General features: G+C 66.4%; 795 protein-coding genes, 2 tRNA genes, 1 other RNA gene, 7 pseudogenes and 1 riboswitch (2 of these 806 cut by a window edge). Of the genes and pseudogenes, 380 read left to right on the top strand and 425 right to left on the bottom strand.

Annotated features, from left to right (window positions below; genetic code table 11):
* Nucleotides 1-2,136, bottom strand: the 5' portion of a protein-coding gene (locus ACQP0C_RS11000) for a protein kinase domain-containing protein (RefSeq protein ID WP_433732829.1). It extends 90 nt beyond the left edge of the window; only the first 2,136 of its 2,226 coding nucleotides appear in the window; it begins with the start codon at nucleotides 2,134-2,136; the stop codon falls past the left edge of the window.
* A gap of 245 nt (nucleotides 2,137-2,381) precedes the next feature.
* Here ACQP0C_RS11000 and ACQP0C_RS10995 point away from each other — a divergent pair, with 245 nt between their 5' ends.
* The gene (locus ACQP0C_RS10995) at nucleotides 2,382-3,284 is read left to right on the top strand and encodes a hypothetical protein (RefSeq protein ID WP_433732828.1); all 903 of its coding nucleotides are present in this window, start codon (nucleotides 2,382-2,384) and stop codon (nucleotides 3,282-3,284) included.
* Here the strand turns inward: ACQP0C_RS10995 and ACQP0C_RS10990 are convergent.
* Nucleotides 3,281-3,946, bottom strand: a complete 666-nt coding sequence (locus ACQP0C_RS10990) for a response regulator transcription factor (RefSeq protein ID WP_355187822.1) — start codon at nucleotides 3,944-3,946, stop codon at nucleotides 3,281-3,283. The two genes, ACQP0C_RS10995 and ACQP0C_RS10990, sit on opposite strands and share 4 nt — an antisense overlap.
* Before the next feature lie 165 nt (nucleotides 3,947-4,111).
* On the bottom strand, nucleotides 4,112-5,314 hold the full coding sequence (locus tag ACQP0C_RS10985; RefSeq protein ID WP_433732827.1) for a sensor histidine kinase: 1,203 nt from the start codon (nucleotides 5,312-5,314) through the stop codon (nucleotides 4,112-4,114).
* 198 nt (nucleotides 5,315-5,512) lie between these two features.
* Here ACQP0C_RS10985 and ACQP0C_RS10980 point away from each other — a divergent pair, with 198 nt between their 5' ends.
* Genes ACQP0C_RS10980 through ACQP0C_RS10970 form a run of 3 tightly spaced genes read left to right on the top strand, consistent with a single transcriptional unit; the run spans nucleotide 5,513 to nucleotide 8,232 of the window.
* Nucleotides 5,513-6,274 carry a hypothetical protein gene (locus ACQP0C_RS10980; RefSeq protein WP_433732826.1) on the top strand — a complete coding sequence of 254 codons (762 nt, stop codon included), beginning with the start codon at nucleotides 5,513-5,515 and terminating at the stop codon, nucleotides 6,272-6,274.
* The gene (locus tag ACQP0C_RS10975; protein WP_433732825.1) at nucleotides 6,271-7,725 is read left to right on the top strand and encodes an alpha/beta-hydrolase family protein; all 1,455 of its coding nucleotides are present in this window, start codon (nucleotides 6,271-6,273) and stop codon (nucleotides 7,723-7,725) included. The genes ACQP0C_RS10980 and ACQP0C_RS10975 overlap by 4 nt, the downstream gene beginning before the upstream one ends.
* A 60-nt stretch (nucleotides 7,726-7,785) precedes the next feature.
* A complete protein-coding gene (locus ACQP0C_RS10970; RefSeq protein ID WP_433732824.1) occupies nucleotides 7,786-8,232 on the top strand; it encodes an SRPBCC family protein in 447 nt (148 codons plus the stop codon).
* Between the two features lie 140 nt (nucleotides 8,233-8,372).
* Here ACQP0C_RS10970 and ACQP0C_RS10965 read toward each other — a convergent pair whose 3' ends face one another.
* Entirely contained in the window at nucleotides 8,373-8,960 is a 588-nt protein-coding gene (locus tag ACQP0C_RS10965) for a TetR/AcrR family transcriptional regulator (RefSeq protein ID WP_433732823.1), read from the bottom strand.
* 107 nt (nucleotides 8,961-9,067) lie between these two features.
* Here ACQP0C_RS10965 and ACQP0C_RS10960 point away from each other — a divergent pair, with 107 nt between their 5' ends.
* Complete coding sequence (locus ACQP0C_RS10960; RefSeq protein ID WP_433732822.1) at nucleotides 9,068-9,973, top strand: SDR family NAD(P)-dependent oxidoreductase; 906 nt, start codon at nucleotides 9,068-9,070, stop codon at nucleotides 9,971-9,973.
* 107 nt (nucleotides 9,974-10,080) lie between these two features.
* Here ACQP0C_RS10960 and gatA read toward each other — a convergent pair whose 3' ends face one another.
* Together gatA and gatC are read right to left on the bottom strand one after the other, a co-directional pair.
* A complete protein-coding gene (gene gatA, locus ACQP0C_RS10955) occupies nucleotides 10,081-11,607 on the bottom strand; it encodes an Asp-tRNA(Asn)/Glu-tRNA(Gln) amidotransferase subunit GatA (protein WP_433683520.1) in 1,527 nt (508 codons plus the stop codon).
* Complete coding sequence (gene gatC, locus ACQP0C_RS10950) at nucleotides 11,604-11,903, bottom strand: Asp-tRNA(Asn)/Glu-tRNA(Gln) amidotransferase subunit GatC (RefSeq protein ID WP_354955764.1); 300 nt, start codon at nucleotides 11,901-11,903, stop codon at nucleotides 11,604-11,606. The genes gatA and gatC overlap by 4 nt, the downstream gene beginning before the upstream one ends.
* Nucleotides 11,904-12,165: 262 nt before the next feature.
* On the opposite strand from gatC, the gene ACQP0C_RS10945 reads away from it, so the two are divergent.
* Nucleotides 12,166-12,816, top strand: coding sequence for an amino acid-binding protein (locus ACQP0C_RS10945; protein WP_433732821.1), 651 nt, complete (start codon nucleotides 12,166-12,168; stop codon nucleotides 12,814-12,816).
* Nucleotides 12,817-12,832: 16 nt separating this feature from the next.
* Here the strand turns inward: ACQP0C_RS10945 and ACQP0C_RS10940 are convergent, their stop codons facing one another.
* Nucleotides 12,833-13,342 carry a GNAT family N-acetyltransferase gene (locus tag ACQP0C_RS10940; RefSeq protein ID WP_433732820.1) on the bottom strand — a complete coding sequence of 170 codons (510 nt, stop codon included), beginning with the start codon at nucleotides 13,340-13,342 and terminating at the stop codon, nucleotides 12,833-12,835.
* A 350-nt stretch (nucleotides 13,343-13,692) separates the two neighbouring features.
* Between ACQP0C_RS10940 and ACQP0C_RS10935 the strand changes: the two genes are divergently transcribed.
* Nucleotides 13,693-13,830 (top strand): hypothetical protein, encoded by a 138-nt coding sequence (locus ACQP0C_RS10935; protein ID WP_433732819.1) that lies wholly within the window; start codon nucleotides 13,693-13,695, stop codon nucleotides 13,828-13,830.
* 79 nt (nucleotides 13,831-13,909) lie between these two features.
* Here the strand turns inward: ACQP0C_RS10935 and ACQP0C_RS10930 are convergent, their stop codons facing one another.
* Complete coding sequence (locus ACQP0C_RS10930) at nucleotides 13,910-14,254, bottom strand: hypothetical protein (RefSeq protein ID WP_433732818.1); 345 nt, start codon at nucleotides 14,252-14,254, stop codon at nucleotides 13,910-13,912.
* A 759-nt stretch (nucleotides 14,255-15,013) separates the two neighbouring features.
* Entirely contained in the window at nucleotides 15,014-16,258 is a 1,245-nt protein-coding gene (locus ACQP0C_RS10925; protein ID WP_433732817.1) for an AAA family ATPase, read from the bottom strand.
* Nucleotides 16,259-16,434: 176 nt separating this feature from the next.
* Here ACQP0C_RS10925 and ACQP0C_RS10920 point away from each other — a divergent pair, with 176 nt between their 5' ends.
* On the top strand, nucleotides 16,435-16,800 hold the full coding sequence (locus ACQP0C_RS10920; RefSeq protein WP_433732816.1) for a hypothetical protein: 366 nt from the start codon (nucleotides 16,435-16,437) through the stop codon (nucleotides 16,798-16,800).
* Here the strand turns inward: ACQP0C_RS10920 and ACQP0C_RS10915 are convergent.
* From ACQP0C_RS10915 to ACQP0C_RS10870, 10 genes are all read right to left on the bottom strand, one after another.
* Nucleotides 16,787-17,869: an S-adenosylmethionine:tRNA ribosyltransferase-isomerase gene (locus ACQP0C_RS10915; RefSeq protein ID WP_433734505.1), complete on the bottom strand. Its 1,083-nt coding sequence runs from the start codon at nucleotides 17,867-17,869 to the stop codon at nucleotides 16,787-16,789. The genes ACQP0C_RS10920 and ACQP0C_RS10915 overlap by 14 nt on opposite strands.
* A 116-nt stretch (nucleotides 17,870-17,985) precedes the next feature.
* Nucleotides 17,986-18,684 carry an SDR family oxidoreductase gene (locus ACQP0C_RS10910; protein ID WP_433732815.1) on the bottom strand — a complete coding sequence of 233 codons (699 nt, stop codon included), beginning with the start codon at nucleotides 18,682-18,684 and terminating at the stop codon, nucleotides 17,986-17,988.
* A gap of 115 nt (nucleotides 18,685-18,799) precedes the next feature.
* The gene (ligA, locus tag ACQP0C_RS10905) at nucleotides 18,800-20,914 is read right to left on the bottom strand and encodes an NAD-dependent DNA ligase LigA (RefSeq protein ID WP_433732814.1); all 2,115 of its coding nucleotides are present in this window, start codon (nucleotides 20,912-20,914) and stop codon (nucleotides 18,800-18,802) included.
* Nucleotides 20,915-21,004: 90 nt separating this feature from the next.
* Nucleotides 21,005-22,066: a methionine synthase gene (locus ACQP0C_RS10900; protein ID WP_433734504.1), complete on the bottom strand. Its 1,062-nt coding sequence runs from the start codon at nucleotides 22,064-22,066 to the stop codon at nucleotides 21,005-21,007.
* Nucleotides 22,067-22,190: 124 nt separating this feature from the next.
* Nucleotides 22,191-23,309, bottom strand: a complete 1,119-nt coding sequence (gene mnmA, locus ACQP0C_RS10895) for a tRNA 2-thiouridine(34) synthase MnmA (RefSeq protein ID WP_433732813.1) — start codon at nucleotides 23,307-23,309, stop codon at nucleotides 22,191-22,193.
* Nucleotides 23,309-24,535: a cysteine desulfurase family protein gene (locus tag ACQP0C_RS10890; protein WP_433732812.1), complete on the bottom strand. Its 1,227-nt coding sequence runs from the start codon at nucleotides 24,533-24,535 to the stop codon at nucleotides 23,309-23,311. Before ACQP0C_RS10890 ends, mnmA begins: the two co-directional genes overlap by 1 nt.
* 182 nt (nucleotides 24,536-24,717) lie before the next feature.
* Nucleotides 24,718-26,181: an MDR family MFS transporter gene (locus ACQP0C_RS10885; protein WP_433732811.1), complete on the bottom strand. Its 1,464-nt coding sequence runs from the start codon at nucleotides 26,179-26,181 to the stop codon at nucleotides 24,718-24,720.
* Nucleotides 26,182-26,773: 592 nt separating this feature from the next.
* Complete coding sequence (locus ACQP0C_RS10880) at nucleotides 26,774-27,820, bottom strand: lysophospholipid acyltransferase family protein (RefSeq protein ID WP_433732809.1); 1,047 nt, start codon at nucleotides 27,818-27,820, stop codon at nucleotides 26,774-26,776.
* Between the two features lie 5 nt (nucleotides 27,821-27,825).
* Nucleotides 27,826-28,653, bottom strand: coding sequence for a GNAT family N-acetyltransferase (locus ACQP0C_RS10875; protein ID WP_433732808.1), 828 nt, complete (start codon nucleotides 28,651-28,653; stop codon nucleotides 27,826-27,828).
* Between the two features lie 177 nt (nucleotides 28,654-28,830).
* Nucleotides 28,831-30,102, bottom strand: coding sequence for an NAD(P)/FAD-dependent oxidoreductase (locus tag ACQP0C_RS10870; RefSeq protein ID WP_433732807.1), 1,272 nt, complete (start codon nucleotides 30,100-30,102; stop codon nucleotides 28,831-28,833).
* Nucleotides 30,103-30,213: 111 nt separating this feature from the next.
* Here ACQP0C_RS10870 and ACQP0C_RS10865 point away from each other — a divergent pair, with 111 nt between their 5' ends.
* Complete coding sequence (locus tag ACQP0C_RS10865) at nucleotides 30,214-31,071, top strand: LysR family transcriptional regulator (RefSeq protein ID WP_433732806.1); 858 nt, start codon at nucleotides 30,214-30,216, stop codon at nucleotides 31,069-31,071.
* A gap of 60 nt (nucleotides 31,072-31,131) precedes the next feature.
* On the opposite strand, the gene ACQP0C_RS10860 is transcribed toward ACQP0C_RS10865, so the two are convergent.
* The 6 genes from ACQP0C_RS10860 to ACQP0C_RS10835 form a co-directional block, all read right to left on the bottom strand.
* Nucleotides 31,132-31,893, bottom strand: a complete 762-nt coding sequence (locus ACQP0C_RS10860) for an ABC transporter permease (protein WP_433732805.1) — start codon at nucleotides 31,891-31,893, stop codon at nucleotides 31,132-31,134.
* The gene (locus ACQP0C_RS10855) at nucleotides 31,890-32,912 is read right to left on the bottom strand and encodes an ATP-binding cassette domain-containing protein (RefSeq protein ID WP_433732804.1); all 1,023 of its coding nucleotides are present in this window, start codon (nucleotides 32,910-32,912) and stop codon (nucleotides 31,890-31,892) included. The genes ACQP0C_RS10860 and ACQP0C_RS10855 overlap by 4 nt, the downstream gene beginning before the upstream one ends.
* Before the next feature lie 72 nt (nucleotides 32,913-32,984).
* Entirely contained in the window at nucleotides 32,985-33,602 is a 618-nt protein-coding gene (locus ACQP0C_RS10850) for a PadR family transcriptional regulator (protein ID WP_433732803.1), read from the bottom strand.
* Between the two features lie 135 nt (nucleotides 33,603-33,737).
* Entirely contained in the window at nucleotides 33,738-34,388 is a 651-nt protein-coding gene (locus tag ACQP0C_RS10845; RefSeq protein WP_433732802.1) for a Uma2 family endonuclease, read from the bottom strand.
* 75 nt (nucleotides 34,389-34,463) lie between these two features.
* Nucleotides 34,464-35,420, bottom strand: a complete 957-nt coding sequence (locus ACQP0C_RS10840) for an electron transfer flavoprotein subunit alpha/FixB family protein (protein ID WP_433732801.1) — start codon at nucleotides 35,418-35,420, stop codon at nucleotides 34,464-34,466.
* A gap of 32 nt (nucleotides 35,421-35,452) precedes the next feature.
* Nucleotides 35,453-36,238, bottom strand: coding sequence for an electron transfer flavoprotein subunit beta/FixA family protein (locus tag ACQP0C_RS10835; protein ID WP_433732800.1), 786 nt, complete (start codon nucleotides 36,236-36,238; stop codon nucleotides 35,453-35,455).
* 220 nt (nucleotides 36,239-36,458) lie between these two features.
* Here ACQP0C_RS10835 and ACQP0C_RS10830 point away from each other — a divergent pair, with 220 nt between their 5' ends.
* From ACQP0C_RS10830 to ACQP0C_RS10820, 3 genes are read left to right on the top strand one after another with little or no spacing between them, the layout of a single operon-like run.
* The gene (locus tag ACQP0C_RS10830) at nucleotides 36,459-37,262 is read left to right on the top strand and encodes a class I SAM-dependent methyltransferase (protein ID WP_433732799.1); all 804 of its coding nucleotides are present in this window, start codon (nucleotides 36,459-36,461) and stop codon (nucleotides 37,260-37,262) included.
* Entirely contained in the window at nucleotides 37,259-38,806 is a 1,548-nt protein-coding gene (locus ACQP0C_RS10825) for a 1,4-alpha-glucan branching protein domain-containing protein (RefSeq protein ID WP_433732798.1), read from the top strand. Before ACQP0C_RS10830 ends, ACQP0C_RS10825 begins: the two co-directional genes overlap by 4 nt.
* Nucleotides 38,803-40,056 (top strand): glycosyltransferase family 4 protein, encoded by a 1,254-nt coding sequence (locus ACQP0C_RS10820; protein ID WP_433732797.1) that lies wholly within the window; start codon nucleotides 38,803-38,805, stop codon nucleotides 40,054-40,056. Before ACQP0C_RS10825 ends, ACQP0C_RS10820 begins: the two co-directional genes overlap by 4 nt.
* A 72-nt stretch (nucleotides 40,057-40,128) precedes the next feature.
* Here ACQP0C_RS10820 and ACQP0C_RS10815 read toward each other — a convergent pair whose 3' ends face one another.
* Together ACQP0C_RS10815 and ACQP0C_RS10810 are read right to left on the bottom strand one after the other, a co-directional pair.
* Nucleotides 40,129-40,674, bottom strand: coding sequence for a DUF1697 domain-containing protein (locus ACQP0C_RS10815; protein WP_433732796.1), 546 nt, complete (start codon nucleotides 40,672-40,674; stop codon nucleotides 40,129-40,131).
* A 114-nt stretch (nucleotides 40,675-40,788) separates the two neighbouring features.
* Nucleotides 40,789-41,538, bottom strand: a complete 750-nt coding sequence (locus ACQP0C_RS10810) for an acyltransferase (RefSeq protein WP_364498310.1) — start codon at nucleotides 41,536-41,538, stop codon at nucleotides 40,789-40,791.
* A 297-nt stretch (nucleotides 41,539-41,835) separates the two neighbouring features.
* Here ACQP0C_RS10810 and ACQP0C_RS10805 point away from each other — a divergent pair, with 297 nt between their 5' ends.
* The gene (locus ACQP0C_RS10805; protein ID WP_433732795.1) at nucleotides 41,836-43,197 is read left to right on the top strand and encodes a PQQ-binding-like beta-propeller repeat protein; all 1,362 of its coding nucleotides are present in this window, start codon (nucleotides 41,836-41,838) and stop codon (nucleotides 43,195-43,197) included.
* 76 nt (nucleotides 43,198-43,273) lie between these two features.
* On the opposite strand, the gene ACQP0C_RS10800 is transcribed toward ACQP0C_RS10805, so the two are convergent.
* From ACQP0C_RS10800 to ctaD (ACQP0C_RS10765), 8 genes are all read right to left on the bottom strand, one after another.
* The gene (locus ACQP0C_RS10800; RefSeq protein ID WP_433732794.1) at nucleotides 43,274-44,434 is read right to left on the bottom strand and encodes a THUMP-like domain-containing protein; all 1,161 of its coding nucleotides are present in this window, start codon (nucleotides 44,432-44,434) and stop codon (nucleotides 43,274-43,276) included.
* A complete protein-coding gene (locus ACQP0C_RS10795) occupies nucleotides 44,434-45,411 on the bottom strand; it encodes a class I SAM-dependent methyltransferase (RefSeq protein ID WP_433683493.1) in 978 nt (325 codons plus the stop codon). The genes ACQP0C_RS10800 and ACQP0C_RS10795 overlap by 1 nt, the downstream gene beginning before the upstream one ends.
* Nucleotides 45,412-45,952: 541 nt before the next feature.
* Nucleotides 45,953-46,729: an enoyl-CoA hydratase-related protein gene (locus tag ACQP0C_RS10790; protein WP_433732793.1), complete on the bottom strand. Its 777-nt coding sequence runs from the start codon at nucleotides 46,727-46,729 to the stop codon at nucleotides 45,953-45,955.
* An 18-nt stretch (nucleotides 46,730-46,747) separates the two neighbouring features.
* Nucleotides 46,748-47,518, bottom strand: coding sequence for an NUDIX hydrolase (locus tag ACQP0C_RS10785; RefSeq protein WP_433734503.1), 771 nt, complete (start codon nucleotides 47,516-47,518; stop codon nucleotides 46,748-46,750).
* Between the two features lie 108 nt (nucleotides 47,519-47,626).
* Nucleotides 47,627-48,460: an ABC transporter ATP-binding protein gene (locus ACQP0C_RS10780; RefSeq protein ID WP_433683491.1), complete on the bottom strand. Its 834-nt coding sequence runs from the start codon at nucleotides 48,458-48,460 to the stop codon at nucleotides 47,627-47,629.
* Between the two features lie 393 nt (nucleotides 48,461-48,853).
* Entirely contained in the window at nucleotides 48,854-49,666 is an 813-nt protein-coding gene (locus ACQP0C_RS10775; protein WP_433732792.1) for a peptidyl-tRNA hydrolase, read from the bottom strand.
* A gap of 103 nt (nucleotides 49,667-49,769) precedes the next feature.
* Complete coding sequence (gene serB, locus ACQP0C_RS10770) at nucleotides 49,770-50,993, bottom strand: phosphoserine phosphatase SerB (RefSeq protein ID WP_433732791.1); 1,224 nt, start codon at nucleotides 50,991-50,993, stop codon at nucleotides 49,770-49,772.
* Between the two features lie 136 nt (nucleotides 50,994-51,129).
* The gene (ctaD, locus tag ACQP0C_RS10765; RefSeq protein WP_433683489.1) at nucleotides 51,130-52,872 is read right to left on the bottom strand and encodes an aa3-type cytochrome oxidase subunit I; all 1,743 of its coding nucleotides are present in this window, start codon (nucleotides 52,870-52,872) and stop codon (nucleotides 51,130-51,132) included.
* Between the two features lie 349 nt (nucleotides 52,873-53,221).
* Here ctaD (ACQP0C_RS10765) and ACQP0C_RS10760 point away from each other — a divergent pair, with 349 nt between their 5' ends.
* The 4 genes from ACQP0C_RS10760 (at nucleotide 53,222) to ACQP0C_RS10745 (ending at nucleotide 69,821) form a co-directional block, all read left to right on the top strand.
* Complete coding sequence (locus tag ACQP0C_RS10760; protein WP_433734502.1) at nucleotides 53,222-54,046, top strand: VOC family protein; 825 nt, start codon at nucleotides 53,222-53,224, stop codon at nucleotides 54,044-54,046.
* A gap of 136 nt (nucleotides 54,047-54,182) precedes the next feature.
* Nucleotides 54,183-55,316, top strand: coding sequence for an ABC transporter substrate-binding protein (locus ACQP0C_RS10755; protein ID WP_433732790.1), 1,134 nt, complete (start codon nucleotides 54,183-54,185; stop codon nucleotides 55,314-55,316).
* A gap of 457 nt (nucleotides 55,317-55,773) precedes the next feature.
* On the top strand, nucleotides 55,774-56,235 hold the full coding sequence (locus ACQP0C_RS10750; protein WP_433732789.1) for an AMP-binding protein: 462 nt from the start codon (nucleotides 55,774-55,776) through the stop codon (nucleotides 56,233-56,235).
* Between the two features lie 239 nt (nucleotides 56,236-56,474).
* Nucleotides 56,475-69,821: an amino acid adenylation domain-containing protein gene (locus tag ACQP0C_RS10745; RefSeq protein WP_433732788.1), complete on the top strand. Its 13,347-nt coding sequence runs from the start codon at nucleotides 56,475-56,477 to the stop codon at nucleotides 69,819-69,821.
* 69 nt (nucleotides 69,822-69,890) lie between these two features.
* Here the strand turns inward: ACQP0C_RS10745 and ACQP0C_RS10740 are convergent, their stop codons facing one another.
* Nucleotides 69,891-70,178: a hypothetical protein gene (locus ACQP0C_RS10740; protein ID WP_433732787.1), complete on the bottom strand. Its 288-nt coding sequence runs from the start codon at nucleotides 70,176-70,178 to the stop codon at nucleotides 69,891-69,893.
* Nucleotides 70,179-70,476: 298 nt separating this feature from the next.
* Here ACQP0C_RS10740 and ACQP0C_RS10735 point away from each other — a divergent pair, with 298 nt between their 5' ends.
* Nucleotides 70,477-71,334 carry a dioxygenase gene (locus ACQP0C_RS10735; RefSeq protein WP_433734501.1) on the top strand — a complete coding sequence of 286 codons (858 nt, stop codon included), beginning with the start codon at nucleotides 70,477-70,479 and terminating at the stop codon, nucleotides 71,332-71,334.
* A 55-nt stretch (nucleotides 71,335-71,389) separates the two neighbouring features.
* On the opposite strand, the gene ACQP0C_RS10730 is transcribed toward ACQP0C_RS10735, so the two are convergent.
* Together ACQP0C_RS10730 and ACQP0C_RS10725 are read right to left on the bottom strand one after the other, a co-directional pair.
* Nucleotides 71,390-71,797, bottom strand: coding sequence for a DUF7144 family membrane protein (locus tag ACQP0C_RS10730; protein WP_433732786.1), 408 nt, complete (start codon nucleotides 71,795-71,797; stop codon nucleotides 71,390-71,392).
* Nucleotides 71,798-71,883: 86 nt separating this feature from the next.
* Complete coding sequence (locus ACQP0C_RS10725) at nucleotides 71,884-74,004, bottom strand: MMPL family transporter (protein ID WP_433732785.1); 2,121 nt, start codon at nucleotides 74,002-74,004, stop codon at nucleotides 71,884-71,886.
* Between the two features lie 473 nt (nucleotides 74,005-74,477).
* Between ACQP0C_RS10725 and nrdF the strand changes: the two genes are divergently transcribed.
* Complete coding sequence (gene nrdF / locus ACQP0C_RS10720; RefSeq protein ID WP_433683480.1) at nucleotides 74,478-75,440, top strand: class 1b ribonucleoside-diphosphate reductase subunit beta; 963 nt, start codon at nucleotides 74,478-74,480, stop codon at nucleotides 75,438-75,440.
* A gap of 60 nt (nucleotides 75,441-75,500) precedes the next feature.
* Here the strand turns inward: nrdF and mgtE are convergent, their stop codons facing one another.
* Complete coding sequence (gene mgtE, locus ACQP0C_RS10715) at nucleotides 75,501-76,865, bottom strand: magnesium transporter (protein ID WP_433732784.1); 1,365 nt, start codon at nucleotides 76,863-76,865, stop codon at nucleotides 75,501-75,503.
* 355 nt (nucleotides 76,866-77,220) lie between these two features.
* Entirely contained in the window at nucleotides 77,221-77,700 is a 480-nt protein-coding gene (locus ACQP0C_RS10710) for a hypothetical protein (protein WP_433732783.1), read from the bottom strand.
* A 191-nt stretch (nucleotides 77,701-77,891) separates the two neighbouring features.
* Here ACQP0C_RS10710 and ACQP0C_RS10705 point away from each other — a divergent pair, with 191 nt between their 5' ends.
* Both ACQP0C_RS10705 and ACQP0C_RS10700 read left to right on the top strand, forming a co-directional pair.
* Nucleotides 77,892-78,884: an LLM class F420-dependent oxidoreductase gene (locus ACQP0C_RS10705; protein WP_433734500.1), complete on the top strand. Its 993-nt coding sequence runs from the start codon at nucleotides 77,892-77,894 to the stop codon at nucleotides 78,882-78,884.
* A 264-nt stretch (nucleotides 78,885-79,148) separates the two neighbouring features.
* Complete coding sequence (locus tag ACQP0C_RS10700) at nucleotides 79,149-79,622, top strand: RDD family protein (protein WP_433732782.1); 474 nt, start codon at nucleotides 79,149-79,151, stop codon at nucleotides 79,620-79,622.
* A gap of 145 nt (nucleotides 79,623-79,767) precedes the next feature.
* Here the strand turns inward: ACQP0C_RS10700 and nrdE are convergent, their stop codons facing one another.
* The 4 genes from nrdE to ACQP0C_RS10680 form a co-directional block, all read right to left on the bottom strand.
* Nucleotides 79,768-81,873, bottom strand: a complete 2,106-nt coding sequence (nrdE, locus tag ACQP0C_RS10695) for a class 1b ribonucleoside-diphosphate reductase subunit alpha (protein ID WP_433732781.1) — start codon at nucleotides 81,871-81,873, stop codon at nucleotides 79,768-79,770.
* A 38-nt stretch (nucleotides 81,874-81,911) separates the two neighbouring features.
* Nucleotides 81,912-82,373 carry a class Ib ribonucleoside-diphosphate reductase assembly flavoprotein NrdI gene (nrdI, locus tag ACQP0C_RS10690; protein ID WP_433683474.1) on the bottom strand — a complete coding sequence of 154 codons (462 nt, stop codon included), beginning with the start codon at nucleotides 82,371-82,373 and terminating at the stop codon, nucleotides 81,912-81,914.
* Between the two features lie 46 nt (nucleotides 82,374-82,419).
* A complete protein-coding gene (nrdH, locus tag ACQP0C_RS10685) occupies nucleotides 82,420-82,653 on the bottom strand; it encodes a glutaredoxin-like protein NrdH (protein WP_328404509.1) in 234 nt (77 codons plus the stop codon).
* 422 nt (nucleotides 82,654-83,075) lie between these two features.
* Nucleotides 83,076-83,642 (bottom strand): NAD(P)H-dependent oxidoreductase, encoded by a 567-nt coding sequence (locus tag ACQP0C_RS10680; RefSeq protein WP_433732780.1) that lies wholly within the window; start codon nucleotides 83,640-83,642, stop codon nucleotides 83,076-83,078.
* A gap of 114 nt (nucleotides 83,643-83,756) precedes the next feature.
* Here ACQP0C_RS10680 and ACQP0C_RS10675 point away from each other — a divergent pair, with 114 nt between their 5' ends.
* Nucleotides 83,757-84,398, top strand: coding sequence for a TetR/AcrR family transcriptional regulator (locus ACQP0C_RS10675; RefSeq protein ID WP_433732779.1), 642 nt, complete (start codon nucleotides 83,757-83,759; stop codon nucleotides 84,396-84,398).
* A 6-nt stretch (nucleotides 84,399-84,404) separates the two neighbouring features.
* Nucleotides 84,405-85,229 (top strand): ammonia-dependent NAD(+) synthetase, encoded by an 825-nt coding sequence (gene nadE, locus ACQP0C_RS10670; protein WP_433732778.1) that lies wholly within the window; start codon nucleotides 84,405-84,407, stop codon nucleotides 85,227-85,229.
* A gap of 41 nt (nucleotides 85,230-85,270) precedes the next feature.
* Here nadE and ACQP0C_RS10665 read toward each other — a convergent pair whose 3' ends face one another.
* The 3 genes from ACQP0C_RS10665 to moaA form a co-directional block, all read right to left on the bottom strand.
* Nucleotides 85,271-85,672 (bottom strand): DUF1003 domain-containing protein, encoded by a 402-nt coding sequence (locus ACQP0C_RS10665; protein WP_433732777.1) that lies wholly within the window; start codon nucleotides 85,670-85,672, stop codon nucleotides 85,271-85,273.
* Between the two features lie 304 nt (nucleotides 85,673-85,976).
* Complete coding sequence (locus tag ACQP0C_RS10660; protein ID WP_433683470.1) at nucleotides 85,977-86,219, bottom strand: MoaD/ThiS family protein; 243 nt, start codon at nucleotides 86,217-86,219, stop codon at nucleotides 85,977-85,979.
* Nucleotides 86,212-87,270, bottom strand: a complete 1,059-nt coding sequence (gene moaA / locus ACQP0C_RS10655; RefSeq protein WP_433732776.1) for a GTP 3',8-cyclase MoaA — start codon at nucleotides 87,268-87,270, stop codon at nucleotides 86,212-86,214. Before moaA ends, ACQP0C_RS10660 begins: the two co-directional genes overlap by 8 nt.
* A 140-nt stretch (nucleotides 87,271-87,410) precedes the next feature.
* Between moaA and ACQP0C_RS10650 the strand changes: the two genes are divergently transcribed.
* From ACQP0C_RS10650 to ACQP0C_RS10635, 4 genes are all read left to right on the top strand, one after another.
* On the top strand, nucleotides 87,411-88,676 hold the full coding sequence (locus tag ACQP0C_RS10650) for a molybdopterin molybdotransferase MoeA (protein WP_433732775.1): 1,266 nt from the start codon (nucleotides 87,411-87,413) through the stop codon (nucleotides 88,674-88,676).
* The gene (gene moaCB, locus ACQP0C_RS10645) at nucleotides 88,673-89,722 is read left to right on the top strand and encodes a bifunctional molybdenum cofactor biosynthesis protein MoaC/MoaB (RefSeq protein ID WP_433732774.1); all 1,050 of its coding nucleotides are present in this window, start codon (nucleotides 88,673-88,675) and stop codon (nucleotides 89,720-89,722) included. The genes ACQP0C_RS10650 and moaCB overlap by 4 nt, the downstream gene beginning before the upstream one ends.
* Nucleotides 89,709-90,146 carry a molybdenum cofactor biosynthesis protein MoaE gene (locus ACQP0C_RS10640; protein WP_433732773.1) on the top strand — a complete coding sequence of 146 codons (438 nt, stop codon included), beginning with the start codon at nucleotides 89,709-89,711 and terminating at the stop codon, nucleotides 90,144-90,146. The genes moaCB and ACQP0C_RS10640 overlap by 14 nt, the downstream gene beginning before the upstream one ends.
* Before the next feature lie 146 nt (nucleotides 90,147-90,292).
* On the top strand, nucleotides 90,293-91,306 hold the full coding sequence (locus ACQP0C_RS10635) for an AraC family transcriptional regulator ligand-binding domain-containing protein (protein ID WP_433732772.1): 1,014 nt from the start codon (nucleotides 90,293-90,295) through the stop codon (nucleotides 91,304-91,306).
* Nucleotides 91,307-91,352: 46 nt separating this feature from the next.
* Here ACQP0C_RS10635 and ACQP0C_RS10630 read toward each other — a convergent pair whose 3' ends face one another.
* From ACQP0C_RS10630 to ACQP0C_RS10615, 4 genes are all read right to left on the bottom strand, one after another.
* Entirely contained in the window at nucleotides 91,353-91,544 is a 192-nt protein-coding gene (locus tag ACQP0C_RS10630) for a hypothetical protein (RefSeq protein WP_433683465.1), read from the bottom strand.
* A gap of 234 nt (nucleotides 91,545-91,778) precedes the next feature.
* On the bottom strand, nucleotides 91,779-92,819 hold the full coding sequence (locus tag ACQP0C_RS10625) for a CobW family GTP-binding protein (protein WP_433732771.1): 1,041 nt from the start codon (nucleotides 92,817-92,819) through the stop codon (nucleotides 91,779-91,781).
* A gap of 301 nt (nucleotides 92,820-93,120) precedes the next feature.
* Nucleotides 93,121-94,470, bottom strand: a complete 1,350-nt coding sequence (locus tag ACQP0C_RS10620) for an N-acetylmuramoyl-L-alanine amidase (protein WP_433732770.1) — start codon at nucleotides 94,468-94,470, stop codon at nucleotides 93,121-93,123.
* Nucleotides 94,471-94,784: 314 nt separating this feature from the next.
* A complete protein-coding gene (locus ACQP0C_RS10615; protein WP_433732769.1) occupies nucleotides 94,785-95,264 on the bottom strand; it encodes a sigma-70 family RNA polymerase sigma factor in 480 nt (159 codons plus the stop codon).
* A gap of 310 nt (nucleotides 95,265-95,574) precedes the next feature.
* Between ACQP0C_RS10615 and ACQP0C_RS10610 the strand changes: the two genes are divergently transcribed.
* The 4 genes from ACQP0C_RS10610 to ACQP0C_RS10595 all read left to right on the top strand — a co-directional run bounded on the left by ACQP0C_RS10610 (nucleotide 95,575) and on the right by ACQP0C_RS10595 (nucleotide 98,387).
* On the top strand, nucleotides 95,575-95,943 hold the full coding sequence (locus ACQP0C_RS10610) for a hypothetical protein (RefSeq protein ID WP_433732768.1): 369 nt from the start codon (nucleotides 95,575-95,577) through the stop codon (nucleotides 95,941-95,943).
* A 22-nt stretch (nucleotides 95,944-95,965) separates the two neighbouring features.
* A complete protein-coding gene (locus tag ACQP0C_RS10605; RefSeq protein WP_433732767.1) occupies nucleotides 95,966-96,715 on the top strand; it encodes an SDR family oxidoreductase in 750 nt (249 codons plus the stop codon).
* A gap of 63 nt (nucleotides 96,716-96,778) precedes the next feature.
* Entirely contained in the window at nucleotides 96,779-97,981 is a 1,203-nt protein-coding gene (locus tag ACQP0C_RS10600; RefSeq protein ID WP_433732766.1) for an MFS transporter, read from the top strand.
* A 4-nt stretch (nucleotides 97,982-97,985) separates the two neighbouring features.
* Nucleotides 97,986-98,387: a PaaI family thioesterase gene (locus ACQP0C_RS10595; protein ID WP_433732765.1), complete on the top strand. Its 402-nt coding sequence runs from the start codon at nucleotides 97,986-97,988 to the stop codon at nucleotides 98,385-98,387.
* 28 nt (nucleotides 98,388-98,415) lie between these two features.
* Here the strand turns inward: ACQP0C_RS10595 and ACQP0C_RS10590 are convergent, their stop codons facing one another.
* Nucleotides 98,416-99,273: a cyclopropane mycolic acid synthase family methyltransferase gene (locus ACQP0C_RS10590; RefSeq protein WP_433732764.1), complete on the bottom strand. Its 858-nt coding sequence runs from the start codon at nucleotides 99,271-99,273 to the stop codon at nucleotides 98,416-98,418.
* Between the two features lie 358 nt (nucleotides 99,274-99,631).
* Here ACQP0C_RS10590 and ACQP0C_RS10585 point away from each other — a divergent pair, with 358 nt between their 5' ends.
* Entirely contained in the window at nucleotides 99,632-100,789 is a 1,158-nt protein-coding gene (locus tag ACQP0C_RS10585) for a transcription termination factor Rho, short form (RefSeq protein WP_433732763.1), read from the top strand.
* A gap of 138 nt (nucleotides 100,790-100,927) precedes the next feature.
* On the opposite strand, the gene ACQP0C_RS10580 is transcribed toward ACQP0C_RS10585, so the two are convergent.
* The 3 genes from ACQP0C_RS10580 to ACQP0C_RS10570 form a co-directional block, all read right to left on the bottom strand.
* Nucleotides 100,928-101,686, bottom strand: coding sequence for a dienelactone hydrolase family protein (locus ACQP0C_RS10580; protein WP_433732762.1), 759 nt, complete (start codon nucleotides 101,684-101,686; stop codon nucleotides 100,928-100,930).
* Nucleotides 101,687-101,737: 51 nt separating this feature from the next.
* Nucleotides 101,738-102,838, bottom strand: coding sequence for an MAB_1171c family putative transporter (locus ACQP0C_RS10575; RefSeq protein WP_433732761.1), 1,101 nt, complete (start codon nucleotides 102,836-102,838; stop codon nucleotides 101,738-101,740).
* Between the two features lie 144 nt (nucleotides 102,839-102,982).
* Nucleotides 102,983-103,420, bottom strand: coding sequence for a DoxX family protein (locus ACQP0C_RS10570; protein ID WP_433732760.1), 438 nt, complete (start codon nucleotides 103,418-103,420; stop codon nucleotides 102,983-102,985).
* 99 nt (nucleotides 103,421-103,519) lie between these two features.
* Here ACQP0C_RS10570 and ACQP0C_RS10565 point away from each other — a divergent pair, with 99 nt between their 5' ends.
* Entirely contained in the window at nucleotides 103,520-104,089 is a 570-nt protein-coding gene (locus tag ACQP0C_RS10565) for a TetR/AcrR family transcriptional regulator (RefSeq protein WP_433732759.1), read from the top strand.
* Nucleotides 104,090-104,126: 37 nt separating this feature from the next.
* Nucleotides 104,127-104,501, top strand: coding sequence for a hypothetical protein (locus ACQP0C_RS10560; protein ID WP_433732758.1), 375 nt, complete (start codon nucleotides 104,127-104,129; stop codon nucleotides 104,499-104,501).
* A gap of 113 nt (nucleotides 104,502-104,614) precedes the next feature.
* On the opposite strand, the gene ACQP0C_RS10555 is transcribed toward ACQP0C_RS10560, so the two are convergent.
* The 10 genes from ACQP0C_RS10555 to ACQP0C_RS10510 all read right to left on the bottom strand — a co-directional run bounded on the left by ACQP0C_RS10555 (nucleotide 104,615) and on the right by ACQP0C_RS10510 (nucleotide 124,742).
* Nucleotides 104,615-109,018, bottom strand: a complete 4,404-nt coding sequence (locus ACQP0C_RS10555; RefSeq protein ID WP_433732757.1) for a HAMP domain-containing protein — start codon at nucleotides 109,016-109,018, stop codon at nucleotides 104,615-104,617.
* Nucleotides 109,019-109,054: 36 nt separating this feature from the next.
* A complete protein-coding gene (locus tag ACQP0C_RS10550; RefSeq protein ID WP_433732756.1) occupies nucleotides 109,055-109,474 on the bottom strand; it encodes a response regulator in 420 nt (139 codons plus the stop codon).
* A gap of 854 nt (nucleotides 109,475-110,328) precedes the next feature.
* Nucleotides 110,329-110,988 (bottom strand): isopentenyl-diphosphate Delta-isomerase, encoded by a 660-nt coding sequence (gene idi / locus ACQP0C_RS10545; protein WP_433732755.1) that lies wholly within the window; start codon nucleotides 110,986-110,988, stop codon nucleotides 110,329-110,331.
* Nucleotides 110,989-111,019: 31 nt separating this feature from the next.
* Nucleotides 111,020-112,033 (bottom strand): UbiA family prenyltransferase, encoded by a 1,014-nt coding sequence (locus tag ACQP0C_RS10540; protein WP_433732754.1) that lies wholly within the window; start codon nucleotides 112,031-112,033, stop codon nucleotides 111,020-111,022.
* Nucleotides 112,033-112,839, bottom strand: coding sequence for an SDR family oxidoreductase (locus ACQP0C_RS10535; RefSeq protein WP_433732753.1), 807 nt, complete (start codon nucleotides 112,837-112,839; stop codon nucleotides 112,033-112,035). Before ACQP0C_RS10535 ends, ACQP0C_RS10540 begins: the two co-directional genes overlap by 1 nt.
* A 3-nt stretch (nucleotides 112,840-112,842) precedes the next feature.
* Nucleotides 112,843-113,808 carry a DUF1702 family protein gene (locus tag ACQP0C_RS10530; RefSeq protein ID WP_433732752.1) on the bottom strand — a complete coding sequence of 322 codons (966 nt, stop codon included), beginning with the start codon at nucleotides 113,806-113,808 and terminating at the stop codon, nucleotides 112,843-112,845.
* Nucleotides 113,809-113,847: 39 nt separating this feature from the next.
* Nucleotides 113,848-114,954, bottom strand: a complete 1,107-nt coding sequence (locus ACQP0C_RS10525) for an enediyne biosynthesis protein (protein WP_433732751.1) — start codon at nucleotides 114,952-114,954, stop codon at nucleotides 113,848-113,850.
* Complete coding sequence (locus tag ACQP0C_RS10520; RefSeq protein ID WP_433732750.1) at nucleotides 114,951-116,960, bottom strand: CRTAC1 family protein; 2,010 nt, start codon at nucleotides 116,958-116,960, stop codon at nucleotides 114,951-114,953. The genes ACQP0C_RS10525 and ACQP0C_RS10520 overlap by 4 nt, the downstream gene beginning before the upstream one ends.
* Nucleotides 116,957-118,351, bottom strand: coding sequence for an aminotransferase class I/II-fold pyridoxal phosphate-dependent enzyme (locus tag ACQP0C_RS10515; RefSeq protein WP_433732749.1), 1,395 nt, complete (start codon nucleotides 118,349-118,351; stop codon nucleotides 116,957-116,959). Before ACQP0C_RS10515 ends, ACQP0C_RS10520 begins: the two co-directional genes overlap by 4 nt.
* A 10-nt stretch (nucleotides 118,352-118,361) precedes the next feature.
* Nucleotides 118,362-124,742, bottom strand: a complete 6,381-nt coding sequence (locus tag ACQP0C_RS10510; protein ID WP_433732748.1) for a type I polyketide synthase — start codon at nucleotides 124,740-124,742, stop codon at nucleotides 118,362-118,364.
* 333 nt (nucleotides 124,743-125,075) lie between these two features.
* Between ACQP0C_RS10510 and ACQP0C_RS10505 the strand changes: the two genes are divergently transcribed.
* Nucleotides 125,076-125,615 carry an ester cyclase gene (locus ACQP0C_RS10505; protein WP_433732747.1) on the top strand — a complete coding sequence of 180 codons (540 nt, stop codon included), beginning with the start codon at nucleotides 125,076-125,078 and terminating at the stop codon, nucleotides 125,613-125,615.
* A gap of 85 nt (nucleotides 125,616-125,700) precedes the next feature.
* Here ACQP0C_RS10505 and ACQP0C_RS10500 read toward each other — a convergent pair whose 3' ends face one another.
* From ACQP0C_RS10500 to ACQP0C_RS10475, 6 genes are all read right to left on the bottom strand, one after another.
* The gene (locus ACQP0C_RS10500) at nucleotides 125,701-126,363 is read right to left on the bottom strand and encodes a TetR/AcrR family transcriptional regulator (protein ID WP_433732746.1); all 663 of its coding nucleotides are present in this window, start codon (nucleotides 126,361-126,363) and stop codon (nucleotides 125,701-125,703) included.
* A 44-nt stretch (nucleotides 126,364-126,407) separates the two neighbouring features.
* Nucleotides 126,408-127,949: an MFS transporter gene (locus tag ACQP0C_RS10495; protein WP_433732745.1), complete on the bottom strand. Its 1,542-nt coding sequence runs from the start codon at nucleotides 127,947-127,949 to the stop codon at nucleotides 126,408-126,410.
* 309 nt (nucleotides 127,950-128,258) lie between these two features.
* On the bottom strand, nucleotides 128,259-128,612 hold the full coding sequence (locus ACQP0C_RS10490) for an HPF/RaiA family ribosome-associated protein (protein WP_433732744.1): 354 nt from the start codon (nucleotides 128,610-128,612) through the stop codon (nucleotides 128,259-128,261).
* A 145-nt stretch (nucleotides 128,613-128,757) separates the two neighbouring features.
* A complete protein-coding gene (locus ACQP0C_RS10485; protein ID WP_433732743.1) occupies nucleotides 128,758-130,086 on the bottom strand; it encodes an MFS transporter in 1,329 nt (442 codons plus the stop codon).
* A gap of 268 nt (nucleotides 130,087-130,354) precedes the next feature.
* Complete coding sequence (locus ACQP0C_RS10480; protein WP_433732742.1) at nucleotides 130,355-131,797, bottom strand: hypothetical protein; 1,443 nt, start codon at nucleotides 131,795-131,797, stop codon at nucleotides 130,355-130,357.
* 174 nt (nucleotides 131,798-131,971) lie between these two features.
* Nucleotides 131,972-132,415 carry a hypothetical protein gene (locus ACQP0C_RS10475; RefSeq protein ID WP_433732741.1) on the bottom strand — a complete coding sequence of 148 codons (444 nt, stop codon included), beginning with the start codon at nucleotides 132,413-132,415 and terminating at the stop codon, nucleotides 131,972-131,974.
* A gap of 458 nt (nucleotides 132,416-132,873) precedes the next feature.
* Between ACQP0C_RS10475 and ACQP0C_RS10470 the strand changes: the two genes are divergently transcribed.
* From ACQP0C_RS10470 to ACQP0C_RS10460, 3 genes are all read left to right on the top strand, one after another.
* Nucleotides 132,874-133,536 carry a hypothetical protein gene (locus ACQP0C_RS10470; protein ID WP_433732740.1) on the top strand — a complete coding sequence of 221 codons (663 nt, stop codon included), beginning with the start codon at nucleotides 132,874-132,876 and terminating at the stop codon, nucleotides 133,534-133,536.
* Complete coding sequence (locus ACQP0C_RS10465; RefSeq protein ID WP_433732739.1) at nucleotides 133,526-134,017, top strand: hypothetical protein; 492 nt, start codon at nucleotides 133,526-133,528, stop codon at nucleotides 134,015-134,017. Before ACQP0C_RS10470 ends, ACQP0C_RS10465 begins: the two co-directional genes overlap by 11 nt.
* Before the next feature lie 71 nt (nucleotides 134,018-134,088).
* Complete coding sequence (locus tag ACQP0C_RS10460) at nucleotides 134,089-134,937, top strand: hypothetical protein (protein WP_433732738.1); 849 nt, start codon at nucleotides 134,089-134,091, stop codon at nucleotides 134,935-134,937.
* A gap of 188 nt (nucleotides 134,938-135,125) precedes the next feature.
* On the opposite strand, the gene ACQP0C_RS10455 is transcribed toward ACQP0C_RS10460, so the two are convergent.
* The 5 genes from ACQP0C_RS10455 to ACQP0C_RS10435 form a co-directional block, all read right to left on the bottom strand.
* Nucleotides 135,126-135,785, bottom strand: coding sequence for a response regulator (locus ACQP0C_RS10455; RefSeq protein ID WP_433732737.1), 660 nt, complete (start codon nucleotides 135,783-135,785; stop codon nucleotides 135,126-135,128).
* Nucleotides 135,782-137,032, bottom strand: a complete 1,251-nt coding sequence (locus ACQP0C_RS10450; protein WP_433732736.1) for a sensor histidine kinase — start codon at nucleotides 137,030-137,032, stop codon at nucleotides 135,782-135,784. The genes ACQP0C_RS10455 and ACQP0C_RS10450 overlap by 4 nt, the downstream gene beginning before the upstream one ends.
* An 85-nt stretch (nucleotides 137,033-137,117) precedes the next feature.
* Nucleotides 137,118-137,495 carry a hypothetical protein gene (locus ACQP0C_RS10445; RefSeq protein WP_433732735.1) on the bottom strand — a complete coding sequence of 126 codons (378 nt, stop codon included), beginning with the start codon at nucleotides 137,493-137,495 and terminating at the stop codon, nucleotides 137,118-137,120.
* Nucleotides 137,492-138,928: an ammonium transporter gene (locus ACQP0C_RS10440; RefSeq protein WP_433732734.1), complete on the bottom strand. Its 1,437-nt coding sequence runs from the start codon at nucleotides 138,926-138,928 to the stop codon at nucleotides 137,492-137,494. Before ACQP0C_RS10440 ends, ACQP0C_RS10445 begins: the two co-directional genes overlap by 4 nt.
* A gap of 141 nt (nucleotides 138,929-139,069) precedes the next feature.
* Nucleotides 139,070-139,690, bottom strand: coding sequence for a TetR/AcrR family transcriptional regulator (locus ACQP0C_RS10435; RefSeq protein WP_433732733.1), 621 nt, complete (start codon nucleotides 139,688-139,690; stop codon nucleotides 139,070-139,072).
* A gap of 92 nt (nucleotides 139,691-139,782) precedes the next feature.
* On the opposite strand from ACQP0C_RS10435, the gene ACQP0C_RS10430 reads away from it, so the two are divergent.
* On the top strand, nucleotides 139,783-140,502 hold the full coding sequence (locus ACQP0C_RS10430) for an SDR family oxidoreductase (RefSeq protein WP_433732732.1): 720 nt from the start codon (nucleotides 139,783-139,785) through the stop codon (nucleotides 140,500-140,502).
* Between the two features lie 139 nt (nucleotides 140,503-140,641).
* On the opposite strand, the gene ACQP0C_RS10425 is transcribed toward ACQP0C_RS10430, so the two are convergent.
* Both ACQP0C_RS10425 and ACQP0C_RS10420 read right to left on the bottom strand, forming a co-directional pair.
* Nucleotides 140,642-140,788, bottom strand: coding sequence for a DUF1059 domain-containing protein (locus ACQP0C_RS10425; RefSeq protein ID WP_433732731.1), 147 nt, complete (start codon nucleotides 140,786-140,788; stop codon nucleotides 140,642-140,644).
* Between the two features lie 284 nt (nucleotides 140,789-141,072).
* Nucleotides 141,073-141,222: a hypothetical protein gene (locus ACQP0C_RS10420; protein ID WP_433732730.1), complete on the bottom strand. Its 150-nt coding sequence runs from the start codon at nucleotides 141,220-141,222 to the stop codon at nucleotides 141,073-141,075.
* Between the two features lie 197 nt (nucleotides 141,223-141,419).
* On the opposite strand from ACQP0C_RS10420, the gene ACQP0C_RS10415 reads away from it, so the two are divergent.
* On the top strand, nucleotides 141,420-142,919 hold the full coding sequence (locus tag ACQP0C_RS10415) for a carboxylesterase/lipase family protein (RefSeq protein ID WP_433732729.1): 1,500 nt from the start codon (nucleotides 141,420-141,422) through the stop codon (nucleotides 142,917-142,919).
* A 154-nt stretch (nucleotides 142,920-143,073) separates the two neighbouring features.
* Here the strand turns inward: ACQP0C_RS10415 and ACQP0C_RS10410 are convergent, their stop codons facing one another.
* The gene (locus ACQP0C_RS10410) at nucleotides 143,074-143,715 is read right to left on the bottom strand and encodes a histidine phosphatase family protein (protein WP_433732728.1); all 642 of its coding nucleotides are present in this window, start codon (nucleotides 143,713-143,715) and stop codon (nucleotides 143,074-143,076) included.
* A 108-nt stretch (nucleotides 143,716-143,823) separates the two neighbouring features.
* Nucleotides 143,824-144,234 (bottom strand): DUF6223 family protein, encoded by a 411-nt coding sequence (locus ACQP0C_RS10405; RefSeq protein WP_433732727.1) that lies wholly within the window; start codon nucleotides 144,232-144,234, stop codon nucleotides 143,824-143,826.
* 218 nt (nucleotides 144,235-144,452) lie between these two features.
* On the opposite strand from ACQP0C_RS10405, the gene ACQP0C_RS10400 reads away from it, so the two are divergent.
* Both ACQP0C_RS10400 and ACQP0C_RS10395 read left to right on the top strand, forming a co-directional pair.
* On the top strand, nucleotides 144,453-145,568 hold the full coding sequence (locus ACQP0C_RS10400; RefSeq protein ID WP_433732726.1) for a sensor histidine kinase: 1,116 nt from the start codon (nucleotides 144,453-144,455) through the stop codon (nucleotides 145,566-145,568).
* On the top strand, nucleotides 145,565-146,227 hold the full coding sequence (locus ACQP0C_RS10395) for a response regulator (protein WP_433732725.1): 663 nt from the start codon (nucleotides 145,565-145,567) through the stop codon (nucleotides 146,225-146,227). The genes ACQP0C_RS10400 and ACQP0C_RS10395 overlap by 4 nt, the downstream gene beginning before the upstream one ends.
* Before the next feature lie 143 nt (nucleotides 146,228-146,370).
* Here ACQP0C_RS10395 and ACQP0C_RS10390 read toward each other — a convergent pair whose 3' ends face one another.
* The 11 genes from ACQP0C_RS10390 to ACQP0C_RS10340 all read right to left on the bottom strand — a co-directional run bounded on the left by ACQP0C_RS10390 (nucleotide 146,371) and on the right by ACQP0C_RS10340 (nucleotide 155,143).
* The gene (locus ACQP0C_RS10390) at nucleotides 146,371-147,027 is read right to left on the bottom strand and encodes a TMEM175 family protein (RefSeq protein ID WP_433732724.1); all 657 of its coding nucleotides are present in this window, start codon (nucleotides 147,025-147,027) and stop codon (nucleotides 146,371-146,373) included.
* 85 nt (nucleotides 147,028-147,112) lie between these two features.
* Entirely contained in the window at nucleotides 147,113-147,277 is a 165-nt protein-coding gene (locus tag ACQP0C_RS10385) for a hypothetical protein (RefSeq protein ID WP_433683418.1), read from the bottom strand.
* Nucleotides 147,278-147,357: 80 nt separating this feature from the next.
* Nucleotides 147,358-148,185 carry a 3-oxoacyl-ACP reductase gene (locus ACQP0C_RS10380; RefSeq protein WP_433732723.1) on the bottom strand — a complete coding sequence of 276 codons (828 nt, stop codon included), beginning with the start codon at nucleotides 148,183-148,185 and terminating at the stop codon, nucleotides 147,358-147,360.
* Nucleotides 148,136-149,494, bottom strand: coding sequence for an aldehyde dehydrogenase family protein (locus tag ACQP0C_RS10375; protein ID WP_433732722.1), 1,359 nt, complete (start codon nucleotides 149,492-149,494; stop codon nucleotides 148,136-148,138). Before ACQP0C_RS10375 ends, ACQP0C_RS10380 begins: the two co-directional genes overlap by 50 nt.
* Nucleotides 149,491-150,231 carry a gamma-glutamyl-gamma-aminobutyrate hydrolase family protein gene (locus ACQP0C_RS10370; protein WP_433732721.1) on the bottom strand — a complete coding sequence of 247 codons (741 nt, stop codon included), beginning with the start codon at nucleotides 150,229-150,231 and terminating at the stop codon, nucleotides 149,491-149,493. The genes ACQP0C_RS10375 and ACQP0C_RS10370 overlap by 4 nt, the downstream gene beginning before the upstream one ends.
* The gene (locus tag ACQP0C_RS10365) at nucleotides 150,212-151,576 is read right to left on the bottom strand and encodes a glutamine synthetase family protein (protein ID WP_433732720.1); all 1,365 of its coding nucleotides are present in this window, start codon (nucleotides 151,574-151,576) and stop codon (nucleotides 150,212-150,214) included. Before ACQP0C_RS10365 ends, ACQP0C_RS10370 begins: the two co-directional genes overlap by 20 nt.
* Nucleotides 151,577-152,165: 589 nt before the next feature.
* Nucleotides 152,166-152,504: a hypothetical protein gene (locus ACQP0C_RS10360; RefSeq protein ID WP_433732719.1), complete on the bottom strand. Its 339-nt coding sequence runs from the start codon at nucleotides 152,502-152,504 to the stop codon at nucleotides 152,166-152,168.
* Complete coding sequence (locus ACQP0C_RS10355) at nucleotides 152,504-152,797, bottom strand: hypothetical protein (protein WP_433732718.1); 294 nt, start codon at nucleotides 152,795-152,797, stop codon at nucleotides 152,504-152,506. Before ACQP0C_RS10355 ends, ACQP0C_RS10360 begins: the two co-directional genes overlap by 1 nt.
* Before the next feature lie 89 nt (nucleotides 152,798-152,886).
* Nucleotides 152,887-153,573, bottom strand: coding sequence for an AAA family ATPase (locus tag ACQP0C_RS10350; protein WP_433732717.1), 687 nt, complete (start codon nucleotides 153,571-153,573; stop codon nucleotides 152,887-152,889).
* Nucleotides 153,570-154,184, bottom strand: a complete 615-nt coding sequence (locus ACQP0C_RS10345; RefSeq protein WP_433732716.1) for a 3'-5' exonuclease — start codon at nucleotides 154,182-154,184, stop codon at nucleotides 153,570-153,572. Before ACQP0C_RS10345 ends, ACQP0C_RS10350 begins: the two co-directional genes overlap by 4 nt.
* Entirely contained in the window at nucleotides 154,181-155,143 is a 963-nt protein-coding gene (locus tag ACQP0C_RS10340) for a radical SAM protein (protein ID WP_433732715.1), read from the bottom strand. The genes ACQP0C_RS10345 and ACQP0C_RS10340 overlap by 4 nt, the downstream gene beginning before the upstream one ends.
* 350 nt (nucleotides 155,144-155,493) lie before the next feature.
* Between ACQP0C_RS10340 and ACQP0C_RS10335 the strand changes: the two genes are divergently transcribed.
* From ACQP0C_RS10335 to ACQP0C_RS10305, 7 genes are all read left to right on the top strand, one after another.
* On the top strand, nucleotides 155,494-156,423 hold the full coding sequence (locus ACQP0C_RS10335; protein WP_433732714.1) for a helix-turn-helix transcriptional regulator: 930 nt from the start codon (nucleotides 155,494-155,496) through the stop codon (nucleotides 156,421-156,423).
* On the top strand, nucleotides 156,374-157,003 hold the full coding sequence (gene cyaB / locus ACQP0C_RS10330; protein ID WP_433732713.1) for a class IV adenylate cyclase: 630 nt from the start codon (nucleotides 156,374-156,376) through the stop codon (nucleotides 157,001-157,003). Before ACQP0C_RS10335 ends, cyaB begins: the two co-directional genes overlap by 50 nt.
* A gap of 377 nt (nucleotides 157,004-157,380) precedes the next feature.
* Nucleotides 157,381-158,217: an SDR family oxidoreductase gene (locus tag ACQP0C_RS10325; protein ID WP_433732712.1), complete on the top strand. Its 837-nt coding sequence runs from the start codon at nucleotides 157,381-157,383 to the stop codon at nucleotides 158,215-158,217.
* 78 nt (nucleotides 158,218-158,295) lie between these two features.
* A complete protein-coding gene (locus ACQP0C_RS10320; RefSeq protein WP_433732710.1) occupies nucleotides 158,296-159,345 on the top strand; it encodes a 3-oxoacyl-ACP synthase III family protein in 1,050 nt (349 codons plus the stop codon).
* Between the two features lie 3 nt (nucleotides 159,346-159,348).
* Entirely contained in the window at nucleotides 159,349-160,257 is a 909-nt protein-coding gene (locus ACQP0C_RS10315; RefSeq protein ID WP_433732709.1) for a hypothetical protein, read from the top strand.
* A gap of 223 nt (nucleotides 160,258-160,480) precedes the next feature.
* Nucleotides 160,481-162,553: a LuxR C-terminal-related transcriptional regulator gene (locus ACQP0C_RS10310; RefSeq protein WP_433732708.1), complete on the top strand. Its 2,073-nt coding sequence runs from the start codon at nucleotides 160,481-160,483 to the stop codon at nucleotides 162,551-162,553.
* Between the two features lie 141 nt (nucleotides 162,554-162,694).
* Nucleotides 162,695-163,774: a DUF4389 domain-containing protein gene (locus tag ACQP0C_RS10305; protein WP_433732707.1), complete on the top strand. Its 1,080-nt coding sequence runs from the start codon at nucleotides 162,695-162,697 to the stop codon at nucleotides 163,772-163,774.
* Nucleotides 163,775-163,778: 4 nt separating this feature from the next.
* Here the strand turns inward: ACQP0C_RS10305 and ACQP0C_RS10300 are convergent, their stop codons facing one another.
* Both ACQP0C_RS10300 and ACQP0C_RS10295 read right to left on the bottom strand, forming a co-directional pair.
* The gene (locus ACQP0C_RS10300) at nucleotides 163,779-164,786 is read right to left on the bottom strand and encodes a DNA polymerase domain-containing protein (RefSeq protein WP_433732706.1); all 1,008 of its coding nucleotides are present in this window, start codon (nucleotides 164,784-164,786) and stop codon (nucleotides 163,779-163,781) included.
* Nucleotides 164,787-164,880: 94 nt separating this feature from the next.
* Nucleotides 164,881-166,236: an MFS transporter gene (locus ACQP0C_RS10295; RefSeq protein ID WP_433732705.1), complete on the bottom strand. Its 1,356-nt coding sequence runs from the start codon at nucleotides 166,234-166,236 to the stop codon at nucleotides 164,881-164,883.
* Nucleotides 166,237-166,295: 59 nt separating this feature from the next.
* Here ACQP0C_RS10295 and ACQP0C_RS10290 point away from each other — a divergent pair, with 59 nt between their 5' ends.
* Nucleotides 166,296-167,258 (top strand): LysR family transcriptional regulator, encoded by a 963-nt coding sequence (locus ACQP0C_RS10290; protein WP_433732704.1) that lies wholly within the window; start codon nucleotides 166,296-166,298, stop codon nucleotides 167,256-167,258.
* A 99-nt stretch (nucleotides 167,259-167,357) separates the two neighbouring features.
* Nucleotides 167,358-167,888 carry a phenolic acid decarboxylase gene (locus ACQP0C_RS10285; RefSeq protein WP_433732703.1) on the top strand — a complete coding sequence of 177 codons (531 nt, stop codon included), beginning with the start codon at nucleotides 167,358-167,360 and terminating at the stop codon, nucleotides 167,886-167,888.
* 15 nt (nucleotides 167,889-167,903) lie between these two features.
* Here ACQP0C_RS10285 and ACQP0C_RS10280 read toward each other — a convergent pair whose 3' ends face one another.
* The 4 genes from ACQP0C_RS10280 to ACQP0C_RS10265 all read right to left on the bottom strand — a co-directional run bounded on the left by ACQP0C_RS10280 (nucleotide 167,904) and on the right by ACQP0C_RS10265 (nucleotide 171,348).
* A complete protein-coding gene (locus tag ACQP0C_RS10280) occupies nucleotides 167,904-168,776 on the bottom strand; it encodes a glycosyltransferase family 2 protein (RefSeq protein ID WP_433732702.1) in 873 nt (290 codons plus the stop codon).
* A gap of 637 nt (nucleotides 168,777-169,413) precedes the next feature.
* Nucleotides 169,414-170,022, bottom strand: a complete 609-nt coding sequence (locus ACQP0C_RS10275; protein WP_433732701.1) for a SanA/YdcF family protein — start codon at nucleotides 170,020-170,022, stop codon at nucleotides 169,414-169,416.
* A 56-nt stretch (nucleotides 170,023-170,078) separates the two neighbouring features.
* Nucleotides 170,079-171,098, bottom strand: coding sequence for an ArsR/SmtB family transcription factor (locus ACQP0C_RS10270; RefSeq protein WP_433732700.1), 1,020 nt, complete (start codon nucleotides 171,096-171,098; stop codon nucleotides 170,079-170,081).
* A gap of 49 nt (nucleotides 171,099-171,147) precedes the next feature.
* Complete coding sequence (locus tag ACQP0C_RS10265; protein WP_433732699.1) at nucleotides 171,148-171,348, bottom strand: hypothetical protein; 201 nt, start codon at nucleotides 171,346-171,348, stop codon at nucleotides 171,148-171,150.
* Between the two features lie 269 nt (nucleotides 171,349-171,617).
* On the opposite strand from ACQP0C_RS10265, the gene ACQP0C_RS10260 reads away from it, so the two are divergent.
* From ACQP0C_RS10260 to ACQP0C_RS10250, 3 genes are all read left to right on the top strand, one after another.
* Nucleotides 171,618-172,010 carry a hypothetical protein gene (locus ACQP0C_RS10260; protein WP_433732698.1) on the top strand — a complete coding sequence of 131 codons (393 nt, stop codon included), beginning with the start codon at nucleotides 171,618-171,620 and terminating at the stop codon, nucleotides 172,008-172,010.
* A 125-nt stretch (nucleotides 172,011-172,135) separates the two neighbouring features.
* Entirely contained in the window at nucleotides 172,136-172,555 is a 420-nt protein-coding gene (locus ACQP0C_RS10255) for a transglycosylase SLT domain-containing protein (protein ID WP_433732697.1), read from the top strand.
* 492 nt (nucleotides 172,556-173,047) lie between these two features.
* Nucleotides 173,048-173,434, top strand: coding sequence for an LppP/LprE family lipoprotein (locus tag ACQP0C_RS10250; RefSeq protein ID WP_433732696.1), 387 nt, complete (start codon nucleotides 173,048-173,050; stop codon nucleotides 173,432-173,434).
* A gap of 9 nt (nucleotides 173,435-173,443) precedes the next feature.
* On the opposite strand, the gene ACQP0C_RS10245 is transcribed toward ACQP0C_RS10250, so the two are convergent.
* The 4 genes from ACQP0C_RS10245 to ACQP0C_RS10230 all read right to left on the bottom strand — a co-directional run bounded on the left by ACQP0C_RS10245 (nucleotide 173,444) and on the right by ACQP0C_RS10230 (nucleotide 175,996).
* Entirely contained in the window at nucleotides 173,444-174,034 is a 591-nt protein-coding gene (locus ACQP0C_RS10245; RefSeq protein WP_433732695.1) for a hypothetical protein, read from the bottom strand.
* Between the two features lie 266 nt (nucleotides 174,035-174,300).
* The gene (locus tag ACQP0C_RS10240; RefSeq protein WP_433732694.1) at nucleotides 174,301-174,801 is read right to left on the bottom strand and encodes a carboxymuconolactone decarboxylase family protein; all 501 of its coding nucleotides are present in this window, start codon (nucleotides 174,799-174,801) and stop codon (nucleotides 174,301-174,303) included.
* Nucleotides 174,802-174,833: 32 nt separating this feature from the next.
* On the bottom strand, nucleotides 174,834-175,367 hold the full coding sequence (locus ACQP0C_RS10235; protein ID WP_433732692.1) for a VOC family protein: 534 nt from the start codon (nucleotides 175,365-175,367) through the stop codon (nucleotides 174,834-174,836).
* A gap of 14 nt (nucleotides 175,368-175,381) precedes the next feature.
* Entirely contained in the window at nucleotides 175,382-175,996 is a 615-nt protein-coding gene (locus tag ACQP0C_RS10230; protein ID WP_433732691.1) for a TetR/AcrR family transcriptional regulator, read from the bottom strand.
* A 28-nt stretch (nucleotides 175,997-176,024) separates the two neighbouring features.
* On the opposite strand from ACQP0C_RS10230, the gene ACQP0C_RS10225 reads away from it, so the two are divergent.
* The 3 genes from ACQP0C_RS10225 to ACQP0C_RS10215 are packed head-to-tail and all read left to right on the top strand — an operon-like array spanning nucleotide 176,025 to nucleotide 177,408.
* A complete protein-coding gene (locus ACQP0C_RS10225) occupies nucleotides 176,025-176,183 on the top strand; it encodes a CopG family transcriptional regulator (RefSeq protein WP_433732690.1) in 159 nt (52 codons plus the stop codon).
* Between the two features lie 20 nt (nucleotides 176,184-176,203).
* The gene (locus tag ACQP0C_RS10220; protein WP_433732689.1) at nucleotides 176,204-176,548 is read left to right on the top strand and encodes a VOC family protein; all 345 of its coding nucleotides are present in this window, start codon (nucleotides 176,204-176,206) and stop codon (nucleotides 176,546-176,548) included.
* A 20-nt stretch (nucleotides 176,549-176,568) separates the two neighbouring features.
* Nucleotides 176,569-177,408, top strand: coding sequence for a class I SAM-dependent methyltransferase (locus ACQP0C_RS10215; RefSeq protein WP_433734499.1), 840 nt, complete (start codon nucleotides 176,569-176,571; stop codon nucleotides 177,406-177,408).
* A 7-nt stretch (nucleotides 177,409-177,415) separates the two neighbouring features.
* Here the strand turns inward: ACQP0C_RS10215 and ACQP0C_RS10210 are convergent, their stop codons facing one another.
* Nucleotides 177,416-178,627 carry an MFS transporter gene (locus ACQP0C_RS10210; protein ID WP_433732688.1) on the bottom strand — a complete coding sequence of 404 codons (1,212 nt, stop codon included), beginning with the start codon at nucleotides 178,625-178,627 and terminating at the stop codon, nucleotides 177,416-177,418.
* Between the two features lie 84 nt (nucleotides 178,628-178,711).
* Between ACQP0C_RS10210 and ACQP0C_RS10205 the strand changes: the two genes are divergently transcribed.
* A complete protein-coding gene (locus tag ACQP0C_RS10205; protein WP_433732687.1) occupies nucleotides 178,712-179,575 on the top strand; it encodes a LysR family transcriptional regulator in 864 nt (287 codons plus the stop codon).
* 13 nt (nucleotides 179,576-179,588) lie between these two features.
* Here ACQP0C_RS10205 and ACQP0C_RS10200 read toward each other — a convergent pair whose 3' ends face one another.
* The gene (locus ACQP0C_RS10200; RefSeq protein WP_433732686.1) at nucleotides 179,589-180,266 is read right to left on the bottom strand and encodes a CPBP family intramembrane glutamic endopeptidase; all 678 of its coding nucleotides are present in this window, start codon (nucleotides 180,264-180,266) and stop codon (nucleotides 179,589-179,591) included.
* Nucleotides 180,267-180,375: 109 nt separating this feature from the next.
* Nucleotides 180,376-180,678, bottom strand: coding sequence for a hypothetical protein (locus ACQP0C_RS10195; RefSeq protein ID WP_433732685.1), 303 nt, complete (start codon nucleotides 180,676-180,678; stop codon nucleotides 180,376-180,378).
* A gap of 289 nt (nucleotides 180,679-180,967) precedes the next feature.
* Here ACQP0C_RS10195 and ACQP0C_RS10190 point away from each other — a divergent pair, with 289 nt between their 5' ends.
* On the top strand, nucleotides 180,968-182,518 hold the full coding sequence (locus tag ACQP0C_RS10190) for an FAD-dependent monooxygenase (RefSeq protein WP_433732684.1): 1,551 nt from the start codon (nucleotides 180,968-180,970) through the stop codon (nucleotides 182,516-182,518).
* Between the two features lies 1 nt (nucleotide 182,519).
* On the opposite strand, the gene ACQP0C_RS10185 is transcribed toward ACQP0C_RS10190, so the two are convergent.
* On the bottom strand, nucleotides 182,520-183,443 hold the full coding sequence (locus tag ACQP0C_RS10185; protein ID WP_433732683.1) for a LysR family transcriptional regulator: 924 nt from the start codon (nucleotides 183,441-183,443) through the stop codon (nucleotides 182,520-182,522).
* A 75-nt stretch (nucleotides 183,444-183,518) separates the two neighbouring features.
* Here ACQP0C_RS10185 and ACQP0C_RS10180 point away from each other — a divergent pair, with 75 nt between their 5' ends.
* Nucleotides 183,519-185,039, top strand: coding sequence for an MFS transporter (locus tag ACQP0C_RS10180; protein WP_433732682.1), 1,521 nt, complete (start codon nucleotides 183,519-183,521; stop codon nucleotides 185,037-185,039).
* Between the two features lie 270 nt (nucleotides 185,040-185,309).
* On the top strand, nucleotides 185,310-185,720 hold the full coding sequence (locus ACQP0C_RS10175) for a hypothetical protein (protein ID WP_433732681.1): 411 nt from the start codon (nucleotides 185,310-185,312) through the stop codon (nucleotides 185,718-185,720).
* Nucleotides 185,721-185,896: 176 nt separating this feature from the next.
* Here ACQP0C_RS10175 and ACQP0C_RS10170 read toward each other — a convergent pair whose 3' ends face one another.
* Together ACQP0C_RS10170 and ACQP0C_RS10165 are read right to left on the bottom strand one after the other, a co-directional pair.
* On the bottom strand, nucleotides 185,897-186,511 hold the full coding sequence (locus tag ACQP0C_RS10170) for a hypothetical protein (protein WP_433732680.1): 615 nt from the start codon (nucleotides 186,509-186,511) through the stop codon (nucleotides 185,897-185,899).
* Nucleotides 186,512-186,539: 28 nt separating this feature from the next.
* The gene (locus tag ACQP0C_RS10165) at nucleotides 186,540-187,511 is read right to left on the bottom strand and encodes an MlaD family protein (RefSeq protein ID WP_433732679.1); all 972 of its coding nucleotides are present in this window, start codon (nucleotides 187,509-187,511) and stop codon (nucleotides 186,540-186,542) included.
* A 127-nt stretch (nucleotides 187,512-187,638) separates the two neighbouring features.
* Here ACQP0C_RS10165 and ACQP0C_RS10160 point away from each other — a divergent pair, with 127 nt between their 5' ends.
* The gene (locus ACQP0C_RS10160) at nucleotides 187,639-187,977 is read left to right on the top strand and encodes a hypothetical protein (protein WP_433732678.1); all 339 of its coding nucleotides are present in this window, start codon (nucleotides 187,639-187,641) and stop codon (nucleotides 187,975-187,977) included.
* A gap of 86 nt (nucleotides 187,978-188,063) precedes the next feature.
* On the opposite strand, the gene ACQP0C_RS10155 is transcribed toward ACQP0C_RS10160, so the two are convergent.
* The 4 genes from ACQP0C_RS10155 to ACQP0C_RS10140 form a co-directional block, all read right to left on the bottom strand.
* On the bottom strand, nucleotides 188,064-188,990 hold the full coding sequence (locus ACQP0C_RS10155) for an NmrA/HSCARG family protein (RefSeq protein WP_433732677.1): 927 nt from the start codon (nucleotides 188,988-188,990) through the stop codon (nucleotides 188,064-188,066).
* A 4-nt stretch (nucleotides 188,991-188,994) separates the two neighbouring features.
* Nucleotides 188,995-189,162: a hypothetical protein gene (locus tag ACQP0C_RS10150; protein WP_433732676.1), complete on the bottom strand. Its 168-nt coding sequence runs from the start codon at nucleotides 189,160-189,162 to the stop codon at nucleotides 188,995-188,997.
* A gap of 1,367 nt (nucleotides 189,163-190,529) precedes the next feature.
* Nucleotides 190,530-191,591: a tetratricopeptide repeat protein gene (locus tag ACQP0C_RS10145; protein WP_433732674.1), complete on the bottom strand. Its 1,062-nt coding sequence runs from the start codon at nucleotides 191,589-191,591 to the stop codon at nucleotides 190,530-190,532.
* Nucleotides 191,592-191,658: 67 nt separating this feature from the next.
* On the bottom strand, nucleotides 191,659-194,766 hold the full coding sequence (locus ACQP0C_RS10140) for a CHAT domain-containing protein (protein ID WP_433732673.1): 3,108 nt from the start codon (nucleotides 194,764-194,766) through the stop codon (nucleotides 191,659-191,661).
* A gap of 122 nt (nucleotides 194,767-194,888) precedes the next feature.
* On the opposite strand from ACQP0C_RS10140, the gene ACQP0C_RS10135 reads away from it, so the two are divergent.
* Together ACQP0C_RS10135 and ACQP0C_RS10130 are read left to right on the top strand one after the other, a co-directional pair.
* The gene (locus tag ACQP0C_RS10135; protein ID WP_433732672.1) at nucleotides 194,889-195,305 is read left to right on the top strand and encodes a hypothetical protein; all 417 of its coding nucleotides are present in this window, start codon (nucleotides 194,889-194,891) and stop codon (nucleotides 195,303-195,305) included.
* Entirely contained in the window at nucleotides 195,302-196,210 is a 909-nt protein-coding gene (locus tag ACQP0C_RS10130) for a hypothetical protein (RefSeq protein WP_433732671.1), read from the top strand. Before ACQP0C_RS10135 ends, ACQP0C_RS10130 begins: the two co-directional genes overlap by 4 nt.
* Before the next feature lie 167 nt (nucleotides 196,211-196,377).
* Here the strand turns inward: ACQP0C_RS10130 and ACQP0C_RS10125 are convergent, their stop codons facing one another.
* Complete coding sequence (locus tag ACQP0C_RS10125; RefSeq protein WP_433732670.1) at nucleotides 196,378-196,971, bottom strand: hypothetical protein; 594 nt, start codon at nucleotides 196,969-196,971, stop codon at nucleotides 196,378-196,380.
* Nucleotides 196,972-197,394: 423 nt separating this feature from the next.
* A complete protein-coding gene (locus ACQP0C_RS10120; protein ID WP_433732669.1) occupies nucleotides 197,395-198,090 on the bottom strand; it encodes a DUF4209 domain-containing protein in 696 nt (231 codons plus the stop codon).
* 103 nt (nucleotides 198,091-198,193) lie between these two features.
* Between ACQP0C_RS10120 and ACQP0C_RS10115 the strand changes: the two genes are divergently transcribed.
* Entirely contained in the window at nucleotides 198,194-198,907 is a 714-nt protein-coding gene (locus ACQP0C_RS10115) for a hypothetical protein (protein WP_433732668.1), read from the top strand.
* A gap of 43 nt (nucleotides 198,908-198,950) precedes the next feature.
* Here the strand turns inward: ACQP0C_RS10115 and ACQP0C_RS10110 are convergent, their stop codons facing one another.
* Nucleotides 198,951-199,397 carry a hypothetical protein gene (locus tag ACQP0C_RS10110; protein ID WP_433732667.1) on the bottom strand — a complete coding sequence of 149 codons (447 nt, stop codon included), beginning with the start codon at nucleotides 199,395-199,397 and terminating at the stop codon, nucleotides 198,951-198,953.
* Nucleotides 199,398-199,885: 488 nt separating this feature from the next.
* On the opposite strand from ACQP0C_RS10110, the gene ACQP0C_RS10105 reads away from it, so the two are divergent.
* Complete coding sequence (locus tag ACQP0C_RS10105; RefSeq protein ID WP_433732666.1) at nucleotides 199,886-200,413, top strand: hypothetical protein; 528 nt, start codon at nucleotides 199,886-199,888, stop codon at nucleotides 200,411-200,413.
* A 206-nt stretch (nucleotides 200,414-200,619) separates the two neighbouring features.
* Here the strand turns inward: ACQP0C_RS10105 and ACQP0C_RS10100 are convergent.
* Nucleotides 200,620-200,692 (bottom strand) — tRNA-Ala (locus ACQP0C_RS10100).
* A 122-nt stretch (nucleotides 200,693-200,814) separates the two neighbouring features.
* On the opposite strand from ACQP0C_RS10100, the gene ACQP0C_RS10095 reads away from it, so the two are divergent.
* From ACQP0C_RS10095 to ACQP0C_RS10085, 3 genes are all read left to right on the top strand, one after another.
* On the top strand, nucleotides 200,815-202,326 hold the full coding sequence (locus tag ACQP0C_RS10095; protein ID WP_433732665.1) for a DUF222 domain-containing protein: 1,512 nt from the start codon (nucleotides 200,815-200,817) through the stop codon (nucleotides 202,324-202,326).
* Nucleotides 202,327-203,187: 861 nt separating this feature from the next.
* Nucleotides 203,188-203,520: a transglycosylase family protein gene (locus tag ACQP0C_RS10090; protein ID WP_433732664.1), complete on the top strand. Its 333-nt coding sequence runs from the start codon at nucleotides 203,188-203,190 to the stop codon at nucleotides 203,518-203,520.
* Nucleotides 203,521-203,932: 412 nt separating this feature from the next.
* Entirely contained in the window at nucleotides 203,933-205,888 is a 1,956-nt protein-coding gene (locus tag ACQP0C_RS10085) for an MFS transporter (RefSeq protein ID WP_433732663.1), read from the top strand.
* A gap of 45 nt (nucleotides 205,889-205,933) precedes the next feature.
* Here ACQP0C_RS10085 and ACQP0C_RS10080 read toward each other — a convergent pair whose 3' ends face one another.
* The 5 genes from ACQP0C_RS10080 to ACQP0C_RS10060 all read right to left on the bottom strand — a co-directional run bounded on the left by ACQP0C_RS10080 (nucleotide 205,934) and on the right by ACQP0C_RS10060 (nucleotide 210,855).
* Nucleotides 205,934-206,671, bottom strand: coding sequence for a DsbA family protein (locus ACQP0C_RS10080; RefSeq protein ID WP_433732662.1), 738 nt, complete (start codon nucleotides 206,669-206,671; stop codon nucleotides 205,934-205,936).
* Between the two features lie 141 nt (nucleotides 206,672-206,812).
* On the bottom strand, nucleotides 206,813-207,991 hold the full coding sequence (locus ACQP0C_RS10075; protein WP_433734498.1) for an MFS transporter: 1,179 nt from the start codon (nucleotides 207,989-207,991) through the stop codon (nucleotides 206,813-206,815).
* A 217-nt stretch (nucleotides 207,992-208,208) separates the two neighbouring features.
* Entirely contained in the window at nucleotides 208,209-209,849 is a 1,641-nt protein-coding gene (gene pgm / locus ACQP0C_RS10070) for a phosphoglucomutase (alpha-D-glucose-1,6-bisphosphate-dependent) (protein ID WP_433732661.1), read from the bottom strand.
* 47 nt (nucleotides 209,850-209,896) lie between these two features.
* Nucleotides 209,897-210,412, bottom strand: coding sequence for a DUF190 domain-containing protein (locus ACQP0C_RS10065; protein ID WP_433732660.1), 516 nt, complete (start codon nucleotides 210,410-210,412; stop codon nucleotides 209,897-209,899).
* A 77-nt stretch (nucleotides 210,413-210,489) separates the two neighbouring features.
* Nucleotides 210,490-210,855, bottom strand: coding sequence for a fluoride efflux transporter FluC (locus ACQP0C_RS10060; RefSeq protein WP_433732659.1), 366 nt, complete (start codon nucleotides 210,853-210,855; stop codon nucleotides 210,490-210,492).
* A gap of 280 nt (nucleotides 210,856-211,135) precedes the next feature.
* On the opposite strand from ACQP0C_RS10060, the gene ACQP0C_RS10055 reads away from it, so the two are divergent.
* A complete protein-coding gene (locus ACQP0C_RS10055) occupies nucleotides 211,136-212,296 on the top strand; it encodes a lipase family protein (protein ID WP_433734497.1) in 1,161 nt (386 codons plus the stop codon).
* Between the two features lie 79 nt (nucleotides 212,297-212,375).
* On the opposite strand, the gene ACQP0C_RS10050 is transcribed toward ACQP0C_RS10055, so the two are convergent.
* A complete protein-coding gene (locus ACQP0C_RS10050) occupies nucleotides 212,376-213,875 on the bottom strand; it encodes an MFS transporter (RefSeq protein ID WP_433732658.1) in 1,500 nt (499 codons plus the stop codon).
* Between the two features lie 116 nt (nucleotides 213,876-213,991).
* Between ACQP0C_RS10050 and ACQP0C_RS10045 the strand changes: the two genes are divergently transcribed.
* Entirely contained in the window at nucleotides 213,992-214,666 is a 675-nt protein-coding gene (locus ACQP0C_RS10045) for a TetR/AcrR family transcriptional regulator (RefSeq protein ID WP_433732656.1), read from the top strand.
* Nucleotides 214,667-214,722: 56 nt separating this feature from the next.
* Entirely contained in the window at nucleotides 214,723-216,018 is a 1,296-nt protein-coding gene (locus tag ACQP0C_RS10040; protein WP_433732655.1) for a D-arabinono-1,4-lactone oxidase, read from the top strand.
* A 90-nt stretch (nucleotides 216,019-216,108) separates the two neighbouring features.
* On the opposite strand, the gene ACQP0C_RS10035 is transcribed toward ACQP0C_RS10040, so the two are convergent.
* A complete protein-coding gene (locus ACQP0C_RS10035; protein ID WP_433732654.1) occupies nucleotides 216,109-216,855 on the bottom strand; it encodes an SIR2 family NAD-dependent protein deacylase in 747 nt (248 codons plus the stop codon).
* Nucleotides 216,856-216,988: 133 nt separating this feature from the next.
* On the opposite strand from ACQP0C_RS10035, the gene ACQP0C_RS10030 reads away from it, so the two are divergent.
* The 3 genes from ACQP0C_RS10030 (at nucleotide 216,989) to ACQP0C_RS10020 (ending at nucleotide 219,090) form a co-directional block, all read left to right on the top strand.
* Nucleotides 216,989-217,897: an oxygenase MpaB family protein gene (locus ACQP0C_RS10030; RefSeq protein WP_433732653.1), complete on the top strand. Its 909-nt coding sequence runs from the start codon at nucleotides 216,989-216,991 to the stop codon at nucleotides 217,895-217,897.
* A gap of 335 nt (nucleotides 217,898-218,232) precedes the next feature.
* Nucleotides 218,233-218,646, top strand: coding sequence for an arsenate reductase ArsC (locus tag ACQP0C_RS10025; protein WP_433732651.1), 414 nt, complete (start codon nucleotides 218,233-218,235; stop codon nucleotides 218,644-218,646).
* Nucleotides 218,647-218,694: 48 nt separating this feature from the next.
* Complete coding sequence (locus ACQP0C_RS10020; RefSeq protein WP_433732650.1) at nucleotides 218,695-219,090, top strand: VOC family protein; 396 nt, start codon at nucleotides 218,695-218,697, stop codon at nucleotides 219,088-219,090.
* Between the two features lie 15 nt (nucleotides 219,091-219,105).
* On the opposite strand, the gene ACQP0C_RS10015 is transcribed toward ACQP0C_RS10020, so the two are convergent.
* The 3 genes from ACQP0C_RS10015 to ACQP0C_RS10005 are packed head-to-tail and all read right to left on the bottom strand — an operon-like array spanning nucleotide 219,106 to nucleotide 220,408.
* Nucleotides 219,106-219,819: a helix-turn-helix domain-containing protein gene (locus ACQP0C_RS10015; protein ID WP_433732649.1), complete on the bottom strand. Its 714-nt coding sequence runs from the start codon at nucleotides 219,817-219,819 to the stop codon at nucleotides 219,106-219,108.
* Nucleotides 219,820-219,858: 39 nt separating this feature from the next.
* Nucleotides 219,859-220,137 (bottom strand): alpha/beta fold hydrolase, encoded by a 279-nt coding sequence (locus tag ACQP0C_RS10010; RefSeq protein WP_433732648.1) that lies wholly within the window; start codon nucleotides 220,135-220,137, stop codon nucleotides 219,859-219,861.
* A gap of 22 nt (nucleotides 220,138-220,159) precedes the next feature.
* Complete coding sequence (locus tag ACQP0C_RS10005) at nucleotides 220,160-220,408, bottom strand: alpha/beta fold hydrolase (RefSeq protein WP_433732646.1); 249 nt, start codon at nucleotides 220,406-220,408, stop codon at nucleotides 220,160-220,162.
* Between the two features lie 63 nt (nucleotides 220,409-220,471).
* On the opposite strand from ACQP0C_RS10005, the gene ACQP0C_RS10000 reads away from it, so the two are divergent.
* A complete protein-coding gene (locus ACQP0C_RS10000) occupies nucleotides 220,472-221,122 on the top strand; it encodes a winged helix-turn-helix transcriptional regulator (protein ID WP_433732645.1) in 651 nt (216 codons plus the stop codon).
* Between the two features lie 88 nt (nucleotides 221,123-221,210).
* Here the strand turns inward: ACQP0C_RS10000 and ACQP0C_RS09995 are convergent, their stop codons facing one another.
* Nucleotides 221,211-221,696, bottom strand: coding sequence for a hypothetical protein (locus ACQP0C_RS09995; RefSeq protein WP_433732643.1), 486 nt, complete (start codon nucleotides 221,694-221,696; stop codon nucleotides 221,211-221,213).
* 327 nt (nucleotides 221,697-222,023) lie between these two features.
* Here ACQP0C_RS09995 and ACQP0C_RS09990 point away from each other — a divergent pair, with 327 nt between their 5' ends.
* The 3 genes from ACQP0C_RS09990 to ACQP0C_RS09980 are packed head-to-tail and all read left to right on the top strand — an operon-like array spanning nucleotide 222,024 to nucleotide 223,932.
* A complete protein-coding gene (locus ACQP0C_RS09990) occupies nucleotides 222,024-222,452 on the top strand; it encodes a dienelactone hydrolase family protein (RefSeq protein WP_433732642.1) in 429 nt (142 codons plus the stop codon).
* The gene (locus ACQP0C_RS09985; protein ID WP_433732641.1) at nucleotides 222,364-223,329 is read left to right on the top strand and encodes a threonine/serine dehydratase; all 966 of its coding nucleotides are present in this window, start codon (nucleotides 222,364-222,366) and stop codon (nucleotides 223,327-223,329) included. The genes ACQP0C_RS09990 and ACQP0C_RS09985 overlap by 89 nt, the downstream gene beginning before the upstream one ends.
* A 60-nt stretch (nucleotides 223,330-223,389) precedes the next feature.
* Nucleotides 223,390-223,932 carry a thioredoxin family protein gene (locus ACQP0C_RS09980; protein WP_433732640.1) on the top strand — a complete coding sequence of 181 codons (543 nt, stop codon included), beginning with the start codon at nucleotides 223,390-223,392 and terminating at the stop codon, nucleotides 223,930-223,932.
* Here ACQP0C_RS09980 and ACQP0C_RS09975 read toward each other — a convergent pair.
* From ACQP0C_RS09975 to ACQP0C_RS09965, 3 genes are read right to left on the bottom strand one after another with little or no spacing between them, the layout of a single operon-like run.
* Nucleotides 223,929-224,219: a hypothetical protein gene (locus ACQP0C_RS09975; protein ID WP_433685594.1), complete on the bottom strand. Its 291-nt coding sequence runs from the start codon at nucleotides 224,217-224,219 to the stop codon at nucleotides 223,929-223,931. The two genes, ACQP0C_RS09980 and ACQP0C_RS09975, sit on opposite strands and share 4 nt — an antisense overlap.
* Before the next feature lie 2 nt (nucleotides 224,220-224,221).
* Complete coding sequence (locus ACQP0C_RS09970; protein ID WP_433732639.1) at nucleotides 224,222-224,782, bottom strand: hypothetical protein; 561 nt, start codon at nucleotides 224,780-224,782, stop codon at nucleotides 224,222-224,224.
* Nucleotides 224,707-225,027, bottom strand: a complete 321-nt coding sequence (locus ACQP0C_RS09965; protein ID WP_433732638.1) for a hypothetical protein — start codon at nucleotides 225,025-225,027, stop codon at nucleotides 224,707-224,709. Before ACQP0C_RS09965 ends, ACQP0C_RS09970 begins: the two co-directional genes overlap by 76 nt.
* Nucleotides 225,028-225,049: 22 nt before the next feature.
* Here ACQP0C_RS09965 and ACQP0C_RS09960 point away from each other — a divergent pair, with 22 nt between their 5' ends.
* Nucleotides 225,050-225,328 carry a hypothetical protein gene (locus ACQP0C_RS09960; RefSeq protein WP_433732637.1) on the top strand — a complete coding sequence of 93 codons (279 nt, stop codon included), beginning with the start codon at nucleotides 225,050-225,052 and terminating at the stop codon, nucleotides 225,326-225,328.
* A gap of 113 nt (nucleotides 225,329-225,441) precedes the next feature.
* Complete coding sequence (locus ACQP0C_RS09955) at nucleotides 225,442-226,050, top strand: TetR/AcrR family transcriptional regulator (RefSeq protein WP_433732636.1); 609 nt, start codon at nucleotides 225,442-225,444, stop codon at nucleotides 226,048-226,050.
* Between the two features lie 8 nt (nucleotides 226,051-226,058).
* Here ACQP0C_RS09955 and ACQP0C_RS09950 read toward each other — a convergent pair whose 3' ends face one another.
* The gene (locus tag ACQP0C_RS09950) at nucleotides 226,059-226,430 is read right to left on the bottom strand and encodes an META domain-containing protein (protein WP_433732635.1); all 372 of its coding nucleotides are present in this window, start codon (nucleotides 226,428-226,430) and stop codon (nucleotides 226,059-226,061) included.
* A gap of 193 nt (nucleotides 226,431-226,623) precedes the next feature.
* Nucleotides 226,624-227,337 (bottom strand): helix-turn-helix domain-containing protein, encoded by a 714-nt coding sequence (locus ACQP0C_RS09945; protein ID WP_433732634.1) that lies wholly within the window; start codon nucleotides 227,335-227,337, stop codon nucleotides 226,624-226,626.
* A gap of 405 nt (nucleotides 227,338-227,742) precedes the next feature.
* Here ACQP0C_RS09945 and ACQP0C_RS09940 point away from each other — a divergent pair, with 405 nt between their 5' ends.
* Entirely contained in the window at nucleotides 227,743-228,672 is a 930-nt protein-coding gene (locus tag ACQP0C_RS09940; protein WP_433732633.1) for a Rieske 2Fe-2S domain-containing protein, read from the top strand.
* Nucleotides 228,673-228,675: 3 nt separating this feature from the next.
* On the opposite strand, the gene ACQP0C_RS09935 is transcribed toward ACQP0C_RS09940, so the two are convergent.
* The 3 genes from ACQP0C_RS09935 to ACQP0C_RS09925 all read right to left on the bottom strand — a co-directional run bounded on the left by ACQP0C_RS09935 (nucleotide 228,676) and on the right by ACQP0C_RS09925 (nucleotide 231,432).
* Nucleotides 228,676-229,584 (bottom strand): EamA family transporter, encoded by a 909-nt coding sequence (locus tag ACQP0C_RS09935; protein ID WP_433732632.1) that lies wholly within the window; start codon nucleotides 229,582-229,584, stop codon nucleotides 228,676-228,678.
* Between the two features lie 78 nt (nucleotides 229,585-229,662).
* Complete coding sequence (locus ACQP0C_RS09930; protein WP_433732631.1) at nucleotides 229,663-230,967, bottom strand: glycosyltransferase 87 family protein; 1,305 nt, start codon at nucleotides 230,965-230,967, stop codon at nucleotides 229,663-229,665.
* Between the two features lie 69 nt (nucleotides 230,968-231,036).
* A complete protein-coding gene (locus ACQP0C_RS09925) occupies nucleotides 231,037-231,432 on the bottom strand; it encodes an ankyrin repeat domain-containing protein (protein WP_433683310.1) in 396 nt (131 codons plus the stop codon).
* Between the two features lie 126 nt (nucleotides 231,433-231,558).
* Here ACQP0C_RS09925 and ACQP0C_RS09920 point away from each other — a divergent pair, with 126 nt between their 5' ends.
* Both ACQP0C_RS09920 and ACQP0C_RS09915 read left to right on the top strand, forming a co-directional pair.
* Nucleotides 231,559-231,756: a hypothetical protein gene (locus ACQP0C_RS09920; RefSeq protein WP_433732630.1), complete on the top strand. Its 198-nt coding sequence runs from the start codon at nucleotides 231,559-231,561 to the stop codon at nucleotides 231,754-231,756.
* Between the two features lie 51 nt (nucleotides 231,757-231,807).
* Nucleotides 231,808-234,861, top strand: coding sequence for a BTAD domain-containing putative transcriptional regulator (locus tag ACQP0C_RS09915; protein ID WP_433732629.1), 3,054 nt, complete (start codon nucleotides 231,808-231,810; stop codon nucleotides 234,859-234,861).
* Nucleotides 234,862-234,877: 16 nt separating this feature from the next.
* On the opposite strand, the gene ACQP0C_RS09910 is transcribed toward ACQP0C_RS09915, so the two are convergent.
* Nucleotides 234,878-236,302, bottom strand: coding sequence for a PLP-dependent aminotransferase family protein (locus ACQP0C_RS09910; RefSeq protein ID WP_433732628.1), 1,425 nt, complete (start codon nucleotides 236,300-236,302; stop codon nucleotides 234,878-234,880).
* A 64-nt stretch (nucleotides 236,303-236,366) separates the two neighbouring features.
* Between ACQP0C_RS09910 and ACQP0C_RS09905 the strand changes: the two genes are divergently transcribed.
* Nucleotides 236,367-236,708 (top strand): cupin domain-containing protein, encoded by a 342-nt coding sequence (locus ACQP0C_RS09905; protein WP_433732627.1) that lies wholly within the window; start codon nucleotides 236,367-236,369, stop codon nucleotides 236,706-236,708.
* A gap of 3 nt (nucleotides 236,709-236,711) precedes the next feature.
* Here ACQP0C_RS09905 and ACQP0C_RS09900 read toward each other — a convergent pair whose 3' ends face one another.
* Entirely contained in the window at nucleotides 236,712-237,575 is an 864-nt protein-coding gene (locus ACQP0C_RS09900) for a helix-turn-helix transcriptional regulator (RefSeq protein ID WP_433732626.1), read from the bottom strand.
* A 102-nt stretch (nucleotides 237,576-237,677) separates the two neighbouring features.
* On the opposite strand from ACQP0C_RS09900, the gene ACQP0C_RS09895 reads away from it, so the two are divergent.
* Nucleotides 237,678-238,427 carry an SDR family oxidoreductase gene (locus tag ACQP0C_RS09895; protein ID WP_433732625.1) on the top strand — a complete coding sequence of 250 codons (750 nt, stop codon included), beginning with the start codon at nucleotides 237,678-237,680 and terminating at the stop codon, nucleotides 238,425-238,427.
* A gap of 48 nt (nucleotides 238,428-238,475) precedes the next feature.
* Here the strand turns inward: ACQP0C_RS09895 and ACQP0C_RS09890 are convergent, their stop codons facing one another.
* Together ACQP0C_RS09890 and ACQP0C_RS09885 are read right to left on the bottom strand one after the other, a co-directional pair.
* A complete protein-coding gene (locus tag ACQP0C_RS09890; protein WP_433732624.1) occupies nucleotides 238,476-240,083 on the bottom strand; it encodes a peptide ABC transporter substrate-binding protein in 1,608 nt (535 codons plus the stop codon).
* A gap of 165 nt (nucleotides 240,084-240,248) precedes the next feature.
* A complete protein-coding gene (locus ACQP0C_RS09885; protein WP_433732623.1) occupies nucleotides 240,249-241,148 on the bottom strand; it encodes a phosphotransferase in 900 nt (299 codons plus the stop codon).
* Between the two features lie 100 nt (nucleotides 241,149-241,248).
* Between ACQP0C_RS09885 and ACQP0C_RS09880 the strand changes: the two genes are divergently transcribed.
* Nucleotides 241,249-241,548 carry an acyl carrier protein gene (locus ACQP0C_RS09880; RefSeq protein ID WP_433732622.1) on the top strand — a complete coding sequence of 100 codons (300 nt, stop codon included), beginning with the start codon at nucleotides 241,249-241,251 and terminating at the stop codon, nucleotides 241,546-241,548.
* A gap of 218 nt (nucleotides 241,549-241,766) precedes the next feature.
* Here the strand turns inward: ACQP0C_RS09880 and ACQP0C_RS09875 are convergent.
* From ACQP0C_RS09875 to ACQP0C_RS09790, 18 genes and pseudogenes are all read right to left on the bottom strand, one after another.
* Nucleotides 241,767-242,150, bottom strand: a pseudogene (locus ACQP0C_RS09875) (pentachlorophenol monooxygenase); the annotation flags it as partial.
* A complete protein-coding gene (locus ACQP0C_RS09870; protein WP_433732621.1) occupies nucleotides 242,033-242,308 on the bottom strand; it encodes an FAD-dependent monooxygenase in 276 nt (91 codons plus the stop codon). The gene ACQP0C_RS09870 and the pseudogene ACQP0C_RS09875, both read right to left, overlap by 118 nt.
* Before the next feature lie 6 nt (nucleotides 242,309-242,314).
* On the bottom strand, nucleotides 242,315-243,631 hold the full coding sequence (locus ACQP0C_RS09865) for a serine hydrolase domain-containing protein (protein ID WP_433732620.1): 1,317 nt from the start codon (nucleotides 243,629-243,631) through the stop codon (nucleotides 242,315-242,317).
* A 130-nt stretch (nucleotides 243,632-243,761) separates the two neighbouring features.
* Nucleotides 243,762-243,971 (bottom strand): TetR/AcrR family transcriptional regulator, encoded by a 210-nt coding sequence (locus ACQP0C_RS09860; protein WP_433734496.1) that lies wholly within the window; start codon nucleotides 243,969-243,971, stop codon nucleotides 243,762-243,764.
* A gap of 449 nt (nucleotides 243,972-244,420) precedes the next feature.
* Nucleotides 244,421-244,687: a hypothetical protein gene (locus ACQP0C_RS09855; RefSeq protein WP_433732619.1), complete on the bottom strand. Its 267-nt coding sequence runs from the start codon at nucleotides 244,685-244,687 to the stop codon at nucleotides 244,421-244,423.
* A 484-nt stretch (nucleotides 244,688-245,171) separates the two neighbouring features.
* Complete coding sequence (locus ACQP0C_RS09850; protein WP_433732618.1) at nucleotides 245,172-245,750, bottom strand: RloB family protein; 579 nt, start codon at nucleotides 245,748-245,750, stop codon at nucleotides 245,172-245,174.
* Entirely contained in the window at nucleotides 245,734-247,086 is a 1,353-nt protein-coding gene (locus tag ACQP0C_RS09845) for an AAA family ATPase (RefSeq protein ID WP_433732617.1), read from the bottom strand. The genes ACQP0C_RS09850 and ACQP0C_RS09845 overlap by 17 nt, the downstream gene beginning before the upstream one ends.
* Before the next feature lie 368 nt (nucleotides 247,087-247,454).
* Nucleotides 247,455-247,825, bottom strand: a transfer-messenger RNA (tmRNA) gene (gene ssrA, locus ACQP0C_RS09840).
* 197 nt (nucleotides 247,826-248,022) lie between these two features.
* Nucleotides 248,023-248,886, bottom strand: a complete 864-nt coding sequence (locus tag ACQP0C_RS09835; RefSeq protein ID WP_433732616.1) for an EamA family transporter — start codon at nucleotides 248,884-248,886, stop codon at nucleotides 248,023-248,025.
* Nucleotides 248,883-249,356 (bottom strand): SsrA-binding protein SmpB, encoded by a 474-nt coding sequence (smpB, locus tag ACQP0C_RS09830; protein ID WP_433683291.1) that lies wholly within the window; start codon nucleotides 249,354-249,356, stop codon nucleotides 248,883-248,885. The genes ACQP0C_RS09835 and smpB overlap by 4 nt, the downstream gene beginning before the upstream one ends.
* A gap of 52 nt (nucleotides 249,357-249,408) precedes the next feature.
* A complete protein-coding gene (locus ACQP0C_RS09825) occupies nucleotides 249,409-249,657 on the bottom strand; it encodes a hypothetical protein (protein ID WP_433732615.1) in 249 nt (82 codons plus the stop codon).
* A gap of 53 nt (nucleotides 249,658-249,710) precedes the next feature.
* Complete coding sequence (locus tag ACQP0C_RS09820; RefSeq protein WP_433732614.1) at nucleotides 249,711-250,787, bottom strand: metallophosphoesterase; 1,077 nt, start codon at nucleotides 250,785-250,787, stop codon at nucleotides 249,711-249,713.
* Nucleotides 250,784-252,667: a DNA helicase RecQ gene (recQ, locus tag ACQP0C_RS09815; protein ID WP_433732613.1), complete on the bottom strand. Its 1,884-nt coding sequence runs from the start codon at nucleotides 252,665-252,667 to the stop codon at nucleotides 250,784-250,786. The genes ACQP0C_RS09820 and recQ overlap by 4 nt, the downstream gene beginning before the upstream one ends.
* Before the next feature lie 101 nt (nucleotides 252,668-252,768).
* Complete coding sequence (gene ftsX, locus ACQP0C_RS09810; RefSeq protein WP_433732612.1) at nucleotides 252,769-253,674, bottom strand: permease-like cell division protein FtsX; 906 nt, start codon at nucleotides 253,672-253,674, stop codon at nucleotides 252,769-252,771.
* Entirely contained in the window at nucleotides 253,674-254,354 is a 681-nt protein-coding gene (gene ftsE, locus ACQP0C_RS09805; RefSeq protein ID WP_433734495.1) for a cell division ATP-binding protein FtsE, read from the bottom strand. Before ftsE ends, ftsX begins: the two co-directional genes overlap by 1 nt.
* A 202-nt stretch (nucleotides 254,355-254,556) precedes the next feature.
* On the bottom strand, nucleotides 254,557-255,414 hold the full coding sequence (locus ACQP0C_RS09800) for a mechanosensitive ion channel family protein (RefSeq protein WP_433732611.1): 858 nt from the start codon (nucleotides 255,412-255,414) through the stop codon (nucleotides 254,557-254,559).
* On the bottom strand, nucleotides 255,415-256,530 hold the full coding sequence (gene prfB / locus ACQP0C_RS09795) for a peptide chain release factor 2 (RefSeq protein WP_433732610.1): 1,116 nt from the start codon (nucleotides 256,528-256,530) through the stop codon (nucleotides 255,415-255,417).
* A gap of 195 nt (nucleotides 256,531-256,725) precedes the next feature.
* Nucleotides 256,726-257,583 carry a helix-turn-helix transcriptional regulator gene (locus tag ACQP0C_RS09790; RefSeq protein ID WP_433732609.1) on the bottom strand — a complete coding sequence of 286 codons (858 nt, stop codon included), beginning with the start codon at nucleotides 257,581-257,583 and terminating at the stop codon, nucleotides 256,726-256,728.
* A 130-nt stretch (nucleotides 257,584-257,713) separates the two neighbouring features.
* Between ACQP0C_RS09790 and ACQP0C_RS09785 the strand changes: the two genes are divergently transcribed.
* Nucleotides 257,714-258,298, top strand: coding sequence for an NADPH-dependent FMN reductase (locus tag ACQP0C_RS09785; protein ID WP_433732608.1), 585 nt, complete (start codon nucleotides 257,714-257,716; stop codon nucleotides 258,296-258,298).
* A gap of 303 nt (nucleotides 258,299-258,601) precedes the next feature.
* The gene (gene hisN, locus ACQP0C_RS09780; protein WP_433732607.1) at nucleotides 258,602-259,387 is read left to right on the top strand and encodes a histidinol-phosphatase; all 786 of its coding nucleotides are present in this window, start codon (nucleotides 258,602-258,604) and stop codon (nucleotides 259,385-259,387) included.
* Between the two features lie 69 nt (nucleotides 259,388-259,456).
* Here hisN and ACQP0C_RS09775 read toward each other — a convergent pair whose 3' ends face one another.
* Nucleotides 259,457-260,422 (bottom strand): SMP-30/gluconolactonase/LRE family protein, encoded by a 966-nt coding sequence (locus ACQP0C_RS09775; RefSeq protein ID WP_433732606.1) that lies wholly within the window; start codon nucleotides 260,420-260,422, stop codon nucleotides 259,457-259,459.
* A 303-nt stretch (nucleotides 260,423-260,725) separates the two neighbouring features.
* Entirely contained in the window at nucleotides 260,726-262,579 is a 1,854-nt protein-coding gene (locus tag ACQP0C_RS09770; protein ID WP_433732605.1) for a glycosyltransferase family 39 protein, read from the bottom strand.
* Between the two features lie 129 nt (nucleotides 262,580-262,708).
* On the opposite strand from ACQP0C_RS09770, the gene ACQP0C_RS09765 reads away from it, so the two are divergent.
* The 5 genes from ACQP0C_RS09765 (at nucleotide 262,709) to ACQP0C_RS09745 (ending at nucleotide 266,914) form a co-directional block, all read left to right on the top strand.
* Nucleotides 262,709-264,103: an acyl-CoA dehydrogenase family protein gene (locus ACQP0C_RS09765; RefSeq protein ID WP_433732604.1), complete on the top strand. Its 1,395-nt coding sequence runs from the start codon at nucleotides 262,709-262,711 to the stop codon at nucleotides 264,101-264,103.
* Between the two features lie 33 nt (nucleotides 264,104-264,136).
* Entirely contained in the window at nucleotides 264,137-265,357 is a 1,221-nt protein-coding gene (locus ACQP0C_RS09760) for an acyl-CoA dehydrogenase family protein (RefSeq protein ID WP_433732603.1), read from the top strand.
* Nucleotides 265,358-265,663: 306 nt separating this feature from the next.
* Nucleotides 265,664-265,975, top strand: a complete 312-nt coding sequence (locus ACQP0C_RS09755; protein WP_433732602.1) for a hypothetical protein — start codon at nucleotides 265,664-265,666, stop codon at nucleotides 265,973-265,975.
* Nucleotides 265,972-266,124 carry a hypothetical protein gene (locus ACQP0C_RS09750; protein WP_433732600.1) on the top strand — a complete coding sequence of 51 codons (153 nt, stop codon included), beginning with the start codon at nucleotides 265,972-265,974 and terminating at the stop codon, nucleotides 266,122-266,124. Before ACQP0C_RS09755 ends, ACQP0C_RS09750 begins: the two co-directional genes overlap by 4 nt.
* A 97-nt stretch (nucleotides 266,125-266,221) precedes the next feature.
* Nucleotides 266,222-266,914, top strand: coding sequence for a GntR family transcriptional regulator (locus ACQP0C_RS09745; protein ID WP_433732599.1), 693 nt, complete (start codon nucleotides 266,222-266,224; stop codon nucleotides 266,912-266,914).
* 41 nt (nucleotides 266,915-266,955) lie between these two features.
* Here ACQP0C_RS09745 and ACQP0C_RS09740 read toward each other — a convergent pair whose 3' ends face one another.
* Together ACQP0C_RS09740 and ACQP0C_RS09735 are read right to left on the bottom strand one after the other, a co-directional pair.
* Nucleotides 266,956-267,795 carry a hypothetical protein gene (locus ACQP0C_RS09740; protein ID WP_433732598.1) on the bottom strand — a complete coding sequence of 280 codons (840 nt, stop codon included), beginning with the start codon at nucleotides 267,793-267,795 and terminating at the stop codon, nucleotides 266,956-266,958.
* A 559-nt stretch (nucleotides 267,796-268,354) separates the two neighbouring features.
* Nucleotides 268,355-269,569 (bottom strand): DUF4365 domain-containing protein, encoded by a 1,215-nt coding sequence (locus ACQP0C_RS09735; RefSeq protein ID WP_433732597.1) that lies wholly within the window; start codon nucleotides 269,567-269,569, stop codon nucleotides 268,355-268,357.
* Nucleotides 269,570-269,809: 240 nt separating this feature from the next.
* On the opposite strand from ACQP0C_RS09735, the pseudogene ACQP0C_RS09730 reads away from it, so the two are divergent.
* From ACQP0C_RS09730 to ACQP0C_RS09695, 8 genes and pseudogenes are all read left to right on the top strand, one after another.
* Nucleotides 269,810-270,259 (top strand): annotated as a pseudogene (locus ACQP0C_RS09730) (SDR family NAD(P)-dependent oxidoreductase); the annotation flags it as partial.
* A 101-nt stretch (nucleotides 270,260-270,360) separates the two neighbouring features.
* Entirely contained in the window at nucleotides 270,361-270,987 is a 627-nt protein-coding gene (locus ACQP0C_RS09725) for a hypothetical protein (RefSeq protein WP_433732596.1), read from the top strand.
* Between the two features lie 104 nt (nucleotides 270,988-271,091).
* Nucleotides 271,092-271,601 carry an ArsR/SmtB family transcription factor gene (locus tag ACQP0C_RS09720; RefSeq protein WP_433732595.1) on the top strand — a complete coding sequence of 170 codons (510 nt, stop codon included), beginning with the start codon at nucleotides 271,092-271,094 and terminating at the stop codon, nucleotides 271,599-271,601.
* 144 nt (nucleotides 271,602-271,745) lie between these two features.
* The gene (locus ACQP0C_RS09715) at nucleotides 271,746-273,371 is read left to right on the top strand and encodes an acyl-CoA synthetase (protein WP_433732594.1); all 1,626 of its coding nucleotides are present in this window, start codon (nucleotides 271,746-271,748) and stop codon (nucleotides 273,369-273,371) included.
* 209 nt (nucleotides 273,372-273,580) lie between these two features.
* Complete coding sequence (locus tag ACQP0C_RS09710) at nucleotides 273,581-275,239, top strand: acyl-CoA synthetase (protein WP_433732593.1); 1,659 nt, start codon at nucleotides 273,581-273,583, stop codon at nucleotides 275,237-275,239.
* Nucleotides 275,240-275,409: 170 nt separating this feature from the next.
* Nucleotides 275,410-275,973, top strand: coding sequence for a hypothetical protein (locus ACQP0C_RS09705; protein ID WP_433732592.1), 564 nt, complete (start codon nucleotides 275,410-275,412; stop codon nucleotides 275,971-275,973).
* A 297-nt stretch (nucleotides 275,974-276,270) separates the two neighbouring features.
* Nucleotides 276,271-277,725 carry a PepSY-associated TM helix domain-containing protein gene (locus tag ACQP0C_RS09700; RefSeq protein WP_433732591.1) on the top strand — a complete coding sequence of 485 codons (1,455 nt, stop codon included), beginning with the start codon at nucleotides 276,271-276,273 and terminating at the stop codon, nucleotides 277,723-277,725.
* A gap of 121 nt (nucleotides 277,726-277,846) precedes the next feature.
* Entirely contained in the window at nucleotides 277,847-278,551 is a 705-nt protein-coding gene (locus ACQP0C_RS09695) for a hypothetical protein (protein WP_433732590.1), read from the top strand.
* A 153-nt stretch (nucleotides 278,552-278,704) separates the two neighbouring features.
* On the opposite strand, the gene ACQP0C_RS09690 is transcribed toward ACQP0C_RS09695, so the two are convergent.
* The 5 genes from ACQP0C_RS09690 to galK all read right to left on the bottom strand — a co-directional run bounded on the left by ACQP0C_RS09690 (nucleotide 278,705) and on the right by galK (nucleotide 284,641).
* Nucleotides 278,705-279,844 (bottom strand): MAB_1171c family putative transporter, encoded by a 1,140-nt coding sequence (locus tag ACQP0C_RS09690; protein ID WP_433732589.1) that lies wholly within the window; start codon nucleotides 279,842-279,844, stop codon nucleotides 278,705-278,707.
* 213 nt (nucleotides 279,845-280,057) lie between these two features.
* Nucleotides 280,058-281,314 carry an epoxide hydrolase family protein gene (locus tag ACQP0C_RS09685; protein WP_433732587.1) on the bottom strand — a complete coding sequence of 419 codons (1,257 nt, stop codon included), beginning with the start codon at nucleotides 281,312-281,314 and terminating at the stop codon, nucleotides 280,058-280,060.
* Between the two features lie 68 nt (nucleotides 281,315-281,382).
* Nucleotides 281,383-281,637, bottom strand: a complete 255-nt coding sequence (locus ACQP0C_RS09680; protein ID WP_433732585.1) for a hypothetical protein — start codon at nucleotides 281,635-281,637, stop codon at nucleotides 281,383-281,385.
* A 12-nt stretch (nucleotides 281,638-281,649) separates the two neighbouring features.
* Entirely contained in the window at nucleotides 281,650-283,344 is a 1,695-nt protein-coding gene (locus tag ACQP0C_RS09675; protein WP_433734494.1) for a sodium:solute symporter family protein, read from the bottom strand.
* Between the two features lie 175 nt (nucleotides 283,345-283,519).
* Nucleotides 283,520-284,641: a galactokinase gene (gene galK, locus ACQP0C_RS09670; protein ID WP_433732583.1), complete on the bottom strand. Its 1,122-nt coding sequence runs from the start codon at nucleotides 284,639-284,641 to the stop codon at nucleotides 283,520-283,522.
* 194 nt (nucleotides 284,642-284,835) lie between these two features.
* Here galK and ACQP0C_RS09665 point away from each other — a divergent pair, with 194 nt between their 5' ends.
* Genes ACQP0C_RS09665 through ACQP0C_RS09655 form a run of 3 tightly spaced genes read left to right on the top strand, consistent with a single transcriptional unit; the run spans nucleotide 284,836 to nucleotide 287,632 of the window.
* Nucleotides 284,836-285,426 (top strand): pyruvoyl-dependent arginine decarboxylase, encoded by a 591-nt coding sequence (locus tag ACQP0C_RS09665; protein ID WP_433732581.1) that lies wholly within the window; start codon nucleotides 284,836-284,838, stop codon nucleotides 285,424-285,426.
* Complete coding sequence (locus ACQP0C_RS09660; RefSeq protein ID WP_433732579.1) at nucleotides 285,423-286,043, top strand: hypothetical protein; 621 nt, start codon at nucleotides 285,423-285,425, stop codon at nucleotides 286,041-286,043. Before ACQP0C_RS09665 ends, ACQP0C_RS09660 begins: the two co-directional genes overlap by 4 nt.
* Nucleotides 286,043-287,632, top strand: coding sequence for a diguanylate cyclase domain-containing protein (locus ACQP0C_RS09655; RefSeq protein WP_433732577.1), 1,590 nt, complete (start codon nucleotides 286,043-286,045; stop codon nucleotides 287,630-287,632). The genes ACQP0C_RS09660 and ACQP0C_RS09655 overlap by 1 nt, the downstream gene beginning before the upstream one ends.
* 100 nt (nucleotides 287,633-287,732) lie before the next feature.
* On the opposite strand, the gene ACQP0C_RS09650 is transcribed toward ACQP0C_RS09655, so the two are convergent.
* Complete coding sequence (locus tag ACQP0C_RS09650; RefSeq protein ID WP_433732575.1) at nucleotides 287,733-288,455, bottom strand: DUF6319 family protein; 723 nt, start codon at nucleotides 288,453-288,455, stop codon at nucleotides 287,733-287,735.
* 205 nt (nucleotides 288,456-288,660) lie between these two features.
* Nucleotides 288,661-289,278, bottom strand: a complete 618-nt coding sequence (locus tag ACQP0C_RS09645) for a TetR/AcrR family transcriptional regulator (protein WP_433732573.1) — start codon at nucleotides 289,276-289,278, stop codon at nucleotides 288,661-288,663.
* 205 nt (nucleotides 289,279-289,483) lie between these two features.
* Between ACQP0C_RS09645 and ACQP0C_RS09640 the strand changes: the two genes are divergently transcribed.
* The 7 genes from ACQP0C_RS09640 to ACQP0C_RS09610 all read left to right on the top strand — a co-directional run bounded on the left by ACQP0C_RS09640 (nucleotide 289,484) and on the right by ACQP0C_RS09610 (nucleotide 298,688).
* On the top strand, nucleotides 289,484-290,851 hold the full coding sequence (locus tag ACQP0C_RS09640; RefSeq protein WP_433732571.1) for a flavin-containing monooxygenase: 1,368 nt from the start codon (nucleotides 289,484-289,486) through the stop codon (nucleotides 290,849-290,851).
* Nucleotides 290,852-290,909: 58 nt separating this feature from the next.
* Nucleotides 290,910-292,004 (top strand): serine hydrolase domain-containing protein, encoded by a 1,095-nt coding sequence (locus tag ACQP0C_RS09635; protein WP_433732569.1) that lies wholly within the window; start codon nucleotides 290,910-290,912, stop codon nucleotides 292,002-292,004.
* The gene (locus tag ACQP0C_RS09630; protein ID WP_433734493.1) at nucleotides 292,004-293,044 is read left to right on the top strand and encodes an NAD(P)-dependent alcohol dehydrogenase; all 1,041 of its coding nucleotides are present in this window, start codon (nucleotides 292,004-292,006) and stop codon (nucleotides 293,042-293,044) included. Before ACQP0C_RS09635 ends, ACQP0C_RS09630 begins: the two co-directional genes overlap by 1 nt.
* A 27-nt stretch (nucleotides 293,045-293,071) precedes the next feature.
* Nucleotides 293,072-294,760 (top strand): class I adenylate-forming enzyme family protein, encoded by a 1,689-nt coding sequence (locus tag ACQP0C_RS09625; protein WP_433732567.1) that lies wholly within the window; start codon nucleotides 293,072-293,074, stop codon nucleotides 294,758-294,760.
* A gap of 13 nt (nucleotides 294,761-294,773) precedes the next feature.
* Nucleotides 294,774-296,519: an N-acyl-D-amino-acid deacylase family protein gene (locus ACQP0C_RS09620; protein ID WP_433732565.1), complete on the top strand. Its 1,746-nt coding sequence runs from the start codon at nucleotides 294,774-294,776 to the stop codon at nucleotides 296,517-296,519.
* Between the two features lie 116 nt (nucleotides 296,520-296,635).
* Nucleotides 296,636-297,499, top strand: coding sequence for an alpha/beta fold hydrolase (locus ACQP0C_RS09615; protein WP_433732563.1), 864 nt, complete (start codon nucleotides 296,636-296,638; stop codon nucleotides 297,497-297,499).
* A gap of 76 nt (nucleotides 297,500-297,575) precedes the next feature.
* A complete protein-coding gene (locus ACQP0C_RS09610; protein ID WP_433732561.1) occupies nucleotides 297,576-298,688 on the top strand; it encodes a DoxX family membrane protein in 1,113 nt (370 codons plus the stop codon).
* Nucleotides 298,689-299,003: 315 nt separating this feature from the next.
* On the opposite strand, the gene ACQP0C_RS09605 is transcribed toward ACQP0C_RS09610, so the two are convergent.
* On the bottom strand, nucleotides 299,004-299,465 hold the full coding sequence (locus tag ACQP0C_RS09605) for an STAS domain-containing protein (protein WP_433732559.1): 462 nt from the start codon (nucleotides 299,463-299,465) through the stop codon (nucleotides 299,004-299,006).
* A 130-nt stretch (nucleotides 299,466-299,595) separates the two neighbouring features.
* Here ACQP0C_RS09605 and ACQP0C_RS09600 point away from each other — a divergent pair, with 130 nt between their 5' ends.
* From ACQP0C_RS09600 to ACQP0C_RS09590, 3 genes are read left to right on the top strand one after another with little or no spacing between them, the layout of a single operon-like run.
* On the top strand, nucleotides 299,596-300,717 hold the full coding sequence (locus ACQP0C_RS09600; protein ID WP_433732557.1) for an ABC transporter substrate-binding protein: 1,122 nt from the start codon (nucleotides 299,596-299,598) through the stop codon (nucleotides 300,715-300,717).
* 3 nt (nucleotides 300,718-300,720) lie between these two features.
* A complete protein-coding gene (locus ACQP0C_RS09595) occupies nucleotides 300,721-301,770 on the top strand; it encodes a FecCD family ABC transporter permease (protein ID WP_433732555.1) in 1,050 nt (349 codons plus the stop codon).
* A complete protein-coding gene (locus ACQP0C_RS09590) occupies nucleotides 301,767-302,585 on the top strand; it encodes an ABC transporter ATP-binding protein (protein WP_433732553.1) in 819 nt (272 codons plus the stop codon). Before ACQP0C_RS09595 ends, ACQP0C_RS09590 begins: the two co-directional genes overlap by 4 nt.
* A 35-nt stretch (nucleotides 302,586-302,620) precedes the next feature.
* Here ACQP0C_RS09590 and ACQP0C_RS09585 read toward each other — a convergent pair.
* Nucleotides 302,621-302,923 (bottom strand): annotated as a pseudogene (locus tag ACQP0C_RS09585) (sigma factor); the annotation flags it as partial.
* Nucleotides 302,924-303,012: 89 nt separating this feature from the next.
* On the opposite strand from ACQP0C_RS09585, the gene ACQP0C_RS09580 reads away from it, so the two are divergent.
* Together ACQP0C_RS09580 and ACQP0C_RS09575 are read left to right on the top strand one after the other, a co-directional pair.
* On the top strand, nucleotides 303,013-303,795 hold the full coding sequence (locus ACQP0C_RS09580) for a zf-HC2 domain-containing protein (RefSeq protein ID WP_433732551.1): 783 nt from the start codon (nucleotides 303,013-303,015) through the stop codon (nucleotides 303,793-303,795).
* A 14-nt stretch (nucleotides 303,796-303,809) separates the two neighbouring features.
* Nucleotides 303,810-306,158: a heavy metal translocating P-type ATPase gene (locus ACQP0C_RS09575; protein ID WP_433732549.1), complete on the top strand. Its 2,349-nt coding sequence runs from the start codon at nucleotides 303,810-303,812 to the stop codon at nucleotides 306,156-306,158.
* A gap of 1 nt (nucleotide 306,159) precedes the next feature.
* Here ACQP0C_RS09575 and ACQP0C_RS09570 read toward each other — a convergent pair whose 3' ends face one another.
* From ACQP0C_RS09570 to ACQP0C_RS09555, 4 genes are all read right to left on the bottom strand, one after another.
* Nucleotides 306,160-308,184: a cytochrome c oxidase assembly protein gene (locus ACQP0C_RS09570; RefSeq protein WP_433732547.1), complete on the bottom strand. Its 2,025-nt coding sequence runs from the start codon at nucleotides 308,182-308,184 to the stop codon at nucleotides 306,160-306,162.
* A 672-nt stretch (nucleotides 308,185-308,856) separates the two neighbouring features.
* On the bottom strand, nucleotides 308,857-309,840 hold the full coding sequence (locus ACQP0C_RS09565) for an endonuclease/exonuclease/phosphatase family protein (RefSeq protein ID WP_433732545.1): 984 nt from the start codon (nucleotides 309,838-309,840) through the stop codon (nucleotides 308,857-308,859).
* 150 nt (nucleotides 309,841-309,990) lie between these two features.
* Nucleotides 309,991-311,739: an aa3-type cytochrome oxidase subunit I gene (gene ctaD / locus ACQP0C_RS09560; protein WP_433732543.1), complete on the bottom strand. Its 1,749-nt coding sequence runs from the start codon at nucleotides 311,737-311,739 to the stop codon at nucleotides 309,991-309,993.
* Between the two features lie 497 nt (nucleotides 311,740-312,236).
* Nucleotides 312,237-313,520, bottom strand: a complete 1,284-nt coding sequence (locus ACQP0C_RS09555; protein ID WP_433732541.1) for a glycosyltransferase 87 family protein — start codon at nucleotides 313,518-313,520, stop codon at nucleotides 312,237-312,239.
* 106 nt (nucleotides 313,521-313,626) lie between these two features.
* On the opposite strand from ACQP0C_RS09555, the gene ACQP0C_RS09550 reads away from it, so the two are divergent.
* A complete protein-coding gene (locus ACQP0C_RS09550; RefSeq protein WP_433732539.1) occupies nucleotides 313,627-314,256 on the top strand; it encodes a TetR/AcrR family transcriptional regulator in 630 nt (209 codons plus the stop codon).
* A 1-nt stretch (nucleotide 314,257) separates the two neighbouring features.
* Here the strand turns inward: ACQP0C_RS09550 and ACQP0C_RS09545 are convergent, their stop codons facing one another.
* The gene (locus ACQP0C_RS09545; RefSeq protein ID WP_433732537.1) at nucleotides 314,258-315,406 is read right to left on the bottom strand and encodes an alpha-hydroxy-acid oxidizing protein; all 1,149 of its coding nucleotides are present in this window, start codon (nucleotides 315,404-315,406) and stop codon (nucleotides 314,258-314,260) included.
* Between the two features lie 244 nt (nucleotides 315,407-315,650).
* On the opposite strand from ACQP0C_RS09545, the gene ACQP0C_RS09540 reads away from it, so the two are divergent.
* Complete coding sequence (locus ACQP0C_RS09540) at nucleotides 315,651-315,875, top strand: hypothetical protein (RefSeq protein ID WP_433732535.1); 225 nt, start codon at nucleotides 315,651-315,653, stop codon at nucleotides 315,873-315,875.
* On the opposite strand, the gene ACQP0C_RS09535 is transcribed toward ACQP0C_RS09540, so the two are convergent.
* The gene (locus tag ACQP0C_RS09535; protein WP_433732533.1) at nucleotides 315,872-316,978 is read right to left on the bottom strand and encodes a methyltransferase; all 1,107 of its coding nucleotides are present in this window, start codon (nucleotides 316,976-316,978) and stop codon (nucleotides 315,872-315,874) included. The two genes, ACQP0C_RS09540 and ACQP0C_RS09535, sit on opposite strands and share 4 nt — an antisense overlap.
* A gap of 242 nt (nucleotides 316,979-317,220) precedes the next feature.
* Here ACQP0C_RS09535 and ACQP0C_RS09530 point away from each other — a divergent pair, with 242 nt between their 5' ends.
* Both ACQP0C_RS09530 and ACQP0C_RS09525 read left to right on the top strand, forming a co-directional pair.
* Nucleotides 317,221-318,804: a long-chain-fatty-acid--CoA ligase gene (locus tag ACQP0C_RS09530; protein WP_433732531.1), complete on the top strand. Its 1,584-nt coding sequence runs from the start codon at nucleotides 317,221-317,223 to the stop codon at nucleotides 318,802-318,804.
* A 241-nt stretch (nucleotides 318,805-319,045) separates the two neighbouring features.
* On the top strand, nucleotides 319,046-319,828 hold the full coding sequence (locus tag ACQP0C_RS09525) for an AfsR/SARP family transcriptional regulator (protein WP_433732529.1): 783 nt from the start codon (nucleotides 319,046-319,048) through the stop codon (nucleotides 319,826-319,828).
* Nucleotides 319,829-319,968: 140 nt separating this feature from the next.
* Here ACQP0C_RS09525 and ACQP0C_RS09520 read toward each other — a convergent pair whose 3' ends face one another.
* The 3 genes from ACQP0C_RS09520 to ACQP0C_RS09510 are packed head-to-tail and all read right to left on the bottom strand — an operon-like array spanning nucleotide 319,969 to nucleotide 321,474.
* Nucleotides 319,969-320,817, bottom strand: a complete 849-nt coding sequence (locus ACQP0C_RS09520; RefSeq protein WP_433732527.1) for a helix-turn-helix domain-containing protein — start codon at nucleotides 320,815-320,817, stop codon at nucleotides 319,969-319,971.
* Nucleotides 320,814-321,341 (bottom strand): DUF6879 family protein, encoded by a 528-nt coding sequence (locus ACQP0C_RS09515; RefSeq protein WP_433732525.1) that lies wholly within the window; start codon nucleotides 321,339-321,341, stop codon nucleotides 320,814-320,816. The genes ACQP0C_RS09520 and ACQP0C_RS09515 overlap by 4 nt, the downstream gene beginning before the upstream one ends.
* Nucleotides 321,322-321,474, bottom strand: a complete 153-nt coding sequence (locus ACQP0C_RS09510) for a hypothetical protein (RefSeq protein WP_433732523.1) — start codon at nucleotides 321,472-321,474, stop codon at nucleotides 321,322-321,324. Before ACQP0C_RS09510 ends, ACQP0C_RS09515 begins: the two co-directional genes overlap by 20 nt.
* Nucleotides 321,475-321,919: 445 nt before the next feature.
* On the opposite strand from ACQP0C_RS09510, the gene ACQP0C_RS09505 reads away from it, so the two are divergent.
* Together ACQP0C_RS09505 and ACQP0C_RS09500 are read left to right on the top strand one after the other, a co-directional pair.
* On the top strand, nucleotides 321,920-322,153 hold the full coding sequence (locus ACQP0C_RS09505; protein WP_433732521.1) for a hypothetical protein: 234 nt from the start codon (nucleotides 321,920-321,922) through the stop codon (nucleotides 322,151-322,153).
* Nucleotides 322,150-322,497 (top strand): hypothetical protein, encoded by a 348-nt coding sequence (locus tag ACQP0C_RS09500; protein ID WP_433732519.1) that lies wholly within the window; start codon nucleotides 322,150-322,152, stop codon nucleotides 322,495-322,497. The genes ACQP0C_RS09505 and ACQP0C_RS09500 overlap by 4 nt, the downstream gene beginning before the upstream one ends.
* A 222-nt stretch (nucleotides 322,498-322,719) precedes the next feature.
* Here ACQP0C_RS09500 and ACQP0C_RS09495 read toward each other — a convergent pair whose 3' ends face one another.
* From ACQP0C_RS09495 to ACQP0C_RS09475, 5 genes are all read right to left on the bottom strand, one after another.
* Nucleotides 322,720-323,193, bottom strand: coding sequence for a nuclear transport factor 2 family protein (locus tag ACQP0C_RS09495; protein ID WP_433732517.1), 474 nt, complete (start codon nucleotides 323,191-323,193; stop codon nucleotides 322,720-322,722).
* A 260-nt stretch (nucleotides 323,194-323,453) separates the two neighbouring features.
* Nucleotides 323,454-324,785, bottom strand: coding sequence for a protoporphyrinogen/coproporphyrinogen oxidase (locus ACQP0C_RS09490; protein ID WP_433732515.1), 1,332 nt, complete (start codon nucleotides 324,783-324,785; stop codon nucleotides 323,454-323,456).
* Between the two features lie 10 nt (nucleotides 324,786-324,795).
* Entirely contained in the window at nucleotides 324,796-325,752 is a 957-nt protein-coding gene (locus ACQP0C_RS09485; RefSeq protein WP_433732513.1) for an AfsA-related hotdog domain-containing protein, read from the bottom strand.
* 11 nt (nucleotides 325,753-325,763) lie between these two features.
* Nucleotides 325,764-328,886, bottom strand: a complete 3,123-nt coding sequence (locus tag ACQP0C_RS09480; RefSeq protein WP_433732511.1) for a type I polyketide synthase — start codon at nucleotides 328,884-328,886, stop codon at nucleotides 325,764-325,766.
* A gap of 27 nt (nucleotides 328,887-328,913) precedes the next feature.
* Complete coding sequence (locus ACQP0C_RS09475; RefSeq protein ID WP_433732508.1) at nucleotides 328,914-335,654, bottom strand: SDR family NAD(P)-dependent oxidoreductase; 6,741 nt, start codon at nucleotides 335,652-335,654, stop codon at nucleotides 328,914-328,916.
* Nucleotides 335,655-335,841: 187 nt separating this feature from the next.
* Between ACQP0C_RS09475 and ACQP0C_RS09470 the strand changes: the two genes are divergently transcribed.
* The gene (locus tag ACQP0C_RS09470) at nucleotides 335,842-337,395 is read left to right on the top strand and encodes a succinic semialdehyde dehydrogenase (RefSeq protein WP_433732506.1); all 1,554 of its coding nucleotides are present in this window, start codon (nucleotides 335,842-335,844) and stop codon (nucleotides 337,393-337,395) included.
* Nucleotides 337,396-337,413: 18 nt separating this feature from the next.
* Nucleotides 337,414-338,121, top strand: a complete 708-nt coding sequence (locus ACQP0C_RS09465) for an endonuclease/exonuclease/phosphatase family protein (RefSeq protein WP_433732504.1) — start codon at nucleotides 337,414-337,416, stop codon at nucleotides 338,119-338,121.
* 7 nt (nucleotides 338,122-338,128) lie between these two features.
* On the opposite strand, the gene ACQP0C_RS09460 is transcribed toward ACQP0C_RS09465, so the two are convergent.
* The 5 genes from ACQP0C_RS09460 to ACQP0C_RS09440 form a co-directional block, all read right to left on the bottom strand.
* Nucleotides 338,129-338,494 (bottom strand): hypothetical protein, encoded by a 366-nt coding sequence (locus tag ACQP0C_RS09460; RefSeq protein ID WP_433732502.1) that lies wholly within the window; start codon nucleotides 338,492-338,494, stop codon nucleotides 338,129-338,131.
* 312 nt (nucleotides 338,495-338,806) lie between these two features.
* Nucleotides 338,807-340,105 carry a protoporphyrinogen/coproporphyrinogen oxidase gene (locus tag ACQP0C_RS09455; RefSeq protein ID WP_433732500.1) on the bottom strand — a complete coding sequence of 433 codons (1,299 nt, stop codon included), beginning with the start codon at nucleotides 340,103-340,105 and terminating at the stop codon, nucleotides 338,807-338,809.
* A 3-nt stretch (nucleotides 340,106-340,108) separates the two neighbouring features.
* A complete protein-coding gene (locus ACQP0C_RS09450) occupies nucleotides 340,109-342,622 on the bottom strand; it encodes a type I polyketide synthase (RefSeq protein ID WP_433732498.1) in 2,514 nt (837 codons plus the stop codon).
* 11 nt (nucleotides 342,623-342,633) lie between these two features.
* Entirely contained in the window at nucleotides 342,634-343,770 is a 1,137-nt protein-coding gene (locus ACQP0C_RS09445) for a 3-oxoacyl-[acyl-carrier-protein] synthase III C-terminal domain-containing protein (protein ID WP_433732496.1), read from the bottom strand.
* Nucleotides 343,767-344,132, bottom strand: a complete 366-nt coding sequence (locus ACQP0C_RS09440; RefSeq protein WP_433732494.1) for an acyl carrier protein — start codon at nucleotides 344,130-344,132, stop codon at nucleotides 343,767-343,769. The genes ACQP0C_RS09445 and ACQP0C_RS09440 overlap by 4 nt, the downstream gene beginning before the upstream one ends.
* A 316-nt stretch (nucleotides 344,133-344,448) precedes the next feature.
* Between ACQP0C_RS09440 and ACQP0C_RS09435 the strand changes: the two genes are divergently transcribed.
* Nucleotides 344,449-345,663 carry a hypothetical protein gene (locus tag ACQP0C_RS09435; protein ID WP_433732492.1) on the top strand — a complete coding sequence of 405 codons (1,215 nt, stop codon included), beginning with the start codon at nucleotides 344,449-344,451 and terminating at the stop codon, nucleotides 345,661-345,663.
* Here ACQP0C_RS09435 and ACQP0C_RS09430 read toward each other — a convergent pair.
* Nucleotides 345,639-346,388, bottom strand: coding sequence for a thioesterase II family protein (locus tag ACQP0C_RS09430; protein ID WP_433732490.1), 750 nt, complete (start codon nucleotides 346,386-346,388; stop codon nucleotides 345,639-345,641). The two genes, ACQP0C_RS09435 and ACQP0C_RS09430, sit on opposite strands and share 25 nt — an antisense overlap.
* Before the next feature lie 13 nt (nucleotides 346,389-346,401).
* Complete coding sequence (locus tag ACQP0C_RS09425) at nucleotides 346,402-348,636, bottom strand: LuxR C-terminal-related transcriptional regulator (RefSeq protein ID WP_433732488.1); 2,235 nt, start codon at nucleotides 348,634-348,636, stop codon at nucleotides 346,402-346,404.
* A 285-nt stretch (nucleotides 348,637-348,921) separates the two neighbouring features.
* On the opposite strand from ACQP0C_RS09425, the gene ACQP0C_RS09420 reads away from it, so the two are divergent.
* Nucleotides 348,922-349,458 carry a chorismate--pyruvate lyase family protein gene (locus ACQP0C_RS09420; protein ID WP_433732486.1) on the top strand — a complete coding sequence of 179 codons (537 nt, stop codon included), beginning with the start codon at nucleotides 348,922-348,924 and terminating at the stop codon, nucleotides 349,456-349,458.
* Between the two features lie 125 nt (nucleotides 349,459-349,583).
* Nucleotides 349,584-350,429, top strand: coding sequence for an AMP-binding protein (locus ACQP0C_RS09415; protein WP_433732484.1), 846 nt, complete (start codon nucleotides 349,584-349,586; stop codon nucleotides 350,427-350,429).
* 208 nt (nucleotides 350,430-350,637) lie between these two features.
* Here ACQP0C_RS09415 and ACQP0C_RS09410 read toward each other — a convergent pair whose 3' ends face one another.
* Together ACQP0C_RS09410 and ACQP0C_RS09405 are read right to left on the bottom strand one after the other, a co-directional pair.
* Nucleotides 350,638-351,291, bottom strand: coding sequence for a response regulator (locus ACQP0C_RS09410; RefSeq protein WP_433732482.1), 654 nt, complete (start codon nucleotides 351,289-351,291; stop codon nucleotides 350,638-350,640).
* A complete protein-coding gene (locus tag ACQP0C_RS09405; protein WP_433734492.1) occupies nucleotides 351,288-352,451 on the bottom strand; it encodes a sensor histidine kinase in 1,164 nt (387 codons plus the stop codon). The genes ACQP0C_RS09410 and ACQP0C_RS09405 overlap by 4 nt, the downstream gene beginning before the upstream one ends.
* Nucleotides 352,452-352,674: 223 nt before the next feature.
* Here ACQP0C_RS09405 and ACQP0C_RS09400 point away from each other — a divergent pair, with 223 nt between their 5' ends.
* A complete protein-coding gene (locus ACQP0C_RS09400) occupies nucleotides 352,675-353,583 on the top strand; it encodes a sterol desaturase family protein (protein WP_433732481.1) in 909 nt (302 codons plus the stop codon).
* Nucleotides 353,584-353,790: 207 nt separating this feature from the next.
* Here ACQP0C_RS09400 and ACQP0C_RS09395 read toward each other — a convergent pair whose 3' ends face one another.
* Nucleotides 353,791-354,597 carry a nuclear transport factor 2 family protein gene (locus ACQP0C_RS09395; protein ID WP_433732480.1) on the bottom strand — a complete coding sequence of 269 codons (807 nt, stop codon included), beginning with the start codon at nucleotides 354,595-354,597 and terminating at the stop codon, nucleotides 353,791-353,793.
* 102 nt (nucleotides 354,598-354,699) lie between these two features.
* Here ACQP0C_RS09395 and ACQP0C_RS09390 point away from each other — a divergent pair, with 102 nt between their 5' ends.
* Nucleotides 354,700-355,491: a 3-oxo-5-alpha-steroid 4-dehydrogenase gene (locus ACQP0C_RS09390; protein WP_433732479.1), complete on the top strand. Its 792-nt coding sequence runs from the start codon at nucleotides 354,700-354,702 to the stop codon at nucleotides 355,489-355,491.
* Nucleotides 355,492-355,509: 18 nt separating this feature from the next.
* Entirely contained in the window at nucleotides 355,510-356,334 is an 825-nt protein-coding gene (locus ACQP0C_RS09385) for an amidohydrolase family protein (protein ID WP_433732478.1), read from the top strand.
* A 74-nt stretch (nucleotides 356,335-356,408) separates the two neighbouring features.
* Here ACQP0C_RS09385 and ACQP0C_RS09380 read toward each other — a convergent pair whose 3' ends face one another.
* Entirely contained in the window at nucleotides 356,409-357,338 is a 930-nt protein-coding gene (locus ACQP0C_RS09380) for a histidine kinase dimerization/phospho-acceptor domain-containing protein (protein ID WP_433734491.1), read from the bottom strand.
* Nucleotides 357,335-358,576: a PucR family transcriptional regulator gene (locus tag ACQP0C_RS09375; RefSeq protein WP_433732477.1), complete on the bottom strand. Its 1,242-nt coding sequence runs from the start codon at nucleotides 358,574-358,576 to the stop codon at nucleotides 357,335-357,337. Before ACQP0C_RS09375 ends, ACQP0C_RS09380 begins: the two co-directional genes overlap by 4 nt.
* A gap of 325 nt (nucleotides 358,577-358,901) precedes the next feature.
* Here ACQP0C_RS09375 and ACQP0C_RS09370 point away from each other — a divergent pair, with 325 nt between their 5' ends.
* Nucleotides 358,902-360,230: a lipase family protein gene (locus tag ACQP0C_RS09370; RefSeq protein ID WP_433732476.1), complete on the top strand. Its 1,329-nt coding sequence runs from the start codon at nucleotides 358,902-358,904 to the stop codon at nucleotides 360,228-360,230.
* Between the two features lie 117 nt (nucleotides 360,231-360,347).
* Here ACQP0C_RS09370 and ACQP0C_RS09365 read toward each other — a convergent pair whose 3' ends face one another.
* Entirely contained in the window at nucleotides 360,348-360,947 is a 600-nt protein-coding gene (locus tag ACQP0C_RS09365) for a TetR/AcrR family transcriptional regulator (protein ID WP_433732475.1), read from the bottom strand.
* 30 nt (nucleotides 360,948-360,977) lie between these two features.
* Here ACQP0C_RS09365 and ACQP0C_RS09360 point away from each other — a divergent pair, with 30 nt between their 5' ends.
* Nucleotides 360,978-361,325, top strand: coding sequence for a DUF6463 family protein (locus tag ACQP0C_RS09360; protein ID WP_433732474.1), 348 nt, complete (start codon nucleotides 360,978-360,980; stop codon nucleotides 361,323-361,325).
* Nucleotides 361,326-361,889: 564 nt separating this feature from the next.
* On the opposite strand, the gene ACQP0C_RS09355 is transcribed toward ACQP0C_RS09360, so the two are convergent.
* The 6 genes from ACQP0C_RS09355 to ACQP0C_RS09330 all read right to left on the bottom strand — a co-directional run bounded on the left by ACQP0C_RS09355 (nucleotide 361,890) and on the right by ACQP0C_RS09330 (nucleotide 367,459).
* Nucleotides 361,890-362,501 carry a group II intron maturase-specific domain-containing protein gene (locus tag ACQP0C_RS09355; protein WP_433725845.1) on the bottom strand — a complete coding sequence of 204 codons (612 nt, stop codon included), beginning with the start codon at nucleotides 362,499-362,501 and terminating at the stop codon, nucleotides 361,890-361,892.
* A 112-nt stretch (nucleotides 362,502-362,613) separates the two neighbouring features.
* The gene (locus tag ACQP0C_RS09350) at nucleotides 362,614-363,603 is read right to left on the bottom strand and encodes a tyrosine-type recombinase/integrase (RefSeq protein WP_433722439.1); all 990 of its coding nucleotides are present in this window, start codon (nucleotides 363,601-363,603) and stop codon (nucleotides 362,614-362,616) included.
* Entirely contained in the window at nucleotides 363,603-364,532 is a 930-nt protein-coding gene (locus ACQP0C_RS09345) for a tyrosine-type recombinase/integrase (protein WP_433722437.1), read from the bottom strand. The genes ACQP0C_RS09350 and ACQP0C_RS09345 overlap by 1 nt, the downstream gene beginning before the upstream one ends.
* Complete coding sequence (locus ACQP0C_RS09340) at nucleotides 364,529-365,434, bottom strand: site-specific integrase (RefSeq protein WP_433722436.1); 906 nt, start codon at nucleotides 365,432-365,434, stop codon at nucleotides 364,529-364,531. The genes ACQP0C_RS09345 and ACQP0C_RS09340 overlap by 4 nt, the downstream gene beginning before the upstream one ends.
* A 121-nt stretch (nucleotides 365,435-365,555) precedes the next feature.
* Nucleotides 365,556-366,482: a reverse transcriptase domain-containing protein gene (locus tag ACQP0C_RS09335; RefSeq protein WP_433725846.1), complete on the bottom strand. Its 927-nt coding sequence runs from the start codon at nucleotides 366,480-366,482 to the stop codon at nucleotides 365,556-365,558.
* A gap of 686 nt (nucleotides 366,483-367,168) precedes the next feature.
* The gene (locus ACQP0C_RS09330; protein ID WP_433732473.1) at nucleotides 367,169-367,459 is read right to left on the bottom strand and encodes a hypothetical protein; all 291 of its coding nucleotides are present in this window, start codon (nucleotides 367,457-367,459) and stop codon (nucleotides 367,169-367,171) included.
* A 119-nt stretch (nucleotides 367,460-367,578) separates the two neighbouring features.
* On the opposite strand from ACQP0C_RS09330, the gene ACQP0C_RS09325 reads away from it, so the two are divergent.
* The 4 genes from ACQP0C_RS09325 to ACQP0C_RS09310 all read left to right on the top strand — a co-directional run bounded on the left by ACQP0C_RS09325 (nucleotide 367,579) and on the right by ACQP0C_RS09310 (nucleotide 370,243).
* On the top strand, nucleotides 367,579-368,013 hold the full coding sequence (locus tag ACQP0C_RS09325) for a hypothetical protein (protein ID WP_433732472.1): 435 nt from the start codon (nucleotides 367,579-367,581) through the stop codon (nucleotides 368,011-368,013).
* 43 nt (nucleotides 368,014-368,056) lie between these two features.
* Nucleotides 368,057-368,512 carry a DUF6879 family protein gene (locus tag ACQP0C_RS09320; RefSeq protein ID WP_433732471.1) on the top strand — a complete coding sequence of 152 codons (456 nt, stop codon included), beginning with the start codon at nucleotides 368,057-368,059 and terminating at the stop codon, nucleotides 368,510-368,512.
* Entirely contained in the window at nucleotides 368,509-369,354 is an 846-nt protein-coding gene (locus ACQP0C_RS09315) for a helix-turn-helix domain-containing protein (protein WP_433732470.1), read from the top strand. Before ACQP0C_RS09320 ends, ACQP0C_RS09315 begins: the two co-directional genes overlap by 4 nt.
* A gap of 214 nt (nucleotides 369,355-369,568) precedes the next feature.
* Nucleotides 369,569-370,243, top strand: a complete 675-nt coding sequence (locus tag ACQP0C_RS09310; RefSeq protein ID WP_433732469.1) for a VC0807 family protein — start codon at nucleotides 369,569-369,571, stop codon at nucleotides 370,241-370,243.
* A gap of 5 nt (nucleotides 370,244-370,248) precedes the next feature.
* Here ACQP0C_RS09310 and ACQP0C_RS09305 read toward each other — a convergent pair whose 3' ends face one another.
* On the bottom strand, nucleotides 370,249-370,800 hold the full coding sequence (locus tag ACQP0C_RS09305) for a PadR family transcriptional regulator (RefSeq protein WP_433732468.1): 552 nt from the start codon (nucleotides 370,798-370,800) through the stop codon (nucleotides 370,249-370,251).
* Between the two features lie 81 nt (nucleotides 370,801-370,881).
* On the opposite strand from ACQP0C_RS09305, the gene ACQP0C_RS09300 reads away from it, so the two are divergent.
* Entirely contained in the window at nucleotides 370,882-371,289 is a 408-nt protein-coding gene (locus ACQP0C_RS09300) for a hypothetical protein (RefSeq protein ID WP_433732467.1), read from the top strand.
* On the opposite strand, the gene ACQP0C_RS09295 is transcribed toward ACQP0C_RS09300, so the two are convergent.
* The 8 genes from ACQP0C_RS09295 to ACQP0C_RS09260 all read right to left on the bottom strand — a co-directional run bounded on the left by ACQP0C_RS09295 (nucleotide 371,283) and on the right by ACQP0C_RS09260 (nucleotide 382,625).
* Entirely contained in the window at nucleotides 371,283-372,707 is a 1,425-nt protein-coding gene (locus tag ACQP0C_RS09295; RefSeq protein ID WP_433732466.1) for a lipase maturation factor family protein, read from the bottom strand. The two genes, ACQP0C_RS09300 and ACQP0C_RS09295, sit on opposite strands and share 7 nt — an antisense overlap.
* Before the next feature lie 18 nt (nucleotides 372,708-372,725).
* A complete protein-coding gene (locus ACQP0C_RS09290; protein WP_433732465.1) occupies nucleotides 372,726-373,535 on the bottom strand; it encodes an HAD family hydrolase in 810 nt (269 codons plus the stop codon).
* Between the two features lie 107 nt (nucleotides 373,536-373,642).
* A complete protein-coding gene (locus ACQP0C_RS09285) occupies nucleotides 373,643-374,512 on the bottom strand; it encodes a MurR/RpiR family transcriptional regulator (protein WP_433732464.1) in 870 nt (289 codons plus the stop codon).
* An 80-nt stretch (nucleotides 374,513-374,592) separates the two neighbouring features.
* Entirely contained in the window at nucleotides 374,593-376,803 is a 2,211-nt protein-coding gene (locus tag ACQP0C_RS09280; RefSeq protein ID WP_433732463.1) for a hypothetical protein, read from the bottom strand.
* Between the two features lie 294 nt (nucleotides 376,804-377,097).
* Nucleotides 377,098-379,134 (bottom strand): ArnT family glycosyltransferase, encoded by a 2,037-nt coding sequence (locus ACQP0C_RS09275; RefSeq protein ID WP_433732462.1) that lies wholly within the window; start codon nucleotides 379,132-379,134, stop codon nucleotides 377,098-377,100.
* Between the two features lie 502 nt (nucleotides 379,135-379,636).
* Complete coding sequence (locus ACQP0C_RS09270) at nucleotides 379,637-381,196, bottom strand: sensor histidine kinase (protein WP_433732460.1); 1,560 nt, start codon at nucleotides 381,194-381,196, stop codon at nucleotides 379,637-379,639.
* Nucleotides 381,174-381,878, bottom strand: a complete 705-nt coding sequence (locus ACQP0C_RS09265; RefSeq protein ID WP_433734490.1) for a response regulator transcription factor — start codon at nucleotides 381,876-381,878, stop codon at nucleotides 381,174-381,176. Before ACQP0C_RS09265 ends, ACQP0C_RS09270 begins: the two co-directional genes overlap by 23 nt.
* Nucleotides 381,879-382,058: 180 nt before the next feature.
* Entirely contained in the window at nucleotides 382,059-382,625 is a 567-nt protein-coding gene (locus ACQP0C_RS09260; RefSeq protein WP_433732459.1) for a PadR family transcriptional regulator, read from the bottom strand.
* 121 nt (nucleotides 382,626-382,746) lie between these two features.
* On the opposite strand from ACQP0C_RS09260, the gene ACQP0C_RS09255 reads away from it, so the two are divergent.
* Genes ACQP0C_RS09255 through ACQP0C_RS09245 form a run of 3 tightly spaced genes read left to right on the top strand, consistent with a single transcriptional unit; the run spans nucleotide 382,747 to nucleotide 385,795 of the window.
* The gene (locus tag ACQP0C_RS09255) at nucleotides 382,747-383,163 is read left to right on the top strand and encodes a nuclear transport factor 2 family protein (protein WP_433732458.1); all 417 of its coding nucleotides are present in this window, start codon (nucleotides 382,747-382,749) and stop codon (nucleotides 383,161-383,163) included.
* A complete protein-coding gene (locus ACQP0C_RS09250; protein WP_433732457.1) occupies nucleotides 383,160-384,644 on the top strand; it encodes a phytoene desaturase family protein in 1,485 nt (494 codons plus the stop codon). The genes ACQP0C_RS09255 and ACQP0C_RS09250 overlap by 4 nt, the downstream gene beginning before the upstream one ends.
* A 14-nt stretch (nucleotides 384,645-384,658) precedes the next feature.
* The gene (locus tag ACQP0C_RS09245; protein WP_433732456.1) at nucleotides 384,659-385,795 is read left to right on the top strand and encodes a 2Fe-2S iron-sulfur cluster-binding protein; all 1,137 of its coding nucleotides are present in this window, start codon (nucleotides 384,659-384,661) and stop codon (nucleotides 385,793-385,795) included.
* 52 nt (nucleotides 385,796-385,847) lie between these two features.
* Here the strand turns inward: ACQP0C_RS09245 and ACQP0C_RS09240 are convergent, their stop codons facing one another.
* From ACQP0C_RS09240 to ACQP0C_RS09230, 3 genes are read right to left on the bottom strand one after another with little or no spacing between them, the layout of a single operon-like run.
* Nucleotides 385,848-386,720 (bottom strand): aldo/keto reductase, encoded by an 873-nt coding sequence (locus tag ACQP0C_RS09240; protein WP_433732455.1) that lies wholly within the window; start codon nucleotides 386,718-386,720, stop codon nucleotides 385,848-385,850.
* A 35-nt stretch (nucleotides 386,721-386,755) separates the two neighbouring features.
* Complete coding sequence (locus tag ACQP0C_RS09235) at nucleotides 386,756-387,310, bottom strand: TetR/AcrR family transcriptional regulator (protein ID WP_433732454.1); 555 nt, start codon at nucleotides 387,308-387,310, stop codon at nucleotides 386,756-386,758.
* Between the two features lie 2 nt (nucleotides 387,311-387,312).
* On the bottom strand, nucleotides 387,313-388,008 hold the full coding sequence (locus tag ACQP0C_RS09230; protein WP_433732453.1) for a type 1 glutamine amidotransferase domain-containing protein: 696 nt from the start codon (nucleotides 388,006-388,008) through the stop codon (nucleotides 387,313-387,315).
* Nucleotides 388,009-388,410: 402 nt separating this feature from the next.
* On the opposite strand from ACQP0C_RS09230, the gene ACQP0C_RS09225 reads away from it, so the two are divergent.
* Nucleotides 388,411-389,166, top strand: a complete 756-nt coding sequence (locus ACQP0C_RS09225; RefSeq protein ID WP_433732452.1) for a thioesterase II family protein — start codon at nucleotides 388,411-388,413, stop codon at nucleotides 389,164-389,166.
* Between the two features lie 180 nt (nucleotides 389,167-389,346).
* On the opposite strand, the pseudogene ACQP0C_RS09220 reads toward ACQP0C_RS09225, so the two are convergent.
* The 5 genes and pseudogenes from ACQP0C_RS09220 to ACQP0C_RS09200 all read right to left on the bottom strand — a co-directional run.
* Nucleotides 389,347-410,949 (bottom strand): annotated as a pseudogene (locus ACQP0C_RS09220) (SDR family NAD(P)-dependent oxidoreductase); the annotation flags it as partial.
* Nucleotides 410,950-411,042: 93 nt separating this feature from the next.
* A complete protein-coding gene (locus ACQP0C_RS09215) occupies nucleotides 411,043-420,939 on the bottom strand; it encodes an SDR family NAD(P)-dependent oxidoreductase (RefSeq protein ID WP_433732451.1) in 9,897 nt (3,298 codons plus the stop codon).
* The gene (locus ACQP0C_RS09210) at nucleotides 420,936-431,789 is read right to left on the bottom strand and encodes an SDR family NAD(P)-dependent oxidoreductase (RefSeq protein ID WP_433732450.1); all 10,854 of its coding nucleotides are present in this window, start codon (nucleotides 431,787-431,789) and stop codon (nucleotides 420,936-420,938) included. The genes ACQP0C_RS09215 and ACQP0C_RS09210 overlap by 4 nt, the downstream gene beginning before the upstream one ends.
* Before the next feature lie 35 nt (nucleotides 431,790-431,824).
* A complete protein-coding gene (locus ACQP0C_RS09205; protein WP_433732449.1) occupies nucleotides 431,825-446,485 on the bottom strand; it encodes an SDR family NAD(P)-dependent oxidoreductase in 14,661 nt (4,886 codons plus the stop codon).
* A gap of 1,263 nt (nucleotides 446,486-447,748) precedes the next feature.
* A tRNA-Met gene (locus tag ACQP0C_RS09200) sits at nucleotides 447,749-447,822 on the bottom strand.
* Between the two features lie 575 nt (nucleotides 447,823-448,397).
* On the opposite strand from ACQP0C_RS09200, the gene ACQP0C_RS09195 reads away from it, so the two are divergent.
* Entirely contained in the window at nucleotides 448,398-448,943 is a 546-nt protein-coding gene (locus tag ACQP0C_RS09195) for a transglycosylase family protein (RefSeq protein ID WP_433732448.1), read from the top strand.
* Between the two features lie 119 nt (nucleotides 448,944-449,062).
* On the opposite strand, the gene ACQP0C_RS09190 is transcribed toward ACQP0C_RS09195, so the two are convergent.
* Entirely contained in the window at nucleotides 449,063-452,056 is a 2,994-nt protein-coding gene (locus ACQP0C_RS09190; RefSeq protein WP_433732446.1) for a UPF0182 family protein, read from the bottom strand.
* 477 nt (nucleotides 452,057-452,533) lie between these two features.
* Here ACQP0C_RS09190 and ACQP0C_RS09185 point away from each other — a divergent pair, with 477 nt between their 5' ends.
* Nucleotides 452,534-453,115: a PPA1309 family protein gene (locus tag ACQP0C_RS09185; RefSeq protein WP_433732444.1), complete on the top strand. Its 582-nt coding sequence runs from the start codon at nucleotides 452,534-452,536 to the stop codon at nucleotides 453,113-453,115.
* Nucleotide 453,116: 1 nt separating this feature from the next.
* Here ACQP0C_RS09185 and ACQP0C_RS09180 read toward each other — a convergent pair whose 3' ends face one another.
* The gene (locus ACQP0C_RS09180) at nucleotides 453,117-454,142 is read right to left on the bottom strand and encodes a YlbL family protein (protein ID WP_433732442.1); all 1,026 of its coding nucleotides are present in this window, start codon (nucleotides 454,140-454,142) and stop codon (nucleotides 453,117-453,119) included.
* A 126-nt stretch (nucleotides 454,143-454,268) separates the two neighbouring features.
* On the opposite strand from ACQP0C_RS09180, the gene ACQP0C_RS09175 reads away from it, so the two are divergent.
* The 3 genes from ACQP0C_RS09175 (at nucleotide 454,269) to ACQP0C_RS09165 (ending at nucleotide 458,044) form a co-directional block, all read left to right on the top strand.
* A complete protein-coding gene (locus ACQP0C_RS09175; RefSeq protein WP_433732440.1) occupies nucleotides 454,269-455,666 on the top strand; it encodes a zinc-dependent metalloprotease in 1,398 nt (465 codons plus the stop codon).
* Nucleotides 455,667-455,753: 87 nt separating this feature from the next.
* A complete protein-coding gene (locus ACQP0C_RS09170; protein WP_433732438.1) occupies nucleotides 455,754-456,617 on the top strand; it encodes a hypothetical protein in 864 nt (287 codons plus the stop codon).
* An 83-nt stretch (nucleotides 456,618-456,700) separates the two neighbouring features.
* Complete coding sequence (locus ACQP0C_RS09165; RefSeq protein WP_433732436.1) at nucleotides 456,701-458,044, top strand: ABC1 kinase family protein; 1,344 nt, start codon at nucleotides 456,701-456,703, stop codon at nucleotides 458,042-458,044.
* A gap of 155 nt (nucleotides 458,045-458,199) precedes the next feature.
* Here the strand turns inward: ACQP0C_RS09165 and ACQP0C_RS09160 are convergent, their stop codons facing one another.
* The 6 genes from ACQP0C_RS09160 to ACQP0C_RS09135 form a co-directional block, all read right to left on the bottom strand.
* A complete protein-coding gene (locus ACQP0C_RS09160) occupies nucleotides 458,200-458,481 on the bottom strand; it encodes a WhiB family transcriptional regulator (RefSeq protein WP_433734489.1) in 282 nt (93 codons plus the stop codon).
* Between the two features lie 182 nt (nucleotides 458,482-458,663).
* The gene (locus ACQP0C_RS09155; RefSeq protein ID WP_433732434.1) at nucleotides 458,664-459,011 is read right to left on the bottom strand and encodes a hypothetical protein; all 348 of its coding nucleotides are present in this window, start codon (nucleotides 459,009-459,011) and stop codon (nucleotides 458,664-458,666) included.
* Between the two features lie 108 nt (nucleotides 459,012-459,119).
* On the bottom strand, nucleotides 459,120-461,294 hold the full coding sequence (locus ACQP0C_RS09150; protein WP_433734488.1) for an ATP-dependent DNA helicase UvrD2: 2,175 nt from the start codon (nucleotides 461,292-461,294) through the stop codon (nucleotides 459,120-459,122).
* Between the two features lie 106 nt (nucleotides 461,295-461,400).
* Entirely contained in the window at nucleotides 461,401-461,859 is a 459-nt protein-coding gene (locus ACQP0C_RS09145; RefSeq protein WP_433732432.1) for a MarR family winged helix-turn-helix transcriptional regulator, read from the bottom strand.
* On the bottom strand, nucleotides 461,852-462,406 hold the full coding sequence (locus ACQP0C_RS09140) for an EVE domain-containing protein (RefSeq protein WP_433732430.1): 555 nt from the start codon (nucleotides 462,404-462,406) through the stop codon (nucleotides 461,852-461,854). The genes ACQP0C_RS09145 and ACQP0C_RS09140 overlap by 8 nt, the downstream gene beginning before the upstream one ends.
* Nucleotides 462,403-462,825, bottom strand: coding sequence for an SRPBCC family protein (locus ACQP0C_RS09135; RefSeq protein ID WP_433732428.1), 423 nt, complete (start codon nucleotides 462,823-462,825; stop codon nucleotides 462,403-462,405). The genes ACQP0C_RS09140 and ACQP0C_RS09135 overlap by 4 nt, the downstream gene beginning before the upstream one ends.
* Nucleotides 462,826-462,932: 107 nt before the next feature.
* On the opposite strand from ACQP0C_RS09135, the gene ACQP0C_RS09130 reads away from it, so the two are divergent.
* Nucleotides 462,933-463,163, top strand: a complete 231-nt coding sequence (locus ACQP0C_RS09130) for a mycoredoxin (protein ID WP_433734487.1) — start codon at nucleotides 462,933-462,935, stop codon at nucleotides 463,161-463,163.
* Between the two features lie 61 nt (nucleotides 463,164-463,224).
* Here the strand turns inward: ACQP0C_RS09130 and nudC are convergent, their stop codons facing one another.
* The 4 genes from nudC to ACQP0C_RS09110 all read right to left on the bottom strand — a co-directional run bounded on the left by nudC (nucleotide 463,225) and on the right by ACQP0C_RS09110 (nucleotide 474,327).
* Nucleotides 463,225-464,130, bottom strand: a complete 906-nt coding sequence (nudC, locus tag ACQP0C_RS09125; RefSeq protein WP_433732426.1) for an NAD(+) diphosphatase — start codon at nucleotides 464,128-464,130, stop codon at nucleotides 463,225-463,227.
* 48 nt (nucleotides 464,131-464,178) lie between these two features.
* The gene (locus tag ACQP0C_RS09120) at nucleotides 464,179-465,234 is read right to left on the bottom strand and encodes a potassium channel family protein (protein ID WP_433683170.1); all 1,056 of its coding nucleotides are present in this window, start codon (nucleotides 465,232-465,234) and stop codon (nucleotides 464,179-464,181) included.
* Between the two features lie 119 nt (nucleotides 465,235-465,353).
* Entirely contained in the window at nucleotides 465,354-469,631 is a 4,278-nt protein-coding gene (locus ACQP0C_RS09115; protein ID WP_433732424.1) for a UvrD-helicase domain-containing protein, read from the bottom strand.
* A 73-nt stretch (nucleotides 469,632-469,704) separates the two neighbouring features.
* Complete coding sequence (locus tag ACQP0C_RS09110) at nucleotides 469,705-474,327, bottom strand: PD-(D/E)XK nuclease family protein (RefSeq protein ID WP_433732422.1); 4,623 nt, start codon at nucleotides 474,325-474,327, stop codon at nucleotides 469,705-469,707.
* Nucleotides 474,328-474,411: 84 nt separating this feature from the next.
* Here ACQP0C_RS09110 and ACQP0C_RS09105 point away from each other — a divergent pair, with 84 nt between their 5' ends.
* The 5 genes from ACQP0C_RS09105 (at nucleotide 474,412) to ACQP0C_RS09085 (ending at nucleotide 478,516) form a co-directional block, all read left to right on the top strand.
* Nucleotides 474,412-475,197, top strand: coding sequence for an alpha/beta fold hydrolase (locus ACQP0C_RS09105; RefSeq protein ID WP_433732420.1), 786 nt, complete (start codon nucleotides 474,412-474,414; stop codon nucleotides 475,195-475,197).
* A 5-nt stretch (nucleotides 475,198-475,202) separates the two neighbouring features.
* Nucleotides 475,203-475,499, top strand: coding sequence for an MGMT family protein (locus tag ACQP0C_RS09100; protein ID WP_433732418.1), 297 nt, complete (start codon nucleotides 475,203-475,205; stop codon nucleotides 475,497-475,499).
* Between the two features lie 39 nt (nucleotides 475,500-475,538).
* The gene (locus ACQP0C_RS09095) at nucleotides 475,539-476,288 is read left to right on the top strand and encodes a VOC family protein (RefSeq protein ID WP_433732416.1); all 750 of its coding nucleotides are present in this window, start codon (nucleotides 475,539-475,541) and stop codon (nucleotides 476,286-476,288) included.
* 162 nt (nucleotides 476,289-476,450) lie between these two features.
* Entirely contained in the window at nucleotides 476,451-478,235 is a 1,785-nt protein-coding gene (locus ACQP0C_RS09090) for an NTP transferase domain-containing protein (protein ID WP_433732414.1), read from the top strand.
* 92 nt (nucleotides 478,236-478,327) lie between these two features.
* Complete coding sequence (locus tag ACQP0C_RS09085; protein ID WP_433732412.1) at nucleotides 478,328-478,516, top strand: hypothetical protein; 189 nt, start codon at nucleotides 478,328-478,330, stop codon at nucleotides 478,514-478,516.
* Nucleotides 478,517-478,757: 241 nt separating this feature from the next.
* On the opposite strand, the gene ACQP0C_RS09080 is transcribed toward ACQP0C_RS09085, so the two are convergent.
* Entirely contained in the window at nucleotides 478,758-478,898 is a 141-nt protein-coding gene (locus tag ACQP0C_RS09080; protein WP_433732411.1) for a hypothetical protein, read from the bottom strand.
* A gap of 80 nt (nucleotides 478,899-478,978) precedes the next feature.
* Here ACQP0C_RS09080 and ACQP0C_RS09075 point away from each other — a divergent pair, with 80 nt between their 5' ends.
* The 4 genes from ACQP0C_RS09075 (at nucleotide 478,979) to mtnC (ending at nucleotide 482,437) form a co-directional block, all read left to right on the top strand.
* Complete coding sequence (locus tag ACQP0C_RS09075; RefSeq protein WP_433732409.1) at nucleotides 478,979-479,170, top strand: TetR-like C-terminal domain-containing protein; 192 nt, start codon at nucleotides 478,979-478,981, stop codon at nucleotides 479,168-479,170.
* Nucleotides 479,171-479,464: 294 nt separating this feature from the next.
* A complete protein-coding gene (gene mtnA / locus ACQP0C_RS09070) occupies nucleotides 479,465-481,177 on the top strand; it encodes an S-methyl-5-thioribose-1-phosphate isomerase (RefSeq protein ID WP_433732407.1) in 1,713 nt (570 codons plus the stop codon).
* Between the two features lie 4 nt (nucleotides 481,178-481,181).
* Nucleotides 481,182-481,757, top strand: coding sequence for a 1,2-dihydroxy-3-keto-5-methylthiopentene dioxygenase (locus tag ACQP0C_RS09065; protein WP_433732405.1), 576 nt, complete (start codon nucleotides 481,182-481,184; stop codon nucleotides 481,755-481,757).
* On the top strand, nucleotides 481,754-482,437 hold the full coding sequence (gene mtnC, locus ACQP0C_RS09060) for an acireductone synthase (protein ID WP_433732403.1): 684 nt from the start codon (nucleotides 481,754-481,756) through the stop codon (nucleotides 482,435-482,437). Before ACQP0C_RS09065 ends, mtnC begins: the two co-directional genes overlap by 4 nt.
* Nucleotides 482,438-482,472: 35 nt before the next feature.
* Here mtnC and ACQP0C_RS09055 read toward each other — a convergent pair whose 3' ends face one another.
* Entirely contained in the window at nucleotides 482,473-482,907 is a 435-nt protein-coding gene (locus ACQP0C_RS09055; protein WP_433732401.1) for a YdeI/OmpD-associated family protein, read from the bottom strand.
* A 435-nt stretch (nucleotides 482,908-483,342) separates the two neighbouring features.
* On the opposite strand from ACQP0C_RS09055, the gene ACQP0C_RS09050 reads away from it, so the two are divergent.
* From ACQP0C_RS09050 to ACQP0C_RS09025, 6 genes are all read left to right on the top strand, one after another.
* Nucleotides 483,343-487,140 carry a nitrate reductase subunit alpha gene (locus ACQP0C_RS09050; protein ID WP_433732399.1) on the top strand — a complete coding sequence of 1,266 codons (3,798 nt, stop codon included), beginning with the start codon at nucleotides 483,343-483,345 and terminating at the stop codon, nucleotides 487,138-487,140.
* 1 nt (nucleotide 487,141) lies between these two features.
* On the top strand, nucleotides 487,142-488,890 hold the full coding sequence (gene narH, locus ACQP0C_RS09045) for a nitrate reductase subunit beta (RefSeq protein WP_433732398.1): 1,749 nt from the start codon (nucleotides 487,142-487,144) through the stop codon (nucleotides 488,888-488,890).
* 34 nt (nucleotides 488,891-488,924) lie between these two features.
* Nucleotides 488,925-489,605 (top strand): nitrate reductase molybdenum cofactor assembly chaperone, encoded by a 681-nt coding sequence (narJ, locus tag ACQP0C_RS09040; RefSeq protein WP_433732396.1) that lies wholly within the window; start codon nucleotides 488,925-488,927, stop codon nucleotides 489,603-489,605.
* Nucleotides 489,602-490,342 (top strand): respiratory nitrate reductase subunit gamma, encoded by a 741-nt coding sequence (gene narI, locus ACQP0C_RS09035; RefSeq protein ID WP_433732394.1) that lies wholly within the window; start codon nucleotides 489,602-489,604, stop codon nucleotides 490,340-490,342. Before narJ ends, narI begins: the two co-directional genes overlap by 4 nt.
* A gap of 217 nt (nucleotides 490,343-490,559) precedes the next feature.
* Nucleotides 490,560-491,528 carry an alpha/beta hydrolase gene (locus tag ACQP0C_RS09030; protein WP_433734486.1) on the top strand — a complete coding sequence of 323 codons (969 nt, stop codon included), beginning with the start codon at nucleotides 490,560-490,562 and terminating at the stop codon, nucleotides 491,526-491,528.
* Nucleotides 491,529-491,574: 46 nt separating this feature from the next.
* Nucleotides 491,575-491,913: a TfoX/Sxy family protein gene (locus ACQP0C_RS09025; RefSeq protein ID WP_433732392.1), complete on the top strand. Its 339-nt coding sequence runs from the start codon at nucleotides 491,575-491,577 to the stop codon at nucleotides 491,911-491,913.
* 3 nt (nucleotides 491,914-491,916) lie between these two features.
* Here ACQP0C_RS09025 and ACQP0C_RS09020 read toward each other — a convergent pair whose 3' ends face one another.
* Nucleotides 491,917-493,617, bottom strand: a complete 1,701-nt coding sequence (locus ACQP0C_RS09020) for a metallophosphoesterase (RefSeq protein ID WP_433732390.1) — start codon at nucleotides 493,615-493,617, stop codon at nucleotides 491,917-491,919.
* A gap of 202 nt (nucleotides 493,618-493,819) precedes the next feature.
* On the opposite strand from ACQP0C_RS09020, the gene ACQP0C_RS09015 reads away from it, so the two are divergent.
* Nucleotides 493,820-494,266, top strand: a complete 447-nt coding sequence (locus ACQP0C_RS09015; protein WP_433732388.1) for a cupin domain-containing protein — start codon at nucleotides 493,820-493,822, stop codon at nucleotides 494,264-494,266.
* Nucleotides 494,267-494,325: 59 nt separating this feature from the next.
* Here ACQP0C_RS09015 and ACQP0C_RS09010 read toward each other — a convergent pair whose 3' ends face one another.
* The gene (locus tag ACQP0C_RS09010) at nucleotides 494,326-494,982 is read right to left on the bottom strand and encodes a hypothetical protein (RefSeq protein ID WP_433734485.1); all 657 of its coding nucleotides are present in this window, start codon (nucleotides 494,980-494,982) and stop codon (nucleotides 494,326-494,328) included.
* Between the two features lie 316 nt (nucleotides 494,983-495,298).
* Complete coding sequence (locus ACQP0C_RS09005) at nucleotides 495,299-496,186, bottom strand: alpha/beta fold hydrolase (protein WP_433732386.1); 888 nt, start codon at nucleotides 496,184-496,186, stop codon at nucleotides 495,299-495,301.
* Between the two features lie 60 nt (nucleotides 496,187-496,246).
* On the opposite strand from ACQP0C_RS09005, the gene ACQP0C_RS09000 reads away from it, so the two are divergent.
* Nucleotides 496,247-496,786 carry a CGNR zinc finger domain-containing protein gene (locus tag ACQP0C_RS09000; protein WP_433732384.1) on the top strand — a complete coding sequence of 180 codons (540 nt, stop codon included), beginning with the start codon at nucleotides 496,247-496,249 and terminating at the stop codon, nucleotides 496,784-496,786.
* Nucleotides 496,787-496,981: 195 nt separating this feature from the next.
* Here the strand turns inward: ACQP0C_RS09000 and ACQP0C_RS08995 are convergent, their stop codons facing one another.
* A complete protein-coding gene (locus ACQP0C_RS08995) occupies nucleotides 496,982-498,064 on the bottom strand; it encodes a lipase family protein (RefSeq protein WP_433732382.1) in 1,083 nt (360 codons plus the stop codon).
* Nucleotides 498,065-498,691: 627 nt separating this feature from the next.
* Entirely contained in the window at nucleotides 498,692-498,934 is a 243-nt protein-coding gene (locus tag ACQP0C_RS08990; RefSeq protein WP_433732380.1) for a hypothetical protein, read from the bottom strand.
* A 527-nt stretch (nucleotides 498,935-499,461) separates the two neighbouring features.
* Between ACQP0C_RS08990 and ACQP0C_RS08985 the strand changes: the two genes are divergently transcribed.
* The 3 genes from ACQP0C_RS08985 to ACQP0C_RS08975 all read left to right on the top strand — a co-directional run bounded on the left by ACQP0C_RS08985 (nucleotide 499,462) and on the right by ACQP0C_RS08975 (nucleotide 501,375).
* A complete protein-coding gene (locus ACQP0C_RS08985) occupies nucleotides 499,462-500,268 on the top strand; it encodes an LLM class flavin-dependent oxidoreductase (RefSeq protein ID WP_433732379.1) in 807 nt (268 codons plus the stop codon).
* Between the two features lie 134 nt (nucleotides 500,269-500,402).
* Nucleotides 500,403-500,816, top strand: coding sequence for a pyridoxamine 5'-phosphate oxidase family protein (locus ACQP0C_RS08980; RefSeq protein WP_433732377.1), 414 nt, complete (start codon nucleotides 500,403-500,405; stop codon nucleotides 500,814-500,816).
* Nucleotides 500,817-500,922: 106 nt separating this feature from the next.
* A complete protein-coding gene (locus ACQP0C_RS08975) occupies nucleotides 500,923-501,375 on the top strand; it encodes a VOC family protein (RefSeq protein ID WP_433732375.1) in 453 nt (150 codons plus the stop codon).
* A 321-nt stretch (nucleotides 501,376-501,696) separates the two neighbouring features.
* On the opposite strand, the gene ACQP0C_RS08970 is transcribed toward ACQP0C_RS08975, so the two are convergent.
* Nucleotides 501,697-502,608 (bottom strand): NAD-dependent epimerase, encoded by a 912-nt coding sequence (locus tag ACQP0C_RS08970; protein WP_433732373.1) that lies wholly within the window; start codon nucleotides 502,606-502,608, stop codon nucleotides 501,697-501,699.
* Between the two features lie 141 nt (nucleotides 502,609-502,749).
* Here ACQP0C_RS08970 and ACQP0C_RS08965 point away from each other — a divergent pair, with 141 nt between their 5' ends.
* A complete protein-coding gene (locus ACQP0C_RS08965; RefSeq protein ID WP_433732371.1) occupies nucleotides 502,750-503,709 on the top strand; it encodes a GlxA family transcriptional regulator in 960 nt (319 codons plus the stop codon).
* A 227-nt stretch (nucleotides 503,710-503,936) separates the two neighbouring features.
* On the opposite strand, the gene ACQP0C_RS08960 is transcribed toward ACQP0C_RS08965, so the two are convergent.
* The 6 genes from ACQP0C_RS08960 to ACQP0C_RS08935 all read right to left on the bottom strand — a co-directional run bounded on the left by ACQP0C_RS08960 (nucleotide 503,937) and on the right by ACQP0C_RS08935 (nucleotide 512,082).
* A complete protein-coding gene (locus ACQP0C_RS08960) occupies nucleotides 503,937-504,815 on the bottom strand; it encodes a sirohydrochlorin chelatase (protein WP_433732369.1) in 879 nt (292 codons plus the stop codon).
* Nucleotides 504,812-506,053 (bottom strand): uroporphyrinogen-III synthase, encoded by a 1,242-nt coding sequence (locus ACQP0C_RS08955; RefSeq protein WP_433732367.1) that lies wholly within the window; start codon nucleotides 506,051-506,053, stop codon nucleotides 504,812-504,814. Before ACQP0C_RS08955 ends, ACQP0C_RS08960 begins: the two co-directional genes overlap by 4 nt.
* Nucleotides 506,050-506,457 carry a nitrite reductase small subunit NirD gene (gene nirD / locus ACQP0C_RS08950; RefSeq protein WP_433732365.1) on the bottom strand — a complete coding sequence of 136 codons (408 nt, stop codon included), beginning with the start codon at nucleotides 506,455-506,457 and terminating at the stop codon, nucleotides 506,050-506,052. The genes ACQP0C_RS08955 and nirD overlap by 4 nt, the downstream gene beginning before the upstream one ends.
* 64 nt (nucleotides 506,458-506,521) lie before the next feature.
* Nucleotides 506,522-509,071: a nitrite reductase large subunit NirB gene (gene nirB, locus ACQP0C_RS08945; protein ID WP_433732363.1), complete on the bottom strand. Its 2,550-nt coding sequence runs from the start codon at nucleotides 509,069-509,071 to the stop codon at nucleotides 506,522-506,524.
* Nucleotides 509,072-509,097: 26 nt separating this feature from the next.
* Nucleotides 509,098-510,561 carry a nitrate/nitrite transporter gene (locus tag ACQP0C_RS08940; RefSeq protein WP_433732361.1) on the bottom strand — a complete coding sequence of 488 codons (1,464 nt, stop codon included), beginning with the start codon at nucleotides 510,559-510,561 and terminating at the stop codon, nucleotides 509,098-509,100.
* 261 nt (nucleotides 510,562-510,822) lie between these two features.
* A complete protein-coding gene (locus ACQP0C_RS08935; RefSeq protein ID WP_433732359.1) occupies nucleotides 510,823-512,082 on the bottom strand; it encodes a CynX/NimT family MFS transporter in 1,260 nt (419 codons plus the stop codon).
* Nucleotides 512,083-512,147: 65 nt separating this feature from the next.
* On the opposite strand from ACQP0C_RS08935, the gene ACQP0C_RS08930 reads away from it, so the two are divergent.
* From ACQP0C_RS08930 to ACQP0C_RS08895, 8 genes are all read left to right on the top strand, one after another.
* Complete coding sequence (locus ACQP0C_RS08930; RefSeq protein ID WP_433732357.1) at nucleotides 512,148-512,819, top strand: FadR/GntR family transcriptional regulator; 672 nt, start codon at nucleotides 512,148-512,150, stop codon at nucleotides 512,817-512,819.
* A gap of 200 nt (nucleotides 512,820-513,019) precedes the next feature.
* Nucleotides 513,020-514,504 carry an MFS transporter gene (locus tag ACQP0C_RS08925; protein WP_433732355.1) on the top strand — a complete coding sequence of 495 codons (1,485 nt, stop codon included), beginning with the start codon at nucleotides 513,020-513,022 and terminating at the stop codon, nucleotides 514,502-514,504.
* Between the two features lie 372 nt (nucleotides 514,505-514,876).
* A complete protein-coding gene (locus ACQP0C_RS08920) occupies nucleotides 514,877-516,727 on the top strand; it encodes an SCO2524 family protein (protein ID WP_433732353.1) in 1,851 nt (616 codons plus the stop codon).
* Nucleotides 516,690-517,646: an SCO2523 family variant P-loop protein gene (locus ACQP0C_RS08915; protein WP_433732351.1), complete on the top strand. Its 957-nt coding sequence runs from the start codon at nucleotides 516,690-516,692 to the stop codon at nucleotides 517,644-517,646. Before ACQP0C_RS08920 ends, ACQP0C_RS08915 begins: the two co-directional genes overlap by 38 nt.
* Nucleotides 517,646-518,653 carry an SCO2522 family protein gene (locus ACQP0C_RS08910; protein WP_433732349.1) on the top strand — a complete coding sequence of 336 codons (1,008 nt, stop codon included), beginning with the start codon at nucleotides 517,646-517,648 and terminating at the stop codon, nucleotides 518,651-518,653. The genes ACQP0C_RS08915 and ACQP0C_RS08910 overlap by 1 nt, the downstream gene beginning before the upstream one ends.
* 1 nt (nucleotide 518,654) lies before the next feature.
* Nucleotides 518,655-519,611: an SCO2521 family protein gene (locus ACQP0C_RS08905; RefSeq protein ID WP_433732347.1), complete on the top strand. Its 957-nt coding sequence runs from the start codon at nucleotides 518,655-518,657 to the stop codon at nucleotides 519,609-519,611.
* Between the two features lie 25 nt (nucleotides 519,612-519,636).
* A complete protein-coding gene (locus tag ACQP0C_RS08900) occupies nucleotides 519,637-520,308 on the top strand; it encodes a GNAT family N-acetyltransferase (RefSeq protein WP_433732345.1) in 672 nt (223 codons plus the stop codon).
* 70 nt (nucleotides 520,309-520,378) lie between these two features.
* On the top strand, nucleotides 520,379-521,248 hold the full coding sequence (locus tag ACQP0C_RS08895) for a hypothetical protein (RefSeq protein WP_433732343.1): 870 nt from the start codon (nucleotides 520,379-520,381) through the stop codon (nucleotides 521,246-521,248).
* Nucleotides 521,249-521,262: 14 nt separating this feature from the next.
* Here ACQP0C_RS08895 and ACQP0C_RS08890 read toward each other — a convergent pair whose 3' ends face one another.
* The 7 genes from ACQP0C_RS08890 to ACQP0C_RS08860 all read right to left on the bottom strand — a co-directional run bounded on the left by ACQP0C_RS08890 (nucleotide 521,263) and on the right by ACQP0C_RS08860 (nucleotide 530,026).
* Complete coding sequence (locus ACQP0C_RS08890) at nucleotides 521,263-522,375, bottom strand: SCO2521 family protein (RefSeq protein WP_433732342.1); 1,113 nt, start codon at nucleotides 522,373-522,375, stop codon at nucleotides 521,263-521,265.
* A 1-nt stretch (nucleotide 522,376) separates the two neighbouring features.
* Nucleotides 522,377-523,393 (bottom strand): SCO2522 family protein, encoded by a 1,017-nt coding sequence (locus ACQP0C_RS08885; protein WP_433732340.1) that lies wholly within the window; start codon nucleotides 523,391-523,393, stop codon nucleotides 522,377-522,379.
* A 47-nt stretch (nucleotides 523,394-523,440) separates the two neighbouring features.
* Entirely contained in the window at nucleotides 523,441-524,355 is a 915-nt protein-coding gene (locus tag ACQP0C_RS08880) for an SCO2523 family variant P-loop protein (RefSeq protein ID WP_433732338.1), read from the bottom strand.
* 4 nt (nucleotides 524,356-524,359) lie between these two features.
* On the bottom strand, nucleotides 524,360-526,204 hold the full coding sequence (locus tag ACQP0C_RS08875) for an SCO2524 family protein (RefSeq protein WP_433732336.1): 1,845 nt from the start codon (nucleotides 526,202-526,204) through the stop codon (nucleotides 524,360-524,362).
* Nucleotides 526,205-526,512: 308 nt separating this feature from the next.
* Nucleotides 526,513-527,364 carry a TIGR02569 family protein gene (locus tag ACQP0C_RS08870; RefSeq protein WP_433732334.1) on the bottom strand — a complete coding sequence of 284 codons (852 nt, stop codon included), beginning with the start codon at nucleotides 527,362-527,364 and terminating at the stop codon, nucleotides 526,513-526,515.
* A 143-nt stretch (nucleotides 527,365-527,507) separates the two neighbouring features.
* Nucleotides 527,508-528,692, bottom strand: a complete 1,185-nt coding sequence (gene moeZ / locus ACQP0C_RS08865; RefSeq protein WP_433732332.1) for an adenylyltransferase/sulfurtransferase MoeZ — start codon at nucleotides 528,690-528,692, stop codon at nucleotides 527,508-527,510.
* 203 nt (nucleotides 528,693-528,895) lie between these two features.
* Nucleotides 528,896-530,026, bottom strand: coding sequence for a DUF3152 domain-containing protein (locus tag ACQP0C_RS08860; RefSeq protein WP_433732330.1), 1,131 nt, complete (start codon nucleotides 530,024-530,026; stop codon nucleotides 528,896-528,898).
* A gap of 282 nt (nucleotides 530,027-530,308) precedes the next feature.
* Between ACQP0C_RS08860 and ACQP0C_RS08855 the strand changes: the two genes are divergently transcribed.
* Nucleotides 530,309-530,974, top strand: coding sequence for a TetR/AcrR family transcriptional regulator (locus tag ACQP0C_RS08855; protein ID WP_355177032.1), 666 nt, complete (start codon nucleotides 530,309-530,311; stop codon nucleotides 530,972-530,974).
* 80 nt (nucleotides 530,975-531,054) lie between these two features.
* Here ACQP0C_RS08855 and ACQP0C_RS08850 read toward each other — a convergent pair whose 3' ends face one another.
* Both ACQP0C_RS08850 and ACQP0C_RS08845 read right to left on the bottom strand, forming a co-directional pair.
* Nucleotides 531,055-531,282, bottom strand: a complete 228-nt coding sequence (locus tag ACQP0C_RS08850; RefSeq protein ID WP_062984284.1) for a DUF3107 domain-containing protein — start codon at nucleotides 531,280-531,282, stop codon at nucleotides 531,055-531,057.
* A gap of 269 nt (nucleotides 531,283-531,551) precedes the next feature.
* Nucleotides 531,552-532,100, bottom strand: coding sequence for a YceI family protein (locus ACQP0C_RS08845; protein ID WP_433732328.1), 549 nt, complete (start codon nucleotides 532,098-532,100; stop codon nucleotides 531,552-531,554).
* Nucleotides 532,101-532,201: 101 nt separating this feature from the next.
* Here ACQP0C_RS08845 and ACQP0C_RS08840 point away from each other — a divergent pair, with 101 nt between their 5' ends.
* Complete coding sequence (locus ACQP0C_RS08840; RefSeq protein WP_433732326.1) at nucleotides 532,202-533,032, top strand: helix-turn-helix transcriptional regulator; 831 nt, start codon at nucleotides 532,202-532,204, stop codon at nucleotides 533,030-533,032.
* Here ACQP0C_RS08840 and ACQP0C_RS08835 read toward each other — a convergent pair whose 3' ends face one another.
* The 3 genes from ACQP0C_RS08835 to ACQP0C_RS08825 form a co-directional block, all read right to left on the bottom strand.
* Nucleotides 533,033-533,749 carry a ferritin-like fold-containing protein gene (locus ACQP0C_RS08835; RefSeq protein ID WP_433732323.1) on the bottom strand — a complete coding sequence of 239 codons (717 nt, stop codon included), beginning with the start codon at nucleotides 533,747-533,749 and terminating at the stop codon, nucleotides 533,033-533,035.
* Nucleotides 533,750-533,841: 92 nt separating this feature from the next.
* Entirely contained in the window at nucleotides 533,842-534,897 is a 1,056-nt protein-coding gene (locus ACQP0C_RS08830; protein WP_433732322.1) for an alpha/beta fold hydrolase, read from the bottom strand.
* A 111-nt stretch (nucleotides 534,898-535,008) separates the two neighbouring features.
* Entirely contained in the window at nucleotides 535,009-535,866 is an 858-nt protein-coding gene (locus ACQP0C_RS08825; RefSeq protein ID WP_433732320.1) for an SCO6745 family protein, read from the bottom strand.
* Between the two features lie 432 nt (nucleotides 535,867-536,298).
* Here ACQP0C_RS08825 and ACQP0C_RS08820 point away from each other — a divergent pair, with 432 nt between their 5' ends.
* The 5 genes and pseudogenes from ACQP0C_RS08820 to ACQP0C_RS08800 form a co-directional block, all read left to right on the top strand.
* Entirely contained in the window at nucleotides 536,299-538,044 is a 1,746-nt protein-coding gene (locus tag ACQP0C_RS08820) for a DEAD/DEAH box helicase (protein WP_433734484.1), read from the top strand.
* Between the two features lie 102 nt (nucleotides 538,045-538,146).
* A complete protein-coding gene (locus tag ACQP0C_RS08815; RefSeq protein ID WP_433732318.1) occupies nucleotides 538,147-539,382 on the top strand; it encodes an Rv3212 family protein in 1,236 nt (411 codons plus the stop codon).
* 49 nt (nucleotides 539,383-539,431) lie between these two features.
* Nucleotides 539,432-540,043: an acid phosphatase gene (locus ACQP0C_RS08810; RefSeq protein WP_433732316.1), complete on the top strand. Its 612-nt coding sequence runs from the start codon at nucleotides 539,432-539,434 to the stop codon at nucleotides 540,041-540,043.
* The gene (locus ACQP0C_RS08805) at nucleotides 540,040-540,531 is read left to right on the top strand and encodes an N-acetyltransferase family protein (protein WP_433732314.1); all 492 of its coding nucleotides are present in this window, start codon (nucleotides 540,040-540,042) and stop codon (nucleotides 540,529-540,531) included. The genes ACQP0C_RS08810 and ACQP0C_RS08805 overlap by 4 nt, the downstream gene beginning before the upstream one ends.
* 55 nt (nucleotides 540,532-540,586) lie before the next feature.
* A pseudogene (locus tag ACQP0C_RS08800) lies at nucleotides 540,587-541,219 on the top strand (endonuclease V); the annotation flags it as partial.
* A gap of 53 nt (nucleotides 541,220-541,272) precedes the next feature.
* Here ACQP0C_RS08800 and ACQP0C_RS08795 read toward each other — a convergent pair.
* Complete coding sequence (locus tag ACQP0C_RS08795) at nucleotides 541,273-541,728, bottom strand: hypothetical protein (RefSeq protein ID WP_433732311.1); 456 nt, start codon at nucleotides 541,726-541,728, stop codon at nucleotides 541,273-541,275.
* A 66-nt stretch (nucleotides 541,729-541,794) separates the two neighbouring features.
* Here ACQP0C_RS08795 and ACQP0C_RS08790 point away from each other — a divergent pair, with 66 nt between their 5' ends.
* Both ACQP0C_RS08790 and ACQP0C_RS08785 read left to right on the top strand, forming a co-directional pair.
* A complete protein-coding gene (locus ACQP0C_RS08790) occupies nucleotides 541,795-542,739 on the top strand; it encodes a diacylglycerol/lipid kinase family protein (protein ID WP_433732308.1) in 945 nt (314 codons plus the stop codon).
* Nucleotides 542,740-542,990: 251 nt separating this feature from the next.
* A complete protein-coding gene (locus tag ACQP0C_RS08785) occupies nucleotides 542,991-543,245 on the top strand; it encodes a WhiB family transcriptional regulator (RefSeq protein ID WP_011211115.1) in 255 nt (84 codons plus the stop codon).
* Between the two features lie 177 nt (nucleotides 543,246-543,422).
* Here the strand turns inward: ACQP0C_RS08785 and ACQP0C_RS08780 are convergent, their stop codons facing one another.
* On the bottom strand, nucleotides 543,423-544,937 hold the full coding sequence (locus ACQP0C_RS08780; protein ID WP_433732306.1) for a sensor histidine kinase: 1,515 nt from the start codon (nucleotides 544,935-544,937) through the stop codon (nucleotides 543,423-543,425).
* Nucleotides 544,938-544,960: 23 nt separating this feature from the next.
* Entirely contained in the window at nucleotides 544,961-545,176 is a 216-nt protein-coding gene (locus ACQP0C_RS08775) for a biotin/lipoyl-binding carrier protein (protein ID WP_433732304.1), read from the bottom strand.
* 125 nt (nucleotides 545,177-545,301) lie between these two features.
* On the opposite strand from ACQP0C_RS08775, the gene ACQP0C_RS08770 reads away from it, so the two are divergent.
* Entirely contained in the window at nucleotides 545,302-545,376 is a 75-nt protein-coding gene (locus ACQP0C_RS08770) for a 50S ribosomal protein bL37 (RefSeq protein WP_095887907.1), read from the top strand.
* A gap of 104 nt (nucleotides 545,377-545,480) precedes the next feature.
* On the opposite strand, the gene rsrA is transcribed toward ACQP0C_RS08770, so the two are convergent.
* Nucleotides 545,481-545,741, bottom strand: coding sequence for a mycothiol system anti-sigma-R factor (rsrA, locus tag ACQP0C_RS08765; protein ID WP_354961574.1), 261 nt, complete (start codon nucleotides 545,739-545,741; stop codon nucleotides 545,481-545,483).
* A gap of 20 nt (nucleotides 545,742-545,761) precedes the next feature.
* The gene (locus ACQP0C_RS08760; RefSeq protein WP_433732302.1) at nucleotides 545,762-546,403 is read right to left on the bottom strand and encodes a sigma-70 family RNA polymerase sigma factor; all 642 of its coding nucleotides are present in this window, start codon (nucleotides 546,401-546,403) and stop codon (nucleotides 545,762-545,764) included.
* Between the two features lie 331 nt (nucleotides 546,404-546,734).
* Here ACQP0C_RS08760 and ybaK point away from each other — a divergent pair, with 331 nt between their 5' ends.
* A complete protein-coding gene (gene ybaK / locus ACQP0C_RS08755; protein WP_433732300.1) occupies nucleotides 546,735-547,229 on the top strand; it encodes a Cys-tRNA(Pro) deacylase in 495 nt (164 codons plus the stop codon).
* Nucleotides 547,230-547,312: 83 nt separating this feature from the next.
* Nucleotides 547,313-547,657, top strand: coding sequence for a hypothetical protein (locus tag ACQP0C_RS08750; RefSeq protein WP_433732298.1), 345 nt, complete (start codon nucleotides 547,313-547,315; stop codon nucleotides 547,655-547,657).
* Between the two features lie 24 nt (nucleotides 547,658-547,681).
* On the opposite strand, the gene ACQP0C_RS08745 is transcribed toward ACQP0C_RS08750, so the two are convergent.
* Nucleotides 547,682-548,473, bottom strand: coding sequence for an SOS response-associated peptidase (locus ACQP0C_RS08745; RefSeq protein WP_433732297.1), 792 nt, complete (start codon nucleotides 548,471-548,473; stop codon nucleotides 547,682-547,684).
* A 95-nt stretch (nucleotides 548,474-548,568) separates the two neighbouring features.
* Between ACQP0C_RS08745 and ACQP0C_RS08740 the strand changes: the two genes are divergently transcribed.
* From ACQP0C_RS08740 to rsgA, 3 genes are all read left to right on the top strand, one after another.
* Entirely contained in the window at nucleotides 548,569-550,116 is a 1,548-nt protein-coding gene (locus tag ACQP0C_RS08740; protein ID WP_433732295.1) for an aldehyde dehydrogenase family protein, read from the top strand.
* A gap of 214 nt (nucleotides 550,117-550,330) precedes the next feature.
* Nucleotides 550,331-551,641 (top strand): 3-phosphoshikimate 1-carboxyvinyltransferase, encoded by a 1,311-nt coding sequence (gene aroA, locus ACQP0C_RS08735; protein ID WP_433732293.1) that lies wholly within the window; start codon nucleotides 550,331-550,333, stop codon nucleotides 551,639-551,641.
* Between the two features lie 101 nt (nucleotides 551,642-551,742).
* Entirely contained in the window at nucleotides 551,743-552,624 is an 882-nt protein-coding gene (gene rsgA / locus ACQP0C_RS08730) for a ribosome small subunit-dependent GTPase A (protein WP_433732291.1), read from the top strand.
* 10 nt (nucleotides 552,625-552,634) lie between these two features.
* Here the strand turns inward: rsgA and ACQP0C_RS08725 are convergent, their stop codons facing one another.
* Nucleotides 552,635-553,012, bottom strand: coding sequence for a nuclear transport factor 2 family protein (locus ACQP0C_RS08725; protein ID WP_433683101.1), 378 nt, complete (start codon nucleotides 553,010-553,012; stop codon nucleotides 552,635-552,637).
* 134 nt (nucleotides 553,013-553,146) lie between these two features.
* Entirely contained in the window at nucleotides 553,147-555,990 is a 2,844-nt protein-coding gene (gene secA, locus ACQP0C_RS08720) for a preprotein translocase subunit SecA (RefSeq protein WP_433732289.1), read from the bottom strand.
* A 663-nt stretch (nucleotides 555,991-556,653) separates the two neighbouring features.
* On the opposite strand from secA, the gene ACQP0C_RS08715 reads away from it, so the two are divergent.
* From ACQP0C_RS08715 to bluB, 6 genes are all read left to right on the top strand, one after another.
* A complete protein-coding gene (locus ACQP0C_RS08715) occupies nucleotides 556,654-558,072 on the top strand; it encodes a WS/DGAT/MGAT family O-acyltransferase (protein ID WP_433732287.1) in 1,419 nt (472 codons plus the stop codon).
* 10 nt (nucleotides 558,073-558,082) lie between these two features.
* Nucleotides 558,083-558,643: a DUF6912 family protein gene (locus ACQP0C_RS08710; RefSeq protein ID WP_433734483.1), complete on the top strand. Its 561-nt coding sequence runs from the start codon at nucleotides 558,083-558,085 to the stop codon at nucleotides 558,641-558,643.
* 117 nt (nucleotides 558,644-558,760) lie between these two features.
* Nucleotides 558,761-559,918, top strand: coding sequence for a ferredoxin reductase (locus ACQP0C_RS08705; protein WP_433732284.1), 1,158 nt, complete (start codon nucleotides 558,761-558,763; stop codon nucleotides 559,916-559,918).
* An 80-nt stretch (nucleotides 559,919-559,998) separates the two neighbouring features.
* Nucleotides 559,999-561,405, top strand: a complete 1,407-nt coding sequence (locus tag ACQP0C_RS08700) for a fatty acid desaturase family protein (RefSeq protein ID WP_433732282.1) — start codon at nucleotides 559,999-560,001, stop codon at nucleotides 561,403-561,405.
* Nucleotides 561,406-561,504: 99 nt separating this feature from the next.
* Complete coding sequence (locus ACQP0C_RS08695) at nucleotides 561,505-562,752, top strand: fatty acid desaturase family protein (RefSeq protein WP_433732279.1); 1,248 nt, start codon at nucleotides 561,505-561,507, stop codon at nucleotides 562,750-562,752.
* Between the two features lie 156 nt (nucleotides 562,753-562,908).
* Complete coding sequence (gene bluB / locus ACQP0C_RS08690; RefSeq protein WP_433734482.1) at nucleotides 562,909-563,544, top strand: 5,6-dimethylbenzimidazole synthase; 636 nt, start codon at nucleotides 562,909-562,911, stop codon at nucleotides 563,542-563,544.
* A 129-nt stretch (nucleotides 563,545-563,673) separates the two neighbouring features.
* On the opposite strand, the gene ACQP0C_RS08685 is transcribed toward bluB, so the two are convergent.
* On the bottom strand, nucleotides 563,674-564,966 hold the full coding sequence (locus ACQP0C_RS08685) for an acetyl-CoA C-acyltransferase (RefSeq protein WP_433732277.1): 1,293 nt from the start codon (nucleotides 564,964-564,966) through the stop codon (nucleotides 563,674-563,676).
* A gap of 347 nt (nucleotides 564,967-565,313) precedes the next feature.
* On the opposite strand from ACQP0C_RS08685, the gene ACQP0C_RS08680 reads away from it, so the two are divergent.
* The 3 genes from ACQP0C_RS08680 to ACQP0C_RS08670 all read left to right on the top strand — a co-directional run bounded on the left by ACQP0C_RS08680 (nucleotide 565,314) and on the right by ACQP0C_RS08670 (nucleotide 567,043).
* Nucleotides 565,314-566,018: a helix-turn-helix domain-containing protein gene (locus ACQP0C_RS08680; protein WP_433732275.1), complete on the top strand. Its 705-nt coding sequence runs from the start codon at nucleotides 565,314-565,316 to the stop codon at nucleotides 566,016-566,018.
* Between the two features lie 12 nt (nucleotides 566,019-566,030).
* Complete coding sequence (locus tag ACQP0C_RS08675; RefSeq protein WP_433732273.1) at nucleotides 566,031-566,447, top strand: hypothetical protein; 417 nt, start codon at nucleotides 566,031-566,033, stop codon at nucleotides 566,445-566,447.
* Nucleotides 566,448-566,518: 71 nt separating this feature from the next.
* Nucleotides 566,519-567,043, top strand: coding sequence for a hypothetical protein (locus tag ACQP0C_RS08670; protein ID WP_433732271.1), 525 nt, complete (start codon nucleotides 566,519-566,521; stop codon nucleotides 567,041-567,043).
* Between the two features lie 115 nt (nucleotides 567,044-567,158).
* On the opposite strand, the gene hpf is transcribed toward ACQP0C_RS08670, so the two are convergent.
* From hpf to ahcY, 7 genes are all read right to left on the bottom strand, one after another.
* Entirely contained in the window at nucleotides 567,159-567,848 is a 690-nt protein-coding gene (gene hpf, locus ACQP0C_RS08665) for a ribosome hibernation-promoting factor, HPF/YfiA family (protein WP_433734481.1), read from the bottom strand.
* 263 nt (nucleotides 567,849-568,111) lie between these two features.
* Nucleotides 568,112-568,756 (bottom strand): ComF family protein, encoded by a 645-nt coding sequence (locus tag ACQP0C_RS08660; protein WP_433732269.1) that lies wholly within the window; start codon nucleotides 568,754-568,756, stop codon nucleotides 568,112-568,114.
* A gap of 226 nt (nucleotides 568,757-568,982) precedes the next feature.
* Nucleotides 568,983-570,800 (bottom strand): MtrAB system accessory lipoprotein LpqB, encoded by a 1,818-nt coding sequence (gene lpqB / locus ACQP0C_RS08655; protein WP_433732267.1) that lies wholly within the window; start codon nucleotides 570,798-570,800, stop codon nucleotides 568,983-568,985.
* 2 nt (nucleotides 570,801-570,802) lie between these two features.
* Complete coding sequence (gene mtrB, locus ACQP0C_RS08650; protein ID WP_433734480.1) at nucleotides 570,803-572,632, bottom strand: MtrAB system histidine kinase MtrB; 1,830 nt, start codon at nucleotides 572,630-572,632, stop codon at nucleotides 570,803-570,805.
* A 74-nt stretch (nucleotides 572,633-572,706) separates the two neighbouring features.
* Nucleotides 572,707-573,384: an MtrAB system response regulator MtrA gene (gene mtrA / locus ACQP0C_RS08645; RefSeq protein WP_433200345.1), complete on the bottom strand. Its 678-nt coding sequence runs from the start codon at nucleotides 573,382-573,384 to the stop codon at nucleotides 572,707-572,709.
* Nucleotides 573,385-573,462: 78 nt separating this feature from the next.
* Nucleotides 573,463-574,104: a dTMP kinase gene (locus ACQP0C_RS08640; RefSeq protein ID WP_433732265.1), complete on the bottom strand. Its 642-nt coding sequence runs from the start codon at nucleotides 574,102-574,104 to the stop codon at nucleotides 573,463-573,465.
* 67 nt (nucleotides 574,105-574,171) lie between these two features.
* Nucleotides 574,172-575,656: an adenosylhomocysteinase gene (gene ahcY, locus ACQP0C_RS08635; protein WP_433732263.1), complete on the bottom strand. Its 1,485-nt coding sequence runs from the start codon at nucleotides 575,654-575,656 to the stop codon at nucleotides 574,172-574,174.
* 421 nt (nucleotides 575,657-576,077) lie between these two features.
* Here ahcY and ACQP0C_RS08630 point away from each other — a divergent pair, with 421 nt between their 5' ends.
* The 5 genes from ACQP0C_RS08630 to ACQP0C_RS08610 all read left to right on the top strand — a co-directional run bounded on the left by ACQP0C_RS08630 (nucleotide 576,078) and on the right by ACQP0C_RS08610 (nucleotide 579,758).
* Complete coding sequence (locus tag ACQP0C_RS08630; RefSeq protein WP_433732261.1) at nucleotides 576,078-577,316, top strand: alkane 1-monooxygenase; 1,239 nt, start codon at nucleotides 576,078-576,080, stop codon at nucleotides 577,314-577,316.
* A 2-nt stretch (nucleotides 577,317-577,318) separates the two neighbouring features.
* Entirely contained in the window at nucleotides 577,319-577,492 is a 174-nt protein-coding gene (locus ACQP0C_RS08625; protein ID WP_433732259.1) for a rubredoxin, read from the top strand.
* A complete protein-coding gene (locus ACQP0C_RS08620; RefSeq protein WP_433732257.1) occupies nucleotides 577,489-577,671 on the top strand; it encodes a rubredoxin in 183 nt (60 codons plus the stop codon). Before ACQP0C_RS08625 ends, ACQP0C_RS08620 begins: the two co-directional genes overlap by 4 nt.
* 117 nt (nucleotides 577,672-577,788) lie before the next feature.
* Entirely contained in the window at nucleotides 577,789-578,409 is a 621-nt protein-coding gene (locus ACQP0C_RS08615) for a TetR/AcrR family transcriptional regulator (RefSeq protein ID WP_433732255.1), read from the top strand.
* Between the two features lie 278 nt (nucleotides 578,410-578,687).
* Complete coding sequence (locus ACQP0C_RS08610; RefSeq protein WP_433732254.1) at nucleotides 578,688-579,758, top strand: alkane 1-monooxygenase; 1,071 nt, start codon at nucleotides 578,688-578,690, stop codon at nucleotides 579,756-579,758.
* A 90-nt stretch (nucleotides 579,759-579,848) separates the two neighbouring features.
* On the opposite strand, the gene ACQP0C_RS08605 is transcribed toward ACQP0C_RS08610, so the two are convergent.
* Genes ACQP0C_RS08605 through cofD form a run of 3 tightly spaced genes read right to left on the bottom strand, consistent with a single transcriptional unit; the run spans nucleotide 579,849 to nucleotide 582,782 of the window.
* Nucleotides 579,849-580,367: an NUDIX hydrolase gene (locus ACQP0C_RS08605; protein ID WP_433732252.1), complete on the bottom strand. Its 519-nt coding sequence runs from the start codon at nucleotides 580,365-580,367 to the stop codon at nucleotides 579,849-579,851.
* Between the two features lie 31 nt (nucleotides 580,368-580,398).
* Nucleotides 580,399-581,766 carry a coenzyme F420-0:L-glutamate ligase gene (locus ACQP0C_RS08600; protein ID WP_433732250.1) on the bottom strand — a complete coding sequence of 456 codons (1,368 nt, stop codon included), beginning with the start codon at nucleotides 581,764-581,766 and terminating at the stop codon, nucleotides 580,399-580,401.
* Nucleotides 581,767-581,783: 17 nt separating this feature from the next.
* Complete coding sequence (cofD, locus tag ACQP0C_RS08595; protein WP_355176996.1) at nucleotides 581,784-582,782, bottom strand: 2-phospho-L-lactate transferase; 999 nt, start codon at nucleotides 582,780-582,782, stop codon at nucleotides 581,784-581,786.
* A gap of 528 nt (nucleotides 582,783-583,310) precedes the next feature.
* Between cofD and ACQP0C_RS08590 the strand changes: the two genes are divergently transcribed.
* The 7 genes from ACQP0C_RS08590 to ACQP0C_RS08560 all read left to right on the top strand — a co-directional run bounded on the left by ACQP0C_RS08590 (nucleotide 583,311) and on the right by ACQP0C_RS08560 (nucleotide 589,847).
* Nucleotides 583,311-583,544: a WhiB family transcriptional regulator gene (locus tag ACQP0C_RS08590; RefSeq protein WP_029901515.1), complete on the top strand. Its 234-nt coding sequence runs from the start codon at nucleotides 583,311-583,313 to the stop codon at nucleotides 583,542-583,544.
* 198 nt (nucleotides 583,545-583,742) lie between these two features.
* On the top strand, nucleotides 583,743-584,222 hold the full coding sequence (locus tag ACQP0C_RS08585) for a metallopeptidase family protein (RefSeq protein WP_169338101.1): 480 nt from the start codon (nucleotides 583,743-583,745) through the stop codon (nucleotides 584,220-584,222).
* A 96-nt stretch (nucleotides 584,223-584,318) separates the two neighbouring features.
* Nucleotides 584,319-584,699, top strand: coding sequence for a DUF3499 domain-containing protein (locus ACQP0C_RS08580; RefSeq protein WP_420772684.1), 381 nt, complete (start codon nucleotides 584,319-584,321; stop codon nucleotides 584,697-584,699).
* 60 nt (nucleotides 584,700-584,759) lie between these two features.
* On the top strand, nucleotides 584,760-586,130 hold the full coding sequence (locus ACQP0C_RS08575) for a phosphomannomutase/phosphoglucomutase (RefSeq protein ID WP_433734479.1): 1,371 nt from the start codon (nucleotides 584,760-584,762) through the stop codon (nucleotides 586,128-586,130).
* A 239-nt stretch (nucleotides 586,131-586,369) separates the two neighbouring features.
* Entirely contained in the window at nucleotides 586,370-587,593 is a 1,224-nt protein-coding gene (locus tag ACQP0C_RS08570; protein WP_433732248.1) for a tobH protein, read from the top strand.
* The gene (gene manA / locus ACQP0C_RS08565; RefSeq protein WP_433732247.1) at nucleotides 587,593-588,813 is read left to right on the top strand and encodes a mannose-6-phosphate isomerase, class I; all 1,221 of its coding nucleotides are present in this window, start codon (nucleotides 587,593-587,595) and stop codon (nucleotides 588,811-588,813) included. The genes ACQP0C_RS08570 and manA overlap by 1 nt, the downstream gene beginning before the upstream one ends.
* A 113-nt stretch (nucleotides 588,814-588,926) precedes the next feature.
* A complete protein-coding gene (locus ACQP0C_RS08560) occupies nucleotides 588,927-589,847 on the top strand; it encodes a cation diffusion facilitator family transporter (RefSeq protein ID WP_433732245.1) in 921 nt (306 codons plus the stop codon).
* Nucleotides 589,848-589,929: 82 nt separating this feature from the next.
* Here the strand turns inward: ACQP0C_RS08560 and ACQP0C_RS08555 are convergent, their stop codons facing one another.
* Entirely contained in the window at nucleotides 589,930-591,393 is a 1,464-nt protein-coding gene (locus ACQP0C_RS08555) for a phytoene desaturase family protein (protein ID WP_433732243.1), read from the bottom strand.
* A gap of 55 nt (nucleotides 591,394-591,448) precedes the next feature.
* Nucleotides 591,449-592,033 carry a TetR/AcrR family transcriptional regulator gene (locus ACQP0C_RS08550; RefSeq protein ID WP_433732241.1) on the bottom strand — a complete coding sequence of 195 codons (585 nt, stop codon included), beginning with the start codon at nucleotides 592,031-592,033 and terminating at the stop codon, nucleotides 591,449-591,451.
* Between the two features lie 114 nt (nucleotides 592,034-592,147).
* Here ACQP0C_RS08550 and ACQP0C_RS08545 point away from each other — a divergent pair, with 114 nt between their 5' ends.
* A complete protein-coding gene (locus ACQP0C_RS08545) occupies nucleotides 592,148-592,570 on the top strand; it encodes a DUF4267 domain-containing protein (RefSeq protein WP_433732239.1) in 423 nt (140 codons plus the stop codon).
* A 180-nt stretch (nucleotides 592,571-592,750) separates the two neighbouring features.
* Nucleotides 592,751-592,966 carry a DUF4287 domain-containing protein gene (locus ACQP0C_RS08540; RefSeq protein WP_433732237.1) on the top strand — a complete coding sequence of 72 codons (216 nt, stop codon included), beginning with the start codon at nucleotides 592,751-592,753 and terminating at the stop codon, nucleotides 592,964-592,966.
* Between the two features lie 57 nt (nucleotides 592,967-593,023).
* Here ACQP0C_RS08540 and ACQP0C_RS08535 read toward each other — a convergent pair whose 3' ends face one another.
* Nucleotides 593,024-593,242, bottom strand: a complete 219-nt coding sequence (locus tag ACQP0C_RS08535; protein ID WP_433732235.1) for a hypothetical protein — start codon at nucleotides 593,240-593,242, stop codon at nucleotides 593,024-593,026.
* Between the two features lie 27 nt (nucleotides 593,243-593,269).
* Entirely contained in the window at nucleotides 593,270-594,628 is a 1,359-nt protein-coding gene (locus ACQP0C_RS08530) for a cation:dicarboxylate symporter family transporter (protein ID WP_433732233.1), read from the bottom strand.
* Nucleotides 594,629-594,737: 109 nt separating this feature from the next.
* Between ACQP0C_RS08530 and ACQP0C_RS08525 the strand changes: the two genes are divergently transcribed.
* Both ACQP0C_RS08525 and ACQP0C_RS08520 read left to right on the top strand, forming a co-directional pair.
* Nucleotides 594,738-596,426 (top strand): ATP-binding protein, encoded by a 1,689-nt coding sequence (locus ACQP0C_RS08525; protein WP_433732231.1) that lies wholly within the window; start codon nucleotides 594,738-594,740, stop codon nucleotides 596,424-596,426.
* A complete protein-coding gene (locus ACQP0C_RS08520) occupies nucleotides 596,423-597,124 on the top strand; it encodes a response regulator (RefSeq protein WP_433732229.1) in 702 nt (233 codons plus the stop codon). Before ACQP0C_RS08525 ends, ACQP0C_RS08520 begins: the two co-directional genes overlap by 4 nt.
* A 12-nt stretch (nucleotides 597,125-597,136) precedes the next feature.
* On the opposite strand, the gene ACQP0C_RS08515 is transcribed toward ACQP0C_RS08520, so the two are convergent.
* The 3 genes from ACQP0C_RS08515 to rfbD form a co-directional block, all read right to left on the bottom strand.
* On the bottom strand, nucleotides 597,137-598,216 hold the full coding sequence (locus ACQP0C_RS08515) for a sugar phosphate nucleotidyltransferase (protein WP_433732227.1): 1,080 nt from the start codon (nucleotides 598,214-598,216) through the stop codon (nucleotides 597,137-597,139).
* A 112-nt stretch (nucleotides 598,217-598,328) separates the two neighbouring features.
* Nucleotides 598,329-599,222, bottom strand: a complete 894-nt coding sequence (locus ACQP0C_RS08510) for a glycosyltransferase family 2 protein (RefSeq protein WP_433732225.1) — start codon at nucleotides 599,220-599,222, stop codon at nucleotides 598,329-598,331.
* A gap of 91 nt (nucleotides 599,223-599,313) precedes the next feature.
* Nucleotides 599,314-600,180: a dTDP-4-dehydrorhamnose reductase gene (gene rfbD, locus ACQP0C_RS08505; protein ID WP_433732223.1), complete on the bottom strand. Its 867-nt coding sequence runs from the start codon at nucleotides 600,178-600,180 to the stop codon at nucleotides 599,314-599,316.
* 231 nt (nucleotides 600,181-600,411) lie between these two features.
* Here rfbD and ACQP0C_RS08500 point away from each other — a divergent pair, with 231 nt between their 5' ends.
* The 3 genes from ACQP0C_RS08500 to ACQP0C_RS08490 all read left to right on the top strand — a co-directional run bounded on the left by ACQP0C_RS08500 (nucleotide 600,412) and on the right by ACQP0C_RS08490 (nucleotide 604,042).
* Nucleotides 600,412-601,893 carry an LCP family protein gene (locus tag ACQP0C_RS08500; protein WP_433732221.1) on the top strand — a complete coding sequence of 494 codons (1,482 nt, stop codon included), beginning with the start codon at nucleotides 600,412-600,414 and terminating at the stop codon, nucleotides 601,891-601,893.
* Between the two features lie 18 nt (nucleotides 601,894-601,911).
* A complete protein-coding gene (locus tag ACQP0C_RS08495; RefSeq protein WP_433732219.1) occupies nucleotides 601,912-602,634 on the top strand; it encodes a TIGR03089 family protein in 723 nt (240 codons plus the stop codon).
* Nucleotides 602,635-602,734: 100 nt separating this feature from the next.
* Entirely contained in the window at nucleotides 602,735-604,042 is a 1,308-nt protein-coding gene (locus tag ACQP0C_RS08490) for a cytochrome P450 (RefSeq protein WP_433732218.1), read from the top strand.
* 168 nt (nucleotides 604,043-604,210) lie between these two features.
* On the opposite strand, the gene ACQP0C_RS08485 is transcribed toward ACQP0C_RS08490, so the two are convergent.
* Nucleotides 604,211-605,230 (bottom strand): NAD(P)/FAD-dependent oxidoreductase, encoded by a 1,020-nt coding sequence (locus ACQP0C_RS08485; protein ID WP_433732215.1) that lies wholly within the window; start codon nucleotides 605,228-605,230, stop codon nucleotides 604,211-604,213.
* Between the two features lie 78 nt (nucleotides 605,231-605,308).
* On the opposite strand from ACQP0C_RS08485, the gene ACQP0C_RS08480 reads away from it, so the two are divergent.
* Nucleotides 605,309-605,896, top strand: a complete 588-nt coding sequence (locus ACQP0C_RS08480) for a helix-turn-helix domain-containing protein (RefSeq protein WP_433732213.1) — start codon at nucleotides 605,309-605,311, stop codon at nucleotides 605,894-605,896.
* A 209-nt stretch (nucleotides 605,897-606,105) separates the two neighbouring features.
* Here ACQP0C_RS08480 and ACQP0C_RS08475 read toward each other — a convergent pair whose 3' ends face one another.
* Nucleotides 606,106-607,683: a carboxylesterase/lipase family protein gene (locus tag ACQP0C_RS08475; protein WP_433732212.1), complete on the bottom strand. Its 1,578-nt coding sequence runs from the start codon at nucleotides 607,681-607,683 to the stop codon at nucleotides 606,106-606,108.
* Between the two features lie 152 nt (nucleotides 607,684-607,835).
* Here ACQP0C_RS08475 and ACQP0C_RS08470 point away from each other — a divergent pair, with 152 nt between their 5' ends.
* Nucleotides 607,836-608,063: an FmdB family zinc ribbon protein gene (locus ACQP0C_RS08470; protein WP_433732210.1), complete on the top strand. Its 228-nt coding sequence runs from the start codon at nucleotides 607,836-607,838 to the stop codon at nucleotides 608,061-608,063.
* A gap of 123 nt (nucleotides 608,064-608,186) precedes the next feature.
* Here ACQP0C_RS08470 and ACQP0C_RS08465 read toward each other — a convergent pair whose 3' ends face one another.
* The 5 genes from ACQP0C_RS08465 to ACQP0C_RS08445 all read right to left on the bottom strand — a co-directional run bounded on the left by ACQP0C_RS08465 (nucleotide 608,187) and on the right by ACQP0C_RS08445 (nucleotide 613,720).
* Nucleotides 608,187-608,462, bottom strand: coding sequence for a SelT/SelW/SelH family protein (locus ACQP0C_RS08465; protein ID WP_420772092.1), 276 nt, complete (start codon nucleotides 608,460-608,462; stop codon nucleotides 608,187-608,189).
* Between the two features lie 17 nt (nucleotides 608,463-608,479).
* Entirely contained in the window at nucleotides 608,480-608,869 is a 390-nt protein-coding gene (locus tag ACQP0C_RS08460; RefSeq protein WP_433732208.1) for a YchJ family protein, read from the bottom strand.
* A 1,151-nt stretch (nucleotides 608,870-610,020) separates the two neighbouring features.
* Nucleotides 610,021-610,359: a hypothetical protein gene (locus ACQP0C_RS08455; protein ID WP_433732206.1), complete on the bottom strand. Its 339-nt coding sequence runs from the start codon at nucleotides 610,357-610,359 to the stop codon at nucleotides 610,021-610,023.
* Complete coding sequence (locus ACQP0C_RS08450) at nucleotides 610,332-611,237, bottom strand: hypothetical protein (RefSeq protein ID WP_433732204.1); 906 nt, start codon at nucleotides 611,235-611,237, stop codon at nucleotides 610,332-610,334. Before ACQP0C_RS08450 ends, ACQP0C_RS08455 begins: the two co-directional genes overlap by 28 nt.
* Before the next feature lie 53 nt (nucleotides 611,238-611,290).
* Complete coding sequence (locus tag ACQP0C_RS08445; RefSeq protein WP_433732202.1) at nucleotides 611,291-613,720, bottom strand: AAA family ATPase; 2,430 nt, start codon at nucleotides 613,718-613,720, stop codon at nucleotides 611,291-611,293.
* A 467-nt stretch (nucleotides 613,721-614,187) separates the two neighbouring features.
* Here ACQP0C_RS08445 and ACQP0C_RS08440 point away from each other — a divergent pair, with 467 nt between their 5' ends.
* The 4 genes from ACQP0C_RS08440 (at nucleotide 614,188) to ACQP0C_RS08425 (ending at nucleotide 622,318) form a co-directional block, all read left to right on the top strand.
* Entirely contained in the window at nucleotides 614,188-617,049 is a 2,862-nt protein-coding gene (locus ACQP0C_RS08440) for a DUF5691 domain-containing protein (RefSeq protein ID WP_433732200.1), read from the top strand.
* A complete protein-coding gene (locus ACQP0C_RS08435; protein WP_433732198.1) occupies nucleotides 617,046-618,155 on the top strand; it encodes an ATP-binding protein in 1,110 nt (369 codons plus the stop codon). The genes ACQP0C_RS08440 and ACQP0C_RS08435 overlap by 4 nt, the downstream gene beginning before the upstream one ends.
* A 115-nt stretch (nucleotides 618,156-618,270) precedes the next feature.
* Nucleotides 618,271-620,910: a DUF5682 family protein gene (locus tag ACQP0C_RS08430; protein ID WP_433734478.1), complete on the top strand. Its 2,640-nt coding sequence runs from the start codon at nucleotides 618,271-618,273 to the stop codon at nucleotides 620,908-620,910.
* A 253-nt stretch (nucleotides 620,911-621,163) separates the two neighbouring features.
* Nucleotides 621,164-622,318, top strand: a complete 1,155-nt coding sequence (locus ACQP0C_RS08425) for a VWA domain-containing protein (protein WP_433732196.1) — start codon at nucleotides 621,164-621,166, stop codon at nucleotides 622,316-622,318.
* A gap of 187 nt (nucleotides 622,319-622,505) precedes the next feature.
* Here the strand turns inward: ACQP0C_RS08425 and ACQP0C_RS08420 are convergent, their stop codons facing one another.
* The 11 genes and pseudogenes from ACQP0C_RS08420 to ACQP0C_RS08370 all read right to left on the bottom strand — a co-directional run bounded on the left by ACQP0C_RS08420 (nucleotide 622,506) and on the right by ACQP0C_RS08370 (nucleotide 634,363).
* Nucleotides 622,506-623,333: a phosphatase PAP2 family protein gene (locus ACQP0C_RS08420; RefSeq protein ID WP_433732194.1), complete on the bottom strand. Its 828-nt coding sequence runs from the start codon at nucleotides 623,331-623,333 to the stop codon at nucleotides 622,506-622,508.
* 467 nt (nucleotides 623,334-623,800) lie between these two features.
* Nucleotides 623,801-626,329 carry an ABC transporter permease gene (locus ACQP0C_RS08415; RefSeq protein WP_433732192.1) on the bottom strand — a complete coding sequence of 843 codons (2,529 nt, stop codon included), beginning with the start codon at nucleotides 626,327-626,329 and terminating at the stop codon, nucleotides 623,801-623,803.
* Nucleotides 626,329-627,105 (bottom strand): ABC transporter ATP-binding protein, encoded by a 777-nt coding sequence (locus tag ACQP0C_RS08410; RefSeq protein WP_433732191.1) that lies wholly within the window; start codon nucleotides 627,103-627,105, stop codon nucleotides 626,329-626,331. Before ACQP0C_RS08410 ends, ACQP0C_RS08415 begins: the two co-directional genes overlap by 1 nt.
* Nucleotides 627,106-627,185: 80 nt before the next feature.
* Nucleotides 627,186-627,611: an acyl-CoA thioesterase gene (locus tag ACQP0C_RS08405; protein ID WP_433732189.1), complete on the bottom strand. Its 426-nt coding sequence runs from the start codon at nucleotides 627,609-627,611 to the stop codon at nucleotides 627,186-627,188.
* A gap of 54 nt (nucleotides 627,612-627,665) precedes the next feature.
* Nucleotides 627,666-628,484, bottom strand: a complete 819-nt coding sequence (locus ACQP0C_RS08400; RefSeq protein WP_433732187.1) for an alpha/beta fold hydrolase — start codon at nucleotides 628,482-628,484, stop codon at nucleotides 627,666-627,668.
* Nucleotides 628,485-628,562: 78 nt separating this feature from the next.
* Nucleotides 628,563-629,141 (bottom strand): TetR/AcrR family transcriptional regulator, encoded by a 579-nt coding sequence (locus tag ACQP0C_RS08395; RefSeq protein ID WP_433732185.1) that lies wholly within the window; start codon nucleotides 629,139-629,141, stop codon nucleotides 628,563-628,565.
* Nucleotides 629,142-629,152: 11 nt separating this feature from the next.
* Nucleotides 629,153-630,619 (bottom strand): FAD-dependent oxidoreductase, encoded by a 1,467-nt coding sequence (locus tag ACQP0C_RS08390; RefSeq protein WP_433732183.1) that lies wholly within the window; start codon nucleotides 630,617-630,619, stop codon nucleotides 629,153-629,155.
* 122 nt (nucleotides 630,620-630,741) lie between these two features.
* Nucleotides 630,742-631,068 (bottom strand): annotated as a pseudogene (locus ACQP0C_RS08385) (carboxymuconolactone decarboxylase family protein); the annotation flags it as partial.
* Nucleotides 631,069-631,165: 97 nt separating this feature from the next.
* Nucleotides 631,166-632,059 carry an NAD(P)-dependent oxidoreductase gene (locus tag ACQP0C_RS08380; protein WP_433732181.1) on the bottom strand — a complete coding sequence of 298 codons (894 nt, stop codon included), beginning with the start codon at nucleotides 632,057-632,059 and terminating at the stop codon, nucleotides 631,166-631,168.
* Nucleotides 632,056-632,808 (bottom strand): SDR family oxidoreductase, encoded by a 753-nt coding sequence (locus ACQP0C_RS08375; RefSeq protein WP_433732179.1) that lies wholly within the window; start codon nucleotides 632,806-632,808, stop codon nucleotides 632,056-632,058. The genes ACQP0C_RS08380 and ACQP0C_RS08375 overlap by 4 nt, the downstream gene beginning before the upstream one ends.
* A 31-nt stretch (nucleotides 632,809-632,839) precedes the next feature.
* Nucleotides 632,840-634,363, bottom strand: coding sequence for an aldehyde dehydrogenase (locus tag ACQP0C_RS08370; RefSeq protein ID WP_433732178.1), 1,524 nt, complete (start codon nucleotides 634,361-634,363; stop codon nucleotides 632,840-632,842).
* A 300-nt stretch (nucleotides 634,364-634,663) separates the two neighbouring features.
* Between ACQP0C_RS08370 and ACQP0C_RS08365 the strand changes: the two genes are divergently transcribed.
* From ACQP0C_RS08365 to ACQP0C_RS08325, 9 genes are all read left to right on the top strand, one after another.
* A complete protein-coding gene (locus tag ACQP0C_RS08365) occupies nucleotides 634,664-635,869 on the top strand; it encodes a cytochrome P450 (protein ID WP_433732176.1) in 1,206 nt (401 codons plus the stop codon).
* Complete coding sequence (locus ACQP0C_RS08360) at nucleotides 635,870-636,682, top strand: SDR family oxidoreductase (protein WP_433732174.1); 813 nt, start codon at nucleotides 635,870-635,872, stop codon at nucleotides 636,680-636,682.
* Nucleotides 636,679-636,894 carry a ferredoxin gene (locus tag ACQP0C_RS08355; protein ID WP_433732172.1) on the top strand — a complete coding sequence of 72 codons (216 nt, stop codon included), beginning with the start codon at nucleotides 636,679-636,681 and terminating at the stop codon, nucleotides 636,892-636,894. The genes ACQP0C_RS08360 and ACQP0C_RS08355 overlap by 4 nt, the downstream gene beginning before the upstream one ends.
* The gene (locus ACQP0C_RS08350) at nucleotides 636,894-637,445 is read left to right on the top strand and encodes a nuclear transport factor 2 family protein (RefSeq protein WP_433732170.1); all 552 of its coding nucleotides are present in this window, start codon (nucleotides 636,894-636,896) and stop codon (nucleotides 637,443-637,445) included. Before ACQP0C_RS08355 ends, ACQP0C_RS08350 begins: the two co-directional genes overlap by 1 nt.
* Nucleotides 637,445-638,683, top strand: coding sequence for a hypothetical protein (locus tag ACQP0C_RS08345; protein ID WP_433732168.1), 1,239 nt, complete (start codon nucleotides 637,445-637,447; stop codon nucleotides 638,681-638,683). Before ACQP0C_RS08350 ends, ACQP0C_RS08345 begins: the two co-directional genes overlap by 1 nt.
* A gap of 12 nt (nucleotides 638,684-638,695) precedes the next feature.
* Nucleotides 638,696-640,324, top strand: a complete 1,629-nt coding sequence (locus ACQP0C_RS08340) for an acyl-CoA synthetase (protein ID WP_433732166.1) — start codon at nucleotides 638,696-638,698, stop codon at nucleotides 640,322-640,324.
* A 187-nt stretch (nucleotides 640,325-640,511) separates the two neighbouring features.
* The gene (locus tag ACQP0C_RS08335; protein ID WP_433732164.1) at nucleotides 640,512-642,107 is read left to right on the top strand and encodes a succinic semialdehyde dehydrogenase; all 1,596 of its coding nucleotides are present in this window, start codon (nucleotides 640,512-640,514) and stop codon (nucleotides 642,105-642,107) included.
* 24 nt (nucleotides 642,108-642,131) lie between these two features.
* On the top strand, nucleotides 642,132-643,358 hold the full coding sequence (locus ACQP0C_RS08330) for a cytochrome P450 (protein ID WP_433732162.1): 1,227 nt from the start codon (nucleotides 642,132-642,134) through the stop codon (nucleotides 643,356-643,358).
* Entirely contained in the window at nucleotides 643,355-643,840 is a 486-nt protein-coding gene (locus tag ACQP0C_RS08325; protein ID WP_433732160.1) for a glutathione peroxidase, read from the top strand. Before ACQP0C_RS08330 ends, ACQP0C_RS08325 begins: the two co-directional genes overlap by 4 nt.
* Before the next feature lie 57 nt (nucleotides 643,841-643,897).
* Here ACQP0C_RS08325 and ACQP0C_RS08320 read toward each other — a convergent pair whose 3' ends face one another.
* The gene (locus ACQP0C_RS08320; RefSeq protein WP_433732158.1) at nucleotides 643,898-644,479 is read right to left on the bottom strand and encodes a TerD family protein; all 582 of its coding nucleotides are present in this window, start codon (nucleotides 644,477-644,479) and stop codon (nucleotides 643,898-643,900) included.
* Nucleotides 644,480-644,558: 79 nt separating this feature from the next.
* Complete coding sequence (locus ACQP0C_RS08315) at nucleotides 644,559-645,914, bottom strand: cytochrome P450 (RefSeq protein ID WP_433732156.1); 1,356 nt, start codon at nucleotides 645,912-645,914, stop codon at nucleotides 644,559-644,561.
* A 227-nt stretch (nucleotides 645,915-646,141) separates the two neighbouring features.
* Between ACQP0C_RS08315 and ACQP0C_RS08310 the strand changes: the two genes are divergently transcribed.
* Nucleotides 646,142-646,477 (top strand): sporulation protein, encoded by a 336-nt coding sequence (locus ACQP0C_RS08310; protein WP_433732154.1) that lies wholly within the window; start codon nucleotides 646,142-646,144, stop codon nucleotides 646,475-646,477.
* Between the two features lie 390 nt (nucleotides 646,478-646,867).
* Here ACQP0C_RS08310 and ACQP0C_RS08305 read toward each other — a convergent pair whose 3' ends face one another.
* The 4 genes from ACQP0C_RS08305 to ACQP0C_RS08290 form a co-directional block, all read right to left on the bottom strand.
* Nucleotides 646,868-647,296 (bottom strand): DMP19 family protein, encoded by a 429-nt coding sequence (locus tag ACQP0C_RS08305; protein ID WP_433732152.1) that lies wholly within the window; start codon nucleotides 647,294-647,296, stop codon nucleotides 646,868-646,870.
* 118 nt (nucleotides 647,297-647,414) lie between these two features.
* Nucleotides 647,415-648,590: an elongation factor Tu gene (gene tuf, locus ACQP0C_RS08300; protein ID WP_433732150.1), complete on the bottom strand. Its 1,176-nt coding sequence runs from the start codon at nucleotides 648,588-648,590 to the stop codon at nucleotides 647,415-647,417.
* Between the two features lie 294 nt (nucleotides 648,591-648,884).
* Nucleotides 648,885-650,744 (bottom strand): protein kinase domain-containing protein, encoded by a 1,860-nt coding sequence (locus ACQP0C_RS08295; RefSeq protein ID WP_433732148.1) that lies wholly within the window; start codon nucleotides 650,742-650,744, stop codon nucleotides 648,885-648,887.
* Nucleotides 650,745-650,917: 173 nt separating this feature from the next.
* Entirely contained in the window at nucleotides 650,918-652,414 is a 1,497-nt protein-coding gene (locus ACQP0C_RS08290) for a protein kinase domain-containing protein (protein ID WP_433732146.1), read from the bottom strand.
* Nucleotides 652,415-652,561: 147 nt separating this feature from the next.
* Here ACQP0C_RS08290 and ACQP0C_RS08285 point away from each other — a divergent pair, with 147 nt between their 5' ends.
* The 4 genes from ACQP0C_RS08285 to ACQP0C_RS08270 all read left to right on the top strand — a co-directional run bounded on the left by ACQP0C_RS08285 (nucleotide 652,562) and on the right by ACQP0C_RS08270 (nucleotide 657,817).
* Nucleotides 652,562-653,332, top strand: a complete 771-nt coding sequence (locus ACQP0C_RS08285; RefSeq protein WP_433732144.1) for a deoxyribonuclease IV — start codon at nucleotides 652,562-652,564, stop codon at nucleotides 653,330-653,332.
* A 986-nt stretch (nucleotides 653,333-654,318) separates the two neighbouring features.
* A complete protein-coding gene (locus ACQP0C_RS08280) occupies nucleotides 654,319-655,248 on the top strand; it encodes a TauD/TfdA dioxygenase family protein (protein WP_433732142.1) in 930 nt (309 codons plus the stop codon).
* Between the two features lie 169 nt (nucleotides 655,249-655,417).
* The gene (locus tag ACQP0C_RS08275) at nucleotides 655,418-656,626 is read left to right on the top strand and encodes a CaiB/BaiF CoA transferase family protein (protein ID WP_433732140.1); all 1,209 of its coding nucleotides are present in this window, start codon (nucleotides 655,418-655,420) and stop codon (nucleotides 656,624-656,626) included.
* A 246-nt stretch (nucleotides 656,627-656,872) separates the two neighbouring features.
* Nucleotides 656,873-657,817, top strand: coding sequence for a hydroxymethylglutaryl-CoA lyase (locus ACQP0C_RS08270; RefSeq protein WP_433734477.1), 945 nt, complete (start codon nucleotides 656,873-656,875; stop codon nucleotides 657,815-657,817).
* 182 nt (nucleotides 657,818-657,999) lie between these two features.
* Here ACQP0C_RS08270 and ACQP0C_RS08265 read toward each other — a convergent pair whose 3' ends face one another.
* Nucleotides 658,000-658,851, bottom strand: coding sequence for a GNAT family N-acetyltransferase (locus tag ACQP0C_RS08265; RefSeq protein ID WP_433732138.1), 852 nt, complete (start codon nucleotides 658,849-658,851; stop codon nucleotides 658,000-658,002).
* Nucleotides 658,852-658,927: 76 nt separating this feature from the next.
* Complete coding sequence (locus ACQP0C_RS08260) at nucleotides 658,928-659,278, bottom strand: hypothetical protein (protein ID WP_433732136.1); 351 nt, start codon at nucleotides 659,276-659,278, stop codon at nucleotides 658,928-658,930.
* A 227-nt stretch (nucleotides 659,279-659,505) separates the two neighbouring features.
* On the opposite strand from ACQP0C_RS08260, the gene ACQP0C_RS08255 reads away from it, so the two are divergent.
* Nucleotides 659,506-659,970 carry a hypothetical protein gene (locus ACQP0C_RS08255; RefSeq protein WP_433732134.1) on the top strand — a complete coding sequence of 155 codons (465 nt, stop codon included), beginning with the start codon at nucleotides 659,506-659,508 and terminating at the stop codon, nucleotides 659,968-659,970.
* A 54-nt stretch (nucleotides 659,971-660,024) separates the two neighbouring features.
* Here the strand turns inward: ACQP0C_RS08255 and ACQP0C_RS08250 are convergent, their stop codons facing one another.
* Both ACQP0C_RS08250 and ACQP0C_RS08245 read right to left on the bottom strand, forming a co-directional pair.
* The gene (locus tag ACQP0C_RS08250) at nucleotides 660,025-661,152 is read right to left on the bottom strand and encodes an acyl-CoA dehydrogenase family protein (protein WP_433732132.1); all 1,128 of its coding nucleotides are present in this window, start codon (nucleotides 661,150-661,152) and stop codon (nucleotides 660,025-660,027) included.
* Between the two features lie 9 nt (nucleotides 661,153-661,161).
* Nucleotides 661,162-662,331, bottom strand: a complete 1,170-nt coding sequence (locus tag ACQP0C_RS08245) for an acyl-CoA dehydrogenase family protein (protein ID WP_433732130.1) — start codon at nucleotides 662,329-662,331, stop codon at nucleotides 661,162-661,164.
* Nucleotides 662,332-662,557: 226 nt separating this feature from the next.
* Here ACQP0C_RS08245 and ACQP0C_RS08240 point away from each other — a divergent pair, with 226 nt between their 5' ends.
* On the top strand, nucleotides 662,558-663,358 hold the full coding sequence (locus tag ACQP0C_RS08240; RefSeq protein ID WP_433732127.1) for a hypothetical protein: 801 nt from the start codon (nucleotides 662,558-662,560) through the stop codon (nucleotides 663,356-663,358).
* Nucleotides 663,359-663,733: 375 nt separating this feature from the next.
* Here the strand turns inward: ACQP0C_RS08240 and ACQP0C_RS08235 are convergent, their stop codons facing one another.
* On the bottom strand, nucleotides 663,734-664,972 hold the full coding sequence (locus tag ACQP0C_RS08235) for an epoxide hydrolase family protein (RefSeq protein WP_433732125.1): 1,239 nt from the start codon (nucleotides 664,970-664,972) through the stop codon (nucleotides 663,734-663,736).
* Between the two features lie 89 nt (nucleotides 664,973-665,061).
* Between ACQP0C_RS08235 and ACQP0C_RS08230 the strand changes: the two genes are divergently transcribed.
* Together ACQP0C_RS08230 and ACQP0C_RS08225 are read left to right on the top strand one after the other, a co-directional pair.
* Nucleotides 665,062-666,021, top strand: a complete 960-nt coding sequence (locus ACQP0C_RS08230; RefSeq protein ID WP_433732123.1) for a helix-turn-helix transcriptional regulator — start codon at nucleotides 665,062-665,064, stop codon at nucleotides 666,019-666,021.
* Nucleotides 666,022-666,044: 23 nt separating this feature from the next.
* On the top strand, nucleotides 666,045-666,416 hold the full coding sequence (locus ACQP0C_RS08225) for an MmcQ/YjbR family DNA-binding protein (RefSeq protein ID WP_433732121.1): 372 nt from the start codon (nucleotides 666,045-666,047) through the stop codon (nucleotides 666,414-666,416).
* On the opposite strand, the gene ACQP0C_RS08220 is transcribed toward ACQP0C_RS08225, so the two are convergent.
* Together ACQP0C_RS08220 and ACQP0C_RS08215 are read right to left on the bottom strand one after the other, a co-directional pair.
* A complete protein-coding gene (locus ACQP0C_RS08220; RefSeq protein WP_433732119.1) occupies nucleotides 666,417-666,662 on the bottom strand; it encodes a hypothetical protein in 246 nt (81 codons plus the stop codon).
* On the bottom strand, nucleotides 666,659-668,080 hold the full coding sequence (locus ACQP0C_RS08215) for an MFS transporter (protein ID WP_433732117.1): 1,422 nt from the start codon (nucleotides 668,078-668,080) through the stop codon (nucleotides 666,659-666,661). Before ACQP0C_RS08215 ends, ACQP0C_RS08220 begins: the two co-directional genes overlap by 4 nt.
* 54 nt (nucleotides 668,081-668,134) lie before the next feature.
* Between ACQP0C_RS08215 and ACQP0C_RS08210 the strand changes: the two genes are divergently transcribed.
* Nucleotides 668,135-668,623: a winged helix-turn-helix transcriptional regulator gene (locus ACQP0C_RS08210; protein WP_433732115.1), complete on the top strand. Its 489-nt coding sequence runs from the start codon at nucleotides 668,135-668,137 to the stop codon at nucleotides 668,621-668,623.
* 9 nt (nucleotides 668,624-668,632) lie between these two features.
* Here ACQP0C_RS08210 and ACQP0C_RS08205 read toward each other — a convergent pair whose 3' ends face one another.
* Nucleotides 668,633-669,514: an SMP-30/gluconolactonase/LRE family protein gene (locus tag ACQP0C_RS08205; protein WP_433732113.1), complete on the bottom strand. Its 882-nt coding sequence runs from the start codon at nucleotides 669,512-669,514 to the stop codon at nucleotides 668,633-668,635.
* Between the two features lie 178 nt (nucleotides 669,515-669,692).
* On the opposite strand from ACQP0C_RS08205, the gene ACQP0C_RS08200 reads away from it, so the two are divergent.
* The 5 genes from ACQP0C_RS08200 (at nucleotide 669,693) to ACQP0C_RS08180 (ending at nucleotide 673,705) form a co-directional block, all read left to right on the top strand.
* A complete protein-coding gene (locus ACQP0C_RS08200) occupies nucleotides 669,693-670,418 on the top strand; it encodes an alpha/beta hydrolase (protein ID WP_433732111.1) in 726 nt (241 codons plus the stop codon).
* 47 nt (nucleotides 670,419-670,465) lie between these two features.
* Nucleotides 670,466-670,843: a hypothetical protein gene (locus tag ACQP0C_RS08195; RefSeq protein WP_433732109.1), complete on the top strand. Its 378-nt coding sequence runs from the start codon at nucleotides 670,466-670,468 to the stop codon at nucleotides 670,841-670,843.
* Nucleotides 670,836-672,125, top strand: coding sequence for a PPE domain-containing protein (locus ACQP0C_RS08190; RefSeq protein WP_433732107.1), 1,290 nt, complete (start codon nucleotides 670,836-670,838; stop codon nucleotides 672,123-672,125). Before ACQP0C_RS08195 ends, ACQP0C_RS08190 begins: the two co-directional genes overlap by 8 nt.
* Nucleotides 672,107-672,994 carry an ESX secretion-associated protein EspG gene (locus ACQP0C_RS08185; protein WP_433732105.1) on the top strand — a complete coding sequence of 296 codons (888 nt, stop codon included), beginning with the start codon at nucleotides 672,107-672,109 and terminating at the stop codon, nucleotides 672,992-672,994. Before ACQP0C_RS08190 ends, ACQP0C_RS08185 begins: the two co-directional genes overlap by 19 nt.
* A gap of 180 nt (nucleotides 672,995-673,174) precedes the next feature.
* Entirely contained in the window at nucleotides 673,175-673,705 is a 531-nt protein-coding gene (locus tag ACQP0C_RS08180; protein ID WP_433732103.1) for a gamma carbonic anhydrase family protein, read from the top strand.
* A 23-nt stretch (nucleotides 673,706-673,728) separates the two neighbouring features.
* Here the strand turns inward: ACQP0C_RS08180 and ACQP0C_RS08175 are convergent, their stop codons facing one another.
* On the bottom strand, nucleotides 673,729-674,352 hold the full coding sequence (locus ACQP0C_RS08175) for a phosphoribosyltransferase (protein WP_433732101.1): 624 nt from the start codon (nucleotides 674,350-674,352) through the stop codon (nucleotides 673,729-673,731).
* Nucleotides 674,353-674,564: 212 nt separating this feature from the next.
* The gene (locus ACQP0C_RS08170) at nucleotides 674,565-675,419 is read right to left on the bottom strand and encodes a carbon-nitrogen hydrolase family protein (RefSeq protein WP_433732099.1); all 855 of its coding nucleotides are present in this window, start codon (nucleotides 675,417-675,419) and stop codon (nucleotides 674,565-674,567) included.
* 62 nt (nucleotides 675,420-675,481) lie between these two features.
* Between ACQP0C_RS08170 and ACQP0C_RS08165 the strand changes: the two genes are divergently transcribed.
* Together ACQP0C_RS08165 and ACQP0C_RS08160 are read left to right on the top strand one after the other, a co-directional pair.
* A complete protein-coding gene (locus tag ACQP0C_RS08165; protein ID WP_433732097.1) occupies nucleotides 675,482-677,275 on the top strand; it encodes a DEAD/DEAH box helicase in 1,794 nt (597 codons plus the stop codon).
* A gap of 159 nt (nucleotides 677,276-677,434) precedes the next feature.
* Nucleotides 677,435-680,833 (top strand): AAA domain-containing protein, encoded by a 3,399-nt coding sequence (locus ACQP0C_RS08160; RefSeq protein ID WP_433734476.1) that lies wholly within the window; start codon nucleotides 677,435-677,437, stop codon nucleotides 680,831-680,833.
* Between the two features lie 165 nt (nucleotides 680,834-680,998).
* Here the strand turns inward: ACQP0C_RS08160 and ACQP0C_RS08155 are convergent, their stop codons facing one another.
* Both ACQP0C_RS08155 and ACQP0C_RS08150 read right to left on the bottom strand, forming a co-directional pair.
* Nucleotides 680,999-682,177 carry an amino acid deaminase/aldolase gene (locus ACQP0C_RS08155; RefSeq protein ID WP_433732095.1) on the bottom strand — a complete coding sequence of 393 codons (1,179 nt, stop codon included), beginning with the start codon at nucleotides 682,175-682,177 and terminating at the stop codon, nucleotides 680,999-681,001.
* Between the two features lie 48 nt (nucleotides 682,178-682,225).
* Nucleotides 682,226-682,705: a TetR family transcriptional regulator gene (locus ACQP0C_RS08150; protein ID WP_433732093.1), complete on the bottom strand. Its 480-nt coding sequence runs from the start codon at nucleotides 682,703-682,705 to the stop codon at nucleotides 682,226-682,228.
* A gap of 432 nt (nucleotides 682,706-683,137) precedes the next feature.
* On the opposite strand from ACQP0C_RS08150, the gene ACQP0C_RS08145 reads away from it, so the two are divergent.
* Entirely contained in the window at nucleotides 683,138-683,884 is a 747-nt protein-coding gene (locus ACQP0C_RS08145) for a tyrosine-protein phosphatase (protein WP_433732091.1), read from the top strand.
* Nucleotide 683,885: 1 nt separating this feature from the next.
* Here the strand turns inward: ACQP0C_RS08145 and ACQP0C_RS08140 are convergent, their stop codons facing one another.
* Nucleotides 683,886-685,154, bottom strand: a complete 1,269-nt coding sequence (locus ACQP0C_RS08140) for a class I adenylate-forming enzyme family protein (protein ID WP_433732089.1) — start codon at nucleotides 685,152-685,154, stop codon at nucleotides 683,886-683,888.
* A gap of 95 nt (nucleotides 685,155-685,249) precedes the next feature.
* A complete protein-coding gene (locus ACQP0C_RS08135; protein WP_433732087.1) occupies nucleotides 685,250-686,074 on the bottom strand; it encodes an enoyl-CoA hydratase/isomerase family protein in 825 nt (274 codons plus the stop codon).
* A 39-nt stretch (nucleotides 686,075-686,113) separates the two neighbouring features.
* Here ACQP0C_RS08135 and ACQP0C_RS08130 point away from each other — a divergent pair, with 39 nt between their 5' ends.
* The 13 genes from ACQP0C_RS08130 to ACQP0C_RS08070 all read left to right on the top strand — a co-directional run bounded on the left by ACQP0C_RS08130 (nucleotide 686,114) and on the right by ACQP0C_RS08070 (nucleotide 702,010).
* Nucleotides 686,114-687,139, top strand: coding sequence for a glutathione S-transferase family protein (locus ACQP0C_RS08130; RefSeq protein WP_433732085.1), 1,026 nt, complete (start codon nucleotides 686,114-686,116; stop codon nucleotides 687,137-687,139).
* Between the two features lie 113 nt (nucleotides 687,140-687,252).
* Entirely contained in the window at nucleotides 687,253-687,984 is a 732-nt protein-coding gene (locus tag ACQP0C_RS08125) for a hypothetical protein (protein WP_433732083.1), read from the top strand.
* The gene (locus ACQP0C_RS08120; protein ID WP_433732081.1) at nucleotides 687,981-688,967 is read left to right on the top strand and encodes an ABC transporter ATP-binding protein; all 987 of its coding nucleotides are present in this window, start codon (nucleotides 687,981-687,983) and stop codon (nucleotides 688,965-688,967) included. The genes ACQP0C_RS08125 and ACQP0C_RS08120 overlap by 4 nt, the downstream gene beginning before the upstream one ends.
* On the top strand, nucleotides 688,964-689,746 hold the full coding sequence (locus ACQP0C_RS08115; protein WP_433732079.1) for an ABC transporter permease: 783 nt from the start codon (nucleotides 688,964-688,966) through the stop codon (nucleotides 689,744-689,746). The genes ACQP0C_RS08120 and ACQP0C_RS08115 overlap by 4 nt, the downstream gene beginning before the upstream one ends.
* A 130-nt stretch (nucleotides 689,747-689,876) precedes the next feature.
* Complete coding sequence (locus tag ACQP0C_RS08110) at nucleotides 689,877-693,647, top strand: ABC transporter ATP-binding protein (protein ID WP_433732077.1); 3,771 nt, start codon at nucleotides 689,877-689,879, stop codon at nucleotides 693,645-693,647.
* Nucleotides 693,648-693,743: 96 nt separating this feature from the next.
* Entirely contained in the window at nucleotides 693,744-697,517 is a 3,774-nt protein-coding gene (locus ACQP0C_RS08105; RefSeq protein WP_433732075.1) for a multifunctional oxoglutarate decarboxylase/oxoglutarate dehydrogenase thiamine pyrophosphate-binding subunit/dihydrolipoyllysine-residue succinyltransferase subunit, read from the top strand.
* 123 nt (nucleotides 697,518-697,640) lie between these two features.
* On the top strand, nucleotides 697,641-697,979 hold the full coding sequence (locus ACQP0C_RS08100) for an ESX-1 secretion-associated protein (RefSeq protein WP_433732073.1): 339 nt from the start codon (nucleotides 697,641-697,643) through the stop codon (nucleotides 697,977-697,979).
* Nucleotides 697,976-698,275 carry a WXG100 family type VII secretion target gene (locus tag ACQP0C_RS08095; RefSeq protein ID WP_433732071.1) on the top strand — a complete coding sequence of 100 codons (300 nt, stop codon included), beginning with the start codon at nucleotides 697,976-697,978 and terminating at the stop codon, nucleotides 698,273-698,275. The genes ACQP0C_RS08100 and ACQP0C_RS08095 overlap by 4 nt, the downstream gene beginning before the upstream one ends.
* Nucleotides 698,276-698,278: 3 nt before the next feature.
* Complete coding sequence (locus ACQP0C_RS08090; protein ID WP_433732069.1) at nucleotides 698,279-699,706, top strand: hypothetical protein; 1,428 nt, start codon at nucleotides 698,279-698,281, stop codon at nucleotides 699,704-699,706.
* 10 nt (nucleotides 699,707-699,716) lie between these two features.
* Nucleotides 699,717-700,073 (top strand): hypothetical protein, encoded by a 357-nt coding sequence (locus tag ACQP0C_RS08085; RefSeq protein ID WP_433732067.1) that lies wholly within the window; start codon nucleotides 699,717-699,719, stop codon nucleotides 700,071-700,073.
* Between the two features lie 92 nt (nucleotides 700,074-700,165).
* On the top strand, nucleotides 700,166-701,407 hold the full coding sequence (locus tag ACQP0C_RS08080; RefSeq protein WP_433732064.1) for a helix-turn-helix domain-containing protein: 1,242 nt from the start codon (nucleotides 700,166-700,168) through the stop codon (nucleotides 701,405-701,407).
* Between the two features lie 112 nt (nucleotides 701,408-701,519).
* Complete coding sequence (locus ACQP0C_RS08075) at nucleotides 701,520-701,717, top strand: hypothetical protein (protein ID WP_433732062.1); 198 nt, start codon at nucleotides 701,520-701,522, stop codon at nucleotides 701,715-701,717.
* Nucleotides 701,718-701,719: 2 nt separating this feature from the next.
* Entirely contained in the window at nucleotides 701,720-702,010 is a 291-nt protein-coding gene (locus ACQP0C_RS08070) for a hypothetical protein (protein ID WP_433732060.1), read from the top strand.
* Between the two features lie 243 nt (nucleotides 702,011-702,253).
* Here the strand turns inward: ACQP0C_RS08070 and ACQP0C_RS08065 are convergent, their stop codons facing one another.
* Nucleotides 702,254-702,847 (bottom strand): TetR family transcriptional regulator, encoded by a 594-nt coding sequence (locus ACQP0C_RS08065; protein ID WP_433732058.1) that lies wholly within the window; start codon nucleotides 702,845-702,847, stop codon nucleotides 702,254-702,256.
* An 84-nt stretch (nucleotides 702,848-702,931) separates the two neighbouring features.
* Here ACQP0C_RS08065 and ACQP0C_RS08060 point away from each other — a divergent pair, with 84 nt between their 5' ends.
* Complete coding sequence (locus ACQP0C_RS08060; RefSeq protein WP_433732056.1) at nucleotides 702,932-703,258, top strand: hypothetical protein; 327 nt, start codon at nucleotides 702,932-702,934, stop codon at nucleotides 703,256-703,258.
* Between the two features lie 21 nt (nucleotides 703,259-703,279).
* On the opposite strand, the gene ACQP0C_RS08055 is transcribed toward ACQP0C_RS08060, so the two are convergent.
* The gene (locus tag ACQP0C_RS08055) at nucleotides 703,280-704,923 is read right to left on the bottom strand and encodes an alkaline phosphatase D family protein (RefSeq protein WP_433732054.1); all 1,644 of its coding nucleotides are present in this window, start codon (nucleotides 704,921-704,923) and stop codon (nucleotides 703,280-703,282) included.
* A 51-nt stretch (nucleotides 704,924-704,974) separates the two neighbouring features.
* Complete coding sequence (locus ACQP0C_RS08050) at nucleotides 704,975-705,610, bottom strand: TetR/AcrR family transcriptional regulator (RefSeq protein WP_433732052.1); 636 nt, start codon at nucleotides 705,608-705,610, stop codon at nucleotides 704,975-704,977.
* 68 nt (nucleotides 705,611-705,678) lie between these two features.
* Here ACQP0C_RS08050 and ACQP0C_RS08045 point away from each other — a divergent pair, with 68 nt between their 5' ends.
* From ACQP0C_RS08045 to ACQP0C_RS08030, 4 genes are all read left to right on the top strand, one after another.
* Complete coding sequence (locus ACQP0C_RS08045) at nucleotides 705,679-707,220, top strand: flavin-containing monooxygenase (RefSeq protein WP_433732050.1); 1,542 nt, start codon at nucleotides 705,679-705,681, stop codon at nucleotides 707,218-707,220.
* On the top strand, nucleotides 707,217-708,047 hold the full coding sequence (locus tag ACQP0C_RS08040; RefSeq protein WP_433732048.1) for an SDR family NAD(P)-dependent oxidoreductase: 831 nt from the start codon (nucleotides 707,217-707,219) through the stop codon (nucleotides 708,045-708,047). The genes ACQP0C_RS08045 and ACQP0C_RS08040 overlap by 4 nt, the downstream gene beginning before the upstream one ends.
* Before the next feature lie 51 nt (nucleotides 708,048-708,098).
* On the top strand, nucleotides 708,099-709,025 hold the full coding sequence (locus tag ACQP0C_RS08035) for an alpha/beta hydrolase (RefSeq protein WP_433732046.1): 927 nt from the start codon (nucleotides 708,099-708,101) through the stop codon (nucleotides 709,023-709,025).
* A 184-nt stretch (nucleotides 709,026-709,209) separates the two neighbouring features.
* A complete protein-coding gene (locus ACQP0C_RS08030) occupies nucleotides 709,210-711,000 on the top strand; it encodes an AMP-dependent synthetase/ligase (RefSeq protein ID WP_433732044.1) in 1,791 nt (596 codons plus the stop codon).
* 212 nt (nucleotides 711,001-711,212) lie between these two features.
* Here ACQP0C_RS08030 and ACQP0C_RS08025 read toward each other — a convergent pair whose 3' ends face one another.
* On the bottom strand, nucleotides 711,213-712,085 hold the full coding sequence (locus tag ACQP0C_RS08025) for an alpha/beta fold hydrolase (protein ID WP_433732042.1): 873 nt from the start codon (nucleotides 712,083-712,085) through the stop codon (nucleotides 711,213-711,215).
* Between the two features lie 88 nt (nucleotides 712,086-712,173).
* On the opposite strand from ACQP0C_RS08025, the gene ACQP0C_RS08020 reads away from it, so the two are divergent.
* The gene (locus tag ACQP0C_RS08020) at nucleotides 712,174-712,728 is read left to right on the top strand and encodes a CGNR zinc finger domain-containing protein (protein ID WP_433732040.1); all 555 of its coding nucleotides are present in this window, start codon (nucleotides 712,174-712,176) and stop codon (nucleotides 712,726-712,728) included.
* Between the two features lie 57 nt (nucleotides 712,729-712,785).
* A complete protein-coding gene (locus ACQP0C_RS08015) occupies nucleotides 712,786-714,558 on the top strand; it encodes a molybdopterin-dependent oxidoreductase (protein WP_433732038.1) in 1,773 nt (590 codons plus the stop codon).
* A 100-nt stretch (nucleotides 714,559-714,658) separates the two neighbouring features.
* Here ACQP0C_RS08015 and ACQP0C_RS08010 read toward each other — a convergent pair whose 3' ends face one another.
* The 3 genes from ACQP0C_RS08010 to ACQP0C_RS08000 all read right to left on the bottom strand — a co-directional run bounded on the left by ACQP0C_RS08010 (nucleotide 714,659) and on the right by ACQP0C_RS08000 (nucleotide 718,025).
* Nucleotides 714,659-716,140, bottom strand: a complete 1,482-nt coding sequence (locus ACQP0C_RS08010) for a DHA2 family efflux MFS transporter permease subunit (protein ID WP_433732036.1) — start codon at nucleotides 716,138-716,140, stop codon at nucleotides 714,659-714,661.
* A gap of 86 nt (nucleotides 716,141-716,226) precedes the next feature.
* Nucleotides 716,227-716,919 (bottom strand): PadR family transcriptional regulator, encoded by a 693-nt coding sequence (locus tag ACQP0C_RS08005; protein WP_433732034.1) that lies wholly within the window; start codon nucleotides 716,917-716,919, stop codon nucleotides 716,227-716,229.
* A 215-nt stretch (nucleotides 716,920-717,134) separates the two neighbouring features.
* A complete protein-coding gene (locus tag ACQP0C_RS08000; RefSeq protein WP_433732032.1) occupies nucleotides 717,135-718,025 on the bottom strand; it encodes a glycine betaine ABC transporter substrate-binding protein in 891 nt (296 codons plus the stop codon).
* Between the two features lie 226 nt (nucleotides 718,026-718,251).
* Here ACQP0C_RS08000 and ACQP0C_RS07995 point away from each other — a divergent pair, with 226 nt between their 5' ends.
* From ACQP0C_RS07995 to ACQP0C_RS07975, 5 genes are all read left to right on the top strand, one after another.
* Complete coding sequence (locus ACQP0C_RS07995) at nucleotides 718,252-719,184, top strand: ABC transporter substrate-binding protein (protein ID WP_433734475.1); 933 nt, start codon at nucleotides 718,252-718,254, stop codon at nucleotides 719,182-719,184.
* Nucleotides 719,145-720,341: an ABC transporter ATP-binding protein gene (locus ACQP0C_RS07990; protein ID WP_433732030.1), complete on the top strand. Its 1,197-nt coding sequence runs from the start codon at nucleotides 719,145-719,147 to the stop codon at nucleotides 720,339-720,341. The genes ACQP0C_RS07995 and ACQP0C_RS07990 overlap by 40 nt, the downstream gene beginning before the upstream one ends.
* The gene (locus tag ACQP0C_RS07985) at nucleotides 720,338-721,006 is read left to right on the top strand and encodes an ABC transporter permease (RefSeq protein WP_433732028.1); all 669 of its coding nucleotides are present in this window, start codon (nucleotides 720,338-720,340) and stop codon (nucleotides 721,004-721,006) included. Before ACQP0C_RS07990 ends, ACQP0C_RS07985 begins: the two co-directional genes overlap by 4 nt.
* Nucleotides 721,003-721,734 carry an ABC transporter permease gene (locus ACQP0C_RS07980; protein WP_433732026.1) on the top strand — a complete coding sequence of 244 codons (732 nt, stop codon included), beginning with the start codon at nucleotides 721,003-721,005 and terminating at the stop codon, nucleotides 721,732-721,734. Before ACQP0C_RS07985 ends, ACQP0C_RS07980 begins: the two co-directional genes overlap by 4 nt.
* A gap of 322 nt (nucleotides 721,735-722,056) precedes the next feature.
* Nucleotides 722,057-722,473, top strand: a complete 417-nt coding sequence (locus ACQP0C_RS07975) for a CBS domain-containing protein (protein ID WP_433734474.1) — start codon at nucleotides 722,057-722,059, stop codon at nucleotides 722,471-722,473.
* A gap of 60 nt (nucleotides 722,474-722,533) precedes the next feature.
* Here the strand turns inward: ACQP0C_RS07975 and ACQP0C_RS07970 are convergent, their stop codons facing one another.
* The 4 genes from ACQP0C_RS07970 to ACQP0C_RS07955 form a co-directional block, all read right to left on the bottom strand.
* A complete protein-coding gene (locus ACQP0C_RS07970) occupies nucleotides 722,534-723,730 on the bottom strand; it encodes an NAD(P)-dependent malic enzyme (RefSeq protein WP_433732024.1) in 1,197 nt (398 codons plus the stop codon).
* 437 nt (nucleotides 723,731-724,167) lie between these two features.
* Nucleotides 724,168-725,793 (bottom strand): FAD-binding protein, encoded by a 1,626-nt coding sequence (locus ACQP0C_RS07965; RefSeq protein WP_433732022.1) that lies wholly within the window; start codon nucleotides 725,791-725,793, stop codon nucleotides 724,168-724,170.
* 51 nt (nucleotides 725,794-725,844) lie between these two features.
* A complete protein-coding gene (locus ACQP0C_RS07960; protein ID WP_433732020.1) occupies nucleotides 725,845-726,111 on the bottom strand; it encodes a hypothetical protein in 267 nt (88 codons plus the stop codon).
* The gene (locus ACQP0C_RS07955; RefSeq protein WP_433732018.1) at nucleotides 726,108-726,962 is read right to left on the bottom strand and encodes a PHP domain-containing protein; all 855 of its coding nucleotides are present in this window, start codon (nucleotides 726,960-726,962) and stop codon (nucleotides 726,108-726,110) included. The genes ACQP0C_RS07960 and ACQP0C_RS07955 overlap by 4 nt, the downstream gene beginning before the upstream one ends.
* A 62-nt stretch (nucleotides 726,963-727,024) precedes the next feature.
* On the opposite strand from ACQP0C_RS07955, the gene ACQP0C_RS07950 reads away from it, so the two are divergent.
* Nucleotides 727,025-728,101 carry a magnesium and cobalt transport protein CorA gene (locus ACQP0C_RS07950; protein ID WP_433732016.1) on the top strand — a complete coding sequence of 359 codons (1,077 nt, stop codon included), beginning with the start codon at nucleotides 727,025-727,027 and terminating at the stop codon, nucleotides 728,099-728,101.
* Between the two features lie 35 nt (nucleotides 728,102-728,136).
* Here ACQP0C_RS07950 and ACQP0C_RS07945 read toward each other — a convergent pair whose 3' ends face one another.
* The 3 genes from ACQP0C_RS07945 to ACQP0C_RS07935 are packed head-to-tail and all read right to left on the bottom strand — an operon-like array spanning nucleotide 728,137 to nucleotide 730,183.
* Entirely contained in the window at nucleotides 728,137-728,718 is a 582-nt protein-coding gene (locus tag ACQP0C_RS07945) for a suppressor of fused domain protein (protein WP_433732014.1), read from the bottom strand.
* A 4-nt stretch (nucleotides 728,719-728,722) separates the two neighbouring features.
* Complete coding sequence (locus ACQP0C_RS07940; RefSeq protein WP_330250104.1) at nucleotides 728,723-729,214, bottom strand: general stress protein; 492 nt, start codon at nucleotides 729,212-729,214, stop codon at nucleotides 728,723-728,725.
* A gap of 12 nt (nucleotides 729,215-729,226) precedes the next feature.
* The gene (locus tag ACQP0C_RS07935) at nucleotides 729,227-730,183 is read right to left on the bottom strand and encodes an HpcH/HpaI aldolase/citrate lyase family protein (RefSeq protein WP_433732012.1); all 957 of its coding nucleotides are present in this window, start codon (nucleotides 730,181-730,183) and stop codon (nucleotides 729,227-729,229) included.
* A gap of 65 nt (nucleotides 730,184-730,248) precedes the next feature.
* Between ACQP0C_RS07935 and ACQP0C_RS07930 the strand changes: the two genes are divergently transcribed.
* The 9 genes and pseudogenes from ACQP0C_RS07930 (at nucleotide 730,249) to ACQP0C_RS07890 (ending at nucleotide 738,837) form a co-directional block, all read left to right on the top strand.
* Entirely contained in the window at nucleotides 730,249-731,565 is a 1,317-nt protein-coding gene (locus tag ACQP0C_RS07930; protein ID WP_433732010.1) for a magnesium transporter MgtE N-terminal domain-containing protein, read from the top strand.
* A 34-nt stretch (nucleotides 731,566-731,599) separates the two neighbouring features.
* Nucleotides 731,600-732,148, top strand: a complete 549-nt coding sequence (locus tag ACQP0C_RS07925; protein WP_433734473.1) for a DUF1003 domain-containing protein — start codon at nucleotides 731,600-731,602, stop codon at nucleotides 732,146-732,148.
* 358 nt (nucleotides 732,149-732,506) lie between these two features.
* A complete protein-coding gene (locus tag ACQP0C_RS07920) occupies nucleotides 732,507-733,769 on the top strand; it encodes a lytic murein transglycosylase (RefSeq protein WP_433732008.1) in 1,263 nt (420 codons plus the stop codon).
* Nucleotides 733,770-733,908: 139 nt separating this feature from the next.
* The gene (locus ACQP0C_RS07915; protein ID WP_433732006.1) at nucleotides 733,909-734,772 is read left to right on the top strand and encodes a lytic transglycosylase domain-containing protein; all 864 of its coding nucleotides are present in this window, start codon (nucleotides 733,909-733,911) and stop codon (nucleotides 734,770-734,772) included.
* A gap of 20 nt (nucleotides 734,773-734,792) precedes the next feature.
* Nucleotides 734,793-735,929, top strand: a complete 1,137-nt coding sequence (locus ACQP0C_RS07910) for an Mrp/NBP35 family ATP-binding protein (protein WP_433732004.1) — start codon at nucleotides 734,793-734,795, stop codon at nucleotides 735,927-735,929.
* 188 nt (nucleotides 735,930-736,117) lie between these two features.
* Nucleotides 736,118-736,402: pseudogene (locus tag ACQP0C_RS07905) on the top strand (DivIVA domain-containing protein); the annotation flags it as partial.
* A gap of 632 nt (nucleotides 736,403-737,034) precedes the next feature.
* The gene (locus ACQP0C_RS07900) at nucleotides 737,035-737,616 is read left to right on the top strand and encodes a DNA-3-methyladenine glycosylase I (RefSeq protein WP_433732002.1); all 582 of its coding nucleotides are present in this window, start codon (nucleotides 737,035-737,037) and stop codon (nucleotides 737,614-737,616) included.
* A gap of 212 nt (nucleotides 737,617-737,828) precedes the next feature.
* Nucleotides 737,829-737,996, top strand: coding sequence for a DUF3117 domain-containing protein (locus tag ACQP0C_RS07895; protein WP_011211259.1), 168 nt, complete (start codon nucleotides 737,829-737,831; stop codon nucleotides 737,994-737,996).
* 16 nt (nucleotides 737,997-738,012) lie between these two features.
* A complete protein-coding gene (locus tag ACQP0C_RS07890) occupies nucleotides 738,013-738,837 on the top strand; it encodes a putative RNA methyltransferase (RefSeq protein WP_433732000.1) in 825 nt (274 codons plus the stop codon).
* A gap of 31 nt (nucleotides 738,838-738,868) precedes the next feature.
* On the opposite strand, the gene glgA is transcribed toward ACQP0C_RS07890, so the two are convergent.
* Nucleotides 738,869-740,026: a glycogen synthase gene (gene glgA / locus ACQP0C_RS07885; protein WP_433734472.1), complete on the bottom strand. Its 1,158-nt coding sequence runs from the start codon at nucleotides 740,024-740,026 to the stop codon at nucleotides 738,869-738,871.
* Nucleotides 740,027-740,163: 137 nt separating this feature from the next.
* On the opposite strand from glgA, the gene glgC reads away from it, so the two are divergent.
* The gene (glgC, locus tag ACQP0C_RS07880) at nucleotides 740,164-741,378 is read left to right on the top strand and encodes a glucose-1-phosphate adenylyltransferase (protein ID WP_433731998.1); all 1,215 of its coding nucleotides are present in this window, start codon (nucleotides 740,164-740,166) and stop codon (nucleotides 741,376-741,378) included.
* A 6-nt stretch (nucleotides 741,379-741,384) separates the two neighbouring features.
* Here the strand turns inward: glgC and ACQP0C_RS07875 are convergent, their stop codons facing one another.
* The 3 genes from ACQP0C_RS07875 to ACQP0C_RS07865 all read right to left on the bottom strand — a co-directional run bounded on the left by ACQP0C_RS07875 (nucleotide 741,385) and on the right by ACQP0C_RS07865 (nucleotide 742,687).
* Nucleotides 741,385-741,588: a hypothetical protein gene (locus tag ACQP0C_RS07875; protein ID WP_433731996.1), complete on the bottom strand. Its 204-nt coding sequence runs from the start codon at nucleotides 741,586-741,588 to the stop codon at nucleotides 741,385-741,387.
* A gap of 87 nt (nucleotides 741,589-741,675) precedes the next feature.
* A complete protein-coding gene (locus ACQP0C_RS07870) occupies nucleotides 741,676-741,933 on the bottom strand; it encodes a hypothetical protein (protein WP_433731994.1) in 258 nt (85 codons plus the stop codon).
* A gap of 121 nt (nucleotides 741,934-742,054) precedes the next feature.
* On the bottom strand, nucleotides 742,055-742,687 hold the full coding sequence (locus tag ACQP0C_RS07865; RefSeq protein ID WP_433731992.1) for an O-methyltransferase: 633 nt from the start codon (nucleotides 742,685-742,687) through the stop codon (nucleotides 742,055-742,057).
* A gap of 423 nt (nucleotides 742,688-743,110) precedes the next feature.
* On the opposite strand from ACQP0C_RS07865, the gene sigE reads away from it, so the two are divergent.
* The 8 genes from sigE (at nucleotide 743,111) to ACQP0C_RS07825 (ending at nucleotide 749,559) form a co-directional block, all read left to right on the top strand.
* A complete protein-coding gene (gene sigE, locus ACQP0C_RS07860; RefSeq protein ID WP_433208261.1) occupies nucleotides 743,111-743,725 on the top strand; it encodes an RNA polymerase sigma factor SigE in 615 nt (204 codons plus the stop codon).
* Between the two features lie 87 nt (nucleotides 743,726-743,812).
* Nucleotides 743,813-744,199 carry a hypothetical protein gene (locus tag ACQP0C_RS07855; RefSeq protein ID WP_433682951.1) on the top strand — a complete coding sequence of 129 codons (387 nt, stop codon included), beginning with the start codon at nucleotides 743,813-743,815 and terminating at the stop codon, nucleotides 744,197-744,199.
* Between the two features lie 10 nt (nucleotides 744,200-744,209).
* Nucleotides 744,210-745,811 (top strand): trypsin-like peptidase domain-containing protein, encoded by a 1,602-nt coding sequence (locus tag ACQP0C_RS07850; protein ID WP_433731990.1) that lies wholly within the window; start codon nucleotides 744,210-744,212, stop codon nucleotides 745,809-745,811.
* A 55-nt stretch (nucleotides 745,812-745,866) separates the two neighbouring features.
* Nucleotides 745,867-746,283 (top strand): Sec-independent protein translocase protein TatB, encoded by a 417-nt coding sequence (gene tatB / locus ACQP0C_RS07845; RefSeq protein ID WP_433731988.1) that lies wholly within the window; start codon nucleotides 745,867-745,869, stop codon nucleotides 746,281-746,283.
* A gap of 193 nt (nucleotides 746,284-746,476) precedes the next feature.
* Entirely contained in the window at nucleotides 746,477-747,331 is an 855-nt protein-coding gene (locus tag ACQP0C_RS07840) for a hypothetical protein (RefSeq protein ID WP_433731986.1), read from the top strand.
* Nucleotides 747,332-747,565: 234 nt separating this feature from the next.
* Nucleotides 747,566-748,126 carry a hypothetical protein gene (locus ACQP0C_RS07835; protein WP_433731984.1) on the top strand — a complete coding sequence of 187 codons (561 nt, stop codon included), beginning with the start codon at nucleotides 747,566-747,568 and terminating at the stop codon, nucleotides 748,124-748,126.
* Nucleotides 748,127-748,169: 43 nt separating this feature from the next.
* On the top strand, nucleotides 748,170-748,388 hold the full coding sequence (locus tag ACQP0C_RS07830) for a hypothetical protein (protein WP_433731982.1): 219 nt from the start codon (nucleotides 748,170-748,172) through the stop codon (nucleotides 748,386-748,388).
* A 94-nt stretch (nucleotides 748,389-748,482) separates the two neighbouring features.
* Nucleotides 748,483-749,559: an XdhC family protein gene (locus ACQP0C_RS07825; protein WP_433731980.1), complete on the top strand. Its 1,077-nt coding sequence runs from the start codon at nucleotides 748,483-748,485 to the stop codon at nucleotides 749,557-749,559.
* A 9-nt stretch (nucleotides 749,560-749,568) separates the two neighbouring features.
* Here ACQP0C_RS07825 and ACQP0C_RS07820 read toward each other — a convergent pair whose 3' ends face one another.
* Together ACQP0C_RS07820 and ACQP0C_RS07815 are read right to left on the bottom strand one after the other, a co-directional pair.
* The gene (locus ACQP0C_RS07820) at nucleotides 749,569-750,138 is read right to left on the bottom strand and encodes a Uma2 family endonuclease (RefSeq protein ID WP_433731978.1); all 570 of its coding nucleotides are present in this window, start codon (nucleotides 750,136-750,138) and stop codon (nucleotides 749,569-749,571) included.
* A gap of 585 nt (nucleotides 750,139-750,723) precedes the next feature.
* Complete coding sequence (locus tag ACQP0C_RS07815) at nucleotides 750,724-750,990, bottom strand: hypothetical protein (protein ID WP_433731976.1); 267 nt, start codon at nucleotides 750,988-750,990, stop codon at nucleotides 750,724-750,726.
* Nucleotides 750,991-751,489: 499 nt separating this feature from the next.
* Here ACQP0C_RS07815 and ACQP0C_RS07810 point away from each other — a divergent pair, with 499 nt between their 5' ends.
* Both ACQP0C_RS07810 and ACQP0C_RS07805 read left to right on the top strand, forming a co-directional pair.
* On the top strand, nucleotides 751,490-752,377 hold the full coding sequence (locus tag ACQP0C_RS07810) for a helix-turn-helix domain-containing protein (RefSeq protein WP_433731974.1): 888 nt from the start codon (nucleotides 751,490-751,492) through the stop codon (nucleotides 752,375-752,377).
* Nucleotides 752,374-752,586, top strand: coding sequence for a DUF397 domain-containing protein (locus ACQP0C_RS07805; protein WP_433731972.1), 213 nt, complete (start codon nucleotides 752,374-752,376; stop codon nucleotides 752,584-752,586). The genes ACQP0C_RS07810 and ACQP0C_RS07805 overlap by 4 nt, the downstream gene beginning before the upstream one ends.
* A 175-nt stretch (nucleotides 752,587-752,761) precedes the next feature.
* Here ACQP0C_RS07805 and ACQP0C_RS07800 read toward each other — a convergent pair whose 3' ends face one another.
* On the bottom strand, nucleotides 752,762-753,703 hold the full coding sequence (locus tag ACQP0C_RS07800; RefSeq protein WP_433731970.1) for a glucosyl-3-phosphoglycerate synthase: 942 nt from the start codon (nucleotides 753,701-753,703) through the stop codon (nucleotides 752,762-752,764).
* Entirely contained in the window at nucleotides 753,700-754,584 is an 885-nt protein-coding gene (gene folP / locus ACQP0C_RS07795) for a dihydropteroate synthase (protein WP_433731968.1), read from the bottom strand. The genes ACQP0C_RS07800 and folP overlap by 4 nt, the downstream gene beginning before the upstream one ends.
* Nucleotides 754,585-755,211: 627 nt before the next feature.
* Between folP and ACQP0C_RS07790 the strand changes: the two genes are divergently transcribed.
* The 5 genes from ACQP0C_RS07790 to ACQP0C_RS07770 all read left to right on the top strand — a co-directional run bounded on the left by ACQP0C_RS07790 (nucleotide 755,212) and on the right by ACQP0C_RS07770 (nucleotide 757,000).
* Complete coding sequence (locus ACQP0C_RS07790) at nucleotides 755,212-755,424, top strand: hypothetical protein (protein ID WP_433731966.1); 213 nt, start codon at nucleotides 755,212-755,214, stop codon at nucleotides 755,422-755,424.
* Between the two features lie 287 nt (nucleotides 755,425-755,711).
* Complete coding sequence (locus tag ACQP0C_RS07785) at nucleotides 755,712-755,873, top strand: hypothetical protein (RefSeq protein WP_433731964.1); 162 nt, start codon at nucleotides 755,712-755,714, stop codon at nucleotides 755,871-755,873.
* Between the two features lie 110 nt (nucleotides 755,874-755,983).
* Nucleotides 755,984-756,448, top strand: a complete 465-nt coding sequence (locus ACQP0C_RS07780; protein WP_433731962.1) for a hypothetical protein — start codon at nucleotides 755,984-755,986, stop codon at nucleotides 756,446-756,448.
* A gap of 31 nt (nucleotides 756,449-756,479) precedes the next feature.
* Nucleotides 756,480-756,776, top strand: coding sequence for a WXG100 family type VII secretion target (locus tag ACQP0C_RS07775; protein WP_433731960.1), 297 nt, complete (start codon nucleotides 756,480-756,482; stop codon nucleotides 756,774-756,776).
* Between the two features lie 41 nt (nucleotides 756,777-756,817).
* Entirely contained in the window at nucleotides 756,818-757,000 is a 183-nt protein-coding gene (locus ACQP0C_RS07770) for a hypothetical protein (RefSeq protein ID WP_433731958.1), read from the top strand.
* A gap of 206 nt (nucleotides 757,001-757,206) precedes the next feature.
* Here ACQP0C_RS07770 and ACQP0C_RS07765 read toward each other — a convergent pair whose 3' ends face one another.
* Genes ACQP0C_RS07765 through dapE form a run of 4 tightly spaced genes read right to left on the bottom strand, consistent with a single transcriptional unit; the run spans nucleotide 757,207 to nucleotide 761,525 of the window.
* Nucleotides 757,207-758,976 carry a long-chain-acyl-CoA synthetase gene (locus ACQP0C_RS07765; protein WP_433731956.1) on the bottom strand — a complete coding sequence of 590 codons (1,770 nt, stop codon included), beginning with the start codon at nucleotides 758,974-758,976 and terminating at the stop codon, nucleotides 757,207-757,209.
* 4 nt (nucleotides 758,977-758,980) lie between these two features.
* Nucleotides 758,981-759,583, bottom strand: a complete 603-nt coding sequence (locus ACQP0C_RS07760; protein ID WP_433731954.1) for a TIGR00730 family Rossman fold protein — start codon at nucleotides 759,581-759,583, stop codon at nucleotides 758,981-758,983.
* Nucleotides 759,577-760,383: a TIGR00730 family Rossman fold protein gene (locus tag ACQP0C_RS07755; RefSeq protein WP_433731952.1), complete on the bottom strand. Its 807-nt coding sequence runs from the start codon at nucleotides 760,381-760,383 to the stop codon at nucleotides 759,577-759,579. The genes ACQP0C_RS07760 and ACQP0C_RS07755 overlap by 7 nt, the downstream gene beginning before the upstream one ends.
* Before the next feature lie 50 nt (nucleotides 760,384-760,433).
* Entirely contained in the window at nucleotides 760,434-761,525 is a 1,092-nt protein-coding gene (gene dapE / locus ACQP0C_RS07750) for a succinyl-diaminopimelate desuccinylase (RefSeq protein ID WP_433731950.1), read from the bottom strand.
* Between the two features lie 423 nt (nucleotides 761,526-761,948).
* Between dapE and dapD the strand changes: the two genes are divergently transcribed.
* On the top strand, nucleotides 761,949-762,896 hold the full coding sequence (dapD, locus tag ACQP0C_RS07745) for a 2,3,4,5-tetrahydropyridine-2,6-dicarboxylate N-succinyltransferase (protein WP_433734471.1): 948 nt from the start codon (nucleotides 761,949-761,951) through the stop codon (nucleotides 762,894-762,896).
* A 334-nt stretch (nucleotides 762,897-763,230) separates the two neighbouring features.
* On the opposite strand, the gene ACQP0C_RS07740 is transcribed toward dapD, so the two are convergent.
* The 3 genes from ACQP0C_RS07740 to ACQP0C_RS07730 all read right to left on the bottom strand — a co-directional run bounded on the left by ACQP0C_RS07740 (nucleotide 763,231) and on the right by ACQP0C_RS07730 (nucleotide 765,938).
* Nucleotides 763,231-763,842, bottom strand: coding sequence for a Pycsar system effector family protein (locus ACQP0C_RS07740; RefSeq protein WP_433731948.1), 612 nt, complete (start codon nucleotides 763,840-763,842; stop codon nucleotides 763,231-763,233).
* 230 nt (nucleotides 763,843-764,072) lie between these two features.
* The gene (locus tag ACQP0C_RS07735; RefSeq protein WP_433731946.1) at nucleotides 764,073-764,462 is read right to left on the bottom strand and encodes a PPOX class F420-dependent oxidoreductase; all 390 of its coding nucleotides are present in this window, start codon (nucleotides 764,460-764,462) and stop codon (nucleotides 764,073-764,075) included.
* 48 nt (nucleotides 764,463-764,510) lie between these two features.
* Complete coding sequence (locus ACQP0C_RS07730) at nucleotides 764,511-765,938, bottom strand: acyl-CoA synthetase (protein WP_433731944.1); 1,428 nt, start codon at nucleotides 765,936-765,938, stop codon at nucleotides 764,511-764,513.
* A 157-nt stretch (nucleotides 765,939-766,095) separates the two neighbouring features.
* Between ACQP0C_RS07730 and ACQP0C_RS07725 the strand changes: the two genes are divergently transcribed.
* The gene (locus ACQP0C_RS07725; RefSeq protein ID WP_433731942.1) at nucleotides 766,096-766,944 is read left to right on the top strand and encodes an oxygenase MpaB family protein; all 849 of its coding nucleotides are present in this window, start codon (nucleotides 766,096-766,098) and stop codon (nucleotides 766,942-766,944) included.
* Nucleotides 766,945-766,968: 24 nt separating this feature from the next.
* Here the strand turns inward: ACQP0C_RS07725 and ACQP0C_RS07720 are convergent, their stop codons facing one another.
* Entirely contained in the window at nucleotides 766,969-767,598 is a 630-nt protein-coding gene (locus tag ACQP0C_RS07720; protein WP_433731940.1) for a TetR/AcrR family transcriptional regulator, read from the bottom strand.
* A gap of 185 nt (nucleotides 767,599-767,783) precedes the next feature.
* On the opposite strand from ACQP0C_RS07720, the gene ACQP0C_RS07715 reads away from it, so the two are divergent.
* Complete coding sequence (locus ACQP0C_RS07715) at nucleotides 767,784-768,659, top strand: oxygenase MpaB family protein (RefSeq protein WP_433731938.1); 876 nt, start codon at nucleotides 767,784-767,786, stop codon at nucleotides 768,657-768,659.
* Nucleotides 768,660-768,760: 101 nt separating this feature from the next.
* A complete protein-coding gene (locus ACQP0C_RS07710; RefSeq protein ID WP_433731936.1) occupies nucleotides 768,761-769,630 on the top strand; it encodes an oxygenase MpaB family protein in 870 nt (289 codons plus the stop codon).
* Here the strand turns inward: ACQP0C_RS07710 and ACQP0C_RS07705 are convergent.
* The 5 genes from ACQP0C_RS07705 to ACQP0C_RS07685 all read right to left on the bottom strand — a co-directional run bounded on the left by ACQP0C_RS07705 (nucleotide 769,521) and on the right by ACQP0C_RS07685 (nucleotide 776,140).
* Nucleotides 769,521-770,162: a proline dehydrogenase family protein gene (locus tag ACQP0C_RS07705; protein WP_433731934.1), complete on the bottom strand. Its 642-nt coding sequence runs from the start codon at nucleotides 770,160-770,162 to the stop codon at nucleotides 769,521-769,523. The two genes, ACQP0C_RS07710 and ACQP0C_RS07705, sit on opposite strands and share 110 nt — an antisense overlap.
* Complete coding sequence (gene pruA / locus ACQP0C_RS07700) at nucleotides 770,159-771,796, bottom strand: L-glutamate gamma-semialdehyde dehydrogenase (RefSeq protein WP_433731932.1); 1,638 nt, start codon at nucleotides 771,794-771,796, stop codon at nucleotides 770,159-770,161. The genes ACQP0C_RS07705 and pruA overlap by 4 nt, the downstream gene beginning before the upstream one ends.
* A 61-nt stretch (nucleotides 771,797-771,857) precedes the next feature.
* Nucleotides 771,858-773,021: a succinyldiaminopimelate transaminase gene (gene dapC, locus ACQP0C_RS07695; RefSeq protein ID WP_433734470.1), complete on the bottom strand. Its 1,164-nt coding sequence runs from the start codon at nucleotides 773,019-773,021 to the stop codon at nucleotides 771,858-771,860.
* Nucleotides 773,022-773,077: 56 nt separating this feature from the next.
* Complete coding sequence (gene fdxA / locus ACQP0C_RS07690) at nucleotides 773,078-773,401, bottom strand: ferredoxin (RefSeq protein WP_014987978.1); 324 nt, start codon at nucleotides 773,399-773,401, stop codon at nucleotides 773,078-773,080.
* Between the two features lie 135 nt (nucleotides 773,402-773,536).
* On the bottom strand, nucleotides 773,537-776,140 hold the full coding sequence (locus tag ACQP0C_RS07685) for a bifunctional FO biosynthesis protein CofGH (protein WP_433731930.1): 2,604 nt from the start codon (nucleotides 776,138-776,140) through the stop codon (nucleotides 773,537-773,539).
* 204 nt (nucleotides 776,141-776,344) lie between these two features.
* On the opposite strand from ACQP0C_RS07685, the gene ACQP0C_RS07680 reads away from it, so the two are divergent.
* Nucleotides 776,345-776,842, top strand: a complete 498-nt coding sequence (locus ACQP0C_RS07680) for a PH domain-containing protein (protein WP_433731928.1) — start codon at nucleotides 776,345-776,347, stop codon at nucleotides 776,840-776,842.
* Nucleotides 776,843-776,918: 76 nt separating this feature from the next.
* A complete protein-coding gene (locus ACQP0C_RS07675) occupies nucleotides 776,919-778,607 on the top strand; it encodes a PH domain-containing protein (RefSeq protein WP_433731926.1) in 1,689 nt (562 codons plus the stop codon).
* Nucleotide 778,608: 1 nt separating this feature from the next.
* Here ACQP0C_RS07675 and ACQP0C_RS07670 read toward each other — a convergent pair whose 3' ends face one another.
* Nucleotides 778,609-779,481, bottom strand: coding sequence for an alpha/beta fold hydrolase (locus tag ACQP0C_RS07670; protein ID WP_433731924.1), 873 nt, complete (start codon nucleotides 779,479-779,481; stop codon nucleotides 778,609-778,611).
* Nucleotides 779,482-779,615: 134 nt separating this feature from the next.
* Between ACQP0C_RS07670 and ACQP0C_RS07665 the strand changes: the two genes are divergently transcribed.
* Entirely contained in the window at nucleotides 779,616-781,454 is a 1,839-nt protein-coding gene (locus tag ACQP0C_RS07665; protein WP_433731922.1) for an APC family permease, read from the top strand.
* A 67-nt stretch (nucleotides 781,455-781,521) separates the two neighbouring features.
* Here the strand turns inward: ACQP0C_RS07665 and ACQP0C_RS07660 are convergent, their stop codons facing one another.
* From ACQP0C_RS07660 to typA, 6 genes are all read right to left on the bottom strand, one after another.
* On the bottom strand, nucleotides 781,522-781,938 hold the full coding sequence (locus ACQP0C_RS07660; protein WP_433731920.1) for a hypothetical protein: 417 nt from the start codon (nucleotides 781,936-781,938) through the stop codon (nucleotides 781,522-781,524).
* Nucleotides 781,935-782,093 (bottom strand): hypothetical protein, encoded by a 159-nt coding sequence (locus ACQP0C_RS07655; RefSeq protein ID WP_433731918.1) that lies wholly within the window; start codon nucleotides 782,091-782,093, stop codon nucleotides 781,935-781,937. The genes ACQP0C_RS07660 and ACQP0C_RS07655 overlap by 4 nt, the downstream gene beginning before the upstream one ends.
* A gap of 20 nt (nucleotides 782,094-782,113) precedes the next feature.
* Complete coding sequence (locus tag ACQP0C_RS07650; RefSeq protein WP_433731916.1) at nucleotides 782,114-783,580, bottom strand: amino acid permease; 1,467 nt, start codon at nucleotides 783,578-783,580, stop codon at nucleotides 782,114-782,116.
* Nucleotides 783,581-783,707: 127 nt separating this feature from the next.
* Entirely contained in the window at nucleotides 783,708-784,580 is an 873-nt protein-coding gene (mshB, locus tag ACQP0C_RS07645) for an N-acetyl-1-D-myo-inositol-2-amino-2-deoxy-alpha-D-glucopyranoside deacetylase (RefSeq protein ID WP_433731913.1), read from the bottom strand.
* The gene (locus ACQP0C_RS07640; protein WP_433734469.1) at nucleotides 784,577-786,319 is read right to left on the bottom strand and encodes an ABC transporter family substrate-binding protein; all 1,743 of its coding nucleotides are present in this window, start codon (nucleotides 786,317-786,319) and stop codon (nucleotides 784,577-784,579) included. Before ACQP0C_RS07640 ends, mshB begins: the two co-directional genes overlap by 4 nt.
* A gap of 97 nt (nucleotides 786,320-786,416) precedes the next feature.
* Nucleotides 786,417-788,315, bottom strand: a complete 1,899-nt coding sequence (gene typA, locus ACQP0C_RS07635) for a translational GTPase TypA (protein ID WP_433731911.1) — start codon at nucleotides 788,313-788,315, stop codon at nucleotides 786,417-786,419.
* 155 nt (nucleotides 788,316-788,470) lie between these two features.
* On the opposite strand from typA, the gene ACQP0C_RS07630 reads away from it, so the two are divergent.
* Nucleotides 788,471-788,647, top strand: coding sequence for a hypothetical protein (locus ACQP0C_RS07630; protein ID WP_433731909.1), 177 nt, complete (start codon nucleotides 788,471-788,473; stop codon nucleotides 788,645-788,647).
* A 67-nt stretch (nucleotides 788,648-788,714) separates the two neighbouring features.
* Complete coding sequence (locus tag ACQP0C_RS07625) at nucleotides 788,715-789,011, top strand: 4a-hydroxytetrahydrobiopterin dehydratase (protein ID WP_433731907.1); 297 nt, start codon at nucleotides 788,715-788,717, stop codon at nucleotides 789,009-789,011.
* Here ACQP0C_RS07625 and ACQP0C_RS07620 read toward each other — a convergent pair.
* Nucleotides 788,950-790,158: a mannosyltransferase gene (locus tag ACQP0C_RS07620; protein WP_433731905.1), complete on the bottom strand. Its 1,209-nt coding sequence runs from the start codon at nucleotides 790,156-790,158 to the stop codon at nucleotides 788,950-788,952. The two genes, ACQP0C_RS07625 and ACQP0C_RS07620, sit on opposite strands and share 62 nt — an antisense overlap.
* Nucleotides 790,159-790,633: 475 nt before the next feature.
* Between ACQP0C_RS07620 and ACQP0C_RS07615 the strand changes: the two genes are divergently transcribed.
* The gene (locus ACQP0C_RS07615) at nucleotides 790,634-791,419 is read left to right on the top strand and encodes an Rv1157c family protein (protein ID WP_433731903.1); all 786 of its coding nucleotides are present in this window, start codon (nucleotides 790,634-790,636) and stop codon (nucleotides 791,417-791,419) included.
* Between the two features lie 117 nt (nucleotides 791,420-791,536).
* Nucleotides 791,537-791,914: a hypothetical protein gene (locus ACQP0C_RS07610; RefSeq protein WP_433731901.1), complete on the top strand. Its 378-nt coding sequence runs from the start codon at nucleotides 791,537-791,539 to the stop codon at nucleotides 791,912-791,914.
* Between the two features lie 70 nt (nucleotides 791,915-791,984).
* Here ACQP0C_RS07610 and ACQP0C_RS07605 read toward each other — a convergent pair whose 3' ends face one another.
* From ACQP0C_RS07605 to ACQP0C_RS07595, 3 genes are all read right to left on the bottom strand, one after another.
* Nucleotides 791,985-792,692, bottom strand: coding sequence for a DUF1906 domain-containing protein (locus tag ACQP0C_RS07605; protein ID WP_433731899.1), 708 nt, complete (start codon nucleotides 792,690-792,692; stop codon nucleotides 791,985-791,987).
* 186 nt (nucleotides 792,693-792,878) lie between these two features.
* Nucleotides 792,879-794,006 carry a hypothetical protein gene (locus ACQP0C_RS07600; RefSeq protein ID WP_433731897.1) on the bottom strand — a complete coding sequence of 376 codons (1,128 nt, stop codon included), beginning with the start codon at nucleotides 794,004-794,006 and terminating at the stop codon, nucleotides 792,879-792,881.
* Between the two features lie 238 nt (nucleotides 794,007-794,244).
* On the bottom strand, nucleotides 794,245-794,853 hold the full coding sequence (locus tag ACQP0C_RS07595; RefSeq protein WP_433731895.1) for a CHAP domain-containing protein: 609 nt from the start codon (nucleotides 794,851-794,853) through the stop codon (nucleotides 794,245-794,247).
* Nucleotides 794,854-795,141: 288 nt separating this feature from the next.
* Here ACQP0C_RS07595 and ACQP0C_RS07590 point away from each other — a divergent pair, with 288 nt between their 5' ends.
* The 4 genes from ACQP0C_RS07590 to ACQP0C_RS07575 are packed head-to-tail and all read left to right on the top strand — an operon-like array spanning nucleotide 795,142 to nucleotide 798,722.
* Entirely contained in the window at nucleotides 795,142-795,798 is a 657-nt protein-coding gene (locus tag ACQP0C_RS07590) for an ABC transporter permease (RefSeq protein ID WP_433731893.1), read from the top strand.
* Nucleotides 795,791-796,984 carry an ABC transporter ATP-binding protein gene (locus ACQP0C_RS07585; protein ID WP_433731890.1) on the top strand — a complete coding sequence of 398 codons (1,194 nt, stop codon included), beginning with the start codon at nucleotides 795,791-795,793 and terminating at the stop codon, nucleotides 796,982-796,984. Before ACQP0C_RS07590 ends, ACQP0C_RS07585 begins: the two co-directional genes overlap by 8 nt.
* Nucleotides 796,981-797,760, top strand: coding sequence for an ABC transporter permease (locus ACQP0C_RS07580; RefSeq protein ID WP_433731889.1), 780 nt, complete (start codon nucleotides 796,981-796,983; stop codon nucleotides 797,758-797,760). Before ACQP0C_RS07585 ends, ACQP0C_RS07580 begins: the two co-directional genes overlap by 4 nt.
* Nucleotides 797,757-798,722 (top strand): glycine betaine ABC transporter substrate-binding protein, encoded by a 966-nt coding sequence (locus ACQP0C_RS07575; protein WP_433731887.1) that lies wholly within the window; start codon nucleotides 797,757-797,759, stop codon nucleotides 798,720-798,722. Before ACQP0C_RS07580 ends, ACQP0C_RS07575 begins: the two co-directional genes overlap by 4 nt.
* Nucleotides 798,723-798,822: 100 nt before the next feature.
* Here ACQP0C_RS07575 and ACQP0C_RS07570 read toward each other — a convergent pair whose 3' ends face one another.
* Entirely contained in the window at nucleotides 798,823-799,485 is a 663-nt protein-coding gene (locus tag ACQP0C_RS07570) for a TIGR03086 family metal-binding protein (protein WP_433731885.1), read from the bottom strand.
* Nucleotides 799,486-799,578: 93 nt separating this feature from the next.
* On the opposite strand from ACQP0C_RS07570, the gene ACQP0C_RS07565 reads away from it, so the two are divergent.
* Together ACQP0C_RS07565 and ACQP0C_RS07560 are read left to right on the top strand one after the other, a co-directional pair.
* Nucleotides 799,579-800,577 carry a helix-turn-helix transcriptional regulator gene (locus ACQP0C_RS07565; RefSeq protein ID WP_433731884.1) on the top strand — a complete coding sequence of 333 codons (999 nt, stop codon included), beginning with the start codon at nucleotides 799,579-799,581 and terminating at the stop codon, nucleotides 800,575-800,577.
* Nucleotides 800,578-800,679: 102 nt separating this feature from the next.
* Complete coding sequence (locus tag ACQP0C_RS07560; protein ID WP_433731882.1) at nucleotides 800,680-801,408, top strand: helix-turn-helix domain-containing protein; 729 nt, start codon at nucleotides 800,680-800,682, stop codon at nucleotides 801,406-801,408.
* Between the two features lie 96 nt (nucleotides 801,409-801,504).
* Here ACQP0C_RS07560 and ACQP0C_RS07555 read toward each other — a convergent pair whose 3' ends face one another.
* Nucleotides 801,505-802,962 (bottom strand): MFS transporter, encoded by a 1,458-nt coding sequence (locus tag ACQP0C_RS07555; RefSeq protein ID WP_433731880.1) that lies wholly within the window; start codon nucleotides 802,960-802,962, stop codon nucleotides 801,505-801,507.
* A 75-nt stretch (nucleotides 802,963-803,037) separates the two neighbouring features.
* Here ACQP0C_RS07555 and ACQP0C_RS07550 point away from each other — a divergent pair, with 75 nt between their 5' ends.
* Both ACQP0C_RS07550 and ACQP0C_RS07545 read left to right on the top strand, forming a co-directional pair.
* Nucleotides 803,038-803,520 carry a MarR family winged helix-turn-helix transcriptional regulator gene (locus ACQP0C_RS07550; RefSeq protein WP_433731878.1) on the top strand — a complete coding sequence of 161 codons (483 nt, stop codon included), beginning with the start codon at nucleotides 803,038-803,040 and terminating at the stop codon, nucleotides 803,518-803,520.
* A gap of 52 nt (nucleotides 803,521-803,572) precedes the next feature.
* Nucleotides 803,573-804,181, top strand: a complete 609-nt coding sequence (locus ACQP0C_RS07545) for a hypothetical protein (protein WP_433731876.1) — start codon at nucleotides 803,573-803,575, stop codon at nucleotides 804,179-804,181.
* Between the two features lie 2 nt (nucleotides 804,182-804,183).
* Here ACQP0C_RS07545 and ACQP0C_RS07540 read toward each other — a convergent pair whose 3' ends face one another.
* The gene (locus ACQP0C_RS07540; RefSeq protein ID WP_433731874.1) at nucleotides 804,184-805,008 is read right to left on the bottom strand and encodes an AraC family transcriptional regulator; all 825 of its coding nucleotides are present in this window, start codon (nucleotides 805,006-805,008) and stop codon (nucleotides 804,184-804,186) included.
* A gap of 62 nt (nucleotides 805,009-805,070) precedes the next feature.
* On the opposite strand from ACQP0C_RS07540, the gene ACQP0C_RS07535 reads away from it, so the two are divergent.
* Both ACQP0C_RS07535 and ACQP0C_RS07530 read left to right on the top strand, forming a co-directional pair.
* The gene (locus tag ACQP0C_RS07535; RefSeq protein WP_433731872.1) at nucleotides 805,071-805,982 is read left to right on the top strand and encodes a DMT family transporter; all 912 of its coding nucleotides are present in this window, start codon (nucleotides 805,071-805,073) and stop codon (nucleotides 805,980-805,982) included.
* A 62-nt stretch (nucleotides 805,983-806,044) separates the two neighbouring features.
* Nucleotides 806,045-808,462, top strand: coding sequence for a protein kinase domain-containing protein (locus tag ACQP0C_RS07530; protein ID WP_433731870.1), 2,418 nt, complete (start codon nucleotides 806,045-806,047; stop codon nucleotides 808,460-808,462).
* An 839-nt stretch (nucleotides 808,463-809,301) separates the two neighbouring features.
* On the opposite strand, the gene ACQP0C_RS07525 is transcribed toward ACQP0C_RS07530, so the two are convergent.
* Entirely contained in the window at nucleotides 809,302-809,886 is a 585-nt protein-coding gene (locus ACQP0C_RS07525) for a TetR/AcrR family transcriptional regulator (RefSeq protein ID WP_433731868.1), read from the bottom strand.
* A 78-nt stretch (nucleotides 809,887-809,964) separates the two neighbouring features.
* Between ACQP0C_RS07525 and ACQP0C_RS07520 the strand changes: the two genes are divergently transcribed.
* The 4 genes from ACQP0C_RS07520 to ACQP0C_RS07505 all read left to right on the top strand — a co-directional run bounded on the left by ACQP0C_RS07520 (nucleotide 809,965) and on the right by ACQP0C_RS07505 (nucleotide 813,530).
* Nucleotides 809,965-810,390, top strand: a complete 426-nt coding sequence (locus tag ACQP0C_RS07520; protein ID WP_433731866.1) for a tautomerase family protein — start codon at nucleotides 809,965-809,967, stop codon at nucleotides 810,388-810,390.
* On the top strand, nucleotides 810,390-811,520 hold the full coding sequence (locus ACQP0C_RS07515; protein ID WP_433731864.1) for a zinc-dependent alcohol dehydrogenase: 1,131 nt from the start codon (nucleotides 810,390-810,392) through the stop codon (nucleotides 811,518-811,520). Before ACQP0C_RS07520 ends, ACQP0C_RS07515 begins: the two co-directional genes overlap by 1 nt.
* A gap of 341 nt (nucleotides 811,521-811,861) precedes the next feature.
* A complete protein-coding gene (locus ACQP0C_RS07510) occupies nucleotides 811,862-812,374 on the top strand; it encodes a hypothetical protein (protein ID WP_433731862.1) in 513 nt (170 codons plus the stop codon).
* A gap of 1 nt (nucleotide 812,375) precedes the next feature.
* Nucleotides 812,376-813,530, top strand: coding sequence for an MAB_1171c family putative transporter (locus ACQP0C_RS07505; protein ID WP_433731860.1), 1,155 nt, complete (start codon nucleotides 812,376-812,378; stop codon nucleotides 813,528-813,530).
* A 22-nt stretch (nucleotides 813,531-813,552) separates the two neighbouring features.
* Here ACQP0C_RS07505 and ACQP0C_RS07500 read toward each other — a convergent pair whose 3' ends face one another.
* Entirely contained in the window at nucleotides 813,553-814,332 is a 780-nt protein-coding gene (locus ACQP0C_RS07500) for an NAD(P)H-dependent oxidoreductase (RefSeq protein ID WP_433731858.1), read from the bottom strand.
* A gap of 138 nt (nucleotides 814,333-814,470) precedes the next feature.
* Here ACQP0C_RS07500 and ACQP0C_RS07495 point away from each other — a divergent pair, with 138 nt between their 5' ends.
* Both ACQP0C_RS07495 and ACQP0C_RS07490 read left to right on the top strand, forming a co-directional pair.
* Nucleotides 814,471-815,319: a helix-turn-helix transcriptional regulator gene (locus ACQP0C_RS07495; protein WP_433731856.1), complete on the top strand. Its 849-nt coding sequence runs from the start codon at nucleotides 814,471-814,473 to the stop codon at nucleotides 815,317-815,319.
* An 811-nt stretch (nucleotides 815,320-816,130) separates the two neighbouring features.
* Nucleotides 816,131-817,549 carry an alpha/beta hydrolase family protein gene (locus ACQP0C_RS07490; protein WP_433731854.1) on the top strand — a complete coding sequence of 473 codons (1,419 nt, stop codon included), beginning with the start codon at nucleotides 816,131-816,133 and terminating at the stop codon, nucleotides 817,547-817,549.
* 291 nt (nucleotides 817,550-817,840) lie between these two features.
* Here ACQP0C_RS07490 and ACQP0C_RS07485 read toward each other — a convergent pair whose 3' ends face one another.
* Together ACQP0C_RS07485 and ACQP0C_RS07480 are read right to left on the bottom strand one after the other, a co-directional pair.
* Nucleotides 817,841-818,977 carry an FAD-dependent monooxygenase gene (locus ACQP0C_RS07485; protein WP_433731853.1) on the bottom strand — a complete coding sequence of 379 codons (1,137 nt, stop codon included), beginning with the start codon at nucleotides 818,975-818,977 and terminating at the stop codon, nucleotides 817,841-817,843.
* A gap of 519 nt (nucleotides 818,978-819,496) precedes the next feature.
* Complete coding sequence (locus ACQP0C_RS07480) at nucleotides 819,497-820,114, bottom strand: TetR/AcrR family transcriptional regulator (RefSeq protein WP_433731851.1); 618 nt, start codon at nucleotides 820,112-820,114, stop codon at nucleotides 819,497-819,499.
* Nucleotides 820,115-820,199: 85 nt separating this feature from the next.
* On the opposite strand from ACQP0C_RS07480, the gene ACQP0C_RS07475 reads away from it, so the two are divergent.
* A complete protein-coding gene (locus tag ACQP0C_RS07475) occupies nucleotides 820,200-821,162 on the top strand; it encodes an NAD-dependent epimerase/dehydratase family protein (RefSeq protein ID WP_433731849.1) in 963 nt (320 codons plus the stop codon).
* A gap of 203 nt (nucleotides 821,163-821,365) precedes the next feature.
* Here ACQP0C_RS07475 and ACQP0C_RS07470 read toward each other — a convergent pair whose 3' ends face one another.
* The 3 genes from ACQP0C_RS07470 to ACQP0C_RS07460 form a co-directional block, all read right to left on the bottom strand.
* On the bottom strand, nucleotides 821,366-821,851 hold the full coding sequence (locus ACQP0C_RS07470; RefSeq protein WP_433731847.1) for a hypothetical protein: 486 nt from the start codon (nucleotides 821,849-821,851) through the stop codon (nucleotides 821,366-821,368).
* Nucleotides 821,852-822,120: 269 nt separating this feature from the next.
* A complete protein-coding gene (locus tag ACQP0C_RS07465) occupies nucleotides 822,121-822,372 on the bottom strand; it encodes a hypothetical protein (protein WP_433731845.1) in 252 nt (83 codons plus the stop codon).
* Nucleotides 822,373-822,793: 421 nt separating this feature from the next.
* Nucleotides 822,794-823,696, bottom strand: a complete 903-nt coding sequence (locus ACQP0C_RS07460; protein WP_433731843.1) for a LysR substrate-binding domain-containing protein — start codon at nucleotides 823,694-823,696, stop codon at nucleotides 822,794-822,796.
* A 148-nt stretch (nucleotides 823,697-823,844) separates the two neighbouring features.
* Between ACQP0C_RS07460 and ACQP0C_RS07455 the strand changes: the two genes are divergently transcribed.
* Nucleotides 823,845-824,156, top strand: a complete 312-nt coding sequence (locus tag ACQP0C_RS07455) for an EthD family reductase (protein WP_433731841.1) — start codon at nucleotides 823,845-823,847, stop codon at nucleotides 824,154-824,156.
* A 366-nt stretch (nucleotides 824,157-824,522) separates the two neighbouring features.
* Here ACQP0C_RS07455 and ychF read toward each other — a convergent pair whose 3' ends face one another.
* Together ychF and ACQP0C_RS07445 are read right to left on the bottom strand one after the other, a co-directional pair.
* Complete coding sequence (ychF, locus tag ACQP0C_RS07450; protein WP_433731839.1) at nucleotides 824,523-825,623, bottom strand: redox-regulated ATPase YchF; 1,101 nt, start codon at nucleotides 825,621-825,623, stop codon at nucleotides 824,523-824,525.
* Nucleotides 825,624-825,761: 138 nt separating this feature from the next.
* A complete protein-coding gene (locus ACQP0C_RS07445) occupies nucleotides 825,762-826,685 on the bottom strand; it encodes a quinone oxidoreductase family protein (RefSeq protein ID WP_433731837.1) in 924 nt (307 codons plus the stop codon).
* A gap of 660 nt (nucleotides 826,686-827,345) precedes the next feature.
* Between ACQP0C_RS07445 and ACQP0C_RS07440 the strand changes: the two genes are divergently transcribed.
* Both ACQP0C_RS07440 and ACQP0C_RS07435 read left to right on the top strand, forming a co-directional pair.
* Nucleotides 827,346-828,182 carry a helix-turn-helix domain-containing protein gene (locus ACQP0C_RS07440; RefSeq protein ID WP_433731835.1) on the top strand — a complete coding sequence of 279 codons (837 nt, stop codon included), beginning with the start codon at nucleotides 827,346-827,348 and terminating at the stop codon, nucleotides 828,180-828,182.
* Nucleotides 828,183-828,192: 10 nt separating this feature from the next.
* Entirely contained in the window at nucleotides 828,193-828,621 is a 429-nt protein-coding gene (locus ACQP0C_RS07435; RefSeq protein WP_433731833.1) for a VOC family protein, read from the top strand.
* A gap of 55 nt (nucleotides 828,622-828,676) precedes the next feature.
* Here ACQP0C_RS07435 and ACQP0C_RS07430 read toward each other — a convergent pair whose 3' ends face one another.
* The 3 genes from ACQP0C_RS07430 to ACQP0C_RS07420 form a co-directional block, all read right to left on the bottom strand.
* Complete coding sequence (locus ACQP0C_RS07430; protein ID WP_433734468.1) at nucleotides 828,677-829,486, bottom strand: carbohydrate ABC transporter permease; 810 nt, start codon at nucleotides 829,484-829,486, stop codon at nucleotides 828,677-828,679.
* Between the two features lie 116 nt (nucleotides 829,487-829,602).
* Nucleotides 829,603-830,481: a carbohydrate ABC transporter permease gene (locus ACQP0C_RS07425; protein ID WP_433734467.1), complete on the bottom strand. Its 879-nt coding sequence runs from the start codon at nucleotides 830,479-830,481 to the stop codon at nucleotides 829,603-829,605.
* Between the two features lie 86 nt (nucleotides 830,482-830,567).
* Entirely contained in the window at nucleotides 830,568-831,860 is a 1,293-nt protein-coding gene (locus tag ACQP0C_RS07420) for an ABC transporter substrate-binding protein (RefSeq protein ID WP_433731831.1), read from the bottom strand.
* 203 nt (nucleotides 831,861-832,063) lie between these two features.
* Here ACQP0C_RS07420 and ACQP0C_RS07415 point away from each other — a divergent pair, with 203 nt between their 5' ends.
* Both ACQP0C_RS07415 and ACQP0C_RS07410 read left to right on the top strand, forming a co-directional pair.
* Nucleotides 832,064-834,385 (top strand): carbon starvation CstA family protein, encoded by a 2,322-nt coding sequence (locus tag ACQP0C_RS07415; RefSeq protein WP_433731829.1) that lies wholly within the window; start codon nucleotides 832,064-832,066, stop codon nucleotides 834,383-834,385.
* Entirely contained in the window at nucleotides 834,289-834,645 is a 357-nt protein-coding gene (locus ACQP0C_RS07410; protein WP_433731828.1) for a YbdD/YjiX family protein, read from the top strand. The genes ACQP0C_RS07415 and ACQP0C_RS07410 overlap by 97 nt, the downstream gene beginning before the upstream one ends.
* A 30-nt stretch (nucleotides 834,646-834,675) precedes the next feature.
* Here ACQP0C_RS07410 and ACQP0C_RS07405 read toward each other — a convergent pair whose 3' ends face one another.
* From ACQP0C_RS07405 to ACQP0C_RS07390, 4 genes are all read right to left on the bottom strand, one after another.
* Nucleotides 834,676-835,200 carry a methylated-DNA--[protein]-cysteine S-methyltransferase gene (locus tag ACQP0C_RS07405; protein ID WP_433731827.1) on the bottom strand — a complete coding sequence of 175 codons (525 nt, stop codon included), beginning with the start codon at nucleotides 835,198-835,200 and terminating at the stop codon, nucleotides 834,676-834,678.
* Nucleotides 835,197-836,825, bottom strand: coding sequence for a DNA-3-methyladenine glycosylase 2 family protein (locus ACQP0C_RS07400; RefSeq protein WP_433731826.1), 1,629 nt, complete (start codon nucleotides 836,823-836,825; stop codon nucleotides 835,197-835,199). The genes ACQP0C_RS07405 and ACQP0C_RS07400 overlap by 4 nt, the downstream gene beginning before the upstream one ends.
* Before the next feature lie 316 nt (nucleotides 836,826-837,141).
* The gene (locus ACQP0C_RS07395) at nucleotides 837,142-840,231 is read right to left on the bottom strand and encodes an AAA family ATPase (RefSeq protein ID WP_433731824.1); all 3,090 of its coding nucleotides are present in this window, start codon (nucleotides 840,229-840,231) and stop codon (nucleotides 837,142-837,144) included.
* A 28-nt stretch (nucleotides 840,232-840,259) separates the two neighbouring features.
* Entirely contained in the window at nucleotides 840,260-841,441 is a 1,182-nt protein-coding gene (locus ACQP0C_RS07390) for an exonuclease SbcCD subunit D (protein ID WP_433731822.1), read from the bottom strand.
* 431 nt (nucleotides 841,442-841,872) lie between these two features.
* Between ACQP0C_RS07390 and ACQP0C_RS07385 the strand changes: the two genes are divergently transcribed.
* Together ACQP0C_RS07385 and ACQP0C_RS07380 are read left to right on the top strand one after the other, a co-directional pair.
* Nucleotides 841,873-843,030, top strand: coding sequence for a DNA recombination protein RmuC (locus ACQP0C_RS07385; protein WP_433731820.1), 1,158 nt, complete (start codon nucleotides 841,873-841,875; stop codon nucleotides 843,028-843,030).
* Between the two features lie 57 nt (nucleotides 843,031-843,087).
* Nucleotides 843,088-844,035 (top strand): DUF6542 domain-containing protein, encoded by a 948-nt coding sequence (locus ACQP0C_RS07380; protein WP_433731818.1) that lies wholly within the window; start codon nucleotides 843,088-843,090, stop codon nucleotides 844,033-844,035.
* 14 nt (nucleotides 844,036-844,049) lie between these two features.
* Here the strand turns inward: ACQP0C_RS07380 and ACQP0C_RS07375 are convergent, their stop codons facing one another.
* Nucleotides 844,050-845,060, bottom strand: a complete 1,011-nt coding sequence (locus ACQP0C_RS07375; RefSeq protein ID WP_433731816.1) for a 4-hydroxy-3-methylbut-2-enyl diphosphate reductase — start codon at nucleotides 845,058-845,060, stop codon at nucleotides 844,050-844,052.
* 223 nt (nucleotides 845,061-845,283) lie between these two features.
* On the opposite strand from ACQP0C_RS07375, the gene ACQP0C_RS07370 reads away from it, so the two are divergent.
* The 4 genes from ACQP0C_RS07370 to ACQP0C_RS07355 all read left to right on the top strand — a co-directional run bounded on the left by ACQP0C_RS07370 (nucleotide 845,284) and on the right by ACQP0C_RS07355 (nucleotide 847,922).
* A complete protein-coding gene (locus ACQP0C_RS07370; protein WP_433731814.1) occupies nucleotides 845,284-845,928 on the top strand; it encodes a lipid droplet-associated protein in 645 nt (214 codons plus the stop codon).
* 106 nt (nucleotides 845,929-846,034) lie between these two features.
* On the top strand, nucleotides 846,035-847,336 hold the full coding sequence (gene xseA / locus ACQP0C_RS07365; RefSeq protein ID WP_433731812.1) for an exodeoxyribonuclease VII large subunit: 1,302 nt from the start codon (nucleotides 846,035-846,037) through the stop codon (nucleotides 847,334-847,336).
* 2 nt (nucleotides 847,337-847,338) lie between these two features.
* Nucleotides 847,339-847,581 carry an exodeoxyribonuclease VII small subunit gene (locus ACQP0C_RS07360; RefSeq protein ID WP_354961314.1) on the top strand — a complete coding sequence of 81 codons (243 nt, stop codon included), beginning with the start codon at nucleotides 847,339-847,341 and terminating at the stop codon, nucleotides 847,579-847,581.
* Nucleotides 847,578-847,922 (top strand): VOC family protein, encoded by a 345-nt coding sequence (locus ACQP0C_RS07355; protein ID WP_433731810.1) that lies wholly within the window; start codon nucleotides 847,578-847,580, stop codon nucleotides 847,920-847,922. The genes ACQP0C_RS07360 and ACQP0C_RS07355 overlap by 4 nt, the downstream gene beginning before the upstream one ends.
* Before the next feature lie 8 nt (nucleotides 847,923-847,930).
* Here ACQP0C_RS07355 and ACQP0C_RS07350 read toward each other — a convergent pair whose 3' ends face one another.
* On the bottom strand, nucleotides 847,931-848,497 hold the full coding sequence (locus ACQP0C_RS07350) for a DUF4245 domain-containing protein (RefSeq protein WP_433731808.1): 567 nt from the start codon (nucleotides 848,495-848,497) through the stop codon (nucleotides 847,931-847,933).
* A 136-nt stretch (nucleotides 848,498-848,633) separates the two neighbouring features.
* On the opposite strand from ACQP0C_RS07350, the gene glpX reads away from it, so the two are divergent.
* Complete coding sequence (glpX, locus tag ACQP0C_RS07345; RefSeq protein WP_433731806.1) at nucleotides 848,634-849,677, top strand: class II fructose-bisphosphatase; 1,044 nt, start codon at nucleotides 848,634-848,636, stop codon at nucleotides 849,675-849,677.
* 258 nt (nucleotides 849,678-849,935) lie between these two features.
* On the opposite strand, the gene ACQP0C_RS07340 is transcribed toward glpX, so the two are convergent.
* A complete protein-coding gene (locus tag ACQP0C_RS07340) occupies nucleotides 849,936-850,907 on the bottom strand; it encodes an alpha/beta fold hydrolase (protein ID WP_433731804.1) in 972 nt (323 codons plus the stop codon).
* A gap of 183 nt (nucleotides 850,908-851,090) precedes the next feature.
* Here ACQP0C_RS07340 and ACQP0C_RS07335 point away from each other — a divergent pair, with 183 nt between their 5' ends.
* Nucleotides 851,091-851,954, top strand: coding sequence for an alpha/beta fold hydrolase (locus tag ACQP0C_RS07335; protein WP_433731802.1), 864 nt, complete (start codon nucleotides 851,091-851,093; stop codon nucleotides 851,952-851,954).
* 92 nt (nucleotides 851,955-852,046) lie between these two features.
* Nucleotides 852,047-853,453, top strand: a complete 1,407-nt coding sequence (locus ACQP0C_RS07330) for a class II fumarate hydratase (RefSeq protein WP_433731800.1) — start codon at nucleotides 852,047-852,049, stop codon at nucleotides 853,451-853,453.
* Nucleotides 853,454-853,522: 69 nt separating this feature from the next.
* Here ACQP0C_RS07330 and ACQP0C_RS07325 read toward each other — a convergent pair whose 3' ends face one another.
* The 3 genes from ACQP0C_RS07325 to ACQP0C_RS07315 all read right to left on the bottom strand — a co-directional run bounded on the left by ACQP0C_RS07325 (nucleotide 853,523) and on the right by ACQP0C_RS07315 (nucleotide 856,668).
* Complete coding sequence (locus ACQP0C_RS07325) at nucleotides 853,523-854,380, bottom strand: acyl-ACP desaturase (RefSeq protein WP_433731798.1); 858 nt, start codon at nucleotides 854,378-854,380, stop codon at nucleotides 853,523-853,525.
* Nucleotides 854,381-854,525: 145 nt separating this feature from the next.
* Nucleotides 854,526-855,071 carry an LGFP repeat-containing protein gene (locus ACQP0C_RS07320; RefSeq protein ID WP_433731796.1) on the bottom strand — a complete coding sequence of 182 codons (546 nt, stop codon included), beginning with the start codon at nucleotides 855,069-855,071 and terminating at the stop codon, nucleotides 854,526-854,528.
* 202 nt (nucleotides 855,072-855,273) lie between these two features.
* Nucleotides 855,274-856,668 (bottom strand): PhoH family protein, encoded by a 1,395-nt coding sequence (locus ACQP0C_RS07315; RefSeq protein WP_433731794.1) that lies wholly within the window; start codon nucleotides 856,666-856,668, stop codon nucleotides 855,274-855,276.
* 316 nt (nucleotides 856,669-856,984) lie between these two features.
* Between ACQP0C_RS07315 and ACQP0C_RS07310 the strand changes: the two genes are divergently transcribed.
* The gene (locus ACQP0C_RS07310) at nucleotides 856,985-857,257 is read left to right on the top strand and encodes a hypothetical protein (protein ID WP_433731792.1); all 273 of its coding nucleotides are present in this window, start codon (nucleotides 856,985-856,987) and stop codon (nucleotides 857,255-857,257) included.
* Between the two features lie 61 nt (nucleotides 857,258-857,318).
* On the opposite strand, the gene ACQP0C_RS07305 is transcribed toward ACQP0C_RS07310, so the two are convergent.
* Nucleotides 857,319-857,738, bottom strand: coding sequence for a limonene-1,2-epoxide hydrolase family protein (locus tag ACQP0C_RS07305; RefSeq protein ID WP_433731790.1), 420 nt, complete (start codon nucleotides 857,736-857,738; stop codon nucleotides 857,319-857,321).
* Nucleotides 857,739-857,787: 49 nt separating this feature from the next.
* Nucleotides 857,788-858,540 (bottom strand): TetR/AcrR family transcriptional regulator, encoded by a 753-nt coding sequence (locus ACQP0C_RS07300; RefSeq protein ID WP_433731788.1) that lies wholly within the window; start codon nucleotides 858,538-858,540, stop codon nucleotides 857,788-857,790.
* A 111-nt stretch (nucleotides 858,541-858,651) separates the two neighbouring features.
* On the opposite strand from ACQP0C_RS07300, the gene ACQP0C_RS07295 reads away from it, so the two are divergent.
* The 4 genes from ACQP0C_RS07295 to ACQP0C_RS07280 all read left to right on the top strand — a co-directional run bounded on the left by ACQP0C_RS07295 (nucleotide 858,652) and on the right by ACQP0C_RS07280 (nucleotide 862,454).
* Nucleotides 858,652-859,845, top strand: a complete 1,194-nt coding sequence (locus ACQP0C_RS07295) for an FAD-dependent monooxygenase (RefSeq protein WP_433731787.1) — start codon at nucleotides 858,652-858,654, stop codon at nucleotides 859,843-859,845.
* 134 nt (nucleotides 859,846-859,979) lie between these two features.
* Nucleotides 859,980-861,197, top strand: a complete 1,218-nt coding sequence (locus ACQP0C_RS07290; RefSeq protein WP_433731785.1) for a PPE domain-containing protein — start codon at nucleotides 859,980-859,982, stop codon at nucleotides 861,195-861,197.
* On the top strand, nucleotides 861,197-861,934 hold the full coding sequence (locus ACQP0C_RS07285; protein WP_433731783.1) for an ESX secretion-associated protein EspG: 738 nt from the start codon (nucleotides 861,197-861,199) through the stop codon (nucleotides 861,932-861,934). The genes ACQP0C_RS07290 and ACQP0C_RS07285 overlap by 1 nt, the downstream gene beginning before the upstream one ends.
* 82 nt (nucleotides 861,935-862,016) lie before the next feature.
* Entirely contained in the window at nucleotides 862,017-862,454 is a 438-nt protein-coding gene (locus ACQP0C_RS07280) for a hypothetical protein (protein WP_433731781.1), read from the top strand.
* A 223-nt stretch (nucleotides 862,455-862,677) separates the two neighbouring features.
* Here ACQP0C_RS07280 and glyA read toward each other — a convergent pair whose 3' ends face one another.
* Nucleotides 862,678-863,973 (bottom strand): serine hydroxymethyltransferase, encoded by a 1,296-nt coding sequence (glyA, locus tag ACQP0C_RS07275; RefSeq protein ID WP_433734466.1) that lies wholly within the window; start codon nucleotides 863,971-863,973, stop codon nucleotides 862,678-862,680.
* A gap of 114 nt (nucleotides 863,974-864,087) precedes the next feature.
* Nucleotides 864,088-864,172: riboswitch (ZMP/ZTP riboswitch) on the bottom strand.
* A gap of 50 nt (nucleotides 864,173-864,222) precedes the next feature.
* Nucleotides 864,223-864,792, bottom strand: a complete 570-nt coding sequence (locus ACQP0C_RS07270; RefSeq protein ID WP_433731779.1) for a TetR/AcrR family transcriptional regulator — start codon at nucleotides 864,790-864,792, stop codon at nucleotides 864,223-864,225.
* 106 nt (nucleotides 864,793-864,898) lie between these two features.
* On the opposite strand from ACQP0C_RS07270, the gene ACQP0C_RS07265 reads away from it, so the two are divergent.
* Both ACQP0C_RS07265 and ACQP0C_RS07260 read left to right on the top strand, forming a co-directional pair.
* Nucleotides 864,899-865,387 (top strand): PaaI family thioesterase, encoded by a 489-nt coding sequence (locus ACQP0C_RS07265; protein WP_433731777.1) that lies wholly within the window; start codon nucleotides 864,899-864,901, stop codon nucleotides 865,385-865,387.
* A gap of 32 nt (nucleotides 865,388-865,419) precedes the next feature.
* The gene (locus ACQP0C_RS07260) at nucleotides 865,420-865,869 is read left to right on the top strand and encodes a nitroreductase family deazaflavin-dependent oxidoreductase (protein WP_433731775.1); all 450 of its coding nucleotides are present in this window, start codon (nucleotides 865,420-865,422) and stop codon (nucleotides 865,867-865,869) included.
* 27 nt (nucleotides 865,870-865,896) lie between these two features.
* Here the strand turns inward: ACQP0C_RS07260 and ACQP0C_RS07255 are convergent, their stop codons facing one another.
* Nucleotides 865,897-867,093, bottom strand: a complete 1,197-nt coding sequence (locus ACQP0C_RS07255) for a DUF885 domain-containing protein (RefSeq protein WP_433731773.1) — start codon at nucleotides 867,091-867,093, stop codon at nucleotides 865,897-865,899.
* Nucleotides 867,094-867,269: 176 nt separating this feature from the next.
* Here ACQP0C_RS07255 and coaA point away from each other — a divergent pair, with 176 nt between their 5' ends.
* Nucleotides 867,270-868,202 (top strand): type I pantothenate kinase, encoded by a 933-nt coding sequence (gene coaA, locus ACQP0C_RS07250; protein WP_433731771.1) that lies wholly within the window; start codon nucleotides 867,270-867,272, stop codon nucleotides 868,200-868,202.
* 33 nt (nucleotides 868,203-868,235) lie between these two features.
* On the opposite strand, the gene ACQP0C_RS07245 is transcribed toward coaA, so the two are convergent.
* A complete protein-coding gene (locus tag ACQP0C_RS07245; protein ID WP_433731769.1) occupies nucleotides 868,236-868,811 on the bottom strand; it encodes a hypothetical protein in 576 nt (191 codons plus the stop codon).
* A gap of 88 nt (nucleotides 868,812-868,899) precedes the next feature.
* A complete protein-coding gene (locus ACQP0C_RS07240) occupies nucleotides 868,900-869,688 on the bottom strand; it encodes an isoprenyl transferase (RefSeq protein WP_433734465.1) in 789 nt (262 codons plus the stop codon).
* Nucleotides 869,689-870,027: 339 nt separating this feature from the next.
* Between ACQP0C_RS07240 and trhA the strand changes: the two genes are divergently transcribed.
* The 3 genes from trhA to ACQP0C_RS07225 all read left to right on the top strand — a co-directional run bounded on the left by trhA (nucleotide 870,028) and on the right by ACQP0C_RS07225 (nucleotide 874,619).
* Nucleotides 870,028-870,687, top strand: coding sequence for a PAQR family membrane homeostasis protein TrhA (trhA, locus tag ACQP0C_RS07235; RefSeq protein WP_433734464.1), 660 nt, complete (start codon nucleotides 870,028-870,030; stop codon nucleotides 870,685-870,687).
* 87 nt (nucleotides 870,688-870,774) lie between these two features.
* Nucleotides 870,775-873,033 (top strand): MMPL family transporter, encoded by a 2,259-nt coding sequence (locus tag ACQP0C_RS07230; protein WP_433731767.1) that lies wholly within the window; start codon nucleotides 870,775-870,777, stop codon nucleotides 873,031-873,033.
* Nucleotides 873,030-874,619 carry an adenylate/guanylate cyclase domain-containing protein gene (locus ACQP0C_RS07225; protein WP_433731765.1) on the top strand — a complete coding sequence of 530 codons (1,590 nt, stop codon included), beginning with the start codon at nucleotides 873,030-873,032 and terminating at the stop codon, nucleotides 874,617-874,619. The genes ACQP0C_RS07230 and ACQP0C_RS07225 overlap by 4 nt, the downstream gene beginning before the upstream one ends.
* A 31-nt stretch (nucleotides 874,620-874,650) precedes the next feature.
* On the opposite strand, the gene ACQP0C_RS07220 is transcribed toward ACQP0C_RS07225, so the two are convergent.
* Nucleotides 874,651-875,175, bottom strand: a complete 525-nt coding sequence (locus ACQP0C_RS07220; RefSeq protein WP_433731763.1) for an ATPase — start codon at nucleotides 875,173-875,175, stop codon at nucleotides 874,651-874,653.
* Nucleotides 875,176-875,393: 218 nt separating this feature from the next.
* Here ACQP0C_RS07220 and ACQP0C_RS07215 point away from each other — a divergent pair, with 218 nt between their 5' ends.
* Entirely contained in the window at nucleotides 875,394-875,738 is a 345-nt protein-coding gene (locus ACQP0C_RS07215; RefSeq protein ID WP_433731761.1) for a YrdB family protein, read from the top strand.
* Nucleotides 875,739-875,983: 245 nt separating this feature from the next.
* On the opposite strand, the gene ACQP0C_RS07210 is transcribed toward ACQP0C_RS07215, so the two are convergent.
* From ACQP0C_RS07210 to ACQP0C_RS07200, 3 genes are all read right to left on the bottom strand, one after another.
* Nucleotides 875,984-878,056 (bottom strand): thioredoxin domain-containing protein, encoded by a 2,073-nt coding sequence (locus ACQP0C_RS07210; RefSeq protein ID WP_433731759.1) that lies wholly within the window; start codon nucleotides 878,054-878,056, stop codon nucleotides 875,984-875,986.
* A 135-nt stretch (nucleotides 878,057-878,191) separates the two neighbouring features.
* On the bottom strand, nucleotides 878,192-878,476 hold the full coding sequence (locus ACQP0C_RS07205; RefSeq protein ID WP_433731757.1) for a hypothetical protein: 285 nt from the start codon (nucleotides 878,474-878,476) through the stop codon (nucleotides 878,192-878,194).
* 250 nt (nucleotides 878,477-878,726) lie between these two features.
* The gene (locus tag ACQP0C_RS07200; RefSeq protein WP_433731755.1) at nucleotides 878,727-880,208 is read right to left on the bottom strand and encodes a flavin-containing monooxygenase; all 1,482 of its coding nucleotides are present in this window, start codon (nucleotides 880,206-880,208) and stop codon (nucleotides 878,727-878,729) included.
* 593 nt (nucleotides 880,209-880,801) lie between these two features.
* Between ACQP0C_RS07200 and ACQP0C_RS07195 the strand changes: the two genes are divergently transcribed.
* Complete coding sequence (locus tag ACQP0C_RS07195) at nucleotides 880,802-881,374, top strand: hypothetical protein (protein WP_433731753.1); 573 nt, start codon at nucleotides 880,802-880,804, stop codon at nucleotides 881,372-881,374.
* Here the strand turns inward: ACQP0C_RS07195 and ACQP0C_RS07190 are convergent.
* The 5 genes from ACQP0C_RS07190 to ACQP0C_RS07170 all read right to left on the bottom strand — a co-directional run bounded on the left by ACQP0C_RS07190 (nucleotide 881,363) and on the right by ACQP0C_RS07170 (nucleotide 885,694).
* Nucleotides 881,363-882,436 (bottom strand): DUF6545 domain-containing protein, encoded by a 1,074-nt coding sequence (locus tag ACQP0C_RS07190; RefSeq protein ID WP_433731751.1) that lies wholly within the window; start codon nucleotides 882,434-882,436, stop codon nucleotides 881,363-881,365. The genes ACQP0C_RS07195 and ACQP0C_RS07190 overlap by 12 nt on opposite strands.
* 119 nt (nucleotides 882,437-882,555) lie before the next feature.
* Entirely contained in the window at nucleotides 882,556-882,969 is a 414-nt protein-coding gene (locus ACQP0C_RS07185) for a hypothetical protein (RefSeq protein WP_433731748.1), read from the bottom strand.
* Nucleotides 882,970-883,195: 226 nt separating this feature from the next.
* A complete protein-coding gene (locus ACQP0C_RS07180; RefSeq protein WP_433731746.1) occupies nucleotides 883,196-883,957 on the bottom strand; it encodes an SDR family NAD(P)-dependent oxidoreductase in 762 nt (253 codons plus the stop codon).
* 581 nt (nucleotides 883,958-884,538) lie between these two features.
* Nucleotides 884,539-885,114, bottom strand: a complete 576-nt coding sequence (locus ACQP0C_RS07175; RefSeq protein WP_433731743.1) for a hypothetical protein — start codon at nucleotides 885,112-885,114, stop codon at nucleotides 884,539-884,541.
* A 37-nt stretch (nucleotides 885,115-885,151) separates the two neighbouring features.
* Entirely contained in the window at nucleotides 885,152-885,694 is a 543-nt protein-coding gene (locus ACQP0C_RS07170) for a cupin domain-containing protein (protein WP_433731741.1), read from the bottom strand.
* A 263-nt stretch (nucleotides 885,695-885,957) separates the two neighbouring features.
* Here ACQP0C_RS07170 and ACQP0C_RS07165 point away from each other — a divergent pair, with 263 nt between their 5' ends.
* Nucleotides 885,958-886,947: an AraC family transcriptional regulator gene (locus ACQP0C_RS07165; RefSeq protein WP_433731738.1), complete on the top strand. Its 990-nt coding sequence runs from the start codon at nucleotides 885,958-885,960 to the stop codon at nucleotides 886,945-886,947.
* 41 nt (nucleotides 886,948-886,988) lie between these two features.
* Nucleotides 886,989-887,936 carry a LysR substrate-binding domain-containing protein gene (locus tag ACQP0C_RS07160; RefSeq protein ID WP_433731736.1) on the top strand — a complete coding sequence of 316 codons (948 nt, stop codon included), beginning with the start codon at nucleotides 886,989-886,991 and terminating at the stop codon, nucleotides 887,934-887,936.
* On the opposite strand, the gene ACQP0C_RS07155 is transcribed toward ACQP0C_RS07160, so the two are convergent.
* A complete protein-coding gene (locus tag ACQP0C_RS07155; RefSeq protein ID WP_433731734.1) occupies nucleotides 887,888-888,790 on the bottom strand; it encodes a serine hydrolase in 903 nt (300 codons plus the stop codon). The two genes, ACQP0C_RS07160 and ACQP0C_RS07155, sit on opposite strands and share 49 nt — an antisense overlap.
* A 103-nt stretch (nucleotides 888,791-888,893) precedes the next feature.
* On the opposite strand from ACQP0C_RS07155, the gene ACQP0C_RS07150 reads away from it, so the two are divergent.
* Nucleotides 888,894-889,448, top strand: coding sequence for a GyrI-like domain-containing protein (locus ACQP0C_RS07150; protein ID WP_433731732.1), 555 nt, complete (start codon nucleotides 888,894-888,896; stop codon nucleotides 889,446-889,448).
* A 69-nt stretch (nucleotides 889,449-889,517) separates the two neighbouring features.
* Here the strand turns inward: ACQP0C_RS07150 and ACQP0C_RS07145 are convergent, their stop codons facing one another.
* The 4 genes from ACQP0C_RS07145 to mca form a co-directional block, all read right to left on the bottom strand.
* A complete protein-coding gene (locus tag ACQP0C_RS07145) occupies nucleotides 889,518-890,084 on the bottom strand; it encodes a TIGR03086 family metal-binding protein (RefSeq protein WP_433731730.1) in 567 nt (188 codons plus the stop codon).
* A 262-nt stretch (nucleotides 890,085-890,346) separates the two neighbouring features.
* Nucleotides 890,347-891,657 carry an FAD-binding oxidoreductase gene (locus ACQP0C_RS07140; RefSeq protein ID WP_433731728.1) on the bottom strand — a complete coding sequence of 437 codons (1,311 nt, stop codon included), beginning with the start codon at nucleotides 891,655-891,657 and terminating at the stop codon, nucleotides 890,347-890,349.
* 145 nt (nucleotides 891,658-891,802) lie between these two features.
* Nucleotides 891,803-892,072 (bottom strand): hypothetical protein, encoded by a 270-nt coding sequence (locus ACQP0C_RS07135; RefSeq protein WP_433734463.1) that lies wholly within the window; start codon nucleotides 892,070-892,072, stop codon nucleotides 891,803-891,805.
* The gene (gene mca, locus ACQP0C_RS07130) at nucleotides 892,072-892,956 is read right to left on the bottom strand and encodes a mycothiol conjugate amidase Mca (RefSeq protein ID WP_433731726.1); all 885 of its coding nucleotides are present in this window, start codon (nucleotides 892,954-892,956) and stop codon (nucleotides 892,072-892,074) included. Before mca ends, ACQP0C_RS07135 begins: the two co-directional genes overlap by 1 nt.
* A gap of 124 nt (nucleotides 892,957-893,080) precedes the next feature.
* On the opposite strand from mca, the gene ACQP0C_RS07125 reads away from it, so the two are divergent.
* Both ACQP0C_RS07125 and greA read left to right on the top strand, forming a co-directional pair.
* Nucleotides 893,081-893,530, top strand: coding sequence for a DUF4307 domain-containing protein (locus ACQP0C_RS07125; protein WP_433682844.1), 450 nt, complete (start codon nucleotides 893,081-893,083; stop codon nucleotides 893,528-893,530).
* A 296-nt stretch (nucleotides 893,531-893,826) separates the two neighbouring features.
* Nucleotides 893,827-894,321, top strand: a complete 495-nt coding sequence (gene greA / locus ACQP0C_RS07120) for a transcription elongation factor GreA (protein WP_040695247.1) — start codon at nucleotides 893,827-893,829, stop codon at nucleotides 894,319-894,321.
* A gap of 104 nt (nucleotides 894,322-894,425) precedes the next feature.
* On the opposite strand, the gene ACQP0C_RS07115 is transcribed toward greA, so the two are convergent.
* The gene (locus ACQP0C_RS07115; RefSeq protein WP_433731724.1) at nucleotides 894,426-895,571 is read right to left on the bottom strand and encodes a cystathionine gamma-synthase; all 1,146 of its coding nucleotides are present in this window, start codon (nucleotides 895,569-895,571) and stop codon (nucleotides 894,426-894,428) included.
* Nucleotides 895,572-895,670: 99 nt separating this feature from the next.
* On the opposite strand from ACQP0C_RS07115, the gene ACQP0C_RS07110 reads away from it, so the two are divergent.
* From ACQP0C_RS07110 to ACQP0C_RS07100, 3 genes are all read left to right on the top strand, one after another.
* Entirely contained in the window at nucleotides 895,671-896,846 is a 1,176-nt protein-coding gene (locus ACQP0C_RS07110; protein WP_433731722.1) for an acyl-CoA dehydrogenase family protein, read from the top strand.
* A 112-nt stretch (nucleotides 896,847-896,958) separates the two neighbouring features.
* Entirely contained in the window at nucleotides 896,959-898,560 is a 1,602-nt protein-coding gene (locus tag ACQP0C_RS07105; protein ID WP_433731719.1) for an HD domain-containing phosphohydrolase, read from the top strand.
* A gap of 758 nt (nucleotides 898,561-899,318) precedes the next feature.
* A complete protein-coding gene (locus ACQP0C_RS07100) occupies nucleotides 899,319-899,792 on the top strand; it encodes a DUF4254 domain-containing protein (RefSeq protein ID WP_433731717.1) in 474 nt (157 codons plus the stop codon).
* 47 nt (nucleotides 899,793-899,839) lie between these two features.
* On the opposite strand, the gene ACQP0C_RS07095 is transcribed toward ACQP0C_RS07100, so the two are convergent.
* Together ACQP0C_RS07095 and ACQP0C_RS07090 are read right to left on the bottom strand one after the other, a co-directional pair.
* Nucleotides 899,840-900,028 carry a hypothetical protein gene (locus tag ACQP0C_RS07095; protein ID WP_433731715.1) on the bottom strand — a complete coding sequence of 63 codons (189 nt, stop codon included), beginning with the start codon at nucleotides 900,026-900,028 and terminating at the stop codon, nucleotides 899,840-899,842.
* A gap of 59 nt (nucleotides 900,029-900,087) precedes the next feature.
* Nucleotides 900,088-901,461, bottom strand: coding sequence for a cystathionine beta-synthase (locus ACQP0C_RS07090; protein ID WP_433731713.1), 1,374 nt, complete (start codon nucleotides 901,459-901,461; stop codon nucleotides 900,088-900,090).
* Nucleotides 901,462-901,915: 454 nt separating this feature from the next.
* Here ACQP0C_RS07090 and ACQP0C_RS07085 point away from each other — a divergent pair, with 454 nt between their 5' ends.
* The 3 genes from ACQP0C_RS07085 to ACQP0C_RS07075 all read left to right on the top strand — a co-directional run bounded on the left by ACQP0C_RS07085 (nucleotide 901,916) and on the right by ACQP0C_RS07075 (nucleotide 904,744).
* The gene (locus ACQP0C_RS07085) at nucleotides 901,916-902,374 is read left to right on the top strand and encodes a hypothetical protein (protein ID WP_433731711.1); all 459 of its coding nucleotides are present in this window, start codon (nucleotides 901,916-901,918) and stop codon (nucleotides 902,372-902,374) included.
* Between the two features lie 202 nt (nucleotides 902,375-902,576).
* The gene (locus ACQP0C_RS07080) at nucleotides 902,577-903,500 is read left to right on the top strand and encodes an SGNH/GDSL hydrolase family protein (protein ID WP_433734462.1); all 924 of its coding nucleotides are present in this window, start codon (nucleotides 902,577-902,579) and stop codon (nucleotides 903,498-903,500) included.
* A gap of 23 nt (nucleotides 903,501-903,523) precedes the next feature.
* Nucleotides 903,524-904,744, top strand: coding sequence for an acetyl-CoA C-acetyltransferase (locus tag ACQP0C_RS07075; RefSeq protein WP_433731709.1), 1,221 nt, complete (start codon nucleotides 903,524-903,526; stop codon nucleotides 904,742-904,744).
* A 200-nt stretch (nucleotides 904,745-904,944) separates the two neighbouring features.
* On the opposite strand, the gene ACQP0C_RS07070 is transcribed toward ACQP0C_RS07075, so the two are convergent.
* Both ACQP0C_RS07070 and ACQP0C_RS07065 read right to left on the bottom strand, forming a co-directional pair.
* Nucleotides 904,945-905,802, bottom strand: a complete 858-nt coding sequence (locus ACQP0C_RS07070) for a Bax inhibitor-1/YccA family protein (protein WP_433731707.1) — start codon at nucleotides 905,800-905,802, stop codon at nucleotides 904,945-904,947.
* Between the two features lie 192 nt (nucleotides 905,803-905,994).
* Complete coding sequence (locus tag ACQP0C_RS07065) at nucleotides 905,995-907,143, bottom strand: class I SAM-dependent methyltransferase (RefSeq protein ID WP_433731706.1); 1,149 nt, start codon at nucleotides 907,141-907,143, stop codon at nucleotides 905,995-905,997.
* Between the two features lie 128 nt (nucleotides 907,144-907,271).
* On the opposite strand from ACQP0C_RS07065, the gene ACQP0C_RS07060 reads away from it, so the two are divergent.
* The 4 genes from ACQP0C_RS07060 to ACQP0C_RS07045 all read left to right on the top strand — a co-directional run bounded on the left by ACQP0C_RS07060 (nucleotide 907,272) and on the right by ACQP0C_RS07045 (nucleotide 909,833).
* Nucleotides 907,272-907,847, top strand: coding sequence for an AMIN-like domain-containing (lipo)protein (locus ACQP0C_RS07060; protein ID WP_433731704.1), 576 nt, complete (start codon nucleotides 907,272-907,274; stop codon nucleotides 907,845-907,847).
* A 63-nt stretch (nucleotides 907,848-907,910) separates the two neighbouring features.
* Entirely contained in the window at nucleotides 907,911-908,318 is a 408-nt protein-coding gene (locus ACQP0C_RS07055; protein WP_433731702.1) for a DUF6153 family protein, read from the top strand.
* A gap of 81 nt (nucleotides 908,319-908,399) precedes the next feature.
* Complete coding sequence (locus ACQP0C_RS07050) at nucleotides 908,400-909,068, top strand: DUF305 domain-containing protein (protein ID WP_433731700.1); 669 nt, start codon at nucleotides 908,400-908,402, stop codon at nucleotides 909,066-909,068.
* A gap of 222 nt (nucleotides 909,069-909,290) precedes the next feature.
* Nucleotides 909,291-909,833 carry a hypothetical protein gene (locus ACQP0C_RS07045; RefSeq protein WP_433731698.1) on the top strand — a complete coding sequence of 181 codons (543 nt, stop codon included), beginning with the start codon at nucleotides 909,291-909,293 and terminating at the stop codon, nucleotides 909,831-909,833.
* 115 nt (nucleotides 909,834-909,948) lie between these two features.
* On the opposite strand, the gene ACQP0C_RS07040 is transcribed toward ACQP0C_RS07045, so the two are convergent.
* Nucleotides 909,949-910,278 (bottom strand): hypothetical protein, encoded by a 330-nt coding sequence (locus tag ACQP0C_RS07040; RefSeq protein ID WP_433731696.1) that lies wholly within the window; start codon nucleotides 910,276-910,278, stop codon nucleotides 909,949-909,951.
* A gap of 93 nt (nucleotides 910,279-910,371) precedes the next feature.
* Nucleotides 910,372-911,973, bottom strand: a complete 1,602-nt coding sequence (locus ACQP0C_RS07035; RefSeq protein WP_433731694.1) for an FAD-dependent oxidoreductase — start codon at nucleotides 911,971-911,973, stop codon at nucleotides 910,372-910,374.
* Between the two features lie 94 nt (nucleotides 911,974-912,067).
* Between ACQP0C_RS07035 and ACQP0C_RS07030 the strand changes: the two genes are divergently transcribed.
* Complete coding sequence (locus ACQP0C_RS07030) at nucleotides 912,068-912,775, top strand: TetR/AcrR family transcriptional regulator (protein WP_433731692.1); 708 nt, start codon at nucleotides 912,068-912,070, stop codon at nucleotides 912,773-912,775.
* A 203-nt stretch (nucleotides 912,776-912,978) separates the two neighbouring features.
* Here ACQP0C_RS07030 and ACQP0C_RS07025 read toward each other — a convergent pair whose 3' ends face one another.
* The gene (locus ACQP0C_RS07025) at nucleotides 912,979-913,929 is read right to left on the bottom strand and encodes a GlxA family transcriptional regulator (protein WP_433734461.1); all 951 of its coding nucleotides are present in this window, start codon (nucleotides 913,927-913,929) and stop codon (nucleotides 912,979-912,981) included.
* 179 nt (nucleotides 913,930-914,108) lie between these two features.
* On the opposite strand from ACQP0C_RS07025, the gene ACQP0C_RS07020 reads away from it, so the two are divergent.
* Nucleotides 914,109-914,771, top strand: coding sequence for a DJ-1/PfpI family protein (locus ACQP0C_RS07020; RefSeq protein ID WP_433734460.1), 663 nt, complete (start codon nucleotides 914,109-914,111; stop codon nucleotides 914,769-914,771).
* Nucleotides 914,772-914,781: 10 nt separating this feature from the next.
* Entirely contained in the window at nucleotides 914,782-915,246 is a 465-nt protein-coding gene (locus tag ACQP0C_RS07015; RefSeq protein ID WP_433731690.1) for a hypothetical protein, read from the top strand.
* 15 nt (nucleotides 915,247-915,261) lie between these two features.
* On the opposite strand, the gene ACQP0C_RS07010 is transcribed toward ACQP0C_RS07015, so the two are convergent.
* On the bottom strand, nucleotides 915,262-916,284 hold the full coding sequence (locus ACQP0C_RS07010) for a medium chain dehydrogenase/reductase family protein (RefSeq protein WP_433731688.1): 1,023 nt from the start codon (nucleotides 916,282-916,284) through the stop codon (nucleotides 915,262-915,264).
* Nucleotides 916,285-916,379: 95 nt separating this feature from the next.
* Complete coding sequence (locus ACQP0C_RS07005) at nucleotides 916,380-916,952, bottom strand: TetR/AcrR family transcriptional regulator (RefSeq protein ID WP_433731687.1); 573 nt, start codon at nucleotides 916,950-916,952, stop codon at nucleotides 916,380-916,382.
* 75 nt (nucleotides 916,953-917,027) lie between these two features.
* Here ACQP0C_RS07005 and ACQP0C_RS07000 point away from each other — a divergent pair, with 75 nt between their 5' ends.
* Nucleotides 917,028-918,791 (top strand): hypothetical protein, encoded by a 1,764-nt coding sequence (locus tag ACQP0C_RS07000; RefSeq protein WP_433731685.1) that lies wholly within the window; start codon nucleotides 917,028-917,030, stop codon nucleotides 918,789-918,791.
* A 31-nt stretch (nucleotides 918,792-918,822) separates the two neighbouring features.
* Here the strand turns inward: ACQP0C_RS07000 and ACQP0C_RS06995 are convergent, their stop codons facing one another.
* Nucleotides 918,823-919,173 carry a winged helix-turn-helix transcriptional regulator gene (locus ACQP0C_RS06995; RefSeq protein WP_433731683.1) on the bottom strand — a complete coding sequence of 117 codons (351 nt, stop codon included), beginning with the start codon at nucleotides 919,171-919,173 and terminating at the stop codon, nucleotides 918,823-918,825.
* Nucleotides 919,174-919,233: 60 nt separating this feature from the next.
* On the opposite strand from ACQP0C_RS06995, the gene ACQP0C_RS06990 reads away from it, so the two are divergent.
* Nucleotides 919,234-919,812 (top strand): carboxymuconolactone decarboxylase family protein, encoded by a 579-nt coding sequence (locus tag ACQP0C_RS06990; RefSeq protein ID WP_433731681.1) that lies wholly within the window; start codon nucleotides 919,234-919,236, stop codon nucleotides 919,810-919,812.
* On the opposite strand, the gene ACQP0C_RS06985 is transcribed toward ACQP0C_RS06990, so the two are convergent.
* The gene (locus ACQP0C_RS06985; protein ID WP_433731679.1) at nucleotides 919,809-921,821 is read right to left on the bottom strand and encodes an ArnT family glycosyltransferase; all 2,013 of its coding nucleotides are present in this window, start codon (nucleotides 921,819-921,821) and stop codon (nucleotides 919,809-919,811) included. The two genes, ACQP0C_RS06990 and ACQP0C_RS06985, sit on opposite strands and share 4 nt — an antisense overlap.
* A gap of 195 nt (nucleotides 921,822-922,016) precedes the next feature.
* Between ACQP0C_RS06985 and ACQP0C_RS06980 the strand changes: the two genes are divergently transcribed.
* A protein-coding gene (locus tag ACQP0C_RS06980) for a serine hydrolase domain-containing protein (protein WP_433731677.1) crosses the window boundary here: on the top strand, nucleotides 922,017-922,746 show its 5' portion. Its footprint extends 572 nt past the window's final position; the window shows 730 of its 1,302 coding nt (coding positions 1-730); its start codon is at nucleotides 922,017-922,019; the stop codon falls past the right edge of the window.

Here is a 922,746-nt window from a genome sequence, read left to right as displayed (position 1 = left end):
ATTGCTCACGTAGACCAGGAAATTCGAGCGGGCGGGGTCGGATTCGAAGCTCACCACCAGTTTTGCGGTGTGGTAGTAGGGCTGTAGTGGGCCCGGCGGATCCTCGACTGTCCATCGGTGGGTATTGACCGGGACTCCGTCCTTCTTCTCCGCGGTCGCGATATTGGCAGGTAGGGCTTGGACCACGGCGCGTGCCTCGGCGGCGGAGGCGTATTCGAGGATCGTGTAGCTCATCTGGGTGGTGGACTGCGTCTCGCGATGGCATTCCCACGCGCCGACCCATGGACTGGATTTCAACGGTTCGTCCTGGAGCCGCAATTGATCGCCGGGCTTCGCGGCGAAACAACGGGCGTCTTGATAGGCCTCACCGTGGTTGTCCTTGCCCTGCGGCACCAGGTTCGGGAAGAGCTTGCGGCTCTTGGCCATGGCATCGAGCGCGGCTGCCGTGGCGGTGGTGGTGGCAGGTGGGGGCACCGCCGCATTGTTCGGCTCGTCGGACCGCCAGCCGACGGCAACGAAGGTGCCGATGACGGCGATCACCGCGACCACGATCGCGCAGGCCATCCAGCCGAGCATCACCGCCGTACCGCGGTTGTGCTCCGGCATCGGATGGGGGCCACCGCCATTGGGCCCGAATGGCGCCGCAACCGGTGCCACGGCGCCGGGCGGCATCGGCGGACCCGCGGTAGGTGGTGGCCCCTGAGTCGGTGCACCTTGCGACGGCTGGCCAGGCATCGGCGGCACCGGAGCGGGCTGGCCCGGCGCAGGTGCGGCTGGGGGCGGCACTTGCGACGGCTGGCCCTGCACCGGCGCACCTTGCAATGGGGCCCCTTGTGCCGCGGGTACTCCAGCCTGCGGCGACGCCTGAAGCGCCGGTGCTGCCGAATAGGCCCCGGGCTGCGCTGCCGCCTGCGGGGGCACCGCCACCGGATAAGCCCCGGCCGGCGGCACCGCCCCTGCTCCCGGCTGTGGCGACGCCTGTTGCGCCGGATAAGCCCCGGCCGGCGGCACCGCGCCTGCACCCGGCTGTGGCGACGCCTGTTGCGCCGGATAAGCCCCGGCCGGTGGCGGCGACGGATAACCCCCGGCCTGCGGTGGCGCGCCATATCCGGCGTGCCCGACGGCCTGCGTGGACTGTATGAACGCACCCTGGTCCGCGGGCGCACCGAATGCCGGTGCGGGCGCAGCGGATCCGACGGGATTCGGCAGGCTCGCCGGGTACCCGGGGACGGGATAGCCGGGATGCGCCTGCACGGTGGCGACCGGCGGCGCGGTCAATGCCGTGCGTGCCGCGGCGGCGAATTCGACACAGGTCGCATACCGGTGCTCGGGACGCTTGGACATCGCCTTGGCCAGCACCCCGTCCAGCGCCGGATTCAAACCTTGCCGCCGGGCCGCCAGCGGCGCGGCGAGATGCTGCAGATGCCCGCGAATGATGTCGTTGGGATCGGGCGCGTCGAACGGGGCCATGCCAGTGAACAACCAGTACAGCGCGCACGCCAGGGAGTACTGGTCGGTGCGGTTATCCAACTTGGCGCCGGTCATCTGCTCCGGCGATGCGTAGGACAGTGTCGCGCTGAACATCCCGGTCTGGGTCAGGTGCGTGGAATCCTCGCGCAGCCGGGCGATGCCGAAATCGGTGAGGAAGACCCGCTCGCCCTGCCCACCGCTGGAACGGGCCAGCAGGAAGTTGGCGGGCTTCACATCCCGATGCAGTACTCCCATGCCGTGCGCGTAATCCAGTGCGGCCGCGACGCCCTCGATGATCTGCACCGCTCGCTCCGGCGGCAGCGTCATCGGGTCGACGGTCGCCGCGTCGACGCCATCGATGTACTGCATGGAGATCCAGAGCTGGTTGTCCTCGGAGCCGCGGTCGTAGACGGCGACGATATTCGGATGGTCCAGATGCGCCGCCAGATCGGCCTCGCGCTCGAACCGCGCGCGCACCTCGGCGTCGGCGAACAGCTCGCGATTCAGCAGTTTCAGCGCCGTCTGCTTACCGAGGCGGGGGTGTCGGGCCAGATACACCGAGCCCATACCGCCCTGTCCGAGCAGCCGCTCCACGGTGAACCCGGCGAACACCTCACCGCTGTTCAGCAACGCGACCCCCTTCAGGTGACTGCGGCCCTCGGACATCGGTCGTCCGAGTGCGTAAACAGAGTTGTGAGCCTACCGGGTAGCCCGTTGGCCACGCTGTTTCGAATTCTCCGCGAAAATCGGCGAAACTATCAACAGGGCCGCAGCGCCGCGTCAGTTGTCCCGATGGACCGACGCTGATGGCCCCACGTCCGGTCACCGACCGGACGGGTGTGACGAGGATGTTTTTTGCACCGCCGATGGAACAACGGGTGTCTTGTTGTGGTGGTGGGGAGGACACGGCGGTGAGGTCTACGAAAACGATGGCGAACTACCAGGTGATGCTGCGCGGTGCGGCACTCACCGCATTGCTCACTCTTGCCTCCTGTTCGCTGTTGCCCGGCACCCACAGCGCCCCTGCGGAACCGACGCTACCCGTCGAACGGCCCGGATCCTGGCATCCGGGCTGGTCGATTTCGCGGCCCGATTCGCTGGCCGCCGATTTCACCCAGTTGCAGCCGAATCTGCCGGGCCAGGTCGGGATGGCGATCATGCCGGTCGGCGGCGGCCGGATGACCATCTTCGGCGACTGGACCACCGGCATCGCCTGGTCCACCATCAAGGTCCCGCTGGCCATCGCGGCGCTGCGGCACGATCCGACCGGCGCCGCCGAGTACGCGCACGAGGCGATCACCGTCTCGGACAATGATGCCGCCGAGGCGCTGTGGCAGTCCCTCGGCGACGGTGAAGAGGCCGCCCAGGCCGTCCAGGAGGTCTTGGACGAGGCCGGTGACGCGCTGACCAATGTGTCCGGTCCGAAGACCAGCCTGGACTACACCGCGTTCGGCGCGACCGAATGGACACTGGCCAATCAGGCCCGCTTCGCCTCGCAGCTACCGTGCCTGCCCGAGACCGACACCGTGGTCAGCCTGATGGAGCAGATCACACCGGAACAGCGATGGGGCCTCGGCACGATCGAGGGCACCGAATTCAAGGGCGGCTGGGGCCCCGACGACGAAACCGGCGTCTATACGGTCCGCCAATTCGGCTTGGTGCCGACCCGATCCGGCCTGGTCGCGGTCGCCCTTGCCGCACAGGCGGATTCGGGCACCTTCGAGGATGCGACCGCCCTGCTCGACCGGCTGGCCCGGCTGCTCTCGCGGCATCTCGATGATCTCAATGGCGGTAAGTGCCAGAAGCCGCGCTAGCCCGGAGTGACCAGCCCGGATTCGTAGGCGAGCACGACGGCTTGGGCCCGGTCGCGCAGATTCAGCTTCGAAAACACCTTGGAGACATGGGTTTTCACGGTCTGCTCGGCGACGTAGAGCGATTCGGCGATCTCGGTATTGGACATCCCCTTGGCGATCAGCTCCAGCACCTCGCGTTCGCGCGGGGTCAGCGCCGCCAGTGCGGGTGCGGGTTTGGCGCGGGCCGCGGTGCGGCGGCGGGTGACATCGGCGATGAGCCGCCGGGTGACCGTCGGTGCGAGCAGCGCCTGACCGTCGGCGACCACGCGCACGGCCCGTACCAATTCCTCGGCAGGAGCGTCCTTGAGCAGGAATCCGCTGGCGCCGATGCTCAGTGCCTCGTAGACGTAATCGTCGATATCGAAGGTGGTCAGCATGAGCACCCGCACCGGCGGGTCGAATCCGGCGGCCAGAATGGCGCGCGCGGCGTCGAGTCCGTTCATCTCCGGCATGCGCACATCCATCAGCACCACATCCGGACGCAGCCGCTTGGCCTCGGCGACGGCGACCTTTCCGTCGGGCGCGTCGCCGACCACGCTGATATCGGATTGGGCGGCGAGCAGGGCGCCGAATCCCTGGCGCACCATGGCCTGGTCGTCGGCGATCAGAACGGTTATTGCCACCAGGACAGCCTATCCGCCGCTCCGCGTACTCTCGCCATGCGAGTCGGGCTTCGTATACGCCACCTCAGGTGCGCGGCAAGTTCGAGGCGTACCCGGTGAGCTACCCGTGGGCTTTCGAAATCGATTGCCCTGTAGCCATTTCAGGGCGCGTCTGAGCGATGCCCCTCACCGGTCCGTGGCGTCAGCGACCGCGGCGGCCATCGACGTGTCGAGCACCGGCCCGGATGTCGCAGCGATCGGCAGATGTGCCTGGACTTCGAACCCGCCGTCCGCCCGAGGACCCGCGGACACCTCCCCACCGACCGCCAGTGCGCGTGCCCGCATTCCGGCCAGGCCGTGGCCGCCATTGCCGACCGGGCGGGCCACGGTGGCGCTGAGGTCATTGCCGACGCTCAGATGCAGTGCGTCGGTGCCGATCACCACCGATACGCGGACCGGAGCGCCCGGCGCGTGCCGGGAGGCATTGGACAGCGATTCCTGGACGATCCGGTACAGCGCGAGGCCGACCGACTCCGGAACCAGATCCAGTAGCCCGTCGACGGTCCAGTCGATGCGCACACCGGCGCGGCGCGCGGCCTCGAACAGGCCGAGCACATCGGCGGCCTTCGGCTGCGGCGCGTGTTCGGGCAGTTGACCGTCGCTGCGCAGCACGCCGAGCATGCCGCGGATCTCGTTCAAGGCCTCGCGGGCGGTCGCGCCGATGGATTCGAATTCCGCGCGGGCGGCCGGGGTCACGCCCTCGACCCGATACGGCGCGGTCTGGGCCTGCACCACCACCAGGGACATGTGGTGGGCGACCACATCGTGCAGGTCGCGGGCGATGCGTGCCTTCTCCTCGAGAATGGCGCGCCGGGCCCGCTCCAGCTCGTTCTCCTCCTCTTGGGCCAGCAGCTGCTTGCGCGACTGCACCAGCCAGCGCACCAGCATCGCGAACAGCACGACCGCGGCGAAGGCGATCGGCCAGGCCCACGCACCCCCGGAGAATCCGCCGCCGTCACCGGACATCGTCGCGGCCAGTAGCAGCGAGGTCGCGCCCCAGGCGACGGCGACGATCGGCACCGGCGCACGCACTGCCACCGCGAACAGCAGCACGAACAGGCACAGGATGTGCACGACCTGAATCGGCAGCTCATTGCCCGGCTGATGCGGTATGGCCAGCGCGATGATCAGTGCCGAACCCGCCGATATCGCCCAGCCGAGCGCCGGGTTGAGCCGGATCAGCAGGACCGGGAAGGCGGCCAGCGCGGCGATGAACGGCTGCACCGCGACCGGGACGACGTGGGTGAGGTGCAGCGTCGGCCACGCGACGGCGAAGAAGATCACCGCCACGAGCACGGTGCACGCGTCGAACCACATTCGCGCGTTCATCCCTCTGATCCCGGCACGCCGTTTTTCCATGTCTACGACAGTAGGAACCCGAGCGGTCCAGGTCCTCATACCCACGGGTGAAATCCGCTCCAGTACCGCAGGGGGAGCCCGCGCAGACGCTCCCCCGATGGCACGGGGCGAGAAACCGCACCCCGGCGTGAGGTGGTGCGGCGGGCCGGATTCCTAGCGTCGAGCACCATGAGCACACCGAACACCGCGAGGCAGGCCGACGGCGGGGCGCACGACGCCCGAGCGCAACCCATCGTCCGGCGCTGCGCCGCATTGACGGCGGCCGCGCTGACCACCGTGGCGGCCACCATTGTGCTGGCGCCCGCGACGCACGCCGCCACCGTGCACCGACCGGTGGAAAACGCCGCGGCCGGTGCGGCGGTCGTCGACCTGACCTCGGGTGGGCCGGGCTCGGCCGCCGCGATTCCCGCCGATTTCGCGGACCGGTTCGACTATCGGCCGACTGTCGTCGACGGGCTGCTGGTGAATCCGAACGGGGACTGCTCGTCACCGGTGACATTGCCCGCCGAATTCGAAACCGCTTGTAAGGCCCACGATCTGGGCTACGACCTGTTGCGGTACGCGGGCGAGCGCGACCAGCCGCTGACCGGCTGGGCCAGGCAGGCCCTCGACGCGACCCTCGCCACGCATATGCACGAGGCGTGCGCGAGCCGCGAGGACGCGTTCTCCCGCGCTCGCTGCAATGCGATGGCGAGCATCGCTTACACATTCGTCGATCTGAATTCGCGACGGCAGGACTACGGGGTGCCGGTGCTCGAATCCGGACTCGGTGCGCAGAGTTCCGAGAGCGGCGGCGGGTGGCTGGCATGGCTTGCCGGTGTCGTCGGTCTCGGGGTGGTGCTTGCTGGTGTTCTGCCGTCCGCCCAGCGGCGGGCCGGAGTCCGGACACCCGTGTCGAATCGCATTGGTGCGCAGGGGGTTCAGGCGTGAGCACATTGACAACGACCAGACCGGCCGCCACCGCGCGCAATGCCGCCGGGGCGGCGAGTCCGAATGACCGGTCACCTCGATATGGCTGTTGGAAGACATTGGTCGGCAATGGGTTTCACCGAGCGCTGCGGCCACGCATCGGCACGACGCTCGGCATTGGTCTCGGCACAGTCATATCGCTCGCACCCGGTCTGCTGCCGCGCACTCCGAGCGCCCAGGCCGTGCTGACCGGACTGCTGGCCGCCATCGGACTCGGCATCGCGGGCATTCTTCGAATTACGATGCGGTACCGGGATTTCGATATCAACCGTCGGCTGACTCGGTTTCGGACACCACTGCTCGGTCTGACCGCGATCGCGATCCTCGGCACGGCCGCGAATGCTAGTCATTGGCAGAACCAGCTGCGCACGGCGATGGACACGACGCTCATCGGCCCGGGGTACTGGCTGCACTGGGCCCTGATGTCGGCGGTGATCGTCGGCACTTGCGCCGGAATCGCCCGGGTCACGGGGTGGATCGCACGGCGACTCGGCTGGATGCGCGGTATCGCGGTTACCGCGGTCACGGCATCGATCCTCTATCTCATCGGCGTGCCCGCGGTAGTGGACTGGCGGCGCAGTGCCTATGCCACCGCCAATGCGACGATCGATCCCGAACTGGTGCAACCGGTTTCCTATACCCGCTCCGGAAGCACCGAATCGGCCATCAGCTGGCCGTCGCTGGGCGCGGAGGGCCGCAAGTTCGTCGCCGGATCGCCCGCCGGACCGGTCCGGGTGTATGTCGGACTCGACTCCGCACCCGATCTCGATTCCCGGGTGGTCCTCGCGATTCGGGAGCTGGAACGCTCCGGCGGACTGGAACGCTCGAATATCGTCCTCGCGGTACCGACCGGGTCGGGGTGGATCGATGCGAATGCGGTCCGCGGCTTCCACGAACGCTTCGGCGGCGACGTCACCCTGGTCGGCATGCAGTACTCCTATGCCCCGAGCTGGGTAACCTTCCTCTTCGGCCGCGACGATGCGATCGCCTCCGCACGTGCGCTCTTCACCGCCGTGCAGCGGCGTATCGGCGCACTCGACCACAAGCCCCGGCTCTACGTCTATGGGCAGAGCCTCGGCGCGCTCGGCGGCAGCTCGATCTTCGCCGACGACGCCGACCAGGACCGCCGTACCTGCGCCGCGCTCTGGGCGGGTCCGCCCGCCGGTCAGGTGCATCATGCGGGGGCGACGGTGCTGGCCAATAGCTCCGATCCGGTGGTGCACTGGTCGCCGTCGCTGCTGTGGCGGGCTCCCGAGCTCCGTGATGTCCGCGTGGATGCCCCTGTCCCGCAATGGCTTCCGGTGGTCAGCTTCCTGCAGACCAGTGCCGACCTGCTCGCCGCACTGCACGCGCCGCCGGGCCACGGCCACCGCTACGGCACCGACCAGGGCACTGCCATGGGCACCTGCTGATCGGCGACCGTGCAGCTCGGAGGCTTGATCGCCCTTAGAACTTGTTCTAGTTTACTGATCATGCCCTTTGTCATCGATGCCACCGTCGAGATCGACGCCCCCGCCGAACTGGTGTGGCAGGTGATCACCGACCTCCCCCGCTACGGCGAGTGGAACCCCTTCTGCATCGAAGCCCGCAGCACGCTCGTCCCCGGCGAACCCATCGACATGCTGGTCGCGCTGTCCGGTTCCGGTCCGCGACGCCAGCGCGAATGGATGGTTTCGCACACCCCGGGCACCGAATTCAGCTACTCGATGAAACCGGTCCCGCTCGGCACCCTGCACAGCCTGCGCTCGCACAAGGTCACCCCACTCGGCCCGGACCGCACCCGCTACGAATCCCACTTCGAACTCGCGGGCTGGCTACACCCCCTCGTCGTCGCCCTGCTCGCCAAGAACCTCCGCCGCGGCTTCGCCGGCATGACCGAGGGCATCGAGCGCCAAGCCGAATCCCTGCGCTCCCACTGACCTCCCGCGCACTCGCCACGCATATCGCTCCCACATACCCTCCGCGCTCACACACAACGACTCACCGCACAACACGCCGGGTGGCACACACGAAGGTCTGCGAGAGCAACAACGAGGACGGTGGGGGGCGGCCTTCGGGGTTAGGGGGCGAGGTGGGCTAGGGCGGCGTCGAGAGTGGCGTCGGCGTAGTTCTGGGTGAGGCCGGGTAGGCCCAGGGCCCAACGGGTCTGAATCGGGCCGAGGAGCAGATCGATGGCGATATCGACGTTCAGGTCGGCGCGGAGTTGGCCCGCGCGCACGCCCGCGGCGAGGCGTTCGGCGATGGCGGCGCGTTGGGGCAGCAGCAGTCGCTCGCGGTAGGCGGCGCCGAGTTCCGGATCCTGTTGGATTTCGATGTACATAGCGCGGAGGAAGGCCTCGAAGCTCGGATCGGTGAGTTCGGCGATCGCGCCACGGACCAGCTCACGCAGGTCAGCATGGATGTCGCCGGTGTCCGGGAGTACGAGACCGTCCGGGCCCGAATAGAGTTCGAGCATTGCGTCGAGTACGACGGCACCCTTCGACGGCCACCAGCGGTAGATCGTCTGCTTGCCGACTCCGGCCCGGGCCGAGATGGCCTCGATGCTCAACTTCGCATAGGGCAGCTCGCGGATCAGTTCGGTGGCGGCGGTGAGGATCGCGGCGCGGGCACGTTCGCTGCGCCTGGCTGCGCTCGGTGTTTCGGCCATATCGAGACTATACCAACAACGAGACGCAACGTCTCGTCTTGACAACACCGAATCCGCTTGGCATCTTTGTCGAACGAGACGGAGCGTCTCGCGACGAAAGGATCGACATGACCAGAACCTGGTTCATCACCGGCTCCAACCGCGGACTGGGGCGTGCGTTCACCCTCGCCGCGCTCGCCGATGGCGACCGTGTTGTCGCGACCGCTCGCGATCCGCGGTCCATGACCGATATCGACAGTGACCGATTGACGGTGCTGCCCTTGGATGTTCGCGACCGCGACCGCGCGATCGTCACCGTGGACCAGGCATTCGCGATAGCGGGCAGTATCGATGTGATCGTGAACAATGCTGGATACGGTCTGGTCGGCGCGGTCGAGGAACTCACCGAGGCCGAGATCCGCGCCCAGATGGATACCAATTTCTACGGCGCGCTGTGGGTTTCGCAGGCGGCGGTACCGCATCTGCGCACACAGGGATCGGGACACATCGTGCAGATCTCGACGGTCGGCGCGGTGGGCAGCCTGCCGCTGTTCAGCATGTACAACGCGAGCAAATGGGCGCTGGAGGGTTTCGGCGCGTCACTCGCGGATGAGCTGCGGCCCTTCGGTATTCACGTCACGCTGGCAGAGTTGGGCGGCTTCGACACCGATTGGGCGAAGTCGAGCATGAAGTTCGCGACGGCGCTCCCAGCGTACGACGAACTGCGCAGCGGCATCCTCGGCATGGCGAACTACCCGGACCCGACTGTGCCGCTGCCGGTCACCGACGAAGCGACCGATCTCGCCCCGGCAGGCCAGACCGAGACCACCGCCGAAACCGCGGCGGACGGCGCGGCCGAATGGGTCGAGGCGGCACCGGAAGTGGCCGCGGCGGAGTTGATCGCGCTGGTGAACATGCCGAATCCGCCGGTGCGCAAGGTGATCGGACCCGGTGCGCACCAGATGGTGGCGATGGCACTGGATCAGCGGCGTCAGGACTATCTGACGGATCCGGAGTTCATCTGGCCCGCCTAGCGACCATCGAGCGGTGAATAGCCGTGCACCGAGCCCCCGGTCCCGTCGAAATCCGAGGTATCGAGACCAAACCGGGGTCTCGGGCCAATATCACTCACTATGGGCCGTCAGGCGACCGGTCCCCGCGCGGCCTCGTACGCCGCACCGACGCGGTACAGCCGATCGTCGGCGAGGGCGGGCGCCATGATCTGCAGGCCGACCGGCATGCCGTCGTCCTTGCTCAATCCCGACGGCACCGACATGGCCGGATGTCCGGCCAGATTCGTCGGCAGGGTGCACAGGTCCGACAGGTACATCGCCAGCGGATCGTCGACCTTCTCCCCGAGCTTCCACGGGGTGAACGGGCTCGTCGGGGAGATCAGGACGTCGACCTGCTCATAGGCCTTGTCGAAGTCGCGGGCGATCAGCGTGCGCACCTTGAGCGCCTGACCGTAGTATTCGTCGTAGTAGCCGGCCGACAGTGCGTAGGTGCCGATCATGATGCGGCGCTTGACCTCCGGGCCGAATCCGGCCGCGCGGGTGGCGGCCATGACCTGCTCGGCGCTGTGGCTGCCGTCATCGGCGACGCGCAGCCCGTAGCGCATGGCGTCGAAGCGCGCCAGATTCGAGGACACCTCGCTCGGCAGGATCAGGTAGTAGGAGGCCAGCGCGTATTCGAAGTGCGGACACGACACCTCGACCACCTCGGCGCCCAACTCCTTCAGCACCGCGACCGCAGCGTCGAAGGATGCGATGACGCCGGGCTGGTAGCTGTCGGAGTGGAGTTCCTTCACCACACCGACTTTCACGCCGCGCAGATCACCGGTGGCGCCCTGACGCGCCGCGGCCACCACCGGCGGCACCGGCACATCGCGGGAGGTGGAGTCGCGCGGATCGTACCCGGCGACCACCTCGTGCAGCAGCGCGGTGTCGAGCACGGTGCGACCGCACGGGCCGCCCTGGTCCAGCGATGACGCGCACGCGACCAGACCGAACCGGGAAACGGTGCCGTAGGTCGGCTTGGTGCCGACGGTCGCGGTCACCGCGGCGGGCTGCCGAATCGACCCGCCGGTATCGGTGCCGATCGCCAGCGGTGCCTGGTGCGAGGCCAGCGCGGCCGCCGAGCCACCGCCGGAGCCACCCGGAATCCTGGTGGTATCCCACGGATTACGGGTCGGGCCGAAGGCCGAGTTCTCGGTGGAGGAGCCCATGGCGAACTCATCCATATTGGTCTTGCCGAGGATCGGGATGCCCGCGGCGCGCAACCGAGCGGTCAGTGTCGCGTCGTAGGGCGCGACCCAGCCCTCGAGAATTTTCGAGGCGCAGGTGGTCGGCATATCGGTGGTGGTGAAAACATCCTTGAGCGCCAACGGAACTCCGGCCAGCGGCGAGGCGGGCGCATCGCCAGCGGCCAGCGCGGCGTCCACCGCGGCGGCCGCGCTGAGCGCCTCGTTCCCGGCCACGTGCAGGAACGCGTGGTACTCGCCGTCGACGGCGGCGATCCGATCCAGATGCGCCTGGGTGACCTCCACCGAGGTCACCTCACGGCCGTGGATCTTTGCCGCCAGTTCGGCAGCCGACAGTGCCGTCAGGTCGGTCCCACCCGTCTCCCGACCGCCGCCCCCCACGGAATCGCTACGCGATGCTGCACTCATTCGCCTTCTCCCAGGATCTGCGGAACCACGAACCGCTGGTCTTCGACCGCGGGAGCGCCGGACAGCGCCTCCTCCGGGGTCAGGCACGGAACGACCTGATCCGGACGCGTCACATTGGTCGCCGGATTCGGCGACGCGGTCGCGGGCACATCGGCGGCGGCGACCTCGGAGACGGTCCGCACGTGACTCAGGATCGAATCCAACTGACCGGCGAACTGATCGAGTTCGGCTTCGGACAGGGCGAGCCTGGACAACCGGGCGAGGTGTGCGACCTCGTCGCGGGAGATGGCGGGCACCGCGGACCCCTTTCGGCGTGGTTTGAGCTTGGTGAACGGCCACCGAACAGCCTAGCGACCATCTATCGCACAATTTTCACAGGAGCCGGGAGTGCGACGACACACCCCAACCACTAGCGTGACACGCCGCATCCGCGCGAATTCGCGGTGTGGCATCCGTCACTGGCTGTACTTCGAGTCGATAACCGGGACTCGGGGGTGTAAGTATTGCGTGACCCGGGTATTCGTTTCAGAGCCTCGGCCGCCAAGGAAAGGAACGCGCGTGTCATACCTGCTCCGCGTGCAACTTCCGGATCGACCGGGAAGCCTCGGTGCGCTCGCACTCGCACTGGGCTCCGTCGGCGCCGACATCCTCTCCCTCGACGTGGTCGAGCGGGGCGCGGGTTTCGCGGTCGACGACCTCGTCGTCGAGGTGCCGCAGGGTGCACTACCGGACACCCTGATCACCGCCGCGGAATCGATCGGCGATGTGCACGTGGACTCCATCCGCCCGTACTCCGGCGTGCTGGACACCCATCGCGAACTCGAGCTGATCGACCAGGTCGCCAGCGCTCGCGACGACCGACTGCAGGTGCTCGTCGACGGCGTGCCGCGGGTGCTGCGGGTCGGCTGGAGCACCATTATCGATATTGGTCCGCAGGGCGCCTACCGCGTCGTCGGCAGCCAATCCGCGCCGCAGACACAGGCCGGTTCGGCGCCGTGGATGCCACTGGAGAAGCCCGCCGTCCTCGATCCCGAGGCCGATTGGGTGCCGCAGATCTGGCGCGATATGGACACCAAACTCGCCGCCGCGCCGCTCGGCAATACCGGCAAGGTGCTGCTGCTCGGGCGCCCCGGTGGACCCGACTTCCGTCCGTCCGAGGTCGCGCGGCTCGGCTACCTGGCGGGCATCGTCGCGACGGTGCTCGGCTGAGCCCGCCCGCCGCGGATCAGGACGAAAGATCCAAGCGCAGCACGGTCAACCACTCTCCCGCCTCGGTCGTCCAATCCCGTTCCGGCGCAGGGACGAAACCGAAACGGTCGTAGATCCGCCGCGCATCGACCATGGCGGGCATGGTGGTAAGTACCACGGCGTCAAAGGATTCGGCACGGGCCAACTCGATGACGGTGCGTATCAATGCCGTTCCCGCGCCGAGGCCGCGCGCCGATTTCGAGACGGCGAGCATGCGGAACTCCAGCTCACCCGTCCGGGCGATATCGGCATACGGCGTACCGGGCCGGGCGATCGCCAGCGCGCCGACCACCCGACCCTCGCGCACCGCGACGAGCACCTGGGCCGCGTCGGCGCGACGGGCGATATCGGCGAGATCGGTGACATAGGGGCTACCGGCGCGCACAAAGCCTTCACCGACGTAGACCTGGACCGTCAGGTCCCCGACCGCGTCGTATTCATCCGGCCGAGCGGTTCGAATGACGAGCTCGGCGTCGTTCGCATCCATACCCGCATCCTCCCACCGGCCCAGCAGCCACACGGCAACAACTAGGCTCAATACTCCCGTTGTGGGCCTGGCCTGGCAGTCCGTACCCTGGGATATCGGCTGGTGTTCGATCCCGGCACGGGGGGAATGATGGGCGCGCGATGGCTTGGGATAGCGGGGCTGGCAGCGTCTGTTGGGGGTCGCTCCTGGACGTGGCTTATGCCTGGTTGCTGAAGCCTTGGCGGCTGCCGCTCGCCGTGCTCGGGCGGAGCTCGAGGAGCGCCTGAAGCGTGGCGGCACCGACCTGAAGCAGGTCCTCACCGACGCCGAAGCTGGCCTGGCCGGGCTCTGTGCTGTTTGTGGTGGGAATCGTGGCGTTGCTGGTGGTGGGATTTCGTGAGGAGCGCCGGATGTGGCCGGAAATCGAGCGGATGGAGGAACTCGCCGACCGAATGCGTAAGCAACGCGAGCAGAATGAGCGGATGCGCGAGCAACGCGACGGGCAGTGACGTGGTTCGAGGACACCGCCCCGACGCCATCTGACGATGCGGAATCACCGCCACTCGACACCAGAAGTCACAGACCAGGTCAGGAACCGAGACCCGGACGCGCGCCCGGATGCGAGAGCTGCCAGCGTTCGGGTTTGCCGGACGGATAGACGACCGGGATGAGATCACCGATCGCAGGCCAATCGTTCACATCCCAGGCCATGCGGCCGTAGACCACAGTGCCGGGCACCGACGGCCCGGTCAGATTGCCGGTGATGGTCACATATTGCGCACCGGTCGCATCGGGCCGCGGACTCACCCCGGTGACATACAGCGTCCCCGACTCCGGATTCGCCAACCGGAACCCGTTGCGCCCACGCAGGTAGACCATGACCAACGCCACCAACGCGCCGACAACGATCACCAGCATCGCGAACTCCACCATGGCACCCATGCTATTGGTCCTCGCACGGACGTCGTCGGTGCTGCCGGATGCAGCGGGTGATCGATGCGCGGCACCGCCGGGCAGTCGCCGCACCGCCGGGCCGTCGCGGCACCGCCGGGCAGTCGCCGCACCGCCGGGCCGTCGCGACACCGCCGGGCCGTCGCCGCACCGTCGAGCCGTCGCGACACCGCCAGGCAGTCGCGACACCGCCAGGCAGTCGCCGCACCGCCAGGCAGTCGCAAAACCGCCAGGCAGTCGCCGCACCGTCGAGCCGTCGCCGCACCGTCGAGTAGTCGCCGCACCGCCAGGCAGTCGCCGCACGGCCGGGCAGTCGCCGCACGGCCGGGCAGTCGCCGCACGGCCGGGCAGTCGCCGCACCGTCGGGCAGTCGCGACACCCGCCAGGCAGTCGCGACACCGCCAGGCAGTCGCCGCACGGCCGGGCAGTCGCCGCACCGTCGGGCAGTCGCCGCACCCGCCAGGCAGTCGCGACACCGCCAGGCAGTCGCCGCACGGCCGGGCAGTCGCCGCACCGTCGAGCAGTCGCCGCACCGCCAGGCAGTCGCCGCACGTCGGGCAGTTGCCCCACCGCCGGGCAGTCACCGCACGGCCGGGCAGTCGCCGCACCGTCACGCGATCGCGGCACCGCCGGGCCGCGGCACCGCCGGGCAGTCGCGGCACCATCAGGCGATCGCGGCACCATCAGGCGGGCGCGGCACCGGCGCGGCACCGGCCATGACCGATGACACGCTTCGGCGGACTACAGCGCGGCGAGCTCGCTGGTGCCGTGTTCGGTGCGACGGATCTGCCAGACGGCGGTGCGGGTGCGCTGCGAGCGGCCGTTCGCCCGGTCGATCAGTGCGCGATTGTTCGTTGTGAAGATCAATTGCGCACCACGGGAATTCGTCTCCGGATTCTGGAAGAGCTGGATCAGTCGGTCGGTCTCCTCGACCGGCAGCTGCGCGCCGATATCGTCGATCGCGAGCACTCGACCGGAGTCGAGCGCGTCGAGCATGGTCGGCAGCAGCCGCAGCATCGACAGTGTCGCGGCGGATTCGTCGGTGATATCGAAGACGGCATCGATCCCGGCGTGTACCAGGCCGAGCCCGACGCCGCGGCGCTCGACCATCCTGGTGTAGAGGGCATCGCGCGCGGCCTTCAGATTGCCGAGTTCGCGTTCGAGCATGACCTCGGTGATGCCGTTATCCCGCAGCAACTGGTCGGCGTGGCCCGGCGAAGTGGCACAGAGCTCCACCTGTTTGGCCGTCCCCGCGATATCGGCGTCGAGTTCGCGCAGATAGTCCACGTACATCGGATCGGGTTCGGCGATCAGCAGATCGGTAATGCCGAGTTCGGCGGTGCGCAGCAGCATGAGCAGCCGCACCGCATGCTCCGGGGCGGCGGAGAGATGGCTACCGAGCCGATGCGCCACCGCCGCGGCATCGACGGCACCGTGCTGCACCTCGAGCATTGCGGAGAACCACCGATACGCGGGCACCAGCGCCTCGGCATACATCTGCCCGGCGAGACTGAGCAGCAACGCATTCGGGCGCACCAGCGGCAGCAATGCCGCGATACCGTAGCGCGCGGCCTCGAACATCGGGCCGATCTTGATCTGTTCGCCATTGCGCTCGAAGACGATTCGCTTGCGCGAGCGGGGATGGGTGTAGAGCCATTCGGCCGTCACATCCGCATTGTCCAACCGGAACCCGTAGGTGTACGGCACGCCCTCCGCGACGAAGCTCGCGACGAATTCCGAAGGGCGATCCGGGAATCCGCGATGCGGCGCGCGCACTGGCCCGGCATATGGATCCCAGCCGGTCACCGAATTCAGCACCGCGTCGCGCATCTGCCCCAGCGCATCGATCAGGTTCGTCTTGCCCGCGGCACTCGCACCGTGCACCGCCGTCACCGGCACCGCGACCGGACCACTCCCCCGGCTCAATCGCAAGTCCTGCCGTTCGGCCAGCGATCTGTGATTCGTCACCTGAAAACTGCGCAGCATCCCGCCATCCTGTCGGTTCGCCCGCCCGTGCGCGACACCGACACCCGGTCCGGCCCGGACCGGTATCGCACGCGGGGCTTCCGGCGGACAAATGCGCACGTCACGCGTTACCATGCAGGCGCCGCGGCTACCCGCTGGCATCTGCCGGAATTGTATTGATGAGGGATGGTTCAACGATGGAACTCACGGTTCGTCGTCTAGTGGCCCGCAGCTCCGTCGCTGCCGCGCTCGCACTCGGCCCGCTCGTAGTACTCGGCCCGCCGCAGGCCGCCGCCGAGGCGCCCTGTCCGGACGGTTCCGCCCGGATCTTCTTCCACGACGAGACCAATACCTGCCAGAGCGGCGGCACCTACAGCTTCGACGGCACGCCCGCGCTCGTGAAGGTGTGCTCGGTGGGCAAGGTCGAAGTCACTGTCGATACCACCATCCAGAAGAGCCGGACCAAGACCAGGACCGACCATCTCGATCTCAGCAACGGTCAGTGCGGACGGGTCACGGTCGGCGGCCAGCTCGACTCCACCGTGACCATTACGCCCTCCTAGGTCCGAACAGCAGCGCGCTGTCGCCGAATTCGTGCCACAGATAGCCGGTATCGAGAGCGGTGGCGTAGGCCTCGTGCACGCTGGCCTCGCCCGCCACGGCGACGAGCAGATCCAGATGTGATGCGCCGGGAGCGTGCCAGCCGGTAATGATCCCGTCGACCACGCGGGCGGGCGGCTGTGGCCCCAGGACCAGTTCGGTCCATCCTCGAGCCGGATGCACGAGGCCGTGGTGATCGGCGGTGGTCTCCAGCGCTCGGGTCACCGTGGTGCCGACCGCGATGATGCGACCGCCCGCCGCCTTGGTGTCGTTCACCAGACGTGCGGTCGTCGCCGGTATCGCGAACCGCTCCGGGCTCGGCGGTTCGCCCGCCTCGGGCGAGGAGACCCCGGTGTGCAGGGTGATCGGCGCGATCGCCACACCGGAGGTCACCAGATCGAGCACCAGTCGTTGGGTGAACGGGCGTGCCGCGCTCGGCATTTCGGCACTGCCGGGAATCCGGCCGAATACCGTCGTGTAGTAGGACGGCGACCAACGCTGTGGCACATATGAATAGGTGATCGGATAGCCGTGGGTCGCCAGCAGCCAGGTGGGATCCGCGCTGAGTTCGGCGATCCAGAGTCGGCGCGCACCCGGTAGCCAGGGTTCGCGGAGGGTGGCCGTGGCGCCCTCGGGCAGCTGGAGCTCATTGCCCGCGTAGAGATCACCCGCATACGGCGTACGTTCGCGGGTGCGTACCTCCACCACCCAGAGTCCGTCGCAGCCGCCGAAGGTATCCGGTGGACCGCTGGCCGACGTCTCCGCATCGACGGACGCGTTGAGCCAGGTGGACAGGTGCAGGGTGATCGGTGTGCCGTCGAGAACGCCGTCGACCGCGGCGGCCAGGGTGGACGAATTGTTCACCACCACCAAGTCACCCGCATGCAACTGCTGTGGCAGCTCACGGAATACGGTGTGGGTGAGGCGATCCCCCGCCACCAGCATCCGGACCTCGTCACGGGCCAGACCACGTGCCTCCGGCGGGGCGATGGCGTTGCGCTCGGGCGGCAGTATGGCGGGCCATTCGCTCAGCGCCGCAGGCCCGCCCGTCACCCGACCACCACCCCTCACCGAATCGCTTCGCGATGCTGTCGGCCCACCCGTCTCCCGACCACCACCCCTCGCCGAATCGCTTCGCGATGCTGTCGTCATCTGGTGACCCCCGCGGTGAAATCGGCCACGGTATAGCGGCCGTTCTTCGGTCGCTGCTCGATCAGTCGCAAGAGCGCGGGCACCACGATCTCGGGCTCCGGACGATCGGAGATATCGTCGCCGGGAAAGGCGGCCTGGTGCATTTCGGTGCGCATATCGCCGGGATCGAAGGCGTAGATCGACTGGTCCGGATGTTCGGCGCCCAGAATGGCGGTGAGCTGGTCGAGCGCCGCCTTCGAGGAGCCGTAACCGCCCCAATCCGGATACGGTTCGACGCCCGCGTCGGAGCTGATGTTCACCGCGACCCCGTCCGCGCCGAGCAGCGGCAGTGCGAATTGCAGAACCGCGAGCGGGGCGATGACATTGGTGCGGTACACCAGTTCGAGCTCGTTGAGCGGATAGTCCGCCAGCCGCGGCATCGGACTGGGCCCGAGCCTGCTCGCATTGTTCACGAGCAGGTCGAGATGTCCGAACCCACCGGCGATCTCGGCCAGTTCGGCGCGATGCGCCGGATCGGTGATATCGCCGGGCACCGCGAGAAAGGCTTCGCCGAGTTCGGATTCCACCCGTTCGAGCCGGTCGGCGCGGCGGGCGGTGCCGATCACCCGCCAGCCGCGCGCGATCAGCGAACGCGCAAGAGCCAGACCGAATCCCGCCGAAGCACCGGTGATCAGAGCGGTAGAGCGGTGAGTCATATCAAATCTCCTGATAGTTACCTACCAGTCGATCGTGATACCTCGAGCTAGGTTCAGGTCAAGCACAGTTCGCCGACGGCATACGCGGCCGATCACCCCCTCCCGAACAGCCGCCCTATTCCTCTGCTTCGGCGTCTCCTTCGGCGGTATCCGGTGACACCGCCGCTGGGCCCTGCTCGAGCAGGAGCCGGAATCCGGCCTCGTCGAGGATCGGCACGCCCAGTTCCTCCGCCTTCGCGGCCTTGGATCCCGGCGACTCACCGATCACCACGAACGCGGTCTTCTTGGATACCGAGCCCGCGGCCTTGCCGCCGCGCACCAGGATCGCCTCCTTGGCGCCGTCGCGGGAAAATCCTTCCAGCGAACCGGTCACCACGATCGATAGGCCCTCGAGCGTCCGCTCGATGGACTCGTCGCGCTCATCGGCCATGCGTACGCCCGCCGCACGCCACTTGTCGACGATCGCGCGATGCCAGTCGACGGTGAACCAGTCCACCACCGCGTTCGCAATGGTCGGACCGACCCCGTCGGCGGCGCCGAGTTCCTCGGCCGATGCTTGTTCGATGCGATCCATGCTGGCGAATTCCACGGCGAGCGCACGGGCGGCGGTCGGACCGACGTGCCGGATGGACAGGCCGACCAGGGCGCGCCACAGCGGGCGGTCCTTGGCGGCCTGCAGGTTCTCCAGCAGTCGCTTGCCGTTCGCGGACAGGGTGCCGTCCATATTCGCGTACAGCGAGGTGGTCAGCAGCCGCGCCTCGTCGAGGTCGAACAGATCGCCCTCATCGGTGATCGCGCCCGAGCGCAGCAGGTCCACCGCACCCTCGTAGCCGAGCGCCTCGATATCGAAGACCCGACGGCTCGCGATATAGAACATTCGCTCCCGCCGCTGCCCCGGGCAGAACTGCCCATTCGGGCAGCGGATATCGGCGTCGCTCTCCTTCTCCGGCGCGAGCTCCACACCGCATTCGGGACACACACTCGGCATGACGAATTCGCGCTCGTCGCCGGTGCGCGCGTCCACCACCGGACCGAGCACCTCGGGAATGACATCGCCCGCCTTGCGGATGGTGACGGTGTCACCGATCAGCACACCCTTGCGCTTCACCTCGGAGGCGTTGTGCAGGGTGGCCCGCGCGACCGTGGAACCCGCGATGGAGACCGGCTCCATCACCGCGAACGGGGTGACCCGGCCGGTGCGGCCGACATTCACCTCGATGCCGAGCAGCTTGGTGGTCGCCTCCTCCGGCGGGTACTTGTAGGCGATCGCCCAGCGCGGGGCGCGCGAGGTGGAACCGAGACGCCGTTGCAGCGCCGTCTCGTCGACCTTGATCACCTGACCGTCGATCTCGTGCTCGATATCGTGGCGGTGCTCGCCCCAGTAGTTGACGCGCTCGATCACCGCCTCGATGCCCTGTACCAGCTTCGTATGCTCGGAGACCGGCAGACCCCAGGCGGCCAGGGCGCGATAGGCCTCGTGCTGTGAGGTCGGGGTGTAGCCCTCGATGCGACCGAAGCCGTGGCAGATCATCCGCAGCCGACGCCGCGCGGTGACCGCCGGATCCTTCTGCCGCAGCGAACCCGCCGCGGTATTGCGCGGATTCGCGTACGGCGGTTTGCCCTCGGCCACGATCGCGGCATTGAGCGTCGCGAAATCCTCCAGCCGGAAGTAGACCTCGCCGCGCACCTCGAGCAGTTCGGGGATCGGGAACTCCGCCGACGGCGTCAGCTCGCCCGGGATGTCCTCGATGGTGCGCGCGTTGAGCGTGACGTCCTCACCGGTGCGTCCGTCCCCACGCGTCGCACCGCGCACCAGCCGCCCGTTCTCGTAGACCAGGTTCAGCGCGACGCCATCGATCTTCACCTCGCACAGATAGTGCAGATCCGATCCGGTCTCCGCCTCCACCCGACTCGCCCAGGTGCGCAGCTCGTCGAAGTCGAACACATTGTCCAGCGACAGCATCCGCTCCAGGTGGTCCACGGCGGTGAAATCCGTCGCGAATCCGCCGCCGACCAACTGCGTCGGCGAATCTGGTGTGCGCAGATCAGGGTGCGTGTCCTCCAGTGCCTGCAGTTGGCGCAGCAGCTTGTCGAACTCGCCGTCGGAGATGATCGGCGCGTCTCGGACGTAGTACCGGAACTGATGCTCCCGAACCTCGTCCGCGAGCCGCTGCCACTGCACTCGCTGCTCCGCGGTCGCTGGCTCCGCCACGATGTCGCTGTCACTCACCCATCGCACATTAGCCGAGCCCACTGACATCCAGCCGCCACATTCCCGCACGTCGCGGCGGACTCATCGCACGGATCGTGGCGCCCGGGGTCAGGTGAAGTCGAGCGATTCGGGTTCCTCGGCGTAGGCGCGTGCCACCTCGGTGGACAGGCGCAGGGCCGCGCGAGCCCAGTCCAGTGGGGCACCGGCCAGACCGCAGGCGGGGGCGACGAGGACCTGGGTGGCGAGGGTCGAGCGGCGCAGGCCGAGGCGGTCGATCAGGCGTACACCGGGCTCGGCGATGTCGCGCCAGGTCGGGGGTTTGGCGGGCCGGGTTGCCGGAACGAGGCCCAGCGCCACTTGCTTTCCGGTATCGAGGATTTCGCCGATATCGTCCAGATCTCGGGTGGCGATGGTGACCATATCGAACCCGATGGCGGCGGCCGCGCTGCCGCGCAGGAAGGACAGTGCGGGCGACTCGGCGCAGCTGTGGACCAGGACCGGAGTGGATTGCGCGGTGATGACCGCGTCCAGGACGGCGAGTGCTTCCGGTTCGGGGACGGCGCGCACGGTGTCGAGGACGCTGACACCGCGTAGCGAGCCGTTCAGCACCTCGGTCAGCGACGGTTCATCCAGTTGCAGAACAACTTCCGCGCCGAGGCGCTTGCGCACCTCGCTCGCATGCCGATCCAGGCCCTCGGCGAGGGATTCCGAAATATCGCGCACCGCACCGGAATCGGTGAGTGCGCGGTGACCACCGGGCAGTTCGAGCTGGGCCGCCAGCGTCAGCGGACCGGCGGTCTGCAGTTTGACCGTGCGACCGGTACCCGCCGAACCCGCTGTCTCCCACGCCTCTTCGAGTGCGTCGAGGTCCGACCTGAGCAGATCGCGAGCGCGTCGGGAGACCGCACCCGGCCGGGACACCAGCCGATAACCCCGCGCCGTGGTGTCGAATCGCATATCGACCAACAGCGCGGAAACACGGCCGATCATGTCCGAACCGGCACCGCGCCCCGGCAGTTCGACCAGATGCGGCAGTTCCGGCAACTCACCGATGATGGTGGCCGCGGCCTCGCGCGGATCGGTGCCGGGCCAGGACCCGACGGCCGTCGCTATCCCACCCGGGATCCGGACGGGTGCCTTCGCCTCGAGTTCGCCCCATTCCCTGGCGATTTCGCTCACTGCGCTGCCCCTATGCGGGGTGTACACCCCATTGTGTGATGGATCCCGGTCTGCGCCGAGATGACGCAGAGGGTGAACCGATCTCGCTTGCCGCCTCGCCCGATGTAGGCGCCGCTCACTGGGCGGTGCTCGCGCCCGCGCCGACCGAGTCGGACGCGTCGCGCGAGGTGGCGGTAATGGTGCCGCTGCCGATCACCTGATCCCCCAGGGCATCCGGGCGGTACAGCACCACGGCCTGGCCACGGGCCACACCGGTCAGCGGCTCGCGCAGCCGCACGGTCAGTCCGTCGCCGTCGGCCTCGGCAATGGCCGGTGCGGTGCCGCCGTGTGCGCGCACCTGCGCGACACAGTCGATCGACCCCTCGGGCGCGGAGCCGGAGGTCCAGATCGCGCGGTCGGCCGCAACGGTCCACACCTGCAGATCCGCGGCGGAGCCGACACGAACAGTGCCGGAGTCCGGATCGATTTCGGTGACGTAGCGCGGCTTGCCGTCCGCGGCCGGACCGGGCAGCCCGAGTCCCTTGCGCTGACCGATCGTGAATCCGTGCACGCCTTCGTGATTTCCGAGCACCTGGCCGTCGGCGTCGACCACCGCACCCGGCCGAATGCCGATCTTCGCACCGAGGAAGGCGCGGGTGTCACCGGAGGGGATGAAGCAGATGTCATGGCTGTCGGGCTTATTCGCCACCGCGAGCCCGCGTTCGGCGGCCTCCGCGCGAATCTGTGGCTTGGGGGTGTCGCCCACCGGGAACATGGCCCGCGACAGTTGCTGCGCGGTCAGCACCGCGAGCACATAGGACTGGTCCTTATCGGCGTCGACCGCCCGGCGCAACACACCGTCCTCGAGCCGCGCGTAGTGTCCGGTGACCACAGCGTCGAAGCCGAGTGCCACCGCGCGATCGGCGAGGGCGGAGAACTTGATCTTCTCGTTGCAGCGCAGACACGGATTCGGCGTCTCACCGGCCGCGTACGCGGCGACGAAATCGTCGATCACGTCTTCCTTGAAGCGGTCGGCGAAATCCCAGACATAGAAGGGGATGCCGAGCACATCGGCGGCCCGCCGGGCGTCACCGGCGTCCTCCTTGGAGCAGCAACCGCGCGAACCGGTGCGCAGTGTGCCCGGTGTCGCCGACAGCGCCAGATGCACGCCGACCACCTCGTGACCCGCGTCGACGGCACGTGCCGCCGCCACTGCCGAATCCACACCACCACTCATCGCGGCGAGTACCCGCATCAGACACCTCCCTTCGCACCGGCCAGACCCGCGGCCCTGGCCCTTTCCACTATCCGGGGCAATACATTCAGCACCGCGTCCACATCGGCACGCGTCGAGGTGTGCCCCAGTGAGAACCGCAGCGAACCGCGCGCCTGCCACGGTTCGACGCCCATGGCGATCAGCACATGGCTCGGGGCGGCCACACCCGCATTGCAGGCCGATCCGGTCGAACATTCGATTCCGGCCGCGTCCAGCAGCATCAGCAGCGAATCACCCTCGCAGCCGGGGAAAGTGAAATGCACATTGCCCGGCAGTCGCCGCTCCCCGACCGGACCGCTCAGTACCGCATCCGGAACGGCCGCGCGGATACCCGCGATCAGATCATCGCGCATCGCAGCCAATTCCGGTGTGCGCGTGGGCAACTCGGCCACGGTGCGATCCAATGCGGCAGCCAGTCCGACGGCCGCCGCGGTATCGGAGGTCCCCGAGCGCAGATCGCGCTCGTGCCCGCCGCCGTGCAGCAGCGGCACACACGGCACCTGTCTGCCGAGCAGCAGGACACCGACACCGTGCGGCCCACCGAGCTTGTGCCCGGCGAAACTCGCCGCCGACAGCGCGCTCGCCGCGAAGTCGATCGGCAGCTGCGCGGCGGCCTGGATCGCATCGCTGTGCATCGGCACGCCGAATTCCTGTGCCACCGTGGCCAATTCGACGATCGGGGCGATGGTGCCCACCTCGTTATTGGCCCACATGATGCTCACCAGCGCGACCTCGTCGACATGCTCGGCCAGCGCCGCCCGCAATACCCGCGGCGATACGACACCGTCGGCGTCCACTGGCAGCCAGGTCACCTGGGCGCCCTCGTGCTGTTCCAGCCATTCGACCGCGTCGATGACCGCGTGATGTTCGGTCGAACCCGCGATGATCCTGGTCCGGCGCGGATCGGCGGCGCGGCTGGCCCAGTAGATGCCCTTGATCGCCAGATTGTCGCTCTCGGTCCCGCCCGAGGTGAAGATCACCTCTGACGGCCGGGCGCCCAGATCGGCGGCGATCGATTCGCGCGCCTCCTCCAGCATCCGCCGTGCCGTGCGCCCCGATCCGTGCAGGGAGGAGGCATTGCCCGTCATCCCGAGGGCAGCCGTCATCGCCTCGATCGCGGCAGGCACCATCGGAGTGGTCGCCGCATGATCGAGGTAGACCGTCTTGGGCGCACCGTGGACCGGACCCGAAAAAGCCGACTTCATGACCAGTAAAGGATAGCCGTCGGCCTTTCGTCGTTATTCCCGCCCGATCGCAGTGACCGGCGAGCCGACGGCGCGCCCGGTGTAACGAACTGCGCCATCGGCGTGTTCGACGTGACCGACACCGCTGCCGACGCACTGTCGGCAGCGGTGTGAGCGGCGAGGCGTTCGGTCCGTCGCGGCGATCAGCTCTGCACCAGCTCGTGGGCCGGCGTCTCGGTGCCATCCGAGTCCTGCGGTGCGCTGGATCGGCTCGGGAGCAGCACTGCCATCACGATGACGATCAGCGCCAGTGCGGCGGAGATGGCGAATGCCAGGCGCATGCCGTCGAGGTGTGCGGTGATCGGATCGGTGCCGTCCGCTACCAGCGCACTGCTGCGGGCCGACATCACCGTCACCACCAGGGCGGTGCCGAAGGCCGCGGCCACCTGCTGCAGTGTGCCGAGCATGGAGCTGCCGTGCGAGTACAGGCGCTGTGGGAGCGCGCCGAGCCCGAGCGTGAAGACCGGGGTGAAGGCCGCGGCCAGCGACACCATCATCAGGACGTGCAGGATCAGCAGCTGCCAGTACGGCATGGTCATCGATATCCGGGTGAACCCGGCGAGTGCGGCGGCGACACCGATCGAACCGGGAATCACCAGCACTCGTCCGCCGAACCGGTCGAACAGCCGCCCGACCGTCGGGCCGAGCAGACCCATCGCCAGTCCGCCCGGCATGACGAGCAGTCCGGTCTGCAGTGCCGACAGACCGCGCAGATTCTGCAGGTACAGCGGCAGCAGGATCATCGATCCGAGCATCGCCAAGAACGCGACCGACATCAGGATCAGCGCCTTGGTGTATGTGCCGAACAGCAGGATACGCAGATCCAGCAGCGGGGCTCCGGTGCGCTGCAGTCGTAGCTGACGGGCCGCGAAGACACCGATGAACGCCAGTCCGGCGACGACGATCACCGCGGGTGTGGCGACATTGTGGGTCTCGAACCGGCTGAGCCCGTACACCAGGCCGCCGAAGCCGACCGCGGCGAATGCCACGCTGGACCAGTCGATCGCACCGGTCTGCGGTTCGCCGATATTGTCCAGTTTGCGCAGGCCCAGCCAGGTGACCACCGCAGCGATCGGCAGCACCAGCCCGAAAAGCCAACGCCACGAACCGACTTGGAGTACCACGCCGGACAGGACCGGGCCCATGGCCGGGGCGACCGAGATGGCGAGGGTGACATTGCCCATGACCCGGCCGCGGTCCTGTTCGGGGACCACCGTCATCAGGGTGGTCATCAGCAGCGGCATCATCACCGCGGTACCGCCGGCCTGGACGATCCGTCCGAGCAGCAGCACCTCGAACGACGGGGCGACGGCGGAAAGCGCTGTGCCCGCGATGAACACACCCATGGCGATCGCATAGGCCCGGCGAGTCGTGACCCGCTGCAGGAACCATCCGGTGACCGGGATGACGGCCGCCATGGTGAGCATGAACGCGGTCGACACCCACTGCGCCGTGCGCTCGGTCACCTCGAGGTCCGCCATCAGCCGCGGGATCGCGTTGATCATGATGGTTTCGTTCAGAATCACCACGAAGGTCGCGAGCACCAGCAGCCGGACTACGGTCGGGGTTCCTCGTCCGGTCGGACGGACGGGTCTATCTGCGGGCATCGGGTACCTCCGGGCGTTCGTATAGGACGATATGCGGGCCGGGAGCGGCGCCACATGAGATCAGACGGGACCACTTCGCCTAACTAATCGGTCCCGCCCGCGCTCAATGGCTACCGGGAGACTTCGGCGGTCGCGAGTCGCTGTGCCGGCCGTCCGGATCGTCGGTTGGAAGCGACAGTGTCCCATTGCGTTCGCGGATCTTCACCAGGTTTTTCGCTGGCCGTGCCGGTCGCAACCGACCTCGCCGCCCAATACGGCAGGTTCTCGTATTCCCAGCGGCTGTTCTCGGCAAGCAACACGTCGCTCGCCGAACCGCGGGCGGTTCACCCACGAGCTCGCGTTCGACCTGCCAGCGCAGCGCCGGATCCGAGTCCAACAGCCACGCGATCGAGGCCTGCTCCGCCATGGCGCGACTTCAGCGCCGCATCGACGGCGCGCCCAGCGAAACGGACTGCGCCGCCGAAGTGTTCAGCGGGCGTTCAGTCCGCACCCGTGCTGTGCCTCGACCGGACCCAGGCCGACCGTGGCACTGATCACTGGGAGCGGTCCACCGCGCCGAGGCGCGAGCAGGTCGATATCAGAGAAACCGCGATCAGGCCTGGGCCGCCGCCGAACCCTCGACAGCCTGGTGACCGGCGGCCCGGCGGCCGGAGCGACGGAACGGTCGCAGCCGCGACGGCCGCCGCACGGCTTGTGTCGCCTCCGTCTCGACAGACTCTGGATCCTGCACCCGGGTGGCCGTTGCCTCGATCCACTCCGAGGCCTCGATGGCGCCGTGGCGCGACAGGTCGGCACCACGGACGGCCTGTTCACACCGGCGGGCCAGGTCGCGCCGATCGAGTCCCGGATATTCCACCGGCGCGAGCACTACTTCGGCCACCATGCCGCGCGAGCGCAGCACCCGCTTCGCCGAGCTGCCGAAGGAATCGTCGCCGACGAATCCCGGAATGGTCGACTGCGTACCGCGCGCGTCGAGGTAGCGCAGCCGCACCGGCTGCACCGAGGTCGCGGTGTCCACGGCGGCTTGGAAGAGCGCGGGCCGCATGGTGCCGTAGGCGCGGCCGCACCAGGTGGTGCCCTCGGGGAAGACCGCGATCCGATCGCCCGACGCCAGCCGTTCACCGATGCGCGCCACCACGCCGGGCAGTTCGCGCAGCCGTTCGCGTTCGATCGGGATGACCCGCATCAGCTTGGCCAGACCACCGAGCAGCGGCCAATCGACCATATCGGCGCGCGCCACGAAGCCGAGCGGCTGCACGGCGGCCAGGACGACGACATCGGTCCAGCCGATATGTCCGGCCACGATCAGCAGACCTTCGCCCGGATCGCCGAAGCGCGCATCCGTCGACCGACCGGCATCGGGTCGACCGTCGCCCCGGTTGTCCACAACACGCAACCTGATCCCGAGACAGCTCAGCACAGTTCGCGCATAGCGCCGCTGCAGCTGTTCACGCCGACCACGCGGGGTGACGACATTGACGACCGGAAAGCTGACCAGCAGCCCGGCCACGCCGAGTAGTCGGCCGATGACCCGTGCGGTACCGATCTCATCCACCGGATCGATGCAGCCGGGTCCACACGGACTCGACGGCATCCACGCGTGCGCGGTGCTCTGTGCGGGCGGCGCGTCGAACACCATCTGCCTCACCGTCCCCCGTCGAGTGCATTGGCGGCGTCTTGTAATCGGTTGAGGTAGCGGGTGTTGATGGTGTCCAGGCCGAGCAGTGCGACGAAGTCGGCGACCGCGAAATCCGGATCATGCGCCGGTTCGCCGCAGATCTCCGCGCCCAAGCGCAGATAGCCGCGCAGCAGCGGCGGCAGCTTCGGGCGCGCGGGCGGGGTCATTTCGTCCAGCGTCAGTCCGTCGACGATCACCGGGTTGTAGGGGTGCACCCGCCGCTCGGGATCGGATCCGTGGCGGCCGAGCAGCATATCCCGCACCCCGCGCACGTTCACCCCGGCCGGGTCGGCGGGGGTGTCCTGCATCGGCACCGATACGCATCCCATCACCCACTCGTATCCGGTGAGCTGGATGTAGTGCAGGATGCCCGCCCACATCAGGGTGAGCACCGAGCCGTTGCGGTGGTCGGGCACCACGCAGGCACGGCCCATCTCGACGATCCGGTTGCCCGTCGGATCCAGTTGGGTCAGATCGAATTCGGTGGCCGTGTAGTAGCCGCCCGCGGCATTCACCTTGTCCGGCGGCAACATTCGGTAGCAGCCGACGAACTCCTCGGTGCGGTCATCGCGGACCAGCAGGTGGTCGCAATGTTCGTCGAACCGGTCCGCGTCCAGACCGGTTCCGTTGTCGGCGATCTGGAAGCCGGGCTCAGTGGCGAAGACGCCGTAGCGCAGCCGCTGGGCGGCCAGCCGATGCTCCGCATCGGAGGAAACGACCAGGGAATACCGAGACCGTTCCGCCCCGGAGTCCGTCGGTCGAGCCGGGGCTGTCAGCACGGACGAAATACTCATATCCGTGATGAAGCCAGCCCGAAACAGCGCCGGAGCGACCTCGAAGTGTCGCCTCGATGCCGGTTCGGTGAACGAGATGATGATCACACCGAGCGTTCACCGAACCGTCGCAATGCGTTCGGGTCTCCGCTGCGCTATCGCCGCCTTTTGCCTGATCGGCAACCCTTTTGAGATGGATCAAGCGGCGTCGCGCTCCGGCAGGCGCACCGGGTCCCGCGCCGAATCCACCTCGTCGAAGCCGGGACGACCCGTGCCGATGAAGGCGACCAGCCACGAGGCCACCGCGGCGAAGCGATTGCGGAATCCGACCAGGTACAGCAGATGTACCGCGAGCCACATGGTCCAGGCGATCACACCGCGGAAGGTGATGTGCTCGTTGAGCTTCACCACCGCGCTGAAGCGGCTGATCACCGCCATGCTGCCCTTGTCCCAGTACTTGAACGGGGTGCCGGGCACCTTCTTGCGGCGAATGATGTCGGCGGCGTGCCTGCCCTCCTGCATGGCGACCGGCGACTGTCCCGGGTAGCCGTTGAGCGAGGTCATATCGCCGATGGCGTAGATATCGGCGTGTCCGCCGACGGTCAGGTCGGGATTGATCAAAAGCCGTCCGGCCCGGTCGGTTTCGCAGCCGGTGGCCTCGGCCAACAGCTTCGCGAACCCGCCCGCCTGCACACCGGCCGACCATACGACGGTCTCGGCGGCGATCCGGCGCTCGACGCCGTCCTTACCCTTGACGGTGACCTTGCCGAGTTCGATATCGGTAACGAAGGTGCCGAGCAGCACCTCGACACCGCTGTTGGTCAGCGATCCCTTCGCGTACTCCGACAGTCCGCCACCGAAGGGCGGCAGCACCTCGCCCGCACCCTCGACCAGCGTCACCGAAACCTCTTGGTGGTAATGCCGTTTCGCGAGTTCCTTCAGCTGACCGGCCACCTCGACACCGGTCGCGCCGGCGCCGACCACGACAAAGCTCAGCAGCCGCTTGCGGGTCTCCTCGTCCGCGTCGGCGGCCTCGGCGAACACGCGCTCGATCTGTGCGCGCAACAGCTTCGCGTCATCGATGGTCTTGAGCGAGAACGTCTTATCGGCGAAATCGTCGCGGCCGAAGTACGACTGCGAGGCGCCGGTGGCGGCGATCAGCGAGCCGTAGCGGATCCGGGTGCGCGCACCCTCGTGCTCATAGGTGATCACCGCGTTGTCGGCATCGATGGCGACCACCTTGCCGAGCCGGACGTCGGCCTCGCTGTGCCTGCGCAGCACCGAGGCGATCGGCGGGGCGATCTCGTCGGAGGCCAGCACACCTGTCGCGACCTGATAGAGCAATGGCTGGAAGAGATGCTCCGGAGTGCTCGAGATGAGAACGTACTTGATACCCGATTTGGCCAGCTGCTTTGCGGCGGCAAGCCCCCCGAATCCCGATCCAATGATGACAACATCTGCGTCTTCCATGACAGCCTCCTTCTCTCATTACCAACCGTCATTCGAACCGCAGATATTTCACGTGTTCAGGCGCATAATAGAGATGACTCTTATCTGGATTGCTCATGAATCGAGGATGACGTGGAGCTTCGCCAGCTCGCCTACTTCGTCGCGGTATGCGAGGAGCTGAGTTTCAGCAGGGCCGCGGCGCGCTGTTATATCTCGCAATCGGCGATCAGCCATCAGATCGCCCGGCTGGAGCGCGACCTCGGCGTAGCGCTCTTCGAACGTTCGACCAGGGCCGTCGTGCCGACCGACGCGACCATGCGGCTACTTCCACTGGCTAAACAGATGCTGAGCCTGGAATCGGCCATCCGCGCGACCGTGCGCACCTCCGGCCATCGGATCCGGCTGGCCGCCAATATGTCCTTCGCGACCCGGTCCCTGTCCGCGATCGCCGGTGCGCGCGCCACGCATCCGGACGCCGAGATCGAATTCGTCATCAAACCGTTCCGTCAGCGGATCACGGCGGTGGCCGATGGCGACTGCGATCTCGCACTCATTCGCGGCAGCGTCGATGAGCCCGGTCTCGCCGTGGAGAAGCTGTGGGTCGAGGATCTCGTCATCGCCACCTCGGCCGCCCATCCGCTGGCCATCCGGGAGCAGGTGACGCTGGCAGATCTGAGCCCCTACCCCCTGCTGCTCCCGCCCGAGCAGGAACAGGTCCTGCTGCACACCGTGATTCGCGCCGCCTTCGCCGATCTCGCCGCTGGCCCCACATTCGGCCCGCCGATTCCGCCGGACCACACCGCGACCATGGAGCTGATCAACCGACCCGACGCTTGGACCGTGCTCTACGCCGACAGCCCGACCGAGGGCCTGGTGGTGCTGCGACTGGCCGAACACCGACTACGCATTCCGGTCTCGGCGGTCCTGCGCAGCGACACCCGCCGCTCCCCGATCTTGACCACCCTGCTCTCCGGCCTGCACCGACGCTGAGATCCGCTGCCGTATCGCGGCAACAGATCTCGCGCCCCTGTCTGTCGATATGCCCGCCGGTCAGGCGTTTTCGCGGGTGAAGCCGCGCGCGCCGATGACCATCGCCACCGCCGCGACCACCAGCGTGAGTCCGGTCCCGAGGTACACCTCGGAGGCGCCGAAGTCACCGCGGAACAGCGCCCTGGCCGCATCGACGGTGTGCGAGAACGGATTCACCTTCCCGACGGTGCGCAGCCAGCCCGGCCCGACGCTCAGCGGCAGCAGGATGCCCGAGAGCAGCATCAGCGGCACCGCGAGGCTATTGAGCACCGAGGCGAGCACATCCTCGGACTTGGCCCACAGCCCGAGTGCATACGATGCCGCGGCCAAACCGGCGGCCATCACCGCGATCAACAACACCGACAGCACCAGCCCGAGCGGATCCGGCCGAACTCCGAAGGCCGCCATGGCAACTCCCACGAGTACCAGCGCCTGCACGACCAGCACGACCATATCCTTGAGCACGCGCCCGGTCAGCAGCGCACCTCGGCTCGCCGGAGTGACCCGCTGTCGTTCGACGACCCCCGCGCGCAACTCCGCCACAATGCCGAATCCGACATAGATCGCGCCGAACAGTCCGGTCTGGATGACCAGCGCCGGTGTGAGCAACTCCCACGGGTCGGAATCCGGCCCCAGCGCCGGCGCGATGCCCTTGACCAGCGGCCCGAACAGCACCAGATACAACACCGGCTGGGACAGACCGATCAAGACCCACACCGGATTTCGCAGATTGGCCCGCAACTGGGACCAGAAGATCAGTCCGGTCTCGCGCATGAACCTCATGAGTGACTCGCTTCCCGCAGCGAACGCCCCGTAATGGTGAGAAAGACATCGTCGAGGCTGGGACGTTTGACAGTGAGCGCACCGGGCACGAGACCGCGCTCGTCCATGGCGCGCAATAGGGGGACGACCGCGGAATCGCCGCGATCCACGGTGAGATGCACCAGCGCCGCACCGATCCGGTCGGCGCCGATGTGCTCCGAGCGCACCACCGAGCGCACCTGGAGCACGGTTTGCGCGACCTCGAGCGCGAGATCGGCATGGCCGTTATCGATTTCGAAGCTCACCACATCACCGGAGATGCGCCGCTTGAGTTCATCGGGCGAGCCCTCGGCGACGATGCCGCCGTGGTCCATGATCAGCAGGCGGTCGCACAGCGCGTCGGCCTCGTCCAGATAGTGGGTGGTGAGCACGACCGTGGTGCCCCGCACCCGCAGACGCTCGATGTGCTCCCACAGATTGGCCCGGCTCTGCGGATCGAGGCCGCTGGTCGGCTCGTCGAGGTAGATCAGATTCGGTCCGTGCACCAGGCCGAGTGCGATATCCACGCGGCGACGCTGGCCACCGGAGAGCTGGCGGCATTTGCGCCCACCGAGTCCGTCCAGGTCGAGGGCCACCAGCAGCTCTTCCGCATTGCTCCTGGCCTGCGCCTTGCTCAACCCGAAAAGCCTGGCCTGTAGGACCAATTCGTCGATGACCAGGGCATCGTCATTGGTCATGCCGCCCTGCGCGACGTAGCCGATGCGCGAACGCACGGTCCGCTGCTCGGCCGCCAGATCCGCGCCGGAGATGACGGCCTCGCCCGCGGTCGGGGCGATGAGCGTGCTGAGCATTCGCAGCGTCGTGCTCTTACCCGCGCCGTTGGGGCCGAGCAGACCCAGGATCTCGCCCTCGTACACATCGAAGTCGACGCCCGTAACCGCTTGTACGGGGCCGGTTTTGGTTTCAAAGGTTCGCGACAGCCCGCGCACCCGGATCACCGAGGTGCTGGTGCGTGCACGAACGGAGTCGATCGTTTCCACCTGCACAACGGTAGGAACGATCGACCAAATAGTCAAGCTTTACTATTCAGACTTGATCAACACGGCGGGCCGTCATTTCACGGTCATCGGCCCACCGTCCACCCGCGACCAGTTCGTCCACACATCCAGCTCACCGCTCTCGATCCGCTCCAAGGTCTTGCGCGTCCAGGTCAGGTCCGCGCGAACATGGTCGGCGGCCAGTCGCATGGCATCGGCGACATGATGCGGTTCGGTCTCGGCCGGATTGCCGGTGCCCGCGAGAATCCGCTGCTCCTCGCGCTCCAGGAAGACCAGATCCGATTCGAATTTCAGAATGCGCGCGCGCATTGCCGCGATGACCTCATCGCGCGGCAGATGCGGCAGCAGCGCCACCGCCGCGAAATACGGGTTCTTCGGCTGTTCGGAGCTCCACACCGCCTCGCGCACCATCTCGCCGAAAACCTTCTCCCCCTCGACGGTCAGGCGATAGCTGGTCCGCTCCGGACGCGCCCCCGCCTGCCCGACGCCCTCCACCTCGATGAGCTTCTCGCGCTGCAGCGTATTCAGCGCCCCGTACACCGATCCGGGCTTCACATTCGCCCAATCGTCGGCATGCCAGGACAACAGCTCGCGCCGAACGTCATAACCGTGCACCGGCTGCAGCAGCCGCACCACCGCGAGCACCAGCATCCGAGTCGTAGGAACAGCCATATCCGCAGGTTATCGCACGCGGCGGAGGTCTCATGAAAATGCAAGTGGCCCCGGCTGTTTCCAGCCGGGGCCGCTCGAGTGCGTGGGTAATGACGACGAAAGGAAGAGGGATTGACGGGCGCAAGACCGCCGCGGTCAGTAGGCGAGCGCGGTCCACGGAATATCGATCGGGAACGGGTGCGTGAACGACACTCGCTTCTCGCCGTCGTTCACCCATTCACCGACGAGCCGATATTCAACCGGATGCAACGGGGTGACCCCATCAGGCAAAGGCCCGTACCCGGTTTCCAGGCCATATGCGCGAATCCTCGCAATGGCACTGACATCGGAATCGAGCGTCACCTCCCAGTACCACGGGATCCCGGCCTTCGCATACCGGCCTTTCTTGGCCTCCATATCGGGCCCGGAGTTCGACGGTGAAAGCACTTCACCGACAAGCAGTGTGTCGGCGGCCCGTATGTCCTGGTAAGGCGGGAGGCAACGGAACACGAGAAAGTCTGGAGTGAGGAAGTCCGATTTTCCGCTCGTCCCGAGGAACACGTTGGTCTCGAACTCGGCCTCCCAGCAGGCTCCAGGGTGCTCCGACATGGTTTCGCGCGCGCACCGCTCGATTTCGTGAACGATGCGGCGGCTGAACCGCTGATGTTCCCGGGGACCGCGGCGCATCCACACCACGCGCCCTTCCCAGAGCTCGATCTGCTCCGCAATCTCTTCGGGCAGACGTTCCAGTTCCTCCCATGTCATGTGGTCGGGCAGGTCTGGACGCTCGATACGGGGCAGCGACATGCCGCAATGATAGCCGTGGAAACACCCGTGGCCCCGGCCGTTACCAGCCGGGGCCACTCGAAAAAGCGCGGGAACTCAGCCCTTGTGCGCCTTGACCGCCTCGGTCAGCTGCGGGGCGACATTGAACAGGTCGCCGACGATGCCGTAGTCCGCGATCTCGAAGATCGGGGCCTCTTCGTCCTTGTTGACCGCGACGATGGTCTTCGAGGTCTGCATGCCGGCGCGGTGCTGGATGGCGCCGGAGATGCCGAGGGCGATGTAGAGCTGCGGGGAGACCGTCTTACCGGTCTGACCGACCTGGAACTGACCCGGGTAGTAGCCCGAGTCGACCGCGGCACGCGAGGCGCCGACGGCGGCACCGAGCGAGTCGGCCAGCGCCTCGACGACCGCGAAGTTGTCGGCGGAACCGACACCGCGACCACCGGAGACGACAATGCTCGCCTCGGTGAGCTCCGGACGGTCGCCACCGACGACCGGCTCGCGCGAGATCACCTTCACGACGCCCTCTTCCTGCGCGGGCACCTCGACGGCCACCTTCTCACCCGCACCGGCCGCGGCCGTGGCCTCGATGGCGCCGGGGCGCACCGAGATCACCGGCACATCGCCGGTGGCCTTGGCGTCGACGGTGAACGCGCCACCGAAGATGGAGTGCACGGCCGAACCGTCGGACTTGACGTCGATGACATCGACGAGCAGGCCGGAGCCGATGCGCGCGGCGAGGCGGCCCGACACCTCCTTGCCCTCGGCGGTGGCGGCGACGATCACGGCGGCCGGGGCGACCGACTCGACCAGACCGGCGAGCACGTCGACCTTCGGGGTCACCAGGAAGTTGTCCACATCGTCGGATTCGGCGATGTAGATCTTCGCGGCACCGGCGGCGGCCAGCGCGTCGGCCAGCTTCTCACCGGTACCGGCCGGACCGGTCACGACGGCGGCGGGCTCACCGAGTGCGCTCGCGGCGGTGAGCAGTTCGGTGCTGACCTTCTTGATCGCACCGTCGGCGTGCTCGACGAGCACAAGTACTTCTGCCATTTGTGTTCTCTCCTAAGCAGTCTCGGGCGGGATCAGATGATCTTCTGGCCGACCAGGTACGCGGCGATCTTGGTGCCGCCGTCGCCCTCGTCGGCGATCTTCTCGCCCGCGGTGCGCGGAGGCTTCGGGGTGGCCGCGGTGACGGCGGTGCCCGCGTTGGCGACACCGACGGTCGACGGGTCGACGCCCAGGTCGGCCAGCGTGAAGGTCTGCACTTCCTTCTTCTTCGCGGCCATGATGCCCTTGAAGGACGGGAAGCGCGGCTCGTTGATCTTCTCGGTGACACTGACGATGGCCGGGAGGGTGGCCTCCAGCTTGAACACGCCCTCGTCGGTCTCCCGCTCGCCGGTGATCTTGCCGCCGTCGACGGTCAGCTTGCGCAGGTGCGTCAGCTGCGGCAGGCCCAGGTACTCGGCGATGATCGCGGGTACCGCACCGGCGCGACCGTCGGTGGCCTCATTGCCCGCGATGACCAGCTCGACACCCTCGACCTGGCCGAGCGCGCTGGCCAGCACCCACGCGGTCTGCACGGCGTCGGAGCCGTGGATGGCCGGATCGTTGATGTGGATGGCCTTGTCGGCACCCATGGACAGCGCCTTGCGGATGGCCTCGGTGGCACGGTCCGGACCGGCGGCCAGCACGGTGACCTCGCCGCCCTGGGCCTCCTTGATCAGCAGCGCCTCTTCGACGGCACGCTCGTTGATCTCGTCGAGGACGGCGTCGGCGGCCTCGCGGTCGAGGGTGAAGTCACCGTCGGTCAGCTTGCGCTCGGACCAGGTGTCGGGAACCTGCTTGATGAGTACGACGATGTTCGGCATCGGTCTTCGTCGACCTCCTGTTCTGGTTTACACGTATGTGGTGGTCGCACGAACTCGGCCGTACGTCCTTGTTTGTAGCTCAGGGCGTGACACTACCCTACGTTAAGTTACTCACGGGTAACTTAGTTGCTTCTCTCTCACAACGGTGGTCCTGGCGATAAGGTGCGGTACCCCGGGTGCGGGTGTCCCGCAGGGATTCAGTACCAGTAACGTCGGAGCGATGAGCGAGGCTGTGATCCCTGCCGCAGTGGGCACCACCCCGGGCATTACTCCCGAGCCGGGCGTAGAGCCGTTGCCGCTGACCGGCGAGCGGACCGTACCCGGCATCGCCGAGGAGAACTACTGGTTCCGTCGGCACGAGATCGTCTACGCGCGACTGCTCGAACACTGCGCGGGAAAAACGGTGCTGGAGGCCGGATCCGGTGAGGGTTATGGCGCGAACATGATCGCCGACGTGGCCACCAGGGTGATCGGCCTGGACTACGACACCAGCGCGGTCGCGCACGTGCGCGCGCGCTACCCGCGCGTCGAGATGATCCAGGGCAACCTCGCCGAACTGCCGCTCGATGCCGAATCGGTCGATGTGGTGGTGAATTTCCAAGTGATCGAACATCTTTGGGACCAAGGCCAGTTCATCCGGGAATGCCTGCGGGTGCTGCGGCCCGGCGGCGAACTGCTGATCAGCACGCCCAACCGGATCACCTTCTCCCCCGGCCGCGATACCCCGCTCAATCCGTTCCACACCCGGGAACTCAATGCCGACGAACTCACCGAACTGCTGGTCGATGCCGGTTTCCGGGTCACGCTGATGACCGGTGTGCACCACGGCCCGACCCTGAAAGCGTTGGACGCCAAGCACGGTGGCTCGTTCATCGATGCCCAGATCGAGCGCGCGCTGGCCGGGCAGCCGTGGCCCGCCGAACTGACCGCCGATGTCGCCGCGGTCACCATCGACGATTTCGCACTGCGCACCGAGGAGATCGATGCGAGCCTCGACCTGGTCGCCATCGCGGTGAAGCCGTGACCGATAAGGCCGTCCCCGGCCAGTTCACCCTGGTCCTGCATTCCCATCTGCCCTGGCTGGCGCATCACGGTCGCTGGCCGGTCGGCGAGGAATGGCTCTACCAATCCTGGGCCGCCTCTTACCTTCCCGTCGTCGAGGTACTGAGAACCCTTGCCGCGGAAGGCCGTTCACATCTGCTCAGCCTCGGCATCACGCCGGTGCTGGCCGCCCAGCTCGACGACCCGCACTGCCTTGCCGGCATGCACCATTGGCTCGGCAACTGGCAGTTGCGCGCCGACGAGGCCGCGCTGGCGGGCAATATCGCGCTCGGCAGACACGAACATCGGCTGGCCGCCGCGGCGCTGGCGGAATTCGAACGGCACTGGCGTCACGGCGCGGCTCCGGTATGGCGTCAGCTCATCGACGCCGACGCGATCGAGCTGCTCGGTGGTCCGCTCGCGCACCCGTTCCAGCCACTGCTCGATCCGCGACTGCGGGCCTTCCAGCTGAGTGAGGGCCTGTCCGATGCCCGGCATCGCTGGGGCCATATGCCCACCGGAATCTGGGCGCCCGAATGTGGTTACACCCCCGGCATGGAGCTCGGCTATGCCGACGCGGGTGTGACGCATTTCATGGTCGACGGCCCCGCGCTGCGCGGCGACACCACCCTCGGCCGCCCGGTCCGCGACTCGGATGTGGTGGCCTTCGGGCGGGATCTGCATGTGAGCTACCGGGTTTGGTCGCCCAAATCCGGCTATCCGGGCCAGAGCGCCTACCGTGACTTTCATCACTATGACCACGCGACGGGTCTCAAGCCGTCTCGGGTCACCGGCAAGACGGTGGCCGGTCCGGACAAGGCGCCCTATGACCCGGAGTTGGCGGCCGCGGCGGTGGTCCGCGATGTCGAGGATTTCGTGCGGACCGTGCGCGAGCGCCTGATCGCCGAATCGGCGCGAATCGGCCGTCCGGCCCTCGTCGTCGCCGCCTTCGACACCGAACTGTTCGGGCACTGGTGGCACGAGGGTCCGCAGTGGCTGGCCCAGGTGTTGCGGGCACTGCCCGAGGCGGGTGTCACGGTCGGGACCTTGGCCGATGCCCGCGCGCGCGGATTCGTCGGGGACCCGGTGCCCTTGGCCGATTCGTCGTGGGGTTCGGGTAAGGACTGGCGGGTCTGGGCCGGTGATCAGGTCAAGGACCTGGTGGAACTCAACGACGAAATCGTGCGTCTGACCCTCGATACGGTGGACAAGATGCGGGCCGCGGACGGCGGTGTCGCACTGCGCGATCCGGTCGCCGATCAGCTGTTGCGCGAGGCCATCCTCACCGTCTCCAGCGACTGGGCCTTTATGGTCAGCAAGGACTCCGCGGCGGGCTACGCACGCGATCGCGCGCACCGGCACGCGCACGCGGTACGGGAGATCGCGGCGGCCGTAGGCGCGGGTCAAGTCGCCAAAGCGCACCAGTTGGCGGCAGGATGGGGGGCGGCCGACGGCTTCTTCCCGAGTTTGGACGCACGGCGGCTGGCGATCGCGGACCGAGACTCCGCTCGAGAAGGACATTCATGAAGATCTTGATGGTGTCGTGGGAGTACCCACCGGTAGTGGTCGGTGGGTTGGGCCGCCATGTGCATCACCTGGCGGTCGAATTGGCAACGGCGGGCCATGAAGTGGTCGTGCTCGCCCGCCGCCCCTCCGGCACCGACTCCTCGACCCACCCCACCCACTCCTTCATCGCCGAGGGCGTGCTGGTGGTCGCGGTCGCGGAGGATCCGCCGTGCTTCGACTTCGGCGAGGACATGCTGGCCTGGACGCTGGCCATGGGCCATGCGATGGTGCGCGCCGGTGTCGCACTCGGCAAGCCCGGCATCGGCGACGGCTGGATTCCGGATGTCGTGCACGCACACGACTGGCTGGTCGCGCATCCGTCGATCGCACTCGCCGAGTACTACGACGTGCCACTCGTGTCGACCATCCACGCCACCGAGGCCGGGCGGCACAGCGGCTGGGTCTCGGGCCGGGTCAATAAGCAGGTGCATTCGGTCGAGTGGTGGCTCACCAATGAATCCGACGCGCTGATCACCTGCTCGACCTCGATGCAGGACGAGGTGGAACGCCTCTACGGACCCGAACGCATTCCGATGACGGTGATCCGCAATGGAATCGATGTCGGCGCGTGGACCTTTCGGCCGCGCGCCCCGCGCACCGGTCCACCACGCCTGCTCTATGTGGGGCGGCTCGAGTACGAGAAGGGTGTGCAGGACGCGATCGCCGCGCTGCCGCGCATCCGCCGCGCCCATCCCGGCACCACGCTGACCATCGCGGGCATCGGCACCCAGTTCGAATGGCTGCGCGAGCGCACCCGCGTGCACCGGGTCGCGCGCGCGGTCAACTTCGTGGGACAGCTCGGTCACGAGGAACTGCTCGGCTGGCTGCACGGGGCCGACGCCATCGTGCTGCCCAGCCGCTACGAACCCTTCGGCATCGTCGCCCTCGAGGCCGCCGCCGCGGGCACCCCGCTGGTCACCTCCACCGCCGGTGGACTCGGCGAGGCCGTTATCGACGGTGTCACCGGCGCATCGTTCGAACCCGCGGATGTCGACGGCATTGTCGAGGCGGTGCGCGCCACCCTCGACGATCCGGCCGCCGCCCAGGACCGCGCCTACGCGGCCCGCGAACGCCTCACCGCCGACTTCGCCTGGGACGTGGTCGCCGCCGAAACCGCCCTGGTCTACTCTTCGGCCAAACGCCGCGTCCGCAATCCACTCGGCCGACCGACCATCATCGAACGCCCACTCCCGGAGCGCGATCCGAAGTAGGTACCGGCCCCCCGGGTCGTCCGAAGCTGCGTGCCGCGCAGGCAATCCCGCGCTGCGGGAGGCGGCGCGGGATCAGGCCTCCAGCTTCTTGACGATCTTCTGCACGGTCAGCCAGGTGCGGGTGGTGATGTCCTTGCTGTAGGTCTTCTCCAGCCAGGCCATGAAGTCCGGGGTGCGCGGTTCGGTGTTATCGATAACCGCGAGGACGGCGCGGGCGGCGCGGTCGTAGCCAACGATCTGGACGCCCGGTTCGGTGTGCTTGCGCAGTCCCTCGGTGACATTCGATGGAGCCTGCTTGAGGAAGGTCGCGATGAGGTAGGTTCCGCGGCCGTGGGTCAGGCCCGGGAACGGGTCGGTATCGAGCAGGTCGCGCAGCTCATCGTAGGTGCGCACGATGGTGCCGCCCGGAATCCCGAGTTCGCTGTTGAGCGCGTCCTGAATGCGGTCCTCCAACTTCGCGATATCGCTGTCCGCGCTGCGGAAGACCACATTGCCGCTGGCCAATACCGTCGCGACCTTCTCGAACCCGAGCCCCTCGAACACCGCGCGCAGTTTCTCCCCCTTCATATTGGGGTTGGTCGGCATGATCCCGCGCAGTAGCGCCGCGTACCTGTTCATAACGCTGACCGTACCGACTCGCACCGACGCGAATCGGTACGTCCGGCGTCCGAAATCGCACGAGCCCCGGGTCCGTACGGGATCCCGGGGCTCGGTGGCACGGCGCGGCGGCGATTACGCCGACTGGGTGGCGCCGTTCTTCTTGCGCTCGATATCTTCCAGCGCGGCAATGTATTTGGCGCGCTCCTCGGCGCCCGCCTCCCAGGTCGCCTTGCGGTTCTTGACGACCTTGGCCGGTGCGCCGACGGCGATGCTGTAATCCGGAATCTCGCCCTTGACCACCGCGTGCGCGCCGAGGACACAGCCGCGGCCGATGCGGGTCTCGCGCAGCACGGTCACCTTGGCGGCGATCCAGGTGTCCGGACCGATGCGGACCGGACTCTTCACAATGCCCTGATCCTTGATCGGCATGGTGATGTCATCCATGCGATGGTCGAAATCGCAGATGTAGCACCAGTCCGCGACCAGGGTGGACTCGCCGATCTCGATATCGAGATAGGTGTTGACCACGTTGTCCTTGCCGAAAACGACCTTGTCGCCGATGCGCAGCGAACCCTCGTGGCAGCGAATGGCATTGCCGTCGCCGATATGCACCCAGCGGCCGATCTCCATCCGGCCCAGTTCGGGGGTCGCGTGGATCTCGACGCGCTTGCCGAGGAAGACCATGCCGCGCAGCACGATATGCGGGTTGGCCGCCTTGAACTTGAACAGCCGGTAGTACCGCACCAGATACCAAGGCGTGTACGCCTTGTTCGCGAGCACCCAGCGCAGCGAAGCCAGCGTCAGAAATCGCGCCTGCTGCGGATCCCGGCGGCGCGAGCCGCGCCACCGCGAGCGCAACGGTGCGCCCCACATGCTCGTCACGAACTCATCTCCTGTCGTGGTTCTTCGATCGTGACCCGACCCGGTCGCGATCGATTGAGCTTATCCGGCGCGGCTCGATGGGCTCCGGCCAGCGTCCACACCCCATCGAACGACAGCCGAACCCGTCGCACATCGACTCACTCGGCAAACACCGCCGGGACCCGTACACCGTTGGATGACCCTCCCGTACAGTGACTGCTGCGCCGCCGACGGCGGCCCGAACCTCCACACGGGCGACTCCAGCCAAGTGGTGCGTGTACTGGGGGTCGACACACTTTGGTCTCGTCCGAGCGGCCCATGACGACAGGAGTGCACCAGGTGCGAAGCGGCGGCGTACTGGCCAACCCGGCGCGCGGGCTGATCTTGTCCAGGCTGCGGACGGCGGCAGCGCTGGCCGCGGTCGGCACGCTGGCATTGGCGGGCTGCGGCACCGATGTCGACGACATCACCGTGGGGTCGGGCAAGGGCTGGACCTCCGCACACCACGACGGCCGCAATACCGGCGTCAGCCCGGTCACCGGATCGCGCAAATTATCGCTGAGCTGGTCACGACCGGTCGGTGGGCCGATCGAGCAGGGCGTAACCCTCGGTCCGGACGGACAGCTGTTCGTGACGACCGTGACCGCGGGCAACTGCGCCATTCTCTCGCTGCAGATGCCCACCGGGCGCAAGCGCTTCTGCAATCCGCTCGGACCGAATGCGATCTCCGCGCCGACGGTGGTCGACAGTGGCACCAACGTATATGTCGGCGACGACGGCGGATTCAGTGCGTTCAATTCCATCGGACAGCCGCGCTGGCGGACCGCCGTTGCGGGCGTACCGGTTTCGGCACAGTTCACCGGCGACGGGAACATCCTGACGATCACCCAGTCCGGTCAGGTCGACGTGCTGAGCCGCCAGACCGGCGGGCGCGTCGTCCCCACCACCCAATTGCTCGGCGAGCCCGATCTCCTGGACTACCCGGATCTCACCCGCCCAGCCTCGGGTCAGGGTCTCGACGACTGCGCCATCGGCGGACCGCAGTGCCCGGTCGCCAATATCTCGCCGATCGACACCTCCAGCGGCCGCTTCTTCATCACGCTCTGGAAGCCCGGCAAGCCGACCGCCGCCCTGGTCGCATTGCGCTACGCCGACAATAAGATCCAGCAGGAGTGGAGCGCGGATATGCTCACCGAGGGCAGCGCGACCAGCCCCACCCTGTCCGCCGACGGCCGCACCGTCTACGTCGGCGACAACACCCATCGCCTGATCGCGGTCGATGCCGCGGACGGTCGCACCAAATGGGTCCAGCCCCTGGAATGGGCTCCGCGCGGCGGCATTTCGGTCTCCAGCGACGGCCTGATCATCCCCTCCGGCGACGACGGCTTCCTGCTCGCCCTGCGTGATAAGGGCGACGCCGCCGAGATCATCTGGGAGCGCAAGGATCTCACCCTGCGCGGCACCCCCGTCCAAACCGCTGGCAACACCGGCTACACCGCCGCCGCCATCGGCGACGGCATCAACCTCATCACCTTCGACACCAAATCCGGCGCCACCGTCGACTCCGACCCCCTCCCCAACGCCAAAGGCACCACCACCGGCACCGCCATAGGCGCCAAGGGCGAAGTAATCCTGGCCACCCGCATCGGCGAAATCTTCACCTTCGAACCCGAGCAGTAACCCCTGGACATCCGATCACCATGCGCTGTTGCGGGCAAACGTCGAGAGCGGCCTGCACCAGCGCATTCTCGTGGGATCAGGTGGTGCAGAGGAAGGCGGCGGTGGTGCGGGCGAGGCGAGTGAGGATGAGGGTGTAGGGGTGGGTGCCTCGGGGTTTGAGGCGTTTGCGGAGGGTGTCGGGGTCTATGTCGACGCCGCGGGTGAGGATTTCCAGGGGGCCGCAGTTGCGGCGGGTGAGTTCCTGGCGCAGGGTCTTTTCGCGGAGGTCGAGGCGGTCCAGGATGCGGAAACCGCGGACGCCTTCGGGGACGCTGTTGCCGGTGAGGTAGGCGATTTTCGGGTCCAGTTGCCACAGGCCGTGTTTCGCGGCGTAGTGGCGGACCAGGCCGGCCCGGACGATGGCGCCGTCGGGGTCGATGATCCACTCACCGGGGGCCCGCTCGGGGATGTCGTCGGGGTCGGCGTCGGTGAAGGTGAGGGGTTCGGCCCGGGTGGACAGGACGGTGGCGCGGCGGGTGACGCCGGGTTCGGACAGACCCGCCGACCACAGGCACGCCTCGCGGACCGCACCGTCGAGGGAGACGACCTCGATCTCGCCGGACCAGTTCAGGCGGTCGAAATCCAGTCCGGGAGCGCACTTTACGGCGAGGTCGCGGCCGGGGTAGGCGGCGAGCAGATCCGGCAGCGGGGGCTGTAGTTTCGCCGGATCGTGGGTGCGGCGCCCGTCCGCGCGGCGGGCCGGATCGGCGATGACGACGGTGCCGGTGCTGCACGAGACCAAGGCATCGGCCTTGGCCAGCAGAATATTTCGGGATTCGGCGAGGTTATGTGCGGCCATCGACAGGCGCACGTCATCGAGGTCGCTGCCGATTACCGCAGGGCAGGTTCGGGTCAGTTCGGCGAGCTCGGCACCGATCGAGCACGTCACGTCGTGCACAGTGCGCCCGGACAGCCTCTCGGCACGGTGGCGGGCCACCAGCGTCGGGGTCGCCTGTTGCAGCGCGTCGTCGGTGAACAGCCACGCTGCGGTATCGACCAGCTTGGCCGTTGCGCGACGACGCAGCCGCACGGTTTCGATGAGCGCGCCCGAACTCGCGCCGAACTCGCGACGCACCCGCTCCAGATCACGCAGGTGCGTCGCGGTGGTCAACTCCAGCCGGTCCACCTCGGCCAGCGCGGCACTGCCCGCCGCGCTGCCGAGGAAGGCGACGTCCTCGTGGCTGAAGGAATAGCCCACTATTTGGCAGCAGAGCCCGGCTTCACGCCGGTGATCATGGCGTTGTAGAAGAACTGACGCGGCACCACCCGGCGCATGACATTCTCGTCCAGCCAGCTCAGCCGCAGCCAGGCGCGGTACATCGCCATCCGGTAGCCCATGGTCAGCTTCTCATCCGGCACGGCCGCCTCGAAGGTGCGCACCGGCCAGCCCCACAGTGCCGCCGCGAACTCCTCGGTGCTCGCCTTGACCTCGGCGGCACCCGCACGGCGGGCCATCGCCTCGAGCTCGCTGGGATCGAAGGTGTGCAGGTCGACGACCGCCTCCAGCGCCGCGGCGCGCGAGGATTCGTCCAATTCGGCCTGCGGACGCCGCCACCCCGACAGTGCGGGCAGCTTGGTCACGGTGGTGGTGACCTTCCAGGTGATGCGACCGAGCCAGCGCGCGTAGAAGTTGCCCGCGGTGGTCGGTTCACCGGCGAAGACGAAACGCCCGCCCGGCTTGAGCACGCGCAGGCACTCCTTGAGCGCCAACTCCACATCCGGGATGTGGTGCAGCACCGCATGGCCGACGACGAGGTCGAAGGTGTCGTCCTCGTACGGGATGGTCTCGGCGTCCGCGACCCGGCCGTCGACATCGAGTCCGAGGTTCTCGGCATTGCGCAGTGCGACCTTCACCATGCCCGGCGATAGGTCGGTGACCGAACCGGACTTCGCGACGCCACCCTGCATGAGGTTCAGCAGGAAGAAACCGGTGCCACAGCCCAGTTCCAGCGCACGCTCGTACGGCAGCGGCGCGGGACCGACCGCGGCGTCGAACCGGCCACGGGCATAGTCGATACAGCGCTCGTCATAGGAAATCGACCATTTGTCGTCATAGGTCTCGGCTTCCCAGTCGTGGTAGAGCACCTGGGCGAGCTTCGTATCCTTCAGCGCAGCTTCGACCTCGGCCTCGGTGGCATGCGGGTTCGGCGCCGGGTCATCGGGGTGGACCGTCATGGTGGGCTAGCCTAGCCAACCCGCCGCCGCACGTCTGCAGCGGACCAGTGAGTACGGCCTGATTTCGCATTGCCACCCCGTCCCCCGAGACTCGTTCTGGTTCTGAACCCGCCCGGTGATCTCCGCACGCACCGCCGCGAACCCCGGATGCGCCCAGCAAGCTGGGGCTCGAGCGGCCCGCCCGATCACCGAACGCCACCGCGCCCGCACCACGAGGCGGACAGGAACGTGTTCCCGTTTATGTCTTCGTCGGCGCTCGGGATCAATCAGATCCCACCCCGCCCCGTACGGCCGGCACAAATCCCCGGAATGCCACCAAGGCGAGCACACGGCCCAATTCCGAACTGTCCGGACACAACTCCATATCGATTCGGTCCGAGCAAGATCAAGCCCGCCACGTCGGCGACCGACGACCACTGCCGACTCGGACCGTCCGCCAGATCGCCCGACGAACGCCGCCGACCGCAACCGTCGGCCAGGCACGACCCGCAGCCGCGTACCGCCGGTCCATCCAGCGCGCGAGCGAGATCGTTCGGCCCTGTCAGCGACCGACGAACGCCGCCGAACCCGGACCGTCGGCCAGGTAGGACTCGGTGCCGATGTGGCGGTCTTCGGTGGCGAAGAGAGCGGTCCATTCGGTGCGGGCGCGGTCGAGGCCGTGCGGGCCAGCTTCGAAGACCGCTTTGGCGGCGGCGAGGGCGCGGGCGGGGCCGTCGGTGAACTGCTGGGCCCAGCGCATGGCGGCGGTGTAGACGTCATCGGGTGCGACGACCTCGTCGACCAGGCCGAGGGTGCGCGCCTCGTCGGGTGCCACGAAGCGGCCGGTGTAGACGAGATCCTTGGCGGGGCCGGGACCGATCAGCAGCGACAGCCGGCGGATGCCCGCCAGCGGGATGAGGCCCGCTTTGATCTGGGGCAGGCCCAGTTTGACGTTATCGCCGATGATGCGACGGTCGGCGGCCAGTGCGAGTTCCAGACCGCCGCCGAGGCAGTAGCCACTGATCGCGGCGACGGTCGGCTGGGGCACCTTGGCCAGGCAGGCCAGCGCCGCCTGCAGATCGGCGGCCATCGCATCGGCCTGATCCCGGGTGAGGCCGGAGAGTTCGGCGAGATCGTCACCCGCCGAGAAGACCCGCTCGTCGCCGTAGACGACCAGCGCGGCGACCCCGGAATGTGCGGCGACGACCGCGGCGGCCTCGGCCACCTCCCGCACCACCTGCGCGTTCAGCAGATTCAGCGGCGGGCGGTCGATCCGGAGGACGGCGACGCCGCGCACGGCGGGATCCTCGGGCAGCTCCAGGGTGACGAATTCGGCCATGGCAGGAAACCTACTGCCTCACGGCCGCGCGGATCCCTTGAGCCTGCTGGTATCCGGGAGATCGGCGAAGTACCGCTGGTTGTTCGGGAAGTCGAGTAGCTGCTGCCCGTCGGAACCGGAGAGCACCGGCATGATCGGTTCGACCACCTTGTCGACGGCCAGAATTTCCGCGGTGGAACCGAATTCGCCGATGGCATCCAGCTGTGCCCAGGTCGGCGGCAGCAGAATGTCGGTGCCCGCGCGCCAGCGCGCCAGCGCGTCCGCCGGGGTGCGCCACTGCACCTCGGCTGCCTCGGAGGTGGCACCGTCGGCCAGCTGCCCCTGCGGCAGCACCGCGACGAAGAACCGGGTGTCATAACGCCGCGGCTCGATCACCGGGGTGATCCAATTCGCCCACGGCCGCAGCAGGTCCGCACGCAATACCAGCTTCTCCTCGGCGAGGAAGGCCGCGAGGGACAACTCGCGCCGCTCCAGCCTGCCCCTGGCATCGTGGTAGCCGGTGGTGTCGGAGACCACGGTATCGGCGGCCGGACCGGCCAGCAGCACACCGCATTCCTCGAAGGTTTCGCGCACGGCGGCGGCGACCAGCGCCTTGGCCCGCGGTTCGGTGGTGCCGAATTTCTCGGCCCACCAGGCCGGTTCGGGTCCGGCCCACTCGATATCGGCGGTGCCGTCCGAGGGATCTACACCGCCGCCGGGGAATACCGTCATCCCGGCGGCGAAGGCCATCGCGCCGACCCGGCGCTGCAGGAACACCTCGGGCCCGGCGGCGCCGTCACGCACCAACATCACCGTCGACGCGTCCTTAAGCGACGGTACCGGCTGAGAAGCAGCGTTCGTCTCACTCACAACTGCACCCTAACGCTCGCTTGGTTTACGGCGTAATCCCCACCACCGTCAGCGCGACCGGTGCCGCCCCAGCCGACGCGCGCGGCGTGCGAAATAGCGACCATCGACGCGATCGAGGGCGATCGACTGCCGGAACGCCTCACTGAGGTTCTCGGCGGTCAGCACATCGGGCAGCAAACCCTGCGCGACGACCGAGCCCTCGTTCAGCAGCAGACCGTGGGTGAACCCCGGCGGAATCTCCTCGACATGGTGGGTCACCAGAACCATCGCGGGCGAATCGGGATCCGCGGCCAGATCGCCGAGGCGCTCCACCAATTCCTCGCGCCCACCGAGGTCCAAACCGGCGGCGGGCTCATCGAGCAGCAGCAGCTCCGGATCGGTCATCATCGCGCGGGCGATCAGGACTCGCTTGCGCTCACCCTCGGACAATGTCCCGTAGGTGCGATCGGAAAGATGTTCGGCCCCCAGGCTTTCCAACATGTCGATGGCACGGTCGGTATCGACGTCGTCGTAGCGCTCACGCCAGCGACCGAGTACCGCGTAACCCGCGGAGACCACCAGATCGCTGACCTTCTCGTCGCGCGGAATCCGGCTCGCCACCGTGGCCGAGGACAATCCGATGCGCGGGCGTAGCTCGCTGACATCGGTTTTGCCGATCACCTCACCGAGCAGATGGGCAATGCCCGAGGTCGGATGCACTTCGGCGGCGGCCATGCGGAGCAGCGAGGTCTTGCCCGCGCCGTTCGGTCCGAGGACCACCCAGCGTTCGTCGAGCTCGACCTGCCAGGTGACCGGGCCGACGAGGGTGTGACCCGAGCGTCGGATGGTCACGTCGGTGAAATCAATGAGCAGATCGGGATCCGGTTGCGGCACGGGCTCCATCTTGGCTCAAATGTACGGTGCTTGTACGACCGGCCCATGCCGGTCGCGAGAATTGGACCGCTCGACCGCGACGACGCGGGGAAACGGACCGCCCGCGCACCGCACCCGGTGGATTGTTCGGCGGTTCATCGGTGGAGCGGAACATCCGCGCGACGATCAGTGCCAGTGGAATCGAGCAGCCGACCCAAACGGCGAGTATCACCAATAGCGTCGTCATGATCATGGCCTCCAGCGAGTAGCATGCGGGCGGTCCTGTTCCGAACGTACCCAGATCGGCGCTGGGTGAATCCCCCCGATGCCGAACATCGAAATATCTACGAAATGTATTCGTCGGCGGGGCCGGGAATGTGAATCGTGTAGCAGGCGAATTCCCGCGGTGCAACGATGGGGCGGTCAGTATTGTCCCGATTGCCCGGGTACCGCAATAACAGTTATCGAGCCGGGCGCGACCTCGGTGAAACCCGCATCACGCACCGCGACGGCATGGCCACGAGATACTTTCTCGCACAGCGTCGCCCAGTGTTCCGGTGTGGATTCGCGTACCGCGCACCGGAACTGACGCTCGGACCACAACCGGGCCTCGTCCACCGTCAGTGCACCGGCGAGCAACATGCTGGCGTGACCGACCTGCGCGGCGGCCTTGCCGAGGGTCATACCGAGCTTCGCATTCACCCACAGCACCGGCAGTTCGGGATCCACGGGCCCGGGATCGTCGTGCTCCAGGTCGGTGCCGTTGATCTGCAATCGCTTGATCCGCGGATCGACCGCGCCCACCGGTCCCGGCACGAATGCCCGCGCCTGCGCACCGTCCACCTCGACGGTCACCCCGTCGACCGCATCGGCGGCCAGCCATTGTGCGCCGCGTGCCCGCCGCGCCACCTTGCGGATCCGCGACCGCTTCCAGTCCAGGAATCGCTGCGCCCACTCCCCATCGGGCCCGACCCGCTCGTCCAGGCACAGCGCCACCGTGGCCGCCGCCGCGGCCTCCAGCAGCGCGCTGCGCCGCGGCGGGTCGGTCTTGGGAATGTGCAGCACCATCTGCATGGCTTGTACCGATGCGGGGTCCTCGGGATCGCCGAGGCCGCCGTAACCGCGGGCGAGTTCCGCGTGCCGGATGCGGAACCCCTCGATGCCCGTGGACAATTCGGTATCCGCAGTATCACCGCCGCGGACTCCAGCGGCGCTTTCCGGGATACTCGACATCACTACACCTCGATCGTCAACGAAAACTGCTGTGCGGGATCGACACCGGCCGCCACGACCGGCCGCACTTGAGTGCAAGCTCCGTGCGGCCCGCCGCATTCCCGACTCAGCTGCCGATCAGCGGTACGCGGCGGATGCCGCCGTCACGCGCGTCAGCGGCTTCCACCTCATCGCGGGTCACGCCGAGGACGAACAGCACCGCGTCGAGATAGGGGTGGGACAGGGCCGCATCAGCGACCTCGCGCAGCGCGGGCTTGGCGTTGAAGGCGACGCCGAGGCCGGCGGCATTGAGCATGTCGATGTCATTGGCACCGTCGCCGACGGCCACGGTCTGCTCCATCGGCACGCCGGCCTCCGCCGCGAACTTCCGCAGCGCCGTGGCCTTGAACGCCCGGTCGACGATCTCGCCGACCACGCGACCGGTCAGCTTGCCGTCCTCGATCTCCAGGGTGTTGGCCTGGACGAAGTCCAGCTCCAGTTCGTGTGCGAGCGGTTCGATCACCTGACGGAATCCGCCCGACACCACACCACATCGGAATCCGATGCGCCGCAGTGTCCGAATCGTGGTGCGCGCGCCCGGGGTCAGTTCGATCCGGTCGGCGACCTCATCGATCACCGACTCGTCCAACCCCTCCAGGGTGGCCACCCGCTGGCGCAGCGATTCGGCGAAGTCGATCTCGCCGCGCATGGCCGCCTCGGTGACCTCGCGGACCTGATCCTCCACCCCCGCGTGCGCGGCCAACATCTCGATGACCTCACCCTGGATCAGGGTCGAGTCCACGTCGAAGACGATCAGCCGCTTGGCCCGCCGGGCCAGCCCGGCCCGCTCCACCGCGACATCCACCTGTTCGGCGACCGCGACCTCGGCCAGCGCCGTGCGCAGCCGCGCATCCGAATCGGGTCCGGTATCGGTCGCGGTGACCAAGAGCTCCATGCCGGTCACCGGGTAGTCGGCGATGCCGCGGATGGTGTCGATATTGGCGCCGAGCGCGGCGAGCTGACGCGAGACCGCACTGAACGCCCGCGCGGTCACCGGGGCGCCGAGGATGACCACCGCGTGGGTGGACATCGGCTGCCTGCCGATCTGCGCGCCGACCTCGACGTCGACGTGCATCCCGACGGTATTCATCGCCTCTTCGAGTTCGTCCTGCAGCGCCTCGGGATCACTCGGGCAGGTGATCAGCACGCCGAGGGTCAGTCGGCCGCGGATGACCACCTGCTCCACATCCAGCAGGCTCACATGGTGTCGCGACATGGCCGCGAGCAGCACTGACGTCACACCGGGCCGGTCGGGTCCGGTGACGGTGACGAGGACGGTGGTGTCGGCCAACTGAGGTGCTCCAAGCTAGTCGTTTGCCGCTGCTGTGCTGGACCCCGATGTCGCAACACTTCGGTCGATGTACTCCTGCACAAACGAGTGTGCACCCACTGATGACCAGCAGGTGCACACTCGTCGATCGAAAATGCTAGTGCTTTGCCAAGGCGCCTTCGTGCACCTCGGTGGCATGCTTGCCCGAGCCCCAGCCCACATGCGCCTCGGCCCGCATCCGCTCGACCATGTGCGGGTAGTGCAGTTCGAAGGCGGGGCGCTCGGAACGGATTCGGGGCAGCTCGTAGAAGTTGTGCCGTGGCGGCGGGCAGGTGGTGGCCCACTCCAGCGAGTTGCCGTAACCCCACGGATCGTCCACGGTGACGACCTCGCCGTAGCGGTAGCTCTTGAAGACGTTCCAGATGAACGGCAGCATCGACGCGCCCAGGATGAAGGCGCCGATCGTGGAAATGGTGTTCAGCGTGGTGAATCCGTCGCTGGGCAGGTAGTCGGCGTAACGACGCGGCATGCCCTCGGCACCCAGCCAGTGCTGCACCAGGAAGGTGGTGTGGAAGCCCACGAAGGTGGTCCAGAAGTGCCACTTGCCCAGGCGCTCGTCCATCATGCGGCCGGTCATCTTCGGGAACCAGAAGTAGATACCGGCGTAGGTGGCGAACACGATGGTGCCGAAGAGCACGTAGTGGAAGTGCGCCACGACGAAGTACGAGTCGGTGACCTGGAAGTCCAGCGGCGGCGAGGCCAGGATGACGCCGGACAGACCGCCGAAGAGGAAGGTGACGAGGAAGCCGATGGAGAACAGCATCGGCGTTTCGAAGGTCAGCTGTCCGCGCCACATGGTGCCGATCCAGTTGAAGAACTTCACGCCGGTCGGGACCGCGATCAGGAAGGTCATGAACGAGAAGTACGGCAGCAGCACGGCGCCGGTGGCGTACATGTGGTGCGCCCACACCGCGATCGACAGCGCCGCGATGCCCAGGGTCGCGTACACCAGGGTGGTGTAACCGAAGATCGGCTTACGCGAAAAGACCGGGAAGATCTCGGACACGATGCCGAAGAACGGCAGCGCGATGATGTACACCTCGGGGTGGCCGAAGAACCAGAACAGGTGCTGGTAGAGCAGGATGCCGCCGGTGGCCGGATCGTAGATGTGGCCGCCGAGGTGGCGGTCGTAGGCCAGGCCGAACAGCGCGGCGGTCAGCAGCGGGAAGGCGAGCAGTACCAGCACGCTGGTGACGGCGATGTTCCAGGTGAAGATCGGCATCCGGAACATGGTCATACCCGGTGCGCGCAGGCAGACGACGGTGGTCAGCATGTTGACGCCACCGAGGATGGTGCCAAGACCGGAAACCGCGAGGCCAAGGATCCACAGGTCGGTGCCGACGCCCGGCGAGTGCAGGATGTCGGTCAGCGGCACGTACGCCGTCCAGCCGAAGTCCGCGGCGCCACCGGGGGTGATGAAGCCCGCGGTCGCCATGGTCGCGCCGAATGCGTACAGCCAGTAGCTGAAGGCGTTCAGTCGCGGGAAGGCGACGTCGGGGGCGCCGATCTGCAGCGGCAGGATGATGTTGGCGAAGCCGAACACGATCGCGGTCGCGTAGAACAGCAGCATGATCGTGCCGTGCATGGTGAACAGCTGGTTGAACTGCTCGGGCGAGAGGAACTGCAGGCCCGGACGGGCCAGCTCACCACGCATCAGCAGGGCCATCAGACCACCGATGAGGAAGAACGCCATCGAGGTGGTCAGGTACATGACACCGAGGACCTTGGGGTCAGTGGTGGTGACCATCTTGACGATGAACGAGCCCTTCGGCCCGGTCCGAGCCGGATACGGCCGAGTCGCTTCCAACTGAGGGACTGGCTTTGGCTCTACGGCAGTCACTGATCCTCCTGAAAGGTGCCTTTAGGTCGCTCCGCAGGCTCCGCTGCTCGCATCCGTCCCACTACCGGGAGCAGACGAGGAGTTCGCTTGCGCTCCTGAGATCGTAAACCGTGCTGCCGCAGCATTCCGCACGGGTCCTACTCAGCGTCGTATTTCCCCGTTCGGGCGCAGTTGCCCGCGCATCCGGCGATCATGAGATCGGCACCGCCCGAGCCGACGCATCCGTGTGACCTGCGCGCAGTCACGACCGATGACTTTCCAGGGCGGCCGACGTCTCTATCGGTGACAGCGTTCCACCTGTGCTAGCTCCAAGGAGACCGTTATGAGTACAGCATCGCGCAGCGATTCGATGAGGGGTGGTGGTCGGGCGCCGGGCGGGCCCGCACCGAAGATCGGCGACCCCTGCTGGGTCGATATCTATACCTCCGATCCCGATCGGGCCATCGATTTCTACGGCCGACTGTTCGGCTGGACCGCCGAGCGCGCTGGCGAGGAGTTCGGCGGCTATATCACCTTCCACAAGGACGGCAAGGCCGTCGCGGGCGGCATGGGCAAGACGGCCGACAGTGTCGAAGGCCCTGATCAATGGACTGTCTACCTCGCCGCGGCCGATGCCAAGGCCACCGCCGACGCGGCCGTCGCACACGGCGGCACGGTCGTGGTTCCGCCGATGGATGTCGGCGAACTCGGCGCGATGGCGGTGCTCGGCGACACCAGCGGTGCTGGCGTCGGTATTTGGCAAGCGGGCGAATTCGCCGGTTTCCAGACCATCGGCATCGTCTCGGGCGGCACGTGGAGCGACCATGCGGGCAGCCCATCCTGGTTCGAACTGCACACCCGCGACTACGCGGGCGCCCTCGCCTTCTACCGCGAGGTCTTCGGCTGGAGCGATACCTTCACCATCTCCGACACCCCGGAGTTCCGCTACACCACCATCCACGCCACCACCCCGATGCTGGGCGGTGTGATGGACGCCTCCGCCTTGCTGCCCGAGGGCGTACCGGCGGGCTGGACCATCTACTTCGGCGCCGACGATGTCGACGCGGCGGTCGCCAAGGTCGTCGAACTGGGCGGCACGGTGCTGTCCCCGCCGCAGGATTCCCCCTATGGGCGATCGGCTCAGGTCGCCGACCCCACCGGTGCTCGCTTCAGCATCGGCGGCAACAGCAAATGAGCTAGGGCGACGACCACGCGGAATCACCTCCCCAACAGTGGGATTCCGTGTGGTTTCGGCCGCATGCCCGGAGGTAGCGGCCGTGCCGTGGTGGCCTCGCGTCCCGGGACCCGCGGCACCCGGTACCCTCACCCGCATGCCGGTGAGCGCCCCTGTTCGCACCCGAAACCGCACCGCTAGCGACTGCTTGCAGGTCGCTCGAAACTGCACTGCCTCCTTCCGATACGGCACCGCCTGGAATCGCGCGGTCCGGCACCGGGGCACCGCGGTCGCCCTACTCTGCGCCGCACTGCTCGTCGCGGGCTGCAGCCAGAACGACGATGCCAGCTCGATCGTGCGCACCACGACGAATATCGCGGGTGCGGGCGTGGTCGGGCTCGACCGCGACACCTCGCAGGCGTGCCCGTTGCCGAGCGCACCCGATCCGTCGAACGGCAAGACCCGCACCGTCACCCACGCCGCGGGTACCTCCGAGGTGCCCGCCGATCCGCAGCGGGTTGTAGTGCTGTCCACCTCGGCACTGGACGCCACCTGCGCGGTCGGCCTGTGGGAGCGCGTCGTCGGCGCGGTGCCGATCGACGGACCGCGCCCACAGCCGATGTATCTCGGCTACGGCGTGCTGAAGATTCCCGCCGTCGGTTCGGCCGCACAGCCCGATCTCGGGCAGATCGCCGCCCTGCATCCCGATCTGATCATCGGCGATACCTCCGCTGGCGCAAGCGGTTTCACCGCGCTGCAGGCAATCGCGCCCACTGTACTCGCCGATTCCGCCAGCGGCTGGCAGACCGAATTCACTACGCTCGCAGCGGGTCTCGGCCGCCGCGGGGCCGCGGTCACCGCACTGGAGAACTACCGCGCCGAGGCCAGGGAAACGGGTAATGTGCTGGCCGCCAGCCAGAGTCAGGCCTCGGCGGTGCGCTTCACCGCCGACCAGATGCAGGTCCAGGGCAGTAACAGCTTCGCGGGCCAGGTTCTCGCCGACGTGGGCGTGCAGCGCCCGACCGCGCAACGCGGCACCTCCTTCGACGTGACCGACAAAGACCTGATCAAGGTCGAGGGCGACATCATCTACGTCATCTTCGCTGGCGAATCCGGCGAGCGGTACGGCAGGACGGTGCTGCGCGGCGATGCCTGGAAGGACCTCGGCGCCGCCACCGATAAGCGGGTGTTCGCGGTGGATGACACCGTCTGGCACGGTGACGGCCTCACCGCGGCCCGGGCCCTGCTCGCCGATCTGCGCGGCAGCCTCAACGGGTTCGTCACCGACTGACTGTGTCTATTTGCAGCGCCTTCGGCGCTGCGTGTTCGCGGCCCCCTGGTGTCTCGCGTCCGAGCCGTCGAGACTCGCGACTTCGTCGCATGCGCTTCGACGGCTCGGACGCGAGACGGGCCGCGAACGGTCGCTCGTAAGACTCGCTCCGCGCTGGTCATCTGAGGGCAGGAAGTTCGGCGCTGCAGGTGATGCCTGGCCAGCGGTTCAGACTCGCGCCTGCGGCGCATGCACTTCGACAACTCGGACGCGAGACGGGCCGCGAACTCCTCGTTCGTAAGACTCGCTCCGTAGTCGTTGCGAGTGGCTTGATCGATTCGATCGACTGCGCACACCTTGGGTAGGGATTCGCTCACCCTTGGAGTGCGCCGCTCAACGCTTGGGTAGCTGTCGCCATCCCCTTCCGACAGCGAGATTAGAGAGGTACCGAGAGCACCTACCTGCGAGGGGATACACAATGACAAGCACCCTGGTCGAATCGCCCGCCTACAACGTCATCCAGATGCAGCCGCGCCTGCGGAACGCGGCCGAGTTCGATCAGTCTGCGGTCTCCACCAACTCCGGGGCACTGGCCGACGTCGAGATGGATCGCTGGGCGAACCGGCTGGCCCGAGTGCTGATCGCCCGTGGCGCCGCCGTGAACACGCGGATCGCGCTGGCGATCGACCCGCAGATCGAAGCAACGGTCGCCGCATCCGCCGTGGTGAAGCTCGGCGCGACTCCGGCAGCGGTGGCCGAGGACGCGGACGCGGTCCCCGGCTCCTACCTCGGTATCACCACCAAGGCCCGCCGTCCCGAGCTCAGCGATGCCATCGACTGGCTGATCCTGGACGACCGCTCGACGCTGCAGCGCTACCTGGTCAGCTCCGATGCGCCGATCACCGACGCCGATCGGCGCAACATCCGCAAGTCCGCCTGACCTGCTCTTCCGCCTGCGCGCCCGAACCGGTGAAGTTCGGGCGCGCTGTGGCGTGAACGGCGGGCCGGGGGGCGATAGCGCAACGAAACCGCAGGGACCCGAGAACGCCGCCGATCGAACACAGTGTGGTGAATACGCCTTCGATCGGCCGGGCACCGGTCCAAAATGAACTTGCTACTACGCGACGGTCGGGACCAGCGGTGCACAACCGCGTCAGACGTCAGAACACAGGTGTGCTTATGGAACAGCCATCATCCTCGAGCGGAAGAAGAATAGGCACCGCACCGCCCGACAGCGCGTTTCCGCTGTCGGCAGCTCAGCGCGGCATCTGGTTCGCCCAGCACATCGCGGGCGATACGCCTATCTCGATCGCGCAGTACGTCGAACTGGTCGGCGAACTCGATCTCGACACCCTCGCCGCGGCCGCCAAGCAGACCGGACGCGAATTCGGGACCGGATATATCCGGCTGCTCGATGTCGAGGGTCAGCCGTACCAGTTCGTCGACACCACCCTCTTCGACGCACCCACCGTCATCGACCTGCGCGATCAGCCCGATCCGGAGGCGGCCGCGCATGCCTGGATGCGTGCGGAGTATTCCGCGCCGCTGGATCTGATGCAGGACCGGTTGGTCGCGGTGGCCATGCTGCGACTGGCCGATGACCGCTGGTTCTGGTACTCGCGCATGCACCACATCGTGCTCGACGGTATGGGCGCGCTTGCCCTGGTACAGCGCACCGGCGAGATCTACAACGCGGCCATCGCGGGCCGCGAGGCGCCGCCCGCCAAGGCCGAACCGCTGCAGAAGATCGTCGACGCCGATCTGGCCTACCGCGGTTCGGACCGATTCGACGCCGACCGCGAGTACTGGCGCGAGCATCTGGCCGGGATGGCCGACCCGGTCAACCTGGCGGGTCGCGAGGCCGATGTCGACGCGCCGCCGAGCCGGGTCTCGGGCGCACTGCCCGCCCCGACCGCCGAATTGCTCGATACCGTGGCGAAGGCGGCGGGCTCGGGCGCCGCGCCGGCCATCGTGGCCGCCTTCGGCGCCTATCTCGCCGCGATGACCGGTGCACCCGAAGTTGTGCTGAGCCTGCCGGTTTCGGGACGCACCACGGCGGCGCTGCGCCGCTCCGGCGGCATGGTCGCCAATGTCGTTCCGATGCGCCTGACGTTGTCACCCACCACCACGGTCGGTGACGTGATCCGGGCCACGCAAGGCGAGCTGACCGGGGCGCTGCGCAGACAACGGTACCGGCAGGAGGACATCGTCCGTGACCTCGGCTGGTCGATGGACGAGGCGTCGTCATTCGGTCCGGCCGTCAATTTGATGATGGTGGACACCAGGATTCAGCTCGGCGCGGTCACCGGACGACTGCACGTGCTGACGTCCGGGTTGATCGATGACATCTTCGTCAACCTGTATCCGGGCGTGGGCGGCGAGAGCACCCACATCGATCTGCAGGGCAACGGAAATCTGTACAGCACAGAGGAATTGGCGGCGCACCACGCCCGCTTCCTGATGTTCCTGCACACGTTCCTGGCCGCCGGACCGGATGCCCCGCTATCTACCGTGCAGGTCGTCTCCCCGCAGGAGCGGGATCGACTGGTGCCCGCGCGCGGACCCGAGGCGGTCGCACCGCGCACCCTCCCGGAAATCCTCGCGGCCGGTGCCGAACTCGACCCGGAGGCGGTGGCGCTGCGCAGCGGCGACACCAGCATGACCTACCGTCAGGTCGACGAGTACACCAACCGCCTGGCCCGCGTGCTGATCGCGGCGGGTGCCGGACCCGAACGCACCGTGGCGATTTCGATTCCGCGCTCGGCCGAATCCGTCCTCGCCACGCTCGCGGTGGCGAAATCCGGTGCGGCATTCGTCCCCATCGACCCGACCTATCCCGCGGACCGGATCGAGCATATGGTCGGCGACAGCGGGGTCGTCGCGGGCCTGACCGTGCACCCGGCGCGAAAGTCCCTGCCGGACCGCGTGAATTGGCTGCTGCTCGACGATGACGCGACGGCCGCAACCGTGGCGGCGCAGGATTCGGCGGCGATCACCGATGCCGAACGCCGCGGGCCGCTACACCTGGATCAGATCGCCTACATCATCTACACCTCCGGATCGACGGGACTGCCCAAGGGTGTGCTGGTGTCGCATCGCGGCCTGGCGAATTTGGTCACCGGTTCCGGTGCCGGATTCGGTGTCACCGCCGATTCGGTAGTGGCACACGCGGTTTCGCCGAGTTTCGATATTTCCGTCGAGGAGATCCTGGTCACTCTCGCGGCGGGTGCGACGCTCGCCGTCGTGCCGCCGTCGGCGTATGCGGGCGAGGAGATGGCCGAAGTGCTGCGCGCGCATCGGGTCACCCATCTCAATGTCACCCCGACGGTGGTGGGATCCCTGGACCCGGCGACGCTGCCGGACCTGCACACGATTGTCGTCGGCGGTGACGCGTGTCCGCCGGAGCTGGTGACCACCTGGTCCGGGCGGACGCTGTTGAACGGCTACGGGCCCACCGAAACCACCGTCACCGTCACCTTGAGCGGACCATTGCGCCCTGGCGGACCGGTAACCATCGGCAGCATTGTTCTAGGTGTCACCGCTGTCGTGCTCGACCCGTGGCTGCGGCCGGTGGCCCGCGGCGCGGTCGGTGAGCTGTATCTGGCCGGCGCGGGCGTCGCGCGCGGCTATCACCAGCGCAATGGGCTGACCGCCAGCCGTTTCGTCGCCAACCCGTACGCGCCGGGTGAGCGGATGTACCGCACCGGCGATCTGGTGCGGTGGACCGCCGACGACGAACTGGAGTACCAGGGCCGCAGCGACTTCCAGGTCAAGGTGCGCGGGTTCCGCATCGAACTCGGCGAGATCGATGCCGCGCTGCAACGGCAGCCCGACGTCGACTTCGCCCTCACCATCGGCGCCGAGACCCCCGCCGGAGCGACCGCGCTGGTGGCCTATGTGCTCGGCAAGCCCGGCACCGAGATTCACCCCGAGGCGCTGAAAGCCGCTGCCGGTGAGACCCTTCCGGCCTATATGGTCCCCTCGGTCATCATGGTGCTCGACAGCATTCCGCTGACCCCGCTCGGCAAGGTGGACCGCAGGGCTCTGCCCGCACCGGATTTCAGTGTCCGAGCCGTGGTGAGCCGGGCGCCGTCGACGCCGCGTGAAGCGGCACTGGCCGATCTGTTCGCCGATGTCCTCGGGCTCGAGACGGTCGGTGTCGACGATAGTTTCTTCGCACTCGGCGGTGACAGTATCGTCTCCATCCAGCTGGTATCGCGGGCGAAGGCCGCCGGGATCGGCTTCAGCGCACGAGATGTGTTCGAGCGCAAGACCGTTGCCGCGCTGGCCGCGATCGCGACCGACGTGAGCGCGCAGACGGTCACCGAACTGCCCGGCGGCGGGGTCGGCACCGTGGAACTCACGCCGATCGTGCACGCCATGGTGGAGCAGGGGCCGACCTGGGATCGCTTCGGTCAGGCCGTCCTGATCGGTCTCCCGCCGGGTTTCGGCCGCGACCAGCTCGGCGCGGCGGTCCAACCGCTCATCGACCATCACGATGTGCTTCGCTCCACGCTGCGACACACCGAACAAGGCTGGGAATGGGTGGTCGTCGAGCCTGGTTCGCTAGCCGCCGATGACTTGATCGATGTAGTCACGGCCGACGCGGACGCCGAGGACAGCTACGAGCGCGAATTGCAACAGGCGGCGGATCTGCTCGATCCCGAGGCGGGTGTCGTCGCGCGCTTCGTGCTGATCGAGCGGGCGGGGGCCGATCCACTGTGCTGGCTGGTGCTGCACCATCTGGTGACCGATGGCGTCTCCTGGCGAATCCTGCTGCCGGACCTGGCGATCGCGGCGACCGGCGGCACACTCGTGCCCGTCGGCACCTCCTTCCGGCGGTGGGCACATGGTCAAGCGGAACAGGCGCCCGAGCGGGTGGCCGAACTGCCACTGTGGCAACGGATGCTGGCCACCCCGGATCCGGTCATCGGCTCGGCTGCGCTGGATCCTGCGGTCGACGTCGTCGCCACCATGGGCCAGCACCGGACCACCGTCGACCCGGATATCGCCAACACCGTACTGGCCACTTTGCCCGACCAATTCCATTGCGGCGCAGATGATGTGCTGCTCACCGGACTCGCTCTCGCGGTGAGCCGCTGGCGCGATCGCAAGACCGCGCTGCTCACCTTGGAAGGCCACGGCCGCTCCGAGACACTCCTGCCCGGCGCCGATATCGCCCGCACGGTCGGCTGGTTCACCAGCATCTACCCGGTGGCCATCGATGTGACCGGCATCGATCTCGACGACGCGTTCGCCGGTGGCGGCGCGGCGGGCACCGCGATCAAGACGATCAAGGAACAGCTGCGCGCGGTGCCGGATAAGGGCATCGGCTACGGCATGCTGCGCTATCAGCATCCGGAGTCCGCCGCCGTCCTCGCCGATACGCCGATCCCGCAGCTCAGCTTCAACTATCTCGGTCGTGCGCTCACCGGCGGGCACGCGGGAGCATGGCTGCCACAGCGTTTCGCGGCGACGCACAACGAGTCGGCGCCGCTGGCCGCGGTGGTCGATATCAATGCCGTGCTCACCGATGTCGGCCTGGAGGTCACCTGGGCCTACGCCTCGCGACTGCTCGACGAGGCGGATGTCGGTCAACTCGCCGAGCTGTGGTCGCAGGCGCTGCGGGCGCTCGCGGCGCACGCCAGCTCGCCGGGCGCGGGCGGACGCACCCCGTCCGACTTCGACCTGGTCCCGGTGCGGCAACAGCAGATCGAGAGCTGGGAACGCGCCTACCCGAATCTCGCCGACGTCTGGCCGCTTTCGCCGCTGCAGTACGGTCTGCTCTTCCACGCGCTCTACGACACCGACACCGCCGACGGCTACACCGTCCAATCACTGCTCACGCTGGCGGGCACAGTCGATGCCGCCCGCTTGCGCAATGCGGCACAGGTCTTGCTGGACCGGCACGAGAACCTGCGCGTCGCCTTCGCCGAAACCGACGACGGTCCGCGCCAGCTCGTCGTCGCCGATGCCGAAATCCGCTGGCACGATATCGATCTCACCGATATCGCCGACACCGACGAACGCGACCGCGAAGTCGACCGCCTCCTCGCCCTCGATGCTCGCACCCGATTCGAACTCGACCGCCCACCGCTGATCCGCTTCACCCTCATCCGGACCGGGGCCGATATCTATCGGCTGGTGATGACCAATCACCATCTGCTGCTGGACGGCTGGTCGACGCCGCTGCTGGTGCGCGAGCTGCTGACGCTCTACGTCACGATGGGCGACACCTCCGTACTGCCGCCCGCACACTCGTATCGGGAGTTCCTGAAGTGGCTCGATGAGCAGGACAACGAGGCCTCGCTCGCGGCCTGGACGGAGTCGCTGGCCGGCGTGGATACCCCGACGCGCGCGGTCCCGACGCTGGCCGGGATCGAATCGACCGAGGCCGGAATGATCTCTCGCGACCTGACCCGCGCCACGGTCGAACGGCTCGAGACCACCGCACGCGAATCCGGCGCGACGGTCAATACGATGGTGCAGGCCGCATGGGCAATGCTGCTGGCCATGTTGACCGGGCGCACGGATGTGGTGTTCGGCGGCACCGTATCCGGTAGGCCACCGGAGCTGCCCGGTATCGAAGAGATGGTCGGGCTGTTCATCAATACGCTCCCGGTACGAGTCCAGCTCGATCCCGCGGAGAAGGTCGCCGACCTGCTGACCCGCGTCCAGGCCGAGCAAGCACGCCTGCTGGACCACCAGCATGTGGGGCTGGCCGCCATCCACCGGGCCGTCGGCCTCGCCGAACTCTTCGACACGCTCACCGTCTTCGAGTCGTATCCGATCGACCGGGAGGCGCTGTCGCAGGCGCTCGATATCGCGGGTATGCGGGTGCTCGATGTCGAGGGCACCGACGCGACGCCCTACCCGCTGGGCCTGATGGTCATTCCGCTGCGCGGCGAAGACGGGCACGACACGCTGCAAATCAAACTGAAGTTCATGGCCGACCAGCTCGATATCACGGCGGCACAACCGCTGCTGGATCGCTTCATCCGGTTACTGACCCAACTCGCCGACAACCCGAATGCCCTCGTCTCCCAACTGCAATACTGCGACGACGCCGAACTGGCCACCCTGCTGCCGGTGCGCGGCGCGGAATCGGTTCCACCGCAGACACTTCCGGATATTCTGTCGGCGGCCGCGCGCATCGATCCCGATGCCATCGCGATCACCGCGGGCGATCTCACCATGAGCTATGGCGAACTCGATGCCTGGTCCAACCGCTTCGCCCGGGTACTGCTCGGCCGCGGTGTCGGTCGGGAGATCTTCGTCATCCTCGCACTCACCCGATCACTGGAATCCGTGGTGGCCGTCTGGGCGCTCGCCAAGACCGGTGCGGCCTTCCTACCGCTGGATCCGAGCTATCCAGTGGAGCGGATCGAGCACATGCTCACCGATTCGAAGGCCCCGATCGGAGTGACCGTCACGGCGACCGGTGAGACACTGCCCGGCACCATCGACTGGCTGCTGCTCGACGACCTGAACACGATTCGACGGGTCATGCTCGTCTCCGACGCACCCATCACCGACGAAGAGCGCGGCGGCCCGATCAATATCGACCAGACCGCCTACCTGATCTACACCTCGGGCTCCACCGGTAAGCCCAAGGCGGTCCTGGTCAGCCATCGCGGCATCGCGAATGTGGCCACCGCACAACAAGAGGCCCTCGAACTCGATTCCTCTATCAGTTCGCTACAGGTCGCTTCGCCGAGTTTCGACGCATCGGTCTACGAGCTGCTGATAGGGCATTCGACGGGTGGCCGCCTGGTGGTATCGCCACCGGATGTCTACGGCGGCAGCGATCTCGAACAGCTGATGCGTGCCGAGCGGATCACCCACGCCATGATCACGCCGTCGGCGCTGGCCACGATGGAGCCGACCGGCATGACCGACCTGCGGGTGCTCGGGGTCGGGGGCGAGGCCGTCTCACCCGAACTGGTCGACCGCTGGGCGGTCGGGCGGCGGATGGTGAATCTGTACGGCCCCACCGAATTCAGCATCTGCGCGACCAGCCCCGCCGAACTGCTGCCGGGGGAACCGGTCACCATCGGCGGGCCGATCCGCGGCGCGTCGAATATGGTGCTCGATACCTGGCTGCGCCCGGTACCGGTGGGCATCGCGGGTGAGCTGTACCTGGCCGGTCCGGCGCTGGCCCGTGGTTACTTCAATCGGTTCGAGATGACCGCGGCGCGCTTCATCGCGAATCCGTATGGCGCGGCCGGGGAAAGGATGTATCGAACCGGCGATATGGTCCGATGGGTCATCGGAGCCGACGACATGCTCGAACTGGAGTACTTGGGCCGCAGCGATTTCCAGGTCAAGATCCGCGGGTTGCGCATCGAGCTCGGCGAGATCGATGCCGTGCTCTCCCGTGACGAACAGGTCGAATACGCGGTGACGATCGGCCAGCCGGGGCCGGCGGGCGCAACTGTGCTCGTCTCCTATGTGCTGCCCACCGCGGGCACCGAATTGGACACTGAGCGGCTGCGGGAGCAGGTGGCGGCGGAGCTGCCCGGCTATATGGTGCCCAGCCATCTCGTCGTGCTCGACGCGATCCCGCTCACCCCGGTCGGCAAGCTGGATCGCAAAGCCCTTCCGGTGCCGGACTTCTCGGTCGCGCAACGGCCGTATCTCGCCCCGCGCACTGCCGTAGAACGGTCCGTTGCCGAGGTATTCGGCGATGTACTCGGCAGTGAACGGGTCAGCGTCGACCAGTCGTTCTTCGAACTCGGTGGCAACTCGCTCAGCGCCACCAAGGTTGTCGCACGGATCAATTCGACCCTCGGCTCGACCATCGCGCTGCGTGATCTGTTCGACGCGCCCACCGTGGCGCAGCTGTCCGCGCGGGTGATCCCGGCCACCGACGGCAAACCGGGCCGGTTCGCCCTCGCACCACGGATCAGGCCGGACCGAATTCCCCTGTCCCCGGCCCAACAACGCATGTGGGTGCTCAATCGGCTGGATCCGACCTCATCGGCGTACAACATCGCGGTCGCGCTGCGGCTCACCGGCCACCTGGATATCGATGCGATGCGCCGCGCAATGGCCGATGTGATCGGCAGGCACGAGAGTTTGCGCACGCTGTATCCCGTCGACGCCGAGGGACCACGTCAGGTGGTCGTCGGCACCGAGGTGGCCGCGCCGCCCATGCCGGTGCTCGATACCGAAGACGGCGCGCCGCTGCGCGCTCGGATCAATGAGCTGGCCGGCACCGGATTCGATCTCGCCATCGAGCCGCCACTGCGGGTCGGGCTGTTCCGGATCGTGGATCCGAGTTATTCCGCCAGCAACGTGCTGGAGGCGACGGAGCACTCCGCCGGCATCGCGCCGGTCAGCTCGAGCCCGTCCGCTGGTGTCCCACCGGTGTCATCGGGTCCCTCCTCGGGCCTGGCCCCGGTGTCGTCGAGCTATACCGCGACGGTCTCGGATTCCACCGGTGAGGTACCGGCCGACGTACACGTCGTCGTGCTCGTCGTACACCACATCAGCGCCGATGGCGCATCGATGGCGCCGCTGGCGGCCGATCTGGTCGCCGCCTACTCCGAGCGGTCCAGCCGGGCCGAGACCGCCAGGGTGCCGCTCGCGGTGCAATACGCCGACTTCGCGCTCTGGCATCGGGAACTGCTCGGCAGCGAGTCGGATCCGGAATCGCTGGCGGCCCGACAGATCCGCTTCTGGACCGACAGCCTCGCCGGTGCGCCGGATCTGCTGGAGCTGCCCGCCGACCGCCCGCGCCCGGCCGTGCAATCGATGCGCAGCGCCGACGTCGATTTCACCCTCGACGCGCCATTGCACAGCGCCATTGTCGAATTCGCGGCCGCGAACAATGTCAGCGTGTTCATGGTCGTACACGCCGCGCTCGCGGTGCTGCTGGCGCGGCTCGGCGGCACCGACGACGTGGTGATCGGAACGCCGGTCGCCGGTCGCGGCGAGGAAGCACTCGATGACCTCGTCGGCATGTTCGTCAATACGCTCGCGCTGCGCACCCCGGTCGATCCGGGGACCGGGTTCCGGCAGCTCCTCGCCACCGTGCGGGCCGCGGATCTGGATGCGTTCGGCAATACCGATGTGCCTTTCGAGCGACTCGTCCAGGTGCTCAACCCCACCCGATCGACCGCACACCACCCGATATTCCAGGTGTCGCTGTCACTGCAGAACTTCGTCGAACCGGTCCTGGAACTGCCCGGATTGCGATTCGAGGTAGAGGATTTCGATCGCGCCGCTTCACAGTTCGACCTGACGCTGGATTTGCGCGAGCGTTTCGGCACCGACGGCCCGGCCGGTGTCGACGGCGTAATGACGTATGCGACAGACCTTTTCGACGCGAGCACGATGACGACCTTCGCCGCGCGCTGGCGTCGCGTACTCGCCGCGGTCGTCTCGGATATCGATGTGCGTCTGGCCGATATCGATATCCTCGACGAATCCGAACGCGCACAGCTGGTTCCGGTGCGCGGCCCGGAAACCGCGGGCACGACAACGCTGGCCGCGGCACTCGCCGCATCCGCCGCGTCGTACCCGGACCGGCCCGCGGTCGTCGCCGACGGTCGAACGACGACCTACCGGGAGCTCGACGCCCAGTCGAACCAGCTGGCCCGACTGCTCCTCGAGGCGGGCATCGGCCCGGAAACCGTCGTGGCACTCGGTCTCCCGCGCTCCGCGGAACTGCTCATCGGCCTGTGGGCCGCCGCGAAGGTCGGCGCGGCCTTCCTGCCGGTCGATCCGAAACATCCGGTGGACCGCATCGATCACATGCTCACGGATTCGGGTGCGCGAGTCGGGCTCACCCTCGCCGCCTATCGGCCGCTACTACCCGAGGGCACCGAATGGCTCGTCCTCGACGACAACGAACTCGGCGCACGCCGGCAGTCGGCAAGTGATGCCGCGCTGTCGCCGAATTCGATCCGACCCGACACTTCGGCCTGGATGATCTACACCTCGGGGTCGACCGGAACACCGAAGGGCGTCTCCGTCTCCCATCGCGGTATCGCCGATCTCATTGCCGCGCAACGGGAATCACTCGGCATCGACGCGAATTCCCGAGTATTGCAGGTGGCCTCGCCGAGTTTCGACGCATCGGTGTTCGAGGCGCTGATGGCCTTCGGGTCCGGTGGCGCGTCGGTGGTCGCACCGCCGGAGGTCTTCGGCGGCAGCGCGCTCGCCGAACTGATCGCCGCCGAACAGGTCACGCATATGGTGATCACGCCGTCGGCCTTGGCCACGATCGATCCCGCCGAGGTGTCGAGTGTGCGGGTGCTCGCGGTGGCGGGCGAAGCGGTCGGTGCCGAACTCGTCGAGCGCTGGTGCCTCGACCGGACCATGGTGAACCTGTACGGTCCGACCGAATTCACCATCTGGGCAACGGGTTCCGCACCATTGGTCGCGGACGCACCGGTCACCATCGGTGCGCCCATTCGCGGTGCCGCGGCACTGGTCCTCGACGACCGGCTGCGCCCGGTGCCCGTCGGCGTCGCAGGCGAGCTGTACCTCGCCGGACCCGCGCTGGCCCGCTGCTATCACGCCCGGCCCAGCCTGACCGCATCGCGGTTCATCGCCAACCCCTTCGGCGAACCCGGCGGACTCATGTACCGCACCGGCGATCTGGTGCGCTGGACCCGCACCACGGGGCAGGCCCTGGAGCTGGAGTACATCGGCCGCACCGACTTCCAGGTCAAGGTGCGCGGCCAGCGCATTGAACTGGGTGAGATCGATGCGGTGCTCGGCCGCGCGGACGGGGTCGATTTCGCCGTGACACTCGGCGTCCCCGGCCCCACCGGATCGACCGCGCTGGCGGCTTATCTCGTCCGCAAGCCCGGTGTCGAACTCGATATCGCGCAGGTGCGCGCGGTCGCCGCCGATGCCCTGCCCGCGTATATGGTCCCCGCCGCCTTCGTCGTCCTGGACGCCATCCCGCTCAACGCCGTCGGCAAACTCGACCGAAAGGCGCTGCCGGAACCCGAATTCGTCGTCGAGGAGACCGAATATCGCGCCCCCTCGACCGCGACCGAGGAGATCCTGGCGCAGATCTACGCCGAACTCCTCGACCGCGACAAGGTCGGCGTCGATGATTCGTTCTTCGCGCTCGGCGGCGACAGTATTCTCGCGATCAAGCTGGTCTCCCGTGCGAAGCTGCGCGGCATCCGGTGCACGCCGCTGCAGGTCTTCGAGCATCGCACCGTGGCCGCGCTGGCCGCCGCTGTCGATGCCGCGGGCGCGATCGTCCCGCTCGAGGAGCTGCCCGGCGGCGGTATCGGCGAACTGCCGCTCACCCCGAATGTGCGCTACCTGGTCGAGCGCGGCGGTAACTTCGACCGCTGCGCGCAGGTCACGGTGCTGGACCTTCCGGTCGGCATCGAGCGCGGCCAACTGGTCGCCACCCTCACCGCCGTGGTCGACCGGCACGACATGCTGCGCTCGCGGCTGTGGCAGGCCGAGCACGGCTGGCAGCTTCGGGTCGACGAGCCCGGATCGGTCGACGTCGACGCACTGGTGCACCGCATCGAATTCGATGCCGCCGCCGACTCGCTCGATCTGCGCGAATACGCCGTGACCGAATTGAATGCCGCGGCCGACCGGCTCTCCCCCGCGAATGGCGTTGTGCTGCAATGCGTCTGGCTCGATCCGGTCGGCGACGCGGGAGCCAGGACGAAATCGGGGCGACTGCTCATCGTGACGCACCGGATCGCCATCGACACCGCGTCGTGGCGAATTCTGGTGCAGGACTTGATCGCCGCATGGGCACAGGTATCGGTTGGGAACAGCCCGGTGCTGGCCGAGACCGGTACATCGATGCGCCGGTGGTCCTACGCCCTCGTCGAGGACGCGCATACCGACCGCCGCATCGCCGAACTCGACCATTGGCACCGCGTGCTCACCGGTCCCGATCCGCTCGTCGGCGACCGCGAACTCGATCCGGCGATCGATCGGGCGCACACACTGCGTGCGGTCGAACTCGAGGTCTCCGACGCAGTGACGGACGCGGTGCTCACCACTTTGCCTCGACTACTGCACGGCACTGGCACCGATACGCTGCTCGCCACACTGGCCCTGGCGCTGAATCGCTGGCGCGCACGCCACAATGTCGACGCACCGACGGCCTTGCTGCGCCTGGCAGCCGATGGCCGACCGGTGCGCGCGATTCCGGGCGCCGACCTGGGTCGGACGCTGGGCTGGGCCGCCCCCACCTATCCGGTGCGGCTGGATCTGACCGAGATCGATATCGACGACGCCTGCGCCGGTGGTGCGGCCATGGGCGCGACGATGCGCGCGATCAAACATCAACTGCTCGCGGTGCCGGACAATGGCATCGGATTCGGCGAACTGCGCTACCTCAACGACGCTGTGACCCAGCTTCCGTCCCGACCGCCGGGCCGGATCGGCTTCGAATACCTGGGTCGGCGCTCGGCCGGCGACATTCCGGCCGGACTCGAAGGGCTCGGCTGGTCACCCACCGACGAGTTCGGTGAGCTGCGCCCCGATGAGCATGCCGATGTCCCGGTCACGTCCGCGATCGATGTGACCGCCGTCGTCATCGACGATCGGTTGCACGCGAATCTCCGCTTCCCCGAAACACTCCTGGACCGAGCCGAGGTCGCCGAACTGGCGGCCCTGTGGTCCGACGCGCTCACCGCGGCAGCCAATTTCGCGCAGACCCCAGCGGCGCAGCAGGCCGCCGCGGACGAAACGGCCGCCTTGGCGGCACAGGCAGCCGCACGCGAAACCGCCACCGCACCAGCTGGACTCGGCCTCGACGTGCTGCTGCCGATCCGGCTCGGCGGCACCGAGCCCGCCCTGTTCTGCATCCACTCCTCCTCCGGAATGTCGTGGAGCTACCTGGGATTCGCGGAGCGGCTGCGACCGGGCCGCCCGATCTACGGCCTGCAAGCACCGGATCTCGGTGGCGAACCGTCGGCGCGCTCCATCGAGGAGTCCGCCGACCGCTACATCCGCGAAATCCGCGCCGTCCAACCGAGCGGGCCGTATCACCTGCTCGGCTGGTCTTTCGGCGGTCTCATCGCCCATGCGATGGCGGCGAAACTGCAGGCGGCGGGCGAAACCGTCGGCGTCGTCGCGCTGTTGGACTCCGACCACGCCGATATCGACGGCGACACCATCGAACGGCTCTCGGCGGGCGCGTTCGTCAATACCTTCGGCTCGATCTTCGGCATCGACGACGTCCCCGCCGAGGCGACCGCCCAGGAAGCGGCCGACCTCATCGAGGCGCGGCTGGGTATGGAGGTCATCGATGCCGAGATCATCGAGCGAATGGCCAATTCCTACAACGCATCCGCGCGCACGCGCACCGGATACCGCCGACCGGTCTACGACGGTGACCTGCTCTATTTCAGCGCCACCGTCGACACCTCCGATATGGTCGGTCCCGACGGCTGGCGGCCCTATGCCACCGGCCGCGTCATCAACCACGATATCGACGTCACCCACAATGAACTGACCTCACCACATGCGCTCGCGATCATCGCACGCGTTCTCGACGACCAATTGACAGCCGCCGCCGATTGAACTCCATATTCGAATCAACCGAATTATCGGCGATCGCCCGGAATTCGGATCAGTGCCTCGTGCCGTTTGCTACGACCGACTGGCATCATTCGACGCCCACCGTGATCTGATGAACTGGAATACCAGGATCACGGGCAGGATGAATGCCTTGAAGACCAGAAAATAGGTGCCCCCATCGAAGACGAAGGCCAGGTAGAAGCCGTATCCGAAGAAGAGGACGCCGACGATGGCGTCGAATGCGCGCATACCCGCGCTCTGTGTCTTGAAGTAACTCATGGCGATCAACGCGATTCCGCTGACCAGCAACAGAATCACATACCACGAGAACAACGGGTCGGCACTGAAATCCAGGTTCATGGATACCCCCAATCATGTACGGAAACAACAGAGTTGGGCGATACCCCCGATGAGAACCCCCCGAACTGCGATGAAGAATGCCACAGCCGACGAATTCACGCAAACGATAGGCGGCGGCACCACTCACAGCGCACGCACAGCCAGGACCGATACCACCCCTAGCCCCCGTCCATAACGTCACCGTGGACAGCGCGATCTCCGACTACGGAAGGACAACACAGTGAGCGCACATTCCGCGCACCGCGGCGACGACGAGGTACACGAACACGATCTCGGCCTCGCCCACGACTTGACGGTGATGTCGCGTCGCCGCGCCCTGTTCTTCTTCGGCGCCGCGGGGGCGGCGACGGTCGCGGCGGGCTGCGCATCGGCGACGACCACTGGCACGGCATCCACCACCACCGCCAGGACCGCGCAGGGCAGCACCGGCAGCGTCACCGCCGCACCGCAGGAGACCGCGGGCCCCTACCCGGGCGACGGCTCCAACGGCCCGAATGTGCTGATCGAATCCGGCGTGGTCCGATCCGATATCACCACCAGCTTCGGATCGTATTCCGGTGTCGCACAGGGTGTTCCGATGACGCTCGAACTGGATCTGCGCGATCTGGCGAAGAACGGGGCCGCGGGCGCCGACATGGCCGTCTATGTCTGGCATTGCGACCGTTCCGGCGAATATTCGCTCTACGGTAAGGGCATTGCCGATCAGAACTATCTGCGCGGCGTCCAGGTCGCCGATGCCAATGGCAGGGTGCGGTTCACCTCGATCTTCCCGGCCTGTTACTCCGGCCGCTGGCCGCATATCCATTTCGAGGTCTACGACTCACTGACCACCGCCGTTGCCGGGCAGAACGCGCGGCTCACCGCACAGATCGCACTGCCCAAGGACATCTGCAGTACCGTCTACGCCGCCGACTCCGCATATGCGCAGAGCATCACCAATCTGTCCCAGATCTCGCTGTCCTCGGACAATGTCTTCGGTGACGGCTGGGATGCCGAAATGGCCACCGTCACCGGCACTCCGGCCGCGGGCATGAACGTTTCGATCACCGTCGGCGTTGCCGAGAAGTCACAGAACACCCAGTCCGGCGGCGGGACGCCACCGGGCCAGGGTGGACCGGGTGGCGGCCCGGGCGGACCACCTCCGCGAAAGAAGTGAGCCGAGGACCAGGGCCCCGACCCCTACTCGAAGGATCTGGGGGCCGAGGCGAAATCTATTGCGCTACTTCAGACCCGAGCTCGCGCGCCAACGCCCAGATGATCAACACATCGATGGCGATGATCACCAGCGACCAGAACGGATACATCGGCGCGAACAGGAAGTTGTCCATCAGGCTGATCGAGGCCATCACGATACCCGCCCAATAGCCCCAGGATCGTCCGGTCACGATGCCGATGCCCGCGGTAATGATCAGTACCGCGATCACCAGATGGACCCATCCCCACACCGAGACGTTCACCTGGAAGACCTGGTCCTCGGTCAATACGAACAAGTCGCGCTTCGCGATCGCGGCGATGGCGGCCAGCAGATGCAGCACACCGGCGATCAGGATCAGAACGCCCGCGAAGATCGTCATGTCATTGAGCGCGGGTCCGGTCTTGGCCGGGCCGGGACTGGTCATAACACACACTCCTTCCGAAACGCGTGGTAATCGACCGCCACAAACTAACCCGCGACACGCCCGAAACGAGGGATCACCTCGGCGGGTCACTTGCTCAGACTGACCTCCGGTTCGGGAGCCGCGGCAATACGCGGCCGAGCCAGCGCACTCGGCCACCAGATCCGATCACCGATATCCAATGTCAGCGCGGTGACCAGGATCGAACGCACGATCACCGTGTCGAGCAGCACGCCGACGGCGATGACAATGCCCATCTCGGCGAAGGTCACCACCGGCATGGTCGCGAACACCGCGAAGGTGCCGGCCAGCACCAGACCAGCCGAGGTGATCACCCCGCCGGTGGCGGCAAGGCCGATGAGTGCGCCCGCCTTGGTGCGATGCTTTGTCGCTTCCTCGTGCACCCGCGACATCAAGAAGATGTTGTAGTCGATGCCGAGCGCCACCAGGAAGACGAAGGTCAGCAACGGCAGGCCAGCGTCGGCGCCCTTGAATCCGGCCAGATCGAAGATCCAGTGGCTGAGCCCGAGCGCGGCGAAGTAGGACAGCACCACCGTCGCGGTGAGCAGAAGCGGTGCCAGCACCGCGCGCAGCAGCACCATCAGGATCACCATCACAATGGCGAGCACAACCGGCACGATCACCCGATTGTCATGTGCCACAGCATGTTCGATATCGAGCACGACCGCGGTCTGGCCACCGACCCTGGCCTCGGGATCCACCGCGTGCACGGCCGCGCGCACCCGGTCGATGGTCGCGTCGGCGGCGCGACTGTCCGGCGGATCCGAGAGCGTGCCCTCCAGATAGACCAGATCGCCGGAGATGATCGGCCGCGACGGCGCGGTAATGCCCGGCGTCGATCCCAGCGCCGTTGCGACGGCGTCGGCACGCGCGGCGGAGGCGACGACCATGACCGGCTGACCGGTGCCCGCGTCGAAATGTCGTTCCAGCACTTCGGTTCCGGTGACCGCATCGGAGGCGCCGACGAACGCGTCCTTGTTCGCGATCCCGTTCGACTCCAAGCCGGTGGCGCCGAACGCGAGGACGCCGAGCGCCAGTGCGGTGCCGATCCAAACCGTGCGCGGCCGCCGGGCGATCGCGAATCCGATACGCGCCCAGATACCGGACTCGGTCGCGTTGACGGTGCCGAAATTCGGGTGGCGCGGCCAGAAGATCCACCGGCCGACGATCACCAGCAGCGCGGGCAGCAGCGTCAACATCGCCAGCAGCGCGACCGCGATGCCGATGGCACACACCGGACCGATGCCCTTGGTCGAATTCATCTCCGCCACCAGCAGAGCCAGCATCGAGACCATCACGGTGCAACCACTCGCCAGTACCGCGGGCCCGGCCCGGTGCAGCGCGACCGCCATGGCCTCGTGCTTATCGGGATGGCGGCGCAGTTCCTCGCGATAGCGGGCCACCAGCAGCAGCGCATAGTCGGTGCCCGCGCCGAATACCAGCACGGTCAGGACGGCCTGGCTCTGCGCATTGACCGTCAATCCCAACTTGGTCGCGCCGAATACCGCGGCCTGCGAAATCACCAGTGCGAAAGCGACAGTCATCAGCGGCAACGCCCACAGCATCGGACCATAGGTGGCCACCAGGATCACGATGACGACCGCGGCGGCCGAGTACAGCAGCAATCCGTCGATGCCCTCGAACACCTTGCCGAATTCGGCGGCGTACCCGGCTGGTCCGGTGGCGTAGAACGACAAACCGTCGGGGCGCTCGCCTGCCGCGTCATTGATGGCGGCGACCACGCTGGTCAGGCGGCTCCAGCCGTCGGATCCGATCGAGATCGGCACCAGAATCTCCAGTGCCTGACCGTCCTGCGACGGAATCGGGCCGAACAGCTTATCGCCCACCACATGCTCGACCTGCCGGAACCGGGTGGCATCGGCGCCGACCGTGAGCCGGTCGGCCTCGGTGATTCCGCTGGGGCGCTCGTACACCAGCACCACCGGAACCTGGTCGCTATTGCCGAATTTCTCGGCCAGCTTGTACGCCTGCGTGGATTCGGCGCTATCGGGCAGCCACGTGACATTGTCGTTCTTCTGTGCGCCAGTGAGCTTTCCGGCGAAGGTGCCGAGCGCGAGCAGTGCGATGATCCAGACACCGAGCACTACCCATTTGCTCCGGCGACCGCTCGGCACACGCGCGAGTCTGCCGAGAAGGTCGGTCATATCGGGATCGGTCGGTGCGGACATCGGGGCCCCCTCGGTCACCACACTGATCTTTGCTAGCCAGCTGCAAGCAGGCGCTAGCGGCTGGCACCGATGCTACTGCCGGGTTCCGACATCCGCGAGCGAAATGTGATGCTGCGCCCACCCCGCGCGGCAGCCGATCAGGTCCGGTCGACGACGGGATTCCCCCAGCGGCGACAGCAATCTCGCTGCTGGCATGCCGACCACGATGTCCCTTGCGGCCCCGGCCCGCGACCGGCCGATCGGCAAACCACGGGCGACCACGATGACGGCACCGGTATCGATGCGCGGATTTCGGGCCGCGTGCCGCACAATAGGTGCCGCACGCGGTGGTCACCGGCCTTTCTGCGCCATGGTGATAACCGTCGCTGCGACACAAGGTGTTGTGCTGCATGGACTTGTCACCCCCAAGGAGTAGTGTTCAGGGGTAGACAATTCCGTGACGGCAGCGTGCTCGGGAAGGGTGTGGAGGCAGGATGAAACTGATCGATCGGGTGTCGGCCATCAACTGGAATCGGGTGCCCGACGAGAAGGATGCCGAGGTCTGGGATCGCCTGACCGGCAATTTCTGGCTGCCCGAGAAGGTGCCGGTCTCCAACGATATTCCGTCGTGGAACACCCTCACCCCCGACGAGAAGCAATTGACCATGCGGGTCTTCACCGGCCTGACGCTGCTGGACACCATCCAGGGCACGGTCGGCGCGGTGAGCCTGATCCCGGACGCCGCGACGCCGCACGAGGAGGCGGTGCTCACCAATATCGCGTTCATGGAGTCGGTGCACGCCAAGAGCTACAGCTCGATCTTCTCCACTCTGTGCTCCACCCGCGAGATCGATGACGCCTTCCGCTGGTCGGAGGAGAACCGAAACCTGCAGCGCAAGGCCGAGATCGTGCTCGAGTACTACCGCGGCGACGATCCGCTCAAGCGCAAGGTGGCCTCCACTCTGCTGGAGAGCTTCCTGTTCTACTCCGGCTTCTACCTGCCGATGTACTGGTCCTCGCGGGCCAAGCTCACCAACACCGCCGACCTGATCCGGCTGATCATCCGCGATGAGGCGGTGCACGGGTACTACATCGGCTACAAGTACCAGAAGGGTCTGGAACTACTCGGCCAGGCCGAGCGCGACGACCTCAAGAACTACACCTTCGAGCTGCTTTTCGAGCTCTACGACAATGAGGTCGAATACACCCAGGACCTCTACGACGAGGTCGGCCTCACCGAGGACGTCAAGAAGTTCCTGCGCTACAACGCCAACAAGGCCCTGATGAACCTCGGCTACGAGGGCCTGTTCCCCAAGGACGAAACCGACGTCAACCCCGCGATCCTGTCGGCACTGTCCCCGAACGCCGATGAGAACCACGACTTCTTCTCCGGCTCCGGCTCCAGCTACGTCATCGGCAAGGCCGTCAATACCGAGGACGAAGACTGGGAGTTCTGACGCGGCTGTGCACTGAAATCCGGCTCGATCCCAGATCGAGCCGGATTTCTCGTATTCGCCTCAGATGCCGAGCACGATTTTGGCGGTGGTGAAGTAGATGATCAGGCCGGTGGCGTCCACCAGGGTGGTGACCATGGGGGCGGACACCACGGCCGGGTCGATGCGGAAGCGCTTGGCCAGCAGGGGCATGGTGCCGCCGATGGTGGCGGCCCAGCCGCAGATGATGACCAGGGTGATGCCGACGACCAGGGCAGTGCCCGGGTCGACGAACAGTGCGCCGATCGCGACACCCGCGGTGGCCAGCATGGTGCCGAGCACCAAGCCCACCCGGCATTCGCGCCAGATCACCTTGAACAGGTCCGAGCCGCGCACCTCGCCGACGGCGAGTGCACGCACGCAGGCGGTCGCCGCCTGGGCGCCCGCGTTGCCGCCCGCGCCGATGAGCAGCGGGATGAACAGTGCCAGATGCGCTGCCTGCTGCAGGGTGCCCTCGAAGAAATCGGTGACACTGACCGTCAGGGTGGCCGCGAACAGCAACAGCAGCAACCACAGGGCCCGGTAGCGGGCCAGCTGGAAGACCTTGGCCGCCATGTAGTGGCCCTCCCACGGCGCGGAACCCGCCTGCTTGGCGACATCCTCGCTATCGGCGGCCTCGATGACCTCGACGGCGTCATCGATGGTGAGCAGTCCGACCAGCCGGTCCTCACTGTCGACGACCGGCAGGTTGATGACATTGGTCTCGCGCATCAGCCGCGCCGCCTGCTCCGCGGAATCGGTGGCGCGCACGAATGTGGGTTCGGTGACGACGAGATCGGAGACCATCGTGTCCGGACGACTCAGCACCAGTTCGCGCAACTCGACAATGCCGGTGAGGCGGCGACCGGAGTCCACGACGGGCAGCGTGTACACCGTCTCGGCATTGATGCCTTTGATCCGCACCGTCTGCAGTGCGTCGGGGACGCTCAAATTACGCGGCAGCGCAACGACTTCCGGCGTCATATAGAGCCCGACCGAGCCCTCCGGATAGCCGAGCAACGCCGCGGTCATCCGCCGTTCGCGCGCGCTCAGTCCGGCGAGCACCTTCTTGGCGACCTTGGCGGGCGCCTCACGCAGCATCCTGGCCCGGTCGTCGGGCGCCATGCCCTCGACCAGCTCGCGGAAGCTCTGATCGCGCAGACCCTCCAGAATCTGTTGCTGGTCAACGGGTTCGAGCTCCTCGAAGACGGCAAGCGCCAGATCCTTGTCGAGCAGACGGAAGGCAACGCCCGCTTGGACGGCGTCCATGCGTGCGAGTTCGTCCGCGATGACATGCGGCGGATGGTTGTCGAGCCAGTCGAGCGCGGCGTCGACACGATGGGTATCGGCGATGTCCTGCAAGGATGCGGACAGCGTCGGACGTGCTTCGATGAGATCGGTCTGTGACATGGGAGGTCCTCAGCACACGGCGAGTAAGCGAGTGAATCGAAAGAAACGAAGTCACACCGCGGGCACCGACCCCATGACCGCTAACCCGGGAAGCTACAGTTCCCGGACGCTAACGACTGCACGAAGGGGCGGCGCCGCGCGGCCTTCGACTGGGAGGTTCGCTGCGCATGGCAACCCCACCTCCTAATCGCCGCCGCAGCGCCGTCAGCACTGCAGATCTCGAATGCGCCGCCCGAACGGACCGGCCGCACAGCTTCCGGTTGAAGGATACATGCGGTGGCGCTGGTGTTCACAGTCGAATCGGGTAAAGCCCGACGACATCCGGCCCGGCTATGACCGTTGCCACTACGGGGTGTCAGCGCGCCAATGTCGCACCGACGGCGCTCTCGACATCGGGCCACGTCGGCGTATGTTCAATCCACTCCGGCACCGGTGCGGCCTGCACACCGAACAGATACAGATGCGGCACCAGATCGCGCAGCGCCAGATGCACCTCGAGGCGGTCGTCGATCATGTGCGTGATCCCCAATTCGGCGCAGTGGAGCGCCTTGTCCGCCCGCTTGCGGCAGAACCGCACGCTCTCGCGCGGCACCCCGGTGCGCTGGTAGAACCCGTGATGATCGAGCCACTGCAGGGTGCGTTCCTGGACCCGGGGCCCGCATTTGGAGATCACCCAGACCCGGCCGTCGAACCGCTCGACCAGCCGCGTCAACACATCGAACGCGCCATCGGTCGGCGGCGTGGCCAGTGCCTCCTCGATACCGCCTGAGAGAAAGACCGTATCCGCGCCACCATCCGGCAGGGCGGCCCCCTGAATGACTCGACCGAAGTCCACTCCGAGTCGAGGTTGTCCGTAACTATTCATCACTATGCCGGTCCAGCTTGACCCGAATCGACCCCATATGCCAGCGAATTAACGACCGAGTTGGACGCACGCGGCGTAGAACCCTTGTCCGGGTGGCGCCGAGCCGGGAAGAGTGAACCGGTTGCGACTAGGTTCGGTGCAAACACATGAAGGAGAGATCTGTGCGCTTCGGCATCTTCATTCCGCAGGGGTGGCGGCTGGATTTGGTCGGTATCGACCCGGCGGCGCAGTGGGGGGTGATGCGCGATCTCGCCCAACGCGTCGATGCGGGCGATACCTGGGAGTCGCTGTGGGTCTATGACCACTTCCACACGGTGCCGGTGCCGACCGAGGAGGCGACGCATGAGGCATGGACGCTGATGGCAGCGTTCGCGGCCGCCACATCCCGCATTCGGCTCGGGCAGATGTGTACCGCGATCAGCTACCGCAATCCGGCGTATCTCGCCAAGGTCGCCGCGACGACGGATCTGATCTCGGGCGGCCGGGTCGAGATGGGCATCGGCGGCGGCTGGTACGAACACGAGTGGCGCGCTTACGGTTACGGCTTTCCGTCGGCGGGTGAGCGGCTCGGGCGGCTCGACGAGGGTGTGCAGATCTTCCGCCAGGCCTGGACCGAGGGCAAGGCCACGCTGGACGGTAAGCACTACCAGGTCGATGGTGCCATCGTGCGGCCACTTCCATTGCAGGACGGTGGGATTCCGCTGTGGATCGCCGGTGGCGGTGAGAAGAAGACGCTGCGCATCGCGGCGAAGTACGCCCGGTACACCAATTTCAGTGGCGCACCGGAGGAGTTTACGCACAAGTCCGAAATTCTGCGCGCGCACTGCGCCGATGTCGGCACCGATTTCGACGCCATCGTGCGCTCCTCGAACTTCAACGCCGTCATCGGATCCACCGAAGCCGAAGTCGAGGAACGCCTTTCGGCGGTCCAGGCGCGGTTGGCCACCGTAATCGATGACAACCAGGCCAAGTCCTATGTCGACGGCATGTTCCGCACCTCCCCCGCCGTCGGCACCCCGGAACAGATCGTCGAGCGACTGTCCGCGGTCCGCGATCTCGGCCTGTCCTACGCCATCTTCAACTTCCCCGAAGCCGCCTACGACACCTCCGGCATCGAACTCTTCGAACGCGAAGTGGCCCCCGCCCTGCGCTGACCCCACCACAGCGGCGGGCGCCCCATGGCGCCCGCCGCTTTCGGTACGCACCGCTGGCACAATGGTCGTCCGATCCGACTCGCGGTGAGCGCGAGCGCACGACTCCGGGGGATTGCGACTGTGTACCACGACAATTCGATTGACAACCGCCATGCCGGTCCCACGACAGGACCGTCCACCGAGGACCGAACCGAACGCATCGCACCCGCGTACTCGGTCATCGGTGAAGGAGGCCCCGAGCCGGCACCGGCACCCCCTAGCGGTGTGCAGGTTCCCACCGCGGTGCAGCCGCACTTCGAACGCGACGTTGGCGGCGCATTGCACTATGTCGATCCGGTTCGCAAACCCGAAGCCACGAAATACGACTCGATGTCCCTGAACGCCGGTCGGCCACGCCCCGATGGATCCATCGAAGAACCAGGGGGGCCGATGATGCTCGCTTTCGCAATCGACCTGCTACTGCACACCACCATCGGCGCCGCAGTCTGGCTGCTGACCACCAAATACTCCCCTGATCCGCACCGGGCCATCGCACTGGCCGTAATTGCCGCGGTAACAACATCTTTCGTGCACCGCACGATCATCCAACGCCTGACCCGCACCACCCTCGGCAAGTCACTTTTCGGCCTCCAACTGCGCTACCCCGACAAAACCCTCCCCACCCTCTGGCAACTGACAAAACTCTGGTTGGTCGGCGCCTTCGCCGTAGTATCCACCCCCCTCCAGTTCTTCGGATAACCCTTCTCGCACACGTTCCGCACACCACGCACACCGACTCGCCGCGCGACACACCGAGCTCGAAATACGAAGGTGTGCGAGGTAAGGGGTCGGAAAGCCGAAAGGGGCAGCCTTCCAATGGAGACTGCCCCTTTTGACGAAGCAGCTACAGCATGCAGCTCACGCAGCCCTCGACTTCGGTTCCCTCCAGGGCCATTTGGCGCAGCCGGATGTAGTAGAGGGTCTTGATGCCCTTGCGCCAGGCGTAGATCTGGGCGCGGTTGAGGTCGCGGGTGGTGGCGGTGTCCTTGAAGAAGAGGGTCAGCGACAGGCCCTGGTCCACGTGCTGGGTGGCGGCGGCGTAGGTGTCGATGATCTTCTCGTAGCCGATTTCGTAGGCGTCCTCATAGAACTCGAGGTTGTCGTTGGTGAGGTAGGGCGCCGGGTAGTAGACGCGGCCGATCTTGCCTTCCTTGCGGATCTCGATCTTCGACGCCACCGGGTGGATGGAGCTGGTCGAGTGGTTGATGTAGGAGATCGAGCCGGTCGGCGGGACGGCCTGCAGGTTCTGGTTGTAGATGCCGTGCTCCATGACCGAGGCCTTCAACTCGAGCCAGTCGGCCTGGGTCGGAATGTGCACGCCCGCATCGGCGAACAGCTGCGCGACCCTGTCGGTCTTCGGCTCCCACACCTGGTCGGTGTACTTGTCGAAGTACTCACCGGAGGCGTACTTGGATTCGGGGAAGCCGCCGAAGTAGGTGCCACGCTCCTTCGCGATCAGGTTCGAGGCCCGAATCGCGTGGTACACCACGGTATAGAAGTAGATATTGGTGAAGTCGATACCCTCTTCGGACCCGTAGCGCACCCGCTCGCGGGCCAGGTACCCGTGCAGGTTCATCTGGCCGAGGCCGATCGCGTGGGATTCGTTATTGCCCTGTTCGATCGAGGGCACCGAGTAGATGTGGGTCTGATCCGAGACCGCGGTCAGTGCCCGGATCGCGGTGTCGATGGTCCGCGCAAAATCGGGTGAATCCATCGTCTTGGCAATGTTGAGCGATCCGAGGTTGCACGAGATGTCCTTGCCCACCTTGGCATAGGTCAGATCGTCGTTGAACAGCGACGGCGTCGACACCTGCAGGATCTCCGAGCACAGATTCGAGTGGGTGATCTTGCCCGCGATCGGGTTGGCCCGGTTCACCGTGTCCTCGAACATGATGTACGGGTAGCCGGATTCGAACTGCAGCTCGGCGATGGTCTGGAAGAACTCGCGCGCCTTGATCTTCGACTTGCGGATGCGCTTGTCGTCGACCATCTCGTAGTACTTCTCGGTGACATTGATATCGGCGAACGGCACGCCGTAGATGCGCTCCACGTCGTACGGCGAGAAGAGGTACATATCCTCGTTCTTCTTCGCCAGCTCGAAGGTGATGTCCGGGATCACCACCCCCAGCGAGAGCGTCTTGATGCGGATCTTCTCGTCCGCGTTCTCCCGCTTGGTATCCAGGAACCGGTAGATATCCGGGTGGTGCGCATGCAGGTACACCGCGCCCGCGCCCTGGCGCGCACCGAGCTGGTTGGCATAGGAGAACGAATCCTCGAGCAGCTTCATGATCGGGATGACGCCCGAGCTCTGGTTCTCGATCTTCTTGATCGGCGCGCCGTGCTCGCGAATATTGCTGAGCAGCAATGCGACACCGCCACCGCGCTTGGACAGCTGCAGTGCGGAGTTGATGGAGCGCCCGATGGACTCCATATTGTCCTCGATGCGCAGCAGGAAGCACGACACCGGTTCGCCGCGCTGCTTCTTGCCCGAGTTGAGGAAGGTCGGGGTGGCGGGTTGGAAACGGCCGTCGATGATTTCGTCGACCAGTCGGCCCGCGAGTACCTCGTCACCGGCGGCCAGCGTCAGCGCGACCATGACCACCCGGTCCTCGAACCGCTCCAGATAGCGCTTGCCGTCGAAGGTCTTCAGCGTGTAGGAGGTGTAGTACTTGAACGCGCCGAGGAAGGTCGGGAACCGGAACTTCTTGGCGTAGGCCTGCTGGAACAGCGTCTTGATGAACGCGCGGCTGTACTGCTCGAGAACCTCTGCCTCGTAGTAGTTCTCCTCGACCAGGTAGTCCAGCTTCTCGTCCAGGTTGTGGAAGAAGACGGTGTTCTGGTTGACGTGCTGCAGGAAGTACTGGTGCGCCGCCTCGCGGTCCTTGTCGAACTGGATCTTGCCGTCGGCGCCGTACAGGTTCAGCATCGCGTTGAGGGCGTGGTAGTCCATGACCTCGCCCGCATCGGCGGAACGGACCGGTGGCTGCTCTAAGCGAGCTGTTTTGCCGGTCGGTGCTGTCGTTGCTGTTGCCAAAACAATCCCAATCCCTCGCGGACGCGTTCGACGTCCTCAGCGGTTCCCATGAGTTCGAAGCGATACAGGTAAGGCACTCCGCACTTGCGTGAGATCACCTCGCCCGCATAGCAATAGGTATCGCCGAAGTTCGTGTTTCCCGCCGCCACAACACCGCGCAGCAGTGCGCGGTTGTGCGGATCGTTGAGGAACTTGGCGACCTGTCGCGGCACGAAATCCTTATCGGATCTATTTCCCCCCAGGACGTGCCGACCGCCCCCGTAAGTGGGGACGATCAGAACGTAGGGTTCGTCTACGCGCAGTGTGTCAGCGGTGTGCAGTGGTATGCGAGTCGCCGGGAGCCCCAGCTTCTCGACGAAGCGATGCGTATTCTCCGAGGCGCTGGAGAAGTAGACCAGTGCCGTTCCTTCGGACATGGCCACCTCCCCTTCCCATCGGATGCACCGGAAAGCTGAAAAGCGATCAGGCCGCCACGGTCGCGAGCGACTTGATGCGGTCGGGCCGGAAGCCGGACCAGTGATCCTCACCGGCGACGACGACCGGCGCCTGCAGGTAACCCAGCGCCATGACGTAGTCACGCGCCTCGTCGTTCTCGGAGATATCGATGACTTCGTAGTCCACCCCGACCTTGTCGAGCGCCTTGTAGGTGGCATTGCATTGGACGCAAGCGGGCTTGGTGTACACGGTGATGGTCATTGAGTCCCTCTCTCCTATGCCTGATCCACAGCCTGTGATCCGTATGCTGATCGTTTCGAGCGACCTGCAAGCAGTCGCTAGCGATGCATGATCCGACCTACACTGCGCAAATTCCTGGATCGGTTCCGAAACCCCTGCTCAGCCGCTCGTGGCCGAGGCCGATCTCATTCCGTCTTCCAGCACTCAAGACACTACACCTAGTGGCCGACAGATTCATACAACACGACATGTTGCGAGTCACAACGGTGAAATTCCCAAGCGGTAAGTACCTGGACGCTCGATACGCAACCCGACACAGCAGTGGTGCAGATCACAATTTCGCACCATAGCGCCCTCCCAGCAAACTTCTTTCGGCGAACGAAAAAGGGCCGCCCCGGACTCCGCGAGCGGAGCGGGGCGGCCCTTCCATTGGGATCCGACGTTCAGGCGGACACCAGTTCGCCGGTCGCCTGGACGAGTTCGTGCACGGTCGCGCCGAGCTGGGTCAGCGCCTCGGCGTCATCGCGCGGATGCGCCTGCGCGAACCGATCACCGAATCCGGCGAAGTGCAGGTGCCCGTCCTCGACCACGTGAGCACCCGCGACACCCAGCGCCTTGACCACATCGCCGTGCGCCCACTTGGCCGCGTTCCGGCTGATCGAACCGCTCACCACCGCGACCGGCCGATCCTGGAGCGCACCAACGCCATAGGGCCGCGAGGCCCAGTCGATGGCGTTCTTGAGCACGGCCGGAATGCTGCCGTTGTATTCGGGCGTGACCAGCAGCAGTCCATCGGCGGCGCCGACCGCGTCGCGCAGCGCCTGCGCGGCAGTGGGTACCGAACCGGGCACGTCGAGGTCTTCGTTGTAGAACGGGATATCGGCGAGGCCCTCGTAGATGGCGATCTCGACACCCTCGGGCGCGGTCTGCACCGCGGCCTCGGCGAGTTGGCGGTTGATCGACGCGGCGCGGAGGCTGCCAACGAGAGTGAGGATCCGGGTCTTACTCATGACGACTCCTGGTGTACTGAATGTGGTGTCCGAACTTCTGCCTACACTAACCGGACCATGGTCCGATTCCATTCCTGGGAGAACCGCGAGAGGCCTGTGAGCTACAGCACATCCATGCCGGACGACATGATGCCCGAACGTCCGCTGCTCGGCGTCGGTGCGCCCCTGCCCGTCAATACCGAACGCGCGGACGCGGCGCGCAACCGCCAGCTACTGCTGGACGCAGCACAACAATTGGTGCGTGAGCAAGGCGTGGACAGCCTGACGATGGACGCGCTGGCCAAGCGGGCCGGTGTCGGCAAGGGCACCGTCTTCCGCCGGTTCGGCAGCAGGTCCGGACTGCTGCGCGCGCTCTTGGATCACGCGGAGCGAAAGTTCCAGGAAGAGTTCATGTTCGGGCCGCCGCCGCTGGGACCGGGCGCGGCGCCGGTGGACCGGCTCGTCGCCTTCGGCCGGGCCCGGCTACTCGATATCGAGGTCGCGGGCGAGCTGCACCGCGCCGCCGAAATCGGCGAGGCGAACCACCGCTATACCGGCCCGCCCTACGGCCTGCTGCGCGCACATGTGACGATGCTGCTGCGGGCGGCGGGGGTGGACGGCGATGTGGTGCTGATCGCCGATGGGCTGCTGGGGCTGCTCGGTGCCGCACTGGTGATGCATCAGATGCATGTGCTCGGCTACGACCGCTGTCGGATCGGCGACAACTGGGAGGCCTTCGTTCGACGAGTTGTCATCCCGTCGCGCCCAGTAGAGTGAGGCGCCATGGGGAACCTGCGTGAACAGATCATCGCCGAGTTGGGCGTCCAGTCGAATATCGAACCGAAGGTCGAGGTGCGACGACGGATCGATTTCCTCAAGGACTATCTGAGCGCAAGCCCCGCCCGGGGTTTCGTCCTCGGCATCAGCGGCGGCCAGGACAGCGCGCTGACCGGTCGACTGTGCCAGCTCGCCGCCGAGGAACTGCGCGCCGACGGTGCCGATGCCACCTTCATCGCGGTGCGACTGCCCTACGGCGTGCAGGCCGACGAGGCCGACGCCCGGATCGCGCTGCGGTTCATCCAGCCCGACCGCTCGGTGGTGGTGAATATCCGTCCCGGCGCCAATGCCGTTGCCGCCGAGGTGGCCTCGGCATTGCAGGTGGACAAGCTGCGCGATTTCGTGCGCGGCAATGTCAAGGCCCGCGAACGCATGGTGACCCAATACGCCATCGCCGGTCAGGAGAATATGCTCGTCGTCGGCACCGACCATGCCGCCGAGGCGGTCACCGGCTTCTTCACCAAATTCGGTGACGGCGGCGTCGATATCACCCCGCTCACCGGACTCACCAAGCGCCAGGGCGCGGCCCTGCTGCAGGAACTCGGCGCACCGTCGAGCATCTGGTCGAAGGTTCCCACCGCAGACCTCGAGGACGACCGCCCGGCACTGCCCGACGAGGAGGCACTCGGGCTGCGCTACACCGAAATCGATGACTACCTCGAGGGCAAGGACGTCACACCCGAGGTCGCCACGAAGCTCGAGACGATCTTCCGCGACACCCGGCACAAGCGCACCGTCCCGGTCACCCCGCTCGATACCTGGTGGCGCTGAGCCCTTTACCGGCCTGAGCCCCTTACCGGCTGAGCCCCGGCCTACTTCCGGTCCGCTTCCTCGATCAGCCGGCGGTGCAGTTCCGTGGTCATCTGGTGGATGGCCTTGGTCAGCTCCAGATCGCTCTTGAGCTGCAACTCCTGTTCGGTGAAGTCGTGATCGGCCTTGATCTGCTGGAACTGCGCCTGCCGGTTCTGGCCGATCATCACGAAGGTCGACAGGAAGATCGCTTCCAGCGAGACGACCAGCGTCAGGGTCGGCCAGGGACTGCGCTCCAACCACAGCATCCAGACCGCGAAGAGCACCGCGTGGAGGTAGACGAACTGCATCGACCCGGCGAATCTGGTGATCTGATCGGCGAGCCGCAGCTGGAAGCTGGCCGCCCGTATCTCCTGCTCTTTCAGGACCGCGGGATGCAGTGACAACTTGGGCGGCTTCAGCATAGGGGTCTGCCTCCTCAGGGCACAGCGACGAAATGCGTTGGCGCGCCGATGCTAACGCCCTCCCCCACACCACCCGGCGACGCCACCGACGGCGCCCGGGTCACGGCCCGACAGACTACATTCGACGCAACCGCCCGCGAGGGTAGCCCAATGGTTGCACGGAGAACTCCCGTCGAACCGCCCATGACTTCCGTCGACAATCCCTCCGCGTCGAAACGCGCCGACGATAGTCGAACAGTGGTTGTGGGACGGCACGCGAGCCGCCGAGTGACTACGTCAGCCGCGGCACCGGGGAGTGGGCGGATCAGCCGCCTGCGAAGGGCGGGAGGACGTCGACGCGGGGGGTGAGGGCGACCGAGGGGTCACGGGTGAGTTCGTCACCGACCAGGTAAGCGCAGACCCTGAGCATCTTGTCGAGGTCGGGGCCGTAGGAGGCGGCCAGTGTGGTGCGCAGATCCGCGACCGTGGCATCGGCGGGGAATTCCAGGATTTCCCGGTCCTTGCCGACGGCGTCGGCGATCGCGGCGAAGTAGCGGATCTCAACCACCGATGGCTCCCATAGTGCGTTCCGGGGGGACGAAACCCTCGGCGTCGATACCGTGACCCGCCCACTTGTTCCACATGGCGCCGCGCCAGATGGTGGCGATCTCATCGTCGTCGGCGCCCGTGCGCAGTGCTTGGCGCACGTCGAATTCCTCATCGCTGAACAGACAGGAACGCAGCATGCCGTCGGCGGTGAGCCGGGTCCGGTCGCAGGTATCGCAGAACTTGCGGGTCACCGTCGCGATGATGCCGACCGTCGCAGGACCGCCGTCGACGAGCCATTTCTCCGCCGGGGCCGACGGGTCGGACCGGCCCGCCTCGGTGAGGGTGAAACGGGTGCCGAGAACATCGAGCAATTCGGCCGCGGTCACCATATTGGTGCGCGCCCATTCGTGATCGGCGTCCAGCGGCATCTCCTCGATGAACCGCAGTTCGCAGTCCTCGTCCAGACACCAGCGCAGTAGATCCGGGGCATCGGCGAGGGTGTCGCGCATCAGCACCGCGTTGATCTTCATCGGCGCCAGTCCGGCATCCCGGGCCGCGCGGATGCCCGCGAGAACCGAATCGAGTCGATCGCGGCGGGTCAGGCGGGCGAAGCCGAGCCGATCCACGGTATCCAGCGAGACATTCACCCGGCTGAGCCCGGCGGCCGCGAGTGCGCGGGCCCGATGGGCGAGCCCGACGCCATTGGTCGTCATGGCCAGTGGGATCTCGGGCACCCGCTGGTGGCAACCGGCGATGATCTGCTCGAGATCGCGGCGCATCAGCGGCTCGCCGCCGGTGAACCTGACCTCGCGCACCCCCAACTCCCGCACGGCCAACGCGACCAGTCGCACGATTTCCTCGACCGTCAGCAGTTCGTGCTGCGGGATTGCGGGCAGCCCCTCTTCGGGCATGCAGTAGGTGCAACGCAGTGAGCATTTCTCGGTGATCGATACACGCAGATCCCGTGCGGTCCGTCCGAACCGATCCACCAGATACGGCGTGTCGGGGCGTCCATCGAGCGAGGGCACCCTGGACCGTACGGCGGGAATCCCCATCTCGACCAGCGTCACACGTCCATTATGACCGGTCCGTCCGCCATGCCCATGGGCGGACCGCACCATCCTGGCCTCACAAACTCCGAGTTCAGCAGGTGAGCGTTCGTGCGAAACGACGAGAGAACTCGCTACCGATCGGCGATTAGGCTGGCCGCATGACCTCGCGCCCCGCCACCTCCGGTGGCCACCGACCGAGCCGCGCCGCGGCCCGGTCCGCCGACGCGTACCGCGACACCGTCGAAGCGCTGCTGCGACCACTGGCCGCGCGCCCGGTCGAATCCGTCGGGGTGCCCGCGGCGCTGGGCCGACAGCTGGCCGAGGACATCCACGCACCGGTGGACCTGCCGGTGTTCCGCAACTCCGCGATGGACGGGTATGCGGTACGTGCCGAATCGGTGGTGCTGACGCCCGTGACGCTGCCGCTGGCCGGTGTGGTCGCGGCGGGCGCCGCCGGGCAGACGCCATTACCGCCCGGCACCGCGATGAAGGTAATGACCGGTGCGCCGATTCCGCCCGGCGCCGACTGCGTGGTGCCGGTCGAGGATGTGCACAGCGATGGCGCGACGGTGACCGTCGAGCGGGGCCGTACCGCAGGCGAATTCGTGCGTGAACCAGGCACCGATGTGCGCACCGGCGAATTGCTGGCGCGGGCGGCCACGACCCTCGCGCCGCGCCACATCGCCGCGCTCGCCGCGGTCGGGCTCGCGACGGTGCCGGTATGCCAGCCGATTCGCGCGGCGGTGATCACCACCGGTGACGAACTCGTAGCCGCCGGAACACCATTGCGCCCCGGCCAGATCTACAACTCCAACGGCATCGCCCTCGCGGCCGCGCTCAGCGCGAACGGCGTCACCGTCGTCTCGGTCGAGCACAGCACCGACGATCCCGCGAGATTCCGCGCATTGCTATCCGCCGCAACGGAGTCCGCCGATATCGTCTTCACCTCCGGCGGGGTCTCCAAGGGCGACTTCGAGGTCGTCAAGGATGTGCTCGGGCCGATGGGCGGGGAGTTCGGCTCGGTCGCGGTGCAACCCGGTGGGCCGCAGGGTCTCACCGTCGTCGACGGTGTGCCAGTGCTGAGCTTTCCCGGAAATCCGGTGAGCACCATGGTGTCCTTCGAGGTGTTCGCCCGGCCGATACTGCGCCGCCTGGCCGGTCTGCCCGAGGTGGAGATCTACGAGGTGCCGCTGCGCAATGCGGTGCGTTCGCCCGAGGGGCGACGTCAATTCCTGCGCGGACGGCTCGTCCGCGACGACAATGCCGCGCCCGGATTGCACCGGAATCCGGAAGCCGTCGAGGTCGTCTCCGGGCCCGGTTCCCATCTCATCGCCGGCATGGCCTGGGCGGATGTGTTGATCGATGTGCCAGCGGCGGTCACCGCGCTGCCGGTCGGCGCGCCTGTGCGAGTGTGGTTGTTATGAATGAGTTGTCCCATGTCGACCGGGAAGGTCGCGCCCGCATGGTCGATGTGAGCGCGAAGTCCGACACCACCCGAATCGCGGTCGCGGCCGGTGAGCTGCGAACCACCGCCGAGGTGATAGCACTGGTGCGGGCCGACGATATGCCGAAGGCCGATGTGCTCTCCACCGCCCGGATCGCCGGTATCGCTGGTGCGAAGAAGACCTCCGAACTCATTCCGCTGTGCCATCAGCTGGCGCTGTCGTCGGTGAAGGTCGAATTCGGCTTCACCGACACCGCCATCACGATCCAGGCGAGCGCGAAGACCAAGGGCCCCACCGGCGTCGAGATGGAGGCGCTCACCGCGGTCGCGGTGGCGGGGCTCACGCTGCACGATATGGTCAAAGCGGTCGACCCGGCCGCGACCCTCGACGGTGTCCGGCTGCTCACCAAAGAGGGTGGCAAACACGGACATTGGGAACGTCCCGAGGAACCGGCCCCCGAGACCCCCGTTCGGGTGCTCGACGATGAACCGGCCGACACCGAAGCCGTGGAAGACGCTGCGGCGGTGGATGGCTCGGATTCCGACGAACGCTCGGCGGTGGTGCTGGTCGCCTCGACCGGCGCCGCGGTCGGCACCCGCGTGGATACCACCGGCCCGGTGCTCGCGCAATGGCTCAGCGGACTCGGCTTCTCGGTGCGGGGGCCGCTGGTATACGCGGATGCGGAGATCGATATCGGCCTCGCCGACGCGCTGCGTTTCGCACCGTCGCTGGTGGTCAGCACCGGCGGCACCGGCGCCTCCCCCACCGATGCCACCCCCGAGGCGACGCTGGCGGTGCTCGATCGCGAATTGCCCGGTGTCGCCGAGGCGATTCGGCAGCGCGGCACCGCGAAATTCCCACTGGCCGCGCTCAGTCGCGGCGTGGCCGGGCTGGCGGGCCGATCGGTGATCGTGAATCTGCCCGGCTCCCCCGGTGGGGTCAAAGACGGTATGGCGGTGCTGGAGCCGCTACTGGATCATCTGCTCGCGCAAGTAGCAGGAGGCGGCAACCATGACCACAAGTGAATTCGCGGCCGTGCGCCTGGCGGGCATCAGCGATCAGCCGCTGGACCCGGCCGTGGTGGAGGCCGCGGTGACCGGTCCGGAGTACGGCGCGGTCGTGGTGTTCACCGGCAAGGTGCGCGATCATGATGGCGGACAGGCGGTTTCCGCGCTGGAGTATTCCGCGCATCCGGACGCCGAACGATTTCTGCGCAATTGCTGTGCCGCACTTGCCGAACGCTCGGGCCTGCCGGTCGCGGCCGTCCACCGAGTCGGACAGCTGACCGTCGGCGATCTCGCGATCGTCGTCGCGGTCGCCGCACCGCATCGCGCCGAAGCCTTCACCACCTGTGCGGAATTGGTGGACCGGATCAAACACGAAGTGCCGATCTGGAAGCGCCAATTGTTCACAGACGGTCTCTCCGAATGGGTCAACGCCTGCGGGTAAAGGGTCATTGCCAATGGTTAACCTCGTCATGAGCGCCGGTTGGGTTGCCCGAAACAACGTTGTGATGCGAATTCACTGACGATTCAATACCCGCGGGATAGCGTTCTCCCGCAGAGGATTCGTCGATCCGCAGCAGGAGGGGCGCATTGGGAACCGACCAGGTATTGCTGCACAGATTCGTCATTGCACAGCTCACGGCGGCCGGCGTGGACCGGGATCGGCTGCTCCGCGAGACCGGACTACCCGAGTGGACCATGGCTGGCGAGGATGTGCACCTGCCGAGTCACACCTTCTCGCGGCTCTGGGAACTCGGTGAACACGCACTCGGCGACCCGAATGTCGCGTTGCGTGTGGCCAGCCGCTACGAACTCACCAGCCTCGGCCTCTACGACTATCTGTTCTCCACCGCACCGACGCTCGGCGCGGGTCTGGCAACCTGCGGCCCCTATGTCGCCGCGGTCACCACCAATCACCGCTTCGAGCTGGTCGCCGAGAATGAACACGAGGTCACGCTCTATCTCGACATGATCAATGGCGAGGGCCGCGGCCGCGATCTCACCCAGCTGTGGGGACTGGCGGCGGTGCTCAGCCGGGCGCGGCGGGTGGTCCGCGAACCGCTCATCCCGCTGCGGGTGGCGCTGCGACAGCAGGCACCCGCGAAAACCGACACCTTCGTCGAGGTCTTCGGCACCCCCGCCATCGAATTCGGCGCATCGGTCGATGCCATGACCTTCCGTGCCAGCGCTATGGAACTGCCGCTGACCACCAGCGATCCGGTGCTGGCCGCCGTGCTGCAGCCGCTGGCCGACGCGCTCCCGCCACCGCCGCCCTTGGCAACCGCATGGCCGGATCGGGTCGCCGCCGCGGTCACCGACGCGCTGGCCGAGGGTGCGGTATCACTGGATCGGGTGGCCCGCCGACTCGCCACCAGCCCGCGCACGCTGCAACGCAGGCTGATGGAGGCGGGTACCACCTGGCGATCGGAATTGGAGCGGGCGCGCAATGCCCGCCTGGCACAGGCGAATGCGACTGCGAATGGGCAGCTGAGCCGAACGCGCCAGGCCGAACTACTGGGATATTCGGATGTGGGGTCGATGCGACGGGCGGCCCGCCGACGGTCCATGACCCAGCCCATGCACCGATCGGACCTCCCGGCCTGATCCGCCGCATCCCCCCGCGCCGCACCCGTGCCAGCACCGGACGCGGTCACACCTTGAGGAAGGTTGCCGCGATACGCCAGAATGTCGAATCCTCGATGGCACGAAAATCCCAGCTATCGACCATATCGCGGGATGCGGCGACAATGGCGGCCACATCGAAATCATCACGCGTGGCAGTGCCCTTGGCCTCTAACGCGGCGACCACGTACGCCGTCGCGCTCTCCCAGGTCTCTGACACGGAACTCTCCCATCGGGCGTAGAGACAAATACGGTCGATCACGGTTCGGGCGCCGAACCGACACCGCGCGCAGCAGCTTCGCTCCGTTGCGCAGATGCCGCGCGCGGCGGGGCAATGTGTCAGTTTTATGTGTGCGTGATCGCCGCGCCAAGTACCGAACGCGCCAGCTTCGAGCAGAACGCGCCAATTTATCGACGCGCCAACCCTGCCGAGGTGTCGGTGTTCGCCGCGGCGTCAGTGCGGGGTGTAGCGCCAGATGCCGAGCATGGCTGCGGGATCCAGCGGTTCGGCCGCGGTGTGCACAGTGTCGTGCAGCCGCCGCAGCGCCGCGTCGGCGGGTAGACCCGCACCGATCAATACCAACTCGCTCGTGCGCGATTCACCGCGCGACCAGGAGTCCGGTTCGAAGACAATGTGGCGGCCGACCATATGCAGCACGAACTTCCGGCGTTCGGCCGCGACACCGAAGGCGGCGAAACCCTTGGCGCGGAACAGGCCCGGCGGCGGATCCTCGAGGAATTCGACCAGGCGCCGCGGATCCAAGTCCCGTTCGCTGGTGAAGGACACGCTGGTGTAATCGTCGTGCAGATGCCGGTGCCCGGCGTGGTCGTCGTGCTCGTGATCGTGCTCGTCGAGCAGTTCGTCGAAGCTCAATTGTTCGGCGACCCGCGGTATTTCGCGTAGCGGTTCGTCGAACAGCAGGCCCGGGTCGATGCGTCCGCGAGTGGTCGCGTACACCGGAACCGGCCCGATCAGCTCGGTGATCTCCTGCCGCAATAGTTCCAGTCGATCCCGTGGTACCCGATCGGCCTTGTTCAGCACCACCAGATCCGCGAGCCGCAGATGCGTCGCGAGTTCGGGATGGCGGCCGCGCGTGTCCGGGAACTGTTCGGCGTCGACCACCTCGACCAATCCGCCATAGCGGATGCGCGGATTCTCGCTGCCGAGCACCATCCGGATCAGATTGCGCGGTTCGGCCAGACCACTGGCTTCCACCACGATCACATCGATTTTGGCGCGCGGCTGCGCCAGCTTGGTGAACAGCTCGTCGAGTTCGCCGACATCGACCGCACAGCAGACACATCCGTTGCCCAGCGACACCATGGCGTCGACCTGCCCGGCCACCAGCATGGCGTCGATATTGATGGCCCCGAAGTCATTGACCACCACGCCGATCCGGGTACCACGGTTATTGCGCAGCAGATGGTTGAGCAGCGTCGTCTTCCCGGATCCCAGGAATCCGGCGACGATCAGAACAGGAATCCGCTCGGCCACCCGGAGGAGTCTATTGGCGGCGCTTTCGGCCCCGCATAGTCGCGGCTGTGTTTGTGGCCGCACGGGCGCGGCAGGCGGCTCCCTGGTGTCTCGCGTCCGAGCCGTCGAGACTCGCGGCTGTGTCGGACGCACTTCGACGGCTCGGCTGAGTTCGACGGCCGCGCCTTCGGCACGGACGTGAGACGGGCCGCGAACGGCTGCTCGTAAGACACACTCCGTCGTGGTTACGCATGCGGCCGACTCACGACCATGTCCCGAAGTCGCCCGGCTGCGGATTTGTGTCCGCAGCCGGGCGACGGCGTTACTTCGTCGGGCCGAGCAGGGTGCTGGCCAAGGTGTAGGCCAGGTTGATCAGCTCCGAGGTGACCACGGTGTTGTCCATGCCGAGTGCCATGGCCAACGGCATCAGCAGTTGCATGATGGTGTTGACGAGGGTGGGCAGCAGCCCGCTGTTGGCATTCGGGGTGGTCTGATTCGGCGACAGTTGCGAACCGGGCGACTGCGGGGCGTTGGGCGAGAGCAGCGAGCCAGCCTGCGGTGAGCCGGGCGTCTGCTGCGTATCCGGCGAACCGGGCAGTGGCGTGTAGCCCGGCGCCGGAGCGTAACCCGGTGGCGGATTCAGCGATGCGGGTGCGGTCGGCGGTTGCGGGACAGCGTCGGCCGCCGGCACGAGTTGTGGAGTCGCCGCGGGCTCGGGGGCAGCAGCGGGCCGCGGCGCTATCCCGGCGGGGGGCACCGGCTGCACCGAGGGCACCGCATTGGCCTGCGGCGCACTGGATGCCGGAGTCGAGGCGGGCTGGTCGCCCGCCGAACCGGTATGCGCGGGCACCCCACCCGAGACCCCGGGCGTCGACGGCTGCTGCGGGCCGCCGAGCAGGAACCCGACCAGACCGGTCGCGATGGCCAGGGCATGTTTGACCTGACCCTCCGGACTCTCCAACAGCGCGGCGTCCTCGAGATTGGCCCCATTGCCCATCTCGACGAATACATCCGGCACGGCGGTCAGTGCCGGACCGGCGATATCCGCGCGGGTCTGCAGACCGTCCTGTGCGCCCGCGTAGTTGGCCGCCTGAAAACCGGCCTGCAGATAGGCGTCGCGCACCGCCTTCGTCGCCGCCAGACCGGAGCCGGACTGGACCTGATCGATCTTCGGATCCGGAATCGGCAGCTGCGGCACGATCAGGTGGAATCCGCGGTCCTGCGGCGGAGCGCTGTCGGCGTGGATGCTCACCGCGACGTCGGCGCCGGAGGCATTGGCGGCCTGTGCCCGTTCATCGACGCAGCCGCCCCACCCGGCGTCGTCCGGACGGCTGAGCACCACCTTCGCGCCCAGATTTTCCAGGGTGGCCCGAACCAGTTCGGCCACCTTCCAATTGATGGTGTGTTCCTGCACGCCGTTCACCGTGATCATGCCGGTGGTCTGGCAGTCTTTGGTGCCGCCGCGTCCGTTGCTCACCTGCCGCGCCAGATTTTCGGCGTGGTTGGGCCCCTGATGACCCGGGTCGACGAATATTGTCTTGCCTGCGAGTTTCATGGCCATTCCCGGCGATGCGGGATCGGCGAGCGCGGCCGGGGCCAGCCCGCCCAGTGCCACCACCACGGCGGCCGTGACGGCGCCGCAGATACCGGTCCTGATGATGCTTGGCTTCATGTGCGGTGTCGGTGCCCCGGGACGGGGCACCCCTCCCTTCCCACTAGTAACACCAAACCCAGTGGTTCACTCTGGCAACGTCAGCATCCGCAAAGCAAGCTACGTTATCGAAATGTTATCGATGTGAAGAAAGGAGTTATCGCTGATCAGACGACCAAAAAGCAATCGACTGACCGGAAAGGCGAGGATTGCCAGAGGGATGCGGTCAATTTCGGACTCGGCCGTCGGTATCCATTCGAATGCCGCGCGGCAGAACTACGGTTGCCCGGCTTCCAGGGTCGCGGCGACGGCGGCCATCCCAGAATCGGTGGGATTCAGGCCCCTATCGGCAAGCGGCGCAGCGAGCGCAAGGCGTAGTGGACCCGGGTCTTCACGGTGCCGACCGGAATGCCGAAATCATCGGCGACCTCTTGATAGGCCCGATCCCGCAGGATCACCTCCACCACCGCGGTGCGCTGGGATTCGGGCAGGCGGGCGAGCAGGTCCGCGACGAGCAGACAGTCGGTGAGGCGGTCGGCGAAGTCCGGGTGCGCGTATCTGATATCGCTGAGTTGCCCGACCTCGTCCCATTCGGTATCGGCGGGACGGACGGCGCGGGCGCGCGCGATATCGATCATGACGTTGCGTTGGATGGCGAGCAGCCAGGTGCGGACCGTGCCCTTGCGTCCGTCGAACATCGCGCAGGAACGCCAGGCCCGCAGCAGCGTTTCCTGCACCGCCTGTTCGGCCAGTCCCGAATCGCCGAGGCCGCGCATCGCACGCCAGTGCAGCAGTGCCCGGTCGGCGGCCAGCACGGTGGCAATCCCATCGTCGGTACACAGACCGGCACACCCAATCCCACAGGTCGACCGCGTGTCCGCGACATCGACCACCGGACAAATACCACTCATATAAGAGGTATCGCGGGAACTCGCGCGAGTGGAATCACCACCGACACAGCGAAGTTGGATCGCAGTAATGCGCAACCGACTGGATATGTGACAGGAATCTCCGATTCCGCCGAAATCGACCGCCGAGTCTGGTAGACCTTTGCCCCGGAGATACGGGGATCTCCGCAGGTCAGCCGCCAGTGGCGGCGCGAGTACGACGCTAGGAGCAAGCAGTATGCGTGCAAGCACGCTCGTGATCGCGGGGGCAATGGCGTCCACCGTGACACTGCTGGGCGCGGGCACCGCGGCCGCCCAGCCCGCGAATACCCTCACCGAGGACGGCGTCTACCTGGTGGGTGTCGATATCCTCCCCGGTACCTGGGAGGCCCCCGGCACTCCCGATCCGGCGGTCGGCTGCGACTGGCGACGGCTGCGCAAAGTCGAGGGCGATAACACCGATCAGCACTACATCATCAATAACGACTTCACCAGGAATCGTCCGGTCCGCGCGGAGATCGCGCCGACCGATGTGGCCTTCAAGACGGTGAATTGTGGCGCCTGGCATATGGTGCCGCCGGCGAGCACCGGTTCGTTCGGCGGCTGAGCCCAGAGCTATCGTCGCGACCATGACGCGGACCAAGATCCTGATCACCGGTGCGAGCGCCGGACTCGGTGCTGCGATGGCGCGGGATTTCGCCGCCAAGGGCCGCGACCTGGCCCTGTGCGCCCGCCGGCTCGACGCGCTCGAAACGTTGCGCGATGAACTCACCGCCGCACATCCGGGGCTCGAGATCGCGGTCCGTGCGCTCGATGTCGACGATCACGCGGCCGTATCACCGGTATTCGCGCAATTGCGCGATGAACTGGGCGGACTGGACCGCGTGATCGTCAATGCCGGTATCGGCAAGGGCGCGCCGGTCGGCACCGGTCGGGCGGATGCCAATCTCGCCACGGCCACCACCAATTTCGTCAGCGCGCTCGCCCAAACCGAGGCGGCGTTGGAGATCTTCCGCGCCCAGCGGGGCGGCCACCTGGTGCTGGTGTCCTCGATGAGCGCGGTGCGCGGATTGCCGGGCACGAAGGCGGCCTACTCTGCGAGCAAGGCCGGACTGGCCGCGTTGGGCGAGGCACTGACCGTCGAATTCGCGCAGTCACCGATCGCCGTCACCACCCTGCTGCCGGGATTCATCGCCACCGATATGGCGGCGAAGGCCGGTGACGCGCGGATGGTCGCACCGCTGGAGAAGGGCGTAGCGGCGATGGTGCGGGCGATCGAGCGGGAGCGGATTCGCGCATGCGTACCGGCGTGGCCGTGGCGGCTCATCGATGTGGTGCTGCCGCATCTGCCGCGCGCGGTGGTTGCCCGGCTCGGCTGATATTGGGCATTCGCGGCGGAAACCCGCCGGAACTCGGCGACGTGGATTGCTGAACTGGAGTGCATGTCCATCGCTCTCGCGCCCGCACCCAGTGCGGTCACCCGACCACCGCTGATCCGCTGGCTCGCCGTCGTCGCGGTCATGCTCGGCATCTTCTCGATCGTGACGACCGAGATCCTGCCGATCGGCCTGCTGACCTGGATCGGATCCGATTTCACGATCTCCGACGGCATGGCCGGACTCATGATGACCATGCCGGGGCTGCTCGCCGCGATCGCCGCTCCCCTGGTGACCGTCGTGGCCGCCCGAGTCGATCGCCGACTGTTGCTGTGCGGCTGCACGCTGCTGCTGGTGATCGCCAATGCGGTGGCCGCGACCGCGCCGCAGTTCTCGGTGGTGCTGATCTCCCGCGTGCTGATCGGGATCACCGTCGGCGGCTACTGGTCGATCGCGGCCGGACTGGCCGGTCGGCTGGTGCCACCGGAGTCGGTGCACCGGGCCACCGCGGTGATCTTCTCCTCGGTCCCGCTCGGTTCGGTGCTCGGTGTGCCCGCGGGCACCTTCGTCGGCCACCTGGCGGGCTGGCGAGCCGCCTTCGTCGTCCTGGGCATACTGTCGGCGGTGGTGCTGGCGCTACTGGCGTTCGCGCTGCCGTCGCTGCCCGCCGAACAGGCCGTGAACGTCACCGCGCTGCGCAGCGGAATGCGCGGTTCGGCCGTCCGGATCGCCTTGCTGGCAACCCTTTTCGTGGTGCTCGCACAGTTCGGCACCTATACCTACGTGACGCCGTTCCTGGAGCAGGTCACCCAAGTGAGCGCGGGGGCCATCACGGTCCTACTGCTGATCTACGGCGTGGCCGGTATTGCCGGGAACTTCCTGGGCGGCACCCTACTCGGCCGTCCCCGGACCGCGCTCGGCTGTGCGGCGGCCGCCATGGCAGCCGCGATGCTGGCGCTGCCGCTGCTCGGCCGATGGGAGTTCGGCGCCGTCGCACTGCTGATCGTGTGGGGTATCGGGTACGGCGGTATCCCGGTCGTCCTGCAGACCTGGTTCGCCAACGCGCTGCCCGACGCTCCCGAGGTGGCGTCGGTGCTGTTCACGGCGTCGTTCCAGGCGACCTTCTGTGCCGGCGCGCTGGTCGGCGGGGTGATCGTGGACCGGACCTCACCCTCGACCGTGCTGCTGTGCGGCGGTGCGACCGCACTGCTCGTATTGCTGATTACCTTCGGGGTAATCGACACGCGTCGGGTCCGTCGGGCAGGCTGAGTTCATGATCGATGAGGTGGGCACCAAGCTCTTTCACCAGTCCATGCCGTTCACCGAGCGCCTCAGGGTCGAGGTGCTCGAACACGGCACCGCACTGGTGCGCAGCCGGATCGCGTGGGACGAATCGCTGTGCACGCTGGGCGGAGTGCTGCACGGCGGTGTGCTGATGTCACTCGCGGACGCGACCGCCGCGGTCTGCGCGTTCCTGAATCTGCCCGAGGGCAAACAGGGCACCACGACGGTCGAATCCAAATCGAACTTCCTGCGTGCCGTGCGGTCCGGTCATGCGACCGCCTCGGCGCGGCCGCTGCATGCCGGGCGGTCGTTCATCGTGGTGGAAACCGAAATCCACGATGACTCGGACAAACTCGTCGCCAAGGTGACCCAGACCCAAGCCGTGCTCTGACCTGTTGCCCGGCCTCGTGCGGCCGGGCTCACTTCACCAATGTGAACTGCATGACATCGAGGTGCCCGCTGCGGAAGTGGTCGGCACATCCGGTGAGGTACTTCAGATATCTGGCGTAGACCTCTTCGGAGGCGATCCGAACCGCCTCGTCGTGCTGGTCCACCAGGGCCCGGGCCCATTGATCCAGCGTGCGTGCGTAATGCAGGCGCAGCGGCTGGATCTGCTCGGTGCCGAATCCGGCCTGCCCGGCCAGCCGGGTGACCTCCGCGGGCTGCGGCAACTGACCGCCGGGGAAGATCTCCCGTTTGACGAAAATGTGGAACAGCGCGTCCTCCCGGGTCACCGGAATATTCATGCGCCGTAGGTCGTTGAGCGTATGGCCGATGATCGTATGCAGCAGCATCCGCCCATCGGCGGGCAGTGCGCGATGGCAGCGATCGAAGAAGGTCGCGTAGCGCTCCCGTCGAAAGTGTTCGAAGGCACCGATGCTGACGATCCGGTCCGCGGTGCCGTCGAATTCCTCCCAGCCCTGCAGCCGGATCTGGACGTCCGCGACCGCGCGCCGATCGATCTCGGCACGGACGTGCTCATATTGGTTGCGGCTCAAGGTAAGTCCGACGACCTCGACGCCATAGCGCTGGGCCGCGCGGAACATCGTTGCGCCCCAGCCACATCCGATATCGAGCAGGGTCATCCCGGGCTGCAGATCCAACTTGCCGAGCGCGAGGTCGATCTTGGCCGACTGGGCCTGTTCGAGGGTCATGTCATCGCGCTCGAAGTAGGCACAGCTATAAGTCATCGACGGGTCGAGAAATAGCCGGTAGAAGTCGTCGGAGACATCGTAGTGCGACTGAACTTGCTGATAGAACGGGGCGAGATCGGCCATGCGTATCTCCTTGCCTGCGCCGAATATCCGGATATGGACCGATACGAGACACGCCGTCGGAGAGTTTACCGCAGGCGACGATCGATACCAAAGCGTGCCCTGTTACCGGCCGTGTTCCCAGCTGCGACCCGAACCATTGCGCACAATCGTTCGAAGCTGTACTCTCGCCCCTGTCCTTGTGGATGGTCCTCCCGGCCGATCAGAGCCGGGCTTCCCACGAGATCTCTCCTCTCCCCACCACGGTTCCACACTCCCGTGAATCCGCTTCCCAGAGCGCACAGGGACATTCACGCAGCGAGCGCATCGCCGCTGCCTCTCACGGCCGTTCGCCGTACCCAAGAAATTCGAAGGAAACACCATGAAAGACAACACTTTTCCCACACCACCCGATGGGGACGCGGCCGACCCAACACGATCCGTCGGCGGCATCCTCGAGATCCCCGATAACCGCGCCGCCACACTGCGCGTCGACGGCTATCTCCCGGGCTCGCGTGACGTGCACGTGCCACCCCGGCTGATCCGCGAATATGGTTTGCGCCGTGGCGATTTCATTACCGGCACGGCCGAGCCGGCACGCGGCGACAAGCTCGACCCGCTGGTCGGTATCGAATCCGTCAATGGCCAGGATCCCCGCCGCGCCGCGACTCGCCCGAAGTTCGACGACCTGGTCCCCATCTACCCCAACCAGCGGCTGCGCTTGGAGACCGAGCCCCATGCCATGACCACCCGGGTCACCGACCTGGTCACGCCCATCGGCAAAGGGCAGCGCGCACTCATCGTCGCACCGCCCAAGGCGGGCAAAACCTCTGTGCTGCAAGCGATCGCGCACGGTATCGCGAAGAACCACCCGGAGTGCGAGCTGATGCTCGTACTGGTCGGCGAGCGACCCGAGGAGGTGACGGATCTGGCCAGATCGGTACCCGCCGATGTCGCCGCCGCCACCTTCGACCAGCCGCCTCGCGAACATATCGCGGTCGCCGAACTCGCCATCGAACACGCCAAACGCCTGGTCGAAATGGGCCGGGACGTGGTCGTGCTGCTCGATTCGCTGACCCGCCTGGCCCGCGCCTACAACAATGCCGCCCCGGCCTCCGGGCGCGTGCTCTCCGGCGGCGTGGACGCCACCGCGCTCGCGCCGCCCAAGAAATTCCTGGGCGCCGCACGCAATATCGAGCACGGTGGCTCGCTCACCGTCATCGCCACCGCCCTGGTCGAGACCGGATCGCTGGCCGATACCGTGATCTTCGAGGAGTACAAGGGCACCGGCAATGCCGAGCTGAAACTCGATCGCGCGACCGCGAATCGCCGTGTCTTCCCCGCCATCGATATCGCGCAGTCCAGCACCCGCAAGGACGAATTACTGCTCGCCCCGCACGAATTGGCGGCCAACCACCTGCTGCGCCGCACCCTCGCCGCGGTGGACGGTCAGCAGGCCATCGACCTGCTGCTGGAGGGTTTGCGCAAAGCCCCGACCAACGCCGAATTCCTGGCCCAGTTGGGCGGCAAGCGGACCTGATTCCGCTTGACGCGTCTCCTTTAAGCCCCCTTTAAGGCCCTGTCAAGTACTCCGAGGCATCTTTATTACAGCCCGATCGGGCCTGTCTTCGGAGGGGGAGACAGGGCCGGTCGGGCCTTCCGCATTTCCGGTTCGGAATCAGCCCAGTTCGGCGGCGAACAGCTCGGAAGCCCGCCGCCACGAGTCCTCGGCGGCTGCCGCATCGTAGGGCTCTCGATCCGGGAAGAAAAAGGCGTGCTTCGCACCGGGGTAGACCACCAGCTCATGGCGCACACCGGCCTCGTTCAGCGCCGCGCCGATCTGCTCGCGCTGTTCGGCATCGATGACGTGATCGAGTTCGGCGAAGAACATCAGCAGCCGCACATCGCCCTTGGCGATCCCCTCGGTCGCGGCCAGCAGCGGCTCCGGCCGACTCAGCGCGGTGCCCGATGTGGTCAGCCAGCCGGGGTAGAAGATCGCCGCCGCATCGAGGTCGAGGCGGGTGGCGGCGAAGTAGGCCAGATGGCCGCCGAGGCTGAAGCCGAGCACACCGGTCTTATCGGAGGCCTGTCCGTGCTCGCGGGCGTAGGCGATGGCGGCTCGGAAGTCGGCCTCGACGCCCTCGCGGGTCAGCTCGCCGAGCAGGCCGAAGGCACGTGTCCGATTTTCATCGGTCTCGGCCAAGCCGGCCGCGGTCTCCGGACCGGAACGGTGATAGACGTTCACCACGAAAGCCACATAGCCCAGCGCCGCGACCCGATCCACGATCTGCCGGACGTCGTCGGTCAAACCCCACAGCTCGGCCCCGACGAGCACGGCCGGAAATTTCGCCGTGCCCTCCGGCCGCGCGAGGTAGCCGGTCATAGGTGACCCGTCGACGTCGAGTTCGAATTGTTGGGAAATGGTCTGGTACGTCATGGGGTACAGCCTAGGCCGCGACGTGATCGCCTGCGCGCGTTGTGAATCGGCTCATCCGGCCGTCTTGGCCTGCGGCCAGACGCGGGCCAGACCGAGTAGCTGCCGGAGCTCGGCCTCGAAGTCGTGCGCGAGCAGCGGTGGTCGCGGTGCGGCCCCGGCGCCGGTCGGCACGCTGCCTGCCTTTCGAGCGCGGGCCGCATGGGCGAGCCGGTGGGCGTAATCGGTTATCTCCCAGTCGGATTCGGCCGCCGTGTACGGTTCGGCCGGCAGATAGGAGCCGAGGTGGAGCAGGGCGTCGCGGATCTCGACGGTCATCCGGAATAGGCGGGTGGCCGGATCCGCCCCGCGGCGGGCGTCGGCGGGCAGCACGATCTCCGGGACCGCCGCGGTGAGGTCGCGCCACAGCGGCCGTAATCGGCGACAGATTCGGCCGTCTCGATCCCATCCCGCGAGCGCGAGCAGCGCGCTGAGCAGCGGGATGGCGAGCAGGGTCACGTCGAGCATCAGGCAGAGTACGAAATCGAGCTCCCAGCGCGGCAAGTGCGGGCCGAGGTCGGGCCAACCGGTCAGCACTTGCGCCAGGGACAACGTCTGATTGATCAAGACGAAGCCGCCGCTGATACCGAGCAGCCAGCAGACCAACCGCGCCTTGGCGCTGAGGTCGCCGATGCGCAGCTCGCGGATGCCCGCGAAGAGGAACACGACCATATTGATCGCCAGCGGCGCGGCATAGGCGAACCCGAAGATCGCCGCCGGCCCGTGTGCGCCCAGATCGACCGGTCGACCGTTGTCCTCGGCCGCCATCCCCGAGAGCACCATGACGACGGTCGCCACCGCGGCGACGAGAGCGCATCGACGGTGCCGACGCCAGACCACGGCGGGCTCGGTCTCGGCCACGATATATCGCGCCATGACATAGAGGTACATCGTCGTCATGACCACGCAGCCCAGCGATAGCGCGACGGGCAGACTGGTGATGCTCGGCGTGGACGCGCAGCGGTAGAGCAGCATGGCGACGATGCTCCACAGCAGCATCCGATTGACGAGCTGATCGATGATCGTGTCCCGCAACAGCATCAGCCGCCCGGCCGCAACAACACCGACATAGCCGAGCACCAGCCAGGCGACGGGTTCGGGAATCAGTGACGACATCGATACCCTCTCGGCCGCGGAACTCGTGCCGGTCGGAGGATACCGCCCCGAACCACGGCGAAGACTGCCCACCGGGTGCTCGGGGACGACACAGGCAAGCGCCAGCACACCGGAATTCGGTGTGCTGGCACCGGATTTCGCCGATCAGCCGAGCAGCACGAGTGCGCCTGCCCCGAGGAAGATGAGTTGCACGACGGTGCGCAGCGGCAGCGGCATGGTCTTGATACCGATATCGCCCCGCGCCGCACGGATATTCGCCGGGAACATCACGATCAGCAGCAGAATCAGGCCCGCGGCGGCCAATTTGGCGATGGGCGGGATCAGCAGACCGATCGCACCGCCGATTTCGAGCAGACCGGTGAGGGTGACCCAGCCCGCCGGGTTCGGCAGCCGCGGCGGCACCATCGCGACCAGTGCGCCGCGCTTCGGCTCCAGGAAATGCGCGCTGGAGGTGAGCGCGAACATCGCGGCCAAGCCGAGCGCGGCGGCGTGCGGCCAGGAGTCGAGCCAGCCGAGGTTGCCGACCCAGCCGATGAGCCGAGCCAGTCCGGCGATGACGATGAGAACAACCAGCGGGGCCATCAGAGTCTCCTGTGGGTCGAGCACCTAATCTTGACAGTGACTAGATTAGGTTCGAGCCGGAAACTTGTCAATGGCTAGATTTTGGGTCACCATCGAGACATGGCGAAGAGCGGTTACCACCACGGCGATCTGCGGGCCACCATCCTGGCCGCGGCCGCCGCCCAGATCGCGACCGACGGCGTCGACGCGGTATCACTGCGCGGACTGGCCCGCCGGGCCGATGTCTCGCACGCGGCTCCCGCACACCATTTCGGTGATCGCGCAGGGCTATTGACCGCGCTGGCCATCGAAGGTTTCGGTCTGCTCGCCGAGCAGCTGGCCGCGGCCGGGCCCGACTTCCGCGATGTCGCGGTCGCCTACATTCGCTTCGCCCGCGAACATCCGGGTCACTTCGATGTCATGTTCCGGCGCGAACTCCTGCACGCCGATGACGAGCGCCTGATCGCCGCCCGCACCGAAGCGGGCGCGACCCTGCGCTCCGGTGTCGCGCTCATGCAGCCCGAGAACACCGTTGAACAGCAACAAGCCACCCGTCTCGCCGCCTGGTCGCTGGTACACGGTTTCGCGGCACTCTGGCGCGAAGGGGCACTGCAGGATTCGCCGCTGGCCGTCGGCTCGGACCCGGAAACCCTGGCCCGCCGCACGGTCGCCACCGTCCACTTCGAATGACCACGGCCCGTTGACGTTTGACCGTAAGTTCTTGGTCATGGACATCCATGCCTACCCGACCGAGGCCACCATCCCGGTGGATCTCGCCGAGGCACAACGCATCGCCGACCACTACCTGTCCAGCGCTGACGACGCCGACCGCGGCATCACCAATCTGCTCACCGAATTCGATTCGTGCTTCACGGTTGTGGCCATCTTCGCGCCGCACCCGGGCATCGATCCGCACAAACCCCCGCTCCCCCCGGCCATCGGTGGTTCGGTCTGCGTCATCGATAAACCAACCGGCGCCGTCTCCTACTGGCCCACCTACCCCACCGACCTGGTCGCCGAACAGTACACGCGGGCAATGCAATCCGGTCAGCTGATCATCGAGGACGGCTGGCCGGAAGACGACGACGCCGAAGAACACTGAGCGCGGGATTCGGCGGGCGGGTTTTTCGACGAGGCAACAACCATCCACCTCAAAATCGGGTAACGCATAGAACGCCCTTCTCGCCATATCCTGCGGGGCGTCTGCGATCAACGCTATAGCTGTGCACGGACATCGAGTTCTGCCACCGGGACTGGTTCGCCGCCCGGCCGGTCGACGGCTTGCAACCACCGGGCGATGCACTCCAGCAGTTCGTCGGGGTCGACGGGCTTGGTGATGTAGTCACTGGCGCCGGATGCCAAGCTCTTCTCCCGATCGCCTGCCATCGCCTTCGCGGTGACCATGATGATCGGGAGCCGGTCGAAGCGGGGCATTCTCCGTATTGCCGCAGTCGTTGCGTATCCGTCCATCTCCGGCATCATCACGTCCATCACGATGACATCGACATCCGGGTTGGCCTGCAGTGTTTCGATGCCTCTTCGCCCGTTGGGCGCGTGGTCCACCGACATCCCGTTCAGTTCCAGCACTCCCGCGATCGCCAGGACATTGCGGGCATCGTCATCGATGATCAGGACCTTGCGTCCGGCCAGCCCAGGCTGCCCTGCCCGCCGCGCCGGTGTTTCGAGTTCTGCCCGGTGCGGATGGGTCAGCAACAGGATGAACCGTTCGCAGAACTCATCGGGCGAAGCCACCAGTTCGACCCGATGGTCCCTGGCATACGCCGCGATAAGCCGTTCCTGGTCGGGATCGAGTTCACGGACCGGATGTGCAAGCAGCGGAATACTTCTCGACTCCGCGCCCTCGCGTAGGCCACGCAGGAATTCCGTCGTGCCGACGCCCGGCAGGCTCGCGTCCAGCAGGACACACCGATATGGATGGGCCGGCAGGGCCGCGAGTGCTGTGTCGGCGCTACCGACGGACTCGATGCGGACGGTCCCCGCGGTGTCCGCGAGTGCCCCGACGACCCCACGGACCAGCCGGGTCAGCGGCCTGTTCTCCTGGTCTTCTATGACAAGTACAGAACGATCGATCGGCTTCGACCGCATCCTCGACTCGGCCACGACCTCCAGTTGCGGTGTCACCGGAATGTAGAGCGTGAACGTACTCCCGGCGCCGAGTCGACTTTCGGCACGAATCTCGCCACCGAGCAGGTTCGCCACCTGCCTGCTGATCGACAGGCCGAGGCCGGTACCGCCGTATCGCCGGCTGGTGGTGCCGTCGGCTTGCTGAAACGCGGTGAAGATGGCCTCCAGGTTTTGCTCGGCGATGCCGATTCCGGTGTCGCTCACGGAGAATGCGATGCGGTCGTCCTGCCGCCACACCCTGAGCCGGATCATGCCGTTCTCGGTGAACTTGACCGCATTGGACAACAGATTGCGCAGCACCTGCCGCAGCCGCTGCTCATCGGTGTTGAGGTGGGCGGGAACGCCCGGTTCGACATCGACGTCGAACTCGAGGCCCTTCTGGCTGATGAGTGGCCGGAACGTGGTCTGCACGTATTCCAGCAGCTGCCGCAGCGGCACGAACTCCCGCTGAATATCCATCTTCCCCGCCTCGACCTTGGACAGGTCGAGAATATCGTCGATCAGCTGCTGTAGATCCTTGCCGGCGGACTGGATCACGTTGGCGAATTCGACCTGCTTCGCGGTCAGATTCCGGGTTGTGTTCTGCGCCAATATGCCCGCCAGGATCAGCAGGCTGGTCAACGGTGTGCGCAGCTCGTGCGACATGTTCGCGAGGAACTCCGACTTGTACTTCGACGCCAGCGCGAGCTGTTGAGCTCGTTCCTCGATCTCACGCCGGGCCTGTTCGATTTCGAAGTTCTTGATTTCGATATCGCGGTTCTGACGGACCAGCAGCTCTGCTTTTTCTTCGAGTGCCGCGTTGGACTGTTGCAGCTCTCCCGCAAGTCGCTGCGATTCCTCGAGCAGGGCGTCGGTGCGCGCGTTGGCCATGATCGTGTTGGCATTCACGCCGATGCTCTCCATCAGCTGTTCCAGAAAATCTTGCTGTACCAGCGTGAACCGGCTGAAGGAGGCCAGTTCGATCACACCGAGCACCTGGTCCTCGAAGACAATCGGCAGCACGATCAAGTTGACCGGTCTCGCGGCCCCGAGACCGGAGCTGATCCGGACGTAGTCCGGCGGTGTCTGGTCGACCACGATCGCCTTTTTCGTCAGCGCCACCTGCCCGACCAGGGACTGGCCGAGCTCGAATACGACGTTGTCCACACTGCGCCCGTAACCCGCGATCAGCCGCAGCTGGACGCGGCTGTCATCGGGTTCCATGAAGAAGAACGCGCCGTACTGAGCGCCGACGAGCGGGGTGAGCTGGTTCATTATCAAGTGGGCGACCGCACTGAGATCCCGGTGTCCCTGCAAGCGTCCGGACATCCGCGCCAGGTTGGTATTGAGCCATGCCTGCTCTTCGTTGGTGCGGGTGGTTTCGCGGAGGGACTGCACCATTGCGTTGATGTTGTTCTTGAGTGCGGCGACCTCACCTTGCGCCTCGACCGAAATCGATCGGGTGAGATCTCCGGTCGCCACCGCGCTCGCGACCTCGGCGATGGCACGCACCTGACGTGTCAGGTTGCCCGCGAGCTCATTGACGTTCTCCGTCAGCCGCTTCCAGGTTCCGGATACGCCCTCGACCTCGGCTTGTCCGCCGAGCTGGCCGTCCTTCCCCACCTCACGTGCCACCCTGGTCACCTCGGCGGCGAACGCCGACAAGGTGTCGACCATGGTGTTGATCGTGGTCTTGAGCTCCAGGATCTCGCCGCGCGCATCGACGTCGATCTTCTGCGACAGGTTGCCGCGGGCCACGGCCGTGGTGACCTGGGCGATGGATCGAACCTGACTGGTCAGATTGCCCGCCATCGAGTTCACATTATCGGTGAGGTTCTTCCAGGTACCGGCGACATTGGGCACTCGCGCCTGCCCACCGAGGATGCCTTCGGTGCCCACTTCGCGCGCGACGCGGGTGACCTCGTCGGCGAACGAAGACAAGGTGTCGACCATCGTATTGATGGTCTGCGCCAGCGCGGCGACCTCACCCTTGGCTTCGACGGTGACTTTCTGCGACAGGTCGCCGCGCGCGACCGCGGTGGCGACCTGGGCGATCGACCGCACCTGATCGGTCAGATTGTCCGCCATCACATTGACGGACTCGGTCAAACCCTTCCAGGTGCCGGATACACCCTTCACATCGGCCTGGCCACCGAGCCGCCCCTCCGTACCAACCTCGCGGGCGACGCGGGTGACCTCGTCGGCGAACGAAGACAAGGTATCGACCATCGTATTGATGGTGTCCTTCAGCTCCAGGATCTCGCCCCGAGCATCGACCCGGATCTTCTGCGACAGATCCCCGCGCGCAACCGCGGTCGTGACCTGGGCGATCGACCGCACCTGATCGGTCAGATTGTCCGCCATCACATTGACGGACTCGGTCAAACCCTTCCAGGTGCCGGATACACCCTTCACATCGGCCTGGCCACCGAGCCGCCCCTCCGTACCAACCTCGCGGGCGACGCGGGTGACCTCGTCGGCGAACGAAGACAAGGTATCGACCATCGTATTGATGGTGTCCTTCAGCTCCAGGATCTCGCCCCGAGCATCGACCCGGATCTTCTGCGACAGATCCCCGCGCGCAACCGCGGTGGCGACCTGGGCGATCGACCGCACCTGATCGGTCAGATTGTCCGCCATGAAGTTCACCGACTCCGTCAGGCCCTTCCAGGTGCCCGAGACTCCCAGCACCTGGGCTTGGCCACCGAGTTGACCTTCGGTACCGACTTCGCGGGCGACGCGGGTGACCTCGTCGGCGAACGAAGACAGGGTGTCGACCATCGTATTGATGGTCGACTTCAACTCCAGGATTTCGCCACGTGCATCCACGGTGATCTTCTGCGACAGGTCGCCCTTCGCCACCGCGGTCGTCACCTCCGCGATCGACCGAACCTGCGCGGTGAGATTGCCCGCCATGATGTTCACCGATTCGGTGAGGTCCCGCCATGTTCCCGACACGCCGGGCACCTGCGCCTGGCCACCCAACCGTCCTTCATTGCCCACCTCTCGGGCGACACGGGTCACCTCGTCGGCAAACGCCGAGAGCTGATCCACCATCGTATTGATGGTGTTCTTCAGCTCCAGCAGCTCTCCTTTGACATCCACGGCGATCTTCTGCGACAGGTCGCCCCGCGCGACCGCTGTGGCTACACCGGCGATGTCGCGGACTTGAGCGGTGAGGTTGTCGGCCATTGCATTCACCGACTCGGTCAGATCCTTCCAAGTGCCCGAGACCCCGGGCACCGACGCCTGGCCACCGAGCTTGCCCTCGGTGCCGACCTCCCGGGCGACGCGGGTGACCTCGGTGGTGAATAGTGAGAGCTGGTCCACCATGCCGTTGAACACGGTGGCGATCTCGTCCAGCAGCGGATCACCGACCTTGGGCAGGGACCGCCGGAAGTCGCCATCGCGTACCGCTTTGAGCCCATCCAACAGGGGCTGCAGGCGTTCGTCGCTACTGCTTACTCGATCCATGCTGGCGGTGTCTTGGACCATCAGCTGTACCTAACCTAACTTCGCCTCTGCAGCCGCTCAGTGTCCGAGGTCGACCTCGAAGTAATCCTGGCCGGCGGCGACCTGCCGAATGGCGTCCAGTAGGTCGTCGAACACTCCGGTCTTGAGCACCAGGCCGGCACCACCCGCCGCGATCACCCGATCGACCATGGATTGGTTCGCATCCCCGGTATAGACCAGGACCCTGGTCTCCGGGGACACGGTGCGCAGGCGCTCGATCGCATCGATTCCATCGCCATCGGGCAGCCGACGGTCGAGCAGGATGACGTGCGGATGGTGACGGCTTGCCGCACCGATGGTGTCCTCGACCGAACTCGCTATTTCGATGACCTCGATGTCGTCGACGAACTCGAAGGCGGAATCCAACGCCATCACCACCATTGGGTGATCTTCCGCCACCAGTAGCCGAGTATGCCCAGCGTCGACATCAGCCGACATAGTTGTCAGTCTACATCGATGCCTGTTCGTTGCTGCCGGATTATTCGAGTCGCACTTTCTCAATAGAGATTTTCATGATCTTAATTGAATATTTATGAACTTGCCGCTGAAGCACTCAGATGTTTGCGAAGGGATGCGAGTCGACCACATGAGTCGGTGAGAAACGCATGGTGACACGGCGCGACGAACACCGATCCCGGTACCTGTCTTATCTCGAGCGCTCTAATGAGCACGATTTCGATCGAAGGCGACATTTTATACCAACCATCAAGGTAAATGACGTCGGATCCATTCGCCGTTACGACGCAGTTCTCACATCTCTTCGCCGCATTTCCTGACCCGCACTCGGAGATGCGGAACCGCCTTGTAGACGGCGACTATATAGCGGTGCATTTCACTGTAAACCGGCACCCACAGGGGCTTTCCGCGGAACTAAGAAAACGGGTCGTCGGGTCACCATTCCTAGCTCACTCTTTATCGCCTCGAAGACGGCGACTTCGCCGAGGTCTGGAACCACGCCGATATGGACGATGAGGCAAATCGGGCAGGACTGCCGTTGACGACCCTCCGCTGACGGAGCTGGGTAGCAGGACCGCGTCGGTGCGCGCGGCCATGGACGGTGTCCGAACAGACATTCCGGTATCGCTGATCTCCGTGCACGACATCGGCGCCTTCGCCGCCATCGCCTTCGACCGGCCCGCGGACTTCCTCGGCCGCACGACTTGCGGGCGACCGGCTGACCCACCCCAGTTCGCCGAAACCTTCGGCCGGGCAGCGGGATTGCCCGCTCGCAGCGTCCAGGTGCCGATCGAACAGGTTCGTGCCTTCGACGAGCAGGTGGGGAAGATGTTCGGCTACTTCAACGAGCGGCCCGACGAGCCGCTGGATCTCGGCTCTGCGTGCGGACCATCCGAAGCTGATGGATCTGCGGACCTGGCTGCGCGAGACGAACTGGAAGCCGTGAAATCGGCTGCGCGCGTGGCGATATCGAGGACACCGCGCAACCACGGGGTGAAGGTGTCGGGCGCCGCCGAGATGTGTCCGAGCAACTCGACGGGGTCGACCCAAGCACATTCGGAGACCTCGGCCGGGTCGGGGCGGGGAGCGCCGCCGGAGATGGCGCCGACCAGCACGTGGTCCCATTCGTGCTCCACCTGATCACCGCGCGGGTCGGCGGCCCGATAGCGGTAGATGCCCGCCTCGGTCAGCTGTGCGGCGGTCAGGCTCAGCTCCTGCGCCAGCCGGATCACCGCGGCATCGGCGGGGTCCTGCCCCGGGGCGGGATGACCACAGCAGGTGTTCGACCATCGTTGCGGGAAGCGGGTTTTGACGGCCGCTCGCCGCTGCAGCAGGACCCGTCCCGACAGGTCGTACAGCAGCACCGAAAAGGCACGGTGCAACTGCCCGGGCGGGCGGTGCGCCTCGGCCACGGAACGTGCTCCGGTCGCGAGGCCGTGCTCATCGACCAGTTCGACGAGCAGAGCCTCGCGATCGGTGCGAATGTCGGCGGTCATGGTCGTGGCTCCATGGTCTCAGGGGATCGGCTCACCGTTGGCAGAACACCGCGGCCGCGGGCACAACGGCCGCCCACGCGACGAGCGCGACCATGTATACGAACAGTTTCGCCTGTGACCGGACCAGCGGCATGGCATCGTCGAGCGGCTTGCCCCAGGTGCCGAGCTGGGTTCGGCCCAGATAGCCGATAACGATCAGCACCAGGGTGGCGTACACGATCAGCGTCCAGGTGAACCCCACCATGGCGATGACGGAACCGGCCACGAGTGCGGCGCCGACGGTCACCCGCGTCATCGACTCGAACAGCGAGACGCGCAGGCCGAGCGCCACCACCGAGGTCCGGAATCCGTGCTCGGTGTCCTCCGGAATGTCTTCGGCGGTGTTCGCCACGAAAACCCCGGTGGTCGTCAGCCCCAGGCCGAGAATGGCGATGAGCGCGGGCATTTCGATCGGTCGGTCGTAGAGCCGCAGCACGACCACACCGGGGAAGACCATCGTCATGAGGTAGGTCCACGGGATCTGCCAGCATCCGGCGGCCTTGAAATGCCATGGCGGCAGCGAATATTCGAGCAGCAGCAGGGTGCCGACGGGGATGATCAGCAGCAGGTCGAGATGTCCGGTCGCCACCGCGAGGTAGACCGCCACGACGCCGATACCCGCGGTGGTGAGGTAGATCTGCCAGGCCACGAATCGCACGCCGAGATCTCGAACCATGCGGGAGAACTTGGATTTGTATTCGACATCCACCCAGCGATCGGCCAGGCAGTTGGCCACGTGCAGCAGTTGAATCGCGGCGGCCAGCATGACCGCGGCCACGATCATCGGCGCCGACCAGATCTCGGCTCCGGTATGTGCGCTGAACAGGACATCGGCCACCATGACCGCACCCGACATCGGCGCGATCTCCGGCCGGGTCAGCCACAGCGCGTAGTTGATCTTCGTGTGCAGCGGCAGCGGGCGCCCCTCTTCGCCGGGACCCGCGGTGAAGATGCGGCGTAACCGCGCAGGCAGCGAGGCCGCCCCATCGCTGACTGTCGTGGACATCAGGTCTGCTCCTGGAGTGCACGCCGACGTGCCCGGGAAATGCTGCGCCGGAAGAACGGCCGCGACAGATCCTCCGGGAGATTCGCCCACCGCAGGAAGAAGGTGGTGAGCGGATCCATCGTGATGTGGTGGCGGCCCCGCTCCAGCCCGCGCACCGCCGCTTCGCCCACCTTGGCGGCGGGCATCGGCTTGATCGAACCGGTGATGGCCTTGGTCTCGACCGGTTTGCGCAGGTTCTCCCTGGCCAGTCCCGGAGTGTCGGTATCGGCCGGGTACAGCACCGATACGCTCACCCCGGCGGGCTCGACCTCGTAGCGCAGACACAGGCCGAGCTGACGCACGCAGGCCTTGGTCGGGCCGTAGCTCGAGTATCCCGGGATGCCGAGGAAGGCCGCCGTCGAACTGAGCAGCAGGATATGCCCGCTGCCGCGTTCCACCATGCCGGGCAGGACACATCGAACGGCGTGCACTGAACCGAGATAGTTCGCATCGCTCTGGATACCGAACTCGTCGCCGTCGACATCGAGGAACAGGCCGGGCAGCGTGAGGCCCGCGCAGCAGGCGATCACCGCGCAGGCGCCGTTGCGCTGCTCGAGTTCCTTGATGGCGCTCGTCAGACCCTGCCGGTCGGTGACATCGGCGGCGCGCCAGTCGGCCCCGATCCGCTCGGCGGTCGCGCGCAGTGGCGCCTCCCGCCGCGCGATGATCGAGGCCCGCGCGCCACGCTGGGCGAAGGCGTTGGCGACGGCCGCCCCGATGCCCTCCGAGCCGCCGGTGACGATTACGTGTTTATCCGTCCAGTTCATGACTCAGCTCTCGGTTGCGGCGGCGAGTTCACCGAGACGGTCCCGCCAAGCGTGATAGCTGGCCGCGGTGCCGTCCTCCGGTATTCCGACGAACGCCTTGTCGATCAGGGCGGCGGCCTCGTCGATCGAGCGGCCGGTGTAGGTCCGCACGGCCACCTCGGTATGCGCGGTGGCGCTGTCGGCCTGCTGGCGGATCTTCGCGACCATGGTCGAACCCGCCGCCAACTGCTGGCCGAACTGCGGCACCAGGGCCAGGATCGCTTCCAGGTCAGCGACTTCCACGCCGCCGGCGAAGGTGGTCGCGATGCCTATCCCGTTCCACAGGTCGGCGTGCCGGCTCGGGTCGAACTCGGCGATCCGGGCGGCGACACCGTCGACCGAACCGCCGCTGATGAACCAGAGCGCGCGACCGATCCCCTGGTCGGCCGCGCGTTTCAACGGTGCGGTATCCCCCATCCAGGACGGGTACCGGTTGTCCACATGGTGGCGGGCGATGTACTTCTCGGTGCGGAAGAAGGCGTTGTAGAAGCCGTACCCATCGATGGCGAGCCAGCGGTACACCGGATGCTTCGGAAATACCTTCTTCCAAATGGGTTTCGGTATCTTGCCCATCGCCAGACCGACACCGACGTACATGGTCAGATCGTGTTCGGCGGCCGGACCGGTGAACAGATCCGCGGCGCGGTGGCTGAACGGGGTGATCGAGTCGACGGCGGCCAGACCTGTCGCGGCGCCTTCGAACGCGAATCCCTGGTACTGCTCGGGCAGCTGCCGGATGTGTTCGATCAACTCGTCATTGTTCTTGGTGCACACGGCGAAATGGATGCTGCTGGACAGGTGGGTGGCGACCCGCTGGAGTTCGGCGGCGGTCGCCGGGCTCGGCTTCGCGAAGCCGGGGCGGTCCAACGGGTTCTCCTCGATCCGGGTACCGAGCAGGGTGGAGCGTAACGGTCCGATCAGTGACGGCATATTTCCTCGATTCTGTTGCGGTGCTGCGGGTTCCGGCGATCAGGATCGGACGACTTCCTTCTCCGGCTCGGGCAGCGCCGGTTCCTCCGCCGCGGACTGCGGCGCCACCGTCGCGACGGTCGCGCGATTGTCCAGCCATTCGCGAATGTTGCGGTACCACCAGAACAGTCCGCGGCTCGCGCAGACGATCACCAGCGCGAAGAACAATCCGAACGAAACGTGCAGGGCCATCAGCACGCCGTACATCACCCCCACCGAGGCGCCGAAGATGATCTGATCGCGCTTGTTGAACGGAGTTGTCGCCGGGTCGGTGATCATGTAGTTGGTGTAGAGCACGAAGGCGATGCCGGTCATCGGCAGCAGGGCCGCGATGATCGAGATCTGGTCGTCGAGCAGCCCGCGCACCACCGCCTGCAGCACGTACGCACCCAGCCAGGCCAGGATCAGCGGTGTCTTCTTGGTCAGCTTGGCGTTCAACATGGTGCCCGCGGCCAGCAGGGCGAGCACGATCAGCGCGTCGGCCGGACCCGAGACGTTCTCCACGAAGTGATACGGACCGACGACGGCGATCGCGGGGAAGGACAGCAGCGCGACCACGATGCCGAAGTTCGACGGGTTCATGAAGTGCTTCACTTTCCCGTTGATCTTCGCGCGCAGTACCCATTTGGTGCCGACCGCGACCGTGATCCCGAACATGATCGGCAGGAATTGATCCGCCGCGTACATGAGGAAGTTGAAGGCCACACCGGTGATGTGCGCGGGCAGCAGGAACACGATCAGGCCGCGAAGTCCGTTGCCGCGGTAGCCCGCCGGTCGGCGATAGGCCCAGGCCGCCAGCGTTTCCAGGACCAGCTCCACGATATAGGCGGTGGCCGCGCCGAGAAATGGCCACAGCCACGGCTGCTCGAACCCCAACCACAGGAATCCGAGAATGTTGAAGAAGGTCAGCGAGGCCGCGAAGTTGCGCAGCGCGAGATAGCGCGGATCACGTCCTTCCTTGTTGACACCCAGCCACTTTCGCCGCAACGCCTGCGCCGGTGTCGGCGGTGCGGCGGTCTCCTCGGCGGGGGCTGCTCCGTTGCCGTTCGTACTCGCGACGACGTCGGCTTTTCCGTTGGCCTGATGGCCGTTTTCCTGAACACTCACTGGTGCGCCTCCCGGGCATCGGAGTCGAGAACGAGGGTGTGCTGCCCGGTCGGCAGTTGCAGCTGTTGGGTGTGTGTGGCGCCCTTGTTGTCGCGCCATGCGATCTGCACCGCCAGCGGCACCGTGGGATCGATATCGCCGAGCCCGATATGGATATCGGTGGAGCGCTTTCCTGCGTGCCCGCTACCACCGTCGACCTGTGCCACATGCGGTTTGCCGTCCGGCGTCGTCACCGTCACCTCGGCGCCGAGCGCCGGAGATCCGAGCACGGGTTTGCCCGCCACCGTCGTTTCGCCGGGGGCGGCATTGGTGGGCGGAGTCAACAGCCGCAGACCGAGATACTGCCCGCGGTGCGCGGCGTCGTTGCGGTAGTAGACCGGTGCCGCCCACTGCCGGGCCACCGCGAAGCTCAACGCGCCCGTCCCGGTCGCGTCACCGACCGCGATGCCCCGGGTCGGCGTCGGCGCGAAGACATCGAGTGCCGGGGAGATATTGGTGAACTTGCCGCTGTCGTCCTGGGCGAAGAAGCCGATCCGGTTGCTGCCCGCCAGGTCGGATTGCTCGGTGAACTTCGGCCAGGCCCAGGGGTATTTGGTGAAGTCGTCGTTCATCGTGGCCATTTCCTGCACCTGTGGCCAGCGCGTGCTCTCCCCCTTGAACATGCCGTTCGTCTGCACGATCTGCGGCCTGCCGCTGTTGTCGAAGTCGGCGATCTTGGTGTCCCAGCACCAGCCGTCCCAGGCGACGCCCTCCTGCACCGCGCGGTTCTCGAATGGCGCTATGCCCGAATCGAGCTGAGCTGCGGCCTGTTTCGGATCGGCCGCGGTGTTGTAGAAGGCGAAGTTGGATTCGACGATGCCCCAGCGCTGAGCGATATTGCTGACGAACAGATCGGGCATGCCGTCGCCATTGAGATCGGCGAAATCCGCTCCCATCCCCTTGAACGAATCATGGCCTAACACAAAGGATTTCGGATCGGTTGGGCCGCGTTCGCCTTCGGCGAGGCCGAACTCGATATGCCCCGGCTTCGACTTGTTGACGAACAGGCGATCGGGCCCCATATCGTTGGCGACGTACAGCTCGGGCAATTGGTCGCCGGTGAGGTCCTGGGTGGCCGTCGCCAACGCCCAGCCGTTGTATTTGCCTTCCGGGAGCGCGTTGGAGACCTCGCGGTAGACGGCGGTCGGCTCGGCGCCGCCCGAACTCTGCTGGTAGGTGAGGATGCGGTCGGTTGCGCCATTGGTCGCGGTGGAGAACGATTCGTTCAGCGTCAGGCTGTGCTCACCGTCGGGACCGATGAAATCGCTATCCGGGAAGTAGTTTCCGAGGTAGACGTCCGGATTGCCGTCACCGTCGAAATCGGCGACGGAGGCGGCCAGGGTGAACCAGCGCGCGCCCTGATAGCTGCCGTCCGTGCTGACCGGTGGCTCGACCATTTCGACCGGCCGGAACGCCTTGTTGTCCAGATGCGCGGCGCCCGCGCGCGGCAGGAACAGGATCGGGGTGCGGCCGCCGTAGTAGACCAGCAGGCCGATCCGCCCGGAATGGTCGAAATCGCCGGGGATACAGCCGGTCGGCGCCATCCGGTCATCGGTCGGCAGCGGCGCGGGGTCGAGCACGAACGGTGCGTAGCGGCTGGTGTCGCTGTCCGGACTCGGCGTCACGATCACCATATCGGATCGGGAATCGACCAGGCACAGATCATCGGCGCGGCCGTTGCCGTCGATATCGTTGATGGCCGCCGCGGAATTGACCGACGACATCCATGCCACGACATGTTCATAACGCGGCTCGATATGGCGGATCTTGTGCTCCGGCAGACCCGGCGGCAGCGCGATCGGCAGCTCGGTGAAATGGAACCGGCTCGCCAGCGGACTGTTGGGGTCGGTCTCGACCGGGGCGATCATGGCCGAGCGGGCCGGGACGAACAGGACCGTCATGAGGGTGACCGATGCCAACGGCACCAACGCTTTTCGCAACAGCGAGGAACTGATCGGCGACTTCACGAGTGCTGACTCTCTTCCGTGGTAAGGCCGTCGAACACCTGACGCAGGGTGTCCAACGCATGATCGAGCTGCGCCTCGGTGTGTCGGCAGTTGATGAAAAACCGCAGTCGCGCCGCACCCTCGGGGACCACCGGATGCCCGATGGCATTGGCCATCACATTGCGCTGCAGCAGTTCCATCGAGGCGCGCACCGCGGGTTCGCTCGCGCCGGTCATGATCGGGGTGATGGGGGTGCCCTGTCCGTTGCCGGTGTCGAAACCGAGCTCACGGGCCCGGCGATAGAAGTACTGCGCGTTGTGCCGCAGTGCCGCAATACGTTCTGGCTCGTCGTGTAGCACCGCCAGCCCCTCGAGCGCGGCCGCCGCCGCGGACGGTGCGGGAGATGCGGTGTACATGCTCAGGCCCGCGGCGGAGTATTTGAACCCCTCGACGAGCTCGCGGTTGGCCGCGAGGTATCCGCCGACGCTGCCGAGCGCCTTGGACAGCGTGCCCATCCAGACATCGACCGCGTCACCGGGCAGATCGAACAGCTCGCGCACACCGAGCCCACGTGCGCCGAGGACACCGAACGAATGCGCTTCGTCGATCATGATCGAGCAGTCGTATTTCCGTGCCACCTCGATGATTTCGGGCAGCCGGACCACATCGCCGTCCATGCTGTAGACGCCCTCGATCAGTACCAGCGCCCGTTCGAAGCTGCGCCGCGACATCGACAGGATCGCCTCCAGCGATTCGGGATCGTTGTGCCGGAAGGTGACCCGTTTGCAGCCCGCCCACTCGGTGCCGGAGACGATGCTGTTGTGGATCAGCGAATCGCAGATCGCGATATCGCGCTTGCCGAGCAGGAAGGCGACCGCCGCGGCGTTGGTGAGGAAGCCGCTGGAGGTCACGATGGCGGCGTCGGTGTCGTAGATCCGGGCGATCTCGCGTTCCAGCTCACCGTAGAGCGGTAGCTCCCCCGCGACCATTCGGACCGCCGCCGCGGAGGTACCGTAGCGGCCGATCGCGGCGGTGGCGGCGGCATGCACGCGCGGTTCGGCGGCCAGGTCGAGGTAGCCGAAACTGCTGAAGTTCACCATATCGCGGTCGGCGAACCTGGTCACCGGTCCGCTGATGCCCTCGTGCGGCAGGTAATAGGGGTTGAGCGCCCCGGTCTGGCGGGTCCAGCTGTCGAAGGCGGTCCACTTCTCGTTGGCCGCCAGCACGCCCGGGTGGTCGCGGAAGCTCGTCTGCCGGGTCGAACTGTGGGTTATCCGCCCATTCGACGCACCGCGGGTGGGTGTGGTCGGCGCCGTCGTGGTGCCGGAGGCCGCACTCGCGCCGTTGCCGGGACCGTGCTCGGCCATCAGGGCCCGTGCCAGCGCACGGGGATCGATGCTCTCAGTGGTCATCCACACTTCCTCACGCCGGAGTCGGTTCGGTATTTGCTTCTTCGTGCGCGATCTGCGCGGCGATCTTGGCGCCGAGACCGGCCAGCGAAAGTCCGGCCCCGATCGAGAGGACCGACATCTTGACGCCGAGGCTTTTCACCACGCGCGCACCGAATTCCATGGCCATCAGCGAATCCAGCCCCAGCTCCATGGTCGGAGTCGCCAGATCCACGGTGTCCGCGTCGACGGCGAGCACGATCGCGAGCTGTTCGGCCAGCAGGCAGGCGACCACTTCGCCGCGGTATTCGGGATCGAGCGCCAGGATCGCGGCACGCAGGGCACCGGCACCGGATGCCCCGCCACCCGCGGCGGTGACCAGCTCGACGAATCGCGGTGCCCGCGCGGAGGATCGGTGTGCGAGTGCCCACTGTGCCCAGTCGATATCGAGCAAGGCGAGCTGCGGTACGTCGAATCGCAGACATTCGCGCAACAGCCGGGTGGCGAAATCCATATCCAGTGAGCCGTATCCGGTCATCTCGGCATACCGCGATACTGCGCGGGAGTCGGCCATGCCGCCCTCGCCGCGCATGAATCCCCAGTCGACCGACAGCGCGGGCCTCCCCTGCGCGCGCCGCGTCCAGGCGAGCGCATCGAGCGCGGAATTGGCTGCGGCATAACCCAACTGAGGTGAGAGTCCGGCAATGCCGCTGGCGGAGGAATACAGCACGAACATGTCGAGATCGACACCGGCGGCGGCGGTGGCCCGATCGAAGTTGATCGCCCCGATCACCTTCGGCTCGAAGATCTCACGCAGCGATTCGGCGGTGATCTCGGGTATCTCGGTATTGTTCACCACTCCGGCGGCGTGGATGACCCCGCGCAGCGGCGCCGCGCTGGCCTGGATGCGCGCGATGAGGTCGGCGACCGCGTCGTAGTCGGAGACGTCGATGCGTTCGACACGCACCTCGACCCGGTCGCGGGCGAATTGCACGAGCTGTTCGCGGGCCGCCTCGGTGGCGGCGCCACTGCGCCCGACGAGCACCAGGTGGCGCACTCCCGCGCGGACCAGCTGACGGGCGGTCGCCAGGCCGAACGCACCGAACCCGCCGGTCACCACATAGCTCGCATGCGAATCGAATTCGACCTCCCGCGGAATATGGCGCACCGCCGGGTGCTCCTCGCGCAGGTCGAGCACCACCCGGCCGATCTGTGCCGAGCGCGCGACCGTTTCGAACGCAGCGGTGAGGTTGTTCAATGAGAACGCGGCATTCGGCAGGGCGGAATACTCGCCGCGGTACATCGCGTCGACCACCCGGCGGGCGGCCCGGCGGACCTGCTCGGGACGTCGCGCCAGGATGCGGTCGATATCGACGGCGAAGAACGCCAGGTTCCGATCGAAGGGACGCAGGTCGATGGTTGCCGAACCGTAGATGTCGGCCTTGCCGATGTCCACGATGCGGCCGAATTCGCCTGCGACACGGAAGTTCTGCTGCAGGATCTCCCCCGGCGCGGAGCTGTAGACGACATCGACACCCGCACCGTCGGTCAACTGCAGCACCTCGTCGACGAAGCTGATCGACCGCGAACCCAGCACCTCGTGCGCGCCGAGCGCGCGCACCCGGGCGCGGCGTTCCTCGGTGCCCGCGGTGGCGATCACCCGAGCCCCGATCCGCAGTGCGACCTGGACGGCGGCCATGCCCATACCACCCGCCGCACCGTGGATCAGCACGGTTTCGCCCGGCTGCACTCCGGCCAGCTCGACCAGTCCGATTTCGGCGGTGAACAGTGGCATCACCGAGGTGCAGTGCAGCGGATCGAAGGCGCCGGGCGGGAAGATATCCATCGGGGTGGTCGCGCCCGCGTCCGGCCGGATCGTGACATACCGCCGCACGATTCCCGGCGCGACGACCGAAATCTCGTCTCCCGGTGCGATATCGGTGATGTCGGCGCCGACCCGCGTCACGACGCCGTAGCCGTCCATGCCGATCTCGGTGCCGTAAAAGGTTCCGTCCAGCTCCTTTTCGGTGAGCACGCCGAGCACCTTCAGCGTGTCCTTGTAGTTCAGGCCGACCGCCTGCATCCGGATCTCGATCTCGTCGGGCCTCGGTGCGATCCGGTCGGTGGTGCGCAGTGCGAGTTCCGCAAGCAGCCGGGAGCGCGGGATATCCAGTGCGAAGGACTGTTCGGGATCGGTCAGCGGCTGCGCGACATCCCAGCGGGCCAGATGCGTCGCCAGGGTGTGCCGCCAGCGGATCGTCCAGCACGCGCCGGCCCGCAGCGCCACCTCGTCGATGGCGGTGTCGGCGTAGACCTGCTCGAGGATGTCGGCCGCGGCGGAGCCGGGCTCGGTATCGACCAGCCGCCACTGGCCGGCGGGCAGTTCGTTGAGCAGTTCGCGGCGCGCGCCGGTCAGCGCCGAGTGCTCCAACCGGGCGAAACGATCGATCGGCAGGCACAGTGCGTGTTCGGTGACCACGACCGCGTGGATCACGAGCGGCGCCTCGGTGATACCGGGCTCGCGTGGTGCGCAATCATCGGACAGCAGTCCCTTGATCGCTCGAGCGACCTGGGCCAAGCCGTACACGTTGCGCATGCCGTCGAGTTCCGTCCCGGCAACGACCACGATCCGGAGCCGCTCGACCTCGGGCCGACCGCAGGCGGCCCGCAGCAGCCCGACCAACCGCGTGCTGTCGGCCGCCGAGGCGTGCTCGCCCACCGTCACCAAATCGGCGTGGATCGCCACGTTGGCGATTTCCTTGGCCCGCTGCGAGATCTCCGCACCGAGGTTGACGACGAGCAGGAATTCCTCGACGTCGGGCAGGGCGGGCGGGGTCGAATCGCCGGTGTCGGCCACGATTTCCCACACCGGTTCGTAGAACAGCCGGTCGAGCTGATCGAAGAGCGCGGGCCGTGGCGTGAGCGCACGGAATTGCACGCCCGACATCATCAGCGCCACAACGCCGTTCGCGGATGCGATGCGGATATCGGCGCGCAGCGGATCGCCGGGATCGCGCGTGACGACCACGACCGGATCGGCCGGAATGGGCCCGTTCCAGCGAATCCCGGCGATCGCGGCAGGCACCACCACCTCGCTGTCTTCGCCGGAGTTCGGCTGTGTGGCAATCGATCTCGCGTACAGCGCGGCGAAGCACTGCAGCGCCGAATCGACGACCGCGGGGTGCGCGAGATGCCGCCTCGTCGGCGGCTCGGATACCGGTGCGTCGAGATGCGCGACAACGCTGTCCGAGCCGACCCGGACCGCACGCAGCAACCGGAACTGCGGACCATAGGCGAGTCCGTGCTCGACCATGCTCTCGTAGAGTTCGGCCACCGCGATCTCGACCGCATCCGCCTGCGGCGCGATATCGACGGTAGTGGCGTCGGTATCGGCCTCGATGAGTCGTCCGTACGCGTTGACGGTCCATCCCCCGCCGGTGGCGGGCCGGGAGCGGATGACGAACCGGTGTGTGTTCTCTTCCACGCTGATCCGGATGACCGGCACATCGTGCTCGTCGACGACGAGCGGGGTGACGAACTCGACGGATTCCAGTCCGAAGGTGTCGCGCCCGGTGCGCTGCGCGGCGGCACTGAGGGCGGCATCGAGGTAGGCCGCCCCGGGCAGCACCACCGCACCGGCCACGATGTGATCGCGCAGCCACGGCAGATTCGATACCGACAGTTGCAGTTCCCACTCCGGCGCCACCGATGCGGTGCGATCCCCCAACATCGCGAATCCGTCGGGGGTGCCGATCCGATCGAGCTCCGTCTCCGGTTCCTGGGTCCAGGCGAACCGACGCTGCCACGGATACCGGGGTAGCTCGACATGCGCGATGGCCGGATCGATGGTGCGTGGCAAGCGGTCACCGTCCAGTGCACCCGCGCGGTACAGCTCGCCGACCGCGGTCAGGATGTTCTCGCGATCGGCACCGCCGCGGACCAGCGTGCCGATCGCCGCGCCGGAAATGCCCTGCTGCACCAGGATTTCCCGAATACTGCCGCCCAGCACCGGGTGCGGCCCCAGTTCGAGAAAGACCCGGTGTCCGGCCGCCAGCAACTCACCGACGGCGTCGGCGAATCGGACCTGGTCGCGGACATTGCGGCACCAGTACTGCGCGTCCCAATCCTGTGCTGTGGCTGGCCCGCCGGTCACCGTCGAGTAGGCGGTGACGGTGCCGACGCTCGGTGTGAGCGACCCCAGTGCGGTCCGGAGGTCGTCGAGGATCGGGTCCATCAAATGGCTGTGATAGGGCACCTCGACGCGCAGCGCCTTGGCGAAAACGCCGTCGGCAGCGAGGCGTTCGGTGATAGCGGCGAGCAGGGGTTGCTCGCCAGCGAGGGTCACCGCCGAGGGGCTGTTGACCGCGGCGATGCATACCCCATCCACACCGGCGATCAGTGCGCGGGCGTCGGCCTCGGCCAGACCCACCGCGAGCATGCCGCCGGTCCCCGCGGTGGTGGCCTGCAGGCGAGACCGGTGATAGCTGACCGACACCGCCTCCGCGAGCGATAACGATCCGGACACATAGGCCGCGGTCACCTCGCCGACGCTGTGCCCGACCACGACCGCGGGCCGGATACCGAGTTCGGCGAGTTCCGCGGTGAGCGCGGCCTGCAGCAGAAAGTTGGCGGGTTGCGCGATTTCGGTGCGCGAGATTCGGGAGTCCGACTCGTCGCGGCCCATCTCCTCGAGGATCGACCAGCCCGCGAGTTTCGTGAATTCCCGGTCGATTTCGCGCGCCAGCTCGGCTGCCGGACCCGCCGCGGCCAGCAGGCCGCGGCCCATGGCCCACCACTGCGGACCCATTCCGCTGTAGACGAAGACCGGATCGGTCTGTCCCTCAGCGATGGCACGAGCCGGAACCGGGCCGCCGCCCGCGGCGAATTCCGCGAGCTGGGCACGCAATTCGACGTTGTCGTCGGTGCGGAAGACGCTGCGCAGCGGATGATGTGCACGCCGGACCCAGGCCGCCTCGACCACCTTGTCGATCGGCTCGGTATCGATCGCCGCCATCAGTTCGGCGGCCAGGGTGCGCAGCGCCTGCTCACTGCGCGCCGACAGCGGCAGGATCGGCAGTGCCACCGCCCGGTCGTCGCGCTCGTTCGCCGCGCCGGAACGGGCTTCGCCGACCGCGGCCGGATCGGGCGCGGGACCGATGAGCGCGTGCGCATTGGTTCCGCCGTAGCCGAAGCTGTTGACCGCGACCACGGGCCGCAGCAGCGGTTCGGTCTCCATCGGAACGCGCAATCGCAGTTCGTCGAACGGGATCTCGGGATTGAGCCGGTCCAGCCAGGCCTGCGGCGCGATCGTGCGATGGTGCACGGTCAGCGCGGCCTTGATCACCCCGGCCACCCCGGCCGCCGCCTCGGTATGACCGATATTGGCCTTGACCGACCCGACCGGCAGCGGCTCGGTCCGCCCCTCGACCGCGCCGTATACCGCGCCGAGGGCGGTCATTTCGGCGGGATCGCCGACCGGCGTACCGGTGCCGTGCGCCTCGACGTAGCCGATCTCATGCGGTGCGATACCCGCCTTGGTGTGCACCCGCCGGGCAAGTTCTTCCTGCGCAACGGGATTGGGGACGGGCACGGCCAAGGTGCGGCCGTCCTGGTTCACTCCGCTGCCGCGTACCACCGCGTAGATGCGGTCACCGTCGCGTACCGCCGCGGCGAGTGGTTTGAGGATCACCGCGCCCGCACCCTCGCCACGGCCGTAGCCGTCGGCGGATGCGTCGAACGACTTGCAGCGCCCGTCGACAGACAGGAAGCGACCCTTGCACATCGAGATGAAGGTCTCCGGCTGGAGCATGGCGTTCGCACCGCCGACGATGGCGCAGCTGCATTCGCCGAGTGCCAGGGATTGGACCGCTTGGTGCAGCGCCACCAGCGAGGATGAGCAGGCGGTATCGATGGTCATGGTCGGACCGTGCAGGTCCAGCAGAAAGGCGATGCGCGCCGAGAGCAGCGTGTGTGACGAACTGGTCGGGGTATGACTGTTGATCGCCGACCGAACCACATTGCGCCCCACGGCATTGTCGTTCATGAAGCCGCCGACGAAGACACCGACGTCGCGACCCGACACCCGCCCGGCCATCCCGCTGTCGTCGAGCGCCTCCCACGCGACCTCGAGCAGCAGCCGTTGCTGCGGGTCCATGATCGAGGCCTCACGCTGGGAGATGCCGAAGAACTCGGCGTCGAACTCCCACAGCGACTGGGTCAGAAACCCGCCGCGACGGGTGTACATCCGGCCGGGCGCTTCCGGATCCGGGTCGTAGAACTTGTCCAGACTCCAGCGATCCGCGGGCACCTCGACGATGCCGTCGCCCTGGTGGACCAGGAAATCCCAAAAGGTACCCGGGCCGTCGATTCCACCCGGAAATCGACACCCGATACCGACGATTGCCGCATCGGACATTGCGTTGTCCTCTGATTTCTACCCTGAGCGATGAAGATGTCTGCACTGCACGATGAACGATTTATCCATGAACGATAGGCAGCATACTTTCAAAGCTCAACCGCTAGTTCACAAAGTCGAAAGCTGTTGTGGCACAGGCTATTTCAGTGCAGCATTATGAAATTACAGTGTTATTCAACCGGCCCGGAAGATCGTTGACGATGAGGCTGACATTGTTATGCAATCCCCAAACACCGCTATTTCACATCCGGCCCACACCGAATAACAATGTCATCTGCTCCGATGACATTGTTATTCGAACCGATGACATTGTTATCCAGGTACCGTGACGCCATGAACTCTGGTGAATTCGCCCTCGATCCGGCCGCCGAACCCATCGCGGACGCCGATTGGCTGCGCGCCTTCGTGGACCGTTACATCGCCGGATGGAACACCGGCGACGGCGCCGCGGTGGCGGAATGCGTCACCGAGGACACGCGCTGGCTCGACCCGTCCGAGGCCGAGCTGATCGCCGGCCGTGCCGGGGTGGCGAAGTTCGTCCACGACACCAAGCGCGCATTCCCAGATGTCCACTACACCACCGTCTTCGAGCCCGTCATCACGCCGGACGCACTCGCCGCGATCATGCCGTGGCGGATGATCGGCACTCATCTCGGCCCGATCGACCCGCCCGGATTCGCGGGCACCGGCAAGAAGTTCGATCTGTTCGTGGTCGACATCTGGCAGTTCCGCTCCGGACTCATCTGGCGCAGCAAGGCCACCTGGGATCTGAACGAACTGCTGCTGCAACTCGAATTGCTGCCCAAGCGAAATGGTTTCGCCGAGCGCGCCATGGCTCGCGCTCAGCGCATCGCCATCAAGCTCCGCCCTTGATCACACAGCGCCCTTGATCACACAGCGCCGTTGATCACACAGCGCCGTTGATCACACAGCGCCGTTGATCACACAGCGCCGTTGATCACGCGCAGACGCCGGTCGGTGACACGACCAAGTCGAGGGCGCGGGCCACCGATCGCTCGACCGTCTCGCGTTCGGCGCCCATACCGATCAGAATATTGATGATCGAGGGCAGCAACACCTCGGACAGGCCGTCGTCGCCATAGAGGCCCGCCATGTCGAGTTGGATGAACCCGTACAGCCCGGTCCAGAACTGGGCGGCCGCCGCGCGGGCATTGGTGCCGCGCAGCAGATCCGCGTCCAGTGCTCGCTGCGTCGCGCGGACCACGTAATCGAAACTCTCCGCGAAGTTCTCGAAGTCGGAATCGCCGCCACCGGAGAGCACGTTGCCCCGATGCAGCTTCACCTCCGCCTTCGGCGACTCGGTGGCGAACATCAGCCGGAACAGCTCGGGTTTGCGCAGCGCCTCGTCCCGAAAGACGAAGCCGAGCACCAAGATTTCGGCGATCGGGTCGTCGGCGACCTGGCATCGCGCCAGCCGCGCGACCAACTGGGTGAAGCCCTCGGAGCCGACCGCCTGGATCAGGCCGGGCATACCGCTGAAGTTGGAGTAGATGGCCATGGTGGAAACCCCGCAGATCCGTGCCACGCGTCGCACGGTCAGCGAGGTCAGTCCTTCCGTCGAAATGAGCTGAACTGTTGCCTCGATCAGACGATCACGCATCGAACCGACTAGTACCGGCTCCGCTGCCGTTGCAGTATTCGTCATCACGCCGCCTGTAGCCCCAACTCATCGGCGGTGATCTGCTCCAACGGTTTACGCCGGGTCTCGACGATGAACCCGACGGCGACCACCGCCGCGAGTGCGATCGGCACCGCGCTGATCACCGCGGTCACCGCGATCGATGGTGTGGCCACGGCAAGCACCACCAGTGCGATGACCAGGACGCCGCCCGCCTTGGTCATGCCCGCCGCGACGCCGCTACCGCGGGAGCGGATCCGAGTCGGGTAGACCTCCGCGCCGTAGGCGACGATGACCGCGACCACCGAGCTGGAACCCCAGATCGGCACCACGAGAAGGGCATACAGCAGCGCGGTGTTGTCGGCGACATGGTCGCCGAGGATCACGAAGCCACCGAGCGCGACGGCGAGCAGCGTGCTGAGCGTGATCAGCGTCCATTTGGTGGAGCGGTGGTAGCAGTAGGCGACCAGGAAATTCAGCGGAAAGCCGATCAGCGCCGAATCACGCAGGATCTTGTCCGCGGTGACGCCGGTGAATCCGAGGCTGCGCAGATTCGTCGGCAGCCAGAGCTGGAATCCGTAGGTGACCAGTCCGACCCCGAGTCCCAACAGGGCCAGCACCATGGTCATTCCGGCAAAGGGGCGGCGCAGCAGCTGACCGAATCCACCGCGCAGCTCATCTGCGGCCGCGGCTTGCGACTCTTCGACCGTGGTGACCTCGGCATGGTATGTGCGCAGCACCTTTTCGGCCTCCTGGTGGCGGCCGATCGCCATCAGGAACCGCGGCGACTCCGGAATCCAACGGACCAGCAGCACCAGCAGCAGGCCGGTGGGCAAGCCGATCAACCACATGCTGCGCCAGCCGTAGGTCTGGCCGATCGTCGAGGACAGCCAGCTGGTGATGACATAGGCCCCCGCGATATCGCCGCCGATCAGCACCAGCAGCCAACCCCGGTGGCGGGCCGGAATGGTCTCCGATAGCAGTGTGAAGGCGATCGGCAGCATCCCGCCCGCGCTCAGGCCCATGATGAAGCACATCGCGACGTTCAACTCGAAGCTGGGCATCGCGCCGCAGATGGCAGTGCCAACGAAGAAGATCCCGGCCAGCAGGATCGCCGCCTTACGGCCGATGCGGTCGCCGAGCCAGCCCCACAGGAACGACCCGAGCACCGTGCCGGTGATGCCGGATAGTGGCAGCAGCGCCACCGGTAGTGCGTCCAGGTGCGGACTCGCGGGCGTGCGCAGGTGATACTCGGCGCCCACGCCCGGAACGACGAAGGCCAGCGTGGTCGGCTTCATCACGTCGATGGTGATCGCGGCGGCCATGATCAGCAGCAGCACCACGTGCACCCGGTTGATCGGCGCGTCGTCGAGTGCCCGGACCCGCAGCCCGGACACCGTGTGGTGCACCGCGCGCTGTGGGAACAGTCCGTACGTGGTGACGGCCAGGCCGATCACGATCAGGATCATCCCGGCGATCATGGCGCCGTCCATGGGCATGCCCGCCATCCGATAGCCCATATCCCGGGCCATCAGATACATCGGAAGGTGCAGGACGGTCCCCAGCACCGTCGATCCCAGCCCGAACCAGAAAGCTCCCGTACGCCGACGGTTGATCGGAGCGTCCGATCGATGTGCGATATCGACGGCATTCACATACATCACCGGACCCTCATCAGCCCCCCCGGCTCACCAGTTACCGATCGGTATTACACACCAGTTCTGTTCCGGTGTGGCCTTTTTAATCTGTTCGGCATCAATAAGTCTGGGGGCGTGGCCGATTCGCCAATGAAAGGGTTACGACCAGGGTCGGTTGGGTATTCTGCTGCGCCTTTGTTGCGGCCATATTCCCACCGATGAGAATATGGCCGACGCTGTCTATAATTCGGCGCGCAGATACCGGATGGATTCGCCGCCCTTGGTGTGATGCAGGCGGCCGAAGCGGCTGTCGAGCAGATTGGCCATGGCGTCGGCGGCGCCGGTGTAGGCATCGGCGACCGTGGCCGCGCGATGGGTGACGGCGACCGGCGGCTGACCGGATATCCGGGCCTCCAACACACACTGCTTATCGTCCGGTCCACCCTTATCGGCGTTCAGATCGGTCAGGTGGACTTCCAGCCGGGTGACCTGATCGGAAAAGCGATCGAGTGTCGCCGAGATCGTCGACTCCACGCGCTCGGCCAGCGATGCGCCGCCGTGGATATTGCTGCCGGTGTTGACCTGAATCTGCACGAGCGTCTCCCATCCGATAGGTGCGGACAGTACTGTCTGCGTACCGTCGCCGATGGTCGCCGACCCGGCTCGTTGCGCCGAATCAGCAATCCATCGGCAATAGCGACACTACCCGCGCGGGGGCGTACTCAGCAGATTCCCAGGTTCACACGGCGGCCTGTGCGGCAATCGGCGACGGCAGATGGCCCGCTTCCGGAACAGCGGTGCCGCGCAATGAGGTTCCCGCGGTCTCGCGCAGGAACGACCAGGCGACGAGCCCGATCAGACTGGCGCCGACCAAATACGCGGCGGGAAACAGCGACCAGCCGGTCGATTCGATCGCGGCCTCGTTGACCAGCGGGGCGGTACCGCCGAATACGGCCGTGGAGACGTTGTAGCCGAGGGCGAACCCCGCGTAGCGCACATGCGTCGGGAAGATCGCGGGAAAGGTCGAGCTGATGGTCGCCAACTGGGGAATGTAGAGCAGGCCGAGCACGATGAATCCCGTAATGGCCCAACCTGTTCCGCGACCCATCAGCCAATACATGGGCAGCGCGAGCACCGCGAGACCGACCAATGAGACCAGCCACAGCGGGCGGCGGCCGACCCGGTCGGAAAGCCTGCCGAACAACGGCAGCACGATCATCATCACCAACTGCCCGATCAGCATCATCGCGGTGGTGGTCGACTCGCCGACACCGATGGTGTTCTTCAGATAGGTCGGCTGATAGGTGAGCAGGGTGTAGTTCACCACATTGAGCGCGACCACCAGCCCGACCAGTGTCAGCGTCTCGCGGCGATAGGTGGTCACCACCTCGCGCAGGCCGCCCGGCGGATGCGGCTGATCGGCCACCTCGGTGAATACCGGCGATTCGTCCAGATGCGAGCGCAGGTACCAGCCGATCAGGCCGAGCGGCACCGCGAACAGGAACGGGATCCGCCAGCCCCAATCGTGCATCGCCGCCGATCCGAAGACGAGCTGGCACAACAGCACCACCGCCGAACCGCCGACGAAGCCGCCGAGGGTGCCGAACTCCAGGAAACTGCCGAGGAATCCACGCTTGCGGTCATTGGCACATTCGGCCAGATACGTTGCGGCACCGCCATATTCGCCGCCGGTGGAGAAGCCCTGGACAACCCGCAATGCGATGAGCAGCACCGGCGCCAGCCAACCGATCTGGGCATGGGTCGGCAGCAGGCCGATACAGCCGGTCGCGGCGGCCATCAGCAGAATCGTGGTGGCCAGCACGACCTTTCGGCCGAGCCGGTCGCCGAGCGGTCCCCAGACCATGCCGCCGAGCGGACGCAGGACGAAGGAGACGGCGAAGCCGAGCATGGTGCCGAGGGTGCCGAGATCGCCGGGGAAGAACGCGTCGGTGAGGTAGGTGGCGGTGGCGGCGTAGACGCCGTAGTCGAACCATTCCGTGGCATTGCCCATCGCGGACGCGGCGACCGATCGGCGCAGGGGTATGGCCTCCGGTTTGCTGTCCGTCATGCGCGCCTCCTCACCGGCCCCGGTCCGGGGCCTCGATTCGTTCGTCCGGCCCGGCCCGGTTTTCCGGGCAAGGGGCACGAAAGCAACCGTTACCCAGGTTCCGAACTGGGCAAACAAGGGCCCCACCCGCGCGCACACGGACGAGTCGGCCGCCACCTGCGGTATCGACGACATTTGTGACTGTCATCACATCGGCGCTCGCGAGCGCCGAACACTGCTCACCCAAGCGGTGTGCAGCGACCGACCGGCTACCGTCGCGGACGGGTGCCTACGGTGAGTAGCTGGCGGCTGGGGCTCGGGTGTGTCCGGTCGCCGATCGCCGCCCGATCGAGCCGAGGGCCGTGATGGCGAACAGCGCGATGGACAGCCAGCCGAACCAGTCACCGAGCCGGGCATAGACCGTCGTGCCCGACGACAGCGGGATCGACGCGAGCACCGAACGGGTCACCGTGATGTCGGTCCGCGCCGACGCCAGGACATGGCCACGGGAGTCGCTGGCCACGAGTTCGCCCAGTTGCGGTGCGCGTGCGATGCCGACGCCGGATTCGATGCCGCGCAGGACGGCCATCCGGCTGTGCAGCCAGTGGTCGCTGGTGAAGTCCAGTGCCGGGACCAGCAATAAGGTCGCGCCGCGCCGCCGGTTTTCGCGTACCAGGTCCGGACCGTCCAGATCGAAACACACCGCCAAGGCCCAAGGTTCGCCGGGAACGCGCTGCCAGCCGGTCCCCGGCTCGAGGTCGTCTTCCAGGCCGGGTATCAGCCGATGTTTGGCGTACTCGACACCCGATGGGTAGTCGATGGCGGCATTCACGCTGGTTGCGCCTCTGGTGAGGACGAGTCCGGCGACGACGTGAATAGTGCGCCGGGTGGCGACCTCGGTCAGCGGACCCGACATCATCGCTAATGTCGATTCATCCGCGGTCCAAGCCTTTTCGGGCAGCACCACCACTTGCGCGCCCTGGTCGGCGAGCCGGTCGATCTCCGTCACCGCCCGCGCGACCATATCGCGACCGGCCGGCGAGTCCACCGGAACGTATTCCGGCGGTTGGGAAAGCGCGAGCAGACCGACCCGCACGATATCCCGCTCCGGCGCGACGGCAAGCCGCCACCAGCCGAATGCCCCCACCGCGACGAGCAGCACCGCGGTCGCGCTTGCGACCCGAAGACGTTGGGCGGCAGTCACTTCGGGTGTCGCAAGCACGGCGATGGCCGCTGGCACCAGCAGGATGAGGAAGGTGATTCCCCACGGACCGGTCAGCGACGCGATCTGAATCACTGGCAGCACGGCGAATTGGGTGTACGCGACGCTCCACCACGCACCGAACGACCCAACCAGCGATACCGAGAACTCGAACGTCACCCAACCAGCTGGCAGCGCGAGCACCGCGAACCCGGGTCGGCCCCGCAACACCAAAGCACGCGTCATCGCCACCAAGCCGCCGAAAACCGTGGCGGTTCCACCCAGCAGCAGCACCGTAACGGGTACAGGTTGCTCGATGGTGTCGATGAAATACGACCAAAACCGCAGCCCGCTCCCCCACCACGCGAGGAACCCGGCGAAGAACGCCGTCGCAGCCGCGACTCGCGGCGCGATCAACAACACCGGCAGCGGTGCCAGAAAAACCAAGCCGGGCAACGGATGCAGACCGGTACCGAAATACCACAGCACCGCCGACACCAGAATGGCGGACAATGTCGGAAAACGCTTCATCGAAAGCTCCACTCGATCGGATGCTCTCTGATGCTTCCCGCGCGCACCGCTGCCCCACATCGCCCTTGCGAGCGAACCCCACCTCACTCCTCCGGAGCGGCCATCGTTGCACCGCCGCCTTTGCGCCACCAGCGAATCGGCACCCACCGAGCGGTCAGCGAACGCCGGCGTGAGCTATTCGAGTCCGGCGGGGGTGCACAATCGCACCGCTCGAACCGCGGCGGCGACCGCCACGAGCGGAGGTATGCGATGGCCGTGTCCGCCGCCCGCCGACCATGCGAGGCCGGGGCCGGAAACATGTGGCAGGTGCCATACGGCGCGGCCGACATGGAGCACCGCCCCACAGTGCTGGAGGTACTCGATGGCCCGATCGGCTTTGCTGATGCCGGTGACGAGCCGGATATGGCGCCCGACGGGACCACCGATGGCGATGGTGGGTCCCGACAGGCCGTTGTCCTGGAAGAACAACTCGACCCCGATTCGCAGCGAAGCGGGTAACTCGATTCCGGCGCGTTCCGCGCCGAACGTCACCACGATCGTGTCGTCGGCGTGGCCGATCGACCAATCGAACCGGTCGGCCGTGGTGGCGGGCTCGACCGGGGAAGCCGTGGGTGTCATCGGATTCAGCGGTGTCGTAATCAGTGTGTTCTCCCTTTTCGAGCATCGACCGGGTCCGCGGAACGCACATCTGTCCAGACGTCGGCGGTGGGACGACACACCGTTACGCTGGTCGATCGATTGGGGGAGCACATCGGGCATTCGCCTTGCCCGGGGTCTGATATCTGGGGTCCAGGTTTGTTCGAGTGGGATGTCGTGGACCGGAAGGACCTTTTCCGTCGATGTTCTCGACATCGAGCGAAAGATAGCTACGAACCGACTGGTTGGCATTCGCAAATTGACAGCTACCCCATGCTCTTCTGGAAAAAGATTTGCTTGAGATCGATCCGGTAAATCCATGACCTGCGTACATTTCCTAGCTAGAGTCCGTGGCTATGACCGATGGACACGTAAACGGCTGCGGGTATGCCTTTGCACGCGATCTGTGGGCAACCGAGAGGTTATGGCTGTCACGGTCCGTGCGGACTATCTTGGTCGGCCTCGCCGGCCAACTGAGCGGGCTCGGACCACAGGCATGGACTCGCTATGAGGATGGTGAGCTGGAATTCGCGCAGGTGCGTGAGTTCCAACTAGCCCTGCTGCGGGTGCACAGTGTGCTCGCGTGCGAGATCGATGCCGGGATGTCGGAAGCTGCCGCCGCGGCGCTCGACTATACGGCCGAGATGGGCGATGTCGCCTCCGCCACGGGCTTGGACCGGGCCCACGCCTATGAACGCTGGGGCGCCCTCACCGCGGTCGGCGAGCGTATCGCGCTCATCATCTCGCAGCCGTGGCCGGATGCCGGGCCGTCGGTCTTGCGGACCCCCGAAGCGCTCTACGAGCGAGATCGGCGATGGTGGCGGGTGAGCAGCGCCGCCAGACGCAACGCTGATCACGCCATCGTGGTTGTCGATCGACAGGTCCAGCGGATATACGCGATCGACCAGGATGGTTGGCAATCGGATGCCACGGGAGCACGGTGGGAGTTCCGCGCACTCGGGTCGGCACCGCTATCGCAGATCCACGTGGACCGTGCCTACGAAAAGGGCCGCCTGCCGGTCCGATTGGGCGACCCCTATCCCGCCCGGCTGGATCGCGGGTGCGTCCCCTGTTACTTCTCGGATGTGCACGATGGCATCTGAACGCGACACCTGGACCGAGATATCGTCCGGGCGTTCGGCGGCCGCGGGCGACGGCGAATTCGCGGATCGCTTGGACAGACTCATCACCGAATGGGAGACCGGGCACGGCCAACCATTGCAATACCGCATGCTCGCCGAGGCTCTCGCTCGCAGCGGTCAGACGACATCCGGGTCCTACGTATCCATGCTGCGGCACGGACATCGATGCCATCCCCGTTTCGAGTTGATCGAGGCCCTCGCGGACTTCTTCGGTGCCGACCCCTACTGGCTCGGCACCGGACTGCCTCGCGGTGAACGACGAACCGATATCAGCGTCATCGCAACCGTTTCCGACGACCGGCTACGGCGGCTGCTGCGGACGGCCGTCGACCTGTCGTCACCATCGCTGTCCATACTCGCGGACCTCGCCGAGCGGATTCGGCCGGGTGACACCGATCTGCCGAAGCTGAGATACACGGCACGACTGACCGACTTGTCGTAATTCGATGCTCGAATCGGGCGCGGTCGGAAGGGGGTGGCGCGCAGGCGATTACAAGGAATCAAACTTTCGGTATGCGAGTTGCCCGATTCTCCGACATTTGCTCGCACCTATCACCTATTTCTGGTGGCGAAGCTGGTCAGGACATTGCGGCTGTGGTTGTCTGTTGGCTCGCTGCTGCCGGTCTGCAGCCGCACGTTTCAGCGCGTCCGTCTCATGTTCCTGACCCACAAAATAGAAAAGGACAATCCGTGATCGAAACCTTGCGCATCGCGGCGATCGGTATCGCATGCGTTGCGGCAATCGCGCCGGTAACCGCCCACGCGGAACCATCCGCCGAACATGACATCGAGTACAAGGTCACCTCGGTGGAACGCGCGGTAACAACCACACTATCGGGAGGGACCTTCGTTCTCGACCACGACCACAGCACGTTCACGATTCTCGACAGGAGCGGCGCGCCCGTCATGGTCATGCCGACGCGGTTCAACGTGGGCGACAAGGTGCTGACGGTCGACTCCTCGCTCAGCAAAGACGCGAAGGAACTGCGGTTGACGCACGCTGAGCTGCGGCCCGCTGCCGCACCGGCCGTGACGCCGGTCGCGTCGCCCGTCGAGAATCAGGCGGCGCTGGCGGAGTTCTCGACCCGATTCGGGCTCGCCGCCACGATCGGCACATTCGTGGGCACCATGATCGGTCTGGTCGCCGGAGGCGTTACCGGATGCATTATGGGTTTGCCACTGTTCGGGGTGGGTTGCCTGCCCGCCGCGATGGCCGGTGCCGGGATCGGCGGCATTCTGGGGACAATCGCTGCCGGGGGACCAGTTCTGGTGCTGTCGGCGGTGGATCTGATCAACACACTCAATGCACCCGACGGTACGAGTAAATGGGCGGAGAGCTCATCGCTGAAACCTGCGAATTAGGCAGCTACGTGATGTGATCAGGCGCGACACGACACCGCTATGGTGTAGCGCCAGAAATTGCTACTGCCGAATTCAGCGCGCCCTCGAAATGCTGCGCAATTCAGTCCGGGGATGCATATACGGCCTCCTTTCGGCGTATGAGGTGCGCCGCCAGCGCGATATGCGTTGGCGGCACTCCTCGCAGCGGTTCAGTCCCGCCCGGGGACTACCAGGCCCGCTTCGTAGGCGAAGACGACTGCCTGGGCGCGGTCGCGGAGGCCGAGTTTGGTGAAGACCGAGCTGATATGGGATTTCACCGTGTGCTCGCTGACGACGAGGGCGGCGGCGAGTTCGGCGTTGGACAGGCCGCGGGCGAGATTGCGGAGGATGTCGTGTTCGCGTTCGGTCAACTCGTCGAGTCGGCGCCTGAGCTCGGGGCGGGGCTGGCCACGGTGGGCCAGGTCGGCGATGAGGCGGCGGGTCACGGCCGGTGCGAGCAGTGCCTCGCCCGCGGCGACCACGCGTACGGCTTCGACCAGTTGTTCGCGGCGCACATCCTTCAGCAGAAAGCCGCTGGCTCCGGCGCGCAGCGCGTCGTAGACGTACTCGTCCAGGTGGAACATGGTCAGTACCAACACCTTTGCACTGGTCTGCGCGCAAATGCGAGCGGTCGCGGCGACACCGTCCATGCGTGGCATCCGCACGTCCATGACCACGACATCGGGCGCCGATTCGAGCGCCCGCTCAACCGCCTCGAGTCCATCGGCGGCCTCACCGACCACGGTGATATCGGGCTGGGCCTCCAGGATCAGTCGGAATCCGGCGCGGAACAGGTCCTGGTCATCGACCACCAGCACGCGCATGCTCAAGCCCCTTGCGCGATGGGCAGTTCGGCGGTGATCTCGAAGCCATCGGTCGAAGGGCTTTCGACCGACCGACCGTGCACCGAAGGCCCGTAACGAAGCCACCCACCGACGGTGGTGACGCGCTCTCGCATACCGATCAACCCGTGCCCGGTCGAACGGCCCACCGCGAGCCCACTGTCGACCGCGCCCTCGCCGATGCCCGAAACCCCTGCACCGATCGACCCGTGTCCCGCCGAACGAAGCCCGCGACCATTGTCGCTCACCCGCACGATCAGTCGATCCTCGTCCCACCGCAACGACACTCGCGCGGTAGTGGCCCCGGCATGCTTCATCGTATTGGTCAACGCCTCCTGCACCACCCGATATGCGGTCACCCCGACATCACCGGAAACCGCACGGCGCGTGCCGAATTCGTCGAAGGAGGCGGTCAGCCCACCGCGCCGCGACAGTTCGACCAGATCGGGTATCGCCTCGATCCCCGGTTGGTGCGGCGGATCGTCGGTGCCGCGCAATGCCCCGAGACTGCGCCGAAGCTGTTGCACCGCTGCACGACCCGTATCTGCGATGCCCGCGAATGCCGCATCGGCGCGATCCGGATCGGAGCGGGTCAGCAGCGGTCCGGTCTCGGCCTGCACGATCATCAGACCGACCGAATGGGTGAGGATATCGTGCATATCCCGCGCGATGCGCAGCCGTTCCCGGTCGACGGCCGCGACCCGCTCCTCGTCGAGTCGGCGCGCCCGCTCCTGCAACATCTCGATCTGCAGCCGCCGCGCCCGCACACCGGTGCCGAGCGCCCAGGCGGTGACGAAGGACATGGCCGCATAGCCGTAGGAGTCCGGACTCTCGTTCGGGATGATCAGGGACAACAGGATTCCGATGCTCACGGTGAGCAGCGCGAACCGCCGCGGCCGGGGCGGACTGCAGGCGGCGATCGTGTAGACGCAGACGATGGTGCCGTAGGGCAGTGCGGGCATGGCGTGCAAGCAGGCCAGTGCGGTGATCGCGGGCCCGACCACGAGCAGTACCAGAATCGGCGCGCGCCGCCGCCACAGTACGGGCGCGGATGCCAGCACGCAGTAGGCAACCACCCACCACGACGCCCGCGTCACGATCGCGGGTCCCACGCTGGCCACCGTGACCGCGACCGCGAGCACGATATCGACCGCACTCGGCGGCAACGCGCGCAGCCGTTCCGACGCCCGGGAGACCACGCCGGTGGTCCGAGCGAGCACACTGCGAGAACTCATAGTGCACCCAGTGTCTCCCGCGTGCGGACCCGCTCGCCTCCCGCGTCCGGATGACCCGACCGTCATCCTCGCGAGCGAGATGGTGTCACAGCGAGCGCGCGTCGATCATCCAGATCTGGATTCCGGACGGTCCGGCGTTGTCACCGATCCGGTCGATCAGCCGGATCAGATCGGCGACATCCTCGTTCCTGGCCAGCAATTCGATGCGCAGACCGGCCTCGACATCGCTGACGAACTGCTGGCCCCGATAGCGTTCGACCCGGCTGCCCCGGTCGTCCACCCGGTAGACCTGGCAGACCACCATCCGTCGCACGCCGAACATGGCCAGCGCCTGTTTGATCTGATCGAAGACGGCCGCGGGCAGCACCAGGGTGATGAGCTTCGCGTCGACGCCGTCACCTGGACTCATCGGGTCATCGATGCCGTACCCGACACTGCCCTGTAGGTGGATGGTGGCATTCACGTGGTCGCCTGATTCCCGGGCGCCTCACCCGATGGTTTGTCCGGCGCACGCTTGGGCAGGGCGGGCGCTGCGGGGAGCGTCCCCACATGGGCGGAGACCAGGGTCTCGTCCGGATAGGCCTCTTCCTCATGGGCCGCGACGTCACCGGTCTCCAACATATGGTCCGGCATGCGCAGACTCATGAACAACCCCAAGAATTTCAGGATCACGACGGTGACGAAGGCGTCCCACACGATCACCGTCGCGGCCGCACCCGCCTGCCAGAGCAGCTGTTTCGGGTGATGCCCGTACAGCCAACCCGAAACCGTCACGTCCGCAACATCATTGCCATTGCCCAGGTACACGATGATGTGCGGATCGGCGAGCACACCGACCAGCAGGCCACCGGCCAAACCCGCGACACCGTGGGTGTGGAACACCCCGAGCGTGTCATCGACCTTCCGGAACAATCTGGTACGCCCCAACTTGTTCCAGGAAAGCCACACCACCGTCGAGGCGACAACGCCGATGATCATCGCGCCGAAGCTGTTGACATACCCTGCCGCCGGTGTAATGGCGACCAGTCCGGCGATCATGCCATTGATCGCGCCCAGGAAATTGGGTTTGCGTTGCGGGCCAGCGGTCATATCCCACAACACCCACACCAGTACGGCCACCGCGGTGCACAGGTTGGTGTTGAGGACGGCGAGCGAGGCGTTCGCACCGCCGAAATACATATCGCCGCCATTGAAACCGTTCCAGCCGAGCCACAGGATGCCCGCACCCGCCGCCGCCATCGGCAGATTGTTCGGCACGGCCCGTTCCCGGTCCCTGGCCAGGCGCGGGCCGATGATCGCCGCCGCCACGAAACCTGTTGTGCCAGCGGCCAAGTGGATGACATAGCCACCGCTGTAGTCCAGCGCGCCCATCGAGGCCCACCAGCCGCCGCCCCACAGCAGGAAGGCGTTCACCGTATAGGCGAAGGTCGTCCACAGTGGGACGAACAGCAGCCACACCTTGAAGTTGATCCGGCCGATAACGCTGCCGAGGAACAGCAGCGGGGTAATGGCGGCGAACGCGAAGTGGAAGTAGGCCAGGGTGGTCTCGGAGAAACGAAGCTTCGGCATCAAGCCGTCGAGCAGTGGAATGACCGCCTGGTTCTGGTTGTCGCTGCCGAGGATCGTATGCGGAACGCCGACCGCGGCCCGCAGGATGCCCGGCCCGAGCTTCAGCGGTTCACCGAAGCCCATCTTGAAGCCCCACAGCACCCAGACCACCAGGACCGCGGAGAAGGCGGTGAAGGCCATCAGAATGGTATTGACGGCCCATTTCCGCTGCACGATTCCGCCATAAAGGATGGCGATACCCGGGATGCTCATCAGAGCGACGAGTGTTGCGGCGACCAACTGCCAGGTGTTGTCCCCGGAGTTGAGCCAATCAGGGTACGGTGACATGATTCTGCGCTACCTCATCTGCGCGCAGGCAGGCGCCCACCGCTCCCGCCCTAGCGCTAAAGTGTCTGTGGCGTAAGGTGTCTCGCGTCACACTGCTTCACCCAGTGTCATCACACGAGGTTTCGCTCCGGTTACGCTCCGTTAAATCTGGATCTCGCGACGGGCGCGCCCCGGCGTGTTCGGCGCGAGCATGGTGGCGATGCCGGTCGTGACATTCTTCGCGAGTGCGGCGTTCACCGGCGCGTGATGACCGAGCAGTCGGTACCACATCGCGCCGAAGGCGAAATCCACCACTAGATCCAGCGGGACCGCCTCGGTCAGCGTTCCCGCGTCGACACCCCGCTGGAGCAGTGCGCGCAGGGCCGCTCGGCGCGGGCCGATCACGGCCTCCTGAAGTCGATCCGACAGGTTGCTATCGCGCTGCGCGTCCGCCATCAGGCCGACCAGCGCCTGACCCGTGACCTTCCGCGCGAGTTCGAAAGTGGCCGTCAGCAGCCGCTCGAGCGCACCGAGCACATCGGCGGTCTCGTCCGGAACCCGCAATTCCGCATGCTCATCGCCCAAGCCGATCAGCGCCTCGATCAGAATCGACGCCTTGTCCGGCCACCAGCGGTAGACCGTCTGCCTGCCCACCCCGGCCCCGTCCGCGATGGCCTTGATGGTCAGGTCCTGGTAGCCGTCCCGCTCGCAGAGTTCCAGCGCCGTGCGCAGGATGGCGCGCCTGGCGTCCTCGCTGCGGGGTCGCCCCCGGGTTCCTGTCATGCACGTCACTTTACAAGACACGATGCCTCGAATATATTAACGAGGCACGATGGTTCGAAAATCATCGTGGTTGGAACTTTCAGGAGGATGTTGTGAGCAACAAAGTCGTCATCGTGGGCGGAACCTCTGGAATCGGCCTGGCGACCGCTCGCCGACTGGCCAAGAACGGCGCGCAAGTCGTCATCGCCGGACGCAACGAGGAACGACTCACCGCCGCCCTGGCGGAACTGGGCCCCGAAGTCACCGGCAAGGTGGTGGACGCACGGAACGAAGGTGAACTGGCCCAACTGTTTTCGGAGGTCGGCCCGGTCGACCACGTCGTGGTGACGGTCACCGGCCCCTCCGGAACGACCCCGTTCCGCGAACTCCGCCTGGACCACCTGCAGACCCATGTCTCCGGCAAACTGCTGCCGCATGTCGCCACGATTCAGGCGGCACTGCCGCATCTGGCGCCCGGCGGCTCCATCACAGTGGTCTCCGCGGCATCCGCGGGCGGCTCGATGCCGACAACCGCAGCGCTGGCCGCCGTCAATGCCGGTGTCGAGGCGATCGTCCCGGTACTCGCGGTCGAATTGGCGCCAGTACGGGTGAACGCCGTGTCACCGGGTGTCATCGATACCGAATGGTGGAACTTCCTGCCCGACGACGCCCGCGCCGAGGTGTTCGCCGGAATCGCCGCGCAGACTCCGGTCGGCCGGATCGGCAGCGCCGACGATATCGCCCAGGCCATCGAATTCCTGGTCAGCAATGGCTTCACCACCGGCATCGTGGTCCGCGTCGACGGCGGCGCGCGCCTGGGCTCGCCCCAGTAGGTCAATAGGTGTGAGAAGTATTCCGATTCGGCGGAAATGACCTACCCCACACGGCTTTTCGTCACGACACCTGCCCGTCCACCATCACATATGGTGGCGCGCAGGTGTGCGGCGACGAAAAGCCGTGTGTGGTGGTGACTCAGTAAGCGATGAACAAGATCTGGTCGCGGGAGTATTCGTGTCCCGGATGCTTCTCGGCCAGATGCGCTTGCGTCTTCGAGACCAGGTCGTCCTCGTCCGTCCCGACGATGTGTTCGCCACAGGGGCAGTTCAGATTTCGCTTCATCAGCGGTCCTTCCTTCTCGCCCGCCAGTCTAGGCACGCCGTCGGTCGGTGCGACCGGACGGGGCGTCATCCGCACCCGGGTCTCCCTCCGGTCGAGTCGGAGCTACTCGCGGCGCTCAGCCCGCAATGATCGCCTCGCACTTGTCGAAGCCGCGCTGCATCGGCTTCAACAACAGCCCGGCCTCCTCCTTCAACCACACCAGCTCCGGTTCGTCGCATGCCGACCACATGCGGCACGTCGGACTTCAAGTTGCCGCCCTTCCTCGCCGTCGCGTCGATACGCGCTCAGTCGTCCAGGCCGACGTAGCGGTCGATGATCGGGAAGGCGACCCGCTCCTTATCGGCGATGTGCTCGGGCAGCAGCGCGTGTGCGGCACTGAGCGTTTCGGCGAGTCCCGCCGCGGCTGTCCGCTTGTCTTCAGCCGCGGCGAACACCGCTGATGACGCCGCATCGCGGACTTGTCCTGAGCCACATGGGATCCAAGCGGTCACGACCGAGCCCGATACGCCGAACGAAACCCGCTCGCTCGGGCACGGCTGTTCGCTCTAGCGTTCTCCGCGGGCCGCTGATCGCACCCTGTCACCGCGTCGGGTACACAGCGGCCGGTCGAGGCAGTTGAAACCACACGGAAGTGAGCGCGCGAGTGAATACCGGACCCGAAATCCGCACTACTGCTGGAATTGTGCTGGGCAGGTGGGAGAACGCCACTGCAGTATTCCGGGGTATCCCTTACGCCCAGCCGCCGTTCGGTGCGCTGCGGTTCATGGCGCCCGTCCGGGCGCAGTCGTGGGACGGCGTCCGAAACGCGTTGGAGTTCGGTCCGCCAGTTCCTCAGGCTGGTTTCGCGATGTCGTCAGTGGCCGGCGGCGCCGGTGATCGAGCCACCGACTGCCTGACGCTCAATGTCTGGACCCCCGACCCCGGTGCTGCCGGGCTGCCGGTGATGGTGTGGATCCATGGGGGCGGCTACCAGGAGGGCAGCTCCGCCAACCCGCACGCCGACGGGGCAACTCTGGCCGGATCGGGTGTGGTGGTGGTCAGTCTGAACTATCGCGTCGGGGTGGAGGGTTTCGCCCACATCGTCGGAGCCCCGGCCAACCGCGGCATCCTCGATCAGGCTGCCGCCCTGCGGTGGGTTCAGGACAATATCGCTGCCTTCGGCGGGGATCCGGGCAATGTCACCGTCTTCGGCCAGTCCGCCGGCGCGGGATGCATCGCCGCTCTGCTCGCCATGCCGACAGCCGCCGGGCTGTTCCGCCGTGCCATCCCGCAGAGTGTGCCGGGCACCTTCTTCTCCCCACAGCTCGCTGCCGCGATCTCCGGGGCGATCGCGGCCGAAGTCGGTGCGCGGGCCAGCGTCGAGGAGTTGGCCGGCATCGCCCCGCGTGCGCTGGTCGACGCCAAGGACACGGTCCTGGAAAAGATGCCCGAGTTCGTCGAGACGTGGGGGCCCATGGCGTTGACGCCATCACCGTTCTCACCTGTCGTCGACGGTGACGTCCTGCCCGAGGCGCCGTGGCAGGCACTCGCCGCTGGCGCCGCACGAGACATCGACCTGCTCGTAGGACATACCCGGGACGAATACCGGCTGTTCAACACCCAACTCGGCACCGAAATGACCGACGAACAGGTGGACACCACCCTCGAGTGGCTCGCACCCGGCCGCGATTACCGCACCTTCTACCCCGAGGCCACCCCCGCCCAGTTGTACGAACTCGTGCACGCTGACTGGCTGTTCCGCATGCCCACCCTGCATCTCGCCCACGCTCAGCATGCGGGGGGCGGACCCGCCTGGCTCTACGAATTGTGCTGGAGTTTCAACCACGAACAGGGCGCTTCCCACAGCCTCGACTTCCTGCTCGTGTTCGGCACACTGCACCCCGACGATGTACGCAAACACCGGTCCGCGTATCCGGACGCTGCGCACCAGGTCACCGCCATCTCCCACCGCATGCGAACCGACTGGCTGAACTTCGCCGCCAACGGAAACCCGGGCTGGTCCCGCTACCACCCGGTCACCCGCTCCACCCGCGTCTACACCGCCGAACCGACCACCCAGCCATACCCCGAGGAACCCTCTCGCCGCATCTGGTCCACCCATCAATTCGACACCCTGTACCTGACGCGCTGAAGTTGGCCGAGGGAGAAGTCGAGCCGAGATTCCGCTTCCGCCAAGTCCGTATCGGTTACGGGCGCGAGTAAGGACCCTCGTGGCGGACCCGCGCCGAAATCCGGGCCAGCAACACCGTGTAGTCGGTCATGCCCTACATCATCGGATATCGCCATCACCAGCCAGCACCGTCCTCGCCCTCACTCGGCGCGGACACCGGCCACGCTGAGCAGCGCCAGGAACTGCCATCCCATTCCACGAGAAACGGCTCGGCATGCGGCAGCGGCTTTCTCCAGACTCGTAAGCCGAGACCACAAAGCTGTGCCAACGCGACGGTCAGGCTGGCAACATGGCCGACGACAGCGACGGTCTCGCCGGGGTGAGCAGCCGCGAGGTGCCGGAAGACGGCTGACATGCGGGCGATGACCTCTCGTCCCGACTCACCATCCGCGACCCGCTGCTCGAGATCGCCCGCGACGACCCATGCGCGCAAGACGTCCGCGGTCCGCTCCCGCGCCGCCAGATCCGTGGCACCCTCGTCCGCGCCGATACCGACCTCGGCCAGATCATCTACCGCAACGAGGCCGCACCCACGCGATGCGAGAGCAGCGGCGGTCTGCCGTGCACGAAGCGCCGTACTGGAATAGATCCGGACGATCGGCTCACCGTCCAAACCACGCGCCGCCGCAGCCGCTTGGCAATGCCCACGCTCGGTCAGCGGTGCCCCGGGCACGACTCCGGCGACACCGGCGATGACGTTCTCCGATTCGGCGTGCCGCAGGCACCACACCCGGACTCGAGTGATCGGTGAATCCATCCTCCACATCGTAATCTGCTTGTTGCCAACGGATTCCGTCGAAGCCGCAATGAGGTGTTGCTGGCTGGTGTACTGCCCGCCACCCGCTGAATCCCACCGGCTTTGCGGTTATCCGGTGCGTCGAGAGCGGGCCAGAGCGAGCCCGCCGAGGACCGTGCTGATCAGCCCCACCACCAACGCAACGTAGGCGCCACCCAGACCGTTGCCGGTGCCGATGCCGCCCTTGGCGGTGGCCGCGACGAGCCCACCGAGGGCCACGCTGACCAGTCCCGCTGCCAGGGCCACGATGGCGGCTTTCGCGCGGTTGCCGATCCGGTCGGCGCGGGCCAGGGTCACGCCGCCGATGATCACACCGACCAGCCCTACCAGGGCGGCTGTGCTGGCCCCGATTCGCCCGGCGCTCAGGGTGTAAACGCTGGCGGCGGCCGGTTGGACGGAGGCGTGCGCGACCGCCGGTGTGGCGAGCGAGAAGCTTGCGAGGAGGGTGGCCGCGGCGGCGCGTGGCAGCGGGATGGACATGAGGTGCTCCTTGTCATCGGTCCAGTGGACGTAGCCTGAGCCTGCCCGTCCGGCCTGCCTCCGGTCGTCGTGCGGACGTCGGCAATTCACGCTGCGGCCGATGCGGTGGTCGACTACCGCGGCCGCGGCAGGAGCGGCGGAAGTACCGCGCATGCGGTAGGCGGCCATTCGTCTGTCGGCACGAGTCGCCCGCGCGCACATCGGGTTAGGGTGCAGTCATGAGTTGGGGTCGGACCGGCGTCGGAGATCGAGCGGTGGCCGTCGGCGCAATGGCGATCCTGCTCGTCGCCGCGCTGTCCGGGCAGCGCCCACCCACCGATCTCGCCCCGCTGGGTTACCTGCTGTTGACAGTCGGTGGTCTGGCACTGGCCGCATACCGTTGGGCTCCGGTCACTGTGCTGGCCGTGACCGGGTTGTGCGTACTCGGTTATCAAGCAATCGGTTTCGATGTCCCCGCTGTCGCGTATCTGTTCGCGGTGTACGGCACGGTGCGGGCGGGACATCGGGTAGTCGCGGTCGCGGGTTCGGTCGTCATGGTGGCGACGCTTCCGCTCGCAATCCTTGCCGCTCACCCTGATCGGCCGGTCGGCGAGGCGTTCGGACAGGGGCGGGACGCGCTCCAAATCGCCTGGCTGATCGCGGCAGGCGCAGCGGGTGAGGCGCTGCGGCAGGCCGAGCGCCGAGCCGATGAGGCCGAGCGCACCCGCGAGGAGACCGCGCGGCGTCGCGCCGACGAGGAGCGGCTGCACATCGCGCGGGAGCTGCATGATTCGCTCACGCACCAGATTTCGGTCATCAAGGTGCAGTCCGAGGCGGCTGTGCATGTGGCGCGCAAGCGCGGCGAAGCGGTGCCGGACTCGCTGCTGGCGATCCGGGATGCCGGTCGCGAGGCCGCACGGGAACTACGCACGACCCTGGAGGCGCTGCGTGACGACGGGAAGAGCCAGCGGCACGGGCTCGCCGACGTCCCGGGCCTGGTGGAACGCGCCCGCGCAACAGGTCTGGACGCGACGCTGACGATCGATGGACAATGCCAGGATCTGCCGACAGCGCTGGACCGCACCGTCTTCCGCATCGTTCAGGAGTCGCTGACCAACATCGCCCGCCACGCTGCCGCGGCGACGGCGTCGGTCCGGATCGACTACCGTCCTGACGCTCTGGTCATACGGGTCGATGACGACGGCAAGGCCACTGCGGACGCTGCGCCGGTGCCGGGTGTCGGGCTGCTCGGGATGCGTGAACGAGTCACCGCTCTCGGCGGTCACCTGCTGGCGGCTCCGCGCAGCCAGGGCGGCTTCTCCGTACACGCCGAACTTCCCATGGACAGAGCATGATTCGTGTCCTGCTGGTCGACGACCAGCCGCTCATTCGCAGCGGATTCCGCGCACTTCTCGACCTCGAGGACGACATCGTGGTGGTGGCCGAGGCCGCCGACGGAAGCGAAGCCGTGGCGCTGGTCGGCAAGCACCTGCCCGATATCGCGCTCATCGATATTCAGATGCCGATCGTCGATGGCATCGAGGCGACCCGGCGCATTGCCGCGGATCCGGATCTGGCCGGGGTACACGTCGTCATCCTGACCAACTATGGCTTGGACGAATATGTCTTCCACGCATTGCGCGCGGGCGCGGCCGGTTTTCTCGTCAAGGACATCCAGCCCGAAGACTTCCTCCATTCGATCCGTGTCGCCGCACGCGGCGATGCCCTACTCGCGCCGTCGATCACGCGTCGGCTGATCAACCGGTATGTGGCCCAACCGCTCGACACCGGCACCCGCACAGGGCTGGATGAACTGACCAACCGCGAACGCGAGGCCGTAGTCCTGGTCGCGCACGGTCTGTCCAATGACGAGATCGCCGAGCGCTTGGTCATCAGCCCACTGACCGCGAAGACTCATATCAACCGGGCCATGACCAAGCTGCATGCCCGCGACCGGGCCCAACTCGTCGTTCTCGCTTACGAATCCGGCTTGGTGGTCCCCCGCAACTCCTGATCTACCAGCCTGCACATGCGCCATTGTGCGCCATGGCCACTCGCATCCGACCCCAACGGTGAGCAGCCGCTACTTCTCAACAGCCTGCGACCCAGCCGAACGACCCGCTGCATCATGCTCGTGGTCGATGTATGTCTGCGAACCTATTCGGAGTCGTCGGCCGACTGCTTCGACCAGCCCTGGCTGGTGATGGCGTAGAAGATTGCCACGAGCAAATACAAGATCAGGGCTACGACGGGCCAGAAAAGACCGATCGCTATGCACACGGCGTAAATGAGGATGCCCGGGTAGGCGCGGGTGGCTTCGCGGCGGGCGAAGGCGGCGTCGAAGCCGGGTTCGAAGAGTTCGGGGCGGTGGACCAGGCGCCACCACATGGGAGCCCAGGGGACGGTCATGATGACACCGGCGATGCCGTAGACGGCGGCGGCCGCGGCGGCGTCGCGTTGTTCGCCGTGCACCACGTATTCGGCGAGAAGACCGGTGGGGAATGGTAGTACGGAGACGCCGAGCAGCAGCATCAGGTTCCACCAGCGGATGACGTGGTCGAGGTGGCGCAGGCGGCCGAAGAACGAGTGATGGTTCAACCAGATGATGCCGATGGTCAGGAATGAAGCCAGGTAGGCCACGTAGGACGGCCAGATGTGGCCGAGTGCTTCGAGCAGATGGCCCGGCTCGTGCTCGGGTACCCGAATCTCCAGGATCAGCAAGGTGATTGCGATGGCCATCACGCCATCGCTGAACGCTTCCACCCGGGCGGTCCCCGATAGTTGCGCGTTCGGGATCTGCCCGTCGTCGACCATGAGTGCAGGGTAACGCCCCGGGCGCTACCCTGCTCCGACTATCGCTGTGGGCTTAGCGCCGTCATGGATCGGGCGCTACGCGTGCTCAGTTCCCTTGCTCCGGCTGCGGATACGCCCCGGGCGCACTGCCGTCGGAGCGGCTGAACACGGGACGGAAATCCGCGCCGACGGTCTCGGCTTGTACCGACGGCTCCGTCGACAGGGCGTCGTGACTGAACAGCCCGGGCGATCGCCCATCTTCCGTACTCATCTCACGAGCCTCCTTCTGATCGGCGACCAATGGCGAATCCTGGCTTACTGCTCAGGAGTCCGCCCGAGTCAACCGTACCTTCACAATGGTGTGACATACGCGCCGGAGATGCCGCCGTCCACCAGGAACTGCGATGCGGTGATGAACGAGGAGTCGTCGCTGGCCAGAAATGCCACGGCGGCGGCGATTTCCTCCGGCTCGGCGAAGCGGCCGACGGGGATGTGCACCAGGCGGCGCGCGGCGCGTTCGGGATCCTTGGCGAACAGCTCCTGCAGCAGCGGGGTGTTCACCGGTCCGGGGCACAGCGCGTTGACCCGAATTCCGTTGCGGGCGAACTGCACTCCGAGTTCCCGGCTCATCGACAGCACGCCGCCCTTGGACGCGGTGTAGGAGATCTGCGAGGTCGCGGCTCCCATGACGGCGACGAAGGACGCGGTATTGATCACCGAGCCCTTCCCACGCTCGAGCATATGCTCGATGGCGTACTTGCTGCACAGATACACCGAGGTCAGATTGACCTCCTGCACCCGACGCCAGGCCTCGATGCCGGTGGTGAGGATCGAATCGTCTTCCGGCGGTGAGATTCCCGCATTGTTGAAGGCGATATCGAGTCCGCCATAGGTGTCGACGGCGGTCTGGAACAGGTCCCGCACCTGGGCCTCGTCGGTGACGTCGACCTTCACGAACAAGCCGCCCACCTCGGTGGCCGCGGCCTGTCCCGCGGCGGTGTCGATATCGGCGACAACCACCTTGGCACCCTCGGCGGCGAACCGGCGCACCGTGGCGAGGCCGATACCGCTCCCGCCACCGGTGATCACCGCGACTCGATCCTGTAAGCGCTGCAACACATCTCCTTGATCAGTTGGCGATGAAGACGTTCTTGGTCTCGGTAAAGGCAAGTGCCGCATCGGGTCCGAGTTCGCGTCCGAGGCCGGACTGTTTGAATCCGCCGAACGGCGTCCAATACCGCACCGAGGAATGCGAATTCACCGACAGATTCCCGGCTTCCACGCCACGGGACACCCGCAGTGCCCGGCCCACGTCATTGGTCCAGATGGAGCCGGACAGGCCGTATTCGGTGTCATTGGCGATACGGATCGCATCGGCCTCGTCCTCGAACGCGACGACCGCGACAACCGGACCGAACACCTCCTCGGTGAGCAGGCGATCCGAGGGCGCCTCGGGCAGCACAACCGTTGGCGGATACCAGAATCCGGGCCCATCGGGTTGGCTGCCGGTGAACGCCACCTTGGTCGACGGTTCGATGAACGAGGCGACCCTGGCACGGTGCGACGCCGAGATCAACGGCCCCATTTCGGTGGCCTCGTCCGCCGGATCGCCGACCCGCACCCCGCGCACCGCTGGTTCCAGCAATTCGAGGAATCGGTCGAAGACGCTGCGCTGCACCAGGATTCGTGATCGTGCACAGCAATCCTGTCCGGCATTGTCGAACACACCGTAGGGCGCGGTCGCCGCCGCCCGCTCCAGATCGGCATCGGCGAATACGATATTCGCGCTCTTACCGCCCAGTTCGAGGGTGACCCGCTTCACCTGGCGCGCACATCCGGCCATGATCTCCTTGCCCACCTCGGTGGACCCGGTGAACACCACCTTGCGCACGGCGGGATGGGTCACGAACCGCTGCCCGACCACCGCCCCCTTACCCGGCAGAACCTGGAAAACACCGTCCGGCAGACCGGCTTCCAGCGCGAGCTCGCCCAGTCGGACAGCGGTGAGCGGAGTCAGTTCGGCGGGCTTGAGCACGACGGTATTTCCGGCGGCGAGAGCGGGTCCGAAGCCCCATGCCGCGATCGGCATCGGGAAGTTCCACGGCACGATCACCCCGACCACGCCGAGTGGTTCGTGGAAGGTGATATCGACCCCGCCCGCGACCGGAATCTGGCTGCCCAGCAGCCGTTCCGGGATTCCGGCGGCGAAATGCAGCACATCGCGGACATTGCCCGCCTCCCAGCGCGCATTCCCGATGGTGTGCCCGGCGTTGGCGACCTCCAATTGCGCCAGCTGCTCGAGATTCGCGTCGACGGCCTCGGCGAATCGGCGCAGCAACCGGGCCCGATCACCCGGCGCGACCTCGCGCCAGCCGACCGCGGCCCGCTGCGCGCGCTCGATGGCCGCATCGGTCTCGTCCGCGCCGACGAGTTCGAGCGTCGTGACGACCTGCTCGGTCGCCGGATTGACCACCTGTGTTGTCGTCACGAATTCCGCTCCCTTCGATAGCTTGCCGCCGCCTCGACCAGTGCCCGCATCAGGCGGGTATCGGTGCCGTCCGCCTCCGGATGCCACTGCACACCCACCAGGAAGGAACCGTCGGTCGTCTCCGCCGCCTCGATGGTGCCGTCCGGCGCGTGCGCGGTTGCGACCAGGCTCTCGGCCAGGATGGCGACGGCCTGGTGATGGTGACAGCTCGCCTTCACATCCGGTCCGGCAATGGCAGCGACCCGGCTGCCCGGCACGGTCGACACCTTGGTCGTGTGGAAACCGCCGGGTGTACCGGAATGGTCGTCGTTGCCGAGCAGATCCGGCAGGTGCTGGATCAAGGTGCCGCCGAATGCGACATTGACCAATTGCAGACCGCGGCAGATCGCGAGGATCGGCAGACCGGCCGCACGCGCCAGCGCGAGCAGCCCGAATTCGGACTCGTCACGGTCGGCTTTGAGCGGGCCGAGCGCGGCATCCGGCGGCGCGCCATAGCGCGCAGGATCGACATCGGCGCCGCCGGTCAGCACCAATCCGTCGAGCCGATCCACCAGCTCCGGACGTGCCACTGCGGCGGGTGGCAGCAGCACCGGAATACCGCCCGCGCGCTCCACCATCCGCACATAGCTGTGCGCGAGCACCGCGCTTTCCACATCCCAGGTGCCGAACCGAGCCTGTTCCACGTAGGTCGGCAGGCCGATGACCGGACGGATCTGCTCAGAGCCGTTCGAAACCACGGATTCGCTCCCAATCGGTGACCGCGGCGTCGAAGGCGTCCAGCTCGACCTGTGCCGCATTCCGATAATGGTCCACCACGTCGTCGCCGAACGCTGTTCGTGCCACCTTGCTCTCGCCGAACAATTGCGCCGCTTCCCGCAGGGTACGCGGCACCCGCGGACGCTGGGACAGGTAGGCGTTGCCATGGAACTCCGGTTCCAGCGCAAGCCGGTGCTCGATCCCGTGCAAACCGGCCGCGATGGTGGCGGCCACCGCCAGATATGGATTCACATCACCGCCCGGGATCCGGTTCTCCATGCGCAGCGACTGTCCCTCGCCGACCACCCGCAGCGCACAGGTCCGGTTATCGCGTCCCCAGGCCAAGGCGGTGGGCGCGAAACTGCCGGGCACGAATCGCTTGTAGGAGTTGATATTCGGCGCGAGCAGATAGGTGAATTCGCGCAGGCAATCCAGCTGTCCCGCGAGGAAATGCCGCATGAGCGAGGAGGTTCCGTGCGGTCCGTCACCCGCGAAGACCGCCGCCCCCGAATCGGCACGCAGACTCACATGGATGTGACACGAATTGCCTTCGCGCTCATTGTATTTCGCCATGAAGCTGAGACTGCGTCCGTCCTGGGCGGCGATCTCCTTGGCGCCGTTCTTGTAGATGCTGTGGTTGTCACAGGTCACCAGCGCCTCGTCATAGCGGAACGCGATCTCGTGCTGCCCGGGATTGCATTCCCCCTTGGCCGACTCGACATACATGCCCGCACCCGCCATGTCATTGCGAATGCGACGCAGCAAGGGCTCTGTGCGCGCGGTCCCCAGCATCGAATAGTCGACGTTGTACTGGTTCGCGGGCCGCAGGTCGCGATAGCCGGAGTTCCACGCGTCCTCGTAGCTGTCCTCGAAGACCAGGAACTCGAGTTCGGTGCCGACATAGGCCCGCAGCCCGCGCTCGGCCAGTCGGTCCAACTGTGCCCGCAATATCTGCCGCGGCGATACCGTGACCGGCTTGTTCGCCGGTTCCACCTGCTCGACATCACAGAGCACGAGCGCGGTACCCGGCTGCCACGGCACCAGCCGCAAGGTACTCAGATCCGGGCGCAAGACGAAGTCGCCGTATCCGGTGTCCCACGACGAGATCGCATAGCCGTCGACCGTTGTCATATCGACATCGACGGCGAGCAGATAGTTACATGCCTCCGTCGCGTGGCCGACCACTTCGTCCAGGAAAAACCTTGCCGCACAACGCTTTCCCTGCAATCGCCCCTGCATATCGGTCATCGCGACCAGCACCGTGTCGATCTCCCCCACTTCGACGAGCCCGCGCAACTGCCCCAGCTCCAGCATCCCCGTACGCATCATGGACCCCTCTCGGCAGCAACCGTGCCAACGCTAGAGCAAAACGGACGACCGCGTGCTGTGACACACAAAACCCGATGGTCGGTTGGTGTTGAATGGCCTGGTGGAGGACGTGCTGGCCGCGGTGGCGGCCATGTAGCTGATCGTGCCCCGCGCGCACCGGCACGACCTGCACTGGAATGAATCCTGGGTCTTGCGGGTGGCCTGGGACCTGGTCGAGACCCGCACTACGCGCCGCCTGCAGCAACTGGCGTTCCACCGACACCGACTTGGACCGAATCTACGAGCGATCATCACCTCCTGCACCAGCCTCGACAAACCAGACGATTAGATGACGTGCCGGGCCTGAGGGCGGAATACTTCCGCCCAATACTCATGTCGAATTGCGTCCCAAAGCCGCGACAGCTCGGGGAACCGCTCGCGCATCTGCGCCAGGTCGGGAGCGGCAGCCGGACTGAACGAGACCAAAGGCTTCGAGTCGGACCCGTTGCATACCAGCATCATTCGAATACCGAGGTGGTCGATCCGCCACTCGGCGAACCAACCGTCGACCTCGGTGCGATATTCGTCCGTCCGGCCACCGTGTCCCCTAGCGGGTATGCGCATCGCCTCGGTTGTGCGCCGGTGCCACCAACTCAGCGAGCTTGTCCAATACCTCACGTAACGTCCCAATCGTGGGGCCGCCGGGCGGCGGTGCGCCGATCTGTGCCGATGCCGGATACCCGATACCTCTCGCGGCGGCGCGCTCGCGGGGGCTCAAAGTCGGTGGCGCGAGTCGGCCAGCATCGACCAGCGTGTAGTACGCCGCCGCTTTCCATACACAGCGATTCACCCGGCAGTCACGGTGCTCGCGCATCTGCTCGTGCGCCAATTCGATATCGGCGCAACCGCACACCTCCGGCGGTGTCACGATCATGTTCTCGCGCATTACGCCACCCCGGACTCGGCCGATACCGATTTCGCGGCCCGTGCCCACGTGGTCGCGGGACATACCGTTTCGAGGTCGAAGTCGTCACATATCCGCGCCGGTCGGTTGTCGACATGGGCAAGGTCGTAGGCCACGATCGCCACTACGTCGAGCCCGGCCGCGATACCGAGGCCGTACCCGATGGGGTCCGGAATGTCCTGCGGGGGCCGCACGGTGTACACATGCTGGTAGCCCAGCGCGTGGGCGTGCCGGACGACCGCGAGGGCGTGGCGTGATGCGTGTGGCCCCGACACATCGCTGCGTACGAAGCCGACAGCCTTCGGCCGACCATCTCTGCCGAGAGCAGATGGTGCTGTATTTGGTTCTGGTACTTCTACATTCGTCATCGCTGTGAACCTCGGGTCGATGTCGTGGCTGATTCGAAGCGTTGATGTCCGGTCTCATCACTGGTCCTCAACGCCAGGTCGGATGTGGCGTGGCCCAGTTTTTCGGTGACGAAGTCGAGGACGAGGGCAAGTGCCGTGTCGTGTCCATCGGCGCCCAGTGGCAGCCACGGCAGCGCCAGTTCATGCAAGACCGCCTCGACGTGACGGTCTGCGAGGGTCCGGAACTGGTGGTTACCGTCTCTGACCTTGTCGGTTCCCAGCGGAATGCGTGGGTCGAGCTGAGTGCGAAAGATCAGGTTGTAGCAGTCGCTGTGGGAGCGGGCCAGTGCTTCCAGATAGGCCGATCCGTCGGGGTCGGCCGTATCGCCCCGGTACTCCACGGCGGCCCTGAAGTAACCCAGAGCATCCGGAACAGCGCGGTCCACCAAGACGACATCGGCGTGCAGCCAGGCCTCGAGTTCGTTGCTGATTCCGCGCGTCATGATCCACAGCGTGGATACCCACGTGTGGTTCCACAGGATCGGCAGTCCCATCCGTTGTGCCTGTTCGCCGAGGTCAGCCACGGTGGCGACCTCGAGGCCGGACCTGCGCAGTTCGTGGGCCAGCCGCGCGAGGAATGTGCTCTTACCGGTGGAATGTGTGCCGACCACCGCTATGGTGACCGGCCGCTCGATAGCGCTCACCACAATCCACCTTCCGATTCCGGTATCGGCAGGAACTTCGGCAGGCCCGCCGCCTCGACCACCTCGGGCCAGTCCAAGCCGCCGTCCTCGATCAGCGCGCACAACAATTGCCAGGCCGCCCATGTGTCGTACCTGGCACGGTGGTAGCCCTGTCCGGCTACGGCGGTGTCGAGCTGCCCCCGCTCGATGAGCTTGTCCAGCGCATAGGACTCCAAGCCCTGCCGTACTGTTTTCGCGAGCCGCAAGGTGTCCAGGATGAGCGGCGGATTCCAGTCGGGAAGATGCGCTGCGAGAACCCGCCGCTCGACAGCAGCATTGTGGGCAACCATGATGCGCCCGAACAACATTGAACCGACCTCGTCGGAAAGCTCGTGCCACAGTGGGCAGTCCGCCAGGTCGGCATTGGTGATGCCGTGCACCTTGCGCGTCACGATTGGTGTTACGGGCCGATGTGGCTTGATCAGCCACGACCGCAATGCCTCGGCGGTCACCGCCCCATCGACCGGCAGCACGGCAATCTCGATGATTTCCGGCGGATTTTGTCCGTTGCCCTCCACATCGATCACGACCAACTGTCGGTCGCGCAGGGCATTCGGGAACGGCATCGTCATTGTGTCTCCCTTTTCGAGGGCCAACCGAGGTCGGCGCGGCCGTGGCGCTGGGGGTGGTGCGGATTGTCGATGTCATGGACCTGGTAGCCGTGGCCGTGTTGCATGTAGTAGCGGCGTTGCTCGTCGAGACCGGCCACGACGACAGCACGGTCGTTGATCTCTATGAGCCTGCCGCCCAGCTCATCGGCCAGGTCGGCGGCCTGCCGTTCTTCGGGCCGGTGCCACGCTTGCGCGCACCGTCGCACCTGAGCCGATGGACAGATATCGCATAGTTCTCGGATGCCGTAGTGGCCGTTGTAATCCGCGAGTGCGTGAGCGTAGGCAACAGCACAACTGGTCTTGCGAAATAGCGGCGACTCAGTTCGAGTAGCCTTGGCAGCCTTGAGGATTCGCTGCTCGAGCGCTTCAGGGAACACCTTGCGCCTGACGCCCTCCGAGTAGGGTTCCGGCAGGCCGTGAGCACGGTAGTAGTCGCGAATCTGGTCCTTGAAGAACAGACCAGTGAACACTGTCGCGTGGGCGTAGTGGCTCAGCTCGAACCCTTGCCGCAGGTGGGTCATCGAGTCGTTGAGGCCCGGCACTATCGGCCGCCAGTACAGCACTACACGATAGCGGCTCGCGTGCTCGAACGCGGTCTGCAGCGAATGGGCCGCGATGGCGGAGTCCACCGGCTCGATGCGCGGATCATCGATGCCTGAATGCGTCAACAGCACAGTGACTTTCAGGTTTGTGATCGAGTTCAACACTCCGCAGTCCTCGGGTTCGACACGCCATCGAGTGATCACCAGGACATGGTTGGTCAGGCCCCGCTCATCCAGCAGCTTCAGCACCTGGAAGGTGTGCGGCTTGACCTTCGGCAACATCGGGTCGGTGGCCCGGTTGAGCAGTTGAATCGGTGTGACATGCGGGCGAAAGTAACGATGCTCGGTCAGCAACTCGACTGCTTCCGCATCGCTCACCAGCGCTCGCGGCACCTTCATCTCGAAGTTGTCGAACAGATGTCGCACGCAGTACCCGCAGTCGAGCGGGCACCCAACTATCCAGTTCAGGCTCAGCCCGGACTTCCGGTACTCGATCACGTCCAGCAGTTCCGGTCGCAGCTTCGCTCGTTGCGCCGCGTCCAACAGCCGAATGCTGCGACTGGTGGTCGTTGACATAGTCTCGGTCTCCCCTCGCTTCGGGGCAGGTTTCGCGCTTGCCCACTTCGAGGGAACCGCCACACCCGCTGGCTCGGGGAGGTGGCAAGTCGTGGAAAGTCGGTTTGCCACACCCCACGGGAGGTAAGAATGAAACTGTGCAGGGGGAGCCGGTGAACGACCCAGTCGCCGAATACGAACGGCAACCAATGGCCGTTGCAGACCGATTGGCGCGCAAGATCAAACAGCTCAGGCTCAATGCGGGCCTGAGCCAGCGTGCCCTTGCCGCCAAGATCGGCTACTCACGGCAGTACGTCTCTATGACCGAATGGGAAGACGCCAACCTCCCCTCTCGGGAGCTAGTAGCCGCCATCGACACCGCACTGGATGCCAACGGCTCACTCATCGCCCTCCGCCGCCAGGCCAAAAACGATCAACAGATCATCCGCAGGCAACCTAGTTGCGCATTCGTGGATTCGAGCAGTCTCGACTACGGCCCCATCGAGTTGCCGGGCGTCGAGGAACTGCCACTACTGCTCGACCCACATGCCGCCGATGTGGCGAAATCCGACCCTGGACAACATCCCCATGAGCTGACTGCGGTAAGCGCGGTCTATCCGTGCCAGGCTGAGGTAGCGGACGAAGTCCGCAGACTTGCGAAAGAGGCTGGGGCCATTGACATCATGGCCATTCGGGGACTAGGAATTCTTGGCCTGAACGACTCACTACTGCGTAAAACTATCCCGCGTGGGACACAGTTGCGTGTGCTGCTACTCAACCCTGACTCGGCAGCGGTCGCCCACCGCGCCGAAGAGATCGGAGAATCAACCGAATCGTTTGCAGCGGGCATCCGGCTCGCGATCGCACGCATCGAAGAACTAGCTGCCCTAGGAAGACCCGTCGAGGTCTATCTCTACGATCAGATTCCCGTGTGGCGCATCATCAGGATTGATGAAGTTTTGTTCGTGTCTGCATTCAACCTCCGGTACGAAGGACACACGTCACCGATCCATCGGATCGAGCCGAACGCGCTAGACGCGTTTCACTTCGCGTTTGTCCGGACGCTGGAACAAGCCTTTTCTCAGGCGGATCAAGTTGTCTGAAATGGAGCCGAGAGTGATCGAAGCCGAATACAAGGCCCGTCTCGCGGACGCTGGTGCTGTTCGGGATAAGTTGGCCGCGCTTACAACGGCCGACGTCGTCTCATATCACGACACGTATTTCGATGACCTGGATGAGTCCTTGACTGCGACCGGCCGCGAGTTCCGGTTGCGGACGATCCGTAACGAGGAGGGCGCTTTGCGCCATCTCCTGACGTTCAAAGACGCGGCAGTTGACCAGGAAACCGCGTCCAAACCCGAGTACGAAACCGTCGTGGATCAGCGGGACGCCATCGAACAGATCATCCAGCGACTGGGCTATCAACCGAAGATCTCCTTCACCAAGCAGTGCGAGAACCACCGGTTCATCGCCGCAGGACGCGAGATGCTCGCAACGGTTGTCACCGTTCCCGAAATCCACGGAACGTTCCTGGAACTGGAGACCCTCGTCGACACCGAGGACGACCTCGACAACGCACTCGCCGATCTCCGCACGGTGCTCACCGCGCTCGAAGTCTCGTCCGATCAGCTCACTACCGAGCTGTACACCGATGCCGTAAGAGCTAGCCGCCACACAAGATAACCAGCACCGACAGTGCGGGCTGCGCTGGCTCCACGACGGTCGGACTGCGACGGGCGCGCGGTGGTTTGGCCCGCCGAACCGACTGGTACCAGTGCCTGTCATGCGGTCCTGCCCGGCTTCGGCGTCAATTCAGGTAGCGGGTTGCGCTGATCGATCCGAGTGGAACGACCGACCCCTATCGCCCCCTATCGGCGGTCATGTGCAACGGCTACAACTCGCGCACAGCATCATCGGCCGGAATTCGGCCGTGCGCGTGCTGATCTGCATGATCGGTCAACGGCCAACGGCGGCCGGGACTTTCGCATACATTGGGCAACCCGGTAGCGGCGGTTGACGGCCGGAATTCGGCCGTGCGATCGGTGGCAGGGTGATCGGACATGAAGACGATCCTGATTACGGGGGCCACCTCGGGCATCGGTCTCGAGGCCGCGCAACAGCTTGCCGCAGGGGGCGAGCGGCTGGTGTTGGTCGGCCGGAATCCGCAGAAGCTCGCCGACAGTGCGGAATTGGTGCGGGCCGCGGGGGCAGGGGCGGTCGACACACTGGAATGCGATATGGCATCGCAGTCGTCGGTGCGCCAGCTCGCCAAGGCCATCGAGGCCGCCTACGACCGCATCGATGTCCTGGCCAATAACGCGGGCGGCTATCACCAGACGCGCACCGAAACCGAGGACGGTATCGAGGCGACCTTCGCAACCAACCATCTCGGCGGCTTTCTGCTCACCGAACTGCTCACCGATCTGCTGGTCCGCAGCGCTCCGGCGCGCATTCTGTTCACCTCCTCGGTAATGCACTACGGCGCGACGCTCGACTTCGACGATCTCGGATTCCGCACCGGCTATTCGGGCGAAAAGGCCTACAGCCGGTCCAAACTGGCCAATGTCCTCTATGCCCGTGCGCTGGCGCGCCGTTTCGACGGCACCGGGGTGACGGTCAACGCCTTTCATCCCGGCGCGGTATCGACCGGCATCTGGACTTCGCTGCCGTGGTTCGGACAACCGGTGGTCTCGCTCGCCAAACGCATCTTCTTCATCTCCGCGGCCGAGGGCGCCGCCGCGCTCACCTACCTTGCGACGGATCCGGGCGTCGCCGAGGTAACCGGAGCCTATTTCCGCAAGACCCGCGAGCGCGAACCTTCGCGCTTGGCCCGCGACGACCGGATCGGCCAGCGATTGTGCGAGGTGAGCGCGTCTTTGGTCGGGTTGCCCGGGTAGCAACCACGCAATCTCCGACAGTGCCGTCGAAACTCCTGGCAACACAAGGAAATACACGCGACACAGAAAGCAGGGGAAATGCTGCGCACGCGTTTCGAGTCCATCGGCTCGTACACACCATCCACCGTCCGTTCCACCGAGGAGATCATCTCCGGACTGACCGTCCCCAGATCCCTGGACCTGGAACGAATTACCGGCATCAAGAATCGGCGGGTCTACGATTCCAGCGACGAGGGCTATGAATCCTCCTTCGATCTGGCCCTGCGCGCCATCGAAGACTGCCTGGCGCATTCCGATTACGCGGCCGAGGATATCGATGTCGTCATCTCGGCCTCCATTACCCGTACCCGCGGCAGGGAAGTCTTCTGCTACGCACCGTCATTCGCAGTCATGCTCGGCAAGGAGATCGGCACGACCAATGCCCGCCATTTCGATGTCTCGAATGCCTGCGCGGGCATGATGACCGGTGTGCTGGTGCTGGATCGGATGATCAAGGCCGGTGTGGTGCGCAATGGCCTGGTGGTCAGCGGCGAACAGATCACCCCGATCGCCGAGACCGCGGCCCGCGAGATCAGCAAGCCCTACGATCCGCAATTCGCGGCGCTGACCGTCGGCGATGCGGCGGTCGCGGTCGTGCTCGACGATCGCGGCGACGATGACGACGAGATCCACTACGTCGAGTTGATGACCTCGGCCGAGGGCGCCGAACACTGCATCGGCATGCCGAGCGACCGATCCTCGGGAATCGCGCTCTACACCGATAACCGCGCCATGCAGAACGAGGGCCGCTACCTCCAGGGCATCAGCCGCATCGCCACCTTCCTGGAGGAGACCGGGCGCAACTGGGCGGGCGAGAAATACGACTACTGGATCCACCACCAATTCAGTGCGCCCGCCATCGAATACATCGCACACCTGACCGAACGGCACTTCGGCACCTCCATGCCGCAATCGCTCAATGTGCTGCACGAATTCGGCAATACTGCGTCGACCTCGCATTTCGTCGTCCTACACGAATATCTCGCGCAGCAGCAGATTCCCAAGGGGTCCAAGGTGCTGATGATTCCGGAGGCCTCCGGAATCGTCTCCGGACACCTCGCCGCGACCATCTCCCGTCTGGAGGCCTGAACCATGCCGACCACCATTCTCGCGGCCGCCATCAATGCCGATCTCGATACCGGCAGCTACTTCGAACTCGCGGCCCGCGCGGCCACCGCCTGCCTGACACAGGCGGGCGTCGTCGCCGACGAGGTCGGAATGCTCATCAACGCCGGGGTTTTCCGTGATCGGAACATCTCCGAACCCGCAGTATCGGCGCTCATCCAGAAGCGCGTCGGCATCGGCCTCGAATACACCCCGGGCCGAGTGCCCGCCTTCTCCTTCGATCTGATGAACGGCGCGAGCGGACTGCTGCACGCGATCTGCGCCGCCGACTGCTTCCTGACCACCGGCGAAGTCGAGTACGCGCTGCTCGTGGCCGGGGATACGCACCCGTCGACCGAACGTCATGTCGACGGATTCCCCTACAGCACAAGCGGTGCCGCGATTCTGCTCGGAAACTCAGGACCCGCACGCGGATTCGGCCCGCTGCACAGCACCGACACCGCAGGCCCCGCCGACCCGACCGCCTGGGTGGCGATGGGCGAGGCGGGTGCGAACGGTCGGCGGGCCATGAGCACCCGTCGCGGTAATGACGACCCGGTCGAGTTGGCCGCCGTTGTCGTGCGCGACTGCCTCACCGCCGAAGGGCTCGATGCCGCCGATATCGCCGAGGGACGCACCGTCCTGCTCGCACCCACCTGGACCCTCGCCTTCCGCACCCGGCTGGCCGACGCACTCGGCTTCACACCGGAGTCGGTCGTCGGCGTCGATCCCTCCGTGGACAATCCGTATTCCGCGGCCCCGGTGCACGCCTACCTGTGCGCGCGCAATAGGGGCGTACTCGCCGGGGCACGCACGGTGCTGTTCCTGGCCGCCGACGACACCTCGGCCGCCTGCCTCGCCTACCGCCAGCACGCACTGGCGCTCGTCGGGAGTTGATGACACGAAAAGCATTGAAACAACTCATATTACGAAGTAATCACCCGTTGTAGTGACAGGATCGGACCGGCGAATTACCCTGACTTCACCGGCTGGATCTTCGGGTGCGTCGCCGCGCCCTTCCCGCTGCGACGATGCCGCATCCTCAGTGCACCCGAGCTGCTCGTTTTCGATGGTGCTCTCCCACAGTCGGGCACACCACCTCGACGAAGGGGCTCCGAGTATGCGTCAGCCTGTCCTACCGCACCGCGCACCCCTGGCGCAGCACGAGCCCCGATCCCATCGCGGGCACTGGGCCGACTTCGCCAAATCCCGGGTCGGTCAGGCCATGGCCGTACTCGGGCCCGCGAGCACCGTCGGCTTGGTCGCCGAACTGCTCGATGCGGATGCGGACGCGATAGCGGCGGTGGTCCAGCAGCTCACCGAAACCCCGGGGGCACGCTTCGAGCATCCGGAGGTCGGCGAGCGGATCCTGCGCAGCACTCCCGAAGAGGTCCGGCAGCAGTTGCACAGCCGGGCCGCGCAACTGCTGCACCACCACGGTTTTCCGGCGTGCACCATTGCCGACCACTTGGTCGAGGCCGGTGCCGCCGGATACCCGTGGGCGGTCGAGGTACTGCTGGGCGCCGCCGAGGACGCGATGACCAATGACCAGATCGATCTGGCCGTCGATCGGCTGGAACTGGCCTACCGCGCCACCCGCGACGCGGGCGAACGTGCCTCGATCGCGATTCGACTCGTCTGTCTCGAATGGCGGATCAACCCGTCCACCCGCTCGCGCCAGTTCACCCGGTTGAAGGCGGCGCTGCGCGCGGGCCGGGTGCCGCATCGCGAATTGCCCGCCGCCATCATGTACCTGCTCTGGCACGGACAGGTACAGCAGGCCGATCACGCACTCGGCCAGCTGAACAGCGGCGATCCCGACGAGGCGGCCCCCGAGATCGACTTCCTGCGCGCCTGGCTGCGGTACTCCTATCCCCCGCATGTGCCACGCCATCCACGCCTGTTCGCGACTGCCGCGCGGCCGCCGCGGGTGCGCACCGATCAGCATTCGCCGCATCGGCACGGTGCCGATCTGCTGTCCGGTTTGTTCACCCAGCCGCTCGATGAAATCGCCACGCTCGCACAGCGTCTGCTCACCAGCCATCGCCTCACCTCGACCACCATCGAAACCCTGGTCGCGGCGGTGCACTGCCTCATCTACAGCAATCGGCTCGATACCGCGGCGGCCTGGTGCGGATCACTGCTGGCCGAGGCCGAGGCCCGCCGCGCGCCGACCTGGCAGTCGATCTTCGCTGGTCTGCGCGCGGAAACCATGTTGCGCAAGGGCAATATTCGCGACGCGACCACCGATGCGGCGCTCGCCCTCAATTACGTACCGGCCGAACACCTCGGCCTGTGGAGCGGCACGCCGATCGCCGCGATGGTGCATGCGCTGACCGTATCCGGTCGCCATGCCGAGGCCGCGGCACACCTGGAAAGACCCCTGCCACGAACGATTTTCGACTCACGCTTCGGCCTGCCGTATCTACACGCGCAAGGCCACCATCACCTCGCCGTCGGGCGGGCCGACGAGGCGCTGCGCAGCTTCCGCCGCTGCGGCTATCTCATGGACCGGTGGAATATGGACTTCCCCTGGCTGGTGCCGTGGCGCAATGACATTGCCGCCGCCCATCTCGCGCTCGGTGAGCATCGGCAGGCGCGCGAGTTCGCGACCAGACATCTAGAACTGCTCGGCGCCGCCGATCGGCATCGCTCCGGTGGCGTCTCGCTGCGGCTGCTCGCCGCCACCAGCGATCGCTATCAGGGCTTCCGACTACTGCGCGAGTCCGCCGCCATCGCCCGTACCGGCGGCGACGACGTCGAATTGGCCACGGTCCTCGGCGAACTCGGCAAGGCGCATCGCGCCGTCGGTGATCACGACCGCTCCCGCGCGCTGCTGCGTGATGGCGTGCGCATCGCCGAGGCCTGCGGCGCCGAGGCGCTACTGCGCGATCTGCTCGACGGCAGACCCCAAACGGGGGCGCAACCACCCCAACCCATGCCCGCACTCACCCCGATCCCGGGTGGGCTCGCGACACTGAGCCCCGCCGAGCGCCGCGTCGCGGAGCTGGCCGCCCGCGGCAAGGCCAATCGCGAGATCGCCGACAAACTCGCCATCACCACCAGCACCGTCGAACAACACCTCACCCGCGTCTACCGCAAACTCGGTGTCGCCCGCCGCGGTGAGCTGTCGTTCGTCCTCCCGACCGGGCGCACCGGATCGACCGATACCGCCGCGTCGGCAACCGGCTAGCGTTTCCGCTTATCACATCTGGGCCTGCTCATATGGGGATTTAGGCGCAGTTGCCGATCGATCAGCGACCCGCGAGCTACATTCGTTCCACTCATCCGAGTTCTGGAAATTCCGCTGAACGAAGGAAGCGAGTGGGTCGCGATGGTAACCAACGAAGGATCGCCGACCAGTGGCGAAGCATTGGTCGAACTGGATGTCTTTCCGCCGGAGCAACACCGCCGCTGGACCGTACTGCTGCGGCTGCTTTTGGCCATACCGCACCTGATCGTTTTGTATGCGCTGGGCTACGCCGCGTTCGTGGTGGTGGTCTGCGGCTGGTTCGGCGCATTGGTGCTCGGCCGGTTGCCGGAGTGGTGCGGTGAGTTCCTGCGCGGGTATTTCGGCTACGCCGCGCGAGTGTACGGCTACCTGGGACTGCTGGTCGACGACTATCCGCCGGTGTGGACCGCGCCGGACTATCCGGTTCGCCTGGAGTTCCCGGCGCCGACGCCGTTGAACCGGGTGGCGGTGTTCTTCCGGCTCATCCTGGCGTTGCCGATTCTGGTGCTGTCGTACTGGTTCAGCATCGGCTGGTTCATCGTCGCGTTCATTCTGTGGCTGATCGTCCTGATCACCGGGCGGATGCCCGGTGCGGTCTTCGAGGCCACCTCGGCGGTGCTGCGCATCGAAATGCGGGTGTCGACCTACACGTATCTGCTGACGCCCGCCTACCTGAAGGGCGTCTTCGGCGATAAGGTCGCGGCCCCCGCGCCCATGCCAGGTGCTCCCATGCCAGGTGCTCCCATGCCAGGTGCGCAGATGCCAGGTGCGCAGATTCCCGGTGCACCCGTGCCCGGTGCGTCACTGACCCAACCGGCACCGCAATCCCCGACCCGCCCGCTGCTGGTCTCCAGCGGTGGCCGCGCCTTGCTGATCGTCATGCTCGTCCTCGGCATCCTCGGCAGCATCGCCCAGTTCACGACGAACCGGGGCAACGATGACGATTATGCCGACTCGATCTCCAGCTCACGGCTCGCCGCGCAGGTCACCATCGACTACATCGACGACACCGGGCACACACCCCAGCACGTGAGCTGCCCCAGTACCCTGGGCGCCGAGATCGGCGCGACGGAAATCTGCACCGTCACCGACAACGGCCGCGAGATCCGTGCCCAGGTTACCGTCGACGCGATCACCGACGGGGCCGCGCACTTCCGCACGGTCATCGAACGTCAGGACTGAAAGGCTAAGTCTGCCTGCGGGCCCGGGCCCGGCGCTTGCCCTCGTGCATGGCCTGGACCCGGGCCACCGGGATGGTGTGGCCCTCGGCGATGAGATCGGCGGGCAAGGTCTGTGGCGCGGGCATCTCCCGAGTCCACGGGTCGTGCTCGCCCAAGAGTTTCGGTGCGGTTCGCACGGTGAAGTCGGCCGGGCTGATATCGGCGAGCTGGGCCCATTCGACGGGAAACGACACCGGCACACCGGGACGCACGCGCGGGCTGTAGGCGGCGACCACGGTCGCGCCGCCCGCGCGCGTCGAATCCAGGAAGACCTTGCCCGCGCGGTCCTCGCGGATGAACTCGGTGGTGGCCAGGGCCGGGTCGATGCGTTCGGCCCTGGCCGCGATCGCCCGGGTGGCGGCGGCGACATCCTCGATCGGGATGCCGGATTCGATCGGCACGAAGATGTGAACGCCCTTGGCGCCGCTGGTTTTCACCGCGCCCGCCAGTCCGTCGTTCGCCAGCGCCTGTCTGATCAGTTCCGCGGCCAGTACGACCTGTTGGAACGGTCCACCCGCTGGCGGATCGAGATCCAGGATGAGATGCGTCGGCCCCTGGGCGTGATCGGCGAGCAGCAGCGTCGGGTGATATTCGACCGCGCGCTGATTGCCGAACCACAGCAGCGTGCGCACGTCATCGCAGAGTGCATAGGTCACTTCGCGTTTGGAGGTCTCGGCCCACACGGTCACCCGCCGCACCCAGTCCGGGGTGTACTTCGGCAGGTTCTTCTGCATGAACGGTTCCTGCCCCGGCCGGATGCGCACCACCGAGAGCGGGCGATCCCGCAACTGCCGAACCAACCGATCACCGGCGAATTCGAGATAGTCGATCAGATCGCGCTTCGTCGCCTGCGCACCGTCGAACAGCGGTGCGTCGAGATTGGTCAGCTCGACACCCGCACGGACCTCTGCCCCGCGTCCACCGGCCACCCGGCCACCACCCGTCGTCGAATCGCTGTGCGATGCGGCACTCATCGGCCAACCATGCCCCGCGGCCCGGGATACGGTCAACCATCGATGGCCGTCGCCAGGCACGGCGAGGTCGGCCGAATCGCGCTCTGAACCCGCGTCAGGATTCGGATGCGCGGTGGTGACCGAAGACGACGAAGGCGAGCGCGCAGGCCGCCGCGGAGGTCAGCATTGCCCAGCCGATGCCCGGCGTGACGAGCCCGCCCATGACGGCGACGCCGAGGGTCGCACCGGCTTGGCGGACCGCGTTCAACAGACCGCCGACCGCACCGGCGGTACCCGGTGGAGCCGCGTTGACGATGGCGGTGACCAAGGCCGGAAGGGCGAAGGCCACACCGAATCCCGACAACAGCAGACCCGACGCCAGCACCGGGTAGGCGAGGCTGGCGAAGACCGCGACGGCCAGCACGGCACCGCCCGCCGCGAGCAGGCCGAGTCCGGCCAGGATCGGGCGGCGCGCGCCGACGCGGGCGACGATCTTGCCAGCCAGCGGTGGGATCAGGGCGAAGGGAACGGTCAGCGGCAGGAATGCCAGTCCGGTCTGCAGCGGGCTCAGGTGGCGTTGCTGTTGCAGCAGCAGTGGCAAGACGAACAGCGCGCCGGTGAGCGCGAAGTTGACCGCCGCACCCGCGAACAACCCGGCCCGCACCCGACCCTCGCGCAGTAGTTCCCGATTCAATACCGGTGCGGCACTGCGTCGTTCGAGGACTACGAAAGCAACCGTCGCGAGCACGGTGCCGCCGAGCGAGCACGCGGCATGCCCTAACGACTGCGCACCCGCCGCGATCAGCGCGTCGGTGCACAGCGCGAGGCCGACGGCCGCGATCAGCTGCGCCGGCCAGTCGATGCGGCGCTCGCCACGGGCGCAGCGCACCGCTGAGCCCGCGCTCAGCGCCAGCACGACAATCGCGATGGGCACATTGACGATGAAGATCGAACGCCAACCGGCCAGCCCGACCAGTGCGCCGCCCGCGATCGGCCCCGCCGCGACCGCCGCACCGCTGATCGCCGCCCAGGTCGAGATCGCGCTGGCGCGCCGTGCCGGAGCCGGATAGAGCTGGCTGATCATCGCCATCGAAGCGGGCACACACGCCGCCGCGGCCACTCCGAGCAGCACCCGCAGCGCGACCAAGGACCACAGGTTCGGCGCGCCCGCGCTCAGCAGCGATACCACACCGAAAGCTACTGTGCCACAACGAAATACCTGATGCGCACCATAGCGATCGGCGACCGCGCCCGCGGAGAGCAGCAGCGCGGCGAACGCGACGGTATAGCCGGTGGTCGCCCATTGCAGTCCGGCGACCGAGATGTGCAGCGACGCCGCCAGATCCGGTTCGGCGACCGAGAGCACCGTCATATCCAGCAACACCATGAAGTACCCGAGGGATATTCCGAGCAGGGCGCGGGTCCGCCCGCTCGACGCGGACGTGCGCGCCCGCGATTGCAGAATGCTCATCTGGTGCAACAGCTCCCGATCAGATCGACTCGAATGGTGACGCGGTCGACTCTGGTCGGGTGGGCACGGCCGCTCCACCGGCCGCGGCGCACGGAGCATTCGGAATATCCGAATGCTCCGGCACCGTTGGCCAGGCCATGGAGTTACGTCAGCTGCGAACCTTCGAGGCCGTGGTGCGCCATCGCACCGTCACCGATGCGGCGGTGGCGCTCGACCTCGCGCCGTCATCGGTGTCGCAGCAGATCCGCACGCTGGAGTCCGCACTCGGGGTCGAGCTTTTCGTGCGCGACCCCAAAGGCATGCGGCTGACCCCCGCGGGCCAGCGCCTGACCGGGTGGGCACGGCGGCTGCTCGACCTGGCCGAACAGGCGACCCGCGAGGTGCGGGCGGAACGGCCGCTGCTGCGGCTCGGCGCACTGGAAACCCTCGCGGGCACCTATGTGCCGCAGGTGCTGGCGCGGCTGGCGCAGCGACGGCCGGATCTCGAGGTCGAGGTGCGCTCGGATCGGGCCCGCGACGGACTGCTCGCCGATGTGATCGGCGGCGAACTCGATGCGGCACTGCTACTGGATTCCGGTGGTGCCGTGGGGGATCTCGGGTTCCCGGCACCGGCCGAACCGCTGGCCTTCCTCGACCTGGACCCGGTGCCACTGGCCCTGGTCGCGGCGCCCACCCATCCGCTCACGGATAAGTCGGCCCTGACACCGGCCGATCTGATCGATGAGCGGCTGCTGGTCAATGTGCCCGAATGCTCGTTCTGGATGGCCGGGGAGCGGGTTCTCGGCTCGGGTCCGCGGCGGGTCAGGGCCGGTGCGGTTCCGGTGATGCGGGCCTGGGCCGAGCACGGACTCGGCATATCCCTGCTGCCGGAATTCGCGGTCGCCGACGGTCTCGCACATGGCACGCTGGTCCGATTGGACTTTCCGGTGCCCGATCTGAGTCTGCGGCTGGTATGGCGGGCGGATCAAGAATCCCTGCCCGGAATGCGCGAGATCCTCTACGCCGCCGCCCGGCCATGCTGACGGCGTTCCCGGCAAATCGGCCGCAATGTCCGTCCGAGTGGTTAGGCTGACGACAAAGCCCTGGTCCCGACGGCGTAGGTCGACCGAGAGGAGTCAGTGATGAGCGTGCGGCAGCCAGCCTGGACGGCCTCAGCCCTGACCGGTGATCTGTCCGGCATTGTCGGAAAGCACCTGATCTACGCCTACGACAACGGCTGGAAGTACGAGATCTACGTGCGCGATTGGCACACGATCGATTCGCGCTGCTTGATGGGACCGATGTTCGGGCGCTGGTCCAAGAATCAGACCGCGAAGCTGGTCCAGCTCAGCGACGATATGTACAAACTCGCCTGGGTGGAGGAGACCGGCACCACCACCGTGATCATCATCTGGCTCGGGGATCGCCGCGTGCACACCACGATCTCCTATCCGCAGTGGATGCTCGACTACCCCGAGAGCACGCTCACCCGCTACGAACACAATCTCGACGCGATTGTCGCCGACCGCGACAAGGGACCGACCTATCCGCTCACGCTGGTCTCCGCGACCGGGCGCATCACCTTCCTGGAATCCCGGGGTATCGACGACGACACGGTGATCAACTGTCCACCGCACAAACTGCCGCCGGGCTACGCCGTGCAGTCCAACTGATCGTCAGGCGTTTCCCTAGCGCCGTAGCCGCTGAGTTATCGCGGTCCGCAGTACCGACAGCGCGCCCCGGACTATCAGGCCCGCCGCGACCAGCGGTGCGAACAGCAGCCATGGTGAGCCCTGGTGGTAGTCGCAGTAGAACCGCAAGGCGCTGCGGTGGTGGCTGCGGATCTTGCGGAACGGCGCCGACCGCATACTGCCGCCCTCGCGATGACGGATCTCGACGTCCGGATCGAGTACGACCCGCCATCCGGCGCGGTGCATATCCAACGCCATCTTGGTTTCCTCGAAGTACAGAAAGTACCTGGCATCGAACCCGCCGACGGCATCGAAGGCCTCGCGGCGGAACAGCATGCAGCAGCCGGAGATCCAGTCGACATCGCTGACCGTGGTCACCGGATCGCCGAAATACGCGCGGGTGGCGGGATTGCCGGGCCACACACCACCGAGCAGGGCATGGGCGATCCCCACCGCGAGCGACGGGAACCGACGGCCACTCGGGTAGGGCGTTCCGTCCAGTCGGGCTATCCGCGGTCCGATCATGCCGATCGTCTTGTCGGTGCGGGCGGTCTCGACGAGTGCCGCTATCGAACCCGGTGCGAGGTGGGTATCAGGGTTGGCGACGAGAATCCATTCGGCATTCGTCGCGGCCGCGCCCTGGTTGATCGCGGCGGCCAGGCCGACGTTCTTGCGATTGCGGATCACCGTGCCGCCGAAGTCGTCGACGATATCGGCGCTGTTGTCGGTCGAGGTGTTGTCGATGCCGATCACCTCGAGCGTCAGTGGCTCGACGGCCGCGGGTAGCGATTTCAAGAAGGGCGGCAGGTCCTCTGCGCTCTGGTAGGTGACGAGGACGAGACCGACGGTCTTCTCATCGCGAGCGGGCATGCCCGCGAACCTAGCAGGCCGCGAGCCGCTCTGTGGGGCCGATCCCGAGATGCTGCGAACAGTTGGTCCCCGGTCAGCCGGTGTTGCACTGATTCACCCGCGACCGGATGGGTACCGCTGCGGTGAGGAGGAACGCACATGACGCGTCCAGTGCCACCGAATCCGAGCCCTATCCCGCCGACGCCGATCCCCGACCCGGTTCCGCCGATGCCGATCCCGGATCCGGTCCCACCGCGTCCCGGCCCCGAGCCGGTTCCCGGCCCTGAGCCGGTCCCGGGCCCCGAGCCGTTCCCTGAGCCCGAACCCGCGCCCGGCCCGGATCCCTTCCCCCGGCCGGCGCCCACCCCCGACCCGCAGCCCGCACCACCGACACCCAGCCCCGAACCACAGCCCGAACCACCTCCGGAACCAGTCCCGACACCGACGCCGCCGATTCCAGACCCGGCACCACACCCGGATCCGAACCGACCGCCACCTATCCCGAACCCCGGCGGACCGATCGATCCGATGGATCCCGCGCTGCCGGATCCGCGTTGATTCCGCACGCGCGAGAACAGTGCGATATCCCTGAGTAACGCACCGCCGCCGCCGTCGCCGACTGCGGCCAGCCATGGTCGGAGACCACGGAGCAGTGTGGTCAGCGACAGATCACTGCGGCGACCGCTTTCGGCGCGGCGAGCCATTCGCGAATATTGTTGCGGACCTTTGTTATTCGCCTGCAATCGCAATATGCGATGACCCCGTCGGCATCGATGCCTGCGGCGCGGCACAGAGCAACCGCCCGTGGCAGATGCTGATACTGGGTGACGATGATCGCGCGGTCGATGCCGAACAGGCTCTTGGCTCGCTCGCAGGTCGCGCGGGTCGACAATCCTTCGCCGTCGGAGCGCACGACCGTCGGATCGACGCCATGGTCGACGAGATACTTTGTCATCGAGGCGATTTCGTCCCCCGAGGTGCCAGCGGCCGCACCGGACACCAGGATCTCGTGCACTTTTCCGGCCCGCAGCAATTCGATCGCCACATCGAGTCGCCCGCGCAGATACGCCATCGGGGCTCCATCCGGCCCCACCCTCGCCCCGGGCACGATCACCACGGGAACCCTCGGCGCGGCCGCGGGTCCGGACCGATGTCCGGAAGACACCAGCCACAACCGGATGTTGGCCCCACCGACGGCCAACGCAGCCCCGGCGACCAGCCCGACCCCTGCCCACCGCACCCGTACCGGTCCACCCTGCTCTACCACGCCGAACTCTCCCAGTCGGTTATGCACTGCACGTGCCCGACCATACTGGCGCGGCATCAAGCGATACGCACACCACTGTCGAGATCACCGTCGAGCAGCGCGATGCCGAGCGTCGTCGCCTGATGCCGCATCGCATTGCGGTGCCGCCAACTCTCGATCAGCCCGGCCTCCCGCAGGATCGATGCGTGTTCGCTGGCCGTCGCGGGTGAAATACCAAGTCGGCGTGCGAGTTCGGTCGTCGAGCAGCCCTCGGCGATCACCTGCAGCGCGGCGGCGCGCGTCCGGCCGAGCAGCGCGGTCAGCGCCTCATTGGTCGCCCGCGGACCCCACGCCGACGCGAAATCGGCGATATCGCGCAGCACCGGAACCACCAGCGTCATCGGCGAGTCCTTGTCGATGGTGGATTTCAGCAGCAGCGGCCCGGGCCAGGCGAACAGCGACGGAATAATGATCAGTCCACGGCCGTCGAGGTGTTCGTCGTGGCAGCCGGTCATGGCCAGCACCTCCAGCACCGGCGCGCGCCACCGCGCGAGCGGCGCGAGCGCGGCGAAGAGCCGTTCCACCCCCTCGGTGGCAAGGGTGCGGGCCATCCGTTCGGCGGCCACCTCGAGATAGGACTGCAGATGCACCCACCGACCGGCGAACGCCGCCGAATGAAATGCCTGGACAGCGGCCGCGACATCGCGCCGCACCGCACTATCGCGGTCGGACAGGCCGCGCGCCCACGTGGGCAGCGGACGCTCGGTCCGCGCGCGGCTGCGATCGGTATGCTCCACCTCTCTGCGCAGTTCATCGCGAGAGGCCAGATGCAGCGCCTCGATTCCGGCGGAGATCGACCGCGCGGCGCGGGTGGGCGTGATCAGGTCGACGAAGGGATCGACGCCAGGGATCAGATCGGCGAGCATGCCGAAGTCCCCCGGTATCGCACGCCGCACCTGACTGCGCCACCCGTCGTACAGCGACGCATCGGTGCGTTGCAGCACCCTGGTGGCCAGCACGGTTTCACCCAGCGCACCGAGCGGTGGCCCGATCCTGATGCGCGTCAGATCCTCGGGTGTGCAATAGATCCGCTTCATGCGCTGCCCCGCATCGCCGTGCCCAGGTATCGCACCACGGTACCCGCGATCACCGCGGACCTCGCACCATCACGGCGAGCACCGGATCCAGCCGCTCCAACTGCTGATCAGCGGTCGACGGCAGCGAGAACGTCACCATCCAGCGCAACCACATCAGCCACCACCGCGTCCGCCCGGCCGCGCTGTCGGCCAGGCGACCGATCGCCAGCGCGAAACCGCCGACCGGCCGTACCGCAACTTCGTTCAACATCTCCGACTCCTGCATTGTCACTGTTCAGGAGCCTAGAAATCAGCGGCCCGGATCCTCACCATGTTTCGGCCGTGGCCTAAACACCGTCGAATAGGCCCTGCCAGCTCAGCCGATCGAGATACCGGTCGAACACGTGCGACGATCGCGGCCGCCATCGGCAGCGATTGCAGTGCCCGTGCCGTGGCCCGACAACACGAGGTAGCGCCCCTATTCCGGATGCGGTCAACGGGTATCGGCATGACCGCACGAATTTTGGGAAGCCGATCTGTGTGAACAGCACTCGAACCATCCCCGAGCAGCGGCACCGGGTGGCGGTCGCGGTCGGCGTGCTCGCCATCGCCTGGGCGGCGGGGTGCTCCACATCCGAGCAGGAGCAGGCCGCGCCGACCTCACCTGGCCCGGCCCCGATATCCGCGGTCACCATCACGATCGAAAAACAGACCTACAGCGACACGCCCCCGATCACGCCGGGCGCGGTCATCACGGTGATCAACCACGATCTGCTGAAACACAGCATCACCAGCAGAAGGCCCGGACTGTTCGACAATGAAATCGGTCCCGGCCAGACCATCACCTTCACCGCACCCGATGAAATCGGGTCACACCCCTTCTACTGCAAGTATTTCGCGCTCATGGACGGCTGGTTGAGCGTGCGTCATTGACGAAATCCGCAGGAGCGGTGCTTACCACATTCCCGGACACGCCGGAGCGGCTGCGACACAGTCACGGTAACTAATGCTTTGCTGACTATCGCATCTGTCCCGAATGTGGAGGGAGTAGATCATCGATGTCACGCATCATCAGCGCCGTTCTGGCCACTGTCTGCATGTCGTTCATCTGCGTCGCTCCCGCGGCGGCCACCACCGACAACGATGAGATCTCCGGTTCGTCGTCGGCCGGGTTCGCGTTCTCACTGGTCCGCGCGAGCAGCAAGGTCATGGCATTGACGGTTGTCCCCGCCCATCAATTCGATTCGTTCGACAAACTCGTCACGCGCGAAAGCGGTTGGGACCCCTTCGCCACCAACCCGAGCACCGGAGCCTACGGCCTCGGCCAGGCTCTGCCGCCGGAAAAGATGGCCACCCACGGCATGGACTGGCGCTTCAACCCGCTCACCCAGATCCGCTGGACCTACGACTACATGATCCAGCGCTACGGCAGCCCCGAAAGCGCCTGGGTGTTCTGGCAAGCGCACCACTGGTACTGAGTCGCTCGTCGAGTGCCCCGATAATTCGGGGCACGTTCGTCCCGCTATCCCTGTAACACCGACCGCAATTCGTCCGATGTTCCTGCTGTGCGCAAATTGGTTGTGGCACAGGGAAATTCGCGTTTGCGATCAGTTCGAGGGGAAGCCATGAGGATCAGGTCAACGGCGTTGGTCATGCTCGCGGTAAGCATTGCGATCGGCACTGCTGGATGCGGCACGAGCTCATCGCCGAGTGCTGCTACCGCAACATCAGCCCCGTCGGCGAGTTCGCCCAATGTGGTGCAGGCAGGCACCACCACCGATCGTTCGCAGCCCGCGGCCGATCCGAAACCCGCGGCGACACCGGCAGCCGAGCCCGCAGTGAGTCCGAAACCCGTAGCGACACAGGAGCCTTCGGCCACACCCGAGCCCGCCGCCGGTCCACCATCGGGAACGACCTCCGCGCCCGCGGAATCCGGGCCCTACGGCAGCGGACACGGTTTGTGCTTCGATGTGAACTCAGCACTCGCCGCCTCCGCGGTCGCTCGGTTGGCGCCGCCACCGGCCGGTGGCAGCTGGGTCGTACAGGGCGGAAGCGGTGATCCGATTCAGGCGGGATGCTCGGACGTGCTGTCGTGGATGCAGGTGGAATGGCAGGGAATTCATCCCGGAAGCCACATCCTGTTCTTCACCAACGGCACCTACCTCGGCACCGCCACGTCAAAGCCATACGGCTACACCGAAATTCTCGGCAAGACCAGGGACACCGTCTCGGTCCAGTACCGATGGGCCAAGCCCGACGATGCGCTGTGCTGCCCGCAGGGCGGACCCAGCGTGGTGACCTTCAGCTCGAGCGGCACCACCGTCCACGCGAACGGCCAGTTCCCGCCGGACAACTGAGGCGGCTGGTCACACGCAGTATTGGCAGGTCCCGCTGGCGGGGAGCTGGATGAAGCACTGCGCGCATACCGCCGGGCGGGTCGGCTGCGGCTTGGCCTCCTGCGCGGTCGGGCCCGCCGAGCGACGGCGTCCCGCCACCTTGGGAAGCAGCGGCGGGGCGGTCAGATCGGCGGGCATGGTGGCACCGTAGTGCTCATAGCACTGCCATCGGGCGTAGGACGCATGTAATTCGAGGTCGTTCGGGATCGGTAGCCCCGCGAGCTCGAGCACATATTTGTAGGTGTCGCCGACAGTGTGGTTGTCCTGCACACACAGCGAGGTCAGCGGCGGCTCGCCCGCATTGTGACAGCGCCGCGCGACCTTACGCAGAATGGCCGCCATCCAGGTCGGCGTCGGCGCCCCGGTCTGCACCCCCGACACGTCCTGCACCCGCTCGGCCAACTCCCCGACGGTAATGAAATGTCCGTATCCCGTGGCAATCTCGGCCAGCTCGGCATGCGCGGCAATCGCCCACGCCACCGTCGCCTCCCGCAATGACACCGGGTCGCCGTCACCTACCCGCCAAGCCCCAGCCGTCGCGGATACAGAACTCTCGATCACCTGATCAAGTTATCGCGCCACCCCCCGATCCACCGAATGACCCGCCGCCAAATGTGGGGTGTCACACCGCCTCGGCGGCATGGCCTTGTTCGAGCCCGCAAAGTCGTGCGACCGTACACCCAATGCGGCCCGGCGTCCGATCGCGTGCGATGGCGGGCGCAACACATCGGTGGCAACCAGATGCATCAAGCCTTTGACGGAGCATCTCGACGGATTCAACTTGTTAGCTAACAAGTAAGTTCTAATCAGCGGAACCCGCTGACCGCTCAGGCTTCGCCTTCGGTGGTGACCTCGAAGGTATTGAGGAAATTGCACACCAGTTGGTAGAAGCCGACGGTGAGCACGAAATCGGCCAGCTGCGTCGCGCTGAAGAGTTCCAGGGCTTCCTTGCGTCCGGCCTCGCCGAGGGTGTGCTCAGCGAGTAGCTGGTCGGTCCACCGCAGAATCGACGCCTCCTCGGTGGACAAACCCGCCCCGGCGCCCGTGACCGCGGCGGTGATGGCGTCCTCGCTGAGACCGACCGCGCGCGCGAACCTTTCGTGATGATGCAGCTCGTAGGGCGATTCGTAGACGTGTCCGACGCGCAGAATCGCCAACTCCCGCAACGGGAACGGCACCGAATTGGTTTGCAGCATCGCAGCGGCCATGTCCAGGAAGCTGCGACCCATGCCGTGCGAATGCGCCACCATTCGATAGATATTCGCAGTGTGGGTGGTCAGTGTCTCGCGCAGTTCGGCGGGCAGGGTGGCGGGATCGGGATATTCCATTGCGGTTCCTCGGACGTCGTAGTGCGCGGGAGTCAGAGCTCGCTGATATCGCCACGAATGGGATCGGTGCCGTCCCAGGTGACGGCGACTTCCCGGATGTATTTGAAGACTTCCCCCTTGGGCCCGCTGATATCGGAGATCTCGATGATCGTGCCCTGGGTGTGCTCGGTGTCGAGATAGGCGAAGCGCCCCTGCGCACCGCCGATGGAACCTTCCTGACCGACTACGTAGCCCAGCGACAGCGCCTTGTCGTAGAGGGTCTGGAAATCCGTGGTCCAGTAGGCGATGTGCTGAGCGCCTTCGCGACCGGAGTCGAGGAAATCCTTGTAGAGCGACGGGGCGTCGTTGCGCTGCTGGATCAATTCGATCTGCACGTCACCGGAGTTGGCCAGGGCCACGCTCATCTGCAGCGGTGAGTCGACGCCGCGATAGGTGAAGTAGTCGGTCTCCACCTTGTGGACGTAAAACCAAGGGCCGATGCCATTTTCGATGAACTGATCCATCGCGGCGCGGATATCGCGGACGACGTAACCGATCTGGGCGATCTGACCGAAGATTCGACTCATTGCAGGTGTTCTTTCTATTCGGGTGGCACCTCGCGCTCCGCAGGGCGGAGCCGAGTGAGAAATAGTTGTTCGACTTCCCGGCGGCAGGCGTCGAGGTCGACATCCGGGTCGAGCAGTTTTTGCAATGCGATGCCGCGCAGCATGCCGACGGTGGTGGTGGTGGCGAGCCCGTGCGCGTCGATATCACGGGAGAACTCCCCTGCGGCCTGCCCCTGTGCGATGCGCTCGGCGAGTTCGTCGCGGAATTCGCGATCGGCGACGACGATGGCCGGACGCAGCTCCGACGGAGTGGCCACCGCATCGGCCCACAGCACCAGCCGGGCTCGATTCATCGGCGGAATATCGGACACGATGTCGAAGTAGGTGCGCACGAAACCGATCATCTGATCCATCGGCGCTGCGGATGCGGTCGACATGATGAGGTCATCCTGGAACCGTTGGCCGACGACGCCGACCAGCCGCGCCATCATCGCGCCCTTGGAGCCGAAGTGATGGGTGACCAATCCGCGGCTGTAGCCCGCGCGATCACCGATCGCGGCCAGCGTCACCTTCGAGGGGCCGATCTCGCCGACCAGCTCGGCGGCCGATTCCAGCAGCCGCCGCTCGGCCTCGGTACGACGTTGTGACACTAGCTTGCTAGCATGCTAGCCTCTGGATGTGGGCGACGAGGATGTGAAGCAGTTCAACGTGTACCTGCCGGTCGGACTGATCAAGCAGGTGAAGTTCCGTGCGATCGAGTCGGGCATATCGCTGTCCGCCCTGGTCGCGGAGGCGCTGCGCGGCTACCTCGACGACACCCACGACCAGCAACCGTGATCGCGAGAAGGAGATTCCATATGGCGACGGAAGGCATTCAGGGCGTCTTCATCGAAACCCACAATTGGGGCAAGGCGGCGCGATTCTTCATGGCGCTCGGCTTCGAACCCGAATTCACCACCGACCACAACTCCGGCCTGTTCCGCAATGGCGACGGCCCCTATGTCTTCATCGCCGAGATTCCGGCCAGCCAGACGCCGTCGACCCAACTCGTACTGACGGTGACCGAACCCGATGCCTTCCGGCCGGGCAGCGATGTCGAGGTGGTCACACCGTTCGAGGAAACCCATTACGGGACAAAGGAAATGACCGTCCGCGACCCAGATGGACGGATCTGGAGTCTGCAGGTCGGAAAGCTCGGCTGAAAGAGTACACCGTGCAGCAGATCATTGGTCCGGAGAGCACCGCGGAGCGGGTCGCACTGTGGCGCGCCCTGCATGTCGAACTCGATCAATCGCCGCATGTCCTCGAGGACGAGGTCGGTCTTCGGCTGGTCGACCCGGCCCCGGGATGGCGCGGCCGAGCGGATATGAATCCCGAGACGACCGCGCTCTCCCGCGCCTGCGTCACGGCGCGCGCCCGCTTCGTCGAAGATGTGGTGATCGAACAGGCCGCCCAGGGTGTCGACCAGTACGTCATCCTCGGGGCCGGACTCGACACCTTCGCCCAGCGTCGACCCGAAATCGGCGCCCGCCTCACGGTATTCGAGGTCGACCAAGCCGGACCCCAGGCTTGGAAGCGCCAGCGGCTAGTCGAACTCGGATACGGAATCCCGGAATGGCTGCGGCTGGTGCCGGTCGATTTCGAAACCGAATCCTGGTGGGACCGGCTCATTTCCGCGGGCTTCGATCCGCAGCGGCGCGCGGTGGTGGTCTCGACGGGCGTCTCCATGTACCTCACCCGGGAGGCGAATATCCAGACGCTGCGCCATCTCGCGGCGCTCGCGCCCGGCTCGACCTTCGTCACCACATTCCAGTTGCCCTTGGAACTGCTCGATGACGAGGAGCGCCCGATGCGCCGAGCCGTCGAGAATGCCGCGCGCGCGAGCGGAGTCCCGTTCCTCAGCCTGTTCAGCCCCCACGAGCTGATCGAGCTGGCCGAAGAAACGGGTTTCCCATCGGCGCAACACATTTCAACGTCCACCCTCACCGAGCGCTACTTCGCGGGACGAGCAGACGGGCTGCGACCCCCGAGCGCCGAACAGATCCTGGTGGCGACCACGTAGCCGCCGGTCAGGCCGGAGACGACACTTTACGCGCGAACGCCGCCCACAGCAGCAGCCCGAGAATTGTCGCGGCAAGCCCGATTTCACATACCAGTGACCACCCACCGGACTGGTATGCGATTCCGGCCGACACCGAACCCGCGACGCCGCCGAGGAAGAAGGTCACCATATAGGCGGTGGTCAACCTGCTGCGGGCGGCGGGATCGAGGGCATAGATGGCACTCTGATTGGACAATTGGATGCCCTGAACCCCGAGATCGAATACCAACAGGGCGGCAATCAACGCCACCACATTGTGCCCACCCCAAGCCAGCAGCGCCCAGCTGACGAGCACGGTCGCCCAGACCGCCGTGGTGACCTCGCGCTGGTACCCGCGATCGGCCAATCGGCCGACCACCGGCGCACCGAGCGCACCGGCCACCCCGGCGAGTCCGAACAGACCGATGGTGAATTCCGAGTAGTGGTACGGACTCGCCTGCATCCCGGCGAGCAGAAAGACGATCGCGGTCCACACCAGCGAAAAACACGCCATGGCAAGGAAACCGAGCACCATACGCTGCCGTAACACCGGATAGTTTCGGATGAGCGCGAAGATCGAGGCGAGCACCTCGGGATAGCGCTCACCCGCTGCGGCCCGCCCGGTGGTCGGTACCAGCGCATAAACGCTCACCGACATCGCCAACTGCAGCCCCGCCGCGACCAGCAGCACCGTGCGCCAACCACCCACTTGGGCGATGGCACCGGACAGCACGCGCGACATCAGGATGCCGAGCAGCAGCCCGCTCATCACCGTGCCGACGATCTCGCCACGTCGTTCCGGCTCGGCCAGCGCCGAGGACCACGGCACCACGATCTGTGCCGCGGACGCGGTGACACCGGTGACAAATACCGCGGGGAGCAAGACCGCGAAATTCGGTGCAGCCGCCGACACCGCAAGGGCCGCGAACGAAGCCAGCAATAGCGCCGGGATCATGCGGCGGCGCTCCAGGAAGTCACCCAGCGGAACCAGCAGCGCGATCCCGGACAGGTAGCCGATCTGGGCCGCGCTCACCAGCAGCGCCGCGGTCGCGATCGAGACATCCAACTCCCCCGCGACCGTGTGCAGCAGCGGCTGCAAGTAGTAGAGACACGCCGCGGACGAACCCGCCGTGAGCGCGAATACGAACACAACCAGACGGGTCAGCTTCACGCCCGCGGTGTCGGTGATCGAGATAGTCACAGTCAAATCGTCCGGGACTCCACCGATCAACAAAAGCGATGAATTTTGATGGAGCCATCTACAGAACAGATATACGCTCGGCCGATGGAGATGCGCCAGATCGAATGCTTCCTCGCCTGCCTGGAACATCGCTCCTTCACCGCCGCCGCCCGGTCGCTGAATCTGGTGCAGTCCGCGGTGTCGACGAGCGTGGCCAAGTTGGAGCGCGAACTCGGCACCCGCCTGTTCGACCGGACACCGCGCACCCTCGAACTCACCGAGGCGGGCCACGCCATGATCGAACCGGCCAAGGCGATGCTGCGGGCCCGGCGCGAGATCGTCGACGCGATCGACGCGGCACGCGGCGAGGTGCGCGGCGAGGTGGTCATCGGCAATCTCACGAACGTGCACACCCTCGATCTGGCCACCGTGATCGCCGATATGCACCGGCGGTACCCGTCGATCACGCTGCAGATGCGTCAGAGCATCTCGGGCGTGGCGGGCAATATCGCCGGACTGCGTGACGGCAGTCTCGATATCGCCCTGGTGGCAGGCATGTTCGACGGTCTTTCCGGCATCACGGTGCACCCGGTCCACCTGGAAACCCTCGTCCTGTGCACCGCAGTGGCCCATCCCCTCGCCGGCCGTGCCTTCCGCGCCACCGACCTCGACACCGTCAGATTCATCGACTTCCCGCCGGGCTGGGGCATCCGCGCCACCGCGGAGGCACTGTTCCCGCAGCGCCGTCCCGTCATCGAGGTCGCCGACCAGACTTTCGCATTGGAACTGGCCGCCAACGATTTCGGCGTCACCCTCTCCCCCCGATCCGTCGCCGAACGAGCCCCCGATATCGCGTATTCCGAAGCCGCCGAGCCGATCCCATGGAAATTGGCCATCGCATACAACGCCGATCGCACGCCGTCCAATGCCACCCGCACCGTCATCGACGCGCTGCGCCGCCGCGCATGAACGCGATCCGCGGTTATCCGACGGGCTCCTGCCGGATTCCGGCCGCCGGAGCGGCACCGTGATAGAAGTATCGGCCCAAACCGATGGTGAAGATGAGCATTCCGTATAGCGAATGCTCGACCGAAGCGGTGAACAGCGATTGCGTCCGCAGATATCGCGCTGCGAAGATCCAGCCCCCGACACCGCTCATCGCGACCGAGATCCAACTGCCGAACAGGATGTGCACATAGCCGAACGCGACCGCGCTCGCGGCCACCAACCCGGTGCCCTCGCCGAAGACCGGGGCGTACCGGTGGAAGAGAAAGGAACGGAAGATCAGCTCCTGCGGGTACACGCTCAGCACCGGATACAGCACCATGACCGCCAACCACAGCCAAGGATTGCGCCGAGGTAGGTCGAATAGGTCGTCGCGCCGCGCCATCGCGACCGCCGCGGTGAGGGCCAGCGCGTTCCCGCCCGCCAAAGCGGCCATCGAACGTGCCTGCGGCCCAAGGGCCTCGGTGCGCCACAATGCGGCACGGTCGAAATCGGGCGAGCGCCGCAGGTAACCGGAGACCCCCAGCGCCAGCGCGAGCAACGCCGGAATCGGGGGCCTGCCGCGCAAGACCGCGTTGTACGCGGTCGCCCCGCCGAAGAACAGTGCCGCATACTCGGCGCCCAGATACACCCGGCGCCACCGTCGAATCCGCACGACCACACCATAGTTCCCCGGCCAGCTCACCGCTCGTGTCGAACGCAACCGGGTGCGGCGCAAGAAAAGGCCCTATGTCCTTTGCCGGACATAGGGCTGCGGTCTCAGCTCACTGCGCGGGCGGCTGGCATCCGGGTGGCGGGCCCTGCTGATCGCCCGGCGGCGGACCCTGGCGGTCACCGGGCGGCGGACCCTGGTGGTCGCCGGGCGGCGGCCCCTGGTGGTCACCCGGCGGCGGACCCTGGTGGTCGCCGGGCGGCGGCCCCTGGTGGTCACCCGGCGGCGGACACTGCTGTCCGGAGTCCGGTCCCTGGGGCTGGTCGGCGCTTGCGATACCAGCGCCGACGCCGAGCGCGCCGAATATCACGACACCCGCCGCGGCAGCCGTCACCAGCTTCGACTTGACTCCCATACATTCCTCCTGAGGGTGGATCTCGATCCGAAACCGTCGGCCGATATCTCGTGCCGACGCGAGAATCGTTGCGCCCCAACCTCTGCCCGGAATGTGAGCAAGATTTGTGCCAGCTGTGAGCACCGCATCCGGGTTTCGGTCATCATCGATGTGGAGCCGGTGAAATGCCGCTGAGATTTCCTCGAGACGGCGATCTCGCAGAGTTGCGCTCGATCGCCGGGACCGAGGATCCGACCGCACCTTCCCAATCGAGTGCCCGGCAGCTCTCAGGTGATCAGGAGGAGTCGATATGCCCGCAATCAATGTGGAGGTTTTGATCGTCGGCGGCGGACCGGTCGGGCTCACTGCCCGAGCGCTGCTGGAACGCTGGGGTGTGCGGGCAATGCTGGTCGAGAAGCGCCGCGAGCTTTCACCTTTTCCCCGGTCGCGGCTGGTCAATGTGCGCTCGATGGAGATCTTGCGCCAGCTAGGGCTCGCTACCCCGATCGTGGCTCGCGCATTCGCACCCGAGTACGGCCGCATCCGCTTCCGCGACACCCTGCGGGACCGCGATTTCGCCACCGCGGCGATGGTCGGGATCAACACGCCGATACCCGAGAGCCCGGTGATCGGTGTGATCACCTCACAGGATCGGCTGGAACCCATCCTGCTCGCCGCGCCAGGCGCACCGATGCGGTTCGAGGTGGAGTTCATCGACCTGGCCGAAGACACCGACGGCGTGACGGCCCTGCTCGTCGACCATGACAGCGGTGCCGACACGCACGTCCGAGCCCGTTATGTGCTCGCCGCCGACGGCGCGAATTCCACCGTCCGGCAACGGCTCGGAATCGACACCACGGGCCCCGGCGCGATCGGGGACGTCACCACCGTCGTATTCGATGCCGACCTGCACCGCTGGTGCGCCGACCAGCCCGCAGGGCTCTACGTCACCGCGCACGGATCGTTCCTCCCGCTCTACCCCGAGGGCGGGTGGGCCTGGTGCGGCCCCACCCCCGAAGACGCCGCGCGTGTCGACTGGCGCGACCTCGTATCGCGCGCCCTCGGCCCCGGCCTCAACGGAAAGGTCGATGTGTGGCGGGTTCAGCACTGGGTGGCCAACGCATTTGTCGCCGAACGCTTCCGACACGGCCGGATCCTGCCGAGCGGCGATGCCGCGCACGCGGTCCCCATCGTCGGTGGCCTCGGCATGAACACGGGCATCGCCGATGTGCACAACCTGTGCTGGAAACTGGCGGGTGTGCTGCACGGATGGGCCGAACCGAAACTGCTGGAAACCTATGAGACGGAACGACAACCGGTCGCCGAGGAGACCCTCCGGCAAGCGGTGGCCAACGCCCAGCTCATGCTCCAAGCCCAAAATAGGCGACGCGAACAGTTGCACAGCGGTGTAGCAGCGCAGGCACAGATCGAACTGCCCTGGACGGAGCGGTATTTCGCCCAGCTCGGTCTGGTGCTCGGGGTCACCTACCGCTCGGCGGCCGTCCACAACGCGGACGACAACCCACCCGAACCATCCGACACGGGAACGGATTACCTGCCCACCACGGAACCGGGCCGCCGTATGCCACACCACTGGCTGACACCCGACCGCTCCACCCTCGACGCCATCGGCGAATGGTTCACGCTGCTCACCCCGGACCCCGACCACTGGAAGCAACAGATCACCGCACCGTGGCCGCTCCACATCGAGCCCGTCACCGCCGAACACGCTGATCGTTTCGGCCTCGGTCCACAGGGAGCGCTGCTCATCCGGCCCGACGGCCACATCGGCGCCCGCTGGTCCGATCGGTCCGCCGACTACTCCGCCCTCCCCCGAGCCCTCGCCGCGATCACCCGCTGATTCACCCCTGCCGGCCCACAGGATCGCCAGGCGAGCCGAGCGCGTCGCGAATCGTGTCGCGTAGCCAACGCTGTGCCGGGTCGGCATCGAGTCGTGCGTGCCAGGCCAGTCGCACTTCGACTTCCGGCAGGGCCGCGGCGATGGGAAACCAGCGCAGGCCGAGGGCCCGGCCGTACTGTTCGGCGAGGCGCTGCGGGACGAGCCCGACGTAGTGGCTCGATGCGACCAGCAGCGCGGCGATGGCGGAGGTGGGCACGACGGCGGCGACGCGGCGTTGCAGGCCCGCGGCGTCGAGTGCGTCGTCGAGTGGTCCGCGAGCGCGGCCACGGCGGGAGGCCGAAACGTGGGGATGCTGGCACAGCTGCGCCAGCGTCGGTCGGCGGTGACGGCCGAGCGGGCTGTCGGCGCGGACGATGCCGACTATTCGTTCGCGGTACAGCACGGCCGTCCGGATGTCGGGCGCCGCTTCGCCCGCGCCGATATCCAGATCGACCGAGCCGTCACGAAGGGCATCGTTGCTCTCACTGCCCTCGGTGACGAAGCGCAGTGTCACGCCGGGGGCGAGCGCGGCCGTGGCTTCGACCGCCGCGGCCGCCAGCGTCGCGGCCACGCCGTCATTGATGCGAATCGTGAAGGTGCGCTTCAGTTCCGCGACCGTGATCTCGCGGTCGGCGCTGATCAGTGCCGACGCCTCGTCCAACAGTGAGCGCACCCGCGGCGCGGTGCGCAGCGCGAACGGTGTCGGGGCCATCCCGCGACCGGCGCGCACCAGAATCGGGTCCCCCATCGCCCGCCGCAACCGGCCCAGCGCCCGGCTGGTCGCCGGGATGGACAGATGCAGGCGCTCGGCGGCGGCCGTGACGCTGGCGTCCTGGAGCAGCGCGTCGAATACGCGCAGCAGATTCAGATCGAGCTGCTCGGGCATAGTTGCATCATACGCAAGAATCTATTGTCAAAGTTGCGTGGCGCGGAGACCGCCCTGGTCCTTAGCGTCACAGCCATGTCATACAACGTCTCTAGCGCTCCGACCTCGCGCGCCCCGTCGGCCCGTCCAGTCACGCAGCGCGGCCTGCTCGTAGCCATGTGCGCCTGCGTCGTGCTCGTCGTCGGGATGGTCGCCGCGATCAACCTCGCCGTCCCGATGCTGGCCGCCAGCGCACTGCACCCGTCGGCATCGGCACTGGTCTGGATCGTGGACACCTACGTGATCGTCTTCGCCTGTCTGGTGATTCCCGGCGGGGCCGCGGGAGATCGCTTCGGGCGCAAGGGGATCCTGCTCGTCGGCCTCGGACTGTTCGCGGTCGGCGCGCTGCTGTCGGCGATGGCGCCGAATGTGGCATTGCTGCTCACCGGCCGTGCGATCACGGGTGTCGGCGCCGCCGCCATATTGCCCAATACGCTCGCCGTCCTGCTGCACGCCGTCCCCGTCGAACGCAAGAGCGCGACGATCGCCGTCTGGGCATCGATGACGGGTATCGGCGGAGTCGTCGGCAATGTCGGCGGCGGGGCGGTCCTGTCGGGCGGATCATGGCGTTGGCTGTTCACCGCCGCCGTGCCGATCTCGCTGATTCTGTTCGTGCTCGTCGACCGGGTCGCGCCGATCTCACCGCGCCATGACCGCCGCCTCGACCCGCTCGGCACGGTATTGCTCGTCGGCGCGTCGGTCGCACTGCTGCTCGGCATCGCCGAGGGACCGGAAGCGGGCTGGGGCAGCGCGATCGTCATCACCGGATTCGGCTGTGCTGCTGTCCTTTTCGTGTTGTGGACGATCGTCGAGCTGCGGTTGGAACACCCGCTGCTCGATCCCCGATTGTTCCGCCTCCCCGCTCTGCGCAGCGCCTGCCTCGGCATGACGGCGGTCTTCTTCGGCATGTTCGCGCTGTTCTACGTCAACGCGTCATTCCTGCAGTACGGCAAGGGATTCGGCGTGCTGCGGACCGGTCTCGGAATCATCCCGCTGACCGTCCCGATCATCCTCGGCGCGAAGTATGTCGGGCGTCTTTCACAGCGCATCGGCCTCGACGCCACCATCGCTATTGCATTCGTCTTCGTCGGCGGTGGAATGCTCGGACTGTCCACGAGCGGCGCGCGGACGCCCTATCTCGCCTACGCCGCATGGCTCGTCGTGACGGGAGTCGGAGTGCTGCTTGCGCTTCCGACACTCTCCGGAGCCATCGCAGGCTCGCTCCCACCCGCACAAGCCGGGGTCGCAGCCGGATTGCAGTCCACGACCCGCGAATTCGGCAGCGCCCTGGGCGTCGCCGTGATCGGCACGGTGCTCACCGCGCGGTTCGTCGCCGTGCTACCACACGACATCCGCACCGACCACGATCCGCACACCGTGGCCCGGGCACTCGCCACCACCACACCCGACCGCGCCAACGATGTCATCACCGCGTTCGTCTCGGGCACCGACTACGGTCTGCGGGTGATCGGCGTGACCGTACTCGTCCTCGGCGCGCTCGTGGTGCTCCAGTCACTGCTGTCCCGACGTGGACGCGCACGCTCGACTGGACGGTAACCGGCCATCACCGAAACTGCGGTCGATCGCGAACTGCCGACACGCGAGGTCGCCCGAACCGCGTCTGCCGAACTTCGTCGAACACCGATCGGTCAGCACGGCGACATCCGGTGGCGACATGCGCCGAGCGGTCGATAGTGGACAAGATCGTCGAAAGTCTGTCTGCTGTGGGATGAGGTGAGGGAGCATGGAGGACGGCGCGCTGAGCGCGTGGTGTCTTCTGATTGTGTTCCGCGATCTACTTCCACCTACGCAGGAGGACGAAGATCCATGATGACTATCCGGAAATACCGACGTCCCACCCTCGCTGTGACTGTCTTCGGGGCGATGGGCCTGGCCATCGTGACGGCGGCTGCTCCCGCCCTCGCCGCGAACACCATCGACGTCACCGGCGTCGGTCCGGCCAATATAGGGGTCGACTACAGCTGCGACGCCTCGGCCGGAGTCACCGCCATCAAGGCGATGGTGGGCGATCCCCAAGCCGACAGTCCCTCGGCCACTGGCACACAGACTGCCGTGACATGCGACGGAGCCTCACAAACCGCCGTGATCATCCTCGCCGGAGCCGCTGGCCAGCATGCGCAGTTGTCGGCCGGGCAGACGGTGCAGGTGCGAGTCGCGCTGGTCGATCGCGTCGACACTGTCATCTCCGGGCAGGCCAAGGTGGTCTCGCTCGGGTAGCGCCGCGCGCCGGAAGCGGATCGCTGGCGGCGGAACCGACGTCGACGATCCGGCTCGGCGCGGCGACCGACATCCACACAGCGACAACCCATCCGGCACCGCCCGGCGTCCACCGAGGCTGGTTCTAGCGCTGCCGACGGCGAACAAGCTGATTGTCGAACAGATCCCGTCGGTACTCATTTCGTTGGGCTCCCCAGCGCATGCTCACTGCCCACGTCGGTGATCTTCCAGCCCGCGTTCTTGTTGACGGTGACCTTGTAGGTCACTGTGGTCATCCCACCGTCGGGCGTCTGGACGCTCGTGGAGGCGGCGGTGAGGAAGACGTTCACAACGTAGACACCGCCATTGTCCGACATGACCTTGGCGGCATCGGGAGTAGCGGTCGAGGTCCAGTGCAGTGGCGTAATGAGGTCGCGCAGCTTCGGTGCGGTGGTGTCGAATTTGGCGGCCAGTTCGGCGGTGGTGTTGGCCTTGAGTCTGCCCACCCAGGAATTGAAATCCTGATAGTCGATGGTGGACGCGCCAAGAGCGTAGTCGGTGGCAATCTGTTCTGCCTGGCGCTGATCGGCGGCGGTGGCGTCGCGGTCCGCGAGGTTGCCGCGCGCGACGGCCCACAGCGTGCCGAAGGTGATCGTGGCCGCCAGCATCAGCACACCGGCCGCGGCGACAACCATCGTCGACACCGGCACCCGCACGGTTCGGTGTGCGGCGGAGAGTTCTCCGGCCGAGGGTCGTGTCGTCTCGGGGGTCTCGTCGTCGGTAGCGGTCTGCGCTTCGGCTGTTGTCGCCATGGTGTCTCCGGGATCTGTGGTGATGGTGCTATTTGACGGTGATCCGCAGGTGCAGCGCACTGTCATCGCCAGTGGCGTGCAGCGCTTGGGAAATGAGGCTGCTCAGGTCGATTCGCCCCGCCGCTGTGCCGACGGATTCGGCCAGGGGTCGCAGTGCGGGCGCGAGCTGTCGCAGCTCCGGGCCGGACTCGTGCAGAAAGGCGACGAGCCGGTTCAGGAACGGCAGCAGGCCGTCACCGCTCACGTAGTCGTCCGGCAGGGTGCCGCCCTCGTGATCGCGGACTATGTTCTCGACGACATCGACGACCTCGCGGATCCGGCCGCCGAACCGACCCCAGTGCGGCCCGCTCTCGGCGAATGCCGGTCCGGCCCAGTCGCTGTCGGCACCGACCCGCTGGAGTTGCTCGAGCAGGGTACGCAGTTCGCTCGATCGGGACAGCAGCATGGCGGCCAGCAGCTGCGTGGACCGGCCCAATTCGGGAACGATCTGCTCGGTGCCCGCCAATCCCCGGGACAGGGTCGAGACCAGCTCGCCCAGCGCCTGCGGATCGAACTGTTCGAGGAGCCGGGCCATCGCGTCGGCCATCTGCGGGATGGACACCGGCATGTGCACCTGCACGGCATCGACACGCTGCCGATCGGTGAGATACGGAGCGCCAGTTGTCGTGTCGGGCCGGAATTCGATATACGGCTCGCCCATCGCCGAGAGCTTCTCGATCGCCACCGAGCTCGACGCGGGCACCTGGTAGCCGTGTTCGATGCGCAGGTCGACCACGACACCGCGGTCGGCCGCGGTCACCGCCGTCACATCGCCGACGCGCACCCCGCGATACAGCACCGGCGACTTCGGCAGCAGCCCACCGGAATTCGGCAACGCCATGGTGAGCCGGGTGTAGTCCCGCAGCCAGTCGACGCGGACCACGTCGAAGCCGAGGTAGCCGACGCCGAGCACGAGGACGGTCGCGATCGCGCCGAGCGAGACGAATGAACCGCGTTTCATCGCACCATTCCGATCATGCGCACCGTGTCGATCATCCGGGCGACCTGCTCATCCTTGGGCAACGCCGCCGCGCTCGTGAGATCGACGCCGGCGACGTTCACCTTCGGTCCGTGCTTTGGCGTCGAAGATGTCGGCACTGGTCAACGACAAGACAGCGCTCACGATCATGACCAGAGACCGGACCTCCGCGGGCAACCGGGTTCCGATCCAGTTTCTCGCCTCTTACCTCGACTACCGATCAGCCGTGAAACCAGCGCACTTCGACGCCTGCCCGATACTGCTCGCCCAGCCCGCCGAAGACCGCTGGTCACCCCTGCACTCGAGCCAGCTGGTGCTGTCACCCATCACCGCTGTGCCGGTGCACACGGTCATGCTGGACAACGCCGGGCACTATCCGATCGAGGAGCCGGGGCTCACTCAGATGCAGAATGCCATCGCCGAATTCGTCATGAAGTACACGCAATAGGGCTGGACAGGATCCGCAGCCAGGACAACCTCGGACACTCCACAGCTCGATCCCGTCCGGAATCCGGCTGACCGCTCACCACGCGCTCACCGCCCCGACACTCCGAGCGGACGGCCGATCCTGTCGCGCTTGACACTGATGGTGCGCTTGTTCTCCCAGCCCTCCTCACGCAGCCAGTCCTCCAGCGTACGCAGTTGCAACTCCGGGTAGCGCCTGCGCAGACCTGCGACGTCGGCCTGGTAGCCGCCGGCGTTGAACCAACGGAACATCTGGTAGAACTCCTTGCCGAGTGCGACACGCACGATCGGCATCGGCAGGCGCCGGTACTTGACCGGGCGCCCCATGACACGCGCGAAGACCTCGGCGGCGTGGCGGTTGGTCAGCTCGCTGCCCGCGATCTCCAGCTCGGTGCCGAGAAACTCCTCGGGTCGCGCGAACGCGAGCGCGACGAACTTGCCGATGTCATCGGTCGCGATCGTCTGATAGGGGATATCGGCGCGCACCGGGTCGACGAGCCTGCCCTTCAGCAACCCCTTCTCGACCGCCGGGATGTAGTAGTTCTCCATGAACGACGCCGGCCGAAAGATCGTGGCGGGCAGGCCGAGCGCGCGGATGTGACGCTCGATCACGCCCTTGGTCTCGAAGTGGTCGATGCGCGATCCGCGCTCTGCTCCGCCCACAGAGGAGAACACCAGGTGCTCGACGCCGGTGCCGCGCGCAGCGTCGGCCACGTTGCGGCCCTGCTGGACCTCACGTTCGGCGCCGACACTCCAGAAGTCCTGCACGCTATAGACACCATGGGCGCCGATCATCGCGCGCTCGAGACTCTCGACGTCGTCCATATCGCCCTGGACGAGCTCCACGCCCGTCGCCGCAAGCGACCGGGCTCGCGCCGAGTCGGGATTGCGTGTGAGCGCCCGGATCGGCATCCCACGCGCAAGGAGGTGACGCACCACCGCTCCACCCTGTCGGCCCGTGGCACCCGTGACGAGGATGAGTTCGCGCTCCACCATGGTGTCAGCCCTCGCGCAGCCAGGCTCGCGCCCGGCAGGTGCCGTCGAAGTGCGTCTGCTCGAAGCCATCGGCGGACATCGCGTGCGTGATGGCCTTCCAGGCAAGCTTGATCGAGCGTGTCTGCTCGTTGTGCGTCATCGACCAGTACTCGGTGTCCTCGACGAGCCACATATCACATGCCCCTCTCGAGTTGGGTTGATACCTCTGCCGGGAACAAATGCGTGCCGCCACCTCGGATGAACCGGAGGTCGAATCGTGCGGATCCTCACGTGCCGGGTCGCGACCAGGGCCTCGAGGCACGCACCGACCAGCTCGTTCCAGACTATTGCTTCGGTGGCGAATTCGGGAGGTGTTGGCAACCGACCTGATCCCATCTCCGTCGACGTCGCGTCGCGGCCGTCTCACAGATCAGAAACGATGCACCGACGGGCCAGTGCCATCGAGCTGGCCCTGGATCCGACATTCGATGCAAGACCGATCCGAAAGATATTGTCGGACCACACTTTTCGGCCTAGCGGAGAGCGTACTCAGTGCAGTCGAATGGCGTCGATCTTTCGACTGGCAATCACCTCACCCCATTCCGACAGCAACAGTTACGCGCGGGTGAGGCGGCGTGACATCAGCATGATCATCGACCAGGTGACCATGGCTAGGTGGTGTTCGGGAGGTCGCTCGTAGTCGCGGACGTATCGGCAGTGATCCAGGCCAGGGCGCGCTCGACGAACTCCAGTCCCGGAGCTCGGAACGCAGACGAGGATCCGGAATCCCTGCAGCGTCTGGACATCCGCTCGAGCCATGTGTCGCGCCGTTCAGGCAGGTCATGCTCCGGTCGGCGAGCCGATTGTTGAGATCAAGCCCGAGCCTTGAATTGCAGGCGGGAACCAACATGGTTCGAGTAGGAGGCATAACGTACAAGGATCCCCAGGTTGTGAGCCTGAGGATCTTTTGTGAGTGGACCTTGGGGACCTTACTACAACACAAAACGCCAGGTAGAAGCCCTGGAAACACTCCTCCGCAAGCTACCCGACGCGACAACGACCCCCACACGGGTGCCGGGGCACAGACCCAAACGCCACGCCCTACAGAGACGCATCACCACCGCCGACCGCGCCGCAATAGTCGCCGCCTACCACTCCGGAGACCCCATCGCTCAGCTCGCCACCGACTGGCAACTCGCCAAAGGAAGCATCCTGGGAATTCTCCGGGACGCCGGCGCCACCATCCGCCACCAACGACACCTCACCCCCACCGAAATCAACCACGCATCACCAGCTACCAACACGGCGAATCCCTCGCCCACATCGGCCAACGCCTCGGCGTCGCCCACACCACCATCCGCACCGCACTCCAACAACGAGGCATCCCCCGCCGCGACACCCACGGCCGACCACAATGAACCCAAGTGCCGGTCCGAGCTGTCGGCTCGATACGGACAGCGTCGCCGACTACGTCGTCTCCACCAGCGGCATGGACATCGCTCGGACCAAGAACGGCGTCATCATCGCATTCGCGGCTAACGGCTCGCCTCCGGGCAGGCCTCAGCCGAGTTCGTCCAGTAGCTCGCAGACTTCCCGGACGCGGGGATGGTTTGGCGGGTACCGACTCTCATTGAATGCCAGGCACCGACGCGCGAGCCGGTCGGCCTCCTTGGGACGGCCGAGTCGGGCCAGCACTCGCGCCAGGTTCTCAACTGCATTGATCGTGTCCGGGTGCGAAGCGCCTCTCATCCGTTCGTAGGCGGCAACGCTCGCTCGTATTTCCGGCTCGGCTTGTCGGAAGCGGCCGAGTCGGTAAAGCGCTGTGGCTAGGTTGTTTTGTGCACTGGCGAGGAGTTCCCGGTGTTTGTCTTGGCCGGAGAGCCCGCGGATGATCGCGCGGAACTCGTCTGCGGCGTCGGTGACCCTGCCTAGACCGAACAGGGTCGCCGCAAGGTTGTTACGGGACTGGGCAGCTTCGATGCTCGTGACGCCGTGGACGCGCTCGTTTATCTCGATGAGAGAACGGTAGATCTCCGCGGCCTCGTTCAGTAAGCCGCTGACGCGCAACGCGTTTGCCAGCTTGTTACGGTTCGACATCGTCTGTGGATGCTCGGTGCCGTGCAGCCGTTCCAGTCGCGCGTCGGCGTCGCGGTGCAGCGCCTCGGCCTCGGCCGCCCGCCCCAGCGCGGTCAGCATGTAGCCGAGCGACTCGGAGGTGGCCAACGTGTCGGGGTGGTCCGGTCCGAGCACACGTTCGCGCCGATCTAGTACCTCATGCATATGCGCTTCCGCGGTGCTCACGTTCCCAAGTTCGAACTCTATGTCGGCGGCCTCGTACTCGACGCGCAAGGTTTGCTCGTCATCGGGGCCGAATACGTCACCGCAGAGCACGACCAATTGCTGGTAAAGCTTCAGTGCGTCGGCTCGGCGCTGCGGCTCCTGGCTCAACGCGAGCGCGAGTTGGTGTAGCGCCTCCAGGGTCTTCGGGTGCGATATGCCGACGTGGTCGCGGGCAGCGTTGAACGCCAGGCGGGCGAACTCCAGGGCGGATAACGTGATTGTGATTTCGTGGACCTTGTCCACAGGTGATTGGTCCGAACGCTTCGAGCGCCAGAAAGCCATGTCCCCTCCATAGTCCTGCCGATGATGGCACGCTGTGCCGAGGCGGTGCGCGGATATCGTCGAACTTCTATGCTCCCGTGTGGATATACGCGGCCCACACGATCGGTGGATAGCCTCCGTCTCGGAACTCCCGTATGACCGCGTGCAGCGCCGCTGCCGAGCGCTGTGGATCTGGTACCACTCTGCTGGCGTCCTCGATCAGCTTGGTATGGAAGCCGATCGCGATGCGGCTCGCGATTCGATCATTGATCGACCAGAGCGTGCCGATCACTTCTGGATAGCCAGCGAGCTGGAACGCGCCTGCGATATGCAGCGCCTCATCCGCGAGAGCAGGTGTGCCGTGGGCGGTATGGCAGGCCGAAAGCACCGCCAGTCGCGCGGCGGGCAACCGCAGTCGTGACACGTCCAGGAGGGTCAATGGGCGCTCGTCGTGCATCACGAGCCGGCTCGCCGACGGGTTGTCCCCGTCGCTGACCCCGTGGCAGGCGAAATGCACGTAAGCGTGGCTAGGCAATGCGGCCAGCACCTCGTCGCGAGTGGCGGTCGGACCGGTAAGTTCGTCGGTAGGCCACAGCGCAGCCAACGCCGCCGCTTCCTTACGCGCGTACGGCAAGGGGCGCTCGCGGCCTGTTTCTGGCATGGACACCACCAGCAGTCGCCCGTTCGGAAGCGGCCCGGTCGAGATGGCCGCCCGGGCGTGTCCGAGCGCTCGCACGGTCGGTGTGTACGAGGAAGTCACGCGGTCCAGCACTGTCAGAGGCTCTGACTCCCTGCGGCCGTGGTGTCCGGCCGCGTGCAGGGGCAGCGAGGACAACGGGCCGCCTGGCGACCACCAGAGTCGTTGATGGGGCGACGGGCGCAGCTGATCCAGGATCGGGCCGGTCACGGTGTCCCACAACCATTGCAGGATTTCGGTGACCATCCGGTGCCCGTCCAATTCGCTCGGGCCCGGCACGCACGCCGCGGCCAGTGCCGCCTGGAAACGCCTGGCCTGCCGGTCGGCATCATCCAGGGTCAGCTTGGTGAGCGCCACTGTGATCAGGTCGTCGCGGCGCACGATCAGCGCGTCACAACGGTGGCGGCTGAGGTTGATCAGCACCACTGGGCCGACGGCCGCGCAGGCATGGAGTTCGGTCAGCGACGGTGGTTGCAGGAACTCACCGAATCCGGGCAGTGTGCGGATTTCCGCCAAAATGTCCTCGCGTAGTGCCGCTCTGGCGTGCCGTTCGTCGCTGTCTTCTTCGTCGCTGTCGATCGTGTCGGTGGCCTCGGCCAGTTGCTGCGCGAGCGTGGGATGCTGTTCCCGCAGCCGCCCCAGATCGCCACCGGACTCGAGGGCCTGGCTCATCAGGACGCCTCGTCCCTGTTCCAGCCACCGCAGGGCCAACTGGGGATCGCCGAGTTGGAGTGCGCAAGCGGCGGCGTCCGCGGCCACTCCGGCGAGCTGGACCAGCCCGTGCTCTCGGTCGGCGCGGGCTAGGCGGCGGCTGGTGACCTGCGGGATCAGCGTCATCGCGAGTTCGGCCGCGCGCTTGGCCTGCGGCCAGTCGTCTAGGCGGGCCGCAGTGGCCGACCATTCGCTTGCCGCGAGCACGATCGACAACGGCCCGGACGCCTCGTCGGTCGCGCGAGCGAAAGCTCGTCCGGCAGCGCGTAGCGCACCTGGGTCCGCGGTGCGGTCATGTTGCAGGAGTAGCAGTTTGCCGTGCTGCCGGTAGTAGCCGGCACGCATGGCGGCCGGCACCGGATCGGACCGGACCGCGCGGCCCATGTAAGCGATAGCGCGGTCCAGCGCCGTGTCCTGGCCGCCGCGGTGGAACTCCGACAGCCACATGTTGCTGAGATTGCTCAGGCAGCCCGCGTGCCCGGGCGTCCCGAACGGCGTCTGTACCAACACCTCTTCCAGCAACTGCAAGGCTTCCTGATGATCCTCGACCTCACCTCGGGCCCGGGAACGCAGATACAACGCATTGGCAAGAGTTTCCAGCCAACGCGTGGGTGTATTGCCTGCCGTGGCCCGGACGACCTCTCGCGCCGCTGTGACCGCACGCTCGGCAGCCTCCGGATCACCTGTGCGCTCGAACAGATTCTGTTGCGCGATGCCGAGCGTCGACACATATTCCGTGCGCCGCTGATCGCCAGGAGAGGTGCCTGCGATCGCCTCCTCGAGGACGCTGATCGCCTCCCGCAGCGCACCGAGGTCGCGGAAATGCAGGAACCGCTCTCGCAGGGCTACCGCGAGGTTGTTGAGCCGGGCCGCACGCTCGGCGGCGGGGGCCGGCCGTCCGGCTGTCCAGCGCAGTACTTCGATCGCTTCGGTGAGTACCTCGACATCGCCACTGTGCTGGAACTGCCGCGCCAACGCCGCGGCCAGGCTGTTGCGCCGGTTGGCCAAAATCTGCTCGTCGTGACCAGCGTGATTGACGGCACGCCGGAGCAGTTCGACACTCTCGGCTAGGTAGGCGAGATCGCCGGTCGCTTCGTACCGGTACCGCAGCAGAACCCCGGCTTGCCAGTACATCTCGCCGTGTAAAGGGTCGGACGCGGCGAAGGCGCCTGCGGCCTGTGTGGCGGCCTGGATACCTTCGGCCAGGCACGTTGCATCACCGGTGAAGTCGTACTTCGCCCGTAGAGACCCGGCGAGGTTGACCAGCAGCCGAGCGCGGTCGGATCCCGACAATGCCGCCGCGGTCCGGTGTGCCTCGATCGCGGCGTCGAGATCGCGGATGTGGCTGCTGTGGTCGAACCGATGGTCCAGCAACAGACCGAGCTGATGCTGAATGCCGGCGTAGTCCGGGTCTTCTCGCGCAATTCGCGCCAGGCAGAAGCGGGCTAGGCGAATGGACTGGTCCAATTCGTCGGAATCTCGATCGAGTTCGTACCGGTGTCGCATGATGCGAACGAGGTCGCCGCTCTGGGTCGGGGTGGCACCGGTTTCGGTGGCGATCTTCCTGAGCAGCCGCAACGATTCGTCCAAATCCTCTCGGCGGCGGCTTGTCTCGAATCGGTGCAGTAACAAGTTGGCCAGATTTCCGGCTGGCCAGGCCGGATCGATCACCGGGCTGTGTTCGGCCAGTTCGAGCGTCCGCCGCATCAGGGCGATGGCCTGGTCCAGCTGCCCGCCGTCGCCGGTACGGTGAAACTGCGAAACATGTTCGGCAGCAGTTCGGGTCAAGGAAAAGGGATCGTGATCGGGCATCGCGGCGGGCCCCTACTTCGCGGTCGTTACATGCACGAGCACCCACCATGATCGCTAGTGTGGGCGGTTGGAACAACTGTGAAGGGGGCGATGCCAGCGTGAATACAGGAGGCCACGGTAGGCCGAGACAGGTCGACCATCGGATCGAGCAGCTGTGCGCGCGCCTCGCGGAAAGCTCCGGCCCGCTGGCGACACCGGGGCCGATGCGCGAGCGGGCGAGGTCGATCGCGGCCGCCATACGCGCTGGCCGCCCACCGGCAGACCTGGACACAGAGCTTGATGAGTTGGAAGACTTGTTGTTGCGCAACGGTTTCGCTGCGGGGTTGAGTTCCTCGCGGTCGACGTACACGACACTACCGGGAATCGGCGGCATCGGTGGCGGCCATCCTTCCCTGGAAGTATTGGCCTGCCCTGCCGACGCCTGCGACCGGATGCAGGCACCCGACCCCAGCGCGCCCGCACCGACCTGCGCGGTACTCGGCCAGCCCCTGCGCCTGATCCGGCTGCGGCCATGACGCGCTTCCTGGAGGCGCTGGCAGGGAAACTCGCCGAAAAGTGGCTGACCCTGCTCGTGCTTCCCGGGACTCTGTACCTGGCAGTGGCGATCACGGCACTTGAGCTCGGACAACGTCACTGGTACGACCTTCCCATGCTGCGCGATATGCTCACCCGGCTCGCGTCCCAACCTGCGGCCAGGACCGCGGGCACCGTGGTCCTGGGCTTGGCGGGACTGCTCGCCGCCGCGTCGGTTGCTGGCCTCGCTGCCAAAGCACTGGGCGCGATGATCATTCGATGGTGGCTGGCGCCCGCGCGCGACCCGATCAGCCGTTGGCTGCTCGCCCGTCGGGCCGTGCGATGGGAGCGCGCGCGGACACGGTTCGAGCAGGCGCGGCTGTTCGCGGGCCGCGCCCAGCGCGACAACCGACCGGACGCATCTGAGCTGGTCCGCATCGCCGAAGGCCACAACGCCGCACGCAACCGGATCGCACTGGAGCCACCGCGGCACCCGTTCTGGCTCGGAGACCGGATAGTCGCCGTCGACCGCCGTGTGCTGCGCCGCTACCAACTCGATCTCGCCTCGACCTGGCCCCGACTCTGGCTGATAGTGCCGGAAGCCGCCCGCGCCGAACTCGGTACCGCCCACGCAGCATTGACCAGCGCTGGCCAGATGGCCGGCTGGGCCTTGAGCTACCTAGCGCTCGGCACGCTCTGGTGGCCAGCGGCAGTGGCTGGCGCGTTCACCGCGCTGGCGGCCTGGCATCGCACCAAGGAATCCGGTGACGCACTGGCCGCGCTCATCGAATCCGCCGTGGACCTGCACGGTCGGACGCTGGCGGAGTCACTAGGAATCACCTGTCCCGGCCCGCTCACCGCCGAGATGGGCACCGAAATCACCGCTCTGCTACGCAAGGACACATGATTTCGGGTCGGAGGTCTTTGCTGCACGTGTCGGCGGTCAGATCGAAACAACTGCTCAGCGCGCCTCGGGCGAGCACTCGGACGCCCACTGACAGCATCAACGATCGGGTTTCGAGTCGCTATCAGCCGGAGGTTCTCCGACCGTGATTGAGCAGGTCGCTCGGATCACTACTCCCAGGGGTAGCGGCCCGCTTCGTATGCGGCTGCCTCGTCCTTGTCGTGCAGGAAGCGCGGGTGCATGTCCTCCTGGAGCGAGGTGTCGCTGATCGGCCACGGGTGCCACTGGTTGCGTAGGAGCTTGAGCAGGAACTCGGCCATGCCGCACGGGTATACCGTCCATTCGAGGTCCAAGCGTGTGTAGACCGCGACCGGCCATTGGTCCGGGTCCGGGTCTGTGGTGATCCAGCACAAAGTGTCGGCCGCGGCTGTTCCGCCCCAGATGAGCAGGTCCTCCAGCCGATACCGGCCCCGATCGACGAGTGCCCATCGGTTCACTCCTTCGTCGGCAAGCGCGCGCTCCGAGAGCCTCGAGACCTTGAGCATCTGTGACTCGGCCGAGGAGGCAGTGGGGGTGAAGACACCGACCATATCCTCGATCCCGCCGCTGCCGAAGGTTGCGACGAAGGCTCGGTAGTCGGCCGGGAAAGAGGTTCCGTAGATCCGCTCCGCCGCACCCCAGTCGATAGTGTCCCCGCACGTCGGCCCGATGCATGACAGCACTCTGGTGAGACTCGCCATAGCAGCGGGCTGATCCTCACTCACGCTGCAGTTCCCATCGGGTCGGGGCCGTCCTTGCTCATGTTGTGGCATTGTTCCTCGAGCCTGTGCATCTCGTTTGGCGAACTGAATCCGCCGGATTCTCGGCGAATGCTATAGCGCCGCTACGACATATCCATCGACACGAATGCGACAGAACCGGCTTGTGCCTGATGTCTTTCCAGTTCCACAGGCAAGCCGCTGGGGCTGGCCCGCCGTCGCGAAGACTTGGCCGATGTGGCTCCCGGATCTCAAACGACAGAAGCGGGTCTAGCTCCACAGCCCGGTCGCTGCCGCTTGAGCATCGGCAGTCGACGCCACCCGGTCAGCCCCGAGTGAACGCAGATAATAGCCGCTGACCGCGCAGATATCCGCACATGCCGATGATCGGGGCACCGGTGGACGAAATCGCCCACCGGTGCTGACCGGTCACGTTTCCGGCAGGTGCCGTGCCCGCAGCTTTCCGCGGATGCCTTCCGCTGCGATGAAAATTCGAGATTCGGTCCGACTGGTCCTCGCGAGCACGGCGTCCAAGATCCGGTCGCGTCCCGACGGCAGAGCGGCCGCGGACGCCACCTCGATGCGCCGACCCGAATTGTCGGTAATCTGCGCCGTAATGAGCACCACCGCGGCCCGCAGCAGCAGCGCCGCCTGTATCGGACCGACATCGTCGATGAATCCGTGCGCGTACTCGTTTCGCAGGTTGAGTCCGATCGGCCCGAGTAACTGCCAGCGCAGAAAGTATGCCCAATCCTCGTCCAGTGCAAGCGTTTCCAGCTCGTCGAGGAGGACGGGCAGGTACGGGTAATTGCCGGGATTCTTGGCCGCTTGCACCTGATAGATGCCTTCGTCGAGTTGGCGGAGTAGGGCACGGGCGGCGGCTTCGATTTTCGGGATCACAATCCCTGCGACGGCTTCGTGGTCTCGGGCCCAGAAGTACCCGAAGCCCTTGGCCAGGCTACGGGCAAGCCGCGGATCGACGGCACCCAACTCGATGAACACAACGGTGAGTTCATCGACGGCGGGGACACCGTATCGGTGGCCGATGCGCTGGAGGGCATCGGCTAGAATTCCGCCGTACAAGTCGGCCTGGATCCCGGCACTGCGAGCCGATGGCAAGAACATCGCCCTCACACCCATCGCGGCGACATTCCATCACAGCCTTCATCTCGAACTCCGCGCACCGCTCGAAGTGGGCGACGCAGGCGAGGCGACCATAACTCTCACCATGAAAGGACGCGAGCCACGGGAAGTCTGGCGTGGCATCGAACTTCGGCACGCAATCCGCAACGCCACCACGGCACAGATTCATGTCGACGGGAACTTTCTATCGACCGCAGCACTGGGATCTGTCGCGCCGGACGAATCCGGAGCAGAACTGTCAGCTCTAGCGGATGCTGCACGTGACCTCGATCTGGTCCAGGACCGGACCGGGACCATCTTCGCGATGCCTGACGAGATCGACACGGTGCAACGAATTTGGCTTCGCGCTCTGCGCATCATCCTGGACGGCGGAATAGCCCCATTACCACGCAGCGCAGTGCAGGGCTACACCCACCCCGGGACCACACTCCCCGACAACAAGGACGGCGACCTGCACAGCTCGCTGGTCAACTACCCCGTCGGAATCATCGAGCTGTTCGGCCGCCCGCTACACCTTGGTGGCCCGTTGCGTTACCCGAGCGAACGCGAATCGGACCGCGTCCGTTGCGGATTCTTCGCCGCGCGCAACTGTGCTGCGAACCGCGCGGTACGGCCGGCGCGGCCCGCAGCCAGAGTCCGCCGTCGGCGCCCGGCGACATCCGTGTGCGCCAGTGCGAAGCGCATCGAGTCGGTCACCGGGGAGGTCGATTCACCAAACATGTTGCGATGCAACCACTCTCGACGGGGACGAATATCGCAGCTTCGAATATTGCGCATCCGCCACTCAAAATGGCGTTAATAGCATATGGCAAATGCTGGATCCGTCGCCTATGTCGTCCGGGTTATTTCAATTCGCTGATACTGGTTATCCCGGGGCCCGGGTACCCGCTCCAGTCCGCGACGTAGGTGCCGCTGCCTTGACCTTCATAGGCCGCTATCCAGCCAGCATTTGAGCGTCTGACGATGAGAAAGTCGCCAAGGTCGCAGTTTTCGTAGACGTCGCTGTAGCTTTCCCGCCCGATGGTGATGACCCGGATCGGCTCGGCATAGCCGCCCCGTACCGCAACCACAGTGACATCCGTGTCCGTGTCGTTGTACAGCCGGTACTTGTCGGTGAGGTGCACTCTGGTTGTCGCCGGCGTGATCTCGGGTACGGGAGGTAACGTGCCCTTCTTCACGTCACTCTGAACTGCGTGCTGCTGCTGCTGTTGCTGCTTCATCGGCTGGGCCTTCGCTACCTTGGCCTTCGGCTTGCCGGTGTTGTCACGGCTCTCGCTACTACCAGACATCGAAACCTCCGTTGCGATTCGTCGCACCCCGGTCTGGGGGGCGTCTCACGGCACATCGATGAACTGCTCAGCCAGCGCGAGCAACACGCTGCCTCAATAAGCGTGACGGCCCCATTTGCCCATGTCAACGCGTTCCGAGTAAAGCCATCCAAGACCGGCCGTACAGCTGAAGCCGATGCCGCGATAGGCGGAATGTCGGATCTGACTGCCCGTGGTCCGGCAGGACGTCTACCGCTTAGGCCGGGATGCAATGCATCGACATGCCCATCGTCGTCGCATCGGCCCCATGCGCGCCGAAGGGGACTGATGCAGGATCCGGTGACAGTTTGACCTGCACCAGTCCCTTTCGTGATGCTGTTGGGCAGCATGTGGTTTCCCGGGTAGTACACCCGGTTTGCGTCGACCTTGCCGGCCCCAGGACTGAGGTACCGTCCACCGGAGCCGTCGAGGGCGTGGCCGTCGCTGCGCAATAGGTCGAGGCTGGCCTTATGACGACTTCGTATGGAGGCGTGACGCGGTGGGGTGGGATTCGTGTATCTGGTGTTCGTCGTGATCCGCTCGATGTCGGGAAGATCGCTGCAGTGCTTGTCGGGCTCGCGCGACAGCAGAAGGCTGGGAATACGGGTGCCCGCGGCGGTCCAGCGGTGGTCGACGGCAAGACTTCAGGGCCGGCGCCGGCTGACAAGCTCGCGCGACGGCGGGTGAGGCGGCTCGATCACGACGAAGTCATGGCCTTGATAGAGGGCTACACCGCGGGCGAGTCGACCTATGAGCTCGCAGACAGGTTCGGTGTCGACCGCCGGACCCTCAGCGCGATCCTGCATCGGCACAACATTCCGCTGCGGCGGTGGGGCTTGTCTTCGCAGCAGGTTGACGAGGCGGTCGAGCTTTACGGTCTCGGCTGGTCGCTCGCTCGAATCGCCCGGCACCTGGCTGTCGATCCGGAAACGGTGCTGAACCGTCTGCGCGATCGAGGTGTCCGGAGGCGAGACACGCATGTACGTGCCCGGTCTTGACATCTCGGGAACCACTAGCCATCCATGCGGTCGGTCGAGCACAAACAGTTTCCGGCCTGTTCAATGCCAAATACATGGCAAGTCACCTTGCGGGGATAGAACACGAAAGCGGCTTTGAGCAGGGCGAATAAGGTAGAGCGCCTACCTGCTTACATCTGCGGTTGGACGTATACGCCCTGTTCAATGCCGCTTTTTGCCTCGAAAAGTGGAGCTAAGGGGACTCGAACCCCTGACCCCCACACTGCCAGTGTGGTGCGCTACCAGCTGCGCCATAGCCCCGAGTGGGTTGCTTTCAGGTTTCCCTGACTGCCTGAACGAAGTTACACCACTGGCGTGTCGGCAACCAAATCGCCTTGATTCAGGGGTGGCGGAGGGGGTTGCGCGAACGTAGAATCGAACACATGTTCGATAGCGACGATCTCTCATCCGTGGACTTCGGGTCCATGAGTGACGAGGGGCTGATCGAGGCCCTCCGGGCGGCGCATGGGCGGGCGGCGGTGGCGCAGGCCGCTGAGGTATTCGCGGTGCGGGAGTTGTATCGGCGGCATCGAGCCGAGAGTGCGGAGCCGGGGCCAGGCGGGGTGCGGGCCGGGGAGTTCGCGGCCAGTGAGGCCGCCGTGGCACTGCAGATCGATGAGGGTACGGCGGGGGCGTTGATCGATATCGGTCTGGCACTGGAGGATTCGTTGCCGCAGACGCGGGCGGCGTTTGCCGCGGGACGGATCGATCTGGCGAAGGTGCGGGTGATCGTGGACAACACCTGTGCGGTGGCCAGGGAAGTGCTGGACGTTCTGGAGCCGCGACTGCTCGAGGCGGCAGGGCGGAACAATTCGGTGCGGCTGCGGCAAGCCGCGCGGCGGTGGGCGGCGCGGTTGGATCCCGGCGGGGCGCAGCGGCGGCGGGAGTCGCGCCAAGACGAGCGGGATGTGCGGCTGCGGGCGGTGCAGGACGGCATGGCGGTGTTCGACGGGTTGCTACCCGCGCCGGGTGCGCAGACGGTTGCGATGCGGTTGCGGGAGATGAGTCTGCAGGTGTGCGCGTCGGATCCGCGGAGCATGCCGCAGCGGCGGGCCGACGCCCTGGTGGCGCTGGCGGATGGGTCGGGGCGGCTGCGGTGCCATTGCGGGCGCGGTGCGCGGTGTCCGAAGTTCGGGGTGCCGATCGAAAAGCCGCGCAGGCCCTTGATCCAGATCGGGATCCCGGCGGACACCCTGTTCGGCATTCAAGAGGCACCGGCTTTTCTAGCCGGATATGGGCCGATCGATGCGGCGCTGGCCAGGATTCTGGCCGAACACGCTCGCTTCCAGGTGATTCCGGAACGATCGGCCACCGACGACGCCCGGCCCGCGGCCGAGGAGGCGGCTGAATGGCTGCGATCGCCGCGACTGGAACGTGAGGTACGTGCGGTGGACGGCATGTGCCGCTTCCCGGGTTGCGTCATGCCCGCCGCGGAATCCGAACTGAACCACAATCACCCCAACGACCGGCGGCCCGACCGCGGCGGACGAACCATTCGCACCAACCTGGCCGTACTGTGCACCCGCCACCATCGCCTGAAGACATTGGCGGACAACAAGAGACTCCCCTGGCGCACCTGGCGCGCCGACCTGGACCGCCTGCAGTGGACCGAACCGACCGGCGACATCCACACCACGGTCCGCGAAGGCGCCCGCTACCTCTTCCCACGCACCGACACCGACGCCCCCGTCGCCCCATACACCGGCCACCACCGTTCCGAGCCCAACGAAGCACCCCCACCGATCCCCGTCCGCCCCGCCGATCGCCCAACCGCCGAAGACATCGCCTACCCCCTCGACGGCTACATCGTCGTACACGGCCAACTACGCCGAATCCGCCCCGAAGACGAGATCCCCGAAGACGCACCGCACCCAGCCCGAACCCCCAGCGACTGACCAACCCAGCCACCTTCCCGATCCGACCGCAATCACCAGCCGCAGCGGCGACCATGCGTAAGGTGATGTGAGCGAACGGCAGCCCATGGGATGGAGCACGACCACTGGTGAGCGATCCATCGCTGTCGAAAATTGGAGCACGCCCGTTCTCATCGCGCACAGCTGCCTCGGACGGGGTGCGGCTCTCACGGGACCGCCTCGGCGGTGCCACAAACCTCGCGCCACCGTTCGCGAGCGCACATGCTCAACTACATGAGGCATGTGCCGTTGTCATCGCCCGGCTTGTAGGGCATCCGGGCCCTATAAGCCCCGCTACGGGCCCCAATTCCCGTATCGCATCGACAGAGCTCCGTCGCTTCTGCCAGGCGTTGCCAAACCAATCGCCATATCGGGTGGCTCGATTGTTCCATCCCGTGAATGCAATCGGATTCACAATTACCCTGGCAGATAACTGCTGCACCATGCGTAACAGCTGGCAGGCATGCCTAAGCCGCTGCCAAACCGGACATTCATCCCAGGATTCGCCGGGAGAGGGCGGTGCAGGTCACTATTTCGCAGTGATCCCGAACACATAACGTAACTATCACGCATTGCCGCAGATATACATTTTCACCCATTCGAACTGCGGAAATATCAAAACTCTGGCGCTTGGCTTCAGGCAATTCGGACGTTATCTCAACGTGATGTGCGGCGAATTCTTCGCTACCGTCGTGGACAGCCCTGATCGACGAGACGGGCTCGAACGCGAACCGCCGAACGCCGGTAACCCTGCCCCGCGGTTCCGAGGATCCCCGACATCGCTGGGGGCAGGGACACGGTGGGAAATTCGCCGGAGCCGAGCGGGCGCAGCCAGGAAAACACATGACTCAGAACCGCAAGTTCACCCGCGCCCTCGGTATCGCCGCCGTCGCCGGTGCCATCGCCGCAGTTCCGTTCGGTCTGTCCACCGCCACCGCGTCGGCCGCCGGCCACAACTGGGACGCCGTTGCCCAGTGCGAGAGCAGCGGCAACTGGGGTACCGACACCGGTAACGGCTTCTCCGGCGGCCTGCAGTTCACGCAGAGCACCTGGGCCGCCAACGGCGGTGCGGGCAGCCCGAGCGGCGCCAGCCGTGAAGAGCAGATCCGCGTCGCCGAGAATGTGCTCGCCAGCCAGGGCCCGGGCGCGTGGCCCGTGTGCGGCGCTTACCTGTAAGCCCAGATCTCCCCAACGGGGTCCGTGCCAGCGGCACGGACCCCGTTGTCGTCGGTCCCGCCACCAAAATCGACACCATCGAAGTCGATAGCACCGGAACCATTCCAGCAACTATTCGGCGACTCAGCAGAGATTCCGCCGATACCAGCCGACCACCTACGGCACATCGGAATCGAAAACCCGTCCGCCACGGTGGAATTCGCGATTCCCGCGCCGGCCTCGCACGGTCAACCACCAGTCCCGCTCACCGGTACCGCCCATTTCAGTTACGCAAATCAATCGATCTCATGGTCCGAAACACCTGCGGTAAGTGATTCATCTCACTACCCTGTTTCCACCCGGCAACTCGCCCTGATCCGCGGACGGATCAGGTTCCTTTACGAAATGCCGTGGCTAGAAAGGCATCTCGACCATGAGCTCGACCCAGACCGCAGAGCCGCCGACCCTGCTCACGGGGCTGTGGCAGCGCAAGCTACCGCACTATCCCGATACTCCCGCCCGCTCCTGGTATCTGGCCCTGGTGGTCATCACATCAGTGGCGCTGTACTACCAACTATTCGTCACCGGAGCGGTGGGAAATGAGCTGATCGCCTACTTCCACCTATCCTTCCGGTACTTCGTCGGGATCTTCATCGCGGGCGCCGCATTCGGCGCGGCCGCCTCGGTGCTCGCCGGTCTGCTCGACCGCTGGGGACGAGCCAATATCGTCGCCTACGGCGTGGTGATCTGCTCCCTGCTCACCCTGTTCGCCGTACCCGCGACCACCAGCAAGGAGGCCTATCTCGTCGTCTACTGCGTGGTGAGCATTGTCGAGGGCGCGGTGCTGGTGGCCACACCGGCATTGATTCGCGACTTCTCCCCGCAGTTGGGCCGGGCCTCGGCGATGGGCTTCTGGACCCTCGGACCAGTGCTCGGCGCGTTGATCACCACCGAAATCTCCACACACACCCTCGGTGCCCACCCCGATTGGCAGTACCACTATCGGCTGTGCGGTGTGATCAGCATGGTCATCGCGATATTCGCGGTGATCGGCTTGCGTGAACTCAGTCCGGCGCTGCGTGACCAGATCATGGTGTCGATGCGCGATCGCGCGCTGATCGAAGCGCGGGCCCGCGGATTGGACGTCAGCACGCTCGAGCACGGGCAATGGCGGCAGATGCTGCGCGTCAATATCGTCGGATCGGCGCTGGCGATCAGCCTGTTCCTCGCCTACTTCTACACCATCGTGTCTTTCCTACCCGTATATATGGCAACCATTTTCGGGTTCAGTTCGGCCAGGGCCAATGCCCTCGGAAATTGGTATTGGATCGCCAATGCGATCGCGCTCGTGCTGGCAGGTATCGTTTCGGACTACGTCAAGGTGCGCAAGCCGTTCATGATCGTCGGCGCACTCATCAGCATTGTCGGATTGTTCGTATTCCTCGGCTATACCGAGAAGCCCGACACCGGGTACTACACGTTCGCGGTGTGGTTGAGCGTCATAGCGGTCGGCGCGGGCATCGCCTACGCCACCTGGATGGCCAGCTTCACCGAGACCGTGGAGAACCGGAATCCGGCCGCGACCGCGGTCGGTCTCGCGGTCTGGGGCGGCACGCTGCGCGGCGTGGTCACCATTGTGCTGTTCGGCTTGCTGATCGTGATCAATACCGCTGGCACGCTGGTCAACTACGGTCCTCGGCTCGCCGAGATCCAGCACAAGTACGGTCCACAGCTCGCGACCATTCAGACGGTCGGCACGGATACGCTCGCGGCACTGCAGCAGAACCCCAATGATCAGGCCGCACAGGTCGCGGCGCTCACCAAGCTGACCGGTGCGTCACCCGCCGAGATCCAGACGACCGTCGGCCTCAATACCCGCTATCCGCAGGAGCTGGCGACACTACAGGCCATCGACCCGGCCACGTTGGCGACGCTGTCCACCAATCCGTCCGATGCCGCAGCGGGGCTCGCGGCGGTCGGCCAGGTCGCGAAGAAGTTCGGCATCCCGGTGGACCAGGCCATCGCACGCCTGCAGGCGACCCAGCAGCTCCCGGCCGCCGATCTCGCAGTCGCCGCCAAGGTGGGCCCCAAGCTCACGCAGGCGACGGCGCAGCTGCAGTCGGTCGGCACCATCCCCGCCGATGACCAGGCCTATCTGGCCGCCCACGCCACCGAGGTGCAGCAGGCGGCCAAGGATTCGCCAGGACAGTGGAAGCGCTGGTGGTGGATCTGCCTGATCGCGCAGGTCGTATTCCTGCCGTTCGTCTTCCTGATGTCCGGACATTGGAGCCCGAAGAAGGCCGCCGCGGAGGCGAAGGCGCACGACGAGCGCGTCGAGCGCGAACTCGCCGCGATCAAGGAAGAACCGGAACCGGAACCAGCCGGGTAGTACCCCGTGCCGGGCGCTGCGACAGCATCGCCCGGCACGAACCGGTCACTTGGTGAGGTCGACCACCCATTCGTGGTTGTTCACATCGACCTTGTCCTTGCCATCGAAAACGGCGGGCGTAGCAACCTCACCGTTCGCATCGGTCAGCGCGGCACGCGCCATCTGCGCGTGGATCTTCGCCGCGTCGAGGTTCGCGCCGGAACTGATGCACTGCACCGCCTCCAGCGACGCGCCCGCCTCCTTCGCGACAGTGGCCAGATCCTCATTGCTGAGATCCGTGCCGCCTTCCTTCGGCTGCTTCGAGGTGAACAGCAGGGCGTGGAACTTCGAGTACACCGGACCGGAACCGGTCGCCGCCACACATTCGTTCGCCGCGACCGCCCGGGTCGAGTAGTCCTTGCTCTTGGACTTGGAGTCGAGAAATGTCACCAGGTGATACCGCAACGCGAGCCTGCCCTCGTCCATCTTCTGCGCGATCTCCTGACCGTAGAGCCGCTCCAGCGCACCGCAGGACGGACACAACGGATCCTCGTACACGTCGATCGTCTTCGACGCATCCCCCCGACCGAGCAGAATCGCACCACTCTTCTGGTCCAGCACCGCGGTCACCCCGGCATCATGAACCGACCCATACCCGTCATTACGAATCGAGGCATCGTCGCGCCCCCACCGAATAGCAAGGATCACAATCAACGCAATGAGCACAAGTGCCACGCCCCCCAGCGCATACGTGGTCACATTGGACACCGGCCGCGGCGCGTACTTCGAACCCGATTCGCTCACCCCCACACTCTGCCCCACCCCACCCTCACTCCCCACCCCGAGGGGTCCTGGACCATGATCATCATGCGCTCATGCAGGTAAACGTCGAGAACGGTCCTGCATCAGCGCATGGTGAACGAACGTCCAACTCCCGGGGGTGGGTTAGAGGTTGCGTATGGGTCGGGTGTGTAGGGGTTCTGGGGCTAGGGTCCAGACTGTGGCGGCTACCGCGAGTAGGGCGCCGGTGAGGGCTAGGGCGAGGGCGTAGGAGAGGGTTTGGGCTACGGCGCCCACGGCGACCGGGCCGATGACTGTGCCGAGATCGGCGGCCATCTGGAATGCGGCGAGCACCGGGCCACCGCGGGCCTTCGGTCCGATGACATCCGCGACGGCCGCCTGCTGAGCGGGGGTGAACATGCCCGATCCGAGTCCGGCGACGAATGAGGTCGCCAACAGCCAGGGCAGGTCAGCGGCGATACCGAGTCCTGCGGTGCCGATCGCGCAGATCAGGGATCCGGCGATCAGGAACGGCTTGCGGCCGAATCGGTCGGAGAGCCTGCCGGAGGCGAAAAGCACCGCAACATTGCCCGCGGCGAACACCGTCAGTGTCACACCGGCCATACCCGGTTTCTGATGTAGCACTTCGACAACGAGCAGCGGCACCAACGCCATTCGCACACCGAATACGGCAGCGCCATTGGCGAAATTCGACAGCAGCACCGCGCGGTACTCCGACCGGGACAGCCCCTCGCGGAACGACATCAACCGCAGCCCGTCGACGGGTTCGGGTGCGGCCAAGGTCGAATGCCGCAGGTTCACATAGACCACGGCGGTGGCGAGCAGCAGCGCCGCCGCATAGATCAGGAAAGGCGCCCGTAGCCCGAGCCCGGCGAGCGCACCGCCGACCAGTGGCCCACTCACCGATCCGATCAGAAAGCTCGTCGACCACAGCCCGGACACCCGGCCACGCTGTGCGGGCGGTGACATCCGGATGACCAGCGCCAGCGACGATACCGTGAACATGGTCGACCCGACACCGCCGGCCGATCGCAGCACCAGCAGCTGCCAATAGCTCTGCGCGAACGCACTCGCCCCGGTCGAGACCGCGACGATCAGCAGTCCGCCCAGATAGACCGACCGCTCCCCCAACCGCTGCACCAATCGACCACTGACCGGCGCGAACAGCAGCCGCATCAAGGCGAAAGCACTGACGATCGCCGACGCAGCGGCGACACCGACCCCGAACCCACGTGCGAACTGCGGCAACACCGGTGCCACCAGACCGAATCCGACGGCGATGACAAACGATGCGCCGACCAACACCCAGATCTCGACCGGCAAGGCCCTGGACCGCGCCCCACTCGATCCAGCAGCAGCCCCGCCCGGCCCCCCAACCGAACCCGACGCCACCGCCAATGCCCTGGCCGGTCCCTTTGTCTCCGCCGCACCCCATGTCGCCGATCCCGTCGGCACCACTGAACCGGGCGCACCCGCTGCCCCTGACGAACTGAGCGAACCCACCAAATCCGCCGACCCCGACGACCCCGTAGCCGATCTATCAGTCACCGGACAGCGCCTGCCCCACCACTTCCTCCGCGGCCGCCTGCACCTGTGCCAAATGCTCGGGCCCTTGGAACGATTCCGCGTAGATCTTGTACTTGTCCTCGGTTCCCGACGGCCGCGCCGCGAACCACGCGTTCTCCGTGGTGACCTTCAATCCGCCCAGCGGGGCGCCATTGCCGCGCGCCCGAGTGAGCACCGCCGTGATCGGCTCACCGGCGATCTCCTTTGTGGTGATCATGTCCGGTGTCAACTTCGCAAGCAGTGCTTTCTGTTCCGGGGTCGCCGCGGCATCGATCCGCGCATAGGCCGGACTGCCGTAGCGCTTCTCGAGTTCGACGTAGCGCGCCGACGGACTCTGACCGGTGACCGCGGCGACCTCGGTGGCCAGCAGGGCGAGCAGGATGCCGTCCTTATCGGTGGTCCACACGGTGCCGTCCATCCGCAGGAACGACGCGCCCGCACTCTCCTCACCGCCGAAAGCCAGGCTGCCGCTGAACAATCCGGGTACGAAGAATTTGAAGCCGACCGGCACCTCGTACACATCGCGCCCGAGCACGCTGACCACCCGGTCGATCATCGACGAACTCACCGCCGTCTTGCCGATCTTGGTCAGCGCGTCCCAGCCCATCCGGTTCGCGACGAGATATTCGATGGCGACCGCGAGGAAATGGTTCGGATTCATCAGACCACCGTCGGGGGTGACGATGCCGTGCCGGTCCGCGTCGGCATCGTTGCCGGTGGAGATGTCGTAGTCGTCCTTGATGGCGATCAGCGAGGCCATCGCATAACGCGAAGACGGATCCATCCGGATCTTGCCGTCGGAATCCAGGGTCATGAACCGCCAGGTCGGATCGACGAACGGGTTGACGACCTCGAGCTCGAGGTCGTAGCGCTGCCCGATCTCCTCCCAGTAGTCGACACTGGCCCCGCCCATCGGATCCGCGCCGAGCCGGATCCCGGCACCGCGAATGGCGTCCAGGTTCAACACATTCGGCAGATCGGCGATGTAGTGGTCGAGGTAGTCGTAGCGCTCGACGCCGTTCTCCAACGCATGCCGCAGCGTGGTCCGCCGGACACCGGCCAATCCGCCGCGCAACAGTTCGTTGGCGCGGGTGGCGATGGCATCGGTGGCCCTGGTATCGGCCGGACCACCGTGCGGCGGATTGTATTTGAAGCCGCCGTCGCGCGGCGGATTGTGCGAGGGCGTGACGACGATGCCATCGGCCTGATGTCTGGCGCCGCCGCGATTGTGGCGCAGCACCGCATGGCTCAGGGCGGGCGTCGGGGTGTAGCGGTCGCGGGCATCGATCATCGTGGTCACATCGTTGGCGGCGAGCACCTCGAGTGCGGTGGTCCACGCGGGTTCGGAGAGCGCGTGGGTGTCGCGGGCCAGATAGACCGGACCGGTAATGCCGCGCGTGGCACGGTATTCCACGATCGACTGGGTGATCGCCAGAATGTGCGCCTCGTTGAACGCGCAGTCCAGACTCGAACCACGATGCCCCGAGGTGCCGAAAGCCACCTGCTGTGCGGGATCGGCCGGATCCGGGATGCGGCTGTAGTAGGCCGTCACCAGACGCGCGATGTCCTCCAGGTCGGAGGGACGCGCGGGTCGCCCGGCTCGATCATGGGCCATGCTCGGGTCTCCCTTCCGTGTCGGCTGCGCCCGGCTCGTCATCAAAATCATGGCCACAACCACCGGGTCGTGGCCGCGGCGGCGTACACCGCGGTCAGGCTGGTCACGACGCTGAGCACCACATTGCCCACCGCATACGCGTGGGCGCCCTCGACGGCGAGGCGGATCGTCTCGTAGCCGAAGGTGCTGAATGTGGTGAGCACGCCACAGAAGCCTGTTCCCGCGGCGGCCAACAGCCAGCTGTTCGCGCTGGCGCCGATCAGTCCACCGAGCAGCGCCGAACCGACAATGTTAACGGTCAATGTGCCCAGCGGCAGCAGAGATTCGAATCGCGGTGCAACCGCCAGGATCCGGGTGGTGCGGATGCGCGTGGACGCGCCGTTGCCCTGCACTCCGCGCCACACGCTGGCGCCCGCCGGTCCGGCGTCGCGGGCACGCCGCACGATCTCGGGGTACAGGGGTCCGTGCCGCCACTTGTCGTCCTCGTCGAGCAGGATCGTCAGTCGCGCCGCCGACTGCCACTGTCCCGCAGCCGGACCAGTGCCCGCCGGTGAATCATCCATCGCCTGACCCCCTTCCGTCGTGCTCTCCACTGTTCAACTCGTTCGTCGTGCCGTACCAGCCGCCCACCGTGCCACAGTCATGCCGAGCACGACCGCCCCCAATGCCGCCACCATCGTCCCCCCGAGATAACCGAGCGCCGGACCGCGGCACCCGATTCGAGCAGTCTACGAACCTCGACGCTGTAGATGGAAAAAGTGGTGAAGCCGCCGAGGAATCCGATACCGAGGAAGGGGCGCAGCAGTCTGTGGGCTACCCACACTCCGGTGATCAGAACCATCAGAATTCCGATCGCAAAGCATCCCATGACGTTGATCGTGAACGTCGACCAGGGGACCTGATGTTGCGCCGACCACCAGAGGCCGATGGCACAGCGCAGCAGCGCGCCGAGACCGCCGCTGAGGGAGATCACGATGAGCACCACCGGCGCAATGCTAACGGTCACCGGATGATCCGCATATCCGGGACGCCGGTGCACGCTATGAGCAGCGCTGTTCGTTGACATGGCAGCCCGTAGCACGTACGAATGCCTGGAAGGTTTGGCCGAAGTTCCCACCTACCCCTACGGAGACAGGTCGGGAGCGATGATGGCGGCACGACGGGCAGTATCCAATGCGCCTGGGAATACGGCGGAAGGCCGCCGGACCGGGTGCCAGCAACTGTTCGGCAGATCGATTCGTCGGATACGGATACGGCGACCGTCGGTCCGGCGACTCGGTGTCGCGATCTTGGCGACCACGCTGGCCGGATTCGGCTACGCACCACCCGCGATCGCACAGCCGACCTATCCGATTCCGGATCCGGACGGTTTCTATTGGGCGCCACCGGATGTGGGCAATTTTCAGCCCGGCGATGTGATCCGTAGCAGGCCGGTGGCCGCGACGGGCTTCCCCGGCGCGACGGGGTGGCAGCTGCTCTACCGGTCGACCAATTCAGCGGGCGATCCCATCGCCGCGGTGACCACGGTGCTGCTACCAGTGGGCGGCGGACTCGATCGACCGCTGGTGTCGTATCAACCGGCCACCAACTCACTCGGCCTGCAGTGCGCGCCCTCGCACAGCCTCTTCGACGGCGGGATGGAGGAGGCGCCCGCGCTCAATGTGCTGCTGGCCCGCGGCTGGGCGGTCGCCGTTCCGGACCACTTCGGCCCGACCAGCGCCTACGGCGCGGCCCGCCTCGGCGGCAGGCTGACACTCGACGGTATCCGGGCGGTAAAGCGTTTCCCACCAGCCGATCTCGCGCGCAGCCCGGTCGGCATGATCGGGTACTCGAGCGGCGGCATGGCGACCGGATTCGCGGCGGCCCTCGCCCCGGAGTACGCGCCGGAACTGCCGATCGTCGGGGTGGCGCAGGGCGGCGTGCCGGTGAATGTCGGCAAACTCGCCCGCCAGGTCGGCCAGCAGCCGAACCGGTTGTTCGGCCTCGGTTTCGCCGCGGCGATGGGGCTGGAGCGCGAATACCCGACCCAGATGGCGCTGGAAAGGATCCTCAATCCGACGGGATGGGCACTGCGCGACCAGGTCGCCAACGCCTGCACCAGCGAAATCATCGCGGCGGGCGAGTACAAGGATTTCGACGATGTGTTCAATGGCTCGATGTTCGACGCGGCCGGGAACACGATCGGGGTCATGGACGAGAACAGCCTGGAGACCTATTCCGGCGTACCGCGCGCGCCGTTGTACGAATGGCACGGCACCGATGACGACGACGTCGACCCCTGGCTGGCCCGGGATGTGATGGGCCGCTACTGCGCGGCGGGCACTCCGGTGCTGCTCGACCTGATCCCGGGCGCCGACCACAACTCGGCGATCTTCATCGGCGTGCCACGGGCATTCAGCTATCTGTCCGATCGCTTCGCGGGACTCCCGGCCCCCAGCAACTGCTGATACCGGATTACCGGTACACCGAAAACACAACGCCCGCGTCATCATTGACGCGGGCGCTGTGCTGTTCGAGCGGAACAGTTCAGTGCACGATGACCGGCTCACCCTCGGATGGCGCCGGCACCGTATTCGGCATCAGGAATCCGGTGAGCACCGCACCGGCCACGAAAATCGCGGTGGCCCACCAGAAGCTGGTCGTGTAGCTCTCGATCTGCGCCTGTGCCATCGCCAGTGGACCTGGCTGGTGCGAGGACAGGTAGTCGGTCGCGGCCGAAGCGGCGATGGTGCTCAGCAGCGCCGTGCCGATCGAACCGCCGACCTGCTGGCTGGTATTGATCATCGCCGACGCCACACCCGCGTCCTCGTGGTGCACTCCGGCCGTCGCACCCTGGAAGGCGGTCGACATCGCGCCACCGAGGCCCAGACCCAGCAGAATCAGCGCGGGCAGGATATTCGCGACATAGCTGCTGTCCAAACCGATCTGGGTCAGCCATGCCATGCCTAGCGCGGCGACCAGGAAGCCACCGGCGACCACCATCTTCGGACCGACCTTCGGCAGCAGCAGCGAGGGCACTGTGGTCGAGGAAGCGACCATGCCCGCCACCATCGGCAGGACGGCCAGACCGGTCTTGATCGGCGAGTAGCCCATGCTCAGCTGCATGTAGTAGACCAGGAACAGGAAGACGGCGAACATTCCGATACCCGCGACGAACACCGTCAGGAACGAACCGCCGCGGGTGCGGTCCAGCACGATGCGCAGCGGCAGCAGCGGATTCGCGATCCGGGTCTCGATCGCCACGAACACCGCGAGCAGTGCCGCGCCGCCGATCAGGAAGGTCAGGGTGGCCGGGTTGGTCCAGCTGGTGGACTCGGCGTGCGAGAAGCCGTAGACGATGCCGAACAGCGCGGCGGTTACCACGACGGTGCCGGGGATGTCGAGCTTGGGCCGCTCGGTCACCACATGCCGTGCCAGCAGCAGCACCGCACCGACCAGCGCGACCGCGGCGAAGCCGAGGTTGACGAACATCGCCCAGCGCCACGACGCCCATTCGGTGAGCATGCCGCCGAGCAGCAGGCCGATGGCGCCACCGGCACCGGCGACCGCACCGAAGATGCCGAAGGCCTTGGCCCGTTCGGATGGTTCGGTGAAGGTGACCGTCAGCAGCGACAATGCGGCCGGTGCCAGCAATGCGCCGAAGACGCCCTGCCCGACTCGGGCCGCGACCAACATCTCGAAGCTGGTCGCCGCGCCGCCGACCGCGGAGGCGACGGCGAATCCGACCAGGCCGATAATGAAGGTGTTGCGTCGGCCGAACAGGTCACTGAGTCGGCCACCGAGCAGCAGCAGGCTGCCGAAGGCAAGGGCGTAACCGGTGACGACCCACTGCCGGTCGCCGTCGCTGAAACCGAGGTCCAGTTGCGCTGCGGGCAGCGCGATATTCACGACGGTCGCGTCGAGCACCACCATGAGCTGAGCGACGCCGAGTACGGCGAGCACCCACCAGCGCAGGGCATGCGAGCCGCGGCGGCCCGAGTCAGATTTCTCGGGGGCGAGTGCCCCACGGTCCAACGTGGTAGTCATGTGTCCCCTTATGTCTCGAGGCTTATGCGGAGGCACCTCCTCCGCTTACCGATTAAGCTAACACAATAACGGAGACAACACCTCCGCTTAATCCCGCTTATTGCTAGGATGTTCCTGTGAATCACGCCACTACCGTGCCTCCACCTCGGCGTCTCCGTGCCGACGCCGCTCGCAATCAGCAGCGGATCGTCGAGGCAGCCCGCCAGCTCTTCGCCGATCACGGACTCGAGATCACCCTCGACGATGTGGCCGAACGCGCCGGAGTCGGCGTCGGCACCGTCTACCGACGCTTTGCCAATAAGAAGGAATTGATCGCCGAGGTCTTCGAACAGAACGTCGGCGAGTTCGCCGTCGCCGCCGAGGCCGCCGCGCAGCATCCGGACCCCTGGCTGGGACTGGTCCAGTTCTTCGAGTACGCCTGCACCCACCTGGCCACCAATCGTGGCTTCAGCGAGGTGATGCTCGAACTCGAGGAGGATATGGACCGCTTCGCCCAGTTGCGCGACCGGATCAAGCCGACCGTGGCCGCGGTCATCGATCGCGCGCGCGAAGCGGGCGCACTGCAGCCCGATATCGAGCCCTCGGACTTCTTCGCGCTGATCCACATGGTCGACGCACTCGCCGAGTTCTCCAAGCCGGTGAACCCGAACACCTGGCAGCGCTATATGGCCATCGCACTCAATGGCGTACGCAGCGATACCGCGCCGCGCCGACCGCTTCCGGTACCTCCACTGACGGATGACGAAGTCGAACAGGCCAAGTCGTTCGTCTGCGCGGGCAGAAAGCGCTAGCGCGAAAAATCGGACATATCTAGCGCATATGTCACCGTTCCCCTAAAGTTGGACGTATGACCAACTCGTGGGGGAACTGGGCTGGGGATCAGCAGTGCGCTCCGGCCGCCATTGCCGCCCCTCGCAATTCCGAAGAATTGGCCGCGATCATCGGCCGCGCCGCCAGCACCGGACAGACTGTACGCGTCGCCGGAGCGGGCCATTCCTTCACCGATGCCGTGCTGACCGACGGCATCTTGGTGAACCTCGCGAAGATGAACCGCATCCTCACCGTGGACCGGGAGACCGGCCTGGTCCGAGTCGAGGCGGGCATCACTCTCAATGCCACCAGCACCGCACTGCATCCGCTCGGCCTTGCGTTCCCCAATCTGGGCGATATCGATGTGCAGACCGTCGCCGGCGCCACCGCCACGGGCACCCACGGCACCGGCTCGACCCTGCAGAACCTCTCGGCCGCACTGCAATCCATCGAGTTGGTACTCGCCGACGGCAGCCGGGTCGAGGTGAACGAGCAGACCGATCCGGAGGGCTGGCGCGCGGCGCGGGTCAGCATCGGCGCGCTCGGCGTGGTCAGTGCGGTCACCTTGCAGTTGGTGCCCTCGTTCGTGCTCGAGGGGATCGAGCGGCCGGTGCCGGTCGAGGAGATCCTCGCGGATCTGGACTCCTTTGTCGACGGCAACCAGCATTTCGAGTTCTACATGTTCGGACACAGTCCGCTGGCGATGACCAAGCGCAACAACCCCGTCGACCTGCCGGAGCAGCCGCGCGGTAAGGCCGCCGACTGGTTCGCCGACATCCTGATGTCCAACTACGCCTTCGACGCGCTGTGCCGGCTGGGCAAGCGGCAGCCGCGGCTGGTGCCGTGGATCCATCGCGGTGCGGCGTACGCGGGCAGCTACCGTCGCCAGGTCGACCGCTCCTATCGAGTCTTCGCCTCGCCCCGCCTGATTCGCTTCACCGAAATGGAGTACGCGATCCCGCGCGAGCATTCCGCCGCCGCCATCCGCGAGATCAAAGAGCTCTCGACGAAGTTCGATACACCCATGCCGATCGAGGTGCGCTGGGTCGCCCCCGATGACGCATTCCTGTCCCCCGCCGGTGGCCGCGACACCTGCTACATCGCCGTGCACCAATATCGTGGAATGGACTTCGAACCGTATTTCCGCGCCTGCGAAGCGGTTTTCGACAAGTACAACGGTCGCCCGCACTGGGGTAAGCGCCACTTTCAGACCGCCGAGACGCTTCGGCCGCGGTACCCGGACTGGGACCGCTTCGCCGAGGTGCGCCGCCGTTTCGACCCGAAGGGCCGCTTCGCGAACCCGTACATCGAACGAGTCCTCGGCTGTGTTTGATTTGCAGCGCCTACGGCGCTGCGTGTTCGCGGCCCCCTCGGTCTCGAACGTCGCTCGTAAGGCTCGCTCCGCTGTGGTTGGTCGGCGACGTCAGTTGGCCAGTATTTCGGATACCAGGCGCGGTAGCGCGGTGCCGATGGGTTCGCGGATGACCTCGGTGGCAATGCCGTCGTAGGGGGTGGGCTCGGCGTTGACGATGACCAGATCCGCGCCGCTGTCAACGGCGACCGCGCACATCGACGCGGCGGGCTCCACCTGCAGCGAGGAGCCGATGGCCAGGAAGATATCGCTGGCCTCGGCGGTCAGCGCGGCCTTGGTCATGGTGCGCCGGTCCATCTGCTGGCCGAACATGATGGTCGCCGATTTCAGGATGCCGCCGCAGGCCGGGCACGGCGGATCCGCCTCACCCGCCGCCACGCGAGCCAGGGTGGCGGCCATGGTCGTCTGGTAATCGCAGCCGACGCAGACGACTTCGAACATATTGCCGTGGATCTCGATCACCCGGCCTGGCGAGGATCCGGCGCGCTGGTGCAGCCGGTCGATGTTCTGAGTGATGATCGTGATGGTGCGTCCGGCGCGCTCCAGGTCGGCGAGTGCGGTGTGCGCGGCATTCGGCTCGGCCTGCCAGGCCGGATTGTCGCGGCGCGCCAGCCAGGACCGTTTACGCAGCTCCGGATCGGCAAGGTAGGCGTCATAGGTCGACAGCAGTTCGGCGATGGGATCCTTCGTCCACACCCCGCGCGGGCCACGGAAGTCCGGTATGCCGGAATCGGTGGAGATGCCCGCACCGGTGAGCACGCCGATCCGTCCGTCACGTTTGCGCCAGTCGCTCGTCATATCGAATCAGCCTAGGGCGCTGCGCGATCCATGCCCACAGCGATCGGTCGGCCGCTACGACGAGCCGAGTTCGTGAGAGATTGATATACTAAATCTCTCATATTCTTGAAATGGCCGATCAAAGGAGATCGCAATGACCGCCGCCGTCGCATTCGACAGCAGTTCAGGGACCGGACCGCAGCGCCGCCCATTCGCACCGGGTACGCGGATGTGGGACGAGACCGGGTTGATCACCTTCTCCCTGACGGCCGGTTCGGCGTTCCTACTGCAGACCATGGAGCCGACCATCTCCGCCGTGGTCGATGAGCACTCCAGCTTCCGGACCGATCCGCTCGGACGCGCGGTGCGCAGCATCGGTTCGGTAATGATGTGGATCTACGGCGGTGACGAGGCGATCGCCGAGGCGGATCGGCTGCGCACAATGCACGCCTCGCTCAACACCACCACCCCGGACGGCGTACGACACAAGGCACTGGCCTCCGGACCGTGGGCCTGGGTCCTGCACACCGGCACCTTCGCCTTCACCGAGAACGCGCAGTACTTCTCCCGCCGCCCGCTCACCGCGGCCGAGAAGGAGGCGTACTACCAGGAGACGGTGCAGCTCATGCGCAATTTCTCGGTGGCTCCCAAGGAAGTTCCGGCGAACTACGCCGAATTCGAGAAGTTCTTCGCGGATATGGTCGAGCACCACCTGCAGGAGACCGACACCGCACACGACTACCTGAAGGTGATCCGGTCCGTCGCGCCGCCGCGGCAGCTGCCGCGAGCATTGCGGCCGGTGTGGAAGCGCGTGGTATCGCCGGTGGGACGGCTGCAGTACTTCGTCACCATCGGCACCACCCCGGAGCCCGCGCGTCGCAAGCTCGGACTGACCTGGACCGCATCCGATGAACGGAAACTGAAGGCGTTGGGCTGGTTTATCGCCCGCACGGTGCCGCTGCTGCCGGAGCGGGTGCGCTACTTCCCGATCGCGTACGAGGCGCGCCGGCTGGAGCGCGATCGCGCGCGACTGCGCAAGGTCATCGATCTGCGTCCCATGTGAGTATGGCGCGCTCGGCTGCGGCGAGCGCCGTCAGGAAGGGCCCGCGGTTGCCGATTCGGCGCCGCGGGCCCCACCGTATGCAGGCAAAATACAGAATTCATGACCGACCGGTTTCTTCTCGGCCGATATCCCGCGCGCCGCAACAACTCTCGAGCGAGCCGCCTCGAGATACCTTGGCGGACAAAGTCGGCCCCCTCGTCGCGAAACACATTCGCCCCGCCCTGGTATACGTATCACGCACCCTACGACGCAGACCCGGTGCAAACTGTGCCCGACATTTCCGACATCGCGCCCAGCACAGCTCCGATACACCAGCCTGAAAGGTTTTCCCGCGTATGGCTCACAAGCCCATCGTGCTGTTCGTCTGTGTCCACAATGCGGGCCGGTCGCAAATGGCCGCCGGATTCCTCGACACGCTCGCCGGTGACCGCATCGATGTGCGTTCCGCTGGCAGCGTGCCCGCCGACGAACTCAACCCGGCAGCCGTCGCGGTCATGGCCGAACTCGATATCGACATCTCCGCGCAGGCGCCCAAAGCGCTGACCGTCGACGCGGTGGCCATGTCCGATGTCGTCGTCACCATGGGCTGCGGCGACGTATGCCCGTTCTTCCCCGGCATCAGCTATCGCGACTGGATGCTGCCCGATCCGACCGGCGAGGACATCGCCATCGTGCGCTCGATCCGCGACCGGATCCGCATCCTGGTGGAGAACCTGATCGCCGAATTGATTCCGGCCACCGCCTGCTGAGTCCGATTCGTTCAATACACCTGCCGAAGTGCGGCATACGCTGCGGATATGACTCCACAACTGAACGTCATCGGCATTGTCGTCGGCGATATGACCGCCTCGCTCGCCTTCTACCGACGCCTGGGTCTCGAGTTCCCGGAGAGGTCTGACAGCGAAGGCCACGTTGAAGCCGCACTTCCGGGCGGCGTGCGCGTCATGCTGGATACCGAAGCGGTCGTCAAGTCCTTCCACACCGACTGGCAGCGGCCGACGACGGCGGGCCGGATCGGACTGGCGTTCCAGTGCGCGGACCCGGCCGAAGTCGATGCGGTCTACGACGAACTCATCGGCGCGGGCTACCACGGCGAGTTGAAGCCATGGGACGCCTTCTGGGGCCAGCGCTATGCCACGATCCTGGATCCGGACGGCAATGGCGTCGATCTGTACGCGCCGCTGTCCAGTTGATCCGGTAACCGGGCGCTACGCGCGAGTGAGCAACTCGCTCAACCGCATTCCGGCCAGTTCGCGCACATCGCGCGCGAGATGGGCCTGGTCGGCGAATCCGGTGCGAACTGCGGTGTCCGCGAGCGGCACTCCGCTGCGGGCCACCGCGAGCGCTCGCTGCAGCCGCAGAATGCGCGCCAAGGTTTTGGGCCCGTAGCCGAATGCCGCGAGCGATCGCCGATGCAGCACCCGGGCACCGAGCCCGGCGGCGGCGGCGGCGGTCGCCGCGACCGACCACCCGGCATCCAGTGCACCGACGATCCGGCGCAATACCGGATCGGGCGACTCGGCCTCGGATGCCCGCCGCAGTGCGATCGCCTCGAGCGCGGCGGGCTGATCCCGCGCCGCCCCAACCTGTTCCGCGAGCCGTCGCGCCGTCGCCGGGGACCACAGATCGGCCAAATCGACGCGCCTATCGCGCAACTCGTGCGCGGGCACCCCGAGCAGCGCGGGTGCGGTCCCCGGCGCGAACCGAATCCCCACCCACCGCCGGCCGACCGCACCATCGGCCATATACGCCCGGGTATCCGGCCCGGCGACCAGCAATCTGCCTTCGCTCCACAGCAGATCCATACAGCCGTCCGGCAGCACCGGCAGCGCCGCTGCCCCGGTGGCGTTGGTGTTCGTCCACACCACGGCATCGGTGAGCCGCGACCGCCGCTCCCGATACCTCGACGCCACCTCTGCCACGGATCCGAGGCTACCCGCGCCGCCCGCCGAAGTCGGGCCTCAGTCGAGGAAGGTCAGCAGCCGGTCGGCCAACCACTGCGGCTGCTCCTCCGGCACGAAGTGACCGCACTCCGGGATCGACTCGAGGCGCATATCGTCGGCGTAATCGCGATAGCTATCCGGCACACCCTCGGCGAGTGGATCGCGGGCACCGTTGAGGTGCAGCGTCGGCACTCGCAGTCGAATCATCCGATAGTGCCGCGCGAAGTGCGGCACCTCGTGCAACAAGACATTGCGATTGAAATCGATGGTCGCCGCATGCGCGCTCGGCGTCCGCATGCGATCCAGATAGACCGCGGTCTCACCAGGCCGGCGCCCGCCGCACGCCCAGCTGATCCATCAATTCGACGAGGTCACGCGCCAGTCGTTCGAAGGTGTACCCGCCGCCGGAGCCTTCGGACCACCCGAGGCCGCGGATGTCCGGGCAGATCACCCGATACCGCCGGGCGAGCGGCGCGATCACCTGCCGCCACTCCCACCAGTGCTGCGGCCAGCCGTGCAGCAGGATCAGTGGCTCGCCCGTGCCCGCCTCGGCGTAGTGGATGCGCAAGCCGTCGACCCGACGCTAACATAAGATTTAGAAGTAAGGACACCATCTTTTAGAACAAGAGGGATGGCGATGGCGCGACGCACCTATAACCAGTACTGCGGACTGTCCCGCAGCCTCGATCTCGTCGGCGAACGGTGGACGCTGCTGATCGTCCGCGAACTGATGGCGGGACCGAAGCGCTACACCGATCTGGCCGATGCGCTCGACGGCATCGGCACCAGCCTGCTGGCCGCGCGCATCAAGCAGCTCGACGATGACGGCCTGATCACCCGGTACACACTGCCGCCACCGGCCGCGTCGCAGGTATACGAGCTCACCTCGGCCGGTCGAGAACTCGCGACAGCGCTTGTCCCCCTTGCGATGTGGGGCATCCGGCACCAATTCGACGAACCGCGTAAAGCCGAGGAGAGCTACCGCGCCGAATGGACGCTCGTCTTCCTCGCCACGCTGATCGACCCGCCCACGGATATGCGCGCGACGATCCAGTTCCACATCGACGGTTCCGCGGGGGCCATCAGGATCAGCGACGGACAGGCGAGCGTGATCCCCGGCGAAATCGGCGACGCCGACGCCACCATCACCACCGACCTGCGCACCCTGGGCCGCATCGGCACCCGCGAACTCGATCCGGCGGATGTCGTCGATCGGGTGCGGGTAGCCGGTAACACCGAACTCGCCCTGCGCCTACTGGGTTTGGTCACCAACCGACGGTGATATTCGATGAATTCTCGGCCGCCCGATCGTCATGTCCAGCGGACTCGAGTTCCCGCGCCATCACGGCGCCGGTGTATCGAATCACCCGTCAGTGCGGAGTGATACCGCGCGGAACGACCCGGATCGCCGGATTATCACCCGCGGCGATTTTCGACTCCGGATCCTTGCATCCCACGGTGACCTCGGCACCCGGTGGCGAGGAAAAGGTCCACAGCGTCATCCACTCTTTCCCGCCGATATTTTCCTGTTTGTTCGTATTGGTCGAACGTAGGTCTTCGTTGCGGCCGGTGCTGTCAGTGACGGTGCAGCGCAGGCTCGTGGTCGCGGCGCTCCAGTCGACGGGCACCCTGATATCCATCACGGCATCGGCGGGAATGGGCACTTTCTTGGTCTCCCCCAGCGGAATTCGCACACCGCCGCCGGGTACCTCGGGTTCGGTCACGGCGGGTGCGCTCACCGAACTAGAATCCGACGCGGTCGTCGATTCCGATGCGGCCGTGTCGGACTTGTCATCCGAACACCCCGCCACGGCGACGGCCAGCGATGCCGTCACCGTCATCCAGATCAGTTTCACAGGTCAACCTCTCTTCGACAGAGCATGACTACAACTTCCAGATGGACGCAGACTACATGGCGCGAAAATCGCCAATTTGTTCGCAAATAAGAGGACTCGGCCGATATCGGAAATCAGCACGCTCGATGTCCGCACCGCCGATGGCAATGCCGACGCCTACCTGGCCCGACCCGATGACGGCGCACCCATCCCGGCGTGCTGTTCCACATGGACGCCTACGGCCTGCGCCCGTGCCTGCGCGAAATGATGGAAGCCATCGCGGCCAATGGGTTCACTGTATTGGCGCCCAATGTTTTCTACTGATACGGGCGCGCCCCGGTGCTGCCGATGCCCGAATCCGCCGTCCCCGCAGCGCACGCGAAATTCTTTGCCGCACTGGGCCCGATGCGTGCCGCGTTCACGCCGGAGAAAGCGTTGCAGGACGCACAAACCTATCTCGATCGGCTCAGCGCCGCCGAGTTCGTTACACCGGGTCCGGTGGCCGTGTCCGGATACCGCATGGGCGGCAAACTCACCTTGTGCACCGCGGGTGCATTCGGGAATCGCATTGCCGCGGCGGCGAGTTTCCACGGCGGCCGCGTGGCCGTGGACGAACAACGACCGCCACCTCGCGTTACTGCGGCGGACCCAGCAGGCAAAATAATGGGACGAGCGCGGAGGAGTGCCGATGGAGTTGAGCTACGAGGATGTGAAAGCTGCCGCCGATCGGATCGCCGGTCGGGTGCGGCCGGTCGCCGTCGTCCCTGGGGACGGTGACGCGGTCGCGCCGACCGGATCCGGATCGTGTGAGCTATGGCTGGCGCTGGAGTTCATGCAGCACACCGGATCGTTCAAAGCCCGTGGGGCGCAGAACTTCATCCAGGCGCACCGCGATGACGCGACGCTACCCGATGCGGGCGTGACCATCGCCTCGGGCGGAAACGCGGGGCTCGCGTGCGCATGGGCGGCACGCGGGCAGGGCGTTCGGGCGACGGTTTTCCTGCCGACCACCGCTCCGGCCGTGAAGGTCGAGCGGCTGCGCGGCTACGGCGCGGATGTGCGCCTGGTCGGTACCGAGTACGCCGAGGCGCTCGCCGCCTGTCACGACTACGCCGACACCAGCGGCGCGCTGCGCTCCCACGCCTATGACAATCCGTATATCGCGGCCGGTGCGGGCACCTTGATGATGGAGATCCACCGCCAACTCTCCCGGCTGGACACCATCGTCGTCGCGGTCGGCGGCGGCGGGCTGTTCGCCGGAATCGCCACGGCCGCGGCGCACTACGGTGTGCGGACGATCGCGGTGGAACCGGAGAACTGCCGGGCTTTGCACGCCGCGATCGCGGCCGGGCAGATCGTCGACGCACCGGTCGACTCGGTCGCCGCCGATTCCCTCGGCGCCCGCCGCGCCACCGAGCTGGCACTGCGCGCGGCACAAAATTACGACGTCACCTCGATCCTCGTCCCCGATCGCGACATCATCGCGACCCGCAGAAAGCTGTGGCACGACCGTCGCCTGGCGGTTGAACACGCCGCCGCGACCGCGCTCGCGGCCCTGACCAGCACTGACGGCGTCTACCGTGCCGAACCCGGCGAGCGGATCTGTGTCGTGCTGTGCGGTGCGAATACCGATCCGACGGACCTGACGCAGTAATTCGGGTCGCGCTCGGGCCGAGGGCACTAAGCTCGATATCGACTCGGATGGAGGCACCTCATGTCGGTTCAATCCCTCATGGTCCCGGTCGGAACGCCCGCGCCGGACTTCACACTGCCCGATCTCGACGGTCACACCCACGCCAGGGCCGACTACACAGCCGGCCCCGGCCTCCTGGTCATCTTCGCCTGCAACCACTGCCCGTACGTGCGGCATATCGAGTCCAAGCTCGGCGAGGTACTCGGCACGCTGACGATCCCGACGGTCGCGGTCTGCACCAATGACGCCGACGCCTACCCGGACGACGCACCAGCAGGACTGCGCGCCCAAGCCGACCGCGCCGGTTGGAAATTCCCCTACCTGATCGACGAATCCCAGCAGGTGGGTCGAGCTTTCAGCGCCGCGTGCACGCCGGACTTCTTCCTCTACGACGCGCGCCTCGAACTCGCCTACCGCGGCGCATTCGACGAATCCACGCCGGGCAACGGTAAACCGGTGACCGGCAATGAGTTACGCGCCGCGATCGAGAATGTGCTCGCCGGAACACCCGTGCCCGAACCGCATCGGCCGAGCATGGGTTGCTCCATCAAATGGCGGGCCTAGGTACCGATCACCGCATTCATGATCGTGCCCGCACTGGTCGCGACGACGCCGCCGATCATGGCTCCCGCCACCATCTTCGGTGACTGCAAGCCGCCGCCGGACCACTTCTCCCAGGCGAACCGACCGCCCGCGTAGGTGATGGCGGTGATGCCGGCCAGCAGAATGAACCAGGTGAAATAGCGCACCATCTGCAGGATTTTGTCTGCGACGGGTGGCGCCTCCGGTGTCGGGTTGCCGAGTTGGGCCAGGACTGCTCCATAGGTGTCATGTGCCGCGGCGAGAATCATGCTCACAGTCGAACCCCTCTTCTGATATCGGCGACGCCGTAGAGCGCCCTCGCCAGATAATAGCCTCTCGACTCGAGACAGATTGTGCAGCAACCGGATTCAACGACATACCGGTCAGCTGGATTTCCGCACCGGTTCGCGATCGTGCCGCAGCATGTGCAGCGCGAGCAGCAGACCCGATACCGTGAGGACAGCGGCGATCGGATAGATCGAACGCAGTCCGGGTCCGTCATCGATGGCGCCCAGCCGCCGATCCGGCCCGCGAACGCGGCGGCGAGTTGGAAGCCGGAGGCATTGACCGCGACGGCCAGCGTCGGGGCCGCACCTGCCGCGCCGACGACCCCCGTCTGCATGCCGGGAATGATCGCGAAGGCCAGCGCGCCGAGCACGAAAACCAGTGCCACCGCGAGCAATTGGATCTCGGCAACCGCCCAGAACAGTGTCAGCGTGCCCGCCAGGGCCGTCAGCAGACGCGCCAGCGACGGCATCAGCACCTTATCGGCCAGCCGACCACCGAGGTGATTACCGAGCACCGAACCCGCCCCGTACACCAGCAGTAGCACACCGGCACCGCACCCGGTGCGAAACCACCGATATCGGTGAGCAGCGGGGTGAAGTACGTAAAGACCGTCACCACACCGACATTGCCGAGCGCGGTGAGCGCGATCGCCAATTGCATACCGCGATCGGCGAATACGCGCAACTCCCCCAGCACCGATCCGCGCGCAGCCACCGGCATCGTCGGCAGAAAACGCAGCACCAGCAGCAGCGCGACGGTCGCACAGAGCGCCACCGACGCGAATGTCACACGCCAACCGAAGTATTGGCCGATGGCCGTACCGATCGGCGCGCCACCGATAATGCCCAGATTTGAACACCACCAGCATGAGCGAAAAATCGGTCACATTCAGGAGCTGATTCGGCGGCAACCACATCCGACCGACCGACGGGCCAAGCAGATCGTGCTCACGGCCGCCGGGGAACGGCGGCGCGCCGAGGCCCTCGACCTACTCGGCACCCAGTCGCCATTGACCTCGCTCACCGCCGCCCAGCAGGAGACGCTGCGCGATCTGCTGCATGCGATGATGTCGCCCGACTCCCTTGTTTAAACATACGTCCGGACGTATTCTTTGACTATGGCGACGGCGACGCGCCCGACCGATAAGCGAGTGCCCAAATGATGACAGCATCGGGAAGCGATTCGACAAGGGATGGTGGCCCGGTGGCGGGTGGACCCGAGGACAAGCGTCTGCAGCGCGGCGCGCGCAGTCGACAGCTCGTGCTCCGTCAGGCCGTCGACACCGCCTCCCTCGATGGTCTCGACGGCCTGAGCTTCGGCAAACTGGCGACCGACACCGGCCTGAGCAAGGCGGGCGTGCAGACGCTGTTCAAGACCAAGGAAGCCCTGCAGCTGGCGGCGCTCGACCTGGCCCGCGAGATGTTCATCGACGCCGTCATCCGCCCCGCACGCACACAACCCCATGGGGTGCAACGCCTTCGCGCGCTGATCGAGCACTGGATCGGCTATGCCGCGGCACCGCTTTTCGCGGGCGGCTGCTACCGCGTCGCCAACATGGCGGATTTCGACAGCCGTCCAGGACCGGTCCGCGACGCCCTGGTCCGCGACCAGCGGGACTGGTTGGCAACCATCGTCCACGAACTTCGGTATGCCGTCGATGCGGGCGAAATCGCGGACCTGGACACCGATTTCGCCGCCTTTCAGATCGACGCAGCCCTGTGCTCGGCCAATACCGCCCTGCGGCTCGGCGATACCGATGTGGTGGGCAAGGTCCGCCGGGTGGTCGAGGGCTTTCTCACCCCACCGGCATGAACCGCGGGTCAGGGGCGGTCGGCGGTTCGCTCCAGCTCGATGCGGGTTCGGTCGTCGGTGAGGATCAAGGTGCCGTCAACGGTGGTCCAAGTGGGGGCGAGTAGGAGGAATTCGGTCAGCCAGGTGTCCTGGTTGGTGACCTCCCGCGGATAGGACAGGACGGTACTGAAGGGGGAACGGGTTTTCAGGACGCCGTCATCGACATCGACCTCGAACATCACGGTATTGCCGCCCGCGTGGGCGGACAGGCGCTGGGTTTCCTGGACGAACCACAAGGTGATCCGGGTGCCGCGGACCAGGAATCGCGGTCGGCCGTTCTCCGTAACCGACGAGGAGACATAGCGGTGACCCCACAGTTCGCAGTCGTGCCCACCACCCATTGCCCGAGCACCGCCCCTCATCGAATCGCTACGCGATAATGGCCCACCCGTCACCCGACCACCACCCCTCATCGAATCGCTACGCGATAATGTCATTTGGTGGATCAGCCCTTACTCACGGCGGACGACGGCCCACCTATCCTGATTGCCGCCCCCATCGGGCAGAAATGACCCGGTCCACTGAGCGAACCGATCAGCGCAGATTCTTCTCGATTTCGCGCGCGGCGCGTGCGACCAGGCCCGGCAGATTCGGCGGAAACTGTTGCGACAGTGACATACAAGCGATAGCGGCCGCCTCGCAGACGCCGGGTTGGCGGATCGCCGCTGCGGCACAACATATTCCGGCTATCAGTTCGTGGTGGTCAACGGAAACCATTCCGGCATCGGCGATTCCGGTGCGCACGCGATGCCATTCGGCGGCCGAATAGGTCGGTGGCGGGACGGTATTGTCGGTACGTCCCGCGAAGAGGACCTGCGCCAGCGCGGTCCGATACACCACGTCGGGGTCCGCGGTGGTGTTGAGGAAGAATTCCGCGCCCTTGACGCCGGCCACCAGCCGGACCTCACCCGCTTCGAGAACACAAACCGCGACAGTCGAATTCGTCACGGCCGCCAATACCCGGGCCGGTCGCTGCGCGGCCCGGCGCAGCAGCGGTGCGGCCTGCCAGTGCCGTCCCAGCTCCGCCATCCGCTCGCCGACGAAATACCGTTGCTCCACCCGCTGCACCGCGCCGAGCACGACCAACTGCTCGGCCAACCGGTAAGCGGTGGCCTTGGCCAACCCGGTGGACCTGGCCAGCTGCGATAGTCCACAGCCCTCCGGCGCCGCCGAAATTGCTTCCAGTATCTGGAAACCGGCATCGAGCACCCCACGGCTCGCTCCGTCAGCCGATGGACTCCCGGCCATCGCCCCGCCTTCCTCCGCACCGCGGCCGCACGTCGGCACAACACGGCAAGAGAAGATGCTACGCCCATTGTCGTTCGCAACAAGGCGTTCTGCATCGCTCAACTCACGGTGAGTACAACCTGGCCCGGGCCGCGCCCCCTTTCGATCACGGCGGCACCTACGCAATCGCCCGCACCGCATCAGCTTAGGCGCAGAATCAGGGGTTTTCTCAGCAGAGTCTCATCGAAGACCAGCCCTGGTCTCAGGAGTGTTCCGTTCAATAGCCGGTAGCTGCCCCGCCCGGTTCCAGTCTCAGCCGGGCGGTAGGCAGCGCCAATGGTCGTGCTAATGCGAAACGACCTCGAACCGAATCGGCGGCCATCTCGTAACACATAGGACAAATGTGTCGAGAACGCTGAGGTCGCGATGAGTGTCGAACACGTCAACCGCCGAACAATCGTCATCGGAGCAGGGGCCGCGGCATTTGTCGCGGCCTGCTCGACGAGCGAGCGCTCGTCAACGCCGACAACCACTTCCACCGCGACGCCAGCGACGACATCGAGTTCAGTTGCCGCCGCTCCCACCACCGAACCACCACCGCCGCCGACCGAGCAGGTGCAGGCGGGTCCCGAACCCGCGCCGGGCACCGCGCTCACACGCACCTCCGATGTGCCGATCGGCTCCGGCCTACTGCTCGGCGATACCGTCATCACCCAGCCGAGTCCTGGTAACTACCAGGCTTTTTCGGTGATCTGCCCGCATGCGGGCTGTGCTGTCAACACGATCAGCGGTGGCACCATCAATTGCCCTTGTCACGGCAGCAAATTCAACCTCGACGGATCCGTTGCCACCGGCCCCGCCACCCGGCCGCTGGCTACACGCACCATCTCCGTACAGGGGGAATGGATCGTCGCGGGCGCGTTCGCCCCGTTGCCCGCCGCCGCGCAGCAGGTCCAGGAACAACCCGCACCGGCCCAGCAGGTCGTCGAACCGGGCGCACCCGAGAACGCGCTGGCCCGCGCCTCCGACGTACCGGTCGGCTCCGGACTCATTCTCGGCGATACCGTGCTGACCCAACCGAATCCCGGTAATTACCAGGGCTTCTCGGTGATCTGCACGCATCAGGGCTGTGCCCTCAACGAAATCGCGGGCGGCACCATCAACTGCCCTTGTCACGGCAGCAAATTCAATCTCGACGGCTCCGTTGCCACCGGCCCGGCCAACGAACCGCTGTCTCGCCGTGAGGTATCGATACAGGGCGACTGGATCGTGGCAGGCGCACCGGCAACGCCGCCGGTGATCAAACCGTGGTGGTGTGAGGTACCGATCTTCGCCCCGGGAAGCGCGGGCTGCTGAGGGCTACTTTCGCCGAGCGGTTCGGGTCGCTCCGATGGAGGCGGCCACCACGCAGATCACGCCCGCCCATTGCCCCGGATTCATGATCTGGCCGAGGACGATCAGTCCGGCGAGTGCGGCGGCCGCGGGTTCGAGGCTCATCAGTACGCCGAAGACACGCGGTGGAATGCGCCGCAGCGCTTCGAGTTCCACCGAATACGGCAGCACCGACGACAGCATCGCGACCGCGAATCCGGCGGCGAGGACGGTGGGATGGAACAGCGTGGTACCCGCCTCGGCGATGCCGACCGGGACCATGAGCACACCGCCGAAGGCCATCGCGATGGCCAGACCCCCGCCGCCGCTGGTGCGGTCACCGAGTGCGGCGCTGAGCAGGATGTAGCCCGCCCAGCACGCTCCGGCGGCCAGGGCGAACAGCACGCCGGACCACCCCGCTTGCCCGCCCGACCTGGTCAGCAGCAGCACCCCGGCGGCAGCGAGCACCGCCCACACCGGATCGGCCCACCGCCGCGAGCCAGCCAGTGCGACGCCGAGCGGCCCGAGGAATTCGAGGGTCACCGCCATACCGAGCGGAATTCGGTCGATGGCTTGGTAGAAGCAGAGATTCATGCAGGCGAGCACCGCGCCGTAGCCGAGCACCACCGGCAGCGCGCGCCGCTCGATCCGCAGCCCGGACCGCCAGACGATCAACAGCACGATCCCGGCGAAGAACAGCCGCAGCGTCACCGCGCCCGCGGCCCCGGTGGCGCTGAACAGTTGTTTGGCCAGTGCCGCGCCGACCTGCACGCTCACGATCCCGATCAGCACCAAGGCCGTCGGCGGCACCCCGCCGAGCCCACGCTGGCTCACCGCGCGCACGGCCGTCAGCGGTCGCGTCGAGTTCACATTCCGTTCGAAATCGATCGCGACCACGCGGTACCCTCCATCGACAAACCCCCCGACCTTCCATCATCCGCATACTGTCAATGGATGGCGCGACCCGCGTGGGCGTCAGGCAGCGGGTCGAGGACCTGCCAGATCGACGAGATCGCCATCCTGCGGCACCGAATCCGCCTCGGCCGCAAGCGACTTCGCGCGCTTGCTGCTCACGAGGTACACCACGACCAGCAGTACGCTCAACCACACGTAGGTGTTGCCCCACAGGTGTTGCCAAGGCGTCCAGGACAATTCGCGTCGATTGTCACCGGGCATCCAGTTCTGCGGCCCGTAGACGAATGCCGCCGCGGTCACCACGATGGCCATATACCACCCGATCGCCCGCCCCCGCGGCACCGTCGTCGCATAACAGACCATCCCGAACAGCGCGGGCGCGATCATCACCCAGTGATGCGACCAGGAGATCGGCGATACCAGCAATGTGAAGACCGCATTGATCCCCAGCGCCAGCGCGGGCGCCTGTTCCGCCTGTCGCATGGCCGCGACCACCAGGACGAGCAGCGCCGCGCTCAGCACCAGCCAGAGCACGGTGAACAGCGGCTTCTCCACACCGAACCGGGCCAGCACGGCCTGAATCGACTGGTTGGTGTGGAACGACGAGCCGCTCAATCCCGAGACATTGCCGAGTCCGCCGAACCAGTAGGTGACCGACTCCTTGGGCAGCACCGCGAAGCTGAGCGCCGTCGCCACCGCACCGGTGACGGCGGCCGTCACTGCCGCGCGATAGTCCCGGCGTACCAGGAAATACAGCACGAACGCGGCCGGGGTCAGCTTGATGGCGGCCGCAACGCCGACCAGCATGCCGCGCCGCCACTTCGGCTTCTCGGTCAACGCGTCGGCGGCGACCAGGACCATGAGCAGCAGGTTGACCTGCCCGAAGTCCAGCGTCGAACGGATGGGCTCCAACAGCATGGCCAGCGGTGTCGCACACGAGGTGGCCAGCAGTGCCAGCCGCAACCCACTGCGTTCGGGCCAGCGCCGCCGCGCGACCAGATACAGCGTGACGGCCAGCGCGAGCGTCGAGGAGATGAAGAAGGTGAACGCCGCGGCATCCCAGGGCAGCAGCGCGAAGGGACTCAGCACCAGTGCGGCGAACGGCGGGTAGATGAACGGCAGGCCGATGCCAATGGTGGTCTGCGGCAGCTGGCCGTACATATCCGCGCCGTCACGCAGCGCCTCGATGCCGAGCCGGTACACCTGCAGGTCGATGAAACCGCCGGTGATCCGATGGAAGGGCCATAGCGGTTCGGTCAGGCACCACGTGGCGAAGGCAATGAGCAACACCGGCACTAGCCACACCACGCGCCCGAATCGTCGGTTCACGGGCTCGGACCTATCTCGGGTGGTGACATTACTCATCCGCGGCGACTATACCGACCCGCGCGAACGCCTCCGAATCGGCGTTCCGGCCAGTGACAATTCGGTGGCTCAGGGCGCCTCGAACAGGCGCAGCAGGTCGTTCTTACCGAACATGGCGGCCGCGGCGCGCGCGGACGGGGTTCCGGCATCCGGATCGGCGCCCGCGGCGAGCAGGGCGCGCAGGATCTCGACCTCGCCCTTGAACACCGCGCCCGCCAGCGGCGTCTGCCCCTTGTCATTGGCTCGATTCGGGTCGGCGTCGCGCGCCAGCAGGACCCGCACGGCGTCCTGATGACCGTGGTAGGCGGCCAGCATGAGCAGGCTGTCGCCGTGGTCATTGGTGAGGTTCACCGGGACACCGGCGTCCAGATACGCCGTCAGGCGCTCGGCGTTGCCCTGCCGCGCCAGATCGAAGATCTTGGTGGCGAGTTCGAGCAGTTCCGGATCCGTGTCGTCAGTGCTCATCTGCCCAGTACACCACCTGAGATCGGTCATAGCCGGTAGGTGCGGCCGAATGTGCGCGCCGGTCTGAACGTGGGCGGTCGCTGTCGATAACAGTTTGATAACTCGAAGATCGGGTACTCCCCAACTATGACAGCGACGCGAAAGCGACTGCACCGCCCCGCCGGTGTCGATCGCGGAACCGCGCTGCTGGCCTCGATTACCTGCCTGATTTTCGTGGCTGGCATCGCCACCATCACCCGATCCCTCTCGACCACCACGGCCGCGGCCGTATGCATCGCGGCCGGACTAGCAGTGACACTCGGCATCCTGCCGCACAGTCGTTAGCCACCCCACCAGAGATCCGACTCTCCTTGCCGGTACGGCAGGCTTATCGCCGTGCGTGTTTTGCTGCTGGGTCCGTTCGAGGTCCGCGATGCTGAGGACCGACCGATTCCGATCGCCGGAGTCAAAGTGCGCGCATTGCTGGCCCGGCTCGCTATGGAACCCGGCCGAGTGGTCCCCGCCGATGTGCTCGCCGACGCGATCTGGGATGGACGCCCACCGGAGAATGGCGCAAATGCCTTGCAGGCCCTGGTCTCTCGGGTTCGGCGTGCGATAGGCACGACGCGCGTCGAGGGGCGGGCGCCGGGCTATCGGCTGGTCATCGATCCCGTCGATGTGGACGTCGTTCGGTTCGAACGGCTGACCGCGGCGGGGCGGGAGTCGCGCGAGCTGGCCGCATTGCGCGAGGCCGAGGCCTTGTGGCGTGGTCCGGCGCTGACCGACCTGCTGGAGGTGCGGTTCGCGGCCGATGCGGCGGTGCGGCTGGACGAGCTGCGACTCGACGCGGCCGAATGCCGGCTCGGGCTGGAGGTCGCCGCGGGCAACGATGTCCTGGACGAACTGCGCGTACTGGCCGAGGCGCATCCGCTGACCGAGCGCATCCAGGGCCTGTTGATCCGCGCCCTGTACGCGGCGGGTCGACAGGCCGATGCACTGGCCGCCTATGAACGCACCAGAGATCGTCTCGGTGACGAACTCGGCATCGATCCCTCCCCCGAGCTGACCGAACTACACCTGTCCATACTGCGACAGGAACCGACGCCGGCCCGCCGCCGCACCAATTTGCGCGCGCAGATAACGAGTTTCGTCGGGCGCGAAGACGATGTGGCCGAACTGACCGAGCGACTGGAGACCGCCCGGCTGATCTGCATTGTCGGGCCGGGCGGCGCTGGCAAGACCCGACTCGCCGTCGAGGTGGCCGAGCGGGCCGACGATGCGGTCTGGTTGGTCGAACTCGCCGCGGTGACCGATCCGGAGCAGGTCGTCTCCGCGGTGCTCACCACGATCGGGGTGCGCGAGGTCGGACTACTCGAGCCGTCGGCGGGCGAGCCCATCGACCGGCTGGCGGAATACCTTGCGCAACAACGTGTTCTGCTGATCCTGGATAACTGCGAACATCTGGTCGAGGCGGTTGCCGCGCTCGTCGACCGGCTGCTCGGCGGGTGTCCGCAGCTGCGGGTACTGGCCACCAGCCGGGAATCGCTCGCCATCGATGGCGAACATATCCACCAGATCCGGCCCCTGCCCTGGCCCGACAATGTGGCCGATGCCGAAAGCTTTCCGGCGGTACGCCTTTTCGTCGAGCGCGCACGGGCGGTGCGCCCCGATTTCGCGCTGGACGCCGGTACCGCGCTGGCCGTGGTCGAGATCTGCCGACGGCTCGACGGATTGCCGCTGGCGATCGAATTGGCGGCGGCTCGGCTGCGGGCATTATCGGTCGGCCAGATCGCGGCGAAGCTGGATGATCGGTTCACCCTGCTCGGTCGGGGCAGCCGGACCGCGCAGGCCCGCCATCGGACACTGCGTGCGGTCATCGAATGGAGTTGGGCGCCTTTATCGCAAGCCGAACAGGAACTGGCCATGTGGCTGGCCGCATTCCCGGCCGGTGCGACCCTCGACGCCCTCGAAGATCTCGATCTGCTCACCGATCTGGTGGACAAATCGCTGGTCGAGCGCAGCGGCGAGCGGTACCGGATGCTCGAGACCATCCGGTCCTACGTGTTGCAACGATTGGCGGAATCCGGGCGTGCGCTCGCGGTCCGCGACCGGCACGCACGCCATTTCCTGCGACTCACCGAATCCGCGGAGGCCGAACTGCGCACCGCGCAGCAGCTCGGCACGCTCGCTCGGCTCGATGCCGAGCGCGACAATATTTCCGCCGCATTGCGATTCGCGGTCGACACCGGTGCTGCCGAACTCGGTATCCGCCTGATCGCGGCGATGTTCTGGTACTGGACATTGCGCGGGATCCACAGCGAACGGCTCCGTTGGACGCGAGCAGTGCTGGAGATCGGCAGCGGCGTACCCGATGAGCTGCGGGCATTGCGCGGGGTGCTCGACGGGTTGTCCCGATACGAGGCCGGGGCAATCGAGGACGGCACGCGGGCCATGGCGGCCGGTCTGGAAATCGTCAGGGGTTCAACGGATCTGCCCACCGGACCCGCCCGAACGGTATTGCTGGTCGCGCCCGCATTCCTTGAAGGGGTCGGTTTTTCGACCCCGGAATGGCCAACGTTCACCGGTTGGGAACATGGCATGGCGCTGTTGCTCGGCGCTTCGAGCATCGATCAATTGAGCACCGCGAGAACGGAGTTCGAGGCGGTGGGCGACCGATTCGGACTGTCGACAACGCTGCAATCGATCGCCGATGACCACATGCTGCACGGTGATCTGCCACAGGCGATCACCGCGCTCACCCGTGCCGCCGAGGCCTTCGAAGAGCTCGGCAGCCCGGGCGATGCGGCGGCCGTCTGCGCCGAATCGGCCATCGCCCTGGCCCGACTCGGCGAACTCGACCGCGCCGACACCGCACTGTCACGGGCACGACACCATGCGCGGGCGGCTGGCGAGCCCGGCACCACCGTCTATGTGCGGCTCGCGTACGCGGAGTATCTGATGCGTCGCGGTGATCGTAAAGCCGCGCTACGCGAACTGGATCGCGCCGAGACCGGTCTCGCGCGCACCGCCTTCGGCACCCGAGTTCGGGCTCGTAGTGCCGGTTTTCGGGCGCTCATCGCCATTCTGGACGACGACCCGGCGGCGGCGCGGCGCGTGCTCGACGCGGCAACCAAGAGGCTGATCAACCCCGGCGAATCCGCCAGCGGTGCACAACCACCGGATTTGGCGATGCTCTCCCACGTGTACGCCGCGCTGGCGGTGCGCGATCAGCCAGCCGCGGCGGCGCACTTGTTGGGTGCCGCGGCCGCCATGCTCGGCACCGCGGATCGGCGTGGCTACGACAACCTCGTCGCGCCTGCCGAGCAGGCCCGTGAAGCGCTTGGCCCCGAAGCGTTCACGGCGGCCTTCGACAGCGCAGCCGCCTCGACCCCGACCGCCGCAATCGAATTCCTACTCGCCCACGCGACTACCGCCCGGCAGACACCATAGAACTCGGCGGCGTCGGCTACACCGCCAAGGCCGGTGGCGCCGGGGTGGTCCGACTGGGTGGGTGGTAGGCGCGCCATGCGCCGGCGAGGCGATCGACCGCCTCGGTGAGCGTCTGCGGTGGATGCCGGAAGTGGATGCGGACGTAGCCGTCGCTGCGTCCCGACACGTCGAGGCCGCTGCCGGCCAGTATCGCGACACCATGGCGCAGCGCGGTCTGCGCGAAGGAACTTCCGTCGCCGTACGGCAAACGGATCCACAGGGTCTGACCACCGCGGACCGGCGTCACGGACCAGTCGGGCAACTTCCGGGACAGGGCGCCCAATACCAGATCGTGACACGACTCGCGTTGCGCGGCACGGGCCGCGCACAGGACATCTATCCGCGGCACCAGGTGGGCGGCGGCCAGCTGAGCCGGCAGGTTGCCGCCGAGGTCGTGTACCGCCCGCAGGCGTGTCAGCCGGGCGATGGTCGCTGCCGACGCACGCACCCAGCCGACCCGCAACCCACCCCAGATGTTCTTGCTCAGCGAACCGATCGTGATGACGGTGGCGGCGTCGGCGGCCAGCGGCTGCGGCAGGTCCTCCCCGGGAAAGCCCAGATCGGCCACGATTTCATCGGCGACCAACGGAACGTCCACGGCGGCGGCCACTTCCACCAGGCGCCGCCGCACCAGCGCGGAAAGTACTGCGCCAGTGGGGTTCTGGAATGTCGGGGTGACATAGGCGAGCGCGGATCGGTGCGTGCGAGCTGCCGCTTCGAATCCGTCGAGCCCGAGCGGCAGCGGATGCAGCAGCGCACCCGCCTCGCGAAACGCCTCCAAAGCGCCTGGGTACGTCGGGGTTTCCAACAGCACGCGATCACCCGGCCGCAGGAATGCGCGGGCCAGCAGCGATAGCGCCTGCTGACCGCCATTGGTTACCAGCACCTCGTCCGGCCGCGTCGGCACACCCTGCCGCAGATAGCGCTCGGCAATGGCCGTGCGCAGAGCCGGATGGCCGCCTGGGTAATAGCCGATATCGGCTGTGGTCGAGGACAATTCGGGCAGGATCTGCGCATACGCCTCGGCCACCTCCGGCGGCGGACTCTCCGGAGCGGCGCAGGCCAGCGATATGACATCGGGTCGCGGCTCGAGCAGATGCAGGAACATGGGAGCGTCGGTCGTTTCCGGTGTGGCCACCGTCGTCGCACCGGCCACCCGGGTGCCGCTCCCCCGACGCCGGACGATGCGCGCCTCCGACTCCAGCAGGTCATAGGCCGCGACGACCGTGCTGCGTCCCACGGCGAGTTGCGCGGCAAATACCCGGTCCGGCGGCAGCGCGGCGCCCGGCGGCAGCTCACCGTCATCGATCAGCTGCCGCAGCCGGGCCGCGAGCAGCACATAGAGCGGTCCGCGACCCGACGACCAGCGGCCGAGTCGCTCCGTTACAGCAATTGGCTCCATCTCCAAACCAATTCTGCCGGATTGGCCCTGTCCGCGCGCACCGGCCCCACCGAGGATCGTTCTCATGACCGAAGAAACGATCACCACGCAGGCGGTCTCCATCGATCGCGCCGTCGCGGCACTGCCCGGCCCCTTTCAGCAATCGCTGCTGGCACGGGTCAATGACACCGTCGTCAAGGTGGCCCGCCTCGAGGGTGAATTCCCGTGGCATCACCACGACGAGGACGAACTGTTCCTCTGCTGGGACGGCACGTTCCGCATCGAACTCGAAGGACATCAACCGGTGAGCCTCGGTTCCGGTGATATCTATGTGGTACCCAAAGGAATTCGGCATCGTCCGGTGGCGGACACGCCGGCGCATATCCTGCTGGTCGAGCGGCCCGAGACGAAGCAGTACGGCAACTGACGCCTACTTCTCGGAATCGACCGGGACGGAATCGGATTCGGAAATCTCACCCGCAGCGATCATGCCGAGCAGGGCGAGTGCGCGTTCGGCCGCCGATCCCAGCTCGGCATGGTAGGCGATGAGTATCTGCCCCGGAGCGCCATTGACGGTGAAGGTTTCGTAGGACAGGGCCAGATCGCCGACGAGCGGATTGCGAAACACTTTGACGCCAGCGGTTTTCACGCGAACGTCGTGGCGGGCCCACAGCCGCCGAAAATCCTCACTCTTCAAAGACAATTCACCGACCAGATCGGTCAGGCGCGGATCGTCGAGGTCCGTGCCTGCGGTGGCGCGCAGACTGGCGACGGTATCGGCGGCAATGGTCGGCCAGTCGGCATAGCAATCACGCGCCGCCGGATCGAGAAAGATGGCCCGCACCATATTGACCCCTCGGGCGGAACAGGAATTGACGGCGGTCGCCAAGGGGTTCGCGGCGAGCACATCCATATAGCGGCCGAGTACCAGCGCTGGCGTATTCGGCCAGGCGGCCAGCAGCCGGAGCAGGCCGGGTGCGACCCGCTCGGGTCGTCGTGGGGCTCGCTTGCGCCGCGCGCTCGGTCGCGCCAACTCCCGCAGGTGCGCCAGCCCCTCCTCGTCGAGCGCGAAAACCCGCGCCAGTGCCTCGACGACCTGCTCGGACGGATGTTTATCGCGCCCCTGTTCCAGCCGCACGTAGTAGTCGGCGCTCATACCGGCGAGCATCGCCACTTCCTCACGGCGCAGCCCGGCGACTCGCCGCTGCCCGCCGCCGGGAATCCCGAACTCCTCCGGACGCGCCAGCTCGCGGCGTGCGCGCAGGAAGGCGCCCAATCGGTTCTCGGACTCCATCCACCCCAGCGTAGGCCAACCGGTTCGAGCCTGGGTGGCCCTGCCGCTACCAGGAAGTCCGCAGCCTGGCGGGTCCCGGCGGCGGCTACGAACGTGGTGGTCATGACAGACAACCTCGAAGGCCGCACCGCGGTAGTCACCGGAGCATCGAGTGGTATCGGCGCCGCCACCGCCCGACAGTTCGCACAGCACGGCGCCCGGGTCGCGCTGCTCGGCAGGCGCAAGGATCGGATCGAAGAACTCGCCGCCGAGATCGGCGCGGCGGCCATCGCGGTGGTCGCGGATGTGGCCGATCAGCAGTCGGTGCGTGATGCCGCGGCCACGGTGCGCGCGGCATTCGGTCCGGTCGATATCGTGGTCGCGAACGCGGGCGTCATGCTCGCCGCGCCGTTCGATTCCGCGCACACCGAGGAATGGGATCAGATGGTCGGCACCAATATCAATGGATTGCTCTACACCGGAAGGGCTTTCATCGATGACCTGCTGGCCGCGGCGGGCGAGGGCCGCCGGGCCGATCTGGTCCATGTCGGCTCGATCGGCGGGCACACGGTCTTCCCCAACTACGGTGTCTACACCGCCACGAAGGCCGCCGTAGCCCACCTGACCCGCAATCTGCGTGCGGAATTCGGCCCGCGCGGAGTCCGGGTGAAGAATATCGAGCCCGGTATCGTCGGCACCGAGCTCGGTGCTGGCATGCGCGATGAGCAGCAGCGGGCCGGGCTCACCCAGTGGCGCAGCGAACTGGAGATCCTGCGACCCGGCGATATCGCCGATGCGATCGCCTATGCCGTGGCAGCGCCGCCGCGGATGAACGTGGCCGAACTCATTGTCGTGCCGACGCAACAGGGCTGAAAACCGATGCGGCGGGCGCACTTTCGCTGCGCCCGCCGCAGCTCGGTCCTACTTCTCGATGCCCTCGAAATCGAACAGGCCGTTCCACGCGAGATCGGCCTTGTTCACCTTCTCGGATCGACCGGCCGCGGCGACGTAGTCGAAGAGCGGAATATCGGCCATATCTTTGAGCAGCAACGCCTGTGCTCGCCCCACGATTTTGTACGACTCCTCCAGCGTCGGCGCGGCAAGGGCGGCGTCGAGCAGATGGTCGAATTCGGGGTTGTTGTAATTGACGTTGTTGGTCTCGGAGAAGCTGTAGTACTGCGAGGTCAGGAACTGCAGCATGGTCGGGTAGTCACCTTGCCAGCCGTATCGGAACGCCTTACCGATCGTCTTGGCGTTGATCAGATCGCGGATGTTCTTGAAGGTCGGATAGGGCACACCGACCGCGTCGATGCCGAGCACATTCTTCACGCTATTGGCCACGGCCTCGACCCAGCCCTGGTGGCCGCCATCGGAGTTGTAGGCGATCTCGTAGCGGCCCGACCACGGTGAAATGGCATCGGCCTGCGCCCACAGCTTCTTGGCCTCCTCCGGGTTGTAGTTCAGAACCTCTACGCCGGGCAGGTTTTCATCGAATCCGGGCAGGGTGCGCGCGGTGAAATCGCGGGCTGGCTTGCGGATGCCGTGGAAGATGTTCTCGCAGATCTGTTCCCGATTGATCGCCATCGACAGCGCCCGGCGCCGCAGCAGTCCCTCCTGGCCGCCGAAGTGCGCAACATTGGTCTGGATGCCGACGGCCTGCTTATAGGCGATCGGCTTGGTGATCGCGCGCTCGCCCAGATCCTTCTTATAGGTCGACATGGCGCTATCGGGCACGATATCGAGGGTATCGAGATTGCCCGCCTGCAGATCCGAATACGCCGTGTCATAGGACTGGTACATCACGAAGCGCAGGCCCTTGTTCTTCGGCGGGCGTCCGCCCCGATAGTACGGATTGGGCACCAGATCGATCTTGACGTTGTGCTCCCACGCGCCGGGGCGCGCGAACTGGTACGGGCCATTGCCGATCGGGTTCTCACCGAAGGCCTTCATATCCTTGAAGGCGGCCTCGGGCAGCGGATAGAACGGTGCGAAGCCCAACTCGGTCTCGAAATCAATGGACGGCTGCTTCAACGCCACCGTAAAGGTGCGGTCGTCGACCACCTTCAGTCCCGACATGGCCTGCGCCGTCGGCTTTTCCGCCGACACCTCGTCGAAGCCGACGATGGGTGCGAAAACATAGTTCTGCAACTGCGCATTGGTACCGAGGGCGCCGTAATTCCAGGCGTCCACGAACGACTTCGCCGTCACCGTGGTGCCGTCGGAGAATTTCCGATCCGGTTTGATGGTGATGGTGTAGGTCTTGCGGTCGGTCGTCTTGATCGACTCGGCCAGCTCGTCGTGCGCGATACCGTTCGCGTCGTAGTACTTCAGTCCCGCGAACAGCCGGTCCACGACCCGGCCACCCATGTTCTCATTGGTATTGGTCGGCACCAACGGGTTCTGCGGCTCACCGCCATTGGTGGTGACGATATCGGCATCGGCACTGTCACTCGACGAACATGCGGTCAGTCCGAGGCTTGTGGCCAGCAGTACCGCCGCGGTCAACGCTGTAGCTCTGTTGAATCTCAACGCATTCTCCCATGTTCCATTGTGGAATGCCTTTGGACAGTAGCCATTCGAACCAGCGTTGTCCCGAAATCCACCGATCACCGGATGATTTCGCGATTGCCGGGACTTCACCGAGCCGGCGCGCGGTGGACAGTGCGATGACCTCGACCGTAGTGTCGCCGCCGGTTATGCCAGCGCCGTCCAGCCGCTCCACGGCCGCGGACCGATATCGCCTCGGACACAGGCCAACCGCAGTTCCGCCTGCTCCTGGTAGGCGGAATTCGCGGCGGCCGCCTGCGCCGCCATCGTGGCCATCCGGAACTCCCGAATATCGCGCAAAAGGTAGTAGCCGCCCCAGCGCATCACATCGCTGCCGTAGCCACAGCAGTACTGCGCATACTGCTCGCCGGTGATCCAGCCGAATGACGCACACTCGATCGCCGCGTGCACCAGATCCCATTCCGGTGGACCGATCGACAGCTGGCCCGGATCGAGCAGGATCACGCTGCCGTCCTCGGCGACAACGACATTGCCGCTCCACGCGGCGCCATGGATAACGCCCCACGGGCGCCCGGCCGGCAGCGTCGCCCACCGCCCGCGCAGTTCCGCCAAATGCCTACGCAACCAGGACCTATCGTCGGCGCTCATGGTGTGTGCCGCGGCAATGCGTTCATCGAGTCCGACAAAGGGCGCCACCTGCCCGAGCTCCAGATCGGTCGGCGGCGAAAGTCCGTGCAGCCGCGTCAGTGCCGCGGCCACCTCCGCGGGTATGCCTGCCCGATGCTGTGGCAGCGCATGCCAGAAGGTCACCGCGCGCCCGTCCACCACGACCGGCTGCCGAATATCGGCAACGGGCTGCATCACCGGGATTCCGGCCGATGCCAACCACCGGGCGACATCGACCACACGTCTGGCCGCGCCCTCCTGCCCCGGCGTGCCGATCCGTACCATCACGCCGTTGGGCAACCGGTAGTCGACCTCTTCGGTGACTCGACCCAGTTGCGCACCCGCGGCATTGATTCCGGCACTCACACAGGCGGTGCGCAGAATCGGTCCCGTCCCATTGCCCAGCCGCATCGCGGTCATTGCTCAATGGTAGCGGTTGATCCCACGAATTATGTTGATTCACAATCAATCCGATGCGCGAGCTATCGCGCCGACCGAGATGTTGCCCGCGAGTTGCCAAATGGTTGACTCGGCTCGGCGACCAGGCTGTTTGGATCTGCTCGAGGTCCACGCCCAGGTGCCGGAGCAAGAGTCGACCCTGACAGCCGAAGATCTCACGGCCGAGGTCAGCACGTCCGTCGCAGACGCCATCGGCCTGGACAAGGCCCCGATCAAGCCGGAGTCGACGCTGATCGGCGAGCTCGGCGCCGAATCGATCGAACTGCTGGACATGGGGTTCCGCATCCACCGGGACTCCGGAGTCGAGATGTCCGGCGCCGATGTAGCCGCGCTGTTGCGGGGGAAATATTCCCGACGATGAGTTCGGCGCCGAGATGGTCAGCGAGATCGGGTTGGCCCCGCTCGAGCGGGTACTACTGCAGTTCGACCGTGACTCGCTGACCCGCCTGCTGCGCAGTGATCAGGTGCCGAGTTGGTAACCGACGGCAATCTGATCGATCTGGTGCATCGACTCGCGGCGCGGGACAACGACCGGGCCGCGTCTTTGGAGGTGGGTGCCGAACTCTAGATCCTCGGCGAGCCGTGCGCCGCGACGCTCGCGGCGGCGGCCAGTTGCTCCAGCTCGCTCAGTTCGGTCGCGGTGGTGGTGTCGGCGTAGATCAGGATCGTGTGATCGATCCGGCCGAGCAATGAGAACAGCCGAACGTCGAAGGTGACGGCATCGCGGGTGAGCCCGAGAACATCGGGTGCGCGGCTGCCCGCCCTCGGTTGCGGCTCATCCGGACTGGTCTTGCCGACTATCGGACTGTCGCCATAGTCGATCAGCAACTGGGCCTCGCGCCGGATCACAAAGTCCGGATCCGTCGAATCCGCGCCGATGCCCTCGCGGGCACTGCGCACGGTTCGGCCGACCACCTCTTCGCCGACGGGCCTGCGCTCGGCGTCATAGCTGTCCAGCAGACCAGCGGTGCACGGGGTTGAATACCAACGGCTTTCGCATACTGGGGCGGCTGCGGTAATGGGTCGACGATCCGGCACGGCACGCCCCTGCGTCGTAACTCGATCGCTGCGGTCACGCCGATCGGCCCGGCGCCCGCGACGATTATCTCGGCATTGTCCATCCGGCATCACCGACCGGGGGTTGCGGTTTCCGCGGAACTGCGCGGCGGCGCAGTCGTACTCGTATTCGCCGCGGCCGGATCTCGCCCTGGTACGGCATCGGCACCATAGAAGACCGGCAGCATGGCTTTCAGCAGTACCAGCGCCGACCCCTCGCCCGACGGCACCGTCGCGAGGTTGGTGCAGATCACGATCGTGAGATCCGACGCCGGGTCGTAGCCCATGAACGTCATGAATCCCGGAATCTGACCGTCGTGACCGATGAGATGCGGACCGAATCGCGCGATACCGAGACCGTATCCGGCATTCTCCGGGTTGGCGGGATCGATCGGCTGAATACTGTCGAGCCGAGTCCTCTGCATCTTCGCGTCCAGCAGTCCGCCGCCGACCAGTGCCTTCACATAGGTGGCCAGATCTTCGGCCGTCGAAATCGCGCCGCCAGCGGTCCACGCCCAGGACGGGCTCGCGTTCGTCTCATTGTTGGGTTTCAGGGTGCCCGCCACCGCCGCCGCTTGTTCCGCGGCGGGAAGTGCGAACGTTTCGATGGTGGACACATTGGTACCGAAGGAATAGCCCTGCGGGTGCGGATCCGGTATCGAAGAGTCCGCGGCCGCGGGCAGCGACGTGTGCTTCAGCCCGAGCGGTCCGAAGATGTGCTGCCGAAAACTCTCGGCAGCAGTCATTTTCGTGACCTGCTCGATGACCAGCCCGAGCAAGATCGTATTGGTATTGCTGTACTCGAACTTCTCCCCGGGCTGGAAGTTGACCGGATGCGCGAACGCGATCGCCAGCAACTCCTCCGGCGTCCAAACCTTCTGCGGATCACTGTCGAGCGTGGCATTGAACTGCGGATCGAACGTGTAACTGTATAGACCACTTCGCATTTCGGAGAGCTGCGCAATGGTGATCCGATCACCGTTCGGCACTCCCGGCCAGTATTTGCCAATGGGATCATCGAGCGCGAGCTTGCCCTCCTGCACCAACCGCAGAATCACCGTCGACGTCATGGTCTTGGTATTGCTGCCCACCCGGAAGTAGTCACCGACCGACATCGGCTCACTGGCATCGACAGTTCGACTACCAAAAGCCTCCGCCCAATCCCCTTGCTTCCCCGACCTGACAACCACCACCGCCCCCGGAACAACGTTGTCCTTCATCACCGTGGTTATCGCCGATCGGAGACCCGCGACATACGCGGGCTCAGCATGCCCCCCTCCCGACACAGTCGAATGCGTACTCCCGGAACTCCCACCGGAATCCGTAGAAGTCCCGCAGCCCACCACAACCAACAGACCCGCAGCCGCGACACACGCAACGACACCCATCCGATGTCCCATAACTCTCCGCCCAAGGTTTGCTGGAACGTGGCTATGCAACGCGCAGCCACCATAACCCCACACCACACTGCCTCGGGCAGAAATGCCCGACCCCAAACGCCCCATCAGCCGGTCGGCGTCACATCGTCGGAAACCAACCTACTGTCGCCTGTACCTGCTCGGTTTCTCGGATGTGGTTGTCGACGGCTGCGGCGAGGACGCCTTCCTTCGATGGGAAATGCCGGTAGAAGTCGCCGCCCCGACGAGCCAGCCCAGCGTCACTTTCGATGTCACCGACGGTGGTGCCCGCAAAACCGTTGTCCGCGAATAGTTTCAGAGCCGATCGTATCAGTCGCTCGCGCGTCGAATCGCCGACCTCGACTGTCGCGGAGGTGGCCGCTCCGGCCTCCGGTGCGTCGAGCGCTCGGACTTGGGCGGGAGACGTCTCGGCATCTGGTCATGACGGCGACGATCGACACCGCCGCACCGGACCAGGTCTGAAACGTCGTGTCCGACCTCGAGCCGATGCCCGAGCGGAGCACGCAATATCAGCTGATGCGGCCATTGGGCACCCTGCGGGAAGGCACGTCTACCTAGCCAGCCGCGGCGGCTATCAGGACTCCATCCTGCCCAGCGGATACCCCACCGGCACCCTTACCGAAGCCCTCGACTGCCTGCGCCCTCTATCTCGATGCCCCCACTCCCCTACCTTGTCGATCATTGCCCAGTCAGCGACAAACGATGCGGGAATATTGAATTCACCGCAGCGTCAATGCCGACGAGCCTTCCAGCGATCGCTTACTGAGGGAAGCGACGAAGTGCTTTGAGATCTCGAAGCGCCACCGCGGCGTCGTCCGACATCTCCCACCCTGAGGACTCTACGATCTCGACGACCGGCACCTCACCGCCGGCGTCGAGCTCATTCAGCCGGTACGCGATGTAGTCGGCATCGGGATCATCGCGGCGACGGCCGAGCACTTCGAGGACCGCGACGATGCCAGCTGCACCGCCCTTCCTCGCCAGCACCTCCGCCGCATCAACCTCCATCGTGACGAACTTCGTCATCGAGCAGCTCCGTCAACCTGTCCCTCGCTCTGACATCGTCCACGAACTCACCCAACTCAGGGATGGCATTCACGCGCGTCAAACCATCGCTACTGCGCGAGCGCGCAAGAATATCTTCCAATCGGCTCTTACCCGCTGGGTTCATCAGGAAATTTCCTCCGCTGTCGCTGGACTCACACTGTGCCTATTGGGGCTTTTCCGAGGTCTTCCAGGGTTTTGCGGAGTTCAGCGCGCAGAACGTCGTGAGCTTGTTTCTGATCGCGGCAGCCCTGCGCGAGTTCGGTATAGGCGCCGGCGACGTCGGAGGCTGCGACCGAGCCACCCCAGTTTGCCCCGAAATCCGCTGATCAAGGGCCAACTACCAATCCGAACCCGATCGCCGGGGCCGAAGCCCGACGAAACATCGAGGCTAAATGCTCCTGCCCCGCAGACGAAGCCTCTCTCTCCGCGCCCGTCCAATCCGCGCCGACCGAGGTCGCGACCGCTACGGGGATTCAGGCAGCATGAGTTCCACCAGCTTCCACACACCAGTCGACGGATTGGCGCGATGCTCATCGCCGTCGTCCACGCTCCGCGACTTCGCGCGTCGCACGGCTTCCTCCACACCCTCGATGTAGTCCGCCATACGGAGGGCAGACTTGTCATAGGCAGGAACGTGCTTTTTGAGCCGCTTCTCGACGTCTCGAAAACCTGTCAGGGCGGCATCGCAATTCTCGAAGTGAAGCAGCAGCCAGTACTCGAAACACGGATTCGACACCGCCAGATCGATTTTCGACGTCCGCGCCATTCGGATCGCTTCGGAGTAGTCGAACTCATCGACGTCGAGAACGCACCAGATCTGGTCGTAGTCGGCACGTTGCCTGGCCGCAAAGGCAACGACGCGCTTGGGATCCTCGGGTCGCACCGTCACCGTGGACTTAGTTGCCGGATTGCGCAGGTGTCGACGTAGACCGTGGAAGTACGCGGGCTCGGTGACTTCGCCGCCGCACACGATCAGAATCAGCGTTACCGGATCGCGGAACGGCGCCCGTCGACGGCGCGAGTTCTCACGCCGGGTCGACATGCCGCAAAGCGTCTGCGAGTCGGTGGAAGTCGACCCGCGGGATCGCGCCGAAACTTCCTCCGAGATAGCGACGTTCGAGATTGTGCTCGTTGCGCGGCTTGTAATCGGTCAAGGGATACAGTGAGCTGACCCCGTTCGCGTCTTTCTCGACGAACCACACCTGATCGCGGCGCAGCAATCCATCGGGACGAGCGACCGTACCAAGGAGAGAGGAGTCGTGCGTCGTCAGGATCAGTTGCGCGCCATGAGGATTGGTCTCATCTGATTGGAACAGTTCGATCAGCGACGCGGTGAGCAGCGGATGAAGACTGGTGTCGATCTCATCGATGACCAGAACCCGCCCATGATCGAGCGCGTCCAGAACTCCGGGCAGGATCTCGAGCCAGGCGATGGTGCCCGCGGACTCCTGCTCCAGCGACAGCACTGTCCCCTCGCTGCCGTGATGAACGAATACCAGCGGAGGCAATGCGTGAGCAACACTATCCCCGTGCACATCGTGCACCGCAGGAATCCTCTCCGTCGAGTCATCGACTTGCGCTTCACTTTTCGAAGCGAACTCATCGAGCATTTTCAGCCCTGTGATGTCGAGCCGTTGCCCGGGCGGGATGGAATCGAGCAGAGCCTCGGGAACAACAGGTGTATCGATGGCGGCAATTCCGAAGTCTGCCTCTTGAACCAACTCCACCAGACGAGCCCCCTCCGCCGCCGAACCACGCAGTAGAACTCTACGCAGGCGACGCGCGATCGCAGCGGTCGAAACACGTCGCCCGTCGGACAGAATCAGCGTTTCACGGAACCAGCGGTGTACCGGCTGGAACATATCCGGCCTGGCCTGAGCAACAGCACTCAGGAACAGGGCATTTGGTCGGGTGAGCTCCTGCATGATTTTGAGCTGAGCCCGATGCTCGGCCATCACCGCCCCAGAGCTGTACTCGTCCCCGGTCCGCTGGAACAGCACCCGCTTACGCTTCTCCGGATAGCTGAAAAGCCATTCCTCGAGCACCCGCTCGTTATCGACCGTGAACCCATACGTCCACGGAATCCCGTCGGCCACGATCTCGACGACGAAAGTGGACGCGACAGAGAATATGTGACTAGTCCGAAAGCTGTAAGGAGCACGCGGAACACCCGCGAAGGGCTCCCACTGGGAGAATGACTGGGTCACCGCCCGCTGCATGAACCGGAGCCCATCCAACAGGTTGGACTTCCCCGATGCGTTCGCCCCGTACACCGCGGCAACCGGAACGGCAGGCCGATCGCCCGAGGCAGGCATCAGCAGCAACTCGTTCTCGTCCGCGAACGAACGATGGTTGCCGACTCTGAAGCTACGAAGCATCTGCCACCTCCCAACACCGAGTTGAAGACCCCTTTAGACAGCATACCTGCAAGATCCGCCCCGAAATGCCTCAGAAATCAAACTCAAGCCATGCCGGCCAGTGGAGCCGCGGACTGGTATCGGCGCCGAGAACGAGAACGAACTACATGGCCGAGACCATCGCAGTCACGCCATCCGCAGCCGGAGAACACCTGGAGCCACGCATGGGTCATCGCGACCGCTGTCACCCCGTCCGCCAGTGCTCATCGGCAGTTACTAGACAGCACAAAACCCTGCCCGCGCTTCTACTCCGGGATCAGACTAGAGCCGAGTAGGTAGACCCAGCGCATGAAAAAGGCCCCTCACCTGCTGTCCAGGTGAGGGGCCTCGAGTGGAGCTGCCGGGAATCGAACCCGGGTCCTCCGCCGCGTCTTCAGGGCTTCTCCGTGTGCAGTTCGCTAGGTCTCTGCTCGGATCTCCGGGTCTCGCGAACAAGCTCGGATGACGATCCCAGTCACTGTTGGATGTCCCGTCCGGCTCCGCGACCGAGTCGGACGGTAATTCCCTCTAGCTGATGCCAGTACCCGGGTCGAGGGACGAACCCGGACTGACAGAGACGCCTGCTACTTAGGCAGCGAGGGCGTACTCGCGCTGATTGGAATCGGCGCTTAATTGGTTGCAACGACGCTTACGGTGGTCTCTTGCCTGCACCGACACGCTTCCCCTGAATCAACGTACGCAGTCGAAACCGTTCAGCCCCGTACGTCCCGACACCTTGTCGGGCTAGTTATGTTAACACTCGGCCATGCCGGGTTCATTCCATTATCCCCGTAGCTGGTTTCAGGCCTCTGACCTGCGCGGAAACAGGGTCGGGCGCGCCATTGCGCGATGTCACTGCCGCCCATCCAGCCCCATCAGTCTCTCCTGCATACCGCGCTGAGGACTCCGGCGAACCGATCAGGCCGCCGCGATCAACCCGACCGACCCGAGCGCCAGCACCATCCCGACCTGTTGCTGTCGGCCGACTCGCTCGCCGAGCAGGACCATCGCCAACAGGACGGTCGCGGCCGGGTACAGCGAACCGATCACACTGACCAGCGACAGCATCGAACCATGGAAGGCGTAGAGCAGTGCGGCATTCGCGATGGTGTCCAGCACCGCGATACAGGCCGCCAACCGCAGTGGTTCACCGCGCAGCGGCCGGAACTCCCCCGCCGATAATGCGATCAGCCAGACCATCGGACTTGCCGCGCCGCGTTGGGCCAGCAGCGGCCAGACCCCGGCGCTCGCGTGGGTTTCGTGCAGGAAGACGAAGGCGAGTCCGAAGGCGGCGCCCGAACCGATGGTGAGCAGCGCGACTTTCCTGGTGAAGCGCAGCTCACGCCCGCCGGTGATCTCCTCGGTGACGTCATCGGGCGACTCGCGGCTCACCAGGTACACCGCGCCGAGTGCGAATACGATGCCGGCGATGGCGAGCGGGCCGGGGCGCTCGCCGATCAGCAGACCGACCAGCACCGGAATACCCGCGACCAACAGCGCCGTCAGCGGTGACACCACCGCCATCGGGCCGCTGGCCAGCGCGGCATAGAACCACCACACCGCGAACCCGCTCGCCACACCGGCAGCCAGTCCCCACAGCATCGACGCGGTGTCCGGCGTTCCACCGATCAGTGGCAGCAGCACGAGGACCAACAGCGTCGACATCGGATAGGACACGATCACGACGCGCAGGGCGGTCACCCGCCGCGACGCCACACCACCGAAGAAATCACTCACGCCGTAGCCGACCGCGGCCACCAGCGCCAATAGAACAGCGGTCAACGCATGCCTTTGATGCGCCGTCCCAGCTCGCGGGTGACCTCGCGCTCGGCGGTGCGCCTGGCCATATCCTGCCGCTTGTCGTAGTCCTGCTTACCCTTGGCCAGCGCCAGCTCGACCTTGACCTTGCCATCGGAGAAGTACATCGATAGCGGCACCAGCGTCTGGTTGCCCTCACGTGATTTGCCGACCAGCCGCTCGATTTCGCGCTTGTGCAGCAGCAGCTTGCGTACCCGTCGCGGTGAGTGGTTGGTCCAGGTGCCGTGGCTGAACTCGGGAATGTGCAGGCCTCGCAGCCACACCTCGCCGTTATCGACGGTCGCGAAGGCGTCCACCAGCGAGGCCTTACCCTCGCGCAGACTCTTGACCTCGGTACCGACCAGCGCGATCCCGGCCTCGTAGGTGTCCAGGATCGTGTAGTTGTGCCGCGCCCGGCGGTTGGTCGCGATGACCTTGCGCCCCTTCTCCTTCATAACGGTCAACTTTAAGTGACTCGGCAACCGGATTATTCCGCGCCCGCTTCCGCTAGCCCCCTGGCCGGACCAGGAGGTACAGCACGAGCACCGCGATGAAGGCCCCGACCAGCAATAGCGTGGTCACACGCGGCAGACCGCGTGGACGCGGTGGCGGCGGCGGGCGATGGCGCAGCCAGACCGAATCCACCGCGGGGTCGTGGGTGCCGCGACGATAGGGCGGCGTATCGCCGGGGTCGCTCGGCGGGGAGCCGCCGAGGTCGGGCCCGTCGTCGGCGGGGCGGTGATCACCGGATGCCATAGCGTGCACGGTAGCCGCCGCAACGGTCCGATGCCGCGCAATTCTGTTGCGATTCAGGCAAGTCGGCGCGCGAACGCCTCGGTGGCGGCGCCGCTGGCGAGATCGACGGTGACCACGGTCAGGTCGACGCTGCTCGCAGTGAGGTCCATGATCATGAAGCCGAGCTCGTGATAGTTCTCGAAGAGCGCGGGGTTGCCGGAGCCGCCGGGATTCAGCTTCGGGTCGGCGGCCACGGTTTTGGCGGCCGCGCCGGAGACCAGCTGACGGGTGCCCTTCGACGCGGGGGTCGGCTCGAGCACCTGGAGCGAGTGATCATGCCCGGACAGGATGAAGTGGCAGTTGCCGACGATATGGTCGTCGAAGAACCGCTTCGCGTGGATGCCATTGATGGGTGCCACGGACAGCCCCTCGTAGCGGCCAGCGTCACCGTGCGGACCGTTGTTGAGATAGGGGTGGTGGGTGCAGGCGATCTTCCACTCGGCGGGTGATTCGGCGATGGCGCGATCGAGCCAGGCGCGCTGCTCGTTCATGAACTGGCCGTCGACCTCCCAGTACGGAGCGAAGATCGGCGGCACGTATGAGGCGAGCGGATTCACGTCGAGGACGAAGAACTCGACCACCGGCTGCCGTTCGGGCACCCGAACCGAGTAGTACCGGCTCGGCATCCACCAGCGCGGCGAATTCGCGTGGTACTCGACCTCATTGTTGCCGCGCAGCAGCCAGCCACCGTCGCCGCCGAGGACCGAACTGTTGTCGTGATTGCCGAGCACCATCAGCCACGGGAAATCCAGTCCCGCATTGGGGTTTTCGAATTTCTCGGCGAACTGGGCGTCGACCGCGCTGTTCGGGCCGCTCTCGTAGATATTGTCACCGAGCCCGAGGGCGAGTGAAAACGGTTGGCGGCGATGGTAATCCCGCATGGCATCGGCGACGGCCCATTGGGTGCGGGTGCCGGTGCCCGCATCGCCGGTGATCAGCAGGCGCACGCTACGGTCGGTCGGAAAGTCGAATTTGGTGACGCCCGGTGCGACCGGAACCGCGTCGGCGGGCGACAGACCGACCAGTGAGACGCCCGCCGCGGCGGCGGCGCCCGCGAGAAATCCACGCCGCCCGATCGGATTGTCGTTCATGCCCCGGCCTCTCCGGCCAAGACGGCCAGCACACCTTCACCGTATTTCGCCAGCTTGTTCTCACCGACGCCGCCGACCGATCCGAGTTCGGACAGGTTCGCGGGCCTGCGGGCAACGATCTCCCGCAGCGTCGCGTCATGGAAGACGACGTAGGCGGGCACACCCTGTTCCTTGGCCGTCGCGGCCCGCCACGCACGCAACTTCTCGAAGACCGGCACATCCGCAGGCGACAGATCGGCGGCCGGTGACTTACCCTTCGCCGTCTTGACCGCCCTGGCCGGTTTCACCGCGCGCTCGGGCTCGCGGCGCAGCAACACTTCCCTACCGTCGAACAGCACCTCATTGCTCGCCTCGGTGAGAGTGAGCACTCCATAGTCACCGTGCACGGCCAGCAGACCCTGTGCGAGCAATTGCCTTACGACACCGCGCCATTCGACATCGCGCAGATCGGTGCCGATACCGAAGACCTTCAGCTCATGGTGATCGTGTTGCAGCACTTTGGGATTCGATTTGCCGAGCAGGATGTCGACGATATGCCCCGCGCCGAAGCTCTGTCCGCGTTCACGTTTCAGGCGCAGCACCGTGGAGAGCACCTTCTGCGCGGGCACCGTACCGTCCCAGGACTGCGGCGGGGTCAGGCAGGTGTCGCAGTTACCGCAGGCCTGTCCCGGCTGTCCGAAGTACGCCAGCAGCTGAGTCCGCCTGCAGGACACCGTTTCACACAGTGCGAGCATCGCGTCCAGATGCAACTGCAGCTGTCTGCGATGCGCGGCATCGCCATCGGAGGAGTCGATCAGCTTGCGCTGCTGCACCACATCGGCGAGCCCGTAGACCATCCAGGCGGTCGACGGCAGTCCGTCGCGACCCGCGCGCCCGGTCTCCTGGTAGTAGCCCTCCACCGACTTGGGCAGATCGAGATGGGCGACGAAGCGCACATCCGGCTTGTCGATGCCCATGCCGAAGGCGATGGTGGCGACCACGATGAGGCCGTCTTCGCGCAGGAATCGCGCCTGGTTGGCCGCGCGGGTGCGGGAATCCAGGCCCGCGTGATACGGAACCGCATCGATGCCATTGTCGGTGAGGAAGGCCGCAGTCTTCTCGACCGAATTGCGCGACAGGCAGTAGACGATGCCCGCGTCCCCGGCATGTTCGGCCTTGATGAACTCCAGCAGTTGCTGATCCGGCCGGTTCTTGGGTTCGATCCGGTACTGGATATTCGGCCGGTCGAAGCTGGCGACGAAGCGCCGGGCGGAGCCGAGGTCGAGCCGCTCGACGATCTCGTCGCTGGTCTTGGCCGTCGCGGTCGCGGTGAGCGCGATGCGCGGCACTTGCGGCCAGCGCTCGTGCAGCATCGACAGAGCCAGATAGTCGGGGCGGAAGTCGTGACCCCACTGCGAGACGCAGTGCGCCTCGTCGATGGCGAACAACGCGACCTTGCCGCGATCCAGCAGGGCGGCCGTCGATTCCAGGCGCAGCCGCTCCGGCGCGAGGTAGAGCAGGTCCAACTCCCCCGCGACGAATTGCGCCTCCACCATCCGCCGCTCATCCGGGAACTGGGTGGAGTTCAGGAATCCGGCACGCACGCCGAGCGCGCTGAGCGCGTCCACCTGATCCTGCATCAATGCGATCAGCGGCGACACCACCACACCGACACCGGGACGCACCAGCGCGGGCACCTGATAGCACAGTGACTTACCGCCGCCGGTCGGCATCAGCACCAGTGCGTCCCCGCCGCCGATCACATGCTCGACGATCTCCCGCTGATCGCCACGGAAGCTGTCGTAGCCGAATACCCGGCGTAGAACCTCTTGTGCCGCACCGGATTCGGCGACCGGGTCGCCATCGGTCAGAACAGCCGCGAAAGCATCGGGGGATTCCACGCGGCCCATCCTACGAGCGCGGTCGGACAACCGAACCCCTAGCTCGGCGCGGATCGCAGGTGCCGCGCCGAGTTCTCCACCTGTGGATAACCGAGATCGTCCTAGTCGCGAACGTAGTACCGCAGGGTGCCGTAGGCCGTTATCGCGGCGAATACGATGCCCAGTGGCGCGACGGTCAGCGCGACCAGGGCGATGTCTTCGCTGGTGATGTGCGGAAAGACATTGCTGTTGAACAGCGCGCCCAGCCCGCGATTCACTACCAGGGGTTGCGCGAGGAACAGGCCGACGACCGCCAGAATCGACCCCGCCAGCGCCGCGACCACCGCCTCCAATAGGAACGGCAACTGGGTATACCAGCGCGTCGCACCGACCATCCGCATGATGCCGACCTCTTCTCGCCTGCTGAACGCCGCGATCTGCACCATATTCGCGATCAACAGCAGCGCGGCCAATGCCTGCAGCCCCGCCAAGGCGAATGCCGCGTTCCGCAATCCGTCGAACACCCCGACCAGCCGATCCACGGTGTCCTTATCGTTGAGCACGCTCTGGATGCCGGGCTTATCGCGGTAGGTCTGGTAGATCCGCGGATACTGGTCGGCATCGGTCATCTTCACACGCAACGACGCGGGCAGCCGGGTGTCCTTGATCATGTCCAGCATTTCGGGCTGATCCTTGAAGGTCACCTCGGTGGCTTCCTTCATCGCCTCATCGCTGTTGACGAACTGGACCGAGACCACGCCGTCGGTCTTCTTCAGATCCTGCATCAGCAGCTGACACGGTTCCCGCGAGCAGTCCGTATCGGTCGCCGAGACCAGGTCGGAGAGGTAAAGCCGGATCTCGACCCGGTCCATGAAGTAGTTCTGGGTCTTATCCGCGATCCGCAACGCCAGCAGACCGCCGCCGAGCATGGTCAGTGATACCGCGGTGGTCAGGATCATCGCGATGGTCATGGTGACATTGCGACGCAGGCCGGTGATGACCTCGTTGAGCAGGAATCCAGCGCGCATTATCGACCCACCCCGTACACGCCGATCGCTTCATCGCGAATCAGTCGGCCCCGGTCCAACTCCACCACCCGCTTGCGCATCGCGTCGACGATGTGATTGTCGTGAGTCGCCATCACCACGGTGGTACCGATCCGGTTGATCCGCTCCAGTAGCAGCATGATGTCGCCGCTGGTATCCGGATCGAGGTTGCCGGTCGGCTCGTCGGCGAGCAGCACCAGCGGCCGGTTCACAAACGCCCTGGCGATCGCCACGCGCTGCTGCTCACCACCGGAGAGTTCATTCGGCAGCCGGTCGGCCTTGCCGCCGAGCCCGACCATATCGAGCACCTCGGGCACGGTCCGGTCGATGAACTGGCGCCGCTTGCCGATCACCTCCAGCGCGAACGCGACATTCTGCGCGACGGTCTTCTGCTGCAGCAGCCGGAAGTCCTGGAAGACGCACCCCATGCGCTGACGCAACTTCGGCACCTTCCGTCCGGGCAGCCGGTCGACCCGGAAATCGGCGACCCGAATCTCGCCCGCGGTCGGGGCCTCCTCCTTGAGCAGCAGTCGCATGAAGGTCGACTTGCCCGAACCGGACGGGCCGATGATGAAGACGAACTCGCCTTTACCCACATCGACGGTGATGTTGTCCAGCGCGGGGCGCGTCGAGGTCTGATAAGACTTGGTCACGTTCCGCATAGCGATCACGGCTAGCCAGTGTAACCAGCAACCGCCGCGCAGCCACCAGCTACATCATGGTCAATGCCCGGGGGTAGCTGTATTCAGCACTGCGGGAACGACGTTGAGTTTCTCGGGTGATTGCACGATCGGTTGATCGGGCTTGACGAACAGGTACAACACGAACGTGGCGATCCAAGTTGCCACCAGGATCGCCGTGGATCTACGTGGTCTCACTGATTCCCTCCCGGCGCAGCGCCGCGGCGACTCGCACCCGCAACTCGCGACCGACTTCGAATTGTTTACCTGGCAACGTTCGGGCAACCATCCGGATGTTCATCTGGTCCACTGTCAGATCTTCGACGCCCATCACGGTGGGCTCGTCGAGCAGCAGCGGCTTCAGCTTCCGGTCCTCGTACGCCCTTGTACCGACCTCGTGCAGGATCTCGTTGACCCTGGTGATATCGGCGCTGGCCGCAACCGGTACATCGATGGCGGCGCGCGCCCAATCCTTCGACAGATTCGTGACTTTCACGATCTGGCCGTTGGGCACGGTGATCACCTCACCATCGGCATTGCGCAGTGTGGTGATCCGCAACGTGACGTCCTCGACCGTACCCTCGGCCTGCTCCGCGGATCCAGTGACGGCGATGCGAACCACATCACCGAATCCGTACTGCCGCTCGGTGATCAAGAAGAATCCGGCAAGAATGTCCTGCACAATGCGCTGCGCGCCGAAACCGAGCGCGGCGCCGAGCACCGCCGCTGGCGCAACCAGGCCAGTGACACCGAAGCCGAACCGGCGCAGCACCTCGATCCCGACCAGGACGTAGACGATCGTCAGCACCACCCAGGTGACGACCTGGGCCAGCGCATGCCGGTGCTTGGCCGCCTCGGAACGCACCAGGGCGTCGCTGCTGCGGAAGCCCGCGTCGATCCTGCGGGTGATCCGGTCTCTGACAAAGGTGGCGAACCGGCTGAACAGCATCGCCCCGAGGATGTACAGGACGATCTCTAGACCGGAGGACCGCAGCCAGGTGGTGAAGTCGGTGGACGTGGAGAAAGCCTGGGGTACGTCCAACTAGCTCGCCTGCTCTCGCATTCGCCAACGAATTCCGGATTCGATGAAACCATCGATATCACCGTCGAGCACGGCACTCGGATTGTTGACTTCGTAGTTGGTGCGCAGATCCTTGACCATCTGGTACGGGTGCAGCACATAGGAGCGCATCTGGTTGCCCCAGGACGCACCCTCGTTGGTCTTGAGCGCGTCCATCTCGGCGCGCTCCTCCTGCCGCTTGCGCTCCAGCAGTTTGGCCTGCAGCACGCGCATGGCCGAAATCTTGTTCTGCAGCTGGGATTTCTCGTTCTGACAGGTCACCACGATGCCGGTGGGGATATGCGTGAGCCGTACGGCCGAGTCGGTGGTGTTGACGCTCTGACCACCCGGACCCGATGAGCGGTACACGTCGACGCGGACCTCGCCCTCCGGAATCTCGATGTGGTCGGTGGTCTCGACCACCGGCAGCACCTCGACCTCGGCGAAGGAGGTCTGGCGGCGACCCTGGTTGTCGAATGGGCTGATCCGGACCAGTCGGTGCGTGCCCATCTCCACCGAGAGGGTGCCGTAGGCGTAGGGCGACTTCACCGCGAAGGTGGCGCTCTTGATGCCCGCCTCTTCGGCGTAGGAGGTGTCGTAGACCTCGACGGAGTACTTGTGCCGGTCGGCCCAGCGGATGTACATGCGCATCAGCATCTCGGCCCAGTCGGCGGCGTCCACACCACCCGCGCCGGAGCGAATGTTGACCAGCGCCTCACGCTTGTCGTATTCGCCCGAGAGCAGGGTGCGGACCTCCATGGCCTCCACATCACCGTGCAGTGTGGCCCGTTCGGCATCGGCGTCGGCGAGCGCGGCCACCCTGGCCTCGCCCTCCTCTTCCTCGGCCAATTCATAGAGCACCGCTAGATCGTCGAGCCGTTGCCGCAGCTCCTCGACCCGGCGCAACTCGCTCTGGGCATGCGACAGCTCACTGGTGACCCGCTGCGCGTGCTCCTGGTTGTTCCACAGATCGGGATCGGCGGCCTGATGCTCGAGCTCATCGATCCGTCGACGCAGCTCCTCGACATCGAGGACCGACTCGACGGTCTTGAGGGTTGCGTCGAGTTCGGCGATATCAGCGGAAACGTCAGGATGCACGATGCTCAAGCCTACTGGGCGCGGTTGAGACGGTGAAACACACGGGCACGTGGCCGCGGCGCTCGGGTGCCCATGATGCTCCCGACACCTGCCCTCGGCCGACGGATGGAGCACGCGCTTTTCGCGCGAACACGGCAGAGATTGTCCGATTCGACGGGAAAACGCCTGCTCAGACCCATCTATTTCGGGCCAACGTCAACCGGAAACGGCGCGCAGCCCACCCGGACGGCGACCGGCGAGCGAATCCAGCGCGGCGGCGGTCGCATCGTCGGCGGGGAGGTAGACGATCAGCTGCTGATCGTCATCGGCGGAGAGTTCGAGGGTTTCGTAGGTGAGGCGCAGCGCACCCGCCTCGGGGTGGCTCAGGCGGGTGGTGCCGGTGGCGGCAGCAAGGCCGGGTACGGATTCGACGCGGCGGGTGAACTCGGCACCGGCGGCGATGGTGAGCTCGTCGGCCAGGGCCGCGATATGTGGATCAGCGCGGAACGGGCCCTGCTTCAGCGCGGCGACGAGTTCGTCGGCGATGTGGTCCCAATCGGAATAGGTGATGCGGGCGCGTGGGTCGGCGAAGACGAATAGCGCGAGATTGGCGCGGTCCGCATCATCGAGCAGCCCGATCGGTGCCATCAGGCGCTCATAGCCCTCGGTCCAGGCGAGCACGTCCCGCAGCCGGTTGACGATCAGCGCGGGCGCGGGCTCGAGGCGATCGAGAAGGGCGCGGACCGTGGCGCGCACCTCGCGCGGCGGCCGCGCGCCGCCCGTGCAGCTGAATCCGGGGTCGGCTCCCTTGATGAGCCGGTGCAGGTGGACGCGTTCGCTCGGCGCCAAGCCGAGTGCGTCGGCGAGTGCGGACACCACCGACGGGGACGGATGGCGGTCGCGGCCCTGTTCGAGTCGCGTGATGTATTCGACGCTCACGCCGGCCAGGGTGGCCAGTTCGGCGCGGCGCAGGCCGGGGGTGCGGCGACGCGGTCCGGTGGGCAGCCCGACCTGGGCCGGCGTCACCGCTTCCCGGCGGGTGCGCAGGAACAAGCCCAACTCGTTATCGCTCACGACTCGACGGTACAAGCGCGGTCGGCGCGGAGGGTGTCCCTACCACTACCACTCTTCGCGCGGTCTTCCTGGTTACGACGTCGGGCAGCAGATTTGGACTCGAACAACCTCGTGATCGAAGGAGAAACCAATGTCCACGTTGAAGCTCGCGGTGATCATCGGCAGTGTTCGGGAGGGACGCTTCGCACCGGCCGTCGCCTCCTGGTTCGTCGAGCAGGCCGCCCACCACGGCGCATTCGAAATCGACCTCATCGACCTGGCCGAGGCCGAACTGCCATTGGCGCTGCCCGCGGTCTCCCCCATGATGGAGCCCGATCCGGAGCGCCCGGCCGGAATGACCGATCTCACCAGGCGGCTCGGCGAAGCCGACGCATTCGTCATCCTCACCCCCGATTACAACCGCAGCTACCCTGCCTCGCTGAAAGCGGCCATCGACTGGCACTTCACCCAGTGGGACCGCAAGGCAATCGGTTTCGTCGGTTACAGCGGCGCGAGCGGCGGCCTGCTCGCCATCGAACACCTGCGCCAGGTCTTCAACGAACTCAATGCCCACACCATCCGCAACTACGTCACCTTCCCCCGCTACTACCTGCTCTTCGACGCCGAAGGCAAGCTCCTCGAACCAGCGGAACCCGCCGCAGCCGCAACGGCCATGCTCGACCAATTGCACTGGTGGGCAACCGCCCTCACCGCCGCCCGCTCCACCGCGGCCTGAGCCCGCCACACCCATTCACCACCCCCAGACTGCCCACCGGACGTCGCCCCCGAGCGGAACGACGCCGGACTCAGCGAGCCGACCACGGCAGGCAGAGTTGACGCAGAGTCGTTGACTACCTCGCACAAGGTGCGACCTATGCGAGGTAGTCAATAGATATGCGGTGCGTGCCGAGGGGTCGGCCCGGGGGCACTCGCGAGGCTGGCCGGACGACCGCGGCGTCGCGGAACTGCCGATCGACGGTCGTGCGCGCGCGGGGGCGTCCCGTCCGGAGGGGTGGCGGGCTGGGGATAGGGTTCGGGGGTGGCTGACTACTCCTCCGATCTCGAACTCGCCCTGCGCTTGGCCGATGTGGCCGACGGGATTACCCGGGCGCGGTTCGGTGCGCTGGATCTGAAGGTCGATTCGAAGCCGGATCTGACGCCGGTTTCGGATGCGGATCTAGCGGTGGAGCAGGCGATTCGGGAGGTGCTCACCCAGGAGCGGCCCGAGGATTCGGTGCTCGGCGAGGAGTTCGGCGGCGCTGTCGAGTTCAGCGGACGGCAGTGGGTGATCGATCCGATCGATGGCACCAAGAACTTCGTGCGCCGGGTGCCGATCTGGGCGACATTGATCTCACTGCTCGAAGACGGCGTGCCGGTGGTCGGCGTGGTGAGCGCGCCCGCGCTGACCCGGCGCTGGTGGGCCGCGGCCGGTACCGGCGCCTTCGCCAGCTTCGATTCCGATGCGCCGAAACCGATTTCGGTCTCCGCCGTCAGCGAGCTCGGCTCCGCCAGCCTCGCCTTCTCCAGCCTCTCCGGCTGGCACGAACGCGGCCTCCGCGAAAAATTTCTCGACCTCACCGACAGCGTCTGGCGCGTCCGCGGCTACGGCGACTTCTTCAGCTACTGCCTACTGGCCGAGGGCGCAGTCGACATAGCCACCGAACCCGAAGTCTCCCTCTGGGACCTGGCCGCCCTCGACATCCTCATCCGAGAAGCAGGCGGCCACTTCACCTCCCTGACCGGCACCCCCGGCCCCCACAACGGCAACGCCCTGGCCACCAACACCCTCCTCCACCCCCAAGCCCTCTCCCACCTCCACCCCTGATCCCTCGAGAATGCGCTGATGCAGGTAAACGTCGAGTGACTACCAGCACCAGCGCATGCTCGTCGATTTCTAGCGTCTTGGGTCGGCGGGGGTCAGGTCGATTCCGGGGGGTGGGCGCAGGCGGCGCAGGGTGCCGTCCATGCTGGTGACGTAGAGGGCCCAGGTGGTGCCGTCGTGGGCGATTCGGACGGAGGTGGCGCCGTCGGGAGGATTGCGGAGGGGGGCGGGTTTGATGAGGCCGGTGATGATCGTGCAGGCGGTGCCGGTGGTGGGATCGATCTGGTAGACGGCGCCCTGGATGTGGTCGGCGACGAAAAGTTGGTTCGCTCGGGTGGCTTCCATATCGTCGGGCAGCGCGATCATGGTGGGGGCAGCGGCGACGACGGTTGGGTTGTTGGGGTCGTCGAGTGGGACGCGGAAGACGCGCAGGGTCATATTGTCGGTGTAGATCGACTTTCCGTCGGGGGCGAGCGCGAGTCCGTTCGTCCACGGCAGGCTGGACCAGGCCTTCGTGTACTCCCCTGTCGAAGGCCGATACCGCGAGATACCGGTCGCCGGGCCGGAGATCCCGATCGTGGCGAACAAAAGGTCACCGTCGGGCAGTTCCAACAGTCCGTTCGGACCGGACAGCTCCGTGAGCAGGATCGTCACCGCACCGGTGTCCATGTCATAGCGTCGCAAGGTGCCCGGCGCCTCGGCCAAACCATCGCCGGTGAGGAAGTAGACGGAACGGCCCACGACACGCACTCCGGCCGGATGATCCAGCCCGGTGACCAGCTTCTCGAAATTGCCAGCGGCATCGATATGAGCGAGGTACCCGTCCATGATCCCGGTGACATAGAAGCCGCCAGCACCGTCGGTATCGAGATTCTCCAGATTCCCGACTCCGCTGACGATCGTCGATACGTCCCAGCCATCCGCACACGATCCGGCGGGCGTCTGCGCCCCGGCCGAACCTCCGGTAACAATGCCCGCCGCAACGGCCGCTGTCAGCACCGTTGCCCTTAGTCGCCGCCTCCGCGGCCGTCTTGCCATGCGGCACAACCTAACAGCCGTGCGGGCATATCGCCCGGGACGAACATCCCGCCCCGGGCGACTCGGCTTACGGAGTGAACAACATGCCCATCAAGCTGACGAACCCGGAGACGAACTGATCGAACATACGAATCACCATGACATCTCCTTCACTTCTGCGGTGGAAGACAGTCTCGGCAGAGAGCGCGACCGAGGGCTGCGGACGGCACCTTATTCGACAGGCGTCGATCGGTCTTCGTAGCCGATGGGGCGCTCGGATGGCTCCAAATTTTCTTGGCAACCAAGATCATTCGCGGTGGGCTGTCAGCCCAGATGTTCGGCCAGTGGCCACAGTTCGGACCAGGGCGCTCGCGGTTCGCGGCAGACGAACAGCGGCCGACCCTGTTCGTCATTGTCGATGCCGAGACCGTTGTCGATGCGACCGACGGGTTCGACGTCGGCGAAATACCGCGTCAGCTGGTCGCGGTCGAGGCCGACGGCGATGACCGCGGTGGCCGTATCACCGGGTGGGCCCCACCACCAGTAGGAGTTGTGGCCGCTGTGCGGTGTGGGCAATCCGTATTCACCGCCGAAATGCTCGATCGCGCCCGCCTCGCCGTAGTTGGCGGTGAGGATGGCGATATCGGAGCCGAGCGTGGCGCGCACCTCGGCGATTCGGCGCACGAACTGCGGCCAGCCGATGGTTTCGCCCGCGTCGTAGTTGATCGCGAGCACCGGCGAATCCTTCAGCTCCGCTATGGGCAATACCGGCAGGAACAGTACCGCCGACGCGGCCGCGTTCACCGCGATAACCGTACCCACTGCCATCCAACGGATTCGCCGGCTCGCAAGCCACTCCGCGACCGGTACGGCACCGGCCGCGAGCAGCACCGGATACATCCCGCCCAGGTAGTACGCCTTGCCGCCGACGACGGCGAAGACCACGAACAGCAACGCATACGTGACCGAGAAGGCCCGGCGGCGCGGATCCCGCCACAGACGCCAGAGCCCGAAAATCCACAGTGGCACCAAGAGCGGACCCATCAGCCCGAATTGCAGAACGACGAACGCCACTGGTGAGTCCGAGGTGCCGGAGGAGCCACCCGCGATCGCCCGGCTCAGCCCCCACTGCGGCCACCCGTGATGCGCCTGCCACCACAGATATGGCAGCCAGAGCACCGCGGCGAGCCCGATCGCCATCGGAAAGTACTTCGTCGCGAATATCTTTCGCGGACCGACCAGGACCAGTGCCAGTACCAGCGCACCGACCGGAAAGACCAACAGCGCCTTGTTCAGCAATCCGACCCCGACAACGAGCCCCACCCCGAGCCACCACCGCTGGGCCGTCGCCATTCGCCATCCACCCGCATCCCCTACCCCAACCGCACACGCACCGCCACGCTCGATGCCCACACGGGCACCCGCACACTCGACAACCTCGCGCTCCGCACCCGCACACGCACTCCCACACTCGACACCCTCGGGCTCCGCACCCTCGAGGTCCACGCCCGCACCCGCACGCTCGACGCCCGCACCCTTGACGCACGCACCCCCACACTCGACAACCGCACGCTCCTCGCCTGTGCGCCCCACACCCGCACCTCCACACTCGACAATCGCACGCTCCGCACCCGCACGCTCGACGCCCACGCGCGCACTCCCATGCCCCACACCGTCACGGTCCGCACCCACACGCGCAGCCGCCAGCCTTCCGCGCCGACCGCTCCCCGCAGCCAGCAGCTGTGGATCGCGCAGCAGATGCAACGCCATCAGGCAGACCAAGGCGAACGCCGCCATATCGAAGGACGTCGTGGTCAGTAGATGACCGATACCCAACACCATCGCCGCGCTCGCGACCGCGGCCGACGCCAGCAGCTGCGCTCCACGACCACCGCCGAGTTCGCGCGCCATGAGCCCCGCGGTAACGACCACCGACGTCGCCGCCGCGATCGACGGAATGCGCAGTAGCAGTAACGAATCGGCATCGATTGCTGCCATTGCGCGGGCGAGTAGCGGGGTCAGTGGCGGCTGATCCGGATAGCCCCAATCGAGGTGTCGACCCGCGGCGAGAAAGTACAGCTCATCCCGGTGGTAGCCATAGCGGTCGGCGAAGGCGGCCAATAGTGCGGCAAAGACAACGGCGACGGCGGTCAGCTGTCGCGCCGCGATTTTGGGCACTCGTCCAGCCTGACACAGTTCGGCCGCGTATGCTGCACCTCGACGCACTTCTTACTCAGGAGTAAGATAGCCTTACTCAGGAGTAAGATAGCTGGGACAAGACCGCACCACACCCACCCGAGAAAACAGGTGATGATGAGTACTCGAGACAGCGCAACGACGCGACGTCCAGACACGTCCGCGGTCGGCCTGAACCACCCCAAGCGGGACTGGATGGGCGCGGCCATGCGGGTGATGACGACCCTGACTGGTTCGGAGCTCGCTGAGAAGTACAACCTGCGCAAGCCGATCGAGCGAGTCACCTACGAAGGCACCAAGACCGGTTTCCGCACCCTCGGTGCCGCAACTCGCGCATTCGGCAAGGTTGCCGGTGGTGGCGCTCCGAAGCGCCTGGCCGACAACGAGTCCAAGAACAAGGGCTACTTCGACCTGACCCCGAGCGACGAGCAGCAGATGATCGTCGAGACGGTGAAGGAATTCGCCGCCGAGATCCTGCGCCCGGCCGCCTACGAGGCCGACAATTCCGCCAAGACGCCGCGCGACCTGCTCGAGCGCGCCGCCGAACTCGGCATCACCCTGATCAATGTCCCCGAGGAGCTGGAAGGCGCGGCCGCCGAACGCGGCGCGGTCACCAACTCGATGGTCGCCGAGGCGCTAGCGCACGGCGATATGGGCCTGGCACTGCCGATTCTCGCGCCGAGCGGTGTCGCGGTCGCCCTGTCCCAGTGGGGCACCGATGCGCAGCAGCAGACCTACCTGCCCGCCTTCACCGGCGAGAATGTGCCGCAGTCCGCGGTCGTGATCAGCGAGCCGCGCGCTCTGTTCGACCCGTTCGCACTGCAGACCAAGGCCACCCGCTCGCCGAGCGGCTTCCGCCTCAACGGTGTGAAGAGCCTGGTCCCGGCCGCCGGTGATGCCGAGCTGTTCATTATTGCCGCCGAACTCGACGGCCGCCCGGCCCTGTTCATCGTGCCGTCCGACGCCCAGGGGCTGGTCGTGGAGGCCGATCCGAGCATGGGGCTGCGCGCCGCCGGCCTCGGCCGCCTGCTGCTCGACAATGTCGCGGTCGGCGCGGATGCCGTCCTCGGCGACAGCGACGAAAAGACCCGCGCCGAGGAGTACGCGGACGCGGTGCGCCTGGCTCGACTCGGCTGGGCCTCGCTCGCCATCGGCACCGGTCAGGCCGTGCTCGACTACGTGATTCCGTACGTCAACGAGCGCGAGGCGTTCGGCGAGCCGATCTCGCACCGCCAGGCGGTCGCGTTCATGGTCGCGAATATGGCAATCGAACTGGACGGCCTGCGGCTCGTGACCCTGCGGGGTGCGTCACGCGCGGAGCAGGGTCTGTCCTACGCCCGTGAGGCGGCGCTGGCCCGCAAGCTCGCCACCGATAAGGGCATGCAGATCGGTCTGGACGGCGTGCAGCTGCTCGGCGGCCACGGCTTCACCAAGGAACACCCGGTCGAGCGCTGGTACCGCGATCTGCGGGCCATCGGCGTCGCCGAAGGTGTCGTGCTCATCTAACCGGCTGGTTCCTCAACGTCCAGGAGATATTCCATGATCAATCTCGAACTCCCGAAGAAGCTGCGGGCCAGCGCCAATCAGGCCCACCAGGTCGCCCAGGAGATCTTCCGGCCGATCTCGCGCAAGTACGACCTCGGCGAGCACGAGTACCCGGTCGAACTCGACACCATGGCCGCCATGGTCGAGGGGCTGGCCGACTCCGGCACCCAGAAGATCGGCGGCGCGGCCGGTGGCCGCTCCGATGCCGACTCCCACGCCACCGAACTGCTCGGAAATACCAACGGCGGCAATATGTCCGCGCTGCTGAACGCGCTGGAGACCTCCTGGGGCGATGTCGGCCTGATGCTCTCCATCCCCTACCAGGGTCTCGGCAACGCCGCCATCGCGGCCGTCGCCACCGATGAGCAGCTGAAGCGTTTCGGCAAGGTGTGGGCCTCGATGGCGATCACCGAACCGTCTTTCGGCTCCGACTCGGCCGCCGTCACCACCACCGCCGTGCTGGATGGCGACGAGTGGGTGCTCAATGGCGAAAAGATCTTCGTGACCGCGGGACAGCGCTCCACCCACATCGTGGTGTGGGCGTCGGTGGACCGCAGCCTCGGCCGCGCCGCGATCAAGTCGTTCGTCGTGCCCCGCGACGCTCCGGGTCTTTCGGTGGCCCGACTCGAGCACAAGCTCGGCATCAAGGCCTCCGATACCGCGGTACTGCTGTTGCAGGACTGCCGGATTCCGAAGGACAACATCCTCGGCAGCCCGGAAGTCAATGTGGAGAAGGGTTTTGCCGGGGTCATGCAGACCTTCGACAACACCCGTCCCCTGGTCGCGGCCATGGCGATCGGTGTCGCACGGGCAGCGCTCGAGGAACTGCGCGCCATCCTGACCGAAGCCGGTGTCGAGATCTCCTATGACATCCCGGCCAATAACCAGCACGCCGCGGCCGCCGAATTCCTGCGCATGGAAGCCGATTACGAGTCCGCCTATCTGCTCGCCCTGCGCGCGGCGTGGATGGCCGACAACAAGAAGCCGAATTCGCTGGAGGCCTCCATGTCCAAGGCCAAGGCGGGTCGCACCGGCACCGATGTCACCCTGAAGGCCGTCGAATTGGCCGGTGCCATCGGCTATTCCCAGCGCACCCTGCTCGAAAAGTGGGGCCGTGACTCGAAGATCCTCGACATCTTCGAAGGCACCCAGCAGATCCAGCAGCTCATCGTCGCGCGCCGGGTGCTCGGCAAGACCAGTGCTGAGCTGAAATAGCAAGTCGGACAAGAAAAGCCGGTGTCGGTCCATTCGAGGACCGACACCGGTTTTTTATTCGCCGTGTCGCTGCGAATCACAATCTGTGCATCTCAAGCCGTCACCAGACCGTCATCGGCAAGTCCTCGCTGGGGGTGCGCACGTCGACTGGCATTGATCTAGTTCCTGACCAACGGCAACCGATCTCCACACATCTTACTTGTACGTATACGAATCTTCGTATACGTTAATCTGGAAGCCTGTTCCCAGGGCCGATGAGGCATTCCGTCACCGATAGGCGACCGGAGCTCCGACGAGGGGTGTGAAATGAGATTCCGTCCAACCGCGCTCGGATGGATCGACCTGGAAGTCAGCACTGCCCCAGACTGGGACAGTGCCCAGATGCACCGGCTAGCAAGATATTTGGGATATTCGCTCGTTTGGCCGGAGTTCTCCGTCATTCCCTTGGTCGACCAGGTACGCGCGGCCGACGTCGATGCGGTGATCGTTCCGTCGCCCGAGCATCTGCACCCAATCATGCTCAACGCGCTCATGGATGTCGCCGACGTGGAAACTGTGCTGCCACGTATGTCGTTTGCACGATGGGTGCTGCACCACCCCGCCGGGAGCCTCGGATGAGCGGATGGGCGGAGTTCGGCATGTTCCTTGGAGCACTCGCCCTGTCGGCGATCGTGTTCTGCGTCATCGCGTACTGGCCGCAGCGGCCACCAAGAGACCAGACCGTCGAAGCCATTCGGAAACACATCGAAGGGGAAGACGAAGAGTAGGCCAAAATGCTGCCTGACCAGCACCAACAGATATTTACGTATACGAAGTACGGTATAGTCGGCTGGGGCGACATACAAACTGAAGGGACTGTGCTCAATGGCGGAACCGGCCTACGTTTCCATCGCGGGCGAATACGCTCGGCGCATTCGAAACGGCGACCTACCAGCTGGAATGCAACTCCCAAGCTATGCCGAGATCGCCGCGAGCAACAAGGTCTCCGACATCGTGGTCCGAAAAGCCATCGAACTTCTTCAGAGCCAAGGTCTCGTTCGAGCCGTGCGGCGGCGAGGCGTATTCGTGGCTGACCGGCCCAATCTGATCCGGATTTCGCCCGAGCGCCAGATGGAGGATCCAGAAGTGACCTTCGGCAACGAGTCCGACAGCGATGTTCGAATCAGTCGGACCACCGAGCAGGTTCCAGCCACCGAGGACCTGGCCGAAGCGTTCGGCATCCCTGTCGGTCAAGGGATCACACACATCATCACCCAAGCCAGCGACGATGGCCGACCGATCTCAGTGTCGGATTCCTATCAGCCCCTTGACATCACAGATATATCCAGCGCGACGGTACTCGAGGAAACCGTTTCGGATCGGCTACCGACACTCGCCCACGCCACCTGGTTGCGGACGACTCCGGGCGATCTCGTCAAGACCATCCACCAGCGGTTCATCACCGGTGAAGGTCGAGTGATCATGGTCTCCGACGTTTCTTATCCGCGAGATCGCTACGACGCGTTCGTATTTCGCATGGCACTGACTCCAGCAACAGACCCTGCTACCGATGCCTGACCAACCGATGCATGCGTTGCCTGACCCGACCGCTTCATCGGTCAGAGGCGTCGGACCCAGCCCTGCGCACGGTCCGCCAGATTCCACCACGAAACGAACTGCGTATCTTCGGATTTCAGCTCCCAGCGCGCAGTGAGCCCATCGAAGAACGCGTCATCACCGGTCTTTCCGCCCTTCGGCTCTCCGATGTAGACCAGCCGTTCACCACCTGCGGCCTCGAACGCAGCAAGCGCATCCGACGCCATCGTGTTGCCCCAGCCCGGCGGCCAGCAGAGGAACAAAACATCATCTGAGCTGCCGCTTGGACGCGCGGCGAACTGGTCGAGGTTCCCGACACCGTGCCACACGTCTGACTGCCCGGCTGCACCGGGAAACGAAACATTCTCCATCGTGTCCGGGGGTTCCGAGTCGTACGCGTCAACTCCCACTCCCGCCTCGGCCAACTGCGCCGCCCAGTACCCGCGCCCGGCACCCAGCTCGACCACCTTGCCGCCATCGGCGAACTCGGTCAGCCACTCAACCGTATCGGGAGACGGAATGGCATAGGCGTAGGCGGCCTGCAAGATTGTCTGCGCAAACCCCAGACGCACACTGCCCGTCGCCCGACCGCCGTTCACCACGCGACGCCCCTCATACTCCGACACCGACGGCGCAACAATCTCCCAGTACGGATTCGCACTGACCGAACGACCACCTGTCACGTAGTGCACCAACCGCAGATCGAACGCAGCATCAGCCCGGTCATCCCCGGTCCCCGACAACATCGGAGCCGTATCCAGGTACTCCGCCACCTTCGGATATTCGCCGCGAAGCCTCTCCTCGTCACCAAGCAATGCAGCCAGTTCATCCCGCCGGTCAGTCGTCAGCGCAAGCTCAGCCATCCCTCAATTCTGGCCTGACACAGCCCAATTGGCGAACAGTTCCACCAATCCCGCGACGGTTGCGCTCCCCCGACTTCATGTCGACCTCGGTCAGCTACACCGTTCCCGACTTCCGTCCGTACCTCACGCACGATGCGCACCATTGCCGAATTCACCCCACCCATTCCTGTCTGATCGCCTTACGCAATGACCGAACAGTGCTGGGCACGCCGCCTGCCCTACCGAACTGACCTCCCGCAGCCGAGCACGAATCCGCCGGCACTCTGCCCGGTCAACCGGCTGTGGTCCCGTTCAACAGCTTTCGACGAACGAGATCGGCGCCTTGGCAGGGTGACTCTTCGGGCCGCGGAGCGAGGAGGCCGGAGCCCCCCGGGTACCCTCGCCCTCCTGTCTGCAAACGATTCCGCGACCTCCGGCCGTTGCGCCCTGGTCAGTTGTGGCCTGCATTGTGATCCCGCGCCCCTCACGCCTCAAGGGCGCCTACGGGGGCAGGCAGACGACGCCGGCCCCCGTGTGTACAGGCCACCACCGACCAGGCCACGTCGTGCGACTAGACGCATCAGTGATTGGACGCCGCAGACTCGAGTTCGGGTATACGCCAGACGATTTCGACTCTTTCATCAACGGGGACCGAAGGACCATAGATGAGCGCCTTGCGAATGAGATAGAGGATGGCCAGCCGGAACACCTCCGGCTCTATGTCGTCCACCGTCGACACCGTCGTCCGGCTTAGCTTGTTCACCTTGCGGACGATCCGTGGCTCGCTTTCGAGGGGACCGAGTTCAGCGATAATTGTCGGTGCGAGATCACGGTCCTCGCGCATCGCAAGTATCGAGCGCTGCATGAGGTCGGGCTCTGCTTCGATTCGGTCGAGAATGCGGGCGAGGATATATTCGTGAAGTAGATCCGCCTCGATCTCGCCGTGCTCTTCGCCTGTGCAGCTTGGACATCCCTCACACTCGTTGAGTCCCGCCCCTTCGTCGGCTTCCCAAGTGGAAAGGAAGCACGCGGTCGCCCACATGATCTCGTATCGGCTCAGATCCAGGTCTTCGGCGGTCCATAGATCAGGGTCAGCGAGTTCGCTGCCGGTTGAGTTCTCAGGCACCGGAAGCACGGACCGCGTCAAGGATTCCAGGCTGACGTCAACTGGTTCCCAGCCTTGGGTGCTGAGCAGCAGTGTTGCAACCGCGTTCCCCGGGCGCTTCCAGAAAATAAGATCCTCGTCCTCGCCATTGACGAAGTGCAGAACGTGGTCCTCTGGTTCAAATTCGACTCCGGACATCTCGCCCAGGTGAGTCAGGACAGCTTGTCGGTCTCGATAGCGTCCGACATAGCGGCGGGCCTCAGCCACAAACGACTCCATGGTGGTGCCGTCCAGAACCGAGTTGGGACTGACACCAATGAAGCATGGCGGATTGAGGTGACCGGACTTCCGGAGCTGCTGGGTCGCGTTCGCCCAGTACAGTCTCTTGGTGTCCGGGTCGTACACCACCGCGTAGACGGGGATGTTCCCATTCGCCCAGGTATCGCTGTGCTGATCGACGGGCACCGCGAAACCGTTGCCCCGACGCCGCCTGTCCCCACCTTTGACCTGGACCTTAATCTCGTCGCTGGTGACCTGGCCGTCGCTGTCGGTGAACCTGACGTAGAAGTCTTCGCCAAAATCATTCTGCCCAGAGATCTCTTGAACAATGTGTCCGTGATCCTCAAGTAGCGTGCGCAGCGCGTTCACGGCAGCCTGTCCCACGCGACGCCCTTTCGAAATCTTCGACATACCACCCTCCCCAGAGGTTTCTCATCGGACCCAACTGCGTATTTGTCGCGCCGGCCCCTCGGTTCATGTACCTGATTGCCAGTGCACCCTATTCCGAGGCGCCGACAGCGAGACCAGAACGGGCCAGACGCGTTCAAGCTCAACTCTGGTGGCGCCAGACTCGGTGATCTCCCGTTGACACGTCGGTGATATAAGCAACCCGGACAGTTCGGATACAGAACCGACGGGTGGCGCGAACGTCGCAGCGGCGCAATCGTTCAGGTGAGCAGCATGGGCGGATTTCTGTCGTTCGCGGGCGTCGGTGCTTACAGCGCGGCCAAGGGTGCGCTCGAGCTGGCTTCGGAAGCTCTCGCCGCCGAGGTGAATTCGCTCGGTATCCAGGTGCTGATCGTCGAACCCGGTGCCTTCCGAACCTCATTCGCCGGACCGGCCCTGCGGATGAGCGCCGAGATCGCCGATTACGCGGATACCGTCGGCTCCACCCGTGGCATCCTTGCCAGCAGCGACCAACAGCAGGAGGGCGACCCGGACAAGGCGGCCGCGGCCGTCGTCGCGGTGCTGGCCATGGACAAGCCGCCGCTGCCGCTGGCTCTGGGTGCCCACGCGGTCGGCGCGGTCCGCGGCAAGCTCGCCGCCGTCGCTGATGATCTGGACGTTACTGCGCACCTTGGGCTGTCGACCGCACTGTGAGGGTCCAACTCGGGCGCGTAGTAGCGACCGGTATCTTGGCTGCGATCGTTCAGCGGACGAATTCCATCGAGCTGTACCAAGACCCCGCAAGGAGACTGGTTATGCACAGACTGGGTTTGATACGTCGCTTCACCGCCGCACTCGCGGCCGCCACCGCATTCGCAACTGTTTTCTGTGGTCATGCCGCTGCCGAACCGGTGGCGATCGACTGGAATGCGGCGGTGCGGCAGTTGCGGGCGGCGGCCGGCGGCAGTCCCGCGGCCGAGCAGGCCGTGGACCGGCTGCTGGCCTCCGGACAGGTTGTCACGCAGGTGGCATTGCCCGCGCAGCCGTTCCAGATGCCAGCGCAATCCGATATCGGGCGCGGTGACGGACCGGGCGTCTACGGGTCCGGTATCGCCCTCGGGTACGACGGGTTCCGATTCGGATTCTTCGGCGGACCGGGCACGATCTCCCCGATCCAGGACGGCGCCAGACTTCAGGTGATGTGGATCAACCTGTCCAACGGCCGCAGCGGCACCGAGACGCTCAACGAGCACAATGACGCCACGGTGGACACCACTATCCGCACCCGCACCCTCGATATCGGTAGCGGCCTGGTCGTCGCCGCGGTCTACGGAACACTGTGGCACCGCTGGCCCGTTCCGGTCAGCGATGCCAACCCGGACGGTTTCCAGTACAAGCTGGCGACCATTTCCATCCCGTCCTTCGGGGCCGTCTACAACTGACCCCGGCACGTGAGCCCGGCGCGGACTTCCGTGCCGGGCTTTCGCATCACACCGGTCGATGCTCAGCCATTGCCAGCGATTAGTGACTCCGTTAGTTTGCCCTCGTGAGCGTGGAAGACCGACTAGCGAAACTCGAACGCCGACGCGCGGCCAAGGACCTTGTCCGGGATGGCAACAGACAGGCGATTGGGTCCGCCCCACAGGGAGGGTGGGCGCTGCGGCGGCTTCATCAAGAGTTCGCGGATGCGGACGAGAACAATGGCGGAGTGATGTTCGCCGGTTCGGGCCGACTACCCAGCGCGGAACAGTTCGACTGGCAGGTCCAGTTCGGCACCGATGACATCGTTGCCTACGACTGGGACGATGCCGCCGAATGCCTTGCCGCCCTCGGCAGTCCGGTCCGCCTGCGCATTCTGCGGGAGATCCTTCGCGGCAGCAGAACCGCCGCCGAGCTCACCGACCTCGACGAGGCGGGCTCATCCGGTCAGATCTACCACCACCTGCGCCAACTGGCCGCCACCGGCTGGCTGCACACCGTGGGCAACGGCCGCTTCGAAGTACCCCCGAACCGCGTGGTGGCGCTGTTGGTCGCATTGGCGACCGCGCGCCGGTGACGATCGAGATCTGGAAGACGGGCGCGATTCGACAGCAGTCTGTGATGCCCGCCACAGCCACTGATACGGTGGGTGCGACATAAACGCCCGTTCGATATCGCTAGGTCGAGGGCCGACGCGAGTTCCTTGTGGAGGTATTCGACGATGAAGTTGGCGCATGCGCTGGAGATTGCGAAGGCGCTGGGAGTACTGCGGGCGCGCGGGGTCAGCGATCCCAAGAAGCCACTGGAAACCCTGCGGACGGCAAAGGAATCGCAGGTCTACGGGCCGCAGGCGACGCTGATCCGGCATTCGGCCCGGGTCGCGCCCAATGCTCCGGCGCTGGTGGACGAGCGCGGCGAACTGAGCTATCGGCAACTGGACGAGCAGTCGACCGCGATCGCGCGCGGACTGCGGCAGGCGAATTTGACCGAGGGGTCCGTGGTCGGCGTGCTGGCGCGCGACCACCGCGGCCTGATCCTGGCCATGGCCGCCGCGGGAAAACTCGGCGTGCGGGTCGCGCTGATGAACACCGGATTCGCCAAGCCGCAGTTCGCCGAGGTCTGCGAGCGCGAGAAGGTCAAGGCGGTCCTGCACGACAGCGAGTTCCTCGGACTGCTCGACGCGCTGCCCACCGATCTCCCGCGCTACCTCACCTGGGTCGACGAGGGCACCGAATTGCCCGAGGGCGCCGAGACTCTCGATGATCTGATCGCCGCCAACTCGACCGCGGACCTGCCCGCGCCGTCCAAGCCGGGCGGCTTCGTCATCCTCACCAGCGGCACCACCGGCCTGCCGAAGGGCGCACCGCGCAGCAAGGTCACGCCGCTGGCCACCGCGCAGATGGTGGACCGAATCCCGTTCCCGGTGCGGGGAACTCAGGTCATCGTCTCGCCGATCTTCCACAGCACCGGACTCGGCACGTACCTGGTCGCCTCCGCGATGAGCAACAAAGTGGTGGTGCGCCGTCGCTTCGACGCCGAGGCCACGCTGAAGATGGTGGCCGATCACAAGGCCGAGATGCTGGTCGCGGTGCCGACCATGCTGCACCGGATGACCGAACTGGCACCGGAGATCCGCGCCAAATACGACACCACCTCGCTGAAATGCATTCTGCTCGCGGGGTCGGCGCTCGCACCGGAGCTGTGTGTCAAGGCGACCCAGGTCTTCGGCCCGGTCCTGTACAACCTCTACGGATCGACCGAATGCGCCGTGGCCACCGTCGCGAATCCGGAGGATCTGGCGCTCGCACCCGGCACCGTGGGCCGCGCGCCGATCACCTGCGAGGTCCGGCTCTACGACGAGAACGACAAGCAGGTCAGCGCGATCGACACCACCGCGCGCATCTTCGTCCGCAGCGGCGCGCCCTTCGAGGGCTACACCGACGGCAGGCATAAGCAGATCATCGATGGCTATATGTCCAGCGGCGATGTCGGGCATTTCGACGAGCACGGCCTGCTGATGGTGGACGGCCGCGATGACGACATGATCGTCTCCGGCGGTGAGAACGTCTTCCCGCAGGAGGTGGAGAACCTGCTGCTGGAGCGTCCGGACGTCTTCGACGCGGCGGTGGTCGGCGTCGACGATGTCGAGTTCGGTAAGCGCCTGCGCGCCTTCGTGGTCCCCGAGCCGGGGCATTCCCCCGATGACGAGGAGATCAAGACCTACGTCAAGGAGAATCTGGCCCGCTACAAGGTGCCCCGCGAGGTCATCTTCCTCGACGATCTCCCGCGCAACCCCACCGGCAAACTGCTGCGCCGGGTTCTGGTCGAGTACGACGTCACGGCTTAGCCGAACGCGGCCGCCCCGGTGGAAACCGGGGCTTACCAGCGCGTTTCACGCTACCCGCGGAGGACGAGCTCGAGCGCGCCCGGGGGCGGTGAGATACATGACACACTGGGTCACAGACGCTTGCTATTGTTAGCGACAGCACTGGATCTCGAAGTTGCGGTCCACACCACCCCCGGTCCCGGTGGGCGGACTGCGGAAGGCGTTGTCGAATGTCTCTATCTCTGCCTGCGTTGAATGACTCCGTTCGGAAGGCGGGCGATTTAGCCCAGGGCGTGAACGTCATGGTCAAGCGGCGGCTGTTCAATCCGCTGCGGCCCGATCATGCGGCCCGGTCCGCATTCAACGTGTTGAAGTTCGGCCCGTTCGCCGGTGTCGTCATGCATGCGGCACAGACCAGGCCGGGCGCGGCCGCCATTGTCGACGAACGCGGCGAGGTGAGCTTCGGCCAACTCAACGAGCAATCGAGCGCGCTCGCGCGTGGGCTGGCAGCGCAGGGCCTCGCGCCCGGTGACGTGGTCGCCCTGCTGGCCCGCGATCACCGCGGCATGGTGCTGAGCCTGCTCGCAACCGGCAAACTCGGCGTCCGCACCGTGCTGATGAATACCGGCTTCGCCAAACCGCAGTTCGCCGATGTGGCCGCGCGCGAGCACGTCAAGGCCGTACTGCACGACAGCGAATTCCTCGATCTGATGAGCGCGATTCCCGCCGAGATCCCCCGCGTGCTCACCTGGGTCGACGAGAAGGACAATGTCGATCCATCGGTGCCGACCATCGAATCGCTGATCGCGGGCCGCTCGACCGAACCGGTGCCCGCCCCCGCCAAGCCGGGTGGCATGGTCATCCTGACCAGCGGCACCACCGGCACCCCGAAGGGCGCGCCGCGCGATCGGGTCAGTCCGTTCGCCTCGGCCCAGTTCGTCGACCGGGTGCCGCTGCCGAACAACGGCACCATGATCATGGCCGCGCCGATCTTCCACGGCACCGGCCTCTCGCAGTTCACCCTCGGCCTGGCGCTCGGCAACCGGGTGATCTTCCAGCAGCGCCGTTTCGATCCGGAACGCACGCTCGCGAATATCACCGACTACAAGGCGGATTCGCTGGTCGTGGTCCCGACCATGCTGCAGCGCATCCTCGATCTCGGCGACGAGGTGCTGGCCAAGTACGACCCGAGCAGCATCAAGGTGATCTTCGCGGCGGGCTCGGCCATCGCGCCCGATGTCGTCACCCGCACCCTCGACTACTTCGGCGACAGCCTCTACAACCTGTACGGCTCCACCGAATGCGCGGTCATGACCGTCGCGACCCCGCAGGATCTGCGCAAGGCCCCGACCACCGCGGGCAAGGCGCCGGTCGGCATCCGGATCGTGCTGCTCGATGAGAACCGCAAGCCGATCACCGAGCCCGATGTGACCGGCACCATCTTCGTGGACAACGGTTTCGCCTTCACCGGCTACACCGACGGCCGCACCAAGGAGATCGTGGACGGCATGATGTCCAGCGGTGACGTCGGACATTTCGATGCCGAGGGCCTGCTCTACATCGATGGCCGCGACGACGACATGATCGTCTCCGGTGGTGAGAACGTCTTCCCGCTCGAGGTGGAGAACCTCATCGCGGGCCGCGACGATATCTTCGAGGCGGCCGTGGTCGGCGTGGACGATCGCGAATTCGGAAAGCGGTTGCGTGCCTTCGTCGTTCCCGGTCCGGACTCCAAGCGCGACGCGCAGGAGATCAAGGATTACGTCAAGGCGAATCTGGCGCGTTACAAGGTGCCGCGCGAGGTCGTCTTCCTCGATGAACTGCCGCGCAATGCGACCGGCAAGCTGCTGCGCAAGCCGCTGATCGAAATGGAAATCGACGCAAGCTGATTCGAACTCGGAGCCGCACACCTTCGATTTCCCGGCCGCGGAATTCGTACGGATATCCGGAGGTGTGCGGCCTTCGCATTTATTCCACCTGGCAACTCGAGGCATCCCATGAATTTCGGCGATCGACCGGGGTGGCGATCGACCGGTAATTCGTCAGCTATCATCAGCGCGTGAGTTTCGAGTTCGGCCCGGCCGCTGCGGGGCAACGCAGCGCCGTCGCGCGAGTGCGCGGCGCATGTGCCGGTTCGATCTCCGGGGCCATATCCGTTGCCGCACATGGGTGGGCGTCCGGCGGTATGGCGCCGAGCGGTACCACCCTGGCACTGCTCGCTGCCGCCGCGGCCGTCGTCGGTGCGCTCGTCGCCGGTATCGCATCGCTGCGCCATAGCTCGATCGGGCTGGTCGTGGTGCTGGCCATCGGTCAACTGCACGGCCACCTCACCATGGGGTGGAGCTCGGGGCATCTGCATCACGGCGATGTCCAGCTCAGTCCCGGGATGTTGGCCGCGCACATTGTCGCGGCCCTACTCGCCGCAATGGTGATCCGAGGCGCAGAAGCCGCGTATCGGATCGGCTGTGCCGTGCTGTCGCGAGTGTTGCCGGTGCGCTATCACCCGCCCGCGATTCCGGGGCCGGTGCCGCTGCGCCTGACCCATCGCGATCGCGTCATTCTGCGGATTTTCGCCGCGGACTCGCTCCGCACGCGCGGCCCGCCGCTGGCGTTCGGTTACTGATTCTCCTTTACCCGGTGCACGGGCTCCGCTCGTGCGTCGCCGTCACCCGCGCACATACCTTTCCGCGGACGAGATCTCACATCACCGTGTGACATCGATTGCGTTGTTCAACGGTGCACCGATCAGCACTGCGGTAGATCGCATCCGTTGTTGCGCGGCGCTCTTCGCGCCCGGTGAAACGCCGAGATCCGCTGCCCGTCACGAATTCCGTCGTATCGACGGCGTTCGGCGGATTCCGACGACCCTCGTCGACGACGGCCGATTCCGGGTGCTTCCGAACTCCAGAAACGAATCACCATGAGCATTACGGACATCAGTCCACTGGATGCCGAATCATCGGCTCCGGCAAAGGAAACGACCAATCGGCCGCGCAATGGCCTCTATCCCCTGGCCATGCGGCTGCATTTCTACGCGGGCATTTTCATCGCACCGTTCATCCTTATCGCAGCGGTCACCGGAGCGCTGTATGCGATCTCCCCGACGCTGGAATCGATAACCTCGCACGATCTGTTGAAGGTCGAGCCGAATGGTCCGATGCGGCCGCTGTCCGAACAGGTCACCGCGGCAGTCGCCACCCAGCCCACGCTGAAGCTGGTCGCGGTGGCTCCGGCACCCGAGGCCGATGACACCACTCGCGTACTGTTCGATGACCCGTCACTCGGCGAGTCCGAACGTCGCGCTGTCTTCGTGAATCCCTATACCGCGCAGCCGGTCGGCACCGATGTCGTCTATGGCAGCTCGGGTGCGCTTGCGCTGCGCACCTGGATCGATAGGCTGCACCGGGATCTGCACCTCGGTGAGCCGGGACGTATCTACAGCGAGCTCGCCGCCTCCTGGCTGTGGGTTGTCGCGCTGGCCGGTCTGGTGCTGTGGATCCGCCGGGTCCGCAACCGTCGCAACCGGAACTCGGCGGCCTGGCTGCTGGCACCGGACGGCGCCCAGCAGGGCCGCGGCCGGTCGATGAATTGGCATGGCGCCGTCGGAGTGTGGATCATGCCGGTGATCCTGCTGCTCTCGGCGACCGGCATGACCTGGTCGACCTATGCGGGTGAGAACATCACCGAACTGCGCCAGCAGCTGAGCTGGACCACCCCCGCGGTGAGCACCGCGCTGCCGGGCGCGACTGGGACCGAACACGCCGGGGGCGATCACCACGGCGGTGGCGAACACGCGCCCGCGCCGGTCGATACGCCGACCCGGATCGCGCAACTCGACGCGGTATATGCGGCGGCTCGCGCCAATGGCATAACCCAGGGCGCGGAGATCGGCATTCCGGCCAAGTCCGGTGTGGCATTCGCGGTGAAGGAACGGCGCATGTCCGGCACCTATACCGTCGACGCGGTCGCCGTCGACGGCGCGACCGGCACGATCACCAGCACATTGCCCTACGCCCAGTGGCCGCTCATGGCCAAGCTCACCAACTGGGGCATCCAGTTCCACATGGGCCTGATGTTCGGGCTGCTCAACCAGTTGCTGCTGCTGGTCGTGATGATCGGGCTGATCGCCGTGCTGGCGCTCGGCTATCTGATGTGGTGGAAGCGGCGACCGACCCGTGATTCGTCGCGCCTGGCCATCGGACGCGCACCCCGGCGCGGCGCATTGCGCCGGACCTCGCCGTGGCTGGCGCTGCCGATTGTGGCGGTCGCGCTGGTCGTCGGCTGGTTCGTCCCACTGGTCGGGTTGAGCCTGCTGGCCTTCCTCGCCGTCGATGTCATCGTCGGCCTGATCGCACGCGGCCGCGCCACGGCATAGCCGAATACCGCCGGGGCGTGAGGGGCTCCGGCAGTTACCAATTCGACCTACCGAACGTCAAAGGTACGGCCGCTGTATCGCCATGCCTCGAGCTGTTCAAGACAAAGGATTCACCCATCTCATGAAGATCACCAAGTTCGCCCTGGCCGCCGCGTTCATGACGACCGCGGTAGGCACGTCCGCCGGTGCGAGCTACGCCGCCCCGATCGAGGACGCCCCGATCAACTTCACCGCCGACACCACCGACACCCAGTCGATCATCACCACTGATGGTGGCTCGCTGGTCATCGAGGACGGCGCGCTGAAGATCAAGGCCGCCAATGGAACTACCGTCGCGGGCACGCCGCTGATTTTCCGGGTCGACGAATTCGAATTCCCGGTGGCGGCCGATATCGCCGATCGCACAGCGACTCTCACGCCGCAGTTCGATATGGCCCATGCGACCTACAAGCCGGTCGCGCTGCCGTACGAGGACAAGGCGCCGTGGAAGACCGAGTACGACCGTGAGCAGGCCGCCTGGTCTCGCATGACCAGCACCATCAGCATGGGCGCCACGATCGGCACCCTGGTCGGCGGCATCGGCGGCGGTGCCGTCGGCTGCGTGCTCGGCGGTATCGCCGGTGCGACGGTCGCCTCGGCTACCATCGTCGGCCTCTTCGGTCCGTTCATTCCGGCCGCCGCGGTCGGCTGCGTCGGCGGCATCGTCGCGATCGGCGCGCTCGGTGTGCTCGCGGGTCAGATCCTGGTGACCGCACCGGTCGCGATCGGTGCCGCGATCCAGTACTTCACCACGCTCGGCCAGCCCTTCAACGCACCGGCGAAGTAGCCTGCGGCACAACGAGAGCCAGTGCCCGCCCGATAACAATCGGGCGGGGCGCTCGCTCGAGGCATGCTACCGGTGGCTGTCGACGGTGCGTCCGAAGCGCTATGGGAGACCCGTATGGCGACCGATCCGCCGCCTACGGGCTGCGTGATCGGCTCATTCCACCGCGGCCTTGGCCTGCGGCCAGATGCGAGCCAGGCCGATCAGGAGTGCGAGCTCGGCGTCGAAATCGTGCGCGGCCAAGGGCAATGGCGGTGCACCGGTGCCAGCGGGCGGCAGGCCCGCCTTTCTGGCCTGCGCCGCCCGACTCAGCCGATGGGCGTAATCGGTGATCCCCCGGTTCCATTCGGGCTCTCGCACGGTATTGCGTTGTGCTTCATCGGTTTCGGCCGGGAGGTAAGCGCCTAGGTGCAGCATTGCGTCACGGATCTCTACAGTCATCCGCAGTAGCCGGGTGGCTGGATCCGAGCCGTGCCGCGCGTCGGCGGGCATGACGATCTCCGGGACCGCCGCGGTGAGATCACGCCACAGCGGCAATAGCCGACGGCAGGTTCTGGTGGCGCGATCCATACCCGCTCGCAGCATCAGCTCCGCGACCAGCGGTACCGCGAGCAGCGTCGAACCGATCGCGACGAACAGCGTGAACGCAACCGGGACCAGCGATAGTTGTGGTCCGTCGGGCCATCCAGTGGCCAGCTGGGAAAGCGAGAGTGCCTGCGCGCCCCAGATAATCGCGTTGGTGCCGATCATGCCGAACGACACGATCCGCGCCGCGCGCGGCGTATCGCTATCGCGGAGTGCGCCGAGGCAGCTGCGAGCGAACACGAACGTGTTGTAGGTGAGTGGTATGGCCAAGGCACAACCGATGCCCAGTGCATCCCCCGCACTGCGCAGGTCGACCGTTCGTCCCGAGTATCTGGTCGATGCCGCGGTCAGGACTATCGAGGCCGTCGCGGCCAACGCGACGAGACCGGCGTTGCGCTGATTGCGCCATACGGTATCCGGCTCGGGATCGGCGCTGACGAGCCTCCCGATGCTGTACAGGTACGTGGTGGTCATGAGAACGCAGCCCAGGGCAAGCTGATTCGCCGGGTCATCGATGGTCGGCGTCGACGCGCACCGGTACATGAGCAGGGCCACGATGCACCACAGGCCCATGTGGACCACGAGCCGGCCCATCTGGTTGTCGAACCGACCGGCATCAGTGCCGCGGACGAGCCATAACCAACCCGACAGCCCAACCGCGAGGTAGCCGATCACCGCCCAGGCCACGACTCCCGATATCGGTGACGACATCGATGCACCCTCTCGGTCCGGAACTCATGCCCGTCGGAGGATACTGCCGCCTCGGCCGCGCTACCACGCAGCGTCGGAGCAAAGTATGCGGCCCGCTCCCGAGTTGACTTCTTACCGCCCTGCGGCTTTCGACTATCACGGATCTCGAAGTCCATCGCATCCCCTGATCTGGGGCGTTGCGACGACTCGTATGGCCCGAGACAATCGGGCGGGCTAGCGGCGGCCGCGGAAGGTGCGGCGGAGGTCTTCGGTCCAGAGGTCCGGAATCTCCCAGGGGATGAAGTGGCCGCCCCGGTCATGGGCGGTGAGGTTGACGTGGTTGTACCAGGGGCCGCGGTCGCTGGCGAGGAAGTTGTCGACGCGTTGGTCGGTGGTGACGCCGGGTGGGTTTTCGTAGCCGACGAAGGTGATGCCAGTGGGCGCCTCGATGACCGGGTGACGGTCGTGCGACGGGGTCCAGGGGTAGCGGTTGTTATTGGCGTAGGTGCGGATCGAGGTGCCGATCGAGTTGGTGGCCCAGAAGATCATGGCGTGGGTGAGCAGATCGTCCCTGGGGAAGACGGTTTCGATATCGCCGCCGTCGTCGCTCCACTTCATCCAGCGCTGGAGTATCCAGGCGAGCATGCCGACGGGTGAGTCGGACAGGCCGAAGGCCAGGGTGCTCGATTCGAGCACATGGACCGCGAGATGGACGCCGAAGCGGTGCTCCAACTCGATGATTCGGGCGTAGACGTCGGCGGGCAGGCCGTCCGGGATGGGGCGGCCGCCGGTGAGATCCCAGGCCCGGTCGCCCTCGAACAGGGTCAGCTTCTGGCCGGAGCCGATGTGGATGGCGTAGAGCTCATCGGCGTACTTGTGGCCGAGTTGGCCGGTGACCAGTGCGCCGACATCACAGCCTGCCGCGGCGTACCTGGCGTAGCCGAGGGTTTCGGTCATCAGGGTGTGCCAGAGATCGGCCACCTTCCAGAAATTCATATCCGGGTTGTTCGGCAGCGGGGTGGAGAAGCCGAACCCGGGGAACGACGGGACGATCACGTCGAATGCTTCGGCGGGGTCGCCACCGTAGGCGCCCGGATCGGCGAGCGGGTCGATGACCTTGGACCAGTGCCAGAACGTCCACGGCCAGCCGTGAGTGAGGATCAGCGGTATCGGATTCGGGCCGACGCCGGGCTTGCGCATGAAGTGCACCGGGACACCGTCGACTTCGACGCGATAGTGCTCGTAGGCGTTGATCGCGGCTTCGGCCTTGCGCCAGTCGTATTCACTGTGCCAGTACTCGACGAGTTCCTGCAGGTAGCGGCGATCGACGCCGTAGTATCGGTCGTCATTGCCCGCGTCGTCGGGCCAGCGGGTCAGGGCGAGTCGCTGGCGGAGATCGGTGAGCACCTCATCGGGCACATGGATCGGCGTCGCCGGCAATGGAAACGGCCGATTCCCGGCGCGGTCGGATCCGTTGGCTTCGTGACTCAATGATCATCTCCTGCGCGGCATCTCGGATGTTTCGACCGTAGCACTCCGAGATCACCGATCCGCGCCGGTCAGGACTCGGGTGGCGAATCTGCGTCGGCGGCAGGCGCATCGGTCTCGGCCGGCACGGACACCGGCCGCAACAGCACCCAGACCAGGAAGGCGAGCGCCACCGCACCCATGCCGACACCGGCCCAGACGTTCACATTCACGCCGCCGGTCTTGGCCTGCTCGGCGGCGGTATTGTGCACCAGCCCGGTCACGATCAAGATGACGGCGTAACTGCCGAGCAGCGAGCCGACAATGGTGCGGATATCGAACAGCATCGGCTGGCCTCCTTATCCGACGATGATATTGAGGGCGATGACCAGGACCAGGGCAATGCCCGCGAGCAGCACCGGACGCTGATACCAGGGCAGGCCGGCCTCGTCCGGATCGTGGCGCAATTGTTTCGGCGTCTCCGAATAGACGAGCCCGACGAGTTCGGCATCCGGTTTCGGTGTGGTCACCTGGGTGACCGCGACGCTGACGGCGATATCGACGACGAAGACGACACCGGCCGCGACGAAACTCGACCCCTGGCCCGACATCTCGAAGACATCGGTCTTGTGCAGGATGAAAACCACGATGGCCGACAGGGTTCCGAAGACCAACCCCATCCAACCCGCCGTCGGCGTCATCCGCTTCCAGAACATGCCCAGGATGAAGGTCGCGAACAATGGCGCGTTGAAGAAGCTGAACAGCGTCTGCAGGTAGTCCATCATGTTGCTGAAATTGCTCGCGATGAAGGCGGTTCCGATCGCCGCGACGGTCGCGCCGACCGTTGCCAGCCGCCCCACGGTCAGGTAGTAGCCGTCCGGCCGATCCCGGCGCACATACTGCTGCCAGAGGTCATAGCTGAACACCGTGTTGAAGGCGGAGATATTGGCGGCCATCCCGGCCATGAACGCCGCGAGCAATCCGGCGAGCCCGACGCCGAGCAGCCCGTTGGGCAGCACATCCTTCATCAGATACAGCAGCGCCTGGTTGTAGGTGACATCATCACCGGAGAAGTTCGGATCGGCCGCCACCGCCGCCTTGTACTCGCGCATCTGCGGCACCAGCACCGCGCTGATCATGCCGGGAATCACCACGATCAATGGAATGAACATCTTCGGATACGCGCCGATGATCGGGGTCCGCCGGGCGGCGGAAATGGAATGCGTGGCCAGCGCGCGCTGCACCTCGACGAAGTTGGTGGTCCAGTATCCGAACGAGAGCACGAATCCGAGGCCGAACACAATGCCGACCACGGATAGGAAGTTATTGGAGAACCCGCTGAGCGCGGTGCCCGGCCAGGACTCCAACTGTTCGGCACCGCCCGGCGATGCGGTCACCTTGTCCCGCAACCCTTGCCAGCCACCCGCCTTGTGCAGGCCGACCAGGGTCAGCGGCAGCAGTGCGGCGACGATGACGAAGAACTGCAGCACCTCGTTGTAGATCGCCGCGGACAATCCGCCGAGGGTGATGTAGGAGAGCACGATCACGGCCGCGACGATCACCGAGACCCACAGCGGCCAGCCGAGCAGCACATTCAGGATGGAGCCGAGCAGGTACAGATTCACCCCGGCGATGAGCACCTGCGCGATCGCGAAGCTCAGCGCGTTCACCAGATGTGCGCCGGTGCCGAAGCGCCGCCGCATGAACTCCGGCACACTGCGCACCTTGGAGCCGTAGTAGAACGGCATCATCACCACACCGAGGAACAGCATGGCGGGCACCGCGCCGATCCAGAAGTAGTGGAAGGTCGGGAAGCCGTATTCGGCGCCATTGGCCGACATGCCCATGATCTCGACCGCGCCGAGATTGGCGGAGATGAAGGCCAGTCCGGTCACCCACGCGGGCAGCGATCGGCCGGAGAGAAAGAAGTCGATACTCGACGAGACCCGCCGCCTGGCCAGCAGACCGATGCCGAGTACGAAGAGGAAATACAGCGCGACCAGCGCATAGTCCACGGGCTGCGCGTCCAGGCGCAGCGTCGAGGAGGCCTGCACCGAGACGGTATCCGGCGCTGCTGTGAAAACGGTTGAATCGGCAAGCAGCACAGCGTCGTCCCTCCAGGCGTGAAACCGGGCGTCGAGCCAGTCGTGCGTTCTACTGTGCGTGATTGTGCCGCACCCGCGCGGCACAATCACGCACAAAGGTCGGATGTATCGCCCGATCGGTTGCTCAGTCGAGGCGGTGGGCGCCAGCGCCCGGCAGCACCACAAAGGTGCGCGGTGCGTCGAAACCCGATCGCGCGAACCGGTTTCGCACCGCTTCGGCGACCGTCGCGGTGTCATCGCGATCGACGAGCGCGATGACACTGCCGCCGAACCCGCCACCGACCATGCGCGCACCGTGCGCCCCGGTGGCCAGCGCCGCCGTGACAGCCGCGTCCAGAGCCGGTGTGGACACGGCGAAGTCAGCGCACAGGGATTCGTGCGCCGCAGTGAGAATCGGTCCGATCCCGCGTGGATCCGCACCAGTCCGCAATTTTTCGGCAACCGCCAGTACTCGCGCGTTCTCGGTGACGACGTGTCGAGCCCGATGCCGCAGTACCGGGTCGGTGATCCGATCCAGAGCGGCGATCGAATCGACGTCGCGCAATGCGGATACGCCGAGTTCCGCGGCCGCCGCCTCGCACTCGGCGCGCCGGGTGGCATAACCACTGTCGACCAACTCGTGCGGCTGCCCGGTATCGATCACGAGCAGTTCCACACCGAACCGGTTCAAGTCGAACGGAATCTGTTCGTATCCACCGCCACGGCTCGCCGCATTGCGGAAATCACGAACGTCGAGGAAGAGCGCGTGTCCCTCCCGGCACAGGATCGAGGCGGACTGATCGAGCACCCCCGTCGGCACTCCCGCGTAGTCGTTCTCGGCGGTACGCGCGATATCGATCAACTCACGATCGGTGACGCTGGGCGCGAACAGCTCTCGCAGAGCGACCGCCACCGCACACGACAACGCGGCCGAGGAGGACAGACCCGCACCGATCGGCACCGCGCCGTCCAGTTCGAGATCGACCCCGGCGACCGGATACCCGTGCCGCACGAATTCGGACACAACGCCCAGCGGATACCGCGCCCACGGCGGCAGCCGATCCCGTTCCGCGCCAAGGTCACCCGGCTTGACGAGCACCACCTCACCGGGGCGCTGTCGCGATGTCACCCGCACCAGTCCGTCTCTGCGGACCTCGGCCGCACACTCGACTACCAGCGATAATGCGATGGGCAGCACGAATCCGTCGTTGTAATCGGTGTGCTCACCGATGATATTGACCCGCCCGGGCGCCACCCACTTCGGCACGAAATTCCTCACTTCGTCAGCTCACCAGTGCCCACGCCTGCCATCCCAGCAACCACCGGAACCACACCCTACGAGACACGCCGCGCGAGCACGGTCTTCGGCCGGCGTGGATGCGCGCTCGATCTTCTTGACGCACAGTCGAATTTGACGCAATACCGGCCTAAAAAATCGGCCGATGGTTTCGGGAGGGCATTATGATTCACACGACCCCACGCAGCGGCCTACTCGGGCTGCAGTGGATCGATCGACTACTCCCGCCCATGGGCAGGCCGGATCGCGACGATCAGCGTGACTCCGGAGCTCCACTGACGATCGAGATCGGCGCGGCGACCGGGGCGGGCCCGACGGCTATGTCGGCCTTCGATGCGGCACTGCGTGACCTGGGAGTAGGTGATGCCAACTTGATTCGCCTGTCATCGGTCATTCCGCCGCGCGCGACCTTGGCCCGCACCGGTCGGGTGCGCAAGCCGATCCCCTGGGGAGATCGGCTCTACTGTGTCTACGCCGCGCAGCACGCGCACGCGGCGGGTGAGCGGGCCAGCGCTGGTATCGGCTGGGTACTGCGCGATGACGGTTCCGGCGCCGGACTTTTCGTCGAACACGAGGCCGAAACCGCGGCGGAGGTCGCGCGACTGATCCGATCCAGTCTGACCGATATGACCCGCAACCGGCCCGAGCGGTTCGGCCCGATCCAACCGTGCACCACCGAGACCCGCTCCGATGGCACACCGACCTGCGCGCTGGTGCTCGCCGCGTACCACACCACCCCGTGGAGGCAGCGATGACAGCGGTAGCGCGCAGCAATTCGATCGGGGGTGGTGGTCGGGGGGCGGGTGGGCTGCACGTCACCATCGAATCGCACATTCCGGACGACCGAATCGAGATGTTCCACCGGCTCTACGAGGAGGCCTTCGGCCCGCTGCGGATCAAGGCCATTGCCAGACAGGTCCTGCACCGCTCCGAATTCCACGCGGAGATGGTCGATCCGCGGGTCGCCAAACATGTCGCGCGCACCGCAACCGGCGAACCCATCGGGGTGACGACGCTGACCAAACATCTCGAGACCGTGCCGTGGATCAGTCCGGAGTACTTCGCCGCCCGCTACCCCGAGTATGCGGCGCGCGATGCGATCTACTACGCGGGTTTCACCCTTGTTGCGCCAAGTGCCCGACAAGGCGCCGCGTTCCATGCCATGATCAAATCAATTGTCCAGGTACTGGTGGCCGAGCGCGCTGCGGTCGGTTGGGACATTTGCTCGTACAACAACACTCGGTTTTCCTTCGCCGACAGCCTTCGAGCGGTGCTCGATGAGCAGCAGGCGAACGTCGAAGTCGCGGTGGAGGATTCGCAGACCTACTACGCGGCGCGGTTCACTGGCGATGGAGCGACCAAGGGGGGCTGATGACGGTCAGCGAAGAGCAGTCGACAACCATCCGGCACCGCAGCGAAATGTGGTGGTGCACAGTACTTCTCGCGAGTGTCGCGATCGGGCTCGCGGTACTGCTTGTCGTCGATCGGCAACCGTTGTCGCTGCTGACCATGGCCGCCGTGGTGATCGGTGCGCTCACCATGATCGGCGTGGGCCTGCGGCGGCATCGACCCGAGCGCCCGCTGCCCTGGTATCTGCTCTCGGCCTCGGCCGTGCTGTTCGCCACCGGCACGACCACCCGCGAGATCAACGATCACGCAATGCACCCGATCGACGACCTGTTCACTCTCGCAGGTTATCTCTGCCTCGGTGTGGCCGCGACGCTGTGGCTGCGCCCGCGTCAGGTCCGGGCCAACTACGACCTGCTGCTCGACTCCGCACTCATCGGGCTCGGCGCGCTGCTGGCCTCGTGGACCTTCCTGATCTCACCGATCCTGCAATCGCACGACACCACCGAGAACACTCTGGTCGCCGCGACCTATCCGGTACTGGACGCATTGCTGCTGACCCTGGTCGCGCATTCGATGGCGACCGCGACCCGGTCGGAAACCTCGCTGCGCCTATTGCACGTGGGCCTGATCGCGGTGCTCATCGGCGACCTCGGCTACAGCCTCGACACCGTCGGCAACGCACCGGTCGGGCACGAGATGCTGCTGGCACCACTGCTGCTCGCCTACCTGATCGTCGGTGTCGCGGCACTGCATCCGACCATGGCAACCCTCGGTGCGCCCCGGCGCATCCACCCGCATCACTCGCGGCAGCGGGCCAGTTTCATCGCGGTCGCGCTGATCGTTGCCTCACTGGTTCCGGTGGTCGGCTCCAGCCTGGACACCCTGGATCGGGCTGTGGTCTCCTCGCTGTGCGCGCTGCTGCTCATCGGTGTGCTGGTGCGCAGCGAACGCGCCATCGTGCGCAGTGCGCGCAGTGAGCGGCGCGCTCAGTACCAGGCCGATCACGATGTGCTCACCGGATTGCTCAACCGGTCCGCCCTGCTGCGCGCCCTGAATCGCGACCACGAGCACTGGATCGAGCAGCCATTGTGTCTGCTGTTCATCGATCTCGACGGCTTCAAGATGGTCAATGACAGCTATGGGCATGCGGTCGGTGATGAGCTGATCGCGAATGCGGCATCCCGGATCCGGCGCGTCATTCGGCGCGGCGATGTGGTGGCCCGCTACGGCGGTGATGAATTCGTGGTACTCGCGCCGCTCGAGCGGCAGGAGGCGGCCATGCTCGCGGAACGACTACTCGGCGCCTTCGTTCGGCCATTCGAGCTGAGCGCGGGCGAAATCCCCATTACCGCGAGCGTCGGGCTGGCCTGTGGCAGCCCGCGCAGCTCCGAGGACACCATCTACGACCTCATCCGGGATGCGGATTCGGCGATGTACCACGCGAAGGAGTACTCGCTCGGCTACGCATTCCACGACGATCTGCGCCACGGTGCCGACGCGCGCCATGGCAGCGACACTCGCCATGGCACCGCCGACTCGGGTCGCCGGATCTGGCGCCCGAGTGGCAGGTCGCACAATGCCAGCGGGAAGTCCGCCAGCACCGCGGTTTGATCAACTCACCACTGCGGACTGATCGAACCGGCACCACGGTCCAACCAGCACAGCGGTCTGGTCAGCAAGCGCAGCCAGCTGTTCCGGCCGGCACCGCGGTCTAGTCCGACAGCTCCTCGAGCAGCCGCCTCGCTTCGGCTAACTCCACCTGTAACTGCTGCACCTTGGACTCCTGCACCACCCGGGCCGCCTCCAGGATTCCGGCCACCACCTCGGCCACCTCCGGATGCAGCACCTTGGCCGCCTGCGCCACCGCCGAGCTGGTCACCGGCAGCCCGCGCACGGACTTCTTCTTGCCGCTGACCACATCGACCGACCATTCGCCGTCCGCGGTTCCGGTGAGCGTCACCGTGACCTCCGGCGCCTTCGCCTTGCTGCGGGCGGCGGCGGTCGCCTTGGTCGCGGGCTTGGCGGCACCCGCGGGGGCGGCCGGTTTGGCCGGTTCGGCAGCGGGGGCAACGGGTTTCGGTGCGACGGGGGTCGGGCTCGGCGCCGGGCTCGGCGGGGTGGGCGTCGTCAAGGTCGACGGCTGGGTCACAGTGGATTCCTTCCTGGTTGTCGACTTCGGCTGGGCAGGACTAGCGGTCGCCGCCCTGTCCCGCGGCGGCTTGGTCAACGTGACTTCGGTCGGAGAAAAGGACAGTACATCCTTCGATCCGGTCGGCTTGACCCGCAGGAAGTCACTTTCGGATCGATCACCGATCTCGACCACCTTGCCGGACCGTCCCTCCGGCACGCCAACCGCGGCCGCGGTGAACCACACCATCGGCGGGCGACCACCGGCGATATCCGTGGCGATCTGCTGAATTTCAGTGTCCGACAACGGCTGTGGTTTCGTTCTTGGGGACGGCATGGTGCACTCCGAGCGGTATTCGTGGATGGCTGCGTGCACAGATGATGCCGCACACCACCGACAGATACACAGGCCACCACCGAATCCGCCCAGGATCAGGCAAGATTCCGAACCCCAGCGAACTCCGAGCTATCAGCACGGCCAGGGCTCGTCCTCCGGACAGCCGGACCCGCTGCTACGGCGCGGGCGCTTGCAGAGCGGGGAACCAGATTTCGGTGAGGACCTCGGCGGCCTGGTGGGCGGTGACATCGATGGTGCCCTGCATGGCCCAGCGGGTGAAGAAGCGTTCCAGTTGGGCGACAAGCAGTTCCACACGCAGCCGGGCCTCGTCCTGACGGTCGGCGGGCCAGCGGGCGAGGTAGGAGGTCATGGCATTGGGCAGGGCGAGGATGCCCTGCCGGGCGAGCTCGCGGAATTCCGGCTCCAGCGCGGTGGCCTCGTCCCAGGCGGGCAGCAGATCCTTGTATTCCTGGAACCAGGCGATAGCCCGGGTCACCCAGTCCACGAACTCCGCGCGCGAGCCGGTATCGAGCACCCGGTCCAGATCCTCGTAGAAGTGCAGTGCGGTCGGCGCGGTGCCCTGTTCGGCGATGGCCCGCAGCAACTCCTGCTTACTGGCGAAGTGCAGATAGAAGGTGGCGCGGCTGCAGCCGACGGCGGCGACGATGTCGTCCACCCGGACCGCCGCATAGCCCCGCTCGGTGAACAGCGCTTTCGCGCCGTCCAGCAATTTCGCGCGGGTCTGCGACTTCTGCTCATCGCGCAGACTCAGCGGATTCGACTTGGTCGGCATGGGTGCGGCCACCTCGGGTCGGTCGTCGGAAAACCAAGAACACGGACTTCGCTAGACATCATGTCATTCACTAGACACCAAGTCTAGTCAGTGCTACTTTGTTGCCTACGTCACTCCACGGTCGCAGGCGGCTGGCGGATGGTTCGGGCGCCGCATCCGGTGCCGCCGATAGGTGACGGCAATCCTTCAGACGAGGACTACTGAATTGACTCAACGCAATCTGCCCCGGGTATGCGTCATCGGCGCAGGCCCCTCCGGTATCACCGTCGCAAAACGCCTGCAGGACTTCGATATTCCCTTCGATGTCTTCGAGGCCAGCGATGAGGTCGGCGGCAACTGGTACTTCAAGAATCCCAATGGCATGTCGGCCTGCTACCAGTCGCTGCACATCGACACCAGCAAGTTCCGGTTGGCGTTCGAAGATTATCCGGCGCCGGAGCAATGGCCGGATTTCCCGCACCATTCGCAGCTGTTCCAGTACTTCCGCGATTATGTCGACCATTTCGGCTTCCGCGACAAGATCCTCTTCGATACCAAGGTCACCGCGGCCGAACGACAGGCGGACGGCAGCTGGCTGGTCACCGCGAGCGACGGCCGCACCCGCGGCTACGACGCGCTGATCGTCTGCAATGGCCACCACTGGAATCCGCGCACACCCGACTATCCCGGCGAATTCGACGGCGTGCTGATCCACAGCCATGCCTACAACGATCCGTTCGATCCGGTCGATATGCGCGGTAAGAAGGTCGTGGTGGTCGGCATGGGCAATTCCGGGCTGGATATCGCCTCGGAGCTCTCGCAGCGCTTCATCGCCGACAAGCTGACCGTCTCGGCTCGGCGCGGGGTGTGGGTGCTGCCGAAATATGTGCACGGCACGGTCGGTGACAAACAGAGTGTGCCGCCGTGGATTCCGCGCAAGGTCAGCATGAAGCTCAAACAGCGCTTCGTGCGCAAGTTCCGCGGCGATATGGAGTTCTACGGACTGCCCAAGCCGGATCACAAACCGTTCGAGGCACATCCCTCGGCCAGCGAGGAGTTCCTGCATCGCGCAGGATGCGGCGATATCGCCTTCAAACCGGCCATTGCCGCGCTGGAGGGTCCGCGGGTGCGCTTCGCCGACGGCAGTACCGAAGAGGTGGATGTGATCGTCTGCGCCACCGGCTATCACATCAGCTTCCCGTTCTTCTCGGATCCGAACCTGGTGCCCGACGAGCAGAATCGCATTCCACTGTTCAAGCAGATGCTGAAGCCGGGCGTGGACAATCTGTTCTATCTCGGTCTGGCTCAACCACTGCCGACCCTGGTGAATTTCGCCGAACAGCAGAGCAAGCTGGTCGCGGCATATCTGACCGGAAAGTACCTGCCGCCGTCGGAGGCGGAGATGAACGCGCAGATCGACGCGGCCGAAAAGCGCCGCAGCGGGCGGTACTACAACTCGCCCAGGCACACGATCCAGGTCGAATTCGAGCCCTACGTGCGCGATATGAACCGGGAACTGGCCAGGGGCGCAAAGCGCGCCGCCGCCGCAGGCAATGCCCTGCCGGTGCCCGCCCGTGCGCTCGAGCATGCGTGAGGGGCCGGTCATCATGACGACGTCAGGATTCTGCGCTGACGAATTCCACAGTGTGCGAATGGAATTGGCGAACCAGATCGCCTCGGGCGAGGAGCTCGGCGCGGCGGTCTGTGTGCTGGTGGACGGCGAACCGGTCGTCGATATCTGGGGCGGACATCAGGATCTCGAGCGCACGGTGCCGTGGACCGAGGACACCTTGGTCAATGTCTTCTCCATCAGCAAAACCATGACCGCGCTGTCCGCGCTGCTGCTGGTCGACCGCGGTGAGCTGGATGTCCAGCAAAAGGTCGCGCACTACTGGCCGGAATTCGCCGCGAACGGCAAGGCCGATATCGAGATCCGCCACCTGCTCGGGCACACCTCCGGTGTCTCCGGCTGGGAACGGCCGATCGAGCTGGCCGATATCTACGACACCGCAGCGGCCAGCGCCCGGCTCGCCGCACAGCCGCCGTGGTGGGAGCCGGGCACCGCATCCGGATATCACGCGCTGAACTACGGACATCTGGTCGGCGAGGTGATCCGCCGCATCACCGGCCGCACGCTCGGGCAGTTCTTCGCCGAGGAACTCGCGGGACCGCTGGACGCCGACTTCCATATCGGCACCGGCCCCGAACATCACCATCGGATCGCGCCGCTGGTCCCACCGCCGCTGCTGGAATTCGATATGGCGGCGCTCGATCAGGACAGCATCCTGGTCAAAACGCTCACCAGCCCGTTGCTCGATATTCCGGAGGCCAATAGCGCCGCGTGGCGGATGGCCGAGATCGGCGCGGTGAACGGACACGGCAATGCCCGTTCGGTGGCCCGCGTGCAATCGCTGGTGTCCTGTGGTGGCGAGCTGAACGGCCGCAGGTTGTTGTCGGACAAGACCATCGACCTGATCTTCGAACAGCAGTCCGACGGTGCGGATCTGGCGCTGCTGCTGCCGCTGCGCTTCGGACTCGGGTACGGACTCCCCCAGCCGCAGACCGCACCGGAGGTCCCCGGCGGCCGGGTCTGCTGGTGGGCCGGATTCGGCGGCGCCATCGTGGTCAACGACCTGGAGCACCGGGTCACCTTCGCCTACACCATGAACAAGATGGCACCGGGACTCATCGGCTCCGACCGCGCGAATGCCTACCTGCGCGAGGTGTTTTCGGTGGTGCGGTCATGATGCGGGCATTGCAGCTCACCGATCCGGGTGTGCTGGAGCTGCGCAAGGTGGCGGTGCCCGAAATCGGGCCGACGGATCTGCTGCTGCGCGTCGGCGCGGCCGGAATCTGCCATTCGGATCTGCATGTGCTGCATATCCCGTTCAAGATGCGCGAGGAACCGCTGACACTCGGACATGAGGTCGCGGGCACCATCGAAGCGGTCGGCAGCAATGTCGATGGGCGGGTGGCCGGTGAACGGGGCATCGTCTATCTGTGCTGGTCGTGCGGGGTGTGCCGAGAGTGTGTGAGCGGCAATGAGAATGTCTGTCTGGCCGCCGGTCGCACCGCCATGCCGCCGTGTCCCGGACTCGGTCCCGACGGTGGTATGGCGGAATACATCCGCATTCCCGCAAGCTCTTTCGTGCCCATCGGCGACCTGGATTTCCTGCAGGCCGCACCATTGGCCGACGCGGCCCTGTCGAGCTATCACGCCATCGAGGGGGCTCGGGCACAGCTGCGACCGGGGTCGGTCGCGGTGGTCATCGGCATCGGCGGGCTCGGCCATGTCGCGGTGCAGATTCTCACCGCGACCAGCGCGGCACAGGTGATCGCGGTCGATATCAGCGAGGACAAACTCGCCCTCGCGACCCGGTGCGGCGCGGCCGAGGGGCTGCTCGGCGGTGCCGACACCGCACGCGAAATCCTGGACCGCACCGACGGTCGCGGCGCCGATGCCGTCTTCGACTTCGTCGGCGTCGATGCGACCGCGAGCCTCGCCGTGGAATCGGTTGCCCCCAATGGCGCGTACCGGATGATCGGACTCGGCGGCGGCGCACCGGAGATCACCGCGGGACCGGCGGGCGGCCCCGGCTGGCCGTGGGGTGCGTCGGTTCGAAAGTCCTACGGCGGCACCAAATCCGATCTGATCAACTCCGTGGCCCTGGCCCGGTCGGGCAGGCTCACCGTCGAGGTCGAACGCTTCGATCTCGCGGACGGCCGCGCCGCCCTCGACCGGCTCGAACACGGCCTCGTGACCGGCCGCGCAGTGCTGGTGCCCTGAGCGATGACCCATGAGAAAGAGCCTTCCATGACCAAGCCTTTCGATCCACAGGCAATGGCCGCCCAGGCCGTCGCACAACTGACCGGGCCGGGCGGGCCGTTCGAGATGACGGTCGAGGATGTCCTCGGCGCACCGATTCCGGTGATCAAGGATCGGGTGCGTGCGCTGGGTGAGGTACTCGCGAATTCGGTGGCGCTGGGTGATCGCGATTACCTGGTGACCGAGGACCGGCGGATGTCGTATGCCGAGCACGCGGAGGCCGTATACGCGCTGGCTCGGGCGCTGCGGGAGCGCTACGGCGTCGGAAAGGGTGACCGGATCGGCATTCTCGCGGCGAACACGCCCGAATGGGTGGTGACGTTCTGGGCCGCGCAGGCGCTCGGGGCGATCGCGGTCGGCTACAACGCCTGGTGGATGCCCCGCGAAATCGCCTACGGCCTCGAACACACCGGTCCAGCGGTGCTGATCGTCGATGCGAAGCGCGCGGCGCAGGTGGCGCAGCTCGATATTCAGGTGCCCGTGCTCACCATGGAGCACGATCTGCCCGCGCTGATCGCCGAATTCGGCGACGACGAGGCGCCGCACGCCCCGGTGGACGAGGACGATCCCGCGGTCATCCTCTACACCAGCGGCACCAGCGGTCGCCCCAAGGGCGCGGTGCACACCCATCGAAACCTGGTGGCGGTCATCGACTATCACCGGTTCAACGACGCACTGGCCGCCGCCTTCCAGGGCGGTGTCGACGACGGCGGTCCGAAGGGCCGCCGCTTCCTGCTCACCTCCCCGCTGTTCCACATCGCCAGCCTGCACAATCTGGTGCTCCCGCGTATGGCGACCGGCGATACTGCCGTCATCTACCAGGGCGCGTTCGACGCCGAGCGGATACTGCGACTGATCGAGCGGGAGCGGATCACCAACTGGGGCGCCATGCCGACCATGGCGAGTCGACTGCTCGAGGTCGATCTGTCGAAGTACGACGTGTCATCGCTGGCCGCCTTCTCGCTCAACTCCGCACCGTCCTCGGCCGCACTGCAACAGCAACTGCGCGAGCAACTTCCGGTCGCCAAGACCGCGCTGGTGACCAGTTACGGCATGACCGAATGCAGTACCGCGGCGACCATCGCGGCACCGGCCGAACTCGCCGCCTTCCCGGATACCGTGGGCCGCCCGGTAATCGGAGTCGAACTGCAGATCCGCGATGGGCTCGGCGAGCCGGTCGACGAGGGGGTGGAGGGCGAGATCTGGGTGCGCAGCCCGTACGTCATGCTCGGCTACTGGGCCGACGATGCCGCGACCGCCGCCGCCATCACCGCCGACCGCTGGTTGCGCACGGGCGATATCGGCGTACTCGAACAGGGCCGACTCCGCTTGTCCGGCAGACGTTCGGACCTCATCCTGCGCGGGGGCGAGAACGTCTACCCGACCGAGGTCGAGCAGTGCCTGGACGAACATCCCGCGGTCCGCGAATGCGCCGTCGTCGGCCTGCCCGATGAGGATCTGGGTCAACAGGTCGCGGCCCTCGTCGTCGTCGAAAGCCATTGCGCCACAACCGAACAGGAACTCATCGAGTTCGCGAAACAGCGCATCGCCTACTACAAGGTCCCCGCGCGCTTGCGGTTCACCACCACACCGTTGACCCGCAATGCGACCGGCAAGGTCGTGCGCGCCGGAATCGCCGAAGCCCTGTCCGCCGACGCGGCCTCGGACAAGCACTGAGATATGAGAAATCATGTACGACACCATCATTAGCGGCGGGCGCTGGTTCGACGGCGCCGCCTCCCCATCGGCCATCCGCCACCTCGGCATCCGCGACGGCGTCATCGCCGTGGTCTCGGCCGAACCACTCGATGAGACCGACTGCCCGAATATCATCGATGCCGCCGGGAAGTGGGTGATTCCCGGCATGATCGACATCCACACCCACTACGACGTCGAGGTACTGCAGAGTCCCGCGCTCGCCGAATCCATCCGGCACGGCATCACCACCGTGCTGCTCGGCTCGTGCTCGCTGTCGACGGTGCACGTCGGCGCATCCGACGCCGGTGATCTGTTCGGGCGGGTCGAGGCCATCCCACGCAAACATGTGGTCGCGGCGATGACCGAAACCAAGTCGTGGACCTCGGCGCGCGAATATGTGGCGGCGTTGGAGGCGCTGCCGCTCGGTCCGAATCTCGCCGCCTTCATCGGACATTCCGACATTCGGGCCGCCGAGATGGGCCTCGATCGCGCCACCCGCAGGGAGGTTCGCCCCACCGAGGCCGAATTGGCCGCCATGGCGGCGAAACTCGATGAGGCGCTGGACGCCGGATTCGTCGGCATGTCCTCCCAGCAGCTGTTATTCGACAAACTCGACGGTGAGGTGTGCCGCTCGCGCACCCTGCCGTCGACCTATGCCACCACGCGGGAACGCCGCAGGCTCAATGCGATTCTGCGCCGCCGCGGCCGGGCGCTGCAGGGCGGTCCGGATGTGGCCCGGCCGCAGAGTCTGGTCGCGATGGCGGCGAGCAGCCTCGGCATCTTCCGCAAGCCGCTCAAGGTCAGCCTGCTCTCGGCGGCCGATATCAAGGCCATTCCCGCGGTCGCCCAGATCTTTCCGCTGATCGCGCGCATTCTCAACCGGCTGGGCGGCGACTTCCGCTGGCAACATCTGCCGGTGCCGTTCGAGGTGTACTCCGACGGTATCGATCTGCCGGTCTTCGAGGAATTCGGTTCGGGTGCGGCTGCCCTGCACCTGTCCGATCAACTGGAACAGCGCAGGGAACTGCTGCGCGACGAAGGCTATCGACGCCGGTTCCGCAAGGACTACGACAAGAAGTTCGGGCCGCGGGTCTGGCATCGCGATTTCTTCGATGCCGAAATCGTGGCGTGCCCGGATCAATCGGTACTCGGCAAGACCTTCGGTCAGGTCGGGCTCGATCGCGGTGGACTGCATCCGGTGGACGCGTTCCTGGATCTGGTCGTCGAATACGGCGGCAAAGTGCGTTGGCGGACGACCATTTCCAATCACCGGCCGCAGGTGCTGGACAAGTTCGCGGCCGATCCCGGTGTGCAGCTCGGCTTTTCCGATGCCGGTGCGCACCTGCGCAATATGGCCTTCTACAACTTCGGGCTGCGGTTCCTGCGCCGGGTGCACGACGCCGAGCGCGCGGGCCGACCGTTCCTCTCCCTGGAACGGGCCGTGCACCGGATCACCGGCGAACTCGCCGACTGGTACAGCATCGACGCGGGCCACCTGCGTCCGGGTGATCGCGCCGACCTGGTCGTCATCGATCCCGCGCACCTCGACGAGTCCGTCGAGGCCTACGCCGAACATCCGGTCGAGGTATTCGACAACCTCTCCCGCATGGTCAACCGCAATGATGCGACCGTGACCGCGGTGCTCGTCGGCGGTGAATACGTCTTCGGCAATGGCGTGGCGGCGCCGGTCCTCGGCGCTCAGCGCACGGGCCGGTTTCTGCGGGCTGGTGCGGAGTAGCTCCGCACTGCCGTACCGACCGGCCGCTCGGCGATTCGCTTCGCCGCCCGATACGCGCTACCTTATCTGTTACTGGCGAACACAGGTGTTCGCCTATCCACTCGCAAGGAGGCGATGTGGCGATATTTGCGCACCAGGGTCGGAATGTGGTCTACGACCGGGTCGGCAGCGGGCCACCCATCGTGCTGCTGCACAACGCCGGCACCCAACGTCATATCTGGGACGATCAGGTCGGCGAATTGCGGCATCACTATGAGGTTTTCGCACTCGATCTGCCCGGTTACGGTGAATCCGACCAGCCGGCCGACGGGTATCGGCTCGCGGACTATGTACAAATGCTGGCGGCCTTCCTCGCCGCGCAGGATCTCACCGATGTGGTGCTGATCGGCAACTGCCTCGGCGCCGCCACCTCGTTGCGGTACGCGATGGCGCATCCGGACAACGTCCGGGCTCTGGTGCTGTGCAACCCGCTGACCTGGCATACCGTCCGCGCCGGACGCCAAGCCGGACTGGCCTGGGTCGATGCCAGGCTCCCGCTCGCACCGGTGGCGCGCAGGCTCGCGCTGCCGGATGCGGTCGTCTCGCGAATCGTTGGCGACCAGTTGGGCGCGGACGGGCGGCGCCGGAATCTGCACCACTCGCCGCGCCTGACGGCGCACTGGGGCGATAAGGGGCGGTTGCAGGCGCTACACGGCCTGGTGCAGGACTTCCCGACCTATGCCGAACTCGATGTCTTCACCCCCGGACCCGAGTTCCCGCCGATCTGCACCATCTGGGGTCAGCAGAATCGCATCCTGTCGGCCCGTGCGGGCGCCGAACTCGACGACACGCTGCGGACGCACACCCGGATCCAGCTGACCGAATGTGGACATCTGCCGATGGTGGAGGAGCCGCAGACGGTGACCAATGCCATCACCACCTTCCTCGCCACGCAGGAGGTGCGGCCGTACTCAGCGGAGAAACGCCAGGTCAAACCCTGATCCAAGGTGTTGATATGGTTGTTTGGCGAAGCGAAGCGCGGGAAACCGAACCTCAAACAGCGAGGAAAGGGACGTCATGTTGCTACGCCGATTTGCCCGTCCACTGCTGGCGACCGCATTCGTCGCCGATGGTGTCGACGCACTTGCCCACCCTGAGCAGCGCACCCAGGCCGCCGCGGCGCTGGTACAGCAGGGCCAGCAATCACTGCCCGATAATTACGCCGCCAAACTGCCGTCGGATCCGGGGACGTTCGTCAGGATCAATGCGATCGCCCAGGTCTCGGCCGGTACGTTGCTGGCTCTCGGCAAAATGCCGCGGCTCGCCTCGCTCACCCTGGCGGCCACGGTGATTCCCGCGACGGTCACCGAACAGGACTTCTGGGCGGAGAAGGATCCGGAACGCAAGGCGGCCAAGCGCAACGCCTTTCTCAAGGATGTGAGTCTGCTCGGCGGGTTGATGATCGCCAGCGCCGATACCGGCGGGAAACCCTCGCTCGGCTGGCGCGGCCGCCGGGCGGCGAACAATGCCAGCGCTGCGGTCTCGGCCGCATTGCCGTTCGCGGCGGCGGATTCGACAACCGGCGAGGCGCTGCGTCGACATGCGCACGACGCCGCGCTGCGCGCGAGGGAATTCGGCGATGTCGCCGCGGCGAAGGTTGCCGCGGTCGCGCAGGAGCGGGGCTCCGAAATCGCCGATACGGTCAAGGAGCACGGACCGGAATGGGCCGAGCTGGCCAGGGAGCGCCGCACGAAGCTGGCCGAGAAGGCCGCTGAACTCGCCGAGCTCGCCAAGGAACGCGGGCCCGAAATCGCCTCGGTCGCACGCGAACGCGGCACGGTGCTGGCCGAGATCGCCCAGCACCGTGGCGCCGAACTCGCCGAAAAGGCCCAACATCGCGGGGCCGAACTCGCCGAAAGGGCCCAGCACCGCGGGGCCGAACTCGCCGAACTCGCCAAAGAGCGTGGGCCCGAATTGGCTTCGACGGCGCGTACGCGCGGCGTCAGGCTGTCGGCGAAGGCACAGAAGCGTGGTGCGCGCCTGGCCGCGAAGGCCGAGCGCCGGGCTAAGAAGGCGCAGCCTCGGATCGATAGGGCACTGCGCCGTCTCGACATAGCCCAGGAGCGAATGGCACTGGCACAGGAGCGGATTGCGCAGGCCAGGGAACGCATCGAGGGGCGGCGCCACTGATTTGCGCCGGGTGCGAATCGCCGGAACTACACCGGAGCCGCACATCCCGGCGTCGTGTCCGCGAGGGCCGCGGCCAGCGAACCGAGTCGAAGGGCGGCACCGCTGAGGCACGCCAGCGATATCACCGGAGCCGCACACCCCAGCCTCGTGTCCGCAAGGGCCGCGGCCAACGAACCGAGTCGAAGGGCGGCACCGCTGAGGCACGCCAGCGATATCACCGGAGCCGCACACCCCAGCCTCGTGTCCGCAAGGGCCGCGGCCAACGAACCGAGTCGAAGGGCGGCACCGCTGGGCGCGCCAGCGATGACGCCGGAACTACACCGGAGCCGCACATCCCGGCGTGGTGTCGGCGAGTGCCGCGGCCAGCGAACCGACGCGACGGAACGTCGTGGACAACCCGGTGATATCGATGACGCGGTCGACACAGCGCGCGGTGGTGATCAACACCATTCGGTGATCGGCCTTTTCGGCCGCCGCCTGGGCCTCGATCAGTGTCGTGAGCCCGGCGGCGGCAAAAAAGGTGACCGGTGAGAGATCGACGACCACGATCGATTCCTGAAAACCGCAGGCGCGCAATAGCTTATCCCGCAGCCAGGGCGCGGTGCACAGATCGACTTCACCGGCGACGACCACCAGCGTCACATCGCAGCGTGGGTGGCTCACCGAGAACTGGATGATCCGAGCACGGGGCGCGGCCGAAACAGCGACGCACTCACCGTGTTTCGGTCCGTCACGGTCACCGGGTCGCCCTGCCGGATAAGCGAAGTGGGTGGACATGCGCTGGCTCCTGCGGTCCGGGGTGCAGACCTGGTCACACCAGTGAAGCAGGGTTCGCCGGGTCTGTACAGAGACGGCGCGTGGCGCGATTCGCGGGAACCGGAGCGCCGTACCGGACGACTGAGTGATCATGCATCACACCGCACTGGCAGCGCGTCGGCACGCGGCCAATGGCGATCGCGCCGGACGTATCGAAAGACCGACCCCGCCCACGAGGCGTGCCGCTGTGCTGGCCTTGGCCATCGGCGCCATCGCCGTCACCGGATGTTCGACCACGGTCACCGAATCAGCGACCACCGCACCCGCCGCCGCGACCGAGGGCGTCACCAAATATCCGGTCACCATCGAGAATTGCGGTCAGAGCTACACATTCACCGAGGCTCCGAAGCGGGTCGTGGTGATGAACGGCGGCTCCATCGGCGAGATCTCATCCCTGGTCGCTCTCGGCGTCGGCGACCGCGTGATCGCCAACGCCCAGTCCTACGGCACCTCCGAGGTGCCCGGCCGCGCCGCCGCCATCGCCGCGCTGCCGACCGGCGGCATCACCCCGAACAAACTGCAGGACATCCCCCGCGAGGCCATGCTCGCCCAGCGACCCGATCTCGTCATCTCCACCGGGGGTGGCGGCTTCTCGGCCGACCAGGGCTTCGCCACCCGCGCGGAGCTGTCGGGCGCGGGCGCCAATACCTATGTGCCCCGGACGAACTGCGGTGTGACGGGCGCGGTCACCGGCACACCGACCATCGAGGACAGCTACGCCATGCTGCGCGATCTCGGGACGATCTTCGACGTACCCGGCCGCGCCGAGCAGCTCATCAACGACATCGCAGGCAAGATCACCGCGACCGCCGCGCGGGTCACCGCACGGCCCGAGAAGAATGTGCTGCTCATCTTCCCGGGTATGGACATGGGTGGTGCGGGCGACTTCTCGGCCATCGCTGCGGGTGGCATCTGGAACGACATCATCGGGCGGGCCGGTGCGGTGAACCCGTTCAACCGCACGGACGGCACGACTTTCGTGACGATCAGCAGGGAGCAACTCGCCGTCACTGCGATCGACGGCCTGATCGTGGTCAACTACCGCAATCCCGATATCGACGGGACAGCCAAGCGGATCCTCGAACAGTTCCCGCAGTGGAATGCGAGCAAGAACACCAACTACACGGTGCTCTCGGATTCGATCTACCTCGGTCCGAGCAATGACATCGCGGTGGCGACAATCGCCGGACTCGTTCACCCAGAACAGTTCTGACCGATGCCGCGCACCCTTCGACAGCAGCGACCGCTGGCCACCACACCCCTGCCCATCGCGATCACCGTCGCACTGGCAATCCTGTGCGCGGTAATGCTGATATCCATCGGCGCGGGATCGGTCACCGTCTCGATCGCCGATACCGGCCGGGTCATCCTCGCCCACCTATCGGGTAGGACACCGGATGTCGGATTCACCGTAGACCAGATCGTCTGGAACTATCGGCTGCCCAGGGTCATCCTGGCCGCGCTGTGCGGCTGCGGGCTCGCGGTCTCCGGTGTGATTCTGCAGGCACTGGTGAACAATCCGCTCGCCGATCCCTATGTGCTCGGCCTGTCCTCCGGCGCTTCGCTCGGTGCGGTGACGGTCATCGTCACCGCCGGTGCGGCGCTCGGCGGTATCGGCGTGTCCGCCGCCGCCTTCCTCGGCGCGAGCGGCACCGCCGCAGTGGTTTTCGCACTCGGACAGCGGCGCGGCACGCTCGCCCCGACGCGCCTCGTACTGGCCGGTGTCGCCGTCGGATATCTGCTGCTGGCGGCGACCAACTACCTGCAACTGCGCGCCACGCCGAATGAGCTGCGCGCGGTGATGTTCTGGACCATGGGCAGTGTCTCCGGCGCGAGCTGGTCGCGACTCGGTCCGGTCACGCTGGTGGTTCTCGTGGTCGTCGCGGTCGTGCTCGCGTTCGGTCGACGCCTGGATGTGCTCGGCACGGGTGATGAGCAGGCGACCGCGCTGGGCGTCGATGTCCGCACCACCCGAATAGTTCTGCTGGTGCTCGCCTCCCTGCTGACCGGTGTACTGATCGCGGTGGCGGGCGGTATCGGCTTCGTCGGCTTGATGATTCCGCATCTGGTGCGCCTGACATTCGGCATGGACCATCGCCGGGTGCTGCCGCTGGCGGCCCTGCTCGGTGCGGCGTATCTGGTTGCGGTGGACTTGCTTTCGCGCACCGTCGACGCCCCCAACGAACTACCGCTCGGCATCTTCACCGCCGCCTTCGGGGCGCCCTTCTTCCTCTGGCTGCTGCGCCGCGACGGAGGCATCGCATGACCGGCCGCCCCGTCCATAGATCGGGCAGCCGGGCGACCGCCGAGCTATCGGTTGTCGGGGTCAGCGTGGGGCTCGGGGGTGCGCGGATATTGGATGCGGTGACGTTGCAGGCGCCGCCGGGCGCGGTGGTGGGTGTGGTCGGGCCGAATGGGAGCGGTAAGACGACGCTGCTGCGGACGATCTACCGGTCCTTGCGGCCGGATCGGGGCGTGGTGCTGGTCGACGGCGCGGATATCACCGGAATGTCCGTGCGGGGCGCGGCCAAGACCACCGCCGCGGTCCTGCAGAACGGGGCCGGATCACCCGAGCTCACCGTCGCGGAAATGGTCGGCCTCGGCCGCAATCCACATCACGCGCTCTTCAGCCGCGATACCGCCGCCGACCATGCTGCCGTCGAAAAGGCCATGGCGCGAACGGGTGTCACCGCGCACGCCGGTCGCACCATGGGCTCCCTGTCCGGCGGCGAGCGCCAGCGCGTGCTGCTGGCCAGGGCACTGGCACAGCATCCGCGTCTGCTCGTCCTCGACGAGCTGACCAACCATCTGGATGTGCGCGCCCGATTCGAGCTGCTCGCCCTGGTTCGCTCGACCGGTATCACCACGCTCGCGGTGCTGCACGAACTCGACCTCGCGGTCCGGTGTTGCGATCGTTTGGTCGTGCTCGATCACGGCAGGGTCGTCGCGGCGGGGACGGTGCTCGAGGTGATGACACCCGAGCTGCTGCGCACTGTCTTCGGCGTCAATGCGCGGGCCGAGCAACACGATGACGGAGTCGTCCGATTGCATTACGCCGCAGAGCCTTTGGCCGCCGAGTGAGCGGGAAGTGCGCGCGACGTCGAGGAGCCGATCGCCCCCTGCGCGACGCGCGGGCGGGCGACGGCCATCCGCACCTGATCGACGACGACGCGGCGGGCGATGGACAGCAGCCAGGTCCGGGCGCTGGCGCGGCCCTCGAATCGCTTGATGCTGCCCAGCGCGCGCAGATAGGTCTCCTGCGTAAGGTCATCGGCGCGCGACAGCTCGGTGAGATGGGCCAGCAGCCGCCAGACATCCCGTTGAGTGGCCCGGATAAAAGCTTCCAGAGCTCGTCGATCCCCGCGCGCCGCCGCGAGTGCTAGCTGAGTCGTCACGTCATCCTCGGCGGGCGTCGGCATGACGTCGAGTAACCGGCGGCCTCGGCGCGAGTGACGGAGCCGAGCTGCGTGGAGGCCGGGCATCGGATACAACCCGCGGGAACTTTGTCGTGCGCCGAACCGACAAAGTGGATGTGGAGTGCAAGGTATGCCGGACCGCGCTATCGGCCCGGATCGATGGCGAACGCGAAACCGTGCCCGCGGCGCGCGTGGACGAACACCTGGAACAGTGCCCGGAGTGCTGTTCCTGGTACGCCGTCGCCGTGCAGACCTCGCGCCTGCTGCGCGGCGGTTCGTCCTACGCCCCCGACCTCACCGACGCCATCTTCGCCGCCGCCGACCTGGAGCGCCCACGCGGATCGCGGTGGCGCACAGCACTGTCCGGAGTCGGCTGGTCCGAATGGATCCGGCTGCTGCTCGGCCTGCTCGGTGTCGTGCAGTGCGCACTGGCGCTCGGCCAGTTCGCCGGATCGGACTTCGGCATGACCCACCACCATGGCGCCGAGCTGACCCAGCATCTGATGAACGAATCCACCGCGTGGAGTCTGGCTATCGGCATCGGATTCATCTACTGCGCGGTGCGGCCGTACGCGACCTCGGGCGTGCTGCCGGTGCTCGGCGTGCTGGTCGCGACGCTCACCGCATTCGTCGTCGGTGATCTGTATTCCGGAGCAGTGCCGGTCTCCCGGGTGCTCTCGCACGGCATCCTGGTCGCCGCACTGGTGCTGGTCGTGGTGGTGCATCGCACCCGCCGACCGCAGACCGCACCGCCGACCCGCACGAGCGATCCGCTGCCCACCGACCTCGTCCTGCCACCCGGCGCCCGATTCGGCCGCCGCACCGGCCATCTGCGCTCGGCCCCGGATCGCTCGACCCAAGATCCCGCCGCCTGACCGAACGGAACCACATGGACACAGCATCACGCAGCGATTCGATGAGCAGTGGCGGTCGGGCGACGAGTGGGCTGACAGCATTGACCGAGCGCGGTCGCGCGACGGATAAGCCCGACCTCGCCGCCGCGGCGCAGCGCGGCACCGTTCGCATCTCGCTCGCTGTTTCCGGCATGACCTGCGCCGCCTGCGCGAACCGAGTGGAGCGCAAACTCAACAAAGTCGAGGGCGTGCTGGCATCGGTGAACTACGCGACCGGCGTCGCCACCGTCGATGCGGCCGAGGACATTTCGGCCGAACGGCTCTGCACCGAGGTGGTCGCGGCGGGCTACGGCGCGGAGCCGATCACCGAGGGCACCGGCCCGATCTCCTCGGCCCCCGAGGAGGCCGCGGTCCGAGATCTGTTCCGCCGCTTGGTCGTCGCGCTACTGCTGTTCTTCCCTCTCGCCGACCTTTCGGTCATGTTCGCGATGGTGCCGGCGGCCAGGATCACCGGCTGGCAGGTCATTCTGACCGTGCTCGCACTGCCGGTGGTGGTGTGGGCGGCCGCGCCGCTGCACCGAAAGGCGCTGGCCGGGGCAAAGAATTTCACCGCGAGCATGGACACCCTGGTATCGGTCGGTGTGACGACCGCGACGCTGTGGTCACTGGACACCATGTTCCTGCACGCGGACCGGACCGCAGCTCCCGACGGCGTATGGGACGCGTTCTGGTCCGGTGATTCGATCTACCTCGAAGCCGCCGCCGGCGTCACCACCTTCGTGCTCGCCGGACGGTACTTCGAGGCGAAGGCCAAGCGGTCGGCGGGCAGCGCGCTGCGGGCACTGGCCGCGCTCGGCGCCCGCGAGGTCACGGTGTTGACTCGCGACAATCGCGAAATGCGCGTCCCCATCGGCGAACTCGTCGAGGGACAGCGCTTCGTGGTGCGCCCGGGTGAAACCATCGCGACCGACGGCCTGGTCGTCTCGGGTGCGTCGAGCGTCGATGCCAGTGCCATGACCGGCGAATCCATACCGGTCGATGTGACCGAGGGTACGGCGGTGATCGGCGGCACCACCGCACTCACCGGCCGCCTGATCGTTGAGGCGGCCGCGGTGGGCGCGGATACCAAGCTGTCCGGCATGATCCGACTGGTCGAACAGGCGCAGACCGGGAAGGCGCGCATGCAGCGCATCGCCGACCGGGTCTCGGCGGTATTCGTCCCGTTCGTCTTCGCCGTGGCCGCTGGCACCTTCCTCACCTGGTGGCTGCTCGATTCCGGAATCGAGCGCGCCGCCGCGGCCGCCTTGGCGGTGCTGGTGATCGCATGTCCGTGCGCGCTGGGGCTGGCGATTCCGACCGCGCTGATGGTGGCCTCCGGACGCGGTGCGCAATTGGGCATATTCATCAAGGGCCATCAGGCGCTCGAGGCCACCCGTGATGTGGACACGGTGGTACTGGACAAGACCGGAACCGTCACGAACGGGGTCATGAGCGTCGTCGCGGTGACCGTGACCGACGCGCTGACCGAAGCCGAGGTGCTGCGGCTGGTCGGCGCGGTGGAGGCGGCCTCCGAACACGCCGTTGCCGCGGCCATCACCCGGCATGCCACCGCAACGCGGGATGAGCTGCCGCAGGTCGAGTCCTTCGCGGCGCTACCGGGATTGGGCGCGTGTGGCATTGTCGCGGGCCACGAGGTGCTGGTCGGACGCCTGCGCCTGCTGCACGATCGCGGTATCGACGTGCCGCGGCCGCTGAGTCGCGCTGTGCGCCAAGAGGAACGGGCCGGACGCACCGTGGTGCTCGTCGTGATCGACGGTGCGGCCAGCGCGGTGATCGCGGTCGCCGATACCGTCAAGGACTCCGCCGCCGACGCCATGGCCCGGCTGCACGCCCTCGGCCTGCGCGTCATGATGTTCACCGGCGACAACGCCTATGCCGCCCAGTCGGTCGCGGACGAGATCGGCATCGATGAGGTTGTCGCCGAACTGCTTCCGGAGGGCAAGGTCGAACTCATCGCCCGCATGCAGGAGCAGGGTCGCCGCATCGTGATGGTCGGCGACGGCATCAATGACGGGGCGGCGCTGGCCACCGCCGACCTCGGCATGGCGATCGGAGCCGGCACCGATGTCGCGATCGCGGCCGCCGATGTGATCCTGGTCCGCGATGATCTCGGGGCCGTCGCCGATGCCATCGAACTCGCGCACGCCACCCTGCGCACCATCAGGGGAAATCTGGTGTGGGCCTTCGGCTATAACGTGATCGCCATTCCGGTGGCCGTGCTCGGGTTCCTGAACCCGCTGATCGCCGGTGCGGCCATGGCGTTCTCGTCGTTCTTCGTGGTCTCCAACAGCCTGCGACTGCGTCGCGTTCGGCTGGCGCGCTGAGTCAGCGGCGCGACCGCGCCAACTGCTCCAGCATCGCGTTATAGGCGGCGAGTTCGGAATCCCCGTACTCGTCGTCCTTGCGGTCGGTGCGCACCGCGGTGCGACGATCCTGGGCCACCCACTGGGTCAGCAGTGCGCCGACCACGAGCAGGATCGGGATTTCGCCGGAGACCCAGGCGATGCCGCCGCCGACCCGCTGATCGGCCATCAGGTCCAGGTGCCATGGCAATTGCAGTTGTTGATAGAACCGCTCGCCGATGGTGGTGTTCATCGACATCACCGCGACACCGAAGAAGGCGTGAAAAGGCATGATGGCGAACAACATGCCGAGCCTGCCCAGATGCGGCAGGCGACGCGGGCCGGGATCGATACCGATGATCGCCCAGTAGAACAGATAGCCGATGATCAGGAAGTGCACGTTCATCAGCACGTGCCCCCAGTGATAGCGGATCAGATTCTCGAACAGCGGCGTGAAGTACAGGCCGTAGAGCGAGAGCACGAACGCCGTGATCGCGGTGCCGGGATGGGCCAGAACCGCGGTCGGGCGCGAATGCAGGATCCACAACACCCATTCGCGCATACCGGGAACCGCATCCTTCGGGGCCGCGGGCACGGTGCGCAGCAGCAGGGTCACCGGTGCGCCGAGCACCAGCAGCACCGGCACGAACATATTCAGGGCCATATGCGTGATCATGTGCATGCTGAACATGGCGTAGCCGTAGGTGCCGATGCCCGATGATGTCGAAATCAGCAGGGCCACACAGCCGCTCGTCCACGACAGGGTGCGCCGGGTCGACCAGGTATCGCCGCGTCGCCGCAGTCGCAGCACACCCGCGAAGTACAACCCGATGCCAGCCAACGCGGCGGTGCCGAGGACGATATCGAAGCGCCACATGGTCATCAGCCGCCAGAGGTCGGCCCGGCCCGGCAGATCGAAACCGAGGAAGACCTCCTGGGCCGTGAACGACCGATCGGCGAAGGCCGGGGCAGGTTGTACCGCCATCGCCACCGATGCGGCCGTCACCAACACCGACAGCGCACCGGTACCTGCGATCAGCGGCCGCGTGCGAGGCAGCGAATCCGATTCGGCCGAAATCTTTCTCAATATCAGTCCGATGCCGATGGCCGCCGCGACCATCAGCAGCGCCAGCCGTCCATAGCCGGTTCCGAACAGCGCCGACCACGGCAACAGGATCGCGCCGAGCACCAGACCGCTGGCGGTGGCCGCGGCCAGACACAGCAGACCGATGCGTGCGTAGCGTCGAACCGCGGTCGCTACATGGGAATTCGCACGGCCCACCTGTGCCGCGACACACCACGCCGCGCCCGGCAGCACCGAGACCGCCAGCTGGAAGATGATCATCGCGCCGGTCCCGAAGTCGTGATTCGGTCCCTCACCCGCATTGCCGACCAGCGCGGGCGGCAGCACCGCCAGTAGCGCGAGCACTGTCGGTACCACAAGGCCGGTCCAGGACAAGGTCAGCCGCGTCACCAGCGCGACGACACCGGCCAGCACCGCGACGACGATCCAGGCCTTGGGCTTCTCACTCGCATCGATCAGCGCGCCGATCGCACCCCGCTCCAGTGCGGCGCTGATCGACAGTCCGCCCACAGTGGCCGCGCTGACCGGAATCAAGATCAGGGCCGAGACCAGCCACACCAGACTCGCGCGCTCGGCCACCCGGACCCCGGCATATCCGTCCACATCGACGTGCCCGCGCGCGGTGACCACGGTGCAGCACAGCGCATAGATCAGCGCGCCGACGGTGACCGCGCCCGCCAGCGCCGCCACCACTCGCAGCGCGACATAGATCAGGACGTCGGGGAATCCCGGATACGCGAGCCCGGCCCGGCGGTAGGGCATATCTCCGGCCGCGCTGACGGAGATGAGGACGACGGCACCGGCGGCGACCGCCGCGATCAGCCAGATGAGGTGGTCGGGCGAGCGCTTCACCTGCACGTTTTTCCACCAATCCGCGAAACCGAAGGGGTGTGACGGGCAGCGGATGTGCCAGCCCTCGCACATAAGTCGACTGTGGCCCGGTGCTGGTTCCCGGGCCGCAGGCGGTGCGACGAGCGTCACATGGCGGATCGCTCAGGCAAGTCGAAGGTGACCGCGACCGGGGCGTACTCGGATTCCGGATCGTCGACGTCGGTGGCGAACGCACCGGATTCGTCGATACCCCAGCCTATTTCAGTTCCTTGGAAAATCTACAGACACAGGACCCAGGTCACCGATCCCAGCCAGATGGGGAAGCATATGGCAATCGACCCCTGGGTAGGCGTTACTGGAGCTGGAGCCTCGGTCGCGGAAGCGGTGGGAGCCACAATAGAGCCAACGCCAAGGGATAGTGCGATTGCGGTTGCGGCAACAGAGCTTGCGATCTTGGTGTACATCTTCTCTGCCTTCTCACTTGAACCTTGCACCACACTGGTGCTCGAGCACGAAACGCGAGAAAGAAGCGTTTCATCCAATATATGATTCGCCTTGCAACTATCATCTCTGCGATCCACGTAGTCTACTAGGGACTTTCGGCCCCCTTCGCCGCGTCGAGAAGTTGGGGGAAGGCCGGGTTTTCCGGTCGATATTCGATCGAATTCGAGTATCAGGAACCGACGATTACCCGGTTATATCCTTTTTATTCCGATATCCGGTCCATTTTCCCCGTCGCGGCATCATCAAATCTTGGCGGAGCGCTCAGGCGAAGTCGAAAGTGACCACGACCGGGGCGTGATCGGATTCCGGATATTTGACATCGGTGGCGAACGCACCGGATTCATCGTGCAGCAACTCGTTGTGGATCTCCGCGCCACGGTAGTGGGCCAGCAGATTGCGGGTGACCAGGATGTGGTCGAGCATCTGTCCCTTGCCCTGGTGGAACAGCGAGTACCGCGCGGATTCGGGGATGGTGTTCTCCAGCGGCACCAGCACCCGCCCGGCCAGCGCGCCATTGCCGGTGTCCTCGACGTCGCCGCGAATGGCGACCAGCGCCACCTCCTCGGCGGTGGCATTGAAGTCGCCGCCGACCACGATGCGCGCGTCCCGATCCTGGTCCAGGATCTGGTCGACCAGCCGCCGGACCTCCAGCGCCTGGCTCATCCGCTTCATCGAGGAGATGAACGAACCCTCGGCTGCCGCGCCCGCGCTGCGCCAGGTGAAGGTATTGAGCTTCTGCCCGGGAATGTCGGTGGGCAGCTTCGACTTCAAATGCACCACGATCACATGCAGCGGTGCGCCGTCGATATTCAGCTCCACATGCAGAATCGGCCGCTCGACGCGAATCGCCTGCGGTGCGACGGCGGGTGGATCCGCGGTCAGCATCTGATAGACCGGCGCGGCTACGAGCGTATTGAGCAATTGCGTGTGCCCGGTCACCGGCAGCGAGGTGACCAGCACCAGATTGCGCTGATCGAATACTTCTCCATTGGCGGTTTGCGTCGAAACGACATTCGCCCCAGCCAATTTCGTGCCGGAGAGCAGTTCGGCCAGGGCGAGTAGTGCCCGTGGCTGGCCGGGCCTTTCCTGTCCGTGCACTTCTTGCAGACATAAGATATCGGCCCGCAACCGCTCGATCTGCGGCCGCATTACCGCGATCCGATCCGCCAACGACGGCGTGCTCGCATTCGGCACCGTCTCGTCGAAATTCTCCACATTGAATGTGGCGATACGTAGGGTGGTCATGACACACCGATCCACTATCAGGCCCCGACCGACTTATCGATTACGACCCGATTCTCACTCGGCCGACGCCCGAACTCTTGCGTAGCGACTACTCGAATTCCCCGATCAATGCGGCGATCGGGGTGCGTGTTATGGCTCGTAGGCCGCTGGCTACGGCTCTGCCCGAGGTGCTTCGGTCTCGGCTTTGGCGTGTTCGGCGACCGCGGCGGCATGTTTGGCGCCCGAGCCCCAACCGACATGCAATTCCGAGCGCATGCGATCGACCATGTGCGGGTAGTGCAGTTCGAAGGCGGGACGCTCGGAACGGATTCGGGGCAGCTCGTAGAAGTTGTGCCGTGGCGGCGGGCAGGTGGTGGCCCACTCCAGCGAGTTGCCGTAACCCCACGGATCGTCCACGGTGACGACCTCGCCGTAGCGGTAGCTCTTGAAGACGTTCCAGATGAACGGCAGCATCGACGCGCCCAGGATGAAGGCGCCGATCGTGGAAATGGTGTTCAGCGTGGTGAATCCGTCGCTGGGCAGGTAGTCGGCGTAACGACGCGGCATGCCCTCGGCACCCAGCCAGTGCTGCACCAGGAAGGTGGTGTGGAAGCCCACGAGCGTGGTCCAGAAGTGCCACTTGCCCAGTCGTTCGTCGAGCAGTCTGCCGGTCATCTTGGGGAACCAGAAGTAGATACCGGCGAATGTCGCGAAGACGATGGTGCCGAAGAGCACATAGTGGAAGTGCGCGACCACGAAATAGCTGTCGGTGACATGGAAATCGAGTGGCGGGCTCGCCAGGATGACACCGGACAAACCGCCGAACAGGAAGGTCACCAGGAAGCCGACCGAGAACAGCATCGGCGTTTCGAAGGTCAACTGTCCGCGCCACATGGTGCCGATCCAGTTGAAGAACTTCACGCCGGTCGGGACCGCGATCAGGAAGGTCATGAACGAGAAGTACGGCAGCAGCACGGCGCCGGTGGCGTACATGTGGTGCGCCCACACCGCGATCGATAGGGCACCGATGGACAGCGTCGCGTACACCAGGGTGGTGTAGCCGAACAGCGGCTTGCGGCTGAACACCGGGAAGATTTCGGTGACGATCCCGAAGAACGGCAACGCGACGATATACACCTCGGGGTGGCCGAAGAACCAGAACAGGTGCTGCCACAACAGGACTCCACCGGTGCCCGGATCGTAGATATGCCCGCCCAGATGCCGGTCGAAGGCCAGCGCCATCAGCGCCGCGGTCAGAATCGGGAAGGCGAGCAGGATGAGGATGCTGGTGACCAGGATGTTCCAGGTGAAGATGGGCATCCGGAACATGGTCATGCCCGGACACCGCAGGCAGATCACCGTGGTGATCATATTGACGCCGCCGAGAATGGTTCCGACACCGGAGACCGCGAGGCCCATGATCCACAGATCCGCACCCGCACCCGGCGCATGCTCGATGGTGCTCAGCGGGACATAGCCGGTCCAGCCGAAGTCGGCCGCACCGCCGGGGGTGACGAAGCCCGCCGTGGCGATCGTGGCGCCGAATAGATACAGCCAGTAGCTCAGGGCGTTGAGCCGGGGGAAGGCCACATCCGGCGCGCCGATCTGCAGCGGTAGGACGCAATTGGCGAAACCGAACAGGATCGGCGTCGCGTAGAACAGCAGCATGATCGTGCCGTGCATGGTGAACAGCTGGTTGAACTGTTCGGTCGACAGGAACTGCATGCCGGGGCGAGCCAGCTCACCGCGCATCAGCAGCGCGATGAGACCACCGATGAAGAAGTAGGTCATCGCGGTGGTCAAATACATGACCCCGAGCACCTTCGGATCGGTGGTCGTGATCATTTTCCAGAAATAGGAGCCCTTGGGCCCGACCCGCCGCGGATAGGGCCGAACAACTTCCAACTGAGTTGTAGTCACGGCCGTCGCCACCTTCCGATCGCCGAGCAGCCTTGTCCGGATTATGCGCCTGTTCGATCACCAACATGCCTGCTTTGACCCCATTGGCGCTGTTGGGTCTGCGTCTACGGTAGGAGCCGCAGCTGCGACCACGGTGCGATGTGCGGTCGCCACGCGCGTCGCTGCGTGTGAACACGCAGATCACGAGGCGGGAAGCGCAATGAAAGCTGGATTCGGTGGGCGATGCTGCACGGCCGCCCCGGGCTGTTGGCAGGGACCACCTGCGCTTCAGCGGCGGCGGGCACGCCTGTCTCGGCGCTGGCCTGGCGCGCGCGGAAGCCACGATTGCAGGCCCTGCACGAATGCTTTCCCCGATCTGCGGATCGAGGGAGCAGCACCGCATCGCGGATCGGCCAATCTGCGCGGCTACCAGCACATTCCGGTTACGCTCGGCTCGGCTCGCGCGGGTTCCCGCCGATCCGGCGACCAGATAGTGGGTCTACGAATGCCGGGGCGGGTCAGCTGATGCGAGCTTGGATCGGCTGGTCAACCGAGCGACGCAACTTCACCGCGGCGGCCGCGAACAGCGCGACTGTCAGCCAGATGTAGCCGTTGTGAAACAGCACCGTGAGGTGGCTGCCAGGGGGATAGTCGAAAATGCTGATCACCCCGGGATCGAAGAGGGAGATCAAACCGCCCGATGCGGCCGCCAGCGCCACCAGAAATCCGAGCGGTGCGGCCACCCCGCCCCGGCGCAATGCCAGATCGGCCAGATACACCAGCAGCGGTGCGAGCCAGACCCAGTGATGTACCCAACTGTACGGGGACACCGCGGTGGTGGTGAGTCCGCACAGTACGACGGCGGGCAGTTCGTATCCGGTCAGCGACAGCCGCCGCGCCAACAGCAGGCAGCTCGCCGCGATGACGAAAGCACCTGCCAGCCAGAACAATTGGTGTATTCCGTCGACACCGATGGTGCGGGCGAGCAGGCCGCGCAGCGATTCGTTGCGCGGGTTCTCCGGTACGCCGACGCGGGTGGGATCGGCGAAGGCGCCGCTCCAGAATGTCAGCGAATCCTTGGGCATGGCCGCGAGACCGATCAGGACGGTCCCGACGCATGCGCCGATCGCCGTCACGGCGGCGCGATACCTGCGGGTGAGCAGTAGATAGAGCACGAAGAACGCGGGGGTCAGCTTGATTCCGGCCGCGATCCCGGTCAGCACGCCCTTCCAGCGCGATGAATCGGGCAGTGCCATATCCGCGAGCACCAGCAACAGCAGGAAGATATTGATCTGACCGAAGGCCATGGTTTCGCGCACCGGCTCGCACCACATCAACAGTCCGGTGATCGCCAGACCCACCAGCACCAGCCGCCGGTCGCGCCGGTAGCCGAGCATCGACAATGCCGCCCAGACCGACCCGGTCAGCATCGCGAAATTCCCCAATGCGCCGACATAGGTGTACAGGTCGCCATGGAGGTCGACCAGCGGCACGAACAGCAGGGCGGCGAACGGTGTGTAGACGAACTCCCAGACGCCGCGGGTGTGGCCGAGCAATGGGGTGTCATAGACGGAAACGCCGTCGACCACCCGGTTCCCGGCGATCTGGTAGACGCCGAGATCCATCAGATGCATCATCACCTGCGGCGTTTCGAGAACCTGCACGAGATAGCAGATACCGGCGGCCGTGCCGAGCACCGAGATCGCCAAGAAGGCCGGGGTGGGGATGGTGCGGCGCTGCGGTGCGGAGGTTGCCGCGGACGGCACCGCCGCATTCTCGATCGTCGATAGTGGCACGCTCATCTCCCAGCGATCGGGTCCGGATTCGCCGCCCCACGGTAGTGGCACTCGTCGCGGGCCGCACACCGCAGCCGCGCCGCGGCCCGTGCGGGACCGATATTGTCCTCGGGTGACTGCTGGCCCACCACCGCGGATGTACGACGGACGCCCCGTCGCGGACCGGCGGGCCCAACGACGCGAGGAATTCCTGGCCGCCGGGGTGGCGGTATTCGGGGAGCACGGGTATCAGAGCACTTCGATCACCGCGCTGTGCCGGGCCGCCGGGTTGGCGCGCAGCCAGTTCTACGAGCATTTCGACAATCGCGAGGATCTGCTGATCGCGGTCTACGACATGATCCAGGTCGAGACCAGGCAGGCGGTCACCGCCGCGACGGCCGCGGTCGCATCGGGTGATGCGGTCGGCCGGGCCCAGGCGGCGGTGCGGGCCTATGCGGAGTCGATCGGTCGCGACCCGCGCCGGGCCCGGATCGCGCATATCGAGGTCGTCGGGGTCAGCGAGCGGGTCGAGCGGCGCAGGCTCGAGCAGCGCGGGCTGTGGATGGCATTCTTCGAAGACCAGATCCGGCGGGCGCTCGGACCGGATTTCGTGCCGCCCGGTGGGTTCGATGCCGCCGTGACCGGATATCTCGGTGCGCTGCTCGCCCTGGTGCAGCAGTGGAGTACCGGAGATCCGCGCACCGACCTCGCCGGGATCACCGAGGTACTGACCCGTTTCCTGGTCTGCCTGATGACGCCCTGATTCAGCGACTCGGCCGGACATTCTCCCGGACCGCGGCAATATCCGGATATCCGTTCACCGCCATCAGCAGATCGGCCTCCGCCAGCAGCATCCGGAGCACATGCACCAGACCCGAAACCCCGCCCAGCGCAAGGCCGTACACATACGGACGGCCGATCCCGACCATGGTCGCACCCAACCCGAGCGCCTTGATCACATCGGTACCCGAGCGCACACCGGAGTCGAAGAGCACCGGCACCCGATCGTCGCAGGCCTCGACCACCCCGGGCAGTGTCGCGAGCGCGCTGAGACCGCCATTGGCTTGGCGCCCACCGTGATTGGAGCAGTAGATGCCGTCGACGCCGGCATCGATCGCCCGGCGCGCGTCATCGGGATGGGAGATGCCTTTGAGAATGATCGGCAGTTCGGTCAGTGACCGAAGCCAGACCAGATCGTCCCAGGTGAGCGGATTGCCGAAGGTCTGAACCCAGTGCAGCACGATGGACTGTGGGTCGTTCGAACCGACCATCTTCTGGAAGACCGGATCGGTGGTGTAGTTCTTCAGGACGTGCCCGCGCAGCTGCGGAAAGTTGCCGCTGGACAGATCGCGCGGACGCCAGCCCGGCACCCAGGTGTCCAAGGTGACGGTGATGCCGCGATATCCGGCCTGCTCGGCCCGGCTCACCAGGCTCGCGGCGAGGTCGCGGTCCTTGGGGGTGTACAGCTGGAAGAAGCTCGGCGTGCTGCCCGCATGCCCGATGACCTCCTCCAGCGGATCTTCCATCAGCGTCGAGAAGACCGCGGGCACACCGGTTTTCGCGGCGGCCTGGGCGACCGCGATATCACCGTGCTTATCCCCGACCAGCCCGATCACCCCGACCGGGGCCATGAAGATCGGACTCGGGAAGGTGAGTCCCCACGCGCTGACCGTCAGGTCGCGCTGCGTCGCGCCGACGAGCATCCGCGGCACCACACCCCAGTCCGCGAAGGCCTCGACATTGCGCCGCTGGGTCAGCTCGTCCCCGGCGCCACCGGCGATATAGGAGTGCAGCGATGCGGGCAGCGCGGCGGCGGCCTTCGCCTCGAGCGTCGCGTAGTCCATCGGAAAATCCGGTGCGTGGCCACCGAGTGCGGCGAAGTAGATCTCGTTCTGGTAATCGGCGAACGCCACTGTTCTGCCCTTCGGTAGGGGTCGATCGGAGGGGTGGTCTCCGGTTGCCCGAATATTAGACGCTAATGTCCATGATCGGGTCCGGACGAACCGCGAAACATTCGACCACGGCACAGCGAAGGAGTCTGTGCGATGTGCGTCACAATGCCGGAGTGGTTCGCACCGGTTGACCTGCGCATCGGGTCCGACGGCCGTACCTGCTGTAGCGCGAGTAACCGCTGTAGCGACTGGTAATCCGGAACAGATGACAGATTGTGAGAACCGCGCCGTGAATCTCGACTACCTGCCCAGATCCTGCGACCACGACCTGCTGCTGGCGAATCAGATCATGAGTAGTCCACTACGCCACCTCCTACATCTGGCCCTCGGCCTGTCCACAGAGTCCATGGACCTGCTCACGGCCCTCACCGACCGACTACGGACCGCCGAGGGCGCGCTACCGGATCCCGCGACCTCCGGCGAGTTCTAGTCCGCTCCCGGCTCCGGCACCGCCTCGATGATCGAATGCGGCCCGGCCGTCGCCACCACCCGACGTAGCCGGAAGCCGCCGCGCGCGAGCAGGTCGCGGTATTCGGCCGCGGTGCGTTCCCGGCCGCCGATGGCCAGCAGCACCTCCAGGTCGAGCCAGAGACTGAAGTGCGTCCGGTTGCGCGACGGGACGACACATTCGATCAGCAGCAACCTGCCGCGCGTGGCGATCGCGGCACGCACCGTACGCAGGATTTTCAGGGCCGCCTCGTCGGGCCAGTCGTGAATGATGTGCTTGAGCACGTAGGCATCCGCGCCGGGCGGCGCGGCATCGAAGAATGAGCCGTTCTCGATCGCGCCGCGTTCGGCCACCCCGGCGCGGTCGAAGATGTCCGCGGTGGTTGCCGTGGCCGAATCCAGGTCGTAGACAATGCCTTTGGTGCGCGGTGCGGCGCGCAGGATGGCGGCGAGCAGATATCCGCTGCCGCCGCCGACATCGACGATCCGGTCGAATCGGGTGAAGTCGTAGGCGGCCAGAATTGCCCCCACCGCCAGCTGGGTGGTCACCTTCATCGCCTCGTGGAAGCCGCGGGCGAATTCGGGATTCTGCTCCAGATACTCGAATCCGGTTGTGCCGTGCGCCAATTCATGACCCGATCGACCGGTCTCGATCGCGTGGACCAGTTGCCCGCGCGAGGCCCAGACCGCGGGATGGCCGAGCATCAACAGCACCGCCCGCACGGTTGTCGGCGAGTCCGTGCGCATGCTCTCGGCCATCGGGGTGAGCGCGAAGCGGCGTCCGGGTAGTTCGGCGAAGACACCTCCGCTGGCAAGTGCCCGCAGCAATCGGTAGGTCGCGTCCGGATCGGCGTCCACCGCCGCCGCGATTCGCTGTGCCGAGCACGGGCCGTCGGCGAGCACGTCAGCGATGCCGAGTTCGGCGGCGGTGTAGAGCGCCTGGGTCATCATCCAGCCCTGGGCCAGTTCCAGCACCGCGATCGGTGCTGGCGCGAGGCGTTGGACCAGCCGTCGCAGGCGCACACGCAGGCCTTCGACGGCATGTGCGAGGCGTGGTGGCGGAACAACAGTGGGCGAGTGCATCATCGGTCTCCTCGAGCTTCGTGTTCGCACCTCCCCCGAACACCCGGTTCGGCTCCGCGACAACTGCACCGCAGCGGCTTCGGCGGGCCAACCCCTATCGCCTCCCCCTATGCGCCGCGCGCGCATCCGAAAACGCACCGTGCGAGGGCTTTTCGCGGTTACTGCGCGATTACCGCACGTCGATAGCGTCATTGGCGGGTTCGTCGACAACCACCGTGGCCGCATTCGGAATTCAGGAGCACATGATGTCGCAGTCCACTACGGAATCGAGCACGATCGGACTCCCGGCGGTGATGGGCGAACATGCGCTACACCGGCCGGATGCGGTGGCCCTGATCTGCGGCGCGCAGGAGACGACTTACGCCGCCCTGCACCGGAATTCCTGCCAGGTGGCCAACGCCCTACTGGCCGAGGGACTTGTCGCTGGCGACCGGATCGGCTATCTCGGACACGACAGCGCACGGTTCTACGAGCTGGTCATCGCGGCCGCGCATACCGGAATCGTGCTGGTGCCGATCAATTGGCGGCTCACCGTCGCCGAAATCGCGCATGTGCTCGGCGATTCCGGCTGCAAGGTGCTCTTCGTCGACGCGGGCCGCGAGGCCGCTGCCGAGAGCGCGCTGGCCGAGGTGGCTGCGGAGGTCACGCTGCATCGGATGGATCGCGCCGGGGTCGCCGGGGCGGGATTCGTCGCATGGTACGCCGACCAGCCGGATTCGCCGCCGGAGAGCGCGGTTTCGCGGTTCGACGCGCTGCTGCAGATGTACACCAGCGGTACGACCGGGAAGTCGAAGGGTGTCGTCATCGCCCAGCAGAGTCTGTTCGCGGTGCGCGATGTCCGCCACGAATCGGAGTTGGCGTGGCTGGAGGTGCCCGAGGACGATGTGGCGCTGGTGGTGATTCCCGGATTCCATATCGCGGGCCTGGCCTGGGTGGTGCAGGGATTGATCGATGGCATCGTCACGGTGGTTCTGCCCGAGTACACGCCGGGACTATCGCTCGAGGCCATCCGGACGCGCGGAGTCACCGCCGTCTACGCGGTGCCGATCATGTTGGCGCTCATCCTCGTCGAACCCGGGGTGAGTGCGGCCGATTTCGGCAAGCTGCGGTTGGTCGCCTACGGCGGATCCCCGATACCGGAGGACATGCTCGCCCAGTGCATGGCGCAATTCGGCTGCCAGTTCCTGCAATTCTACGGAATGACCGAAACCGCGACGCCCATGACGTTTCTGCCGCCCGAGGACCACTGGGTGGGCAATCCGCGGCTGCGCTCAGCCGGATTCCCCTATCGGGGCGCGCGGATCGAGGTGCTGGACCAGGACGGAAATCCGTTGGCGCCGGGTGAGGTCGGCGAGGTGGTGGTGCACGGCCCCGCGCCGATGGTGGAGTACTGGCACCGGCCCGATGCCACCGCGGCCACCCTCGTCGACGGCTGGATCCACACCGGCGATGCCGGATATCTGGATCAGGACGGGTATCTCTATATCAGCGACCGGATCAAGGACATGATCATTGTCGCGGGTGAGAACGTCTATCCCGCCGAAGTGGAGAACGTCATCGTCTCGCATCCGGCCGTGCGCGAGGCCGCGGTCGTCGGCGCCCCCGATGAACGGTGGGGTGAGACGGTGCACGCGTTCATCGCACTCGTCCCCGGACAGACCGTAACTCCGCACGAACTCACTGTGTTCCTGCGCGACAAGCTGGCCAGTTTCAAACGGCCGCAGCACTTCGCCTTCATCGACTTCCTGCCCCGCAATGCCAGCGGCAAGATCCTGCGCCGCGAGCTGCGCGACCAGTTCTGGCAGGGCCGCGAACGCGCCGTGAACTAGTGCCCGCGTCCAGATAGCTTGTGCTGTACCAACTTGGGTCCGAGAAGCTCCGTCGGGCGCAGTCGAATGGTGTTCGTACACACTGCATTCACTACACTCGGCGAGCTGCTGGAGCGGATAGCGCTGCGAGCTGCCCGGGCGCGGCACTAGTAAGGGGGCAGGGGTAGGGGTACCTCGTCGCCCATCGGCCCTGATACACCTGGTTGATACCGCGACAGTGGCTCAATCGGGAGGCGGCGCAATGGAATTCCGTGTCCTCGGCGCGCTGGATATCAGCGCCTACGGTGCCGAGATCGATCTCGGCGGGGTGACCCGCCGGGCGGTGCTCGGCTATCTGCTCCTACACGACAATCAGGTCGTCCCGACCAGCCGCATCCGCGATGCGCTGTGGCACGGGGATCCACCGCCGACGGCGCGCAAGATCGTGCAGAACGCGGTCTCCGCGATCCGCAAGGTCTTCGCACATGCGGACGGCGAATCGGCCACGGCGCTAGTGACCCAGGTCCCGGGCTATCGCCTGCGCGTCGACCCGGAAGCGGTCGACCTCTACCGCTTTCGCAAGCTGGCCCGGCTCGGCCGCACCGAACTCGATGCGGGCGCACCGGCGCGCGGGCGCCTGCACCTGCGCGAGGCGATCGGCATGTGGTCCGGCAACGCACTGGCCGACCTCGTCGAAAGCGGCATTCTCTGGAGCGAATTGACCGCCATCGAGGACGAACGCCTCAACGCCTACGAGGACTGCTTCGACGCCGAACTGGCGTGCGGACGACACCGGGAAATCACCCCGGAACTCGAATTGCTCACCACCACAGCACCATTGCGCGAAAGCTTCCACCGCCAGTACATGCTCGCCCTCTACCGCAGCGGCCGCCAAGCCGACGCCCTGAACGTCTACCACCGCTCCCGCACCGCGCTGGTCGATACGCTCGGGATCGAGCCGGGGCACGAATTGCAACGGCTGCACCACCTGATCCTGACTCAGGATTCTTCGCTGCGGCCACGGTCGTATCGGGCTCCAGCGTGAACCCGAGCCTTGCCGTCTACGGTGAGGATGCTTCATCACCGGGAATCAACGCTGGCAAGCCCATAGCTGCAGCCAGAATCTGGTTTGACGATGAGTGATCCCACTCCAGCTGGAGTGGGATCGTACCGTCCGGGCTTTGGTCATTCCTGCGGCTTGTTGCGCCATCGGTCCAGTGCGCCCGCAACCAGCGCACGAGCAGCCTTGCCGGTTACGGACTGCGCGGCCAGCGTTTCGAACGCGCGGGCGTACAGCGCAATCTCCCGAGGCTGGGTGATCGTCAGCTCTGCTGAGATCGCCTCGACCAGGACCATGCGCTCATCGAACATGACGAAGTTCGTTGCGGGCGTCAGCCATTCGGCATCGGATGGTACGACACCGAACAACATCCGAGGTATGCCCATGACTGCGAGGAGCCGGTCCAGCTGACCGGTCATAACCTCAGGGTTACCCACAGTCGTCGACAACGACTGTTCGGCTATCAGTATGTGGAACCGGTGGTCACCCCGGTATAAGACTTGTTGGCGCTCGAGGCGTTTCGATACGCCTTGGTCGACGTCGTTGGGTATTCGGTAGAACTCGACACCTCGGCGTAGTACCGCCTCGGCATACTCGGCCGTTTGGAGAATCCCAGGGATCAATACCGGTTCGTAGATCCGCATGAGCTTGGTCTGTTCGGCCAGCGACACGGACCGTTCCTGGCGTCGCCTGGTTCCCGCGTGAAGCACCCGCCGCCATTCGAGATATGCGGCTTCTATGTTGCGAACGGTGGCTGTCAGGTCCGCTAGCTGATCCTTGGTACCGGTGTGGGCGCAGTACGCGCGTAGATCCGCCTCCGAGGGGGTGCGGTCCCCGGTTTCCAGCTTGGACACCTTGGACTCGTGCCAGCCCGCCATAGCGGCGAGCTGGCGTCCCGAAAGTCCTGCATCCTTCCGGATCTCGCGGAGGCGCTTCCCGAGCGCCTCCCGCTGTTCGTGAACCGAGTTGGTCACTTCGGAATGCTGGTCGCCGGGTAGTCCTCGAACGGCGTAGCCAACTCCCACAGCCTTCGCTTCACGCTGACGCAGTGATCAACGATCCAAGCGTCCGAGGTGATGGTTACACCGAGCCCGCGCCCTTCGACATCGCGGGCGTGGAACGCAACTCGTTCGTCATCCAACAACCAGTAGTCCTCAGCGGGCACATCCCCGGCAAGCTGCCGCGGCAAATACCGGATGTCTTCCCCGGCCTGGATGTTCTGGGGTGTAGTCGTCAACATCCAGCGGTGATAGTCGGTGTGCGGCTCGGTGAGCACCCGCACCCGTCGCACTGCTACACCCCGGCCGGTTGTCTCCTCGATGAGCGACCGCCACGGACGAAACCATTCGTAGCCGCTGGCTTGCTCCCCGTCGAGGAACCGACGCAACGGTTCGGACTCTGCGGCGACGCCGTAGGAGTCGCGCACTTCGAGGTGGAACGCTTCGCGCTGGCAAGAACGAAGGAGATCCGGGTACGGATCACCTTGCAGCAGAAGCACCGTAATAGCTCCTCTCTAGTTTCGGCACCTCGATGGCCGTCTCGTCTTCGGCGAGGTCGAGCTGTGCCAGCGTGTCGGGTTCGGTGATCGGTCGGCCGGACAAGCTGAACGTACCGCGGCCGGTGTCCGTCATCGGTGCCCCGACGAATGTATTCGGCTCAGCGAACCCGAGTAGCAAGTGTGGGATCTCGACTGTGCCGGGGTTGTCGGTTCGCCAGCCTTGGACGACATACGAGTGGTCTGTCGCGTACAGCGTCGGGCACTCGCCGACGGTAGAACCGCCCTTGCCGAGGAACTTTAAGCACATGATCTTGGCTCCCGTCTAAGAGTGTGACCGTGTGTGACACCTCACTGGATCATGGTGCCCGATCAGGGCCACCCAGATGGCCTGTAGAGCGAAGCTACGTCAAGTTCCGTCAAGCTTCTGGCGGCTGAGGTTCCGGGCTATCTAGCGTCCTTGTGCAGGCACGCGGCACCGGGTGAAGCGCCCCGGTGCGGGGTGCTTACCAACAACGACCAGGGGGCAACAAGTGCCGCTTACCGAACCACAAGCCAACGTGCTTGGTGTACTCGCGGGGTTGAAGCCCACAGAGGCGCTGACCGTGCGGGAACTGTGCAACGCAACCGGTCTCAGTCCTTCCCGGACACGCGCGATCGTGACCCGGCTGTCCTACGACGGTCTGCTGTTCGGCACCAGCAAAACCCCGGCCGCGTACTGGATCACGACGCACGGCCGGGCGGTCATCCAGAAGCCCGCCTACCGGGATTACGTACGTCGGCATGAGCTCTCCGTGAACGGGGTGAACCGATGAGGCAACGACCAACCGCGATCGGTTACTTACGGACGGACGTTTCCGGTGTCTCGCAAGCATGGGACGAAATCCAGATCCGCAGCCGCGCAATGCGACTCGGCTACGAACTCGCCAAGACCGTGACGTTCGGCGCCCACACCGACTCCCCGTTGAGCCGGTTGCTCAATGTCGTGCGGCAGATGGACGTAGACGCGGTGATCACACCCAACCTCGAACATCTCGGCGGGAACGTGCCAGCCGAACTGGTCCGAATGTGCGAGATCAACACCGTGACACCACCGGAGACGTACCCGCCACCTATGCCGTTTCGGTTTGTCGATGTGAACGAGCCAGAAACCTGCTAACGCCCCGTCCAGCCGGATCGCTGCCCTACCTCCTCCCGCTGCTCGCCGAGCATAGTGATATGGCGGTCGAATGCGGTGTGGGCGACCACCATTCGACTGCGTTCAACGGAGCTCTCCGGCCCCAAAGCTCGATACAGCGGAAGTGTGCGGACATCGAGTGATGGTGGCTGCCAACCGATCTGCGAGTGGTGATGCTCATCCGCTGACGTGCGGTCGGCGACATTATGGTGTGTTCGAGCTGTTTCGATCGTGCTCGGGTGCATGTGAGTCGAACGCCTGGGCGACGGCGAGGCTGTCTTCGTAGACGTGGTGGCGGGTGATGAGGCCGTTTTCGATGGTCAGGTGCAGCGCGAAACGGGAACGGTAGGCGCGTCCGGTGGGGCGGGCAGTCTGGCGGATTTCACCCAGCACCACCGCATCCGGACCGTCGACGACGATGCGTTCGATCAGGGTGCCGACCTGCTCGGGCACGTGATGGCGCGCGATCTCGCGATAGTGTTCGGCCGCGTCGGCGCGTGTGGCTCGGTGGCGAATCCATGGGGTGGCGGGTCGGTTGTGCTCGGTGTCCGGCCAATTCAGTTTCCAATCGCTGACCGGGGCGTAGAGCGTGGCAGTGGCGTCCGGATCGCCCGCACCGATTCGGCGCAGCAACTCCTCGACCACGGTGCGGGTGATGATCGTCCCGGAATTGTTCATACCTGCCACCATGCCCGTGTCAATGTGGCACGTCGATTACCTCGAAGGTAATACCGTTCGCGTGCTGGTCCGTTCTCAGACGGTGGAGCGCATGCGTGACCGGACGAACTCGCGGGCGTGCCGGTGCACGACACCGTCCGACTCCGGCTGCAACACCACGCCGAGCAACGCAGCCAGCCGTATCTAGGGTAGGCCCCTGAATTCCCACAACTGAGCCACTTTCAGTGGGCCTACTCGCAAGGAGTCCAACAAGAACCAGTTCACACCGGCACGGTCGCCTCCAACTGCTTCACGAGCTTGTCGGCGGCCTCGATGCCCGAGCGGCAGGATGCCTCGAGTGGGGCGCCGCGTAGGTAGTCGCCTGCCAGTTCGAGGCCGGGGGTGGTGGCGACCTCGGAGTGGACCTGGGACAGGAACTTTCCGTGGAATGGGACGTAGGCACAGTAGGCCGCATCCCAGATGCGTTTGACTGTATGGACGCGGTTCACGTGGTCCACTCCGAGTAGTCCGGTGAGTTGGCGCTCGGCATTATCGATCCACTGGTCGAGCACCTCGTCGGTTGGGGTGGGGCGGGCGTGGCGGCCGCTGAAGGTGTAGCGGACTATGTGTAGGTCGTTGATGCCGTATACACCGGCGTTGCTGCACGGTCCGTCGTCGAGGACGATGGCGCGGACCTCGGTACCGAAGACCGGGCGGTCGTACTCGACCAGCACCACCGCGGCGGGGAAGTATTTGACCTCGCGCAGTAGATCGCTCAGGGCGGGCAGTTCGGATTTGACGATCTCGGCGGTGGCGTGGGCGGGCGAGGCGAGTACGACTCCGTCGTAGTAGTGGTCGGCCACCGGGCCGCCGTGTTCGGAGATGCCGAGGCCGATCACTCGGCCGTCCGCGGTGCGGACCTGCTCGACCTTGGTATTGGTGCGCACGTATACCAGCTCGGACAGCTCGTCGATGATCGGCGAAATGCCGTGGGTGAGTTGGTCGTAGGTGTCCATGATCATGTTGAGGTTGGTGCCGAAGGTGCCGAGGTAGACCTCGTCGGGTTCGGCGCCGTTCATGCGGACGTTCATGGGACGGAACATATTTCGGACGATTCGCGGGCTGAAGTGCGCGCTCAGCGGCCGGTCGTCATTGCGGTCGGCGATCCTGGTGAAGGCCGCCGAACCGAGGAAGCGGTTCTCCTCCTTGCGGCGCACCAGGAAACCCAGATACGCAAGCTTCAGCAGATCCCGCACCGGACCGAGGCGGCGCAGGCGGCTGATCTTGTCCCAGGCGCTCTGTCTGCTGTCGAGGGTGAGTATCTCGCCGTCCAGCACCCGGGAGGTGTTGATGCCGAACTCCTCGTATTCGGGTTCGCCGAATTCGGCCAGGAATTCCCGCAGCGCGCTGTATTTGCGGCCCAGGTTCTTACCACCCGTCATGACCGGGCGCTCGCCGAGCCGATCGACACCGAAGCGTCCGCCGAGCACCTCCATCTGCTCGATCAGTTCCACCCGGTAACCGGCCTTGTGCAATTGCAGCGCGGCCGTCATGCCTGCGATACCGGCGCCGACGACTGCGAGCCGCCGGTCGGCACGTCTCGGATTTTCCATCGCGGTCTCCTCAGTTCTGCGCGTCGGATGAGTGCGCGTCGGACGGATACGGAATGAGTTCGATTCGGCATTCGGCGATTCGGACGCCGAACTGGGACAGCGCCAACTCGATATCGGCGCCGAAGTCCGGATCGGCGTCGACCCGGTGGGTGAAGGTGAGCGGGCCGTCCAGTTCGGCGAAACCGGTGAAGGTGGCTTCCAGCCCGGCGAGTGCGTACGGCTCGCCCGCGGCCACCAGGGCGGCCTGTCGGAAGCCCTCCAATATCAGCGGCCCGGGGACGTGGTCGTAGGGGTGGTCGAAGAAGGACGGATGCGTGCGATCCACGAGCAGTTCGAGATCACCGCCGACCACGACATTGCGAGAGTCGCGCCGACCGATGCGATTCGGCGGCACCGGTGCGGGGGCGTTGATGGCCGCTTCCTCCGGACGGTTGCGCCGTTGGTGCGTGCGGAATTCGGCGTAGGTCTGCGGCGGGAAGGCGATGCCGCCGCCGCGCACCGTCAGTGCCGCGGCGGTGCCGATGGTCAGGGTGGCATCGAAGGAGTGCTCGGCGAGATAGCCGGCGCCGGATCCGAGGTCGGTGCGGATCCGCACGACGCCCTCCATTGGCTCGGTTCCGGTATCGCGCAGCGCGCTGTGATCCTCGATCTCGGCGGTCATCCGCTGCAGGCTGAGCGCGGTACCGAGCGGCAGCCCGAGGTAGCGGTGCCCGAGCACGGTCATGGCCTGCCGGATCGCCTCCACCGCCGCGAGCGGGTCGTGGAAGTCCGTGACGCGATCCGACCACAGCGAATGCGCGCGCGGAATCTGTATCGCCGCCAGATACTCCCCCGGACCGGCGGCCGCGGTATCGGCGACGAAAACCTCACCGAGACAGCGTCGGTGGGCCAGCGAGCACGGCACCGTCTGCTCGAAACTCAGCGTGCTGGTGTGTGTGGTCGGCGGGGTGAGCAGTTCCTTCGGCATGGGTGTCCTCCTCAGATACCGACGCGCACCGCGTCGTCGACGAGTTCGGCGAGAACCAGTCCGGCGAGGGCCCGTGGGGTGGGGTTGTCGAGAAAGACCTCGACCGGGATGCACGCGCCCGCAAGCGCATTCATGCGGTTGCGCAGTTCCAGTACCGACAGAGACGTCAGCCCGGTGGCGAGAATGCCGGTATCCGCGTCGATCTCGCCGTCGGCCCGGTCGACCAGGATCGCGGCGATCTGGGTGCACACCGTCGTGCGGACGAGGTCGGATCGCTGCGGTTCGGATAGCGCCCGCGCGCGTGCCCGGAACTCGGCGTTCGGGTCCGCGGTCGGCAATGCGGTTGGTTCGGCGGGCTCGTCAGGATGCAGCGGTGCGACGGGCTCGGTGCTGTCGCACCAATAGTGCTGTGTGCCACGCCAATACCGCCGGTGTTGGAATGCGTAGGTGGGCAGGTCCACCGTCCGCGCCCCGGAATCGGCGAAGGTCGCCGCCCAGTCCACCCCGATGCCGCGCACCCACGCCCCGGCCGCGGCCCGCATCGGGTCGTGTGGTTCGGATTCGGCGGTGCGCAGCGTCGCAAATGTGACGCACGCCCGATCGACGGCACATTCGTACGCCATACCGGACAGCACGTCACCGGGGCCGATCTCGACGAAGGTATCGACACCCGCGTCGAGCAGATAGCGCATGCAGTCGTGGAAGAGCACGGTGCCGCGGGCCTGGCGCACCCAGTATTGCGGTGCGCACACCTCTTCGGCGGTGACCGGTTTGCCCGTGACGTTGGACAGCAAGGTGATCGACGGCGGCTTCAATTCGGCGGCCGCCACAATGGCGCCGAATTCCTCGAGCAGGCCGTCCAAATGTGGGGAGTGGAAGCCACGTTCGACCCGCAAGCGCCGGATCCGCCTACCCCGGGCCCGCCAGAACTTCGCCAATGCGCCGATCGCGGCCTCGTCACCGGAGATGACGGTGGCGTTGGGGCCATTGCTCGCGGCAACCGACACCTGGCCGTCATATCCGGCAAGCGATTCGGTGACCTCGTCGAGCGTCGCGCGCACCGCGAGCATGGCGCCGGGACCGAGCCGCTGCATCAACCGCCCCCTGGCCGCCACCACGGCCACGGCATCGGCACGGGAGAACACACCGCCGATATATGCCGCGGCGAGTTCACCGATCGAGTGGCCGAGCAGAAAATCGGCAGTCAGGCCCCAGGATTCGAGCAATCGGTAGGTCGCGACCTCGACGGTGAACAGTGCGGGCTGGGTGAACTCGGTGCGGTCCAGCGCATCCGCGGCCTGCGGATCGAACATCACGGTGCGCAGCGGCCGGTCGAGATGGGTGTCGAAGGCGGCGCACAGCTCGTCGAAGGCCGCGCGGAAGGCCGCAAACGCCTCGTACAGTTGCCGGCCCATGCCGGTGCGCTGACTGCCCTGACCGGGTAGCAGCAGGCCGAGCTTGCGGCCGGACGCGGCGACACCGGAGACCACGGCTCGGTCGACCGCATCGCGCGCCGCCGCCGATGCCGCATCCCGCAGTCCATCGTGATCCGCGGCGAGCAGTACGGCCCGGTGATCGAAGACGGTGCGGGTGGTCGCCAGCGAGAAACCGACATCCGCGATATCCGCGGGCGGCAGGGAGCTCAGGCGCGCGGCTTGATCCCGCAGCGCCGCTGCCGTCCGGCCCGAGAGCACACACGGGTACACCGGATATTGCCGGACGGCTCGCGGTTCGTGCAGAATGCCCGGCTCCGCATCATTCTGCGCCGGATCGTATTCGACGATGACGTGCGCATTGGTGCCACTGAATCCGAATGCCGACACGCCAGCCCGTCGGGGTCGTCCGGTCTCCGGCCACGGTCGCGCCTCGCTGGCCAGCCGGACCCCGCCAACCGACCAGTCGATGTGTTCGGAGGGCCGATCGACATGCAAGGTCGCGGGTACCACCCCGTGCTGCATGGCCAGCACCATCTTCATCAATGCCGCTGTGCCCGCGGCGGATTGGGTGTGCCCGATATTGGATTTGATCGAGCCGAGCCACAATGGCCGCTCGGGATCGCGATCGCGCCCATAGGCCGCGAGCAATGCCTGTGCCTCGATCGGGTCGCCGAGCGGCGTCCCCGTGCCGTGACCCTCGACCACATCCACATCGACGGCCGACACCTGCGAATTCGCCAGCGCCTGCCGGATAACGCGCTGCTGGGCTCGACCATTGGGTGCGGTCAAACCATTGGATGCGCCATCGGAATTGATGGCACTGCCACGGATCACGGCGAGCACCGGATGTCGGTTGCGCCGGGCGTCGGACAGGCGCTCCACCACGAACATGCCGACGCCCTCGGCCCATGCGGTGCCGTCGGCGGCCTGTGCGTACGGTTTGCACCGTCCGTCGGGCGCCAGGGCGCGCTGCCGGGAGAACGCGATGAACGGCGATGGCAGCGACATCACGGTGATCCCACCGGTCAATGCCAGCGAGCACCCGCCGCCACGCAGCGATTCGACGGCCTGATGCAGTGCGACCAGCGCACCCGAGCAAGCCGTATCGACCGTGACGGCGGGGCCTTCCAGTCCGAGTAGATAGTTGATCCGGCCGGTGGCGAGGCTGGCCTGGGTGCCGAGCACGTAGTACGTCTCGAATCCGTCCCAGTCCGGCGACCAATCCGAATAGATCTGATCGCTGACCGCCGCGAATACCCCGGTATCGGTGCCGCGCAGGGTGGTCGGGTCGATGCGCGCCCGCTCGATGGCCTCCCACGCCACCTCCAGCAGCAACCGCTGCTGCGGATCCATTGCCCCGGCCTCGCGTTCGGACACCCCGAAGAATCCGGCGTCGAAATCCGCTATGCCGTCGAGGAATCCACCGAGACCGACGGTTGTCATACCGGGTTCGTCATGCGCCGCCGCCGGACGCCAGCCCCGATCGGTCGGGAATTCCATAACCATCGACCGCTGTTCGGCGACCAGATCCCACAGTGCCTCCGGCGACCGGACGCCCCCCGGAAACCGGCAGGCCATTCCGATGATCGCGATCGGCTCGGTCTGTGCGGCCCGCATCTCGCGCAACCGCTGCCTGGTCTCCTGCAACTCGTGCACCGCGCGGCGCAGATATTCCCGCAACTGTTCGTCATCGGCCATGGTGGCGCACCTCCCTTCGGCCTCGGATCAGTCCAGTTGGTCGATGAATTCGAACAATTCGGCGTCCTCGGCCACCGCGAGATCGGCGATGCTCTCGCTCTCCGCGCCGCCGTCGAGTTCGCGCAGCACGGCCCGCAGCCGGGTGGCGATATCGCGTCGATCGTCGGGATCGAGCGAGGCCGCGGTGCAGCTGTTCGCCAGCGCCGCCACCTCGGACCTGATCCGGGCGGGTACGTCGTCGACCGGTGCGATCTCCTGGCGGATGTATCCGGCCAGTGCGGCGGGGGTCGGATGGTCGAAGACCACCGTGGTGCCGAGATTGATGCCGACCGCGGACTTGACCCGGTTGCGGAACTCCATCACGCCGAGCGAATCGAAACCCAGTTCCTGGAACGGGCGTTCGACGTCGATCGCATCCGGCGACTGATGGCCAAGGACGGCGGCCGCCTGTGCGCGGATCGCATCCACGATGACCCGCTGTTGTTCGACCGGATCGAGTCCGATCAGACCGGCCGCGAATTTGGCCGATTCACTCGATCTGGCCGCCGCGGCCCGCCGCGAGGACCGCGCCAGACCGCGCAGCATGGCGGGCATATCGGCCGGATCCATCGCCGAGAGCACCGACATATCCAGACGCGCGGCCACGGTGGCGGCCCGGCCGCTCGCCAGCGCCGCGTCGAAGAGCGCCATGCCGTGGTCATCGTCGATGGGCAGCATGCCCTCGCGACGCATCCGCGCCCAATCCTGATCGCCCAGTTGCGCCGTCATACCGCTGGCACTGCGCCAGGCGCCCCAGGCCAGCGCGGTGGCGGGCAGTCCAGCGAGCTGGCGGCGGCGAGCCAGCGCGTCCAAATAGGCGTTCGCCGCGGCGTAATTGGCCTGGCCCGGTCCGCCGATCACGCCCGCGATGGAGGAGTAGAGCACGAAGGCGGCCAGGTCGAGATCCTTGGTGGCCTCGTGCAGATGGTGCGCGGCATCGACTTTGGGGGTGAAGACCGTTGCCACCTGCTCGGCGGTCATGGAATCGAACATGCCGTCGTCGATCACACCGGCGGTATGCACCACGGCCGTCAGCGGATGCTCCGCCGGAATGGCCTCCAGCAGTGCCGATATCGCGGCCGGATCGGCCACATCGGCGGCGACGACATCGACATCGGCACCGTGGGCCGTCAATTCTGCCACCAGTTCGGTCGCGCCGTCGGCGGCCGGACCGCGGCGGCTGGCCAGCAGCAGCCTGCGCACGCCGCGCGCACCGACCAGATGCCGGGCGAGCACGGCACCGAGTCCGCCGGTGCCGCCGGTCACCAGGACCGTGCCCGCGGGATTCCACCGCTGCGGCACCGTCAGCACATTCTTGCCGATATGGCGGGCCTGGCTCATGAACCGGAATACCTCCGGTGCTTCCCGCACATCCCAGGACGTGACCTGAATCGGCCGCAGCACACCGGAGTCGAACAGTTCGACCAGTTCGGTCATGATCTCGCGCAGCCGGTCGGGGCCCGCCTCCATCAGGTGGAAGGCCCGGTAGTAGACGCCGGGATGGTCGGCGGCCACTTTGTCCGGCTCACGTCGGTCGGTCATGCCCATTTCGATGAAGCGGCCACCACGCGGCAGCAAGCGCAGGGAGGCGTCGACGAATTCGTTGGCCAGTGAGTCGAGCACGACATCGACGCCGTGTCCGTCGGTGGCATCGAGGAATCGCTGTTCGAAATCGAGGGTGCGGGTGTCGCCGATATGCACATCGTCGAATCCCATGCCGCGCAGCACATCCCACTTCGGCTTGCTCGCGGTGACGTAGAGTTCCGCACCGAGATGCCGGGCCAGCTGCACCGCGGCCATGCCGACGCCGCCGGTGGCGGCATGCAACAGCAGGGTCTCCCCCGGCTGCAACCCGGCCAGATCGACCAGGCCGAAGTACGCCGTGGCGAAGACCACCGGTGCGGCGGCCGCCTGTGCGAAGGACCAGCCGCGCGGCATCGGAACCACCAGCCGCCGATCCACCACGGCGGTGGAGCCGACCACCGGCAGGAAGCCGAATACCCGGTCGCCCGGCGCGAAATCGGTAACGTCCGGGGCGACTTCGAGCACGACACCCGCGCCCTCACCGCCGATCGGCGCGTCCGGATCCGGATACATGCCGAGCACGATCAGCACGTCACGGAAGTTCACACCCGCCGCCCGCACCGAGACCCGGACCTGACCGGACGCCAGCGGTGCGGTGGCGTCGGGATCCGGTGTGAGCGCGAGGTTGTCGCCGGTCAAGGTGCCCTTGTCCAGTGGGAGCAGCCGCCAGTCGCCCGCGTCCGGTGAAGTGCTCACTTCGACCGTGTCCGCGCCGGAGCGGCTCACCCGGACCGCGTGCAGGCCGCCGCGTCGCAGCGCCAACTGTGGTTCATCGGCGATGGTGACGGCCTGTTCGACGGCATCGCGGTAGTGCGCCCGATCGTCGACATCGACGAGCAGCATCCGCCCCGGATTCTCGTTCTGCGCGCTGCGCAGCAGGCCCCAGGCCGCCGCGCCCGCCAGCTCGGCTTTTTCCGCGCCGTGCACGGCCACCGCGTTGCGGGTCACTACCACCAGGATCCGTTCGGCGGCATCCTCCTCGGTTACCAGCCGCTGCACGGTCGTCATCAGGTCGGTCACCCAGTTGCGTACCGATTCGGGTGTGCCGCTATCCGATTCGACGGCGTCGGCGGCAAGCACCGCGGCCCGTTGCCCGGCCACGGTCGCCGATTCCAGGCTCGCGCCCAGCCGCGCCCACGGCTCGTCGACGGTCACGTCCTCGGTGCGCGGCACGGTAATCCAGGTCGTACCGAGCAGATCCGCGTTCGCGGTCGACTGCACGACCAGCGCTTCGCGGGGCAGCGCGCGCAATGCCAGCGCGGCCACCTCCGCGACCGCAGCGCCACCCGCATCGGCCAGCGCGAGTGAGATCCGGTCCGGCGCCGGTGCGGTCAGCCGCACCCGCAGCGATGACGCACCCACCGCGTGCAGCGAGACGCCCTCCCAGGAGAACGGCACCGATACCTCGCCGTCCGCACCCACGGCGGCGCCGCCGAGGGCGATAGCGTGCAACGCGGCATCCAGTAGCGCGGGGTGCACGCCGAACCGTTCGGCCGAGGCGCGCGCCTGTTCCGGCAGATCCACCTCGCCAAACAGATCGTCGCCGCGCCGCCAGAGTGCGGTGAGCCCGCGGAACAGCGGGCCGTAGCGATATCCTGCCTCGGCCAGATCGTCGTAGCCGCCGTCGAGCGCGACGGGCTCCGCGCCCGACGGCGGCCACGTCGCGAAATCCGCACTAACCGTGCCCGATTCATCCTGCGGGGCCGGTTCGACAACACCGACGGCGTGGCACGTCCATTCGATCCGGTCACCGGTCTCGGATTCGGCCTGTGGGCGCGAGTACACCGTGAGCGCCCGGGCGCCGGTGTCCTGCGGTGCGGCCGCGATGACGCGCAATTCGATCGCGCCGGTGCCGGACAGCGGCAGCGGCGCCTGCAACACCAGCTCGGCCAGTCGGGTGCAGTCCACCAAACTGCCCACGTGCAGGGCCATTTCGACGAAGGCGGTGCCGGGCAGCAGGACGGTACCGGCGATATCGTGATCGGCCAACCAGGGATGGCTGCGCAGCGAAAGCCGCCCGGTGCAGACGATCTCATCGGATTCCGGCAGCCGCACCAGCGCGCCGAGCAGCGGATGCGCGGCATCCTCGAGCCCCGACTGCCGCACATCACCGACACCGGCGGATTGCAGCCAGAACGGCTGCCATTGGAAGGGATAGGTCGGCAGGTCGACCGCCGTCGCACCGCTTCCGGCGAACAACTCCGCCCAATTCAGCGGCGCGCCAGCGCAATATCCGGCGGCCAGCGCGGCAATGAGTCCGGACACCTCGCCGTCCGCGCCGGGCGAGCGCAGCACCGGCTTGGTCGTCGGCACCGGTTGCTCGGCCGCGGCGGCGGTCTGCACCACCAGCGTGGTCAGCGCCGCGCCGGGTCCGGCCTCCCACGCGACGCCGACTCGGGCATCGCTCAGCCGCTGAGCGGCCGCCATGAACCGCACTGGTCGGCGCACCTGAGCGACCCAATAGGCCGGGGAACGCAATTCGTCATCGCTGGCCGGTTCGCCGGTCACCGTGGAGATGATCGGAATGGTCGCCTTGTGGTAAGTCAATCCGGCGCAGACCTTGTCGAAATCGGCGAGCATCGGCTCCATCCGCGGCGAATGGAATGCGTGACTCACCACCAGGCGCTTGGTCTTGGCTCCGCGCTCGGTCAGGATCGCCGCGATCTCGTCGACGGCATCGCCATCGCCGGAGAGCACCAGCGAGCGCGGCCCGTTCACCGCCGCGATGCCGACCCGGTCCGCGCGATCGCCGATGAGGGCGGTCACCTCGTCCTCATCGGCGGTGACCGAGACCATGGTGCCGCCCTCGGGCAGCGCCTGCATCAGTCGTCCGCGCGCGGCGACGAGCGCGCAGGCGTCCGAGAGCGACCAGACCCCGGCCACGAATGCCGCCGCGATTTCACCGATGGAGTGCCCGACCAGGTAGTCGGGGCTGACGCCCCAGGATTGCAGCAGCCGGAACAGCGCGACCTCGATCGCGAACAGGGCGGGCTGGGTGTATTCGGTCCGGTCCAGCAGCGCGGCCTGCGCGGTGTCCGGTTCGGCGAAGATCACCTCGCGCAGTCCCACGGTCCAGTCCGGGTTGGCGGCATCGACCTGTGCGCACACCTCGTCGAAGATCTCGGCGAACAGCGGATAGGCCCGGTACAGCCGGGTGCCCATGCCCGCGCGCTGGGCACCCTGGCCCGGGAACAGCACCGCGGTACGGACATCGCGTCCGGCGACGCCGCGGATCACCTGTGGCGAATCCTGTTCTGCCGTCAGTGCTTCCAGCGCGGCCAGCAGCTCATCGCGATCGGATCCGAGCAGTACCGCACGATGCTCGAATTCCGAGCGGGTCGCGGTCAGCGAGTGTCCGATATCGGTCGGATCGGTGTCCGGATATTCCGTCAGGTACGCCGACAATCGCCGCGCCATCGCGGGCACGGCCGCCTCGGTGCGCCCGGACAGTACCCACGGTGTGATCGGTGGCTTGTTCCGTTGTGGTGCAATGCTGTTCGGCTCATCGATCGGCGGCTCCTCGATGATCAGGTGCGCATTGGTGCCGCTGATACCGAACGAGGATATTCCGGCGCGTCGCGGCGTGGCCCGGCGCGGCCACGGCCGTGGTTCGGCGAGCAGCCGGACATTGCCCTCGGTCCAATCCACGTGTTCGGTCGGCTGCTCGGAATTCAGTGTGCGCGGCAGCATTTCGTGCCGCATGGACAGCACCGTCTTGACGATTCCGGCGACGCCGGCGGCGGCCTGGGTGTGTCCCATATTCGATTTGATCGAACCCAGCCACAGCGGATCGTCCGGACTCGGCCGCTGCTGACCATAGGTGGACAGCAGCGCCTGCACCTCGATGGGATCACCCAGAACCGTTCCGGTGCCGTGCCCTTCGACCATATCGACATCGGCGGCGGTGATCTTCGCATCGGCCAGGGCGTCCCGGATGACCCGCTGCTGCGCCGGACCGTTCGGCGCGGCCAGCCCATTGGACGCGCCGTCCTGATTCACCGCCGAACCGCGCACCAATGCCAGAATCCGGCGGCCCTGCGCCCGGGCCCGCGACAATCGCTCCAGCACCAGCACACCGACGCCCTCGGACCACACGGTGCCGTCGGCACCCTCGCCATAGGACTTGCACCGTCCGTCCGGCGCCAGCCCGCGCTGCATGCTGAACGAGATGAACGGCGCGGCCTTCGCCATGACCGTGACGCCGCCGGCCAGCGCGGTGTCGCATTCGCCGCGCCGCAGCGCCTGGGCGGCCAGATGCACGGTCACCAGCGACGACGAGCAGGCCGTATCGATGGTGAGCGCCGGACCCTCCAGCCCGAGCGCGTAGGAGATGCGCCCGGACGCGACACTTCCCGTCATACCGGTCATCAGATATCCGGCGAGGTCCGCGGGTGCGGTGTCATCGGCGTAGTCGTTGTAGAACATTCCGGCGTAGACGCCGGTGCGACTGCCGTGCATGGAACTCGGGTCGATGCGCGCGTGCTCGAGCGCCTCCCACGAGACCTCGAGCAGTAGGCGCTGCTGCGGATCGGTGGCCAGCGCCTCGCGCGGTGAAATGCCGAAGAAGCCCGCGTCGAAGGCCGCGGCGCCGTCGAGGAATCCGCCGGAACGGACGTAGGTCTTGCCCTCGGCGCCCGGCTCGGGATCGTAGCAATCGTCCCAACCGCGTTCCGGCGGGAACTCCGAGGTCACCTCGCGACCGGCCATCAGCATGCGCCACATATCCTCCGGCGAGGCGATGCCGCCGGGATAGCGGCAGGCCATGCCGACAATGGCGATCGGTTCCTCGGGATCGGCGGCGGGCGCGAATCCACTGCCATCGGGCGCGTCGGCACCGATCAGCCTGGTGCGCAACAGTTCGGCGAGCCGGTCGATGGTCGGATAGTCGAAGGCGACCGCGGCCGTGAGCTCCACGCCGCTGACCCGGCGCAGCCGGTCGCGCAGTTCGACCGCGGACCGAGAGTCGAAGCCCAGGTCCCGGAACGAGGCCGATACGTCGATCACCTCGGGCGCGATCCCGCCGAGCACCTCGGTCACCTGCTCGACCACCAGTTCGCGCAGCAGCCGCCGCTGCTCCTCGGGGGCGCGGCGGCCGAGCTCATCGCGTTCGAGCACCGCGCTGCGGTCGCCATTCGACTGTGACATCTGGACTCCTCGAATGTGGTTGCGCTGCACCGGAAAACATTCGACTTTCGCCGATATTTCGAGCCTAAATAATGGCCGGTCTGCGCCCGTCCACCGTCCGGTAACCGGTCGGCCACCGCTGGCCCCGATTCGTCGAATTGGGCGGTAGTTTTTTCTTCGACATTCCATGCGAGGCGGGAGTACGACAATGCCGGTTCCGGAATCCACTGTTTTCCAGCGATTGCGTCGGCTCGCCTCGGTCACCGACCACGATGGTCGACCGACCACCACGATCGACGAGGTGTTCACCGGCGAACCGCTCGGCCGCGTTCCGCTGGCCGATACCGATGACGTGCACGCCGCCTTCGCGAAAGCCGCAGTTGCACAGCGTGATTGGGCCAGGCTACCGGTACGCGACCGAGTCGATGTCATCAAGGGCTATCGCGCACTGGTACTCGAACGCCGTGACCTGCTGCTCGATATCATCCAGGCCGAGACCGGAAAGGCCCGCTGGACCGCGCAGGAGGAAATACTCGGAATCCTCGCCGGAACACGGTATTACGCGCGGATGGCGCCGAATTTATTGAAGCCGAAGCGAGTTCGCGGGCCGCTGCCCGGTCTGACCCGGGTGCACGTACATGCGCAACCGAAGGGCGTTGTCGGTGTCATCGCGCCGTGGAATTACCCCATGTTCCTGGCCATCGGCGATTCCATTCCGGCACTGCTCGCTGGTAATGCGGTGGTGCTGAAACCCGCGTCCCGAACGCCCTTCGCCGCCTTGGCCAATGCCGAATTGCTCTACGCGGCCGGACTGCCCCGCGACCTGTTCGCGGTGGTTCCCGGTTCGGGTTCGACGGTCGGGCGCGCCATCGTCGGGGACTGCGACTACCTCATGTTCACCGGCTCCTCGGCCACCGGGCGGGTGCTCGCCCGGCAGTGCGCCGACCGGTTGATCGGATTCTCCGCCGAATTGGGTGGCAAGAATCCGATGCTCGTGGCCGCGGGCGCGGATCTGGATAAGGTCGCGAAGGCCGCGCTGCGCGCGTGCTTCTCGAATGCCGGTCAGCTGTGTCTGTCCGTCGAGCGCATCTATGTCGAGCAACCGATCGCCGAGGAGTTCACGGCGAAATTCGTCGCCGCGATCGAGGCGATGCCGCTGGGCGCCGGCTACGACTTCGCCACCGCGATGGGCAGCCTCAGCTCCGCCGACCAACTCGCCACCGTCGCCAAACACCTCGCCGACGCGAAATCCAAGGGCGCGACGATCGTTACCGGCGGCAAGGCCCGGCCCGACCTCGGTCCACTGTTCTTCGCGCCGACGGTGCTGACCGGGGTGACATCCGATATGGACTGTGCCCGTGCGGAAACCTTCGGGCCACTGGTCTCGATCTACCCGGTCGCCGATATCGATGAGGCCGTCCGGCTCGCCAATGACACCGAGTACGGCCTCAGCGCCAGCGTGTGGGCCGCGACCCCGGCCGAGGGCGAGGCCATCGCGGTCCGATTGCGCTCGGGTGCGGTGAATGTCGACGAAGGGTATGCGGTCGCCGCGGCCAGCCCGAGTGCGCCGATGGGCGGCATGGGCAGCTCCGGACTCGGCCGCAGACACGGTCCGGAGGGACTGCTCAAATACACCGAGCCGCAGACCGTCGCCACCGCACTGGTCGTCGATCTCGACGCGCCACCGCGCATGTCCGCCGAGCGATGGCAGCGGTTGCAGGTGCCCATGGCGGAATTCGTCGGCAAACTTCCCGGCCGGTGACCATTAGCATCGTGCCCTGTGATCACAGTGGCCAGTTGGAACGTTCTGCATCGCGTACACGCGGAGAACTGGGGCTCCGATATCGCCGCGCGCTGGCCCGATGAAACGGCGCGCATCGCGGCGGTGACCGACTGGCTGGCCGCGCGACCCGAACAGGTCATCGCCCTACAGGAGGTCAGCGGCGATCAGCTGGCCAGTCTGCGATCGACATTGCCCGGCAGGGATATTCACGCACTGCGCTATCCGCGCGTCCCGCATCCGCGCAGCGGCGCCAGTCCGCTGCGCGACCGCACCGAACATCTCGTGCTCCTGATCGACGGATCGGGCCGCGAGGTCGCGGCCGAATCCTTCGACAACGATCCGGGCAATGGCGCATTGGCCGTCGAAACGGCCGGAATGGTATTCCTGGCCACCCATGTGACCGGCGACCTGCGACGCACCCGTCAGCTGGCGCGGTTGGCCGAACTCGCCGCACCGGGCCGGGCGACCGTCCTGCTCGGTGACTTCAATATCGACCGCGACACCGTCGCGTCCGCACTCGGCGCCGACTTCACCATTGCCGAGCTGCCCGCCGATTCCGTACCGACGCGCCCGCGCACCTCGGGCACGAAATCCCAGTTCATCGACCACGTGGTGGTCCGAGGCGCGACCGTGCGGCATGCGGAGGTACTCGCCGTCGGCGGTCTCTCGGACCACAATTTCGTGAGCGCCACCATTACCGGCTGAGCCGGCCTCAGGCGCGCCACAGCCCGCGCCAGCGCGGCAACTCCGCGATCACCGTGAGCACCGCCAACACCAGCACGAGGACCGCGAGCCAGATCGGGAACAGCACCCAGGCGCTGACGACGGCCGCGACCACTTGCAGGACGACCATGGCGATCGTGACCCACCCCGGCACGGCGACCAGCGTCTGCTTCTTGTCCCCAGGCGTGCCGAACACCGTGGGCAGCCCGATCAGCACCAGCACCGACAATACCGACAGCACAACCGAATACCCGGCCAGCGCCCATGGCGTCGCGATCCAAGCGATGAGCTCGACCGCGAAGCGCAGCCCCGGGGCAACCCTGCCCTGACCCGTGAGATTCGGCGATTCCGACATTCAAGCAGCCTGCCATGCACTCGTCCGCGAAGCAGGTCGAGACCGGCCTAGCCTCCAGGTAGCAGCTCGCCGAGCGTAGTGATTTGGCGGTTGAATGCGCCGGTGTGTGCGACCACCATTCGACTACGCTCGGGCAACTCCTCAGATCCCAAGGCTCGATACAGCAGAAGGTGTCTGGATCCGGCAGTAGCGGCTGGAGGTCCATGGGAGCACGCGTATCCATGGCGAAGCCCCGGACCGAAGGGGATGGCCCGGGGCTTCATGAGGGTTATCGCCCGCAGCGCCCGCGGAGTTAACCATGTGCAATGACGGTCACATCAGTTGGGCCAGTAGGTCATCGGCGGCGCTGGTGCCGGAGCGGAAGCAGGCCTCGAGGGAGGTGCCGATGAGGTAGTCGCCCGCCACGGCGAGGCCGGTGCAGGCGGTGATCTCATGGCGCAGTTTGGCGGTGAAATCGCCGTGGTCGGGCAGGTAGGCACAGTAGGCGGTATCCCAGGTGCGGGTTACCCGATGGCGGCGGGTGGCGCCGGTGGCGGCGCAGTGTTCCAGGACGGTGCGTTCGGTTCGGGCGAGCCAGGTTTCGAGGGATCTGGCCGATGGGAGCGGACGTGCGTCGCGGCCCGCGAAGATATAGCGGACGATATCGCGGCGGCTCGGACTCTCCGGGCCGACGGCGCGACACGGTCCGTCATCGAAGGTGATACCCCAGACATCGGGCGCGAAGATATCGCGGTCGTATTCGACGACCGCCGCCGCGGCCGGGAGGTACCTGATCTGCGAGAGCAGCTTGCCAACGGCGGGGAATTCGTCGATGACCAGATCGGCGGCGGCCAGCGCCGGAGTCGCCACCAGGACCGCGTCATAGCGGTGTTCGATGGGCGGAGCGCCCTTTTCGGCGATGACCAGACCGCGGACCCGGCCATTGCGCACCAGCAGGCGCGACGCCGTCGCGCGGGTTCGCAGCACAACCTGTCGGGACACGGCGTCGAAGACCGGCTGGATACCGCCGGTCAGGCGGTCGAAGTCATCGAGCACGGTCGCCAGCGTCGCGCCGAAGGAGCCGAGGTAGACCTCCTCGGGCTCGGCACCGTGGGTCCATACGGTCATGGGGCGCAACAGGATTGCGGTGAGGGCCGGGCCGAAGTGTTCGCTGAGCGGTTTATGGTCGCTGTGCGCGGCGAGTCTGGCGTAATAGCCGGGTTCGAGGAGTCCGTCGGCGGTCATTGCGCGGGCGGCGAGGTAGGAGAACTTCGCGACATCCGGTGCGGGGGCCCCCGCTTCGATGAGATGGCGCAGGCCGCCGGAACGATCGCGATGGTCGATGGTGAACAGCGCACCGTCCACGATCCGCGACATCCGCAGCGGATAGGGCTCGAGGCCGAACGGGCCCAGTTCCGTCAGAAATTCGCGCAATGCGGTGTACTTGCGGCCGATGAGCCGCCCGCCCGCCATGATCGGCCGGTCGCCGAGCAGGCAGGCACCGCACCGGCCACCCGGCTCCGGTTCGCGTTCGATCAGTTCGACCCGGTGCCCCGCCTGCTGGAGGTGATAGGCGGCCGCCAGTCCCGAAATACCCGCACCGACCACCGCGATGTGCTGGCCATCCCGCACGCCTCACCTACCCAGCCAGTAGGTGCGATGCTGAAAGGCGTAGGTGGGCAGGTCGATTCGCCGCGCCCCGGTCGTCGCGTACAACGCCGACCAGTCCACCGGCGTTCCGGCGGTATGCGCACGGGCCAAGCCGGTCGCGAAGGCGATCGCCTCGTCGGATGGACCGTATTCCCCGGTGCCGAGCACCGGCGTGACGACCACATCGGTATCCCCGGTGACAGTCGCGCCGACGATTTCTCGCGCGCGCTGCGTCCATACACCGCAACCCAATTCGATGACGATCGATCCGGCATGCGCGGCCGACCACCGGATCGCCTCCCACGGTGCATCATCCGCATGAGCCTGCGCCGCCCAATACTCGGCCGAGCACAGCTCGTCCCGAACGACCGGTTGGCCGGTCCGGGCGGACACGATGGCGACCTTCGCATCCGCGAAGCTCGCGCTCGCACCTACCCGTGCGATTTCCGCCGGATCGCTTCCGGCCCTGATGAATTCGATCGCCGACGTCAACGACAACACCCCCGCCACATATCCGGCCGCGACCTCGCCGATGCCCTGTCCGACCAGATAGTCGGCCCGCACCCCGAACGAGGCCAGTAACGCATACAACCCGACCTCGACGCCGAAGACTCCCGCCCGCGCGAACTCTGGACGATCCCACAATCGAGCGGCCGAATCGGGCTCACCCGTCACAAGATCGCGCAGCGGACGTCCCAGATCGGCGAACGCCGCGCCCACTTCGTCATAGGCCGAGCGGAAGACCGGAAAATCGGCATACAGCCCACGCCCGGCCCCGGCGAGCCCCGCGTCGGGAAGCAACACCACCGTCTTGGCCACCGGTGACGCCACCGCACGCAGCACCGTCGGCGAATCCTGCCCGGCCGCAAGCGCCTGCAGCCCGGCCAGCAAATCATCGTATTTACGACCGATCAGCACCGCCCGGTGCGGCAGCCGCGCACGCGAAGCCACCAGTGTATGACCGATATCCACCGGATCGAGGTTCGGCTGCGCGCGCAGCTGGCCCGCGAGCCGTTCGGCCTGACCATTCAATGCCCGCGGCGACCGCGCCGACACCACCCAGGCCAGCACCGGCGGCGCACCGTCGGGCGCGGGCGCGGGCTCCGGTGTCGGGGCCTGCTCCAGCACCACATGGGAATTGGTGCCGGTGATGCCGAACGACGATACGGCCGCCCGTCGCGGTCGCCCGGTATCCGGCCACGGCCGAGTCTCGGTGACCAGCTCCACCTGCCCGGCCGTCCAGTCGACGTGCGGGGTCGGCTCGTCCACATGCAGCGTGCGCGGGACCGCACCGTGGCGCATGGCCATGACCATCTTGATCACCCCGGCCACCCCGGCGGCGGCCAGGCAGTGGCCCATATTCGATTTGATCGATCCGAGCAGCGCAGGGCGGTCCCGCTCCTGTCCGTAGGTGGCGAGCAGCGCCTGCACCTCGATGGGATCGCCGAGCACGGTCGCGGTGCCGTGGCCCTCGATGACATCCACCTCCGCGCCGGACAGCTGGGCATTGGCCAGCGCCGCGCGGATCACCCGCCGCTGCGCCGAACCGTTCGGCGCGGTGAAGCCATTGGACGCGCCGTCCTGGTTCACCGCCGAACCGCGCAGCACCGCGAGCACCGGATGGCCGTTGCGCTGGGCATCCGAAAGCCGTTCCAGCAGTACCATTCCCACGCCTTCGGACCACACGGTCCCGTCGGCGGCGGCCGCATATGAGCGGCAGCGCCCATCGGATGCGGTGCCACGCTCACTCGAGGATGCGAACATATCCGGCGTCGCCATCACCGTGACGCCACCGACCAGCGCGAGGGTGGACTCCCCCGACCGCACCGACGCCATGGCCTGATGCAGCGCCACCAGCGAGGACGAGCACGCGGTATCCACCGTCACGGCCGGGCCTTCCAAACCGAACACATAGGAGATCCGACCCGAACCGGCGCCTGCCGCCTTGCCGGTCAGCAAGAATCCGGACAGACCGCTGATCTGCTCGGTCGTCAATGTGCGATATGCGCCGTCGACGGTTCCGTAGGACTGCCCGATCAGACCGACGAACACCCCGGTTCGACTGCCGCGCAAGCCGGTCGGATCCATACCCGCCCGCTCGAAGGTCTCCCACGCCACCTCGAGCAGCTGACGCTGTTGCGGGTCGATGGCCAGCGCCTCACGGGGACTGATCCCGAAGAAGCGCGCATCGAAGTCGCCCGCGCCCTCGATGAATCCGCCCTGTTCCACCATCGCGGTCCGGCTCGGATCGGGATCGGTGACGCCCGCGAAGTCCCAGCCGCGATCGGTGGGCCACCCGGAGACGACATCGCGTCCCGCCGCGACCATTTCCCACAGATCGTCGGGACCGAGCACGCCGCCGGGATAGCGACAGCCCATCGATACGATCGCCACCGGCTCGTAGATGCGAGCCTCCAACTGCCGCACCCGATCCCGGGTGCGCTGCAATTCACTGGCCGCGGTGCGCAGGTATTCGCGCAGCCGCTGTTCCTCAGCCATGGCCGGACACCTCAGACCCGGTCCGCGGCCACCGCCGTGAGATGCATGAACGAGATGATGAAGCGGCCGGATTCGGGCACCATGCACACCAGGGTGTCGCCCTCCTTGATCAACCCCTCGGACAGCATTTCATCGAGAATGATGTAGATGCTGGCGCTGCCGATATTGCCGACCCTGGTGAGGTTGCTGTACCAGTTCACCATCTCGCCCCGGGTGATGTCACGGCGCTTGAACTCGCCGATCATCAGCTCCTTCATCCGCTCACTCGAGTAGTGCACCGGATACCAGGTGACCTTCTCCGGATCGAACTTTCCGGCGGCGACCAGCTTTTGGTACTCCTGGATGCCGACCTCGACCAAATGCGGGAGCAGCGACAGCTTCTGCCGAATCGCCAGCGCCCCATCGTGTGCGGCGGCCGTGGTGGTCGGATAGTCGCCCCAGGTCTTGGTGCAGGCATTGTCATTGCTGCCCAGGTACATGCATGCCTGTTCGGTATTGGCGTAGGAGGTCAGCGAGATCCAGTCGATGCGCAGACTGATCTTGCCCGGCTCCGGCTCGGACCGCAGTACCGCCGCACCGGCGCCGTCGGAGAGCATGTACCGCAGAAATGCGGTCTCCATGGGCAGCGTGCCCTCTTCGATCACCGACTTCATCTCGGCGTATCGGGAACTCTTGAAGCCACGCGAGGCGAATTCACTGGCCACCGCGACGGCATTGCTCTTCTCCCCGATGGCGACCTGGAGATAGGCGTCCTTCAATGCCATCATCCCGGAGCTGCAGATCCCGTGCGCGGTCATGACTTCCATCGGCGCGTAGCCGAGTTCGCCGTGAATCATGCTGGCGTGCCCCGGCCCGAGCAGATCGGGCATCGTGGTCGCGGCGGCGAGCATTTCCACCTCGTCCGGGCCGAGACCCGCCCGCGCGACGGCCGCGCGCACCGCCTGTGCCGCCATCGCCGCATTCGACATCACCGTCTGCTGATTCTTATCGATCGCGTAGTGGCGGGTCTTGATGCCGCTATTGCCGAGGATCATCTCGCGCAGATCCGCCGATGCGAGACCGGCCTTGCCGATGTAGTCCTCGATTTCGTCATTGGGCACCGGATCACCGGGCAGATAGCGACCGGTCGCGGTGATGTAGGCACTCACTTCTCGGCTCCGTTCAATTCGCGGCGCTCCCGGGTCCCTCCGTGGTCACGCTGCGCTACCGCCTCCGGGCCCGTCGCTCGCGCCGCAGTGCTGATGCTCTCCCGCGCCGCACTCTCCCGCGCGGCCACCTTCCGCTCCAGCAGATCGGTGACGTCCTGGAAAGTGCGCACCGAGGCGATCCGCTCGTCGTCCAGGACGATGCCGTACTTCTTCCGCACAATATCGGCAATGGCGAGCAGGCCCAGCGAATCGACCCCGAGTTCGTTCAACGCCGAATGACTCTTGATTTCGTCCTGCTCGATACCGTAATGCGAATCCAGATAGTCGAATATGTCCTTATGGATTTCGTCTACTATCGACATGCGCTACCCCATTCTGATGCGATGGGCCTGCCCCCGGAGCCGGGTGAACGACCTGCACCAAGTCTTACACCAGCCCCTACCACCGTCAAGATGATCACTTCGAAAGATATTGTCCGACAGTACAATTCGATTGCGTCAACCCCTATTCCGCAACCCCTATCGGCAGAATTCGCACCTTGACCGGTCGGTGCGAGCGCCGATACAGTTTCCGGCATCGCTAATTCTTCGAATTCGCCCGGCGAAAGTGGGCAGCACCATGGTCATGGATCAGCACAAAAAGCGTGCGGTCATATTCTCGTACTCACAGACCGGCCAATTGACCGATACCGTACGGGCATTCACCGAACCGTTGGTGGCGGCGGGCTGGCGCATTCGCCATGTCCCCGTCACACCGGCCCGGCCGTACCCGTTCCCGTGGCCGATCGCGAAGTTCTTCGGCATCTTTCCCGACAGCGTCGACGAGCAGGCCCGCATCGCGCTCGACACCTCGGTGTCGCGGCCGCGCTCGGATCCGGACGAGCTGGTCGTACTGGCCTATCAGGTGTGGTTCCTCGCGCCGTCGCTGCCGATGCGCACGCTGCTCAATGCCCATCCCGAGGTCTTCGCCGATCGCGATGTGGTGTCGGTGATCGCCTGCCGGAATATGTGGTATTCCGCTGCGGTGGAGGTCGATCGGCGCCTGCGCGCGCTCGGGGCCCGGCATCTCGGCGCGGTGGTCGCGACCGATACCCGACCCCAATTCGTCACGCTGGTCACCACATTGCGCTGGCTGTTGGGCGGCAAGCGTGAAGCGCGAGGAGTTTTCGGTAGGGCGGGTATCGACCAGCGCGAACTGGATCGCGTTCGAGACTGCGGGATCGCTTGGGCGGCAGGAGCTTCCGATATCTCCGGCACCAAAATCGTCTATCCGATCGCGGGTGCGGACTTACTGGCGGGTCGAATCTTTCGGCGCTGGGGCAGATTGGTTCGCGCGGCGTCGCGGCGCGGCCCGGTATTGCGCGCCGCCACCCTGACGGCATTCGTCCTCTGGCTCGGCAGTTCGCTGGCCCTGATGCCGCTCGGCGCACTGCTCGCATTGCCGATGCATCGGCGCATCGATCGGGCCATCGACAAGACCTTGGCGGATATCACCGAGCTGCGGCAAGTCACCGAACCACCGTCCACAGCAGGCGAACACGAGGCGGCCGATCCCCGAGTGCTGGAGCTGTGCAAGGACGGGTACGTGTTGCTCTTCGACGCCGAGAGCGAACCGACCTGGCTCGACGCCGTCGGCTACGTACGCATGATGGACACCACTCCCCTCTCGGCGGTGGCGGTCTCGCGTGAGCGCGAGCACGCCGACGGCACGCTCGCGGACCCCGCCGGCAAGATATCGGCCGCATACGGACTCAGCGGTGCCAACGCGGTACTGCTGCGACCCGACGCGTCGGTGGCGGCCGTACTGCCCGGCACCGAGCCGTATCAGGAACTCGTCCGCGCGGTCCAGGACGCCACTCGCGACGACTCTCAGCCCGCCACCAACTCCCGCTGAACCACGGCCGCGACCTCCCCGGGCCGATCCCACAGGTAGAAATGCCCGCCATGGAAGGCCTGCAGGTCGAACGCCGCCGAGGTATGCGACTGCCAGGCCGCGGCCTCCGCCCGGCTCACCCGGGGATCGCGATCCCCGACCAATACCGTCACCGGGCACGCCACCCGAGCGCCCGGGGCGCACCGATAGGTCTCCACGGCCCGGTAGTCGCTGCGGATCGCGGGCAGGAAGGCCGCGGCGATCTCGGGATCGTCGAGCAGTTCGATGCCGGGACCGCCGAGCAGGCGCAGTTCGGTCAGAACTCCCGCATCCGAACGCCGATGGACCGATTCGGTCCGCACCGTCGAGGGCGCCCGGCGCCCCGAGGCGAAGAAATGTTGTGGCACAACATCTTCGGTCGCCAACAGCCGTCCGACCTCGAAGGCGACCACCGCACCCAGACTGTGTCCGAACAGCGCGATCGGCACATCGGTGCGCGCGAGCACCGCGGGCAGCGCGCCCGCGGCCAATTCCGCGACCGTCTCCAGGCACGGCTCCCCGCGCCGGTCCTGCCGACCGGGGCTCTGCACCGCGAACACCTCGATCGGTCCGTCGATGGCCCGCGCCAGCGTCGCGAACGAACTCGCCGAACCACCGGCGTGCGCGAAACAGATCATCCGCACCAACGGGCGCGGATGCGGCCGCAACCGCTGCAGCCAGCGCTCGTGCACCCTCGGTTCGGTCATCGGCGCGGCCGGTTCAGCATTTGGTGCTCAACATGAAGCGCAGCTCGGTTCGCCTGCGTACCTTCAACTTCCGGTACACCCGGGTCAGATGCTGTTCGACGGTGCTGGTGGTGATCTCCAATTCCTCGGCGATCTCCCTGTTGCGCAGCCCTTTGGCCGCCATCTCCGCCACCCGGTGTTCGGCCGCGCTCAGCGATCCGATATCCAGTGCCTCGGTCGTGCGCACCGGCGCTGCCGAATCCGATTGGTCACCGGACAGTCGCCGTGACAGCGGCTCCGCCCCGCAGTGCACGGCCAGGCGCAGCGCCGAACGACGCAGCGACCGGGAGCGGTCCACCTCGCCGAGCAATTCGTGGGTCCGGCCGAGATCCGCGAGCACCGTGGCCAATTCGAGCCGATCGTCACTGCGCCGGGCGATCGTCTCGGCCTGGCGCAGCAGCGCGACCCGGTCCGACGGGTCGACGGTGGCCGCGATCAGCCGCAGCGATACCGCGCCGGTGCCGTGCCTGCGCGCATCACCGAGGCGAACCAGGTGCCGCTCGGCGAAACCACGCGCCCGCAGCAGGTCACCGGCTGCCAGATAGCCCGACGCGACATCGTTGCGCCAGGGCACCAGGGCGGGCAGGTCCATATTCCAGCGCCGCATCAGGGATCCGCAGAGCTGGAAGTCCAGCAGCGCGTCCTCGACACGCTCGGTCGCCAGGGCGAGATGGCCGCGGGCATGCAGATAGGGCAGCGCGAGCCGGGAATCGAACAGGCTCAATGGCACCTCCCGATCCAGCTGGGCCTGCGCCTCGGTATAGCGGCCCGCCGCGGTGAGCGCACGCACGTAACACCACAGCGGCCGGCCGACCACGGTGCCCAGATTGCCCGCGGGCACCTGGTTCAGCGCCTGCACCGCGTAATCGGCGGCATCGTCCAATCTGCCCTGGCGCAGCGCGATCTCCGCGCGCAGCCCCGCGAAGATCGCCTGCCAGGTCGGCGAGGAGCGGGCCACCGATTCGGCGAGCAGGGCATCGCACCACGCGGTCGCGACTTCCAACTTGTCGGCGTAGATGAGGCCCTCCAACGCCGTTGTGAGGGCCTCGACGGTGGCGGAGTCCAACCGATGTCGCGACAGTAGCTGATGTGCCATCGGCACCGTCGCCTCGCGTCCGGCGTCGGAGGCAATGGCGGTCAGCAGGTTCGCCGCGAGCAGATGGACCGAGGACGTCGCATCGGTGCTGCCCGCGGCCAGCACCGGCGCGGGTCGGCTCGGAATCGGTTGGCGCAGTGGCAGTTCGGGGTAGGTGTAGGCGATCCAGGACCGTAGGAAGGTGAGCTCGTCGCGGTCCTGCGCCCCGCCATCGGCGTGGTCGGGTCGCGAATCACGTTCCAGCAGTAGCCATGCCGTGCGCGCATCGTCCATTCGCCCGTGCCAGAGCAGATATCGCACCGCGGCGTGCAGCGCGGGCGTCGACAACGTGCCCGCGCGCACGGCGGCGTGCAGTCTGGCGAAATTCCTGGTGGCCGTCGATGGATTGACCCGCCATTCGATCGAGGCGAGCACGGCCGCGATCTCGGCCCGTTCGGACGGGGCTACGGCGGTGCGGTAGGCGAACTCCAAACACTGCACCGCACGGTCGATTTCATCCAATGCCAATGCCTCATCGGCGGCGGCGCGCAGAATCGCGGGCGCCCATGGATGACGCGTCTCCCCGGATCGCACCAGATGTTCGGCGACCGTCGCCGCGGGCGCCTCCAGGTCGTACAACGCCGCCGCGGCCCGGTGGTGCAACTGCCTGCGGGCATCGACCCGCATGCCGCGCAGCACACACCGTGCGACCTCCCGATGCCGGAAGCGGCCCGCCTCGACCAGCCCGGTCACCGTCAGCTGCGCGATGACCCGATGCACCGCCGCCGGATCTTGGTGCAGCACAGCGGCTATGGTCTCGGGCGCACTCGCCGCACCGAGCACCGCGATGGCCTCACCGACCCGCATATGCTCCACGCCGCCGCGCCGCAGGCGGTGCACGACCGCCTCACCGATATCGCTGACCGCGTGTCGGCCGACCTCCTCGCGCAGCGCAGCACGCGCACCGGTCCGAATCGGACCTTCGCATACCTCGGTGCAGATATCGTCGGCCAGCGCCGCGGACAGACCCGTCGCCCTGTTCAGCACCGGAACGGGATTGCCGACAACGGGGCTCGGATTCTTCCAGGCGGGCGGCGAGGGCTGCTTCCGCGCGGGCGGATCGAGTTTTCCCATATTATGTCCCAGAATCGCAGGCGAATTGCATGGCAACGTCACGGCGGCTCTGTCGCAACTCAACACACACATTAGTAGCAGATCATCAACTGTCGCTGCATCATTCAATACCCAAGGAAACCTCACCCCGAGATTGCTGTCAAGGCATAGTGAATCGGCGGACAGCTCATAATAGGGGACGCTTTAGGGGTTTCTGCGCCACAGCGTCTTTCGCCAAACTCACCACATGAGGCACAAACGCACCCCGGCGGGTGTTCCACACCCGGCCGACCGAGCGGCACCACAATGCTGACCGATTTCGCCGCCGATGTGCTGGTGCGCAGGCATTTTCACGCACCATCGGCGCGCCCGTCCGGTTGGCACGACGTCTCCGCCGCGACCCTGAGCTCCTATCACCGCAGCGTGCTGCTGACCGACGGCACCGTGACCCGCACGCTGGAGGCGCATGTGCTCGAACCGGTCGAGGCGCGGTGCACCGCCCAGCGCGAAACCACCGCCGCCGCCGATCGCGATGGCTGGCTCGATGTGCCGCCGGAGGAGAAAGTGCTGGTACGCAAGGTCGATCTGATCGGCGCGCGCACCGGAATCCGATACGCCAGAGCGGAATCCCTGATCGCACTCGGCCGCTTGCCCGCGGCATTCTCGGCCGCACTGGAGACCGAATCGGCGGGCATCGGCGGCGCACTGCAGACCACATCGTCGGAGTCGTATCGGCAGCTGCTGTTCTACGGCCGCACCAGCGATGCGGTCTGTGCCCGCTGTTATCGCATCTACATTAACCGGCGACCGGCACTGGTGATCCGCGAGTGGTTCCTGCGCTGAGCTAGCAGGAACCTGCTATTTCGACACCCGCCGAGTCGTATCCAAAAGATAAGCGATATAAAGCAATTAATCGGCGATCAACCGGGGTGAATATGTTTCGGACTCAGCTACTTCGCCCGGTCCCGATGTTGTTGACGCAACGGGCACTACATTCCGGTGCCGAGATCGCATTCGAGGACCGATTAAGGGCCGTCGACTATCGCACACTGGAGGCCCGCACGGCACGGATGGCGGGGCATCTCGTCGCGGCGGGACTGCGTCGCGGCGATCGTGTTGTGGTCTGTCTCGGCAATCGGGTCGAGTCGGTGGAAACCACCATCGCGGTTACCCGCGCGGGGTGCGTCGGCATCCCGGTGAGCCCGAATCTCGGCGATGCCGAATTGCGTTGGCTCATCGCGCAGAACCGGCCCGCCGCCGTCTTCGCCACCTCCCTGTCCGAGGGACTCCTACACGCACACCGGCCGCGGGCGCCTTTGACGGTAGTCGTCCCCGAAGACGCCAGCACGACATCAATTCCGGGGTGGTGCGCGCACTTCGAGGATCTGGCCAGTACCGAGCCCACCGCGCTGCCCCGCGACGACTACGGCATCGACGATCCGGCGTGGATTCTCTATTCCCGTCGCACCGGCGCTCGACCCGCGGAAGTGGTCGCGACCCAGCGCAGTTCGGTCTGGTCGGTACTGTCCTGCTTCCAGCGCATATTCGCCGGAGGCGGGCTGCATCCACTCCCGGTACCGCTGTCGTTCAGCTACGCGCACATCCTGTGCGTCCTCGGCGTCATCGCATTGGGCGGCAGCGCCCGGCTGGCCGGATTCCTCCCTGACGAAATGCTCGACCAGGCCGGTGGACACGACTACACACTGCTGGCCGGAATCCGCGCCCCCGCACGGGTCTGCCTCACCGCGGGCCTGGCCGGCGGTCCCGCCGAACTACTGCGCCAGGCACCACTGCTCAACCTACTGGTGCCATAGGCACGTCATAGCAGCCTCCAAACGGTTCTTGGGACTCGCCCGTGTCCTTGCGCGTCCGGACGCTGGTCGCATATTTCTCGTCGGGCGCGGCATCGGGCGCGCTCGCACCGAACGAAACCCCCAAAGACCGGCGGGCCGATCGCGCTCGCGGCGGCGGGTGTGTCCACCAGCCGATTCGGACCGGGACCGCCCGTCGCGTAATGCCGCCCTAATGGCCGACCAGACCGTGTTGGTGTGCGTAGACGACCGCGTGAATGCGATCGCGCACACCGAGTTTCGCGAGTATCCGCGATACATGGGTCTTCACCGTTTCCTCGCCGACCCCGAGGGCCGCCGCGATCTCGGCATTGCTGCGCGCATCGGCCAAGAGCAGCAACACTTCTCGCTCCCGCGCGGTGAGTTGTTCCACCTCCGGTGGGGTGCGCGGCGGTGCGAGGGTGCCAGCGAAGCGCGATATCAGACGTCGCGTCATCGACGGATCGATCAGGGCATCGCCGCGGGCCGCGATGCGAATGGCGGCCACCAGTTCTTCCGGCGGCAGACTTTTGAGCAGGAACCCGCTGGCTCCCGACTGGAGCGCGCGGTAGAGGTTGGCCTCGCTGTCGTAGGTGGTGAGCACCAGGACGCGGGTGCCGCCCGCCGCGACAATGGCCGCGGTCGCCGCGAGTCCGTCCAGCTTCGGCATCCGCACATCCACAATCGCGACATCCGGTCGCAGCCGGGCGGTTTCGGCGATGGCGTCGCGACCGTCGCCGACCTCTGCGACACATTCGAGATCGGCCTGACTGTCGACCACGGCGCGCAGTCCGGAGCGGAACATGCTGTGGTCGTCGGCGATCAGCACGCGCACCGGTGCGTTCACGATCCTCCGATCGGTAGGCAGACCCGGGTGTGCCACCGGGTTTGGGCCTTGTCCGGGCCGAATTCCAGTTCGCCGCCGAACAATTCGGCACGCTGGCCGATCCCGCCGAGACCGCGGTGCGCGGTCGCGTCGTCCACGTCGGTGGTCGCGGCGAGCGGGTTGACCGTCTCCAGCACCACGCGGTTCGGCTGGTAGTCGACGAGTAGTTCCGCGTGCGCGCCGTCGCCGTGGCGCAGGGCGTTGGTCAGCATCTCCTGCACGATGCGATACAGCGTCAGGTTCAGCGAATCCGGCAGCTCGACCGCGACGCCGCGCACGGTGAATTCGACCGCCAAACCGGCCGCGCGCACCCGTTCCAGCAGGTCATCGATATCGGCGAGGCCGGGCTGACGCTGACCGTCCTCCTCGCGCCCGTGCAGCAGGTCGAGCTGGCGGCGCAGGTCGACCATGGCCGCGCGGCTGCTCGATTCCACCGCGGACAGCGAGCGGGTGGCGGCGGCATTGCCGCTGTCGGCCATGGCGATGCGGGCCGCACCGGCGTGGATGCCGATGGCGCTGACGTGATGGGAGATCACATCGTGCAGATCCCGGGCAATGGCGGCGCGTTCCTCGGTGAGCGCGCGGGCGAGTGCGGTCCGCTGCTCCTGCTCGCGCAGTTTGGCCTGCTGCTCGAGATCGGCGATATAGGCACCGCGCGCCGCCGTGTACCGCCCGACCAGCCACGGCACCACCCCGACCGACACCGCCGATGCCAGCAGCAGCCGCCAATCGTGCGAGGTACTGCTGCCCACCAGCAGATGTGCGGCCGCGCAGCCGGTACACATGGTGATGACGGTCGCCACCGATTTCGGGCCGGTCATCCAGGCTCCGGCCCGATATCCGGCAACCAGGAATCCGACATCGGCGAATCGGGCGGCGAAACCGTGCCGGTGCAGCATCACGGCCTCCACCAGCCGCAGCGCCACCTGGACAATGGCCACCACACCGGCGGTGCGCGGCGGCGCCGCGAGCGCGAGATCCGCCGCGACGATCCCGATCAGCACCGCGCTCGCCTGCCACGGCGCCACCGAGAAGATCCCGTTGAGCACCAGCATCGAGGCATCGACGGCCGCGGCAACCACCGCGACCACCAGCGACTGGCGCGCCAGCGACCTGCTCACATCCAACAGTTCGCCACCACCTTCGCACTATCCGAGAAGTCCGGGTCGAGCCGTCCGCGGGCGATCCTACCCAGCATTCGCCCCGGCGCTCAGGACCGCACTCTGCCCGCATCAGCGGCGCGACGCATCCCCCGCGCGAGGGACGGCCGATCCCTCGTCAGCGCGATGTTTGCGCAGGCCAGCGGCCGTAACGTGGCGGTGGACAGCGAGCGGAGGAGACATTGTGATCAGTGGGCAGTTATTCATCTACGCCATACCGGCGTTCGCCGTACTCATGTTCGTGGAGTGGATCGAATATCGCCGCGATCCGGATCGCCCGGCCAATGGCCATTCCGGGCGGGATATGGCCGCCAATATCACCACCTACCTGCTCGGGCGATTCCTCAAGCCGGTGGCGCAGTATCTGATTCCGTTCTCGGCGGTGGTGCTCGCCGCCGCGATCACCCCACTGCATCTGTCGTCGCACAGCTGGTGGGCGTGGGTGCTCGGGCTGGTGGTCACCGATTTCTGCTACTACTGGGCGCATCGCGCCGATCATCGGGTCCGGCTGCTGTGGACCTCGCACAGCGTCCACCATTCCAGCGAGTACTTCAATCTCTCCACCGCCATCCGCCTGCCATGGGTGCATCCGGTGGCCAGCGTGGTGCGCGGATTCGCCTGGGTGCCAGCGGCTTTGATCGGTCTTCCGGCGTGGATGATCTTCCTGCTGCAGGCCATCGGGCTGCTCTATCAGTTCCCGATCCACACCCAGCGCATCGATACCCTGCCGCGCCCGATCGAGTTGTTGTTCAATACCCCGGCCCACCACCGGATCCATCACGGTTCGAATCAGCCCTATATCGACAAGAACTACGGCGGGGTCTTCATCATCTGGGACCGCATGTTCGGCAGTTTCGCCGCGCAGAGCGAACCCATTCGCTACGGCCTCACCAAGAACATCGGCACCGACAACCCGCTGAAGATCAACTATCACGAACTCGGCGCACTGATCAGCGATGTGCGCCACGCGAATACATGGAAGGGCCGTCTCGGCTACATCTTCGGTCCGCCCGGATGGTCGGAGAACACGCAGCCCGACAGTGCGCCCGCGCTCCCCACCGAGTCGGCTGCCCAGGGATCGGTCGCCGCGTAGCGTCGTGACCAGCAACGGCCGCAGCAGCTGCGCGCCTGTGCGGGTCAGCCAGGTGCGCTGGCTCATCAGACCCGGGTGCGGTGCACGCAGTTCGTCGATATCGACGTCGGGGATGCAGTCACCGCTGTTGAGCAGTTCGTAGCCGCGGGCGAAGCGTTCGTTGATGCGGCGAAGTTCCAGAGACCGCAGCCACGTGAGACACGGGTCTCAGCTCGAATGGGTGAAGATGCGGATCGCGGTGATGCGCCGGGTATCGGTGGCGAATTCGACGAAGGCGACGCCATTGGCCGAATCGAGCCGGACGCTCGCACTCACCGTTCGACCCGCGGCGATCAGCTTGTCCCACTGCATATTTCGGGTGCGGTTGGTGAATTCTTCCAGTGAGATCCTGGTTCCAGCGGGCAGTTCGATAATGGTGCGCTCGCTGAGCAGTCGCCGCACCCGCGCGATATCGGTGGCCGCCGCGGCCGAGAACACCTCGGCCGCAGTGCGTTTGCCCGCTCGTCCGACCCCGCGCAGCGCCCGCATCATGCCGAGCATGCCGCCGAAGCCCTGGTTGGCGATCAGCTGTGGGCCCAGCTTCAGTGCCGCACCCAGTCCGGGCAGGCCGGTGCGCAGCAACCGCACGATCATCGCGGCCAATTCCCAATGCGCGGCCAGCCGGACGATCTTCCAGACGCCGTCTTCCTCGGTGAGGTCGTAGCGCAGGTGCATCGGGACGGCCACGGTGGCGCCGGTCGACATGGTGGTCCGGATCAGTAGGTCGCGGACCACCGTCGACGGGCCGATGAAGTCGTGGTCGATCTGGAATGCGATGGTATTCGGGCCGATGAAGGTGTCATAGAACCGTTCGATCGCGATGCGGCCGATATGCGGGCTCGATCCGACCGGATCGTTGACGGTCGCGTCGGCGGCGAACAGGTCGACCCAGGCCGCCTTATCGTGGGCCGCCACCGCGCGCGGCGACGCCTGGACGGCCGCGAGCAGGTCCTTGGCGGTGGAATCCAGCGGCATGACAGCTCCTCCTAGTTGCTGCGTCACATGGTAGAACATGTTCTAATTTCGGCGCCGCGGGTTCAGCAGAACCATCCGGCGTCCCGCTCGACAAGGACCCCTATGGATTGGTACACCGGCAATACCGCCTACGACACCGTGCTGACGATCGCCTTCGCCTTCGCGGCATTCGTGCTGGTCGGCGGCCTTTTCGCACAGAGTCCCTACGGCCGCTTCGGTACCACCAAAATAGGCTTCAACCTCAACCCGAAGCTGGGCTGGTGGCTGATGGAGATTCCGGCGACGGTGGTCTTCGCGGTGTTCTACCTGACCGGCCCGGACCGCTTCGAACCGACCTCGCTGGTGCTGGCCGCGATCTGGGTGCTGCACTATGGCAACCGCGGCTGGTTCTTCCCGCTGTCCATCCGCCAAGTCCCCGGCAAGCGCAGCAGCTTCAATGTGTCGGTGATCGCCGCGGGCATGTTCGTCACCGCGCTGCACGGCTACCTCAACGGCGCCCTGTTCAGCCACGACTACCTGCACCAGTACAGCACCGACTGGCTCACCGATCCGCGCTTCCTGATCGGTCTGGTCATCTACCTCGGCGGCTTCGCACTGCTGATCCGCTCCGAGTCGATCGTGCGCAATCTGCGCGATAAGGACAATCCGGGCGCGACCGAGTATCGGATTCCGCACGGCGCGGGCTTCCGGTTCGTCACCAGCCCCGCCTATCTCGCCGAACTGATCGCCTGGGCCGGATTCGCACTGCTCACCTGGTCGCTGGCGGGTGTGGTCATCTTCTTGATCACCGCGGGCAATCTGGTCCCCCGAGCCTTCGCCACCCATAAGTGGTACCGGGAGAAGTTCCCCGACTATCCGGCCGATCGAAAGGCATTGATCCCCTTCATCCGCTGAGAGTCATACAGTGGCGTGATGGCGATCATCGATGCGTGGGCCCAGCATCCGACGGTGCGGCTACTCCAGCACGAAATGCTGGACTCCCTGCGCCGCTGGACCGGTGACACCATCCCGACCCAACCGCCGCCGGTCTCGACGACACTGGCGGCCATGGACGCGGGCGGCGTCGACACCGCCTTGATCAGTGCCTGGTACGGCCCCGAAGGCGCGCTGATCTCCAATGACGAGGTGGCCGGTTTCGTCGCCGAATCCAACGGCAGGCTGGTCGGCGTGGCCTCGGTCGACCTCCGCAAGCCGATGGTCGCGGTGCGCGAACTGCGCCGCGCGGTAACCGAATTGGGCATGAAGGCACTGCGCGTCGTGCCGTGGCTCTGGGGCCTGCCCCCGAACGACCGCCACTACTACCCCCTCTACGCCGAATGCGTAGAACTCGGCATCCCGTTCTGCACCCAGGTCGGCCACACCGGCCCCCTACGCACCTCCGAAACCGGCCGCCCCATCCCCTACCTCGACGACGTCGCCCTGGACTTCCCCGAACTGATCATCGTCGGCGGCCACATCGGCTACCCCTGGACCACCGAAATGATCGCGATGGCAACAAAATACGAGAACGTCTACATCGACACCTCCGCCTACACGATCCGCAGATACCCACCAGAATTGGTGTCCTACATGAAATCCCACGGCCGCACCAAGGTCCTCTTCGGCACCAACTACCCCATGATCCCACCCCAACAAGCCCTGACAGGCCTCACCGACCTCGACCTGAACGACGAGTGCCGCACTCTCTTCCTCTCCACCAACGCCACCCGCATCTTCAACCTGACCACCTCCCCCTGAACGCGCTCACGAGAACGCGCTGGTGCAGGTAAACGTCGAGTAGCGTCCTGCACCAGCGCATTCTCGTGGGGTGACTACTGGGTGCCCCATACGGCGTGGGCGCCGGAGTCGCCTACTCGGTAGATCTGGATGAGGGCGGCGCTGCCTGCGAGGATTGCTAGTGCGGCGACCAGTGCGGTGAGGGTGCGGCCCACCGGTTTTCCCCGTTCGTCGCGGAGGTGGACGATGATCAGCAGGGCCGTGACGAGTAGGAGCCCGACTACGAAGTAGATCATCGTGTTGCCGAGGTTTGCGTGCTCATCGATTGCGGGTGAGCCGCCCAGCTTGTGTTGTAGCCACTCGCCTGCGTCCGTTGTGATGGGGGTCAGTGCGACGGTGATCGCGGCCAGGGCGGTGATCAGCCAGATCAGGCGGCGGCGCGCGGCGGGCCAGAGGGCGGACAGGATCAGCAGGACCGCGGTCAGCGGGACGAAGACGACAATGATGTGCACCAGTAGCACATGCGCGGGTAGACCGTTGATCGTCGACATGAGGTGCACTCCTGAAGTTCTCGACCGCCTGAGCAGTTCCGGCCCAAGTATTTCCCTCACCTCACGTTCTACCGCGCCGACAGGTTCATTTCGCGGATGTCCAGCCGTTCCCCGCGGCGAGGCCTGGCGCAGCAGAATATCGTCGCCGTCGACGACCGCCGGGCGGGCGGCGGTCAGCTCGACCGCGGCACCGCCCGCCGCGGCGGTCGCGACGATCTCCTCGGTCAGCAGGTCGACCCGCAGTGGCATCCGGACCGGTTCGACCGTGCCCGCGTCGAGCCGGGCGAGGTCGAGCAGCTGCACGACGCCCTCCCCCGCGCGTTCGGTCGCCGCGCGGATTTCGGTCAGCGTGCGCACGTACTCCTCGGCTTCGCGCGGCCGGGACAGGGCCTGACTCGCCGTCGCGCGGATGACCGCGATCGGGGTACGCAGCTCATGGGCGGCACCGGGCGCAGCAAGGGATCGTGAAGTCAGTCCGCCTCGACGACCTCCGCCTCCTCGGCCACCGGATAGAAGCGGTGCACGGTGAGCGCCGCGGCGAGCAGTCGGGAGCCATTGGGTTCGCTCGGATCGATGCCGGTGAGTTCGGCGATGCGCTTGAGCCGATAGCTGAAGGTATTGGGGTGCACATGGACCTCGGCGGCGGCCGCCTTGCGATCGGATCCGTGCCGCAGGTGCGCCTCCAGGGCCTCGAACAGGTGCGCCCGCAATAGCAGTGGCGCGATGCGGTCGGCCAGGCGATCCCGGGCCGGACCCGGGCGGGTGAGCTGATACTCGAGCAGCAGATCGTCGAGGTCGTACAGGCCGCTCGGCCGGTTGAGCAGCCGGGCGAGTTCGGCCAGATCGGATGCCTCCTGAACCGCGTGCGGGAGCAGATCCCGTTCCACCGCGCGGCGTTCGGCGAGGAAGACATCGACGCCGAACTGTTCGGTGAGTTCGGCGGCCAGCCGCCGATACTCCGTGGAATCGGATCCGCTCGGCAGCAGCGCGATTCCGGTCGTGCCGTCGAAGGTGCTCAGCGCCTTGGGTCCGGCGATCCCGTCCAGTGCCCGCTGCAGCACCCGGATGCGGCGGCGAGTGAGCAGATCGGCGACCACGATCGGATGATCGTCCGGGCGGATGTGGATGGCCAGCACCGTATAGCGCTCCGCGAGCACGACATCAGCGCGTGCGGCCAGTTCCTCGGCGGGCTGGCCGCGCAACAGGGCCGAACACAGTGCCCGGCGCGCCTCGCGTTCGGCGTGATAGATCGACTGCTCGACATCGGTATACGCCTCGACCACCGCGACATTGATATCGCGCAGCAGGTCGAGCAGCCGACCACCGAAGGCGATCAGATCGTTCATATCCTCGGGTTCGGCCACCGCGGCCGCCTCCTGCAGGATCGCCTGACCGGAGCCGTGTACCGCATGCATCAGCAGCCCGAGCGGGATGCGGTCCTCGGCATGCCGCTCGGCCACCGGGCCGACGAATTCGACCACCTCGGCCCCGGTGAACGTGCGCTGCTCCTGTAACGCGCGCAGGAAGGCGCGGCCGCATCCGGCGATCGCGGGCAGCACCTCATCGGTGAAATGCCCGTCCGGCAGATCGGCGGCCGGTGGCGTCGATCCGAGGCCCGCGGCGAGCATGCGCTCGGCGATTTCGGGTAACCGACGGACCAGCCGGGCGATAATCGGGGCGTCTCCGGACAACGGGGGTAGGGCAACGGGCATGACTTGCACGGTACCCAACGATGCCATTTACCAATAAATCTCGTAACCGCCGGCCGGTTGTCTTCGAACACAAAATTTCCACGGATTCTTCTCGCCCGCGTGCAGTGACAACGTGACTCGAATCACCCTGCTCACCAGCGCGTTCCACGCACTACCGGGTGACGCCGGTCACCGTCAACTCCGTCCACGGGAGAAAAACACCCGACTCAATTGTGTTTCGGGACAATTAATTTCCGCCACCGCCGTTGCTACCTTGATAACCAGGATTCCGGCGTCATTTCAAATAAACACCGTGCCGGTGTGCCTTTCGAAAGGATGTACAGGAATGACCCTGCATGCCGACACCGGGATGGAACCGGCGCGTCCGATTGTCGAAATATTCCCATCGGAGCGACCGCTGCCGCCCGAGCTGGATCGGTTCTATCTCCCGCCCGCGGGATTCGCCCGCTTCGCCCCCGGCACCGCGCTGCGCACCCGCAGGGTCGAACTGGCACTGTTCGGGCGTGTGCCACAGAAGGTTTCGGCCTGGCAGCTGCTCTACCGGACCAGCAACCTGCACGGCAGCGCGGAGACGGCCGTCACGACGGTCCTGCTGCCCTGGGGCGCCGATCCGCATCAGCCACGGCCACTGGTCTCGTTCCAGTGCGCCATCGACGGCGTCAGTTCCAAGTGTCTGCCCTCCTACGCTCTGCGTCGCGGCGCGCGGGCGCTCGGCTCGATTCCACAGGTCGAACTGCCGGTCATCGCCTACGCACTGGCTCAGGGCTGGGCGGTATCGATTCCGGACCACGGCGGGATGGCCGGACATTTCGGGGTGCCGCGCGAACCCGGCTATCGGTCCCTCGACGCGATCCGGGCGAGTCTGAGTTTCACACCGCTCGGCCTGACCGGATCGACTCCCGTTGCGCTGTGGGGTTATTCGGGCGGCGGACTCGCCACCGCGTGGACCGCGGAGTTGGCCGCCGAATACGCACCCGAGCTCGATATCGTCGGCGCGGTCGCCGGTTCGCCGGTCGGCGATCTCGGCTCGGCCTTCGCGCGTTTGAACGGCACCTTCTTCGCGGCGTTCTCGACGATGGCCGTGGCAGGGCTGCGGCGGGCCTACGCCGATCTGGATCGCATCCTGCGCACGCATCTCAAATCCGAATTCCTCGAGATGCTCGCGGATGCCGAATCACGCACCACACTGCATTTGCTGTTCCGGTTGATGGGCAAGAACATCGACAACTACAGCCACCGCAGCTTCGCCGAGCTACTCGCCGAACCCGACCTGCAACAGATCCTCGACGATATCCGGCCCGGCGTACAGGCGCCCGCCATGCCGATGCTCATCATCCAGGGTGTCAACGACGAACTCATCGCCGTCGCCGATGTCGACCAGCATGTGGCCAGATACGCGATCCGCGGTGCGCACGTGCGCTACCTGCGCGACCGCCTGAGCCTGCATATGCCGCTGCTGTTCATCGGCACACCCGTCACCATGAACTGGCTGGCGGACCGATTCGACCAGCGCCCACTGCCCGCGGCGGGCACCGAAACGGTGTGGTCGGTCGCGTTCACGAAGCGAGAGTCCTTGGGCCACTTGCGTTTTGCCGGATTGATGGCACGCATGCTCGCCGGCAGGCCGATTCGACAGTTCCGTCGGTCCGCCTGATATCGCAACGGCACTCGGCGCTGGTGCCGTGTCCAGATAGCTTCTGAGGTCACTGCGATCCTCGGCGAGTGAGCCGAACCTGTCAGCGCGGCAACCGATCTGGACGGGGCACTTGGTCTAGTGAGCGGTGCGGGTCGGACGTAACTTGCGGACAACGGCAGCCGTCGCGGTGGCGGTAACCTCGTCGACCCAGTCCGGAATGGGTGCCGCGCACGCGATGTACTCACGGACCAGTCCGTAAGGAATAGCCTTGACCGCGGCCACTGCGATCACCATGCGGTGCTCGTCGGCGTCGCCGAACTCCGCGATGACGGCGGTGCGCAGCGCGTCGTTCATTTGGTCGTTGACCGCGGTGATATCAGCGCGCAGTTCATCGGGGCCTACTTCGAGCAGTTCGTCGCGCCGGAACATTTTCATCGCACGGGCTTCGGTGGGGTTCTCACGGCAGTACCTCGGCAGGTAGATCGCGGCGGCAAGCAGCGGGTCGGCCCCGGACAGGGCGGCGACTATCCCGATCTGGAAGCGTCGGATCGAGCGCAGCCACAGTCGCGCGAGCAACTCTTCGCGGGAGGCGAAGCGCACGTAGATCGACCCGGTGGGGACGCCGGAGGCGGCGCTGATCGCGGCGATGCTCGGCCGGGTCGTCGTCGGATCGGCGAGCAGATCGCGTGCCGCGTCGAGGATCTGGTCATCGGTGAATCGCCGGGGTCTTGCCACGCGGCACAGCCTAAGGCAACATTTCGGAACGTGGATTCAAAAACTGGGTTCCCCCTCACGGGCAGTCTGCTCGCCTTCATCGGATCGGCCCACACCGTGCTCGGCGGTGCGATATGGGTGGCCGGCAAGGAGCAGACCGACCTCTCGTTCTGGTTCACCGCATTCGGAGTCGTCGCCGTATGCTTCGGGATCGCAGTGATCGAGACGGAGCGAACCCGCGGCTACGTGCCGGTGCCCGTCCTCGCCGCAATCGCCGTTCTCACCGCGTTCGGCCTCGCCTTCGAGCCCGTGTCCGGATTCGTCACCGTCCTCGTCCCCCTGGCCGTCGGCGTTCGCGGATGGGTGCGTCACCGCCGCGTCGCAGTCCCGGCCGGATAACCCGAATCCAACTCGCACACAACACGGTGAGGGTGTCGCTCACCGGATGCCCCACGGCCGAATCGCGTCGTCGCCGCGATCTTCACGGGGGTCTTGATTCCAGTTGTCATGGTTGTTGCCGTCGGGCCCTGGGCCCGCAACTCGTGCCACCATCTGTTGGCCACCCCCCTTCTAGCGTCGTTGGCTTGACAGGGGTTTCAGCACCGCCCGCGTCGACAAACTGCAACGGGGCGTGCGGTGCGTAGGTCGCTTCGGGGTTCACGGTGTTCAGCTCGCACTGCCGTACAAGCCGTTGCGGCACTCGGCCGCCGAAGTGTTCGAGGCTCGGCGCGATCACCGCGTCGACATCGAGGGCCTGGACCACGTTCACCAGCCGTCCCTCTGGGTCGTCGGTCTCGGCAGTGAATGTCACGGTCTTGGCGAGGTCGTAGCCGAGACGTTTTGCACGGCTGCGGATGTAGGGTCGGCCCTGGGCGCGGTGCCCGGGTTGCCTCGGGTCCGTTTCCCAGGACCGCCCTCCGAACCGGACGTGCGAGTTTCCCCGCATCCGGCTCTCCATGGACATCATGCTGGTGTGGCTGCTTGTTCGAGTTGCTCGGCGCGGGCACTCCACGGTGTCGGAATCGTGTTGCCCCGGTATCGGTATCGCTCGATGGCGATATCGCTGGGGTTATAGAGCACGGTCCCATTCTCTTCTGGGCGTTGATCCGGTTTCTCGGTGAGGAACCGGCGTTTGATCTTTCGCCAACCCAGGCGCGGGTGTCGTTTCTTGAGCCATCGGGCCACGGCCCACCACGTGTAGTAGGCCAGGTAGCTGAAGGTGGCTTTGGAGACCCCGTGTCGGAAATAGAGACACCAGCCCCGAACGACAGTGTTCAGGTGTTGGAGGAGCGCCTCGAGCGTCTTGTAGGGTGACCCTTGCCTGCGGGTGATGAATCTGACCTTCCCGACGATCGAGTGCAGCGACTTCTTCGAGGGGTATGTGTAGATCATCGTGCGGTTCGTGCCCGCCTTCTTCCGGCGCTGGATGCGCCAGCCAAGGAAGTCGAACCCCGAATCCATGTGCACGACACGGGTTTTCTCCGGTGACAGCGATAATCCCATCGGCCGTAGTAGCTCGGCGACCTCGGTCCTGATCTCGTGGGCGTGGTGCTCTGTCCCGTTTATCAGGACCACGAAGTCGTCGGCTTATGGGGACCGGTGGGTTATGCCGACCGTGGCGTGAGGGTGCTGGATAGGCGAGGTGGTGGGGCTGGTTGGTCGGCATAACCCGGCCCTTGTGATCGGGTCAGAGGTTGTCGAGGAATTCGAGCAGGGTGTCGGTGGCGTGGTAGCGGCCGGGGCTGGTGTTGGGTGGTGTGAGGCGGGCGAGGGCTTTCTCCTTGATGGTCATGTCGGCGTGCAGGTAGGTGTGGGTGGATCCGGGGTCTTCGTGGCCGAGCCAAAGCGCGATGACTGAGGTGTCGACCCCGGCGTGCAGCAGCGCCATGGCCGCGGAATGTCGCAGGGTGTGCGGGGTGACGGTCTTGCTGGTCAGGCTTGGGCAGCGGGCTGTGGCGCGGCGGGTGTGTTTGGTGACCAGCTTGGCTACTGCATCTCGCGAAAGCGGTCGGCCCTCGCGGGTGGTGAACAGCGGATCGGTGGGTGCGCCGTGGTGGTCGGCGAGCCAATCGTGCAGGGCGGCGATGGTGTGGCGGGTCAGCGGGGTGGCGCGGTCCTTGCGGCCTTTGCCATGGCAGCGGACATGAGCACCGTGGTTGAGGTGAATGTCGTTGCGTGTCAACCCGATCAGTTCGGAAACGCGTAGCCCGGTCTGGCAGGCCAGCACCAGCAAGGCGTGATCGCGGCGCCCGAGCGAGGTGTTGCGGTCGGGTGCGGCGATCAGGGCGTCGATCTCGTCGGTGGTGAGGTAGCAGAGGATGGGCCGGTCACGACGTTTGGGTGGGATGGCCAGCACTCGGGCGATGTCGGCGGCGTGTTCGGGCGCGTGCAAGGCGGCGTAACGGAATAGCGACCGGATCGCGGCCAGCCGTGTGTTGCGGGTCGCGGTGCTGTTGGACCGCTCCGTTTCGAGATGGGTCAGGAAAGCGGTGACCAGCGTGGCATCGAGCTGGCCCAGGTCCAGGCCGCTGGGTGCGGTTGCTGTTGCGCGGGAAGCGAATTGCAGCAACAGCCGCCATGCGTCGCGGTAGGCGGCGATGGTGTTTGGTCCGGCGCGGCGCTGCCGCAGGAGTTTGTCGGTGAAAAATGCTTGCAGGATCGGAGCCAGCGCGGTCATCACCGTTCATCCCCAACGGTTTCCAGGCGTTGCGCGGCCAGGGTGAGTAGTTCGGGTATCTGCTGCTGATACCAATAGGTCGATTTCGGGTCGACGTGGCCGAGCCAGGTCGACAGGATCGGCAACCGTGCTTGAACGTCGCCGCCGGCGCGGTAGAAACCGATCATCGTGGCGACGGTGAACGTGTGTCTCAGGTCGTGCAGCCGGGGCCGTCGCCCTCCGGGTGGCGCCGTGATGCCGGCTGCGTCGATCAGGCCGGTGAAGGTGCTGGGGATATTGTCGGCATCCAGGCGAGTGCCACGGGTGGACACGAAAAAGCAGGGGCCGGACCGGTTCGGGCACCACCGCTCGCGCTGCTGTCGGTAGTCCCGCAAAGCAATGACGGTGGAGTCGTGCAGGAACAGGCGCCGGGACTTGCCGAACTTGGAATCCAGGATCACCAATGCCGCTCGATCGAGGTCGACGTGTTCGTCGTCGAGGCGGCAGGCTTCGCGTTTGCGCATGCCGGTCACCGCGAGCAGGCCGATCAGTGTCTGCCAGGTCGCCGCGCGCAGCGGTGGCCGCAACTGCCCGGCGGCGTCGATGAGGGCTGCGATCTCAGCGGGTGAATACAGATACGGTGCAATCCGGCATTTGTGGTGCGGCAGAGCATCTTCGGGTGGGACCTCGCTGTCTGGGTCGAGGGTCTGGTAGTGGCGGGCGAAGATCCGCACCGTCATCAACCGGCGTGCCAGGTAGGCGTCGTGGCAGCTGCCGCTGCCGGTCGTGGTCGCCCATTCCAGCGCCAGCTCGCTGGTGATGCGATCACTTCCGGCCGACTCGCAGTAGCCGATGAACGACATCAATTGCACCGCTTGAGTTGTCAGCTTGAACCCCAGCGCCCGTCGCATGGCTAGATAGTCCTCGGCGGCTCGGCGCAACACGCTCATGACCGCACCTGGATCGGCCAGGGCTGCGCCAGCGGGCGCAGCGCATTCTCGTCGACCTTCGCGTAAATCGCCGTGGACAGGTCACTTCGGTGCCGCAGAACCTGCCCGACTTCCGGCAGCGACGCTCCCGCCCGGAGCATGTCGCTGGCCAGCGAATGACGCAGACGGTGCGCACCCACCCGCGCCATGCCCGCGTGCGCGCAGGCACGACCCATGATCGCCCGCACCGCCGCCGCGTTCAACGGCCGATAGGGTCTGCGGATCGTGCAAAACACCGTCGCCACCGCGCAGGCCGGTCGGCCGTCGGTCAGATACGCCACGATCGCCTCACCGACATCGACCGGCAAAGGCAGCCGGTCGATCCGGTTGCCCTTGCCACGGATGGTGACTTCTCCACTGCGCCAGTCGATATCGTCCAACTCCAAACCGGCGGCCTCGACCCCACGCAACCCCAACCGGGCCAGCATCGTCAAGATTGCGCGATCGCGTCGGCCCACCACCGTCGCCCGGTCACATCCGTCCAGCAACCGCGCCACCACCGGCGCGTCCAGACCGCGCGGCAGCGACGCCAACCGCCAGCCCGCCACCCCCGGAACCGCGCCCACCAGCGGCGCCGGGATCCGTCCGGACACGTGCAGGAACCGCAGCAGAGCGCGCAGCGAGGTCACCATCGCCTTCGCCGACCAGGTGTTGCAGTCGCGGCAATAATCGACCATAAATGTGGTGATCCGACCCGAATCCAGCTGCCGCACAGCAGCATCCACTGGCCCAGGCAAACCGGCCAGGAACTTACCCGCCTGAGTCCCATAACAACGGACCGACTCCCGCGACAGCCCCCGGTCCACCGCCAGCCACGAACGGAACTCCGCTACCAGCACATCCACCGACATCTCGGCACCCATGTGATCTCTCCCGTCTCGAGTGGTTGTCCTCCTCCAACCACTCGAAACCCGCCACCATCACGATCACAAGGCCCAGATTATGCCGACCAACCAGCCCCACCACCTCGCCTATCCAGCACCCTCACGCCACGGTCGGCATAACCCACCGGTCCCCATAAGCCGACTTATGCCGACGTCGGCATAAGTCGGCGTAACGGACGAGACGGTATGTCGCGAATCCTTTCCTGCGCAGGGCCGCCCGCCGCGATTCTGGATATCGCACTCCACCGCCAGCGGCGTCCCACTTATGTTGAAAGTGGTCGTCGAGGACCGAGAGTGCGATATTGGCCAGCAGCGGCGAGAGGATCCCGCCCTGCGGTGTTCCCATCTGGGGGTCCCGGTCGATTCCGTCCTCGGACAGGATTCCCGCTTTGAGGAAAGACTTGACCAGGGCCACAACGCGTTTGTCCGCGATCCGGTGACGCATTCGATCCACTAGAGCGGTGTGGTCGATCCGGTCGAAGCATGCCTCGATATCGGCCTCGAACACCCACTGATAGCCATGGGTGCCGAGCATGTGAATCTCGGCGATCGCGTCCTGAGCACGTCTTCTCGGCCGGAACCCGTAGGAGCTGGGCTGGAAATCGGCTTCGAAGATCGGCTCGAGCACCAACTTCAGCGACGCCTGTACTATCCGGTCCGCTGTTGTCGGTATCCCCAGCCTGCGCTTCTTGGTGGGACTGCCCGGTTTCGGGATCAGCTTCTCCCGCACCAGGTTCGGATGAAATGTCCGTTCCTTCAGCGAGGTCCGCAGCTGCGACAGCAATACGATCGACTCCTTCGGGATCGAGCGGGGAACTACCCCGTCGACACCCGCTGTTCGTCCACCCTTGTTGCCGTGAACCCTTTCCCAGGCATGCACCAGAAACGCAGGGTCATACACAAGGTTGTGCAGGTCATCGAACAGCCGACCCGCCTCACGGGTCGACCACCAGTGCAGCTTGGACTGCATCCGACGTACCCGAGACCAGGCTTCGTCGAAGTCCGGCCACGACTCACCCGTATTCACAAGTGCCTCCGTCCATTACGGCTCCTCACCGCGACATCCACTGGGGTCCTTCGCCATGTGACCGGCTTTCCCGGCCTCGGACTACTACGACCCCTCCGCCCCACCCACGCTCCCTCTGCCGACGACGAGCCTGCCCGTAACCGATCACTGGCCGTGACCGTTCACGGGCGTAACGGGGTGGTTCCCGTGTTCACTGCTATCCATTCGGGACAGGAGGTGGCCAGCTATGCCCCTGCGGCATCGTCACGGCTACGCCGCAGACCTTCACCGTGACCTCCCTGCCGACACCCAAACGCCGGCCACAGGAGTTCCCGCCGCAAACGATTCGCCAGCGACGGTGCGCACCGCAATTCAGCCCAGATCCACCGAGTTTCGAGCTGACGGGACGCTTGAGGGGCTTAACACACTGGTTCCTTGCGTCCACCTTTGTCCCACGCTTGCCGGACCGGCACCATTCGGCAGTGCTGACACCTCCCGGCGTTGTCAGGGCTGCTCCCATCCTCCCCGGCGTCTCCCGGATCAGACTGCCCTCAGCTACAGCGATCATGCTGCGACACAATCACTTCGGAGTCATCGCACCTCCAATATGGATAACAGCGCCTCACGGCGCACCTGGATCTCGTCCCAGTCTTGGGAGACTCCCGCGATGTCTTTGCGCAGGTAACCGATCGCGGTAGGTGTTGCCCTCACCGGCTTGCCCCGTTCGTGCTCACCGCGGCAGCGTCGTTGCGCGGCAGGAATTCTCGGTATGGCCGTGCATTGATCAGTGATCGCCCGCGGGCGGTGATCCGCCACCCGACCGGGACTGTGCGGGAACCATAGGCGAGACCCGAATCGGCGAGCTCTTGCAGCGCTGCCCGCGTGGCAGCCTCGGCACGGCCAGCGTGCCCGCACAGTTCGCGCACGGTCAGCGCTCGCGCAGGGTCCAGAATCGCCAGTGCGGCCAACACTTTGGCTTGTGTCTCAGTGAGCGCCATCTCACCCTCCGTCGTCGATGGTGCGGCAGCTCGGGGCCAAGACGACTGTCACCGGCTCCGAGCGCCCACCTCGGACGGTACGAACCCCGCCATCACCCGATCCATGAGTTTGCAAAAACTTGGAAGAATTCGCCATTGACCAACCGATTTCTTGCACGGGGCGGATGATTGGCAGGCGCGGAATCACCGCGCGTTTCACAACTGAGGGGGCCGACATGCGGCTGACATTTCTTGGCAAGGGCGGGTCCGGAGATCGCGACTGCCCGACCCTGTACGCCACCGACCAGGACAGTTTTCTTGTCCAGGGATGGCGGACCGAACAGGCTGGCACCATCGAAATCCCCCACCTGCTACCAGGATTCGCCGATCCGGATACGTTCATCGGTGCGACGATGACCGACACCGGCCGCGGCACCTTCCGCCTGTCGGGCCGCCCCGTCACCGACGACGAAACACTCGGTCGGCTCATACTGGCCGTCGACGAGACCGCCATCGAGGTGCCGAAGCTAGAGAGGATGTTCTACGGTGCTGCTAGTCCACGGACCCGCCGCTGATGACCTGTTCCGCGAGTGTCGGCGCAAGGCATTTCACCTCGAGGTGCGCGACTCCTACGCGGTGGCGTCGGAATCGGAAAGCTTGAGACGGTTCCTCGCGGGCGAGCCTGACCCGACCGACTACCACCAACGGCCGTGGGCGCAATTCATGCGGGAGATGGTCGGACGCGGCGTCACAGTGCGTAGGGTGCGTGTCGTGACCGTTCCGCACTCCGACTATCAACGGTGGTTGCTGTCGATCACGGCGAGCAACGTCGCCGCCGGCGAAGACATCCGGTATGTCCCGCGGCACCATGCCGGGGACGTTCCGCCGGATGACTGGTGGCTGTTCGACGACGAGCTCGTCGCGTTCAATCTCGTCGACCGGGACGGGCGGCCCGCGGGGATGGCGGTTACTTCCGACCCGGAGATCGCCGACCTGTGCCGGGGTGTACGAGACCGGTTGTGGGCGCTCGCAACGCCGTACGCCGACTACCTGAACTCCGTCGACACCAGATGACGAATGCCGCCCAAGATGCTCGGGAGGCCCTCGGCCAACGCTTGCGCGAGATCCGGCGTAGGGCAGGGCTTTCCGGGCGCCAGCTCGCCGCACTGGCAAGCTGGCACGAATCGAAGATATCCAAACTCGAATACGGCAAGCTGCGCGCCTCTGACGCCGACGTCCGTGTCTACTGCACCCATGCTGGCGCCAAGGATGAACTCGCGGACCTGCTCGCCACCCTGCACAACATCGACGCCGCCTACATGGAAATGCGGCGCCTGCTCAGCACTGGGACCGGGCGCGGCCAAGATGAACTGGTCAAGCTGGCTGAGAGGACCCGGCTGACGCGTATCTATCAGAACGTCCTGATCCCAGGAATTTTGCAGACTTCCGAGTATGCGCGAGCGATCCTCGAGCGGTCCATCACGCGGCACCGACTTCCGGACGATATCGACGCAGGCATCGCCAAGCGCATGGAACGTCAGCAATTCCTCTACCACGGCGACCGCCGGTTTCACGTCCTGGTAGCCGAGCAGGCGCTGCTGACCACCGTCGGCAATAGTTCGGTGATGATAGGCCAGCTCGACCGCCTGCTCGTCGCCGCTGGCCTCCCGCGCGTCACCCTCGGCATCGTCCCGACCATGGCCGAGATTCCGCAGCAGACAACTAATTTCGTGATGTTCGACGACCGCATGACCACCGTGGAAACCATCACGGCCGAGCTGACCGTCACCCAGCCACGCGAGATCGCGACATATGGGCGAACGTTCGACATGCTCGCCGAGTTGTCCGTCACCGGCGATATTGCCCGCGCGTTGATCCTGGGCGCAGTCGATCGCAGACGAACGGCGCCTCAGTAGCGCGGCACCGCGAGCACCGCGTCGACCTCGTCCACGCCCGGTCGCGTTGCAAACCCCGATAGCACGGTCGCACACCGCACTCGGCGAAGCCGGCGCTGGGCATGACAGTTGTCATGCCCGACCCGTGATGGTTGGCAGATTCGCCGTCCCGCCCCGGACCGTAACGTCATTTCTCGTAGTGCACAGCCGAATTCACCAGCCAGGAGCACCCGAGATGACGCCCACCGCCCCCGCCGCGCCCGTGGCCGAGTCGACCGAACCGGTTCAGACCCCGGCCCCGCGCTTCAACCCGATCCGTGTACTCGCCCCGATCGCGCGGGATATCGCGGTGCCCATCGGCGCCTACTTCCTGCTGACCGGCCTCGGTTACAGCGACTTCACCGGACTGCTCGCCGGAACCCTGTTCTCCGGTGCGGTCCTGATCATCGAGACCATCCGGTCGCGCCGCCTCGAACCCTTCGCCGCGATCATGCTCGGCGTGTTCGTCTTCGGCCTGGTCGGCTCGCTGATCAGCGGCGACCCCCGGATGATGATCGTCAAGGATTCCGCGGGCACCGCGATCGTCGGCATCGCCTTCCTGATCAGCACGGTGGTCGGCAAACCACTGACCTACCTGTCCGCCCGCAAGGCGCTCTCGGCCGCCGGACCGGCCAAACTCGCCGAATTCGAAGCGTCCTACCGCGACAATCCGGCCAAGCGCCGCGGCTTCACCACGCTGTCCGCGGCCTGGGGCGTCGGCCTGCTGTCCGAGGCCATCGTCCGGATCCTGCTCGCCTACCAACTCCCGGTCCACACCATGGCCTGGCTGTCGCCGGTGCTGTCGATCATCTTCTTCGCCCCGCTGATCGCCCTGAGCGTCCGCTTCGTCAAGCGCGCCCGCCGCGCCTGAGCGTCCTATCCGCGCCGCCGGTCCCGATATTCGGGGTCGGCGAGGTCTTCCCAGAACTCGACGTAGGCCTGCTCGTGCAGGATGCCGAGCCGGATGATGCGGCCGCGGGAAACCGCGCGGACCTTATCGGCCGGGTCGATATCGGCGTGCAGTGATCGATACAGCTCGAGCAGCCGACGATGTTCTGCGGCTTGGCTGTTCGCCAATGCGACCACATCGCCGGGTGCGCCGAGATCGGCGAAGAAGAGTTTCAGCTGTGCCGGATCGCGGGTCTCGGCGGGCGGGTTGCGCGGGTCGGCGAGCCAGCGCCGCAGTTCGGCCCGGCCCTTATCGGTCACGTGGAAGAGTCTGCGCCGTCGGCCACCCTGCTCGGCCTCCTCGTCGAGCAGACCGCGCTCGGCCAAGCGCACCGGAATCCGGTAGAGCTGCGCATGCGGCACCGGCCAGAAGTAGTCGACGCTCTCTTCCAGTCTGGCCTTCAATTCATAGGGCGTGAGCGGCCCGTGCCTGGCGATCAACCCCAGCACGATGTGGTCCTGCGGCCCGAGATCCGGCATGCCTCCTCCATCCCATTGACACCGTCTCACTGAGACTATAGGTTAGTGCCATCGAGACCGTATCAATGAGACTATTGTGGAGTGACAATGCGCGATTTCGGCATCACCCTGTTCGACGAGTGGACCGCGATGTGGAACGGCGAGCTGGCGCTCGCGAACAAGATCATGGCCCCCGAATTCACCCTCCGCTACGCCCAGCCGGGTGCCAGCGAATACGACGACATCCACGATCCGCAGGCCCTCGCCGCCCAGATCGCCGAATTTCGCGAGCAGCGTTCCGGCATCCGATTCACACCCCAGGGCGAGCCGGTCGTCGAAATGGATGACACCCGAACCGGATTCGTCGCACGGCCGTACGGCGCGGAGTCGACCGGTCCCGATGGTGCGACCATCGCCATCAGCGGCACCGATATCCTGCGCACCGTCGCGGGGGTCATCACCGAGGTCTGGTCGGTCTCCGGCGGTCCCGCAGGACGTAGTTTCTACTGAGCCAGCGTCATCGGGGGGAGGTAATCACCGATCAGGGTGCGGTGCCACCAATTTCGCTCGTGCCGTAGCTCGGCGGGAGTTGCGAAGCGGTACAGGTAGATTCGCGCCCGCACATAGGTCGGCGGTGAGTCGGGGAAGGGACAGCGGCGCAGTAGCCGCAGCGTTGCCGGATCATTGCGCAACAGCCGCTCGACGAAGCCGAGCAGCCAGCCGCGGGCGTAGGTCGGGGAGATCGCGGCGAACCACATCAACCAGTCCAGCCGCAGATGGTAAGGGGCCCACTGCCGTGGCAGTCGGTGCGGATCCCCCGGCTTACCCTTGAATTCGTACTCCCGCCAGTGCGTTCGCTCGGTGATCTCGGCATCATCGGTGCCTTCGAACACCACCTCCTCGCGGGTCCGCCCGATACTGCCGAACGCACCATAGGTATTGACGAGGTGTACCGGGTTGAAGGAAGCATTCATTCGCTGCTGCCGGGATATCAGATTGCGCACCGGCCAGTAGCTCAGGAGCACCACCGCGACGGTGCACGCGATCACCAGGCCGGCGAACCACGCCGGTGCGGCGGCCAACGACGGCGGAGCCGGCACCGGCAATACCGCGGCGGCCGAGGATCCGTCGATCGCGGTGGCGGCCAATAAGATCGTCACCCAGTTCAACCAGGCGAAGTTCCCGGAGAGCACCAGCCAGAGCTGGGTGACGATAATCAGCGACGCGGCCATACTCGCCACCGGCTGCGGCGCGAAGAGCCCCCAGGGCACGACGAGCTGGGCAAAGTGGTTGGCCGCCACCTCAACTCGATGCAGCGGCCTCGGCAGGCGGTGGAAGAACCAGCTCAGCGGACCGGGCATCGGCTGAGTCTCATGGTGGTAGTAGAGGCAGGTCAGATCCCGCCAGCAGGAATCCCCGCGCATCTTGATCAACCCCGCGCCGAACTCCACCCGGAACACCAGCCAACGCATCATCCACAACACCAGCACCGGCGGCGCCACCCGATCGTTGCCGAGGAAGATCGCCAGGAATCCGGCCTCCAACAGCAGCGACTCCCACCCGAACGCGTACCACGCCTGCCCGACATTGACGATCGACAGATACAGCACCCACAGCACCGCCCACATCAGCATCGCGCCCCACAGCGGCACCAGGTGCAGCGCACCGGCCGCCACCGCGGCCGACAGCGCCGCGCCGGACCAGGCGATGGCAGCGAAATATCGATCCGAGTAGTGCCACTGAAAGATGCTCGGCGCGCGGCGGAAGGAAACCCGTCGGATGAACCTGGGCACCGGCAACATCCCCCGTGCACCGATGAGCGCTCGAAATTGCCGCGCCGCCGCCGAGAACGCGATCAGGTAGATCACCGCGAGGCCGTGCTGAAAGACCAGTCTGCCCAACCAGTACTCGGATTCGGTGAACGCCATGCCCGCTCCTTCGTACCGCTACCCCGTACGGCGAGGTACCCGCCCATCGGGTAGATCCGGCTCCGCTCGGCCGGTCCTGAGGTCGGCCAAATCGGTGACGACCACATCCGCCCCGGCTCGGCGCAATGCCGCGACATGGGTGGCATCGCGTGCTCGATCGACACCGACGACGAATCCGAAACCGGCGGCACGACCGGCCGTCACACCGGCGATGCTGTCCTCGAACGCCGCGGCCTGTTCCGGCTTCGCGTCCAAGGCTTGCGCGGCCGCGAGAAATGCGTCCGGTGCGGGCTGGCCGCGCAATCCGCGGCGCGCGATCTCGACCCCGTCGATGCAGACATCGACGAACCGGTCCAGATCCGCGACCGACAACACCGCGGCGGCATTCACCGATGCGGTCACCACACCCGTCTTCACTCCGGCCGCGCGCACCGCGGACAGATACTTCGCCGAGCCCGGATAAGTATGGACACCGTCACGTTCAAGAAACGACAGCAGCAGCAGATTCTTCCGATTGCCGAGCCCCGCGACACTCGGCTCCCCCGGCACCGCATCGGTCTCGCCCTCGGGCACTGTGATCCCCCGGGATTTCAGGAACTCCCGAATACCGTCCGCCCGCGACCGGCCGTCCACAAAGCCCAGGTAATCCGCATCGGAGAACGGCCGGAACGCGCCATGGACACGACCGCCCAGGAATTCGTCGAATACCAACTTCCACGCCCGCCGGTGCACCGCCGCGGTGTCGGTCAGCACGCCGTCGAGATCGAACAGCGCGACCGAGATCGACTCGGGTAGACCCAGCCCCCGAAGGTCATGGATGGGCGTCATATCACAGCGGTACCCGGGAGCCGGAGCGGCAAACTCGGTGCTGAGCTGCGGAAACGGTCGAGATGGTGACGGCGACGATATCGTCGATCGCCGCCGCGGACATGACGCTATTCGAACAATTGGTCGTCGAGGATATCGGTATCGGCGCCGACGGATTCCAAGCGCAACCCGACGGCGGTGACCAGCGCGTGCACCAGTCCGGTGAATGCGGTGAGCGAACGCAGCACCGTGACCGAGCCGGTTTCGACATAGAACGTCAGATCCGCGATGCGGGCCAGCGGGGAGGACGGATCGTCGGTGAGTGCGATCGTGGTGGCACCGCAGCGGCGCGCGTACTCGACCGCGCGCACGGTATCGCTGCTGTACCGGCGGATCGACACGGCGACGAACGCATCGCCGGGTTCGATATCGCGCAATTCGTCGGTCAGCAGGCGGGCGGAGGCTCCCAGCTGCCGGACCCGTGGCCGGATCATCCGCAGCAGATGATCGGCCAGATAGGCGACGGACAGACAGCGCCGCAGACCGATGATGTGGACGGCCGACGCGGTCGCCAGCGTATCGACCGCCCGATCCCAGTCGTCGCGATCGATCCGCGCGAAGGTGCGGGTCAGATTGTTCGTATCGTATTCGGCCATCGCACCGAAGAATTCATCGTTCGAGGAGGGCGGCGGTGCGCCAGCGGGCCTACGCACCAGATACGCCTCCGCGGCCAGTTGCCTGCGGCACAGCTCGACCAGGGCCGGATAACCGGGTAGTCCGAGCATGGTCGCGAACCGCACCAGCGAGGAGCGATGCACGCCTGCGAGTTCGGCGCTGCGGCCGATGCTCCGGAAGGCGGTACCCTCCGGATCGTCCAAAACCAGCCTGGCTATGCGCTGTTGTCCGTCGGCCAGTTCGGGCAACCGCTGTTGCAGTAGGGCACGTAGCTCCTGAAAGGTGGTAGGTGCCCTGTCCCGCACAGTGAGCCTCACGATCATTCGGGTACTCGAACGATAGGCCCACACAATAACTGACGGACCGTAAGGTTCTAGTGCCCCGCATCAACCGCCTCCAACCCTCAGGGCAGACTTCGCCAGCTTGCCTGTGCGAATGGATCGCCCGGTTGGATGCTCAGGTTCCGCATCCGCATGCCAGCCCACGGATCATTCACCAGGCCGTCGGTGAGGCCATCGAACATGTTCGCATGTTCGAGTCTGGTCATGGCTGCGGCGAGATTTTGATCCGTCATGTCGTACGCCCACGTGTGGACGGAATCGAAGTAGTCGCTGGCGAGACTCCTTCCGATGTGTTGCAACGTCGCCTTGTCCGCCGTGCTCCAACGATTCGGACCGATGGCCGCGTCGAGCGCCTGGTTGTTCTGGATGGCCGCCCTGACGTCGTTCACCAGCACATGGTCGATGGCGGCGTTGGGCGCGGGCATTGGGGCGTTGTTGCGGAAGTTGTAGGCCGCGACATGCGCCTGGCCAGCCAATTCGGGGGCAATGGCCGAGCCGCGACGATTCGCCGCCGCGGCCAGGGCGGCGTGCGCCGACGCCCGCGGTGCGAACTCGAACGGGTTCGGCGTCCTGCTTGCCTTCTGAATGGCATGCACAGAGGCGATATTGCCGGTCGTTCTCTCGTCGACACCGAGCCGGTTCATCGAGCCCATCTTGCCCTGGTAACTCGCATCCATATCGCCGAGACCGTCCCACGCATGGGCCCGGCCCACATGGTCGCCCATGCCGCCGTACTCGGCCGCGCGCCCCGTGGCCTTGGTGTCGAGGACGTTTCGCGCGGCCCGCAGTTCCTCCTGCTGGTGAAGCGTCATACGCGATGCCGCGATTTGCATATTGATCAGCTCGGCCTGCTTGCGCAGTCGCGCGTTGGGATCCAACGGTCTGTTGGTCCGCATCGCCAGCCAGGCCACGACCGGAGAGGTGTTGGCGGTGTTGATCGCGGCCAGGCCGGTCACCAGTCCTGACCCCGACCCACCGCCCCTGGCCTGCATGGTTCCCATCCCCAAGGCGGTGCCGCCGCTGCCGCCCGCGGCGGGCGCGCGGCCGCCCTGGATCGCCAGCGCGAAGCGGTTGGCGATCCAATCATTGCCCCGACTCAGGCTGCGGCTCAGGCGTTTCAGCTGCGAGACGGCCACCAACTCCGCCGTGCCCGCGATCACGATCACCGCCATGGTCTCCCCCTTGGCCTGCGCGAAGAGGTTGCCCATGAACAGTACGTAGATGCCGAGGAAGATGGTGTAGGCCGTCATCTTGGCGGCCCCGACAACGCTGTCGACGAGATTGCGGACCAGGAAGGTCTGCGTCGGTCCGTACACGAATCCGCCTGCGGCGAACCCGAATATCGACATGAACCCGTGATAGATCGTGTCCAGGGCGGCCTTGATCACCCTGATCCCGAGCACCACCGCGAAGGCCAGCAGGATGCCACCGCAGATCAACAGCATCAGTCCGGTGCCGACCTGTCCCATGCTCGGATTCTGGGCCTTATTGTAGGCGGCGGAGTCGCCGCACGACTGCATGCCCTTGCGGACCCGATCGTCGTCACCGGCGGCCATCCCCGCGGACCACGCCGAACGGCATGCCGGTTGTTCGTCGACCACATGCCCGAAATTCCACACCTGCACCGGGCGGCGCGCGAAGTTGTCCGCCAGATCGCGCTGCATGGTCGTGACCAGCTGATTCGGATTCGGATTGTTATTGCCGTTCAATCCGGCGGCGACCGAAATGCCCAAATCCCTACCCTTGGCGAGCAGTCCGTCCGGGGACAGCACATCGGCGAGCGGTTCGGCCAGGAACACCGGGCCCAGGATCGCCACCCCGAGCATCGTCACGATCTGCAGCACCGCCTTGGCGTGATAGCCGCGCATCCAGAACCAGGCGACGCAGAACGCACCGATCGTCGCCGCGGTGACCAGCAGCATGGGTGTCGCGATCTGACCGGTCAGCCGGTCCGCGACCCCGGTCAGCGCCGAGCTGAACATATTGAGCCACTGGAAGCTCAAGGCGTTCCCGATCAACCAGATCGCGGTCGTCACAATGGCGATATAGCCAATGAATTCGAAGCCGAGAATGGCCCAGAGGATGGTCGCGCCCGGGTTCAGCACCCCGCCGTGGTCGGTCGCGAACGCATAGTTGGCCAGCGGCACCCCGGACGAGTCGCGGATGTGCATCCAACTGAGCCCGTCGATTTCGGAAACACCGCTGCCGGTGGCGGCGGCCAGGTACTGCGCACTGGCCACCGCGCCGACGACACCGGGAAAGACGAACAGCACGAATATGACTGCCAGAAACCATCCGACGCGCCGCCGCCAAGGACTCGAACCGAACCGGCGCAACAATAGAACGGGGCGCGGACAGCACCCCCATGGATCCTCTGATCCCCACCTCGGCCGGCTCGGCCGCCTCTTCGACCGTCTGGCCATGATCTCAGCATGACGCAACTATTGTTGCGCGGCAACACTTCTGAGAAACCAATTGTTCACCTAACGTCCACTTCCGCCGATTTCCCATCAACGAGAAGGGATATCGGCGGAAGTGGTTGCGCTGCAGTAAAATCCGGCCGACGCTCAGGACGTGAGCGGCCGGTTGAGGTCGTAGACCGTTGTCGTGCCGACGGTTACCGCCGTGAAGTTGGCCTTGACCCATGCGGTGATTTCGCTACCATTGCCCGATCCGCCGCCGGGACCTCCCATGCCGCCGCCCGCGATGAAGTAGTGCACCTCGCCATTGGCGACGTACTGCTGGAACTGGGCCAAGGTGGGTGAGTTGTCGCCGCCGGTGAAGCCGCCGATGGCCATGACCGAAGTGCCGGTGGACAATTCGAGGCTGCCCGCCGATTGGGCGCCCACTGTTGCAGCGGCCCAACGGTTGTCGGCGTTCTTCAGCAGCTGTTGCAGCGCCGTGTTGTTCGCCGTCGAGCCGCCCGGTCCGCCGCCGTCCCCCGGGCGGAACCCGTCGGCATCGCCGCGTCCGGGTGCCGCTGCATCGGAAGTTGTTCCAGCCATGGGTGCTTCCCTTGCGTCGGGCACCATATCGCTGCCGCCCATGGGACCACCCGGTCCCCCCATACCGCGACCGCTGTTCGGCCCCGAGGTCGGGATCGAACCGTTGTGCGGTGTCGCCGCGGTCTCGATGGCGTACGTCGCGGTTCCGGCGAGTCCGAACAGCAGACCGGCGATCGCGAGCACCGCGGTCGACCGGCCGAGCCGATGGGCGCCGACAAAGACGATCGCGGCGATCACGATCGATCCGATCAGCACGATCCAGCGCAGTGCCGGATACCAGTCGGATGTGCGGTCGAGCAGGATGAAGTTCCAGACGCCGGTCGTCGCGAGTATGACGCCGAGCGTTATGCGCGCCGTCCGGAATCGCCTGCCGCACCACAACTCGGTCACCGAAACCGCCACCAGTGCGGCGATCGCGGGCGCCAGTGCCACGGTGTAGTAGGGGTGCATCGTGCCCTGCATGTCGCTGAATACGACACCGGTCACCAGCAGCCAACCACCCCACAGCAGCAGGGCGGCGCGGGTCCGCCCGGTGCGCGGCGCGCGGCGGGTGCACCACAGGCCCGCGACCAGACCGATCAGCGCGGCGGGCAGCAGCCAGGAGATCTCGGTTCCCATCGAATCACCGAACAACCGCGTAATGCCGGTGCTGCCACCGAAACCGGTGTTGCCACCGAAACCGCCAGGGCCGCCACCGCCGCCACCGTTGCCGGAGCCGCCGAGGACCCGGCCGAGGCCGTTGTAGCCCAGCGCGAGTTCGAGCAGGCTGTTATCGGTCGATCCACCGATATAGGGCCGAGAATCACTCGGCCACAAGCTGACCAGTGCGACGAACCAGCCGCCCGAGATCACCATGGCAGCAAAAGCGCCGAGCAGCTTGCCTATTCGACGCCAGAAGGTGATCGGCGCGGCGACGAGGAACACCAGACCGAATGCTGGCAACACCAGGAACGCCTGCATCATCTTGGTGAGAAAGCCGAATCCCACCGCGACACCGGCGACCGCGAGCCATCGCCCGCTGCCGTGCTCAGTGGCGCGCACCGTGCAATAGGCCGCGGCGACCAGCAACAGCACCAGCAATGCGTCCGGATTGTTGAATCGGAACATCAGTGCCGCAACAGGAGTCAGCGCCAGTGTGGCCCCGGCCAGCAGGCCCGCCGCCGGACCGCTCCAGCGCCGGACCGCACCGTAGAGCAGTCCGACCGATGCCACGCCCATCAGCGCCTGGGGCAGCAGCATCGACAACGAGCTGAAGCCGAGCAAGCGCCCCGACAATCCCATGACCCACAGTGCGGCGGGCGGTTTGTCGACGGTGATGGCATTACCGGCGTCGAGGGAACCGAAGAGCAGCGCCTTCCAGCTCTGTGTGCCCGCCTGCACGGCTGCCGCGTAGAACTCGTTGGCCCAGCCCGACCCGCTGAGCCCCCACAGATAGAGGGCGGCGGTCACTGCGAGCAGTGTCCACAGGCCGGGACGGGCCCAGCGGGGCTGGTCGCCGGAGCCGAACAACAGTCGGGTCCATCGGGTTTCCTGCCGTACCGAGCCATCCGGCTCGGCGTGTTCGGCACGCCATACGGGCGCTTCGGTAGCGGTAGTCATATTCCGATCCTGATCTGCGGACGTGAGTCCGATATTTGCGATTGCTGTGCAGTGTCTGTGTGGGTTAGGAGCTGTTGCGGTCAGGTCGTCGACGGTGACGCCGTCGATCTGGCGGACGGAGAAATTCGCCTCGACCCAGGCGGCTATCTCAGCGGTGTCCTGGCTGCCGCCACTGGATGCGCCGCGCATTCCGCCCATACCCCTCTTGCGTTGCGCCACATACTCCTTGAACACGGCGAGGGTGGGTGCGGAGTCGGTACCATTGAGGCCGCCTACGGCCATAACCGGTGCACGGGTGGCCAGCTGATAGCCAGCGACGTTATTCGAACCGACCGCGGCGGCGGCCCAGGTGTAGGTGCTCGCGTCGGATTCGGCGCGGCGCCGCGTCGATGTGGTCGGGAGATCCCGGCGAAGTCGTCGTCACACTTCGAGCGTGACGACCCGATGTCGTTCCAACCTCTGCCGCGGCTGTGGGTTGGCTGTGAGCCGACCGATCGGATCGTCAGGTGCTGGTCACGGCGGGATCCGCGGGCAATCGCACGGTGAATTCGGTGCGGCCGGGCGTGCTGTCCACCGCTATCTCGCCGCCGTGCGCCTTCACCACCGCGGCCACGATCGCCAGACCGAGTCCGGAACTCCCCGCGCGCCGCGAGCGCGACGAATCGCCGCGGGCGAATCGCTGAAAGATCTCCGGCTGCAACGCTTCGGGAATGCCGGGCCCGTCATCGGTGACGCGCCACACCGCACCGCCGCCGCCATCGAAGGCCAGCGCCGTGACGACCGTGGTGTCCGGACCGGTATGGACCCGGGCATTGGCCAGCAGGTTGGTCAGCACCTGATGCAATCGGGCGGCATCGCCGACGATCACCACGGGTTCGTCGGGCAGGTCGAGATCCCACTGCTGCTCGGGTCCGGCGATATGGGCGTCGCTCACCGCGTCGACGGTGAGCTGGGTCAGGTCGACCGACTCGTGTTCGAGCGGGCGGCCGGAATCCAGCCGGGCGAGCAACAGCATGTCCTCGACCAGCGCCGACATCCGCCGGGCCTCGGAGTCCACCCGGCCCATCGCATTGGCTACCTCACCGGGCACCTCCGCCCGTTTGCGTTGCGCCAGTTCGGCATAGCCGCGAATGGCCGCGAGCGGAGTGCGCAGTTCATGGCTGGCGTCGGCGAGGAATTGCCGGACCCGGGTCTCACTGGCGTGTCGGGCCGAGAGCGCGCCGGTGATGTGGTCCAGCATCCGGTTGACGGCCGAGCCGAGCTGCCCCACCTCGGTATGCGGATCGGCATCGTCTTGCGGAACCCGCACCGGCAGGGTGACCTCCCCACGATCCAACTGCAGATCGGCCACGCGCGCGGCGGTTGCCGCGACCCGATCCAGCGGCGCCAGCGCGCGGCGAATCAGCCAGATACCCACCGTGACCGCGAACACCAGCACGATCACGGTAACGATCACCAGCACCCACAACACCCACATGAGCGTCTCGTCCACGGATGCCAATGGCAGCCCGGTGACCACCGTTGTGCCCTGCCAGGTCCGGTCCGCGATCACGCGATAGCGGCCCTCGCCATCGATATTCACGGTGGTCGCCCTGCCGTTGGCCGCCGCCGCGGCGAGCTGTCGGCGGGCGGCATCCGATAGCGCGGCCTGTATGCCGTCGCCGCCGATCCGGCCCGCGGCGGTCACCGTGCCCCGATCGACGATCGCACCCACCGCATCGGGCTGGATGCCACGCCGGTCGAGGAACTCCGGCCCCGGTCCGGTGCTCTGCGGATGCGGCGGCGGGGGCGGCGGTGCGGACTGGTTGCCGGAAGACTCGCCGGGTGGCGGCCCCAGGCTCGGGCCGCCACCGGACTCGCCGAGCGAGCGCTTCTGCGCATCGATGAGCTGGGTATCGAGTTGGTGCACCAAGAACTGTTGCAGCGCGAACTCGGTCGCGACGCCGATGCCGACCACCACGGTCACCAGTAGCAGCGCCTGTCCGACCAGCAGCCGGGCTCGCAGCGACCACCGTCGCGGCGACCGCATGCGGCGCACCTCAGCCCGCGGGCTTGAGGACATATCCGGCTCCGCGCAGGGTGTGGATCATCGGCGCCCGACCGCTATCGATCTTCTTGCGCAGATACGACACGTACAGCTCGACGATATTGGACCGGCCGCCGAAGTCGTAACTCCAGACCCGATCCAGAATCTGCGCCTTGCTCAACACCCGCCGCGGATTGTGCATGAAGAACCGCAGCAGTTCGAATTCGGTGGCCGTCAACACAATCGGCGTACCCGCCCGGGTGACCTCATAGCTGTCCTCGTCGAGCACCAGATCACCGACCACGATCTGCGCGCCGCCGTCCTCGCTCGCCACCCCGGTGCGGCGCAGCAGCGCCCGCAGCCGCAGCACCACCTCTTCGATGCTGAACGGCTTGGTGACATAGTCGTCACCGCCCGCGGTGAGCCCAGCGATCCGGTCCTCCACCGAATCCTTCGCGGTCAGCAAGAGCACCGGCAGATGCGGAACCTGCGCGCGCAGCTTGCCGAGCACCTCGAGGCCGGTCATATCGGGCAGCATCACATCGAGCACCGCCACATCCGGCCTGGTCTCGCGCGCCCTGGTCACCGCCGTACGCCCGTCACCGGCCGTGCCGACCTCCCAGCCTTCGTACCGCAGCGCCATCGACAACATCTCGGCCAGGACCGGTTCGTCATCGACGACGAGCACAGTGATCGGACTGCCATCGGCGCGCCGCATGGCAGCTCGGTTGGCCGGGCTGTTTCCAGAGGTCATCGTGGACATGGGCCTCATACTCCGGGCGGTGGCTCGGCGGTGGCTATGCCCTGGCTGTGAACTTGCTGTGCGCGAAGCGGCACCGACCACCCCGCCGCAGGCGGGCTGCACCAGCTCCGGCCAACGAGGTTCGAGCCCGCCGGACTAGGATTTCGCCGCGCTCAGTCGGCGATCGATGACGGCGAGCGCCAGTTCCGCCCAGCGGATGTTCTCCTGCTCGAAGGACACCCCGCGCATCAGGGTGAGGTAAGGGCCGACGTGCTCGGCCTCCAGCAGATACGCCTGTTCACTGCGCCCGTCGAGCAGCCGCGTCCGAAGTCGTTCGTAGCGGGCCAATTTCGCCTCGGCCCACTGTTTGCGCTCAGCGACAGCGGCGCGCACGGCCGGCCCGTCGCCGACATCCACTGCCTGCACCTTGACCAGCAGTTCGTCCCGGATCGCCGTGGGTTTCGGCTCCTCGGCGGTGAACGCGCGCAACGCTTCCCATCCCGCTTCGGTCAGCGAGTGCAATCGTTTGTTCGGCCTGCGCTCCTGCTGCACCACCCGCGTTCGGATCAGCCCTTCCTCGGCCATCCGATCGAGTTCGCGATACAGCTGCTGCGGAGTGGCCATCCAGAAGTTGGCCACCGACGCATCGAAGCCCTTGGCCAGGTCGTAGCCGGAGGCCTCGCCTTCGATGAGCGCGGCCAGCACCGCATTGCGTAATGCCATCGGGCCAGGCTATCACCTCGGCGATTATTCAAAAAATTGTCTACTCAGCTATGGACACCCTGCATCGATCCTCGCTAACCTTCGAGAAGCATAGTCAACAAATTGAGTATGAAGGTGAGAGATGCACCCCTTCCGCACAGCCGTCGAGGCCAACGATGCGGCAGCCATCGAGGCGCTGCTGGCCGACAATGTCGTATTCACCAGCCCGGTCGCGTTCAAGCCCTATCCGGGCAAGGCGCTCACCGCCGCGATCCTGCGCGGCGTCATGCGAGTATTCGAGGACTTCCACTACGTGCGCGAGATCGCCGATCCGGGCGGGCGCGATCACGCGTTCGTCTTCGAGGCGAAGGTCAATGGCAAGCAGCTCACCGGCTGCGACTTCCTACACTTCGACGCCGAGGGCAAGATCGACGACTTCATGGTGATGGTGCGCCCGCTCTCGGCGGCGACCGCACTGGCCGAGGCGATGAGCGCACAGTTCGAGCAGATCCAAACCGAAGCGCTCGCTGCTGTGGAGTCGAAAGGCGCTGACGCATGAGCGATTTCGATGCGATTGTGATCGGCGCCGGCAATGCCGGTCTGACCGCGGCCGCCACCCTGCAACGGGCGGGCGCGCGCACACTCCTGGTGGAGCGCCACAATGTGCCGGGCGGCTGCGGCACTTCGTTTCGGCGCGGGCGCTTCGAATTCGAGGTCGCACTGCACCAGCTGTCCGGGGTGGGTGTCGAGGGGCAGCCGGTCTCCCTGCGCGAGGGCCTGTTCCAGCAGCTCGATATCGCCGACAAGCTGGAATTCGTGCAGGAGCACGACCTGTACCGGGCGGTGATTCCCGGGCAGCTCGACCTGACCCTGCCCGCGGACTGGGAGGGTGCCATCACCGCGATCGAAGAAGCGTTCCCCGGCAATGGATCTCGGGCGCGGGCCTTCTTCGATCTGATCAAGGCGGTCGCCTTCTGGCACATCGCGGCCAAGCGCGGCATGCCCGCCGAGGAGATCGATCCTGCGCTGTTCGAGCATGCGCTGCGGCCCCTTCGCGCGGTGCTCGATGAGTACTTCGAAGACGAAGCGCTCAAGTGCGCGCTCGGTATCTATTGGACCTACCTCGGCCAGCCGCCGTCGAAGCTGCCCTTCCAGGATCTGGCGCTGACGCTGTTCGCCTATTTCGAATTCAAGCCGTGGCATGTGCGCGGAGGATCCCAGGCCATGTCGACCGCCATTCTGGATTCGTTCCTGCGGGCGGGCGGTGAGGTCCGGTTCAATACCGCCGTCGACGCCATCCTCACCGAGGCGGGGCGCGCGATCGGCGTCCGGCTGGAGGACGGGCAGGAGGTCACCGCGCCCGATATCGTCTCGAATGCTTCGCTGCCGGTCACCTACGGGATGCTCGGCGATATCGTGCCCACGGCCGTCCGCGATGATCTCGCCACCCGCCGCATCGGCGTCTCGGGCTTCGTACTGCATATGGGATTGGACGCCACCCCGGCGGAATTGGGCTTCACCACCAGCACGAGCTTCATCAATCTGGACGCCGATGACGACCGAACCCACGCCTCCTGGCACTCGCTCGAACCAGCGCGCGGGGTCTGCGTCTCCTCCTACGATGTCGCTCCCATCGGCTTCGCCCCGTCCGGCGCGACCCATATCAGCCTGATGACCCTGCAGTACGCCGACGCGTGGGACAACATTGCGCCACAGGACTACGCGCGCACCAAATTCGCCTATGCCGAGACCCTGCTCGATGTGGTCGAACACATTACACCCGGCATTCGCGACGCCATCGAAGAGGTCGATGTCGCAACGCCTTTGACGATGATGCGCTACCTCGGCCACCCCGGCGGCGCCATCTACGGCTACGACCAGGATGCCGCCGAGGGCTGGCTGTTCCGCAACAGCGAGCGCCGAACCCATGTCCCCGGACTGCATCTGGCCGGATCCTGGGCCGGTATCGGCGGCTTCCAGCCCACCCTCGAGGCGGGCGCCCGCGTCGCCCGCCGCCTGCTTCGCACCAAAGCCGCCTGAACGGAGCATCTTTCGTGACTCATCCACTCGCCGACCGCTTCGACGGCACCGCCGAAATCCTCGCCGAGATCGCCGCACGCACACCCGACACCCGCGACTATCACCGCGAAACCCACAGGACCATCGACGCATACCACCCCAAGCGGTTGCGGGTGGTGGTCACCGACGTGATCGGGGAGACCGCCACCAGCAAGACCTTCCGGATCGCGGCGGCCGATTCGGCTCCACTCCCGCCATTCCTGGCCGGACAGTACGTCAACGTCTTCATCGACGGCACCAGCAGGCCGTTCGCGATTTCCTCCAGCCCGGCCCGACTCGACCACTACGACCTGACCGTGCGCCGGGTACCCGGCGGTCGGATCAGCAATCTGCTCATCGACACCGTCGAGGTCGGGCACCATCTCACCACCACCGGTCCGATGGGCACCTTCCACCACAATCCGCTCTTCCACGGCGATGACGTGGTGTTCCTGGCGGGTGGGTCGGGAGTCGCCCCGGCGCTGAGCATGATTCGCGATATCGTCGACAATGAGCTGGCGCGTGGCTTCCACCTGGTCTACGGCTCACGGTCGGCCGATGACATCATCTTCCGCGACGAACTCGACGCGATCGCCGCCGCACATCCGAATATCCGCGTCGATTACGTGATCGCCGAACCGAATCCCGGCTGGCACGGACCGACCGGATTCCTGACCGCCGAGACGATCACCGCGCTGGTCGATGAACTGCGCGATCGGATGGTGTACGTATGCGGTCCGCAGGCGCTGTATCCCTATGCGCTGCAACAACTCACATCGCTCGGTCAGCGACGCCGCCGGATCCGCTTCGAGGCCAACGGGGCGCCCGCCGACCCCACCGCACAACCGCACTGGCCCGCGGGACTCGATGCGACCGAAGAGGTGACCGTCACCGTGGGCGCCACCTCGTTCCGCACACCACGCAACCGACCGCTGCTGGATGCGTTGGAAGATCAGGGCATCCGGCCCGAGGCCGCCTGCCGATCCGGCGAGTGCAGCCTGTGCCGCGTCCGGGTCTGCAAAGGCGAGGTCCACCATGCCGAGGAAGCGCGACTGCGCCTGTCCGACAGCCGGTTCGGCTACACCCACTCCTGCGTCGCCTACCCCCTCACCGACGTCGAAGTAGAGATCTGACCCGATCCGCCAGGTGCTGCCGACGGCCCGCCCGAGCCGTCGGCAGCGGCGCTCATGCCGCGGCGGACAGGGCCTCGAAGTCCTGATCGGTGAGCGTGATCGCGGCAGCCGCGATGTTCTCCTCGACGTGCGCGACGGTCGAGGTGCCCGGAATCGGCAGCAGCACCGGGGAACGGCGCAGCAGCCAGGCCAAGGCGAGCTGCGCGGGGCTGGCACCGTGCTGCTCGGCGATGGCGTCGAGCGGACCTCCGGGCTTGGCGAGTTCACCGGTGGCGATCGGGAACCACGGGATGAACGCGATATTCTCGGCCGCTGCGTAGTCGAGCACGGCCTCATCGGTGCGGTTGGCGAGGTTGTAGAGGTTCTGCACCGAGACGATGGTGGCGATTTCCCGAGCCTGCTTCAGCTGTTCGACACTCACCTGCGAGACGCCGATGTGGCGAATCTTGCCTTCCTGCTGCAGGAGTACGAGCTCGCCGAGCTGGTCGGCCAGCGGCACCTTCCGGTCGATGCGGTGCAGCTGGTAGAGGTCGATGCGATCGACGCCGAGGTGGCGCAAGCTCAATTCGGTTTGCTGGCGCAAATATTCGGGACGCCCCACCGGCCGCCAATCGCCGGGGCCGGAGCGGGTCAGCCCGCCCTTGGTGGCGATCACGAGGTCATCGGCATACGGGTGCAGTGCCTTTCGGATCAGCTGTTCGCTGACGAACGGACCGTAGGAGTCGGCGGTGTCGATAAAGTTGACGCCCAACTCGACCGCCCGCCGCAACACTCTTACCACCTCATCGGGATCCTTGGGATCACCCCAGACACCGGGTCCGGTGATCTGCATGGCGCCATAACCGAGCCGGTTGACGGGCAGATCCCCGCCGATGGCGAAGGTGCCCGACGCATCGGCGGGACGAGATTCGACATTCGTACTCATGGTGGTGGTTCTTTCTGGTTGGGGCGGTGCGTTGTTCACGGTAGGGCGCCTGTGAGCAACCCGCTGAGCAGTGCGGTAACGGCGGGGTCGAACAGTCGCCAGGCCTGGGGCGCGGATTCCAAGCCGATCACCATGGCGATACAGATATCGGCGGCCGCCGCGGGCGACACCTGCTCGGCGGTGCCCGCCGCGGTGAACAGTCCGACCAGCAGTTCGCGCAGGTCGGTGGTGAATGCGGTGCAGATATCGCCGAACAGGCGTGCCTTGTGGTCGAGCAATTCGGTTCCGTGCGGAGAATCGCCCTTCAGGTGCAGCACGAGGTCGAGTTTGGCCGCCAGCACCCCGCGAATACGTTGGGCCGCAGGGCTTTCCGTCGCGGCCGCCGCCTCGGCTCGCGCGAGCGCCTGAGTGTGCAGGCGTTCGGCGAGCCGCCGGACGGCGTCGTCCTTGCTGCGGACGTATTGATAGACCGCCGACCGGGACACCCCCATGGTGGCGGCGATGTCATCGACCGTGGTGCGCCGCACGCCGTAGCGGGTCAGGCACTCGTAGGTCGCGTCCAGCACCTCCGCGAGCCGGTCGGGGGCCATGATCAGGACAGCTTCTTCAGTAGTTCGTCGGCGACACCGGCCGAGGACGCCGGATTCTGGCCGGTGATCAGGTTGCGGTCGACCACCACATTCGGGGCCCAGGGATCGGCCTCGCGGAAGTCGGCGCCGATCGCGACCAGCCGGTCCTGCAGCAGCCACTTGGCCTTATCGGCGAAACCCGCCTGCGTCTCTTCGACATTGGTGAATCCGGTCAGGGCGTAACCGGCGAAGGCATTGCTGCCATCGGCCTTGGTCGCGGCGAGCAGCGCGGCGGGCGCGTGGCACACCACCGCCAGCGGCTTGCCGGAATCCAATGTGGCGCTGAGCAGTTCGCCCGAGGTGGCGTCTACCGCGAGATCTTCCATCGGGCCGTGGCCACCCGGGTAGAACACCGCGTCGTAGTCGGCGAGGCCGGCCCGCTCCAGCGCGATCGGGTTGTTCAGCTCGGTGCTGGTCGCGACCACGCCGGCCCGCTGGTCGGCGGTCTCCTGGCCGCCATTGACCTCGGGCGCGAGGCTGCCCTTGTCTACGGCCGGCACCACACCGCCCGGTGTGGCCACCACGATCTCGTGGCCTGCGGCCTTCAGCGCCTGAAAGGGCACCACGAACTCCTCGGCCCAGTAGCCGGTGGGGTGCTTGGTGCCATCGGCCAACGTCCAGTAATCGACGCCGGTCATCACGAAAAGAATCTTCGACATGGGTTGTCTCCGTAGGTCGGAGCCCGGTTGTGAGCTCGCTCATCGAGTTGCGTCGCGCTGGCCCGAGTGCCCTCGTCCAGTGGATGAGCTGACGTTCTGTGCTCGATTCGTCAGCAGCGACAGCGTCGAACGTAGCCCCGCCCGATCAAGGTTGACCAATAGAATTGGCTATTTGAGACATCGAAATTCCGATGGATCGCACCGAATGTGCGTTGAATCACATCCCCGGCAACGATCCTGCGCGGATTATCGAATTTTGTTTCCACCAAAACGTCTGCACCACCTGTATGCCGTCAGCAGATCAGGTAAATCGACATCTCACCAATGGGTAATGCCGACTTGACAGCCAACTGACCGTCAACTAACGTCCCAACGTTGATCTAACGAAAGGCTCTCCACCCAATGGGTAATAGCTGGCTGCGTAGCCTGTCCCCCTCTTCGGGGAATGGATCCCATAAATTGATCTGCTTTCCTCACGCCGGCGGCTCCGCCATATCTTTCGGCCCATTGGCCGAGTGCACGGGATCAGAGTACGACGTTCTTGCCGTCCAGTATCCGGGACGACAGGACAGAAGACATGAACCGCTCGTGGACAACATTTCCGACCTCGTCGATGGCCTGCTGCCCGAGCTGATCGCGACGGTCGAGGATGCCGAGAATTTTTCCTTGTTCGGCCACAGCATGGGATCTGTCGTAGCCTTCGAGGCCGGTCGGCGGCTCGAGCAGGAATCAGGAGCGACCGCGCGCGTCCTGTTCGCCTCAGGTCGTCGCGCCCCTTCGTCGACGCACCGCGAGCAAGTGCACCTGCTGAGCGATCGAGAACTAGGTGATCTATTACTGCGCGTCGGCGGCACACCATCGGCATTGCTCGAGGATCCCGAATTTCGACAAATAATCCTGTCGATCGTCAGAAACGACTACCGAGCTATCGAGACCTACCGGTGCGATACGGACGCGATGATCCGGTGCCCCATAGTCGCAATTGCCGGCGACCGTGACCCCGATGCCGGTTTCGCGGAAATCGAGGCGTGGAGCGCACACACCTCAGGAAGCTTCTTCGCGAAATCATTTCCTGGCGGTCATTTCTTCATCGATTCGAATTGCCGCCCAATAGGGCAGCTGATCCGCGAGCACAGCTCACAAGCGCTGTTGAGCTAGGCGAGCATCGTCGCGGATCACCGCCCGCACGAACGTGCTCATCGCTCGCGCCTACTCGACTGCGTCATCCACAGAAATCGTGCAGAACCGAACGGGAGCAACATGTGGAGCTACGACCGGGTGAGGGCTGGCCCACCCGGTCGTTGTTTCCTAGCTCGCCCCCTTTTCGAGCCAGTCCTCGATCGCTCCCGCAACATCCACTGAGCCGTCCTCCAGCATGGTGAAATGATCAGCCTGCACCGTCACAACGGTGTGCGTTGCATCCCACGGTTGGGCCTGCCAATCCGCACGATCCGACGAGCTCCCCAGGAATGACCGTTCGCACTGGACGAACAACGTCGGCGTGACAACGGAGCCGAGCACCATCTCGTGGACCAGCTGCACATACCGGCCCATACCGGTCAACCGGGCCTGGTCGAAGCGACCGAACACAGCTTCGTTCGACACCATGTGTTCTGCCATCTCCCGAAGCATCCAACTGGTGTCATCGCGCACCCGATAGGTGTCCAACATGACCAGGCCGGCAGGCACCGGGCGGTCGGTCACTTCCAGGTACTGGGCGACGTGGTAGGCCAGCAGGCCGCCCGAGGAATATCCGAGCAGCACGAACGGCTCTCCCTGCGCAGCCTCGAGGACGCAGCGCGCCATCGCATCCAATGCCGCCGTTGGTGTCGCCGGCAGTGGCTCGCCCGCACCGAAGCCGATCAGCGGCAGTACCACGACGTCGCGGGCAGCTCGCAGATGCGATGCGATCCGGGCGTACTGCTGCGCGCCGCCGGTGGCCAGTGGCGGATTGAGGCAAATGATCCGGGGCAGGGCCGAGCCCGCAGCCAGTCGTGACGGCACCGGCAATCGGTCCAGTTCGTCGGCCGAAGAGAACTGCTCACGTAGTTCCGCCACCGCCCTCAGCAATGCAAAGCCCTTAGGAGCCTGGCCGTTCTCCACCGCGCCGCGGAACATCCCGTACAGCGAGTCGTCTTCGCCGACTTGATTGTTGGCCTTTCGTGAGTCTGTGTCGAGCTCGTTCTGCAGGTATCGGGCCAGTGCCCTCGGCGTTTTGTGATCGAAGATCGCAGCGGTCGACAGCGTCAGACCCGTCGAAGCATTGAGGGTGCTTCGCAACTCCATGGCAGCCAGTGAGTCGAATCCGGATTCGAGGAAGTCCCGCTCGGGGTCGAGGGCATCGACGCTTTCATGCCCCAGCAGACGGGCAGCGTTCTCGAGTATGTGCATCTCGAGCCACTGCGCCTGTTCGGACTCGGACAGTTGTGTCAGATGCCTGCGAAGCGCCGCCACGTCCTGCGTGCTGTTGCTCTGCCGGCGCCCGGTCTTCTTGGCCAGGTCGCTGAGCAGCGCAGGCACCGAGTCCCGAGCACGCAGTACGGCTAGGTCGATCTCGACCGGTACGTGCACCGGCCGCTCGGAAGTCGATGCCACATCGAACAATTCGAGTGCTCGATCGGCGGTCAGCGGTGAAAAACCTTGGCGGCGCATACGCTGCCGGTCAGCCTCGCCGAGCCACTGCGACAGTCCGGTTTCGATGTCCCACAAGCCATAGGCGAGCGAAGTGGCCGGCAAGCCTTCAGCGTGTCGGTGAGTCGCGAGAGCGTCGAGGAATACGTTGGCGGCCGCATAGCCTCCCTGGCCCGCGGGCAGTATCGAACCCGCCACCGATGAGATCATGACGAAGGCGGACAGTTCGGCTTCGCGGGTGAGCTCGTGCAGATGCCAAGCGGCGTCGGCCTTGGCACCGAGGGAGTAGTCGATCTGTTCCGGCGTCAAGGTATCGACCAGGCCGTTGTAGGCAACGCCCGCCGCGTGGACGATTGCCCCCAACGGATGCTCCGCGGGTATCGAGGCAAGAAGGTCTCGCACCGCGTCACGATCTGCGACATCGCAGGCAGATACACGAACCTGAGCGCCGAGAGCGCTCAGTTCCCTGATGAGATCCTCGGCGGCTGCTGGTCCGCGTCTGCCGGCGAGCAGCAGGTGCCGCACACCGTGCTCACTCACCAAGTGCTCGGCGATGTGGCGACCGATCCCGCCGGTACCACCGGTAATCAATACCGTCCGCTCAGGATCCCAGGCTATCCGCCGGTCCGATTCGGGCGACGCGGCGCGAATGAGCCGCGGCACCCACGTCCCCTCCGCATGGACAGCCAGTTCCGGCTCGCCCGTCAGCGCTGCGGCCACAAGTTGATCCGTCGTTGCCGCTTGGTGGGCCTCGATGAGCACGATCCGCCCCGGGTTCTCCGCCTGCGCCGCGCGCACCAGACCCCACACCGCAGCCAGAGCGGGGTCGGCCGTGGTGCCGGTGATCACAGCCAAAGTGCTTGCGGCGTACCGCTCTTCGCTCAGGAACTGCTGAACGACACCGAGCGTGCGGTGCATGCCCGTGCGCAGCCGAACCGGCACGTCGACGCCGTCGACCGGAGGCCGCAGGAGCAAGACCGAGGCCGACTCCGCCGCGCCCCATTCGGCCCAGGCAACTCCCGCCGCGGATCGAAGCTCCGGACCGGGCCGCCACATGAGCTGGTACAGCGCGTCATGCGAGGACCGGGTTGCGGCCGAAAGCAGTTCGACGGACAACGGGCGCCACGCGAGGGACCGTACCGACAGCAATGGCGCGCCACCGGAATCGGCGATCGCCAGGGTGGCTTCGCCCTGATTCAGCCTGGTGATCCGGACCCGCACTCGCCGAGCGCCGTCGGCGTGCAAACGCACCGAAGACCAGGCGAATGGCACGACGGTCTGTCGCTCGGCATGCTCGTCTGCGCTCCGCAGACCGCCGACGGTCAGTGCGTGCAGGGCCGCATCGAGCAGCGCCGGATGCACGCCATAGCCTCGAGTAGCGGTGTGCTCGGGCAGCGCAACCTCGCCGTAGAATTCCTCGCCGCGACGCCACAGATCTACCAGCCCTTGGAAGGCGGGCCCGTAGTTGTACCCGTTGTCGGCGAGTTCATCGTAAGCGCCGTCCAACTTCACCTTCGTGGCACCGAGCGGCGGCCACTGCACAAAGTCAGCCCACTGTTGTGGCTCGTCGATCTCCCCGCCCGAGCTCACACTGCCTTGCGCATGGTGAGTCCAGGAGACTGCCGGATCGTCCTCGTCCTTACGCGAGTAGATGTCGAGCCGCCGGCGACCGGTCTCATCGCTGTCACCGACGATCACTTGGATCTGTACTCCGCCATGCCCTTCGAACACCAGCGGCGCCCGAAGAGTGAGTTCCTCCAGTTCCGGGCAGTCGACCTGGTCTCCGGCGTGAATGGCCAGCTCGACGAAGCCCGTGCCAGGCAGCAGCACCGTGCCGAGCACGTCATGATCGGCCAACCAAGGATGGGTGACCGTCGACAGGCGGCCGGTGAGTCTGACGCCCCCGCCCTCCGGCTGCACCACCAATGCACCCAGCATGGGGTGTTCGATGGACCGCAGACCGAGCGCGGATGCCTCTGCGGTGTGCAGCTGCCCCGTGGCCCAGAAGCGGCGGTGCTGGAAGCTGTAGGTCGGCAGGTCTATCTTCGCGCCGCCGGAACCGGCGTAGTAGCTCGTCCAATCCACCGTCGAGCCGGTGACGTGCAACCGGGCCAGGCCCGTCAGCATGGTCGCGGGGTCCGCATTGTTTCGTCTGGTCAGAGCGATTGTGGTTGCGGTGTCGAGCGTCTGGGCGATCATCGGGGTCAGCACGGCGTCGGGCCCGACCTCGGCGAACCGGGACACGCCCATACCCGCCATCGCGACAACGGCGTCGGCGAACCGCACCGTGTCCCGAACCTGACCCACCCAATACGACGGATCCGACATCTCGTGCTCGACACGCGCACCGGTCACCGTCGACACCAACGGAATACTGGGGAGACCGAACGCCAAACCCTCGATCGCCGTGGCGAACTCGGCCAACATCGGCTCCATCAACGCCGAATGGAAAGCATGCGAAACCCGCAATCGGTGTGTGCGCCAACCACGTTCGGCACACGCATCGGCGACAGCGACGACATCATCTTCGACACCGGAGACCACCACTGCGGCGGAGCCATTGACCGCGGCGATCGACACCCCGCCGGCCAGCAGCGGCAGCACGTCGTCCTCGGCGGCGCCGACCGCGACCATCGCTCCACCCGCGGGCAGCGCTTGCATCAACCGGCCACGCGCAGCGACCAGCACACACGCATCCGACAAGGACATCACTCCGGCTACATGCGCAGCGGCGACTTCTCCGATCGAATGTCCAGCCAGCACATCCGCACGGACTCCCCAGGATTCGAGCAGCCGGTACAGCGCCACCTCGAACGCGAACAACCCAGCCTGCGCGAACACCGTCGCATCGATCAGATCGTCGGACGACAGCGTCACACTCAACGAAACCGACTGCCCCAGCAGCGGATCCAACTCAGCGACGATCGCGTCGAAAACCTCGGCGAACACCGGATACGCACCGCGCAACTCGGCGGCCATACCGGCCCACTGCGCACCCTGACCGGAAAACACCACACCCGTGGAACCGGCCACCACACGACCGGACACCACACCCGGCACCTGCTCACCAGCAGCCAACGCCCGCACACCAACACAGTGGTCAGCCAGGACAACGGCACGATGCTCGAATACAGCACGCGTCGACGCCAACGAAAAACCGACATCCACCGGATCCGGATCGTGATCACCCACATGCGATGCCAGTCGGGCAGCCTGACCGGCAAGAGCCTCGTCATTGCGCGCCGAGACCACCCACGGCAGCACCCCACCGGCCGGGACGGTCCTGACCACCGGCACCGGAGCCGGGTCCGCTAGCGGGGCCTGTTCGACGATGATGTGAGCATTCGTGCCGCTGATACCGAAGGACGACACACCAGCACGACGCGGCCGGTCCGTGTCCGGCCACGGCACCGATTCGGTCAATAGCCGGATATGGCCTTCGCTCCAGTCGACCTTGGTGCTGGGGGCATCGACGTGCAGCGTCTTCGGCAACACGCCATGACGCATCGCCATCACCATCTTGATCACACCACCCACGCCAGCCGCAGCCTGAGCATGACCGATATTCGATTTCAACGACCCCAACCACAGCGGACGATCCGGCTCGCGACCCTGGCCGTAAGTGGCGAGCAGCGCTTGGGCCTCGATCGGATCACCCAAAGTCGTACCGGTGCCATGGGCTTCCACCACATCGACCTCGACCGGCGACACCCCGGCATTCGCCAACGCCTGACGGATGACCCGCCGCTGCGACGGACCATTCGGCGCAGTCAAACCATTCGACGCACCATCCTGATTTATCGCCGAACCAGCAACCACCGCAAGAACTTCATGCCCATTGCGGCGAGCGTCGGACAGCCGTTCCAGCACCAGAACACCGGTACCCTCGGCCCAACCCACACCATCAGCCGCATCGGCGAACGACTTACACCGACCATCCGGCGACAAGCCCCGCTGACGGCTGAACTCGACAAATGTTTCCGGGGTAGCCATCACCGTCACACCACCGGCCAACGCGAGATCACACTCCCCCGAGCGCAACGACTGCGCAGCCAAATGCATCGCCACCAGCGACGACGAGCACGCCGTATCCACCGACACCGCCGGGCCTTCCAATCCCAGCGTGTAGGCGATGCGGCCGGAGACCAAACTGCCGGCCGCGCTGTTCCCGGTTCCCTGGGCGTAGTCGTGGTACATCACACCGGCAAAGACACCAGTTGAGCTGCCACGCAACACCGCTGGGTCGACACCGGCGCGCTCCAACGCCTCCCATGTCGTCTCCAACAGTTGCCGCTGCTGAGGATCCATCATCGTGGCCTCGTTCGGGCTGATCCCGAAGAAATCCGGATCGAAATCGGCAGCAGTGTGCAGGAAACCGCCTTCCCGGGTGTAGGACTTGCCCGCGCGGCCAGGTTCCGGATCGTAGATGCCATTGATATCCCAGCCTCGGTCGGCCGGGAGCGTCGTTACCGCATCCCCGCCGATACGGACCAGTTCCCAGAGTTCCTCGGGGGAAGTGACCCCGCCGGGGTAACGGCAGGCCATTCCGACCACGGCGATCGGATCGTCGTCAATAGCTCTGCTGGCAGTGACCGCGACGTCCCGACTGGTACCGACGAACTCATCGGCCAGATATTTCGCCAGGGCCTGGGGTGTCGGGTAATCGAACACCAAAGTCGCGGGCAACTGCAGACCCGTGACGGCTTTCAGGGCGTTGCGGAACTCGACAGCAGTGAGCGAATCGAAGCCCAGCTCGTTGAAGGCCCGATCCACCGCGATCGCACTCGCGTTCTGGTGACCGAGGATGGTGGCGACCTGGCCACGCACGATCTCCACGAGCACACCGAAGCGTTCACTGTCGGGAGTATTCGCCAAACGAGCACGCAGCGCCGTGAAGGCGCCCGAGGCCGCTTTGCGGCGCGCAGGGAGCAGACCCGCTAATAGTGCCGGCGCGGCGATCCCCGCGCTGCGAATGCTATCCAGATCGAGACGAGCGAGAATGGGAGCCGCAGCGTCGATCTCGGTAGCGGCGTCGAAAAGTGCGAGTCCTTGTTCCTCCGAGAGTGGCAGCACACCGGAACGAGACATGCGCTGCCGGTCCACGTCGCTGAGTTCCCCGGCCATGCCCCCGTCCCACAGACCCCAGGCCAAAGACTGACCGCAAAGGCCCGAAGCCCTGCGGTGCGCCGCCAACGCATCCAGACACGCATTGGCCGCGGCATAGTTACCCTGACCAGGGCTGCCCAACACACCGGCCACCGAACTGAACAACACGAACGCCTTCAACGGCAACCCAGCGGTCAGCTCATGCAAATGCAACGCAGCATCGACCTTCGGCCCCAACACCGCATCCAACCGGGTTGGGGTCAGCGAAGCGACAGCACCATCATCGAGCACCCCAGCCATATGGAACACACCCGTGAGCGAGTGGCCGGCAGGCACATCGGCCAACACCTCGGCAAGCGCGCCACGATCGGCGACATCACAAGCAACGAACTCCACCTCCGCACCCAAACCCTGCAACTGCTCCCGCAACTCGGCAGCGCCGGAAGCAGACTCACCACGGCGGCTCAACAACACCAGGTGACGGACACCGCATGCATCCACCAAGTGCCGGGCGAACAACCCACCGAGCAACCCACTCGCACCGGTGATCAGAACCGTGTCCTCCGGACCGAAAGCGGTAGTCGCCAAAGCAGTCTCGGCAGACGCGACCGCGGTGGAATCGACACGGACCAGCCGCGCGATATGCACCTGCCCGCCGCGCACGGCCACCTGCGGTTCCCCCACAGCCAGAATCCCACCCAGCAGGCCCTCGAGTTCGGAACCAGCATCGTCGGAACCAGCATGGTCGGAACGAGCATCGTCGAAACCAGCATCGTCGGAACCAGCATCGTCGGAATCGTTGTCTATCAACACGATCCGACCAGGGCTCTCCGCCTGCGCAGAACGCACCAAACCACACACCGCAGCACCGGCCAGATTCGTAATATCTTCCCCGGCAACCGACACCGCACCACTGGTCCGAACCACCAACACCGACTCGCTGAACCGCTGATCAGTGATCCAAGACTGAAGCACCCGCAGCACACCATGAGTCGCAGCACGAACGGCGCTGGGATCGTTACCCGTCGGGCACTCAAGAACCACCGCTGCCGGGACCTCGTCACCAAGATCCGCCCATCGCACGCTGGTCACCTCAGCGTCGGTCACCACGGTCGGTGTCCACCCAACCTCGAACAACCCATCACCGACAGCGGAGGCACCGGCCGTGAGCTGCCCGGGATCGATCGGCCGAGAAACCAACTGCCGCACCGACGCCACCGCAGCACCCGACGAATCCGCCAGATCCAGCGCTACCGCGTGCGCACCGACGCGAGTGAGGCGAACACGCAGTGCGCCTGCTCCGGTCGCGTGCACAGCGACGCCGGACCACTCGAACGGCAACGCGAGTCCGGTCCCGTCCGCCGGCATATGGTCGGCCACGCGCAGCGCGTGCAGAGCGGCATCGAGCAGCGCCGGATGCAGACCGAAGCGTTCCGCCTCGCTTCGGGCTTGTTCGGGCAATTCGACCTCGGCGTAGAGCAGCCCGTCGGATCCACGCCACACCGACCTCAACGCCTGGAACACCGGACCATACCGGTAGCCCTGCGCATCGAGTAAGTCGTAAACACCATCGATATCGACCACGGTGGCACCCGCGGGCGGCCACTGCACCAGATCCACCGGCGCAGTATCGGGTCCCGGGACAAGCACACCCTCGGCGTTCAACGTCCACGACCCCGCCGAATCGACGCCATCATCAGGGCAAGAGAAGATCCGCACCCCGCGACGCCCCGACTCGTCTGCGGTATCAACCACAATCCGCGCCGCAACCCCACCGGACTCCGACAGCACCAGCGGAGCCCGCAAGACCAACTCTTCCACCATCGAGCAGCCGACCTGCTCCCCGGCATGGAGGGCGAGTTCGACCAAACCGGTACCGGGGAACAACACCGTGTCCATCACCATGTGATCGGCCAGCCACGGATGCGTCTGAACCGACAGGCGACCGGTCAGAGTTACCGCGTCGGAGTCCGGCTGCGACACCACCGCAGAAACCAAAGGATGCCCAGTACCCACCAAACCCATCGACCGAGCATCACCACCACCAGCAGACCCCTCGGCCAACCAATACCGCCGACGCTGAAAAGCATAGGTAGGCAAATCGATTCGCTGCGCTCCAGAGCCAGCGTAGAAACCGGCCCAATCCACATCGGCACCCGAAACGAACAAACCGGCCACCCCACCCAACAACGTAGACGGACCAGCCTGATCCCGACGCGCCAACGCCACCACCACAGGCGCCGCGGAAGCCGAAGCCGAAGCGCCCGCCTGACCATCGTCGAGAGTCTGGGCGATCATCGGGGTCAGCACCGCATCGGGCCCGACCTCGGCGAACCGGGCCACGCCCACACCCGCCATCGCGACAACGGCGTCGGCGAACCGCACCGTGTCCCGAACCTGACCCACCCAATACGACGGATCACACATCTCATCGACGACACGGGCACCGGTCACCGTCGACACCAACGGAATGCTGGGGCGAGCGAACGCCAAACTTTCGATCGCCGTGGCGAACTCGTCCAGCATCGGCTCCATCAACACCGAATGGAAAGCATGCGAAACACGCAACCGCTTCGTCCGCCAACCCCGGTCCGCGCACGCCTCGACAACAGCATCAACATCGACTTCCACGCCCGACAACACCACCGACGACGGACCGTTCACCGCAGCGATCGACACGCGACTTGCCGACACGTCACCGGCCGCCAGCAGCGCACGCACGTCGGTCTCGGAGGCTTCGACAGCGACCATCGCTCCACCTGCAGGTAGCGCCTGCATCAACCGGCCGCGCGCCGCCACCAGCACACACGCATCCGGCAGCGACAACACCCCGGCCACATGCGCGGCAGCCACCTCACCGATCGAATGACCCGCCACGACATCCGCACGGAATCCCCAGGATTCGAGCAGCCGGAACAACGCCACCTCGAACGCGAACAACCCCGCCTGCGCGAACACCGTCGCATCGACCAGATCCTCGCTCGTCAGCGCCACGCTCAGCGACACCTGCTGCCCTAACAGCGGATTCAGCTCGGCGACGATCCCATCGAAATGCTCCGCGAACACCGGATACGCACCGTGTAGCTCAACGGCCATACCCGCCCACTGTGCGCCTTGACCGGAGAACACCACACCAGTCGAACCCGGTACCACACGACCGGACACCACACCCGGAATCGTTTCGCCACGCCCCAAAGCCTGTGTACCGGCCCGCAAGCCGTCGCGCTCCGGTGACAACAGCACAGCCCTGTGATCGAACAACCCTCTCGTCGTCACGAGCGAGAAGCCGATATCAAACGGGTCGCAGTCGTCGTTGTCCACATGAGACGCCAGGCGATCAGCCTGATCGGCGAGAGCCTTGCCACTGCGCGCCGAGACCACCCACGGCAGCAAGACACCGGCCGGGACGGTCTTGACCACCGTGGCCGAGACCTGCTCCGCGTCCGGGGCCTGTTCGATGATGAGGTGTGCGTTGGTGCCGCTGATACCGAACGACGACACACCGGCGCGACGCGGCCGATCCACCACCGGCCACGCCATCGACTCGGTCAACAACCGCACATCGCCCTCGGACCAATCGACCTTGGTACTGGGCTGATCCACGTGCAGCGTTCGGGGTAGTACCCCATGCTGCATCGCCATCACCATCTTGATCACACCACCCACACCCGCCGCAGCCTGAGCATGACCGATATTCGACTTCAACGACCCCAACCACAACGGACGATCCCGCTCACGGTCCTGCCCATACGTCGCCAACAACGCCTGCGCCTCGATCGGATCACCCAACGTCGTACCCGTCCCATGGGCCTCGACCACATCCACCTCACCCGCAGACACCCCGGCATTGGCCAACGCCTGCCGGATCACCCGCTGCTGCGACGGACCATTCGGGGCAGTCAAACCATTCGAGGCACCGTCTTGATTCACTGCTGAACCGGCGAGCACCGCCAGAACCTGATGGCCGTTGCGGCAGGCATCGGAAAGCCGCTCCAACACCAACATCCCGGCACCTTCGGACCACCCGACCCCATCGGCCGTGTCGGAGAAGGACTTACACCGACCATCCGGGGACAACCCGCGCTGGCGGCTGAACTCCACAAAGGTCTCCGGTGTCGCCATCACCGTCACACCACCGGCCAACGCCAGATCGCATTCCCCCGACCGCAACGACTGCGCCGCCCAATGCATCGCCACCAGCGACGACGAGCATGCCGTATCCACCGAGACGGCCGGGCCTTCCAATCCCAGCGTGTAGGCGATACGACCCGACACCAAACTGCCGGCCGCACTGGCTCCGCTCCCCTGCGGGTAGTCGTGGTACATCACACCGGTGAACACCCCGGTCGAGCTGCCACGCAGCACCGCCGGGTCGATACCGGCGCGCTCCAATGCCTCCCACGAGGTCTCCAGCAGCAACCGCTGCTGCGGATCCATCATTGTGGCCTCGTTCGGGCTGATCCCGAAGAAGTCCGCGTCGAATTCTGCTGCCGCATACAGGAATCCACCCCGGCGGGTATAGGTCTTGCCTGCCTTGCCGGGTTCGGGATCGTAGATGCCGTCGATGTCCCAGCCACGATCCACCGGCAACTCACCGGTGGTATCGACGCCCGACATGACCAGCTGCCACAGCTCCTCCGGCGAGGCGACACCACCTGGATAACGACAAGCCATCGCCACCAGAGCAACCGGCTCGTCGCCAGCTCTGCTGGCGGTAACCGCGACGTCCCGACTGGTACCGACGAACTCATCGGCCAGGTACTTCGCCAAAGCCTGAGGCGTCGGATAATCGAACACCAAAGTCGCAGGGAGTTGCAGACCCGTGACGGCTTTCAGGGCGTTGCGGAACTCGACAGCACTGATCGAATCGAAGCCCAACTCGTTGAAGGCCCGATCCACCGCGATCGCACTCGCGTTCTGGTGACCGAGGATGGTGGCGACCTGACCACGCACGATCTCCACGAGCACACCCAAGCGTTCACTGTCAGGAGTATTCGCCAAACGAGCACGCAGCGCCGTGAAAGCGCCCGAGGCCGCTTTGCGGCGCGCAGGGACCAGTGTGGAAAGCACTGCAGGCGCGGCAAATCCGGCGCTGCGCATGGCATCCAGATCCAATCGGGCAAGGAAGACGGCGGCGGTGTCCATCCCTGTCGCGGCGTCGAAAAGTGCGAGACCCTGTTCCTCCGACAGCGGCAGCACACCCGAACGAGACATGCGCTCACGGTCGACCTCGCCGAGTTCCCCGGCCATACCCCCCTCCCACAGACCCCAGGCCAAAGACTGACCGCAAAGGCCCGAAGCCCTGCGGTGCGCCGCCAACGCATCCAGACACGCATTTGCCGCGGCATAGTTACCCTGACCAGGGCTACCCAACACACCGGCCACCGAACTGAACAACACGAACGCCTTCAACGGCAACCCAGCGGTCAGCTCATGCAAATGCAACGCAGCATCGACCTTCGGCCCCAACACCGCATCCAACCGATCCGCAGTCAGCGAACCGATAGCACCATCATCGAGCACCCCAGCCATATGGAACACACCCGCGAGCGGGTGACCGGCAGGCACATCGGCCAACACCTCGGCGAGCGCGCCACGATCGGCGACATCACAAGCAACGAACTCCACCTCCGCACCCAAACCCTGCAACTGCTCCCGCAACTCGGCAGCGCCGGAAGCCGACTCACCACGGCGGCTCAACAACAGGAGTCGGCGCACACCGTGTGCGTCCACTAGGTGCCGGGCGAACAACCCGCCGAGGTAGCCGCTGGCACCGGTGATCAGAACTGTGTCGTCCGGACCGAAGGAATCGGTTGCTGAAGCGGTTGCGGCAGTGGAGACGGCTCGGGCGAGTCGCGCTCTGTGCACCTGCCCGCCGCGTACGGCCACCTGCGGTTCGCCCGCAGCCAGAATCCCACCCAGCAGCCCACCGAGTTCGGAACCGGCATCGTCGGAATCGTTGTCTATCAACACGATCCGACCAGGGCTCTCCGCCTGCGCCGAACGCACCAAACCACACACCGCAGCACCGGCCAGATTCGTAATATCTTCCCCGGCAACCGACACCGCACCACTGGTCCGAACCACCAACACCGACTCACCGAACCGCTGATCAGCAATCCAAGACTGCAGCACCCCCAGCACACCATGAGTCGCAGCACGAACGGCAGCGGGATCGCTACCCACCGGGCACTCCAACACCACCGCAGCCGGGACCTCGTCACCGAGTGCAGCCCAAGACACTGCCGCGGCTTCGACCTCGGACACCGAGATCGGCGTCCACCCGACCTCGAACAACGCATTACCGACAGTAGACGCACCAACCGTGAGCTGCGCGGGATCTATCGGCCGAGAAACCAACTGCCGCACCGACGCCACCGCAGCACCCGACGAATCCGCCAGATCCAAAGCAACACCGCGCTCACCGACGCGGGCGAGCCGAACACGCAGTGCGCCTGCACCGGTCGCATGCACCGTGACACCCGACCACTCGAACGGCAACGCCAGCCCGTCTCCCCCCACCGACCTGTCATCAGCAAAACGCAACGCGTGCAACGCCGCATCCAACAACGCCGGATGCAGACCGAAGCGTTCCGCCTCGCTTCGGGCTTGTTCGGGCAATACGACCTCGGCGTAGAGCAGCCCGTCGGATCCACGCCAGACCGACCTCAACGCCTGGAACACCGGACCATACTGGTAGCCCTGCGCATCGAGTGAGTCGTAAACACCATCGATATCGACCACGGTGGCACCCGCGGGCGGCCACTGCACCAAATCCACCGGCGCACTATCGAGTTCCTGGGCGAGCACGCCTTCGGCGTTCAGGCTCCATGACCCCGCTGGATCGACATCACCATCGGGGCGGGAGAAGATCCGCACCGCGCGACGCCCCATCTCGTCTGCGGTATCGACCACAATCCGCGCCGCAACCCCGCCGGACTCCGACAGCACCAGCGGAGCCCGCAAGACCAACTCTTCCACCATCGAGCAGCCGACCTGCTCCCCAGCGTGGAGGGCGAGTTCGACCAAACCGGTACCAGGGAACAACACGGTATCCATCACCATGTGATCGACCAGCCACGGATGCGTCTGAACCGACAGGCGACCGGTCAGAGTTACCGCGTCGGAGTCCGGCTGCGACACCACCGCAGAAACCAAAGGATGCCCAGTACCCACCAAACCCATCGACCGAGCATCACCACCACCAGCAGACCCCTCGGCCAACCAATACCGCCGACGCTGAAAAGCATAGGTAGGCAAATCGATTCGCTGCGCTCCAGAACCAGCGTAGAAACCAGCCCAATCCACATCAGCACCCGAAACGAACAAACCGGCCACCCCACCCAACAACGTAGACGGACCAGCCTGATCCCGACGCGCCAACGCCACCACCACAGGCGCCGCGGAAGCCGAAGCCGAAGCGCCCGCCTGACCATCGTCGAGAGTCTGGGCGATCATCGGGGTCAGCACCGCATCGGGCCCGACCTCGGCGAACCGGGCCACGCCCACACCCGCCATCGCGACAACGGCGTCGGCGAACCGCACCGTGTCCCGAACCTGACCCACCCAATACGACGGATCACACATCTCATCGACGACACGGGCACCGGTCACCGTCGACACCAACGGCAACCTCGGCCTAGCGAACACCAAACCCTCGATCGCCGTGGCGAACTCGGCCAGCATCGGCTCCATCAACACCGAATGGAAAGCATGCGAAACACGCAACCGCTTCGTCCGCCAACCAATCTCGGCACACCGATCAGCAACGGCGACGACGTCGGCTTCGATACCGGAGAGGACCACAGATGACGGACCGTTCACCGCCGCGATCGACACCCCACCATCCAGCAGCAGTGGCAGCACATCAGCATCCGAAGCACCCACCGCCACCATCGCCCCACCAGCGGGCAGTGCCTGCATCAACCGGCCGCGCGCCGCCACCAGCACACACGCATCCGGCAGCGACAACACCCCGGCCACATGCGCGGCAGCCACCTCACCGATCGAATGACCCGCCACGACATCCGCACGGAATCCCCAGGATTCGAGCAGCCGGAACAACGCCACCTCGAACGCGAACAACCCCGCCTGCGCGAACACCGTCGCATCGACCAGATCCTCGCTCGTCAGCGCCACGCTCAACGAAACCGATTGCCCCAGTAGCGGATCCAACTCCGCGACGATCGCGTCGAAAGCCTCGGCGAACACCGGGTACGCACCGTGTAGCTCAGCAGCCATACCCGCCCACTGAGCGCCTTGACCCGAGAACACCACACCCGTCGACCCCGGCACCACACGACCGGACACCACACCGGGACCGGATTCGCCGCGACCCAACGCTTGCGTACCGGCCCACAGGCCGTCGCGCGCGGGTGACAACACGACGGCCCGGTGGTCGAACAACACTCTCGAAGCGATAAGTGAGAAGCCGATGTCGATCGGGTCGCGGTCGTGGTCCTGGACATGCGATATCAGGCGGCTGGCCTGCTCGGCACGGGCCTCGTCACTGCGCGCCGAGACCACCCACGGCAGCACGCCACCAGCCGGGACGGTCTTCGCCACCTGCACCGGAGCCTGTTCCGCCTCCGGTGCCTGTTCGATGATGACGTGCGCATTGGTGCCGCTGATACCGAACGACGACACACCGGCGCGACGCGGCCGATCCACCACCGGCCACGCCATCGACTCGGTCAACAACCGCACATCGCCCTCGGACCAATCGACCTTGGTACTGGGCTGATCCACGTGCAGCGTTCGGGGTAGTACCCCATGCTGCATCGCCATCACCATCTTGATCACACCACCCACACCCGCCGCAGCCTGAGCATGACCGATATTCGACTTCAACGACCCCAACCACAACGGACGATCCCGCTCACGATCCTGCCCATACGTCGCCAACAACGCCTGCGCCTCGATCGGATCACCCAACGTCGTACCCGTCCCATGGGCCTCGACCACATCCACATCACCCGCAGACACCCCGGCATTGGCCAACGCCTGCCGGATCACCCGCTGCTGCGACGGACCATTCGGGGCAGTCAAACCATTCGACGCACCATCCTGATTCACCGCCGAACCGGCAATAACCGCAAGAACTTCATGGCCATTGCGGCGAGCGTCGGATAAGCGCTCCAACACCAGCACGCCAACACCCTCGGCCCAACCCACACCATCGGCCGCGTCAGCAAACGACTTACACCGACCATCCGGGGACAACCCGCGCTGACGGCTGAACTCGACAAAGGTTTCCGGTGTCGCCATGACAGTCACACCACCGGCCAACGCCAGATCGCACTCACCCGACCGCACCGAACCCGCAGCCAAATGTAGGGCCACCAATGACGACGAGCACGCCGTATCGACCGACACCGCCGGGCCTTCCAATCCCAGCGTGTAGGCGATGCGGCCGGAGACCAAACTGCCCGCCCCGCTACCACCGAGCCCCTGCGCGTAATCGTGGTACATCACACCGGCGAACACACCGGTCGAGCTGCCACGCAGCACCGCCGGGTCGATACCGGCGCGCTCCAACGCCTCCCACGAGGTCTCCAGCAGCAACCGCTGCTGCGGATCCATCATCGTCGCCTCATTGGGACTGATCCCGAAGAAGTCCGCATCGAAATCGGCTGCCGAATAAAGGAATCCACCCCGACGGGTGTAGATCTTGCCTGCCTTGCCGGGTTCGGGATCGTAGATGCCGTCGATGTCCCAGCCACGATCCACCGGCAACTCACCGGTGGTATCGACGCCCGACATGACCAGCTGCCACAGATCCTCCGGCGAGGCAACGCCAGCCGGATAACGGCAGGCCATTCCGACCACGGCGATCGGATCGTCGTCAATAGCTCTGCTGGCAGTGACCGCGACGTCCCGACTGGTACCGACGAACTCATCGGCCAGGTACTTCGCCAAAGCCTGAGGCGTCGGATAATCGAACACCAAAGTCGCAGGGAGTTGCAGACCCGTGACGGCCTTGAGGGCGTTGCGGAACTCGATAGCGGTGAGCGAATCGAAGCCCAGCTCGCTGAAGGCCCGATCCGCCGCGATCGCATTCATGTCCTGGTGACCGAGGATGGTGGCGACCTGACCACGCACGATCTCCACGAGCACACCGAAACGCTCATCGTCGGGAATGCCGGCCACGCGGGCGCGTAGCGCCGTGAAGGCACCCGAGGCCGCTTTGCGGCGCGCAGGAATCAGACCGGTCAATAGTGACGGCACGGCGATCCCCGCGCCGCGAATGCTCGCCAGATCGAGACGGGCAAGGACGGGAGCTACTGCGTCGATCTCGACAGCAGCATCGAAAAGTGCGAGACCTTGTTCCTCCGACAGCGGCAGTACACCCGAACGGGACATGCGCTCACGGTCGACCTCGCCGAGTTCCCCGGCCATACCCCCGTCCCACAGACCCCAGGCCAAAGACTGACCGCAAAGGCCCGAAGCCCTGCGGTGCGCCGCCAACGCATCCAGACACGCATTGGCCGCGGCATAGTTACCCTGACCAGGGCTACCCAACACACCCGCCACCGAACTGAACAACACGAACGCCTTCAACGGCAACCCAGCGGTCAGCTCATGCAAATGCAACGCAGCATCGACCTTGGGCCCCAACACCGCATCCAACCGATCCGCGGTCAGCGAACCGATAGCACCATCATCGAGCACCCCGGCCATATGGAACACACCCGTGAGCGAGTGACCGGCAGGCACATCGGCCAACACCTGCGCAAGCGCACCACGATCGGCGACATCACAAGCAACGAACTCCACCTCCGCACCCAAACCCTGCAACTGCTCCCGCAACTCGGCAGCGCCAGAAGCAGACTCACCACGGCGGCTCAACAACACCAGATGACGGACACCGCATGCATCCACCAAGTGCCGGGCGAACAACCCACCGAGCAACCCACTCGCACCGGTGATCAGAACCGTGTCCTCCGGACCGAAAGCGGTAGTCGCCAAAGCAGTCTCGGCAGACGCGACCGCGGTGGAATCGACACGGACCAGCCGCGCGATATGCACCTGCCCGCCACGCACGGCCACCTGCGGTTCCCCCACAGCCAGAATCCCACCAAGCAGCCCACCGAGATCGGCATCGCCGGAACGAGCATGGTCGGAACCAGCATGGTCGGAACGAGCATCGTCGAAACCAGCATCGTCGGAACCAGCATCGTCGGAATCGGTGTCTATCAACACGATCCGACCAGGGCTCTCCGCCTGCGCAGAACGCACCAAACCACACACCGCAGCACCGGCCAGATTCGTAATATCTTCCCCGGCAACCGACACCGCACCACTGGTCCGAACCACCAACACCGACTCGCTGAACCGCTGATCAGTGATCCAGGTCTGCAGCACCCGCAGCACATCATGAGTCGCAGCACGAATAGCAGCGGGATCGTTACCCACCGGGCACTCCAACACCACCGCAGCCGGGACCTCGTCACCGAGTGCAGCCCAAGACACTGCCGCGGCTTCGACCTCGGACACCGAGATCGGCGTCCACCCAACCTCGAACAACCCATCACCGACAGCGGACGCACCGGCCGTGAGCTGCCCGGGATCGATCGGCCGAGAAACCAACTGCCGCACCGACGCCACCGCAGCACCCGACGAATCCGCCAGATCCAAAGCAACACCGCGCTCACCGACGCGGGCGAGCCGAACACGCACCGCGCCTGCACCGGTCGCATGCACAGCGACACCCGACCACTCGAACGGCAACGCCAGCCCGGCTCCCCCCACCGACCCGTCATCAGCAAAACGCAGCGCGTGCAACGCCGCATCCAACAACGCCGGATGCAGACCGAAGCGTTCCGCCTCGCTTCGGGCTTGTTCGGGCAATTCGACCTCGACATAGAGCAGCCCGTCGGATCCGCGCCACACCGACCGCAACGCCTGGAACACCGGACCGTACTGGTAGCCCTGCGCATCGAGTGAGTCGTAAACACCATCGATATCGACCACGGTGGCACCCGCGGGCGGCCACTGCACCAAATCCACCGGCACACTATCGAATCCCGGGACAAGCACACCCTCGGCGTTCAACGTCCACGACGGCACCGAATCGACGCCATCATCAGGGCAAGAGAAGATCCGCACCCCGCGACGGCCCGCGCCGTCCTCGCCACCGACAACGACACGCACCGCAACCCCGCCGGACTCCGACAGCACCAGCGGAGCCCGCAAGACCAACTCTTCCACCATCGAACAACCCACCCGCTCCCCGGCGTGCAGAGCAAGCTCCACCAAACCGGTACCGGGGAACAACACGGTATCCATCACCATGTGATCGGCCAGCCACGGATGCGTCCGCACCGACAACCTGCCACTAACAGCCACCCCATCTGAATCCGGCTGCGACACCACCGCCGAAACCAAAGGATGCCCGGTAGCCATCAAACCCATCGACCGAGCATCACCACCACCACCAGCAGACCCCTCGGCCGTCCAATACCGCCGACGCTGGAAGGCGTAGGTGGGCAAGTCGATTCGCCGAGCACCGGAACCGGCATAAAAACCGGCCCAGTCGACATCAGCACCCGAGACGAACAAACCGGCCACCCCACCCAACAACGTGGACGGACCAGCCTGATCCCGACGCGCCAACGCCACCACCACAGGCGCCGCGCCCGCAGCCCCCGCACTCACCGGCCCATCATCGAGAGTCTGGGCGATCATCGGAGCAAGCACGGGGTCGGGCCCGACCTCGGCGAACCGGGCCACGCCCATACCCGCCATCGCGGCCACCGCATCGGCGAACCGCACCGTGTTACGGATCTGACCCACCCAATACGACGGATCACACATCTCGTCGGTCACCCGCCGACCGGTCACCGTCGACACCAGCGGGATACTCGGACGGTTGAACACCACACCCTCGATAGCCCTGGCGAACTCGGCCAACATCGGCTCCATCAACACCGAATGGGACCCATGCGAAATACGCAACCTGCGTGTACGCCAACCCTGTTCAGCGCAACGATCGGCAACGGCCACGACTGCGTCCTCGACACCGGAGAGCACCACAGATGACGGACCGTTCACCACCGCGATCGACGCCCCGTCAGCCAGCAACGGCAGCACGTCGGCCTCGGAGGCACCGACAGCGACCATCGCGCCACCGGTGGGCAGCGCCTGCATCAACCGGCCACGGGCAGCCACGAGCACACAAGCATCCGGCAACGACATCACCCCGGCCACATGCGCGGCAGGGGGCTCACCAGTCGAATGACCCGCTATGACATCCGCGCGCACACCCCACGACTCGAGCAACCGATACAGCGCCACCTCGAACGCGAACAACCCCGCATGCGCGAACACCGTCTGATTGACCAGATCATCATCCGTCAACGCCACCGTCAACGAAACCGGCTGCCCCAGTAGCGGATCCAGCTCCGCGACGATCGCATCGAAAACCTCGGCGAATACCGGATACGCAGCACGCAGCTCCGCGGCCATACCCGCCCACTGACCACCCTGACCGGAGAACACCAACCCCGTCGAACCCGACACCGCTTGACCGGACACCACACCCGGTACCTGCTCACCAGCCGCCAATGCCCGTACCCCCGCGAGCAGACCATCACGGTTGTCAGCCAGGACAACAGCCCGATGCTCGAATACAGCACGCGCCGACGCCAACGAAAAACCTACGTCGACCGAATCCGCCTCGCCCACAGGCAATTCCGGGCCGCCGATGTGCACAGCCAACCGAGTAGCTTGACCGGCAAGGGCCGCACCACTACGCGCCGAAACCACCCACGGTAGTAAGCCGGCAGCCGGAGCGGTCTTCACCACCGGGTCCACCACCGACTCGGTCACCGGGGCCTGCTCCACGATGAGGTGAGCATTCGTGCCACTGATACCGAACGACGACACACCAGCACGACGCGGCCGACCCGTCACCGGCCACGACTGTGACTCGGTCAACAACTCGATATTGCCCTGGGACCAATCGACTTTCGTACTCGGCCGATCAACATGCAGCGTTCGCGGCAACACGCCATGACGCATCGCCATCACCATCTTGATCACACCACCCACACCCGCAGCAGCCTGAGCATGACCGATATTGGACTTCAACGACCCCAACCACAACGGACGATCCCGATCCTGCCCATACGTCGCCAACAACGCCTGAGCCTCGATCGGATCACCCAAAGTCGTACCCGTCCCATGGGCTTCGACCACATCCACATCACCCGCCGACAACCCGGCATTGGCCAGGGCCTGCCGGATCACCCGACGCTGCGACGGACCATTCGGCGCGGCCAAACCATTCGACGCACCATCCTGATTCACCGCCGAACCAGCAATAACCGCAAGAACCTGATGGCCGTTGCGCTGAGCATCGGACAAACGCTCCAACACCAGGACACCGACACCCTCGGCCCAACCCACACCATCGGCCGCGTCAGCAAACGACTTACACCGACCATCCGGGGACAACCCGCGCTGGCGGCTGAACTCCACAAAAGTTTCCGGCGTCGCCATCACCGTCACACCACCGGCCAACGCCAGATCACACTCACCCGACCGCAACGAACCCGCAGCCAAATGCATCGCCACCAAAGACGACGAACACGCCGTATCCACCGTGACCGACGGCCCCTCGAAGCCGAAAACATATGACACCCGACCGGATGCAATAGCTCCCGTATTCGCGTTGGCCGGATAGTCGTGATACATCATGCCGGTAAACACCCCGGTCGGGCTGCCACGCAACGACCCCCCGTCGATGCCGGACCGCTCCAACGCCTCCCACGAGGTCTCCAGCAACAAAGACTGCTGCGGATCCATCGATGCGGCCTCATTGGGGCTGATACCGAAGAACGCAGGATCGAATTCGCCGGCCGAATGCAGGAAGCCACCCGCACGGGTGTAAATGCTACCCGGCGTTTCACCGGTCCGATCGTAAAGGCGCTCTACATCCCACCCTCGATTTGCCGGAAGCTCGGACGTCGCGTCGGCCCCCTCGGCAACCAACCGCCACAAGTCCTCCGGCGAACCCACCCCACCCGGATACCGACACGCCATACCAACAATCGCAATCGGCTCACGACGAGCCGCATCGAGCTTGCGATTTCGAGCACGCAAACGCTCGGTCTCTTTGAGTGAGACACGCAATGCCTGCGCTAGCTTCTGAGTATTGTCGTCGGGCTTCGTCATTATTGTTCTAACTCTTCCTACGATCACCGTTGTCAGCCAGTGAAATTTTCGTTCATGAGGACAAAATTCGATGTATTACTCGATCACGATGGCTTTCCATCAATCTCGCACATATCGGAATCAGTCCTCTAATGAGCTGTTGTAAGCCAGATCGATCAGATCGTCGATATCCAGCGCGTCAATTGAGTCGTCCGCGATGCTCTGATCGATCTCGTCATATCTCTCCTGGCCCTGCGCAAGCTTCATAAGCGCATCCAGCAGACCCGCGTCGCGGAGACGGGCGAGCGGAATTGTCTGAAGGGCTCGACGAATATCGTTTTCCGGTAGATCTGCCGACTCGTCCGGGCTGTGGTCGGTGAGTTCCTCGCCGAGGTGGTCGGCCAGGGCCTTCGGTGTCGGATAGTCGAACACCAGAGTCGCGGGCAGCTGTAAACCCGTCACAGCTTTCAGGGCATTACGGAACTCGACCGCAGTGACCGAATCGAAGCCCAACTCACTGAACGCCTTGTCCACCTCTATCGCATTCGTGTTCTGATGCCCCAGAATCACCGCGACCTGGCCGCGAACAATCTCCACCAACACACCGAAACGCTCGTTCTCCGGGGTATCGGCCAAACGAGCACGTAACGCCGCAGCCGCGCTCAAGGCTGCTTTACGACGCTGCGGGATCAGATCAGCGAACAATGGCGAGGCCGACCCCGCGGCGCGAATGCTGTCCAGATCCAAACGGGCCGGGACCAGCATCGCCGCATCGATCCGAGTCGCCACGTCGAACAGTGCGAGGCCTTGTTCCTCCGATAGCGGCAGCACACCGGAGCGAGATATCCGCTGGCGGTCAACAGCATCGAGTTCACCGGCCATCCCGCCGTCCATGCCCCACAAACCCCACGCAAGGGACTGCCCACACCGACCGGACACCCTGCGATGCGCCGCCAACGCATCCAAACACGCGTTGGCCGCCGCATAGTTACCTTGCCCAGCGTTGCCGAACGTGCCTGCCACCGAACTGAACAACACGAACGCCTTCAGCGGGAGGTCCTGAGTCAATTCATGCAGGTGCAGGGCGGCATCGACCTTGGGTCCCAATACCGTGTCCAACCGGTCCGGGGTAAGCGAACCGATCGCACCGTCATCGAGCACGCCGGCCAGATGGAACACACCCGTAAGTGGATGACCGGCAGGAACATTGGCCAGTACCGCAGCCAACGCACTGCGATCAGCGGCATCGCACGAGACGAACTCGACCTCCGCACCGAGATGCTGCAACTCCGCTCGCAGCTCGGTCGCGCCGGGGGCGGATTCACCGCGACGGCTCAACAGCAGCAAGCGGCGGACACCGCGGGTGGCAACCAGATGCCGGGCGAACAACCCACCGAGCAACCCACCCGCACCGGTGACCAGAACAGTATCGTCCGGACCGAAAGCGGTTTCCACGGCAGCGGTGTCCGCAGTGGAAACCGCTCGGCCCAACCGCACAGCGTGTACTTGCCCATCCCGCACAGCCACCTGAGGTTCGGCAGCAGCCACCACCCCACCCAGCAAGCCGGCATCGTCGGAGTCGGTATCGATCAACACGATCCGGCCAGGATGTTCGGTCTGTGCGGACCGAACCAGACCACACACCGCGGCACCGGCAAGGTTTGTAATGTCTTCCCCGACTACCGATACCGCACCGCTGGTCCGGACCACCAACACCGAATCGGCGAACCGAGGCGCTGTCGTCCAGGCCTGAAGTACCTGCAGAACATCGTGGGTCGCGGAATGAACAGCAGCCGGATCATTACCTGTCGGACAGTCCAACACCACCACTGCGGGGACATCATCACCTAGATCCCCCCACCCCACTGCGGTCACCTCGGCTTCGGGCACCGAGATCGGTGTCCAGCCGATCCGGAACAACGCATTCCTGGCAGGCGACCCACCAGCAGTGAGTTGCGCGGGATCTATCGGTCGAGACGCGAAATGCCGCACGGATGCCACCGGGACACCGGTCGAATCCGCGAGATCCAGCACGACACCGTTCTCACCCACCCGAGTGAGTCGAACACGCAACGCATCGGCCCCAGCCGCATACACGCTGACACCTGACCACTCGAACGGCAGGGCAACTTCATCCGCAGGCATATCCACTGCTGCTGAACGCAAAGCATGCAAAGCCGCATCGAGCAACGCGGGGTGCACACCGAACCCACCTGCGTCAGAGCGGGCTTGTTCGGGCAAAGCGACCTCGGCATAGATTCCCTCGGTCCCACGCCACACCGATGTCAATGCCTGAAACACCGGACCGTACTGATAGCCCTGCGCGTCGAGCGAGTCGTAAACACCATCGATATCAACAGCAGTGGCGCCAACCGGCGGCCACGAAGACAGATCGAAATCAGCCTCCGTCTCACCCACGGCAAGCACACCTTCAGCGTGCAATGTCCACGATGGTCTCGTATCGACATCGCCGTCCGGGCAGGAGAAGACCCGCACTGGTCGATGACCCGCCTCGTCCTGGTCACCGATCACGACACGCACCGCAACGCCACCGGACTCCGGCAACACCAAGGGAGCTTGCAGAACCAGCTCCTCGAGCATGGAGCAGCCGACCTGTTCCCCGGCATGCAAAACGAGTTCGACAAAGCCGGTCCCGGGGAACAACACCGTGTCCATCACCTTGTGATCGGCCAGCCACGGATGCGTCTGCACCGACAAACGACCGCTCAGAGCGACGCCGTCGGAATCCGGTTGCGACACCATCGTCGAAACCAAAGGATGCCCGGTAGCCACAAAACCCATCGCCCGAGCCCCACCATTGGCAGCAGCGGACCCTTCGGCCATCCAATACCGCCGACGCTGGAAAGCGTAGGTGGGCAGGTCGATTCGCTGGGCTCCCGTACCGGAGTACAGGCCAGCCCAGTCCACCTCGGCACCCGAGACGAACAAACCCGCGACCCCACCCAACAAGGTAGAAGCATCAGCCCGATCCCGACGCGCCAACGCCACCACCGTTGGAGCCGCACCCGTAGCTGCGGTTGTCTCCCCACCATCGATGATCTGGTTGACCATCGGAAACAGCACGGCATCCGGTCCGACCTCGGCGAACCGCACCACACCCGAATCCCTGGCCGTTCGAACAGCATCAGCGAATCGCACCGTGTCACGAACCTGACCCACCCAATACGACGGATCCGACATCTCATCGACAACCTTCGCGCCGGTCACCGTCGACACCAACGGCAAACTCGGCCGAGCGAACACCAAACCCTCAATAGCCGTGGCGAACTCGGCCAGCATCGGCTCCATCAACACCGAATGGAAAGCATGCGAAACACGCAACCGCTTCGTCCGCCAACCACGCTCGACACACGCCTCGACAACAGCCGAGACCGCATCCTCGACACCTGAGACCACCACCGACGACGGACCATTCACCGCCGCAATCGACACCCCACCAACCAGCAGCGGCAGCACGTCGGACTCCGAGGCACCCACAGCGACCATCGCCCCACCAGCGGGTAGAGCCTGCATCAACCGGCCACGCGCAGCCACCAACACACACGCATCCACCAACGACAACACCCCCGCCACATGCGCAGCAGCCACCTCACCGATCGAATGACCAGCCACCACATCTGGGCGAACACCCCACGACTCCAGCAGACGGAACAACGCCACCTCGAACGCGAACAACCCCGCCTGCGCAAACACCGTCCGATCAACCAGATCCTCGGACGACAGAGCCACGCTCAACGAAACCTGCTGTCCCAGTAGCGGATCCAGCTGCGCGACGATCGCGTCGAAATGCTCGGCGAACACCGGATACGTACCGCGCAACTCAGTAGCCATACCCGCCCACTGCGCACCCTGACCGGAAAACACCACACCCGTGGAACCGGCCACCACCCGACCCGACACCACACCAGGAACAGATTCGCCACGACCCAACGCCTGCGTACCGGCCCGCAGACCATCACGCTCGGCCGACAACACCACGGCCCGATGATCGAACAACACCCTCGAAGTCACCAGCGAAAAACCGATGTCGATCGGATCCTGGTAATCATCGGCGATACGCGATGCCAGACGCCGGGCCTGCTCACCAAGAGCCTCACCACTGCGCGCCGAAACCACCCACGGCAACACAGCCGGGGCGGTCTCGACCACCGGCACCGAGTCGGCCACCGGAGCCTGCTCCGCCACCGGCACAGCCTCGGTGACCTGAGCCTGCTCCAGGATGAGGTGAGCATTCGTGCCACTGATGCCGAACGACGACACACCAGCCCGACGTGGCCGACCGGTCACCGGCCACGACTGTGACTCGGTCAACAACTCGATATTGCCTTGGGACCAATCGACTTTCGTACTCGGCTGATCAACATGCAGCGTTTGCGGCAACACGCCATGACGCATCGCCATCACCATCTTGATCACACCACCCACACCCGCAGCAGCCTGAGCATGACCGATATTGGACTTCAACGACCCCAACCACAACGGACGATCCCGATCCTGCCCATACGTCGCCAACAACGCCTGAGCCTCGATCGGATCACCCAAAGTGGTACCCGTGCCGTGGGCTTCGACCACATCCACCTCGACCGGTGACACTCCGGCATTCGCCAACGCCTGCCGAATCACCCGACGCTGCGACGGACCGTTCGGCGCGGTCAAACCATTCGACGCGCCATCCTGATTCACCGCCGAACCAGCAATAACGGCCAACACCTCATGACCATTGCGCCGGGCATCGGAAAGTCGCTCCAACACCAGGACGCCGACACCCTCGGACCACCCGACGCCATCGGCGGCATCGGCGAAGGGTTTACACCGACCGTCCGGCGACAATCCCCGCTGACGGCTGAACTCCACAAAGGTTTCGGGTGTAGCCATCACCGCCACACCCCCGGCCAACGCCAGATCACACTCCCCCGACCGCAACGACTGGGCAGCCAGATGCATCGCGACCAGCGACGACGAGCACGCCGTATCGACCGTGACCGACGGTCCCTCGAAACCGAAAACATACGACACTCGACCGGATGCAATAGATCCCGAATTCGCGTTGGCCGGATAGTCGTGGAATGTCATGCCGGTGAAGACCCCGGTCGAGCTGCCGCGCAACGAAACCAGATCGACACCGGACCGTTCCAATGCCTCCCACGAGGTCTCCAGCAGCAACCGCTGCTGCGGATCCATCATCGTCGCCTCATTGGGACTGATCCCGAAGAAGTCCGCATCGAAATCGGCTGCCGAATAAAGGAATCCACCCTGACGGGTGTAGGTCTTGCCGGCTTTGCCGGGCTCCGGATCGTAGATGCCTTCGATGTCCCAGCCACGATCCACCGGCAACTCGCCGGTGGTATCGATCCCGTCGGCAACCAACCGCCACAGGTCCTCCGGCGAGGCCACCCCACCCGGATACCGACAACTCATCGCAACAATCGCGATCGGATCATCGTCAACCCGAACCCGACCGACCACACCTTCATCAACAACCACGGTGCCACTGAGTTCGGAATCAATGAACTGGGCAACAGCCTGCGGATTCGGATAATCGAAGGTAAGGGTGGCCGGTAACTGTAGGCCGGTCGCGGTATTGAGTTTGTTGCGGAACTCGACAGCACCGAGCGAATCGAACCCCAATTGCTGGAAAGCCCGCTGCGGCTCAACAGCATCCATAGAGGGATGCCCGAGAACCCCGGCGGCTACCGATCGAACCAACTCCAGCACAGCGATACGACGATCAGCATCCGACAAACCGACCAGATCATCCAGAAAACCTTGACCCACTGCTGAGGCTGTCGGGTGACGACGCGCAGAGACCGGAGCAATGGCGCGGAGCAATGCCGGAATCTGCTCGCCCCGGGTTCGAAGCACCGCCGGATCAACCCGCAACGCCACCACCTGAGCGGTATCGGTGGCTATCGCCGAATCGAACAGCGCCAGACCCTCGGCCTCGGTCAGAGCAGGAAGACCCTGCCTGCGCATCCGCTCGAAATCAGCCTCGGACAACTCCATACCGAGCCCGCTCGACCGCGCCCACAACCCATAATCCACCGACGTCGCAGGCAACCCCGAACTGCGGCGATACGCCGCTAAGGCATCCAGAAAAACATTCGCCGCAGCATAATTCGCCTGACCAGCCGCCAGAACAAGCCCACCGGCTGAAGACAACAACACGAACAACGACAACGAATGATCACGAGTGAGCTCGTGCAGATGCCACGCCGCATCGACCTTCGGCCCGAAGACATAGTCGATCCGGTCCGGGGTGATCGACTCGACCAGACCGTTATCAACAGTCCCCGCAGCATGAACCACCCCAACGAGGGGAGCCTCATCTGGGATGCTGTCGATCAAGACGGCCAGTGCATCCCGATCGGACACATCACATGCGGTGACGGTCACCTGCGCACCCAACTCCACCAGTTCATCACGCAACGCAACAGCGCCAGGAGCATCCAGACCACGCCGAGACGTCAAAAGCAGATGAGCCACACCATGCTCGGTAACAAGATGCCGAGCGATCAACGCACCCAAACCACCTGTACCACCGGTAATCAGCACGGTGCCGGGCTCTGCCAGCCGAACAACCTCGCCAGCTGCGTGACGACTCAACCGCGGAACCAACACAGCCCCACCACGCAACGCGGCTTCCGGTTCCATCACAGCAGCCGCTGCCACGGCCGCGACAGCGACCGGGTCCTGATCCCAGTCGTCCCGATCCACGTCGAGAAGCTGGAACCGACCCGGATGCTCAGCCTGCGCAGCACGCAACAAACCCCACACCGGAGCCTGAGCCAAATCCACACGTTCAGAATCGGCAACGGACACAGCATGTTCGGTCACCACAACCAAACGAGAATCAGCAAAGCGAGCATCGCTCAACCACAGTCGAACAGTGTCGAGCACACCGGCCACAACATGCCGTGCCGCCTCCGGCGGCGCACCCACACCATCGGGGCACTCCAACAACACGACCTTGGGAACAACCCGACCCTCGACCGCATCCAGATCAGAAATCAACGCCGCAAGATCACCAAAACGCGGCACACCCCCAAAACCCTGACCAGCACCCAACACCGCAACACGTTCCGGCTCAACAGCCACCACCGACTGCCGAACAGCAACCCAATCCACACCGAACAGCGACTCCGACACCGGGTCCGCGTTCAGACGATCGACCACACCCAAGCCAAGGGATTCGACTCCATCCGGCGCGAGCCAATAGCGACGTCGCTCGAAGGCATAGGTGGGCAACGACACTCGCGAGACCGAGCGAGCGGCGAAGAACACCGTCCAGTCGACATCGACGCCAACCGCGTGCGCGTGTGCCAGGCCGTTCACGAGCTGCTCGACCTCGGCCCGCCCTCGACGTGCTCCGGCAACCACCGCCGACTGCGACTCGATATCTTCGGGCAAGCATTGACGGGCCATCGCCGTCAGCACCGCATCCGGACCGATCTCCAGGAATCGACGCACGCCCGCGGCCACCAGAGTGTCCACACCCTGGGCGAACCGAACGGCCGCCCGCACCTGCTGGACCCAGTAAGCGGGTTCCAGCACTTCATCTCCCGCAATGCGGCCGGATAGATTCGATACCAGTGGAATCTGTGGGCGGTGATAGGTCACATCCCGTGCGACAGACTCGAACTCGGCCAGCATCGGTTCCATCCGGTGTGAATGGAACGCATGCGACACCTTCAAGCGCGATGTCTTCCGCCCGCGGTCGGCGAACCGCTGCTCGAGCGCCGTCACCGCGTCCTCGTCACCGGAAACGACAACGGCTACCGGCGAATTCACCGCGGCAATGGACACCCGGTGCGCATCGTCGACGAGCGCCTCGGATACCTCGAGCTCGCTCGCCGCGATGGCCAGCATTGCGCCGCCTTCCGGCAGCTGCCCCATGAGGCGACCACGCGCGGCGACCAGTCGGCACGCGTCCGGTAGCGACCACACGCCGGCGATATACGCCGCGGCCAGCTCACCGATCGAATGTCCGATCAGGACATCCGGTGTCACACCGAACGAGTCCAAGAGCCGGCACAGCGCGACTTCGTATGCGAACAGCGCGGGTTGGGTGAACTCCGTCCGATCCAGCACACCGGCATCAGCATGGTCAGCGCCGCCAGCAACCAGCTGACCGGTGAACATCAACTGTTTCAGCGAACCGCCCAGTAGTGGATCGAACTGCGCGCAGACCTCATCCAACGCCGAAGCGAACACCGGGAACGCTTCATACAGTTCACGTCCCATCCCGACCCGCTGCGCGCCCTGCCCGGTGCACAGGAAGGCTGCCTTACGCGTGAGCGCCTGCCCCGTCGCCACGCCATTGGCGGAGCTCGCCGATCCGTGTTCGGCCAGCGCTGCCAGTCCGGCGAGCATCGTGTCCCGGTTGCCGCCCACCACCGTGCCCCGCCAGTCCAGTTGGGCGCGGGTCGTCAACAGTGAATAGCCGATATCGTCGACTGTCAGGTCGGGGTGTTCGGTCACCCAGTGCAGCAGTTTGGCTGCCTGCGCACGCAGGCCGGCCTCGGTTTTCGCCGATACCAGCCATGGGGCGACTCCGGACGCCACTGCACCGCGATCGGCGGCATCGTCCGCCGGTCCGGCAGGGGCCGGCTCCGGAACGGGAGCCTCTTCCAGAATCACGTGAGCGTTGGTACCGCTGGCGCCGAAGGAGGACACGCCGACGCGACGCACCCGCTCCCCTGCTGGCCACGGTTCCGGCGTGGTGAGCAGCCGCACCGTTCCTGCCGACCAATCCACATGCGGGGTCGGCGCATCGACATGCAGTGTCGCGGGCAGCATTTCGTGTCGCAATGCCTGGACCATCTTGATCACACCGCCGACACCGGCTGCGGCGGAGGTGTGTCCGATATTCGACTTGAGCGAGCCGATACGCAGCGGATCTCCGGCACGATCGCGACCGTAGGCACCGATCAACGCCTGCGCCTCGATCGGGTCGCCGAGGGAGGTGCCGGTGCCGTGCGCCTCGACCACATCGATGTCGGCGGGCGTCAGACCGGCATTCGCGAGGGCCTGCGCGATCACCTTTTCCTGCGAAGGACCGTTCGGCGCGGTCAGCCGGTTGCTTGCGCCGTCCTGGTTGACCGCGCTGCCACGGATGACCGCGAGGACATGGTGGCCGTTGCGGCGTGCGTCGGACAATCGCTCGACCACGAGCATGCCGAGGCCCTCGGAGAATCCTGTCCCGTTCGCCGCTGCCGCGAATGCCTTGCACCGAGCGTCCGGGGACAGCGCACGCTGCCGGGCGAAAGCGATCAGCAGGGTGGGGTCGGACATCACGGTGACCCCACCGACCAGGGCGAGCGAGGTGTCTGCCTGACGCAATGCCTGGCAAGCGAGGTGCAGGGCAACCAGCGACGACGAGCACGCGGTGTCCACCGACAGTGCCGGACCTTTGAATCCGAAGGTGAAGGCGACGCGCCCGGAGAGGACGGCGGCCGAAACCCCCGGGTAGGCATGGCCTTCCGACTCAGCGGCCAGGCCCGGCGAACCCACGCGGGGGCCGTAGTCCTGGTGCATCACGCCGGCGAACACACCGGTATCGCCGCCGCGCAGCGATACCGGATCAATGCCGGCGTCCTCCAACGCCTCCCAGGCCGCTTCCAGGAACAGACGCTGCTGCGGATCCATCGCCGCGGCCTCGCGCGGACCTATTCCGAAGAATCCCGGATCGAAATCGCCTGCCGCATCCAGGAATCCGCCTTCCCGGGTGTAGATGGTCCCGGGCGTATCGGGGTCGGTGTCGAACAGCCGCTCGAGGTCCCAGCCCCGGTCGGTCGGAAAAGGACCGACGGCGTCGGTGCTGGCGGCGACCAACTCCCACAGCTGCGCCGGAGTTTCGACGCCGCCGGGGTATCGACAGCTCATGCCTACGATCGCGATCGGTTCGCTGGCACGTTCTTCCAAGTGCTGGATGTGTTTCTTGGCGGCGCGCAGATCGCCGGTGAGCTTCCTCAGATACCGACTGAGCCGTTCCTCGTTGCTGGTGTCGGGGTTGCTCATGCTGGGCCAAACTCCTCGTCGATCAGATCCAAGAGCTCACTGTCGGAAGAAAATTCGAGATCGTCGTAGTCGCGGTCCGACCACTTGCCCCCCAGGAAGGTGCGCAGGCGCTCGTTGACGCCCCGCAATCCGGCGACGGTCTCGTCGTTGTCGCTGCCGTTGGCGATAATCCGCTCGAGCAGGGACTCGAGCCGCGCGATGTCGTCGGGCACCGCCGACGACGGTTGCGTGGGCGCCGTAACCGTCGTCTGCGCCAGCAGGTAGTCGGCGATATCTCCCGCGGTCGGGTAGTCGAACACCAAGGTCGAGGGCAGCGACAGCCCCGTTACCTTCGTAAGCCGGTTCCGGAACTCGACGCCGCCGAGGGAATCGAAGCCGAGTTCATCGAAGCCACGATCGGGCCCGATGTCGTCGGCCGAGCCGTAACCCAGCACCGCCGCCACGTTTTCGCGCACCAGGTCGAGGACGACCCCACGCCGCTTCGCCTCCGCCACACCGTGCAGACGCTCCCCGAGCGAGGGTTCGCCCTTCGATGTCGTGGCCGAGCGGCCGCGGGCGCGAACGAACCCGCGCAGCACAGCCGGTACCGGACCGGTGTGCGCTTGCAGGCGCAGTTTGTCGGTATCCAGGTGCACCAGCGCTGATACCGGTTCTGCGGTGGTCAGCGATTCATCGAACAACCGCAGACCGTCGGTGCGGTCCAGCGGGGCCAGGCCCATACGGTCCAGTCGGCCCATGGCGGTGCGATCCAAAGCGCCGGTCATGCCGATGTCGCGCTGCCACGGCCCCCAGGCGAGTGAGAGCGCCGGTAGTCCCTCGGCGCGGCGTTGCACAGCCAGGGCGTCCAGGAAACTGTTCGCGGCAGCGTAATTCGCTTGCCCCGCGGAACCGATCATTCCGGCAATCGAGGAGAACAGCACGAACGCCGACAGGTTCATGTCCCGAGTGAGCTCGTGCAGATGCCACGCCGCATCGGCTTTAGGAGCGAACACCCGATCGACCTGGTCGCTGGTGAGCGTGTGGAACGTGCCGTCATCGAGTACGCCAGCGGCGTGCACGATACCGGTTAGCGGGTACTCCGCGGGAAGGCTGAACAGCAGATCTCGAAGCGCGTCGCGGTCGGTGACATCGCAGGCGGCGACTCGCACCTCGGCGCCGAGTCGGGACAGTTCCGCCGCGAGTTCCCGCGCGCTGTCCGCCCGCTCGCCACGGCGAGATACCAGCAGCAGTCGTCGCACACCATGCGCGGTCACCAAATGCTGGGCCAGCAGCGCGCCCAATCCGCCTGTCCCGCCGGTGATCAGAACGGTCCCGGACCCGAACGACACTTTCTCCACGGCCGGGGAGGTCACCGCCTCCAGTCGCGGTGCCAGGATGCGGTCGCCCCGCAATGCCACCTGCGTCTCTCCGGTCGATATCGCCGCTCGGATCGAGTCGGCCGAAACGTGCGCACCACCGGATTCATCCGCGTCGAGCAGCACAATTCGCTCCGGATACTCGGTCTGAGCGCTACGTATCAGCCCCCATACCGCAGCCGATGCGGTGTCCGGCGCCTCATCGGGCAGGGCTGCCGCACGCCTGGTCACCACGACCAGCTGCGACCGTGCGAACCGCTCGTCGGCCAACCAGCCGCCGACCATGTGCAAGGCGGCAGTCACCCGCTCGCTTGCGGATGGCTGCGAATCATCGTGCAGCGCAGCGGCTTCGGACCAAACTACGACGTCCGGGACGGTCGCAGCCGAAGCGAGCGTCGCCAGATCCGGATACCGCTCATCGATTCCGGTCACTTGCGCGGCTCCGAGCACGGCTGCGCTCATGGCCGGGGTGAGTCCATCGGCCATCCCGACCGCCGCCCAGCGCAACCCATACCGCGCCGCACGTCCACCGGCCAGCGTGGCGCGGAACTGCTGCACGTCGTAGGAGCGCATGACCACTTCGTCGATGGAAACCACCGGAGTTCCGTCCTGGTCGACGGCCACGACGGTGATCGCCTCACTGCTGCGCTGGACGGCCATCACCCGCAACGTCCTGACCTTGGACGTGGTGTGGAATTGCGTTCCGCCCCAACGGAACAAGAGTTTGCCCTCAGCGGGATTGCTCGTGTGGTCGGGCCAGATCAAACAGGCCATTCCGGCATGCATCACCATGTCGAACAGCGCCGGATGCAGCTGGAACCGTTCGGCCGGGATTTCCTGGTTCAGGGTGACCTCGGAGAACACCGTGCCACCACTGCGCCATGCGGCATCGATGCCGATGAACGAGGCACCGTATTCCAGTCCGGCGACCCGCGCCGCCTGGGCCGGAATCCAGTCGGTGTCCACCGGTTCGGCGTCGACCGGCGGCCACGGCTCGTTTCGCAGCATGTCCACAAGTCCGATATCGATCAGCTGTCGACCGCTCAACACGCCACTGGCGTTTCGCGTCCACTCGCCGTCCGCGACGCCGGTACGGCGGTAGTGGAACGTGAACGATCGACGTCCCGCGGGATCCGGTTCCCGCACCAGGACCTGGAGTTCGACATCGCCGTCTGCCGGCGGGAGGATCGGCGCCTCGAGGGTGAGCTCGTCCACGGCGCTGCATCCGATCCGCCGTGCTGCGACCAGCAGCATCTCCATGAGCGCGGCACTGGGGACGAGCACCACACCGTAAGTAGTGTGGTCGGCGATCCATGGATGGGTGTGCAGCGAAAGCCGCCCGCTGAACAACCACTCGTCGCGGTCGGCCACGCGCACCGCATCGGTGAGCAGCGGGTGTTCCGAGGTCGCGTTCCTGGGCTCCCCGAGGCGGGGTTCGAGCCAGTACCGCCGATGTTCGAAGGCGTAGGTGGGCAAGGCAACTCGTGACACCTGGCGGGCGGTGAACAGCACATCCCAGTCGACCGCCACGCCAGCGGTGTGAGCTTGGCCGAGCATCGTCAGGAACTGCTCGACCTCGTCGTGATCCCGACGGGCCGCCGCGGCGACCAGCGATCGAGCCTCGATATCCGCGGCGAGCGATTGCCGTGTCAGCGCCGCCAGCACCGCGTCGGGCCCGACTTCGAGGAACCGGCGCACGCCCGACGCCACCAGCGTCTCGACACCGGACGCGAAACGGACCGCGGCGCGCACCTGCGACGCCCAGTACCCCGGATCCAAGATCTCGTCGCCGCCGATCCGGCCAGAGATGTTCGACACCAACGGAATCCGCGGGGTGTTGAAAGTTACTCCGGCCGCCACGGTCTCGAACTCGGCCAGCATCGGCTCCATCCGATGTGAATGGAACGCATGCGACACCCGCAAACGGCTCGTCTTGCGCCCCTGCTCGGCGAAGAGCCGATCGATTTCGGCAACGGCCTGCTCGTCGCCCGAGACCACCACAGCCGCAGGCGCATTCACCGCTGCCACCGACACCCGATCACCGAATCCGGCTATCGTCGCGCCGACTTCGGTCTCGGACGCGGCGACCGCGAGCATCGCACCACCCGCCGGCAGCGCCGCCATCAGCCGCCCTCGTGCCGCGACCAGCTCGCAGGCGTCTTCCAGTGACCACACACCGGCCACATATGCCGCGGCCAGTTCACCGACAGAGTGCCCGATCACCATATCCGGGACGAGTCCGAACGACTCCAACAGCCGATACAGCGCCACTTCGAACGCGAACAAAGCGGGCTGGGTCAATCGTGTCCGATCCAGCAACCCGCTCTCCGCGGCGACTCCCTGATCGTCGATCAGGTGTCCGGTGAACATCGCTTGCTTCAGTGAACATCCCAGCAGTGGATCGAACTGGGCACACACCTCCTCCAGCGCTGCGGCGAATACCGGGAAGGCCTCGGATAGGCCGGCGCCCATACCGACCCGCTGCGCGCCCTGACCGGTGAACAGGAAGGCGGTCTTCCCGGAGCCCACCGTGCCGGAAACCACTCCGGCCGAGGCGGAACCGACGGCCAACTTCGCCAGCCGCGCCATCAGTTCCTCGCGATCACCGCCGATGACGGCGGCCCGCCACTCGTGCTGCGCACGCGTCGTCGCCAGCGAATACGCCACATCCGCCGGATCGGCATCGGGGTGATCGATCAGCCACGTGTGCAGTTTCGCCGCCTGTGCCCGGATCGCGGGCTGATTCTTGGCCGACACCAGCCATGGCACCACCGCGCGCGGGCGGTCGGAATCCGGTGGTGAGACGACCGACCGTGGGGTGGGCGCTTCCTCGATGATCGCGTGGGCGTTGGTGCCGCTGACTCCGAACGACGACACACCGGCCCGGCGAACCGTCCCCCCTGTGCGCCACGGTTCCGGCTCGGTCAGCAGGCGCACCGCACCGGCGGACCAATCCACGTGCGGGGACGGTTCTTCCGCGTGCAAGGTCGCGGGCAGGGTTTCGTATCGCAGCGCCTGCACCATCTTGATCACGCCACCGACACCGGCGGCTGCGACGGTGTGGCCGATATTCGATTTGATCGATCCGATTCGCAATGGCTCCCGATCGCCACGATCGTGCCCGTATGCCGCGATCAACGCGTTGGCTTCGATGGGATCGCCCAGGGTGGTGCCGGTCCCGTGAGCTTCCACCGCATCCACGTCAGCGGGGGTGAGCCCGGCATTCGCAAGGGCCTGCGCGATCACTCGCTCCTGCGACGGACCGTTCGGCGCGGTCAAGCCGTTGCTCGCACCGTCCTGGTTCACCGCCGTCCCACGCACGAGGGCGAGGACGTTGTGCCCCAGGCGCCGGGCGTCGGAAAGCCGCTCCAGCACCAGCACGCCGACGCCCTCGGAGAACGCGACGCCATCGGCCGCGGCGGAGAACGCCTTGCAACGTCCATCGGGCGACAGACCGCGCTGCCGCGCGAAATCGACATAGAGGTAAGGACTTGCCGCGACGGTCACACCGCTCGCCAGCACCATCGAGCTCTCCCCCTGGCGCAGCGCCTGGCAGGCCAGGTGCAGCGAGACCAGCGACGATGAGCACGCGGTGTCCACGGTGACCGCGGGCCCCTCCAGACCGAGGACATAGGCCACCCGCCCGGACATCACGCTGCTCGTGGTACCGGTGAGCCGGTAGCCCTCCAGATCGCCGACTACGCGATCGACGTAGCCCGAGTACCCCGCTCCGACGAACACGCCGGTGTCACTGCCGCGCAACGACACCGGATCGATCCCCCCGTGCTCCAACGCCTCCCACGACACCTCCAGCAACAATCGCTGCTGCGGATCCATCGCGGACGCCTCCCGCGGGCTGATCCCGAAGAAACCCGGATCGAAATTGCCTGCGTCATAGAGGAATCCGCCGCGGTGGGTGTAGACCGTACCGGGCTTGTCCGGATTCGAATCGAACAATCGCTCCAGATCCCAGTGGCGATCCGAGGGGAAATCGCCGGTCGCGTCGGTTCCGGAGGCAACGAGATCCCAGAGCTCATCCGGTGATTCGACACCGCCGGGGAACCGGCAGGCCATCCCCACGATCGCGATCGGCTCGTCGGCTCGCACCCGGCGCACAGTCTTCTTGACGGGCTCGCCCACCGTCGTCGGCTGGACGCGCGACTGCACCAGCTTCGCCACGGCTGCGGGGGTCGGATGGTCGAACACCAAGGTCGACGGCAACTGCACACCGGTGGCCTTGGCCAGCCGGTTACGGAACTCCACCGCACCCAGCGAATCGAAACCGATCTCATCGAAGGGCTGATCGGGCCTGATATCGGCCCCCGAGTCGTGCCCGAGCACTGCGGCGACCTGGTCGCGCACCATCTCCAGCACTACCTCGCCACGTTGCGCCTCCGGCACCCCGGCCAACCTCGCGCCCAATGAACCCGCCGCGTGTCCTGCCGTGGTCTGCACCGGATGCGCTGAACGCCGCACGAATCCACGCAGCACCGCGGGAACCACCGCCACATCGGTGGCACGACGCAAGACACTCGCGTCGAACCGGATCGGCGCCAGCCGCGCGACCGCGTGCGCGACGGCCTCATCGAACAGGCGCAGACCTTGCACATCGGCGAGCTGTCCCAGCCCCAGCCGCTCCCAGCGCACCAGAGCGGTGCGGTCGAGCTCGCCGGTCATCCCGCTGCCCTGATTCCACGGCCCCCACGCCAACGACGTCGCAGCCAGCCCCGCCGCTCGCCGCTGCTGCGCCAACGCATCCAGGAAACCGTTCGCCGCAGCATAATTGCCCTGCCCGGGCGAACCGAGCACTCCCGCGACCGACGAGAACATGACGAACGCCGACAAGTCACGATTGCGGGTCAGCTCGTGCAGATGCCACGCCCCGTCGACCTTCGGTGCCAACACCCGATCCACCTGCGCACCGGTCAACGACTCGACGGTGCCGTCGTCGAGCACCCCGGCGGTATGGACGATGGCGGTCAATCCGACAGCCGGATCGATGCTGTCCAATAGCTCGCACACCGCATCGCGGTCCGCGATGTCGCACGCGACCACCTGAGCGTCGGCCCCCGACTGCGCCAGTTCGGCGACCAGCTCGGCGGCGCCCGCCGCCTCGGGTCCCCGGCGCGAGGTCAGCACCAGCCTGCGCACGCCGTGTTCGGCCACGAGATGGCGGGCGAACAACGCACCCAGCCCACCCGTGCCACCGGTGATCAACACCGTCCCGTCCCCGAACGATGATGGCGCACCGGTGCCCACCGACGCGGACACGCGCGTCAGCCGGGGAACCAGAACCTCCCCACCACGCACCGCGACCTGCGATTCACCCGACCGCAACACCGCCCGGATGCGATCGACAGCCAACGGCCGGGCAGGGTCCTCGTCGATGAGGACGAACCGCTCGGGATGCTCGGACTGCGCGCTGCGCATCAGCCCCCACACCGAAGCAGCGACCAACTCCGGAACCTCGCCGGGCAACCCCGCACCGCCCGCCGTGACCACCACCAACCGAGCATCGGACAAACGTTCCTGCGCAAGCCAAGCCTTCAGCAACGCAAGCGTGCCGAGCACCCCCGCCCGCACCACTGGCGCAACATCGGCCGCATCATCGGCGGACGGCTCGGTCGGCCGCCACACAACCACATCCGGAACATGTTCAGCCGCAACAACATCGGCGACCGATCCATAGAACGCATCGATTCCGGGCACCGTCGTTTCCGCGAGCACCGCCATCGACAATGCGGATCGGTCGGTCGGCCCTGCCGCGGTGCGCTCCCAATGCACCTCGTACAGGCTCGCATCGTCACCGGACACAGTGCTCCGGAATTTCTTGACGTCATACGTGCGCATCACCACCGCATCGACCGACACGATCGGATTGCCGTCCGAATCGACGGCCGCGACGGAGATGGTCTCGGTTCCGGTCGCGATCGCGATGACCCGAAGCGAGGTCACCTCCGCGGGCCATTCGCCGGCTGTCGCCGACTTGTGGAAACGCGCACCGCCCCACCGGAACAACAACCGGCCGGTATCCGGGGCGAAATCCGCATCACGCCACATCAACCGGAAGAAACCCGCGTGCATCACCAGATCCAGCAGAGCCGGATGCAGATAGTGCCGACCGGGCTCCGGCGCCGCGTCGGTATCCAGGGCGATCTCCGAGAAGACCGCGTCGCCACGTTGCCACGCGGCACGAACACCGATGAATGCCGGACCGTACTCGAGCCCGGTGCCGTATGCGATCCGCTCCGCAAGACCCGCACTGTCCACGAATTCGGCGTCGGCGGGCGGCCATTGCTCGTCGCGCAACCGCGACAGCAATACCGAATCGTTGTCCGACTGCCCGGCAAGCGCACCGGTCGCGTTGTGCACCCATTCGTCATCCGGCGACTTCCGGAAAAAGAACTCGAACTGGCGACGCCCGGACGCATCGGGCGCCTGCACCAACACCTGCAGCTCGACCTCGTCATCTCCGGTCGGCAGAATCGGCGCCTGCAGCGTGAGTTCCTCAACCACCCCGCAACCGATCCGGCCCCCCGCGACAAGAAGAAACTCGATCAACGTCGCGCTCGGCACAACCACAACACCGTAAGTCGTGTGATCGGCGATCCACGGATGAGTACGCAACGACAATCGGCCGGTGAACAACCACTCGTCGGTACCCGCCAACCCGACCACACCCGTCAAAATCGGATGATCCGACGACGACGGCGACGCGTCGCTGTTGGGCTGCAACCAGTACCGCCGGTGCTGGAATGCATACGTCGGCAACGGAACCCGCCGCACCTCCCGACCCGCGAACCACCGACGCCAATCCACCCGCACCCCCGCGACATGAACCTGCGCCGAAGCGGTAACGAACTGCACCACCTCATCGGTCGACCGACGTGATGCCGCCGCAACCGACGAAGCCGACTCGACCTCCTGGTTCTCGGCCAGACACCCACGGGTCATCGCCGCCAGCACCGCATCCGGACCCACCTCGAGGAAACGCCGCACACCCGACGCCACCAGCGACGCGATACCAGGCGCGAAACGCACCGCGGCGCGCACCTGCCGCACCCAATACTCCGGATCGGTCACCGCATCCCCGGCAACCTCACCCGACACATTCGACACAACCGGCACACTCGGCGACCGATATGCGATACCTGCTGCCACCGAACGAAACTCGGCCAACATCGGATCCATCCGCGCCGAATGGAAAGCATGGCTCACCCGCAACCGACTTGTATCGACCCCAAGAGCCGAGACCTGCCGCTCGATCACCTCGATAGCGTCGGCATCCCCCGACAGCACCGTCGACGACGGACCATTCACCGCCGCGATCGACACCCGATCACCGAAATCGGCGACAACCTCGACCGCTTGCTCCTCACCGATCGCCACGGCGAGCATCGCGCCCCCCGCGGGCAGCGCACCCATCAACCGGCCACGGGCCGCCACCAGCGCACAGGCGTCCGACAGCGACCACACGCCCGCCACATACGCGGCAGCCAACTCCCCGATCGAATGCCCGATCAACACATCCGGTGTGACACCGAACGATTCGACCAACCGGAACAACGCCACCTCGAACGCGAACAACGCAGGCTGGGTGAACTCCGTCCGATCCAACGCCCCGTCGGAACCGGCGAACATCAGATCCTTCAGCGAACGCCCCAGCAGCGGGTCGAACTGCGCGCATACCTCGTCCAACGACGCCGCGAATACCGGAAACGCGCGATACAGGTCCGCGCCCATACCGACCCGCTGTGCACCCTGACCGGTGAACAGGAAAGCCGTTTTCCCAGAGTTTGTCTTCGACTCGATGGTGTTCGGCGCGCCCGCCGCCAACTCGGCCAGACCGGCCAACAGTTCATTCCGGTCACGTCCCACGACCACACCGCGCCAGTCCAACAGCGCCCGCGACGTCGTCAACGAATGCGCCACATCCCACATACCGGCTTCGGGATCACCGATCAGCCACTGCCGCAACCGATCCGCCTGCGCGCGCAGCGCGTCCTCGGACTTGGCCGAGATCACCAGCGCAACGACATCGGATGCGATGGACTCCGCACTCATCACCCGCTCGGCCTCGGCTCCCGCCTGCGCGGCGACCGGAGCGGCGGGCGCCTCCTCCAGAATGAGGTGGGCGTTGGTGCCACTGGCCCCGAACGACGACACACCCGCCCGACGCACCCGCTCCCCCGCGGGCCACGGTTCACTGTTCTGGAGCAGCCGTACTGTCCCCGCAGACCAATCCACGTGCGGCGACGGCGCATCCACATGCAACGTCTTCGGCAACATCTCGTGCCGCATCGCCTGCACCATCTTGATCACCCCACCGACCCCCGCGGCCGCCTGGGTGTGCCCGATATTCGACTTCAGCGAACCCAGACGCAACGGTCCGCTCTCCCGCCCCTTCCCATAGACACTGATCAGTGCCGATGCTTCGATCGGATCCCCCAACTTCGTGCCGGTGCCGTGCGCCTCCACCGCGTCGACATCCGAGGCGACCAGACCGGCATTCGCCAATGCCTGCGCGACCACCCGTTCCTGTGACAGACCGCTCGGCGCGGTCAAGCCGTTGCTCGCGCCGTCCTGATTCACCGCGCTTCCGCGCACCACCGCCAGGACGGTGTGACCGAGCCGCCGGGCATCCGACAACCGCTCCAGCACCAGCATCCCGATGCCTTCGGAGAAGCCGGTACCGTCCGCAGCCGCCGCGAACGCCTTGCAGCGTGCATCGGAGGACAGCCCCCGCTGGCGCGCGAACGAGATCAGCAGGGAGGGATCCGACATCACCGTGACGCCGCCCGCCAGGGCCAGTGTGGCGTCGCCGTTGCGCAGCGCCTGGCACGCGAGGTGCATGGCCACCAGTGACGACGAGCACGCGGTATCGACCGAAATCGCTGGACCTTTGAAGCCCAAGGAGTACGCGATCCGACCGGACAGCACACTGTTCGCGACACCGAAGTAGGCGTGGCCTTCCGTCTCGCCGGTGGTCGTCGGGGAGCCGATGCGGGGACCGTAGTTCTGGTGGATGACGCCGGCGAAGACGCCGGTGCCGGTGCCGCGCAGCGATACCGGGTCGATACCGGCATCCTCCAACGCTTCCCAGGACACCTCGAGCATCAGGCGCTGCTGCGGGTCCATCGCCGCGGCCTCGCGTGGGCCGATCCCGAAAAAGGTCGCATCGAAGTCGCCGATGGAGTCGAGATATCCGCCCTCACGGGTATATACCGTGCCCGGCACATCCGGATCCTGGTTGTACAGCCGCTCCAGATCCCACCCTCGGTCGGCTGGGAAGTCCCCGACCGCGTCCACACCGTCCGCGGTCACGCGCCACAAATCCTCGGGTGACCGCACGCCGCCGGGGTACCGACAGGACATGCCGACGATGGCGATTGGCTCGGTCGACCGATCGGTGAGCTCGCGGAGTTGTTGTTTGGTCTCGTACAGCTCTTTCGCGGTCTTCTTGAGGTATTGCCGTAGCTCGTCGTTGTCGGCCATCGGTGGGGCTCCTAAATGCGTCTGAATGCGTCAGCTCAGCTGAGGTTGTCGATGAAGTCGAAAAGCTCACGGTCGTCGGCGGTGTCGAGGCTGTCGAGGCCGTCGGAGTCCATTTCGACGGCGTCCTTGCCTTCGAGCTGGCGCAGCAGCACGGTCAACCTGCGTGCCATGTCCGAACGGTGCTCGGGTGACAGCTCGGCCGTGGCGCAGCTGCGCGTCAGCGAATCGATCTCGGCCGCAATCCGTTCCACGGGGTCATCGGCGGGGGCGATCTGTTGGTATACGAAGCCGGTCAGTGCTTGCGCGGTGGGATAGTCGAATACCAGCGTCGCGGGCAACTGGAGACCGGTCGCCTTCACCAACTGATTGCGGAATTCCATGACACTGAGCGAATCGAAACCGATGTCCTTGAACGGCGTATCCGGTGCGATCGACTCGACACCGTCATGACCCAACACCGCCGCCGCCTGAGCACGAATCACCTCGAGCACAACACTTTCCTGCTCGGCCGGTGACCGACCCGCCACCAGCGCCGCCAACGTCGAAGACTCGCTCACCGCACTGGTCACTCGACGACGCGACGGCCGCACCAAACCACGCAGAATCGAGCGACCATCCTCGGCGAGCGCGGAGTGGTCGATCCGGACAGTCACCACATCCGCACTGCCACCCACCAAGGCCGCATCGAACAGCGCCATACCGTCCTCGATGCCCAGCGGCGGGAAGCCATCCCGGCGCAACCGGGCGATATCGGCCGCACCGAGTCCACTGGTCATCCCGGTGCTCTCGGCCCACAACCCCCACGCCATCGACGTCGCGGGCAAACCGTTGACGTGCCGATACTGCGCCAACGCATCGAGGAAGACATTGGCGGCGGCATAGTTCGCCTGACCCGGGTTGCCGATCACCCCCGCAATCGACGAATACAGCACGAACATCGACAGATCCAGGTCTTTGGTCGCCTCGTGCAGGTTCCACGCCGCATCTACCTTCGGACGCAGCACCTCAGCGATCCGCTCCGGCGTCATGGTCGCCAGCAAGCCGTCGGACAGCACACCCGCCGCATGCACAACACCGGTCAACGGATGCTGCGCCGGTATCGCCGCCAACGCGCCATCCAGCGCCGCTCGATCGGCCGCATCACAGGCGATCACATCCACCTCCGCGCCGAGCGCGACGAGCTCGTCGCGCAGCTCGGCCGCACCGGGTGCCTCCGGGCCACGCCTACCGGCCAATACCAGTCGGCGCACGCCATGCTCGGTGATGAGCTGACGCGCGACCACGGCGCCCAATCCGCCCGTACCGCCGGTGATCAGCACGGTGCCCTCGGGCCGCAGCGGGGTCGGCACGGTGAGCACGTTCTTGCCGATATGCCGAGCCTGACTCATATGCCGGAACGCTTCCGGCGCGTGGCGCAGGTCCCATGCGGTGACCTGCGAGGGCGCCAGCGCTGCGGCTTCGAATAGCTCGACAACGGTCGTCAGGATCTGTCCGAGCCGATCCGGCGGCACGTCCAGCAGCATGAAGTGGTGGTAATCCACCCCGGGATGATCAGCGGCCACCTGCACCGGGTCGCGCTCGTCGAGGTGACCCATCTCGATGAACTTGCCGCCGTGCGGCATCAACCGCAACGACGCGTCCACGAAATCGAGCGTCAGCGAATTCAATACGATATCCACGCCGCGACCGTCGGTGGCCACGAAGACCGTCTGCTCGAAGTCCAGGGTGCGCGAGTCACCGATCTCGGAGTCGTCGAATCCCAACTCGCGCAGCACGTCCCATTTGGGTCGACTCGCCGTCGGCAACAGCCGCAAGCCCAAATGCCGAGCCAAATGGATTGTCGCTATGCCGACACCGCCGGTGGCCGCGTGCAGCAGCAGTGTCTGACCCGGTTGTGCCCCAGCCAGATCGACGAGGCCGTAGTAGGCGGTCGCGTACACCACCGGTACCGCGGCGGCCTGGGCGAACGACCAGCCGTGCGGCATCCGGGCAATCAGTCGCCGATCGGTCACCGTCACCGAGCCGGCACCCGAGGTGAATCCGAAAACCCGGTCACCGGGCGCGAATTCGGTCACATCCGGCGCCACTTCCAGCACGACACCCGCACCTTCGACACAGATGGTCGCGCTGATCGATTGGGATGCGGCATTCGCATCCGACACCATGCCCAAGGTGATCAGCACATCGCGGAAGTTCACGCCCGCCGCACGCAGCGCTATCCGAACCTGACCGGGCTCGAGCGCCCGCAACTCGTCCGGCGTCTCCACCAGAGCGAGGTTGTCTCCGGTCAATGTGCCCTTGCCGAAATGGGTCAACGCCCACGCCCGCGACCGCACCAGGTCACTCGCACCCACGATGTCGCCGACACCGCGGCTCAATCGGGGCGCATGCACCGCCCCGCGCCGGATCGCCAGTTGGGGTTCGCCACCGATGGTCACAGCCACGGCTACCGCACGCCGATAATCGGCCCAGTCATCGACATCGACAACGAGAATCCGGTCCGCGTGCTCGCTCTGCGCCGTGCGCAGCAAACCCCATACCGCCGCGGCGAACAAGTCCACCGACTCTCCGGGATGCGTCGCCACTGCGTTACGGGTCACCACCACGATCCGCCCGTCCCGCGCCAGCAGCTGCTGCAGTCGCACGGCCAGCTCGGTGACCGAATCCCGCACCGCCACCGGGAGATCGCCGCAAACCGGTTGGTCGAGCCGCACCACCGTCGCACTCTGTCCCGCGATCGTGACGGCTTCATCGTCCTGCGCGGGATCCCAGATCTCAGCTCCGCTGAGCTCATCCTCGGGGGCGGGCAGTGCCACCCACTCCACCCGGTAGCCGATACCGTCGCTGCGACGGCGGGCAGTACCCAGCAGCGTGTCGGTCGAGAGCTGCCGCAGCGTCAGCGCCGCCACCTCGGCCACGGTCGTGCCAGCGCCGTCGGCGACGGTCACCGCGATCCGATCACTCCCGGAGAGAACCGCTCGTACCCGCAGCGACGTCGCCCCGCTCGCATACAGCTCGACGTTCTCCCACGAGAACGGGACGGCCACCTGACCGGGGGGCGTGTCGGGAAGCAGTTCACCCAGCAGGATCGCGTGCAGTGCGGCATCCAACAAGGCCGGATGCAAACCGAACTCCGCACTGTGCGACCGGGCTTGCTCCGGCAGCGCAACCTCGGCGAACACCTCACCGTCGCGCCGCCACAGCGCCGTCAGTCCCTGGAAGACCGGCCCGTACTCGTACCCCCGCTCCGCCAGATCCGCATAGGCGCCATCGACCCGCAACGCCGTCGCACCTGCGGGCGGCCAACTGGTCATACCCGGGTCGACCGGCGGTGCATCCGTCTGGGCGGTGAGCGATCCGACGGCATGGCGGACCCACTCGTCGGATTCATCGGCGCCGAACGCACGGGAGTACACCGACACCGGCCGCGCGTCGGTCTCATCCGGTCCGCCTGCCATGACCCGCAATTCGACCGCTCCGGTGGCAGGCACCGGCAGCGGCGCCTCGAGCACCAGCTCCGCCACATGCGGGTACCCCACCAGCGTTCCTGCGTGCAGCGCCAGCTCCACGAGGGCGGCGCCTGGCAGCAAAGCGACTCCCGCGACGGCATGGTCGGCCAGCCACGGATGACCGGCCAACGAAAGCCGACCCGTGAACACCACATCCTGTGAATCCGGCAGTCGCAGCATCGCACCCAGCAGCGGATGTCCGGCTTCGTCCAAACCCGACTGCCGCACGTCCGGTGTGCCACTGGGCTGCAGCCAATGCCGCTTGTGCTGGAACGCGTACGTCGGCAGGTCCACCCGCGCGGCAGTCGGGGCCAACGCCTGCGCAGCCACCTCGACACCGACACAGTGGGCCTGCGCCAACGCCGCAGCAACCTGCTCCGGCCCCCCTTGATCACGCTTCAACGTGCCGAAAACAGCCACCCGATCGGCCAACCCGATCGCCTCCGCGGTGAGCTCGACACCCACCGTCAACACCGGATGCGGGCTCACCTCGATGAACGCGTTCACCCCCGACCGCGCCAACACCTCCACCGACTCCGCGAATCGCACCCGCTCGCGCAACCCCCGATACCAATACCCCGCATCCAACACCCCGGTATCCACATAGTCCGCGAACACCGTCGAGAAGAACGGCACCGAACCCGACACCGGCACAACGGCAGCCAACTCCGCCAACACCCGATCCCGGATGGACTCCACCGCCTTGGAATGCGACGCATAATCCACCGGAATCCGTCGCACCCACACACCGTCGGCGGCACACGCCGTCAAGAACTCGTCCAGAGCCGACGCCTCCCCGGACACCACCGTCTGGTCCGGACCATTCACCGCCGCAACCGAAATCCGGTCACCGAACCCGGCCAACCGCTGCGCAACCGCGTCGGTGGTCAACCGCACCGATGCCATGCCGCCGTCGCCAGCGAGTTCCTCGGCGACGATCTGGGAACGAAGGGCGACCACCCGTGCACCATCCGAGAGCGACAGTCCGCCCGCGACCACGGCCGCCGCGATCTCGCCCTGCGAATGTCCCAGCACCGCGGCGGGTTCGACCCCGCTCGCGCGCCATACCCGCGCCAACGACACCATCACCGCGAACAGCACCGGCTGGACCACATCCACCCGTTCCAGCGACGCCGCGCCCGGCTCCCCGCGCAGCACCGCGGTCAACGACCAGTCGACGAACGGCGCCAGCGCGGCCTCGCACTGCGCGATCGCACCGGCGAATACCCCACCCCCGGCCAACAACTCAGCGGCCATCCCCAACCACTGGCTCCCCTGACCAGGAAACACGAACACCACCCGGCGCGACACAGCACGGCCCGACACCACACCTCGCTCCTCGACGGGCTGCGTTGCCGACTCGGCCAACCTCGCCAAACCAGCCTTCAGATCCGCCGGGCCCCGGCCGACCACCGCACCACGCCACTCCATCTGCGAGCGGTGCCGCAACAACGAATGCGCGATATCCGCCGGATTCGCCTCCGTATGCGACTCCAGCCACTCCCCGAGCCGAACAGCCTGCTCCCGCAACCCCTCCCGGCTCCGCCCGGACAACACCCACGTCGAGGTCGGGCTGTCGGGCTGGAAGTCCGACTCCCCAACCACCGCAGGCGCTTCCTCGACGATCACATGCGCGTTGGTGCCGCTGATCCCGAACGACGACACCCCCGCACGACGCACACGCCCATTACGCCGCCACGGCCGAGCCTGCGTCAGCAACTCGACAGCACCCACCGACCAATCCACGTGCGGGCTCGGCTCATCCACATGCAAGGTCCTCGGCAACATCTCGTGCCGCAACGCCTGCACCATCTTGATCACCCCGCCCACACCGGCGGCCGCCTGCGAATGCCCGATATTCGACTTCAACGACCCGAGCAGCAGCGGCTGCGACCGGTCCTGCCCGTAGGTGGCCAGCAGCGCATTCGCCTCGATCGGATCACCCAACGGCGTCCCGGTACCGTGGGCTTCCACCGCATCCACATCCGACGGTGTCAAACCGGCATCGGCCAACGCCGCCGCGATCACCCGCTCCTGCGATGGACCATTCGGCGCGGTCAGACCATTGGACGCACCGTCCTGATTCACCGCCGAACCACGCACAACGGCAAGAACCTTGTGGCCCAAGCGCCGTGCGTCCGACAACCGCTCCACCACCAGCATCGCCGCCCCCTCCGCCCAGGTGATCCCGTCGGCCGCCGCGGAAAACGACTTGCATCGAGCATCCCGAGCCAAACCACGCTGGCGCGAAAACTCCACGAACACCATCGGTGTCGCCATCACCGTCGCGCCACCCACCAGCGCCAGTGAGCTCTCCCCCTGGCGCAGCGCCCGGCAGGCCGTATGCAATGCCACCAGCGACGACGAGCACGCCGTGTCCACCGTCAACGCGGGCCCCTCCAAACCCAACGCATACGACACCCGCCCCGACGCCACACTTCCCATGACACCGGTTACGGCATATCCCTCGACCTCGGGCCCGGCCTCGCGGGTCAGGGCCTCGTAGTCCTGGTACATCACGCCCGTATAGACACCGGTATCGCTGCCCCGCAACGAGACCGGGTCGATCCCCGCATGCTCCAATGCCTCCCACGACACCTCGAGCAGCAGCCGCTGCTGCGGATCCATCGCGGACGCCTCCCGCGGCCCGATCCCGAAGAACCCCGCATCGAAATCGGCCGCATCCCGCAGGAATCCACCCTCGCGGATGTAGGACGTCCCCGAATGCTCCGGATCCGGATCGAACAGCCGCTCCAGATCCCAACCCCGATCCGACGGAAACTCGCTGATCGCATCGGTGCCCGACAACACCAGATCCCACAGCTCGTCCGGCGATGCGACACCACCCGGATACCGGCAGGCCATACCCACAATCGCGATCGGCTCGTCCGCGCGGACCCGGCGCACCGTCTTCTCGATCGCTTCGTCCACCGTCTTCGGTTCGACGCGCGACTGCACGAACTTCGCCACCGCCGCCGGGGTCGGGTGATCGAACACCAAGGTCGACGGCAACCGCACCCCCGTCGCCTTGGCCAACTTGTTGCGGAACTCCACACCGCCCAGCGAGTCGAAACCCATTTCTTTGAAAGGCTTTTCGACATCGATCAGGCCCGGCGAGGTATGCCCCGATACCGCGGCCGCTTGCTCCCGCACGACCGCGAGCACCAGCTCAGCGCGTCGATCCTCCGGCACAGCGGCCAACCGGGCAGCCAACGAGCCTGCCGCCGGCTGCGCCGAGCGCGGTGCCTGCCGCACGAATCCGCGCAGCACCGCGGAAACTGCGGCGGCATCGGACTCACGACGCACCGCACTCGCATCGAACCGGATCGGAGCCAGGTGCGCGTCGGAGCGAGCGACCGCCTCGTCGAACAGACGCACGCCCTCGGCATCGTCGAGTTGACCGAGTCCCATCCGTTCCCAGCGCGCCACGGCGGTGCGGTCCAGCTCGCCGGTCATCCCGCTGCCCTGATTCCACGGCCCCCACGCCAGCGATGTCGCGGCCAGTCCCGTTGCCCGCCGCTGCTGCGCCAGCCCATCCAGGAAGCCGTTCGCCGCGGCATAGTTACTCTGCCCGGCCGAGCCGACCACCCCTGCGATCGACGAAAACACCACGAACGCCGACACATCCCGGTCACGGGTCAGCTCGTGCAGATGCCACGCCCCAGCCACTTTTGGTGCCAGCACCCGATCCACCTGTTCGACGGTCAACGACTCCACCGTGCCGTCATCCAGGACCCCCGCGGTATGTACGACAGCCAACCCGCCATCAGAATCAATGGTGTCCAGCAGGTTTCGTACCGCGTCGCGGTCGGTGACATCGCACGCGACGACCCGGGCGTCAGCGCCGGCCTGCGCCAATTCGGCAACCAGCGCAGCAGCACCGGGCGAATGGAGTCCCCGCCGCGAGGTCAATACCAACCGGCGCGCGCCATGCTCCGCGACGAGGTGGCGGGCGAACAACGCACCGAGCCCACCCGTGCCGCCGGTGATCAACACCGTCCCGTCTCCGAATGGCACCGGCACGGTTTCCGCCGACGCGGAAACCCGCGTCAGCCGAGGAGCCAGCATCTCCCCGGCGCGCACCGCGACCTGTGGCTCACCCGAGCGCAACACCGCCGCGATCCGATCGGCTGTCAGCGGCTCCGCAGGATCCTCGTCGACCAGCACGAACCGCTCCGGATGCTCCGACTGCGCACTGCGCACCAATCCCCACACCGAAGCAGCGGTCAATTCCGGAGTCTCGCCGATCAGCCCGGCCCCGCCCCTGGTGAGCACCACCAGCCGGACATCGGACAGATGTTCTTCGGCCAGCCACGATCTCAGCATTGCCAACGTGCCGTGCACCCCGGCCCGCACCATGCTCGGATCGAGCGCCGCGGGATCATCGGCGGAGTGTGCGGGTGCCCGCCAGACAACCACACCCGGAACATATTCGGCCGCAACAACATCGGAAACCGAGCGGTAAGTCTCATCGATCCCCGCCACGCTCGCGCCCGACAGCGCGGCCATGGCCGGCGCGGACCGGTCCGAATCCGGCCGCATCGACTCCCAACGGACCCGATACAAGCCTGCCCGGTCCGCGGACCGCACGCCGAGGGCTGCGATGGCGATCGGCCGCAGGGTCACGGCAGCGACCTCGACAACGGGAACACCATGAGAATCACTGAGCGACAACGTGATCCGTCGATTTCCCGCCTCTGGCCCGGCCGGTGTCAACCGGACCCGCACCGAGGTGGCTCCCACGGTATGGACGTCGATGTTCTCCCACGAATAGGGCACCAGAATCTCATCCGGCGCGGCGGAGTCGGCCAGCCCGCCGAGGAGAATCGCGTGCAGGACCGCATCCAGCAGCGCCGGGTGCACCCCGAACCGGCCGGCCGAAGCCTGCCCCGCAGTGCCGTGCGCCTGCTCCGGCAGCTTCAACTCGGCGAAGACCTCGCCGTCGTGCCGCCACAGCGCGGTCAGTCCGCGGAAGGCCGGTCCGTAGCCATAACCGCGCTCGGCCAATTCCGTGTAGGCGTCCCCGATCGCAATGGGCAACGCTCCGACCGGCGGCCAACTCTCGGTGCGCCAAGTCTGCGACGACGGCGCAGGTGCCACAAGAGTTCCCGTGGCATGGCGAATCCACTCGGCCCGATCCGATTCGCCGTCCTGTTGTGGACGCGAATACACCGACACCAATCGTGAACCCACAGCATCGGGGCCGGCGACCATCACCCGCAGCTCGACAGCGCCCGTCGTCGGCACGATCAACGGGGCGGTCACGACCAGCTCGGCCAGCCGCGGACTCTCGACCAGCGCCCCGGCATGCAACGCCAACTCCACGAACGCTGTACCCGGCAACAGCACCGACCCACCGATCACGTGATCGGCCAACCACGGATGACTCGACAACGACAACCGGCCCGTCAACACCACCCCGTCCGAATCCGGCAACCACACCGCCGCACCCACCAGCGGATGCTCGGTACTGTCCAGACCCGACATCCGGACATCTCCGGTACCCGCGACGGCGGCCAGCCAGTACCGCCGGTGCTGGAATGCATACGTCGGCAACGGAACCCGACGCATCTGTCGCCCTGCGAACCACGCACGCCAATCCACCCGCACACCGGATGTGTGAGCGTGCGCCAGCATCGTCAAGAACTGTTGGGGCTCTTCGTGATCCCGACGCGCGGCCGCGACCACCACCGAGGCCGACTCCATGTCCTCAGAAAGGGTCTGCCGCGTCATCGCCGCCAGCACCGCGTCGGGCCCCACCTCTAGGAATCGACGCACACCCGAGGCAATCAACGTCTCGATGCCCGGCGCGAATCGCACTGCTGTCCGCACGTGCCGCACCCAGTAGGCAGGTTCGAGCACTTCGTCCCCGGCAATCCGACCGGACACATTCGACACCACCGGCAGGCGTAGCCGGTTGTATGTCAAATCCTTTGCGACCGACTCGAATTCGGCCAGCATCGGCTCCATCCGATGCGAGTGAAAGGCATGGCTGACCCGCAGCAGCGACGTCTTCGCGCCACGCTCGGCGAATCGGGCCCCGATCTCGGCGACGGCCGCCTCGTCGCCCGAAATCACAAGGGCCTCAGGCGCATTCACCGCAGCGACGGACACTCGATCGGGATACCGAGCGACGACATCGTGCACTTCGGCTTCGGATGCTCCGATGGCCAGCATCGCACCACCCTCGGGCAACGCACCCATGAGACGTCCGCGCGCCGCCACCAACCGGCAGGCGTCCTCGAGCGACCACAGGCCGGCGAGGTACGCGGCCGCGACTTCTCCGATCGAATGGCCGATCAACACGTCCGGGGTGACGCCGAACGATTCCAGCAAGCGATACAGCGCCACCTCGAAGGCGAACAGTGCGGGCTGGGTGAACTCGGTCCGATCCAGCACCGTGGCATCGGTACCGCCGAACATGATGTCGGTGAGCGAACGCTCCAACACCGGATCGAACTGGGCGCACACCGAGTCCAATGCGTCCGCGAAAACCGGGAACGCCTCGTACAGGCCAGCGCCCATACCGATCCGCTGTGCACCCTGACCGGTGAACAGGAATGCCGTCTGCCCTGAACCGACAACGCCTTCGATCACACCGGTGCCGGTCCCCGATTCGGCGAGATTCGCCAACCGCTCGAGCAACTCGTCCCGATCGCGACCCAGGATCACACTCCGCGAATCCAACTGCGCCCGCGTCGTCGCCAGCGAATAGGCCGCATCCGCGATGTCGACCCCCGGCCGCTGCGACAACCATGCATGCAGCCGGGCGGCCTGTGCGCGCAGACCTGCCGCGCCCTTACCCGACACCAACAACGGGGTGAGCGGCAGGGGGATTTCGATGTCGCCCTCGGCAGCCGCTACCGGTGCTGCCGGTGCTTCTTCGAGGATCACATGCGCGTTGGTGCCGCTGATCCCGAACGACGAAACACCCGCCCGACGCACCCGATCTCCGGCGATCCACGGTTCGGCTTCGGTCAGCAGACGCACCGCGCCCGCAGCCCAATCCACGTGCGGCGACGGCGTTTCGGCATGCAGCGTCCGCGGCAACCGCTCGTGCCGCATGGCCTGCACCATTTTGATCACACCGGCCACGCCGGCGGCGGCCACTGTGTGGCCGATATTCGATTTCAGGGAACCGATCCGCAGTGGTCCCCGATCGCCGCGATCTTGTCCATAGGCGGCGATCAAGGCCTGTGCTTCGATCGGATCACCCAGCGTCGTGCCGGTCCCGTGCGCTTCCACCGCGTCCACATCGACCGCCGAGATCCCCGCATTGGCGAGGGCCTGTGCGATCATCCGCTCCTGCGACGGACCGTTCGGTGCGGTCAGACCGTTACTCGCGCCGTCCTGGTTCACCGCACTACCGCGAATAACGGCCAGGACGTCGTGGCCGAGCCGCTGTGCATCCGAAAGCCGCTCCAGCACAAGAACACCCGAACCCTCGGACCATGCCACACCGTCAGCCGCAGCAGAGAAGGCCTTGCAACGACCGTCACGTGACAGGCCGCGCTGGCGGGAGAAGTCCACGTACAGATACGGGCTGGCCGCGACGGTCACGCCGCCGGCGAGAACCAGCGAGCTGTCACCCTGACGCAGTGCCTGGCACGCCAGATGCAACGCCACCAGCGACGACGAGCACGCGGTATCCACCGTCACCGCCGGACCTTCCAGTCCGAACAGGTATGCGACACGGCCCGAAATGACGCTGTGCGATGTGCCGGTCAGCCGGAAACCCTCCAGGTCACCGGTCACCAGTCGCGAGTAACCCGACGAGCAGGCACCGACGAAGACGCCGGTATCGCTGCCCCGCAGAGACATCGGGTCGATGCCCGCGTCTTCCAAAGCCTCCCACGAGGTCTCCAGCAGCAGCCGCTGCTGTGGATCCATCGCCAATGCTTCGCGGGGGCTGATGCCGAAGAAGCCGGGATCGAAATCGCCTGCGCCGCTGAGGAATCCACCGTGACGCGTGTAGACCGTTCCCGGCTTGTCGGGGTCGGGGTCGAATAGCCGGTCCAGGTCCCAACCGCGGTCGGTGGGGAATTCGCCGATCACGTCCCGGCCCGCGTCCATCAGGTCCCACAGGTCCTCGGCGGACCGCACACCACCGGGGAATCGGGCGCCGATGCCGACGATGGCAATCGGTTCGTCCGTTGTCGTGCGCCGCGCTACCCGGTGCCTGCCCCGGTCCGTGCCGCTGACCCGCGCGCGCAGCAGTGTCGCAACCGCATGAGCGGTCGGGTGGTCGAAGATGAGCGACGCCGACAGCGGTACTCCGGTGGCCCGCTTCAGTCGGTTCTGCAGCTCCACCCCACTCATGGAGTCGAAGCCGAGCTCAGTGAACGGCAGGTCGGGCCGAATCGACTGGGCCGACTCGTGGCCGAGTACGGCAGCAGCATGCTCGCGCACGATATCGAGCACTACGGTGTCGCGCTGATATTCGGGGGTGGCCAGCAATGTGCGTGCCAGCGGTCCGTCGTCCCACGCTCCGGTCTGCTCGCTACCCTCGGTAGTTTGCTCCTCGGTTGCCGTAACGACATCGGATACGACCGGGAAGCCACCGGAAGCGGTCGGCACACCGGCCCAGAGGTTGCGGCGCTGGAACGCATATGGCGGCAGGTCGACCCGGGCTCCACCGGAGACCAGCGCGCGCGGATCCACCCGCACACCGGCGCAGTAGGCCTGTGCCAGTGAGGCCAGGAATCGTTCCGGGCCGCCCGCACCGCGCCGCAACGATCCGACAACCGCTACGCCCTCGGCGGCACCGACCGCCTCGGCGGTCAGGCCGATGCCCATCATGAGCACCGGATGCGGACTGGCCTCGATGAATCCGGTGATACCGTCCGCGATCAGCGCCGTAACAGCATCGGCGAATCGAATCGGTTCCCGCTCCGACCGATACCAATAGTCGGCGTCCAGTTCCGCCGTATCCAACCGGTCGGCGAATACCGTGGAAAAGAACGGCACCGACCCGGATTGCGGACGGATCGGCTCCAGCTCCGCCAGCAGCCGAGCACGGATCCGCTCGATCGCCTTCGAATGCGACGCGTAATCGATCGGAACCCGGCGGGCCCACACACCGTCGCGGGCGCAGTCCGCGAGGATGTCCGCCACCGCCGCAACGTCACCAGACACCACACTTTGCGCCGGGCCGTTCACCGCCGCCAAGGACAGCCGATCCCCATACGCCGAAAGACGTTCTCGGACCGCATCCGCGCCGAGTCCGATCGAGACCATACCGCCGTGTCCGGCCAGCTCATCGGCGAGCGCCCGGGACCGCAGCGCCACCACGCGCGCCGCATCGGACAGCGACAGTCCACCGGCAATGTAGGCGGCGGCGATCTCGCCATGGGAGTGGCCGATCACCACGTCCGGCTCCACGCCGGCCGCTCGCCACATCCGGGCGAGTGAGACCATCACCGCGAACAGCGCCGGCTGCACCACATCCACACGATCCAGCCGTGGCGCGTCACTGCCGCGACGCAGTACCGCCGTCAGCGACCAATCCACATACGGCGCAAGCGCCGCCTCGCATTCGGCAATCGACTCCGCGAACGCCCCACCCGAATCCAGCAGCCCCAGCGCCATACCCTCCCACTGGCTGCCGTTCCCCGGGAAGACGAACGCGACCCGGCGCTGCTCGGCCCGACCGGTTGTCGGCTCGACCGCCACGGCGGGCGCGGTCGGGTCGGCCAGGGCGGCCAACCCGGCCAGCAGCTCCGCTCGATTCCCCCCGACGACGCTGCCGCGCCACTCCATTTGGGCTCGCGTGGCCAGCAGCGAGTGCGCCACATCGACCACATCCAGCTCCGGATGGCGCAGCAGCCACTCCCGCAGCCGGGCCGCTTGCGCACCTATGCCGCTCTCGCTGTGAGCCGACACCACCCACGGAACCGCACCGACCGCGCCGTCGATCGTGGGCGCGGCGGATCCCACGGCAGGCGCCTCCTCCACGATCACGTGGGCATTCGATCCCCCCATACCGAACGACGAGACGCCCGCCCTACGCACGTTGGCCACGGGCCAGCTCTCGGTGCCCGTCACCACGCGTAGCCCCAGGTCCGCGAGCGGAATTCGCGGATTCGGTGTCTCGAAGTTCAGGCTGGCCACTACTTCTCGGTGGGTCAGGCAGAGCACGGTTTTGATGAGGCCCGCGATACCGGAAGCACCTTCCAGATGCCCGATATTCGTCTTGACCGATCCGACGGCCAGCGGCGCACCCTGCGCCCGGCCCACCCCGTAGATGTCGCCGAGCGCGGCGGCCTCCACCGGATCACCGGCCGGTGTTGCGGCGCCGTGCAGTTCGACGTACTGCACCGACGGTGCTTCGACGCCTGCCGCGGTCAGCGCGGAGCGGATCGCCGCCGCCTGCGCATCCCGACTCGGGGCGGTCAGCACTCGGCGTTCGTTCCCGGTGTTGACCGCACTGCCGCGGATCACCGCATGAATCCGGTCGCCGTCGGCGACCGCCTGCGCCAGCGGTTTCAGCACCACCACGCCGCCACCCTCGCCGCGCACGAACCCGTCGGCCCGCGCATCGAAGGTGTAGCAGGCGCCGAGCGCCGACTGTGCGCCGAACTGCTCGATACGCTCACTGCTCGTCGGTGACAGGATCAGGTTCAGACCACCGGCCAGTGCCACGTCGCTCTCACCGCTGCGCAGGCTCTCACAGGCCAGATGAACCGCGACCAGCGAGGACGCCTGGGCGCTGTCGACCACGATGCTCGGGCCGGTGAAACCGAAGTAGTTCGAGACGCGGTTGGCGATGATGCCGCGTCCGACACCCCACAGCGAGTGGCGGCTGACGCCCGGGCCACCCCGCGAGGCCAGGACTTCGGCGAAATCGCTTCCGCTGCAGCCGAGGAACACACCACACCGCCGAGCATCGCGCGCCGTGGCGACCAGGCCAGCGTCCTCGAGCGCCTCCCAGCTCAACTCCAGTGCGAGCAGCTGCTGCGGATCGATTGCGCGTGCCTCATTGGGCGAGACCCCGAAGAAGTCCGCGTCGAACTCCCCTGCGGTGTCGACGAATCCGGCCCGCTCGGTGATGCTCCCCCGCCCGGGGGGAGCTGCGCCGATCGCGGCGCGCCCCTCCTCGAGCAGACGCCAGAAACTGTCGAGATCGGCCGCGCCCGGCATTCTGCAGGACATGCCAACGATAGCGACGGCAAACGCCGATCCGGTCAACTCTGACCATCCTTTCTCAAGGCATGCTGTGTCCCCCCGTAAGCATCTGACGTGTGTGTTTGTTGCCGGTCACCGTGTCCGGGGACGTTTGCCGATCGCCGCGCCGACACGGCGTTCACGATCGGGCGTTCCCGTCGCGCCCCTGGACGATGGCGCGCGGTGGATGAGACCACCTGCCGCGACAGCCATCCGGATCGCAGAGCAGATCATGCCACCATCAATTCGTAGGTCTAACTAAAGTTTTTGTAAATTTCGACTCAGCCGACTCCTGTTTCGGCATAACCGATTTCGACGCGATCGAGGCTCAGCAAAGAGCCCCGAATGATGCGGAGCGTCTTCCGCGGGCAGTCCGAGGCTTCGGGCGATGGTGCAGGCGGGGCCCAGATTGGACCTAGCTGCGCCGCCTGGCTCAGTAGAGCGAATAATCAGCGAACACCGCTGAAGACCGAGGCGCTACGTGGGCACGCCAGAGGATCGAGGCGCACGCAAGAGGGGGTAGTGCCCGAAACAACCGCCGTGAAGTGCATACATAGCACCTCTGCCAGAGCGATACGGATCGACACGATGATCCCTCGGATTGTCGAACAGCAGAACAAGATTCATCGTACTGAACAGTAATTTGACGATCTTGACCTTGTCAACCGGCCAGTAGCTTCCCGATAGCTACTCCGGGCGAGGATGAGTCGCAGACTCGATCGAGGCGGTGGCCACCAGTCGGCTCCGGTGCGATTGTGCGGTGTAAAGCGTTGGACGTAGCGCATTGGACGTACACATCATTGGGCCTCCTCGTGGCGTCACTGCATCAGAAATAGCAGACGCCGTCCGAGCGAAGTTTCCATATATGGGAAGGCGAGCCAGACCGCGGCAGCGTTGCTGACAGCCGACCGACAAGGCCGACCCGCGCCTGCTCGACGGCCCACCCGGTGGCCGGGTGTCGATCTGCCGCTCCCGGCCAGCAACCGCGATGACCGCGCCGACCTCATCACCATCGATCGAGGGTCCAGCACAGCAACCGTCGAGCGCGCAGGTCCGCCAGGCAACCCCCACAGTTCCGCACGGGCGCAGTGCCGGCAGCGGCCATACGACCACCTTCGCGAACTCGCGAATCCTGCACTGGCAGCGAATGAGGGAGAGTCGCCGTCCCTGCACCGCTACGTCGACCGGACCGCCTCGAGAATCCCGACCTGGCCAGCGTTCCCGAATATCTTCCCCTGCACCAATGAAAAACGACCCGGAACTGTGAGTTCCGGGTCGTTTCCCTAGTAGCGGGGACAGGATTTGAACCTGCGACCTCTGGGTTATGAGCCCAGCGAGCTACCGAGCTGCTCCACCCCGCGTCGGTGAACACAACATTACACACGTCTACGCAGGGAAGGCAAATCACTGACTTCACAGGACATTTTCGCTGGTCAGCGGAATGCACGACAGACGGAAGAGGTGGCCTGTGGCGCGGCGCACAGACCGCCCCGGAGCGGGTCCAACAGTTGACTACGGCAAAGGTCCGGGCCCGTCGCACGAACAACGGCAGACGTATAAGAACCACCTGGAGCACAATCAGACCGGTCGGTCATCGCATTCAAACGTGACCTGGGCCACTATTTCATAGTGATCCCGAACACATAACGTTGCTATAACAGACTGTCCAGAATCCATTCTTATGGCATTTGCGACCTGCGCAAACACTGATATACACGCTATTCGCATCATGCAATGGCGAAGTTATCAAGATGTGATCTGCGGAGATTTCTTGGTTACCGTCGATCCACGGCCCGGATCAAACGTGATGGGCTCGAACTCGAACCGCCGAACACCGGCGACCCTGTCCCGCGGTTCGAGGATCCCCGACACACCTGGGGGCAGGGACTCGGCATTTCGTTTACCGGGGGCGGTGGGCGCAGGGAGGGAAAACATCATGTCGAAACACCGGAAGCTCAGCACCCGCGCCCTCGGCTATGCCGCTGTCACCGGCGCAATCGTTGCCGTCCCGTTCGGTCTTTCCACCGGCACCGCCGCGGCCGCCCCCACCCACAACTGGGACGGCGTCGCCCAGTGCGAAAGCGGTGGCAACTGGGGTATCAACACCGGAAACGGCTACTACGGCGGTCTGCAGTTCTCGCAGAGCACCTGGGCCGCCAACGGTGGCGCCGGTTCCGCGAATCACGCCAGCAAGGAAGAGCAGATCCGGGTCGCCGAGAACGTGCTCTCCACCCAGGGCGCCGGTGCCTGGCCGGTCTGCGGCCAGTATCTGCGCGCCGGTGAGTCCGAGCCGAGCCCCGCCGTCATCGAGCCGGAGCCCGCCCCCGCCGTGGTCGCCCCCGCCCCGTCCTCCAGCGTCGAATCCGCCATCGAGCAGGCCAAGTCCGCCGGTTTCGAGCTGGCGAAGCAGAACGGCCTGGAGGGCCCGTACAAGCAACTCCTGGACCAGCACAGCGCGCTGATCGACTCGTTCGGTCGCTGACGTACGAAGCCGACGGTCACTCGGCAACGGCGCCGAAGGTGACATCGGCTCGTCCGACGTCAACTGGAACGGCCCCGTCACCCACTTCCGGGTGACGGGGCCGTTCTCGCTTTCCGGGATCAGCGACCGGCGTCCTGATAGGCCTTCACGGCGGCCTCCAGTTCCTCCAGCGCCTTGCCGAAGTCCTGGAAGTTGCCGGACTTCATGGCATTTCGGACATTGTCGATCTTCTTGTTCAGCTCCGCGGCCGCCGCGTCCTTGGCGGTGGATCCGGTCGCGGGCGGCGGTGTTGCGCCCTGCGTCGGCGGGGTCGTGCCCTGCGTCGGCGGAGTGGCGCCCTGTGCCGGCGGCGGTGTGGTGCCCGGTTTCGGCCTGCTGGTCGGATCACCGCCGAACGGCGTGGCCAGCGAACCCGTGCCCGGCAGCACCTGATTCAGCGCATCGGCCAGGGTCGAGGCGAAGCCGACCTTCACACTGCCCGCCACATCGCGATAGCTCACCAGCACGCGCAGCAGCTGCGGGAAGGTGGCGCTGCCCGCTCCGGTATTTCGCTCGTTGTAAAACGGCTCGATATAAAGGATTCCGCCATCGGCGATCGGCAATGTCAGCAGATTGCCGTACCTGATCTTGTTCGAGTTCGACAGCAAGGTTTTCTGACTGGAGACCTCCGGCGCGGTCGTCATGCTGTTTTGGGTTTGCTGTGGACCCTGCGTCTGCGTATCGGTCGGCAATTGCAGGATCGTGAATTTGCCGTAGCCGTCCGGATCCGAACGCACCGAGATATAAGCGGACAGGAATTGCCGGTTGTAGCCGACCATGGCGCTGGTCAAATTGAACACCGGCTTGTTCGTCGCCGGATCACCGAGCAGCACGTAGTACGGCGGCTGGTCGAAGGTGCCGCCCTCGGTGGTCGGATCGCTCGGCACCGACCAGAAAGCGTTGTTGGTGAAGAACTCTCGTGGATTGTCGACGTGATACTTGGTCAGCATTCCGCGCTGCACCTTGAACAGATCTTCGGGATAGCGGAAATGCGCGCGCAACTCCGGGGAGATCTCGCTCTCCGGCTTGACCGCGCCGGGGAACACGCCACGCCAAGCCTTGAGCACCGGATCGGTGGAGTCCACCTCGTAGAGGGTCACCGTGCCGTCGTAGGCATCGACGGTGGCCTTCACGGAGTTGCGGATGTAGCTGACCTCCTTGCGCGGCAACAGCCTTCCGGTCTTCTTGTCAATGCTGTCCTCCGTACCCTCCAGCGAGGTGGTCTGCGCGTACGGGTAATTGTCGAGCGTGGTGTACGCGTCGACGATCCACTGGATCCGGCCGTCGACAACCGCCGGATAGGCATTGCCGTCGGTGGTCAGCCACGGCGCCACCTTCTGCACCCGCTCACGCGGACTGCGATTGAAGATGATCTTGGAGTTGTCACCGATGGCGGAGGAGAACAGGATGTTGCGCTCGGTGTACTTCGCGGCGAAGGCCAACCGGTTGAACCAGTTGCCGATCGAGACGCCGCCCTTGCCGCTGTAGGTGAACTGCGCGGTGTCGGAATCGTATTCGCGCGGCTGCTGGCCGCCGACACCGCCGACGATCGCGTAGTCCGGGTTGGACTGCGAGATCAGCTCGCCATAGTAGATGCGCGGCTGGTCGACCTTGATCTGCTGCTGGTCGGTCGTATTGAACAGGTCGCTGACCAGGAAGATCGGATAGCCGCTGTCGCTGCTGCCACCGGCGGCATTCGGATCGTCGTACTGCGGCTTGTTGACCCGGTTGGCCGGCGCGGCCACGAAGCCATTGCCGTGGGTGTAGACGGTGTGCTTGTTGATCCAGTCGAGCTGGTTGCCGCTCAGCGCCGACGGATGCAGCTCGCGCGCGGCCACGATGTAGTCCTGCACATCGCCGCCGAGGTTGTAGCGATCGATATCCAGCGACTCCGGGAAGCCGTAGAAGTTCTTCAGCTGCTTGAGCTGAGTGAAGGTGGGCGAGAGGATATTCGGGTCGAGCAGTCGCGCGTTGCCGATGGTGGCCGCGTCGACCGGAACCTCCAGCGGGCTCTTCTTACTGTCGCCCTTGTAGTCCTTGTACTCGATCTTGTCGGAGGTAATGCCGAACGCCTGCCTGGTGGCGGCGATATTGCGTTCGATGTAGGTGCTCTCCTTGTCGGCGGCGTTCGGGCGCACCGAGAACTGCTCGACCACCAGTGGCCACACCGCGCCGACCAGGACCGAGGAGAGTACGAGCAGCGCGGCGGCCATCGCGGGCACCCGCAGATCGCGCAGCACGATTCCGGCGAAGAAGGCGATCGCGCAGATCACCGCGATGGACAGCAGGATCAGCTTCGCGGGCAGTACGGCGTTGATATCGGTGTAGGAACCGCCGGTGAATGTCGGCTCCTTGCGGCTGCTGGAGAGCAGTTCATAGCGGTCGAACCAGTAGGCGACGGCCTTGAGCAGCACGAAGATTCCGGCGATCACGGCCAACTGGATGCGTGCGGGCCGGGTCAGCGTGCCCTCGCGTCCGCTCAGGCGCAGGCCGCCGAAGACGTAATGCGTCACCAGGCTGGCGAAGAACGCGATGACCGACGCGACGAACAGCCAGTTCAGCACCATCCGGTAGAAGGGCAGATCGAAGGCGTAGAAGCCGACGTCCAGGCCGAACTGCGGATCCGTCTGGCCGAACGAGCCGCCGTTGAGGAACAGCTGCACGGTGACCCAATTCGACTGCGCCACCAGTCCGGACAGCACACCGAGCAGCAGCGGGATGCCTATGCCGAACAGCTTGAGCCGACTCATCACGGTGGTGCGGTAGCGCGCGATCGGATCGTTCGGACCGGCGACAGGCACGAATACCGGCCTGGTCCGGTAGGCCACCACCAGCGCCAACCAGACGACTAGACCCACGAACAGCGCGACGACGAGGAACAACAGGATCCGCGTACGCAAGACGGTGAGATAGACACTGCGGAAACCGACCTCGCCGAACCACAACCAGTTCGTATAGGTGTCGGTAAGCCGCGGTCCCAGCAGCAGCAGCGCCGCCAGGATGATGGCCGCCACCAGCAGCACTCGGCTGCGTCGGGACAACGAAGGTAAGCCGGTGGGGGGCCGCATGCCCACGATGCCACTCTCCAAGGTCCGGCGGCGCTCGTACCGATCACTCGGTTGTCGCACCGCAGTCCGATTTTGCAGGTGGTCCGTTCCGGACCGTCTCGCGCCCACTCTACGTAATCTGTGTCATTTGCCGCGCGGGCGCGTGTTCGCGGCCCTGGTGGTCTTGCGTCCGAGCCGTCGAGACTCACGCCTGCGGCGCATGCGCATCGACGACTCGGACGCAAGACGGGCCGCGAACGTCGCTCGTAAGACTCGCTCCGTGGTGGTCGAGTATGTGGAGAGTTCGGCGCCGGTTGTGCAGCGGCTGGAACTCGTAGCTGCGGCGCATGCGCGTCGACTACTCGGCTGAATTCGATGGCCGCGCCTTCGCGCGAACGCGAGACGGCCGCGAACTCCTCGCTCGTAAGACGCGCGCCCGTGGTAGTTGCGGAAATGGTGCCGCCCTCGGCTTCGATGCGCTGACGGTGGTGTAAGGATGAGCATGTGACCGCAGATCTGCACGCCGAACTCGTCCTCGCCCGTTCCGTCCGTGAGGTGGCGGAGTTCGTCGACGCCGAGGGTTGGGGCAGACCGCCGCAGATGTTCGCGCTGGTGCCGACGGCCGATCTGGTCGCGGCCGAGCCCGGGTTGCTCGATCAGCTCGACCAGGGCAGCGAGCTGACTCCGATCGCCCAGGAATCGTTTCCGGACGACATCACCGGTGGATCGATGGCGCTCGACGAATTCCTCGCCACCACCAGCTGGCCCGAGGCGGTCAGCGGCTGCGTGCTGGTCCAGGAGATCGTGGTGCTACCGCCGGATGCCGAGAGCACCCTGGACGACGCACTCACCCCGCTGCTCGCCGATCACGAGGCCGCCGACGCCGCCGCCCGCGCCGCCGCCCAGACGCATCCGCAACGGCGCACGGCACGACTGCTCGCCGCGGTGCTGCGCTCCGGCGCGCAACTGTGCCTGCTGCAGCTGAAGCCGCAGGACGATGCCGACGATTTCGGCGACCTCGACCTGCGCACCTACCCGAACCTGGCGCCCAACCTCATCGAGGCACTGCACCACACGATGGAGTGAATCAGCCGCAGGAGACGGTGTCCCGGCCCGCATTGATGTCATTGAGCGATTGCACTGCGCCACTGAGGTTTTCGACCTTCACCAGCCGCAGACCGTCCGGCGTGCGCTGCTTGGCCTCATTGCAGTTGGCGGCCGGGACCAGGAAGGTTTCCGCACCGGCATCGCGCGCGGCCATCATCTTGTACTGGATGCCGCCGATCGGGCCGACCTTGCCGTCCTGATCGATGGTGCCGGTGCCGGCGACGAACTTGCCGCCGTCGAGTTCGCCGGGCGAGAGCTTGTCGATCAGGGCGAGGCTGAACATCAGCCCCGCCGATGGGCCGCCGATATCGGCGAGGTTGAACGAGACCTGCAGCGGTGGGCGGGCGCCCTCGGTCGGGGTCAGCCCGAGATAGCCCTTGTTCGCGTCATCGGGGCGGGCGGCCAGTGTGATCGTCGCGGTCTGTTCGGCATTCTCGCGGCGGTACACCACGGTGAGCTGACTGCCCGGCGCCTGCGAGGAGACCGCGGTCACGACATCCTTCGGCGTGGCGATCGGTGCGCCGTTGATGTTGACGAGTTCATCGCCCGCGCGCAGCGTCTCCTTGGCCGGGCCGTCGTCGGAGAGCTTGCGCACCAGCACCACCGTCGGCAGGTTCAACAAGTGCAGCGCGGCCACCTCGGCATTGCCCTCGGAGTCCTTGAAGTCCTGCTGATTGGACTTATCGATCTCCTCGCGCGGGACACCGGGCGGATAGACCTCGGAGCGCGGTACCAACCCGTGCTCACCGCTGATCCAGAATCCGAAGGCCTCGAAGATGTTCAGCCCGTCGCGCACCGAGACCGTGGTCATATTCAGGTGCCCGGTCACCGGGTCCACCTCGGCGCCGCGCACATCGACGACCTGCTTGCCGTCCACCGCGCCGAGGGTATTGAACGTGGGTCCGGGACCGAGTGCGACGAACGGCACAGTGAGCACACTGCCCACAGCACCGAGGACGAGCACCGGGATCAGGGCGGCCACCAGGGTCAGGATCCGACGATTCACCTGGACCACAGTAGTGATCGCCCGCGCGGCCGGGTGGGCGAGGCGCATATTTACGCCCCGCGCGCGTGTCCCGATTTCGCGCCGCGCGAACATCGAACCCCGACGCCGCACGCGTATGTTTAGGGTATGAGTGACCTCCCCTTCGGATTCTCGAACCGCGATGACGACGACCGCAAGCGCGGCGACGAGCCGAGCGGTCCCGGGGCGAACGATCCGTTCGGCTTCGGCGGGGCAGGTGCGGGCGGTTTCGATCCGGCACAGCTCGGACAGATGCTCACCTCGCTCGGCCAGATGCTCAGTGGGATGGGGCAGCCGGGGTCGGCACAGGCCGGTCCGGTCAACTACGACGTGGCCAAGCGACTGGCCCGCCAGCAGCTCGGCGCGAGTGTGACGCCGGTCGCCTCGGGCACCGTCAGCGCCGTCGCCGATGCCGCGCACCTGGCCGAACTGTGGCTCGACGGTGCGACCACCCTGCCCGCCGGCGCGAACAAGACCGCGGCGTGGACCGCCAACGACTGGATCGAGGAGACGCTGCCGACCTGGAAGCGGCTGTGTGATCCGGTGGCCGAACAGATCTCCGGAATGTGGACCGCACAGCTGCCCGAGGAGGCGCGCGAATTCGCCGGTCCGATGGTCGGCATGCTCGGGCAGATGGGCGGGCTGGCCTTCGGCTCGCAGCTCGGCCAGGCGCTCGGCCAGCTCGCCAAGGAGGTGCTGACCTCCACCGATATCGGGCTGCCGCTCGGCCCGACCGGCACCGCGGCGCTGCTGCCAGCGGCCATTTCCGAGTTCAGCGCCGGACTGGAACAGCCGGAGAGCGAGATTCTGGTCTTTCTCGCGGCCCGCGAGGCCGCGCATCAGCGGCTGTTCGCACATGTGCCGTGGCTGCGTCAGCAGGTGCTCGGCGCGGTCGAGGACTACGCCCGCGGCATCAAGATGGACTTCTCGGCACTGGAGTCGGCGGCCCAGGGCATCGACCCGATGTCGCTGACCGATCCCTCGAAGCTCGAGGAGATCCTGTCCCAGGGCGCCTTCGAACCGCAGACCACTCCCGAGCAGAAGCAGGCGCTGGAACGACTGGAGACGCTGCTCGCCCTGATCGAGGGCTGGGTCCAGGTCGTGGTCACCGACGCGGTGGGTGATCGCCTGCCCGGCGCCGGTGCGCTCGCCGAAACCCTGATCCGCCGCCGCGCCACCGGCGGCCCCGCCGAGCAGACCTTCGCGACCCTGGTCGGACTCGAGCTGCGGCCCCGCAAGCTGCGCGAGGCGGCGGCGCTGTGGCGCCGGCTCACCACCGATGCGGGCGTCGACGCCAGGGACGCCGTCTGGGCGCATCCGGACCTGCTACCGGATTCCAATGATCTGGACTCCCCCGCCGCCTTCATCGACTCGGTGATCGGCGGCGGCACGGACGCATTCGACGATCCGCTGGCCCAACTCGCCGAGACCGAGGCCCGCGAGAAGGCCGAGCGCGAGGCCGCCGAGGACGGCCCCAACCTCGGCAAGGACACCGATCCGTCCTGACACTGTCCTGTTGATAAGCGCGAATCCCTGTGGACTACTACGGGATTCGCGCTGATTCACCGGTCGCGGCGTCCGCATACTGCTGGCATGACGAGGCGGATGTGCGGGCCGATGCTGGCGCCGCGGGTGACGGTCCTGGTGCGACCATCGGGGATCGTGCAGTTGGGGTGGGATCCCGAGGCGGCGTTGCTGCTGGATCGGACCGCATTGGATACCGAGACGGTGCTCGCGTTTCTGCGGCTGCTGGATGGGATGCAGAGTCGACCGCAGCTCATCTGGCGGGCCGGGGAATGTGGGATCGCCCCCGAGGATGCGACCGAACTGCTGAACCGGATCGATGACGCCGGGCTGCTCGTGCAACCGGACCAGCGGCTCGGTCAGGTGCGATCGGTACGGGTGCACGGGCTCGGGCCGCTCTCGGATGCGGTCGCGACCGGGCTGCGGCGGCTCGGGCTGCGGGCGATCCGGTCGCGTGGGTACCACCCCGATGGCTCGGTGCTCGCCTGGCGCGGTGAACTCGTGGTGCTGGCCGATGCCTTGGTCATCGACCCGCGATTGGCCAATGAGCTGGTGCTGTACGGGATTCCGCATCTGCAGGTCCGTATTCGCGATGGCAATAGGGGGATCGTCGGACCGCTGGTATTTCCCGGCCTGACGAGTTGTCTGCGCTGCCTCGACCTCACCCGATGTGAATACGACCCGGAATGGCCACAACTCGCGAGCCAGCTGCTCGGTCGGGTCGGGCATGCCTCACCGGCCGGAATCCTGGCCACCGCGGCATTGCTGCTCGGCGAACTCGAAGCGATCATGCGCTGTTCACCGCAGCGGCCGCTCGACACCATGAACACCACGATCGAACTCGAACTGGATACCTACCGGATCTCGCGCCGCGAATGGCCGCAGCACGAAGGGTGCGGATGCCGAGCGGTTTTCGCTGGTCCGCCCCGATGAGAGGGTCGATTTTTACACCCTGCCAAGGAAAGACATCAATATTGGCATGGCAAAGCCACGGGTCCGTCCGCCATGATGGGTACGTGTCTGAGATTGTGCGTCGTCGCTCAACCCGCAATGCCAAGTTAGCCAAGATTCCGCTGGGAATCGCCGGACGGGCCGCCGTCGGGTTCGGCAAGAAACTGGCCGGTGGCGATAAGTCGGAGATCAACGCCCAGTTGAACCAGAAGGCCGCCGAGCAATTGTTCACCGTGCTCGGTGAGCTCAAGGGTGGCGCGATGAAATTCGGCCAGGCGCTGAGCGTGATGGAGGCCGCGGTTCCCGAGGAGCTCGGCGAGCACTATCGCGAGGCACTCACCAAACTGCAGGCGGCCGCGCCGCCGATGCCAGCCGAGACCGTGCACCGGGTGCTCGACCAACAACTCGGAACCCAATGGCGGCAACGCTTTCGATCCTTCGACGACACTCCGGCCGCATCGGCGAGCATCGGCCAGGTGCACCGGGCGGTCTGGTCCGACGGGCGGGATGTCGCGGTAAAGGTGCAGTATCCGGGCGCCGATGAGGCGCTGCGCGCCGATCTCAAGACACTGTCCCGGATGACCGGCCTGATCGCCTCGGTAATTCCGGGCGCCGATATCAAGCCGATCCTGGCCGAGATCACCGAGCGCACCGAGGAAGAACTCGACTACCGCAATGAGGCCGCCAACCAGCGCGCCTTCGCGAAGGGTTACGACGGGCATCCGGAGATCGTGGTGCCGAAGGTGGTGGCCAGCGCGCCGAAGGTGATCGTGACCGAATGGCTCGACGGCACCGCGGTCTCGGCGATCATCAAACAGGGCGCCGAGGATCCGGAAGGCACGCGCGCGCTGCGCAATCGGGTCGCCGGATTGATGGGCAAGTTCCACTTCTCCGCACCGGAGACCGTCGGCCTGCTGCACGCCGACCCGCATCCGGGCAACTTCATGATGCTGTCCGACGGCAAACTGGCCGTCATCGACTTCGGCGCCTGCGCACCCATGCCGGACGGCTTTCCGGAAATCCTGGGACGCATGCTCGCGCTCGAAATCGACGAACGCTTCGATGAACTGGTCGAGCTCATGTACGACAACGGCTGGGTGATTCCGGGCCGGACGGTCACCGATAAGGAGATCGCCGACTACCTGCGGCCGTTCACCGACCCGATCCAGACCGATTCGTTCCACTTCACCCGCAAGTGGATGCAGCGGGTGGCGGGTAAGGCCTCCGATATCACCAGCGCGGATATGAAGACCGCGCGCGCCCTGCAGTTGCCCGCGCAGTTCGTGATGATCTTCCGGGTGCTCGGCGGTTCGGTCGGCATCCTGGCGCAGCTCGATGCGGAGCTGCCGTTCATGCAGCTGGTGCGGACCTGGATGCCCGGCTTCCGCGAGGAGCGCTCGGCCAGCTGACGGTCCCCGACCGAAAGACATTGAGCCAGAACGCAAACGAGCCGCCCACCGGATCTCACGGTGAGCGGCTTGTTTGCTTTCTCGTTCCTGGGCCCGGCCCGGATCCGAAACGGCCGGATAGGCCTCAGCGACCGGAGGGAGGGAGGTCAGGCATCTCATGCCGAGATCGCGACCTTGCGTGGACGACCACGCGGGCGCTTGCGGGCGATCACGACACCCTGGTCGAAGATCTCACCGCCCCAGACACCCCACGGCTCACGCCGATCCATGGCCGCGCTCAGGCAGCCCTTGCGGATGGGGCAAGACGCGCACAGCGCCTTGGCCTGCTCCAGCTGGACCGGGCTCTCGGCGAACCAGAGATCGGGATCTCCGGCTCGACAAGGCACCTTTGTGACCTCCCGGGGGCGGGTGGGCCGTGCCACGGTTCGGCATGTCACGTCAGTAGTGGCTTGTGGCCAGCTCTCTGCGGTGAACACGTCGTTCTCCTTCAGCTCGTTTGCAGCGGTACGTTTCGTTCGTTCCGCGAAACCGAGGCCGGTTGTGGCTGAAGGGCCGGTAGAAAATACTGGCCACGGTTTCGCTTCGGGCGATCCGTGGCCAGGAGGTCGGGGAGTGTTCCCTACCTAGTTCGACATCTCTGTCGAATCCTGATCACGGTCGCTGGGTGGGTGGTGCGGCGGAGGCGTGCTGCCCGCAGATCTGCTGCCGGTGCATATCCGGCCTCAACTGCGAACGCGCCGACTTCTGCCTCGGTGGCAAATGCCGGGTGCCAGCCCGCGCTGGGCTTGTCCTGCTCGTTGACGCAAATCGGGGAATGCATAGGCATGGATTGCGCCTGAATCCCGAATACGTCGACGCCGGACAGACCGATCCCCTGCAAAGCAGCGAGGATCCCCCGGGAGGCCGACATGACGGGTGCAGCATTCACCGCAACGCCGCTGGCGCTGAAGTTCGTGTTGTCATTCATCGTTCTGCCTCCCTCCTGTACTCGTGTCGGTAACTGTGCGCGCCGGGATGACCTCCCGGTGCGTGATTCCCACCATATGTGTTGGCGCCCATCGCGACAACTTATTTTCTACCTGCGGTTTTGTGGGCTTGACCGCAGTCGCGATGCCACTATCTTCAACACCTCGGCCCCATATTGCTCGAGCTTCTTGGCCCCGATTCCGGGGATGGCGGCCAGTGCGTTGTCATCGGCGGGCAGTTGCTCGGCGATCGCGGTGAGTGTGGTGTCGGTGAAGATCACGAACTCGCGCACCCGCAGATCCTGCGCCTTCTCCTCCCGCCACGCCTGCAGCGCGGCCAGTAGCTCGGCGTCCAGTTCGGCCGGACAGCGGCGGCAGCGACCGAGCATGGTCGCGTAGGTGCCGATCAATGGTTTGGCACAGATCCGGCAGGTCGGGCGCGCACTGTTCGCGGCGGTGTCGGCGACCGGCGCGGCGATTCGCGAGGCGGGCGAGTCGTCGGGCACCAGACCATTGAGGAATCGGGAGCGCCGCCGGGTGCGCCTGCCGCCCTCGCCGCGGGCCAGTGCCCAGGACAGCTGCAGGTGTTCGCGGGCCCTGGTCACCCCGACATAGAGCAGTCGCCGCTCCTCCTCGAGCGCGGCCTGATCGGCGACCGAACCGTCGTCGCCGAGCACATGCGCGATCGGCAGGGTGCCGTCGGCGACGCCGACGAGGAATACCGCATCCCACTCCAGCCCCTTCGCCGCGTGTAATGACGCGAGGGTGACACCCTGCACGGTCGGTGGATGCCTGGCCTCGGCGCGCGCGGCGAGTTCACGCAACAGGCCGAGTAGATCGAGCGCGTCGTCGTGGTCGACCAACTCCTCGGTCAGCCGCACCAGCGCCACCAGCGATTCCCAGCGCTCGCGGGCCTGGGCGCCCGCCGGTTCGGTGGCGGTGAGGCCGACCGGCGCGAGGGCGGCGCGCACCAAAGTGACCAGGGCCTTACCGCTGCTGGACCGGTCGGGCAGATCGTCGCGGGATGCGACCTGCCGCAGCACGGATATGGCTTGCCTTACCTCAGCACGGGCGAAGAAGCCTTCACCACCGCGGACCTGATAAGGGATGCCTTGTTCGGTCAGCGCCTGTTCATAGGCCTCGGATTGCGCGTTGATCCGGTAGAGCACCGCGATTTCGGCGGCCGGTGTGCCCGCGGCGATCAGTTTCTTGATGGACCGGGCGACCGCGGTGGCCTCGGCGGGACCGTCGTCGAATTCGGCGAAGGCCGGTTCCGGCCCGTCGTCGCGCTGGCCGACCAGTTGCAGCCGGGTGCCGGCGATGCGCCCGCGCGCGGCACCGATGACCCGATTGGCCAGCGAGACCACCTGCGGCGTCGAGCGATAGTCGCGCTCCAGCCGGATCACCGTCGCCTCCGGAAAGCGCCGGGAGAAGTCGAGCAGATAGCCGGGGGTGGCGCCGGTGAACGAATAGATCGTCTGGTTCGCATCGCCGACCACGGTCAGATCGTCGCGCTCGCCGAGCCAGGCATCGAGCACCCGCTGCTGCAGGGGCGTGACGTCCTGATATTCATCGACCACGAAACTGCGGTAGCGCCCGCGGAATTCGTCGGCCACCGCGGGATAGTCCTCCAGTGCGGCGGCGGTGTGCAGCAGCAGATCGTCGAAGTCGAGCAGCAGACCGTCCGGCGTGGCCTTGAGCTTTTCGTAGCCGCTGTAGACCGCGGCGACGCGCATCGGGTCGTACGGTGGCTCGCGCCGATGCCGGGCCACGGCCGCCGGATAGTCCTCCGGCGCGATGAGAGTGGCCTTGGCCCATTCGATTTCGGTGAGCAGATCGCGAACGGCTTCGGTATGTGAGGACAATCCGGCCTGATGCGCCGCCTGCGCCACGATCGGGTATTTGCGATCGATCAACTGCCAGGGCACATCCCCGACGACCTGCGGCCAGAAGTACTTCAACTGCCGCAGCGCGGCCGCGTGGAAGGTACGTGCCTGGACCTGGTTGGCCTCGCCGCCGAGTCCGAGCGCGCGCAGGCGGGCGCGCATCTCCCCCGCCGCGCGCGCGGTGAATGTCACCGCGAGCACCTGGTCGGCCTTCACATGTCCGGCGGAGACCAGATGCGCGATGCGATGGGTAATGGTCCTGGTCTTGCCGGTCCCCGCGCCCGCGAGCACACACACCGGCCCGCGCGGTGCCCGCACGGCGGCGGCTTGTTCGGGGTCCAGCGAGTCCAGCGCTGGGCGCAGGGGCTCGCTCGTACTGGTTGCCGACACGACACCCATCATGGCAGTGCCCGCCGACAAGTCGTGCCGCCCGGCCAGCAGCCGCCACGCGACCGGTCGCGCCGTTTCACGAGGCGGATCGCGCTACGGACGATGAGACGAGGGCCTAGCGATCGCGCAATTGCCGCAGCGCGCCCGCGAACGTTCGCGCCTCGCCGCCGAGCGGGCCGAAGAACTCGTGATCGCAGTTCTCGACCCCTACCAGCGCCCGATTCGCCAGTGCCACACCGTCTTCGGTGGGGACAAGAGCCTTGGCCCTGCGGTCGTGCGGGTGGTCGCGCCGCTCGAGCAGACCCTTCTGCTCGAGCGCGCGCACGACCTGGGAGGTCATCATCGGATCGGTGGCGGCGTACGCGGCCAGATCACGTTGCATCACCGGTTCGTCGCGACGTGCGGCCAGATAGGTCAGCGCGGCCAGCAGGACGAACTGGACATGGGTCAGATCGAATGGGGCCAGCGCCGCCCGCTGGGCGGCCTGCCAGCGATTGGTCACCTGCCAGAGCAAGAGCCCAGGACTTTCGTCGGCCTCGGCGAATTCGGAGCGCAGACCCCGGTCCTCACTCATATGCCTCCCTTACCTCGGGTTCGTCGATCATCGCCTGTGCGACGACCGCGAAGTCGTGCGCGGTCAGTTCGACCAGCCCGCGGCGCAGCACCATGCCCCAATTCGGCGCACTGGTGAGATCCAGTTCGCCGCGCAGTTCCTCGATGGGGATCACACGCGCGTCGGTGCGATAGTGCACCGCGCGGCGCCATGGCTGGAAGCAGCCGCCATCCTGCGGGTCCGCCTGCCAGACCGGGCGGTCGGCGATGGTGCCGATCGCGGTGAAGGAACGGATCGGCGCGCCGGTCCGCATGCCCTCGCGCGGTGAGTAATAGAGGAAGCCATCGCCGGGACGCATTCGTTCCAGCGGTGTCCGCTTGCCGTGGTTGACCTGCGCGATGCCGAGTTCGACACCGCGCAGCACGTGCTCGCGCGACACCACGCCGAGCCAGTACCGCTGCCCGGCCGTCGCCCGATCACCCCTCATTGGATCGCTGCGCGGTGCCGTGTGCCCGGCCGTCGCCCGACCACCGCCCCGCATCGAATCGCTGCGCGATGCCGTGTTCATACGAGCACCGCCTCGGCCGCTGCGACGAGGGCATCGAGATCGGACGCGACGGACTTGGCGATATCGCCGCCCATCACCTTGATCCAGAACCAGCGCAGCGGCCCGTCGATCGAAACGGTCACCGTCACCGTCGTGCCCTGCGGACCGGTCGCGACCTGATGGTCGAAGGTCAGGCGGGCGCCGATGAGCTTGGAGACGTCGACGAATTCGGTATCGGAGAGCCGTTCGACCCGGAACGAAACCTTGGGGCCGCCCTTCGGCTTCAAGGTGCCGGTCGCGCCCTGGGTGAACGGACCGTCGAGGCGGACCCATTCGGTGTCGTTGTTCCACTCCGGCCAGGTGGCCATATCGGCCCACTTGGCGAAGAAGGCGGCGGGTGCGGCGGTCGAGGTGGCCTGTGCGGTGGCGATCGTTGTCATGGATTTAGTATGCGCGCATATTAAATCCAGCGCAAGTCCGAGGACGGAACAGGATCGGACCGTGGAATGTTGAACGATCCGTGACTGACTTGACTCCCGCCTTGACGATGTACTCGACCACCTGGTGCGGCTACTGCCGCAGGCTCAAGAAGCAGTTGGACGAGTCCGGCATCAGCTATGTTGAGGTCGATATCGAACAGGATCCGGCATCGGCCGAGTTCGTCGGCAGCGTGAACGGCGGCAACCATGTGGTGCCGACGGTGAAGTTCGCGGACGGTTCAACGGCGACCAACCCGTCGCTGGCCGCGGTCAAGCAGACACTGGCCACACTGGCCTGATCGGGTCGGCAACCACATCCGTGCGGACCTCGCGGCCCGCACGGAACTTTTTGTGCCGCGATCAGCCCAGCGCCGCCCAGGACTCCACGATCGTGCGCGCGATGGAGATCGACCCCGGCAGCAGCAGCCGCGCGCCCTGGTTCTGCGCGGACCAATCGCCGACGGCCAGCGCCTCGCGCACCTCGGCGCGGGTGAACCAGTAGGCCTCGGCGATCTCGCCGTCGGAAAAGATGAGCGGCTGATCGGGATCGGCGACGGCGGCGAATCCGAGCATCAGCGATCGCGGGAACGGCCACGGCTGACTGCCCAGGTAGGTGATGTCACGGACCTGGAGTCCGACTTCCTCGCCCATCTCGCGCTCGACGCAGCGCTCTAGCGACTCCCCCGCCTCGACGAATCCGGCGAGCAGGGAGAATAGCGTCTTGGGCCAAGTGTGCTGGCGAGCCAGCAGCACCCGGTCGCCGCCGTCGTGGATCAGGCAGATGACGGCCGGATCGATGCGGGGGAACTCCTCGTGGCCGCCCTCGGTGACCCGCGACCAACCGCCCTTGGTCGCGACCGTCGCGGTGCCGTCGCCGGCATTGAACCCGGCCTTGTCATGCCAGTTCAGCAGGGCCATGGCGGCGGTGAGCAGACCGGCGGTGAGATCGTCTACGCCGCCGGCCATCGCCCGCAGATCGGTCAGCGTGCCCTGCAGTTCGGGATCGCGCACCGCCCAGACGTGTTTGCCGTCGCTGATGCCGAGAAATACCGCGGCCGGATTCGGTTCGGCGGACAGTTCGATCGCCGGCTCCAGCACCAGTGCGCCATTGTCGAAGCGGAACTGCCCGCGCTTATTGACCCGGAGTAATTCGGCCTCGGCCCAGCCCTCCTTCAGCGCCTGTTCATCGGTCCGGATCGCCTCGGCCCGGTCGAGCACTGAACGCGAAAGCAGCGGAACACCATTGAGCTGAAATCCTGAGGCCACGGGTTCGAGACTATCGCGCCGCCGCGAACGCCAACCGTCGCGCCGGTATCACCGGCCCGCGTGCCGGATGTACAGCAGCTTGTCGGTCGCCTCCAGCGCGTCCACCTCGGCCTGACCCACCCGGATCAGCACACCGCCGCGCACCACGCCGAGCACGATATCGCCGAGATGTCGGGGCGAGCCGCCGACCTCGGACGGTTCCACATCGCGTTCGGCGACCGCGAAGCCCTCCTCGGGGGTCAGCAGATCCTCGATCATCTCGACCACGGTCGGGGTGGTGGTGGCGATGCCGAGCAAACGGCCGGCGGTCTCGGAGGAGACCACCACCGAATCCGCGCCGGACTGGCGCAGCAGATGGGTGTTCTCGGCCTCCCGGATCGCGACGACGATCTTGGCGCTCTTGTTGAGTTCGCGTGCCGTGAGGCTGACCAGCACGGCGGTGTCGTCGCGGTTGGCCGCGACGATGACCGAAGCCGCGCGCTGCACACCGGCCAGCCGGAGCACATCGGATTGGGTGGCCGAACCGTGCACCGTCACCAGGCCCGCATTCGCCGCGGCCTCCAGTGCCACGGAATCGGTATCGACCACGACGATATCGGCGGGCTGGATGCCGTCGCCGAGCATGGCGTCGACCGCGGTGCGGCCCTTCGTCCCGTATCCGACCACCACGGTGTGATTACGCACGCTGCGCCTCCAACGCTGAATCTTGAATGCCTGCCGGGAACGCTCGGTGAGTACGCCGATGGTGGTACCGACGAGCACGATGAGGAAGAGAATGCGCAGCGGGGTGATGATGACGATATTGACGAGCCTGGCCTCGGGGGTCACCGGCGCGATATCGCCGTAGCCGGTGGTCGACAGCGACACCGTCGCGTAGTACAAGGCGTCGAGGAACGACAGCTCGTTCCCGGAATTGTCGTGGTACCCATCGCGACCCACGTACACCACCAGCGCCGCGGCGAACAGCAACCCGATCGCGAAGAGCACCCGGCGCACCAGCGAAGCCCCTGGACTGGACTGGATTTCGGGGATGCGCAGCACACCGACCAGCGCGAAATCCGGGCGACTCGACAATCCGACACTGCGTGCGCGATCACCGAACACCGGACTCACCCGCCCTGGCCGAGTCGATTACCTCCGGCGTCATTTGTCCCTCCGGCACGCACCGGAGCCTACCGGGTATCCGCGACCCCACCCCGCACCCACACGAACAGTCGGTGAACCTATGGCCGCGGATCATTCGGCGCGGCATTTCTGATCAGCTCGGCCAATTCGTCCGGGCCGGGCAGTGCGGCGGGCGCGATCGTGCGCCCGGTGCGCACGTAATGGAATGCGGCGCCGATGCGTTCGAGCATCTCCGCCTCGGTGCCGTGATCGCGCGCGGCCATCAATCTGGCCCAGGCCAGTCGGTACACGGCCAGCTGCATGGCGACCGCTGGCTCGTCGGCGGGTGCGGGTTCGGCGCCGGTCTTCCAGTCGACCACGATCCAGCCGCCGCCGGGTTCGGCGAAGACGGCATCCATCCGGCCGCGGATCACCGTGCCGGCAATCGAGGTTTCGAAGGGGATTTCCACCTCGAGCGGGCTGCGATGGGCCCACGGGGAGTTCAGGAACGACTCCTGCATGGCGACCAGTTCGGTGTCCACGCCCGCATCGGCGGCGCCGCTGTCCGCGCCGGGGAGTTCGTCGAAGCCGAGCAGGCGGTCGGCGGCGAACCAGCGCTGCACCCAGGCGTGGAAGGCCGTGCCGCGGCGGGCCAGCGGATTCGGCGGGAACGGCAGGGGGCGGCGTAGGCGGGCGGCGAGCTCGGCTGGGTCGGCACGCATTTCGACCAGGGCGGTGGCGGCGATCTGGCCGGGGAGTTCGACTTCCTCTGTGATCGCTTGGTCGGCTTCGAATTCGGCGAGTAGCGCGTCGACGTCGGCGGCCCAACCGTCGGGGTCCTCGGGATCGTCCGCGTGTCCAGCGGAATGGTCGTGGGGCGGTGTGGGTTCGGAGGTCGATGAGCCGAACTCGTCCGGGGGCGGCTCGAATTCGCCGAAGGGCCGTTCATAGTCATCGAAAGGCGGTTCGAACTCGCTGAGGGGAGGCTCGGACATGTCGGGATGTGGTTCGAAGTCGGGTGGGGGCAGCGGGAATTCGTCCTGGCTGTGCCGATCGAGCGCACCGGGAGCGCTCGCGGGCGGTTCGTAGGGGTCGTCGAACGGTGCGGGCGCATCGGGAAAGTCGGGCGGGGGAACGTCGGAATAGGGGTCGGCTGACAGTACGACCGCGGCGCGACCGGCGGCCGTTGTTTTCGGGTCGGCAAAGTTGTCGGTGGCAGGGGCTACAGTCGGTGCCATGTCGATGTCATGGGGCACGCGGTCCGCGAAATCGGCTGAGGCAGTTGCTTTGTCGCGGGTTGCAGGCTGGACCGTTCGGTTCGTCGCAGTGACACCTGCGGCCGGTTGTGCCGCAAGTTCGGCGAGGGCGGCGCGGACGAGGGAGGCACCTCGTTCGATGGGGTCACGGCGGTTGCCGAGGGGGTCGCGGGGCCATTCGGCGGTCGCGGGGTTATCGGTGAAGGGGTTGACGGCGTCGACGTCGGGGGCATCGTCCCAGCGGTCGATGGTGACCGCGCCATGCGCCGGGCTATCCGGCGCCTCGCTGGCATGTTTGAGTTCCAGGAGGAAATCCGATGGCCCTTTCGGGGCGGTGCCGGTTTCGGCCCAGTGGTGGGCGGCGACGAGCAGGACGCGTTCGGTTCTGGTGAGGGCGACGTAGAACAGGCGGCGGTCTTCGTCGATGCGGCGGCGATCCAGGGATTCCTTATGGGACTTGATCGCTCGCTCCAGGTCGGCGCGGTCGTAGAGATCCGACAGGTCGAGGACCGGGACACCCTCGGCGGCATCGTCCTGTTGGCGGTCGCCGCGCAGCGCGGTGGGGAGTTCGGCGAGTGCGCCGAGCCAGGTGCCCGAGGCCGCGCCGGAAGGGAAGACCCCGCGGGTGACGTGCGGTACCGCGACGATCTCCCATTCCAGGCCCTTGGCCGCGTGCACGGTCAATACCTGGACTCGATCCCGGGCGACCTCGACCTCGCCCGGCTCCAATCCGTTTTCGACCGACTCCGCGGCGGCGAGGAAGGCGAGCAGGCCACCGAGCGATGCACCGGAATCGCTGGCATATCCGGCGACCACCTCGGCGAAGGCGTCCAGATGTTCGCGTCCGGCACCGGCGCCGACCATCGCGCGACGGGCCTGGGTCTCCACGCCGACGCCGATGGTGCGTTCCACATCCGCGACGAGTTCGGCGAGTGGCTGGCCGCTGCGTTCCCGCAGTGCCGCGAGTTCCCGGCCCAGTGCCACGATGCGCAGGAAGCCCGATTCCGAATACTGTTCCCGCGGACCGGGATCGGCGATCGCATCGGCCAGACCGGCCTGTTCGGCCGGTTCCGGCGCCACCTCGCGCAGCGCCTCGGCGAGTGCGGTGGAGTCGGTGATCTCATCGACCTCATTGCCGTGCAGGCGGCTGATCGACAGATCCCTGGCGCGGCGGGCGAGTGCGGCGAGGTCGGCGACGCCGATGCGCCAGCGGGCGCCGGTGAGGATGCGCATGGCGGCGCTGCCCGCACCGGGTTCGGCGATGAGCCGCAGGGTGGCGACGATATCGGCCACCTCCGGAGTGGCCAGCAAACCGCCGAGACCGACGATCTCCACCGGAAGTCCTTGTTCGCGTAGGGCTTCCGCGAGCGGAGCGGCATCGGCATTGCGGCGCACCAGTACGGCCGAGGTCGGCGGAGCTGCTCCCGCTGCACGCTTGGTCGACCATTCGGCCGCGATCCGGCCCGCCACCCAGTCGCGTTCGTCGGCAACGGTTTCGGTGAGCGCCATGGCCACGACACCCGGCGCGGCATCGGGTTTCGCGCGTAGCGCATCGACGGTGACACCACCGCTGTCGATGGCATTGCGGCGCAGTGGTTCGGCGACCAGATTCGCCAGGGCCAGCGCTTCCGGCGGATTCCGCCAGCTGGTCAGCAGCGGCAGAATCGGCGCGGGAACGCCGGGGGCACTGGGGAAGTCGGTGGCGAATCTGGGCAGGTTGGCGGCGGATGCGCCGCGCCAGCCGTAGATCGACTGCATCGGATCGCCGACCGCGGTCACCGCCAGTCGCTGTTCGCCACGACTGGTCGCCCGTTGCTCGGTTTCCGACCGATGCCCGCGCATCTCACCGTCCTCACTCCGGCGAACGTCGGGGTCGGCCCGGTGCGAGCCAGAGCCGCTTCCGCCGGCGTCGGGCACACTTCGGTGCGAGCCGGAACCGCCTACACCAGCGTCGGGCACACTTCGGTGCGAGCCGGAACCGCCTACACCAGCGTCGGGCACACTTCGGTGCGAGCCAGAGCCGCCTACACCAGCATCGGGCACACTTCGGTGCGAGCCAGAGCCGCCTACACCAGCATCGAACTCACCCCCGTCGGAGCCGGGGCCGCCGGGACGAACGTCCCGGTCGATCGGCGCACCTGACGACGACGGACGATCAGGGCCGGTGTCAGCGGTGGACTTCGATGGGGCGGTGGCCTTTCGCGACCGTTTGGTGTGCGGTTGCGGTGGCGATCCGCCGAACAGTGCTGCGAGCAGGATGCGCTGGGCGTGGCCGGTGTCCTGGTATTCGTCGAGTAGGACCAGGCGGAAGCGGGCGCGTTCGGCGGCGGCGACCTCGGGATGTTCGGCGGCGAGGCGGGCAGCCAGGGACATCTGGGCACCGAAATCCAGTGCACCGCGGCGGCGCAACGCCTCGGCCAACTGCTTTACCAGGGGCAGCAGCGCGACGCGTTCGCGCTGCACCTGGACGATGTTCTGGAGCGCCTGGCTCGGTCCGCCGCGTTGGCGCGGACCCGCGGGCAGCGTGTGCACCAGTTTTTCGAGTTCGGTATGGGCCTCGGCGAGTTGTTCGGGCTCCACCAGGTGTTCGGCGAGCTGACCGGACAGGGCCAGCACCGCCTCGGTGACCGAGACCGGGGTGCGTTCGGTATCGAGGTCACCGTCCCAGTTGCGGACCACCTGGTGCGCGAGTTGCCAGAGCTGGGTTTCGGTCAGCAAGGTCGCGGAGGGCTCCACCGGCAGCAGCAGGCCGTGCTGAGTGAGCAGTCGCCCCGCATACGAGTGGTAGGTGCTGATCTCGGGTTCGGCCCCGGAGAGTTGGGTGCGCAGCTCACCGCCGGTGTCGAGTTCGCGCAGCAGTGGCGAACCGGCCAGCCGGGCCAGCCGGGTGCGGATGCGGGAGGTCAACTGCTGGGCGGCTTTTCGGGTGAAGGTCAGACCGAGTACCTCGTCGGGCAGCACGAGGCGGTTGGCGACCATCCACACCACGCGCGCAGCCATGGTCTCGGTTTTGCCCGCGCCCGCACCGGCCACCACCAGGGTCGGCCCGGGTGGGGCCGCGATCACGGCGGCCTGCTCGTCGGTGGGCGGCGGGAGGCCGAGCGCTTCCGCGAGCCGGTTCGGCGAGACGGTGCCGCTCATGCCTGCGCCTCGCTGACGCTCGGCTCCGGCATGCGCGACGCGCGCTGGCACATGGTTCGCTCGTTGCGTTCGCTCACTCGTCGGTCACCTGCCTTCCGGTGTCCTGGACGGGGCAGCTGCCCGCCACCGAGCAGTGCCTGCAGCCGTCATTGCGCATGGCGAGGTAGCTCGGGCCCTGCGTGGCGGCCGCGGCATCGTGAATTGTGCCACGCCATTTCTCGAGCGCCTCGGCGTCGAGGGCGGGCTGCATGCGCTGGGTGGCACCCTCCTTACTGCTGGGTTTGGCGACGTAGACCAGTCTCCCGCCGCCGGGTTCACCTGCGACAGTTTCGGATGCATCGCGCCCCGAGCCGGATTCATCACGCGCAGGGTCCGATTCATCACGCGCAGGGTCGGATTCCACCGCGATGTCGAGTGCGCCAGCGGCGGCCGCCACCTGGTAGGTCGCGAGTTGGGCGTGGTCGGCGGCGGCCTGCTTGGTGACCGGCGACTTGCCGGTCTTGACATCGACGATGACGAACCGCCCGAAGGCGTCGCGCTCGAGCCGGTCGACCCGGCCCCGAATCCGCACGGCGCGTTCATCTTCGGTGCGCGGGGGCAGCACACAGTCGACCGGAACCTCGACTCCGGCCTGGGTCAGCTCACCGCGGGTATTGCGCACCCAGGCCATGAACGTCTCCAACATGGCCTCGGTGCGGCGCAGTTCCTGGCGCGAATGCCAGCCGGTGCCGGGATCGATGGCCTGCCAGGCCCGGTCCAATGCCGCGCGAACCTGCGATTCGGGCACCTTGCCCGCCAGCGCCTGTACGAGAGTGTGCACCAGATTGCCCTTGACGGCGTGCGGGTTATCGCCATCGGTGCCGCCGTGACGTTCCAGCGCCCAGCGCAGCGGGCAGGTGCGCAGCAGCTCAACGGTGGACGGGGATAGCGCGACCGCGGTGTCGTCCTCGTTCCAGAGCGAACGCGATGAGCTGAGATCGGCGGTGCCGTACCACTCGTCCGGATGCGTACCTGGCACGCCCGCGTGTGCCAGCCGGGCCAGTTGGTGCGCGGCGCGGCGCCTGCGCGCCGGATCGGCCTCGGCATCGCAGACCACACCGCGCAATTCGGCCACCAGCGCATGCATGACCAGGGCCCGCCCCGGATCGGCGATCGGCAGTGCGCCGGGTTCGCTGTCATCGTCGTGGCCGAGGAGTTCGGCGAGGAATCGGGAGGGCACCAGATCGCGTTCGCCCGCTACCGATTCCACCGCGGTGACCAGCAGTGAGCGCCGGGCCCGGCTGCACGCGACCAGCAGCAGCCTGCGCTCCTCGGCCATGATCGGGGCCGCACGGCTGACCACATCACCCGCGTCGATAATGCCCGCGGTGAGGTCGACCAGATCCTCGGTCTGCAGCAGGGTGCCGCGCGGGCGCGGATTCGGCCAAATGCCTTCCTGTACCGCGGCGACCGCGACCACATCCCACTCCCGGCCCGCCGACGCGTGCGCGCTGAGCAGCGCAACCGCATCCCCCGGCGCGGTCAGCGATCGGGTGTCGTGCGGAATCTCCTGCTGTACAAGATATTCGACGAAGCCCTCGATACTCGCGCGCGGCAGCCGGTCCACATAGGCGGCCGCGGCGTCGAACAATCCGACCGCGGCATCGAGGTCGCGATCGGCCTGCATGCCCGCTGCCCCGCCGCGCTCGGACTGCGCGACCCAGCGCCGCTCGAGCCGTGATCCGGTCCACAGCGCCCAGAGCACATCCTCCAGACCGGCACCGCGGCGCCGGGTCTTGGCGGCCCGGTCGAGTGCGTCGAAGACCCGCTTCAGCGGCGCGGCCTCGACATCGGTGAGCCGCTGCGTGATTCGGCGGTCCGCGCGCCCGACCAGCAGGTCACGCAGTACCTCGGCGGAGGATTTGTCGACGTAGGCGCGCCAGGTGTCGGCCGGGTCGGATTCGGACCCGTCCGATCCGGTTTGCCCGCCGTTTCGCGCCTGCGCGCCACCGTGATCGGACCGCCGCCCGACCCCTTCGACGTCGTCGAAACTCGATTCGGCCCCGTCTGATCCGGCATATTGCCGCTCCGCGCCACTCCGATCGGACCGCCGCCCGACCCCTTCGACGTCGTCGAAACTCGATTCGGCCCCGTCCGATCCGGCATATTGCCGCTCCGCGCCACTCCGATCGGACCGCCGCCCGACCCCTTCGACGTCGTCGAAACTCGATTCGGCCCCGTCCGATCCGGCATATTGCCGCTCCGCGCCACTCCGATCGGACCGCCGCCCGACCCCTTCGACGTCGTCGAAACTCGATTCGGCCCCGTCCGATCCGGCATATTGCCGCTCCGCGCCACTCCGATCGGACCGCCGCCCGACCCCTTCGACGTCGTCGAAACTCGATTCGGCCCCGTCCGATCCGGCATATTGCCGCTCCGCGCCACTCCGATCGGACCGCCGCCCGACCCCTTCGACGTCGTCGAAACTCGATTCGGCCCCGTCCGATCCGGCATATTGCCGCTCCGCGCCACTCTGATCGGACCGCCGCCCGATCCCTTCGGCGTCGTCGGGACTCGATTCGGCCTTGTCCGATCGGGTAAGTCCGCCGGTATGTTGCGGCTGCGCGCCACCCTGATCGGCTCGCCGCCCGACCCGTTCGGCGTCGTCCGTATGCGATTCGGCCGCATTCCGGTGGGCGGTCGCGCCACCGTTGGGCTCGTCCAAGCGGTCCGGGCCATCAAGGGCCGCTTCGGCAGCTCGGACGGCGGCGCCAGTGTCTTCTGTTGTCGCGCTGTCCGATTCGTACTCATCGGCATCCGATTCTGGACGCTCGCCCTGCCATTCGGACTCGCGCAGACTCCATTCCGGCTCGATGCCGTACCAATCCGCATCGTCGGCGATCCGTTCGGTTTCGCCGATGCTCCGCTCGGCCGTCGCGATATCACGTCGGACATCGTTATCGCCGACACCCGCCTCGTCCGCCAGCAGATCCGCCTCACCGGGCGGCAGGTCCGCCTCATCAGGCGGCAGATCCCCACCAACATCCAACGGGAAATCCGCAGCGGTCCAATCGGGTTCACCGTCGGGCACGGAACTCGCGCGCCCCAGCGCGGACTTGACTTCACTGCGTGCGGACTCCAGCACACTGCGCCGGATACCGCGACGCAATCGACGCAGGGTGATCTGATCGGCTCCGCCGAGCGGTCCGGCCAACAGATCCAAGGCATCCTCCGCCGAGAACATCGCCTCGGCCGAGCGCCGTCGCCCACGCCGCTGTGCTTCCTCGGCCAGCACCGCCCGCAGTGCGAGCAGCATCCAGGCCGCACCGCGCCGCCGAGCCAGTGGTGTGTCGAGCGCGGGCTGCTGCACCGGCACTCCGGCCGCGAGCAGGGCGCGGCGCAGCGGTGCCAGCGACAGCGGCACCGAGCGGACGATCACCGCCATCCGCGACCAGGCGACGCCGTCGGTGAGGTGGGCGCGGCGCAAATGGTCGGCGATCAGGGCGGCCTCCTTGGCCGGGGTGGCCAGCACCCGCACCCGTACGTCGGTGCCGTCATCGGTTGGCTCGACCGCGTGACCGGGTGCCGAAAAGCGTTGTGGCGCACTGCCGGGCAATTTCGCGGCGATCCGCGCGACGGCCAGTTGTACCTGGCCGCCCGATCGGTGGTTGTCCCGCAGGATGATTCGCTGTCCGTCCGGCGCCGCCAGATCGGCGACGAAGCGCGGGTCCGCACCGCGGAAGGCGAATACACCCTGATCCGGATCGCCCGCGACGACCGCGGTGTGTGCGGCGGTGCCCATCACCTCGATCAACAGCGCCGCCTGCGGATCCACATGCTGCGCATCGTCGACCAGCAGATATCGGATCCGATTCCGTTCGGCCGCGAGCAGATCGGCGTCACCGGCCAGCGCGTCCAATGCCGCACCGACGAGTTCGGCCGCGTCCAGTGCCGGTGCGGTCGCCTCGGGCGCCTCTACCCCGACCGACCAGCGCAGCAGCATCGACTGTTCGTATCGGACCGCGAATTTACCCGCCGCCACCCACTCCGGCCGCCCGTGCTCGCGGCCCAGCCGCACCAGATCCTCGGGACCGAGTCCGCGTTCGGTGGCCCGCAGCATGAGATCGCGCAACTGTTCGGCGAAGCCGCCGAGGCCGAGCGCGGGCTGCAACCTTTCCGGCCAGAGGTTACCGGCTCCGGCCGCGATATCGGTCAGGTCGCCGCGCAGCATTTCGCGCACGACGGCATCCTGCTCGGCACCGGTCAGCAAACGCGGCGGCGGATTGCCGTGTGCGCTGGCATGTCTGCGCAATACCGAGAACGCGTAGGAGTGCAGCGTGCGCACCAGCGGCTCCCTGGTGGCACCGGGCACACCGCCCTCCGCGGTGCCCGGACCGCTCAGCCGCGCGGTGATCGCGTCGCGCACGGTACTCGCCGCCCGCTTCGAATGGGTCAGCACCAGCACCGATTCCGGATCGGCGCCCGCGGCGATGCGCTCGGCGGCCAGATCGATCAGCAGCGCCGTCTTACCGGTGCCGGGGCCGCCGAGCACCTGCCAGGGCCGCCACCCCGGCCGAATCGGGCCGACGAGGGCGGCGGCGTCGAACAGCGCACGGACATCGGCACCCCAGACCAGAGCCGGGGGTGCCGCCACATTTCGGCGAACAAGTCGCACCGCGCTATCCGATCGCACCACGCGGGCTATTGCAACAGACACCCCCGACACGCCACGCGGCCGATTCACGCGTCGGTGAGGTCGAACACATGCCTCGATCTGCGATGGGTTTCGATATACGTCAATATGGGTCCTGTGTCGCCTCTTCATGTGTACCGGTACGGACCAACCGACGGGCCGAAAGTCCTGGCCCTGCATGGTGTGACCGGTCACGGCAAACGCTGGGAGGAGCTGGCGACCCGACATCTGCCCGATATCCGGATCATCGCCCCCGACCTGCGCGGACACGGCCGCTCGCCCGCGCTGCCGCCGTGGAACTTCGAGGCCATCGTCGAGGATCTGGTCGAACTGCTGGCCGCGGAGGCCGACGAGCCGGTGGTGGTGGTCGCGCATTCGTTCGGCGGAGCCTGCGCACTGCACCTGGTTCATCACCATCCGCACCTGGTGCGCAAATTGATCCTGCTCGATTCGGCCATCGCGCTCGAGCCGGAGCGCCTGATGGATATCGCCCTGTCCAGTCTGGCCTCACCGGACTACGACACCGTCGAGCACGCGCGTCAGGACAAGATCTCCACCGGCTGGGGCGAGGTGGAGCCGCGCCTGCTCGACGCCGAACTCACCGAACATCTGATGCCGACCGCCGACGGCCGCGTCGGCTGGCGGATCAGCCTGCCCGCCATCAATTCCTACTGGGGCCAGCTGGCCCGGCACTACGTGCTGCCACCCGCGGACCTGCCGACGGTCCTGGTGCAGGCCATGAAGGTGGTGCCGCCCTTCGTGACGCCGGAGTTCCGGACCGCACTCACCGAACACCTCGGCGCGAATCTGACCATGCTCGAATGGGACTGCGATCATATGGTCGCCCAGGCCCGTCCGGCCGAGACCGCGGCGCTGATCCGATCGGTACTGTAACTCGGATGGCCACCACCGATGCCGAGGTCGAGCGGGTGCGCGCGCTGGTCGCGACGGTGCCGCCCGGCCAAGTGGTCACCTACGGCGATATCGCCGCGGCCGCCGGGTTGTCCACCCCGCGCACGGTCGGCTGGATCATGCGCACCGACTCCGCGGATCTGCCATGGCATCGGGTGATCGGCGCGAGCGGCCGCCCCGCCGCCCATCTGGCCGATCGCCAGCTGCGCTTGCTGGCCGCCGAGGGCGTCCCGATCCGCGACGGTCGAGTGGACCTGCGCACCGCGCGTTTCCCGCTCCCGTAAACGGCTCCGCCGCCGTCGAGCGGCGGTTACCGTTGAGTCATGTCCACCCGCCTGGCGTGTGTCGCATTCGATGCGGACCGGCCCCGGTCCGTCGCGGACTTCTGGGCCGAGTTGCTGGGCTGGACGGTGACGATCGACCGCCCCGACGCGGTCGATGTGGCGGCGCCCGATCCGGACGGCCTCGACCTGACCCTGACCTTCCGGCCGACGACGCGCGCCAAGGGCAGCAAGAACCGCATCCATCTGGATCTGGCCAGTCGCTCACTCGATCACCAGCGGGTGCAGGTCGACCGCGCGCTCGCGCTGGGAGCCCGCCGCATCGATATCGGCCAGGGCACGGTGCCGTGGGTGGTGCTCGCCGATCCGGAAGGCAACGAATTCTGCGTACTGGAGCCTCGGGAGGAGTACGTGGACACCGGTGCGGTGGCCGCCATCGTGGTCGATACCAACGACCCGGTGCGGCTGGCCGAGTTCTGGTCCACCGCCTCCGGCTGGCCGGTGGCCCACGGCGGCGCGCAGGTGGCGGGGCTGCGTTCGGCCACCGGACTCGGCTGCTGGCTGGAATTCATCCGCACGCCCGATACCGAGCGCGGCCGTAATCGAGTCCATCTCGACCTGGCGTTCTTCCCCTCCGACGATCCGGCCGCCGAGCTGGCCCGGCTCCGCGCCGCGGGCGCCACCGAGGTCGGCCCGGAGGTCATCGGCGGCGCACCCGGGCTGGTGCTGGCCGATCCAGAGACCAATGAATTCCGACTGCTCCGGCTGGCCTCCGACTATTCGGCGGTGTAGCGGGTGCGACGGCCCGCTGGTCGCCCGCGGCACCCGGCCCTCCCCGGATCCGTGCCGGCGACGAATTAGCATGTCGGCCATGCTTGCCCACCCGTTGCCCGACCCCCATCCCGCATCGAATCGCGACGCGATGCCGCCGGCCATCGCGCCGGGCGCCGGCCGGTGACCGCCGCGGACGCGATCGTGCTGGCGGGCGGGCGCGCCAGCCGGATGGGCGGCGTCGACAAACCCGCCATTGTCATCGGCGGCCGGACCATGCTCGACGCGGCTCTGGCGGCGGTGACGTCCTGCGGGCGGACCGTTGTGGTCGGACCGCATAGGCCCGAATTGGGCCCGGAGATCATCCAGGTGCGCGAGGTTCCGCCCGGCTCGGGTCCGGTCGCCGCGGTGGGGGCCGGGCTGCGCGCGCTCGGTCCCTCCGCCGCGCCGCTGGTGGTGGTGCTCGCAGCGGATCTGCCGTTCCTCTCGAAAACGACAGTGCCGGAACTGATTCGGCACGGCACCGAATCCGGTGCGGACGCGGTCTTCGCGGCCGATGAATCCGGACGGCCGCAGTATCTGATCGGCGTATGGCGGCGCACAGCACTCGCGGGCGCGCTGGCGCGGCTGGAGTCGCTGATCAATCAGCCGATGAAGGCGTTGATTCCGGCCGACACGATCACCGTCACCATGGCGGGTATCGCCGATTGCGATACCGAAGAGCAGGTGCGCCGGGCCCGGCTGGCCTGGAATGCCGGTGCCGCGCCGAGTGCTCGTCCCGCACCCTCGAAGACCGCCGCCGGTACCCCGCTGCCCCTCGATGAAGCACGGAATATCCTGCGCACCACCATCTCTCGACTCACCGAATATCGTGCCGAGCTCGGCTCGGTGCGCGGTGCCACCCTGGCCGCGCCGCTGACCGCGCTCGGGCCGCTGCCGCGCTTCGACGTCTCGGCAATGGACGGATACGCCGTCTCCGGTGATGGTCCGTGGCGTTTGCGCCGCGATATCGGCTTCGCAGGCGGGCGGCGGCCGGTCGGATTGCTCTCCGGTGAGGCGGTGCGGATCGCCACCGGCGCTCATGTGCCCGATGGCACCACCCGGGTGCTCCGTGACGAATTCGCGCGGATCGACCAGGATGAAACACTGCACCGACTGCCGGATTCCCCGCTGCGCGAGGATATTCGCCGCCGTGGCGAGGACCGTGATCGCGGCGATCTAGTCGCCCCCGAGGGCACCGCTGTCACCGCGGCGCTGATCTCCGCCGCGGCCAGTGTCGAGGTGACCGAGGCGCTCGTGCGCGGTCCGATCCGGGCCAGGATCATCATGACCGGCGACGAGATCCGCAGCACCGGCCCGCTCCAGACCGGCCAGACCCGCGACTCGATCGGGCCCATCCTGCCGGATGTGCTGTCCTGGTACGGAATTCACACCATCGATCGGGTGCACCTGCGCGATACGCCGCGCGGCTTCGACGAAGTGCTCGGCGCCGTTGACGAATGCGATCTGCTGGTGATCGTCGGCGCCACCGGCGGCGGGGCGGCGGATCAGCTGCGCGGCGCCATTGCGCGCGCCCAGGCTCGAATCCTGGTGCACCGCTTGGCCATCCGTCCCGGCGGCTCCACCATTGTCGCCGAACTGACCACCGGCACAACGGTTCTCGGTCTGCCCGGCAACCCCTTTGCGGCCCTGGCGGTGCTCATGGCCCTGTCCCCCGCTCTCGTCGAAGGCCGGACCGGCGGCCATCCGCTGCGTCCGCTGGTCGGACCGCTGCACAATGCGAGCGCGATCTCCGGACCCGTCACCCGCATCGTCCCGGCCCGCATCGCCCCCTACGGCGGCTGGCTGGGCGATCCGCAGGTCCGCACCACCCATCTGGGCGGCCTGGTCGACCGTGACGGCCTGGTCATCGTCGGGGCTCAGGCCACCGACGATGATCTGGTCGAATTCCTCCCGCTGCGGATGTAAAGAATCGACATTCTTCTTCCACTGCTGATGTCCGCTCGCTATTGTGTCGTTGTTAGGCGAATCCAAATCACTTCGGAAAGGACCGAGTGGAGATGGCTGAAAAGTCGAAGAAGACGCCTAAGAAAATGCCCAAGCAGATGGAGCGGCAGCAGCAACAGCAGCGCCAGGAGGGCATGAACCGATCCGGCTCGTTGAGCGATCGCGAACGGATGGAACAGCAGCGTCAGGACCAGGGCTCGGAACGGCGCAGCTCTGAACAGCGCCGACCCGGACAGCACTGATCTGAAACGGGCCGCCGGATCCTGCATGGACCGGCGGCTCGTTTGCGCGCACCCCGGCTCCGCGCCGGTACTTCCCGGCTCCGGACGCTAATTACGTCACGACATTTCGGGCGATCCCCCATAAACGTTCCGCGTGTTCTCGCGAATGCACTGCGCGCCGTTCGAATTACACACGGCCACGCGCCAGCGCCGCTTTTCGCCGCCGAAAATACGAAATGCATTGCGGGCCGCGGTGTAAGAATTACGCGCGATCACCTACATCGAGGACCTGGGCGCGCACGAACGCGCCGAACCGTTCTTCGTGCACTTCGCCATACACGGACCGCAGGATCTCCCCAAGTACCGCGGCCGCTACGCCGAGGGACCGCACCGCCGCGATCATCGCGCCCTTCTTCGCTGCCGCGCCGCGTCGGCCAGAACTCGGCCAGGTCGCCCGTGCGTTCTTCGCCGACCGACTCGCCCGTGAACAACCCCATCTTCCGGCGCGCCATCGAGCGAGGCGAGCTGCCGCCCACCGCGGACCCCGAGGCGATCATGGATATGCTGGCGGGCTCGATCTGGTTCCGCGTACTGCTGCGGGGCGAGGCCGTTACACCGGAACACCTCGACCACACCGTTGACATGGTGCTGCACGGGGCCGTCGCCGACGCATAGGTTCCGGCACCGATATCGATGCGCCGAGATGGCGGCCGTTCGATGTGCGCACGGATCCGACCGAGCTGCGCGATCTTTCCGCGCAATGCCCCGAGAAGGTCGCCGAGCTCGCCGCCGCCTGGGACGAATCCGCCTGGGCGAATACGGTTTTCCCGATGGGAGCCGGTCGAGCGCGAGGCGGAGTTCGTCGCGCAACGACGCCGGGAGCCCGTCGGCCGGATTTCCGCCGCCACCGGCGGTCCGATACCGTTGACCAGGGACAACACCCCAACGCCCGACCGAAGGATGCGCCTGATGGACGACAGTTCCCTGATCTGGGACGACGGTGCGCTGGTCACCATCGACCAGCGTGAACTGCCGCATGAGGTGCGCGAGCTGCGTCTGACCACGGTCGATGACGTCATCGACGCGCTCGAGACGCTGGCCGTCCGCGGCGCGCCCGCCATCGGTATCGCCGGTGCGTTCGGGGTGGTCATCGCTACCGCCGCGCATACGACCGGCGGCGTCGTCGATGTGGCGCGGGCCGAGGCCGATGCCGCGCGGATCGCCGATGCCAGGCCCACCGCGGTCAATCTCGCCTGGGCGGTGCGGCGGGTGCTGCCCAAGGTGCCACTCGGCGCGGACGCGGTACTCGCCGAAACCCTGGCCATGCTGGCCGAGGACGGTCGGGTCAATCGGACCGCCGCCACCCATGCCGCCGATCTCGTACAGCGGCTGTGCCCGGACCGGCCGCTGCGGGTGCTCACCCACTGCAATACCGGGCGGCTGGCGACCAGCGCCTTCGGCACCGCGATCGGGGCGATGCGGGTGCTGGCCGAACGCGGGGCGATCGAGAACGTCCTGGTCGACGAGACCCGCCCGCTATTGCAGGGCGCGCGGCTGACGGCCTGGGAGCTCGCCGAAGCGGGCATACCGCATCGGCTCACCATCGATTCCGCCGCCGCCTGGGCGATGGCGACCGGTCAGGTCGACTGTGTGCTGGTCGGCGCGGACCGGGTGACCGCCAATGGCGATGTCGCGAACAAGATCGGCACCTATGGGCTCGCGATCGCGGCCCGCCACCACGGCATTCCATTCATCGTGGTGGCGCCGGAGTCCACGCGTGATCCGAAGACGGCGACCGGCGCCGATATCGTCGTCGAGCAACGGGCGGCGGCGGAGGTGACCGGATTCGGTAGTGTCGCAACGGCTCCCACCGATACCGACGCCTTCAATCCGGCCTTCGATGTGACGCCGGCGGAGTTGGTGACCGCGGTCGTTACCGAACTCGGTGTCGTGCACGGCGCGAATGCCGAACGGGCCGAAGGCGATTCGGGTGCGGCCATCGCCGATATCGCACGCGAGCTGTACGGCCGCGGCTGGATGCCGGGCACCGCGGGCAATATCTCGGTGCGCACCGGCGACACCGCGGTCATCACCGGCAGTGGTCTGTCGAAGGGTGAACTGACCCCGCGTGACATGGTGACCGTCCGCATCGCGGACTCCGCGCCCGTGTCCGACCAGCAGCGCAAACCGTCTGCCGAGACCACGATTCACACGGCGGTGTACCGAACCACCGACGCCACCGCCGTCGTGCACATTCATCCGCCGTACGCGACGACCGCCGCGACCCGCTCGGGCTCCCCCGATGCGGTGACCGCACTGCGCATCGCCGACTACGAACTCATCAAGGGCCTGGTGGCCGCGCAGCCGGACGGCAGCTACCCGACCGTCCTGGACCTCCCCGTCTTCCCGAACTGGCCCGACGTCGCGCGCATCGGCACCGATATCGAGCGATATCTGCGCGAGAACCCCACCGCGGCACCGGTATTGGCCATCGCGGGGCACGGGATCACCACCTGGGGGGACAATCTGTCCCAGGCGCGCGACCGCGCCGAATGCCTCGAGGCCCTGTGTGAGCTGGTGGCCCGCACCGGCCGTCGACAGGCTTTCACCGCTAGCGACTGCTTGCAGGTCGCTCGAAACGACCAGCACGCAATCCGAACGAGATCACCGAGATTGGACTGACATCATGACGCTGCTGCAGGTTATGGCCGCCGACAATGCCGACAAGGTCCTGCTGCGCACCACCGACGATGCGGTGATCGCCGCCGAATTGGCCGCCCGGGGAATCACTTTCGACCGTTGGCCGGTGCTCGACAACGCCACCGAAACGGCATCGGAGCAACTGCTGGCCGAATATGACGACCGGGTCGCCGAACTCAACGCCTCCGGCCGCTACAAGCATATCGATATCGCCCGGATCCACCCCGACGACGCGAATCCGGAGTGGCCGCAGATCGCCAAGGGCGCTCGGGAGAAGTTCCTCAACGAGCATCGGCACGCCGAGGACGAGGTGCGCTTCTTCGCGGCCGGACGCGGCTGCTTCTACCTGCATCTCGGCGACGAGGTGGTGGCGGCGGTCTGCGAAGGCGGCGACCTGCTCTCGGTGCCGGCGGGCACGCTGCACTGGTTCGATATGGGCACCCGCCCCGACTTCATCGCCATCCGATTCTTCGAGGAGGCCGACGGCTGGGTCGGCGACTTCACCGGTGACCCCATCAGCACGGGTTTCCCCACCCTCGACCAACTGCTGACCGCCTCGTGATCGCCGCCGTCGTCGTCGATATCGAGGGCACCACCAGCCCGACCAGTTCGGTGCGCGAGGACCTGTACGGCTACACCCGAGCGCGCCTGCCCGAGTGGCTGGCCGAAAACCATACGGGCGCGGCCGCTCCCATTATCGCGGCCACCCGGGAACTCGCCGAGCGCCCCGATGCCGATACCGACGAGGTGGCCGCGATCCTGCGCGACTGGCTCGGCTCGGATGTGAAGGCCGAACCGCTCAAGGCCGCGCAGGGCATCATCTGCGCCGAGGGCTTCCGCAATGGCGCGCTGCACGGCGAATTCTTCCCGGATGTCGCGCCCGCCCTCGCCGCCTGGCACGCCGCTGGCCTGGCGCTCTACGTCTACTCCTCGGGATCGGTACGCAACCAACAGGATTGGTTCACCTTCGCCCGCGGCGGCGAGCTGGCATCGCTCATCAGCGGCTACTTCGACCTGTCCAGCGCGGGACCGAAACGCGAAGCCGCATCGTATGCGAAGATCGCCGGTGCCATCGGCACATCCGCCGACCGCATCCTGTTCCTGTCCGACCATCCGGACGAACTCGATGCCGCGGTCGCCGCGGGCTGGTCGGTCACCGGCGTCCACCGTCCCGGCGAGCCGAATCCAGCACGGCCCCCACATCATTGGATCGCCTCATTCGCGGAGCTGGCCCTGCCCTGAGGTATTCGCCAGCCGCGCTGGCACTTTGACGGCCGCTAGCTGGCCGCCGCCACCGCCTGCTGGATCCGCCGGGACCGAGTGTCCGGCCGCTTCGCCGCGACGACACCGGTGACGAGTTCGCGGCGCGCGGTGAACGACAGTGCGTCGAATGCCGCCCGCACCCCGGCGTCCGCCAGTGCGGCGGCCAGATCGGCTGGGACTTCGACCGTGCGCTCGGCGTCGTCGCGTTCCACGGCGACCTCGACCGTATCGCCGGGCTGCTTGCCCAATTCGGTGCGGATCGCTTTGAGCATGCCGAGGCACGGTCCCGCGCCCATGGACGTGATGGATCCGGTGTAGGCGATACCGTCGAAACTGGCGCGGACCGGTATCCGGCCGCCGCCCCCGAGCGCCGCGATGACCTCGGCGGGCACCGCGACGTAGGCACCGCCCCTGGCGGCGGACTCGATGGTCGCTTCGAATCTGTGCATGTGCCGAAGAGTAATCCGCGCATGCGGTAGTCGCCGAAACTATCGGCAAATCCATAGCGAATAGCGAAGCGGGTCGTGAGAATGGTGCGCGTACGGCCGTTCGACCGCTCCGCGCGGATGTGAAATGGGCCGCAGCAGGGCTCTCGAAGTGTGTTAACAAATGTAAACCACCTGAGAACCAGCGGTTTCCAAAGCATCACCGGCAAGTCCCCGAAACACCCGCCGGAAGCCGCATTTCAGCCGGTCAGGGCGGATCCGCCCAGGTCACCTCGATGCCGTCGGCGTTCTGGGGCAATCGCGCGGTGACCACCACGTTGCGCCGACCTCACAACTCACCACCGGCCGGCGCGCGCTGTGAGAGATTCGTTTGGACGTGCGTCGTGACCTCCTTACAGTCGGTGCAACAGCCTGGTTTCACAGCTCGAAGGGGACGTCGTGGTTAATTCGCGCATTCAGGGTTCCGCGTCCTCCGATTCGGCCGATCGGCAATCCGGCGACGCGAGCGACGCACTGCTGCGTCTCGGCAAATATTTCCACCGCGGCGAGGTGTCGACCGACCAGCGCAGCCTGCATCAGATCGGCGGGCGCAGTGCCGACGAGTTCTACCGCGACCGCTGGTCACACGACAAAGTGGTGCGCTCCACGCACGGGGTGAACTGCACCGGGTCCTGCTCCTGGAAGATCTACGTCAAGGACGGCGTGATCACCTGGGAGTCGCAGCAGACGGACTATCCGTCGGTCGGCGCGGACAAGCCCGAGTACGAACCGCGCGGCTGCCCGCGTGGCGCGTCGTTCTCCTGGTACACCTATTCGCCCGCGCGCGTGCGCTATCCGTATGTGCGCGGTGTCCTGCTCGAGCTGTACCGGGAGGCCAAGGAGCGGCTCAAGGATCCGGTGCTGGCCTGGGAATCGATCGTCGAGGATCCGGAAAGGGCCAAGCGCTACAAGTCCGCTCGCGGCAAGGGCGGATTCGTCCGCGCGGAGTGGTGGGAGGCCGCCGAGATCGCCGCCGCCGCGCATGTGCACACGATCAAGAAGTACGGCCCCGACCGGGTGGCCGGATTCTCCCCCATTCCGGCCATGTCGATGGTCAGCCATGCCGTTGGCGCCCGGTTCATTTCGATGCTCGGCGGCTCGATGCTGTCGTTCTACGACTGGTACGCCGACCTGCCGGTCGCCTCACCGCAGGTCTTCGGCGATCAGACCGATGTGCCGGAATCGGCCGACTGGTTCGACGCGGGCTACCTCATCATGTGGGGATCGAATGTCCCGGTGACCCGGACCCCGGACGCGCACTATATGACCGAGGCCCGCTACCGCGGCCAGAAGGTCGTCGTGGTCTCCCCCGACTACGCGGACAACACCAAATTCGCCGATGAATGGGTGCCGGCGCGGCCGGGAACCGATGCGGCCCTTGCCATGTCGATGGGCCACGTGGTCCTGAAGGAATTCTTCGTCGACCGCGCCACGCCCCGGTTCCTGGACTACGTCAAGCGCTACACCGATCTGCCCTTCCTGGTCTGCCTCGACGATCCGCAGGGCTGGGACGCCGATGGCGTCTACCACCACGACGGCGCGCTGCCCGGCAAATTCCTCACCGCGGCCGACCTCGGCCACACCGATGAGACCGCGGCGCACAAGATGGTGCTGCTCGACGCCGCCGGCAATCCGGTGGTGCCCAATGGCTCACTCGGCCACCGCTTTACCGCGGGCGATACCGGCAAGTGGAATCTGGATCTCGAGGGCGTCGATCCGCTGCTGACCCTGCACGACCGGGCCGACCAGCGCCCGATCACGGTACAGCTGCCGCGCTTCGACACCGATACGGCGGGCGTGGTGGTGCGCGGCGTGCCGACGATCACCGTCGCGGGCAAGCGGGTCACCACGGTCTTCGACCTGCTGCTCGCGCAGTACGGTGTGGGACGCGATGGCCTGCCGGGCACCTGGCCGAGCGGCTACGACGACGCGTCCGAGCCCTACACCCCGGCCTGGCAGGAGGCCATTACCGGCGTGCCCGCCGCACAGGCTCAGCGCATCGCCCGCGAATTCGCCGATAACGCCGATAAATCCGGCGGCCGGTCGATGATCCTGATGGGCGCCGGCACCAACCACTGGTTCCACTCCGACCAGATCTACCGCGCCTTCTTCACCCTGACGCTGCTCACCGGCTGCCAGGGCGTCAATGGCGGCGGTTGGGCGCATTACGTCGGCCAGGAGAAATGCCGTCCGGTAACCGGCTGGTCGACACTGGCCTTCGGGCTGGACTGGCAGCGACCGCCGCGCCAGATGCAGGGCACGGTGTTCTGGTACCTCAGCAATGACCAGTGGCGCTACGACCCGTTCACCGCACAGTCGTTCGCCTCCCCGCTGGGCCGCGGCAAATTCGCGGGCCGAACCGCCGCCGACAATATCGCGCTGGCCAGTCGCCTCGGCTGGATGCCGAGTTATCCGACGTTCGACCGCAATCCGCTGGATCTGGTGGACGAGGCCGAGGCGGCGGGCAAGACCGCGCCCGAACATGTGGTGGACGGGCTCAAATCCGGTGAGCTGCGCTTCGCCTGCGAGGATCCGGATGCGCCGGAGAACTTTCCGCGCTGCCTGACCGTCTGGCGGGCGAATCTGCTCGGGTCCTCCGGTAAAGGCAACGAATACTTCCACAAGCATCTGCTCGGCGCCGATTCCAATCTGCAGACCACCGATGCCGAGGGGGTACGGCCGCAGGAGCTGGTCTGGCGCGAGGACGCGCCGACCGGAAAGCTGGATCTGCTGCTGTCACTGGACTTCCGGATGACCAGCACCACACTGTTCTCCGATATCGTGCTGCCCGCCGCCACCTGGTATGAGAAGCACGATCTGTCCTCCACCGATATGCACCCGTTCGTGCACGCCTTCTCCCCCGCTATCTCCCCGCCGTGGGAGGCCAAGACCGATTTCGAGGCGTTCCACCGGATCGCGCGCGGATTCTCCTGGATGGCTGAGAAGCATCTCGGCAAGCGCAAGGACATTGTCGCGGTACCGCTGCAGCACGATTCGCCGGATGCGTTGGCGCAGGCCGGTGGACGCGTACTCGACTGGAAAGCCGGTGAGTGCGAACCGATTCCGGGCAAGACCATGCCGAAGTTGGTGGTGGTCGAGCGGGATTACCCCAAGCTCGCGGAGAAGATGGCCGCGCTCGGACCGCTGATCGATACGCTCGGCGTCACCACCAAGGGCGTCACCACGCATCCGGACGAGGAAGTGGCCTACCTCGCCGGTGTGAACGGCACCGTGGTCTCCGGTGTGGCCCAGGGGCGTCCGTCGCTGGCCAAGGACACCCACGCGGCCGAGGCGATCCTGGCGCTATCGGGCACCACCAACGGCAGGCTCGCGGTCGAAGGGTTCCACGCGCTGGAGCGGCGCACCGGCACCCAGCTCGCCGATCTCGCCGCCGAGCACGAGGGTAAGCGAATCACCTTCGCCGACACCCAATCCCGGCCGGTTCCGGTGATCACCTCGCCGGAGTGGTCGGGCAGCGAAACCGGCGGACGGCGGTACTCCCCGTTCACCATCAATACCGAACGACTCAAGCCCTGGCACACCCTGACCGGGCGCCAGCACTTCTACCTCGACCACGACTGGATGGCCGAACTCGGAGAGCAGCTGCCGATCTTCCGGCCGCCGCTCGATATGAGCGCGCTGTTCAGTGAGCCGGGGGTGGGGGCCGTCGGTGACAACGGCGTCACCGTTCGGTACCTCACACCGCATTCGAAGTGGTCGATCCACTCGGCGTACCAGGACAACCTGCACATGCTGACGCTCTCGCGCGGCGGGCAGTCGATCTGGATGTCGGATCGGGACGCGGCGAAGATCGGTGTGGCGGACAACGATTGGATCGAGGCGGTCAACCGCAACGGCGTGGTCGTCGCGCGGGCCATCGTCAGCCACCGGATGCCGGAGGGCACGGTATTCATGTACCACGCCCAGGACCGGGCGGTGGATGTGCCGCGCATCGAGGGCCTGCCGGAGTCGAACGGCAACGGGAACGGATTCGACTGGGCCGCACCGCAAACCCAGCCCGGTAAGGGTAAGCGCGGCGGCATCCACAATGCGCTCACCCGCATCATGATCAAGCCATCGCATCTCATCGGCGGTTATGCGCAGCAGTCCTTCGCACTGAACTACCACGGGCCCACCGGAAATCAGCGCGACGAGGTCACAACGATTCGTCGCCGCTCGCAGGAAGTGGAGTACTGACATGCGTGTCATGGCACAGATGGCCATGGTGATGAACCTGGACAAGTGCATCGGCTGTCATACCTGCAGCGTCACCTGTAAACAGGCGTGGACCAACCGCGGCGGCACCGAGTACATGTGGTTCAACAATGTGGAAACCCGCCCGGGGCAGGGTTATCCGCGCCAGTACCAGGATCAGGACAAATGGAAGGGTGGCTGGACGCTCACCAAGCGCGGCAAGCTCACCCTGAAATCCGGTTCGCGGCTCAAGCGGCTGCTCAATATCTTCGCCAATCCCGATCTGCCGACCGTCTCGGACTACTACGAGCCGTGGAGCTACGACTACGACAATCTGCTGTCGGCTCCCGCGATGGACACCAGCCCGGTGGCGCGGCCGAAATCGCTGATCACCGGCCAGGATACGAAGATCACCTGGGGCGCCAACTGGGATGACGACCTGGGCTCCGGACCGGAGCAGGTCGGCAAGGATCCGCTGCTGGCCAAGCTCTCCGATCAGGTGAAACTGGAGTTCGAACAGACCTTCATGTTCTACCTGCCGCGCATCTGCGAGCACTGCCTCAATCCGTCGTGTGTGGCCTCGTGCCCGTCGGGTGCGATCTACAAGCGGTCCGAGGACGGCATCGTGCTCGTCGACCAGGACAAATGCCGCGGCTGGCGGCAGTGCGTCAGCGGCTGCCCGTACAAGAAGATCTACTTCAACCACAAGACGGGCAAGGCGGAGAAGTGCACGTTCTGCTACCCGCGCGTGGAGGTCGGCATCCCGACGGTCTGTTCGGAAACCTGCGTCGGGCGGCTGCGCTACATCGGCGTCATGCTCTACGACGCGGATGCGGTGCAGGCGGCGGCCTCGGTCACCGATCCCGAGGATCTGTACCCATCACAGCTCGGAGTCTTCCTCAATCCGCACGATCCCCGGGTGATCGCGGAGGCCGAACGCGCCGGGATCTCGCCGGAGTGGATCGAGGCCGCGCAGAACTCGCCGGTCTACAAGCTGATCGTCGACTACCAGATCGCGCTGCCGCTGCATCCGGAATACCGCACCATGCCGATGGTTTGGTATGTGCCGCCGCTGTCGCCCGTGGTGGATGTGCTCTCGGAGACCGGCCACGATGCCGAGGACGCGTCGAATCTGTTCGGCGCCATCGACGCACTGCGCATTCCGGTCGAGTACCTGGCCGAACTCTTCACCGCCGGTGAAATCGGACCGGTGCGAGCGGCACTGCAGCGGCTGGCGGCGATGCGGTCGTTCATGCGGTCGGTGAATCTCGGCATGGAACCCGATCCTTCGATCGCGCCATCGGTGCGCTTGGAGCCGGAAGAGATAGAGGCGATGTACCGGCTGCTGGCCATCGCGAAATACGAACACCGGTATGTGATTCCGCAGGGCGCGACATCCCAGGCACACGAACTGGATTCGCTCGCCACCGGATGCAGCCTCGACACCGATGGCGGGCCGGGTATGACGGCGTTCGACACGATGGTGGAGAAGTTTCATCTCACCGATGCCAATGATGCCGCGCCGGAGCAGAAGACGACGCGGATCAACCTGTTGAACTGGGATGGGCGCAGTACCGATGGTTTGGTGCCCACCGCGACCACTGGCAATGGCGCCAATGGGCCCGCGACCAACGGTTCGGCGAAAAACGGTGCGGCCGAGAATGGCTCGGCCAATGGCACGAATGGTTCGACCAACGGTTCGGCGGCGGCGAACGGTTCCGTCGCGCCGACGCCGACCGGAGCAACCCAATGAACGCCGTCGGTCGACCAGCCGTCGGAGGCGCGTCATGGCACTGCTGAAGGTGCGCCGCAGGCCGGAGCCCGTCGCCCGGCTGTCCGAGCGCGATTGCCGTCTGGTGTGGCGGATAGCGGCCCTGCTGCTCGACTATCCGAACGAGCAGATGCTGGCGACCATCGACCAGATCGATGATGCCGCAATGCAGTTGCCGGAAGCGGTGGGTGCGCACCTGCTGGAATTCATCCATCATCTGCGCGCCACCCCGCCGATCACGCTGGCCCAGCAGTATGTCGAAACCTTCGATATGCGGCGGCGTTCCAGCATGCACCTGACGTTCTACGCCTACGGCGATACCCGCAAGCGCGGCATGGCACTGCTGCGGTTCAAGCACGCCTACCGGCACGCCGGCGTCGAACTCGGCGACGAGGAGTTGCCCGACCACCTGCCGGTGCTGCTGGAATTCGCCGCCACCGTCGACCCGATCGGCGGCGAACGCCTGCTGGGCGAACACGTCCCGGTGATCGAGCTGCTGCGACTGTCGTTGGCGGACAACGGATCTCCCTACGCCGGTGTGGTCGCCGCCGTGGTCGCCACACTGCCGCCGCTGACCACCGCGGACCGCCGCCGGATCGCCGAGCTCGCCGCGCAGGGCCCGCCCGAGGAAGAGGTCGGCCTGGACCCCTTCGCCATGGACCCCGCCCTCTTCGACGGATCGGAAGCCCGCCGATGACCACCACCTTCTGGATGACCCTGCCCTACGTGGCCTTCACCTCGTTCGTGCTCGGCCACCTGTGGCGCTACCGCAACGACCAATTCGGTTGGACCACAAGGTCATCGCAGATCTACGAGAGCCGCCTGCTGCGCCTGGGCAGCCCGCTGTTCCACTTCGGCATGCTCGGTGTCATCGGCGGCCACGTGCTCGGCGTGCTGATCCCGGAATCCTGGACCGCCGCGGTCGGCATCTCCGAACACACCTACCACGTGGTCGCGGTGGCGGCGGGTTCGGTCGCCGGACTCGCGGTCATCCTGGGCATCGGCATCCTGCTCTACCGCCGCATCACCGTCCCCGCCGTTCGCAAGGCCACCACCCGCAACGACCAGCTCATGTACGCACTGCTGGCCGCCGCCCTGATCACCGGCCTGCTCAATACCTGGGGCAGCAACCTGCTCTGGGGCACCTACAACTACCGCGAAACCGTATCCCCATGGTTCCGTAGCCTTTTCACCCTGCACCCGCAGCCCGAGCTGATGGTGGGCACGCCATGGACCTTCCAGGTCCACGGTCTGGTCGTGCTGACCCTCATCGCGATCTGGCCCTACACCCGCCTGGTGCACATGTTCAGTGCCCCCGTCGGCTATCTGACCCGCCCGTACATCGTCTACCGCGCCAAGGAATCCAACGCACCGGACAAGCGCCGCTACGCCCGCGCCTGGGATGCCCCCGTCACGCCGGAAACCTGGCGCTGACCCCGAATTCGGGTCCTCTCACCCGATGCCCGGCGGCCCCGTCCTCCCGCACCAGGAGGACGGGGCCGTGTCATTTTCCCAGCAAACACGCCCGTCGTATCCCGAGACCACGGCTGCGGCCGTGATAGGAATTCGACCCATGTACCGGCTCGTGCCCACGCCTCGCGCACGCTCGGCCTCGACCCGCCCGATGGGCACCGTGCCGATGGTTCGCTCGTTGCGCTCCCTCGTTCGATGCCTGGTCTTCCTGTTCGCGGTCTGCGCCGCGACCATTCCCACCGCCGGAGCCGAACCCGGCTCGCAGATCCTCGAGATTCGGCCATTGGGCGGGCGGCAATTCGAGGTGGTGGTGCGTTCGGCGGCGATGGATCGGCCGATCACGCTGTGGATGTCACATCCCGGCGCGGGTGCGCCCGCGCTCTATCTGCTCAACGCGGTCGACGGCGGCGAGGACGGCGGGCCGTGGACGCGCCGCACCGATATCGCGGACTTCTTCGCGGATAAGCACGTCAATGTGATCGTGCCGATGGGTGGGCGCGCGAGTTATTACACCGATTGGCTCAATGACGATCCGATCTTGGGCCGCAATAAGTGGACGACCTTCCTGACCCGGGAACTGCCGCCGCTGCTGGAATCGCGTTTCGGGATGACCGGGCGCAATGCCGTTGCGGGCCTGTCGATGTCGGCGACCTCGGCACTGAATCTGGCGATCGGCGCACCCGGCCGCTATCAGGCGGTGGGTTCCTATAGCGGCTGCCCGCGCACCAGCGACCCCGCCGCCAATGCCTATGTGCACTCCGAGCTCGCGGTGTTCGGCGCGAATGCGGACAATATGTGGGGCGCCCCGGACAATCCGGCCTGGGCCGAACACGATCCGATGCTGCACGCGGATCGGCTGCGCGGCATCGCGCTCTATATCTCGGCGGGCAATGGCGTGCCGGGCGCGCACGAAACCCTCGGCGATCTCGACATCGAAGGCAGCCCGGTGCGCCTGCTCGATCGCATAGCGGTCGGCGGCGTCATGGAGACCGTCATCGGCGGCTGCACCCGCCCATTCCTGGACCGGCTGGCCGCCGCTGGCGTGCCCGCCACCGTGAAATTGCGTCAGGGCACCCACGCCTGGGCCTATTGGCAGGACGACGTGCACGAATCCTGGCCGCTGTTCGCCGCCGCGATCGGCGCCTAGCGGCCGTTCACCGCGAACTTGTCGGTGCCCTGGTCGACAATGCGGTATGGCGTATGACAAGGAACTCGCCGATCGGATCCGGGAGCTGATCGAACCCGCACCCGATGTGGTCGAGAAGAAGATGTTCGGCGGTCTGGCCTTCCTGGTCGGCGGCAATATGGCGGTCGCGGCCAGCGGTAAGGGTGGTCTACTCGTGCGCGTCGACCCGCAGGAGAGCACCGCGCTGCTCGCCCGCGACTACGTCGGCACGATGGTGATGGGCGGTCGGGAAATGAACAACTGGCTGCGCGTCGACGGCGCGGCGGTCACCGACGATGACGCGCTCGACGAATGGATCGATCGCGGGGTGAGCTACGCGCGCTCGCTCCCGCCGAAGCAGAAGTAGCGGTCAGCGGACGAGGCGGCGGAAGGTGAGTTTGTCGAATTCCCGGCCGTATTCGTCCACCGCCACCACATCCATTTCGCTGGCGAAGATGCCGGGGCGGACATCGACGCGCAGGAACGAGTAGTTGCGGAACCGCACTCGCGACCACGGCGCGGCCTCATCCTGCTTCTCACCGGAAGAGGTCCAGACATAGCTGTTCGCGACCGTGGTGTCCGGTAATTCGTGGCCGCGGAACGATTCCTGTGAACCGGGCTGGAAGTCGTAGCGCGGGCGACCACCACCGCCGACGGTGTAGTAGACGGTGCCGTCGGTGTCCGGGTAGACGATCGAATTGTCACCGGCGACCCTGGTCGCGGCGCCGGCGCGGATCGGATCCGTGCGTTCGAAGACGTGATTGTGCCCCTGCAGCACCAGATCCACCTGATACCTGTCGAACAGCTCGGCCCAGGCATCGCGCAGGCCACCATCGCTGGCATGCGCGTCGGTGGTCGAATACGCGCAGTGGTGGAAGAAGCACACCAGGAAGTCGATGTCCGGATCCGCGCGATAGGCCGCGAGGGTGCGCTCCACCCAACTCGTCTGTGCCCTACCGGAATACCCGGTATTGGCCTTGATCTCATAGCTGACGTCATTGGCGTCGAGTGAGAGCACGGCGACATTGCCGTAGGTGAACGAGTACGCCGAGGGGCAGCCGGCGGGCCCGTTGCCGGGGAAGTCCAGCCGCGCCAGATGTCCGCCGTAGCCGTGCTGGCCGTAGGTCGCTTCCATATCGTGGTTGCCGGTGGCGAACATCCACGGCGTCTGGGCGGCGCTGATTTCGATGGCGCCGAAGTAGACATCCCAGACATACGGGTTGTACTTGTCGAAGCCGGAGGCGACCTTCGCGTCGTGTGCGACGAATTCGGCGGGCTTGCCGGCGCCGGACGGATCGGCGTAGGCGATATCGCCGGCGAGGATGTGAAAATCCGGTTTGGCGGCGGCGATCTGGCGCAGGACATTGGTCGCGTGCGGTGCGGTCGGATCGTTATCGGCCTTGTAGTACTTGTCGTCGTAGTCGCCGGGCACGGTGCCCTGCGGCAGCGCCGGGGTGTTGTCGGTGCCCTGATCGCCCATCATGGTGAATCGGAAGGGCAGGATCGCGCTGCGCGCGCTCGGCATTGCCGGTGCGGCGGCGCGGATATCGCCGGTGAATCCGTCGGAGGTGCGCCACCGATAGAAGTGCGGCAGTCGCCCGGGCAGACCGTCGACCGGGGCGTGTACGTAGAACTGTTCGGCGGCGAGCACTCCGCCGTCGGCGGCGGGCACCTGGGTCAGCAGATTGCGCACCTCGGCCTCGACGGTGCCGCCGAGCGCGGGTGTCGGGCCGTGGTCCAGATAGACCTTGGTACCGGCCGGTGGCCGGGAGAGCTGACCGGCGAACCGGAGCTGACTGGCCGCGTCCGGTCCGTATCCGACATGGCGACCGCCGACCGCGAGCTGCGCGTCCTCGGCATAGGCGCGCCTGCCGAACGGCGAGGTTCCGACCGTGGCGACGGCTGCGGCCGCGGCCGCACCGCGCAGGACATTGCGCCGCGAGACGGCATGGCGGCGTAGATAGTTCCGGTGCCACTCGTGCTGCTCGGCCATGGTCATCTGGGCGGCCAGGGCGGCGGGAATTCCGGTATCGGGTAGATCGCCAGCTGGGTTCAGCGCATTGGACGGCACGGCATCCGATGCTCTACGGCCACAGCGCATCCCGCAACTCGACACCGCTTCCCAAGCCCGAACAGTTCATGAACTCTGGTGCGAGCCCGGCCAGCGCGATCCGACTAACACGACAATTCGCGCAAACGCCCCAGCGCCAGGGCACACGCAGCGGCCACGCAGACCCCTTTTCTGAGGGCGTCTTCGTGACTAGGCTGCCGCGATGACGCCATTCACACGCGCGGCAGTCACCACGGTCGTCTCGGTCGGTTCGGTCTTCGGCGCCGCGACCGCCAATGCGACACCGGGTACCGATATCACCGCGGTCACCCTCGCCCAGGCGCAGATCCCGGCCGGACTGCTGCCCTTCGTCGCGGGGAGAGATCTGGTCGTCCGCGAAATCACCATCGCACCGGGCGGTTCCACCGGTTGGCACTATCACGACGGTCCGGTCTTCGGCTTCGTCCGCTCGGGCACCCTCACCCACCCCGGCCCCGACTGCGCCGCCCCCGTCTACCGGACCGGCGATTTCATCTACGAACCCGAGGGCTCCTGGAACGTCCACATCGGCCGCAACCTCGGCTCCGATCCCCTTGTCCTCGACGTCGTTTACGCAACACCCATCGGTACGCCGCTGTTCGAGGATGCCGACGCACCGGCGTGCGCGTAGTCGACACCGGTCTGGTGCCCGGTGCCCGCACACTGGGCACCGAGCTCCAAACCGCCCTTCTACTGCTGCGTAGCCGTTGTCGTCGTAACGGTCGTCGTCGGCGACGAAGCAGTCGTTGGCGCCACCGTGGTCGTGGTCAGGGGTGCCGCACTGCTGGTTGTCGTGGGGTGAATCGGTTCGGGACACTTGCCGTCTCGTGCGCCGATGCTGTTGATCTCGTTATTGGACCGCGGATCGCCCGCGTAGTTGATCTTGTCGGTGCACTTGACATAAGTGTCGCACGGGGTGTCGCCGCAGTAGTCGGTGCCGCCGGGTGCCGGAGCGGGATTGCTCGTTGTGCCGCAGAAGGTCACGCCACAGGTGTCCGTGCCACCTGGTGCCGACTGGGATTCGGTGGGTGCGCCGCAGTAGACGATTCCGCAGTTGTCGACGCCACCCGGGGTGCCGGGCTGCACGGCGGCCGTCTGTCCGGTGCCTGCTCCACCCCCACTACCCGAATCTCCTCCGGTCGCGCCGGGGTGGCCCGGTGCCGCGGTGGTGACGGGGGGCGTTGTCCGCGATGCGCTGATCGAAGTGACCGTCGCAGTGCCGGAGCGCGGCGCGGCGGAATCCTGCTTGTCAGCCGTGCACGCGGTCACGATGAGCACCGGCGCCACGACGCCCAGCACCAGTCCGGTGCCGCCACGCCATCGGCGACCCCTACCCAACATCTGCATGATCTGCACAGTCTCTCCTCCTACGCCTGCCGCCTTGCCTGAAAAGGACAGACGCACAATGGGTCTGGTTAGTTGGACGGTTGTCCGGTACCCCCTGCGTAGTCGTCGGATGATCCTCCGCTGTTACGAACCGCAGCAATCATGAGCCGCCCCGACCTCGGGCCGCAGGTTTACGGGACCACCCCCGCACGCCGGAACAGTCGATCACGAGGCTTCCGCATGGCCGACCACGAAGCGCCGCGAGGGCGATGACTCGTTCAGCGGAGGTGATTTCGACTGTGCCCAGGAAGTGCTGTCACACCAGTAGGTCGTCCGGTCATTCGAAGAAGGCGGCGAGGGTCTCGGCTACTCTGTCCGGCTGCTCCTCGGCGAGGTAGTGGCCGGTGTCAGGGATCTCTGCGCTCTGGAAGGTGGTCGCCGTGTCGGCCAGACTGGTCAGCAGGTCGGTGTGGCCCGGGAAGTGCAGTGCGGCAATCGGCGTCGTCACCCGCGGGTAGGTGGCCAGGTCCGCGATATCTCGACCGAAGGTTCGATACCAGCCGCCCGCGGCCCGGATCGCCTCGGGGCGCGAGTAGGCACGTGCGTAGACCTCACGATCGAGATCACCAATTGCGTTGAGATCGCGCAGATTCCGCGTGCACAGGAAGTCGATGAGATAGCGGGCGCGGTCGGCCAGTAGCTGTTCGGGCAGCAACTCCACCTGGTTGAACGCGAACCACCAGCGCTGCAACCGCTCTCGGCCGGGCTCGGGAAGCAGCGTCAAGTCGTACAGGCGGGGGTCGGGATGCGGTTCCTCCAGCATCGCCAGCTTGTGTACCAGTGTCGGATGGTTGGCGGCGAGGCTGAACGCGACCATCGATCCGATATCGTGCCCGGCCAGGTTCACCCGGTCGTATCCCAGTTCGCGGATCAGGGCGGCGACATCGGCGGCCATCGTCTTCTTGTCGTAACCCGTTGCGGGAGCGTCTGATCCGCCCATGCCGCGTAGATCGACCACGATGACGCGGTAGCGCTCGGCCAGTAGCGGCATGATCTTGCGGGCGTGCCACCACGTCTGCGGCCATCCCGGCAGCAGTACCAGCGGGTATCCACGACCGCCTGCGACGTAGTGCAGCCGCGTGCCGTTGACCTGGGCGGTAGCGCTGCGGAACGCACCCGGTAGTGAGCGGGCCAGAGCGTCGTCGGAGTACGGGTCCTCGATCATGAACCGATTTAAGCGGTTCACAGCGAACCTGTCAAATAGGTTCCGCGATAGGATCGGGGTATGCGATTCCGAGAAGGCGCAGGGCGGATGTGCCTCGACTACCTGCGCACGCTGCGGCACGGGACCATGGAGGAACTACCCGATGCCGCCGCGGTAGCGGCCTGGGTCGAGCAGTTCGGCCCGCTCGATTCCGTGCCCGTGCCATCTGAAGGCGGTTACGTCGAGGAAGCCCGGCGGCTGCGGGAGTCGATCCGGGCACTCATCGATTCGGCGCGCCAGGGGATCGGTTCGCCGGCATCGGCTCGGCAGGCCGTCAACGCCGCCGCGGCACTGCCACCACCGTCCCCGGCGCTGGCCGCCGACGGACGAGTGGTCTGGCACGCCGGTGATCCGATCGGGGCGACGCTGTCGCTGATTGCCAGGGACGCGCTCGACCTCACGTCATCACCGCTGCTCGCGCGGGTTCGGCAGTGCGCAGGAGCCGACTGTGGCGCATTGTTCGTCGACACGTCGCGTCCCGGCGTCCGACGCTGGTGCTCGATGAACACCTGTGGGAACCGCGCCAAGAAGGAAGCGATGAAGACCCGGCACGTTGATTGAGGCGCTACAACTGGCCCTGCCGCGCGATTCTTTTACGATGGTGCGCGATCGCCCACTGAAGGTGAGGGCAACGCTGTCCTAACGCGCGCTCATGGCGCTGACCTGGCCGGCCAGGGAGCACCGGTTCCGCAACCACAGCTATCCCGTCGCGCGCAGGACTGCCGCGGCCGGTAGGCGGCAGCCCTCGCGATTCGGTCAGTGGACGGCGGCGGCGAGGAATGCGCGCACGTCGGGGGCGGCGATCGGAATGATGCTGTCGTGACCGGCGTCGTAGCTATGGAAATCTACCGCGACGCCGTTGATCAGCAGACTTGCGACCAGGGTGAATGTGAGGGGATAGGGCAGGATCTCGTCGTGGGTTCCGTGCCCGAGGAACAGCGGGCCGCGGTAGCCCGCCACCGGCAGCCGCAGATAGTCCCGGAATGGTTCGGTCAGCTCGCCGAGGGGCTGTGATACGAGCTGACCGATCGAGAGATTCTTGGTCTGTTCGTCGAGTTCGGGGCTGCACAGGGTTTCGGCAAGCGCCACGGTGCGGCGTCCGAGGTCGGTGAGGTGGCTGTCGACGTTCAGGTCGGGTCGCAGGTCGCGGAATCCGGCAATGGCCATCACGAACAGCGAGGCGGGGACGGGGACCGGCGGCATCTGCGGGCCGACGAGGCCGACCAGTGCGTCGAACTGGGGTGGTGCGCTGGTGGCGACCGTGCCCCGGTAGTCGAGTTCGGGTGCGTAGTCCCTAGCCCGCGGTGCCGTGTTCAACACTGCGTGTGCGCCCTGCGAATGCCCCTGGGCCAGCCAGATCGGGCCGATCGCGGGATAGAGCCGCCGCGCGGCGCGCACGATGTCGATGACGGCGTGCGCTTCACCGCCACCGTCGAGGTAGTTGGGCAGGCCCTCGGTGCCGAGCCCGATGTAGTCGCTCGCTACCACCGCGAAGCCGGCGCTCAGCAGTCCGGCGAGATAGGACGACTCCGGTGCGGGCCGACCGATCGTGGTGGGCGCGCACTGGTCACCGAGTCCGTTGGCACCGTGTCCCCAGGAGATCGTCGGCCAGCCGCCGGGAGGAGGTGTGCCCTCGGGGACAAAGACCGCCCCGGAACTGGTCCGCGGTCGATCACGCGAATCAGCGGTCCAATAGGTGACTTTCGTCGACGCTGCCGCTCCGGGGAGCCGCTGCGGTTCGGGGAGCGGTTCGGTGGAGACAACGGCGCCGGGCGCGGACGGTTCTTCGGCCGTCGCGGTCACCGGCGGGGCCGCCAGCGCCAGCGCCGACGCGACCACGGCGGCGATTCGCCGAATCGTCGTGCGGCGAACGGTTCGATTGCGTTGTCTGAAAGTCCTTGGGGTGGTTCTCATTTACCGCGATCTCCGATCGGGTCGAGTGGGCAGGCACCGCCGATACCGGCTATATCAATACGAGACCAAGGGGTGTTACACGCCCGGTAAGGAGATAGACAGCCAACGGGTTGCATGTGCATGTGCTTACGAAAAGTATTGCGGCAGTGCGATACTCGGGCACCGCGAGTTGAAGTAATGAACTCGAGCGCCCGGTACCGGTCTCCTCGCGTGCGATATCGGCGTCGCGGGTCGTTCGCCTGCGCGAAGAATGGCGTTGCCGCAGAGCGAAATTCGATCGTGTACCAGATCCACAGTTTGGCGACTGTCGCTTTTTCCAGAGCCGGTGAGCGATATACATACGATCGACTTCGCGCAAATAGCGGCCGAAAGCCGAAACCTTCACATGGATAGGAGGTTTCGGCTTCCGCCGCGCGGCGGAGAGTGCCAGCCGTTGCGTCATCTGTTGCCGGTCGGGTAGTTGATGCCGACGATCCGGGCTTCCCGACCGCTGTAGCGCTGACGCATGAGCTGGGCGTATGCCTCCCGCTCGATCAGTTCCTATACAGGCACTCAGATCTGGCAGGTCGGGCTGGGGTGCAGCAGCCAGCAGAGGATCGATCCGGCGCCGAAGGAGCCGGTCCCGGCCGAGCCGGTGCCATCGGACCCGACCGGGGACACCTCGGCGGGCGTCGATGCGGGCTCGAGGGGCAACGGATCCGCCGAGGCGGTAGCGCCGCTGGTGACGAGGGCGATGCCGATGGCGACAGTGCCGAGCGCGGTGCGAATCAAGTTGCGCGACAAGCGATATTCCATGCGCGGGGTTCCTCACTGTGATCAAGAGTTGAGCTCCGGCGGCCCAATCGGACTGCCAAAGTTATTGTCGGGAAATAACTTTGGGTCGTTACAGGACACTGATCCACGCTTGTCAGATGTCCGCTCACAGCCGCCTATCGAGCGGCTGCGCTGGTCAGTGACTGGCGCAGACCGCTCTCGGTGTCCGATCGGTGAGTGCCCGGCGCGGCCGGATCGTGTTGTACGGGATGCGGAACCCGCGACCTTCCATGACGTGGTCGATCACCGCGCCGATGCGCGAGATTGTCTTGCGTCAGGGACTTGGCAGGTTCTCGCCGGTCAGAAGATTTTCGCCACGGATGCTGAGATCACCTGAGAATGGTCTGTAAAGCCGAGTTCAGTCGCAGGAGCGTGCACATGATCTCGGCTGCACCGATGAATTTCGGGTGGATCCGCCGTCGATGTCTCTGGATATACCGAAGGAGATGATCATGGGCTTCCCCAGGGGGCTGGCAGGTGATCTCGCCGACACAGAGAGGAATCCAGTCATGACGAGACCGTTTCGATTCGGGGTCGTAGCCCCGCTCAGAACCGACCTGCCGACGTGGCGAGATCGGGTGCGCCGCATCGCCGACAGCGGCTACTCGACGCTGCTGGTGCCCGACTTCCCGCAGATGCAACCGGCGCCCGGTCCCATGCTGGCCACCGTCGCTGCCCTGACCGACCTGCGCGTGGGCACGTGGGTGTACGCCTCTCCGCTCCGCCCGGCGTGGTTGACCGCGTGGGAGGCGCACTCGCTGTCGCTGTTGACCGAGGGTCGCTTCGAGATGGGCATCGGCACCGGCAGACCGGGAATCGAGGACGAGCTCCGCGACAAGGGAATGCCCGATGTACCGCCGCCGTACGAGCGGCTGGCCGAGGTCCGTGAGACCGTCAGGAGGCTGCGAGATCTCGACGGCCCCGACCTCCACACTCCGGTGGCGATGGCTGTCTTCGGTACGAAGGCCCGGGCGCTGGCGGCCGAGGTCGCGGACACGGTCACCTTCGTGCTGGGAGATCAGCCTCGGGGCGAAGTCGAGCGGATGGCACGCGAGTTCCGCGCCGTCGCGGACGTCGAGCTCGCGCTCGCCGTGCCGGTGATCGGCGACACTGTCGCGCCGCACATGGCGCGCCCCGATACCGACACTGCTGCGCTTCGCGCGGCGGACGCGATGACCGTCCTTCCGGATGATCCAGCGGCCGCCGCCGAGGAAATCCAGCGGCGGCGCGAGGAGATCGGCTTCTCCTATTTCGTCTTCGGCGCCGACTTCGCCGACAAGTTCGCTCCGGTCGTCGCCGAACTCGCCGGACGGTAGCGGGCAGCGAGGACGACAGGAGGCCGAACCCGCCAGTTCGAGAGCCGACGCAAGGGAGGCGTATTCGGTCCCGGCCCGAAGCCGGGCCGCCTCGACGTATACTCGAACGTGAGTTCGAATCGAGGGGGTTGGAGATGCGGACGCTACGTCCTGCCGAGATCGCCGGATTGCTGGCCAGCGATATCGTCGCGCACCTGGCCACCATTGACGCGGCCGGATATCCGCATGTCACACCCATCTGGTTTCTGTGGGATCAGCATGCTTTCCGGCTCACCAGTTGGGCCGGGCGACCGCATCTGCGGCGGATCCGGGCGAATCCGCGGGTCGGGTTGGTGATCGACCGCGAGGTCGGCCGGCGCGCGGACGGGCAGCGGCCGAACCGGCAGGTCCGGATTATCGGTGACGCCGAGTTGACCATCGACCCGGACGGTGTGTGGACCCAGCGCATCTGGGAGAAGTACGGCGGATCGGCGCTGGATCAGCGCGATCGCGTGCGGGTGCTGATCACCATTACTCCCGATCTGTTCGTCGCCATCGCGAGCGTCTGAGGTCGCGGCGAAAAATCTCGAGAAATCCGTGGCGATACGTCGAAGCCGTCCGATCGGCTCCGACCGAACGGTGACAGTAGGTCATCGACAACCCAAGGAGCACACCATGTCGGTCAACACCTTCCTGTGGTTCGACAGCGACGCCGAGGAAGCCGCCGCCCGCTACACCGCGCTGATCCCGGACTCCCGCATCGTCGAGGTCACCCGCCACCCCGACGGTTCGGCCTTCGTCGTGGCCATCGAACTCGACGGCCACCCCTACATCCTGATGAACGGCGGGCCCGGCCACCCCTTCACCGATGCCGCCTCGATCCAGGTCGTGGTCGAAACCCAAGCCGAGGTCGACCAACTCTGGGACGCCCTGATCGACGGCGGCGAACCCGGCCCGTGCGGCTGGCTGACCGACCGCTATGGGCTGTCCTGGCAGGTGGTTCCCGCCATCCTGGTCACCCTCATGAACGGCGCGAACCCCACCAAAACCGGCGCGGTCGCCACCGCCCTGCGGTCCATGTCCAAACTCGACCTGAAGGTTCTCCAGGACGCCTACGACCAGGCCTGAGACTCGACTCCGCGCACCGGGCACCCCGTCTGTACCTCGACTCACGGACTGCCCGGTGTACGCCGGGCGAAATCTGTCAGGGCGAGTTCGCCCGGTGAGTGGACACGCAAGTCGGCAGTGCTTGCCACGCAGGAATCGGCGGCACATGCCGGAAACAGCCCGGGCAGATACGCGTCGAACGACGGCGCGTGCGAGATCACCGAATCGCGGTGCACACCATAGCGATCGGCGATGTCCGCGGCCCGGCGTGCGGCGCGTCGGGCCGCGGCGGCATCATCGAGGACCAGCCAGTCGATGCCGTGCCGCGGCGATCCGTAACGATCAGGACGCCGAAACCACCTCCGCGAAGACCGTGTCGAGGGCGCTGGCGGTGACCCCGAAGGTCTCCCGGATCGCCGTATCGTCAACGGTGAACTTCCGGTGCGACATGTGGTAGGTCTCGAACAACTCGACCCAGAACGGATCGGTGAGACCGAGCAGGGTCAGTTCGCGGTCGGACATCTCCGCCAAGCGCGGACTCGGGGCAGCGGCCGCGGCGGCGAAGCGTTCGGCGGCTTCGCGCAGGGTGCTGGTAATAGTCGGGGCGAGCCAGGCACGGCCCCAGGCGTTTTCGCTGCGCGCGACGGCGACCAGGGCGTCGGCGGCATCGCCGATCGCGGTGTAGGCGTGCGGCAGGTCCAGGTCCTGCGGGACCAGAGCGAGTTGGTCCGCAACCACTTTCGGCTGCACCAGCAGCGAGAACACCGATATCGCACCGGCGCCGAGGTACTGACCGGCCCTGACCTCGGTGACCCGCACCCGGCCCGCATCGTGTGCCGCCTTGGCCTCGAGCCACATCCGAGCGCGCACCCGCCCTTTGGGGCCGGTGGCGGCCAATGGCGTGTCCTCGGTGACCACGCCGTCCACCGGGCCGTAGCCGTACAGGTTGCCGAGCATCACGTAATTCGCACCGGCCTGCTCGGCGGCCGACAGGATGGCGCCGAACAGCGGCGGTACCGCCTCGGGCCAGGTGTGATACGCGGGCATAGCAGCGTTGATCAAGGTGTCCGCGCCCTTGACGTGGTCGGTGAGCGCGGCCGCGTCGACGGCATCGGCCGTGATGCGCTCGATATCCGGGTGCTGCGGACCCGCGCCGCTGCGGCTGATCATCCGCACCTGGTCGCCGGATTCGGCCAACCGGAGCGCGGTTGCCGAGGCGGTGGCGCCCCGGCCGACAATGACATGCGAAGGCATGCGACTTCCCTTCTTGGACAAGATAATTCGCACAATCGGCGGGGGCTTCGGAGCCGGTTGCCGATCGCGTGCCATCAACATTGCCGGGCGCGGGAGCGCTAGACTAGTGGCCGGTTAGCCATCTATCCCAAGGATCCAGCCATGAAAACCGTGGCCGTCGTCGCCGTCGCGCCGGTGAAGCCGTTCGAACTCGCCATGCCCGCAACCATGCTCGGCACGGTGACGGTGGACGGTGAGCCGTGTTATCGGATGGTGGTGTGCACCGCCGAACCCGGCGTGGTTCCCGGTGCGTTGGGCGGCTTCGATGTCGTGGTGCCGCGCGGACTGGATGCGCTCGACGAGGCGGATACCGTCATCGTGCCGAGCACCGGCAGTCGCGGCACCGCCGATGCGGCCACCATCGCGGCACTGCGCAGGGCCGTCGACCAAGGCAAGCGCGTCACCTCGATCTGCAGCGGCGCATTCGTATTGGCCCAGGCCGGGCTGTTATCCGGACGCACCGCCACCACGCACTGGGGTCTGGCCGACGAACTCGCCGCGATGTTCCCGGACGTGACCGTGCGTTCCGACGCACTGTTCATCGAAGACGGACCGGTGACCACCGCCGCGGGCGCCGCCGCCGGAATCGACCTGTGCCTGCACCTGATTCGCACCGACTACGGTGCGACGGTCGCCAATGCCGCGGCCCGCGCCGCTGTGGTGACACCGGTACGCCCTGGCGGCCAAGCCCAATTCGTCGACTCACCGCTGCCGCCCGAGAACGGCCTGTCACTCTCGGCCACCCGCACCTGGGCCCTGGAACGCCTCGACACTCCCCTATCCCTGGACGATCTGGCCATCCACGCCCGCACCAGCGTGCGCACCCTCACCCGCCGCTTCCACGAGGAAACCGGTCTCAGCCCCCAGAAATGGCTACTGCACCAACGCATCCAACGCGCCCGGGAACTCCTCGAATCCACCACTCTGCCCATGGACCAGGTCGCCCGCCACAGCGGCATCGGCTCCGCGGAATCCCTGCGCCAGCACATGATCCGCCACGTAGGTCTCCCCCCGAGCGCCTACCGCGCCTCCTTCACCCGCACCCCATCATCGGCAAACTGATCCCACAATCCAGCATCGGCAAGCGGCAGATCCGCGAAGAAGGCCCGCGTCGACACAGTCGACGGACGCCCACCTACGGCACCTGGGCCACTCTGTCGCACAGGTTCGAGCACGTCGCATAGCAGATCACTACCTCGCACACGGTAGAGGTTGTGCGAGGTAGTGACGGCTTATGTGGGAGGTCAGGTCTTTGGTCGCGGCGCTTTGGCTGCTCCGTCGCCTATGCGCTACGCCCCGCTGACTTCCACAGGTAATGTTTTGGCCCGCATCAGTTCTCGGGCGGCGGTGCGGTAGCGGTCGGCGATCAGGCGGACGACAGCCGGGTGAACACCGATCGGCTCGGCAACACCATCGGCTCCGGCCTCGTGCAGGCGCTGCTGGAACAGGCCGTGGGCGAGCAGATACGACGCGATGAAGATGCGCTGCGCACCCGAATCACGAAGTTCGGCGACAACTTCCGGGACCCGCGGGGCTCCGGTGGCGACATAGCCGATGCGAACCGGGACACCGAGATGTTCGGCCAGCATGGCCGCCGCACGCCGAACATCCTGGCGCGCACGGGCATCCGATGATCCGGCCGCCGCGAAGACCACCGCATCACCGGGCCGCCATCCGGCGGCACGCAGCCGCATGGCCATAATGCGGGCCAAGGCCGGATCCGGCCCCATCGCGGGCGTGACGGCGACCTCGGAATGACCGCTCTCCACCACCTCGCGCGGCACATCCTGGTAGACGTGATATCCGGAGGCGAGAAATGCCGGAACCACCACGGCGGGAACCGATTCCCCCTCGGCATCGATCAGATCGCGCAGTACCTCCGACGGCGACGGACCGAGGACGTCCACGAAAGCGGTACGCACCCAGGGCTTCTCGGAGGTCTCCGGCCCGCGAACGACGGCGCGATGTTCGCACACCGGAGCCGTCATCGCACCGGCCTCGGCGTCGCGCCTCGAAATCGCGGCGCCGCGCTCACCCACCCCGTCGGCTCCGCCGGCTGCCATCCCCCCGAACTCCTGCACCACCGCCTCGGCAAGCGCGGCGATCATCTGCACACCCCTGGTACTCCTGGTGCCGTGTGCGACCAGGACCAGGGCCGGAGCCGTCACCAGCTCCCCGCCGTCTGGGCGTACCTCGGCGCACGCGCCGGGGTGGCGATACCGGCGGCCCGCGGATGTTCGGCAGCCACCGTGCGCGGGAAGTCGTCGGCGCAATCCGCGGCGTCCAGCGCGAGTCGATAGCCCCGTTTGACCACGGTCTGAATGGCTTTCGGGGTACCGAGCCCCGCGCGCAACCGCGCGATCGCGGTCTCCACGGCGTGGGTGTCGTCACCGCCGCCGGGCAGCGCCGCGAGCAGGTCCTCCCGGGAGACGACCCGGCCGGGCTGGCGCGCCAGCGACCGCATCAGCGCCATCGGCGCCGGCGCGAGCTGGCGCACCGAACCGTCGACCACCACGCAGGCACCGCGCACGCTGATCGTATGTCCGGCGGCCTGAATGCGATTGGCGCGCCGCGGCAATTCTTCGGCGACGTGTCGAGCCAGCGCACCGAGCCGGGCTCGTCCCGGCATGGAGGTCGGCACGCCGAGTTCCTCCAGCGGCGCGGCGGTAATCGGTCCGACGCAGGCGGGCAGCACCCGGCCGCGTAGACTGTGCAGCACACTCTCGAGCAGCCCGGTTTCCTTGGCGCGCATCAACATCGACGCGACCGCGGGCGCGCTGGTGAAGGTCACACAGTCCAGGCTGGAGGTGACGATGGCCTCGATGAGCTGGTCCATCGGCCCCTGATCATCCGGCGGCACCCAGCGGTACACCGGCACCGGAACGACATCCGCACCCGCGCACCGCAATACCTCACAGAAATCCGGTACCGGCTCCCATTCGGTCGTCGCGCCGTGCAACTGGACCGCGATCCGCACGCCCTCCACGCCCTCGGCGAGCAGATGGTCGAGCACCTCCGCGGAGGATTCCGAGGCCGGAGACCACTCCTCACGCAGTTCGGCGGCGCGGATGGCGCCCTTGGCCTTCGGTCCGCGCGCCAGCATCCTGGTCGAGCCCAGCGTCGTGCGCAGATCCTCGGCGATGCCCCAGCCCTCGGCCGCTTCCATCCAACCGCGGAAGCCGATGCCGGTGGTGGCGACCACCAATTGCGGTGGATCAGCGACGATCTCGCGGGTTACCCGCTCCAGCTCGTTGTCATCGGCCAGCGGAATGATTCGGATGGCGGGGGCCGCGACGATACCGGCACCCCGTCGAACGAGCAGCGTGGCGAACTCGTCGGCCCGCCTGGCCGCGGTGACGCCGACCGTGAAACCGGCCAGACAGGCGCCCGTATCAATAGTTGTCATGCCGATCCACCGTCCGTGGCGTCGAGTCCGGTGTCGACCGGCTCATTGGATACCGAAACGATGCCGTCGTCGACGCGCACCGCGTATGCCGGCAGCGCTGCCGAATCGTCGTCCAGGCAGCGCCCGTCCAACAGTGAGAAAGCCTGCTTCAGCAGCGGCGACGCGACGACGGGGATACCGCCGCGATCGCCGACGATCCCGCGCGACATGACCGCCGCCCGGCCGATCGGATCGATATTGCCGACGGCGTACAGCGTGCCGTCGGTCAACAGGAACAGCGCGGCCTGACGGCCGCCCTTCAGCAACACCGCGACGCCGCGGCCGGGGATCAAGTAGTCGAGTCGGCACGCCTGCGTCCAACCTGTGGTAGCTGTGGCAATGCCGGGGGTGTCGATCACGGTCATCGGTGTCATCCTCCAAACGCCTTACCCATTGGTACCGGCGTCCTGTTTCTTCGGGGTTAAGCGGCTATTGCCCGCGTGTGGCGACCGGGATTTCTGGCATGCCCAACAAGACGGGCACCTTCCGTTCCCCGCTCTCATCGAACGAAATGGTCGGATCGGCCTCTTCGGGGGCATTGACAAAGGACACGAAGCGCGACAACTTCTCCTCGTCGTCGAGCACCGCGGCCCATTCGTCGCGGTAGCCAGCGACATGCTGGGCCATCGCCGCCTCCAGATCGTCGGCGATGCCCAGGCTGTCCTCGCAGACGACCTGCTTGAGGTAGTCGATGCCGCCCTCCAGCGACTCCTGCCACGGCGCGGTGCGCTGCAACCGGTCGGCGGTGCGCACGTAGAACATCAGGTACCGGTCGATGTACTTGATCAGCGTCTCGTCATCGAGATCACCGGCGAGCAGCACCGCGTGCTTCGGGGTCAGACCGCCGTTGCCGCCGACGTACAGGTTCCAGCCGTGTTCGGTCGCGATGACGCCGACGTCCTTGCCGCGGGCCTCGGCGCATTCCCTGGCGCAGCCCGAAACGGCCAACTTCAGCTTGTGCGGCGAGCGCAGACCGCGGTAGCGCTTCTCCAGCAGCACCGCCATGCCGACCGAATCCTGCTGGCCGTAGCGGCACCAGGTGGAACCGACGCAGCTCTTCACGGTGCGCAGCGACTTGCCGTAGGCGTGGCCGGACTCCATGCCGACATCCACCAGTCGCTTCCAGATCAGCGGCAGCTGTTCGACCCGCGCGCCGAACAGGTCGATCCGCTGACCGCCGGTGACCTTGACATAGAGGTCGAATTCCTTGGCGATCTGGCCGATGGTGATCAGCTGATCCGCGGTGACCTCACCGCCGGGCATCCGCGGCACCACCGAGTAGGTGCCGTTCTTCTGCATATTCGCCAGGAAGTGGTCGTTGGTGTCCTGCAGCGCGGCCTGCTCGCCATCGAGGATGTGCTCGCTCGAGGTCGAGGCCAGGATGGAGGCGACCGTCGGCTTGCAGATATCGCAGCCGGTGCCCTTGCCGTGCTTGGCGATCAGGCCGGAGAAGGTGCGAATGCCGGTGACCTGGACGATCTGGAACAGCTCGGCGCGCGACTGCGAGAAGTGCTCGCACAGCGCCTTGGACATCTCCACACCGGACTGCTCGAGCAGCTTCTTGAGCATGGGCACGCAACCACCGCAGGAGGTACCCGCGGACGTGCACTTCTTGATGCCCGCGATATCGCAGGCGCCCTCTTCGATGGCCCCGCAGATCGCGCCCTTGGACACGTTGTTGCAGGAGCAGATCTGAGCGTCATCGGGCAGCGAATCGGCCCCGAGTTCGGCGCCCGCCGGGGAGATCAGCGCGGCGGGCTCGGCGGGCAGCGGCCGCCCGACCAGCGGACGCAGCGCCGAGTACGCGGTCGCATCGCCGACCAGGATGCCGCCCAAGAGGGTCTGCGCGTCATCGGAGACAACGAGTTTCGCGTAGGTGCCCTTGGCGGCATCGTGCAGCACCACCGACAGCGCGCCCTCGGTGGTGCCGTGCGCGTCACCGAAGCTGGCCACGTCGACACCGAGCAGCTTCAGCTTGGTCGACATATCCGCGCCCGGGAATTCACCGGCGCCACCGAGCAATCGGTCCGCGACGATCTCGGCGGTGGTGTAGCCCGGGGCGACCAGGCCGTAGCAAACGCCTTCCACCGCGGCGCATTCGCCGATCGCGTAGATGTTCGGATCCGAGGTCCGCAGACCCAGATCGGTGATGATGCCGCCGCGCGGACCGACCTCGATGCCGCTGTCGCGGGCGATCTGGTCGCGCGGGCGGACACCGGCGGAGAAGACCACCAGCCCGGCTTTGATCGCCGACTCGTCGGAGAGCGTGACAGTCAGGCGCTCAGCCGATTCCGCCGCCGGATCGGCCTCGATCGACGCGGTGCCGACACCGGTGTGCACATGCAGCCCGAGGTCGGTGACCAACTTCTCCAGGATCGCGCCGCCGCCCTCGTCGACCTGGGCGGGCATCAGGCGGGCATTGAACTCGACCACATGCGGTGTCATGCCGAGCAGCCGCAGCGCGTTGGCCGCCTCCAGGCCGAGCAGACCGCCACCGACGACCACGCCGACCGCACCGGGTCCGGCCGCGGCGGCGGCCGCACGGATGCCGTCGAGGTCATCGATGGTCCGGTAGACGAAGCACTCGGGCTGATCGTGGCCGGGCACCGGCGGCACGAAGGGGTATGAGCCGGTCGCCAGCACCAGCGCGTCGTAGGCGATGGTGTCGCCCGCCGACGTGGTGACCTTGCGGGCCTCCCGGTCGATGGTCTGCGCGGCCTGACCCAGCCGCAGCTCGACCAGGTCGTCACCGGCGTACTCGTTGCCGGGCAGGGCGAGCGCGCTGGCTTCCCAGTTGCCGACGTAGGACGAGAGTCCGACGCGGTCGTAGGCGGGCAGCTTTTCCTCGCTGAGGATGACCACCTGCCACTGACCGGCCTCATCCCGGGACCGCAGCGCCTCCACGAATCGGTGTCCGACCATGCCGTGGCCGACGACCACGGCGGTCTTGCGCAGGGTGGGGTCGACTGTCGAGTTCATGACTGTCCTCCGTTGATGGTTCGGCGTCAGGCTCGGGCCGACGGGGTGGACTGGGATGTGGTGCCGACGGATTCGGCTTCGAGTACGAGTGCCTCGGCCTCGGCGACGACCTCGGAGTCGATGGCGACGCGCGGGCGGCGCAGGAACACCACATAGGTCACCGCGGCGCAGGCCACGTAGAAGGCCATGAAGACCCAGAACGCGGTGGTCGCCGATTTGGTCGAGGCGTAGGACGAGCGCAGCATCAGGTTGATCCCCACGCCACCGAGCGCACCGATCGCGCCGACGAAACCGATGAGCGCGCCGGAGGTGTTCTGCGACCATGCGGCCCGGGCGGCCGGACTGGCGTCCATGCTCTTGGATTTGGCGTCGAAGACCGACGGGATGATCTTGGTGACCGCCCCGTTGCCGATGCCCGATACCACGAACAGCGCGATGAATCCGATCACCAGCGCGACCATCGCGGCACCGCTGGGCACGCCGCCGCTGCGGTCACCCGCGGCGCTCGCCACGGCCACCAGCACCGCGGCCGCGGTCATCGCGGCGAAGGTGTACATGGCGACCCGACTGCCGCCGATCCGGTCGGCCCACTTGCCGCCGTACGGGCGGGCCAGCGAACCGAGCAGCGGACCGATGAACGCGATCTGCGCCGCGTGCAGCGCCGCCTGCGCGACGGTGTCACCACCGGCCTTGAAGCTGATCTGCAGTACCTGGCCGAAGGCGAAGCTGTAGCCGATGAACGAACCGAAAGTGCCGATGTAGAGGAAGGCGATCGCCCAGGACTGCGGCACCTTGAGCGCGGTGATCATGTAGGACAGATCGGCCTTCTGGTTGCGCAGGTTGTCCATGAACAGCGCCGCACCGACACCCGCCAGCGCGACGAGCACCAGATAGAACGCGCAGATCAGCGAGGCGTAGCCATTGCCGAGGGTGGCGATGACCAGCAGGCCGACCAGCTGGACGACGGGTACGCCGATATTTCCGCCGCCCGCGTTCAGACCGAGCGCCCACCCCTTCAACCGCTGCGGGTAGAAGGCGTTGATATTGGTCATCGAGGAGGCGAAGTTGCCGCCACCGAATCCGGCGAAGGCCGCGACGACCAGGAAGGTCGTGTACGAGGTGCCCGGCTGGTTGATGAAGTACAGCGTGAGCAGCGTCGGAACGAGCAGCAGCAGCGCACTGAAGATGGTCCAGTTGCGGCCGCCGAAACGCGCCGTGGCGACGGTGTACGGAATCCGCAGTACCGCACCCACCAGGGTCGGCATGGCGACGAGGAAGAACTTGCCCGCCGGATCGATGCCAAATTTATCGGTGGGCATGAACAGCACCATGACCGACCAGATGGACCACACCGAGAAGCCGACATGCTCTGCGAAAACAGACCAGATCAGATTGCGCTTGGCAATGTCCTTGCCACCGGCCTCCCAGGCCGCGACATCTTCGGCATCCCAATGCTCGATGTTGTGGTTACGCGTCAGCGTGCTCAACAAGGGCCTCCCAAAATCGGTTAGCCCAACGGTAGGAAACGGGTATTGCCGAAATGCTGCCCCAAATGACCGTCAAATCAACGGTTGCTCACGATTGCCGGGGATCCCGGGTGAGTTTCAACGAAATGTTTCGGGCGTGTGACACGGCGGTTTCCGCACGTCACGAACGGCCGACTTGTCGATCGGCAGCCGGTGAGGTGTGACGCGCACAGCATGCGCGCCGTCACACCACCTCGCAACTCGAACGGCGAGATCTTCGCGCCGTTATTTCCAGGTGTCTTCGAGCATGCGCGGTTTGCAGGCCTGCCAGGCACCGACCAGCAGCACCAGCACCGCGACGACGAGCATCGCGAACGGCGCGGCCCAGCCGTCGGTCGCGCTGTGCAGCATGCCGAACAGCACCGGACCGATGCAGGCCACCGCGTACCCGACGCCCTGAGTGAAGCCCGACAGGGCGGCCGAACCCTGCGGGGTCCTGGTGCGCATATTGATCAGCGTCAGCGCCATCGGGAAGGTGCTCGGACCGAGTCCGAGCAGGACGACCCACAGCAGGGTCGCGGTCATCGGCGCGATCAGCAGTCCGGCGAACGCGGTGAAAAAGAAGACGGCGCAACCGACCACAAAGGGAAAGGGATTGTGGAACCGCGCGACGATCGTCGGTGCGGTGAATGCCGAGACCAGACCGACCAGCGCGAACAGCCCGACCATGGTCCCGCCGTACGCGGCGCTCGCGCCCGCCTCGGACAGGATCTTCGGCAGCCAGGTGAAGATCGCATAGGTGGTCAGCGAGGTCATACCGAACATGCCCGCCATGCCCCAGGCCACCGGCGAACGCCACACCCTGCCCTTGGGCTCCTGGGTCCGCGACGGCAGCGCGGTGTTATCGACCCGATCGTGGCCGCGACGGTCCCGCAGCACGCCGATCCACGGCAGTGCGGCCGCGAAGCCGAGCACCGCCCACAGCCCCAGCGAGATCCGCCAGCCGTGCGCCTCGGCAACGGGCACCGCGATCAGCGCGGGCACCACGGTGCCGAGCTGGACCATGGTGATGTACAGCGAGCTGACCACCGCGAGACGATCCGGAAAGTACCGCTTGACCAATGGCGGGATCACCACATTGCCGATGCCCATACCGCCGAGGGCCAGTGCGGAGAAGGTGAGCAGTTCGGCGGTGCCGCCGACCAGAGCCCGGACCAGCATGCCGAATCCGGCCAGCAACATCGCGACCAGCGCCGTGCGCTCCAGTCCGAGTCGGCGCACGAACACCGGGGTGAGCAGACCCGAAACCGCGAACATCAGGGTCGGGATCATGCCGAAGATACCGACGACGGCCGTCGAGTACCCGATGTCGGCGCCGATGCGCTCGGCGAGCGGAGAGAATGCGGTGACGGCGACCCGGAGGGTGAGCGCGGACATCACAATGGCGGCGAGAACGAGCACTCGCCCTTCCGTCAGGGCGCGTTTGCGCCGCTCGACCGGGGTGTATTCCGGGCGAGTCGCAGTTTCCGAGAGAGTCGCAGTCACGGCGAAATCATAGGATGACCCCATGATAGGAGGCAAGGATTTGTGATGGGCGGTACTCTGTTGCCGTGCAACCCGTCCGGCGGACCAGCCTCATTGCCCAGGTAACCGAGCAGCTGCGTGCCGAAATTCGTTCCGGCCGTTGGCCGATCGGCTCCCGCATCCCCACCGAACCGGAGCTCACCGAGCTCACCGGAACCGGTCGAAATACGGTTCGCGAGGGGGTCCAGGCCCTCGTCCATGCCGGGATGCTGGAACGTCGCCAAGGCTCGGGCACCTATGTCATCGCCGCATCGGAGGTCGGTGGCACGCTCGCGAAGTACTTCGCCGATGCGGAGGAACGCGATGTCCTCGAGTTGCGCATGGCACTGGACACCAATGCCGCCGCACTGGCCGCGCGCCGCCGCGACGAGGGCGATATGGCGAATCTGCGACGGCTGCTGGAGGAACGCAGCCAACAGCGTTGGGACGTGGACAATCTCGCGGCCATCGAAGCCGATGTGGAATTGCACCGCGCGATCGTCGTCGCCAGTCACAACGCGGTATATCTGGAGTTCTACGATTCGCTGCTGCCCATTATCGAGCAGGTGATCCGGGCCCGGACCGCGAAATCCGATGACGCCTACGATGCCGAGCACAATGAATTGGTGCAGGCCGTCATCGATGGCGATCCGGAGCAGGCCGCCCAGGCCGCGCGCTGCTTCCTCGGCTCGCTCATCGCGGAATATCCGGATCGGTAGAATCCTGGTCGGATGACCGACAAATCCGGCCGGTTCCGACGCCGAGCGCCAGGTAACCAACTGGTCACCAACCGACATCCCGGTGTGTGAGTCCGATTTGCCGCGAACGTCACCGAGCGCCATTCACCCGCAACAACCGGCTCCTACCTTTGTCTCGACCGTAGCTCGGCAACCCACCGAGCCAGATCGAGAGGAAGCCGATGACCGCCGCAGTAGCTGCCACCGGCCAGCAGTCGGACACCCCAGCGTTCACGCACCAGAAAAAGGGGCGCTGGTTGGATCACTGGGAGCCCGACAACACCGAATTCTGGGAATCGGGCGGCAAACTCACCGCTCGCAAGAACCTCATCTTCTCCGTCTTCGCCGAGAATCTCGGCTTCAGCGTATGGGTCATCTGGGGCACCGTGGTGACCAGCATGGGCCTGGCGGGATTCGACTTCCTTGCTGGACTCGGCAAGGGCAACCCGACCGCGGTCAGCAACGCCCTGCTGCTGACCTCCACCCCGACGATTGTCGGTGCGGCACTGCGCATTCCGTACACCTTCGCGATTCCGAAGTTCGGCGGGCGCGCGTTCACCGCGTTCAGTGCGGCCATGCTGCTCATCCCGACGCTGGGCCTGGCCTACTTCGTCAACCAGCCGGGCACCCCGATGTGGGTGTTCATGATCCTGGCCGCACTGGCCGGCTTCGGCGGCGGTAACTTCTCGTCCTCGATGGCCAATATCTCGTTCTTCTTCCCGGAAGGGAAAAAGGGTGCGGCCCTTGGCATCAACGCCGCCGGTGGCAACCTCGGCGTCGCGCAGACCCAGCTGGTGCTGCCGCTGCTGATCACGCTCGGCACGCACATCATGGCCAAGGATGCGGCGGGCTACCGCTTCGGCATCACGCTGTCGGTGCTGGTCTGGATCCCGTTCATCCTGGTCGCCCTGGTCGGTGCACTGCGCTACATGGACAGCATCGGCACGGCCAAGGCCGACGGCAAGTCCTACAAACTGGCGCTGACCAATAAGCACACCTGGGTGATGTCGTTCCTCTACATAGGCACCTTCGGTTCGTTCATCGGCTTCTCCTTCGCCTTCCCGACCCTGATCAAGGCCAACTTCCCGGATCTGGCCAAGATCGGCTGGATCACCACGCTCGGCAACCTCGCCTTCCTCGGCGCGCTGGTCGGGTCGTTCAGCCGTCCGTTCGGCGGCTGGATCTCCGATAAGGTCGGCGGCGCCAAGATCACCATCTATGTCTTCAGCGGTATGGCGGTCGCCTCGGTGCTGATCATGGCCGGACTGAAGGCGAAGAGCTTCCCGCTCTACCTGGTCGCATTCCTGCTGCTGTTCGTCCTGACCGGCATCGGCAACGGGTCGACCTACCGGATGATCCCGTCCATCTTCAATGCCGAAGCCAAGAAGTACGCCTCCGAACACGGCCTCGACCTCACCGACGCGACGGCCTCGGCCAAGCGGCAGGCCGGTGCCGCGATCGGAGTCATCGGTGCGATCGGTGCCTCCGGCGGCTACCTGCTCCAGCAGGCACTTCGCTTGTCCAACATCAACTTCCACAGCATGAACCCGGCATTCTGGGGCTACACCGGGGCCTTCCTGGTAATGGCCGCGGTCACCTGGTTCTTCTACCTGCGGTCCTCGTTCGCCGTATCCCGCGTACCCTCGCTGGCCTACGCCAACGTGTAACCGCCTGCGCCGCCTGCCTTTCGGCCGAACCCACGATCGGCAGGCCCGGCACGATTGCCCCCGACCCCCCTCCGGGCCAGCAGCCGCGCCACAGATAGACCCGAATGCCGCGCCGGGAGAGGTCCCCCGGCGCGGCATTCGGCATCGCGAACGTCATACCCGCGCGGCGAAGTCGAGCCGCACCGCACCGCACCGCACCGCACCGCACCGCACCGCACCGCACCGCACCGAAGCGCGTGCCACGCAAGCTACTTCGCCGCAATCCCGTGACATCGCCGATCCATGGACTGGCGAACCTTTGCCGAGGCACACTTTGTGTAGCAACGACGTTCGGCACCGAGGGCCGCGCGCGGGGGCGAGGGCGGGGACAATATGAGAATTCGGCCGCGGCAGCAACTGCTCGACCTCTGGCGAGCCGTGCTCGCCTATTCCTATCGGGATGAGAAGTGGATCTGGGGCGGGCGCGACGGCGCCAACTCGATCAGCGACGCCGAACAGCTGCTGTGTCTGCTGTACCCGGCGACCGAGATCGATGCGTTCGCACTCCATCAGCCCGACGAGATGGCCACCGACGCGAAGACAGCCCTCGCCCCGTTCGGGGCGCAGACCCGCATCGGTGGTGCCCTGGTGGGACTGCTCGCCGACTACCTCGAGCGCTACACCGGCGCCGACGGCCAACCGATCTTCGCCGCAGGCAGTTACCTGCATGCTGTCGACGAAAGCCCGCCCAGCGATGCGCAACTGGCGCTCGAGGTCGTCGACTCCTATTCGATGTCGCTGAGCCTGTGCATCGCATCGCTGCGCTTTCTGCGCGGCTTCTACCGATTCGTCGGCGGTGAGGTGCGGATGGAGGCCAGGCGGCTGCACGAGTCGATCCCCCTCGTGATCGACAAGGTCAGCACTCGACTCACCGCCGCGATGGCGGGCCTGGTGCGCAGCTTCGTGATTCACACCCCGGACCCGACAACGACTGCGGGACAGGCGATCCTGCATATGATCAACCAGAGTCGCGCACCGGCCGACGATGCCCTCGCACGGCTGTCGGCTCGGCTGGAGCAGCTGCGGGTGCGGGCCGCCAACGAGGTCGAGCTCGGTCAGCCCACCGAGATCGACATAGCCGACGACCAGCGACTGTTCGAATGCGGATGGAGCTGGGGCATCGTCCACACCGCCGAGCCGATCGACTTCCTACCCGGCCACGTGGGCGCCGCGACCGGCCTCGCGGAACCCCGCCCCCACCTGTACTTCACCGCAGTGGCCCTGGACGGCATCGCCGACCTGTCGTCCCAGCGTATCCGGGAACTGGACCTGCTCACCGATGAGCAGCGCCAGCTCGCCGACGCGTTGACACTGCGCGTCGAACTCACCCGCAACTACTGGTCTACCGTGGCCCGCTTCGGTAGCGGCCGTTGGCCAGTGGAGGACATCCCCTGGCGCACCTCCGACGGCGCGGAATCGGACTACTTCAGCCTCGCGGTCAGCGCCGTGCTCATTCAGGACCTGGTCTACCGCGACAGCACCGAGGATCTGGCACGCACGGTGGCGGTATTCGATCAGCTGGCCCGCCGCGGCCGGATCACCAGTCGGCTCACCTCCGGCGACCCGGCCGCAACCCTGCACTATCCCGGCGTGCGGATGCGCTTGGCCGGTAGCGAGAACCTCAGCGGCGCACCCCAATTGGAGTGGTACGTGCCCGATTTCGTGACGATGATGCTCAAAGGCTGTCTACAGGCGGCACGCCTGCGCACCGATATCGACACCCGCGACCAGCTGATGGCGCTGGCCGAATCGGCCATGGACCACATCGACAGCCGCGTGCTGCGAGACGGCCCCGCCCTGGGACTGTGGGACGCCCCCGGCTGCCCGCTCGACGCCACGAACCCCGTCTCTCGAGGCCCGTCCTGGTTCGTCACCGAGCGGGTGATGGAGTGCCTGGTAGCCGCGTACGACACCTTCAGCACACCCCCGCTGGCACCGAAGTCCATGGTCTCCCGCGCGGTGGAACTGCTCAGCGAGGCCGAACATCTGCTCAACCAGGAGAAGCTCGAGGTCGAAGGCGATGATCTGTCCCCGAGACAAGTGGCGGTCAGCCGGATTCAGCAATCACTCGACCGCGCCCGCCGGGTGCTGAACGAGCGCCCCGGAACCGCCTCTAGCCTGGCGACCCAGGCACTGACCCAGCTCGATGAGCTGGCATACGCGCGCCACGACGCGACGCGGTGAGGGCGGAATTGTGCTGGTGTTCTCCACCTCCGACAAGGGCGGCGCCGGACGCTCGGTGACCAGCTGCAACATCGCTTACCGGCTGTGTCTTTCCGGGCGCAATGTCGCCTATGTCGATTTCGACTTCGGCTCCCCTACCGCTGGCGCGCTGTTCGAGATCGGCGCCATGGAACGCGGTACGACAACCGGCGGCACACATTCCTATCTGCTCGGCGAGTGCGGCACCGCCGCCGGCGTCGACGTCGGCCGGGCCACGGACCGGACGGCGCTCGCGCGCGTCGGTCCCCGGTCCGGCCGACTGGTGCTGTTTCCCGGCGACGAGGGCGGTGCCGAATTCCTCGCCTGTGATGACGCGATGGTGACGCGCTGCGTAGAGCTACTGGTGAGGTTGGATCAGGAATTCTCGGTAGTGGTCGTCGATCTCAGCGCAGGTCGGTCGATCGCGCTCGAAATCGCCTTGAACGCAACAGCGCAATTGCGGCAGCACACCGTGCGCTGGCTGATCTTCCACCGCTGGACCCGCCAGCACATTCTGGCCGCCTCCGGGTTGGTGTACGGCCCGAACGGGCTGTTGCAGACCGGCGCCATATACGGCCACGACCGAGACGAACTGCTCGGCTCGCTGCGCTACGTGCGAACGGCCGTACCCGCCACCAACTCACACCTCAGCGCCCAGCGCGCGGCCCAAGCGGCGTGGCTGCAGGAGCAGGACGCCGCGCTGCGGCGCCTCGCCACTGCCTGCCGTCTCGGCACGACCGCGGTCCTCGGCGCAACCCCGACAGAGCCGGTGCTGCAGTGCCGCGAACAGCTGATACTCGACAGCGACGTCAATGCCCATATCGCCAACATCGAGACCGCGCAGGCATACATCGAACTCGCCCGCCGTCTGATCGACATCGCCACCTGGGAGGGACTCTGATGCGTGGAGCGCAAGGATACAGCGAAGCGACCGATCGGCCGCAGATCACGCGGATCCCATTGTCGCACTTGTCGATCGAGGTCGGACACTTCGATCCCAACGATATCGCCGACGACATCGACCAGGTGAAGGCGGAGTTCGGCCGCCTCGTCCCGCTGGTGGCGGCGTTCAACGAATCGGCGCGGATACAGTTCGGCCCCGGCGCACGGGTCAGCACCTGCCACCTGATCGACGACTACCTCCAGCCCGACACCGACCCCGCCGACATCCTCGGAAAGCTCCTGGCAGCTGCCGACGAAACCGGTTTGACCATCGACTATCTGGCGCGCGAATCCGGCTGCTGGCAGACCTCGCCGTTCCTCGGCGGCGTGCCGTCGGGCGAGCCGATTCCGGTGGCCGAGATGGTGGCCGCACGCATCATCGCCGAGCCGGTGCCGCCGGATACCGGCCGCCGCCCGCCCATGGCCGAGTCGGGCTGGCTGTGCAACGGCCGCCGATCCTCGGAGCACGAACCCGTGCAGGCCATGCGCGCGCGGTCCTACCGGCCGCCGGAGCAGTTCGGACGCCGCGAACACTCCATCTTCCTCGACGTGCAACTGTGGAGCAGGCAGATCGTCGACGGGGTCGCCGAGACCCGATGGTCGTGCCCGTTCCTGGTCGCCGTCTGGCAGCTACTGCGGCTGGGGATGCTGCGCTATCACGGTGAGCCCGTGGTGGATCCGCAACTCTGGCGTGGCGAACCGTGGCCGCGGCGCTGGCACGAGGTACCGCCCGTAGTGCAGGTCAATCCGGCCGCCCAACCGTTCGCGGCCTACCGGACGCTGTCGATGCTGCCCAAGCGCTACATCGGCATCGAGCACTCGGTCCGACTGGTGCTCGATCATCTGGATCTGGACGACGACGTGGTCACCCAGATCATCGACAGCGCGGCCAACGACCAGGTACCGGTGACGGTGTCACACAAAATCAGCGACCGGTTGTCCCACCTGCTCTTGGACGGGTCCTGAGATGGCCGTCCCGCTGGTGGTGCTCGGCGAGATTCGCACGTGCCTGCTACCGTCCGCGACCGCGCTCACCCAGGCGCAGGCCCGCGAGTTGCTGGCCCTGATGCCGGGCAGCGCCGTGCGCTGGCGGGAGCGGCCGGGCAGACTTGCCGTTTCGCCGACCATCGCGGTCGGCGTCGACTGCGACTTGGCCCTGGGCGAGCAGGTCGCGCGCATTGTCGGCACGGTGGCGACCAGCATCGTGCTGATGGGCGGCCGCGTGCTGCAGTCCTCGGCCCGCACCCGGGTGGTGCGGGCCGAGGAGAAGCGGCGAAGGACGTGGTCGCACTACGTCAGCCAGAAGGGCGTCACGGAGGTCATCAGCCGTATCCCGGATAGCGCGACGGCCGGAATCGCTTTTGCCGAGGGGTACCTCACCGGACCGGTCGACGGCGACACCCTGGACTTGGCCTCGATCAGCGAGCGCCTGTTGGCCCGGATCCGCGCCGACGCCCGGCTGGACCAGGATCCGCCCGTGCGGACGCGCACCACCCGGCTGCGCTGGACCGCGAGCATCGGCGGCAATGCTGGCCCCCGGGCGGAGTTGCACCTGGACGACGACAGTATCCGCTCGATCCGGCTGATTGTGCGTCACGAGGCAGATCTCGGTGCGGCACAACGATTCTGCGAGGATCTGGCCGCGCACGACTGGCTGCTGACCGTACTCGCCGAGGCCCTCGACGAGGCGGACCGATTCCCCTCGCACAGCCCGGAGCGGATGAACACCCTCGCGCCGGTACTCGAACACCTCGCGGGATTGTGGATGCCGGGCGGACATGCCCCCGCGCAGTTGCGTGCGCTGTGGAAGGAGTTGCAGGCCGAGCCCGGCTTCTCCCGCCAGTGGACCACGCTGGTCGCCAGACTGCGCGACACTATGGCGGTGGCAACGCTGGAGGCCTTGCGGCACAAAGTTTTCTGGTAGGCAACCGCGCCACCCGATACCCCCGATGCCGCGCCGGATCGAATGCGCCAGCACGGCATTCGGCTTGTTCGATCCCGAGTCGGGCTCGGTCCGCGAATCCCATTGCTATGGTGGGTATCACGCCGAGCGGGCATGCGGCGTAAGGGGGCGCTGCGCATTGGATATTTCCAAGGGTCTGGGGGAACCGGTGTTCCGGGCCGCGAGGCTGGCGGATCTCGACGATATCGCTCAGCTCGAACGAGAACACTTCGGCGACCTGTGCTACCAGTACGTCGTACTGCGGCAATTGTTCGATCTACACGGATCGGAGTGGGTGGTGGCGGAGGTCGGTGGCAGAGTCTGTGGATACGCGCTCGTCGGAGTCGGTAACCGCCGGCGCGGCTGGGTAATCGGCCTGGCGGTCGCGCCGAAATACCGACACCGCGGCGTCGGACGGGCATTACTGGAACGAGCCGTATCCAGCTGTCGCAGCGCCCTGGCGGATTCGGTGTACCTCACCGTGCGGCCGACCGATCAGCGCGCGGTAAACCTGTACAAGACTTCAGGATTCCACTGGGCCGGGCACGAAGGACGATACTTCGGCGACGGCGAACCACGCGATGTGCTGGTGCACACCATCGAATGCCAGCCACTCGGCGCGCCGTTTCCCGGACCCGACGACAAGCGCTGGCTCAAGGGCGGCCGCGCGCCCGATTGATAGTCGAATTCCATTGGTATGGTGGATATCACGTCGCTCTCGACGGTAGCACCCTGGGGGGAATTACCACATGACCGAATATGCCGGCCTGGCACAGCTTCCACATGCGATCATGTCGATCACGACACTGATCGACCGGCACGCCGACCGCTACTATGCGGAAGAGGTTGCCGAACACTTCGACCGGACCAGGCCCGAATCCGAACGACCTTCCGAAGAATTTCTCCTCGACCTCTTCAACGACCACGTCGAAAAGCTGCTCGACTATGAGGAGGCCAAGAAGATTCCACAGCGCCGGGACAGTCTGGTGTTCGCCCACATCTATACGGCGGCCGAACGGCCCACGGCCGACGGCGACGACTCGGAGCACCCACCGATCGCAGTGCTGACCGCGCTGCTTGCGGCCGAATTCGAATTCCGCGGCCCGCGGCGACTGAGCCGGATTCAGAATATGCGTCTCGCCGAAACGTACGAGGACCTCGGCCGGAGCCTGATCGCATCGGATCTGCCCGAACACGCCGCGCTGGCATTCAAACGCGCCGTTGGCCTGCACCGGCTCGAGGAGGATTTCGACGCACAGGACCGCTGCGGGCTCGCGCTGGCGCAGGCCCGCTGCCGCTCCATCTCGCCGACCTGGCGTCGAATCCCGTATTGGACCTTGGAAGTCTTGTGCGGCTATGGTTTTCGGCCGTTCCGACTGCTCTTCTGGATCGCCGCGATCCTGCTGATCGGTACGGTGGTGCTGCGCCTGACCGATAGCCTGCCGATCGCGACGACGCTGCACATGTGCCTGATCAACTACCTCAACCCGCTGGGCCGAGGCGACCTCGACGACGTCAAGGGTGCCGGACGCACCCTGCTGATCGTCGAGGCCTACTGCGGGCTCGTATTCAACTCGCTGTTCTTCGCACTACTGGTGCGGCGATGGTTCCGTATCTGACACCGCCCCCTGCCCTAGTCGGGGGAGTAGTCCTTGGTCTCGGCCCTGCGCTGCGCCGCATCCAGGGCCGCCACCAGTACCCGGTTGCGCACCTGGTCGATCAGCCCCTGTCGGTCCGCGGTGAAGTCGGGGTCTTCCTGCAACTGCGCCCACAGGACCCGCAGGGGCCGAGGCGTATGCGCGCCGGGCACCCACAGGTGTGCCAAATGGTGTAGCACGGGGGCCAGCACCGCCACCGACTCGTCGCTGCCCGGGTCGAAGAGATCGGACTGCACCAGGGCTGCCGCTATGACGGTCAGCAGCCAGTCGTGCACCGCGAGATCCTCACAGAACCACTGCGCCTGCGCCAGCTCATCCTCATCGCGCACGGTGAGCAGCACCGTGCGAACCGTATCGTTCTGCAACCGGAAGGCCACCCGCGGCCGTTCGACGGCATCGATCCGCACCGCCCAGCGCAGCTGGGTCGTCCCCGTCTGCAGGGGTACGTTCTGATCGAGATGAGGATTCATGCGGACGCGACCGAGCAGCCGGTTGACGATCGACGCCAGATCGAGCGTGCCCGCCGGTGCCGCGCCGGCGGCCAGGAAGCCTTCGGCGAGCCGGGCGCCGGTCTCGGCGTTGACCTTGGAGATCACCTCTATCACTCCGGGCTTGCTCAGATAATGAGACCAGTTCCGGCGCTGATCGTTGCCGGCCCGCACCACACTGGACCATGCCGAACTCTGCAGCACCCGCCCACCGACGACGACCGCGCGGGTCGCGACCGTCCCGATTCCGCGCACGCTCGGGTGCGCCGGGGCGGCCAGCAAGCAATCCACTCCCTCCGCGGTGGTCGGCGAGACGGCCAGCGACATCGGCCGCTCCCGCCACAGCATCGGGCGACCCGGCATCAGCTCGAGCAGTCCCTCCAGGTCATCGCGCGACCACGGGGTGGCGGCGGGCAGGAGACAGGTGTCGATCTGCCCCAGCGCGATCAGCGGGCCCGAGGGGAGCACCGGCATGCGCGGCTGCGCCTCGGCGGCGCGGACGAGTAGCCGCACGGCCCGCCCGCGCCGCCGCTCCCGATCGAGTGGCGTCGCGCGAACCGCACGGATCCGGCGTGCGGCCGTCGCATTCGATTCGGTCACCTCAGGACCCATCCAGCAGGAAATGGGTGAGGCGCTCGGTCACCTTGGGCGGCACGATGATTCCCTCTTCCAGGCCCCGCTCGACGATCTGCTCTATCACCTCGGCATCGAGCTGGACATGGTCCAGGATTACCCGCACAGCATGCTCGATACCCAAATATCGCTGCGGCAGCAGCGATAAGGACCGGTAGGCTGCGAAGGGTTTCGCCCGCGGATTCAGCTGCAGCACCGCAGGCATCTCCCACCACCGGGTCGGCCACCCGTCGCTCGGCTGCCACAGCTGTGGTTCGACCACCGGCTGTCCATTGAAGCGCAGCATTCCCAGGCGCAGCAATTGCCAGATCGAGGCGAGATACGGACATGACCATTTGATGGATACCTCGTCGCGCCCGTTCACCTTCCGAACGTACGAACTCCACATCTGGACATCCAGAAAAATAGAATGCTCGCGACGACCGAACTCCTCGGGTGGCACATAGGGTTCGTCGTGCAGCGCCTGCCCGCCGGAATCATCGGAGGCACGGCGACCATTGCACAGCCAACCGGATTCAGCGGTGGGCGGCCTGCGACCGTTGGAACCCTCGGGCGGCTCGGCAACGATGCGCGACCGGACCATCTCGGCCAACTTGATGCGCGGCGTGCTCGCAGCACTGTCACCCGTTTCCGGGACCTCCCAGCATCCCGCCTCGCGGGCGAGATAGTCGATGGTCAGGCCGCACTCATTCGCGTTGCGCAGCAACTTGTCCAGAATCTCGGCGGGGTCGGTGTCGGACCGAAAATAGTCGTCGACCAGAAAGCAGGTGCTGACCCTGGCCCGCGGTCCGAATTCGTCCTTCGCGGCCTCGGTGAATGCCCGGACCAGCGGAACGATCCGGCGAAACTGCGCCCGAATCCTTTCCTCGCCATTGCTGAGGTCGTTCATGTAGAAATGTCCCACCTCGATGGATAAATGGGACAGCGGTACCTTGGCGACCCGCGTGCGCTCGGTCGCCTCGATGTAGCCCGGGACATTATCCACTGTGCTCGAAATCCCTTTCCAGGATGTTGTTCTCGAGAGCCGTCGGTTCAGACTGGCTTCCAGCTCGCGGGGTCGAGCACGCGATCGGCTAGCTTTTCGAAAGCCTCGACGGTCGCCCGGTTGGCGATTTTTCTATCCACATCGATATCCAGAATCAGCTGCTCGCGCCATTGCAGGATCGGTTCGACCGGTGTCTCCCCGAGCAGCGCGCTCGCGCCGACCTTGTTCGTCAGTGCCAGGCGCTTCAATTCGGTGTGTTGCTCGTGCAGCCATGCGGCCTGCGGCCCTGATCCCTCGGTCTCGTCGTTCAGAACCGGCACCGCGGTGCGTATGTATCGGACCCGGTCCAGTAATGCATCCGGATCGTGCCCGACCCGCTTACCGCCGTCCAACAAGCCATGCTCGCCGCGCACCAATCCGTGCGCCGCGATGATGTGCTGGCGGGTCCACCGATGAAATACCAACCAGCGCACCATCCGTTCGGCGAGCTGGGGTAGCGCGGTCGCCTTCAGTGCGAGCTCCATGGCCACCGAGCGACCCGCGCTGAGGTCGACGAGGCACACATCGAAACTCTGATCCACCTCCAGCAGCAGCTGGGCGCATTTCGCGACGATGCCGTCGTCGATCTGTTTGAACTCCGCGCCACCGGAATCACCGGGCAATAGGACCAGCTTGCCCGTCCTGGTTCGCAATTTGCGCAGTTGGTGACGATCGGTGCTGTCCCGCACGTCGATTCGGGTGGCTACCCCGGTTTTCCCCTGCAGATACGAATGCAGCCCCGCATTGTCGGGGACCCCCCGCTCCGCGCCACTGATCTCGAACAACGCACCCGCGGTCGGCGAGCCGAAGTCGAAGTCCAGATAGGCGACTCGCTTACCCCTGACGCACATGCGGTAGCCCAGATTGCAGCTGGTTACCGAACGGCCGGTGCCGCCCTTGTCCGAAGTCGCGAACACGATCATGTGCTCAGACGTTCCTGGTCGCGTCGCGGCGCCCGGTCGCCAGACCGTCGAGTTCGCGCAGGGCATCGAGGGTGTGTACGAGCGTCGTCGCGGCATCCTCGCGAATCTGCTGCCTGGCCTCGTCGATATGTTCTTCGACGCGGTTGAGCGTCTTACGCCGGGGCGATTTGTCATCGATGCTGATACCGAGCATTTCCTGATGGAACCGGTGCTCGGCGGTATTCAGGGTGACCCGCGCCACCGTCTGCAATTCGGTCCAATTGGGCGGGGGTTCCCGATAGGTCCGATCCGCGGCCACCAGGCACTCGACCACTCGCTCGGTCATATACCAGGAAGGTTCGGTCACCATCGGGTCGCCATTGACGCCGAATACGCCCGCCGGATCGTCCCACAACCCCGCCGCGCCCGCCCTGAGCATGCGTCGATCGAGATGCTCCATCGCTAATTTTGACAATTCCATCAGTTTGTCGCGGGCCGCGACATTATTGGACAACCGGGCCGCCTGCAGCATTCGCTTGAGCAGCACGGCCGAGAAATCCGAAACCTCCCACTGCAGCACCGGGCCGCTGTCGACCGACTCGCTGCCGCGCAGCGTCAGCCGCACCCCTGGTGTGTGCAGCTGAACAGCGGGATCGTCCCCGGCGGCTCGACGGATGATTCGGCCGCGCCCGGCCAACTCGTCGAAAATGGCCACCGCCCTTGTCAGATCGTCGTCGGAAGCGGTGCGGGCCACGAGGTCCTGGATCAGCACGGCCGACACGATGAGACTGAAGTAGTCCGACTGCTCACCGTCGGAAGTCCGCCATGGAATGTCCTCCAATGGCCAACCGCCCGAGCCGAATCGCGCGATCGTGGACCAATAGCGCTGGGTCAGCTCCCAGCGGGTCCGCAAGGCCTGGGCCAACCGATGCTGGGTCTCGTCCAGCAGGCCGAGCTCACCGGTTCGCGGCGAGACCAGGTCATTGATGCCGTCCAGCGCGACGATCGTGAAGTAGAGGTAGGGGCGCGGATCGGCGATTCCCGTTTGGGCTCCGATGTTTTCGGTGACGAACTTGACGGGGCTGGCGTCGCGGGCGACTCCCCAGCTCCAGCCGCATTCGAACAGCAGGTTCTCGTCCTCGAGCTCCTTGACCGTCTCTTCCTGGCCAAGGGTGACATCGCTGCGCAGTCGCGCCCTGACCCGCGACAAGCTGGTGCGAACACCCTGGAGCAGCGCATCCTCGGACATGCCCGTCTGATTCAGCATGCCGAGCATCGCTTGTCCCTCAGGGGATTTCGGCCGCACCGTATTGACGACGAAGCTACGGACCAGGCCCGTCATGGCGGCGGTGAGTCGCGTGCTCAGCTGGCCGGACAGCTCCTTGATCCGGTCCTTCAGCCGCCCGCGCGCGGTCCGCTCGAAGGAGCGAAGGAAACGCAGACCCGCCATGCAGACGGTCAGCGACATCGAATACGAGTCGACAACCTCGATCTTGCGCTGTTCCTCAGTGGGTTCGCGCTTTTCACCGGAACGCAGATAACTACCCGCCGAAAAGTTCGGCTGTCCGTCCTCGCGCGTATTGTGCTCGATGTACTCCTCGAGCAGCGACACTATGAAGGTGCCGATTTGCTTCGGATCACCCAACTTGCCGCCGAGCACCGAAATGACGTCTTCCTCCATGCGATCCGGCTCGTCGAGAGCGAAGGTCTCGATCTCGGTTGCGGGATAGAGCAGGCAGAGCAACTGCTCGGAATCGCTGATGGAATTGGCCGACGTCACACCGTCCCAGCGCCAGGACTTCTCATCCCAGCACGCATCGACCAGCGCCCGCCACACATCCAGAATCTGTTGCCTCGGTTGGATTCTCACCTGCCGCCGTCCTCACCCCATGTCGCAGGCGGCGCTCATCCACCTCGCTGCTGCGAACGTCAAAATAACACGGACACCACCGCAATGCGGCCCCACAAAAGTCCCATTCCGGTATCCCCAAACCAACTGCCCGGTATTTCCGAAATAGAACAACTATTTTTCGGAACACGGGCAACCACGGAGCATTCGGCGGCCCGCAGAGCTTGAAGTGACCGCCGAATCCAATGGCGGTTGTCAGAGCATAGAACAACCCGCTCGGCGCATGGCCGGAATCGGATCACTGGACAGTTGCCAGAGTTCAGCGGTCGTCAGAGCATCAGTCGAACCATATCCGCGGTGCGCGCCAACCCTGGAAATGCCTCCGGGGTGGATCGCGGATGCAATGCATGCACTGCGAGCCGAAACATGACCGCGCGCAACAACATCTGCGGCCATTCGGGGAGATCGGACCAGCGCTCGAGCAGACCGTCGTCCGCGCCACCCCAGGCGAGTGCGTCGACGACGATGACACCGGCGGCCCATGGCGCCGGTCGCCAGTACGGCGTGATATCGGTGAGACCGGGAGTGAACACTCCGGCGAACAGAACGGTGCCGAACAGATCCCCGTGGACCAGTTGGGACGGTGTTCGGACCGGTTTGCGCAGCGTCGCCAATTGGCCGATGAGTTCCATACTGCGCTGACCGTCCGGCGAGGTCGCGGTCGGCGTCCCGCCCGCCTGCAGACTGCGCAGCGGTACCGCCTCCCAGGCGGCGCGGTCGGCGGCGACGAATACATCTACATCCACCCAGGGCGCGGTCGGCAGCTGGACCAGGAAGCGGGGACGTTCGAGTTGGGCGGTGGCCTGATGTAGTCGCAGCGATACCGAGACGACTTCGTCGTGACGCGGCTCCGGCACACCCTCCAGATATGTGTCTGCGCGCCAACCGGATACGACATAGCGGCCGTCGGTGGCCCGCACAGGCCGGGCCAGGCGCAGGCCGTCCACCTTCAGGGTTTCGCGGGTCTTCGCCGACCATGCCGCCCTGGCATGGTCGGCGACCGGGCTCAGCACCACATCACCGAGGCGCCAGCCGCCGTCCCAGTCTCCCAGGGAAACCGGGGTCACTTCGCGCAGACCGAACGTGGCGCGCACGTGCTCGGGGGGTTCCACAGAAGTCACGGCCGTACGGTACCGGCTGTGTTGAACTTGCCGCGGCTCCGCCGCGGCGTGTCCACGGCCTCCGATGGCTTGCGGACGTCGCTGGTAAGACTCGCTCCGCAGTGGTTACGTTGCGAGCGAACCTCCCGGCTCGGGCGCGCTGGTCAGTACACCGGCAGTGACTTGTCGACCTGGTTTGCCCAGGCGACGATGCCGCCCTGCACGTGTGTGGCGTCGGAAAAACCCGCGTTCTTGAGCACCGCGAGCACCTCGGCCGAGCGGATGCCCGTCTTGCAGTGCAGGACGATCGGCCGGTTCTGCGGCAGATCCGACAGCGCCTCACCGGAGAGGAACCGATCCTTCGGGATCAGTTTGGCGCCCTCGATGTGCACGATGTCCCATTCGACCGGCTCGCGCACGTCGATGAGCTCGATTTCCTTGCCCGCGTCGATGAGCTCCTTGAGCTCGCGCGCGGTAATCGTCGAGCCCGCGGCCGCGGCCTGGCCCTCTTCGGAGACCACACCGCAGAACGCCTCGTAGTCGATCAGTTCGGTGATCGGCTGACGCTCCGGATCGCGGCGCAGCTTGATGGTCCGGTAGTTCATATCCAGTGCGTCGTAGACCATGAGACGGCCGAGCAGCGGCTCACCGATGCCGGTGATCAGCTTGATCGCCTCGGTCACCATGATCGAACCGATGGAGGCGCACAGCACACCGAGTACGCCGCCCTCGGCGCAGGAGGGCACCATGCCGGGCGGCGGGGCCTCCGGGTAGAGATCGCGGTAGTTGATGCCGCGGCCGTCGGGCGCGTCCTCCCAGAAGACCGAGACCTGGCCCTCGAAGCGGTAGATGGAGCCCCAGACGTAGGGCTTGCCCGCCAGCACCGCCGCATCGTTGACCAGGTAGCGGGTGGCGAAGTTATCGGTGCCGTCGACGATCAGGTCGTATTCGGCGAACAGTTCGACGGCGTTGTCCGGCTCCAGGCGGATCTTGTGCAGCCGGACGTCGATGCCGGAGTTGATCTCGAGAATGGAATCGCGCGCGCTATCGGCCTTCGGGCGGCCGATATCGGATTCACCGTGGATGATCTGGCGCTGCAGATTGGAGGCGTCGACCTCGTCGAATTCGACAATGCCCAGCGTGCCGACACCGGCGGCCGCGAGGTAGAGCAGCGCGGGAGAGCCGAGGCCGCCAGCACCGATCACCAGCACCTTGGCGTTCTTCAGACGTTTCTGCCCGTCGACGCCCAGATCCGGAATGATCAAATGACGGCTATAGCGGGCGATCTCGTCCTTGGTCAGCTCCGCGGCCGGTTCGACCAGCGGCGGCAGGGACTTCGGTGATGACACGTCCTGGACTCCTCGAATCAATTGGCCGATCGCACTGTGGTGGCTCAGCGCCTACTAATCAACACCGACAACCGGACCGTTCTTCCCGACTATGTTCTCGTATCACCAACCGCCGCGTGCAACCGCCCCGCACAACCCTGACCACCACGCAGCGAGTCTTACGAGCGACCGCTCGCGCCGCAGGCACGGCACATAGATGCAGCTCACCCGCGGGGATAGGGCCAGGGGTTGAACCGACAGCGTTTGCCGTCCATCGGGACCACGCCGTCGGGGTCGAGCGCGGCGATGTCGTTGTTCTTGGTGCCGAAGGTCTGCTGCATCATCACCGGCGCCAGCCCGCCGTCGGTCTCGCACGGCTGATGCTGGTGATAGCCGATGGCGTGGCCGACCTCGTGGTTGACCTGGTACTGCCGGTAGGAGCCGATATCGCCCTCGAAGGCCAGCGCACCGCGCACCCAGCGCACCTCCGACAGCACCACCCGGCGCAGGCCGGCATTGAAGCAGGAGGAGTCGATCGGAATATCGAAACCGCATGCCTTGCGCGAGGATTCGCGGGAGGCCAGCGATATGCGGAAGTCCGGTTCGCCGTGATCGATGCGCCGGAAGGCGAATTTGCTGTCGTGCGCCCAGCTCTTCGGATTGTTCAGTGTGCTGTCGACCAGCTTGGCGACGGATTCGTCCCCGCCGAATCCGGAAGTGTCGACGCCGTCCTCGATTTCGACGGTGTACTTGAACTGGAATTCCGTTCCGGTGCCCACCTGCACGGTGCTGCCCGGCACCACATGCCATGTGCCCGCGCCGATTTCGGTGAACGGTCCGCCGTCGGGCAGCGCGCCGGTCGGCAGGTTGGTCGGGAAGTGGCCATCGCCGGGCGGTGCGCCGATGATGCCGGCCGAGGCCGTGTGCGGACTGAGCCGCCCGAATCCGGGTGCGCCGCTGGCGATCTTCGCGGGATCGGTGCCCCCACGCACCGCGTCCACGATCACCAGCACGGTGACCACGAACAGCACGGGCAGGGCGTAGGCACGCCAACCATAGGTGCGGATGAAACGACCGAGTGCACTCTGTTTCTTGGCATCGCGCTCCGGTCTCGGTGGGCGCGAACGATTCTCGTCGGCGGCGGTGGGATCCCAGCGCGCCCGCAGCGGCTGATGGGAGCGATCGACGGGCGGTTCGTACAGACCGAGCGGATTGTAGATCGCGACATCGTTCTTATCCCGCTGCGCCGCCCCGGGTCTGGACGATCGGTCGTTGCCGACCTCGACGCGGCCTCGGGCAGCAGCACCATTTCTAGCGGCTGCCCCCGTACGCACCTCGGGGTCCGGCCTTTCCACAGAGCCCGAGACTACGGAACCGGACGCTGCGGAGCCAGCGGGGCGGTGCGCATCTCGCCCGCCGCCGGAGGATCTTTCCGCGCGGTCGGTCACATTCACCAGCGTCTCACAGGGGGCAATACGGCTGATCCGGGCCGGATACGGGCCGCAACGGGTGCGACATATCTCACCGAGTGGGCTCGATCACCGGCCCCGAGCCGCATGTGAGCTACGACCGGGTATCGTTCATTGGATACCCGGTGTACACCCCATATAGCCGGGGCATCGACTGGGAGAGCCGAAATGACTGACCTCGTGGACCGGATGACGTCGCGCAGAACGTCGTCCGACGCCATGGCGCCGACCAAGCGCGGTACCCGGCTTCCGCGCGACGAGCGTCGTCAACAGCTACTCCTGGCGGCCAGTGAGGTCTTCGTGCAACGCGGCTACCACGCCGCTGGCATGGACGAGATCTCACAGTGCGCCGGAGTCAGCAAGCCGGTGCTGTATCAGCACTTCGCCAGCAAGCTCGAGCTCTACCTGGCGGTGCTACAGAACTACGTCGACATGCTGGTGTCGAGTGTGCGCCAGGCGCTGCGCTCGACCACCGACAACCGCCAGCGCGTCCGCGCCGCCGTGCAGGCCTACTTCGACTTCGTCGACAATGAAATGCAGGGCTTCCGACTGGTTTTCGAATCCGATCTGATCAGCGAGCCGCAGGTGCAGCGCCGGGTCGAGCAGGCCACCGAGGCCTGTGTGGACGCGGTCTTCGATCTGGTCGCCCACGATTCCGGCCTGGATCCCTACCGGGCCAGGATCCTCGCGGTCGGGCTGGTCGGCACCAGCCAGTTCACCGCGCGGTACTGGCTGGAGGCGGACCGGCCGATCCCGAAGGAAGAGGCGGTCGATACCACCGTCGCACTGGCCTGGGGCGGGCTGTCGCACGTGCCGCTGCACCCGATCAACTGAGCCGACAACTCGGACAAGACGCCAGAGCCCCCGCACTCACCCGAGTGCGGGGGCTCTCGTCTGTGGCGTCGCGGTTCGGCTCAGACGGCGGCGAAGCCGACCCGACCGCCGGTGGCGGCGCCGATCTCGACGTAGGCGACCTTCGAGGCCTGGATCAGGAACTTGCGACCCTTCTCGTCGGTGAGCGCGACGACGCCGCCCTCGCCGCTCAGCGCACCGGACACCAGCGCCTCGACCTCGTCCGGGGTCTGCCCGCTATTGATCACGAGCTCGCGCGGGCTATCCGAAATACCGATCTTGACCTCCACGGCCAACCTCCGAACCTAGAGTCCTGTGTGCTGTCGAAATCAAGGCTAATGCTCCCCCGCCTCCCCGGGTATTCAGCGCCCCACTAAGAGCCACGAAATCCACGTCGGCGGCCGACGGTCAGGCAACAATTCAGCTCTGGGCGTTCCCGACGAGTTACCCATGTACCTGCGAAATCAGTGGTCACGTCCGGAATCGACATTCCGCTCCACCGAGTGCGCGGACTGACGTTCGCCTGTCGCGAACTCCGCGCCGCTCGGCGGAAATGCCACTACTTGGGCTCGACGAGCTGGATTTCCAGCTCGATTTTGACGGTGTCGCTGAGCATGCCGGGCAGCGGGCCGCCGACGCCGAAGTCGGTGCGCTTGATGGTGCCGGTCGCGGAGAAGCCCGCGTGCCGGTCGCCGGTTCCGGCGAATACCTGCACACCGCCCCACTCCACATCGAGGGTGACCGGCTTGGTGATCCCACCGAGGGTGGCCTCGCCCTCGACCACGAACGATTCGGCGATCTGGACCGGCTCGACGGCGCGGAAGCTCAGGGTGGGGCGGTTGGCGACATCGAGGAAATCGGCGGTCCGGACGTGGTTGTCGCGATCGGCATTGCCGGTATCGAAGGAGTCGAGGTAGATGGTGGCGCCGAGGGTGGCAGAGCCCTTGTCGTCGACGACGAACTCGGTCTCGAACTTGTTGAAACGGCCGCGGACCTTGGAAATGCCGAGGTGGCGGATGGTGAATTCGACCTGGGAGTGCATGGCGTCCAGGGCCCAGGAACCCGGTACGAGCGCGGTGGCGGTGCTGGATTCGGTAGAAGATGTCATGCGATACACCATGACCGGACCGTGGTCCGTTAACCAGACCGCCGTTATCCTGGACCCCGCAGGGCGCGGCTAACCATCCTAGGACAGGCACGATGAAACGCATGGCACCAAACCTCTTCGCGGAGTACCTCGTGGCCCGGCGCGCCCAATTGCGGCCATCGGATGTGGGTCTACCCGAGGGCCGCCGCCGCCGGACCCCGGGCCTACGCCGCGAAGAGGTCGCGGTGCGGGCCGGAGTGAGCGCCGACTATCTGGCCCGGCTGGAGCAGGGCCGCGATACCAACCCCTCGGGCGCGGTCATCGATGCGCTCGCGCAGGCGCTGCTGATCGAAGGGAAGGATCGCCACCACTTCGGCTGGCTCGCCCTCACCTCGAGTAACGAATCCCGCTGCCCCACCACCGAATCCGTTGCCGAGCAGCCGACGCCCGCGATGGAGACCATCCTGCGCGCACTGCAGCCGACTCCGGCCTTCGTGCTCGGGCGCCGGCTCAATGTGCTCGGCTGGAATCCGGCGTGGGAGGACATCGCGAAACCCCTTGGGCTGCTCGATGATCCAGAAGCCTCGAACCTGGCCTGGTTCACCTTCACCGATCCGCGCGCCGCGCGGGTGCTGCGCAACTGGGACGAGGTGGCCGACAGCTTCTCGGCCGCACTGCGCCGCGCGACCGTGCGCTGGCCGGGCGAGGATCGGCTGCTCGCACTGATCGCCGCACTGCGCGAATATCCGGAATTCGAACGCCGTTGGCAGCCGCAGTATGTCGACGATCTGATCTCCGGGACGCTGCGCTTCGACCATCCCGAGCACGGCCACATCGACATCCCGTTCGAAACGCTCAACGGCGACCGCGATCAGAGCATCGTCGTCTGCCTGACCGATCAGATGCAGGCGCAATCCCCCGGCCTGCGACTGGTCCGTGCGGTGAACGACTGATCAGATACCCAGCACCGCCATGCGCTCGGCATGGCTGGCCTGCATGCGCTCGAACAGCGCGGCGATGCCGTTGAGATCACCCGTCGCGCTGAGTACCAGCTCGGTGAGCTCATCGCGCTGGGCCATCACGTACTGCGCCTGGGTGATCGCCTCACCGAGCAGCCGTCGGCCCCACAGGGTCAGCCGGTCGCGCTCGGAGCGGCTCGTCGCGACCGCGCGGCGCACCTCCTCGACCACGAATTCGGAGTGGCTGGTCTCGGCGAGCACATCCCGGACCACGGCGGCGACCTCGGGAGAAAGGGCACCGGCGATCTCGGTGTAGAAGTCGGCGGCGATACCGTCGCCGACGTAGAACTTCACCATCGACTCGAGCCAGGTCGAGGGGTCGGTGGAGTCGTGGTATGCGTCCAGGGCACGCACGAACGGCGCCATCGCGTCGAAGATGTCGACGCCGCGTTCGGCCAGTGCGGACTCCAGGGTTTCGAAGTGCCGCATCTCGGCGGCGGCCATCTTCGCGACGGCCACCTTGCCGCGCAGCGTCGGCGATAACTTGGCCTCCTCGGCCAGCCGGTAGAACGCGGAGATCTCACCGTAGGCGAGCACCGCGAACAGGTCGACCACGCCGGGATCATCGGCTGCGAAGGACGAGCCGGACAATGAAACCCCCTGCGCGGCAGCTTCCCATGTTCCTAGCGCTGCGGATGACTGTGCTCCCATATCGAGACAGCCTAGCCCCGGTCCGTTACATGTCAGCGTCATCCCGGTACATGTCGGAGTCGTGGCGGCGAACGCGCGGAACCAACGGTGGCTCAGGACAGCTCGGCCAGGAACTTGTCGAGGTAGGTCCAGGTGGTCTCGCGCGCGGTTTCGCCGGTGAGGATGCCCAGGTGGCTGCCGGGGGCGCTCTCGTAGCGGACGAACCGTGCACCGGTGAGGGTGCGCTGCCCGCCCGCCACGGCGGGGGCCGGGGTGATGACATCGGTGGGTCCGCCGACGAGCAGCACCGGCGCGGTCACCTGCGCCAACTCGATGCGGCGCGCGCCGAGCCGCACGACGCCGCGGCCGATGTCGTTGTTGAGGATCAGGCGGCCCCACAGCTGGCCGTAGAAGCGACCGGGATAGCCGGGCATCTGCGCCATGAAGCGGTCGATGGACTCCATTTTGGCCAGGGATTCGGTGCGGGCGATATTGCTCGCGACGAACCACGGTCGGGTGAGTTCGCGATCCCATGCGGTGACCCGGTAGGCGATCCGGGTCAGCGTGGCCGGAATGCCGCCCGCCGCGCGCACCGCGGTCGAGGTCGCGATGCCGCCGGTCAATTTGGCGACCGCGCGCAGCTGCGGAATGCCGGTCATCTTGTCGTAGTCCAGCGGCGCGCCGACCGCGGTGATGGAGCGGATCGGCAGTTCGGGGTGCGCCGCCGCGGTCAGCAGCGCCAGGGTGCCGCCGATGGACCAGCCGACCAGATCGACGGGCTTACCGTCGCGATCTGCCGAGGTGCGCAGAATCGCCTCCGGCAGGATGTCGTCGATCCAGGTTTCGAACCCCATCCGCCGGTCGGCGAAGGTGATCTCGCCATAGTCGACGACATAGGGCGTGCGGCCGGTCTCGAGCAGGAATCTGGCAACGCTCTGATCGGGGCGCAGATCGAAGCAACTGGCGGGCGCGGCCAGCGGCGGCACCAGCAGCACCGCCGAATCGGTTGTGGCAGTGGCGGATTCACTTGCCTCGAAGCGGCGCAGCTGCCGGTGCGGTTCATCCCACAGCACCGTCGACGGGGCGGGATCCGGTGTTTCGACGCCTTGGCCGAAGGTCAGCGCCCAGGCATTGCGCGCGGCGATGGTGACGGTGTCGGTGAAACTCACACCCAAGAATCTCTCACATCTCGGTACCGGCGGTAACAGGCAAGTCCGGTTTGTGAGCACCGCCGCATATTCGGCCCAACACCATGCCGATTCAGCCCGACGCCATCCGATTCAGCTCTGCGCCATGCCGATCGGGCTGATCGGCGGCACCAGGCTTTCCTGAACGCGCTGCACCAAGGGCGCGAGCGTATCGGTCAGTTCGGCGATCGCGTCCTGCGACAGCGCCGACAGTGCGCCGTTCCAGGCGGCCTCGTCGGTAGTGGCCTCCACCTGATCGAGCAATTCGGCGCCAGCGCCGGTCAACGCCGGACTGGTCGGCTCACCCTCGATCAACCCCCGGGCCCGCAACTCGTCGGCGATATCGGACCATTCCCGCTCCGACCAGCCACGCGCGGGCCGCATCACCGATTCCGGCGCCTTACCCGCCGCCACCTGCAGTACCAGCGCCTGCGATCCGGTCAACCCGTAGCTGATCAGCGCCGCCACATGTCCGTCACCGCGATGCTCGCGCAGTGTGGTGGCCAGCTGCCACAGCGCGGCCACCGGATCGGCGGACAGGGGCAATTCCGCATTCGCCGCGTACAACGCCCGGCCGGTCGCATCGGCCGCGCGCGATACCGGTTCGAGCAGATCCACCGCGCGGGCGCATTCGGCATCACCGGCTCCGGCCCCACGCAACAGACCGGTAGAAAAATCGAGCCGGGCCGCCAGACATTCCTCCGGGGTCGTCCTGGCCCACGCGTCGGGCACCGCCTTGCCGACCATATCGGGATGGAATCCGGCGAAGGTCGCCGATACCGCGCCCGCGCGCACCGCGCCGAGCGGAGCGGCCCGGAACGCGAAGTAGGTCTGCCAGAATCCGCGCAACCCGAGCGCCAGTCCGGCCTCCTTGACACCCGCACCGAAATACACCACATCATGTAGCGGTTCGAGCGTGGTCCAGATTCGGCGCGCCAAGTGAATTACCATGTCGCGCAGCGTACGTCGAAGAACCATCCGAGGAAACCGGACTTTTGGCACGGAAAATGCCGACCATTTCGATCGACCCAGATACGGTCGCTACGGTGGTGGCAATTCGAGCCGTGCACAATATCACGCTACAATCTCTGCGGACAACGGAAATTTTCGTCCCATCGAGGCGCCGATCACTTGGGCGCCAGAGTTCCGGCGGCGAGGTTTTCGACGTTCAGGAATATGTGCGCGCACCAGATCCGCATCACCCTTGCGCCGCGCCGATGTCTCCCGAGGTAGCCGCCACAACGACGAGCTCCCGCCGACATCAGGGACAGTGGCCGAGGTGAGTATCACAGGCGGATACGTGGTCGTCGCGGACCGACCGGTCCGCCCCACGCCTCGTGCGCGCGTGACGCGATAACGAGGAAAGGCACGAACCTGAGCAAGATCACTGTCGAACAGGAACCGGGTCTGGCGGATACGCTGCTGACCGCCGAACTGGACGAATCCCACACCGCCCCGACATTCACCGAATTGGGGGTTCGCGATGAAATCGTGCGAGCACTCGGTGAGATCGGAATCGAACGAACTTTCGCAATTCAGGAACTGACCCTGCCGTTGGCACTCGCTGGTGAAGACCTCATCGGCCAGGCCCGCACCGGTATGGGAAAGACCTTCGGATTCGGCGTACCGCTGCTGCACCGGATCACCACCGCCGACTCCGGGACGACCCCGCTGGACGGCACTCCGCGGGCACTGATCATCGTGCCGACGCGCGAACTCTGCATCCAGGTCACCCAGGATCTGGAGAACGCGAGCAAGCACCTGAAGAACCACCAGGGTCAGCTGCGCGTGCTCTCGATCTACGGCGGCCGCCCTTACGAATCCCAGATCGCCGCACTGCGCGCGGGCGTCGACGTCGTCGTCGGAACTCCTGGCCGACTCATGGATCTGGCCGATCAGGGCCATCTGATTCTCGGCAAGATCGGCGTGCTCGTCCTGGACGAGGCCGATGAAATGCTGGATCTGGGCTTCCTACCCGATATCGAGCGCATTCTCGGCATGGTTCCGGCGCAACGCCAGACCATGCTGTTCTCGGCCACCATGCCGGGCCCGATCATCACCCTGGCCCGCACCTTCCTGACCCGGCCGACCCATATCCGCGCCGAGGAGCCACACGACTCCGCCGTGCACGACCGCACCGCGCAGTTCGTCTACCGGGCGCACGCACTGGACAAGAGCGAGCTGATCGCCAAGGTGCTACAGGCCGAGAGCCGCGGCGCGACCATGGTCTTCACCCGTACCAAGCGCACCGCGCAGAAGGTCGCCGATGAACTCGCCGAGCGCGGCTTCGCCGTCGGCGCCGTACACGGTGACCTCGGGCAGATCGCCAGGGAGAAGGCGCTCACCAAATTCCGCAAGGGCACCATCGACGTGCTGGTCGCGACCGATGTCGCCGCGCGCGGTATCGATATCGACGACGTCACCCACGTCATCAACTACCAGTGCCCGGAGGATGAGAAGACCTACGTGCACCGGATCGGGCGCACCGGCCGGGCCGGACGCACCGGTGTCGCGGTGACGCTGATCGACTGGGACGAGCTGAACCGCTGGGCCGCCATCGACACCGCGCTCGGCCTCGGCATCCCGGACCCGGTCGAGACGTATTCCCGCTCCCCGCATCTGTTCTCGGATCTCGGCATCCCCGAGGGCGTCACCGGCACGATTCGCAAGGCCAAGCCGGTGCGCGACGAGGACGCCGAAGTGGTCGAGCGCCCCGCTCGCACGCCGCGCAAGCGCAATCGCAGACGCACTCGTGGCGGCCAGCCGATCGACGACGCGGTCAACGGCACCGACAGCGGTGCGACCGACAGCGCCGAAACCGATACCGCCGCAGCCCCATCCGACACCGCGTCGAACGTCGACGCCGACGACACGGCCGATAAGCCCGCCCGTCGCCGCCGCCGTCGCCGCAGGTCCGGCGGCGACACCGAGCCCGGCACCGAGTCGAATGGCAACGGCGACAACGACAACGGTGCGACCGCCGCGGCGGACACCAGCTCCGACGAAGCCGACACCAGCGATCAGCCCGCGCGCCGTCGGCGCCGCCGTCGCAAGCCCGCGGACGAAGCTGCCGCGGATACCGCCCCTGCGGCGGATAACGCTCCCGCGACGGTTACCGCATCGGCCTAGTCGATACCCGGGCGCGTCCGTCACGGACGGGCGCGCCTGTGCCGAACAATCCGGACGAGAGCCGATCACATCGGTCGGCCGACACGTTGTAGTCTCGCAAACGTGCTCGCACCCGAGCGGCGAACGCGCGCCGACATCATCTCCGCAGTCGCGATCGCCGTGGTTGTGGTGATCGCGGCAGTCGTGGTGTGGGCGCGCAGTGATGCCAGGGGCACCGAGTCGGTGACGGCCGAACATCCGATGTCCACTCCGGCGGCCGCGGATCAGGTGCCGACCAGTCTGCACGAGCTCTGGCATGCCGCCGACCCCGCCGCGAATCGCGCGCTGGTGGCCGCGGGCACGGTGGTCACCGGCGAAGACGGCACGGTCACCGGTCACGATCCACGCACCGGCGCCGACCTGTGGCACTACCGGCGCGACCTACCGCTGTGCGGCGTCGAATCGCAATTCGGCACGGTGATCGCGGTGTACAAGGATCAGCGCGGCTGCAGCCAGGCCACCCTGCTGGCCGGCGAGGACGGTTCGCGGCGGACCGCGCGCAGCAGCTATATGGATCCCGCGGTGCAGCTATCCGTAGACGGCACTTACGTGCTGGCCCAGGGACCGCGGCGGCTGGAAATGTGGCGCTCGGATCTGGTGCGCACCATCGAATACGGCTACGTCGACGCCCCCGTCAATGTGAAGACCCAGCCGCGCAAGGGCTGCAAACTGCTCTCGTCGAGTTCGAGCTCCACCCGGCTCGCCGTACTCGAACGCTGCCCCGAAGACCCCACCAACCGGCTGACCGTCCTCAATCCCGCGCCGAAGGACAACACGGTGCCCGAAGAGTACGGCTCGCACATACTCAGCGGACTCGGCGCGGACTCTCCCGACGCGCGCGTAATCGCGGTGTCCGACAACCGAATCGTGCTGTACCTGCCCGGTGCGGCGGCCAGCGCCGGCGCCGAGGCGACCGCCCCGCGACTCGAGGTCTTCGACAGCACCGGGAACGCGCTGACGGTGCACCAACTCTCCGCACCGCTGAGCGATAAGACGACGACCACGCGGATCAGCTCGCTGTTCCTGGTATTCACCGGCAATAGCCTGATCGCCTTGAATGCCAGCACTTTCGATCCGATCTGGGCCGCCCCCGGCGCACTCGGCAGCCCGGTGTTCATGGCGGGCCGACTACTCATGCCGGTGGACGGCGCGATCGCCGTCCTCGACCCCACTTCGGGCACCGAGGTGTCCCGGATTCCGGTGTCGCGGCCCGGCTACGACGGCTCCCCCATCTCACTGGCCGTACTCGGCACGACCGTGCTGGAAAAGCGCGGGTCCGAACTCTTCGCACTCGGCTAGGACCCGCCCGTCACGGGCGCTGTCGGACCCGTGCCCCATGATGGAAGTCATGTCCGCACTCGACGCCGCCCGCTTGGTCCTGCTCCGGCACGGCGAAACCACCTGGTCGAACCAGCGGCGCCACACCGGCCGCACCGATCTGCCGCTCACCGAACGCGGTGCGGCGCAGGCCCGCGCCGCGGGCGGACTGCTGAGCGAGCTGAAGCTGCGCGATCCGCTGGTACTCACCAGCCCCCGCCAGCGTGCCGTGCACACCGCGGCGCTCGCCGGACTCACCGATGCCGTGGTCGATGACGATCTGGCCGAATGGGATTACGGCGACTACGAGGGCCGGACCAGTGTCGAGATCCGCGAGCACGATCCAGGATGGACCATCTGGACCGGAACCGTGCCGGGCGGCGAGACGGCCGCACAGGTCAGCGCCCGCGCCGACCGCGTGCTCGCATCGGTCGAACCCGCACTGTCGGACCGGGATATCGTGCTGGTCGGGCACGGTCATTTCTCCCGGGCGCTGATCGCCCGCTGGGCCGAACTCGATATCCGGGAGGGGCGACGGTTCGCCATGTCCACCGCCGCGATAACCGTCCTCGGGTATGAACACGAGGAACGAACCATCCTGGCGCACAACCTAGTTCCCGCTGATGATGGAGCCGCACTATGACCCACTCCGGCCAGATCCGCCGTGCCGTCCCCGCCGATGTACCCGCGCTCGTCGGTCTGGTCGAAGACCTCGCCGAATACGAGAAGGCCCGCGACGAGTGCACACTGACCGCCGAACAGCTGCACACCGCCCTGTTCGGACCCTCGCCCGCGGTCTTCGCCCACGTCGCCGCGGACGAGACGGGTGTGGTCGGCTGTGCGATCTGGTTCCTGAACTACTCCACCTGGACCGGCGTGCACGGCATCTACCTGGAGGACCTCTACGTCAAGCCGGAGACCCGCGGCAAGGGGTACGGCAAGGCGCTGCTCGCCGCGCTCGCCAAGGAGGCCGCCGCCAATGGCTACAGCCGGGTCGACTGGTCCGTGCTGACCTGGAACACACCCTCCATCGAGTTCTACAAATCCATCGGCGCCAACCCCCAGGACGAATGGGTCGGCTACCGCCTCACCGGCGCGGCCATCGACAAGCTCGCCGCCGAGGCCTGGTGACCGAATCCGCTCGGTAGCGAATCAACGTGGCGCAATACGGATTTCGAGTACAGCAATGAAGGTTGACACACCTGCCGAATGGCCGAGCACCGCGGACGACGCGATAGCGGTCCAGGATGCGTTGCGGCCGTTGGTGATTGCGGCCGACCCGCGCCCGCCACGGTTCCGCACCATCGCCGGAGTCGACTCGGCCTATGACGACGAGACCGGCATCGTCGCCACGGCGGTGGCCGTATTGGACAGTGACACACTGGAACCCGTCGAATCCGCGGTCGCGCACGGTACCGTCACCTTCCCCTACGTGCCGGGTCTGCTGTCCTTCCGCGAGCTGCCGACCACCCTCGCCGCGCTCGAAAAGCTCGACACCGCACCGGATCTGCTGATCTGCGACGGCCAGGGACTGGCCCACCCGCGCCGCTTCGGCCTGGCCTGCCACGTCGGAATCCTCACGGACACACCGACGATCGGCGTCGCCAAGACACCGTGGGGCGACTATCGGCCGCCCGGTCCGGAACGCGGCTCGGCCAGCGCTATCACCATGGACGGTCAGCTCGTCGGGCGCGCCCTGCGCACCCGGCGCGCCATCAAACCGGTATTCGTCTCGGTGGGACATCTCATCGACCTCGACACCGCGTGCGCCCAGGTGCTCGCGCTCACCCCGCGCTACCGCCAGCCCGAGACCACCCGGCAGGCCGACCACCTGTGCCGTCGGGCACTGCGCGCCGCGACCGCTGAGCCCGGCTACTTCGATTCGGGCGCGTCGGAGTCGATGCCGTACACCTGCGCCATCCAGCGATTCGACGCGGGTGCGAACAACAGGACCAGTGCGCCGATCACCACAATGCCGAGCAGCGCGCCCAACACCGGCTGATGCGAATCGGTCAGCAGCGACCAGGTCACCGGAAGCAGCAGCACCTGCGCGATCACGGCGATGGCGCGGCCCCACCGGTGTCCGAGCACCAGACCGATTCCGGCCGCGAGCACCGCACCGCCGAGAATGCCGAACCACGCGGCCGTGCCGTACCCGCTGGTGGCACTCTGATCGTGCCCGAGCAGTCCGCGCACGATCAGCACGATCGCCACGATCACCGCGACCGCGCCCTCCAGCGCGACCAACCCGCCCGCACCACGCACCGTCACCGGCGCGCCCCCGGCCACCGCGCCGCTGTCAACCTCGTCCTTGCCGCTGTCCGCCACGGGCCAAGCCTAGAACGCACTTGCCGGCTTTTCGGACCGGGCCGTCAGCCGATTAGGCTTCCGAAGGTGCGGACGCTGCTGATCGTGAACCCGAATGCCACCTCGACTACACCAGCGACTCGGGATCTGCTCGCGCACGCGTTGGAGAGTCGGACCCAGCTGACCGTCGCGCATACCCAGCATCGCGGCCACGCGGCGGAGTTGGCGCAGTGGGCATCGACCAACGAGATGGATCTGATCGTCGTACACGGCGGCGATGGGACGGTCAACGAGACCATCAACGGTTTCCTGCCGCTACCCGAACTGAACGACGGACAGGCCTGGCTGCCGCGGCTCGGCGTGATCCCCGGCGGGTCGGCGAATGTATTCGCGCGGGCACTGGGCATCTCCCCCGATCCGGTGACCGCGACCAACCAGCTCATCGACCTGCTCACCCTCGACCGCGACCGCAAAATCGGCCTCGGACTGGCCGATGACCGCTGGTTCGGCTTCAGTGCGGGCGTCGGCCTCGACGCCGACGTGTGTGAGGCGATCGACAACAGTCGCGCCAATGGTCACGCGGCCACTCCCGGTCGCTATGTTCGAACAACTGTGCGACAATTCTTCAAAGCGAAGCGCAACGAACCGACCGTCCGGCTCGAAATTCCGGGATATGCACCCGTCGAGGGCGTCCATTACGCCTTCGTGACGAACGCGAGTCCGTGGACCTATCTGAACGACACCCCGGTGCACACAAACCCGGGTACAACCTTCGAAACGGGTCTCGGCGTGTTTGCCGTGCGGTCGATGTCGGTGGTCTCGACCCTGCTGCTCGCTCGTCAGCTGCTCGCCGCTGGCGGAAATCCCAAGTCCCGCAATCTATTTCGTGAGGACGATGTGCCGACCGTGCGAATCGAGGCCAGCGAACCCATCGGTCTGCAAATCGATGGCGACTTTATTGGAAAACGCAACATGGTGGATTTCACAGCTGTGCCGAACGTGCTCGAGGTCGTCGCTCCGCGTCCGGAATGAGTACGAAACGCGCGAAAAAACTCGGTGTTGTGCTGCGAAAACCAGGTAGAGCGAGTACAAAGGACCGGTCAGGTTCCCCGTAGGGGGACCTTGAGAGCGTGAGCTTCCCCACGGTGCACCGGATACCTATTGACATCTACGGTGTTCGTGAAAGCATTCACAAGCAACCGTGCGGAAACATTCGAGTCGCACAAGTGAACGATCCACAAACCGTCGGCGCCCTTTGCGGCGCCCAGCAAAGGAGCAGAGGAATGGACTGGCGCCACAAGGCCATCTGTCGCGACGAGGACCCCGAGCTGTTCTTCCCGGTGGGTAACAGCGGTCCTGCGCTCGCGCAGATTGCCGATGCCAAGCTGGTCTGCGCTCGCTGCCCCGTTACCGCCGATTGCCTGTCCTGGGCCCTGAAGTCCGGGCAGGATGCGGGCGTGTGGGGTGGCATGAGCGAGGACGAGCGTCGCGCGCTCAAGCGTCGCAACGCCCGCACGCGGACCCGCACCGTCGTCTAGTAGGACGACAAGCGTTACCGGACCTTCCAGCCCGGCCCGGTAACGCGGTCAAGCCCGGCACCAAGGTGCCGGGCTATTTTGTGCCCATATCTGATCGCGGCGCCCGCGAACGGTCTCGCTTCACTCGAAAGTCGTTGACTACCAATGGGATCGGTAGGCTCCGATCGCACGAGCCGGTCAGCGACCGGAGCGACGTCCCAGCGGTACCCGCAACACCGCATCCGTACCGATATCGGCACCGGGATGTAAACCGATGGAGCCGCCGAGTTCGGCGGTCACCAGAGTGCGCACGATCTGCAGGCCCAGGCGGTCGGAGGATTCCAGGCTGAAACCCGGTGGCAGGCCGCGGCCGTCATCGCTGATGATCACGTCCAGCCAGCGTGCCGAACGCTCGGAACGGATTGTCACCGTGCCGTTTTCGCCCGAATCGAAGGCGTGCTCGATGGCGTTCTGCACCAATTCGGTCAGCACCATCACCAGCGGGGTTGCGCGTTCGGCGGAGAAGACGCCGAGCGAACCCGCCCGGCGAACTTTGATTCTGGCGGTGTGCACGGTCGCCACATCGGCCATGATCGGCAGCAGCCGGTCCACGACCTCGTCGAGATCGACCTCTTCGTCCACCGACATCGACAGCATCTCGTGCACCGAGGCGATGGAGGTGACCCGGCGCACCGATTCGGTCAGCGCGACCTGCGCCTCCTCGTTCTCGGTGCGCCGCGCCTGCAGCCGCAGCAGCGCGGCGACGGTCTGCAGATTGTTCTTCACCCGGTGGTGGATCTCCCGGATGGTCGCGTCCTTACTGAGCAGCGCGCGATCGCGGCGCTTGACCTCGGTGACGTCACGGACCAGCACCGCGGCGCCCGCCAGTTCGCCGTGCGGGCGCAGCACCAGGGTGCGCAGCAGCACGGTGGCACCGCGCGCCTCGACCTCCATCCGGCGTCCGGTGCGTCCGGCCAGCGCGGCCTGGATATCCCCGACGACCTCCTGCGCGTCGAACGGATCGGTGATCAGCGAGCGAGTGGTGACGGCCAGATCCTGGCCCGCGAGATCGGACTGCAGACCCATCCGGTGGTAGGCGGACAGCGCGTTCGGACTGGCGTAGACGACGATGCCGTCGGTATCGAGGCGGATGAAACCGTCGCCGGCGCGCGGACTGGAATGCGTCGCGGCGCGGTCCTCGGTGGTCGGGAAGGTGCCGTCGGCGATCATCTGACACAGATCGTCGGCGCAGGCCACATAGGCGATTTCCAGCGCGCTGCGCACCCGCGAACGCTGCAGATCGGTATCTCGGCTGAGCACCGCGATGACATCGTCACCGCAGCGCACCGGAATGGCCTCGCGGATCGCGTGCACCGGATGCGGATGGTAGACGCCCTCGGCCTCGACCTCGCTATCCGCACGCACGATCTTGCCGGTCGTCAGCGCGTCGAAAACCTGCGGGTGATCGGCCTGTGAGGCGATGCCACCCACCCGGTCCTCCGGATGAACGGTGGGCGCCGTCGTCGGGCGGCACTGCGCGACGCAGACGATATCCGCGCCGTCGGCGATGGGGCCAGCGCCGACCCACAGCAGCAGATCCGCGAAGGACAGATCGGCGAGCAGCTGCCAATCTCCGACCACCCGCTGCAGATGGTCAACGGCGACACCGGGTAGGTCGGTGTGTTCGGCCAGCAGCTCACTCAGTGTCGCCATATTCGGTCTACCCGCTCCAGATACTAAGAGATGACAGCGATTAGGTGCCCGGCCTTGATCGCGTCGCCCGCCTTGACGCCGATCGAGGTCACCGTGCCGTTGCTCTCGGCCAGCACCGGGATCTCCATCTTCATCGACTCGAGGATCACCAGCGTGTCACCCTCGCGCACCTCGTCACCCTCGGCAACGACGATCTCCTGCACGACCGACACCAGTTCCGAGAGCACTTCCTCAGCCATGACACCTCATTCATTCGTTCGGCCTGTATCCGCTGAAGCTACAGCCAACCACACATGAAACAATGTCCTTCGATCAGATGTGCTCCCCGCGGACGCGGGGGTGATCCGCAGAAGGGAGACTACCGATGGGTAAGCGTGGTCGTAAGAAGCGCAGCCGCAAGGGAAGCGCCGCCAACCACGGCAAGCGTCCTAACGCCTGAGCCGTAACGGATACGAAAAACACCGAGGGCCATAGTCTTCCAACAGGAAGAAGTGCCACTCGGTGTTTTTCTTTGTCCAGGGCGCTGAGCGGGATCAGGCGGAACTACTCGGTGGTCTCGACCCGGGTCACCGTGACGGAGCGACGGATCTCCACGCTCAGCCGATCGCGCAGCGTATCCGGTGCCCGGTCGCCGCCGCATTTGCGACTGAGCAGGCTCTTGATCTTCTCCTCGATGCCATAGGCCTCGATGCACGGCGAGCAGTGCTCCATGTGGTGCTGCAGTCGCTCGCGGGTGGCCTGGTCGCACTCGTTGTCGAGCAACAGCCAGACGTCGGCCAATACCGCGGTGCAGTCCAACTCCATATCGGGGTCACGCTCTGTACTCACTGCTTGACCTCCTGGCGTTCCGCGCCGTTGCGGTTGAATCCACGTTCGCGCGCCACATCGGCGAGCAAACCCTTGAGCTGCTTGCGGCCGCGATGCAGCCGGGACATCACCGTACCGATGGGAGTGCCCATGATGTCGGCGATTTCCTTATAGGGGAAGCCCTCGACATCGGCGTAGTACACCGCCATCCGGAACTCCTCCGGCAGCTCCTGCAGCGCCGCCTTGATGTCATCGTCGGGCAGCGCGTCCAGCGCCTCGACCTCGGCCGAACGCAGGCCGGTCGAGGTGTGCTCGGCGGTGGCCGCGAGCTGCCAGTCGGTGATCTCGTCGGTCGGGTACTGCGCGGGCTGACGCTGCTTCTTGCGGTAGGAGTTGATGTAGGTGTTGGTCAGGATCCGGTAGAGCCAGGCACGCAGATTGGTGCCCTCCTTGAAGGATTTGAAGCCCTGGAACGCCTTGACGTAGGTTTCCTGAACCAGATCCTCGGCATCGGCCGGATTCCGGGTCATGCGCAGCGCGGCACCGTAGAGCTGGTCGAGCAACGGGAGCGCATCGCGCTCGAACCGCTGCACCAGCCCGGTATCGTCGACCGCGGCGCCGACCGCACCGTCGGTCACCACGTCATCGTCGCTCGTCACACCAATCCCTTCGATCGCCGTACCTGCCAAATCTACAGGCGCGGTCGGATCGAGTGGGAACCGAGCGTCCCCCGCGGCACCATCTACGTGCCCGAAGGCGGCAACAGAGCGCGACAACCCCGGGGGCCGAATGCGGCGCATATCCAGCACAGCTGACGCCACCGGGCGCTCTTCGAGCAGAACGGGCACCGACCTCTCCTTCACGTCGTACCGCCGTTTGGGTTTCTGTATTCGCATGCAACATGCGGGTGCTCGACTGTGTTCCCGCATCGAACTGTCCGCGCCGAAAACGGTTTGCCGAGCGGGGTTACGTCGCGATTAGGGTGACCGCATGGCAGCAGCCTCGACCCCGGCGATCCGCACCCTGGCCAAGGCCGGTGTCGCCCATCGCGTGCACAGCTATAGACACGATCCGCGCGCCGAGTCCTATGGCGCGGAGGCCGTCGACGCCCTCGCGGCCGACGTCGGTGTCACGGCGGCGCAGATTTTCAAGACGCTGGTGCTCGAATTGTCCACCGGCGCACTCGCGGTCGCGGTGCTGCCGGTGCCGAATACCTTGTCGCTCAAGGCGGCCGCCGCCGCGCTCGGCGCGCCCAAGGCGGCGATGGCGGATAAGGCGAAGGCCGAGCGAATCACCGGTTACGTACTCGGCGGCATCTCCCCGCTCGGCCAGCGCAAGCTGCTGCCGACCGTCGTCGACGCCTCGGCGCTGGCCTGGGACCGCATGTTGTGCAGCGCGGGGCGGCGCGGATTGGAGATCGAACTGGCGCCAGCGGATCTGGTCCGACTCACCGATGCGGTCACCGCACCGGTCATATCGGGATAAACGGGATAAAGCAGCACCGAGCCAGCAACATTTGTGCGTTACTGAACGGGCCAAGATCGTCCGACTCGAGGATGTGATGCGAAATGTCCGCGCGCCAGCGATTGTGCACCGTGATCGTCACCCTGTTCGGAGTTCTCCTACTCGCCCTCGGCCCGGTCGCGCGGTCCGCGCCGACGGCCACCGCCGCACCGGGCGGTCCCCTGGTGATCGACGTCAACGACTTCCCGTTCAACGAACATGTCGTTGACGACGGACCGAAGAAGGACGGCCCCCCGAAGAAGGATGAGAGGGCCGACAAGGCCGAGAAGCTGGGCGGCGGCGTCGCTGGCAAGATCATCGACATGGCCGGCGGTATGGCCATCCTGGCCGGCAATATCGCCAAGTGCGCGCTGAATATCGTGACGAACAGCGTGAAGTGCCAGCTCTGAGTCGATGAACGGTGGGCCGGGCGATCACAGCAAGCTGATCTGCCCGGCCTTTTCCGTACCCGCCTGAACGTCCAAGGGCGCCAGCAACTCCGGGCCGTTATTGCGCACACTGTTGACCAGCGACGAAACCGGACGCGCCACAATGCCAGCCACCGACTCGACGCTCGGCGTCTCGAGCAGCGCGGCCGGCGCCGGATGGTCCGGATCCAGCCAGGCATCCCAATGCTCGCGCGGCATCGGCAGCGGCATCCGGTCATGGATGTGGGTGAGGTCGCCCACGGCGTCGGTGGTCAGGATGGTGCAGGACAGCAGCGGTTGGCTCGCCTGCAGCGAACGGTCCCGCCATACCGACCACAGCCCGGCCATATACAGCCGCGAACCATCGGCATTCGCCATGAAATAGGGATGTTTGGCGACCTTGCCCTTGGCTGCGGCATCCGGTTCGACCAGCCACTCGTACCAGCCGTCCATCGGCACCAGGCAGCGGCGGTACTTCACCGCGTCCCGGAACGACGCCGTGGTCGTGGCCTTATCGGCGCGGGCGTTGAACAGCGGCTTCCCCTTCACCGGCACCCCGGGTTCGGCGGCCTTGGTCCAGACCGGGATCAGGCCCCACCGCATCCGCCGGATGCGCAGCTTGGCCGCATCGTCCGGATGGTCGTGCTCATGCCGCTCCACCACGGTGAGCACCTGGGTGGTCGGCGCGATGTTGTAGTTGGTGAACCCGCCGCTGTCACCGGTAGGAGTCTCGTCGATGGCATCGAGCTCGACGGCGAGCCGACCGGGATCGGTAGTTGTCGCATATCTGCCACACATATCTCGATACTTCCACTAGGTGCCGACAGACTCGGGAAGAATTGATGGTAGATGGTGACCTGGTGAGAGTTGTGACATAGCATCATCTCAACGGAATGGCCGTTAACTTAGCTCGGCAAGAGGAGAGATCCACCGTGACAACCATCGAGACCACCCCAGCGGCACCGGAGACGGCGCTGCAATCGGTCGATCCGGCAACCGGAGAGGTCATCGGCACGCATACCATCGCCGATGCGGATGCGGTGCGTGCAGCCGTCGCCAAGGCCCGCAGTGCCGCCGCGACCTGGGGCGGACTGAGCTTCGACGAGCGGCGCAAACATCTGCTGCGCTGGTCGAGCCAGCTGGTCGCGGACTCCGAGGAATTCACCGCGCTGATCCACAAGGAGAACGGCAAACCGCTCGACGACGCGTTCCTGGAATTGATGCTCGCGCTCGAGCACATCGCCTGGGCGGCCAAGAATGCCAAGAAAGTTCTCTCGCCCAAGAAAGTCGCCCCCGGCGCGTTCATGGCGAACTTCTCGGCCCGGTTGGAGCAGCGCCCGCTCGGCGTCATCGGCGTGATCGGCCCGTGGAACTACCCGGTCTACACCCCGAACGGCTCCATCGCCTACGCGCTCGCCGCGGGCAACGTCGTGGTCTTCAAGCCGAGCGAATTCTCCACCAGCATCGGCAATTTCCTCTCCGACGCGTTCAAGAAGGCCAATCCGGAACTGCCGGAAGGGATCTTCGAAACCGTCAACGGCTACGGCGCGACCGGCGCCGAGCTGGTCAAGTCCGGCGTGGACAAGATCGCGTTCACCGGCTCGACCGCCACCGGGAAGAAGATCATGGCCGCGGCCGCCGACTCGCTGACCCCGGTACTGCTGGAATGCGGCGGCAAGGACGCGGTGATCGTCGCGGGCGATGCCGATATCAAGGCCGCCGCCGATGCCGTCGCCTGGGGCGCCACCGCCAATAGCGGCCAGACCTGCGCCGGGGTGGAGCGGGTGTACGTGGATCGCTCGGTACGCGATGACTTCGTCGCGGAGGTCAAGCGCATCCTGACAAACATCAAGCCGGGCTCGGGCTCCGATGCCGCCTACGGTCCGATGACCATGCCCAGCCAGATCGATATCGTGCGCCGCCATATCGACGATGCGCTGAAGAACGGCGGCACCGCGGTGCTCGGCGGGCCGGAATCGGTCAAGGGGCCGTTCATCGAGCCGGTCGTGCTCGTCGATGTGGACGAGAGCTCCGAGGCGGTCGCCGAGGAGACCTTCGGACCGACCGTCACCATCCGGACGGTGGACAGCGTCGACGAGGCGGTCGAGCTGGCGAACAAGTCAAAGTACGGCCTGTCCTCGGCGGTCTACTCGAAGAAGAACGGCCTGGATATCGCCCGTCGACTACGCGTCGGCGCCACCTCGGTGAACTCCGTGCTCGCCTTCGCCGCCATCGCGGGCCTGCCCTTCGGCGGTGTCGGCGATTCCGGTATCGGCCGCATCCACGGCGAACCCGGCCTGCGCGAATTCGCCCGACCACATTCGATCGCGGTGCAGCGCTTCGCGATTCCCGGCATGGCGCTGCTCAGCTACTCGCGGACCCAGTCCACGATGAAACTGCTGCGCCGCCTGGTCCCGATCCTGCACGGACGCCACAAGTAGGTTCGCCCCGCGGTGGCCCGTCTCGCGTCCGAGTGGCCGAAGCACATGCGCCGTCGGCGCGTGTCTCGACGGCTCGGACGCGAGGACCCCCCTTCGCCCGACCACCACCCCTCATCAAATCGCTACGCGATGCTGAATATTCGGGGCCGCGAACACGCAGCGCCCGCAGGTGCTGCAAACCAAACACAACCCAGTCCGCGTGTCCGGGTTCGCGATGGGTGAAGATGGACGGGTGAGTTTCTGGCCAGCGCCCCATGTCGATGTCCCCGTGCACGCGACCGTGACCCTGCCCGGATCGAAATCGATCACGAACCGGGCCTTGATCCTGGCCGCGCTCGCCGAGGGTCCTTCGACCATCTCCGGCGCGCTGCGCAGCCGCGATACCGAACTCATGATCGGCGCGCTACGGGCCCTGGGCGCGCGGATCGAGGGCGACGCGGACACGTTGACCGTGACGCCGGCGCCGCTGCACAGCGGCACCGTCGACTGCGGGTTGGCGGGCACCGTCATGCGGTTCCTGCCGCCGGTCGCGGCCCTGGCCACCGGCGATGTCGCCTTCGACGGTGACGAGCAGGCCCGGGTCCGCCCGCTGGCCACCATCCTGGACGCACTGCGCCGCATCGGCGCCGATATCGATGGCAACGCGCTCCCGTTCACCGTGCACGGCAAGGGTGCGCTGCGCGGCGGCGCGGTCACCATCGATGCCTCCGGATCGTCGCAGTTCGTCTCCGGTCTGCTGTTGTCGGCCGCCCGCTTCGACGAGGGCATCGTGGTGCACCACGACGGCAAGGCGCTGCCCTCCATGCCGCATATCGAGATGACGGTGGAGATGCTGCGGCGCGCCGAAGTCGCCGTCGAGGCACCCACAGACAGCCGCAAGGCCCAGACCTGGACCGTTGCCCCCGGCCCGATCCGGGCGGTGAACTGGGATGTGGAGCCGGATCTGTCCAATGCCACGCCCTTCCTCGCGGCGGCCGCCATTACCGGCGGCGAGGTCCGCATCCCGCACTGGCCGCGCCTGACCACCCAGCCCGGTGACGTGATCCGGGAGATCCTGGTGCGCATGGGCGCCGAGGTGACCCGCTTCGACGGCCTGCTGACCGTGCGCGGCCCGGAACGGCTCGCCGGTATCGATATCGATCTGCACGATGTCGGCGAGCTGACCCCGACCGTGGCCGCCCTTGCGGCACTGGCGGATTCGCCGTCCCGGCTGCGCGGCATCGCACATCTGCGCGGGCACGAGACCGATCGGCTCGCGGCCCTTTCCACCGAGATCAACCGGCTCGGCGGCAATGTCGCCGAAACCGAGGACGGACTGGAGATCACCCCGGCCCCGCTGCACGGCGGCAACTGGCACTCCTACGCCGACCACCGAATGGCAACCGCCGGTGCGATTCTCGGACTGAAGGTGCCGGGCGTGGCGATCGAGGATATCGGCACCACGGCCAAGACGCTGCCCGGATTCGTCGGACTGTGGGAGCGGATGCTCGATCCGACGCTCTCGAATCAGGGAGCGGCCCGCTGAGAAAACGCGAGTACGACGAGTCGGATGTCCGGGTACGCCCGGGCAGATCGTCGCGTCCACGCACGAAAACCCGTCCGCAGCACAATGATGCGGAGTCGGCCATGGTCGTTTCGGTGGACCGCGGCCGTTGGGGTTGTGTGCTCGACGGCGATCCGGACAAACTGATCGTCGCCATGCGGGCCAGGGAACTCGGCCGCACCCCGATCGTCGTCGGCGACCAGGTCGACGTGGTCGGCGATCTCTCCGGAAGACCCGATACGCTCGCGCGCATCGTCCGGGTCGCCGAACGCCGAACGGTATTGCGTCGCACCGCCGATGACACCGATCCCTTCGAGCGGATCGTCGTCGGCAATGCCGAACAGCTCTTCATCGTCGTCGCTCTCGCCGACCCACCGCCACGCACCGGTTTCGTCGAACGGGCCATGGTGGCCGCATATGCTGGTGGGCTGCAACCGATTCTGTGTCTCACCAAACACGATCTGGCGGCCGAATCCGAATTCGCCGCCGCCTTCGACGATCTCGACCTCACCATTATCTATGGCGGCATCGACGACCCACTCGATCCGGTCCTCGAGCTGCTCACCGACCGTCTCACCGCCTTCATCGGCCACTCCGGCGTCGGCAAGTCGACGCTGGTGAATCGCCTTGTCCCCGACGCGGATCGAGCCGTCGGCGAGGTCTCCGGCGTGGGCAAGGGCAAGCACACCTCGACCCAATCCGTCGCCCTGGCACTGCCCCGGGGCGGCTGGGTCATCGATACGCCCGGCGTCCGCTCCTTCGGCCTGGCCCATATCACCCCTGACGACGTCATCGCCGCCTTCACCGATCTGGCCGCCGCCATCGAGGACTGTCCGCGCGGCTGCACCCATCTCGGTCCGCCCGCGGATCCGGAATGCGCATTGGACGCATTGCCCGGCAAGGAACGTCGCGTGGCGGCCATCCGGCTCCTGCTGACCGCGCTCAACGCCAACGACTCCTGGTAGCCGCCGAAATCTAATGCCCGTCGGGCTGTTCCGGGGCGAAGGGCCATTCCTCGAAGCGGGTGCACCGACCGTCGGAGTCGAACCGCAGCACCCACAGATCACGCCAGCGCGAGAGCGTATCCCACCGATACTCCACGCTCACCCGGACAACGGCGGTCGAATCCTGCACCGCGACAATCTCCGAGGCCATCGTGAACGATTCATCGGGTCCGCTGCGCTCGGCCTCCCAGAACACCCCGAGCGGTTCGAGACCGACAATGGGATCCGCCCACGGCGACACCAGATATTCGACATCCTCGGTGAACAGCTCGCCGAGCAGTCCGGTACCCGGCGAGCGCCAGGCCCGTTCGTAACCACCGACCCATTTCTCGACACCATCGCGGTCCACGCTTCGAAGCTACTCCGCCGCACCGGCCCTCGTGGCCGTTAGCGACTGCTTGCGGGTCGCTCGAAAGGGGCGGCGGCACGGGCGCGAAAGCGCCCATGGACGTACGGTCCATGGGCGCCTTCGTAATCTGCGAATCAGTGCCGACGACGCGACTTCGGTGCGCGCTTACCCTTCGATTCAGCGCGGGCGGCCTCGCGGCGTTCGCGGCGGGTGGTGCCGCCGAATTCGCCGTCGCCGTACTCCTCGGCGTCGTTGTGCACGGCGGCGTGACCGCCCTCATCCGGGCCCGAGTAGCTGAAGCCACGCGAGCCGCGGTCGTCGATGCCCTTGGCGCGCAACGCCGCCGGAGCTCCGTTGGCAATGGGAGCGGCTTCCTGAGTGGGCAGCGGACGCGGCGCGGACATCGCGCCGACCGGGGAACGCAGGCCCTGGTCAACTGCAACGCCCCCCGGCTGTGGCTGCTGCACCTCGACCTGCAGGTTGAACAGGAAGCCGACCGACTCCTCCTTCAGCCCATCGAGCATCGCGGCGAACATATCGAAGCCCTCGCGCTGGTACTCGACCAGCGGATCGCGCTGCGCCATGGCACGCAGGCCGATGCCCTCCTTGAGGTAGTCCATCTCGTAGAGGTGCTCGCGCCACTTGCGGTCCAGCACCGAAAGCAGGACCTGGCGTTCGAGGTTGCGCATCGAACCATCGCCCGCCAGGCCGTCGATCTGCTGTTCGCGCTTGTCGTACGCGTCGTGCGCGTCGTCGAGCAGCGACTCGACCAGTTCGTCCTTGGTCAGGTCGCCCGCCTCGCCGACGCCGGTCTCGCCGGTCAGCTCCCGGTAATCCAGGCTCACCGGGTACAGCGTCTTCAGCGCCGTCCACAGCTTGTCCAGATCCCAGTCCTCGACGTAGCCCTCGGCGGTGGCGCCATCGGCGTAGGCGGTGATCACATCGGTGATCATCTCCTGCACCTGGCCCTCCATATCCTCACCGCGCAGGATCCGGTTGCGCTCGCCGTAGATGACGGTGCGCTGCTGGTTCATCACCTCGTCGTACTTGAGCACGTTCTTGCGGATCTCGAAGTTCTGCTGCTCGACCTGGGTCTGCGCGCTCTTGATGGCCTTGGAGACCATCTTCGCCTCGATCGGCACGTCGTCGGGCAGATTCAGCCGGGTCATGATGGCTTCCAGCGCGGCGCCATTGAAACGCCGCATCAGCTCGTCGCCCAGCGACAGGTAGAACCGGGACTCACCCGGGTCACCCTGACGACCGGAACGACCGCGCAGCTGGTTGTCGATGCGCCGCGACTCGTGCCGCTCGGTGCCCAGCACATACAGGCCACCGGCATCGCGCACCGCGTCGGCGTCCTCGGCGGTCTGCGCCTTGACCCGCTCCAACGTCGGCAGCCAGGCGGCCTGGTACTCCTCCGGCGTCTCCACCGGATCCAGCCCCTCCCTGCGCAGGATGATGTCGGTGATGATGTCCGGATTGCCGCCGAGCACGACGTCGGTACCACGACCGGCCATATTCGTCGCCACGGTGACCGCACCCGGGCGGCCCGCCTCGGCGATGATCTCGGCTTCCTTCTCGTGGAACTTCGCGTTGAGCACGTTGTGCGCGACGCCGCGCTTGGTGAACTGCTTGGACAGGTACTCCGAGCGCTCGACGCTGGTGGTACCGATCAGCACCGGCTGACCCTTTTCGTGCCGTTCGACGACATCGTCGACCACCGCCGAGAACTTGGCCTCTTCGGTCTTGTAGATCAGGTCGGACTGGTCCGCGCGGACCATCGGCTTATTGGTCGGGATCGGCACGACACCGAGGCTGTAGATCTGGTGCAGCTCGGCGGCCTCGGTCTCGGCGGTACCGGTCATACCGGAGAGCTTGTCGTAGAGGCGGAAGTAGTTCTGCAGCGTGATCGTGGCCAGGGTCTGGTTCTCCGGCTGGATCTCGACGCCTTCCTTGGCCTCGATCGCCTGGTGCATGCCCTCGTTGTAGCGGCGCCCGACCAGGATGCGGCCGGTGAACTCGTCGACGATGATGACCTCGCCGTCGCGGACGATGTAGTCCTTGTCCCGGTTGTAGAGCTCCTTGGCCTTGATGGCGTTGTTCAGGTAGCTGACCAGCGGCGAGTTGGCGGCCTCGTAGAGATTGTCGATGCCCAGCTGATCCTCGACGAACTCGACGCCCGCCTCGTGCACACCGATGGTGCGCTTCTTGATATCGACCTCGTAGTGCAGGTCCTTCTTCAGCAGCGGCGCGATGCGCGCGAATTCGGCGTACCACTTCGAGGAGGCGTCGGCCGGACCCGAGATGATCAGCGGGGTGCGGGCCTCGTCGATGAGGATGGAGTCGACCTCGTCGACCACGGCGAAGTTGTGCCCGCGCTGGACCAGATCGTCGAGCGAGTGGGTCATATTGTCGCGCAGGTAGTCGAAGCCGAACTCGTTGTTCGTGCCATAGGTGATGTCGGAGTTGTAGGAGTCGCGACGCTCGGCCGGGGTCATACCGGACAGGATCACGCCGACACTGAGCCCGAGGAAGCGGTGCACACGGCCCATCCACTCCGCGTCACGCTTGGCCAGGTAGTCGTTCACCGTGACCACGTGCACACCGTCACCGGAGATGGCGTTGAGGTAGGCGGGCAGCACACAGGTCAGGGTCTTGCCCTCACCGGTCTTCATCTCGGCGATATTGCCGAGGTGCAGCGCCGCGCCACCCATGATCTGCACCTTGTAGTGCTTCTGATTCAGCACGCGCCAAGACGCCTCACGGGCCACCGCGAACGCCTCGAGGAGCAGATCCTCCAGCGATTCGCCGTCCGCGTAGCGCTCCTTGAACTCGTCGGTCTTGGCACGCAGCTCGTGGTCGGTGAGTTCCTCGACCTCGGGCCCGAGCGCGAGGACCTCATCCGCGAGGTGGGCGAGCCGCTTGACCGTGCGTCCCTCACCAATCCGTAGCAACCTCGTCAGTGTCAGCGCAGGCACGGGTCTCGTCAGTCCTCTGGTCGGTGTGTCAAATGTTCGGCCGTCACCCGGGTCGGGCAGTGTGCTCAGGGCCCCCGCCGAGCATGGCGGAATCCGCTGCACCGTTCATGGTAATGCGGCCACCATGCTAGTTCCGTAGCGACTGCTCGCAGGTCGCTCGAAAGAGCCAGCCGGTAACCAGCGCCCCGGCGCCGCACCCGCCGCTACCACCCGAGGCGGCAGCCGTTTCTTCTCACCGTACCCGCCCGTCGCGCGCAACAGCGGGCGAGAAATGGCGGCTCGCGGGGTCCGATAGCGCGGACCGACGCGAACTTCGGTCAATCGAATTGGAGTCGAACCTGTTTCACTGTCGGTGTCATACGATGTAAGTCGTCCGTGGTGCCGACCGCATCGACCCCATCTGCTGAGGTCGGACAGCATGCGATGACATAGGGGCAGCGCGGCTCTTGGGCATGTCCCGCGCGATACCCCCGCTCGCTGTGGTCGAATCGAGTACCCCGGAACCGAACCGATGAACCCTCCCACGGATCTCGGGTTCGGGTAAAGAGGTGCGCGGATATCGCTGGATATCCCACAGGAGGCAGGACGGATCGTTGTGGGCGACCACAATAGGCGATGCAGACGGCTCGGGTGGGAGCCACATCGGAAGGAGCACCGGGCAGCGTGATCACGAGATTGACGCCGCAGGACGCGTCGTTCTATCGGCTCGAGTCGAGTAGCAATCCGATCCACATCGGCTCTCTCGCGATCGTCCGAGGCGGCGACTCCGACTCCGCGCAGGGGGAACCGGCACTGGACTACGACCGGCTGGTCGACCTGGTGGAGAGCAGGCTCTCCCTGGTCCCCCGCTACCGCAGAAAGGTGCGCGAGATCCCCTTCGCGCTCGGCCGTCCGGTCTGGGTCGAGGACAGCCATTTCGATATCACCTATCACATCCGCCGCTCCGCACTGCCCGCTCCGGGCACCGACGGTCAGCTGCACGATCTGGTGGCCCGGCTGGCGTCGCGTCCGCTCGATCAGAGCCGCCCGCTGTGGGAGATGTATCTGATCGAGGGACTCACCGAGGGCCGGTCCGCGATCTTCACCAAGACCCATTCGGCGCTCGTCGACGGGGATACCGCGCTCGAGATCGGGCACGTGATCCTCGATAACAGCCCCTCACCGCGCGGCATCGCCGATGACTCGTGGGTCGCGCCGCGCGAACCCAATGAGGCGGAGCTGCTGGTCGGTGCTCTCACCCACCTCGCCGGGCAGCCGCGCGAGGTGCTCGAGGTCGCCCGCGACGCCAGCGCCCACGCGTTCTCGGTGGTCGAGGCCGCGGGCAAGGCGGTGGACTCGGTGGTCTCGGCGGTCCGCGCGGCGGCCATCGGCGCACCGGACAGCCCGTTGAACGCCAAGACCTCACGCAATCGCCGCTTCGATGTGGTGCGCACGGATCTGGAGGACTACCGCAAGATCCGCAAGCGCTTCAACTGCTCGATCAACGACGCGATCCTGGCCGTCGTCACCGGCGCGCTGCGCAACTGGCTGCTCTCGCGGGGTGAGGCGCTCACCGAATCGACCGTGCTGCGCGCGGTGGTGCCGATGTCGGTTTATGTAGAGGGCATCGACGACCAGCTGAAACCGGTCAGCGAGGTGTCCTCGTTCCTGATCGATCTGCCGGTGGGCGAACCGAATCCGGTGATGCGGCTCTCGCACATCTCCCATGCCACCGAGGCCAATAGCAAACACCGGCGCGGGGTTCGGGCACGCACCCTGGTGCATCTGGCCGGATTCGCTCCGGCCAGCCTGCATGCGATGAGTGTGCGGGCGGCGAGTACGTTCGCAGAGCACACGTTCAATCTGGTGATCACCAACGCACCGGGTCCGCAGACCCCGATGTATATCGGCGGCGCGCGGATGCTGGAGATGTATCCGGTGTCGCCGCTGCTGCGCAACCAGGCCTCGAGCATCGGGATCACGTCCTATGACGGACGCGTCTTCTACGGACTCAACGCCGACCGCGACGCGATGGCCGATATCGGTGTGCTGGCCGCGTCGGTGCACGAGTCCATGGAGGAGATGCTCGGTGCCTGCGTCTGATCAGAACACTCTGCGGGTCTACATACCCGCCACCGTGCCGATGCTGCGTGAGCTCGTCGCGAACCGGGAACTGCGCGCGGTCGGCGGCACCGCCTTCGCGGTCACCCCGACACTGCGCGAGGCCTACGCCTCCGGTGACGACGAGGAGTTGGCCGAGGTCGCAATGGCCGAGGCCGCGCGGGCCTCGCTGCGGTTACTGGCCGCTGAGCGCGAGGAGGCGGCCGGGGACAGCGGCGACGATGGCGATGCCGAGGACGCCGACGGCCCCGTCACCTACCACAGTCCGGTCTACCGGCGCGCGGTCATCGCCGCCGATGTGAAGGGTGCGAAGCTGCGCCCCGACCTCGACGATGCGGTGGTCCGGCTGGCCGAAGCGATCGGCTACGACCGGATCGCGTCGGTGCATGTCGATCTGGCCGAGGCGGAACCCGAGGTGGCCAAGGCGGTCGATGTGGTGGACGCGGCCGATCTCGGCGATACCGACGCCGAGTTCGTGCTCGGCGACGCCGAGGATCATCAGCTCGCCTGGTACGCCGCGCAGGAACTGCCGTTCCTGCTCGAATTGCTGTGATCCGGGCCGAATCACGGTGAGCCCGCACCTGCGCATCCCACGCTAACCTACGATGCCGTAACCTGACAGCGAGGCGGCCCTGCTGGTGGCCGCACGACAGGGAGACGAACTGCGGCAATGGTCTTGAAAAAAGCGGCATCCTCGGTGCGCACGGTCCGGGAGTGGCTGGAGGCTCCGGCGGCCGAGGTCGCCGAGCGCGGCGGACGGCTGAACGTGTTGCGCGGCGCCGTCGCACGCGTGACCACGCCACTGCTGCCCGACGACTATCTGCACCTGGCGAATCCGCTGTGGTCCGCGCGGGAGCTGCGCGGCCGAATTGTCGAGGTGCGCAAGGAAACCGCCGATTCGGCCACCCTGGTCATCAAGCCGGGCTGGGGCTTCGACTGGAAATACGAACCGGGTCAGTACATCGGCATCGGCATTCTGGTCGACGGCCGCTGGCACTGGCGCTCGTACTCACTGACCTGCCCGCCGAACTGGACCGATCCGGAACACCACGGCAAGCGGACCATCTCGATCGCGGTGAAGGCGATGCCGGAGGGCTTCCTGTCGAGCCACCTTGTCAGCGGTGTCGCCGAAGGCACCATCGTCCGGCTGGCCGCGCCGCAGGGCGGTTTCGTGCTGCCGTCGCCGCCGCCGGAGAAGGTGCTGTTCCTGACCGCGGGCAGCGGCATCACCCCGGTCATGGCCATGCTGCGGGCGCTGGATCGCCGCGATGTGGTCACCGATGTGGTGCATGTGCACTCCGCACGGTCCCTCGACGACGTGATGTTCGGCGCCGAACTGCGCGACCTGCGCGACCGGCACCCCGGCTTTTCCTCGCACCTGCACCTCACCGACGAGCAGGGCCGGTTCTCGCTCACCGCACTCGACGAGCGGTTTCCGGACTGGCGCGAGCGCCAGACCTGGGCCTGCGGCCCGGCCGCCATGTTGGACGAGATCGAGCATCACTGGCGCGAGGCGGGCATCAGCGATCGCCTGAATGTCGAGCGATTCGAGATCGAACGCTCCGCCATCGGCGAGGGCGGCACGGTCACCTTCGCCAAGACCGGGCGCACCGCGGAGGTCGACGGCGCGACCAGTCTGCTGGAGGCGGGCGAGGCCGCCGGTGTGCAGATGCCGTTCGGCTGCCGGATGGGCATCTGCCAAACCTGTGTCGTGACACTGGCTTCCGGACACACCCGCGATCTGCGCAACGGTGACGAGCGCCGCGAGGGCGACAAGGTGCAGACCTGTATCTCTGCCGCGGCGGGCGACTGCACGCTCGACGTCTGAGACAGCTAGCACTCGACCCACCCGCCGGGAAGATCCGGCAGGTACCCTCGAGGTACATCCAGTCAGGGGAAAGGACCCCGGTGGCCATCACCGATATCAAGGCCTTCGCTCATCTCACGGCGGGCGACATCGAAACACTGGGGCAGGAACTCGATTCGATTCGACGTTCCGTCGAGCTGTCCCGCGGCGAACGTGACGCGAAATACATCCGACGCACCATCGCCGCGCAGCGCGGCCTCGAAGTGCTCGCGCGCGCAGTGCTGTTCGGCAGCCGCAACCGCTGGGCCTGGCTGACCGGAACGGCCATGCTGTCGGTCGCCAAGATCATCGAGAATATGGAGCTCGGGCACAACATCAGCCACGGGCAATGGGACTGGATGAACGATCCGGAGATCCACTCCGGCACCTGGGAGTGGGATATGACCGGGCCGTCGGCGCAGTGGCGCCGCGCGCACAACTACTCCCACCACACCTACACCAATGTGCTCGGCAAGGACGAGGACCTCGGCTTCGGCATCCTGCGGATGACCCGCGACGAGCAGTGGCGACCGATCCACCTGGTTCAGCCGCTGGCGAATATCCTGCTCGCGGCCACCTTCGAATGGGGTATCGCGCTGCACGACTGGAGCATCGAGAAGGAGCTCTCCGGCGTGCCCCCCAAGGAGCTGATGTCGGAGCCGAACAAGGAGTTCGCCCGCAAGATCACCCGCCAGGTGGCCAAGGACTTCCTGTTCTACCCCGCGCTCACCGGACCGGCCTTCATGTCGACGCTCAAGGCGAACGCGACCGCCAACCTGGTGCGCAATCTGTGGGCCTACGCGGTGATCTTCTGCGGCCATTTCCCCGACGGCGCCGAGAAATTCACCATCGAACAGCTCGAGGGCGAGACCAGCGGCGAATGGTATCTGCGCCAGATGCTCGGCAGCGCCAACTTCAAGGCCGGGCCCGCCATGGCCTTCATGAGCGGCAACCTCTGCTACCAGATCGAACATCACCTGTTCCCCGATCTGCCGAGCAACCGCTATCCGGAGATCGCCGCGCGGGTTCGCGAGTTGTGCGACAAGTACGACCTGCCCTACACCACCGGCTCACTCGGCAAGCAGTATCTACTCGCCTTCCGGACCATCCACAAGCTCGCGCTGCCCGACCGCTTCCTCAAGCGCACCGCCGATGACGCGCCGGAGACCTCTTCGGAGCGCAAGTTCGCCGGCATCTCGCTGCCCGCCATGCCCAATGCCGAGCGCTGGGCCGATAAGTGGAACGAGACGCATTGGCTGCCCGTCGACCCGGAGACCGGTCAGCGCCGCGGACTGCGTTCGGCACTGACCGAGGCCAAGGTGGCGCTGCGGGAGAAGGCCCGGCACGAGAAGGAAGTGCTGCGCGAGGCGAAGCTGGCGCTGCAGGAGAAGGCACGTCAGGAAAAAGCGACATTGCAGCGCAAAGCCGCGCGTGAGCGGGCGATCCGCCGGATCCGCCGCCGCAAATGAGCTAGCATCCGCCGTTCCCATTTGCAATGCGGGATAAACCACATCACGGAGACGGTCCCGGTAACCTACGGTCTCGTAACTTACGGTACTGTAACCGCCATGGCGATCTCGGATGTCAAGGAATACGCGCACCTCACACAGGCCGATGTGGAGGCACTAGGCGCGGAATTCGACGCGATCCGCCGTGATATCGAGGCCTCGCGCGGTGCTCGTGACGCGCGGTACATCCGCAATGTCATCCGGCTGCAGCGCGCGCTCGAGATCAGCGGCCGCGCGGTGCTGTTCGCCAGCTTCCTGCCACCCGCCTGGTTCACCGGTGTCGCCCTGCTCAGTGCCGCCAAGATCATCGAGAACATGGAGATCGGGCACAACGTCATGCACGGGCAGTGGGACTGGATGAACGATCCCGAGGTCCACTCCAGCTCTTGGGAATGGGATAACACCGGCCCGTCCAAGCACTGGAAGCACACGCACAACTACCTGCACCACAAGTACACCAATGTGCTCGGCATGGACGACGACATCGGCTACGGCCTGCTGCGCGTCACCCGCGACCAGCGCTGGAAGCCGTTCAATATCGGCAACCCGGTCTACAACCTGCTGCTGCAGATGTTCTTCGAATTCGGCGTCGCGGTGCAGCATCTCGAGCTGGGCAAGGTCGGCCGGTACAAGTCGGACTCGCCCGAGCGGGCCGAATTCGAGGTCAAGCGCAAGGAAGTGCTGGTCAAGATCGGCAAGCAGATCGGCAAGGACTACCTGCTGTTCCCGCTGCTGACCGGGCCCGCGTTCGTCTCGACGCTCACCGCGAACCTCACCGCCAATATCATCCGCAATGTCTGGACCAATGCCGTGATCTTCTGCGGCCACTTTCCCGACGGTGCGGAGAAGTTCACCAAGGCCGATATCGATAACGAATCCAAGGGCCAGTGGTACCTGCGCCAGATGCTCGGCAGCGCCAATATCTCCGGCGGCCCGTTCATGCACTTCATGACCGGCAACCTGAGCCACCAGATCGAACATCACCTGTTCCCGGACCTGCCGAGCAACCGCTACGCCGAGATCGCGGTGCGGGTGCGGCAACTGGCCGATAAGTACGACCTGCCCTACACCACCGGCTCGCTTCCGGTGCAGTACTTCAAGTCCTGGCGCACCATTCTGAAGCTGTCGCTGCCGAACAAGTACCTGCGCGCGACCGCCGACGATGCCCCCGAAACCGCCTCGGAGCGCAAGTTCGAGGGTGATACCGCCCCCAGCTTCGACCCGGTGACCGGCCAGCGCCGCGGCCTGCGCACCGCACTGAAGCAGGGCCGTCGCCGGATCGCGCGGCGGGCCCTGCCGATCGGCTGACGCACAGTCGCAACGAAGGCGTCCACGGAAGTCCGTGGGCGCCTTCGCCTTTCGACGGGCATATCGGCTCGCGGCCGATGCGCTCGCAGTGTCTGCCCGGGCCTCGACGGGAGCGCGGGTTGCGGCTGGTTGACTGAGGGCGTGTGTGCGGAAGATCTGAGCGTTTACGACGCCATTCGGATGCGGCGGGATGTGCGGGCCGAATTCACCGGTGACCTCGTCGATGATGCGACGCTGTTGCGGATACTCGATGCCGCACACCGCGCGCCCAGTGTCGGCAATTCGCAGCCGTGGGACTTCGTCGTGGTGCGCGAGGATGCAACGCTGCGGAAGTTCGCGGAGCATGTCGCGCAGAAGCGGGTCGAATTCCGGGATGGACTGCCGCCGGAGCGGGCAGCGACCTTCGAACCGATCAAGATCGAGGGCATTACCGAGAGCGGCACCGGCATCGTGGTCACCTACGACCACCACCGCGGCGGCCCGCAGGTCCTCGGCCGCGCCACCGTCCCCGAAACCGGCATCTACTCGACGGTCCTGGCCATCCAGAACCTCTGGCTGGCCGCGACCGCGGAGCAGGTGGGCGTCGGCTGGGTCTCGTTCTACGACACCGAATTCCTGGCCGACCTGGTCGCCCTACCCGAAGGCATCCGCCCCGTCGCCTGGCTGTGCATCGGCCCGGTACACGAATTCCAACGCGTCCCCGACCTCGAACGCTTCGGCTGGCGCACCGGCCGCCCCCTGACCGACGCCGTCCACCACGAAACCTACTCCCCCGCCTCTCCGCGCCTTTAGGCCATACAAGTTGGGTGCCGCGCACGTCGCGTTCAGGTCCTACGTCGAGTGCCAAGTGAGTTTTGGGCGTTCCCGACGAGCTACCCATGTCCTCACGAAATCAGTTGTCACTGATCGCACACGCGGTGATCAGACGCGCTCCAGCACCGCCGATGCGCCGATGCCACCAGCTGCGCAGATGCCGAGGAGGGCGGCGTTCTTGCCGGTGCGGGCCAACTCGTTGGCCATTGTGGTGACCATGCGCGCGCCGGTCGCCCCGAACGGATGGCCGAGTGCGACCGAGCCGCCGTGCACATTCAGTTTGTCGATATCGACCTCGCCGACGGCGCTATCGCGATCGAGACGGTTCTTGGCCCACTCGTCGCTGTTCAGTGCGGCCAGCACCGACAGCGTCTGGGCGGCGAAGGCCTCGTGGATATCGACGAAATCGATATCGCCCAGCGACATTGCGGCCTTATCGAGGGCGCGCGGCATGGAGATGGCCGGACCGATCAACACCTGGTCGGTCGGGTCGACGCTGACATAGCTCCAGGACCGGAACGCGGCCAGCGGCCGATAGCCGAGGGCATGCGCGGTCTCCTCACTCATCAGCAGCACCGCCGACGCACCGTCGGTCAGCGGGCTGGCATTGCCCGCGGTGACGCTGCCGTCGCGGGCGAAGACCGGCTGCAGCCGCGCCAACTTCTCGACGCTGGTACCCGCGCGCACCAATCCGTCGCGGGTGATATCCGCGCCGTCCGGCGTGCGCACCCGCAGCACCTCGTCATCGAAGCGACCCGAATCGATGGCCGCGGCGGCACGGTGATGCGAACGCGCCGCGAATTCATCCTGATCCGCGCGGCTGATCCCGTGGATGCGGGCCATCTTCTCCGCCGACTCCCCCATCACCTCACCGGTGGTGCGTTCGGCGATCTTCGGTCGGCTCGGCAGCAGATCGGTGAACGGCGCGAGCTGACGCGCCGCCGCAAGGTAGTCCTTCGGCTTCGGCTTGCCCAGTGCCAGCGGCGCCCCGGCGTGCACCAGCTTCTGCGGCAACTTCACCTCCGCATTGCTGGTCGAATCGCTGCCGCCGGCGATCATGATGTCGTATTCGCCGCGCTCGATCGCCGCGACGGCCGAGGTGACCGCCTGGAGTCCGGAGGCGCACGCCCGCGTCACCGTGTACCCCTCACACCCGGCGTCGAGACCGAGATCCAAGGCGATCTCGCGCGCGATATTCGGCGCCGCACTCGGCAGGATCACCCCGCCCCACACCATGGCCTGCACCTGCGCGCCGGGCAGCCCGGTCCGCTCCAACAGCCCGCGCACCGCGGCATCGGCCAGCGCGATCGAATCCATCCGCGTGTAATCGGTGAACGCCTTGATGAACGGCGTACGCGCACCGGAGACGATGACAGCACGGCGAGCAGCATTGGTAGCCATGGGGTTGTCCTCCTCGAGAGACCTACCCCACAAACTTACTCGGAAGTAAGTTCAAGGTCCAGGCCCGACGTACCCGGCTCAGCGATCCCCTCCAGATGCCGCTGAGCCGGGCCGCCGGTACACCCGAAACGAGCCTGCGCTCAACCGGTCCCGGCCTGCGGCGCGCCGTTGCGCTACAGACCGGAAGCGCCCGTCCCGGCGAACGCCCCTGCTCGTTCCGGAACCGCAAGGCCGACGTCGACACTCTTTCCGGCGCAAGGGAACGATAGCAATCTTTCCATTAGTTTTTCAAATCTTTTCTATGAAGTTGTCTTTTGACCCAAAAGCGCTCTAGCATGAGCCTCACTATGCAGAGCCCTTCGGAGCTGTCGCGACATAAGCGCTTCGGCCGAATCATCAAGGAGCGCCGAGACGAACTCGGCCTGACACAGATGCAGATCGGTGATCTGGGAGGGCCCTCGGCGCCGACGATCCGCAAAATCGAAGATGGCGACGCGGCGATCAGCACGCACACCCTGAACAAACTCGACGCGCCGCTGCGCTGGCTGCCCGGCAGTGCGGCACGCACCTACGCGGGCGGCGACCCGACCGCGCGCGAGGGCGCGGCGCCTACCGCGAGCACCGACGAGTCGATCGTCTCCGGACCCGATTCGATCCGCTTCGAAATATCGGATCTGACCGGTCTGCTCGCGGCTTCCGGTCGGCTCAACGACGCGGTCGAACGCGTCCGGACCACCGAACCCCAACTGCTGCTGGCCATTTCGGAGCTGAACGACGTCGTCTCTCGACTGTCCGCGCGCTATGCCACCGCGATGCTGGAACGCAACGGCGGCCCGGGTCGCCCCCTGCACCCCTTGGTCGCCATGGCGTTCTCCCATCTGCTGGACGTGCCGGCCGAATCGAGCGATCCCGCCGAACTGCTGGAACGCCGCTATCGTCGCTGGCTGGCCGGGCGCGTGGAGGATGTGGACGCCAGCACCGAGGCCAGATTCCGCGCGCGCTGGCTGGCGGCCAATCCGGGTGCGGCAGCGATTCGAAACGGCAAGCAGTAGAGGGCAACGCAGATGACCGACGATGCGACGAAACGAGCGCGACTAACGCTCAGCCACAAGGTGAATCGACTTTTCGCGACCGTGCACCCGCGTTCGGAGCCAGAGCGCACGACCGCCTCGGTCGCCGAACAGGTCGGCACCCAGCTGGGCCGCACCATCCCGGCGGCCCAGCTCGACCGGTTGCGCCGAGGTGAATTCGACTCCACACCAGTCAAATCCGACCTGCTCGCCGCGATCGCCCACTGCTTCGGAGTGAGCGCGGACTATCTGACCACCACCGGCGCCGCGGCGGCCGCGATCGATCGCGAACTCGAACTGCTGGCCACCATGCGCGACGCCAATGTCGCCAGCATCGCGTTGCGCGGCTCCGATGTCGATCTCACCGCGTTGACCACACTCATCGAAAGCACGGACCAACCCACGCGGTGACCGCGGAGCGGGCAGTTTCCGACGGCTGGGTAGCATCGTGAGCTACCCGCAGCGCTGTAGGAGATCCACGAATGCCCGGTATGGAGAACCGGTTCCGGGAGGTATCCCGGGACGTACCGATACCGTCCCCCTGGAATCTGAGCACCTACCTCGATGCCGTCGCCGAGCATCGAGGCCGCACCATCACCCTGCAACCGGTGGACACCGCACTGCTCGCCGGCACCGGCTGCGGCACCGGCAGCGGTCTGTGGATTGCCAAGCGCGACAGCGACATCATCGTCTACGGCGCCGACACCACCGAATGGCATGCCGAGCACATCATCGTCCACGAACTGGGCCATATGCTGCTCGGCCACGGACCGGAATCGGCGACCGAGACATCCGCGCCGACCCCCCGACCGCTGTCGGCCATCGCCGAATTGCTGCCATCGATATCCCCGGAGTCCATCGCATATGTGCTGGGGCGCAGCGATTATGAATCCGCGCGCGAACGCGATGCGGAGACCTTCGCCGACCTGGTCATGTTGGCGGCCATGCGCCCGCAACGCCGAGATTCCTTGCTGCACAGAACCTTTTTCCGAGACCGACGACGCTGATCCCCCACACGACAACGACGCCGGGAAGCCATCCTGATCCGGACAACAGCTTCCACAATGCAAAATCTCCGGGCACCCAGCTCATCGGCTGAATGCCCGGAGAAGCGGGGGGAGCCTACGCGAGCCGGATCAGGCCGTAGTCGAATGCGTGGCGACGATAGACGACCGACGGTCGGTCGGTCTCTTTGTCCTGGAATAGGAAGAAGTCGTGGCCGACGAGCTCCATCTGGTAGAGCGCATCGTCGACCGACATCGGGGTCGCACTGTGCACCTTGGTCCGCACGATGTGGCCGGGACCGGCCGCGTAATCCTCGGCTTCGGTTTCGGCGGGCCGACGGCCCTCGACCTCGGGATGTTCGTGTGCCACGGCGGTCTCGTTCAGCGGCGCGAACAGCGAATCGTCGATCAGATCAGCGGTAGCCTCGGCCACCGATACGGGGGTCTTGTCCCCATAGTGCACCCGGCGCCGATCCTTCGTGCGGCGCAATCGGCTCTCCAGCTTTCCGGTCACCGATTCCAGGGCAGCGTAGAAGCTGTCCGCACAGGCCTCCGCTCGGACGACCGGGCCCTTGCCGCGCGCGGTGATCTCGACACGCTGGCAGGCCTTGCGCTGACGACGGTTGCGTTCGTGGAACAACTCGACATCGAAAAGGAAGATCGACGGATCGAAGCGCTCGAGACGGGAGAGTTTCTCCGCGACGTAAATTCGAAAATGGTCGGGAACCTCGACATTGCGGCCCTTCACCACGACATCGCCGCGAGGCGCTCGAGGTCGGTCCGCTACGGGTTCGGCTGTCTCCTCCAAGGTGCTGTCAGCCAGCACCGACGACTGGGCCTCTTTGACAGAGGGGGCAACTTTCACTGAAGGTCGTGAAGAAGTCGTCACGCGTACCTCCCGGATATGGCCGCACAGACCAACGTGCGTGCGGCGGGATTAGCCGTGCCGATAGACACTCTCTCGGCACATGATGTCCGAGGCGCCACCTCCAAACTCCCGGTTCGGGTGTGTGATCGCGACGCTAGTACGCCAACGGGCGGTCCGCCAGTGTTCACGCAAATTTCCCGGAGTCAAGCCGAACACGTCACCAGCACGGCACATACCGGCACCCCCGTCCGGCCGAGGGCACGAACCGATTCGCGGGCCGTCGCGCCGGTCGTCAGCACATCATCGACCAGCACGACCTCGGCCTTCACCGGGATTTCCGGTACGGCGTCGGCACGTGGCACGGCCACCACGTGACCGCGCATATTGTGTTGGCGCTCACTGACTGTCAAGCCCACCGAATCCCGCACACCCCACCACACCCGCAACATCGGTACCACTCGGCAATCCGGTAGCCACCCCGCCGCCGCCTGCGCGGTCCGGACCACCGGATCCCCGCCGCGACGTCGCGCGGCCGCCCGCCGACTCGGCGCCGGGATCAGTATCAGCGGCCGCGAACCGGCGCGCAGCCGCGTCAGACCGGTCGCCAGCGCCAGCCCCAACGGCTGCGCGAGATCGCGTCGCCCGCGCTCCTTCACCGCGAGCACCGCCCGTCGCGCCGGACCCGCGTACGGGCCGAGTGCCCAGCACGGCACACCGGGATCGGTGCGCGGTCGCACCCGCACCGGCGGCCGGGCCAGCGTCGCCGCGCATTCGCCACACCAGCCGACCCCGACCGCCCCACATCCGGCGCAGTCCATCGGCAGGATCAGATCGAGCAGTGTCCGCATCGCATGAGTCTGCGCCCACCCACCGACAGACCTCACCGACCGAGTCGGCCACAAACCAACCGCTTCCCAACGCGGGATCAGTCGGCAATGCGCCGATTCCGTTGCAGCAGAGCCATTTACGCCACTCCTGACGACGAAGTACGCTACTGATAGCGCCATCGATTATCGACGGCTAATCCCCTGGAAACGTCGGTTTTCAGCGGAACGCAAGCCATCGATCGAGATCTCAGCCCGGCAGTACAGGGACCGAGTTCTCACCATTGAGGCCAGGCACCTCGCGCCAGAAGCGGTCCGCGGTCTGGTCGCTGTACTGGAGCTGGAGCACCGCGCGCGAATCTCCAACGTACTCGGCTTCCGGCGAGGCACTGACCACCCGAACGGGCGCGGTCAGATTCTGGCTGATCTGCGGGGTCGGCTGCGATCCGTCGATCGAAACGGTCGTCAGCGGATCGACATTGCCCTCCCTCGCGATGACGATGGTTTCGGCGGTGAGCCAGCTCAGCGACACCGCCCGTGTGCTGAGTGTGAGCGCTAGCTGCAGCGGCGAGGTGAGCGCGTACTTGCCGTCCGGGCGCCGTTCGACCACCGCGACATAGACCTTGCCGTCGGCGATGAGCGCCGCACGCACACCGGTGCGCGAGACCCGCAATTCGGTAATCGGCAGCCGCAGCGCCGAACTCTGCGCCGAGGCCATCAGCGCCGAGATATCCACATCCTGCACCGAGACGGTTCCGGTGGCACGATCGTTGACCGCGCGAATGACCCGTTCACCATCGATCACGGCCCAGGCGGCGGTGCCGTCGGCATTCCAGGACGGTCGGCTGATGGTCGAACCCTCGGCAACCGGGAAGGCATTGCCGCCGTAGCTGCCGACCATCAGCGTGCGCGGCGGCAACGGTGGCGGACGTCCGGCATCGGCGACCGCGGCGACCAATTGGCCGTCCGGGGAGAGTGCGGCCGACTGCAGATTGTTCACCGCACCGAAGTAACCGGGCGGTGTGACCATCCCGCTGTCGGTGACCTGTACCAGCGAACCGTTGCGCAGGGCGTGCAGCCCGATTTGGTTGCGCCCGTACACGACCGGGCTGAGCTGTTCGACGTCGGCGACCGACCAGCCGTTGGCGGCGAAGCGATCGTCGAACGGTTTACCGTCGGCGAGCAGCATGTACGGGCCGAGGACTTCGGCACCCGCCAGCGTGAGCACCACCTGGCCGGCCAATAGCTCCTTATCGCGCGGGGACAGTCCGGACGCGCCAGCGAAATCGACGCGCACCCCGCCGAGTCCCACACCGACATCGTTGTCGTCGTTATTGGGTTTGGTGATCGGGCCGCGCAGGGTCACCGGTGGCGCGAGTTCATTGCGCACCACGGAGGCGAGTGCGGGCTGGGTGCCCTCGGTGAGCAGGCTGAGCAGCCGCTGGGCCAGCTGGTTCTTGGCCACCGAGATCCAGCGCAGATCCGGAACGACCGCGGTGCCGGACGGGTCCACGAAGTACAACACGTAGCGGCGGTAGGACTTGGCGAACGCGGTCTGCTCCATCACCACGCCGTCGGGCAGCTCATCGATGCGCCACTCGCCGTCGACCTTGGTCATCTCGATCTTGTTTTCCAGCGGCGCGTCGATGGCACGGTAGGCGCCGTCGGCGGCCAGCTCGCCGACCTTGTGCGCCCGGATCACGTAGGTCGCTCTATCGCCGGAGCGCGATTCGCGCAGCGTATCGGCCTTGTCCACGATCAAGGTGCCCGCGGCATCGTCCCACTGCGCCGACGCCGACGGTGTCATGTACTGCCTCGCGGCCAGGTGCCGATTGGCCGGATCCGCGGTGGCCTGCAGGAAGTCGCGCAGCAGCAGGTCCGGATCGCGACCGGCGATGGGCGGCGGCGGGCCGTCGGAGGTGGGCTGGCGATTGATGGTGCCCAGCGCCTGCGGCGCGGAGGATTCCGGCAGGCTCGCGCATCCGGTGAGCACCAGCAACGCCGCGGCCGCCGCCGCGCCGAGCGCGGACAGCCGCAGCGAAGTGCGCCTCGGATACCAGCTACGCATCCTCATGACTGTACGTTCCCGCCGTCACCGGGCACGCTGTGCCCGGCCCGCCGCGGTTCGGCGCTGTCGCCGTCGGAGGCGGCCGCATCGGCCACCGATCCCACGCCATCGCTGGCGCTCGGCGCGACGCCGTCCGATTCCGAATCGGTGTCCGTTGAATCGGGGGCACCGTTCGTCTCGGCTCGGATCACCGAAGCCAGGTCCGTGACATTGCCCTCGGTGGCCGGTTGCGGATCGACCGGTTCGGGATCGACCCGCGGCGCGGTCAATGCCTTGCGCAGCACCGGTTCCAGCGGCAGCGGGCTCGCGCCCATCTTCTTCCCGCGCACCAGCGGCAGGGTCAGCCGGAAGCTCGCGCCGATGCCGATTTCGCCCCATGCCTCGAGCTTGCCCTCGTGCAGATTCGCATCCTCGACGCTGATCGACAGACCGAGTCCGGTGCCGCCGGAACGCCGCATGCGGGACGGGTCCGAGCGCCAGAACCGGTTGAAGACCAGCTTCTCCTCACCGGGCCGCAGGCCGACACCCTGGTCGCGTACGATCACCGCGACCGCATTGGCCTCGACATCGCCACGCATCCGGATCAGCACCGGCTTGCCCTCGCTGTGGTCGATCGCATTGGCGAGCAGATTGCGCAGCACCCGCTCCACCCGGCGCGGGTCGACCTCGGCGACCAGCGGCTCCTCCGGCATATCGATGACGACCTCGACACCGGACTCCTTGGCCAGATGCCGCACGGTGGAGATCGCGGCCCGCGCGCACATCCGCACGTCGAGCGATTCGACCTGCAATTCGGCCACACCGGCATCGTGGCGACTGATCTCGAGCAGATCGTTGAGCAGCCCCTCGAACCGGTCGAGTTCGGTGACCAGCAGTTCGGAGCTGCGCGCCAGGGCCGGATCCAGATCGTCGCTGCTGCCGTGGATGAGGTCGGCGGCCATGCGGACGGTGGTCAGCGGGGTCCGCAGTTCATGGCTGACGTCGGAGGTGAAGCGACGCTGCAGATTTCCGAACTCCGCCAACTCACTGATCTGATTGGACAGACTTTCGGCCATTTCATTGAAGGCCTGGGCCAGCCGGGCCATATCATCCTCGCCGCGCACCAGCATGCGTTCCTTGAGCCTGCCGTCGGCGAAACGGCCGGCGATCCGGGCGGCCGAGCGGATCGGCAGCACCACCTGCCGGGTGACCAGCGCCGTGATCGCGGCCAACAGCACCAGCAGCACGACGCCACCGATCATCATGGTGCCGCGCATCAGCGACAGGCTGCGCTCCTCGTTGGCCAGCGGGAAGATCAAATAGATCTGCAGCGTCGGAATCTCCGCGCTCGGGCTGCCGATGATCAGCGCCCGGCCGTGATAGCCGTCGGGATCCGCGACCGTGGCGAACTGGTAGCTGACCTGGTTGCGCTGCACGAATCGGCGCAGTTCGTCGGGGACCTCGTCGATCGGGCCGCGGGTGATCTGCCGCGGCGGCATCCCTCCGGTGACACTCAGAGCCGAATCGAAGCTGCCTGCGGCACCGGAGGACTGGCCGGTGCCACCACGGTTGGACAGTGCGTTGCGGGCGTCCTCGAGCCGCTGCGGCTGGGCGCCGACGTCGTGCACACCGGCCAGCTGGCTCTGCACTGTGTTGCGGGCGCGATCCATCTCCTCGACCGCGCCGTTGATCTTCGCGTCGATCAGGCGGTCGGTGATCTGACTGGTCAGCACCACGCCGAGGATCGTGATGACGATCAGCGACAGCGTGAGTGTGGACACGATGACGCGCAATTGCAGCGAACGCCGCCATACATGGCCGAGTGCGCTGCCGACTTCCTTGAGCCAAGCCACCACCGGCGCGAGGGATCGTTCGATACGCTGCACCACCGTGGGCGAGGCGGTCGAACGATCCGCGTCGCCTCCGATCACGGGGGTCCGGCCTTGTAACCGACGCCGCGGACGGTCAGCACGATCTCCGGGTTCTCGGGATCCTTCTCGACCTTCGCCCGCAGCCGCTGCACGTGGACGTTCACCAGACGGGTGTCGGCGGCGTGCCGGTAGCCCCAGACCTGCTCGAGCAGCACCTCACGGGTGAAGACCTGGCGCGGCTTGCGGGCCAGCGCGACGAGCAGATCGAACTCGAGCGGCGTCAGCGAGATCTGCGCGCCACCGCGGGTCACCTTGTGTGCGGGCACATCGATGACGATATCGGCGATGGAGAGCAGTTCGGCGGGCTCCTCCTCGGTGCGGCGCAGGCGGGCACGCACGCGGGCGACGAGCTCCTTCGGTTTGAAGGGCTTGACGATGTAATCGTCGGCCCCGGACTCCAGACCGAGCACGACGTCGACCGTATCGGTCTTCGCCGTCAGCATGACGATCGGAACTCCCGAGTCGGCCCGCAGCACCCGGCATACATCGATGCCGTTCATGCCGGGCAGCATCAGGTCCAGCAGCACTAGATCGGGGCGGAGCTCACGAACCGCCGCCAGCGCCTGCGTGCCGTCGCCGACCACATGCGGGTCGAACCCTTCCCCGCGCAAGACGATCGTGAGCATCTCAGCGAGTGCCATATCGTCGTCGACGACCAGAATCTTCGGCTTCATAATTACTATGTTGTCATCTCTCGGGCTCGGAACGGGCCGCCACGCCAACACTGGTGCAATCCCGCCGCACATCCAACCTTATCCGGCAACAATTTCGGCCACTCGGGCAGCCAGCGTCGCCGGATCGTCACCGGATCGGTATCTCCACCACGGCCCGTACCAGTCCCGTTCGGCCAGCTCACGGTACACCTCGCCGGTGCGCCGCTGCAGACCGCCGTCGCGCTCGTAGGCATCGAGAGCACGGGTCCGGTCGAGTTCGCCACGCAGCCGGGCACGCTCGGCCGCGACCTCGGTCGGCACGTCCAGCAACAGCTGCAGCGTCGGCACCGGCAAATCCAAGCGACCGAACTCCAATTCGCCCACCCAACGGACGATTTCACCGTCGGCCGACTGTTGCATGCGCGCGGCCGAATAGGCGGCGTTGGAGGCCACGTAGCGGTCCAGGATCACGATGTCATTGTCGGCCAACAGCTTCGACAACTCATCACGCGCGTCCGCCCGATCCAGCGCGAACATCAGCGCCATACCGTGTACCGAATCGGCGAGATCGCCTTGGCCACCACGCAATGCCTCGGCCGCGAGATCCGCGTGGATCGACCGCTCATAGCGTGGAAAGGCGAGCGTTTCCACGCGCAGGCCCTTCGCGCGCAGCTCCGCGGCAACGCCATCGATCAGCGTCCGCTTCCCGGCGCCGTCGAGACCCTCCACCGCAATCAGCACGAATCCTCCGCCAAATCAGTTGCCGCCTCGGCCCGTCGGCCCATATCGGGCCGACGGGTAACCCTACTCAGTAGCGGTAGTGGTCGGGCTTGTACGGGCCCTCGACATCGACGCCGATGTACTCGGCCTGATCCTTGGTGAGCTTGGTCAGCGTGCCGCCCAGCGCCTCGACGTGGATGCGCGCGACCTTCTCGTCCAGGTGCTTGGGCAGGCGGTAGACCTCGTTATCGTATTCCTCCGGCTTGGTCCACAGCTCGATCTGGGCGATCACCTGGTTGGAGAAGCTGTTCGACATCACGAACGACGGATGTCCGGTCGCATTGCCGAGATTCAACAACCGCCCCTCGGACAGCACGATGATCGACTTGCCGGACTCCTTGAAGGTCCACAGGTCGACCTGCGGCTTGATATTCAATTTCGTTGCGCCGGAACGCTCCAGCGCCGCCATATCGATCTCGTTGTCGAAGTGACCGATATTGCCCAGGATGGCCTGGTCCTTCATCGCCTTCATGTGGTCGAGGGCGATGATGTCCTTATTGCCGGTCGAGGTGATGACGATATCGGCCTGGCCGATCGCCTGCTCGACGGTGACGACGTCGTAGCCGTCCATCAGCGCCTGCAATGCGTTGATCGGATCGATCTCGGTGACCTGCACCCGGGCGCCCTGTCCCGCAAGCGATTCCGCGCAGCCCTTGCCGACATCGCCGTAGCCGCAGATCAATACCTTCTTGCCACCGATCAGCACATCGGTGCCGCGGTTGATGCCGTCGATGAGCGAATGGCGGGTGCCGTACTTGTTGTCGAACTTGGACTTGGTGACCGAGTCGTTGACATTGATCGCCGGGAACACCAGCTCACCCGCCGCCGCGAACTGGTACAGCCGCAGTACGCCGGTGGTGGTCTCCTCGGTGACGCCCTGCACCGATTCGGCGATCTTGCCCCACTTGGTCTTATCGGTTTCGAAGCGCTCGCGCAGCAGGTTCAGGAAGACCTTGTACTCGGTCGAGTGGTCCTCGTCCTCCGGCGGCACCACACCGGCCTTCTCGAACTGCGCGCCGCGCAGCACGAGCATGGTGGCGTCACCGCCGTCGTCGAGGATCATATTCGCGGGCTCACCCGGCCAGGTCAGCATCTGCTCGGCGGCCCACCAGTACTCCTCCAGAGTCTCACCCTTCCAGGCGAAGACCGGGGTGCCCTTGGGCTCGTCCACGGTGCCGTGCGGGCCGACAGCGACGGCCGCCGCGGCGTGGTCCTGGGTGGAGAAGATGTTGCACGAGGCCCACCGGACCTCGGCGCCGAGCGCGGTCAGGGTCTCGATCAGCACCGCGGTCTGGATGGTCATGTGCAGCGAACCGGAGATGCGCGCCCCCTCGAGCGGCAGCACCTCCGCGTACTCGCGGCGCAGCGCCATCAGGCCGGGCATCTCGTGTTCGGCGAGGCGGATCTCCTTGCGGCCGTATTCGGCCAGCGACAGGTCCGCCACCTTGTAATCGATGCCATTGCGGACATCGGCGGTCAGGGACGTGCGTGCGGGAAGTTCTGAGGTCGTCATCTGCCTCTATCAGCCTCTCCTGGTTCGTCAGTACCGAAACAAGGCTACAGCGTGCCCGCCAGCCGTTGACGCTGGTAGACACCGTCCTTCTCGGACGTCCAACACTCACGCCGGTGCGGCTCGACCGTGGGTTTCCGCGTCGTCCGGATCGGTTGCACCCACTCTGCCAGGCCGCTTTTGCGCGCGGCCGACACCGACTTCACCGCGTGTAGGCATTGATCGAACACGAACCGCGCGCGGGCGTTGTGCGACAGCGCATCCCATCAGCCACCGACGACTTCCGATTCGTCCGGTTTGCCGTTTCCGCCAGTCTTTACAAATTGTCCTATTTGTCTAGACTAGAGACAGATTGATCTCTATTGTCAACCATAAGTGGTACTGCGCATCACATGTGATGGGCCGCTTTGATGAGGAGACAACGATGTCCACGGAAACTCATGCCTCCGGCCCTCGGGTCGAGGCGACCGACTGGCGCGACCGCAAGCGCTATCTATGGCTGTGGGGGCTGTTCGCGCCGACCGGCCTTTTCACCATCGGCCTGCCGCTGATCTGGGCGTTCAACGAATTCGGTTGGCACGGACTGGCCCAGGTGCCGTTCTGGCTGGGCCCGGTGCTGGTCTATGTGGTGATCCCGCTGGCCGATATCTTCTTCGGCCCGGACGGTGACAATCCGCCGGATGAGGTGATGGAGTACCTGGAGAACGACAAGTACTACCGCTACCTCACCTACCTCTACCTGCCGTTCCAGTACGCGACGCTGATCATGGGCGCCTACCTGATCACGGCGGACCACCTCAGCTGGCTCGGCATCGACGGCGGACTGCACATCATCGACAAGATCGGCCTGGCCATCACCGTCGGCATGATCGGCGGTATCGGCATCAATACCGCGCACGAACTCGGCCACAAGAAGGTCGATCTGGAGCGCTGGCTGTCGCGGATCGCCCTGGCCCAGTCGTTCTACGGCCACTTCTACATCGAGCACAACCGCGGCCATCACGTGCGCGTCGCGACGCCGGAGGATCCGGCGAGTTCCCGGGTGGGCGAAACATTCTGGGCCTTCTGGCCGCGCACGGTCTGGGGCAGCCTGATCTCATCGTGGCGCCTGGAGCGGACCCGGCTCGAGCGCCACGGCAAGAAGCCGTGGAGCCTGCAGAACGAAGTGCTCAGCGCCTGGCTGATGTCGTTGGCGCTGTACGCGGTGCTGCTCGCGGTATTCGGAATCGGCCTACTGCCGTATCTGATCCTGCAGGCGATCGTCGGCTTCAGCCTGCTGGAGGCGGTCAACTATCTGGAGCATTACGGCTTGGTCCGCCAGCGCACTACATCCGGCCGGTACGAGCGGCCCGCCCCGGTGCACAGCTGGAACAGCGACCACATCGTCACCAATATCTTCCTGTACCACCTGCAGCGACACAGCGATCATCACGCGTACCCGACCCGGCGCTACCAGACGCTGCGCAGTTGGGACGGTGCGCCGAATCTGCCGAGCGGCTACGCCAGCATGATCCTGCTCGCCTACTTCCCGCCGCTGTGGCGGCGCGTGATGGACAAGCGGGTGATCGCGCACTACGGCGGCGACATCACCCGTGCCAATATCCATCCGGGCAAGCGGGACAAGGTGATCGCGCGCTACGGTACGCCCGGCGCGGAGGCGTGATCGTGAGCAGATTTCGTTGCCCCGTCTGCGATTACGTCTACGACGAGCTGAAAGGCGCACCGCACGAAGGGTTTCCGGCGGGCACGCCGTGGGAGAACGTTCCCGAGGACTGGTGCTGTCCCGATTGCGGTGTGCGCGAGAAGATCGACTTCGAACCCTTGGGAGTTCCGAAATGATTGAATACAAGCTGTTCCAATGCATCCAGTGCGGTTTCGAATACGACGAGGCCAAGGGCTGGCCGGAGGACGGAATCGAGCCGGGCACCCGCTGGGACGATATTCCGGACGACTGGACCTGTCCGGACTGCGGCGCGGCCAAGGCCGATTTCTACATGGTCGAGATCGAACGGTCGTGAATTTTGACTGCGGCAACCACCCGTGACAACCTCGCGGGTATGCCGCGCACCGGACCCCGCGGTGCGAGCGACGGTCCCGGAGGCGGGAGCGAAGTGTAACCACGGAGGGACCCGGGAGTGACGCAGATCAGACCCAAGCTTTCCTATCAGGAGGCGGCGCGGGAACTCCTGCGCACCTCTGTCCTGGATTCGATGCGCGAGCTGCTGACCGAGCGGGACTGGTCGAAGATCACCCTGGGAGATGTGGCCACCAGGGCCGGGGTCAGCAGACAGACCCTCTACAACGAATTCGGTTCGCGCGCCGGGCTGGCGCAGTCCTACGCCCTGCGCCTTGCCGACGATCTCGTCGATCATGTCGGCTCCGCGATCGACGGCAATATTCACGACGCGCGCGCCGCATTCGAGGAGGGGCTGCGCGATTTCTTCCAAGCGGCCGCCGCCGATCCGCTGGTGCGGTCACTGGTCGCCGGTGAGGTGAAGCTGGATCTATTGCGGCTCATCACCCTTGATGCCGAGCCGTTGCTCGAACATGCCACCGCACGGCTGTCGATCGCCTTCCAGCACAGCTGGGTGCAGGCGACGGCCACCGAATCCGATGTGCTGGCCCAGGCTTTGGTGCGGATCGCGCTGAGCTATATCCCGACGCCGCCCGCGCCCGGGCGCAATGCGCCCGCCGAATTGAGTGCCGTTTTCAGTCCGTACGTCGAGGCGATTCTGGCGGCGCAAGAACAGCACTGACCCCACTCCTGGGAAATTGACGGTTTGCGGTAGGTGTGCCGTGATCGGGGCTGCATGTGAAGGTGCTTAAAAACCAACCGGAAGGCATGTAACTGCTGTGATCTTTCGACGGCGAGCCGCTGTGTAACGGTCGTAAAGTCTGTATGTATTGTCATGCGTCGGAGTTAGGGTACTTATTTAGCGGGGCAAACGTGCAAACGGCTGGCAAACCGGCGGGGTCTCCCGACCCTAAACGCCACCTATGGGTCCTCGGACTGGTCGCTCCTGCGATCGCATTGTTGCCATCACAGCTGGTCCTGCATACCGGTGCGCCGGTCTTCTGGTGGATCGGGCCGATCATCGTGCTGATCGTTATCCCCGTGCTGGACTGGGCCGTCGGTGTGGACGGCACCAATCCGCGCGATGAGGATTACGAGTTGCTGTCCAACGACCGGTACTACCGCTGGTGCACCTACCTGTTCCTGCCGGTCCAGTTGATCGGCCTACTCATCGCCAGCTATATGTGGGCGGGCGACGACTTGACCGTGGTCGACAAGCTCGGGCTCGCAGCGACTCTCGGGTTCGTCAGCGGTATCGGCATCAACGCGGCGCATGAACTCGGGCATCGGGTCGAACATCTGGAGCGCTGGCTGGCCAAGATCTCGCTCGCGCAGTCCGGATACGGACACTTCTTCGTCGAGCACAACCGCGGCCATCACGCGCGGGTGGCGACGCCGGAGGATCCGGCCAGTGCCAGGCTGGGCGAATCGCTCTGGGAGTTCTTGCCGCGCAGCATTTCCGGCGGATACCGCTCCGCCATCCGGCTCGAACGCGAGCGCCTCACCCGCAAGGGCAAACGCTGGTTCAGTCTGGACAATCACATCCTGCAGGCGTGGGCGATGAGCGTGGTGCTGTTCGGCACGCTGCTCGCGGTCTTCGGCTGGCACGTGCTGCCGTATCTGGCGCTGCAGGCGGTGATCGGCGTCATGCTGCTGGAGACGGTGAACTACATCGAGCACTACGGACTGCTGCGAGCGCGCCGCCCCAATGGCCTCTACGTCCGCTGCTCGCCGCGGGACAGCTGGAACAGTGACCATCTGGTCACCAATATCTTTCTGTTCCACCTGCAGCGGCACAGCGACCACCACGCCAATCCGGGCCGCCGTTATCAGACCCTGCGCAGTTCGATGCAGGCGCCGCAGCTGCCCGCGGGATATCTGTCCATGATCGCGTTCGCGGCCATCCCGCCGCTCTGGCGCGCCATCATGGATCACCGCGTACTGGCCCATTACGGCGGCGACGTGACCCTGGCGAATATTCAGCCGCGCAAGCGCCGCCGGATCCTGACGACTTACGGCGTGACCGCGTAGTTCACCGGATGATCCGTGGTCGCCTCGCGGCTTCCCGGCTGGTGCCGAGAACTCACGAGGCAACCACTAGGGCGGCCGATGTCCCGCCGATCAGCGCAGCAGGACGTCGGCGTTGTCGGGCAGCGCGTGGAGCGGCCACCAGCGCAGGTCGGTGGACTCGTGGCTGCGGATCGGGACGGCACCGGCCGGTGCCACGACGCGGAACAGCAGATCGAGATGCCTGGTCGGGCGGCCGAGCGAGCAGGTGATCGGATGCGCTTGTGCGCCGTACAGTTCCGGATCCATGCACAGGCCGGTCATACCGGACTCCTCGGTGGCCTCGCGCAGCGCGGCGGCGGCCACCGTCTCATCACCTTCCTCGCAGTGCCCGCCGAGTTGGATCCAGCGGCCGACGCGCGGATGCAGGGTCAGCAGGACCTCGCGCCCGTCATGGGAGAAGACCACGGCCGAGGCGGTGATGTGACCGGGTGCGTGCTCACGCAGACATCCGCGCGGTGCGGATCCGAGGAATGCCAGCATCGCCTCTCGCAGCGATGCGTCGGTGTCCGTCGCGGGCCGCCACGATTCGAGCAGCGCCGTCGCCGAGGCGTGTAGCGAACCGGCGCTCACTCGTCCACTCCGAGAGCGAATTCCCGAACGCTCACAGCTCGACCAGACCGGGGCCGGGGCCGAAGACCGGGCGGGGGGTCAGTTCCTCGAGCGGATGACCGATGGCGATGGCGCCGAGGGGATTCCAGTCGTCGGCGAGGCCGAGCACGTCGCGGGTGATTTCCGAGGCGAAGATGGTCGAGCCGATCCAGCAGCTGCCGATGCCCTCGGTGGCCAGCGCGACGAGCAGGCCCTGCACGGCCGCGCCCACCGCGACGGTGAACATGGTCCGTTCGTTACCGCGCCGCCGCTCATCCGGATAGTCGTGCGCACCGTCTGGCACGCAGAACGGGATGATCACCTCGGGTGCGTCGAAAAGGATTCGGCCGCGCGCGATTCGGCGTTCCACCCGCTCCGGGTCGAGCCCGTCGGCGGTCAGATCGGCCCGCCACCGCTCGGCCATGGCCTCCAGCAGTTGCCGGCGCAGTCCGGGCTTGCGGACCCAGACGAAGCGCACCGGGCGGGTGTGATGCGGCGCCGGCGCGGTGAGCGCCTTGGCGACCGCGGCGCGGATGCTTTCCGGATCGACCTGGGTGTCGGCGAATTGACGGACCGAACGACGCAGCAGCAGCGCCTCGGCGCGCCCCCGCTCGATCGCCTCGGCCGTACCGAGCCAGAACAGGTCATCGATGCCGCCGCGCAACAGGTCCGCGGCGCAGGATCCGTCATCGGTCACCGACAGCCCGCGCACCACGGCGACCGGGACGCCGCCGAGTTTGCCCTTCACCAGATCCGCGGCGGCGGCCAACTCGTCGGCCACCGCGACCTGGGTGACGTGCAGTTCATTGCCTTGTCCGTCGATCGCGCCCGCATAGTCGTGCAGCACCCGCAGACCCGATGCGCCGATGGCGGTATCGGTCTGGCCATTGCGCCAGGCCCGGCCCATGGTGTCGGTGATGAGCACCGCGACCTGTACGCCGAGCCGCTCCGACAGCGCGGTCCGCAGCGCCTTGGCGCTCCCGTCCGGATCGGCGGGCAGCAGGACGAGTTCGCCCTGCTCGACATTGGATCCGTCCACCCCGGAGGCGGCCTGCACGATGCCGAGCTTGTTCTCGGTGATCAGCGTGCGGCCCTTGCGCGCGAGCACGCGCACCGCCTCCTGTTCGACCAGGGCCCGGCGGGCGCTGTCGCGCTCCTCGGGATCCAGCGGCGCCTCGACAATGCGTCCCTCCGCCTTGGCGACGATCTTGCTCGTGACGACCAGGATGTCGCCATCGGCCAGCCACGGCGCGCAGGCGGCGATGTGCTCGCCCACGTCATCACCCGGCCGGAACTCCGGCAGTCCGGTGATCGGCAGAATGCGCAACTCCCCGGCCGCGTGGTCGACGGGTCCGTTCGCATCGACGGTCCGCTCGGTCATACCGTCACCTTCCTGACTCACGGCTTGACTCCCGCCAGATCCAACGCCTCCCGGACCATTTCCGCGGTGGTCGGGGGATCGGTCATCAGCAATGGCACGCTGCGCACCTCCACACCGGGCACATCCGCGGTATCGGTGGTGTGGATCAGCCACCCGTCCAGGATGCCGGTGGCCGAGCGTGCGCCGTAGTAGCGCCCGATCGCCTCGGCGGTGGTCTCGACGCCGATCACCGAAAGGCATTCATCGGCCATCCCGCGCAACGGCTTCCCGTCGATCACGCCGGAGATGCCGATCACCTTGGCCTCGGTGGTGCGCAGCGCACCGCGGATACCGGGCACCGCGAGGATGGCGCCGATGCTCACCACCGGGTTGGACGGGGCCAGCAGCACGGCGTCGGCCTCCGCTATGATCTGCGTCACATTTGGTGCCGGTTTGGCCTCATCCGCCCCAATTGTGGCGAATCCGTGCGTCTCGATGTCCGCGCGGTAGCGAACCCACCACTCTTGGAAATGGATCGCGCGCCGTTCGCCAGGGTTGTCGGGGTCACTGACAACAACGTGGGTTTCGCAGCGATCGTCGGTAGCCGGGATGAGTTTTACACCCGGTTGCCACCGGTTGCACAACGCCTCGGTGACCGCGGAGAGCGGGTACCCGGCACGCAACATTTCGGTCCGAACCAGGTGTGTGGCGATATCGCGATCCCCCAAACCGAACCAATCCGGCTGGGCGTGATATTTGGCGAGTTCTTCCTTGGCATGCCAGGTTTCCGCGACCCGGCCCCAGCCGCGTTCGGTATCGATACCACCACCGAGGGTGTACATGCAGGTATCGAGGTCGGGGCAGATTCGGAGGCCGTGCATCCAGACGTCGTCGCCGACATTGACGATGGCGGAAACATCCGCATCGGGCAGCAGTTCGCGGACGCCCTGAAGGAAGCGCGCCCCGCCGACCCCGCCCACCAGGACGGCGATCTTGGGGCCACTGGCGGGTGCGGTGTCCGCTTGTTGTGGAGTCACATCGACACAGCCTATGCGCTGCCGGAGCGGCCGCGGTTCACCCTGCATTTGCTGCTTATTTGCTATTCCGCGTTCAAGATCAGCTATGGAATGCGGTTGCGGATAGTAACGGAATTGCGACGGCGGCTTGACCATCGACACGTCCGGCGTGTCTAATCACAGTCATGTCATTTCGGGTTCGCGCGAGAGTTCAAGGCGCGGACAGCTTTTCGAACAGGTGTTCGCACCGGGATGGCAAGCTCGGGGATGTCCGCGGGACAACGTCGCGGGGTACGGCCGTCGGTGTGCGTGTTGGTCCGACGGAAAGAATCAATCTGCGCTAACACACAGTGAGGAGGCGGAGCGATGGCCAATGAGCTGGCCCCTTCGGGCATGCCGGGCGGCGTATCGCAAACCGATTCCACAGCAGGCGCAGCACGTGGCGTCTGCGCAGAGATCGGTCGGATCGAACCGGATCGGATCGAGCCCGAGATGACCGACGGAGTGACAGCACCCCGGCTCAGCTTGGTCGTGACGGGCTTCGATGAGATGTTCGAATCCATCGAGGAGCAGTGGCAGGAACGTGCCCTGTGCGCACAGACCGATCCGGAGGCGTTCTTCCCCGAGAAGGGCGGCTCGACCCGTGAGGCCAAACGGATCTGCATGGGCTGCGAGGTACGCGACGAGTGCCTGGAATACGCACTCGCACACGATGAACGCTTCGGCATCTGGGGCGGCCTCTCCGAACGGGAGCGGCGCCGCCTGAAGCGCGGCATCGGCTAGAGACCTGGGGCATGCCCCGGAGTTGCCCGCGAGCACAGCGCGTCGTCGACCCGACAACTGCTTCGCTGGCGCATGGGTGACTCCGGGGGCACGTCCAGAAGTCGAACCCCGTACCGCACCATCGGCCGCCGACGCGCCAGCGCGGCGCCGAATGGGGCGGCGAAGGTACGGGGCGGCAAATTGGCCTAAGTTTTAGTCATGGCCCGTTCACGTAACCGTCGTCCACCGACCGCACGTTCGGTGATCCGCCGTGGGCGCGGGGTGCGCGGGCCGATGCTCCCACCGACCGTGCCCGCGTGGCGCACCAGGGGACAGCAGTTCGACCGACTGGTCCTCGAGGCCTTCGCACCGCTGGACACCCGCTGGCACGATCGGCTGACCAAACTCGATATCGCGGTCGACGATGTGCCGAAAATCCGTCCGCTGCACCCGGATTCGGTTACCTGGCCGGATGAGGTGGTGGCCGACGGACCGGTGCCGCTGTCGCGGCTCATACCGGCCGGTGTGGACCGGCACGGCGTGGCCACCCGGGCCCGAGTCGTGTTGTTCCGCAAGCCACTCGAACTGCGCGCGGGCGATCCGGACGATCTCGTCGACCTCCTGCGCGAGGTGCTCGTCCAGCAGATCGCCACCTATCTCGGTGTCGATCCGGACATCATCGATCCCGAGGGCGCGTAGCCACGCCGGGTGAACTCGCGCCCGAAAACGCCGAATCCTTAGCGTGTCTGAGCACATCGCGGCGTCGAGGGGGTTACTCTCATCGGCGTGATCCCCATGCGTCGTTGCTGCCGACCAGGTTGCAAGAATCCCGCTGTTGCGACGCTCACCTACGTGTACTCCGATTCGACCGCGGTGGTCGGGCCACTGGCGACGGTGGCCGAACCGCATTCCTGGGATCTGTGTGAAACACATGCTTCCCGCATCACCGCGCCAAAGGGTTGGGAGATGGTGCGCCACGAGGGCGGATTCTCTTCCAGCACACCGGATGACGACGATCTGACGGCATTGGCCGAAGCGGTCCGCGAGGCCGGATTGCGCCGCCGTCCCCCGGAGCACGACCAGCGTGGCTACTCCGACTACGCTCCGCCCCCGCCGCGCGCCACCCGCACCGGCCGCCGGGGACACCTTCGAGTCCTGCCGGACCCGCCCAACTGAGGTCGGGGCGGGACCGTGTCAGCGGCGTCGGTGGGAGCCACTAGTGTGGTCACCATGACAGTGGCCCGCTCTGCCGAATTCGTGAACGCGGTGATCAAGGCGTATGACGTTCGCGGTGTCGTCGGTGAACAGATCGACGGTGAATTCGTCAAGGATGTCGGTGCCGCGTTCGCGCGGTTGATGCGCGCCGAGGGCGCGACCCGCGTGGTCATCGGGCACGACATGCGTGAATCCTCACCGGAACTCGCCGCCGCCTTCGCCGACGGCGCGCTCGGCCAGGGCCTGGACGTGGTGCACATCGGCCTCGCCTCGACCGATCAGCTGTACTTCGCCTCCGGTCGCCTGAACTGTCCCGGCGCGATGTTCACCGCCAGCCACAACCCGGCCCGCTACAACGGCATCAAGCTGTGCCGCGCGAAAGCGCTTCCGGTTGGCCAGGACACCGGCCTGGCGACCATCAAGGACGAGGTGATCAACGGCGTCCCCGGCTACGACGGCACCCCGGGCAGCGCCACGACGCTCGATCTGCTGACCGACTATGCGAAGTTCCTGCGCGGGCTGGTCGATCTCGACGATATCCGCCCGCTCACCATCGCGGTGGACGCTGGCAACGGCATGGGCGGACACACCGTGCCCGAGGTGCTCGGCACCGTGGCACAACTGAAAGTGGTGCCGCTCTACTTCGAACTGGACGGCTCGTTCCCCAACCACGAGGCCAATCCGCTCGACCCGAAGAATCTGGTCGATCTGCAGGATCTGGTCCGCAAGTCCGGCGCCGATATCGGCCTGGCCTTCGACGGCGACGCCGACCGCTGCTTCGTGGTCGATGAGAACGGCGACCCGATTTCGCCATCGGCGATCACCGCACTGGTCGCCGAGCGGGAGCTGGCCAAGGAGCCCGGCGCGGTCATCATCCACAACCTCATCACTTCGCACGCGGTCCCCGAACTCGTGCACGAGCTCGGCGGCACTCCGGTGCGCACCCGGGTCGGCCACTCGTTCATCAAGCAGGAGATGGCGGCCACCGGCGCGGTATTCGGCGGTGAGCACTCCGCGCACTACTACTTCCGCGATTTCTGGGGCGCCGACTCCGGCATGCTCGCGGCCTTGCACGTGCTTGCCGCGCTCGGCGAGAAGGATCGGCCGATCTCGGAGCTCATGTCGTCGTACGAAACGTATGCGGCGTCCGGCGAGATCAACTCGACAGTGGCGGACGCGAAGGAGCGGACGATGGCTGTGGTGGAGGCATTCGGGGATCGGGCCGTTTCGGTGGACCGGTTGGACGGGGTCACCGTTCAGCTCGCCGATGACGCCTGGTTCAATCTGCGCGCGTCGAATACCGAACCGTTGCTGCGACTGAACGTCGAGGCCCGGTCAACGGAGGAAGTAGACGCACTCGTAACCGAGATCCTGAGCATCGTCCGCTCCTGACTGGGATAGTGGAATTACGTCGGAATGGAATCACATGCTCAGGATTCGACGACTGGGGAAGTAGACGGCTCAGCCCGATGCCGAGATCCTGAGCATCGTCCGCTCCTGACTGGAATAGTGGAATCACAGATGTTGGATTCGCCCGACCTGGGCGCCCATGTCGATATCTCAGAGTCGACAGCCCGGGTGGGAGCAGGGCGGGACCGCACACAGCGCGATGAGGGGAGGTGGGACGCCCGATGATCGCTGGAACACCGGTGCTCGACCTCGACGATGCCGCTTCACTCGAGGCGGCCGATGTGGGCGGCGCCCTGCGCTCCGCCGCATCCGGTGGCGCCCAGGTGCGCGCGACCGCGGCAGCCGTCGGCGAGGACGCGCTCGCGCGCCTCGCCGATCTGCGACCACGCAGCGTGGTGTTGGTCTCCGGCGCGGGGCGGGCCGCACGCGCCGCCAGTCTCATCGTCGCCGCGCTCGGCGATCGCGCGGGCCTGCCCGTGGTGCCGGCCGCCGCGCTTCCGCCATGGGTCGGACCGTTGGACGTGGTGCTCGTCGCGGGCGACGACGCCGGTGATCCCCGGCTGATCGACGCGGTCGACCGCGCGCAGCGCCGGGGTGCCGAGGTCGTGGTCGCCGCGCCGCACGAAGGACCGCTGCGTGCCGCGGCAGCCGGGCGTACATCGCTGCTGGCGCCACGGATTCCGGTCCTCGACCACAATCGCCTGCTGCGCTTCCTCGCGGCCTGTATCGCGGTGCTGCGCATCGTCGATCCGACCCGTTCGGGTGCGCTTGTGCCGGATCTGACCGAACTGGCCGACGTGCTCGACGCCGAGGCGCTGCGCGATGGTCCGCACAACGAGGTCTTCCACAATCCGGCCAAGACGCTGGCCGCGCGCATGCAGCAGCGCGGCATCGTGCTGGCCGGGGACTCCCCTGCCGCCAACGAGCTGGCCGAGCACGGTGCCGAGGTGCTGTTGCAGTCGGCGGGCAAAGTGGCCACTGCGGTGGCGCTGGCCGAGGCCGTCGCCGCCAATCCCCGGATGGTCGAGGCCGCCGGGCAAACCGCGCCGAACTTCGATCCGCTGTTCCACGACGAGGAACTCGACGGACCCGCACCGGTGGAGCGGATCCGGATATTCGTGCTCAGCGCGGATCTCGATCAGGCGGCGGCGCGGCGCAGGCTGGCCGTCTTCGGCGGTGCCGGATCGGGTCTGGTCGACGCCGATCTGGTGAGTGCGGATGTGGAGGTGCTGCACACCTCGCTCACCGATCCCACCGCGCCCGCACCGGCCAGGGTGGATGAATCGGGCGCACCCCTGCCCGGCACCATCGGCCATGCCAGTGAGCTCGAACAACTCGCGGTGCTCGCGCTGCGCCTGGAGATGGCCGCGGCCTATCTGCGGCTGATCGGCGCGCGCGGCGATGCGAACCCGACCACGGACCAGCTCGACGGGGGACGCTACTAGTGCACGAACTCGTTGGTGCGCTGCGTTCCTATGCCTGGGGTTCTCGCACCGCACTCGCTCGGTTGTGCGGCCGACCGGTCCCCTCCGCGCATCCGGAGGCGGAACTGTGGTTCGGCGCCCACCCCGCCGATCCGGCCTATGTCCGCATCGAGAACAGCACCCGCTCCCTGCTGGAGCTGGTCGCGGCCGATCCGGAGCACGAACTCGGCCCCGCCGCACCGGAATTCGGCGGGCGACTGCCGTTCCTGTTGAAGGTCCTCGCCGCCGAGGAGCCGCTGTCGCTGCAGGCGCATCCGAGTTCGGCGCAGGCGCGTGCCGGATTCGAGCGGGAGAACCATGCGCGGGTGCCGCTGGATTCACCGATGCGCAACTACCGCGATGAGAATCACAAGCCCGAATTGGTGGTGGCGCTGGAACGGTTCGAGGCGCTGGCCGGATTCCGGGATCCGCACCGCACGGTCGCACTGCTGCGCGCACTGGATGTTCCAGGGCTGCGCTCCTACGCGGATCTGCTTGCCGCCCAACCCGATTCGGCCGGACTGCGGACCCTGTTCACGACCTGGATCACGCTGCCGCAGCACGTGCTGGCCACGCTGCTGCCCCAAGTGCTCGACGGCTGCGTGCGCTATCTGTCGGTCAAGGGCAGTCGCGAGTTCACCGCCGAGGCGCGCACCACGCTCGAACTCGCCGAGGCCTATCCGGGCGATGCCGGGGTGCTGGCCGCGCTGCTGCTCAACCGATTGACCTTGGAGCCGGGACAGGGGCTGTTCCTGGCGGCGGGCAATCTGCACGCGTATCTGCGCGGGCTCGGTGTGGAAATCATGGCCAACTCCGACAATGTGCTGCGCGGCGGTCTGACGCCCAAGCACGTCGATGTGCCAGAGCTATTGCGGGTGCTGGATTTCGAACCGATCGATCTGCCGGTTGTACTGGCGGAACCGGCGGGCGACGGGTCGGTGCGCTATCGGACACCCGCGCCGGAATTCGCGCTGCGGCGCTTCGATCTGACCGCCGGATCCGGACAGGTGCCGCTGACCTCGGCGGGTCCCGGAATCGTGCTGTGCACGGCGGGGACGGCGCGGCTGCTGCAGGGCGGGACCTCGCTGGTGTTGGGGCGCGGTGCGGCGGCGTGGATATCGGCTGCCGACAGCGAGATTCGCGCGCAGGCCGTGGAGGGCGACGCGCAGTTGTTCTGCGCTTGTGTAGGTGGCGCCGGCTGACCTGTCGCCCGACCAGCACCCCTCGTCGAATTCCTACGCGATGCTGAATACTCGGGACCGCGAACACGCAGCGCCGCAGGCGCTGCAAATCCAACACAGGAGGAAGTCCACACATGTCGGCTGGTGGTGGCAAGAAGGCGATTCTCGCCGCGTTGTCGGCGAACGCGGGGATCGCGGCGGCCAAGTTCGTCGGCGCATTCATCACCGGTTCGGGATCCATGCTGGCCGAGGCGGTGCACTCGGTCGCCGACACCGCCAACCAGGGTCTGCTGCTGCTCGGTCAGCGCCGCGCCGCACAGGATGCCGACGAACTGCATCCGTTCGGATACGGACGCAATCGCTACTTCTACTCGTTCATCGTGGCGCTGGTGCTGTTCACCCTCGGCTCGATCTACGCCATCTATGAAGGCGTGCACAAGATCCAGCATCCCGAGGAGCTGAGCAATCCGATCGTCGCGATCGTCATCCTGTTCATCGCCATCTGCCTGGAGGGCTACAGCTTCACCACGGCGATGCGGGAATCCATCCCGCTCAAGGGAAATGCGAGCTGGTGGCGGTTCATCCGCAACTCACGCAGTCCCGAACTGCCGGTGGTGCTGCTCGAGGACACCGGTGCCCTGGTCGGTCTGGTCTTCGCCTTCGCCGCGGTCGGGCTGACCATGCTCACCGATGATCCGGTCTGGGATGGCATCGGCACGCTGGCCATCGGCGGACTGCTCGGCGTCATCGCGCTGATTCTGATCGTGGAGATGCAGAGCCTGCTGATCGGTGAGGGCGCGACTCCGGAGGAGGACAGGGCGATCCGCGCCAACCTGGTCGACGGCAAGCGCATCGACCGGGTGATCCACCTCAAGACGCAGTATCTCGGTCCCGAGGAGATCCTGGTCGCGGCGAAGATCTCGATCGTGCCCGACCTGGATATCGCCGATATCGCCGCGGCCATCGACGACGCCGAGGCGCGGGTCCGGGCCGCGGTACCCGCCGCACGGGTGATGTATCTCGAGCCGGACCTCTACCGCAGGCAGACTGTCTGACGGGCACGGCACCGCAGCCGCCCGGCCCCGGGTGCTCGGCGGCTGTCGCGTTTCGCCCGGCTTCGAACGCCGAGGTGTGGGCTCAGGCCGGTTCCGCTGTGCGCAGCAGATCCAGTGGGTCGGTGCGGATTCCGAACTCCCGACGTAGCACATGCCGAGCGGCGTGCAATCCCGACATTCCATGGACTCCCGGACCGGGCGGGGTCGAGGCGGAGCAGAGGTAGACGCCGGGTAGCGGTGTGGCATAAGGGTTCCAGCGCGGGACGGGGCGGAAGGCGAACTGGCGCAGGGTCATCGCACCCGCCGAGATATCGCCGCCGATGTAGTTGGCATTGTGGGTGGGCATTTCGGCACCGGTGACGACATTCTTGGCGAGGATCAGATCGCGGAAACCGGGCGCGAATCGTTCCACTTGGGCGATCACATCGTCGCTGATATCGCGGGTGGAACCGTTCGGAACGTGCGCGTAGGTGTAGAGGGTGTGGCCGCCCGCCGGGGCCCGGGTCGCATCGACAACGCCGGGCTGGATGGCGAGTACGTACGGGCGGTCCGCGTGTTGTCCTGCGGCGATGGTTCTTTCCGCCGCCATCGCTTCGGCACGGGTACCGATCAGATGCAAGGTTCCCGCGAGCGCACAGCCCTGCGCCTGCCACGGCACCGGTCCGGACAGCGCGAAGTCGACTTTGCATGCCGCGCCGCCATAACGGAAGCGGCGCAGCCCCTTCGCGTAGCGCGCTGGCAGCCGGTCCCCCGCCATGCGGAGCAGTTCGGCGGGCGCGGTATCCAGCACGACCGCTCGCGCACCCGCGAATTCGTCGAGTGTGTCGACTCGGCGCCCAGTGCTGACCTTGCCGCCGAGACGTTCGAGTTCGGCGATCAGCGCATCGGGAATGGCCTGGCTGCCGCCTCGTGGCAGCACCCAACCGCCGACATGGGCAAGCGTGGCGAGCAGCATGCCGGCGCCCGCGGCGGGGATGGCGCGCGGCGGTGTGATCGCGTGCGTGGCAACGCCGGTCAGCAGCGCGGGAGCGGTGTCATCCCGAAAGCGCGTATTCCACAGGGGTGACCCCTGTTCCAGTACCCGCAGCCCGAAGCGCAGTCCGCTCAGCGGATCCCGGGGCAGGCGGCGCAGATCCGACATGGCGAAGTCGACAACCGACTGCCAATGCCGGACCATCGGCCCGAACAGCGATCGCCAGGTCGCGCCGTCGCGGCCGAGACCGGCCACCGTGCGGTCGAGATCCCGCCACGCGAGTCCGGCTCTGCCGCCGTCCAGCGGATGGGCGTAGGACACCTCGGGGGCGAGCAGCTCGACACCGTGTGCGGCCAGGTCGAAGGCACGAAAGACGGGCGAGGCCAAGGCCATCGGATGCGCTCCGGCGCAGCAATCGTGCCGGTATCCGGGCAGCGTCAGCTCGAGCGTGCGAGATCCGCCGCCCGCGGTGGCCTCCGCCTCGTGCACCTCGACGTCGAGTCCGGCCCGGGCCAGGATCACCGCCGCGGCGAGACCATTGGGACCGGAACCGACCACGACGACATCTGGCATACCTCGATTCTGCCGCGCCGCCCCGGGCCGTGCCGTCACCCGTGAGAGGTATCGATCACCCATTCGCGCCCTGATGCGCCCATTGGCCGAGTAGCACCCGAATGCGCTCTTCGCGCAGGTCATCGACCAGTCGACCGCTGCGATCCAGGGTGGCGATGCCGTGCACCGTGCTCCAGAGCACCTCGGTGCCCGCCTGCAGATCGAACTCGCCCGCGAACGGCGCGTAGGCGCTCTGGATCTCGCCGAACGCGTCCCTCAGCGCCTGCGGGGCATCGTTGCCGAAGGTGAGTTCGGTGTTGAGGACGAACATCGCGTCGTAGCGGGCCGGATTCTCGGTCGCGAAGTCCAGGTAGCCGCGCACCATGGCCTCGAGCGCCTCGACCGGCGTTTTCGCGTGGGCCCGCCGCTCGCGCAGCTGTGCGGTGAGATCGACGATGCCTTGTTCGGCAACGGCCGAGACGATCGCCGCCTTGCCCGCGAAGTGGCTGTAGAGCACCGGCTGGCTGTATTCGATCTTGTCGGCGAGGCGGCGCACGGTCACCGCATCCCAGCCCGAGGTTTCGGCGAGCTCGCGGGCGGTGTCGATGATGCGCTGATGGCGTTCGGCGCGTTCGCGCTCTTTGCGGTTCTGCGTGGTCATCCAAAAATTCTAGCAGCGCTAGACAAACTAACGAAGCTCCATTATCGTTGCTCTCATACCTAGCAACGCTAGAAACAAGAGCAGCAGTAAAAGCGTCACATCGAGGAGCACGCCATGACCATCTCGCGCATCGCCACCGCCTTTTCCCTCATCGGCGCGGCCTTCATCCTCTACATCGGCATCAGCTACCTGGTCACCCCGGAAACCATCGCCACCGGATTCGGCCTGCCGGAATGGCCCTCGGGTGACGCGGTCGCGTTCATGAACCTCAAGGGTGTGCGCGATACCGTCTCCGGCCTGATCATCCTGGTGCTGCTCGCCACCGGGCAGCGCTACGCCCTCGGGATCGTGACCCTGGTGATCGCGCTGGTCCCGATCGGCGACATGTTCACCGTCCTCAGCTGGCACGGCTCCACCGCCACCGCACTGCTGGTGCACGGTCTGACGGCGGTTTTCGTCATCGCGACCGGCATCCTGCTGCTGCGCGAGCGCAGCGTGGCCACCCGCTCGGCCGCGGCCGTCGCGGTCAATGCCTGATCCGGTCGATCGCAGTACGACGGTATTCCAGCCGGATCGCACAGCACGGCGCCGACCCAACACCGCGGGTCGGCGCTGCTGCGTGTGATCCGGCACACAAGTGCCGTGGTCGCGATGAGCTTGCGCCGACGGCTTCGTCCATACCGATGAACGCACGACGAACACAGGGAGATCAACACCATGGCGACCAAGCCGCACGGCCCCGCGTCCTACTTCCCGTCGATCGAGGCCAAATACGGCCGCACCATCGACGAGTGGAAGACCGCCATGGTCGCCTCGAACCTGAAGTCGCACAAGGAACTCGTGGAGTGGCTGAAATCCGAGCACGGCTTCGGACACGGGCATGCCACCGCGATCACCCAGCACCACCTGAACCCGGAGAAGTGGGCCAGCTGAGCCGCACACCACGAACGGGCCCGCAGATCAATCCCGCGGACCCCTTCGTACTGCTGGTCACGGCCCGAGGAACAAGCGTTCGCAGGGCAGGCGCGGTAGCAGTCCGTCTTCAACCGCTTCGCGAATCAATTCGATTGTGCACCAGTGCCTTCGCCGCCAGTCGTGGATCAGATTGCGGACCGCCACCGCGGCGGCGGTGTAGTCGAAAACCATACCGGCCATCGAGATCCGAAGGTGCAGATCACCTTCGGTCGGGAACCATCGCTCGGCGGTCACGGCTTTTCTCCTCGTCGGGACGAGGCCCTACGCCTTCACCATATCGACGGCGTCGGGCTCCTGCGGTGTCCGCGACCCGTGGCCATCGTCGACCATGGTCCGCTCGTCGAAGGGCAGTTTGCGGTCGAGGACCGACTGGACCCACTCCATATCGATGGTCTTGGTCCAGGTGCCGACCAGCACGGTGGCCACGGCATTGCCCGAAAAGTTGGTCAGCGCGCGGGCTTCGGACATGAACCGGTCGATGCCGACGATCAGGCCGACACCGTCGAGCAGTTCGGGGCGATGGCTCTGCAGTCCGCCCGCCAGTGTGGCCAGACCCGCGCCGGTCACCCCGGCCGCGCCCTTGGACGCGACGATCATGAACAGCAGCAGGCCGATCTGCTCACCGATATTGAGCGGTTTGCCCATCGCGTCGGCGATGAACAGCGACGCCATGGTCAGGTAGATGGCGGTGCCGTCCAGGTTGAACGAATATCCGGTCGGCACAACGACACCCACGGTGGTGCGTTCGACGCCCAGATGCTCCATCTTCGCGATCAGCCGCGGCAGCGCGGACTCCGAGGACGAGGTGCCCAGGATCAGCAGATACTCGCGAGCCAGGTACCGGACCAGTTTGAAGATCGACACCCGCGATACCGCCCACAGCAGCACGCCGAGCACGCCGAAGATGAACACCAGACAGGTCAGGTAGAACGCGACCATCAACAGTGCCAACTGCTTCACCGCGTCCAGGCCGGTCTTGCCGACCACATTCGCGATCGCGCCGAACGCGCCGATCGGGGCGAGCCACAGAATCATCGACAGGATCCGGAACACCAACTTCTGCAGCGACGCGACACCGCGCAGGATCGGCTCACCGGTCGCGCCCATCGCCTGCAGCGCGAATCCGACCAGCAGGGCGATGAACAGCGCCTGCAGCACGCTGCCCGTGGTCAGTGAGGAGACCAGGGTGGTCGGGATGATGCTCTGGATGAACTCCCAGGTGCCACCCGCGGCATGGGCCTGATCGGCCAGCTTCGCGCCTTGTTTGGCGGTCTTGGCGATATTCATGCCCGAGCCCGGCTCGAGCAGATTGCCGACGACCATTCCGATGGCCAGCGCCACCGTCGACATGACCAGGAAGTACCCGAGCGCGAGCCCGCCGACCTTGCCGACATTGGCCGCCGAGCGCACCGATCCGATGCCGAGCACGATCGTGCAGAAGATGACCGGCGCGATCATCATCTTGATCAGATTGACGAACATGGTGCCCAGCGGCGCCACGTCCTGACCGAATTCCGGCGCCAGCCAGCCGACCAGAATTCCCGCGATTACTGCGACGATCACGCCGAGATACAGCCAGTGGGTGCGGTCGCGTGGCTGCCGTTTCTGCACATCGCTCATAGCGGGAAAAGTCCTCTTCATTGGTACCGGGGTGAGGTGGCTCACGCCATCACGTGCACAATGTTGGCTCTGGAGGTGACGGCGGTCACGCTTTGGTGCATTACGTTCAGTGGCTAGAGGAAAGACAGTGTTGCGCGGTGAGAAGTACGGGGGACGTGGTCGGCTATCGCTGGCCGGACAGGCCTTCGTACTCCAGCTCGTGGTGCTCGGGCTGGTCATCGGCATCGGGGCGGTGCTCGCGGTGCTCGACGCCCGGCACGACAGCGATGTCACCACCTCGCGGGAAGTCACCGATGTCGCGGTGACCGTCGCGCAGGCGCCCTCCACCGTCGAGGCGCTGCACACCCCCAACCCGACCGCGCTGCTGCAACCGGTGACCGAACGGACCCGCCTCGAGACCGGCATGGACTTCATCGTGGTGATGGCGCCGGACCGGACCAGGTACACCCACACCATGCCCGAGCGCATCGGGCAGCCGTTCAGCGGCAATATCGACCGGGCGCTGGCCGGGGAGACCTTCACCGAGACCTTCACCGGCACGCTCGGTCCCTCGATCCGGGCGGTTACCCCGGTCTATGACAACGGGCGCATCATCGCGTTGGTCTCGGCGGGTGTCACCCGGGCGCGGATCGGCGATCAGGTCGGCACGCAGCTGCCGTTGATCCTCGGCGTCGCCGCCGCCGGCCTCGCGGTCGCGGCGGCGGGTTCGTTCCTGTTGAGTCGCCGGATCCGCCGACAGACGCACGGTCTCGCGCCCGCCGAGCTGCGCACGTTGTACGAGCAGCACGACGCGGTGTTGCATTCGATCCACGAGGGGCTGGTGGTTTTCGGGCCGACCGGTGAGCGCGCGGAGGTGGTCAACGATGAGGCGCGCAGGTTGCTCGATCTGCCCGACGGCGTGGTCGTGCGCGGCGATCTGCCCATCTCGATGCAGCGCATGAGCTGGGGTGTGGTCCGTGACGAGATGCATGTGACCACGGATCGGATTCTGCTGGTCAACCAGGATGTCGTCACCTGGGACCGGCGGCCGATCGGCACCGTGATCACCATTCGCGACCACACCGAACTGCGCACTGTGATGGGCGAACTCGATTCGGTGCGCGGTTTCGCGGAATCGCTGCGCGCGCAGGCACACGAATCGGCCAATCGGCTGCACACCGTGATCACCATGGTGGAGCTCGGTCGCTACCGGGAGGCGGTGGAGTTCGCGACCGCGGAACTCCAATTGTCCCAAGCTCTTATCGATCGACTGCTGACCTCGGTCGGTGACCCGGCATTGGCGGCGCTGCTGCTCGGTAAGGTGAACCAGGCCGCCGAACGCGGCATCGAGCTGACGATCACCGAGGATACGGCGCTCGATTCGACCGCGCCGCTGTCGGCACAGGAGACGGTGACGCTGGTGGGCAATCTGATCGACAATGCCATCGATGCGGCCGCCGAGGGCGCCGATGGATGGGTGGAAGTTACTGTGCGCCAACATGATTCGGACCACGGCTGCGATCCGGCGACGGCGGCCGATCCGGCGCTCGCGTTCGAGTTGGCCGCGGCGTTCGATGCGGTGCGAGCGGAGAACAGGGGGTCGGCGCTGTTCGTCCGGGTTGCCGACAGTGGACCCGGAATGTCCGCCGAGACCTTCGCCCGCGCCGCCGAGCGCGGCTATTCCACCAAAGCCGACCACCAGGGCCTCGGCCTGGCGCTGGTACACCGACTGGTCGACCGCCACGACGGTGTGATCGGTACCGAACGAGATCCGGAAAGCGCCGTGACCGTGACGATTCCGCGAAAGGACGCGCGATGATCCGAGTGTTGATCGTCGAGGACGAGCCATTGATCGCCGAGGCGCACCGCGCGTACGTCGAACGCATTCCCGGCTTCACCCCGGTGGCCGTCGCGTACACCGGCCGCGAGGCGATGCGCGCCGCCGCCGATGCCGCCGCCGAGAGCGCGCCGATCGACCTGGTGCTCATGGATATCGGCCTGCCCGACGCCAGCGGCCTCGACGTCGCCGCCGCGCTCACCGGCCTCGCGCCCCGCCCCGACGTCATCGCCATCACCTCGGCCCGGGACCTGACCATGGTGCGCACGGCCGTCTCCTACGGCGTGGTCCTGTATCTGCTCAAACCGTTCACCTTCGCCGCCTTCCGCGACAAACTCGAACGCTACCGCGAATTCCGCACCGCCCTGCCCGCGGGCGAAACCGCCATCTCCCAACAGGACATCGACCGCGCCCTCAGCGCCCTACGCACCTCCGACCAACGCGCCACCGCCCCCAAAGGCGTTGCCCCCCAAACGCTCGACGAAATCTCGCGCACCGTCCGCGACACCCCCGGCGGAGTCACCGCCGCCGACACCGCAACCACCGTCGGCGTCTCCCGCATCACCGCCTGGCGCTACCTCGAAAAACTCGCCGACGACGGCCTGGTCGACCGCAAATCCGACTACGGCCGAGCAGGCCGCCCCAAAACCCGCTACATCTGGAAGATCCGCCCGGAGTAAGCGGCCGAGGGCTCAGACGTCGGTGGAGAAGCGGATGCCGCCGTCGGGGATGTGGACGCCGGGCCAGACTCGGGCGCCGCGTAGTAGTTCGCAGCGGGCGCCGATATTGGCGCCGTCGCCGATGACGGCATCGCGGACGAGGGCGCGGGGGCCGATACGGGCGCCGAAGCCGATGATGGAGCGTTCCACGGTGGCGCCGGCTTCGATGCGGGCGCCGTCGAACAGCACCGCGCCGTCGAGGCGGGCTCCGGCGCCGACCTCCGCGCCGCGGCCGACCACGGTGCCGCCGATCAGTACGGCGCCGGGGGCCACACCGGCGCCCTCGTGGACCAGGGATTCGCCGCGCTGACCGGGCAGGGCCGGGGAGGGGGCGATGCCGCGGACCAGGTCGGCGGAGCCGCGGACGAAGTCCTCGGGGGTGCCCATATCGCGCCAGTAGGACGAGTCGACATGGCCTTGGACGCGGGCGCCCTCGGCGAGCAGTGCCGGGAAGACCTCGCGCTCCACCGAGACCGGGCGGCCCACCGGGATCTTCTCGATGTATTCGCGCCGGAAGACGTAGCAACCGGCGTTGATCTGGTCGGTCGGCGGGTCCTGGGTCTTCTCCAGGAAGGCGGTGACCCGGCCGTTCTCGTCGGTGGGTACGCAGCCGAACGCGCGCGGATCGCTCACCCGCACCAGGTGCAGCGTCACATCCGCATTGGTGGACTCGTGCGTGTCGAGGATCGCGCCGAGATCGGTGCCGCCGAGCACATCACCGTTGAATACCATGATGTTGTCCGCGCGCAGCTTGGGCAGCACATTGCGAATCCCACCGCCGGTACCCAACGGCTCGGTCTCGGTGACGTACTCGAGTTCCAGACCGAGTTCGGCGCCATCGCCGAAGTGCTCCTCGAAGACCTCCGCCTTGAACGAGGTGCCGAGCACCACATGGCTGATACCGGCATCGGCGATGCGGGCCAGCAGGTGGGTGAGAAACGGCAGCCCGGCCGTGGGCAGCATCGGCTTGGGCGCCGACAGGGTCAGCGGACGTAACCGCGTGCCCTGACCGCCGACCAGAATCACGGCGTCGGTGCCTGCATTTCCTGCCATCATGCTCCCCTGTTCACAGTGGATCGTCCTCGCTGGTGCACTCGACACCTTCGACACCAGTTCAGTACCCGGCGACATGCGCCGGGCACCATCGCGTGCCGTAGTTGTGACGCTAGCCCTGAGCTTCTTGCGCCTGTTGACGCAGCGCAGATCGAACCGCAATTCGGGAACGGATCGCAAGTCCGGCCCGCAACGCCAGCCGCAACGGCGCCTGCCACCAGTGCGGATGCCGATCGGCCTGGAATCGGTACGCGCTCGCGTGATGGGCGGGCAGCATCACCTCGGGATGGCGTCCGGCCGCATGTCCCTTGGCATGGGTGACCTCGGCCTCGGGCACGAAGACGTTGTGCCAGCCCGCCTTGCCCATCCGGTCGCCGAAGTCCACATCCTCCATGTACATGAAGTAGCGAGAGTCGAAGCCGTCGATCGAATCGAAGGCCGAGCGCCGCACCAGCAGACACGAACCGGACAGCCAGCCGACGGCCCGCTCGGAGATCTCCTCATTGTCCTGGCGGTAGCGCAGCGTCCACGGGTTCGACGGCCACACCGTGCCGAGAATGGCGTGGCCGGCACCGTCGAGCAGACCCGGGACCGAGCGCGCGGAGGGGTAGACGCTGCCGTCGGGTTCGCGCACCATCGGCCCGAGCGCGCCCGCCCGCGGCCAGCGCTTCGCGGCGGCGAGCAGCTTGTCGATGGAATCGGCGCCCCAGCGGATATCCGGATTGGCGATAACAATGAATTCGACGCTCGGATCGATCTCCGCGACCGCCCGGTTGATCGCGCCGCCATAGCCGATATTGCCGCCGGTCCGCAGCAGTCGCACGTGCGAGTTCGCCTCCGCCGCCAGCTCCGGCGTCCCGTCCACCGACCCATTGTCGGCGAGGATCACCTGTGGCTTCTCGCTGGTGGCAGCGGCCAGGGTGGTGATGAAGTGCTCGAGGTGCTCGCCGGGCGAATAGGTCACCGTGACGACGACAAGCCCACCGGGGGCCACAGAATCGCTCACGACTGCGCCTCGCTGCCGCTCGGCTCCGTCGCGCGCGATGGCGCGCTGTGTTTTCGGTTCACTCGCTGACGCTCATTCACGACCGCCCAGCCTAGCGGGACACCCACGACAGCGCGTCCCCGAGTGCGGCCTCCCACGGCCGCAGCGGAGTCAGTCCGGCATCGGCCCAGGAGCGATTGGACAACACCGAATATGCCGGGCGCCGTGCGGGTCTCGGAAATGCGGTCGAGTCACACGGACGGACCCGAGTCGGATCCGCGCCGATTCCGGCGAATACCGCCCGCGCGAAGTCGAACCAGCTGGCCTGGCCGGAGTTGGTCGCATGCAGCACCCGGGGCGCGTCCGGCCGACCGGCCAATTCCAGTAATCCCTCGGCCAGATCGGCGGCGTAGGTCGGGGAGCCGAGCTGATCGCTGACCACGTCGACGGTGTCGCGTTCACGTTCCAGCCGCACCATGGTGGCGACGAAATCGCTTCCGCGCCCGGTGTATACCCACGCCGTGCGCACCACATGAGCCTGTGGCGCCAGTTCCAGCACGGCCTGCTCGCCCGCCGATTTGGATCGGCCGTAGACGGTCGCCGGATCGGTCGGGTCATCGGTTTCGTACGGCTTGCCGCTGGTACCCGCGAACACATAGTCGGTCGAAATATGGATCAGCCGGGCGCCCACCCGTGCACAGGCCGCGGCGAGTACGGCCGGTCCGGTCGCGTTCCCGGCGAAGGCGGCCTCGGCATCGGCTTCGGCCTGGTCGACGGCGGTGTAGGCGGCGCAGTTCAGCACCACATCGCCCGGTTCGAGCACGGCGCCAACGGCATCGACATCAGTGATGTCCAACTCACCGTGACCGAAAGCGCGGGCGGCGGGGGCGCGGCGCAGGAGTTCGCGGCCCAACTGCCCGCCCGCCCCGGTCACGACAAGGTGCGCGGCTACGGTCGAGGAGGACGATATCGCGGTCACAGGCACGAGTCTGGCACGCCGGGACACCAGCGGTTGAGGTCCGCTCGGATAACCGTTGGTTAGCCTTGAGGCAACGGAAACGGGGGTACCGGGGGCGGGGCGGTCGAGTCAGCAACGCGTCGACTGCGATGAAACCGGCGCTGCGCAGGCAGAACATCAGCTGGAAGCGCTCGGCGAGCACAGCTCAGGATTGATACCCGGGTTCGGCGAGAGGATGCAGTGGTGCGGCAGATGGACAGGGCGACAGCGCCGTCGCGGCCATCCGGGGCCGAGGGCGGCTTCGGACCGCTGCGCGCGTTCATCGCGGTCGGGGCGGTGCTGATCCTGCTCATCACCGGATTCGCCTGGCACAGTGTGGACTCGCTGATCTCGAGTATCGAACGCATCGGCGGCCTCGGGCTCGGCGGTGGCCGCGACGGCGCCGTCGACATCCTGCTGGTCGGCGTGGACAGCCGCGCCGACGCGCACGGCAATCCGCTCAGCAATAGCGAGCGCGCCATGCTGCACGCGGGCGATGAGGTCGGCACCAATACCGACACCATTGTGCTGATCCGCGTCCCGAACGACGGCCGCTCCGCCACCGCCATATCCATTCCACGCGACTCCTACGTCGATATTCCCGGTATGGGCAAGGGCAAGATCAACTCGGCCTACGGCGCGACCAAGGAGGCCCAGCGGCTGAAGCTGATCAAGCAGGGCGTCTCGGAGGCCGACGCCGAACAGCAGTCCACGCAAGCGGGCCGTCAGGCGCTGATCAAGACCGTCGCCAATCTCACCGGCATCACCGTCGACCACTACGCCGAGGTCAGTCTGCTCGGCTTCGTACTGCTGACCGATGCGGTCGGCGGCGTCGACGTCTGCCTGAACAACACCGTCGACGAATGGATGTCCGGCGCCGACTTCCACGCGGGCCGCCAGAAGCTCGACGGCCCAGAGGCTTTGAGCTTCGTGCGGCAGCGCCACGATCTGCGGCGCGGTGATCTGGACCGGATCGTGCGCCAGCAGGTCTTCATGGCGCAGTTGGTCGGCCAGGTGCTCAGCGCCAAAACGCTCGGCAATCCGGGCAAATTGAAGAATCTCAGTGATGCGGTCGGGCGCACCGTTGTGCTGGACGATCATTGGGATGTGCTGGCGTTCCTGCATCAGCTGAAGGATCTGACGGGCGGTCAGGTCAGTTTCGAGACGGTGCCGGTCGCCGATCTCAACGACACGACCAGCGACGGTGAATCGGTCGTCCGGGTCGATCCGAAGGCGGTCGAGGCGTATGTGGCGGGGCTGGTCGATGGCAGGTCCGCCGATCATGGCGAGCCGACGATCGATCCGGCCTCGGTGCGCGTCAGTGTGTTCAATGCGAGCGGGGTCGGCGGACTGGCCGGTCAGGTAGCACAGGCTTTGCGGGCCAAGGGATTTCAAGAGGGACTGGTCGGTAACTACACCGGGCCCGCCATCACCGGCAGCCGAGTTCTCGCGGTGAATACCTCGAATCCGAAGGCGAAGGCGGTCGCACAGGCACTCGGCGGGCTGACCATCGTCCCCGATGCTTCGATGTCGCCCGATTCGGTCAGCGTCGTACTGGCAAGCGACTATTCTGGTCCGGGCTCGGCCGTGAGCCGCATGTTCGACTTCTCCTCCGGAACGTCGAGCACCGCAACGCCCGTGCCGCCCGCCCTACCGATCGACGCAGGCCAGAACGGACCGAAATGCGTGAATTGACCATGCGTGAATTGACCGATGCGTGACCAAGACCAGAAACTGACCCTCACCGAGGCGGTGCTGGATCCGATCCTCGAACGTGATCCAGCGGGTCCGCGCGTCACCTACTACGACGATGCCACCGGCGCCCGGATCGAGCTATCCGGGCTGACGCTGGCGAATTGGGCGGCCAAGACCGCCAATCTGATTCGCGACGAATTCGGGCTGAGCCCGGGAGCCAGGGTCGCGGTGCTGCTGCCGGCCCACTGGCAGACCGCCGCGGTCCTGCTCGGTTGCTGGTGGGCCGGGACCGAGGTGGTGCTCGGACCCGATCCGGACGCCGATCTGGCGCTGGCCACCGCCGAGCGGCTGGCCGAGACCGACGGTATCGCCGAGGTCGCCGCGCTCTCGCTGGACGCCTTCGGGATGCCGGTGCGCGATCTACCGATCGGCATCACCGATTTCGCCACATCCGTGCGGGTGCACGGGGACCACTTCCTGCCGCGCGGCACCGGGGTGGCGCTGGATGGTATGCCGGTCTCCGAGGTGCTGGCCGAGGCCAGGAAATCCGCATTGCGGCAGGGGTTCGGCGAGGGCGACCGGGTGCTGTCGAGCACACCCTGGGATACCGCCGCCGAACTGATCGACGGATTCGTCTCGGTGCTGGTCGCGGGGGCCGCGCTGGTGCAGGTGGTCAATCCCGATCCAGCGTTGCGCGAGCGGCGCATCGAATCCGAGCGGGTCACCGCGCAGCGCGGCTGACCTCCTACCCCGGTATCGGTGGGCGTCCGACCATAGGACGTTCCACTCACGCCGGGCGGTTAGTACGGTGGAACTATCGCACAACGATGGGGTTGGTGAGATGAAGCCGCAATATTGGTTCCGCTGGTTGTCGACGCAGGGTGCGCCTCGGTTGGCCCTGCGCACGCAGGCGCGGCGCGGTGATCCGTTCGCCCAGTTGATGGGCGGACCGGACGGCCTGGCCGATCCCTATCCGCTGATCGAGCGGCTGCGCGGGCAGGGTCGGCTGCTGCGCACCCCCATCGCGTGGGCCAGCTTCGACTACGATCTGTGCCGAAGTGTGCTGCGGGACAATCGGTTCGGTGTGCGCACCACCGATACCTTCAATATTCCGAAGCCGCTGCAACTGCTCGCCGAACGGCTTCCGCTGCCGCCCAATCCGGTCGAGCCGCCATCGATGCTGGTCATCGACCCGCCGGAGCATACGCGGATGCGCAAGCCGGTTGCCTCGGCCTTCACCCCGCGGGCGGTCGCCAGATTGCGGGATCGAGTCGAGACGGTCACCGAGGAACTGCTCGATGCGCTGCCGTCGGGCGGCTCGGCCGATCTCATCGAGTCGTATGCCGCGCAGGTGCCGATCGCGATCATCTCGGAAATGCTCGGCTTCCCGGAAGAGGACCGACAGGTGTTCCTGGACTGGGGCGATCGCATGACCCCGCTGCTCGATGTCGGGATCTCCTGGCGGGCGTTCCGGCGTGCGCTCGGGGCGATGGAGGTGATGAACCACTACCTCGACGGACATATCGCGCGACTGCGCCGCGAACCGGGCGACGATATCCTCAGCAGCCTGGTCACCGCCGGTGAACTCGATGACTTCGCACTGAAGGCGAGCGCGAGTCTGCTGATGGGTGCGGGATTCGAGACGACGGTCAACCTGATCGGCAACGGTGTCGCCCAATTGGTTACCCACCCCGAACAATTGGATCGGTTGCGCGCCGAACCGGACCTCTGGCCGAATGCGGTCGAAGAGGTGCTACGGATCGATGCTCCGGTGCAGACGACGGCGCGAATCGCATCGACCGACTTCGAATTCGAGGGTGTCCAGCTACACAAGGGCAGCACGGTCGTACTGTCGCTGGCGGGTGCGAATCGAGACCCTGCGGTCTTCGCCGATCCCGATGTCTTCGACGTCGGCCGCGCGAATGCCAAGGAGCACTTGACATTCAGCAGCGGCATACACGTGTGCCTCGGTGCCAGCCTGGCCCGCATGGAAGCCACCTTCGCGCTGCAGTCGCTGTTCGAACGCTTCCCCGACCTGCGGCTCGACGGAACGCCGCAACGCCGAGAGTTGTTCACGCTGCATGGATACGAGCGGATGCCGGTCCGCCTCGGCCACCGCGCGGCTGCCCCCGAACCGACTGCGGTCTGAGCTGCGCCTGGTGTCCGAGGCCGCGGGCGGCGGATGCTCCATGCAGCGTTGCGGCGGTACGAGCCGGGGCGACGATCGCGCACGGCCACTTCGCACCGCTTCGGCTACCGACCCCGACCCGGTTGGCGATCGCCGCCGACCGGGTCCGCGCGGCGCGACCGGTTGGTGTCAGATGCCGTGGCGACGCTCGCCCAGCACCGCTTCGGACAGCTGTGCTTCGGTTTCCGCCGAGAACGGTTCCCGGTACGCCGCGACCGCTCGGTTGGTCTCCTCGGCGACCAGGTCCGCGTTGATCTGGGCTGCCGCGCCCGCGCCCGCCGCTGCGGCCGCGCCGACCTGGGCCATCAGATCGGTGACATTGCCCGCGGCCCAGACGCCGGGGATATCGGTTCGGCCGGTCGGGTCGGTGGTGATGTACTGGCCGACCCCGGCGGGGTGTTCGGTCGGGCGCAGTCCGAGGGTGTCGAGGAACTGCGCGCGGGCCGCCATTCGCGACCCGACCACCACCACATCGCGAGCGACCACGGTGTCCTCGCCCAATCGAACTCCGGTGAGACGGTCGTCGACGATGCGCAGAGCGGTCACCACACCGTCTACCACGCGAATGCCGCGGGCGGCCAACTGCTCCGATTGCTCGGCGGTCAGCGCTGGATTCGTGTGCGCGAAGTAGCTGACATCGGCACTCAACTGCCGGAAGAGCAATGCCTGGTGCACCGCCATCGGCCCGGTCCCGAGCACGCCGATAGCCTGATCGCGCACCTCCCAACCATGGCAGTACGGGCAGTGGATCACATCCCGGCCCCATCGCTCGCGCAACCCCGGCACCTCCGGTAGCTCATCGACCAGTCCGGTGGTCACCAATAGCCGGCGCGCCCGCACCGATCGGCCGTCCACGGTCACCGCGAAGCCCTCCCCGTCGCGCACCACGGCGGTGACCTCCCCGCCGACCACCTGTCCGCCGTAGCCGCGGACTTCGGCGCGCCCGCGCTCCAATAGCTCGCCGGGCGGGGTCCCGTCGCGGGCGAGTAGTCCGTGCACACCCTCGGCCGGGGCATTGCGCGGACGGCCCGCATCGAGCACGACCACCGAACGTCGCATCCGAGCCAGCATCAGCGCGCCGCTCAATCCCGCGGCGCCGCCGCCGATCACCACCACGTCATAGTCATCTTTCAGCTGATCGGTCACCATGACCACCTCCTCACGACGACCATGCGGGACCGGCGGCGAACTTGGCAAACACACTTGCCGATATGGCAAACTGACGACATGGACGACGACCTCGGCAATGCGCTCGACGCGGTCGGACCTCGGCTGCGCACGCTGCGCCGCCAGCGCGAAACGACATTGGCCGACCTGTCGGCGGCGACCGGCATCTCGGTCAGCACCCTGTCCCGTCTCGAATCCGGCACCCGCCGTCCAACCCTCGAACTACTGCTGCCGCTGGCCAGGGCACAGGGCGTCACCCTCGACGAACTCGTTGACGCGCCACCCACCGGCGACCCGCGCATCCACTTGCGCCCGATCACCCGCCACGGCATGACCATGCTGCCGCTGACCCGCCGCGCGGGCGGGATTCAGGCATACAAACTCGTCATTCCGGCCAGCAGTCGCAAGGAGCCCGATCCGAAAACCCATGAGGGCTACGAATGGCTTTACGTCCTCAACGGACGCCTGCGCCTTGTCCTCGGCGAACACGATGTGATCCTCACCCCGGGTGAGGCCGCCGAATTCGATACCCGTGTTCCGCACTGGTTCGGCACCGCCGACTCCGAACCGGTCGAATTCCTCAGTCTCTTCGGCAAACAGGGCGAGCGCGCCCACCTGCGCACCAGCCCCGAGCCGAAATCCCGTTAGCGACGGCACCCCGCTACAGTGCGGCCGTTCCCGGTGCGGTACCGGCGGGACCCGCTACGGGTACGAGTGGGAGAAGACCAAGTCCCCCGCCGGTGCAGCCGACATCGAGTTGGCTGTGCAGTTTGGTCGGCGGCGCGGCATCCACCGCGCCGCCGAACAGACCGGTCCGGTGCGCTAACAGGTCCGGAGGACAGCGTTCCGACGACTGCTCAGCTGAAGCCGACGGCTTGTTCACCCCAGGCTGTGTGCAGGTCGCGGTCCGGATTGTCGACTACCCGGTCGATATTGTCGATGAGGAGGGTGGTGCGAGTGTTGGGCCGGTACGGCGGCCAGTGTTTGGAGCCGTCGATGGCGGCGGGGACGCCGTGGGTGGCGAAGGCGAGCCAGCGGCGCTGCATGCGGCCGGAGACCTCCATGGCTACCTTGCGGCCGCCGAGCCAGAACGTGGGGTCGTGGTTCAGAGTGCCGAAATTGCCGAAGACATAAGGTAATTCGGTGGCATGACCGGCGCCGACGCGAGCCGCCTTCAGCATCGGGGTGGCATGGTCGAAGCGGTACATCCAGGTCGGCGAGTGCGCGGCGTGGCCGTCGGCGACCCAGTGGGCCGGCATGCGGAAGGCCGCATCGGTCGACATGGCCAGCGCGCCACGGGTTTTCGCGAGATCCGGGTATGCCGAGGTGATCTCGGCGATGCGCTCGGGGGACATATCCGGGTGGTTGGCGGCCACATCGCGCAGCATCGCGTTGACCGCGTCGGGAGTCACCGGCATGATCGGCGAACGTAGCACGCGGAACAGGGATGCCTCGTCCTTATTGGTTCCGATGATCAGCGGCACGCGATGTGATCGGCCGCGCTGGAAGCGGTCGATCGGATAGGTCGGAACCAGGTCGCCGTCGACGACCGGCGCGGCGGCCAGCCTGCCCGGCTCCCGCAATGGGATCTCGTCGAGCAGTACGCCCGCCGCGGTCACGATCCGTTCGATCGGGCATTCCAGCAATTCATGCGCGCGGGCGAAGGGCAGTTCCATCAGTTCCAGCAAGCGCCGGGCCACACCGGCGGCCCGCTCCTGGCCGAAAACCGTTGTTGCAGGCGGGCTTTGCGCGATGGCCCGGTGGAAGAGCCCGGCGGCCGGCGGCGAAGTCAGCAATGCGGTCACGCATCCAGCGCCGGATGATTCACCGAAGAGGGTCACATTTCCCGGATCGCCGCCGAATGCGGCGATATTGTCACGCACCCACGCCAGCGCGGCGAGTTGGTCGTGCAGGCCGAGATTGGGCGTGAACTCGCTGGACAGCGACGACAAATCGAGGAAGCCGAGCGCGCCGAGCCGGTAGTTGACCGTCACCACCACGACGTCGCCGGCTTCGGCCAGCGTGCGGCCGTCGTAGATGCCCTGGGCCGCGGTGCCGAGGCAGTAGGCGCCGCCGTGCAGCCACACCAGCACCGGCCGTGGCGCACCGGTATCGGCGGAACTGCGGGGTGAGAAGACATTGAGCCACAGGCAGTCCTCTCCCATCCGCAGACCGGAGTCGACCGGAACCATATTGCCCATCGTCTGCGGCGCGATTTCGCCGAAGGTCGTGCACTCGCGGATCCCGTCCCACGGCTGCGGCGGCAGCGGTGGCCGGAACCGGTTCGGCCCCGCCGGTGCGGAGGCGTACGGGATGCTGCGCCACACCGCGACCGGTCCGGCCCACCGTCCGCGCACGCGGCCCCAGGTCGTTTGCGCTACCGGCTCGGTGTCGCCGACCTCGGAGTCCGGTTCGGTATCGAACTGAGTGGTCATCTTCCCGCACCTCCTGCCCACGACCCGGGCAGTGCGCTACGAGTTTGCTCCGGCCGGGTCCAGCGCCTAGCGATCTCTCATTCGAGAGTACGTCCACCCGGACGGTTGGACGGGTAAGTCGCATCACAGCCCCCGGGCGCTACGCTGGGCCGATGCCGAGTTATAGCTTCCGATGCCGCCGCTGTGGCGACACCTTCGATGTCAACCGCCCGATGGCGGAGGCGTCGAATCCGGCGGCCTGCCCCAATGGCCACGACGACACGGTCAAGCTGCTGACCACATTTGCCACGGTCAGCCGGGGTAGCGGTGGGGCACCGTCGCCGGCGCCGACGCCACGGCCCGCTGGCGGTGGGTGCTGTGGCGGTGGGTGCGGCTGCTGATCCACCATTGATCCGAGCAAGGCAATTCGTGTGGCCTAGATCACATTTGTCCGCCTGATCGTGGACGTCGCGCTAGCCCATGACGTTCACGGCCTGGGGTTCGTGAGCGTCATGCCATGGCGATCAGTCGCGCTTATCGGCGTGGCCGAGGTCGCGGTCGGGGGCCACTCGGTCGCGTACCCGCTGTTTGAGTACGGCGATATCGGGAAAACCGCCGTCTGCCTTGCGTTCCCAGACCTGGTCGCCGTCGACGGTGATGCGGAAGACCCCGCCGGTGCCCGGGATCAGGGCCACCTCACCGAGTTCGGTGGCGAAGGTGCTCAGCAATTCTTGCGCCATCCAGCTCGCGCGCAGCAACCAGCGACATTGCGTGCAGTACTCGATCGCGACACGTGGCATGGGTGGCACGCTACCGGTCATGGTTCGATGACGCCGTCGAGGTAGACCCAGGCGCCGTCCACGCGGGTGAATCTGCTGACCTCGTGCAGCGAGCCGCGGCGTCCGTCGGCGCGGAAGTGGGCGATGAACTCGACGGTGCCCGCATCGTCGAATGGTCCGCCGCGCTCGGTGCGCAGGATCTCCAGAAACAGCCAGCGCTGGTCCGGATCCAGCTCGAGCGTCTGCGGCCGGGTGCGCGGATGCCAGGATCGCAGCAGGTATTCGGCATCGCCGACCGCGAATGCGGTATAGCGCGAACGCATCAGCGCCTCGGCCGTCGCCGCAGGCCGCTCCCCCGCCAACACCGGTCCGCAGCACAGACCGAACGGTTCTCCACGCTTACACGGGCACGGCCGGGACTCGTCCATATCCCGAATCTTGCTCGCCGCGTGAACCGCGGCGCACATGGGGGTATCGCGGCCGAGTCGCGCGCCCTCGATGACCGCCGACCAGAATCACCGAGTCGGCCAAGATCAGGCAAAGTCGACACTCGGGCGATGACGGCGCTGCTATCTGATCTTGATTCGTGGGTTCGACCGAGCCGCCTGAGCGCGAAGAGATTTCGATGGCGGATGCTCGGCAATGGTTCGGCGACTTGGATGTTCTTGGGGCTATACAAACGACTTTGGCGTGTCGCTCGGAGTGTCGCTTGATAGTGCGCCGAGATCGGCGATCCGGCAACTCCGAGGCGACGAATCACCGTGTGTATAAACGCAAGTGTCGGCACCGATCAAGGAGCCCACCATGGGACTGCTGAATGTGTTGAACGTCTTGAGCACCGGTTCGTCCATCGCCGCGAGCAGCGTCTCGCTGCTGGCCAGCATCCTCGGCCTGTTCTCTCTTTCCTGACCCAACCCCACGCGATGCGAATGCCTTGCGGCACAACAGCATCGATGGATCCAACCGCACGTCGATCCGCGATCGACGACCACACCGTCACATGGGCGCGCACCGCCGGGCCTGCCGATGCGCGGCAACCTCTAGGCGCGACCTACTGATACGGGGTCGCACCGTTGTGGTCTTTCGACGCACGGCGGTGCCTTCGCACGGTCCTGCGACGCACGGCAGTGCCACCGGGCGGTCCTGCGACGCACGGCAGTGCCATCGGGCAAGTTGCCGATGCGCGAATACTGATGTACCACCGCGTATTACGCAATTAGCCGGTGTGTGACCTGCCTTTGCGCAAGCTGCCGATCCGGGCCTTCCGTTGCCCCGGCCGCCGATGCGTGACCCACCCTCACCCAAGCCACCAACGCATGCCACCCTCACCCAAGCCACCAACGCATGCCACCCTCACCCAAGCCACCAACGCATGCCACCCTCACCCAAGCCACCAACGCATGCCACCCTCACCCAAGCCACCAACGCATGCCACCCTCACCCAAGCCACCAACGCGCGACCCACTCTCGCTGCCGACGCGTTCGCGCCAATGCCCGGCTGCTGGCACGCGGTGCGCTCGGGCGGGATCGCACCCATGCGCGAGTGCCATGGCGCGAACATATCGGCGCGCCGATGCGGTTACCGGACCGCGGAGGCGGCCAGAGATGTGGCTATGGCGGCGGTTTGGTCGCGCCAGCGGCGCAGTTCGGTGACGCTCGGGGCGAGTTCGTAGTCGTAGTGATGCGCGGCGCGCGACAGTGCCGACCATACGGTGGCTACTTGGGCGGCGGTGTCGTGACCTGCGAAGACGCGTAGGGCGAGCAGTTGCGCGCGCATCGGGCAGCGCGCCAATTCCGGTGCCACCTGTAGCCACAGCTCGTCGACGGACTGCTCGAGCGCGAGCCGCAGGATCCATACCGTCGCTCGCGACCACAGCCCGTCCGCGTCGGTCACCGACCCGTCGAGCAGCCGATCCACGGCATCGAACCGCTCGGCAACGGTCGGCCGCGGCGGAGTCGGCCGCGCCGCCGCGCCCTGCCTCCGCCCGCCGCCTTTCCGACCTGCCTCGGCCCGCCGACCTGCCTCGCCCTGTCGACGGCCCCCGCCCCGCCCCCCAGTTCCACCCCGCCGCCCCGTCTTCCGTCGCGAACCCTCCGCGCCCCGTCCATCCCCTGCCTCCGCACTACCGGGTCTGCCTGCACCGTCGCCCGAACCACGTGCACCACTGCGCGACCCGCCCGCAGCACCACCAGGCCCACCCGCACTGTCACCACCGCGCGACCCACCAGCACCACTACCTGTCCCGCCCACACCAACGACACCCGACCCACCAGCACCATTACCTGCCCCGCCCACACCAACGACACCCGGCTCACCCACACCACCGCGCGACCCACCAGCACCACCACTTGTCCCGCCCACATCACCACCGCATGGCTCGCCTGCATCGACTCCCGGCCTGCCGGAACCACCATCCGGTCCACCCCCACTACCGAACTCGCCCGCACCACCACCCCGCCCACCCACACCTCCGACACCCGGCTCACCCACACCACCACGCGGCTCGCCTGCATCGACTCCCGGCCTGCCGGAACCACCATCCGGTCCACCCCCACTACCGAACTCGCCCGCACCACCACCCCGCCCACCCACACCTCCGACACCCGGCTCACCCACACCACCACGCGGCTCGCCCACACCACCACGCGGCCTGCCGGAACCACCATCCGGTCCACCCCCACTACCGAACTCGCCCGCACCACCACCCCGCCCACCCACACCTCCGACACCCGGCTCACCCACACCACCACGCGGCTCGCCCACACCACCACGCGGCCTGCCTGCACCGTCACCATCCGGCCCGCTCACCAGCGCGGCCCCCGGGCCGAGATCACGACGCGGCAGTCGTTCATTGCCGCAACCATCCGACGAACTTTTCGGTGTCCGCGATCAGGTCGCGCATGCCACGGCCGATCGGTACGTGGGCGCCCGCGGTGGCGTCGCGCAAAGCGTCCACAACCCATTTGCCTTCGCGGGCAAGGTGTTTGTTGAGGTCGTCGACGCGGCCGCCGATACCCATCACCGCTAGGGCGACCATCGCGCGGGTCGTCTGCGCACCTTCGATATGGCGCTCGACGTCGCGGTGGTCCATGCCAGCGGCCAAGAGATTTCGACGCGCCCTGGCCAGGCTCGCCGCTTCCACGGCCGAGCGGCAGCAGGTGGCCACCAGTTCGTCGGCGATCGCCGGCGGCAGCTGTGGTGTGCGCACCAGTGAGCGCGCGTCGTCGAGGTAGCGGCGGATGGGGTCGCTGGACATCCGCACCTCCACCACCGAGCGCTCGCGCCGCTGCACCTCGAGGACGCTGGCGTCGAGTTGCATCCGCCGCACCGCCTCGGCCAGCCGCTCGTCATGGGTGAACACGATCACCTGCCGCGTCCACGCCATGACCTCGAGCACCCTGGCCAGCCCGTCCACCTTCGCCGGATCCATTGCCTGCACCGGATCATCGATCATGACGAAACGAAAGGGACTGTCCTCCACGGTCGCTCGCGGCAGGAACAGGGAAAGTCCAAGGGCGTGCAGCTCGCCTTGACTCATCACACCGAGCGCGGCCCCGTCCACCTCGTCCACGGTGACATCCAGCAGTACCCGGCGCGCGGTTCCGGCATTGCCCTGCAACCTGATCGCGCCGAGTTCGACATTGCTCTGCTGACGCAGCGTGCGCCAGACCCAGCGCGCCGTGGTCTCCAGCGGCGCCATCCGCTCACCGCGCAAACCTGCCGTCGCGGCTTTCAGCCAGTCCTCGGCGCGTTTGAGAGTGCGCAGTTCACCGCCGTTCGCAACGATCGCGCGCGCCCCGTCCAGCCAGGCGGTGATGCGCGGCACCAGCGGTGACCACACCTCGTCGAGGCGGTTCAATTCCTTGCGGGTGCCCTGCTGCAATAGCTCCAGCTCGTCGACCAGGCGCGCGTGCGCACCGCGCAGTCGATCGGGCAGGTCCGGGGAGTAGTCGGCGCCGGTCAGTGCCGCCCAGTCCGTCCAGGCTCGGCGGACCGCGGTGGTGTCGACGGTGGGCGGATTGCGCGGATCGAAATCCAGTTCCGGTGGAATATGTTCGGGCAGTGCGCGAGCGTCGCGGACGGCCTGCCGCAGCGCGTCGCGTGCGGTCGCGAGCGCGTCGACCCGGGAGGTCAGCTCGGTCATCGCCGCCTCGGCACCGCGCAACCACGCCGCGTCGAGTTCCCCGCGCCCACACACCGGACATGCGCATTCCCCGCTGGCGGCGACGTGATCGCGCGCCCGGCGCAGCAACTCCAGCACCCGCAGATCGGCCTCGGCGTCCGCGGTCGAATCGCGCGCGAGCACCGCACGGCACTGTTCGAGGCGCGCGGCAATGGCTTCGACCTCGGCACCGGTGGGCAAGGCGAGGCGCACGATCGCGCGCAACCCGTCCGGACCGACCGGATGTTCGGCCGTGCCGAGCACTTCACGGCCGATCGCGGTGAGGTCGGGCCGGTCCGGGCGCAGCAGCGCCGCCATCCGGACCGCGCGATCGTCGGCCACCGTCTCCAGTGCGGCGACCAGTTCGATACGTTCCTGGCGCGAATCCCGCACGGCGCGTTCGAGTTCCAGTCGACGAGTGCGGATTCGCTCCTGCGCCACGGTCAGTTCGTCGAGGCCGAGCAGCCGGTGCAGCGCGTCGAACAGGTCGCTCGGCTTACCGTCGACGAGTGCGCCGAGTTCGCTGTAGGACAGGAAGGGTCGGTACAGCTCCAGCAGACCGGCCCAGCGCGCACCATCGAAATCCGTTGGCGCGGTATCGGGTCGCTGTTCGGTCCAGTGCGCCTGACCCAGTTCCGCCTGCGGTGCCCATTCTTTGGCGATGGTCAGCTCGGGAACGGCTCCGGTGGTGAGCAATTCGAGGTCGATCCGCGCCGATGCGCCGTCGTGCAGATTCCGCCAGCCCTCGCGCCAGGCCGCCGACCGGCCGTCCCAACGGCGATTGCTGCCGGTGAGCACCAGTTCGGCGGCCTCGGCGAAGCTGGACTTGCCACTTCCATTGCGCCCGACCACCAGGGTGAGGCCGGGGCCGGGCGGCAGCTCGAGGGTCGCCTCGGGGCCGATGCCGCGGAAGCCGCGCACCCGAATCGCGCGCAGGAAGATTCCGGAACCGTCGAATTCGGTTGCCAGATCATCGGATTCGCTGCCGCCGAGGGCGCGCAGCACCGCATGTGCGACATCGGGGGTGACGGCCGGATCAGCGGCGAGCCGCCGGGATACCACCTCGGTCAGGCGCGGCACCGTCGTCGCAGGATCTGTTCCCGGATCTGAACGCATAGGCAACCCCCTATACCACCGAACCGCGGCAAGTCCTCCAACCCCGAACCGGGTATCACTGTCGAAAGCTGAGCGAAACGCTACCCGATGGTGTCGAATTCGCCCACAGCAGTGCCAGTTCGAAGAGTGGGGAGCGAATCTGCCCGCGGGGATGGTATGGCCATCGAACAGGCTGGGCCCCGCTCGATGTCCACCCCTCGCCAACCCCGGCGGGCAGCTCGATGGTGTGTCACCCGATTTGGGTGGCTCGGTCGGAGCCGAACAGGACAGAATGCCAGAATCGGACAACCAGCGCAAGGTTGCGATGCCACCGAATATGGCTTTCGCGCAGCGTTTTCCGGGAAAAATATCCGTTCACCACCCAACTTGTCGGTGGGCCGGGGTAGAAATCCGTCAACCGAGAAACGGGGGAAATATGACGCACACTCGATCCGGAGCCGCCGGATGAACCAGGCGGGAGCAGTCAAATGACCGCGCCATGGACCGAAGACCAGGTCAACGCATTGGCGCCTGATGCGAGTTCACTCGCCGCGGCGCGCAAGCTCGCCGGGCGCTGGCACGGCACCGGCCGGTCGGATACCGCGCTGTGGGGCCTGTGCAAAGGCAGCGGAGCCAAGCCCTATCAGACGATCGTCGATCTGGCGGGGCCCGCGTACAAATGCTCGTGTCCCAGCCGCAAGTTCCCGTGCAAGCATGCCCTATCGCTCTTGCTGAACTGGTCGGGTGGCGCGGTCGCGGAAACCGCGCCGATCGCGGACTTCGCGGCGGAATGGATCAACGCACGCGCGGCCCGCGCCGCCCAGCCCGCCAAGGACCCACAGGCCCGCACTGCGAACCCGGCGACCGCCGAACAGCGGCGGGTGCGCGTGACCGCGGGACTGGAGGAGCTCGACATCTGGCTCGGTGATCAGGTGCGCACCGGGCTGGCGCAGACCGATCGCTCGTTCCGGGCCTTCGAGGCGATCGCGGCCAGGATGGTCGACGCACAAGCGCCGGGCGTCGCGGCCGCGCTGCGACAGCTGCCGACCACGGTGGTGAACCGGGCGGACTGGCCGGACGTCGTGCTGGCCGAATACGCCAGGCTGCATCTGCTGGTCGCCGCCCACCGTCGCCTCGACGAGCTGTCCCCGGAACTGCAGGCCGGCATCCGGGCCCATATCGGCTATCCAATGCCCGCCGAGACCGTGCGCGCCGAACGGGCGCTCCGGGACCAATGGCAGGTCCTCGGCATCCGCACCAGCGAGGAGGAGCGGCTCTATACCCGCCGAACCTGGTTGTACGGCAGGCAGACTCGGCGCTGGGCCATGCTGCTGGAGCACTCCTTCGGTGCGCCGAACTTCTCGACGGAGGTGCCGCTGCCCGGCATGATGGCCGACGCGGAGCTGCACTACTACCCGAGCGGTGCGCCGCTGCGCGCGTTGTGGGGTGAGCGGCACGGTGCGGCCGAACCGTTCACCACACTGCCGGTGCTCGACGGGACGATCGCCGCCGCGCTCGCCGAGCATGCCAGGGCACTGAGTGGTGACCCTTGGCTGCGGTCGTGTCCGGTGCTGCTCACCGATGTCGTGCCGGTGTGGACCGAAAACGGCTGGTACATTACCGAATCCGACGGTACCGCACTGCCCGTCGCGGCCACCGAGCAGCCCTGGCGGCTACTCGGGGTATCGGGCGGACATCCGGTGACGCTGGCTGCCGAGTGGAGTGTCGCCGGATTGGTCCCGATCTCGGCGTTCATCGCGGGGGAGATCATCGATGTCGGCAGCACGGACTACCCGACACGTAGCACGTCGGATTCACCCGCCGCGCCGCTGTCGGAGGATCTGACCTCGGTGGCCTTGCTCGGCACGGCCCGCAGAGCATTGGATACCGCACGGCTGGACGCGCCGGTCGCGGCGGCGGCGACGCGGCTGCGCAGCGACCCCGCGCTGATACTGCTCGAATCGGCGGCACTGCGCGGCGCCTTCGCCCGCGGCGGCACCTCCGTCGCCAGGGCGACCAGGCCCGAACCCGCCGAGGATGACGCTCGGCGACTCATGCCACGGGCCGCGGCCGCCCGGCTGTCCCGGCTGCTGCGCGACCGGTCCGCCTTCCTGCCCGAATGGTTCACCGCCGCAGCACCATTCGACTATCGCGCGCCGGACGCGCTGTGCAGCCTGCTGCTCGAGCAGGCGAAGGCGAACATCGAGCTGCGCGAGCCACTGCTGCGCCTGGCCGGAACCCGCGGTCGATGGCTGGCCGACCGGCATCCGGTATGGCGAGACCTGGTGCGGCAGATGCACTCCGACGCGCCGACCGAACAGAGCTGGCAGTTCGGTCAGCCACCCGAACGCCGGGAATGGCTGGCCGAGCTGCGTCGTCGCGATGCCGATGCGGCGCGGGCCGCACTGGCCGCGTCCTGGCCGAAGGAATCCGGTCCGCTGAAGGCGGAGCTGCTCGCCGTACTCGCCGACGGGCTTTCGGCCGCCGATGAACCACTGCTGGAAACGGCGCTGGACGATCGGCGATCGGATGTCCGGCGAATCGCGGCGGGGCTGCTACCGCTGCTGCCGAATTCGGCATACGCCGAGCGCATGATGCGACGGGCTGGGGACTGGGTGAGTGTCGAACACCAACTGCTGCATCCGAATCTGGTTGTCCGCGTTCCAGAGGAACTCGACGACGCCGACCGCAGAGACGGCATCACCGATCGCACCGTGGAATTCACCTATCGCTGGGATGGCACACCGGACCTGCGCGCCGGACGGCTGCGCCAACTCATCGCCGCGACACCGCTGGTGCACTGGGAGTCCGCGCTCGGCGCACCGGATAAGGCCACCCAGGCCAAGATCGTCGATCGGTTCCGGCAACCGCTGTTCGACGGCTGGGTGGATGCCGCATTGGCACAACACGATCCGACCTGGGCGCGGGCGCTGTTCGATGCCGGAGTGCCGACCGATCTGGCGATGCTGCGGCGACGCGAACTGTTCGCACTGCTGCCGCTGCCCGATCGCACCCGGCATCTGCTCCAACTCGACGGCGCATGGCTCTCCGAGCTGGAGGCCCTGCTGCCTGCCATGGGTCATCCGTGGCCGGAACCCCTTGCCCAACACCTGCTGCTGTTGTTGTTCGAACGCGCGCGTGCCGCGGCCAAACGCCCCGAGGCGCACGGCACCGGCCCGAGCGCACACCGCTCGCTGCTCGCCGCGGCGGCCGTGCACCTACCCGTCGGCGCGGCACGCGCGGCCACCGTGGTGGCTCGCAAGTGCGCCGACCCGAACTGGGAACGAGCCTTCGATCAGCTCGCCCATGACCTCAACCACCGCTCGATGATGCTCGAGGAGCTGCAGTGACCACCACCACCACCGCCGACACCACGCCGGAGCTGTTGCGCCCGCATGCCGAACAGGCCTTTGCCGAGGAACTGCGGGCACTTGCGGCGCTCGACGATCGGCCGCGTCCACCATCCTGGCAGCTGTCGCCGTGGGCGGTGGTCACCTATCTGCTCGGCGGCACACTCGACGACGGCACAGTGATCAGCCCCAAGTATGTCGGGCCGCGCAGGCTCATGGAGGTCGCGGTCGCGACCCTGGCGACCGATCGGGCGCTGCTGCTACTCGGTGTTCCCGGCACCGCGAAAACCTGGGTATCGGAACATCTTTCGGCCGCCATCAGCGGTGCGTCGACGCTGCTCGTGCAGGGCACATCGGGCACCGCCGAAGAGGCGATCCGCTACGGCTGGAATTACGCGCGCCTGCTCGCCGAGGGCCCGAGTGAGGGTGCGCTGGTGCCCTCACCGGTGATGACCGCGATGAGCCGCGGCGCGATCGCCCGCATCGAAGAACTCACCCGTATCCCGTCCGACGTGCAGGACGCGCTGATCACCGTGCTGTCGGAGAAGACGCTGCCGGTACCGGAACTCGGCATGGAGGTGCAGGCCGCCAAGGGCTTCAACGTCATCGCCACCGCCAATGACCGCGACCGAGGCGTCAACGATCTCTCCTCGGCGCTGCGCCGCCGCTTCAACACGGTGGTGCTGCCGCTGCCCGCCAGCGAGGACGAGGAGGTCGCCATTGTCACCCGCCGCGTCGAGCAGCTCGGCTCGGCACTCGAACTGCCGACCGTCCCCGCCGCGGCCGAGGAGGTGCGCCGCGTGGTGCGCGTGTTCCGGGAGCTGCGCTCCGGTATGACTGCCGACGGCCGCACCAAACTCAAATCCCCCTCCGGCACCCTGTCCACCGCCGAAGCGATCTCGGTGATCACCAATGGCATCGCACTGTCGGCCCATTTCGGCGACGGCACGCTGCGTGCCTCCGATATCGCGGGCGCGGTTCTCGGCTCGGTCATCAAGGATCCGGTGGCCGACGCCGTCATCTGGACCGAATATTTGGAAGCCGTTGTCCGTGAACGCCCCGACTGGTCCGACTTCTACCGCGCCTGCCGCGAGGTCACCGGATGAGGTTGCGGCCGAAGCCAATCAGCTGCCGCAAGATGATCCCGCGACACCGCATGTTCAGCCCGGGGGTAACAGGGTGACACAGACACACACCGCAGCCGACGATTCGGCTCCGGACATCCGCTACGACACCACGCAGAGTGGCCCGGTGACCAGGATCTTCGGCATCCGCCACCACGGCCCTGGTTCGGCCAGATCGCTGCGCACCGCATTGGAGAAATTCCGGCCGGATACGATTCTGATCGAGGGCCCGGCCGATGCGGACCCGCTCGTCGGCTATGTTGCGGCCGAGGGGATGTCGCCGCCGGTCGCACTGCTGGCCTATGTGCCGGATGCGCCAGCCAAGGCCGCGTTCTGGCCGTACGCGGTGTTCTCGCCGGAATGGCAGGCACTGCGGTATGCCGTCGAAAACGGTGTGCCGGTGCGCTTCTGCGATCTGCCAGCGAGCGCCGCACTAGCCGCCGAGGACGAACCGGGTGATCGCATCGACCCGCTGGCCGAACTGGCGGCCGCGGGTGGCTACGACGATGCCGAGCGCTGGTGGGACGCGGTGGTCGAATCCGTCGCCGATGCAGACGCTTTCGACGCGATCACCGAGGCGATGGGCGCGCTGCGGGAAGCCGCCGAACAAGGCGGGTTCGCGATCGGAACTGCCACAGGCACAAGCGAAGACCATGCGCCTGACGTCCGGCGCCTTGGGCCGCCTGCGCACGGACGAGACGTTGCGCCTGGCGTCCAGACGCGTGAGAGCTCGGCCGAAGGTGACACAGTCGAAGCGATCGGCCGTGAAGTCACTGTGCGCGAACCGACACGGCCCGAAGGCACGGGCACAAGCGCAGGCTTTTCGCCGGACGACGCGTCTGGCTTCCAAACGCATGACAGCGCAACCACAGGCGACTCAGTCGGCGGAGAAGACGCTGCGCGCGAGACAATAACGCCCGAAGGCACCGGCACAACCGCGGATGCTTCGCTGGACGATGCGCACGACAGCCCGACTGCAGGCGACTCGGTCGGCGAAGCGATCGGACCCGAAGACACTGTGCGCGAACCGATAGGGTTCGACCGCATCGACGCGCACACGCTGCGGCGTGAGGCGTACATGCGACAGACGATGCGCAAAGCGTTGAAGGCGGGGTCGCAGCGGCTCGCCGTGGTGTGTGGAGCCTGGCACGCACCGGCATTGACCGGGAAGCTGGGGCCTGCGACGGCGGATACCAAGCTGCTCAAGGGGGTTCCGAAGGTCAAGGCGACGGTGACGTGGGTGCCGTGGACGCATTCGCGGCTGGCGAGCACGTCCGGATACGGCGCTGGCATTACCTCGCCGGGCTGGTATCACCACCTGTTCACCGAGACCGAGCAGCCGATCGCGCGCTGGCTGACCAAGGTGGCCGGGGTGCTGCGCGCCCACGATCTGCCTGTCTCCAGCGCGCACATCATCGAATCCGTTCGGCTCGCCGATACCCTCGCGGTGCTGCGGGCCCGGCCGTTGGCAGGTCTGTCGGAGGTCACCGAGGCCGTGCGGTCGGTAATGTGCGCGGGCGACGAGACCATGCTGCGGCTGGTCGCGACCGAACTGGTGGTCGGCGAGGCGCTCGGCGGCGTACCCGAGGGCACGCCGACGGTCCCGCTGGATGCCGATCTACGCGCCCGGATTCGCACACTTCGCCTCAAACAGGAAGCCCTGTCGCGCAACCTCGATCTCGACCTGCGCAAGGAACGTGAGGTCGAACGCTCGCGGCTGCTGCACCGGCTGCGGGTGCTCGGCATCGACTGGGGCACACCGACCACCGGCGAAGTCCGCAGTACCGGCACCTTTCGGGAGAGCTGGGCGCTGCAGTGGCGACCCGAATTCGCGGTCTCGATCATCGAGGCCTCGCGCTGGGGCACCACCATCGCCACCGCGGCCGAGGCCAAAATCCTCGATACCGCGAGTCGCACGGAGGCCACCGTCGGCGATCTCACTGCCGCACTGGAGGTGGCGCTGCTCGCCGACCTCGGCGGCGCCACCGACGGCCTGATCACCCGCCTGGAATCCGCGGCGGCCCTCGATCACGACGTGACCCATCTACTGGCCGCCCTCCCCGGCCTGACCCGCACGCTGCGCTACGGCGATGTGCGCGGCACCGACACCAAGGCGCTCGCCCACGTCGCCGACGGCCTGCTCGTGCGCATCTGCGCGGGCCTGCCCGGCGCGGTCACCGGCCTCGATACCGAAGCCGCCGAACAACTCCGCGCCCAGATCGATGCCGCGCACACCGCCATCCACACTCGCGACGACGACTGGGCCACCGGCGAATGGCTGGCCGCCCTGCGCCGCCTCGCCGACCGCGACGACGTGCACGGCGCTCTCGTCGGCCGCGCCGTCCGACTGCTCGCCGACGCCGGGCGCATCGACGAATCCGATTCCGCGCGCCGACTTTCCGCCGCACTCTCGATCGGCAATACCGCCGCGGCCAAGGCCGCCTGGATCGACGGCTTCCTTGGCGGTCGCGGACTGCTACTCGTCCACGACCGAGAGTTACTGCGCCTCATCGACGATTGGCTGCGCGGCCTCGGCGACGATATGTTCGTCGAAATCCTGCCCCTGCTCCGCCGTACCTTCGGCGCCTTCGAATCCGGAGAACGCCGCGCCATCGGCCAGGCCGTGCGCGACGGCGGCGTACTAGCAGGGTCCACCGGCGACGGCACGGTTTTCGATATCGAGCGCGGTCTCCTCGCAATGCGCACTGTCGCAGACATCTTGGGGGTGCCGGCATGAGCCCGACAGCATCTGGCCGACTTGCGCCCCTGCTCGCCCCGACATCCGACGCGGCGGCGAAACCGGCTGCCCACCGGCGGCCGAATGCGCATGCCCTCGACCAGCCCCATGTGGCGACATCACACCGCCACCGACCTCCCCGGAGTAGCCCGATGACCACCATCGACAAAACCCAAGCCAGGCATCGGCGTTTGGTCCTCGACCAGCACACCATGTGGCGGCATTGCGCCACCGACCTTCCCGGAGTGGCCGGATGACCGCGATCGATGAAACCCAGGCCAGGCGTTGGCGTTTGGTCCTCGGCACCGCCGCCGAGCAGCCGCTCGGCGATCTCGGATCCGCCGACGACGAGGCAATGGACCGCGCGCTGTCGGCCCTCTACAACACCGGCGACGACCAGAACTCAGGTAAGCGCTCCGCCGGTCTCGGCGGCTCGGCCCCCAAGGTGGCCCGCTGGCTCGGCGATATTCGCACCTACTTCCCGTCCACCGTGGTCGAGGTCATGCAGCGCGATGCGGTCGATCGGCTGAACCTGACCCAGCTCCTACTGGAGCCGGAACTGCTCGAGGCGGTGGAGCCCGATGTGCACCTGGTCGGCACCCTGCTCAGCCTCAATCGGGTGATGCCCGAAACCACCAAGGCGACAGCGCGAATGGTGGTCGAGAAGGTGGTCCGCGAGATCGAACAGCGCATCGCCGCACATACCGTCGCCGCGGTCTCCGGCGCACTGAACCGCGCCGCCCGCGTCAGCCGGCCTCGACTGCGCGATATCGACTGGGACCGCACCATCCGCGCGAACCTCGCCAACTATCTGCCCGAATATCGCACCGTCGTCCCCGAGCGCCTGATCGGCTACGGCCGCAAGGCGCAGGCGGTGCGCCGCGATGTGGTGCTGGCCATCGATCAATCCGGTTCGATGGCCTCCAGCGTCGTCTACGCCTCGGTCTTCGGCGCGGTGCTCGCCTCCATGCGCTCGCTGAAAACCTCGCTGGTCGTCTTCGACACCGAAGTCGTCGACCTGACCGAACAACTCACCGATCCGGTCGAGGTGCTCTTCGGCACCCAACTCGGCGGCGGCACCGATATCAACCGCGCCATCGCCTACTCCCAATCGCTGATCACCCGCCCCGCCGACACGCTGTTCGTCCTCATATCCGACCTCTACGAGGGCGGCATTCGCGAAGAGATGCTGCGACGGGTGAACTCCATGCGGGAATCCGGCGTCCAAGTGGTGGTCCTGCTCGCTCTCTCCGACGACGGCGCTCCTGCCTTCGACCACGACAATGCCGCCGCCCTCGCCGCCCTCGGCATCCCCGCGTTCGCCTGCACGCCGGACAAGTTCCCGGATCTACTCGCCTTGGCCCTGGACCGTGGCGACGTCCAGGCCTGGGCCAACCGGAACACCTGACGGACTCAACTACCTGATGACAGGCTGACCACACTTTGAAGCATCGACAGGAATTTGACGCCGACATCCAGAATCGTGTCGAACGCGGTGATGAAAGCCATGGTCGGACTCCTTGTCTGAACCGGGCAAACAAATCAGCCCGTCGATGGTACGCCCGAGTTGATCTTGTTTTGCTCGTTTGCGGTGGTCAGCGCGTCGGGAGCAATTCCGGACGGACCGGGCCCATGGCACCCCACGCGGTGGCCGACGCGGGCACGACCAGCGGATGCAATAGCGACGCCAATCCGAGCAGGACAACCGCGACGATCGCGTCGAGCCAATAGTGATTGCCGGTGCCGACCACGACCACCGTCGTGAGCACCGGATGCGCCAGCGCCAGCCACCGCCAGCTGCCACGGGTCGCGGCCACCACCGCGAAGGCGAGCAGCAGTGCCCACCCGACGTGCAGGGAGGGCATGGCCGCGAACTGATTGGAGAGGCCGCCGGATTCCGGAGAGCCGTAGACGGATTGGCCGTGTATCGCGGCGAGGTCGACGAATCCGTACTCGGGCAGCATGCGCGGCGGCGCGAGCGGCATCAGCATATGCACCGCCAGCGCGGCCGCGGTCAATGCCACCATCAGGTTTCGAGTCCATCGATAGTGCTCGGGCCGAAAGACCCACAGCCACAGCAGTACACCGACCGCGACCGTGAAATGCGCGGTGGCGTAATAAAAGTTGGCCCCTACCGCGAGAAAGTCCCGATGCAGGAACACGCTCTGCACCGTGGTCTCCTCCGGCAGCCCGAGCGCATCCTCGATGCTCAGCATGTTCCTGGCATTCCCGAGTGCGCGCACGGTGTCGTCGGCGGTGACCATTCGCCCGACCCGATAGGCCAGATACAGCACAGTTATCAGCGCGAGCTGCCGAACCGCCTCGCCGCCGCGGCCGTGCACCGCCGCCCTCATCTTCTCGGCGATACCGCCGAACGCGGGCGAAAAGCCCACACTCGGTCCACCGAGACCCGCTGCCACCATCGCCAGCGGCCTCCTTACCCATCGAACCCCAGGCCGTAATCAGACGTTAAACGGAGTAGTAGCCTCCGGTTACCGTAGCACCGATCGTTAGGCAGGCTCAGCAACTTGTGATCTGAGAGACACAACGCGTCGCATCGCACGTATGGCCGCGCGACTTCGACTCACCGCAGCAGGCCGATCCGGTGCGATGGCCGCGGCCGGTGCGGTGAGCACCGGCCCCTCGAACAGCGCCCGCACTCTGTCGTTCGCGGACGCCTGCACCAGACCGCGACCGGTCGGGCTCCGTCGGAAGGCCAGCAGCACAACGCACAACGGGCTCCGTTGAGTCGTTGTCACCTACTCCTTGCGACAGCGACTCAACGGAGCCCGTTCACGACATCCGCTATGGGCCTGGCAGCGGCTATGACCGCGATGCCATCCCACCCGAGCGCTCGACGCCGGTCGGCATCGAACGCTCGGGAACAGACCTATAGATCCGCGATGGCGGCCAGTGGTGGCGTCCGGGCGGCCCGGATACCCGGCCACAGCGCGGCGAGCACACCGACCACGGCCGAGCTGACCAGCACCAGCACCAGTTGGCTCCACGGAATGGCGATCTCATCGAGCCCCAGGTCACGCAGCGTGCGCAGGAAGCCGACACCGAGGCCCAAGCCGAGCAGCATCCCGACAATCGCCCCGAACACCGCGATCAGCATGGATTCCAGATAGATGGTCCGGCGCACCTGCGCCCGCTGCATACCCACCGCCCGGAGCATGCCGATCTCCCTGCGCCGCTCCACCACCGACAGCGCCAGGGTATTGACGATGCCGAGGATGGCGATCACCACCGCCAGCGCGAGCAGTCCGTAGAGGATGGCCAGCAGCGTATTGATCTGCTTGCCCTGCGCGCCCTTGAACTCCTCCCGGTCCAGCACCTGGACCACGACGAACTGTTCGGTGGCGTTCTCCAGGTCGGTGCGCATCTGGGGCAGATCGGCGCCCGGCTTCGCCTTGACGAACATGAACAGGTTGGTCCGGAAGTTGACCGGCATCACCTCGTCGTACATGACCGGCGACACCACCATCGAGCCGAGCAGCGGCGTCTTCTTGTAGACGCCGACCACCTTGACCGCAATCTTCTTGAACCCGAGGCTGGTCACGGTGACCTGATCGCCGAGCTTCCAGCCGCGCTTATCGGCCTCGTCCTGCGACACCATGACATCGTGACCGCCCAACGTGCTGGTGCCCTCGAGCATGTCGTAGTTCAGGACACTGTCGACCGCGCCGTCGAATTCGGTGCCGCCGATCTGGTCATCGCCGACCTTGACGGCGACACCGCGCAGCCCGACCACCTCGGCAACGCCGGGCACCGACTTGCGCACCGCGTCACCGGCACCGAGCGGCACACCGATCAGCTGCGGCCCGGACAGCACATAGTCGGCCTTCACACCCTTGTCGACGAGCACGCCGACGCTCGCCTTCGCCGACGCGCCCAGCATGCCGATTGCGGTCACCAGCATCAGACCGAGGGTGAGCGCGAAAGCCGTTGCCGCAGTGCGCCGCGGATTGCGCGCGGCATTATTGCGCGACATCCGCCCGATCGGTCCGAACGGCCGCAGCAGCGTCCCGAGCACGCCGACCACCGGCCGCGACAGCGCGGGCGCGGCGAGCAGCACCGCGAAGATCAAGCCGAGCGCGCCGATCCCGACCGTCAAAGCGGCATTGCCGCCGGTCTTCTGCGCGCCGAGTACAACGAGCGCCGCACCGGCGACGGCGAGCACCGTGCCGACCCCGGTCCGGACCCGCAGCGACTCTCCGTGCGAGGCGAACTCCTCGCGCATGGCCTCCACCGGCGGAATCTTGGCGGCGCGGCGAGCGGGCGCATAGGCGCTGACCACCGTCACCAACAGCCCGACCAGCATTCCGACGATCACGGTGCGCGGCAGCACGGTGAGCGAACCGGTCGGCAATCCGAGATCGAATGCGTTGAGCAGGGCCGAGAGCCCGAAGGCCAGACCGATGCCGCACGCCAAACCGATTGCGCTGCCGATCAACCCGATGACGAAGGCCTCGGCGACCACCGAGGTGCCGACCTGTTGTCGGCTGGCCCCCACGGCGCGCAGCAGGGCCAGCTCGCGCAACCGCTGGGCCACGATCATCGAGAAGGTGTTGTAGATGATGAAGGTGCCGACGATCAGCGCGATCGCGCCGAAGGCGAGCAGGAAGTAGTTGATGAAGTTGAGCGCGTTGGAGACTTCCTTCTTCAGATCGGCGCGCACCTGATCGCCGTTCTGCACCTTGTAATCCGGGTATATGAGGGCGAGCTTGTCGCGCAGGTCGTCGCCAGGTATCCCGGTGGCGGCGATATCGACGTAGGCCACATGCGAGCCGTCGGTGAACAGCTTGCGCGCTTGTGCGTCGTCGAACAGCACGCCGATGAATCCACCGGTGTCGGAAGGGACTTCGTAGATGCCGGTGAGGGTGACATCGATCGGGCCGCCGTTGGAGGGAATCAGCACCTTGGTCTTGTCCCCGACGTGCAGACCCGCGCGTTCCGCACCACCGGTATTGAGCGCGATCTCGCCTTCGCGGGCCGGTGGCGCGCCCTGCACGAACTTGTCCGGTTCGGCGACCGCTTTATCCGGCGGGATATAGGACTGGCCGAAGGTCGGTGCGCCACCGGTCTGTACGGCCTTTTTCCCGTCGGGATAGAGCAGTACCAGTGGTCCGTTGACGCTCGGTGCGACGGCCCGCACACCGGGCATCTTCGCGATATCGTCGACCACGCTCAGCGGAATGCCCTGGGCCTGTTGCTTTTGCGGGCTCACCCGCACATCGACGCCCTTGGCCTGATTGGCGAAAATGCCGTCGAAGGTGCGCTGCAGGGTGTCGGTGAAGACGAATGAGCCAGCGATGAAGGCGGTTCCGAGCACCACCGAGAGCAGGGTCAGCGCTAGTCGCACCTTGTGCGCCGCGAGATTGCGCAAGACCACCTTGCGCATCGGTTTGCCACTCATTACGCCTGCTCCAGCGACTTCATCTTGTCGAGCACCGATTCGGCGGTCGGATCGCGCAGTTCGTCGACGATGCGACCGTCGGCGAGGAACACCACCCGGTCGGCGTATCCCGCGGCATGCGGCTCGTGGGTGACGATGACGACCGTCTGCCCGAATTCATCCACCGCCGCGCGCAGGATAGTGAGCACCTCCTCCGAGGCGCGGGAGTCGAGGTTGCCGGTCGGCTCATCGCCGAAGACGATCTCCGGCTTTCCGGCCAGCGCTCGCGCACAGGCCACGCGCTGCTGCTGTCCGCCGGAGAGTTCGCTCGGGCGGTGGGTGAGCCGGTCGGTCAGCCCGAGTCGCTTGATCACCGTGTCCAGCCAGTCCTGGTCGGGCTTACGTCCGGCGATATCCAGCGGCAGTGTGATGTTCTCCTGCGCGGTCAGCGTCGGAACCAGGTTGAACGCCTGGAAGACGAAGCCGATGCGGTCGCGTCGCAGCCGGGTCATCTGCTTGTCCGAGAGCCCGGCCAGATCGGTATCGCCGATCCGCACGGTGCCGGTGGTGGAGCTGTCCAGGCCGGCCAGGCAGTGCATCAGGGTCGACTTACCCGATCCGGAGGGCCCCATGATCGCGGTGAACTCCCCCTTCGCGAATTCGGCCGATACCCCATCCAGTGCCCTGACCTGTGTATCTCCGGATCCATAGACCTTGACCAGGTCGATGGCGCGGGCCGCCACCTCGGTGGCGGCGGCCGATTTTTCGAGGTCGGCGCCTAGGGCGTGCGAAGTCATGCGTTCAGTCTGTCTGCCATCGCGTGCCCGCGCCATCAGGGACCTCCCCCAAGTCTCGAGGTCTCAATGAACCCTTAGAACTACTCCCCCCGGTCGAGGCCGAAGACCGTCGGGTCCGCCGCGAGGTCGCGGAAGTAGCGCGCCGCGTCCGGCACCAACCGTCGTTCGGTCAGATCGAGCAGACCGCCGACGCCGACGATCTTCGCGGAGACCGTGCCATCGGTCCTGCGGATCTCCTGCCGGGTCTGGTGGGTCTTGCCGTCCCACACGAAATCGCATGTGACCGTGACCTCGTCGCCGACGAACAACTCCTGTTCGAAGGTGAGCGTCACCTGCAGCGCGATCGGCCCGACCCCCGCGGCCCGCAGCTTCTCCTGGGTCAAGCCGCCCTGTTGCAGACAGGCCCAGCGCGCACGTTCCGCGTATTGCAGATAGACGGCCATGTTCATATGCCCGTTGCCATCGATGTCCTCGGGCGAGACGGTGATAGGGAGAGCGAACGCCATGGGCGTACGGTAGCGGCGGGGTCCGACAAGAATCCGCCGCTACCGCCGGTGCGCTCACGCTTTGATGAACTCGACGATGTCGGCGTTGAGCTGCTCGGCATGCGAGATCATGATGCCGTGCCCGGTGGCCGGGTATTCCTTGTAGGTGTTGCTCGGAATCAGTTCCTTGATCACCCGCCCGCACAGATCGATCGGCGCGGAGGCGTCGGCATCGCCGTGAATTACCAACGTGGGCAGTGTGATCGCGCGCAGCTCGTCGCGGAAATCGGAGGTGTAGATCGTATTCATGATCTCGTCCGCCGCCAGCAGCGAGCAGTCCATGCACTTCTGGACCATCCACGCGATCCGCGCGGAGGACACCTGATTGCCCAGATGCGTCGCGAAGAACGCCTGCGCGTTCTGCTCCATCCACAGCGGCCGGTCCGCGGCACGGGCCGCGCCCACCGCATCGAAGACGGCCCGCGGCACACCGTTCGGGTTGTCCTCGGCCTGCGCGAAGTACGGCATGGTCACCGAGACCAGCGCGATTCGGCTGATCCGGTCGCTGCCGTGCCGGGTCAGGTAGCGGATGAGTTCACCGCCCGCCATCGAATGCGCGATCACCGTCACCTCGCGCAGATCGAGATGTTCCAGGAAGGCGGCCAGATCCTCGGCCAGGGTGTCGTAGTCGTACCCGTGCCCGACCCAGTCCGACTTGCCGTGTCCGCGCCGGTCGTAGGACAGGCACCGCAGCCCCTGCTTGGACAGCGGCAGCATCTGCAGCTCCCACGAACTGCTGCTCAACCAGCCACCGGCCATGAACAGCACCGGTTGCCCGGAACCCCAGTCCTGGTAGTGCAGGGTGGTGCCGTCGTGCGATTCGAAGTAGGGCATCGGTTTCTCCAATCATCAGGTACCCCACCATCATTGCGGCTTCTGATAATGAAGTCGATTACCTCCCGGGTAAATGCACTACTTCAGGATGAGCAGCGCCGACTTCTCGATGCGGTCGGCGATTTCGGAGTAGGAGGCATAGCCCATGCCAGCGCGGACCAGAGCACCCGCGTAGACGAGTTCCAGGGATTCGATCACGTCCGGATCGGCCGCGGGGCCCAGCGCGCGCATCAGCCGTTTGCGGATCTCCATCCCGATCCGCGCCCGCAGATGGGCCACATCCGGATCGCGGCCGAGCAGGGCGCTGGTCACCGCACCGGAGAGTTCCTGTTCGTCGGCGACGAGCATGGCGATATTGCGGAGTTCGGCGACGACCCGGACGGTGGGGTCCGGATCGTCGCTCACCGGAGCCGAATTGGCGAACAGACGGCGCCAGAAGATCTCCGCGACGAGGTGTTCCTTCGACGAGAAGTAGGTGTATGCCGTGGCGGTGCCGACACCGGCCGCCGCGGCGACCATGCGGATGGTCATCCCCGCGAAGCCTTCGCGCGCAAGCACTTCCACGGCGGCCTTGGTGAGCTTGTCGACGGTGTCGGCCTGCTTCTCGGTGAGGCGACGCCGGGTCGCCTCCAGGATGATGGACTCGCCTTCGGACATGTGTCTAGATCCTACTTTGCGGCCGCGCGACCGGCACGTCGGCCATAGAAGCTGCCGTCGCCGAGGGACGCACCGCTGACATAGCCACCGGCACACAGTCCGGAGGTGCAGCGGCCCGCGGCGAACAGGCCGGGAATCGATTCGCCCGAGACGTGCAGTACCCGGGAATCGAGGTCGGTACGCAATCCGCCGAGGGTGAAACCCGCGGTGAATCCCCGCATATCGAAGGCCGCGAGCGGCGTGCCGATCGGCTCGACCCACTCCGGCTTCTTACCGAGCAACGGATCCTTGCCATGGGCGGCGTGCAGGTTGTAGCAGTCGACGGTGCCCTGCAGCGCCTGCTCCGGCAGGCCCATATCCGATTCCAACTCCGCGACCGTCTCCGCCGCCCAGGTCGGCGGCTGCCGGAAGAACGGCGTCGACGTGACGGTCGCCAGCGCGGCCTCGAGCGCTTGCTCGTCGATGACCAGATACGCCTGATTCTCCTGCTGGATCAGCGTTGCCTGCCCGATCCGCCCCGGATAGGTGTCCTCCGGGATATAGCGCTGGCCGCGGCCGTTGACCAGAATGCCGCGCGCCAACATCTGCGGATCGCCGAAGAACGCCACCTCGGTGGCATCCATATGCGCCAGTTCCGCACCGAGTGCCTGCGCGAGCAGGATGCCGATGCCGTCGTGTTCCTCGATGGCGGCGGCGGGGCGTCCGATCAGCCGCGGCGCATAGGTCTCGATCATCTGCTTGTGATAGGCGAAGCTGCCGGTGGCGAGCACGACCCCGCGCTCGGCGCGGATCGCGACCTCCTTGCCGAAGTGCGTCGCGATGAGTCCGACCACGCGGTCGGTGTCGTCGATGACCAGCCGGCGGATCCTGGTGTCGTATTCGACACGCACACCGAGGCTTTCGGCCGTCTCGGCCAGCGGCTTCATCAGCATGTAGCCGCCGCTCTTGGCACCGATTTTCTTATCGGCCATCCGCGGAACGTGCCCACGCGGAGCGGGTTTCGCGATGGCGTTGAACGGCGCGGCATTCTCGCCGCCGGAGTACATCAGCCCCTCGTCGTGCGGCGGCTCCCAGCCGGGCTCGCCCCAGAACGCCTCCTTGAACGGCACACCGCAGGAGACGAGCCAGTTGTAGTGCTCGACGCTGTTCTGGCAGTAGTCCGCGATCTTGGCCGTGTCCTGTCCCGGCCCGAGTGCGGCCTGCAGGAACGTCTCCATATTCTCCGGTGTGTCCTCGAAGCCGAGGGCACGCTGCAGGGGCGTGCCGCCACCGAGGTAGATGAATCCGCCCGCCATCGCCGCGGCACCGCCCCAGCCGCCGGTGCGCTCCAGGATCAGCACGTCGGCACCCGCACGCGCGGCCTCGATGGCCGCGCAGACACCGGCGATGCCATATCCGGCGACGACGACATCGGCCTCGAAATCCCATGCGGAGATCGCGCTGGCCCGCAGCGGCCGAATCTTTGCGGCATCAGACATATTTCGCGTTCCTTACTGCTCTACTCGGAGGGGACTGCATCAGACTGCACCGCATCCCCGGACGGTGTCCGGTCTTCGGAAAACACAGACGATTCGGTCTCCCCCACCGTTTCGGACTGCTTGCGCGCGGCCTTTTTCTGTTGGGCGACAATCGTTCCCACCAGTAGATCGAGTTTGGTGCCACTGGGCCAGCCGACGTAGTAACACAGGAACAGCGCGATCTCGTGCAATTGCGCCTCGGTCAGCTCCTTATTGCGCAATGCCGCGCCGATCTGGATGCCCGCCGTATCCATCAGCCCCTGGGCGGTGAGTGCGCCGAGCAGGATCAGGCGGCGATCGCGGATGCTGAGTCCGGGACGCGTCCAGATCTCGGCGAAGAGATGGTCGGCCGTCTTGGCGAAGTGATCACCGGGATAGTTCTGGAATTCGGTGCCGTAGACCTCGGCCATTTTGGCCAACCCGCGCTGGCGCACGGTATCGGCAGATCCGTTGTCACCCCCGCCGGTCACCCGGCCACCACCCCCTATCGAATCGCTACGCGATGCTTCACTCATTGTTCTCCCTTTCACGTGGTACGCCGAGTCCGGACCCGAGGCGGTCGAGCGCCAGTTCGGCCAGCGGCAGCTCGACACCGAGTCGTGCGCCGAGTTCCAGGGCCAGGCCGAGGTCCTTCTCGCCGAGATCGCGCACATGGCTCAGAATCGGCAGCCAGAAATCATTCGGTTCGATCGGTGTGGTGCGATCGCGCAACATGATTGCGCCGGGGCCGCCGGTCACCGCGTCAGAGTGTCGGACAACCTTCCCGAGCACGGTGATATCGATATCCGCGGCTTCGGCGAGCCGCTGCGCCTCGGCGGCGGCGGTGAATGCGACGAAGTGCAAGAGATTGCGCGCCAACTTCATTCGGGTGCCAGCACCGACCGGTCCGGCGTGCACGACCAGATCCGCGAAACATCCGAAGGGCCCGCGCACCCGCTCGAAGGCGGTATCGGTACCACCGACCATGACCGCGAGTTTGCCGCGCGCGGCACCCGGCGCACCGCCGCTCACCGGCGCATCCACCAATTCGACACCGTGCTCGGCACATTCGCCCGCCAGTTCCTGGGCGGTCCGGTCGCTGATGGTGGAGTGCACGGCGATCACCGTGCCCGGCGCGGCCGTGCGCAATAGGCCCTCGGGCCCCGTCACGACCGCACGAACCTGCTCGTCGTTCAGCACGGTGACCGAAATGACGGCTGCCTTCTCGGCGATCTCCGCGGCCGAAACCGCAGCGGCCGCACCGGCCTCGGTGAACGGCTGCACCGCATCCGGGCGCGTATCGCAGACGGTGAGCCCGCCCGGCCAGGCCAGCAGGCTCCTGGCCATCGGCGCGCCCATATTGCCCAAGCCGATGAAACCGACCGGCAATTGGTCAGCTGTGCCGACTGTTCGCTCGCTCATGATCGGAACACTTGTCCGCCGTCGATATTGAAGATCTGCCCGGTGACCCAGCTCGCCTCGTCGGAGAGCAGATACAGACAGGCGCCGACCAGGTCGTCCGGCGTACCCATCCGCTTGAGCGGCAGCCGTTTCACCATATCCTCGACTATGACGCTCGGCGTCACATTCTTGGTGGCTTCGGTGTCGATGGGGCCGGGGGCGATGGCATTGATGCGGATCTTGGAACCGCCCAGTTCGAATGCGAGCTGCTGGGTCAGGCCATTGATGCCGACCTTGGCCAAACCGTAGAAACTCGAGTATGTCCATGCGGCGGTGGAGGATTGGTTGACGATCGACCCGCCGCCCGCCTTGACCATGTGCTGCCACACCGCACGGGTCATATTCAGCGCACCGTCCATATTCACGCCCATGAACTTCTTGTAGTAGTCCCATGGCACGGTGAGCAGCAGGTTGAGCTTCATATCGCCGTAGATGGCGGCATTGTTCACCAGATGGTCGATCGCACCGAATTCACGGACGGTCACATCGGCCAGCGCGGTCGCCGATTCCGGATCGGCGACATCGACCTCGCCGAAGATGGCGGTACCGCCCGCGGCGGTGATCTCGGCCGCCACCTCCTTGCCGCGCTCGGTATTCAGATCGGCGACCACGACATTCGCGCCCTCGTGGGCCAGTGCCTTGGCATATGCCGCGCCGATGCCTCGAGCGGCGCCGGTGACGATCGCGGTCTTTCCCGAAAAGCGGGTCATGAAATCAGCTCCTCTGCGGCTGTACTCGGGTCTATCCGGCGGTGGCGATGAGTTTGGTTTCCAGGTATTCCTCGAATCCGGCGACGCCCATCTCGCGGCCGATCCCGGATTGCTTGTAGCCGCCGAACGGCGCGTCGGCCGAATACCAGACACCGCCGTTGACGCTGAGCGTGCCGGTGCGAACACCATTGGTGACGTGCCGGATTCGGTCCGGATCGGTGCCCCATACCGCCCCGGAGAGCCCGTACGGGGAATCATTGGCGATCCGGATCGCCTCGTCGTCACCGTCGTACGGGATCACCACCAAAACGGGTCCGAAGATTTCCTCGCGGGCCACGGTCGCGGTATTCGGCACATCCGCGATCAATGTCGGTTCCACGAAGTAGCCACGCTCACGACCCGCCGGGCGGCCGCCGCCGACCACGATCCGCCCGCCCTCGGTGCGCGCGATCTCGAGATACCGCTCGACCCTGGCCCGCTGCCGTTCGGAGATCAGCGGCCCGCAGACGGTGCCCGCATCGGCCGGATCACCGGGGACAATGCCCGACAGCGTGCCCGCGGCGGCCTGGACGGCCTCGTCATATGCCGAGCGCGGCACCAGCAGCCGCGTGGTCAGCGCACACCCTTGCCCCGCGTGCACGGCCACCGAAAACGCCGCCACCGCACAGGCTCCCGCGATATTCGCGTCGTCGAGCACGATGAACGCCGATTTGCCGCCGAGTTCGAGGAACGCCTTCTTCAATGTCGTTGCCGCACCGGTCATTACCGCTTTGCCGGTCTGCGTGGAGCCGGTGAAGCTGACCATATCGACCCGCGGATCCGCGGTGAGCTGCGCGCCGAGGCCGTGATCGGCGGAGGTCACGATATTGACCACACCGGGCGGGATATCGGTCTGCTCGGCAATGATCGCGCCGACGGCCGCCGCACACCACGGGGTATCCGGTGCGGGCTTGAGCACCACGGTATTTCCGGCCGCGAGCGCGGGACCGAGCTTGGCGAAGTTGATCTGGTGCGGGAAGTTCCACGGTGTGATGGCACCGACCACACCGATCGCCTCGCGGCGCAGCACCCGATGGCTCGCGATGCCCATGGGCGTCGCCGTGCCGAGATCGGTTTCCCAGCTGTAGGTTTCGGCCAGCGATGCGGCGAAGGACAGATCCGCGACGGGACCTTCCAGCTGCGGCCCCCTGGTCAGCATGGTCGGCGCGCCCGCCTCGGCGATGGTGATCTCGCGCAGCTCATCGATATCGGCCTGCAACGCGGTGCGCAGTTGTTCGAGGCAGCGGGCGCGGAAGGCGTGATCGCGGGACCAGTCGGTGTCGTCGAATGCGGTGCGCGCGGCCGCGATGGCCGCGTCCATATCCGCGCCGTTCGCATTCGCGGCCTGACCGATGATCTCCTCGGTCGCCGGATTCACCGTCGCGAAGACGCCGTCCCCGCCGGTGACCAGTTTGCCGCCGATCAGCAGGCGCGAACCGTCGGCGGGTAGCAGACTCGGCGCGCCCGTCGCCCGACCATCACCCCTCGTCGAATCGCTGGTCGATGCTTCCTTCATGATGCTCCGATGCTGTCTGGACAGGTGTACGGAATATAGTCTCGCCCGCTGATCGCGCGCAAGAACTCGTTCCAAAACAATGCTCCGAAGCCAGGCGGATCGCGCCGATATCAACGACCTCCCAGCAATCGCGCCGAACCTCTGCACCGACCGCGGCAACGGGAGATTGTTCTGCGAAACCACTGTCGATTCAGGCAACCCGGTGGTACCGTCCAGACACATGTCCAGCTATGTGTCTCCCATCGAGGACGCGGTACCGGTCATCGATGAGAACCGGTTCTCGAATTCCGGGTCGACGCGATGACGGCCGCCTCACTAGAGCCGCTGACCTTCGACCCCTACGACTACGCGTTCCACGAGGACCCGTACCCCACCTACGCACGGCTGCGCACCGAGGCGCCGCTCTACTACAACGCCGACCTGGATTTCTGGGCGCTGTCGCGGCACGCGGATGTGACCGCGGGCTTTCGCGACAATGTCCGACTGTCCAGCGCCAACGGTGTCTCGCTGGATCCGGCGGCCTGGGGACCGCACGCGCACCGGGTGATGTCGTTCCTGGCCATGGACGATCCGCGGCATCTGCGCATGCGCCGACTCGTCTACAAGGGCTTCACCCCCAAGCGGGTGGCCGAGATGGAAGACCGGATCAGGGAGCTGACGCGGTCCTATCTCGAACCGGCCGTCGCGAGCGGATCGTTCGACTGGATCGATGAGGTCGCCGGCAAACTCCCGATGGATGTCATCTCCGAACTCATGGGCGTGCCCGCGGCCGACCGCGCGGAGATCCGCAGGCTGGCCGATCTGGTAGTGCATCGCGAGGACGGCGTCCTCGATGTCCCGATCGCGGCCGCGCGGGCATCGATCACCCTCATCACCTACTACGCCGAGATGGTCGCCGAGCGCAGGCGCTCCCGCACAGCGGATCTCACCTCGGCGCTGCTGGATGCCGAAATCGACGGCGACACCCTGACCGATGAGGAGATCATCGGCTTCATGTTCCTGATGGTGGTGGCCGGTAATGAGACCACCACCAAACTCCTCGGCAACGCGCTGTATTGGAGCGCGCGGCATCCGAGTGAATACGCCAAGGTCGTCGCGGAACCCGAGCTGGTCACCGACTGGGTCGAGGAGACACTGCGTTACGACACCTCCAGCCAGATAGTGGCGCGCTGCGCCGCGGTGGATATCGACCAGTACGGCCACACCATCCCGACCGGCGCGAAGGTGCTCCTGCTGATCGGTTCGGCCAACCGGGATCCGGAGGTATTCACCGACGGCGACAGCTACCGCATCGGACGTGCCGATAAGGGCGGACTGGCCAGTTTCGGTGCGGGCGTGCACTTCTGTCTCGGCGCGCATCTGGCCCGGCTGGAGGCCGGTGTCGCGCTGCGCGAATTCGTCTCGCGGGTGCGGTCCTACGAGGTCGAGCATTCGGGCATCGTGCGGGTGCACTCGACCAATGTCCGCGGTTTCGCCGAACTCCCCATCGTCGTGGAGGCCAGGTAAATGCCACGCTTCGAACCCAATCCCCCGCGCCGACCGGCGATCGTGGCCGGCGCCTCCTCCGGGATCGGCGCCGCCACGGCGCAAGCGCTCGCCGAACTCGGGCACCCGGTCGCCCTTGGCGCGCGCCGGGTGGATCAGTGCGAGGCACTGGCCGCCAAGATTCGCGCCAATGGCGGCGAGGCCTTCGCCCACCAGCTCGATGTCACCGACGCGACATCCATCGACGCTTTTGTGAGCGCGGCCGAAGCCGCCATCGGCCCCACCGAGATCCTGGTCTCGGGCGCGGGCGATATCGAATTCGCACCCGTGCACGAGATGGCACCGGAGCGGTTCCTGCAGCAGGTGCAGGTGCATCTGGTGGGCGCGCAACGGCTGGTGCACCGGGTGCTGCCGGACATGATCCGAAGGCAGCGCGGCGATTTCGTCCTGATCAGCTCCGATTGCGCCGAGGAGCCGCGCCCGCGGACCGGCGCCTACAGTGCGGCCAAGGCCGGACTGGAAGCCATGGTCCAACAGATGCGAATGGAGCTGGAGGGCACCGGCGTTCGCGCCTCGCTGGTGCGGCCGGGTCCGACGCTGACCGGTATGGGCATGAATTCCACCCCCGAGGCGGTCGGACCCATGCTGGAGGCCTGGAAGACCTGGGGATTCGCCCGCCACCCGTACATGCTGCGCGCCACCGACCTGGCCGCCGCGGTGATCGCCGTCGTCTCGGCCCCGCGCGGTGCACATCTGGTGCTGATCGAGGTCCAGCCCGAGGCACCGCTGCGGCCACTACCGGATTCGAATGATCAGGACAGGAGCCGACAATGAGGATCGTCGTCGATCTGGATCTGTGCCAGGGCCACGCCGTCTGCCAGGACGAAGCGCCGTCGACCTTCACCGTGCCCAAACGCGGCAAGGTCGAAATCCTCGACCCGTCACCGGGTCCCGACGCACGCGCGGATATCGAGCGCGCCGTGCGCTACTGCCCCACCCGAGCGCTGTCGATCCGCGAGGACGAACCGGCGAAAGGAACACGGTAATGCCAGCTTTCGACCGCGCCGAACTCGATGAGATGGTCCGGCGCTGGATCCTGGAAAACCAGCGCTGCGAGGAAAAGGGCGATTGGAAGCCGCTCGCCGAGATGTACACCGAGGACGCCACCTACGGCTGGAATTACGGTCCCACGCAGGAATTCATGGCGGTCGGCCGGGCGGAGATCCGGGAGCTCGCACTCGGTCAGGAGATGGAGGGGCTGGAGGGCTGGTCATATCCGTATCAGCAGTTCGTCATCGATGAGCGCAGCGGCGATGTCATCGGGTTCTGGAAGCAGGTCAGCGACAACAAGCGCCCCGACGGCCGCAACTACAGTCCCGAGGGCATCGGCGGCAGCTGGTTCCGCTACGGCGGCAACTACCAATGGTCCTGGCAGCGCGACTTCTTCGACTTCGGCAATGTCTCGCAGCTGTTCATGGAGATGATCCAGCACAACGCGCTGACACCCGGTATGCACAAGCGCATCCAGCGTTCGGTCTCCGGAAAGCCGCTGGCGGGCTGGTATCGGATCGGCGAAGCACCGGTTCCACTGTGGTGATGTCGAGCTTCGAGCGACTGTCGCGGGCGCAGTTGGCGACGCTGGTGCCCGAACTGCTGCTGTGCGGGCACCTGATCGACCGATCCGGAATGGCACACTCCATCGCGGCATTCGGCCGCGAGGGCATGACGGCGGTCGCCATCGAGGAGTGGCAGCTCGCCAGTCCGGTCTACACCCGGCGCATGCGCACCGCGCTCGGTTTCGACGGCGATGACGTGCCGACGATCTTCAAGGGCCTGCAGCTCGATATCGGCGCACCGCCGCAGTTCATGGACTTCCGCTTCCGCGTCGACGATCGCGATCACGGCGAATTCTGGCTCGATCACTGCGGCGCGCTGGCGGATGTGGAGCCGCTCGGCGAGGACTTCGTGGTGTCGATGTGCCACGACATCGAGGATCCGACCTTCGACGCGACCGCACTCGCCACCAATCCGCATGCCCAGGTCCGGCCGATCCACCGGCCGCCGCGCCACCCCGCCGACCGAAAACCGGTGTGCGCGTGGACGGTCATCATCGACCCGGCCCATATCCCGCCACCGACCCCACCCCATGCCGAGGTGGTGGCGAACTCCCGGGCCGCACTGCAGGAGCTGTCCCCGATCAACAAGGACGATCCGGGTGCAAGCGATTACGCGGGTCCGCTGCTCAGCGATCTGCGCTTCGCCGACTTCTCCAAATCGGCGCTGGTGCGGATCGCCGACGAAATCTGCCTACAGCACCATCTGCTCACCATCGGATTCATGACCGCCGTGCGCGCCAGGGCCGCCGATGCCGCAGCGGGTATCGGCCGCAAACAGTTCACCGGTATCGCCGGACTTACCTCCGAGCGGATCCGCACCGCGCTCGGTCTCGGTGACGGTCCGGCCGCACTCGCCGAGGTCCTGCGACTGCATCCGGCATGGAACCCGCAGTCCTACACCGGCATCGACATATCGAGCACCGACGAGACCGTACGACTGCGAGTACCGCGCAACAGCGACGCCTGTACCGATCGCAGCTGGCCATCGATGCCCGATCCCGATCACCTCGCACCCCTGGAGGCCATGGTGCGCGGGGTGAATCCGCGGTTCCACGTGCGCTCCACCACCGCCGACGCGGACCACTGGATCGCCGAAATAGAGCTCGCCGCAACGCCGTTCAAGGAGGCGACCGAGGTGGCCATCACCCGGATCAGCACCGGCGCCGCCTTCACCTTCACCGATCGCGGCATTCCACTACCGCTCACCGTCATTCGCTGAGAGTGAATCGCCATGTCCAACAATTTCGCCGACCTGTTCGAGCATGCGGTCGACGCGATGCCGGAGCGCACCGCCCTGATCGAGGGCGATCTCGCACTCACCTACACCGAACTCGAGGCCCGCGCGAATCGACTGGCCGACCATCTCGGCTCGATCGGTGTCGGTCCCGGCACCCATGTGGGTTTCCAGATGCACAACGGCATCGAGACCATGACCACGCTCATCGCCTGTTTCAAGGCACGGGCCGTCCCGATCAATATCAACTACCGCTACCGCGTCGATGAGCTGCGCTATCTCTACGACAACGCCGATCTCGAAGTGCTGGTGTGCCACGAGACCTACGCCGACGCGGCGCTGCACGCACTCGCCGATGTGCCGTCCGCGATCCACGTCCTGATCGTCGACGACAAGCCACCCGCGCCCATCCACACCGAGGCCACGACGCCGGCAACGCTGTCCGCGTCCTTCGAGCAGGCACTGCTCTCGGGCTCCCCCACCCGCCGCACCGTCGAGCGCAGCCCGGACGACCTGTTCATGATGTACACCGGCGGCACCACCGGTCGTCCGAAGGGCGTCATGTGGCGGCAGGAGGATATGTGGCGCGTCCTCGGCGGCGGCATCGACTTCTATACCGGCGTTCCGGTTTCCGATGAATACCAGCAGTCCCGCGTCGGCGCACAGGGCGAACCCGGCACCTGGTTCGTCCTCCCACCCCTCATCCACGCCGCCGCGATGATGCCGACCTTCATGGCCCTGTGGTCCGGCAATGCGGTCATCCTCGAGCCGAAATTCGATGCGCACCGGATATGGCAGGTGGTCGACCAACGCCGCCCACAGATCATGGTGATCACCGGAGATGCCATGGCGCGCCCACTGATCGACGCCTACCGCGCCGCACCGGTGGAGGCCACCTCCCTCGTCGCCATCGGCTCCGGTGCCGCACTGTTGTCCCAGCCGGTGAAAAACGTACTGCTGGAACTGTTTCCGTCGGTCGTCGTCACCGATTCCATCGGCTCCTCCGAAACCGGTTTCGGCGGTATCGGTTTCGCGCAGAAGGACGACGATCCCGGACGCGGTCTCCGGGTGCAGAGCGGCCGGGGCGCGATCGTCGTCGATGACACCGGACATCCGGTCGCCCCGGGGACCGAAGGCTGGCTCGCCAAGTCCGGTGCGGTGCCGATCGGTTACTACAAGGATCCCGACAAGACCGAGCAGCTGTTCAAAACGGCCGACGGCGCGCGGATCGTGGTGACCGACGATCGCGCCAGGGTCGAGGCCGACGGCTCGGTGACCCTGATCGGCCGCGGCAATATGGTCGTCAATACCGGCGGCGAGAAGGTCTACGTCGAAGAGGTCGAAAGCGTCGTGAAGGCGTACGAGGCCATCTATGACGCGGTGGTGATCGGGGTACCGCACGAGCGCTGGGGTCAGCAGGTGGCGGCGGTCGTCTCGGTCGCGGGCTCGCAATCGGTGGACTTCGCCGCGCTGGAGCGCCATGTGCGCGCACATCTCGCTGGCTACAAGGTGCCGAGGCAGATCTGGGTCACGGAGGTGGTCACGCGCGCGCCGAGCGGTAAGCCCGACTACCGCTGGGCCAAGGAGTTCGCGGCCAGCCGAACACCGGACCATCGGGCGGATTGAGCATGCCCCAGCCCGCATTTATACAGGTCATACCGGTGAAGACCCTGGCACCCGCAATGAGAACGTGTTCTAATTCGAGGACATCCGCCGTCGTCGCGAAGAAGGTCCCGATGAGTGAACGAAGTGAACGAATCATGTGCCAGCGCGCGGTGCGCATGCCGGAGCCGAGCGTCAGCGAGGCGCAGGCATGAGCACTACAGAAGCCAAGAAGGATGCCGCACCGGCGCTGCCCACCCGGATCACCGAGGAGCTGATCGGCCGGCTGACCGGGATGGTCGCGGCCGCCGGCACCGCCGACCCGTATTCGATGATCGAGGTCTACACCGGCGCCGTGGTCGGCGCGCTACCGCAGTCGACGCCCGAGGACGTCGCCGCCGCCTATGCGACCGCACGCGCTGCGCAGAAAGAGTGGGCCAGCTGGCCGCTGCAGCGCCGCCTGCAGGTGTTCGAACGCGCACACGATCTGATCCTCGCCGAACACGAAACCATCGCCGACCTGATCCAGATCGGCTGCGGTAAGACCCGCCGGATGGCCTTCGAGGAGTCCTGTGACGTCCCGATGGTCATCAGCCACTACCTCAAGACCGCGCGCCGGGTACTGAGGCCCAAGCGGCGCGGTGGTCCGGTACCGCTGATCACCACATCGACCGAGGAGCACCGCCCCAAGGGCGTCGTCGCGGTCATCGCGCCGTGGAATTTCCCGTTCGCCATCGCGCTGTCGGATTCGATGCCCGCGCTGATGGCGGGCAATGGCGTCGTGCTCAAGCCCGATAACAAGACCGCGCTGTGCACGCTGTTCGGGGTGGAACTGCTGCATCGAGCGGGGCTGCCGAAGGGGCTGTTCCAGGTCGTATGCGGGGAAGGCCCCGATGTGGGTCCGGCCTTGATCGACAATGCCGACTTCGTCATGTTCACCGGCTCGACCGCGACCGGGCGGATAGTCGGCGAGGGCGCGGGCCGCAATCTGATCGGCTGCAGCCTCGAACTCGGCGGCAAGAACCCGATGATCGTCCTGGACGATGCGAATCTCGACGAGGTCATCCCCGGTGCGGCATTCGCGGTCTTCGCGAATTCCGGCCAGGCCTGCATGCATATCGAGCGGATCTATGTGCAGGACCGGCTCTATGACGAATTCGTGCGCCGATTGGTCACGGCGGCAGACGAATTGAACGCCGAGATCGGCGCGGCCTACGACTACACACCGGAATTCGGTTCGCTGGTATCGGTGCAGCATCTGGAGCGGGTCGCGGCCCACGTCGAGGATGCGCGCGCCAAGGGCGCGACCGTACTGACCGGCGGCAAGGCACGACCGGATATCGGCCCGGCGTTCTACGAGCCGACCGTGCTCACCGACGTCACCGCCGAAATGAAGCACGCGACCATGGAGACCTTCGGCCCGGTGGTGAGCGTCTACCGCTTCACCGGCGAGCAGGAGGCGATCCGGCTCGCCAATGACACCGCCTACGGCTTGAATGCCAGCGTCTGGGGCCGGGACCTGGCCCGCGCCAGCCGAATCGGCGCCCAGCTCGAGGCCGGGAATATCAATATCAACGACGGCTTCGTGACCACCTACGCCGCCAAATCCACACCGTCGGGCGGCGTGAAGCAGTCCGGTGTCGGCACCAGGCACGGGGATCAGGGCCTGCTCAAATACACCGACACCGTGAATATCGGCGTGCAGAAGCGCCAGGTGATGGCGGCGCGCGCCGGACTCCCTTACGAAAAGCAGCTGAAGACAACGCTGACGACCCTACGACTCATGCGCCGACTCAGGTTGCGCTGAAACGATTTCACCCAGGAGGTAGCCATGGCAGCGCCCGCTTTCCCGGCAGGATTCGATTTCACCGATCCCGCGCTGTGGGAAAACCGCATGCCGGTCGAGGAATTCGCGACCCTGCGCCGCACCGCGCCGGTGTGGTGGTGCGCGCAGCCGGATGAAACCTCGGGCGGCTTCCGCGACGGCGGGTACTGGGTGGTCAGCAAGCATGAAGATGTGAAGGAGATTTCGCGCAGTCCGGAGCTCTACTCCTCCGCGCGGAAGGGCGCCATCATTCGCCTGCCCGACGATGTCACGCCGGAACAGATCGAACTCACCGGCGCCCTACTGGTCAATATGGATGCGCCCAAACACGCCAAGATCCGCCGGATCGTCTCCAAGGGATTCACACCGCGTGCGGTGGAGGGCCTGCGTGCCGCGCTGACCGAACGCGCGGCGCGAATCGTGCACGAGGCCAAGCGAACCGGCGGCGGCGACTTCGTCGAGCAGGTGGCCTGCGAACTGCCGCTGCAGGCCATCGCGGAACTGCTCGGCGTGCCGAATGACGACCGGCACAAGCTGTTCGAATGGTCCAATCAGACACTGAACTACGACGATCCGGAATACGGCGACGCCAATGCCGCCTTCACCGAAATCCTCGGCTACGCCTGGAATATGGCCGAACAGCGCCGCGCCTGTCCGGTCGATGACATCGTCAGCCAACTGGTGCACGCCGATGTCGACGGCGAGGCGCTCGGCTCGGACGAGTTCGGATTCTTCGTCATCCTGCTGGCCATCGCGGGCAATGAGACCACTCGCAACGCCATCACCCACGGCATGAAGGCCTTCGTGGACCATCCGGCGCAGTGGGAGCTATATCGGGAACAGCGCCCGCGCACCGCACCCGATGAGATCGTCCGCTGGGCCACCCCAGTCAATGCCTTCCAGCGCACGGCGACCGAGGACACCGAACTCGGCGGGCAACAGATCAAGAAGGGGCAGCGGCTGGGCATCTTTTACAGCTCGGCCAACTTCGATGAGGACGCCTTCGAAAATCCCTTCACCTTCGATGTATTGCGCGACCCGAATCCGCATGTCGGATTCGGCGGCACCGGCGCCCATTACTGCGTCGGGGCGAATCTGGCGCGGTTGGAGATCGACCTGATGTTCAATGCCATTGCCGATGCGATGCCCAAGATCAGCCAGGTCGCCGATCCGGTACGGTTGCGTTCGGGGTGGATCAACGGAATCAAGAACTGGCAGGTCCGATACGAATGAATATCCGCAACATTCCACTACGTACTCTCTCCGGCGACCCGGCCACGCTGGGCGAACTGGTCGGCGACAAGGCCGTGCTGCTGGTCAATGTGGCTTCCAAATGCGGGCTGACGCCGCAGTACACCGAACTGGTCGAACTGCACAAGACCTTTGGCGACCGCGGCTTCAGCGTGGTCGGGGTCCCGTGTAACCAGTTCATGGGCCAGGAGCCGGGTACCGCGGAGGAGATCGCGGAGTTCTGTTCGGCCACCTATGGGGTGGATTTCCCGCTGCTGGAAAAGACCGACGTCAATGGCGATGAGCGCCACCCGCTCTACGCCGCACTGGTGGAAACCGCCGATGCCGAGGGCACGGCCGGCGATATCCAGTGGAACTTTGAGAAGTTCCTGATCGATCGTGACGGTGCGGTGGTCGGCCGGTTCCGGCCGCGGACCGCACCCGATGACGCGGCCATCGTGACCGCGGTCGAATCCGTTCTCTAGATCGAACTCTGGCAACAGCGGCCGGAGCTCGTCGGAGCTCCGGCCCGCACCGCGTGCCTAGGCCATGGCGAAGCGCAGCAGGGCCTGCTTATCGCCCTGCTTGATCTTGCCCTTGCGATTGAGCACCTCGAGCTGCCAGCTCCCACCGTTGCGGAATGCCCTGGCCACCGCATTGGCGTTATCCGTGCCGAGCAGCGACGGCCAGATATCGGCCACCTGCTGGACGCTGCCGCCGGTCGCGTCGTAGATCTTGAACGAGATGTTGTTGGCCTTCTCGAAGGACGAGCCCTTCTTGAACGCGGCGGCCACGAAGATGATCGAGTCGATGGCGTCGGGCACATTAGCGAAGGTGACGTGCACCGATTCGTCGTCGCCAGCGGCGGCGCCGGTCTGCTCGTCACCGGTGTGCTGAACCGAGCCATTGCCCAGCGGGTCGAGGGAATCGAGACCGGCGAAACGCACCGGCTCGGCGCCCTGCATGAGAATGGCGATCAGATCCAGATCCACACCGCGCTTGCGGCGCAATATGCCGATCGCACCGCCACTGGTGCCCGCCGACGGATCCCAACTCACCCCGACCGTCAGCTTGGTGATGCCGTTGAGATCCGCGGCACCATCTTCCTTTTTGAGCGTGATCATGCCTTCACCCTACAAGTGCATCCGGAATACCAAGGGACGCAGAATCTTTCCGCTCACGCTCGCCTAACCGGCGGTTCTCCTAGGCCTTTCGCCGCCTGCGATAGCGGACGGCGCACGGCTGCTGTAGCTGCACCACCATCTTGCTGTGATCGTTGCGGTAGCTGTCCGACGGCTGGGCCATCTCGAATTCCCAGTCTCGCAGCAGTATCGAGAAAATGGCCTTGAGCTGCATGAGCGCGAATGCCGCCCCGACACAGCGATGCCGCCCGGCGCCGAACGGAATCCAGGTCCAGCGGTTGACGATATCTTCCTGATTCGGGTCGATATAGCGCTCGGGATCGAAGTGGTCCGGATTCGGGAAATCCTCCGGAATCCGGTTGGAGATGGCCGGAGTCGCCGCGACGAGATCGCCCGGCTCGATGCGATGGCCGCACACCTCGAATTCGCCCTGGGCCACCCGCATCAGAATGATCAGCGGCGGATGCAGTCGCAACGTCTCCTTGATCACCGCCTCCAGATTCGGAATCTGGCGCAGCGCACCGAAACTGATATCGGAACCGTCGGCGTAGAGCTCATCGAGTTCATCGACGACGCGACGCAACTCCTCGGGATGCCTGAGCAATTCGATCACCGACCAGGCCGCGGTGCCGGAGGTGGTGTGATGGCCCGCGAACATCATCGAGATGAACATCCCGGTGATCTCGCTGGCGCTGAAGCGCGGCTGGCCCTGCTCGTCCTTGATCGAGATCAGGATGTCGAGCATGTCCCGATCTTCCTTGTTCGCTGGCGGATTCGCCGCGCGGCCGTCCATGATGCCCTGCACCAGGTCGACCAGTTCGCGGCGGGCCTCGTCGCGGCGGCGGAAGCTTTCGATCGGCGCGTACGGGTCCACATAGGCCAGTGCGTCGGTGCCGCGCTCCAGATCGTGGTAGAGGTGCGCGAACCGCTCGTCGAGTTCATCGCGAAAACGCTTGCCGATCAGGCAGGCCGAGGAGGTGTAGATGGTCAGCTCGGCGAAGAAGTCGAGCAGGTCGATCTCGCCCTCGTCGCCCCAGCCCGCCAGCATCCGCTCGACCTCGCGCCCGATGGTGGCCGCATGTCCGCGCATCTGTTCGGCCCGCAGCGCCTGGTTGTGCAGCATCTCTTTGCGCCGCTCCGGACTCGCGTCGAACACCACGCCCGCACCGAAGATCGGCTTCATGAACGGGTAGGCCGCCGCCTGATCGAGATCCTCGTCCCCGGACCGGAAGAAGAATTCATTGGCCTGCGCACCGGACAGCAGAATCACATGCTTCCCCGCGAGATCGAACGCCCCGACATCCCCGCATTCCGCCCGCACCCGCCGCATCAGAGCCAGCGGATCGACCCGAAATTCATCGAGATGCCCATGCTCGTGATCGCCTCCGGAAACCCGCACCGGCTTGACCAGGGTCATTGGAAATCCTCCTGGGATAGCTGTCCACACATATGATGGACACGTGTCTGGACAGTACTACGAGTAGGCGTGACCAGGCAAGGACGGCTTGGCCGCAGCCTCGGCGTGCCGTTCTACCCAGCACCCCGGGTCCATCGGCCCTCCACTGATCCAGTGACACCGGTCGACACTGGACTGAGGACCGACAGATCGGTCATTGGGATCGACAGCATCACGGAGGCAATGCCATGAACGTCACGGACGTCCTCGCTACCGCAAAGGATTCGATGACGGCGAAGCGAGTATTCGCCGACCCTGTCGAACGCGACGGCACAACCGTGATCGCAGCAGCCGCGATCATCGGTGGCGGTGGCGGCGGAGTCGGCACCGACGAAGAAGGCCAGGAAGGATCCGGCGGCGGCTTCGGAATGGTGTCCAAACCGGTCGGCGCCTATGTCATCAAAGACGGCAAGGTGCACTGGCAGCCCGCAATCGATGCCAACCGATTGATCACAGTGGTGGGCATCGTCGCAGTAACCGCCCTCCTAGTCGGCGCCCGCATCGCGAAACTGCAGGCACACTAGTCCGATCTCCACCCTCACCAACCCACCGCTCTTGGAGAGCAACTGCCCCTGGCGGCACCAACGTGATGCGCTTGGCAATCGAGCGAATGGACTTGCCGCACAAGCAGTTATGACCTCGCAGATGGTATAGAGCCTGTTGCCGAATTGGCGCGGTTTTTGGCCGTGACGCAGATCACGTGCCTATGTGGACGGCTGAGGCGCAATCATGCCTGCCGCTAGGTGATTTGGTCTGTCGCTGTGACGGCGGTGTGACGGCACAATCGCATGTTCGGCGTATTCGGCAACAGGCTCTATAGCTTCTGCGACATGCGCACTGCCTATGCGGTAGCGGCTGCGGAGTCTGAGCGTGGTGCCCGGGGGCGTGTTCGGGCCGACCGAACCGATGTGCGGCTAGAGTCGGGCGTCCACATCGTCGAGGAATTCGGCGATCTCGTCATCGAAGCTGGTGTCGCCACGGAGATATTCGACGCTGAGTAGTGTCAGGTCTTGGCCGATCTTGGTTGGGGTAGTGAAGTCGGCCATGAATTGGTTGAAGTCCACCAAGTCCTCGGCACAGCGCGTTACCGCGCGTACATAGAAGGACAGTGCGACCGGCGCACCCACCGCGCGCAGCATGCCGTCGCATTGCTCCAACCGATCAGGTCCCAAGGTGTAGATCAGCTGTCCGAAGCCACCGTTCTTCACCTGGTAGTCGAAGTCCGCAGCCAGGACGGCGAGGTAGACCAGATCACGTGTTGATTCGTCGAGATCCTCGGCATAGTCGATGAGTTGCGCGGCCCGCTGGCCCAGGTGTTGGAGCCGTTCGTTGTACACGCTCACGCCGGACAGCCTAGTGACGCGGAGAGCCAGCTGATCCCATCAGCGGGAAGTGACCGGTAATGGGCGCGCGACACCAGTGAGTGGGGCGCCGGGCGGTCCCCAGCGCCCCACTCGTGGGCTAGCCGACGGTCAGGACGGTGCCTGCGCCGACTGTCCGACCGCCCTCGCGGATGGCGAAGCCGAGGTCCGGCTCCAGGGGAACCGGGCGGCCCAATTCAACCGTGAGGTCGATGGTTTCGCCGGGGCGGGCGACGGCGATGCCGTCGGGCAACGTGACATTGCCGACGACATCACCGGTGCGCACGTAGAACTGCGGACGGTAGCCGGTGCTGATCGGGGTGCGCCGACCGCCCTCCGCCGTAGAGAGCAGGTACACGCGCGCCGTGAACCGGCTGTGCACCGCGATGCTGTCCGGCGCCGCCGCAACCTGTCCGCGACGCACCTGACCGCGCTGCACGCCGCGCAGCAGCAATGCGACATTGTCGCCCGCCTCCGCGAACTCCATGGTCCGGCCGAAGGTTTCGACACCGGTGACGACGCAGGTCAGGTCCTCGCCGCCGAACAGCTGCACCCGGTCGCCGAGCCGGATCCGACCACGCTCCACCGCACCGGTGATGACTGTGCCCCGACCGGTAATGGTCAGGACGTTCTCCACCGGCAGCAGGAACGGCGCGTCGGTGTACCGGACCGGCGTCGGCACGTGGGCGTCCACGGCGTCCAGCAGGTCGAGCAGCGCGGCGGTCCACCGCGCATCCCCTTCCAGTGCACGCAGACCCGAGACCCGCACCACCGGCAGCTCCGCCCCCGGATACCCCTGGGCGCTGAGCAGCTCACGCACCTCCAACTCGATCAGGTCGAGCAGTTCCGGATCACCCGCGTCGGCCTTGTTCAGCGCCACCACGATGTGCTCCACCCCGACCTGACGCGCGAGCAGCACATGCTCGGCCGTCTGCGGCATCACGCCATCCTGCGCCGAGACCACCAGAATGGCCCCGTCGAGCTGGGACGCGCCGGTGATCATATTCTTCACGAAATCGGCGTGCCCCGGCATATCGATGTGCGCGTAATGCCTTGTGGCGGTTTCGTATTCGACGTGCGCGATATTGATGGTGATCCCGCGCAGCGCCTCCTCCGGCGCCCGGTCGATCCGCTCGAACGGCACGAAGCTGCCGCCACCGCGCTCGGCGAGCACCTTGGTAATGGCGGCGGTCAATGTGGTCTTCCCGTGATCGACATGACCCATGGTGCCGATATTGAGATGCGGCTTGGTCCGCACATACGTCTTCTTGGACATGACTTTCCCTGACTAGGAATGATTTCCGGCGACATACCGGGGGACCTCTCTGAGACGGGCCACCTTCCCCGTCAGAGGTCCCGGGACATCCCGGGGAAGGTCAGCTTCGGGCGCCGTCGAAGTGCGCCGCAGCCACTGCTGCGGACGCTGCCAGGGCAGCCGCCATCGCGCCCGCGACCGCGGACTCCAGAGCGATGGTGTGGCCGAACATGTCGTGCACTGTACGGGCCGAAAAGAACCGGGCGCGAGCGATTTTTCGCTCGCGCCCGGTTCAGGGGTGTCAGTGCGACGGCATCAGTTGAGCGGAGCCGAACGCCACCAGCGCAGCACCTTGTCCTGTGCACCCGCCAAACCATCTGCGTACATCAGGAATTGGGCGCGCTTGCTGTCACCGGTGAAGGCGGTGACGATCTTCGGACCGTCATTGACGAATTTGTAGTTGGTGTAGGACTTTCCGCCATTGGCATCGGTCGACTTGGTGGCGTCCGAGGGCAGATTGCTCAACACCTTCTGCACATCGGAGGCGTTCTTGTAGACGTAGATGGTGTAGAACGGGTCGTCGTTATCGCCGCCGCCGTAGCAATCCCACTGCGCGGCCCAGGCCCCGAAGTCCGGGGTGCCCGGGGTGGGCAGGGTCAGATCGCCGGTCTTGTGGGCATTGCATTTCGCGCCGTTGTAGCCGACCGAACCCGAATCGCTGGCGGGCACCATGCGCGGGAACTCTTTGCTGATCGAGGCCGCCGTGGCGTCGACAGAGCCGCCGCCAGTGGACGAGGAAGACGAGGTGGTGCTGCCACCGCCACTGGTCGTCGACGAACCATCTTTGGACACCACGCCGATGATCGCGAGCACGATCACCAGAAGCACGACCAGACCCACGCAGAGCGCCACGATGAGCCCGACATTCGACTTACGCGGCGGCGGGACCGGGCGAGCTGCGCCCATCGGCGGCCGGGGCGGCGTCGCGAAACCGAGCGGCTGCTGGTTGTGCGGCTGCTGGTTGTAGGGATTGCTCGGATGCGACTGCTGCTGCGTCGGCGCGGTCTGTACCGGCTGCGGGCGCTGGGCGCCCTGCGCGGGATTGACGGTCGTCGGCGCCAACTGCTGTGGCTGCATGGTGTGCGGTCCGCTGGTCTGCGGGTACGGGCCGCTGGTCTGTGGGTAGGGCCCGGCGGTCTGCGGGTACGGCCCGTTGGTCACCGGCGGGGTACCGGTCATGGGCATCGGCTGCCCGGTGACCGGCCGTGGCGCACCCGTCACCGGAATCGCCGGTCCGGTACCCGGACGCGGGCCGCCGACCACCGGCATCGCCGGGGCGCTCGGGTTGGTGAATGCCTGCTTGGCCGCCAGCGCGAACTCCGAGCAGGAGGCGAAGCGGTCATCGGGTCGCTTGGCCATGGCCTTCGCCAATACCGCGTCCAGCGGGTACGGCAGACCGGGACGGACACTGCTCAATGCCGGGGGCGTGCCCTGCAGATGTCCCTGGATCACCGCCGCCGGATTGGTCGCCGCGAACGGACCGGACCCGGTGAACAGCCAGAACAGCGAGCACGCCAGCGAGTACTGGTCCGAGCGGTGATCCAGCGAAGCGCCGGTCAGCTGTTCGGGCGAGGCATAGGCGAGGGTGGCGGTGAAGGTGCCGGTCTGGGTGAGATGTCCGGTGTCGTCGCGCAGACGCGCGATGCCGAAGTCGGTCAGATAGACCCGCTCACCGCGCCCACCGCCGGAGCGGGCCAGCAGAATATTCGCGGGTTTCACATCGCGGTGCAGCACGCCCATGCCGTGCGCGTAGTCGAGCGCGTCCGCGGTCTCCTTGACGATCTGCACCGCGCGCTCCGGCGGCAGTGACTTCGGATCGACCGATGCGGCGTCGATGCCATCGATGTACTGCATCGAGATCCACAGCTGCTCGTCCTCGAGGCCACGGTCGTAGACGGTGACGATATTCGGGTGATCGAGCTGCGCGACCAGATCCGCCTCCCGCTCGAACCGCGCCCGCACCTCCTTATCGAAGAACATCTCCCGATTCAGCAGCTTCAGCGCCGTCATCCGCGGCAGTCGCGGATGCTTCGCCAGGTACACCGAACCCATGCCACCGCGGCCCAATTGCCGATCGATGACATAACCGGCGAATACCTCACCGCTGGCCAGCATGTCTGCTCCACTTCCCGCCGCGCACCGGGACCCACCGATGCACAGGCGTACAGCATAAGAACGCGCGATCAGGACCACCTGACCACGGAAAACATCGAAACCTTAGCAGGATTCGCTTAAGCCCTGGTTATCGTCGACTTATAGGTATCGCAGGCGACGCCGATAATGCAGCGCTAGGGCGGAGGCCGCGGTGTGGGGCCCGGCGGGGTCCGCCCGGGGCGACGCGGGATGTCGGGTAGCGCGATGGTGTTGGGGCGCATCGACCGTCGCGGCGGCAGCGGCAGACGCGGCTGAGCGGGTCTCGGCGGCTCGGGCGCGCCGCGGTTGGTCGGCTCCGTCGGCCGGGCAGTTCGGCTGCTCCCGACTCGCTCAGAAGTGTTGGGGGGCACCGGATTTCTAGATGGCCCCCTGTTTCCGGACGGCCCCGCGTTTCCGGACGGCCCCGCGTTTCCAGACGGCCCCGCACTTCCGGACGGCCCCGCGTTTCCAGACGGCCCCGCACTTCCAGTCGGCACCGGACTTCCGGACGGCACCGCGTTTCCAGACGGCACCGCGTTTCCAGACGGCACCGCGTTTCCAGACGGCCCCGCGTTTCCAGACGGCACCGCGTTTCCAGACGGCCCCGCGTTTCCAGACGGCCCCGCGTTACCGGACGGCCCCGCACTTCCAGACGGCCCCGCACTTCCAGACGGCACTGGATTACGCGGCGGACCGGCATGGTGCGGCGGTTCGGCGGCGGTACGCGAATCGTGGTCTGACGGCGGGCGATACGGACCGTGCTGCCCGTTCCGGTGCTGCGCATGCGGGTGCGGGTGCGGCCCGGACGACACCAGCGACCGCCGAGCCGCCACGGCGAATTCGGTACAGCTGCCGAACCGTTCCGCGGGCTGTTTGGCCATGGCCCGCGCCAGCACCGCGTCCAACCCGGGCGGTACATCGGGGCGATATCGGCGCAGCGACGGGATCGCCCCGTGCAGATGTCCGTTGATGACCGCCATGGGATTCGCCCCATGGAACGGCCCGACCCCGGTCAGCATCCAGAACAGCGAGCAGGCCAGTGAGTACTGATCGGCCAGATAGTCCGGCGTCCCGGTCAGCTGCTCCGGCGCCGCGTAGGCCAGGGTGGCGGTAATGGTTCCCGGCGAGCTCAGCGTGGACTCGGTGCCGCGCATGCCCGCAATGCCGAAATCGGTGAGCAGCACCCGTTCCGGCTGCCCGATCGGCGCCTTGGCCAGCAAGATATTGGCCGGTTTCACATCGCGGTGCAGCACTCCGTTGGCGTGTGCGAAATCCAGGGCGGCCGCGGTATCGGCGATGATCTGCACCGCGCGACCCGGCGCGAGCACATTGACATCGGCGCAGGAGGCATCCGCGCCCGGCACGAATTGCATCGAGATCCAGAGCTGTTGATCCTCGGCGCCGCGGTCGTAGACGGTGACGATATTCGGATGGTCGAGCGTGGCGACCAGATCGGCCTCCCGCTCGAAACGGCGCCGGATCTCGGCATCGGTATACAGTTCGCGCTTCAGCAGTTTCAGCGCGGTCAAACGCGGCAGGCGTGGATGCTGAGCCAGGTATACGGTGCCCATACCGCCCTGGCCGAGTACACGTTTGATGGTGTAGCCAGCGAAAACATCGCCAGTTCGCAGCACAGTGGATTCACCCCCCATATTCGGGTCGAGCACCTGGATCCTACCGATGTATCTGTTCGAGTGTCCCCGGCGCAACATGTTCGTTGCCGTCCGCTGCGGCCCTTCGAGGGGCCCTTGACCGCCGTGTTGGAGACGTTGTCGGTGGCAGTCGATAGGCTCGGCCCCATGCGCATTGGAGCACACGTCCGGCTCGACAGCGATCCGATCGGCTTCGGTGAAAAACTCGGCGCCGATGTCATCCAGCTGTTCGTCGTCGACCCGCAGAGCTGGGACAAGCCGACCCCGCATCCGCGGACCGAGGAGATCCTCGCCAGTCCGATCGATGTGGTGGTGCACTCGTCCTATCAGATCAATGTGGCCAGCCTGAACAACCGCCTGCGCATGCCATCGCGCAACGCGGTCGCGCAGCAGGCCCAGGCTGCCGCCGATCTCGGCGCGTTCGGCCTGGTCGTGCACGGCGGACATGTCCGCTCGGACAGCGAACTGGACACCGGAATCGACAACTGGCGCAAGCTGTTCGAACGCCAGCAGGACAAGGGCGGCTTCGCCGTGCCGATCCTGATCGAGAACACCGCGGGCGGCAATCACGCCATGGCCCGGCATTTCGATTCGATCGCCCGGCTCTGGGACGCGGTCGGCGACTTCGGCGCTGGCTTCTGCCTCGACACCTGCCATGCCTGGGCGGGCGGTGAGGATCTGGTCGGCGTCGTCGAGCGGATCAAGGCCATCACCGGCCGCATCGACCTGGTGCACCTCAATTCCTCACGCGACGAGTTCAATTCCGGCGCGGACCGGCACGCCAACTTCGCCGACGGCACCATCGATCCACAACTGCTCGCGGAGGTATGCCGCACCGCGGACGCTCCGGTCATCCTGGAAACGCCCGCCGAGGGCGTCGCCGATGACCTGGCCTACCTGCGGGAGCACCTCGGCTGATGCTGTCCTCGGCTCCGGCCGTGCAGTCCGGATGGGCAGAACAGACCGGCGGGTAGTCGGGCGGAGCAGGTAGACCGGCACGAACAGCCCGGACCGCGCCGGCAAGCCCGCAACGAACAGCCCTAACGGCAGCCGCCAATCGGCGCCGGCCCCAAAGGACAAATCGGCGCGATGCCGGACGGCGGAGGACAAACGGCACGCTCCCGGACGACGCAGGACAAACGGCACGCTCCCGGACGACGCAGGACAAACGGCACGCTCCCGGACAGCGAAGGACAAATCGGCGCGCCGCCGGACAGCGGAAGGCAATCGGCACGCTGCCGGACGACGCAGGACGAATCGGCACGCTGCCGGACCGCGCAGGACAAATCGGCGCGCTCCCGGACAGCGCACGACAAATCGGCGCGCTCCCGGACAGCGCACGACAAATCGGCGCGCTCCCGGACAGCGCACGACAAACGACACACTGCCGCACAGCGCACGACAAACGACACACTGCCGCACAGCGCACGACAAACGACACACTGCCGCACAGCGCACGACAAACGACACGCTCCCGCACAGCGCACGACAAACGACACGCTCCCGCACAGCGCACGACAAACGACACGCTCCCGCACAGCGCACGACAAACGACACGCTCCCGCACAGCGCACGACAAACGACACGCTCCCGCACAGCGCACGACAAACGACACGCTCCCGCACAGCGCACGACAAACGACACGCTCCCGCACAGCGCACGACAAACGACACACTGCCGGACAGCGCACGACAAACGACACGCTCCCGGACAGCGAAGAGCAATCGGCGCGGTGCCGGGCGGCGGGGAAGACAGCGCAGTGACATCCACGCAATGGCGCACCGAGGCCGGGCGTGCGGCCGACCGCGTTGGGATCACCGCGACGAAAACCCTGGTTGGAGTGCCTATTTCGGTGGTGTGCTCAATGGCGCATCAACCGATTTCAACCAGCGAAGGTGATCCCCATGACGGTCGACTACGCCCAATCCACCGCCACCGTGACCAAACTCGGCGCTCGTATCGGCGCCCAGGTCGACAATGTCCGGCTCGGCGGCGATCTGGACGCGGCCACTGTCGAGGTGATCCGGCGCGCCCTTGTCGAGCACAAGGTCATCTTCTTCCGCGGTCAGGACCATCTGACCGAGGACGGGCAGTACGAGTTCGCGCAGTTGCTCGGTACCCCGACGACCCCGCACCCGACGGTCACCTCGCACGGCGTCAAGAGCCTGGCCATCGATTCCGAATACGGCCGGGCCAATAGCTGGCATACCGACGTCACCTTCGTCGACCGGATCCCGAAGGCCTCCATCCTGCGCGCGGTCACCCTGCCGTCCTACGGCGGATCGACCACCTGGGCATCCACCGTCGCCGCCTACGAGTCGCTGCCCGAACCGCTCAAGCGCTTGGCCGAGAACCTGCGAGCCGTGCACACCAATATCTACGACTACGCCGCCACCAATGTCGACCGCAGCACCCCGAACACCGAGGCCTACCGCGCCGAGTTCCAGTCCGATTTCTACGAGACCGAACATCCGGTGGTGCGGGTGCACCCCGAGACCGGCGAACGGGCCCTGCTGGTCGGACACTTCGTGAAGCATTTCGTCGGCGTCTCCACCAGCGAGTCCCAGGCCCTGTTCCGCCTGTTCCAGGACCGGGTGACCCGGCTGGAGAACACCACCCGCTGGAACTGGCAGCCCGGTGACGTGGCCATCTGGGACAACCGCGCCACCCAGCACTACGCCATCGACGACTACGACAACCAGCCCCGCAAGCTGACCCGGATCACCCTCGCCGGCGATATCCCGGTCGGTGTCGACGGCGTCAAGAGCACGGTGCGCCACGGCAACGCCGAGCACTATTCGATCATCGAGGAAGCCTCGCCGCTCGCATCGTGACGGCGACCGCACGGCTGCCGCAGTACCGCCGATTGTGCTGCGGCAGTTGAGGGGCCGTGCGGTCCACATACCGGGCGGTAGCCGAGCACGAGGTCGGGCCGCTGCCGGGCTGGCCCCTTCGACCGACCTGCAGGCAGTCGCCAGCGGCGCCATAGTACAGACTGAACCCATGAGTATCAGCCCGCTGGACGGGGTTCGCGTCCTGGAACTCGGCAATTACATCGCCGCGCCGACCGCTGGTCGCATCCTCGGCGATTTCGGTGCCGAGGTGATCAAAGTGGAGCGGCCGAAGGCCGGAGACGAGCTGCGCAATTGGCGGCTCTACGGCGGCGATACCTCGATGCTGTACCGCACCATCAACCGGAACAAGAAGTCGATCACGCTGGATCTACGCACCGAGGCGGGCCGCGGCATCGTGCTGGACCTGCTGCGGCACTGCGACGTGCTGCTGGAGAACTTCCGTCCGGGCATGCTCGAGAAGTGGGGGCTCGGCCCCGAGGTGCTCAATGAGGTCAATCCGGATCTGGTGATCACCCGGATCTCCGCCTACGGGCAGACCGGGCCGCTGGCCGCGCGCCCCGGTTTCGCCGCGGTCGCGGAGGCCGTTGGCGGTCTGCGTGAACTCGTCGGCGATCCGGATCGGCCGCCGGTACGGGTCGGTGTGTCCATCGGCGATTCGATCGCGGGGATCTACGCGGCCTTCGGAACGGTCATGGCGCTGTTCCAGCGCGAGCGTACGACCGCATCGATTCCGCTCGGTGAACGCGTTATCGATGTGGCTTTGAACGAGGCGATTCTGTCGGTGATGGAATCGCTGGTTCCCGACTATCTCGCGTACGGCATCAACCGCGAGCGCGTCGGCGGCCGGATGGAGGGCATCGCGCCGAGCAATGCCTACCCGACCAGTGACGGCGCGAGCATCATTATCGGCGGCAACGGTGACGCCATCTTCCAGCGCTATATGGAGGTGATCGGCCGCCCGGACCTGGCCGCCGATCCGGAGCTGCAGGACAATGCCGGACGCTGGCGCAACCGCGAACGGCTCGACGCGTGCATTGCCGAATGGACGGCGCGGCACACCCGCGACGAGGCGCTGAAAATCCTGGAGGCGGCGGCCATCCCATGCGGCCCCATCTACACCGCCGCCGATATCGTCGCCGACGAGCAGTACCGGGCGCGCAATATGATTCAGCCGTTCCCGGTGGATGTCGGTGCGCCGCAGCCGAAGACGGTCGGCTTCCCCGGCATCGTGCCGGTGATCGGAGAAAAATCGCTGCCCATTCGCAATGTCGGCCCGGATCTGGGTGCGCACACCCGCGAGGTGCTTTCGGAACTGCTCGGCATGAGCGAGGCCGATATCGACGGGCTGGAGGCGTGATGCGCGCCGGTATCGAGGCGGTGGCGGCATGACGCGACGGGTTTACGGCAGGCGTCGGCCACCGGGGCGCAGCGCGCGCGAAATTTCTGCGCCCGGCCACGCGCGCCCGACGATCCACCCCACCCCGGCCAGCAACGAAAAGCCGTGCGGTGGTGTCATGTGCGTCCCGCCCCATGTGCGTCAGGCGCCGCCGGTTCGGGATGCGCAGGAGGAAGAGTAATGAGCGCCGCAACGCGTAGTGATTCGATGAGGGGCGATGCTCGCACGACGGGCGGGCCCGACTCCATCCTGCGCGATGTGACGCTGCGCGACGGATTGCAGCTGACCGGAAAGGTGCTGCCGGTCGAGCGCAAGGTGGAGATCGTGCGCCGCCTGCTCGCCCTCGGCGTGCCCGCGTTGGAGATCGGCTCGATGGCCCGCGCCGATCTGGTGCCGCCGATGGCCAACACCATGGAGCTCATTGCCGCACTGACTCCGGAAGAGCTGCAGCGCTGTTGGGTCTGGGTGGCGACACCGCGCCATATCGAGAAGGCCGCCGCCGCGGGCGTGCGCAACTTCCAATACTGCTTCTCCGCCTCGGATGCGCACAATAAGGCCAATATCGGCCGCAGCACCGAGGACAGCGTCGCCGCCATGCCGGACGCGGTCCGCTTGGCCGAGGCGGCGGGCGGCGACATCCAACTCTGCCTCGCCACCAGCTTCACCTGCCCGTTCGACGGGCCCGTCGACCCAAAGCGCGTCCTGGCCATCGCCAACGACCCGCGCACCGACGGCGCTACCGATATCGTCATCGCCGACACCCTCGGCCAAGCCCACCCGAGCCAGGTATCGGCACTGATCTCGGCCGTACGCGACCGAACTCCGCACCGCCGCATCGTCTTCCACGGTCACGACACCTGGGGCATGGGCGTCGCGAACACCCTCGCCGCCCTGCAGGCCGGTGCCACCATGGTCGACGGCTCCCTCGGCGGCCTCGGCGGTTGCCCCTTCGCCCCCGGCGCCAGCGGCAACACCTCCACCGAGGACATCCTCTTCGCCACCCGCCCCACCTGGTTCACCCCACCCGTCCTGGCCGAACTGGTCACCCTCACCGAAGCCCTACTCACCGAACTGGCCGAACCCAACCGCTCCCGCACCGCCGAAGGCGCCCGCTCCAAAGCCCCCGCCTTCGAATGGGTCATCGCCCGGTAGCCGGTGCGCCGCACACGCAGTGCGAATGTCGCACAAGCTATAGACAAGCTATAGACCCTGCGAGGTCCCCAATGCTTGTGCGGCACCAAGTGGCGATCAGTCCTGGCAAAGGGAGTTCAGGATTGGGAGCGGTGGACGGTGGGCCAAGAGGGGTGGCCGGAGCCGATGGCGCGCGTGCCGATTTACCGCTCGGTGGGGGTCGGGGTGAACTGGTAGTGCCGGAAATCGCGGACGGGCTCGAAACCGATGGCTCGGTAGATCTTGTTCGAGGTGGGGTTGGCGAGATCGGCGAACAGGCAGACGTTCAGGCCCTGCCAGCGCAGGGTGCGGGCCACATGGGCGGTGAGGATGCTGGCGTAGCCGTGTCCGCGCTCTTCGGGCGGGGTATAGACCGGGCCGATCCGGGACCACCCGAACACCGGAATCTGGTGCGCGGCAAGGGAGACTGGACGGCCGTCGCGTTCCCACAGCCACCAGCGTCCGGTCGCGATCCGGTTCCGGACGGCGATGGCGTTCAGGGTCGGCGGCGGCATGCCGGATTCCATCCGCATGGCCTCGGTCCAGCCGACACACAGCGCCACATCGGATTCGGTTGCGCGCCGCGGTGATCCAGCGGTCTCGGGCCAGCTCAGTTCCGCGAGCCGGTAGAGGCGGGTGGAATACGCCTCGACGAAATCCACGCCGTGTCGGTGCCCCCAGCGCTCGGCGAATTGGGCGGCATCGTCGATCGCACCCTCGACCCCGCCCACATCCTGGGCGACCTCGGCCATCGCATCGGCAACGGCCGCAACACTTCCCGCGGGCAGCTCACCGAGATACACCCCGCGTCCGGCCGCGCGCATGGCGGCGCCGATCACCGTCGCGTCGTCATCGTGCACGGACAGGAACCGCGACCGTTCGGCATCGGCCTGCATGCCGGTGAGGTGATTGGCGATGGCCGTGGTGATCACCGTGTGCCGCAGCGGATCACGCAGCAGGAAGGCCTCGGTGGCCGCCCGGTACCGCGCGGCATCGGCGGTGATCTCGATCCTCATACCGAGCCACGCTAGGGCCCGAAAGCCCTGCGCGCTCGCAATTTTGCCCCGCCAGCGCGCCGCGGCGACGCCCGTTTCAGCCGGTTCGACTCGCTCCGTCGGCGCGCAGCTTGAGCAGGACCAATCCGGCGGTGCACGCGAGAATCAGTCCGGCGACGGTGATTTCGACATGTAGTCCGGCGATGCCGAGTACTGCTCCGACGATGCCGCCGATGAAAATCAGCCAGGCCGCTATTCGCGACAGGAGCGCGGACAACGTGCGTTCTGGCGGGTTCGACACGACTTGCTGCGAGTTTTCCGTGGCCGCCGATTCGTCGGCCGCGCCGGAGGCTCGCAACGGAGTTGTCGAGTAAGCTCCCATCATCAACTCCTCGATGACGCCGATCAGAGTGTTGCCCTCGCGCAAATTGCACCGCGCGTCTCTCATCTAGGTACTGGCGTCTCACGCGTAACTTTGATCACACACGCTACGGCCACGAGACGTGGTTCGACTACGACACGTGCCCACGACACGCCGAAGAGATCAATTCGATATCTGAATTAACGATGTTTAATATGCGCTGGCGCCACATGCGCCCAGCGTCTTCTCGTCTGGCCGAGGCGACCGGCCTCGATTATTGTTGAGCCCCACTCGAACTACGAGGAGTGTCACCGATGGAGAGCAGCAGGGCCAAGATCGCAGGTCCGGCGATCGCCGTGGGCGCGGTCTCTCTCGGGCTCGTACTTATCGGCGCCTGCGGGCTCGGTAAGCACGATACCTACGTCGCACCCCCACCGATCAAATCCGCGAACGACGCGGCCCCGGTCGTGCGCGCCGGTACCACCTCGGCGGTGCCGAAGGTGTACATCCCGCCGTCGCCGAGCTGGCAGATCGCGCCGCCCGGACCGCCGCGCAAGCCGGTCGGATTCACCGATCCCTCGACCTCGCCCGAGTTGACGCCTCGGTCGTCGCAGACCTTTTCCGCGCCAACCGGTTCGCCGCCGATCGCCACAACCGAATTCGAGTCGGCGCCGACCACCACCCAGCGTCCGGCCGTCGTCGAGCCGGCCGAAGAGCCGCCGACCACGACGCGTCGCCCGGCGACCGCCCCGGGTTTGTACGGCGACTCCGACGGATAAGCGAAACGGCGGCGCATGCAACCGCATACGCCGCCGTCCCGGAGTTACCGCGTTCTACAGCTCCGGCAGGTCGTAATCGCCGACCCTGGCGCTGAGCACGCGCAGATGCTCGAGCCCACCGCCGAGCGTGCGCTCGATCGCGGTGAGGCGGGCGACGTAGTGGCTGACCGGATACTCCGCGGTGACACCGATACCGCCGTGCATCTGGATCGCCTCCTGGCCGATGTGCCGAGCCGAGCGCCCCACCTGGAGCCGCGCCCGCGAGGCGACCACTGGATCGTTGGCACCGTCGGCGAGTGCGGCGTTGGCGTAGAGGCTCATGCTGCGCGCCAGTTCCAGCGAGACGTACATATTCGCCGCCCGCTGGGTCAGCGTCTGGAACTTCGACAGCGTGACGCCGAACTGCTTGCGTGTCTTCAGGTAGTCCGTCGTCAGCCGCAGCGCCTCCTCCATCGCACCGATGGACTCCGCACAGAGCGCGGCCTGCGCATGGCCGATGGCCACCTGCACCGCCTCGGCGGCGTCGATAGTGTCACCGAGCAATTCGCCTGGAGCCTTGTCGAATTCGATCTGCGCACCGCGCTGACCGTCGACCGTCCGATACGACTTGCGCTGCACACCGGCGGCATCGGGACCGACCAGGAACAGCCCGGTGCCGCCACTGGGCAGCACCGCGCTGACCACCAGTTCATCGGCGCTGTCACCGTGCGGAACCGGATTCTTCAGACCTGTCAGCACCCACGAATCCCCCTGCTGCACAGCAGTGGTCGTGAGTTCGGTGGACGGCCAGCGGATACCGGGTTCGGCATGCGCGAACGCCAGCAGCTTGGTGCCGCCGGTGACCTCGGGCAAGATCCGCTGCCGCTGTTCGGCACTGCCGACCCGCGCGACCAGACCGCCCGGCACCAGCACCGCGTCCACCAGCGGCTCCGGCGCGAGCCGACGCCCGATCTCCTCGAGTACGACCATCGTCTCCACCGGACCGGCGTCGACGCCGCCGTCCTCCTCGGAGAAGCTCAGGCCGAGCACGCCGAGTTCGGCCAGCTGGTTCCAGACATCGCGGCTCCAGCCGAGGTCGGTGTCGGTGACCTTCAGGCGGGTCTCGGGATCGTAGTTGCGGGCGAGCAGGTCGCGAACGGTGTCGCGCAACATGACCTGTTCATCGGTGAGTTCGAAATCCATGGCTGCGCCTCACAATCCGAGGATCGTGGAGGCGATGATGGTGCGCTGCACCTCGCTGGAGCCTCCGTAGATGGTGGTCTTGCGGTAGTTCAGGTAGCTGGGGCCGCTGCGCTGCGCCCAACCGGGCGAGGCGATGTCGGCGGCATCGACCGGGAGGGCGTCCGGGCCAGCGATATCGAGTAGCAGCTCGGTGGCGGCCTGCTGGAGTTCGGAACCGCGCAGCTTGAGCACCGACGAGGCCGGATTCGGCTTACCGTCCGAGGAATTGGAGACCACGCGCAGCTGGGTGAGTTCCAGTGCGAGCAGTTCATTCTCCAGTTCCGCGAACCGGGCGGCGAACAGCGGATCCTCGAGCAGCGTGCCAGCCCCCGACTTGGTCTGGCGCGCGTACTCCTTGGCGACACCGAGTTTGACCTTGGTGCGGCCGACACCGGTGATGCCGGTGCGCTCATTGCCGAGCAGGAACTTGGCGTAGGTCCAGCCCTGGTTCTCCTCGCCGACCAGCTGATCGGCGGGCACCCGCACATTCTCGAAGAAGACCTCGTTGACCTCGTAACCGCCGTCGATGAGCTTGATCGGGCGGATCGTGACACCGGGAGACTTCACGTCGAAGAGCAGGAAGGAGATGCCCGCCTGCTTCTTCGCGTTCGAATCGGTGCGGACCAGGCAGAAGATCCAGTCCGCGTACTGACCGAGCGTGGTCCAGATCTTCTGGCCGTTGACGATGTAGGAGTCGCCGTCACGCACCGCGGTGGTGCGCAGCGAGGCCAGATCGGATCCGGCGTCGGGTTCGGAGAAGCCCTGGCACCACCAGATATCCAGGGCGGCCGTCGGCGGCAGGAAGCGTTCCTTGATCTCCTGCGAGCCGAAGTGCGCGATCACCGGGCCGACCATCTGGGCATTGAACGTCAGCGGCTCGGGCACCGAGGCCAGCTGCATCTCGTCCTGCCAGATATGACGCTGAATCGGCGTCCAGTCCTTACCGCCCCACTCGACCGGCCAGTTCGGCACGGCCAGACCGTGGTCGTTGAGGATTTTGTGCGCGGTGACGATGTCCTCGCGAGACAGCTCCTTGCCGTATTTGACGCGGTCACGGATGTCGGCGGGAATCTCGGTCCGGTAGAAGTTCCGCAGTTCGTCGCGGAAGCTCACCTCGTCGGGCGTCAGACTTAGTTTCATACACATCTCCCGGTGTGTCTCGTACTTCCGCGTCAAACCTACCCCCCGGTAATCTCTCACTGTCGAGTGGGTCACAAAGGTAGGTCGCGCAGGTACCACCACGTGTCGCGATCAGGCCAACGGCCAGCCGCGGGGATCGCGACTCCTTGGGCGGCGGTAGCGGCGAACTGGTACGTTGCTGCACGTGGGTCGGGGCTATCCCCGTGTTCGGTATCGAGGAGAACGAGTGAACGGCAGATCCATCGCACGTGCCGCCGCGGCAGTGACATCTCTCGGCGTCGGTGCGGTAGTGGCCCTCACCGGCACGGCGGTCGCCGAGCCCTCCCCCATCGACACCGGACTCGAACAGCTCACCACCGCCGCCGGACCCGATCCGGCCGCGCAGGCGGGTGTCGGCGCGCTCAACCAGTTCACCAAGCTGGTGGATATCTCCGAATTGCGCAATGTCTCGGCCGCTTTCACCCCGTTCGCCTATGCCGCGCCGACCTTCGGCTGCGGCAGCGTCGGCCCCGTCACCACGATCATCGCGGCCGCCTCCACCGACGGCGCCACCCCCAACGGCGCGGTCGACCCGCTGCCGGGCACCCTGCGGTTCAGCGCCACACCCGCGCATTCGGGCTCGCCGCTGGCTTCGGGCCTCGTCGTGGCCTGGCTGAACGTCAATACCGGCGCGAGCGGACTCAGCCCCCTCGACGACCGGACCGACTACGGCCCCACCCTGTCCAAGACCGTGGCCAGCGGCCCCGGCACGGTCATCGCCTCGATGTGGGGCATCATCGACTACCCGTTCGCGCACTGCGTGATGACACCAACGGTCGGGATGTTCTACGTGCCGGACCGTCCGGTGGTAGCGCCGCCGCCCCCGGCCCCCGATGCCGCGACACCGGCCCCCGCTCCGGCCCCTGCCGCAGCGGATAAGCCGCAGGCGCTCCCCACCCCCGACAGCGCCCAGCCACCCGTCGCCCCCGCCGCCCCAAACCAGGCGGGCCCAATAGCGCGCACCGAGATCGCACACCAGAACAACTGACCGCCCGCCCCACCCCCCACAGACCATCTGATCAGTCGAGAATGCGCTGGTGCAGGGGAGTTCTCGGCGTTTGCCTGCATGAGCGCATGGTGATCATTTATCCAGGTGGCTGGTGGCACACCGTCGCTCCGCGGTTGTGGATGGATAGGTTCGGCTCAGCCCGACTGGATGCCCAACCCGACTGGACGCCCAACCCGACTGGACGCCCAACCCGACTGGACGCCCAACCCGACTGGACGCCCAACCCGACTGGACGCCCAACCCGACTGGACGGCCAGCCTGACTAGACGCCCAGCCTGACTGGACGCCCAGCCTGACTCGATGCCCAACCCGACTGAGCGCTCAGCTCAACTGGGCGCCCAGTTCGGACAGTTCTCAGCGGACCTTGTCGAAGAACGCGCGAACATCGGCCACGTGCATATCCGGCAGTTCCATTGGCACGAAATGGTTTCCGGTGTTGCCCTCGGGCCAGTGCGCAATGATGTTGTCGCGCTCGGCGAGTCGCCGCATTAGTGCCGAGCCGCCCGCGTAGACGCCGGTCGGCACCAGCTTCTGCCCGGTGGGCCAGACGAATCCGCCGGCGCCGAGGCCGTCGTACATCGGCCAGGACGAGGTGCCAGCGGTATTGGTGAACCAGTACAGGCTGATATTGGTCAGCAGGTGGTCGCGGTCCATGACATCTTCGGCCAGTTCGGCCAGCGGTGTGAATTCGTTGAACTTCTGCATCAGCCAGGCGAGCAGGCCGACCGGGGAGTCGGTCCAGGCGTGCGCGAAAGTCTGTGGTGCGGCGCGCAATAGCGTGTGGTGGTTCACGCCGCCGCTCATCCAACCCTGCATCTGATCCCATTCGGCGCGTTCGTCCGGCGTCATGGTCGGCACATCGGCCTCGGTCGGCATGCCGATGCCGCCGTCGATATGCACACCGACCACGCGATCCGGTGCGACGAGAGCCATTTCGGGTGAAATATAAGCCCCGAGGTCACCGCCTTGGACGCCATAGCTGGTGTAGCCGAGCCGGTCCATCAGCTCGACCCACATCTCGGCCACTCGGCGCACGGTCATCCCGGTATCCACCGGCCCTTCGGAGAAGGCGAAACCGGGAACCGACGGGACGACGACATGGAATGCCTGCGCCGGATCCAGCCCGTATGCGCGCGGATTCGTCAGCGGGCCAATGGTTTTGGTGAATTCGACAAACGAATTGGGCCAGCCGTGGGTCAGGATCAGCGCCGGCGCATCCGGCTCGGGCGAACGCACATGCAGGAAATGCACATCCAGGCTGTCGATTTCGGTGATGAACTGCGGGAACTCGTTCAACGCCGCTTCCTGTGCGCGCCAGTCGTACCCGGTGCGCCAGTACTCGGCCAGCTCCTTCAGGTACGCGACGGGAACACCACGCTCCCAGCCCTGCCCCGGCAGCTGTGCCGACCAGCGGATGCGCGCCAGCCGATCGATCAGATCGTCGACATCGGCCTGCGGAATGTCGATGCGAAAGGGGCGAATGGCCTGCCCACTCGTCACCTGATCGCGGATCGAATCGCTGGGCGCTGCTGCGTGCCCATCCGTTGCCCGACCGCCGCCCCGCACGGAATCGCTGAGCGATGCTGCATTCATCTGTGTCTCCTTGCTGATCTCGGTACAACGAACACATTAAGAGGCATCTAGGACCATTCATGTCCTAGTTCTCTAGAATCCTGAAAATCATGAACGACACCCCCGCCCGCCTGCTGCGTCTGCTGTCACTGCTGCAGACACCACGTGAATGGCCGGGCAGCGAACTCGCCGACCGCCTCGGCGTCACCGACCGGACCGTGCGCCGCGATATCGAGCGCCTGCGCGAACTCGGCTATCCGGTCGCGGCGACAATGGGCGCGACCGGCGGCTATCGACTGGTGGCCGGTGCCGCGATGCCCCCGCTGCTGGTCGACGACGAGGAGGCGGTCGCCATCGCGGTCGGACTGCGCGCCGCCGCCGGATCGGCCATTGCGGGCATCGAGGAGGCGTCGGTCCGTGCACTCGGCAAGCTGGAACAGGTGCTGCCCGCGAAATTGCGCCGCCGGGTGCGGGTGCTCGGCACCGCGCTGGTGCCGCCCACCGATGATGGCCCCACCGTCGATCCGGAGGTACTGACGACGCTGGCCGCGGCCGTAACCAATAGGGAGCGTGTGCGTTTCGGATATCGAGGCGAATCCGGCGCGGAAACCCGTCGTCATATCGAACCACTCGGCCTCGTGCCATTCCGGCGCCGCTGGTACCTCGTCGGCCACGATATGGACCGCGACGACTGGCGTATCTTCCGGGTCGACCGGATCGAACGGCCCCAGCCCACCGGCGCCCGCTGCGCCCCGCGATCGCTGCCCGCCGCGGATCCGGCCGCCTATGTCGCTGGCCGCCGAACCAATTGGGGCACACCGTCGTTCCGCGTCCGCGTCACCATCCAGGCACCGGTAAGCCGGATCGTGGGCCGCCTCGGCGATTCGCCCGGCGATATCGCCGCCATCGATGACGATTCCTGTCTGCTGGACGTCACTCGCGACGACGATCCGACCTGGCTGGCGTACCGGCTCATCGATCTCGGCGCGGATTTCCAGGTGCACGAACCGCCCGTGCTGGCCGACCGGTTGCGCATGATCGCGCGCCGCATCACCAACGCCCTCACCTAGCCCGATCACCCATGGTCGCGGTGTTGCACGATAGAGGTCCGATTTCCGAACCGGAGGCCCGAATCGTGCTCGACGCTGACGACGTGCGCCGCATCGCGTTGTCCTTACCCAAAACCGTGGAGAAGGAACGCTGGCACCATCCGACCTTCGATGTGGCAGGCAAGATGTTCGTCACCCTCCCCGACGATCAGACCTCGTTCGCGGTCCGCTGCCCCAAACACGACCGCACCGAACTCATCGCCGCCGAACCGCACAAATTCTGGGTCCCGCCGCACGAGGCCTCGTCCTCATGGGTCCGGGCCCGGCTGTCCGCACTCGAAGACAGCAACGAATTGCGCGATATCCTGCTGGATTCGTGGCGGCAGGCCGCGCCCGCCGACCTCATCGAGGAGTGATCACACCCGAGGGTCGGCTGGGACGTAATGCCAGAGTTCCCCAGGGATTTCCGGTGTGCGGACGCGGAAGTCCTCCGGGGTGCGCAGAGCCAGATCGGATAGGGCGCGGTTGACCGCCACGTGCAACTCCAGGGCGAGTCGGCGGCGGCCGGAAGGTGCCAGCGCTTGCAGGGCGCGGACCGTAGCGCGGATGGCCGACAGCAGGGATTCCGTTGCGGTGGTGAGAATTTCGGTGTGCTTGCTCATGGTGTCACCGGTTCGATCGGGGCGGTTGGGTGCACGACGGCAACAGGAAGGTCGACGTTCGCGCGGACCGGGCGCAGCGCCAGCGCCACCAGACCGGCAGCGAGAGCGGCCGCGATACCGAGAAGGAAGGCCCGGTCGGAAGCGTCCAGAGCGGCGGACAACGTGGTCGGGGTGCCGATAATGGCGATCAGCAGCGCGGTGCCCAATACCGCGCCGAACTGACGGAAGGCGGCCCCGACCGCACTCGCCGATCCGTAGCGGTCCGCCGGAACATCTGTGACCGAGGCCGCGCCGAGCGCCGGGAAGGCCAGTCCGATACCGATGCCGACCAGGGACTGTCCGGGGAGCCAAGTGGCGAGGAAGTCGGGTTCGGCGCCACCACTGCGCAGTACGAGCAGGCCGATGGCGTACACGATGGTGCCGGGGACGATCACCATGCGATGGCCGAAGCGGTCGGCGATGCGGCCAGCGGGAATGGCGACCACCGTGGTCAGCAGCGGTCCGGGCAGCACGGCCAAACCGGCCTTCAGGATGCTGTATTGCCATACGCCGGTGAGGAAAAGGATATTGCCGAGGATCATCGAGAAGAAGGCGAGGGCGAACAGCAGGGTGCCGAGATTGCCGATGGCGAAGCTCGGGATGCGCATCAGGGCGGGCTCGACCACCGGCTGCGGATGCACCAGGCAGCGGCGCACCAGCCAGGCGATGAGCACGGCGGCCGCAAGGAAACTGGCGATGGTGTCGAGGCTGCGCCAGCCCCAACTGCCGCCCTGAATGATCGCCAGTGCGAGCAGTCCGAGTCCGGCCGCGGATAGTGCCGCGCCGAGCAGATCGGGCAGTCCCGTCGCGTCGTCCTCCTTGGTTTCACGGAGTCCGGCCCGGCCCACCGCGATGATCAGCAGCCCGACCGGAATATTGATCAGGAAGATCCAGCGCCAGTCCGCGATCTCGATGAGGAATCCGCCCAGCGGCGGTCCGGTTCCAGCGGCCAGCGCCGCGGCCGCGCCCCAGATGCCGACCGCCGCGGCGCGCCGCTCATTCGGGAATTCGGGCAGCAATAGGGCGAGCGAGACCGGCGCGATAATGGCCGCGGCCACCCCCTGCAACGAGCGTGCGCCGACGAGCAGCTGCCAGTTCGGCGCTGCCGCGCAGGCGATCGAGGTGAGCACGAAAAGGCCGGTGCCCCACAGCAGCAGACGCTTGTGACCGAGCCGGTCGGCGAGTCCACCGGCCGGGACCAGCAGTGCGGCCATGGCGATGAAGTACGCGTCGAGTACCCAGCTCAGCTGCGCACGGGAGGCCTGCGGGAAGGACGCCGCGATATCCGGAAAGCTCACATTGACGATCGAGGTGTCCAGGAAGGCGAGGAACGCGCTCCCACAGATGGCCAGCAGCGCCAATGTGCGTCGTTGCAACATGCAACTAGAACCTAGGCGACGTAGTTGCGAATTGCAACGGCTATCGTGGAATCAATGAAACACGACGATCTGCTGGCGAGTAACTGCGCGATCGAGCGCTCCGGCGCCGTACTCGGCGAGCGCTGGGTGATCGCGATCCTGCGCGCCGCCTACTTCCGCGCCCGCACCTTCGAGGACTATCAGCGCAAGACCGGTATCGCGCGCAATATCCTGACCGAGCGGCTCAACCGACTAGTCGACTACGGCATCCTGGAGCGCCGCGAATACGCCTCCGGCCCGTCGCGCACACTGCACGAATACCGCCTGACCCCGGCCGGTTTCGACCTGTATCCGGTCATCGCGGCGATCCTGGCGTGGGGCGAGAAGCACACCGGCCTGATCAACGGCGCACCCACCGAATTGGTGCATCAGACCTGCGGCAAGGTCACCCACGCCAAGGTGGTCTGCGAATGCTGTGGCGAGCAGTTGCGCCCGCATGACGTCGAGGTGCGGCCGGGGCCGGGCGCGCAGCATCCCGCGCCGCCGTGGTCCCCGGTCGGATGAACCGTTCGGTCAGTGCGACAGCCGAATCCGAAGGATCGCGCCGCCCTCGGTACCGGCCAAGAGTTCGTCGGGATGGCCCGGCACGGCGACCACCGATGTCAGTGGCTGACCGGTCAGCACCGCGCATGCGGTGTTCGTGCTCGGATCGATTCGAACCAGCTGACCGGTCAATGTGGTCACATAGAGCACGCCCGCATCATCGATGAGGAAATCGTCGGCGAAGTCCGGGATCCCGGGCGATACGGCCACATCGGCGATCACCGTCACGGCGCCGGGATCATCGATCGGGAAGCGCACGATGCGGCCGAGCGGATTGCCGTTCATGCTGAGATAGATCGAATGATCTCGCACCACAATGCCATTGGCGCCGGTGAACTTCGCCCGCGCCGTCCAGTCCGCGTCGACGACGCCATCCGGACCGATCCGGATCACACCGACACTGGAGGCGACGTAGAGATTGCCCTTCGCATCGAAGGCGGCACCGTTGGGCATGGTGAACCCGGAGGCGAATACCGCCGGTCGGGGATCGTTGGGATCGAAACGCACCACACCACCGGGACGCAAAACGCTCGTCGGCGAGTCGCCGTAGACGACATAGAGCAGTCCGTCCGGCCCGAGCCGGACCGCGCCGGGAAATTCGACCGGCACCGTCGCGGTCAACCGCCCGGCACCGTCGTAGCGCTGCACCTCATTGCGATACAGCCGCGACACCCACAGATTGCCCTGCGCGTCGTATCCCACGTTCTCCGACCAGTCGAGTATCGGCAGACCGGCGGGCACCGCGGTGGCCGCCTGGGCGGGCGAGCACGCGGCCACCGCAACCGGCTCTGCCGCCGCACTGGGCGCACGGAAACCGGGCACACCGATACCCGCGCAGCTCAAAGTGAGCAAGGCGGCAACCGGCCATACCCGAGCACCTGCACGATGGAGCTTTTTCAACGCGAACCTCGACTCTGCTGCCCGACCCGTTGACTTGCCCGGGAGTCTAGTCACCTTTGCCACTTATGCGGTGCATGCGAGTTATGGCCCGAACTCGACTGGATCGCAGAAGGTTTGGCAGTATCCACGGATGCCCTTCTTCGACGGCGCGCGCGGCCGCATGCACTATCGTCGGTGGCCGGTCGAAAACAGAGCCGCGGTGGTGGTGTTATTGCCTGGAATGGGGCAGCACAGCGGCCACTACCACCGCTTCGCCCGGACACCGACGTCGGTCGGCATCGAAGTGTGGGCGCTGGACACCTCGGGACACGGATTGAGCGAGGGTGATCCGGACAATCCTGGCACGCTGGTGGAATTGGTGGCCGACGCGCTGCGGCTGATCGAACTGGTCCGCGCCGAACTCCCGGACACTGCCCTGATGCTGATGGGCCACTCGCTCGGCGCGGTCACCACCCTCGGCATGCTCGGCGCGGCGGTGCCGAATCGCGCCGGTGCGGCCGACGATCTGAGCGGGCTGGAGGCGAAGTATCCGCTCCGGCCGAGCCTGCCGCCGAGCGAGTTCGCCGGGCTGGTCTTATGCGGCGTGCCCGAGCGCGCGCTCGGCGGCGGTGCGCCCGGCGCACCCGGCACACCGTTGCCGACCACCCTGCCGATCCTCGCCGTGCACGGCATCGAGGACCGGCGGGCTCCGATCGATGCGATGAGGGTCTGGACTCGACGCCACGATTGGGTAAGTTTGCGGGAGTACGCCGACGCCGGGCACGACCTGTTGCACGAGCCGGTGCACGCGCGGGTCGCTGCCGACATCGCGGACTGGATGCAGGGTGTCGTCGTGGGGTTGGCACGACATCGGTGAGTTGATCACGGCTGCGCGGGCAGCACGACGAGGAAGGGGGCGGCGAGATGTCGGATGTGACTGCGCTGAATCAGGCGATCGACGATGGCCAGCTCTGGATCGATGGCGTACTGGTCGGCGAGGGCGCACACGAACAGTGCGCCGCGCGCTACGAACAGCTCGCCGATGAGGTCGACGCCCAGATAGCCGTATTGAGCGGGGCCGCTTCATTACCTGGCTTCGGCGGATTCGATTCGGGTGCGGCACTGCGCAGCGGCTTCGAGAACAAGGCCGAGGGCGCGATGACCCGGTTGCGCGAATATGCCAATGCCGCAAGGGCACTCGCACAGACCTTCCGCGCGGCCGGAGCGGCCTACACCCGGGCCGATGAGGATCTCGCATCGGCGGTCGGTCAGGTCGAGGTGGCGGGAGCGGCGCATGCGTAAGATGCCGCACACCGGTGAGAAGACCCCCATCAAATACGTCGACCCCGACTACACCCGGACCGTCGAGATCTTCGACAACCTGTCCCATCGGCAGATCCACGATGGTGTGCAACTGATGAATCCGGTCGTGCTCGCGGGCGGACAGCAGGCGTGGCAGGGCAGTTCGACCGGCCTCGCCAGCGCGGTCGAGCAGGCGCATACCGAAATTCGGGCCGCGATCGCCGACGGCTGGCGCGGCGCCGCGGCGGACTCGGCCGCCGACGCGGTGCGCGAATTCGAAAGGCAGGGACAGCAACTCGCCGATGTGATGGCCGCCGTCGGTCAGCGGCTCGGCCAAGCCGGCGATGCCGCCGAGGCATTGCGCGGCGCCGTCGTCGCGCCGTCGGACACCACACCGGATCTCGCTGGCGCACTGCTGGATCCGACACGCGCCACCGATAACACCGCCGTCCAGAAGTCCGCCGATGGCACCCGCCAGGATGTGGTGCAGGCGATGGACACCATCTACACCAAGGTTTTCATCGCGACGGGATCCGGCATCCCCGCCTTCCCCGATGCGGTGACCGGCGATACGGCACCGACGCTCGACACCACGCCTGCCGCGCAGATTCCCGCGGCGACCAGCCTGGACATCGGAACGCAAACCTTTACCACCCCAACGGTTTCGGCGATCGCTCCGGTGACGACCGCACCGCACACCACTGTCGAACCCGCCGCGGCGACGACCCAACCCGCGACAACGCCGACCACCATTGCCCCCGCGGCCACCACCGACACCACGACCCTTGCCGCAGCCAAACCCGTTGTGCCGATGGCGGATTCCCCAGCCACGACTACCACCGCGGCCACTGCGCCGACGGCCGCACCCGCTCGAAGCGTTCGCCCCGGTACCGGCGCACCGGTGGTCGCCGCCGCGGCCGCACCGGTGATCGCCCCGACGGTCCCCGGCGCGGGCACCGTCGGCTCGGACGACGAACGCAAACGCGATGAGCGCAAACGCGATGCCAGTGGCGACGCGATCAACGGCGTCGGCGCGGGCGCGGTCGGCGGACTCATGGGCGGTGCCATGGTCGCGGGCGAGACCCCGCGCTCCGGCCTGAGCACCGGCGCGGCCGCCGCGCGCGCGGCACAGGCCCGCGACGAGGACGACTACGACGACGATTACCACTTCTTCGACGACGATCTGACCTTCCTGGAACCGGCCGACGACGGCGGTGAGCTGATCGGCGATATGGATCCGACGACACCACCGGTCGTCGGCGAATGGACCGAACTGGAGTGAACTGGACGCTGACCCCGGACCAGTTCGCCATGGCCTGGGCCCGCACCGACGGCGACCGCATCCCCTATCCCCTCGCCGTGCGCCTCTCGGCTCGCGACACCGCAGAACGCGACGCCCAACTGCCCGTCCTGAACCGTTGGTGCGAGCAAACTCTCGACGCGGATCTGGAAGGGGCGCTGCGCGTGCTGGCCCGACCCGCCGTGCGCATCGAGGTCTTCGGGCAGCGCGATGCCGCCGCGCAGGAACCGGGAAGTGCTGGTGACCGATCGGGCTCCGGGCACGACGAGGCGATCGAACAGACGGGTCTGCTCGGGCCGAGCGACCCGGTCACCGCCGCATCGGATATCGCCGCCGAGGCGCGCCCGGTGCGCGTACTCGGTGCGATCGCCGGGGACATCGCGGTGGTCGCGGCACAGCGCCCGGGCGCGAGCGCAGACCGGGGCGGCGATATCCGGCTGTTCGTCGATCGGGTGAAAAACCTGTCCGCACGGGTGATTTCGGTGCTGCCGGAGAATACACCCGGCACTATGGCACAGCTGACCGCACCGCTGGCCCGGGTCAATGAGGACAGCCGGGATCTGGTGACCGTACCGGTGGCCGGACCCGCGATGCCCACGCGAATTCGCAAGCTACTGCGGCAATCTCGCGACGGTATCGGCCAGATCGTGGTGTCGGTGCGACGGCCCGACGGCGAGCTGCGTCCGTTCGGGGTGCTGTGCTGGATCGATGTGGTCGGTGACGGCAGATACACGGTGCGCACCGGGGTCGACGTCGACATCATGGCGGTCACCGCACAACGGTTCACCACGGTGCTGCGTCCCATGGTCACCGCCGCCGAACGCACCCTGGCCTTCGCCGAGCGGTGGTGAAGACCTCAGCCGTACCGCACGGGTCACCCCGCACGGAGCGAGTCTTACCAGCGACGTTCGCGGCCCGTCTCGCGCCCGAGCGGCCGAATCGCATGCGCCGCAGGCACGAGTCTCGGCCGCTCGGACGCGAGACAGGGCCGCGAACACTCCGTGCCGGAGGCGCAGCATTTACACTGCCCCGTGCCACTTTACGAATTCGAAGGCAAACGGCCCCAGGTCGATCCGACGGCGTTCATCGCACCCACCGCGACCCTGATCGGTGACGTGCGCGTCGAGGCAGGCGCCTCCATCTGGTACGGCGCGGTGCTGCGCGCGGACCTGGCGCCCATCACCATTCGGGAACGCGCCAATGTCCAGGACAATGCGGTCCTGCACGTGCCGCCGGATGTGCCGATGGACATCGGTCCCGGCGCGACCATCGCCCACAGCGTCGTCTTCCATGGCGCGTCGGTCGGCGCGGAGGCCATTGTCGGCAATGGCACCACGGTCCTGGACCTGGCCGAAATCGGCGCGGGCACAATGATCGCCGCACATTCGCTGGTTCCGCCGCATGCCAAGATCCCGGCGGGCGTACTCGCCGCGGGCGCCCCAGCCGAGGTCAAGAAGTCCATCGAAGGCACTCAGGCCGAAGGCTGGGTCAAACTCAACCCCGGCTTCTATGCCGAACTGGCCCAACGCCACCGCAGCGGCATCACCGAAGTCCAGCCCTGACCTCGGGCATCGGGTTCGGCGGCTCAGACCAGTAGCTCGGTGACTTCGTCATCATCCAACTGATGGAAGTCGCGATAGGCCATCCCGACGCCGCCGAGCGAATGCGGAACCCACGGACAGACCACCTCATCCGCCTCGGCGGCCGCCCGGTGCAATGCCTCGGACGAGGACACCGGCACCGCGACCACGATCCGCAACGGCTGGTGCAGCTGAGCGACCCGGCAGGCGGCGACCACCGTCGCCCCGGTCGCCATGCCGTCGTCCACGATCACCGTGGTGCGACCCCCGATCGGGATCGGCTTGGCGTCACCGCGCCACACCTCACGGCGGCGCTCCAGTTCGACGCGTTCCACATCCTCGATCTCGGCGACCTGCTCGGGCGTTATCCCGGTGTGCGACAACACATCCTGATTGAGCACCCGGATACCTTCCTCGCCGATGGCGCCCATCGCCAGCTCCGGCTGCCATGGCACACCGAGCTTGCGGACCAGCATGATGTCGAGATCGCCCCCGATGACCTCACGTACCGCGGCCGCCACCGGAACCCCACCGCGGGGCAGTCCGAGCACCAGCGGCTGCGCCGCGTGCAGGTGGCCGAGTTCCAAACCCAGCGCGCGACCGGCAGCTGCCCGATCGGTGTAGATCATCCCGAAATCAACGCTACCGCATTGTGGCCTAGGTCACCGCAACTTATAACTTCGCAGGTTCTATCTCGCCGCCGGGCAGGCGGAGAGGCTGAACGCTTGTGGAGCTGATGTAAGACTCGGATCCGTCCCAGCGATCGGCTGTGCAGCAAGAACCCGCCGAGGGCCGCGCGAGCTGCCGGTAGGAGTGTCCGGATCCCAGTCGGGCATGGATGTCAATCCGGGACGCGCTCGGTGATCGAGAACCGACGCAAGGTCAAACTCGGATTAGATGTGCGCACCGCGTCCAAACGATCGAGGTCGATGGTCGCGGTGAGCACGCCGGGTTCGTCACCGAGTTCGGCGAGCACCACGCCGGTGGGATCGATGATCATCGAGGCGCCCGCGCCGCGCGGCGCGCATTGATCGGCGGCCGCGACGTACACGGTGTTCTCGATGGCGCGGGCGCGCAGCAGCGTCGTCCACTGATCCACCTTCGCCGGACCGGGAATCCACTGGGCGGGCAGCACCAGCACCTGTGCCCCCGCCGCCGCGACGCGACGGCAGCCTTCCGGAAAGCGAAGATCGAAACAGGTCTGCATGCCGAATGTCACAGCATCGACGGTGAAGGTGGCCGGGGTCTCGATCGGTCCCGCCTCGACGACATCGGATTCGAGATACCCGAACGCGTCGTACAGATGCACCTTCCGGTACTTCGCCACCAGCTTCGCATCGGGTCCCAAGGCGACAAGCGTATTGCGGATCCGCTTCGCCTCCGGCGCCACCTGTTCAACGATTCCGGCGACCAGAAACACCCCGAATTCGCGTGCGATTTCGCCGAGCCCGGTGACGAACGGCCCGGTCAGCGGTTCGGCGATGGCCACGACCCGCTCGTCGAGCCGGGCGACGGCAAACATCGAGTATTCGGGTGCGACGACCACCCGCGCACCGCGTTCGACGGCCGCGCGGACGTGCTCGCGCACGGCGGCGAGATTGGCGGGCGGATCGGTTCCCGCGGCGAATTGGACCACCGCCACAACCACCGGTGAGGGTGCCGGGTCGTGATGTGTGGGCACGGTTTCGGGTTGCATAGGTCTCACCGTATTGGCCCGGTGGCCGGGACGACCACCACCAGGCAGTAAACTCCTGGTCAATGAGTACCAATCAGGTCGACAGCGTTCCTGGCGACAACGACAGGGACGATGACGGCCCGACCTTCGCCGATCTCGGCATCGATGAGCGCGTCCTAGCGGCCATCGCCGATGTGGGCTATGAGTCGCCCTCGCCCATCCAGGCGGCGACGATTCCACCACTGCTCGACGGCGCCGATGTGGTCGGGCTGGCCCAGACCGGCACCGGCAAAACCGCGGCATTCGCCATCCCGATCCTGATGGGCATCGAGGCCACCGGCAAACTTCCGCGCGCCCTCGTGCTGGCCCCGACGCGCGAACTCGCGATCCAGGTCGCCGAGGCGTTCGGCCGCTACGCCACCCACATTCCCGGACTGCATGTGCTGCCGATCTACGGCGGCCAGGCCTATGGCGTCCAGCTCTCCGGTCTGCGCCGCGGCGCGCATGTCGTGGTCGGCACGCCGGGCCGGGTGATCGATCACCTGGAGAAGGGCACACTCGACCTGTCGCAGCTGCAGTATCTGGTGCTCGACGAGGCCGACGAGATGCTGAAGATGGGGTTCCAGGAGGATGTCGAGCGCATTCTCGCCGACACCCCGCGCGAGAAGCAGGTGGCGCTGTTCTCCGCGACCATGCCCTCGGCGATCCGCAGCATCTCCAAGAAGTACCTGCGCGAACCGGTCGAGATCACGGTCAAGTCGAAGACCTCGACCAACACCAACATCACCCAGCGCTGGGTGCAGGTCTCGCATCAGCGCAAACTCGACGCCCTGACCCGGATCCTCGAGGTCGAGTCGTTCGAGGCGATGATCATCTTCGTGCGCACCAAGCAGGCCACCGAGGAACTGGCCGAGAAGCTGCGCTCGCGGGGCTTCTCCGCGGCGGCGATCAACGGTGATATCGCGCAGAACCAGCGTGAGCGCACCATCGGTCAGCTGAAGTCCGGTGCGCTCGACATTCTGGTCGCCACCGATGTCGCGGCGCGCGGTCTCGATGTGGATCGCATCTCGCATGTGGTCAACTTCGACATCCCGCACGACACCGAGTCCTATGTGCACCGCATCGGCCGCACCGGCCGGGCCGGGCGCAGCGGTCAGGCGCTGCTGTTCGTGGCGCCGCGCGAGCGCCACCTGCTCAAGTCGATCGAGCGCGCCACCCGGCATCCGCTGACCGAAATGCAGCTGCCGAGCGTCGATGATGTGAACACCCAGCGCGTGGCCAAGTTCGGCGATTCCATTACCGAGAACCTCAGCTCGTCGAATCTGGCGCTGTTCCGCAAGCTCATCGAGGATTACGAGCGCGAGCACAACATTCCGCTGGTCGATATCGCGGCGGCGCTCGCGGTCAGCGGCTACGACGGCGACAACTTCTTCATGGAACCCGAGCCGGAGCCGATCGAACGCCCGCAGCGCGAACGGATGCCGCGCACGGATCGGCCCGCCCGCCGCTTCGACGGCGAGGATCGCGGTCCCTCGCATCACCGCGGCACCGGAGCCGAATTGGCGACCTACCGGATCAGCGTCGGCAAACGGCACCGCGTGGTGCCCGGCGCGATCGTCGGCGCCATCGCCAATGAGGGCGGACTGCGCCGCAGCGACTTCGGCCATATCAGCATCCGCCCGGACCACAGTCTCGTCGAGCTACCGGCGGACCTGTCCTCGGAAACCCTGGAAGCATTGCGGCGCACCAGGATCAGCGGCCAGCTGATCCAGCTGCAGCTCGATCAGGGCCCGCCCGGCGGGCGTCCGTTCCGTGCCGGACCGCGTCGCGATCGCGATGGCGGCAAGCGACCGGAACGACGTAAGCCGCGCTCCTGAACCGGACAGGGTGCACCGCCGGGCGTAGCGACTGCTTGCAGGTCGCGCGAAACGACCAGCCGTAGCGACCCGCCGACACCGAATTCAACGCGATGGTAGCGGCTAGCTACAGTGTTGCCGTCCGTGTCCGGCGAAGACACAGGAGGGCCGCGTTTGATCGTGTTCGGTGATCGTGTCGTCTGCTCCGCCGTCGACCTCGTGCGCGCGGCGCAGTGTGAATTCGCTTTGCTGCGTGCCCTCGATACCGAACTGGGCACCATAGCGGGTGCGGTGGATGTGGCGCCCGATCCGGTGCCGCGCACCGGATTCGACGATTCGCGCGAACGCAGACTCGCGGACTTCCGCGACCGGTTCGGCAGCCAGATGGTCGAGATCCACAGCGAGGCGGCCGAGCACGATCCGGTGACCGATGCCAAGGCCCATCTCGCCGCGCTACAGGCCGCCAATGCCGAGACGATCGCCGCACTGCGCGCGGGGGCGCACGTGATCCACGGTGCCACCTTCTTCGACGGTAAATTCGTCTGCGCCAGCGATTTCCTGGTGCGCGCCGGCCATCGGGTCCGCTACACCGCGCACGGCACCGCGGCGGATCCACCGGATCGCATCGGGGTGGCACTCGAACTCGCCGCCTGTGCCGACGCATTGGACAGCAGCGGTGCGCTGACCGCCCCCCTGGTTCGATTGCACCTTCGGGAGGACAGCCGGACCTACCCGCTCACCGATCTGGTGCCGGTGTATCTCGCCCGGCGCGGGCGAGTCGAGCGAATCCTGGAAGACAAACTGAGCGAACTGCTCCCGGTGCAGTGGGGCGATCCGCGCTATCTCGCCTGCGGGCACTGCCCGACCTGCACCGCGGCGCTGACGGCGGCACGTGATCTGCTACTGGTCGCCGGGATACCGCGCACCGCGCGAGCCAGGCTGCGCGAAGCGGGCGTGAGCACCATCGACCGACTGGCGAGTACCGCTGCCACCGTACCCGGCCTGCCACCGCGCACCTTCGGCGCACTGCGCCGCCAGGCCGAAATCCAGCTGCACCGCGAGGATTCCGGACAGCCGACGCACACCCTGGTGGACGCGATCGCGCTGGGCGCCCTGCCGCCGCCGTCGCCGGGCGATCTCTCACTCACCATCGAGGAAGGGCCATCGGGCCAGCTGGTCGGCATCGAGGTGGGCGGCCCGGCCGCGGTCCATCTGGCCTTCCGCGCCCCGTTCGGCACGGCGACCGCACCGTCTGCCGCGATGACCGATGAGCAGGCGGGGCAGCGGCGCGCGCTGGGCGAGACGCTCGACTATGTCGCCCAACGGCTGCGGATGTATCCGGATATGCGCGTGTACCACTACACCTCCGAGGTGCGTTCGGCACTGCTGCGGTGGACCGGCCGTTACGGGGTCGGCGAGGAGATCGTCGAGGATCTGCTGCAGGCGGGTGTGCTGGTCGACCTATATCCGATCGTGCGCAATGCCCTGCTGATCGGGGAGCGCTCCTACCGCCTGAGCCGACTGCGGCGGCTGCTGCCCGGCGCGGCGCATTCCGGTGATACGGAACGCGATTGCGTCACGGTATTGCGACTGCGCGACTGGCTGCAGGATCGAGCGGCCGAACAGCGCGTCGATCCGGATGCGGCACTGCTGGATCAGACGAGTTCGTGGTGTCTGGTGCCGAGTCCGGACGAGCCCGATCCGGAGCCGCCGTCACGACCCTCCTCGATCGAGGCCGCACTCGCGGAATTCGCGGCGGCACAGGGCGAACCGGGCGATCCCGCCGCGCTGATGGCGGCGGCCCTCGGCTATCACCGGCGCGAACGCCAGCCGCTGTGGTTGGCACATGCCGACCGGCTCAGTCATCCGGTCGACGAATGGTCCGACGCGCCAGGCGTACTCGTGGCCGACTGGGGCACGGTGGACACCAAATGGCATCGCGGCCCGCATCAGCCGACGATGCGCAGATATCTCACACTGACCGGACGGATCGGCATCGGCTGGGGCGGCGCCGACACCGCGGGCGGCGCCGCGACCGGCACGGTGCTGACACCGGGCACCACGGTATACACCTTCTACGATCAGCCGGTCGCCGCCGGAATGATCACCGCCGTCGGTCGGCGCGCGACCGCCTCCGCGACCGTGCTCGGCTGTTCGGTGGACGCGAACTTCGACGACACCGTCCGGCTGGAGGAACTGCTACCCGACGGCTGCGAACCCTACGACGAGCTGCCGACCGCGATCGCACCGGGACTGCCCGCCTGGGACGAGAATATCGAGACCGCGGTCGAATTCGCGGCCCAGCAGTTGCTGATGGCGCTGCCCGAGATTCCCGCGAGCGCGGTCTTCGATATCCTGGCGCGCCGACCGCCTCGGCTGCGCCGGGCCAACCGGCTGCCGGATGTGCACGGTGACCACGCCGCGGCCATCACCGCCGCGCTGCGCGATCTCGATGACTCCTACCTCGCGGTCCAGGGACCGTCCGGTACCGGTAAGACCTCCACCGCCGCCAGGTCGATCGAACGTCTGGTCACCCGGCACAAGTGGCGTGTCGGCGTTGTCGCGCAATCGCATTCGACGGTGGAGAGCCTGCTCGACATGATCGTCGCCATGGGCGTGCTGCCGGAACTGGTGGCCAAGAAGGACGTCGAGGCGGTGGCGCCGGAGTGGTCGGTGATCGACGGCGCCCGCTATCCGCGATTCCTGGACAATGCGGTCAACGGCTGCGTCGTCGGCGGCGTCCCGGCCGATTTCGCCGACGACGAGGTGGTGCCCGGCGCTGGTCTCGATCTGCTGGTGATCGCCGATGCGGGCCGCTTCCCGCTCGCCGATACCATCGCGGTCGCGGTGAGCGCACGCAATCTGCTACTGGTCGGCGATCCCGCGCCCGCCGAGGCGCGCGGCACACATCCGGAGCCGGTCGACGAATCGGTGCTCGGCTGGCTCGCCGAGGGCCGCGATACCCTGCCTGCCGATCGCGGCTACTTCCTCGATCGCACCTGGCGGATGCACCCGCGCGTCTGCGACCCGATCTCCCGGCTGTACTACGACAACCGCCTGCGGTCCAATGAGACCGTCACGCTCGCACGGCAATTGGAGGGTGTCGAGCCCGGAGTGGAGACGGTGCTGGTCGAGCACAGCGGCGCCGCGACCGAATCGGTGGCCGAGGCCCGCGAGGTGGTCCGCCGGGTGCGCGCCCTGCTCGGAGTCTCATGGACCACCGGCGCGATGACGCGGCGCCTGCATCCACACGACATACTCGTGGTCGCGCCCTACAGTGCCCAGGTCGGCCTGATCCGGACGCTGCTGGCGCGGGCCAAGATCGAGGATGTGCTGGTCGGCACGGCCGAGCACTTCCGTGGCCGGGAGGCCGCGGTGGTCCTGCTGTCGATGACCACATCCAGCCCCGCCGATGCCCCCTACGGCATGCGGTTCCTGTTGTCGCGCAGCATGGTTCAAGCCACGCTGTGCCGAGCCATGTGGAAGGCCGTCATTATCCGGTCACCGCTGCTCACCGAATACCTACCGAATACCCCCGACGATCTCGCGGATCTGGCGACATTCCTGCGGCTCAGCTGAGCAAGATGTGCTGAATATTTCTTTCAGAGGTCAGTCGGCGCATGATCGAAATATTCATTCGGACCGGTTGGTTCTTTTATTGGTAATTCGGTGCACCCCTGCGGCATCCGCATTCGATCTTGAATTCGCCAGCGCGACCAAAGGGAATTCGCAATTGGCGCCGGCTCAGCCGAAACAGCTGCCCTCACCGCGGTAGGTGGGCACTGTCGTGCGCGTGCCATCGCCGTCGACCAGATGCACCTCGTTGAACCGCTCGCACAGCTCACCGGCCTTGGCATGGCGGAACCACACCCGATCTCCGATCCGCAGTTCGGCCGCCCCGGACAGCGGGGTCTGCACCTCGCCCGCCCCCTCGGTGCCCAGCAACTTCAAAGCGGCGGGCCACACCGGCTTCGGCACCCGGGACGGTCCGGTCGGACCGGAGGCGATGTAACCGCCCGCGAAAACGGTTGCGATGGACGGAGTCGGCTTGCGCAGCACCGATGTCGCGAAGAACAGCGCGGGGCGCGGGGTGAAGGCCCGATAGTGATCGAACAGGGTCGGCACATACAGCCCGGAGCCGGCGGTCACCTCGGTGACATCCGAATCGGCAGTGCTGACCTCGATGGATCCGGAGCCGCCGCTATTGACGATCTCCAGCTTGCCGACCACCGAGCGCACCGCGTCGAGTACCTGCCCGCGGCGCTTGGCGATTTCGGCCGCCGAGGCCCGCTTCACCAGGCGCACAGCGATATTGGAGTCGGGCAGTCCGGCGATCTGCGCCTCGTAGGTCATCACGCCGACCACATCGAAACCGCGACTCAGCGCTGCTCGCGCGAGCGCGGCGGCCTGTTCGGGGGTGCGGATCGGCGAGCGCCGAACGCCCAGGTGCAGCGGCCCGATGCGCAGCGATGCGTCCACATCGAGGCAGATTCGCGGCCGCACCAGATCGGTGCCGACCGCGGCGCGGATCAGTTCCAGCTGCGCGACATCGTCGATCATCAATGTGATGGATTCGCGCAGAGTGTCATCGGCGGCGAGTTCGGCCAGGGCCGCACGGTCGACGGTCGGATAGCCGAGCAGCACATCGCGGGCGCCGAGCCGGACCAACCAGATGGCCTCGACCAGGGAATACGACATGATGCCCGCGAAACCGCCGGCCGCGGTGAGCCCGGTGCCGAGCACCTGCTCGAGTACCGCACGGCAGCGCACCGATTTACTCGCCACCCGAATGGGCACCCCACCCGCGCGACGGACCAGGTCAGCGGCATTGGCACGCAGCGCGGTCAGGTCGAGGGCGGCCAGCGGCGGGTCCAGCTCGGCCGTGGCCGCGTGCAGTCCGGCAATCGGCGACGTTTCGGTCACCGGAACAACTCAACCATTTAACTGGTCGAACGTCCAGTACCGCGCGGATCAGACTTCGACCGCCCTGGTGGCCAGGCTGCTGACCAGGTCGTCGAGCACCACGAGCGTCGTCTCGTCATTGCAGTCGGCGAGCCAGCGCAGCACCGTGCCCTGCACCACCGAGACCGCGTAGGTCGCGATGGCGTCCACCGGCTCCAACCACTGCGTACCCGACCGGTCGGCACAGAGCGCGAGGAACGTCGCGACCTCGGAGTCCATCTCCTGGAACAGGGCCGAGGCCTGCGGATCGGCGACACATTCGGTCTGCCCCTCCCAGCGCTCGGCCAACTGATGCGCCGTCGCTTCGTAGGCCCGTGCCCGTTTGGCGGGGGCGGCCTTGACCAAGGGCCAGTAGGCGCTGACACCGGCATGCAGAAGCACCCGAAGTGCTCGCACTCCGGTGAAATCGAGCGAGGAGGCCGCCTTCTCGACGGCCTCACAGATGGTCGGCCGCAACCGAACCGCCGCTATTTCTCCACGTACGCTCAACGCCGACTCCCTCGGGGAAAGAACTCGCGCGCCCTCATCGGCACGGCTCGCTGAACATGGCGAACCGCGATCATGAAATCCGCCGATAGGGAATTCCCTGGATGCCCAGTCCAACATTCATCAATGGTAGAGGGTTTCCGGGGTTTAAGAACGGGTTCGTTGGGTATTTCCAGACTGGAAGAATGTTTTGTTACCCAAACGGAATGCCGCTGCGACCGATCGGGTATCCGCCGGAATCGCTTCCCCGGGTGTCACTCTCGCGCCTACCCGACCGAGCGACACCATTGACCAGACTACGGGTCGGCTTGTTCCCCATCCGCCCAGATGTGGCGGATCCCACACAAAAACCTCCGCAAACCGGACAGCCAGCGGTTCCGTGTTCGACCCGCGAACGACACCTCGCCGATCCCATTGTCTGGTTAGCCTGGATCGGTGACCCTCTCGCCCTCGGCCGACCAGTTCTACCTGACCGGCACCTTCAACTACCGCGATCTCGGCGGTCTGCGCACCATCGACGGCGCGCGGATCCGCCCCGGCGTGCTGCTGCGCTCGGCTCAGCTGAGCGGCCTGGATCTGCCCGGGCACACCATCCTGCGCGAACTCGGCGTCACCGACGTCTACGACCTGCGCGGGCTGCGCGAGATCGAGCACATCGGCCACGACAACCTGCCCGACGGCGTGCGACTGAACGTCACCCCGTTCGACTCCAGGATGGCCGAGGCGCCGCCGCACGAGGCGCAGACCAACTCCGCGTTCACGCACATGCTCGAGGTCTACCGACACTTCCCGACCCTGCCCGAGGCGAATACCGCGATCATCGCCATCGCCGAGACGATCGCCAGCGGCGACGGTGCGGTGCTCGTGCACTGCGCGGCCGGTAAGGACCGCACCGGCTGGGCCATCGCCACCCTGCTGCGCGCGGTCGCGGTCAGCGAGGCCGATGTGCTCGCCGACTTCCTGGCCAGCAATGACGCCGTCCCCGCACTGCGCGCCATGATGGCACCGAAACTCACTGCGGGAGTGGAACTCTCCATCGATATCCTGGGCGTCCGCGAGGACTACCTGCGGGTCGCGACGGATTCGGTGCGCGAACAGCACGGCGATGTCGAGTCCTATCTGACCGCCATCGGATTCACCACACAACTGCGCGAACGGCTGCGCGATCGCCTGCTCGAGTGAGCTACCCGGCCTGCGCCCGTTCACGCCGGACCAGACCGTCGGCATCGATGCTGACCTGATCGCCGGTGTGGAACCAGGTTCCGGTGAAGCGGTCCGCGGTGGTCTCCGGATCGTTCCAGTAGCGGCGGGTGACATTCGGCCCGCGACAGAGCAATTCGCCGTGCCCGGCCTGCGCCTGCGGCCCCCACAGCGCCAATTCGGTACCGCCGAAGGGGAAGCCGAGTACCGGATCGGCACCGGGTGCGGTATCGGTTTCATCGTCGACGACCAGGCCGATGCCGCTGGTTTCGGTCGCGCCCCAGACCGACCACCGCCGCGCGGCCGGGAACATATCCCGCAGTGTGGCGGCCAGATCCGCGGGATCGGTGGCATCGGCGACGCGTTCGCCGCGATGGCCCGCATTGCTGACTCGGACGATGCCCTCGGTGCACAGCCCTTCGGTGCGCAGCGCCGCCAGTTCGGGCAGCAGCCGGGCGAAGATACGTGGTGTCGCGGAAACCATATCGATCCGTTCGGAGACAATGGTTTCGGCGAGTCTTCGGCGATCCGGCGCGAGCACGACGGTGCCACCGACCGCGAAGGTCGGCAGCATCTGGTCCACGCAGCCGCTCGCATGCGCCAGCGGCAGCAGCACCAGATTGCGCAGGCCGTCGGTCGGCAGGTCCAGTGCCGCGACAACGGAACGAACTGCCGAGAGCAGGTTTTCGTTGGTCAGCTCGACGCCCTTGGGCGCGACGGTGGTATTGGCCGGGCACACCCCGGTGCCGCTGGTGTAGCACAGCAGCGCCAGATCACTCAGTGCCGCACCGTCATCGATGAAGGCGGCGCCGTCGGGCAGTTCCGAGCTACCACCATCGAGTACGAAATCGGTACTGCTGTTGGCGATCACCCGCTCGGCCACCGCATCGGGCAGTCCGTCGTGCACCAGCACCGGGACCGCGCCGCTCAGCAGCGCACCGAGGAACGCCTGCACCCAGCGCGCACCCGCCGGCATGTGGATGGCGACCCGGTCGCCGTAGCCGATGCCGTGCTCCTGCAGGCCGCCCGCGATGCGGGAGGCGGAGTGCCACAACTCCCGATAGGTCAGGCGGGGGCCGCCTATCTCCACCACCGCCTCCCTTGTCGAGAAGGCGTGCACCTGTAGATCCAGTAGTTCGGTCAGCGCGGGGGTGAGATTGCCGTAGCGCAGGACCCCGTCGGCGCCACGAGCCAGCGGAGCATCGCGGGCATGCGGGTGATTCGGTGGGTACTCGACCAAGAACTGCGACATGGGTCCTCCGCACACGCCTCGGGCTTGCAGGCTCTTGCGACTATATGACGCGAGTCACATTTTCGTGGGGATAGGCGAGGAACGTGTCCCGGCTGTCACCGGCCGGTGTAGGTGGCCTTCCCCGGGCCGACCTCCAGGAAGCTGCGCACCGCACCGCGCAGATCCGCGGTGTCGAACAGCGCGCCGGACACCTGCGGCGTCACCGAATCCGCATGGGCGACGCCGCCGGAGCGCCACGCCTCGATGATCTGCTTGGTCGCGGCATGCGCCCTGGTCGGGCCCTTGGCCAGCCGATTCGTCAAATCCCGTGCGGCGGCGTCGACATCGTCGTGGATGGCGTTCACCACGCCCCATTCGGCCATGGTCGCGGCGTCGTAGAGCTCACCGGTCATCACGAATTCACGGGCCCGGCCCGATCCGGCGCGTTCGGCCAGCCGCTGCGGACCGCCCATCGACGGCGTCAGGCCGACGACCGTCTCCACCAGACCGAATTTCGCTTTCGGAGCGGCCAAGATGATGTCGCAGGCCAGCGCCATTTCGAAGGCGGCAGTCAGGGTGAGGCCGTGCGCGGCGAAGACCACCGGACACGGCAGCGCCTCCAGCGGATGGATGATCTGTGCGAACAGGGTGCGCCATAGTTCGGCGCCCTGCTCGACGGCACGGGAGGTGGCAGCCGACGTCGGCGGGAGGATCCCGCCGAAGACGTGCACGTCGACACCGCCGGAGACCAGCTTGCCCTCGGCCCGCAGCAGCACCGCGCGCGGCGGATTTGCCGACAGATCGGCGAGATCCTCGATGAGCGCGTCGAACATCGACTGGTCGAACAGGTTCAGCGGCGGATTGGCCAGGGTGAGGATCGCGACCTCGGCACCGCCATCGGTGGTTTCCCGGATCAGCCGGGTGGCCTTCGTATCACTCATTGGGCAAGACTAAGACCTCGATTCTGCGAGACTGTCCAAGTGACCAAGTCGGTATCGGAAATTGCCTCTTACGTCGAGTCCGGCGAGTTCAAGCGAGATACGAACTACATCACCACCCGCATCACCGCAGACGGACGTGACGGATACCCGGTCGAGGCCGGCCGCTACCGCCTGATCGCCGCGCGAGCCTGCCCATGGGCGAACCGGACGCTGATCGTGCGCAGGCTGCTCGGGCTGGAGGACGCGATCTCACTGGGGCTGTGCGGCCCGACTCACGACAGGCTCAGCTGGACCTTCGATCTGGATCCCGACGGCGTTGATCCGGTACTCGGTATCCCTCGGCTGCGCGATGCGTACCTGGCGCGGTTCCCGGACTACCCGCGCGGCATCACGGTTCCGGCGATGGTCGAGGTCGCCACTGGACAGGTGGTGACCAATGACTACCCGCAGATCACCCTCGACTTCGCCACCGAGTGGACCGAATTCCATCGACCGGGTGCGCCGCAGCTGTATCCGGCACAGCTGCGCAACGAGATCGACGAGGTGAACCTGGCGGTATTCCGGGATGTCAACAATGGCGTCTACCGGTGCGGATTCGCAGGGACCCAGGAGTCCTACGAGGCGGCCTACGACCGGCTGTTCGCCCGGTTGGACTGGCTCTCCGATCGTCTGGCCACCCAGCGATATCTGGTCGGCGACACCATTACCGAGGCCGACGTGCGGCTGTTCACCACGCTGGTCCGATTCGATCCGGTCTATCACGGCCACTTCAAGACCAACCGCAGCAAGCTGACCGAAATGCCGGTGCTGTGGGCCTATGCGCGCGACCTCTATCAGACGCCGGGCTTCGGCGACACCGTCGATTTCGAGCAGATCAAGGTGCATTACTACGTCGTGCACGCCGATATCAACCCGACGCGGATCGTGCCAAAGGGCCCGGAGTCGACCGACTGGCTGAGCCCGCACGGCCGAGAAGCGCTGGGCGGCAGACCATTCGGCGACGGCACCCCGCCGCCACCGCCACCGCTCCAGGAAAGGGTCGCTGCCCTGCGCGAACCGGAGTGACGGAACCGACATGCGGGGAACCAGGTCGACCGGGTACATCGTTGTCATGACGAGTTGATGGCGGTCGGTGCCATAAGGTTCATCCCGTACAGGCGGAAGAGGAGGATATCGCCGTGTTCAAAGGCACGTTCGAGAAGACGGTGGTCCAGCTACTCGATACCGGGTCACGCCTGCAGGCGCCGGCCGTCGCCAAGTACGTGGACCGGCTGCGGCGTTCGCATCCGTCGGAGAGTCCCGCGCAGATCATCGAGCGGCTGGAGAACCAGTACCTGCTCGCGGTGACCGGCAGCGGCGGTGCGGTCGGCGCGACGGCCGCGGTGCCCGGGGTCGGTACCATCGCGGCGATCGCCGCGGTGAGTGCCGAGACCACCTTCTTCATGGAGGCGTCCGCGGTGTTCACACTGGCCGTCGCAGCTGTGCACGGCATCTCCCCCGAGGACAAGGAGACGCGGCGGGCCCTCGTGCTCGCGGTCGTACTCGGCGAGAGCGGGATGGAGATCGTCGAGAAGACCGTGGGTCATTCGGCGAAGAACTGGGGCACGCTGTTCGCCAATAGGATTCCCGGCCTGTCGAGCATGAACGATTCGCTGCTCAAGCGATTCATCATCCGCTTCATCACCAAGCGTGCCGCCCTGATGGCGGGCAAGGTGGTGCCCGCTGGCATCGGCGCGGTGATCGGCGGTGTCGGCAACCGGGCGCTGGGCAAGACCACGATCGGCAATGCGCGCACGGCCTTCGGGCCCGCACCGGTGGCCTGGCCCGCCGACCGCCAGCTGATCATCGACGCCGATCCGCTGCCCGCACTGGATCCGGTCGAGCCGCAACCCCCGACCACGCCACGATGAGCGCGGGCCGACCGCTCGCGTTCTCCGTCCGCGGCCTGAGCAAGCGCTACGACCTGGTCACCGGGGTCGAGAACGTCAGCTTCACCGTCCCGTCCGGGACGGTCGCGGCCCTGGTCGGGCCAGCGGGCGCGGGTAAGTCGACGATCCTGCGCATCCTGCTCGGCCTGCTCGAACCGACCACGGGTACCGCGGCGGTCGGCGGGCCGGGCTCGCGACGGCGCGGCGAGCCGCAGCGCGGTCCCGCGGCTGTCATCGGCGGCGTGCTGGTGCCGCGCGGGCTGCATCCGGCGCGCTCGGCGCGCGATCACCTGCTGGTGTACGCGGCGGCCGCGGGTATCGAGGACTCGCGCGTCGACGAGGTGATCCAGGTGGTCGGCCTCGGTGCCTGGGCGCGGACGCGCACGGGCGCGCTACCGGCCGGATCACAGACCCGGCTGGCGCTGGCGACCGCGCTACTCGGCGATCCGCAACTATTGATCCTCGATGAACCGATGGCCGATCTCGACGCGGCCGAACGGGCGTGGCTACAGGACTTCCTGCGGCGGCATACCCGCCGCGGCGGCACCGTCGTGCTGTCGAGCGAAAGCCTGGCGACCGTGCTTCCGATCGCGGACAACATCATCGTGCTGAGCGAGGGTTCGGTGGTCTATCAGGGCACCCCGGCCCGGCTGCGGCGCGGCCACCCCGATCGCCTTGTCGTCGCCGCGTCCCCGCCGATCGCGCTGGCCACCATGCTGGCCGCACAGGGATTCACCGATGCGGTGATCCGGCCCGACGGACGGCTCGCGGTGGCCGAGGCGACCGAGGCGCAGATCCGCGCGGCGGCGACGGCGGCCGGTGTGCGCGTGGACGGCATCACCGCCGACCAGATCCACCCCGACCGGGTGCTCGCAGCATTGGTCAAACCGGCCCGCCCAGCACCGCCCGCCCCCTACGCCGGGATCGCACCGCCCCAACCGACGCCCCAGGGGATTCCACGATGATCGCCGTTCTGCCCCCGGACCTCGTTCCGGCCGTCAATTCCGAGGTCCGCAAGGTCATCACGCTGCGCGCCAGCCGGATCCTGGCCGCGCTGATCCTCGCGATCGCCCTCGTCGCGAGCACGGTCACCGCGCTGCTCGCCGGACCGGCCGACCCCAAATCCGATCCGGCGACCGGTGCTGCGACCATCGGGCTCTATATCGGCCTGGCGATCGCGATCGTGCTCGCGGGGGCCTTCGGCGCGGCCGGGGCCGGTGCCGAATACCGGTACGCGACCATGCCGTCCACGGCACTGTTCACCTCGGACCGCGACCGGCTCGCCGCCGCGAAATTCCTGGTCACCGCCGGATTCGCACTGGCGACGACATTCGCGGTCGAGCTGCTGGCGTTCGCCTGCCTGCTCGCCTTCGGCCGCGGCAAATTCGACTTCGGCCTGCGCCTGCTCGCGGTCTTCGGCGGCGGCCTGCTCGCGGCGGTCTGCTGGTCGGTGATCGGTGCGGGCCTCGGCCTGCTGCTGCGCACCTCCACCGGTGCGATCGCCACGATGCTCGGCTGGCTGGTGATCATCGAGCCGTTGCTGTGGATCGTCACCAAGGCCATCGGCTTCGCCGGGGTGGTCACCGTGCTCCCCGGCTCCGCCACCATCAGCACGGTCGCGGTCGACTCCTTCACCGACAGCGACTTCCTGGCCCCGACTCCCGCCGCGCTGGTGGTCCTGCTGCTGTGGACCCTCGGCATCGGCGGCGGCGCCTGGTGGTTGCTCCGCAAACGCGATATCTGACGCCGCACCCGGTCGCCCATCGATCCAGCGAGCCCGAATTGTCCGTGCCGCAGGGGAACAAATCCGATGGCGATCCGTGTCGTTACCGTCGGTATTAGCTATTAGCCGACAAGACGGGTGAGCAGCGCAATTGAATGAACCGGGCTGGATACGCAGACTGTGGACCGAGTGCCGGTCGCACCGGGGAACGGTCGCGGGCATCGCGGTCGCGTTGATCGCCGGAGCACTGGTCGAAATCTCCGCACCACTGCTGACGAAACGCGCCGTCGACGCGGCGGGACACGGTGATACCGCCGTCATCGGCACCGTCGCCGGATTACTCGCCCTCGTCGCGGTCGGCCGCTTCTCGGCCGCCTTCGCACGACGCATGCTGGCCGGGCGACTCTCACTCGATATCCAGCACGCACTGCGGATCAACCTGCTCGGCTCACTGCAACGCCTGGACGGAGTCGGACAGGACGCACTGCGCACCGGCCAGGTGGTATCCCGTTCGATCACCGATCTCCAACTGGTGCAGGGTCTGCTGGCGATGGTCCCGCTGTCGGGTTTGGCGGTGCTGGAATTCCTGCTCGCCGCCGCTGTCATGGTGTGGCTGTCACCGCCGCTGGCTGCCGTCGCGCTGCTGGTCGTCCCGGCGATCGGGCTGCTGGTGTACCGGATGCGGCCGCGGCTGTACGCCGCGACCTGGTCGGCCCAGCAGCGGGCCGCCGAGGTCGCGCAGCATGTCGAAGAGACGGTCACCGGCGTCCGCGTGGTGAAGGGCTTCGGCCAGGAGGCCCGGATGGTGCGGGTACTGGAACAGCACGGACGCACGCTCTACGCCGAACGCATGCGGGCCGCCGCGATCAATGCGCGGTTCGCGCCCGCGGTCACCACCATTCCGCAGGCCGGGCTGGTCGCGGTGATCGTCGTCGGCGGTCTGCTCGCGCTGCACGGGTCCATCGGCATCGGCACCTTCCTCGCCTTCTCCGCCTATGTCACCACCATGACGGCCACCACCCGCACCATGTCCTCGGTGGTCATCATGGCCCAGCTGACCAGAGCCGCGGCCGAACGCGTCTACCAGGTCATCGATGCCGCCCCCGAAATCGCCGACCCACCTGCCCCCGCTGACCTTCCCGACGGACCCCTCGGCATCGAAATCGACGCCCTCACTTTCGGATTCGACCCCACCCAGCCGATCCTGCGCGATCTCGACCTCACCGTGCGCCCCGGCGAAACCGTGGCCATCATCGGGCCCGCGGGCTCCGGAAAGTCAACGCTGTCGTTACTGCTCCCCCGCTTCTACGCCCCCGACTCCGGCACCATTCGTCTGTTCGGGGCCGAATCCGGCACCGCTGCGGGCGAATTCGCCATTTCGAGTGCGGGGGCCGCCCGCTCGACGACCGACAATCCGACGGCCGATCGGGCAGAGGCCAGGGGCGTGGATATCGCCGACCTGCGCGCGGTCGATCTGCGCACCGCGATCGGCGTGGTCTTCGACGATCCGTTCCTGTTCAGCGACACCATCGCCGCGAACATCGCCCTCGGCCGCGCCGAGGCCACCGATGCCGAAATCCGGTATGCCGCGAAGCTGGCCGCGGCCGACGAATTCATCGCCGAACTGCCCGACGGCTATGACACCGTGGTCGGCGAGCGCGGGTTGACCCTGTCCGGCGGGCAGCGGCAGCGGATCGCGCTGGCCAGAGCGCTATTGGCGCGGCCACGAATTCTGGTGCTCGATGACGCGACCTCCGCGGTCGACGCGGTCACCGAGGCGGCCATCTTCGACAAGCTGCCCGATGCGGGCCACCGCACGACACTGATCCTGGCGCATCGGGAATCCACACTCGCCCACGCGGATCGGGTGATCCGACTCCCGGGCCCGGCCATATACCCCGCCGACGCAGCCGCCGCGGTCGTGCCGGCCGGTCTCGGACCCGTCGCCACCGGTTTCGGCCGCACCGCGCCTGCCACCAGCGGACCGGGCGGGTTCACCGGCGCGGCAGCCGATCTGAGCGAAACTCCCGAATTGCGCCGAACGATCGAGCGTCTACCACCCGCCACCGAACAACCCGGCCTCGACGATGAGCGACTGCGCCGCCCCGATCCCGAGTTCCGGCTCGCTCGGCTGCTGCGGCCGGTGCGCTGGCTGGTGCTGAGCGTCATCACCCTGCTCGCACTCGACACACTGATCGGCGTCGCCTTCCCACCGATCGTGCGCTACGCCATCGACACCGGTGTGAGCGGCCACGATTCGGCTGCGCTCGCCCGCGCCGGGATGCTCGGCGCGGTCTTGGTGGTCCTCGGCCTGGCGGTCGGCGCGGCGACCACCGTACTCACCGCGCGCACCGGTGAACGCGTGCTCTACGGTCTGCGCGTGCGCAGCTACGCGCACCTGCAGCGGCTCGGTCTGGACTACTACGAACGCGAGCTGTCCGGTCGCATCATGACCCGGATGACCACCGACGTGGACGCGCTGTCGACCTTCCTGCAGACCGGCGTGGCGACCACACTGATCGGCGTGCTCACCCTGGTCGGGATCGCGGTGGCACTGCTGGTCATCGACGCCTCGCTGGCCGCGGTGGTGCTGATCGCGCTGCCGCCGCTGCTGGTGGCGACAGTGCTGTTCCGTCGGGTGTCATCCACGGCGTACACCGTCTCGCGTGAACACGTCTCGACCGTCAACGCCGACTTCCAGGAGAACGTCTCCGGCCTGCGCGCCGTCCAGGCCAACCGGCACGAACCGGTCGCCGCCCGCCGCTTCGCCGAATACTCCGACCGCTACCGCACCAGCCGGATGCGAGCCCAGCGGGCCATCGCGATGTACTTCGCCTTCGTCATCGCCTGGGCCGATCTGGCATTGGCCGCGGTCGTGTACTTCGGCGCCCGCGAGGTCGCCGAGGACGCGACCACCGCGGGCACCCTCATCGCCTTCGTGCTGTATCTACAGTTGCTCTTCGGACCGATCCTGCAGTTGTCCCAGGTCTTCGACGGCTATCAGCAGGCGCGCGTCGGCCTGCGCCGCATCGGCGACCTGCTCCGTACTCCGTCCTCGATCGCGGCCGATCCACCGGATGCGGTCGCGATCGACCACGGCCTGCGCGGCGAGGTCGTCCTCGACGACATCCACTTCCACTACCCGGGCACCGAAAAACCCGCACTCGACGGGGTATCCCTGCGCATCCCGCCGGGATCGACGCTGGCGCTGGTCGGCCCGACCGGTGCGGGCAAGTCGACCATTGTCAAACTGCTGGCGCGGCTCTACGACCTACCCGACAACGCCGAGCCAACCGGGACCATCCACGTCGACGGCATCGATATCCGGCACTACCGCTTGGCCGACTACCGCTCCCGGCTCGGCATAGTCCCTCAGGAAGCTCACCTCTTCACCGGCGACGTCGCCAGCAACATTGCATTCGGGAAACCATCCGCGACCGAAGCGGAGATCGCGGCCGCCGCCACCGCGGTCGGCGCGGCCGACATGATCGCGGCACTGCCGCATGGCATGCGCCACCCGGTCGGCGAGCGCGGCCGCGGCCTCTCGGCGGGCCAGCGCCAACTGATCGCACTGGCACGTGCCGAACTCGTGCGCCCCGATCTGCTGCTGCTCGATGAGGCCACCGCGACCCTCGACCCGGAGACCGAGGCATCGGTCCTGATAGCGAGCCGATCGCTGACTCGGGACCGCACCACCGTCGTCGTCGCGCACCGGCTCGGCACCGCCGCGCGCGCCGATCGGATCGCCGTGGTCGAACACGGACGAATCGCTGAAATCGGGCCGCACGAGTTGCTGCTGGCGGCCGGTGGGCCCTATGCCCAACTCTGGGCGGCGGCCAGCGAGACGGGGGGAATATTCTCGAGCGAGGACGGGTCGTCATCTTTGGGATCGGATTTGTCCGGTGGTCAGTCGGTCCGCTGATTTGCTGCTGGGCCTATCCTCAGAGAGGGCGCATCGGCGCGCATCCGCTGATCCCCGTGCCGGGCACGTCACAAACGTCGCAGCGCGAAGAACGAAATGAGGCGAACACCTGCTGTGAGCAGCTCAACTTCCCAGTTCGGACAGAACCAGTGGCTAGTCGATGAGATGTATCAGAAGTACAAACAGGATCCATCTTCAGTAGACGAGAGTTGGCACGAGTTCCTCGCCGATTACACGCCCGAAGTCGCGGGTGATTCTGGTAACAGTCAGGCCGCCGCGACCACGGCCGCGCCCGCGCAGGTGGCCACCCCGGCCGCGGCCCCCACGCCGGTGAACGCGGCGCCCGCGGCCCCCGCCCCGGCGGCACCCGCCCCGGCGGCCCCCAAGCCTCCCGCGCCCGCGCCGGTCACCACCCGCGCGCCGCAGACGACTCCCGCGCCGACTTCGAATGCCGCGCCCACCTCTGGCGCGCCCAAGCCCGCCGACACCGCGACCGACGAGGCGAAGGTCCTGCGCGGCCCGGCCGCCGCTGTGGTGAAGAACATGTCCGCGTCGCTGGCCATCCCGACCGCGACCAGCGTGCGCGCCATTCCGGCGAAGCTGATGATCGACAACCGCCTGGTCATCAACAACCACCTCGCCCGCACCCGCGGCGGCAAGATCTCCTTCACCCACCTGCTCGGCTACGCGATCGTGCAGGCGGTCAAGTCGTTCCCGAATCTGAACCGGCACTTCGCCGAGATCGACGGCAAGCCCAACGCGATCACCCCCGCGCACACCAACCTCGGCCTGGCCATCGACCTGCAGGGCAAGGACGGCAACCGCTCGCTGGTGGTCGCGGCCATCAAGGGCTGCGAGACCATGACCTTCGGGCAGTTCCACACCGCCTACGAGGACATCGTGCGCCGCGCCCGCGACGGCAAGCTCGGCATCGACGACTTCACCGGCGTCACCATCTCGCTGACCAACCCGGGCACCATCGGCACCGTGCACTCGGTGCCGCGGCTGATGCCGGGCCAGGGCGCGATCATCGGCGCGGGCGCGATGGAGTACCCCGCCGAATTCCAGGGCATGAGCGACGAGCGCATCAATGAACTCGGCGTCGGCAAGCTGATGACCCTGACCTCGACCTACGACCATCGCATCATCCAGGGCGCGGAATCCGGCGACTTCCTGCGGACCATCCACACCCTGCTGATCAGCGACGAGTTCTACGACGAGATCTTCCACGGCCTCGGCGTGCCCTACGAGCCGGTGCGCTGGCGCAAGGATGTCAAGGAACGCGGCGTCGACAAGAGCACCCGCGTGCTCGAGATGATCGCGGCCTACCGCAACCGCGGCCACCTGATGGCCGACACCGATCCGCTGCGCTTGGTCAAGGACAAGTTCCGCAGCCACCCCGACCTCGATGTCACCCAGCACGGCCTCACCCTGTGGGACCTGGACCGCACCTTCGACGTCGCGGGCTTCCACGGCCAGGAGCGGATGAAGCTGCGCGATGTGCTCTCGGTGCTGCGCGATGCCTACTGCCGCCACGTCGGTGTGGAGTACACCCACATCCTGGAAACCGAGCAGCTGCAGTGGATTCAGGAGCGGGTCGAGCAGAAGCACGTCAAGCCGACTGTCGCGCAACAGAAGTACATCCTGAACCGGTTGAACGCGGCGGAGGCCTTCGAAACCTTCCTGCAGACCAAATACGTCGGTCAGAAGCGCTTCTCGCTCGAGGGCGCCGAGGCCGTCATCCCGATGATGGACGCGACCATCGACCAGTGCGCCGAGCATTCGCTCGACGAGGTCGTCATCGGTATGCCGCACCGCGGTCGCCTCAATGTGCTCGCCAATATCGTCGGCAAGCCGTACTCGAAGATCTTCACCGAGTTCGAGGGCAATATGAACCCGGCGGCCACCCACGGCTCCGGCGATGTGAAGTACCACCTCGGCGCGCGCGGCACCTACCTGCAGATGTTCGGCGACAACGAGATCGAGGTCTCGCTCACCGCCAACCCCTCGCACCTGGAGGCGGTCGACCCGGTGCTCGAGGGTCTGGTACGTGCGAAGCAAGACCTTTTGGACAAGGGCGACGGGCCGGAGGGCTTCTCCGTCATGCCGCTGATGCTGCACGGTGACGCCGCGTTCGCGGGTCAGGGTGTGGTCGCGGAGACGCTGAACCTGTCGGGGCTGCGCGGTTACCGCGTCGGCGGCACCATCCACATCGTGGTGAACAACCAGATCGGCTTCACCACCGCACCGGAGAACAGCCGCTCCACCGAATACTCCACCGACATCGCGAAGTTCATCGGCGCGCCGATCTTCCACGTGAACGGTGACGATCCGGAGGCCTGTGACTGGGTGGCGCGTCTGGCGGTGGACTTCCGTCAGAAGTTCCGCAAGGACGTCGTGATCGACATGATCTGCTACCGGCGTCGCGGCCACAACGAGGGCGACGACCCGTCGATGACCCAGCCGTACATGTACGACGTCATCGACACCAAGCGCTCGGTGCGCAAGGCGTACACCGAGAGCCTGATCGGCCGTGGCGATATCTCGCTCAAAGAGGCCGAGGACGCCCTGCGTGACTACCAGGGTCAGCTGGAGCGGGTGTTCAACGAGGTTCGCGAGCTGGAGAAGTACGTCCCGGAGCCGAGCGAATCGGTCGAGGACGACCAGCAGGTGCCGACCACCATCCTGACCGCCGTCGACAAGACGGTGCTGCAGCGCATCGGCGACGCGTTCCTCAATGTGCCAGACGGTTTCAACGTGCACCCGCGCGTCAAGCCGGTGCTGGAGAAGCGTCGTGAAATGGCCTACGAGGGCAAGGTCGACTGGGCCTTCGCCGAACTGCTCGCCTTCGGCACGCTGATCGACGAGGGTCGTGCGGTGCGCCTGACCGGTCAGGACTCGCGTCGTGGCACGTTCACCCAGCGGCATTCGGTGATCATCGACCGCAAGACGGCCGAGGAGTACACCCCGCTGCACAACATCGGCAGCACCACCCCGGGTTGGTTCGCGGTGCACGACTCGGCGCTGAGCGAATACGCCGCCGTCGGCTTCGAATACGGCTACTCGCTGGGCAACCCGGACGCACTCGTGCTGTGGGAGGCGCAGTTCGGTGACTTCGTCAACGGTGCGCAGTCCATCATCGACGAGTTCATCTCCTCCGGTGAGGCCAAGTGGGGTCAGCTCTCGGAGGTCGTGCTGCTGCTGCCGCACGGTCACGAGGGTCAGGGCCCGGACCACACCTCCGGTCGCATCGAGCGCTTCCTGCAGCTGTGCGCCGAGGGCTCGATGACGGTCGCCGTGCCGTCCACCCCGGCGAACTACTTCCACCTGCTGCGCCGCCACGCGCTCGACGGCATCCGCCGTCCGCTGATCGTCTTCACCCCGAAGTCGATGCTGCGCAATAAGGCCGTGGTCTCGGACCTGAAGGACTTCACCGAATCGAAGTTCCGCTCGGTCTTCGACGAGCCCACCTACGAACAGGGCATCGGCGACCGCAATAAGGTCAAGCGCGTCCTGCTCACCAGCGGCAAGCTCTACTACGAGCTGGTCGCCGAGAAGGCCAAGCAGAAGCGCGAAGACGTCGCCATCGTCCGCATCGAGCAGCTCTACCCGCTGCCCAAGTTCCGGTTGAACGAGGCGCTGGCCGGTTACCCGAATGCGACCGATATCGCCTGGGTCCAGGAAGAACCCGCCAACCAGGGCGCGTGGCCGTTCTTCGGCCTGAACCTCCCGGAACTCCTTCCGGAGCGGTTCACCAAGCTGCGCCGCATCTCCCGCCGCGCCATGTCGGCTCCTTCCTCGGGTTCGTCGAAGGTGCACGCTGTGGAGCAGGCCGAGATCGTCGCCGAGGCCTTCGAGCCGACGGCGTAGTTTCTCACTGACCCGACGCCGGGCCGAATCCACTCTCCCACAGAGTGATTCGGCCCGGCGTAGTCATTTCCGCCTTGGTTCGGGCTCGACAGCGTTCGCCGGCTGTCGGTACCATCCGCAACCATGAGCGAAAGTGGGGGGTCGCCGAATTCTCAAAGCGTTTCGGTAGTACCCGAGAAGGTCCGTGAGGTCGGCAAATACGTCTACGACTTGGCCGAGGCGCTGCGGTCAGCACTGGATTCCGCAGCCAAGGATGTGTCAGCGGTGGCAGGTGGGACCTGGACCGGCGACTACGCCGACGAATTCGCCAAAGGCTGGACCGAAGTCCACGACGGCGGCGTCCAGATCCTCACCGCGCTGAACGGCATGGCAGAAAAGCTCGGCGTCACCGCCGACACCTACCAATCCACCGACACGAACAACGCGTCCGCACTGAACACCTCCAGCCTGGACCTGCCATGAGTTCCGAATTCTCCGTCGACCTCGACCACCTCGACGAAATCGTGTCCCGTCTCGCCGGGCTCGCAGGCTTCCTCACCGACCACCTCGACGAAATCGATGACAAGGTCGCCACGCTCCAAGGCAGCGGCTGGGAGGGCGTCGCCGCCCAGGCCTACGTCGACGCCCACAACCAATGGGCCATCGGCGCACGCGAATTCGCCGAAGGTGTCCGCGATATGAGCGACGCTGCCAAACGCGCACACGCCGACTACACCAGCGCAATCGAGGTCAATCGCAAGATGCTGCGAGGGGGATGAGCAGTGAAGGTCGACTGGCAGGTCTACTACGACGCCGCCAAGAAATGCCATGATCTCGCAGCCGAACTGCGCCGCGCCGACAAGCCCGTGCACGATGCCGTCAAAGGTGCATGCGCGGGCATGGCAGGTGACGCACCCGGTTGTAAGCAGTGGGGCGAAAAATATGATGAGACTGCGCGTCAAACAATGCAGACGTGCACCAATCTAGCGGACGCGCTCACCAACTACGGCTACGTCCTGTATGCAAACGGCTACAACTACGGCATCCGCAACAAGAGCAATCCATCACCCCCACGTCCGGACGTGCATACGATGACGGAGTACAAAGTCACGATCCCAAAGTCGGCGGCTGACAACGGAAATGGTGTCAAACACAACGGCGACGGCGGCGTAAAGGCTTTTTTCGACGAACTCGTCAAACTGATCATCAGCGAATTCGGCAAACTCCCGAACGGCGATGTCGACAAGCTCGCCAAAGCGTCGACAACGTGGCAGACCTTCGCAGATCACGCCACCATCACCGGTGCGGCCGCCACCATCAGCGGGATCTCCGCATTGTTCGACGGCATGGATGACGAAGCTAATCGGCAACTTATCCAGGACCATTTCGGCACACTTCGCACCGGCGCCGAGAACGTTGCCACTGCCTCGCTCAACATCGCTGCACCAGTCGCCGAGTATCAAACCGGAACCATCGAGGCCAGTAATGCGATCAAATCAGCGATCACCACGGCCGAGATTACGGCCGGAGTCATCGTTGCGGGTGCCGTCGGCCTTGCCCTACTCACCTTCGGCGGCTCACTCCTCGCAGGCGCAGGAGGTGTAGGCCTTGCAGCCGAGGAGACCATCACCACCATCCGCACCCTCTACACGGCCAGCAACCTTTTCAAGGCCCTCGGTCTCGTCGCAGCCACTTCGACCGCCGTCGGAGTCATCAAATCCTTCGACCATGTCCCCAGCCTATTCGCCATCTCGACAAGCCTCGTCGAGATCATCGCATTGAAGGCGCACATCGACGACGACGGAAGTCGCCCGGACCCCGGCAAACCTCAATCAAAGGGAAAGATAGACGAGAGCGAAAAGCAATTCGACCCCAACGAAAGAAAACTTGCAGACCTGCTGGCAGACGAAGGAAAGAATGTCAGGGCAGTCAAGGAAAGCACCGTCCCAGGCGAACGGACCGCAGATTCCACGGTCGATGGAGTGCCCACTGAGTTCAAACATATGGACCCGGGAGCAACCAATGCAACCGTCAAGAACGCACTCAACAGCGCACAGGGCCAAGCTGACCACACGATCATCGACGCTCGCGGTAGCGGTTTGACACAAGAAGAGGCCCAACGTGGAGTCAGCCGATACCTCGGCGCCAGCCCAGATAAGATGAGCGAAATTCGAATAGTCGGAGACGGCTGGGAGATAAATTGGCCCTAGAGGAGAAGTCTTGAGCGCATATCACCAGATATTCATTCGAACCACAAAGGCGGAAGGCGAAATCGTCGATGATATAACGTCAGCTTCGGGCGCTCCACTGGACCGCCTAGCGGAGAAACAGAACGACATCTCTTTCGGCGGGAAGGCCGGAGGAACGATAGTCGAAGTTGAGATGTCGCATGATTTCGAAGACGAGCAGGACCTGCAGTTCGAATCTTATCCAATTCTGGTGACCATCAGAAATATCGACTCGAACAAGATATCGGAAGAGTCTGCCGCGCGGTCCATCTTCGAAGCACTACAACACATCGGGGGTTATCACATGATTCTCGTGTTCAACCTCCAGAGATTGCTTGCGCGGGTCTGACGCGCCAGGCGTCATACAGCGTCGCCTCATCGGGCGGCATATCCTGGCGTGCATCGAGAGCCAAGTAGCGGAACGGGATCCGAGGTGGGCTGATGCTCGATGATCTGGCCGGGAAGCGGACCGGGGAGCGGATTCAGGTCTTGCGGGAGCGAAAGGGGCTCAGTCGGCCGGTGCTGGCCGGGCTGGTCGGAATGTCTGCGTCGTGGTTGAAGGGGATCGAGCGGGGGACGCGGCTACCGCCGCGGCTGCCGTTGTTGGTGAAGTTGGCGGAGGCTCTTGCCGTTGGCGATGTGGCGGTGCTCGCGGGTATTGATATGGATCTCGGCGGATCGACTTCGGTGCCGGTCGGGTCATTTGCGCGGGTGCCGCATGATGCGGTGCCGGCTATTCGTGAGGCGGTTCGGGACCCATTATTGGTTGTTCCGAATGGGCCGGTAGACCTCGCCGCATTGGCGGTGCGGACTGCTGACGCATGGCGGCTCTGGCATCAGTCCAGGACGCATCGGACCGACGTCGGTCGGATATTGCCGCAGCTCGTCAGGGATGCCCGGATCGGGGCTCGGGTCGCGCAGGGCGCGGATCGGCGAACGACCTATGCGGTTTTGGCGGATGTATATGGCCTGGTGCAACACGAAATTGTTTGGGCGAGTGAGTCGGAACTGCTGTGGACGGTAGCTGACCGGGCGATGATTGCGGCGCAGGAAGCGGACGTTCCGAATGCGTTGGCAGGTGCCGCTTGGACGCTCGGCATGGTGCAGCGTTCGGTCGGGGACGCCGACGGGGCGTTGACCCTGGCACAGGATGCAGCCGGACTGCTGAAACCCGGACTCGAGAACGCGGACAACGATATTCGGGGGATGTACGGCGCGCTCCAGTTGCACGCGGCGATAACCGCCGCGCAAGCCGGTCGCGAAGGCGACGCATGGCGGTATTGGGATGAAGCCGACACAACAGCGAAACGGCTCGGCAAGGGTTATCACCATCCGTGGACGATGTTCGGTAGCGCCAACGTCGAGCTGCACGGCGTGACGATCACGGCCGATCTTGCCAAACCATCGGATGCTCGTCATCGTGCCGAGCACATCGACCCGGAACAAATCCCCAGCAGAGAGCGGCGCGGGCGACTCGGCGTCGAGATCGCACGCAGCTACCATCAGCGTCGCGACTATTCAGCCATGTTGCACTGGCTCGAGCAGGCCTATCAGACCTCTCGCGATTCGGTGCATTACTCCCCTTCAGCGAGACAGATGATCGCCGATTCGGTCGACCGCGGTGGTGCGCTCATCAGCCGTAGGGCGCGGTCGCTGGCCGGGAGTGTCGGCCTGCCCCGGTGACTCGGGGCGCACAGTGCACCCTCTCCTACCCGGCCCCGAGCCGCGGCCCCGATGACACCGGATCTACCGGATGCTGGTTCGTCCCAACGTCGTTCATACGGGAGGTCCCAGCATGATTCTCGAACCCGTTCTGCCACCGATAGACCACGATGTTCCGACCGACGGCTTGACTGTCCAAGCCGCCCACATTGTCATGCAGTCGCACATCGATTGCCCGATCACCATCTGCCGGATCAAACTGCACGCCAAAACCGTGCTCGTTCGACACGGTCACCTGAACCCCGCCGAGCAACCGAAGTTCGGATTCTGATCGTGCAGGACGAGTGGAGCCTCGAAGAAATCGAGATTCAGGTCATTCGGGATGTGATCGATGCGGTCGAAGTACATCTGCGCGGAGTTGAACGGAGGGGCGCTCACCTGCGTGCACCGCGTTCTCGGCTCTACGCCGCAGTGATCCATACGGTGATCGCCAGCGCACGCTTGCAGTCGTTTTGCGCCACGTTGGACAGTGCCGAAGTCCTCGATGCCCTGCTCGACGGACCCGAATCCGAGGATGCCCGTAGGGTTTTCGATCGCATTCTCGAGGGCGTCAACCAGGTATGAACGGCTGCACCTGCCCGACGCCGTGGAGACCTTCGCGCTGCCCAGCCATTACCGTGGGCCCGGTCGGGCCCCGGCGCTAACGAACTATCGAGATATGTTGGCGCGCTTTCCGATTGCGGCGCTCAGTCGAGTTCGGCGGGGACATCCGTCAGCGCGAACGTCGGTGTGCCACGAGAAATGATCGAGGTCGACTCGGACGTATCCGCGTTGGGAGTTGAAGAGTTGTCATGTCCGGATCGGCGGTCACGAGGTGGCGGGTTGGTCGGGGGTGGGTTCCGGGGGGTCGTGGGCGATGGCGTGGATGGCGCGGCGGAGCAGGGCGGTGATGTGGTCCGGTGGGGCGTCGTGCAGGGCGTCGAGTTGGAGGAGGTGTCGGCCGATGACGGTGCCGATGGTGAGGGCTCCGATCAGGCCGGCGCGCAGTGTCGCATCGTCGGGGGCCAGATGTTGGGCGGCCTGTTGTTGGCGGGCGATCATGGCGGATCGGACTTCGGCGGCGGCATCGGGGTGGGTGAACATGGACCGGATCGCGGTCAGTGCGTCGGTGGGCTGCTCGGCGAGTTTCTGTTCGAGTGCGGCCAGTAGCTGTTCGGCCGCCTCCGGCGGCGTCCCGGTGATCAGTTCGTCCGGTTCGAATTGGGCGACCTGGGCGAACAAATTGTCCTTGGATCCGAAGTAGCGCATCACCAGGCCCGGATCGGTGTCGGCCGCCGCCGCGATCGCGCGGATGGTGGCCCGGTCATAGCCGACCTCCGCGAACAGCTGCCGCGCCGCGTCCAAGATCCGGGCTTGGGTGCGGTCGCGTTGTTCGGCGCGGCGGGTGGGATGGGAACTCATGCTTTCAGTCTACGACCGTTGACCGAACGCGAATGAGCCGCTAGCATTCAGTCGACGGTTGTTGACTGAAAATAGGTGGTCGATATGTGGCATACAGTCCTGCTGTCCGCGCTCGCCGGTGTGCTGGGCGCCAATGCCGTCCCGCATTTCGTCAAAGGCATGGTCGGCGAACAGTTTCCGAATGTGTGGGGCAACGATTCGCTGCGCAATGCCGTGGCCGGCACCTTGGGTTTCGCCCTCGCGGTGCTGATCGGTTACTGGGCCGATCTGCCCGCCCATGCCCTTGCCGGTATCGGCGGCGCCGTCGCCGGAGCGCTGCTCATGGCGGTGTTCCATGGGCTCGGCGGCGCGTATCGCCTCAACTCCGCCCTGGGTTTGGCCAATCCGCCACGCGCCGCCGCCACGCGTTGAACCACTTCGTGGTCACAGGCCTCAGCGCGGCGGCGAGCCCGCGGTTCCGGCTCCGGGATATTGCCCGGTCCGGCTGTCGGAGCGCGACACCTCGGTGACACCGGGGACCCGGTTCTCCACGACAAAAGCGGCGCGGGTGTGAATGGGTGCGCCGGGGCGGTCGACGTACGGGACTACTCGGAAGTCATTGCGCCACAATCCGTGGTCCAGCGAGACGCGGGAGTACCCGCGTTGGGAGTTGAAGAACTTCAGGTCGGGGTTGGCGGCCAGGAGAGTGCGGCCGGTCGGCGTCATATCCCTTCCGTTGCCATTGGTGGTGATGGAGGTGCCGATGAATTCGGAGGCCGCGACCGGAGATTCGGGGTTCGAGTAGTCCGCGCGGAGGTTGGCGGCGTGGTTCTGGTGGCGGTCGCCGGTGATCACTACCAGGTTGTGGACGTCGCGGTCGGCAGCGGCGCCGAGGATGGTGTTGCGATCGCAGACGTAGCCGTCCCACGAGTCGGTGCCGGTCGCGACGCCGGGGCCGAGGTCATAGTCGGATTGCCCCATGGAGACCTGGTTGCCGAGGATCTGCCAGCGGGCGGTGGACCTGCTGAAGCCATCGATCAGCCAATCTCGTTGCGGTGCACCGAGGATCGTGCGGTCCGAGGCGAAGCGGTCGGGGCAGTCCGCGACCAGACCGCCGTCGCCACAGGCCTGCGCCGTGCGGTACTGGCGGGTGTCGAGCATGGTGATGTCGGCGAGGTCGCCGAAGCTGTATCGGCGGTGGATGTGCATGGTGGAGCCGGCGGGCAGGGCCGCGATACGCAAAGGCTGATGTTCGTACATCGCGCGGAATGCGGCAGCGCGGCGGCCGCGAAAGAGCTTGGGAATGCGGTAGATATCGAATCCGATACCTGGTGAGTCTCCCGCCCAATTGTTGTCGACCTCGTGATCGTCGAAGGTGACGAGCCAGGGAAAGGCGGCATGGGCGGCGCGCAACGGCCGCTCGGCCTTGGCCTGGGCATAGCGCAGTCGATAGCCGGGCAGATCGACCGCTTCGGCTTGGAATTGCGGCTCCACCGACATGCCGACGCGACCGCGCGTCCAGCCCCGTTCGTAGATGTAATCACCGAGATGCACAACCAGATCGAGATCTTCGGCACTCATGTGCTCATAGGCGGTGTAGTAGCCCGAACTCCACGATTGGCAGGAGGCGAAGGCGAAACGCATGCGCGCCGTGGGCTGTCCCGGTGCGGGGGCGGTGCGGGTCCGGCCGATCGGTGAGATCGCCGAGCCCGCGCGAAATCGGTAGAAGTACCAGCGATTCGGCTCCAACCCGCCTACCCCGGGATGCACGGAATGCGCGAGTTCGCGGGTCGCCAAGGCCGTCCCCCGCGCCACCACCTGCCGAAACTGTTCATCGTGCGCGACTTCGTAGTCCACGCTCACCGGATGCTGCGCCATACCCCCGAGCCCATCCGGTGCGAACGGATCCGGCGCCAGCCGCGTCCACAACACCACCCCATCCGGCAGCGGATCCCCCGACGCCACCCCCAACGTGAACGGATCCCCCAGCCACCGCGGCGCCCGAAACCGCGCACTACTCGCCGCAGACGCCCCCACCAGCACCGCAACCGACCCAGCCGTCCCCACCCTCAACAGCTGCCGACGAGACAGACCCATACGTCAGGATATCGACCACGCCCGAGACAAGCGCAGGCCACCCGCAAGCGCCTAGCCGCGGAGGGCGGCGGCGAGCGCCGGATTCAGCGAGAGGGCAATGGCCAGTAGGGATTCCACCAGCAAGTCGACCAGCTGCTCGCGGGTGATCGTGGCGATGCGGAGCCAGGTGAGGGTGGCCTCCTCCACGAAGGCGATCCAACCGCGCATGGCGAGGGTCAGGCGTGGACGGTCGGCCTCATCGATCGGCACGGGCACCTCGGTGAGAATGATGCCGATAATGGCGTCGCGGGTCTGGTCCACGAGCGGGACCAGCTCGGGGGTGACGCTGGCGGGCCCGCGCAGCAGCGATACATAGGAGTTGCGGTTCTCGCTGACATATTCGATGTACCGCTCGATCGAATCGCGCAGCATCTCGTAGACACCGAGCGAGCGGTCGGGGGCGACGTGCTCGAGTAGTTCGGCATTGGCGTGGCGGACGATCGCCAGCTGGAAGTCCTGTTTGGTCGGGAAGTAGTGGAAGAGCAGGCCGCGGGAGATTCCGGCCGCTTCGGCGATCTCGGTGATCGAGATGTCCTCGATGGCACGGTCACCGAGCATCTTGGCGCCCAAGGTGATCAGCTGCGTGCGACGTTCTTCCGGGCTGAGGCGGGTTCGCTTCACCACTTCGCCGGCACCTTTGCTACTCACACGGACATCTTACTGAACGATGGTCAATACTGTTGACTCGTGCTCAATAAGGCCGTACGCTCGCTTATATGAGTCGCAAGGTTACAGACAAAGCTGTCGGCAACCGGCCAGCCCGCCACGTCAAGACCATCATCATCGGCAGCGGTTTCGCCGGTCTGGGCCTGGCGATCCGGCTGAGCCAGCAGGGCCGCAACGACTATCTCGTGTTGGAACGCGGCAGCGATGTCGGCGGCACCTGGCGCGACAACACCTACCCGGGTGCCGCCTGCGATGTCCCATCGCACCTGTACTCGTACTCGTTCGCACTGAATCCGAACTGGTCGCGCTCGTTCTCCAAGCAGGGTGAGATCCAGCGGTACATCCAGGGCGTCGCGCGCGAGTACAACGTGCTCGACAAGCACCTGTTCAACTGCGATGTCACCGGCGCGCGCTGGAACAATGCCACCAACCTGTGGCATATCGACTCCACTCAGGGCAGCTTCACCGCGGACACCGTGGTCTCCGCGGTCGGCGCGCTCTGCGAACCGGCACTGCCGGATATCAAGGGCATCAATGGTTTCGAGGGCGAGATCTTCCACTCGGCCCGCTGGAACCACGATGCGGATCTGCAGGGCAAGCGCGTCGCCATTATCGGCACCGGCGCCTCCGCCATCCAGATCGTGCCGTCCATCGCGCCGGATGTCGCCCACCTGGACGTCTATCAGCGCACCGCCCCCTGGCTGCTCCCCCGTTTCGACCGCCCCTACACCCTGCCCGAGCGCCTCGCATTCCGGCACATTCCCGGCTTCCAGCGCCTATCCCGCGCGGCCATCTACGCCGCGCGCGAGACCCAGGTCGTCGGCCTCGCCAAGGTCCCCGCGCTGATGCAGGCCTTCGAACTGGTCGCCAAGGCCAAGCTCCAGCTGGAGATCCGCGATCCGCGGCTGCGCGAGAAGGTCACCCCGAACTTCCGCATCGGCTGCAAGCGCATGCTGATCTCCAACGACTACTACCCGGCGCTGAGCCGCCCGAATGTCGACGTCGTGACCGACGGCATCAAGGAGGTGCGCCCGAACTCCATCGTCACCAAGGACGGCACCGAGCGCGAGATCGACGCACTGATCGTGGCGACCGGCTTCCACGTCACCGATTCACCGACCTACAACACCATTTCGGGCAAGGACGGCCGCACCCTGGCCGAGGTGTTCGACGAGATCGGCCAGCAGGGCTACAAGGGCTCGACGGTCGCCAACTTCCCGAATATGTTCTTCCTGCTCGGGCCGAATGTCGGCCTGGGCCACACCTCGATGGTGTACATGATCGAATCGCAGATCAACTACATCGCCGACGCATTGTCCACCGTCGATCGCCTCGGCCTGCGTACTGTCGAGGTAAAGCGCGAGGTGCAGGACTCGTACAACAAGGATCTGCAGCGCAAACTGGTGAAGAGTGTATGGAGCACCGGCGGCTGCGCCAGCTGGTACCTGGACAAGCACGGCAACAACACCACACTGTGGCCGGACTTCACCTTCGAATTCCGTAGGCTCACCAAGAATTTCGACGTCTCCGCCTACGAGACCACAACCGTCGGAACATCCAGCAACGACCTCGAGGTGGTGGCAGCACAGTGAGCAATGACGCTTACTTCAAAGGGAAGGTCTGTGTGATCACCGGAGCGGGCTCCGGCATCGGCCGCGCGCTCGCCGAGAACCTGGCCGAGCGCGGCGCCAAACTCGCGCTCTCCGATATCGACACCGACGGCCTGGCCGAGACCGTGCGCCGCTGCGAGGTGTACGGGGCCGAGATCAAGTCCGATCGGCTGAATGTGGCCGAGCGCGAAGCGGTGCTGCTCTACGCCGACGCCGTCAAGGCGCACTTCGGCACGGTGCACCAGATCTACAACAATGCGGGCATCGCCTACCACGGTGAGGTCATCCGCTCGGAGTTCAAGGACATCGAGCGCATCATGGACGTCGACTTCTGGGGCGTCGTCAATGGCACCAAGGCGTTCCTGCCGCTGCTGATCGAATCCGGCGATGGCCACGTCGTCAATGTCTCCAGCCTGTTCGGCCTCATCGCCGTGCCCGGCCAGAGCGCGTACAACGCAGCCAAGTTCGCGGTGCGCGGCTTCACCGAATCGTTGCGCCAGGAGATGCTGGTCGGCAAGCATCCGGTCAAGGTGACCTGTGTGCATCCCGGCGGTATCAAGACCGCCGTCGCCCGCAATGCCACCTATGCCGATGGCATCGACGGCACCAGCGCGGCATCGATGTTCGACAAGACGCTGGCCATTCACACGCCGGAGATGGCCGCCAAGACCATCACCGAGGGCGTCGGCAAGGGGCACGGCCGAGTGCTGATCGGCTGGGAGGCCAAGGCGCTGGATCTGTTCGTCCGGGTCACCGCCTCCGGCTACCAGCGCATCGCCGCTGCCGTGGAACGTCGTTTCCTGCCCTGAACCCTGCTGCCCCGGCGTCCGGACGCGGACGCAGGGAATCGAGGAAAACCCATGCGTGACATGAATATTCCGCTGCCCATCGCGCGGACGCTGCTGAATCCGATCTTCCGTATCACGCTCAACGCGCGGCTGCCCTGGCAGATGCAGCGCCTGCTGCTCGATATCGGTTCGCGCGCGCAGTTCCTCCCCTCCGATACGACCGTGCTCCGGCTCCGGCTCGGCGGCCGGCCCGCGGAGCGGATCACCGCGGGTACGCAGCAGCCCGATCTCACCCGGGGTGCCGTGCTCTACCTGCACGGCGGCGGCTACGCGATCGGATCGCTCGCCACGCACCGCTCGCTTGCCGCCCGGCTGGCCCACGAAACCGGTTGCGCCGTCTATGTTCTCGACTACCGGCTGGCACCGGAGCACCCGTTCCCGGCCGGCCTCGACGACGCCGAAGCGGCCTTCCTGGAATTGGTCGGCAATATCGGCTACCGACCCGAACAGATCGCGCTATCGGGTGATTCGGCGGGCGGTGGACTATCGCTGGCCACCGCACAGCGGCTGATCGCCGGGCACGGGTACACCCCGGCCGCGCTCGGCCTGATCGCGCCGTGGGTCGACCCGAATCAGGTCCCCGAGAAGTCGCGCGATCTGGTCATCAACCGGCCGTGGTCGCGCGCCTGTGCCGCCGCCTATCTCGGCGACGGCGATGGCAAGGACACCGGCTACGCGCCGCGGCACGGCGTGCTGGCCGGATTGCCGCCGACCTACGTGCAGGTCGATATCAGCGAACTGCTGTATGGCCAATGCGTCGAATTCGTTGCGGCACTGCGGGCGGCGGGCGTGCATACCCGGTTCACCGAGAGCAAGGGGCTATGGCACGTCGCGCAACTGCAGGCCGCGCTCGTGGGACCGGCCGCGGCGGCGCTGACCGAACTGGCCGATTTCCTGCGGGAAGCCATCCAGCCGGTCGCCATGCGCGACCTAGGATAGACAGTGGCTCACCTGCGCTCGTTCAAGCGCACGAAACGCAAGACCGACTCCGTCCCACCGGGTCCGACCGGACCTCGACCGGCCCGTCGATGCCGAACCGGACCGGAGTTTCGGTGGCCGGAGTGACGTCCCGGTCACAGGTGTCGTAAATTACTGACGAGTAAACCCACGTGGAAGGGCACTGATGCGAGAGTTCGAAGTCCCGGCTTCCTACACCATCCCGGAAGACGCGAATAATTCCGATAACGTCTTCCGGCACGCCGAGCAATCGCCCGGCGCGGTGCTGTTCAACGTCACCAGCGGTGGCGGCTGGCGGGAAATCAAGGCGGCGGAATTCGCGAAGGCGGTCACCGGGGTGGCCAAGGGCCTCATCGCCTCGGGTGTCGAACTCGGCGACCGCGTCGCCATCATGGCCCCGACCCGCTACGAGTGGGTGTTGCTCGACTTCGCCGTCTGGGCCGCCGGTGGCTGCACCGTCGCGATCTACGACAGCTCGGCCGCCGAACAGGCCAAGTGGATCCTGCAGGACTCCGCCACCAAACTGCTGGTGGTCGACAGCGATAAGCACCGCAGGGTCATCGATGAGATCGAGGCGGGCGCGCTGCCGGATCTGAAGGAGACCCTGCAGATCGATAAGGGCGCCGTCGACGAGCTGATCGCGCGCGGCGCCGACCTCGACGACGCGGTCGTGCACGCGCGCCGGGCCGAGGTCAATGCCAAGTCCCCGGCCACCCTGATCTACACCTCGGGCACCACCGGCCGCCCCAAGGGCGTCATGCTCTCGCACTCGAACCTCTACGCGGAGTCCAAGTCCGACCGGCTCGCCCTGAACAAGTACGTCGCCGAGGGCAAGAAGACGCTGATGTTCCTGCCGCTGGCGCACGTCTTCGCGCGAGCGGTCACGCTGGCCGCGTTCGACGCCAAGGTGATCGTCGCGTTCAGCTCCGACTGGTCCACCCTGGTCGAACAGTTCGGCAGCTACCGCCCGCACTTCATCCTCGCGGTGCCGCGCGTATTCGAGAAGGTCTTCAACAGCGCCAAGCAGAAGGCGCACGACGGCGGCAAGGGCAAGATCTTCGACGCGGCCGCCGAAACCGCCATCGCCTACAGCGAGGCACTCGACAACGGCGGGCCGGGCCTGGTCCTCAAGCTCAAGCACACCCTGTTCGACAGGCTCGTCTACGGCAAGCTGCGTGTCGCGCTGGGCGGCCAGTGCGAGGCCGCGGTCTCCGGCGGCGGACCGCTCGGCGCGCGCCTCGGCCACTTCTTCCGCGGCGTCGGCGTCACCATCTACGAGGGCTACGGCCTCACCGAGACCACCGCGGCCATCACCGTGAACACCCCGGACAATATTCGCGTCGGCTCCGTCGGCAAGCCCACCGAGGGCCACGCGGTCAAGATCGCCGAGGACGGCGAACTGCTGCTGCGCGGATCGGTCGTCTTCAACGGCTACTGGGGCAATGCCGAGGCCACCGAGGAGGCCTTCGCCGACGGCTGGTTCAAGACCGGCGACCTGGGCGCCATCGATGGCGACGGATACGTCACCATCACCGGCCGCAAGAAGGAAATCATCGTCACCGCGGGCGGCAAGAACGTCTCCCCCGGTCTGATGGAGGATTCGCTGCGCGCGCACCCGCTGATCAGTCAGGTCATGGTGGTCGGTGACGGACAGCCCTTCGTCGGCGCGCTGATCACCCTCGACCCGGAGGCGCTGCCCGGCTGGAAGGAACGCAACAGCCTGCCCGCCGACACCCCGATCGAGCAGCTGATCGAGAACCCGGCGCTGGTCGCGGAGATCAATGCCGCGGTCGCCGAGACCAATAAGAAGGTCTCGCATGCCGAGGCGATCAAGAAGATCCGCATCCTGTCCGTCGACTGGACGCAGGAGACCGGCGAGCTGACGCCGAAGATGTCGCTGAAGCGGGCCGTGGTGATGAAGCAGTACGCGTCCGAAGTGGAGAAGATCTACGGCTGACGCCGAGTAGTTCGAAGGCGCCGTCCGCGAATTGCGGACGGCGCCTTCGTTTTTGGCCGCTGCACACCGACCTGTCGGCCAGAGTGGGGGCCCTGCGGCCTCGGCGACGCCACGCACAGCGGCCATCCCGCGGCCGATCACGCGAGATCCCGCGAATCCGGAGCCCGAGTCGTCGCGGCCCGCGCGACAACGATGGGTCGGTGGATACGCGGTCAGCGCGTCGGGAGCCGGTCCAGGAAATCGGCGATCAGCGATGCGATTTCGGGTAGGTGCGTCTCCAGAGCGAAGTGGCCGGTATCGAAGACGTGCAGTTCGGCGTCGGGGAGATCCGCGCGGTACGCGTGGGCGCCGGGCTCAGGGAAGAAGAGGTCGTTCGAGCCCCAGACGATGAGGGTGGACGGGGTGTACTTGCGCAGCCACTGCTGCCATTGCGGGTAGGCGGCGACATTCGACTTGTAATCGAAGGCCAGGGCTACCTGGGCCGCCTTGCGGCCGGGGAGGTCGAGGAAGTACTGGTCGAGGATCCATGATTCGGGGGTGAGCACGGTCGGGTCGGGGACGCCCTGCTCGTACTGACCGCGGGTGCCTTCCAGCGTGAGCAGGCCGCGGATGGTGTCCTCGGCCCCTTCCTGTTCGGGCCGCAGTGCGGTGAAGTCGCGGGCGAGATCCGAGAGTCCCGCTTCGTAGGCGTTGCCGTTCTGGACGATGAGACCGTTGATCCATTCAGGGTGGCGCAGCGCGATGCGCAAGCCGATCGGAGCACCGAAGTCGAAGATGTACATCGCGAACTCGCGCAGTTCGAGCCGCTGCACGAAACCCTCGACCACATCGGCCAATCGGTCGAAGGAGTACTCGAAATCGGCCGGTGCGGTGGTATTTCCGAAGCCCGGGTAGTCCGGGGCGATCAGCCGGTACTGCGCGCCGAGCACATCGAACAGCCTGCGGAACTGGTGCGAGGCCGACGGGAAACCGTGCAGCAGCAACAGCACCGGAGCGTCGGCGCGATGCGGGACCGATTCGCGGTAGAAGACCTCGACACCGTCGACATCGATGCGGCGGTGCTGGACGACTGGCAGCTCGATCATGGCTTCACATGCTTTCTCTTCGAGATGATGCATTAGTTCTAGCCGATCTTCACCTAATGTGTCAATCCGCAGATGTACCATTAGTCATATGAACGAAGTCCCGCTGATCGGCGAGCCGCTGGCACTCGACCTGGTCAACACCCGGCCGACCGGCACCGATCTGCTGGACACCCCGGAGCACCTCGCGAATTGGCTTGCGCTGCAAGCCGCACGGCTTCCGGAGCTGGCCGTGGCGCATCCCACCGCCGCCGACCTCGCCGCGGTCCACGCGGTCCGCGACCGTATCGGTTCCACACTCGACGCACTGCTGCACAATCGCCGCCCGCCCGCCGACGCACTGCGCGGTCTCAACGCCGCGCAGGCCGGTGCACCCGCCATCCGGCAGCTCGCGTGGGACGGCAGTGCGGTCACCGCAACCGTGCGCCGTAACGGCACCTCGGCCGACAAGCTGGCCGCCGTGCTGGCCGAGGCCGCCATCGACCTGTTCACCGACCCAGCGATCGGCAAGCTCAGGCGCTGCGAGGCCGAGGACTGCGTGCTGCTGTTCCTGCCCGCCCACCCGCGGCGACGCTGGTGCTCACCCGAGCGCTGCGGCAACCGGGTCCGCGTCGCCCGCTACTACCAGCGGCACAAGGCCGATTGATATTCACGTCACCGAATGGTCATACTCCCCGACCACACCCGGCAGTACGCTCGGACCATGGCTGAACTGCGCTTACGGGTGACGGCAGGCATCGTCGCCGCCGGTCTGGCACTCGGCGTCGCCGAACTCGTCGCCGCCTTCACCGGACCCGACAGCGCCCCCGCCAACGCTCTCGGCTCGACTGTTATCGACCACACCCCCGACGGGCTGCGCGAATGGGTCATCCAGACCTTCGGCACCAACGATAAGACCCTGCTCTTCGCCTGTATGGCACTCGTGGCCGTACTCGTCGCCGGATTCATCGGCGCCATCGAGCGGACAGCGCACGCCCGAGGATCCTGGCTGCTGACCGCCCTCGGCCTGCTCACCGCCGCCATCGCCATCGGCCGCAACGGTTTCTCCGCCGCTTGGCCCACCGTAATCGGCGTGGCCGCAGGCATTTACGCCCTCCGCGTCCTGACCGCCTACATCGACGACGCGAGGGAGGCCGGACGACCCGCCGCGTCCCGCGCGGCCGAGCCGCGGGCCTCCGGTGCCGACGATCAGGCAGCCGATGGCGCCTCGGCCCCCCACGCGGCAAGCGGCATTGCCGCGTCCGACAACGCGGCACCAGCTGGCGAGGTGGAACCGAGAATCGGTGCGGATCAAGATGTTTCCGCCGATGCGCGTGCGCCACAAGCCGCTGCGGCCCGTGCTGGCGCCGCGGCGACCGAGCCGGAATCCGCCGGGGCGGCGAGTTCGACGGCCGGGACCGCGGCAAAGCCGCAGCGGCGACAGGTGTTGCAGGGCATTGCCATTGCGGGTGGTTTGGCGTTGCTCAGTGGGGTGGGTGGACGGCTGATCGGAGTGCGGCGCCGGGATGTGTCCGGTGAGCGGGCGGCTGTTCAGCTGCCGGAGCCGAGTGGACCCACGGTTTCGCTCGCACCCGACGCGGATCTGAAGCTGCCGGGACTGACGCCGTATCTGACGTCCAATAGCGACTTCTATCGCATCGATACCGCACTCATCGTGCCGCAGGTCTCCATCGACGATTGGTCATTGCGAATTCACGGGATGGTGGATCACGAAATCCAGATCAGCTGGGCCGATCTCGCCAAGCGCACACCGGTCGAGACCTTGGTGACGCTGGCGTGTGTATCGAATCCGGTCGGCGGCGATCTGATCGGCAACGCGCGCTGGCGCGGCTATCGCCTGGACGAACTGCTCGCCGAGGCGGGACCGCACCCGGATGCCGATATGGTCCTGTCACACAGCATCGACGGCTTCACCGCGGGCAGCCCACTGGCGGTACTCACCGACGGCCGCGACGCACTGCTGGCCGTCGGCATGAACGGCGAACCCCTCCCGGTCGCGCACGGGTACCCGGCCCGCCTGGTCGTGCCCGGCCTCTACGGATATGTCTCCGCTACCAAATGGGTCACCGAACTGGAGATCACCCGCTTCGACCGCGCGACCGCCTACTGGACCCGCCGCGGCTGGTCCGCCTTCGGCCCCATCAAAACCGGCACCCGCATAGATACCCCCCGCGCCCGCGCCAAGGTGCAGCCGGGCAGCACCGCCATCGCCGGCGTCGCCTGGGCCCAGCACCGCGGCATCCGAGCCGTCGAAGTCCAAATCGATAACGGCCCATGGCAACCCGCCCGGCTGTCCACCGAAGAATCCATCGACACCTGGCGCCAATGGGTCTACGACTGGAACGCCACTACCGGCACCCACACCATCCGCGCTCGCGCCACCGACGGCACCGGCGAAACCCAAACCGAAGAACGCCGCCCCGTAGTCCCCGACGGCGCCACCGGATATCCGACCACCACGGTCACCGTCGGCTGATCCGAAATCGGCCACCCGCCAACGGGACTCGCGTCGATTCCGCTCGACAATCGCCTGCGCCCCGCGGACCGATCGGCCAGCGGGGCGCAGCACCGCCAACTCAGGCGGCGACGGAGTCGGCCTTGGCCAGATCGGCCTTCGGGCCGGGCGCGGCGGACTGACCGTGCCGGACGAACAGCGCCGAGGCGATGACGCCGATCACGAGGATGCCCGCGGGGAGCAGGATGGATTGGCTGAGCGCGGTGCTGAAGGCGTCCTTGACGAACTCCGGGATCGGGCCCTGTCCCGCACCGCCTTCGGAGATCTTTCCACCGCCGAGGCCATTGGCGGTCATCCGGGCCGCGACCAGGGCACTGATCGCGGCACTGCCGAGTACCGAACCCACCTGGCGGGTGGTGTTGTAGATACCCGCACCCGCACCGGCTTGCTGGATCGGCAGGTTGTGGGTGGCAGTGGAGGCCAGCGGCGCCCAGATGCAGCCGTTGGCGATACCGGCCAGCGCGGCCGAGAGCAGGAACCACACGATCGAGGAATGCGGAGTCATCGCGGCCGCGAACCAGAAGATCGAGGCCGAGAATCCGATGAACCCGATGGTCGGCACGATGCGCGGGTGCAACTTATCGGAGAACTTGCCGATGACCGGCGCGAAGATACCGGTCACGATCGCCATCGGCGCGAATACCAACGCCGACCGCGTCGGCGACATCTCCCGCACGGCCTGCAGGTAGAAGTACGCCGGCACCATCATCGAGGTGACGGCCGCACCCATTGCCGCGATGCCCACATTCGACAGCGCGAAGTTGCGGTCACGGAACAGTCCCAGTGGCAGCAGCGGCTCGCCGGTGTTGCGCGACTGGTTCACCAGGAATACCGCGAGCACAACCAGGCCGGCGCCGATCATCAACCAGATGCGCAGCGACCAGTCGTAGGTATCGCCCTCCTGGATGCCGAATACCAGCAGGAACAGACCGACACCGCTGAGCACCACACCCGGGATGTCGAACTTGTGCTCATTGGTGGGCAGCGACGGCACCAGCCATACCGCCAGCGCGAAGGCGACGATGCCGACCGGAACATTGACGATGAAGATCCACTCCCAGCCGAGCCCGTCGACCAGCACACCGCCGAGGATCGGACCGACCAGCGTGGCGAGACCGGCGACGCCGCCCCACAGACCCATGGCCGCACCGCGCTTATCCGGCGGGAAGGTCCTGGTGATGACCGCCATGGTCTGCGGCGTCATCATCGCGGCGCCGAGTCCCTGCACGGCCCGCGCGGCGATCAGCATGCTGATCGATCCGGACAGACCACACCACAGCGAGGCCGCGGTGAATACGGCCAGGCCGGTCAGATACAGGTTCTTGGGCCCGTAACGGTCGCCGAGCCGGCCGGTCACCAGCAGCGGTACCGCGTAGGTCAGCAGGTAGGCACTGGTCACCCAGATCACCTGGGAGATGTCGGCCTGCAGATCCTTCATGATCGCCGGATTGGCGACCGCGACAATGGTCATATCCAGCAGGATCATGAAGAAGCCGACGACCAGCGCGAACAGCGCTAGCCACGGATTGCGTTGGGTGGTCATGGATTTGGTTCCTATCTCGGATGTCTGTTCCCGATGACGCGGGACAGGTCGAATCGACTACGTGTGCGGGCCGTTGGCCTCACGCATCAGGGCGGTGACGCGCTGGTCTCGGACCAGCCGCGCGGCGCCGGGGGTGGTTCGGGATGTTCGGCAGCGGACCAGGCGTGCTCATGCCCGGGAATCCGAATGCCGGTGGCGGGATCGAATTCGTCCCACTCCATCTCGCCGCTGTCCAGTTCGGAGATCAGATTGTTGACCCAGGCGATCTCGGCGGCGATGGTGGCGTGCAGATACGGGAGCACGATCCAGAAGCGACGCGGCACCGCGTGCCCACCCGCCCACTGACTCATCGTCTCCACATCCGCGAGGTCACCCGCCAACCGCTCCACCCGCTCCCGCAATAGCGCGAGCACTTCCCGCGCGGGCAGGTTGTGCGCCTCCGCGAGCGCGACCGGGAACACCGGATACTCCCGTGCGGGATTGCGCAGGATCTCGGCAACCGTGGCACGCAATGTCTCCCGGCCACTTTCGGTGATCCGGTAGGTGGTGCGCTCCGGCCGGTTCCCGTCCCGGTCGACGCCCTCGGCTTGTACCAGTCCTTGGTCAGCCAACCGCGCCACCGTGTGATACAGCGAACCCGGCCGCACCTTCACCAATATGTCCTCACGACGGGCGATCAATAGCTGAAACGCCTCGTAGGGGTGCATGGGCCGCTCGTCGAGCAGCGCGAGCACGGCGATCGCCAATGGCGTCACCGTCGGGCGCGCGTGCTGCCCCATTTCGGTCACCTCCCACATATCAGTTCCGGAGAGCATGCAGGCTAGCCGCAGCCACCGACATACTCCGCATCAAATACTCCACATGGAATATACGGCGCGGATCAGCCGGATCACAAGACCGCGGTCTCGAACGGAAATGTGATGGGCGACATAGCAAAACGACCCGAGCGCGAACAGTCGAGTCGTCGTGACCAGGGATTTCGGATAGAAGGCGGCTAGAGCGCGTGGGTATCCAACCAGGCGCGGGCCACCTCCGCGGCCTTCGCGCCATCGCGCACCTTGCGGATCATCTGCGCCAACTCATCGGTGGTGAGCTCACCCGCGACGTAGTTCAGCTTCCGGATCTGCCGATCGTCGAGCAAACCCTTGCGGTAGACCGCCAGCACATTCTCGGCACGCACGGCGTAGTCGGCATCGGCGAGGATCGTCAGCCCATCGGTCGCGCCGGGGACCAGTTCGGTTGGCCCGGTCAGGATTCCGGCCTGGATCTCGCCGTCCAACAACGCTTTTCGCAGCGCAGCCGCATCCGGATAGGGCCTGAACCCGGCGAAATCACAACCGGCGATCCGCACGTGCCCGACCGCTGACAGCACATCCGGTACCGGTGCCACCCCCGCTTCGATCGCACCGCACCGCGGCGCCAGCGCGCCGATCGATCGCACGTTATCGCGGATCGCCACGGCTTCGGTCAGCAGCACCCGGGATCGCATATCGGTACCGTCGGCCGGATCGGACACCGCGAGCCCCTCCGGCAGCGACCGGTTCAACTCCTCGGTCACCGACAGCCGTGCCGGCGCCGACTTGTCCGCAACATCGGTGGTCACCTCCGGCTTGCGGGCCTGTGCGCCCGGGTTGAGAAAGGCGAGCAGTTCGCCACTGTGTTCACCGACCACCGTCACGGTGCCCGCGTCCAATGCGGCCAGATAGTCCGAGCGGCGACCGAGATCGGCGGCCACCGAGGTGCGCGCACCGGTCCGCGCGAGCGCCCCCGCATAAATTTGCGCAAGCAGATTTGATTCCATCGAATCGCCCGCGCCGACCGCTATCGTCGGTCCCGGATCGTCGTTTCCACAGGAAACGGCCAGCGCGACGGCCGTCACGACCATCAGTCGTGCCAGCATCCGCCTCGACGCGGCCAATACCATCCGGCGACACCAACTCTCCGTAGCGAACAGGAACACCATGCAACGGGCAGTATGAACCACCAGAATGTACCGGGTGGCCGTGCGTACACGGCTCCTAGCATCGCCCGTCCATGCCGGAAGGACTCCAGTGAAATCCACGATCACCCCTGATGCCGCGAGGCACGGGCGGTTTGCGCTGCGGCTGACGCTGCGCACCGCCCGCGTTCTCGTCGCTGCCGCGGCACTGGCCGCCGCCATGATCCTGTCCGCCTGCGGCAACTCCGATCCGCTTGCGGCCAAGGGCAATTGTGACGGCGACGGGCTGACCGTCGGTTCGGCGAACTTCCCGGAGTCCGAGACGGTTGCGAATATCTATGCCGAAGTGCTGCGCGTCAACGGATTCAAGGTCGACACCAAGCTCAATATCGGCAGCCGCGAGGCCTATATCCCGGCGCTGCGCCAGTGCGCGATCTCGGTGATTCCGGACTACAACGGCAACCTGCTGCAGTATCTGGACAAGAACGCCACCGCGACCAGCTCCGCCGACGTCGACGCCGCACTCGCCAAGGCGGTCGGTTCCGACCTGGCCATCGGCACCCCGGCACCCGGTCAGGACTCCGATGCGGTCGTGGTCACCAAGGCCACCGCGGAGCGCTGGAACCTGCACAGCATCGCCGATCTGGCCGCGCATTCGGCCGAGGTGAAATTCGGCGCGCCCGCCGAATTCCAGGAGCGCGCAGGCGGTCTGCCCGGTCTGAAGAAGAACTACAACCTCGATATCGCCGCGAACAACTTCGTGCCGATCGCCGACGGCGGCGGCCCGGCGACCGTGCGCGCGCTGGTCGACGGCACGGTGACCGCGGCCGATATCTTCACCACCTCCCCCGCGATCGTGCAGAACAACCTGGTGGTGCTCGAGGATCCGAAGCACAACTTCCCGGCCCAGAATGTGGTGCCGCTGTTCAATGCCGGCAAGAAGACCGATAAGGCGCTCGCCGCGCTCAATGCCGTCTCCGCGAAACTCACCACCGATGAGCTGATCAAGCTCAATGAGGCGGTCTCCGGGAACAGCAAGACCGAACCCAAGGCCGCGGCACAGCAATGGGTCACCGCCCAGGGGCTGAACACGCCGATCAAGTAGGAGCCAGCGTGTCCGATATCGAATTCAGCCGGATCAGCAAGACCTATCCGGATGGCACACACGCCGTCTCCGAACTCGATCTGCGCATCGAATCCGGTTCGTTCACCGTCTTCGTCGGACCATCGGGCTGTGGCAAGACCACCTCGATGCGAATGATCAATCGGATGATCACGCCCAGTTCGGGCACCATCACCGTTGGCGGCGAAGATATTTCGACGGTGAATCCGGTCGAGCTGCGGCTCGGTATCGGCTACGTGATCCAGAGCGCCGGACTCCTGCCGCACCGCACCGTCATCGACAATGTCGCGACCGTGCCGGTGCTGCGCGGGGTTCGGCGCCGCGCGGCCCGGGCGGCCGCACTCGAGGTGCTGGACCGGGTCGGCTTGGACCGCTCGCTGGCCAACCGGTATCCGGCCCAGCTCTCCGGCGGCCAGCAGCAGCGGGTCGGGGTGGCCAGGGCACTGGCCGCCGATCCGCCGGTGCTGCTGATGGACGAACCGTTCAGCGCGGTCGATCCGGTGGTGCGCGAGGAGTTGCAGGCCGAAATGCTCCGGCTGCAAGCGGAATTGCACAAGACCATCGTTTTCGTCACCCACGATATCGATGAGGCGGTCAAACTCGGCGACCGGATCGCGGTCTTCGGCCCGGGCGGCATTCTGCAGCAGTACGACGATCCACAACGCGTACTCGCCGCGCCCGCAACCGATTTCGTCGCCGGATTCGTCGGACGCGACCGCGGCTATCGCGCACTGTCGTTCCGCAGCGCGGACAGCTTGGTACTGCACGAGATTCACACCGCGACCGAACCCGAACTCGCCCAATTGCGGCTGGAACGCGGCGAATGGGTACTGGTGGTCACCGATTCCGGGGTGCCGCGCGGCTGGATCGATGTCACCGGTGTCGAGGGCATTCGGGCGGGCCGGGCGTTGTACGACAGCATCGCGGCAGGTGGCTCGCTGTTCCCACCGGGCGGCGACCTCAGGCAGGCCTTGGACGCGGCCATCTCGTCGCCATCGGGAATCGGTGTCGCCGTGGATGATTCGGGTGCCGCACGCGGCGGCATCCGGGCTCCCGAGGTACTCGAGCAGCTCGCCGGGCAGCGCACGGCGGAGGACGACGCGCGCAATCGGCACTTCTTCGAAACCGAGCACGCATGAGGTATCTGATCGACAATTTCGCCGAGATCATGGGTTTCACCAGGACCCATCTGTATCTGGCGTTGGTGCCGCTCGTATTCGGCCTGATCATCGCGATTCCGGTGGGGGCACTGGTACGCCGGGTGTCCTGGCTGCGGCGGATCACGGTGACGGTGGCCAGCCTGTCCTACACCATTCCGTCGCTGGCGCTGTTCGTGATCATTCCGCCGCTGGCCGGAATCACGACCATCGACCCGCTGAATGTGATCATCGCGCTCACCGTGTACTCGACCGCGCTGCTGGTGATCGCGGTGCCGACGGCGCTGGATTCGGTATCGTCGGCCGTCATCGATGCCGCCGACGCCGTCGGCTTCAGTTCACTGCGCCGCACGCTGACCGTCGATATGCCGTTGGCCATACCGGTTTTCGTATCCAGTCTGCGGGTCGTGGTGGTCACCAATATCGCCATGGTTTCGGTCGGTGCGCTGATCGGCGTCGGCGGACTCGGCAAACTCTTCACCCAGGGCTATCAGCGCGACTATCCGGACGAGATCATCGCCGGCATCATCGTGACGCTCGCGCTGGCGCTGATCTTCGACCGGCTCGTCTATGCCCTCGGCCGCTGGTCGACGCCGTGGGTGCGCGCCGATGCCAGGGCCGCGAAGGCGAAAGGCGCTGCCGCATGAACCTTTTCATCGACGCCTGGCACTACCTCACCAATGGCGCGAATTGGAGCGGCCCGGCCGGCATCGAACACCGGATCGGCGAGCACCTCTGGTACAGCTTTCTGACCATTGTCTTCTCCGCGGCGGTCGCGGTACCGCTCGGCCTTGTCATCGGGCACACCCGCCGTGGTTCCGCGGTACTCGTCGGATTCGCCAATGCCATGCGCGCCCTGCCGACCCTCGGCCTGCTCACCTTCCTGGTGCTGCTGCTCGGCCTCGGGCTGATCCCGCCGCTGCTCGCGCTGGTCACGGTCGGTATTCCGCCGCTGCTGGCCGGTGCCTACGCCGGTATCGCCAATGTCGCAGCCGATGTCGTCGACGCCTCACGCGCCATGGGCATGACCGAGCGCCAGATCCTGTTCCGCGTGGAAGTCCCCAACGCACTGCCGATCCTGCTCACCGGCCTGCGCGGAGCCACCCTCCAGGTCATCGCCACCGCGACCATCGCGGCCTTCGTCAACCTGGGCGGGCTCGGCCGCTACATCTTCGACGGCATCGCGGTCTACCGCTATGACCGCGTCCTGGTCGGCGCCCTCTTGGTCGCCACCCTCGCCATGCTCATGGACGGCCTGCTCGCCTTCGTGGTCTGGGCCAGCACCCCCGGTACCGGCCGCCTGCGCCGCGCGAGCCGGGCGACCGTCACACCGGCAGCCATCGTGCAAACCTCGCAGGGAACAACGGTCGGGTAGCGGTCGTCGGCACGCTCGGTACCGGCAACACAGTGTCATCGCGGCCGAGCATGTACTACGACCCCGCCAGAAGCTCCACCTCGGACGCCGCGAGCGAGGCACGTTGGTCGGCGCGCGAAAGCGATATGGCGGCGTCCGTCGATAATTCGAGATGAACGCATTTCAGGCCGATATGCCGCGATCTTGGTGCACCACCAGCAGACCGACAGCAACCACGCGTTGACCAACGCTGTGATCGGGGTCACTATGTGACGAGACAGAGTCGTCGCTCCCCCATGGTTCATTCATCCGAGACGAGGAGGTTGCTGTGAACAGTCGCTCCATGAAGGCTCGCGACATCATGCACGCCGATGCGGAATGGATTCCTGCCGACGAGACGCTGGACCGGGCCGCGCAGATGATGCGCAGGCTGGATGTCGGCGGCCTGCCGATCGGCAACAATGATCGGCTGGTCGGCATGCTGACCGATCGCGACATCGTCGTGAAATGTGTTGCGATGGGCCATGATCCGAGCAAGGTTCGGGCCGGTGATCTAGCGGAGGGCACGCCGCGCTGGGTATCCGACGACGCCGACGTCAGCGAAGTGCTCACCATGATGGAGCGGGACCAGATCAAGCGGCTCCCGGTGGTCGATGCCAACAAGCGCCTGGTGGGCATGATCTGCGAATCGGATATCGCCAAGAACCTCACCGACGCCCAGGTCGCGAAATTCGTCTCGGCCGTCTCCGTACCGCACTGACCCATAACGAGATACGGGGCCGCCCACCACCGTGGACGGCCCCGTATTCGCGAGATCGGGTTACGCGACACCCTCCGCGCGGGCCGCGGCGGCGACGGCCTGGGCAACGGCCGGGGCGACGCGCGGGTCCAGCGGGCTCGGCACGATCTTGTCGGTGCTGATTTCGTCGGCGACCACGCTGAGGATGGCGTCCGCGGCGGCGATCTTCATGCCCTCGGTGATCCGGCGTGCGCCCGCGTCCAGCGCGCCCTTGAAGACGCCGGGGAAGGCCAGCACATTGTTGATCTGGTTCGGGAAGTCGCTGCGCCCGGTGGCCACGATCGCGGCGTACTTGTGCGCGACATCGGGGTGGATCTCCGGATTCGGGTTCGACATGGCGAACACGATCGACTCCGGCGCCATCGAGGCGATCAGTTCCTCGGCGATGGTGCCCGCGGAAAGGCCGAGGAACACATCGGAACCGGCCAGCGCCTCGGCCGCACCACCGGTCAGCCCGCGCGGGTTGGTGCGCTGCGCCAGTTCGGCCTTCACCTCGTTGAGGTCGCCGCGGTCCCGGCTGACGATGCCCTTCGAATCGAGCACGGTCACGTCCTTGACGCCCGCGGCGAGCAAGATGTTCGTGCACGCCACGCCGGCGGCACCGGCACCGGACACCACGACCTTCATATCGTCGATGGCACGGCCCTGCACCTTGGCCGCACCGTTGAGGGCGGCGAGCACCACGATGGCGGTGCCGTGCTGGTCATCGTGCATGACCGGGCAGTCGAGCGCCTCGATGAGCCGCTCTTCGATCTCGAAGCAGCGCGGCGCCGAGATGTCCTCCAGGTTCACCGCGCCGAAGCTCGGGCGCAGCCGGATGATCGTCTCCACGATCTCGTCGACATCCTTGGTGTCGAGCACGATCGGAATCGAGTTCAGTCCGGCGAACTTCTTGAACAGCGCCGCCTTGCCCTCCATCACCGGCAGCGAGCCGCGCGGGCCGATATCTCCGAGACCGAGCACCGCGGTGCCATCACTCACCACGACGACCAGACGGTCGGTCCAGGTGTAGCGCTTGCACAGCGCCTCATCCTCCGCGATGGCCAGGCTGACCTTCGCCACACCCGGGGTGTAGGCGATGGAAAGGTCGCGCTGGGTGTCCAGCGGTGCGGTGAGTTCGACCGATAGTTTGCCACCGAGATGTCCCGCGAAAATCTCGTCGTGCGTGATTTCAGAAAGGCTTGCAGTGGCATTCGGTGCGTCAGTCACAGATGACACGATTTCACTCCTGCTCGGGTCGGACAAACCGGGGGACGGGTTACCGCCGGGTAATGGGTATTGGCTGATTCATACGCTCATCGAGTGCGCTGACCGGGACGTTTCGAGTGGGGCCGAAGGCGTGGAAGAGCCGACGGTCCGATACCGAAATGTGGCGCGGCACTGATCCGCAGAGCGAGGGCCGAACGGGTGTGTCCGGATAGAACGTGCGGGGGCATCCTCGGGACGCGACGGTGCGTCGCGAGGCGGAGATCGCCGATGTTCCCGAACCCGGCGGTGGCGTAGGCGGGAATCCGCAACATTCTGCCAGCTGGGACGACGCATTGCCAAACCGGCGTGTCGTGTCCCGGCCGAGCGTCATCTTTCGAGGATAGGACGGCGGAATTACCAGGGGGTAAGCAGAAACTCGCAGTTCGGTAGCGGTATCGCGTGAGCTGTCACAACGGGATCGGATCGGCCGCGGTGAGGTCCGGACCGGCAGTGGGTTCGGGCAAAACCGCAGCGACTTCGGGCCCGGCGGCGGCGAGTTGCGGTGCGGGCTGGTGTGGGTCCGATCGCACCCACACCGTATCGAGCCCACCGGAAGTCAACCGCACCCGCCAGTCGGCCGCGGCGCCGGGATGATCGGTGCGCCGGTGCATACCGCGGCTCTCGGTGCGCGCCAGTGCACTGTATTTGGTCCAGCGCGCCACCGCCAGCAGCGCTGCGGCCTGCCTGGCCCGCAGCCGGTCCACCCCGAATCCGCCCAGATCGAATTCGGCGCCCGGCCACATGGCGTCGAGTTCGGCGATGCTGTCGCGCAGACTCCCCGCGCTGCGCCAGAAGCTGCGGCGCAGCGGCAGCGTGTGCTCCTGCACCAGCCCGACCACCGCGCGCGGATCGATGCGGGCCACCGGGTTCAGTCCGGCACCCGCCAACTCGCGCACCGGCCCGGTCCGGCCGCGGCCGCGCGCGAACCGCGCCGCACCCCTACCCGCCCATACCCCCGAGGCGATGGCCCAGGCTCCGCCCTGACCGCCGAAGCCGCTGACCGCACCGGTGATCGGCTCGCGCGTCATCACATCGCCCGCGCCGTAGAGTCCGGCCACCGTGGTCGCACAGTCCAACCCGGCGATGCGCAATCCGCCGGTTCCGCGCACGGTGCCCTCGAGCACCGCGCGCAGCGGCACCCGGCGGGTGCGATCGACCAGGCCCTGCCGGGACAGCCAGCGCCGGACCGGGTACGGCACATCGTCCAGTGCGGCGTAGATCCGGCGGCCATCGGCGATCGCGGCGAATGCCGCGGCACGATGACCGGTGATCTTCGTGCCGGATTCGTCGTAGAGCGTCGCGAAATGCAGTGCCAGCCCGGGTGCGGACGCCGCATCACGGGGTCCGGACAGAACCGGCGCGAGTCCATAGGCGCTGGAGAATTCCATCCCGGACAATTCCGCGCCCGCCTCGACGGCCAGCAGCAGACCGTCGCCGGTGTCGACATCGGTGCCACCGCCCCCGGACAGGAAGGCGCAGCCACCGGTGGCGACGACCACGGCCCCGGCCCGGATGGTCCACGGGCGAAAACCATTGAGCTGCTGCACACCTACCGCACCGGCGACCGCGCCGTCGCGATCGACGAGCATTTGCAGCGCGGGATGATGATCGAGGACGCGCACCCCCGCCTCGAGCACGCTGCGACGCATCCGGCGCAGGTAGCTCACGCCGTCCAGGCATACCCGCAACGATGGCCCCCTGGCATCGGGTCCACTGCCCTCCCCCGGAAACCGATAACCCCACCGAGCCAGCTGTTCGACCCGCCGATGCGTCTCGTCGAGCACCCGCAGCATCCACTCCGGTTCGGCGAGTCCGCCGCCGTGCGCGTAGGCCCGCCGCACCGCATCGTCCCTGGCGGGTCCCGACGGGATATTCCACAGCGATGTCGTCCCGCATGCGGTGGGTCCGCTGGCACCGCAGCGCGCCTTGTCGACGAGTACCACCCGAGCGCCCGCGGTGGCGGCGGAGACGGCGGCCCAAACCCCGGCGGGACCGCCGCCGAGGACGAGCACATCCGTCTCACATTCGGTCACAAAGAGAAATGTTCGACCACAATTCACCTGCCCGCAACCATTACCGAGATATCAGCCCCACCACTGGGTCCACAGCAATAATCCGGCGACGATGAAAACGACCATCGATCCGGAAACAGCAGCAAAACCCCGATGCCGATCCGAAAAAATCTGTGCGCCGACGCCGACCACGGATGCGGTGACATGCCATGTCACCGATTCCCCACCGGGTCCGGGAAAATCCCGCCGAGCAGCGATGACCGCGGTCCCGACAACGACGAGGGCGAGCACGAACATCCCACCGGCGACAATTCCGCTGAGTGCGCGCAGCACTCTCACGAGCCGATCACCGGCACGCCCGTCGCTTTGCCCGCCAGTTCCTCGAATTGCGCCGGATCGGTGGTGAATTCGCCGAGCCGGATGGTTTTGTTCGCGCCGTGATAGTCCGACGATCCGGTCGTGATGAGACCCAGCTCGGCGGACAGATCGACCAGCAGGGCCCGGTCGGCCGCGGAATGATCCGGATGCGCGATCTCCAGCCCGCCGAGCCCGAGGGTGGCGAGTTCGCGAATCTCGTCGAGTGCGAGCAACCGGCCGCGCTTGCGCGCCCTGGTGTGCGCGAGCACGCTGACGCCACCGGCGGTCGCGATCATCTCGACGGCCCGGCGCAGCGGTGTATCGGCCTTCTCGGCGTAGTAGCGGCCGTGCGGGGCCAGCAATTCGATGAAGGCCGCGTCCACACTCGGCACCACTCCGGCCTCGACGAGGGCACGGGCCAGGTGCGGGCGGCCCGCCGACGGTCCGGCCGAAGCCAGCACCGCGTCCGGATCGATGGGTAGTCCGTCGGCCCGCATCCGCTCGGCCATCGCGCGCAAACGCTCGACCCGCTCGGCGCGCAGGCGCTCGCGCTCGTCGGCAAAACCCCGATCGGTCGGGTCGAAGAGGTACGCGAGTAGGTGCACCGGCACCGGCCACCCGTCCTCGCCGAGGCCGATACACGACATCTCCATGCCGCGGACCAGCGTCAACCCCTTCGGCAGCGCGTCGACCGCCTCGCTCCACCCCGCGGTGGTGTCGTGGTCGGTGATCGCGACGACGTCCAGTCCCGCCGCTGCCGCGTTCCGGACGAGTTCGGCCGGGGTATCGGTGCCGTCGGACGCGGTCGAATGGGTATGCAGGTCGATGCGCACGCCTTCTTTCATACCGTGCGCTCGACCTGACCGCGCACGCGCACGCGACGTAGCATCGGTCGGTGCCATCGATTCCTCCGCTACCGTCGTTTCGCAGCCAAGCCAAGCGGGCCGCGCAAACGCGGCGCATACCGGTGCCGACCGCGCGTGCGGTGGTCGATTGCGCGGTCTATATCGATGGGGAACGGCTGCCGGGACGGTTCACCCATGCGGAGGCGATGGCCGAGGTCGACAAGCGTGGCACCGGATACGTCTGGGTCGGACTGCACGAGCCCGACGAGTACCAGATGGGCGATATCGCCGAAACCTTCGGCCTGCACCCGCTGGCCGTCGAGGATGCGGTCCACGCCCATCAGCGACCGAAACTCGAGCGATATGACGACACCCTATTTCTCGTGCTACGCACCGTCAGCTACGTCCCGCACGAAATCCACAGCATCAGTGAGATCGTCGAGACCGGCGACATCATGGTCTTCATCGGACCCAGTTTCGCGGTCACCGTGCGTCATGGCGAGCACACCGGATTGGCCGGTGTCCGAAGGGAATTGGAGTGCCATCCGGATCAGCTCAGGCTGGGCCCCGGCGCGGTCTTGCACGCGGTCGCCGACCATGTGGTGGATTCCTACCTCGATGTGGCGCAGGCGGTCGAGAACGATATCGAGGTGATGGAAGAGGAGGTCTTCACCCCGCGCACCACCGTGGCCATCGAATCGATCTACCAGCTCAAGCGCGAGGTCGTCGAGTTGCGCCGCGCGGTCAATCCGCTGCAGATTCCGCTGCAACTGCTCAGTCACAAGCCGGATCTACCGCTGCCCAAGGAAATTCGTCGCTACCTCCGCGATGTCGCCGACCACCACACCGCCGTCGCCGAGCGCATCACCGACTTCGACGAAGCCCTGAGCGCATTGGTCAGCGCCGCACTGGCCAAGATCGGACTGCAGCAGAACACCGATATGCGCAAGATCACAGCCTGGGTCGCCATCGCCGCCGTGCCGACGATGATCGCAGGCATCTACGGCATGAACTTCGATTACATGTGGGAGCTGCACCAGACGTGGGGCTACCCGGTGGTTATCGGCGTCATCGCGCTCGTGTGCACCGGGCTGTATGTCAACTTCCATCGCAACCATTGGTTATAGCGAAAGACCTTGCTATTGCCCGGACTTCGCCGGACTCAGAGATTCGCGGCACCGCGTCCCGGGTCGTAGATATCGATTCCGGCCTCCGCCCAAGCCTCGCGCAACGCCTGCGCACCGCGCACCCGCACCCAGGCCGCCTCGGTCGCCGTCACCGGAACCACCGCGAAATACCGCACCGGCTCGGCGGGCTCGGGCAATACCACCTCGGGAATATCGCTCTCGCCCAATAACACCGCGGTGAACGGCGCATTACGCCACATCGGCTCCCCGAGGTCGAGTAGCGCATCGGCTTGCAGCACAACGCCTTCCACGGCGGGTGCCGCGACCAGCACACCGAGCGTGCGGGCCAGCCCCGAACTCGCTCCGACTCCGGCGCGCAGCGTCAGCACCAGTTCGGCGCGCGGGCCGCGCACCGGATCGGCGTGCAGGTCACCGGGATCGCCCATGGGATGGCGGGAGCCACCGAGGGTTACGTAGTGCACCAACTCCTCGCCCGGAATGCGCAGGATCTCGATGGGCTCCAACCCGAGGAAGGTCACCGACGCGGAGTCGACACCCGTCGATGCCGCACCGAAGTGGTCCAACACCTCGGTGCGGACCTTGTCCACTACTTCCATGCGCTCAGATCGCCAACCGCGCCAGCATGTCCCGAGCCTGCTCGGCCGACTTCGGGTCGCACAGCACGTCATAGCGGCCCGCCACCAACTGCATGGTGGAGGCGAAGTCGCGCTGTCCCTTGGTCGCCGCGTACGGGATCGAGGTGGAGATGACACCGAAGATGATGCCGCCGACCAAGCCGACCAGCACCGGCGCGAAACCGCCGCTGGTGGTGAACAGACTCAGCAGCAGGCCGAGGAACAGTCCGAGCCACGCGCCCGAAACCACCCCACCGCCGATCACCTTGCCCCAGGTCAGTCGGTACAGCACGCGTTCGACCTGCATGAGGTCGACGCCGACGATGGTCACGTCTTGCACAGGGAACTGGTTGTCGGCCAGGAAATCGACCGCCTTCTGCGCCTCCGCATAGGTCGGATACGAGCCGACCGGCCAGCCCGACGGCGGCGTCGGCAGGCCCTGGCGCGCGCGATTCGAGTTCCCCAAGGGATTCGTCATATCTCTATTCTGCTATTCCGAACCGATGTTGGGGGGTGTGAAACGCGTGGTCCGCGTCATCCCGGCCGCCCGGCCCTTATCGGCGATTACCTGAGCCATCTTGGCGCTGGCTTCATCGATCATTTCGTCGCCCAGCATTACCGCACCGCGCGCACCGCCCTTTTCGGAGGTGTGGAAGGCGTAGGCATCCAGAATCAGCTCGGCGCGATCGTAATCGGCCTGGCGCGGACTGAAGATCTCGTTCGCGGCCTCGATCTGTCCGGGATGCAGCACCCATTTGCCGTCGAAGCCGAGGGCGGCGGTGCGCCCGGCCGCCCTGCGGAATCCATCGATATCCCGAATTTGCAGGTAGGGGCCATCGATTGCCTGCAGTCCGTGCGCGCGGGCGGTGAGCAGGATGGTCATCAGAATGTGGTGGTAGGCATCGCCGGTGTCGTAACCCTCCGGCTGTTCACCGACCACCAATGTGCGCATATTGATACTGGCCATGAAGTCGGCCGGACCGAAGACCAGGGCCTGCACCCGCGGACTGGCGGTGGCGATCGCATCGATATTGCGCAATCCCAGCGCGTTCTCGAGCTGCGGTTCGATGCCGATCCGGCCGACCTCGAGCCCGCTCGCCTTCTCCAACTGGGTGAGCAGCAGATCCAGCGCCCGCACCTGACCGGCATCGGTGACCTTCGGCAGCAGGATCGCGTCCAGGGCCGCGCCCGCGCCCTCGACCACCGTGATCACGTCCGTGTAGGTCCATTCGGTGGTCCAGTCGTTGACCCGCACCACCCGCAGCTGGCTACCCCAGCCGGAGTCGTTCATGGCCGCCACGATATTCGCGCGGGCCTCGGCCTTGGCGGCGGGCGCGACCGCATCCTCCAGATCGAGAAATACCTCGTCGACCGGTAGCCCCTTGGCCTTATCGATCATCTTCTTGCTGCTACCGGGGCAGGCGAGCACCGAGCGGCGCGGCTTCATGATCACTCCCGTCGATCGTGGGCATGGTGCGAATACCGGTCCGCGCACCCTCTAACCTGACAACCATGGCAGCAACCAGGGTGTACGTCGCCAGACTCGCCGGGCTGGTGGTGCTCGGCCCGGACGGCGAGTCTATCGGCCGCATCCGCGACGTCGTCGTGGCCATCCGCTACGACCGACAGCAGCCCCGCGTGCACGGTCTCGTCGTCGAGTTGCCGTCCCGGCGACGGATTTTCGTGCCGATGCTGCGGGTCACCACCATCGAACCCGGTGTCGTCGCGCTCAATACCGGCACGGTGAGCCTGCGCCGCTTCACCCAGCGGCCCGGCGAAATGCTCGCGCTCGCGCAGATCGTCGATTCCTCGGTGCGCGTTGACGATCCGGATCTGCCGGACGTCGCGGATGTCGATGTGCTCGTTGTCGATCTCGGCATCGAACAGACCCGGACCAGGGACTGGCGGGTGACCAGGGTCGCGGTGCGCGGACATCGCAGGCTCGGGCGCCGCCGCACCGTGCACGTGGTGGACTGGACCCAGGTCAGCGGGCTGACCCCGTACGAAATCGGCAGGCCGGGCCAGGACGTCACCCAACTGCTCGAACAGTTCGAGGGCCTGCGCCCCGCCGACGTCGCACATCTACTACGCGAACTGCCGGAGAAGCGGCGCATCGACGTGGCGATCGCGCTCGACGACGAGCGCTTGGCCGACGTGGTGCAGGAGCTTCCCGATGACGATCAGGTCGATCTGCTCGGCCACCTCGAGGTGGGCCGAGCCGCGGACGTGCTCGAGGCCATGGACCCCGACGATGCCGCGGACCTGCTCGGCGAGTTGCCTACGGGCGAGCGGGAATCGCTACTGGCACTGATGGATCCGGAAGAGTCCGAACCGGTCCGCCGACTGCTGCAGCACTCGCCGGATACCGCGGGCGGTCTGATGACCCCGAAACCGGTGATCCTCACCCCGGCCACCACCGTCGCCGAAGCGCTGGCCCGGGTGCGCAATCCGGATCTGACACCCGCGCTGGCCTCCATGGTGTTCGTGGTGCGCCCACCGACCGCCACACCGACCGGCCGGTTTCTCGGCTCGGTCCACTTGCAGCGACTGTTGCGCGAACCTCCCGCACATCTGGTCGGCGGCATCCTCGACACCGATCTGGCCCCGTTGCGCCCCGATGTTCCGCTCGGCGCGGTGACCCGCTACTTCGCGACCTACAACCTGGTCTGCGGACCGGTCGTGGACGAGGAGAACCACCTGCTCGGCGCGGTCAGCGTGGACGATGTGCTCGACCATCTGCTGCCGGAGGATTGGCGCGAGCAGGAGGATACGCACGATATGGCGCACGAGGCGGCCGCGAGGCATGAGGGGACAGCCGACGGTGAGTGAGAAGACTCCGGCGCGTCAGCGCCTCGAGACGCCGATGGAATCGCGGTTCCGCTTCGACTACGACGCCGAGGCGCTGGCCCGCTCCAGCGAGCGGGTCGCCCGATTCCTCGGCACCGGCCGCTATTTGGCGATCCAGACCATCGTGGTGGTCGTCTGGATCCTGCTGAACATCTTCGTGATCACGCTGCGCTGGGACCCGTATCCGTTCATCCTGCTCAACCTCGCGTTCTCCACCCAGGCCGCCTATGCGGCGCCGCTGATCCTGTTGGCGCAGAACCGACAGGACAACCGCGACCGCGTGTCGCTGGAGGAGGACCGGAGCCGGGCCGCCCAGACCAAGGCCGATACCGAATTCCTTGCGCGCGAACTCGCTTCGCTGCGGATCGCGATCGGTGAGGTTGCTACGCGCGACTACGTCCGCCGCGAACTGGAGGAAATGCGGGAGGTGCTGGAGCGGATCGAGGCCGCCGAGGCCCGGGATCGCGCGTTCGAGTCGGATAAACCCGCAAAGGGTAATCGCAAGAAAAGCTCCGGCAGAAAGCAAGACACGGCCCAGATTTCACCGCCAGTTGCTGACGATTGACAGGAAATGGTCAACAACGTTCTGACCCGCGGGTAACCTGGACGGCGTTGTTCCGAGCTGCCGGGCAGGGGATGTCCCGGACAGCAGCTCCCACGACGTCGAGGAATGGTGTGGCCGAATGCGAATATCCGCTCCGATAACCATCTCGGCCCTGGTCGTCGCCGGTCTGGTCGCCACCGGCTCGGCAACCAACGCCACCCGGTCCAGCACTCCCGACACAGCCCCCGAGGCTTTACTCGCCGCATCGACCGGTCGGACCGGCACCGACGGGGCATCCGACAGTGCCAGCGGGGCGCCATTGTCTCGGACAGTCGGTCTCCTTTCGGTCACGCCGGAGGCTCCCCGCAAACTCCGAGCAATGACTCCGCTTGCGGACGGCACACCGCTGTTCGCGGGTTCGGTGCCGTTGCACGACATCTCGCTCCCGGCCACAGGCGGTGCGCTCGGCATCCCCGAAATCGTGCTCGCTGCATATCGCAATGCCGAACTCGCACTGGAATCCTCGATGCCGGGCTGCGGTCTGTCCTGGAGCCTGCTGGCCGGTATCGGCCGGATCGAATCGGGGCATGCGGGCGGCGGTCGCACCGATGCCGCGGGCACCACGGTGACCCCGATCTTCGGCCCCGCCCTCGACGGCACCCTGCCGGGTAACCAGGTGATCAGGGCCGCCGACGGCACCGCGGTGCGCGCCATCGGTCCGATGCAGTTCCTGCCGGGCACCTGGAGTCTGTACGCGGCCGACGGCAATGGTGACGGTATCGCCGATCCGCACAATGTCTTCGATGCCACCCTCGCCGCAGGCAAATACCTCTGCTCGGGCGGGTTGGACCTGCGCGATCCGCAACAGGAACTGCGCGCGGTGCTGCGCTACAACAACTCGCTCGCCTACGCCGCCAATGTGCTGAGCTGGTCGGCGGCCTACCGCACCGGCGGCACCCCGAGCCAGGTGAGCATCTCCCCCGATCTCATTCCGCCGGGCAGCGGGCCGATCACGGCGGGCACGGACTTGCTGGCCGTATCCACCACATCGCCGACCACCACCACGACCAGCGAGCCGCCGCCGAATACGGTGACCACCCCGACGCCGACCCAGGTGATGATCACCATCCCCGGTCTGCCGCCGATACCGTGCGGAATCTTCTGCCCGGCCGCACCCAAACCGCCGTGCGATCTGCGGCAGGTGGCCCCGGCGCAGCTACCCGCACCCGGCGATCCGGCCCAGTCGCCCATCGCACCGGCGCAGACCTTCGGCGTGGGCAATGGCGAGCCGAAGGATCCCGAGCATCCGGATCGGCCGCAGTCACAGCAACGGCCGAAGCCGCCAGCTGCCAACTGCATTCCGGCCCAGCCCGGTGCCCCCCAGCCCGGTGCCCCCCTGCCAGGTGCCGAACAGCCCGGCGCGGCGCAGCCGGAGGGTGCGGCACAGCCCGCGCCCGATGCACAGACTCCCCCGCAGTCGCCGGATGAATCGGCGCAGACCACACCGGAGAAGACGGCGGAGCCCGGCGCGCCCGACGCAGCGGAACCGACACAGACAGAAGCCGCGACGCCGCCCGCACCGGGCATCACACTGCCTTTCGGCATCGTCATACCGCTGCCCGCACCGGCCCCGCAGCGCTGATACCAGGACAGACAACCGAACCGTGACGCCACACTCGGACCCGATAACGAAGCAGTAACAAAAAGGTCTCGAATGCGGTAGCCTCTACTTCGTCCATCACGAAGGACTCGCGGCCGAGTCAATGGAGGGTCACCGCACAGTGGGGCGTCATCGGAAACAGTCGCCTGCGACAATCAAGCGCAGCTCCGTTATCGCATTGACCGGGTTGGTTCCCGCTGGGCTCGTGGCCGTCGCCGCGTCCGCGGGCACCCTCGATCCAACCGCATCGGCTGTCCTGGAACATGTTCCGGGCGACGATCGAGACGACCAGGCGCTCGGACTCGCGGCCGCCGCGCAACCGGCAGCGACGGCCGAATTCGCCGCTCACGCAATGGCAAAGCAGACGCCGACTGCGCCGCCGATCGTGAAAACCGTTGCGCTGCCGGATGGTAGGCAACCGGCCGCGCTGCCGTCCGGTCCGCTCGGCATTCCCGGCGTCGCCGTCGCGGCCTACCAGAATGCCGAACGCACAATCGCCGCCGAGAATCCCGTCTGCGGAATCCCCTGGTATCTGCTCGCCGGAATCGGCCGGGTCGAATCGACCCACGCCTTCGGCAAGGCCGATGCCGACGGCAATCCGCTGACACCGGTCTACGGACCGGTTCTCGACGGCAGCCTCATGGGCAATCACGTCGTCCGGGATACCGACGGCGGCGCGCTGGATGGACTCAGCGGATACGACCGCGCCATCGGGCCCATGCAATTCCTGCCGGAGACCTGGAAGCGCTACGCCGCCGACGGCAATGGCGACGGCATCGCCGATCCGCAGAACCTGTTCGACGCGGCGCTGACCGCGGGCAAGTACCTGTGCGACGGCGGCTTGAACATGCGCGATCTCACCCAGCAGACGCGGGCGATCCTGCGCTACAACAACTCGATGGCCTACGTCGCCAATGTGATGGCCTGGGCCGGTTCCTACGCCTCCGGTATCGCACCCAAGCCCGGTGACCTGCCCCGAATCTGACACAACGTAAAATTTCTGCCATGCCAGTGGTAACGGAAGCGGATGTGCGGGGAGCCCTCGCGAAGGTCGACGACCCGGAGATTCGCAAACCGATCACCGAATTGGGCATGGTGAAGAGCATCGCGGTCGGTGCCGATAGCAATGTCCACATCGAGGTCTACCTGACGACTGCGGGTTGCCCGCTGCGCACCGAGATCACCCAGCGGGTCACCAAGGCGGTGGCCGATGTCGCTGGGGTCGGCGCCGTGACGGTCGAGCTCGACATCATGAACGACGAGCAGCGCACCAACCTGCGCAAGCAGCTGCGCGGCGACTCCGCCGATCCGGTGATCCCCTTCGCCCAGCCCGGTTCGCTGACCCGCGTGTACGCGGTCGCCTCGGGTAAGGGCGGCGTCGGAAAGTCCAGTGTCACAGTCAATCTCGCCGCCGCCATGGCCGAACGCGGTCTGTCGGTCGGTGTGCTGGACGCGGATATCTACGGCCACTCGATACCGCGGATGCTCGGCACCGACGCGCGGCCGACGCAGGTCGAGCGGATGATCATGCCGCCGCAGTCGCACAATGTGAAGTTGATCTCCATCGCGCAGTTCACCAAGGGCAATACGCCGGTGGTGTGGCGCGGTCCGATGCTGCACCGGGCGCTGCAGCAGTTCCTCGCCGACGTGTTCTGGGGCGACCTGGACGTGCTGCTGCTCGATCTGCCGCCCGGCACCGGCGATGTCGCGATCTCCATCGCGCAGCTGATCCCGAATGCGGAGATCCTGGTCGTCACCACGCCCCAGCCCGCGGCCGCCGAGGTCGCCGAGCGCGCCGGTGCGATCGCGCTGCAGACGCGGCAGCGGATCGCGGGTGTCATCGAGAACATGTCCTGGCTCGATCTGCCCGATGGCAGCCGGATGGAGCTCTACGGCTCCGGTGGCGGCCAGTCCGTCGCCGAACGCCTCACCCGCGCGGTGGGCGCCAATGTGCCACTGCTGGGCCAGATTCCGATCGAACAGGCCTTGCGCGAGGCCGGTGACGAGGGCACGCCGATCGTGCTGCGGGATCCGGAGAATCCGGCCGCCAAGGCATTGCTCGAGGTCGCCGACAAACTCGCGGTCCGCCGGCGCGGCCTCGCGGGCATGTCCCTCGGGATCGATACGACGCGTCACCTGTAGCGCGCGACGCACCGGGCGGCTCAACCGATCGCCCACCGACTTCGGGCCGCGGCGTTGCCATGCCGACGCGGATCTACGAGGTGAAAGCACACTTGGTCGGCCGGTCAGCTGGCCACCGGCAATTCGAGGTCCGATTTCCGCAGGGCGGGCGGATACCAGGTGTCGGTGTGGGCCAATAAGCTCGTGACATGCTCACGCTGCTGTTGTACGTGCTGATCGTCGGCTTGGTCGCCGCGGTCCTGTTCCTGCTCGCCAGTGCGGTATTCGGGCGCGCCGAGGAACTCGGACCGCTGCCCGAGGGCACGACCGCCACTGTCCTGCCCGCCGAGGGCATCAGCGGCGCCGATGTGCGCGCACTACGGTTCCAGCAGGTGGTGCGCGGTTATAAGGCGGGCGAAGTGGACTGGGCACTGACCCGACTCGCGGCCAGAATCGACGAGCTACAACTGCAACTGGCCGAGGCGCGCGCCGCCCAGAGCCCGAACCTCCAGCAGCCGAACGTCCAACTTCCGAATCCGCAGCAGCCGAACACTCCGAATCCGCAGCAGTCGAACACACAGACACCGGCACCGACCGCTCACCAGCAGCCCACGCCCAACGGCCCGACCGCACAGCCGCACACACCGGCCACCCAGACGGCCGCCCAACCGCAGGCACCGATCACCGAGCCGCAGACACCGCCCGCGACAACCAACGGCACCATCGCGCAGCCGCCGTCCGCCCAACCGCAGACACCGACCGGTCAACCGCACGACCCGACCGCGCTGTGGCGCGCACCGGTCACCCAGCCGGACACCCCGACCAATCAACCATCGACACCGACCGGCCAACCGCACGGCGCGATCGCCCATCGGCAGCCGCCGACCGCATCGCCCAACGGCACAGCCGCCCGGCCGTACACGTCGGCCACCCAACCGCAGACACCGACCGGCCACCCGCACGACCCGGTCGCCCATTCGTACACACCGGTCACCCCGCCAACCACACCAGCGACCGAGCTTCCGATGGCACGGCCGCAGGCACCCATCGCTCGGCCGGAAGCTTCATTCGCCCAACCGAATCAACCCGCCGTCCACCCCCGGGTGCAGTTCGGGCTGGAGCAGAAATGACCGCCGAGATCGCTGGGGCCGCGCCGATGGCCGAAACCGATGGCAAGCTGCGCTGCCCGTGGTCGGAGGGGTCTCAGCTCTACCGCGACTATCACGACCACGAATGGGGTAAGCCGCTGCACGGCGATGACGCCATGTTCGAGCGCATGTGTCTCGAGGCGTTCCAGTCGGGTCTGGCGTGGATCACCATCCTGCGCAAGCGACCGGCCTTCCGCGCAGCGTTTGCCGGGTTCGCGATCGAGCGGGTGGCCGCCTTCGGCGATGACGATGCGGCGCGGCTGCTCGCCGATCCCGGCATCGTCCGCAACCGGGCCAAAATCGATGCGGCGATCGCCAATGCGCGCGTCGCCGCGAACCTCGATATCGGACTCGACGAACTGATCTGGTCCTTCGCCCCGGCGCCTCGCCCGCGCCCGCGCACGATCGCCGAGGTACCCGCGACAACTCCCGAATCCGTAGCTCTGGCAAAAGAATTGAAGCGGCGCGGGTTCCGTTTCGTCGGTCCGACCACAGCCTATGCGCTGATGCAGGCGACCGGAATGGTCGATGACCACCTGGCCGATTGTTGGGTCCGGTAGCGACTGTTCGCGGGTCGCTCGAAATGGTCGGCGGTGGGCGGCCCAACACAGGCCGAGCGGTCACATTTCGAACTCAGGTATCCGTCCACTCCGGCGATAGGGAAGAATGGGACGGGTGTAGCTCGCCAAATGCCGGTGAGCTCGCTGGTTGGTGACAACTGGAGTTCCAAGAAAGTGCGCAGCATATCGCGCAGATCTGGAGGGAGCAGAGGATGGCGGCCATGAAGCCCCGCACCGGGGACGGTCCCCTCGAGGCAACCAAGGAAGGGCGTGGAATCGTGATGCGGGTTCCACTCGAGGGTGGCGGGCGTCTGGTCGTTGAACTCACGCCGGATGAAGCGGCAGCGCTCGGTGACGAACTGAAGAGTGTCACCAGCTAATTCCCCACTCGCTGACGTGGCCGGTCTGCTGGCCTGTCCGGAATGCGGCTCCGGTATGGAGTCGCGGGATCGGACGCTGCGCTGCGGACACGGGCACAGTTTCGACATCGCCAAGCAGGGTTACGTCAGTCTGTTGACCGGCGCGTCGACGAAGATGACCGGCGATACCGCAGCGATGCTGGATGCGCGCGCCGCATTTCAGGTTGGGGGACATTTCGCGCCGATCGCCGATGCGGTGGCCGCGGCCGTCGCGGCCGACGACTCCTGCGGCCCGGTGCTCAACGACGATGCGGTACTGGAGGTCGGGGCCGGCACCGGTTATTACCTGGCCGCCGCGCTCGATGCCATCCCGGCCCGCGGGATCGCCTTGGACGTGGCCAAACCGGCGGCCAGACGCTGCGCCCGCGCCCATCCGCGCGCCGCCTCGGTACTCGCCGACGCCTGGCGCGGTCTGCCCGTTCGCGACGGTGCGCTGCGCCGCGTGCTTTCGGTATTCGCGCCGCGCAATCCGAGCGAGGTCGCCAGGGCCCTCACCGCGGATGGCCGATTCGTCGTCGCCACCCCCACCTCACGCCATCTGGCCGAGCTGATCGGCTCACTCGGCATGGTGACGGTCGACCCGGATAAGGACCGGCGACTCACCGAGGCCATGTCCGGCCACTTCGCCCCGGTCGACCGCGCGCTGGTCGAGTACTCGATGAAACTGTCCCGCACCGATATCCGCGATGTGGTGGCGATGGGTCCATCCGCCCATCACGCGACCCCACACGTCGATACCCTCCCGGACACCGTCGAGGTCACCGCCTCGGTCCAGATCGCGACCTACCGGCCCCACCTCTGAGCGCGAGCGAACAGCCGCGCGATCGGAGGGGTCAGAGCTTGCGGACTCGGTCGTAGATCGCGACGGTTTGGGATGCGATCCGGAGCCAGTCGAATTCGGCGATGGCGCGATGGCGTCCGGCCGCGCCGAATTCGGCGGCGAGCGCCGGATCACCGGCGACCTCATTGACGGCCGCGGCCAGATCCTGTTCGTACTGCCGCACCGCATTCCCGTCGTAGTGCACCAGGCGACCCGTCTGCCCGTCCGCCACCACCTCGGGAATGCCGCCGACATCCGAGGCGACCACCGCGGTCGCGCACGCCATCGCCTCCAGATTCACGATGCCGAGCGGCTCGTAGACCGACGGGCAGACAAAGACCGTTGCGGCGACCAGGATCTGGCGGATCTGCTCGGTCGGCAGCATTTCGCGCACCCAGAACACATTGCCGCGCACCCTGTCGAGTTCGGCGACCGCCGCGGAAACCTCGGCCTCCAGTTCGCGGGTATCCGGCGCGCCCGCGCACAGCACCAGCTGGATATCCGGATCGAAGTCGCGGGCCGCGGCGAGCAGATGCCCGACCCCCTTCTGCCGGGTGATGCGACCGACGAAGGCCACGATCGGATGGTCGGCGCGCACACCCAATTCGCTCAGGATCCACCGAGATCCCACCAGCGGCGGTCCCGGATGCCAGACGGTCGCGTCGATGCCGTTGTGCACCACGTGGACCCGGTCCGGATCGATCGTCGGATAGGCAGTGAGCACATCGTGGCGCATGCCCTCGCTCACCGCGATGATCGCGTCGGCGTATTCCACGGCATTGCGCTCCGACCACGACGACAAGCGGTAGCCGCCGCCGAGTTGTTCGGCCTTCCACGGCCGCCGCGGCTCCAGCGAATGCGCCGTGAGCACATGCGGGATCCCATAGAGCGTCGCGGCGAGATGTCCGGCCAGCCCGGTGTACCAGGTATGCGAGTGCACCACATCCACCTGCCCTGCGGCATCGGCCATGCGCAGCTGGGCCGACATCATCTGCAGTGCGGCGTTGGCGGCGTAGAGCATCGGATCCGGCTGGTGCACTATGGCATCCGTACGCGCCACCCCCATGCAATGCACCGTCACCTCGCACAGCTGCCGCAACCGCGCGGCCAACTGGGTGACGTGCACACCCGCCCCGCCGTACACCTCGGGGGGAAATTCCCGTGTCAACATCGCCACGCTGAGCCGGTCGCGATCGCCGGCTACCGCCCCCGCACCCCCGCCGCCCGTGCCGAAACTCACTGCTTCAAACTAGACGTTCACTTTGGCATGGGCCACCTGTACCCGGGTGGCGCGGTAGTTTGGCAGATGTGAGGAGCCAGCCGCACGTACTCGGGATCGTGCTCGCCGGTGGCGAGGGCAAGCGCCTGTTCCCACTCACCGCGGATCGAGCCAAGCCAGCCGTCCCCTTCGGCGGCGCCTACCGTCTGATCGACTTCGTACTCAGCAATCTGGTCAACGCGGGCTATCTGCGCCTGTGCGTGCTCACCCAGTACAAGTCGCACTCGCTGGACCGGCACATCTCGCAGACCTGGCGGCTGTCGGGTTTCGCCGGTGAGTACATCACGCCGGTGCCCGCGCAGCAGCGCCTCGGACCGCGCTGGTACACCGGCAGTGCCGACGCGATCATGCAATCGCTGAACCTGATCTACGACGAGGATCCGGACTACATCGTGGTCTTCGGCGCCGACCATGTGTACCGGATGGATCCGGAGCAGATGGTCCAGCACCACATCGACTCCGGTGCCGGTGTCACCGTCGCCGGCATCCGGGTGCCGCGCAGCGAGGCGAGCGCATTCGGCTGCATCGACTCCGACGAATCCGGGCGGATCACCCAGTTCCTGGAGAAGCCCGCGCATCCGCCGGGCACACCGGACGATCCGAATGTCACCTTCGCCTCCATGGGCAATTACGTCTTCACCACCAAGGTGCTGGTGGATTCGATTCGCGCCGACTCCGACAACTCCGATTCCGATCACGATATGGGCGGCGACATCATCCCCGCACTGGTCGCGGCGGGTGAGGCCGCGGTATACGACTTCGCCGACAACGAGGTGCCCGGCGCGACCGAACGTGACCGCGGCTACTGGCGCGACGTCGGCACCATCGACGCCTTCTACGAGGCGCATATGGACCTCGTCTCGGTGCATCCGGTCTTCAACCTCTACAACAAGCACTGGCCCATCCGCGGCGCGGCGGAGAATCTGCCGCCCGCCAAATTCGCGCAGGGCGGGCTCGCACAGGAATGCGTGGTCGGGGCGGGCTGCATTCTCTCGGCCGCGACCGTGCGCAATTCGGTGCTCAGCTCCAATGTCATGGTCGACGACGGCGCGACCGTCGAGGGCAGTGTGCTCATGCCGGGGGTACGGATCGGACGCGGCGCGGTGGTGCGCCGCGCGATTCTGGACAAGAACGTGGTCGTCGGCGAGGGCGAGATCATCGGTGTCGATCTGGACCGGGATCGGGATCGCTTCGCGGTCAGCAATGGCGGCGTCGTCACCGTCGGCAAGGGCGTGTGGGTCTAGTACCGGCTACCGGGCATTCGTCGGGCAGAAGGGCGCGCACGGCCCCGGAGTTTTCGGCACGGTCGTCGACGGTGACTTATCACCGAAATCGGCGGTGGCGACCAGCAGCATCAGCATCACCGCGAGTCCGAGCACGACAACGAGAACGACCGCGGACCGACCCCAGTTGATCGGGCGCGGCCGTCCATAATCGTCGTCATTGCCGAACATTCGAACCTCTCCCCGGTGTCCACACCGGGACATCCTCTCCTCCTTGATACCCAGTCGGCAGAGGTTTTGCGCGGCAATTTTCGACGGTTATCGGGGGCCGGGTTGCGGTGGTGCGACGGTGGCCGTGCAGAACGGTTCACAGGGCCCCGGAGTCAGCGGGACTTTTGTCCGTTCGGTGCCGAAATCGGCATTGCTGATCCACACCAGCACCACCACGGCGAGCACCATGATGAAAATCAGAAAGCCGAGTGCGGGCAGCAGACAGCCACCGCGTAAACGTCCCTCATTGATCGTGTGGCCGATATGGCCGATTTCGAGGATCTCGTATCCGCGTTCCCACACCATGGGCGTACCTTGCCGTCGTCGAACCTGGCATCAATACGGATACCCGTCGCACGGCGGCGGAATCAGCATGCGGTGCACGAAATCCCCACGCGCCCAGCGTTTATCGGTAGCCGGTCGATTACTAGCCGCGCGATGCGCAGAGCAGACCGTCGCCGACCGGGATCAACACACTGGTGAGTTCGGGGTCCTCGGCGATCGCCCGAGTGGCCGCGCGCACCGCCTGGGTCGCCGGATCGCGCTGCGCCGGATCCGGAACCCGGCCGCCGAGCAGGGCGTTGTGCAGCAGGATGGCACCGCCCGCGCGCAGCAGGCGCACCGCCTGGGCGACGTATTGCGGATGTTCGAGCGGGGCCGCGTCGATGAAGACCAGGTCATAGGCGCCGTCGGCGAGCCTGGGCAGCACGTCGAGGGCGCGGCCGTTGATCAGTCGGGTGCGCGCGGGCGGGATCTCCGCGGTGCGGAACGCCTCCTTGGCCGCGCGCTGATGCTCGGGCTCGGAATCGATGGTGGTCAGGGTCCCGTCCTCGCGCATGCCATCCAGTAGCCACAGCCCGCTGATCCCCGCGCCCGTCCCCACCTCGACCACCGCTCGCGCGCCGAGGAGCTGGGCATACATGCTCAGCAGTGCGCCGACCGAGGGTGGTACGGGTACCGCACCGAGTTCGGTGGCGCGCTCACGCGCGCCGATGAGGACCTCGTCTTCCACGACGGATTCCTCCACGTAGGAGAGATTTCGCTCCAGATTCGATGCCACGCCTATGAGGCTAGGGCACGAAGTCGCAAGTTTGGCTCATCAGTGAAGCGTTATCCCGGGCTCGAGCGATTAATTGATCGGTGGGGGCGGGCACAGATTCTCAGGTGTCCCTCAGGATCTCCATACCCCCGGCATATCGAGGCAAGAAAGAGTATGGGCAAGCAAGACCAGCCGACCGCCTGGTGCGGGGACGCGGGAACAACGACATACCGTTCGTCGGTTGTATCCGTACGTGGCGATCCGAGATCCGGATCGCTATCAGGTCCGCAACCACGGTCCCGAGTAGGAGGTATCACCGTCCACATGGATAGAGGGTCATTTTCGGCGCTCCCGGTTGCCTCCGAGGTTTCGCAAGCTGGCACCCTGCCGGCTCACGCCGGGGCGGCGCTCGAGTTCGCCACCCTGCCAGCGCATGCCTTGCCGATGGAGGCCGATATGAACGACGATGCCACCGATGTCGAGCTGACCGGCACCGCGGCCTTCGATGCGACGGGCGACCGTTCGGCGATGCCGTCCTGGGACGAATTGGTCCGCGAACATGCCGACCGGGTGTACCGGCTGGCCTACCGTCTTTCCGGGGACGCGCAGGACGCCGATGATCTGACCCAAGAGACCTTCATCCGGGTGTTCCGCTCGCTGTCGAATTATCAGCCGGGCACCTTCGAGGGCTGGCTGCACCGCATCACGACGAACCTGTTCCTGGATATGGTGCGCCGTCGCAACCGGATCCGGATGGAGGCGCTGCCCGAGGATTACGACCGGGTGCCCGCCGATGGGCCGAGCCCGGAGCAGGCCTACCACGACGCCCGGCTCGATCCGGACCTGCAGTCCGCACTGGATTCGCTGGCCCCGGAGTTCCGCGCCGCGGTCGTGCTCTGTGATATCGAGGGTCTGTCCTATGAGGAGATCGGCGCGACCCTCGGTGTCAAACTCGGCACCGTGCGCAGCCGGATTCACCGCGGCCGTCAGGCATTGCGCGACTACCTTGCGCATAATGGAAGTGAGCAGCGGTTCACCGCTGACGCGAACATCGGGTGACCCGGCGGGAGCCGGGCCGCACCCGGCGGCCGGATATCCGTCCGGTCGTGCGCTACGGATGCTGTCGGGTGGAAGGGTGAGCACCGAATGAGTGGCGACGCCAGCACGTCAGGTCGTCCCCGTTTCCGTCCTACCGAACATCTGGCCAGCGAGGCGATCGCGGCCTATGTGGACGGCGAACTGCGGATGAACGCCTATCTGCGTGCCGCCCAGCACCTTTCCGTCTGCCCGGAGTGCGCGGCGGAGGTCGAGGCACAGCAGCAGGCGCGCATCGCGCTGCGCCGGGCCGGTCAGGTCTCGATTCCCACCGATCTGCACGACAGTCTCACCCGCATTCCATTGGCCGAACTCCCCGGCGGCGCTTCGAGCGCGACTTCGCGCCCGACCAACGGCAGTCCCCGCAACGAGGCGGTTTTCGGTTTTCTGACCGATTCGTTCACCGCGACCCGGTGGACCACGTGGTGGCGCAAGTAGAGTTTTCCGAGTGACCACCGAATCGACGAATTCCGGGCCGTCGGAATCGCGGCCCACCGCAGGCGATGCCACCGATTCGGCGGCCAATAGGGGGACGCCGGGTTCATCCACCCCGTCGGCTTCGCAGACTGCCAGCCCCCTGCGGCCGTCCGACGCCCCGGTGCTCGGACCGCGCCCGGTCTACCGGCCGCATGTGGACAGTCACACGGCGCGCGCGTTCCGCCGCCCCTCCGGCCAGGCCGGTTCGTTCTCCGAGCAGCCGACGGCCGCATCCGATTCCCAGCCCCCGCAGGTCGGTCCGGAACTGCACAACAGCCCGCCCGATGCCGTACTGGCCGAGGCCTTCGGGCGGCCGGCGGGCTCCACCGAACTGCTGCAACGTGATCCGGACGCCGCCGATCAGTCCGCGCCGGTCGCCGGTCCGGGCGATCCGTGGCGCGATCCCGATGCCGCCGCCCGCCTCGGCGCGCCCGCCGTGCCGACGCCGCGGCCCGCACCGCTGCCGCAGGCGCGGCAGCTCTCGGCCAGGGAGGTGCTGTTCGGCTCCCGGGTCGCGCCCAAGGCGCTGGTCCTGCTGGCCGTTGTCGCATTGGCCATCGGCGTACTCGGCGGCTTGGTCGGCAGGTTGACCGCCGAGGCGACCTCCCCGTTGACCTCGCGCAAGGTCACCTTGGACCAATCCAGCGAAATCGAACGCCCGCACGGCCTGATCGCCAAGGTCGCCAATGCGGTGCTGCCCGCGGTGGTCTCGATCCGGGTCACGGTCGGCGATAACGGCGCGACCGGCTCCGGTGTCGTCATCGACGGCGAGGGCTATATCGCGACCAACAATCACGTGATTTCGATGGCGGCACAGGACAAGTCGAACCGGGCCGCGATTCAGGTGACCTTCTCCGACGGCAGCCGGGTGCCCGCGCATATCGTCGGACGCGATCCGAAGACCGATCTCGCGGTGCTGAAGGTCGATGTGAAGAATCTCACTGTCGCGAATCTGGGCAAGTCCAAGGACGTCCAGGTGGGTGACGACGTGCTGGCCATCGGTTCACCGCTCGGCCTGAGCAAGACCGTCACCTCCGGCATCGTCAGCGCGCTGCACCGCCCGGTCGCGCTCTCCGGTGAGGGCAGCGATACCAAGGCCGTCATCGACGCGGTACAGACCGATGCCTCGATCAACCCGGGCAACTCCGGTGGCGCGCTGGTCGATATGGAGGGACGGGTCATCGGCATCAATACCGCGATCCGCAGTGAGACCGGCGGTTCGGTCGGCCTCGGCTTCGCGATTCCGGTCGATATGGTCACCTCCATCGCGCAGACGCTGATCCACAACGGACAGGTGCACCACCCCAGGATCGGCCTCAGCGCCCGCAGCAAGCAGGTGGCCAATGAGGTGATGAGCGGCGCAGCCGTCGCCGACGTGGAACCCGGCGGTCCGGCGGCCAAGGCCGGGATCGTGGAGAACGACGTCATCGTCAAGATCGGCGACCGCGAGGTGACCGGACCCGATGAGCTGGTGGTCGCGGTACAGCAGCGCAAGATCGGCGATACGGTGAACGTGCAGTTGATCCGCGATGGCAGGCAGGTGGACGTGCCGGTCACGCTGGAATCGGACTGAGCGCGCGCGGGAATCCGACGCGGCCCGGGGAACTATGCCCAGGTAGCCTGGACTCGTGTTCAGCAACATCAGCTGGGGCGAGATGGTTATCCTCCTCGTCGCCGCCCTCGTGATCCTCGGCCCGGAGCGACTGCCCGGGGCGATTCGCTGGACCACGCAGAGCCTGCGCAAGGTTCGCGACTACGCCAGCGGTGCGACCCAGCAGTTGCAGCAGGAACTCGGCCCGGAGTTCGAGGACCTGCGCAAACCGCTGGCGGACCTGAACGAGCTGCGCCAGATGTCGCCTCGTCAGATGGTCACCAAACACCTTCTGAATGGCGACGATTCGGTTTTCCGGGATTTCGAGAAGGCGATCCCGGATAAGCAGGACCTGCTCGGCACCAATAGCGGCATGCCGGACTACCCGATGCCCAAGCTGGAAAAGCCGTTGGAGCGCAACGAACGTCCGCCGATCGACACCGACGCGACCTGAATTGGCTGTTTGTCTCGCGTCCGAGCCGTCGAGACTCGCGCCTGCGGCGCATGCGCTTCGACGACTCGGACGCGAGATGGGCCGCGAAACGTCGCTCGTAGGACTCGCTCCGTGGCGGTTGCCAAACCTGGAAAGCGTAACTAAGTCAAGAAGACTAGACGCATCAGGGTGTCGAGATGTCTAGACTTCGCACATGTCGGCCGATGACGTGGCGCGCGTTTTCGCGATCGAAGATAAAGTCGAGCGACTCAAGGCGGCCACCGATGGGGTGGCGGCGGCCCAACAGACCATCAACGAACTGACCCGTATCCGCAGAGCGGTGATCAGGGAACTACATGCCGAGGGCTGGACCTTCGCCAGAATTGGTGCGGCGGCGGGACTTTCCCGCGCGCGGATCCATCAGGTGAGTACCCAGGGTCCGGCACCGGAAGGTCTGTTCTTCGGGCACGGGTCGCTCACGGTAATCGCTCCGGAGGTTCGTGGTGGCCGAGTGCTAGGCGCTCCGGACCCGAGTGCGGCGCAGCGACTGGTGGAGTTGCTGCGCGAGCTCGGCTTCACCGCGGCCGTCGAGCACTTCCTGCCGGGCCGACCCGTCGATCTGAATCGCGACGGATTGATCGTGCTCGGCGGGCCCGAACTGTCCCCCAGCGTGCGTCAGCTCATCGCGGCGGATCCGCGGTTGCGGCGCGCGGTGGCCAGGGCCGGGGACGCGCGGCGCGGCATCGAGGATCGCGCGGCCAGAAGGGTATACCGGCCAGGCGGCCCGGAACCGCATGACATCGCCTATATCGCCCGCCTCCCGCGCCCCGACGGCCGCGGTACCGCCCTGATCATCGACGGGCTGCATCCGCCCGGCTCCCTCGGTGCGATCCGTTTGCTCGCAACCAGATTGGCCACGCTGCACGAACGTGCCGCCACACATCTGTTTTCGGTGCTGGTCGCGGTGCGCTATGACCGTGCCACCGGGGAACCGGTCGATGCCGATCTGCTCACCCCGGTGTACCGGCACGACGCCGAACCCAGATCGATTCCGGGCCTCAGACGCTGAGTTGTTCGACTTCCGGACACCTTTTGGCAATCAAATAGCAGAGGGCGGCCGATGCGCGGCGGCGAGTCGCGCTGGGCCGCCGCATATTCGATGACACCCAAAGATCCCAGGTGGCCCATACCAGTTCGCAATGAAACCGTGATGTGTCACACGTCACCAATACCTTCCATCTCGACTCGACACCCGCGATGCTGAGTTAGCTAGTCGATAACCAACGATGGCAGGTAGGCCCGAATGAATGTTCCACGTCCGGCGCGAGCGGGTTCCGCGCCCATGGCTGCCCGGCCCGAACGCGGATCGGGCTCGGATCTCGTCGCGGGCGCTCCGGCGCGACCGGTGACCACCACCCACCGCGTGACCTACAGCGATCGACTCAAGGTCTTCATCGGCCCCGACGACACCGTGATCGATTTCCTGCGCCCGCTGCGCAGACTGGACGGCTACGACGCGTATTCGGTGAATCTGACGCGCTTGCCGTCCCCCATGCCCGCCGCGGAGATCACCGCGACGATCAGCGCCGCATCGGGTACGGACTCCGTGCATTGCGTCGGCTCGGCCGAGGTGCTCGCCATCGAACTGCGCACGACCGTCGACGGGACACCGCGCCGGTACCTGCTCGGCCTGCCCGGCGCTCGCCTCGGCTACCCGGGCGTCGATGTGCCGAATGGGCCCGATCTGCTGCGCGTGTACCCCGATGAGGTCTTCGACGCCGAATATGCCGCGCAGGTATTCGCGACCTACTTCCACACCGGCGATATCCCGGCGGGCTTCCAACTGCGCGAGGTCGTCGAATGACGTTCACGCGCAACTGCACCCGCAATGTCCAGAGGGTACGACGATGAACGCGATCGTGATCGTGAGTGTGGTGCTGGTCGTCATCGTGACCGCCGCGGTGGTCACCAGGCTGCTGCGGCCGCGCACCGAGCGCACCCATCTGACCGTCGCCGATCTGCAGGCGCGTTTGCAAGAGGAGGCCGAACGACTGCTTCCGGACGGTCCGGCGGCCGATTCCGACACCGAGCACGCCGTATCGCACGACCTCGGCCGCAGCGCATAAGAACTGGTCGGTAGCTAGGCTGGACGGCACTGCTGTCGTTCACCTCGGCCAGCATTCGGTTCGGTGAGGATCCGCTAGCGAAAGGATCGCGGCCGTGCGCACAATGCTCGAACAGATGGTGCATCTGGCCGATCGAGGGCCGGTGGCGCTGGCCCGCATCGTGGATGCGACCGGGCCCGGACCGCGCGAACCGGGCGCGGCGATGGTGGTCACCGCGGACGGCGAGGTGCTGGGGTCGCTATCGGGCGGTTGTATCGAGGCCGCGGTGGTCGAGTCGGCGCGGGAGGTGCTGGCCAATGGGCATGCGGTATCGGATCGGTTCGGATATGCCGAGGCCGACGGATTCGCCGTCGGCCTGACCTGCGGGGGTGAAATCGAGGTCTTCGTCGAACGCGTGGATGACACCCGGCTGTCGGTGCTGTCGGCATTGCGTGCGGCAATCGCGGCGGGCGAGCCGGTTGCGCTGGCCGCCACGTTGGCTGCGGTCCCGGACTGGAAGCTCTTGCGGCTCGGCGATTCCGAGCCGTGGCATGGCGTCGACCGCGATGCGCGAGCGCTCCTCGCCGCCGGACGCAGCGGTGTGATCGGCTCGGATGAATGCGAGACGGTCCAGGCGCCGCGCCCTCGCGTGTTCGTCCAGACCTTCGCTGCTCCGGCCCGCATGATCCTGGCGGGCGCCAATGACTTCGTCCGCGCCCTCGCCCGCATCGGCCGTCAGCTCGGCTATCGGATCACGGTCGTCGATGCCCGCGAAACCTTCGCCACCCCAGCCCGATTCCCCTCGGCACACGAGGTGGTCGTCGATTGGCCGGACCGGTATCTGAGCGCCGAGCACGCCGCCGGACGCATCGATGGGCGCACGGTGGTCTGCGTGCTGACCCACGACACCAAATTCGATGTGCCGATGCTGGTGGCGGCGTTGGGAATCGAGAGCATCGGTTTCATCGGCGCGCTCGGCTCCCGACGCACACATAGCGAACGCGTCGCGCGCCTGCGCACGGCCGGTGTCACCGACGATCAGTTGGCCCGCGTGAAAAGCCCACTCGGCCTCGACCTCAACGCCCACACCCCTGATGAAACGGCCATCTCCATCGCCGCTCAGATCCTCGCCGAACGCGGCGGTGGCTCGGCCCGGCCGCTCGCGCTGACAGACGGACCGATCCACCGTTGACTCATCGATCTATCCCCTAGCGCTTACCAGTGCCGCAAGATCCAACATGATCGTTGTATCGGCCAGGTCGAGCACCGCCAACCCGGACTTCTCACCGACCAGTTCGTACTCCCCGTTGATCAATCGATACGCCGTCAGGCTGACTGGGTCATCGAGGTCGAACAACCAGTAGTGCTCGATACCAACTTCGGCGTATTCGACCAGTTTGGTGACTCTGTCAGTCCGCTTCGAGCCGACCGACACCACCTCGACCGCCAAGAGGACATCCTCGGGATTCCAGCGCGGGCGATTCTCCTCGATCCCAGCAGCCGACACCGCGATAACGTCCGGCACCCGTACGGTGGTCGGTGGGCCGGGCTCGATCACGACCTCGGTCTCGGTCAGCACGCCGTAGCCTGCTGGTAGTTGAGGCTCCAACATTGCGGCCAGCCGCCAGATCGCACGCTGGTGCTTCGACATCGGCCTCGGTGACACAACGAGTACCCCCTCGACAAGCTCATAGCTACGGCTGTTGTCCTCGGGCAGCGCGATCCAGTCGTCCAGCGTCAGCAGATGATCCGGAAAGTGCACAGTAGTCACCATTACCTCCTCCCACCCCGATAGAGACCTTGCTCCAGTCTCCCATAGGTCAGTGCCCGAAAGCCGGAGCCTACACCGGTGTGGAGCCGCCCGATCCCGATCCGATATTCGTGAGCTATTTGCCCGCTTCCTGTGCTCAGGTGTTCGATGCGGCGCAGGATTTCGACGATGCGGTGTCTGGTGGCGTGGTGAACGGCGCGGGCGATTTGGTGCCCGTCGGTTCAGCCGCCCATTCAGTCGCTGCGGTCGCGAAGCGAGCCACGACCTCGACGGGCAACGGCCTTGCCGGACCGGCTGGAATACGTCCCGATGCACCCGGAACCCGTTGCGGCAGAGGGCTCTTCGCCGTGTCCGCCGATGCGGCGGATTCGAAGTTGTGGCGATCGAGCCACCGGTCGAGCCGATCCAGAGGCCCGCTGCACACAATCGCACCCGATCCATTGACAAGGTTCCAGCCGTAGGGCGGATTCGGCTCGCGCTCGACGCGATGGCCCGCACCGGCGGCATTCTCGATGGCGCACAACCGCTCTCGCATCGAGGGCAGCTCATTGGCGTACCGCTGGTCGCCTGGTGGCATTTCGAGGGTCACTGCGGGTACCTGGCCGTGATCGAGGACCGATACCGGGGAACCAACTCCATCCACAGGTCGTGGCGTACGGCATCCCATAGCCGCGCCAGCCTCGGCCACAATTCCCGTGCCTGGACCAGATCCGGATACGATCCCGGCCCGAACGTGACGATCGGCAGAACCTCAGATGTATTGTGTACGTTCATGATTTCGACCTGTCGTAGATGATTCAGTCGCCAGGTGGCCTGTATGCCATCGATCTCGGTCCGATGTATCTCGTCCATCTCGCCCTCCCACCTCGGGTCGATCGAGCTATCCGTTGGCCCCTGGACTACCGGAGTTGCCGCTGTCGTCATTCGATCCGCGTCAGGCTTTCGCCGTGCCGTAATCAGATGCCTTTGACGCCAACGTGTTTCGACCTAGTCGCGTGATCTCGTATCGCCCGCGCCGAGCTCCGGCCACAATCAGGTTCCGGCTGGCAAGGTTCGCCACGGCCTGGCGTGTGGTCCACGCGGTGAGACTCGCGGAAGTCTTGATTTGCTGTTCGCTGAGCATCCCTCCGCAGCTCAGCGCCCGCAGAACGCGCACTTGGGATACGGAGAGCTTTCCGTCTTCCTGGCCCATGGACTTATGGTGCTCCGCGCCTGCTGGATCGGGAGGGCCGAAACGGAAGGTCCGATCAAGTCGGCCATTTGCCCAGGGCCCGGGCCGGTCTCGTCGTAGCATGAGGGCCGAATCGGGCTGGTATCTGGGCCGTTTCGGTCGGGCAGGGGAAGGGGAGCAATGACAAAGGATGATCAACCCACGTCGACATTGCCTCGTCGACAGCTGGGCCGAGCGCTACGGGAGGCGCGAGAAGGTGCCGGATTCACGCTCGAGCGTGCCGCACAACTCATGGAGATGGGCAAGGCTTCGCTCGGCAGAATCGAGAAGGGGCAGAACGACAAGGTCAAGCTGCGCGATGTGGAGGCACTCGGCAACCTTTATGGCATCAGCCAGGAACAAATCGCGGAACTGAAAGCCCTTGCCCAGCAAACAGCGACGAAGATGTGGTGGCAGGCGCTGCGTCATCTGCTCCTGCCCGGATACAACACGTATCTAGGTCTCGAATCCGGAGCATCCGATCTCTACTTCTACCAACCTTTGATCGTTCCGGGGCTGCTGCAGACCAAGGACTACGCGACAGCCGTCGAGGGACCGATTCGTCCAACCGATACGGCGGCCGACATCGAACGGCGGATAACCCTACGACTGGAGCGGTCCGTCATCCTCACCCGCCACCACAGCCCAGTCCGGGCCGAGTTCATACTGCACGAAAACGTGCTGCATACGATCGTCGGTTCTCCTCGAGCAATGGCCCTGCAATGTCGACACATCGCCGACATGAGCACACGGGCGAACGTGACCGTCCGGATTCTGCCGCAGGCGGCGGGGCACCCGGGTCAGAGCGTCGCAACCCCATACATCATCCTCGACTTCCCGCTGGACAGCCGAGGGGCCACAGAGCCTTCCGTCGTCTACAGCGAAACCACAATTGGGAGAATGTTTTTCGAAGACAACGATGACATGAACCAGTTCCGTGTCATTCACGAAACCCTCCGGTGCGCGACGCTGGAGGAGCAACCATCGAGAAATTTGCTCAGGGACATAGCAAGGAGATACGACCAGTGACCATCGACCTAACGGGCGCACAGTGGTTCAAATCGAGCCTGAGCAGCGGCCAAGAAGCATGTGTGGAAGTCGCGTGGCTCGAGGTCGGACAAGTCGGTGTCCGCGACTCCAAGAACCCCACTGGTCCGGCTCTGGTCTTCACGCCCGGCGAATGGGACGCCTTCACGGCGGGTGTACAAGACGGCGAGTTCAACCGACCGGGCGCCTAGCCACTAACCGACATCGAGCGGCCTTGTTCCAGAAAAGGGCCGCTCGCGAATGTCTGGTTTGTTCTTCTTCGGTGGCATCGATAGTTCCTCTTTTAGTAGCGGCGTCAAGGCTCGCGGTAGCCGCAATTAGATGAACCCCGGGCGCTCGGAGCACCCGGGGTTCATCGTGGTTGGTTCAGGCCGCGGCCCAGGACGGGCGCAGCGTATTCATCGGCGGCCGGTCGACGAGCGATACCTCCGTGCTGTGCGCGGTGAAGGCATCGCCGATCAGCGGGAACTGGGTCAGCGCCGCACCGGAGTCCTGCACCCCGCTGCGACCGAGCACGGTGCCGAGGATCTGACGGCTCATCACCCCGAGATCGGCGAGCGGGCGGTTGCGGTGGGTGCGCACGCCCAGATTCACCTGACCGATGGCGGACAGGCCGAGGCGGTCGTAGGTGTCGAGGAGCAGACCGATCTCCACGCCGTAGCCGGGGGCGAACGGCACCGAGGTCAGCAATTCGCGAGTGCCCGCGTACTCGCCGCCGAGCGGCTGCAGCACCTGCGAGAGTTCCGGACGCAATGCGGCCAGCAGCGGACGGGCGACGAGTTCGGTAACGCGACCGCCACCGTGCGCGTCCACCGCACCCGCCTGCCGAAGCGGCCTGCGGTAGTAGGCCTTGGCCAGATGCATATCGTCGACCAGCAGCAGCGGGCCGAGCAGTTTCGGCACGAAGGCCGGATCCGGGTCGATGAGATCGGAGTCGACGAAGGCGATGAGATCGCCGCTGGTCACGGCCAGCGACCGCCACAGCACCTCACCCTTGCCCGGCATCGGCTCGAGTTCGGGAACGGCCTGTTCGCGAGTGATCACCTCGGCGCCAGCGGCCAGCGCGCGTTCGGCGGTGGCGTCGGTCGAACCGGAATCGAGCACGATCAGCTCATCGACCAGGGTGCCGAGCAGCGGCCGAATGCTGGCCACCACATCGGCGACGGTGTTCTCTTCGTTCAGTGCGGGCAGCACCACCGAAACGGTGCGTCCACGCTTGGCGGCGACGAGTTCGTCGACCGTCCAATCGGGGGCGTCCCAGGTATTGGTCGTCGCCCAGACGGGGCTCTGTGGGTGATGGAAATTCATACCAGACCTCGCAGGGTTCGTGCGGGGGGCCGGATGCCCTGTATCGCGGCGATCATGTCCACGACGCGCCGCGTCTGGGCAACCTCGTGAACTCGGAAGACTCGGGCGCCGGCGGCCGTCGACCATGCTGTTGCTGCCAATGTGCCCTCCAACCGTTCGGATAGACCGACACCTAAAGTCTCCCCGATAAAATCCTTGTTGCTCAGTGCCATCAAGACTGGCCATCCGGTATTTACAAGAACGTCTATTCCCCGCAACAACTCGAGCCCGTGATAAGTGTTTTTGCCGAAATCATGGGTCGGATCGATCAGAATCGAATCCCGCCGAACCCCGGCCGCGGCCGCATCTTCTGCGGCGCGCACCACGGTTTGCGCTACTTCTGCCACCACATCGGCGTAGCGCACCCGATGCGGACGGGTGCGCGGGACCGCGCCGCCGGTATGGCTGCACACGATGCCGACGCCGCGATCGGCGGCCACCCGTACCAGATCCGGATCGGCGCCCGCCCAGGTGTCGTTGATCAGATCCGCACCCGCGGTCACCGCGGCATCGGCCACCTCGGCGCGCCAGGTATCGATGCTGATCAGTAGCTCCGGATATTTCTCCCGGATTGCCGCGACGAAGGGGACCACCCGGCGGATCTCTTCCGCCGCATCGACCAGAGTGCCGGGACCAGCCTTCACCCCGCCGATATCGACCAGGTCGGCACCCTCGTCAACCGCCCGCGCGACCGCGTCCATGGCGGCCGCATCGGTGAAAGTGGCGCCCTGGTCGTAGAAGGAATCAGGAGTGCGGTTGACGATGGCCATCACCAACGCCCGATCCGTCGCCACCGGCTTGCCGCACAGAGTGGGAAGCGGCGCTGCGGTGGAGCTGAACATGGCTCCGACTGTAGCTCCCCCGCCTCCCCGAATATTCAGGCCATACAAGTAAGTGCCACTCGGCTCTCGTACAGGCTGATCGCAGTTCGCCCCGCTCAGCGGGAACCCGGTCGGGATGCTCGGGGCTTCAATGGCTTCGGGCTCACCGATCGGGCCGGTGCTCCGGCCAACACCGCAGGCCCAGTACCCGAATCACTTCACCGCGACTGAGCCTGCGGCGTTTCGACCAGTGTCCGAACTTCACGCTCCCGGACCCCTGCCTCAACCCAGCACACTGCCACTCCGATGTGACATGTCAAGCGGTGGTGAAGATCCTCGGATCCGCCCGACCCATCTAGGTAGGTTGGCGACTCATCGGCAACCGGGGCGATTTCCCGTCGTCCCGTGGATGTGCCGGAAGAATACGTGACGACCACGCCGCAGGAGTGGACGCGCGGGAACTAGGCGTGCCGGACGGGTAGCCGAACCGGGGCCCCGTGTGGTCACACTCCCAACAAAATCTCAACTAACTTTGCGGCCTCCCGCTATACGGGCGGCGCTCCCACATCATGCGCGCCGCGAATAGCCGACCCCCAACGCACAGTCCTACTAGCCAAGTTCGGCAGGAGCTCTACGGAGAAATCAATCGTGATCCCGCGCGCCAACCGATTCGATATCTCCACGCTCGCCGAGTGGCACTCTGAGTTCGCAATCGACTTCGGAGAGGAGATTCGACGGATCGCATGCCAGCCGCTGCGCCAGCACCCGGATGGGCAGTTCGGCGGGCGGCTCGTTGAGCGCCCCAGCAGCTTCGCCGTCGTCGTGCTGCCAGTGGGAACCGTAACGACATCATCCAGCTGAATCCCGCCGCTCACGGCTTCGGTCTCGGCGCTCTCGTTGGCCGATGATACGCACCTTCGCGTGCTGCACACGTTCACACGGCCGCGAACCCACTATGGCGCCACGCTGGCATCCGGCAAGCCTACTCAGCCTCGCCTGCTCGATCATCTGCCATCGCAAACTCATCCTGAACCGAGTTCTCTAATAATTCCCTAACGGTTACTTAAGGAGCACTGAAGATCCGCTTCCTACACTCGTTTTCACCGATCAAATCCGATCGGCGCTCTCGGCGCGAAGGAGAGATGACCATGACGGCACGGCTCGGACGCGGCAGCCGCACCGTCACCGTGCTCATCGGAACGATGCTCGCCGCGGTGGCGGGTTTGGTGGTGGCGGGGACCGTCGGCGCCCAGCCACCGCACGCAGCGCTTGGTCCAGCCGCGGCGTGGCCAACGAGATCGGGCCGCTGATCGTCGGCTGCGAAACACCGTGCGCCTCGGCCAATTCCGCCTGCAGGGTCGCCGCCCCATAAGCCACGCCGAGAGTCAAACCGGTTGTCCCAGCGGCTGAATAAGCCTCCTTGTCGAGTGAACAGCCATTGTCGGTCGGCCGCATCGAACACACCGACAGCGCTGTGCGCCGACTTCCACACGTCTACGGCGAAATCCGGCCGAAGCGAATCGACAACCAGACCCGAAGGGAAGTAACGATGAGGGAATACTACCAAGGTGATCCGCAGGAGCTGATGCACGGCGCAGTGAAAATTCGAGGGCTCCATGATCAGCTGGTTGGACTTAGGTCGCAATTCCAGAATGCACACAATGGCCTGACCGAGAACATTCAGACCGACCATTTGGGCAGAGTCCGCCAAGAATACGGCGACAATGTGTTAAGTCAATGGAACGATCTGCACGGCTCGTTGCAGCAAATCTACGAAACACTGCAGAAAAGCGGCGTCAATATGGCTGAAGTTGATCGGAGGGGTGGAGCGAAGTTGATGGTCAACGATCCGGGCGGCGGTCGGATCAATTTGTCCGGCATCTAAATATACACATCGAAGAAATGGACGAATAACCATGGTTATGAGGGTAAATTTCCAAGGGGTCGACCAGCACACCGCTGCGACCTTCGATGCCACTGGCCTCACGCACGACACCCTGGGGCAGCTCTTGCGACATGTGAACGAGATAAGTGACATATATCAGAGCAATGGATCCACTGCTTTCAAGGACGCCCATGTCGGTTTTCACACGCATTTGACACGGCTTGTCGATAACCTCAATGACCACACCAACGCGCTTAACGACGCGATTGTACAGTTTCGACAAGTAGATGACGAGAACGGTATGAGGTTCAGGGTGATCGGCGCCTAGGATTGCGATCCATCGACTCGTGCCCGACAGTGCTCGGACTGTTGCCGAGTATCGCGCACCCCGAGGATGGGAACGGCCAGGACGGCGCCGTGATCGAGCAGTTCACCGAGATGGGCGTCATTGCCGATGGTCACGTGCACCCGATAGTCGAGCGCTGGCTGCAGAACCTCGACCGGCCGATGGAACTGGCCGCGGTGATCGTCGACGTCGGTCTGAACCGGTAGATTCACGCGATGCTTCGGCTGTCGCTGGTGCGGGCCGACGATATCCGCGTATGAACATCACGGCCCCTGTAGGCCTGTTGCCGAATTTGTGGGGTCAGTTCAGGTTCGTGGTCGTGTGTTGATGGTTGCCCGGCCGCGGACCCGGCAACCATCAGGTTGCTGGTAATGGAGTTACCCATGTGCTCACGAAATCAGTCGTCGCGTTGTCAACTCCTGGGCGCACGCGCCGCGGCGACGTCGGCGGCGTATCCGTCATAAGCGGGAACGTAGCCGTCGGCGCGGCCAGCCAGGACATACAGCGTGCTGTCGGGGTCGCTGGCATAGCCCTGTTTGCGGAGTTCGACCTTGCGGCTTTTGAAGGTCGAGGTCTGTTCGAGTTCGGCGACGACCCGGATGAACAGCGGCACCGCATAGCCGGGCAACCGCGAATAGGCCAGTTCGGCGAGCGCGCGGCCGTCGAATTCGGCGCCCGGATACAGGGTCACCGCCGCCATGCCCGCCTTACCGTCGGTGCCCGGAATATCCACACCGAAGACGACCGCCTGCGAGATCGCATCGGATGCGGTCAGTGCGCCCTCGACCTCGGTAGTGGCTACATTCTCGCCCTTCCAGCGGAAGGTGTCGCCGAGCCGATCGACGAAGGCGATGTGGTGCCAGCCCTGATCGCGGACCAGATCCCCGGTGTCGAACCAGATATCGCCGTCCTCGAAACCGTCGCGCACCAGTTTCGCCTCGGAGGCCGCTTTATCGGTATAGCCGTCGGCGGGCGAACGGTCGGTCACCTTGGCCAGCAGCAGGCCCACGCCGCCGCCCGGTACCCGACGCAGCCGACCGTCCCTATCGCGCTCGGCCTTTCCGGTCGCATCGTCGTATTCGACGATGGCGTAGGGCAACGGCCCGAAGCCCGCGGTGCGATCCACCCCGAAGGCGTTGACGAAGGCGATATTCACCTCGCTCGCGCCGTAGAACTCGACGATCCGGCCGATGCCGAAACGGGTCTTGAACTCATCCCACAGCTCCGGGCGCAGACCATTGCCGACGGCGAGTCGGACCCGATGCTGCCGGTCGGTCGGCTTGACCGGCTGATTGAGCAGATAGCGGCATAGTTCGCCGATATAGATGAACGCGGTCGCCTGCTCGCGGATGATCTCGTCCCAGAACCGGGAGGCGGAGAACTGCCTGCCGAGTGCGTAGGTGCCGCCCGCGCCCAGGACCGCCGACAGCGCGACCGTGAGCGCGTTGTTGTGGTAGAGCGGCAGGCAGCAGTACAGCGTGTCGTTGCCGCGCAGGCGAATTCCGAGTCCGCCGAGTCCGGCCATACTCTTGGTCCAGCGCAGATGCGTCATCACACTGGCCTTGGGCAGTCCGGTGGTGCCGGAGGTGAAGATCAGGAAGGCGCGTTCCTTCGCGGTGATCCGCGCACAGATCGGCGGGTCGGCTGGGTCGGCGTCCTCGGCCGTTTTGTGCAGATCCTGCGAAAAGAGCACATTGGCAAGGGGTTCGGCGAGCGAGTCCAATGCCTCGCGGCATTCCTCACCGACGACGTTCAGCACGCTGTCGAGCAGTCCGAAGCTGTGGGCGAGCACGTGGTCGCGCTGGTGGTGGTTCAGCAGGCCGACCGTGGCACCGAGTTTCACGGTGGCCAGCACCACGAACAGGGTTTCGGGGCGGTTGGTCATCAGCACGCCGACCACGTCGCCGCGCCGCACACCACGGTCGGCCAGTACCCGCGCGTACCGGTTGACCTGTGCGTTGGCCGCGCCGTAGCTGAAGGTCCGGCCCTCGAACTTCAGGAACGTCCGGTCCGGATGCCGATGCGCATTGCGTTGGAAGTACAGCCCGACCGAGGATTCGGTATCCGGCTGCACCAGCATGCCGAGTGCGCCACGCAGCATCGATGGCGCATCGAATGCCATGCGCGGCAACTGTTTTGCGATATCGAACAGGCTGACAGTGGCGGGGGCTTCGATGCTCACTGCGTCACATCTCCTCGTCGAGCGTGGTGGCGTGCTCCGGTGCCGGCTGTTGTGGCACATCGGGTCGAAGGGCCGCGAAGGCCGTTGGCAGATCCTCGACCACGGTGATCCGGGCCTTGGCCGACTCGGATACGAACTTGCGAGCGTAGAGCTCGTCCAGCCAGTCGAACAGACCTCGAAAGAAACCGTTCGGATCGAGCACGACCACCGGCTTATCGTGCTGGCCCAGATAGCCGCCGGTCCAGGTTTCGAAGAATTCCTCGAGTGTGCCGATGCCGCCGGGCAGGGTGAGGAAGGCGTCGGCGCGATCCTCCATGACCTGTTTGCGCTGGCGCATGGTGTCGGTGACGATCAGCTCGTCGGCGTCGACATCGGCTACTTCCTTGTGCACCAGATGTTTCGGGATCACCCCGATGGTGTGCGCGCCGCCGGCGCGGGCGCCGGTCGCGACCGCGCCCATCATCGAGACGTGACCACCACCGGAGACCAATTGCCAACCGCGCCTAGCGATTTCGGTGCCGACCCGGGCGGCCAGTGCGAGCAGTTCGGGTTCGCCGGTGCTGGCCGAGCAGTAGACGCACACCGCGTACCCGCGCTCACTCACCACTGGTCCTCCGTACCGATGGCCTCGACGCCATTATTCGACTCCGCGGCCGACAGGATGATCTGTACGACCTCCTCGACACTGTCGGTCACATGCAGCAAACCGAGATCACCGGGTGAGATCTTGCCGGAGCCGCCGAGCGAATCACGCAGCCAGTCGACGAGTCCGGCCCAGTACTTGCTGCCGAACAGGATGATCGGGAAGCGGGTGATCTTGCGGGTCTGCACCAGGGTCAATGCCTCGAACAGTTCATCCAGGGTGCCGAAACCGCCCGGCAGGCAGATGAATGCCTGCGAGTACTTCACGAACATGGTTTTGCGGGCGAAGAAGTAGCGGAAGTTGATGCCGAGATCGACCCACTCGTTGAGGCTCTGCTCGAAGGGCAGCTCGATGCCGAGTCCGATCGAATAGCCGCCCGCCTCCGATGCGCCGCGGTTCGTGGCCTCCATAACGCCGGGACCGCCGCCGGTGATCACCGCGAATCCGGCCTGTGCCAGCGCGCCGCCGATGGCCATGGCGGCCTGATACTCCGGATGACCCGCCGGAGTGCGAGCCGAACCGAAAACCGTGACCGCGCGCGGCACTTCGGCGAGCGCACCGAAGCCCTCGACGAATTCGGCCTGGATACGCAACACCCGCCACGGATCGGTATGCACCCAGTCACTGGGGCCGTGCTTGTCGAGGAGGTTCTGGTCGGCGGTGCCGCCCGGCTTGCGATCGCGGCGGAACATGATCGGTCCGCGGAATTTGGGTGTCGACTTCGGCGTGCTTGCGATCTCGTTGTCGGCGGCTTCGGTGGACATGGCGCACAGGCTACCGGGCTGGCCCGGTTCGCGGCGGCCCGTGCCGGAGTTCAGCCGACCGCACCGGTGAGGTAGCCGCGCAATACCTCGGCGACCGAGGTGATCTGGGCAACCGGAACGTGTTCGTCGCGCTTGTGCGCGAGATTGGGGTCGCCCGGCCCGAAATTCACCGCCGGGATGCCGCGGGCGGCGAAGCGCGCGACATCGGTCCAGCCGTATTTGGCGCGCACGCTGTCGGCGCCGACCACGGCGATGAGGTCCTTGGCGGCGGGCGCGGAAAGGCCCGGCAGCGCGCCCGCGGCGGAATCGGTGAGCTCGAAGTCGAGTTCGAGTCCGTCGAATACCGCGCGCACATGTTCGGCCGCCTGCTCGACCGTGCGGTCCGGGGCGAAGCGGAAGTTCACGACCACCTCGGCCTCGTCCGGAATCACATTGCCCGCCACCCCGCCGCCGATGTGGACCGCGGACAGGCCCTCGCGATAGACGCAGCCGTCGATGTCGACCTCGCGGGCCTTGTAGTCGGCGAGCCGCTGCAGCGCCGGGGCCAGCCGGTGAATTGCATTGTCGCCCTTCCAGGACCGCGCCGAATGGGCCCGCACCCCCGTGGTCGTGAGGCGGAGGCGAAGGGTGCCTTGGCAACCCGCCTCGATGACGCCGCCGGAGGGTTCACCGAGGATCGCCAGATCACCGACCAGCCAGTCCGGCAGCTCGCGCTCGATGTGATTGAGGCCGTTGTACTTGGCCGCGATCTCCTCGCAGTCGTAGAACATCAGCGTCAGATCGTGCACGGGTTCGGCGACGGTCGCGGCCAGATGCAGGAATACCGCGTCACCGGATTTCATATCGACGGTGCCGCAGCCATAGAGCTGGCGCTCGCCCGCCTCGTCCACGAACCTGCTCGGGACATTGTCGGCAATGGGCACGGTGTCCAGGTGGCCGGCGAGAATGACCCGGGTCGGCCGCCCCAGATCGGTGCGGGCCAAGACGACATTGCCGTGCCGCAGCACCTCGAACCCCGTGGTCTGCTCACGCAGCGCCCGCTCGACGACATCGGCGATCACCGCTTCGTCCCGCGAGACGCTCGGGATATCGACCAGGGCAGCGGTGAGGGCAATGGGGTCGGCGCGCAAGTCGATGGTCACGGCTGTCAGCCTACGGGCGCAGGGTTGGTCTCCGGTTGCGCCCGTCGCCATCAAGGTGCCGTTCGTGCGGCTCGACACCTGCGCCGATCGGCATCGGGCTCCGCATCGGGCGGGCGCATGGAGATCGGCCGCGTGCATACCCGGTTATGGGGCGATCCGGCCGATACCGAGCTGATCGAGGCGATCGGCGTCCAGGCCACCGCCGCGGCGGCCGTATCGAGTTTGCGCGGCAGTACTTTCGGACGCTTCGGCGGTCGGCCGATGGAGATGAATACGGCTGTGGCCGATAGCGATCAGTGGCAGCGCGTATTCGGCATCGATGTCGAGGAGATCGACCAGCCGGCACCACGGGGTTGGCATCCGCTGGGGCCCAGGTCGACGTGGCTCACCATGGGCGACGGCGGGTGGGTAACCTCTGTTGACGTGAGCATTCAGGGAGCAGCAGCAGTCGGTATCGCCAATGTGACCGCGGACGGGACCGTATTGGATACCTGGTATCCCAATCCGGAGTTGGGCGCGTTCGGTGACACGGGGACGAAGCGGCTGGATGAGGCACCTGCTGAATTCAGCGCACTGCTCGGGTTCGACGAGGCGCGCGGTGTGGATGTGATCGCGGTGCGGACCACGATCGCCGATCTGTCCGCGGCGCCGGTCGACGCGCACGATGTGTACCTGCGGCTGCATCTGCTCTCGCATCGGCTGGTCAAGCCGCACGAGGTGAGTTTGGACGGGCAGTTCGGGCTGCTCAGCAACGTGGTGTGGACCAACCATGGCCCGGCCGCGGTGGAGGGCTTCGAGGCGACCCGCGCCAAGCTGCGCGCGCGCGGGCCGGTCACCGTGTACAGCATCGACAAGTTCCCGCGGATGGTCGACTATGTCGTGCCGTCGGGTGTGCGCATCGGTGACGCCGACCGGGTTCGCCTCGGCGCGCATCTCGCCTCGGGCACGACCGTCATGCACGAGGGCTTCGTGAACTTCAACGCCGGCACCCTCGGTGCCTCGATGGTCGAGGGTCGCATCTCCGCGGGCGTCGTGGTCGGCGACGGCTCCGATATCGGCGGCGGCGCCTCCACCATGGGCACGCTGTCCGGCGGCGGCACCACCATCATTTCGATCGGCGAACGCTCCCTGCTCGGCGCCAACTCCGGCCTCGGCATCCCGCTCGGCGACGACTGCGTGCTGGAAGCGGGTCTCTACCTGACCGCCGGCACCAAGGTCACCGCCCCTGACGGCACGGTGGTCAAGGCCGCCACCCTCAGCGGCCAGAACAACCTGCTCTTCCGCCGCAACTCCACCACCGGCGCCGTCGAGGTCGTTCCCCGCAAGGGCACCGGCATCGAACTCAACGCCGACCTGCACGCCAACGACTGAGCTCGGCTCGTCCGCCTCTCCGAATCTTCAGGCGCCGGCCCCAGGCGCGACAAGAGTGACATTGGCGGCCGAGGCCGGCGGCGGTCTGCGGTGTCGCCGGGCTCTACTTCACCAACCACTCACTGCAGGCGACCACCGTCCAGAACGACGCCACACGCCGTGTTGCGCTCACGGACCAACTGCGATAGCTCGGCAGTCGCCTCATTGGATAAAGGAGATCTGCATCCGATGTGAGTTTCTCGAGTCCAGCACGCTCGAGACCCGCGCCTACCGTGACTCTCGAGCTGACCAGCCAAAGGGTTCTTACAATAGGCCGGTTCACCAGTCGTAACCCCTACTTGGTCAAGAAACTCAGCACAAGAAAAATCATCGCAGCAGCGGCGAACCCCAGCGAGTACTGGATATAGGTGTGCTTTTTCCAGGCAATGCCACTGACCCGATACAACTGCTCTGCTAGGGCAGGAAGAACCTGCTTGGACCTGAGTTGCTTCTCTACATCCTCAGCATCGAGATATTTGCGAAGGTTGCCGAAATAAATGAAATTCTTCTCAGTTACCGGGCCCCGCATTTTGGGAAGTATGACGCCGACCGCGAACGCTGCTGAGGCTGCCAACAGCACCAACCCGACGATATAACAGAAACGCGAAAATCCGCCCAGCCCGGCGAAGAGCCCGCCGTCTTTCGACAGAGCAAGGACGCTACCGAGCACAGCGGCATCGAGGGTGAAAGTGAAAGACGCCTTGAGGTCGACCTTGCCCATCCAGTCCATAATCGCGGTCTGGATCCGCCAGGCCGTTTCCACAGGATCCGCATCGAGCGTTTCATTGTCAGACTTCGCAGCAGATGCCCGGTCAACCAGCGCTGGGCTGGGCTTTGGGTTCGGGTGGCTCTTTCTATCTTTGTCGGTCTGGGGTGTACCGTCGACCGGGTTCGAGTCGTCAGCCATGAGCCCGTCTCCTTTTTGATCGCCACAGAGTAGATAAACGCGCTTGTTGCAGAGCAATAGCTACAAGCTATGATCCTCTATTGGCCAGGAGTGCGTAGACGATTAGCCGCCTCCTTTCCCCCTGGGCCCCAGGGCTGCCCCTGGGGTGCGCATGCGAGATCAGTTGCTGGATCTATCCGGACCACCACGTCAGGGGAGGTCTGGGCCGAATGTTGCTCCGAAACAGACCGCTAAGCGTGGGTGGCGCCAGCTTCTAAGCCGAAGGCAATGATTCGGGTGGGGTGGATGCGGATCATTTCGCGGGCGACGCCCTGGATGTAGGGCTCGACATCGGTCAATTGTTCTGCGGTGCCGCGGATTTCGAGGCAGCGCACGCGCCAGGGCTGGACCGAGGCGATATCGTCGACCACGAAGGCGACGCGGTTATTGGTGGCGATATTGCGGAACTTCCAGGAGTTACCCATATTCCAGCCCGCGATATCGATGGTGCCGAGTTCCGCGTTGTAGTGGAAGCCGACGGGGCTGTTCTGCGGCGAACCGTCGGGGCGCACGGTCGCCAATCGGCCGAGTCGCTGCGTGTGCAGATAGTCGATCTGTTCGGAGGTCAGTGCTTCGCTCATGCCGCGACCGTAGGACCTGAACTTATGTTGAGGTCAAGACCCCGCCGCTCAGCCCAGCAGCTTCTTCTGCACCTTCCCCATGGCATTGCGCGGCAACGCATCCACCACGCGCACCTCGCGCGGGCGCTTGTGCACCGAAAGTTGCTCGGCCACATGCTCGATGAGGTCCTTCTCGATGGAATCCGGTACGGCACCGCGCAATACGACATAGGCGACGATGCGCTGCCCCAGATCGGCATCGGGGAGCCCGACCACAGCCACCTCGGCGACCTGCGGATGTCCGAGCAGTACGGTCTCGACCTCCCCCGCGCCGATGCGGTATCCACCGGATTTGATGAGGTCCACCGATTCCCGGCCGACAATGCGATGGAAGCCGTCGGCATCGATGGCCGCGACGTCACCGGTCCTGAACCAGCCGTCGTCGGTCCAGCATTCGGCGGTCGCCTCGACCCGGTTGTAGTAGCCGTCGAAGAGCATCGGACCGCGGACCTGCAGACCACCGATGCTCTCACCGTCATGCGGAACGTCCGCGCCGACCTCATCCCGGAGCCGGGTCTCGACGCCGGCGACCGGAGTACCGACCCAACCCGGGCGGCGTTCCCCGTCGGCGCGGGTGGACAGCGTGATCATCGTTTCGCTCATGCCATACCGCTCGATCGGGGCGTGTCCGGTGAGTTCACGCAGCCGCTCGAAGACCGGCACCGGCAGCGGCGCACTGCCCGAGACGAGCAGTCGCGCGTCGGCCAATCGCCTTGCGGCATCGGGATCTTCGACAACACGCGACCATACGGTCGGCACACCGAAGTAGAGCGTGCCGCGAGCTCGCGCATAAGCCTGCGGTGTCGGCTTACCGGTATGGATCAGCGGGCTGCCGACCCGCAGCGGTCCCAGCAGGCCCAGGATCAGCCCGTGCACATGGAATAGCGGAAGCCCGTGCACCAGTACATCATTCGACGTCCAGGCCCATGCGTCGGCGAGCGCGTCCAGCCCGGCGGCGATGGCGCCGCGGTTGAGCACGACTCCCTTGGGCAGACCGGTGGTCCCCGAGGTGTAGAGCACGAATGCCGGTGTGGCCGGATCGGGTTCGGGATAGGAATGCCAGGAGCGGGCGTGCACACGCACCGGTACCTTCGGCAGTTCCGAGCCCTCCGGCGCGTCACCGAGCCAGGCCTGCGCACCCGAGTCGGTGAGGATATGCGCGAGTTCGGCGGTCCCCGAATCCGGTGGCACCGGCACCACCGTCACGCCCGCGATGAGGCAGCCGACGACCGCGAGCACCGTGGTCACGGTCGGCCGGGCCAGCACCGCCACCCGATCCGCGCGCGCGATGCGCTCGGCGACCGATGTCGCGGCGCCGAGCAAATCGCTGCGCGACAGGGTGACCCCATCGATGGTTACGGCATCCGGGATATCCGCCCCCGCGGCGACGGCGAGCGGGTTGAGCGAACGAAGCAGCAACTGCGGATCGAACGACATTCGCTCACGCTACTTCGGCGCGACCGCACCGCACGACGCTGCCCCTTGACCGCAGCCCCTTGACAGCAGCACGACGGCCCTGATGACGGTTGACACACCCATGAGGCGGTGAGAGTGTTAACCCATATCCTTCTCAACGATGAGAACGGGGTCGATAATGACCAGTCCACTTCGAAAGCCAGCGCCGAACGCCCGGAACGGCTTCGATATCGAGCAGTACATCGACGGTGTCGCCGCCTTCTTCGGCGGCACGGCGAATGTCATCATGCAGCTCAGCACGCTGCCGGTCGGCTATGGCGTGCTGGAGAGCACCGTCGACAGCGGCAAGGTCATGCTGCATCCGGTCAAGCGGTTGCGTACCACCCTCACCTACCTCTCGGTCGCCATGCTCGGCACCGAAGACGAACGCGCCGCCTACCGCGACGCCGTGAACTCCTCGCATCGCACCGTCAAATCGACCGCGGCGAGTCCGGTGCAGTACAACGCTTTCGATCCGGAGCTGCAACTGTGGGTCGCAGCCTGTCTGTACTGGGGCGCCCGCGATATCTACGAGCGCATGCACGGCCCGATGCGCGACACCGAGGCCGAGGCCTTCTACTACTACAGCGCCCGACTGGGCACCACCCTGCAGATGCATCCGGGGCTGTGGCCGAGCGATCGCGCCGCATTCGACGCGTACTGGTCCGAGCAGCTCGCGAAAACCACCATCGATCCCCCGATCCGCGAATACTTCAACGAACTCATCGACCTGAAGATGCTCCCGCTGCCCGCCCGCCTGCCCTTCGTCCGATTCCACCGATTCGTGGTCACCGGCCTGCTGCCCGAACATCTGCGCGACCAGATGGGTATGACCTGGACCGCGCGCGACGATCGGATCCTGGCCGCGATCCTGCACACCGCGGGTGCGGTAACCGCGCGAATGCCGAAGCAGGCCAGGATGTTTCCGATCAATGCCTACCTGTGGGACATGCGCGTGCGCAGACGGTTCGGACTGCGCCTGGTGTGACCACGGAGCCGACGGGTGGGTGAGCTACAGCCGGAACGAAACGACCACATGGTCGCGGGCGAACTTCCGGATCGCCGCGTCATCGTCGAGCGGGAGCACCGTCTGCGGCGTCAGCGCCAATGACAGCGCCGTCCGGGCGATCATCTCGGCGAGCGGCTCCGGGTCGTAATCGGGCAGCTTGCCCTCGTCCTGCAGCCGGGTAATGAATTCGGCCAGGTAGTCGCGCCCGAGCTCGAGGATCGGCGCACCCTTGACCGTGAGATAGGGCAGCACGATCTCCGGCTCGGTCTTCAACAATCGTTCGAGCAGCTTATTGCCGCGCAATCCGTTCAGGAACGCGACGAACAGTTCCACGATCTGCGCCTCGGCGCCGGCATCGCGATCGACCTGCCGCTGCTGCGCCGCATCCACCTCCTCGACGAACTGGCGCGCCTGCCGCATCCCGACCGCCTGAATCAGATCGGATTTGCTGGCGAAGCGCCGATAGAGCGTGGCCAGCGAAAGGCCGCATCGCCGCGCGACCTCCACCATGCTGGTCCGCTTGATGCCGAAATCCAGGAACGCCAGCAGAGCGGCGTCCAGTACCCGCGATTGATTGCGGTCCTCCGGGCCGGTGCTGCGCACCAGGGCCAGCAGTCTGGTCAGACTCGCCATAATTTCCCACCCTATTCCTATCCCCTGACACAATGACACCGCCAGCATCGCATGCCATCAGCCGCCGCTGCCCCTGAACGCCGGGAAAGCGTGATTGACAGCACGTCGACGCGATGAGAAGGTCTATGCCGAACCTTCTCATCGCTGCCCATCGCCAGGGCGGCCACAGAAAGGCGAGGTCAACGATGACCGAACCACTCCGCCGCGCCGATTACCTGCCGAATTCCGGCCCCACCGCCGTCGCACCCATCACTGCGGAAACCGTTGTCGAATACATCGACGGACTCGCGGCATTCCTGGGCGGCACCGCCAATGTGATCATGCAGCTGAGCCTGCGCCCCGTCGGGCGCGGCGTACTGGAGAGCACCGTCGACAGCGGCAAGGTCACACTGCACCCGATCAAACGGCTGCGCACCACACTCAGCTATCTCGCGGTCGCGCTGCTGGGCTCGGAACAGGAGCGCGCGCAGTACCGGGACGCGGTCAACAAGTCGCATCGCCCGGTCCGCTCGACCTCGACGAGCCCGGTGCAATACAACGCCTTCGATCCCACCCTGCAACTCTGGGTGGCCGCCTGTCTCTACTGGGGCATCGACGATCTCCACACCCGCATGCACGGTCCGATGGATCCCGCTGTGGCCGAAGCCTTTTACCAGTACTGCGCCCGGCTCGGCACCACATTGCAGATGCGTCCGGAGATGTGGCCCGCCGATCGCGCACAGTTCCAACGGTATTGGGATGAGAAGCTGCCCGAGCGCGGCATCGAGCCCGCCCTGCGCGACTACTTCAACGATCTCATCGACCTGAAGATGCTGCCGCGGCCGATTCGGTTGACCTTCGCCCGCCTCCAGCGGTTCCTCGTAACCGGCCTGCTGCCCCCGCATTTGCGCAATGAGATGCGGATGACCTGGACCGAGCGGGATCAGCGCCGCTTCGATCGGCTGCTGCGGGCGATCTCGGCGGTGCACACCCGGCTGCCGAGGCAGCTGCGGATGTTCCCGATCAACGCCTACCTGTTCGACGTTCGCAGGCGCATCCGATTGGGTAAACCGCTCGTGTAGCGGGATCGTTTGACAGGCTATCGAGTCGATGAGAAGGTTATTACTCAACCTTCTCATCGAACTCTCTTGCCGCTGATCGACCCGGAAAGCCGAGGCCAACGATGACCTTGCCCCTGCGCGCCGAGCCACCAGATCCCGTCGCAACCTGCCGCTACGGCACCGTCGACGACTTCGCCATGGACCGGTTCTGGAGCGGTGTCGCGGCCTTCCTCGGCGGGACGGCCAATGTCATCATGCAGCTGAGCCTGCGGCCCGTCGGCTACGGCGTCATGGAGAGCACGGTCGAATCCGGCCGGATCGATGTGCACCCGTGGAAGCGGATGCGCACCACGCTGACCTATCTCGCCGTCGCGTTGATGGGCACCGAATACGACCGCGCGATCTACCGCGAGGCCGTCAATGGCTCGCATCGTGCGGTGCATTCCAAGCCCGGTGCCGCGGTCGAATACAACGCCTTCGACCCCAAGCTGCAACTGTGGGTCGCCGCCTGTTTGTATTGGGGCGTAGTCGATCTGGAGCAGCGACTACACGGACCGATGGATGAGGACACCGCGGAGGTGTTCTACCAGTATGCGGCTCGACTCGGCACCACCCTGCAGATGCGGCCGGAGATGTGGCCCGCCGACCGGAAGGCGTTCCAGGAGTACTGGGACACCAATCTGGCGGCCAAGACCATCGACACGCGCACCCGCGCATACCTCGACGATCTCATCGATCTGAAGATGGTGTCCCGGCCATTGCGGATATTCGCACCGCTGCAACGACTCTTCGTGACCAGCCTGTTGCCGCCGCACCTGCGCAACCAGATGCACATGCGTTGGAGCGCCCGTCAGGAACGCTTCGCGAACCGGCTGCTGCGGGTCATCGGCGCGGTACACCGCCGACTTCCGAAGCAGGCCAGGCTCTTTCCGATGAACCTCTACCTCTGGGATATGCGCAGGCGGCATCGGCTCGGCAAGCCGCTGGTCTAGGGCTTGCCGACCAGCGCGCGGCCTGTAATACCGCACCGAGCCACGGGAATTCGGTGCGCAATGCACCAATGGTGGCCAGCGTGGCATCGGTGCTGCTGTGATCCTCGGCATCGACGGTGACCCACGCCCCGGCCTGAGCCGCCTTGGTGCACGGGATGCGCAGGTTCTCGGTGGCGATCGCGGGACCGTCCGCAGGTAGCGCCCGGCCGAGCGCGGACAGCTTCACCGACACCTCGGTGTGCGCCGGGGCGTCGGCGGATCCGCCCAAGGCCGCCAGATCATTGATCAGCGACAGGTATTCGGCCACCGTGGCATCGGCTCGGGCCCGGTCGGTAGTGTTCTCCCCGAGGAAATCGACGCTGATCAGTCGACTGCTCGCCAGCAATTCCCACACCACCGGGATCAATTCGTCCCGGCCCTGTCCCGCCACGAAACGCCGGACGATATCGGCGGTAATCGGAGTTCCGGTGAGCATCCGCTGCAGTCGTGGCGAATCGGCCGCCGCGAGGATGACCGGCCGCAGTGGATTCATTCCGACTCCATGTGCGGATACCGGTGATCACCCGGCGGCACGAAGGTCTCCTTGATCGTGCGTGGCGCGACCCAGCGCAGCAGATTCAGCGGTGAGCCCGCTTTATCGTCGGTGCCCGAGGCGCGCGCACCGCCGAAAGGCTGCTGACCGACCACCGCACCGGTCGGCTTATCGTTGACATAGAAGTTGCCCGCGGCGAATCGCAGTGCGGCCGAGGCCTGTTCGATGGCGTTGCGATCCTGGGCGAAGACCGCGCCGGTCAGTGCGTACGGCGCGGCCGATTCCACCTCGGCCAGCACCGCGGCGTAGGAGCCGGGCTCGGCGTCGTCGTAGACGTGCACTGCGAGAATGGGGCCGAAGTATTCGGTGGCGAAGGCGTCATCGTGCGGATCGTCCACCAGCAGTACGGTCGGCCGCACGAACCAGCCCTCGCTGTCGTCGTATTCGCCGCCCGCCGCAATGGCGATACCCGCCGACCTGGCCCGCTCGATGGCGGCGACATTCTTGTCGTAGGCGCGCCGATCGATCAGCGCCCCACCGAAATTCGTCAGATCCGCGACGTCACCGTAGGTGAGTTCCCTGGCCAGTTCGAGGAAGTCGTCACCGATCGTGCGCCACACCGAGCGCGCAATATAGGCGCGCGAGGCCGCCGAGCACTTCTGGCCCTGATATTCGTAGGCGCCGCGAATCAGCGCGGTACGCAGGGCATCCGGATCCGCGGACGGATGCGCGACAATGAAGTCCTTGCCGCCGGTCTCACCGACCAACCGAGGATAGCAATGGTAGCGGCCGATATTCGTGCCGACCTGCGACCACAGGAACTGAAATGTCCTGGTGGATCCGGTGAAGTGGATGCCAGCAAGTCGCGGATCGACGAGTGCGACCTCCGATAGCTCGACACCGTCGCCGGTCACCATATTGATGACACCGGGCGGCAGTCCGGCCGCATCGAGCAGCCGCATCGTATAGAACGCCGAGAGCGTCTGGGTGGGCGAGGGTTTCCACACCACGGTATTGCCCATCAGTGCGGGCGCAGTGGGCAGATTCCCGGCGATCGCGGTGAAGTTGAACGGCGTGATCGCGTAGACGAACCCCTCCAGCGGGCGATAGTCCATCTGGTTCCACACCCCGGCGCTCGACTGTGGCTGCTGCTGCAGGATCTGGCGCGCGAAGGCCACATTGAAGCGCCAGAAGTCGACCAGTTCGCACGGAGCGTCTATCTCGGCCTGCTGGACCGTCTTGGATTGGCCGAGCATGGTCGCGGCGGCGAGGGTCTCGCGCCACGGCCCGGACAGTAGATCGGCGGCCCGCAGGAAGATGGCCGCCCGCTCATCGAAGGCCATGTTCCGCCAGCCGGGTGCCGCGGCGATGGCGGCCTCGATGGCGCCGTGGGCTTCGGAGTGGGTGGTATCGGTGTAGGTGCCGAGCACCTGCCGATGCCGATGCGGGGCGACGATATCGTGCCGAGCCCCGATGCCCGGCCGGTGCTTCCCACCGATGACCAGCGGAATATCGATGGATTCGGCGGCGATCTCGGTGAGCTTGGCGATCAGCAGCGCCCGCTCACGACTGCCCGGCGCATAGGAATGCACCGGCTCGTTACCAGGGATAGGGACTACCGTGACAGAGTCCATACACCAGGCTATCGCCGTTTCCCGGGTCGTCGGGCGCGATCGCCGACCGTGTCGGCGAGACTCAGCTCAGCCGCTGTGCCGCGGCCCGAATGCGCTCATCGGTGGCGGTGAGTGCGATGCGCACGTACTCGCCCGCGCCCGGTCCGTAGAAGTCGCCGGGAGCGGCCAGGATGCCGCGCTCGGCCAGCCACTCCAGAGTGGTGCGACACGGCTCGCCCCGAGTGGACCACAGGTACAGGCCCGCTTCCGAGTGATCGATGCGAAAACCGGCTTGCTGCAAGGCCTTTCGCAGTATCTCGCGACGCGCACGGTAGCGTTCACGCTGCTGTGCCTCATGGTTGTCGTCACCGAGCGCGGCGGTCATGGCCGCCTGGATCGGGAACGGCACCATCATCCCGGAATGCTTGCGGACCTCGAGCATTTCGGCGACGAGTTCCGGATCGCCGACCACGAAACCGGCGCGGTAGCTGGCCAGATTGGAGGTCTTCGACAGCGAGTGCACCGCGAGCAGGCCGGTGTGGTCGCCGTCGCACACCTCCGGATCCAGGATCGAGACGGCATGCTCGGAAGCAGAGCCTGCGGAGCGACCAGTCGATACCGTCCAGGCCAGGCCCAGGTAGCACTCGTCGGAGGCGACGACCGCGCCGCGCTCGCGCGCGAACTGCACCACCTTGCGCAGATGCTCGACCCCGAGCACCCGCCCCGTCGGATTCGACGGTGAGTTCACGTAGATGAGGGCGGGCGAGCGCGGACCCAACTGGGTCAGGCCGTCGGCCCGCACCACCTGCGCACCGGCCAGCAGCGCACCCACCTCGTAGGTCGGGTAGGCGACCTCGGGGATGACGACCAGATCGTCCGCGCCGAGGCCGAGCAGCCGCGGCAGCCCGGCGATCAGTTCCTTGGTGCCGATCACCGGCAGTACCGCGGCCGGGTCCAGACCCGTGATCCCGTACCGCCGCTTCAGCGCGTCGACCGCCGCAAGGCGCAACTCCGGGGTGCCGTGGGTGGTCGGATAGCCGGGTACCTCGGCGACCGAACTCAATGCGGCGCGGATCAGCGGGTCCACCGGATCGATCGGAGTGCCGACCGACAGGTCCACGATTCCGTCCGGATGCGCGGCGGCCTTGGCCTTCACCGCCGCGATGGTGTCCCAGGGGAAGTCGGGGAGCAGAGCACTGACCCGTGTCCGATGGCGACGGGATCGGGCCCCGCCGTGGTTACGCAGGCTGCCTCCTCCCGGTCCGTCGCTCCCGTCGCGGGGACGCGGTGACACCTCAGAGCTCATTCACTCGCCATCGGCGGCAGCTCTTTGATGAACGGCGGGTCGTAATCCACCTTGCCGACCTTCGTCGCGCCGCCGGGCGAGCCCAGCTCGTCGAAGAAGTCGACATTGGCGTTCACGTATCCGCTCCACTGGTCCGGGGTGTCGTCTTCGTAGAAGATCGCCTCCACCGGGCACACCGGCTCACATGCACCACAGTCCACGCACTCGTCGGGATGGATGTAGAGCATGCGACCACCCTCGTAGATGCAGTCCACGGGGCATTCTTCGATGCATGCCTTGTCCTTCACGTCAACGCACGGTTCAGCGATGATGTACGGCACTGCCGCTCTCCTAGTCTGTCCTCACGGGGATACTCCGCCCAGCGTCACACTATCCCGGCAGCCCAGGTTACTCCGGGTCAGCCTGCCCTAACCAACTTTGTTCCGCAGCCCACCCGGGTGAATGCGAAACAGCCGCTAACCCACCGACAGTGGCAGCGCCGCGGAGATCTTGCGTGCCGGAACACCGTAGGTGGTGGTGCGTTCGCGCACCGGACGGCCGATGCCCTCGGCGATCTCGGCGAGTTCCGCGACCGTCTTGGCGGAGCCGTGCTGCGATCCGGCCATGCGGGAGATGGTCTCTTCCATCAAGGTGCCGCCGAGATCATTGGCGCCGCCGTTGAGCATCATGCGCGTACCCGCCGTGCCGAGTTTCACCCAGCTGGTCTGAATGTTATCGATGCGGCCGTGCAGCATGATCCGGGCCAGGGCGTGGGCCGCGCGATTGTCCCGAATGGTCGGGCCAGGTCGCGCCGCGCCCGCCAGGTACAGCGGCGCGCTCTGATGGACGAACGGCAACAGCACGAATTCGGTGAAACCGCCTGTCTCGTCCTGGATTCCGCGCAGCACCCGCAGATGTCCGACCCAGTGCTTCGGATTGTCCACATGGCCGTACATCATGGTGGAACTGGAGCGCAGGCCGACCTGATGCGCGGTGGTGATCACCTCGATCCAGGCGGAGGTCGGCAGTTTGCCCTTGGTGAGCACCCAGCGGACCTCGTCGTCGAGGATCTCCGCGGCCGTGCCCGGAATCGTGTCCAGCCCGGCTTCCTTCAGCGCGACCAGCCAATCGCGGATGCTCTGACCGCCGCGCGAGGCACCGTTCACGATCTCCATCGGGCTGAACGCGTGCACATGCATCGACGGCACCCGCTGCTTGATCGCGCGCACCAGATCGGCATAGCCGGTGACCGGCAGATCCGGGTCGATACCGCCCTGCATGCAGATTTCGGTCGCGCCGTCGACATGCGCCTCCCAGGCGCGGTCGGCGACCTCGTCCATGCTCAGGGTGAACGCGTCGGCATCGCCCTTGCGCTGGGCGAATGCGCAGAAGCGGCAACCGGTGTAGCAGATATTGGTGAAGTTGATATTCCGGTTCACCACATAGGTGACCTGATCGCCGTTGACATCGCGACGCAGTTGGTCGGCCAGTGCGGCGACGGCTTCCAGTGCCGGCCCCTCCGCCGTTGCCAGCGCGAGGTATTCGGCGTCGGTGAGGCCAGCCGGATCGCTTTCGGCGGCCCGCAGCGCGGCGAGCACATCGGAGTCCAGCCGCTCGGGTGCCGCCACCGCGAGATCGCGGGCCTGTTCGCGGATGGTGTCCCAGTCGCCGAAGGCGCCGACCACATCCTGGCCGAGCGCGGAATCACTGCGGCTCTCGGTATTTCGGCCCTCGGTGTCGATCGAGGTGTTCAGATCGACGCGGCCCGCCGACTCCCATGACTCGTCCGGTTCCTGCCAGGGCAGACCCACCGGAATCGCATCCGGATTCGCCAGACCGGTCTGCGGATCGGTGAGCGCCGCGACATGCGCGCCGATGCGCGGATCGACCCACGGATTGCCCGCGCGCACATATTTCGGATGCGCGGAGGTGCGTTCGACCAGCTGATAGCCCGCGGCCTCGGTGATCTCGCGCAGCGTATCCAGATTCGGCCAGGGCCGTTCCGGATTCACGTGGTCGGGGGTGACCGGCGAGACGCCGCCCCAGTCATCGATGCCCGCATCGATCAGGGCGCGACATTCCTCGTGCGACACCAGATTCGGCGGCGCCTGCACCGGCACATCGGGTCCGAGCAGCAGTCGGGTGACCGCGATGGTGGCGCGGAATTCCTCCATACCCGCGTCCGGAACGTCGCGCATGGCGGTGTCGTTCTTGGCGCGGAAGTTCTGGATGATCACTTCCTGGATATGCCCGAATGCCTTGTGCTGCTTGCGGATCGCCATGATCGACTCGGCCCGCTCGGTCAGCGTCTCGCCGATGCCGACCAGAATGCCGGTGGTGTAGGGCACCGACAGCCGACCCGCATCGGTGATGGCGCGCAACCGCAGTGCCGGATCCTTGTCCGGACTTCCGTAGTGGCAGTTGCCCTTCTCGGTGAACAGCCGGGTTGCGGTCGTCTCGAGCATCATGCCCATCGACTGCGCGACCGGCTTGAGCCGGGAGATCTCCGCCCAGCTCATGACGCCCGGATTCAGATGCGGCAGCAGGCCGGTCTCCTCGAGCACCATGATCGAGACGGCGCGCAGGTAGTCCAGGGTGGAGTCGTAGCCGCGCTCGTCGAGCCACTGCGCGGCCTCGGGCCAGCGGTCCTCGGGCCGGTCACCGAGGGTGAACAGCGCCTCCTTGCAGCCCAGCGCCGCACCGCGGCGCGCGATATCGAGCACCTCGTCGGGCTCCAGGAACATGCCCTTGCCCTCGGCGCGCAATTTGCCCGGCACCGTGACGAAGGTGCAGTAGTGGCACTTGTCCCGGCACAGCCTGGTCAGCGGAATGAAGACATTGCGCGAATAACTGATCGTCTTCGGCCGCCCCGCCGATTCCAGTCCGGCATCACGCACCCGGGCGGCGCTGCGACACAGGTCGACGAGGTCGTCACCGCGCGCGTGCAGCAGCACGGCCGCCTCGTCCACGTTCAGTGTCACGCCATCGCGGGCCCGCCGCAGCGCACGGCGCATAGCCGATGGCGTTGGCGGTGCAGGCGGGACGCTCGGGGTCGCTAGCTCGGTCACGCCCTCGATCATGCGCTACACATCCTGGGCTGTCTCCCTCCAGTGCTCGTGACCGTTGCCAACCCCCGGGTTGCGCGCACTATTCCGCATTCGCGAGCCAATGTATTCCCGCCCTGGCCGAGGCGGTTTTGCGGTGGTTCATGATCGCATCGGCGGCGGCCGGTCCGCTCGGTGCGAGGGTGGGAAACCCTGCTTGCGCGTGCAACCATGGCAGGCATGTCGCAGTCGCGCACGATCATGGCCGATCCGGCCTGGCGCCCGAGCACCAAGGCCAAGCTCTTGTGGTCTGTTCAGGCCGCGATGGGGTGGGTGGTTCCCTTCGTGGCGCTGATCGTCTGGGCGCTCGTCGACGCCGGTCACCGGGGCGCGCAGCTGGTCGTCTTCGCGGCCGCGGTGGTGCTGGCGGGGCTGAGCATCGGGGTGGTGCCGCTGTGGCGGTACGCGGTGCATCGGTGGGAGGTGACCGATGAGGCGGTGTACACCCGGGTCGGGTGGTTGGCGGTGGAGAGCCGGGTGGCGCCGATCTCCAGGGTGCAGACCGTTGATACCGAGCGCGGTCCACTGGAGCGGTTGCTCGGACTGGCGACGGTGACCGTGACGACGGCGTCATCGGCCGGAGCGGTGCGGATCTCGGCATTGGATCTGCCGGTCGCCGAGCAGACCGTCACGCGCCTGACCGCGATCGCCGCACAACACCGCGGGGATGCGACATGAGCGAGCGCAGCGAGCGAACAATAGACACAGCCGAGCACACGCTCGTGCCGGTGCCGAGCGTCAGCGAGGCGCAGGCATGAGCGTGCCGGACGGCGTCGGACCGGAAGCGGATCAGCCGTGGCTGCGGCTGGATAAGCGAATGTTGTTGGTGCACCCCGTTACCGAAGTGGTGAAGTTCATCCCGGTGCTGATCGGATCGGTGATCCTCGGTACCAATACCGGCAACCACCTGTGGGGCCTCATCGCATTGGCGCTGATCGTCGGCTTCGCGCTGACGCGCTGGTTCACCACCACCTACCGCGTCGGGCCGACGCATGTGGAGTTGCGCACCGGATTGATCCAGCGCAAGAAGCTGTCGGTGCCGCGGTCGCGGATCCGGTCGGTGGATATCGAAGCCGATCTGCTGCATCGGGTGCTCGGACTCGCCGTGCTGGCGATAGGTACCGGCCAGCACGCGGATTCGAGCGAGAAGTTCAAGTTGGACGCGTTGGACGCGGATGTGGTGCCACCGTTGCGCGCGGCTTTGCTCGCGCATACCTCGGCCGGGGTGTCGCTTGCTGCGCAAGCGAGTGTGGATCCGCTGCGAAAAGGTCTGCCGGAATACGCGTCCGGGGACGTCCGCGAGATCGGTCACTGGCAGGCGAGCTGGGTGCGTTACGCGCCGCTGTCGCTGACCGGTTTCGCGATCATCGCACCGATTGTCGGTATCACGTTCCAATACGGGTTCGGCCAGGTACTTTTCAGTTCGGACGCGGTGCACAGCATCGAGGACGGCAGTGCCGCGCTCATCGCCGTCGCCATCGCGCTGCTGATCCTCGCCATCGTGGTGATCGTCAGCCTGGCGGCCTGCGCGCGTTATCTGGCAACGTATTTCGGGCTGCGGGTGCTCGATAACGACCGCACCCTGCACCTGCGCCACGGCCTGTTCACGACCCGGCAGATCACCCTGGATCTGGCCCGCTTCCGCGGCGCGACCGTCAACGAACCGCTGCTGCTGCGCCTGGCCGGTGCCGCCGAACTCGAGGCCATCATGACCGGTCAGAGCCCGCGCCAGAAGATCCTGCCGCAGGCACCGCGGGCCGCCATCGAACGCACCCTTGCGGAATTGCTCGTGCCCCGAGGTGCCGAGTCGCCCGATATCGCAGCGTCGCGAACCGCCCGAGCAGGCATTGCATCGCCGGACCGCGAAACCGTTGGCGCACCGGATATTTCGACTACCGAGTTGCTGCCGACCAGTACTGCGAAAGACCGAGCGCTACAACGAGAATCAGTGACCGGCCAAGGCGCGACGGTGAGTACCGCACCGCTGATCGCGCACGGCCCGGTCGCCCGCCGTCGCCGATACACCCGCGCACTGAGCCCGGTTCTGCTCGTCGCGGCCGCAATGCTGATCTTTTCCCTTACCGGAGCGGACTTTTCACCGTGGTGGTGGCTGCTGCCCGCGCTCACGGCCCTGATCGCCGCGGCGCTGGCCGCGGACCGCTACCGCGGACTCGGCCACGCCGTTCTGCCCGCGACCGAGCACAACCCGGCCTGGCTGATCACCCGCTCCGGCTCCCTCGACCGCGATCGCGACTGCCTGGAGGCTCCCGGCATTATCGGCTGGACCGTCCGCCAATCCTTCTGGCAGCGCCGCTCCGGCATCGCCACCGTGGTGGCCGCCACCGCGGCGGGCAAGAAGCGCTACCACGTCGTCGATATTCCGCTCGAACAGGCCTGGGAACTCATCGAATCCGCGACGCCCGGGCGCCTCGGCACGCGCTGAATCAGCTTGCGGCCGAACGCGATACGGTCGGATCGGCGAGGAAGGCGCGCAGTGCGGCGGCGACCTGGTCGGGGGTTTCCACATTGGGGGAATGGCCAGCGGTGTCGATCAGCTCGATGTGCGCGCCCGCGGCGGCGTATCGGTCGACGGTATTGCGCCAACCATAGAGGCTGTCGTGTCGACCGTGAATCACCAAGGCGGGCAGGCCGAGAGCGCGGATCTGCGCATCGAGCGGTCGTGCCGCCAGCTCCTGTGGGCGTTCCACCAGGACCGCTCGGTTGGCGCGCCAGGACATGGCGCGGTGGTCCGAGCGCAGCTGGGCCCAGCCCGGCGCGGCGGCATTCGGATCGAATCCGGGTGCGAATCCGGCACCGAGCGCGCGCCGCAGAATCCAGTTGTTGTTCAGCAGCGCATGCGCGCCGCGCCCGACCGGCGCCCAGCCGAGCAGCCGCAGCACCGGACGCAGAATCCGCAGAATCCGCAGTTCTGCGCAATCCGGGGCCTGATCGACGACGACCACCTCGCTGACCCGACCGGACAGTTCCGCGAGCCCGAGCGCACTGTCGGCGCCCCACGAATGCCCGATCACGGTGGCGGCGGTGACATCGAGCCGCTCCAGCACCGCGGTGAGCATTTCACTCTGCGAGCGCTGATCGAATCCGGGTTCGGCTGTGGTGCAACCGAATCCGAGCAGGTCTATCCGGATCACCCGGTAGGTATCGGCCAGTAGCGGGGTCAGTCCATCCCACCAGTGCACCGAACCCTCGAATCCGTGCAGCAAGACGATGGGTTTGCCATCGGCAGGACCGTCCTGTCGAACGTGTATCGCCCCCGCTGGCACCTGGACGAGTTCGCCGATCATGCGCCGTTCCATTACTGCTCCGTACCTCGGTGTCTGAGACTGCTCGCTTCGAGAATAGAGCGTGGCCCAGCCGATTCGTCCGTTCGGCCCGATTCGCATGGTGTCGCTGATCAATTGCCAGCACCGCGCCGAGTTCAATGGTTGACGTGGTCCAGACCCCGATATCGCCGACCCGGGAGTTGCCCATCGCCGATCGCCGGGTACGGCGAATGCAGCGGGGCGACAAATATCGACTGACCGCGATCGGCGGTTTGGCAGCATTGTCGCTGGATGCGCTGTCCAGCGTGGCGTATGGGCCCGAGGCGATCGTGCTGGTGCTCGTCGCGGCGGGTGCGGCGGCGGTGGCCTGGACGCTGCCCGTGTCGCTGGCGATCGCGGCGCTGTTGCTGGTGTTGGTGTTGTCGTATCGGCAGGTTATCGCCGTACATCCGGACGGCGGCGGGTCCTATGCGGTGGCGAAGAAGGATCTCGGCCGCGGCGCCAGTCTGCTCGCCGCGGCGAGTCTGGTGGTCGACTATGTGCTGACCGTGGCGGTGAGTCTCGCCGCCGGTGCGGCCAGTTTGGCCAGCGCGTTTCCGGTACTGGCCGATCATCTGCTGTTGCTCACGCTCACCGGACTCGCAGTGCTGACCGTGATCAATCTGATCGGGGTGGCCGAATCGGCGAAAGTGCTGATGGGGCCGACATTCCTGTTTATTGTCGCGATACTCGCGGTGATCGCGGTCGGGTTGTTCCGGCCGGAACCGGTCGCGGTGATCGGCACCGATCTCGGCCCCATCGTGCCCACCGACACCGTCGGAATCCTATTGCTGCTCAAGGCATTTTCCGCGGGCTGCTCGGCGCTGACCGGTGTCGAGGCGATCGCCAATGCGGTGCCCTCGTTCCGGACTCCCGCCGTGCAGCGGGCACAGCACACCGAGGTCGCCCTGGGCGTATTGCTGTGCACGATGCTGCTCGGGCTGGCCTACCTGATTCGCCGTCATCACGCGGTGCCGCGCGGTGATGTAACCCTGCTCGCCCAACTGTCGGCGGCGGCATTCGGCACGGGCTGGGCGTTCTACGTCACCAGCCTGGCGGTCACCGTCGCCCTGTGCCTGGCCGCCAATACCAGCTTCGGTGGGCTGCCGGTGCTGTTGTCACTGCTGGCCAAGGACCACCGCGTCGCGCACCTGTTCGCATTGCGCTCCGAACGCCCGGTATTCCGCTACGGCGTGGCGGCCCTTGCCGTCTTGGCGGCCACCGTGCTCCTTGTGGTCCATGCCGAAACCCACCGGTTGCTACCGGTTTACGCGGTCGGCGTCTTCATCGGCTTCACCATCAGTCAGACCGGTCTGGTGCGGCACTGGCGCACAGAGCGTGGCCCCGGCTGGCTCCCGCGCGCCGCGCTCAATGGCTTCGGCGCGGTACTCACCGCGGTCGCCGCCGTGGTCCTGCTCATCGAGAAATTCACCGAGGGCGCCTGGCTGCTGCTGATCATCGTGCCCGCATTGGTCATCCTGTTTGCCCGCACCGAGAACTACTACCGCAGCGTCGCCGAACAACTCGGCCTCGGCCGAATCCCGTTCCTGCCACCGCAATCCCCGGATCAAGAACCGATGCTCATCGTGGTCCCGGTGGTCGCGGTCAGCGAGGTCGCCGCCCGTGCCCTGCACACCGCACGAGCCTTCGGCGGTGAAATCGTCGCCGTGGCCGCCGAAATCGACCCCGCCGCCACGCGTCGCCTGAGCGCCCAGTGGAAGCAATGGGATCCCGGCGTCCCGCTGATGGTTCTCCCCAGTCCCCGCCGCAGCCTCGTGGCCACCCTCGTCGGCTATGTCCGCAACCAAACCCGAAAGGGTCGCCAGGTCACCGTCCTGCTGGCCCAGGTCGAAGCCAATCGCTGGTGGCACCGCCCCCTGCACAACCCGCGCGGACCCGTCCTGGCCGCTGCCATGCGCGCCCGCACCGATGCCGTCATCGCCTCACTGGCGGTCCGGCTGGACTGACCGACCGGGTTGCGCTGTGACGGCATATCGCGATGCCGATGGCCCGGCCATCGGCATTCGGCATCGCTCAGCGACCGAACACCCCGGCGTTCATGCGGAAGTAGAGGTACAGCAAGGGTGGGACCAAGCCGCACATCAGCAGAAGTAGCGTGCGCCAATCGGTTCCCAGCATGATGTCGCCGCCGGGTCCGGTGACCGAGCAGGCGAGAAAGCCGAGCGTCCACACGCCCAGGGGCAGTAGCGCCACGCCGATGTGGTGGGTCACCGAGCGGACCCCAATGACCAGCAGCACATTCACCACACCGGCCAACACCGCGGACAGCGGGAAGGCGACGGTATCGATATAGGTGGGCAGGTAGAGGACTTCCAGGGCCAGGGTGATCAGCGCGTCCAACACCAGGACGCCGATGATCACCGCGCCCAGTCGCAGGGGATCGGGGGCGCCGTAGCCGCGATCCGTCGCCTTCTCGATGTCGACCCTCACGCGACCGGCGGGAAACCGAGAAGGGTGAGCAGATGGCTCTGCATATCGACGAACGCGTACAGCGCCGACATATAGATGTCGTGCTGTTGCTGCGCGCCGGGGCGCAGGCTGTCCACGAAGGCAGCGATGGCGTTCTGCAGATCCCAGTTGTACATGACCGGAGTCTATTCCGAGATCAGTCACCTTCAATGGGGATGTTCGCGACAACTGGGAATTCGCCGGTGTAGCCCCCGCGCATCGCCGCGATGGCGAGCACCCGTTTGCGGGCGGCGTACCAACCGATGATCAGCGCCGGAACGATCACCACCAGCGAGGCGACGGTCCAGGTGCCGACCGGATAGTCGACGCCGGTGAGCACCACCACGAAGAACAGGAAGGCCAGTGTGAGCAGGCCGGTCCACGGTGCGCCCCACATGCGGAACTCGGGCCGCTGCAACTTGCCCCGCTTCCACCAGCGCCACAGCTGCAACTGGCACAGCACGATGGTGGCCCAGGAGGCGATAATGCCCAGCGAGGCCATATTCAGCACGATCTCGAAGGCGCGCTCGGGCACGACGCCATTGAGCGCGATGCCACACAGCGCGATCAGACTGGTGAGCACGATGCCGCCGTAGGGCACACCATTGCCGCCCATGACCCCGGTGAACTTGGGCGCACTGCCGTTCATCGACATCGACCGCAGAATGCGTCCGGTGGAGTACAGACCAGCGTTGAGGCTGGAGAAGGCGGCGGTGAGCACCACGACGTTCATGATGCTGCCGATACCCGGCACACCGAGCATGGTGAAGAAGGTGACGAACGGACTCTCACCGGATTTGTAGCTGGTGTAGGGCAGCAGCAGCCCGAGCAGTACGAGCGAGCCGACATAGAAGACCGCGATACGCAGAATGACCGAGTTGATCGCGCGCGGCATGATCTTGGCCGGATGCTCGGTCTCCCCCGCCGCGGTGCCCACCAGTTCGACTGCGGCATAGGCGAATACGACACCGGAGGTGACCACGACCAGCGGCAGGATCCCGGTCGGGAACAGTCCGCCGTGATCGGTGACAACGCTCGGACCGGTGGCCGCACCCTGCACGGTGAATCGGCCGATCAGGAATACGGCGCCGATGATCAGGAATGCGCTCAGCGCCGTCACCTTCACCAGCGCGGCCCAGAACTCCATCTCGCCGAACCATTTGACCGAGACCAGATTGACTCCGAGCACGATCACCAACGCGATGAGCGCGAGCAGCCACTGCGGAATATGGCTGAATCCGGCCCAGTAGTGGAAATACTGAGCAATCGCGGTGGTATCGGCGATTCCGGTCATCGACCAGTTCAGGAAGTACATCCAACCGGCGACGAATGCGGCCTTCTCACCGAAGAATTCGCGGGCGTAGGAGACGAACGAACCGGAAGACGGCCGGTGCAGCACCAACTCGCCGAGCGCACGCAGGATGAAGAAGACGAAGACACCGCACACCGCGTAGACAATGAAAAGTCCTGGTCCCGCGCTCGCCAGCCGACCGCCCGCACCGAGGAACAGACCGGTTCCGATGGCGCCGCCCATGGCGATCATCTGGAGCTGACGCGGTTTGAGACTCTTGTGGTACCCGTGGTCCTCGATGCTGAGGTGAGCCCTGTCGCCGACCGCTGTCATGTACCGCTATGCCTCCACATCGATGTCCGAGATCACACGACGGTACCTGCCGTTGTGAGCGGCCATGACAGCAACCCTCAGGCAACAGTCGGCGACCCGCGCCGTATCCGGGTGACCCGTTCGGCTGCTACAGCCCCGCCAACAGGTCGTGCTCGCGCCCGTCCGCCCCTACCGGCCCCCGCGTGCCACGCACCAGCACGAAGTGCTCCTCCGGAAGCACCGGCTGCGCAACGTTATTGGAGAGCGCGAATTCCCGCCCCGACGGCGCGACGGTCACCTGGGTGGCATGCGCGCGCAGCGCCGCCCGCTTGGCGGCCAGCGAATCGGATACATCGACGGTGGTCGTCACCGTATGACTCGGCACGCTCGCGAGTTCCCCCGCGGCGGGCAGCCGCCAGCCGGTCGGCAGTCCCCCCGGCAGCCCCTCCACGGTGCGCCGGGCCAGCGCCTCGGTGTGCAGGCGCAGCATGTCGCCGTCGGTGACCGTCCAATAGAACTTCGGGGTGTCCCAGCCCTGCTCGGCCGCCGCGGTGACCGCCGCCGAGGTGACCCAGTGCGCCCGGATATGGTCCGGATGGCCGTAGCCGCCGCGCGGGTCGTAGCCGATCACCACCGCGGGCCGCAGTTCCAGCACGATCGCGGTGAGCGCGTCCACCGCGGCGGCGCCGGAATGCACGAAGGCCCGCGGATGCTCGGCGGCCGGGGTCCCCGCCATGCCGGAGTCACGCCAGCGGCCCGCACCGCCGAGGAAGCGCGGCGGTGCGGCCTTCAGCGCGGCCAGCGCGCCGGTGAGCTCGGATATCCGATATCCGCCCAGCTGATCGGCGTGCTCGGCGGTCAACTGCGCCCACTCATCCCCGATCACCTCACCCTCTTCGCCGAGGGTGCAGGTCACCACGGTCACCGGTACGCCACGGCGGCGGTAGTGCGCGATGGTGCCCCCGGTGGTGATGGACTCGTCGTCCGGGTGCGCGTGCACCAGTAGCAGTCCGCCCGTCATGGAATCCTGCGCCACATCGCGGCGTCACCGAAGATGCCGACCTGGATGGCCCCGCTCAACGACGCGCCGTCGACCCGCGGCCCGGATGCGGCCACGACATTGTCCTGCACGATCGGCAGCACCGTCGCCAGCGCCCACAGCCGCGGTTCGGCATCGGCCAGCGCCCGGCCGAGCTCGATACCGCGCAACGCCTCGTCGATCGAGGGCTGCAGTCCGGGATCGCAGACACCGGACAGATTGCTCGGCGCCTTCTTGGCCGCCTCGATGGCGGTCTGCGAATTCCCATTGCTGGCACCGGCTTCCACCGGCGGGCAGCCGTACCGGGAGGCGAGCACGGTGGCCGGATCCGAACCGGCGACCTCCCAGCCGACAATGGCGTCGACGCCGCCCTCGATGAGTTCCTTGCCGTAGAGCGCGTCGGCGGCGAGGCTGCGCACGCTGGCATCGATTCCGGCACTGCGCAATTGGTCCGCGGCGGTATTGGCGACCGCGAGCGCGGTGGCGTCACCCTGCACCGCGCCGATCCGAATCGCCAGCGCCTTGCCGTTTTTCGCGACCGAGCGAGGCCGGGGCGCGGGTGAGGTCGGCGACTGCACCGGCGGCGTCTCCGGCGCACGGCCGTACCCCGCCTCGGCGAGCAGCGCGAACGCCTCATCCGCGGACGGGCGCGGCGGCGCGGTGGGTGCGTAACCGGGATCGGACGGCGTCAGGATCTGCGCGCGCACCGGCTCGACCCAGCCGCCGGTCTGCCCGGCGACGGTGGCCAGCAGCGTCGGATCGATCAGCGTGGTCACCCCGCGGCGCACCCGCGGATCGCTGAGATCGCCGCTGCGGCCATTGATCACGAACTGCAGCTCACGCGATTGCGGCATGATCGCGGTGCGCACCGACGGGATCGCCGCCAGCTGCGCCTGGGTCGCGACGCCGCCGTGCACCAGGGCCATCTGGGCATCGCCGGTGCGCAGCGAATCGGCCAGCTGCGCGGGAGTTCCGCCGCGGCGCAGCAGAATCTGGTCCGGCGCCGCGGGTGTGCCCCAATAGCGATCGTTGCGTTCGAGCAGAATCTCGTCGCGCCCGCGATCGGTCGATTTGATGCGGAAGTTGCCGCCCGAGACCTGAACTCCCTCGACCAGACCGGTGGCGAAACCGCCGGGTTGGTCCTTGATCAGATGTGAGGGCAGCAGATTCGTGAACAGCTCACGCCAAGCCGGATAGGGCTCGGTCATCGTGACGGTGACCGTCTTACCGCCGCCGGATGAGCTGACATCGGCGATGCGCCGATAGCCCGCCGGATCGACGACACCGGGCTGGGTGATCATCTGCTGCCACAAGAACCGGAAGTCCTCCGCGGCGATCGGCGCGCCATCGGACCAGTTCGCCTGGTTGCGCAGCGTGTAGGTGATGGTGAACGGTTCCTGCGCGGTGATATCGGCCGATGCGACCAGCGCCGTATCGGGCACCCACTCGGTGGCGCCGGGCAATGCCGGATTCGGCACCGGCCGAAACGGGCTCGGCAACACCATCGAACTCACCGCAGCGGTGGCCGGTGACTGATCGGAACGCAGGTGCGGATTGAACCCGATGCCGATGTCATCGATGGCCACCACGACGGTGTTCTTACCCGGTTTGGCCGGTGTCGTCTTGGGGCTGTCGGTGCTCTCGATCGGCGGTGGCGGATTCGCGGTGCACCCGGCGAGCACCGTCGTCGAGGCAGCCATCATGATCAGCATCGCGCGCATCGTCACGCGTCGTATAGCCCCCGTGCTCACGTGCCGCACTCTACTTGGCCGCGCCGACGCGCGGCCGAGCAGACCGATCCGATACAGGCCCATGCCTTTACAGCGCGGCCCGGTCCCGAGCCTTCCGTCGCGACAGCTCCCGCCCACGTTCGGTGGCGCCCAGGATGACCTTGCGCACCCGGACGATCTCGGGTGTGACCTCGACACATTCATCGGCGGCGCAGAACTCCATCGCCGCCTCCAGGTCGAGTTGCAGCGGCTTGGCCAGCGTCTCCATCACATCGGCGGTCGAGCTGCGCATATTGGTCAGCTTCTTCTCGCGGGTGACATTGATATCGAGATCCTCGGCGCGCGGGTTGATGCCGACGACATGCCCCTCGTAGGTGTCCGCACCCGGCTCCACGAAGAACTGACCGCGATCGGCCAGCTGGATCATGGCGAACGGGGTCACCGAACCGGCGCGGTCGGAGACCAGCGAACCGGTGTGGCGGGCCCGGATCTCCCCGGCCCATGGCGCATAGCCGTGCGAGACCGCGTTGGCGATCCCGGTGCCGCGGGTTTCGGTGAGGAAGTCGGTGCGGAAGCCGATCAGGCCCCGCGAGGGAACGATGAACTCCATCCGCACCCAACCGGCGGCGTGGTTGTTCATCTGCACCATCTTGCCCTTGCGGGCCGCGAGCAACTGGGTGATCGCACCGAGGTACTCGTCCGGGCAGTCGATGGTCAGCTCTTCATAGGGCTCGTGCACCTTGCCGTCTACCTGCTTGGTGACCACCTGCGGCTTGCCGACGGTCAACTCGAAGCCCTCGCGGCGCATCTGCTCGACCAGGATGGCCAGCGCCAGCTCACCGCGGCCCTGCACCTCCCAGGCGTCCGGGCGGCCGATATCCAGCACGCGCAGCGAGACATTGCCGACCAGTTCGGAATCCAGGCGCGACTTCACCATGCGGGCGGTCAGCTTGTGTCCCTGCACCCGGCCGACCAGCGGCGAGGTATTGGTGCCGATGGTCACCGAGATGGCGGGCTCATCGACGGTGATGCGCGGCAGCGCGACGGGATTGTCGAGGTCGGCGAGGGTATCGCCGATCATGATGTCCGGAATGCCCGCGATGGCGACGATGTCACCGGCCACCGCGACCTCGCCGGGCTGACGCTCGACACCGATGGTCTGCAGCAGTTCGGTGATCTTGACCTGCTTGATGCCGTCGGCGTGCATCCAGGAGACGTTCTGCCCCTTGCGCAGCTCACCGCTGTAGATGCGGACCAGCGCGAGACGGCCGAGGAAGGCCGAGGCGTCGAGGTTGGTGACATGCGCCTGCAGCGGCGCGGTCGGATCGCCCTTCGGCGCCGGGATGTTCTCCATCAGCACGTCGAACAGCGCGTCCAGATTCTCCGCATCCGGCGCGCTGCCGTTCTCGGGACGTTCCTTGGACGCCTTGCCCTCACGACCGGAGGCGTAGAGGACCGGCAGGTCCAGCGCGAGTTCGGCGGCCTCCGCGGCCTCGTCGTCCAGGTCGGAGGCGAGGTCGAGCAGCAGATCGTGACTCTCCTCGACGACCTCTTCGATGCGCGCGTCGGGGCGGTCGGTCTTGTTCACCACCAGGATGACCGGCAGCTTCGCGGCCAGCGCCTTGCGCAGCACGAAGCGGGTCTGCGGCAGCGGCCCCTCGGACGCGTCGACCAGCAGCACGACACCGTCGACCATGGACAGACCGCGCTCGACCTCACCACCGAAATCGGCGTGGCCGGGGGTGTCGATGACATTGATCACGGTGACCGAACCGTCCTGGTGATGCCGGTGCACCGCGGTGTTCTTGGCGAGAATGGTGATGCCCTTCTCGCGCTCCAGGTCACCGGAGTCCATTACCCGGTCGACCGGCTCGGCCCGCTCGGCGAATGCGCCGGACTGGCGCAGCATGGCGTCGACCAGCGTCGTCTTACCGTGGTCGACGTGGGCCACGATGGCGACGTTGCGAAAATCGCGTGCAGACGACACGCCTCAATCCTCCTGCTGTTGGGTGTAGATTCCGGCCGACCCCTGCAAACAGGTGGAGAATCGATACTCACCGAGCATTGCGGCCAGCTACACACAGTACCGGTATCCCGGTGCACCGCCGACCAGGAGTTCCGCTAAGGGTATGCTAACCAATCATGGGCAAGGTAAAGGCTAAGAAGGTTTCGAGCCTCAAACCCAAGAAGAAGTGCTGTCGCAAGAAGACGCGCTGCTTGAAGTGCCCCGTTGTCATCATGCGGATGAAACGCCTGGAAGCGACCGGTTGCTGCGGTAAGGAACTGAAGAAGGGCCTGAAGAAGGCACGCGCCGCCTGAATCGACGATTTCGCCACGCCCTCGGGATTTCCGGGTGCTTTCGCCGCGCCCGGGGTACAACTCGGATATGAGCGCTCCCAAACTAACTGAGGCAGAACTCACCCAAGCGTTGACCCAACTGCCGGACTGGACCCACTCCGGCGACACCATCACCCGCACCGTCGAGGCAAAGACCTTCCCCGCGGGCATCGAACTCGTCCGGCAGGTCGCCGAAGTCGCCGAGGCGGCGAACCATCATCCCGATATCGATATCCGCTGGCGTCGGGTGAGCTTCACGCTGTCCACCCACGACTCGGGCGGACTCACCGCGCTGGACGTGTCGCTGGCTCGCGAGATTGATCGGCTTGCGGCGCAATCCGATTGACCAGACGCCCGGCCCACATCACCCAGACGTAGAAGACCAGTACGCCGAGCACATCGACGGTGCCGAGCCAGGACAGCACCCCGGGCCGCGAGATGGTCCAGATCGACGGCTGGGCGAACGACAGCACCCATGGCACCCCGATCACTGTGGTGACCAGCCAATAGCCCGCGAGTATCCGCGCGCCGGGCGCCTGCCGCAGCGGCCCGTACACCAGCCACAGCACCGTGGGCAGCAGCCATACGAAGTGATGCGACCACGAGATGGGCGACACCATCAGCCCGAACAGCTGCACGATGATCAGGGTGCCCAACCGGTCATCGGGACCCAGCGCGCGCCAAGCGAAGAAGGCCAGCACGGCGACCACCGCGACGGCCGCCAGCCACCACGGTCCGGATTGGACGTCATGGCCGAGCAGACGGCTCAACGCACCGCGCAGCGACTGGTTCCAGACCGAGCCGACCGGACCGATCCGGTCGGCGTCGCCGAGCAGGGTCCCGAAGTACCGCTTCGCCTCCTTGTGGTTGATCAGAAAGCTGACCCCGACCGTCGCGCCGAACACGACCGCCGACCACAGCGCGGTGCCCCAGCGCCGCCGGGCCACGAAGTACAGACCCGAAATCGCGGGCGTCAGTTTGATTCCCGCGATCACGCCGATCAGCCCACCGGATAGCCACCAGCGTGAACTGCGCACCGCGAGCATGGCCCCGAGCACCAGGAACACATTGACCTGGCCGTAGTCGATCGTGGTCCGCACCGGCTCCATCCAGATGCCGATCGCGGTCCACCAGACGGCGGCGGTGCGCCACTTCGGGTCGCGCATCCGCTCCTTGCCGAGCATCAATTCGAAGGCGATCCACACCACGACGTAGAGCGCGGCGACAATGGCCAGCAGCCAGAGCACCGCGATCACCGTGAACGGCAGATAGTGCAGTGGGAAGAAGACCAGTGCCGCGAACGGCGGATAGGTGAACGGCAGCGGGAAGTCCGGGGTCTTCTCGGCGTAGGTGAAGTCGTAGAGCCGGTCGGTCAGCAGATCCGCCGACCCGTCGACATAGACGTGCAGGTCGACGAGATTCATCCCGTTCTTCGACAGCAGCATCCACAGCAGCCTGGCCAATACGGACAGACCGAGCACCGGTACAGCCAATCGGAGGCTTCGGTTCAATTCGCAGGCTTTCGAGTCGGTTCCGGGTCGTCGGCCTGGTCCCGCGAAGTTCGGGCATTCGGCGTCGGAGAGCTGGAGGCTGTGACTACATTAACCGTCGGCTCGAGAGATCCCACCAATCCCCTGGACTCCGACGCGACCGGCCGAACCGACCTGCGTCTCCTGCCATCGAGCGTGCGGCCGAGCCGAAATACGGTAGTTTGCGTAGCCACAGCGCGCCCTACGCACCAATGAACACTGATAACATTTGCATCACCTTTCGCTCTGGTAACAGCAGACGGCATTACCGTTCGATAACACTGATCGTCCACAACAGAAGTAGGGGCTTGTCGGCTGTACAAGATGGCGATCATGTCCCTAGAGTGACCCCGAAACGATGGCTTTTTGCATCGCTCCTGTGATGTACCCGAGGTTAAGGACGGCTAGACCAGTGCTTCGCACCCGAGGATCGCGGATAATGTTGTCCGCGCTCGCCATCGCAGCGAGCGCTTCGCTCGCCGCGCCGTCGACGGCAGTCGCGGCACCGGCCCCCGCACCCGTCGCATCGAGGAACGCCATTCCCATGGTTCCCGAGGGCGTCCCGATCGATGTGCTCGCCGCCTTGGCCCCGGCCATTGTCGGTGCCATCGCCGGACCGGCCGATGCCAAGCCGGTCGCCAACGCCAAGCCGACGGCGGATTCGCCGAAGAGCGCCATCCTCGATCAGGCGCGGGCCCTGCTGGCGACGCTGAACCTGCCACCGCAGATCAAGTCCACGCTGGAACGGATCATCACCTTCCTGGACGGCAGCGGTGGCGGCGGCCCGGAGGTCCCGCAGGGTGGCCCGGCCATCGCCCAGTTCCTCTACCCGAGCATCGGCAAGGGCTGCATCGGCCCCGGCGCCGACTCGGTCGGCACCGCACTCGCCGTCCCCGGCCCGGCCACGCTGCCGCCGCCGGGACCGCAGGCCGGGCAGACCGGATTCGTGTTCACCGCACTGGGCACCAAGGGGCCGACGCCGGACCAGAATCCGCCGATGACCGTCCAGTGGCTGAACCTCGACACCCGCCAGTCCGGCGTCCAGCCGCTGACCGATGAGGCGAAGATCAACCCGGACGGTCCGGCCACGCTCTCGGCGATCGTCAACACCGGCTCGGGCCGGGTCGTCGCGGTCGTCGGCGGTTCGCTGACCACCAAGGCCGAGGACGCCGACCCGCGGACCTGCTCGTTCCTGCCGATGCTCGGCTTCTTCACCGTCGCCTGATTCTCTCCGCGAAGCCCGGTGGCCCCAACAAGGCCACCGGGCTTCGCTGCTATCGACACATCGTATGAATCGGCGCGATAGCGCGCCGTCGGGAAGGGACTGTGGTAGACCAAAGCCATGGCGACTGTCGATAATTCGCTTCGGTCCCGTTCCGCGATCCACCCGGGTCATTCGATCCGGAGCAAGCGTTCGCGCCGTTCGATCCTGTCCTTCCGCTCGGAAGGCTCGATCCTGTCCATCGGCTCTGCCTACTCGATCCTCTCGATCGGCAGCGTGGGCTCGATCCTGTCCATCGGCGCCGTCGGATCGTTCGGCTCGGCGATCTCGTCGTTCTCGATCGGCAGCCTCGGCTCCGCCTTCTCCGGCATCTCCCGCTGGTCGCTGTTCTCCTGGCGCGGCGACCACGAGGCCCCCGATAACCGTCCCACCCTGCGCGTCGTCCCCGACGACGAACCCGAACTCCGCGTCGCCGCTACCGGCCACTGCCAGACTTGACCGCCGCCCCGGATATTTGGGCAGCTGGTCAGTTCCGGCATTCGCCGGAACTATGTGACCTCGAACATCTTCACCACTGGCCGTATTCGGCGGCGAGGATGTTGTTGACGTCGACGCCGATGCCATCGATGGCGCGCTTGTCGATCTCGATCTGGTGCAGATGGGCGGATGGGTGTACGAAGCCCTTCGGTGTGCCCCAATTGTGCTGCCAGTACCAGGACCCGAGGCCCGCGGCCCTGGCGAGCTCGATGGTCGGTGAGTTCGCGTAGATCCCGACGTTCTGCTTGCCGATCACCGACTCCCAGCCCAGGATGTACGGCGCGATCATGGTGGCGAAATCGACCGGTGTCGGATTGTCGTCGATGGAGGCGTAGATCGGGTGGTTCTGCGGGCCGCCCGCGGCGAGGTGCAGTTCGAGCCCGCGTTCCGCGTGCTTCTTGCCCGCCTCCATGCCGCCGCGCCAGTCGGCGGTCGAACCCTTGCCGAACTGGTAGTTCGACACGATCGTCAGACCCGCGGCATGTAGCTGGTCGACCTCGTTGGCGCGCAATGGCTTACCCGCCATCCATTCCGCACCGGGGCGGCGATCCGAAACGTAGCGGATGACGCCGAGGTGGCCGTCGTCCCGAATGGCGCTGGCGGCGGGTATGCCACCGGCGTAGTCGACGAGCGTGCCCAGTACACCGGCGGCCCCGGCCCGTGGTGCGGCGATGCCGACGGCGGCGGCCGCGGCGGTATAGGCGAATAGCTGGCGGCGAGACACAGAGATGGAACGCATCGCAGGACTCCTTACGCACAACCCCAACCATGGACAGGACAGGTAGCGTGCCCGGCGCACCTTCCCCAAGGTCAACTCGCGCGCCGGGAGCCTCGAACGTGCACTAATTTCACCATATTCACATTGGAACCGCTAGGCCCAATGGAAACATGAATCACATTCGCCACATGCGTTAAGTGAGCCGGTCTAGGCGATGCCGTCGATCCGTGCGGCCACGTCGATGGTCCGGCCCGACGTGTCCGTGAGCTCCTCGCGCACCACCCCCGTCACCTGCGCGATGACCTGCTTTTTGATGCCAGCCAGCGCACCGAGCGTCGCGGCCCGCATCCCGTGCGCCTTGAACTCCAGCCGCAGGTCATCCGCTGCGGGCGGCGGCACATCAACGATGATCAGCAGTGGATCGGCCGCCCGCGCGGTCAGCACCAGCGGAATCTCCACATCCGCGCGATAGCGGTTGGCCTTGAGCACATCGACGGTGATATCCAGGCTCACCGGCAGCGTCAGGTCGAAGGCCACCGGCTCGTCGGAGCGCACCGCCAGCTGTGGCTGCCGGACATTCCCCTGCACCGTCACCGTCGCGGAGTTGCGCGGACCGGTGCGCAGTGGTCCGATCTCGATCGGACGGCCTGCTATCCGCTCGACGAATTCGAAGACCCGGTCGCGGGTCACGATGCGCGAGAAGAACTGATGCCCGAATTCGTCGTAGCCGATCCAGTCGAAAGCGGCCCGCGTCGGATGCGCGGAGCGGACGCCGTTGATCATGGCCTCGACGTCGAAGACCCGGCCGCGCCGGGCCTGCGGATCGGCCAGCATCACATTCACCCGATTGGCGACCTCGCGCTGCACCACCCCGGCGATCGGATCGAGCAACCACTCCCAGGCGGCATCAATGGCCCGGGCGCGCAGCACAAAGCTGACGTCGCGGGCGGTGATCGGCGGGATATCGATCATGATGAGCAGCGGGGCGGCGGTGCGCGCGTGCAGGATGAGGTCGATTTCAGCGACCGCCTCCAGTCGCAATTTCCGACCGCCGAGGGTGACCTTCACCGCCATCGACAGCGGCACGGTGACCTCGAATGTGACATGCGGGCCATTGCGCAGAATGACCGGTTTGCCCACCTTGCCCTCGGCGACGAACCCGGCCAGCCCCGCCGGTCCGAGAGAAAACGGTCCGATGGTCACGCCGCGTCCGGTCATCGCGGAGACCGCCGCCTCGATCCGCTCCGCCGTCACCGCGTGGGTGACGAATCGTTCCCCGAAATCGGCATAGTCGATCCACTCCGGATCGTCGATCGTTTCTTCGGTCGGCAGCATCAGAGTTTCCGAAACCCTTACCTTTCAACGGACACCCGACACGGTACGCGACGCGGATTTCGGGGAGGTGGGGCCGATGCGCCCGATCCAGGGGGTCCCTGTCCTGCTGATGAGGGGGTAGCAGGACAGGGACCGAACGACGGCGCTGCCGGGCGCCGCCGAGTCAATGGTAAGTGCTGGCGCAGGACCTGCCGACAGTGCACACACACCGAGCGGACCGGCTCAGCCGCAACACTATTCACAAACGGCCGAATCCGACCACCCCGGGTGTCTCGGCCAGTGGGAAGCGGTGGATCGAGACCTCGCCGAACTCGTTGCCGCCGATGGTCGTCACGGTGGTGTCATCGGCCACGAGGACCATATTCGTGTGTTGACCAAAGGGGCTCTTCTCACTGTAAAGCAGCACGTCACCGGTGCGCGGCCGATATACCGAACCGATCGGCACGAAACGATGCGCGCCCTGGTAGTACTCCTGCAGTGTGTACACCCCCGGAATCCGCCACGATCCGGAATTCGGGTTGGCCAGCGGCGCACCCGCCTCCCGCAGCACCCAACTGACGAAGTCGGCACACCACGGCTCATCAACTCCCTCAGCGTATTTGACGCCGTCACCGGGCGTGTCGAACTCCCGTTCGAGCACAGAGACGATGCGGCCCTGGGTCGGATCCAACGCCGACCTGTCGATGGCGGGAAATGTCGTCAACCTGTCGCCGACGATGGCCGGACCGGTCGAATGGTGCTGCCACCAGCGGACCCCGCTCACACTCGCGGCGATGAGAGCCACCACGACCATGCCGAGCACCGGCCATCGATAGCGCGGCCGCACCGCCACGTTCTGCTCCGACATAACTCCCCCGCTCCTCCCGAACGCGGTGCCGTCTTCCGGCCCATGCTCAGTAGGACGAATAGCGGCGTCTTCGGGTTCCCGCGACATGATGCGCCTACCGATTCTCGAGCGGGCAGCGGATCGAACCCGCGCCGCACCGAATGGTTGTTTCAACGGGCCGAGTGCGGGGCAGTCTCGTCGAAGGCATAGCGGCACTTGGCCATTGCCGTCGCAGCCGCGCTAGCCGATTCTCGTCGCGTTCGAGCGGCCGACGCGATAGTCTCCGAGGACACCGGGCGACGGGGAGGTATGGCCCTGGACACACTGTGGACATTCGTGGTGCATCGGCGCACACAGCTGATCACCGACTCGTATCTGCACGTCTCGGCGGTGGTGCAGGCACTGCTGCTCGCGACGATCGTCGCCGTCCTGATCGGGGTGCTGGTCTATCGCAGCCCGATCGGTTCCTCGGTGGCGACCGCGCTGGCCAGCGCCATTCTCACCGTGCCGTCGTTCGCGCTGCTCGGATTGCTGATTCCGTTCCTCGGACTCGGTGTCGGCCCGACCATCACCGCACTGGTGCTCTATGCACTGCTGCCGATTCTGCGCAACACCATTATCGGGCTGGCCTCGGTGGATCCGGCGATCGTCGACGCCGCGCGCGGGGTCGGCATGAATCGGCTGCGGGTGCTCGCGCGCATCGAACTGCCGCTGGCCTGGCCATCGATTCTGACCGGCATGCGCGTCAGCACCCAGATGATCATGGGCATCCTCGCCATCGCCGCCTATGCCAAGGGGCCTGGACTCGGCAACCTGATCTTCTCCGGCCTGGCCCGGCTCGGCAGCCCGAACGCGGTGCCACAGGCGCTGGTCGGCACGATCCTGATCGTCGTGCTCGCGCTGCTACTCGACGGGGTCTTCGTCATCGTCGGCCGTCTCACCACCTCTAGGGGAATCCGTGACTGATACCGAAACCCGCGGCGACAGTACGGCATCGGCGGTATCCGGCGTCGAGATCGTGCTCGACGCGGTCACCAAACACTATCCGGGCCAACGCGATCCGGCGGTCGACAGCGTTTCGCTGACCATTCCGGCGGGCGAAATCGTGGTACTCGTCGGGCCCTCCGGCTGCGGTAAGACCACCACCATGCGGATGATCAACCGACTGATCGAACCGACTTCGGGCACCATTACGATCGGCGGTCGCGATGTCACGGGTGTGAATCCGGACCAATTGCGCAGGGGCATCGGCTATTCGATCCAGCAGGCTGGGTTGTTTCCGCATATGACCGTCGCGAAAAACGTTGCGACGGTGCCGGGTCTGATCGGCTGGGACCGCAAGAAGGTCGCCGCGCGGACCGATGAAATGCTCGATCTGGTCGGCCTGGATCCCGATACCTACCGCCACCGCTATCCCAGGCAGCTGTCGGGCGGTCAGCAGCAACGCGTCGGCGTGGCCCGTGCGCTGGCGGCCGATCCGCCGGTGCTGCTGATGGACGAGCCGTTCGGCGCGGTCGATCCGATCACCCGCGGACTGCTGCAGGACGAACTGCTGCGCCTGCAATCCGAACTGGGCAAGACCATTGTGTTCGTCACCCACGATTTCAATGAGGCGGTGAAGCTGGGCGACCGAATCGCGGTGCTGGGCAACCGATCCCGCATTCTGCAGTACGACACCCCGGCGGCGATCCTGGCCGATCCCGCGGATGAGACGGTGGCCGGTTTCGTCGGCGCGGACGCCTCACTCAAACAGCTCACCCTCACCCGGGTGCGCGACGTCGAACTCGGCGATTGCCCGACGGCCGTCGACACCGATTCGGTCGATAGCGTCCGCGCCGCGCTGGCCGGACGCGATTGGCCATGGGCACTGATTCTCGACGCACAGCAGCGGCCACTGCGCTGGGTGTCGAGCGAGCAACTGGCGCAGGCGAAGTCACTGCGGGACAGCGGATCACCGGTCGGCGAGCAACTGTCGCTGCAGTCGACACTGCAGGATGCGCTGGAGGCCCTACTCGCCGAGCAGACCGCGACGGCGGTGGTCACCGGCCGCCGCGGCGAGTACGCGGGACTGATCACGATCGATACGCTCGTCGGTCATCTGTCGGCGATGCGCGAAACGCACGCGGGCGCGGAGACGGATGCGCCGATATGACCACGGCAATCACCGCACCGCCCAGCACCTCGCCGACGACACTGCGTCGGGCCGAACGGATTCGGCTGCTCGTCCAACCGGCGCTCGTGCTGGTGCTCACCGCGGCCGTGCTGGTGTGGGCGTTTCGGCGCGATCTCACCGTCACCCAGCAGGCCAGCATCAGCGTATCCAATATCGCGACCGTCACCTGGCAGCACGTGCTGATCACCGCGACGGTGGTGGTGATCGTCGTCGCGGTGGCGGTACCGCTGGGCACGCTGCTCACTCGGCCCGGATATCGCCGTCTGGCACCGCTTTTCGTCGGCATCGCCAATATCGGCGCGGCTGCGCCGGCCATCGGGCTGATCGTGCTGTTCTACCTCGCCACCCGCACCACCGGGTTCTGGATCGGCGTCGCCCCGATTGCGTTCTATTCGCTGCTTCCGGTGCTACGCAATACCATTCTGGGCTACCAGCAGGTGGACAGCGCGGTCATCGACGCCGGGCGCGGCCAGGGCATGTCGGCGCTGACGGTATTGCGCCGCATCGAATTTCCGCTCGCCATTCCCTACATTCTGGCCGGGCTGCGCACCTCGCTCGTGCTGGCCGTCGGCACCGCGACGCTGTCGTTCCTGGTGAGCGCGGGTGGTCTCGGCATTCTGATCGATACCGGGTACAAGCTGCGCGATAACGTCACGCTGGTGGTCGGTGCCGTGCTGGCGGTCGCGCTGGCACTGCTCGTCGACTGGTTGGGGGCGTTGGCCGAACAGTATCTGGGGCCGAGGGGGTTGAAGTGAAGGCAAGGGTACTGGCCATCGCGGCGGTATTCATTCTGGGCGCCTGCGGATTACAGTCCGGCAGCTCGGTGCCGCTTCGGGTGGGTCCGGGCAGTATCCGTCCGGTGCCGGATCTCGACGGTGTGGCGATCACGGTGGGCTCCAAGGATTTCACCGAACAGAACATCCTGGGCTACATCATCGAATTCGCACTATCCGCGGCCGGTGCGCAAGTCCGCGATCTGACGAACATCCAGGGCTCCAATAGTGTTCGCGACGCGCAGTTGCACGGACAGATCGATATCTCCTACGAGTACACCGGCACCGGCTGGATCAACTATCTGGGCAATGAGAAACCGGTCCCGGATGAGGTCGGTCAGTTCGAGGCGGTTCGCGACGCCGATCTGGCCGCGCACGGCATCGTATGGACGGATATGGCGCCGATGAACAACACCTACGCGCTGGTGATGAGCGCCAACACCGCGAAGCAGACCGGAGTTGTCACGCTGTCCGACTATGCCCGGCTGATCAGCACCGATCCCGATGCCGCCGCGACATGCGTCGGCACCGAATTCAATGTGCGTCAAGACGGTTATCCGGGAATGGCGCGCAAGTACGGGATCGATGTCGGCAGGGTGCACAAGCAGATCGTGCAGGACGCAGTGGTCTATCAGGCGACCGCGGATGCCGGGCAGTGCCGGTTCGGCTCGGTCGCGGCAACCGATGGCCGCATCCCGGCCCTCGGGCTGGTATTGCTGAAGGACGATCTCGGCTTCTTCCCGAAATACAATGCGGCGCTGGTCATGCGGAAATCCTTCGCCGACGCCCACCCGCAGGTCGCGGTCATCATGGAGCCGATCTCCAAGAAGCTGACCAATGCGGCGATCACCGAATTGAACCGCCAGGTCGATGTCGATGGGCGCGAACCTGCCGAAGTGGCACGGGATTGGATGGTCGCCGAGGGTTTCGTCACCGCTCGCTGACCGAGCGAACCGGCCTGAGCGTGCACATTTCGCGTGAATGCGGCGGATACTGCCCGCTTCGGCGAAGCTGTGCACGCTCGGGCCGGATTCGGTGGCGCGACTATGCCCGCGGGTCGCGACCCAGGTAGCGCAGCAGCTCATCGACCACCGTGTCGCCCGACGCACCGTCGACGATCGCGGCGTACGCACCCCACTGACGCAGCGGCTCAACGATTTCCGCCTCCGGACCACCGCCCGGGGCCGGGTTCACGGTCCGCGCCGCGGTGAGCAGGTGGCCGGCGAGTTCATCGTTCAACGGGGACGCCTGCCCGGTCGCGATCGCGATATCCCAGGCGTGCACGGCGGCGTCCACTGCGCACATGACCGCGGCCACCGGAGTCGGCAGCGCGCCGTGCGGCAGCGGGGTGGGAACGGTCTCGGTCTCGTCGGTGACCGTGGCCCAGGCGGCTTCGGTCTGCTCGATCGCATCCTGCACCAGAGCGGCGGCGGTGCCGTCGAGGGCGCCGGAGGGGGCGAAGGGGTTGTACGCGGGCCCGTTTCCGATGCCGAGCGCCCTGGCGAAGGCGAGCTGATCACCCGCGGCGTGCTGAATGACCTGCGTGACATCCCATTCCGAGCACGGGGTCGACAGCTGCCACTGATCGTCGCGGATGCCCGCGACGACATCGGTCAGCGCGCGGTAGGAGGCGGCAACGACATCGCGCCAGACGGGGCGCAGGGTCGCGGTGGCGTCGACGGTGGTGGTGGTGGTGGTGATGCTCATGATGGGCCTTTCGGGCTGTGCTGTGCACTTCTTGCTGATGTCACCAAGCCTATGAGGCTATTAGGCTGGTTTCGTTCCTAATACATCCGCTGCATGCAAAATAATTTTCGGGAGGCGACGGTGGCGGCCACCACAACGCGAGTTCTGCGCTTGCTATCCCTGCTGCAGGACCGCGCCCATAGCGGCCGTGAGCTGGCCGAACGGCTGGGTATCACGGATCGGACGCTGCGCAACGACATCCAGCGACTGCGCGAACTCGGCTATCCGGTGCATGCCGAGCGCGGCGCGATCGGCGGCTACCGGCTCGGCCGCGGCAGCACCATGCCACCGCTACTACTCGATGACGATGAGGCGGTCGCGGTGGCCGTGGCGATCGGCCTGGCCGAGGACGGCTCCACCGGCATCGCCGATATCACCGACAATGCCGCCCGCGCGCTGGCGAAACTCGAACAGATCCTGCCGAAACGCTTGCAGCGCAAGGTCACCGCGTTGCGCAACGCCACCGCGATCGGACCGGCGACCACCGGCTCACGCGAACCGGATGCCCCCGTCCCCGCCGCTGTGCTGACCACTCTCGCGGGCGCCATTCGCGATGGCGCCACCGTGCTGATCGGCCTGGATACCAACGCGGACAAGGAAATCGAGCCCTACCGGCTGATCAACTGGCAGCGCCGCTGGTATCTGGTCGCCTACGATCTCGAAACCCATTGCTGGCAGGCGATTCCCGTCGCCCAGATGCGGCGCGCGGTGGCGGGCTCGCGCCGCTTCGCCGCCCGGTCGCTGCCGGATGAGGACCTGGTCGCCTTCGTCATGCGCCATATCGCGACCACCGGTTGGAAGGTGCAGGCCAGGGTCACGGTGCTGGCCCCCGCCGAAACGGTGATCGCACGCATCAACCCGGCCGTCGGCGTGGTGGAGGCCGTAGATGCCGATACCTGCGTCCTGCTGACCGGTGCGGATGCCCTGGAGACCATTGCCATCTACCTGAGCATGCTGATGATGGATTTCCGGGTCGATGGCCCGCCCGAGCTGGTCGCGCATCTGCGCACGCTCGCGCGCCGATACACCGAGTCGGTGGCACTGGCGTCCTAAGGTTATTGAACGTCTTGGCGGCTTTCGGGTCGAAGTCGGACTGGTGCGGGTTATGTGAAAGGGGGATCAGCTCGTCCCGAGGGAATCAGGAGGTACATCACGATGGCAGATACCCGCCCTCCGATCGCCAGCTATCTGCACGAGCGCCGTGCAGCGGCTGGACTGACCCAGGCCGCGATAGCAGCGGCCACCGGACTCCCACAAACGGTGATCCAGGATTTCGAACAGGGCGTGGTCGCGCCAACGTCGGCAACGCTGGGTCGGTTGTTCGACGCGCTGGGCGTACCGGTGTTCTTCCGTGACCACATCGTGAGCCTCACTCAGGCGAGCCAGTTTCCGGACACCTTCGGCCCCGTGCCCAGCGTGCCGCTGCCCAGCGATCTGCGCACTTTGCGCAGCATCGCCCAGCCCGCCTGGTTCCAGATCGTGCCCTCCTTCGATCTGGTTGCCGCGAACTCCGCTTACCTGCGTCTATTTCCCGGGCTCGAGCCCGGCGGGAACATCCTCGAGTGGACAATGCTGAATCCGCAAGCCAGACAGGCCGTGCACGAGTGGCACAAGGAAGCGCATCTGATGGTCTACGCGCTGCGGATAATGGCGCCGGGCCTGGTGCCGCACGAGCGGCTGGACAAGATCATCTCGACGTGCCGGTCGGCGCCGGAGTGGGAGCAACTGTGGCTCACCGATGTGGCAGCGGCCGATATCGCCAGGCCGTGGATCCACGTGCGCGATCCGGCGCGTCGCGAACTGCGCCGAATGAGTTTGAACGTCTTCATGCTCGAATTTCCGCGGCGGCCGTGGTGGATGTACACCCTGGTGCCGATCGACTGAACCGACCGAGCGGCTGGGTCGCCCCGACGACAACGGGACCGAGCCTCGCCATTGAGGATCGGTCCCGAGGGCCGTTCAGGCGCGCTCGCCCGAAGATCAGGCGTGCCCTGCCTTATCGGCAGCATCGGCGGCCTTGCGCATCGGAATGATCAGCGTGAGCACGATGGCGACCAGGGCAGCCACCGTGGCGATGAGGAAGGTGGTGTGGAAACCGTCGCGCGAGGGGAGCACGTGCGGGCCGAGCTGCATCGTCATATGTGCCAGCACCACACTCATCACGGCCGAGGAGGTGGAGGTGCCGATCGAGCGCATCAGCGAGTTGAGGCCATTGGCCGCCGCGGTCTCGGTAACCGGGACCGCGCCCATGATCAGCGCGGGCATCGCGGCGTAGGCCAGGCCGACACCACCCGCGACGATCATCGCCGCCACCATGAGCTCCCAGACGCTGTTCATCAGCACCACGGCGCACAGGTAGCCGACCGCGATCACCGCCGAGCCGAGCGCCAGCGTGACCTTCGGGCCGCGCGCCGCGGACAGTCGCGCGGAGACCGGCGACAGCAGAATCATCACGAATCCGGTTGGGGCCAGCGCCAATCCGGCATTGACCATGGACAGGCCGAAGCCGTATCCGGTCTGTTCCGGCGCCATCATCAGCTGCGGGAAGGTCAGCGACATGCCGTAGAGCGCGAATCCGACCGCGATGGAGGCGGCGTTGGTGAACAGTACCCGCGGCCGCGCCGAGACCCGCAGGTCGACCAGCGGCGAGCGCTGCTTCAGTTCGAAGAAGCCCCAGATCAGGAACACCACCACCGACAGCGCGAACAGACCGAGAGTGCTCGCACTGCCCCAGCCCCAGTCCGCACCCTTGGTGATCGGAATCAGCAAGGCCAGCAAGGCGATCGACAGTCCGACCGCACCACCGAAATCGAACCGCGCGGGGGTCCGCACCGGCGACTCCGGCACGAAGACGAAAACCAGTGCGGCACAGACGACACCGAGTCCGGCCGCGGTCCAGAACAGCATGTGCCAGTCCGCGTTCTGCGCGATCGCCGCCGCCAGCGGCAGGCCGAGCGCACCGCCGACGCCGAGCGTCGCACTCATGATCGCCATCGCCGAACCCACCTTCTCGGCGGGCAATTCGTCGCGCATGATGCTGATGCCGAGCGGGATCGCACCGACGGCCGCACCCTGCAGCGAGCGCCCGATGATCTCGGGAACCAGCGAGGAGAACAGCGCGCAGACCACCGAACCGGCGACCAGCGACACCAGATTGGCGAACAGCACTCGGCGCTTGCCGAACATATCGCCGAGTCGGCCGCTGATCGGGGTCGCGACCGCACCGGCGAGCAGGGTGGCGGTGATCACCCAGGACGCATTGGACGCCGAGGTGCTCAGCAGCGTCGGCAGCGTGGGAATGATCGGAATGACCAGCGTCTGCATCAGCGATACGACCACACCCACCATGCCGAGGGTCGCGATGAGTAGGCCGGATGCGGGACGACGCCGGGCGTCGTCCGCGGTGACGGTCGGAGACGCGTCGGCTGCAACAGTCATAAATGTGTAAGGTACACAGCATATGTATCGTGCACAATTTGCTATCGACGTGATTCAGGCGACATAGTGTGGGCCATGCCCGAACCAGGTCCCACGGATAACGATGCGCTCACCCGCCTCGTCTTCGAGTTGACCCTGCTGTCCCGGCACTTCCCCGCCTCACTGCTGCGGCGGCCGGGATTCCAGCTCGATCGGTCGGCCTATCTGCTCCTGACCAGACTGGAGATCGATTCTCCGCTCAGCCTGCGTGAGCTGTCGGAGGCCTTCCAACTCGATATCTCCACCATCAACCGCCAGGTCGGTGCCATGTTGAAGCAGGGCCTGGTCGAGCGGGTGCCCGATCCGCAGGGCGGTATCGCCCGCAAGATCCGAGCCAGCGCCAAGGGCCTGGAATTGGTCGCCGCCGATCGGGAGCAGAGCCACGACGGCATCGGCGCCGTCGTCGCCGACTGGAATACCGCCGATATCGTGCAACTGAGCCTGCTGGTCTCCCGGTTCAACGAGTCGATCGAGCACATCGAGGACAACCCCTGGCCACGCCCGCCACATGCCAGGTAGCGCGCGGCCCGGACGGTCGGGCAATATCGCTGCGGTGAGGTTCGGGTTCGGGATGACCGCGATAGCGCTGCTCTTGGCGTTCCCGCTCGCCGCCGGCTGCGGACTCGGCGCCGAGACCGACGAATGGAACGGCTGGACGGTGACGGTCTATTACACGGCCGTCGAGTCCTATCACTCCGGACCGACCGAAACCGTGCGCGGCTGCAGCGATCTCGAATGCACCGACGCCAATATCGAAATCGGCACGCTACCGGAGGCTTTCGTCGATCTGGTGCGCGAGGAGGGCGCGGGCCGGATCACCAGCGGCGACCATGCTGGCGCATATCTGAACTGGTCCTACGATGTCGGCTTCTGGCTCGACACCGAACCGCGCGATACCAACGGCGAGGCGCTGCACCCGTTCGAGAGTGCGGCGGCGGACGAACTCGAGCCCGGAACTCGATTGCGGCTCATCGGTTGTGGGACCGTCGATTTCGAATCCGCAAGCGCGTGTAGCAGATTCAGCGCCGCCACCTGGACGATCGGTGACGAATTCACGCCGGGTCTCGGCGGGCCGCGCCATTTGGACGTCTACGTCGGCGAGGAGAACTCCGACAGCTTCACCGAGGGGCCGGATTTCGTGACGTTCGTCAACGCGACGCTCGAACCCGTCGGGTACTGAATTCATCCGGCCGCGAGGTATACCCCGGGTGTGATGCCATAACAGCGCCGGAACCAGCGGGTCAGATGCGCTTGATCGGCGAATCCGGCGGCTATCGCCGCCTCGCTGATCGGTTGGCCGGCGGCGATCAAACGACGGGCCGCGCGTAGTCGGAGCAGTCGTTGGTATTCGCTCGGCGCCAGACCATAATTGGCGCGGAAGGCACGGTACATGGCGAATCTGCTGCATTCGGTCGCGTCGGCCAGATCGTCCATGGAAATGGGATCGAGATAGCGATCGTGGAGTACGGCACGGACCCGTCGCGCGATATCGGCCGCCGAACCGGATTGCACCACTGATGCTTTCGTTGGCGTGGTGGTGCCACGCTGCACCAATGCGGCGACCGATGCGGCGAGTGCTTCGTCGGCCGCGAGTTCGGTGGCGGGCCCGATCAGACTCGCGCACAGCCTGCCGAGTGCGACCGACAGCAGCGGATCAGGCAGTACCGGATCGGCGAACAGCGGCAGACCGGTCGGACGGCCCGCCCGGTCGGTGAGCAGATCGGTGATCAACTCGGATCCGATATGGGCGATCCAGTAGGTGAATCCGAGTTCGGTCGTGCTGTGGCCGTCGTGTGGCTCGTCCGGATTGAAGGCCATCACCATGCCCGCCGCGCTGGTGCGCGTCGCGCCGCGGCAGTGGAAGGTCTGCGCGCCGAATTCGGTCAGGCCGAAGGAATACGTTTCGTGACTGTGCGGGTCGTAGACGTGGCGTTCGAAATGCGCGTGCATGACCTCGACCGGCCGATCCGCCATCCGCCGGTACTGGACCCATTCGCGCTCGGTCACCGATCCATTGTCGCCGCACCAGCGTTCAAGACTCCTTCGCGGCCCCCGCCGAGTATTGATCCGTGCGTATCCGATTGCTTTTGGTCCTGGTCATGGCGTTGTGGGGCAGTGCGTTCGCCTCCTCGAAGCTCGCGGTGCACGAGGTACCGCACGCGGTCGCGGGATTCCTGCGGTTCCTGATCGGCACGATCGTGCTGCTCATCGTGCTGCGCGCACCTCGGCTGCCTGTCGCCGATGCCGCCCGTGCCGCCGGGCTCGGGCTCATCGGCGTGTTCGGCTACAACTTCCTGTTCTTCCTCGGGCTTTCACTGGCGCCCGCGGCCGATGGGAGCGTGATCGTGCCCATGGCCGCGCCGATTTTCACGGTTGCCGTGACGGCATTGTTCGGGCGTACCCGGTTGCCGCTGATCCGGATGGTCGGGCTGACCACCGCGATCGCCGGCGCGGGTGTGTTCTTCCTCGGGATTCCGGCGAGCGGATCTCATCGGCTGCTCGGCGATCTCGTCTTTCTCGCCGCGGCGGCCTGCTGGGCGAGCTATACGATTTTCGGTGCGCCGCTGTTGTCCAGGCTCTCGGCCCCGACGGTCACGGTGTACGCCACCGCTGCGGGCACCCTCGCCCTCGGGTTCGCTGCCGCACCGGATCTGTCCGACATCGCGTGGTCCGAGTTGGATTTCGCATTCTGGCTCAACCAGGCATATCTCGGGATGCTGCCCACCGCTCTCGCCTATGTCCTCTATTACCAGGCGGTGCGTCAGGTCGGTGCCGCCACCGCGTCCGCGGCGATATTCCTCGTCCCCGCCTTCGGGCTCAGCTGTGCGTGGGTGTTGCTCGGGGAATCCATCTCCGCTGTTCAGGGCCTCGGTGCGGCGCTGATGTTCATCGGCGCCTGGCTCAATACCCGCACTCCCGAAGTCGGGCAGGACGACAGCACGCAGAGCGGACCGGACCGCCTGGTCCCCGCCGATCGATAATGCTGCGCCCCATGTGAAACAGGCATGTCGCGTGGGTGCGGCAATGCACATAGGCTTGCGCAGTGATTTCCGGGCGGACAGTGGTCGACGGGCGTTTCGAGTTGCTCGAGCCGCTCGGCAGTGGCGGGATGGGCACGGTGTGGCGCGCGTACGACCTCGCGCTGCATCGTGAGGTCGCGCTCAAAGAGGTACGGGCGGAGGCCGACGATTCGAACCGCTCGCCCGGCGTGCACCGTGAGCGGGTGCTGCGGGAGGCCAGGGCGCTGGCCCGAATCGGTCATCCGAACGTCGTTGCCATTCACCACATCGTGGATTCGCCCGCGGTGGCGCATCCGTGGATCGTCATGGAACTGGTTCGCGGACAGAGTCTCGCCGACCATCTGGCCAATGGACCGCTGCCGCCCACCCGAGTGGCGCACCTCGGCCGCGGCATACTCGCCGCCCTGCGCGCCGCACACCAGGTGGGTGTGCTGCACCGCGATATCAAACCCGCGAATGTGCTACTGCGCGAAGACGGTTCACCGGTATTGACCGATTTCGGTATCGCCGCGATCAATGGCATGACCGCATTGACCTCGACCGGCAGTGTGGTCGGCTCGCTGGACTATGTTGCGCCGGAACGACTCAGCGGCCAGGAGGGACATCCGGCCTCGGACCTGTGGTCGCTCGGTCTGTTGCTGTATGTCGCGGTGGAGGGGTTCCACCCGATGCGGCGCGAGTCGACTGTCGCCACGCTGGCTGCCGTCATCCGAGGTGAGGTGCCGCCGCCGCAGCGTGCCGAGGCTTTGACCGCCGTGCTCACGGCGGTGCTCGTGCCCGATCCGGGTCGTCGGCCGACCGCGGAGCAGGTGGACCGGATGCTTGCGCAGGCGGTCGGTGCGGGAGGGACATTCGGTGCGCTGGGAGCCTTCAACACCCCCGGCGCAGATGGCACACCGGGCGATTTCCACACTCCGGGTGCGGGCAATGCTCCGGGCGCAGCGGCGTTCGATACTCCCGGCGCGTTCAATAATGCCGGGGCAGCTGAGCTGCCAGGTTCGTTCCATACTCCCGGACCGGTCGATTCGCCGCCTGCGATCAACACACCCAGCCCGGTCAGCGCATCGGGCGACTTCAACACCCCCGGCGCGGTAAATGCTCCGCGGGCAGCCAGTTCACCGACTGTGTTCGACACACCCGGCGCAGCCGACGCATCAGGCGCGTTCAGCACACCTGGAGCAGTCAACTTCTCGAGCGCAGCCAGTTCACCGACTGTGTTCGACACACCCGGCGCAGCCGACGCATCAGGCGCGTTCAACACACCCGGGGCAGTCAACTTTTCAGGCGCGGCCAGTTCACCGGCTGCATTCAATTCACCCGGCGCAGCCGATGTGCCAGGTGGGTTCAACACACCCGGGGCAGTCAACTTTTCAGGCGCGGCCAGTTCACCGGCTGCATTCAATTCACCCGGCGCAGCCGATGTGCCAGGTGGGTTCAACACACCCGGGGCAGTCAACTTTTCAGGCGCGACCAGTTCACCGGCTGCATTCAATTCACCTGGGGCAGCCCACGTACCGGGTGCATTCAATACACCTGGCGCAGTCAACTTTTCAGGCGCAGCTAATTCAGCGGGTGCGTTCAACACACCCGGAGGGGTCCGCTCTCTGGGCGCAGCCAGACCGGGCACGTTCGATACACCCGGCGCAAGTAGTGCACCGGGCGCGTCCAGTGCCCCTAGCGCGTTCAGCACGCCTGGTGCAATCAGTCCACATAGGTCCGTTGGCGCACCCTATGCACACGGCGGCCCACACAACTCGGCTTCCGCACCTCGACTGTCCACGAATCATCCTGCGCGCAAACCATTCTCGCGCGGGGTTGCTATCGGGCTCGCCGCCGCCGTTGCAGCTGCCGTAGTAGCCACGATTGCGATCGTGGCCCTGCGACCCGATTCGACCACAAGCCAAGCTATTTCGAGTACACCGCCAACCACCGACAGCCTTCTACCCACGACCCGATCTGCGGGCCCGACGTCGGCACCCGTGACCGGAAACTCCGTCGACCTCCTCACCCCGAGCGGTATCCGCCAGGCCATCGCCGCACTCGAAAAGGCCTCCGGCAGTGAGGAATTCAACGAGGCGACCTTCTACCCGACCTATGCCAACGTCGGCGCCCCGGTCAAGGACAAACCCACCCTCTTCGACCTCTTCGTATACCGCGACGGAACCGCCAGCCGAAAGGGAGCAGGCGGCCCACTCTCCGGCCACGCCACGGTAAAACTGAACTCGATCAACTGGGACATTCTCCCACCCCTGCTCCGCACCGCCGAGGAAAGCCTCGGCATCCCCACCCCCACCCTGCGCTACGTCATCGTCGACCCAGCCTGGACCTTCAACAACGACCAGCCAACCGTCATGGTCTACCTGACCGACGAATACGGCGGCGCCTACCTAGCCGCCAACACCGACGGCACCGTAGTAACGATGTACCCCCGAGGCCGGTAACCCCACCGAATCCAAAACCCGCTCAACCCCATCAACTTTCACCCCGGCTACACGAAATCCCGGGCACCCGACCAAAATTGGGTGCCACAGCGGAGTCGGACAACGTCAGGTATTCATACCAGGAATAACACACCGCCCATCGACCCCAATAGTCCCGATAATCATCCCGTCCCTCATCGTGCAGAAGCTACCAACAGCAACACACTCCCGATCAGTATTCATCACCATATTGTCCCCACACGGCGTACCAGGATCATCCGGCGCACCCAGCGCACCCCCAGCCCCCAACGCCACCCCAAATCCAGCAGCAGCAGTAGCAAGAAAATGCGAAATACGGAGCATGACAAACCCTCCAACCCAAATTGCGCACACTGATTGCTTCCATCCACACCCCCCGGATCACCCTTAGACCCCTCAACCAAAACCCCACCCCGACCTGCAAGATCATACTCCCGAGCCCCCCAATTTCCCACACCCGAACACCCCCACCAAACCCACTTCCCCGACGAGAATGCGCTGGTGCAGATGCGCTCTCGACGTTTACCTGTATGAGTGCACGGTGATCGCTTGCCCAAGGGCTTGTCCCCTGGTTTTATGGGGCGCTGGGGCATTCCGGTGGTCGACTACAAGGGGGAATGCACGAGCGCGGATCGCTATAGGCGTGCAAGCCGACTTCGGGTACCGGACCGTTCGCTCGCCGAAACAACGGAACGCCATCGACAGCAGCTCGGAGCTCGGCCGCCTTTTCTGCATCAGAGGCGAGCAGGGTACCGGTGAATCGAGTTCAGTTCGCCACCATCGAATTTCGGTGATGCGATCAGGTCCCTACCGTTACCGGGCTAGTTTTCGGTTCGGTCGGTGACCGCGCGGACTACGTTTTCGAGGGCGTCTGCGGTTTGGTCGAGGGGGCGGGTGCTGCGCTGGGCTCGGCACATCGCGAGGGTGCCTTCGATGGCGGCGACGATGAGGGTTGCGGTCCGGTCGGCGGCGGATTCTGTTGCGCCGTGGGTGCGTAGGGATTCGGCGAGTAGCGCGGTCCAATGGTCGAAGGCGGCGGCGGCCGCGCGCCGGGGTTCATCGTCGTCGTCGGGCTGGTCCTCCACCGAGACCGCCAGCACCGGGCATCCCGCCCGAAAGTCGCTGTCCACCACGACCTTTCGCCACATCTCCACGAACGCTCGCAGCCCGGCAACCGGGCCGGCGGGCAGCTCCTCGACCAGCTTGCGCGCAGCCAAGCCGTCGGCGAAGCGGACCGCCTCGGCGGCCAGCTCGGACTTTCCGCCGGGGAAGTAGTGGTAGGTCGAGCCGAGTGGGGCGCCGGAGTGCTTGGCCAGCTCCCGCACACTGGTCGCGTTCAGCCCGCGCCGTCGCAGCATATCGGCCGCACCGGCCACCATCCGATCACGCGCGTCCGACTGCGCCATCCAGCACCTCCTTGACCATGACGACTGTCATAGCGTACCGTCCCCGGCATATAACAGTCGTTATAACGGAGGTGTTCCATGCCGATGATCCAGCTCACCCTGCCCGCAGGCGTGCTGTCCGCCGATGCCCGCAGCGCATTGCAGAAGACCCTCGCGACCATCCTGCTCACCTGGGAAGGCGCACCGGACACCGCGTTCTTCCGAGCGCAGGCCTGGTGCCGGATCGACGAGGTTCCCGAGGGCGCGTTCGGCACCGCCGAGGACGACCTGCCGCGCTTCCGGGTGGACGCCACCGTGCCCGAAGGAGCGCTGTCCGAACGGCGCAAGGCGGGCCTGATCAAGCAGGTCACCGCCGATGTGCTCGCCGCCGCGGGGCTCAGCGATGCGCAAGGACTGCGGGTCTGGGTGCTCATCCACGAACAGCCCGAGGGCACCTGGGGCGCCGCGGGCAATATCGTCCGCTTCGCGGAACTGAAGGCGCTGGCAGGCGGGGCACGCGCCTGATGCGAGAACTGCAACTCGTCCGCGCCCGCCACCTCGAATGGCGCGAACGGCCCGACCCGGTGCTGCGGGGACCGCGAGATGCGATCGTCCGCCCGTTCGTCGCGGGGCGCTGCGACGGCGACACCCTCCCCATCCACCGGCACGTTTCCCGCGCCATGCAGCTCGGTATCCGGACCGGGCTGATCGACCCGGTGGTCGCGAGCATCTGCGGGGATGTTCCGTTCCGCGGGCCGTTCGGTATCGGGCACGAATGCATCGCGGAGGTCATCGAGATCGGCGCCGAGGTCACCGGCCTGGCCCGCGGCGATTTCGTGGTCGTGCCGTGGGCGGTGTCATGCGGACAGTGCCGTGCATGCGAGCGCGGGCTCACCGCCAAATGCGCGACCACCCGCACCGGCACGCTGGCCGCTTTCGGATTCGGACCCGCCAGCGGCCCATGGGGTGGCATGGTCGCCGACCGGCTGCGCATCCCCTACGCCGACCATATGCTCGTGCGCCTGCCCGCCGGGCTCGACCCGTTGCGGGTGGCTGCGGCCAGCGACAATCTCGCTGATGCCTGGCGCTGCATCGTCGGCCCGCTGGCCGAACGTCCCGGCGGATCCGTACTCGTTCTCGCCGGTGCGGCCCAGAGCATCGGGCTCTACGCCGCCGGCCTGGCGGTCGCACACGGCGCCGGGGTCGTGGACTACGTCGATCACCGAACCGAACGCCTCGCGATCGCCGAAAAGCTCGGCGCCCGAGCACATCCGGTCAAGAAGGGAAGACTGCGCCGCGCGGACCTGCCGTCCCGCCGCTACGACATCGTCGTCGAAGGCACTTCCACCGCCGCCGGTGTCGACGCCGGACTGCGCGCACTACAACCGGGCGGTATCTGCACACCGGTCGGCTACTACCTCCCACCCGGCACCAAGGTGCCATTGATGCACATGTACGCGAACGACGCGACACTGAAAATCGGTGTGTCCCACGTACGTCCGATACTTCCGGACCTACTCGACTTCGTCGCCCACACCAACTTCCCCGCCGAGAACGTCACCACCCTGCTCGCGGACTGGAACGACGCCCCCGACGCCTACCGCGCCCACACCACCAAACTCGTCCTACACCGCCAGCCACTCGGCACCAACTGACCACCTGTCCGGTCCGCCGAAATACTTACAGATACTGCCGCGGGTGGCGAAATCCCGAGCTGCCACATCCCGCACTCAGAACGGCCAGCTGCCCCGAACGACTGAGCCCCACCCAGAACCAAGGGTGGGGCTCAAATGCTTTCGCGGACCGCTTCATCGCCCCGGATTGCTGTCTCATCGCGGAGGCCGAACCGCCATACGCCGATGATATTGCGGCCGATCCGCCGGCGGCGGATGCGAGAAAGCTTGCGCGACAGGCCACATCCGCGACAACGCACTGTAGGCGACTACGCTCACCCGCAATATCGGCATAGGCACGTGATCAACGAGGGGAAGGCGTAATGGAGGGTCTCGCCGCGCGATTCGAGGAGCTCGGTCGCCTGGTACCGATCCCCTATCCATGGGACATAACGGAATACATCGCGCGGGTGGCAGAGTACCGGGGACGGCCGATCACGTTGTGCCCGATCGACGTCGGCGCACTCTCGGGGAATGGATGCGGCACCGGAAGTGGCCTGTGGATCGCCCGGGAAGGCGACGACGTGATCATGTACGGGGCCGACTCCGCATGGCACGCCGATCACATCATCGCCCACGAGATCGGTCACATGCTGCTCGGCCACGGAGGGAACGCGAGCGGTCCCGATGGTGCCGCGGCTGATCTGCCGTTGCGCGAATTGATGCCCTCGCTGTCGCTGGAAACCATCCGCAGCGTACTGCGCCGCCAGGACTACGGCAGTGAGCGCGAGCGCGCCGCCGAAACCTTCGCCGACCTGCTGCTGGTCGAAGCGATGCTGCCCAAGCGGTCAGCGAGCCGGTTCCGCTCGACGTTCTTCCGGAACCGGCATCGATGAGATGACCTCCCCGATCCCGGGTCTGATCACCTGGCCCGTCCTGACAGGTCTCACGTTGGTGCTCGCCGGTCGCTGGTGGCTGTTGCGGGACAGCTTCGTCGACCGACTCGTCAACCGCGCGCTCGCCGCCGCTCTCTGCGAAAACCTGTTACGGGACGCATGGTTCGAACAGTCACTGGCCTGGCTGCTGCCCGGCAACGACAGCGACGTGGTGAACATCGCCCGACAGCTCTCGCTGGGAGCAACCCTGTTGGGCATCTCGAATATCTACGGCTTTGCCAAGTTGTGGGCAGGCGCCGATCCCGCCCACACGTGGCGCAGGCAGTGGCGCTATTACCTCCTCACGATCACCGCCACCGCCGTAATCCTGATCGCAGGGACGCCCGCCCGCCACGCCGACCAGTTGATCGACCAAGCCCTCGGCTGGCCGGCTGTCGTGGTCTGCGTCGCGTTTTCCCTGCCGCTCGGCGCTACAGCCCTGCTCCTCGGCCGGGTCAGCGTGCGCGAGATGCGCGCCACAGGCGCCACCACCTGGCAGGAACGTGCACTGTACACAGCGGTCCTGGGCACCATAGTGGGCCTGGCGGCCATAGCGGTCGCATACCCGCTCGGGACCACCATCAGCCTCATGACAGGCCAACCGTCATTCGATCCCGAGATGCACTGGGAAGCATGGAGCGGCTTCCTTCTCTCGGCCGTCGGCGCTCCCGCCGTGGTCGCGGTGCCGCTGATCAGCACCCTGCTCACCCATATCGGATGGGACCGCACCGGCCGATACTGCCGCCGCCTGCAGCCGATGTGGGCCGATCTCACCGCGGCCGCACCCGAAATCGTCCTGGAGATGCGCGGCCGAACAGACCCGGCCATCCGTCTGCACCGCATGACGGTCGAGATCCGCGACAGCCTGCTGCATCTCAAGCGCTACAGCGACAGCCCCGACGATCTGGCCGCCACCGGCAGTGACCCACGTATCTATGCCCGCCGCATCGCCGAGGCCATTGCCAACAAAGCTGCCGGGCATCCCCCGAGAGCGAGCCGGTTCACGCCCCGGCACCAGGTCCAACCGGGGGCACGCGACCTCAACGCGGAGCTGCGCCAGCTACTCACAGTTGCCAAGGCATGGCCACACGTCCGCGGCCTGGCAAAGTCGCCGTAGCGTCGCGGTGTGACACCGACGGTCAGCCGCGCACGTGCAGCCCGAAACCCGTGCGGCCCGCGGGCTCCAGTCCCTGCTTCAGGTGCAGCGAGGGGATCTCGTAGTCGCCGAAGTTCTGCCGCCGGAACGCGATCGGCTCGGTCGACTCCAGGGTGAGCAGGCGCTGCTCCCAGGCCTTGGCGACGTCCGGGTAGTCCTCGCCGGTCATCCGGTCGGTGCCGTACAGCACGAACGGCGGCAGCACCTCGATGCCCGGGTAATAGAGGATGCCGTGGTGGATCGGGAACAGCAGATCCTCGATGGGGCCGTTGATCCCGCGTGCGGCGTAATGCGACTCCGGGCCACCGGCGGTCACCGACAACAGGGCCTTCCTGCCCGCGAGGGTGCCTTCGCCGAAGCGTTCGCCGTACCTGGTGTCGCTGTGCTCGCCGACGCCGTAGGCGAAGTGGTAGGTGAACACCCGGTCCACCCAGCCTTTGAGGATGGCGGGCATCGTGTACCACCACAGCGGGAACTGGAAGATGATCGTGTCGGCCCACAGCAGCTTCTCCTGCTCGGCGCGGACGTCCGGGGTGAGCGTTCCGGCGTCGAAGGCCCGGCCCGAGTCCAGGGCGACCTTCAGCGGACTCGAGGCGTCGGGGCCGTAGTCCGCGGCATCCACGACCGCCTTCCAGTTCATCGCGTACAGATCGCTCACCCGTACCTCGTGCCCGGCGGTTGCCAATGTGGACACCGCGAGGTCCTTCAGCGAGCTGTTGAGCGACTTCGGCTCCGGGTGGGCATAGACGATCAGCGTCTTCATCAGAACTCCTTCGGATCGGGTGCCTTCGATCCTGGGCGCCGCGGCGCCCGGCGTTCAGGGACGCTTCTTCCATCGGACGGGACTTCCTGGTAACGGCAGGACCACCTGCACGGGCACCACCGCGGCGATACTGGGGCCATGGATGATCTCGCGGGCTTCCTGCGGACCCGGCGTTCCCGAGTCGACCCAGCGGCCGTCGGCATCCCCGCCGACAGGCACCGCCGGGTCGAAGGGCTGCGCCGTGAAGAGGTCGCGCACCTGTCCGGGGTCAGCGTCGACTACTACGTGCGCCTGGAGCAGGGCCGCGCGACCCAACCCTCCGCGCAGGTCCTCGACGCGCTCGCCCGCGTCCTCGGCCTCGACGAGACCGAACGCGGGCACCTCTACCGGCTCGCCCGGCAGCGGCGCCGCCGCCCGAAGGCGCCGGGCGGGCGGGTCCGGCCGGAGCTGCTGCGCGTCCTCGACCTGGTTGCCGACGCACCCGCGCTGATCATGGACCATCGCCTGGACGTGCTCGCCGGGAACCGCCTCGCCGGGCTCCTCTACGGCCGGCCGATGCCGGGCCTGAACACCGCCCGGCACATCTTCCTCGAGGAGGCCGAGCGCGGCCTTTACGCGGACTGGGAGAAATGCACCCTCGACGTGGTCGGGCACCTGCGCCTGGCCGCCGGCAAATATCCCGAGGACCCCCGCCTGGCGTCGCTCATCGGTGAGCTGGCGATGGGCAGCGAGCGCTTCCGCCGCCTCTGGGCCCGCGCGGACGTGCGTGCCCGCACACACGGACGCAAGGCTTACCGGCACCCGCTGGTCGGACTGCTGGAACTGCACCAGGAGAACTTCGCACTACCGGACGAATCGGGCATGGAGCTGCTGGTACTGTCCGCGGCCCCCGGCAGCCCCGCCGAGGACGGGCTGCGCCTGCTCGCGGGCCTGGGCGAGGACAGCGGTGACGGACATCCCGCAGTGAACGCTCGGGTCCGCGAGTAACTCAACGACGCCACCCACCGCCGGGAACGCCACACACTTCTGCTCGGGACGTGCGCGCTCATGCCGAATTGAGGGCGTTCCGGGCAGGCGACCACGAGACAGTATTGGTCGCATCGGCGTCGTCCTTCTCCGTCGGCTCTACTACTGATCATCTCGTGGCCCGTCGACGTACCAGTCCGGTGCCGGTTCGACGGACTGCAGCAGGCCCCAATCGATATAGGCGAAATAGCGCTGCCGACACCCCGCGTCAGGATCGGTTGCCGTGAAAGCGACTACGTCTCCGACCGCACCGAATCCGTCAACGTAGTCGACTGGGCCCACGCTGGAATCTCGTAACTCCTCCGACGTGCACGACCAGGGAGTCAGATCGGCGACGGAGTCGATCCGTGGCTGTGGTATCTCGGGTCTGCGAAGCAGTCGCCTGAACATGTTGTATCCACGATGAAGCTCCATGAACTCGATCTGCAACCCCGGCCAGAACGAGAGATCCCACCGCGCATATCGGATCTCACGGCCGCCGTGGCGTTCGGTACGCTTCGAAGTCGGTACGCCCCAGGCCGTTACGTACTCGTCGATCGACCTGAAGTTGTTGATCGACTCTCCGTAGAACCAGCGCTTCTCGGCGATCGCGGTATCGATTCGGGCATCGGGCGGCTGCCGTGGTCGTAACCGCGGTCGGCCGGTACGACCCGCTCGACCAGCCGCGCCCAGCTAGCGCTGTTGCGGCGGCCGTCGGCTGATACTGCAGGGGGAGGCGTGTCGATACCACGGTTCGATGTCCGGGAGCGGTTGGCGGGCATACGTTTCCGGCATGCGAGTGGTAATCGTTGTGTTGCTGGTTCTGATGTGCGGTGGGATCGGCGGTGGAATGGTCGCAGCGCAGCCTTTGCCAGCGGATCCGGGGCAGGAACAGGTGGCGCTCGACAGCGACGGGGTGACGCTGCACGGGACGGTCTACCGTCCCGCAGGTGCCGGGCAGCATCCGGGGATTGTGCTCATCGGCGGATCGGGGCCGGGGCCGGGGGCGGAATACCGGCCAGAGGCAGAAGCCTTCGCGCGGGCGGGCATCACCACGCTGGTCGTGGACAAGCGTACGGTCGGATACTCCACTCGCCGCCGGAATTTCGGAGTGCTGGCCAACGATGCGCTCGCCGGGGTGCGGCTGTTGCGGAACCGACCCGACGTAGATGCCGAGCATGTCGGGTTATGGGGGTTCAGTGAGGGCAGCTGGGTGGCGATGCTGGCGGCGGCGCGGTCTACGACGGTCGGATTCGTGGTCACCATCGGTGGCTCCGGCCGGACACCCCTGCGCACCCAGACCTGGCTTCTCGCGAATCTGCTACGGCACAAGGGTATTTCGGGGCGCCTGTCGGATGCGGTGAGTGGACCGGGCGCGGCCGTGGTCGACGGAGCCGGGGTGTTCCCGGAGGCGGACTACGACCCGCTGCCGGCGCTGCGGCAGGTGCGCGTGCCGGTACTGGCCCTGTGGGGTGACCACGATGTGAAGGTGCCGGGCGCCGAGAGTGCCACGATCTATCAGCGGGAGCTCACGACCGCGGGGAATCGTTCGGTCACAACGCGTTTCGTGCCGAATGCCGGACACAATGGGCATCGCACCACCGACGGCTTCGACAAGGTCGGGGGAGAGCTGTTCGAGGACAAGCCACTGGGCGAACTCGGCCCGGGCTATGCCGACGTGATCACCGACTGGATCCATTCGGTCGCCGCAGATCAGGCGCCGCCGAGCCGAGCCGCGGCTGCCCCGGCCCAGACCATGAGCAGCCGCGCACCGGGCGACCACCCCGGTCTCGAGTACGCGGCGCTGGCCGCGCTGCTACTCGGCTTTGCCGCCTACCCGCTGTCGGCCATCGGGCGGATGATGCTGCGGCGCAGGCTGTCCGGGGGTGCTCAGGAGGTCCGACGGGCGGCCCGGGCGGTGTCGGTCACCGGGCTACTGGCAGCGCTGGGCGGCGTGCTTTATGTGGTGGGGATAGTGGCCGTGGGTGGTCAGATGCCGCCGACGTCATTCGCGGCTGGACAGCCGCTGCCTTGGCTGCTGGTGCGCGGGCTGGCCTTGGCGGTGCCCGTGGCCGCAGTCGTCCTGGGACTATCAGGGTGGCGGGCGCGAGGCCGGATGGACGCACTGCTGCGCTGGCAGACGATTGCGCTGCTCGCGGCGGCAGCGGCATTCGTGCCGTGGGCGCTGCACTGGCAGTTGCTCCCCCGGTGAGCCGATTTCCGTCGGTCCATGCCCGAAAACCTTCCGAATGCACTCTTCTGGGCGGGCGATCCGAGCAGTGAGATCGAGCGCGGCGCAGACCGTCCGATGATGCCGCGGGACGCGCATTCCGTTGGTGACGGACCCGACCTCATGTCCCATGGACGGCAGAATCGCATCTCTGGATCGGCTCGGTGGGCCACCTGCACTACATCCTGTCCGCCTACATGGCCTCAGCCACATGACATCTCACACATCCGCACATGCTGAAGACAGGAAGCATGACTGCCGGTGAATGTGTCTTCAGCCCAGGGGTTTTCGAATGGTTGGGAGCGTAGGCTCGAACGCGGAAGCAGGTGGTCGCCAGCTGCGGAAAGCCCGATTGTTGGTGTAGCGGAACATGCCGACATTGAGGGCATTGGGCGTGGCCAGGATCGCAGCGTCGCGGAGAGCGGCCAGGGTGGCGGATCCTGGTGAGGTCATGCGCATTCCGTGCCGGGACAGAAAGTTCATCATCGCGACCCTGCGACGGCGGGCGGCGGAGTAGCGGGCCAGGTCCGGGGCGCATGCGGCCAGCGTTACGGCGTCCTCGAGTGCCATGCCGGCGCCTTGGCCGAGGGTAGGCCGCATGGCGTGAGCGGCATCGCCGACGAGGACGACACGGTCGTTCCACAGTCGTCGTGGCACTCGGATTTCGAGCAGTTCGTCGATGACGATGCGGGAGGGGTCGGTGGCGGCGATGAGTTCCGGAAGAGGGTCGGGCCAGTCCGTGAAGTAGTCCAGGCTGGTGATTCCGGGCCGGGCCGCGGCGAAGACGTAAGTTCGGTCGCCGGCCATCGGCACCACGCCACTCTCGGCACTACGGCCCAAGATCACTCCCACAGGGTCGGGCGCGGGCACCTCGAGGACCCAACGCCACGCCGTTATCCCCGTGCGATGCACCGGGCTTCCATGGGGCCACAACTGCTGCCGGACCACGCTGTTGACGCCGTCGGCACCGACGACGAGATCGTATCGGGTTGTGTCGGTGTCTGTTTCGATCGCGGCGTCGGCGTGAACACCAACGACCCGGGTGCCCGAGCGGACACACTGCGCGGGCACGGCGGCGGCCAGAATCGCGATCAGATCGGCACGGTGCACGGTCACCAGGCCGCCGACGAAGTCGCTGACCTGGGCGTCGATCAACACTCGTCCGCGTTGATTGCGAGCGACGCCGCGGCGGTCTTCGATGGCCGCGGACCGTATCGCATCCCCGACACCGAGTGCGTCCAAGGCGGTCAAGGCGTTGGCGGCGAGGGTGATTCCCGCGCCGACCTCGGTGAACTGCGGTGACCGCTCGTAGACGGTGACGTCCCACCCGGCGGCGCGCAGTGCGATTGCGGTCGCGAGACCTCCGATACCGCCTCCGACAACACCGGCCCGACCCATGACTTCGGCCATGATCCCCCCTAAATGATCTACGCGAGTGATCGTAAACACCGATCGAAGGCGAGTCCAGAGGCCCCACCAGTCGGCGCGTGAAAGATCAACTCCCACTCCGAGAATGATGCGGCCGAGCACCCGCTACTGCCGCATAGTGCGCGGTTCGGAAAGGCCACGGACGCGCCAACGAAACGACTCGGCCCCCGGATCTCCGGATGGGGCTCAGTGGAGTCTCTACCAGCGGCGATACGCTCAGCCGCATTCGAAATCGATGTGGATTACGCCCACGGCGTCGGGGGCCGTGTCGCCTGGCTGGAATCTCCAGGCGCGCAACCTATACGTTGAAGCGGAATTCGACTCCATCGACATCCGCCGGAATGCGTGAACTACCACTCACTTCCGCAGGCTCGGAGCACACCGAGCAGATGATGAAATCCACTCGAGTGGTTGTCGGTCCACGCTCTGGCGCGGTGACACCGATCTGACGACACAGCACGCTGCTGTCCCAGAACATCCACGATGTGGAGTTCCTGAAGCTTATGCTTCGGTTCCCCTGGACGCTTGGGGCGCAGCGGAATCGGTGGCTGCGATCGCGAGAGCGGCCAGGTCGTGGTGGATGTCGTCGAGCGGGACGGTGGAGCATTCGGCACGAGCGATGATCATGGCACCCTCGACCGCTGACAGCATGAGTGCCGCGAGACGTTCGCCGCGCGCCGCCGGAACGCCGTACTGCACCAGCGCCTCGGTCAACGCGGTACGCCATTGCCGATAGGTGTCACGGCAGGCGAGGGTGAGTGCGGTGGAACGGGGAGCGGAATCGAGGGTGACCGTGCTGACCGGGCATCCGCCCAGATAGCCCGATTCGACGAGCCCTCGGCTCAAGTGCAGGGCGAATCGCTCGCAGAAGGAGCGCACGTCCGGTGCGTGGGCGGCGGTTTCCCGGATCAACCGGGTGAACTCGTCTGCGGATTCCTCGATCGCCGCGACCGCCAACTCTTGCTTCCCGCCCGGGAACAGGTAGTACAGCGAGCCCCGGGGGGCGCCGCTGGCGGCGACGATCTCACTGAGCCCGGTGGCCTGATAGCCCTGGCGTTGCAGTAACTCGCGGGCGGCCGCTACCAGGCGCGGCCGGGAATCGGATGGGGGTCGTGGCATGCCCCCCAGAATACTATGCCGATCGGTCAAGCTACGATCATACTATGATGACTGGTCAAGTTACTTTCGAGAAGGGTAGATGGGGATGAATGTGCTGCTTACGGGGGCTACCGGATTCTTGGGGCGCCGCGTGGTGCATCGGCTGGTGGCCGACGGACACGATGTGTCGGCGCTGATCCGGGGTACGGGCAGGCGCATTCCGCATGCGACCGTCGTGCCGGGCAGCCTCGAGGACGTGGCGGCGTGGGAAGAACGGCTGGCCGGTATCGACGTCGTCGTTCATGCGGCGGGGCTGGTGTCGACATGGGCTCCTCAGCGCGAGTTCGACGAGGCGATCGTCGAGGGCACGCGCGAGGTGCTGGCTGCGGCCGTGCGCCACGGTGTGCGCCGATTCGTCTATATCAGCAGTGAATCGGTGCTGCAGGGCGGTCGGCCGCTGCTCGACATCACCGAATCCCAACCCACCCCGGCCGTGCCCAGCTCCGGCTACGCGCAGGCGAAACTCGCCGCCGAACACCTGATCCGCGCGCACGCGGGTGCGATCGAGACGATCGTGCTGCGGCCCACCTTCATCTGGGGTTCGGGTTCGGGGCAGCTGGCCGACCTGGCCGCCCGCGCCCGCGCCGGCAGGCTGCCCCTGGTCGACAAGGGCATGGCGAGTTTCGAACATGTCCACGTCGACAACGTTGCCGCCGCTGTCGCCGCCGCGCTGAGCGACGGTACGCCCGGCGGCACATATCTCATCACCAACGCCGAGCCGATGCCGGTCCGCGAGTTTCTGGCAGGCGTGCTCGCTGCCCAGGATGCGCCGATGCCGACCCGGTCGGTCCCCTCCGGACCGCTATACGCCCTCGGCCGTGCCGGCGAATGGCTCTGGTCCACCCTGCCGCTGCCCGGGCGTCCGCCGCTGACCCGATTCGAGGTTGAATTCCTGGCGCTGCCAAGGCGATACGACATCACCCTGGCCCGCCATGAGCTGAAGTACGAGCCCGCCGTCGGCTTCGCCGAGGGCATCGCAGGCCTCGACGAAACCCGCAAGCCCGTTTAGCTGCAGCGCCGATGGGGCAGACTCCCCGACCGCGGCGGTACCGGCCATCTGCGGTACCGGCCGGTCGGGGGCGGGGCGTCGCCGGACCGACGTCGGTGCAGGTCCGCTGGCATTGGCGTCATGATGTCCATCGGTGGGCGACCACGGAAGTCAATGCACTATGCCGCTGATCGCGCTGACCGAACCGGTCGGCGTGTGATCGCTTACGGGATGCAGTCGTAGCCGTTGACGTAGGCCGGAGCATTCGCGATGTCGCCGGAGATGGTGACGAGTTCGATGGGTTTGCCGTCGAGGCCGATGATCGCTGGAGGTTGCTTTCCGCAGTTGTAAGTGATCGGTGTCGGGCTGCGTTGGATGATCTGCCAGGGACCTCTCATCGTGTTGTCCGGTCCGACGGTGCCTTCAGTAGGTTGGCAGTTGCCTCGGCCGGTGATCACGACGGTGTCTCCATCCTTGTATCCCAGCGGTGGCCCGACGATGGCCTCATCGCATACGTACGTGGGGATGTGGGCGGGTCCGGCGTGGCTGTCGTCGGCGGGCGCGGTCGCGGTGGTGGTTGGTGCGCCGAACATGGCCGCGGTCGGCGTCGTGGATATCGGGACTGCTATCGGTGAGGTGCTGGGATGCGTCGAGCAGCCGGTGAGCGCGACCGCGAGTAGGCCGAGGGCAAGGTAGGCGGGTTTGGTCACGAGGTGGTCCCCTGTCGTTGCGTGCGAATGCCGGGCGATGCTAATCGAGGCCGTTATGAAATCCCATGTCTGTCACAAGGATTGCCGGTTCGGTGACCGATTCCGATTGCCCAACTCTGCCGCCGCGCCGATCACAGTTCATTTCGGTACCTGCCAGCCCTTGCCGGCACACGCTGTGGCTGGCAGTAGCGTCCGCATACCGCGCTGACCGAACCGGCCAACGCTCGGCGCCGGATGCTGCGGAATGTCGGGGCGGGTTGCTCGCGGGGTCAGCGGCCACTGCGCGGTTTACTCAGCAACGCGCGGCCGCGATCCGGGGTGAGGCTGTACGCCAGCACAGGGTCGGCGAGCAGCGCGATCGGGGCGATGTGATCTGGAGTGCGGGGCTGCCATTGCGTCATCGCGGACTCGAGCGCATGCCACAGTGCCGCTGGGTCCGAGTGGTGTTCAGCGAGCGCGTTTCGCACCGCGGTGTCGAATGCCTGGTTTCCGTAGGTGAGCCGGTAGCCGGGCTGCCGCACCCGCGCTCGGTGCTCGTCGATGGCGGGTCCGATCTCGAACCCTTTGTCGTTCTGGGCAGCTTCGAGGATCTGGGCGACTTCGAGCGCGGAGTACTGGGAGGACCCTTTGTTTGTGTGTTGCTGGGCGATTTCGAGGGCTACGCGGTGCCCGGTGAGCGCGCGGTCTGCCAGGTACTGGGCAGTCTCGAGCGCGGAGCCATACCAGGGCTCCGGCTGCCCGCGCTGGCTTACCTCGCTCGCTTCTCCGCGGTCTCACGCATCCACACCAAATCCGAACTGCGCCTGTACTTCTACTGGTGCAGCGACCACCAACTCACCCCCTCGCGGTGGCGGGCGACAGGCGGGGCGTATCCGGACCTGGCCGACTTCACCATCGATGACGCCGGGCGGCCGAGGTCCGTCTCGCGTGATCTGCTGCGCGTCAGTCCGGCAGCCAGTGCAGCTCGTGTGCCAGGGTTTTGGCGACGGTGCGGATGCGGCGGTGTAGTGGTGACTGCACGCGCGGGAGGACCAGGTGGATCGTCAAGGTGGGTGCGCCCTGCAGCGGGCGCCACGTGAGACCGGCCGGTTGTGTCGTGACCGCGGCTTCACCGGCCGGGGCGAGGGTGAGACCGTCGCGTAGGTCGCGCTGCGACATGTCGAAAGAGACTGCGGGCGTGTGGAATCGGGGGTTCGGCCGGGTGTCGCGGAACAGTGCGGACAGCTGGTCGTGGATCACGGGGTTGGCCGTACGGTCGGGGAGTCGCAGCGGATACGCGGCCGCATCGGCGATCTCGATCTCCGGGTGTTCGGCCAGCGGATGATGCTGTGCCAATTGGACCCCGACGCGCTGGCGCCGCAGCAGGAACCGGCGCACGCCACGACCCGGCTGTTCACCGCGGGTGATCCCCGCATCGATGCGGCCGTCGGCGACCGCGGGGGAGATCTCCGGTGTCGCCATGGGGACCGCGCCGACCTCGAGTCCCGGGCTGCTGCGAATGAGCCTGTCCACCAGGGCCGGTGCCGTCTCGGCCCCCGCGCTGAGGCTGTATCCGATGCGCAGCGTGCCCAGTTCACCGGCCCCCGCATTCCGGGCGGTGTCCCATGCCCGGTCCAGCGCCGCCAGCGCGGGCGGCGCGGACTCCGCCAAAGCCGCACCGGCCGTGGTCAATACGACGCTACGCGTGTTACGAACCAGCAGGCTCGTACCGAGTTCCGCCTCCAATCGGCGCATCCGCGCACTGAGTGCGGGCTGCGCGATACCGATCCGTGCGGCCGCGCGGGTGAAGTTCAACTCCTGCGCCAGCACCAGAAAGTACCGCAGGCTCACCGTATCCGGCGCCACATGCCCTCCCGGTCAATTGATAACGATCCGTTCTGAGTCTATCGCGTCCCGGTCTTTCCCCCGACCACGCATCAGGCCCTAACCTGCACATATAACGATTCAACCGACCGCGGTACTGGACACCGCACTCACACACCGGGAGGCAGTCGTGCACAAGTTGGTAGTCCTATATCCCAAGCCCGCCGACCCTGACCACTTCCGCGACTACTACGAGACCAACCACCTTCCACTGGCCACGAAAATGCCCGGCCTGCTTGCGTGGCGCTACAGCTTCGACGTGACAGCGACCAACGGAGAATCGCCGTATTTCGCGGTCTTCGAAGGCGACTTCGCTGACGCCGCCGCCATGGACGCGGCGCGGGCATCGCAGCAAGGCCAGCGGGCGGCCGCCGATGTCGTCAACTACGCCACCGGCGGTGTGGTCGTCATCGACTATCCGGTGCAGGACGGCACCGACTGAGGCAGGACGGTACGCTCCGGGACGCGTTCGGCCGGCCGTTGCGGCCAGGTCCCGGCTATCGACGGAACGCCGTTCCCAGTTGCCGTTTCGTAGAGCGCCAAAGGTGGGCCGATGTCCTGGCCGGCGATGACGAAGTTTTCCGACCAAACTGGTCAGCCTCGGGCAAGGGCATCGTCGCTGTCCAGGATGAATACGCAACGCCCAACCCGCTAGCTCGAACGCACTACATTGCCGCATACCGCGCTGACCGGAACGGCCAACCCTGCAGCCCGAGCACCGCGGACATCGTCCGACAACGACTGAGCCCCGCCCGGTATCCGGACGGGGCTCGCTCAGCTCGCGGGCCTCTCACCAGGCCATGAGCACCTACTTGTTCTTCGACGGTGACGCTACTCCGCTTCGGAATTCGACTACGTCGCCGTCGGCCATGACGTAGTCCTTGCCTTCCATGCGGACCTTGCCGGCGGCCTTGGCGGCTGCCATCGAACCTGCGGTTATCAGGTCGTCGTAGGCCACCACTTCGGCCTTGATGAAGCCGCGTTCGAAGTCGGTGTGGATTACGCCTGCGGCCTTGGGGGCGGTGTCGCCCTGGTGGATTGTCCAGGCGCGGGCCTCTTTTGGACCGGCGGTGAGGTAGGTCTGCAGGCCGAGGGTGTGGAAGCCGGTGCGGGCCAGGGCGTGCAGGCCGGGTTCGGATTGGCCGATGGATTCGAGGAGTTCCAGGGCGGATTCGTCGTCGAGTTCGAGGAGTTCGGCTTCGACCTTGGCGTCGAGGAAGACCGAATCCGCCGGTGCGACAGCGGCTTTCAGCTCGGCGACCTTCGCCTCGTCGGTGAGCACCGATTCGTCGGCGTTGAAGACATAGAGGAACGGCTTGGTGGTGAGCAGCGAAAGTTCTTTCAGCAGTTCGCCGTCCAGCTGGGCGCGCGCGGAGAACAGCGTCCTGCCGCTGTCGAGGACTTCCTGGGCGGCCTTGGCCGCATCGAGCAGCGGCTTGCGGTCCTTCTTGACCTTGGCTTCCTTCTCGAGGCGCGGGATGGCCTTCTCCAGGGTCTGCATATCGGCGATGATCAGCTCGGTCTCGATCACCTCGATATCCGCGAGCGGGTCGACCCGCCCGTCGACGTGCACCACGTCATCGTCGGCGAAGACCCGAACCACCTGGCAGATGGCATCGGCTTCGCGGATATTGGCGAGGAACTTATTGCCGAGTCCAGCGCCCTCGGATGCGCCCTTGACGATGCCCGCGATATCGACGAACGACACCACCGCGGGCAGGATGCGCTGGGAGCCGAAGATCTCGGCCAGCTTGTCCAGGCGCGGGTCGGGCAGCGGCACCACCCCGACGTTCGGCTCGATCGTCGCGAACGGGTAGTTCGCCGCCAGCACGTCGTTCTTGGTCAGCGCGTTGAACAGCGTCGACTTTCCGACGTTGGGCAGGCCGACGATTCCGAGGGTGAGACTCACGAGGAACAGAGTCTACGCGGCGCGCCCGCTCGTCTCGCCCGCAGGCCATCGGCCGCCAACCGCCGGGTCGGCGCGGATAACCCGCTGGCCGGGTGGGCTCGCATGCGCGCGGCCCATGCCCGGCGAGCGGCATCGGCGTCAGGGGATCAGGATGACCTTGCCGAGGTTCGAGCGGTTCTCGATGACGGCGTGTGCCTCGGCGGCTTCTTCGAGGGGGAACTCCGCGTGGACAGCGGGGCGGAGTTGGCCGGAGGCGAAGTATTGCCACAGTTCTTGGCGCCAGTGTTCGTACAGGTCCGGGGAGTTGCGGGCGATACGGGCCATTTGAAAGCCGATGACCGATTTGGCGCCGACGAGCAGGTCGTAGGCCTGGATGGTGCCGCCACCGGAGCTGTAGGCGACGAGTCGGCCGCCGGGGGCAACGGCGGCGACGGCCGGGGTGAGGAGATCGCCGCCAACCGCGTCGAGGACGTAATCGACTGGGTCGCCCCAGGATTCGTGGTCGTAGGCGACTACTTCGTCGGCACCGAGGTCGCGCAGGAAGTCGGCCTTGGCGATATCGGAGACCGCGGCGACCACCCGTGCGGCGCCGCGCACGCGCGCCAACTGCAGGGCGAGGTGGCCGACACCGCTGGCGGCGGCGGTGATCAGGGCTGATTCGCCCGGCTTCGGGTTCGCGGCGTCGAGCGCGCCGAGCGCGACCAGACCGCTGCGGACGAGTGCGACGGCATCGACGGCCGAGGCGCCGTCCGGAATCGGCGAGGCCATCGCCGCGGAGAGCAGGGCGTAGTCGGCGTAGCCGTGGCCGAAAACCATACCGGTCACCCGGTAGCCGGGCATGCAGCTGGTGACGCCATCCCCGACCGCGACCACCTCACCCGCGATCTCGCCGCCGAGCGCGATCGGCTCGCGCGGTTCGCGCACCTTGCGGACCACCGGCAGGGTCACACCAACCGCATCGACCCGGACCAGCAATTCACCCGGGCCGGGCGTCGGCACCTCGGCCGATACGACCTCGAGTACTTCCGGACCACCGCCGCGCTGGTATTGCACCCGCCGCATCACACCTCCAAGAACGTTAGAAGCGGTAACGGTAACCGGCCACGACCCCATCTCACAGCGCGTCACCGACTCGAGTGCGCTATCTCACCGTCATGTGGAGGCGGTCGTCACAACGGTGACTGCTGCTCCGTTCAACCACCGTCGACAGCCGAGAATCCGAGCCCGCGGACGAGCCGCGCCAGGCTCCGGGCGAGTTCGTGGGAGCTGCTGTCGCATCGGGACCGGCGGCATAGAACCAGCGAGCCCACAGACCAGCACCCACCAGAATGCGGCCACATTCACCACAGCTGCCGTCACACCGAGACCAGCCGCACAGAACCAGCGAGCCCACAGACCAGCACCCACCAGAATGCGGCCACATTCACCACAGCTGCCGTCACACCGAGACCAGCCGCACAGAACCAGCAAGCCCACAGACCAGCACCCACCAGCCTGCAGCCGCATTCACCACAGCTGCTGTCACATCGAGAGCGGCCGCACAGAACCGCAGGAATGCCTGGTGGAAGCAGATGCCGTCGAAGATTACGGCCACAGTGTCGACATCGGCTTCGGAGGCGACGCACCGAGTTGCAGTTCGGCACGCAGGTCGATCCACCAGCACAGCGACGTCGCCAGCTGTCTCGCCTTGCGATAGCGGCCGGGCGGCGTAGCGTTCCGGATGTGGAGCCGACCACCGAAGTGGTGACGGCACGTCCGGCACCGGCGCTCGCGGCGTTCATCGATGGCTACGTCGGGTATCGACTGTGCGGGTTCGCGCCCGGACTGCATCGGGGGCTGCCGTCGCGGCATATGACGTTCATCGTGTCCATCGGGCCGAGCATCGACGTTGTCGCACAGACCGATTCGCGGCAGTCGCCAGCGGACTACCGGTGTGTGCTGAGCGGGTTGCAGGCCAGTTCGGCGGTCATCGCACACAACGGGTATCAGGAGGGGATCGGCATCGAGCTGACGCCGCTCGGGAGCCGGGCCCTGTTCGGGATGCCCGCGAGCGCGCTGTGGAACACCTCGGTGGAATGTGCCGAGGTGACGGGGCCGGTCGGGCGTCAGCTGTGGGAGCAACTGCAGGAGCTGAGCACCTGGTCGGATCGCTTCGCCGCCTGCGACCGGATCCTGACCGCACTGGCCTGCCACGATCGCTTGGTGACACCCGAATTGACTTGGGCCTGGCGGAGTTTGGTCGAAACCGACGGTGCGGCGCAGATCGGTTCGCTGGCCGAGGATATCGGCTGGAGCCGCCAGCATCTGGCCCGCCGATTCGGCGCGGAGTTCGGCCTCGGCCCGAAGCTCGCCGCCCGGGTCGCCCGATTCGAACGAGCCAGGCGGATGATCGGACACACACCGTCCTACGTGACGATCGCCCAGGTGGCCGCGACCTGCGGATACTACGACCAGGCCCACCTGAATCGCGATTTCGCGGAACTGGCCGGTTGCAGCCCGACGGTATGGCTGGCGGAGGAGATTCCATCCGTCCAAGACCCGGAGGGGTCCGGCGAGTGAGGCTGGATCCATGACGACACCAACGAATTCCGCACCGACCACAGCGACCCGCACCGCCGTCTGGCCGTGCCTCAATTTCACCGACGCTCGCGCGGCGGTGGCGTTCCTGACCAGCGCATTCGGCTTCGAAGAGACCGCGCTCTACGCCAGGGAGGGCGAACCGTCGTTCATCGAGCACGGTCAGCTGCGCTGGCCGCTCGGCGGCGGCATCATGTTCAGTTCCATCGGCAAGGGCGATAACCCGTTCTGTGAGCGGGGGCCGGGCACCGATTCGATCTATCTCGTCTGCGAGGACCCCGATGCCCTGCACGACCGCGCCGTCGCCGCGGGCGCGCAGGTGGTGCGCGGACTGCGCGATGAGGACTACGGATCACGCGGCTTCACCGTCCGCGATCCAGAGGGCAATCTGTGGAGCTTCGGCACCTACTGGGGCGAGTAGACGAGCGTCGGCGTCCGGTCGCGGAAACGGCGATAGGCCGCGGCCGACGTCACCGTCAACGACCGCCGAGACCGGACGCCGCGATGCCGCGCACGAACGCACGTTGCGCGATCGCGTAGACCACCACCAGCGGCAGCAGAACGACCACGGCCGCGGCCATGAGGATCGGCCATTGCGTGTGGTACTGACCTTGCAGCCGAACCAAACCCAAAGTGGCGGTGGCGATATCGTTGCGTTGGATCATGATCAGCGGCCACAGGAAGTCGTTCCAGACGGTGATCCAGGTGAGCACGCCGAGCACCATGAGCGCAGGACGGGTGTGCGGCAGTAACACGCGCCAGAACACCTGCCAGGTGGTGCAGCCGTCGACGATCGCCGCCTCCTCGAGCTCGGCGGGCAGCGTCCGGAAGAACTGGCGCATCAGATAGGTGCCGAAGGCGCTGCCGAACAGGCCCGGAACGATCATCGCCCATGGCGTGTCCACCCAGCCGAATGCGCGCATGAGCAGAAATTGCGGGATCACGGTTACCGTCAGCGGCACCATCAGCGTGCCGAGATAGGCCAGGAACAGCACGTCTCGTCCGCGAAATCGCAAGCGCGCGAACGCGTATCCGGCCAGCGAGCAGAAGAACACCTGCCCCGCCGTGACGCACAGTGCATAGCTTGCGGTGTTGGCCAGCATCCGCCCCAGCGGCAGTAGTTCGAAAACCTTCCCGTAGTTGGACCACTGCGGGCGCGCGGGAATCAGCGTCGGCTCGGTGATCTCGCCATCACGCTTCAGCGAACCCGACAGCGCCCACAGGATCGGCCCGAGTGCGCACCAGGCGATGCCGATGAGTGCCACGTAGGTCAGAACACCACGCATCGTGCGGCGCACAATGGCCCGCTCCACCCGTCCACGAGTTGGCCGCGCGCTGCTCGCAGCGGGTGTACTACCGATGCGCCGCACCGGAAGCGATCGCCGCACCATCTCCGACGTACTCACAACTCCACCTCCGCCCGCCGCGCGAACCGCAACTGCAACAGCGTCAGCACCAGCAGAATCGCGAAGATCACCCACGCCAGCGCCGCGGCATAACCGACCTCGTAGAACCCGAAGGCGTTCTGGAACAACATGATTCCGAGCAGATAGGTCCCCGTCTCCGGCCCGCCATTGCCACCGGTCAGCGCATAGGCCTGATCGAAGGCCTGCACCGAATTGATAATCGTGATGACGAAGACGAACGACAGCGGCCCGCGGATCAAGGGCAGCGTGACCGACCAGAACCGGCGCAGCGCCCCCGCCCCATCGATGCGCGCTGCCTCGTACAGCGTTTCGGGCACCCCCTGCATCGCCGCGAGCAGGATGACCGTCGCGAAAGGCACGCTCTTCCATACGGTCACGACGCTCAGCGATATCAGCGCCTGATCCGGATCGGTCAGCCACGGCACCGGATCGATGCCGACCCAGCCCAGCATGATGTTGAGCAACCCGTCATCGGTGGTGAACATGAAGCGCCACACCACCGCCATGGCGACGGTCGAGGCAACCAATGGCAGGAATGCGATGGTCCGAAAGATGCCGATACCGGCCAACTTCTGATTGAGCACGGCCGCGACCGCCAGCCCGATCACCACCGTCGGCACCAGTGTCAGCACGGTGAATACCGCGGTATTGCGTAATGCGATGAGGAACAATGGATCCGATGTGAACAGCCGCCGATAGTTCGCCACCCCGACGAAGCGCGGCGCACTGAACAGATCCCACGAGTGCAGACTCAGATACAGCGAAACCGCGAGCGGAAACAGCAAGAACACCAGCACCGCGGCCACATTCGGCGCCACGAACGCCCATCCCGCCCGCTCCCGCCGCCGCGCCAGCCGCCCCCGCTCATGCGACTCCACGCGGCGGGGCCTTCGTACGGTCCGCCGCCGTGTGCCGATCGATACGCGCGATTGTGTTGGGGTCATGAGGGATCCAGGAGGGTGTCGATGTCGGCGGTCAGGGATGCGCTGATGGAATCGGCGGTGGCGGCGCCACGCAACACGCGGTTGCCGCCGCGCTCCAGCAATGCGGAAACCTTGCCCCAGACCGGGGTAACCGGTAGCGGGCGCGAATTCTGCGGCCCCTCCGTGAAAACCTGGAGGTTGCGTATCTCGCGGTGAACGGCCGCGAATCCGGGTGACCCCATCGCCGATTTCAGCACGGGTACGAATAATCCAGAGGCTGCGATAATGCCCTGCCCCACCGGACCGGTCGCGAATTTGACGAATTCCCAAGCCTGTTCGATGCGTGGACTATCGGCGGCAATCGACAACCCGGTGCTGCCCACATCGGTGATCGCCCCGGGGCCGCCGTGTGGCCCGACCGGCAGCACCGTGACATCGATGGGCAGATCAACTTGTCCGGCGAATTCGGAATACAGCCAGTGCCCGCCCATCGCCATGGCAGCACGGCCGCGCCGGAACAGATCCGGTGCCGAAACCGACTGCTGGTCCGCGACTTTCGGCGCAACCCCATGGCGCACCGCCAGATCGGCATAGAACTGGAACCCCTCGGCGAACCGGGGATCACCGAGATTTGTCCTGGTCGGGTCCACCGATGGCGTGAACCATTCCGCCCCATTGTTCATCCCGAAGCAAGCGGCCGAGAAGTACGGCACCCATGCGTCGGCAAAGCCCCACTGCCGGGTCCGGCCGGAGGGATCGCGGTGTGTGAGTGCCTTTGTGGCATCGAGGAATTCGGCGAACGACCAGGCCTGCGACCACCGAGTCGGTGCACTGAGTCCGGCTCGGGCGAACAGCTCCCGGTTGTAGTAGAGGAATACCCCCGACCACTGCTCCGGCAGCGCATACTGCCCACCGGCATAGGTGAAGGTGTCGTACAGCGTCGGGTAACTGTCGGCGCGCAGTGCCGCGGCGTATTCGGGCTCCCGATCGAGCAGGGTGCGCAGATCCAGCAGCACCCCGCGCTCGGCGAGTCCGGCGTAGAGCAACTCCCACGCCATCATGACGTCCGGACATTTACCGCCCGCGCAATAGGTGAGCATCTGCTGCAGTGGGTCGGGTCCGGACATGATGGTGCGAATCCGGATGTCCGGGTGCCGCTTCTGAAATTCGTCGATGATCCTCAGCCGGACCCGCGCCTCCTCCGACCGGGCCTGGAAGAAGAAGGTCAGCGCGTCGTCGTCGGATCCGCAGCCGGTGGCGGCGAGCAGCGGCGCGGCGAGCACCGAGCCGAGCAGCGTGCGCCTGCGCAAAAAGGCCCTCCTCCAGGCGGATGTGGAGCTTGGCGGAATCGCATGGCAGCATACGTTCGGCAACACCGAGGTGACGGCCGACACACGAACAAAACTTAACGTTGTCCAAAGCCGAAGGAAAACGGCCGCGATCGGCATCACCAATCGGATACGTTGTCACGAGTTCGAGCAGCATCCTGCGCGTTTTTCAGGAGAGTAGACCGATGGCGACAATCGAATATTTGCGGACGGATCCCGATCTGCCGCCCGTCGGTGTGATCGATCGATCACCGATCACACCACGGAAGAAGGCGATCTTCGGGGCCATCGCGGTCATCGGCGCGATCGCCTGGGCCGTCCTCGCCATCTCGCGCGGTGAGAATGTCAATGCGGTATGGATCGTCGTCGCGGCGATCTGCACATATGCGACCGCGTACCAGTTCTACGCCAGGCTGATCGAATACAAGATCGTCAAGCCGCGCGACGATGTGGCCACGCCCGCCGAGGCCATGGAGAACGGCAAAGACTACATGCCGATGGATCGGCGGGTGCTCTTCGGACACCACTTCGCCGCCATCGCCGGTGCCGGTCCGCTGGTGGGACCGGTGCTGGCCGCCCAAATGGGTTATCTGCCAGGCACGATCTGGATCATCGTCGGCGTGGTCGCGGCCGGTGCGGTGCAGGACTACCTCGTGCTCTGGGCCTCGTCCAAACGTCGCGGTCGCAGCCTCGGGCAGATGGCCCGCGATGAGCTCGGCCCGATCGGCGGCGTCGCCGCGATCATTGCCGTGCTGGTGATCATGATGATCCTGCTCGCGGTGCTCGGCATCGTTGTCGTGCAGGCGCTGGCCGCGGTGAAGGGGCCCGACGGTGCGCTGCACGGCGGCAGCCCGTGGGGTGTGTTCTCCATCGGCATGACCATCCCGATCGCGCTGTTCATGGGCCTGTATCTGCGGTTCCTGCGGCCCGGCCGGGTCGGTGAGGTTTCGGTGGTCGGCTTCGCGCTGTTGCTGTTCGTGATCATCTCCGGGCGCTGGGTGTCCGAATCCGGTTGGGGCCGTGACCTGTTCACCCTGTCCGGCACCACCATCGCCTGGCTGCTGATCATCTACGGTTTCATCGCCTCGGTGCTGCCGGTCTGGCTGCTGCTGGCACCGCGCGACTACCTGTCGACCTTCATGAAGATCGGCACCATCGGCCTGCTCGCCATCGGCATCGTGATCACCATGCCGGTGCTGAAGGCGCCAGCGGTATCGCAGTTCGCGTCCAACAGCAACGGTCCGTCCTTCGCGGGCAGTCTGTTCCCGTTCCTGTTCATCACCATCGCGTGTGGCGCGCTGTCGGGATTCCACGCCCTGGTCTCCTCCGGCACCACACCCAAACTGTTGGAGAAGCAGTCGCATGCGCGGATGATCGGCTACGGCGGCATGCTGATGGAGTCGTTCGTCGCGGTCATGGCGATCATTACCGCGAGCATTATCGACCAGCACCTGTACTTCGCCATGAACGCGGGCGCCGGACTCACCGGCGGCACCGCCGAGAAGGCCGCCGCCTACACCAATTCCCTTGGCCTGAGCGGTGATCCGATAACCGCGGGTGAACTCACTCAGACCGCCAAGGACGTCGGCGAGACCAGCATCATCTCGCGCACCGGTGGCGCGCCGACGCTGGCGATAGGCATGTCCCAGGTGATGTCGGACTTCCTCGGCGGCTCCGGGTTGAAGGCGTTCTGGTACCACTTCGCGATCATGTTCGAGGCGCTGTTCATCCTCACCACCATCGATGCGGGTACCCGCGTCGCGCGCTTCATGCTCTCGGATTCGCTCGGCAACCTCGGTGGTCCGGCGAAGAAGTTCAAGGATCCGTCGTGGCGGCCCGGTGCCTGGCTGTGCTCGGCCATTGTGGTCGCGGCCTGGGGTTCGGTCCTGCTGATGGGTGTGACCGATCCATTGGGCGGCATCTACACGCTGTACCCGCTGTTCGGCATCTCCAACCAGTTGCTCGCCGCCATCGCGCTCACCGTCGTGCTGACCATTCTGATCAAGAAGGGCTTGGTGAAGTGGGCCTGGATTCCGGCGCTGCCGCTGATCTGGGATCTGACGGTGACGATGACCGCGTCCTGGCAGAAGATCTTCTCCGCCGATCCGAAGCTCGGATACTGGAAGCAGCACAGCAACTACAGCGCCGCACGCGACGCCGGAAAGTTGTTGGCGCCCGCCAAGAATGCCGACGATATGGACAAGATCGTGCGCAACACGTTCATCCAGGGCAGCCTGTCGGTCATCTTCGCGGTGCTGGTACTGATCGTCGCGGTGGTCGGTGCCGTGGTCTGCTTGCGTGCCTGGCGCGCGGGCGGCGGACCGAGCAGCGAATCACCGGACGAACCGTCGAAGATCTTCGCACCGCGCGGCTTCATCGCCACTGCGGAGGAGAAGGCGGTGCAGAAGGAATGGGATGCCCTGATCGAATCGGGGCAGGTCCGCGCGCCGGGCGCCGCGCACACCAGGGGCGCAGCGGCGGAACCAGCGGGGCCAGCGGCACATTGACCGCAGCAGCGCAGCCCAGTGACGGCCGGTCGCCTCGACCGGCCGTCATTCGGCGTTTGTGGACCGCCGCAAGTGCCGGTGCGACAAGGGTCCGCGCGGTCGGATCGTGGTTCGATGCGGTCCTCGGCGGACAGGATTACCAGCGCTATGTGGACCATCTGCAGCGCAACCATCCCGGATGTGAAATCCCGTCCGAACGCGAGTACTGGCGTCGACGACATGCCGACGCGGATCGCAATCCGCAGAATCGCTGCTGCTGAGCGCCGACCCGAACCCGTTCCGGTGCGGGACTATTCGATGGTCAACTGAACCTTGCCGCCTTCGTGATCCAATAGCCAGCGTTTGACCGGCAGCCCCCAGCGGAAGCCGCCGAGCGCACCGCCGATGCGCAGGACCCGGTGGCACGGTACGAAAAGCGCCGCGGCATTGCGGCCGCAGGCGTTGGCGGCAGCGCGGGTGGCATCGGGACGGCCGGAGAGCGCGGCGTATTCGGTATAGGTGACCGGATCGCCCGCGGGGATCTTGCGCAGCACTTCCCATGCGTGCATGAGAAATTCGCCGGATCGCTGACGCACCGCGATCGGATCGATCGCGGTCAGCTCACCGCGGTGATACGCGGCAATCGCGCGGGTTACCGCGCCGAGTTCGTCGCGTCGGCGCAACTGGTCCGGACGCAGGCCCGGGTGGATCAGCTGCCGCAGATCCTCGGCGTCGGCGGTCCAGCCGGACGCCAGTACGGCGCCCTCGGCGTCGACCAGTGCGGTGAACGGGCCGATCGGCGTGTCCGATGTCGCGAAATCGGTCGGCGCATTCACAATTCGGTCTTCGCTTTCGCTGCGGCGACGGACTTCGTCGCGGGTGACTTCGGCTGGCCGGTTTTTCGACCGGCGAGCGCGGCCTTCCACAGTTGCATGGACAGATACGAGCGCCACGGCGCCCAGCGCGCGGTATCGGACAGGTCGACACCGAGCAGGGTGGCGCCTTGGCGGACAACGAGATCGGTGTCGAGCAGGACATCCGGATCGGCCAGCAGCCGCATGGTCACGTAATCGGCGGTCCACGGTCCGACGCCGTCCAGGGCCAGCAGTTCGCGGCGCAAGTCGGTGGCGGTGCGGCCCTGGTGCAGTACCAGGTCGCCGGAGGCGAGGGCCGAGGCGACGCCGACAATCGATCGGATCCGGCGCGCCGGACCGGTCAGCACCTCGGCCCCGCGTTCGGCGATCACGGCCGGGGTCGGGAACAGCCGCGATACCGGTCCATCGATCGGCTCACCGAGCGCCTCGACCAGCCGGGCGGTATGGGTCGCGGCGGCCGATACCGAGATCTGCTGTCCGATCATGGTGCGCAATAACAACTCCGGGCCGTCGAGGCAGCCGGGCACCCGGATGCCGGGGGTGAACGGCGGACGTGCGCCGGCACGGCGGGCGGTGGTCGCGCCGACATTAAAGGCGTGATCGGCCGGTGCCGCACCGGCATCCGGGAGATCGCGCGCCGATGCTACGACGACATCGGCATCGGCCGGCACCACACCGAGCGCCTCATCGATGCCGATCGGGTCGGCGTCCAGATCCAGCAGGTGCCGCAGTCGGGCGACGGTCGGGGCGAGATCGCGCATATCGTGCAGGGACAGTTCGGCGCGCACGTGATCGCGCTGGAAGCTCAGTCGCGCCATCGCATGCCCGTGCGGGGTCCGCAGACTGCGGGTGTAGGCGCGCTCCTCCCACAGCTCCATACCCGGCGAAACGTGCGCCGAGAGAAACCACTCCAGCCAGCCCTGATCCAGGGGTTCCCGAAATGGCAGGCGCAGCGTCAGCGAACCGTTGGCGGCGGGCACGGCGGGATTTCCCGAGCGGTACACCCGCTGTGCCTCGGTGCGCATGGTGGTGGGGCTCACCGCGAATACCTCGCGGACGGTGTCGTTGAACTGGCGAATGCTGGCGAATCCCGCCGCGAAGGCGATATCGGACATCGGCATATTCGTCGTCTGGATGAGCAGCCGCGCGGTGTGCGCGCGATGCGCCCTGGCCAGCGCCAGCGGACCGGCGCCGAGTTCGGTGGTGAGCACCCTGGTCAACTGGCGCTGTGAATAGCCGAGGGTGGCGGCCAATGCGGGCACGCCGCCGCGCTCGATGACGCCGTCGCCGATGAGCCGCATCGCCCGCGCGGCCAGATCGGCGCGGGTATTCCACAGCGGCGACCCGGGTGCGGCATCGGGCAGACAGCGGCGGCAGGCCCGGTATCCGGCCTGCTGTGCGGCCGCGGCCGTCGGCAGGAACGTCACATTCGTCGGCTTCGGCGTGATCGCCGGACATGAAGGGCGGCAATAGATTCCGGTAGTCCGCACTGCGGTGAAGAACTGGCCGTCGAATCGGGAATCCCGGGTCGACACCGCCCGATAGCAGCGCTCGAAATCCAAAGCCGTGATCGTCACCCAATCCACAATGTCAGTAACCCGCGCCTGACGCTAGCGGAAATCTGCCATAAACCCCTATGGTATGCGCGGACGACGCACACCATCGAGAACACCTGCTCGAGGTCTACGTCACCTTGTTCGACGGTGGCCTGCCTGCGCCGCGGTATGAGCACGTCACCGAGAAGCCCGAGCCGTGGCCGCTGGAACCGGAGGAGAATCTGGCGCTCGTCGCGCTCGGCCAGCCGCACCTCTACCAGGAGCGCTGGCCACAGCCGTGGACCTCATTCTCCGGCGGCGACGCGCGGGTTCCCGGCTTCCGCAGTTGCCAGCGCGTGTGGTCGGCTCAGGCGACGGTGGTGCGCAGTTGGGAGCCTGCTCGGCCACGGATGACGTGCAGGCGGCTCGGGATGCGCTGGCGCATTTCATCGACATGGCTGACCAGACCGACCACCCGCCCGCCCGCCCGGAGTTCGTCGAGGACGCCCATGACCGCGTCGAGGGTATCGGCATCCAGGCCACCGAAGCCCTCGTCGATGAAGATGGTGTCGAGGACCACGCCGCCGGATTCGGCCGCTACGGTGTCGGCGAGGCCGAGGGCCAATGACAGTGCGGCCATGAAGGTTTCGCCGCCGGAGAGGGTTTTGGCGGGGCGGATGGCACCGGTGTAGTCGTCGCGGATATCGAGGCCGAGGCCGCCGCGTCGGCCGCGTGGACCCGCCTTGTCGGAGTGCACGAATTCGTAGCGCCCACCCGACATTCGGCGCAGCCGAACCGAACCCGCCAGCGCCACTTCCTCCAGCCTGGCGGCCAGCACATAGGAGCGCAGCGACATTCGGCGGTTGTTCTCGCCGCGCCCCGCCACCACCTCCGCGAGCCCGGCCAGCTCGTCGTGGGCGCGCTGCACCGGGGCGATGCGGTCGACCGCGGCCCACAGCTGTCCGCCCAAGTCCTCCAGAAGCTTCACCCGGCGAGTTGCCTCGGCATTGGCGGCAACCGCGGTGTTCAGCTGGGCCTGTGCGGCAGTCACCGCCGCCGCCAGCTCGTCGAGATCGCCGGGTTCGGCAGACGCCGCGGCCTGGATCTCCGGTTCGGCGAGGACGGCCTCGGCATGTGCGCGGGCGCGGTCGGCGGCGACCAGTTCCGCCTCGATATCGTGCTGGCGCTGCGGGGTTCGCGATGCGGCGGTGACGACTCGGGCGTAGGCGGTCAAGAGGGCGACATCGTCACGCGGTGACGCATCGGCTCGGCCATCGACCTGCTCGGCGATGAAACCCGCGGCCAGCGCGAGACTTTCGACGCGGTCGGCAATGACGGTGACTTGTTCGGCGGCGGCCGACGCGTCAGTGCGGGCGTCGCGCAAGGCGGTCGCGTCGCCGATCAACGTGTCGAGTCGGCCGCGGCGGCGGTCGATGGTTTCGTCGGCGCCCGCGGCGGCGCGCAGGCGGTCGGTGAGTTCGCTGAGACGGGTGGTCGCGGCGGCGATGCGAGTCGTGACAGTGCTGCGGCGGGTATCGGATTCGCGCAGTTCGTCGTGCAGGCGGGTTTCGTCGGTGCGCAGGCGGGTCAGTTCGGCGGTGAGACTGTCCGAGAGGGCGGCGAGTTCGGCGGCGTCCTGGTAGCGGTCGGTGGCGGCGCGCAGGGCGGCGGCCAGTTCGACGCGGTCGGCGTCGCCGCCGCGTGCGATGATCGCCTCGATTTCGCGTTCCAGACCGGTAATGCGGGCCAGCACCCGGTCGCGGGCATCCTCGGCCGCGCGTTCGCTGGCGGCGGCCGCGTCCTCGGCCTGCTTCGATACCGCGCTCTGTGTCGGGCGGGCCGGTGCGGGGTGATCGGCGGATCCGCATACCGCGCAGGGCCGTCCGTCGGTCAATTGACCGGCGAGTTCGGCGGCCATACCGGCCAGCCTGCGCTCGCGCAGTTCGAGCACCCGCTCTTTGGCATCGAGGTGTGCGGCACGAGCCGATTCGAATTCGATGCGGGCGTGGTCGAGAGTTGTCCTGCGACCGGCGAGTTCGACGGCGGCAGCGGCAGCGGTTTGCAGCCGTTCGCATTCGGCGGTCAATGTGGGCAGCGCGGCCGCGGCCGCGGTGGTTTCGCGCAGCCGGGCCTCGATGGTGGCGATCGATTCGGGCAGTTGCCGACGCAGCCGGTTCAATTTGTCCACCCGACCGGTCAGTGCGACATCCTCGTCGCGCAGCGTTGCCAGTTCGGACGTGAGCCGGGTCGCGGTGGTCGCGTCGGCACGCACCTCGTCGAGCGCGCCGATCTGGGCGCTCCACCGTCGAATGGCCGCATCGACATCGGCGGCCGCGTCGACGGTCGGCATTGCGTCCGGACCCGGCTCGACCGAGATCAGTTCGATGCCCGCGATATCGGCACCAGCGGGTTCGGCGAGCAGTGCGGCCAACCGTGCCGCGATGCGTTGCCTTTCGTCCGCCTTGCGCCTGGCCAGCACGACCGCGGCGCGCGCCGCATCGATCGCCTCGGCGACCGGCGCGGCCCGACGCGCCAGTTCGAGTTCGGCCTGCAGGTCGGCGCGGTGGTCGGCGGCGGCCGCGTATTCGTCGAGCCGCTCGCGGGCGGCGGCCATCCGGCGGCGCAGTTCGTGCAGGCGGCGCTGTTCCTCGGCCAGGGATCTCGTGCGCACCGATTCCTGTTGGCGGCGTTCGGCTTCCGCGGCCGTCGTGCTGAGGGCGGCGCGGGCGGTCGCGAGCAGATCCTGCGACCAGCCGACCGCCTCCAGCGGTCCGACAGATTCCGCCGCCGTCTCCCCCGCAGCCACCGCGACCTGCGCGATCAACCGATCGATGCCCTGTTTGCGCGATTCGATATCGGCGGCCGAGGCCCGCCGCTTATCGGCAAGCCACTGCTCGGCACTGCCGAATCGCTCGGTGTCGAAGAGCTTTTCGAGCAGCTTCTCCCGATCCTCGTTCTCCGCGCGCAGGAACCGCGCGAAATCACCCTGCGGCAGCAGCACGACCTGGAAGAACTGGTCCGCGCTCATGCCGAGCAGCCGGATGATCTCGTCCCCGATATCGGACAGACGAGCCAGGTTCGCGCCGCGCCCATCCAACCATTCCAACGTCGCGGCGGCATTCTCCTTCACCCAGCCGCTCTTGGCCCGCTTGCTCGGCCGCTGGAATTCCGGCGAGCGGGTCAACCGCACGCGCCGGCCGCCCAGCGTCGCTTCCAGCACCACGCGCGGTGGCGTCTGCTCATCGGCATGATCGGAATGCAGCCGCTTACTCTCGCCACGCGCGCCCGGCACACTGCCGTACAGCGCGAACGCGATCGCGTCGAGCACGGTCGTCTTGCCCGCCCCCGTCTGCCCGTGCAGCAGAAACAGCCCATCCGCACCGAGCGCGTCGAAGTCGACAACCGTGGTCTCGGCGAACGGGCCGAACGCGGTCATCTCCAGCCGGTGCAGCCTCATGCAGCGCCCCGCCGCGATCGACGGCCGCTCATGCGGACAGTTCCCCGGCCAGGGTTTCCACCGCGGCAACGACCCGGTCCGGTTCGGCGACAGCCGCGGCGAGTGCCCGTTCCAGCCAGGCCACTTCGCCCGCGGTCGGTTCGCCGCGGACATCGGCGAGGAAGCTCTGCGCTACTTCGGTATCGCGGCGTCCGTGCACGCGCTCACGGTAGCGCAGTTCCGGATTGCCTTCCGGGCGTGACCATTCCACGTGTACCGCATGCGGGAAGCGTTCGCGCAGTTTGCGCATGGCGTCGACGGGGCGGGCATAGTCGGTCAGCGTCGCCGAGACGTAGTGCTGTTCTGACTCGGAATAGGCGGCGGCAGTGAGCAATTCGTCAAGGGTGCTGGTGAGGCGGCTCAGGCCGCGCACGAGCGGCAGATCACGGCGCTGCACCGAGCACAGGCCGGTGGCATCCAGATCCACCAGCCATACCGCCTTGCGATGTGAGGTCTCGGCGAACGAATACGGCAGCGGAGAGCCGGAATAGCGCACCGACCCCGACAGCGTCTGCGGCGAATGCAGATGCCCGAGCGCCACATAGTCGATGCCGTCGAACGCCGACAGCGGAACCGTCTCCACGCCGCCGACCGAGATCGAACGCTCCGAACCGGTCGCCTCGCCACCGACCACGAATGCGTGCGCGAGCACCACCGTGCGAGTGTCCGGCCGCTCGGCGATATCGGCCCGGATCCGGCTCATCGCCGCATCCAGGATCTGCGCATGCGAACGCGCTTGCGGCACACCGAGTTCGGCACGGGTGATCTCCGGCTCCAGATAGGGGATGCCGTAAAAGGCGATCGCACCGTGCGCATCGGATAACAGCACCGGCCGATCGGCATCGGCGACAGTTGTGCGCAGGTGCAGCCCGCCCGCCGCCGCGAAACTCGCACCCGCACCGAGCCGCGTCGGTGAATCGTGATTGCCGGAGGTCGCGATGATCTGCGCCCCGGCCGCGCGGATGGCCTCGAAACCCTGGATACACACCGCGATCGCGTCGGCACTGGGAATGGACCGGTCGTACACGTCCCCCGGCAGCACGACGACGTCAACGGATTCCGCGGCCACCAATTCGGCAATGGCCGCGAGCGCGGCGGCCTGATCGGCGAGCAGATCGACCCCATGGAACGTGCGCCCGATGTGCCAGTCCGAGGTGTGCAGCATCCGCATGCCGCGAAACCGTAGGCGATGGCACCGACACACTTCAATTGCCCTGTTGAATTTGCCGTGCCAGCGCGGCGTGTTCGCGGCCCCCGAATGTCGGCATCGCGTTGCGATTCGATGAGGGGTGGTGATCGGGCGACCGGTGGGCCTCGCGTCCGAGCCGTCGAGACTCGCGACCGCGTCGCATGCGCTTCGACGACTCGGACGCGAGGCGGCCCACGAACTCCTCGCCCGTAAGACTGGCTGCGCAGTGGTTGCGAGTTCGGAAAGTCGCGATCGCCCAAGGTGGTCCCCCATCGGCGGGCAATATTTGCTGGGCGGCCCATACAACGAACTCCGCGGTCTGATCCAGCAGGGTCTGTGCATTTTCCGACGCGCTGCTGCCCGATAGCTCGCGGGTTTCGAATTTGTCGGTGCCATGCGGCACTATCTGCGCCATGACCGCACCGATGCTCGTCGCACTGATGCTGGTGTTCGTCGCGGGGGTAGGGCTCGGCTGGCTCGGACATGCCGCGCGCGCCGGGCAGCGAGCAACCGCCGCGGAGGCGAGACTCGCAGCCGCCACCGATAACGAGCGGTTACTGCGGCAATCGCTCACCGTGGCGAATGAGGATGCGGCACGCCGACATTCGCACGCCATCGGCGCCATGATCGATCCGCTGCGCGAGGCCGTCGGCGCGCTGAACCAGCACATCCAGCAGGTCGAACACCATCGCATCAACGCCTATTCGAGTCTGCGCGAACAGGTCGCAGGAATGCAGCGCACCTCACATCAGCTCACCAGCCAGACCGGTCAGTTGGTCGCCGCGCTGCGCGCGCCGCAGGTCCGCGGGCGCTGGGGCGAGATCCAATTGGAGCGCGTGGTGGAACTGGCGGGGATGACCAGGCACTGCGATTTCGACACCCAGGTGACCAGAGCCGCGCGCAGTGACGGCGGCACCGAGCGCACCGGCACGGTCCGACCGGACCTCGTGGTCGAGCTGGCGGGCGGCAGGCAGATCGTGGTCGACGCCAAGGTGCCGTTCACCGCCTACCTCGACGCCACCATGGCCGATGATCCGGACGAGCGCGCCGAACTGCTCGCCCGCCATGCCAAACATCTGCGTGCCCATATCGATCAGCTGGCCGATAAGGCATATTGGCTGGCCTTCGATCCGGCACCGGAGTTCGTGGTGCTGTTCGTGCCGGGCGATCCATTCCTCGACGCCGCACTGACGACCGACTCCGCTTTACTCGAATACGCCTTCGGCCGCAACGTGATACTCGCTACCCCAACGACACTGATCGCGTTACTGCGCACGGTCGCCTTCGGGTGGCGCCAGGAGGCACTGTCGCGCGATATGGCAACCGTTCAGCAATTGGGCCGCGAACTCTACAACCGGCTCGGTATGACCGGCCGACACCTGGACCGGCTCGGCGCGCAACTCGGTAAGGCGGTAGACGCTTTCAACTACACCGTCGCGTCGGTGGAATCGCGGGTGATGGTCACCGCGCGCAAACTTCACGACCTGGAGATAGCCGAACAGGAGGTGCCAGCAATCCAGCGCGTCGATTCGTGGCCGAGGGCGGTCGGCTTCGCCGACGCCGACGATTAGCCCGGGTGACCGCCGTGCCGTAACACCCCCCGACGCGGCGGCAGTTAGTGTCATAGTGTGGCTGCTTCCCAACGTGTGCGAACTCGGGTGCCCGCGCCGCATCGTTCGATCCTGCCCTCGGTGCCGGGAATCCCGGCCGGGGCAGCGGTCGGGATCGCGGTGGCGTGCACGTTCCTGGGGTTCCTGATCGATGCCCGCGGCGAGAACAACGAGCTGACCGGGACGTTCAACACGTTGTACGTCCTTGGCTGCGTCGCGGCTGTGCTTGCCGTTCGCTACCGCGGCATCTTCACGACGATGGTGCTACCGCCGCTACTGCTGTTCGTCGCGGTGCCGCTGGCCTATCAGCAGCTAACCGGTCACGCCTCGACCGGGCTCAAGGACATCCTGCTGAATCTGGCGATCCCATTGGTGAACCGCTTCCCGGTCATGGCGGTGGCCACCGTGCTGGTGCTGGCGATCGGCGCGGGTCGGATCCTGCTACACCAGCGCGACGAGGCCACCGAGCGCGCCGACGAATCCCGCAGGGGCACCAGCTGGGGCCGCAGCAATGCGCCGAAGCGTGCGCGCTCCGAAGGCACCAAGGGCGGCTCACTGGCCCATGCCGCGCGCCGCCGCCGCCGCCCGCAGGCCGATCCGGCCGACCTCGATACCGATCTGCATCTGCCGCGACCGAATCGGCGCGCGAATTCGGAAGTGGCGGAGACGCCGCCGCGCGTCGGCGGCACCGCGAAGAGCGGTCGGGGTGGAGAACGCCCGGCCCCCGAGCGCCGACCGAGCACCGCCCGCGGCGCCCGACCGGCGGCGGCAGCGCCACGGGGCGAGGGCGATTCGAACCGAGCCGCCCGACCGGCAGCGGCATCCACTCGGGCCGAGGGCGATTCGAACCGGGCCGCCACGGCACGACGGCGCGGCGAGGCACCGCCGCCGCATCCGCAGCCCAATGTCCGCTATCGCGAACGTGATTCGAGCCGGACCGAGCGACGGCGGCCGGAAAACCTCTAGCCGGATCGCCGAGCTCAGCGACGCGAAGTACGCAATTCCCTTGGCAGCGCGAAAACAAGCGTCTCATTGGCCGTTGTGACCGGCTGCACATCCCCGAACCCGTGCTCGGCCAGCAGATCCAGCACACCGCGCACCAGGATGTCGGGCACCGACGCACCGGAGGTGATGCCGATCGTGCGCACCCCGTCCAGCCATGCCAGATCCACCTCGCGAGCGAAGTCGACCAAGTGGGCGGCCTTGGCGCCCGCACCGAGTGCGACCTCGACCAACCGCACCGAGTTGGACGAGTTGCGCGAGCCGACCACGATCACCAGATCGCATTCCGGTGCCATCGCCTTCACCGCGACCTGGCGGTTCGAGGTGGCGTAGCAGATGTCATCACTCGGCGGATCCTGCAGCGCCGGGAACCGCTCGCGCAGCCGCTGCACCGTCTCCATGGTTTCGTCGACGCTGAGCGTGGTCTGTGAGAGCCAGATCACCTTGGACTCGTCGCGCACGGTGACCCGGTCGACCGAATCGGGACCGTCGACGAGCTGGACATGGTCGGGCGCCTCCCCCGCGGTGCCCTCGACCTCCTCGTGCCCCTCGTGGCCGATCAGCAGAATGTCGTAGTCGTCGCGGGCGAAGCGCTTGGCCTCCTGATGCACCTTGGTCACCAGGGGGCAGGTCGCGTCGATGGTGCGCAGATTGCGTGCGGCCGCCGACTCGTGCACCGCGGGTGAGACACCGTGCGCGGAGAAGACGACCAGTGCGCCCTCGGGCACCTCATCGGTCTCATCGACGAAGATGACGCCCCGCTCGCGCAGCGTCTCCACCACGTGGCGGTTGTGCACGATCTCCTTGCGCACATAGATCGGCGCACCGTGCTTGTCCAGCGCCTTCTCCACCGTCTCCACCGCACGATCCACGCCGGCGCAGTACCCACGCGGCTCGGCTAGCAGCACACGCTTGCCACCGTCGGCATCGGCGGATCCGGAACCGGCCGAGCGGGCGATTCCGACGTTCAATGGGATGGCCGAAGACATGCCACTCAGCTTACGTGCGACCGGTACATGTCGGACGGCCGGTCACCGCCCCGGCGACGTCATTCTCGACACACCGGCATGGAGCCCGGAAGGCGGCCCGATCATGCGGAACCCCCGGCGCGTGTGGTCGGGAAGTCGGCGGCGTAGCCGCGCGGGCCGGATAGATTGTGTGTCTGTGACACCAGTGCTTTGCATAACAACCCGTATCGGGCAGGCTAGGAGCATGTTTCGACCACCGTTCCTGGCCCGGGTCGCTGCCGGAGCCGCCGTATACGCCATCGAAGAAACGCGTCGGTTACCCACTGCCGCAATGAATTTCCCGATCACCGCGATCAGCCAGATGCTGCAGACCACCATGCACGTCCAGCAGTTCGTGACCAGCCTCGCCCTCAAGGGCGACGGCGTCTTCGACCGTCTCACCAGCTCTTCCGTCGAACAGCCCGAGTGGGCCACCTTCGACGAAGACGCGGAGCCCGAGTTCACCGCCACCGCGCGCGAGAGCCGCTTCGACCTGTATGCCCCCGAAGCCGAATTCGCCCCGCACGACACCCTGACCGCCGAAGCCGCCGCCCGCGCCGGTGAGCGCAATGGCCACACCGCCTCGATCCAGACCATCGCCGAGCCGGAAACCGAGGTCGCGGCCCCAGCGGCCGCCGAGGTCGCCGAACCCGAACCCGAGGTGGTCGAGCCCGAGGTGGCCACCCGGTACGACTACGCCAATATGACCCTGGCCCAGTTGCGCGCCCGCCTGCGCATGCTGACCGTCGAGGACCTGACCGCCCTGCTCGACTACGAGCAGCGCACCCGCGCCAGGGCGCCGTTCGTGACCATGCTGACGAATCGGATCGCCACCGTGCGGGCCCAGTGAATTCGACATCGCGCAGCGATTCGACGGAGGGGGGCGAACCCGCCGCGGCATCGTCGACGGTTGGCCGGGAATCTTCCGGCCAACCCCTGTGTGTCTACCCGGCCGCATGACACAGGACGGCTCCCCATTGACCGCTTCCCCCGCCAATTCCGCCGAGCACCCGATGCCGGTGCGCTCGGTATCCATCAAGGTCGCGCAATGGATCGATCGGCTCGGCAGCATCTGGGTGGAGGGGCAGATCACCCAGATCAATCTGCGGCCGGGCACCAGCACCGCATTCCTGGTATTGCGCGATACCTCCGCCGATATGTCGCTATCGGTGACCTGTCATCCGGACCTCATCCGCCGATCCGCGGTACCGCTGCAGGAAGGCAGCCGGGTGGTGGTCTACGGCAAACTCGCTTTCTTCACCGGTCGCGGCACGATTTCGTTGCGCGCCATGGAGATTCGCCCGGTCGGCATCGGTGAACTGCTGGCCCGCATCGAACGGTTGAAGGCACTGCTCGCCGCGGAGGGATTATTCGATCCCCGGCTGAAGCGGCCGATCCCGTTCCTGCCCAAGACAATCGGACTGATCACCGGTCGGGCCGGCGCCGCCGAACGTGATGTCCTGACCGTGGCCCGAAACCGCTGGCCCGCAGTGCGTTTCGAAATTCGCAATACCGCCGTACAGGGCCCGACCGCGGTGCCGCAGATGCTGCAGGCGCTGGCCGGGCTCGATCGCGATCCGACGGTCGAGGTCATCGTGCTCGCCCGCGGCGGCGGCAGCGTCGAGGATCTGCTGCCGTTCTCCGATGAGGCGCTGTGCCGCGCGATCGTCGCGGCGACCACCCCGATCGTCAGCGCGATCGGTCACGAACCCGATAACCCGCTCTGCGATCTCGTCGCCGATCTGCGCGCCGCCACCCCCACCGATGCCGCCAAGCGCATCGTGCCCGACGCGGCCGCCGAACTGGCGGGGGTCCGCGATATGCGCGCCCGTGCCGCCGCCGCGCTGCGCGGCTGGGTCGACCGCGAAACCAGGGCATTGGCGCAGCTGCGTTCCCGGCCGGTGCTCGCCGACCCACTGCGCGAACTGGACCGCCGCTACGACGAGATCGAGCGCCTGCGCTCGGCCACCCGCCGCACCGCCGAACAGCTGATCCGCACCGAAACCACCGCGACCCGCCATCTGCGCGAAAAACTCACCGCGGTGGGACCGGCCGCCACACTGGCCCGTGGCTACGCTGTCGTGCAGCGCGTCACCGGTAAGGAACGGCATGTGGTCCGGTCCATCCAGGACGCGCCCGCGGGCAGTCAGCTGCGGATCCGGGTCGCCGACGGCGCGATCACCGCCGCCGCGCTCGGGACCCAGGCCTTGGGCAACCCCGCACTCGCACCGAACAACACCGACACAGGGAGGAACTGACCTTGGCCGACTCCGGCAAGGACGACGAGCTGGCCGAGATCTCCACCTTCGGCTACGAACGCGCCCGCGACGAACTGGTCAACGTCGTGAAAATGCTCGAACAGGGCGGCCTCGATCTGGACGATTCACTGGCACTGTGGGAGCGCGGCGAAGCACTGGCCACCCGCTGTGAGGAACATCTCGCGGGTGCGCGCCAACGCGTCGAGAACGCGCTGTCCCGCACCGATCTCGAAGCCGACGAATGACCATCCGCCGCGCCACTCCCGATATCCGCACCGCCGACATGGCGGCCAGCCGCGAGTTCTATCGGCGGCTCGGCTTCGAGGAGGTGATGGATCTCGGCTGGGTGGTGACGATGGCATCCCCTCTCAACCCGACCGCCCAGGTGCTGCTCGTCGGACCGGAAGCCGAACGGCCGCAACCGGATATGAGCGTCGAGGTCGAAGATGTGGACGCAGTGCACGCGGCCATGGTCGCGGCGGGCGCGGATATCGTCTATCCGCTCCGCGATGAGCAGTGGGGTGTGCGCCGGTTCTTCGTGCGCGATCCCAGCGGGACGATTGTCAACGTGGTCAGCCACCGCTGAGTGGCGCGCTACTTCTGTAGCGGCTGGGCGGCGGTGATGGCGGCGGCCAGGGTGGTGAAGGCGGCGTGATTGCCCGCGCCGGTGATGAGGACCCGGGACCGGCCGAGGTCGGCGATCCAGGCGGACTCGGAGCCCTGCTCGGCGTACACCACCCACTTCTGGTCACCGACCTGTTCGGTGCCGGTGCCGTAGCGGGAACCGAGGACGAAGCGGGACAACGCTTCCTCAGTAGCGCTGCTCTGGCTCATCCGCATGTAGGTGCCCTGCGGTGTGATGTAGCCGACTGTGCTGACCGGACCCCCGCCACTGGTGGTGATGGTGTCGCGGCTACCGGAGTTGGGCGTCCAGCCGTCGGGCAGGCTCGGATTGCGGATCGGGAACGGCATCGACTTCGCGTCCACCGACAGCGCGGCGTTCACATCGAAGTGCGGTATCTGGCCCTGGGTCGGCCCCTTCGCGGCGAAGCTGCACTGACTGGCCAGCCCGGCGAAGACCACGGCGATCAGCACCAACGGGATCAGCGACCAGAACAGATCCCGGTAGTCGTTGAGGATGCGTGGTTTTTGGTACGACACGTCCCCAGTATCCACGCTCGACCCGGACCGGCTGAACCCAGAGGTGCTCCGCGATCTGGAACGGTAGTACCTGATCGGGAACGGTCGCGCTTCTGAGACAATCAGCGGTAGCAACGACCGTAGGAGGCACACCGTAATGACGGCATCTTCGCCCGCACCCAGCCGCCGCGAGGCGCCGGACCGCAACCTTGCGCTCGAACTGGTCCGGGTCACCGAGGCCGGTGCGATGGCCGCAGGCCGCTGGGTCGGCCGCGGCGATAAGGAAGGCGGCGACGGTGCGGCCGTCGACGCCATGCGGCAGCTGGTCAGCTCGGTTTCCATGCGCGGCATCGTGGTCATCGGTGAGGGCGAGAAGGACGAAGCGCCCATGCTCTACAACGGTGAACTGGTCGGCGACGGCACCGGTCCCGAGGTCGACTTCGCGGTCGACCCGATCGATGGGACCACGCTGATGTCGAAGGGTTCGCCGGGCGCCATCGCGGTGCTGGCGGTCGCCGAGCGCGGTGCCATGTTCGATCCGTCCGCGGTGTTCTACATGCACAAGATCGCGGTCGGCCCCGATGCTGCGGGTGTGATCGATATCTCCGTGCCGATCGCCGAGAACATCGCCCGGGTCGCCAAGGCCAAGAACGTCTCGAAATCCGATCTGACCGTCTGCATCCTGGACCGCCCCCGCCATGCCGAGCTGATCCAGCACGTGCGCCATGCGGGCGCGCGCATCCGGCTGATCTCCGACGGTGACGTCGCCGGCGCCATCGCCTGCGCCCGACCGGATTCCGGCACCGACATCCTGGTCGGCATCGGCGGCACCCCGGAAGGCATCATCGCCGCCGCCGCCATGCGCTGTATGGGCGGCGAGCTGCAGGGCATGCTCGCCCCGAAGGACGAGGAAGAGCGCCAGAAGGCGATCGACGCAGGCCACGACCTGAGCCGCGTACTCACCACCGAGGATCTGGTCGCGGGCGACAACGTCTTCTTCTGCGCCACCGGCGTCACCGATGGCGACCTACTACGTGGCGTGCGCTACTACGGCGGCGGCGCATCGACCCAGTCCATCGTCATGCGCTCCAAGTCCGGCACGGTCCGCATGATCGACGCCTACCACCGCCTCACCAAGCTCCGCGAGTACTCCTCCGTCGATTTCATCGGCGACGAGCACGCGGTGCCGCCGCTCCCCTGAGCGATAAATCCCTGACCGGTCGAGCCCGACCCGAACGATTCGGATCGGGCTCGACCCGTCTCGCATGCATGCTCGCGCCCGCCAATTACCGATCCGGAGTCGAGAAGCACCCCGGCAGTGCCACACACTTGGCGCTATCGCCACAGATTCCGTCAGGAGCTGCGGATACAGCGCATCATCGCCGCCCGGCCTCGCTACGCGGCGTACCAGCGCACATCCGATAGGGAATACCCGCTGCTCCGGCTCACGCCGCAGCGACTACGCGACGAGGGTGAGGTGCGCGGCCTCGACATTGGCGGCCTCGACATTGTCGAGCCCGCTCGCTCGGGTCAGCAGGCGGGCAATGGCCTCGGCGACCCGGGTCGGCTGCTCGAGAATCACCGAATGACCGGCGCCGTCGACCAGCACGAAATCCGAGTACGCGACGGCAGCCGCCATTGCGACGGAATGCGACGGCGGCGTCATCAGGTCGGCGGTGCCGCACAGCACCAAGGTCGGGATATTGGAGAGCACAGCGAGCGCGTCGGTTTGGTCGTAGGTCATGAAGGCGCTCAAGAAGCTCGCCATCGTCACGATCGGCGTCGCATTGTGCATCGCGCTGGCCAGGGTAAGCACCCGGCGGCTGACCTTGCGATCGCCGAATTCGGCGGTATGGATGATCGGCGCGAAAACCTTGCAGGCCATGAGCTTCGCGTGCTGCATCAGGCCGGGAGCACATCGAACGGCGGCCTGGAATGCCGATACGGCCGGGTTGCGCAGCAGGCGGCCGAACCCGGCGTCGGCGAGTCCGCTCGCCGCGGTCGCGATGAGTGCGACTCCGACGATGCGCGTGCCGATCTCGTGCGGGTGCTGGCTGGCATAGGTCAGCACGGTCATGCCACCCATCGAGTGGCCGACGAGAACGACCGGACCGGCGGGGGCGACAGCGTCGAGGATGTCGCGCAGGTCGTAGCCGAGCTGCTCGAGGCTGTAGGTCTGGCGCGACGCCGCGGCGGAGTCGCCGTGGCCGCGGTGGTCGTAGCAGACGACCCGGGCGCCGACGTAGCGGCGCAGCAGGGCGTCGCGGACGTAGGTCCAGGACGCGGTGCGCAGGCAATGTCCGTGCAGCAGGACGACGGTGAGGTCCGCATTTCGCGGGCCGTATTCGCGAACCGCCAGTGCCACACCGTCTTTGGTCGAGACCGTGGCACGACGTTCCGCCGAGTGGGCGAGTGTGCTCGAGTTCGACATCGGAGGCTCCGGTTCGGTGTGCGGTGACCTGTCCAACTTTCCACCGGATTCGCCGCCGGCATCAGGCCCCCGAGTGCTGGGGTCGGTCCCCCAAGGTGGAGCGGATCACCACCAAGGTGCAAGCCCGAGATGACGACTCGGTGGCGGCGATGAATTCACGCCGCATGGTTCGTCCACACTGGTATGACCGAGCACACTCTCGAAACCGCCGAAGCCGATATCGTCTACGACGTCGAAGGACCGCTGCCCACCGCCGACGGGCGCCCGCCGCTGTTCATGATCGGACAGCCCATGGATGCCACCGGCTTCCGCACGTTGACCTCGTACTTTCCCGATCGCACGGTGGTCACCTACGATCCGCGCGGCCTCGGCCGCAGCGTCCGCAAGGACGGGCGTGTCGACAATTCGCCCACCGTCCAGGCCGACGATGTGCACGCGATCATCGGGGCGCTCGGCGCCGGGCCGGTCGAGTTGTTCGGGAGCAGCGGGGGCGCAGTGACCGCGCTGGCGCTGGTGGCGGCCCACCCGGACGATGTGACCACGCTGGTCGCCCATGAGCCGCCGCTCATCCCGGTCCTCCCCGACGCGGCTGCCGCCGAGCGTGCCCGCGCCCAGGTTCGCGATGTGTACGAGGCCAAGGGGGCCGGTGCGGGCATGGCGATCTTCATCTCCATGACCTCGTGGCAGGGCGAATTCACCGACGACTACTTCGCCCAGCCCGCCGCCGATCCGGCCCAGTTCGGCATGCCGACCGAGGACGACGGATCCCGTGACGACCCGCTGCTGTCCGACCGTTCCTGGGCGGTCAGCGGCTATCGCCCCGACGTCGCCGCCCTCGCCGCCGCGCCGACCCGCATTGTCATCGCCGTCGGCGAGGAGTCCGCGGGCACCTTCACCGGACGCACCTGCGAGGCCGCCGCCGCACTGCTCGGCCAGCGGGCAACGGTATTCCCCAGCCACCACGGCGGATTCCTCGGCGGCGAGTACGGCTATCCCGGCCAACCCGAGGCCTTCGCCCGCAAACTCCGCGGAGTCCTCGAGGGCTGAGGAGTATTCCCGGTGCGGCTCGGCGCGCGGTGTGCGAATCGCCTCAGGTGTGGCACCCCCGCGCGGGTCGTCTCGGGCATAGGGTCGAAATCATGACGACCGAGGAGACGCAGTACCGCATCGAACACGACACGATGGGCGAGGTCCGGGTACCCCTGCACGCGTTGTGGCGGGCGCAGACCCAGCGTGCGGTGGAGAATTTTCCGATCAGCGGGCGCGGGCTGGAGCGAGCCCAGATCCGCGCGCTCGGTCTACTCAAGGCCGCGTGCGCCCAGGTGAACAAGGATCTCGGACTGCTCGATCCGGCGAAGGCGGATGCGATCATCGCCGCCGCCAATGAGATCGCCGACGGCCTGCACGATGACCAGTTCCCGATCGATGTCTTCCAGACCGGCTCCGGCACCAGCTCGAATATGAACGCCAATGAGGTGATCGCCTCCATCGCGAAGGCGAAGGGCGTGACCGTGCATCCGAACGATGACGTGAATATGTCGCAGTCGTCCAATGACACCTTCCCCACCGCAACACATCTGGCCGCCACCGAGGCCGCGATCAAGGACCTGATCCCCGCGCTGGACCACCTGCGGCTGGCACTGCTGGACAAGTCGACCGAATGGCGCACCGTGGTGAAGTCCGGCCGCACCCATCTGATGGACGCGGTGCCGGTGACCCTCGGCCAGGAGTTCGGCGGCTACACCCGCCAGGTCGCGGCGGGTATCGAGCGCATCATGGCGACGCTGCCCCGGCTGGGCGAGCTGCCGATCGGCGGCACCGCGGTCGGCACTGGCCTCAACGCGCCGGCGGGTTTCGGCGCGAAAGTCGTTGCCGAACTGGTGCAGTCGACCGATCTCGATGCGCTCACCGAAGCGACCGATCACTTCGAGGCGCAGGCCGCCCGTGACGGTCTGGTGGAGGCGTCCGGCGCGCTGCGCACCGTCGCGGTGAGCCTCACCAAGATCGCCAACGACATCCGCTGGATGGGGTCGGGCCCGCTGACCGGTCTCGGCGAACTGCGGCTGCCCGATCTGCAGCCGGGCAGTTCGATCATGCCCGGCAAAGTGAATCCGGTACTGCCGGAAGCGGTTACGCAGGTCGCCGCGCAGGTGATCGGCAATGACGCGGCCATCGCGTTCTCGGGCGCCAGCGGCGCATTCGAGTTGAACGTCTATATCCCGGTCATGGCACGCAATCTGCTGGAGTCGATTCGACTGCTCGCCAATGTTTCGCGACTGTTCGCCGATAAGTGCATTCGTGGTCTGATCGCCAATGAGGATCATCTGCGCACCCTCGCGGAATCGTCACCGTCCATTGTGACGCCGCTGAATTCCGCGATCGGTTACGAAGAAGCGGCCGCGGTCGCCAAAGAGGCTCTCGAGGAAAAGAAGACCATTCGCCAGACCGTGATCGATCGCGGTTTGCTCGACGAGAAGCTGACCGTCGAAGAACTCGACCGCCGCCTGAACGTGCTGTCGATGGCGAAGGTGGAGAACGGGGAGTAAGCACATGTGCGGGTATGGCCGCAGCGGCCATACCCGCACAAGTGGTCGATCCGTGAACCAGGTCAGCGATCAGAACCGCAGATGCCCGAGTTCCGCGCGCGCCTTCTCGCCCTCTTCACCGAGGTCGGTCCGGGTGAAGATCTCCCACCGCCGCAGCAGCGGCGCGAAGACCAACTCGCCTTCCTTGGCGCGGTCGTAGATGCCCGCCTCGGCGAGTACTTCATCGCTGCTGCGCCCGTCGGCAAGCGTCACCGACGGCACATGGAAGTTCGCCACACTGTCGGCGATGGCCCGCATCGTCTGATCCGGCGCGAGGCCGAACGCCGCCGTGATCAATTCGGCGAAGAACACCGATTGCAGCTCATCGTCGGCCGCGATGCGCTCGGCCATGGCGCTGACCATCCGGTTCTCCCCGAGTGCCGCGGTATTGCGATGCCGGATGGCCGCGGCCGCTTCCTCGAACGCGCAGGTGGCGAGCACATCGAGCAGGTGCAGCGGGGGACGCCGGAATCCCTTGGTCATATGTTCCATCCGCAACCGCTCCAGCTCCACCGGGTCGACCGACCGGGTGACCATGAGGTAGTTGCGGATCATGATCTCGTGGCGGTTCTCCTCGGCCGTCCACCGGCCGACCCAGCGCCACCACGATCCGATGCGCAGATATTTGCCGACCTCGCGGTGGTACGAGGGCAGGTTGTCGGCGATGAGCACACTGACCGTCAGCGCCAGCTTGGCGGTCTCGCTCAGTGTGGATTGCTCCGGCTCCCAATCGATTCCGCCGAGAAAGCCGAAATTGCGGCCGTCGTCCCACGGGACGTAGTCGTGCGGCTGCCAGCCGTCGGCGGCGGCGATATGGCGGCGCAGATTCAGCTCCACCTCATCGGCGAGGGACGCGAGTAGTTCGCGATCGGTCAAGAGAGTTTGCACTAACACAACCTAGCGGCTGGGCCCCGCGATGCGGGGATCTACGAATAGGAATCGGTACCGGCGTCCGAGCGTACAAGCGCTGGCCCTTTCGGGCGACCCCCCGCACTTCCAGCGGTGAAACGTCAGGCCCGGACGCCGAGCCGGATCAGGACTTCGGCGTGACGGTGGTATTGCCGTCCACCCAGGTGATGGTGCCGCTGACGAAATCGCTCTGCTTGCCGCCGGGAATGTCCTTCTCATCGCTGGTCGGGTAGCCGAGCGTGCCGCCGGGGCCGCCGTTGTCCTCCCACGCCTTGCGGACTTCGCCCCAGACGATGTGCGCACCGGTGTCCTTGCCCCAGACGATCGCGCCGCCGGTGAAGTCCTGCCACTTGCCGTCGTTCGGGCCGTCCTCCTGCGCCCGCAGCGGAGCGCCGAGCGGACCGGTCGAGCCGCCGGACTGTACGTACTTGTCGAAGATCATGCCGGTGACCGCGATGTCGCCGCCCTGGGTGGCGATCTTCGTTTCGCCCGGGGCGCCGGACATGTGCTCCTCGCCGTGACCGACGGCCGCCGAAGTGGTCGTCATGGACGCGGCGGCGTTCTTGTCCTTGTCGTCGTCTTTGCTGCAGCCAGCGGCCAGCAGCAGTGCCGCCGCCGCGATGACCACGGTGAATCCAGCCGTTCGTCGAGCGAAGTGGTGCATTTCCATCCTCTCGAAAGTGGCTACCGATGCCACCGCGGCCGCGGTGACATCGCGCGTAGCCTAGGCCGATGCCCGGCAACGGCCCGGCGAATCCACATGAGACTCGCCGGGCCGGTGCTGAACAGGTTATCGCGCGGATACTACCCGCTTGATTGTGAGGTGAAACACACGCTGAGCATTTGCTCTGTGCCGGTACGGGTTCGGGCCGCTAGGCGTTCGGGCCGTACTCCTCCAACATCTCGGTCACCAGTGCCGCGATCGGCGACCGCTCGCTCCGGGTCAGCGTGATGTGCGCGAAAAGCGGATGCCCCTTGAGCTTTTCGATCACCGCGGCGACACCGTCGTGCCGACCGACCCGCAGGTTGTCGCGCTGGGCCACATCATGGGTGAGCACGACCCGCGATCCGGTGCCGAGTCGGCTGAGCACCGTCAGCAGCACATTGCGTTCCAGCGACTGCGCCTCGTCCACGATCACGAACGAATCGTGCAACGAGCGACCGCGAATGTGGGTGAGCGGCAAGACTTCCAACATATCGCGGCTGAGCACCTCCTCCATCACCTCGCGACTGGCCAACCCGTCGAGCGTGTCGAAGACCGCCTGCGCCCACGGGCCCATCTTCTCGCTCTCCGATCCCGGCAGATAGCCGAGATCCTGCCCACCGACCGCGTACAGCGGACGGAACACCACCACCTTGCGCTGCGTGCGGCGCTCGAGCACCGCCTCCAATCCCGCGGTCAACGCCAGCGCCGACTTGCCGGTGCCGGCCCGGCCGCCGAGCGAGACGATGCCGACGCTCTCGTCCAATAGCAGATCCAGGGCGATGCGCTGCTCGGCCGAGCGGCCGTGCAGTCCGAACGCCTCGCGCTCGCGCACCAGCTGCACCCGCTTGTCGGGCGTGACCCGGCCGAGCGCGCTGGAACTGGAGCCGAGCAACCGGATCCCGGTGTGGCACGGCAGTTCCCGCGCCTCGTCCAGATCGATCACGCTTTCGGTGTAGAGCTGATCGATCTGGTTTTTGGAGACATCGATCTCCACCATTCCGGCCCAGCCGGAGGTCACCACGTCCTGGGCGTGGTACTCGTCGGCGTGCAAACCCACCGCACTCGCCTTGACGCGCAAGGGAATGTCCTTGGACACGAGCAATACCTCGCGGCCCTCGGCCGCCAGATTGAGCGCACAGGCCAGGATGCGGGAGTCATTGGTGTCGGTGCGGAATCCGACCGGAAGTACCGCGGGATCGGTGTGGTTGAGTTCCACCTGCAGCGTTCCACCCTCGGTGCCGATCGGCACCCGCTGATCCAGTCTGCCGTACTGCAGACGAAGATCATCGAGGTTGCGCAGGGCTTCCCGCGCGAACCAGCCCAATTCGTGGTGATGGCGCTTGCCTTCGAGTTCGCTGATCACGACCAGCGGTAATACGACGTCGTGTTCGCCGAACCTGGTGAAAGCCCAGGGATCGGACAGTAGAACCGAGGTGTCGATGACGAAGGACTTGGCACCGGATTTCTGGGAATGCGAGGGGCGGGCCCCCTTCGCGGCGGCTTCGCCTTTCGCGGAGCTGGAGTGCGCCGAGGGAGCGGGAACGGAGCGTGCAGCAGTCACGGTGGGCTCCTTTGTGTTCGCGCGGCACCCGCACGAACGATCTCGCTGGACCGGTCCGTCCCGATGGGATCCGACTTGCGTCAGATGCCCAGAGGGCCGGGTGCCGGCCCCCTCGTACTGAATAGCTCAGTCACGGTTCAGGACCTCCCGTACGAGCCACACCGACGCGGCCCGCACCACCGACGCTACCGCCGACTGCCCGGTCTCCGCTCGGGCACAGGTAGGCGTGTCCGTGAATTTGTCGTTAACCACCGCTAGTGACTGCTTGCAGGTCACTCGAAACGATCAGCTTGGGGAACCGGATAGAGTCGCAGGTATGGCCGGTAACGAGGAGTTGGAGAAGCTGTCGTCCAAGGAGTTGCACGACCGGGCGGTCCGGCTCGCGGTGCGACGCGGGGACATCAAATACCTGTGGCGGCTCCTCAAATCGATCCCGGCCGCCGAGGCCGCCGCGGGCGATCTCGGGGAGAGCGAGGCCGATATCAAATACGTCGTGCCGATGATCGATGACTACATCCACGCGGGCGACGGCAGGATCGCCGAGGTGCTGCGGCCGTATTACCTCGACTACCTGGCCAAGCACTCCTGACCGCGGGACGAGTCGAATCCGCGCTTCGGGCAGCCGCCATTCGACTCGCCGCGCCGCCGCGTCAGCGGTTGGGCAGCGCGGCGCGGACCAGTCCGACGACGGTCCCGCGCAGGAAGTTCTCCCAGCTGAAGTGGTCGTGCCACAGGATGATTCGGCCGTCGCGTAATTCGAAGGTGCCGCAGACCCAGAACGCGATCCGCAGTGGGCCGACGCGCAGGATATCGGTGCGGTCGGTCAGCACGATGTCACCATCGGCCGCGATGTGACGCATCTCGGCCGCGAAGCCGATGGTGTCGCGATTGAGGCCGCGCAGAATTCGGCGGGTGAGGCCGCCGCCGACGGTCGGCAGCGAGGTGTTCTTCCAGACGACGTCGGGGTGCAGGAGGTCGAGCGCCTCCTCGACGGCGCCGAGCTCCAGCGCGGCGAAGAACTCCCGCACGGTGGTGATCGCGTCCTGCTCCAGCTCGAGTTCTTCGCTCATATGCCGAGCGTAGGCCGCTGCCGTACCGCTCGACAGTGCCCATCGCAGCTCACCGGGATTCGGGTCGGCGCTGATCGATGAGCACGGCCAGGCCGTCGAGCACACGGGCGATACCGAAATTCAACGCGTCGTTGGGGCCCCCGGCGTAGGGCGGCGCGGATGTCGCGGACGCCTCCTCGGCAAAGGCCGCGACGACCTCGGGATAGCGGTCGCCCGCCGCGGCAATCATTTCGGCGAACTGCGCGTTGAACTGCGCCGCCGCTTCGTCGCCGCCGGTTGAGTTGACCTGCTGGGCCAGGCTGCGGACGTGCCCGTTGAGCAGCACGATGGTGTCCAGTCGCTCGGATCCGTTCAGCCCGCTGTCCTTGAGCGCCACCAGCGCGGCCTCGGTCCAGCCCATCTCATTGGGCCCGATGGGACGCAGTCCGGTGGTGAGTTCGATCGCCCAGGGATGGGCGGTGTAGCGCTCGAATATCGTCCTGGCCCAGTGGCGCAGCGCGCCGCGCCACGGTTCTTCGGTCGAATCCGCCTGCGCCGCGGCCATATCCGGCGGCGTCCCCATGGCGGTGTCGAACATCAGCGCGGTGAGCTGCTCCTTGCCGGGGACATAGCGGTACAGCGACATCTTGGTGAAGCCGAGGCGTTCGGCCAGGCGCTGCATCGACAGATTCGCCAGACCTTCGGCATCGGCGAGGGCGATGGCCTCGGCGACGATCCCCTCCAGGGATAGCGCGGGCTTGGGCCCGCGTTTGGGTCGCTGCTGGGTGCCCCAGAGCAGTTCGACGGTGGTCGGTGACGGCATCTGCACATCCTTCCGGAAAGCGCGTTGACAAGTAACTGTGTCTACCATACTCTAATTCGTGTCCAGCGGATACAGATTCCATCGGACGCAGATACTGAATCAGGAGACATCATGCGTAACAAGTCCGTTCTCATCTCCGGCGCGAGCATCGCGGGCCCCGCCCTCGCCTACTGGCTGAACCGCTACGGGTTCGAGGTCACCGTGGTCGAGCGCGCGCCGCAGTTGCGGCCCGGCGGTCAGGCCGTCGACTTCACCGGCGAAACGCACCACAAGGTGCTCGAGCGGATGGGCATTGTGGACGACATCTACGCGCACCGAACCGGCACCACCGATATCGCGATCGTCGATGCCGAGGGCGAACAGCAGGCCCTCATCTCCGGGGATTTCACCGGCGGCGATGTGGAGATCCTGCGCGGCGATCTGGCCCGGATCATGTACGAAAAGACCTACCAGGACTGCGAATACGTATTCGGTGACTCGATCAGCGCACTGACCGAGACCGACGACGGTGTGTGGGTCGAATTCGAGAAGGGCGCGCCGCGCGCCTTCGATCTGGTCTTCGGCGCCGACGGAATCCATTCGCGGGTACGGCGTCTGGCGTTCGGACCGGAAAAGGAATTCGTCAAGCACCTCGGCCATTACTACTGCGTCGCGGGCGCGAGCCCGTGGGCGACCAAGTCCGGGGGCACCCCCGAGCGGATGACCGCCTACGGCTACAACGAGCCGGGCAAATGCGTCATCACCGGCGGCTCGAAGGCACAGCAGCTCTACATCTTCGCCTCGCCCGAACTCGACTACGCCCGTGACGACACCGCGGCGCAACGCCGCATCATCAAGGAGACCTTCGCCGACGTCGGCTGGGAAGCGCCGCGCATGCTCGCCGAAATGGCGGAGTTCGACGACTTCTTCCTGGACTCGATCAGCATGGTCCGCAAAATGAAGAGCTACAGCCGGGGCCGGGTCGCGCTGGTCGGCGATTCGGGCTACGGAAACACCCTGGGCGGCTTCGGAACCGGACTCGCGATGCAGGGCGCCTACATCATCGCCGGTGAACTCGCACTCGCCGACGGCGACTACCCGACGGCCTTCGCGCGCTACGACGAGCTCATGCACTCCCTCACCAAAATGGCGGACTACAGCAATGCGGGGCGCTTCTTCGCGCCGAAGACCGCGCTCGGCATCAAGTTCCGCAATTGGTTCTTGCACTCGTGGATGTTCGACAAGATGGTGAAGATGACCGAGAACGTCAAGACCATCGAGCTGCCGGACTACCCGGCGCTGGTCGCGGCCGCGGATGCGAACTGACACCGGTGCCACCCCCACCTTCGACGGACCGTACGGTCTGGCGCGGCGAGATCGGCTGTGTTTCGATGGAACCGGGGTGGGGTCGGGTGCGTCTATAGGGTCAGACGGCACTGACGGAAGGGGCTGGGTCGGCCATGACAGCACAGACGGACGGCCGCGCGATCACCAATCCCGAGAACGCGCAGAACTTTTCGCACGCGGAGATCAAACAGGCGGCCGACCAGATGAATCCGGACGGACTGGACGGCGCGTTCGACGCCTGGTCGGCCATCGCGGCGGCGGTGACCAAGGCGGGTCAGCAGTTCGAAACCGCGATTCAGCAAGCGGTGGAACAGCATTGGGAGGGCGCCGCCGCGGACCGGGCGGTGCGCGCCATCCGGGATTACGCCACGCGGGTCGCTGAGCTCGGTGAGTCACTGGACCAGCAGTCGGCACCGCTATCGTCGGCCGCGAGTGCGGCGGCGCGGTTCAAGGTGGCGGTGCCGCCGGTGGTGCCGATCTCGAACAATCCGCGCGGGCCCGAACTGCGGAATACACAGGAGGAACAGGCTCGCGACGATATGAGCACCCTGTACATCCAGCCGTACGGGAATACCGCTCCGACGATTCCGACACTGCCGCCGCCGGTCGATCCGATCTCCGTGCCGGGGGTGGTGCCCGGAGTCGTTCCGGGGATATCGCCAACCGATACCGGGTCGGGTCAGCCCGGTAAGACGGAGGACTCCGGTAAGACGACCGAGCCGGGGAAAACCGAGGATACGAGCAAAGCGGGGAATCCGAGCAGATCCGAGGACACAGGTAAGGCGGAGGAGCCCGGTAACGCGGAGGCTTCCGGTAAGACAGAGGAGTCCGGTAAGACGGCCGACTCGGGAAAGACCGAAGCCGTTGCTCCACAATCGGTTTCACCGACACATCAGAGCGGTTCGCAGACCACGCCCGCCACCACACATACCGCCACGACCACGGCGACACCATCGACGACCGGTGCGCAGCCGATCACCGTCACCTCGGCCGGAGTCACGCCGGGCAGCTCGAGTCCGAGCCCCTCCGCTACCTCCCCGAATCCCAGCGGCGCATCCGGTACCGGCACGCCAACGCCGAGTCCCGGCAAGTCGGTCCCGGGAACCACCACTCCGGGAGCGGCAACCACACAACCCGCAACCGCTACGCCGAGCCGGGTGGGCGCGACGGGGGCCACCGGGTACTCCGGGATGCTTCCGCCAGGGGTCCGTGGCCGACGCGGAGAGGACGGCGAGCACAAGGCGGCGGCGTACCTGCGCACCGAGGAGCACGGCGAGGAACTCATCGGCGAAGTGGAAAAGACCGTGCCGCCAGTGCTCGGGGCGCAATGATGACGCAATGGACCTTGTCCGCCGAGCAGTTCGCGGCGGCCTGGTTCGGTACCGGCCTGGATCGCATGCCCTTTCCGTTTCGCTTCACCAGCCGCTTCCCCGGACTCCACGAATATCGCGCCTACCAGCAGAAATTCCGGGACGAGCTGGCCCATGCCGACCATGCGCCGCTACAGCGCGCCCTGCAGGTGCTCGCCCGACCCGAGTGGCGCATCGAACTGTTCGGCATCGATAACATGCGCGGCGCGGTCGAGATGCGCGCCATCGGCTGCGCCATCCGCGGCGGACCCGGCGTCATCGCCCTGCAGGCCCCCGCACCGGACGGCGGCCCCGTGCGGCTGCGCCGCGTCCGCGCCGACCAGCTCGCCACCGAACTGATCCGCCTGCTCCCCGATCCGACACCCGGCACCGCGGCCGAAAAGAGCTACCTGCTGGACGATCTCAACGACGACCGCCCCGACCTCTTCGGCAACGCCCCCGCCCGCGCCATCCAAGACCGCTACCGCCGCTTCTGGCGCCAACCCTGCGATACCAGCGGCACCGCGACCGTCCTGGTCGGTCCCCGCAATTCCGAACCATTGCGCGCCGGCAAAATCCGGTGGATCGACACCGGGGACGGCCGCTACTGCGAGGTCCCCGCCAACCGCGCCCTGATGATCCGCCCCGGCAGCAGCGCCGACATCACGCGGTATCTCGACGAGTCCATCGTCCGCGCGAAAGCGCGCATGGACCAATAGGATCCGCGTGCCCGATGGCCCGCACCGCGGTGGGAATACCCGTGTGGTTCCTGGGAAGTTGGACGCTCGATAGGTTTATGGGATGACAACCGCCGAGGAAATCGAATCCTATCTAGTCGAATATCAGGAGGCGTTGAGCGCGTTCGACGCGCAGCGTTCGGTCGCGCAGTGGGGTGCGCCGGGAACCATGGTCACCGACGCTTTCGTGGGATCCGTCGCCACCACCGCCGAGATGGCGAAGGGCCTCGAGCAGTCCTATCCGCTCTATCAGGCGCTCGGCCTGGCCAGCGTCGATCACACGGTGCTCGAGCATGTCGATCTCACCGACCGCATCACCCGCCTGCATGTCCGCTGGCACTTCTACGACGTCGAAGGCAATCCGCTGACCGACAGCGATTACGAATACCTGCTGCGCCGCGATGACGATGGCCAGCTGCGCGCCTATGTCGCGGTTGCCATCGACGAGATGGAGAAGATCGCGAAGTTGGCCGCCGCCAAGGGCATTCAACTGCCATCCTGAATTCGGTTGCCGTCGAACCGGATCCAGGACCAATGACAGCACGCCCGCCACGGAATCGCGGCGGGCGCGCATTGCCCGATTGACACAACTGCTGCGACATTCACTCCCGCGACCCGGCACGGACCGAACGAATTCGCCCGGAAACCCCGGCCAGCGCACACACAACCACATGGTTGCTGTCGGCGCGGAGCCGAATTCCCGGGCGAATCGAAGCGAACCGGGATCAGCCGAGCAGACGCCAATCCTCGAGACCGTTGTAGAGCGGCAGCTCCCGAGCCAGCTTGCTGACCCGGGCGCGCAGCGCGTCGACATCGGCACCACCCGCGAGCGCGGTGGCGATGATGTCGGCGACCTCGGTGAACTCGGCGTCGCCGAAGCCACGGGTGGCCAGCGCGGCGGTGCCGATGCGCAGGCCCGAGGTGACCATCGGCGGCCGCGGGTCGAACGGAACGGCATTGCGGTTCACGGTGATTCCGATTTCGTGCAGCAGATCCTCACCCTGCTGACCATCGAGTTCGGAGTTGCGCAGGTCGACGAGCACCAGATGGACGTCGGTGCCGCCGGTGAGGACGCTGATGCCCTTGTCCTTGACATCGGCGCCGCCGAGCCGCTCGGCCAGGATCTTCGCACCGGACAGGGTGCGCTCCTGACGCTCCTTGAATTCGGCACTCGCGGCGATCTTGAAAGCCACGGCCTTGGCGGCGATCACATGCATGAGCGGGCCGCCCTGCTGCCCCGGGAATACCGAGCTGTTCAGCTTCTTGGCGTACTCCTGCTTGGCCAGGATCAGGCCGGAGCGCGGGCCGCCGAGGGTCTTGTGCACGGTGGAGGACACCACATCGGCGTAGGGCACCGGTGAGGGATGCAGACCGGCGGCGACCAGACCGGCGAAGTGGGCCATATCGACCCACAGCTTGGCGCCGACCTCGTCGGCGATCTCCCGGAACGCGGCGAAGTCCTGGTGCCGCGGGTAGGCCGACCAGCCCGCGACGATCACCTTCGGACGTGCGGCGAGCGCGGTCTTGCGCAGCTCCTCCATATCGATGCGGTGGTCTTCCTTGCTGACCCCGTAGGAGTGCACTTCGTAGAGCTTGCCGGAGAAGTTCAGCCGCATGCCGTGGGTGAGGTGACCGCCGTGCGCGAGGTCGAGGCCGAGCAGCCGGTCGCCCGGCTCCATCAGCGCCATCAGCACCGCGGCATTGGCCTGCGCGCCGGAATGCGGCTGCACGTTGGCGAATTCGGCGCCGAAGAGCTCCTTGGCGCGGTCGCGGGCGAGGGTCTCGACGACGTCGACGTGCTCGCAGCCACCGTAGTAGCGGCGGCCCGGGTAGCCCTCGGCGTATTTATTGGTGAGCACGCTGCCCTGCGCCTGCAGCACCGCGCGCGGCACGAAGTTCTCCGAGGCGATCATCTCGAGGGTGTCGCGTTCACGGGCGAGTTCGCCTGCCATCGCGGCCGCGACCTCGGGATCGAGTTCGCCGAGAGATCGGGTATTGACAGAGGCGGTCGTCTGCGTCACCTGATCGAGTCTATTGGCCGTCCGCGCCGCATCGATCAGGGGGTTCTGTGTCTCGGTGTGCATAGCAACCTCCGTGGTCCGGATGCCCCGGAGTGCGCACCCCGAAGCCCATGAGCCCGGCACCCAGGCGCGCGGTGCGGGGCGAGGGTGCTTCCCGGTGGTTGCTTCCACCTCGAGTGCGCCAGTCGCGTTCGACCATCTTATCCGCGGGTACGCGACGGGCCGATACGCCTACTGCCGGCCCGCGCGTCAGGCATCGGGCACGGCGGACCGCAACAGCGCGGTGAGGTGGATCTGCGCGTCGTCGAGGGGCCGAGTGGACTTCAGCGCCCGGGACTGAATGATGGCACCCTCCAGTGCGCTGATCACGAATCCGGCCAGTGACCGCGCCTGCTCGACCGATAGACCGTTGTCGCACAGTGCGTTCGCGATCCGGTCGGTCCAGTCGGTGAAGGCGGCGCCCGCCGCCGCCTGCACACCTGGTTCGGATTCGGCGAGCGCGGCACCGACGATGGGGCAGCCCGTGCTGAACGAGCTGCGCGTGAGGGCCCGCTGCCACCAGTCGGTGAGCGCGCTCGCCCATTGCGCGGGCGTGCCCTTCGCGGTGACCTTGTCCATCACGACGGCCAAGCGCTCACCCGCCGTCTTGGTCGCGACCTCGACCAGCTGACTCTTACCGGATGGAAAGTGCTGGTAGAGCGAATTCCGGGAGGCGTTGCTGCGCTCGAGCAGGGCGGCGAGCCCGGCGGCGTGCACACCCTGCTCGCGCACCAGCTCGATGGCGCTTTCGATCAGTCGGTCGCGCGGACCCGCGGTCATCGGTGTCCTCCCAGTGTTCGCTCACTCATGGTTGCGTGAACCGATCGGTCCATGCTCCAATCATGACAGATGTGGACCGATCGGTTCATCGAAAGGAATGGAACTCATGAGTTCGCAAACCTCGGCCGAGCCGACCGACGCGCCCCGGAACGAGTCGACGCCCGACCTCGGCCGACTATCCGGACTCGAACTGCTGCGGATCGCGATGTCGACGCGGTCACGTCCACCGTTCATCGGCGATCTGCTCGGCATGGAGGTCGATCTGCTCGAGCACGGCAAGGTGGTCTTCGCGGTACGCACCCGCCCCGATTTCGCCAATCCACTCGGCACCACCCACGGCGGCATCGGCGCGACCCTGCTCGATTCGGTCATGGGCTGCGCCGTGCACACCACCCTCGACGCCGGTGTGGGCTACACCACGCTGGAACTGAAGGTCAACTACATCCGCGCGGTGCCGACCGATGGTCGTCGCCTCACCGCGACCGGCACCATCATTCATCTCGGGCGCACCACGGCTACCGCCGAAGGCCGGATCGTCGACGACCAGGACCGTCTGGTCGCACACGGCACCACCACCTGCGTCATCTTCCGCTGAGCGGACCCGCAGGCTGACGAAAGGAGAACACCATGAGTGAGCGCACCACCGCAGCGACCGTGCGCAAGTTCCGGCGCGAACGCCTCATCGGCCGCTATTTCGCCAATCCCGCTGTCGGACTGCTGGATCGGATCGGCATCCGCTCCGCGTTGCTCGCCGAACTGGAGACCACCGGCGCGAAATCCGGTCAGCCGCGCCGCGTTCCGGTCACCGTTTCGATAGACGACGAGGGCGCCTGGCTCATCTCCCAGCACGGCCACCGCGCGGGCTGGGCCCGCAATATCGCCGCGAACCCGCAGGTCCGGCTGCGTCACGGCAAGCGCTGGTACACCGGCACCGCCGCCTTCGTCCCCGATGACGACGTGCTCGCCCGGGCACGCAGCTTCGCCAAGGGCCGCATCCCCGCCCAAGCCACGGCATGGACGATCAAAGCACTGGAATCGGACCCGATTTCGGTGCGCATCACCTTTACCGCGGCGTAGCTCGCCACAGCTGAGCAGGTATCGGGCTCACCTGACGCGCAGACCGCCGGGGGTGAGGGGTTCGTCGAGGAGGCGGCGGAAGCGATCGGCGCGATCGTCGGCGTCGACCGCGCGGTCCAGCCAGCCGCCGAGCAGGCGGTAGCCCTCGACATAGGTGCTGATGTAGGCGCGCCACAGCGGTGAGGACAGGAAACGCAGGGACTGGCGGGCTCGTTCGGGGGTGGTCAGGTTCCAGCGCTGCAGGAATCCGGCGACCTCGTCGGCATCGCGGTGCTGATCGTGCAGCAGCAGTGCGGCGTCCTGCCTGACGCCGAGCAATTTGGCCGATGCGTTCGAAAGCTGTTCGGCGCGTTCACCTTCGAAGCGCAGCCCCAGATCGGCGTAGATCTCCTGCGCCCATTTGCCCCAGCCGGGTCCGACGATCGAGCGCAGCGCCAGATCCGCCAACCCCTCCGCCATCAGACACTGCGGGGTGTTCACCAGGAACAAGGTCTGCTCGGCCTGCCCGTCCGCGACCAGCCCGGCCTCCTTGCGGCAGTGCTCGGTGTGATGTCCGGGATAGGACTCGTGCGCGATCAGGGTGGGCAGATTCGCCATATGCTGCTTGAGGTCGGAGTTGATCGCCACCCTGGAGTGGTAGTTGCCCAGGTAGTAGTTGAAGCCGGACCAGGGCTTGTCCCCGACCACCTCATAGGTCACGTGCTCGTGGTCGGGCAGCGGATAACGCTCGCGCACCAGTTCCCGCAGCGCACCCGAGAATGCCTCGACGCAGACGTTCAAGCGCTCCGGCGGAATCTCATCGGCCTTGCGGAACGCCGTCACCCGCTCGGCGAGCGGACCGTCGCCGGTCAGCACCTCGTCCATCTGCCGGTGCGCATCGCGATAGTCCTCGACATCCCCCGCTGCGATCTCGACATCGAAGTACGCCCGCACCTCGTCGACGTAGCCGATATCGTCCCCGGCGAACTTGCGTCCCGAACATTCCAGCGCCCGCAGGTGCACATCGAGGAATTCCGTGCGCTGCGGTGCCAATCCGGCGGCGGGCAGTTCCGCACGCAATGCCGCGGCCCGCCTGGCCAGCTCGCGCGGCTGCGGTGCCGGCGCGTTGTCCACCTCGCGACGCAACGCCGGATCGCCGGTATACGCGTCGACGAACCCTTCCTCCAGCCGGTCGAATGCCAAGCCGAGTCGCAGGTACTCGGTCACGAGGGGATGCGCTTCCATGCCCGCCGACATTAGCCGCAATGGGCCTGCGTATCGACCGGTTACCACGCGGTAGGGCACCCCGTGTTTCACACGATGTTGACGCAGAGCAGAATTCGGCTATGCGAGAGCTGGACCGAATCTCATACCGTCGGCGCATCACCTATGCGTGTTTGCCGGAACGGAGTGTCGGGTAAGTGGCACGAATGAGCGAGCCGAGTCCCTATGTGGAATTCGACCGGAAACAGTGGCGCACCCTGCGTAAGTCGACTCCGCTGGTACTCACCGAGGAAGAACTGATCGGACTTCGCGGCCTCGGCGAACAGATCGACCTGGAAGAGGTCGCCGAGGTCTATCTCCCGCTCGCTCGTCTCATACATCTGCAGGTCGCCGCACGTCAACGGCTGTTCGCGGCGACCGCGACCTTTCTCGGGGAGAAGCATCCCGATCAGCAGGTGCCATTCGTCATCGGTGTCGCGGGCAGTGTCGCGGTCGGAAAATCCACCACGGCTCGCGTACTGCAGGCCTTGCTCGCGCGGTGGGATCACCATCCGCGTGTGGATTTGGTCACAACCGACGGATTCCTTTACCCGACCGCGGAACTGACCCGGCGCGGCATCATGCACCGCAAGGGATTTCCGGAAAGTTACGATCGGCGAAAACTGCTGCGCTTCGTCACCGAGGTGAAATCCGGCGCGGCCGAAGTATGTGCGCCGGTGTATTCGCATATCTCCTATGACATCGTGCCGGGCAAGTTCCACTGCGTGACTCAACCCGACATTCTCATCGTGGAAGGTCTCAATGTGCTGCAGACCGGTCCGCGGTTGATGGTCTCGGACCTATTCGACTTCTCGATCTACGTCGACGCGCGCATCGAGGATATCGAAAAGTGGTATGTGCAAAGGTTTCTCACCCTGCGCCAGACCGCCTTCGCCGATCCGAGCGCGCATTTCCACCACTACGCCGGTTTCACCGATGACCAGGCGACGGCCGCCGCACAGGAGATCTGGAACAACACCAACCGGCCCAACCTGGTGGACAACATCCTGCCCACCCGTCCGCGCGCCACGCTGGTGTTGCGCAAGGACGCCGACCACACCATCAACCGGCTGCGGTTGCGCAAGCTCTAGCCGCAGCGAGCGCCTGCGGTCAGCTCGAGGGGATTACAGCTTCCAGGCCGCGTCCAGCCGAGCCGCGACATCGATATCCCGGACCGCCGCGATATGCGGTTTGCGGATTTCGGTGGCGATATAGCGTGCGACGAACCGCCGGATCTCGTGGTCGACGCTGGCCAGGATGCGCAGCAGTTGCCCGCGCTTGGTGGCGGTGGCCACATTGATGCGGACATCGCTCGGGCGGGGCTCGGCGATATCGATGACGACCCGCAGCGGTTCGGCGGTGCGCACGGCCAAGTGCAGGTGGACATTGCCGTGGACGTGGAAGCGATGCCGGTCCACGGCGAGATCGAGCAGCAGATCGACATCGAGCGGGACGATCAGCTCGAAGGAAATGATGTCGTCGACATACCGATGCAGCTTCGGCTCGCCGAGTTGGACCTGCGCGGCGACCTTGGCCAACTTGCCCGGTCCGACGCCGATCGGCCCGAAATCGAAGGCGGCACCGGCCAACTGGGCGAATGCGCCGGAAATGCGCTGCTCGGAGGCCGCGTACTCCAGGAACTGCCGACCGAACCGCTCGTAGTCGATGTAGGACGTGGCACCATCCCCCCACTGCGGCATCACTTTTCGTCCCGGCTCGACGTCGCCGACGCAAGAACAACGGAGCGAGTCTTACGAGCGACGTTCGCAGCGCCGCAGGCGCTGCAAATCAAACACCGAAACGGCGATGTCGGGCGGCGTAGTCGCGCAATGCGCGCAGGAAGTCCACCCGGCGGAATTCCGGCCAGTACGCCTCGGTGAACCATATTTCCGAGTATGCGCTCTGCCAGAGCAGGAATCCGGAAAGTCGCTGCTCACCGGAGGTTCGGATGACCAGATCGGGATCGGGCTGGCCGGAGGTGTAGAGGTGCTGGCCGATGGAGTTCACGGTGATCGACTGGACCAGATCCTCGCCGGTCTCCCCCGCGGCCATCTCCTGGCGGACCAGTTTGCGGACCGCGTCCGCGATCTCCTGCCGACCGCCGTAGCCGACCGCCACGTTCACGTGCACACCATCGCGTCCGCTGGTGCGCTCGGCCGCGGTGCGCAGTCGCTTGGCGACCAGCTCCGGAAAGCCGTCCAGCGAGCCGACGATGCGCACGCTCCAGTTCTGCTCCGGTGCGGACAGCTCCTCGACGACATCGGTGATCACCTCGAACAGCGTCTCCAATTCGTCCGGATCGCGCTGCAGGTTCTCGGTGGACAGCAGATAGACGGTCACCATCTCGATGCCCTCGTCCGCGCACCAGCCGACGAGTTCGGCGATCTTCAGCGCGCCGACCCGGTGCCCGTGGCTCACATCGGTGAAGCCGTTTTCTCTCGCCCAGCGCCGATTACCATCGCACATCACCGCGACGTGCCGGGGATGTTGTCTGCCCGCCAGCTGCTTGGACAGCCGGGCCTCGTAGATGCGGTAGGGCAAACCACGCACCTGACTCGGAAGCTCCACGGCGACCAACCCTACGCCCCACCGGCTCGATCCCGGCACCGGCTGTGTCGGATTCGCGGCGTTCGCGGTGCGCTCCATCCTTACGCCGCGCTACCACCTCCGGGCCCGTCGTTCCCGCCGCTGTATCGGATTCGCGGCGTTCCCGGCGCCCTCCATGGGGCGCGCACTCCTTGCGGTGTATCGCGTTGGCGGCCCGCACCAGATGCCTTCTGGCCCTCGCCCGCAGGCCGGGTGACCCGGTACAGTGGCCCGATGACCCACAACTTACGGCACCGTAGGTTACCGACGGGTATTTCTAGGAGGTAGCTCGTGTCCGAAACGATCGGCACAGCCGATGCGATACCCGACATGATCACGGACACGGCGATACCGACAAAACCGCGCATGCGCGGCTGGATCCACACCTGGGCGGTCGGCATCGCGGCAATCGCGGGGCTCGTCCTGGTGGCCACGGCCGCGACGATTTCGGCGACGGCGGGCTGGTCCACCCTGGTCTACGGGCTCACGGTCTGTGGGCTGTTCGGCATCAGCGCCGTCTACCACCGGGTGACCTGGGCGACCGCGAACGCGCGCACTCAGATGAAGCGTGCCGACCATTCGATGATCTTCCTGTTCATCGCGGGCAGCTATACCCCGTTCGCACTGCTCGGGCTGCCGGGACGGACCGGGCAGACGCTGCTGCTGGTGGTCTGGCTCGGCGCGTTGGCCGGTGTGGCGTTGAAACTGCTGTGGCCCACCGCACCCCGCTGGGTCGGGGTGCCGCTGTATCTGCTGCTGGGCTGGGCGATCGTGCCGGTGGCCGGACAGCTGAACACGAATATCGGCATCGCTCCACTGATCCTGCTGCTCATCGGCGGCCTGGTCTACAGCGGCGGCGCGATCCTCTACGCGACCAAATGGCCCAACCCCTGGCCAACGGTCTTCGGCCATCACGAGTTCTTCCATGCCGCGACGGTCCTTGCGGCACTGTGCCACTACGCCGCGATCTGGCTGGTCGTACTGCGCTGACCCGACCCCGGGAACATCGTGGGCGTGCCGAATTGCCCATTGCGGCAATAGAGTTGGGGACGAGGGACGGATAGACGGCGGGGCGATATGGCACAGCGGACGATCGAGACCGGCAGACGGCACACCGATCGGGGGATCGGCTACCGCTGGGGCGTCGCGATGGCACAGCACCGGCGCATCGTCGTCGCGCTCTGGCTGATACTCATCGCCGCGTGCGCGGTCGCCTACCCCCAGCTCAACGGCCGCCTCGAGGCCATGGAATTCCACGCCGACCGGGCCGATTCGACACGGATCACCGAACTGCTCGCCGCGCACTATCCCGATCTGGGCGCCGAACAGCTGGCGCTGGTCTTCGATTCGCGCGAGCGGACCGTCGACGATCCGGCCTACCGGGCCATCGTGGATCGAGCGGTCGCGGAACTGCGCGGTGTGGCGGGGGTGCGGATCGCGGTCGGGCCGTTCCAGGGTGATCAGAAGTCGCAGATCTCGGCGAGCAGACATGCGGCGATGGCGGTCATCGGGATCGATGGCGCGATTCCGGCGCGCGCGCAGTTGGCCGGTGAACTGCAGGAACGCGCGGGCCACTATTCCGGTGCCGGGGTCAGCGTCGGCATCACCGGATTCTCGCCGGTATTGCACGATCTGATGCAGATCGAGGTGGCCGATTCCGGCCAAGCCGAGGCGCTCGGCCTGCCGGTGGCATTCGTGCTGCTCATCCTCGCGCTCGGCACGGTGGTCGCCGCGCTGGTGCCGGTGATGGTCGCGTTGAGCGGGCTACTGCTCGCATTCGGTGGACTGTTTCTGCTGTCGCATGTGATGGGCACGAGTTCGCTATTGCTTGCCGTCGCGACCATGATCGGCACCGGGATCGGACTGGACTATGCGATGTTCGTGGTCAGTCGCTTTCGGGAGGAGCTGGCGAAGCCGGGCGGCAGTTCCCCGGCCGGTGTCGCCCATGCCTGCGGGATCGCCATCGCCACGGCCGGCAAGACCATCGTCGCCTCGGGCTTCATCGTGATGATCTCGCTGTGCTCGCTGGTCGTGGTGCGGGCCCCGGTGTTCCGGGGTATTGCGATCGGCGTCGCGATCGCGGTGGTCGCCACGCTGGCGGTGGCATTGACACTGCTGCCGGCGGTGCTGGCAATGCTCGGGCCGCGGGTCAATCGCGGTGCGCTGCCCGCGCGGTGGCAGCCGCTGGAGACCCGACCGGGCGCCGAGGCCACCGATCCGACGAGCGGACGGTGGGCACGGTGGAGCCGGATCGTCATGGCTCGGCCCGCGGTGTTCGGTATCGCGGCCACCGCGGTGCTGCTCCTGGCGGCCGCACCGCTGGCCGGCGTGCGCTACGGGATGGACATGGGCACCGCGGCGATGACCGAGACCGCCTCCGGCAAGGCGAGCAAGGTCGCCTCGGAGAATTTCGCGCCCGGACTGCTCGCACCGATCACGCTGGTCGCGACCGGTCCCGGCGATTCCCCACTGAGTTCCACCTCGGCCGCCGCGGTACAGGACTGGCTGTCGGCGCTCCGGTCGGACCCGCGCATCGAACAGGTGCTGCCGATCCAACGCGAAGGACGGATCTTCGCGATGGTGGTGGCCAAGACCTCATTCGATTCCACCGACGCCGATCGACTCGTCCGGGAGATCCGCGACCGGGCCGCCGTATTGCCCGCAGCGCAGGTGCTGGTCGGCGGCGTGACGGCCGAGTTCGCCGATATGTCCGATGAGATCACCGGGAAACTGCCACTGGTGATCGCACTGGTTCTATGCTGCTCGTTCGTGTTCCTCGTCGCCGCCTTCCGCAGCATCGCGCTGCCGATCAAGGCAATCGTGATGAATCTGCTGGCCACCGGCGCGGCCCTGGGCAGCACCGTCGCGGTGTTCCAGTGGGGCATCGGCGAGTCGCTGCTCGACTTCCACAGCACCGGATTCATCCAGGTATTCCTGCCGACCATGGTGTTCGCCATCCTGTTCGGGTTGTCGATGGACTATGAGGTGTTCCTGATCCGGCGGGTCAAGGAGTTCTGGGAGGGTTCCGCGCGCACCGCGGCCGATAACGAGTACGCGGTGGCGGCGGGACTGCAGCACACCGCCCGCCCGATCAGTGCGGCGGCGGCCATCATGGTGGCGATCTTCGGCAGCTTCCTCACCGCGAGCGTGCTCGAGCTGAAACAGATCGGGCTCGCGCTGGCGGTGGCCGTCGCGATCGATGCGGCGCTGGTGCGGTTGGTGCTGGTGCCCGCGCTGATGAAAATGTTCGGGACCTGGAATTGGTGGCTGCCGGGTTCGACGCGAGCGGGCGTGCCCGTGCGGGTTACGGTGCGGGCGGACGCTGAGGCACCGTGATCACCAAGCTCGTCATCTGGGCGCTGAAGGCGCGGTGGGGTTTGGCTGCGGTGGTGATCACCGCGAATCTCAGCGGGCTCGCGGTGATCGTCACCGAGCTGTGGCTCAGTGGATTTCTCGGCCGGATCGGCGACGACTGGCACCGCATCATCGGACTGGTGTCGATCTATCCGGTGGTGGGTTTTCTGGCCGGGGTCGGGCTCGCGGTGCGCGATCGCATCGTCTACTTCGCCTGGCTCGATGACGGCCGCAAGCCAACGGTCGAAGAGGCACAGCGACTGCTGCGACTGCCGATCGCCATCACCATCCGAGCGCTGGCCATCTGGCTGCCCGGTGTGATCGTGGCGGCCTCGGTGTTCTCCCATCTCACCGCGCACAACAGCGCGGCGGTGACGGCGGCGCTGTTCACCCTCGGCGCCCTCGAATCCGCCGGATTCACCTTCCTGATCGTCGACCGGCTGATCCGTCCGACCATCCCGATGGTGGCGGGGGTGCTCGGCGGCACCATGCACTGGAGTTCCTCGGTGCTCGTCCGGGTCGTCATGACCTGGGCGGTGGCGGGGGCCATGCCGCTGCTCATGCTGATCGTGGTGCTCGCCGATCCGGCCTCCGGTGCGCCGAACCGCATCCGCACCGCCATCTACCTCTCCGGCGTCGGATTCGGTGTCGGCGCACTGGCCACCGCCTTCCTGGCCCGTTCGGTGGCCACGCCGATGCGCACACTGCGCCGGGCGCTGGACCTGATCACCAAGGGCGAGTTGGATGTCCGGGTACCGGTCGGCAGTACCAGCGAGATCGGTCGGCTGGAGCATTCGGTCAACGAACTCGCCGCCAACCTGCGCGAACGTGAGCGGATGCGGGACGTATTCGGCCGCCATGTCGGCGCCGAAGTCGCCGAGCGGGCGCTGGCCGGCGGATTCGATCTGACCGGCGATGTGCGCGAGGTATCGGCGCTGTTCGTCGACGTCACCGGATCCGTCGAACTGTCCAGCGGTCTGCGTCCGCAGGAGTTCGTCGCCAAACTCAATCGACTGCTCGCGATCGTCGTCGCGGCGACCGAGGAGAACAACGGTCTGGTCAACAAGTTCGAGGGTGATGCGGCGCTGTGCATCTTCGGCGCACCGATTGCCCTGCCGGACAATGCGACACCGGCGCTGCGGGCGGCCAGGCGCATCCGGGACGAGGTCATCGCCACCGGCGAACTCGATATCGGCATCGGTGTGGCGCGCGGGCCGGTGTTCGCCGGTGATGTCGGCTCCGATACCCGCTTGGAATACACGGTGATCGGCGATGCGGTCAATGAGGCGGCCCGGTTGACCACCGAGGCGAAACAGGTGCCGCGCCGAATTCTGGTGAGCGGCGCGGTCACCGAGGCCGCGGCCGCGCACGAGCGCGCCAAATGGACGCTCTACGACAATATTCCGCTGCGCGGCAGGCCCGAGCCCACCGCCTGCTGGACCGATGTCGAGACCGCCGAGACATCCGGTGGCACGGCGCCCGACACTGCCCCAGCCGAGGACCGGACCGCCGTCAGCGCGATCACCGAAGTGCGCACCGCGGCGACCGAATCTCCGTCCCAGAATTGAGACTTTCGACGAGTCATCGCTACCGCTGAGATCAGGGCAACCAGCGGGTCAGGCCGACGACCTGTGCCGCGATATCCGACACTCGACGGCCATCGGTACCGACCCGATGCACCCAGTCCGGGGCCTCGGCATCCAGCTTCGCTGCCATCACCTTGCCGCGCTCGATGTGCTCGTCCAGTGCGGTGCCGATCTCCCGACCCGCGAGCCGCTCGGCCGCCGCCGCATCCGCACAGGTCAATAGGACCGCGGTGATCTCGGGCTGTTCCCCCAATGCCGCGACGAGCTCGTCGAGCACATTCTCGAAGACACTGGCGGTGTTCGTATGCACGATCCGCCGATACCCGAGCGCACGGTAATTCGCCCACATCGCAGCGAGATTCCGCTCCGCGAGTCCGTGCTCCCACGGCGCCGGATAGGCCTGATCCAGATTGTCGCCCTCGATCAGACAGTGCCGCACCCGCGCCGCCGAAAGCCGCGCGTGCACCTCGAAAGCCACGGTCGTCTTACCGACCCCGGCCCTACCGCCGATGAAAAGCGCCTGGCTGCGCACGCTCACCCAACCACTGTGCCGCATCGGCCACGGTGCCGGGCCCGACCGTGCCGAGCGCGACCCGCCGGGAACCGTCCGCAGGATTACGGCGCTCGCATCACGGCACCTTCTTCCGCTCGACGCCGACAGCGAGTGCCGGGCAACAACTTGACGAGAACGAATCAGCCGTGCACACTGCTCTCAATAGAGAGCAATGCTCTCTGAGATCTAGAGGGAGCACGGACATGCTGGAAGTCTGGAAATGGGCCAACCTCACGCTGGCCTTCGTGATGGAGTTGGTTGCGTTCGCGGCGCTGGGGCTGTGGGGGTGGAAGACCGCCGATACGACTCCGGTCAAGGTCGTGTCGGCCGTGGGCGTACCCCTCCTCGCGGCGCTGGCCTGGGGCCTGTTCGCGGCGCCGAATGCGACATTCGACCACCCACTGCTCGCGATCGTGACCAAAGTCGTGGTTTTCGGCGGTGCCGCGGTCGGACTGTGGGCCGTCGGCTACCGACCGATCGCGGTCGTCTTCGTCATCGTCCTGGTCGCGAACCTGCTGGCGATCAGGCTCGGACACCTCACTGTGTGAGCAGGTCGACGACGCCCGAATCCGCAAGGCAGATCCGAACATCCATGCCGTAGAACTGTTCGGCCAACCTTGGGGGCGGCACGGCCAGTGGTCCACAAGTCCATGCAGAGCCGACAATCGGCAACCACACCGAGCACCATCGGGACCGCGACACCGACCGCCGAGGTGGCATCGGCCTGCCGCAGATACGAGCCGAGGATATCGAGCTCGAGCGAGGACCCGACCGGGAACAGCCCCAGGCGAGGCTACGGGCGTTTCAGGGCAGCGCTCAGATCGGCGGGAGTCGTCACCGGGAGGTCGCAGACCGAGCCGCGGCAGACGTAGGCGGCCGGTTCGCCGTTCTTCTGGGGTCGGTCGGCCAGGAGGGGAACCGAGTCGGTGGGCGCGGCGACGATGACCGTGCCGCCGGGGGCCTCGGCGCGGGCGGTGCCGATCAATTCCATTGCCGCGGTGGAGCTGTCGGCCGCGATCGCGACCTGCAGCGGGCCGCGGAGGGCGGCTTCGGCGACGGTCAGCCATTGGCCCGCGGAGCGGGGGGCGCGGGCGAGGACGACAGCGCCGCGCGCGAGCGTCCGATCGGCTAGTTCGCGGTAGCGCAGGGCGGGTTCCGGTGCGCTGGCGGCAGCGGCGGTGAGGAGGGCTTCGGCCAGTGCGGAGGCGCCCGCGGGGGTGGCGCCGTCGATGGGGTCGCGCGGACGGGTGACGAGGGTTTCGGCATCGTCGGCGGTGTCGAACCAGCTGCCGGGGGCGGTGGGATCGGCGAAGTGCTCGATCGCCTGGTCGAGCAGGCGTTGTGCGTGTTCGAGCCAGTCCAGTCGGCCGGTGGCCTGATGTAGGGCGAGCAGACCGGTGACCAGCCAGGCATAGTCCTCCAGCACACCGGGGGACGCACCGACGGCACCGCCGAGGGAGGCGCGGCGCACCCGGCCGTCGACCACATGCTCGGCCAGCAGGAAGCGGGCGCAGCGGACCGCCGCGTCGACCCAATCATCTTGCCGCAGTGCGGAACCCGCTTCGGCAAGGGCGGTAATGGCCATACCGTTCCATGCGGTCACGACCTTGTCGTCGCGGTCCGGCTGTGGGCGGCGGCCACGGGCCGCACGCAGCGTCGCACGAATCCGCTCGAAGCGCTCGCGGGCGGCGGCCGCGGTGGCCGAGTCGGATAGGGCGTCGGGGTCGGAGTAGCGGGTGAGGACCGAGGTGCCCTGCTCGAAGTTACCGGCGGTGGTGACCCCGAAAACCTCGGCGGCCCATGCGCCGTCGATGGAACCGAGTTCGCCGATCAAGTCGGCGGGAGTCCATACATACGTCGCGCCCTCGACGCCGGGACCGCCCGACTCCAGATGCGTATCGGCGTCGAGCGCGGAGGCGAACCCACCACTGTCGGTACCGAGATCATCGATGATGAACTGCACGGTCTCGCGAGTAACCCGGTGCGCCAAAGACTCCCGTTCCTGCCCAGGAATACGCCGAGCCAGATGCGCATAGGCGCGCAGCAATTGCGCATTGTCGTAGAGCATCTTCTCGAAATGCGGTACCACCCAGGCGGCATCGACGGAGTAGCGCGCGAAACCGCCGCGCAACTGGTCGTAGATGCCACCGCGCGCCATGGCTTCGGCGGAGCGGTTCACCACATCGAAGACGGCCGCGTCGCCGGTGCGTTCCCAACTGCGCAGCAGCCCCTCCAGCAGCGCCGATGGCGGAAACTTCGGTGCGCCCCCGAATCCGCAGTGTTCGGTGTCCTCATCGCGAATGACCGCGGCGACGGCGTGCGCGAGCAGGTCTGCCGAGATCTCCACCCCGGCATCGGGCAGCCCGGCGGTTTGCGCGCGCAACGCCTCGGTCACCTGGGCGGACGCCTGGTCCACTTCGTCGCGCCGGGTCTTCCAGGTATCGGTAATGGCGGCGAGCAACTGGGTGAACGACGGCATCCCGCCGCGCGGCAGCTTCGGGTAGTAGGTGCCGCAATAGAACGGTTCGCCGTCCGGGGTGAGGAAGCACGTCATCGGCCAGCCCCCCTGACCGGTCATGGCCACCGTGGCATTCATATAGACCGCATCCAGATCCGGCCGTTCCTCGCGATCCACCTTGACGCACACGAAGTTGTCGTTCATCAACGCGGCCGTCCGCGCATCCTCGAACGATTCGTGCGCCATCACATGACACCAGTGGCAACTCGCGTATCCGATCGACAGCAGAATCGGCACATCCCTGGCCGCCGCCACCGCCAAGGCGTCGGCATCCCATTCGCGCCAGTCGACCGGGTTGTCGGCATGCTGGCGCAGATATGGCGATGTCGCGCTGCCGAGTTGATTCATGCCCCCAGCCTTCCATATGTGCCGATCACACCGATTGATTGATCCGCTATTCAGCACAGACGGCTCAGGCGTCGCGCACGCATGCAGTGTCGGTCGGCGGCGTCCCCATTGGGGGCACAGCGACACCTCGGGCGATCATGTCGGCGAGCCGGGAGTGAATGGATCGTTCAGTCCCACGACTCCCGCGACAAGAGCGTTCGACAACGCCGCGTGGACTCGACCAGACGCCTCGGCGAGCGCTGTGAACGCGGCGACCTGATCGCCGATGGCGTTCATGGTCGCGCCGATTCGGCGCTGCTCGTCGATGGGCGGCAGGGCGATCGTTTGGCAGCCCAAGGCCATCAGATCGAGCATCGCCTGCTGCGCGGTCCGCTCCCGCGACCGCCCATAGTCGCCCAACGCCTGCTCGATGTCGTCCAAGAAAGCCTCGGCCCGGACCTCTTCCCCCGGCGGACATAGTCCGAGGGTCGCAACGGAAATCCAGCCGCGCGCATCGTCGCCAGGTCCGCATTGACCGCCGACCCGCCGCCGTTCAGCTCCACAACTCGTCGTTGCAGCACAGCGTGTCGGTTATCGTAGCGGTCCTCGATCGCTGCTACGGCGTCTTCCGGGAGTCCTGTGCGTACCGTCCGGCACACCCATGTGCTGGGCGTCCATGAGCAACACGTCGTTACTGCGGGGGAACCCAGGAGGTTGCGCTTCGTCGCCGACGGCGTTCCTCGGCGACGCCGGAGTATCGGGCCGGGAGCATCGGAGCAAGATACTCGGTCATGAGGTTGCGCGTGCGCCGAACGCGCAAGCCCATATCGGCAACGAGCTCATCGATGTGGTGTGCGAGGAATGGGCCCAGCAGATATCCCTGCGGGCTCGCGGGCAGGACATCGGTCAACCAGGCTCGGACACGGAGAATTTCGGCTTGCATCTGGTCGACGTTCGGGAGCGCGAGTTCGCCGCGAAAGCTCTGAGACAGCCAGTGGGCGGAAATTTCGGCGGTGAGCTGGCAGGCGGGTGATGATGCGTAGCCGACGAAGCCGAGACGATGCTCCGTCGGCGGGAGGATGCGACGGTAGAGCTGGAAGTGGCCGTCGCGTAGAACGGCCCCTTCCAGCTCGGGGGCCAGAAATGGAAGGGATTGCCGCCACCCGGTCGCGAAAATCACCACATCGGCGTGGATCCGATCGCCGTCGGCCAGCAGCAGTGCGTTACTTTCCTGGAAGGCAGCGATGTTGTTTCGTCGCATGAGCACACGGCCGCCGCGGGCCAGCCGATAGAACTCGGGCGCAACGCCGATGTTCTCGATTCCCCCGGGCAACGGTTTGTCGGGCACCATCGCGGCCGGCATCCCCAAGTGCAGGCGAATCAGCCGCGACACCACCCGCAAGATCAGTTGCGTCAACCCCCTGCCCGGCCCATGTAGGAACTGCTCGGTTCGGTTGAGACGGTGGTAGCGAAATATCGCCTCGTTCGCACGGGTTGTCAGCAAGCGGTCGGACGGAATCCGACCGAGCAGGTAGCGCGGAATCATCCAGTGCGGCTCGCGGAAGACGAGTGTGCAGGTGCTCGCGTGCGTGGCGGCCCAAGCCGCCAGGTCCAGCGCCGATTTACCCGCACCCACGACAACGACCCGCTGCCCTGCGAACAGCGCTGGATCGGTCGCCTGGCTGGAGTGGAGCAGCCTGCCAACAAACCATCGCATGCCCTCGATCTCGGGTACGTGCGGCTCCGAGAAGACACCAGTGCACACGACTACGAAGTCGAAAAGCCACGTGGTGACATCGCTTCCGCGGCGGACCTCGACCTCGAATACCGGCCCCTGCCGGGACAATTCGACAACCTCGGCCGCCAACCTCAAGTGGGGTTCCAGGTGGAAGCGACGCACGTAGGAGGCCAGATATTCGCGTACCTGCGCTGCGGTCGGGAACATGTCCGCCGAACGGCTGTAGGGATGATCGGAGAAGGCGTACGTGTCGCGGGAGTTGTTGGTGCGCAGACCTGGATACGTGCGTGATTCGATCCACACGCCGCCGACTGCGGATTCCTTTTCGAACACGACGACGTCGAACCCGTCGTCCCGCAAGACTTTTGCCGTCACCAGGCCGGCCAGGCCCGCCCCGATCACGGCCACACGTGCGCCGGTCACCTCAACCGCCACTTCGACTCCGACAGCAGAGAGTGAGTTGGTTCAATTCGGCCTCGATCGCCCGAGCGGCGTGATGACACCCAATCGCATGAAGCCAAGCGATCCTCGAGACCACGGCATCAAGTCCATAAGCAGCAACGACATCCAGAAGACTGATCCGGTGGTCGAGCGGTCCACGTCCGGTAGCTGAGCCTGCTCCGTTCGCCTTTGACGGCTCTTCTAAGCGGTGCACCGATCTTCCCCCTCTATACATTTCAGATCGGTGCACCGCTCAGACGAGCCCTCTACAGGTAAGGACGCTCATTGACTGCGCTTGGCGACGAACGATCAGCCCGCCCCTTGTCGACGTCCATCTCGCGGCGGAATACGGCCTTGCGCTCATGCACCAAATCTAAGGCGCGCTGATGAGCATGTCAACGCATTGATGTGCATTCATGTGCATCAATGCCCGCTTGCCCCATCGACAGCCACCAGCGTGATCATCAGTCGCGATATGGCCTGTAGTTAGGGAGGATCTGCTTCCGTTCTTGTCCAGCAACGATCAGTGCAGCTCGGATATGTGCATGGCGACCATGCCTGCTCACTCAGGCGTTACGATGCAAGCTATGGATGGACCGTTCAGTCCGGGACGTACCGAGGACCTCGGTCGATCCGAGTCGGCTGGGCAGCGATTCGGACGGCTGATGAAAGCGTTCCGCCAGCGGAACCTCCCCGATGAGTTGATAACGCACCAGCGCATCCATGACCTCGGAGGTCCGACTCGGAATGTCCAGTCCCGCATCGAGGCCGGACAGGTTCACACGATCAGCGCTACCACCGAGGCGAAGTACAACCGGGCGCTCGAGGCTTTGGGACTACCGCCGGGCAGTGCGACCGCGGCCCTGAACCACACCAGCACGCACGGTCTTCTCCCCGACGATGACTCCACATCGGCAGGACCGGACGATGTCGAGAGCGGAGTCCGGGCCCTGAGGAAGCTCAACCGTGAGCACAAGTCTGTGGCGGATCTCGTCACCGAGCTCGATCGGCTCGGTATCGAGTTGAGGCACGCCCGAAGTCACGCAGAGGGCTACCAACTGACGTTCGCCAAATCAGCGATCGACCAACTGCTCCAGACGTTGCAGAATGCGACCGAGCCTGCGCGCAAATCCGTTCGAGACGACAATTCACAGCTCTGAGAAAGCCGAGGAGATAGCTGGCCGAGGCGCGCGTTCGGCTTCACTCAGAAGCGATTTCGCGGGCGCCCACAACCGAAGCAATGTGTCCTCGTCGGGGACATCGGCCGTTCGGGCGGACGGTTCACCGGCTGACTCGCCCTTGCGGCCGTCGGCCAGTCGCTGAGCCGCCATAACCAGTTCTGTGACGAGCCGCGCGTGCTCCTGATCGTCCTCGGCCACGGTGCTCTCGATCAATTCGTCGACGGCCACCGGCAGCGGCCGCACGTATCTGGCAACGATCTCGGCAGCATCACGTATCTCGATATGTAGACGCTCCACACGTTCCGCCGGAGAAGCACCCCACCGGTCGGCCCACCGCAGCGACAACACGACCGCCGGTGCGGCAGCGGTCAGCCCTCGCCACAGCGGATACAGCCGACCCAACTGCCTCAGTCGCGCCACTGCGCGGGCACAGGATGGCATTACCACCAGGGCCAGAACCGCCCCGAACAGCAACTGCGGTTCACCCGAGGCGAGCCCGTCGGACGTGAAGTTGTACGTCTGACGGGCGAAGTCGGTGCCGACTCCCAACGCGCCGAGCGCCGCGAAGAATACCAGCGAGCTCACTGGCGCCACGCTGAGAACAGCGACGACGAGCAGGATGCGCACTATATTCCTTTCCCGCCGTGATGTCGCGCGTTGTCGCAGCACGGGCAGGGTTCGGAGCATATAGCTGGATACGAATACCGGCGGTGTCGAAAGTAGTCCGATGTAGATGCCGTACCGCCAGCCCCCGTACTCCGCGATCGAAACCCCCTGTGCCCGTGCTGGACTGCTCAGCAACAGCAATGCCACACCGAGGACTGCCGCCACCCCTATCGCACCCTGGAATCGGGTCTTGTATCGGACCGGCCCGTACTCACGCAGCAGCCACAGTCCCAACCCCCACGTCCACGTCAGCACAGTCGTCCAGTGCCACACGTCGAACAGGGTCGGCAGTCCACCGGGAATGAATCTCGCTACCTGGCGGGCAATGGCAGGGTCACGTAAGAGCACACCGATCGCGGTGATTCCCGCGATCATGTTAATCAGGTGGTCGGCCTCGGTCGCACGACGTACCAATACTATTCGAATAATCGTCAGAGCAATGATGAACACCATCGCCGCGACCGCGACAGGGGTCGGCAAAGTTTGCGGCCACATCAGAACACTTTCAGGAATCTGTCACGGCGCGGTCCGCCTGCGCGGACCCGAGTCCTGACCATCGTCGCGAAGAGCTCGGCCTCGTACTCTTCCGGCGGGTCGTAGCTGGATGCTCCGCGGAAGGCCCGGACCGCAGCGACGTTGTGGTCCAACTCGACACCAGGCAGCAGCGTCGCCAGCTCCTCTGTCGGCGAATCCTGACCATGATCGAGCAACATATGGCCGAGTTCATGGAAGATGTCGTGCGGGTCAGCGGAACTCCTCAGAAAGAACACGTCATAACCACTGCACGACAGCCACATCCCGCACAACCCCACCGGCGCCTCCGACGGCAGCGGCAAACGCACAATGTGGCGGCCTCGGATGCGCTCGACCGATGCGAACAGCTCCTCGGCCGTCCAGTCTTCGGGCAATGCCTCGTCGAGGCGGTCGACAAGGGTTTGCAATCGAGCGCGCGTAGATCCCCTTCGCCACAAGGATTTTCGCATGCTACCGGACACCTCGTTCGAGCAAGGACGAGAGTTCGCGGGAATCGGAGCCGGGGAGCATCGCTGGACAGCGAAAGATATTGGGAGCCAGCGGAAAGCGCGGCGCCGTGTGTGGTGACACCTCACGGCCTCCTTTCGGTGCCCGCTGTCATCATGCTTGTGTTCGGTCGAGCCTGACGCCGAGCATGCGTTGAACGCGGGAATTCAGCATCGGCGCAAGGCCTCCGAGGACGACACCCATTCGCATCTCGAACGGCGCGACCACGGTTTCGCCGATATTGTTCTCGATTGCACGGATCACCGCGTCAGCGACCTGCTGCGGGGACGATGTGCGCAACCCCGGAGGCAAACGCACTCCACTGTCGGCGAACATCCCAGCCGCGCGCACGAATCCCGGCTCGACCACAGACACACCGACTCCACTGCCGCGCAAGTCTTCACGCATACCCAGGGCCAACCCACGCAGACCGAACTTCGTCGCGTTGTAGACGGCTGTGTCGCCGGACGCGACTCGACCACCGATGGATCCGATGAAAACGATGTGGCCCTGTCCCCTCGCCCGCATCGATCCGGCCACTTCCCGAGCCATCACCATCGGTGCACGCAGGTTTACAGAGATAGCGTCGTCCAGATCGGCGACACTGAAGTCCAGCACCGGCCCGCTTGCCGGCAGACCAGCACCTGCAATGAACACATCGACCGGGTCGACCGCCTTCAACAGCTTCGTCACATCGTCGGGGCAACTGAGATCAGCGGCGACTGGTCGAGCGCCGAGTTCGGACGCCAAACGATCCAGCACATCGAGGCGACGACCCGTCAGAGTCAGCTCGGCCCCATATGTTTTCAGTGATCTAGCGATCGCATGGCCGAGGCCGCCCGTGGCACCGGTCAGAAGAACCTTCGCCCCCGACAACCGCGAGTTCCGACTCATACAGACATACCCCCAGAGCTCGAAGCCGAACGAAACCGACGTCGCACACGCGCACAGCCGACATCCGGCAGATCATCACCCCGATCACCGCGGACATGATCGCGGTCCGTTGCCCGACCAGGCTAGCGCAGATCGATCGTGTGCGCGACGGGCTCACCCGGTCGAGCACTGAACAACGAAAGTTACTGCAAAACTATCGATTTCATTGGCTGGAGCACTGAACCGATCACAAACTCGTCGAGCATCACAGTCTGTCCGGCAAATGCGGTGAGGTCGCGCCGCCCAGCAGGTTCACAACTCCGCCCTACCGGCCGGACGCACCAAAACGATCCACACACCATCCGCGCAGCCGAATCCGCATGAGCGCACGAACCTACACGTCGCACCCGCCGACGCCAGTGTCAATTCGTGCGCCATCACATGACGACTAATGCGCGGTTTCGGATATTCCCCCGGGCGTCAGTGGCTATTGGATAAGTGTCCGGTGCGACAAGCGTCTCGATCTCGCCATCACGACCGATGGCCGCTGCCGTGCAGGAGTCCTGCATGTAGGTGTGCCCCAACTACCACTGACCTAGCTGACAGACCGAGCGGGCCGGACCGGAAACCCTCGCCGTCGACGAATAGGACACGCTCGAGCACGACGACCGGCGGATGAAATCCGGTACCACGTCGACGTCCCCGGAGGCGGATACGGTGATGGACGGCAAATCCCATTGTCGTTTCGATTGTTCGGCGCGCCAGGCGATATTCCATCCGAATGGCAGCAGATGGACGCGTTCCCCGTATCTCCCCAGTCGTTCGGCGAGATCCGAAAGCACGTCGAGAGTGTCGGCGACCTGGGTGAGGACATCCAGTGGATCGGCGGCTGGCGTCGATCGACCACCCGCAGTCGCGCAGTGCGGAGCTCCGGCGATAACGATGTGGGCGGCCTCGCTGACGAGGCACAGGTACCGGATCGCGCGCACGGCCTCGGCGGTCAAGGGGCAATCGCCCGGTTCGACATCGACTCGCACTACCAGGCAATCGAAGAACATCTGCGCGACGCCCACCGTCGACAGGTCGACGGCCACGGCGCACGGACCTGCCGACACCAGGGTGTATTCGACACTGCGCCAACGACTTCCGACGCCCCTCATGCAGTGGACCTCCGCCACGAGCGCTGCTGCGGGTGCGTCATGGCCGGTCGCCGACACCGCAGAGGGCGTAACAGAAGACGAACGGCACCGCACCGTCGTTGAACCATGCGTGCGGTGCGCCGTTCTGGATCACGCAATCACCCGACCGCAGCGTCACATCGACACCGTCGCCGAGGCGCATGCGGCCCTGGCCGCTGAGCACGACGACGAAATCGATGCTCGCAGTGCTGTGCATGCCGGGCGCGGCGGGGTCGAATGCCGCCATCATCCCTGGCAGTTTCGCCTCCGCTTCCGCGGTGACGGCCGCCATTACGTCCTCGGACAGGTTGGGGTCGGGTTCATAGGTCAGCCCCGGAGGTACGGAGATGTATCCGAAACGCAGCCCGTCCGGGCCTGGGAAATAGCGCGTATCGGTCTGGGAAGGCATCCGGTCGACCGGCAGATCGGGTAGTTCGTCGAGCTCCCACATCCGATAGATCTCGGCGCCGGGCAGCAGCGCCAATGTCAGCGGGTCGATACTGTCGTCTGCCAGTACCCGTCCCTGTCCGGTTCCGTCGTCGCCGACCACGATTCTGCGCATGTGAACTCCCGATTGTCTTCCGCGACCAGCTGAATCGGGTCGGCACCGATAGCCGCACCGGGCCGATCCGAGCTATTCGGACCGTAGCCGCGGCCCACGCATCCCCACTTGTCCCAGTACGCACGAGCACTGTCCGAATGCGCAGAACTCGAAAGCCGCCGATGCCGCTGCGGCGGTGAGCCGCGCGGTTCTGCCGTAGGCTTCTTCCAGAATTGGGGTCGACGCCTGGGCCACCGATGATCGTCGATCGGAAGGCGGTATTCATGGATCGAGCGGCCATCGCCGACTCCGCCACGACGAGTGTGGTGGATCCCCATGAGCGAGCCGACTACTGGGCCCATCTGATCAGCACATACCACTGTCGGCTGGGCTACCGATTCCCGAGCCACACCGACTTCCAGGGGCACACGCAACTGCGCCGCACCGACGCCTACCAACTCGTCGGGTGGAAATCGGATGCTGTCACCTACCTGCGCACCCCAGCGCACATCCGTGCCGACCCCGATGACGATTACCGGCTGATCGTTCCTCTCGTCGGGCACCTGTCCTTCCGCACCGATGACGGGAACGGGATCCTCACCCCGGGAACGATGGGCCTGGTGGCCGTCGACCGGCCCTACGCGATGTCCATGTCCGACGGCACCCGCGGGCTGATCATCACCATTGCGCGCAGGGAGATACAGCATCGCCTCAACCGCGTCACGCCGCCCACCCACCCGCTGGACCTTACGAGCGGGCTCGGGCGGGTGACCGACGGGATCGTCAGCGCCCTGTCCACCGAATGCGCCGCACTGACCGACCTCCAATTCGACGCCGTCGCCGAACGGCTGGTGGATCTGATCTGCATGCAGATCCTCGGCGACCCGGGGAGCTCACCCACCCAACTCGCCCATGTGGAAGCGACTGCCCGTCGGTATATCCACAGCCATGCCGCAGAGCCGGACCTCACCGGCACATCCGTCGCCGGTGCGCTCGGCTGGTCGCTGCGTCAAATTCAACTGGCGTTCAGCGCTGTCGGCACCACGCCCAGCGAAGTCATCCGGGAACAACGCCTGCAACTGGCGCGCGATCGCCTGCGCAGCCCCGCCTACCGGCATCGAAGTATCACCGATATCGCATCGGAGCTGGGCTTCGGTTCGACGAGCAGCTTCAGCAAGGCCTTCCGTCGCCGCTTCGACACCACGCCCGGCCAACTCCGCGAAGGACTGGCGAGCAGCATTCAGCCCGGCCGCAAGCCAGGGGCAACCAGCTAACGACCGAATGCCGAGAAGCACGACCGCGCTATCGTCGCAGCGTGGACTCCCTGCGCCAGTTGCGGTACTTCGTCGCCGTTGCCGAAGAACTGCATTTCGGACGGGCGGCCGAGCGGCTGGGCATTGCGCAGCCGCCGCTGAGCCAGCGCATCCGCAAACTCGAGCAGGATCTCGGTGCGCGGCTGTTCGATCGGGACAGCCGACGGGTCGAACTGACCGAGGCGGGCCAGATTCTGCTCACCGAATCCCGTGATCTGCTGGCCCGCTGGGATCGGGCGCAGCGGCTGGTGGGCAAGGCACATCGGGGTGAGATCGATGCGCTGCGGGTCGGGGTTCCGCCCGAGCTGGCCGGGCGGGTGCTTGCGGCGATCCTCACCGCATTCGAAAGTCGTGACGTCCGGGTCGATCTGCAGGAGCTGACCACCGCGGAGCAGATCCGGCTGCTCGCCGACCGCCAACTCGATGCCGGGCTGCTACAGCATCCGGTCGATGTGGTCGGCCTCGAACTCGGCCCCGAGGTCGAGACACCGCTCGGCGTGGTGCTGCCGCGCGACTCGCCGCTTGCCGTTCGCTCCTCGCTCACCCTGGCCGAGCTGGCCGGCCTCGGTCTGGTGATCTTTCCGCGGGCCGCCGCGCCCGGACTCTACGACGCCACCCTGCGCACCTGCTGGGAGCACGGCTTCCGCCCCAGCCGAGTCCAGCACGCCCGCAACCCCGAATTCGTGCTGGGCATGGTGCTCTCCGGCCGCGGCGTCGCCTTCGACCAGGGCATGGTGGCGCAGAAGGAGCCGCGGGTGGTGTGGCGCCCGCTGACCGACCACTTGAGCTGGCGGCTCTCGCTGGCCTGGCCCGCGGCGGCACCGCATCCCCTGGTGCGCGAGCTCGCCGACCTCATCGTCGAAGTGATCCAGGGCGACGGCGCGTCGCGGCCCGCACCCGCTCAGGAGGTGGCGCAGCGGCCGTGGAATGTCGTATTCGGCAGATCGTGACGGATGCGCTCGATCGCCAGTCGCGCGGCCTCGCCGATCGCGTGATCGACATCGGGCAAGCGTTGTACGAGGGTATCGGCCCTGGTGAAAACCGCGACGGCGTAGCGACTTCCGCCGGGGTACTCCACCACGCCGATCTCATTGCGAATCGCGGGCAGTGAACCGGTCTTGCCCCACACCGACACCTCGGGTGGGAAGGCGGCGGCGAGCCGGTGCCAGTTGACCTGCTGCGCCATGAGCCCGCGTACCCACCGGCAGGCCTCGGCGGCGCCAGCGCGATCCTGGCCGAGCAGGGTGAGCAGGCGGGTCATATCGCGCGGCGTGCTCGCGGTGGTGCGGTGCGGGTCCATGGCACGGGTGGCGAGCACTTCGGACACGCTCAGCGTCGGGAAGCGGCGCGCGAATGCGGCGGTATCGGGTGCGCCGATATCCTCGGCCATGGTCTGCACGACGTACCTGGGCGAGCCGACGATCCGGGTGTCGGTCAGGCCCAATTCGCGGACCAGCGAGCGCACATTGTCCAGGCCGACGCGATCGAAGAGCAGGTCGGCGGCGGTGTTATCGCTCACCGACAGCGCGAAGAACGCGGCATCGCGCAGGCTGAATTCGACATCGTCCAAACAGCCCGCGGTGCCGACGCCACCGAGGCGGTCCGCCGCGCTCGCCCGCACCCGGTCGGTCGGATCGAGCTGACCGGCCACGACCTGACGCGCGAACTCCAGCACCAATGGCACCTTGACCACCGATGCCAGCACCACCGGTTCGTCGGCACCCAGCCCGGCCACGCCGTCGCAATCGAAACATCGGGCATGCACCCAGCCGCGCACGCCGACCTTACGAAAGATTTCCTCCACGCCCGCCAAGCTTCCATACGGGAGCGATCCGAGTCATCTTGACTCTCCCCCCGATGGAGGGTTCACGCTCGTCAGCGTCCACATTCGACAGGGAGGACCCGCGATGAAGCTCGATCTGGCCAAGATCGATAAGCACTATTACGACGCCACCACGCAACCACAGCTGCGCACCTTCGACACCTACGGCTACCTCACGGTCACCGGCTCCGGCGCACCCGGCGGCGAGGTGTACAACGAAGCGGTGCAGACGCTGTACCGAACCGCCTACGGCGCCAAGAAGCTCGCCAAGGCGGAAGGACAGGATTTCGTGGTGCCCAAGCTGGAGGGCCAGTGGTGGGTGAATTCCGATGAGCCGCCGCTGTCGGTGCCGCGCGAACAATGGCAGTGGAAGTTGATGATCCGGATGCCCGATACCGTCACCGCCGAGATGGTCTCCGGTGCCACATTCGAGCGGCTGACCGAGGGGGAAGCGATCCAGGTCATGCACATCGGACCGTATGCGACGGAACCGGAGACGTTGGCTCGGATGGAGGCGTTCATGGCCGAGCAGGATCTGGTCATGAACGGCCGCCATCATGAGATCTACATCTCGGATCCGCGCAAGTCCCCCGACGCGAGGACCCGGACCATCCTGCGTCATCCCGTCCGCCGCGCCTGATCCGGCGACGCCAGCTTCGTCGAAACACCCGGTGCGGCGAAATCGGCGGCGCGGCCAGTGGTTATGCGATCAGCACGCCCGCCCGAGATAGCCGAGCAACCGGCGGTGCGCTGGCGCGTCGACGGGCACGGCGACCTCCGCGCCGAACATGCCCGGTGTGCGCAAGCCGTCGAGGCCGCCCATCGCGTGCATGGTGGTCAGCAGTTCGGCGCACAGCTCATCGTCGGCGAGATCGGGGCGGTCGATGGCCACCGCGATATCGACGCCGTGCGCGACGACCTCGGTGAGATGGATCATGGCGGCGGCCGGGCCGGGCAGCTCGCCGCGCGAGAAGTGAACGGTGCCGGTCAGTGCGTCGGGACGATGCCAGGCCGCGCGATCGACCTCGGATGCCGCGGCGAAGGCGCCCTGCGGATCGATGCCGAGCCAGTCGTCATCGTGTCCGGCGCCGGCGTCGGTGCCGCTCAGCTCGGCGGCGAACAGGTGCATACCGCCCACGGCATGGTTGAGCACGGCGTGCACATCCCACTCCGGACACGGCGTCGGCGCCGCGAGTCGGTCGCTGTCGACGGCGGCGACCACGATCGCGCCCGTCATATCCAGAGCGCGGTCGATCTGTCCGATCACATTGTCCATGGGCATCCTTCGCTCGAAGAGTTCGCAGAATGGGTAGCACGACGGGGTGACATCCAAACTCGATCCAACGCCGCCCGGATCACGGAATCCAGCACGGCAAGGACCCAAAAGGATTGCGCTGCCGCACTTCCGGCGACACGTATGGTCTCCGAAAACGAAATGTCAACGAGTTCGGCAAGCCCACGATTTCCGCACGAGGACTTCGGACAGCTGCTGGCGACCGGCGGTCGGCGAACCGGCGGTCGCCAGCGGCCGAAATGCGTTATCCGAGAACCGGATAGTTGGCACGGATCACCGACCGCGGGTCGCGCGCACGCTTGATCTCCCGCAACCGCGCGAGCGTGGTCTCGTCGAACGCCGCGGCGGCCGTCTCCTCCGGAGTGAGGAACGTGTACGGCTTGCGACCGCTGATGTGCGCGCCGATCGCATCGACGATCTCGGCCCGTCGGGCGGTGACCGCGGCCGTCAGCTGCGGCAGTCCGAGACCGAGTGCGTAGAGCAGGTACGGCTCGGCGACCGGGCCGCACGCACCGCCGTCGGCGGCCACCCTGGCCAGCGCGCCGCCGAGATGGCGGATCTGGATACCCACCAGTGGGGCAACGGGTTCGTCGAGCAGGGTCTTGACCACCGCATCGCCCAGGTCGGTGAGCAGTTCACCGCGCGAGAGGGACGGGCTCGGATCGGTCGGCTCGGCGGTGATATCGCCGAGATTCGCCACCGATAGCGCACCACGCTTGTCTGCGATCGGACCGTCGATCGCGTCCAACCGGGCGAGCAGGGACCGGCCAGCGGCCGCATCGCCCAGGTAGGCGACATCCAGCGCGACCATCGGCGGCGCATCCGGGAACTGGAACCGGTGGAACCACACCGACAGTTCGTCGGGTGCGTCCGCGGTGATCTCCTGGAACGCTTCGAAGACTTCCGCCGTGCGCGCACCGTGCCACATCACCCGTCCGCCATAGAGCGCGGGAGCAGCGAAGAGGTCGAACTCGAGTGCGGTCACCACCGCGAAATCGCCACCGCCACCGCGCAATGCCCAGAACAGCTCCGGATCCTCGGCGGCGCTCACCCGGGTTTGCGTGCCCTCGGCATCGACGATCTCGAAGGCGCGCACCGCATCCGAGGCCCAGCCGTACTTGCGGCTGAACCAGCTCAGCCCGCCGCCGAGGGTGTATCCGGTGACACCGACCACCGGATTGCTGCCCGCCAGTCCGCTCAGCCCGTGCGCCGCGGCCGCGGCCTGCACCGCACCCCAGTTCACACCGGCACCGACCTTCGCAACCCGCCGATCGGCATCGATCTCGATGCCGTCCAGTCCCCCGGTGCGCAGCAGAATCGCTTCCTCGATACCACCCGCGGCCCCGTGTCCGGTGGGCTGCGCGATCACCGGCACCCCGGCCCGGCGCGCATGCGCAACCACGGCGGCGACGTCCTGTGCGTCGGCCGCCCGCACCACCGCGGCGACCGGCTGGGTGACCGCGGTCGACCACGGCCGCGCCGCCACGTCGAAGCCGTCCTCACCCGGCACCAGCACCCGGCCGGGCAGGGCAGCGCGCAGATCCTCGAATGTCATTGGTATTTCCTCACTTCGCAGCCGTGCCCGAAAGCACCCGCGGCCCGTGGTCCGTGCCGCGACTACCCCATTGACGAAATACGACCGGCAAACGTAACACCGGCCGCCCGAATCCATCGGGCGGCCGGTGTCGCAGCGGGCGCTATCAGGTCTTATCGGGCCGATCGCCCGAGTCGCCATTGTCCTTCTCGAGCCGGGTGATGCCCGGTTCGGTGCCCTCGTCGGCCTCCTGATCCGGCTCCGGATGGTCGGGCTCGAAGGTCGCGGGCAGACCCTTGATATGCCGGTTCATCGACCGCACCAACAGCACGGTCCCGGCGAGCAGCACCAGAATGATCACCAGACCCAGCGGCGACGCCTTGCCGAACTCCGGTCCGGTCGGCGTGCCCGGCGCTTGGGCGAGTAGAGCCAGCATCACCGGTGCTCGTCTTCGATACCGGCGAACAGGTCGGTCTCCGGGAGCGAGCTCGACACCCGGGACTTGGCCAGTTCGAACTCCTCGGTCGGCCACAGCCGCTGCTGCATCTCCATCGGAATCGCGAAGAACGCGCCGTTGGGATCGATCTGCGTGGCGTGGGCGCGCAGGGCGTCGTCACGCTGCGGAAAGTACTTGGCGCATTCGATCTGCGTGGTCACCCGGGTCATTCCGTCCGGGCGCCCCTGTCGGTAGGTGCGCATCCGCTCCAGCCACTCCCGCAAGGGGAACGGCTCGCCGATCCGCTCGTACTCCGCCGCGAAGACATCCAGGCGGGCCATGGTGAAGCCGTGGTCGTAGTAGATCTTCAGCGGCTGCCACGGCGCGCCCGCGTCCGGGAACCGCTCCGGATCGCCCGCGGCCTCGAATGCGGCCATCGACACCTCATGGCAGCGGATGTGATCCGGATGCGGGTAGCCGCCATTCTCGTCATAGGTGGTCATCACATGCGGTTTGAACTCGCGCACCACCCGGACCAGCGCTTCGACGGCCTCGTCCAACGGGACCAGCGCGAAGCAGCCCTCCGGCAGCGGCGGCGGCGGATCACCCTCGGGCAGTCCGGAGTCGACGAAACCGAGCCAGGTCTGCCGCACCCCGAGCGCGGCGGCCGCGGCGTCCATCTCCTCACGCCGGATCTCATCGATCCGCTCCAGCACCCCCGGGGTGTCCATCGCGGGATTGAGGATGCTGCCGCGTTCGCCGCCGGTCAGCGTCACGATGAGGACGTCATGGCCCTCGTCGGCATAGCGTGCGGTCGTCGCGGCCCCCTTGCTGGATTCGTCGTCGGGGTGGGCGTGAACCGCCATGAGGCGAAAACCACTCACGTCTCGTTCACCTCAGAACTCACCGTCATACCTCGTATCTCCGCCGCCGGGGTCCGATCTGCCTGTCCCTATAGTTCCATTCGACAGACTTTTGTTCCGACGTACCCCCCGGGAGCGATGCACCATGAGCGATACACCCGGTGCCGCCGCTTCGGCGCCCGCCGATCGACGTGCCGACCGGTACGGTACGACGCCACGCCCGAGGCGCCGCTGGATTCCTTTCGCACTCGGCGCGGTCGTGCTCGCCGCGGGTCTCGGGGTCGCCTATCTCGGTTTCCAGAAGTACGGCCCGGACGATATCGACGCCGAACAGCTCGGCTACACCGTCGTCGACGACTCCACGATCTCGGTACACCTCAAGGTCACCCGCAAGGATCCGCAACGGCCGGTGGTGTGTTTCGTGCGCGCGATGGCCAGGGACGGGTCCGAATTGGGCCGGCGCGAGGTGCTGATCGAACCGTCCGGCAGCGGCACCATCGAGCTGACGACCACCGTGCGCGCCTCCGCGCGGCCGGTCTCGAGCAGCATCTACGGATGCAGCGATGACGTCCCCCAGTACCTGCGGGCGGGCTGATTCCGGGCAGTACCCCATCAAGGCGTCCACAAAACGAACGCCGACCTGCATGTTTGTGATTCATGCTAAAATGGCGTGATACACGGTTCCGGGGCACGGAGCCGTGTTTGCTGCATTGACGGCCAGCGCTGTCAGTTCCGGGTGTGTGAGTTCGCCGGACCTGAGGCCTGTCGGGGTTCGATGAACTTCCCAGGATGGCACTAGCCGTCGGCTGGTGCGTGCCCGCCCCCTGTGGGCACTGCAGCGGATCAGGGAACCCGGTCTCGGCCGGGAACAACTACTAGGGAGTGATCGAGATGACTGAGACGCAAGTGACTTGGCTGACCCCGGAGTCGCACGACAGGCTCAAGGGTGAACTCGACGCGCTCATCGCCAATCGTCCGGTCATCGCTGCCGAGATCAACGAACGCCGCGAAGAGGGCGACCTCAAGGAAAACGGCGGATACCACGCCGCGCGTGAGGAGCAGGGTCAGCAGGAGGCGCGCATCCGGCAGCTGCAGGAGCTGCTGAACAACGCCAAGGTCGGCGTCGCGCCCACCAAGTCCGGCGTCGCGCTGCCGGGTTCGGTCGTCAAGGTCTACTACGACGGCGACGAGTCCGACACCGAGACCTTCCTCATCGCGACCCGCGAAGAGGGCCTCAATGATTCCAAGCTCGAGACCTACTCGCCGAATTCGCCGCTCGGCGGCGCGCTCATCGACGCCAAGGTCGGCGACACCCGTGAGTACACGCTGCCCAACGGCAAGACCATGAAGGTGACGCTGGTCAGCGCGGAGCCCTACCACAGCTGATCTCGGTTCGGGACCGGCTCGGCCGCGACATCCCGACCCCAGACCCGAAACGAACGGCCGCATCCGGGAGATCCGGATGCGGCCGCCGTTCGAGATATGCATACCTAGTTCGCCAGCGCCTGCTCGATATCGGCCAGCAGGTCGCTGACATCTTCGATACCGACCGAGAGCCGCACCAGATCGTCCGGCACCTCGAGCTGCGAGCCGGCGGTGGAGGCGTGTGTCATCGCGGCCGGATGTTCGATCAGCGATTCCACACCGCCGAGCGATTCGGCGAGGGTGAATATCTTGGTGCGCGAGCAGAACTCGTGCGCCGCGTCCTTGCCGCCATTGAGCCGGACCGAGATCATGCCGCCGAAGCGCTTCATCTGCTTATCGGCGATGAAGTGGCCGGGATGTTCGGCCAGGCCGGGGTAGATGACCTGCGAAATCGCCGGATGCCCTGTCAGGAATTCGGCGATGGTCTCGGCATTGTCGCAATGCCGATCCATCCGCACCGCGAGGGTTTTGGTGCCGCGCAGGGTGAGGAAGGCGTCGAATGGACCGGGCACCGCACCGGCGCCGTTCTGCAGGAAGGCGAACGCCGCGTCGAGCTCCGGATCATTGGTGATCAGCGCGCCGCCGACGACATCGGAATGCCCGCCCAGATATTTGGTGGTCGAATGGGTGACGATATCGGCGCCGAGCAGCAGCGGCTGCTGCAGGTACGGGGTGGCAAAGGTGTTGTCCACCACGAGTTTCGCGCCCGCGGTGTGCGCGATATCGGCGAGCGCCGGGATATCGCCGATGCTCAGCAGCGGGTTGGTCGGGGTCTCGATCCAGATCAGCTTGGTATTGGGCCGGATCGCGGCGCGCATTTCGTCGACGTTGAACACGTGGGCGGGCGAATGTTCGATGCCCCACTGGCTGAAGACCTTGTCGATCAGCCGGAAGGTGCCGCCGTAGGCGTCATCCGGGATGACGATGTGGTCTCCGGGACGCAGCGTCGCCCGCAGCGCACAGTCGGTGGCGGCCATGCCGGAGGCGAATGCCCGTCCGTAGCGGCCCGATTCGAGCGCGGCGAGGTTCGCTTCCAGTGCGGTCCTGGTCGGGTTGCCGGTGCGGCCGTATTCGTAGCCGTCGCGCAGCCCGCCCACCCCGTCCTGGGCGAACGTCGAACTCGCGTAGATGGGCACGTTCACCGCACCGGTCCGCGCTTCGGGGTCGTATCCGGCATGCACGGCTCTGGTGGAGAATCCCAGCTCACTCATGGGGTCAGCCTAGCGTCGGGCGATCGGCGGGCTATCGGCCGGATCAGCGTTGTGCGCCGATCCGGGCTTTCGCCGCGGGTGCGGCGGTAGGTTGAGCTCATGCTGAGCGTTGATGAACTGTTCGCGATCGATGCCCTGTTGTCCGAGGACGAGCGCGAGATCCGCGATACCGTCCGCGCGTTCGCCAACCAGCGGTTGCGACCACATATCGCGGACTGGTTCGAGGCGGGAACGTTCCCGGCCCGCGAGATCGCGCCGGAACTCGGCAATATCGGATTGCTCGGCATGCACTTGGCGGGCTACGGGTGTGCTGGCCTCTCGGCGACCGCCTACGGTCTGGCCTGCCAGGAGCTCGAGGCGGTCGATTCGGGCGTGCGCAGCATGGTCTCGGTGCAGGGCTCGCTCGCCATGACCGCGATCCACAAATACGGCTCCGAGGAGCAGAAGCAGCGCTGGCTGCCGGAAATGGCGGCCGGGCGCGCACTCGGCTGTTTCGGTCTGACCGAACCGGACTTCGGCTCCAATCCGGGCGGCATGCGGACCAGGGCAAAGCGCGACGGCACCGACTGGGTGCTCAATGGCTCGAAGATGTGGATCACCAATGGCTCGGTGGCCGATATCGCGGTGGTGTGGGCGCAGACCGAGGATGAGGGCGAGCAGGTGGTGCGCGGATTCCTGGTACCCGCGGGCACACCGGGATTCACCGCCCGCGAGATGCATCACAAACTCTCCTTGCGCGCATCGGTGACCGCGGAACTGGACCTCGACGATGTGCGACTGCCCGCGGACGCGGTCCTCCCGCAATCCCGCGGCCTGAGCTCCCCCCTGGGCTGCCTCAGCGAGGCCCGCTTCGGCATCATCTTCGGCGCACTGGGCGCTGCCCGCGACTGCCTGGCCGCGACCATCGACTACGCGCGGACCAGGGAGGTCTTCGACAAGCCCCTCGCCGCCTACCAGCTGACCCAGGCCAAGCTGGCCGATATGGCCCTCGAATACGGCAAGGGCCAACTGCTCGCACTGCAGATCAGCAGACTGAAGGACCGCGGCGAAGTCCTCCCCGAGCAGATCAGCGCGGGCAAACTGAACAGCACAAGAGAAGCCATCGCCATCGCCCGCGAATGCCGCACCATCCTCGGCGCAAACGGCATCACCCTCGACTATCCGGTACTACGCCACGCAAACAACCTCGAATCAGTCCTCACCTACGAGGGCACCGCCGAAGTCCACCAACTGGTCCTCGGCAAGGCCCTCACCGACTCCAACGCCTTCCGCTAACTCCCATCCGACGAGAATGCGCTGATGCGGGGGCCTGTCCGGCGATTGCGACGGGCCGGGCCGGAAGTGGATTGGACCTGCACGGGGGCGGGCGGAACATTACTGTCGAAGGGTGTCGTCGATCCGGGTCACCGAGGTGCTCGCCGCGCTGTCATTGACCACCGACCTGGCGACCGGAATGCCGTTCGAAAAGGGTTTGGCCACTTGCCTTGTCGCGACGGCACTGGCCGATCGAATCGGGTTGGACGAGGCGGACCGGCGGGTCGTGTTCCACGCCGCGCTGCTCGGCGCCGTCGGCTGCACCAGCCGGGCGTCGGAGAACGCCGATTCCTATGCCGATGACATCGAATTCCAGCGCGCGTACCACACGCTCGATCCCGGTGACAGCACAGTCTTCGCTGGCCAGATGCGGAATTTCGGATCCTGGGCGGCGGGTGCCCAGACCGCGCTGCGGGACCGTTTCGTGACCATGGCGCCCAAGGGCGCGCCGGTCGCGGTGCGGTCGGTGTGCGAGGTCAGCAGGGCGCTGGGTCCGCGCCTCGGGCTGCCCGAGGGTTCGGTGCGCGCGCTGACGGAGGTGAAGGAGCGCTGGGACGGACTCGGTGCGCCGGAACGGCTGCACGGGGAGACCATATCGCTGGCCGGACGCATTCTGCACCTGGCCGAGCAGACCATATTGTCCTTGGGCCCCAACGCGATCGGATCCGGCGCCGCCGCCGCGGGTGCGATCGAGGCGGGTACCGTGATCGCTTCCGGCCGCCGGGACCAGCGCGCGGTGCTCACCGAACTGCGCCGCCGGGCCGGCGGACATCTCGACCCCGAGCTGGTCTCGGTCTTCGATGCCGATCCGGACGCGGTATGGGGCGCCCTGGATGTACCGGATCTGCTGGCCGCGGTCGTGGCGACCGAGCCGGGGCTGCCGACGGTGATCCGGCCCGCCGAACGGGACCGGTTATGTCTGGCCCTCGCGATCGTTGTCGACCTGAAAGGCCGCTATCTGCTCGGTCATTCGGCACATGTCGCACAGCTCTGCGATGCGGCCGCGACACTGTCGGGCATGAATGCGGGCGACCGGGCGACGCTGCGGGCGGCGGCACTGCTGCACGACATCGGCCGCGCCGGTGTCTCCAGCGCGATCTGGGATCGCCCCGGCCCGCTCGGCGCGGGCGACTGGGAACGCGTTCGGCTGCACAGCTATTGGACCGATCGGGTACTGCGCCGATGCCCCGGGCTCACCGACCTGGCCGATGTCGCGGCGGGCCATCACGAACGCCTCGACGGCAGCGGCTACCACCGCGGCGTCCGGGTGCACGACCTGTCGCTCGCGGCCCGATTGCTCGCCGCCGCGGATGTTTTCGCGGCCATGACCGAACCGCGCCCCTACCGCCCCGCCGCCGAACTCAGCGCGGCGGCCGCACAACTCACCGCCGAAGCCGCGGCGGGCACCCTCGACCGCGACGCCTGCGCGGCCGTCATCGAGGCCGCCGGTCTGCGCCCGCCCCGCACCGAATGGCCCTGCGGCCTCACCGACCGCGAGGTCGAGGTCCTGCGCCTGGCCGCACGCGGCATGTCGAACCGCCAAATAGCCGCGGACCTCGTCGTCTCCGAACGCACCGTCGGCCACCACCTGGCCCACATCTACGACAAGATCGGCCGCCGCACCCGAGCCGGCGCAGCGGTTTTCGCCATGGAGCACAACCTCCTGCCCAGCTAGCACACCGGCGCGCCGCCAGTGCGGATCCGCACTTCCTCGGGTGCTCGTAGCCCGAGTTGACGCGATGCTTCCGGCCGCCACGATTCGACAATCTCGCCAGTGTCGGCGTTTCCAATATCGGCTGCAGCGCGCTGTTCAACTCCGACTGTTCGGGGCACCCCTGGTACCTGGAGATCGCCACCGGAGCTGATGTCCGGACCGCAGGAGCGGAGCTGGCGCAGGCCCAGCTGCTGTGGGCGGACAGTCCATGGGTGCATACGTCGATCCCGAAAGATATTCGGCCACTGTGGATCCGATCCGGAAGCGCGAGCCGTCCGGCATCCTCAGGACACATATCGACCGCCCGCGGTCGATATGAACGACCAGATGTTCGAGACGATCTCGGCCGCGCCGAACGCGCCCGCTTTCGTCGGACCGGATCAGTGGGCGTTGGCATCCATGCTGGCGGCATTCGAGCACGCAGCGGCCGAATCATGCTGGGGAACTGGCGAATTCGCATATTTCGAACTGGTCGGCATAATTCACAGTGCCGCTCGCACCGAGCGGAGAACATTGTTACTACCTGTCATCGCTGTGCCATCTTCATGTCACCGATTCGCCAAGGCGGATAGCCAAGCTGTAACAGCACTCGGTTTCGGGAAGGCCTCACAGCATCGAAGCCGTACAGCGTCCCGGATCAACGCGGCGAATCCGAGTGCACCGACCGCTTATTCGGAGGTGCACCATGTACATGCCGTCGCAGGATCTAGGGGCCCATTATGTTCGTCCGTGACCGCGCGCCGATTATCGAGGGCGCGAAAACACTGCCGGACCAACGAGAATTGATCGCCGCATTCGGTGGGCATCCGCCCGAACCGGGTCCGGAACATCCGCTCATTCCGCTGGCGCGCGTGCTCGCGGATCTGCACAGGAAGCGGCACGACGATCCGCTCGTCACCGCTGGAATCGATTGCCGCCGAGCCGAACTCGTCTCGGCGATCGACACCTGGGTGATCACCCGGGTGCCGCAGCGGCGATCGACGGCACATATCCGGGCCGAATCCATCGGCGCGACATTGGATCGGATGGCCGCCGCCTATACCCACGCCAGCCATCTGCTGCACACCGCCGAAAAGGTCTCCGATGATCGCGTGCACGCCGCCTGGTACCGCCTCGCGCTGCTCGCCGACCACTGGAGCGACCTCATTATCGGTGCCGCACAAGACAACTCGCGCACGCGTCGATCCGCATAGCAACTGAGCACTGGCGGTAGTCGCCGCTGGACATCGAGCAGAGCAGGTCAAGGCTCTGGACGCGCTGGCAGCCGACGTCCCAGCCCCTCGACCGTGGCCAGCAGGGCGTTGATGTGGCGGGGTGTCGATGCCAGGGACAGATCCGGCAGCGCCGGACCGACGAACAGCGCCGAGCCGAACAGTGCCACGGCAATGGCCGACAACGCGCCCGCCGACGTGTACCCGGCCGATGCCACGGATCGGTCCCGTCGACGGGCGACTCAGGACGACCGAGCTACCGACGACTTCAGATGGATCAGGTGCTGAGGAATCCGAGCAGATCGTGCCTGGTGATCACGCCGACCGGCTTGCCGTCCTCGACCACCATCAAAGCGTCGGTATCCGACAGCGCCTTGGTCGCGGCCGAAATGGGTTCGCCCGAACCGATCAACGGGAACGACGGACTCATGTGCTGGGCCACCGAATCCGTCAGGTGCGCGCGGCCCTCGAAGACCGCGGAGAGCAGATCGCGCTCGGTGACGCTGCCCGCGACCTCACCGGCCATAACCGGCGGTTCGGCGCCGACGACCGGCATCTGCGAAACCCCGTATTCGCGCAGGATCTCGATCGCATCGCGAAGAGTCTCCGACGGATGGGTGTGCACCAGATCGGGCAGTGCGCCCGATTTGCCGCGCAGCACATCGCCGACCAGCGGTTCCGCGGTGCCGTCCAGACGTTCGCGCAGGAAGCCGTAGGAGCTCATCCACTCGTCGTTGAAGATCTTCGACAGGTAGCCGCGGCCACCGTCGGGCAACAGTACGACCACCAGCGCGTCGGGATCGCGGCGCGCGACCTCGATGGCCGCGACGACCGCCATTCCGCAGGAGCCACCGACCAGCAGACCCTCCTCGCGCGCGAGGCGGCGGGTCATATCGAAGGAGTCGGCGTCGGAGACGGCGATGATCTCGTCGGGAACGGCCGGGTCGTAGGCCGAGGGCCAGAAGTCCTCGCCGACGCCCTCGACCAGATACGGCCGACCGGTGCCACCGGAGTACACCGAACCCTCCGGATCCGCGCCGACGATCTTCACCTTGCCGCCGGACACCTCCTTCAGATACCGGCCGGTGCCGGTAATGGTGCCGCCGGTGCCGACGCCCGCGACGAAGTGAGTGACCTTGCCGTCGGTATCGCGCCAGACCTCCGGACCGGTGGTCTCGTAGTGGCTGTCCGGGCCGCCCGGGTTGGAGTACTGATCCGGCTTCCACGCACCGTCGATCTCGCGGACCAGCCGGTCGGAGACGCTGTAGTAGCTGTCCGGGTGGTCCGGCGGCACCGCGGTCGGGCACACCACCACCTCGGCGCCGTAGGCGCGCAGCACATTGCGCTTGTCCTCGCTGACCTTGTCCGGGCAGACGAATACGCACTTGTAGCCGCGCCGCTGCGCGACCAGCGCTAGCCCGACACCGGTATTACCCGAGGTCGGCTCGACAATGGTGCCGCCGGGCCGCAGGGCACCGGAGGCCTCCGCCGCCTCGATCATCTTCACCGCGATGCGGTCCTTGGCGCTGCCGCCCGGATTCAGATATTCGATCTTGGCCGCGACGACGCCGGCGTTGGGCCCCACCACCGAGTTCAACCGAACCAGCGGCGTATTGCCGATGAGGTCAACGACATGATCAGCGATGCGCATGCCCCCTATCGTTGCAGAAGGCTTTCCAGGGCGTTCGCGACGGTCCCGGAGGCGGACGCGCAGCGTACGGCGCATCGGGCACCACTGATGTCACAGATCCGACTCCGCGGTCTGTTCAACGGACGGGCAGGCAGCAGCACAGCGGAACCATGCAGGGCACCCCGACCGGTCCCGCAGCCCGCACAACGAGCCCGCAGGCGAAAGCGCAGCGTATCCGTGCAGGGCACCGTCACAGGTCCGCCCCGACGGCGGCCACAAGAGGCCGAAGGAAGCAGCACCACGAACGTCACACAGATCCCGTCCCAAGGCGTTCGCAACAGGGACGCTGGCGGGCGCACAGCACAACACGGAGCGCACCGCGAATGTCGCGGATCCGACACTGTGAGTTCGCGCACTCGGACGGTTTCGCGTGACAAACGCACCTGAGGCCGATCACTTGCCTAGGATCGCGACCATGAGGCAGCCGAACATCTCTCGCGCCGCAACAGTTCTCGCCGGAGCGGCACTCGCCGCGGGAGTCGGCGCGGCACAAGCCGATGCCGCGACCATCGAATTCCCGCAGGTGCCAACGCTGGCCCGCGGCGGCATCTGCTGGACGAGCATCCGCACCTGGGCAGATACCAGTTCGGAGTGGCCGGGCCGGGCCATTCTGAATGTGCGCGCGAATCCGGCGACGGGTCTGGGCCCCGGTGACTATCCGCTGGCCCCGCTGTGCGAGGTCCGCACCACCGTCGCATGGCGCAATCTGAGCACCGGAGCGACGGGTGTCTACGAGAACAACGTGGTCACCGGCCTGTACGGCAGCATCCAGTACGCGCTGTTCCAGGACACCGGTCCGGGTCGCGTCGAGGTCACCGTCAGCACCGACACCGCGAGCGTCCCGGCACACGGCACCTTCGACGTTCCAGCCTGATCCCGCCGGACCGCCACTTCGGCGAAGTGGCGGTCGGGCGTGCGGTCGTCCGCCACTTGGCGACGAGCACCGATACGGTGCCGAGGCCGCACCTCGGACGAGCCCAACGGCGCAGTTCAACCAACCGCGGGGCGCCGATCAACACGTACTATTTCTAGTCGTGGCACCTCGAATCAGTTGGCGGACCGCCGCGGTGACGGGTATGGCTACCGTGCTGGCCGGATCCAGTGCGGGCACCGCGTCCTGGGCTGCGTACCGACTCCTCATGGCGCAGGCGGGAGTAGCGCGCGGTGTGATCGGGCGCGATACCACCAAACCGCCGGCGGCCGACGGTATCTATTCGGCCGGATGCGACGTCCCCGAGCCGTGGCGTCCCGGTCGGCCGGTCGACGTCCACTTGATGGTCTTCGGCGACTCCACCGCCGCGGGCGTGGGCTGCGTGAGCGCCGAAGAGGTACCGGGAGTGCGCATCGCCCGCGGGCTGGCCGAGGCCACCGGCATGCGGATCCGATTGAGCACCAAGGCGATCTCCGGCGCCACTTCCAAGGGGCTGGCCGGACAGGTCGACGCCATGTTCGTGGCGGGGCCGCCGCCGGATGCCGCGGTCATCTTCATCGGCGCGAACGACATCACCAAGAAGCATTCGATATCCGCGTCGGCGGGCCGGTTGGGCGCGGCCGTCGCGCGACTGCATGCGGCCGGGAGCGTCGTGGTTGTCGGCACCTGCCCGGATCTGGGCACCGTCAGCGCCATTCCGCAGCCGCTGCGCACCCTTGTGCACAACTGGAGCGTCAGGCTGGCCAAGGCACAGTTCGCGGTCACCCACACCGCGGGCGGCAGCCCGGTGCCGATGGGCGATCTCGGGCCGGAATTCCTCACCGCGCCGGACCGGCTCTTCGCCGACGACGGCTTCCATCCGTCCGCCGACGGCTACGCATTGGCCGCCGCGCATCTGCTGCCGATCCTGGTGACGGCACTCGCACAGCGGCGCTCGGATTCGCCACAGGCCTGCGCCGCCGAACGTCGCGGCATCACCGCTCGGCTGCGCGGACTCATCGAATCACCGGGGTGGCGACTGTCCCGTTCAGCGGATTCGGTACACATAGAGATGCCAGTACAGAACTGAGCGCGAGTACATAAGGAGCCCTCATGCCTGAGGCAGTTATCGTTTCGACCGCCCGCTCCCCGATCGGCCGGGCAGCAAAGGGTTCGCTGGTCGATATGCGGCCCGACGATCTGACCACCCAGATCGTGCGCGCGGCGCTCGACAAGGTGCCTGCCCTGGACCCGGCCCAGATCGACGACCTGATCCTCGGCTGCGGCTCGCCCGGCGGCGAGCAGGGCTTCAATATCGCCCGCATCGTCGCGGTGCAGCTGGGCTACGACTTCGTGCCCGGCACCACCGTGCACCGCTACTGCGCCTCGTCGCTGCAGTCCACCCGGATGGCCTTCCACGCCATCAAGGCCGGCGAGGGCGATGTGTTCATCTCCGCCGGTGTGGAGACCGTGTCCCGCTACAAGAACGGCTCCGCCGACAGCTGGCCGAACACCAAGAACGCGCTGTTCGCCGAGGCCGAGGCCCGGACCGCGAAGGCCGCGGAGGGCGGCGCTGGCATCTGGCACGACCCGCGCGAGGACGGCCTGATCCCGGACGCCTACATCGCCATGGGCCAGACCGCCGAGAATGTCGCGTCGTTCACCGGCATCACCCGCGAGGAGCAGGATCGCTGGGGCGTGCGCTCGCAGAACCGCGCGGAGGAGGCCATCAAGGCGGGCTTCTTCGAGCGCGAGATCACCCCGATCACGCTGCCCGACGGCACCGTGGTCTCGAAGGACGACGGCCCGCGCGCCGGAGTCACCTACGAGGCGGTCAGCCAGCTGAAGCCGGTGTTCCGTCCGGACGGCACCATCACCGCCGGTAACTGCTGCCCGCTCAATGACGGTGCGGCCGCGCTGGTCATCATGAGCGACACCAAGGCCAAGGAACTCGGCCTCACCCCGCTGGCGCGCATCGTGTCCACCGGCGTCTCCGGTCTGTCCCCCGAGATCATGGGCCTCGGCCCGATCGAGGCGGTCACGCGTGCGCTCACGCTGGCGGGCAAGTCCGTCGACGATATCGACCTGTTCGAGATCAACGAGGCCTTCGCGGTGCAGGTACTGGGCTCGGCCCGCGCGCTGAAGATCGATGAGGACAAGCTGAACGTCTCCGGCGGCGCGATCGCGCTCGGCCATCCGTTCGGTATGACCGGCGCCCGCATCACCACCACGCTGCTCAACAACCTGCAGACCTACGATAAGCAGTTCGGTGTGGAGACCATGTGCGTCGGCGGCGGCCAGGGCATGGCGATGGTCATCGAGCGCCTGAGCTGATCGGCTGACTCGCCAAATCGCTACCGCGGCTCCCCATCCCGATGGATGGGGAGCCATTGGCGTATCAGGGCTCATCATCGCGATGGGCTCGGGATCGCCGCCTGATTCACAAGCTCCCCGATCAGCGAGAACGGCCCCAGTTGCCTGGATTCCCAAGGCAACTGGGGCCGTATCGTCAGCGGCGGACCCGGGTGGCCGGATCAGTCGTTGTTGAAGTAGCTGAGCAGACGCAGGATTTCGATGTAGAGCCAGACCAGGGTGACGGTCAGGCCGAGGGCCACGCCCCAGGCGGCCTTCTCCGGGGCCTGGGCGCGAATCAGCTGGTCGGCGGCGTCGAAGTCGAGCAGGAAGCTGAATGCGGCGACCGCGATGACGACCAGGCTGAAGACAATGGCGAGCGGGCCGCCGTCACGCAGGCCCAGACCGCCGTCGATGAAGAAGCTGGCGATCACATTGCCGAGGATGAGCACCAGGATGCCGATCATCGCGCCGAAGACCATGCGGGTGAAGCGCGGGGTGACCCGGATCGCCCCGGTCTTGTAGACCACCAGCATGCCCGCGAAGACACCGAAGGTACCCAGCACGGCCTGCGCGATCATCGCGCTGCCACCGACGCCGCCGAATTCGATATTGGTGAACATGAACGACAGCGCGCCGACGAACAGACCCTCGAAGACCGCGTACGAGAGCACGACGACCGGGTTGTCCATCTTCCTCGCGAAGGTCGCGACCAGCACCAGCACGAAGCCGATCAGACCGCCGCCGATGACGAACAGCGGGGCCAGCGCGGTATTGGCATTGGTGAGGCCGTAGGAGACGATCGCCGACAGCGCGAGCACACCGAGGGTGATGGCGGTCTTGGTGACCACATCGTCGATGGTCATGGCCCGGGTGGTGGGGGCCTGCTGATACGGCTGCTGGTACTGGGGGTACTGCGGGTATTGGCCGTACTGCTGGCTCATCTGGCCCGCGCCCGTCACCCCTGACCCGAAGTTGGCATAGCCACCGCCCTCTTGCCGAGGAAGTTGACGGAATACCGGATTGCTAGTGGTGCGCACCGTGAATGCCTTTCTGGAGTCGTGGTCCACGTCGCCGTGGCCGATCGCCAGCGCCTGATTGCCGGTCGCTCGAAGATCGGTCCCGAGCCGTGTCGTTCGAGCCGGTCGCTCGATATCCAACTAGGTTGTCCAACGTGTGTCGGCCCGCTCGAGTTCCCGAGCAACCCTTCGGTACGGACAAATCGGACTCTACTACCGCTGGACGTCGCGGAGTCCACGCACGGATCGCGTGACCGTGAATTTCCGATTGCGGCCGATCACCTCGGTCTGGCCCACCATGCGCTGAACCACACCGCGATAGTTCAAATGTGAGTTGTACACCGTCCACAGCTCACCGCCGGGGCGCAATACCCGGCCGGTCTCGGCGAACATCTTGATCGCCGATCCGGTGTGCACGGCCGCGCCGACATGGAACGGCGGATTGCAGAGCACCAGATCGGCGCTATTGTCCGCGGCCGAGGACATGGCATCGTCGCGCACCACCGTCACCCGATCGGCGACCTGGTTGACCTCGGCGGTCGCCCGCGCCGAGGCCACCGCGGCCGCCGACTGGTCGGTGCCGACGACGCGGATGCCGGGCCGGGCCTTGGCCAGCGCGACGGCCAGAATGCCGGTGCCGCAACCGAGATCGATGGCATCGCGGGCATCGGGTTTCATCCACTTGAGGTGCTGCAACAGGAATCGGGTTCCGATATCCAGTTTGGCGCCGGAGAATGCGCCACCGTGCGCGACCACATCGATATCAATATCGTCGATCCGCTCGCACACCGGAAATGGCGGCGCGGCAACGGGTTTCGGACCGCTCACCAATAGCGTGCGCGACTTCTGCCGCCCTCGGCTCGCGCGCACCTGCGAGAAAGAGTCCGCCAGCACGTCGTTCATGGACTTGGTCAGGTATTTATCGCGCCCGCCCGCGACGACGACCACCTCGGGGTCCGCGTAGCGGGCGATGGCGTCGGCGACCTCGGTCAGTCCGGCGAGCATGCGCGGCAGGCGCAGCAGGACGACCTCGGCGCCGGCGAGCAACTCTTCGGAAAGCGCGTACGCGGCATAGCGATCCGTCAGGCCGAGCGCGCGGGCATTGTTGGCCAGCGCGAGTTCGCCGGTGAGCAGGTCCTGATGGACCCGGACGGCGCGCAGGTCGTGCCCGGCGATCGCGCCGAGGGTGAGCGCGCCGTAGGCGTCGCCGATCACCGTGATCCGGCCGCTGCCAGCGGCATCGATGGCGTCCGCGGCGACGTCGAGGATCAGCCGGTCGGCGGCATCGACGGCATAGAGGTTGCGCGCCTCCACATCCGGGTACCGCCGCAATCGGCCAAGTACATCCTCGACATCTTCCACACCTCAAGTGTGCTAGATCGTTGCCGATACATCGCGTCCGCCCCGCCCTATCGGCGACACCCCGGTGCCCGACGCCGGGTTATCGCAAATCCCGGGCAGCGCAGGCGATGGCCAATACCATCAGCCACATGCGTAACAGGATGGTGCTGATGACCGCCGCCGCGGCGATGGTGCTCGTTGGCTGCGGCGACGGTGGATCAAGCTCGAACACCACGACCGCGCCGACCACGACCGGCACATTCACCGACGCACCGGAGAGCGCACCGCGCGATGCCCTGCCCAAGCGCGGGGCCCCGTCCAATGGCGCGGGCGTGACCGTGACCGACCTGCGGATCGGACATCATCCCGGATTCGACCGCGTGGTCTACGAATTCGGCGGCGCTGGTACGCCCGGCTGGATCGTGCAGTACACCGCGCAGGCCATCCAGGACGGCAGCGGCAAGGTCCTCGATGTCGCGGGCCGCTCGATTCTCGAGGTCCAGATCACGGGTTCGGCCTATCCGTTCGACAGCGGTGTGACGCCGTACTCCGGTCCCGATCCGGCCACCGACCCCGGCGCACCCGCGATCGCGGGCGTCTACCGGACCACCGTCTTCGAGGGCACCACCCAATCGTTCATCGGGGTCAATGCCGATCGCCCGAACTTCGCGGTCAGCACGCTGGCGAACCCCACCCGGCTGATCATCGATATCGCGACCGCGTAGCCGGTGTCGATACGGCCAGGGGGTATCAAAGGTCGCCCGTCCGGGCCGTTCTAGAATGACGGCGTGGTCGAACAGCACCTGCCTCCGCGCGCCACCGGACTCGTCCGGGCGCTCGGTGTGCTGGCGCTGCTCGCGGGGATCGTGGCCATGCACGCCGGGGTTTTCACCGTCGCGCCCAGCCCCGCCGACCACCACGGCACGATAACAATGGCGACGCCCGCCGAGCACGACGCGACCACCGGATCGGACTGCACCGACGACAGTTGCGGCAATCCACATTTCGGCATGCACGCCTGCGTCTTCATCCTGACGACCGTGGCATTGGCCCTGATGCTCGTCCTGCTCTACTGGGTCACCCTCGATCGACCGGGTGGCGGTGTGTCGAAACCGCGCCAGTGGCGGCCGATGCGCGAACGCGCACCACCGTGGACCGTGCTGTCCCTGGCCGAATTGTCGATTCTGCGGATCTGACAGGCCCACCGCGCCCGCAACCACGGTCGCGGCTTCTGCCTGTCCGAAACCGTTCATTCGCAATTCCTCAGGAGCACAGACATGTTCATCACCCGTAGCCGAATCACCCTTGCCATCGCCGTAACCAGTACCGCCGCCGCGCTCTTCGCCGCGGGCTGTAGCAATAGCGAATCGCCGAGCACGGACCAGGGCGCATCGTCGAGCCGGGCCAGCTCCGGAAAGCCCGCTGCCCGAACCGATTTCAATGACGCGGATGTGGCCTTCCTGCAGATGATGTACCCGCATCACGCGCAGGCGGTCGAGATGGCGCGGCTGGTCCCGAGCCGCACCCAGAACGAGCAGGTGCGCGCGCTCGCCGCGAATATCGAGAAGGCACAGACCCCCGAAATGGAGCAGATCACCACGTTGCTCGAGAGCTTCGGCAAGCCCGCGCCGAGCAGCACCGGACACGGCGGACACAGCATGGAGATGCCGACCAACATGCCCGGCACGACCACCATGCCCAGCACCTCGGCAATGCCGGGCATCATGTCGAACGAGCAGATGAACGCGCTCGCGGCGGCATCGGGAGCCGACTTCGACCGGAAGTGGATGGAGCTGATGATCGAGCACCACACCGGCGCGATCACCATGGCGAATACCGAACTCGCCAACGGCGTCGATCCGGACGCGAAGGCGCTCGCCACCGCCATCGTCGCCGCCCAGCAGTCCGAAATCGACACCATGCGCGGCCTGCTCGAACAGCGCTGACCCGGCGCAACCGGGGCACACCGGGACCGGCGCGTCCCGGTGCGCCCCCGTGCCGATCTCGTGGCTCTGACCTGCGCCTTCGGGTCCGGTGGATATCAGTTGGTCATCGATCTCGATGCGGTCGGCTGACGTCGACGGGCGCGAGCAAGTACGGTCGTTACGTCCGGCCTCCTTCGTGCCTCCAGCGGCCGGGTGTTCGGAGGGGAGAGAGGGGAAACCGACATGCGACGTCTAGAACGTGCGGGCCTCGTCGCCGCCGCGGCCGCGACCGCAGCGGGTGTCCTGACCATCGGCGCGTGCTCGAAGCAGATCACCGGCAGCGCGCAGGTCAACCAGACCGAACTCGCCGCCTACGCCTCCGAGGTCACGGCGTCGTCGGTGGCCGCATCCTCCTCGCGCGCGGCGGCGGCCGAACGGGCGACCGGAAGCGCGTGCGACACCTTCACCACCGCGAACAGCAGCTCGATCCGTACCTTCAACGACTACATCGATGCGAGCAATAGCAAGGGCATCAATGATCCGGAGACCAATTCCAAGGCCAATGACGCCGTCACGACGCTGCGCAATAATGCGCGCACCATCGATTCGAAGGTGACCTCCGAGGTGCCTTTGACCGTCGCGACCCCGCTGCGCAGCTACCGCGACGACACCAACGCACTCGCCGACACCCTCGATCGGCGCGCGCCGACCGATACCCTCAATGCCGCGATCGATAAGTTCAACGCCACCAAGAACATTGCCGAGGATGCCTGTAAAGGTCACTGACACAGCTCAACTTGCATCCTTATCGGCGCGCCGAAAGAAGCGGTGGTGATCGCGTACATGCTGTCCCGCTCGGCCGACAGTCCGAAAGGAGCTGATGGTCGAATACCGCGGGTGATCAGGCCCCCGGCGGGATGGTCGACCGCCACGGCGACGACTCCGGCCCGCGTGGCTGCGGGCGGTGGCCGCGACGCTCGAACAATACGAGCGCCACGCCGCTCAGCGATGCGGCGATGGCGACGAGCGCGAAAATGAATGCCGCGCCGGGGAAGCCGACCGCTCCGATCACCGCGGCGGCGATCGCGACGAGTCCGCCGATGATCAGCAGGACGAATCCGGGCCAATTTCTAGCGTCCGCCAACGTAATTCGCGGCTCCGGCTCGGTCGTGCGAGCGATATCCGGCGCGTCGTCGAGCGGGGGAATTTCCCACGGCCCTTCCGCTGTCATGGTGGTACCTCACATTTCGATCTCAGGCTGGGTGCTCGGTGCCTGACATCTCTGAGGTTTCCCCGCAGCGCCGATCCGAAACAGCCAGGTGGGCTAGCCCCCGGTGCGCGCGAGGATGCGCGTGAGTACTCGGCCGAGCGCATCGGCCGCATCGAGCGGCACGGTCGGTGCGCGCCAGGCGATCATCTGATCGGGTCGCACGAGAAGAGCGCCCTGCTCGGGAATTCCGACCTGCCGCAACCAATCCGGCGCATCGATCGCGATCGCCCGCAGGGGTACGAGCAGACGGTCGGCAACCGCACTCGCGGCGCGCAGCCACATCGCACCATCCGGACCGACGAGCAGTGTGAACTGGGATGCCACGAGGTCGAGGGTGGAGACTCGGGCGCCGTCGAGATCCACCCAGGCGTGCGGGAGCCGGGATCCCGCTGCGCCGTCGAGGACGAGTTCGATGTCCTCGGTCGATGGCAGCGCGGGCTGCGGTTCGATTACCGCCGCGGAATCGTATCGATAGCCCATATGGACGACCGGAGCGTTGCTGATGCCGAGTACCGCGCGCTCGGCGGCGGCAGCCGGGCTGGAAGCCCAGTGCAGCCGTGGGGCCTTCAATCGGAGCAGCGCCTGCGCCAAGGTGATCGTCGCGATCGGACGCCGCTCGGCGTCATAGCTGTCGAGCAGCGCCGGACCGGCATGCCCGGCCAGCACCGCGGCCAGCTTCCAGGCCAGATTGTGCGCATCGGCCGCGCCGGTATTCAACCCGAACGCACCGAGCGGGGGCACCGCGTGCGCCGCGTCACCGACCAGGAACACCCGCCCGCTCTGGAACCGTTCGGCGACCGATCCCCGTGCCCGCCAAGGCAATCGGCTGATCACCTGCGGATCGAAATCGGGATCGCCGACCGCGGCGCGGATCAGTTCGACGCACCGGTCGATGGTGAAATCCTCGGCCGATTCGCCGCGCTCAGGATCGTAATCACTATGGAAAACCCACTCTTTCGCGCCATCGATGGTCATCAAGATGCCCGGCGCATTCGAGTTGGTGATATCGCATGCGACGAACTGCCGACCTTGGGTATACGGACGCAGGTCGGCATGGAAGAGGATGTTCATCTTCGGATTGCCGAGCGCCCCAGGGCCATTCGTACCGATGCCGAGCGCCTTGCGTACGCCGCTGTGCACACCGTCGGCGGCCACCAGGTAGTCGGCGCGGATCGGGTGCCCGTCGTCGAGATGTGCGGTGACGCCATCGGCGTCCTGATCGAAGGACAGCAACCGGGTCCCGTAGCGGACGGCGGCACCGTGCTGGGTGGCCGCGGGCAGTAGCACCGAATCGAGCCGATGCTGTGGGCAGGTGCCGCGAATCGCGGCCGGTGTGACCAGGTCGGAGCGCCATCCCGAACGCGTGGGGGCGGCATCGGGCAAACCGGCCAGATCGGCCGCGATCAGGGTTGTCGCGGTGAGTTTGCCGAGATTGCCCATCGACATATCGACGGCGACCGCATCGACCGCGTCCAGCACGTCGGCCTCGCGCAGGAATTCCAGGGTGCGCGGGCCGAGTCCGGTCGCCCGCGGATGCACCGATGGCTCCGGCTGCGCCTCGACCACCAGCGCCTCGACCCCGTGCCTGGCCAGAAATAGGGCCGTGAACAGACCGACCGAGCCGCCTCCGACGATCAATACCTGTGTTCGCACCATGACAACCTTCTTACGGCTACGGTGTACTCATAACGGATACACCGTATCCATACTGCTACGATGTTCGCAAAGAGAGCCAGTCGAGGAGCAGGCAGTGACGAATTCGGCGAAGACCCCCGCGCTGGTCTGGAGCAAGGAGCGACGCACCCCGCGACGGCAGGCTCCAGGCGTGGAGCAGATCGTCCGCACCGCCATCGGCCTGGCCGATAGCGAGGGGCCCGACGCGGTGTCCATGCGTCGCATTGCCACCGAACTCGAATCCGGCACGGCATCGCTGTACCGCTACGTCGCCAGTCGCGACGATCTGCTCGATCTGATGATCGATGCGGTCCGCGGCGAGGTGGCGCCGCCCGCACTCGTCGGCGACTGGCGCACCGATCTGACCGCCGTCGCGCGACACCTGCGCGACACCATGATCCGCCACCCGTGGCTGGCCTCCGAGCTGACCGGGCGCCCCACCCTCGGCACGAATTCCCTTCGCCTGCACGACACTTCACTCGTCGCGGCGACCGAGCTGACGCCGGACATCACGAGCGCGGCCGCCATTGTCGATACCGTGCACGCCTACGTTTTCGGCGCCACCGCCGCTCAACTCGCCGAAGAACAGGCGCAACGTCGCACCGGACTGACCGAGGACCAGTGGCGCGAGACCGTCGCACCCTATATCCGCGAGGTGATCGCGAGCCAGGACTACCCCCACTTCGCCCGCCGCGTGCGCGAAGCCGCCGATCCGGACGCCGACCAGCGCTTCGACTTCGGCCTCGGATGTGTGCTGGACGGGATCGCGGCCCGGATCGACTGATCACCTGCCTGGTGCAGCTGGGCCCGCGCAATGCTGGTCGACCGAGATCGGCGTCGAGCCGGGACCGGTGTGCGGCGCGAGGTCGAATGCCGTCTGCTCGACCACGATCCGACGCTGCTCCACGATGACCCAGCGGTGGCGGCTCTTCGGCGAGAAGACATCTCGCGGTCCGGTTGGAATCGTCGGTTCGCGAGCTGAGCCGGTCAGCGGGCGAGGCTCTGGAAGGCGGTGCGGTAGGCGTGCGGACTGGTGCCGACGACTCGTTTGAAGCGGTCGCGAAAGGCGGTGGGAGAACCGAATCCGACCTGGGTGGCGATGCGATCGACCGGGTGGTTGGTGGCTTCGAGCAGATATTGGGCCTGACGGACGCGGGCTCGGTGCAGCCACTGCAGAGGGGTGGTGCCGGTCTGTTCGCGGAAGCGGCGATTGAGGGTCCGCTGGCTCATACCGGCCTGGGCCGCAACATCTTCCAGCGTGAGGGACTTCGCGGCATTTTCCTCCAGCCACCGCAATAGCGGTTCCATCGACGCACCCTGCGGCGTCGGCGGCTGGTCGTGCACGATGAACTGGGCCTGTCCCCCTTCGCGTTCCAGCGGCATCACCGCGAGGCGGGCGGCATCGGCGGCCACCGCCGAACCGTGATCGCGGCGAATCATGTACAGGCACAGGTCGATTCCGGCGGCGGCGCCCGCGGAGGTCAAGAACTGGCCGTTATCGACGTAGAGCACATCCGGGTCGACATCGATCGCGGGGTAGCGGGCGGCGAACGTCGGGGCGGCCAGCCAGTGTGTGGTGGCGCGCAACCCATCCAGCAGTCCGGTAGCGGCCAAGATGAACGCGCCGACACAGATCGAAGCGATGCGGGTGCCGTTCGCGGCGGCCGCGCGCAGGGCCGCGACGATATCGGCGGGGACCGCCGCGGTGGGATCCGCACAGCCGGGGAGGATGATCGTATCGGCCTCGGCCAATGCCTCGAGTCCCCAGCGGGCGCGGATGGTGAACAGTTCGGTCTCGATGGCAGGTCTGGCCGCGCAGACGCGGACCCGGTAGGCCGGGCGGCCGTCGGGCAGCCGACAGCGGGTGAAGGTTTCGATCGGCGTGGACAGGTCGAAGGGCAGGACCTGGTCCAGCGCGAGGACGGCCACGGTGTGCATGCCGATACCGTAAGTGGTCATCGGATTCCCGCCAAGAGGTCTGACCAGCCTGATTCACCATATTTGCAGTTCAGTCGGCATGGCGAGAATCCGTTGGTATGTGGCAATTCCGCCAGTTCCCGCGCCGCTCCCCGATCACTAGCGTCGGCAGCACCGACAATGAGAAGGAGCTGATTCGGGTGCTCGCCCAGTTCGTACTGTTCGACGGATTCGACCCACTGGATGTCATCGCACCGTTCGAGGTGCTCGATGCCGGACGTCTGGTGACCGACGGCGGGGTGAGCGTCGAATTGGTCTCCGCCGAGGGCGCGCGCCGGGTGCCCAGCGGCATCCCCGCCATTTCGCTCGATGCCGCCGCCCGGCTCGATCCGGACCGCGCGGACCTGATCGTCGTCCCCGGAGCGGTCGGCAGACTGCCCGAGGGACCGAATGACCAACGGGCGGACACCATTCCGATGATCCTTGCCCGCAGCCTCGACACCGAACTGCCCGCACTGCTGCGGGCAGCACTCGAAAGCCCGGGTACGACCGTGGCCACCGTCTGCGGCGGCTCGCTGGTGCTCGCGATGGCGGGTCTGATCAAAGGCCGGTGCGCGACAACACATCTCATCGGAATGGACACCCTCTCCGCGACCGGGGTCAATGCCATCGATGCCCGCGTGGTCGATGATGGCGACCTGATCTCCGGTGCCAGCGTCACCTCCGGCCTCGATCTCGGCCTGTATCTCGTGGAGCGCGAACTGGGCCCGCGCATCGCCAATGCCGTGGAAAAACTGTTCGCGCACGAGCGCCGCGGCACCGTCTGGCGCAATGTGGGCCGCACCCCCACCGTCGCCCTCTGAGCCGCCGCCCGTGACGAAACTTCTACTCTCCCTGCACGTCCTGGCCGCCATTATCGCCATCGGACCGGTGACGGTGGCCGCCAGCATGTTCCCCGCCACCGCTCGCCGGGCATTCACCACCCCGGCCGACCAACACCACCTGGCCACCGCCCGCACCCTGCACCGCATCTGCCGCGTCTATGCCGCCATCGGCCTCGCCGTCCCGGTCTTCGGCCTGGCCACGGCGGCGAGTCTCGGTGTCCTGACCGATATTTGGCTCACCATCTCCATTGCCCTGACCGGGGCCGCCGCCGGAATCCTCGCCCTGGCAATACTGCCCGATCAAACCCGCATCCTCGCCGCGCTTTCCGGCACAACATCCCAACCCGTCCCCAGCACCGCCCAGCTGGCCATGTTCACCGGCATCTTCAATCTCCTCTGGACCGTCGTCACGGTGCTGATGATCGTCCGCCCCGGCTCGACGACGGGGGCGTGAGCCGGGGCGACAATGTCAGGGGACGAGCACGACCTTGCCGGTGACGGTGCCGGATTCGGCGAGTTCCATTGCGCGGGCAGCTTCGGCCAGCGGGATACGAGCGGCCACCTGCGCCCGCAGGATTCCGGCCGCGGCCAGGTCGAATACCGCGGTGAGATCCGCTGCGATCTCGGTGCGGAACCGGGCGCGGTTGCGCTTTCCCGCCCAGATGTTGAAGAAGTGCGCATTGCGCTTGTTGGGCAGCAGATTCCACCAGATCAGGCGGCCCACCAGGGCGAGCACCGGGAGACGCGAGTTGCCGGGATCGTCCTTGGTGGCCGCGGAGCCATAGGAAACCAGCGTGCCGTGCGGCGCGAGCAGGCGGAACGAATCGACTATCCCGCGACCGCCGACATGATCGAAGACCGCGTCGACCCCGCCCGGTGCCAGCGCGCGAACCTGCGCCACCACATCGCCGCGGTAGTCGATGGCCTCGGCCCCCAGTGCGGTAACGGCTTCGGCGTGCCGGGCGGAGGCCGTGCCGAGCACCCGGATTCCGGCCTGGCGCGCGAGCTGGACCAGGGTCGAGCCGACGCCGCCATTGGCACCGTGTACGAGAATCGTTGCACCGCTGCGCACCTTGGCGATGCGATGCAGCATCTGCCATGCGGTGATGCCGTTCACAACGAAGGTTTCGGCCTCGGCGGCATCGAGGCCATCGGGAACCGGGACCAGGTCGGCGGCGTCGAGGACGATATGGCTGGCCCAGCCACCCACCTTGGTCAGTGCGGCGACGCGACGGCCGAGCAGCGCCGAATCGACATTCGCCCCGATCGCGGTCACCGTGCCGACCAAGTCGTAGCCCGGGACGAACGGGAACGGCGGCTGGTCGTAGTACTTCGCGCGCCGCATCTGCTGTTCGGCGAAGGAGATGCCGGTGGCCTCGACGGCCACCATGGCTTGGCCAGCGGCCGGTGCGGACAGTTCGCGGTGGGTGATCTGCAGACCCGACGGTTCGACGGGGCCGGGCATCAGGATCTGGGTCGCCAGGGTGTTCATTTCGGGTGTCCTCTCGGTTGATAACTTCGAGTGAGTGACTGGACAGTCACTCGGTGGTCAAAAAGAGTGCCCCACGAAGGGGGCAACAAGTTTCCTCAGCGCTCGGGATCGGCGTGACGGATACCGGCGCTCAACATTCGCGCCCAATCGCTTTCGAGACCGTCCAATCCGAGCGTGGTGATCAAATGGCAGAGTTGGCCGTAGGCCATGAAGCGCTGCACCGCGTCATCGGCGGCTCCGGATCGCGTCTTCGCGAAGGTCGTCACGCGCTCGAGCCCGCGCCGCACCGCCTCGGCGACCTCCGGGATATCGACCGCCGATTGCGCGTGCACCTGCAGCAGCAACAGGTTTCGGTCGGCGATCAGTTCCGCGTACGCCGCACCCATCTCGTACAGGATCGCGTCGGGAGCCGCGCCGTCGACTCGCGCAGCGCCCGCCGACAGCGCGCGCTCCACCAGTTCGTAGCACCGATCCAGCGCGGCGACGAACAGTGCGACCTTGCCGGGGAACAGCTTGAACACATAGGCGGGCGAGATATTCGCCCGCGCCGCAACGGTATTGATCGGCGTGCCGTGATATCCGGCCTGTGCGAATTCGACGATCGCGGCATCGACCACCGCCTCGCGCCGGATCTCCGAGGTTGAAAGTACGACACCGCGTCTGCTCATGTGAGTGACTATACACTCACTCACCGGCTCGCCGTCAACCCCGGGATTGTCGGACCCGGCCTCTACGGTGTGCCCATGGCGGATACCGAGCGCGCGGTCAGGCACCGGCAGTTGCTCAGTGATCTGCTGCGCGCGGATGCGCGGCCGTCCGAGATCCGTTGGCGGCTGGTGGAACTCGCGCGGATGCGGGCCAGCGTCGCGGAATGTGCCGGGCGGGTGGAGTGCTACTCGCGGATGTTGACCGAGGGGCGGTCCACCGCCGCCGCGCATGCGCAGAGTGTGCTCGCCGAATTGCATACCGAGGGGGCGCTGGCCAGCGCGGATGTCGTAGCGCTGTCGCGGGCGGTGCTCGCGCGACCGGAGAAGAAGCTGGTACGCGCACAGTTGACCTGGTTGGATCGGGCGGTACGGGGTGAGCCGGGGTGTGCTTCGGCGGCCGCGCGGGCGCTGGCGGAAGCCATCGAGACGACCGCGGATATCGGGCTGCGCGAGCGAATGGCGCGGATCATCACCCGGCAGCTCAGAGTGGCCGACGAACAGACACGGGTGGACTTGGCGGACGCCGCGCGGGCTTGGGAGATCGAGGAGCGGTTTCCGCTGCCACCACGGGCTCCGCTCGCTCGATTCAGCGTGGCGAGCACAGTGCTGGAGACGGTGGACCTGTACCGCCGGGTGACCGCGCGACATCACGACGACTGGTCGCAGGATGAGCGTTTCCTCGACGCCGTCATCCGGTTCACCTACCGGGATCGCGACGGGTTGTCGACGGCTCTCGGGCTGCTCGTCGACCACGAAGTGCCTGCGGCGCAACAGGATCCATCGTGGTGGCAGCGACAACAACAGCGTCGGTGGTGCGCTGGGCAGCCGTGGTCGACGCGCACCCTGGCCGCGATCGCGACGGGCGCCGTGCGATATCCACCGCGCGGGCCTACCCGCTCCACGCCACTGACCGACCGCATGGCCGAATGGGGCACCCTGGTGCTGGAAGGTGCTGTGCTGCCGCCGTTCGCACTGGCCACGCCCACCTTCGACCATGGCGGGATCGATGCCGCCGAACTCGTCGGGCGGCTGCGCGAATACGCCGAGTTGGGCCTGCGGCCCGGTCCGGTCGACTTCGCCCAGGCGCTGGTGCGGGTCGCGCCGACATCGCGGCCCGAGGTGTTGTTGATGGCCGATGCACTTCGGTCCCCCGAGGGGGCACGCCTGGCCGCCTGGTTGCGTTGGGATCACTCCGATGCCGAGACCGACGCGTTTCCGAAGTACCTGAGCGCGGCACTGCGCGGCCCGCCTCCGAATGAGCACGGGCACTCCAGCCCGCTGCCCGACCATCAGCTCCCCATCCCGGAGGTCCAGGCGGCGTGGATGTCGTGGGTGGACCGAGATCGGTTGTCGCGCATAGTGAATCTGCCGGGTACGAAGGGATCGCAGGTACATCGGGCGATAGTGGCCGCACTCGTCAGCGAGGATGATCGCGACCGAGCCGCGGGCGTCGACGCGCTTGTCGCGCTGGCAGCCGCCGACGAACTCCGGCCGGAGTTGCTGGCGCGGGCGCTGCCCGAGCGCGCCCCGACCAGGCGACTCGCGAGTTCGCTGCTCGACACCCGACGCGCACTGGGCGCACACCGCACCTGGCCTTTGCTCGCGGCCATCCTGCCCGTGCTGTTCGCGAGCAATCCGACGCCCGGCCTACCCGATGTGGTCGCATCAGCGGCCGACTGCGCCCGTAAATCGGGCGCCCGGGGCGACCTACCCGGACTCGATGCGGTGCTGCGGCGCGGCGGCGCCAGCCGATTGGCCGCAGCGGCCCGCGCACTGTCGGTCGCCCTGTCGAGCAGCTGACCGCGGTTTCGAACGCGGCCCCGAGTCGGGCCTAGGCGTCGTCGGCCCAGCGCTCGACCCACACCTGTAGTGGTCCCAGGGCCGCGACCAGTTCGAGGCCATCGGCGGTGAGGCAGTACCCCTCAGCATCCGTCTCCACGATCGCCACCTCGCGCAGTTCGCGCAGCCGATCGTTCAGCACGCTGGCCGACACCCCGCCGGTCAGACTCTGCAATTCGCGGAAGGTGACACTGGCGCCGTCGCGCAATTCCCACAGCACCCGCAGCGTCCAGCGACGTCCGAGCAGATCCAGCAGCGCCATGATCGGGCGTCCGGTGCGCGATCCTCGCACGGGTTGGCCGACCACCGGAGTCTTGTCTGCTTCGGATTCCGAAGCTACCATCGAGACCGTCCTTGCTCTGTTTTTCGAAGCATGAAGACCCAGTCTAACGAGGTTCGATCGATGACCACCGAATCCACACCCCGCATCGCCCCGCTGTGCCCGCCCTACGCACCCGATACCGACGCACAACTGAAGAAGTGGATGCCACCGGAAGCCGCGATCGAACCGCTGGCGCTGTTCCGCACGCTGGCTCTGCACGACGAACTCTTCGCGCGCATGCGTCCGCTCGGCGCGGGAATTCTCGGCCACGGCCGAGTGCCGCCGCGTGACCGCGAGATCGTCATCCATCGCACCTGCGCCCGGGCGGGCGCCGAGTACGAATGGGGTGTGCACGCGGTGGTTCAAGGTCCGCAGGTCGGCCTGACCACCGCCCAGATCGACGCTGCCGCGGTCGGTCCCGCCGACGATCCGGCGTGGACCGCCGCGGACAGCGTGCTGGTGCGCATGGCCGATGAACTCCACGACACCGGGGATATCTCCGATGATGTCTGGACCCGGCTGGCCGACCGCTACGGCGCGGACCAGATCCTGGAACTGATCATCATCGCGGGCTGGTATCGCTTGCTCAGCACCGTGATCACCAGTGCCCGTATCGAATTCGAACCCTGGGCCCGGCGCTTTCCGGTGCGAAACCCTTAGCTCGGCGACACCGTCAGATCGTAGACCGCGACATTGCCGATGTGGACCGCTTGATAATGCTCGGCCACCCAGTCACCGATGTCCCGGTGGCCGACCGGCCGCCACAGCTCATCGTCGGGCTCCGCCGCCGGGGCATTGCCTTGATTCGGGACCCGCCAGGAATTGGGCAGCTTCACCTCCTGCGCGAGGTAATAGGTGACCTGATGGGTGCGCACCAGTTCCCGGAACTGGTCGAGCGTCGGCACCGGATCGTCGGAGGTGAAGCCGCCGATCGCGATAATCGGTGTGCGACTGGCCAATTCGAGGGTGGCCGCGGTCGAGGAGCGGTCCACGGCGGCCGACCACCGGGTCGTCGTATCGCTGAGCATGCGCACCAATCGCGGCTCCGCGAAATCGCCGCTCATGAACCGGCGCATCTGCTGTTGGGCCTCGTTCTCGGGGCCGGGCTGCTGCTTGCGGGCCGGGCCGACCGTCGGACTGCCGCCGGTATGCGACTGCGGCAGCGTCGTCACGGCATACGCCGTCGACCCGCCGAGACCGGCCAGCACACCCGCGACCACCAGCACCGAGGTCACCCGATCGCGCGCCCGGCGACGCCCGGCCGCCGGAAGCGATGCGATGAGCAGACCGATCGCCGCGAGCACCGAGATCACGAGGATGGTCCAGCGCAGCCAGGGCTGCCAGTCCGAATTCCGCTGTAGGACAACGAATGCCCAGATGCCCGCGGTCAGAATGAGTGCGGCGGAGCCGATTCGGCCGAATGCGCCGTCGCGGCGACGCCACATTTCGTGTACCCCGAGCGCGAACATTCCCGCCACCGCGGGCCCGATCGCCAGGGTGTAGTAGGCGTGCATGCCGCCCTTCATAGTGGAGAAGGCGACGCCATCGATGATCAGCCACAGCCCGAAGGTCAACGCCGCACCACGCACCAGATCGGTGCGCGGCGCCCGCCACCGTGCCGCGAGCACCAATACGAAGGCGAGGATCGCCGCGGGCAGCAGCCAGGAGATCTCATAACCGATTTCGCCGGTGAACAATCGGTCCGGTCCCGAGCCGAAGCCGCCGAAGCCCTGTCCCGGTCCGGCATTGTGCGGCATTTCGTAACCGGGCGGCAGCTCGAAGCGGTTGCCGCCCTTGTGGTTGCGGCCGAGGAAGCGCGCGAAGCCGTTATAGCCGAGCACCAGATCCATGAAGGTGTTGTTCGTCGAGCCGGCCAGATACGGTCGCGAGGACTCCGGCCACAGCATGGTCAGCAGCACGAACCAGCCGGAGGAGACGATCAACGCACCGGCCGCGGCCAGCAGGTGCCACAGCCGGGTCCGCAGTGCGGTGGGCGCGACGATCAGATACGCGATGCCCAAGGCGGGCAGCACCATCAGGCCCTCGAGCATCTTCGCCAGGAAGGCGAACCCCAACGCGACACCAGCCAGCATCAGCCAGCGCACACTCGCCTGCCGCAGCGCGCGGATCGTGCAATACGCACCGGCCGTCATCAGCAGCACCATGACCGCGTCCGGATTGTTGAACCGGAACATCAGCGCCACCACCGGTGTCACCGCGAAGACGGCACCGGCGAGCAGTCCCGCGCCGCGGCTCGCGGTCGCCCGGGTCACCGCCCCGTACATCAGCGCGACCGTCGCGACCGCCATCAGCGCCTGCGGTATGAGCATGCTCGCGCTGCTGAAGCCGAACAGCTGACCGGAAAGTCCCATTACCCACTGCGATACCGGCGGCTTGTCGACCGTGATGAAGTTTTCCGGATCCAGCGAGCCGAACAGCACCGCCTTCCAGTCCCGCGAGCCCGACCAAGCCGCGGCGGCATAGAAGCCATTGCCCATGGCATTGACAGTGATATTCCACAGATAGGCGGCCGCCGTCGCGATCAGCAGGACCACCAGGCCGATGCGCTCCCACCGCCGGATGGGCGGCAGCGCCGTCGGCGAAACGGGCGGGGTCGGGTCGGGTCGGGTCGTGTCGGGCAGGGACGCCGGGGCACTGGTCACTGTCACCTGGGGAGTATCACAGCCCTACCGGTGGACCGCCTTGGCGTTTGCTGTCAGTCCGCTGTGAGCAGGCCCCTAAGCCCTGTGACCATGGGATTCGGGGCGTTCGATGCTGTAACAGGCGGCGATACCGCTCGATCTCACCACCGAAACCGTTGATGGGTGGAGGGTCGAGTGCGTCGTCGTTCGAACAGTGCTGTGGTGTTTGCGATCACCATGGCCGTTGTGCTGTTGGCCGGTCTGGCGGGTGCGGTCGCCGATGCCGCGCCAGCGGAGCTGAAACATTGTGAACTCACCGATGGACGCACGCCGCAAACGGCGACGCCCGAAGAGGTCGGCCTCGACTCGGCCGCGCTGCGCACGGCCATCGGCTTCGCCGCCGATCCGACGCGGCGCAATATCCAGGTGTTCCGCAATAACTGTCTGATCGCGACCGGGCCGAACAACGCACAGACCGGCGGTGTGCCATGGAATCTGTGGAGTGCGACCAAGAGCGTGGTCTCGCTGGTCACCGGCATCGCCGTCGACGAGGGGCGGCTGCGGATCGATGATCCGATCGACGCCTACCTGCCGCCGGGCATCGGTGATGCCGAGCACCGCGCGATCACCGTGCGCAATCTGCTCACCGAATCCTCGGGTCTCGAGGTCTCGGTACTCTCCGAGGGGGTCACGGGGCTGGCACAACTCGATCCGAATGTGGTGGCGCAGGCCATGGCGCGACCGGTCGAGCATCCGCAGGGCACGGTATGGCGCTACAGCCAGCGCGCCGTCGATCTGATCGCCTATGTGGTACAGCGGGCCGTGGGCATGGACTTCCAGGAGTATGCGCAGCGAAAGCTGTTCGACCCGTTGGGCATCCGGAGCACCGACTACTACTGGGGCCGCGACCGCAGCGGAAACACCTACGGCTACGCCCATCTCGTGCTCCCAC

Source organism: Nocardia sp. CA-129566, assembly GCF_050956075.1.
GTDB lineage: Bacteria > Actinomycetota > Actinomycetes > Mycobacteriales > Mycobacteriaceae > Nocardia.
Note: the sequence above shows the minus strand (reverse complement) of the source record. Positions and strands in the feature narration are given on the sequence as shown.

Coding starts and splice junctions, on each gene's coding strand:
- ACQP0C_RS08410 (WP_433732191.1), bottom strand. CDS start 627,105: ATGACTTCGCACGCCCTAGGCGCCGACCTCGAAAAATCGGCCGCCGCC.
- ACQP0C_RS08495 (WP_433732219.1), top strand. CDS start 601,912: ATGCGTGACCAAGACCAGAAACTGACCCTCACCGAGGCGGTGCTGGAT.
- mtnA (WP_433732407.1), top strand. CDS start 479,465: ATGGACGACAGTTCCCTGATCTGGGACGACGGTGCGCTGGTCACCATC.
- ACQP0C_RS08255 (WP_433732134.1), top strand. CDS start 659,506: ATGGAGAGCAGCAGGGCCAAGATCGCAGGTCCGGCGATCGCCGTGGGC.
- ACQP0C_RS10195 (WP_433732685.1), bottom strand. CDS start 180,678: ATGGGAGTCAAGTCGAAGCTGGTGACGGCTGCCGCGGCGGGTGTCGTG.
- ACQP0C_RS09170 (WP_433732438.1), top strand. CDS start 455,754: ATGACGAGGCGGATGTGCGGGCCGATGCTGGCGCCGCGGGTGACGGTC.
- ACQP0C_RS09575 (WP_433732549.1), top strand. CDS start 303,810: ATGGACACAGCATCACGCAGCGATTCGATGAGCAGTGGCGGTCGGGCG.
- ACQP0C_RS07670 (WP_433731924.1), bottom strand. CDS start 779,481: ATGGAACGGCGCATGATCGGCGAACTCGTCCAGGTGCCAGCGGGGGCG.
- ACQP0C_RS09480 (WP_433732511.1), bottom strand. CDS start 328,886: ATGGCCGATGACGAACAGTTGCGGGAATATCTGCGCCGCGCGGTGCAC.
- ACQP0C_RS07550 (WP_433731878.1), top strand. CDS start 803,038: ATGCCCGAACCAGGTCCCACGGATAACGATGCGCTCACCCGCCTCGTC.
- ACQP0C_RS09530 (WP_433732531.1), top strand. CDS start 317,221: ATGTCGCAGTCCACTACGGAATCGAGCACGATCGGACTCCCGGCGGTG.
- ACQP0C_RS08115 (WP_433732079.1), top strand. CDS start 688,964: ATGATCGCCGTTCTGCCCCCGGACCTCGTTCCGGCCGTCAATTCCGAG.
- ACQP0C_RS09700 (WP_433732591.1), top strand. CDS start 276,271: ATGAGCATTACGGACATCAGTCCACTGGATGCCGAATCATCGGCTCCG.
- ACQP0C_RS07210 (WP_433731759.1), bottom strand. CDS start 878,056: ATGAATCAACTCGGCAGCGCGACATCGCCATATCTGCGCCAGCATGCC.
- ACQP0C_RS10580 (WP_433732762.1), bottom strand. CDS start 101,686: ATGACGTACCAGACCATTTCCCAACAATTCGAACTCGACGTCGACGGG.
- ACQP0C_RS10450 (WP_433732736.1), bottom strand. CDS start 137,032: ATGAGTTCTCGCAGTGTGCTCGCTCGGACCACCGGCGTGGTCTCCCGG.
- ACQP0C_RS09825 (WP_433732615.1), bottom strand. CDS start 249,657: ATGGCATCCGGTGATCACCGCCCCGCCGACGACGGGCCCGACCTCGGC.
- ACQP0C_RS07595 (WP_433731895.1), bottom strand. CDS start 794,853: ATGTCGGAGCAGAACGTGGCGGTGCGGCCGCGCTATCGATGGCCGGTG.
- ACQP0C_RS09425 (WP_433732488.1), bottom strand. CDS start 348,636: ATGGGAAAACTCGATCCGCCCGCGCGGAAGCAGCCCTCGCCGCCCGCC.
- ACQP0C_RS10650 (WP_433732775.1), top strand. CDS start 87,411: ATGACCTCGCGCCCCGCCACCTCCGGTGGCCACCGACCGAGCCGCGCC.
- ACQP0C_RS07140 (WP_433731728.1), bottom strand. CDS start 891,657: ATGACATTCGAGGATCTGCGCGCTGCCCTGCCCGGCCGGGTGCTGGTG.
- ACQP0C_RS10435 (WP_433732733.1), bottom strand. CDS start 139,690: ATGACAGGAACCCGGGGGCGACCCCGCAGCGAGGACGCCAGGCGCGCC.
- ACQP0C_RS09115 (WP_433732424.1), bottom strand. CDS start 469,631: ATGAGCGGCACCGTCTCGCCGAACCGGCTCGCGGAAGCGCTCGGCCTC.
- ACQP0C_RS10025 (WP_433732651.1), top strand. CDS start 218,233: ATGGCTCACAAGCCCATCGTGCTGTTCGTCTGTGTCCACAATGCGGGC.
- ACQP0C_RS07975 (WP_433734474.1), top strand. CDS start 722,057: ATGAAGGCTCGCGACATCATGCACGCCGATGCGGAATGGATTCCTGCC.
- ACQP0C_RS09340 (WP_433722436.1), bottom strand. CDS start 365,434: ATGGGTGCCGAGATGTCGGTGGATGTGCTGGTAGCGGAGTTCCGTTCG.
- ACQP0C_RS07675 (WP_433731926.1), top strand. CDS start 776,919: ATGAGCGTGCCGGACGGCGTCGGACCGGAAGCGGATCAGCCGTGGCTG.
- ACQP0C_RS07740 (WP_433731948.1), bottom strand. CDS start 763,842: ATGGCTGACGACTCGAACCCGGTCGACGGTACACCCCAGACCGACAAA.
- ACQP0C_RS07980 (WP_433732026.1), top strand. CDS start 721,003: ATGAACCTTTTCATCGACGCCTGGCACTACCTCACCAATGGCGCGAAT.
- ACQP0C_RS07640 (WP_433734469.1), bottom strand. CDS start 786,319: ATGCGCGCGATGCTGATCATGATGGCTGCCTCGACGACGGTGCTCGCC.
- ACQP0C_RS07650 (WP_433731916.1), bottom strand. CDS start 783,580: ATGACAGCGGTCGGCGACAGGGCTCACCTCAGCATCGAGGACCACGGG.
- ACQP0C_RS10280 (WP_433732702.1), bottom strand. CDS start 168,776: ATGCCCGCTCGCGATGAGAAGACCGTCGGTCTCGTCCTCGTCACCTAC.
- moaCB (WP_433732774.1), top strand. CDS start 88,673: ATGAATGAGTTGTCCCATGTCGACCGGGAAGGTCGCGCCCGCATGGTC.
- ACQP0C_RS07135 (WP_433734463.1), bottom strand. CDS start 892,072: ATGCTGGCTCTACTCGCCCAAGCGCCGGGCACGCCGACCGGACCGGAG.
- ACQP0C_RS10620 (WP_433732770.1), bottom strand. CDS start 94,470: ATGAAGCCAAGCATCATCAGGACCGGTATCTGCGGCGCCGTCACGGCC.
- nrdE (WP_433732781.1), bottom strand. CDS start 81,873: ATGGACTACCACGCCCTCAACGCGATGCTGAACCTGTACGGCGCCGAC.
- ACQP0C_RS08695 (WP_433732279.1), top strand. CDS start 561,505: ATGGCGATCTCGGATGTCAAGGAATACGCGCACCTCACACAGGCCGAT.
- ACQP0C_RS09385 (WP_433732478.1), top strand. CDS start 355,510: ATGGCGATCATCGATGCGTGGGCCCAGCATCCGACGGTGCGGCTACTC.
- ACQP0C_RS09015 (WP_433732388.1), top strand. CDS start 493,820: ATGACGCCATTCACACGCGCGGCAGTCACCACGGTCGTCTCGGTCGGT.
- ACQP0C_RS09140 (WP_433732430.1), bottom strand. CDS start 462,406: ATGAACACGGCATCGCGCAGCGATTCGATGCGGGGCGGTGGTCGGGCG.
- ACQP0C_RS08990 (WP_433732380.1), bottom strand. CDS start 498,934: ATGGAATATCGCTTGTCGCGCAACTTGATTCGCACCGCGCTCGGCACT.
- ACQP0C_RS09080 (WP_433732411.1), bottom strand. CDS start 478,898: ATGATCGCGGCGGTGCGGTCCCTCGGCGTAGCGGCCGCGGTACTTGGG.
- ACQP0C_RS08045 (WP_433732050.1), top strand. CDS start 705,679: ATGAGTCGCAAGGTTACAGACAAAGCTGTCGGCAACCGGCCAGCCCGC.
- ACQP0C_RS08445 (WP_433732202.1), bottom strand. CDS start 613,720: ATGCGTTCAGATCCGGGAACAGATCCTGCGACGACGGTGCCGCGCCTG.
- ACQP0C_RS08260 (WP_433732136.1), bottom strand. CDS start 659,278: ATGAGAGACGCGCGGTGCAATTTGCGCGAGGGCAACACTCTGATCGGC.
- ACQP0C_RS10640 (WP_433732773.1), top strand. CDS start 89,709: ATGACCACAAGTGAATTCGCGGCCGTGCGCCTGGCGGGCATCAGCGAT.
- ACQP0C_RS08620 (WP_433732257.1), top strand. CDS start 577,489: ATGATTGAATACAAGCTGTTCCAATGCATCCAGTGCGGTTTCGAATAC.
- ACQP0C_RS09290 (WP_433732465.1), bottom strand. CDS start 373,535: ATGACGCCCATCCATGACCTTCGGGGGCTGGGTCTACCCGAGTCGATC.
- ACQP0C_RS08120 (WP_433732081.1), top strand. CDS start 687,981: ATGAGCGCGGGCCGACCGCTCGCGTTCTCCGTCCGCGGCCTGAGCAAG.
- ACQP0C_RS08520 (WP_433732229.1), top strand. CDS start 596,423: ATGATCCGAGTGTTGATCGTCGAGGACGAGCCATTGATCGCCGAGGCG.
- ACQP0C_RS08135 (WP_433732087.1), bottom strand. CDS start 686,074: ATGAGTGATACGAAGGCCACCCGGCTGATCCGGGAAACCACCGATGGC.
- ACQP0C_RS09990 (WP_433732642.1), top strand. CDS start 222,024: ATGCCCGAATCCGCCGTCCCCGCAGCGCACGCGAAATTCTTTGCCGCA.
- ACQP0C_RS09855 (WP_433732619.1), bottom strand. CDS start 244,687: ATGACGAAGTTCGTCACGATGGAGGTTGATGCGGCGGAGGTGCTGGCG.
- idi (WP_433732755.1), bottom strand. CDS start 110,988: ATGACCGCCGACATTCGCACCGATCGCGAGGCTCTGCTCGTCGAACTG.
- ACQP0C_RS10735 (WP_433734501.1), top strand. CDS start 70,477: ATGTCGCGTCGCCGCGCCCTGTTCTTCTTCGGCGCCGCGGGGGCGGCG.
- ACQP0C_RS07985 (WP_433732028.1), top strand. CDS start 720,338: ATGAGGTATCTGATCGACAATTTCGCCGAGATCATGGGTTTCACCAGG.
- ftsE (WP_433734495.1), bottom strand. CDS start 254,354: ATGCGGAACGTGACCAAGTCTTATCAGACCTCGACGCGCCCCGCGCTG.
- ACQP0C_RS08055 (WP_433732054.1), bottom strand. CDS start 704,923: ATGGGTCTGTCTCGTCGGCAGCTGTTGAGGGTGGGGACGGCTGGGTCG.
- ACQP0C_RS08010 (WP_433732036.1), bottom strand. CDS start 716,140: ATGACCACCCAACGCAATCCGTGGCTAGCGCTGTTCGCGCTGGTCGTC.
- ACQP0C_RS08500 (WP_433732221.1), top strand. CDS start 600,412: ATGGACAGGGCGACAGCGCCGTCGCGGCCATCCGGGGCCGAGGGCGGC.
- ACQP0C_RS08530 (WP_433732233.1), bottom strand. CDS start 594,628: ATGAGCGATGTGCAGAAACGGCAGCCACGCGACCGCACCCACTGGCTG.
- ACQP0C_RS10540 (WP_433732754.1), bottom strand. CDS start 112,033: ATGTCCACGACAGTCAGCGATGGGGCGGCCTCGCTGCCTGCGCGGTTA.
- ACQP0C_RS08290 (WP_433732146.1), bottom strand. CDS start 652,414: ATGGGGGGTGAATCCACTGTGCTGCGAACTGGCGATGTTTTCGCTGGC.
- ACQP0C_RS07810 (WP_433731974.1), top strand. CDS start 751,490: ATGACAAAGGATGATCAACCCACGTCGACATTGCCTCGTCGACAGCTG.
- ACQP0C_RS08165 (WP_433732097.1), top strand. CDS start 675,482: ATGAGTACCAATCAGGTCGACAGCGTTCCTGGCGACAACGACAGGGAC.
- ACQP0C_RS10130 (WP_433732671.1), top strand. CDS start 195,302: ATGACGCGCTTCCTGGAGGCGCTGGCAGGGAAACTCGCCGAAAAGTGG.
- ACQP0C_RS08415 (WP_433732192.1), bottom strand. CDS start 626,329: ATGAGTGGCAAACCGATGCGCAAGGTGGTCTTGCGCAATCTCGCGGCG.
- pruA (WP_433731932.1), bottom strand. CDS start 771,796: ATGGACTCTGTCACGGTAGTCCCTATCCCTGGTAACGAGCCGGTGCAT.
- ACQP0C_RS09345 (WP_433722437.1), bottom strand. CDS start 364,532: ATGAGCGTGTTGCGCCGAGCCGCCGAGGACTATCTAGCCATGCGACGG.
- ACQP0C_RS07010 (WP_433731688.1), bottom strand. CDS start 916,284: ATGAACACCCTGGCGACCCAGATCCTGATGCCCGGCCCCGTCGAACCG.
- ACQP0C_RS10050 (WP_433732658.1), bottom strand. CDS start 213,875: ATGACTACCACGTTGGACCGTGGGGCACTCGCCCCCGAGAAATCTGAC.
- ACQP0C_RS09845 (WP_433732617.1), bottom strand. CDS start 247,086: ATGCTTCGTAGCTTCAGAGTCGGCAACCATCGTTCGTTCGCGGACGAG.
- ACQP0C_RS08320 (WP_433732158.1), bottom strand. CDS start 644,479: ATGATCACGCTCAAAAAGGAAGATGGTGCCGCGGATCTCAACGGCATC.
- ACQP0C_RS10175 (WP_433732681.1), top strand. CDS start 185,310: ATGATGACTATCCGGAAATACCGACGTCCCACCCTCGCTGTGACTGTC.
- ACQP0C_RS06995 (WP_433731683.1), bottom strand. CDS start 919,173: ATGGTAGCTTCGGAATCCGAAGCAGACAAGACTCCGGTGGTCGGCCAA.
- ACQP0C_RS10105 (WP_433732666.1), top strand. CDS start 199,886: ATGACGACTTCGTATGGAGGCGTGACGCGGTGGGGTGGGATTCGTGTA.
- ACQP0C_RS06990 (WP_433731681.1), top strand. CDS start 919,234: ATGACCACCGAATCCACACCCCGCATCGCCCCGCTGTGCCCGCCCTAC.
- ACQP0C_RS10380 (WP_433732723.1), bottom strand. CDS start 148,185: ATGCGGCACTTGCCTTTACCGAGACCAAGAACGTCTTCATCGCCAACT.
- ACQP0C_RS10560 (WP_433732758.1), top strand. CDS start 104,127: ATGGACATCCATGCCTACCCGACCGAGGCCACCATCCCGGTGGATCTC.
- mgtE (WP_433732784.1), bottom strand. CDS start 76,865: ATGTCACAGACCGATCTCATCGAAGCACGTCCGACGCTGTCCGCATCC.
- glpX (WP_433731806.1), top strand. CDS start 848,634: ATGACGGCATCTTCGCCCGCACCCAGCCGCCGCGAGGCGCCGGACCGC.
- ACQP0C_RS08670 (WP_433732271.1), top strand. CDS start 566,519: ATGCCCGGTATGGAGAACCGGTTCCGGGAGGTATCCCGGGACGTACCG.
- ACQP0C_RS09910 (WP_433732628.1), bottom strand. CDS start 236,302: ATGGAGCCAATTGCTGTAACGGAGCGACTCGGCCGCTGGTCGTCGGGT.
- ACQP0C_RS10190 (WP_433732684.1), top strand. CDS start 180,968: ATGCCCGCAATCAATGTGGAGGTTTTGATCGTCGGCGGCGGACCGGTC.
- ACQP0C_RS08555 (WP_433732243.1), bottom strand. CDS start 591,393: ATGCCAGATGTCGTCGTGGTCGGTTCCGGTCCCAATGGTCTCGCCGCG.
- ACQP0C_RS08835 (WP_433732323.1), bottom strand. CDS start 533,749: ATGGGAGCACAGTCATCCGCAGCGCTAGGAACATGGGAAGCTGCCGCG.
- ACQP0C_RS08355 (WP_433732172.1), top strand. CDS start 636,679: ATGAGGATCGTCGTCGATCTGGATCTGTGCCAGGGCCACGCCGTCTGC.
- ACQP0C_RS09755 (WP_433732602.1), top strand. CDS start 265,664: ATGAGATTCCGTCCAACCGCGCTCGGATGGATCGACCTGGAAGTCAGC.
- ACQP0C_RS08845 (WP_433732328.1), bottom strand. CDS start 532,100: ATGACATCTTCTACCGAATCCAGCACCGCCACCGCGCTCGTACCGGGT.
- ACQP0C_RS09660 (WP_433732579.1), top strand. CDS start 285,423: ATGACAGCGGTAGCGCGCAGCAATTCGATCGGGGGTGGTGGTCGGGGG.
- ACQP0C_RS07815 (WP_433731976.1), bottom strand. CDS start 750,990: ATGGACGAGATACATCGGACCGAGATCGATGGCATACAGGCCACCTGG.
- ACQP0C_RS07230 (WP_433731767.1), top strand. CDS start 870,775: ATGGCACAGCGGACGATCGAGACCGGCAGACGGCACACCGATCGGGGG.
- ACQP0C_RS07045 (WP_433731698.1), top strand. CDS start 909,291: ATGCGACGTCTAGAACGTGCGGGCCTCGTCGCCGCCGCGGCCGCGACC.
- ACQP0C_RS10065 (WP_433732660.1), bottom strand. CDS start 210,412: ATGGATGATTCACCGGCGGGCACTGGTCCGGCTGCGGGACAGTGGCAG.
- ACQP0C_RS07920 (WP_433732008.1), top strand. CDS start 732,507: ATGACTCCGCTTGCGGACGGCACACCGCTGTTCGCGGGTTCGGTGCCG.
- ACQP0C_RS07090 (WP_433731713.1), bottom strand. CDS start 901,461: ATGCGCATCGCTGATCATGTCGTTGACCTCATCGGCAATACGCCGCTG.
- ACQP0C_RS10110 (WP_433732667.1), bottom strand. CDS start 199,397: ATGTCTGGTAGTAGCGAGAGCCGTGACAACACCGGCAAGCCGAAGGCC.
- ACQP0C_RS07245 (WP_433731769.1), bottom strand. CDS start 868,811: ATGCCGCAGTGGGGGGATGGTGCCACGTCCTACATCGACTACGAGCGG.
- ACQP0C_RS07175 (WP_433731743.1), bottom strand. CDS start 885,114: ATGAGGGGCGTCGGAAGTCGTTGGCGCAGTGTCGAATACACCCTGGTG.
- ACQP0C_RS09390 (WP_433732479.1), top strand. CDS start 354,700: ATGGATTGGTACACCGGCAATACCGCCTACGACACCGTGCTGACGATC.
- ACQP0C_RS07430 (WP_433734468.1), bottom strand. CDS start 829,486: ATGCGTGGTGTTCTGACCTACGTGGCACTCATCGGCATCGCCTGGTGC.
- ACQP0C_RS10875 (WP_433732808.1), bottom strand. CDS start 28,653: ATGAGTATTTCGTCCGTGCTGACAGCCCCGGCTCGACCGACGGACTCC.
- ACQP0C_RS08675 (WP_433732273.1), top strand. CDS start 566,031: ATGACCGACGATGCGACGAAACGAGCGCGACTAACGCTCAGCCACAAG.
- ACQP0C_RS10485 (WP_433732743.1), bottom strand. CDS start 130,086: ATGACGGACAGCAAACCGGAGGCCATACCCCTGCGCCGATCGGTCGCC.
- ACQP0C_RS10840 (WP_433732801.1), bottom strand. CDS start 35,420: ATGGCAGAAGTACTTGTGCTCGTCGAGCACGCCGACGGTGCGATCAAG.
- ACQP0C_RS10425 (WP_433732731.1), bottom strand. CDS start 140,788: ATGAAGCGAAATCTGAACTGCCCCTGTGGCGAACACATCGTCGGGACG.
- ACQP0C_RS08880 (WP_433732338.1), bottom strand. CDS start 524,355: ATGATCGTGTTCGCGACTTCGGACAAGGGCGGCACCGGCCGTTCGGTA.
- ACQP0C_RS10815 (WP_433732796.1), bottom strand. CDS start 40,674: ATGAACAGGTACGCGGCGCTACTGCGCGGGATCATGCCGACCAACCCC.
- ACQP0C_RS07840 (WP_433731986.1), top strand. CDS start 746,477: ATGTCGGCCGATGACGTGGCGCGCGTTTTCGCGATCGAAGATAAAGTC.
- ACQP0C_RS09600 (WP_433732557.1), top strand. CDS start 299,596: ATGCATCACACCGCACTGGCAGCGCGTCGGCACGCGGCCAATGGCGAT.
- ACQP0C_RS09535 (WP_433732533.1), bottom strand. CDS start 316,978: ATGATGCACTCGCCCACTGTTGTTCCGCCACCACGCCTCGCACATGCC.
- ACQP0C_RS08220 (WP_433732119.1), bottom strand. CDS start 666,662: ATGAGCAAGCACACCGAAATTCTCACCACCGCAACGGAATCCCTGCTG.
- ACQP0C_RS10510 (WP_433732748.1), bottom strand. CDS start 124,742: ATGTCCGATGCGGCAATCGTCGGTATCGGGTGTCGATTTCCGGGTGGA.
- ACQP0C_RS07165 (WP_433731738.1), top strand. CDS start 885,958: ATGGATCGAGCGGCCATCGCCGACTCCGCCACGACGAGTGTGGTGGAT.
- ACQP0C_RS10010 (WP_433732648.1), bottom strand. CDS start 220,137: ATGCGGACGCCGAGCGCGCATGCGGCGACCATCGATTTCAATCGCAAT.
- narI (WP_433732394.1), top strand. CDS start 489,602: ATGACCACCACCTTCTGGATGACCCTGCCCTACGTGGCCTTCACCTCG.
- ACQP0C_RS09240 (WP_433732455.1), bottom strand. CDS start 386,720: ATGAGTACGAATGTCGAATCTCGTCCCGCCGATGCGTCGGGCACCTTC.
- ACQP0C_RS08420 (WP_433732194.1), bottom strand. CDS start 623,333: ATGGTGGCAGCGGGTCTCGGTGGACCGAGTGTGGGCTTTTCGCCCGCG.
- ACQP0C_RS07705 (WP_433731934.1), bottom strand. CDS start 770,162: ATGAATCCACTGCGGCCGGTCATCCTCGCGGCGGCCGATTCGCCACGA.
- ACQP0C_RS09900 (WP_433732626.1), bottom strand. CDS start 237,575: ATGGAGTCCGAGAACCGATTGGGCGCCTTCCTGCGCGCACGCCGCGAG.
- ACQP0C_RS07370 (WP_433731814.1), top strand. CDS start 845,284: ATGTTTCGACCACCGTTCCTGGCCCGGGTCGCTGCCGGAGCCGCCGTA.
- ACQP0C_RS08955 (WP_433732367.1), bottom strand. CDS start 506,053: ATGACAACTATTGATACGGGCGCCTGTCTGGCCGGTTTCACGGTCGGC.
- ACQP0C_RS08920 (WP_433732353.1), top strand. CDS start 514,877: ATGAGAATTCGGCCGCGGCAGCAACTGCTCGACCTCTGGCGAGCCGTG.
- ACQP0C_RS08855 (WP_355177032.1), top strand. CDS start 530,309: ATGACTGACCTCGTGGACCGGATGACGTCGCGCAGAACGTCGTCCGAC.
- ACQP0C_RS09905 (WP_433732627.1), top strand. CDS start 236,367: ATGACCGAAGAAACGATCACCACGCAGGCGGTCTCCATCGATCGCGCC.
- ACQP0C_RS09195 (WP_433732448.1), top strand. CDS start 448,398: ATGTCGAAACACCGGAAGCTCAGCACCCGCGCCCTCGGCTATGCCGCT.
- ACQP0C_RS09415 (WP_433732484.1), top strand. CDS start 349,584: ATGTTGTTGACGCAACGGGCACTACATTCCGGTGCCGAGATCGCATTC.
- ACQP0C_RS08810 (WP_433732316.1), top strand. CDS start 539,432: ATGTCCGCACTCGACGCCGCCCGCTTGGTCCTGCTCCGGCACGGCGAA.
- ACQP0C_RS07545 (WP_433731876.1), top strand. CDS start 803,573: ATGACCGCGATAGCGCTGCTCTTGGCGTTCCCGCTCGCCGCCGGCTGC.
- ACQP0C_RS07560 (WP_433731882.1), top strand. CDS start 800,680: ATGGCAGATACCCGCCCTCCGATCGCCAGCTATCTGCACGAGCGCCGT.
- ACQP0C_RS09330 (WP_433732473.1), bottom strand. CDS start 367,459: ATGGCGCTCACTGAGACACAAGCCAAAGTGTTGGCCGCACTGGCGATT.
- ACQP0C_RS07720 (WP_433731940.1), bottom strand. CDS start 767,598: ATGGCGAGTCTGACCAGACTGCTGGCCCTGGTGCGCAGCACCGGCCCG.
- ACQP0C_RS10395 (WP_433732725.1), top strand. CDS start 145,565: ATGATTCGTGTCCTGCTGGTCGACGACCAGCCGCTCATTCGCAGCGGA.
- ACQP0C_RS07800 (WP_433731970.1), bottom strand. CDS start 753,703: ATGAATTTCCATCACCCACAGAGCCCCGTCTGGGCGACGACCAATACC.
- ACQP0C_RS10460 (WP_433732738.1), top strand. CDS start 134,089: ATGCGAGTTGCCCGATTCTCCGACATTTGCTCGCACCTATCACCTATT.
- ACQP0C_RS08685 (WP_433732277.1), bottom strand. CDS start 564,966: ATGGCTACCAATGCTGCTCGCCGTGCTGTCATCGTCTCCGGTGCGCGT.
- ACQP0C_RS07990 (WP_433732030.1), top strand. CDS start 719,145: ATGGGTCACCGCCCAGGGGCTGAACACGCCGATCAAGTAGGAGCCAGC.
- ACQP0C_RS08345 (WP_433732168.1), top strand. CDS start 637,445: ATGTCGAGCTTCGAGCGACTGTCGCGGGCGCAGTTGGCGACGCTGGTG.
- ACQP0C_RS10480 (WP_433732742.1), bottom strand. CDS start 131,797: ATGAAGCGTTTTCCGACATTGTCCGCCATTCTGGTGTCGGCGGTGCTG.
- ACQP0C_RS07025 (WP_433734461.1), bottom strand. CDS start 913,929: ATGCACACCGTGGCCGTCCTCGCGCTGGACCAGGTCCTGCCCTTCGAC.
- ACQP0C_RS07730 (WP_433731944.1), bottom strand. CDS start 765,938: ATGTCGTTCGATCCGCAGTTGCTGCTTCGTTCGCTCAACCCGCTCGCC.
- ACQP0C_RS09605 (WP_433732559.1), bottom strand. CDS start 299,465: ATGTCCACCCACTTCGCTTATCCGGCAGGGCGACCCGGTGACCGTGAC.
- ACQP0C_RS08580 (WP_420772684.1), top strand. CDS start 584,319: ATGCGTCGTTGCTGCCGACCAGGTTGCAAGAATCCCGCTGTTGCGACG.
- ACQP0C_RS09470 (WP_433732506.1), top strand. CDS start 335,842: ATGCCGGTTCCGGAATCCACTGTTTTCCAGCGATTGCGTCGGCTCGCC.
- ACQP0C_RS10265 (WP_433732699.1), bottom strand. CDS start 171,348: ATGTTGAACGAAGTTGCGGTACGGCCGGTCGGCGGTTTCGCGCTGGCG.
- ACQP0C_RS10000 (WP_433732645.1), top strand. CDS start 220,472: ATGGCGATGGCGCGACGCACCTATAACCAGTACTGCGGACTGTCCCGC.
- ACQP0C_RS07050 (WP_433731700.1), top strand. CDS start 908,400: ATGTTCATCACCCGTAGCCGAATCACCCTTGCCATCGCCGTAACCAGT.
- ACQP0C_RS09275 (WP_433732462.1), bottom strand. CDS start 379,134: ATGACTACCGCTACCGAAGCGCCCGTATGGCGTGCCGAACACGCCGAG.
- trhA (WP_433734464.1), top strand. CDS start 870,028: ATGATCACGGACACGGCGATACCGACAAAACCGCGCATGCGCGGCTGG.
- ACQP0C_RS10035 (WP_433732654.1), bottom strand. CDS start 216,855: ATGACGAGCGACTGGCGCAAACGTGACGGACGGATCGGCGTGCTCACC.
- ybaK (WP_433732300.1), top strand. CDS start 546,735: ATGGCAGCAGCCTCGACCCCGGCGATCCGCACCCTGGCCAAGGCCGGT.
- ACQP0C_RS09565 (WP_433732545.1), bottom strand. CDS start 309,840: ATGACCACCCTACGTATCGCCACATTCAATGTGGAGAATTTCGACGAG.
- ACQP0C_RS08490 (WP_433732218.1), top strand. CDS start 602,735: ATGAAGCCGCAATATTGGTTCCGCTGGTTGTCGACGCAGGGTGCGCCT.
- ACQP0C_RS07075 (WP_433731709.1), top strand. CDS start 903,524: ATGCCTGAGGCAGTTATCGTTTCGACCGCCCGCTCCCCGATCGGCCGG.
- ACQP0C_RS08325 (WP_433732160.1), top strand. CDS start 643,355: ATGAATATCCGCAACATTCCACTACGTACTCTCTCCGGCGACCCGGCC.
- ACQP0C_RS10745 (WP_433732788.1), top strand. CDS start 56,475: ATGGAACAGCCATCATCCTCGAGCGGAAGAAGAATAGGCACCGCACCG.
- ACQP0C_RS09925 (WP_433683310.1), bottom strand. CDS start 231,432: ATGAGCACTGACGACACGGATCCGGAACTGCTCGAACTCGCCACCAAG.
- ACQP0C_RS10405 (WP_433732727.1), bottom strand. CDS start 144,234: ATGTCCATCCCGCTGCCACGCGCCGCCGCGGCCACCCTCCTCGCAAGC.
- ACQP0C_RS07410 (WP_433731828.1), top strand. CDS start 834,289: ATGGGATGCCCTGATCGAATCGGGGCAGGTCCGCGCGCCGGGCGCCGC.
- ACQP0C_RS07040 (WP_433731696.1), bottom strand. CDS start 910,278: ATGACAGCGGAAGGGCCGTGGGAAATTCCCCCGCTCGACGACGCGCCG.
- ACQP0C_RS10740 (WP_433732787.1), bottom strand. CDS start 70,178: ATGAACCTGGATTTCAGTGCCGACCCGTTGTTCTCGTGGTATGTGATT.
- ACQP0C_RS10315 (WP_433732709.1), top strand. CDS start 159,349: ATGCCGACCACCATTCTCGCGGCCGCCATCAATGCCGATCTCGATACC.
- ACQP0C_RS10610 (WP_433732768.1), top strand. CDS start 95,575: ATGCGTGCAAGCACGCTCGTGATCGCGGGGGCAATGGCGTCCACCGTG.
- ACQP0C_RS09980 (WP_433732640.1), top strand. CDS start 223,390: ATGTCGGTTCAATCCCTCATGGTCCCGGTCGGAACGCCCGCGCCGGAC.
- ACQP0C_RS08390 (WP_433732183.1), bottom strand. CDS start 630,619: ATGTCTGATGCCGCAAAGATTCGGCCGCTGCGGGCCAGCGCGATCTCC.
- ACQP0C_RS07555 (WP_433731880.1), bottom strand. CDS start 802,962: ATGACTGTTGCAGCCGACGCGTCTCCGACCGTCACCGCGGACGACGCC.
- ACQP0C_RS08895 (WP_433732343.1), top strand. CDS start 520,379: ATGACCGAATATGCCGGCCTGGCACAGCTTCCACATGCGATCATGTCG.
- ACQP0C_RS08970 (WP_433732373.1), bottom strand. CDS start 502,608: ATGCCTTCGCATGTCATTGTCGGCCGGGGCGCCACCGCCTCGGCAACC.
- ACQP0C_RS07300 (WP_433731788.1), bottom strand. CDS start 858,540: ATGCCGTCACCGACCACCGTCGAACTGCTCTGGGGCACCCAGCAGCGA.
- ACQP0C_RS07255 (WP_433731773.1), bottom strand. CDS start 867,093: ATGGAAGCGCATCCCCTCGTGACCGAGTACCTGCGACTCGGCTTGGCA.
- ACQP0C_RS10400 (WP_433732726.1), top strand. CDS start 144,453: ATGAGTTGGGGTCGGACCGGCGTCGGAGATCGAGCGGTGGCCGTCGGC.
- ACQP0C_RS10885 (WP_433732811.1), bottom strand. CDS start 26,181: ATGCCCGCAGATAGACCCGTCCGTCCGACCGGACGAGGAACCCCGACC.
- ACQP0C_RS09095 (WP_433732416.1), top strand. CDS start 475,539: ATGTCCACCCGCCTGGCGTGTGTCGCATTCGATGCGGACCGGCCCCGG.
- ACQP0C_RS08340 (WP_433732166.1), top strand. CDS start 638,696: ATGTCCAACAATTTCGCCGACCTGTTCGAGCATGCGGTCGACGCGATG.
- ACQP0C_RS10795 (WP_433683493.1), bottom strand. CDS start 45,411: ATGACGGTCCACCCCGATGACCCGGCGCCGAACCCGCATGCCACCGAG.
- xseA (WP_433731812.1), top strand. CDS start 846,035: ATGACACAGGACGGCTCCCCATTGACCGCTTCCCCCGCCAATTCCGCC.
- ACQP0C_RS08245 (WP_433732130.1), bottom strand. CDS start 662,331: ATGAAACTAAGTCTGACGCCCGACGAGGTGAGCTTCCGCGACGAACTG.
- ACQP0C_RS09260 (WP_433732459.1), bottom strand. CDS start 382,625: ATGGCATTACGCAATGCGGTGCTGGCCGCGCTCATCGAAGGCGAGGCC.
- ahcY (WP_433732263.1), bottom strand. CDS start 575,656: ATGACGACCTCAGAACTTCCCGCACGCACGTCCCTGACCGCCGATGTC.
- ACQP0C_RS07610 (WP_433731901.1), top strand. CDS start 791,537: ATGGCGACTGTCGATAATTCGCTTCGGTCCCGTTCCGCGATCCACCCG.
- ACQP0C_RS09725 (WP_433732596.1), top strand. CDS start 270,361: ATGCACAGACTGGGTTTGATACGTCGCTTCACCGCCGCACTCGCGGCC.
- ACQP0C_RS09940 (WP_433732633.1), top strand. CDS start 227,743: ATGAGTGTCGAACACGTCAACCGCCGAACAATCGTCATCGGAGCAGGG.
- ACQP0C_RS08105 (WP_433732075.1), top strand. CDS start 693,744: ATGAGGCGAACACCTGCTGTGAGCAGCTCAACTTCCCAGTTCGGACAG.
- ACQP0C_RS09820 (WP_433732614.1), bottom strand. CDS start 250,787: ATGAACGACAATCCGATCGGGCGGCGTGGATTTCTCGCGGGCGCCGCC.
- ACQP0C_RS10360 (WP_433732719.1), bottom strand. CDS start 152,504: ATGCGCGAGAACATGATCGTGACACCGCCGGAGGTGTGCGGTTGCGCC.
- ACQP0C_RS10155 (WP_433732677.1), bottom strand. CDS start 188,990: ATGGTGGAGCGCGAACTCATCCTCGTCACGGGTGCCACGGGCCGACAG.
- ACQP0C_RS07435 (WP_433731833.1), top strand. CDS start 828,193: ATGACGACACCAACGAATTCCGCACCGACCACAGCGACCCGCACCGCC.
- ACQP0C_RS08035 (WP_433732046.1), top strand. CDS start 708,099: ATGCGTGACATGAATATTCCGCTGCCCATCGCGCGGACGCTGCTGAAT.
- ACQP0C_RS10325 (WP_433732712.1), top strand. CDS start 157,381: ATGAAGACGATCCTGATTACGGGGGCCACCTCGGGCATCGGTCTCGAG.
- ACQP0C_RS09655 (WP_433732577.1), top strand. CDS start 286,043: ATGACGGTCAGCGAAGAGCAGTCGACAACCATCCGGCACCGCAGCGAA.
- ACQP0C_RS10170 (WP_433732680.1), bottom strand. CDS start 186,511: ATGGCGACAACAGCCGAAGCGCAGACCGCTACCGACGACGAGACCCCC.
- ACQP0C_RS09960 (WP_433732637.1), top strand. CDS start 225,050: ATGGCCGTACCGATCGGCGCGCCACCGATAATGCCCAGATTTGAACAC.
- ACQP0C_RS10830 (WP_433732799.1), top strand. CDS start 36,459: ATGAGCGAGGCTGTGATCCCTGCCGCAGTGGGCACCACCCCGGGCATT.
- ACQP0C_RS08315 (WP_433732156.1), bottom strand. CDS start 645,914: ATGACCCTGGTCAAGCCGGTGCGGGTTTCCGGAGGCGATCACGAGCAT.
- ACQP0C_RS07565 (WP_433731884.1), top strand. CDS start 799,579: ATGCAAAATAATTTTCGGGAGGCGACGGTGGCGGCCACCACAACGCGA.
- ACQP0C_RS10665 (WP_433732777.1), bottom strand. CDS start 85,672: ATGCTGAAGCCGCCCAAGTTGTCACTGCATCCCGCGGTCCTGAAAGAG.
- ACQP0C_RS10515 (WP_433732749.1), bottom strand. CDS start 118,351: ATGACCACTGAGAGCATCGATCCCCGTGCGCTGGCACGGGCCCTGATG.
- ACQP0C_RS07870 (WP_433731994.1), bottom strand. CDS start 741,933: ATGGTGTGGGAACGCGGATACGAGATCCTCGAAATCGGCCATATCGGC.
- ACQP0C_RS07775 (WP_433731960.1), top strand. CDS start 756,480: ATGGTTATGAGGGTAAATTTCCAAGGGGTCGACCAGCACACCGCTGCG.
- ACQP0C_RS09490 (WP_433732515.1), bottom strand. CDS start 324,785: ATGGAAAATCCGAGACGTGCCGACCGGCGGCTCGCAGTCGTCGGCGCC.
- ACQP0C_RS09215 (WP_433732451.1), bottom strand. CDS start 420,939: ATGAGCAACCCCGACACCAGCAACGAGGAACGGCTCAGTCGGTATCTG.
- ACQP0C_RS09500 (WP_433732519.1), top strand. CDS start 322,150: ATGAGGCAACGACCAACCGCGATCGGTTACTTACGGACGGACGTTTCC.
- ACQP0C_RS10115 (WP_433732668.1), top strand. CDS start 198,194: ATGAAAGGACGCGAGCCACGGGAAGTCTGGCGTGGCATCGAACTTCGG.
- ACQP0C_RS08560 (WP_433732245.1), top strand. CDS start 588,927: ATGTCGGCTGGTGGTGGCAAGAAGGCGATTCTCGCCGCGTTGTCGGCG.
- ACQP0C_RS09870 (WP_433732621.1), bottom strand. CDS start 242,308: ATGGACAATGCCGAGATAATCGTCGCGGGCGCCGGGCCGATCGGCGTG.
- ACQP0C_RS10285 (WP_433732703.1), top strand. CDS start 167,358: ATGAGCGTGCGGCAGCCAGCCTGGACGGCCTCAGCCCTGACCGGTGAT.
- ACQP0C_RS10040 (WP_433732655.1), top strand. CDS start 214,723: ATGACCAACTCGTGGGGGAACTGGGCTGGGGATCAGCAGTGCGCTCCG.
- ACQP0C_RS10605 (WP_433732767.1), top strand. CDS start 95,966: ATGACGCGGACCAAGATCCTGATCACCGGTGCGAGCGCCGGACTCGGT.
- ACQP0C_RS08540 (WP_433732237.1), top strand. CDS start 592,751: ATGGCGACCAAGCCGCACGGCCCCGCGTCCTACTTCCCGTCGATCGAG.
- ACQP0C_RS08405 (WP_433732189.1), bottom strand. CDS start 627,611: ATGGCGTTCGCTCTCCCTATCACCGTCTCGCCCGAGGACATCGATGGC.
- ACQP0C_RS10920 (WP_433732816.1), top strand. CDS start 16,435: ATGGAACTCACGGTTCGTCGTCTAGTGGCCCGCAGCTCCGTCGCTGCC.
- ACQP0C_RS07835 (WP_433731984.1), top strand. CDS start 747,566: ATGAATGTTCCACGTCCGGCGCGAGCGGGTTCCGCGCCCATGGCTGCC.
- ACQP0C_RS07755 (WP_433731952.1), bottom strand. CDS start 760,383: ATGTCCACCGAAGCCGCCGACAACGAGATCGCAAGCACGCCGAAGTCG.
- ACQP0C_RS07385 (WP_433731820.1), top strand. CDS start 841,873: ATGACCGCACCGATGCTCGTCGCACTGATGCTGGTGTTCGTCGCGGGG.
- ACQP0C_RS09760 (WP_433732603.1), top strand. CDS start 264,137: ATGATCAATCTCGAACTCCCGAAGAAGCTGCGGGCCAGCGCCAATCAG.
- ACQP0C_RS07940 (WP_330250104.1), bottom strand. CDS start 729,214: ATGACGAATCCCTTGGGGAACTCGAATCGCGCGCGCCAGGGCCTGCCG.
- ACQP0C_RS10305 (WP_433732707.1), top strand. CDS start 162,695: ATGGTAACCAACGAAGGATCGCCGACCAGTGGCGAAGCATTGGTCGAA.
- ACQP0C_RS07935 (WP_433732012.1), bottom strand. CDS start 730,183: ATGAAGCCGCGCCGCTCGGTGCTCGCCTGCCCCGGTAGCAGCAAGAAG.
- ACQP0C_RS10890 (WP_433732812.1), bottom strand. CDS start 24,535: ATGAAGTCGGCTTTTTCGGGTCCGGTCCACGGTGCGCCCAAGACGGTC.
- ACQP0C_RS08280 (WP_433732142.1), top strand. CDS start 654,319: ATGACGGTCGACTACGCCCAATCCACCGCCACCGTGACCAAACTCGGC.
- ACQP0C_RS09375 (WP_433732477.1), bottom strand. CDS start 358,576: ATGCCCGTTGCCCTACCCCCGTTGTCCGGAGACGCCCCGATTATCGCC.
- ACQP0C_RS07475 (WP_433731849.1), top strand. CDS start 820,200: ATGAATGTGCTGCTTACGGGGGCTACCGGATTCTTGGGGCGCCGCGTG.
- ACQP0C_RS07080 (WP_433734462.1), top strand. CDS start 902,577: ATGGCTACCGTGCTGGCCGGATCCAGTGCGGGCACCGCGTCCTGGGCT.
- ACQP0C_RS09895 (WP_433732625.1), top strand. CDS start 237,678: ATGACAGACAACCTCGAAGGCCGCACCGCGGTAGTCACCGGAGCATCG.
- ACQP0C_RS08005 (WP_433732034.1), bottom strand. CDS start 716,919: ATGGGGCAGCACGCGCGCCCGACGGTGACGCCATTGGCGATCGCCGTG.
- ACQP0C_RS07715 (WP_433731938.1), top strand. CDS start 767,784: ATGACCGAACCACTCCGCCGCGCCGATTACCTGCCGAATTCCGGCCCC.
- ACQP0C_RS10570 (WP_433732760.1), bottom strand. CDS start 103,420: ATGGCCCCGCTGGTTGTTCTCATCGTCATCGCCGGACTGGCTCGGCTC.
- ACQP0C_RS10850 (WP_433732803.1), bottom strand. CDS start 33,602: ATGGCTGTTCCTACGACTCGGATGCTGGTGCTCGCGGTGGTGCGGCTG.
- ACQP0C_RS09590 (WP_433732553.1), top strand. CDS start 301,767: ATGACCGGCCGCCCCGTCCATAGATCGGGCAGCCGGGCGACCGCCGAG.
- ACQP0C_RS07615 (WP_433731903.1), top strand. CDS start 790,634: ATGTTGTCCGCGCTCGCCATCGCAGCGAGCGCTTCGCTCGCCGCGCCG.
- ACQP0C_RS09370 (WP_433732476.1), top strand. CDS start 358,902: ATGACCCTGCATGCCGACACCGGGATGGAACCGGCGCGTCCGATTGTC.
- ACQP0C_RS10390 (WP_433732724.1), bottom strand. CDS start 147,027: ATGGTCGACGACGGGCAGATCCCGAACGCGCAACTATCGGGGACCGCC.
- ACQP0C_RS09460 (WP_433732502.1), bottom strand. CDS start 338,494: ATGTCGGAATCGCCGAATCTCACGGGTCAGGGCAGGGTTGCCCCGGGG.
- ACQP0C_RS09645 (WP_433732573.1), bottom strand. CDS start 289,278: ATGCCGACCAAGTCGAATCCGCTGAGTCTGCGCGATGAGCAGAAGTCG.
- ACQP0C_RS10095 (WP_433732665.1), top strand. CDS start 200,815: ATGTTCGATAGCGACGATCTCTCATCCGTGGACTTCGGGTCCATGAGT.
- ACQP0C_RS09750 (WP_433732600.1), top strand. CDS start 265,972: ATGAGCGGATGGGCGGAGTTCGGCATGTTCCTTGGAGCACTCGCCCTG.
- ACQP0C_RS08515 (WP_433732227.1), bottom strand. CDS start 598,216: ATGGCAGGAAATGCAGGCACCGACGCCGTGATTCTGGTCGGCGGTCAG.
- ACQP0C_RS08460 (WP_433732208.1), bottom strand. CDS start 608,869: ATGGACGAGTCCCGGCCGTGCCCGTGTAAGCGTGGAGAACCGTTCGGT.
- ACQP0C_RS09025 (WP_433732392.1), top strand. CDS start 491,575: ATGGCGTATGACAAGGAACTCGCCGATCGGATCCGGGAGCTGATCGAA.
- ACQP0C_RS10965 (WP_433732823.1), bottom strand. CDS start 8,960: ATGGCCGAAACACCGAGCGCAGCCAGGCGCAGCGAACGTGCCCGCGCC.
- ACQP0C_RS10085 (WP_433732663.1), top strand. CDS start 203,933: ATGAGCTCGACCCAGACCGCAGAGCCGCCGACCCTGCTCACGGGGCTG.
- ACQP0C_RS08680 (WP_433732275.1), top strand. CDS start 565,314: ATGCAGAGCCCTTCGGAGCTGTCGCGACATAAGCGCTTCGGCCGAATC.
- ACQP0C_RS08175 (WP_433732101.1), bottom strand. CDS start 674,352: ATGATCTACACCGATCGGGCAGCTGCCGGTCGCGCGCTGGGTTTGGAA.
- ACQP0C_RS09225 (WP_433732452.1), top strand. CDS start 388,411: ATGGGTAATAGCTGGCTGCGTAGCCTGTCCCCCTCTTCGGGGAATGGA.
- ACQP0C_RS09745 (WP_433732599.1), top strand. CDS start 266,222: ATGGCGGAACCGGCCTACGTTTCCATCGCGGGCGAATACGCTCGGCGC.
- narJ (WP_433732396.1), top strand. CDS start 488,925: ATGGCACTGCTGAAGGTGCGCCGCAGGCCGGAGCCCGTCGCCCGGCTG.
- ACQP0C_RS08015 (WP_433732038.1), top strand. CDS start 712,786: ATGGCTGAACTGCGCTTACGGGTGACGGCAGGCATCGTCGCCGCCGGT.
- ACQP0C_RS07215 (WP_433731761.1), top strand. CDS start 875,394: ATGCTGGAAGTCTGGAAATGGGCCAACCTCACGCTGGCCTTCGTGATG.
- ACQP0C_RS10410 (WP_433732728.1), bottom strand. CDS start 143,715: ATGGATTCACCGATCACTCGAGTCCGGGTGTGGTGCCTGCGGCACGCC.
- ACQP0C_RS10845 (WP_433732802.1), bottom strand. CDS start 34,388: ATGTCGCTGCCCCGTATCGAGCGTCCAGACCTGCCCGACCACATGACA.
- ACQP0C_RS10790 (WP_433732793.1), bottom strand. CDS start 46,729: ATGGCCGAATTCGTCACCCTGGAGCTGCCCGAGGATCCCGCCGTGCGC.
- ACQP0C_RS08185 (WP_433732105.1), top strand. CDS start 672,107: ATGGACCGAACTGGAGTGAACTGGACGCTGACCCCGGACCAGTTCGCC.
- ACQP0C_RS07710 (WP_433731936.1), top strand. CDS start 768,761: ATGACCTTGCCCCTGCGCGCCGAGCCACCAGATCCCGTCGCAACCTGC.
- ACQP0C_RS07125 (WP_433682844.1), top strand. CDS start 893,081: ATGAGCGATACACCCGGTGCCGCCGCTTCGGCGCCCGCCGATCGACGT.
- ACQP0C_RS08095 (WP_433732071.1), top strand. CDS start 697,976: ATGAGTTCCGAATTCTCCGTCGACCTCGACCACCTCGACGAAATCGTG.
- ACQP0C_RS07100 (WP_433731717.1), top strand. CDS start 899,319: ATGTTCGTCCGTGACCGCGCGCCGATTATCGAGGGCGCGAAAACACTG.
- ACQP0C_RS07310 (WP_433731792.1), top strand. CDS start 856,985: ATGGCCGGTAACGAGGAGTTGGAGAAGCTGTCGTCCAAGGAGTTGCAC.
- ACQP0C_RS10750 (WP_433732789.1), top strand. CDS start 55,774: ATGACAAGCACCCTGGTCGAATCGCCCGCCTACAACGTCATCCAGATG.
- ACQP0C_RS10725 (WP_433732785.1), bottom strand. CDS start 74,004: ATGTCCGCACCGACCGATCCCGATATGACCGACCTTCTCGGCAGACTC.
- ACQP0C_RS07500 (WP_433731858.1), bottom strand. CDS start 814,332: ATGAAGACGCTGATCGTCTATGCCCACCCGGAGCCGAAGTCGCTCAAC.
- ACQP0C_RS08215 (WP_433732117.1), bottom strand. CDS start 668,080: ATGTTGCAACGACGCACATTGGCGCTGCTGGCCATCTGTGGGAGCGCG.
- ACQP0C_RS10165 (WP_433732679.1), bottom strand. CDS start 187,511: ATGAAACGCGGTTCATTCGTCTCGCTCGGCGCGATCGCGACCGTCCTC.
- ACQP0C_RS10590 (WP_433732764.1), bottom strand. CDS start 99,273: ATGGCCGATCTCGCCCCGTTCTATCAGCAAGTTCAGTCGCACTACGAT.
- ACQP0C_RS10090 (WP_433732664.1), top strand. CDS start 203,188: ATGACTCAGAACCGCAAGTTCACCCGCGCCCTCGGTATCGCCGCCGTC.
- ACQP0C_RS10220 (WP_433732689.1), top strand. CDS start 176,204: ATGGCGACGGAAGGCATTCAGGGCGTCTTCATCGAAACCCACAATTGG.
- ACQP0C_RS08825 (WP_433732320.1), bottom strand. CDS start 535,866: ATGGTAATTCACTTGGCGCGCCGAATCTGGACCACGCTCGAACCGCTA.
- ACQP0C_RS07875 (WP_433731996.1), bottom strand. CDS start 741,588: ATGTTCGGCAATGACGACGATTATGGACGGCCGCGCCCGATCAACTGG.
- mshB (WP_433731913.1), bottom strand. CDS start 784,580: ATGACGGGCGGACTGCTACTGGTGCACGCGCACCCGGACGACGAGTCC.
- ACQP0C_RS07785 (WP_433731964.1), top strand. CDS start 755,712: ATGACGGCACGGCTCGGACGCGGCAGCCGCACCGTCACCGTGCTCATC.
- ACQP0C_RS09975 (WP_433685594.1), bottom strand. CDS start 224,219: ATGATTCTCGCCGCGGCACATGACACCTATGGAGCAGTCCTGGCCCAA.
- ACQP0C_RS09310 (WP_433732469.1), top strand. CDS start 369,569: ATGACGCCCACCGCCCCCGCCGCGCCCGTGGCCGAGTCGACCGAACCG.
- ACQP0C_RS09100 (WP_433732418.1), top strand. CDS start 475,203: ATGGCCACCACCGATGCCGAGGTCGAGCGGGTGCGCGCGCTGGTCGCG.
- ACQP0C_RS07830 (WP_433731982.1), top strand. CDS start 748,170: ATGAACGCGATCGTGATCGTGAGTGTGGTGCTGGTCGTCATCGTGACC.
- ACQP0C_RS08775 (WP_433732304.1), bottom strand. CDS start 545,176: ATGGCTGAGGAAGTGCTCTCGGAACTGGTGTCGGTCGTGCAGGAGATC.
- ACQP0C_RS10755 (WP_433732790.1), top strand. CDS start 54,183: ATGCCGGTGAGCGCCCCTGTTCGCACCCGAAACCGCACCGCTAGCGAC.
- ACQP0C_RS08195 (WP_433732109.1), top strand. CDS start 670,466: ATGTCGGATGTGACTGCGCTGAATCAGGCGATCGACGATGGCCAGCTC.
- ACQP0C_RS08285 (WP_433732144.1), top strand. CDS start 652,562: ATGCGCATTGGAGCACACGTCCGGCTCGACAGCGATCCGATCGGCTTC.
- ACQP0C_RS07285 (WP_433731783.1), top strand. CDS start 861,197: ATGACGCAATGGACCTTGTCCGCCGAGCAGTTCGCGGCGGCCTGGTTC.
- ACQP0C_RS09920 (WP_433732630.1), top strand. CDS start 231,559: ATGACAGCGACGCGAAAGCGACTGCACCGCCCCGCCGGTGTCGATCGC.
- ACQP0C_RS09950 (WP_433732635.1), bottom strand. CDS start 226,430: ATGGGTGGTGGGCACGACTGCGAACTGTGGGGTCACCGCTATGTCTCC.
- ACQP0C_RS09350 (WP_433722439.1), bottom strand. CDS start 363,603: ATGACCGCGCTGGCTCCGATCCTGCAAGCATTTTTCACCGACAAACTC.
- mtrA (WP_433200345.1), bottom strand. CDS start 573,384: ATGAAGCCGAAGATTCTGGTCGTCGACGACGATATGGCACTCGCTGAG.
- ACQP0C_RS07655 (WP_433731918.1), bottom strand. CDS start 782,093: ATGTACAACTGGGATCTGCAGAACGCCATCGCTGCCTTCGTGGACAGC.
- ACQP0C_RS09595 (WP_433732555.1), top strand. CDS start 300,721: ATGCCGCGCACCCTTCGACAGCAGCGACCGCTGGCCACCACACCCCTG.
- ACQP0C_RS08020 (WP_433732040.1), top strand. CDS start 712,174: ATGAACGAAGTCCCGCTGATCGGCGAGCCGCTGGCACTCGACCTGGTC.
- ACQP0C_RS07910 (WP_433732004.1), top strand. CDS start 734,793: ATGCCAGTGGTAACGGAAGCGGATGTGCGGGGAGCCCTCGCGAAGGTC.
- ACQP0C_RS10310 (WP_433732708.1), top strand. CDS start 160,481: ATGCGTCAGCCTGTCCTACCGCACCGCGCACCCCTGGCGCAGCACGAG.
- ACQP0C_RS07490 (WP_433731854.1), top strand. CDS start 816,131: ATGCGAGTGGTAATCGTTGTGTTGCTGGTTCTGATGTGCGGTGGGATC.
- ACQP0C_RS07485 (WP_433731853.1), bottom strand. CDS start 818,977: ATGGCCGAAGTCATGGGTCGGGCCGGTGTTGTCGGAGGCGGTATCGGA.
- ACQP0C_RS09440 (WP_433732494.1), bottom strand. CDS start 344,132: ATGTCGATAGTAGACGAAATCCATAAGGACATATTCGACTATCTGGAT.
- ACQP0C_RS07190 (WP_433731751.1), bottom strand. CDS start 882,436: ATGATCGCGGGAATCACCGCGATCGGTGTGCTCTTACGTGACCCTGCC.
- ACQP0C_RS08905 (WP_433732347.1), top strand. CDS start 518,655: ATGGCCGTCCCGCTGGTGGTGCTCGGCGAGATTCGCACGTGCCTGCTA.
- ACQP0C_RS09305 (WP_433732468.1), bottom strand. CDS start 370,800: ATGCCGGATCTCGGGCCGCAGGACCACATCGTGCTGGGGTTGATCGCC.
- ACQP0C_RS09135 (WP_433732428.1), bottom strand. CDS start 462,825: ATGACAACGATCGCCACCGCACAGGCCACCTCGACCGCCGCACCCGCC.
- ACQP0C_RS10600 (WP_433732766.1), top strand. CDS start 96,779: ATGTCCATCGCTCTCGCGCCCGCACCCAGTGCGGTCACCCGACCACCG.
- ACQP0C_RS07085 (WP_433731711.1), top strand. CDS start 901,916: ATGAGGCAGCCGAACATCTCTCGCGCCGCAACAGTTCTCGCCGGAGCG.
- ACQP0C_RS09710 (WP_433732593.1), top strand. CDS start 273,581: ATGTCTCTATCTCTGCCTGCGTTGAATGACTCCGTTCGGAAGGCGGGC.
- ACQP0C_RS07320 (WP_433731796.1), bottom strand. CDS start 855,071: ATGGAAATGCACCACTTCGCTCGACGAACGGCTGGATTCACCGTGGTC.
- ACQP0C_RS08210 (WP_433732115.1), top strand. CDS start 668,135: ATGAAACACGACGATCTGCTGGCGAGTAACTGCGCGATCGAGCGCTCC.
- ACQP0C_RS10465 (WP_433732739.1), top strand. CDS start 133,526: ATGGCATCTGAACGCGACACCTGGACCGAGATATCGTCCGGGCGTTCG.
- nrdI (WP_433683474.1), bottom strand. CDS start 82,373: ATGTCCGAAGGAACGGCACTGGTCTACTTCTCCAGCGCCTCGGAGAAT.
- ACQP0C_RS10475 (WP_433732741.1), bottom strand. CDS start 132,415: ATGACACCCACGGCTTCCCCGGTCGAGCCCGCCACCACGGCCGACCGG.
- ACQP0C_RS08805 (WP_433732314.1), top strand. CDS start 540,040: ATGACCCACTCCGGCCAGATCCGCCGTGCCGTCCCCGCCGATGTACCC.
- ACQP0C_RS10160 (WP_433732678.1), top strand. CDS start 187,639: ATGTCGGCACTGGTCAACGACAAGACAGCGCTCACGATCATGACCAGA.
- ACQP0C_RS09065 (WP_433732405.1), top strand. CDS start 481,182: ATGACGCTGCTGCAGGTTATGGCCGCCGACAATGCCGACAAGGTCCTG.
- ACQP0C_RS07375 (WP_433731816.1), bottom strand. CDS start 845,060: ATGTCTTCGGCCATCCCATTGAACGTCGGAATCGCCCGCTCGGCCGGT.
- ACQP0C_RS10575 (WP_433732761.1), bottom strand. CDS start 102,838: ATGTCGTCACTGATTCCCGAACCCGTCGCCTGGCTGGTGCTCGGCTAT.
- ACQP0C_RS08910 (WP_433732349.1), top strand. CDS start 517,646: ATGCGTGGAGCGCAAGGATACAGCGAAGCGACCGATCGGCCGCAGATC.
- ACQP0C_RS09850 (WP_433732618.1), bottom strand. CDS start 245,750: ATGTCGACCCGGCGTGAGAACTCGCGCCGTCGACGGGCGCCGTTCCGC.
- ACQP0C_RS09680 (WP_433732585.1), bottom strand. CDS start 281,637: ATGCTGTTCGATATCCGCACCATTGTCGGCTCGCTGCTCGGCAGTTAC.
- ACQP0C_RS10500 (WP_433732746.1), bottom strand. CDS start 126,363: ATGCGTGATCGTCTGATCGAGGCAACAGTTCAGCTCATTTCGACGGAA.
- ACQP0C_RS10300 (WP_433732706.1), bottom strand. CDS start 164,786: ATGAGTGCCGCATCGCACAGCGATTCGACGACGGGTGGTGGCCGGGTG.
- ACQP0C_RS07415 (WP_433731829.1), top strand. CDS start 832,064: ATGGCGACAATCGAATATTTGCGGACGGATCCCGATCTGCCGCCCGTC.
- ACQP0C_RS08425 (WP_433732196.1), top strand. CDS start 621,164: ATGACCGCGATCGATGAAACCCAGGCCAGGCGTTGGCGTTTGGTCCTC.
- nrdF (WP_433683480.1), top strand. CDS start 74,478: ATGAAACTGATCGATCGGGTGTCGGCCATCAACTGGAATCGGGTGCCC.
- ACQP0C_RS08780 (WP_433732306.1), bottom strand. CDS start 544,937: ATGGCGACACTGAGTGAGCTGCTGGCCGAACACACCGACCTACCCGGT.
- ACQP0C_RS10550 (WP_433732756.1), bottom strand. CDS start 109,474: ATGTCGGCTGATGTCGACGCTGGGCATACTCGGCTACTGGTGGCGGAA.
- ACQP0C_RS10860 (WP_433732805.1), bottom strand. CDS start 31,893: ATGAGGTTCATGCGCGAGACCGGACTGATCTTCTGGTCCCAGTTGCGG.
- ACQP0C_RS09230 (WP_433732453.1), bottom strand. CDS start 388,008: ATGTCGAAGATTCTTTTCGTGATGACCGGCGTCGATTACTGGACGTTG.
- ACQP0C_RS08330 (WP_433732162.1), top strand. CDS start 642,132: ATGGCAGCGCCCGCTTTCCCGGCAGGATTCGATTTCACCGATCCCGCG.
- ACQP0C_RS08380 (WP_433732181.1), bottom strand. CDS start 632,059: ATGAGCGAGCGAACAGTCGGCACAGCTGACCAATTGCCGGTCGGTTTC.
- ACQP0C_RS08570 (WP_433732248.1), top strand. CDS start 586,370: ATGATCGCTGGAACACCGGTGCTCGACCTCGACGATGCCGCTTCACTC.
- ACQP0C_RS08745 (WP_433732297.1), bottom strand. CDS start 548,473: ATGTGTGGCAGATATGCGACAACTACCGATCCCGGTCGGCTCGCCGTC.
- ACQP0C_RS08980 (WP_433732377.1), top strand. CDS start 500,403: ATGCGGACGCTACGTCCTGCCGAGATCGCCGGATTGCTGGCCAGCGAT.
- ACQP0C_RS08030 (WP_433732044.1), top strand. CDS start 709,210: ATGCGAGAGTTCGAAGTCCCGGCTTCCTACACCATCCCGGAAGACGCG.
- ACQP0C_RS08080 (WP_433732064.1), top strand. CDS start 700,166: ATGCTCGATGATCTGGCCGGGAAGCGGACCGGGGAGCGGATTCAGGTC.
- ACQP0C_RS09210 (WP_433732450.1), bottom strand. CDS start 431,789: ATGGCCGACAACGACGAGCTACGGCAATACCTCAAGAAGACCGCGAAA.
- ACQP0C_RS07630 (WP_433731909.1), top strand. CDS start 788,471: ATGGGCAAGGTAAAGGCTAAGAAGGTTTCGAGCCTCAAACCCAAGAAG.
- ACQP0C_RS09420 (WP_433732486.1), top strand. CDS start 348,922: ATGCTGACCGATTTCGCCGCCGATGTGCTGGTGCGCAGGCATTTTCAC.
- ACQP0C_RS10910 (WP_433732815.1), bottom strand. CDS start 18,684: ATGACTCACCGCTCTACCGCTCTGATCACCGGTGCTTCGGCGGGATTC.
- ACQP0C_RS09430 (WP_433732490.1), bottom strand. CDS start 346,388: ATGACCGAACCGAGGGTGCACGAGCGCTGGCTGCAGCGGTTGCGGCCG.
- ACQP0C_RS07110 (WP_433731722.1), top strand. CDS start 895,671: ATGCTGAGCGTTGATGAACTGTTCGCGATCGATGCCCTGTTGTCCGAG.
- ACQP0C_RS09985 (WP_433732641.1), top strand. CDS start 222,364: ATGGAGTTGAGCTACGAGGATGTGAAAGCTGCCGCCGATCGGATCGCC.
- ACQP0C_RS09000 (WP_433732384.1), top strand. CDS start 496,247: ATGCGATTCCGAGAAGGCGCAGGGCGGATGTGCCTCGACTACCTGCGC.
- ACQP0C_RS09130 (WP_433734487.1), top strand. CDS start 462,933: ATGTACTCGACCACCTGGTGCGGCTACTGCCGCAGGCTCAAGAAGCAG.
- ACQP0C_RS08370 (WP_433732178.1), bottom strand. CDS start 634,363: ATGAAGGAAGCATCGACCAGCGATTCGACGAGGGGTGATGGTCGGGCG.
- ACQP0C_RS07525 (WP_433731868.1), bottom strand. CDS start 809,886: ATGGCGCAGTCGGACGCGCGTGATCGGATGGTGGCCGGTGCGGCCGAT.
- ACQP0C_RS07725 (WP_433731942.1), top strand. CDS start 766,096: ATGACCAGTCCACTTCGAAAGCCAGCGCCGAACGCCCGGAACGGCTTC.
- ACQP0C_RS07495 (WP_433731856.1), top strand. CDS start 814,471: ATGGATGATCTCGCGGGCTTCCTGCGGACCCGGCGTTCCCGAGTCGAC.
- ACQP0C_RS10925 (WP_433732817.1), bottom strand. CDS start 16,258: ATGCTGCGCAGTTTTCAGGTGACGAATCACAGATCGCTGGCCGAACGG.
- ACQP0C_RS10805 (WP_433732795.1), top strand. CDS start 41,836: ATGACGACAGGAGTGCACCAGGTGCGAAGCGGCGGCGTACTGGCCAAC.
- ACQP0C_RS08485 (WP_433732215.1), bottom strand. CDS start 605,230: ATGGTGACCGATCAGCTGAAAGATGACTATGACGTGGTGGTGATCGGC.
- ACQP0C_RS10295 (WP_433732705.1), bottom strand. CDS start 166,236: ATGAGCATTCTGCAATCGCGGGCGCGCACGTCCGCGTCGAGCGGGCGG.
- ACQP0C_RS07265 (WP_433731777.1), top strand. CDS start 864,899: ATGAGTTCGCAAACCTCGGCCGAGCCGACCGACGCGCCCCGGAACGAG.
- ACQP0C_RS09620 (WP_433732565.1), top strand. CDS start 294,774: ATGTACGACACCATCATTAGCGGCGGGCGCTGGTTCGACGGCGCCGCC.
- ACQP0C_RS07260 (WP_433731775.1), top strand. CDS start 865,420: ATGAGTGAGCGCACCACCGCAGCGACCGTGCGCAAGTTCCGGCGCGAA.
- ACQP0C_RS10785 (WP_433734503.1), bottom strand. CDS start 47,518: ATGTTGGTGCGTGACGGCGCCGCCGGGCCCGAGGTGTTCCTGCAGCGC.
- ACQP0C_RS07515 (WP_433731864.1), top strand. CDS start 810,390: ATGCGAGAACTGCAACTCGTCCGCGCCCGCCACCTCGAATGGCGCGAA.
- ACQP0C_RS08295 (WP_433732148.1), bottom strand. CDS start 650,744: ATGCTGGCCAGCGGTGAGGTATTCGCCGGTTATGTCATCGATCGGCAA.
- ACQP0C_RS09625 (WP_433732567.1), top strand. CDS start 293,072: ATGACCAAGCCTTTCGATCCACAGGCAATGGCCGCCCAGGCCGTCGCA.
- nrdH (WP_328404509.1), bottom strand. CDS start 82,653: ATGACCATCACCGTGTACACCAAGCCCGCTTGCGTCCAATGCAATGCC.
- ACQP0C_RS10555 (WP_433732757.1), bottom strand. CDS start 109,018: ATGGTCCAAGACACCGCCAGCATGGATCGAGTAAGCAGTAGCGACGAA.
- ACQP0C_RS08360 (WP_433732174.1), top strand. CDS start 635,870: ATGCCACGCTTCGAACCCAATCCCCCGCGCCGACCGGCGATCGTGGCC.
- ACQP0C_RS08440 (WP_433732200.1), top strand. CDS start 614,188: ATGACCGCGCCATGGACCGAAGACCAGGTCAACGCATTGGCGCCTGAT.
- ACQP0C_RS08235 (WP_433732125.1), bottom strand. CDS start 664,972: ATGAATGCAGCATCGCTCAGCGATTCCGTGCGGGGCGGCGGTCGGGCA.
- ACQP0C_RS09485 (WP_433732513.1), bottom strand. CDS start 325,752: ATGCCGAAGGAACTGCTCACCCCGCCGACCACACACACCAGCACGCTG.
- ACQP0C_RS10345 (WP_433732716.1), bottom strand. CDS start 154,184: ATGACGATGCCGTTCCCGAATGCCCTGCGCGACCGACAGTTGGTCGTG.
- ACQP0C_RS08265 (WP_433732138.1), bottom strand. CDS start 658,851: ATGAGGATCGAGATCACCGCCGATGCCGCGCGGTACCGGGCGGCCACC.
- ACQP0C_RS10020 (WP_433732650.1), top strand. CDS start 218,695: ATGACTCCACAACTGAACGTCATCGGCATTGTCGTCGGCGATATGACC.
- ACQP0C_RS10780 (WP_433683491.1), bottom strand. CDS start 48,460: ATGGAGCCCGTGCCGCAACCGGATCCCGATCTGCTCATTGATTTCACC.
- ACQP0C_RS08075 (WP_433732062.1), top strand. CDS start 701,520: ATGATTCTCGAACCCGTTCTGCCACCGATAGACCACGATGTTCCGACC.
- gatA (WP_433683520.1), bottom strand. CDS start 11,607: ATGAGTGCAGCATCGCGTAGCGATTCCGTGGGGGGCGGCGGTCGGGAG.
- ACQP0C_RS09540 (WP_433732535.1), top strand. CDS start 315,651: ATGACAGATTGTGAGAACCGCGCCGTGAATCTCGACTACCTGCCCAGA.
- folP (WP_433731968.1), bottom strand. CDS start 754,584: ATGTTCAGCTCCACCGCAGCGCCGCTTCCCACTCTGTGCGGCAAGCCG.
- ACQP0C_RS07855 (WP_433682951.1), top strand. CDS start 743,813: ATGAGTGGCGACGCCAGCACGTCAGGTCGTCCCCGTTTCCGTCCTACC.
- ACQP0C_RS09270 (WP_433732460.1), bottom strand. CDS start 381,196: ATGTCCTCAAGCCCGCGGGCTGAGGTGCGCCGCATGCGGTCGCCGCGA.
- ACQP0C_RS08450 (WP_433732204.1), bottom strand. CDS start 611,237: ATGGTGACGGTGCAGGCAGGCCGCGTGGTGGTGTGGGCGAGCCGCGTG.
- ACQP0C_RS10530 (WP_433732752.1), bottom strand. CDS start 113,808: ATGCCGTCACTGATCGGACCGTTACGCTCCACCCTGCTCGGTACCCGG.
- ACQP0C_RS10880 (WP_433732809.1), bottom strand. CDS start 27,820: ATGGTGTTCGACGCGCCGCCCGCACAGAGCACCGCGCACGCGTGGATG.
- ACQP0C_RS10940 (WP_433732820.1), bottom strand. CDS start 13,342: ATGGATGCGAACGACGCCGAGCTCGTCATTCGAACCGCTCGGCCGGAT.
- ACQP0C_RS07520 (WP_433731866.1), top strand. CDS start 809,965: ATGCCGATGATCCAGCTCACCCTGCCCGCAGGCGTGCTGTCCGCCGAT.
- ACQP0C_RS09450 (WP_433732498.1), bottom strand. CDS start 342,622: ATGGCTGAGGAACAGCGGCTGCGCGAATACCTGCGCACCGCGGCCAGT.
- ACQP0C_RS07505 (WP_433731860.1), top strand. CDS start 812,376: ATGACCTCCCCGATCCCGGGTCTGATCACCTGGCCCGTCCTGACAGGT.
- ACQP0C_RS08060 (WP_433732056.1), top strand. CDS start 702,932: ATGTGGCATACAGTCCTGCTGTCCGCGCTCGCCGGTGTGCTGGGCGCC.
- ACQP0C_RS08365 (WP_433732176.1), top strand. CDS start 634,664: ATGACGGCCGCCTCACTAGAGCCGCTGACCTTCGACCCCTACGACTAC.
- ACQP0C_RS07340 (WP_433731804.1), bottom strand. CDS start 850,907: ATGTCGAACTCGAGCACACTCGCCCACTCGGCGGAACGTCGTGCCACG.
- ACQP0C_RS07510 (WP_433731862.1), top strand. CDS start 811,862: ATGGAGGGTCTCGCCGCGCGATTCGAGGAGCTCGGTCGCCTGGTACCG.
- ACQP0C_RS10870 (WP_433732807.1), bottom strand. CDS start 30,102: ATGGAAGACGCAGATGTTGTCATCATTGGATCGGGATTCGGGGGGCTT.
- ACQP0C_RS07005 (WP_433731687.1), bottom strand. CDS start 916,952: ATGAGCAGACGCGGTGTCGTACTTTCAACCTCGGAGATCCGGCGCGAG.
- ACQP0C_RS10320 (WP_433732710.1), top strand. CDS start 158,296: ATGCTGCGCACGCGTTTCGAGTCCATCGGCTCGTACACACCATCCACC.
- ACQP0C_RS08785 (WP_011211115.1), top strand. CDS start 542,991: ATGGACTGGCGCCACAAGGCCATCTGTCGCGACGAGGACCCCGAGCTG.
- ACQP0C_RS09555 (WP_433732541.1), bottom strand. CDS start 313,520: ATGAGCGTGCCACTATCGACGATCGAGAATGCGGCGGTGCCGTCCGCG.
- ACQP0C_RS10270 (WP_433732700.1), bottom strand. CDS start 171,098: ATGAAGCGGATCTATTGCACACCCGAGGATCTGACGCGCATCAGGATC.
- ACQP0C_RS10595 (WP_433732765.1), top strand. CDS start 97,986: ATGATCGATGAGGTGGGCACCAAGCTCTTTCACCAGTCCATGCCGTTC.
- ACQP0C_RS09475 (WP_433732508.1), bottom strand. CDS start 335,654: ATGTCACAGTCGAATGGCGACCGCAGCGCGGTGCTCGAACGCGATGAG.
- ACQP0C_RS09295 (WP_433732466.1), bottom strand. CDS start 372,707: ATGGCGTTCACCGAATCCGAGTACTGGTTGGGCAGACTGGTCTTTCAG.
- ACQP0C_RS09735 (WP_433732597.1), bottom strand. CDS start 269,569: ATGTCGAAGATTTCGAAAGGGCGTCGCGTGGGACAGGCTGCCGTGAAC.
- ACQP0C_RS08915 (WP_433732351.1), top strand. CDS start 516,690: ATGAGCTGGCATACGCGCGCCACGACGCGACGCGGTGAGGGCGGAATT.
- ACQP0C_RS07060 (WP_433731704.1), top strand. CDS start 907,272: ATGCGTAACAGGATGGTGCTGATGACCGCCGCCGCGGCGATGGTGCTC.
- ACQP0C_RS10235 (WP_433732692.1), bottom strand. CDS start 175,367: ATGAGTCGAATCTTCGGTCAGATCGCCCAGATCGGTTACGTCGTCCGC.
- ACQP0C_RS09880 (WP_433732622.1), top strand. CDS start 241,249: ATGGTTGACTCGGCTCGGCGACCAGGCTGTTTGGATCTGCTCGAGGTC.
- ACQP0C_RS10565 (WP_433732759.1), top strand. CDS start 103,520: ATGGCGAAGAGCGGTTACCACCACGGCGATCTGCGGGCCACCATCCTG.
- ACQP0C_RS10680 (WP_433732780.1), bottom strand. CDS start 83,642: ATGAGTAAGACCCGGATCCTCACTCTCGTTGGCAGCCTCCGCGCCGCG.
- ACQP0C_RS08375 (WP_433732179.1), bottom strand. CDS start 632,808: ATGACCCGCTTTTCGGGAAAGACCGCGATCGTCACCGGCGCCGCTCGA.
- ACQP0C_RS08840 (WP_433732326.1), top strand. CDS start 532,202: ATGGCACCAAACCTCTTCGCGGAGTACCTCGTGGCCCGGCGCGCCCAA.
- ACQP0C_RS07900 (WP_433732002.1), top strand. CDS start 737,035: ATGACCGCCGAGATCGCTGGGGCCGCGCCGATGGCCGAAACCGATGGC.
- ftsX (WP_433732612.1), bottom strand. CDS start 253,674: ATGCGCGCTGGATTCCTGCTCAACGAGGTCATCACCGGCCTGCGTCGC.
- ACQP0C_RS08190 (WP_433732107.1), top strand. CDS start 670,836: ATGCGTAAGATGCCGCACACCGGTGAGAAGACCCCCATCAAATACGTC.
- narH (WP_433732398.1), top strand. CDS start 487,142: ATGCGTGTCATGGCACAGATGGCCATGGTGATGAACCTGGACAAGTGC.
- ACQP0C_RS08590 (WP_029901515.1), top strand. CDS start 583,311: ATGTTCGAATCCATCGAGGAGCAGTGGCAGGAACGTGCCCTGTGCGCA.
- ACQP0C_RS10760 (WP_433734502.1), top strand. CDS start 53,222: ATGAGGGGTGGTGGTCGGGCGCCGGGCGGGCCCGCACCGAAGATCGGC.
- ACQP0C_RS07195 (WP_433731753.1), top strand. CDS start 880,802: ATGGATGGACCGTTCAGTCCGGGACGTACCGAGGACCTCGGTCGATCC.
- ACQP0C_RS07925 (WP_433734473.1), top strand. CDS start 731,600: ATGGAATCGCGGTTCCGCTTCGACTACGACGCCGAGGCGCTGGCCCGC.
- ACQP0C_RS08270 (WP_433734477.1), top strand. CDS start 656,873: ATGAGGGGCGATGCTCGCACGACGGGCGGGCCCGACTCCATCCTGCGC.
- ACQP0C_RS08630 (WP_433732261.1), top strand. CDS start 576,078: ATGTCCACGGAAACTCATGCCTCCGGCCCTCGGGTCGAGGCGACCGAC.
- ACQP0C_RS07150 (WP_433731732.1), top strand. CDS start 888,894: ATGAAGCTCGATCTGGCCAAGATCGATAAGCACTATTACGACGCCACC.
- ACQP0C_RS10150 (WP_433732676.1), bottom strand. CDS start 189,162: ATGTGGCTCGTCGAGGACACCGAGTACTGGTCGATGACGCACAACGAG.
- ACQP0C_RS10535 (WP_433732753.1), bottom strand. CDS start 112,839: ATGAACTGGACGGATAAACACGTAATCGTCACCGGCGGCTCGGAGGGC.
- ACQP0C_RS09155 (WP_433732434.1), bottom strand. CDS start 459,011: ATGAATGACAACACGAACTTCAGCGCCAGCGGCGTTGCGGTGAATGCT.
- aroA (WP_433732293.1), top strand. CDS start 550,331: ATGGGTGAAGATGGACGGGTGAGTTTCTGGCCAGCGCCCCATGTCGAT.
- ACQP0C_RS08585 (WP_169338101.1), top strand. CDS start 583,743: ATGGCCCGTTCACGTAACCGTCGTCCACCGACCGCACGTTCGGTGATC.
- ACQP0C_RS07445 (WP_433731837.1), bottom strand. CDS start 826,685: ATGCGGCGGGTGCAATACCAGCGCGGCGGTGGTCCGGAAGTACTCGAG.
- ACQP0C_RS07280 (WP_433731781.1), top strand. CDS start 862,017: ATGACAACCGCCGAGGAAATCGAATCCTATCTAGTCGAATATCAGGAG.
- ACQP0C_RS08660 (WP_433732269.1), bottom strand. CDS start 568,756: ATGCGGACACTGCTCGATCTGATCCTGCCGATGGACTGCGCCGGATGT.
- ACQP0C_RS07355 (WP_433731810.1), top strand. CDS start 847,578: ATGACCATCCGCCGCGCCACTCCCGATATCCGCACCGCCGACATGGCG.
- ACQP0C_RS07895 (WP_011211259.1), top strand. CDS start 737,829: ATGGCGGCCATGAAGCCCCGCACCGGGGACGGTCCCCTCGAGGCAACC.
- ACQP0C_RS08475 (WP_433732212.1), bottom strand. CDS start 607,683: ATGACCACTCAGTTCGATACCGAACCGGACTCCGAGGTCGGCGACACC.
- ACQP0C_RS07000 (WP_433731685.1), top strand. CDS start 917,028: ATGGCGGATACCGAGCGCGCGGTCAGGCACCGGCAGTTGCTCAGTGAT.
- ACQP0C_RS09265 (WP_433734490.1), bottom strand. CDS start 381,878: ATGCGGCGCGCCGATGGCAGTCCGATCACTGTGCTCGTCGTCGATGAC.
- ACQP0C_RS08230 (WP_433732123.1), top strand. CDS start 665,062: ATGAACGACACCCCCGCCCGCCTGCTGCGTCTGCTGTCACTGCTGCAG.
- tuf (WP_433732150.1), bottom strand. CDS start 648,590: ATGTCCAAGAAGACGTATGTGCGGACCAAGCCGCATCTCAATATCGGC.
- ACQP0C_RS07735 (WP_433731946.1), bottom strand. CDS start 764,462: ATGAGCGAAGCACTGACCTCCGAACAGATCGACTATCTGCACACGCAG.
- ACQP0C_RS07605 (WP_433731899.1), bottom strand. CDS start 792,692: ATGCGTTCCATCTCTGTGTCTCGCCGCCAGCTATTCGCCTATACCGCC.
- ACQP0C_RS09175 (WP_433732440.1), top strand. CDS start 454,269: ATGAGTGACCTCCCCTTCGGATTCTCGAACCGCGATGACGACGACCGC.
- ACQP0C_RS10970 (WP_433732824.1), top strand. CDS start 7,786: ATGCCCTTTGTCATCGATGCCACCGTCGAGATCGACGCCCCCGCCGAA.
- ACQP0C_RS10585 (WP_433732763.1), top strand. CDS start 99,632: ATGAAAGACAACACTTTTCCCACACCACCCGATGGGGACGCGGCCGAC.
- ACQP0C_RS07295 (WP_433731787.1), top strand. CDS start 858,652: ATGCGTAACAAGTCCGTTCTCATCTCCGGCGCGAGCATCGCGGGCCCC.
- ACQP0C_RS09740 (WP_433732598.1), bottom strand. CDS start 267,795: ATGGCTGAGCTTGCGCTGACGACTGACCGGCGGGATGAACTGGCTGCA.
- ACQP0C_RS08400 (WP_433732187.1), bottom strand. CDS start 628,484: ATGCCCTACTTCGAATCGCACGACGGCACCACCCTGCACTACCAGGAC.
- ACQP0C_RS09665 (WP_433732581.1), top strand. CDS start 284,836: ATGATTCACACGACCCCACGCAGCGGCCTACTCGGGCTGCAGTGGATC.
- ACQP0C_RS09630 (WP_433734493.1), top strand. CDS start 292,004: ATGCGGGCATTGCAGCTCACCGATCCGGGTGTGCTGGAGCTGCGCAAG.
- sigE (WP_433208261.1), top strand. CDS start 743,111: ATGGAGGCCGATATGAACGACGATGCCACCGATGTCGAGCTGACCGGC.
- ACQP0C_RS10120 (WP_433732669.1), bottom strand. CDS start 198,090: ATGTTCTTGCCATCGGCTCGCAGTGCCGGGATCCAGGCCGACTTGTAC.
- ACQP0C_RS07930 (WP_433732010.1), top strand. CDS start 730,249: ATGGCAGCAACCAGGGTGTACGTCGCCAGACTCGCCGGGCTGGTGGTG.
- ACQP0C_RS08965 (WP_433732371.1), top strand. CDS start 502,750: ATGAAAACCGTGGCCGTCGTCGCCGTCGCGCCGGTGAAGCCGTTCGAA.
- ACQP0C_RS10145 (WP_433732674.1), bottom strand. CDS start 191,591: ATGGCTTTCTGGCGCTCGAAGCGTTCGGACCAATCACCTGTGGACAAG.
- ACQP0C_RS07305 (WP_433731790.1), bottom strand. CDS start 857,738: ATGAGCGAAGAACTCGAGCTGGAGCAGGACGCGATCACCACCGTGCGG.
- ACQP0C_RS08275 (WP_433732140.1), top strand. CDS start 655,418: ATGAGTATCAGCCCGCTGGACGGGGTTCGCGTCCTGGAACTCGGCAAT.
- ACQP0C_RS08900 (WP_433732345.1), top strand. CDS start 519,637: ATGCCGCGCCGGATCGAATGCGCCAGCACGGCATTCGGCTTGTTCGAT.
- ACQP0C_RS07685 (WP_433731930.1), bottom strand. CDS start 776,140: ATGATCGAGGGCGTGACCGAGCTAGCGACCCCGAGCGTCCCGCCTGCA.
- glgA (WP_433734472.1), bottom strand. CDS start 740,026: ATGTTGACACGGGAATTTCCCCCCGAGGTGTACGGCGGGGCGGGTGTG.
- ACQP0C_RS09395 (WP_433732480.1), bottom strand. CDS start 354,597: ATGCCGCTGGATTCCACCGCCAAGGACCTGCTCGCGGCCGTCCAGGCG.
- ACQP0C_RS08140 (WP_433732089.1), bottom strand. CDS start 685,154: ATGTCGCAGTTCTTGGTCGAGTACCCACCGAATCACCCGCATGCCCGC.
- ACQP0C_RS09885 (WP_433732623.1), bottom strand. CDS start 241,148: ATGACCGCGATGCGGCTGGGCAATGGGACGGGACCGATTCTGCGCACC.
- ACQP0C_RS10985 (WP_433732827.1), bottom strand. CDS start 5,314: ATGAACGCGCGAATGTGGTTCGACGCGTGCACCGTGCTCGTGGCGGTG.
- ACQP0C_RS10030 (WP_433732653.1), top strand. CDS start 216,989: ATGACCGCCGCCGTCGCATTCGACAGCAGTTCAGGGACCGGACCGCAG.
- ACQP0C_RS09525 (WP_433732529.1), top strand. CDS start 319,046: ATGGAATTCCGTGTCCTCGGCGCGCTGGATATCAGCGCCTACGGTGCC.
- ACQP0C_RS09715 (WP_433732594.1), top strand. CDS start 271,746: ATGAAGTTGGCGCATGCGCTGGAGATTGCGAAGGCGCTGGGAGTACTG.
- ACQP0C_RS09930 (WP_433732631.1), bottom strand. CDS start 230,967: ATGAGTAATGTCACCACCCGAGATAGGTCCGAGCCCGTGAACCGACGA.
- ACQP0C_RS08395 (WP_433732185.1), bottom strand. CDS start 629,141: ATGTCCGAAGGCGAGTCCATCATCCTGGAGGCGACCCGGCGTCGCCTC.
- ACQP0C_RS10675 (WP_433732779.1), top strand. CDS start 83,757: ATGCCGGACGACATGATGCCCGAACGTCCGCTGCTCGGCGTCGGTGCG.
- pgm (WP_433732661.1), bottom strand. CDS start 209,849: ATGGCCCATGATCGAGCCGGGCGACCCGCGCGTCCCTCCGACCTGGAG.
- ACQP0C_RS08100 (WP_433732073.1), top strand. CDS start 697,641: ATGAGCGAAAGTGGGGGGTCGCCGAATTCTCAAAGCGTTTCGGTAGTA.
- ACQP0C_RS07600 (WP_433731897.1), bottom strand. CDS start 794,006: ATGCTGCCGACCGAAGAAACGATCGACGATCCGGAGTGGATCGACTAT.
- ACQP0C_RS09255 (WP_433732458.1), top strand. CDS start 382,747: ATGCACCCCTTCCGCACAGCCGTCGAGGCCAACGATGCGGCAGCCATC.
- ACQP0C_RS09510 (WP_433732523.1), bottom strand. CDS start 321,474: ATGACGGACACCGGCCGCGGTACGTTCAGCTTGTCCGGCCGACCGATC.
- ACQP0C_RS07145 (WP_433731730.1), bottom strand. CDS start 890,084: ATGGACAATGTGATCGGACAGATCGACCGCGCTCTGGATATGACGGGC.
- mnmA (WP_433732813.1), bottom strand. CDS start 23,309: ATGCGGGTACTCGCCGCGATGAGTGGTGGTGTGGATTCGGCAGTGGCG.
- ACQP0C_RS09610 (WP_433732561.1), top strand. CDS start 297,576: ATGTTGCTACGCCGATTTGCCCGTCCACTGCTGGCGACCGCATTCGTC.
- ACQP0C_RS09695 (WP_433732590.1), top strand. CDS start 277,847: ATGAAGATCACCAAGTTCGCCCTGGCCGCCGCGTTCATGACGACCGCG.
- ACQP0C_RS07625 (WP_433731907.1), top strand. CDS start 788,715: ATGAGCGCTCCCAAACTAACTGAGGCAGAACTCACCCAAGCGTTGACC.
- ACQP0C_RS07580 (WP_433731889.1), top strand. CDS start 796,981: ATGACCACGGCAATCACCGCACCGCCCAGCACCTCGCCGACGACACTG.
- ACQP0C_RS08065 (WP_433732058.1), bottom strand. CDS start 702,847: ATGAGTTCCCATCCCACCCGCCGCGCCGAACAACGCGACCGCACCCAA.
- rsgA (WP_433732291.1), top strand. CDS start 551,743: ATGGTCGTTTCGGTGGACCGCGGCCGTTGGGGTTGTGTGCTCGACGGC.
- ACQP0C_RS07480 (WP_433731851.1), bottom strand. CDS start 820,114: ATGCCACGACCCCCATCCGATTCCCGGCCGCGCCTGGTAGCGGCCGCC.
- ACQP0C_RS10835 (WP_433732800.1), bottom strand. CDS start 36,238: ATGCCGAACATCGTCGTACTCATCAAGCAGGTTCCCGACACCTGGTCC.
- ACQP0C_RS09105 (WP_433732420.1), top strand. CDS start 474,412: ATGGGTCCTGTGTCGCCTCTTCATGTGTACCGGTACGGACCAACCGAC.
- ACQP0C_RS08975 (WP_433732375.1), top strand. CDS start 500,923: ATGTCGGTCAACACCTTCCTGTGGTTCGACAGCGACGCCGAGGAAGCC.
- nirB (WP_433732363.1), bottom strand. CDS start 509,071: ATGAACTCGACAGTCGACCCCACCCTGCGCAAGACCGCCGTGGTCGTC.
- ACQP0C_RS08350 (WP_433732170.1), top strand. CDS start 636,894: ATGCCAGCTTTCGACCGCGCCGAACTCGATGAGATGGTCCGGCGCTGG.
- ACQP0C_RS09285 (WP_433732464.1), bottom strand. CDS start 374,512: ATGATCGTGAGGCTCACTGTGCGGGACAGGGCACCTACCACCTTTCAG.
- ACQP0C_RS10930 (WP_433732818.1), bottom strand. CDS start 14,254: ATGGTGGAGTTCGCGATGCTGGTGATCGTTGTCGGCGCGTTGGTGGCG.
- ACQP0C_RS07115 (WP_433731724.1), bottom strand. CDS start 895,571: ATGAGTGAGCTGGGATTCTCCACCAGAGCCGTGCATGCCGGATACGAC.
- ACQP0C_RS09085 (WP_433732412.1), top strand. CDS start 478,328: ATGGCTGAAAAGTCGAAGAAGACGCCTAAGAAAATGCCCAAGCAGATG.
- ACQP0C_RS08000 (WP_433732032.1), bottom strand. CDS start 718,025: ATGGTCGTGACGGCCGTCGCGCTGGCCGTTTCCTGTGGAAACGACGAT.
- lpqB (WP_433732267.1), bottom strand. CDS start 570,800: ATGCGTAGCTGGTATCCGAGGCGCACTTCGCTGCGGCTGTCCGCGCTC.
- ACQP0C_RS10365 (WP_433732720.1), bottom strand. CDS start 151,576: ATGCGTACGGGGATGCTGGAGCTGGGGCAGTTGCGCGGGCTCGTCGAA.
- ACQP0C_RS10240 (WP_433732694.1), bottom strand. CDS start 174,801: ATGGAATATCCCGATCCCGCCACCCTGCCCGCCGAACTGCGCGAGACA.
- ACQP0C_RS08985 (WP_433732379.1), top strand. CDS start 499,462: ATGACGAGACCGTTTCGATTCGGGGTCGTAGCCCCGCTCAGAACCGAC.
- ACQP0C_RS09570 (WP_433732547.1), bottom strand. CDS start 308,184: ATGTGCGAGGGCTGGCACATCCGCTGCCCGTCACACCCCTTCGGTTTC.
- ACQP0C_RS10980 (WP_433732826.1), top strand. CDS start 5,513: ATGAGCACACCGAACACCGCGAGGCAGGCCGACGGCGGGGCGCACGAC.
- ACQP0C_RS09250 (WP_433732457.1), top strand. CDS start 383,160: ATGAGCGATTTCGATGCGATTGTGATCGGCGCCGGCAATGCCGGTCTG.
- ACQP0C_RS08925 (WP_433732355.1), top strand. CDS start 513,020: ATGACCGCCGCAGTAGCTGCCACCGGCCAGCAGTCGGACACCCCAGCG.
- ACQP0C_RS07035 (WP_433731694.1), bottom strand. CDS start 911,973: ATGGTGCGAACACAGGTATTGATCGTCGGAGGCGGCTCGGTCGGTCTG.
- ACQP0C_RS10960 (WP_433732822.1), top strand. CDS start 9,068: ATGACCAGAACCTGGTTCATCACCGGCTCCAACCGCGGACTGGGGCGT.
- ACQP0C_RS10180 (WP_433732682.1), top strand. CDS start 183,519: ATGTCATACAACGTCTCTAGCGCTCCGACCTCGCGCGCCCCGTCGGCC.
- ACQP0C_RS07290 (WP_433731785.1), top strand. CDS start 859,980: ATGACAGCACAGACGGACGGCCGCGCGATCACCAATCCCGAGAACGCG.
- ACQP0C_RS10505 (WP_433732747.1), top strand. CDS start 125,076: ATGAACTCTGGTGAATTCGCCCTCGATCCGGCCGCCGAACCCATCGCG.
- ACQP0C_RS08335 (WP_433732164.1), top strand. CDS start 640,512: ATGAGCACTACAGAAGCCAAGAAGGATGCCGCACCGGCGCTGCCCACC.
- ACQP0C_RS08025 (WP_433732042.1), bottom strand. CDS start 712,085: ATGATCGAGCTGCCAGTCGTCCAGCACCGCCGCATCGATGTCGACGGT.
- ACQP0C_RS10730 (WP_433732786.1), bottom strand. CDS start 71,797: ATGACCAGTCCCGGCCCGGCCAAGACCGGACCCGCGCTCAATGACATG.
- rsrA (WP_354961574.1), bottom strand. CDS start 545,741: ATGGAGTTGGACTGCACCGCGGTATTGGCCGACGTCTGGCTGTTGCTC.
- ACQP0C_RS08470 (WP_433732210.1), top strand. CDS start 607,836: ATGCCGAGTTATAGCTTCCGATGCCGCCGCTGTGGCGACACCTTCGAT.
- ACQP0C_RS09055 (WP_433732401.1), bottom strand. CDS start 482,907: ATGCACAGATTCGAAGCGACCATCGAGTCCGCCGCCAGGGGCGGTGCC.
- nirD (WP_433732365.1), bottom strand. CDS start 506,457: ATGACCGTGATCGACACCCCCGGCATTGCCACAGCTACCACAGGTTGG.
- ACQP0C_RS08200 (WP_433732111.1), top strand. CDS start 669,693: ATGCCCTTCTTCGACGGCGCGCGCGGCCGCATGCACTATCGTCGGTGG.
- ACQP0C_RS10255 (WP_433732697.1), top strand. CDS start 172,136: ATGTCACGCATCATCAGCGCCGTTCTGGCCACTGTCTGCATGTCGTTC.
- ACQP0C_RS09145 (WP_433732432.1), bottom strand. CDS start 461,859: ATGAGTGAGGACCGGGGTCTGCGCTCCGAATTCGCCGAGGCCGACGAA.
- ACQP0C_RS07335 (WP_433731802.1), top strand. CDS start 851,091: ATGACCGAGCACACTCTCGAAACCGCCGAAGCCGATATCGTCTACGAC.
- ACQP0C_RS07590 (WP_433731893.1), top strand. CDS start 795,142: ATGGCCCTGGACACACTGTGGACATTCGTGGTGCATCGGCGCACACAG.
- ACQP0C_RS07170 (WP_433731741.1), bottom strand. CDS start 885,694: ATGCGCAGAATCGTGGTCGGCGACGACGGAACCGGACAGGGACGGGTA.
- ACQP0C_RS09010 (WP_433734485.1), bottom strand. CDS start 494,982: ATGCAGATGTTGGGTAGGGGTCGCCGATGGCGTGGCGGCACCGGACTG.
- ACQP0C_RS08250 (WP_433732132.1), bottom strand. CDS start 661,152: ATGGATTTCGAACTCACCGATGAACAGGTCATGTTGCGCGACACCGTT.
- ACQP0C_RS09690 (WP_433732589.1), bottom strand. CDS start 279,844: ATGTCGTCACCGATATCGGGAGTCGTGGCCTGGGCGGTGATCGGCTAC.
- nadE (WP_433732778.1), top strand. CDS start 84,405: ATGGGGAACCTGCGTGAACAGATCATCGCCGAGTTGGGCGTCCAGTCG.
- ACQP0C_RS09150 (WP_433734488.1), bottom strand. CDS start 461,294: ATGGGTGTCGTGTCGGCAACCAGTACGAGCGAGCCCCTGCGCCCAGCG.
- ACQP0C_RS08480 (WP_433732213.1), top strand. CDS start 605,309: ATGGACGACGACCTCGGCAATGCGCTCGACGCGGTCGGACCTCGGCTG.
- ACQP0C_RS09775 (WP_433732606.1), bottom strand. CDS start 260,422: ATGGCAAGACGGCCGCGGAGGCGGCGACTAAGGGCAACGGTGCTGACA.
- ACQP0C_RS07570 (WP_433731885.1), bottom strand. CDS start 799,485: ATGAGCATCACCACCACCACCACCACCGTCGACGCCACCGCGACCCTG.
- ACQP0C_RS10205 (WP_433732687.1), top strand. CDS start 178,712: ATGGAGATGCGCCAGATCGAATGCTTCCTCGCCTGCCTGGAACATCGC.
- ACQP0C_RS08705 (WP_433732284.1), top strand. CDS start 558,761: ATGGTCTTGAAAAAAGCGGCATCCTCGGTGCGCACGGTCCGGGAGTGG.
- ACQP0C_RS08550 (WP_433732241.1), bottom strand. CDS start 592,033: ATGACCACGCAGAACCGCAAAGAGCGCGAACGCGCCGAACGCCATCAG.
- ACQP0C_RS07390 (WP_433731822.1), bottom strand. CDS start 841,441: ATGCGGATGCTGCACACCTCGGACTGGCACATCGGGCGCACGTTCCAT.
- ACQP0C_RS07395 (WP_433731824.1), bottom strand. CDS start 840,231: ATGAGGCTGCACCGGCTGGAGATGACCGCGTTCGGCCCGTTCGCCGAG.
- ACQP0C_RS10820 (WP_433732797.1), top strand. CDS start 38,803: ATGAAGATCTTGATGGTGTCGTGGGAGTACCCACCGGTAGTGGTCGGT.
- ACQP0C_RS08465 (WP_420772092.1), bottom strand. CDS start 608,462: ATGCCACGTGTCGCGATCGAGTACTGCACGCAATGTCGCTGGTTGCTG.
- ACQP0C_RS08545 (WP_433732239.1), top strand. CDS start 592,148: ATGACCATCTCGCGCATCGCCACCGCCTTTTCCCTCATCGGCGCGGCC.
- ACQP0C_RS10385 (WP_433683418.1), bottom strand. CDS start 147,277: ATGAGTACGGAAGATGGGCGATCGCCCGGGCTGTTCAGTCACGACGCC.
- ACQP0C_RS09235 (WP_433732454.1), bottom strand. CDS start 387,310: ATGGCCCCCGACCGGCTCGCGGAGGTGCTGGACGCGACCTACGAGTGC.
- ACQP0C_RS08310 (WP_433732154.1), top strand. CDS start 646,142: ATGAACGTCACGGACGTCCTCGCTACCGCAAAGGATTCGATGACGGCG.
- ACQP0C_RS07330 (WP_433731800.1), top strand. CDS start 852,047: ATGACGACCGAGGAGACGCAGTACCGCATCGAACACGACACGATGGGC.
- ACQP0C_RS09315 (WP_433732470.1), top strand. CDS start 368,509: ATGACGAATGCCGCCCAAGATGCTCGGGAGGCCCTCGGCCAACGCTTG.
- ACQP0C_RS10440 (WP_433732734.1), bottom strand. CDS start 138,928: ATGTCACCGTACCCTGATTGGCTCAACTCCGGGGACAACACCTGGCAG.
- ACQP0C_RS07270 (WP_433731779.1), bottom strand. CDS start 864,792: ATGACCGCGGGTCCGCGCGACCGACTGATCGAAAGCGCCATCGAGCTG.
- ACQP0C_RS08600 (WP_433732250.1), bottom strand. CDS start 581,766: ATGACCGAGCGGACCGTCGATGCGAACGGACCCGTCGACCACGCGGCC.
- ACQP0C_RS08750 (WP_433732298.1), top strand. CDS start 547,313: ATGTCCGCGCGCCAGCGATTGTGCACCGTGATCGTCACCCTGTTCGGA.
- ACQP0C_RS10185 (WP_433732683.1), bottom strand. CDS start 183,443: ATGCCCGAGCAGCTCGATCTGAATCTGCTGCGCGTATTCGACGCGCTG.
- ACQP0C_RS08740 (WP_433732295.1), top strand. CDS start 548,569: ATGGCCGTTAACTTAGCTCGGCAAGAGGAGAGATCCACCGTGACAACC.
- ACQP0C_RS09945 (WP_433732634.1), bottom strand. CDS start 227,337: ATGGCCGGGAGTCCATCGGCTGACGGAGCGAGCCGTGGGGTGCTCGAT.
- ACQP0C_RS07680 (WP_433731928.1), top strand. CDS start 776,345: ATGTCGCAGTCGCGCACGATCATGGCCGATCCGGCCTGGCGCCCGAGC.
- ACQP0C_RS09635 (WP_433732569.1), top strand. CDS start 290,910: ATGGAATTGGCGAACCAGATCGCCTCGGGCGAGGAGCTCGGCGCGGCG.
- ACQP0C_RS08170 (WP_433732099.1), bottom strand. CDS start 675,419: ATGCAACCCGAAACCGTGCCCACACATCACGACCCGGCACCCTCACCG.
- greA (WP_040695247.1), top strand. CDS start 893,827: ATGACTGAGACGCAAGTGACTTGGCTGACCCCGGAGTCGCACGACAGG.
- ACQP0C_RS07945 (WP_433732014.1), bottom strand. CDS start 728,718: ATGGAAGTAGTGGACAAGGTCCGCACCGAGGTGTTGGACCACTTCGGT.
- ACQP0C_RS09005 (WP_433732386.1), bottom strand. CDS start 496,186: ATGATCGAGGACCCGTACTCCGACGACGCTCTGGCCCGCTCACTACCG.
- ACQP0C_RS09785 (WP_433732608.1), top strand. CDS start 257,714: ATGTCCACGTTGAAGCTCGCGGTGATCATCGGCAGTGTTCGGGAGGGA.
- ACQP0C_RS09495 (WP_433732517.1), bottom strand. CDS start 323,193: ATGAACAATTCCGGGACGATCATCACCCGCACCGTGGTCGAGGAGTTG.
- smpB (WP_433683291.1), bottom strand. CDS start 249,356: ATGAAGGAGAAGGGGCGCAAGGTCATCGCGACCAACCGCCGGGCGCGG.
- ACQP0C_RS09865 (WP_433732620.1), bottom strand. CDS start 243,631: ATGGGTGTCGTTGCGTGTGTCGCGGCTGCGGGTCTGTTGGTTGTGGTG.